Below are 922746 nucleotides of genomic sequence, written 5' to 3'. Positions count from 1 at the left end.
CTTCACTGTCGCCAAGCCATCGAAAAATAACCACCACTGCGACGGCCAGCCGCTGCCACACACCGCCCTACTCCAGGCATAGCCATGCTCATTCCACGCTCCTTGCGCAAACTATCATTGGGCCATTATCGAGAGGAATTCAGAGCGAATTGAAGACACAGTTCACGGTAAAAAAACCATTCAGCAAAAGTGCGACCCCACATTGCACCCCAGAGAAAAAGAGTTCAAGCCTGAATACTTGGCGCAATATTTCCAACACCCCGAAAGTCATCGACCAGAATGTAGTCCATGTCGTATTTAATCGTAGGAACGCTCCTACTTTTTAAGACTTAAATCATTTTACCCCACGCATAAAAAAACCCGGGACGCTGCCCGGGCTTTCCGATAACACAAAGAACCGTCAGTGTTGTGCCATGTCCAGCACCACACGTCCGCCACACGGGCATTGGTCCATATAGCGATGCGCGTCCACCACCTGCTCGAACGGGTACACCTTGATGATCTGCGGTGTCAGCAACTGGTCGGCAGTGAACTGGTTGATATCGCGCAAGGCACGCTGCAGTGCCACCTGATCCTGGCTGATACCAAGTTCTGGTTTGCCGGTGAAGTTGCCGATGCAGTGGACATAGAACTGAATGTTCTTCTGAAATGCCGCACAGGCCGGGAACGGCGTCTGGTTGCCGCCTTGCAGGCCATACAGCACCAGGCTGCCACGCGGTGCCAGCACATCACCCAGCAGCGACATCTGCGGCCCACCCATGCCATCGAGGACCATGTCCACGCCACGGCCATCGGTGTACTTGCCAATCTGCAGCAGCAGGTCCTGCTCTTCGGTAACGATCACTTTGTCGGCACCCAGGCCCAGCAGGTACTCACGCTGCTCCGCTTCCTTGGTGGCGGCGAACACTTTCAGCCCCAGTGCCTTGCCCAGTTGCACGAAAGCAGGGCCGGCGCAATGGCTGGCATCGGTGACCAACGCAGTCTGACCCGCCTTGGCCCGCGTCAGGTCGACGTAGGCGAAATAGGCGATCAGCAGCGGCGTATAGTGCACGCTGGCCTCAATGGGGGTGAGTACATCCGGGTAGCGGGTAATGGCAGTGCGCGGCAGCACGATGACATCACCATACACCGGGTGGTCGTTGGCACTGGTGGCCGGGAAGCTGGCAACCCGATCACCGACGGCAATGTCTTCGACCCCTTCACCGACCGCAGTCACCACCCCAGCCATTTCGTGGCCGATCCCCGCTGGCAGGCGTGCCTGGGATGGTGCCAGGTTCTGGCGCCAAAGCACGTCATACCAGCTGACGCCAATCGCCTCGACGCGGATCTGTACCTCGTCGACAGCGGGTGACGGTTCGGCCTGCTCCTCGCAACGGAGCACATCGGCAGCGCCGAACTTGTGGAAACGGATCATGCGGGACATCGCATACCTCGCCTTTGTGAACCTCTAATTACCACTGACTTTATCCGGGCTTTGCTCGTTAGACCATCAGTGGTCATTAATAGTCGACATGCTTGTCATCGATTGGGCACCTGACTTTCCCTGCGATTGGTCCCCCTAAACCCGTGCAGGGTAACAGCCTTTGGCCTTAAGATTCACCCCTGCCCCACTTTAGGCGAAGCACACCGATGAATCGAAACGACCTGCGTCGCGTAGACCTCAACCTGCTGATCGTGTTCGAAACGCTGATGCACGAGCGCAGCGTGACCCGTGCCGCGGAAAAACTGTTCCTCGGCCAACCGGCCATCAGCGCAGCCTTGTCGCGCTTGCGCAACCTGTTCGACGACCCGCTGTTCGTGCGCACCGGCCGCAGCATGGAGCCATCGGCACGGGCCCACGAGATCTTCGCCCTGCTGTCGCCGGCGCTGGATTCGATTTCCACGGCGGTCAGCCGCGCCGCCGAATTCGACCCAGCCACCAGCAACGCAGTGTTCCGCATCGGCCTCTCGGATGACGCCGAGTTCGCCTTGCTGCCGCAACTGCTCAAGCGTATTCGCGCCGAAGCCCCTGGTATCGTGCTGGTGGTGCGACGGGTCAACTACCTGCTGATGCCCACGCTGCTGGCCTCGGGCGAGATTTCGGTGGGTGTCAGCTACACCAGCGAACTGCCGGCCAATGCAAAGCGCAAGGTGCTGCGCCGCAGCATGCCTAAACTGCTGCGGGCCGACAGCGTACCCGGCAACATCACCCTGGACGACTTCTGCGCACGGCCGCATGCACTGGTGTCGTTTGCCGGGGACCTGTCTGGCTTCATCGATGAAGCCCTGGAAGAACTTGGCCGCAAGCGGCATGTCGTGCTGGCGGTGCCGCAGTTCAACGGGCTGGGGAGCTTGCTGGCGGGCACCGATATCGTCGCCACGGTGCCGGACTACACCGCAGAGGCGTTGACGGCGGCGGGCGGGTTGCGCGCCGAGGACTTGCCCATACCCGTGCGCAGTTTCGAACTGCACATGGCCTGGCGCGGGGCGCAGGACAACGACCCGGCGGAGCGGTGGCTGCGGTCGCGGATACAGATGTTCTTCGGGGATCCGGACAGCCTTTGATTCGCACCCCTAACGTGGGTCTTCACATCCAGCACGCTTGAAGCTCGCGTCGGGCTTGTTCACGCGAAGCACAAAGCCTGACCTACGCCGACGCATTCCCTGCGTGATCATGGCGTGCTTCACCGTCGTCACGCTGCCGGTGCCCTTGATGCGCAAGGCACAGCCATCCTCTGACGCCCATTGCCCCTGCTCAAGGCCTGTGCTGCTCAGGCTTGGCCTCGACACCGCGCACATCGGCGTATGTTGTCGCTTTCCATCAAGAGCAGCCCCTCACCCTCCCCTAGATTAACTCCCGAGCGAGCCCCTGATCGAACCCCAGGGGCAGTGTCTGGAGGAGACCAGCCATGCAATCCGTCGAGCAGTTCAAACACAGCACTTCCATTGCAGATTGGGCCGAGCAGCGCCCGGAACACGCCTTCACCTTGCCCTCGCGGTACTTTTTCGACGAGCAGATCTTCGCTGCCGAACGCGACCGTATCTTCATGAGTGCCTGGCACCTGGCCGGCCATCGCAACGAGTTCGCCGAGCCTGGTCAGTTCGTGGTGTGCGACATGTTCGACCAGAGCGTGGTGGTGGCCTGTGGCAACGATGGCAAGATCAATGCCTTCCACAATGTCTGCCAGCACCGTGGCAATCGCCTGCTGGATGTGCGTCGTGGTAACGACATCCGAGTGCTGCGCTGCGCCTACCACTCCTGGTGCTACGAAATGGACGGCAGCCTGCGCAGTGCGCCACGCAGCGAACGGCTGATAGCCTTCGACAAGCAGCAATTCAACATTCCCAAGGTCCGCGTCGAAGAACTCGGCGGTTTCGTCTACTTCAACTTCGACGCAGACGCGCCGTCGCTGGCGGAGCTGTTCCCAGGTGCCGACGAAGAAATGCGCGCGGTCTTTCCCGACCTTGGCAAGATGCGCCTGATCGAAGAGCAGGACGTGATCGTACCGGCCAACTGGAAGGTGATCATGGACAACTCCATCGAGGGGTACCATTTCAAGTTGTCCGGGCCCTGCCATATCGACCTGGCCAAGCTGATCGACTTCAAAGGCTACCGCCTGACCAAGCGCGACAACTGGTGGACGTACATCGCACCGGCCAACCAGCAGGCCGAGGAAGCCTACGGCGTCAAGCTGAGCGGGCCACGCAACCCCGACGAGCGCTTCTTCAACATCGGGCTGTGGCCGAACAACACCTTCTATACCTTCCCCTTCTCGGCGTTTCTCGGCACGTTCATCATGATCCCGCTGGACGCCGAGCGCTCACTGCTGCGTTTTGGCTACTACAGCCCCCACGAGCAGGTCCCGGAGGTTTCCCACGCCTGCATGAAGTGGATGAACGAGGACCTCGGCCCCGAGGACATCGAGCTCAACATCAGCGTGCAGAAAGGCCTGCGTTCGCTCGGCTACGACCAGGGCCGCTACATGATCGACGCCGAGCGCAGCAACGAAAGCGAGCATTTGGTGCATCACTTCCACAAGCTGGTGTTCGACGGCATCGGCGCAGGCCGCTGACCACTGTCATGGGGGAGCCTTTATGCTCGGGCATGAATACGACTATGTGATCATTGGTGCCGGCTCGGCCGGCTGCGTGCTGGCCAAGCGCTTGGGAGAGAACCCGGCCCTGCGCATCCTGGTGCTGGAGTCCGGCCCGCCGGACGCCAGCTGGACCATCGACATGCCCTCGGCAGTGGGCATCGTGGTAGGCGGCACCCGCTTCAACTGGAGCTACACCAGCGAACCGGAGCCGGGCCTGGACGGCCGACGCATCGGCACACCACGCGGGCGCACCCTGGGCGGCTCGTCGTCGATCAACGGCATGGTCTACATTCGTGGCCATGCCCGCGACTACGACGGCTGGGCTGCACAAGGCTGCGAAGGCTGGAGCTATCGGGAGGTGCTGCCCTACTTCATGCGGGCGCAAAACCATCGGGACGGCGCCAACACCTACCGCGGCGCAACCGGGCTGCTTCACGTCACACCAGGCGATACCTCGCCGCCACTGTGCCAGGCCTTCATCGAGGCCGGCCAGCAAGCCGGCTATGGCGTGAGCAGCGACCTCAATGGCCACCGCCAGGAAGGCTTTGGCCCGGTCGACCGCACCACCCGCGACGGCAAGCGCTGGAGCACCGCGCGCGGCTACCTGGCTGAAGCACTCAAAGGCGGCAACGTCACCATCGCCACCTCGGCGCTGAGCCGGCGGATTCTCTTCGACGGCGAACAAGCCTACGGGGTGGAGTTCGAAATGGACGGCGTGGTGCACCAGGTGCGTGTGCGCCAAGAGGTGCTACTGAGTGCTGGCGCCATCAACTCACCGCAACTGCTGATGCTTTCTGGCGTCGGCCCGGCCCAGCATCTGCGGCGCCTGGGCATCCCCCTGGTACGCGACCTGCCGGGAGTAGGCCAGCGCCTGAACGACCATCCCGATACCGTCGTGCAGTACCGCTGCAAGCAGCCGGTGTCGCTCTACCCCTGGACACGTGCACCGGGCAAATGGCTGATCGGCGCGCGCTGGTTCGCCAGCCACGATGGCCTGGCGGCTAGCAACCATTTCGAGGCGGGCGCGTTCATCCGCTCGCGGGCCGGGGTGGAGTTTCCCGACTTGCAACTGACGTTCATGCCGCTGGCGGTCCAGCCAGGCAGCGTCGACCTGGTGCCCGAGCACGCCTTCCAGGTGCACATCGACCTGATGCGCCCCACCAGCCTGGGCAGCGTCAGCCTGGTCAGCACCGATCCGCACCAGGCGCCGCGCATCCTCTTCAACTACCTGACCACCGAGCGCGACCGCGCCGACATGCGTGCAGGCGCCCGCCTGGTACGCGAGATCCTCGCCCAGCCGGCCATGCGCGCCTATGCCGGTGACGAGCTGGTACCCGGTGCCGACCAGGTGAGCGATGCGCAGCTCGACGCTTGGGCGCGACGCATCACCGAGACTGGCTACCACGCCAGCGGCACCTGCAAGATGGGCCCGCCCAGCGACCCCGAAGCAGTGGTCGACCCACAATTGCGCGTGCACGGTCTGCGCGGGCTGCGGGTGGTCGATGCCTCGATCATGCCGCAGATCGTCAGCGGCAACACCAACGCGCCCACGGTGATGATCGCCGAGAAGGCCAGCGACCTGATCCGTGGCCTCACCGCGCTTACCGCAAGCGATGCACCTGTGTGGGTTCACCCACGCTGGCGCGAATGCCAGCGTTGAGGGGTACTTGCCAAAGCCGGCCCACTGCGCTTGCATAGGCGCAGCGGGCCTTTCCTGTGAACGAGGTGCCGGCCAATGCAGCCGGCGCCCATTGCCGAGCCTGGTGCAACCATGAAACGATCCGAAACCCTTGACCTTCAGTGGCAGGGCCCTGCCAGCCCTCCGCTGCGCATCGGCATTCTGTTGCTGCCATCGTTTTCCAACTTCGGCCTGGCCTCGCTGATCGAACCGCTCTCGATCGCCAACTGGCTGGCCCAGTGCAACCTGTTCCAATGGACCCTGCTCTCGGTAGACGGCCAGCCGGTGCCCGCCAGCAACGGCCTGCTCGCCGGTGCCCAGGCGGGCATCGGCGAGCACAGCGAATTCGATGCCTGCGTGGTGATCGCCAGCTTCGATGTGCACCGCCACGCGCGCAACCCGGCCCTCAAGGCCTGGATCAAGCGCCAGGCGGCCTTCGGCGCAGTCATGGTAGGGATCGAAACCGGCACCGAGCTGCTGGCTGCGGCAGGTGTGCTCGACGGCCACCCGGCCGCCGTCCATTGGGACAACCTGCAAGGTTTCCAGGAAAGCTACCCTAGGGTGCAAGCCTGCGCGCAGCTCTACTCGTTGGGCCGCAAGCGCCTGACCTGCGCAGGCGCCACTGCCGTGCTGGACATGGTGCTCAGCTGGCTGGACCGGCTGGCCGGTGGCAACCTGGCACGCGAAGTGGCCATGCACATGCTCATCGAGCAGGTACGCGAGCCGCAGGTCCAGCAAGCCGAAGGCTATCGCCGCAACCTGCATGCCCAGGCCGGCAAGATGGGGCGGGCCATCGAGTTGATGGAACAGCACCTGGAAGAACCGCTGAGCTGCGAGGCCATCGCCGAGCGTGTGGCACTGTCGCGTCGCCAACTGGAGCGCCAGTTCATGCAGCACACCGGCCTTACGCCGCTGAAGTACTACCTCAGCCTGCGCCTGGCGCGCGCCCACAACCTGTTGCAGCAAACCCGCATGAGCGTTGCCCAGGTTGCAGCCAGTGCAGGTTTCGGCTCGCTGGAACACTTCTCCCGCGCCTACCGCGCCAAATTCGGCTGTGCACCGAGCAACGACCGTTCGCAGAGTTTGAGCGCCCCGGTCATGCGCCAGCCGTTGGGGCATGACCGGCAGCCGTTGGCGATCTGATCTCGGTGCAGTGCGCGGGCTTGCACAGATGCATCGCCGCCCTGGGGCGCAAAGCGCCCCAGGGCCATAGGTTAAAGCCCAAGGTAACTGCGCACCGCCGATGCCCCTGGCTGGCCATCGAACGTCGTCACCCCCGCCAGCCAGTTCTCCAGCACCTGTGGGTTGCGCTTGAGCCACTCCCGTGATGCCAGCGCAGGCTTTTGTTTGTCGTTGAGAATGGCCCCCATGATCTGGCTTTCCATCCCCAGCTCAAACGCCATCCGAGACAATAACGCACCTACGTTCGGGCATTCCTGGCCGAAGCCTTTGCGCGTATGGGTGTCGACCACTGCAGCCCCGTAGTTCGGGCCGAACTCAGCGTCGCCACCACTCAGATAACGCATCGACAGCTGGCTGTTCATCGGGTGCGGCTCCCACCCCAGGAACACGATCGGCTTTTTCGAGCGCACCGCCCGGCGTACTTCCACCAACATGCCGGCCTCGCTTGAGTCGACCAGGCGGAAACCCTTGAGGCCATAGCTGTCCTTGTCGATCAGGCCCTGGATGATCTGGTTGCCATCATTGCCGGCCTCGATGCCGTAGATGCGCCCTTGCAACTCGTCCTTGAACCGGGCGATGTCCTCGAAGCGCTTGAGCCCGGCCTCGTAGGCATAGTCCGGCACGGCCAGGGTGTATTTGGCACCGGTCAGGTTGGTGCGTACCCGCTCGACGCTGCCTTTTTCCAGAAAAGGCGTGGAAATTGCCGCCATCGACGGCATCCAGGCGCCAAGGTAGACGTCGATGCTCTTCATTTCCATGGCCTGGTACGCCATCGGGATCGACAGCATCTGGGTCTTGGTCTTGTAACCCAGGCCTTGCAAGACGGTAGTCGCGAGCCCAGTGGTGGCGGCGATGTCAGCCCAGCCGACCTCCGCGAAGTTGACTGTCTGGCAGGCAGCGGGGTCACTGGCCTGGGCGGTGGCGATGGACGCGACGAGCAGCGATGCGGCAAGCACGGGCACTGTTGTTTTCTTTGGCATGCGAGCGACTCCAGAACGGTTCAGGGTGGGCGTGACAATGCACGGGCGTATGCACTCAGCTGCGATAGTCCGGCTCCTGCTCATCGAGGATTTCCTGCAGCGCAGCGAAATGGCGGGCGGCGAAATCCGGATAATCAAGCCATTGCCGGGCTGTCTTGCGCGCCACGGCATCGCTGGCGATACGCAGAGGGCGGCCGCTGGCAAGCGCGGTGAGGTAAAGCTCGCAGGCCCGCTCGAAGTAGTAGAGGTCGTCGAAGGCCTGGGCCACGCTTGGGGCCGCCACCAGCACACCGTGGTTGCCCATCAGCAGAATCGGCTTGTCGCCCAACTGGCGGCTTACCCGCTCGGCTTCATCCCCCAGCCCCATGCCGTCGAACCCCTCGTCGATGGCCACGCGCTCGAAGAAGCGCATGGCGTTCTGCTCGATCGGTGGCAGGCGCGAGTCGGCCAAACAGGCCAAGGCGGTGGCGTACTTCGAATGCACATGCAGGATGCAGCGCGCATGCGGATGCCGCCGGTGCAAGGCGCCATGCAGGGCCCAGGCAGTGATGTCCGGCGCCCCGGGGCGCTGCAACGCCGAGGGGTCGTCGGCATCGAGCAGCAGCAAGTCGCTGGCGCGGATCCTGGAAAAATGCCGGCCATAGGGATTGATCAGAAAACGCCGGCCATCCTCGGAAACAGCCAGGCTGAAATGGTTGGCAATCGCCTCGTGCATCCCTAGGCGGGCGGTCCAGCGAAATGCGCAGGCGAGCTCGACGCGGGCCTGGGCATGGGAGTCTAGAACAGCGATGGATGAGTTGTGCATGGCAGCTCCTCGGGCGGCAGGCGCGCCCCTCGGGGGCGCGTTCATACCCTTCGAGTCTAGGGATGGCGACGCTTTTGACTTGATGCGATGCGACCTGCCTTGTCGCGAACGAGCGCAGCACTGGCCCTGTCGTATTTCGTCAAGTTCGCACCCTGCTGCCTGTCTATGGTGTGCCCATACATAGGCAAGCCAGGAGACTCAGTGTGTCCCATCAATCGCTATTCATCGCAGGGCAATGGCGTGAGCCACACAGCGGCCGCTATCGGGAAATCCTCAACCCCGCCAACGAGTCCTTGCTGGCCTTGGCGCCAGAAGCCGGCGCCCAGGATGTCGACGCCGCGATCGACGCCGCCCGTCACGCCTTCGACCACGGCCCTTGGCCGCAGTTGCCACCGAGTGAGCGCAGCGCCTGGCTGCTGCGCATCGCGGCAGCCATCGAAGCCGATGCCGCGCAACTGGCGCGCCTGGAAACCCTCAACACCGGCAAGACCCTGTGCGAGAGCGAGGCCGATATGGCCTGCGTGGTGGCCACCTTCCGCTACTACGCAGGGCTGCTTGAAGCGCGCACCGATCGCGCTCACCCGCATGCCCCCGACCACGTCATCAGCGTCACACGCCATGAGCCGGTAGGTGTCTGCGCGTTGATCGTGCCGTGGAACTACCCTCTGCTGCAAACCGCCTGGAAGCTCGCCCCCGCCTTGGCTGCGGGCAACACGGTGATTCTCAAGCCCAGCGAACTGACGCCGCTAAGTGCCTTGCACCTGACGGCTTTGCTGGCCGCCCTGGCGCTGCCAGCCGGGGTGTTCAACCTGGTCTGCGGCGATGGCACCGTAGGCCACCACATGGCGCTCAGCGACCGGGTGGACATGGTGTCGTTCACCGGTGGCGCCCAAGCCGGTGCCAAGGTGATGCAGGCCGCCAGTGGCAACTTCAAGCGCCTGGCGCTGGAGCTCGGTGGCAAAAACCCAAATATCGTGTTTGCTGATGCCGACCTCGACGTGGCCCTGGACCAGGCGCTCAACGCCGTGTTCTTCAACGCAGGGCAGGTGTGCTCGGCCGGCTCGCGCCTGCTGTTGCAAGCCTCCGTGCATGATCGCTTCGTCGCGCGCCTGGTCGAACGCATCGACGCTATTGTTCTCGGCGATGGCTTCGACAGCCGCACGCGCATGGGGCCTCTGATATCGGCGGCCCAGCGGAATCGCGTGCTGTCGCTGATCCAGGCGGCACAAGGCGAAGGCGCTCGCCTGCGCGCCGGCGGCCAGCGCCCCACGGATGCGCACCTGGAAAAGGGGTTCTGGTTACGCCCTACCCTGCTCAGTGACGTGCAGGCCGACATGCGCATTGCTCGCGAAGAAATTTTCGGCCCGGTAATCACCGTCGAACGCTTCACCGACGAGGCACATGCCGTGCGGTTGGCCAACGATACGCCCTATGGCCTGGCGGCCGGGGTCTGGACCGGCGACCTGGGCTGCGCCAATCGCATGGCCCGGCGGCTGCGGGTTGGGACACTGTGGGTGAACGATTACAACCTGGCATTTCCCCAGGCGCCCTGGGGTGGTTTCAAGGCCAGCGGCATCGGCCGCGAGCTATCGGCGACAGGCCTGGAGGAATTCAGTGAACTCAAACACGTGCTACTCAATTGCGAGCCTCGGGCGTTGAACTGGTTCACATGACGACTTCTGGCGAACAGTGGCTCCGTAAGCTCCAACGCTTGGACGTGGGATGGCTTAAGGTACTCGATGGCCTTGGTGGTACAGAAGAAACCGAGGATTGTCGGCAGCGTAGCCAGCGCCAGCAGCGGCGACAACTCGCCGATCACGAAACCTTCGGCGGCAGCCGGCATCAGCAGATACAGGCTGCCAAAGAGCAACAACAGTCGGGTGAAGTGCAGCCCTCCCGATACCTCCATACGTTTCATGGCAACCGAAAAGGCCCCATAGCCGGTGCCGGCAATGGAGGTGAGCGCAGCACCTTGCAGGCTAAAACCGGCTGCAGGTCGCCACCGAGATTACCGAAATCCCAGCGATAGCCAGTGCGGCTCCTAGACGCCCCCACTAGGAGGCAAACCCGCGCTGAATCCTGCCATCCCGCCATGGAAGTACACGTTGCCCTGCTTCTCGCCTCACCACCTCCGGCAACTGATCGATCGATTTCCCAGGCTTGAGCCATTAGACGGCCACGAGCCTTTGATCGTGGGATAGCGTCGCACACCATGCTGACGGTGTTCGCCCAGAGCATGATGGGAACCGTTAAACCCGCCTACCCTGCCACCCTGTCAAAGGCGTAATCCTTGAAAACGAACTACCCGATCCCATGGGAGCACCGTACATGTCTATCGAATTCAGACCCGCTCAAGCCGCGGACGCGCACGATATTGCGCGCTTCTTTCAACTGACATCGGAGGGCATGGCCGATTACATATGGAGCAAGCTTGCCGTGCCAGGAGAAGCATTGCTGAGTGTCGGTGCGTCTCGCTATGCCAGGGAACAGGGTGACTTTTCCTACAAGAACTGCTTGATGGCCACTTTCGAAGGGCGCGTCATCGGCATGATGCATAGCTATGCCTTGCGCGAGACCCCTGACAGGCCTGTCGAGACAGACCCGGTCCTCGCGCCTTATTCCGACATGGAAATACCCGCCACCTTATACATATCCAGCCTGGCGTTAGATGAGGCCTGGCGCAGCCAGGGGCTGGGCGTCCAGTTTCTTCGCCACGCCCAGCAGCGCGCCGACGACGCTGGCCTGGATGGGCTATGCCTGATCGATTATGCAGAAAACCACGGTGCACGCCGCTTCTATGAACGTCACGGTTTTCAAATTGTTAAAACCTGCCAGATCGTTCCGCACCCCATGCTGAGCGTAACCGGCGAAGCCTATTTGATGTATCGCCCTACCCACAACGTGCTCGAGAAAAAACCATGAACAAGAAACTGACCGTGTTCCGCGAACTGGATATCCAACCGGTGCGCGACCTGCCTTTTTTTGAAGAGGTCGTGGAAGGCACCCCTCATACGCTGACGTCCAAGTACTATCACGATGAACAGCAAGGTCGCATTTCTGGAGAATGGGAAGCCAGCACCGGAGCGTGGCGCATCGACTACAAAGTTTGGGAGTTCTGCCATGTCCTGAGTGGATGCTGCGTCATTGAACTTGAAGGTTGCGCCCCCCTCACACTGGCCGCTGGGGACACGTTCATTATCGAGCCGGGCGCCAAGGGGAAATGGACCGTGCTGGAAGACATGAAAAAGAACTTCGTGATCCTCTTGCCCACGAACTAGGCACGGGGTTGCGTTTCATCGAGCGCAGCGCAAGGACAGTTTGCATGCTTGCCTACTGGCGGCGCTCGAATGCTCTACACAGGAGGCTACAACAGCCCTCTACTGCATGGCGCCACTCGCGTCTGGCAGACCTGGTCTAGCCTGGTGAACGAAAGGTGACTTGGGCGGGATCCTGCATAAGTAGAACTAATCGATAATGAGTAGAATTGATTAAACTAATGACCCGCTGAAATGCACACTACTGCCTTTCAAGCGGGAGTACCCTATGTCAGGCGAAAAATCCATCTCAGCCCTGCTCCGCGGCATGAGCCCAGTCCTCAATGAAGGCGACTTTGTATTCTGCACAGTGGCGGACGCGTCCGCGCTTCTGGGTACCGATGTACTTGGTACATTCCGCGAAAAAGAAGGCTTCACTGTCATCATTGAGCGCGAACGCGCTGATGCACTGGGCCTTGAGTACAATTTTGTGGCGGCTTGGATCACGCTCACGATCCACTCAGCGCTTGATGCGGTGGGTTTGACGGCCGCATTCGCGACCGCACTCGGAAAGGCTGGCATCAGTTGCAACGTGATCGCCGCGTTCTACCATGATCACATTTTCGTGGCCAAGGATGATGCCGCTAAAGCCATCGATGTCCTCCAAGCTTTATCTCGCGCAGGTGAATCCAGATAGCCCCTAGCCAAGATGCTTCAAGTCTGCCTATTGGCGAAATGTGCCAATGGTGAGCGCCCGCCTTGGATCGAAAGCAGACGGTCGCGAGTGGCCGCAATCGACCCATAGCTGACATACGTGATGGCAGCTACCACCACGAAACAATGTTGGCGCGAAATGATTATGCCTACCAGCCGCCCCAGTCAGATCTCCGGCTAAACTTTGGATCGGTCTGGGAGCGAGACGCTGGGTGTGGGCGTGGCCCGCCGTTCACCGTAGTTTGCCGACGCGTCCCCTTTGCTTCGTACCTGCAAGGACGTTGACTATGCAAACTGCACAAACAGGCTTTTGCGCAGCTCTCCTGATCTTGTCGCTCAACGCACCACTGGCTCAAGCCGCCGAACAATCCCAGCCAAGCGCGTCTCAGCTCACTCAACCCAGCAACGACGTGCTTATGCATCCGGAATACGTGAAAACCATCGCACGCATGGCCTACCTTTGGGGCTGGCCGATGGTCAATATGATCAACCGCTACGAGCGCATCACAAAAGCACCTCACCCGGGGCTGCTGGGCGGCATCCTGCCGGCGGCGCCGCGCGGCCAGTTGGGCATGCTGCACGACTACATCACCCCTGCCGAAACCTTTGTCACCTGCCCCAACCAGGATGTGGTGTACGGCCTTGGCTTCTTCTCCCTGGACGACGAGCCCGTGATTGCCCAGGTGCCAGACTTCGGCGAGCGCTTCTGGGTGTACGCCATGTACGACCAACGTACCGATCAGTTCGGTGAACTGGGTAAGCCCTATGCCAGCAAGCCAGGTTTCTACCTGCTGGTGGGGCCAAACTGGCAAGGCGAAAAGCCCGACGGCGTGGAGGCGCTCATCCGCAGCCCCACGGCACTGGCCAACACCATACCGCGCGTGTTCATGGACGACACTGATGCCGACCGCGCAGCCGTCCAACAACAACTCAACCAGATCGTCTTCTACCCGCTCAAGGACTTTGACGGCAAGATGAAGACGATCGACTGGAAGCAAGCTCCCGACATCCCGGTACCCAATGCAGACACCGCCAGCCAGGGCGAAACCAAGTGGGTCATTCCGGAAAAATTCTTCGATCAACTCCCGCAGGTGCTCGACACCGTCGCGCCGATGCCAGGGGAAGAAACCCTGTATGCCCAGTTCCGCCAACTCATGGCCATTGCCGCAAAAGACCCGGCCATCAAGAAACTGCTGGTCGAGGAAGCCAAGCTGGCCGACAAGGAGCTGATCGCGCCCTTCTTCCAGTGGAAACATAATGGCCGCCCAGCGGGCAATGGCTGGAACCGCTCGACCAACAATGCCCAATGGGGCGTGGACTATTTCAACCGCGCCGGCACCGCCAAGTCGAACATGTTCGACAACCGCCCCAACGAAACCCAGTACTTCTACACCGACTTCGATGGCAACGGTGCTCAGCTCAATGGCGCTCACAGCTACGAGGTCACCTTCGCCAAAGGTGAAGAACCACCGGTACAAGGCTTCTGGTCGCTGACGCTGTACAACCAACATCACCTATTCAGCGCCAATGCGCACAATCGCTACTCTCTGGGTACCAAGAACAAAGACCTCAAGCGCAATGCTGATGGCTCACTGACGATCTACATCGGCCCGGCATCCCCGGGCAAAGACAAAGAAAACAACTGGCTGCCTTCACCCAAGGAGCCTATCTCGCTGTATATCCGCGCCTACTGGGGCAAGGCGCCGATCCTGGACGCCAGCTGGAAGCCGCCGGTGATCAAGAAGATCAAGTGAACGTCCCGTTGCAATTCCAACCATTGCTCAGGAGGCTGTTCGATGCGTTCCATGCAACGAGTCTTTACCCTGTCCACCCTGGCGGCTGCGCTGGCCATCCTGCCGATGGCACAGGCGCAGGACCAAGCGCCGGCCTCGCCGCTAATCCAGCAAATCAACAACGGCAACTGGCTTGAGCCCAAAGAAGCCGAAAGCCTGCGTGACGAGCTGTATTACCAGCGAGCAATCCATGCCTACATGACCATGCTGCCGGCGCTTAACACCATCGGCATGAAAGACGGTTCGGAAAAAGCCTTCGGCGCCGGGTACAACGTGTTGCCGATCTGGAAGCAACGCATGGACGCTCGGACCATGGTGCCCACGCCGAACGCCGACGTGATCTACTCCATGAGCTACCTGGACCTAAAGCAGACGGGGCCATTGGTGGTGAAGGCGCCCGCCAATGTCATTGGCATGTTCACCGACTTCTTCCAGCGCACGCTGACCGATGTAGGCGCCGTGGGCCCCGACCGCGCACGCGGCGGCCTCTATCTCCTGCTGCCTCCGGATTACAATGGGCCCGTGCCGGGCGGCTACTTCGCGGTCAAGTCGCGCACGTACAACGTGTTCCTGTTCTTCCGCACCGTCATGGCTAAAGGCGATGGCAAGCCTGACCCGGTACCGGCGGTGGCAAGCGCCGAAACCACGCGCGTCTACCCGCTGTTTACGGTCGAGAAGGACGTCAAGCCGATGCAGTTCCCCGACGCCAGTGGCAAGGCGCTGAACATGATGTACCCGGTCGATAACACTTACTGGACCAAGCTCAAGGCCTTCGTCGACTATGAGCCGGTCGAAGCTATCGACCCCGAACTGCGCGGAGTGCTGGCCTCGATCGGCATCATCAAGGGTGAGCCTTTCAAACCGACGGCCAGGCAGGACGAGCTGCTGAAGAAGGCTGTGGAAACCGCGCCGAAGATGATCCTTGCCAACCGCCAACTAGGCCGTGAGGACAAGCGCAACCTCTATTACGCTGACCGCCAGTACGAAAATACCTGGGCTGGCGGCACCAACGACTGGATGCAGGACAGTTACCTAGATGTCAGTCAGCGCGCAAACTTCTTCCAGTTCGCCTATTCGTCGGCGCCGGCCATGGTGATGCACACCACCGGGGCCGGTTCAAAGTACCCATTTACCGGGCGCGACAAGGACGGTAAGTTCCTGGACGGCGCTAGTACCTACAAACTCCGCCTGCCGCCGAACCCTCCCGCGGCGTTGTTCTGGGCAGTGACCGCGTACAACATCACCGACGGCACCATGCCCGAAACGAAGCAACTGTTGCCCTCCACCAACGGCTACTACGACATACCAAAACAGGCGGACGGTTCGCTGGAAATCTGGTTTGGCCCTGAGAAACCGACCGACGTAGCGGATGCAGCATTTATCCAGACCATACCGGGCCGCAACTTTCTCGTAGCACTGCGTTTGTACGGAAGCGAAGACGCCTTTTACGACCAGACTTGGAAACCAGATGACGTGGTGAAGGTCAAGTAATCCCTAAGCTAAGCTGGCGATCTGAGCTGTCCGCCAGCTAATCAATCCAACGGCAGCTATGGGTCGATAGCGGCCAGTCGCGAAAGGCTGCTTACGACCCAAAGCTGACACAGAGCTCATCCGCAATCTTCGTGGGAGCAGGTTTAGCCGCGAACACCGGCACTGCAAACCACCTGGCAGCGACCAACCATTGCCCTGTCACTCGACAGTAACTTGGCCGATAGCCAGCACCTGGAGGTTGGGTAGCCCGGAGGATGTCCACTTTCGGCCAGCAACGGCCAGCCTCCTGAGCCACTTCAAATAACTGATTGTTGAAGTTATCAGGGTCCGAAAAAACTCATTCGGTCGAAGGGGCAGATACTTTGCCGCCCAAGCGGATTAGTTCATTGGAGAAGCACAGTCCGATGATGATCAGTGCCGCTCCCACGTACAGGCTTTCGCGCGGTACCTCATTGAGCACCACAAATGCCAGCAGCGCGGCGAACAGGGGTTCGGTCAGCTCCAGCGCCTGCACTTGTGATGGTTTGAGATACTCGATGGCCTTGGTGGTGCAGAAGAAACCCAGGACTGTCGGCAGCGTGGCCAGCGCCAGCAGTACAGCGATCGCCAGCAGCGACAGCTCTCCTGTCACGAAACCATCGGCCGCAGCCGGCATCAGCAGGTACAGGCTGCCAAAGAACAACAATTGTCGGGTGAAATGCAGCCCTCCCGATACCCCCATCCTTTTCATGGCAACCGAAAAGGCCCCGTAGCCACATCCACCAATCGAAGCAAGCACTGCGCCTTGCAGCGTGAAGCCTTGTCCCAGGTCGGCGCCAAAAATCACCGTAATACCGGCGATGGCCAAGCCGGCGCCAACCATTGCGTTGGCGGTAATGGGGTCATGAAGGACCATGCGTCCAAAGAGAATCGACGATATGGAGGCGCTCGCCATCAGAATGACGACGACGCCCGCCGCCGCGTAATGGCTAAAGGCCGAGGTTTCAAAGTGGAACAACACGAAAATGCCGAGAAAGGCACAAATGGCTGCGTGAAACCACTTGGCAGTGGTCGCGGGTCGCTTGAGAAACAGGAGCAGGACTGACAGTAGCAGGCAGCCGAGAACTGTCTTAATTAAGGCGATGCTGCTGGAGTTGAACCCACTGTTCATCAACACCTTGCTAAGTACGCCGATTGTCGCATTCAGGGCCGCGGCGCAGAGTGCAAAGAGGACGCCTTTGCCAAAATAGGATTGCATTAGTACATTCCTTGTCACGGGTCTTTAGAGTACGGAGAGGTCTTGCTGACATAGGGCCACGCGCTTCGAACGCGAGCTCGCTGTTTTACGTATTTCTTGAGCCATTACGGCCGGCCTGCTTTAGTGGAGAAACTGATCCTTGACGTAGTGCACCGTCTTCTCCAACGTGCGCGCCATATCGGGATGAGTTAACTGATACTTGCGTTCCAATTGCTCGCTATCACTCATGTCGAAGCGCTGCGTCTGGATGAAGTCCAATGACTCGTCGCTGATCGCAAATCGTGCTGCCAGCCCGGGAATCGTCAAAAGCCACCTGAGCAACCTTATCGGTACATGCCGGCGGGGCGCCTTGACCTCCAGCGTTTTTGCGATCTGCTCAAGCATCCCCTGCAGGCTCAATGTGTATTCATAGAGCGCCAGCGCCTGCCGGTTGGCCATCGAGGGATCGAACGCCACATAGGTCATCATCGCCACCAGGTAGTCAACGCTGACTAATGGCAACCAGTGCCTGGGGGAACCGGGGACCGCTTTGAACCGACCTTGTGCCAGATTTCGAATGAGTGCGACCAGAGGTTGTCCCTCCAGTATGTGCCCACTCTCGCTGTGGCCACACACCGTAGCAGGATGAACGATCGTGTAGTCCGCGCCCGCATCCTGCATATAACGGATGACTGCAAAATGTGACTCGATCTTGCTTCCTTCGTAACCACCTACACGGCCGTAGACTTTGTGCCAACTTGTGTTTTCAGGGCACTCTATATCAACACCGATACTGGCAAGGTGGTTAAGGTTTTTCAGCATAAAGCCGCCCACCATCAGCAATCGGATGCTCTGGCTCGCCGCAAGCTTGGCGACCCTCAGCGCCCCAAGCACATTGACTGATTGGGCGCGCTCCATTGTCAGCCCCCAGGAAAACTCCGCTGCGAGGTGGAAGATCACAGAGGTCGATGACACGCACTGCTTGTCCGCTTCGCTGAGCCCAAGCCCCTCTATGCTGATATCGCCCTCAACGGCATGGATATAGGCGGGATTACCACCCAGTTGACCTACCTGTTTTCTAAGACGCTCAATGGTGCCAGGGGTGCGCATAAGCACCCAGGTCTTGTACCCTGCAGCAGTAAGACGGGCCAGTAAATGTTGCCCCACAAATCCACTGCCGCCTGTGACGAAGCATTCCACGCTCATGCCTGATCCCTTGTTTGGATAATGGGTGCAGGCTAAGGTGTAGAGCACGCTCTACAGTCAAGGAGTTTTTAGTGTGAACGTTGGAGAATTAGAGCGCCGCAGTGGCGTCGGTCGGCATACATTGCGCTATTACGAACAGCTCGGGCTTATCGTGGCACAACGACAAGCCAACAATTACCGCAGTTACAGCGATCAGACGGTTGTTGACCTGGCCTTTATTCAGAGCGCCCAGAGTGGCGGTTTTTCCCTCGCTGAGATTGGAGAAATTCTTGCAGCCAAGCGAGGCAATAAGATCGATTGCGCGCAAGGCGCAGCTTTAGTTGCCAGCAAGATGGTCGAAATTCAAGCGAAAATCGCCACCCTTCAAGCCGCTTATGTCTTTCTGAACGCAGAGCATGCGAAGCTTGAAGCCAGTGCCATTGCCAACGGTCTGATTACTCCCTTAGCTGCACATCTGCATGCCTCTACGCCATAACCTCCCGGCAAGGCCATTCGCAAGACCAGTTGCTTCCAGGCCTTCACAGGCCTGCCGGGAAACCTTGCGGCCAATCAGCCAATTACTGCCGGTGTCGAATGGTCGCTATGGGTCGGATAGCGACGGTCATACCTCGACCGCCGCTGTAAGTTGTCAGACCTCCGTCTGCTCCGCCATCTCCAATGCGTCATCGACCTCAATGCCCAGGTATCGCACCGTGCTCTCAAGCTTCGTATGGCCTAGCAGGAGCTGAACTGCTCTCAGATTCTTCGTCCTGCGATAGATCAGCGATGCCTTCGTACGTCTCATCGTGTGGGTGCCATACATGGCTGGATCAAGGCCAATAGCTTTTACCCAAGCTTTGACGATTCGGGCGTATTGCCGGGTAGAGAGGTGCAGTGAGGCGTGTAGCCGGCTTGGAAAAAGGCAATCCTCGCTATGGAGATGGGCTTGATGTATCCAGGCCTCCAGAGCCACCCGCGTTTGCTCAGTAATCTCAAACTGCACGGGGCGCTGGGTTTTCTGCTGCATCACTATTGCTCGCGATGACACGTGCTCCCCATGCGCAACGTCGCGTACACGAAGCTTGGTCAAATCGCAGGCTCGTAGCTTGCTGTCGATGGCCAGATCGAAGAGAGCTAAATCACGAGTTTCCTCCGCGATTTGGAGCCTTACCCGAATGGCCCAGATATCTTTGAGTCGGAGCGGGGCTTTCTGCCCGACCAATTTTCCTTTGTTCCAAGGTTGATGGCTGCCGGTCGTAATGGTGTTCATGGCTTGTCCTCCACGTGAGGGAGGACAAGGATGGTCATTCCGATCCAGGGGCGCTAACCGACCCAAAGCTACCCGAGGGACAGTCAGCAGTGCTGACCTAAGCAGACATTTCGTCTTATGTCTCAATCATTCATGATGCTGCTCTGGAAAGTGCGAAAGTTAATAAATTTATGTTTGATCAATACTTGAAACGATGGGAGCTGACCATCGACGGTGATGCTTTCGCCTCGCTGAATGGACATCTACTGCCCGTTCGCCACCACGGCCTGCCAGCCATGCTCAAAATCTCGCAAGCGCTAGAAGAGCAAGCAGGCAACCTGCTTATGGCTTGGTGGGACGGTGAAGGAGCAGCTCCCGTGCTGGCACATGACGGTGAGGCCTTACTCATGGAGCGGGCGAACGGCTCGGTCTCCCTTGGGCACATGGTGAGCTGCGGCCAGGACGACGAGGCTACTCGTATTATCTGTGCGGTGGTCCGCCGCCTCCACATCCCTCGTACAAAACCGCTACCTGCTTTGGTCCCCCTGGTTAAACGGTTCGAAGCCTTATGGAGCGCAGCGGCAACGCACAGAGGTGTATTTGAACAAAGCGCAGAAACCGCCCGCCAACTTTTTAGGTGCCCTCGCGAAGTCACGGTACTGCATGGCGATATCCATCACGGAAATGTCTTGGACTTTGGCCCCAAGGGATGGCTCGCTATCGATCCTAAGGGACTTTACGGTGAGCGCGGCTTCGATTACGCGAATATTTTCTGCAATCCGGATATCAAAAGCGCTTTGGCTCCAGGTTGTTTCGAGCGCCGTATAGGGGTCGTGGCACAAGCTTCCGAAATTGATCGCCGCAGGTTGTTGCAATGGGTGCTCGCCTGGACCGGGTTGTCAGCAGCCTGGAAGCTCGAGGACGACATTGATCCGAATGGACCCCTTGAGGTGGCGAAGCTTGCAGCGTTGGCGCTCGGTTTGTGAGTTTTACGGTAGGGCGAGGCCAGTGACGTTTCACAAATCAGAGAGCGGTCGACACAGGAAAGCCCTGTACTGATAATCAACGTCTCACAGGGATGCCCAGGAACGAATGTCATGGACTGTCTTCCGACGCTGATCACCGATCGGCTGGTTCTCACCCCTCTCCAATTGGAGGATTCACCCATCATTCAGGAGCTATTCCCCTGCTGGGAGGTGGTTCGCTACCTGGATCGTCGTGTCCCATGGCCGTATCCAGAAGACGGGGCGCTGGTTTATGTCCGAGATATCGCCCTGCCTGCTATGGCAGCAGGTCGTGAAAGGCACTGGATGATCCGCATGCGCAACGATGCTGGCTGCACCCTGGGTAGCATCAGTTTGTATGATCAGCCTGGAAACAACAGAGGCTTCTGGCTCGCACCACAGTGGTGGGGAAAGGGCTACATGCGTGAGGCATGCCGGATTATCAATGCCTATTGGTTCGAGACACTGTCGCGTCCGGTCATGCAGGTTCCCAAAGCTGTTGCCAACGACGCATCTCGCAGGGTCTCGAAACATGAGGGTATGCGCTTGGTAGACGTGCGGGCAGGAGAATTTGTATCTGGACTGATGGAGGTCGAAATATGGGAGATGACTCGTGCTGACTGGTTAGAAAGGTCAATTGCCGGCCGCTAGTTTTTATGCACTCAGTCGCCGCCAGCTGAGCAGTTGGGTGACGGTCTGATTGATGGGGATAGACCACTCGCGCGAATGCCAGTCATAGGTCGATTCCGTGATGCCATAAGTGGTGGTGCAGCCTTGGCGAGTGATGCAACCCGTGCCACCGCAGCGGCGTTAAAGAACGGGTGCAAAACGTAAGCATTTTCCCGATTGTCCAGAAAACCTCACCTACACTGCTTCAAGTTCGATGAAGGCGGCCATGCTGCAAAGCAGCGGCCTACCGGCAGTCTCTTGCCCACAGGAGATCCTCATGGATGCCATTGATGGATTGATGACTCGGATGGTCACCTGTCTGAAGCCATGCCTGCTAGCCACAACCATTGCCGCTTGTACTGTCTTAACCGCGCAGGCAGCTACCGAACCCTTAGGCGGGCAACCCCCAGCGGGGGCCACCCCTTCGGTGAAGGACTTCGATTACCAGGTCAAGTACCAGCGTGCGTTCGAAGCGATCCTCTGGAACATGCCGGCGATTGCCATCTACTCCTTCCGCCGTGCTGCCGAAAAGGATCTTGGCTACAAGGACAATGACATCATTGCCTATTCGGCAACGGCTACTCCACAACTTGAAGCCATTACTGCCAACAGCACCACGCCTTATATCGCGGCCTACACGGACCTGCGCAAAGGCCCAGTGGTTCTCGAAATCCCGGCAGCCTCTGCGGACGGTAGCCTTTATGGCCAGGTGGTGGACGCCTGGCAACTTACTATCGCCGATGTAGGCCCGGCAGGGCTCGACAGAGGCAAAGGCGGCAAGTACCTGTTCACTGCACCTGATTACAAAGGCGAAGTGCCCAAGGGCTATATTCACGTGGCCTCGCCCAACTACCGTATCGCCCTGGCGTTTCGCTCGGTGCCGCCCGCTGGCAAGACAGCCAAGGACGCTTACGAATATGCCAAGCGCCTGCGCATGTACTTCCTGGCTGAAGCCAAGTCGCCACCGCAGCAAAAGTTCATCGACCCTGCCCATGAGCGCTACCCGACGCTGCCGTTCTACGACGAACGTCACTTCGAAGACATGCACGCGATCATGAGCGTGGAGCCAGTGCGCGAACACGACAAGGTCATGATGGGCATGCTGTCGTCCCTGGGCATCGTCAAAGGCAAACCTTTCGCACCGGACGAAACCGCCAAGAAGGCCATGCACCAGGCCGCCATCGATGCCTGGTTCTTCCTCCAGCAATGGTTCGACACCGAGATGTCCAAGCGCGTGTACTGGCCGGATCGGCACTACGTCTCGCTGTTGCAGCCGGATGCCAACCACAAGTTCACGTTCATCTACGATGATCGCATCGACCTGCTCGAACGGGCAGCGGAGTACTTCTGGTGCACCTACATGCCTAAAGTCCTCAGCGCCTCGCCGGCGACGTCGTACCAGATGGCGATGGCCGACAAGGACGGCAAACCACTGGAAGCCGGCCAGCTCTACAAGCTCGATGTACCCAAGGACATGCCGGTCAAGCAGTTCTGGGCGCTGACCGTATATGACCGCGCCACGTTCTCGTTCATCTACAGCGACAGCAACCGCACCACGTTGTCGTCGTTCGACGTTGACAAGATGAAGAAGAATGCCGATGGCGGCGTGACGATCTATGTCGGGCCGACGGCCCCGCAAGGCGAGGAAGCCAACTGGATTCCCACCTCCGGCAAGCGCCCATTGCCGGCCATGCGCTTCTACGGTCCCACCGAAGCGTTCAACAACAAGACTTTCAAGTTGCCCGACTTCGAACGGGTAATCCCCTGAGCACTGCCTACAACCTTGGAAAACCAAACCACAGGGGCTGGCCCGCTGGCCCAAGGAGACTTGATGAAACCCATGGTGCTTGGAGCAGCCCTGCTTTCGCTTGCCGTGCCGGCCTTCGCACAGATCCCCGACAAGCTGGCGGAAGATGCCTACATCTATGGTTACTCCATGGACGAGGCCTACAAGTTCTTCTATGAGACGGCAGTCAAGACCAACACGCCGCTCAATCGCTTTCAGAACATCCGCCACCTGGCCGATGACACCTACGTCGATCACCCGACCATCAACAATGACACGCTGCACTTGATGGGCTGGCTGGATATCGCCGCAGAACCCGTGATCGTCAGCGTTCCGGACATGGAAAAAGGTCGTTACTGGATCCTGCACACCATGGACATGGGCCATTACACGACGTCCATGATCGGCTCCCGCACGCGGGACACCAAAGGCGGCCACTTCATGTTCGCCTCACCCCAGTGGAAGGGCACGGTGCCCGATAGTGTCACCGAAGTGATCCGTGTCGAGTCCAACCTGGTTAAATTGATGGGCAGGATCATGTCCACCGGGCCTGAGGACCAGAAAAAGGCGCTTGCCTACATGGATGACTGGAACGTCCGTACGCTTTCGGCCTACCTGGGCGAGCCCGGCCCAAAAGCCAAGCAGCGCACTTACCCCGACCCAGCCAAGACCAATTGGCTGCAACGGGTGAACTTCGTGCTGTGTGACGGCAACATGGGCCAGGCCGACAAGAAATGGCTCGACCAGTACAAGTCAGTCGGCGTCGAACCCTGCAAAGAAAACTTCACCAAGGAGCAGCTGGCAGCTGCGAAGAAGGGTGAGGAACTGGGCATGAAGCACATCAAGGACCTCGCTCCGAAGATGACCGACGCCGGCAAGCTGCTGGGCACCCGCGAGCAGTTGGTTGACGGCCCCCGTGACCTGTTCGCCGAGGGCACCTACATCGGCCAGTGGGGGCTGCCCCCAGATGAAAGTATCTACCTGCGCACCGAGACCGCTGCCGACGGTAAGCCGATCAATGGTGCCAATGGTAAGTCGTACGCCATGCACTTCAAGGCGCCCGAGGTCAGCCAGTTCTGGTCCTTTACCGTCTACGCCTCAGACAACCGCCTGATGGCCCACAACGCCATCAATCGCCATAGCCGCGGCGACCGCACACTCAAACCGGATGCCAATGGCGAATACACCATTGAGCTGAGCGCCAAGGGTGAAGAGAGCAACCCCAATTACCTGCCAATTCCGGAAAAGGATGCCTACATTGTCTTGAGGTTGTATGGCCCGAGCAAGGCAGTGCAAGGCGGCGGGTACAAGTTCCCGCCCGTCGAAGTGACCTCGCACTGATTCGTGCGGAGGGTATTGCATTCTCTGGTAAACGCTTCTGAGGGTGCGCTCAGGAGCCGTTGAGTTACGCAGACGTCTTCGGGCCTGGCCCTTTCACACCTTGATTGCTCCCTTGACGCAAAAGAAACTTTTTCTAAACACGCAAATTGACCCCCGCCCCAGCTGACTGCTGGAGGCGTCTTGTGTGATCAGGGTTAGCCGTTATCAACCCAGAGCTGCCGGTCAGCAAGGATAGCATCAGGCCAGAACGCTGGAAGACGCTGTGCGTACGCACCGTGAGGGCATGCACCACTGCAATCATCAGGTGCTGGTGCGAAGCCACCTAGCGCGTGCAAGATACTTTCAGCACAGGCAGGGGCCAACATTATCTTCCGGGCAGCTTTTACAACACAGGCGCTACGATGAAAGAACACGCATACGCTGTTACCGTAAACTGGACGGGAAACACGGGTGAAGGTACTTCCAGCTATACGTCCTACCAGAGGGACTTCACTGTAGAAGGCCTGGGCAAGCCACAAATCCTCGGCTGCGCCGACCCGGCCTTTCGCGGCAATTCCAATCGTTGGAACCCAGAAGACATGTTGCTGGCCTCGATCTCGGCCTGCCATAAACTGTGGTATCTCCATTTGTGTGCGGTCAACAATGTGAACGTGCTGGAGTACGTCGACTACCCAGTGGCCCGGATGGTTGAGGGCGATGCACAGCAAAAGGGGCATTTCAAGGACGCAGAGTTGCGGCCTCAGATCGTCATCAGCAGCCAATCGGATATCGACCTCGCGATGCGTCTGCATGACGATGCTCATCATGAGTGCTTCATTGCCAACTCGGTCAACTTCCCCATCAAATGCAGGGCTGTCATTCACCATCAGCGCTAGATTCCCAGTGGGTCAGCAAGCTGGCGCATGCCACCGTGCCCGGTATTGCGCCAAGCAACGTTAATGCAGCGCTAATCGACTTCGCTTACACTCGCCGCATGAACCGCTTCTTGCGACTGGTTACCCTCTTCTTGCTGGTTATCGCGCTTCCTTTCAACGGGATGGCGGGTATCGACTCACCTATAGAACCGTGCCCCATGCAGGCCATGGGTATGCAAATGATGGCCGGCATGGAGCACGACTGCTGCCAGGAGCAAGATCAGGGCAAGTCCTCCCATCACGACACCAAAACCTGCAAGGTCGGCCAGGAATGTCGAACGGCGACTGCGCTCCAGGTCAGCATGCTGGAGCCTGTGTTGACCTTCGCTACCTCGCACCCTGCCGATACCTATACCGAAAGCCTGGTAGCCAGCGCCCCGCCTGACCACTGGCGCCCTCCTCGGGCCTGATTCCTTCGTAAACCTCACACGATTGTTCTGCCTTGGCGGCCGAACGATGGCATGCGCGTGCGCGCTGGTTTTTTCGAGGAATCATGCTCATGACTCCCCTACGTTTGCATTCAGGACGGACGCTTGCGCTCGGCCTGGTAATCCTGCTGCCGACGCTATCGGCGCAGGCCGCTTCATTTTCATTGGACGATGCGCTGCAACTGGCAGAGCGCAATGCCCCTTCGCTTCAGGCACGCCAGGAGCAGGTGTCGGCGACACGCAGCGCGATCCTGCCTGCGGGTGAACTGCCCGACCCTCGGCTGAATCTCGGGCTGCAGAACCTGCCGGTGGACGGCAGTGATCGCTGGAGCACAAGCCGAGACTTCATGACCATGCAGGTGGTTGGCCTGTCCCAGGAAGTGCCCAACAGAGACAAACGCAAGGCACGGGTCGAAACCGCGCGGGCAGCGGTTGAACGCGCCGATGCCGAGGCGGTTCTGGAGCGTCAAAACGTACGCGCAGCGACGGCACAGGCGTGGCTGGCGGCCTACACGGTGCAGCGAAAGCTGCAGCAATTCGACGAATTCTACAAAGAGAATCACCTGCTGACTTCGGCCGTCCACGCCCGCCTGGCCGGCGGAGGCGGTGCAGCAACCGATGCACTTGCTCCAAACCAGGAAATGGCTCAGTTGGACGCGCAGAAAGACCTGCTGCTAAGCCAGGCGAGCCAGGCGCGAGCCGCCCTCAAACGCTGGACCGGCCAGGACGCAGATGTGCAAGCACGCGCATTTCCTCAGTGGGCGGTAAATGCAACTGACTACCTGCATGCGCTACACGCCCACCCTGCGCTGGCGGTTTATGGCGCCATGAGCCGAGAAGCCGAAGCCCAGGTGCATCAGGCGCAAGCCGAGAAGAAGTCTGACTGGGGTTGGCAACTGGACTACCAACGGCGCGGGCCGGCATTCAGCAACATGGTGAGTGTGCAGGTCAGTTTTCAATTGCCCTTGTTCACAGGCTCTCGGCAAGACCCGATGATCGCCGCCCGGCGTGCACAAGTGCGCCAGCTGGAGGACGAGCAAGACGCGGCCCTGCGGGAGCATACCGCGCAGCTGGAGGCAGACATGGCTGAATACCAGCGCCTGCAGCGTGCAGTGGCGCGAAGCCGAGACACCCTGCTACCGCTCGCCGAGGCACGCGTGCGTTTGGCATTGGCAGATTACCGAGCAGGCAAATCGGCCTTGAGTGAAGTGCTCGCGGCGCGGCGGCAACGGGTAGACGCGCGGTTACAGGACTTAGACCTGCAAGGCCAACTGGCAGCGACAGCGGCACGTTTGCATTTCGCGTACGGCGAGGTGCGGGCATGAAAAGTACGTCTATCGGTCTGATCGCAGCCGTTGCATTGGCTCTGGGTGGCGGTGCGGGCTATTGGTTGGCAGCACGCGGGCAAAGTGCCAAGGCGCCGAGTTCAGAGGAGCAAAAGGCACTTTACTGGTACGACCCGATGTACCCGCAGCAACACTTTTCCGCACCAGGCAAGTCGCCCTTCATGGATATGCAGCTGGTGCCGAAATACGCGGGAGGCACCCCGGATGACACACGGCCCGCTGTGCAGATTACACCGGGTATCCAGCAGAACCTTGGGGTCAGGCTGGCGACAGTTACCCAGGGTCGCCTTGAGCGCACACTGCAGGTCAGCGGTGTACTGGCCTTCGACGAGCGCGACTTCAGTGTGCTGCAAGCGCGAACCGCAGGGTACGTCGAACGCACTTACGGGCGCGCCACAGGTGATGCAGTGACCAAGGGGGCACCGCTGGCCGATGTACTTGCGCCAGAATGGGTAGGGTTGCAAGAAGAGTTTCTGGCGCTGCGTCGTTCGGGTGATGCCGGCCTGCAGGCAGCCGCCCGCCAGCGCCTGTTGCTGGCGGGAATGCCGGCGACGTTGATTGACCGGGTCGCACGCAGCGGCAAGGTGCAGGCCCTGGTGACATTGGTTGCCCCCACCGCCGGTGTCATCCAGGCGCTGGAGCTACGCCCAGGCATGACCGTACTACCTGGCGCTACCCTGGCGCGCATCAACGGTGTGACCAACGTCTGGCTTGAGGCAGCAGTACCTGAAGCTCAGGCTCAGGGCTTGCGTGAAGGCTTGGCAGTGCAAGCCGAACTGCCCGCCTATCCCGGCCATGCATTGACCGGCAAGCTGACAGCGCTGCTGGCTGATGCGGACCTGCAAAGCCGTACCTTGCGGCTGCGCATCGAGCTGCCCAACCTCGAGGGTCGATTGCGCCCTGGCATGACCGCCCAGGTCACCCTGCATCCGGTTGGGCAAGCCGATGACAGCTTGCTGATACCTGCCGAGGCCGTGATCCGTACCGGTAAACGCAATGTGGTGATGCTTGCCGAAGATCAAAGCCACTTCCGCCCGATCGAAGTGGTGCTGGGCCAGGAAAGCGGCGGCCAGGTCGCCGTGCTGCAAGGGCTGCAGGCAGGCCAGCGGGTAGTGGCGTCGGGGCAATTTCTAATTGACTCCGAGGCCAGCCTCAAGGGCATCGAGGCTGCAACTGCGCAAGAGACCCCACTGGTACCTGCACAACCGCCACTGCACGAGGCAGACGGGCAAATTGTGCAGATAGACGGCAAGCAGCTCACCATCGCCCATGGCCCTTTCATCACCTTGGGCATGCCTGGAATGACCATGACCTTCCCGGTGGCCGACTCCGTGATGCTCGCCGGGCTGAAAGTGGGTAGTCGCATTCACTTTGGTATCCGCGAACGTGACGAAGGCATGGTGATCGAGCAGATCGGTGCGCAGGAGAGTCAGCCATGATTGCGCAACTGATACGCTGGTCGGTGGGCAACCGGGTGCTGGTTCTGTTCGCCACGTTGTTTTTGGTGGCCTGGGGCGTGCTCTCGGTGCGTAGCCTGCCAATCGACGCGTTGCCGGACTTGTCGGACGTGCAAGTCATCATTCGCACCTCCTACCCTGGGCAAGCGCCACAGATTGTGGAAAACCAGGTGACCTACCCACTGACCACCACCATGCTCTCAGTGCCTGGCGCCAAGACAGTGCGCGGCTTCTCGGCCTTTGGCGACAGCTTCGTCTACGTGTTGTTCGAGGATGGCACCGACCTCTACTGGGCACGCTCGCGGGTCCTGGAGTATCTGAGCCAGGTGCAATCGCGCCTGCCTGCGTCGGCCAAACCCATACTCGGGCCAGATGCCACAGGTGTGGGCTGGATTTATCAATACGCGCTGGTCGACCGCCGTGGTGGTCATGACCTGGCGCAACTGCGCAGCCTGCAGGATTGGTTCTTGCGCTTCGAGCTCAAGACCCTGCCTGATGTCGCCGAAGTGGCGAGTATCGGCGGCATGGTCAAGCAGTACCAAGTGGTGCTCGACCCGTTGCGCCTGGCCACGCTTGGCATTACCCAAGCGCAGGTGACGGATGCCATCGCCAAGGCCAACCAGGAAACCGGCGGGGGTGTCCTTGAGCAAGGTGAGGCGCAATTCATGGTTCGTGCTTCGGGTTACCTGAAGACACTCGATGATTTGCGCGCCATCCCCCTGCGTCTGGCCACCAATGGCGCACCAGTAACGCTTGGCGATGTCGCCACCGTACAGCTTGGGCCAGAGGCGCGCAGAGGGATTGGTGAACTGGATGGCCAGGGCGAGGCCGTGGGTGGTGTGGTCATTTTGCGCAGTGGCAAAAACGCAAGGGAAGCCATTGCCCGCGTCAAGGAAAAACTCGAAGCGTTGAAGAAGGGCCTGCCCGCCGGGGTGGAGCTGGTCACCACCTATGATCGCAGCCAATTGATCGACCGCGCCGTGGACAACCTGAGCCAAAAACTGCTCGAAGAGTTCATCGTGGTCGCACTGGTGTGCGCGGCGTTTCTCTGGCACCTGCGTTCATCACTGGTGGCGATCGTCTCCCTGCCAGTGGGGGTGCTGATTGCACTGATCGTCATGCGCCATCAGGGGATGAACGCCAACATCATGTCACTTGGCGGCATCGCTATCGCTATCGGTGCAATGGTCGACGCGGCAGTGGTAATGATCGAAAACGCACACAAGCATGTCGAGGCCTGGCATGCCCGCAACCCGGGGGGCCAGCTGCAGGGCGAACAACACTGGAAGGTCATGACCGAGGCGGCAGTCGAGGTGGGGCCGGCCCTGTTCTTCAGCCTGATGATCATCACACTGTCGTTCGTTCCGGTCTTTACCTTGCAGGCCCAGGAAGGACGGTTGTTCGCACCGTTGGCGTTCACCAAGACCTACGCCATGGCTGCTGCCGCAGGGCTGGCGGTGACGCTGGTACCGGTGCTGATGGGCTACTGGATTCGCGGCCCGCTGCCAGCGGAGGCGCGCAACCCGCTTAACCGCGGGCTGATTCGGCTGTATCGCCCCGCGCTGGAGGTTGTGTTACGCCGACCACGCATGACGCTGATGGGCGCACTGCTGATCCTCCTCAGCAGCCTGTGGCCATTGAACCATTTAGGCGGGGAGTTTCTACCGCCGTTGGACGAGGGCGACCTGCTGTACATGCCCTCTGCGCTTCCTGGGTTATCCACCCAAAAAGCTTCACAGTTGCTGCACCGCACCGACCAGCTGATTCGGACCGTGCCCGAGGTGGCCAGCGTATTTGGCAAAGCCGGGCGCGCCGAATCGGCGACCGACCCCGCGCCGCTGGAGATGTTCGAAACCATCGTGCGCCTGAAGCCGAAAGACCAGTGGCGACCGGGTATGACCAGCGAGAAGCTGATTGAAGAGCTCGACCGGACAGTTCAGGTACCAGGGCTGACCAACATCTGGATTCCGCCCATTCGAAACCGGATCGACATGTTAGCTACCGGCATCAAGAGCCCCATTGGCGTGAAAGTGGCTGGCAGCGACCCCGGGCTGATCGATCGCGTGACACTGGCCGTCGAGCGGGCAGCGAAAACGGTGCCCGGCGTGACCTCGGCATTGGCTGAGCGCTTGACTGGCGGGCGCTACATCGACCTCGATATCGACCGTCAGGCGGCAGCGCGCCACGGCCTGAACATCGCAGACGTGCAAGCCATTGTTGCCGGAGCCATCGGTGGTGAAACCATTGGCGAAACGGTTGAAGGGTTGGCGCGCTATCCCATCAGCGTAAGGTACCCACGGGAATGGCGAGACTCCGCCGATGCACTGCGTCAGTTGCCGATCTACACAGCCCAGGGCGGGCAGATCACCCTTGGTACCGTCGCACAGGTGCGCATCACCGATGGTCCACCGATGCTCAAGAGCGAGAACGCCCGCCCTTCGGGCTGGGTTTACATCGACGTACGCGGTCGTGATCTGTCGTCCGTGGTGGCCGACCTGCGCCAAGTGGTAGAGCGCGAGGTGAAGCTTGAACCCGGCATGAGCCTCAGCTACTCCGGCCAGTTCGAATATCTGGAGCGTGCCAATGCTCGCCTGACGTGGGTGGTACCGGCAACGCTGGCGATCATTTTCGTTCTGCTTTACCTCACCTTCGGCCGTATGGAAGAAGCGCTGCTGATCATGGGTACCTTGCCCTTCGCCCTCACCGGTGGTGTGTGGTTGCTTTATCTGATGGGTTTCAACCTGTCGGTGGCCACGGGTGTCGGCTTCATCGCCTTGGCAGGGGTGGCCGCGGAGTTCGGCGTCATCATGCTGCTCTACCTGAACAACGCCTGGGCCGAGCGCCTAGCCAAAGGCGAGCACACGCAAGCAGCGCTGCTGGACGCGATTGGCGAGGGTGCCGTGCATCGTATTCGCCCCAAAGCCATGACCGTGGCGGTAATTGTCGCAGGGCTGCTGCCGATTCTCTGGAGCGACGGCACCGGCAGCGAAGTGATGGCGCGAATCGCTGTACCGATGGTGGGCGGCATGCTGACTGCACCCTTGCTCTCGCTGTTCGTCATCCCCGCAGCGTACTGGATGATCCGACGCCGACAGGTTGACGGCTTGAAGGTAGGGGCAAGGTGAGGTTCGATTTCCCTATGGGGGGGAGCGCTGCGACGATCGAAGACATCCGCAAGCACTAACCCTCCGGTTGCTCATCCTGTTTGCCAGAACCCAGCAAACAGGATGAGTTTCAAGTGACCTTTGGGTGCAGTCCACGCAGGTGTCGGTCATCGGTACGGCCTGGCAACCGGCTAGGAAAGCCCATTGAGCATGTCCTGAACCTGTTGCGTCGCCTGGCGGGTACTTTGCGCGAGTTTCTTCACTTCATCGGCAACCACCGAAAACCCTCGCCCCACCTCGCCCGCCCTGGCGGCCTCGATGGCCGCATTCAACGCCAGAAGGTTGGTCTGCTCGGCGATACTTCGAATGACGCTGATCATCTGTGCGATACGCTCGTAGCTGGCTTGATTCTGCTGGCGCATCTGCGCTTGGCTGGCCTGGACACTGCGCTCATCGCTGATATCCCGCACAGCCCCGATCACGCGCACCAGCCGCCCTTGCTCGTTTCGCACTGCGCGCCCTCGCTCGCGGCACCAGATATAACCCCGCTGCTTGTGGCGCATGCGGTATTCGAACACGTACTCCGCCGCCTCAACCGGCGCGATGATCGCGGCATCGAAGACGCTCATGATGCCCGGCAGGTCGTCTGGATGAGTGATGTCAACCTGAGATTGCCAGCCATCAGACAACTCTTCGGATGTATAGCCCATCAGGCAGCGGAACTGGTCGGAAAACCGCATGTGACTGGACGGGTGCCCGACATCGCCATGGGCTACCGAGATATCCCACACCCCTTCGGTAAGCGTGGTCTGCAACAACGCCCAAAGCTGCTGTTGATCCAGTAATACCTGCGCCTGCTGCGCAAGCTCGACACGTCGTGCGTCCAGTTCACGATTGCGCTCGACAAGGCCAGCTTCACGCAGCTCCGCTGCTCGCAAGCTAGCGCGAGCGGCCTCCAGTTCTACCTCTCGGGCTCCCAGCGACACTTCCAGCCGGCGCAACGCCAAAGCACTCTGCTGGCGCTGCGCAACCACCTCGCTCAAACCTTGCAGCACCTCGGGACAACGCGCGAGCAGCGGGTACTCAAAGCGCTGTGGCACCTGCCCCGCTTGGGCCTGGGCCAGTGCCTGGGAAAACGCCTGCATCCAGTGGACTTTCCTGAAAAACATGCACCCGCTCCTGCTGTGGTTTTCGACGTACAGGCGTACGCGCTCTGGACGTCATACAAAAAAACGCCGGCGGGAGGCCGGCGCTCAAATGCAGTACGTATGAAGTAAGAGATCGCCTGGTGAGGCAGCGCCACTATCCTCTACTGCCAGCCCCTATTGCTTGCTTGAACCTGCCAGCCAGCTTGTCCCTGCGTGACTTTCATGCGGTCCACCAGAGCATGCGCATTTGGCGACATGCACCGTGCATCAGCTAATTGCACGCATACTCATGAAGACATGTCCGCCATCGCCGCTTCAGGAGGTTGCCACCATGCTTGACCGGGTCATGGATGCACTGCGAGACAATCCCGAAATCGCTGTATTTCTCGCCATTGCCCTGGGCATCCTGCTCGGCCGTATCAAGCTGGGCAGTTTCCATCTGGGTTCTGTCGCTGGCGCACTGCTGATGGGGCTGCTGATTGGTCAGATCGGCCTGCAAGTGCCCCACGAACTGAAATCGGTATTCTTCGCCTTGTTCATCTATGCGGTCGGCTTCAAGAGTGGGCCGGAATTCTTCGGCAGCCTCAACCGCGGCACGTTCAAGCTGGTCATTCTCTCGCTGGTGCTGTGCGGCACTGCCCTGGCAGTGATTCTGGCGATGAACGCGCTGTACGGCTTCGATGCAGGCTTTACCGCAGGCCTGGGCGCCGGCGCCCTGACGGACACGGCGATCATGGGCACGGCCAGCAGCGCGATCGCCCAATTACCGCTGGACGCGGCAGCCAAGGCCGAGCTCAACAGCCACATGGCTGTAGCCTATGCGATCACCTATGTATTCGGCACCGTCGGGCTGATCGTCTTCGTCGGCAGCCTGGCGCCACGCCTGCTCGGGGTGGACTTGCGCAGCAGCGCCCAGGCGCTGGAGCGTGAACTGGGCATTGAACGCAATGAAGACGCCATCAGCATCCCTTATACCCGCATCGTCGTGCGCGCCCATCGGCTCACGGCCGCCCATGCAGCCGGCACAACCATCGCCGATGTGGAGGCGCTGCACCCGGCGCTGAGCATCGAACGCGTCACCCGCGCCGGGCAACACCTGGAGCGCGACCCGGCATTGCGCCTTGAACGTGACGACATCCTGGGCATATACGCCCTGCGCGATGCTGTGAGCGATCTGCACGGCTGGATAGGCCCGGAAGTGGATCACCCGCAAAGCCTGTCGTTCGCCACCCGCAGCGCCGACATCGTGCTGACCAGCCGCCACCTGGCCGGTCGCAGCCTGCATCAGGTGAAGGCCGCACTTACCGGTTCCGAGCGCATGGGTTGCTTTCTCACGGGCATCACCCGTCAAGGCCTGCCCCTGCCCCTTTTGCCGGAAACCATTCTGCGTCGGGGCGATGTCATCAGCCTTACTGGGCGAGCCAGCAGTGTTGACGCATTGGCCGCGCAACTGGGCCGGATCCGACACGCCAGCTACCGCAGCGATATCGCCATCCATGCGCTGGGCCTGGTTGCCGGTTCACTGGTGGGGCTGCTGTCTACTCACATCGGCATGATTCCAGTGGAACTCGGCATCGGCGGTGGCGTGTTGCTAGCCGGGCTGTTGATCGGTTGGTACAACTCGCGACATCCCGATCTCGGCGCCCTGCCACCTGCCGCACAGTGGGCGTTTTCCGAGTTTGGCCTGACCGCCTTCGGCGCGGTCGTGGGCTTGCTGGCCGGGCCGGCGGCGCTGACGGCGGTCAGGGAACAAGGCATGGCACTGTTGCTGGCAGGCGCACTGGTGACCCTCATTCCGCCGCTGGTCACACTCTACGTTGGCCGCTACGTGCTGCGCTTGCATCCGATGATCCTGTTGGGCGCGCTGGCCGGAGCACAGACCGAAGCGGCCTCGATGAACAAGATCATCGAGCAGTCGGGAAGCAATACCCCAGTCATCGGTTTCACCGTCTGCTATGCCGTCTCCAATGTGCTGCTCGCAGTATGTGGCCCGATCATCATCGCCTTTGCCTGACGCCTCGACTTGCCCGCCGGCAAGTGTCGTCTAATGTACTGACTCACAGTGCCAGCAGCTGCTACTCATTCAGAATGTGAAATTGTCGTGAAAAGAGTGTGCCCGGCGCCAGCTGCCTGATTTCAACATGGCTACCCTGCTTCTACTACGCCTCAACGTTCGCTGGTAGTTGCCATAAAACGGTACAGCGCTTCAGTCACAAGGAGCGTCTGATGGAATCGTTGTACTGCCTGCGCCGCTCAGCAGCCCTGTTGCTTTGCACGGCATCCTTGTTCGGCAATGCGGCCTGGGCTGGTGGCATCCTCATCTATGAAGCCGGCCAGGAGGGCAACGGCCTGGCCAATGCCGGGTCTGCCGCACTGGCCACCGACCCCAGCGTGCTGATGAGCAACCCGGCGGGCATCACCCGGCTCAAAGGCACTCAGATTAGCGCCAACGCCCAGGTCATTCTTGGCGACCTGCGTTTTTCCCGCGACGCCGGCAACCAGTTCGACGGCAACGAAGGCGGCAATGCGCTGCAATACCTGCCCGGTACCAGCCTGTTCATCAGCCACCAGCTCGACGAGCGCTCTGCCATCGGTTTCGGCATGTATGGCAACTTTGGCCTGGCGCTGGACTACGACGACGACTGGGCCGGCCGCTATTTCACCCAGGAGGCCGCAGTGATTGGCGTTTCGATGCAACCGACCTGGGCCTACAAGTTCACCGACGACCTGTCCATCGGGGTTGGCCCGCGCATCATGGTCGGCTACTACCGCACCGAGATGGCCATCAACAATAACCTGCTGGGCCTGGCCGACCGGCCCGATGGCCAGCTGGAGTACAAGGACACCGATGTCGGCGTAGGCGTCAACCTGGGCCTGTTGTACCAGCTTGATGCCCGCACCCGTGTGGGCCTGGCCTACACCAGCAAGGTCAAGCTGGAGTTCGAGGACAAACCGCACCTCAAGGACATCGACAACCCGCTGCTCAACGTCGCCCTGCGCCGCCTCGACGTAGATTCGCTGGAGCTCGACCTCAACGTGCCGCAAACCGTCACCTTCAGCATCGCCCACGAGCTGGACGACCAGTGGACCCTGCTCGGCAGCCTCAACTGGCAGGACTGGAGCGACTTTGGCGACGTCGGCGTGGAGGTGGACAGCGACGCTGGCGGCACCAGCCGCACCGTCGACCGCCAATACAAGGACACCTGGCATGCCTCCGTGGGCGCACAGTACCAGGCCACCCGACAATGGCGCTGGAGCGTCGGCCTGGGTTACGACAGCTCGGCCGTGGACGATAAGGACCGCACGGTCGACAACCCCATGGGCGAGGCCTGGCGGTTGGCTACCGGGGTCAACTACCAGGTCGATGAGGGCCTGGAGCTGCACCTGGCCTACACCTTGGTGTGGCTCGGCGACATGGACGTCGAGCAGACCAAGGCGCGCTCGGGCAACACGCTGTCAGGCAGCTATGACAACAGCGCTTTGCACATCATTGGCGGTGGCGCCACCTGGCGCTTCTGACGCCCCGGCAAAGCGGTGGGCATTGATCAACGCAACGAAGGAGAAGCTGCATGAACACCAAGACATTGGCTGCATCGCTGTGCCTTGCAACCCTCATGCTGCAGGGGTGCGCCAGCAAGTACGTGGAGTCCGACCAGTATTCAGGGTTCCTGAAGGACTACAGCATCCTCAAGGAAGACAAGTCGCCGTCCGGCGCGCCAGTCATGCGCTGGATCAAGCCCGGGGTCGATGCCAAGCGCTACACCAGCGTGTACATAGAGCCAAGCCAGCTCTACCCCAAACCGCAACCGACCGACAAAGTGCCGCAATCGACCTTGACGGGGATCACCCAGTACTACGACCAGACCCTGAAGAACCACTTCTCCCAGGTATTACCGCTGGCCACCAGCCCTGGTCCGCGCGTACTGGTGGTGCGCCCGGCGATAACGGCGGTGAGCGCCCAGACCAAAAGCCTGCGCCCTTATGAAGTCATTCCGATTGCGTTGATCGCCGCAGGCATCAGCACCGCCACCGGTATCCGTGACCAGGACACCAGCATCGCCACCGAAGCGGCGTTCCTTGATGGTGACAGCAACCAGGTGGTGGCCGAAGTGGTGCGCAAAGGTGCAGGTACCGAGCTGGATGACTCATCCCAGGTCATGCAGGCAAAAGACGCCAAAGCCGTACTCGATGGCTGGGCCAAGGACATGGTCGGCTCCTTCCAGGCATTGCGCAAATAGGCCGCTTCCCTCAAGCACGGCCCTGCCCAGGAGCGTGCAGGCCCGCCCCCGGTCACTGATGAGGCGCGATTCCATGGACAGCATTCGCGGCAGCGCATTGCTGCAATATGACCAGCTACTGGTCGAACACGGTGCTGCGCAGCGGGACTTTCTGGCCCCGCTGCACATTGCCCCGGATGTGGTCGGCAACTACGGCAAGCACCTACCCTACCTGAGCCTGGTGCAACTGTTCGAAGGCAGCGCGCACGCCCTGAGCCTGCCCCGCTTCGGCCTGGAGCTGGCGTTGCGCCAAGGCTCGACCCTGGTCGGCCCGCTGCGCCACCTGGCCAACTCCGCCCCCACCGTAGGCCACGCCCTGGTGGCGGTAATCCGTTACATGCGCCACTACAGCCCGGCTATCCACTTTCGCCTGGAACACCGCGCCGGGCAGGCCATGCTGTTTTTCGACAACGGCCTGCCGAGTTCCGAACAGACGCCGCAAATTGTCGAGAAATCAGTGATGGGGGCGCGGCTGCTGATTGGCGAGCTGCGCGGCGCGCCACTGCGGCCACGGGCGGTGACCTTGCGCCACGCCGCGCTGGGCGATGCCTCGGGCTACACACGTTACTTTGACTGCCCGGTGCTGTTCGGCCAGGCCCACAACAGCCTGGTGCTGGGGGCTGACGTACTGCAAGAAGCCTGCGTGCACCATGACGCCGACCTGCATGCCATCGTCCGCCACTTCCTGGAGAACCAGGCCGTCCCTTGCGACAGCCTGCTGGCCTCGGTAGAGCGCAAGATCCAGATGCTGCTGCCCGCCCAACGCTGCACCCTGGAACAGGTGGCGCTGGCCTTGAACATGAATTCACGCACCTTGCAACGGCACCTGGCCAGCGATGGTATCGAATTCGAAGGCTATCTGGACGGTATTCGCCGCTGCCAGGCACAACAGATGCTACGCAAGACCACCTTGTCTGTCGGGCAGATCGCCAACGAGCTGGGCTATCGCCGTACCACCTCGTTCTGCCGTGCGCATTTGCGCTGGTTCGATATCACGCCGCTTGAGCATCGACGGCAATACGGCGACCCGGTGATCGCCGCACTTTGAGTAGCGCTCAGGCATCCTTGCCATCGCCACCCGGTTCCCGCGCCGGCGCGGCAAACCACTTCTCACGCGGCACCCACTTCTCCTGAGCCGGGTCGCCCAGGTAATGCGGCGACATGATCTGCACGCCGTATTCATTGAATACATCCTGGATGTTGGCGTGCAACAGGCTCAACAGCTCGGCGCGCGGCCGTGGCTCGCTGGGCACCGCTTGGCCCACCAGGCGGTATTCGGGGTAAAAGTCCGAGAGCCCGGTCTGGAACACCTGCGGCCTGGGTTTGGCAAGAATGCCCTCGGTGCGCTGCGCGGCCTCCACCAGCATCGCCTCGACCTGGCGCCAGGGCGTGTCATAGCCGATGGTGACCACCGTATCGACGATGTACCCCTGGCCCTGCACCACCCGTGAATAGTTGCGCGTCACCGACCCGGTGATCATCGAGTTGGGCAGCGTCAACACCTCGCCCAAACCGGTGCGGATGGTGGTGTTGAACATGCCCACCTCGGTCACCGTGCCTTCGTTATCCCCTACCCGCACGTATTCACCGGCCTTCAGTGTGCGCGAATACGTCAGGATCAGCCCCGCCGCAGCCTGCCCGACCACGCTGGAGGCACCCAGCGAAATCATCAGGCCCAACAGCACCGAAAGCCCTTTGAAGGCATCGGTGCCAGAGCCCGGCAGGTACGGGTAAGCCATCACCAGGGCAAACAGCCAGATCGCCAGTGAAGTTAGCCGGGTGGTGGGCTGCAAGGTTTCTTCGGTCAACCACTTCAGCGTACCCGGGCGGGCCATGCGCTCCAGCACGCGGCGGCTGAAGCCGCTGATGCCGCGGGCGATGAAAAAGATCATGACGGCCACGGCAATACCGGGAATGGCATGCAGAATGCCGTCGAGCAGGTAGCGCAGCAGGTCGAGCAGATGCACGTTGAGGCTTTCGCCCCACGGCCGGGTATAGGGGAATTGCGACAGCACGAAGCTCAGCCACTGGTAGCCAAGCAGCAAGACGATCACCCAGTACATCAGGCGCAGCAGCCGGTCGATCACAAAGTACACATACTGCATGTCGAACAGCGGCAGTTGGCCTACCTTGATCTGCCGGGCTCGTTCTCGCATCAATTGCGGCAAACGGCCGCGCAGTCTGCGTCGGCCCAGGTTGGCAGCCTTGATCAGCAGCACGAACACCAGTGTCGCGACGGCGGAAAAGCCCAGCGCCTTGAGCAGAAAACGCAGGCTGCGCGCCTCGCCGGTTTCATCCACGACCTGACGCAACGTGGCCGCAGCCTGCTCGGCCGCCTCCCGGGTGTCGCCACCCTCCACGCCCAGGTCCTGCGGGGCGACGATGAAGGCCCGCCGCCCACCTAGCAGCACCAGGTGGCTGTTGACGATGGGGTCGACGCTGACTTTCAGCTCGTCGGTGCCGCGCAATGCCTCATCGATCACCGCCGTCGCCCGCTGCGCGCGCGCGGCCGGGGTCTCGCCGAGCAAGGTGGCGTGGAAGGTGAAGATGCTGCGGTTGGCGATGCGCAGTTCTGCCGGTTCACCCGGCACGCCATCGGTCGCGCTACCCACCGCATCCTTGCCATGCCCCGCCAGCGGCAGCAAGGCACACAGCATCAACAGCGCAGTCAACAGACGGTTCATTGCTCACTCCCTGGCCGATAGTCCTGTAGTGATAGCACAGGCTTCACTGGCCGGTACTGGGGCCAAGGAACCAGCGATAATACGGGTTGCCGCCGTCGCTGCGGGCCAGTTCGCGGGCTTCCCGCGCCCAGGCCTGGCGGTTGCCGTTGTAGGCATGCAAGCTGAGGCTGTAGAAAAGTGCCAGGCTGCGCCACTGGTCACTCACCGCGCTGGCGAAGCCTGGTTCCGCGCCCTGCAGCGGTGGCGTGCTGCGCAGGGCCAGCAAGGCTGGCAGCACACGGGTGATTTCCCGGGGGCGCACCCACGGCGCGTACTCGATGCGTGGCTGATCGTCGGTCACTGGCAATGCATCGCCGGCGTAACGTTCAAGCCCGGCACGGTCGGTAATCCAGGTGGCCAGCAAGGCCTCTGGCGAAGCGACACCCACCTCGGCCAGCGTCTGGGCCACGCTCGCTTGCGCCAGGCGCTGGCGGATACGCGGTACATCCAACTGCAATGGCTGCAATGAGCCGATCAGCAGCATTTCGTGGAACTCAGTGGTCCACAGCGTGGCATGGGGGAAGACATCGATGAAGCTGCGCACCAGCGATTGGCTGTCTTCGTCGTTCTGGGTCGGCAAGGGCAGCCACTGCGCGACCAGGCCAGCAGGTTGCAAGCGGGCGGCGGCCAGCTGATAGAAGTTGCGCGAGTACAGGTTGACCACGCCGGCCGCCGAGGGTGGCGGTGGTTCCAGGGTGATCAAATCGTAGCGCGCCTCACTGCGCAGCAACTCACGGCGACCATCGCGCAAGCGAATGTCCAGGCGTGGGTCCGCCACCGCGGCATAGTTGCCTTTGAAACGGGGCGCCGCCTGCAAGACTTCAGGCAGCAATTCGGCCACCACCGGGCGCTCCAGTCCAGGGTAACGTAGCATCGCCCCGGCGGTGATACCGGTGCCAAAGCCGATCACCAAGGCCGAGCGCGGCTCGCCATTGTGGATCAGCAACGGCAGCAAGGCTTGCAAGCGCATGTAGCGCAGCGATGGCATGGCGTCGCCGGTATTGGAAACACCCTGGATGTAAAGGCGGCTGAAGGTTTGCCCCTGGCGCCCTTGGGTGACCACTGCCACCGTGCCGCCCTTGCCCTCATGGTAGTAGGTGAGTTGCCCGTTGCGTGCGCCTGGCAGCAGCTCGGCCAGGCGCTGCGGCGGCATCAACAGCACCACCAGCACGGTTGCAGGGGCCACCAGGCACACGGCCAACGCAGCAGGGCGACGTACACCCTGGCCACGCCACACCGCCACCAACCCTACCAGCACGGCCATTGCGGCAAGCGCCCCCAAGGCACGTACCAGGCCCAATTGCGGCACCAGTACGAACCCCGTGAGCAGCACGCCGGCGATGCCACCCAGGGTGTTGAGCGCCACCACCGCGCCCACATCCCGCCCCACATGACCGCTGTCCACCACCAGGCGCAAGGCCAGTGGAAATGCGGCGCCCAGCAATGTGGTTGGAAGCAACACCATGCACGCGGCCGCCACCGCGAAACGCGCGCACATGCCGAGCAGTTCGTTGCCAGTCAGCTGCAGGGCGAACAGTTCGGCCTGCGTCTGGGCCTGCACCAGCCAGCGGCCCAGCCCGGCAAGCTGCAACAGGGCAAGCAGCCCGGCAATGGCAATCAACAGCCCGAACACACCCCAAGGATCACGAATTCGGTCGGCACGCCTGGCATACAGCGCACTACCGGCCAGCAGCCCGGCCAGGTAAGTGGCCAGCACCACGGCAAAGGCATAGGACCGGGTGCTCATGAAGGGCACGATCGACTGGCTCCACACCACCTCGTAGCCCAGCGCCACTCCCCCGGCGATGCAATACAGGGCGATGGCCAGGCGTGCCTGCGGCGAGCGTGATGTCGACGAGGCATTGGCAAGCGGCGGCAAGCTCACTTCTCGCCGGTAAGAAAGCCAGGCACCCAATGCTGCCAGCAGGTTCAGGCTGGCAGCTGCGCAGGCGCTGCCTGTAACGCCAAGGCGCGGCAGCAGTACGAAGGCCGCCGCTAGCGTGCCGGCAATCGCGCCAGCGGTGTTCGCCGCGTACAAGCGCCCACCCGCCTCTGCCAACTGCCCGGTGACAGGCGCCAGCGTGCGCACCAGTACGGGCAAGGTACCGCCCATGAGCAAGGCCGGTACGCCCACCAGCACGAAGGGCAGCGCCCAGGCCAGCAGGCCGGCACTGGCCTCGAGGCGGGCGAACGGTCCGGCGGCATGGGCCAGGCCAAGGGTGGCGCCGAGCCCCAGCAGCGCAACGGCGAGCTCAAGATAAACGTACAGGCGCACTGGGCGTTGCAGGCGGTCGGCCCAACGCCCGAACAGCAGGCCGCCAAAGGCAAGCCCGGCAAAAAAGGCACTGATACCGGTGGCGACGGCATGCACTTCCACGCCCACGACCAATGACAGTTGCTTGATCCACAGCACTTGGTAGACAAGACCGGCAGCACCAGAGAGGAACAGCAGCGTGGCAGGCAATGCGAGCAGTGGACGGGACTGGGTGCGAGGCTCACGGGAAACAGCGGAAGATGCTGCAGGTGATGCCATGAATGAGCGCCTTGTGCATGCGGGTAAAGATGCAGGAGCGAGCACGCCCGCCCCTGCGGTCATGGCACTACAGTGTAGACCTCACTGCTTGTTCATCTTTTCTTCAATTTTCTTGTCCACGTCAGCGCGGATCTGGTCGATGCTGAAGCTGGCCGGCCGCTGGCTAGGTGGGTACTCGACAAAGGTTTGCAGGAATTGCGCCGATTTCTTCACGCCGTTGAATATCAGATAGTCGTTTTTGGTCAGCCAGTCGTAGTACTGGTCAGACACTACGTCTGCCCGCTCGTATGGGTCCATCCGCAGATTGAACAGCTTCGGCACCCGCAGGCAGGTGAACGGTTCGCTCCATACCTTCAGACCACCTGGCGCACGCTGCTCGCAGAAAACGATCTTCCAGTTGTCGTAGCGCATCGCTACCAGGTCGCCGTCGTCACTGAAGTAGAAGAACTCGTTTCGTGCACTCTTGTCGCTCTTGCCTGTGAGGTAGTCGAGTTGGTTGTAGCCGTCCAGATGCACCTTGAAGTTCTTGCCACCGACATCGGCCCCTTTGAGCAAGCGGTCCTTGATATCAGTGTCACCAATGGCCGCAAGCAGCGTCGGGAACCAGTCCAGCCCCGACATCATCTGGGTGGAGACGGTGTCCGCCTTGACATGGTTTGGCCAGCGAATCATAGCCGGTACACGGAAGGCCCCTTCCCAGTTGGAGTTCTTCTCGTTGCGGAACGGTGTAGTCGCCGCATCCGGCCAGGACCACTGGTTCGGGCCGTTGTCAGTGGTGTAGACCACGATAGTGTTGTCAGCCACCTTGAGGTCGTCGAGGGTTTTCAAAAGCTTGCCCACGTCGCCATCATGCTCAAGCATGCCGTCGGCATACTCGTTACCCACCATGCCGCTCTGGCCCTGCATCGACTCGCGCACATGGGTAAAGGCATGCATGCGCGTGGTGTTCATCCACACGAAGAAAGGCTTGTCGGCCTTGACCTGTTTGTCGATGAAGTTGATCGCCGCCTGGGTGGTCTCGTCGTCGATGGTTTCCATGCGTTTCTTGTTCAACGCACCGGTGTCTTCGATCTTGCCGTCGGCGCTGGACTTGATCACACCGCGTGGTGAAGCGGCCTTGACGAATTCGGCATCATCCTTGGGCCAGTAAGGGCGCTCCGGTTCCTCCTCGGCGTTCAAGTGGTACAGGTTGCCAAAGAACTCGTCGAAGCCATGGTTGGTCGGCAAGTACTCGTCCTTGTCCCCCAGGTGGTTCTTGCCGAACTGGCCAGTGGCATAGCCATGTGCCTTGAGCGCTTGAGCGATGGTAACGTCGCGTGCTTGCAGGCCCACCGGTACGCCAGGCATACCGACCTTGGACAGGCCGGTGCGCAATGCCGACTGACCGGTGATGAACGTCGACCGGCCGGCGGTGCAGCTGTTTTCCGCGTAATAGTCGGTGAACATCATGCCTTCCTTGGCGATGCGGTCGATGTTCGGCGTCTGGTAACCGACCACGCCCTTGCCATAGGCACTGATATTGGTCTGGCCGATGTCGTCACCGAAGATGACCAGGATGTTCGGCTTGTCCGCCGCACTGGCCAGCCCCGCCCCGAACGTTGCCGTTGCCGCGAGGGCGGCCGCCGACAACCATGCTCTACTGGACTTCATAGCTACGCTCTCCGTTTCACGTCACTGCTGTCGTCCACGACTGCTGGCACGGCGATCGCCGTGCTGCTGCGGCTGGTTGATGAATCATTGCGGTGTTTCAAAGGGGTAGACACGGCGCCATTCACTGGCCATGTCGACCACGGTCCAGCCCTTGGCGGTGGCTTGGTCCAGGGCTTTGTCCAGGCGCCCGACCGAACTCTTGCGGTCATAGGCCCATTCGCGGTGGGCATCGGTGTGGTGGACCAGCCCGGCAAAGCGTCGGCCCTTGCCCGCTTTAGTCCACTGCAGCATCTGCAGGTCGCCGTCGGAATTACCGAACGCCAGCAGCGGTCGGCGGCCGATGATCGAATCGATGCTCACCGGCTTGCCCGGGCCGTCGTCGTTGTGCACTACCTTGGGCAAACGCTGGATGCTCAGCTTGCCCTGTTGGTCCTGAAACGAAGCCTCCAGGGTCGTGCCGATCACCTGCTCCGGCGGGATGCCATACACCTCGTCGGCAAACGCGCGCATGAAGGCGACCTCGCCACCTGACACGATGTAGGTCTTGAAGCCGTTGTCACGCAGGTAGCCCAGCAGCTCGAGCATTGGCTGGAACACCATCTCGGTGTACGGCTTGCCGGTGCGTGGGTGACGGGCGCTGGCCAGCCAGCTGCGGCTGCGGGCAATGAAGTCCTCACTGCTCATCCCCGAATGGGTGGCCGCGACGATCTTGAGCATGCCGTCCATGCCTTGCGCCGCCAGCGCCTGGTGATCGTTCTCCAGTACCGCCTTGAACGGCTGCTGATTACGCCACTGCGGGTGCTGCGGCGCCAGGCGCTTGACCTCATCCATGGCGAACAGCACTTCAAAATACAACGGTTGCTCGCTCCACAGCGTGCCATCGTTGTCGAACACCGCGATGCGCTCGGCCGGGGCGACATAGTCGGGGCCACCTTGCTGGGTGACCGCGCCAACAAAAGCCACGATGGCCTGGCGCGACGGCCCGTCACGCCAAGAGGCCAACGGCTCGGCGGCCAGCACCTGCAGGGCCGGCACCAGCAGCAAGACACATAACAGCGCACGAACGGAAGCGGTGCTCACCAGGACCTTGCGCATGGCCAATCATCCCTGCTTGAGTTGCCGACCTGACAGCTAGGCTGTCAGGGATTGAGTTGCTTGAGCGCGTGCTTGCCGACAGGCTTGGCTGGGTGCGCCTCAACCTGTTGCCGCAGGCTGTACAGCAGGCTCAGCCTGGCATCGGCGGGGGGTGGCCGAAGGCGCCCGGCAGCATAGAAATCCTGCAAAAAGGCTAGCAAAGCCCCTTCGCTTTGCCTGCCACGAGGATGTTCACTTGACGACAGCGTGCGCTGGCCTGTGGCCCGACGCAGCCACAGATACATGGCATCCAGCCGTGCCGGCTCGCTGGCGCACTGTCGACGAGCCTGACGCCAGGCGTAGTTCGGTGAATTCAGCCAGGCCTGCTGGCGGCCAGCCCGCCAGCGCTTGAAGTACAACCAGGCGCCCTGCCCCCAAGCGCGACCGGCCCAGCCTAGCCCGCCCACCAGCAACGCCAGCAGCGCCAGCACTACCCAATGGCTAGCGATGCTGATTTGCGCGCCTCGGCCAAGTGCGCGCAAATCTTCGCTCAAGGAGAACGGTGCCTGGTAACTGCCCTTGCCCACCTCCATGTTCAGCGCTGGCACCGAGGCCGTGCGCGGTTCACCACTCGCAGCGTCCACCCACGTCACTTCGATGGCAGGCAGCCGATAGTGCCCAGCGGCAGCGGCCACATAGGTCACGCTGTCCTCGCGCTGGCCGCCCAGGGTGCCACCGCGCCCGTCGCTGACCGGTGACACGATTGGGGTCTGCACGTAGCGCTTGAGGCCATCGACCTCGGCAAAGATCGGCGGCGGAATCAGCATTGCCTGGCCCCCGCGGGCCACGATGTGCAAACGGCGGGTGATGCTATCCCCAGCGCGCAGCGGCGTGTGCGAGCGCTCGATGGCCTGGCTGACGTCGAGCGCCTGTGCCACCAAGCGCTGTTCGCCATCGCCACCGGCCTGCCCTTTGGCGGCAAACGACAAGGGTTGGCTTTGCACTGTCTGCGCAGCGCTGGCCTGGCCAGGATGGACACGGATTGTCAGTGCCGGAACCGTGAACGACTGCGCCACGCTCGGTGTGATCTGATAGCGGTAGCGCAGGCCGAAGAAGGCTTTGCCATCGAGCCGCTGATTGAGGTGCTCAGCCTCGCCACCGGGCGGGCTGACCACGGCACCGGCCAACTGCAACACCGGCAGCTCCGGCGGCGCGGTGAACCAGGTGTCGACCAGCAAATCGACCTCGAGTGTCACACTGGCCCCGACCATGACCGTTGTATCCGGCACCAAGCGCGCCTGCACCCGTACCTCGGGCTCGGCGGCGATGGCAACGGTTGCCAGGCCAACCAGCACCAGCACCACCAGGCGGATCATGGCGCCTCCTTGGCCGCTTGCTGCGCGGCGGCATCCTGGATCGAGAACTTGCGCTTGAGAAACTGCGCAGGGGACGTGGTGAGGTTGTTCAGCCACAGCTGGTCGGAGGCCGCCTGCGGCGTTTTCTGCTGTTGTTGCTGGTCGCCGGCGGCGGGTGTCTGATCCTCCACCACCTTGTCGGCCTTTTCGTCAGGCGTGCCGGCTTGCTGCTGGCCCTCATAGTCCTTGAGCAACGCCTCGGCCAGCGCCAGGTTGGCCTTGGCCTCGGCAAAGTCAGGTTGCAGGCGCAGCGCCTGGCGATATGCCGCTATTGCCTGCGGGAACTTGAAAAGCCGTACATAGCTGTTGCCCTGATAGAACCAGGCCGGTGCCGTGTCCAGCTTGCCCAGGTTCGCCAGCGCGGCCGGGTAGTCGGCCGCTTCGTAGGCGGCAACGCCCTTCCAGTAAGGGTCGCGAAAGTGCGCGGCGGCCTGCGGGTAACGGCCATGCTCGAATGCCCAGCGCCCTTGCTGGTCAGCCGTGAAAAACGCATCGGCCAATCCCCCGGCCCTGACGGGCTCAGCGCCTGTCCCCAGCAGCACGGCTAACAAAAGCCCCGGCAGCCAGTTCACCCGCCAGCCACGTCGCACGCTGAACAGCACCACCAGCAACAACGGCCAGCACAGCCAGTAACCGGCATCTTTCCAGTGCACCTGGTCGGCTTCGGCACTGGCGGCCTTGAAGTGCCGCTGGGCATGCAACTCGACCCAATCCAGGTCGTCATCGTTCAGCGATAAACTGCCCAAGGGTGCATTGGCGGCCTTGGCCAGGCCCTTGAGGCCCTGAACGTCGAAGCCCCCTAGCACCGGCCGGCCCAGGGTATCCAGGCGCGGCATGCCCTGGGCGTTGCGCAGGGGGCCGGTGGACTGGCTGCCGACAGCCAGCACCAACACTTGCAACTGCGTGCCGGCCAGCCGCTTGGCGATGGCGTCGAACTGGCTGGCATCGGCGCCATCGGTCAACAGCAGCAAGGTTCCAGGGGACTTTTCCGCACCCAGCAGCTTCAAGGCCTCGTCGATCACGCCCAATACATTCTTGCCGGGCGCGCTCATCAAGTCGGTCGACAAGGCTTGGATAAAGGTATCCAGCAAGCCTGGGTCTTCAGTGCAAGGCAACACCAGATGCGCACTGCCGGCATAGGCGATCAGGCCGGTACGCGCGCCGCCACGGCGCATGACCAGGTCGTGCAAGGTATGTCGGGCTGCGGCCAACCGGCTGGGCGGTACATCGTCGGCATCCATCGAGGGCGACAGGTCCACGGCAACGATCAGCGGTGCGCGGTCGTCGAGAAAATCAGGTGTGTCCTGCTGCCAGGTCGGCCCGGCAGCGGCAATGGCACTCAACACCAGTGCCGCCCCCAGCAGGTGGACCGGGCGCAGCCGCCGCGCGTGGGCCGGGGTGATCATCAGGTGCTTGATCAGGTGTGGAGCGATGATGCCGCTCAACTGATGCCGCAGATCGTGTCGGCGCAACCACAGCAAGGGCAGCACGACACCCGGCACGATCAGCAGCAACCACCAGGGGCGAAGGAAGTGAAAGGCCGCAAGGTCGATGGTCATGCCTGCACCTGCGCAAGCCGTGCCCGGACCAGGGCCAGCAGTTGCCCCGCCAGTAGCAAACCGGCTGCCATACCCAATGGCCAGACGAACAAGTCACGCTTGGGCTGGTGGCTGAAGGTCTGCACCTTGTGCGGGGTCAGGCGGTCGAGGGTGGCATACACCTGTTGCAGCGCCTGGCGGTCGTCGGCGCGGAAGAATTGCCCGCCGGTGGTGCGGGCGATTGCCTGCAAGGTCGTCAGGTCGACCTTGGCGTCACCAGTCGCCTGCGGGTCGCCGATACCAATGGTATGTACCACGATACCGTTGGCCTGGGCCAGGTGGGCCGCATGGTCAGGGGTAATGGCACTGCTGGTGTCATTGCCATCGGTCAGCAGGATCAGCACTTTCTCCTGCTCTGGGGTCTTCTCCAAGGCTTTGATGGTCAAGCCGATGGCGTCGCCCAGCGCGGTGTTTGGCCCAGCCATGCCGATCCCCACCTCATCGAGCAACAGCAACAGGCTGGCATGGTCGAGGGTCAACGGCGCCTGCGGATAGGCACCGGTACCAAACACGATCAGGCCAATGCGGTCATCCTTGCGCCGGGCGATGAAGTCGCGCACCACGGACTTCACCGCGCTAAGGCGGTCGCTTTTAGCGCCATTGGCGTCGGTATAATCGGTCGCTTCCATCGACTGGGAAATGTCGATGGCCAGCATCAGGTCACGGATTGGCTGCTCGCGCTGGATCGGCTTTTCCACCAGCACAGGCCTTGCGCAAGCGGCCACCAACAGGCACCACACCAGCAGGTTCAGCAGTACATGCCCTTGCCCGCTGCTGGCCCTCCCGGGCTGCTTGCCGACAGCGCGGCTCATGGCTGCGAAGAAGGGTACCCGCAACGCGCTACGGCCTTCCTGGTACGGGCTGAGCGCACGATAGGCCAACCACGCCAGCGGCAACAGCAGGAACACCCACGGGTAGTCAAAGCGCCACATGGTGCCCCTCGATCCAGCCACGGCTGGCACCGAACAACGCGTTCGCCTGCTGCGTGTCCAGCCGGCGCAAGGTCGCGTCCGGCGCGTAGGCAAGCAACTGCAGGGTGTCGGCAAAGCCCGATGGCAGCGGCCGGCGGGCGCGCTGGTCGAGGAAGCACTGCCATTGCGCGCCGGCCAAGCTCGCCACGGGCGGCGCATCCGGCATCGACAGCGCCACACGCTTGAGCAATTCGGGCAGTTCACGCAACGCCACAAGCCGTTGTTCACCCTCACTCGCTGCCAGCTCATCAAGCCGGGCCAGCGCTTCACGGCGGTACCGGTCGCGCCGCCAACGGTGCCAGCGCAGCGCCACACAAAGGCAGGCCAGCAACAGCACCAGTACGCCAAGCACCCACCAGGCCCAGGTCTGCGGCAGGTAGCTGAACGGCGGCACACCCGGCGTCAGCTCGCGCAACTGGTCGATGGAGGGGGCGGCAGCGTTCATCGCGGCACCTGAGCCAGGCGGCCCAGCTCGCGGCGCAGTTGCTGCAGGCTGTCATCGGCGGTGCTGACCCGCATCAATGGCACCTGGCTACGGCGCAGCAGTTCGGCCACACCCTGCAGGCGCCCGGCAAGAAACTCGGCCAACGGCCGGTTGATACGCCGCTGGCCCACCGCCAGTTCGACCTGCTCGGCGCCTTGGGTGACATTCAACCGCCCCTTGTCCGGCACCTGCAGGGCAATCGGGTCATAGACCTGGATGGCGATCACATCATTGTGCAGGCTCAGCCGGCGCAACAACGGCAAGGTTTCGGCCGTAGTGCCGGCAAAATCGCTGATGATGCAGATCAGGTGGTCGTGACCGGCACTGGCGGCGCAGCTACGCAACACCTTGTCCAGCTGTGCATCGTTTTCCTGATCAGCGGCATAGGCTGACAGCCGATGATTGGCTTTGACCACTGCGCTGCACAACGCTTCAACCCGTGCTCGGCTGCGCAGGGGCCTTACATACTCTACCCGTTGGCCATCGAAGACCATGCCACCCACCCGGTCACCGGCGTGAAAGGCCACCCAGCCACAGATCGCCGCCAACTGCGCGGCGCTGACCGACTTGAAGTAACGCTGCGAGCCGAAGTACATGCTCATGCGCTGGTCGACCAGCACCAGGGTGGGCCTGTCACGTTCCTCGGTGAAGGTGCGCACGAAGGGCTTGCCATAGCGCAACGACGCGCGCCAGTCGAGGTGACGCAGGTCATCGCCGGGCAGGTAGCGGCGCAGCTCGTCGAAACTCAGGCCCCTGCCTCGCAGGCGTGAGGCATGGTTGCCGGAAAGGATGCTCGCAAGCGGCTGGCGCGCGACAAAGCTCAACCCCTGGGCACGGGCCTCCAGCGCCATCAACTCGGCAAGCGAGGCATACGCGAAACCATCCGGCACTACCATGTTCGCATCCATGGGCAAGTCCGTCAGGCGGGAATGGCCACCTTGTCCAACAACCGGTCGATGACTTGGTCGGCCGCCACGCCATCGGTGATCGCATCATAGGAAAGCTGCAGGCGATGGCGCAGTACCGGGTGCACCACGGCACGCACATTGTCGGGCGAAACGAAATCCTGGCCGTTGAGCCAGGCATGCGCGCGCGACACCCGGTCAAGGCTGATGCCGCCGCGCGGGCTGGCACCGATCCTGATCCAGCGCGCCAGGTCAGGGTCATGCGTGGCGGGATAGCGCGTGGCATTGATCAGGTCGACCAGGTATCGGTCGATGGCCTGCGATACGTGCACCCGCGCCACCTCGCGACGGGCATCGAAGATCACCTGCTGGGCCAGGCGCGCAGGTTGCGCCGCCGCCTCATGACCGGCCTGGTCCTCTTCCCGCACCAAGCGCAGTACCTGGGTTTCATCTTCAGGGCGTGGATAATCGAGTTGCAGCTTCATGAGAAAGCGGTCCATCTGCGCTTCGGGCAACGGGTAGGTGCCTTCCTGTTCGATCGGGTTCTGGGTCGCCAGCACCATGAATAGCCCAGACATCGGGTAACTCTGCCCGGCCACCGTGATCTGGCGCTCTTCCATGGCCTCGAGCAAGGCTGCCTGGACCTTGGCCGGAGCACGGTTGATTTCGTCGGCCAGGATCACATTGCCGAACAACGGGCCAGGCTGAAAGCTGATCGTGTTGCCCTCGGCCGTCTGCTGCAGCACCTCGCCACCGGTGATGTCCGAAGGCAACAGGTCGGGGGTGAACTGAATGCGCCGCATCTGCGCGTCCAGGTGCGTCGCCAGTGCCTTGACCGTGCGGGTCTTGGCCAGGCCTGGGAGGCTCTCGAGCAGGACATGACCGTTGGCCAGCAGGCCTAACAGGACATGGCGAATGGTATCAGCCTGGCCGAGGACCTTTTCCGCGACCGATGCTTCCAGTGCCTGGACGTGTTCGTGGGTATTCACGGCAACGGTCCTTCGGTGGGATGAGCGGTGTGGTAAATCTAGACGCGCACGGCAAGGCTGCAATGGGGTGTCGTGAAGAGAACATGGCAGCACTCACGGGTTGTTGCGCCAGTAAGGTTCGATCGCCTGCAACCGTGGATCGTCGGGCGCGGCCTCGCGCATTCGCCGCACATACGGGTAGGCCTGTTCACGCTCACCGGCCAAGGCATGCAGGTAGATCAGCGTATACAGCAAGTCGGCATCTTCAGGCGCTTGCTGCAGGCCGCTGCGCAAGGCCTGCAGCGCTTCGTCGCGGCGGTTCATGCGGGACAGCAACAGGCCCTGGTTGTAGCGAATACGCGAATTGCCCGGCAGCGCCACAGCTGCCTGCTCCATCCAGTCGACCGCTTCTTGCGGCTTGCTCCGCTCGACCAGTAACAGGGCCAGCATGTACGCCAGGTTGCCACGGTCCGTTGCCGGCATCTTGTCCAGCGCAACGCCTTCGCGCAGCAGTGTTTCGGCGTCATCCAGACGTTGGCTGCTGCTGGCCAGGGTCACCAGGTTGACCCTGGCCGGTGTGAAATACGGGTCCATGTGCAACGCCTGGCGGTACTGCTCCATGGCCTGCGCGTCATGGCCCTGGCGCTGCATCAGCACCGCCAGGTTGAGCCGCCCACCAGGCAGGTCGGCATTACCCCGCAAGCGCTGCTCGTAGTCGGCAAGCGAAGTGGTGAACGCTGCGCGGCTGGCTTCGGGAAGCTGTGCGGCGGGTACATCGGCCAAGGCCCGCACGGCTTCATCGCGTACCGCCAGGGCGGGGTCCTGCAACAGCGGCAGCAACGGCGCAATACGCTGTTCAGCCGGCAAACGGGTAAAGCTGCCCACGGCATAGGCCCGTACCAGCGCGTCACTGTCCTGCAACGCCCAGCGCAGATTGCTGGCGGCCGCAGGCCCAAGATCGGCCAGTTGCTGGGCAGCCGTTGCCCGCACGATCGCAGGGTTGTGCTTGTCCGCGAGGAGGTAGCCCAGCCGGCTGAGGCTGGTGCCTGGGTCTTGACGAACGCCATGGAACGCTTGCCCGTAATGGGCCGCGCGCTTGGGTGCGGTGAACCAGCTATCGATCGCACTGGCAGCCCACGCCGGCTCGCGGCCCTGATGGCAGGTGGTACAAGCATCCGGGCCAATGCCCTGGGCAGCCAGGTCAGGCCGAGGGATGCGCAAGCTGTGGTCACGCCGAGGGTCGATCACCATGTAATCCTTGCTTGGCATGTGACAGTTCACGCACTGCGCCCCAGGTGAGCCGGCGGCATGGTGATGGTGTGCGGGGCTGTCGTAGTCCTTGGCCTGCAGGCCGGCGAAGCGCGCGGTGTTGGGTTGAGCGTTGTGGCATTGCAGGCACAAGCCGTTGCCTTCGATACGCACCTGGGTGGTATGGGGATCATGGCAATCGGTGCAACCGACCCCGGCGGCAAACATCTTGCTCTGGGTGAAGGACCCGTACTCGTAGACCTCGCCGTCGATCTGCCCGTCGTCATGGTACAAGCCGGTGCGCAGTGTGGCCGGCAAACTCTGGTCCAAGTGCGGGTGGCCAGGCATCTGGCCAGTGCCCAGGCTCTGCCGACGGCTGTGGCAGTAGGCGCATTGTTCCACTTGGCCTCTGCTGCCCAACGCCTTGACGTCCACGCTCAGCCCCTGGGCTGGCGAAGCGCCGGGATGCTCGCGGGCCCAGTCGACATGGGCCTGGCTTGGGCCATGGCAAGCCTGGCAGCCAACGGTCTTCTCCTGCCAGGTACTGGCAAAACTGTCCTTGGCATCGTCGTAATGCTTGACCAGCCGCGTCGAATGGCAATCGGCGCACATGCCGTTCCAGTTCTGGTAGCGGCCGGTCCAGTGCAGCGGATCGCCCGGTGCAAAGCGCTGCCCGGGGTACAGCGAGAACCAGCGTTGCCCACCCTGCTCCGCTGGCCGGCTGTCCCAGGCAATGGTCAGCGCCTGCAGGCGGCCGCGCGACAAGGCAACGAGGTACTGTTGCAGCGGCGCGTAGCCAAAGGTATGCAGCACCTGAAAGTCCGCAGGCCTGCCATCCTCGCCCTCGATGTTGACGAAGTACCCGCCACCCTTGCGATAGAAGTGTGCCTTGACCCCGTCCTGGTCATAGTGCACATCGTTGAAGTCGCCCAGCACATTCGCCGCGCTGGCGTCGCGCAGCGCCCAGGCATGGTCGGAATGCTGCCACTGCCCGGCCTGCTGGGCATGGCAGCCCTGGCAACTGTCGGCATCGGCGTAGCCCTCGCGGTCCTTGGCCAAGGCAGGTAGTTGGCCTTCACCAACAGCTGCCGCGCCAAGGCTGACACCACTTGAAATGAGTAATAGGACCCCCAGGCAGAGCGCCACCCAACCGCCCTGCATCACCTGTGCACGCCATCCCATTCATCAGCTCCACGCTCCGCCCTGTCCCGGGCTGTTTTCAGTGCTGTCGCGTGTCGTGCCCCTTGTCTGACGTTCGCGACGGCGTCCGACTTCCAGGTCTGATCGTAGAAGGCATCTTCACTGCCGTACAGGCGCAGCGCCGCAAGAAAATTGCGCCCCGGTATCGTCTGGATGAAAACGGCGTCAGCCATTTACTGCGCGTATTTCTTGGCCCCGGCAACACAGATAACCGCACCCAGCGTCACCACAAGCATCAGCCAGCTGACGTGCTCGTGCAGAAGCAATGCGGCCAGCCCAAGCCCCATGAACGGCTGAAAGAGTTGCAGCTGACCCACTGCCGCGATGCCACCCTGGACCAGCCCTCGGTACCAGAACACAAAGCCAATCAGCATGCTGAACAGTGAAACGTAGCCGAAGCTGAACCACGCAGGGCCGCTTACCTTGGCAAAGGCATCAGGTGCTGGAAAATTGGCGATAGTCAGCAGCAACATGAACGGCAAGGCTACAAGCAGCGCCCAGCTAATCACCTGCCACCCGCCCAATGTTCGCGAAAGACGCGCCCCTTCGGCATACCCCAAGCCACAAACGACTACAGCAGCCATCATCAGCAAATCGCCCACCACCGACGCCTCTGCGCCATTCATCAACGCATAGCCAACGACCAGCCCAGCACCGGTCAACGAGAACAGCCAGAACAGTGGCCGAGGTCGTTCACCGCCCCGCAAAACGGCAAACGCTGCGGTACACAGTGGCAGCAGCCCGACAAAAACAATGGAATGTGCCGAGGTGATGTGCTGGAGGGCCAGCGCCGTCAGTAGCGGAAAACCGATAACAACACCCAGCGCGGTAACCACCAAGGAGGACACATCACCACGTTTAGGTCGCGGCTGCCGTAGCACGATCAAAAACAACGCAGCCACCGTGGCGGCAATCGTTGCCCTGGCACAGGTCAGAAACGTAGGTTCGAAGGCCGCCACTGCCACACGGGTGGCGGGCAACGAGCCCGCAAAGATCGCGACGCCAATGAAGCCGTTGATCCACCCGCTTGTTGTTCTTTCCATCGGTAAGCCCTCGATAAGTCAGGGCTCAGTACATCACTGACAGGCTCACCAAGGCCACGTACAATCCAATACAATTCAACAGAACTGTTATGCACATTAATCCAGCACAGTTGAGGATGCGATGAAGCGCAATGGCACGCGAATTCGAACGGTCATGGGTGAGATCCAGTCCAGGATAGCCTCTCGGGCCTACACACCGGGTGCGAGAGTTCCTTCGGTCCGCGCAATGGCTCAGACAATGCAGTTTTCGGTTTCTACCGTCCTTGAGGCCTACGAGCGGTTAATGGCAGAGGGTGTACTTAGCTCGCGCCCTGGTTCGGGCTTTTACGTAGCCGGGCCGGTGGCGCCATTGGCACTCACCGAACTTGGCCCAAAACTTGATCTTGAGGTCGACCCGTTGTGGATCTCGCGCCAGTCTCTGGAAACCTCCAGCGATGCGCTGAAACCGGGATGCGGCTGGCTACCGCCCTCCTGGATGTTCGAAGCGGGCATGCGTAAAGCGCTTCGGGTCGTTGCCCGTTCAGACACGGCCAAACTGACTGAATACGCTTCTCCGCTTGGGCATCCGCCGCTCAGGCAGTTTTTGTCACGGCGGCTGGCTGGCATCGGGATCGAAGCCCCTCTTGAACAGATCATGCTCACCGAATCGGGCACGCACGCCATCGACCTGATTTGCCGTTTTCTGCTGGAACCGGGCGACACGGTGCTGGTGGACGACCCCTGCTATTTCAATTTTCACGCACTACTGAAAGCGCACAGGGTAAACATCGTAGGCGTACCCTACACGGCAACGGGCCCAGACATCGAGGCGTTCGGCACTGCCCTGCTCGAGCACGCCCCCCGGTTGTACATCACCAATTCCGGCATCCACAACCCAACAGGGGCCACCCTCTCTCCGGTCACGGCGCACCGCCTGCTCAAGCTGGCCGACAACTCCAGCCTGGTGATCGTGGAGGACGATATCTTCGCCGACTTCGAACATACGCCCGCGCCACGCCTGTCTGCCTTCGATGGCCTCTCTCGCGTCATCCAGATCGGCAGCTTTTCCAAGACTATCTCCGCCTCTGTCCGCTGCGGCTATATCGCTGCGCGTGGTGAATGGATCGACAGCCTGGTCGACCTCAAGATTGCGACTACCTTCGGCGGTGGGCGCTTGGCCGCGGACATCATCCATCACGCTATTACCGATAGCGGGTACCGCAAACACATGGAAAGCGTTCGCCTCCGGTTGGCCGAGCAAATGGACGTAACAGTGGCCAGGCTTCAGGCCATTGGTATCAAGCCCTGGATAACGCCCCAGGCAGGTATGTACGTGTGGTGCCAGCTCCCACAGGGCAAGGACGCAGCAACGCTGGCGAGAACCTGTTTGAATGACGGTGTAGTGCTTGCGCCCGGAAATGCTTTTAGCCAGTCCATGACGGCAGGCGACTTCCTTCGTTTCAACGTTGCTCAATCAGGTGACGCCAGAGTTTTCGACGTGTTGAAACGGGCCCTGGGTGCTTAGCCGCAAGGCCACAAAGCTGCCTCGGTCACCAGCGCAGCAGGCGTGGCCCGAGCAAGGTGCCCGCCAAAGCCGGCACCAGCATGCCCAGCACATACCAGAGCCCCCAAAACGGCGCCTCCATTTCCGGGCAATGCAGGCAATAGGCAAGGGTAGCCGTGGCACCTGCCAGCAGACCGCCCGCCGCGCCCGCCTGACGCAGGTGAATGGGTGCCAGGCCACGCAGCGCCCAGCCAATGGCAATCAGGGTGGGTACCGACAGCAAGGCGATGTTCAAGGCGCAGGTGCGCCAGGTGCGCCCCAGGATCAACTCGGCACGGGCACCCTCTGGGGCACCGAGCAAGCTCGTCGCAGCCCCCAGCCAGACCAACAGCAGCGGTAAACCAAGCAGCCCCCATAGCGCGCCGCCTTTCATTCCAGGCCTGGCCAACCGCTGGGTCAGCCACAGCGCCAGCAGCGCCACGCTACCGGGCAAGGCAAGCTTGGCCCAGAACAGCGGGGTGTGCGCCACCAATGCCAGGTCGGCGCGCACACCGTACAAAGCCACAGTCATCAGTACCGCACCCAACGCACCGCCCAGCACCGCCAGTGCCAGGCGTCGGGCCAGCGCATGGCGTTGCACCGGCCCTTCGCCGGCGGCCAGCAGGGCTATCAGGTCATCGGTCTTCATCGTCGCCCTTGCCTCCCATCAGCTTGGCCAATGCCTTCAGGCCCCGGTGAATGCCCACTTTCACAGCCGAGCTGGACAGGCCGGTCATGCGCGCGGTTTCTTCCACCGAAAGCCCCTCCAGCTTGACATGGACGATGGGCAAGCGCTGGCGCTCTGGCAATTGCGCCAACAGCTTGGCCAGGTCCCGAGTGGCTTGAGCCGCCTCTTGCTCGCTGGCGGCAAACAGGTCGCTGTCATCCTCCAGCCCTTCGTGCAACGCATCGTGGCGGGCGTAACTGCGATAGTGGTCCGCCAGTTTATAGCGGGCAATGGCCTGCACCCAGGCGGTCAGCGGTTGCTGCGCCTGGTAGGTGTGGCGGGCGTTGTGCACGGCCAACAACACCTCTTGCAGCAGGTCTTCGACTTCGCAGGGGCGTTGAGCAAGGCGCCGTGACAAAAAACTGCGCACGTGCACGGCCAACGCCGCCAGGAACATCCGATAGGCCGCCGCATCGCCGGTCAGCCCTTGCAGCAGCAACGCCTGCAACTGGGCCTCGCGTGCGCCAAGTGCCTCCTGAGTAATAGTTCGTTGCATCGGCCACCCGGGTTACACCCACCGTGGAAGTTTTTGTCGCGAAAAACCTGCCGCCTTCATACGGTAGGCGACTGTCACGCGGCCGCATTTTTTTTTCAAGGTGCTGTAACCGGTTCGGCCCAGCGGGCGAACTACTCCATGAGCCGCCGGTACAACGCCGCGGCCCCATCTTCCGGAGACCGCATCATGAAAACCCTCGCCCTCGCCACCGCCGCCCTCGCCCTGGCTTCGCTGGCCGGTGCTGCGCTGGCCGCTGACCCGGCCAACACCACCAGCGCTGGCGCTGCCATGGAGAAATGCTACGGCGTCGCCATGGCCGGCAAGAACGACTGCAAGGCTGGTGCCGGCACCACCTGTGCCGGCAGTGCCAAGAAGGACTACGACGGCATGCACTGGAAAAACGTGCCCGCAGGCACCTGCACGTCCATCAAGACACCCAGCGGCATGGGCTCGCTGACCCCGATCAAGTCCTGAGCGCAGGCCGCCGACCATGAATAGCATCGCGCCTCTGGGCGCCGGGCTCGGGCTGAAGGCCGAGCACTACACCGACGCCCTGCCGTGCCAGGCCAGTGGGCTGTGGTTCGAAGTGCACCCGGAGAACTACATGGTCGGCGGCCCGCGCAGGGCTTGGCTGCAACGCTTCGCCGAGCGCCACCCGCTGTCGCTGCACGGTGTCGCGCTATCGCTGGCGGCGGACGCCGCACCGGATGCGGCACACCTGCAACGCCTGCGGGCGCTGGTCGATGAGGTGCAGCCGACGCTGGTGTCGGAGCACCTGGCCTGGTCGACCTGGCGCGGGCTGTACCACCCCGACTTGCTGCCCTTCCCCCGCAGCAACGAGGCCCTGGCCCGCATCAGCGACAACATCTCGCGCACCCAGGATGCCCTGGGGCGTTGCATCGCCCTGGAGAACCCCAGCCACTACCTGCGACTGGAGGGGCATGACTGGGATGAAATCGGCTTTCTCAACGAGCTGGTGCGTCGCACTGGCTGCAGCCTGTTGCTGGATGTCAACAATGTATACGTCAGTGCCCACAACCTCGGGTTCAGCGCGGCAGCGTACCTTGAACGTTTTCCGGCTGCGGCCATCAGCGAAATACACCTGGCCGGCCACAGCCACGACTCCGAGGGCAGCCTGCTGATCGACTCCCATGACGCCGCCATCACCGCGCCAGTCTGGGCCTTGTATCAGCAGTTGATCGCCCGTATCGGCCCCCGCCCGACGTTGGTCGAGCGCGACGGCAACCTGCCTGCGTTCGATGAATTGCTGGCAGAGCGTGACACCGCCCAGGCGCTGCTCGATCAGGCAGGTACACGACCATGACACTTTCCCTTGGCCAGTTTCAGGACGCTTTCATCGACGCGCTGTATCACCGCCCTGCCCCCCAACTGGCCGCACTGGCGGGCCAAGCTGCATTCGCGGTGTACCGCAACAGCGTGCTGGCAGGTGCTGTCGAAGCCCTGCGCGGCAACTTCCCCAGCGTCGAAGTGCTGGTCGGCCAGGCCTGGATGCAGGAGGTCGCCGCGGCCTACGCACAACGAATGCCGCCAGACGACCCACGGCTGATCCACTATGGCGCGGCCTTCGCCGACTTTCTCGAACCGCTGCAGCGCCACTACGACATGCCTTACCTGGCCGATGTCGCCCGCCTGGATTTTGCCTGGTGCGAAGCATTTGCAGCGCCCCTGGAGCCCTGCCTTGTATTGACCGACCTGGCTGGGATGACCGCCGCAGACCTGGCAAACAGCTGCCTGGCACCACGAACCAGCGTGCGTTGGCGCTGGTTCGCACAGCACCCGGTTTTCACCCTGTGGCACTACAGCCGCGAGGGCCTGGCCTGGCCGCCAGAGCAGCCCTGGATCGCAGAGGGCGCGCTGTTGAGCGGCACGGCAGAAGGTGTCGCCAAACAAACACTGGAAGTCGGCGGCTGCGCCTTCCTGGATGCCTGCGCCCAAGGCCTGCCCCTGGAACAAGCCTCACAGGCCGCACTGTCGGCCCAGCCCGACCTGGACTTCACACAGCTACTCAGCCGCTTGCTGGCGGCACAGGTCTTTCGTCCCCTGTCATTCGCCTGAAGGAGGCGTCATGGACACCACTCACCTCTCCCACCCCGGCAATGGCCTGCGCCAGCGCTGGAACCACCTTGCCGACCGGGTGCAGCCGCTGTTGAGCGACACCCTGCTGTGCCTGGTGGCGCGCGTTGCCATCGCCTCGATCTTCTTTCTCTCTGGCCGCACCAAAGTCGAGGGCTTGCTGACCATCACTCCCTCTACATACGACTTGTTCCAAGGCGAGTTCGCCCTGCCGCTGGTATCGCCCTGGCTGGCAGCCCACCTGGCCACCTACGCTGAACACCTGTTCCCGCTGCTGCTGGTGCTCGGCCTGTTCACACGGCTTTCGGCGTTCGCGCTGCTGGGTATGACCACAGTGATCGAGGTGTTCGTCTACCCCGATGCCTGGCCGACCCATTTGTCCTGGGCCGGCCTGTTGCTGCTGCTGATCGGGCGTGGAGCGGGTGCCCTGTCGCTCGATCGCCGACTGGGGCTGCGTTGAGGTGGCCTTCCCTGTCAGAGGGCCGGCACCTGCCGAGCATCTCTTCGCACGGCTTGAGGGGGTACACCAAACCCACGGATGAACACCTCGCGCATATGGCGACGGTCCCTGAAGCCAGCCTCCTTGGCCACCACATCCAGGCTGTGCCGACTCTGCTCGATCATCAGCCGGGCAGCCTCCAGGCGCAGGCTCTCGATGGCCTTGGCCGGTGACTGCCCGGTCTCGGCGGTGAACACACGGGTGAATTGGCGCGGGCTCAGGTGCACCACTTCGGCAAGCTCCTCCACGCTCAATGGGCGGCTTAGGTGTTTGCGTGCGTAGTCCAGCGCGCTCTGGATACGGTCCGACTTGGGCGCAAGCGACAACAGTTCGGAGTGCTGGGACTGCCCGCCGGAACGGCGTTGGTGCATGACCATCTTGTGCGCAACCGACCTGGCCATCTCGGCGCCCAGGTCCTTTTCCACCATGCCCAACGCCATGTCCAGGGCGGCGGTCATGCCGGCAGACGTCCATATGTTTCCATCGACGATGAAAATCCGGTCTTCCTCGACATCGATCTTGGGGTGCAATTCACGCAGCTTGGGCGCATAGGCCCAGTGGGTCGTTGCGCGCCGCCCATCCAGCACGCCTGCCTGCGCCAGCACGAAACAGCCGGTGCAAAGCCCAGCTGTGCGCCGCGCAGCATCGACGAAGCCCCGCACGCAGGCCAGTACCTCTGCACCGGGCGGCGTCCAGGGCGTCAACGTGCCAGTGACCATCCAGGTGTCCGCCAGGCCCGGGGCGGCCATGGGTAGCGTGTCGATATGCATCCCCAGCGAGGAGCGCACCATGCCGCCTTCGATGGAAAAATTCTCGATCCGGTAAACCGCGCTGCCCGCGACGATGTTGGCGAGCTCGAACACGGTTTGCGTGGCCAGTGACATGATCTGGAAGCCTTCGGTGATCAAATAGCCGACCCGGTGCATGGTGGAAGCCCTCTGCGCAATGTCCTGAAACACTACCATATACGTCGTTTAAGACAAGCAGCGCCTTCTGCATCATGGGCACACATACCCAAACAACGGAGTATCACCATGACACAGGTATTCAAAGGCACCGCGCTCATCACAGGCGCCTCCACCGGCATCGGTTCGATTTACGCAGAGCGGCTGGCACGCCGCGGCTATGACCTGGTGCTGGTGGCACGCAACCGGGAGCGCCTGAACGCATTGGCCGGCCGGCTCACCAGCGAAACCCGACAGAACGTGGAAGTGTTCCCGGCAGACCTGGCCAATGCCGATGACCTGGCCAAGGTCGAACGCAAGTTGCGCGAAGACGCCAGCATCAGCGTGCTGATAAACAATGCCGGCATCGGCACCCATACCAGCCTGCTGGACAGCGATGTCGAGCGCATGGCCGAAATGATCACCCTCAACGTTACCGCCCTCACCCGCCTGACCTATGCGGCTGTACCTGGTTTTGTCGCTCGCGGGCAAGGTGCGGTCATCAACATCTCGTCCGTCGTCAGCCTGGCGCCAGAGCTGCTCAACGGCGTCTACGGTGGCAGCAAGGCCTATGTCACCGCCTTTACCCAAGCGTTGAACAAGGAACTGGCGGGCAAGGGCGTGAAGGTACAGGCGGTACTGCCTGGGGCCACCGCCACTGATTTCTGGCAAATCGGCGGCTTGCCGGTCGAAAACCTCGACCCCGCCATCGTGATGTCGGCCCAGGACCTGGTGGACGGCGCGCTGCAGGACTTCGACAACGGCGTGCTGATCTCCCTTCCATCACTGCACGACCTGCAAGCCTTCGACCAGTACGAAGCTGGCCGACAGGCCCTGTTCGGCTTGCTGTCCAGCAACCAGTTGGCGCCGCGTTACAGCGTTGAGTAAGGGCTGGCGTGGAGCGCTGGGACCTTGCCGCCAGCGCTTCATGCAACTTTCATTTCAAGAGAGAAAGTCTTGCGCTATTCAAGCTGTTTATCGACTCAATCAAAACGCATAGCCTGAACCCACTTTCCAATCCCCAATGAGGTAGCGCCAATGAAGGCCGTCGTTTACACCCAGCCTGGGTTGCCGATCCAGGACCCACAGTCGCTGTACGACACACAACTGCCCACACCGAAACCTGGCGCCCGAGACCTTCTGGTTGAAGTCAGGGCCATCGCCGTCAACCCGGTCGATACCAAGATCCGTGCAAGCCGTGGTGGAGAGCAACCACAGGTCCTCGGCTGGGATGCGGTCGGCGTTGTCCGCGAAGTCGGCCCAGAAGTAACGTTGTTCCGGCCCGGCGACGAAGTTTTCTATGCCGGCGCCATCGACCGCCCTGGCAGCTACAGCGAATTCCATGTGGTGGACGAGCGTATCGTCGGGCACAAGCCCCGCAGCCTGGACAACGCCAGTGCCGCTGCCCTGCCCCTGACCTCCATTACCGCCTGGGAGCTGCTGTTCGACCGCCTGGGCGTTGAAGAAAACGGCGGCCAGGGCCAGAGCCTTTTGGTGATCGGTGCCGCTGGCGGGGTTGGCTCGATCCTGGTGCAGCTCGCCAGCAAGCTCACCCAGCTGACCGTCATCGGCACCGCTTCAAGGCCTGAAACCCAAGCGTGGGTCAAAGCACTGGGGGCTCATCATGTCATCGACCACACCGAATCGATCCCCCTGCAACTGGAAACGCTCAAGCTTGACCCGGTCGACCATGTGATCAGCCTGACGCACACCGACACCTACCTCACCCAGCTGATCGAAGTGCTTCGCCCACAAGGCAAGCTGGCACTGATCGACGACCCGGCGCAACTGGATGTGGTGCCGCTCAAGCGCAAGTCGCTGTCCCTGCACTGGGAGCTGATGTTCACGCGCTCGCTGTACAAGACCGAGGACATGATCAAGCAGCATCAACTGCTCGAGCGCGTTTCGCAGCTGGTCGATGAGGGCGTGCTGAAGACGACCCTCGGCGAGCACTACGGCACGATCAGCGCCGAGCACCTCAAACGTGCCCACGCCATGATCGAGAGTGGAAAAGCACGTGGCAAGATCGTTCTGGAAGGCTTCTGATCGTGTGTTGACTCACCTTGCTTGAACCTGCCAGCCGGTTTGCCGCTGCGTACCCTGTGCTGATCGGCTGCGCCCTGCAAAAACGTTGGAGGCAATTGGGCAAAAATCGGTTTCCTTTCTAGTATGAAGGCGTTGCAGCATTGTTGTTGCGTGTCCCGACGCCTCTCGACAAGGAACCGAGAATGCCCATACCCGTCGTTGCCCGTCATTGCCTGCCCATGCTGCTGGCCCTGACCAGCCTTTGTGCCTATGCCGAACAGGAGATACCGGCCGAGGGCACACAGCCGATCCGTGTACTGCTCGCCGCCGAGCTGGAAACCACCCTGTCCAGCCAGATGAACGGCACGCTGGGCGAATTGAAAACCAGCTTCGGTGAACGGGTGGCCAAGGGCGCGACCCTGGCCCGCTTCAACTGCAGCGAAGCCCAGGCACGGGGCAAGGTGGCGGTGGCCGAACTGGCCATGGCCCGGCAGAACCTGGAGGCCAAGAAGCAGCTGCGCAAGCTGGATGCCGTGGGCGATATCGAAGTGGCCGCCGCCAACACCGAAGTGCAGAAAGCCGACGGGGCGCGGGCCATGGGCGAGGCACAGATGAGTTACTGCCAGGTACAAGCGCCGTTCTCCGGCCATGTCGCCAAGGTCTACGTCAAGCCTTACCAGACGGTCAGCGCTGGCACGCCACTGTTCGACCTGGTCAGTGATGGCGCCTTGAAAGTGCGCTTGAATGTGCCCTCCAGCCAACTGAAGACACTCAGCCCCGGCCAAGCGCTGCAAGTGCAGGTGCATGAAACCGGCAAGACCTACCCGGCGAAAGTCAGTGTGATCAACGCCAGGGTCGACGCGGTGGCTCAGACCGTAGAACTGGAAGCACGCTTCGACCAGCCGTTCCCTGAGTTGATGGCGGGCATGAGCGGCACGGCGCGGTTCGCGCCATGACCATGAACCAGCCATTGCCCCACCCCCAGCTGTTGCTGCAACTGGACGCCTTGCGCGACAAGGCCATGACCGCCGAGTCGTTGAATGCCCTTGCCTTCAGTATGGCCAACGACCTTTACCCGCTACTGCCGTTTCACCAAGCGCTGGTATTCAGGCAGGCCAAGGGGGCGCTCGAGCTGCTGTGCGTATCGGGCCTGGCGCGCCCCAGCGAAGACTCGCCCTACCTGGTCTGGCTCAAGCGCTCCAGCCGCTGGCTGGCTGAGCAGTTGACCGATCGAACACCTGCGTGGCTGACCCAGACCACGGCCACGCCCCCGCCAGACATTGCCGAAGGCTGGTCGGAATGGTGGCCGTCTGGCCTGCTCTGCGTGCCGCTGCATACGCAAGAAGGTGAACGCCTGGGCGTGCTGGTGCTGTTGCTCGAAGAAGCCCCGCCCGCTGCGCTGTACCAGCACCTGGACGGTCTGACCCGTACCTGGGCTTACTGCTGGAGCGCCCTGACCCGCCGCCAGCGCCTCGGCCGCTGGCGCCCGAGCCGCCGCCAGGTGCTGCTGGTCGCGCTGCTGTTCGGCGCCCTGCTGCTGGTGCCCGTGCGCCAGACTGCACTGGCGCCGGCGCAAATCGTTTCGCGCCAGGCGCAGATCGTCACTTCACCGATCGATGGGGTGATCAACCAGGTACAGGTACGCCCCAACCAACCGGTCGAGGCCGGTACACCCTTGTTCGCCCTGGACGAAACCACCCTGCGAAGCCGCGCCGATGTGCTCGGCAAAGAAGTTGCAGTGGCCGATGCCGAGCTTGTGGCCGCCAGCCAGCGCGCCTTCGACAACCCGCAAAGCAAGGGCGAACTGACCTTGCTGCAAGGCCGGGCCCAGCAGCGGCGCGCGGAGCTTGCCGCCGTACAGGCGCAGCTCAAGCGTACCCAGGTGCTGGCACCACGGGCCGGCGTGGCGGTATTCAGTGACCCCAACGACTGGCTCGGTAAACCTGTCTCGACCGGCGAACGGATCATGCAAGTCGCCGACCCTGCGCAACCGGCGATGCAGATTCAACTCGCCGTGGCCGATGCCATCGCCCTGGAGCCGGGTGCAGAAGTCACCCTGTTCCTCACCGCCTACCCGCTCAGCCCGCTCAAGGGCAAAGTCCTTGAAACCAGCTACCAGGCCAGGCCTGCCGACGATGGCGTGGTGGCCTACCGCCTGCTGGCCAGCATCGACGAGCATGCCGCGCATGCCCGCCTTGGCCTGCATGGCACGGCCAAGCTCTACGGCGACCGGGTGATACTCGGCTATTACCTGCTGCGCCGACCGTTAGCCAGCCTGCGGGCTTGGAGCGGCTGGTGATGCTCGATCCCGCCGACCTGCCATTGCCGCCGCTGCGCGAAGACCTGCGCCTGTGCGAAGCGGCCGACAACCGCGACGGCGAGCCTGCCTGGATGATCCACGACACGGTCATCAACCGCTTCTACCGCATCGGTTGGCTGGAATTCGAATGCCTGCTGCGCTGGGGCCAGTCGCCCCGCCAGATCAGCGCCCAAGTGTCACGCGACAGCGCACTGAACCCGGATGTGGAACAGGTGCTGGAGCTGCGTGCGTTTCTCGAACAACACCACTTGCTGCGCCCCGGCAGCGAGCAACTGGGCCGGCTGCAGGCGCAGAGCGAAGCGCGCACCTGGTCAAGCTGGCGCTGGTGGCTGCACCACTACCTGTTCTTTCGCATCCCGCTGCTGCGCCCGCAAGTGGCGCTGCAGCATTTGGCCAAAGCCCTGGGCTGGCTGTTCCACCCACTGACCGGCCTGTCGGTGGTCGCGCTGAGCTTGCTGGGCATCATCCTGGTGATGCAACAGTGGGACAGCTTCACCCATGCGGTGGTGGAGTCGTTCTCCAGCGAAGGGCTGTTGAGCTTCGCCCTGGCGCTGATCGTCGCCAAGACCTTGCATGAGCTGGGCCATGCATTGGTGGCCACACGCCTGGGGTTGCGGGTCGGGCACATGGGCGTGGCCTTTCTCGTGCTGTGGCCCATGCTGTACACCGATACCGGCGAAAGCTGGAAGCTCAAACGTCCCCGCCAGCGACTGGCGATCGCCTCGGCAGGCATCGCCACCGAACTGTCCCTGGCGGGCCTTGCAACCTTGGGCTGGGCGCTATGTGACGACGGCCCGCTGCGCAATGCCCTGCTGTACCTGGCGACCACCAGCTGGGTGTTGTCACTGGCGCTCAACGCCAGCCCGTTCATGCGCTTCGACGGCTATTTCATCCTCAGCGACCTGCTCGACTTTCCCAACCTGCACGAACGCGCTTCCGCGTTGGCACGGGTTGCCCTGCGGCGCAACCTGTTGGGGCTGCAGGAAGCGTGGCCAGAGCCGTTCCCTGTCGGGCAACGTCGGTTGCTGGTGGCATTCGCCTTCGCCACCTGGTTGTACCGCCTGGTGCTGTTTCTGGGTATCGCCGTGGCGGTGTACCTGTTCTTCTTCAAACTGCTGGGGATCGTTCTGTTCATGGTTGAAATCGCCTGGTTCATTGCCTTGCCGGTGAAGCGCGAGCTGAACCATTGGTGGCAGCAACGTACACGCATCCCGGGGCGGCGCAAGCAACTGTTCTACCTGGGCCTGGGGTTGGCTGTTCTGGCGCTGGCGATCCCTTGGCACAGCCAGGTGGATGCCGTAGGGGTGGCCCGCGCCGAGCATCAACTGCGGGTCTACACGCCCTACCCAGCGCGCCTGCAAACCCTGCGTGAACAGGGCCCGGTCAAGGCCGGCGAAGTGCTGGCAGTGCTCGACGAACCCGACCTGGACTCACGCCTGCGCAGCAGCGAAGCCACCGCCCGCAGTTATCAGGCACGCCTGTCCGGCCTGCTGGCCGACCCGGCCGGGCTGAGCGTGGACGCGGCCACCCAGCAACGCCTGAGTGTGCAAAACGAAGAGGCGCGTGCCGCACGCAACGAAATCGCCCGGCTTAACCTGCAAGCGCCGTTCGCAGGCACCTGGTTGGACCACGACCAGGACTTGCGCCCCGGCCAGTGGGTCAGTCGCCAGGAGCCCCTGGGTATCCTGATCGACCCCAGCCGTTGGCAGATCGATGCCTATGTGGCGCAGGACCAGGTTCACCACCTGGCCGTCGGCAACCCCGTGCTGTTCTATCCCGAGGGGCAGGCCAGCGCCTTGCGCGGCAAGGTCCTGGCCATCGGCAGCACGCGCGCCAGCCAGCTGGCCCACCGCATGCTGTCTTCGCACTTCGGCGGGCCGGTACCAACCGGCTCGCAACCGCTGGTGCCCAACAACGCCATGTTCCAAGTACTGATCGCACTGGACGAGCCTCCTACAAGCCTGCACGAGATGCGTGGCAGGCTGAAGATCGAAGGGCAGCGGCGCAGCGTACTAGGGGAACTGGGCACCTGGCTGGCGTCGGTAGTGTTGCGCGAAAGCGGCTTCTGAACGACCGCACCGGCCATGCTTGCACCAGAATGGGAAGCGACTACGCTTGCTGAGATCCCGATTCTGGTGACGTTTCTGCGAGCAGGTATTCATCATGGACATGAAGAACAGAGCCGGTATCGGCGCTACCTTGCGCCCCCGGTCACAAACCCTGGCCCTCGAACAACGGATTCTGTTCGACGGTGCAGCCGCTGCCGCTGTCGACCAGCAGCACAGCGACCCCGGTCACGCCGAGGCCAAGGACACCAGCCACCCCGCCCCCACCGCCAGTGAAGCGCAAACCACCGCCGCACCCGCCGCCCAACCGCGCAACCTGGTGGTGATCGACGCCCGCGTGGAAAACCGCGACCAGCTCGTCGCCAACCTGCCGGCCGGCACCACCGCACTGGTCGTGGACGCAGGCCAGGACGCCATCGCGGCCATCAGCAATACCCTGGCGCAACTGGGCAAGGTCGATTCCATTCAGGTGTTCTCCCACGGCGCCGCTGGCCAGTTCACCCTGGGCAACCAGGTGTTCACCCAGCAATCCGTCGAGCAACTGGGCGAGCGCCTCAGCGCATGGCGCGGCGAACTCAATGCCGGGGCCGATATCCAGCTGTACGGCTGCGACGTCGGCGCCGGCAGCAGCGGCCAGGCGCTGGTTGACGAACTGGCGCGCTGGACCGGCGCCGATGTCGGCGCCTCGAACAATGCCACCGGCAGCCAATTGGCCGGTGGCGACTGGCGCCTGGAAGTGCGCAGCGGCGACGTGGACAAGACCATCGCCCTGGCCGCCTCCACGCTGACCAGCTTCCAGGGCCTGCTGGCCGATGCCAGCCCCACCGCAAGCCTTGGCAGCGGTGGCGCCGAAGTGCAGCTGGGCGAACAATTCACCTTTACCGTCAGCTTCACCAACCCCTCGACCCAGGAAGGCTACGCCCCTTATCTCGACCTGTTCATGCCCGCCACTGGCCGTGACGGCAACGATGGCGCCACATTCGTGTCCGCTACCTATCTGGGACAGGCGGTGAACAGCTTCGTGATCACCTTCGATGCCAACGGCAATGCCAGCCACCCGCTGGCCAAGGATGCCAGTGGCAATGCACTGGTAATCAATGCCGCCAGTGTCGGCATGAAGCCCGGTGACCAGATGGTGGTGCTGCAACTGCCTTACGCCAGCGTGACCAATGGCCAGCCCAGCATCGACATCCAGGTCACCGGGCTGTTGAGCAACCTGGCCGATACCAGTTACTCCGATGGCGCGCCCAACCTCACCATCAATGCCAGGGCCGGTTTCGAGTACGGCAACGACTCGCTGAACAACCCGGTTCAGGACCCAAGCCTGGTCGAAACCTCGCTGCACAGCTTCATCATCACCCCCACCCTGCTCAAGGTCACGCAAACGGTCAACATGCCCGAGGGCGAAACCGTCACCGGCCCCAACTACACCCGCACCCAGACGGTCACCGTGACCCCGGCCCCCGGCCAGACCCTGACCAACGTCACCGTGACCCAGACGGTGCCCGATCAGGTCCATGTCAGCGCCATCACCCCAGGCCCCGGCGGCACACTGACGTCGGTCACCCTGCACGACGGCACGGTGCTGACCGACCCCGCACTGATCGCAGCAGCGTTGGCCAACCCCAACGCTTTCGTGGCCAGCTATGCCATTCACTACGACAGCCTGAGCGCCGCCAGCGAAACCCAGGTCAGCTTCTATGTGCCGGAAATCGACGCCAATGGCCGCCCAGTGCTCGACCCGACTACCGGCAACCCGGTCACCATCAATTTCGGGACCGCCAGCGTCACAGGCGGCTGGAACCCGCTCGACCCGCGCGACCGCCCGCAGGACCCGGACGGCTACCCGTTCAGTGAAACCGGCAATGGCCAGGGCGTGACCTTCGTCGCCAAGTCGATCACCTTGCTCAAGCAAGTCGACCTGCAGAACGACGTCGGCAGCGTCGGCCTCACCCCCGGCGACACCCTGCGCTACACCATGGACGTGGCCATTTCCGACTTCTTCGCCTTCGGCGAAAACATCCTCGAGCAAGGCCAGTTCACCGTCACCGACCAGCTTGGCGACGGCTTGACGTTCAGCTCAGCCAACCCACCCACCCTGCTGCTGCAGGGCAACGGCACGTCGTTGAGCATCGCCCTGGTCTTTACCCAGACGGTGAACGCCGACGGCAGCACCACTTTGGTGTTCGACATTGCCGAATCCATTCGCCAGGCAATCGCCGGCCCCGGCGTGGCGGCCTTGTTCGGTGACCTCTACGACGATACCGAACAGAACGGCGCTACCGGCCTGCGCATCGTCTATGACGCTACTGTCGACACCACCTACACCACCGACCACCCGCCCCACGACCAACTCAACGAAGGCGACAGCGTGGGCAACAATGCCATCGTGGCCGCTACTGTGCTGCGCGATGCGTTGAACATCGGCGGCACCCAGACGGATGGTTCCAGCACCCTCAGCACCATCGAAACCTCCAACGTCGATATCGAGCTCACCCAGGTCAACGGCGGTAACCCGCCCGCCAACGGTGAGCTGCGCCCAGGCGATGTGGTGACCTTCACCATCAGCTACGACTTGCTGATAGCCGACTACGAGAATTTCAAGCTTACCGCCTACCTGCCGCTGCCATTGCTGGATGCCAGCGGCATCAGCTGGAGCTTCGGCACCGGTGTCGGGCAATGGAGCATCGGCAGCGGCAACACCATTCTGGACGTGCCGGACAGCGTCACCACCGGCCCCGGCAACTCCATCGTCTTCGACTTCGGCAACTACGCCTCCGGCGGCCTCAATGGCGGCACGGTGCAAGTGCGCTTCACCATGGTGGTCGGCGACCAGCCGTTCGCCGACCAGCGTGAACTCGACGTGCTGGCGCAATCGAGCCAGACCACCACGGTGGACAAGACCGTGCTCGTCTCCTCGGACGTGGCGGTGATCGAGTCGGTGGCCGAACCGGTGCTGGACATCAAGCACGGGGTTGTCTCCAGCAGCAACGGCACGGTCACCGGCACCACGGGCAGCTGGAACGCACCCGGCACCAGCGGCGTGCCGTTCGGCGGCAGCGTCACCAGCCTGGCGGCGGTGGACGGCAACGTCAGTGGCATCGACGGCGCCGACACCCTGCGCCTGGCCACCGCCCTCAAGAACACCGGTGGCGGCGGTGCCTACGATGTCAGCACCAGCATCACCCTGCCCACCGGGCTTGCCTTTGTCGGTGGCAGCCTGGCGGCGGCCAACCTGCAAATCTACCGTGGCGACGGCACCTTGCTGGTGGCCGGCACCGACTACAGCGTCAACGGCAGCACCATCACGTTCCTCGACGCCAATGGCCAGGCCACCCTCCTGGCTGGCCGTGCAGGCACCGCCAGCGACTTGTCCGGTGCCAACGTGGTGGTCATCACCTACGACGTCACTGTCAACGACGCGATCCTCGCCTCCAGCACCCTGCAAAGCAGCGCAGCGCTGACCAACTACGCCAGCGTCAATGGCGGCCAGGACTTCACCCCAACCGACCTGGTGGAAGTCGCCAACCAGCAGGTCGCCGCCCCTGGCATCAGCAAGACCTACCAGAACGGCAGCCTCAGCGACGATGATTCCAGTGCCGCGCACACCACCGGCAGCAACCTGGTGGTCGGCGAAAGCATGACCTACGACATCGTCATCACCTTGCCCGAAGGCGTGACCAGCAACCTGCGCCTCAACGACCTGATCCCGCCCGGCCTGCGCCTGGACCCACGCTTCAATGGCAACCTCGGCTACCAGCTGATTACCACGGTGGCCGGCAGCGCGGCGCTGACCGCAGACTTCAATGGCAGCGTCAGTATCAACCCGCTCACGCCGGACGGCAGTGACGGTGCCGACCTGCAACTGGTGTTCAGCAGTGCCGGTGCCAACGCCGACAACGTAACCGGCAACAACAGCTTCGTCATCCGCCTGGTACTGGTGGCCAGCAACGTGACTGGCAACCAGCAAGGCACCACGCTGAACAACGGGGCGCAACTGGTATACAGCGACCCCGACGGCGATACCCCCAATGGCGCCACGCCGGTAGAGCGCAACGTGGTCAGCGCACAGCAACCGAGCGTCACCATCGTCGAGCCGACGCTGACGGTGACGCAACAGATCACCTCTACGCCGGTGTTCGGAGGTTACGAAGACGGCGACGTGGTCACCTTCGAGATCGTCATCACCAACACTTCGGGTACCAACGCCTTCGATATCAGCCTGCTCGACGGCCTGCCCACCGAACTCTCTGGCGTCAGCATTACCGGCATTACCTACAGCGGTGGTGCGACCAACAATGGCGGCGCGGACTTCATCATCCAGGGTGGCCAACTGATCAGCGTCAGCGGGGCCAATATCGACATCGCCAACGGCGGTCGCATCGTGCTGCAACTGACCGGCACCGTGAACGCCACGGCAGCCGGTGAAGCGGCCTTTGCCAACGCCGTGGAGGTGCGCTGGACCAGCCTTGACGGCAGCAGCAATGCGATCGACACCGTCAATGGCGAACGCAGTGGCGAAGATGGCCTGCTCAATGGCGGCAGCCTGAACGATTACCGACTGGCATCGTTGCTCACCTTCCAGGTCAGCAACGGCGTGCGCATCTCTCGGGTAGGCGGCGTCACCGACACGCCCCCCGCCACCAACAGCAGCGGCGTGACCGACACCAGCGGTGTTTCCGAGACTGTGGTGGTCGGTGAAATCGTGCGCTATCGCGTGGCTGTGCTGGTGCCCACCGGCGACAACCCTGACTACCAGATCCGCATCGAACTCGCCGCAGGCCTGGAGTTCATTCCCGCCAGCCTCAACAACATCCTCATCGCCTTCCTGTCCAACACCCCTGCCGGGCTGACCACCGATGCCACCAACCTGATCAGCAGCGGCACCTTGAGCATGCCGGGCAACGAGCTCAGCGATGTGGCGCAAGGCATCAACCCAGATCTGTCCGGCGCCGTACCGACCGGGGTGTTCGACATCAACAATGGGCGGCTGGTCATTACCACCCATGCAGATGGCAGCCAGACCGTCACGTTCAGCCTGGGCAACCTGATCAACAACGAAATCAACGACCCCGATGTCGAAGGCGTGGTGCTGGAATTCAACGTGCGCGTCAGCAACGTGGCCAGCAACCAGGCCGGTGCCAACCTGGGCGTGTCGGCCCACGAACACGTCGGCCTCAACGGCGGCGTGGACAGGGGCAAGAGCGACACCCTGTTCGAGCGGGTGGTCGAGCCCAGCTTCGTCAACCTGGACAAATCGGTCATCGACGTCAGCCCAGGCAACGGCACCACCAACGCCACGGTTTCGGTAAGCTTCACCCAGAACGGTGACGTGCCCGCCTACAACACTCACCTGGCCGACCAGTTCCCCAACGGCAGCAACTACCAGGTACAAAGCATTCTGCTCAACGGCGCGGCGCTGGACCTGGCCAACCTGCCGGCAGGCGTCAGCTTCAGCGACGGTACGGGGATTTCACTGGGCTTCGATCGCCTGGCACCAGGCGACACCGTGCAGGTGATCTACACGGTCACCCTGCCCAACGTCACCATCGCCGACAATGCTGCCAGTTCTGCGGTACTGACCTGGACCAGCCTGCCCACCGACTTCGAGAACAACGGCTGGGGCGGCTCGCTGCCCGCCATCGCCGGTGGCGCCACCGGTGAGCGCAACGGCCAGGACGGCGCCAACGGCCTGAACAACTACGTGCTCAGCGAAGGGGCTGGCATGGGCGTGATCCAAGGCACGCTATGGGACGACACCCGCAGCGCCACCGACAGCGTCACCCCCGATGGCCCAGGCCTGGACGGCATCGACGTGACCCTGACCTGGGCCGGAGACGACGGCCAGTTCGGCACCGCTGACGATCGCACCTTCACCACCGTTACCGCCAATGGCGGTTTGTACCAGTTCGCCCTGTTGCCCTCGGGCAGCTACCTGGTGGCCGTGGCGCAAGACCATCAAGCAGCGGCGAACAACAACTTCCGGTTACGCATCGACAGCGATACCGGCACTGCGGCGAGCGGGCTTGGCGGCATCAACCTGGCCTTGGGCGAAGGCTCGACTGGCACCGCCGATGCCGGCTACGTGCACCTGAACGAAGCCCCGGTCAACACCGTGGCCGACCAACAGGGGCTGGAAGACACGGTGCTGCACCTCACGGGGCTGGCCATCAGCGACGTGGACGTGAATGCTGGCAATGCCGACGGGGTCATGACCATTACCCTGTCGGTACTCCACGGGGTGCTCTGGCAAAGCGCCACCCCACCGGCAGCCAATGCCACACCACCGGCCGGTGCCGGACGCAGCCTGGTACTGACTGGCACCCTGGCCGAGTTGAACGCACTGCTCGCGCAGCTTTATTACAAAGGCGACCAGGACTTCAACACCGCACGCACCGCCGAAACCCTGACCATGGTCACCAACGACCAGGGCAACTACGGCGACCACCCGCTCAACGGCGACGGTATCCCTGGGCAAAACCCGGTCGATGCCCTGACCGACACCGACGTAATGAACATCATCATCACCCCGGTCAACGACGCGCCCATCGCCAACGCCGACCTGGCGATCGCGGTGGAGGCCGGCGGTTTCAACAACGGCGACCCGGGCGTGAACCCGACCGGCAACGTGCTGCTCAACGACACCGACGTCGATATCCAGACCAACGGCGACGTGCTTACCGTCACCCGCATTGCCAACAACCTCACACCAGGGGGTGTGGCGGTGGGCGACAATCTCGTCACAGTCTTGCAGGGCCTCTACGGCACCCTGGTCATGCGGCCCAATGGGGGCTTCCAGTACATCGTCGACAACGACAACCCCGCTGTGCAGGCGCTGCGCACCGCTGGCCAGTTCATCAGCGAGTTCTTCAGCTACGACATCGTCGACACCGGCGGCCTGGGCAGCAGCGCGGTGCTGCAGATCAACATCCACGGTGCCAACGACACGCCGATCGCCCACGGCGACGTCGCCACTGCCATCGAAGCCGGGGGCACCAACAATAGCACACCGGGCCAGGACGCAGTCGGCAACGTGCTGGACAACGACACTGACGTGGACTCCCCAGCGCTGGGCGAAACCAAGCATGTCACCACTCTACGTTTCGACGGCCCGGGCGGCGGGCGCATCATCCCCCTGCCCAGCGGTGGGTCGACCACCATGGTGGCCAATTTTGGCACCCTGACCCTCAACACCGACGGCAGTTACCGCTACGTGGTCGACAACAACAACGCTGCCGTCCAGGCGCTGTCCCCCGGCCAGACCCTGGTCGAACAGTTCAGCTACCAGATGGCCGATACTGATGGCCTCAGTTCCATCAGCGTGCTGGTTATCACCCTCCAGGGTGCCAATGATGCGCCGGTGGCCGTGGACGACCATGGCACCGCCACTGCCGGTGCCAGCGATGGCAGCCCAGCACCGGTCAATGCCAGTGGCAACGTGATCACCGGCAACGGTGGCGTGGGCGCAGACACCGACGTCGACAACCTTGACCAGCCAACCGCCACCCAGCTCAAGGTCGACGGTGTGCGCAGTGGCCTGGAAAGCACCGGGGGTGCACTCACCCCGGTCGGCGCCGGCAGCCCCGCAGCCATCGACGGCAGCGTGGCCCGGCTGGCCGACAACAGCCTGATCAGCGGCAACTTCGGTCAGCTCATCCTCAACCAGGACGGCACCTACACCTTCGTCGTCAACAGTGCCGACCCTGCCATACGTGCCTTGGCGGCCGGGCAAAGCCTCGACGTGATCTTTACCTACCAGATCCACGACAGCGGCGGCCTGACTGACCAGGCGCAGCTGGTGATCACCGTCACCGGGGTCAACGACCCACCCGTGGTCAACGCCGTCAGCATCGACGCCATCGAAGCCGGCGGCCTGAACAACGCCATCGCCGGCGTCGATCCCAGCGGCAACATCAGTGCTGCCTACAGCGACCCCGACGGCGATACCCTGAGCATCAGCGGCGTGCTCAGCCCAACGGGGGTGACAGGCATTCTCGGGCAACCACTGGCGGGCAACTACGGCAGCCTGGTCCTGGATAGCCAGGGCAACTACCGCTACGTGGTAGACAACGCCAACAGCGCCGTGCAGGCCCTGCGTACCGATGCCGACCGGCTCACCGAGGTATACCAGTACAGCGTCAGCGATGGTAACGGCAAGACCGTCACCGCCACCTTTACCGTGGTCATTCACGGTCGCAATGACACGCCGATCGCCGCCAATGACAGCGCCATCGCCGTCGAAGCCGGTGGCGTGAACAACGGCACGCCAGGCCAGGCCGGCAGCGGCAATGCCCTGGGCAATGACCTTGATGTGGACGCCGGTGACAGCAAGACGCTGGATGGTGTTTACCTGGGCACCCTCGCCGCCGGCGGTACGTTCGTCCAGGTTGGCGCGGGCGCCACGCAGGTCGCCGGTAGCTACGGCACTTTGAGCATCGATGCCAACGGCAATTACGTCTACACCGTCAACGACAGCCTGGCGGCCGTACAGGCTCTCAAGGCCGGCGAAAGCCTGGTCGAAACCTTCAGCTACCGCATGCACGACACCGAAGGTGCCAGCTCCCAGGCACAAATCACCATCACCATCGAAGGGCGATACGACACCCCCGTGGCCCATGATGACCTGGCGTACGCGGTGGCCACCGATGACGATGGCAATGGCGGGCGCAACCCCACCGGCAATGTGCTGAACAACGACACTGACGTGGATGCCAATGACAGCAAGACCGTCACCGCCGTGGGTGTGGGCGAGGAAAGCAGCAACCCGACGCTCGACCCGCTGACCGGCAGCGCCACCGTCACCACCAACTACGGCACCCTGACCCTCAATGCCGACGGCAGTTACCGCTTCGTGGTCAACTCCAGCGACCCGGACATCATCGCACTCGGCCCGTTGGGCTTCGTCATCCAGCGCTACACCTACCAGGTCACCGACGGCGGCGGCCTGAGCGACACCGCGACCCTCTTCGTGCTCATCCGCGGTGAAAACCAGCCACCGGTGGCCAACCCTGACCAGGGCCTGGCCATCGAAGCCGGCGGCCTGGACAACGCCATCCCCGGCAGCAACCCGTCCGGCAACGTGATGGACAACGACAGCGACCCCGACACCATCAACATCATCGTGCCGGAAACCCTCGAAGTGCTGGCGTTCTGGAGCGGCGACGGGCCATTGCCAGGCAGCCCCACCGCAGTCGGGCAAACGTTGCGCGGCCAGTACGGCGACCTGACCCTGAACGCCGACGGCAGCTGGAGCTACGTGCTCGACAACAGCCTGGCGACGGTGCAGGCACTGCGTGTCAGCGGCCAAACCCTGGTGGACAACTTCACCTACCTGCTCACCGACCTCTGGGGCGGCACCGCCAACGGCCTGCTGAGCATTACCATCGACGGCCGCAACGACGTCCCGGTAGCCCACGATGACACCGCCATCGCCGTGGAAGCCGGCGGCGTGAACAATACCGGCGCGGGGGTAGACCCGCGCGGTAATGTGCTGGACAACGATACCGACGTGGACGGCGTGCAGTACGGTGAGAGCAAGACCGTGCTGCAGTACAGCGCCGAAAACGGCCAGACCGCCAGCGCCGGCCAACTGCTGCAAGGCCTGTATGGCACCCTGCTGATCAGTGCTGACGGCAGTTACCAATACCTGGTCGACAACACCAACCCCATCGTGCAGGCCATGCGCAGTGCGAACGAAACATTACGCGAAGTGTTCACCTACCGCATGCGCGATACTGCTGGCGCCACCTCCGAGGCACGTCTGAGCGTGACCGTCCAGGGGGCCAACGACAACCCGGTGGCCCGCGATGACAGCAACACTGCCAGTGACCAGGTACCAGCGCCGCACACCAGCGGTAACGTGCTGCCCAACGACAGCGACGTGGACGGCGGCGATAGCCTGACCGTCACGGGTATCCGCAGCGGCCAGGAAGGCGCCAGTGGCACTGCCGGTGTCATTGGCCAGCCCATCGCCGGCCGCTACGGCACCCTGGTGCTCAATGCCGACGGCAGCTACACCTACACCATCGACCTGAGCAACCGCGAGGTGCTGGCGGCGGCGGGCCTGGGGCAAGTGCTCCAGGACTATTTCACCTACACCGTCAGCGACCTGGCCGGTGCAACCGACCAGGCCCAGCTGACCATCACCCTGGATATTTCCACGCCTTACATTCCACCGGGGCCGTACCTGGACCGCGACAGCCAGGAAAGGTTGGGCGGCTTGCCGCTGCCGGAGGTTACGCCAGCGATCTACGTCACGCCGGTGGTGGAACAGATCAACCAGTCCCTGACCCTGTCGGCCTGGGGAGCCGATGGCAGCAACGTTCAATTGTTCGCCACACCCGAAATCGAAAGCCAGTCCCTCGGCGCCCAGCTTGGCCTGGTCAACGGCCAGTTCGTCGCCAAGGCAGTGGCCGCCAGCCGGTTGGCCAGCGAGGAGGACAAGGACTGGGTCGACGGCCGCCAGGGCGTCATCAGCCTGAGTGCCGATGGCCTGTTGCCAGACCCGTCACTGTGGGCACCTCTGCCTCGTGACATGGCGCCTGAACAACGCGCGCAGCCGGCGAACGGCTTCCGCGCACAATTGCGCGAAGCCGCGCAGCGTCGCGGTAGCAACGCACCATGACGCCGATGTCTCATCACGGATTGAACAAGGACAGCCTATGCCCGTATCGACATTGAAAAGCCTGAGCACCGTCACAGCCCTCGGCCTGCTGCTCGGCGCCTGCTCGGCCTTCGAGCCCAAGCCCTACAGTGAAGACGAAATGCGTCAGCGGGTCATCGAGGACCAGGCGCGCATGTACAAGGAACAGGAACCGGTCAACGGGCCGATTACCTTCTACGAAGCGTCGGCGCGGGCCCTGAAATACAACCTCGACTATCGCCTGAAACTGCTGGAGAGCGCCCTGGCCTCGGACCTGCGCGATGTTTCCAGCCACGAGATGCTGCCGCGCTTGGTCGCCTCCGCCGGCTACGCCGGGCGCAACAACGATTCCGGCGGCACCTCGATCGGCATCGAAGACCGCCAGGTCAGCTTGCGCCCGTCCACCTCCGAGGAGCGCTACCGCACGCTTTACAGCCTCGGCCTGTCATGGAGCCTGCTGGACTTCGGTGTTGCCTACTTCCGCACCCAGCAAAAGAACGACCAGATGCTGATGGCCGAGGAACGCCGGGAAAAGGTGGCGCAAAACGTCCTGCAGGACGTGCGCAACGCCTATTGGCGTGCCCTCGGTGCGCAACGCCTGCTGCCGGAAGTGGACGGCCTGCTGATGCGTACCCACCGTGCCCTGACCTCTGCCCGTGAAGCCGAGGGCCGTGGCCTGCTGCCGCGCCAGGACATCCTCGCCTACCAACGCGCCCTGCTCGACTCGGTGTACATGCTCACCGTGCGCCGCCAGGACCTGGAGTTCGCCCGCGCCGAACTGGCCGCGCTGATGTCGCTGCCGCCGAACACCCGCATGGTGCTGGCCGACACCAACGAGCAGCCGCTGCCACTGCTCAACGGCAACATGGAAAAACTCGAACGCCTGTCGTTGGAGCGCCGCCCGGAAATCATGGAAGAGTGGTACCGCAAGCGCGTGAGCATGAACGACCTGAAGATCGCCAAGGCCCAGTTGTGGCCCAACGTGAGCTTCAACTACGGCTACGAGTACGACTCCAACAAGTACCTGTACAACAGCGACTGGAACCAGACCGGCATCAATGTCTCGCTGAACCTGCTGCGCCTGCTGCAATACCCCGACATCACCGCTGCGGAAAAAAGCCAGGAAAAGACCGACGACATGCGCCGCACGGCGTTGTCCATGGCCATCCTCACCCAGGTCCGCGTGGGCCTGCTGCGCTACCAGCTGGCCCGCCAGGAAGTGGACTTCGCCGACGAAAGCCTGCGCGTCGATCAAAGCCTGCTGGACTACGCCCGTTCCTCGCGCAGCGCCGCATTGGGTAGCGAGCTGGAACTGATCCGCGCCGAAGGCCGCCTGCTGCTGTCACGCTACCAGCGCGAGGCGGCCTACTCCGATGCACAGGCCGCCTGGGGGCGGTTGTACAACTCGGTTGGCTTTGAAGTGATGCCCAAGGAAATCGAGCAGCATGATGTGAAGACCTTGGCGCGGGAGATCCAGCGAACGGTCGAGCAGCAGAGCCAGGAAAACCTGATATCCGCTGCAAAGTGACCGACCGGCGCAGGTTACCCTGCGCCAGTGGGTGACCCTCGCCTGAGCTTCAGCCAAGCTGCGCTTGCACCAAACATATGGAAAAACGTATATTCGCTTTTCCATATGTCTGGTGTTGCCATGATCACTCCACCTGAAGTTTTCAAAAGCCTGTCAGACGAGACTCGCGCTCGTGCCACCCTGCTGATCGCCAGTCTGGGGGAGTTGTGCGTCTGCGAACTGATGTGCGCGCTGGACGACAGCCAACCCAAGATCAGTCGGCACCTGGCGCAACTGCGCAGCAACGGCATGTTGCTGGATCGCCGCCAGGGCCAGTGGGTGTATTACCGCCTGAATCCACAGTTGCCCGCCTGGGTACTTGAAATGTTGCAGGTCACCCTGCAGGCCAATTCGCAGTGGCTGGCAGACAATTCCCTTCGCTTGAAGAACATGGACGGGCGCCCCGTTCGTGATTCCGCCTGCTGCTGATCCTCACCAAGCGAGATGTTCATGCTGGTCGCCATTGCTGTCTTCGTCCTCACCCTCACCCTCGTCATCTGGCAGCCAAAGGGGCTTGGCGTCGGCTGGAGTGCCGCGCTGGGTGCCGTCATTGCCTTGCTGGCTGGCGCGGTTTCCCTGCACGATATCCCCACCGTGTGGGCCATTGTCTGGAACGCTACCGCCACCTTCATCGCCGTCATCATCATCAGCCTGCTGCTCGATGAAGCCGGCTTCTTCGAATGGGCCGCGCTGCACGTTGCGCGCTGGGCAAACGGCAGCGGCTATCGCCTGTTCGCCTTCAGCGTGTTGCTCGGCGCCGCCGTGTCGGCGCTGTTTGCCAACGATGGCGCGGCGCTGATTCTTACGCCAATCGTCATGTCGATGCTGCTCGCATTGCGCTTCTCGCCTGCTGCGACACTGGCCTTTGTCATGGCTGCGGGCTTTATTGCCGACACGGCGAGCCTGCCGCTGGTGGTCTCCAACCTGGTCAACATCGTCTCGGCCGATTACTTCGGCCTGGGTTTCACCGAATATGCCTCGGTAATGGTGCCGGTGAATATCGCCAGCGTGGCAGCCACCCTGGTGGTGCTTTATCTGTTTTTCCGCCGTGACATCCCAAGGCGGTATGCACTCGATGCGCTGAAGAAACCGAGCGAGGCGATTGTCGACCGCGCCACCTTCAAAGTCGGAATGTGGGTACTGGTGGCACTGCTTACAGGCCTGTTTGCCTTGGAGCCGTTGGGTATCCCGATCAGTGCGGTGGCCGCAGCCTGTGCCGCCGCTCTGTTCGCCGTCGCTGCTTACGGTCACCGTATTTCAACGCGTCGCGTGCTGCGAGAGGCCCCGTGGCAGGTGGTGATCTTCTCGCTCGGGATGTATCTGGTGGTGTATGGCCTGAAAAACGCCGGCCTCACCGACATGCTCACTCACCTGCTCGACCGGCTTGCGCAACAAGGCCTATGGAGTGCTGCCATCGGCACCGGCCTTGTTTCGGCGCTGCTGTCCTCGGTGATGAACAACATGCCCAGCGTTCTGGTCGGCGCCTTGTCGATCCAGGCCAGCGGCGCAGAGGGCCTGATACGTGAGGCGATGATCTACGCCAACGTCATCGGCTGCAACCTCGGTCCGAAAATCACCCCGATAGGCAGCCTCGCCACGCTGCTTTGGCTGCATGTGCTGGAGCGCAAAGGCATGCGCATCACCTGGGGTTACTACTTTGGTGTCGGCCTCCTGCTGACCCTGCCGGTTTTGCTGATCACCCTCTCGGCCCTGGCACTGCGCCTGAGCCTCTGACGTCCGCCATCAAACCGAGGAACCCTCCATGCGAGTCCTGTTCATGTGCACGGCCAACAGCTGCCGCAGCATCCTTTGCGAAGCGCTGTTCAACCACCTGGCGCCGCCCGGTTTCGAGGCAGTCAGCTCCGGCAGCTTTCCCAAGGGGCAGGTTTTACCCCGCAGCCTGAGCACACTTCAGCACGCCAACATCTCGACCAAAGGCCTGACCAGCAAAGGCAACGATGCTTTCGAAGATAATCCGCCGGACATCGTCATCACCGTGTGCGACAAGGCTGCCGGCGAAGCCTGCCCGGTGTATTTCGGCCCTGCACTGAAGGCACACTGGGGGTTGGAAGACCCCTCCGATGTGAAGGGGGACGAGGCGTCGGTCGACGCGGCTTTCCACGCCACTCTGGCCCGCATCGAGTACCGTTGCCAGGCCTTCTTCGCTCTGCCTTTCGGCACCCTCGACCGCGAGCAGCTCAAGCATGAGCTGGACCGCATCGGCACGCTCTGAGCAGGAGGAATACATGTCCGAGCAACTGCCTAACCTCGACCTCACGCTGTTCGACCTGCCGCCAGCGGCAGCCGGAACCTGCAAACACAAACCACGCATCCTGCTGCTGTACGGCTCGACCCGCGAGCGCTCTTTCAGTCGCTTGCTGGTGGAAGAAGCCGCGCGCCTGCTGGAGCACTTCGGAGCCGAAACCCGCACGTTCGACCCATCAGGCCTGCCGTTGCCTGATGATGCGCCCGTGGAGCACCCCAAGGTGCAGGCACTGCGGGAACTGGTGCTGTGGTCGGAAGGCCAGGTGTGGTGCTCGCCGGAGCGTCATGGGGCGATGTCCGCCGTGTTCAAGGCGCAAATCGACTGGATCCCCCTGGCGCTGGGTGCAGTGCGCCCAACCCAAGGCAAGACCCTGGCCGTGATGCAGGTGTGTGGCGGTTCGCAGTCGTTCAACGTAGTCAATCAGCTACGCGTCCTGGGCCGTTGGATGCGCATGTTCGCCATCCCCAACCAGTCGTCGGTGCCCAAGGCCTATCTGGAATTCGATGACGCCGGGCGCATGAAACCTTCGCCGTATTACGATCGCGTGGTTGATGTGATGGAAGAACTGGTGAAGTTCACCCTACTGCTGCGCGACCGCCAGGCGTATCTGGTGGATCGTTATTCGGAGCGCAAGGAAAGCGCCGAGCAGCTATCTGCCCGCGTCAATCAGCGCTCAATCTGACGCGTTCCGTTCGCACCGGAGTGGTTATCCCACCCCGGTGCGCATGAGCACCGATTAGCGGTCTTTGTCCCACTGCGGTTTATCGGTTTGCGATTGCTGGCCGCCCATGCGGTCTTTATCCGTCACATTCTGCTTGTCGGTCCCGCGGTGTTCAGGGCTGCCTCCCTTGCTGCCAGTATCACTAGCGCGGTCCCCTTCCCTGTTCATCTTGTCGCCAGGTTTTTGTCCGGTTTGGCTACCGCCACCCGAGCCTTGACCAGCTTGTTGGCCAGCACCCGCGGTGTTGTTGCCCGCACCGGTGTTGGTATTGCCCTGATTGCCGCCCTTGTCTTGATTGTTAGCCATGATCGCTTACCTCAAGTCACACACAGAAAGGCCTGTGTGTTTGTACGACTGTGGGTTTGCTGGCGTGGGTGCATCTATTCCCGACGTTTCCGATGAGCGATACCAAATGCAGTGACTTGATACTGAGCCACGCTAAATACCGATGCGCCGCTGGATCGAATCCGGCGTCTACGGGTAGTGATGGGGATACCGTGCCATGTCGCTTTCCAGCTTGTCCGCGTCCGCTGCCCGCTTGCGCACCTCGGCGTAGAAAAGTTGGCATTGGTTCTGAAACCTTGTGAAATCTCGCTTGGCCGTGTCAACGGCTGCGCTCAGGTCACTCCCCTTCAGGCCTTCGACAAGTCGCTGTGACGAGGTATACGTTTGCCAGCAGGCTTCAACCTGCTGCAGGCCTTTTTCAAGGGCCTGAGTTTCGATGGTCGCCATTGGTGCACCCTCTTGGGACCGAATCTGGTCCGCCGGTGTGAATCGCCAGAGCGACGATAGCAGGATGAAAGCCCATTACGGCGGGCTTCGGCTGAAAGGGTAGTCTATTTCGACGTAGCCGCGTGGATGTCCTGGCTTGAACGAGCGCAAGCCAGACAAGCCATCGGGGCCGCTTTGCGGCCCCGGCAAAGGTGTCAGCGCAAATAGTCCTGGACCCACTTCACCCAACAATCGGCGCCCACCTTCACCAACGCATCGTTGAAATCATAATGAGGGTTGTGCACCGAGCAACCATGAAACTCGCCGGTGCCATTACCCAGCATGAAGTAGCAGCCAGGCCGTGCCTGCAGCATGTAGGCGAAGTCTTCGGTGCCCATGACCTTCTTCGGCATTTTGTCCAGCAACGCGCCTTCAACGAACAACGGCCGCAGGCTTTCACGCAACAACGCGCTTTCGTGATCGCTGTTGCACAATGCGGGCGCCAGTTGGGTGAATTGCACCTCGATCTCCACGCCAAAGCTTGCGGCGTGCCCCTTGGCCAGGGCGTCAATGCGGCTGTTGATCTTCTGCTGCGTCTCGGCCGTGTCGGTGCGCACACTCAGCAGCATGCAGGCCTCATCGGGGATGATGTTGTAAACGGTGCCAGCCTGGATCATGCCGATGCTGATGACCGCATACTCTTCCACGCTCAGGTTGCGCGACTTGATGGTCTGGATGCCACTGATCAGGCTGTTCAACGCCATCACCGGGTCTACCGACAGCTCCGGCATCGCACCATGCCCGCCTTTGCCGGTGATTCGAATGCTGACACGCTCGGACGACGCCATGGTTGGCCCCGCCTGCACCACGCAAGTACCCACCGGCATGCCGGGCATGTTGTGCAGCGCATATACCGAGTCACACGGGAAGCGCTCGAACAGGCCGTCGTCGATCATCGCCTTGGCGCCGGCCAGCCCTTCTTCATCCGGCTGGAAGATCACGTTAAGCGTGCCGTTGAAGTTGCGCGTTGCCGCCAGCTGGGCAGCGGCTGCCAGCAGGATCGCGGTATGCCCATCATGGCCGCAGGCATGCATACGCCCAGGGATTTTGCTGGCATGCGCAAAGGGATTCTTTTCGCTCATGGGCAATGCGTCCATGTCTGCCCGCAGGCCCACACTGCGCGGGCTGTCGCCAACCTTGAGCACCCCGACCACACCATGCCCGCCCACATTGCGATGCACTACATAGCCCAAGGCCTGCAGCTTGTCGGCCACCAGTGCCGCCGTATCGGGGGTGTCGCCACCAAGCTCCGGCGCGGCGTGGATCTGCCGGCGAAGCATGACGAACTCGTCCAGCGCTGCTGCCGAGTGCCGGGGTTGATTGCTGTGCAAAATACCCATATCACGCGCATCCTTTGTTTTCGGGGAAGTTTTTGAGGCAGGCCAGGCTGACGACACCGCCGGCCAGCAGGAAATAGGCAGGTGCCAACGGCGTGCCCAGCGCGGCAATCAGCCAGGTGGCCACCAACGGAGAAAAGCCGCCGAACAACGTCACCCCCAGGCTGTAGCTGACCGAAGTACCGAAGGAGCGACTGGCCTTCGGGAAGCCCTCCATGATCAGCGCAAAGAACGCACCGGCACCGATACAGGTCGGCAGGATCAGAATTGCCACACACATCATGGCCAGGCCCATGTGCTGCACATGCCCCAAGAGGTAGAACACCGGCAAGGTCAACACCACTGGCGCGGCAACCGTCCACACCAGCAGGCGCTTTCTGAGCTGGTACTTATCGGCGAATTTGCCCGCCAACGGGCAGATGACCGCCATGCAACCGCTACTGATACAGGCAATCGCCATCGCGCTGCCCGCCGGATAATGCAAGGCCGTGGTCAAGTAGGTGGGCATGTAGAACACGAACAGGTACATGCCAATGGTCGAACTGGCCATCAGGCCGATGCCCAGCGCGATGCGCTTGAGCAGGTCGCCGTCCAGCCTCTTCTCCCCTTCGCGCGCCGGCGCGGCCTCGTGGGTTTCCGGCAAACGCGTGCGAATGTACCAACCGACCGGCCCGATCAGCAGGCCGAAAATGAACGGTATCCGCCACCCCCAGCTTTCGAGCGCAGCGGGGTCGAGCAATTGGCTGAGGGCCAGGCCAAAGCCGGCCCCGACCAACGCGGCATAGCCTTGGCTGGCGGCCTGCCAGCTCACGCTCTGGCAGCGGTTGCCAACCGCACTGGACTCCATCAGGAACACCGACGCGGTACCGATCTCCCCACCCGCCGACATCCCCTGGATGAGCCGGCCGGTTACCAGCAGCAGCGTGGCGAAAATACCGATCTGCGAATACGTGGGGGCAAAGGCAATCAATGCGGTGCCCAGGGTCATCAGCCCGATGGTCAGGCTCAATGCCGCTTTGCGCCCATGCCGGTCGGCATAGCGACCGATGACCATCGCCCCGACCGGGCGCATCAGGAAACCGACGCCAAACGTGGCCAGCGACATCAACAACGAAGCCATCGCCGAGTCGGAGGGGAAGAAATGCTTGCCGATCAATACAGCAAAGAAGCTGTAGATCGTGAAGTCGTAAATTTCCAGCGCATTGCCCAACGAGCAGGCGATCAAGGTTTTGCGTGAAGACGATGCCTGCGCGGCAGAATGCGCGCCCTTGTGCAAGCTTGGCGATGCGGGTAGCGGTCTGGTCATTGTTATCTCCGTTGGCAAATCGCGGCGTGCAGCGAATATCAGCCAATCGGGCACTCAACACACTTGCAGTTTCGGCATGTGGCTAACCAATGGTTAATTGCCTGGCGCGGCCGTTGGCTAAATTGCCCTGAGCTGGCGCACAGTTCGCCCTCACTCCGCGCGCTGCCCCAACAAGGCTCACCGAGCAGCGACCTTGGGGCGGCCTTGCAGCCTGTTCCACGCCTGTCTAATGCGCGTGCTAGCGCCAATCCTCGCGCTGCGCCGGCCTTTGATTAACCAAACGGCATGACCTGGCTGAATAAGCAATCACGCTGCAACCTGTTGTTCACCGAGGCTACAGCCACCACATCACCGTGCTGGCCTGGAGTCGTGAATGAACACTCGCACTACGTCGTTGCTGTTGATGATCCAAGGGGCCTGCCTGGCCGCGCAGGCACAGGCAGAGGGCTTTCCGACGCTCGCTCGGATTGCGCCGGGTTTTGGGTATTACGGGGTGGATCAAGGTTTCGATGACAAACTCAAGGTCTACGGCACCGTGGATGCGTTCGCCAGCTATCACGATTCACAGCACCACTCGGGCTTCAAGCTGGCCGGTGGCGGTGCCTGGACCAACAAGCTCGGGCTGTATGCACGCAAGGGGCTGACCCCCGATACCGTCGTGGAACTTGACGTCGAGGAAGGCTTCAACGTCAATGGCAAGGCCCTGGAGGGCACCTGGGACACCCTCGGTACCCTGCGCCTGGCGACCGTTGCCCTGCGCTCGCGCACCTTGGGCAAACTCGAATTCGGCAAGACCTACAGCATGGGCACCCCCACCTACGCCGACCCGTTCCTGGCCACCTATGGCTCGCCCTACACCTATCTGGCGTTGCCCGCCGCCGGCAAGGGCGCCTTCTACCTGGACCTGCGCCCCAAGCACACCCTGGCCTACACGAGCCCTACCCTCAGCGGCTTCAGCCTCGGTACCGCACTGAGTTTCGGCTTCGACGATGCCGCCAGCCAAGGGCGCACCGTGCGCGGCGGCGGTGCCAGGTTGCAATACCGCAACAGCCGGGTGATGCTGCTGGCCTCGTACAACCTGTACTACAGCGACCCCTGGGATGACGGTGGCGTTTCTCGCCAGACCGCCAACTATTACAAAAGCCTGTCAGCGTTCTACGATTTCGGTCCGCTGGCCACCAGCTTGACCTGGCAGCGCCAGGACGTGGACCAGGCCGGCACGCCCAGCACCACGCTGTACACTTTCGGCGTGATGGCGCCAGTCGGCGAGCGGGATGTGCTGCGCCTGGCGGTGATGCAGCGCCAGGTCACCGCCCATGACAAGGACGCATGGGGGGCGATGGTCGGCTATGACCACTTCATCACCCCGCGCTGGGCCGTGTACGGGCGGCTCGGCATGATCGGCAACCAGCGCGCGTCATCGGTCACCTACGCAGGCACCCCGGTGGATCAGGTGGGTGACAACCCAAGCAACGTGTCGCTAGGCATGTACTACCACTTCTGACGCCACTGGACGGGTTTGCCTGAGCACCTGCCCGCGCAAGCTATGGAACAGCTCCTGGGCAGGCGCCGTGAGGCTGTGGCGGTCAATGCAGACCAGGTTGATGGGGTAATCGGGAATCAGCTCTTGCACCGGCATGGCCAGGTACTCGCAATCGACGCCGAAGGTGAACCCCTGGTCCACCGCCAGCTGGCTGATGGTCATCAACGATTCGGTGTTCTTCAGCAGCTTGAGCGCCATCATCACCGAGGTGCATTCGACGGTGTTCTGCGGTACCCGCAGGCCGTTGGCTTCGAACAGCTGATGGAACTGGGAAGCCTGGTCGGACAGCTCGTCCAGGCTGATCCAGTGGGCATACTGCAAGGTGCGCAGTGACTGGGTGAACTTTTGCTGGTTAGAGGCATGGCAGATCACCCTGCCCTTGATACTGCCCAGTGCCTCCCAATCCAGGCTAAGCCGGCTCAGGGGTTGCTGCGAGGTAATGGCAAAGTCCAGGCTACCGTCGCGCAAACGCTGCAGGATCTGGCTGGGGCGCAAGTCGGTGATGGTGATCTTTACCCGAGGGTACTTGCGCCTGAACGCCAGGATACTTTCGTCGACCCCATCCAGCATTGCCGTCAGCGATGTCACCCCGATCGACACCGCCCCCAGCGCCGCATCCTGAATGCTCGCCGCTTCGATCTGCAGGCGGCGGATGCTTTCCACCACGAGGTTGGCATGGCGGATGACACGCTTGCCTTCTTCGGTAAGCGCCATGCCTTTGTGAGAACGCTGCAACAGGATGAAGCCCACCTCCCGCTCCAGTTCCTTGATCGAACGGCTCAGCGCGGGCTGAGTAATGTGCATCAGCTTGGAAGCTTCAAGGATGCTGCCTGCGTTATGGATGGCGACCAGCGCCCTGAGTTGGTGAAGTTTCAACCGTCTTTACCTTGTTGTTAGCGGGCGGTTTGAAATGTTCCTTGGCGGCCCCGACAGCCTATGCCGGCAAGGCCTGAAGCGTGAAACTAGCGCAGCGCAGCCAGCATGCTGGCGGCATCACTGACTTCGAACTTGCCGGGGGCTTCCACCGCGATGTGCTTGACCACCAGGTCGTCGACCAACATGGCATAGCGCTGGGAGCGACGCCCCATACCGCGCGCCGAAAGGTCCTGGATCAGGCCCAGCGCCTCGCTGAATTCGCCATTGCCATCGCCGATCATCTTGACCGCGTCACCCACCTGCAGGCTATTGCCCCAGGCATTCATGACAAAGGCATCGTTCACCGAGACACAGAGAATTTCGTCGATGCCAGCCGCGAACAGCGCAGGTGCTTCAGCGACATAACCGGGAACATGACGTTCAGAACAGGTCGGTGTGAACGCGCCCGGCAATGCGAAGATCAGTACCTTTTTCTGCTTGCAACGCTCGCGAATGGAAAAGGCATTCGGGCCGATCGCGCAGGCGCCTGCGTCAGTGTTGTATTGGTAAAGGGTAACGTCGGGCAGTTGATCGCCAATTTTGATCATCGCTGTTTCCTGATTAGGGTGATGGCCGAGCGAGATATGATGCCGCAGTGCGCCACGCCAGGTACACAGTGCTCGCGCCAACGCCCGTCAGTTACCCGGCGGCTCAGGGGAACAGTATCGCCTGAGCATGATCGATGGCAGGAACCGACACCTGACCGCGCTGCGCGACCAGCCATTCGCGCATGCGCTCGGTATCGAAGATCTGCCCCTCTTCCATCATGACCAGAATGAGCGCCTGGGACATTCGGTAACATCCGCATCGGGAACAACACCGCTCTTCCCACCCGTGGGCACACTCGACGGATTCCGCCTGCCCTGCGCAGATCAGACAACTCATGTAAGCCCCCTTTTGTTCTTCATCCATGGAGGGTGGTTGATAAGCCTGGATAATCGTATGGCTTGCGATTGGCATGAGATATTCATGCCAACTGTAAATCCCTCCAATGTGTGTGACAACTTCTGTGGCCCTATCACGCACAGCCGCCTGGCCCAAAAACCGCCTCATCAACCCTGCAAGCAGTGCCCTTGCTGGACAATTCGGTCCTCAGCCCTGACACCCAACAGGCCGAATCGTAGAACGCATCATGAACAGCACTAAAAAATCTGTGAAATATCTTCAATACCCTTCATGCAAGGGGGCTGCCTAAAATACGTCTTAATCAAGGACAACATTAAGACGCCTGAGTGAAGGCCCCGGGAAATGACCGAGTCGATCGACCTCAGGCAACAGGACAGCGCCCAAGATGAATATTGAACCTGAATTTACCGTCAAACGCATCGCCTTCGACGAACATTATCACCCTGCCGAAAACACCCGCATCACGACCAACTTCGCCAATTTGGCGCGGGGTGCGAACCGCCAGGAAAACCTGCGCAACACGTTGGCCATGATTGACAACCGTTTCAATGCACTGGCGCATTGGGATAACCCTGAAAGTAATCGATATCACGTCGAACTGGAAATCATATCGGTCGAAATGAACATTGAAGCCGAGCGGCACGGCCATGCACTGCCGTTGATCGAAATATTGAAAACCCATATTGTCGACCGCAAAACCAACACCCGCCTGGCGGGCATGGTAGGTAACAACTTTTCCTCGTACGTGCGTGACTACGACTTCAGCGTGCTGCTGCTCGAACACAACAAGCATCGGCCAGCCTTCAGCACGCCTGACAACTTTGGCGAACTGCATGGCAACCTGTTCAAGTGCTTCGTCAACTCGCAAACCTACAAGGAGCACTTCAACAAACCACCGGTTATCTGCCTGAGCGTCTCGAGCAGCAAAACCTACCATCGGACCGAAAACCAGCACCCCGTGCTGGGTATCGAGTATCAGCAGGATGAATACTCCCTGACGGATGAGTACTTCAACAAGATGGGCTTGAAGGTGCGCTATTTCATGCCGCCGAACAGTGTCGCGCCGTTGGCGTTCTATTTTGCCGGTGACTTGCTGGCTGACTACACCAACCTTGAGTTGATCAGCACCATCAGCACCATGGACACCTTCCAGAAGATCTACCGACCCGAGATCTACAACGCCAACTCCGCTGCGGGCCATGCCTACCAGCCCAGCCTGAAGCACCAGGACTACTCGCTTACGCGCATTGTCTACGACCGGGAAGAGCGCGGTCGCCTGGCGATCGAGCAGGGCAAATTTGCCGAAGCGCAATTTGTCAAACCCTACCAGGCCACGCTGGAACAATGGTCCGCGCAATACGCCCGTTGATTAATTCAAAGTACAAGGTCACTGTTCATGAACACATTGCTCCCCACTTCCACTGCCGGCAGCCTGCCTAAACCCTCCTGGCTGGCCCAACCCGAAACCCTCTGGTCACCCTGGAAGTTGCAAGACGAACAACTGAGCGAAGGCAAGCAGGATGCCTTGCGCCTGGCGTTGCAAGAACAACAACACGCCGGTATCGACATCGTCAGTGATGGTGAGCAAACCCGTCAGCACTTTGTCACCACGTTTATCGAGCACCTCAGTGGTGTTGATTTCGAGCAACGTGAAACCGTTAGAATCCGTGACCGCTACGATGCGAGTGTTCCTACAGTGGTGGGTGCAGTGGCTCGGCAAAAACCGGTTTTTGTCGACGATGCCAAGTTCTTGCGCCAGCAAACCACACAGCCGATAAAGTGGGCGCTGCCCGGCCCCATGACCATGATCGATACGCTGTATGACAGCCATTATAAAAGCCGTGAGAAGCTGGCCTGGGAGTTCGCCAAGATTCTCAACCAGGAAGCCAGGGAACTGGAGGCCGCGGGCGTTGACATCATCCAGTTCGACGAACCCGCCTTCAATGTTTTCTTTGACGACGTGAATGAGTGGGGCGTGGCCGCATTGGAAAGGGCCATTGAAGGCCTGAAGTGCGAAACGGCCGTTCATATCTGCTATGGCTATGGCATCAAAGCCAATACCGACTGGAAAAAGACCTTGGGCGCCGAATGGCGGCAATATGAACAAGCCTTCCCCAAGCTGCAACAGTCCAGCATCGATATCATTTCGCTGGAGTGCCATAACTCGCATGTGCCGATGGACCTGATCGAGCTGATTCGCGGGAAGAAAGTCATGGTCGGTGCCATTGATGTGGCCACCCCTACCATTGAAACACCCGAGCAGGTCGCTGCCACCTTGCGCAAGGCACTGCAGTTCGTCGACGCCGACAAGCTCTACCCTTGCACCAACTGCGGCATGGCGCCGCTACCGCGCCAGGTTGCCAGCGGCAAGCTCAAAGCGTTGAGTGCAGGCGCGGCCATCGTCCGCCAGGAACTCGCTAACGCACGCTGAAGCAAACGCAGCCACAGGACCTACTATGTTGCTTACCGGTAAGGCTATCGAACCGTCGGCTTTTCGCCAGGCACTCGGGCACTACGCATCTGGCATCACGGTGATTTCATCGCACCATGACGGTGAGCCAATCGGCTTCACCTGCCAGTCGTTCTACAGCGTGTCGATGAGCCCGCCGCTGGTGTCATTCAGTGTGATGTCCAGTTCGGCCAGCTACCCAAGAATTCGCCAGGCTGGCCGCTTCATGGTCAATATCCTGTCGGGTGAACAGGCCAGCATTTCCAACCGGTTTGCACAGCGAGGCGCCGACAAGTGGCACGGCGTCCAATGGCAGGTGTCGCCGCTGGGTAACCCGATCATTGCCGGCTGCCTGCACTGGCTCGATTGCGAAATTCACGCCGAGCACACCGCCGGGGATCACCTGATCGTGATTGGCGAAGTAAAAGCGCTGAACCTGCAGGCAGGTGCTGCTGCGCAGCCGCTGCTGTATTTCAAGGGGCAATATTGCAACCTCGCCGCGCACCACGCGGCTTGAGCCTCAGCCCTACTCACGGAAACCCACTGAAAGGGATTGTCAGGACCACTCGATAATGAGGAAAACCCACCTCTAGCGAGTGGATCCGTAATTTACCCATGATCGATTTACGCCACCTGCGAACCCTCCACGCGCTGCGTGAAACCGACAGCCTGCACGAGGCCGCCGAGCGCCTGCACCTGACCCAATCAGCCCTGTCGCACCAGTTCCGCGATATGGAGGAGCGCATCGGCATGCCGTTGTTCGTGCGCAAATCCAGGCCGGTGCGCTTCACCAGTGCCGGGCTGAAGCTGCTGCAGTTGGCCGATCAGGTACTGCCGCAGATCCGCAGCACCGAACGGGACCTGGGCAAACTGGCCGGGGGCTCCGCCGGGCGCTTGCACATCGCCATCGAATGCCACAGCTGCTACCAGTGGCTGATGCCTTCGGTGGATGAGTTCCGTGGCGCCTGGCCAGAGGTAGAGCTGGACCTCGCCTCCGGTTTTTCCTTCGCGCCACTGCCGGCCCTGGAGCGCGGGGACCTGGACCTGGTGGTAACCTCCGACCCGGTGACCCTGCCGGGTATCAGCTACGTGCCGTTGTTCGGCTACGAGGCGCTGCTGGCCATCGACAACCATCACGTCATGCGCCACAAGCCTTACCTTGAGCCCGCCGATATCGCCAGCCAGACACTGATCACCTACCCGATCGAACGCAGCCGCCTGGACATCTTCACCCGTTTCCTCGACCCCGCCGACGTCGAACCCGCACAGGTGCGCACCTCTGAACTGACCGTGATGATGATGCAACTGGTGGCCTCCGGGCGCGGCGTTTGCTGCCTGCCCAACTGGGCAGTGCATGAGTACAGCTCACGCGGCTATGTCACCGCCAAGCGCCTCGGCGAACACGGCTTGCAGGCAAACCTCTACGCAGCGCTGCGCAGCGACATGCTGGAGGTACCCTACGTGAGTGACTTTCTGCTCACGGCCAAGGACATCTCCTTCACCACGCTGGCGGGTGTCAGCGTGGCTTCAGGCCCGGTCCTCTGAAAGAAAGTTGGGCAGCCGTTTCATCCCCCGCTGCCCAACCCACGCTTACACAGCCTGCGCCTGTCGGTCCGCATGGTAGGACGAGCGCACCAATGGCCCGGAAGCTACATTCCTGAAACCCATCGCCAACGCTTGCTCGGCAAACCAGGCGAACGTGTCCGGGTGGACGAAGCGCTGCACCGGCAAATGACTGCGCGAAGGTTGCAGGTACTGCCCCAAGGTCAACATGTCGACCTGATGCTCGCGCAGGCGCTGCATCACTTCGAGCACTTCGGCATCGGTTTCGCCCAGGCCAAGCATAAGCCCTGACTTGGTCGGCACCGTGGGTACACGTTGCTTGAAGCGCTCCAGCAGGTCCAGCGACCACTCGAAGTCCGAGCCCGGACGTGCCGCCTTGTACAAGCGTGGCACGGTCTCGAGGTTGTGGTTGAACACATCCGGTGGTTGCTGCTCGGTGATCGCCAGCGCCACGTCCATGCGCCCACGGTAATCCGGCACCAGGGTTTCCAGTTGGATGCCCGGCGACAATGCGCGGATCTCGCGCAGGCAATCGACAAAGTGCTGGGCACCACCGTCACGCAGGTCGTCGCGGTCTACCGAGGTGATGACCACGTATTTCAAGCGCAGGTCAGCAATGGCGATGGCCAGGTTCTTCGGCTCGTCGACGTCGAGCGGCTTGGGCCGACCGTGGCCGACATCGCAGAACGGACAACGCCGGGTGCAGATGTCGCCCATGATCATGAACGTCGCCGTACCGCCAGAAAAGCACTCGCCCAGGTTCGGGCAGGCGGCTTCCTCGCACACGCTGTGCAACTTGTGCTTGCGCAGCAGGGCCTTGACCCGCGCCACCTCCGGTGTAGTGGGAATCGCCACGCGGATCCAGTCGGGTTTGCGGGGTACATCTTCGGTGGGGAGGATTTTCACCGGGATACGCGCCACTTTCTCGGCACCGCGCAGTTTCACCCCGGCCTGCAGCGGCTGGGGACGCGGTGGGCTGTGTTGCAGTTGTTCGGTTGACATGGCTGGCTCCTGGCCTGCGATTCAGGTGTTGGGCTCAGGCCGGATAAACCGGGAACAACTTGCACAGTTCGCCCACCTGCCCCGCCACATGGGCCTCGACATCGGCATCACCAAGGTGGTCGAGGATGTCGCAGATCCAGGTCGCCAGGGCCCGGCATTCCGCTTCCTTGAAACCACGGGTCGTTACCGCCGGGGTGCCAATGCGCAGGCCCGACGTCACGAACGGCGACTGTGGGTCATTAGGCACGGCGTTCTTGTTCACCGTGATGTGCGCCCGGCCCAGCGCGGCGTCGGCGTCCTTGCCGGTGATGCCCTGGCGGATCAGGCTAAGCAGGAACAGGTGGTTGTCGGTGCCCCCGGAAACCACGTCGAAGCCCCGCTGCATGAAGACTTGCGCCATGGCCTGTGCGTTGTTGACGACCTGGCGCTGGTAGTCCTTGAAACCAGGTTCCAGGGCCTCCTTGAAGCACACCGCCTTGGCTGCGATCACATGCATCAGCGGCCCACCCTGCCCGCCTGGGAACACCGCCGAATTGAGCTTTTTCTCAAGCTCCGGGTCCGCCTTGGCCAGAATCAAACCACCCCGTGGCCCGCGCAGGGTCTTGTGGGTGGTGGTGGTGACCACATCGGCATAAGGCAGCGGATTGGGGTACAGGCCTGCCGCCACCAAGCCGGCGACGTGGGCCATGTCAACGAACAGGTAGGCCCCGACCTTGTCGGCGATCTGCCGGAAACGCGGGAAGTCGAGGGTTTTCGAATAGGCCGAGAAGCCTGCCACGATCATCTTCGGCTGGTGCTCGACGGCCAGGCGCTCAACCTCGTCGTAGTCGATCAAGCCGTTGGCATCGATGCCGTATTGCACAGCGTTGTACAGCTTGCCCGAAGCCGACACCTTGGCGCCGTGGGTCAAGTGGCCGCCGTGCGCCAGGCTCATGCCCAGCAGGGTATCCCCGGCCTGCAGCAAGGCCAGGTAGACCGCGGCGTTGGCCTGCGAGCCTGAGTGCGGCTGGACGTTGGCGTAACCCGCGCCGAACAGTTGCCTGGCACGCTCGATGGCCAGTTGCTCGACCACGTCGACATGCTCGCAGCCACCGTAATAGCGCTTGCCTGGGTAGCCTTCGGCGTACTTGTTGGTCAGTTCGGTACCTTGGGCCTGCATCACCTGCGGGCTGGTGTAGTTTTCCGAGGCGATCAGCTCGATGTGGTCTTCCTGGCGTTGCACTTCTCGGCGAATGGCCTCGGACAGCGCAGGGTCGAAGTCAGACAGGGTCAGGCTTTTATGGAACATGGGGGTGATTCCTTTTGGTTAGATCGGCAAGTTCAGGCGTCTTGATAACTCGACAGCGGCGGGCAGGCGCAGGCCAGGTTGCGGTCGCCGTAGACGTTGTCCACGCGCCCCACGGGCGGCCAGTATTTGCTTTCGCGCAGGTCGGCAAGCGGGTACACCGCCAGCTCCCGGCTATAGCGGTGCGGCCATTCGCCCGCCAGCTCGCTGGCGGTATGCGGGGCGTTCTTCAAGGGGTTGTCGAGTGCGTCCAGCGTGCCGTTTTCCACCGCACGGATTTCTTCGCGGATGCAGATCATCGCGGCGCAGAAGCGGTCCAGCTCCTCTTTCGACTCGCTCTCGGTCGGTTCGACCATCAGCGTGCCGGCTACCGGAAACGACATGGTCGGGGCATGGAAACCAAAATCGATCAGCCGTTTGGCTACGTCCTCGACGCCAATGCCGCTGCTGTCCTTGAGCGGGCGCAGGTCGAGGATGCATTCGTGGGCCACCAGGCCGTTGTCGCCGGTGTACAGCACCGGGTAATGCTCCTCCAGGCGCCGGGCAATGTAATTGGCACTCAGGATCGCCAGCTGCGAGGCACGCTTGAGCCCTGCCCCGCCCATCATGCGGATGTACATCCAGGTGATCGGCAGGATACTGGCGCTGCCATACGGCGCCGCACTTACCGCGCCCTGCTGCTTCTGCAAATGGCCATGCCCCGGCAGGAACGGTGCCAGATGCGCCTTGACCCCGATCGGACCAACCCCAGGGCCACCGCCCCCATGGGGAATACAAAAGGTCTTGTGCAGGTTCAGGTGCGACACGTCGCCACCGAATTTGCCCGGTGCACACAGGCCAACCATGGCATTCATGTTGGCGCCATCCAGGTAAACCTGGCCGCCGTGTGCATGAATGATGTCGCAGATGCGCGTGATGCCGTCTTCGAACACGCCGTGGGTCGAGGGATAGGTAATCATCAAGGCCGCCAGCGTGTCTGTGTGCTGCTCGGCCTTGCGCTGCAGGTCGTCGATATCGACGTTGCCACGCGCGTCGCAGTTGACCACCACCACCCGCATGCCGGCCATCTGCGCGGTGGCCGGGTTGGTGCCATGGGCTGACGATGGAATCAGGCACACATCGCGCCCCGCCTGGCCACGGCTGGCGTGGTAGGCGCGAATGGCCAGCAGGCCAGCGTACTCGCCCTGGGACCCTGCGTTGGGTTGCAGCGACATGGCGTCATAACCGGTGGCCGCACACAGCATGGCTTCGAGCTCATCGGTCAACTGGCGGTAGCCCAGCGCTTGCTCGGCCGGGGCGAACGGGTGCAGCGCAGCGAACTCGGGCCAGGTGATCGGGATCATCTCGCTGGCCGCATTGAGCTTCATGGTGCACGACCCCAAGGCAATCATGCTGCGGTCCAGAGCCAGGTCTTTGTCACCCAGGCGCCGCAGGTAGCGCATCAGCTCGGTTTCCGAGTGGTAACGGTTGAACACCGGGTGTTGCAGGAATGGCGTAGCGCGCAGCAGCGCCAGCGGCAGGCAGTCAGTGCCGTCGGCCGCCAGGGCGGCGTAATCCGGCAGCGTTTGCCCGGCCACCGCAAACACCTGCCACAGCGCCTCGACGCTGTCTTGCTCACAGGTTTCATCCAGTGAAAGGCCGACCCGCACCGAGTCGATCGGACGCAGGTTCAGTCTTGCGCTTTTAGCCGCGGCAAGCACATCGGCCACTGGCCCTGCAGTCACCACGGTAAAGGTGTCGAAGAAATGCGCCTGCTCCACACGATGCCCAAGCTGACGCAGCCCCTGCACCAGGATCGTGGTCAGGCGATGCACACGCCGGGCGATCTGGCTCAAGCCCTGAGGGCCGTGATACACCGCATACATGCTGGCGATGTTGGCCAGCAGTACCTGCGCGGTGCAGATGTTGCTGGTGGCCTTCTCGCGGCGGATGTGTTGCTCGCGGGTTTGCATGGCCAGGCGCAATGCCGGCTTGCCGAAGCGGTCGATGGATACCCCGACCAGCCGGCCAGGCATGTCGCGCTTGAACGCGTCACGGGTTGCAAAATAGGCCGCATGCGGGCCGCCGAAACCCAGCGGCACACCGAAGCGCTGGGCGCTGCCGATGACCACGTCGGCACCCAGCGCTCCCGGCGGGGTCAGCAACGTCAGTGCCAGCAGGTCTGCGCACACCGAAACCCGTGCGCCATCGGCATGGGCGCGCTGGATCAAGGCACGATGATCGACAATTTCGCCGGTACTGGCCGGGTACTGCAGCAGCAGGCCGAAATAGCCGTCGAGCGGCTGGCCATCCAGGGCCGCCTCGTCACCGATGACCACGTCGATCCCCAGTGGCTGGGCACGGGTACGCAACACATCGAGGGTTTGCGGGTGGCAATGACGGGAAGCAAAAAACGCCAGCGCCTTGTTTTTTGCCAGGCGCTTGCAGAAGGTCATGGCCTCGGCGGCAGCCGTGGCTTCATCGAGCAATGAGGCGTTGGCGATTTCCATCCCGCTCAGGTCGCTGACCAGGGTCTGAAAGTTCAGCAGCGCTTCCAGGCGCCCTTGGGAGATTTCTGGCTGATAGGGCGTATACGCGGTGTACCAGGCCGGGTTTTCCAGCAGGTTGCGCAAGATCGGTGTCGGGGTATGGCAGGGGTAATAACCCTGGCCGATATGGTTGCGGTACAGCTGGTTGTTGGCAGCAACGGCCTTGAGCGCGGCCAAGGCCTCTGCTTCGCCCAGCCCTGGGGTCAGCTCGAGCACATTGCTGCCCTTGATGCTGGCAGGGATGACGCTGTCGATCAGCGCGTCGAGCGATTCATGGCCGGTCAGCGCCAACATGGCCGCGATATCGTCTTCGCGCGGGCCAATGTGGCGGGCGACGAACTCATTATCGGTGCCCAGCGGGATGCGCGGTTTGTTCATGGCTGCCACCCCGGCTCAGGCGTTTTCGGCCAGGAAACGGTCATAGCCGTCCTGGTCCATCAGGCTATCGAGGTCGCCAGGGTTGCTGGCCTGGATGCGGAAGAACCAGCCGTCCTGCATTGGCGAGGCGTTGACCAGCTCTGGGTCGTCGGCCAGCGCCTGGTTGACGGCCACCACGGTGCCGGTCAAAGGCATGGTGATGTTGCTGGCGGCCTTCACCGACTCGAGCACCGCGACTTCATTGCCCTCGCCATACGCACCCGGCTCCGGCAGCTGTACGTACACCACGTCCCCCAATGCCGCCTGGGCATAGCTGGTAATACCGACGGTCAACTCGCCAGTCGCCTCCAGGCGCAGCCATTCGTGTTCGGGGGTAAAACGCAGAGTGCTCATGGATTGTCCTCTCTTGTTATTGGGTAGGCCCCTTCGCGGGGCTGCCGGATACCAGAGCAAGAGCAATGCCAATCAGTATTTATTTATATTTATCAGGTGCTTATAGACGTATCGTAGTGTTTTAGCCCCCCTGCAGCGGAGCGTATTCGCTCCACTGCCTGAGCCCTCTGCCTGCTTCTTTTGGGGCCGCCCATTGAATGCGCGCCTCACAGACAAACGGAGCGCTATCGCTCCAGCGGAGCGCATTCGCACCGAGCCGGTTACAAAGCCCGGCTGGCGATCCCGTACTTGCGCAGGCGCTGGCCGATGGCAGTGTGAGACGTCTGCAGACGCACGGCCAACTGCCGAGTCGAGGGGTAGCTCTCGTACAACTTTTCAAGCAAGGACTTTTCAAAGGCCTGAACGGCGGCTTCCAGGCTGATGATTTCGGCCCCGTCAGCCTGCTGACTGCTCAACGCGGTACCGGCCAGCTCCAGGTCATCGCAATCGATCACCTCGCCCTCGCTGATCGCCGCAGCGCGGAAAATCACGTTCTGCAACTGGCGCACGTTACCTGACCAGCGGTTGCCCAGCAGCAGCGGATGGGTCGCCAACGCCAGACGGCACGGCGCACGCTGTATCTGCGCGCAGGCCTGGCGCAGAAAATGTTCGGCCAGCAGCAGGATGTCCTTGCCCCGCTCACGCAGCGGCGGCACCTTCAAGTTGAGCACGTTCAGCCGGTAGTACAGGTCTTCGCGAAAACTGCCCTCCATCACCATGCTCTCCAGATTGCGGTGGGTGGCACAGACCACGCGCACATTCACCCGCACTTCGTTGCCGCCCCCTACCCGGCGAAAACTGCCGTCATTGAGAAAGCGCAACAGCTTGGCCTGCAAGTACGGCGACATCTCGCCCACTTCATCGAGAAACACCGTTCCGCCGTCGGCCAGTTCCAGCAGGCCTGGCTTGCCGCCACGTTGGGCGCCGGTGAAGGCACCAGCGGCATAGCCGAACAGTTCGCTTTCAGCCAGGCTTTCGGGCAGTGCCGCGCAGTTCAGCGCCAGGAAAGACGTGTCGCGCCGGGCGCTGAGCGCATGGCAAGCGCGGGCCACCAGCTCCTTGCCGGTGCCGGTCTCGCCCTGGATCAGCAAAGGTGCCTCCAGGCTCGCCACTTTGTGCAAACGTGCCTTGAGCGCCTGCAGCACCGCCGACTCCCCCAACAACGCGCCCAGCCCGTCTGCGTTGTCATGCAGCAACGAGGCCAGGCGCTCGCCGATGCGACTCGCCGGGTACAGGGTCAGCAGGCCACCGACCAGGCCATCGGCCCCGCCGCTGATGGGCGTAGCCTCCAACAGCAACGGTTGGTCCTGAAAGCTCACCTCGCACATCGGCAGGCGAAAGCCCTTGTCGATCAGGGTGCGGGCCAGGTTCGGCTCGGCAAACAATCTGTTCAACGGCTCCCCCGCCGGCTCGCGGCCCACCAGGCTGACCAGCGTCGGGTTGGCCAACAGCACATGGCCAGCGGGGTCCACAGCCAGCACCGGGTCACTCATGGCCGCCAGCAAGGCTTCCAGCTGCAGGCGCCGGCGGTGGCCAGGCAGGAAGTCGACCAGCGACACCTCCTGTACACCGTCCACACCCAACAGGGCTGCATACAGCTCATCCAGCACGGCCGGAGACAAAGTTGGGGCATCGATGTAGACGTTGGGCGGAATCATTTCCACCGCGTCCAGGTTGAGGTTGCGCGCCCCAAGCAGCGACAGGATTTCCTGAGTGATACCGACACGGTCGACGAAAGTGACGTGGATTCTCATCAAAGTTCCTTATCCAAAGCCCTGCCTGGCAGAAAGACAACAGGGGGACAGCGCAATGGCGCCGTCCCCCTTGGGCAAAACGTGAATGTGCCGATCAATCGGCGTCGAACGACAACTGCGCGGTCTCCTGTTTCTTCTGCCGAATGGAGCGGTACGCCAGCCCCAGCACGGCAAACCACACCGGTACCAGGTACAAGGCCATGCGGGTATCGGCTTCCAGGGCCAGCAATGCCAGGATGAAGGCGAAGAACGCCAGGCACACCCGGCACATGAAGGTGCCGCCCGGCATCTTGTACTTCGACGCTTGGTGCAACGGGTCACGCTGCTTGCGGTACGCCAAGTACGACAGCAGGATGATCGACCAGACGAACATGAACAGCAGGGCCGACACCGTGGTGATGAGCGTGAAGGCATCGAGCATGTTCGGCACCAAGTAGATGACCAATGCCCCACCGGTCAGGCACACGCAGGAGAAGATCAGGCCATTGGAAGGCACGGCACGGCTGGACAGTGCGCTGAACTTGCCGGGCGCATCACCATCCACCGCCAGGCCATAGAGCATGCGGCTGGTGGAGAACACCCCGCTGTTGGCCGAGGACATGGCCGAGGTCAGCACCACAAAGTTGATGATGCCAGCGGCGGCAGGCAGACCGGCCAGCACGAACAGCTCGACAAAGGGGCTCTTGTTGGCCACCACTTCACGCCAGGGGGTCACGGCCATGATGGCGATGAGCGCCAGCACGTAGAAAACGATGATACGCACCGGAATCGAATTGATCGCCCGCGGCAGGTTGCGCTCAGGGTTCTTGGTTTCGGCCGCTGTTGTGCCAACCAGCTCGATGCCGACGAAGGCAAACACGGCGATCTGGAAGCCAGCGAAGAAACCCATGGCACCATGGGGGAACATCCCCCCGTCGTTCCACAGGTTGGCCAGCGCGGCCGCATGCCCGGCCGGCGACTGGTACGCTGCCGCCACCATATAGAAGCCTGTGCAGACCAGGGCGCAAATAGCCACGATCTTGATCATGGCAAACCAAAACTCCATTTCCCCGAACATCTTCACCGTCATCAGGTTCAGCGTGAGCAACAGGCCAACGCACGCCAGCGCCGGTATCCACAACGGCATGTCCGGGAACCAGAATTGGGTATAGGCAGAGATCGCAATCACGTCGGCAATACCGGTGACGATCCAGCAGAACCAGTAAGTCCAGCCCGTAAAGAAGCCTGCCCACGGCCCTAACAGGTCGGCGGAAAAATCGATGAACGACTTGTAATTCAAGTTGGACAGCAACAGCTCGCCCATTGCCCGCATGACGAAGAACAGCATGAAGCCGATGATCATGTAGACAAAGATGATGGAAGGCCCAGCCAGGCTGATGGTCTTGCCAGAGCCCATGAACAGGCCGGTGCCAATGGCACCGCCGATGGCGATCAGCTGGATATGGCGGTTGAACAGGTTGCGCTTGAGTTCGTGAGTATCGCCCTCAGGCGGGCAGTGACCGTGCGGCAAGTTATTCATTGTCATGTACCTTGCTAGTTTAATTGTTTTTATAACGTCACAAGTTCAACGCTCGAGACCGGATGAACAACTTTCAACGCCGATCGAGTGCAAGGTCGGGAGCAAGGTCTGTGCCAAGTGCAAATAGCGCTAGTTAGAGGGGGTTTATTGAGAGCACGGGTACTTCCTGTAAAGAAGTCACTCCATATATTCGTATCAATCAGGCGGTTTAACTGCCGGAGGCATCGGCAGCACTGCACTTGCCCGCCACGTATCGAAATCATTCCAATGGAGCGTATTCACTCCACAATCATCGACTGGCCTCTGTGGAAGCGGCCTTGGCCGCTCCCACGTTGACCCCATCAAGCGGATATTTAACGGATAGGCATCTCCCGCACGGGCTTGCGGCTACGCTGCTCCTCCTCCCAGCCCCCCACCAGGCCCACCGGCACATCGACCGGCGCCAGCGGCTGACGCCCGCGCACCAGGTCGGCGGCACGCTCGGCCAGCATGATGGTCGGCGCGTTGAGGTTGCCGTTGGGCTCGCTCGGGAACACCGACGAGTCGATCACCCGCAGCCCCTGCAATCCACGCACGCGCAGCATTGAATCGACCACCGCCATCTCATCCTCACCCATACGACACGAGCCGCACGGGTGCATGGTGCTTTCCATGTTCGCGCGCACGAAGGCGTCGATTTCTTCGTCGGTCTGCACCTGCGGCCCGGGCGCCAGCTCCTCCCCACGGTAGCGGTCCATGGCCGGCTGGGCGATGATCTCGCGGGTCAGCCGTACGCACCGACGGAAACCTTCGCGGTCCTCTTCGCTCTCCAGGTAGTTGAAGCGGATTTGCGGATGCTGGTACGGGTCGGCCGACAACGCCCGCACATGGCCTCGGCTCTTGGGCTTGTTGGGCCCGGTCAGCACCATGAAACCATGGCCTTTGAACGGTTTGTCGCCGTCGTAGCGCATGGCCGCCGGCAGGAAGTGGAACTGGATGTCCGGCCAGCGCAAGCCCTTGGACGAGCGGATGAAACCGCCGGCTTCGAAGTGGTTGCTGGCCCCCAGCCCGTCCTTGAACAGCAGCCAGCGCAAGCCGATCATGGCCTTGCCCAGCAGGTTCATCTTGCCGTTGAGGGTCACCGGTTGCTTGCACGCATACTGGATGTAGATTTCCGAGTGGTCCTGCAGGTTCTCGCCCACCCCCGGCAGGTCGTGGCGCACCTCAATGCCGGCGCTTTTCAGCACCGCCGCTGGGCCGATGCCAGAGCGCTGCAGTAAATGCGGTGAGCCGATCGGGCCGGACGCCACCAGCACTTCCCGGTTGCACATGACCTTGTGCGTCTGCCCGCCATGGTCATATTCCACGCCCACCGCCCGCTTGCCATCGAGCAGGATGCGCCGGGTCATGGCATGGGTGATCACGGTCAGGTTCGGCCGGGTCATCGCCGGGCGCAGGTAGGCATTGGCGGTGGACCAGCGCACACCGTCCTTCACCGTCATGTGCATGGCACCAAAGCCTTCCTGCATGTAACCGTTGCAGTCATCGGTCTTGATGTAGCCGGCTTCGGCGCCCGCCTCGACCCAGGCACCATACAGCGGGTTCTGCATATTGTTGCCGTTGTTGGTCGACAGCGGCCCGGCGCCGCCCCGGTAGTCGTCGCCACCGAACTTGTACTGCTCGGCACGTTTGAAGTACGGCAGGCAATTGCGGTAGCTCCAGTTCTTCGCGCCGAGGCTTTCCCACTCATCGAAATCACAGGCATGGCCGCGGATGTAGACCAGGCCATTGATCGACGACGAGCCGCCCAGCACCTTGCCCCGAGGGCAATGCAGGCGCCGGTTGTCCAGATGCGGCTCGGCCACGGTCTCGTAGTGCCAGTTGTATTTCTTGGTGTTCATCGGCAAGGAGAACGCACTGGGCATCTGGATCAGCACGCTGCGGTCGCTGCCACCGAACTCCAGTACCAGCACCGAGGTACCGGCGTCTTCGCTGAGGCGGTTGGCCAACACGCAGCCGGCAGAGCCCGCACCGATGATGATGTAGTCGTATCGCTTGGTCATTGTTCTAGTCCTGTACGCGAAGGCCGACGGCCTCGATGTTGCGTTCGTTACGCTTTGGGTAGCCGCCCCAACCCAGGCGCGCGGCCAGCAGTCGGGTCAAGCCGTAATGCACCAGCCCGGCCAGCAGGCAGGACGGTAGCGAGGCCGTGGCGAAGGTGAAGAAGTCGGTATGGGCCAGGGTCTGCGGGTTGAACACCACCACATAGATCGCAAAGCCCGCCACCAGCGCCACCAGCGCAATGGGGTTGAAGCCTTTGCAGTAGCGCAGGGGTGACACGCTTGGTTCGGCGTAGAGCTGGCGCAGGTTCAAGCGCTGCTTGCGAAGGAAGAAGTAATCGGCGATGCCAATGCCGGCCAGGGCGCTGTTGAGTGCGGAGGTCCACACCAAAAAGATGAAGAAGCCATCGTAGATACCCGGCAGCAGCACCACGATCACCACCGGGATGATGCAGAACAGCGAGATCAATACCCCCCAGCCCATGCTGCGCAGCCGTTCCCCGGCCAGCTGACGCAGGCCGATCACCGCCGTGTAGAGGATGTTGACCATGCCGGTCAGGTTGGCCAGCGCCAGGAAACTCAGGGCGATGATGCCAAAGCCCATGCCACCGGCCAGGCGCATCCAGGCGGTAGGGTCGCTGCTGCCCAGGGTGGTGGCGGCGAACAGGCTGACCGACTCGCCCAGTGAAGCGGCACCGAAGATGCCCACCAGGTTGGGCCAGAAGGCGGTACGCTGGTTGCTGCACAGGCGCGACAGGTTGCCGATGTAGGGCCACCAGGAAAAGCCCGCGGCAATGTTGATTTCCACCGCGACCATGAAGTTGACGTGCGGGTTCTCGAACGGTGGCTGCAAGGGCGGCATGGCCAGCAGCTGGTCAAGGCTGTAGCGGCGCGAAATGAAGTACATCAGCGCCAGCATGATCAGGATCAGGCTGGGCGCGATCACCGCACTCAGGCGGCGGATCATGTCTGGCCCGCGCATGGCGACCAGCGCTGCCAGCACAATGGCCAGCAACGCCCCGGCGGTCACCAGCCAACCGTCGCCGCTGGGTTGGGCCTGGTGCACCAGGGTCTGCAGGTTGTCCAGCGCCCGCCCGCACATCAGCCCCAGCACCGCCAGCCAACCCATGGTCAGCACCACCACCGAGAGGAAGTAGACCAGGCGGCTGCCATTGAGGCCGAACATGCTGCGCAGGAAGGTGAACTGCTCGACACCGTACTTGCCGCAGGGCAGGCAGGTGGACGAGGCTGCCAGGACCACGCCGATGATGTTGCCGATGATGATCGCCGCAATCCCTTGCAAGGGGCCGACGAACAGCGCCGTGGCACCGCCGATCAGGAACACCCAGGTAGCCACCGCCAGCGCCGAGTTGGCGTAGGCAAAGCCCCAAAAACCCCACACCCGCTCACTGGGCAGCAAGGGGGTGTCACCACGTTCCGCACCCAGGCGAAACTCCTGCTCACGGGAAGCACTCATGGGTGGCCTCCCAGGTAGTACGCGCCAGCGATCATCACCAGCACCAGCAAAGCGAGTGCGACCACATCTGCCGCCGTCAGGGCGCCCGGCCAATGCGCCCTCCTCTCCAGTTCCTCATAGGCGCACAGGCGCCTTTCCAGGTCTTGCGCACGCTCTACATCCACTTGGCTGTTCATCGGCATCACCTCTACAGGTTCTTGTTCTTGAAATTCGATGCTTGATTTAACCCGCGTCGCTCGCCAAACCTCAGCGACGCAGGCCGGCCCTGAACCTCAGGGCAAGGTGATCCACACCGCCTTGGTCTCCAGCAGAAACTCCAGTTGTTCCGCGCCCAGGTCCTTGCCGTAGCCGGACTGTTTGTAGCCACCGAACGGCATGGCCGGGTCGAGGGTACTGTGGGCATTGACGTATACGGTGCCGGCGCGAAGCTGCGGGATCAGCCCATGCACCTTGCCCAGGTCGTTGGAGTAGATCGCCGCTGCCAGGCCAAACAGCGAGTCGTTGGCAAGCTGCAGTGCCTCCTCCTGGCTGTCGAACGGCTGAGTGACCAGCACAGGGCCGAAGATCTCCTCGCTGACGATGCGCATGTCATTGCGGCAATGGGCGAAGATCGTCGGCTGCACGTAGAAGCCGGGGCCGTCGAGCAGCTCGCCACCATAGTGCACCTGCGCGCCTTCGGCCTTACCCAGGGCGATATAGTCCAGCACGCGCCGCTGCTGTTGCTGCGACACCATCGGGCTGATGAAGCAATCGGGGTCAAGCCCTGGGGCAATCTTCAACGTCGCCGTGTAGCGTGCCAACGCGTCGAGAAATGCCGGATAGACACTGCGCTCTACATACGCACGGGTACCGGCATCACACACCTGCCCAGAGTTGAAGAACACCCCATTGGCCACGGCTTGCGCCGCCGCCTCGATGTCCGCGTCGGCAAACACGATCACCGGTGACTTGCCACCCAGTTCGAGGGTAAGGCGCTTCATCTGGTCCATCGCCGTCTTGCCCACCGCACACCCCACTGGGGTAGAGCCGGTAAAGCTCAGCTTGTCGATGCCTGGGTGGCTGGACATCGCCTGGCCGACCACGCTGCCGCGCCCGGTCACGATGTTCACCACACCATCGGGAATACCTGCCGCCTGTACCAGCTCGGCAAAGCGCAGTGCCGACAGCGAGGTCAGCTCCGCCGGTTTGACCACCACGGTGCAGCCGGTGGCCAGCGCCGCGCCCAGTTTCCAGGCCATGGTCTGCAGGGGGAAGTTCCACGGCACGATGGCGCCGACCACCCCCACCGCCTCCTTGCGGGTATACGCCAGGTAATTGCCAGGCAGCGAAGGCTCGACCGTGCGGCCGTGGATCTTGCTGGCCCAGCCGGCGAAATAGCGCAGGGTATCGACCGTGCCCTGGATGTCGACTGCGCGCGCCTGCACCACCGACTTGCCCATGTCGATGGCTTCGATCTGCGCCAATTCGTCGCCGTGGGTTTCTATCAAGTCGGCCAGGCGATGAATCAGGCGCTCGCGCTCCAGCGGCTTCAGCTGGCGCCAGGCACCACCGTCGAACTGCGCGCGCGCGGCGCACACGGCACGGTCGAGGTCATCTGCGGTGCCCATGGGGATGCGTGTCAGTACCCCTTCGGTGGAGGGCTCGATGACCTCGGCGGTACCTCCGTCGCTGGCCTCCAGCCAGGCACCGCCGATGAACATGCGCTGCGGCTTGCTGAGAAAACGCTGGGTCGCCTCGGAAACGCCAAAGGCCTGCAAGTAGGCTTTAACCTTGTTGTCCACAGTACAGTCTCCGGGTCAGCGGGCGTTGGCGCGCGCGTGGAAGATGAAGCCGATGCTGTTCATCAGCAATTGTGCGGCCAGGATCGAGGTCATGCCGGTGGGGTCGTAGGCCGGGGCCACTTCGACCAGGTCCATGCCGACGATGCGGCCATGGCTGCGCCGGGCCAGGGCCTGGATGATCTCCAGCACTTCGTAGTACAAGAATCCGCCATGGCTCGGCGTGCCAGTGCCCGGGGCGATGGACGGGTCGAAGCCGTCGATGTCGATGGTGATGTAGTAGTTGCGGCCTTCAGGAATTTTCGCCAGCACGCCCTCGCAGCCCAACCGACGTACGTCACGCACCGAAAGAATCTGCGAACCGGCGTCACGCGCGGCGTCGTAGTCGTCGCGGTTGGATGAGGACACGTTGCGGATGCCCATTTGGGTCATGCCAACGATGTGCTCCAGCTCCGATGCGCGGCGCAGCGGGCTGCCGTGGCCGTAGCGCACGCCGTGGCGCTCGTCGACGAAATCCAGGTGGGCGTCGAAATGCACGATGTGGATCGGCCCATGGCCTTCGAACGCCTTGATCACCGGGGCATGCACCGAATGGTCACCGCCCAGCACCACCGGCATCGCCCCCGCCGCAAGAATCTGCCGCACGGCCGACTCGATGTTGGCGTTACTGCTGGCCATGTCGGTGTGCACGATGTCGGCGTCGCCCACATCGACCATGCGCACCTGGTCTTCGGTCAGGTAGGTGGCGTCATCTTCGAAGTCATAGGCACCGGCATGGCCGAAGGAAAACAAGGTCGATGCCTCACGGATGCCGCGCGGCCCAAAGCGCGCACCCGAACGCCACTGGGTGCCCATGTCGTTGGGTGCACCCAAAATCGCCACATCGGCGTCGATTGCCGCCCAGTCGGTGCATACCGGCGCCTTGGCGAACGTGCAATGGCCCACAAAGGGCAGGTTCAGGCGGCCAGACTCGTAACCGTGCTTTGCCATGTTCTGCTTTCTCCACGTGTTGTTCTATGTCAGGAGACGGGGCGACTGCTCGACCACCGTTGCAGCCACTATGGCAACCAGGTTGGCGGGGAAAAATGCGCAAGTGCAGATACATACATCGCCATAGCCCGAAGTATTGGCAGGCAGCGAGTCCAGAAAATGCCAGGCATTGCAGTGGCGAGGCGCTCATGTTTAGCTTGCGCAACAAGAACAATACATGGGCGCTCATATCAGCACTGGCGATGTGAGGCTCTGCCGGGAGGCTACGGTGATCCAGCTCCACGATGTCGACCTGAAGCTGCTCAGGGTATTCACCACTATCGTCCGGTGCGGCGGCTTTTCCGCAGCGCAAGCGGCGCTCAATGCCGGGCAGTCGACCATCAGCGAACAGATGTCGCACCTGGAAACCCGCCTGGGGGTCAGGCTTTGCCAGCGCGGGCGCAGTGGCTTTCGCCTGACCGAGCAAGGGGTGGCAATCCATGAGGCAACCCTGCGCCTGCTCAGTGCCGTGGAGAGCTTTTGCCTGGACGCCGACGTGCTCAAGCAGCACATCAGCGGCAAGCTCAACCTGGGCATCATCGACTCCACCCTGACCGACCCCGTCTCGCCACTGCCGCGCACCACCCAACGCTTCGTTTCACGTGGGCATGATGCCCACCTGCACATCTACATCGGTGCCCCGGCAGAACTTGAAGAGCGCGTGCTGGACGGCAGGCTGCACCTGGCAATCGGCCATTTTCCCTTGCGCGTCGCCGGGCTGTCCTACCTGCCGCTTTATGACGAGGCGCTTGGCCTGTACTGCGGCAGGCGTCACCCGCTGTTTGCCAGCAATGCGGGCAACGGCCGACTGATGGAGGACGTGCGCCAAAGCCGTATCGTGGTGCGCGGCTACATGCAGCAGTACGACCTGGAGCAGTTGGGCATCACCAAGGCCGATGCGACGGTGGAGAACATCGAGGCAGCGGCGATCCTGATCATTTCCGGGGCCTATATCGGCTTTTTGCCCGTGCACTTTGCCGAGCAATGGGTCAAGACCGGCGAAATGCGCCGCCTGGGGGCCAACACGCTGGACCTCAGCTCGCCCTTCGATGTGGCTACCCGGCGCGGTGTGTCGCGCCCGCCTATCCTGCAGGCCTTTCTGGAGGATTTGGCTGCCTGTACCGTGAGGACGGCCTCTCATCTCGACGCCGTCTAGAAATGTCTTTGAGCAATGTCTTCAGCAAATACGTAGTCACTCTGAAATGCTCATCCTCCTGACGAACCGTGCAGCAGGTTTTGGACTGATCTTTTCGTTGTTGGAATTTACGCTGTCACCGGCGCGCAGCGCACCGAGATCATGCCGGAGGCAATATCGACTGCAATGTGGAAGGTGCCCGGTTCATGCTTGGCTGAATACCGTTCAGGCGTGGCATCTGAATTGAACATGAGCAGCTTGTAGCGTGCGGCAGCGCCGCCTTGACGTAACTTGCGCAGTGCGCTGGCCTTTTTGCCTTGGAAGAACGACGGCGCGACATTGAAGGCCTCGCCAATCAGCGTTTCGCTGGGGGAGGAGGCGCGAATGTCGAAGCCGTTCTTGTCTTCATTTCCAAACTCCACCGTGTATTCGGTGAACGGGAATGTTTTTTCTCTAAGCAGGCCAGCGATGCCATTGAGGATCACCAGGTCGGACATGATTCTGTTGGCAGCTTCAAAGAGGGTGACCTGCGGGTAGGGGCCGGCCCCCACCTTATCCCGCTTGATCGAAGTCAATAACTGAACACCGTGCTTGCCTTGAATTGACGCCCCCAGGCAATCAAGGCTCTGTTCAAACTCACTCTTGATGGCGTGTATGTTTTCGGCGTTCAGCGTTCTTATTGGTTGACGCATGGGTGTCCCTGGCAAACGAAAAATTGGAAATAGCGCCAGCCTTGCGCAAACGCTACAAAGGTGACCGCCATTATTGTGCCACCGCTGTATTCGTCAGTGCCATCCATCAGGTGTCAGGTCCATAAGCCATTACCTCCGAAGCTTGCTCCCGAGCGCTCTGGCAAGAATACCGCTCTCTTCGCAGGTGACACCGGACAGCCTGCTCGCTGCACGCCCCAACGCGGGTCAAAACCCATAAGCGGATTCAAAGTGCCCTTTTTTGATGCACGTCTTCTTCCAGCCAGGTGTTGCTTGTTTGGGGCCGAGGCGAACACCGCCGTGTACTGGCAACCTGAAGCAGCACCTATTTGCTGTTTTCGCGCCCGTTCCACTCTATTTCGGAACGCCACAGGCCTTTAGGCACCTTCATTGCAAAGGCAATTGTGCGCATGACGCATAGACGATCACTTGCAACCGAGGCTCACAGCACCCACCGACCCCAGCAAGGCAGCACCCTGTAGAACCCAGAAAAACAGCAATGAAGCTGCCGGCGACGGCGGCAAGGAGTGGGTATGTCCCGGGCTTTTTTCAATGAAATGTACGAAGCGAACGGCAGTTGCCGCCCGCATTACCAGGAGTTCGCCCGCTGGCTGGCCAACACCCCGCTGGAGCTGTTGGAGCAGCGCCGGCGCGAGGCCGATCTGCTGTTCCACCGCGCTGGCATCACCTTCACCTTGTACGGCGACAAACAGGACACCGAACGCCTGATCCCCTTCGATATCATCCCGCGCAGCATCCGCGCCAGCGAATGGCGCACGGTCGAGCGTGGCTGTATCCAGCGGGTGCAGGCGCTGAACCTGTTCCTGCAGGACATCTACCACGACCAGCGCATCCTCAAGGCCGGCATCATCCCGCCAGAGCAAGTACTGGCCAACGAGGGCTACCAGATCGCCATGCAGGGCCTGGACCTGCACCGTGGGCTGTATGCCCATATCGCCGGGGTCGACCTGGTGCGGGACGGCGATGGCAGCTACTTCGTGCTGGAAGACAACCTGCGCACCCCCAGCGGCGTCAGCTACATGCTCGAAGACCGCAAGATGATGATGCGCCTGTTCCCCGAACTGTTTGCCGCGCAGCGTATCGCGCCCATCGACCACTACCCCAACCTGCTGCTGGACACACTCAAGAGCGCCAGCCCACTGGACAACCCCACTGCCGTGCTGCTCACCCCTGGCCGGTTCAACAGCGCCTACTTCGAGCATGCCTTTCTGGCCCGGGAAATGGGTATCGAGCTGGTCGAAGGCGCTGACCTGTTCGTGCGTGACGAGCATGTCTACATGCGCACCACCGCCGGCCCACAACAAGTGGACGTGATCTACCGGCGCCTGGACGACGACTACCTCGACCCGCTGTCTTTCAACCCGGAATCGACACTGGGCGTACCGGGGCTGATCTCGGTGTACCGTGCCGGCAATGTGGTGCTGGCCAACGCAGTGGGCACGGGCGTGGCCGACGACAAGTCGATCTACCCGTATGTCGACGACATGATCCGCTTCTACCTGAGCGAAGAGCCGATCCTCAACAACGTGCCGACCTGGCAATGCCGCAAGCCGGCGGACCTGTCCCATGTGCTGGCCCACCTGCCCAAACTGGTGGTCAAGGAAACCCAAGGCTCCGGCGGCTATGGCATGTTGGTCGGGCCGGCGTCGACTGCAGCCCAGATCGAGGACTTTCGTGCGCGCATCAAAGCCCGCCCGCACGCCTATATCGCGCAACCCACCTTGTGCCTTTCAACCTGCCCGACCTTCGTCGACAGTGGCATCGCACCGCGCCACATCGACCTGCGCCCGTTCGTGCTATCGGGCAGTGAAACGCGCCTGGTGCCCGGCGGCCTGACCCGCGTGGCATTGCAGGAAGGCTCGCTGGTGGTCAACTCGTCGCAGGGCGGCGGTACCAAGGACACCTGGGTGGTGGAGGACTGAACCATGCTTTCGCGAACCGCTTCGGACCTGTACTGGATGTCCCGCTACCTGGAACGTGCAGAAAACCTCGCGCGCATGCTCGAGGTCAGCTATTCGCTGTCGCTGATGCCACAGGCTGGGCGCAGCGACGGCCATGCCGAGCTGGCGATGTCGCTGTTGGCCTCCGGCACACTGGACGACTACATCCGCCGGCACACCGAGCTCGACACCGAGCGCATGCTGCACTTCTTCGCCCTCGACGCGACCAACCCCAGCAGTATCTATTGCTGCCTGCAGGCCGCCAGGACCAATGCCCATGCGGTGCGCGGCCGGATCACCGCCGACATGTGGGAGAACATCAATGCCACCTGGATCGAAATGCGCAACATCGCCAGCAATGGCCTTGGCCGCTATGGCATCAGCCAGTTCTGCGACTGGGTCAAGGAGCGCTCGCACCTGTTCCGTGGCGCGACCTCCGGCACCATCATGCGCAACGACGCCTACAGTTTCATCCGCCTGGGGACCTTCCTGGAACGGGCGGACAACACCCTGCGCCTGCTCGATGCGCGCTACGAAATGTTCGGCGAGGCTTCCGAAGAGGTCAGCGACAGCTCCGCCCGCGGTTATTACCAATGGAGCGCCCTGCTGCGGGCGCTGACCTCGTATGAAGCCTTCAACGAGCTGTATCGCGCGGCGCCCAGTGCCCGGCCGGTGTCCGAGCTGCTGTTGTTGCGGGTGGACGTGCCGCGCTCGCTGCATGCCTGCATCGAGGAGCTGGACCTGATTCTGGCCGGCCTGCCCGGCAGCAGTGGGCGCGCCGCCCAGCGCATGGCCGCCGAACTCAATGCGCGCCTGCGCTACACCGCCATCGACGAAGTCCTCGACGCAGGCTTGCACGCCTGGTTGACCGACTTCATCGGCCGCGTCAACCAACTGGGCCAGGCGGTCCATCACTCCTACCTGGAGGTTGTATGAAACTGTGCATTCGCCACGACACTACCTACAGCTACGCCAGCGACGTCAGCAACAGCATTCAGTTCCTGCGCCTGACGCCACGCAGCAGCGAACGCCAACGCATCGATGATTGGCAACTGGTCCTTCCCAGCAAGGTCAAGAGCCAGATCGACCCGTACGGCAACATCCTGCATGTGCTGACCCTGGACAAACCCCACGGGCACCTTGCACTGACTGCCAGTGGCCAGGTAGAGATCGACCCGGATTGCGAGCAGGAGGGCGAAAGCCAGTCGCCTCTGCCCTTCCTGCGTGACAGCCGACTGACTCAAGCCGATGACACACTCAAGGCCTTCGCCAACCGGCAGTGCGGCAAGCATCGCGACCGGGGGGCACTGACGGGGCTGATGCAAGGCCTGGCCGAGCACATGCCCTACAGCCCTGGGGCCACCTCGGTGGGCACCACAGCCATCGAAGCGTTCAGGGGTGGCGCTGGCGTGTGCCAGGACCACACCCATGCCTTCCTGGCCTGCGCACGCAGCCTGGGGGTGCCGGCACGCTACGTTTCCGGTTACCTGTGCACCGAGGACGAGCAGCATCTGGCCAGCCACGCCTGGGCCGAAGCGTGGATCAACGACGCCTGGTTCAGCTTCGACGTCACCAACCGCCTGACGCGCCCAGAACGTCACCTGAAGCTGGCAGTTGGCCTGGACTACCTCGATGCCTGCCCAGTCAGGGGGGTGCGCCGTGGCGGCGGCGTCGAATCGATGCAGGCCAGCGTCCACGTTCATCGCCAGTGACAGGTTGGCTGCAGGCAGGTCTTGTCGCGCGAGCGCGGCAAGGCCACTCCATACGCAACACAAGGGAAACCGCATGACTTACTGCGTCGCCATGCACCTGGAGGACGGGCTCGTCTTCATCAGCGACTCACGCACCAATGCCGGCATCGACCAGATCTCCACCTTTGCCAAGTTGTTCGTCTTCAGCGTGCCAGGCGAGCGGCTGATCGTGCTGCAGACCGCCGGCAACCTGGCGACCTCGCAGTCCGTGGTCAACCTGCTGCGCCAGCGTACCCTGGGCAGCGGCCAGCACCTGCTGAACGTTGCCACGCTTTTCGATGCCACGGTGCTGGTTGCCGACACCCTGCGCGAAGTGGTCAGCCGTGACCGCAGCAAACTCACCGCGGGCATCGACCTGAGCAGTTCATTCATTGTCGGCGGCCAGATAGCCGCCGGGCCCATGGCCATTTTCAATGTCTACGCGCAGGGCAATTTCTTTCAGGCCACGCCGGATACTCCGTTCCTGCAACTGGGTGAAAGCAAGTACGGCCGGCCCATACTCGACCGCAACCTGGATTACCGCACGCCGCTCGATGAAGCGTTGCGCTGTGGCCTGATTTCGTTCGACTCCACCATCCGCAGCAACCTGTCGGTGGGCATGCCGCTGGACTTGCTGGTGTACCGCAAGAACAGCCTGGAGAGCATGACACGCAGGCGCATCAACAGCGACGATGCCTATTACCAGCAAATTCGCAAGCAATGGAGCGACGGGTTGAAGACACTCCTGGCTGAACTGCCGGCGCCGCCTTATGGCTGAATGAGGCGCCGTGGCCAGGTTTCATTGGGGAAGCGACGCAGGTTATCCTGCACCCTCCCCTTGTCACGAGATTGTCATGTCGTCCGTCGCCACTCCGGTGCAAACCCAACGCGCCGACCGAGACTCGCGCAACGCGGCCCAGGTGCTCAGCCTGTGCCTGCCCAGTGACGTACTGCTCTACCTGCTGCTGCCGATGTACGCAGCCGACTTCGGCGTGACCTTGGCCGAAGCTGGCGTGCTGCTGGCGGCCAACCGCCTGGTGCGCATCATCGGTTACGGCTGGGTCGTGCGCTTCTATGCCCGCCATGGTGACCGCGCGGCCTGCAGCCTTGCGGCCTTCGCCGCCGCCGTGTGCGCACTGGGCAATGCGATGCTGACCGGTTTCGCCGCGCTACTGTTGCTGCGCCTGGTCTGGGGCCTGTGCTTTGCCACGTTCAACCTGAGTACCCAAACCCTCGCTACCGCTGAGGTACAAGGGGCGGCACGCCGTGCGGGACGCTCGCGAGCGACCCTTTCCATCGGGCCAATGCTGGCCTTGCCGCTGGGTGCGCTGATGGCACAGGCCTACGGCCCGCGCAGTGTGTTCTTCGTGCTCTGCATCGGTGCTCTGTTCGGGCTGTGGCGTGCGCGCGCCCTGCCCGGCACCGGCCACGCGGTCGCCAGCCGCGGGGGCCGGCGCCTGCGCCTGCCCGACAGCATCGCTACCTGGTCCTTCATCGAAGGGGTGACCCTGGACGGCTTGTTCATCTTCGGCCTCTCGCTCTACGCACAAACCCACCTGGGGGAGTCCGGCGTGCTGGCAGCGGGCGTGCTGATGGCGGTGCGCTACCTGAGCGAAATGCTCTTCAGCCCCTTCGGCGGGCGCCTGGCCGACCGCTTCGGGCCGCTGCGCATGCTGGTAGCGCTGTCACTGGCCACGTCGCTGGCGCTGCTGCTGTTTGCCAGCCACTGGTTGTTCATCGGCGCCTTCTTCGTGCTGGTGCTACGCGCCCTGCAACTGCCGCTGGTGATGACGCTGGTGGCCCTGCGCAACCCGCAACAACGCATCCAGGCGCTGGCCGGCAACGCCGTGTGGCGTGACATTGGCGCGGGGCTCGGGCCAATGCTGGCGGGTGTGCTGCTGCCGCAGGTGCCAGCGATCTGGGCCTACGCCGGGGCGGCACTGGCGATCGCGATGGCAGCCTTGAATTGCGCCTGGTCGGCGCGACAATAAGTGCTGACGCCATGCATGACATGGGCTCACCTATGGTGTGAGGAGTGATCGTTTGAGTCGATCAAATCGCTGAAATCTAATGGTTGCAAACCAACAAGAAGCTCGCACGGAAGCGATCAGCGATAGAGATAACTACACGATGACTCCAACGTTCTCATTAATCGTTCTGGGCACTGCAATACTGCTGATCGTGGTCATGATCAGCAAGCTCAAGGTCCACCCCTTCCTGGCACTGCTGGCCGCAAGCCTGGTGGTGGGCATTGGTACCGGCATGCCGCCGACGGCCATGGTTGCCGCGTTCGAAAAAGGCATGGGCAGCACGCTGGGCTTTCTTGCCGGCATCATCGGCCTGGGCAGTATCCTCGGCAAACTGCTGGAAGAGTCGGGTGGGGCCAGGCGCATCGCCACCACGCTGCTGAACCTGTTGGGTGAACGCAATGCTTCATGGGCCATGATGCTGGTGGGCTTCATCGCTGGCATCCCGGTATTTTTCGAGGTCGGCTTCGTGCTGCTCATTCCGCTGATCTACGTGGTTGCCCGGCAAACCCGCATCAGCATGCTGTACCTCGGCGTCCCGCTGGCCACCTCGCTGATGGTGGTGCACTGCATTCTGCCGCCACACCCAGCTGCTACGGCGATTACCGGCATGCTCAATGCCGATATCGGCACGGTCATCCTCTATGGCCTGATCGTTGGCTTGCCCACTGCCATCATCGCCGGCCCGGTCTGGGTACGCTTCGCCTGCAAGCGCGGCGCAACACAAGCGCAAGATACCTTCCTTTCGGCACGTACCGAGGCCCAGGTCGATGACCAGCCGCTGCCTGCTTTCGGCATTACCCTCGCCACCGTACTGCTGCCGTTGCTGCTGATGGTCGGCAAAACCTTGGCCGTCATGGTGCTGGCAAAGGGCTCCACGCTGTACGAGTGGGTGGCCTTCGTTGGCAACCCACTGATCGCCCTGGCGCTGTCGGTTATGTTCGGCTACTGGGCACTGGGCCTGCGCCGCGGCCTGGACATGGCGCAGTTGCTCAACCTGACCCAGCGCTGCTTCCCGCCCCTGGCCGGTATTTTGCTGATTATCGGTGCCGGCGGCGCCTTCAACGACATGCTGGTCGGTAGCGGCATCGGCAAGGCGCTGGCTGACGTGCTCAACCAGACCCAGCTCAACCCGATCATCCTCGCCTGGCTGATCGCTGGGATCATGCACTTCGCGGTCGGTTCGGCCACGGTGGCAATGATCAGCGCAGCCGGCATGGTCATGCCGATCCTGGACCAACACCCCGAATACAACCGGGAAATCCTGGTGATCGCCATCGGTGCAGGCGCCATCGGCTGGACACACATTACCGATTCGGCGTTCTGGGTGGTGAAGGAGTATCTGGGGCTGTCACTCAGCGATGCGTTGAAAAAATTCACTGCGGCGACAGTGCTGGCCTCGGTGATCGCCTTGTGCCTGACCCTGCTCCTTTCAAAAATTGTCTGATCTACTCTGCAAAGACTGCACAACAGGTGAAATCATGATTCACGGAAAAACCCTGGAAGCCTGGCAACAAAGCCACCCGATCATCGCCGACCTGGTCGCCCTGAAAGAAACAAGCTGGTTCAACCCGGGTATCGCCCAGGCATCCGAAGCCCTACGCGACGTGGGCCTCACGGCTGCAGACGTGCAGGCGGCGAGCGCACGGCTGCAGCGGTTTGCGCCGTACCTGGCAACAGTCTTCCCCGAAACAGCGCCAGCCGGTGGCATCATCGAGTCGCACATCGCCCCATTGCCGCTGCTTCGCCAACGGCTGATCGAGGAAGGCGCATTGCGCAACGCCGGCAGCCTGTGGCTCAAGGCAGACAGCGACTTGCCTGTTTCCGGCTCGATCAAGGCCCGGGGTGGTATTCATGAAGTACTCAAGCATGCCGAAGACCTGGCCCTGGCGGCCGGCCTGATCACGCCAACGGATGACTACACCCGGCTGGCAAGCGAGCAGGCGCGCGCCTTCTTCGGCCAGTACAAGATCGCCGTGGGCTCGACCGGTAACCTGGGTTTGTCGATTGGCATCATGAGCGCGAAGCTGGGCTTCCAGGTGAGCGTGCACATGTCGTCCGACGCCAGGCAGTGGAAAAAGGACAAGCTGCGTGCCAACGGCGTGACCGTGGTCGAGCACGCCTCCGACTACAGCGTTGCGGTCGAGCAAGGGCGCCAACAGGCGGCAGCCGACCCCAGCTGCTACTTCGTTGACGACGAGAACTCGCCTCAGCTGTTTCTGGGCTATGCCGTCGCCGCTGAACGGCTGGCCCTCCAGTTCGACCAGGCTGGCATCCAGGTGGACGCAGATCACCCGCTGTTCGTCTACCTGCCTTGCGGCGTAGGGGGCGGCCCTGGCGGCGTAGCGTTCGGGTTGAAGCTGGTATTCGGCGATGCGGTGCACTGTATCTTTGCCGAACCCACCCACTCCCCTTGCATGTTGCTGGGCGTGTACACCGGCCTGCACGATGAAACCAGCGTGCAGGACTTCGGCATCGACAACATCACCGCCGCCGACGGTCTGGCGGTCGGGCGGCCATCCGGGTTCGTCGGCAAAGCCATGCAGCGGCTGATCGATGGTTACTACACCGTGACCGACGAAGCACTGTACCGCTTGATGGTCATCGCCCATGAGCAGGACAAGGTCAAACTGGAACCTTCTGCCTTGGCCGGCGTACCCGGTATGCTACGGGTATTGCAGGCAGACGAGTACCTGGCTCGTCAAGGCTTCACCCCAACCCAGCTGCAGCAGGCAACCCACCTCGTCTGGGGAACCGGTGGCAGCATGGTGCCGGAAGATGAGTTCAACGCCTACCTGGCGAAAGGGCGCAGCGTGTAACCGCAATCAGTGAACTGCACAGGAAGGATTGAACCATGAAAAAGCCCAGCGGCGGCGCCGTGAAACTCAGTGGCTCGCACCTGGGCAGCCTGCATGTCTTTCTGGTGGCCGCACGGCACTTGAGCTTCTCTCGCGCGGCGGATGAGCTGTGCCTGACGGCCAGTGCCGTGAGCCATCGCATCAATCGACTGGAAGATGAACTGGCGCTCAAGCTGTTCCACCGCATGCCGCGCAAAGTCAGCCTCAGCGAAGACGGCGAGCGCCTGTTCGCGGTCATGCAGCGCACCATGGATGAGCTCAGCGAGGCCGTGCAGGCACGCGCGCACGCCGAAATCGCCGGCCAGCTGACGCTGTATGTACGCCCGTCAGTCGCACAGTGCTGGCTGGTGCCACGGCTGGCGCAGTTCACCACCCGTTACCCCGACATCCAGCTCGATATCAGGGTGGGCAACGAGAGCATCGATTACCGCACCCGCAAGATCGACCTGGTCCTCTGTTATTCGGATGGTCACCATCCGGGTTTGCAGAGCATCCATTTGATGAACGAGCGAATCGCCCCGGTGTGCTCCCCTCATTACGCTCAGACCCATGCATTGGCCAATGACCTGAACCGGCTGGATCAATGCACCACATTGCATGATGTAGCGGCCTGGGACAACGCTGCATTCGATGCCGAATGGCAGCTCTGGGCCAGCACCACAGGTGCGCGTATCAGCCTCCCGCGCCGGTTCCTCACCTTCGATCGCTCCGACCTTTGCACGCTCGCGGCACTGAACCACACAGGCGTCGCGATCGGCCGGGAACAACTGGTCAGAACGCGCATTGCGCAAGGTGAACTGGTCCTGCCGTTCGGCGGTTTCGTCGACACCCCCAACTATGGCTATTACCTGGTCTACCCGCATCATGACCCGATGCCCAAACGCCTGCAGGTGTTGATCGACTGGCTCGTGGAATGCGCCCAGTCACCTGGCCCGAACCCATGACTTGCACGACGGCGCAAGCTTCAACCCTTTATCTTTATCGATGTATCCAAGCTTCGCGCCCGTGTTCGATTGCTTCTTTTCATTTGTTTGCGGTCGGCTGCGCTGGGGTGCGCAGCGCCGATGACGACACATTCTGACCATCGCCCCCCAGACCATGAGCACCCCACAGCATCAGGATGTTCATCATGGGTTCTCGACTGCACCCCTTCGCCTTCGACAGCCGTCGCACTGTCGATACCTGCACACTGTCCCTGAAGTGGAGTTTCCAGCTGCTCCTGGACCTTGGGGCGCATCGTACGTTCATCGGCCGCCACGGGCTGAATGACGATGACCTGGGTTATGAGCTGGGCATCGCAAAGTGGGTGGATGACGACCACTACAAACCTGCCCTTGCCTTGGCCGCGTTGCGCAAGAGCGCGCGCGCCTTCACCGCCGAGCATCCGCAAGTAGATTACCCGGATAACCTGGCGGCCAATCTCGAGGCTTTGGGGCAATTGCTGAGTTTTTCCGAAGCGGACCTGCAGGTACTCGGCTTCTGCGTGTTGTTGCACTGCGACCCAACGCTGAGCGATGCCACCGACCAGTTGGGCATGCTGGGGTTCAAACAAGCAGTGAAAGTGCTGTCTGTACTCCTCGGCTTGCCACTTGCGACCGTAGAAGCCTGCCTGGCACACAACAGCCCGTTGCTGCGCACCGGCCTGCTGGAAATCAGCACCAGCAACCGCGCCGCCATGGCGCTGAGCTCGATGTTGTCGGTGAGCAACCAGGAGCTGCCTGGCCGGTTGCGCTTCAACAAGGGTACCCCCCTGGAGCTGTTCGCCTACGCTTTTCGCTTGAGCCCTCCTGGCAGCTTGACGGCGGAACACTACAGCCATGTCAGCCAGCAGTTGCTGATCGCCGAGCGCTACCTGGGCAGCGTCCTGGCCAAACAGCGCCCAGGTGTGAACATCCTGCTGTACGGCCCTCCTGGCACTGGCAAAACCCAGCTGAGCAGGCTACTCGCCAATACCTTGGGCCGTGCGCTTTATGAAGTAGCCTGCACCGACAGCCACGGCGACCCGGTATCGGCAAAACAGCGCCTGTGTTCGCTGCGCGCGGCCAACAGTGTGTTGCAAACGCAATCCGCCCTGCTGGTACTGGACGAAATCGAAGACATCTTCCAGGCCGCCAGTGCAGACGCTGGCAAGCGCTCGCAAAAGGGTTGGATCAACCGCATGCTGGAAGAAAACACGCTGCCGTGCTTTTGGCTGAGCAACAGCATCGAAGACATCGACGCTGCGCATATTCGTCGCTTCGACCTGGTGATCGAGGTGCCGAACCCGCCCTTGGCGCAGCGCCAGCAGATGCTGCGCGAATGTGGCGCAGGCAAGCTGGGCAGTACCTTGGTAGAACACCTCAGCGCCCATGACCAGGTCACCCCTGCTGTGCTGGACCGGGCAGTGCGTGTGGGGCGAAGCGTGGCCCCGCGCGCCGGCAAGATGCTGGACAACACCATTCGTTGCGTCGTGAACGCGACCTTGAAGGCACAAGGTTTCGACAAGCTGCAAAGCAATGAGCATTCTCTGCCCGCTTTCTATTCCCCCGCCTGGATCAACACCGACCAGCCCCTCGACGGGCTGGTCGACGGGCTACGCGCTGACGCCGAGGCCCGGCTTTGTTTTTACGGCCCGCCAGGCACCGGCAAGACCGCGTTTGGCCACTGGTTGGCGCAACAGCTGGGCAAACCGCTGATGGTTAAGCGAGTCTCGGACCTGGTTTCGCCCTACGTGGGTACGACCGAGCAGAACCTGGCACAAGCGTTCGATCGTGCCCAGCAAGAACAGGCCGTTCTGCTGCTCGACGAAGTCGACAGCTTCCTGCAGGACCGCCGCAAGGCTCGCCAGAGCTGGGAGGTCACTGCGGTCAATGAAATGCTCACGCAAATGGAAAGCTACCGAGGGCTGTTCATCGCCTCGACCAACCTGATGAGCGATCTGGATGAAGCCTCTTTGCGCCGCTTCGACCTCAAAGTGCATTTCGGCTACCTGAAAACCGCCCAGGTTCAAGCGCTGTTCAGCGCACACCTCAAGGCGCTGGGGCTCAAAGACCCACAGCACGCTGCCGCCGCCCGTCTGCGCGGCGAAACCTGCCTGACCCCGGGTGACTTCGCCGCGGTTGCCCGACGCGGCCGATTCAAACCCTTTGCCAACGCCAATGAACTGGCCACGGCGTTGATTGCCGAATGCCGCCTGAAAACTACGGCGCAACAACGCCCCATCGGCTTCACCCAGTGGACGAATTAAAGGTTGCAGGTTTGGCGCCGATAGGCAGACTAGCCGCCATTGCTGGCCATAAGCCAGCCCTGCCACCACAAGGATGATTCTCTTGCCTTCAGCCAAGACCCATACCGCGCTGAGCCGCCAGTGGGAGCTGCTGCGCCAGCTGCCAAAACGCGCCCCCGGCAGCACGGTGACTGAACTGCTGGCCCGCCTGACGGATGCGGGCTACGTCATCAGCAGACGCAGCATCGAGCGCGATCTGCATGACCTTTCCCTGGTGTTTCCGTTGCAGCGCAACGAAGGGGGAACGCCATCGGGCTGGTACTGGAAGCCAGGTGTGAGTGTCGAGCTGCAAGGCATCACGTTGACCGAAGCCGTCAGCCTGGCGCTGGTCGAGGACGCCGTTCGCCCCTTGTTGCCAGGGAGCATGCTGAGTGTTCTGGAACCACGCTTCGAGCACGCACGGCAAAAGCTCAAGGGGTTAGGCGACGGCAACCCAGCCGCCCGCTGGCCAGACAAAGTGGCCAGCGTGCGGCCGGACTTCAACATGCAAGCGCCGCAGGTTCATGCAGAAACGCTTGAAGCCCTGCAGCACGCCTTGATCAGCGAACAGCAGATCCGCTGCCAGTACTATTCGGCGCACAATGACAAGCAAAGCGACTTGACACTCAACCCGCTGGCGATTGTGCAGCGCGGCTTGATCACTTACCTCATCGCCACGGCGGCGCCCTACACCGATGTCCGTCAATTCGCGGTGCACCGCTTCCGAGAGGTGACCGTACTCGACTCGCCGTGCCAGGGGCTGGAGTCGTTCGAATTGCACAGCTACCTCGCCACGGATGCCCTGCAATTTGGCAAACCCGAAAAGATCTGCCTGGAAGCTTGGGTGAGCGAACGCCAGGCACGCCTGATTCGCGAAACCCCACTGAGCACGGACATGACGCTCGAACCGTGGGAGCAAGGCTTCCGCCTTCAGGCAACGGTCAACAATACCTGGCAGCTGCACTGGTGGCTGTTGTCGCTCGGTGACGCGGTGGTGGTGCATGCGCCAGCACAATTGCGCCAACAGATCGGCGATACGCTGCGCCGCGCCGCCGCCGCGTACGCGCCTGAACAGTGCCTGGCCTGAGCACCTGGTGCCCGAAGCGGTACAGCCCGGTAACCGAGTAGAGTCATGACTGCAATGAGTGATAGCCTATAGCCATAACTTACCTGATGGGCCCTGCCCCGCGAATACGGCCTCCCAGCCAGCATTGCCCCAAGCCAAGGAAGCAAACGCAATGGACTACCAGTCGCTCAAGACTCGTCAGCGCATTGAACGCGACGCCCATCACCCCAACCTGGCGATTCGTATACACCGGGCCCTGAGCTGGCTACAGCGCGCCGAGCAGGCCGACGACGTCGATGGTCGTTTCGTTTTCCTGTGGATCGCCTTCAACGCCGCCTACGCCACGGATATCGACGAGCAGTATCGGTTGTCCGAACAAGAGGCATTCAAGGCCTTCCTGCACAAGCTCTGCGTGCTGGACAGTGAGCATGTCATCGAGAAACTGGTGTGGTCGGAGTTTTCTGGCAGCATCCGTGCATTGCTGGACAACCCCTATGTGTTCCAGAGCTTCTGGGAGTTCCAGAACGGCAAAATCAGCGAAGCCGAGTGGGAAGAACGCCTGCGCAACGGCAAACGCGCCGCCCACCACGCACTGGCGGAACGTGATACGGCCAAGGTTCTGGGGGTACTGTTCAACCGGATCTACACCTTGCGCAATCAACTGATGCACGGCGGTGCGACCTGGAACGGCAGCGTCAATCGCACACAGCTGCGCGACTGCACCAAACTGCTGGGCAAGCTGGTCCCTTTGATCATCCTGCTTATGCTCGACAACCCCGACACCCTCTGGGGCGACGCCTGCTACCCGGTGGTCAGCGACTGACCTCCTGACCCGGAGCCCTGACGTCCAGCCAACGCCACCATCGCGCCAATTGCCCGCCAGCCAGCGCACAAGCTGGCTGCGACACAAGCTGTCGCCCCCCGCTCACACAATGGAACAAACCTGCCCACAGGCCAACGTCACTGCTGCCCAAGTGGTGCGCTGGATACAAGGAGCGCCAAAGTGCCTGAAATGCTCATCACGTTCGGAATGCAACTCGACGGTCAGCGGGCTACACAGCCCGGCAATCGGCTAGGCGCCCTGACAGTCGGGCCACAAGGTTTGCTGGACATCCTCGAAGGCCAGCTGGGCCTGCTCGCCGTGCGGCCATGTGCAGCGCAGCGCGCAGCCGCGTACCGCGCCTGCCTGGCCCAGTGCGATAACGGGCAACGCTTCTATCACGCCAGCTTCAGCGCCGACGAACTGGGCGTGGCAGCCACGCTGCTGGCCTGGCGCGACGACTTGTACCTCCACGGCTGGGACGGACGCGCAAAAGCAGTTGCCAGCCAACGGATCAACGACCTTGCCGAAGTTGAAGCCGATGCTTGCGAGGTCGTGCCACCGTCCATCGGGCAACGACTGCAACAGGTTGCCGAAGCGTTGGCCGTTCGCCGCGCCTGCATTACCAACGTGTACCTCAGCGATGCATGGGAGGTGTACCCCCTGGCCTGGCAACGGGTGCTGCAACGGCTGCCTCACGCGCAGCTGCCTAACCCGTCGGGTGCTGCACCAGGTTTTCTCGGGCAGTTGCAGGCGGTGTTGCGCGACAGTGTTGCAGGCGCGCCCGTCTCCCCCGTGCCCTGGCAGGATGACGGAAGCGTCCGGGTGGTTCAGGCGCAGACCCGAACGCTGGCCGCTACCTGGCTCAGCCGCACATTGCCCCAAGGCCGGCAGACGCTGCTGGTGGCCACTGCCGACGGCGCCTGCCTGGACAGCCACCTGGCAGGTGCGAACCAGGCCCGGCATGGCCTTTCTGGCAGCAGCATTCTGCGGCCGGCCTTACAAGTCTTGCCGCTGACGATGGAATTGCTCTGGGCACCGCTGAATTACCCGGTGCTTCTGCAGTTCCTGACCCATCCGATCAACCCCGTTCGGCTGTTTGCCCGCCGCCAGCTGGCAGCCAAGATATCCAGCATGCCCGGCATTGTCGGGGCCGAATGGGACAGGCTGCTCGAACGCATCAGCGCGTACTACGGCCCTGACGCGCCAAGTGTTCGCACGTCTATCGAACATTGGCTCGAAGCACCCACGTTTTCCCCTGACACGGGTGCTCCGCTGAACGAAGTGCAGGTGCGCGTTCAGCGCTTGCAAGCGTTCTTTCAGCTGCGCCTGGGGCACCAGGACCCAGCACAGCGCCAGGCAGCGCAGGCCGGCCATGGCCAATGTCAGGCAGCGCTGCAGGCACTGGCCGCCCTCGAGCAGCAAGGTGTCGAGTTCCTGCGCCCACGGCAGTTGCAGCAGGTTATCGAGCAAGCGACTGCAAACGGCTCGGACAACCCGCTGCTGGCGGCACAGGCCGGCGCCTACCTGACCGTCACTCGCCCGGGTGCAGCCATCGAACCGGTCGACACCGTGACATGGTGGAACCTGGCCATGCCGGCGTTGCCGGCACGCTCCCCGTGGTCCAGAGCTGAAAGCCGCCAATGGGCAGACCTGGGTGTCGCCTTGCCCGACAGCACCGCGCAACTGGCTCAGGCAGCCCAGGACTGGCTGCGTCCCGTCCTGGCAGCACGGCAGCAGTTGACACTGGTGCTGGCGCCGCCCCAGGAAGAGCCCCACCCGCTCTGGCAGTTGATCGAAACGGTCGTCAGCCAGCCGCACGTGCACGCATTGGAGGACCTCATGCTCGCGCCAGGGCCGTTGTGCCAGGCACAAACCCTGCACGCGCTGCCGCTACGCAAACGCTGGTGGAAGCTGCCTGCCGGCACCCCACTGGCTGCGCCAGAGAAGGCTTCGTATACAAGCCTTAACCTGTTGCTGTTCAACCCTTACCACTGGCTGCTGCAGTACGGTGCCAGGATCCAGGCCAGCAACAGCCCCAGCTTGAGCGACAGCTATCGACTGAATGGCGCGCTCGCACACCGCCTGGCCGAGCGCTTTTTCAACGTGCCGGACGCGCTGACGATGTCCACTGACGCGTTCGATACCTGGTTCGCCACGCACTTCGAGCAGGTGGTGCTCGAGGAAGGGGCGGTCCTGCTGATGCGCGGCCGTGGCGCCGATCTGGCAACACTGCGCCACCGCGTACGTCGCGCAATGATCCAGCTGCGCAGCCACTTCGCACGGGCCAATGTCGTGGCTGTCACCACTGAGCAGCCACTGGCCGGCACCTTCGTGGGCGGTGCGCTGGCAGGCTCGGCAGACCTGGTAGTGACCACCGCAAACGAACTGCGTGCGGTCGTCGACATGAAGTGGGCCGGTGGCAAGAAGTACCCCGACCAACTTCAGGCCAACCGCCATCTGCAACTGGCGATCTATGCCGAACTGCTGCAGCAGCAGACCGGCTCGGTGCCATCCGTGGCGTATTTCATTCTGGAGCCTGCACGCTTGCTGACACCGGACGACCGCGTGTTCGCCGACGCGCAACAGGTGCCTGCCAACCCCCCAGGCAACACCCGCGAGCTGTGGCAGGCCTTCATCAAAGCCTGGAAATGGCGGCAAGGGCAGCTTGCAGATGGCCACTTCGAGCTGGCACTGGTAGGCATCGAGGAGGACGAGGCTTCCCAGCCACCGGCGCATGCACTGGCCATGGAATACCTCAAAGAAGCCTACAACGACTACCTGAGCTTGGCTGGATGGGAGCAATGAGCATGTCCGACAACCCGCGCATCACGTTCATCAGCGCTGGCGCTGGCAGCGGCAAGACCTATCGGCTCACGGAGCTTTTGTACCAGGAGCTGACCAGCCAACAGGTGCAGCCAGAGGGCATCATCGCCACCACGTTCACCCGCAAAGCCGCTGCCGAGCTGCGCGAGCGCGTGCGCAGCCACCTGCTCGACAAGGGGCAGGTCGGCCTGGCCAGCGCTATGGGCCAGGCACGCATCGGTACGGTAAACAGCCTGTGTGGCCAGTTGCTCGAGCACTTCGCCTTTGAAGCCGGCATGCCACCGCAACAGCGCGTGCTGGAAGAAGAGCAGGCGAAGGTGCTGCTCAACCAGGCCGTCGATAGCGTCCTTGACGGTACGCGCATGGAGGCGTTCCTTGCCATCAGTCGGCGCCTGGGGCTGGAGGTTACCCTGCAGCAGAGCGACCTTCCGAGTGATAGCTGGCAAGACGCACTACGCCGACTGCTGGATCAGCTGCGCAGCAATGACATTGACCTTGAGCGCGCGCGCGACTTCGCTGCGCGTAACGCCCAGGACCTGCTTGCGCACTTCCCCAGCATGACCAGCAGCGATCTGGACGCTGAGCTGCTGCGCACCCTTCCCGATGTGCTTGCACTGCTGCAGGACGCCAACAGCAAAGTCAAGCTGACAGCAACGTACATCACCTTGCTCAAGGACTTCCAGCGTGAGCTGCAGCAAGGCAATGCCCGCTGGAGCGACTGGGCAAAGCTGGCCAAAACGGCACCGGAAGCCAAGCTGACGCCGTTGGTGGCCGGCGTGACCGAAAGGGTACAGCGCTATGCCGAGCACCCGCGCCTGCACGCCGATCTGAGGGAATACCTGGACCAGATATTCAACCTCGCCATCGATGCCTTGCAACTGTACAGCCGTAACAAGATCGAGCTGGGCGTGCTGGACTTCGCCGACCAGGAACATGCGTTGCTCAGATTGCTGGACAACCCCGCGGTCATCGAGGTGCTGGAGCAAGAACTGGACCTGGTCATGGTTGACGAGTTCCAGGACACCAGCCCTATGCAGTTGGCGATTTTCCTGAAGCTTGCCCGCATCGCCAAGCGGGTTTACTGGGTAGGCGATATCAAACAGGCGATCTACGGTTTTCGTGGCAGCGACTGCGCCTTGATGCAAGCCATCCTTGGCGCTTTGCCTGGCATGGGCGGGGTCAAAGAGGTATTGCCCAAATCCTGGCGCTCGCGCCCTGAGCTTGTCGAGTTGACCAACGAAGTGTTCACCCAGGCGTTCAGCAACAGCCTGTCCGCCGACGAGGTCCGGCTCACGCCTACTCGACAGGACCCGCTTGGCGGGCCCGCCTTTGCCAACTGGATACTCGATGGCAGCAATGCCGAGCAGCAGACCTGTGCACTTGCCGAAGGGATAGGGCAACTGCTCGAAAGCCGCTACCAGGTGTTCGACAAGACCACCCAGCAGGCCCGTGACCTGCAGGCTGGCGATATCACCGTGCTTTGCTACTCCCACAGCAATGTGGCCAAGGTAGCGGCGGCCCTGGCCGCCGCAGGCCTGCCCTGCTCCACGGCCCAGCCCGGGCTGCTGGCAACGCCAGAAGCGACACTGGCGCTGGCGTGCTTGCGCCGGTTGAATGACCCGACGGATACCCTGGCCACCGCCCAGATCGTCTCCATGACCAGCGCCGAGGAACCAGAAAGCTGGGTTGCAGAGCGCTTGCACTATCTGCACGCCGGGCACCCGCAAGGCCAATGGCGAGAACAAACAGTCGATGCGCATGCAGCACATCCGCTGGTCGCCGAACTGGCACGGCTACGTGCCGACCTGCCATTGCTGACGCCGGTCGAGGCGCTGCAGCGCTTGATCGCCGAATGCGACTTGGCCCGTTGCGTAACGGGCTGGTCGACCACGCCGGCACAGGCGCAGAAGCGCCTGGCCAACCTGGACGCGTTGCTTGAACTGGCGCAACGCTACCAAGACCTCTGTCGCAATGGGCTGGGGGCGGCATCGATTTCCGGGCTGGTGCTCTGGTTGGGGCAAACCGCCGGCGCGGGCAATGATGCGCTGGCAACCCCGGCCCTGGATGCGGTCCGGGTGATGACTCACCACGCCAGTAAGGGCCTGGAGTGGCCCGTGGTCATCCTGATGGACCTGGCGCGGGACGTTGGCGAGCGGCTGTGGTCGGTTTCGGCGCAGTCCGACAGTGCCCTGGACCCGAATGATCCATTGCGCGACCGCTTTATCCGTTACTGGCCGTGGCCACTGGGCAAGCAGAAAAACGTGCCGCTGGCGGACACCATCGGCAAAACCCCCGCTGCCAAGGCGTGCCGCGATGAGGCTGTCGAGGAAGCCAAGCGCCTGCTGTACGTGAGCATGACCCGCGCCCGTGATTTTCTGGTGATTGCTCGTTCCAGCAGGCGGTTGACTGGGCCGTGGCTAGATTGCGTCCAGGCTCCATGGCTGACGACCGAAGCAGGCACACATGAATTGCAGCTGAAAAGTGGAACAACCGTGCGCGTCGAGCATCGCACGCTTGGCGCCGGCAGTGCGCCAGTCATTGCAACAGCCACCACCAACCAGCTGCACTGGTTTGCGTCCCCCGACAGCGTTACACCTCGATTGCCACTTGGGGTGCAGCCTTCGGCCACCCAGGCCAGCGCGCTTGCTGGTGCACAGGAAACCTGCCGTATCGGTAGCCGCATCACCTTGCAAGGCAACCCGGACATGAGCGCAGTAGGCACTGCGATTCATGCCAGCCTTGGCCTGTCGTTCAGCGACCCGGAGCGCCCGATAAGCCAGGACGAGGTCAACCGATTGCTGCAGGGCCTGGACGTACTCGAACACGTCGATGCCCGCCAGGTACTGGCCCAGGTGACGGCCTTGCATGCCTGGATTGCAAGTCGCTGGCCCCACGCCGACGCGGTGGCTGAATACCCGGTACAACAGCTGCTGGATGCCGGCCAGGTACTGGATGGCCGCATTGACCTGCTGTTGGCCACCCCAGAGGGTTGGGTGTTGATCGACCACAAGTCCAACCCGGCACCCGAGGCGCAATGGCAGCGGCTGGCGGCAACGCACGCGGGGCAGTTGCAGGCCTACGCCAAGGCCGTGGAGGCCGCATCAGGCAAGCCGGTGACAGAGGCCTGGCTGTTCTTGCCCGTAGCTGCCGGTGCCGTTCGCGTGTTCTGAAAACCAGCCACTTGCAAGGTTTGCAGATAGACTCAGGCGGCCTGACTGAGCAGGCCGCCCCATTTACCAAGGAAAGAACATGACGTTGTACGAATCCATTGTCCTGGAAACCCGTAATGGCGCTCTGGGAGATACTTTCGAGCTTCAAGAGCTCACGTCCGAGCACCGCCGTGTAATGTGCCCGGACGGGCCAGCGCTGGTCGAAAAGTATCGGATCGGTTTCGAGTTTTTCATGAAAACAGCAATCGGCACCACCATCGCCAACTATGCCCGTGACGCTCACAGCGGCGCAGGCGGCTACAACGTCAACAAGGGCGCCGCCGCCAAATTCCTGCGCGTGGCACACAGTACCTATAAGGTTCTCGCAGACGATCAATAGCCGTAACTGCAACCTCACACCGGGGCTTTAGCGAATTACCCCAGCAACTGGCTCAACACCGCGCGCAACTTCCCCGGTTTTACCGGTTTGTTCAGCAGTGGTGCGCCAAGCTTGTGCAAGGCCCGCCGGCATTGATCGCTGCGGTCGGCGGTGATGATCACCGCCGGTATCGGCGCGGCAAAGTGCTCACGCAAGTGCCTGACCACCTCGCAGCCCACCACACCATGGTCCAGGTGGAAATCCGCCAGGATCAGCTCTGGAGCGCGCTCTTGCAAGGCCTGCAAGGCGCCTTCCTGGTCGGTTGCGGTTACCACTTCACAGCCCCACTGCCCTAGCAGCGCGCCCATGCTTTCAAGGATGCTCACCTCATTGTCCAGCACCAACAGGCGGCGGCCCGGCAGCGGGTTGCCGACGCTTGGCAGCGGCACGGCCTGGTGAGCGGCCAGGGGCACCGCTTTACCAAGCGGCACTTCGATGCTGAACATCGAGCCACGCCCAGGCCACGAACGCACTTCGATCCGATAGCCGAGAATCTTGGCGATCCGTTCTACGATCGCCAACCCCAGGCCCACGCCCTTGCGATCCGCCGCGCGGCCAACGTCCAGCTGGTTGAATTCGAGAAAAATGGCCTGCAGCCGATCCTGCGCAATGCCCCGCCCGGAATCCCACACCTCCAGCCGCAAATGGCCGCCGCGGCGCCTCGCGCCGAGCAGGATCCGCCCCTGGTCGGTGTACCGGCACGCGTTGCTGAGGAAGTTGCGCAGGATACGTGTCAGCAACCGCAGGTCAGTGCAGATGGCATAGTCGGCTATGCGCGCATGCAGCTTCAGGCCTGCAGCATCGGCGACCGAGCTGAACTCCGAGACCAGCGGCGCGAACAGCTCATCCAAGCGGTACACGGCTACGTCCGGCTTGACCGCCGCCTGGTCGAGCCGAGAAATGTCCAGCAGGTCGGTCAGCAGGTCTTCGGCGCCTTCCAGGGCCTGGTGGGTGCGCTCCACCAACACATGCTCGGCCTCTGGCAACGGCCGCTCGCGCAAGGTGGAGATCAGCAGGCGCGCAGCGTTCAGCGGTTGCAGCAGGTCATGGCTGGCGGCGGCGAGGTATTTGTCCTTGCTGCGGTTGGCCGCCTCTGCGGCATCACGCGCCTCCAGTAATTCATCGGTACGCGCAGCAACCCGCTGCTCCAGTTCGTCATTGAGCTGTTGCAGGCGCTGCTGGGCCAGTTTGCGTTCGGTGATGTCGGCGACAAACCCCTCTACTATGCCCTCCTGGCCGGGTTTGAGCAGCAGGTTCATCAGCACATCGAGGTGGCTGCCGTCCTTGCGCCGCAAACGGGTTTCGTAGCCATGCAGGCTGTGCTCGCGGGCGAGGATAGCGGTAATGGCCTGCAACTCCTCGGTGCCGCCGTCAAACAGGTGTGCGGCCAAGTCAGTCAGGGAAAACAATACCGCTTGCGGGTCGTCGTAACCGAGCATGCGCGCCAGCGCCGGGTTGGCGGCACGCATGCCGTCCTGCAGGCTGGCCTGGAAAATCCCGTGCACGGCGTTTTCGAACAGCCACTTGTAGCGGTTGCGTTCAGCCTCCAGTTCGTCCAGACGGGCGGAAAGTTCCGGGTAGTGGCTTTTGCGCGCCGAGTGGTCGCCCAGCCCCAGCAGCCCGGCCAGCGCCCGTTGCTGCTCGTCAGAGGGCCTCGCCATAGACCACCTCAACATCACGCTGGCTCGACGCACGGGGGTTGGTGAGGATGCACGGGTCATCCATCGCATGTTGCGACAGGAACGGAATATCGGCAGTACGCACCCCATGCAGCCCCAGGGTTTCATGGAAGCCGATGGCGTGCTTCAGGGCAATCAGGTGCTCCACCAGGCGGCCGCAGATTTGCCGATGGTTGAGGCCACGGCAGTCGATGCCGAATACCTCGGCAATCACTTTGAAACGCTCGGGTGCCGAACTGTAGTTGAACGCCACCACGTGCTCCACCAGCACCGCGTTGCACAAGCCATGGGGCAAGTCGAGGAACCCGCCCAGGCTGTGCGACATGGCATGCACCGCGCCCAGAATCGCATTGGAGAACGCCAGCCCCGCCTGCATGCTGCCGAGCATGATCTTCTCGCGCAGGGCAATATCGGTGGGGTTTGCAATCATCTCCACCAGGTTGCCATTGATCAGGCGCATGGCTTCCAGCGCATGGGGATCGGTCAGCGGGCCATGGCCGGTGGAGACGAAGGCCTCGATGGCATGCACCAGCGCATCGATGCCGGTGCAGGCCGACAGGAACGGGTCCATGCTCAGGGTGGTTTGCGGGTCGATCAGCGACACGTCCGGCACCACCGCCTTGCTGACGATGGAGAACTTCATGCGCTCCTGCTGGTTGGAAATGATCACGAACTGCGACACGTCCGCCGAGGTGCCGGCGGTGGTCGGGATCAGGATCAGTGGCGGGCTGGGCACGCGGATCATGTCCACGCCTTCGAACTCGAGGATGCTGCGCCCGTGGGCGACCACGATGCCGATGGCTTTGCCGCAATCCATCGGGCTACCGCCGCCAACGGCGACGATAACGTCACAGTGGTTCTGCCGGTAGATCTCGGCGCCGAGCATTACCTCTTCGACTCGAGGGTTGGGAGACACGTCGGTGTACAGGCAGTAGTCGATGCCCTGGGCCTGCAGGCTGGCCTCCACATCCGCCACCCAGCCGGCGGCGATCACGCCGGGGTCGCTGACCACCAGGACCTTGCGTGCACCGAAGGTCTTGGCGTAATTGGCGACATTGTGCCGGCAGCCGGCACCAAAGATGATTTCAGGCGATACGAACTTGCGAAGCGGGCTGAAACTCTGGCTCATCGGAAAGCCTGTTCTTATTGTTCTGGAAGGTAACCGCCAGCGTAAAGCATCCGGCCGCGAAAGCAACCAGACCAAAGCGGGGCCACGGTTCATTCGACCCAGGCCTTGGCGCGGGCCACCTCCAGGAACGCCAGCACGTCCTCTTCGAGCCCTGCTGCGCTGGGGAAGCGCCTTGCCAGGCGATCTATGATGGCAGCCACGCTACGCTGGCCGTCCAGCAGCTCCAGTACCCAACCGGCACTGGCGTTGAGCTCGATGATGCCTCCGGGGTACAGCAGCACATGGCAAGCCTGCAGCGGCTCCCAGTGCAGGCGGAAACCTTTGCCCAAAGCCAGTGTGTGCTCGCGATCGATCAGCTTCACAGGGGCATCGGCACTGAAGGCCCGGCCACCGATGCGGTGGCCGGGCAGGCATCAGCGATTGGCGAAATACATCGTCACTTCGAAGCCAATGCGCAAGTCGGTATAGGCGGGTTTATTCCACATCGGGCAAGTCCTCTTCTTGTGCCGGAGAATTCCGGTAGAAGCATTAATGCACGGGGGCGGGCTGGGCCGAATGCTACTTTGGAACGAGCTTGCGGGGTGCGTTGGTAGGGGGCCTCTTCGCGGGCACGCCCGCTCCCACAGGCCTGCAGTTGTGCGGTCCCTGTGGGAGCGGGCGTGCCCGCCAAGCAAGCGGCGTGGTTTAGAAGAAGCCCAACGGGTTGATGTCGTAGCTCACCAGCAGGTTCTTGGTCTGCTGATAATGGTCGAGCATCATCTTGTGGGTCTCACGGCCAACACCCGACTTCTTGTAGCCACCAAACGCTGCATGCGCCGGATACAGGTGATAGCAGTTGGTCCATACCCGCCCGGCCTTGATCCCCCGGCCCATGCGGTAGGCGCGGTTGATGTCGCGGGTCCACAGGCCGGCGCCCAGGCCGAATTCGGTGTCGTTGGCGATCGCCAGCGCTTCAGCTTCGTCCTTGAAGGTGGTCACGCCCACCACCGGGCCGAAGATTTCTTCCTGGAACACGCGCATCGTGTTGTTGCCCTTCAACAGGGTCGGCTGGATGTAGTAACCGCTTGCCAGGTCGCCCTGCAGCCGCTCGGCACTGCCGCCAGTCAGCAGCTGCGCGCCCTCCTCCTTGGCAACCTGCAGGTACGAAAGGATCTTGTCGTACTGTTGCTCGGAAGCCTGGGCACCGACCATGGTCTCGGTATCCAGCGGGTTGCCACGTGTGATCTTGGCGATTTTCTTCATCACCTCGGCCATGAACGGCTCGTAGATCGATTCCTGGATCAGCGCCCGCGACGGGCAGGTGCATACCTCGCCCTGGTTGAAGAACGCCAGCACCAGGCCTTCGGCGGCCTTTTCGATGAACGCGGGCTCGGCCTGCATGATGTCTTCGAAGAAGATGTTCGGCGACTTGCCGCCCAGCTCGACGGTGGACGGGATGATGTTCTCGGCCGCGCACTTCATGATGTGCGAACCCACCGGGGTGGAGCCGGTGAAGGCGATCTTGGCAATGCGCTTGCTGGTAGCCAGGGCCTCGCCAGCCTCGCGGCCAAAGCCCTGGACGATGTTCAGCACACCGGCCGGTAACAAATCGGCGATCAGCTCGGCGAAAATGGTGATCGACAGGGGCGTTTGCTCAGCCGGCTTGAGCACCACGCAGTTGCCGGCGGCCAGCGCCGGGGCAAGCTTCCAGGCGGCCATCAGCAGCGGGAAGTTCCACGGGATGATCTGCCCGACCACGCCCAACGGCTCATGGATGTGATAGGCCACGGTGCCTTCGTTGATCTCGGCGGCACCACCTTCCTGGGCACGGATGCAACCGGCGAAGTAACGGAAGTGGTCCGCCGCCAGCGGCACGTCGGCATTCAAGGTTTCGCGCACGGCCTTGCCGTTGTCCCAGCTTTCGGTGACGGCCAGCACTTCCAGGTTCTGTTCGATGCGGTCGGCGATTTTCAGCAGCATCAGGGCGCGGTCTTGCACCGAGGTCTTGCCCCAGGCTTGAGCGGCGGCATGCGCGGCGTCCAGGGCGCGGTCGATGTCCTGGGCAGTGGAGCGCGGGAATTCGGCAATCGGCTGGCCATTGACCGGCGAACTGTTGGTGAAGTATTGGCCAGCCAGCGGCGGCACGAACTCGCCATTGATGAAGTTGCCGTAGCGTGGTTTGAAGGACACGACGGCACCTGGAGTTCCGGGTTGTGCGTAGATCATGCTGAGCCTCTGCGGGTCGATGCCTGTCCCACGACAGGCGATGGACCGATGGTAAAAAGCCCCGCGTGCCGGGCGAATGCATCGTTGGCAGCGGGGCTCTCGTCATTTGGTAGTAGGGTTACAGCGTTATGGCTGAGCGCTTGCCGTTTGCTGCAACTGTTTGGGCAGTTTGAAGGTCCAGAGCATGCCGCCCTGGTTGAAGTCCTTGACCCGCTTGGCCACTTCGCCGCCCCACAGCGGCACCGCACCACCCCAGCCGGAAACCACCGAAACGTATTGTTCGCCGTCCATTTCCCAGGTCACGGGCGAGCCGAGCACGCCGGAGCCGGTCTGGAACTCCCAGACCTTGTCGCCAGTCTTGGCATTGAAGGCCTGCAGGAAGCCTTCCGGCGTGCCGGTGAACACCAGGTTGCCCTTGGTGGTCAGCACCCCGCCCCACAGCGGCGCGTAGTTCTTGTGGCGCCACACTTCCTTGCCGCTGATGGGGTCGATGGCGCGCAGCACGCCGATGTAGTCTTCGTTGAGCGGCTTGATGGTGAAGCCGGCGCCGAGGAACGCCGCGCCCTTCTTGTAGGCGATGCCTTCGTTCCAGATGTCCATGCCCCACTCGTTGGACGGCACGTAGAACAGCCCGGTGTCCTTGTTGTAGGCCATCGGCATCCAGTTCTTGGCACCGAGGAAGGCCGGGGCGACGAACACCGAGCTGCCCTTGGCCTCGCTACCCGGCGCGCCTGGGCGGCTGGCGTCGTTGTAGATAGGCCGGCCATCCTTGTCCAAACCGGTGGCCCAGGTGATCTTGTCGACGAAGGGGAAGCCGCGGATGAACTTGCCGTTGGTGCGGTCCAGCACGTAGAAGAAGCCGTTGCGGTCGGCCGTGGCGGCAGCCTTGACCTCCTTGCCGCCGTCCTTGTAGTTGAACGAGATCAGCTCATTGACGCCGTCGAAGTCCCAGCCATCATGGGGCGTGCTCTGGAAGTGCCATTTGATGGTGCCGTCGTCCGGGTTCAGCGCCAGGCGCGACGAAGAGTACAGGTTGTCGCCGGGGCGCAGGTGCGAGTTCCACGGCGCAGGGTTGCCAGTGCCGAACAGGATCAGGTTGGTTTCCGGGTCGTAGTACCCGCCCAGCCATGGCGCCGCACCGCCGGTCTTCCACAGGTCGCCAGGCCAGGTCTTGCCCGCCTCACCGCCAGAAATACCGTTTTCGATCGCCTTGCCATCCTTGTACACATAACCCATGTGCCCTTCCACGGTGGGGCGCATCCACAGCAGCTCGCCGTTTTCCGGGTTGTACGCCTGGATCTTGCCCACCACGCCGAACTCACCACCGGCAACGCCGGTGATCAGCTTGCCGTTGACGATCATCGGCGCGGCGCTGATGGAGTAGCCTTCCTTGTGGTCGGCCACTTTCTTGCTCCAGACCACCTTGCCGGTGTCCTTGTTCAAGGCCACCAGCTTGGCGTCGAGGGTGCCGAAGAACACCAGGTCGCCGTACAGCGCCACGCCACGGTTGATCACATCGCAGCACGGGCGGATGTCATCCGGCAGGCGTGCATCGTATTGCCACAGCTTCTTGCCGGTGCGGGCGTCCACGGCGAACACCCGCGAGTAGGAGCCGGTCAGGTACATCACCCCGTCCTTGATCAGCGGCTGGGCCTGCTGGCCGCGCTGCTTCTCACCGCCGAAGGAGAACGCCCAGACCGGCCGCAGTTCCTTGACGTTGTTGGCATTGAGCAGGTCCAGCGGGCTGTAGCGCTGGCCCTGCACGCCCAGGCCGTTGGTCACGATCTGCTGCGGGTTCTTCGGGTCCTGGAGGATTTCTTCATTGCTGACAGCGGCGTGAGCCGCGCCGGCAAGCAGCATGGCGCTGAGCACCAGGCTCACGGCGAACAAGGGGCGACGTGGGGATCGGGTCATGACGGCTACCTTTGGCTTTATTGTTGTGTCCGGGAAAATTTCCCGGTGTGCCGAGAATTCTTGGTTGCCTACCCGGTTACCAACAATTGGCCGCAGTGCGGAGATTTCTAGTTCCTTGGTATCGGCTTGGGATTTGCGTGGGGGGCACAGATCGAGCGCCGCCCGCGCGGCGCATCGCGAGCTACGCTCGCTCCTACGTTTGTTTTTGCCCAGTAAAGCCTGTGCCAGGCGCGCGCGACCGCCTTGTTTGTATGACGCGATATCGAGCCATGCGCCAAGGGGATCGCGCGCAAACCCCACAGGCATAATTGGCCCGAAACAAACGTAGGAGCGAGCGTAGCTCGCGATGCGCCGCGCGGGCGGCGCTCGATCTCACAGGCGCAAAAAATGCCATGACGAACCCTAAAAAGCCTCACCGCCCCCATCCACCCGCCGCAGCTGCTGTCGCTCATAACGCGGATACAGATGGCTGACACTGCGAATCAGCTCATACCGCGTCAAGCTGATCCCGGCAAACCTCTCAGGGATGGGGCTGCGGATCATCTCGGCCATGTCATCGCCGCGCGCCGCGCCATCACGCATCAGGCCATCCAGCCAACCCAGGTAGCCACGCATCTGCGCGAACGGCTGCGCATCACTGGCCACCGGGCCGTGGCCGGGCACCAATTGCTTCCAGGGCAACGCCTGCAAGGTGTCCAGGTCCTTGAGCCACACCTCCAGCCCCGGGCTGTTGGGCGTGGTCAGGGCACGTTCGTAGAACACCAGGTCGCCGGCGAACAGCACGCCGGTGTTTTCATCGAGAATCGCCAGGTCGGCACCGGTATGCCCGCTCAGCGCCAGCAGCCGCAGGCGGTGCCCGCCCACTTCACGCCCCCCCGGCTGCAGCACCTGGGTCGGCAACACCACCTCGGTACCGCGCATCCAGTCGCCAACCAGGCGGTACATGTTTTCGGCCATGGCGTCGCCTTGCTGGCGCAGCAGGTCGCGGGTGCCGGCCAAGGCGCCAATCGGCACATCTGCAAAGGCCTGGTTGCCCAGTACGTGATCAGGGTGATGATGGGTCAACAGCACTTCCAGCACCGGCTTTTCGGTGACGGTGGCAATCGCCTGACGCATCGCTTCGCCATAGCGTTTCGATGGCCCGCTGTCGATGACCACCACACCACTGTCGGTGACGATGAATGCGGTGTTGACCACATTGCCGCCATTGGCCTTGGCAAAATTGTCGGTGCTGCCTTCCAGCAACCAGGTGCCCTCGGCGATCTGCCGGGGAGTGAGCCGGTATTCCAGGTCGGCCTGGGCCGGCAGCCCCAGGCACAGTAGCAATAGCAGGGTCCAACGCATGACGGCGCCTCTGGTCTGGGGTGAAGTCGGGCAACTGCTCAGGGCACCGCTGCCTCGAACTGGTTGCCGCTGTTGTCCTGCAACAACAGCCGGGTTGGCCCGGTGCCGCGGATGTCAAAGCCCAGGTTGGGGTTTTCGCTGACCGCCGGGTACAGCTCGAGGCTCGCCAGGCGCTGGCCGTCGTCGCCTTGCAACTCGGCATGGTTGAGGAAGAACTCGGGAATGCCGCTGACCAGGCCGTTATCCATCGGGTGGGCCACCTGCAGGCGCAGGCGGCTGCTGTCGCCACGCGGGTAGCGCCCGCCCAGCACTTCACCGAGGTGCTCCTCCCAGCCGGGTTGGGTACGGACTACGCTGGGCGCGGCACACCCGCCACCTGCGGCATCAATCAGGGTCGAGCCGACATGCCACAGGCCATCGCGCGTCAGCACGGCGGCACGCAGCGGCGTGGCCTGCTCGATACGAATACGGATCGACAACCAGGGCAGCACGCGCTCGCCAGGCTGGAAGTCGACGATGCGCGGCAACGGGTTGAGTTCGGCCCAGGCGATGATCCGTACCACCTCGCCCGTGAACGCCCGGGCGTCGATCTCCAGCGGCACCTGCCGCGCGTCCTCGGCAAAGGGCGGCGCCAGCAGTTTTACACGGTCATCGAACACGAACGCTGCCTGGCCCAGTATCTGCTTGTGGTAGAAGTCCCACATGACCGAGGGCACCGGGTCTATGTGGGTGCCCTGCGTCGCAGCCTGGGCCGCCAAGGGCATCCAGCAGGCCAGCAGGAACGTCGCTCGCCAGTTCATGGCCACTCCTATTGATACATCTCCGGGACCTCGTAACGCAGGCCGTAAGTGGCATACATCGCCTTGAGCCGGCCATCACGGATCATGCCCTCGAGGGCCTCCTCCACCGCATAGGCCAACTGCCGGTTGCTTTCGTGCACAGCCATGCCGATTTCCCAGGCTTGCTTGCCAAGGTTCGGGTAGGCGTTTTCCGCCAGGGCCAGTTGCGGGTCGGCGGCTTGGTGCAGTTGCCAGTCGACCTCGCCGCGCATCGCCATCACCGCGTCCACCTGGCCGGCCTGCATCGCGGCAAATGCCTGCTGCACGTTGGGGTAATGGTGGGTCTTGGCGCTGAGCATGCCGTTGAACACCGAGGTCAGGTAGAACGACGGCACGCTGTCGACCTCGACCCCGATCGGGTGCTGCTGGAACACCGCCACACTGGCCACCGAGGCCAGCCGGCGCTGGTCATAGGCCACCTGCCAGCGCTCTTGCTGATAGGGGCCGAACATCACCACCTGGGCGTTTTCCAGCTCGCCCAGTTCGTTGCGCTTCTGCGCGTAATCGTGATCGTATGGCACCCGCATCATCAGGTCGGCCAATTGCTGGTGGCGCAGCGGGCTGCCGCGCCAGATGTAGTCGCGCAGGTCATCGTCGAGCTTTTCTCCAGGCGGTGCCCAAATCAGTTGCAGGCGCACCCCCAAGGCCGTGGCGAGGGCCTGTGCCAGCTCCACATCGACGCCTCGCGGCTGGCCGTGGTCCTGGAAACTGTAGGGTGCGAAATCCTTGTACACCGCCACTTTCAACTCGCCGGCGGCGATGATCGCGTCGTAGTTGCGCACCTGCGCCTGGGCCACCGCGCAACACAGCAGCAGGCCACTCAACAGCACCGTCCACAGGCGCATGGCCGTCATTCCTCGACGTGCACGCTGTCCAGGTAGGTGCGCACCGCCCACAGCGCTTCCTGGCTCAGGTAATCGGCCATCTTAGGCATGTACACTCGGCCGTCGCGCACCGCACCGTGGCGCACCCGCTCAACGAACCACTCATCGCCGGCATCACCGGCATCGAGCATGCGCAGGTCCGGGGCGATACCGCCGGACTTGGCCTCCAGCCCATGGCAGGCCGCGCAGTTCTGGTTGTAGGCCGAGGCACCGATTTCCACGGCCTTGTCGTGCTCGGGTGAGCTGCGGTAAGGGTTCACTGCCGCCCAACCGTCGCCGTCCAGGCTAACGCCAGCGTCCTTGATCGGGGTCAAGCCCTTGGTCTCCACGGCCTGGGGCACCACGTTGCCATGGGCCCAGGCCGTGCCGGTCAGCACAGCCCCGGCCAGCAACCCTGCAGCAAGCAACACATCGCGTTTTTTTGTCATTGTTATGCCCTCACCATTGCACGCAAAGCCTCAACCACAGAGGCCGTGCCGCCATCTTAGAAACAGCCCGCAGGCGGCCGAATGCTGCTTTGGTGGCCGGGCCTTACTCCCTTGGTAGTAGGGCTTGTGGCGAAGGGCCAATTGAGGTGCCGTGCGGGAACTCTTCCCGGCAAGGGCGGGAATTTTTCCGTATCCCGCAACCACCGCCCCACCCCACCCTGTGCAGGCCAAAACCTCCACTGGGAACTGCAACCATGACAATAAGATCGCTACCCGCCCTTTCCCCTCTGGCCTTGAGCGTGCGCGTCCTGCTGATGGCCGGTAGCCTGGCCCTGGGCACTGTGGCAACAGCGGCCACCCCCTCTGCTGCACCTGCCGGCAAGCACGTCACCTGGGAAGACATCGCCAATGACCACCTGACCACCCAGGACGTGCTGCAGTACGGCATGGGCACCAACGCCCAGCGCTGGAGCCCGCTGGCCCAGGTCAACGACCAGAACGTGTTCAAGCTCACGCCGGCCTGGTCCTACTCCTTCGGCGACGAGAAGCAGCGCGGCCAGGAGTCCCAGGCCATCGTCAGCGACGGCGTGGTCTACGTCACAGGCTCCTACTCACGGGTATTCGCCCTCGATGCCAAGACCGGCAAACGCCTGTGGACCTACAACCATCGCCTGCCCGACAACATTCGCCCGTGCTGCGACGTGGTCAACCGCGGGGCAGCGATCTACGGCGACAAGATTTACTTCGGCACCCTGGACGCGCGGGTCATCGCCCTGGACAAAAACACCGGCAAAGTGGTGTGGAACAAGAAGTTCGGCGACCACAGCGCCGGCTACACCATGACCGGCGCACCGGTGCTGATCAAGGACAAGACCAGCGGCAAGGTTCTGCTGATCCACGGCAGCTCCGGCGATGAATTCGGCGTGGTCGGCCAGCTGTTCGCGCGCGACCCAGACACCGGCGAAGAGGTGTGGATGCGGCCTTTCGTCGAAGGCCACATGGGCCGCCTGAACGGCAAGGACAGCACCCCGACCGGCGATGTCAAGGCGCCGTCCTGGCCAGACGACCCCACCACCGAAACCGGCAAGGTCGAGGCCTGGAGCCACGGCGGCGGCGCCCCTTGGCAAAGCGCCAGCTTCGACCCCGAGACCAACACCATCATCGTTGGCGCGGGTAACCCCGGCCCGTGGAATACCTGGGCGCGCACGTCGAAGGACGGCAACCCGCATGACTTCGACAGCCTGTACACCTCCGGCCAGGTCGGCGTCGACCCGAGCACCGGCGAGGTCAAATGGTTCTACCAGCACACCCCCAACGATGCCTGGGACTTCTCCGGCAACAACGAGCTGGTGCTGTTCGACTACAAAGATAAGGACGGCAAAGTGGTCAAGGCCACCGCCCACGCCGACCGCAACGGCTTCTTCTACGTGGTAGACCGCAACAACGGCAAGCTGCAGAACGCCTTCCCCTTCGTCGACAACATCACCTGGGCCAGCCACATCGACCTGAAGACCGGGCGCCCGGTGGAAAACCCCGGCCAACGCCCGGCCAAGCCGTTGCCGGGTGAAACCAAGGGCAAGCCGGTGGAAGTCTCGCCACCGTTCCTTGGCGGCAAAAACTGGAACCCCATGGCCTACAGCCAAGACACTGGCCTGTTCTACATCCCCGGCAACCAGTGGAAAGAGGAATACTGGACCGAGGAAGTGAACTACAAGAAAGGCTCGGCCTACCTGGGCATGGGCTTCCGTATCAAGCGCATGTACGACGACCACGTCGGCACCTTGCGCGCCATGGACCCGACTACCGGCAAGCTGGTGTGGGAACACAAGGAGCACCTGCCGCTGTGGGCAGGCGTGCTGGCCACCAAGGGCAACCTGGTATTCACCGGCACGGGTGACGGTTTCTTCAAGGCGTTCGACGCCAAGACGGGCAAGGAGCTGTGGAAGTTCCAGACCGGCAGCGGCATCGTTTCGCCGCCCATCACCTGGGAGCAGGATGGCGAGCAGTACATCGGCGTGACCGTGGGCTATGGCGGCGCGGTGCCGCTGTGGGGCGGCGACATGGCCGAGCTGACCAAACCCGTGGCGCAGGGCGGCTCGTTCTGGGTGTTCAAGATCCCTAGCTGGGACACCAAGACTGCACAGCGTTGACCTGCAGCGGGGAGCGGGCCTGTGCCCCTCCCCGCATCAGCCCTTCTTCTGCATAGAGCCTTTCGCCATGAACTACTTACCCTTTGCCTTGCTGTTGGTGCTGTCCCCTGCCATGGCCGAGAATGCCGACGATGCTGGCAACGATGCCCCTTTGACCATCAACGGCTGCGTGATTGCCGAAGCCAGCCAGTGCCCGGGGGCCAACCTGCGCGGCGCCAACCTGGCCAACCAGGACCTGCGCAAGATGAACCTGGCCGGCGCCGACCTGCGCGATGCCGACCTGCGCCATGCCCAGTTGGACCTGGCCAACCTGGAAAGGGCCCGCCTTCAAGGCGCCAACCTGACCCGCGCCAGCCTGCAACAGAGCAACCTGCGCTTGGCCGACCTGAGCAATAGTAGGCTGGTGGCCATTCAGGGCTGGGGGCTGTTCGCCCAAGGGGCACAGTTTGCCAAGGCCGACCTCAGTGCGGCCTACCTGCAGTTCGCCAGGCTGTCCGGGGCGAAGCTGCAGCAGGCCAACTTGCAGGCGGCGGACCTGGAGATGGCCTGGTTGAGCAAGGCTGATCTACAAGGGGCCAACCTGGGCGATGCCAACCTGCAGGAAGCAAAATTTGGTCAGAGCAACCTGGCCCGCGCCGATTTGCGCGGGGCGCGGCAGCATTACGGAAATTTTCAGGAAGCCAACATGGAGGGGTGCAAAGGGTGCCCTGAGACCTGGGACAAGTGAGCGCAGGGTTCGACGTGGGATGTGTGGCGCCTGGGAGACCGAGCGCCACCCGCGCGGCGCATCGCGAGCTACGCTCGCTCCTACGTTTGTTTTTGGCCAGTAACGCCTGTGGCAGGCGCACGCGACCGCCTTTTTTGTACGACGCGATATCGAGCCATGCGCCAAGGCGTTCGCGCGCAAATCCCACAGGAATAATTGGCCCGAAACAAACGTAGGAGCGAGCGTAGCTCGCGATGCGCCGCGCGGGCGGCGCTCGATCTCCCAGGCGCCACATCTGTCATGTCGGCCATCACCCCGCCACCCGTACCACCCCAAGGTCGATCCCCAGGTGCACCAGCTCGGCATGCGAGCTGACCTGCAACTTGCTCTTGAGCAAGGTCAGGTGGTTGGACACGGTCTTGGCACTGATACACAACTGCTCGGCAATCACCCGCATCGGCGTCCCCTTGGCCAGCATCGTGAAAATCTCCAGCTCGCGCTGGGTCATGCGCTGCAACCGTGGATCACTGGCGCTCTGCTGTGACGTGCACGCCAACTGGGTGGCCAGAGGCTGCTCGATGTAGGCATGCCCGGCCATCACCCGCTGCACCGCCTCGATCAACACCTCGGGCGCCGAGTTCTTCGTCAGGTAGCCCGAGGCCCCCGCGTCCAGCGCCTGGCGCACCAGCGGCAGCTCGTCGTGCATGCTGAAAAACAGTACCCGCAGTTGCGGCAGGCGCTGGCGCAGGCGACGGGTGGTTTCCAGGCCACTGATACCGGGCAGGCCAAAGTCCATGATCACCAGGTTGGGGACTTGCTCCTGCACCCGGGCCAGCGCCTCTTCACCACTGGCAGCCTCACGCACCTGCATCAACGGCAGCACCGCCCGCAGCAGGCTGGCGTAGCCCTGGCGGACCACGGCATGGTCATCGACCAACACGATATTCATCACACCTCCTTGGGAATGTTCAGGGCCAGCGCCCAGCCGCCACCCGGGCGGCTGAAAATACGCAGCTCCCCGCCCAGGCTACGGGCGCGCTCGGCCATCGAGTGCAAACCTAGCCCTGGGCGCTGGGGCGGGCGTGCGCCGCAGCCATTGTCGCGAATGAACAGGCGCAAACCCTTGGCACTGCGCTGCAGACGTACCCGCACCTGGCTGGCGCCGGCATGCCGGGCGACGTTGGTCAGCGCCTCCTGCAGCAAGCGGTACAAGTGCGTTCTGCTCGGCCCAGGCAGCGCCGGCAAGTGCTCGCCAACCCGTAGCCGGCATTCGATGCCCTGGCTGGCCTGCCACTGGCTCACCAGCAGGCCGAAAGCCTCGGCCAGCGGCATGTAGTGCAGCGCCACGGGGTACAGGTTGTGCACCAGCGCGCGAAAACCCTGCTGCAAGCGCTCGCAATTGAATTCGAGGGCGTGCGCCGTCTGCGTCACCACCGCAGGCTGATCGGCCACCATGCGCAACAGGCAGAGCTGAGCACGCATGCCGGCCAGGTACTGCCCCAGGTCATCGTGCAGGGTCTGCGCCAGCTGGGTACGCTCTTGTTCCTGCACCGCCAACAGGGCTTGGGTCAGGTGGACATTGTCAGCCTGGGCCTGCTCCAGCGTGGCAGCCATGCGGTTGAAGTGTTCCGCCAACTGGCGCGCTTCCGGCAGGCCGGCTTCGCGCAGGCGTGCTGTCAATTGCCCGCCTGAAACCTGGCGCAAGGCACCCAGCAATTCCTCCAGCAGGCCCATGGCACGCCGCACCGCCCAGCGGATGGTCAACAGGCTCAACAACAGGGCCAAGCCGCACAGGCTCAGCAGTTGCTGCAGCGAATCCCAGACTTCGTCGATTTCATCCCGCGCATCCACGGCTATCAACACTCGGCGCCCGTCACTCAGCGCCAGCAGCCGACTGCTGTGATCGCGCTCGCCGAACAGCTGACGCCCCAGCCAGGCATCGACACCGCCTTGGTGTGGAAGCTGTGCAGCTTCACCCGGCGCCAGCCAGTGCACCCGCACATGGCGCAAGCGCTCGGTCAGGCCGGGTTGCAGGCTCGCCGGGTCACGCTCGGCAGTGTCGCCAAGGTACGCCACCACGGCTTCGGCAGACTGCAACTCACGCTCGACGTCCGCCACCGCCTGGTGCAACAGCACCCCGGCGCACGCCAGCGTCACCAGGGCAAAGCAGAAGGTGACCCAAAGGTTGATACGCCACAGGGCAGACAGGTTGATGAGGCGCATGGGCGGTTCTCCTCGGGGCGCTGCGGCCCATCGTAAAACCGTGGCCTGCGCGGTGAATTACTACCTTGGTACCGGCCGAGCGCTACTTTCTGCATATTTCCCCCTCCCGGCGGGGTTCCTATGCTGGCGCCATCTGCCGTGGAGTGTGTTATGCGCCAGCCTGCCCAACTTGCCTTGACCTGCCTGCTGGCCCTGGCCGCGACGTTGTCGGCGCCCTTGGTGTGCGCTGCAGAACCGTTGCAGGTGCGCATCGGCTACCTGGGCTATCGCCCCGACCCCGGCCCACTGCTGTCCAACATCATCCCCGAGCCTGCCGACGCCGGCCTGCAAGGGGCGGAACTGGCGATTGTCGACAGCAACAGCACCGGGCGCTTCCTGAAACAGCACTTCCAGCTGACCAGCGCCACGGTCGACAGCCCCGAGGCCCTGCTGCAGGCCGCCAACGCCCAACATGACCAAGGCCTGCGCCTGTTCGTGGTGAACGCCCCAGCAGCCAGCCTGCGCGCGCTGTCCGCCGCCCTGCCCGACAGCCTGCTGTTCAATGCCGGCAGCCCTGACGACAGCCTGCGCAGCAGCCAGTGCCTGGGCAATGTGCTGCACAGCCTGCCGGGCCGGGCCATGCTGGCCGATGCCCTGGTGCAGTTCCTGGTGCTGCGCAAGTGGCAGCGGGCGCTGCTGGTGGTCGGCCAGACCGAGGACGACAAAGCCTACGCCGACGCCCTGCGCCGCGCACTGAAGCGTTTTGGTGCGCAACTGGTCGCGGAAAAAACCTGGACCTTCGACAACGACCAGCGCCGCAGCGCCCAGGCCGACATGCCGTTGTTCACCCAAACCGCCGAATACGACGTGGTGCTGGTGGCTGACGAACGCGGCGACTTCGGCGAATACCTGCCCTACCAGACCTGGTACCCGCGCCCGGTGGCCGGCACCCAGGGCCTGACCCCCACGGGCTGGCACAAGAGCGTGGAAACCTTCGGTGCGGCCCAGCTGCAAAAGCGCTTCGAGGCCCAGGCCGGGCGCTGGATGAACGACCGCGACTTCGCCGCCTGGATGGCTGTGCGCAGCGTCGCCAGCGCGGCCAGCAAGCTGCGCCAGGCCGAACCACGCGCGCTGCAGCAACTGCTGCTCAGCGAGCAGTTGCCGTTGGACGGCTTCAAGGGCCGCAAGCTCAGTTACCGCCCATGGAACGGTGAACTGCGCCAGCCGATTGCGCTGGTGCAGCCGCGGGCCCTGGTCAGCACCTCGCCGCAGGAGGGCTTCCTGCATCCCTTCAATGAAATGGACAGCCTGGGCTACGACAAGCCCGAAGTGACGTGCAGCTACCCCTGACCCAACAACCACAACAATAAGGAATTCGCCATGCGCCGCCCCTTCTTCCACCGGGCCCTGCTCTACCCCAGCCTGCTGTCGGGCGCCCTGGCGCTGGCCTGCGGGCACGCCACGGCGGCCACCGCCTGGGTCTCCAACGAAAAGGACAACAGCCTCAGCCTGATCGACATGCAAACACTGCAAGTCACCGAAACCCTGCCGGTGGGCCAGCGCCCGCGCGGCCTGCTGCTGTCCCACGACAACAAGCTGCTGTACATCTGCGCCAGCGATTCGGACCGGGTGCAAGTGATGGACGTGGCCACCCGCAAGATCATCAAGGAGCTGCCCTCCGGCAAGGACCCCGAGCAGTTCGCCCTGCACCCCAATGACCGCTGGCTGTATGTGTCCAACGAAGACGATGCGCTGGTGACGGTGATCGACACCGTGACCGACAAGGTGCTCGGGCAGATCGACGTCGGCATCGAACCTGAAGGCATGGCGGTCAGCCCCGACGGCAAATGGGCGGTCAACACCAGCGAAACCACCAACATGCTGCACTGGATCGACACCAGCACCCAGACCCTGGCCGACAGCACCCTGGTCGATCAACGCCCGCGCTTCGTCGAGTTCGACAAGGACGGCTCGAAACTGTGGGCCTCGGCGGAAATCGGCGGCACGGTGACCATCCTCGACGTGGCCACGCGCCAGGTGCTGAAAACCCTGAACTTCCAGATCAAGGGCGTGCACCCAGACAAGGTCCAGCCGGTGGGCATCAAGCTCAGCGCCGATGGCAAGTACGCCTTCGTCGCCCTGGGCCCGGCCAATCATGTGGCGGTGATCGATGCCAAGACCTACGAGGTACTCGACTACCTGCTGGTCGGGCGGCGAGTCTGGCAGTTGGCCTTTACCCCGGACCAAAGCCAGTTGCTGGCCACCAACGGTGTCAGCGGCGACGTTTCGGTCATCGATGTGAAGAACCTCAAGGTGCTCAAGTCGGTGAAGGTCGGGCGCTACCCCTGGGGTGTGGTGGTGACACCATGAACGCCCTCGATGTAAGTGACGTGAGCTTTGCCTATGGCGCGCGCGAGGCACTCCGGCAGGTCGGTTTCAGCCTGGCGCCCGGGCGTTTTGCCGCGTTGCTGGGCCCCAATGGTGCCGGCAAATCGACCTTGATCGCCCTGCTTACCCGGCTGTACGACCTGCAGCACGGCGACATCCGCGTGTGCGGCTGCTCGCTGCGCAACGCTGCACGCCCGGCATTGCGCCAGTTGGGCGTGGTGTTTCAACAAAGCACCCTGGACCTGGACCTGAGCGTTGAACAAAACCTGCGCTACCACGCCGCGTTGCATGGCCTGTCGCGGCGCCAGAGCGACCAGCGCGTCGAAGCCGAACTGGCCCGCCAAGGCCTTGGCGAACGCCGGCGCGATCGAGTGCGCGAGCTGAACATCGGCCATCGCCGCCGGGTGGAAATTGCCCGCGCGCTGCTGCATGAACCACGCCTGCTACTGCTCGACGAGGCCAGTGTGGGCCTCGACCCGGCCAGCCGCCTGGCGCTCAACCAGCACCTGCGTCGGCTGTGCCGCGAGCAGCAACTGAGTGTGTTGTGGGCCACCCACCTGCTGGACGAAGTGCAGCCCAGCGATGACCTGTTGATACTGCATCAGGGGCGCCTGGTGGCCAGTGGCACGGCCGATGCGCTGAGCCTGGAGCACGGCGGCGACCTCGACAACGCCTTTGCCCGCCTGACCAGCACCCCTTCAGGAGCCGACGCCCAATGAACGCCTACTGGCAATGTTTCAACGGCATCATGCTGCGCGAATGGCTGCGCTTCGTGTTGCAGCGCACGCGCCTGCTCAGCGCCCTGGTGCGCCCACTGCTGTGGTTGCTGGTGTTCGCAGCCGGCTTTCGCGCGGCGCTGGGCATTGCCATCATCGAGCCTTACGACACCTACATCCCCTACGAGGTGTACATCATTCCGGGCCTGGCCGGCATGATTCTGTTGTTCAACGGCATGCAGGGCTCACTGTCGATGGTGTATGACCGCGAGATGGGCAGCATGCGCGTATTGCTGACCAGCCCGTTACCCCGGCCGTTTCTGCTGGCCAGCAAGCTGTTGGCGACCTCGTTGATTTCCCTGCTGCAAGTCTATGCCTTCCTCGCCATCGCCTGGCTGTACGGCGTGCAGCCACCGGCTGCGGGCTTGCTGCTGGCGTTGCCGGCCTTGTTGCTGGTGGCCTTCATGCTCAGCGCCCTGGGGCTGTTGCTGTCGAACGCGATTCGCCAACTGGAGAACTTTGCCGGGGTGATGAATTTCGTGATTTTCCCGCTGTTTTTCCTGTCTTCAGCGTTGTATCCGCTGTGGAAGATGCGCGAGGCCAGCCAGTGGCTGTATTGGCTGTGCGCTGTGAACCCGTTCAGCCATGCCGTGGAGCTGGTGCGGTATGCGCTCTATGAGCGCCTGAACCTGCTGGCACTGGTGGTGTGCCTTGGGTTGACCGCATTGTTCACGCTGCTGGCGATACTCACCTTCAACCCCCAGCATGCGGCGCTGCGCAAGCCCCGCTGATCAACCAGGCCTGTGAGTGCGCCTTTCTTGTGGCGGCGGCCGCCTACTACTTTAGTACTGCCTTTGCTGTCTGATCGTCGCATTCACAACGCACCACCACTGGCATGTAATGGGCCTATAACAAAAAGGATAAAACCATGCCACGTGCCCCGCGCCCCCTGCTGGCTGCCCTTACGCTGTGTCTGTCACTGGGTATCGCCCACGCCGACACCGCGCCGTTGTTTACCGCCGAGGGCTATCGCGCCACCCTTTACCGCAGCCCGACCCCGCAACAGGTCGAAGGCGGCCAGGTCATCGACACCGCCACGCTGCAGCACCTGCTGGGCCAAACCCCCAGGCCGGTGCTGATCGACGTCTATCGCCGCCAATGGCTGCAAGGGCGCTTCATCGAAGACGAGCCGCACGCCAACCTCCCCGGCAGCCTATGGCTGGCCAACACCGGCGACGGCGAACTGACCCAGGCCTGGCAGGACTACTTCGTGCGTAACCTGCACAAAGCCAGCGCCGGTCACCCGGAGCAACCACTGGTGTTTTACTGCCGCTCCGATTGCTGGTTAAGCTGGAACGCGGTAAAACGCGCGAAAGCCCTGGGCTATAACAACCTGTATTGGTACCGCGACGGCGTGGATGCCTGGCAGCAAGCCAACCTGCCATTGCAGCCGGCGCAACCAGTGCCCTTCCCCTGAATTGCCTGCCTGCGCATGCGTGCCCCGCTCCATCCAATAAAAACAAGGTGAAAAGGCCATGTACAAAATTTTGATTGCCGACGATCACCCCCTGTTTCGCGAAGCCATCCACAACGTCATCAGCGATGGTTTCCAGGGCAGTGAAGTCATGGAAACCGCCGACCTGGACAGCGCCTTGGCACTGACTCAGGCACACGACGACCTCGACCTGATCCTGCTCGACCTGAACATGCCCGGCATGCATGGCCTCAACGGCCTGATCACCCTGCGCAACGAGGCACCGACCACGCCGGTGGTGATCGTTTCGGCCGAGCAGGAAAAGCAAATCGTGCTGCAGGCCATTACCTACGGCGCCGTGGGTTTCATCACCAAGTCCTCGCCACGCTCACAGATGATCGAAGCGATCGAGCAAATCCTCAATGGCAATGTGTACCTGCCGCCCGACATCATCCGCGCCCAGAAAAGCAGCACCAGCCGGCGCCACAACGACGCCCCGAGCTTCCCGCCGGAAATGCTCCAGGCCCTGACCCGCAAGCAGCTGCTGGTGCTCGAGCGCATGACCAAAGGCGAATCGAACAAACAGATTGCCTACACCCTGGATATCGCCGAAACCACGGTCAAGGCCCACGTTTCGGCGATATTGCGCAAACTCAATGTGCACAACCGGGTGCAGGCGATCCTGAGTGCCGGCGATATCGATTTCGCCGATTACCTACGGCGTTGACCTGCACCGGCCAGCAAATGGCTCATCGCTGTCTTGAGCTTCATCGGCCGCACCGGCTTGTGCATCAGGGTGTGGCCTAGCTCACGGATCTGTTGCTTGAGGTCGTTGCTGTAGTTGGCGGTGATCATCAGTGCCGGTAGCGGCTGGGCGCGGCGGGCATTGATCCGCGCCACCGCATCGACACCATTGCAATCGTTGTCCAGGTGGTAGTCGGCAATCAACAGGTCGGCCTCGGCGTGGTAGTTGTCCACCTGGCGCGCCAGGTCTTCCTCCGACAACGCGGTGACCACCTGGCAACCCCAACCCTCCAGCAAGGTGCGCATGCCGGCGCAAATCGCCGCATCGTTATCCAGCACCCACACCCGTGCACCACGCAGGCGCTCGAGCATCGGCTCGCACATCGCCTGGCTCGGTTGGGCCTTGGGTGCCGTGGCGCTCAGCGGCACTTCGACCGCGAACACAGAACCTTTGCCAAGCCACGAACGCACGCGGATCCGGTGGCCGAGGATGCCGGCGATCTTCTCCACGATCGCCAGGCCCAGGCCCAGCCCGCGGTCCTGGTCCGGGCGTTGCACATCACCGCGCTTGAATTCCAGGAACATGTCTTCCAGGTGCTCCTCGGCAATGCCGATGCCACTGTCCCATACCTCGATCCGCAGGCCACCACGCAGGCGCCGACACCCCAGCACCACACGCCCGCTGCGGGTATAACGGATGGCATTGCTGAGCAGGTTGCGCAGAATGCGCGCCAGCAACTGGATGTCGCTGCGCACCACGGCAGAACAGCCCACGAAGTGCAGCGCCAGCCCTTCGCTGCGCGCCACCTGGGCGTATTCGGCGGCTAGGTTGTCCATCAACTCGCTGAGAGCGAACGGGGCGACATCGGCTTTGATCACGCCGGCATCGAGCTTGGATATATCCACCAGGGTGCCGAGCAGGTTCTCCACATCCTGCAGCGAGTTGCTGACATTGCGCACCAGGTGGCCAGCGTTCTGCGGCTCACGGCGTTCGAGCAGCGCGCTGGTGAACAACCGCGCCGCGTTCAGCGGTTGCAGCAGGTCATGGCTGACTGCGGCCAAAAACTTGGTTTTCGACAGGTTGGCCTGTTCAGCTTCGCGCTTGGCCTCGCGCAGGCGCGATTCCGCCTGGCTGCGCTCTTCGATTTCGCGCAGCAACTGGTCGTTGAGGCTGGTCAGCTCGGCGGTGCGTTCGCGCACCCGTTGCTCAAGGTGCTGATAGGCCTGGTGCAGCGCCTGGGCGGTGTTGCGGCGTTCGGTGATGTCGCGGATCAGCACGAAAATACCCACCACTTCGCCGCTGGCCAGGCGGTTAGGCACGTAGGAGCGCAGCATGTAGCGCTCCTGGCCGTTGATATTGGTTTCGGCAAACTCGAAGGTTACGCTCTCCCCCGCCAGCGCACGTGCCACATAGGCTTCCAGGCGCTGGTAATGCTGCTCGCTGTGGGCCTCACGCAGGCTCTGGCCAAGCATCACCCCGTGCGGCCAGCAATACCATTCTTCGTAAACCTTGTTGGTGAACTCATAGACCAGATCAGCGTTCAGGTAAGCGATCAGTGCCGGGACGTTGTCGGTGATCAGGCGAATCTGGTGCTGGTGGGCAGTCTCGGCACGCTGCCGGGCCTCGCTGAGCAAGCGGTTGACGGCCTTGAGTTCCGCCATGGCCTGGTTCAGCGCATCGGTGCGTTCACGCACCTGCTCGGCCAGCACCACCGAATGCTGGAAAGCGGCGTAAGGGTCGTTGCCACGGGTTACCCCGGACTCGATGCGTTCGATCAGCGCGCCGTTGATGCGCTGCAGCTTGTGGTTCTGATGCTGCAGCCGGGTAACCTCGGCCTGCAGTTCAGCGACCGACAGGCGGCCGGTTGCGGGCAATGGCGACCCCGGTAAAGGTCTGGTTGATGTGCATGCCATTGAACTGTTCTCCGTAGGTGTTGAAGCCAATCACCCGTTGCTCGCGCAGGAACGCACCGACTGGCTCCAGGCCGTGCCGGGCCTCCAGTTCCAGGCGCCGCAGGAAGCAATCACAACCGATGGTCAGCAGCAACGGGCCGAGCCGCTGGTGCAAACCGTCGAATAGCTGGTGCAGGTTCGGCAACAACGGGCCTGGGGTCATGGCCGTCAGCACGATGCCGTTCTCCACCGCGCAGTAGAAGCTCAGGCTCAGGTCCGGGTGCACCTGCTGAATCGCCCGCACGTAGTACTGATCGTGAATGCGTACCGCCAGCGGGTGGGCGGCGAACACCCGGTGATCAAGCGCGGCCACCGACACGCCGATATGGCGGGCGTACTCCTCGGCAGCGGGCTCGGCATTCAGTTCGAAAACCCGGCGCTGAGCACTGTCGGCTCCGGTGACCACCAGTTTTTCCTGGCGCGGCAGAATGTGGTGCGTGGTGAACACTTCAAAGTCCAGCCAGGTGTTGACCAGCACCACCACCGCTGCGCCGTTGTGGAATGCTCCGGCGTAGTACACATGGGTGCGGTTCAGGTAGTTGTCATCACCGGCCGATCCACCGAAGTGCGGGATTTCCCCCAGTGCTGCGCTAAGGGCCGCGAGCACCATCTCCTCGCGGCTGGACAATCCATCGAGCAGGGTCAGGGCAAAGCTGTGGCCCTTGATGGGCGACAGGGTATTGCTGCGGCAGGTGCCGACCAGGCGCTCGACCATCTGCTGCGCATCGATCAGGCTGAAGCGCTCCATTTCATCGATCAACTCGGTGGCGATGGAAAAGTGCCGGTGATCGAAGCCCACCGCCGTCACGCAATTACGGCCGTAGCCTTGCGGGGTGATTTCGCCAGCGCTGGTGCAACCGACCAGTCGAATACCGCCAAAATCCTGCTCCAACGCTTCGCCCAAGGCCTGCAAGTCGTATTCGGCGGAACAGAAGAACAACACGAAACCCAAGTGCGGGTGCAGCAACTGCCGCGCCAGGTCCTGAGCTGCCAGCCGTGCGTCGGTTGCCTGAGACATGGCGCTGACCACACCGTCGTTTTGGGCCTGCTGCATCGTGGTCTCCGGCGCGGGGTGGCTGAGGGATCAGTGTACGAAGGTGGGTACGGGGGACGAATGCTACTTGGGTAGCGGGTGGGCGGTTCCATGGGAGTACTGTTGTCTGCCTGTCATTGCAGGGGCCGCTTCGCGGCCCCCACCACTCACCAGGTCAGCACCGCGCCCACCGCAAAGGTATCGGTGTCTTCGTTCTGGGCACTGGTGTCATGCCCGTCAATGGAGAACTGGTTGTACTCGGCCACCAGTTTGAGGTTGTCGTTGATGTCGTGGAACAACGCCACGCCGCGGGTTTCGTAGTCTGCCCCGCTGCCCACCGCGCCATTGCCATCGTCCTTGGTCTTGCCATAGGACAGCGCCACGCGGTTCTTGCCGAACTTGTACGAGCCCTGCAGCAGGTAGCCGTCACTGTCGACATTGCGCAACACCGGTTCGCCAGCATTGTTGGTGAAGAATGGGTTGATGCCCTTGGCCTGGAACCCAGAACCGGTCAGCGACCAGCCGCCCATTTTCGCCTGCACCCCGTACCCCACCCCTTTGGAGGTGATCGTCTCTACTGTCGAGTCCGTGTTGTCAGAGGTCTGGTAACTGCCGTTGACCCAGCTGTAGATCTGCGCGCCACCCAGGTCGAACTGGTAGGTGATCTCGCTCTCGGTGCGGGGGTTTTCCTGGTAGGCCTTGCCGGTGGGGCTGCTGTCGTTGGTGTCCACCGGGTCCATGATGCCCACCGCCACCCGCAGGCCGTCCATCACCGGGGTGCGGTAGGTGATCTGCGAGGTGGGGAACGGGTACGGGTAGCCGCTGCCGATGTTGCCGAACGAAACCCCGCCGCCATCCACCAGCCCCAGCGTGTCGCTGACCTGGCCATAACCGGCCAGCAGTTCGTCGAGCAGGATGTTGGAACGAGCGAACAGCCCGAAGTCCTTGCCGATCAGCACCTCGCCCCATTCGGGGTTGGCCACCGTGCCGTAGAACTGACGCACGTCGATGGCGGTGTCGGTGCCGTTGGTTTCACTGTCGTTGATGGTTACCCAGAACGAGGCACGCGCACCGAGCTTGAGGTCATCCACCTGCTTGCCCATGTTGAAGCCCAGGTAGTTGGGCAAGAAACCCATTTTCACCCGCGATTGGCGGCGGTCGAACTGTTCGCCCTCACGGTCGACCTTGCTGTTGACGTAGAAGGCGTTGATATAGCCATCGGTGGAAAACGTCGTCTGGTCCTTGTCGTACAGCATGATCTCGGCCTCGGCGACACCGCTCAGGCCCAGGGCAGAAACACTGGCAATGGCGGCGGCGAGGAAACGAGGCGGCAGGTGCTTATTGTTGTTGTGCATGGCGCGCTCCAAACGGGGACTGGATGTCGGAGGCGATTATCAGAAGTGGGCAAATTGCCAGATACGCTGCTTTGGCGCGATTGGGTGGGTGCTTTGGAGCGGCGGGTATGGCGTGATGATTCGGACCCAGTACCTGCCTGGGCCGGGGTGCAAGACTTAGGGTGTACACATCAGTAGCAGGCGGGTATCAATACGCCTGAACGAACTGGGGGCCGCCTTGCGGCCCCCTTATCGCGTTACTTCAGGAAGCCAGCGCCTGCGAGCGTTGGCGCACGGGCATCTCATAACGGTGCGGTTGTTGCCAGGCCAGCCGCGCCTGCACATCGGCCGCCGCGTCCATCACCTTCTGCGCCCAGTTTTCATCCTTCGGGCACACCACCACCACGCGAAAACCGTGGTCGACGCCCTCCAGCCGCACACCTTCGGAATCATCGACATGCAGGTCGATGTCGAACGCCGATGGCAGCTTGGACGGCGAATTTTCCAGGCCTTTCTGCGCCAGGATGTGCTGGTGCCGGTCACTGTTGACCACGCCATCGACATGGATGCCGTACAGCATCAGCCAGCGGCGGATGTAAGCCGGAGTGCGCCCCGACGAGGTGTAGATCCAGATGCTGCAGCCTTGGCGGCGCAGGTCGCGAATCAGCGAACGGGTGCCGCTGCGCAGGGGCTCGCCGAGCCAGCGGTGGACGAAGGTTGGCAGCTTGCTGTCTTCGGCGGCGGCGTGCTCGGGCAGGCAGGCGAGCGTGTCGTCGATATCAAACGAAATGCGCACCTGGCCACGCTTGAGCTTGCGTTCGATGGCTTGGCGCCCGCGTGCGAACATGGATGACCGTTGCATCAGCGGCGCCCCTCACAGGCGGGCACGGGTGTGCCGCTCAGGAAGAACTTGCCGGGCTCAGGCGCCTTCGCTTCAAGGAAAGCGGCGTACTTTTTCTTGATCTTGGGGAGTTCGTACAAAGCCTTGACACCGTGTTTAGCGGAGTTGCGTATGACCGAGGACGGGTTGAAGTAACCCTCGGCGTTATCCAGCGACAGCACGAATGGCGGCAGCCCGGCACGCATCAGCAAGTAGCTGACGATGAGCGAACCGGTGCGGTTGTTGCCTTCGATGAACAGCTGCGGTTTGCTGAGGATACGTACATACACACCGGCTGCCCGCTTCCAGATCGAATCGCTGCGGTACGAGCAGTACCAGTTGTACAAATCCTTGATGCCACCTTCCACGTTGTTGAAAAAGTGCGCCTCGGTTGCGGCAAGGTGCGGGGCGAACTCCAAGCGGCGGGCCGGGTCGCTGCCGCACAGCACGGTGGCATTGATTTCCAGCATCAGGTTCAGCTGTTGCAGGTCGAAAAGGTCGATACCGCGAGCGACATAGTCGTCAATCAGGGCATAGCCTTCAAGCACATTCAGCAGCACCTCGTCGGTGAACGGGTCGCGCGGTTCGGTGAAATGCTGGCTGAGTTCTGCAAAGCGGCCCTGCACCTCGCGCAGTGCGCGCTCTACCGCTGACAGATCAAGACGACGCATCGCTCGCATTGGAAATCCTGGGTAACACTTTAACGGAAGGTAACGCGGCCAGGTGTTGCAACCTCCCTGGCTGCGACACCCGGCCACCTTGGGCATGCATGGCTCAGCTGAATTTGCCGCTGATGTAGTCGCTGGTCAGTTGTTCGCGCGGGTTCTGGAAAATCTGCGCGGTAGGGCCCATCTCGACCAGGTAGCCGGTGCGCGTGCCCTGGGAGATATCGACCGAGAAGAACGCCGTGGTGTCGGCCACACGAATCGCCTGCTGCATGTTGTGGGTCACCAGCGCGATGGTGTAGTCCTTCTTCAGCTCGACCATCAGCTCTTCCACCCGGCGGGTAGCGATCGGGTCGAGCGCCGAGCACGGCTCGTCCAGCAACAGCACTTCTGGCTCGGTGGCAATGGCACGGGCAATGCACAGGCGCTGCTGCTGGCCACCGGACAGCGACAGGCCGCTGACCTTGAGCTTGTCCTTCACTTCGTCCCACAGCGCGGCGCCTTGCAAGGCGTGCTTCACGCGGTCACCCAAGTCGCCTTTGTAGCGGTTCAGGCGCAGGCCGAAGGCGACGTTGTCGAAGATGCTCATCGAGAACGGGTTGGGCTGCTGGAACACCATGCCGATGTAGCGGCGTACCACCACCGGGTCAACGCCCTTGCCATAAACGTCCTGGCCCAGGAAGTGCACATGGCCTTCGAAGCGGAAGCCCTTCACCAGGTCGTTCATGCGGTTCAGGCTACGCAGCACGGTACTCTTGCCGCAGCCCGACGGCCCGATGAAGCCGGTGATCTCGTTCTTGCGGATCGGTACATGGCTGTCACGCACGGCCATGAAATTGCCGTAGAAAATCTTGTCCAGCTTGCAGTCCATGACGATCGGGGTAGCTTCACTGACCATGGGAGCGGCTCTTTGCGCAGTGGATACGTTCAAGTTGGATGCTCCCTTTCTCAATACTTGGGCTTGCCGAAGACTCGGCTCAGAATGTTGATGACCAGCACGATCATTACCAGCACCAGCGAGGCCGCCCAGGCGAGCTCGAGCTGGTTGTCGAACGGCATGCCGGAGAAGTTGTAAATCAGCACGGCGAGCGAGGCCGTAGGGTTCATGACCGCCAGGCTACCGTCGTGGTAGATCCAGTAGTTACTGAACAGTGCGGTGAACAGCAGTGGCGCGGTTTCACCAGCGGCGCGGGCCACGGCCAGCATCACGCCGGTGAGGATGGCCGGCAGGCCGGTGGGCAAAACAATCTTCCAGATCACCTGGGCGCGGGTGCAGCCCATGCCGTAGGCAGCGTCCTTCATGATCTTGGGCACCATCTTCATCGACTCTTCGGCGGTCAGCACCACGATCGGCAGCATCAGCACCGCCAGGGCCACACCGCCTGCCGGTGCCGAGTAGGTACCGGTGGTCATCACCACCAGGGCGTAGGCAAACACGCCGGCCAGGATCGACGGCAGGCCGGTGAGCATCTTGGCGGCAAAGCGCGCGGCGTTGGCCAGCTTGCTGTCCGGGCCTAGCTCGGCCAGGAACACCGCGGCCAGGATACCGACCGGTACCGCGATGGCGGCGGCAATACCGACCATGACGAACGTGCCGGCCATGGCGTTGCCAAAACCGCCACCCATCTCGAAGCCGGTGGGCGGCAACTCGGTGAACACTTCCAGGTTAAGGCGTGCACCACCACGAGTGATCAGCATGTACAGCACGGAAATCAGCGGCACGCTGGCCACCAGCGCCGCCAGCCAGGCCAGGGTGGTCAATACCAGGCTGCGCAGGGCACGGCCTTCCAGCTTGCGCTGCAGGCTGGGCAACGCGGCCACAGGGGTCGTCAAGTCAGTCATTGTTTGTTACCCCGCTGGGCGTAGAGCATGATCATCGAGCCGAGCACGTTCACCAGCAGCGTGATGAACATCAGCACCAGTGCCGCGTACATCAGCACTTCGACCTCGTTGGGGCCGGCCTCCGGGAAGTTCAGCGCCAACAGCGCCGCCAGGGTATTGGCCGGGGCGAACAAGGAAAGGGAAATGGTGTTGGCGTTGCCGACCAGCATGGCCAGCGCCATGGTTTCACCCAGCGCACGGCCCAGGCCCAGCACCAGCGATCCGAAGATGCCGGTAGCGGCCGATGGCACCATCACCTTGAGGATGGCTTCCCAATGGGTAGTCCCCATGCCATAGGCAGCCTGCTTGGTTTTCATCGGCACGCTGGTCAGCGCATCCTGGGAAACCGCAGCGATGGTCGGCAGGATCATGATCGCCAGTACCAGCGCCGCTGGCAGCAGGCCGGGGCCACTGAGGGAGGTACCGAAAAACGGGATCCAGCCCAGCTCGCTGTTCAACCAGGCGGTCAGCGGGCGAATTGCCGGGATGACCACATAGATGCCCCACAGGCCATAGACCACGCTGGGGATGGCGGCGAGCAGCTCGACGATGGTGCGAAACACCGCGGCGAGCTTGGCCGGAAGAAAATCCTGGGTAAGGAAAATGGCCATGCTGACGCCGAAGAAACCGGCGATCAACAGGGCGATCAAGGCGCTGTAAAGCGTACCCCAGATCGCTGGCAGAATACCGTACTTGCCTTGGTTGACGTCCCAGACGCTGCCAAACAGCACGTCAAAGCCGTGCTTTTCGATGCCAGGCAGTGCCTTGCGGCCCACTTCGTAGACCAGCGCGAAGACCAGCGCCAGCACCAGCACCACACCAATGCGCGCAAGCGCACGGAAGGTGCGATCGACCAGGAAGTCTTTCGCAGACGGTGGCTGGCACGCGGAGTCTGGGTTATCCGGTATGGCAAAGGGTGTGTTCATTGGCGAGTTCCGGGACAAGGGACAAACACCCCCGGCATGGCGTCATGCCAATACCGGGAGCGCCTGGGTATTACTGGATGTTGGCGGACGCTTTACGCACCTGGTCGACGACCGACGCAGGCAGCGGGATGTAACCCATCGAGTCGGCGATGGTCTGGCCTTTGGTCAGGCTGTACTCGACCATTTCACGCATGGCCTTGGCCTTTTCCGGGTTGCCGTTGTCCTTGCGGAAGATCATCCAGGTGTAGGAAGTGATCGGGTAGGACTTGGCACCGTCCGGGTCCGGCAGCCAAGCCACCAGGTTTTCCGGCATGTTCACCGCAGCCAGTGCTTCGGCACCGCTCTCGGCATTCGGCACGACGTATTGGCCAGCCTTGTTCTGCAGCACGGCGAAGTCGACCTTGGCCAGCTTGGCGAAGCCGTACTCGATGTAGCCGATGGCACCTGGGGTCTGGCGGACGGTGGCGGTTACGCCATCGTTTTTCGGCGACTTGATGAACTTGTCGGTGGCCGGCCAGTTGACGGTGTTGCCTTCACCCAACCCTTGCTTGAAGTCAGCGTTGATGGCCGACAGGTGCTTGGTGAAGACCGCAGTGGTACCGCTGGAGTCGGCACGCACGACCACGGTAATCGGGGTGGCAGGCAGTTTCAGCTCAGGGTTGGCCGCGGCGATTTGCGGGTCGTTCCACTGGGTGATCTTGCCGAGGAAAATGTTGGAGTACACATCGCGCGGCAGCTTCAGCCCTTTCGGGTTGCCCGGCAGGTTGTAAGCCAGGACGATTTCACCGGCGGTCATTGGCAGCAACTGCACGCCTTCGCCAACCTTGGCAATGTCTGCTTCGCTCATGGCCGAGTCGCTGGCGGCGAAGTCGACGGTTTTGTTCAGGAAGTCCTGAACACCCGCCCCGCTCCCTTTGGACTGGTAGTCAACGGTGACGCCAGCGGTGTTCTTGCTGAAGTCCTTGAACCAGGTCAGGTAGATCGGTGCAGGGAAGCTGGCGCCGGAACCAGTCAGGCGGACGTTTTCTGCAGCAAAGGCTGCCGAAGTGGCGCAAAGGGAAACCGCAACGGCGAGTGCAGCAGACTTCATCAGGCGTTTCATCAAAAAGTGCTCCGTGTGATGGCCGGCACACTTTGCATCAGCTGTGTTACAGCTTTGTGACTGTTGAATGGCATCCGCGTGTTAGAGCGCTTTACCTGTGCCATGACGGCAACTTGATGTCATGCCTTGGTAACCGAAGCGGACTATCACTTGGCCATTTCCGCTAACGAGAGCCTTTGCCATGACCGCCACAGAACACGCCTTGATGCGGCGCATCCACCGCGAACTGCTTGACCACAGCGATGAAGAACTGGAGCTGGAACTGGCCGAAGACGGCCATGACCTGAATGCGCTGTTTGATGAACATGTCGAGGATGGCAGCGAAAAAGCCGCACGCAGGACTTACTTTCGCGAGCTGTTCCGCCTGCAAGGGGAATTGGTAAAGCTGCAAAGCTGGGTGGTCAAGACCGGCCACAAGGTGGTGATCCTGTTCGAGGGCCGTGACGCGGCTGGCAAAGGTGGCGTGATCAAGCGCATCACCCAGCGCCTCAACCCCCGTGTCTGTCGGGTGGCCGCCCTGCCCGCCCCCAATGATCGGGAACGCACGCAATGGTACTTCCAGCGTTATGTTCCGCATTTGCCGGCGGCAGGCGAAATCGTGCTGTTCGACCGCAGCTGGTACAACCGTGCCGGCGTGGAAAAGGTCATGGGCTTTTGCAACGACGACCAGTACGAGGAGTTTTTCCGCACGGTACCGGAGTTCGAACGCATGCTCGCCCGCTCAGGCATCCAGCTGATCAAGTACTGGTTTTCCATTTCCGACCAGGAACAACACCTGCGCTTTCTCAGCCGCCTGCACGACCCGCTCAAGCAATGGAAGCTAAGCCCCATGGACCTGGAGTCACGCCGGCGCTGGGAGGCCTACACCAAGGCCAAGGAAATCATGCTCGAACGCACCCACATCGCCGAGGCACCCTGGTGGGTGGTACAGGCCGACGACAAGAAAAAAGCCCGGCTCAACTGCATCCACCACCTGCTGGGGCAAATGCCTTATGAAGAAGTGGAGGTGCCGATGATCGAGCTGCCGCAACGGGTCAGGAAGGAGGACTACATTCGCAACCCGACGCCGATGGATATCATCGTGCCGCAGATTTATTGACGCCTGTCAGCCCAACGCATTGGGGCCGCCTGGCGGCCCTTGGTTTTCTGCATGTATCAATGTTGCACTGGGCTCAACCAATTCCCGCGATATCCGCCTCGTCGGCATCCCGACAACGGTTGCGGCATGCACATTGAAACTCAGCTTCGGCGCGTGTCGGGTAGTGCAGGCTCAGACGCAGCTTTTCTTGCGTGTCATACAAGTCATAGCCCGCCGCCAATGTGGCGGGAAAGCCAAGGTTGCGTGGATAGATTTCTTTTTTGAGCGGCACCGCTGGAACCACCACAAAGCGCGTCTGCATGATCATCCCTCTCCCGGCAGTACCTAAGTATTAGTAGCAATGCGGGAAAGCATCAAGTTGACTCATGCAAACTTTGCTCTTTCGCCAGAATCAGTGAAGCAAACCCTTCAGTACCTTCAGCACGATGATTGCGCACAAGCCCAACAGGCAGACCACCCCGACGCCATAGAACAGCGTTCGCCAGGGCTGCACCCCCGCCAGATAGGCCCAAGTGTGCAGGGCCCTGGCGCAGGTGAACACGATGCTTAACCAGGCACCGAGCGCCGCCGGTGTGTCGAGGGCGATGGCCAAGCCACCAAGGGCGAAGAAGCACGGGATATTTTCCAGGTCATTGGCCCATGCCTTGGCTGCACGCAACACCTGCGGGCGTTCCGTGGCCTGTGCGGCGCGTTTGAATACAGCGGCGTCCTCCGGGTTGGTGAAGGCCACGAAACGCAAGCGGTGATAGCCCTGATAACAGGAAACCAACAACATCTTGAGAAACAGCACGACCACGCACAACGCGTACACCTGCAAGGCACCGCTCATGGCTGTCGCCCTCCGGCAACGCCTCGTATCACCAGGTACAACAACGGCCCCAGCGAAACGAAGACAACGGTCAGCAGCAGGTAAGGCAGCACCGCGACGCCGGCACTGCCCCGTAGTCGGTTGTCTTTGACCATCCACAGGCAAGCCAGCCCCGCCATGAGGTACAGGTCGATGACTACCTGGGCAGTGTCCGGCCGGGACAACAGCGCCAGCCCGAACGCCAGCAGTGATTGCTCGGCAATCAGCATCGTCCAGCCGGTATACAGCGAAAACGGCATCAGCACTGCCAGCGCGCAGATACGCAAGCCCATATCGTTCTCCTTGGTAGGGTTTGCGGGCACAGTAGTGGTAGGGTTGTTGGCGCTCAATGACCAGTGAGGTCATGTACATTGCACTCAAGGACGATCAGGCCACGCATGAATCAGCACCTGTTCCATCGCAATAGCCCTGCCCCACATACTTCGGCAGGCCAGCATCTACGCCACCTGCGTCGGCAGGCCAGCCTCAGCCAGCTGGACCTGGCGCTGCTGGCGGGGCTGTCGCAGCGCCATCTGAGCTGCGTGGAGACCGGCCGCGCCAGGGCCAGCCCGAGCACCTTGCATGCGCTGCTTTCGGCCCTTGGCGCGCCGTTGGAGCTGTGCAATGAAGTGTTCGTCGCTGCCGGCTACGCGCCCCGCTACGCGGCCTCGCCACTCGATGCGCCCGAGTTGGCGCTGGTGCATGCCGCCATTGAACACATCCTGCAGGTCAACAACCCCGCACCTGCGATCGTCATCGACAGCAACTGGGACGTCATCGCCGCCAATACCAGTACCGGGCTCTTGTTGGCGATGGCCGGCGTTACAGCACAGCCGGCCACAGGCCTCAACCTGCTGCAGACACTGCTCTGCCCCGGCGGCCTGGGCGATCATCTGGCCAATGCGCAAGAAATTCGCAGCGCTGCCTGGCAACGTGCGTCCAGGGAGGCGGCAGGCAACCCGGCGCTGGCAGAGCGCTTGGGCAAACTGCCGATTCCGGGCAGCCCGCTCGAAACGGCTGCCACACCAGTGCTGCTGACGCGTGTGCATAGCCCCTATGGCGAGCTGAGGTTCCTGTCCACGTTCACCACCTTCGGCATGCCGCTGGATATCACGGTGGAATCACTGCGCATCGAACACCTGATCCCCGCCGACCCACAGACCCGGCAGAGGATGCAGGCGGCGTTCGAGCAATGGTCGGCCGTTACAGCGTGAACGACAGCACCTGGCCAAGGAACCTGGCGCTTATCCGATACCCGGTTCCATCCAGGTCAAAGGGCTGGCACATGGCCCCCGTGGTCACCACATCACCTGCCTTCAAGGTCTCGCCGCGTTCGGCGGCATGTGCATAAAGGTGGGCCAGTGACACCAGCGGGTCGGTCGCCGCTTCGCCCGACAGGCCACGCGCCCGCAATTCACCGTCTACGTGCACCTCGGTGGTTTCGGCCAGGTCGGCCAACAGCGGTACAGCGATGCCTGCGCCCAGGCTGCTGCCGACCACCAGCGCCTCGAACCCTACGTTGTCTGCCACAAAGCTCGGCCAGCCGACCGCCTTGCGGTCGACAAAGCGCGAGCGCACCACTTCGAAGGTGACGCAGGTAGCGCGGATGTCCTCACTGACCGGGGCCCGCCCAGCTTGTGGCGGGATATCACGGTCAAGCACGAAGGCGATCTCGCACTCGATGGTCACCGGTGTAATGGCCGGCAGTTGGATGTGTGCGCCATCCGCATGACAACGCCCCGCCTCCAGCTGGCCAATCAGTGGCCGCGACAAGTTGGCTGCTCGCATGGCTGCGGGGCTGCCGACGCCCAGCTTCCAACCTGCGCGCTGGCCAGCGGCAGCGGCAAACAACTGGTCCTGGCTGTCATAACCTTGCTTCAACGTCTCAGGCTTGAGGCTGGCGGGCAGTTCCGTCAGCAGGTCACCACTGCGCCAGTGCTGCATTAACAGGGCTGCGGTGCGTTGGTGTACGAAGAGCGAACTGTTCATCAAAACCTCATGGAAATGGGCGATGCCGGGCAACAGATGCTAGGGCCTGAAATTGATGAGGGTAAATATATTGTCATGATGCCTGGCATAACAAGCCGTTATGAATCGGCATGACGATCACTGATCCGTTGAAACCGGCTGCTTCAGCAACAGTACATAAGCCATCGCCGCCACTGCCGCCACCGCTGCACTGATCAGGAATGCCGAAGCGAACGAACCGGTCTGCTGGATGCTGAACCCGGTCACGATCGGTGCCACCGAGCCCGCCAGGTAGCCGCCGAAGTTCTGGATCGAGCCAAACGAGGCCACACGCTGGCTGTCGACCACGGTGTTGGCAATCATCCAGGCGGTGGAGCTGGCCATGTTCACGCAGAACAGCGCGCAACACAGCAGCGCCACGCTGAGCATGAAACCGCTACCGAACGACAGCGGAACGGTGAACGCCGCTGCCGCGAACAACGCCGTCACCACGACCCGCTTGCGGCTACCCAGCACGCTGGCGCCGTTTTTCACCAGGCGGTCGCAGATGCGTCCCGCGACAATGGTGCCCAGCGCACCGAACACATAGGCCAGCGAAACCACCCAGGCCGTCTGGTACAGGCTCAAGCCATGCTCACGTTCGAAGTAGCCCGGCAACCAGGTCAGGTGCAGCCACAGCATGTAGATCACCCCCATGAAGCCCAACACAGCGCCCCAGGTGCTCTTGTGGCGGAACAACTCGGCCCACGCCGCCAGTTGTGCCCGCAGGCTCGGCCTGGCACTTGCCTCCGGCTGTTTACACGCCTGGGTCGCCAGCAGCCGCTCACGCTCTTCGGCGGGCAGTTCGGCCAGGTAACGCGCCTTGCTTTTGTAGAAGGCGAACCAGCAGGCGGCGACCAGAATGCCAAACACCCCGGTGACGATGAACATGCCGCGCCAGCCCCAGGTGACCATCAGCAACGTGAGCAACGGCGGCGCCAGGCACGGCCCAATGCAGGTCGATGACAGTACGATGCCGGTCGGCGTCCCCCGCTTTTCGGCCTCGAACCATTCTGCCAGCGCCTTGGCCGCCGACGGGAACATCGGCGCTTCGCCAATCCCCAGCACCACCCGCAGCCCGATAAACGCCGAGAAACTGTTGATCAGGCCGGAAGCCGTCTGCGCCACCGACCAGCCCAACAAGGCCGCCCCCAGCGAGATCTTGCTGCCCAGGCGATCGATGATCATGCCCAGGGGCAGTTGCGAAAAGGCATACGCCAGGGAAAACGCCGACAGCAGAATGCCCATCTGTGACGGCGTGATACCCATGTCGCGCTGGATCGACGTGTTGGCGATCGACAGCGCACTGCGGTCGACATAGTTGATGATGCCAATCACCAGCAACAGGCTGACGGTGATGACCTGGTACTTTCTGAAGGGGTTCGCGCTGGCGACCGCTTCCGGCGAACCTGCAAGCTCGGCTTGCGCATATTTGCTATTCATGGGCGTTCACTTTTGTTGTTATTGGAAGAACCGCGAGTAACGGCTTACATGGACGCTGCAAGCAACCCCTGGTAGTCCTCGGCAGACGCTTCGCGCGGGTTGGTGCGGTGGCTGTGGTCGGCCAGCGCGCCCTGGATGATGCGCGGGAACAGGTCCTCGCTGACGCCCAGCTCGCCCAGCCCGGTCGGTAGGCCCAGCGTGCGGGTCATGTTGCGGATGGCCTCTTCGATCTGGCTGTCGTCCGCCAACCCCATCGCCTGGGCGATGCGTTGCATCTTGTGCTCGTCAAGCACCGTTTCGGCCTGGCGGTTGAAGGTGATGACGGCAGGCAGGAAGATCGCATTGAGGGTACCGTGATGCAGGCGCGGGTTGATCCCGCCCAGCGCATGGCTAAGGCTGTGCACGCAGCCCAGGCCCTTCTGGAAAGCCAACGCACCTTGCAGCGAAGCACTCATCATGTTGATGCGCCCGTCCAGGTTGCCCGGTTCGCGGGTGGCGCTCTCGATGAAGCGCCAGGCGCGCCACAGGCCGTCAAGGGCAATACCGTCGGCAGGCGGGTTGAATACAGGGGCCATGAAGGTTTCCAGGCAGTGGGCAATCGCATCCATGCCAGTGGCAGCCGTGAGCTGTGCCGGCAGGCCAAGGGTCAACGCCGGGTCACAGATGGCAGCCTTGGGCACCACATGGGGCGAGATCACCCCCACCTTGCGCCCGTCATCGAGAATCAGGATGGCGCCCCGCCCTACCTCGCTGCCCGTGCCGGCGGTGGTCGGTACCGCAATCACCGGCGCGGTTGCCGGGGTGATGCGGGCCAGGCCGCCCTCGATCACCGCAAAGCTTTTCAAGGGGCCATCGTGTCGGGCACACACCGCCACCCCTTTGGCCAGGTCGATCGCCGAGCCGCCGCCAATGGCGATGATGCCGTCACAGCCGCACTCCTTGAACATGGCCACGGCTTCACGCACGGCATTCTCGTTGGGGTTGGGTGGCGTACCGTCATAGATCGGCAGTTGCGCGGTGCTGTCGCCGAAGGTGTTCAACGCCGTATCGACAATACCGGCAGCGCGCACGCCTCGGTCGGTCACGATCAAAGGCCTGGTTATACCAATGCGCTCGCACTCGGCAGGCAAGCGGGCGATGGCGCCGCTTTCGAATTGAATCTGGGTGACGTAGTTGATCAGGGACATAAGGCTTGGCAGGCTCCTGGCTTTATTGTTCTGGGTGTCTCAACCGCAAGGGAAGCGACGCTGTGCAGCGCCAGTATAGGAATGCACGGCTGGCCATGGTATTGAGAACAATCCATATCGGTATAACCAGGACGCATACCCGATGACCCCCTCGCTCAATTCGATCATGTCCCGCCTGCACGCCCGCCACCTGCGCTTGTTGATCGAGCTGGACGAGCACCGCTCGCTGCTCGGTGCAGCAGGCAGCGTCGGGCTTACCCAGCCTGGTGCCAGCAAGGCATTGCAGGAAATCGAAACCACCTTCGGCACCGTGCTGTTCAACCGCACCAACCGCGGGCTGGAGCCTACGGCCGCGGGGCACTGCGCCATCCGCTACGCCCGCGTGGTACAGACTGATATCGCCAACCTGCGGCATGACCTGGATGCCATCCTGCGTGGGGTTGGCGGCCGGCTGGCGGTGGGGGCGATCATGGGCGCCGTGCCGTTGCTGATGAAAGCCGTGTCTCAGCTGGCCGGCATCCAGCCGCAGATGTCGTTCGAAATCATCGAGGACACCAGCCAGTCATTGCTGGCGCAGATCGAGAGCGGCCGCCTGGACATCGCCCTGTGCCGCACCAGTGTCAGCAACACGCCACAGTTGTTCGCCAGCACCTTTGTCCAGGATGAGACGCTGGCGGTCATCGCCAACATCGACCACCCGTTAAAGCATGCGGCAAGCCTGAGCCTTGCCGAGCTGGCCGAGAGCCGCTGGATCGTGTACCGGGCCAACATGCCGATGCGCGTGCAACTGGAGCGCGAGTTCCACGATGCCGGGCTGCGCTTCCCGCTGCACCTGGTTGAAACCACCTCGATCCTGGCAACCTTGTCGTTGTTGCAAAACCGCCCTGACTTCGTCGCACTGGTGTCGATCGACGTGGCCCGGCAATGTGCGATGAATCAACAGGTCAGCATTCTGCCCCTGAGCATGGGCTCGGTCAGCGACCCCTACGAGCTGGTTACCCGTAAAGGCAGCCAGGCGACACCGGCCATGGACAAGCTCAGTGAACTGCTGCTGTTGCAGGGCCGACAGTGCAACAACAGTTAGTTGGGTTTTCAGGCAGATACCCCTCGAAACACTAAGCTAAAAGCCTGATTTCATTGGCTTTAAAGGTTGGCACAGCAGCTGCAACGTGAAGGTATCCGCCTACACGACGAGTTGCTCATGCCTGCCCCTACCGTATCCGCCAACTACGAAATCCGCACGCCAGCGGCGCACATCATTCGCGATGACGCCGAGGCGCTTGCCGTCGCCTATCAAGTCGCCGAACTGCTGCGCGAGGGCGCAGCCGAACGCGACCGCAACCGCGAAGTACCGGCCGACATCGTCGACGCCTTTTCCAACAGCGGGCTATGGGGCATCACCGTGCCGCGGGCCTACGGTGGCGCCGAAGTATCGTTCGCCACGCTTGCCCGTGTGATCGCCATCGTCTCCGCTGCCGACCCATCCCTTGGGCAAATTCCGCAAAACCACTATTGCCTGCTCGAAGACATACGCCTGCAAGGCACGCCAGAGCAGCAACGCTACTTCTACGACCTGGTATTGCAAGGGCACCGATTTGCCAACGCCCTGTCGGAAACCGGCGGCAAAACCGTCCAGGACATTCGCACACGCCTGGTCGCCGAGGGCGATGGCTACCGCATCGACGGGCGCAAAGGCTACTGCACCGGCTCGCTGTACGCCCATTGGCTCGGCGTGCTGGCCCTGGACGAGCAGGACCGTGCCCAACTGGCCTTCGTGCAACGAGGCAGCGCCGGCCTGGTGATCGTCGATGACTGGAGCAGCATGGGCCAGCGCACCACGTCCAGCGGCACGGTGCTGCTCGACGGCCTGCGGGTGCCGGCATTCAACCTGTTCCCCAGCTACCGCTCCTACGAAAGCCCGACCCTCGCCGGCCCCTTCGCTCAGTTGACCACAGCGGCCATCGACGCCGGCATCGGCCGCGCAGCGCTGGACGACGCCCTCGCGTTCGTGCGTGAGCATGCCCGGCCGTGGATCGATGCCCAGGTCGACAAGGCCAGCGAAGACCCATTGACCATCATCCAGGTCGGCTCGCTGGAGATTCGTCAGGAAGCCGCCGAAGCCCTGCTCGAACGTGCAGGCCAGGCCCTGGATGCGGCCAAACCCGCCCCTGATGAAAACAACGTGGCCCTGGCTTCGATTGCAGTGGCCAAGGCCAAGGTACTGACCACCGAGGCCGCCATCGAAGCCAGTAACCGCCTGTTCGAACTGGGCGGCACGCGCTCGTCGCTGACCCGGCACAATCTCGACCGCCACTGGCGCAACGCCCGCGTGCACACCCTGCACGACCCGGTGCGCTGGAAGTACCACCTGGTCGGTAACTGGGCACTGAACGGCGTCAAGCCGCCTCGCCATGACTGGAACTGAGGCCACGCCAATGAATGACCTGCTGACCAACGTCGACTGGGCGGAAATCGCCCAGGCCTGCCTGGAAACGCTCAGCATGCTGGGCGCCGCACTGGGCTTTACCGTGCTCTTCGGCCTGCCCCTTGGCGTACTGCTGTACCTGACCGGGCAGCGCCAGTTACTGGCGCACGACCCGCTGTACCGAACCTTGTCGGTGGTGGTCAACGTGCTGCGCTCGCTGCCGTTCATCATCCTGCTGATCGTGCTGATTCCGCTGACCACCCTGCTGACCGGCACGTCGCTGGGCGTGAAGGGCACCATCCCGCCGCTGGTGGTCGGCTGCACGCCATTCTTCGCCCGCCTGGTAGAAACCGCGCTGCGCGAAGTGGACCGTGGCCTGGTCGAAGCCAGCCAGGCCATGGGCGGCAGCATCGCGCAGATCATCCGCTACACCTTGCTGCCCGAAGCGCGCACCGGGCTGATCGCGGCGGTCACCGTCACCGCCATCGTGCTGGTCGACTACACCGCCATGGCCGGGGTGATCGGCGGCGGCGGCCTGGGCGACCTGGCGATCCGCTTCGGTTACCAACGCTTCCAGACCGATGTGATGGTGGTCACCGTGCTGCTGCTGATCCTGCTGGTGCAGCTGCTGCAGATGAGCGGTGACCGCCTGGTAAGACACTTCACCCGCCGCTGAACCCCGACTCTTCTCAGGTACTGACCATGAAAAAGACCCTCACCGCCCTCGCCGCTTTCCTCGCCTTCAGTGCCCAGGCCGCCGAACACCTGGTGGTTGGCGCCACGCCGGTACCGCATGCGGAAATCCTCGAGTTCGTCAAACCGGCCCTGGCCAAGCAAGGGGTCGACCTGGACATCAAAGTGTTCAACGACTTCATCCAGCCCAACCTGCAACTGGCGCAGAAGAACCTGGACGCCAACTACTACCAGTACCGGCCATTCCTCAACGACTTCAACAAGACCCGGCACACCGACCTGGTGCCGGTGGTAGGCGTGCACATCGAGCCATTCGGCGCCTATTCGGCCAAGTACAAAACCCTTGCCGAGCTGCCCGATGGCGCCAGCGTCGCCATTCCCAACGACCCGGTGAACACTGGCCGTGCCCTGGTACTGCTGGCCGAGGCCGGGCTGCTCACGCTGAAAGACCCGGCCAACCCGCAGTCCACTCAGCGCGACATTACCGACAACCCCCACCACCTGAAGATCCGCGAACTGGAAGGCGCCATGCTGGCCCGCTCGGTGAAACAGGTCGACCTGGCCTTCGTTTTCGCCAACTACGCACTGGAGGCCGGCATCGATACCAACAGCGCGCTGATCGTTGAAAAAGGCAAGGACCTGTACGTGGAATACCTGGTCGCCCGCCCCGACAACCTGCAGGACCCGGGTATCCAGAAGCTGGCCAAGGCACTCAATTCCCCTGAAGTGCGCAACTTCATCCTGACCCGCTACAAAGGCCAGATCGCCCCTGGTTTCTGACCCCTGACGCCCTCTGGTGACGGAGGGCATGGAACCCGAACATGAGCCGTTACCAGCAGCAAATCCAGCCAACCGACGCGCACCTGTGCCTGCGCGGCATCCACAAACGCTATGGCGCCGTCAGCGCGCTCGACGCCATCGACCTGCACGTGCGCCGGGGCGAGGTGTTCGGCATCATCGGCCGCAGCGGCGCGGGCAAGTCCTCGCTGCTTCGCCTGCTCAACCGCCTGGAAGCACCCAGCGCCGGCCAGGTACTGATCGACGGCCAGGACATCGCCGGGCTGCAAGGCAAGCCCTTGCACGCGCTGCGGCGCAAGGTGGCGATGATCTTCCAGCACTTCAACCTGCTGGCCAATAGCACGGTCGCCCAGAACATCGAGCTGCCAATGCGCATGGCCGGGGTGCCGCAAGCACAGCGCAGCGCCCGGGTGGCGGAGCTGTTGCGCCTGGTCGGCCTGGCCGGCCGTGGCGGCGCCTACCCCGCGCAACTGTCCGGCGGCCAGAAGCAGCGCGTCGGCATTGCTCGGGCGCTGGTGCTGGAGCCGCAGATTCTGCTGTGCGACGAAGCGACGTCGGCGCTGGACCCGGAAAGCACCCAGGCGATCCTCGACCTGCTGCGCAGCATCAACCAGCGGCTGGGCCTGACCATCGTCCTGATCACCCACGAAATGCAGGTAATCCGTGATCTGTGCGACCGTGTAGCCGTACTGGAACAAGGCCGCATCGTCGAAACGGGCGCGGTGTGGGAAGTGTTCGGCAACCCGCAGCACGCCGTCAGCCGCACGTTGCTCGGCGAGGCCGCGCCTGCAGCACAGGCCATTGCTGCCGACAAACGCTACCTCGACCTGCACTACACCGGCGGCAAAGGGCTGAAGCCCGATCTGGCGGCCATCGGTGCCGCGCTGGGCGATGGGGTGAGCCTGTTCTCGGGCACGATCGCCCCTATCCAGGGGCGGTTCCTTGGGCAACTGCGCCTGGCCATCGCCAGCGCGACGCCAGACGACGAGCTGTTGCGCCAGGCCAGGTTGCTGGCAGACCGCGCCGACTGGGCCTGATCAGCGCAGCGCCTGGTCGAGGTCGCGCTGTAGCGAGCCGACCTCTTCCAGGCCCACGTGCAGGCGCACCAAAGCACCACGCACCGGGGTTGCGAAGCTGCGCTCACCCAGCTCGGCCAGGGTCACCAGGCTCTCGTAGCCACCCCAGGAGGCACCGATGCCGAACAGGCGCAGGCGATCGATGAACGCTTCTGCCCGGCCCAGGCTGGCGTCGGCCAGTTCGAGGCTGAGCAGGCCATTGCTGCCCTTGAAGTCGCGGCGCCACAGGGCATGCCCCGGGTGCTCCGGCAACGCCGGGTGATACACCCGCGCCACATCCTCGCGAGCTTGGAGCCACTGGGCGATCTCCAGGCCCTGGCGCGCGTGCACGGCCATGCGGCTGGCCAGGCTGCGCGCCCCACGCAGCACCAACCAAGCATCGTCCGGGCTGACCGTGCAGCCGCAGGTATCGCTGCTGCGCGACAACGCGGCGAAGGCCTCTTGGGTGGTGCACACGCTGCCCATCATCACGTCGCTGTGCCCGCCCACGTACTTGGTCAGGGCCATCACCGAGATGTCTGCGCCCAATGCCAACGGCTGGTACAAGTAACCCGAACCCCAGGTGTTGTCGACCGCCAGCAGGATCCCGCGCGGCTTGCACAACGCAGCCATGGCCGGCAGGTCAATGAGCTCGTACAGCAACGAACTCGGGCTCTCGCTGTAGACCATGCGGGTGTTCGGGCGCAACGCGGCCTCCAGGCCGTGGCCATCGGCGGCGAAATAGCTGACTTGCACACCGAACGGCTGCAGCAGCTCGCGCGCCAGGCGCCGCACCGGGCCATACACCCCATCGCTGAGCAGCACATGGTCGCCGGGGCGCAAGTAGGCGAGAAAGGCCTGAGTGATGGCTTGCAGCCCGGTAACGAACAACTTGCAGCGGTAGCCGCCTTCCAGTTCGCTGACCAGGTCTTCGAGGGCAAAGGCCGTGGGGTTGCCACGGGCACCGTAGCTGAGCACCCGTTGCTGGTCCCGATGGCTGCGCGCTTCACGCTGTTCGGCGACGCTGTCGAACAGCACGGTGCTCAGGCGGCTGACCGGTGGGTTGACGCCGTGGGCCCCTTGGCCCGATTCGCCACGCCCGGCATGCACCAGCCGTGTAGCGACCGGGTCGCTGTGCGTCAGGGGGGTGAAGCTGGCAACCTCGGCGGCGCTCATCTGTGCGATCAGCCCGGTCTCCCAGGCCAGGTAGCGGCGTGCCGCCTCCTTGTTGCCGGCGTGTCGGTCATGGACGAAGAACAGGAAATCGATGCAGGCGGCGTCTGGCAACGAGGTGTCGTCCGCGACCTGCGGCCACTCGGCCAGCAACGCCTGGGGGAACAGGCGCGCAGCGCGACGTTGTGTATCTGGCAGTTCGCTGGCAGCCAACTCGGCGACGCGAGGGTCGTCGGCAATGAACACCAGGCGCCCAGACTGCTCACGCACCTGCTCGGCCAGCCCTGGGCGGATCGCCCACTGCGCGCCGCGCAGGTGGCGCTGGCGGTAGGCCGTGCTCGGGCGCAGGTCCAGCAGCAAGGCGCCCTCCAGTTCTGCAGCGCTGGCTTCGGCCAAGGTTACCGCCAGCGGCGGCTGTGCCGGCAATGCCAAGCCACTGCCCAGGCCGCCTTCGAGGACGTACGCATCATGCCCCATCTGCCGCAGCCAGCTGGCCACCACCGGGGCACGCACGCCGTCGCCATCGAACAGCACCACGCGCGCCTTGCGCACGCCAATGTACAAGTCGGTGCCCTGCACCAGTTGCCCGCCTGGGCAATGCTGCGCGCCGGGCAGGCTGCCAGCGGTGAACTCCTCCGGGGTGCGCACATCGCACAGGAACAGCGTGCGTTGTGCGTCCTGCTGCCAGGCCTGTACCTGCGCCGCTGCCACCCACTGCACCCCGGCCTTGTGCGCCAACCCCGTGGCGCGTGCCCGTTGCCGCCCCAGTGCCTGGCCGCTATGCGGCGGATACCCGCGTCGCCCGCCGTGCTCCAGTGGCAGGTCGACCAGGTACCAGCCCTGGGTGCCGTTCTCCAGGGCATAGACCGGGTTGTCGATGCCGAGGTTGATCAGGGTTTGCGCGCCGATGATGCTGCGGGTACGCCCTGCGCAGTTGATCACCACCGGTGTTTGGGGGTCATGCACCAGGTCCTCCAGGCGGTAGCCCAGTTCACCGTTGGGGCAGCAGGTGGCGCCGGGGATGTTCATCTTGGCGAACTCGTCCAGTGGCCGGCCATCGAGCAGTACCAGCGGCTTGCCCTGGCGTTGCCATTCGGCCAGCTCCTGGGCGCTGATGCGTGGGGTGTGGCAGGCATGTTCGACCAGTTCGCCAAAGGCCTTGGAGGGCAGGTGCACACCGGCGAACAATTCAAAGCCAGCGGCCTGCCAGCCCTGGCTACCGCCTTCGAGCCAATGCACGGCCTTGTAGCCCAGCGCCTGCAGGCGCTGCACGCCGCGCTGCGCCAGTTCGCCGCCGGTTGCGTCGTAGACCACCAGACGCACCAGCGGGTTGGGCGCCAGGCGCGGGGCCTCGATTTCCAGCCGGCTGTACGGCAGGTTCACGGCGTAGAACAGGTGAGCTTCGCCGTACTGGCCGTGCTCGCGCAGGTCGAACAGGGCGATTTCGTGGCCGTCGAACAGCCAGTCATGCAGTAGCGCGGGGGTGATGCTGGGAGTCATGGGACGCAGTCCGTGGTCGTTTGCAGGGTTGAGCTCAGGCAATACGGATCAAAGGCCGTATGCCGCGATCGAAGGCGCCATCTGTGATTTGTTGTAGTTCACCACGCTGCCGTCGTCCTTGACCCCGTAACGGTTCTCCAGCGACTCCAGCGGCCGACCATAAAGGTGGAAGTGCAAGGTCGGCTGATCTCCCTCCACACGAATGCCATGCAGGTCTTCACCCAGGAACGCCACGGAGGTCCCTGGCTGCACCACGATCTCCTGCTCCAGCGCCAGGCGTGCACGGGCCGGGTCGCTGCCGTCATCTTCGCGGCGATACACCCGGTTCAGCTCCTGCCCCTCGACGGCGACGATGACTGCCCATGTCTCATGGTTGTGTGGCAGGGTCGCCTTGCCCGGCAGCAGCGAGTTGACGTACAGGGTCGGCGACTCGCCATCATCGTTCAGGCGGTAGCGGAACTGGGTCTCGCCGGTGGTCGCGTCCGGTGCCGGGAAGCGCTCGAAATTGAACAGTTCGCGGCGCTCGGCAAGGCCTTCGAGCAAGCGGACGATCTGCTGCAGGGCGGCGCGGTCGACACCACGCTCATGGATAGCGCGCACTTGCGCCAGAAACGGCTGGATCACGGATTCACGGGACATTATCGGTTTCTCTTCTTGGCTAGCGGAGGTCACACGCTGAGGCTGTAGCGCCCCAGGTTGCTGAAAACATCGGGCGCCGGGCGGCTCGGGCGTTGGCCGCCCTCACCCAGCGCATGCTGCAGAAAGGCACGGGTACGCTCGTGTTGCGGGGCGCGGAACAGTTGTTCGGCGCTGCCATGCTCGACGATCCGGCCATGCTCGGTGAAATACACCTGGTCGCTGATCTCTTCGGCAAAGCGCATTTCATGGGTGACCAGCACGCAGGTCATGCCTTCCTCGGTCAGCTCACGGATCACCGCCAGCACTTCGCCAACCATCTCTGGGTCCAGCGCCGAGGTCACTTCATCGAACAGGATCAACCTGGGCCGCATCGCCAAGGCACGGGCAATGGCAACACGCTGCTGCTGGCCACCCGACAGCTCACCTGGGAAGGCTGCTGCCTTGTGGCCCAGGCGCACCTTGTCGAGCAGCGCCAGGGCCTGCTCGCGGGCCTCGGCGCGGTTGCGCCCAAGCACCTTGGTCGGGGCGATCAGCAAATTGTCCAGCACACTCAAATGGGGAAACAGGTTGTATTGCTGGAAGACGAAGCCCACCTGTTTGCGCAGGGCAATCAGCTCCGCCTCGCCGCGCAAACGCTCGACCTGGGTACCACCAATGCAGATGCTGCCACGCTGCGGCCGCAGCAGGCCGGTCATGCAGCGAAGGATGGTCGACTTGCCCGAGCCGGACGGGCCGATGATCGACACCGCCTGGCCCGCCTGCACATCAAGGTCGATGCCACGCAACACCGGGTTGTCGGCAAAAGCCAGGTGCACGTCGCGCAACTGGATCAAGGGTTCAGAAGGCATAGCGGCGCTCCAGGCGTTGGGTCAGGCGGGCAATGGGGTAGCAGTAGGCAAAGAACAACGCCAGCACGCTGAAGTACACCAGCACGGTGAAGCCGCTGCGGTTGACGGTGTTGGCGGCAATCTGCGCGCTGTCGATCAGGTCGTGCACCCCCACCAGCGAAGCCAGCGCGGTGCCCATGGTCACTACCGCGTACAGGTTCATCCAGGGCGGCAACATGCGCCGCAGGCACTGCGGCAGAATGATCGAACGGAAGATCTGCACGCGGCTGAAGGCCAGCGAACGCGCAGCCTCCCACTGGGTAGCCGGGATAGAAGCCACCGCACCACGGAAAATCTCGGCAACGTTGGCACTGGCAGGCAGGGCCAGGCCGATCGTGACCTTGAGCCAGTCGGGAAAGGCCAGCCAGGTGCCGGCCACCTGTATTTCGAACGGGAACACGTACGAGGTGAAGTAGATCAGCACCAGCCACGGCGCGTTACGGAACACCTGCACCCACAGCCGTGCGACACCGCGCAGTGGCGCCAAGGGCGAAAGCGACAGAACGCCTATCAGCAAGCCCAGCAACGTGCCCAGGCCAATGGCGCCAACGCTGATCTGGATGTTCTGCAACAGGCCCGCCCCCAGGGTCGGTGACCAATGCCACAGTGTGGCGAGGTTCTCAATGGCCATAACCCGGCATCCTCAGGCGCGCTTCCACGGCGCGACCGGCACAATTGACAGCGAAGCTGAGCAGGCCGTAGAACGCCAGGATCAGAATCATCAGTTCGATGACGTTGTCGCCCTGGGTCCAGATCATGATCGAGGCATAGGTAATATCGTTGACAGCGATCGCCGACGCCACGGCGGTCATCTTCACCAGGTCGATAAGGTTGTTGACCAGCGCCGGCAAGGCAAAGCGCACGGCCAGCGGCAGCTGTACCTGCAGCAGTTGCTGGCGGCGGCTGAAGGCCAGCGAGCTGGCCGCCTCCAGGGTCACTGCCGGCACCGCCTCGATGCCGGCGCGCAAGGCCTCGGCGTGAAACGCCCCTTTGTGCAGGGATATCACCAGCACCACCCAGGCAAAGGGCGTCATCGGGTTGGCGTTGCCCAGGCTCTGGTTGATCAGCATGTTCAGCACCAGGAACGCGCAGTACAACTGCACCAGCGTCGGCGTATTACGAGTGACCTCGATAAAGGCCCGCGCCGGCCAGGCCAACCAGCGACGTGCGGACGTAAGCGCCGCCGCCAGCAAGACGCCAACCACAAGGCTGCCGACCACGCTGAACAGGCACAGGTAGACCGTGGTCAACGCGCCCTCGAGCAGTTTGCCGCTGGCGTAGGTGTCGAACAGAAAGCCGTAATTCAGGCCAAGCCGGGCGAGCTGCCCGACCAGCCCGTGCAGAACCTCGCTCATCAGGCGCCTTCGCCCTGCAACTTGGCACGCAGTTCCACCAACGCCGGCGAGGCCGGGGTGATGTGGTTGGCCTGCTCACGCTCGATCAGCCAGCCGCTGCGGTGCCACTGCTTGACGAACGGGTCTAGGCGCTGCTGGGTGTCGGTCTCACCCAGGCGCGTCCAGATCACCGATGGCGCCGGGTTGAGTTCGGGGGCCAGGGCGCGGTAGCCGCTCCACTCGCCACCTTTGGCCAGCAGCGGGTTGATCAGCGTGGCATCGTGCACGGCAGCCACGCAGTTGTTGCCACGCAGGGCCAGCAGCGATTCGGCCGAGGTCTTGAAGGCTTTGATGTCGGCACCCAGCTCCACCAGCGCCTGGGTGTAGCTGCTGCCCTGCGAAGTGCACACCGGCTGGCCCTTGAGCCCTGCCCAGGTGTTGATCGGGCTGTCCTTGGCCAGCGCCGCGGTACCGCCCACGCGGTAGAACGGCGTGGGCACGTGGCCCAGCAACTTGTCGCGCTCGGGGGTCCATTCCATGTTGGCGATCAGCAGGTCGACCTTGCCCTGCTGCAGGAACTGCACACGGTTGGCCGGCTGCACCGCAACGAGGTCGACCGCCACGCCCAGCTGGCGCGCCAGGTCACGCGCAAGGTCGACGCTGAAACCGATCGGTTCGCGGGTGGCTGGGTCGATGGCCCCGAACGGGCCACCGGACAACACCACGCCCACGGCCAGCTTGTGGCGTTGCTGGACCTTGTCCAGGGTGGCATCGGCCTGGGCCAGGCCGCTGGCGGCCACCGTGGTGGTGGCCAGCAACGATGCGAGTAGCCCGCGACGGGCAATGGTGGACAACGACATGATGGGGGTTCCTCGTCCCGGCAGCCGGAACACCCGGCCAATGAGCGCGCATGCTAGAAAGTTGCAGGGATGAGGGGAAATTCAAATATCGCCTATCGTTATAACACTGAATGAACGGAAAATTTTCAAAATGGGTATAAGCCCCGAAAAATAGGGGTCACACAGATAGCCTCTTGATCAAGCACCCAACAATAGATAAATATTCATTATCTTTAGCCGTGCATCATTAATGTAAAAGCACTGTGCGCCCCTCTCCCCCAACGCTGCCTGGCCCACTCCATGAGCACCCTCGACCTCGACCTGCTTCGTACGTTCGTCGCCATCGCCGACCATTCAAGCTTCGCCGAAGCCGGCCGCAACCTGGGCCGCACCCAGGCCTCGGTCACCCAACACATGCAACGCCTGGAACAACAGGTAGGTGTACCGCTATTGCGCAAGCAAGGCCGCCACAAGTCGCTGACCGACGCTGGCCGTCAGTTGCTGCGCCACGCCCGGCAAATGCTCGCGCTCAATGACGAGGCGCTCGCGGGCCTGCGGCTGGATGGCCCCAGCGGCGTGCTGCGGATCGGCTCGCCCCACGACATCGCCGACACCATCCTGCCGCCACTGCTCAGCCACATCGCCCGCTCGGCGCCCAACCTGCGCCTGGAAATCGACGTTGGCCGCAGCCCGTTCCTGATGGAAGACTTGCAGCGCGGCAAGGTCGACATGGTCATTTCAACCCGCACCGCACCGGGCCTGGAAGGCTTTGCGCTGCGTACCTCGCCGGTGTGGTGGATATGCGCGGCGCAGTATCAGCACCTGCCCAGCGAGCCGTTGCCGCTGGTGCTGGTGGACGAGCCCAGCCTGTACCGCAAACTGGCCCTGGAGGCCCTGGAACGGGCCGGTATCGCCTGGCGCCAGGCGTACCTGGCGTCCAACTTGATCGGCGTCAAGGCAGCGGTGCGCGCCGGCCTGGGCATTACTGCGCGCAGCCAGGAGATGGTCGGCCCCGACATGCGTGTGCTCGGCCAAAGCGACGGCCTGCCGGCGCTACCCGATGTCACCTACCACTTGTGGGTGCGGGCCAACACCGTCAACCCGCTGGTGCGCCAGGCCTACGCGATGGTGCGCGCCAGCGCGGGGCTGTGATGGCTGGCACCCGCGCAGCTACACCGGTAGCTCGGTGGTCAGCTTGATTTTTTCCATCGGTACTTCGGTCTTCACGTTCTGCACCACGCTCAGGCTGGTCAGGTGCTTGATCTGAAAGCGCCGATAGGCTTCCAGGTCAGCCGCCACCACCCGCAACAACAAGTCGCAGTCGCCCGCCATCACATGGCACTCCACCACTTCGGGCAATTGGCGCACGGCCTCGACAAACTCATCGGTGGTGTCCTGGTCCTGACGCTTCAGCCATACGCGCACGAACAGGGTCAGGCCCAGCGCGACCTTGGCCGGGTCCAGCAATGCCACATAACGCTCGATCACCCCAGCCTCCTCCAGCAGCCGCACCCGTCGCAGGCACGGCGAAGCAGACAACCCCACCTGTTTGGCCAGTTCCTGATTCTGCAACCTGCCGTCGCGCTGCAGCGCGCGCAGGATGCGGCGGTCGATGGCATCGAGCTTGATTGGCATTGAACGTTCTCTTTTTTTAAGTATTCGGTAGCAGATGCCAAATGCTCTGCGCATCAGTGCAACTACGCAAGCCAATTTCAGCGATTCATTGGAATAATTTTCCTCCACTGGAGGTGACCATGAATACCCTTGAACCTGTACTGAACGATCCCCCTGCCACCACACCGCAAAGCGAATTGCGCCGGGGCGCCGTTGCCGCCCTGCCGGTGCTGCTGGGCTTCATCCCCTTCGCCCTGGTACTGGGCGCGCAAGCTTCCCAGCACCAGCTGGCAGCCGGCGAAGTGGCGTTGATGACCGGCCTCAACTTCGGTGGCGGCTCGGAGTTCGCCGCCATCGAGCTGTGGACCTCACCACCGGCAATCCTGGTGATTGTCGCCATGACCTTGCTGGTCAACAGCCGCCACCTGCTGATGGGCGCGACACTGGCGCCGTACCTGCGCCACCTGCCATTACCCAAGGCACTGGGGGCGCTGTTCTTCATGTGTGACGAGAGCTGGGCCATGGGCCTGGCCGATGCGCGCCAGCGCGGTGGCTTCAGCCTGCGCTATTTCATGGGCGTGTCGCTGAGCCTGTGGGCCACCTGGGTCACGTTCACCAGCCTGGGCGCGCAGGCCGGGCCGCTGCTCGGCGACCTTCGCAGCTATGGCTTCGACATGGCCTTCGCGGCAGTCTTCCTGGTACTTCTCAAAGGCATGTGGAAAGGCGTACATGCCGCCGTGCCATGGCTGTTCAGCCTGCTCACCGCAGCGCTGTTCTACCTGCTGATCCCCGGTGGTTGGTACGTGCTTGCGGGTACCGTGGCTGGCCTGGTGAGCGCTTACCTGTGGGCCAAGCCATGATGGACGTTTCGACGCTGGTCACCATCCTGGGCATGGCCGTGGCCACCTACCTGACCCGTGCGCTGGGCTTTTTGCTGCTGCGCAAGCGCACCCTGGGGCCACAGCTGACCCAGGTGCTGAACGCCGCGCCCGGCTGCGTGTTGATTGCCGTGATCGCTCCCAAGTTCGTTTCCGGGCAGCCGGCCGACCTGATTGCGCTGGGGCTCACGGTGTACGCAGCCACACGGTTTTCGCTCTTGCCGGTGGTGGTGTTCGCCATTGTCGTGACCGGGGTGCTGCGGATGCTGTTGCTGGCATGATCCGCCGCTGCACCTACACTCCATTGACCCAAATCAAGCCCTCGCGCCGGGTTCGCGCGACGATGGCTGCACGCAAGGAATGACTCAAGCACCGCCAGGCGCACATTGTTCAAGGTTTGCCTTCGACCACTGTGCGCGGCCTTGGAAAAGGAGCCCCACATGAGCCCGCTGAAACACATACTGGTCGCCACCGACCTGTCCCCCCATGCCCGCAACGCAGCAGAGCGCGCTGCCTACCTGAGCAACACGCAGCAGGCCGCACTGGACCTGCTGTACGTTGCCAACCCGGCCCCCTTCGAGCGCCTCAAGCAACTGGTGGCGCCTGATGACGACCTGTTGAAACGGGTACTGGACAGCGCCGGCGAAAAAACCCGCGCACTGGCCGCCATGTTGTTCCAGCGCTACGACATTTCTGCGGGTGTGCAGGTTGCCAGTGGTTCGGTGATCACGGAAATCACCCGGGTAGTGCAGGACAAACACAGCAACCTGCTGGTGTGCGGAGCCAAGGGCCAGAGCGTGGCGCGGCGCCTGCTGCTGGGCTCGACCGTGCAAAAAATGCTCAACCACATGCCCTGCCCGTTGTTGGTCGTCAAGCCGGCACCTCGTGACGCCTACCGCACCGTGCTGGTTCCCGTCGATTTTTCACCTGTTTCGCTGCGCGCGATCCAACTGGCCAAGGCCATTGCCCCGCAAGCCGAGATCATCCTGCTGCATGCGTACGAAGCCCCGTTCGAAGGCAGCGTGCGCTTCGCCCATATCGACCAGGACACCCTCACCCGCTACCGCAATGTCATCCGCCAGGATGCAGTGGCACAGTTGGCCGCATTGAGCGAAGCTGCCGGCGTAGCCGATGCCCGGCAGATCGTGGTGCACGGTGACCCTGGCTGGCGCATTGCCGAGCAGGAACAAGAGCTGGAATGCGACCTGATCGTGGTCGGCAAGCAGGGTACGAGCGCGCTGGAGGAGCTGTTGGTGGGTAGCGTCACCAAGCATGTACTGGACGAATCGCAGTGTGATGTGCTGGTAACGCCTTAGCTCGCCGTATTTGCGCTGACGGAGTAGTGCGCAACGATCTTGCCAGCACAGGCTTGAACACGCTGTGCTGGCCTGATCTGTTGCGTCAGCCTTCACCTTCGAATGATTGAAATTGCAACTTCCAACTGTCGTTGATTTTGATCCAGCTCTCGACGAAATTTATCTGCTTGCTCCCTTGCGGCGTGACAATGAATGCCACACCACTGACAGCTGCAAGGTTACCCAGCTCTCGCACTTCGACATTCGACTCCGTTCGTTTGTGCTGAGAAAAAGCTGACGCGTCCTGGCCACGGAGCACAGAAAGTTTATGTAACTGGTTTTTCTTGTACATGAACTTTATACCGTTCGTCGAGAAGAACCAGTCCGCCTCCAAGTAATCCAACTGCTCGATATTCAGTGTATAAAAAGCGTTGCACCACTCTTTGCGCATCAACGACAAATTTGATGAGATCTTCACAGTATCCTCTTCAGGTCCATTTCTTCCTGAACCCGCTCGCTCCATGCCGCATAGGTTTTTATCGCTTGCTCAACGCCACTGTTGTAAAACGCCGGGCCGCAGACCTCTTCAATGAAATCGAGGAAAAACTCAACCTCAAACTGCCCCAACTGCAACTCAAAGGTATCGGCACAATACGCCTTCAACTTGCCAATCATGAGCGCTCGCGCTTCCGGTGAAAGTGAAATTTCAGGCATCTCGGGTCCTTATATCAGGCAGGTTGAACTTTATATCTCTTCCCTGCATACAGTCTTCGACAACCGCCGCCTCCCACTCATCAATGTCAATATTCGCAAGGCAGGCGTAAAGCACCCCACTCAACCTGGCATTGCCAATAGCATCACTGCCGTGGGCAATGGGTTCGCGCAGTTCCGCCGACGCCTCCAGGCGCTCCAGGACCATCCTGATCAGGTCAATCTTACGGGGCCGTACAACAGGGAAGGAAATGTGCATCGAACGCTCAGTTTCAGTGAACACATTATGCCAATAACCGGCAGGTACATAGATGGCCTGGCCTGGCGTCAAGGTATGGCACAGCATGGGCTCGCCGGCGGGAGGCGTTTGGTCGAAACTCTTGTCATTCAACAGTGGATAGGGACGTGTGGGCGCATAGACTTCCCACCGTTTCACACCTTCGATCTGCACTGCAATTACATCGTGGTTGTCGAAGTGCGCACCAAAACTTGGCGTTGAACTCCAGGCACAATAAAGATTTGCCCCGGACCGGCAACGCAGGTGTGTAGACAAGTAGCTTGCCGCTTGTTGAGCGCGCTCAAAAAATGCCTGGCAGCGATCAATGATCAATGTGCTACCGGTTTGCAAACGCTTCAGAAGGTTGTAACGGTTGATATGCGGCGAGGTCTCACCTGTCACCGTCAGGGTATAGGTTACAAACCCCTTGAAGCCACGCTCGGAGGGGATGCCATCGTTCGCCAGGCGTATTCTGGGGTAATCGAGAATATCCTTCTCAAGCAGGTTGTTGATTTCACCCCAGCCCACCAGCTGGTGGCCCGTGACCGACTCGAATACGAAGGGTTTCTTCTGAAAGGCCGAGCGAATGAAGAAGTCCATTTCAGGTAACGCAAAATCCATGCGGTCCATTAATATTCCCTATATCAGTTTTTCAGCATCTGTGGTGCGGGTGCCTTGCGTCAAGCCGAATCTCGGCGCGCAGTCAAAATGCCTCATGAAATGGCTGTCATGGGTCACAATCAGTACGCGGGAGATCAAGGCCTTTTGTTCAACCAGGCGTTGCAAGCCTGTGACCGACGCCGGGTCAAGGTGGGTGGTGGGCTCGTCCATGACGAGCAACGCGGGCTTCTTCAACAAAGCCAGGATAATGCCGAGCTTCTGTCGCTCGCCCGCTGACAAGTTCTGCCCTTGCTCACCCACCTCATACGCCAGCGGCTTGTCGAATGACAGGGTACTTGCCAGTACGGCGTATGCGTCCAGGTCTACGGGGCCCAGAAAGGTCTCAAGGTTCTCGGCAACCGTACCACCGATAAAGACCATGGTTTGGCTGGTCATGGCGATCCAGTCGGGTGTCAAACCATAACGCTCAGGCTGCCGGGTGACGCCATTGAAACGAATGCACCCGCTGTCAGGGCGGTCAACCCCGGCGATAAGGCGCGCAAGCGTCGTTTTCCCCGTGCCGTTGGTACCCGTCACGAAAGTGGGCAGGCCTGCTTTGCAAGGCACGTTCGCGGTGACGCCTTGCAGGATGGGCCTGCCGCCTTTGCTCTTGCAAAGTTGGTGCAGGGAAATGTCGATACTTGCAGGGTCGGCGGGCTGATCGTGATGCACCGCGGCGGCGTGCATTGCCATACGGCCAAGCGATTCCTCAAGTACGACGAAATCGATGCGCGCCTTGTTAAGTGTGCGCCACAGCACACCGATACGGTTCAAGGGCAGAAATACTTGAAAAAGAAACGTGGCCAGCATGATCAGGCTGCCCATCGTGGCGTAGCCCTGGTTGAATCTGAATGCGGCCCCCGCCAATACCATTGCACTCCCGGTAAATGATACGAGGGTGGTGACAATGCCGAACCTGAAGAATACCTGGCGAACACGCTGCTGCGCTGAGAGGTAGCGGTCTACGGCCACCCCATGCCTATGCTTCAACCTGCCACCTGCATTGAACAGTTTTTCGCAGAGCCCTGCCGCGATCACACTGTGGAGCACGGCATTCAAATACTTTTGCGTGATTGCAACTCGCTTGATCAACGGAAAGCGTGCACTGGTCATCTTGATGACCACCGCCATATAGGTGGCAACCACTAGAGTGAAACTGCCTGCAATCACGCCATCAAAATAGAAGCTGACACAGCCAATGACGAACACGATTTGAAATAAGATGGGCAACGCCTCACCCCAGATAACCCTGATATAAGCACTGACCGATGACATGGCGGCTTCATAGGTAGCTACCATCTCGCTCCTGTTGAGCTGTTCCAGTTGTTCAAGGTAGATGCGGCCAAGCTTGTCGAGGTACGCCGCCCTGAGCAGCGACTCAACCCTGATGCAGTAGCCGTGTGACAACCACTCCACGAGGGCAAAGCTGCAGGGCATCGCCAGGCGAATGGCCAGGAAGCCCGCGCAGAATGCAACCAGGCCGGCAAGGCTCGCGACTGATTCAGGATGATCGATTGCAAAGCGCATCATCAAACCGAATGACACGAACAGCAGCGAGGCGAGCAATGTCAGGCCAGCGATCCCCACCTGCCTGGCAATACCGGTTTTAAGTGTACGTTTTTCGATTTCGGTCACGGTAGCACTCGTTGTCGTCGATCGCCCACCCAAGGGTGGGCGACCCGTCAATCAATGGTTACGATTGGAATTGCACATGCAACCGGCGCCACAGCCCTTGCCGGAGCAACCGCACACATTGTTGAGCACGACATTGCGATCCAGTATGTACTTGAGAATTTGCTCCTTCGGAAGTTTCAGCATCTCTGCGTTCACCCGCCCTTGCTCGTCGGTTTGCAGGTCGTCCAGCATCAGCGGCTTACGTCGAGCATTGAGGCTTTCGATGCTAAACTTCTGCGCGTACTCGCCGTACCACTTGATGACCGTATCGTCGCCCAGCACTTGCTGGGTTTTGCGCAACTGGAAAGCAAAATCCTGTTGTTTCTGCGTTGCAAAGGTCATGTTGTGCTTGGCCAGGTGCTTTATTTCCTCTTTCAGCATGTTCCGCGAGAACGGAAAATGATGAAGAAACCCACCCATGTATTCATTGCAAAACGCATAATAGTGGTCGGTGAACTGAAGAAAGGTATGCCACATTTCATCAATCACTTGAAACTGATAGTAAATGGACACACTGAAACACTCTCGCTGGCACTGCGCAGCCAGCAACAGGAATTTCTTGGTTTCCTCGAAGAGCTCTTCTGCCTCCTCGCGCGTGACATCCCACTCCTTGCAAAACTTCAGTACAACGTCTTCATTTTTATACTGCGATACCGCCTGCGCGTCTGCAACGCGCAGGGGTGTGACGATGGCATCGCTGGTAATTCGTTGCTGTAGCATAAAATATCCTTTTCATGCATTGATATCGCCCTTGCAGTTACCGGGCTTGGTCGTGGGGCGTGCCTGTATTGAAACTTTTCAGCCACCCGCTTCACGCCAGATTTGAACTTAACACTTGCCACTTGCACCCCCGAACTGCGACAGGCTGTCGCACCCTGAAAGCCAAGCCCAGGGCTGCCGTCCGCCATGCCAGGCGCCACTGCCATGCTGCGGTAGATTGTCGCAGCCGCATCACCCCCTTGACCCCGCTAGTGCGCCCGGGACGGGCAACCACCGGCGAAAACTGTCCGGGCCTTTACCACTGAGTGGGCTCCAGGAAAACTCCCAGGGCGGAGGGGGCAAGCAGTTCGTCTGCTCCACTGTGAAGGGGGTTGGCCGCATGCCCGGCTTCCATTCCACCACCACATCCGCCATTGGCTGCCACGCCAGGACCAGGCCACGCGCCTCAGACATGTCGGCAGCTATCCATAAGGCAGCCGCCGCGACCATGAATGCCTCGATGTGCGTCTCGGTTACCTGTGCCTTGTAGGGTGAGCCCAGCAGCCAACGGCAGACGCTGATGTAATAGCTCCAATCCAAGGCCGGGTGATGTCGATAAGCCCAGGTCATGAAGCAGCGGAACAGTTCCAGACCTTCCGGCGGGTCTAGCTTGAGCAAGCCTGGGCACACGTCGAACAACGTGTGCCAGTACGGCAGTAGTCGCGCGTCCAGCTTGACGAACGTACGGGCGTTGCAGGGGTAATCGGGAAACGGCAAGCGAGACTCACTCAAGCGTGCAGCGCGAGCCGGGGGGCAAAAGCGTGAAGTGGCCAAAGGGCGAGACATCATGTGCTCCATGCATCAGATAGCCTTGAACAGGCCCCGCCTTGATTCCTGGCGGGTAGTGTGCGTTTCGGGACCGTTCTGACAGGTAGATAGGGGGGAGCACGCGGATAAAGCGAAAGCCAGCGATGCCGAGGCGCATGGCTGGCGCAGGTCAGTACCATCATGAGTGGGCTGATCCTTGACCGACGTTGCAGATAGCAGCGCCTGCTGCGGGCATGCGCAGCCAGGCATCGTGCTCGATACGCAGGCGCGAGCCCGCATCAGCGCCTAGGCGCCGGCAACGTCAAAAAGGAGAAGCTCGGGGGTTGGCCGTGGGCCAGCAATAGCGTGGAGGCGCCTGGCTGCGCACCTCGCTGCAAAACCGCCTTGGGTTCACACAGCTGAGCAACCAGGCGACCCCCAGGAGGAACACCAAGGTAAGGAAGTTCGCCGTACACGTTGGACAGGCGAACAGGTTGCTCCAGTCCGCCGTGGACGATGTGCCGTGTTGCTGGGCCTGTGAGGTGGAGATGTCATTGGCCAGGCTGCAGAAGCCGCCGCCCAAGCCATTGAGCGCCAAGCCCAATGCCTGCCCGTGACCCAGGCCACAGCAAAGCACGTTGAACAGGACACTGAAATACAATGCCCAGGCAATGAGGGGCCGATTACCGGTGCAGCGATCCATGGCCGGCAACTCTAGCATCCAGGCTCGCGAGTGAGAAAGACAGCATCGCACCACTTCAATGGCTACGTGCGTAAAGGACCGGGAAAAAGCACGTCAATCGCTATATACTTTTATATACACCGATACCCGTAAAGCCAGATGAAGCCGTGATGTGCCTGCAAATCGAAATGCTGAACGAGTCCGACAACGGCGCTGACGCTCTGCTCGGCGCAACCAATCACACCGTGGGAAATGCCGGCATTCGGCGCAGGAATCAGAAGCTGATTCTGCAGGCTGCCAGCGAAGCGTTTGCCACGACCGGCTTCACCGCCACTCATTCGCATGATATTGCCGAACGTGCCGGGGTACCTAAAGCCAACCTCTACTACTACTTTCAATCCAAAGAGAACCTGTACGTGCAGGTGCTGATGAGCTTCGTTGAACCGCTGGTGAGGGCCTCGGCAGCGCTGCGCAAAAGCGACGACCCGATAGTAGGCCTGCGGGCCTATATCAAAGCCCGCATCCGCATCATTCGCGAGCACCCGTTCAGCGCCGCCGTGTTCAGCCAGGAGTTGCTCTCAGGGGGCAAGCATCTGCCAGAGGCATGCAAGAACCTGCTGCACGAGGAAGCCCAGCGCAACGTCGCCTGCCTGCGCAACTGGATCGACCATGGCCGGCTGGCGCCCTGTGATCCTGAGCACCTGATGATCTTCATCTGGTCGTCGACACGCACCTACACCAATCTGGCCTGGCAAATGTCGCAGCTCAGAGGCGTAGCCGAACCTGACAAGGCTGACTTTGACCGCGCCACCCGAACGGTCACCCAAATGGTGTTGGGCGGTATCGTCCCGGCATGACCGGCAACCTGGCAGCAAGCAGGTGCTGCCGTGATGCCAGGTAGAGGCCTGGTCTTGCGCCGACGATGCCGCATCCATAGCAAGGAGAACTGACGTGTCCACGACCGCGATTGCCTGCCAGGATGCTGCCGCTGGGCACCATCGGCCTTTAACTGCGTCATGCGTTGGAAGAGCCCCAAAGCACCTGCAAATCGTGCCCCACGCGATTTCCTCTGGACCAGAAGTGGCTGCGCAGCCTGGTACTGGACGCCGCCCGGAACATTGGTTTGCCGCGCTGAGTGATTTCAGTCGCGCGAAACATTCAAAGCGGCACAGACAGCCCGACCTTGACCTTGTCCAGAACGATCAACGTGCGGTAAGTCAGGATGTCTTCGTTATCGGCAAAATGCAGCCTCACCAGCTTTTCGAAATGCGCCACGTCACGGGCAAGCATGACGATGATGAACGACACCCCGCCGTTGACGAAGTAACACTGCTGTATCTCTGCCACATTGGCGAAATAACGCTTGGCGCGGTCCATCACCTGCGAGCGATCGTCCCGCAAGCGTGATTCGACGATGGCCGTGATCATCTGCCCAACACACTCCGGGGCAATGACTGCGGTGTTGGCAGTGACCACCCCGCTCGCCTCCATCTGTGCAATACGCCGCTGTACAGCCGGTGTGGACAGGCCGATTTCCTCGGCAATGGCGCGCTGCGAGGTTTTGTTGTCTTGCTGCAGCAGCCGCAGAATCGCGTGATCGAAGCCGTCCAGCGGACGGTTGGCGCAGTCACTCATTTTCGGGTTCCAAAGAAAGCAGTTCACTCGTCAGAGGCCCATTTTCACAGTAATTGCTTCGCAGGCCGAGCACTAAAATGTCGCCTCGACCGATGCTGGAGCCACGCGTGGACGCAAAAACTGCTGGAACCTTCGCCCCTGTCGGGGCAGCCATCGCCGCGCTGGTCTCGGTGCAAACCGGTGCTGCCTTGGCCAAAACCTTGTTTCCATTGATCGGCCCCGAAGGCGTTGTCGCCCTGCGGCTGGGCTTGTCCGCCGTCATCTTGCTGGCGGTGCTGCGCCCTTGGCGCATCTGGGGCCAGGCCAACATGCTTCATTTGTTGGGTTATGGCGTAATGATGGGGCTGATGAATATTCTGATTTACCGGGCATTCCTCTATATCCCGGTGGGCATCGCGGTGTCCATCGAGGTCATCGGCCCACTGGGCGCGGCCTTGCTGTCTTCCCGGCGGCGGATCGACCTGCTGTGGATTGCCCTGTCGGTCGCCGGGCTTACCTTGCTGCCATGGGGCACGGGCAGTCAGGGCCTCGACCCGCGCGGGGTGATGTACGCGCTCGCGGCTGCATTGGCCTGGGGGCTGTATGTGATGCTTGGCAGCAAAGTGGCGGTTCACGGCAAACAGGCAGTCGGCACCGGGATGTTGTTTGCCGCGCTGCTGGGCGTACCACTTGGTGTCAACCACGCCGGTGCCGAGTTGCTGGCGCCATGGGTGCTTATGGTCGGGTTGGGCGTAGCGCTGCTTTCCAGCACGGTGCCTTTCCTGCTCGACATGTATGCCATGCGGCACTTGCCGCCCAGTATTTTTGGCGTGCTGCTCAGCGCTTCGCCCGCTGCGGGGGCGATAGCAGGCTGGTTGATCCTCGGTGAAGTGCTGGCACTGACCCAGTGGCTGGGCATAACAGCCATTGCCTTGGCCTGCGCAGGGGCGGCACTGGTAGGGCGTGGTCGCTGAGCGCGGGCGCTCTACGCAAGGCCTTTCATCGATGGCGCTGATGATTACTATCGAGCGGCCTGCCTGTCGGCCTGACCAGGCCGTCTCTATAATCGCCTGCAAATCCCCCCGCTCCTGCGCCTGCTACAGGCGACATCCCTCATGGAACCGAACCCCATGCCAAGCAACCGCCAGGCCTCTCGTGGCCTTCCCGAACATAATCAACAGAGTGTCACGCAGCAGTGGCTGGCCATCCTCTCGGTCGCCGTGGGCGCCTTCGCCCTGGTCACCAGTGAGTTCCTCCCGGTGGGGGTACTCAACGATGTCGCCAGCGACCTTGGCATCAGTGCCGGCCTTGCCGGCCTGATGGTGACCCTGCCCGGTATCATGGCCGCGCTGGCCGCGCCTTTGATCTCGGTGGGTGTGGGGGCGCTGGACCGGCGCTACCTGCTGATCGGCCTGACACTGATCATGATCATCGCCAACGCCATCGTGGCCTACGCCGGTGACTTCAACCTGCTGTTGGTCGGCCGCGTGCTGCTGGGTGTCAGTATTGGCGGCTTCTGGGCGACCGCCATCGCCCTCAGCGGGCGGCTGGCACCTGACGGCATGGGCGTAGCCAAGGCCAACTCCATCATCATGGCGGGGGTAACCCTGGCGACGGTAGTGGGCGTACCCGTGGGCACCTGGCTGAGTGGCCTGATGGGCTGGCGCATGACCTTCCTGGTCACCGCCCTGGTCGGCGTACCCGTGCTGCTGGCGCAGGTATTGCTGTTGCCACGGCTGATGCCGGAAAAGGCCATTCGCATCAGCGACCTGCCAGCGCTGTTCGTCAACCCGCAAGCACGGGTCGGCTTGATCGCTGTTTTGCTGATCGGCCTGGCGCACTTTGCGGCGTACACCTATGTTGCACCGTTCTTCAAACAGAATGCCGGCTTCGACGGGCCGACCATCGGCTCGTTGCTATTGCTGTACGGCGTGGCCGGTTTCATGGGCAACATCTTCGCCGGCTTTGCCGCCAACCGCAGCGTGCGACATACCCTGATGCTGGTCGCGCTCATGATCGCAGTCAGTACCGCCCTGTTCCCGCACTTCGCCACCAGCATGACGGGCGCCGCGATGCTGATCGCACTGTGGGGCTTTGCTTTCGGTGCGTTCCCGGCCTGCGCCAATATCTGGATGTTCGTGGTGGCGCCCAAGGATGTCGAACGCGGCATGCCGCTGTTCGTGGCCATGTTCCAGGTGATCATTGCCGTGGGCTCGTTCTTCGGCGGGCAAGTGGTCGACCATATGGGCACCGCAGTGCTGTTGAGCCTGGCCACGGCGCTGGTGGGCTGTGGCTTCGTCACCGTGCTGGTGCTGGGACGCAACGTCAGCAATAGCCTGGCGACGCAGCCAGGCTGAGCTGCTGCACAGGGTTCAGAACCACTGCCCGAAGCGGCGGATATAGAGGGCCTTCATGGCCTGGGCGACCACGCAATAGCCCAGCAGGATGGCAACCAGCCAAGGGAAGTACGCCCACGGCAGTGGCACCAGGCCAACCATCGCCCCCACCGGCGAGAACGGGATATAGACACCCAACGCCATCACCAGCCCCGTTGCCAGCACCACTGGCAGCGCGGCGGTGCTCTGGAAGAACGGCACCTTGCGCGTGCGCAGCATATGCACCACCAAGGTCTGTGATAGCAACCCCTCGATGAACCAGCCGGACTGGAACAGTGCCTGCATCTCGACGCTGTTGGCCGCGAACACGTACCACATCAGGGCAAAGGTGGTGATGTCGAAGATCGACGACGTAGGGCCGATCCACAGCATGAAGCGGCCAATGTTGCGCGCATCCCATTTGCGTGGCTTGCTGAGAAATTCCTTGTCCATGCGGTCCCAAGGCAGCGACAGCTGGGAGAAGTCGTACATCAGGTTCTGCAGCAGCAGGTGAATCGCCAGCATCGGCAGGAATGGGATGAACGCGCTGGCCACCAGCACCGAGAATACGTTGCCGAAGTTGGAGCTGGCAGTCATGCACAGGTACTTCATGATGTTGCCGAAGGTCTCGCGGCCTTTGAGCACACCCTCTTCAAGCACCATCAGGCTCTTTTCCAGCAGAATGATATCGGCCGATTCCTTGGCGATGTCGGTGCCGCTGTCTACCGAGATACCGACGTCGGCATCGCGCAGGGCCGCAGCATCGTTGATGCCGTCGCCAAGAAAACCCACCGTGTGACCATTGGCCTGCAGGGCCTTGAGCACGCGTGATTTCTGCAGCGGGGTGAGCTTGGCGAAGACCGTGCGTTCTTCGACCTGCAGCGTGAGGGTGGTGTCGTCCATGCGCTCGATGTCCTGGCCGAGCAATGGCAGGCCTGGCTCCAGGCCAACTTCACGGCAGACTTTGCACGTCACCACCGGGTTGTCGCCGGTCAGCACTTTGACCCGCACGCCCATGTCCCGCAGAGCGGCAATGGCCGGGCCGGCAGTTTCCTTGGGCGGGTCGAGGAAGGTCAGGAAGCCCTGGATCACCAGATCGCGCTCATCGTCGGCGTGATACTGCGCCTTGCCTTCGGCCGCCGGGATCTGGCGGGTGGCGACCACCAGTACGCGAAAGCCGTCCTGGTTGAAGGCGTCGGCACTGGCCAGCAGTTGTTGGCGGCGGCGCGGATCGAGGCTAACGACACGGTCGCCTTCCTGCACATGGGTGGCGATGGCGAGCATTTCCTCGACCGCCCCTTTGCTTACCAGCAGGTGGTCGCCCAGGGCATCCTTCACCACCACGGACAGGCGACGGCGGATGAAGTCGAACGGCAGCTCGTCGACCTTTGCATAGGCGTAGGGGGCCTGGAACTGGCGGTCCTGCCCTGCGAAATGCAGCACAGCTTGGTCCATCAGGTTGCGAATGCCGCTTTGGTGATGGCTGTTGAGCCAGGCCAGCTCGAGGATGTGCCTGTCGCGCTGGCCGTCAAAGCGCACGTGGTGTTCGAGGATGATACGGTCCTGGGTAAGCGTGCCGGTCTTGTCGGTGCACAGCACGTCCATGGAGCCCAGGTTCTGGATGGCGTTCAGGCGCTTGACCACCACTTTGCGCCGGGCCATGGCCACGGCGCCCTTGGCCAGGTTGGCGCTGACGATCATCGGCAGCATTTCCGGGGTCAGGCCCACGGCCACGGCAAGTGCGAAGAGGAAAGCATCGCCCCAGTCGCCCTTGACCACACCGTTGAGCATGAACACCACCGGGACCATCACCAGCATGAAACGGATCAGCAGGCTGCTGACGCTGTTCACCCCACGGTCGAAAGCGGTCTGGCTGCGCGAGCCGGCAATGGCCTTGGCCAGCGAGCCGAAATAGGTGCGTCGGCCAGTGGCGACCACCACTGCGCGGGCGCGGCCACTGACCACGTTGGTGCCCATGAAGCAGATGTTCGCCAGCTCGAGCAGGTTGTCCTGGCTACCGCTGCCCCCGGTAGCGGACTTCTGCGCGACATGGCCAAGGGTGTCGTACTTCTCGACCGGCAGCGCTTCACCAGTGAGCACCGCCTGGCTGATGAACAGGTCACGTGATTCGAGCAGGCGAATGTCAGCGGGAATCATGTCGCCTGCGCAAAGCTGCACGATATCGCCGGCCACCAGTTCGTCCATGGGCACTTCGCGCAGACGCGGGGCCTGCCCGACCTGCTCGCGGCGCAGCACGGTGGCAGTGGTGCGCACCATGGCCTTGAGCGCATCGGCGGCCTTGGTCGAGCGGTACTCCTGCCAGAAGCGCAGCACGCTACTGAGGCTGACCATGGTCATGATGATGATGACCTTGGTCAGGTCGGCGTCATCCGTTTGGCCTGCGCGAAGCGGCAGCCAGTAGTCGGTGACGAAGCTGATCCCGGCCAGGGTCAGCAGTACATAGATGAACGGGTTGTGCAGGGCCTTGAGCAATTGCACCAGGGCATGCGGTTGCGGGTCGTGGGCGACCTGGTTGGCCCCGTCGCGCTCCAGGCGCTTGGCGGCTTCGTGCTCGGTCAGGCCCTGCTCGCAGGCATCGAGGTTGGCGAGGGTGACAGCCAGGCCATTGCGCGCTTCACGGGCGGCACGCGTGGACAAGCGGGTTTCGCGTTCGGCCTTGGCCGATGAGGTGTCGCGGTGTTTGACAGTCATGTTGCTGTGCTCCTGCCGCTGCGGCGGCACGACACACAGACGTTTCACTCAGGCGGTGAACGAAGGCATGTCGGGTCGCAGATGAATACGGGTTCTTTCCGACAGAAATCTGTCCGCTGCCGAGGGTCGGAAGTTGTTTCGGCAGCGAACTTTCTACTCGCGCAATCCATGGTTTTATTCCTTTGTCATAAACAACAGGCCATACGCCCCCGCAAACTTTTCATTTAAAAAGTTCGAGCACAACGATACCGTTTGATATCTTTTATTCAGTGAGAAGTTTTGGGGGTTCCGGCGTGCTAAGGATGGTCTGAAGTAGCCCCTGTTTTCCGGCTACTTCGCCATCGACACTTTCAAAAAACGGTAGCCGCTCAAATCCCGGTCAAACCTGCCGTCTATTTCAGCCTTTTTTGCCGCTGCAAGCACCTCGCAGCAGTCACTTCACTCTTCACGGACGCACCTCTCCTGCATTGGAGAGCAAATGTCGACGCGCCATCCAAATGTTCGACAGGGCGAACAGCGTCACCATCTGAGCAGTGTTTTTCACCAAGCCTCGGAAGCGCACTTTCGTATAACCAAACTGGCGCTTGATCACCCGAAATGGATGCTCAACCTTGGAGCGAACCTGGGCCTTGGCTCTTTCGATCTTACGTATCGCTTTGTATAACGCGCTGCGGTTACCGTGCTTTTTGTAAGTGCTGCGCCGGGCTGCAATCTGCCAGATGACTTGGCGCCCCTCATGCTCTTCACGCTTCTCTACACCGGTATAGCCCGCATCAGCGCAGACCACGTTCTCACCACCGTGCAGCAGTTTGTCGACTTGGGTTACGTCCGCGACGTTGGCCGCAGTGACCACCACGCTGTGCACAAGCCCGGACTCATCGTCGACACCAATGTGAGCTTTGGCACCGAAGTAATACTGGTTGCCCTTCTTGGTCTGATGCATTTCCGGGTCGCGTTTGCCGTCCTTGTTCTTGGTCGAACTGGGCGCATGAATCAGAGTGGCATCGACGATGGTGCCTTGTCGCAGTGACAAGCCACGGTCGCCCAAATAGCCATTGATCACGCCGAGAATACCGGTGGCCAACTCATGCTTTTCCAGCAGGCGACGGAAGTTGAGGATGGTGGTTTCATCCGGGATTCGCTCCAGGCTCAGACCGGAAAACTGGCGCAGGATCGTCGTCTCGTACAGCGCCTCTTCCATCGCCGGATCGCTGTAACCGAACCAGTTCTGCATTAGATGAATCCGCAGCATCGCCATCAGCGGATAGGCTGGACGGCCCCCTTCGCCCTTTGGGTAATGAGGTTTGATCAGAGCAATCAAACCCTCCCAGGGTACGACCCGATCCATCTCTATCAGGAACAGCTCCTTGCGGGTCTGCTTGCGCTTACCGGCGTACTCGGCATCGGCGAAGGTCATTTGTTTCATCATCGAAAAGCTCGGCGATTGGTGTCCGGGGATTTTGCCAAATCAGGAAGTCTTTTTCAGGATTTCCCTAACGCGCCAGCGCCCCGCATCTACTTGGGGGGTTCTGGCTGTCATCAGGGTACCCGTGCAGGCGGCGCGGCCAGGCACAGGCCTGCTGCGCCGCAAAGCAGGCGAGCAGGTGATATGAAACGAATGAAGTGAGGTTCATGAGCTTGCCTCCAACCGGCGGACACCGGCGGCGGCAAGCTACGGCGGAGCATCAGGCTCTGGCGCGGCTTGCCCGACCGAGGCGTCGGGACCGGTGTTCCGGTTCAAGTGCCTGACCTGGCCGTACGGCGGTGGTCAGGCAGCGACTAGATACTGTGTCCATTGAATTCTTCAGTGATTGAAAGTAAGGCCCTTGTCCAGGGCCGGTCGAACTTTATTCAAGCGTAGTATCGAAGTCAACCAGCAAGCAGAACTTTAAATAAGTTTCACCTTGTTTTAATGTTACTTGCTGGCGTGGCCGCCATCACTCAAACCTTGAACCGCCCCACCAACGCCGTCATCTCCCCCACCAGGCCCGCTAGCGCCTTGCTCGCTTCGCTGGTCTGCTGCGCGCCCGCCGCTGAATGGTGAGACAGCTCGCGAATATTGAGCAGGTTGCGGTCTACCTCCCGCGCCACTTGGGCCTGCTCTTCGGCCGCACTGGCAATGACCAGGTTGCGCTCGTTGATTTCGCCGATCGCACTGTAAATGCCCTCCAGCACCTGCCCCGAGGCCAGGGTCACCTCCAGTGTCGATTGCGCCCGGTTGGTGCTGGCCTGCATCGAAGCCACCGCCGCCTCGGTGCCGGCTTGCACGCGGGCGATCATCTGCTCGATTTCCTGGGTCGATTGTTGCGTGCGGTAGGCCAGCGTGCGCACCTCGTCTGCCACCACCGCAAAGCCGCGCCCGGCCTCACCGGCGCGGGCGGCTTCGATGGCAGCATTGAGCGCCAGCAGGTTGGTTTGCTCGGACACCGAGCGAATCACTTCCAGTACCTTGCCGATATCCCGCACCTGCCCGACCAACTGTTCCAGATGCGCACTGCTGGTCTGGATCTCGCGGGTCATGGCTTCGGTGCCGTCGATGTTGTCACCGACTTGCCGGCGACTTTGCGCAGCCAGCTGGTTGGACTCGCTGGTGGTTTGCGAGGTGGTGATGGCGTTGCGCGCAACCTCCTCCACGGCCGTGGTCATTTCGGTCACGGCGGTAGCGGCCTGCTCCAGCTCCTGCCCCTGCTGGCGCAGGTTGTTGGCGCTTTGCTCGGTGACCGCATTCAACGCCGTGGCGGCGGCATCCAACTGCTGGGCACAGTGATTGATCTGCCCAAGGGTGTCGCGTTGGCTCTGCTGCATGCGCTGCAGCTCATGGAACAGCTGGCCGATCTCGTTGTTGCCCTGCCCTTGCACCGGTACGCTCAGGTCGCCACCGGCAATGCGCTGGAAATGCCGACCGGCTTCACGCAGCGGGAGCAGCACACGCTGGGCAATGAAAGCCCAGCACAGTGCCGCCAGCAGCAAAGTCACACCCAGCAGGCACAGGCTCAGAAACTGCGCACGGGCCAGACGCCGGTCGGACTCCTGCATGATCTGCTGACCACGTTCGCTCAGTGCGCCCACCAACTGTTGGCGTAGCGCTTGCAGCCGGCCCATGGCATTGCCGGCATCGCTGTTGACCTTGAAGTACTGCTCCAGCGAACGCTGACGGGTCGCCTCTCGCTGCCCGGCAACCGCCTTGGCGTATTCGGCAAAGGTAGCCTGCAGCTCGAGTGCCAACGTGCGAAGGGCTGGCTCACGGGCGTTTTCGACAAACGCGTCGACCAGCGCCTGGCTCTTGTCGTTCAGCTCCACCGACAACACCATGCGCTTGCCAGCACTCTCGTCATGGCCACCCAACTGCTCGATGAAGCCCGAGGACACATTGGCGCTGGAACGAATCGCCATCAACAACGCATTGTTCAACCGGTCCGACTGGTGCGCCGTCTGGTCCAGCTCGGTGATCTGCTGGTCGCTGCCCACTGCTGCCCACCAGGCACTGACGGTGGAAAACAGCAGGGTCAGGCTGAACAGCGACAACACCCAGAACATTCCGGTGCGGATCTTCAGGTTGGCAAGCATGCGGGCAGTACTCCTTGTTGGCACCACTTCTGGTCGATGATTCGACGGTGGGTGTGCTGCTATCGGAGTAGCTGGCGCAGGCTTGAGGCACCGGGATGCGGTTATGGGCGGTAACCGAACAGATTGCGCCGAGGCCAGCCTCAGCGACCGAGAAAGTCGACCACCGCCTCAGTGAAGGCCTGGGGTTGATCCAGCATGACGAAGTGGAAGCTGCCATCGATTCGCTTGAAGCTGATGCCCTGCGTGCCGGCATAGGCATTGGTGAAGGTTGCATCGACGCTGGAGGCAGGTACGCCATACATAGGGTCATAGGCGTATACGACCTCTATCGGCGCCTGGATAGCGCCAAGCTCCGGGCGCAGGTCGGTGGTCATCAGTTCATGGGTGGCATCGGCTACGGCCTTGCGGTCCGAGTGCAGCGCCGCCGCAATGAGTGCAGGCCGTGCCGCTGCGGTCTTGACCAACCGGTCGATGGCCGTGCGCTGCATCGCTTCGGCCTGCGCTGCAGGGGCCGCCAACATCGCATCGCGGAATGCGGCAGCCTGCGGTGCGGCCGTTTCGGCGGTTGCCCTGGGGTCGATCAGCAACGTGTAGAACGGCAGCGCATCGACGACCATCAGCCGGCCTACCTGCTCAGGATGGCGTGCACCCAGCATCAGCGCGACCTCACCGCCCAGTGAATGGCCAATGATGGCCGGCGTCTCAAGGTGCTGGCGGCGGATGTAGTCGGCTACCGCCTCGGCCACCGGAGCGGCCACGCGCCCGTCCACAGCGGGCACGGTTGGCGAGCCGGCAAAACCTGCGACCTGCACCAGGTGCAAGCGGTGCTGCTGGCGCAGCGTGCTGGCGAGCCCCGCCCATACCTTACGCGATGAGGCCAGCCCCGGGATCAGGATAACGTCCGGCCCAGCGCCTTCGACCTGCACTGAAATACGTTCGCTTAGCGCGGTCTCTGGCTGGCCGGGCGCGGCCAATGCCGAAGACAGCGACAGGCTGGCCCCGATTGCCGCCAGCAGGGTACGTACACGCATGTCAGCCACTCCTTTGACTTCGACTGAGAAAAGCCCACCACTATAAGACGCGCGGCAAGCCATGGGAAAACTATCGTTTGCAACCCGGTGTGCTGCACCGTTAAAGTCGGGGGCCTGGGCGCTGGCTGCGCCTGCGGTCCGCGCGAAGGGGTTGCCCGAGCCATGCGTCAACACATTCCCATACCAGCTCCCGGCTTGTCGGCGGACCGAGCCCCAAAGGAGTTGGCATGCCCGCCATCAATGCATCCCGTCAGCACGGTCTGCTCGACCTGCCCGCCTTGCGCAAACGCGCCAAGCGCTTGCTGAACGCCCTGAACAATCACCAGGCCGAAGACGCCCGCGAGCAATTGCGTACGCTCGGCCTGCCCGGCCCCGACTACCGGCTTGCCGATACCCAATGGCTGGTGGCCCGCGAGGCCGGCTTTGCCAGCTGGCCAAAGCTCAAGGCACATGCCGACGCCGTGGCCTTTGCCGCACGCCACCCCGGTTTTGCCGCCGATGACGAAGCCACCGTGCAGCACTGGCGCTGCGGCAACGACATCGCCCACAGCCTGCGCACCGCCGGGTTTGCCGGTGCATTCCAGATGTTCGACGACCCCATGGTCATGGGCCCGGTACCGGCGTTGCCCGAGGAACGGTACTGGCGGGTGCGTGGAGACTACGTGCAGCAGGCGTTCAACCTGCGGGCGGAGGACGTTGAACAGCGCCAGGCCGCACAGCGAGCGGCGCTGGCCGGCCTGAGCACAGACAGCAAGCTGGTACTGTGGTGCGAGGCCGACGCTTACGACCAGCTGTTCCTGATTCGCGTGCTCGCCAGCCTCCCCGGCCTGCCACGCCGGCTGGAACTGATCGAAGCTGACCAAGTGCCCGGTGTCGAACGTTTCATCGGCATCGGGCAATTGGCGCCTGACCTGCTGGCGTGGCTGTGGCCACAACGTCGTGCACTGGGTGAAGATGCACTGGTCCTGGCACGCCAGGCATGGGCGGCCTATACCGCGCCAGCGCCACATGCCTGGGCGGAGCTCGCCGGCCGCCCGCACAAGGCTTTGCCTTTACTGGGCCGGGCACTGGCGCGCCAGCTACAGGAACTACCGGGGGCGAATGATGGTTTGAGCCTTACCGAACGCCTGTTGTTAGGCGTGCTGGCCTCTCGTGGCGAGCTACCGGCTGGCCGCGTGTTTGGCCAGTTGATGATGCAGGACGACCCGCTGCCTTACCTGGGTGACCTGATGTTCCATGTGCTGCTGCAACCGTTGATCCATGCGCCGCAGCCGCTGCTGCTGGAGGGCCCCGGAGAAGCCTGGGCACAACGCCTATTGCGGCTGACCCCGCTTGCCGAGCAAGTGCTTGCAGGAAAAGCGCACTGGCTGGATCACAACCCCGCGCAGCGCTGGGTTGGCGGGGTGCTGGTCGATGCGGCTGACAGGCCTTGGGTGGTCAGCGAGCAGGGCGACGTGTGGCGGCGCATTTAGACGCCGCACGGTCACCGGTGGGCGCCGCCTTGCCAATCGCTTTGGCGGCGTCCGCCAGGCGTTGGGTAGCCAACCGGATCTCACCCACATCCAGCGAAGCGAACCCCAGGCGCAACGCATTTTCGGCATGGCCAAACGGCGAAAACTGCCGCCCACTGCGCACCACCAGGTCCAGCTCCAGCGCGTTGTCGACCAGCTGATCCACGTTGATCGCATCGGCGAACTTCACCCACAGCGCCAACCCACCTTCGGGTTCCTGTACGGTGATCTGTTCGCCGAACGCGCCATGCAAACACGCCAGCAAGGTTTCGCGGCGCCGACGGTACTCGCGGTTGACCCGGCGCAAGTGTTTCTTCAGTTCGCCATCATTGATCAAGTCCGCCAGCATCCGCTGCATCACCGCATCGCCCTGCCCCAGGGTAAGCGTGGCCCTGCGCTCCAGCACGGCTGTTACCTCCACCGGTGCGACGATGTAGCTGCAACGGAACGTGCTGCCCAGGGGTTTGGACAGTGTGCCGATGTAAATCACATGGCGCTGCTGGCGGTCGCTGGCCAAAGGCAGGTAAGGCCGCCCAGAAAAGTGGTATTCGTAGTCGTAGTCTTCCTCGACCACGCAGAAGTCATGCTGTCGCGCCAGCTCCAGCAACTGCTGCCGGCGCCCGGCGGGCAGGCTGACCGTGGTCGGGAACTGGTGATGGGGCGTTATGTACATCATTCGCACCTTGTGCTGCCGGCACAGGGCATCGATCTGATCGACACGGCAACCCTCATGGTCCAGGTCCACGGTTACCAGCCGGGCACCCAGCTGACGGAAAATCTCCCACGCCGGGGGATAGCTCAGGCGCTCGACCAGCACAACGTCACCTGGCTTGAGCAACACGCTGGTTACTAGCGACAGCGACATCTGCACCCCCTGGGTCAGGCAGATATGCTCGGCGCCAACGTTCAGGCTGCGATTGTGCCGCAGCATGTCGGCCAGGGCGGCGCGCAGGTAAAGGCTGCTGCAATCGCTGCCGTGGCGCACGCTGTTGCTGGTGAAGCTGCTGCGCAAGGCATTGCGGTAATAGCGGTGCAAAACAGCCTGCGGCAGCAGCCGGTGATCACAGGCGCCGTTGTCGAAAAACAAGGCCCCTGGCCGCCCCTGCTGCGCCGCAGCCTGCTCGTTCGCCTTGAAGTAGGCAACGGCGGGCTCCACGGGCAGCGCCAGGGCAAACGGCCTGGCGGCACTCGGCGCGACCAGTGTGCCAGGCGCCAACTGCTGGCTGACGAAGGTGCCCCGACGCTGCACGCTTTGCAGCCAGCCTTTGGTTTCGGCCTCCTCGTAGGCCAGGATCACTGTCTTGCGGTTGACGTTCAGCAACTGCGCCATCTCCCGCGTGCCCGGCAACGGCGTGCCAGGGCGCAGGCGGCCCTCGCTGATCGCGGCCACCAGCCCCTCGACGATCTGCCGGTACGAAGCCTGCGCCCCATCGAGCTTGAGCAGTGGCTGCCATTTACGAAGCTGGACCATATGAATTATCCAAAACTGGAGGTTCTGCTGGTCCTGGACTATAGCAACAATCGAACCTCCAATTGCCCCGAGGTGTTCATGCAAAGCCGTCACGTCATCGAATTGTCGCCCTCGGGCAAAACCTTCGACGCCAGCCACGAACTGCTGCTCGATGCCATGCTCGCCAGCGGGCTGCCGGTACCGTTCTCGTGCCGCCGCGGCGCCTGCGGCTCGTGCAAGGTCAAGGTAGTGTCGGGGCAGTATCAGGATAAACAGCGGGATGCGGATACACCGGCCCCCTCCTATCCCTTGGCTGCAGACGAAATGCTGTTGTGCCAGAGCCATGCCTGCAGCGACATGCGCCTGGAAATTCCGGGCTGGTCGCTGGACACCCCAACCCTGGAAACCCACGCTCAGGTTGTTGGCCAGCGCGCGCTAAGCAACGATATCGTCGAACTGGTGCTGCAGCCTGCTCAGCCGCTGGACGTCCGGGCCGGCCAGTACGTGCGGTTCCGGCTGGACAACGGCGACAGCCGCTGTTTCTCCATTGCCAACCTGCCTGCCCAGCAGCAAGGGCAGTTGGTGTTTCACATCCGCAAGGTCAGCGGTGGCCTGTTCACCGAAGGTCTGCTGCCCACCCTGCAAGCAGGTGCTTCGGTAAAGCTCGAAGGCCCGCTGGGCGCCTGTACTTGGCAGCACGATGAGCAACGCCCGCTGGTGCTGTTGGCCACCGGCACAGGCTACGCCGGCATCAAGCCCTTGTTGCTGACTGCCCTGGCTCGCGACGCCGAGGTGGCCCTGTACTGGGGTGGCTCATCGACGGCCGATTTCTACGACCACGCGTTTCTCGACCAGGCCAGTGGGGCGCACCCACACTTTCGCTGGTACCCGGTACTCGCGGGCCAGGCACGCATCCAGCAGGTCGCGCTCGGCCAGCCCCACCACTGGGAAGAAACCCAGGTCTATGCCTGCGGCAATCCCGCGATGATCAGCCAGGCGCGCGAACAATGCGTTGCGGCGGGCGTGCTACCCCATCGCTTTGTCGCCGAGGCCTTTGTCGCCAGCGGCGCGGCGGCCACCCAGGCCTCAGCAGCCAGCACGCTGCACCCTGAACTGGAAAAGGTCGGCCCACGCTACTCGCTGGACGGCATGCTCGCGGCCCGCGAGCAGTCGGTACGGTCCGTGGCCGCTATTGCCAGCCAACTGCAAGTCGGCATGACCACCGCCCAGGCGCTGGAGATGGCCGCGCAAACCCTGCAGGCAATGGGCGCGTCGCACACCTGGCACCCCACCTACATCCGTTTTGGCGACGATACCGTACGCACACCCCGGCAAGGCATTGATCTGCAGCGCGTATTACGTAGCACAGACATTGTCGTGGTCGACGTGGGCCCGGTGTGGGATGGCTATGAGGGCGACTATGGCGACACCTTCGTGTTTGGCCAGCACCCACTGCACCACGCCTGCGTGAAGGCACTGCATGAAGTGTTCGACGAAACCCGCCAGGCCTGGGGGCGTGGGCTGACCGGTCGCGAGCTTTATGACTTCGCAGAGCGCAGTGCCCAGGCCAAAGGCTGGCAGCTGGAGCGCAACCTGGCCGGGCACCGCATCGCAGACTTCCCGCATGTGTTGTATGGCCAGGACAAGCTGGCCGAGGTGGGAATCGTGCCCAGCGAAGTGGTGTGGGTATTGGAGATTCAGTTGTGCCACCCTACCGAGCCGGTCGGGGCATTCTTTGAAGATATCCTGATTGGCGACGCCAGGTCGGCCGTGGCTACGGCTGCTTGATACCACCGTCAGCAAGCAAGGTGCGCGTCAATCAGGCGCGCGACCACTTCGGCAGGCTATGAGCGGCATCGCCGAACACCTCAAGGCAGGCGTACGAGGTGCTGCCTGAGACGCGCGAAATGTAGTGCCCAGGCATGCAAAAAAACTTGATTCAAGCGATGATGAGGCAAAACGCCACCACCCATAAGGACATACCCCGTGGACGCCTCGTCAACCATTCGCAGCATGCTGGCCAACAACCGCATCGTGGTGCCTGCCTATCAACGCGCCTATGCCTGGGATACGCCAGTTGAAGGTTCGACCCGCGCCAGCCAGACACAGGTGTTTCTTTCCGACCTGGAAGCCTACCGCAACAGCCACTCCCGCAGCCCTTATTACTTCGGCCATTTCCTGTTCGAACAGACGCAGGGAGAGTATCGGGTCATCGACGGCCAGCAGCGCCTGACCACGATCACGCTGTTTTTGGCGGCACTGTTCGCGTGCTTGCAAGCCAAACGCGCCCTGACCGAAGATGAGCAGGACTGCTACAAGGACATGATCAGACGGGACAGTCAGATCCGCTTGAAGACGGTCGAATACGACAACCAGATCTTTGTCGATTATGTAATCAACCAATCCAGAACTGTCGCTCCTGCTTCGCTCACCACATCTGCCCAGCGACTCATCAATGGGTTCGACTTCTTCAAAAAGAAGCTGGGGGCTCAGCCTGAAGCGTACCTGACGGACATGCTGCGGATAGTGTCCCAGGCTTCGTGCAGTACGCACCCGGTGCGGGACGAGGCAGAAGCCATTCAGATGTTCATCTTCCAGAACAACCGCGGCAAGCGCCCGTCCAACCTTGAGGTGGTGAAGGCGCAGTTCATGTATGCCATCCACCTTCATGGCGAAGATCAGCAAGCGAAAGACAGCCTGATCGAAGAGGTCCAGCAGCGCTTCGAGACCATCTACAAGTCGATCTCAGCCATTGAATACCGCATCAACGAAGACGACGTGCTGCAGTACACCTTGCGCGTCCATTTCAATACCCTGTGGGAGAGTGGCGCGCTGGAGCGGATTGAGAAAATGCTCGCAGCTGAGGCGCCTCTTGAGTTTGTGCGAGACTTCACCTGCTCGCTGGCCATCAGTTTCGAGCATTTGTCAGAGTTCTTCGGCGATGACGAGCGAAGCAGTTTTGCAATCCACTCACTGGTGAGCTTGGGCGGGATCGCGGTTGTATTGCCATTTATTCTCAAGGCCTATCGCTTTGGTCTCCCCCTGCCAGACAAGAACGAGCTTTGCGTTGCCTTTGAAAGCCTGATCATCCGCCATCGCCTGATTGGTACCCGCGCGGATATCACCTCCCGCATCAATGATGTTTACGAGGCGTTTACCAGCGACGCGCCGACGATAGCCCCTATCCTCGCGCGCATCGAGTACCTCAAGACCGTAACCAGCGGCTGGTGGGCTTTTTGGAACAATGAAAGGCTGGCAGAGGCTTTAGAATGGAATATCCGGCATTCCATCGCCAGGCATTTGCTCTGGAAGTATGAAGTCCACCTGGAAGGACAAGGCCAGCGCGGTTACGCGCCACGGCGCAGCAACGACACCGAGCGTCCAGAGCTGGAGCATATCGCGCCCAGCACCGAGCCCGCCGCTCGCCCACATGGTTACGGTACCTACGACGAAACGTTCAAGGGCGAATATCTGAACTGCCTCGGCAATTACTTGCTGCTGTCCAAACCCCACAACTGTGCAGTGGGGAACATCCCATTCAGCGAAAAGCTGGCGACCTATAAGCACACCTTCCAGCAGCGGGAAATCGCTACGTTCGTCAGCGCCGGCGGCCTGTGGGACCGAGATGCAATCCAGGTTCGGCACGATAAAATCGTCGCCGCACTGATGGCTGAGCTTTAAGTAACCGATAGACACCACATGGAATTGAAAAATGCTTCAATGGCCCGCCCACTCAAAGATCACTTGCTTTAATGCAAAAAATGAAGTCATCGCCGACTCTGCTCGCAGCAGGCTGGATTTGGCAGACTCGCTGATGTTGCACCACGACCACAAGAAGCCATTAACTTGTCACATTGAGGTTCTCACCAGGTCGGCCGACTGGACCACCTGGAACTCAGTCAATGTGAAAAGGATTGAAGACCATATCGTCTACGACCTTGAATTTGACGGTTACCAGGTAAAAATCGAACGCGTCAGCAAGCCCAGCAGAACGTTGTGCAGCAAACCCTTCCGGTGGCAGCTCGAAATAAGCGTTGAAGAAGACAACGCGCTTGCGCTGGATAAAAAGCCTATCGGCACGCGTTTCAAGGTGGCTCGAAGCGATGCCTCGGTCAAAACCATTCAAACCACTATCGAGAAGGTGTTCGGTTTACCCCATGGCTCCGTTTGTTTACTGACGCCCGATGGCCAAAACGCCAATTTGCGCACCTCCATAAAAAACCTGAGGAGCAAATGGAAACAGAGCTAACGCTTACCCCCTGTCGGCGCCCTTGCCGCGGGCTAGCGTAAGCAAGGGCGCAGGTAGAGACTCCGCGGTTGCCGATTCAGGCGCCGAGTGAACCCAGCACGCGTTGCAGCGTGTCCCGAGTGGCTTGCGTACACGCCTGCATCGGCTGGCGCAACTCGTCTGCAATCAGGTTTTGCAACCGCAGCGCCGCCTTCACCACGGCCGGGTTTGGCTCGGCAAAGGCCACCTTGATCCACGGCAGCAACTGGTAGAACGTGCCACGCGCAGCCGCCCAATCGCCGCGGTCGACCTGCTGCAACATGCGCACATACAGGTCGGCGCGCACATGCGCGGAGGCTGAAATGGCCCCGGCACCGCCCAGGCACAGGTTGTTGAAGATCTGCAGGTCTTCACCGGCCAGCACCTGGGCGTGGCCGTCCTCGATCAGGGCCATGGTGGTCTCGCTGTCACCACTGCAGTCCTTCACGGCCGCAATACGCGGGTGGCGCACGATGAGTGAGGTGCACGCACAGTTGTAACCAATAACTGGAGGCTGAAGGATGGTGCAGGGTGCCGCGAAACGAGGGGCAAAGCCCTTGCCAGATCGCAAAGCTCTGGCACCCTGCAAAACAGTGCAGGCATCGCAAACCCCCGCCATGCTCACCATTCCTCAGCAACCTCACATAACCTGCTGGGCTGAGTGATTCCCTCCTTGGGTATTACCTAAATAATAACTTTTACATTTCTCGCGGTTAGCTTCGCAAGAATGTAAGGCTCACTTCCCGCACAGCCCTTAGCTTTATCTAAAAGTTTTGGATTCGGGTCCCCGGCCCACAACCCAATCACATCATAAAGCAACCAGCTGGCCAGGCTTTTACCAATATTAGACGCGAAATCAGGGCTGATACCTGTAGGGGATGCCCCTCGGGCAATGAGATCCAGATACAATCGCACCGGAATCACGGGCATGGGTGCCACTGCACACGGACCCAAAAGCAGTAAATAGCTTGATGGCGTTTGTAAAATAAGATTCTGGAGCTGTGAAAAGTCAATGGGATAAGAACCAGACTTGCCAACCACATGCCCGCCATGGAGGCGCTTTGCTTGAATGAGCGAAGCGCGGCTCGTGAATGGCTGATTCCCCACGTCATGCGCCTCAAAAACAAGGCATATATCTGTTGAAAATTTCTTCGCAGCTAAATGAGGATTACCCTCTTCGAATTTCCCGACGATCCGATAGCTCAGCTCAAACTCGAGGTGTTCATTCTGTTTGCGTTGACTGGCAAGCAATGAGACTTGATCGTTTATGTTTTTGAATATTGCTGCGAGCTTTTCGAAAAGCATCGCCACATGGGTTTCTTCTCCACTGCCCCCAGTCTTTGGAACCCAGTGACTGTAGTTGGCCGCACCTGCTTCGAACTCAGCCTCGATCAGACGCTCGATCGTTGCGTCCGCCAACCAAGTCCTCGGGGGAGCGCCACAGTTGGAAGATGTCGACAGGTTCAGTCGAATAGATTGGGCCTGCTGCAGAAGCTGAGCGGCGTCGGGGGCTTGTTCGATCAAGCCGCGCACGGCTTCGGCGCGTAGCCTTACCAGTGAGTCAGGGTGGCTCGCCATCTCAGACAAGGCCTCACCCACTTGATTGCCCCAAACCTCAAGTACTGCAAAAATAATAGCGCGATCATGGTCAACATGACCGAACCATAAAAGCAGTTCGGTCACCGCCATTCTTAACGAGCGATTGTTTCCAACAGCGTCTCTGAGCTGACGACGCCAAGCGGCCTCTGATTCTGCGCATAGGCTATTCAGCCTGAGCTTCGGCCTCGGGCCGTGTGGATCGAACCGGACAAATGAGAGTTTCTCCCAGGCCAAGGTCACGTCCGCCGGCAATGCCACGCTGACATGTTCTCTGTCACCCCACAGAAGAAGCAGAAGTTGAACCCACGGACATTTCGGAGTCCACTTATACGCAAGATTCGAAAACGCTTGAACATTGTCAGCGGATGACGGGTTGCGATCAGTGAGCGTCAATGCCCTGATCAAAAGTGGGCGGAGGTAAACCGGGTTGCCGCAGAGCATGGCTAAACCCTTCAGCTGCCACACTCCACTGGAATAATCATCGACATAGCAGGCGACCGCTTGATCGAGGAGCGCTGGGCTGCTCACAAGTAATGGCCATTCGTCGAGTAGCGATGCAAACCCAAAGAATTCACTATTAGTTTTACGAAAACAAGATAACGCTTTATCTGCTAGCGCCTTTTCAAAATCCGACCAATTATCGTTTACAAACCACTCGACTTTTTCACGAAAAAATTCAAGCGCCTCTAAATCACCCTCGCTTTTTTTCAGCTTCGCCAACAAATACTGCCTTATTGAAAGCGCATGGGTCGCGTCAAAGCCCAGGCTGAGAACACCTCGCTCAACGGATTCCCTAAGCGATACCCAGTCCAGCTCCGGGGGTGCCAATTGATTACTGAAGTACGCGATGGTTTCGGCTTCGTACTGCGCTAGACATAGACGGGAGAAGTGTTTTTCACTTATTTCCTCGCCATCTGTACCCACTGGATTCATAAGATCGTCAGTCATTACACTTCCTTGATTTCCATCATGCATGGCGCTTGACATCCCATCCTTCAAGTAAAATCTCGGTGACTACCAACACGATTGCAAGCTCGACATACAAGCTCTCAACTATCGAGGGCGGTCGAACAGCCTCATTAGCAGCGAAAAAACCAGGTTGATACCTGGCTTTTCCGTGGGCTGCGTGGGCCTCTTCGCAGCACAAGGCTGCTCCTACAAGGCAGCGGACAGGCCCAGGACACCTGCGAGCTTGTCGCGTATGGCTTGGCTGCATGATTGCATTGGCTCACGCAGTTCGTCGGTCGTCAGCCCCTGCATCTGCAGCGCCGCCTTCACCACGGCCGGGTTCGGCTCGGCAAAGGCCACCTTGATCCACGGCAGCAACTGGTAGAACGTGCCACGCGCAGCCGCCCAATTGCCGCGGTCGACCTGCTGCAACATGCGCACATACAGGTCGGCGCGCACATGCGCGGAGGCTGAAATGGCCCCGGCACCGCCCAGGCACAGGTTGTTGAAAATCTGCAGGTCTTCACCGGCCAGCACCTGGGCGTGGCCGTCCTCGATCAGGGCCATGGTGGTCTCGCTGTCACCACTGCAGTCCTTCACGGCCGCAATACGCGGGTGGCGCACGATGCGGCGCAGGGTTTCACGCTCGATGCGCACGCCGGTGCGATAAGGAATGTCGTACACGATCACTGGCACGCGGGCGGCATCGGCCACGGTGGCGAAGAAGGCTTCGATGCCGGCCTGCGATGGGCGAATGTAGCAAGGTGCGGGGACCAGCAGCCCGCCAATGTCGCGCTGTTGGATTTCAGCCTGCAAGCCCAGCAACTCGCGCAGGTTGTAACCCGACAGGCCCATCACCACCCTACCCGGCTCAACCCAGGCCAACACGGCATCCAGCACGGCCAGTTGCTCGGCCTTGGACAACGCCGCCGCCTCCCCCGTGGTACCGCACACCACAAAACCGGCCACGCCGTCTTCGAGCAGCTTCTTCACCAACCGCTCCAGGCCAGGGAAATCGATTTCGTTGTCGCGCATTGGCGTGACGAGGGCGATCCAGATACCACGGAAATTCGACATGCAAAAACTCCTGATGTTGACCGAAAGTCAGCGTCAGAGGATGAAGAGTCGAAGTGGTCTGGCAGGGATACCTGGCGCCTTCTGTCTCGTCAGCCCACCTGACGAGACAGCGCGCCTCGGTCAGATGAGCGGCTGTTTCTTGGATTTCTTGGCAACGGCAACGGCAACGCACGCGACTGCCTGGGCGATGAAGCCCGAAGCGGAAATGGCGTGGTTGGATATGGACATGCTGGCAAGCCCGTTGCGTAGATATGGCTGGATAATGGTGGTGCGTCGGGGCTGCTGTCAACCCTGGCCATGTCGATGCAGTCAACGCCACTCGCTGTAGGGTTCCAGCGGCGTTACCGGCAATGCCAGGTTGCCGCGCCATGGCTCGAACAGGTAGCGCAGGTAGAGCATGCCATGGCTAGGCGCGTAGTCATCGCTGTGCTGCCAGTCGAAGCCGCCGCCCAGCACCCACTGATCACTTAGGCGCCGTTCGAACAGGCCACGCACGCGGTAGCCCAAGCCGCTGCTGTCGCTGGCTTCAGTCATGGCATCGATGTTGGAGTCAACGCCATGCTGCGCCAGCACCTTGCGATTGACGTGCGCGTGCGGATACAAGCGACTGCTGTCACTGTGGGCCTGGGACCAGCTGACGGAACCTTCCAGCAGCACCGACCAATCGTAGTTGCGCCAGGCATAACTGACCGGCACGCCCACCGAGCTGTAGCGCTGCGGGCTGTAGTAACCACCCTGCCCCAGGCTGTAGCCGCTCAGGTCCTTGTCGTGGCGCCAGTGCATCAGCGTCAGGCCAACACGCACACGCTCGTCGGCCTTTTCCACTACGCGGTGGTAATAGCCCGCCATGGCCCGAGTACGCTGGTTGTCAGCCACGTTCTCGCCGTACAGCCAATGGTGCCCCAGGCTGGCCCACACCCCGTTGTCGCCGCCTTGGTCCCAGCTCAGGCCCAGCGTGGCACCGTTGGCGGTGACCCCGCCCCAGCTCAGGCCCAGCGTGGCACCGTTGGCGGTGACCCCGCCCCAGCGCACGCCCGTCGGGCGGTCGCGTGCCCCGGCGAACGACAGCAGGGAATTGCTCATCGGCCGGCGCGAGGCGGTCAGCGACCAGCCAACCTGGCCCAGGTCACCGTTGACCGTTGCGCCGCCCAGCCAATTGTTGATGGCATAGCCTTGGGTGGTGCCCAGGTCGAACGCCCAGCGGCTGCCCTGCCAACCCAACGCCAGCACGCTGCCGTTCGCTGTCTGCGAACCGCCCGTACACGCCGGCAGCGTTTTGCCGTCGGCGGTCTGGCCAACGAACTGGCAGCTGCCGAAGTCGGGGGTGTAGCGCCCCTCATCGTTCTGCTCGAACGCGCCTGCATCCATGCCGATGCGCTCTATCCGCGCAAAGGCAGTGCCGTCCTGCCAAGGGGTATCGACATGCAACAAGGTCGAATGCTTACTCAGTTCGGAAGTGCCAGGCGTACCGTCGTCCTCGCGCCAGCCGTAATCGTGCATCAGCGTCACGTGGGTATTGCGCTGGCGATACAGGGCATCCACGTCACTGCGCAGGCTGCGCGCCAGCCAGTCGTCACCCTCCTGCTCGCGGCTGGCTAGCGTCAATGCACGGTCATCCCGTGGTGCTAGCGCAGCGCGGTCCAACATCTGTGCATCAGCCATGGCTGCCGCATAGAGGTCCAGCGCCCGTTGCGGGTCCTCCTGCGCTACCAGGCGGGCGGCGTCGCGCCGTAACAACGGATCGGGGCGCGTCTGCTGCGCTGCGACCCGGTCGAGCTGCCTGGCCGCCTGCTGGTGTTCGCCCAAGGCAACCCAGACCGCCGCCAGGCGTCGCTGGGCATTACTGTCATCGGCAGCCAATTGTGGCACCTGCACGCCCAGCATGTGCCGAGCCTGCGCCAGATTACCCTCGGCCACTGCGCTTTCCATCACCCCAAGGCGCGCATCGGCTCGGCCAGGTTGCACGGCAAGTACACGCTGGTAATAGCCCCGCGCTTTACCAGGCTCACCAAGCGCGGCGGCCCAGTCGGCCAACAGCATCAGGTCATCCGGGCTGGCTTCGCCACGCGCCAGGCTGGCTTCAAGCAAGGCTGTCGCATCGGCGTTGCGGCCTTGCGCCTGCAACTGCTGCGCCGAGGCCAGGGTCATGCGCCGCTGGATACGCTGCTCAAGCGCGTGCATGTCCGGGGTCCAGGCCGGCTGCGGTATCGCTCCCAGGCTGTCCAGGGCCAAGGCATCACGGTCGCTGGACTCCAGGAACAGACCGTGGGCATAGCGGGTTGCCGGGTCATGTGGCTGGTGCTGCACCACCCTGGCGAAGGCTGCGTCGGCCTCGGCGGTGCGCCCCTGATGACGCAGGCTATTGGCCAACTGGTAGACCAGCCAAGGCTCATCAGGGGCCAAAGACGCGGCCTGGTTCAGCACCTGGCTGGCCGTCGACCAGTCTTCGCGCTGCAAGGCTTCATCCCCTTGCTGGCGTAAGCGCGCCAGCGCCAGGCTGCGGCGCAGGCTGGCGAACTGCGTTTGCTGACGTGCTGGCAGGCTGTCCAGGAAGGCCTGCGCCTTGTCTGGCGATTGCGCCTGGTAAACGCGCATCAAGCCACGCACGGCAATGCCGTTATCCGGCGCCATACGCCGGACCTGCAGAAACTGCCGTTCGGCAGCAACTGTATTGCCCTCGGCCATTAACACATCGGCCAGGCCCAACAAGGCGAACTCATCGTTTGGACGCTGCTGGCGTGCCTGCTGATAGCGTGAGCGCGCTGTTGGCAGGTCGTTTGCAGCAAGCGCACGGTCCCCGCTGTGGATTACCGCCCAGTATCGGCTTGCCGACACCATATCGCTCCATTTGCTGATCTTGTAGCTGTCCTGTTCCTTGTCAGTCGCAGCCCGAAAAGATGCATTGGCTTGGTCGTATCGCTTTTGCGACATCAGCGCATAACCCAACGCCCCATGTAGGCTGGCATCGTCTGGGTACTGGCGCAGCGCCCGGCGCAGCTGTGCTTCGGCTTCGGCATGACGTCCCTTGTCGAGCAGCGCCTTGCCCCGTTGACCAGCCTGCCAGGCCGGGTCGGCCAACAGTTTGCGCTGCTGTTGCAGATTCTCGCTGGCCTGCGCCAACAGTGGCGAAGCGGGGTAGCGCTGGACAAAGGCTTGCCAGGCCACCGCGCTGCTGGCACTCACCGCTTGCCCCGCCAAGTAATCGAACTCGCGCTGGGCCGCAGCATCCCGTGCACCAGGGTCGCGTGACAGCTGATCGAGCAAGGCCAAAGCCTCGCGATCGCGCTTTTCGGCGAACAGCCAACCGGCCAGGGTCTGGCGCAGCCCGGCACTGCCTGGGTACTGCTGATCCAACCGCTGCAACTGGCGAATCGCCCCAGGGCGCTGGCCCGGCAGATTGCCGCGCACGCGCCAGTAGTCCAGGGCCAACTCCAGGCTGGGTGGCTCGCCAGCAAACAGCTGCTCGTACACCGCCAGTGCCTCTTCATAGCGGCCGGTCACCGCCAACAGGCGCGCCTGCTGCAAGCGCCGCGCAGACTCAGGGTGTTGCAGCTCAAGCAGACGACTGGCTTGGCGTGCTTGCAGGCTACCAGGTGCCACGGCACTGATCCGGGCGCCCAATTGCTCGGCAGCGCTGCTGTTCTTTTCGCGCAGTGCCAGGCTCAAGGCTGCCAGCAATACATCCGGATTGCGCGGTTCCAGCAACTGCAGCCGGCCCAGTGCATCACGGACCAGGTCGTCACGGTGCAGCGCTTCGCCGCGACGTACCTGGTCCAGCAGCCATTGGCGCTGCTCATCGGCATCCTTGGGTTGCGCCGCTGCCTGGCAGGTGACTGTCGCCAGCATCAGCACGCCGATCATTCGTTGCATGGCGCGCTCCAGGCCGGCAACAAGCGGCCGTGCGGGTCAAAACGATAACGGGCCTCATCCCAGCCTTGGCCGAACAGCACCAGCACCTGGCTGTAATACGCCTTGGCCTCGACCGGCTGATCGCGCAAACGCTGACGCTGGGCCGCCAAGCCGGCCACGTGCGCCGGCGAGGCTGCCAGCAATGGCAGCAATGCCGCAGAAAAGCCGGCCGGCCCCTGGCCGCTGGCTTCGCCGCTGCGTGCGTCCGCGCGCTCGGGGGGGAGCCCCTGGCGCTGGGTCAATGCCGCCATCGGCGCGTAATGGGCGACCAATTCGTTGCGTTGCACCGCATCCTTGGCCAACATGCCGACCCACAGGTACACACGAATGGCGTCGTAATCACCGGCACTGCCATGCTGCGGGTCTGCCGCTGGCTTGCCGGCCGGTGTCCACAGCAACCAGTCCGGGGCGAAGCCCTTTGGCGACGAAGCCAACCACAAACGCCGCGTATTGGCCGCCAGCTCTCCCCACAAGGGGTCCACCTCGCTGAAGCGGTCGAACAGCTGCAGCGGCAGGTAGCTGGGGTTCAGGCGGGTACCCTGGGCGTCCTCGAAGCCGTAGTCACCTGGCAGCAGCATCACCCCAAGGCCTGGGAGCTTGCGCACGGTCTGCGCCGCGATACGCCACAGCAGGCGCTGGCCCAGTTGCGTGTATGCGGGCTGCTGCCACAAGCGCCCTGCTTCCAGCAGGCTGTAGGCGATCCACAGGTCGGCATCGCTGGCGTTGTTGGCGTCCAGCACCTGCCATTGCTGCTGCTCGTTACGCCCCCACAGCCAGGCCGGCAGGTGCCTGGCCAGGTCACCTTCGGCGAGGTTGTTGCCGGTCCAGCGCAGCAACTGGGCGAAGGCGTCGCGGTCATTGCCCACCAAGGCGAAGAACAACCCATAACTCTGCCCTTCCGACGTGGTGATCAAGCGCGCGTCACTCGGGTCGATCACCCGGCCGTCCGCACTCACCAGCTCGGCCTTGAAACGTTCCCAGGCAGGCCATGAGCACGCCGCCTCGGCATTGGCGAAAACGGGCAGGCCCAGGGCGACCAACCCTACCAGCATCTGGCGCATCATCACCCCGCCTCACCCAAGCGGCGCTTGCCGGCCCAGCGCAATGCTCGCCACAGCAAGAAAGCGAACAGCACCACGCACACCGCCGCGATCGCCGCCAACAACACCGGGTGCTCGGACAAGTGGAACCACAGCAGCAGCCACCACGGCAGCGCACCGACAAAATAGTGCTCGCCCACAAACTGGCTGCTCAGGCCACTGCTGCGCACCAGCGTTACCGAGCCTGCCACCGCATCGAGCTTGCCCACATCGCCAAGCACATCGCGCAGCAACGCGTAATCGCCGTCGCTGTTGGCCAACAAGGCGACCACGCTGCGCTGCTGGTGAAATGGCGATTTCAGGCCGGTGATGGCGGCAATCGGCGCCTGCGCACTGACTGCCACGCGGCTGCTCGCAGCCACCGGCTCGGTATCGAAGCGCTGGCCGCCAGGTAACCTTGCGCTGCGCCCCTGCAGTAGCCAGTCACGCTGAGCGCTGAGCAGCAGGCCAAGGTTGGGCGCATCGCTCAAAGCCTCGGGCAGGTTGCCGATCAGCAACAAGTCGGCGTCTGCCGTTGCGGCGTGTTTCCAGTCATCGATCAGTTGCAGGCCAAGCGCCGGATAACCGATCTGCCCGGCTAGCCCGCCAACCGTGTCGAGCAACGTACCAACCTGCATCGCCGTGGGTTTGGCCGGCATGATGACCAGGGTCTCGGAAAGGTCGGCCATGCGGCTGAACGGGAAGCCGCTGCGGGCGAAGGCACGCAGGTCGGGCATGGCGATGTAATGGTGATAACCGGACAGGTCGATGGTCGAGTTGTCGTCGATCGCTGCGCGCACGTCTACCGGCAGCGAGGTCTGGCAGCGGTCACGCTGAGCACTGCCCAGGGTACTGGCAAAGCTGAAATCGAAGCGGATGCGGTTGCGGTCGCCAATCTTCAGCGCCGGTACCAGCGACTTCTCGGTCACTGCCGTGTTGTCAGCGGACAGCACGGCCAGGCGCATTTGCTCGAGCGTACCGCCGCGCCGGTCATTGCCCACCAGCGGCATGCTGGTGATGTACTGGTCGTTGACGCTGATGCTCAGGCGCGATTCATCGGTCACCGCCGGCGCCGTGTAGCGGTACAGGGTGCGTAGCGCAATGCCCTGGTTACGCCACACGAACAAGTCGGGTGGCAGGTTGAGCTCCAGTGTCACCGGTCGCGGTTGCAGGCCGCTGACTTGCAGTTGCTCAGGGTAATCCAGCAGCTCGGCAAAACGTACCGGCCGATCGGTGCGCGTCCAGTTCGGCGCATCGTAGGGCTGGCGCGGTTGCAAGGCAGTCATCTGCTCCACCTTCACCCGCGCGCCACGGAACAGGTTGTTGCCAACCGCCAGCGCCGAGGCCGCCTTGACCAGGTCGTCGTCGTTACGGCCCAGCACCAATAGCACTTTGCTGAAGCGGTCGTCGGGGTGGTCGATCATCTGCAGCACCGGGCCGTCGACCAGCGGGAACTGCTGCAGGTCGGCGAGCAGCGCCGGGCGGCGGTCGTTGCTGGCAAACACGATGCTCGGTGCAGGCTTGTCGCCACGGGCAGGCAATTGGTTGTACAGCACCGGAAAGCTGGCCTTGCGCCAACCGGCCTGGCTGCCGAAATAGGACGCCAGGATGGCCGCCGCACGCTGCTCGCCCAGGCTCGGCACGCCGCTGAACACCACCGGCAACTCCACCTTGCCGGTATCGCGCGCGTCGAAAAATGGCAACGGGAAATACGCCAGGTCGTTTTCCAGCACCAGGGCTTGCTCGTGCAACTGCACCTGGCTCTTGCGGTTCAGGTTCAGCCACAGGCCGCTGTGCGCTGGGTCTTCGCAAATATCGGTGTAGTGCCCGACGAACTCCAGGCGTACTCGGTTGAAGTCGCTGAGCAGCTTCGGGTCCAGCGGCAGCTGGCGGCGCACGCGTTGCCCCAGCTGGTCCTTCTCCACCAGCACCACGCCCATCAATTCGTCATTGAGGTAAACACGCAGGTGCGACAGGTTCGGCAGCAGCGCCGGCGAAGGCGTGTAGTCCAGTTGCAAGCTGGCCTCGGTGGCCAGGCGGTCGCGACGCAAGCCGAACTCGATATGCTCGCTGTTGCGTACACCCAGCAGCAGGCTGTCGGATGCATGCCCAAGCTGCTCGAAGGTTTTCGCAACCGGCCAGTTCGGTACCGTGGGTGTAGGTATTGCGGGCTCGGCAAGCGGGGCTTGGGAGGTAGCAGCGGCGCTCTGCGACAAGGCGGCGAGCAGCGCCATCGCCAGGCCCCAGGCACGCGCGGGATAACCAGTCATCATGCGTCTCGATCAACAGGGTTCATGGAAGGGATTGCCCGCGGTGTGCGGGGCCCATAGCTGGCCAACCACAGCGCCAGCGTACGCAGTGGGCGCAAGCGCGCCCTCAGCCAGGGTGGCATGTGCTCGAACAGGCGCAGGTAACCGACACCGCCCAGCTTCAGTACATCGATCAGGCTGCGCAGCGGGCGCTCCACCTCATGCTGCTCGCTCCAGCCAAGCCAGGCATCGGCACGGGCAAAGGTGCAGTGGACCAGATCGATGCGCTGTTGCTGGTCAAGTGCATGGAACACCAGGCCCACGTGTTGCCCGACGGTACGGGTGACACACGCCTGGAAGGCGAACTCACGCTGGCCGCGATTGAGCAGCAGACGTACCTGTTCCCCCGGTTTCAGCTCTAGGTCTTGCTGCACCTGCAGGCCGACACCGCCATCGGAGTAATCGACCAGGGTGCAGGGGTAGGCATGACCGCTGGCCAGTACCAGCCCCGCCGGCAAGCGCATCTGCACGCGGTGGGCACGGCGCACCTGGCGCACTTCGGCGGCCACGGCAACGGCGGCGCCAATGATCAGCAGGTTGTAGATCACCCACAGCGAGCTGACGATCACCGTGCCGATTTCTGCCGTGGGGCCGGTGAACAGGCGCCACACGGCAAAGCCCAGGCCAACCACGTTGAGCGCCGCCAACCACAGGTAAGGCTGGGCGATACGCCAGTCGAACTGCGCCTGCTCCATCAGGCCGCCTTTGGCGGTGACGTTGAACTTGCCCTTTTTCGGCGCGAACAGCGCCACCGTGGTCGGGCGGGCGATGTACCAGGCCAGCACGGTCTCGTACACCTCGCCCCAGAAGGTTTGCCGGTACTTGCCCTGCATGCGCGAGTTGGTCAGGCTGGCGTGGATCATGTGCGGCAGCACGTACAGCAGAATCATCAACGCCGGTGCGTAGATGATGTAGGCATGCAGCAACAGGAACGCCAGCGGCGCGGTCAGGAATATCAGCCGTGGCAAGCCGGCCAGGAAGTGCAGCATGGCGTTGGCATAGCACACCCGCTGGAACAGGCTGAGCCCACGCCCGAACAACGGGTTGTCGGTGCGGAAGATCTGCACCATGCCACGGGCCCAGCGAATGCGTTGGCCAATGTGCGCCGACAGGCTTTCGGTGGCCAGGCCCGCGGCCTGCGGAATGCTCAGGTAAGCCGACGACCACCCCTGGCGGTGCATGCGCAGGGCGGTGTGGGCGTCTTCGGTCACGGTCTCGACGGCAAAACCGCCGATGCTTTCCAATGCGGTGCGGCGCAGCACGGCACACGAGCCGCAGAAAAACGCCGCGTTCCACATGTCGTTGCCATCCTGAATCAAGCCGTAGAACAGTTCGCCTTCATTGGGGCGACGGCGGAACGAGCCGAGGTTGCGCTCGAACGGGTCGGGCGAGAAGAAATGGTGCGGTGTCTGCACCAGCGCCAACTTCGGGTCTTTGAGGAACCAGCCCACGGTCATTTGCAGGAAGGAGCGCACCGGCACGTGGTCGCAGTCGAAGATGGCGATCAGCTCGCTGTCGGTCACACCCAGCGCATGGTTGAGGTTGCCGGCCTTGGCGTGCTTGCTGTCGGGCCGCACGATGTAGCCCACCCCGGCTTCGTCGGCAAAAGCACGAAACGCATCACGGCGGCCGTCATCGAGGATGTAGATGCGCAGGCACTCGCGCGGCCAGTCCAGGCCCAGCGCGGCCAGTACCGTGGTGCGCACCACCGACAGGTCTTCGTTGTAGGTAGGAATCAACAAATCGACAGTCGGCCAGTGCTGCGGGTTGGCCGGCAGGTTGGCCGGTTTGCGCTGCAACGGCCAGCTGGTCTGGATGTAACCCAGGATCAATACGAACCACGAATAGGTTTCGGCCGCCAACAGAATCACCCCGAACACCAGGTCGGTGGTGTCGTTCCAGTTCAGGGTCGAGGTGTAGCGCCACCACAGGTAGCGGCACGAGATAATGGTCGACAGCACGATCAGCATCAGGGTCGGGAAGCGCCCCGGCATGTGTCGCACCAGCATGGCAATGCCCAGCAACAGGCAGATGAACATCAGTTGCGCCAGGTAGCCGAACGGTTCAGTCACGCACAGCAGGGCCAGGCTTGCGGCGCACACCGTCAACACGCTGTAGAACACCCGCCTGGCGAGCACGCTAAGGCCGCGCAGGCGTGCCGAGGCTTCGTGCCTGAAAGCACTGGCGCGGTAGCGCGCGGGCACCCGATGCAGTGCATCGATCAGCAGCCCTCGGTAATGGCGCCCAACCTGGCCAACACCCCGCAGTCGCAAGCGCGCTGCGCCCCATGCTCGGCGGCCAGGCCCTGTTGTGCGTGCCACCGGTTGACGGCGCACCAGCAACCACAGGCTCTGGATCAGCAGCCGTAGCGGGTCACCCAGGCTCGGGCGCTTGCCTGAAAGCTGCGGGTACAGGCGTTGGCGTTCGGCCAGCAATGCCTGCCAGGCGGGTGACTCCAGGCGCAGGAACAGAAAGGCCAGCCACACGCCCAAGGTAAACAGCCAGGCAACCGGTAGCCGCGCACCACGGGCGGTGAACCACGTATAGGCCGACAGAGGAGTCAAGGTCACGGCCCGCGCCTCGTCAGGCAGCGTACCGCCAGGCTTTGTACGTCCCGGCAGGCCAGGCTCTGCGGGGCGTAATGGCCAAGCGGCGCCTTGCACGCCAGGGCTTCGAGGAAGGCTTCGTCGCGGTGGACCACCTGGATCGGCAAGCGCTCACCGAACAGGTCGCGCCACACCATCAACAGGTCGCTCTGCAAACGGCTGGCCGGGTCGTAGCGATTGACCAGCAGCATGTCGTAGTGCTCAACCGGTCGGCGCCCGAGCAGCAGGTGGCTGGCCATTTCGGCCTCAGCCACCAGTACCCGCACATCGGTCTCGATGCCGTTGCCAGCGCTGTCGGCCAACGGTTGCGGCAGGTCGAACAACACCCAGTCGAACTGCTCAGTCAGCTCGGCCTGGCGAGCACGCCATGCCAGCGCGTCAGGCACAAGGTACCGCGAACTGCCAGGCAGGTTGCCGAACGGCAGCAGGCACAGGCCATCGAGCACCTCATACACAGCATCGCTGGCCGGCCGCCCTTCCCGCTCGGCCAGCGCCCAGCCCTCGGACGTATCCAGCGGCAGGTTGAAGTGCAGGCCGAGCAAATTGCTTGGGCACAGGTCAATCAGCAGCACCCGCTCGCCCATACCCTGCAGCGCATAGCCCAGCGCAGCCAACAAGGCGCTGCGCCCCAGGCCTCCGCGCACCCCGTGCAGGGCCAGGCTGGTCATGACGAAACGCCCTCGCGCTGCCTGACAGCCGCGTACAACCCGTCCTGGCTGCTGGCCCGACAGCTTTCACCCAGCAACGGCCAGCGCTGCAGGGCTTGCTGAACGCCCACCAGCATCGAGATGTCCTGGTAGTTCAGCTCGGGCATGTCCAGGTGCTGGCGCAGTTGGGCGATGTCGTCGCTGCGGTCGGACGGGTCTGCCTTGCCAGTGATCATGGGCGCTCCTTGGGGATGGGCTGCCAGTCAGGCTGGCCTTGCAGGCGCATGTAGGCGCGCCCCTGGTAATTCAGCACCTGCGCGCCGGCGGTTTCGGCAACCTGTTCGGTGGTTGGCAGGTCGGTCAGCAGGCTGGGCACATCCAGCACGTGCTGCTGGCCCAGGCCCGCGTACACACGGGAGATCAGCTCGGACAACGCCAGGTAACTGGTGGCTGCCGTGACCCGCAGCGGCTCGCTGCGGGCAGGTTGGCCCATGCCGATGAACTTCAGCCCGACTGGCACATGGGTAATCGACGGCGTGGGGATTTCGCGCATGCCCGACAGCTGCATGCGGTCGCCATGCAACGCAGCGCCATGCTCTGGAACAATGGCCACCACTACCCGGCGGCCACTGCGCTCCAATTCGTCGAGGAAGGTGCCAAGCTCGCCGAACAGGCGATTGGCGCGGGTGGCGTAGTCGGCCACGCGGGTACCGCCGTCGGCGGTGACGATACGGTTGCCGTCATGCAGGCTGATGCTGTTGTAAAACAGCGACACATGCTCATTCGCAGTGCTTTTGCGTTGCCCCCACCAACGGCGCAATACCTCCAGGTCGCTGGCGATCGGCGAGCCGTCGAAGCCCACCAGTGCCCTTGGGAAGTCGGTATTGCGCATGCCCGGTTGTGGCATGCGCTGCTGGGTAATGTCACCGATGAAGTTGTCGAACCGGCCACTGTGGTTGAGCAAAGTGTTGCTCTGGAAACCCAGCCGGGCCAGGTTCTGGAACAACAGGCACTGCTCCGGGGCAGGCTGGTACAGGCCAGCATGCGACGACTGCCCACAGCTGGCACGCAGCACGCGAATGGCGGCTGGGCCGCTGTAGGAAGTCGCCGAGTTGAACTGGTCGAAGACCACGTCCATGCGCGACAGCAACGGGTTGTCGCGCAGCCCCACGGCGGACAGGTCATCCCAGGCCAGCGAACAGATGTTGATCACCAGCAGGTCGAACGGCTGTTCATCGGCATTCACGGCAGGAAACGCCGTTACCCGCTCGCGCTCGCTGGCGAAGAAGCGCTCAAGCCAGCTGTCGAGCGTGGCATTGTCAGCGGCTGCGGTGGTGGGCAGCGGTTCGGCCGGGGTGCTCGTCACCACGCCGGGCGCCTGGCCCGCCCCCAGCGATGGCAAGCCGCCAGCTGCCAACCAGGCCAGCCCCAGCAGGCTCAAGGTGCTCAGGCGCAGCCAATGGCGCAGGTACAGGTAACCCACCAGCAACAGCGTCAGCGCGCCCAACAGGTTCCAGTTGACGAAGCGGCCCAGCAGTTCAAGCAGGTAGTCCCACGAAAAATCCAGCACCCCCGGCTGCGCCAACAGGCGGCTGAAGGGTGGTAGCCAAGTGTCCTGGTAGAACAGCGCGATTGCGATGGGTACCGCCAGCAGTTGCCGGGCAATACGCAGCCACTTGCCCGGCAACGGGATCAGCAGAAACGCAGCGAACAGCAGGTTTGGCAATGCCTGGAAGTCGAGCATGCCAAGGGCGACCAACAAAAATTTGGCAAAAAAATAGAGGTTCCACCCTCCCAGTCCAGGCCAGCGGGCCAGTACCGGGAGGGTGACGGTGGTATTAGTCATTCTGGGGGTCCTGGCGTACAGCGCGGTGGCGTACGCCCAGCGGTTTCAGGTAACGGGGGGAAAGGCGACGGCGCAACCAAGTGCGCAGGGCCGCGCACAGGCGCACCATCAACAAGGCCAGGCCCAATGTGACCAGGGCTGTAATGCCGACCACCTGCAGCAGTTGCACGAAGTTCATGCGCGCCCCCGCTTGGCCAGAGCGACCTTGCGCGGCGCCAGTGCCGGCCACGCCTGTGCCGGCCGCTGCGCCACCGGATCGGCCTGGGGTGGCTGCGGCAAGCTGCTGTCGAGAAACGCCGGGGCGGCCAGGCTGTCGAGGTCGGCAAGCACCTCCTGGCTAATGAACAGCTCTTTCCACGACAGTTGGAAGATGTGATCCAGCGCTTGTTCGACACCTTCGCAGCGGCAGGCGAACAGGAACAGGAACAACACCTCGCCAACCACGCACGCAATGTCGCCATCACGGCGGAACACCGTGCGCGAGCAAGCCTGCAGTGGGGTCAGCCCAGGCGCCGGGCGCAGCACCAGTAACTGGTGGACGATTTCACCGTGACGCACACCCTGCCACATGGTTTGCACGGCTTCGGCGAATGCCCGGGGTGCCACCAGCCCGCAGATGGCCTGCGGCCGCAGGCGGGCCAGCAAGGCATCGAAGTCACTTGGCAGGTGCCGGCGCCAGACATAGCCCTGAATGCTTTCGACCATGGTCAAAAAGCGCGACAAGCTGGCGCCGAACGGCACGATCTGGGTGGCGCCGCAGGCCAGCAGCAGTTGTTCGTCCTGGTAACGCAGGGTGGGTGCCATTTCGCGCACCACCAACTTCAAGGCATTGCCACGCCGCTGGCGCAGGCGGTGCAGCTGGCGCGCCAGGTGGTCCAGGCGCTGCCCACCATCGATGGCGAAGATTACCGTGGCAGAGACCGCACGGCTGGCCTTGGCGCTCAGTTCATCAAGGCTTTCGCAGACCTGCCAGTGCTCGGAGAACGCGGGTGCGCCTTCCAGTACTGGGCGCTGGGCCAGGCACAGCAGCTCATCGCCACCGGTGTCGGCTGGCACCTGCGGCGCTCCGGTAACGGCAAAACCCGCATTACGGCGCTCCAGTTGCAGTTCACACGCACCAGCCTTGCCGAGCGGGTTGCTCCAGAAATGCTGCAGGTAGCGCACCCCACCTTTGCCACGGTACACCTGGGCCAACCCGTCCACGCTTTGATTGACTGCACGCAGGCGCTCGACCAGGGCGGTACCCTGCCCGCCACTGATGACCAGCAGCAGCGCTGCCTCGGCCACCAAAGCGGGGCGCAGGGCATTGCACCAGTGCTCGACTTCGGTGCCCGCCCAGGCATCGGCCGGTGCCAGCAGCACCAGCACACGCCCAGGGGCATCGAGACGGGGAAGATCATGCAACAGGTAGCGGGTGGCACGCGGGTTGGCTTCATACAGCGCCAGCTCGGCCGGGCCGCATGCGGCGTCGAGCGCACCCAGCACGTCATCCATGGCTTGCGTTTCGGCAATCAGGGCTGCCCTGGTATGAGCGGGCATGCCTTCGACCACCTGGCGGCATAGCAAAGTGGCGTCTTCGGTGGCGTCACAGGCTAACCAATACAATCCTTGCTGATGAAGCTGGCTACTCTCGGCGCTCAGGCCGGAAATCGCCAACAACGGCATTGCATACGCCAAAACACTGGCTCTGCTAAGTAAATCGAAAGGGCTTGAAAGGAGAATGTGACATGCCCGCTGATGAAGCCTCATGAGCTACGTCAATAAAACGACAAAAACATCACGAAAGATAAAAGCGCGTCAATCCTACAGCACCAAGGCAATTTGCAATCAGACGAAAATGTAATCAATTGCAAAGTTTTGTTAACAGACGCCCCGCAGGCGGCCCTGCACAGCGCTTGATGTGATGCACTTTGCCTGCATCGGTGCTGGCTGCTGAAGGCGAATCCCGCGCTGTGCTGTATGGTTACCGGTTAAGTAAAAATCGATATTCCGGAGACAAGCATGCTTGGTATCTTTGAGCGCAGGCTCGACCCCTTCCCGCCCGACGAGGTGCCACCGCCGCCAATGGGGCTGGTGCGCTTCATGTGGGCCTGCACCCGCGGCGCCCGAGGCTACATCCTGGCGCTGGCACTGCTCAGTGCCGGGGTATCGATCTATGAAGCCTGGCTGTTCGCCTTCCTCGGCCAGGTGGTCGACCTGCTTTCGGCGTGGCAGGCCGGCGGCACCGTCGGCCCCGACGAAAGCCGCGTACTCTGGGGCATCGGCATCGTCCTGCTGGTTAGCGTCGGGCTGGTGGCGCTGCGCACCATGGTTCAACACCAGGTGCTGGCAATCAACTTGCCGCTGCGGCTGCGTTGGGACTTCCACCGCTTGATGCTGCGCCAGAGCTTGTCGTTCTTCTCTGACGAGTTTTCCGGCCGGGTCACCACCAAGGTGATGCAGACAGCACTGGCAGTGCGCGATGTGCTGTTCACACTCATCGAAATCCTCCCTGGGATTGGCGTGTACTTCATCGCGATCATTGCCCTGGCCGGCGGTTTCGCCCTGAAACTCATGTTGCCATTCATCGCCTGGGTCGTGCTGTTCGGTTTGGCGATGCTGTATTTCGTACCGCGCCTGGGCAAAGTCGGGCAGGAGCAGGCCAACGCCAGGTCGTCGATGACCGGGCGGGTGTCCGACGCCTATACCAACATCACCACGGTGAAGCTGTTCTCCCACTCCAACCGCGAAGCGCACTTTGCCCGTGCGGCCATGGAAGACTTCAAACAGACCGGCTTTCGTCAGATGCGCCTGGTCAGCCAGTTCGAAATCGTCAACCAGGCGCTGGTGGTGGGTTTGATCATGGGCGCCGGGGGCTATGCACTGTGGCTGTGGCACCAGGGCCAGGTCGGCACCGGGGCGGTGGCGGCAATTACCGCCATGGCCTTGCGTATCAACGGCATGTCGCACTGGATCATGTGGGAGATCACCTCGCTGTTCGAAAACATCGGCACCGTGCAGGACGGAATGGCCACCCTCACCCGCGGCCCCAAGGTGCAGGATGCGCCAGATGCTACCGAGCTGGTCACCACCGGTGGCGCGGTGAGTTTCGACAAGGTCAGCTTCAACTACAACGGCGAGCGCCAGGTGCTCAACGACCTCAGCCTTAACATTCGCCCAGGCGAAAAAGTCGGGCTGGTGGGTCGCTCCGGTGCGGGCAAGTCCACCTTGATCAACCTGTTGCTGCGCTTCTACGACGTGGACAAGGGGGAAATCCGCATCGACGGGCAGAACGTGGCCAAGGTCACGCAAGACAGCCTGCGCAATGCTATCGGCATGGTGACCCAGGACACCTCGCTGTTGCACCGAACGATTCGCGACAACATCGCCTATGGCCGCCCCGATGCAACCGAGGCGCAGATCCGCGCCGCTGCAGCCAACGCCCAAGCCGATGGATTCATCGGCCAGCTCAGCGACCGCCAGGGCAACAGCGGTTACGACACACTGGTGGGGGAGCGCGGCATCAAACTGTCAGGTGGCCAGCGCCAGCGCATCGCCATTGCCCGGGTCATGCTGAAGAACGCACCGATCCTGCTGCTGGACGAAGCCACCAGCGCGCTGGACTCCGAAGTGGAAGTGGCCATTCAGGAGAGCCTGGATGAAATGATGCAAGGCAAGACCGTGATCGCCATTGCCCACCGTTTATCGACGATCGCCGCCATGGACCGGCTGATCGTGATGGATGAAGGGCACATCATCGAGCAAGGCACCCACACCGAACTGCTGGCGAAGAATGGCACCTATGCGCGGTTGTGGCAGCACCAGAGCGGTGGCTTCCTGGGGGAAGACCAGGGTGTTGCAGAGGCTGTGGAGTAGGCCTGCTATTGGTTGGGGCCGCAGGGCGGCCCCAACTGGTGTTCTGGCGATGCGGCAATGCCTTGGCACTAACCAAACACATGAGAAGGCCGGCGCAACACCGGATCAAACGGGTTGATACGCTCGCCAATCGCCGCTGCCTCGCGCTTGAGCAATGCCACCACGGTCGGCATGCGGTTGGGCCCCAGGCGGTCGCTGATGGTCGCCACGCTCAGGGCCGCGACCGCATGGCCATTACGGTCAAGGATCGGCACCGCCAAACCGGCCATGCCGTCGAGCACGCCGGTATTGCGCCCGGCATAGCCCAGGCTGCGCACGTTGTCGATCTCGGCACGCAGCAGCACTTCGTCGTAATGATGAAAGTCCTTCAAGCGCGGCAAGTTGTAGCGGATCACCTCGTCACGCTCCTCCTCGGGCAGGAAGGCCAGGATCGCCAGGCTGCCCTGCCCCACGCCCAAGGCCACACGGCCACCGATATCACCGGTGAAGGTACGGATCGGGTACGGCCCTTCGCTGCGGTCCAGGCACACCGCGTCGAACCCTGAACGTGCCAGCAAAAACAGCGAATCACCCAATGAAGCCGAAAGCCTCAGCAGGCTCGGGCGTACCACATCGCGTAGGTTGCCAGCCTGCCCGGCCTTGGCCGCGAGGGCGAAGAAATCCAGGCTCAGGCGGTAGCGCTTGCTGGTCGCACACTGGTCCACCATGCCCTCTTCGATCAGGCTGCGCAGCAAACGGTGGGTGGTGGGCTGCGCCAGGCCAACCCGCTGTGCTAGCTGGCTAACCTTCTCACCCTCGCCAGCGCAATCACCCAGCGCACGCAACACGGCGAACAAACGGGACACCGCAGTGACGCCGACTTCCTTGCCTTGTTCATTTCGTTTATCGGAATCCATTTTTCACTTAACCCTAAGAAATTCCAATGAGTGGAATAATTTCAAAATAGCTGTCACTCAGTGAAATTACCCTTTGTCGCCATCCTAATCATTGCCCTACTCTCCGGTCCATAGGGCGATATCACAACATCGGCCGCCGCCACAGAAGCGAGCGCCAACGTCCGTAAAAGCTTTGCTTTTCGCCGCTGGCGCTCTGCCCACCCTGAAACTGCCGGTTGACCCCGGTTCCGTTTGCGATGGAGCACAGCCATGACCTTTCTGTTGATCGACAAACTCTGCAAGCGCTATGGCGCCACGGAGGCAGTGGCCAGCTCGTCACTGTCCATCGAAAAAGGCGAGTTCGTCTCCCTGCTCGGCCCTTCCGGCTGTGGCAAGACCACCACCCTGCAGATGATCGCCGGCTTCGTCGAAGTCACCAGCGGGCGCATCGTGCTCGATGGCCGTGACATCACCCATGCCAAACCGGCCAGCCGCGGCCTGGGGGTGGTGTTTCAGAGCTACGCGCTGTTCCCGCACATGACCGTGCGCGACAACGTCGCCTTTGGCCTGCGCATGCGCAAGGTGGCCAATGCCGACATCGCCCGCCGCGTCGACCAGGCCCTGGCGCTGGTACGCCTGGACAAACATGCCGAACGCTACCCACGGGAACTGTCCGGCGGCCAGCGTCAGCGTGTAGCCCTGGCCCGCGCGCTGGTGATCGAACCGCCGGTGCTGCTGCTGGACGAGCCGCTGTCCAACCTGGACGCGCACCTGCGTGAAGAAATGCAGTTCGAGATTTGTCGCATTCAGCACGAGGTGGGCATCACCACCTTGATGGTCACCCACGACCAGGCCGAAGCCTTGTCGATCAGTGATCGGGTGGTGGTGATGGAAGCCGGGCGTATCACCCAGGTCGATGACCCTTACCGGCTTTACGAACACCCAGGCACGCCGTTCATTTCCGACTTCGTCGGCAAGGCCAACCGCCTGCGAGGCGTAACCGGCCCCGGCGGGCAACCGCAGGCTGCGGCCCAAGGCCCGCTGACCCTCAGCCTGCGCCCGGAAAAGATCAACCTTGGCGCCGCCGGCAGCGGCAAGCTGGCGGGCCGCATCAACTGCCGCTACTTCCTCGGCAGCCAGTGGCTGTACCGCGTCGACACGGCCTTGGGCAACCTGGCCGTGGTTCGTGCCAACGATGGCAACGCACCGCTGGAGGAAGGCACGCACGTTGGCCTGGACTGGAACGATGCCCTGCTGCGGGTACTGAACGCGGCTGAGGTGGCGGCATGAGTACCGCAAAACTGCGCAGCAACGCCTGGGGCTACGGCATGAGCAGCCCCGCCCTGCTGTTGTTTCTGGCGCTGCTGGTGATGCCGCTGGGGCTGACCGTGCTGCTGTCGTTCAACGCGTTCGACTACACCACGGGTATCCAGGCCGGCCAGTACACGCTCAGCCATTACTTGAGCCTGGTGACCGACACCTATTACTACGAGATCTTCTTCCGCACCTTCTGGATCAGTGCCCTGGTCACCTTGCTGTGTGTGCTGATCGGTATCCCCGAGGCCATGGTACTCAGCCGCATGGGTGCGCCGTGGCGCTCGATCTTCCTGATCCTGGTGCTGACTCCGCTGCTGATTTCGGTGGTGGTGCGGGCATTCGGCTGGAGCCTGCTGCTGGGTGCCGATGGCCTGGTCAACCAAGGCATCACGGCCCTCGGCGGGCAGCCGGTGAAGCTGCTGTACACACCGTTTGCGGTGATCATCGGCCTGGTCCACGTGATGCTGCCATTCATGATCATCCCGGTGTGGACCTCGCTGCAAAAGCTCGACCCGGCCGCCGAGCAGGCCGCGCTGTCGCTGGGCGCCAGCCAGTGGACGGTGTTCCGCCGCATCGTGCTGCCACAGATCATGCCCGGTGTGCTGTCGGGCACGCTGATCGTGTTCGGCCTGGCTGCCAGTTCGTTCGCCATCCCCGGCCTGCTGGGCGGGCGCCGACTGAAGATGGTCGCCACCATGATCTACGACCAGTACCTGGCCGAACTGAACTGGCCGATGGGGGCCACCATCGCGGTCGCCCTGTTGCTGATCAACCTGCTGGTGATGCTCAGCTGGAACCGGCTGGTCGAACGCCGCTACAAACGCGCACTTGGAGTTTGAACCGATGACCCGTAACGGCCCGTTGGCCCTGTCTTTTCACGCCCTGGTGATGGTGTTCATGCTCGCCCCGCTGGTGGTGGTGTGCCTGGTGGCATTTACCCCGGAAAACACCCTGAGCCTGCCCACCGCTGGCTTCTCGCTGCGCTGGTTCAGCGCCGTGTTCGAGCGCGCCGACTTCCTTGACGCGTTCTACAACAGCCTGAAACTCGCCGCCCTGGCGGCCTCGTTGGCCACCCTGATCGCCGTGCCGGCGGGCCTGGCGCTGACCCGCTACAGCTTCCCTGGCCAAGGTTTTGTCAACGGCCTGCTGCTGTCGCCGATCATCATCCCGCACCTGGTGCTGGGCGTAGCGCTGCTGCGGCTGTTCGCCCTGCTGGGGGTCAATGGCAGCTTTGCCTGGCTGGTGTTCGCCCACGTGGTGGTGATCACGCCCTACGTGCTGCGCCTGGTACTGGCTGCGGCCATCGGCATCGACCGCAGCGCCGAGCAGGCCGCACAAAGCCTGGGCGCCGGCCGCATCACGCTGTTCTGCAAAGTGACCCTGCCGATGATCCTGCCGGGCGTGGCCGGTGGCTGGCTGCTGGCGTTCATCAACAGTTTCGACGAAGTGACCCTGTCGATCTTCGTCACCTCGCCCGCCACCCAAACGCTGCCTGTACGCATGTACGTATACGCCACCGAGTCGATCGACCCGATGATGGCCGCCGTTTCGGCCCTGGTGATCGCCGTCACCGCCCTGACCATGATCGCCCTGGACCGGGTATACGGCCTGGACCGCGTGCTGGTGGGCAAGCAATGACAAGGAATGCCCTTATGCCCCTGTTCAAGCGCGTGGCCGAACACGACCGCGAGCCTGTGCCCTTCCTGCTCGACGGCCAGCCGGCCCAGGGCATGCACGGCGACACCCTGCTGACGGCCATCCTGACCCATTCGGAGCACCTGCGCGGTAGTGACTTCAGCGCCGAGCCACGCGCCGGGTTCTGCCTGATGGGCGCCTGCCAGGACTGCTGGGTACGCCTGCAGGACGGCCGCCGGGTGCGCGCCTGCTCGACGTTCCTTGAGCCAGGCCACTGCGTGAGCCGTGATCCGGGGCGCCGACCATGAGTGCAATCGTCATCATCGGTGCCGGCCCTGCCGGTATCCGCGCCGCGCAAACCTTGGTGTCCCACGGCGTACACCCAGTGCTGCTGGACGAAGCCAGCCGTGGCGGTGGGCAGATCTATCGCCAGCAGCCGGCCAACTTTCGCCGCCCGGCCAAAGCCTTGTATGGCTTCGAGGCCGGTAAGGCGCAGGCCCTGCACAACACACTTGAGCAGTTGCACGGGCAGATCGACTACCGTCCGGAAACCCTGGTGTGGAACGCCGAGCAGCAGGTGCTGGACACCTTGCAGCAGGGCCAGTTGGCCGACCGGCTGGCCTTCGACCGAGTGATCGTCGCCACTGGCGCCACCGACCGCGTGTTGCCGATCCCCGGCTGGACCTTGCCCGGGGTGTACACCCTGGGCGCCGCACAGATTGCCCTGAAGTTCCAGGGCTGCGCCATCGGTGAGCGGGTGGTGCTGGCGGGCAGCGGGCCGCTGCTGTACCTGGTGGCCTACCAGTACGCCAAGGCCGGCGCCACGGTCAGTGCCGTGCTCGATACATCGCCGTTCAGTGCCCAGGTACGCGCCCTGCCACGCCTGCTGCTGCAGCCAGGCACCTTCGCCAAGGGCCTGTACTACCGCGCCTGGCTGGCCGCCAAGGGCGTGCCGGTGCATCAGGGTGTGACGCTGCTGGGTATCGACGGCGAGCACCGTGCCAGCGGTGTGCGCTGGGCACGAAATGGCCAGCAGCACAGCCTGCCCTGCGACGCCGTGGCGTTCGCCCACGCCCTGCGCAGTGAAACCCAGTTGGCCGACCTGCTCGGCTGCCAGTTTGCCTGGAATACCCTCAACCGCGCCTGGCTACCGGTACGTGATGCCCAAGGCCGCGCCAGCAGCCCAGGCGTGTACCTGGCCGGCGACGGCGCCGGCATCCTCGGTGCCGACGGCGCGGAAATGACCGGGGAACTGGCCGCCCTGACGCTGCTGGCCGACCTGGGCAAGCCTGGCAACCCGCAACGCCAGCAGCAGCTGGAAAAGCGCCTGGCCACCCTGCAACGCTTTCGCCAAGGCCTGGAACAAGCCTTCCCATTCCCGCAGCAGTGGGCCCGGCAAGCGCCGGACCAGCTCACGGTTTGCCGCTGCGAGCAGATCAGCGCTGGCGAAATCCGCACCGCCGTGCGCGCCGGGCACTGGGAAATAAACCGGGTGAAGGCCATGTGCCGGGTCGGCATGGGCCGTTGCCAGGGCCGCGTGTGCGGCGCAGCCGCCGCCGAACTGATCGCCTGCGAAAGCGGTCGCCCCATTGACCAGGTCGGCCGCCTGCGCGGCCAGGCCCCGATCAAGCCCCTGCCCTTCGGCCTGGAGATCAAGCCATGACGCTGATCGAAGTGGATGCCATCATCGTCGGCGGCGGCATCGTCGGCAGCAGCGCCGCCTTGACCCTGGCCCGCAGTGGCCAGCAGGTGGCGCTGCTGGAGCGCGACTTCTGTGGCTCGCATTCCAGCGGCGTGAACTACGGCGGTGTACGCCGCCAGGGCCGTTCTTTGGCGCAACTGCCGTTGTCGATGCGTGCCCACGCCATTTGGGGGCAACTGCGCGAGTGGATCGGCATCGATGGCGAATACGCCCGCAGCGGCCACCTGAAGCTGGCACGCAGCGAAACCGACTTCGACGCCTTGAAAGCCTATGCCCGGCGGACCCAGGCCTTTGACCTACGCCTGCAACTGCTGGAGCGCCGCGAACTGCGCCAGCGCTTCCCCTGGGTGGGCGATATCGCCGTCGGCGCCTCGTACTGCCCCGAGGATGGCCACGCCAACCCTCGCCTGGTGTCACCCGCGTTCGCCCAGGCCGCCCGGCACAGCGGCGCCCAGGTGCATGAGCAGTGCAAGGTGCTGGAAGTGGACCACGACGGCCAGCGCTTCACTGTGCGCACCAGCTCAGGCCAGTGCTTCAAGGCGCCCTGGCTGCTGAACTGCGCTGGCGCCTGGTCGGCGCAGTTGGCCGAGCAATACGGCGAGCCGGTGCCGCTGAGCGCAGCCCACCCGGCCATGCTGGTCACCGAGCCGCTCCCCCTGTTCATGACCGCCAGCACCGGGGTCGAAGGCGGTGGCATCTACGCCCGTCAGGTGGCACGCGGCAACTGCGTGCTGGGCGGTGGCCGTGGCTTCGCCCTGACCGCGACCACCGCGCGCCCTGGGCAAGCCGCCGTACTCGATATCCTGCGCAACGCCACCGAGCTGTACCCGGCATTGGCCGGCGCCCAGGCCATTCGCACCTGGAGCGGCACCGAGGGCTACCTGCCCGATGACGAACCGGTGCTCGGCCCGAGCCTGCTGCAACCTGGCCTGCTGCATGGCTTCGGCTTTGCCGGCGCCGGCTTCCAGATTGGCCCGGCAGCTGGCGAGGCCCTGGCGCAATGCGTACTCCATGGCGCGCCGGCAATCAGCCTGGCAGCCTTTTCCATCGACCGTTTTCAGCCCAACCACCACTACAAGGAAAACCTGTCATGACGCACAAGCAACGTTTGCTCGCCCTGTTCTGCACCGTGCCCGGCCTGTTCGCCTGCCTGCCCGCCATGGCTCAACCCACGCTGTACCTGGGCATGAACGGCGGCACCATGGAGCGGCTGTTCAGCGACAATATCCTGCCCCAGTTCGAGAAGGCCAACGGGGTGAAAGTGGTGATCGTCCCCGGTACTTCGGCCGACATCCTGGCCAAGGTCCAGGCCACCCCGAACAAGCCGTCGATCCATGTGATGGTGCTGGATGACGGCATCATGTACCGCGCCATCGGCATGGGCCTGTGCAGCACGCTCAAGCCCAACCCGACGCTGGCCCAACTGCCGGAAAAGGCCCTGATCAAGGACAAGGCCGCCGCCGTCAGCCTGGGCGTGACCGGGCTTGCCTACAACAGCCGCCTGTTCAAGGCCAAGGGCTGGGCAGCGCCCACTTCGTGGAACGACCTGGCCGACCCGCGCTTCAAGGACAAGGTGGTGTTCCAGTCGATGGCCTCGTCCACCTTTGGCCTGCACGGTTTCCTGATGTACAACCGCTTGCACGGCGGCAGCGATACCGACGTCAACCCAGGCTTCACTGCGTGGAAGAAAAACGTTGGCCCGAACGTGCTGGAGTACATCCCCAACTCGGCCAAGCTGTCGGAAATGGTGCAAACCGACGAAGCCGCGTTGTTCCCGCTCACCCCTACCCAGGTGACCGCGCTGAAGCTCAAGGGCATCCCGGTGGAGTATGCCGCACCGAAAGAAGGCGCCGTGGTGCTCAACCAGGCCGAGTGCGTCACCGCCAACAACGACCAGCCCGAGCTTGCACAAAAGCTTGCCGAGTTCCTGCTCAGCCCCGAGGCGCAAGCACCGGCGCTGGAGCTGGGTGACCAGATCCCGTCCAACCCCAACACCCCGACCAGCGACAAGACCCGTGGCCAGGTCGAAGCCATGCAAACCTACCTGCAAACGGCGGTGACCATCGACTGGGACCAGGTCAACACCCAACGCCCGGAATGGAACGCCCGCTGGAATCGCCAGATCGAGCGATAGGCCGAGGCCCCCTGACCCGCTGCCGGCCCCCCAGGTGCCGGCCAGCGGGCGCACCACCCGCTTGAGCCACCAATAACCGCAAAGTCGCTCTGCCCTGCAAAGGCGCGGATAGGGCTTCTGCACGCCCGAAAAACGGCTCAGGCACCCCTTGCATCACGCTGCCACTTAACTAGAACAAGCAATCGGAGCATGAAATGAGCATCAACCCACTCGGTGTCACCGCCCTTTTGCTGGCATCCGCCAGCCCCTTGTTGCAGGCCAGCGAGCAATCCGAATCGGCAGGCTTCATCGAAGGCAGCAAGCTGTCGATCAAGGCACGCAACATGTACATGCAGCGTGATAACCGCGCCAGCGGCGCCCGGCAGAACTACGGCGAGGAATGGGCCCAGGGTTTCATCGGCACCTTTCAGTCCGGCTTCACTCAAGGCACGCTGGGTTTCGGTATCGACCTGATCGGCCAGTACGCCTTCAAGCTCGACACCGGCGATGGCCGCACCGGTGGCGGCACTGGTCTGCTAGAGCAAGACAGCCACGGCGCCAAGCAGGACATCGGCAAGGCCGGTGCGGCGCTGAAAGTGCGTGCGTCCAACACCGTACTCAAATACGGCACACAAGTGATGGCGGTGCCGGTGCTGGCCACCTCCGACAGCCGCCTGCTGCCAGAGACCGTCGACGGTTTCTCGCTCACCAGCAAGGAAATCCGCAACCTGCAGTTGGATGCGGGCCACTTCACCGGCCTGACCAACCGCAACCAGTCGTCCCGCGACAGCGGGCGCATGACCGCAGTCGACTACATTGGTGGGGTCTACAGCTTCAATGAGCGGCTTTCCAGCAGCCTGTACTACGCCAAGACTGCCGAGCACTTTCGTAAGTACTACGTGAACACCCGCTACCTGTTGCCGCTGGGCGCCAGCCAGTCACTGAAGCTGGATTTCAACGCCTACGACACGCAAAGCATCGGTCAGGCCCGCAGTGGCGACCTGGACAACCGCATCTGGAGCCTGGGCGGCACCTGGACGCTGGGCGCGCATGCCTTCACCCTCGCCTACCAGAAGGTGTCCGGCACCGGCGACTACGTGTACGGGCCGGATGGCAACGCGGTGTACAACTTCGCCAACTCGGTGCAGTACTCGGACTTCGACTACGAGAACGAGAAATCCTGGCAGGCCCGCTATGACCTTAACCTGGCCGCTTACGGGGCACCGGGGCTGAGCTTCATGACCCGCTACGTGAAAGGCACCGACTTCAAGAACGGCAGTGGCGGCGACCTGGATGGCAAGGCCTGGGAACGCGATGTCGAGTTGCGTTACGTGGTACAGGCTGGCGTGGCCAAGGATCTGTCGTTTCGCGTGCGCCAGGCCAGCTACCGCAGCTCGGACCGCGGCGGGCAGATCGATGAAGTACGGGTAATCACCGAGTATCCGCTCAACCTGTTCTGACCACCTGCCAGGGCCCTGTAGGCGCAGGTTCACCCGCACCTACAGGGGCACCGGGGTTACTTGAGCTTGCGCCCCAGCGCCAGGAAGAACAGCTCGGACTGCAAGCGCTCGCCTTCGACCTGCTCCGCCACCTTCCGCGCCATGCCCGGGTCGGCCGGTTTCAGCTTCAGGCCGGTCGAGCGCGCCAGCACTTCCGCCTCACACGCCCGCTCCAGGTAATACAGGTCGTCATAGGCATGATCGATGCGCTCGGCACATACCACCACTCCGTGGTTGCCAAGGAACACGATGTCTGCCCCATTCATGGCCTGGGCAATACGCTCCCCCTCGCGATGGTCCAGGGCAAAGCCGTTGTATTGGTCGTCGATTACCAGGCGGTCGTGAAAACGCATGGCATTCTGCGACAGCGTGGTGTCCAGGGCCCGCGCCTCGGTCAGGCTTAGCGCAGTGGCGTGCGGCATGTGCGTGTGCAGTACGCAGGTTTTGCGCGCCACACGGTGGATCGCGGCATGGATGAACATCGCCGTCGGTTCGATTTCATGACGCCCCGCAAGGCGCTTGCCGAAGTCATCGACCATGACGATGTCGTCAGCCTGCACTTCTTCCCACATCAGGCCGCGCGGGTTGAGCAGAAACAGGTCGGGCCGGCCCGGCAAAGTCACGCTGAAGTGGTTGCACACGCCTTCTGCAAGGCCATGGTGGGCGGCGGCGCGCAGGGCCAGCGCCAGTTGCTCGCGCAACCGCACGACTTCAGGCTGGTTGTACAGGTCTTGCTCCAGGCTTTGAACGGCTTGCATAGGTCGTTTCTCCTTATTGGCTGCTGCCGAAACGGTTAGGCACGAGCACGAACAGCACCGCGCCGAGGAACGCACAACCCGCCACCACGTACAGCGAAAGGTCGGTGCTATGGGTCAAGTCCACGGTCCAGCCCACCAGGAACGGGCTGAAAAAGCCGGCCAGGTTGCCGATCGAGTTGATCAGCGCCACACCGGCGGCGGCATTGGCCCCCAACAGCGCAGTGGGTACGGTCCAGAAGATCGGGAAGGAGGCCATCACCCCGCAGGTGGCCAAGGTCAGCCCGAGCATGGCCAGCACGCCACTGTGGGCGAAGTGCGCAGCGATGATCAGGCCAACCATGCCAATGAACAGTGGAATCGCCAGGTGCCATTTGCGCTCGTTGCGCAGGTCGGCCGAACGCCCGATGTAGATCATCACGCCGCTGGCCACCAGGTAAGGAATGGCCGTCAGCAGGCCGACCGACTGCAAGTCGTCGAAGCCGGCGTTGCGGATGATGGTCGGCATCCAGAAACCCAGGGCGTACTCGCCCATTTCGATCAGGAAGTACACCAGGCTGAAATACCAGATCACCGGTGAGAACAGAAAGCTGCTCAGCGACCTGCGCTGCGCGCTCGACGGCCGACGCATGGCATCCCTGGTCAGTTCGTCCCCCACCAGGCGCTTTTCTGCCGCGCTAAGGAAGTTCGCGTCCTGGTAACTGTCTGGCAGGCAGCGTTTGACCAACAGACCGACCACGACAGTGGGCAGGCCATACAACAGAAACAGCCATTGCCAGCTCGCCACGCCCATGGGTGCATGCCGCATGGCTGACATGATCCAGCCCGACAGCGGCCCTCCAATGATCCCCGATAGCGGAATAGCAGCCATGAACAAGGCAATGACCCGCCCGCGCCGCTCGCTGGGGAACCAGCGCGTGAAGTAGAAGATGATGCCCGGAAAGAACCCGGCTTCAGCCACACCAATCAGAAAACGCAGGGCATAGAAGGTGCTGGCCTGCTCGATGAACATCATCAGTGAAGTCAGACACCCCCACGCCACCATGATGAATCCGATCCAGCGCCGCGCACCGACACGCTCCAGCATCATGTTGCTGGGCACGGCGAACACCAGGTAGCCCAGGAAGAAAATACCCGCGCCCAGACCGTAGGCGGTTTCGGAGATATGCAGGTCAGCCAGCATGTCCAGCTTGGCGAAGCTGACGTTGATCCTGGCGAAGTAGGCCAGCACATAGCAAACGAACAGAAACGGAATCAGCCGCAGTGACATCTTGCGGTAAATCGCATCGAGTTGATGGGCCGGCGCACGCTCTGCCCCATCAAGGATCGCCTCTTTCATGTTTTCACCTTGTATGCACGTTTGTTCTAGTTGTAGGCATTGATGAATAGGTACTGCTGTCGTTGTTGTTATGTCTCGCTGGCCAGGCCTGGCTTGGTGAAACGCTAGGCCGAACATTGCTGATTGTCAACAATCAACAATTAACGGTAGTAATTTCAGCAGGTTGGCTGCTGCGTGCCAAAGGTTTCTGCTCAACCCGTGCGCGCGTGCGAGCGGCCGGGTGTACAGCCAACGGCGGCGAATGCTATATGTGGGCGTATCGCCACCAGGACCTGTGTCTATGAAATCCATCCAGCTTCGGCCGGTTTCGAAGCTTTCTGCAGAACAACAAGCCACCGAAAGCCTTCGTGAATCGATCTTGTCGGGGCATCTGAAGCCCGGTGAGCGCATTACCGAAACGGCACTTGCCGATCAGTTGGGCATCGCCCGCGGCACCTTGCGCACCGGCCTGAACCGGTTGGCGACAGAGGGGATCGTGGTGCAGACGCCGTATGTGGGCTGGCAAGTGGCTGAGCTGACAGCCGACGACATCTGGGAAATCTGGACGCTGCGTGGCAGCCTGGAACGGCTGGCCGCCACACTGGTGGCCAAGCAAGGCGATGCGCAGGTGCTGCAGGCGATCGAAGCGGCGTTTCTGGCGCTGCAGAAGGCCTGTGCCAAAGGGACACGCAAGGCCATCAACCAATGCGACTTCACCCTGCACCAGGCCATTATCGAAGGTACCGGCCACCAGCGTCTGATCCGCCAGTACGCACTGGTACAGCAGCAAGTGCGCTGGGTCATCAACACCACCAACCTGCTGATGCATACCAGCCCCGAGACCATCCTGGAGCAGCATCAGGCCTTTGTACAGGCGATCCTCAAGGGCGAGAGCGAGACTGCCGGCGAACTGGCCTGGCAGCACAATGCCTACGATGGCGAACGGCTGGTGCAGTGGGTGCAGGGGAACGCCTGATGGGTGGGTTAGCCCTGTAAAAAGCCGATGAAACGCCCCCGCCGGGCCATTTCAATCCAGCACGGGTCGAAGCAGCGCCTGCGCCTCGTACAGTGCCGGTAAGTAGCGCAGCCGTACCTCATCCACGCTAAGCCGTGATGCATGGGTCGTGATGGTCAGCGTTGCTTTCAACTGACCGGCCCGGTCCAGCAACGGCACACCCAGTACCCGCATGCCGATTTCATATTCCTGATCAACGATGCAGAAACCCTGCGCCTTCACCCGCTGCAACGCAGCCTCCAGCTGTGCCCGGTCAGTCTGCGTGTAAGGCGTCAACGCACGCAGCGGGTTACGCACGAAGTACTCATCCCGGTCCGCCTCATCCAGCCAGGCCAGCCAAACCCGCCCACCGGCCGTGCAATGCATCGGCACCCGAGAGCCCGGCCTGATCGACAACGACGCCACATGGCTGTAGCGGCTGCGCACCAGGTGGATGATCTCGTCACCATCGCGGGTACCCACCGATACATGCTCCTGCGTCTGCCGCGCTACCTGCTCCACAATCGGCCGCAGCATGCGCGGCAGTTGCGCCGAGTCGACATACGCCTGGCCAAGGCGCAAGGCCTTGGGCGTCAACCAGTACTCACGGCTGTCCGTTTCGGCAAAGCCTTCATGTACCAAGGTCAGCAGAAAGCGCCGTGCAGCGCTGGGCGTAAGGCCGGACAGCCTGGCTGCCTGGGGCACGCTCAGGCGTGGCTGCTCGGCACTGAACAGTTGCATCAGCGCCAGGCCTTTCTGCAAGCCCGCGATCAGGTCACGGGGGTGAATAGCGGGTGTGCTCATGCATTCGGCTCGCAAGCAGGGGACAAAAACAGCCGATTACTGCGATAACCGGCTCATGGTTGCGATTATCGCACTAAATACCCGATGAGCGCATTGTTACCCACGCCCCTCTGGCCCACCCTTGCCGCCATAACAACGCCAATAAGGAGGTCAGCATGATTCGTGGTTCCACTGAACTGGTCGCCATCGTCGGTTCGCCCATCGCCCAGGTGAAGTCCCCGGAAAACTTCAACACTTGGTTCACCCACAACAATTGCAACCTCGCCATGCTGCCCATCGACCTGCATGAGGCAGCGTTGGACAGCTTTGCCGGCACCCTGCGCGGCTGGCAGAACCTGCGCGGCTGTGTGGTCACCGTGCCGTACAAGCAGGCCCTGGCCAACCGCCTGGACGGCCTGAGCGAACGCGCAGCGGCCCTGGGCTCGGTCAATGTGATACGTCGCGAGCGCGACGGGCGCCTGCTGGGCGACAACGTGGACGGCGCAGGCTTCCTGGGCGCTGCGCGCAAGCATGGTTTCGAGCCAGCGGGCAAGCGGGCCTTGGTGATCGGTTGCGGCGGTGTTGGCAGTGCCATCGCCTATGCACTGGGCGAGGCAGGTATTGCCAGCATCACCCTCAGCGACCCCAGCACAGCGCGCATGGGTGCGGTGTGCGAATTGCTCGGCAGCGCCTTCCCCGGGCTTACGATCAGCACGCAGTTCAGTGGGCTGGAAGATTTCGACCTGGTGGCCAACGCCTCGCCTGTCGGCATGGGCAACAGTGCGGAACTGCCACTGTCCGCCGCCCTAGTGGCCACTCTACAGCCCGACACCCTGGTCGCCGACGTGGTCACTTCGCCCGAGATCACCCCGTTGCTGAACCGCGCACGCCAAGTAGGCTGCGCGATCCAGACCGGCCCGGAAATGGCCTTCGCCCAACTCGGCCACCTTGGCGCCTTCATGGGCGTAACGCCGCTGGAGATCTGAAACCATGGCGACCACTGACGAGACGCAACACCGCTTCGACCTGGTGGTACTGGGCAGCGGCGCCGGTGGCTTTGCCGCTGCCGCCACGGCGGCCCGCCGTGGGCTGAAGGTACTGGTGGTGGAAAAGGCCGAGCACTTTGGCGGTACCTCGGCGATATCTGGCGGTGCGGTGTGGCTATACGGCACCGATCAAGCCCGCGCCGCCGGAGCCAAGGACTCCCCCGAGGCCATGCGCACCTACCTCAAGCAGGTGATCGGCGACGGCTACGACCCTCTTCTGGGTAACGCCTTCATCGAACAAGGCCACCAGGCGCTGCGCTGGCTGGAGCAGAACACCGAGTTGCGCTATGCCCTGCGCCCACACTCGCCCGACTACTACCCCGATGCCCCCGGTGCCACTCAGTTCGGTCGCGCGCTGGAAATGGTCGAGTACGATGGCAAGCACCTCGGCGCACGCTTCAAGGACCTGCAGATGCCCCCGCCCGGCATGCTGCTGTTCGGCGGCATGATGGTCAACCGCGTGGATATCCAGCATTTCCTGAGCATTCGCCGCTCGCCCAGGTCGCTGTGGCACTGCCTGAAACTGATGGCGCGTTACGCGCGGGACCGCCTGCAGCACCCGCGTGGCACGCGGCTTACCACCGGCAATGCATTGATCGCCCGCCTCGCCACCAGCGCTTTTGCCAACGGCACGCAGCTTTGGTTGCGCAGCGAAGCCGTGGAGTTGATCGTCGAGCGCGGCGTAGTCACTGGCGTAGTTGTACAGCGCGAGGGCCGTCGTGTGCGGGTATCTGCTCGTGGGGGCGTGGTGAGCGCAATGGGCGGGTTCGCTGCTGGCGCACTGGCCGCCAACTACAGACCGCCCCAAGAGGCGCCGCACCTGACCATGTCACCGCCGGCCAACGACGGTGCCGCCCTGCGCCTTTGCCAGGCCGTGGCAGCAGCCGAGGGCGAGGGCCTGGCGGCCAACTTCTTCTGGGCGCCGGTTTCCGAACTGCGCCACGCCGGGGGTGAGCGTGAACGCTTCCCGCACCTGGTCACCGACCGCGCCAAACCTGGCGTGATTGCGGTCGACCCGGCCGGGCGGCGCTTCGTCAACGAATCCGACTCCTACCACCATTTTGTGCAGACCATGTTCGCCAACGGCATTGCCAGTTGCTGGCTGGTCTGCGATGCCGAAGCGATGAATCGCTACGGGCTGGGTCTGGCGCGGCCAAAGCCGGTGAACAACCAGGCGTTGATCGACGCCGGCTACTTGTACCGGGCCGCAACACCACAAGCCCTGGCCCAGGCCATTGGCGTCGACCCACAGGTGTTTGCGCAAACCCTCGAGCAGTTCAATGCCGATGCCCGCAATGGCATCGACCGCGAGTTCGGCAAAGGCAGCAACCGCTACAACCGCTACATGGGCGACCCGCAACACACGCCCAACCCCTGCCTGGCGCCATTGAGCAGTGGGCCGTTCTACGCCATCCGCATCCACACCGGCGACCTCGGCTCTGCCCGCGGCCTGGTGACCAACGCCGATGCCAACGTGTTGAACCGTAGCGGCCAGCCCATCACCGGGCTGTATGCGGTCGGCAACGACATGAACTCATTGATGAAGGGGACCTACCCCGGCCCCGGCATCACCTTGGGCCCTGCCCTCACCTTCGGCTGGCTCGCTGCCAACCACATCACCGCGCGCCTGCAGGCGCCGACTGCCCACACGGAGACCCCAGCATGTACTACGAACTGAGAACCTACACCCTCGACCCACTGAAAATGGCCGACTGGCTGGCCCTGTACCAAAGCCATGCGCTGGAAGTGCAAAGCGAACACCTGGGCAACCTGGTCGGTTTTTTCACCAGTGAGTTCGGCGACGTCAACCAGGTGGTGCACATCTGGGGCTACGCCAGCCTCGACGAGCGCATGGCTCGCCGCGCAGCCATGGCGGCAGACCCGCGCTGGGCGGAGTTCTCGCGGCGCAACCGCGAGCTGGGTGCGGTACAGCGCCTGCAATCGCGGCTGCTGCGGCCGACCGGCTTCTCACCGCTGCAATAAACCGCACGCCACCTCTTCCCATGCCTGAGTGGACCCCTTCCATGCAACCCCTCGACTGTGACGTACTCGTCATCGGCGCCGGCGCCTCTGGCCTGGCTGCCGCCGTAACCGCCGCACATCACGGCCTGCAAGTGATCGTGGCGGAAAAAGCCAGCCAGCTGGGCGGCACCAGCGCCTGGTCGGGGGGCTGGTTGTGGATACCACGCAACCCGCTGGCCATCGCCGAGGGCATCCTTGAAAACGACGATGCCCCGGAGCGTTACTTACGAGCGCAAACCCACACCCGCGCGCTGGACCCACGCCAACGCGCGTTCCTGCGCCATGGCCCGGAGATGGTGGCGTTCTTCCAGCAACACACTGCCGTGCAGTTCCAGTGCGGTAGCCGTATGCCCGACATGCGTGAAGGCGATGGCAGTGCACGCGGCGGGCGCTCGCTGTGTGCGCTGCCCTATGACGGTCGCCTGCTCGGGCCTTGGCTGCACAAGCTGCGCCCGCCGCTGGATATCGTCAGCCTGGCCGGCATGGGCGTTGCCGGGGGCGCCGACATGGCCGCCTTCTTCAACGCCACCCGCTCGCCCAAGGCGGCGCTGCATGTGGGCAAACGCCTGTTGCGTCATGGGCGCGACCTGCTGCTGCACCGTCGCGGGCTGCAATTGGTCAACGGCAACGCGCTGGTGGCGCGCCTGCTGCGCAGCGCCCTCGACCTCGGCGTGACCTTGCTGACCGACAAACCCGCCAGCCGCTTGCTGGGCGAAGGGCGGGTCAGCGGCGCACTGTTCGCCGATGGCCAGGTCATCCATGCCCGCCGTGGTGTGGTGTTGGCCTGCGGCGGCTTCCCGCATGACCGCCAGCGCATCGCGCAGCTGATGCCGCACGCGCCTGGCGGTGACCAGCATTACTCTGCAGCGCCCAGGGAAAACAGCGGAGACGGTTTGCGCCTGGGCGAACAGGCCGGTGGCCTGGTACCCACCACTGCGGTCCATAGTGGCGCGTGGGCACCTGTGTCGCGGGTGCCGCGACGCGATGGCGGTTTCGGTCATTTCCCGCACTTGATCGACCGCGCCAAGCCCGGGTTCATTGCCGTGCGCCGCGATGGCCGGCGCTTCGTCAACGAAGCCGATTGCTACCACGATTTCATGAACGCGCTGTTCGCCGCCACGCCGCAAGGCGAGCGGCCAGAGGCCTGGCTGATCTGTGACCACACTGCGCAACGGCGCTATGGCATTGGGTGGGCCAAACCGTTTCCCTTCCCTACCCGCTTCTATCAGCGCAGTGGCTATTTGCACAACGGCGCTACCCTGGCGCAATTGGCGCAGCGCTGTGGGATCGACGCTGCGCAGTTGCAGCGCACGGTAGAAGGCTTCAACCAATATGCAGCCCAAGGTAGAGACCCTGCTTTCCAGCGAGGAGTATCGGCATACAACCAGGCCCAGGGCGAACCGCAGCAAGTGCCCAACCCATCGTTGCGCCCGCTGCTGAAGGGGCCGTTTTACGCGGTAAAACTGCTGCCAGGCAGCCTTGGCACCTTCGCCGGCCTGGGCACAGACGCCTCGGCCCGCGTGCTGGGCCACGCGGGGCAGCCGATACCCGGGCTGTTTGCAGTGGGTAACGACATGCACAGCGTGATGGGTGGGCACTACCCGAGCGGCGGTATTACCCTTGGGCCGGGGATGACCTTTGGGTATCTGGCCGGGAGAGCATTGAGTGGCTTGAGCTCAATATGACCACAGCGAGGCCTGATTTTCGAAACGGCTACTCATAGGGTTACTCCATCTGAGCAACCTTGAGTGGCTGTTGCAACAACCCTCGCGGTAAACGGAAGCCCTTGAACGGCTGCTGGGTAATGGGATTGAAGGCCTTTTCAGCATTCAACCGATAGCGCATCACACCGTCACCCGTCCTGAAGCTCAGGTCCACGCTGGTTGCCGTGCGCCCATTCAGCGAACCGCGGCTGAGCAAACGGAACATCGACCATGGGCCACGGTACTCAAGGCTGCTGCTATTGCCGCTCTGCCTGAGCAGGGTCAGGTTGCTGCGCACCTGCTGCCCCAAGGTATTTGGCCAGACGATACCGGTGATCTGGCGTGGCCCATGGGTATAGGAGATCAACTGGCCATCCAGGTCCAGCAGGCTGGTACGTTGGTTCGCGCTGAGACCCAACGGCTCGATGCTGAATTGCACACTCAGCTTTCCACGCTGATCGAAGAACGTTTCACGAATGCGATCCGCCAACTCGAGCTGCTCGATCACATCCTCACGGATCAAGGATTGCCCGTACTGGCTAGAATACAAGGCCTCGAGGTTTTCCTTCAGGAAGACCTTGAGATAGCGTTCATTAAACTGCTGCAGGCGCCCCTTCGGCCCGAAGAACGCCTCGAAGTCATCCAGCGCAGCATCGGGCGCCCTCACCACAAAGGGGTAGCGGTTTGCCAGGCGTTGCTGGAAGAAACTGTACACTTCAGCATCCCAGCGTCGCTCCAGTTCGCGCAATGCTTCAACATTCAGCACTTGGGCAGTCTGATCGGCAAGCTTTCTAACCTGGTGGTTGATTGGCTCCGGCAAGCCTGTGGCAATACGTTGCAGGGTGCCGATCGGGTCCTGCCCTGTCATCGAAAAGCGTTGATGCACGGCTTGCAGTGCGGCCTTGCCACGATCCGGGCTGTCCTGAACGGCCTTGGCGTAGTTCAGCACGGCCGCTATCGCACCAAGGGTTTCATCGTAGTAGGTCGGTTTTTCTCCTGTTGCCTGCAACATGGCGCCCAACCCTGCAAACGCCCGCGGAATGGCCAAGGTTTGCTGTTGATCAGGCTTGGCTGTTGGTGGTCGCAGCTTGGTCACTTCGCTCGGTGTTTCAACCACCGCAGGTGAAGCAAGCGAAGTGTTATCTCTGACTGTTTCCAGCAGCCGCTGCAAAGGGGCTGCGGGGCCGGTCAATTGCTCCAGAATCGTGACACCATGATCCAGATCACGGAAGTCAGCCACGGTGAATGCATTCAAGGCGCGACGCCAACTGTCGATGTAATCGGCGCTGTAGAGGTTGTGCAACCTTTCGGTAAGCGCATGCCTGTCAATGTCCGAATAGTCGAGTTGGCTGCGCTCCCCCAATGCCCACTGATCGACCATCGCCATCTCAGCGAATCGCTCGCTGCGCGGCGCAAAGTACTCTCTGAAACCTTTGGCAGTCAGCATAGGGGCCAGCGTTACATCCTCCCCCTGGGCACCGGAAGATGTCTGGTAAACAACGTCGAATGCGGGGCCCACCTGGTGACGCAGGTCCAGGCTGGTGTGCAGTTGCTCGTGCGCCTGTTGCTTCAGTCCCGTGTAAACCCGCAGTGGCAGAGGTAGCTCACGCAACGCCTGCTGTACTTCGTTGACGCGCTGCCGGTATTGCGGCAAATCGGCATCGGCATAAGCCAAGGCGTACTTCAGATGCTGCATGAGGTCACGCTGCAACTGCCCTTGGCCAGGGAAAGCCTGTTGCCACTGACGTGCCATCCAGTCTTCGACCCATTCAGGCCTGCGGCTATGGCGCTCTTCGATCATACGGTAAACCCTAAGCGCAGCCATTTGTCGTTCGCTACCCGGTGTTGCTGCGTTCATGACGTCAATCACGCCGCCGGCCAATGCAGGCAAAAAGCGCTTGGACAGCAAGCTCAGGTACGCCTCGTCAACCAGAGGACCGATGTTGCGCCCCTCATACAGGCCAAAGTCGGCAACACCCGGCCACGCCGTGCGATAGTCACCGAATACCGCCACCGCATCGCGGATCCGATCCAGAGGCTCCAACAAGTTGCGCCCGGTCGGATCAAGACGCTGATCCACTTCGCGCTGGCTGTATTCCTGGCTCTTGGCAAGCACGCTGGTAGCCTTGGAACTATTGATATCGAAGTAGCGTTGCCAGCTGCCGATGGCGACACTGAACGCCAGGATGCCTACACCCGAGCCAACCCACAGCAACTGCCGCTTGCTGCGCGTCACCCGGATGTTGTCGCCTGCCAGACCGGCCTCTTGATAGATAACTCGCCTGAAGGCTTGCTGGATGAAATAAGCCAACGCCTTGCCCTGAGCCTTGCCTTCAAGCAGCGGAAGTTTAGTCTTGTACGGCTGTGCTGCTTCGCGAACGAACACATTGCGGATGTCGCCTTGCTGCACCACTGACGACCAGTACACACCTCGTACCAGCGCAGGCGTGGTGAAACGGTCACTCGCCAACGTTTCACGCAGAAAGGTCAGCAGTATCGGACGCAAACCGATCAGCTGTGCATGCAGTGAGAACAGCTGCCCGCGCGGTGCTGTCTTGCCCAGCACATCCAGCCGATCAAAGACCTGTTCATTCAACTTGGCGAGCAGCCGACCGTATTGCTGGTCGTACTCTTCCAGCCAGGCGTCGAACGTATCGACCGCATCCAACTTGAAAGTGAACCCCAACAGGCTTTCACGCTTGGCGGCCGAAAGTTTGCTGTATAACTGATCGAAGCCATCCAGCAGATCGAATTTGGTCAGCACCACGTATAGTGGCAAGCGCGATCCCAGCTGACTGCTCACTTCGTAAAGGCGTGTGCGTAAGCCATGGGCCAGGGCGGCGCGTTGCTCTGGCTTGCCATGCAGCAGTGCCGGTAGATCGACAACCAGCAGCAAACCATTGAGCGCCCGCCGGCTTCTGTTGCGCAGCAGCCAACCCAATAGATGCTCCCACAACCTGGCCTGGGTGCCAGGCGGCGCGGAGGGATCGGTGGCCGCCGAGCCCGCTGGTGGATTCTGGCTGATAAAAATACCGGGCGGGTCAATGATTACAGCATCGTCGCTGACCCACCAGCCCACCGGATAGGCCAATGCTTCAGCCTGTCGGCCTCGTGCCTGAGCCTGGTCGATGCGCGTCAAGGTAAAGCGTTGATCGCTGCGGTCGACAAAGCTGGTTTTACCGGACTGTTCGTCACCCAACACCAGGTACCAGGGCAGCCGGTACAACGCACGTCGCCCACCCGCATTGTCAAGGTACCGGTCAAGCCCTTGGCTCAGCGCCATCTCTTGCGCCTGCACAAAATGTAGCGCCCGGTCTTGTTCGGCGGCCACTACCTCCCGACGTTCCGCTTGCAGGCGACGATAGCGTATGCGCAGTACTACAAGACAGCCTAGAAGTAGCATCAGCAGGAAAACAAGGCTTGCCAAGCTGCGATGCAGCACACTCGCCAGTGGCTTTTGTTCATACCACGACCATTGCGGTCCGAGCCACCAGATGGCGACCAGCATCAGTGCGGTGCCCAACCCGAGCAACAGCGGCAGCGCCAAGCCCGCGCGCGTTACCCACTGCAGCCCCCAGCGTTTGAATGGGTTCCATATTTGATTCATCGAGGCTCCTGTTCCTTGTTTTGATCAGCCAGCGCAGGGGATCCCGCGTACTGCTGAAGGCGCTGGAAAACCGCCGGTTCCCACGCACTGGCAGTGGTTTTCTGCATCGTTCTGGCAACGCTGGCGCACAAGTCCTGGGCCAGCCAGGACACGCCCCGCGCGGCCAGTAAATCGGCAGCGATCACTGTGGTGTGGCAGCGCTCACGGGGAGCTCGGAAGTCCGCTTGCAGCGCTTGTAGCCTTAGCAGCACCGCTTCTACGCCAGCGGTTTCCAGCTGACTGATCAGTTCCTCGCGCAGGCCGCCAAACTCTTGTGGGGTTGATCCTTGGGCAGAAGGCCCTTGCGTGCCCTTGAGCCAGGCCAGGCTTTGGTCGTCGACAAACACCATGCCGTCGCTGAAGCACAGTTGCTGCAGCGCGGGCATGCGCTGCACAAAACGAGCAGTGGCGCTACGGATGGCTTCGGCCACTTCACCCATCGCCAGCCGCAAGGCGACCGTCGCAGCTAGAAAGCTGCCACGAACCCAGAACGGGCACGCCGTCACGCTCTTTTCAATGCGCTGAAGTAATGCGGGGTCGATCGCTGTGCTGGCAATCGCTTCTTCATAGACCCGCGTGATATCCAGCGGAACCGACATCAATTCCGTGCGGTTGCCCTGAGTGGCTTGAGGGGCCGCCTGAATGTGCCCCCACAATCCGAAACGCCGTAGCTGGTACCCGGTAGGGTCGTAAGGGTCCTGCTGGTTGATGAGCTCGGCCATAGCCAGCACTGCCCGTCGTGTCTCACGCTCATTACCCATCGTCACGCGCGGCATTGGCGCTGCGATGACATCGGTCAGTGGCGCCGGCTTTACGCTTGCAGCCGGCGCCTCGGGCGCGGCAGCCTCGCCGACGCCATTGGCAAGTTCCGTGTGCTTGCGTAGCAGGCGCTCAAGTTCGCCCAGAGCGGCTCCCTCCAGCTGAACCGCATCCTGTTGTTGCAGGCGTTTCAACGCAGCCTGCGCTGCCGCCGCATGAGTCGGTGTGTAGGTAAAGCGATCAAGACGCGGTAGCGCCTCGGCCAAGCGATTGATCATCAGACCAACCAGCTTGCGCTTGACCAGAAAACCCTTTGGCCCTGGCTTGGGGTGAGCGTGCTCCCAGTAACACTCGATCATGCCGGCCAGCAACGCCAAGGTGAAACCCCAGCGCTCCCAACATCCGCCACGCAGCCATGCAGCACTCAGGTGTGCGACGATTCGCAAGTGCTTGCATTGCTGGCTCAGGTACTGACGCGACGCCTCTTCGATGTAAGCCCAGTCGATGGAGGCGTCCTGTAGCCCACCCAGCTTGACCATCTCCTGGTCGATAGCCTGGTAGGTTTCGTCCTCGACATCGAACAAACCAGCCGGGACGGCCGGATCAATCGGCGCTAGCAAGCGAGTGATCTCGCGCTCCGATACTTGCGCTACCACCGGCATAAGCTTCGCGCCTGGCTGATCAATGGGTCGAGGCCTTGTGCATCGAAGGTCAGCCCGTCGACCTCGTCGTGATCACTGACAACCTCGATGCGCTGGGCTCCAATGAGCCTTCTGATCTGCTCGATCGCAGGCAGGCCGCGCCCCGCATCGAGCACTTGACCATTCTCCATCACCTGCCACTGCGTTTCTGTGGTGGACCACCCCTCCCCCACCAGCCGCACCTTGACCCAACTCGGCTCGATGGGGCGTCTGGCAATCAGTTGCAACCTGGAGATGGCCTGAATGCAACTGATCGCCAGGTAGGCAGGTTCGTTACCCGAGGCTATGGCGGGTGCTGAGATCACAAGTTCTGGTGCGCCTGTAACGTCCTGGACTCGCCTTTCGATGCGAAACGTCAGGTCATCCCGTGGCCGTGCGGCTTCATTTGCCATCACGCGCAGCACTGTAGGGGCCTGCTGCTCTGGTGCAGACCACTGCCGATGTGTCTTGTACGCCGGGGTGCCGGCAGCCTGATCGAAACAGGCCAGTCGCTCGACATTGGACACAATCCGAGAACAGTCCCGTGTGGGGCCTGCCAGTACCGGCTGCAGAAAAAACAACAACGAGAGACCGGCGCCATATGCACAAGGGTTAATCATCCTGAGTTCATTCTCCAAAAGTATAAACGCCCTACATGACCGCACGAACTTTCCTACAAACTCATTTAAATGCGCATATACACACATCCAGCTCCAGCAAAACCCGCAGAAGCCTAATACATCGCGAAGAATGCATACAAACAAATATTTACTTACACATTTGCACTCGACCAAACAACAACTTCCCATGCATGGTTTTTATACGCAACGAGAAACTAAACCACCCCAAATAACAGACGCAAGAAACTTCCTACAGAACTCAAACCAAATTAAACACACCTTTGTTTAAACATCCTACAAACCAAAAAGGAGTTAGGTATTGATGTCTAGAAGCACGGGATCTGTCGCACCAAAAGAGCGCGTCAATATCAAGTATGTCCCCGCCACGAGCGATATGCAGGCTGAGGTGGAGTTACCTCACAAAATGCTGGTTCTGGGAGACTTCGGCCTGAATGACAACCGTGCGCTTGAGGACCGTCAGGCCATGCGCATCGATAAACACACATTCAACAGCGTGTTGAGCGACGCCAACGTGAGCCTGGACGTGTCTGTGCCGTCCATGCTCGGCACAACCCCGGACGCCGACCTGGGGGTTCACCTGCAATTCAAGTCCATCAACGATTTCGGGCCGGACCAAATCGCACGCCAGGTACCCGAGCTGAACAAGCTGCTGGAACTGCGTGAAGCGCTGGTCGCCCTGAAGGGCCCATTGGGCAACGTCCCCGTTTTTCGCAAGCAATTGCAGCACCTGCTGAACAACGAGCAGGCACGTAAACAGCTTGCCCAAGAACTGAACCTGGTACTTGAAGCACCAGAAAATGACTGAGACAACGGAGCGTCCTCATGCCTAAGCCTAGCAATACCAACATCAGCGAAGACACAACGACCGGCACGATAAGCAATGCCACCTTGCTCGACCAGATCATGGCAGAAACCAAACTAATACCCACGCATGAGGGCTATCAGGTTGCCCGGCATGGCGTATCTGCCTTCATCGCCGAAATCCTCAAAAGCAATGACCCGGATCAGTTGATCAACAAGCACCGGGTCGACCAGATGATTGCAGAGGTTGACCGGGTACTCGGCAAACAGATGGATGCCATTCTGCATCATCCAGAGTTCCAGCAGCTTGAATCTTCATGGCGCGGCCTGAAAATCCTGGTAGACCGCACCGACTTCAGGGAGAACATCAAGCTCGAAGTGCTGCATGCGAACAAAGAAGACCTGCTCGATGACTTCGAAAATGCTGCAGACATTACCTGCAGCGGCATTTACAAACATGTTTATACCGCAGGTTACGGTCAATTCGGGGGCGAGCCGATTGCGGCCATGGTTGGTAACTACAGCTTCGGCCCCTCTTCGCCGGATATCAAACTGCTGAGTTACATGGCCTCCGTAGGCGCCATGTCTCACGCACCTTTCCTGGCCGCGCCTTCTCCTGAGTTCTTCAACTTGAGCAGCTTCGAAGAACTGCCCAATCTCAAGGAAATAAAAGACCTCTTCGCCGGCCCTCGGCACGCCAAATGGCGCGCATTCCGTGAAAGCGAAGACGCCCGTCATGTCGCTTTGACCGGGCCGCGTTTCATGCTCCGCTCCGCCTACCACCCGCAGGAAAAACCGATCGAGAGCTTCAATTATCACGAAAACATCGCCGGGCAGCATGACAACTACCTGTGGGGCAACTCCACCTTCCTGCTGGCCAGTTGCATCAATGACAGCTTCGCCCGCTACCGCTGGTGTCCGAACATCATCGGTCCGCAATCGGGCGGCGCCGTCGAAGACCTGCCAGTCCATCTGTACGAGTCCTTGGGCCAGTTGCAGGCCAAGATTCCTACCGAGGTTCTGATCTCCGACCGCAAAGAATTCGAACTGGCGGAAGAGGGTTTCATCGCCCTGACCATGCGCAAAGACAGCGACAACGCCGCGTTCTTTTCGGCCAACTCGGTGCAGAAACCCAAGAACTTCCCGAAAACCCCCGAGGGGCTACAGGCACAGACCAATTACAAACTGGGTACCCAGTTGCCCTACCTGTTCATCGTCAACCGGCTGGCTCACTACATCAAGGTGCTACAGCGCGAACAGATTGGCAGTTGGAAAGAGCGCCGCGACCTTGAGTCCGAGCTTAACAAGTGGATCAAGCAGTACGTCGCGGACCAGGAGAACCCGTCTGCCGATGTTCGCAGTCGCCGGCCGCTTCGTGCCGCCAAGGTCGAGGTATCGGATGTTGCCGGTGACCCAGGCTGGTACCAGGTTTCGCTCGCTGTTCGCCCACACTTCAAGTACATGGGCGCGAATTTCGAAATTTCCCTGGTCGGACGGCTCGATACGCAATGAGTGGGCTTTTTGATCGCTTGAAGCTGGATCAGTGCATCAGCCGGAAGGCCTCCCGGCGGGAGAGCGCTTCCCACAAATTCGCCGCCATCAAGCGCCACCTCGAAACGCTGCTCAATGCCCGCCAGGGGTGCTCACAGAGCAGCCCTGAGCTAGGCCTGCGCGACTTCAACGGGCATGACGCAAACAACGGCGACTTGCTCGTACAGGTGAGCGCGGATATCCGCCGCACGCTCCAGCGATTCGAGCCACGCATACGAGTGCGCACGCTAAAAGCAGTGCCTGATGCCCATACCCCGCTAGAGCTGCATTTCAAGCTGGACTGTCTGGTACGGGTCAACAACCACACTGAGCAGCTGCAACTTGAGCTGCTGGTCAACGGGCACAACCGCTACACCCGAGTGAGGTGACCGATGTCACTGAAAGACAGTTTCAGCGAAGAACTGCGTTACCTGCACGAACTCGGGAACGACTTCGCCAAAGACAACCCACAACTCGCCCGGTTGCTTGGCAACGGTGCCAGCGACCCCGATGTCGAACGCCTGATGGAAGCCTTCGCATTCCTGACCGCCAAGCTTCGGCTCAAGCTGGAAGACGACCTGCCAGAGCTGACCCATCCCATGCTGCAGTTGCTGTGGCCGAATTATCTGCGCCCCCTCCCCAGCGCAACGATCATCCAGTTCAGCCCGATCAAGCAATCCCTCAGCCAGTCACAACGCATCCCAAAGGGGTCGAGGCTGTTCTCGAAACCGGTAGACGGCGTGGCCTGTGAGTTTCGCACCTGCACAGCGGTCAACGTTCATCCATTCGAGATCGACACGGTGGCCGCAACCCAGACACTTGACAGTTCTGTGGTCAGTATCGGCCTTCAAATACTGGTCGAGCGGCCGTTGAACAGTTTGGGCTGTACCAGCATCGACTTTTACCTCTCCGGCGATACCCGCACGGCACGCACGCTTTACCTGTGGATTTCTCAATACCTCAAGCATGTCAGCGTGGCCATCGATGGCGAGGCACGTCGTCTGCCGGCAAACAGCATTACGTTCCCAGGGTTCAGCCCCGATGACGCCATGCTGCCTTACCCACAAAACGTCTTTGATGGTTACCGGATCCTGCAGGAGTACTTCGCTTTCCCCCAGCGCTTCCACTTCTTCAGTGTGACTGGGCTGGAGAAAATCTGGCCAGCTCATGACAGCGCGCGCATATGCCTAGAGTTTCACTTCACGCGCCAGCTACCCGACTCGTTGCGTGTCGGCAGAGCAGATTTCAACCTGTTCTGCGCACCTGCGGTGAACCTGTTCCAGCACAGCGCCGAACCTATCGATCTGTCCGGCGAGGACGCCTTGGTTCCACTGAAGCCCAAGGGCACAGAGCCGCACGGATACGAAATCTTCAGTGTCGACCAGGTCATTAGCACCCGAACGACAACAGACGGAAAAATCGGTGAACACCTACGTACCTTCCGTCCCTTCGAGTCGTTTGCCCATGAAATCGAGCATATTCAGGGGCGCACGGCGCTGTACTACCGCTACCAGCTGGAAGAGTGCCTGCACGGCGATGGCGTCATGCATCGAATCGCCTTCGTCCGTGCCGACGCCAATAGCTACATAGGCGAGCTGGAAACCGCGTCCATCGACCTGACCTGCACTAATCGGGACCTACCGCTGGCGCTGGGCATCGATGACATCAACGTCCTGACCGAACTCACGCCCCCGCTGGCCACCTACACCAACCTCTGTAAACCCACCCGTCCCTGCCGCCCGGTGCTGGACGGCCAGTTGCAATGGGCATTGATTTCAAACATGTCGCTCAACTACCTCTCCCTGCTCTCGGTAGAGCCGCTTAAAGCAGTGATACGAGCCTATGACTTCATGGCCCTACACGACATCCAGCAGGCCCGCACCACCCGTAAACGCCTGGAAGGTATGCGCGATATTCATACACAACCCATGGATTGGCTAATAAAGGGACAACCTATTCGTGGTCTGCACACCCGGCTGAAACTGGACCAGACCGCCTTCCTTTGCGAAGGCGACTTGTACTTGTTCAGTTGTGTGCTCGCCCACTTCTTCGCCCTGTACGCCAGCATCAACTCCTTCCACCAGTTGGAAGTGATCAACACCACCAATAATGAGCACTACACATGGCCAATACAGACCGGCAAGCAACCGCTGATCTAGCCGACAAGCTGCTCTCGGAAGCGCACCAGTACAACTTCTTTCAGTTGCTGGAACGGCTGCATGGCTTGCATGGCGATGATCTGGAACCCCGTTGGCCGGATGAAGCAACCCGGCTGCGTGTGCGCCTGGCCTGCGACCCCCGGCTGACCTTCCCCGTTTCGGACGTGTACAACGCCCAGCGGATGCACACTGAGGAGGAGCGCTACCGAGTCGTTGCCACGTTCATGGGTTTGCACGGTACTGATTCACCGCTGCCCACCTATTACCTGGAACAAGTGGCCTATGAACATGCACAGGGCATTGGTGTGCGACCGGCCTTCTTCGACTTTTTCAACCACTACCTGCTCAGCCTGTTACACCGGATCTGGCGCAAGTACCGCTACTACATCCGTTTCCAGCCAGGTGCCAGTGACGGGTTTTCGCAATACGTGTTTGCCCTGCTGGGGCTTAATGACAAACAGCTGCGAGGGGACACGGCACTCCCGTGGAGCCGGCTGCTCAGCTTTGCTGGCGTTATCGCCAGCCGCAGCCGTGCGCCGGGCACCGTGGCCGGCATCATAGGACACTGCTTCGACCTCAAACACGTACAGATTCGCGAGTTCGAAACGCGTTCGGTACCCACAGCGGCCAGACAGCTTGTAAGCCTGGGCCGCTCTAACGGCCAGCTGGGCAGCACGTTCATGGTCGGCAGCCGCACCCGCACCCGCAGCAGCAAGTTCACCATCGTGATCAGCGAACTCGACCAAGCGCAGATGCGGGACTTGCTGCCCAGCGGCATCAACTTCGGCCGTTTGCGTGCACTGATCGGCTTTCTGCTGCGTGACGGGCTGGCCTACGACCTGGAACTGCGCCTGAAGCAGAACGCATTGTCGCCTTTCTGCCTGCACCGCAGCCAGGGCGCCTACCTGGGCTGGACCAGCTTCTTCGATGACCAGCATGGCCAGCTCAGCCCTGTCGTGCAGTTCAGGGGGCGTTCTTGAGCACTTTGACCTTGAGCATCATCAACCTCGGCCAACTGCGGCATGACATGACAGCGCGGCATCGGTTCGATTGCAAAGGCGGGACCATCGGAAGCAGGCGGGCTAACTGGCGGCTCAATGACCGTGATCAGGCCGTGGCGCCTATCCACTGCGAAATCCGCTGGATTGAAGGCAGCTTCTGCGTGATCGATCACTGCCACCGCACCTATATGAATGACAGCTCCGTCTGCCTGGGATCACTCCCTCCCAGGCGCCTGATGGAAGGGGACCAACTTCGCATTGGTGCTTATCGACTACAGGTGCAGTACGCCCAGGATCCAGCATGCACGCATGCCCTGGAGGACCTGTTCAACCCAGATCGCAGGGTACTCGACCGCTTGGTAGCCGAAGCCCCTATCAGCCCATGGCAGGCCAAACCTACTCCCAGCCAACCTGTCGCCGAGATCTGCTCGGTCTTTGGGACTGACATGGGAAATGATCCCCTGGCGGCGCTGGAGGCAGTGGCCTGCGTAGCAACATCGCCAGAAAACCCACTGCAACGCCTGATTGCAGGAGAACGTCCATGACGAGTCATCCATTGCTGTTCGCGCCTCTGCTGATTGCGCTGGTGGGGTTGGCCGGCTGCACGTCTCTAAGCAGAGTGAGTCAAGTGGTCATGGACCCTTCTCTACCCATCGGGCCGCCCAAGGACCACCCAACCCAGCTCGCGTTCAGCATCAATGCCAGCCCTACCCTCAACGGTAACCCGAACAGCCTTGACGTAGCGGTCGAACAGGATACCGCCTTGGAGCCCAGCCCTTACGCAGTGACCCTGAGTGCTGATGACCCCTACGCGTTGACCGAAAAAATCGGGACTTTGTTCGAGTACCTGCAAGCACAATTCCCGGCCATATCGCCCGTCGAGATGGATGAGGAAAACGACAGTCCCCAGGCTCGCTCCCCTCTGGAAGAAAGCGCCCCCGGCAGCTATGACGACCCAACGGTGGTGCTGACCTTACCGCGCAGCGCAGCCGCGGCCTCGGAGCAGGTCGCCACGCCCATGGCCATCAAGATCCTGCAACTGCGCGACGATTCGTTGCTGCGCAACACCGTCTACCAATTGCTGGACCAGGACCCGGCCGCAGCCCTGCGCAGTACCTACATCCGTGCTGATGACTATTTGCTGAGCCCTGGCCAGTTCAAATACATCCCGTTCGAAGCTATCCACGCCGAAACCCGTTTCGTGGCGGTGATTGGCGACTACCGAGGCCACGAGAACGCCAGCTGGCGGCAAGTGCTGCGTATTCCGCCGCGTGGCCACCAGATCGTGCTGTCGGTATTGGTCAACGACACGCACATCGTACTCAAGGAAGAAGACTGATGGCGCCTCCACTCCCATTGCCCTTCCCGCCTACTCTCGCTGACAAGGAGCGCCCATGAGTTCACGCAACCCCGTCCTTTGGCCCGAAGGCCTGTTCGTAAAACCACAGCATTTCCAACAGGCGGCCAGGGCCAGTGAAGCAGCCCTGCACCAGCGCCTCGCCAGCCTCAATGCAGCGTTCTATGGCTTCAGCGAAATACAGTTGAACGACGAGTACCTGAGCCTTGGCAAGATAGCCATCACTCGGGCGCGAGGCGTCATGCCGGACGGCACGGTATTCGACATTCCCGCCGACCTGCCACCACCACCGCCACTGGAAATCGGCGACGACGCTTGCAAGGACAGCGAGGTGTATCTGTGCCTGCCGCTGCGAACCGATGGGGGGCGCGAAGTGAGCTGGCCCGACAATGCTGCTAACTTCCGCTATACCGCCCAGGCACAGGAAATCAAGGATACCCACACCGCCGATGGCGACCTGGTAAACGTAGACCTTGCCGTGCCCAACCTGCAGCTCAAGCGCAAGGCCCAGGACAGTAGCGCCTACACTCGCCTGGCACTGGCACGCATCCTGGAACGGCGCCCCGATGGCAGCCTGCAGCTGGACGAAGCGTTCTACCCTACCAGCGTGTCAGTGCGGGCGATACCAGCACTGCAGCGGTTCCTGGACGAAATCACCAACACACTGCGCGAGCGCGCGCGGGGACTTGCCACACGCATTGGCGCATCGGGCCAATCCGGTATCGCCGATATCCGCGACTTCAACCTGCTGCAGGCCATGAACCGTTGGTGGCCATGCTTTCAGCACCTGGCCAGGCAAGCGCAAACGCACCCCGAGCAGCTGTACCTGAGCATGAGCCAGGCCTGCGGCGAATTCGTCACTTTCACCGACGAAAACAGACTGCCGCAGGAGTACCCGGCGTATCACCACACTGCACTGCACACCTCTTTCAAACCGCTGGAAAACACCTTGCGCCGATCCCTGAGCACGGTCCTGCGGCCACGCGCCGTGTCGCTACCGTTGGAGGGCGAAGCATTCGGCGTGATGACAACCACGCTAGAGGACCGTCGCCTAATCGACGAAGCCGACTTCATCCTCGCCGTGCGCGCCGACCTGCCGCCACAGGCTTTGCGCCAGATGTTCATCCAGAAAGCCAAGATTACTTCACTTGAGTCATTGATCGACCTGGTGCCGCTACAACTGCCGGGCATCCCTTTGCGACCACTGCCGGTGGCCCCGCGTGACCTGCCCTTCCATGCAGGTTTCAGCTACTTCGAGTTGGACCGGCGTGACCCGACCTGGGCATGCATGGCCAAGGCAAATGGCTTCGGTATCCACATCGCGGGCGAGTTCCCAGGACTTGAGCTGCAGTTCTGGGCGATCAGGAGTGAGTGAAATGGGAGGACAGAACAACACGCCAACCGGTGAAAAAAGCACTGAAGGCAGCCAGCTCACGTCAGCACTCAAACAGCCAATGGCAGACGCCCAGGTCAAACCACCCCATGCGCAAGCGCCCATGGAGAAACCTGAGCCTGAACCGATCACTGAAGGCTACCCCGCCGATCCGGAGTTTCAACTGCGAGGTGGTTTTGCCAACCTGATGCTGGATGCCGCATCGCCGTTGTTCGGCCTGGTTATCCGCCTGCGTACGCTTGATGAATTGCCAAACATCAAAGAAGTGCATCAACAAGTTCGCAACCAGATCGACAACATTCAGGAAGAAATACGCCAGCACGGTTACGAGCCTGCTCAGTTATTGGCGTATTCCTATGGACTGTGCCTGTTCATAGACGAGGCCGTCATGGAACGGCCCTGGGGTAAGAGCAGCTGCTGGAGCCAGGAGCCGCTGCTGAGCATCTTCCACGACGAAACCTGGGGTGGGGAAAAAATCTTCACCGTGATTTCCCGTCTGATGCAGGAGCCCAAGCGTTATCAGGACGTACTGGAGTTCATGTACTACGCCCTGTGCCTTGGGCTCAGGGGCAAGTACGCCCTCGCGCCCAAGGGCGAAGAAACACTCAACGCACTGATTCACCAACTGCACGGGATCATTCGCGAACTACGCGGCCCCACGCCAGAAGAAGTCTGCGACCCCTACACCAACGTGGCCCCACGAAATTTCCGCATGGACCGGCAGTGGCCCTGGTGGAGCCCCCTGGTGATTTCGGCCATCGCAATGGCTGTGGCCTACGGCATCTACAGCTATCGCCTGCACCTGATTACCACCGAGGTAGTGGAGTCGCTCAACGGCATCTTGCAGCAGTAGGTCGCACGCGTAATTAACGATTTAGCGAGGCTTCTGCCTTGTTGACAAGCCCATCGCTTCTGATGGCCACGCCACCTGTGGTGCGCGTGTCAATTCACATGGACGCAGGAGAAACTGCCATGCCAACCCCCGCTTACATCAAGATCGAAGGCAAGACCCAAGGCAACATCACCGCAGGCGCATTCACCTCCGACTCAGTCGGCAATGTATTCGTCGAAGGCCACGAAGACGAGATTCTGGTGCAGGAGATCAAGCACCAGGTGACCGTTCCCACCGATCCGCAAAGTGGCCAGCCTGCTGGCCAAAGGGTGCACAAGCCCTTCATTTTCACCAGCTCACTAAACAAAGCCACACCATTGATGTACCAGGCGCTGGCCAGCGGCGAAATGCTGCCAGTCGTTGAAGTGAACTGGTACCGCACCTCGGTGGAGGGGAAGCAAGAGCATTTCTTCACCACCAAGCTGGAGGACGCCACCATCGTGGACATCAATACCACCTTGCCGCATGCCCAAGACCAGACAAACGCTAACTATACGCAGTTGATCGAAGTGGCAATGTCATACCGCAAGATTTCCTGGGCCCACGTGACGGCGGGTACGGAAGGCTCCGACGACTGGCGCAAACCGATCGCCTGATCTAACGAAAAGCCTGGGCAGCCATGATCTGCCTGGGCACTTCGAAGTCTTAAACGGCGAACAAGGACTGCATATGCCCAGCCGATCTAGTTTGCGATACAGCTTCCAGCCCCAGGTGGGAAACGCTGAATTCGAAGTGGTGTCGTTCAAGCTCAAGGAGGAGCTCAGCCAACCGTTCACATTAACCCTGGAGCTGATCAGCTTTGAGCACGATGTCGACTTTGGCCACTTGCTCGACAAACCAGCGCTGTTCACCATCTGGGACGGTGCCCACCCCGTACGTTACGTACACGGCCTAATCAGCAGCTTCAGCCAGGGCGAGAGTGGTTTCTCCCGCACTTACTACCATGCCTTGGTCGAACCCCAATTGGCCCGTGCCAGGCTTCGCTCGAACTGGCGCATCTTCCAGCACAAGACCGTTCCGCAAATTCTCGAGCTCATGCTCAAGCGCCAAGGCATCGTCCAGTTCGACATGCGCACTAGCATGGACCATCAGGTACGCGAGTTCTGCGTACAGGCCGGCGAGACCGACCTCGACTTCATCGCCCGCCTGGCAGCAGAGGAAGGCATCGTCTACCGCTTCGAGCACAACGATGAACGCCATGGATTGATCATCACCGACAGGCTGCAATCACTTGGCCTGATCAGTCATGGTGCCATCAAGCGCGAGGACAACGACGAAGGCTTCGACGAAGACGACGCGCCCTTGGCCCCCGACACCGTGCTGTACCTTTCCAGCAGCGGCGGTGACCAGCCTAAATCCTGCCTGCGGCGCCTGCGCTACAGCGAACAGGTACGTACCGCACGACAAGTCCAGCGCGACTACACCTTCACCCACCCGGCCTATCGCCAGGAGCACAGGGCGTCCGGCCGTTACCTGGAGCATCAGTCCAAGGATTACGAGTGCTTCGACTACCCGGGCCGTTACAAACGCGACGCCGTTGGTAAACCGTTCACCGAAAATCGCATCACTGCCTTACGACACGATGCGCGCGTTGCCGAGGTCGAGGGTGACGATGTACGCCTGCAACCGGGTCTGAGCTTCAACCTGACCGGTCACCCACGGGAAAACCTGAATGTGCATTGGCGGGTAAGCGCGGTCAGCCACGAAGGCAGCCAGTTCACCAGCCTGCAGGAAGAGGCGTTCGGCGCTGAGCAAAGCACACGTTACGAACAAAAAGCTGTGCTGGTTCCGGGCCGAATCGAGTGGCGCCCTGCGCCCTTGTCCAAGCCACGGGTTGACGGCCCGCACATGGCAACCGTGGTTGGACCACAGGGCGAGGAGATCTACTGCGACCAATGGGGCCGAGTCAAAGTCAGCTTCCCCTGGGACCGTGAAAGTGAAAACAATGAATTCAGCTCCTGTTGGGTGCGCGTGTCGCAGGGCTGGGCCGGTGGGAGTTGGGGCGCCATGGCCATCCCGCGCATAGGCCAGGACGTGATCATCCACTACGTCAACGGTGACCCCGATCAGCCGATGATCACCGGCCGCACCTACTGCGGTAACCAACTGCCTCCGTATGATCTGCCTCAGCACAAGACCCGTATGACCATCAAGAGCCAGACCCACAAGGGCGATGGCTTCAATGAGCTGCGCTTCGAGGATGAACTGGGCCAGGAGGAAGTGTTCATCCATGCCCAGAAAGACCACAACATCGTGGTCAAGCATGACGAAAGTACCCAGGTCGGCAATGACCGCACGGAACAGGTCAATAACGACGAGTCGATTTTGATTGGCCATGACCGTACTGAAACGGTTGGCAATGACGAACACGTCACCATTGGCCAAGACGCCGCGCTCGATATAGGGCGCAACCAAACCATCAAGATAGCCAAGGACCGTGTTGAAACCATCGGCAATCACCGCCACGACCACATCGCCGCCAATCACCACATCACTATTGGAGGCAACCTCAAGCAGCAGATCGAAGGGCTCGCCGAGCTGGAAGCCCGAGGAGCAATCCACAGGCGTACCCGCCGCTATGAGCTTCGTACGGCAGAAGCAGTGATCATCCAGGGCCCCGGGGGCTCTATCCAGATCGATGAGACCGGCATCACCCTGAACAGCCCGACAATACGCATCAACGGCCAAATCCTCAAATCGCCCGATGGGGCAACCAACCCCTTTTCAATCAGCAGCGCGCCAGTCACTGGCAAACCTCTGGAACGTCAGTGTGGGCGTCGCCCCGATGGCGTCTGTCCCTTGCCCGACTGCCGTTGCATCGGGGGGGCAGGTCGATGAACACCGCACCCTCGGACACGCTTCCAAGCACGTACTTCGGCAACAACGCACGTTTCCTACTGCTAATGACTAACGTGCTCGAGTACTGGGCCTACCGGCCAATATCCCAAATACTCCCGAATGGTGAGCTGATCCCGGCCTATGCCCCTTGGGTAATTGATCTTGTCCATGCAGTCAGCCCAAACACCCAGTATGCGTGGCTGTGGAGGCGCAGTGCCCTGGACGAGCGCTATGACTTTGGGCCATTGCTGGTAGACGTGTCAGACGCGCCAGAACTGCTTACCCATGCAATCTCGACCTGGATGCCCATTGGTGGTGCCATCGCGCTGGATGCCGATGTTGGCCTTGCCGAGCTGGCGGACCACTTCACCAGCCTCGTACAGATCTCGCTACCGGATCAGGGGCTGGCCACTTTCCAGTTCAAACCGGACCACCTCGCGGCGTGGCTGGATGCATTGGATGACGACCATCGAGCTACGTGGCTCGGGCCTGTCACTTCGCTGGCCTGGCGAGTCAACTGGGGGCCAGCTCACGAGTGGAAAACGCTACAGCGCAGCCCGACGCTTGCGCGCCCCTTCAGCCAAGCCCCACTTCCCCTTCGCAAACTTGAACTTGAGCGGTTTCAAGCAGGCATGCACGAACACTTCGTGCTCACGCTGGCACACGAAGTGTTGGCGCTGCCACAGCATGTCACCCACACGCTGGCCGACATCAGGCAATGGATCGAACGCCTGCTGCCGCAACTGAAAGCCCTCAATTTTCGCGATGAGGAAGTCGCTGGGCAATTCATCAGGCTGATTGCCAGGCACATGTGGCTCATGACAGATGACCAGGCCGGGAGGATCTACACCAACCTTGAGGAGTCACCCCAGGGCCGCCTCCGCGAACTGCGCGCACTGATCGAAAGCAAGGATCCCACTTATGAATGACGCCAGTGTCAGCAGCGCCACCTCCGGCCCTGCCTGTAGCGCACGCATCCCCGTCCTGCCAGTGCGCTATGCCATCGTGCCGCGCACCGGCGACTCCCCCGCCTACCGCTATGCCGACGCAGGCTTCAACCTCGAACAAGGCTTTGCCCCGCTGCAGCACTCCGCCTATACCCTCCGCGCCCTGCGTCAGGGCTATGTCTACGTGTTCATGAAAGGCCCGCTGGGCGAAAAGCTGGTCATTCATGAGTACGTCGGCGCAGGCCTTTACAAGGAACTGCGCTACCAAGGGCTGGAGAACTACCATCTGCGTGAACGCTACCTCTCCAGCCGCACCCTGGGCTGGGTGTGGGCCGATACCTGCCCCGATACCGCCAAGGAAGTCTGGATCGGCTACAGCCCACACCTGTGGACCAACGCCATGACCGCCCGCATCACCGGCTCGCCTGCCCTGCGCAAACGGCACATGCGCCAGTTGGACATGGCCGAACTGGTGAGCGGCAACCAAGCGCCGTCCACCCAGCCCCATGTGCTGCCGGTCAGCGCCCTGCAAACCTGGGTCGAAGACTTCAAACCGCCCCACCGGCGCATGCCGCTGACCTGGAGCAGCGACCCGATCAGCGAAATCCTGCCCATCGGCAACCTCGTCGCCATGGCGCGGCACTACCCCTACACCCAGCCGAAAGTGCCGGTGGTAGTCGCGCTTGCCGACGCCGAAGGCATGGCCCTGGACCTGAGCCTGTCGGTCTCGGCCTACCAGCATCAACTGCGCGACCTGATGCCCGCCGAGCAACTGGAGCACACCAAACCCGCACAACCGCCCGAGCAGGAGCGCGTGCCGGCGTGCTACCGGTTGGATGCCGAACAACTGAGCGTGCAAAGCCGCGATTTCCACCATCGCAACCTGGTGGCCATGCTGCTGAACAAGACGCTGGAGAGCATGTACCCGGCAGACGCCCCCTCGCCGGAGCTGGCCGCGTTCCGGCTTGGCCTGGAGCGCCGGGGCCCCGCCTTGTCGCCAGCCGAGTCGCATTTTCAGGCGCTCACCCACAAGAACTACTCCCCCCACGGCGCACGCCTGGCACAGCGCCTCAATGTCGGCAAATACCAGCGCTTTCTCGCCGAGCGCGATGAGCTGGAACGGCGTATTGCCGCCCTGCGCAACCAGGCCTTGCAAGCCAGCCACGATCATGACGCCTGGCTGGCGACGGCCGAACCCCAACACATCGATAACCCCGACAGCCTGGCCGCCGCCTTGGCCTGTTACGACCGTGACGAAATCACTTCCGCCCGCGGTCTGGAAATTTCCTTGGCGTTGCTGATTCAGCCGATGGGCCAGCCGGCCCCTGGCACCGAGGAACAGGATCGGCGCTTCAAACGGCTCGAACAGTGGCTCGATCAACACGACAGCCCGCTGTACACCGCCCTGGCACCGTTCAACCCGTTCAAGGACAAGGCCGACTCGATCGGCAGTTTGCTCGGTGCCAGCGACAACGTGATCGAAGACTTGGCCGGCCGCTTCCCGGCCATGGCCGGCATCACCGACCTCACCGCCCAGACGGTCAATACCGTGGTGCTCAAGCGCCTGCGCGGGCAGACCCGCTGGGATGCCAGCCATGGTCTGCGTCAGCAGGTGTTGATGGCGGCGCGTGAAGGCAATGCCGAGAAAGCGCTGGGGCTATTGGCAGCGCGCTATCGGATCACCAGCCAGGCCATCACGGAAAATCCGTTCAGCCAGGAGGTACAGAAGTACTTGAAGAGCGGCATGGCGCAGGTCGAAGAACTGAAAGAGCTGCGCATCTCGGGTAGCCGGAACGTGTTGATCGAACTGACGACCACAGCGCGAGTGAAACCCAATTTTCTCGGCCTGCTCACCTCGGGCGTTGGCGGTGGTTTGAACGCGGGCATGCTGTGGTTCAACGTGCTGTCGCTCAAGACGGCCTACAACAGCCTGCAGAAGAGCAATGCCCCGGAATACACCTTGGGATTTGCTTCATCGATTTTCGGGGTGATCGGTGCAGCGGCAGCCACAGGGGTCAGCGTGCGAGCAACGCAGAAGGCGGTGATGCTGCGGTTAAGCTCAACAGCACCGGGTATGGCGTTTGGCAACGGAATTGTCAAGTTCCTGAGCAGTAACTTGTTCGCACGTTTAGCAGGATATCCAGCAATAGCATTTGGGCTGTTCTCAGACTGGTCAAAGGGATTGCGCCAGTTCGACAACGGTGACTCCACTGCAGGCAGATACACTATAGCTGGTGGAGTAATCATGGCTATTGGCTCTGCTGTCACCCTTGAGGCAGGACTTGCCGTTGCAGGCGCCACATCGTTTGTCCCCTTCGCCGGTTGGGCCGCAGCGGCCCTTGTCCTCGTAGGCGTCGCCATCATGGGAGGGGGCCTCTACCTCCATGCCAAAGCACATGAACACCTTCACAGCCCAATTGAGTTATGGGCAGCACGTAGTATCTTCGGCAATCGCAATAATGATGGAGAGATACGTACAGGTATTATCTTGGATTATCAGAAGAAACTGCCTGTGTTCGCCTCGCTGCAAACGGAAGTCAAAGCTTGGCACAATGAGCATTACGGGCCAAAACTACTATCCGCCGAGCAAGCCCTATCACTCGGCGTAACTCATGTCGACACTAGGTGGCATCAGAACAATCATTGGTCTCCGCCAAACTGGACAGCGATCACACATAACGAAGTAGTCGCACCTCAGCCAACCGTTGAGTTCACAGTGCTGCTGCCAGGCTTTGTGCTTGGGGTAAGCGAATGGTCAGGAAGCTTAAACGCCCTCCGTGATGGCCAAGAAAGGGACGTGCTTCCAATTGCCCCGACCGGCCACATCGTAGGTGCGGGTTTAGTCCTGCACTTCGAGAACACGCTAGCCAACCAAAGTCATGTCTCACTGCATCTAGCCTACAGTGCCAACCAAGGCTTGGACGAAGACAATGAGACTCTTTCAATTTTTCGTCTGGAGCGCTGATCATGGCGACCATCTGGCTATTCAATTCAACCACAGACTCAGGGCACAAACCTGCAATTGGGGGGCAATTGGCAAACGTATCCGAAAATACATTATGCCTGCGAAACCCATGGGTAACAGATTCCGTTTTTATGGGAAAGCTATACTGCGCAATGACGATCACACTATTGATTGGCATGTACCCCTACCTCTCCCCACACATCGCGGACCTATACAATGAGGATATGATATTAATGCTCTTGTTTTTAATAACGCCCTTCGTGTTCACTCCTTTCCTAGCTTATCGAATTTTCTTTATAAAGGGCTTATCTACCATTTGCCTCAACCGATCAACCCAAAAAATCTACTACCAACGCTTGAGCAAGGTATTGGTCTTTGAATGGAGCAATACCGGAGGCGGCCTTTTCAAACGCACCGAATTCGGCGGCTCCTCGTTCAGCACCAGCTATGCCCTCGCCTTCGCCCCTCGCCGGGAAGACGGAACCCTCCACCAAAAAGACTGCCTGTGGGTCGACAGCAACGAACCCACCGAACCCGGTGTAAAGCACGTCGCCGAAGTCTGGGAATACCTCCGCCACTTCATGGCCCACGGCCCAGACAAGCTCCCTCCGCCCGGCGAACCCAACTGGTGGCACAAGCCACTGCACGCCATCTGCCTAACCCCAGCGCAAGCCTGGCAACACTATGCGCCTTGGCGAACCGGCGAGCCCGGTGAAATGCAGGGCAAAAAGAACTGGCAATTACCGTTCTGGGCCGTGCTGTTCCCCTACAACCTCACGGTTGCCATCTGTTGGTACTTCATCTGCAAGCTCTTCAACGTCCGCGCAGCCCCACCGCCCCCAGCAGCCTTCGAAGAAACTCCAGCTCAACCCAAAAAAAGGAAGCGCAAATGAAGCCCATCGTACTCGTAGGCCATCGACACAACTGCCCGATTCATGGCGAAGGCACTGTGGAAACCGGCGCAAGCGCAACATTCGTGGATGGCAGGGCCGTCGCGCGCGTGGGTGACCGCATCAGTTGCGGCGCCCTTATCGAAACCGGTGCTGCCTGCACGATCATCGAGGGCCAACCGGCAGCAAGGGAGGGAGACACCACCAGCCACGGCGGGACGCTGATCGAGGGTGACCAAGGTTGGCTCATTGATTGAAATCCAACGCCGGCCCGATGGGTGATTCGGGCCGTTTTTCGGCCCAAATCGCGATTGAACGCATAAGGCATCAACCTGCACCATCCAGCAACCAGGTCAAAAGCCTTCTACCCTTTTACAACGTGAACCCCTGCCGCGCCCGCAGGCCAACGCAACCGTTCGGTAACCGAACAGTAGCCCGTCTCTTGAATTGACGCTGCCGCCTTCACTGCTCACCATGCACCGGCCTTGCGTGCCCCCCTGCCTGGGAACCGGTCACGTACCCGTAGCACCGCAGCTGAATACAATTTCAAGAAACGAGCAGTTTATGAACCACTCCAAGATCACCCCCGCCGCACCCCGGATGTCCCAGGGTTCGATCGGCGACAAGCTTCGCGGCGCCTTCGGCGTCGGCAAAACCCGTTGGGGCATGCTTGCCCTGGTGTTCTTCGCCACCACCCTGAACTACATCGACCGCGCCGCCCTTGGCATCATGCAGCCCGTGCTGGCCAAGGAAATGAGCTGGACGGCGATGGACTACGCCAACATCAATTTCTGGTTCCAGGTCGGTTACGCCATCGGCTTTCTGCTGCAGGGCCGGCTGATCGACAAAGTCGGGGTCAAACGCGCCTTCTTCTTCGCCGTGCTGCTGTGGAGCCTGGCCACCGGTGCCCATGGCCTGGCTACCTCGGCGGCAGGTTTCATGGTGTGCCGCTTCATCCTCGGTCTGACCGAGGCCGCCAACTACCCGGCTTGCGTCAAGACCGTGCGCCTGTGGTTCCCAGCGGGTGAGCGAGCGATTGCCACCGGGTTGTTCAACGCCGGCACCAACGTCGGTGCCATGGTCACCCCGGCCCTGCTGCCGTTGATCCTCGCCGTGTGGGGCTGGCAGGCCGCGTTCATCGCCATGGGCAGCCTGGGCCTGGTATGGGTGGTGCTGTGGGTGCTGAAGTACTACAACCCCGAAGACCACCCCAGCGTGCGCCAGAGCGAGGTGCAGTACATCCAGCAGGACGACGAGCCCGAGCCGACCCGCGTGCCGTTCAGCCGTATCCTGCGCCTGCGTGGCACCTGGGCGTTTGCAGTGGCCTATGCGATTACCGCACCGGTGTTCTGGTTCTACCTGTACTGGCTGCCGCCATTCCTCAACCAGCAGTACAGCCTGGGCATCAACGTGACCCAGATGGGCATCCCGCTGATCATCATCTGGCTGACGGCGGACTTTGGCAGCATCGGTGGTGGCATCTTGTCGTCGTGGCTGATTGGCCGTGGCGTGCGTGCCACGACTGCGCGGCTGGTGTCGATGCTGATCTTCGCCTGCACCATGCTCAGCGTCATCTTTGCCGCCAACGCCAGTGGCCTTTGGGTTGCAGTGGCCGCCATCTCGCTGGCCGTGGGCGCGCACCAGGCGTGGACGGCGAACATCTGGAGCCTGGTGATGGACTACACACCCAAGCACCTGGTGAGCACGGTGTTCGGGTTTGGCAGCATGTGCGCGGCGATTGGCGGGATGTTCATGACGCAAATCGTCGGCAGCGTGTTGACCGCTACCCACAACAACTATGCCGTGCTGTTCACCATGATCCCGGCCATGTACTTCCTGGCGCTGGTGTGGATGTACTTCATGGCACCGCGCAAGGTCGAGAGCGCCTGAGGGCGCTAGCCACTTTTCTCTACGGGGCCCTTGCGGGCCCTTTTTTTGGGCTGGTGATAATGGCCATGACAGTGGGAGCGGCCTTGCGTCGCGAAAGGGCTGCAAAGCAGCCCCAGCGATTTCTGCAACACGCCTGAGAATCTGGGGCCGCTTTGCGGCCCTTTCGCGACACAAGGCCGCTCCTACAAAAGGGGGCGCTGCCGGTCGAAATCAGACCTTGGCCAACACCGCCAGGGCTTTCTCCAGCGCCATGCGCGCGCGCTGTTCGCCGCTGATGCCCTGCTCCTGCAACTGCCGTGTGGGTATTTCCAGGCTCAGCGGCACGGTTGGCGGCAAGCCGCGCAGCAGGCTGACCAGGTCGGCATCGCCATCACCGGGGAAGCGTCGCTCGTTACGCGCCTGGCGCAGAATCTCGTCCATGTCGGCCGGTACTGGGCCGGCCACGTCACACAGCTGGGCATAGCGCATGCGCTGCGGAGCCAACTGCGCCAGGTGGTCCAACGATGAGTGGGATCGGTTGAAGTGGAAGGCATCCACCAGCACGCAGCCATTGGCGTGGTCGGCGTTGGCCACCACTCGCATGGCCTGGCGCAGGTCGCGCACGTCGGTCCAGGGCATGAACTCCAGGTGCGGGTAGATGCCGTAGCGCGCCGCCAGCTCGCACAAAGCGGCAAAGCGTTCGGTCAGCCGCGCTTCGTCCGGGTCGTTGCCAGCCACCAGCAGTTCGGTGCCCCCCAACTCGGCGCCCACCGCCAGGATCGGTTCGAAATCGGCGACGCAGGTTTCCGGCTTGAGGCGCAGAATCTCCAGGTCGAGCACCTTGATGCCGGTGTCGCGCAGGCGCGCCTGGGTCTGCCGACGCAGGTCGGCATCGGCCACCAACGGGAAGTGCTGCTCGTGTTCGGTAGCGGGCACCAGGCGTAGGCCAACGTGGCTGTAACCCGCGCGGGCGGCAGCCTCGACCATGTCCGGTGGGGACAGCTCGAGTACCGTCAGGGCCGCGAGGGAGAAAATCCGATCAGTCATTTATCGTCACCAGTAAAGAGTAAGGTTGCTTCAGCCAATGTGCTCGGGCGCGCAGGCCCGGCCGCTTTCGGCTGCCTGGCGGATCGCTTCGATCAGCGCGAGGGTGCGGCCACCGTCGGCGGCATCGATCAGCGGCGCCTGTTCACCACGGGCAACCCGCACGAAGTGCTGCAACTGCAGGGTCAACGCCTCGCCAGCGGGGATGCTCTCCTCGCACTGCAGCAGCGGCGTGTGCCAGCCCGAACCGGCCTCGGCGTAATGCCAGCGCTTGAGCTGGGGAATGCTCAACGCCCCTTGAGTACCAGCCAGCATGTAACACGGCTGACCGTCCTGGCGCGGGTAGATCGGGCTTTCGCCAGAGTCCAGCTCCCAGCTCCAGGGCGCGGCCACCGCGTCCGAGCCCGTCAGGCTGCCCAACGCGCCATTGGCGAATTGCAGCAGCACTGCTGCGCTGTCTTCGTTGGCAAAACCACGTACATCGTTGCGGGTGAACGCCTGCACCTGCACCACCTCACCACACAGGTGACGCAGCAGATCCAGGTCGTGGATCAGGTTGGTCAGCAAAAAGCCCGCCCCTGGCTCGCGACGCCAGGGGGTTTCGAAATAGCTGTCGGGCTTTTGCAACTGCCACAGCGCGGTAACGTTGATCAGCCGGCCCAGCTTGCCTTCACTGATCACCTGGTGCGCCTTGGCGATCAGCGGGTTGTGCCGGCGATGGTGGCCGACCAGCACCGGCACATTGCGCCGATGCGAAGCCTCTACCAGTGCCCGAGCTTCATCCAGATGTACGCCTACCGGTTTTTCTACAAGCACCGGCACGCCGGCCTCGACGCAATCCAACGCGGTGGCCACATGCTGATTGTTGGGGTTGGCGATGATCACCGCCTCCGGGCGCACACGCTCCAGCATCTGGCGATGGTCGGCAAAACAAGGCACACCGCACTCGGCGGCGAAGGCTTCGGCCTGTGGGCCGGGGTCGGCCACGGCACACAGTTGGGCTTGCGGCACATTGCGCAAGTGCTGGTAGTGCTGGCGGCCCATGATGCCAGCGCCGATCAAGGCAATACGAAGGGGTGCGTTCAACAGCCTGTCCTCTTGTCATTGTTGTTTTGTGAATTCTGAAACTCAGTTCCAGAATCAACGATCAACAATTTAGAACCTGGTTCAGCTTTTCAGAAGAACCGGCGCAACAGACTGTGCGGTAATCGACCGCTTTATGCCTTCAAGCGAACAACTCGCTGGCGCGGCTGGCAGCCGACAGTTCGTCCGCCGCCGCCAGCAGCAGCGGTGCCAGCTCGGGCAGGCGGCTTTGTGCCAGGCGCGCGCTGGGCCCGGCGATGCTCAGCACGCCGATGACCTCGTCACTTTGCGGGCGGCGCACCACTGCGGCGAGGGCCGACGTGCCAATGGCGGAGGTTTCCTCGACCCAGGCGTAGCCACGCTCGCGGGCGCGGTGCAGGTAGGCGAGCAGCTCATCGGTGGAGCGCGGTGCATTCGGGCCGAACTGAGCGGGGTCGGCAATGCCTTGGCGCAACACCATCTGCAGCGCCTGCTCATCGTTCAGGCTGGCCAGCCAGGCATGCCCGGAGGCGGTATAGAACAGCGGCGCATCGCGGCCCATGTCCGGGTCGTAGCGCAGCCCGGAGCGGGCGCCCTGGGACTTGGCGATCCAGGTTTGCCGGACGCCCTCGATCACACCCAGGCGTACCAGTTCACCGCTGTCCTGGGCCAGGCGGTCGAGAATCGGCTGGATGATGTCGGCACCGCTGCTGGCCAGGTAACGAAAGCCCTGCGCGACCAGCTTGGCCGATAGCTGATAACGGCTGCTTTCCCGGTTTTGTCGCACATAGCCCAGCCGCACCAGCTCGGTGAGCATGCGGTGGGCAGCGCTTTTGGGAATGTCCAGGCGCTCGGCCAGGGTTTGCAGCGGTAGCCCCTGGGGCTCACCGGCAAGGCTTTCTACAAGACTGAAGGCGCGTTCGATCTGACTACCAGCCATGACACAGGTCCCTGATTTTTTTGCGAATTCTAGAAGATGATTCCACATCGTCGCTAGCCAGCGCAGCGCCAGCGACTGTGAATGTCCGATGATCGCCCAGTACTTGCCTGGCACAACCCGCCTGCCCTTGCAGGCCGAGACGCTGCCGACAAGAATATGGAACCTTGTTCCAATAACAATACAGGAATCCCGTGATGCCTTCCGCTCCCTTCGAAACCGAATGCGATGTACTGGTCATAGGCTCTGGCGCCGCCGGGCTGGCTGCGGCCGTAACGGCTGCCTGGCATGGGCAGAAGGTGATCGTGGTGGAGAAGGAACCGGTGTTTGGCGGTGCCACCGCCTGGTCCGGTGGCTGGGCCTGGGCGCCGCGCAATCCACTGGCGCGCAGGGCCGGCATCGTAGAAGACATCGAACAGCCACGCACTTATCTGCGCCATGAACTGGGGGCTAACTACAACGCCGAGCGCGTCGATGCCTTCCTTGAAGCGTGCCCGCACATGGTGGCGTTTTTCGAGAAGCACACGGCGTTGCAGTTTGCCGACGGCAACGGTATACCCGACATGCATGGCGACACACCGGGGGCAGCCCAGGGCGGGCACCAGGTGATCGCCGCGCCCTATGACGCCCGCGAGGTTGGCGCCCTGCTGCCGCGCTTGCGCAAGACCCTGCGCGAAACCTCATTCATGGGCATGCCGATCATGGCCGGCGCCGACCTTGCTGCTTTTCTCAACATGACCCGCTCGCCCAAAGCCCTGCTGCATGTGTGCAAACGCTTTGGCCGCCACCTGTACCACCTGGCCCGCTACGGCCGGGCGATGCACCTGGTCAACGGCGTGGCGCTGGTGGCGCGCCTGGCCAAATCGGCGCAGGACCTGGGCGTGCACCTGCAAGAGTCGGCGCCGGCCAAGCACCTGCTGGTCGAGGATGGCCAGGTGCGCGGGGCACGGGTGGCCACACCGCAGGGCGAGCAGCTGATTCGCGCCAAGGCCGTAGTGCTGGCGGCAGGCGGCTTCCCCAACGACAACGCCCGCCGCCGGCAATTGTTTCCCCGCGATGCCAGCGGCCACGACAACCTGGCGCTGCCGCCCAAGGGCTGCTCGGGCGATGGCCTGCGCCTGGGGGAATCTGCCGGTGGCGTGGTTGCCACCGACTTGAAATCGCCGGTGGCCTGGGCACCGGTTTCGCAGGTGCCGCACCGCGACGGCAGCGTCGGCCATTTTCCGCACATTATCGAGCGCGGCAAGCCGGGCATTATCGGCGTGCTGGCCAACGGCAAGCGCTTCGTCAATGAAGCGCATGGCTACTACGACTATGTATCGGCGATGGTCGCGGCGGTGCCGCAGGATGAAGCGGTGTGTTCGTGGCTGGTCTGCGACCATCGGTTCCTGCGCCGCTACGGGCTGGGCCACGCCCGCCCCGCGCCGTTGCCGGTGGGGCCCCATGTGCGCAGCGGCTACCTCAAGCAAGGCGCCACGCTGGAAGCGTTGGCGGATGCCTGCGGCATTGACCCGGCCGGGTTAAGGGCCACGGTCAGCGACTTCAACAAGCACGCACGCAATGGCCAGGACCCCGCCTTTGGCCGGGGCTCCACGCCGTTCAACCGCAAGCAAGGCGACCCTGGGCACAAAGGCCCCAACCCTTGCGTGGCGCCCATCGAGCACGGGCCGTTCTATGCGGTGAAAGTACAGCCCGGCTGCTTCGGCACCTTTGCCGGGCTGCGCACCGACGGCAATGCCCGGGTGCTGGATGAGGCCGGGCAGCCGATTGCAGGTTTGTATGCGGCGGGTACCGACATGGCCAGCGTGTTTGGTGGCTGGTACCCATCGGGCGGCATCAACCTGGGGCCGGCGTTGACCTTCGGCTATGTGGCCGGGCGGCATATTGCCGGGGCGCAAGGATACGAGTGAGGCAAGCCGAAAGGCTTGCAGCGCCCTGTTCAGAAAATGAACACTCGCAAAACCGTCGATTGTTCAGGTTGTGAACACCGCCAGGCCCGCAGCTCCTGAATTCTATGGCCGCTGCACCTTGGCACACCCCCTGCAACAAGCATCCGTGAACACAACAACACAGGATGCTTTGCGTGGATACCTTACTGCCCAACGAACTCTGGAACGAGCGGCTGTTCACCGGTACCTGGGTACCCGGTGAGCTGCCCGCCACCGCCGTTACCTCCCCTGGCAATGGCGTGGCACTGGGTGCCCTGGCCAACGCCGGTGCCAAACAGGTCGAGCAAAGCGCGCGCGAGGCCGCCACGGCCCAGCGCAGTTGGTATGCCCTGCCCTACGACGAACGCGCCAAAGTCCTGCGCAAGGCCGCCGCTATCGCCGAGCAATACCAGGCCGAGATCGCCAACTGGATCGTTCGCGAAAGTGGCTCGACCCAGGCCAAGGCCGGCTTCGAGGCCTCCATCAGCATCAAAGCGCTGCACGAAGCCTGTGCCCTTCCCTCGCGCAGCCAAGGCGAAGTACTGCCTTCCACAGCCGGCCGCCTGAGCATCGCACGGCGCCGCCCGCTGGGCGTGATCGGAGTCATTTCACCGTTCAACTTCCCGCTGTACCTGGCCATGCGTGCGGTTGCCCCGGCACTGGCCACGGGCAATGCGGTCGTGCTCAAGCCCGACCCGCGCACCGCAGTGTGCGGCGGCCATGTCATCGCCCGCATCTTCGAGCTGGCAGGTTTGCCGGCAGGCGTACTGCATGTGCTGCCGGGCGGCGCAGAGGCCGGTGCAGCGCTGACTGCGTCACCCAGCGTGGCGATGATCCAGTTCACCGGTTCCACCGCCGCTGGCCGCAAAGTGGGCGAAGCTGCCGGTCGCCACCTGAAGAAAGTCTCGCTCGAACTGGGAGGCAAGAACTCGTTGATCATCCTCGACGACGCCGACCTGGACCTGGCCATCGCCAACGCTACCTGGGGGGTGTACCTGCACCAGGGGCAAATCTGCATGTCGACCGGCCGGGTGCTGGTGCAACGGGGCATCTATGACGCGTTCGTCGCGCGCCTGGTGGCCAAGGCACGCAGCCTGACGGTGGGCGACCCGGCCAGCGGCCAGGTACACCTAGGCCCGCTGATCAACGCGGCCCAGCGTGACAACGCCTTGCGCATCGTCGACGCCGCACGCGCTGCCGGGGCAACGCTGGCAACCGGCGGTGCGGCTGACGGGCTGTTCTTCCAGCCGACCGTGCTCAGCGACGTGCAGCGTGACAACCCGGCATTTCACGAGGAAATCTTTGGCCCCGTGGCCGTGGTGGTGCCGTTCGATAGCGATGAGCAGGCCGTGGAACTGGCCAACGACACGGACTACGGCTTGAGCGCTGCCATCCTGTCGCGCGATACCGGCCGCGCCTTGCGCCTGGGCGAACAATTGCGCACCGGGCTTCTGCATATCAACGACCAGACCGTCAACGACGAGGTCATCAACCCTTTCGGCGGCGTGGGTGCATCCGGCAACGGCAGCAGCATCGGTGGCGCCGCCAACTGGGAAGAGTTCACCCAATGGCAATGGCTGACCCTCAAGGGCCAAGCGCCTGCCTACCCCCTGTAACCCCGGAGAACAATAACAATGACAACACCTCTGTTTCGCCCCATTCAAGCTGCCGTCACCCGTGGCAAAGGCGCCCCCTTCGTGCTGGAACAGGCGCGTATTCGTGCGCCGCAAGGTGATGAAGTGCTGGTGCGCATCGTCGCCACCGGCATGTGCCACACCGACATGATCGTGCGCGACCAGTACTACCCCGTGCCGCTGCCAGCGGTGCTGGGGCACGAAGGCTCTGGCATCGTCGAGGCCGTTGGCCCTTTGGTACAGAACCTGGCCGTGGGCGACCACGTGGTGATGACCTACGGCTACTGCGGCCGCTGCCTGGCCTGCGACGCAGGCCAGGCCGCCTACTGCCAGGACTTTTTCGGGCGCAATTTCAGTGGTGCTGGCCCCGAAGGCGAACATGCGCTGCAGGATGAACAAGGCCACGCCCTGAATGACCACTTCTTCGCCCAGTCGTCGTTCGCCACCTACGCACTGGGGCGCGAGAACAACACCGTGCGGGTGCCCAAGGAAGCGCCAATCGAGCTGCTTGGCCCGCTGGGTTGCGGTATCCAGACAGGCGCCGGCGCGGTGATCAACTCGCTCAGGGTCACCCCGGGCAGCGCCTTTGCCGCCTTTGGCGGCGGTGCGGTGGGCCTGTCCGCCGTGCTGGCCGCGCAAGTGGCAGGCGCCGCCACCATCATCGCGGTCGACGTGGTGCCTTCGCGTCTGGCGCTGGCCCTGGAGCTGGGCGCCACCCACGTGGTCAACAGCCGTGAAACCGACCCGGTGGCAGCCATCCGCGAAATCACCGGCGGCGGCGTGCAGTTCGCCCTGGAGTCCACGGGGCGCCCGGAAGTGCTGCGCCAGGCCGTGGATGCCCTTGGCAGCCGTGGCGCACTGGGGGTGGTCGGTGCGCCGCCGCTGGGCACCACTGCACAGTTCGACGTCAACGACCTGCTGCTGGGCGGCAAGGTCATTCGCGGCATCGTCGAGGGTGACAGCGTGCCGAAGAAGTTCATCCCCGAGCTGGTCAACCTGTACCTGCAGGGCCGCTTCGCCTTCGACAAGCTGGTGCGTTTCTATGACTTCGAACAGATCAACCAGGCCGCCGAGGACAGCGAAAAAGGCCTGACGCTGAAACCGATCATCCGTATCCAGAAGTAACGCCCCCAGGGGCAGCCATGGGCTGCCCCACGCCATAACAAGAACAAGGGAACCCCTGACATGATAAAGAACTCCAGCCTTGCCTGGGGCATGCTGGCCTGCGTGCTGGTTTCAGCCAAGGCCCTGGCTGTCGATGTGAATGCCGGCGACTACACGGCGCTGCCCCCAGGCACCAACGTCGCCGCCTGGTACCAGCAATTCAGCCGCGCCGACCGCTTCAACGGCGACGGTGCGCCCGACGCCACGCACGGCACCAGCCTGCGTTCCAACATCAGCATCCTGCGCCTGATCCACTTCACCGAAATCGGCGGTATCACGGTGGACCCGCAATTGCTGCTGCCCTTTGGCCATGTCTACGACGTGAAGGTTGGCGGGCAGTCGCTGGGCAGCAACAGCGGCATGGCCGACCCGATCATCGGTGCCACCTTCTGGCTGGTAAACCAGCCTGGGCTGGGCGCCAGCGGCCGCTACTTCGGCATTACCCCACTGCTGTACCTGCCGTGGGGCCAATACGACCGCGGCGCCGGTGTGAACCTGGGCGAAAACCGCTGGAAAGGCGACCTGCAACTGGGCTGGGTAGAACCGCTGTGGGGCCGCTGGTCCATGGAGTGGTATGCCGATGCCGTGTTCTATGGCAGCAACGACAAGGCCGGCAGCGGCAGCCAGACATTGCGCCAGGACACGACCTACCAGTTGCAGACCAACCTGCGCTACGACTTCAACCCGGCCCAGCGCCTGGCCCTGGGCTTCTCCGCCAGCGAAGGCGGCAAGCAGCACCTGTCGGGCGACTACACGGGGCAGAAGACCGAGGTGCAGCAAGTGCGTCTGGAGTTTCAGCAGATGGTCGGCAGCACCGTGCAGTTGAGCGGCCAGCTGACCCACGACACCCGCGTGGTCGGTGGTTTCCAGGAGGACACCGGGGTCAACCTGCGGGCGCTGCTGCTGTTCTGATGCTCGGCAGCCTTGACGCGCTGCTGGCAGCGGCGCAACGTGCGCAGTCAGCAGCGTGCCGTAAACCCTCACAAGGTGTACCCATGGATCGCCTACAACTCCAGTTGCACAGCGCCCGCCAGCAGTTCGCCGAAGGCCTGCCGTTGCCCGCCGGGCTGCTGCCGGAACCTATCGAGCGCTCGTGGGAGCGTTCCAGGGCCGCCGGGCTCAGCCCGTGGCAACCGCGCCTGGCACACGGGCAGCTGGATGTGCTGCCACTGACCGAGGCCGACAGCCAACTGGCTGCCTGCGTGCAACCAGAGCTGGAACGGTTATGGGAGCTGATTGGCGATTCGCACTGGATGCTGTTTTGCGTCAACCCGGATAACCGCATTGTCCAGACCCGCAAGCCATCAGGCATCGACGGCCCGTTGTCGGCCCTGCACACCGGGCGCCGGGTCAGCGAGGTCGACGTCGGCACCACTGCCCCGGCCTGCACGCTGATGGACGGCCTGCCGGCGATCGTTGCCGGCAACCAGCATTACCTGCAGGAGTTTGCCCAGTTTTTCTGCGTCAGCGTGCCATTGCGCGGGGTCAATGGCGAGCTGCTCGGGGCGCTGGACCTGACCGGTATCGGCACACGCAATGCCGGGACCATGCTCGAACGCCTCAAACATGCGGCGCTGGCGACTGAAAACAATTTCTTCCACGGCCTGCCGGGCTGCCGCATCCTGGAGCTGCAACACGACCCAAGGCTGCTCGGCTCGCCACTGCAGGCGCTGCTGGCCGTGCACGACGATGGCACGGTGTACGCAGCCAACCGCGCCGCACAGCAGTTGCTGGGCGTGCCCAGCTACCGCCCTGAAGGGCTGACGCTGGAGCAACTGTTCGACCGCCCTGGCCACAACGGCCTGGATGGCTCGCCGCAGCTGCTGGCCTTGGCCGACGGCTCACGCCTGTATGGCCGGCTATTGGCGCAGCCTGCCGCCAAGCCACGGCCACTGCGGGCCAGCCACACGGCGCTGGGCAGCGACCGGCGGGTCAACGCCCGCTTCGCAGATGCCTGCAAGGCCGTGGCTGGAAACCTGCCGGTGCTGATCACCGGGCCGACCGGTTCTGGTAAAGAAGTGTTCGCCAAGGCGCTGCACGAACACTGCTGCCCACAGGCCCCGTTCATTGCAATCAACTGCGCAGCCCTGCCCGAGAGCCTCATCGAAGCTGAACTGTTCGGCTACACCGAAGGCAGCTTCACTGGCGCTCGCAAAGGCGGCGCCGTGGGCCTGCTGGAGTCCGCCGGCGACGGCATCTTGCTGCTGGACGAAATCGGTGACATGCCGTTGGCCCTGCAAAGCCGGCTGCTGCGTGCCTTGCAGGAGCGGCAGATCACCCGTGTTGGCAGCACCAGCAGCGTGGCGCTGAAGGCCCACGTTGTCGCCGCCACCCACAAGGACCTCGCCAGCCTGGTGAGCAGCGGCGGCTTTCGCGAGGACCTGTTCTACCGCCTGGACGGCCTGCGCGTGGCCCTGCCTGCCCTGGAACAGCGCCTGGACAAGGCGCAACTGATCGACAATTTTTTCCAGCGCCCAGGCTTCCCGCCGTTGGCGGCAGAGGCCAGGCGCCAATTGCAGGCCTACCACTGGCCGGGCAACCTGCGGCAACTGGACAACGTGGCGCGCCTGGTCGGGGTGCTGGCCGCTGGCGAACCGTGCATCGACCTGCAGCACCTTCCCGACGACCTGCAAGGCCAGGCGCACGTGACGTCGTGCAACCTTGCCGACGCTACCCAGGAAGTGATCGAACGCGTCCTGCTGGCCCATGCCGGTAACGTCAGCGCCGCCGCCAAGGAACTCGGTATCTCGCGCACTACCTTGTACAAGCGCCTGGGCAAGCAGTAGCGCTCAGGCCGGGCAGCGTATCTGCTCCAGCCAGTAGGCCACATCCACCTCGTCGATCTGTTCGGCGCGCAGGAAGCGCTCGGCGTATTGGCGGTACACCCCGCTGCTGAGGAACAGCTGCAGCAGTTGCCCGTCGAGGTGCCCGTCGCGGACCATGAACACCATGATCTTCACCGATTCGGACAAGGTCTTCGGCGGTTTGTAAGGCCTGTCGGCCGCTGTCAGCGCCTCGAAGATATCGGCAATCGCCATCACCCGTTCTGCAATGCCCAGGTCCTGCTCGCCCAGCCGGCGCGGGTAACCGCTGCCGTTCATCTTCTCGTGGTGGTTGCCTGCGATGTCGGGTACCCGCTTGAGGTGGCGCGGGAACGGCAATGAACTGAGCATGATGATGGTCTGCACGATGTGCTCGTTGATCTTGAACCGCTCTTCGTCATTCAGCGTGCCACGGCGGATCGCCAGGTTGTACAGCTCGCCGTGGTTGCTGGCGTGGGCTGGCAAGCGCATGTCGAACCCCCAGGTATTGCGCGGGTCGTCCTTGCCCACCGGCGGCGTGCGAGCGCCCCAGGGCACACAGTGCTCGGGGCGGTCGGCCAGCAATGGTTCCGCTACCGGTAGCGCAGGTTGCGCCACGCCGGCAAGGTGCTCCGCTTCATCACGGGAGATACCCAGGCGGTTATCGAAATGGCGCAGCCAGCGGCGCTGGCCGATCTGTTGCAAGCGCTGGATATCGGCGTCCTGCATGAACTCGCCGCCGATGTTGGCCTGGGCGACGAAGGCAAAGTCGCCCTGCAGCTCGGCCTGGGCAACGCTCAAGGCACGTCGTAAGGCCTGCGGCTCGGCACCGCTGGCCAGGCCCTGCCAGTAGGTAAGTTCGGCATCGCGCCAGAGCACTTCAAAACGCATGCGCACTTCATGAATGCGGTTGTACAGGGTCTCAAGCTTGGTCGCCTTGTCCACCACGTACTCGGGGCTGGTGATCTTGCCACAATCGTGCAACCAGGCTGCCACACGGAATTCGTAACGTTCGGCCTCGGTCATGCTGAAGCTGGCGTAGGGGCCACTGTCAGCTGCCACGGCCTGGTCCAGCAGCATCTGCGCCAGCTGGGGCACCCGTTCGCAGTGGCCGCCGGTGTAGGGGCTCTTGGCATCGATGGCGTCGGCCAGCAGCTTGATCATGGCATCCATCAGACGCCGCTGGGCTTCGGCCAGCTGGCGCGTCTCGATGGCCACTGCCGCCACCCCGGACAGCTCCTCGACAAAGCGCCGGAACGGCTGACCTGCCTGCGCACGCCCAGGCGCTTCGTCCAGTTGCAACAGCAGAATGCCCAGCAGCGCTTGGCTACGGTCATTGAGCACCACGGCCAGGCTATGCTCGTGCAAGCCCAGGGCTTGGGTCACTGCAACGGCCAGGCGCTGCTGGTCGCCTTTGTCCACGACCAGTTCAACCGGGTACTGCTCGCCACGGCAAGAGGCGGCCAGGCGCAGCAGTGCACGCTCGTCGTCGTACAGGTACACCACGCCGGCGTTGACCCCTGCGGCCTTCACCAGGTGGCTCAAAACACCATCAAGCATGTGCTCCAGGTCGCGTTCGCGGCTGAGCGTGAGGGTAATCGCCTGGAAGTTGCCGATGGTGCCAGACATGCGGCTCAGCACCTGGCTCAACTCACGCACCTCGGTCACCCGCGAATGCACCCCCACTTCACGGCCGAAATCGAAACCGGCCAGGCCCTGCACCTGTTCGGCCAAACGCCGCAACGGCCGAGCGATGCGCCGGCCAATCACACCGCCGAGCACCAGCAGGACGACCATCAGTGCCGCTGTCCAGAGCAACTGCTCGAACAACACCTTGCGTGCGCCGGCCAGCAACTCATCAGCCGGCACGGCAATCAGCACTTGCAGGTTCTGCCCGGCCAAGGTGGTCAGTTGCACGCGCATGCCGTACCAGGTCAGGCCATCCACCAGGTAAGGCTGCGGCTGGGTGCCTGCCGGCAGGTCGGCAAACAGGTGCTGCAAGCTAGCAATACCCAGTTCGCCAACGCTCGACAGGCGCACCCCCTGCCCCTCGTGCACGATCACCCGTTGCAGGTCTGGGTAGGCCACCACGCGGCCCTGGTCATCGACCACGACAATCTCGGTGCCGGGCGTCATGCGCAAGTCCTGGGTTTCGCTGGCCAGGTCATTGACCGACACGTCCATGCCGATCACGGTCCCCCCGTCGACGCTGCGCTGGGCCATGGTCAGGCCGACTTCCCGGGTGGTGAAAAACACGTAGGGGCGGGTCAGCACGGTGGTGGCTTGTGCTGCGGCTTCGACGAACCACGGACGCAGGCGCGGATCGTAGCGGTACTCGGGTTTGGCCTGGGTCTGCAACAAGTTCAATGCCCGGTCGTAGAAGCGCCATTCGCCTTGTACCGCCCCACCCTCACGGTTGACGCTTTGCACCAGAAACACCGTGCCTGGTGGCGCGCTGAAAAGTTGCAGCAATTGCGGGTCACGCAAGCGCCGTACCAGCAAGAAATCACCATTGGGGTAGCCCAGGTAGGCGGCGCTGAGCATGCGGTTGGCGTCGAGCGTTTCCACCAGCTGCGGCAACCGCTCCAGGCGCTGCGCCAGGGTGTGCGCGGCCGGGTTGTAGGCAAGCAGGCGGATACTGCTTTGCGCCGGGTCGATCAGGCGCCGGGCACGCTCGTCGATGGTCTTACCCATTTGCAAGGCGGAATCGCCTGCGGCGGCTACCAGGGTCTGGCGAATGCCGCGATAGCCTTGCCAGGCCAGGGCGGCGCCCAGCAGCAGCATACCCAGCACAATGGCCAGCGCCACCAGCCACTGCAGTGAAATACCCCATCCGGCGTTTCCAGAGGCACGACCATTCGACACGTAGCCCATCCCAGGTACTCCATGTATGGCGCATTGCCTTGGCTGATATCCGGAGCAGTGTAGAGTGCGCGTGAGCTTTTTGCTGGGGTTACGGAAATTAGTATGGGGTTAGGCCGTTCAGGTGCCTGCCGGTGGATTTGCAGCGCCTGTGAGATCGAGCGCCGCGCGGGGGCGCTCGATCTCACAGGCACGGCAAATAGTGCGCCAGGCGCTTAGGCGCGCAACTGGTACCAGGTGGTCTTGAGTTGTGAATACTTGTCGAACGAATGCAGCGACAGGTCGCGGCCAAAGCCCGACTGCTTGCCCCCGCCGAACGGCACCGTCACATCCAGTGCATCAACCGTGTTCACCGACACGGTGCCGGCCTTCAACGCCCGCGCGACCCGGTGTACCTGGTTGAAGTCATCGCTCCACACCGAGGCCGCCAGGCCATAGATGCTGTCGTTGGCCAGGTGCACCGCTTCTTCTTCCGTGTCGAAGGCGCTGACGGCCAGCACGGGCCCGAACACCTCTTCGCGCGCCAGCTTCATGCGGCCCTCGACACCGGCAAAGATAGTCGGCTCGATGTAGTTGTCCGAACCGTCGAGGGTCAGGCGCCGGCCACCACACACCAACCGCGCGCCCTCTTGCCCGGCACGCGCAATGGCGGCCTCGATGCGCCCAGTCTGCTCGGCATCGACAATGGCCCCGGCGCGGCTCGCCGGGTTCAGCGGGTTACCCGGCAACCACTGGCGGGCCTTGGCCTGCAGACGCTCGACAAATTCATCATGGATGGCGCGCTGCACGTACAGCCGCGAGTTGGCCGAGCACACCTCACCCTGGTTGAAGAAAATGCCGAAGGCGGCCTTTTCCGCAGCCAGGTCCAGGTCCTGACAGTTTTCGAACACCAGGTTGGGGCTCTTGCCGCCGCACTCCAGCCACACCTGCTTGAGGTTGGACTGCGCCGAATACTGCATGAAGTACTTGCCCACCTGGGTAGAGCCGGTGAACACCAGGCAGTCCACATCCGGGTGCAGGCCCAGCGCCTGCCCGGCCTGCTCGCCCAGCCCCGGCACCACGTTCAGCACGCCTTCCGGCAAGCCCGCTTCCAGCGCCAGTTGGGCCAGGCGCAAGGCCGAGAACGGTGACTGTTCGGCGGGTTTGAGCACCACGCTGTTGCCGGCGGCCAACGCCGGGGCAAGTTTCCAGGCGGCCATGTCGAGGGGGAAGTTCCACGGCACCACGGCCGCGACCACACCCAGTGCTTCGCGGGTGATGGTGGCCAGCGCATTCGGCGCCGTGGGCGCCACCTGGTCGTAAAGCTTGTCCAGCGCCTCACCGTACCAGGCGAACACATGTGCCGAGCCCGGCACGTCGATGTTGTAGGCATCCATCACCGGCTTGCCCATGTTCAGCGAGTCCAGCAAGGCCAGTTCTTCGCGATGGGCCATGATCAGCTCGGCCAAGCGCAGCAGCACCTTCTTGCGCTCCCCAGGGGCCATGCGTGGCCACGGGCCTTGCTCGAAAGCTCGGCGGGCACTGGCGACAGCCAGGTCGACCTCGGTTTGGCCGCAGGCAGCCACCTGTGCCAATACCTTGTTGGTGGCGGGGTTGATGGCGGCGAAGGTGGCGCCGTCCTGTGCGTTGACGGGTTTGCCGTTGATCAACGCCTGGGACGGCAGGTACAGGTCCGAGGCGCGTTGTTGCCAGAATTCGAGGGTGTACATTTGTACTCCTGATCGCTTTGGAGCAGTCTTTTCGTAAAGGCAACGCGCTCCCTGCTGGGGCGGGTTTATCCGCTCCAACAGGAAGTGTGCCGGGCTTGCGAGCGGGTTAGAGCTTGCCGACCAACCGCGCCGTGCGGTCAACGGCAATCCGGGTTTTCTCCACCAGCTCATCCAGCTCGCTGTGGTTGGCGATCAAGGCCGGCGCCATGATCATCCGGCCCAGGGTCGAACGAATGATCACCCCTTCCTCGAAACCAAAGGTGCGGCACTGCCAGGCCAGGTCGTTCTCGTTGACGAAGCGCTTGCGCGTCGGCTTGTGCTCGGCGAACTGCAGCGCCGCCACCAACCCTGCCCCCTGCACCTGGCCGATCAACGGGTGATCGGCGAACACCTCACGCAAGATGCGTTGCAGGTACGGCCCGGTGTCGTCCTTTACCTGGCGCACGATGCCTTCGTCGCGCAACGCTTTGAGGTTGGCAATGGCCACCGCCGCCGCCACCGGGTGGCCGGAATAGGTCAGGCCGTGGGCGAACACCCCGCCACGCTCCACCAACGCCTCGGCAATGCGCTTGCTCAGTACCAGGCCGCCCATTGGCACATAGCCGCTGGTCAGGCCTTTGGCAATCGACAGGGTGTCGGGCTCGAAGCCGAAGTATTCATGGGCGAACCATTCGCCGGTGCGGCCAAAGCCACCGATCACTTCATCGGCGCACAGCAGCACGTCGTACTGGCGGCAGATGCGCTGGATTTCCGGCCAGTAGCTTTCTGGCGGGAAGATCATGCCGCCCGCGCCCTGGAACGGTTCGGCAATGAAGCCGGCAACGTTTTCGGCACCCAGCTCGAGAATTTTTTCCTCCAGTTGCAGGGCGCAGCGGCGGCCGAACTCGGCCGGGGTCAGCTCGCCACCCTCGGCGTACCAGTACGGCTCGTCGATGTGCGCCACGTCCGGAATCAGCCCACCCATTTCGTGCATGAACTTCATGCCGCCCAGCGCCGTAGCCGCCAGGGTCGAGCCGTGGTAGCCGTTCCAGCGGCCGATCATGACCTTCTTGCTGGGCTGGCCGACCACCTGCCAGTAGCGGCGCACGGTACGGATCAGCACCTCATTGGCCTCGGAGCCGGAGTTGGTGTAGATCGCGTGGCTGTAGTGCCCTGGCAGCAGGCTGAACAGCAGCTCGGACAGTTCGATCACTGCCGGGTGGGTGGTGTGGAAGAACATGTTGTAGTAGGCCAGCTGGTCCATCTGCGTGGCGGCGGCGGCAGTCAGGTCACGGCGGCCATAGCCAAGCTGGGTGCACCACAGGCCGGACATGCCATCCAGGTAGCGCTTGCCCTCGCTGTCCCACAGGTGCAGGCGCTCGCCACCGACGATCACCCGTGGCCCTTCGGCGTTCAGCGCCTTCTGGTCGAGGAAGGCATGGATGTGGTGGGCGGCATCGGCTGCCTGGTAGTCGCGGGTCTGGCGTTGCGGGGCGAAAGGCGCGTTCATTGTTGGTTTTCCTTTGCGGTGGGGTTGCAGGGTGGCTGGCACTCAGCGCAGCTTGCCCATGTAGCTTTCAAGCGGGTCCTTGCCCAGCACGCCCTGGGCATTGGCCAGCGCGTCGATGAACAGGGAGAACAGCTCGGACTGGGTACCGATGTCGAGCTTGGCGTAGACGTTCTTGCGGTGCGACTTGATGGTGTCTTCCGACACCCCCAGACGCTCGGCCAGCGACTTGGTCGAGTGACCGCGCAGAATCAGTTGGGCGATGCGGCATTCACGCTCGGTCAGCAACGAGCTGCCGAAGTTGTTCAGCGCGGCGTGGATGCGTTGCTCGAGGATGTTCTCGAAGCGCCCGGCGCGGCTGTCCAGCCCGGCAAAATGCTTGCTGAGTACCGCCAGCACCCAAGGCGTTACAAGCCCGAACAGCGTGCGGCTTTGCCCATCGAGCTTGTCGGTGAAGGCCAGCGAAACCGCCAGGCTTTGCCCGTTCGCCACCTGCAGGATGTAGTTGAGCTCATCCTCAAGGTGCGAGTGGCGGTAGAACGACTGGTAGTACTCGCTGACCTCGAAATGGTCGGGCGCCACCTCGAACAGGCCGTAACAGCCGGATTCGACCTGTTCCACGCAAGCACCGTAAAACGGGTCGAGCAGGTAGAAGCCAGACAGGTAGCGGCTGACATTGCCCTCGGGCTGCCAAGGCGCCTTGTCGTCCTGCTCGAACAGCGCGCAGGGCATGCCATCGTGCGGGTACAGGTACACCGTGGTGGCCTGGATGGGCCGGATCACACCCAGTGCGGCAAACAGGTTGGCGGCAAAGCCCGGCCGGCCGATTGCCTCGGTGACCTTGGCCTGGTGCTCGAACCAGTGTTCTGAAAGCAATTGAGTCGTCACTGTGGGCCTGCCGTTTCTTTTCAGTGGCACCGCCGCCTGTGCGGTGCGTTGTTGACCAGATACTCCCACGGCCCTGCGGACACCGAAATCACCCTTTGGGGTGAGCCGGACAAGGTCCGCCCCTGCTCACCCCAAAGGGTGATTCCGGGTGCCTGCAGGGTGTGGGAGCATCAACCCGCCCAGCGCTGCGAGCCTTTCGCTCGACCTCCTTGCACAACGCCTACCGGTAGCGAGCCTGCTCGCGTACTGCGGTGTCCTGCATCCCTTTCCAGGAGTTAGCAATGCATACAACAACAAGTACAGCCCATAGCCCCGCACATAGCCCCACCCCGCATGCACCCACACAACCCGACGCCAGCACCGGCCGCTTGCGCAAGTCCATGGGGATGACCGCCCTGGTGCTGTTCGGCCTGGCCTACATGGTGCCCCTGGCCGTATTCACCACCTACGGGCTGGTCACTCAGATGACCAAAGGGCACCTGCCCACCGCCTACCTGCTGACCCTCGCCGCCATGCTGCTGACCGCCTACAGCTATGGCCGCATGGTCCAGGCCCACCCCTACTCCGGGTCGGTCTACACCTACACGCGCAAAGCCTTCGGTAGCCACATCGGCTTCATCACCGGCTGGACATTGCTGCTTGACTACATCTTTCTACCGCTGCTCAGCTACCTGCTGATCGGCATCTATATGTCGGAATACTTCCCGGCCATCCACGCCTGGGTGTGGGTGGCCGGCTCCATAGCCCTGGTCACCTTCCTCAACCTGATCGGTATCGAGTCGATCACCCGGGTCAACTGGATCCTGGTGGTGGTGCAGCTGGTGTTCATCATCGTCTTCGTCGCCCTGTCCGTGCTCAAGCTCAGTGGGCAGGCAGAGCCGGTGTCGCTGCTGGCGCCCTTTCACCACGAAGGCTTCAGTGTGCCGCTGATCATGACCGGCGCCGCCGTGCTGTGCCTGTCGTTCCTCGGCTTCGACGCGGTGTCGACCATGGCTGAGGAAACCAGCAACCCGACCTACCGCATTCCCGTGGCGATTCTGGCCGTGTCGCTGATCGGTGGCCTGCTGTTCCTGGTAGTGTCGTACTGCGCACAGATGGTGTTCCCCGACTGGGGCAGCTTCGCCGACCCCGATTCGGCCTCGGTGGACGTGATGCGCCGGGTCGGCGGCGAGCTGCTGGTAACCGCGTTCACCGCCACCTACGTGGCCGGCTGCTTCGCCTCGGCCATGGTGTCCCAGGCCAGCGTATCGCGCGTGCTGTTCGCCATGGGCCGCGACGGCGCATTGCCGCGGGCGTTCGGCCAGCTGGCGACGAAAAAGCGCGTGCCGGCCACGGCCATCCTGGTGGTCAGCCTGGTGTCGATGATCGCCCTGGTGATTACCCTCGATACCGTCGCCAACATGATCAGCTTTGGCGCGCTGTTCGCCTTCTCGGCGGTGAACTTGGCGGTGGTCAAGCACTACCTGGTCGACCAGAAACTGCGCGGCGGCCGCAACTACTTGCTGTACGGTGCCATTCCTGGGCTGGGTTTTCTCAGCACGCTGTGGCTGTGGAGCAGCCTGACCAGCCTGTCGTTCACCATTGGCCTGTGCTGGCTGGGCATGGGCCTGGTAGTGCTGATGGGCCTGACGCGCGCATTCCGGGTGAAATTGCCGGAGTTGCAGATGGCCGAATGAGGCCGAACGTCGGGTGATAACTGGCCGTTATCACCCGATCCGTATTAATCATTATTCAGCCCCCCGTTCGCCCCCTACAGTCCAACCCCAACGACTGTCATTGCCAACGGGAGACGAAATGTCCATCGAACACCGCCTGAACCACATCGCCGGCCAACTCAGCGGCAACGGTGACGTGCTGCTGAACAGCGTCGACGCCCATACCGGTGAGCCGCTGCCCTACGCCTTCCATCAGGCGACCGGCGATGAGGTCGAGGCCGCCGTGCAGGCCGCCGAGGCCGCCTACCCGGCCTACCGCAGCACCCGCCCGGCCCAGCGCGCCGCCTTCCTCGACGCCATCGCCGACGAGCTGGACGCATTGGGTGATGACTTCATCCAGCATGTGATGCGCGAAACCGCGCTGCCCGAAGCGCGCATCCGTGGTGAACGCAGCCGCACCAGCAACCAGCTGCGCCTGTTTGCCGAAGTGGTACGCCGTGGCGACTTCTACGCCGCTCGTATCGACCGCGCCCTGCCCCAGCGCACCCCGCTGCCGCGCCCGGACCTGCGCCAGTACCGCATCGGCGTGGGCCCGGTGGCCGTGTTCGGCGCCAGCAACTTCCCCCTGGCCTTCTCCACCGCTGGCGGGGACACGGCCTCGGCGCTGGCTGCCGGCTGCCCGGTGGTGTTCAAGGCGCACAGCGGGCACATGCTCACTGCCGCCCATGTGGCCGCAGCCATCGACCGCGCGGTGGCCAGCAGCGGCATGCCGGCAGGCGTCTTCAACCTGATCTACGGTGCCGGCGTGGGCGAAGCGCTGGTCAAGCACCCGGCCATCCAGGCGGTCGGTTTTACCGGTTCGCTGCGCGGTGGCCGCGCCCTGTGCGACATGGCGGCGGCACGCCCGCAACCGATTCCGGTGTTTGCCGAAATGAGCAGCATCAACCCGGTTATCGTCCTGCCCCAGGCGCTGCAAGCCCGTGGCGAGCAAGTCGCCGGCGAACTGGCCGCCTCGGTGGTGGTGGGTTGCGGGCAGTTCTGCACCAACCCAGGCCTGGTAGTGGGTATCCGGTCCGCGCAGTTCGAGCGTTTCGTGCAAACACTGCTTGCACGCATGGCAGACCAAGGCCCGCAGACCATGCTCAACGCTGGCACCCTGCGCAGCTACCAGAACGGTGTCCAGCACCTGCTGGCGCACCCAGGTATTCAGCACCTGGCCGGGCAACCACAAACCGGCAACCAGGCCCAACCACAGCTGTTCAAGGCGGACGTAAGCCTGCTGCTGAACGGCGACCCGCTGCTGCAGGAAGAAGTGTTCGGCCCGACCACCGTGGTGGTTGAAGTGGCCGATGCGCAGCAACTGACCGAAGCACTGCGCCATCTGCAGGGCCAGCTGACGGCCACCCTGATTGCCGAACCTGACGACCTGGTCGCCTTTGCCTCGCTGGTGCCTTTGCTGGAGCGCAAGGCCGGGCGTCTGCTGCTCAACGGCTACCCGACCGGTGTGGAAGTTTCGGATGCCATGGTGCATGGCGGGCCTTACCCGGCCACCTCCGACGCACGCGGTACGTCGGTGGGCACCTTGGCGATCGACCGTTTCCTGCGGCCGGTGTGTTTCCAGAACTACCCGGATGCGCTGCTGCCGGATGCGTTGAAAAACGCTAACCCGTTGGGGATTGCGCGTTTGCTCGATGGGGTGAGCAGCCGCGACGGGGTGTGATACCTGCCGTATTGAACTGGCACGGCACCTTTCAGCCGTGCCAGCCTTGAAGCGTGCGCTGAAACGACGCAATGACCTGGCTGCCCTGTCGCTCGGCCAGGTAGTACAGGTAGGTTTCGGTATACACCGAGTCCTGTGCGATGCGGATCACTTTCAAGCGGGGGTCGGCGATGTATTCTGCCTCGGACACCGCACCAATACCCATGCCACGAATCACCGCCTCGCGCAGCGCCTCGCGGCTGCCGATCTCCATGACGATACGCGGTGTTACCTGGGCAGCATCCAGTGCATTGTCCAACGCCAGCCGCGTAGTTGAACCTTGCTCACGGCGCAGCAACGGCTGCCCCTGCAACGCCTGCAGCAGGACCTGGTCATGACGGGCGAACGGGTGATCGGCGCGGACAAACAGGATCACCGCGTGCCTGGCATAGCGTTGTGCGACAAACGCCGGGTCATCATGCAGCCCTGCCAACACGCCGATATCGGTCACGTAGCCCTGAAGATCGGCCAGCACCGACGCCGAGTTGCCCACGCGAATCGACACGTCGATCTGTGGATACGCCTGCCGGTAGCGGTCGACCATCTCGATCACATGGAACGGCCCCACCGCACCGATCTTCAGCTCCCCCCGGTTAAGCTGGCCACTGTCGCGCAGCAGGCTGGTGGCCTCGGCTTCGAGCATCCACATCCGCTGTGCAATCGGCAACAAGGCGCGGCCAACGGCGGTCAACTCGATGCGCCGGCCACGGCGGTGGAACAGTTCGACGTTGAATTCGCGCTCCAGCCCCTGGACCTGGTTGGTGGCGGTCGGCTGGCTGAGGCCAATGGCCCTGGCCCCGGCACTGAAGCTGGCATGCCGGGCCACGGCAAGGAACGTACGCAAGCGGGCGGTGGACATCCATAGATCCTTTGAATGGTTGGCTGGCGAAACCCATATTGAATTGATGGCGTGACTGTCACATGACAGCCCTAGTTTTGGCACTACCGACAACAACCACTCCGGTATTGCCATGACACCCCTCCCGAAACTGTTGCGCTGTGCCCGCCTTGCCCTGCTGCCACTGCTGCTCGCCCCCACCGTGCAAGCCCAGCAGGCGCTGACCGTCGGCCTGATCCCGTCGGAAGACTCCCAGGCCATGATCAAGAGCAGCCAGCAAGTGCTCGACCAGTTGCAGGCGCGCCTGGGCATGCCGGTCAAGCCGTACGTTGCCACCGACTACAACGGGGTGATCGAAGCCCTGCGCGCCGGCAAGCTGGACGTCGCCTACCTCGGCCCGTTCTCCTATGTCCTTGCCAACCAGGTAGCAGGCGCCGAAGCCTTTGCCGTGGCAGTGACCAGGAAGACCGCCAGCAGTGCCTACCACAGCCTGATCATTGCCCGCCAAGACAGCGGCATCCGCACGCTCGACGACCTCAAGGGGCATACCTTTGCCTTCGTCGACCCCAGCTCTGCCTCCGGCCACCTGTTCCCCAAGGCCGGCCTGGAGCACGCCGGGCACGACCCGAAAACCCTGTTCTCGCGGGTGATCTTCTCGGGGTCGCACGACGCCAGCATCCTCGCCGTGGAAAACCGCAAGGTCGATGCCGCCGCCGTGGCCGACCGCATCCTGGCCGGCGCCGTGAACAGTGGCCAGGTCAAGCAGCAGGACTTCCAGGTGGTGTGGACCTCGCCAGACATTCCCGAATCTCCGATGGTCTGGCGCAAGAACCTCGACCCCGAACTGCAGGCCAAACTGCGCGGTGCGTTTGCCGAGATCAAGGATGTACCGTGGGGTGACCAGGGCATGCTCAATGGCTTCCAGCCAACCACCGATGCTGCCTACAACGTGGTTCGCGACACGGCCAAGGTGCTCGACCTCGACCTGCGGAGCCTGAAATGATCCGCATCCGCCGACTGGCCAAGGGCTACGCCGACAACCCGGTGCTGCGCGGCATCGACCTGGACGTTCAAGCCGGTGAATTCGTGGTGATCCTTGGCCAGTCTGGTGCCGGCAAGTCCACCCTGCTGCGCTGCATGAACCGCCTGGCCAAGGCTGACAGCGGCGAGCTGCAGGTAGCCGGGGTAAACGCCATGCGCGCAGCCGATCAACGCGCCCTGCGCCGGCAAGTGGCAATGATCTTCCAGCATCACAACGTGGTGCCGCGCCTGTCGGTGCTTAAAAACGTACTGACCGGTCGCCTGGGCCACTGCAGTACCCTCACCTCGCTGCTGCAGCTGTTCCGCCGCGACGACGTGGCATTGGCCCGTGACTGCCTGCGCCGGGTGGAGCTGGAGCACAAGGCCGGCTCACGCACCGATGCGCTGTCTGGCGGGCAGATGCAGCGGGTGGGCATCGCCCGTGCGCTGGCCCAGCGGCCCCAGGTCATCCTGGCCGACGAGCCGGTGGCCAGCCTCGACCCGAATACTGCGCAGGTGGTAATGCAGTACCTGCGCGAAGCCAGCCGCACCCTCGGCATTACCGTTGTGTGCAACCTGCACCAGGTAGACCTGGCCCGGGCCTTCGCCGACCGCATCGTTGGCCTGGCCAGCGGGCGCCTGGTGTTCGATGGCCCGCCTGGACACTTGGACGAAGCAGCCCTGCAGCGTATCTATCACACACCCTCATCCGATGAGCCCGCAGTATCACTGGCCGTGGCCCGGCCGATGCTGACCACCGACACAGGAGCCTCGGCATGAACCCACAAAGCCACCAATGGCTGGTCAATACACCCACCCGCGCCCGTGGCTGGCTGGGCACTGCCGCACTGCTGCTGGCAGTGGTCCTGGTGTTGCAGTGGAGCGCCGAAGGCGCACAACTGAGCTGGGCCGAGTTGGCCAACGGGCTACCACAGATCGGCGATTTCCTTGGCCGCTCGCTGCCGCCCGACCTGAGCATCCTGCCAAGCCTTTGGCAGCCGGCCCTGGAAACCCTGCAAATTGCCCTGTGGGGTACCTTGCTGGGGATCATCCTCGCCGTGCCACTGGGCTTTTTCGCGGCGCGCAACCTGCACGGCAACCGCTGGCTGTACCAGGCCACCCGGCAGGTGCTGAACGTGATTCGTAGCATCAACGAACTGATCCTGGCCCTGGTGTTCGTCTCGGCGGTGGGGCTGGGGCCCTTCCCAGGCGTGCTGGCCCTGGCGCTGCATGGCGTGGGCATGCTCGGCAAGTTCTTTGCCGAAAGCATCGAGGAGATCGACCAAGGGCCTATTGAAGCGCTGCAGGCGACCGGTGCACGGCCACTGCAGGTGATCGCTTTCGGCGTACTACCACAGGTGATCACCGCCTGGATCGCCGTGGTGCTGTACCGCTTCGAGGTGAACCTGCGTTCGGCCACGGTACTGGGTATGGTCGGTGCCGGTGGCCTAGGCTTCGAGCTGGTCAGCAGCCTGAAACTGTTCAAGTACCAGGAAACCGCCACCTGCATCCTGGTCATCACCGTGATGGTGGTATTGGCCGACCTGGCCTCCAACCGCCTGCGCCATGCGATTCAGGGCAACGCCCGCCACTGATCCACAGCCCTACCCTCGACACAAGCAACCTGCCACGTGCGCCCGCTGGGCGCGCGACGGGCAAACCATGCCTGGAGTTCCCGCAATGCCCGCACGTCCCGTTATCGGCCTGGCCGATAGCACCCTGCAATCAATCGATTGGAACGAAAACCGCCAGCCGTCGAGCATGGCCGCACCTTCCAACAACAATAAGGAACTGCCCATGCCTGCCTGCTTCCACAACCCGGTCACCACCGTTTTCGGCGGTGGCAGCCTGGACCAGATCGCCGAACACTGCCCTGGCAAGGTCGCCTTGGTTACCTTTCCCGAAGCTGCGCAGCTCGGCCTGCTGGCCAGGGTGCGCAGCCTGTTGGGCGAGCGCCTGGTGTGCGTGATCGACAACGTCCAACCCAACCCCGATGTCGCCTGGCTGCGTGGCGTGCACGAAGCCTTCTGGGCCCAGCACGGCGATTGCGATACGGTGCTGGCATTGGGGGGTGGCAGCGCCATCGATACCGCCAAGGCACTGATCGTCGGTACCGCTTCAGGCCGATTCGACGAACTGCTTGACCTGCTGGCCAGTGGCAAACCGTTTGTTCCGCCCCGGCACAAGACCCTGGTAGCCGCGCCAACCACGGCCGGCACCGGCAGCGAGGTGACGCCTTGGGCCACCCTGTGGGACGCCGGCCAGCAGAAGAAGTATTCGCTGCACCTGCCCTGCACCTGGCCCAGCGTTGCATTGATCGACCCGCAGCTGATGCTCAGTGTGCCGGCTGCCGTAACCGTGTCCACCGGGCTGGATGCCTTGTCCCACGCGCTGGAGTCGATCTGGAACCACAACGCCAACCCACTCTCCGACACCTTCGCGCTGTCGGCCATCGAGGACATCCTCGACTGCCTGCCACGCCTGCAACAAGACCTTGGCAACCCCGAACTGCGCGCACGCATGGCCTTGGCCGCACTGAAGGCTGGGTTGGCCTTTTCCAACACCAAGACCGCGCTGGCCCATTCCATTTCCTACGAAATGACCTTGCGCCACGGCCTGCCCCACGGCATTGCCTGCTCGTTCACCCTGCCGCTGGTGCTGGGCCTGGCCTGGGGCCGTGATGCCGGGCGCGACCAGACCCTGCAAAAGGCGTTCGGCCACGACCTCGCGGCAGCGCAACAGCGCTTGCGGGCGTTTCTTCACCGCCTGGGCGTGCGCACCGAGTTCGAAGATTACGGCGTGACAGCCGCCGAGGCCGAGGCGATGATCGACGCCGCCCTGCAGGGCGCCCGCGGGCGCAATTTCATCGGCGCGCAAGCCGCCTGATCTTCTGCGTTTTTCCTGTAGCACCTTTCAAGAGTGCCGACTCGCCGAGCCCCATGGGCCGGCGCCAGAGAACAAAAAGGAAACCGTCATGAACCGCGCACAAACCCTGACTGGCGCAATGCCCAGCACCCTGCCGTTTCGCCTTGCGCAATGGCGCATGCTGCTGGCCGCGATGTTCTGCTACTTGTTCTTCTACACCGGGCGGCAAACCTTCGGCTTCGCCATCCCCGGGATCCAGGCCGAGTTCGGCCTGAGCAAGGAAACCCTCGGCTGGGCCTCCACCGCCATGCTGTGGATGTATGCCGTTGGCCAAGCCATCAATGGCAACCTCGCCGACAAGTTCGGCGGCCGACGCATCATGAGCATCGGCGCCGTGTTGTCGTGCGGCGCCAACTGGGTCACCAGCTTTGCTGGCGGTTTTCTCAGCCTGATCCTGCCGTGGGGCGTCAACGGTTATTTCCAGGCCCTGGGCTGGGCGCCCGGCAGCCGCCTGCTTTCAAACTGGTGGGGCGCTGCCGAGCGCGGCAAGGTGTATGGCTTCTATGTGTTCGCCGCTGGCTGCGCATCGGTGCTGTCGTATGTGACCTCGGTGGTGGTGATCGATGTGCTGCACCTGGAGTGGCGCTGGATTTTCCGCTTGCCTGTGCTGCTGATGCTGGCCGGTGGCATCGTCTTCTACCTGGTGGCGCGGGAGCGCCCGCAAGACATGGGTTACCCGGCGCTGGACGACACTGGCGTGGCCAACGCCGAAGACCGTGCCAACGAGGCCAGTCTGGGCGGTGAAGAAACCTCGCGCCAACGTTACCTGGCCGTGCTGAAAAACCCGCGCCTGCTGGTGGCAGCGGTGTCATTGGGCTTCCAGAACGCCGCGCGGTACGGCTTGATCGTCTGGGTGCCCGTGCATTTCCTGGGTGCCAACTGGCAGAAAGGCGACAGTTTCATCGACCCGAAATGGATCACCATCGCCTTGCCGGTAGGCATGGCCGTTGGCGCGCTGAGCAATGGCTGGGTGTCGGACAAACTGTTCGGCAGCAAACGTTACCTGGCGATCATGCTGTACATGGTGCTGGGCGCGCTCACCAGCCTGTGGATGTGGAGCCTGCCAGCGCACAGCGCGGTTGGCCTGCTGGCGCTGTTCCTCTGCGGTTTCTTCATCTACGGCCCGGCATCGAGCTTCTGGGCGCTGTGCCCGGACCTGGTCGGCGCGCGTCGCGCCGGCACCGCCACCGGCATCATGAATTTCGCCTCGTACCTGTTCGCCGGGCTGGCAGAGCCGCTGATCGGACGTATGCTCGACACCACCGGCAACACCTCGCTGATTTTCATCGTGGTCACCAGCGCCTGCGCCTGCAGTGCCCTGGTCGCCCTGTTCGTACGCCGCTGAGGGTGCCTGCCATGTCGTCCATGCCATTGCCAAAGAGGTGTCATGTACCAGTACCACAAGTGGTTGCGCTCATTTCATGCGGTGGCGCGCACCGGCAGTTTCACCCAGGCCGCCGAGTTGCTGAGCATCGGCCAGCCAACCATCAGCGAGCAGGTCAGTGGCCTGGAAAAGCGCTTTTGCGTGGAACTGTTCCACCGTCGAGGGCGCTTTATCGAGCTCAGCCCGGCAGGCCGCCAGCTGTACGAAATTACCCAGGGCCTGTTCGGCCAGGAGGACGAAGCGCTGCAACTGTTGCAGAGCTTCCAGCAGCGCAAGCAAGGCATGTTGCGCATCGGGGCGGTGTCGCCGCCGATTGCCATGAGCCTGACCTACGAGCTGATGCAGCGCTACCCGCAGATCGAGCTGGAAACCTCGTTCAGCAGCGAAGCCGGCACGCTGGAGCGGCTGTACAACTTCGACATAGACCTGGCCATCCTCGCCCTGTCGGAGTTCGACCAGCGCCTGAGCACGCGGCTTTACCGCACTTGCCCGATTCTGGCGGTGGTGCGCGACGACCACCCGTGGGCGCGACAGGCGAGTGTCAGCGTCAAGGACATTGCCGGCCAGCGGGTGGTATTGCGCGAAGCGGCATCGCGCACCCGGCAACTGGTCGAAGAAGGCTGCCGCCAGCATGGCGTGACACTGGATTGCGCGATGCAGTTGAACAGCCGCGAGGCCATCGTGCATGCGGTGGTGCATGGTATTGGCGTGGGCTTTGTCTCGGCAGTGGAGTACGCCGACCGCCCCGGCACGCGCTCCATCGCCTTTGCCGAAGACCCGTTCCACATCCATTACTACCTGTGCTGCCTGGGCATCCGCCGTAACCGGGCGATCATCGCCGAGCTGTTCGACGCGCTCAACGCGCACTGATGCCCCCATGACCACCGCGAGCCTGCCAGTGTGCCGGGCGGGCCGCGCGCACCCTGAGTTCTTACCCACTGGAGTTTTGCCATGCACTATCAGCAACCCAAGCAACTGCAAGCCGCCATTCTCGACTGGGCCGGCACCGTGGTGGATTTCGGCTCGTTCGCCCCCACCCAGATCTTTGTCGAGGCCTTTGCCGAGTTCGGCGTGCAGGTCAGCCTGGAAGAAGCCCGCGGGCCCATGGGGATGGGCAAGTGGGACCACATTCGCACCCTGTGCAATGTGCCGGCCATCGCTGCACGTTACCAGGCCGCCTTCGGCCACACGCCAAGCGACGACGATGTAACAGCCATCTACGAGCGCTTCATGCCCTTGCAGATCGAGAAGATCGCCGACCATTCGGCGCTGATCCCCGGAGCGCTGGAGGCCATCGCCCAGATGCGCCAACAAGGGCTGAAAATTGGCTCGTGCTCGGGTTACCCGGCGGTGGTGATGGAAAAGGTAGTGGCCCTGGCCTTGCGCAACGGCTACAGCGCCGACCACGTGGTGGCAACCGACGAGGTACCCAATGGCCGCCCCTACCCCGCGCAGGCACTGGCCAACGTGGTCGCCCTGGGGGTGAGCGACGTGGCAGCTTGCGTCAAGGTCGACGACACCTGGCCGGGCATTCTCGAAGGGCGCAGCGCCGGGATGTGGACCGTGGCCCTGACCTGCTCAGGCAACGCGCTTGGGCTCACCCATGAGCAGTACAAGGCCCTGCCCGAAGCGGAACTGGAACAGCAACGCCAGCGCATCGGCAGCCTGTTCGAAGGGTCGCGACCGCATTACCTGATCGACACCATCGCCGAGCTACCCGGGGTAATCGCCGATATCAACGCCCGCCTGGCGCGCGGGGAAATGCCCCAGAGCCGTTGAGACCTAAGCTGCGCGGTCAACCCCGCACCCACAAGGATTGCGCCGGCCTTCAGGGTTGTGCAACGCCCTTGTGGGCGCGGGCTTGCCCGCGAAGAGGCCAGCACAGGCCCAGCAAAGCTGTATACAATCAGCAAAAAGCTTGATTACAATGCCCTGCGCCTATGACATCGGTAATCGCCGATGCGTATTGCGGCAGGCTTACGCCATGTCACCTACAACCCCTGCAAAAACGCTACTCGTCAAAAACGCCGCTCTGTTGGTCACCATGGACGGCCAACGCCGCGAGATCAAGAACGGCGGCCTGTTCATCGAAGACAACCTGATCAAACAGGTCGGCACCAGCGATACCCTGCCACAACAAGCCGACGTCGTCCTCGACATGGCCGGCAAAGTGGTCATCCCTGGCCTGGTCAACACCCACCACCACATGTACCAGAGCCTCACCCGCGTGGTACCGGCGGCCCAGGACGGCGAACTGTTCAACTGGCTGACCAACCTGTACCCGATCTGGGCACGCCTGACCCCCGAAATGATCGCGGTGTCGACCCAGACCGCCATGGCCGAACTGATCCTCTCCGGCTGCACCACCTCCAGCGACCACCTGTACATCTACCCCAACGGTTGCAAGCTCGATGACAGCATCCACGCTGCCGCCGAGATCGGCATGCGCTTCCACGCCGCACGCGGCAGCATGAGCGTGGGCCAGAGCCAGGGCGGCTTGCCACCCGACTCGGTGGTGGAAAAGGAAGCCGACATCCTCAAGGAGTCGCAACGCCTGATCGAGGACTACCACGACGCCAGCCACGGCTCGATGCGCCGCATCGTGGTCGCGCCGTGCTCGCCGTTCTCGGTCAGCCGTGACTTGATGCGTGAAGCTGCCGTGCTGGCGCGCCAGTACGGGGTGTCGCTGCACACCCACCTGGCCGAAAACGTCAACGACATCGCCTACAGCCGCGAAAAGTTCGGCATGACCCCTGCCGAATACGCCGAAGACCTCGGCTGGGTCGGCCACGATGTCTGGCATGCCCACTGTGTACAGCTCGACCAGCATGGCATCGAGCTGTTCGCCCGCACCGGCACCGGCGTTGCCCACTGCCCATGCTCGAACATGCGCCTGGCCTCGGGTATCGCCCCGGTGCGCAAGATGCGCGACCACGGCGTACCGGTGGGCCTGGGGGTCGATGGCTCGGCGTCCAACGACGGCGCCAGCATGATCGGTGAAGTGCGCCAGGCTTTGCTGCTCCAGCGGGTGGGCTTCGGCCCCGACGCCATGACCGCACGCGAAGCCCTGGAAATCGCCACCCTCGGCGGCGCCAAGGTGCTCAACCGCAATGACATCGGCGCCCTGGCCCCCGGCATGGTCGCCGACTTCGTCGCGTTCGACCTGGGCCACGTGGCCTATGCCGGCGGCCACCACGACCCGCTGGCAGCGCTGGTGTTCTGCACGCCAACCCAAGTGCACACCAGCGTGATCAACGGCCGTGTGGTGGTGAAGGATGGCCAGCTGGCCACCGTCGACCTGCCACGCGTGCTGGAGCGCCACAACCAGCTGGCACACCAGTTGGTCAGCGGCGCGTGATGCACCCGGGCTGCTGCGCCCCAAGCCGGGCGCAGCAGCCCATTCCTGCCTGTTCTTTTCTCAACGAATGCGACTGAGACCGTGCTGTTAGACGCATAAAATAACAAAGCGAGCTACTCACCATGACTTCTCCCGCTTCACCTCGTCCAGAAGACGAGAACCTCGGCGTGGGCGCCAACCTGGCTTACGGCCTGCAGCATGTACTGACCATGTATGGCGGCATGATCGCCGTGCCGCTGATCATCGGCCAAGCCGCCGGCCTCAGCGCTGGCGACGTTGGCCTGCTGATCGCCGCGTCGCTGTTCGCCGGCGGCCTGGCAACGCTGCTGCAGACCTTGGGCATTCCCTTCTTCGGCTGCCGCCTGCCACTGGTCCAAGGGGTGTCCTTCGCCAGCGTCGCCACGATGGTCGCGATCATCGGCAATGACGGTATCGGGGGCATGCAGGTGGTGTTCGGCGCAGTGATCGTGTCATCGCTGATCGGCCTGCTGATCACCCCGCTGTTCTCACGCATCATCAAGTACTTTCCGCCATTGGTGACCGGCATCGTCATCACCACCATCGGCCTGACCTTGATGCCGGTGACCGCGCGCTGGGCCATGGGCGGCAACAGCCAGGCCGCCGACTTCGGCAGCCCGGCTAACATTGGCCTGGCCGCGTTCACCCTGGCCTCGGTACTGCTGCTGAGCAAGCTGGGCAGTGCCAGCCTGTCGCGCCTGTCGATCCTGCTGGCGATCGTGATCGGCACGCTGGCGGCGATGGCCACCGGCATGGCTGATTTTTCCCAGGCACTGCAAGGGCCGTGGATGGCCATGCCCGAGGTGCTGCACTTCGGTGCGCCGCAGTTCCAGGTGGCGGCGATTCTGTCCATGCTTATCGTCATCGTGGTGACCATGGTCGAGACCTCGGCCGACATCCTGGCGGTGGGTGAAATCATCGGCACCCCGGTCGACTCCAAGCGACTGGGCAATGGCCTGCGCGCCGACATGATTTCCAGCGCCCTGGCGCCGCTGTTCGGCTCGTTCACGCAAAGTGCCTTCGCGCAGAACGTCGGCCTGGTGGCCGTGACCGGGGTGAAGAGCCGCTACGTGGTGGCCAGCGCCGGGCTGATCCTGGTGACCCTGGGGCTGCTGCCGGTGATGGGCCGGCTGGTCGCCGCGGTGCCTACAGCGGTGCTCGGTGGCGCCGGGCTGGTGCTGTTCGGCACGGTCGCGGCCAGCGGCATCCGCACCTTGGCCCAGGTGGACTACCGCAACAACATGAACCTGATCATTGTCGCCACCTCGATCGGCTTTGGCATGATCCCGATCGCAGCGCCAGGCTTCTATCACCACTTCCCGGCCTGGTTCGAGACCATCTTCCACTCGGGCATCAGCTCGGCGGCGATCATGGCGATTCTGCTCAACCTGCTGTTCAACCACCTGCGCGCTGGCAACTCCGATCAACAGTCGGTGTTCGTCGCGGCCAGCGAGCGCACCCTGCGCTACCGGGACATCGCCGGGTTGAATGAAGGCGATGTGTTCCGTGATGGCAAGCTGTATGACCGGGACGGCAACGAAGTGCCGATCATGGAGGCTGATGAGGGGCACTTCAAAACGGGTAAGACGTCAGTGGCGCACATGCACTGACACTGCTCCTCTATAGGCTGGCGCGGTCTCCTGGAGGAAACCGCGCCAGTCGATCGGGTCGGTTATTGCTGCTGACGGGTAGCGCACACCACAATTTCGCGAATGCACACCGATTGCGGTTGGCCATAGGCAAAGCCGATGGTCTCGGCAATGGTCTGCGCCGTCAGCACCCCGCCCATTTCCTGCTTCCAGTCGTTGTAGCCCGCCTTGATGGCGTCATCGGTCGTGTGGCTGAGCAGTTCGGTGTCGACAGCGCCCGGCTCGATGGTGATCACCCGCACGTTACTCGGTGCCAGTTCTTCGCGCAGGTTTTCCGACAGGCCTGTAACGGCGAACTTGGTACCGACATAGGCGACATGGTTGGGGAAGGCCTTGCGCCCGGCCACGGAGCTGACGTTGATGATGGTGCCGTGCTTGCGCTCGACCATGCCGCCGGCCACGGCATGGATGCCGTTGAGCAGCCCACGCACGTTCACGTCGAGCATGCGGTCCCACTGCTCTGGGTCCTGCGTGGCGATTGCGCCCAGCAGCATTACACCGGCATTGTTGATGATCGCGTCGACCGGGCCAAAGCGTGCCTCGGCCTCGGCAACGGCAGCCAGCACAGCCGCGCGGTCAGTCACATCGACCGGCAGCGCCAGCGTGTTGGGCAACTGCAGTTGTTGCATCGGCGCCAGGCGGCGAGACAGCAGCAACAGTGCATGGCCGCGGCTGGACAGCAGCTTGGCGGTGGCCAGGCCAATGCCGGAGCTGGCACCGGTAATTACCACCAGCGGTTTATGGGTGTTGGTCATGGTCGCCATCCTGTTATCCAATTTGCCTATGGGTAAGAAGTAGAGCGAGTATAGAAGCCAGTTTTTCTGCCGAAAAATGGGAAATTCCTTTCGCAACCATCGGCATCACTTATGGGTAACCCATGGATTATCGCCAGCTCCGTGCTTTCATCGCCGTGTTCGAAGAGCGCAACATCACCGCCGCCGCACGTTCGATACACCTTAGCCAACCGGCGCTGTCTGGCAGTATCAAGGCACTGGAAGAAGCCTTGGGCACCACGCTGTTCGTGCGCCAGGCCCGTGGCGTGGACGTGACCGAAGATGCCCGCGCGCTGTACCCCGAGGCGCAACGGATGGTCGCCGATGCCAACCGCCTGCTGGGGCGTTTCAAGGGTGATCGTGAACGTTCACCGTTGCAGGTTGGCGTCGAGCAGGATGTATGCAAAGCGGTGCTGGCCAAGCTTGTGCTGGCGGCGGCGGCCATCCAGCCCCCAGTGCGCCTGCAATTGGTAACCGGCTGCATGGGCGAGGTGCGGCTGGCCAGCGAAGAGCAGCGCTGTGAAGATGAGTTGTTCTTGCCGCTGCACAGCGACCCGTTCGTGCTGGCCCTTGCAACCCAGGCAAGCGCTGCCGAGCACTGGATTACCTGCCCTGCGCAGCCGAGCCATCAGCGCCTGCTGCCGTTCTACAGCGTGAACCCGGTAGCAGAAGCCGATAGCTTTGTGTTGGCCCTGGAATTGGTCGCCGCCGGGCTGGGCGCTGCAATCGTGCCGCAGTCACTGGCCGCCGAGCATCCTGGCGTGCGCTGGCAACCCATGCCCCAACTGGACCTGCGTCGACGCATCGGCCTGTGCTACTCAGCCCAGGCGCTGGCGCTCGATGGCGTCATGCAACTGCGCGATGCCTTGCAGTGTTGAGTTGCCTTGAGTGGCACTCACAGGGACATGATCATCTCATGCCACGCCATACCGCCGTGGTCCGATGGCGACGGCTTCACGTACTGGTAGCCCAGCTTCTGGTACAAGGGCACATGCTGCTCCTTGCACATCAGGTGAATGGTCTGCTTGCCCGCCGCCTGCATGCGTGCGATGAACGCGTCCATCAATAGCTTGGCGTAGCCTTTGCCCTGCTGCGCCGGGTCTACCACCACCGACATGATCACCACGTTCGGCGCTGCCGGGTCATGGCCGACCAGTTCCTTGAACGCTTCGTCGGACATCACCACGTCGTGGGCGCAGCCGCTGTTGATGAAACCGACGATCTCGCCGTCACGTTCCAGCAACAGGAAGCCTTGCGGGTACTGCGCGATACGCGTGCGGATTTTTTCCAGCGTGGCCGCCTCATCCCCCTCATAGGCGCCAATTTCGATGGCGTAGCAGCGCTCGGCATCTGCGGGAATGGGGGTGCGAAACTGGGGGGCGCTCATGGCAGGTTTCCTAGGGCAAGGTGAAGGCAGCCAGCATGATAAATGAGCATCGACCTTGCGCTCCATCGTCGCGAACCGAGCAGGTCGCGACAGCCCAGCGCAATAAATGCATTTTTTGCATATTAAGTTATATCTAAATTGAATTTTATTATTAGGCAGAAAGCCTTTACTGTCTAAGCCACTCAGCCGGCCTTGAGCTGCCGGTTTCTCGCACGCTACCCGACCACGTGGTGCCTGCCCCCTGATCGCACATGGAGGCGCCATGCCCATTGCTTCATTCAACCGCCGTCAACTGCTGGCGTTGGCCGGCACCGCCACGGCGGCAACCTTGTTCGGCCGCTTGGCCTTCGCCGACAGCAGCCACGCCGGCCACAGCGAGCACGCCGTACAACCCGTCGGCAGTGGCCTGGACCTGGAGAGCAACCGCTGGGTGCTGCCCGAACCGCGCAAGGTCAGGCTGGCGACCAACCTCAATGCCGTGTGCCTGGCACCGGTGGCCGTAGCCGACAGCCAAGGCATTTTCAAACGCCACAACCTGGATGTGGAATTCGTCAACTTCGGTAACTCCACCGAGGTGCTGCTGGAGTCGATGGCCACCGGCAAGGCCGATGCCGCCACCGGCATGGCACTGCGCTGGCTGAAAGCGCTGGAACAGGGCTTCGATGTCAAACTGACCGCCGGCACCCATGGCGGCTGCCTGCGTCTGTTGACCCTGGACGGCGGCCCGCAGGACTTCGCGGCCTTGAAAGGCACCACCATCGGCGTCACCGACATGGCGGCAGCGGACAAGAACTTCTTCTCGCTGATGCTCAAGCGCCATGGCGTCGACCCGGTGCGCGACGTGACCTGGCGGGTCTACCCCATCGATCTGCTCAGCGTTGCCCTGCAAAAGGGCGAGATCCAGGCTGCCAGCGGTTCGGACCCACTCATGTACCGGGTCAAGCAGCAGCCAGGGTTCCGCGAGCTGGCGACCAATATGGTCGAGGAATACGCCAACATGAGCTGCTGCGTGGTCGGCGTCAGCGGCCAGCTGGCGCGCAATGACACCCCGGTCGCTGCCGCCATCACTCACTCGATTCTGCAGGCCCATGCGTGGGCATCGCGTAACCCCGACGCGGTGGCCGAAGAATTCCTCAAGTTCGCCATCAACACCTCCAAGGAAGAAGTACGCGCCATCCTCACCGAACACACCCACGGTTATTACTCGGTGGGTAACACCTTCGTGAAGGAAATTGCCGTGTACGCCCGTGACCTGAAGAACATCGAGGTACTGCGCCCACGCACCGACCCGCTGGAATTCGCGGAGAGCATCCATGCCAACGTATTCGCTTGAGCAAAGCCGAACCGCCAAAGCACCCGCCATCGCCGTATGGCGTGGCGGCCTGCTGGCGGCACTGGCTTGGGTCGCCTTCGCGCTGTTCACCCAGTTCTACCCGGACGGTGGCAAACCTTGGCCATTCACCCGCGAACTGGCATTGGCGGGCGCAGTGGCCGGCGGGCTGCTGGCGCTGCTCGCACTGTTGCCGGGGGTGTTTACCCGCAGCGTCGCTCGGTTGCGGCCGGCCGCTGCGTGGCTGGTCGCCTTGCCCTTGTTGCTTGGCCTGTGGCTGCTGGTCACAGCCAAGGTGGTATTGCTGCCGGTACCGTTTTTCGCGCCGCCCCAGGCGCTGATCGAAGTGTTCGTCGATGACTGGTCGCGGCTTGGCGAAAGCCTGCTGCATTCGCTGTGGCTGCTGCTCAACGGTGTAGTCATCGGCGGTGCGGCCGGTTTCATCGCCGGCGTGGCGATTGGCTGGTCGCACCGGATCGGCTACTGGGTACACCCGGTGCTGCGCATCCTCGGGCCGGTGCCGTCCACGGCGCTGCTGCCAATCTGCTTTTTCTTCTTCCCTTCCAGCTGGAGCGCCAGCGTGTTCCTGATAGCCCTGGCCACCTGGTTCCCGGTCACGGTGCTGACCTGGTCCGGGGTGGCCAGCGTTGACAAGGCCTATTACGAAGTGGCGCGCACCCTGGGTGCCAGCGGGCGCTTCCTGGTCTGGCGGGTAGCGATCCCCGCTGCCCTGCCCCATGTGTTCGTCGGCCTGTTCATGGGCCTGGGGGCTTCGTTCTCGGTGCTGGTGGTGGCCGAAATGATGGGGGTCAAGGCCGGCCTTGGCTGGTACCTGCAATGGGCGCAGGGCTGGGCCGCCTACGCCAACATGTATGCGGCGCTGCTGGTGATGGCATTGCTGTGCTCGGGGCTGATCACGCTGTTATTCCTGGTGCGTGACCGGGTGCTGGCCTGGCAGAAGGGAGCAGTGAAATGGTGAATGGCGTACAAGCGGTGCTGGCCCAGGACACCGGCATGGCGCTGGATATCCGTGGGCTGAGCCATGCCTTTGATTTGGGCAGTGAGCGCCTGCCCGTACTGGACAAGGTCGACCTGCAGTTGGCGCCTGGTGAGAGCGTGGCGCTGCTTGGCCCGTCCGGTTGCGGCAAGTCCACCCTGCTGCGCCTGGTTGCCGGGCTGGAAACAACGCAAAGTGGTAGCTTGCTGGCGGACGGCCAGGCCATTGTTGCCCCACACCACTCGCGCGTGCTGGTGTTCCAGGACCCGACGCTGTACCCATGGCGCAGCGTGTGGGACAACGTCGCCCTCGGCCTGCAAGCCCGTGGCCAGCTGAAGGCCCAGCGCCATCGGGTGGACGAGACCTTGCACAAGGTCGGCCTGCTGCAGTTTCGTGATGCCTACCCGCGCCAGTTGTCGGGCGGTATGGCCCAGCGTGTGGCATTGGCCCGAGCGCTGATCAACGAACCTCGGCTGCTGCTGCTCGATGAGCCATTGGGCAAGCTCGACTCGCTGACCCGCATTGCCATGCAGGGCGAGCTGATCCGCCTGTGGCAGCAGCAAGGCTACAGTTCGTTACTGGTAACCCATGATGTCGAAGAGGCCTTGTTGTTGTGCGACCGGGTGCTGGTGTTCTCGCCGCGGCCGGCGCGGGTGCTGGCCGAGCTGAAGGTCGAGCGGGGTTACCCTCGGCATCGAGATGACCCACGGTTGCTGGAGTTGCGCCAGCATGCGCTGGAATTATTGGGCCAAGGGCGGGATTGGTGAACGAGGTGATACTTGCTGCGTACCTGGGAAGGCAAGCATGATGGAGGCACTGCCCTGTTGCCACGGATACGCCAATGACCGCTGCCCTCTCCCCCCTTACGGAGCCAAGCCGCTGCAAACGCCTCAAGGCCGCCAGCAGCCGGGACCATGACAGTGTCGATCAAATGGTGATGGCGGCGCGGCCTTTTGAAAACCGCGAGCGGTATGGCCGCTTTCTGCAGGTGCAGCACCGCTTTCATGGCAGCCTGCTGGCGCTGTATCAGGATGAACAGCTCAACCAGCGCCTGCCCGGGTTAGTTGAGCTGTCGCGTTTTGCGGCGGTCGAGGACGACCTGCTCGATTTGGGCCTGCCGCTGCCAACGCCCCCTCGACAAATACGTGCCAGCCCGGCCCAGGCCCTGGGTTGGCTGTATTGCAGTGAAGGGTCGAACCTGGGGGCAGCGTTCCTGTTCAAGCACACCCAGCGCCTGGGGCTGGACGGTGACCAGGGCGCCCGCCACCTGGCAGCGCACCCGGATGGCCGGGCGCTGCATTGGCGCGCATTTGTTGCCAGGCTGGATGCCCTGGTGCTGGGTGAGCAGGAAGAAGCAGAGGTAGTGACAGGGGTGATTGCTGCGTTCGACAGTTATCGGGCACACCTGCGCGAGGTGTTCGCGCAGGATCGCTAGCCGTGTGGGAGGTGGGTTTACCCGCAACGGCTCAATGATAGGCCTCGCCGTCCTTCACCTTGCCGCGGAACACATAATACGACCAGGCCGAATACCCCAGGATGAACGGGATGATCAGCAACGCCCCGACCAGGGCGAAGCCCAGGCTCTGCGGTGGCGCCGCTGCCTCCCAGATGGTCAGGCTGGGCGGGAGTACGTAAGGCCAGATGCTGATCACCAACCCGGTGAAACCGAGGAACACCAGCAGCAGCGACCAGACGAAAGGCCCGGCATGGGGTGCGCCACGCAGCGATTTGAGAATCGCCCAGGTGGCCACCAGCACCAGCACCGGTACCGGCAGGAAGAACCAGAAGTTGGGCAGGCTGAACCAACGTTCGAAGATCGCCGGATGCGTCAGCGGGGTCCAGATGCTGACAATCAGCATGGCCGCCACCGTCGCCAGGGTGATCGGTGTGCAGGCTCGAATGATGCTTGCCTGTAGCCGGCCTTCGGTCTTCAGTACCAGCCAGGTGGCGCCCAGCAGCGCATAGGCCACCACCACCCCAACCCCGCAGAACACGTTGAACGGCGTAAGCCAGCTCATCAGGCCATTGGTGGCCACCCCGTCGACGATCGAGTGCCCCTCGATGAACGCCCCCAGCATCACCCCCTGGAAGAACGCCGCAGCGTACGACCCGGCCATGAAGGCCCGGTCCCAGAACGGTTTGTGCGCCTCATCGGCCTTGAAGCGAAACTCGAACGACACCCCACGCCAGATCAACCCGGCCAGCAGGCCCAGCGCCGGAATGTACAGCGCACTGAGCAGGATGGCATACACCTTGGGGAAGGCGGCCATCAACCCAGCCCCACCCAGCACCAGCCAGGTTTCGTTGCCGTCCCACACCGGCGCCACGGTGTTGACCATGGTGTCGCGCTGCTCGCGGTCGGTGATGAACGGGAACAGGATGCCGATACCCAGGTCGAAACCGTCCATGATGACGTACATCATCACGCCAAAGCCGATGATCAGGAACCAGATCAGCGGAAGATCAATACCCATGACAGCGTCTCCGGTCAGTCAATGTGGTTGGGTGAATGCGGATACAGCGGCTCGTCCACCGCCGACAACGGGCGGGCCGGCCGCTGGTTGGCGGTCACCGGCTGTTGGTGGTCGTCGTGTACCTCCGGCCCCTTGCGCACCAGGCGCAGCATGTAGACGACACCTGTGCCGAATACCCCGATGTACATCACCACCAGCACCACCAGGCCTACCGACAAGGTCAGCGCCGAATGGTCGGAGACCGCATCCTTGGTGCGCATCAGGCCGTACACCACCCACGGCTGGCGGCCAATTTCGGTGACATACCAGCCGGCCAGCAGGGCCACCAGGCCCGAAGGCCCCATCCACAAGGCAAACCGCGCCAGCCCCCGTGAGGTGTATAGCCGCCCGCGCCAGCGCAGCCAGGCGCCATACAGGCCCAGCACAACCATCAGCATGCCCAGGCCGACCATGACCCGGAAGCACCAGAACACAATGGTCGAATTGGGCCGGTCTTCTTTGGCGAAGTCTTTCAAGCCTGGGATCTGCCCGTGCAGGCTGTGGGTCAGGATCAGGCTGGCCAGGTTGGGGATTTCAACCTTGTAGCGGGTGGTTTCAGCCTCCATGTCCGGGATGCCGAACAGGATCAGCGGCACGCCCTGGCCCGGTGTATTGCTCCAGTGCCCCTCCATCGCAGCGACCTTCGCCGGCTGGTACTTGAGCGTGTTCAAGCCGTGCATGTCACCGATCAGCACCTGCAGCGGCGCAGTGAACAGCAGCATCCACAATGCCATCGAGAACATCCGCCGCACCGCCGGGGTACGGTTGCCACGCAACAGGTGCCAGGCCGCCGAGGCGCCGACAAACAGCGCGGTCGACAGCATTGCCGCCGTCACCATGTGCGCCAGGCGGTACGGGAACGATGGGTTGAAGATGATGGCAAACCAGTCCACCGGCACCACCACGCCATTGATCACTTCGTGCCCCTGGGGCGTTTGCATCCAGCTGTTGGACGCCAGGATCCAGGTGGCAGAAATCATCGTGCCCACGGCCACCATGACAGTGGCGAAAAAGTGCAGGCCACGGCCGACCTTGTGCCAGCCGAACAGCATCACCCCCAGGAAACCCGCTTCAAGGAAGAAGGCCGTCAGCACCTCGTAGGTCAGCAAGGGGCCGGTGATGCTGCCGGCGAACTGCGAGTAGAAGCTCCAGTTGGTGCCGAACTGGTAGGCCATGACCAGCCCGGAGACCACGCCCATGGCGAAGTTGACGGCGAAGATCTTCGACCAGAAGTGGTACAGGTCGAGGTAGGCGTTGTCTTTTTTCCACAACCACAGGCCTTCCAGTACCGCCAGGAATGCCGCCAGGCCAATGGTGATGGCCGGGAAAATGATGTGGAAGGTAATGGTGAAACCAAACTGTATACGGGCCAGCTCCAAGGCTGTAAGGCTGAACATGGCTATGCCTCGCTCCGTTGTGAAAGACGTTGCAGCAAAGTACGTGGGCGGGCCTGCCGATGGCTGGCTGCGGCAGCGTGCCAGCGCTGCGCCGGCACGCTGGGCGAAACCAGTGCGCTGGTGAAACCGCACTGCAGCAGCATGGCGAACTGGTCCGGCAGCAATGGCCCGGCGGCGCGCAGGTCACCGGTAAAACCGTGCCGCTCGCGCAGTAGCCTGGCCAGGGTGAAACCACGGCCATCGCGTGACTTGGCGAACTCGATCACGATCAATGTCAGCTGGCCGAGCAGTGCCCGCACCTGCGCCGGGTCCTGGTCGGCGGCCAGCCACAGGCCCTCGGCTGGCTGGCCAAAACGCATGTGGTAGTCGTCCCACTGCTGCGGCTGCAGCACCGTACGCGCAGCAAAGGTCGGCAGCGCGTCGCTGCTCGGATAACGCCAGTTATCGGTCTGAACCTGGCCCTCATGGTCAACGAGCATCACGCAGCACCTCCTTGAACGGCTCGATACCGACACGGCGGTAGGTGTCGAGGAAGCGCTCGTCGTCTTCACGCAATTGCAGGTAGATGGCAACGATCGCCTCGACGATGTCGGGCACCTCCTCGAAGGGCACCGAGCGGCCCAGGATGGTCCCGACCGCCGCGTCCTCTTCGGCGCTGCCGCCCAGGGTGATCTGGTAGTTTTCATGGCCGGCCTTGTCCAGGCCGAGGATGCCGATGTGCGCCACGTGGTGGTGGGCACAGGCATTGATGCAGCCGGAGACGTTGAGCTTGAGTTCGCCGATGTCCTGTTGCCGGGCCGCGTCGAAACGCTGCGCGATGCGCTGGGCAACCGGCACCGAGCGGGCGGTGGCGAGGCTGCAGTAGTCCATGCCTGGGCAGGCGATGGTGTCGGACAACAAGCCAATGTTGCTGGTTGCCAGCCCAGCCTGGCGCAAGGCCTGCCACACGCTGTACAGATCCACCAGGCGAATGTGCGGCAGCACCACGTTCTGCTCGTGGGAGACGCGAATCTCGTTCAGCGAGTAGGCCTCGGCCAGGTCGGCCAGGGCGAGCATTTCCTCGGCGCTGATGTCGCCGGGGATACCGCCGGGTGGTTTCAGCGAAATGACCGCGCAGATGTAGCCACGTTTCTTGTGCGGGTGAGTGTTGGTCCGTACCCAGCTGGCGAACGCGTTGTCGTCCGCCCGTGCGCGCAGAAAGCTGTCACACAGGCCGGGCAACGCCTCGAAGGCGGGCTGCACGAAGCGGGCATGAATGCCCTGAACGATGGCCGGCTCCAAGTACTGGTGGTCGGCCGGCAGGCTGGCGAACTCCTCCTCGATCATTTCGATGAAACGCCCAGGCTTGAGCTCACGCACCAGAATCTTGATACGTGCCTTGTACAGGTTGTCGCGCCGTCCCAGGGCGTTGTACACCCGCAAGATGGCCTCGACGTAACGCAGCAGTTCGCGCTCCGGCAACCATTCGCGCACGCGGGTGCCAACTATCGGGGTACGCCCAAGGCCACCGCCGGCATACACCTGGAAGCCGACTTCACCCTGCGCGTTGCGTTGCGCCAGGATGCCAATGTCATGGAAGCGCACGGCCGCGCGGTCCTTGGGGCTGCCGGTGATGGCGATCTTGAACTTGCGTGGCAGGTAGGTAAATTCCGGATGCTCGGTGGACCACTGCCGGAGGATCTCGGCATGTACCCGAGGGTCGAGCACTTCATCCTCGGCGGCGCCGGCAAAATGGTCGGTGGTGACGTTGCGGATGCAGTTGCCGCTGGTCTGGATGCAATGCAGGTCGGCATCGGCCAGCACCGACAGTATCTCCGGCGTATCGGCCAGGCGCGGCCAGTTGAACTGGATGTTCTGCCGGGTGGTGAGGTGGCCGTAGCCCTTGTCGTAGGTGTGCGCCACATAGGCCAGCTGGCGCAGTTGCAGCGCGCTCAAGGTGCCGTAGGGGATCGCCACACGCAGCATGTAGCCGTGCAGTTGCAGGTACAGGCCGTTCATCAGCCGGTAGACCTTGAACGCCTCTTCATCCAGCTCGCCACTCAGGCGACGGGCAACCTGCTGCTCGAACTGGCGGGCGCGGTCCTTGAGGAACTCACGCTCGAAGCGGTCGTAGCGATACACCCCTGCCTGCCCCGCCTCGACCGGCAACACCGGGCGCATGCGCGCAATGCTGCTTGGCGGTGTGCCCGCAGCCTGCTTGCCAAGGTCGCTGCGTACCGAAGGGCCACGGGCGCGCAACCGTTCACGCAGGCTTTTCGGCTCTGGCCGGCCATCGACCAGCCAGGCCTCACAAGGCGTCGGTGCCACGACCTGGTTGGCCAGCACGGCAGCCTCGGCAGCGAGGGTTGCCGATACCAGCGCCTGCGCATCGAAGGTGCCGGCTTGTTGCAGTGTCTCTACCCACTCATGCCCGGCATCAAGCCAGACCACAGCCCCATCGTCGAGGCGGTTGGCGCAGATCAGATGACAGTCATTCATCGAACATCTCCATGACTGGCAGCCCGGAAGCGCTTATCGTTGCAACCCTGCCGCGCCGTTCCGGTGCACATCAAATAAACCATACGCTTTCCATATTGTATGGATTTGTTAACAACTGTATGCCATGATATGCCTATGCGTATGGACTTACAACCGAGAGGAAGATCTATGCCTGTTGCCGGAGCGCCAGAAGAAGCGGCGCAAATGCGCTGGACAAAGCCTTTCAAGCCGAAGTCAGGCCCAAGATACATACAGATTGCAGATATGCTTGCAGAATCCATACAATCTGGAGTCTTGCAGGATGGCGAGCAAATTCCGCCGCAACGTGCACTGGCTGCGCACCTGGGCGTCGACCTGACCACGGTGACCCGCGCCTACGCCGAAGCGCGCGACCGTGGCCTGATTGCTTCCTACAGTGGCCGCGGGTCGTTCATCCTGGGTGCCCGACAAACAACCACCCTGGCAGGCATCGACCTGACCATGAACATCCCGCCGCAGCCGGCCAACGGCTCGATGGCTCAGTTGGTGAGCGCCGGGCTGGAACAGGCGCTGCAGCGCAACCGCATCGAAGCACTGTCGCTTTACCAGGACGAACCGGCCACCCGCTCGCTGCTGCAGGCCGCACAGGGCTGGCTGGAACCGGCACTGGGTGATCTGGACATGCGCGGCCTGGCGCTGTGCTCGGGGTCGCAGGCGGCCATCTTCGCCATCCTCAGCGCCCATGCCCGCGCGGGTGACGCCATTCTTTGCGACCCACTGACTTACCCCGGCCTGCTGTTGGCCGCCCGGCAACTGGGGCTGCGCATTGTCGAGGTAGCCAGTGACGCCGACGGCATGCGCCCCGACCACCTGGAACAGGCTTTTCAGCAAAGCGGTGCGCGCCTGCTGTACCTCAACCCCACCTTCCACAACCCTACCGCGCACACCATGCCCGTAGCCCGGCGCCAGGCGATTGCCGAGGTGCTGCTCAAGCGCGGCATCACGCTGATCGAGGACGACCCGTACCGCTATCTGCTCGACGACGCGCCGGCACCCATCGCGTGCCTGACCGGAGGGGCCAACACGTACTACCTGGCGTCGCTGTCCAAGTGCCTGTGGCCAAGCTTGCGCACCGCCTTCGTGCTGCCACCGCGTGGCGATGACGGGCAAGGGCTGCTCAACGGCCTGCGTGCATCGAGCATGGGCTGTTCCGCCCTGCTGCTGGCGCTGGTCGAGCAATGGATTCGCGATGGCACCGCCAAGGGGTTGGTACAGGAAATCCAGCGCGAAGCCCGCGCCCGCCAGCACCTGGCGCGCACGCTGCTGAGCCATGAGTTCCAGGCGCACCCCACCGGGCTGCACGTATGGCTGCCACTACCCGCGCACTGGCAACAGGAGCGGTTCACCCATGCGTTGGATGATGTGGGGGTGAGCGTGGCAGGGGCGGATTCGTTCAGCGTGGCACCGCAAGGACCGGAAGCTGTGCGCCTCTCGCTGGGTGGAGCGCCAGACCAAGCAGTGCTGGGACAGGCCTTGCGCAAGGTGGAGGGGTTGTTGAAGGAAGATCGCCGACGTGGCGGGCGGGCGTTTGTGTAAGTACCCGCTGCAGGAAAAGTCCTACAAGTTGTTGCTGCAGCGAACTTTTTCTCCATTGCCTGTCTATGTGGGAGGCACAGAAAGGTAGCGGGACGCGAAAAAGGTTCGCCGACCACCTGCTGGCCAGATGGCTCAATTGTTATCAGAGGTTGGCTTCGCTCATGAAAATGCATGTCGCAAGGTTGATGCTGCTCGGCCTGTTCTCGTTCGCGGCGGTGGGCACGGCATCGGCAACACAAATGAAAGCAGCCGAGGCCGTGGCCCCTGCTGTTCAATCACCCCTGCAGCCAGCCGGCAACCCCTGGTCGAGGGTGGCCAATGCGGCCGTTCTACAGCCGGCCACGCTGCTGGCGCATGATGACGACCGCTGGCACGACCACCGAAGCGACTGGCGCCGCGAACAGTGGCGGCGTGAACAAGCCCGGCGGGATTGGGAGCGTCGGCGCGACTGGGAACGGCGCCGTGACTGGGAGCGCCGCCATGAGCGGGCCATGCACCAGCGTCATTACGACGAACACCGTTATTACCGCCGCTGAAACTGACGCCCCCCTGTAGGAGCGGCCCAATCGCGACACAAGGCCGCTCCTGCACCGTCTGCGTCAGTCAGCCGGTTTGGCGGCGTCCCCGGCCGCCTCGGCCTCCATTTTCAAACGGTCAGCCTTGCAAATGTACTTGGGCTTGCGCGGCGCCAGTTTGGCATTGGCCTTTTTGGCATGCGCCTCCAATAGCTGCTTGATCTTCTTACGACGGTTCATAGTCCACGGGGCCTGTCAGTGCGGTTTTGCTGGCAACATAATACCCGTGCAGCCTGCGCATTGCGCAGCACTTGCGCCAAACGCCTGAGCCCTTCGTCCAACTGGTCCGGGGCAACGTGGCTGAAATTCAGGCGCAGATGGCCGTGATGCCGGTCCGGTTCAGGGAAAAATGGCTCACCCGGCATAAATGCCACGTCCACCGCCAATGCGTCTGCCAATAGGGTGCGGGTATCCAGTGGCTGTTTCAGGGTCAGCCAGAAGAACAGCCCGCCATCCGGCTTGTGCCAGTCGGCCAGGTCGGCAAAATGCGCTTCCAGCGCCAACTGGAACGCATCCCTGCGCGTGCGGTAGTAGTCGCGCAAGGTCTTCAGGTGCAGCTGCAGCTTGTCGCTGCCCAGCCACTGCAGCACCTGCCACTGCCCCACCCGGTTGGTGTGCAGGTCGGCAGCCTGCTTGAGCCGCAACAAATGCGGGAACAGATCGGGGCTGGCGATCAGGTAGCCCACCCGCAGGCCGGGGAGCAAGGTCTTGGACACCGTACCGGTGTAAATCCAGCTGGCGTTACGCAAGCGGCTGACGATCGGCTGGGCGCTGCCACCATCGAAGCTCAGCTCGCGATAGGGTTCGTCCTCGATCAACGTCACCCCGAACTCATCCAGCAAGGCCGCCACCGCGTCGCGCTTGGCTTCGCTGTAGCGCAGGCCCGAGGGGTTCTGGAATGTCGGGATCAAGTAAATGAAGGCCGGGCGATGGCGCTGCAGGCACCCACGCAGTTGCGCCAGGTCCGGGCCATCGGCCTGCATCGGCAAGGCCAGGCAATCGGCGCCAAACAGCTGGAAGATCTGCAGCGCCGCCAGGTAGGTCGGCGCTTCGAGCATGATCTGCGTGCCTTGGTCGATGTACAGCTTGGCCGCAAGGTCCAGGGCCTGTTGCGAACCACTCACCACCAACACCTGGCTGGCCTGACAGTCAATCCCCAGTGCCCGTGCTTCGGCCGCCAGTGCTTCGCGCAGGGCCGGCTCGCCCTCGCTCATGCCGTACTGGCCCATGTTGACCGGCATGTCGGCCCAGTCGACCTTGGGCAACATCGCTTCGGCCGGCAAACCGCCAGCGAACGACATCACCCCAGGGCGCTGGGCAGCGGCAAGGATTTCACGGATCAGGGAACTCTTGAGGCGCGTGACACGTTCAGAGAAAGCCATGGGGATCACCGGTAGCAAGGCAGAAGGAAAATACGTCAAACTATTTGACTGAAATTACGCTGCTACCCGTGGATTAGTCAATATGATTGACCTTAAAAACCCTGCCTCCCAGCAACAGGCGATGGAGGCCTTTTTCTTCGGCTACCAGGCGTTCACCGCCAAGGCCGACGAAATGCTCGAACGCCGTGGCCTGGGCCGGGTGCATCAACGCATCGTGTTCTTCATCGCGCGCTATCCGAACCTGAGCGTGAAGGACTTGCTGGCCTTGCTTGGGGTCAGCAAGCAAGCGCTGAACATGCCAATGCGCCAGTTGACGGAAATGCGCCTGGTGGAGAGTGCGGCCTGCGAGGCCGACAAACGCAAGCGCTTGCTGGCCCTGACCGAGGAAGGCGCGCGCCTGGAGCAGATGCTGCGGCGCGAGCAGGTGAAGTTGCTGGAGCGGGTGTTCGCAGAAGCCGGGGAAGACGCTGTGAATGGCTGGCTGGCAGTGAACACGGCGCTGGGCAAAAGCCAGATGGCTACTGCCTGAACACGCCTGGCGGCACTTGCGCCGGCCAGGCGCTCAGCCCTGCCAGGCGCAGGCTCAGAAACTGTACTTGGTACTGAGCATCACATTGCGCGGCTCGCCATAGAACCCGGTGTAAAAGGTCGGGTCCAGCGCGCTGAGGTATTTCTTGTCGAACAGGTTGTTCACGTTAACGGTCGCCGTCAGGTGCTGGGTGACGTCATAACGCGCCATCAGGTTGAACACCGCGTATTGGCCCTGGGTCGCCTTGACCGTATGGCCAATCTGCCACGGCGCATCAGTCAGGCTCAGGCCGCTTTGCCAGTTCATGCCGCCACCCACGGTCAGGCGATTAAGTTCGCCCGGCAGGCGGTAGGTGGTCCACAGTTTGACCATGTTCGCCGGGGCGATGGTGTTGATACGCTCATGGTCCGCATCCTTGGTCAGGCTGTGGCTGTAACTTGCAGTGACGTTCCAGCCGGGCGTGATCTCGCCGAAGACTTCCAGGTCGATACCCCGCGTGGTGGCACCGGACACCGCCTTGTAAGCGCGCTCGCGATCGGTCCCTTCGACGAAGCCGCCACTGAGCACACCCAGGTTGTCCTGCTTGATCTGGTAAAGGGCAATGGCTGTATTGACACGCCCGTCCAGCAGCTCGCTTTTCAGGCCGATTTCATAGTTGTCGCCTTCGCGCGGCTCAAGCGTGGCGCCACTGCTGTCGCGTAGCGACTGTGGCTTGTAGATCTTGGTGTAGCTGGCATACACCGAATGCTGTGCATTCAGGTCGTAGACCACGCCCGCGTAGGGCGTGACAAAACCGGATTCGCGGGTGGCCTGATGGTTGGTCGAACGGGTGTAGGGCGCGTTGTAGATGGCCTTTTTCTTGTAGCTGTAATCGCCGACACGGGCGCCCAAGATCAGTGACAGGTCGTCGGTCGGCTTGAAACGCGCCACCATGTACGCAGCATCCTGGCGGATGGTGGTGTCATCGTTCATCAGCTTGCCCACCGAGACCGGGCGGTCGGTGTTGTTGTCCCAGTCGTAGATATTGACCGGCTTCATTTCCAGGTCATCGTCGTCCGGGTTGCTGTAGTCGTGAAACGCCGAGCCGCTCACACCGGCCAACAGCTCGTGCTGGCGCCCCAGCAACTGGAACGGCCCCTGAACGATGGCATCGATACCCAACTGACGTTGCGAGCCATAGCCGTCGCCGCCATACAGGTAAGCACCCTCCCCGGTTTGCTTGTTGGGGAAACCGCCACTGGCGGACGCCAGCGAGTAGTCACGGGTGCTGTACATGTTGTTTACCGACACCTTCAGCTTCCAGTCGTTGACCAGGTCTTGTTCCAGGGTGGCGAAGGTATTGAGGGTGTTCTGCTGGCGATAGCTCCAGCGCGAGGCCGCATTGGTCGAGCGCGAGAAATCGGTCTGCTCGCCGTCATCGTAGAACAGCGGGAAGCTGGCGAACGAAACCCCACGCGGGTCGTTTTTCTGGTAGTCGAAGCCTACCGTCAGCAGGGTGCTGTCGCTGAGGTCCGCTTCGAGGATGCCGTAATAGGTCTGTTTTTCCTGCTGGTAATGGTCGATGTAACTGTTGCCCTGCTGGTAAGCCACCACGGCACGGCCACGCAGGCGGGCGTCGGCGGTCAGTGGGCCGGATAGATCGACTTCGCTTCGATAGGTGTCCCAAGACCCCGCTCCGGCGCTGACAGCACCTTGGAAGTTTGCCGTCGGACGCTTGCGGATCAGGTTAACGCTGCCCGACGGGTCGCCGGCCCCGGTCATCAGCCCGGTGGCACCGCGAACGATTTCGACTCGGTCATAGATGGACGTGTCGATCATGCTCTGCGGGCTGGCACTGGTCTGCACGATCAGGGTGGTGGGGATACCGTCAAACTGGTAGTTGTCGATCGAATAGCCACGCGAGTAGATGTTCACCCGCTCGCTGTCGATGTTCTGCACGTTCAGGCCAGGGGTTTGCTTGAGCACGTCACTGAGGGTGTTCAGTTGCTGGTCTTCGATGCGCTGGCGCGTCATCACGCTGACGGTCTGCGGGGTTTCGCGCAGCGACAACGCCAGTTTGGTCGAACTGTTGCTGGAACCGGTGGTGTAGGAGCCGGTTCCTTCCGTGACAGCCCCCAGGCCCGCCGCGTCGATGTTGGTTGCACCAAGCTCCATGGCCCCACTGCTGTCGGCCCTGGCCAATACGTAGCGCTTCTCCCCGGCCTGCACGACGCGCAGGCCGCTACCTTGGAGCAGGCGGGCAAAGCCCTGCTCCAGCTCATAGTCACCTTGCAGGCCTGGCGAGCGCAGGCCGGCAGTGTCTTGCGAACTGAAGGTGATCATGACCCCGCTCGCGGCGGCGAACTGACTGAGCGATGCCGCCAGGCTGCCAGCCGGAATGTCGTAGGCGATGGCCCAGGCGGGCGTGACCACCAACAACGAGCCGGTCAGGCTCAGGGCAAGAAGTGAGGGACGTACGAGCATGAAGGGGATCCTGAAAAGGTTGGCAATAACTGCGACTGATGCGCATGTGCAGGTAGAGCCGAAACAGGAAAGAAAAACTGTTACCCCTCCACGCGAAATATTTTCAGGCCGCCCTGCCCTCTACCCGCACCCAATAGCGCGTCAGGCGCCGCAGCCTTACCGGCAGGGAGTCCTCCAGGTTGGCCAGTACACCCTCGCTGTCATCCAGCAGGAATGTGCCCGACAGTCGCAACCCAGCGACCTCCGGTGCACAGCCCAGATAGCCGTGTCGATAACGGGAAAGCTCCGCCACGACGTCTTCCAGCCGCCAATCGACCACCACCAGCATGCCTTGCGTCCACGCCGAACCCTGCGCCACGGCCGGCAGCAACGGCCCCGCAGTGTCAGCGGTAAAACTCACTGCCTGGCCTGCCTCGGCGCGCAAGGTTTGACCAATGGCCAGCCGTGGCTGAACCTCGACAGCATGGGCCTCCACCGTGACCCGGGAAATGCCCGCCCCCTGGCGTACCGTAAAGCGCGTGCCCAAGGCCAGCACACGGCCTTCGGCTGTTTGTACGCTGAGCGGGCGCGTATCCTTGGCCGTCTCGACCAGGATTTCGCCTTGGTGCAACACGATCAGCCGCTGCGTGCCATCGAACTGCACATCGGCCCGCGAGTCGGTGTCCAGCACCAGCCGGCTGCCGTCGGCCAAGGTGAAGTGGCGGCGCTGCCCTACCCGCGTGCTGTAGTCCGCGCCCCAGGGCGAGACCTGATAGCCCCGCCAGCCGACGACCCCCACACCCAGCAGCATGGCCAGCATCTTAACGGCGGCGCGGCGCTGTTGCCGTGCCTGTTCGAGCGTTGTCCCCGCCAGGCCTGCCGGGGCCTGGCCCAAGCGTTGCTGCAGTTGCTCGATGCGCTGCCAGGCCTGGGCATGCTGCGGGTCCGCCGCCAGCCATGCCTGCCACTCGCGGCGTGTAGTGTCGCTGACCGCACTGTCATGCAACCGCACATACCAGTCCACTGCCTGGGCCAGGGTGCGCTTCATGCTTCTTCCAGCAGCAGGCAGTGCATCAGGCCTCTGGCCAGATGCTTGCGCACCGTGCTGACCGAAACCCCACAGCGATCGGCGGCTTTTTCGTAGCTGAGCCCATCGAGTTGCACGGCAAGGAAAATCTGCCGGGTACGCGCACCCAGGCCATCGAGCATGCGGTCGATGGCCAGCAGGCTGTCGAGGATCAGCGCGCGGGTCTCGGCCGAAGGCGCGTGCAGTTCCGGGCGCGCCATCAGTGCATCGAGGTAGGCCTGCTCCAGGCTGCGGCGCCGATACAGGTCGATGACCAGGCCACGGGCGATGGTCGCCAGGTACCTGCGGGGTTCCTGCAGGGTGCCGGATGAGCGTGCCAGAAGCACACGGACGAACGTGTCCTGGGCAAGGTCCGCTGCATCGGCGGAGTTGCTCAGCCGATGGCGCAACCAACCGCGCAGCCAGCTGTTGTGGTCACGGTAAAGGGCGTGAAGATGCGCGTGGGGTGCTGCGTCAGAGGCCGTTATGGACATGCCTTCTCCCTGCCGGCAGTGATGCAAATAAGAATTTGTCTCGATTGTATTGATAAGCCTTCGCCTTGGGAAGCCAGCGCCCAAGCCATGTTCATCACCGTGTTGACGCTATTTTCACAGTCAACCGATTAGCGTCACGCCTTTTCCGGCCACAGGCACATCTGCTGGCCGCCAAGGTACGACGAGGCATACGTGTCACACACTACATCCCCCGCCGCGCACAAGCGCGTGGACTGGGCCGGCCTGGGCTGGCTTCTGCTGTTCTTCTGGTACTTCTCCGGCGTCACCCAGGCGTTGTTGCTGTTCAGTGGCACCACCGGCTTTGCCGGTTTTCGCGATGCGTTCTTCCTCAGCAGCCTGTGGCTGGCCCCGGTGCTGCTGCTGCCCCGCTTCACCCGCGCCACGGCGGCTGTCATCGGCCTGGTATTGTGGGCCGCATCGCTGGTGGGCCTGAGTTACTTCGGCATCTATCGTCAGGAGTTCTCGCAAAGCGTCATCTTCGTGATGTTCGAGTCCAACACCGCCGAGGCCGGCGAATACTTCAGCCAGTACTTCAGCGTGTGGCTGGGCCTGGCGCTGCTGCTGTACACGCTGGTTGCAGTACTGCTGTGGAAACGTGTACGCCCCGTCAGCTTGCCCCTACGCAGCCGCCTGCCGGTGGTGGCCCTGTTGCTGGTGGCCAACCTGGTGTACCCGTTCTACAAGCAGATGGTCACCCAGGAACGCAACTTCGCCGATGCCGCTGAAAAAGTGCAGCAACGCATGGAGCCCGCAGTGCCTTGGCAACTGTTGGTCGGCTACCGTCAGTATCGCCAGCAACTGGACAACATGCAGGACTTGCTGGCCCAGAACGCCGCATTGCCCCCACTGCAAAACCTGCGTGACAGCAGCGGCACCGCGCCGCGCACCCTGGTGCTGGTACTGGGCGAGTCCACCACCCGCGAGCACATGCACCTGTACGGCTACAACCGCGACACCACGCCCAACCTCGACGCGCTGGCCGCCAGCGACAAGGGCCTGACGGTGTTCCGCGACGTGGTATCGCCACGCCCGTACACCATCGAAGTGATGCAGCAGATCCTCACCTTCGGCGACGAGCAGAACCCGGACCGCTTCCTCACCGACCCGTCGCTGATCAACCTGATGAAACAGGCAGGCTACAAGACCTTCTGGATCACCAACCAGCAGACCATGACCAAGCGCAACACCATGCTCACCACCTTCTCGCAGCAGACCGATGCGCCGGTATACCTGAACAACCAGCGCAACCAGAATGCCAGCCAGTACGATGATGTGGTGCTGGCGCCGTTCGAGAAGGCCTTGCAAGACCCTGCGCCGAACAAGTTCATCATCGTGCACCTGCTGGGCACGCACATGGACTATCGCTTCCGCTATCCCGACGACTATGCCCACTTTACCGACAACACAGGTGTACCCGGCCAGCTGACGGCGGACCAGGTAAAAACCTACAACTTCTACGACAACGCGGTGCGCTACAACGACTATGTGGTGTCGAGCCTGATTAAACGCTACTCGGCCGGCAACCCCAATGGCTTCCTGGTGTACCTGTCCGACCACGGTGAAGATGTGTACAGCTCCGGTGACCACGACCGCCTGGGGCGCAACGAAGGCGCGCCGACCCGGCCGATGTACACCATCCCGTTCCTGCTATGGACCTCGCCCAGCTGGCAGGCCGAGCACCCACGCGACTTGCAGGCGATGGCCAGCCGCCCTTACAGCAGCTCGCACCTGATCCATACCCTGTCCGACCTGGCCGGGCTGAGCTATGACCGCTATGAGCCGGCCAAGAGCCTGGTGAGCCCGCAGTTCGTGGCAGCACCGCGCTGGATCGGTGACCCGTACCGCAAGGATGGCTTGCGCGAATTCGACCACCTGCCGATGGACAAGGCTGCAGGCTTGCAGCAGGCGGCCAGTAATGGCGAAGAGCAGAACGGCAAGCGCTTGAACTGATGTTTTTTGGTTGAGATCGTTGGGGGCGCTTTGCGCCCCTTGCGTCACAATGGGCCGCAAAGCAACCCCAGGGCCTTAAGCCTTACATCACATAAATTAAATTTAAATTGATTTTAAATTACGTGTGCGCGACGCTCTGCTCATTCCCTTGGCCCGCAGAGCAGCCCCATGTCCACAGCTCCCCGCGAAACCCGCAAGGACGGCGCCGTCACCCGCACCCGCATCCTTGAAGCCGCTGGCGAACTGTTCGCCGCGCTTGGCTATGCCGAAACCAGCAACAAGGCCGTTGCCGCCAAGGCCGAGGTCGACTTGGCCTCGATCAACTACCACTTTGGCAGCCGCAACGGCTTGTACCTGGCCGTGCTCGACGAAGCACGCCAGCGTTTCCTCGACCTCAGCGACCTGCAACGCATCACCCAAGGCAACCAACCACCCGCGGACAAGCTGCGCGTGCTGGTAGAGCTGGTGGTGCACAAAGCCACATCAGCCCAGGACAACTGGCACCTGCGGGTACTGGCCGCGGAAATCCTCGCCCCCAGCCCCCATGGCCAGGCGCACCTGCAGGCGGCAGCGCCGTTGCGGCTGTCGCTGCTCAAGGCTCTGTTCAGCGAAATCAGCGGTATCCCTGCAAGCGACCCCGCCCTGACCCGCTGCATCCTCTGCGTCACGGCGCCCTGGGCAATGTTGTTGATCGGCCCGCGCGGTGGCTCTGGCGCGCTGCACGAGATTCTGCAAATGCCGGCCGACGCCGTTGCAGCGCAGTTGTACCGCTTTGCCCTGGCAGGCCTGCTGGATGCCGGCCAACAGCATGCCCAGGCCCACGCCACACACCGTTGAGGTCAGCCCCGTGCAACCGATATCCACCGATACCTCCCCCGCCGCAACGGACGCGCAAACCTCCATCCCACTGCTGCTGGCAGCCCTGATGCTGGTGATGTTCCTGGCCGCACTCGACCAGACCATCGTATCGACCGCGCTGCCCACCATCGTCAGCGACCTGGGTGGGTTGCGCTGGCTGTCCTGGGTGGTCACCGCTTACCTGCTGGCCTCCACGGTGGTGGTGCCACTGTATGGCAAGTTCGGCGACCAGTTCGGCCGCAAGCGTGTGCTTCAGGTCGCCATCGTGGTGTTCCTGCTGGGTTCGGCGTTGTGTGGCGCAGCGCAGACCATGGCCCAGCTGATTGCCTTTCGTACCCTGCAGGGATTGGGCGGTGGTGGCCTGATGGTGGTGGCGATGGCCGCGATCGGCGATGTCATCCCGCCCGCCGAACGTGGCCGCTACCAAGGCCTGTTCGGTGGCGTGTTCGGCCTCGCCACAGTGGTCGGGCCACTGATCGGCGGTTTCCTGGTCGAGCACCTGTCCTGGCATTGGATTTTCTACATCAACCTGCCGCTGGGCCTGTTGGCGCTGTTGGTGATCGGCAGCGTGTTTCGCCCGCATGTGGCCCTGGTGCGGCATGAGGTGGACTACATCGGTGCATTCTTCCTCACCGTGGCACTGGGTGCCCTGGTGCTCATCACCAGCCTGGGCGGCAGCCTGCTGGCGTGGCAGTCACTGGACATGCTGTGCCTGTCGCTGTTCGCCCTGATCGGCCTGGTCGGTTTCGTCCTCGAGCAACGCCGCGCCGCAGAGCCGATCATGCCGCTGCACCTGTTCCGCCACCGCACCTTCGTGCTTGCCGGGCTGATCGGTTTTATCGTCGGGGTATCGCTGTTCGGCGCGGTTACCTTCCTGCCGTTGTACATGCAGGTGGTGAAAGACGCCACGCCGACCAGTGCCGGGCTGCAGATGCTGCCGTTGATGGGTGGCCTGCTGGTGGTGTCGGCGATTACCGGGCGACTGATCAGCCGCTGGGGCCGCTACCGGGTTTTCCCGATCCTTGGCACCCTGCTGCAAGTGGTTGCCCTGGGCCTGCTGAGCCGGCTTGAGCTGGACACGCCCATGGCGCTGATGAACCTGTACATGGGCCTTTTGGGCGCCGGCCTGGGCATGGTCATGCAGGTGTTGATCCTGGCGGTGCAGAACAGCGTCGAGCCGCGCCATATGGGCGTGGCCACCTCCGGGGCGACCTTGTTCCGCTCGATTGGCGGCGCCATCGGCGTTTCGCTGTTCGGCGCGTTGTTCTCGCATGCCCTGCTAGGCGGCCTGGCCAGCGATTTCGCCGCCAGCGCCGGTGGCCCGGCGAGCCTTTCACCAGCCGCCGTGCACGCCCTGCCCGCCGCCCTGCAACACAGTTACCTGCTGGCGTTTTCCGGGGCGATGCATGGCGTGTTCATGCTGGCTGGGGGGATCACCAGCGTGGCCTTCGCACTGTCCTGGTTGCTGCGCGAGGTGCCGCTGCGGCGAGCCTGAGCAAAGCGCCGATAGCCCCACAGGGCAACCAGCAACACCAACGCCCCGGCCGCCAACGCCACCTGGAAACCGGCGCTGGCGCCCAACCCGTCGACCACCTGCCCTGACGCCACAGCGCCCAATGCCACGCCAACATTCAAGCCGGCCAGCAGCCAGGTCATGCCTTCGGTCAGTTGGCTGGCGGGCACCAGACGCTCCACCAGGGCCATGGCCACGATCAGGGTTGGTGCGAAAAACAGCCCGGCCAGCAACACGGCAGCAGCCAACCCGAACAGGTTGCCTGCCAACAGTAGCGGCACGGTACTGGCCGCCGTCGCCAGGCCGCCGAGCAACAACAGCCTGTGCAAAGGCGCCGCCAGATTCACGGCACCGAACAGCAGGCCCGCCGCGCACGAGCCAATGGCATAGCACGACAGCACGACACTGGCTGCCGCCGGCATGCCGGCCTGTTCAGCGAATGCCACGCTGACGATATCGACGCTGCCCACGATCACGCCCATGGCCACCATCAACAGGACCAGCAGGCGCACGTCCGCCTGAGCGATCACCGCAACCCGCTGGTGGCCGGTCGAGTCATCAGCCTGCAGCGGGGGTTCGCTGCCCGTTTGCACGACCAAGGCGAATACCCCGATGGCCAGCAACAGCGCGGCGGCCAATGGCCCGGCCTGGGGCAGCAAGGCCACGCTGAGCCCGACCGACAGGGGCGGGCCGGCGATGAACGTGACCTCATCGAACACCGTTTCCAGCGAAAAGGCACTCTGCAGCTGTGGCGTATCGCGGTACAGCGCCGTCCAGCGCGCCCGTACCATTGCCGACAGGCTGGGCATGCAGCCGGCCAGCGCTGCAGCGGGGAACAGGCACCAGGCCGGCGCCTGCCAGGTGACGCACGCCAGCAGCAACAACAAACCGGCCACGCTCAGCGCGGTGGCGGCCGGCAACACGCGGCGCTGGCCATGGCGATCGACCAGACGGGAAACCTGTGGCGACAGCAGTGCGTAGGTCAGCACGAACGTGGCCGCCACCGCTCCGGCCAGGGCGTAGCTGCCGTGCAGTTGCGCGAGCATGGTGATGATACCGATGCCGGTCATGGGCAACGGCAGGCGGGCCAACAGACCAGCCAGGGTAAAGCCAAGGGTGCCGCGTGACTGGAACAGCGCGCGGTAGGTCGTGAACATGGGTCGACTCTCCTTATCGAACGAAAGCACACTTACATTCATTGCGTATGATTAAAACCCTATTATCATACGCACTGAATGTAAAGCACTGGGTTCGCAGGAGACGCTCCCACAACGGCTCTATGTAGGGTCAGGCCACAGGCGAACAACTACCCCGCCCGGCACTCCCCCGCACCGCCTCGGCCAGTTTGCGAAGGTTGGCCTGATGCGCATTCACCAGGCTGGTGATGCTGTTGTCAGCCGCAGTCTGCACCGAGGTGCGGCAGGTCAGCTCAGCCTGCCCCGCCACCTTCAGGCGCCAAACGGCCTCCAGCGAGGCGTAACGCCCCGGCACGGTGTCGAAGCGCTGCACATCCACCCGCAAAGCCGCCTTGCCGCCGCCCGCCGGGCCACCCAACTGGTCTTGCAGGGCGCTGCGGAACTCATCCACCAGGTTGGCCCCCCACCATTCCGTCTCAAGGATGGCCAGGCCGCTCTGCCCTTCGCGTACCACCAACTGTGGGCGGTCGACCTGGGGCGGGACGACCACCCTGACCACCTGGATGCGCTGGCCACTGTCACGCGCCGGCTCACTCGGTACCAAGGTGTGGTAGTTGTTCGGCGTACTGCTGCAGCCCCCGAGCCATACCAGCAGGCTAGCCACACAAACATTGCGTAGTCGTTGCATCGGCTGTCTCCTCAGGGCTCAAGGTCTGCGGGCCCGGCCGCTTTCGGCCGGCCACGAATCAGTGACTCGGGGTGGCGGCCCAGGTAATCGGCAAGGTCACGCAGCGAACGTGACATGCGTTCCAGCTCATCCAGTGTTTCGCCCATTCGCTCGCGCTGCGGCGAGTCCTCGGAAATGGCCGAGTTGGCGGTGCGCAGGGTCTTGTGCACTTCGTCCAGCGCCACTTTTACATCCGGCAGTGTCTGGCCATTGAATTGCTTGAGGCTGGCGCGCAGCTCACGCAGGCTGCCGTCGAGGTTGCCGGCGATGCTTTCCAGCGGCAGCTTGGCAATGCGTTCCACGACCCGCTGCAGCTGCTCCTGCAACTGCTCCAGGCTACCCGGCAACGTGGGGATGATGATGGGGTTGGCGGCCATGTCGAAGGCGACTTTGGGGGCATCGGGGTAGAAATCCAGGGAAATGAACATCTGCCCGGTGATCAGGTTGCCGCTGCGCGCCTGGGCCCGCAGGCCATGCTCGACAAACGTGCCGATCAGCTCCCGCGCACCATCCATGTCGCCTTCGGTGTGCTTGAACACCGCCAGCATCTTGCGGTGCACCGGCCCCAGGCGCTGCGGGTAGATTACTGCATCCACCACTACCGGGAAGGTCTGCCTGGCGGCGTCGTAATCGAGCTGAATAGAGGTAACACGCCCAAACTCCACACCCTTGAACTCCACCGGCGCACCCACCGACAAGCCGCGCATGGCCTGGTCGAAGCGCAGTTGCAGGTACTGCGCCTGGCCGTGGGGAGGGGCCAGCGCCAAGTCGCGGTCGGCAAATAGCTGGAAGCGGGCCTGGTCGGCAGCTGGCTCGGCTTGCGGGGCGAAATCGGGCGAACCAAAGGCCAGCCCCCCCACCAGGATCGATGATAACGACTCGGTATCGACCTTCAGCCCGTTGGCGCCAATCTGCATATCGACACCACTGGCATTCCAGAAGCGCGTGTCGGCGGTGACGAAGCTGTCGTAGGGGGCTTGCACGAACACGCCAATCTCCACGCCCTTGCCATCGTCCTGCAGCGCAAAAGAGACCACTTCACCGACCGGGATCTTGCGGTAGTAGATCGATGAGCCGACATCCAGCGAGCCCAGATCGCTGGCGGTAAGGACAAAACGCTTGCCCTTTTCGTCATAGGTGATCGGCGGCGGCAGCTCCAGCCCGACGAAGGACTTTTCCGGCACTTTCGACTCACCGGAATCAGCCCCGATGAAACTGCCCGAAAGCAGCGTGTCCACCCCGGAAACCCCGCCTACGCCGATGCGCGGTCGCACCACCCAGAAGCGCGCGCCCTGGGTGGCAAAAGAGCGGGCATCGTTGGACAGCTGCACGTTGGCCACCACGCTCTTCTTGTCCTCGGCCAGGTCCACCGTGGTCACTTCGCCAATCACCACGCTGCGGTATTTCACCTGGGTCTTGTGCGCCACCAACCCCTCCCCGCTGTGGAAGGAAATGGTGATCACCGGCCCTTGCTGCATCCAGTTGCGTACCACTAGCGATGCGCCGATCAGGATAGCCAGAATCGGCACGATCCAGACCAGCGACACCCCCCAGCGCCGTGTGCGCACGTCAACCTGACCTGTACCGTCGCGCTTGTCAGTCTGTTGCCCCATCAATGCGGCCTCCCTCGTTGGCATGGCTATCCCAGATCAGGCGTGGATCGAAGCTCATTGCAGAGAACATGGTCAGCACCACCACCATGCCAAAAAACAGGATACCCACCCGTGGCTCGATGGTGCCCAGCCCGCGCAGTTGCACCAGCGCCGCCACCAGCGCCACCACCATCACGTCGAGCATGGACCAGTAGCCGATCAGCTCGACGAAGCGGTACAACTGCGAACGCTGTCGGCAAGCCCAGGTGGAACCACGCTGGGCGGTGTACAGCAGCAGGCCGAGGGAGAAAAACTTGATCGCGGGCACACCCACGCTGGCAATGAAGATGATCAGCGCAATGTCCCAGGCCCCAGCTTCCCAGAATTCCAGCACACCACCGCCAATGGTGCTGTCGCTGCCACTGCCGAGCATTTCGGTGTGCATCACCGGCAGCAGGTTGGCGGGGATATAGAACACCAGCGCCGCCAGCAGAAACGCCCAGCCACGGCTGATGGCATTGCTCTTGCGTCGGTGAATGGCCGCGCCGCAACGGTTGCAGGTGTGCGCACCGCCACTCATGTCGCAGGCCTGGCCGCAGCCATGACACAGGCACAAGCCAAGGTCGTCTGCGTTGGCCGGGGTTGTCATACCTGCTCCCACAAGTCGCGGATGTCCTTGCCGGCAATATGGATGATCAGCATGCTCAGCGCGGCCAGGGCCAGCAGGCCGATACCGGGGATTACATCGAGCAACCCCGCCAGTTTGATCACCGCCACCATCGCCCCCAGCAGGCACACCTCCAGCATGCTCCACGGTCGCAGGCTTTCCAGGCCACGCATGCACAGGGCAAAACCGGGGGCACGCTGGCCGGCCAAGGCAAAACTCAACACCCAGCACAACAAGGCAATCTGCAACAGCGGTGCGAAGATGATCGACAACGCCATGACCAAGGCGATGAAGGTGATACTGCCGTGGCTGAGGATCTGCACCGCGTCCCACAACGTCGCCGAATGGGTTAGCCCCTGCATCCCGATGGTCATGACCGGGTAAGCATTGGCAAATACCAGCAGGACGCCACCGGTCACACTCAACGCCAGCCGCTGCTCGATGGTGAGCGACGTATGCCGGTACAGCACGCCGCCACAGCACGGGCACAGGGCACGCTGGTGCTTGAGCAATGGCACACGCTGGTACACCGTGTCGCAGTATTCGCAAATGATCAGATCTTGGGGCTGGGTCATGTTGGTTCCCACGGATAGACCTGCAGGCAGCACCTACGTCAGCAAGCCTAGACGGGAAAAGCGCAATGCGTCAGCGGGTGTGCCCATCGTCGCTAACCTCCGGGCAACGGCTGCCCGGAGGTTAGCCCAGCGCTACTCGAGCAACTGCTCCAGGCTTGGATCACGCATTACACGCTGCACGGGCTGCTGTGCGGCTTTGCCCGGCACCGACATCTTCAACTTCATGCTGGCCACTTTGGCGCAGGCATTGCTGCCGTCCGCATAGATACCGCTCATGTCGCACTTCCACTGGTAGAAGTTCACCAGGCCACCCGACATCTGCAAGCTGTAGTCGGTACTTTGCGTACCTGGGGTGAAGGCGTGCCCCGCCGGGATGTTCTGGAACCATTTCATCCACTCGGCGGAGCCCGGTTTCGGTGGGTTTTTCTGGAACAATGGGTTCATGATCGCCACCTGCGGCGCCTCGGCGGTGGCGTGGCAGCTCAGGCAGGAGCTGTTGGGGTTGTCCACCGGCCCATTGAGTCGACCGTTCCAACCCAGGTGGGTAGGCGGCAGTTCACGGGTATCGGCGTTGATGGCGGTCTGTTGCAGTGCCTTGTTGATACGGGTCTGGGTGGGCTGTGGGTTGGTGTACTCATTGCTGGTCACCTGAGGGTCGTTGCCCCACATGACGCCCACCGGCACAAGGTTGTCCCAGCTGGCCTTGCCGCTCATGGCCCCGTTGTACTGGAAGGTACCGAAGATCCACCCGGTTTCGGCAATACGCGTGTCGCGCACGGCTACGTCCATCTGGATCAACGCCACGTCCTTGAGCTTGCGGTTGGCCGAGGTGAACGTGTCTGTGATATAGCCCTGCCACAGCACCGGGTTGGCCAGAAACGGCACCGTGCTGCGGTCGATGTCGGCGAACAGCGCCTTGCACACCACCGTGCCGTTGGCAAAGCTGTTGGGTTGGGCGGTATGGCTCGGGTCTGGGTTGTTCGGGTCCTTCCAGACTTGCCCAATGGTGTAGGCGCCAATGTCGTTATAAATCCCCACGGCATAGGTTTGACCGGTGGCCGTCTGCGTGCTGGCCAGTTGCTTGACCTGAATCTGCGCCTCCTTGGTCAGCCCGTGTATGCCCTCACGCCCCAGCGGGCCGTAATGCTGCCACGGCATGTGGTACCACTGCCGAACCTTGTTGTGCTGCACATACCAGTCAGCCTCGACGTTGCCCTCCAGGCAATAGCGCTTCGCAGCCTCCATGTACGGGCGCCATGTCTCGAAGTTGTTGTCGCGCTTGGCAGGCAACTTGCCGAAGAACGCCGGCACGCCATTGGGCGGTGACGTCGGATAGTTTTGGCTGAGGGTAAATTTGGTCCCTTCGTAACTGTCGGGTGGCGCGTAGCCATAGTCCGGGTAGGTACCGGCCTGTGCGGCGAGGCTGTACAGGGTGGCCGTCATGGCCAGTGTGGCAAGTGTTCCTTGGGGCTGGTTCATCGATGATCTCCTTGATCGGCTGCACTCCTGGCATCGACAGGGCGCGTGCCCATGGCGGATGCAGGGACTCCTTTATTGTTTTTGGGCCGAGTTCGCCCGAACGCGGCCGGCTGTCACGGGTGAGTGAATGGCGTGTGGCGCACCTCCCTGCCGGCTTTTTGCCGAGCGAACGCGTACATCTCAGGCCGTTTGGCCAGGGTTGATCGAAAGCGTGTGTAAACGGAGTGTGCGCAGGGGGGTATGCGGGCTGTGCCGCGTGTCGACTCCTGTCGAGCGCTTGCCGTTCTTCCTTGCTATCAGGTGTAGGCGAAACGGCAAAAACTGCCAGCCGTTTGGCATGCCGAGCCGATTTCCGGTCGTTTTGCCTATCACCGTCTTACCGCCGAACTATTCTGTGAAGCGGGCTTTCCGCCCAGTGGAGGTGTGCCATGCGTACGTTCACGTGGAGTTACCTGCTGCTACTGCTGTGCGCGGCATCGGCGGCCCAGGCGCAGTCGGTGGTGCCGCTCAAGGGCCAGAGCAGCCAGCAGATGCAACTGGATATCAACGATTGCAATACCGTCGCCAGCAATGCCGCGAACAGCACGGCGACGTCCAGCGACCCGCATGTCGGTGGACGGGTACGCGGTGCGGCCGCGGGTGCCGCCGCCGGCGCGGTAGGCGCGCAGGTACGCGGTAACCAGCACGACGAGCTGTATGACCGGGTAGGTGACGACGCCAAGCAGCAGTACCGGCAGAACCGTGCCGGCGAAGTGGCCGCCGCCGGTGCCGCGGTCGGAGGCATGCGCCAGCGTCAGGACCGGCGTCAGGACAGGCGCAGCCAGGACCAGGCAAAAACCCAGGCCCATGCCAGCGCCTACAGCGGCTGCCTGCAGGGGCGCGGCTATCAGGTCAACCCCTGAGCAACCGGCACGCCATGCCCCTGCCGGTGAGGCATGGCGTGCTCAGCTTCAGAACTTCGCCAGTTCTTCCCGACAAAACTCCACGAACAACTGCGCAGGCTTGGTCAGCTGCACGCGCTTCAACCACGCCGCAGCCAGCCCAGAAAGCGCCACTGGCTCGGTAATGTCCAGCATTGCCAAGCGCTGCCCGTCGTAGGTGTACTCCGTGTGCGGCCGTGTGACCAGCAACGAAAAACCAAAGCCCTGCCCGACCATGCCGCGCACCATCTCGATCGACGGCGAGCTGAAGACGATGTTTGGCGTCAGCCCCATTTCGTTGAACAGGCTGACGAAATAGGTGCGGCTGGGGGCCACGTCCAGCAAGATCATCGGCTCCGGGCACAGGTCGCGCAGCGACACCTGGGCCTGGCCGGCAAAGCGGTGGTTTTCCGGCAGCAGCACATAAGGCTTTTGCGGTGGCATCAACGGCTCGGCCTCGATGGTGCCATCCAGGTCGTGGTCATAGAGAAACGCCAGGTCGAAGGTACCGGCGGTCAGGCCCTGGATCAGGTCCTGCTGCTCGCCGTCGCGCAGGCGGATATCCACGCCAGGGTAACGTTGACGAAAGCCGGCGATCAAACGAGGCAGGTACAACGGTGCCACGGTTTCGAAACAGCCGATATCGATCTGCCCAGCCACGGTGTCGTTGTCGGCCAGGGCGTTCTGCTCGAACTCGTGGGCCATCTGCAGCAGCGCTCGGGTCTTGGCGTAGAAGCGCTTGCCGCTGGGCGTCAGCGACACGCCTTGGGCGTGGTGGCGGATGAACAGTTGCACGCCGAAGCTTTCTTCCAGGCTCTTGATGGCGGTGGAAATGGACGGCTGGGCGATGTACAGCTGGCGCGAGGCCTCGGCAACGCTGCCAGCCTCCACGGTGGTAACGAAGTACTTGAGTTGTCGCAGGGTATAAGCAGCCACGGGCACCTCTTTGACGCCTGTCGGCGCTGGGATCATGCCTGACACTTTACCTCCCGCGAACGCAAAGTGGGGGCTGGGTGATGAAGGATTTACCTATGGCTTGAGCAGGTTTTTGTGGGGGGGGGTGCCCTGCACCCCTCAACGTCGGTTCACTCGAACGACGCTATCATCACGCAGTCGTCACCTACCATCTTGTAGCCTGCCTCGCATTGCAATCCCACGGAAGTGGTGACACTCCGCTTGCGCCTGGAAAGGCTTTCCGGTTGTTGAGCATTGTCCTCTAGCGACGCTTCAGAGGTATCGGGCAGTTGATCCATGGGTTCTTCTTGCATGGTGTTCACTCCTGGTTTGAATTGTGTTGCCCGAACAACTTAAATGCTGGCGTCTGCACCAACCCATTTGGAAACACCCTCACGGCAGGCCCACAGCGAACTGGTTAAATACCCCCAAACGTCTTTACTGATACCCAACGGCATCAGGAACACGGTGTACGCCTATGAAGATCGTGGTCACCAGCATTCTCGTCGACGACCAGGCCAAGGCTCTGGCCTTCTACCACTACGTACTCGGTTTCGAGCCCAGGCACGACATCCCCATGGGCCGGCACCGCTGGTTGACCCTGACTTCGCCCAATGACCCCAACGGCGTCGAGCTGCTGCTGGAACCCGACGCGCACCCGGCCGCCAAAACCTACAAGGCCGCGCTCAAGCAGGACGGTATTCCCGCCACCTCGTTCGGCGTACGTGACATCCAGGCCGAATACACCCGGCTGTGCGCGGCGGGCGTGCAGTTTACCCAACCACCCACCAACATGGGCCCCGTCACGGTGGCCGTGTTCGATGACACCTGTGGCAACTTGATCCAGATCGCCCAGAAACACTGAAAGCCCCCAACCTAAGCGCACCAATAAGGAAAACAGATGCGCCACGAATTCCGCGAAGTCCTCAACGACCTGGTCGATTACTTCCTGCTTGGCGATATCCAGTTGCTAGAGCGCTTCAAGCAGGAGCACGAGCTACCGGACGACCTGGCCTACGCCTTCACTCACGACGACAGCGGCGACAAAGCGGTGCGCGAAGGCATCGTGCTGCCGCTGGCCGGGGTCGACAATCTGCCCTATCGCATCCTGTTCACCCTTGATGGCTACACACCGGCCCTGCGCGAAGCCGGCAGCCGCCTGAAACATCGGCGCAATGGCTATGTGCTGCGCGTCGAGCACGGTGCTGTGATGCTCTATACCTGGCGCATCCTGCAGCACTTCACACCCAAGACCCTGGGTGACCTGATGGCCCGCTACCAGGTGCCGGGGCGGCCGATCATCGAGCTGGACAATGGCTGGTACGACGTGGAGGTGCTGGCCGGGGCGCTGGTGCGCGAAGGCTTGTACGAGCCGGCGTTCGAGTTCGTGTTGAAGAAGCGCTGGAGCCGGGGTGAGGCGACGGAGGTGGATACAGGATATGCCTTTGGCCTGCGTGGCTATTTCGATTGATAGCCTCTGCGGGTCTCTTCGCGGGTTAACCCACGAAGAGACACTTACAGGCAACTTCATTAATCAGGTGTGGTTGATATCACGGTCCTTGGTTTCCGGCAGGAAGAAGATCCCCAGCACCGCTGTCATCACCGCAATCACGATCGGGTACCACAAGCCGTAATAGATATCCCCGGTCGCCGCCACCATGGCAAACGCGACCGTCGGCAGAAAACCGCCGAACCAGCCATTACCGATGTGGTAAGGCAGCGACATCGAGGTGTAGCGGATACGCGCCGGGAACAGCTCCACCAGCCAGGCGGCGATCGGGCCGTAGACCATGGTCACGTAGATCACCAGGAGGGTCAGCAGCAACAGCACCATCGGGTAGTGGATCTTCGCCGGGTCGGCCTTTTCCGGGTAGCCGGCCTCTTTCAACGCACCACTCAAGGTGGCGGTAAAGGCCTCGCTCTGCACTTTGAAGTCCGCGGCGGCCATGCTGCTGCCTTCAAAGCTGGGCAGTACCCGCTCACCAATGCGGATCTGCGCCACACTGCCAGGCTCGGCCGCCTGGTTGGTATAGGGAATGGCGCGCTTGGCCAGCAGGCTCTTGGCAATGTCGCAGGAGCTGGTGAATTTGGCCTTGCCCACCGGGTCGAACTGGAATGCGCACTGGCCAGGGTCGGCCACCACCACGACCGGGTTCTGCTCCTGGGCAACGAACACATCCGGGTTGCCGTACTCGGTCAACGCCTTGAAGATCGGGAAATAGGTCAGCGCGGCGATGATGCAGCCGGCCATGATGATCTTCTTGCGGCCAATGCGGTCAGACAAGCTACCGAAAAAGATGAAGAACGGCGTGCCGATCAGCAGCGAGCCGGCAATCAGCAGGTTGGCGGTCTGCGGCTCGATCTTGAGCATCTGCAACAGGAAGAACAGCGCATAGAACTGCCCGGTGTACCACACCACCGCCTGCCCTGCGGTACCGCCCAGCAGCGACATGATCACCACCTTGAGGTTGTCCCAGCGGGCGAACGACTCGGTCAGCGGTGCCTTGGACGCCTTGCCTTCGGCCTTCATCTTCATGAACACCGGCGACTCGTTGAGCTGCATGCGGATGTACACCGAAATCGCCAGCAGCAAGATCGACAACAGGAACGGCACCCGCCAACCCCAAGCTTCGAACACCTCGGTGCCCATGACGGTGCGGCACGCCATGATCACCAGCAACGACAGGAACAGCCCCAACGTGGCCGTGGTCTGGATCCAGGCGGTGAAGAAGCCCCGTCGGCCCTTGGGTGCATGTTCGGCCACATAAGTGGCCGCGCCGCCGTATTCACCACCCAGGGCCAGGCCTTGCAGCAGGCGCAGGGTAATCAGGATGACCGGCGCAGCCACGCCAATCGCGCTGTAGCTGGGTAGCAAGCCCACCAGTGCGGTCGACAGGCCCATGATGACAATGGTGATCAGGAAGGTATGCTTGCGCCCGATCATGTCGCCCAGCCGGCCGAACACGATGGCGCCGAACGGCCTTACCGCAAACCCGGCGGCGAAAGCCAGCAGCGCGAAGATGAACGAGGTGGTTTCATTGACCCCGGCAAAGAAGTGCTTGGCGATGATCGCGGCGAGAGAACCGTACAGGTAGAAGTCGTACCATTCGAACACCGTGCCCAGGGACGAGGCGAAGATGACCTTGCGCTCCTCCTTGGTGATACCGCGTTGGGGCGCGCTACTGCCCGTGGATGCGCTGTCGAGAACCGCCATGGGTTGCCTCCGTCATGTCGTCATGCAGGCCGGAGCACCTCACAACCACTTCACCGTCGCACCCAGGCGCTGGGGCTTGCTTTGGGTTGCGCGAAGCACGACGAGGCGGGCCGCCTCGGATCGCAGCAAGGTAAATGAAGCATAATCGGGATTGCCGGGATATCCACCCGCCTGGCCATACACCAGAGGGCAGCATGGACGACACGGCAACACCCGGCTGGCAGGGCGATATCTGGTTGGCGGACGATCACTGCCTGCTGCGGTCTACGCTGGGCAGGACCGACAGCCATGTGCATTACGCGCATCAGGTGCTTGTGGGCCTTGGTGCGGATGTCGAGGTGCGCCTGGGCGAGCGGATTTGCAGCGGCCCACAGGTGTTCATCGCGTCGCGGCAACCCCATGCCATCCTCAGCCATGGCGTACCGTGCCTAACCGTGTTTGCCGAACCGCTGGCCTTCGACCTGGCAGACCTTGCCCTGGCCTGCAAGCAAGCCGGCAACAGCACAGAGCAACTGGCAGAGTGCCTCATGCACTGGCCGCGCCGGCCGCTCGACCCGCGCCTGAGAAAAGCCCTCGAGCGCATCCGCGCACTCGACGAACAGGCCTTGCCGGCCCAGGAACTGGCCAGCACTGCTGCGCTGTCGCTCAGCCAACTGGAACGCCTGTTCAGCGGCGCACTGAAATTGTCCGTGCGCCGGCTGGTGCTGTGGCAGCGCTTGCGCATGGCCCTGCAACAGGCGCTGGGCGGCGCCAGCCTGACCGAAGCGGCATTGGCGGCGGGGTTTGCCGATTCGGCGCATTTCACCCGCAGCGTTCGCCAGCAATTCGGCCTCAGCCCAGGTGCCGCTTTGCGCCGCTTGCGCCTACGTACGTTCGGCTAACGCCTGACGCAGGCCTGCCGGCAATACCGCCGGTGGCTGAACATCTGCGCTTGCCCACGGCTCACGCAGTTGCGCCAGGTACGCCTGCGGATAGTCCGGCCGATCACCGATGCCCATGTCGTCGTCCGCCAGCGTATAGCCTGGCAGGTACAGCCGCGTGCCAAGCAGGCGGTCCCACAGGGGGAAGAACAGCGCAAAGTTGACGTCGCCGGTAGTGCCGTACTTCAGGTGGTGCAAGCGATGCACCGGTGCCCAGGCGAACACATGGCGCCAGCCGCCAATATGCATGTCCACGTTACTGTGCTGCAGCAACAGCTGGATAGACACACTGAACGCCAGCAGCGATGCCACCTCGACGGGCAAGCCAAGCAGCAGCAACGGCAAGGTGCCCCCCAGGGTTTCGAGCAACTGGTGTATAGGGTGTTTCATCAAACCGTTGAAGCCGTACAGGCGGGTGACACTGTGGTGCACCGCATGCAGCCGCCACAGCAGCGGGCTGCGATGGCTGGCGTAGTGCACCAGCGTGATGCCCAGGTCGGCCAAGGCAATGGCCAGCAGCAACTGCAAGGCCAACGGCCAGTGGCCCGGCCACAGGCCCGTTTCCGGGAGCCAGTGGGCAAGCAGCGGGATGGCTGCCACGCTGGCGAGGGTCAGGCACTCGTTGAACAGCGCATGGCACAGGTCGCGACGGCCATCGCCTTGTGCCCGGTTCCAGGCAGCCTTGTAAGGCATGAGCCGCTCACAGGCGAATGACAGCAGCACTGCGCTGGCCAGCAGTGGCACCAGCCACAACGGGTGGGCTGCCAATGACAAGGCGGCGGCAATGAAACCGAAGAAGAACAGTGGGGCGTATAGGGTGCGCATGGGCGACTCCAGGTAGTCAGGAGCCGCCAGTGTTGAGCCTCAGCCCAGGTGAGCGCTTGAAAGAACGGCGCATGCATGGCCGCGCCTGCAAATCGCCCGCGTTGGCTTGAAAAAACCGTTACCGCAAGAACTGCACGACCTCCGCCAGCACCACCTCTGCCTGCTCCCGGTGTGGCACATGCCCACAGCCTTGCAGCAGTCGCGCCACCCCAGGCCCACCCGCCAGCGCCACCAGTCGTTCGGGGTGCGCCGACGAGCCAAACTCGTCGTTATCGCCATGCAGGCTCAACAAGGGGCAGCGAACCTGCGCCAAAACGGTATCCAGGTTCCAGTCGGCAAAATCCTCGGCCAGCCAGTTGTCCACCCAGGCGCGCAGTACCCATTGGGCCTTGCTGCCGTGGTAGCGCTCCAGCCGCTGCAGTTGCCCAGGCTCGGCAAACTGCTGGTCCGCTGACCGAATGCCTTCAAGTGTGCGGGCTTCGACAAAGGCCTGCGCCGACTCGGTGATCAACCCCATGCACTGGCTGGCGAATGCCGCAGCGCAGGCCACGGCCATTCCGCCGCCAACGCTGTGACCGAAGACAATGAAATCAGCTATGTCAAAGTACTCGCGCAGGGCCGTGAAGCCCTGCTGCGCCTCGTTCTCGACAAAGCCCAGGCGTAACCTGCCGGGGTGTGCGTCGGAACGACCGAAGCCCAAGCGGTCGTAAGCGATCACCCGGTGCCCGGTAGCCTGCGCCAGCTGCGCCGGGAAGTCGCGCCACAAGGCCACGCAACCCAGCGAATCGTGCAACAGGACGATAGGCGCCCCCTGTGCCTGCAGCGGCACCCACTGCTGGGCGAACAGCTTGCCTGACGAGGTGTCGATCCAGTGCTCGCGAATGTGCAGGCCGCTCATACCGCCTCCGCCACCGGCCCCTTCAACTCGACCTGGTTGCCATCCGGGTCGTAGCAGTACAGCGAGAGCCCTTCGCCTTCGGCGCCATAACGCTTTTCCGCAGGCTCTACCGTTACCCCGGCGGCCTCCAGGTAGGCCGTCAGTGCGGCCTCGTCGAACGGCTCGATCCGCAGGCAGAAGTGATGCAGGTTGCGCCCTTCCAGCCCCGGTGCCGCCCCGCCTGGCTGGCCCAGCGGGCCGTCCAGGGTCACCAGGTCGATCATCGCTGTGCCCGTGGCCAGGTGCACCATGCCCAGGTCTTCGCGCACCCGGCTGACATTGCAGCCCAGCAGCTCGGTGTAGAAGGCAACACTGCGCGGCAGGTCACGGACCCGCAGAACAAGATGGTCTATGTGCTTGATAGCGAACGGTCGCATGCCGGGCTCCTTATGCCGTGTGTGCGAGTACCGTCGCCACCATAGCCCAGCTTCGCCCGGCGTGGCCAGAATCAGCTACTCGTTAACCAACCGTTGCAGCACGCCCCCTTCATGGCGCGTCAAGATACGCAGCAGTTGGTCGACCAGCGCGCGGTCCGGGGCGTCCAGGTGGAAGTGGTGCCCGCCCGGGTGCCAGGAAACCTTCGCCTGGCTGGGCAAGGCGGCCTGACGCCGGACAAAGGCCTCACCAGTGAATGCGCCCTGGCGGCCAAACAGCAGGTACAACGGGCAGCGGATCTGGCTGAGCAGGTCGCAGGCTTCGCGCTCGGTCAGCGGCATGGGTTCGGGCAGCACCAGCCGTGGATCGTGGCGCCAGCAATAGCCATCGCCCAGTTGCAGCAGGTCGCGCAACGCCAACAGCCGTGCGGCACCCTCCGACAGCTCGGTGTCCAGGCGTTCGCGGCGTTGCGCCAGGGCGGTGTCCAGGTCGTCGAAGCGGCCCGCGTCCGGCTCGGCAATACCCGGCAACTGGCTGCGCTGTACCATGCGCTTGAGCCGGTAGGCCCGTGCCAGGTGCTGCACGCGGTCATCCTCGGCCACCGTGAACGGTGCACCCATGCCGTCGAGGAAGGTCATGCTGGCAACGCCACTGGTCATGGCCGCCAGCAGCGACGCTACGCCAGTGCCCATGCCATGGGCCAGCACATGAAACTGCGCCAGGCCCAGGCTGTCGACCACAGCCAGCATGTCCTGGGCGTGTTCCCACAGGTAATAGCCACTGTCATGACGACGATGGTCGGAACGGCCATGGCCGACCAGGTCGGGCGCCACCACGAAGCAACCATCGAGCATCGGTGCCAGGCGCTCGAACGAGGCGGCGTTGTCCAGCCAGCCATGCAGGGCCAGTACCGGTATCCCCTCTTCCGGGCCCCAACAGCGCACAGCAATCTCGATACCGTCGAGGTCCAGTAAATGGTCCTTGGGACTGAACGGCGAACGCATGCTCTCTCTCCCTGACTGGTGCCTGGCGCGTACTCGTCAGGCCGGCACACCACCTTGGCCCAGCCACGGCTCACCTGCTGGCCCCTCGCCGACAACCGCATGTGCATCACCGACTCGGGCAGGCAATTATCTACCGCACCTCGCGCCTGCGCCTGCGGCTCCATAGCGGCGACCGACCACGGAGCTACGACATGAGCCACACCCCTTACCACCACGCGCAAATGACACAGTCCCTGCCCGGCTGGAGCAAGGCGCTGCACAGCGAACACGCCAGTCGCATCCTGGCGCGCTTGCGCAAGGACTATCAGGATGCCGAAGGCAATGCTTACCCTTGGTACAGCCAGGCAGACCCACTCACCCGTCAGGCCGTGCAGCGCGCCATCGCCACTCGCGACGCCAGCAGCAGGGCCCTGCAGGCTGCGCTGAGCGACTTGCAGGGCGTCACTGCGTTCTGCGCCCCACTGCTGCAAAAGCAACTGGGCATCGACACCCCGGTCACTCAGGCGCAATACGTTTATCAAGCCACCGCCGTCAGGCAACCGGACGGGATACCGAGTGGCCCTGTAGTACCAGGTGAGCTGGGCGAGATCGTACCCAAAGGTGACCCGCAGTATCGCAGCCTGCTCGAAGCGGCCCTGCACAATTTCGAAGGAACTGCCGATACCACCCGTTTCAGCCGCCTGCAGCACGGCCGCCAGGACATCAGGCCAATCGCAGGGATGTCAGTGGCGGGGTTCATCGACCAGTGCCGTGCGCTTGACCTGGGCCAGCGCTACCAGCAGCACCTTGACCAGGTCTACGGCGGTGCAAACAAAGCCGAGCTGCAGTCACTGGCCATCACCGCACGGCGTGGCGAGTTCCGCGTGCAAACCCGTATTGCGGCCTGCAAAGGCCACCTCAGCCACGCCAGCGCTTTCGCGCTGCATGGCCTCGGTGCCGAAAACGCCGACCCCACCTATCAGGGCCGCCCCCTGCGTTGCTGGCAGCTGCAATTGTTTGGCATCCCGATCCACGAACTGCTGTTCATCGCGCCCACGCAAAACCGCACCCATGACCCGGTATTTCTCTACAACCCGGCAGATGGCGATGCGCTCAGGGAATTTGCCTCGCTGGGCGATGCACGCAAGTACCTGCGCCAGCAACTGCTGCAGGACGACTACCGCAAGCGCTTCGTCGCCCTGGCGCTGCAATCGCAACAGGCAGCGTTGAACCAGCAGCTTGAGCGCGCCCTTTACAGCAACGCCGACCAGGGAGCGCAGCGGCAACCTCGCAAGTCGATACATCTGGAGTCCATCGACAGCACCTTGCCAGATGTCCCTTGGGCACAGCTGGAATCCCGCCATCTTGTACGTCTGCGGGCCGATGCTCGCCAGGTGGCGGTTCCCACAGAAGATGTTGACGCCAGGGTACGCTTGCAGAACATCGAATACTGGCTGGACCTGGGCATGACCGTGCTGAATGTCGCCGCCATGGTCGTACCCTGCCTGAACCCGATCATGCTGACCATCGGCGCCGCGCAGATCATGGGCAGCGTGTTCGAGGGCATTTCAGCGTGGGAGGAAGGTGACAATGAAGCGGCTGTGGCCCAGCTTGAGTCGGTGTTGCTGAACATTGTCACAGTGGCTGCCATGGGCGGCGCCACCATAGCGCTGAAGGCCTCAGGATTCGTCGATGCCATGCAGAGCATCGTCAAGGATGGCAACGACTACCTGTGGAACCCCACGTTGAAGGACCGTGCAAGCCCGGTATCGATTGCCGAACACCTTGAGCCCGACGCACAAGGCCGTTACACGGTAGACGGGCGCCACTACATTCGCATCGATGGTGTTGTCTACGAACAGGTGCATGAGCGGGGCCAGTGGCGCATCCCCCACCCACTGGCCCCACAGGCTTATCGGCCGGTAGTGCGCGAATACGGTGCAGGCGCATGGCGCGCAGAACATGAAACGCCGCTGGAATGGGATGACGTGTATTTGTTGCGCCGCTTAGGGCCAATCAGTGACGGCCTGACTGACGAAGCGCTGAAGGCAGCGCTAGCGTGCTCCGGTGTGCAAGGCGACGAACTTCGCCAAACCCAGGTTGCCGCACAGCAACCGCCTGCCTTGCTGGCCGATGCACTCGACCGCCTTAGCGCACGGGATCAGCTCAGCCCTGCCGATCGAGCCCACCCCCTGGCCAGGCAGTTTCCGGGGCTGCCGGGGCGCGCCATCCGGCAGCTCATGGCCAGGACCTGCGCCAGTGAGCGCCTACGCCTGGCCCAAGGCAGGGTGCCTTTGCGCGTCGCCGAAGAGGCCCGGCGGCTTCAGGCACATGCCCGCTTGAGCAGGGCCTTGCTGGGGCTGTATCGCCCTGACCTGGCCACTGCCGACAGTGAAGTGCTGGATGCCGCACTCAAGGCCGAACACCCTGAGCTTGATCCTCACCAACGGTATGAGGTGGCGATTGCCAACCGGGCGCATGCGGCACGGCTGATCGGGCAGCAACCCATCAGGCCGGGCTACCGTTCGCCGATGCGCCTGGCCGATGGCCGCCTTGGCTACCCACTCAGTGGAAGGCTGCCTTGGACCAATACGGCAAATAGACGATTGCGGGCACTGTACCCCAGCCTGAGCTCAAGCGAGCGCAATACTTTGCTCGGCCAACTGCGCCAGCGCGGTGACGTAGCGGCGCAGATCAGGGCGCTGGAAACCGAGCGCAACAGCCTCGACAACACACTGCGTGACTGGACGAGCCAGGGTAACGAGAACCAGCGCAACGCACGCAACGTGGTGCGAGACCTGTTCAATGCCGCCTGGCGCCGTGACGACCCCGACAGCCTGACACTGCAAGGCCTGGAAGTCGACGCCCTGCCATCACTGCCGGCGCGCTTCGATCACATCACCACCCTGAACATTCGCGCTATCGGCATCCGTCAGATACCTGCAGACTTCTTCCAGAGTTTCCCCTCGTTGCGCGCCCTGCGCCTGGCGCAAAGCCCAGAGCTCGATTTCGACGGCCTGTTCCGTGCACTGGCGTCCACCCCGCAACTGGAAGAGCTGGACCTGGGCAACAACCAGTTGGGCAGCCTGACCGACGGGATGCGCCAACACCTGACCGGCCTGACCCGCCTGCGCCGGCTGAGCCTGCGTCTGAACAGGCTGCAGCTAAGCGAAGCCGACCTGCAGACCCTTGCACAGCTTCCCCTCGAATACATTGATCTGGAGTACAACCACATTACGCTGAGTGATGCCTTGGCAGCACGATTCACCGGCCTGCACCAATTGCGCGGCCTACGCTTGACCAACAACCCGCTGGGTCAGGCCCCCGACCTGACCGGTCTGACCCGCCTGACCAACCTGCAACTGCGCAACTGCAGCCTGCATGAGTGGCCGCGCGGCCTCACATCACTGATGGCGCAGGCCGACCTGCAATTGCGCCACCTCAGCCTGAGCTACAACCCGATCGCCGAGGTGCCGGACCTTAACCAGTTGCTGACCAGCCCCTTTGCCGATGCCCTGCGTGCAAACCGCGATGCCTTGTGGGACTTCAACGAAAACGACCTGGATGCCAACAGCAACCGCCGGCTACGCGCGGCCGGCGTCGAAGTGCACAGCGACGATCAACTGTCGGATATCAGCGAGGAGTTCTGGCTCGTGGATGCCAGCCCAGAACAGACACAGCTCTGGAACGAATTGTTCGAGGGCGATGCAAACCGACATTTACGCGATGTCATCGAACGCGTGACTCGCTCGCAGCAAGCCGAGCAGGATTTGCGCGGGCTGAGTAACCAGGTCTGGCGGTTGCTCGAACAGGCCGGGCAGGATGAGGCGCTGCGCACCCATCTGGACAATGTCGCACAAGACTACCCGCCTACCTGTGGCGACGCCGGTACCGATGCGTTCAGCGCCCTCGAAATTGAAGCACAGGTGTTCAGCCAACTGGCCCAGGAAGCAGAGCGCCCCGCCTACCTGTTCAACTTTTTCAGAACCCTCTATCGCCGGGAAATGGTCAACGCGCTGGGCGAACGGATCCAGCTCGCTCGACTGGCGCGCCAGGCACGCTTGCTGGAGCTGGAGCGGCTACCTGCCCAGGCACAGCCCGCAAGGCTTGATGTGCCTGCGCTGGACAGCCTCGACGAGCTGAGTGACAACGCCCTGCTCACTGGCGGGACGGACCTGATCGAAATACGCCTGGCCTTGCGCCAGTCACTGGCAGTGCCACTCGACTTTCCAGAAACCAGCCAAGGCATGCTGTATCGCCGCGAAGCGATGATTTCGACACGGGTGGAAAGCAATGTCGAACACGCCGTCCGGCAATTCGACCAAACCGCCACAGAGCGCAGGGCATGGGTTGCGCGGCAGCCCAGCTGGCAACGTTACCTTGCCCAGCACTTCGCCAGCCAGTTCGCCACGCTCGATGAGCGGTGGTACCAAGGCATGCAGTACCTGGACTATTGCCTGGACGCTGAAAACGAAGCCGTCACTTCGCTGGATGGTACGGTATTGCAAGCCATCGGCGAGGCGCTGCCCGCGCCAGCGTTGGACGGCAGTGGTCAATTGCAAAGAATGGACCTTGGCAGCCAGGCTTACGACCTGGCCAGCCGGCGCCTGAACGCCGGGCGTGAGCAGCAGCGCGAAGCGTTGTTCGAAACGCTTACCCGCCTGCAAGACCCGAACAGATAGCGCCCTACTGCCCGCGCAGGTCTTCGAAAAAGGCCTGTCTGCCATCCACTTGGCTCGACGCCCGTGGGGCCACCGCGGCATCGCCGTTGGCGGCCTCCACATGCCAGTAGCAGTGCTGCACCGCGCGGGTCACCGCCACATAGGCCAGGCGCTGCACCTCTTCCTTCTGCGCCGTATCGAACGCCTGCGCATCACCAGCCTTGCCCAAGCCGGCTTGGCGATACACCTGATTCTTGTACGGCGAGCTGGTCAGGTACTGGCAGTCGCCCAGCATGAACACCGCATCGGCCTGCAGGCCCTTGGCACTGTGGTAAGTCAGTTGGCGCAGCCGACGCTGTTCGGCCGGCAGCGCCGCGTCGGCGTGCAATACGCCTTGCAGGTGCTCGGCCATCAAGGCCCTGTCGCTGCCTTTGCGGTACAGCATCATGACCGTCTCACCGCGCTGGTAATGCTCGATCAGCGTTTCGCCCAGGGCGGCCTCGTCACGGTCGAACACCTTGACCGGCGAGCCGGGCAGCTCGGCCGCCGGGCCACTGGCACGGGCTTTCTTGCCGGCAATCGCTGGGGTGCCCTTGACCAGGTGCTCCGCTGCGTCGATCACCTGCTGCTGGCAGCGATAGTTGTCGACCAGCATTACCCGCGTATTGGCCGGTGACGGGAAGGCCTTGGTGAACTCCATGAAGTACTTGGGCGAACTGCCACGCCAGCCGTAGATCGACTGCCAGTCGTCACCCACGCACAGCAGCGACGAATGCTGGGCGTGGCGCCCAGTATGCATGGCCGGGCCGCGTCGGCGGATTTCGGCGAGGCTGGCACGCAGCCAACTGACGATCTGCGGCGACACATCCTGGAACTCGTCGATCATCAGGTGCGCCAATGGCCGCAGCAACGGGTCGGGCAGCAGTTGCAGGTTTTCCGGGTTGTTTTCGCCGAACAGCGCGAACATGCGGTTGTAGCTCATCACCGGCGGCGACTGGTCCAGCAGGTGCATTTCCAGCGCTTTCCAATACAGCGCCAGGGCTTCGAAGAACCGTGCATCACTGTCGCCGGACGGGAAGCTCATGGCCGCCACCGCGTTGTTAACGTCCAGGCCAAGGTTCTCGATGAAGTTGGCCGCGCTGACGAATGCATCCAGCAGTGGCGCCGGGGCCAATTCACCCTTGACCTTGTACTCGAAGCCGGGGCCAGCCACCGCATCGCCTGCCAACGATGCGGCCAGGCGCCGGGCCATGGCGTAGTTGTCCAGCCAGATCAGTGGCCTGTCGCAGAAAGCCTGCAACAGCGTGCGCTTGACCGCCCACTCCGCACGCACTGCCAGCTTGGCGCCAGGGCGCTGGTACTGCGCGCTTTCCGCCGGGTCGAAGCCCAGCACCACCAACGGCCCCTGGCTTTGCAGACGGCCATGCACATGAAAGCGGCTGCCACGGATGTCGACGGTTTCGCGGCAGGGTTCGATGCCCTTGATCGGCCAGGCACCGGCAGCGAACCACAGGTCCTCGATCACGTCGCACAGTTCATCGTCGCGCTGGGCCGCCAATTGGGTTACCTGGGCGCGCTTCTGCACGTCGGGGTTGTTCGGGTCCAGCGGTTTGAGCTGCAACGCTTCGCTGCGCAACAGGCCTACCAGCTCGGCAAAACGCGGGCTCTCGCCCAGCAAGCTGCTGTAGCACTGGTTGAGCTGCTGGCGCTGGGCGTCGTTCAGGCGCAGATCGAACGGGTTGCTGTCAGCCTCGGCTTCACGCCCTGCAGGCATCTCGTTGCCCAGTGTTTCGAATGCTCGCACCTGGCCGAAGCCCGGCAGGCTGCGCACCAGCGGCAGGATGCGCGAATGGAAGGTGCGCACCAGCTCGCGGGCCTGCACCGGTTGCAGGTTGATCTGCCACAGGGCGAAGACCTGCAACAGGCGCTTGATGAAGTCCTTACGCGACTCGCGGGTGAAGGTCACCACGGTCATTGCATCCAGCTCATAGCCCAGGTAATGGCGTAACAGCAGGATGCGCAGCACCAACGATGTGGACTTGCCTGCCCCGGCGCCTGCCACCACGCAGGTGGAAGGGGTGTCACTGAAGATCAGCTTCCATTGCGCGGCGCTGGGCTGCGCCTCGGTAGGCAGGCGCTGGGCGACATCCGCCTTGAAGCGCTTCTTCAGCTCGGCTGTCAACGGCAGGCGCCAGTCGTCGAACAGGTTGTCGTCCTGGCCAGGCACAGCGGTTGTGTCGGGGCGCGAATCGCGAATCACCAACACCTGGCGACCAGCCTCATAGCCAGTGGCGTGGCCGAGGGACCAGGAGTCACGGTGCTGGGCCTGCAAGCGGGTCAGGCCACGCCCCAGCAGGCGGGCGACCAGGCGGCGAAACCAGGGCAACTGGGCAGGAGGGGTAAGGTCGGCGAGGGCCTGGGGTTGCTCGTGGGCCACGGTCACTCCGTTGAAAATCAAAACAACGGGCATGTTCGCCGCATCGACGAAAAATCGCCAGCGAATGCTTGCAGATCAGTGGATTAGGCGATGAAGCGCATAACGCTTGGCAGCATATTCAATCCAATAAATAGATTGTTTTAAGCCGATATTTACGCTTATTTTCGATGTTTCTTTAGCGCATCATGGCGTCATTCCACTGTTTCAAGGAGCACGATCATGCTGCAACTGCGACCCTTCGAAAGCCTCGGCCACGCCAACCATGGCTGGCTTGACGCCCACCACCACTTCTCCTTCGCCGAGTACTACGACCCGGCACGCATGCACTGGGGCAACCTGCGGGTATGGAACGACGACCTGATTGCAGCCGGCAGTGGCTTCCCGCCGCATCCGCACCGCGACATGGAAATCATCACCTATGTACGTGAAGGCGCGATCAGCCACCAGGACAGCCTGGGCAACAAGGGCCGTACCGAAGCCGGTGATGTGCAGGTGATGAGTGCCGGCACCGGTATCGTGCACAGCGAGTACAACCTGGAAGACGTCGATACGCGCATTTTCCAGATCTGGATCGTGCCGGAGCGCACCGGTGAAGCACCGCAGTGGGGTAGCCGGCCGTTCCCCAAAGGCGAACGTGGCGAAGGCTTCGTGACCTTGGCCAGCGGCCGTGCCGGTGATGAAGACAGCCTGCAGATTCGCACCGATGCACGGTTGGTGGCGGCCACCTTGCGTGCGGGTGAAACCGCCGAATACCGCTTCGATGCCGCACGCCGGGGTTACCTGGTGCCGGCCAAAGGCCTGGTCGAGGTCAACGGGTTGCGGGCCAAGGCGCGCGACGGCGTGGCGATCGAGCAGGAAGCAGTACTGCGGGTGACCGCCATCGAAGACAGCGAGATTGTGCTGGTGGATGTGGCCTGACGCCCAGCGACCTGCGTTGTTTGTAGGAGCGGCCTTGTGTCGCGATCGGGCTGCGCAGCAGCCCCAGCACGCTCTGCAGCGCGGCAGAAACCGAGGGGCTGCTGCGCAGCCCGATCGCGACACAAGGCCGCTCCTACAGGGACCACGCAGGCTTAGAAGGGCAAGGTCAACTTCAACCAGTAGGCATCGCCTTGGGCGCGGTTGCGCACTTCGGTTTCCTTCGACCACTTGGCCGTCACGAACCAGCCATCCTTGCCGCTGTACTTGATCGACGGCCCGATGGCAAAGCTGCGGCCTTTGTTGTCTTCGATGCGCTCGCCATCCAGGTTGTCGTCAGTCGTCTGCCGGTAGTAGTACCCCCCTACCCCCAGCACCCAACCATTCCCAAGCCCCCACCCCACGGCATAATCCACATGAAATTCCTGCCCCGAGCGGTAATCGGTGGCTGGGTTGCGCCGGTTGAAGTCGTACATCACCTTGGCATCCAGGTTGAGCCCCGCCGGGTCGACATAGCTCATCGCATACACCGGCTCGAACACCCAGTAGTTGCGCCCTGGGTTGGCCAGGTCGTTTTTGTCGTAGCGGCCGGTGGGGGCAATCATGTCGAAGGCCAGGATGCTGTGGAACTTGTCGCTGTGGTGAAAGCCCAGTGCCGGGCCGAAGATCACGTCACCCAGGCCACTGTTGTGCTGTGACTGGCCATTGAGCGAGACCTTGACGTCCACCAGCGGCACGATGGCATGCAGCGCCAGGCTACCGCCCAGCAGGGTGTAGTCACTCACCCAGATCAGCCGGGGGACGATGGCGTTGGCCCGCACGCGAAAGTCCACCGGCAGTTTGCGCCCGTCGTTGCCACGCAGGTTGTCTGCTTCATAGTGGTTGACGAACAGCTGGCCATAGAAGCCCGGTGGCGGCATGGCGCCGGACATGTAGTTCTCGGCCCCCAGTGGATACGAGGTGCCACCCCCTTCGGTGGCATGGGTCAAGTTGGCGGCGCCGAACAACGAGGCACACACGGCAAGGCGAAGCAGGTTCGCTAGGGTCGGGTTCATCGGGTCAACCTTTGTTGTTGTTATCGGTCGGGTGCACGCCGCCCCCCCGCGTTCGGGGCGCCGGGCTTGAAGGTGTTCAGATGCGTTTGAACAGGGCCGAACGCTGGCCTTCGGCAGTACCATCGGCAGCGCTGTAGAAGCGCTCCATGAAGATGTCGCGTTCGAACAGGCGGCCTTGCATCAGGCAGGTGATGGCCGCATCGATCATGGGTGGCGGGCCGCACAGGTAGGCCTTGTGACCGTTGAAGCGGCCATCGAAATGCTGCCTGGCCGCGTCGTGCACATAGCCGCGCACACCTTGCCACTGCTCGTCCTCAGCAGCCTGGCTAAGAGCAGGCACGTAGCTGAAGTTGGCATGGCGCTCGGCCAGCGCCTCGAACAGCTCGCGGTTGTACAGTTCAGCTCGAGTACGGGCGCCCTGGAACAGTGTGATGCGCCGGGTATCGCCACGCGCCAGCAAGTCAAGAATCATCGACTGCGGGCTGGAAAGCCCCGAGCCGCCAGCGATGAAAATCAGGTCACCCGGCTGTGAGCCGCGCACGAAGAACTGCCCGTAAGGGCCCGACAGCGCCAGCGCATCGCCCACCTTGAGCTGCTGGTGGATGTACCCGGTGGCCACGCCGCCTTCTACCAGACGCACGTGCAGTTCCACCTCGTCGGCCTGCTGGGGCGGGTTGGCCAGGGAAAACGCACGGGAGCCTTCGATACCTGGCAGCTGCAAGTTCACGTACTGCCCGGCCTGGAAGGCCATCGGCCGGTCGAGCTTGAGGTGCACGCCGCGAATGGTCGGCGACAGTTCCACCAGCTGGGTGACCACCGCACGGTAGTCCTGCACCGGCAGGCCGGCGAAGTCCGGGTCGACATCGATGTCGGCCTCGATCACCAGGTCACTCTGCGGGATGGCGCAGCAGGCCAGCACCTTGCCCTCGTCGCGTTCCATGTCCATCAGGGCGAAGGACGATGCAGCGCCGAGGTCGACTTCGCCTTCCAGCACCTGGCATTTGCAGGTGGCACAAGTGCCGTGGCCACAGGCAAACGGCAGCCAGACACCCTGGCGCAGGGCGGCTTCCAGGATGGTCTGGCCCTCCTCCACTTCGATCTGCTCACCGGTAGGTTCGATGGTGACTTGATAGCTCATGGCGGCATTCCTCAGTTGTGGCTGCCGCCCAGGCCTTCGAGGCCGGGGGTGTGCAGGTGCAGCAGGCTTTTGTGGGCAACACCGTTGGCGGCCAGGCCACGGGCCAGGTCAGGCGTGAACGGCTGCTCGTCAAGGCGCCAACAGGCGGCGGCGAAGTCGACCTGTGCAGCGTCCGGGTGCAGGGCAATGGCCGGCTTCACCACCTGCTCGATGAAAGCGGCAAAGGGCAGCGCCGGGTCTACCGGCAAGGTGAACGGTGCGCAGAACAGCAGGTGGTTTTCCCAGCACAGGTACACCAGCTGGGCGCCGTGGAAATTGGCCTGGCAGTCCAGGGGTTGGGCGGTGTAGCGGCCGATGGCGGTCACGGGCATGGCGTTGGTCCTCTTGTTCTTGTGAAAACCAGGGCGCAACAAGCGCGCCCTGGCAGATCGGCACTTCAGACAACCTTGCGTTCGGCACCCTGCAGCGCCTGCCAGCGCTGCTGTTCGGGCGAGCCCTGGTACTCGAAGTTGTCCTGGCCGGGGGTGATGTTGTAGTAGTCGCGCACCACCGACTCGACATCGCCGCCCCCGCAGTTGCCCTGCAGGATCTGGTGCACCGGCAACCAGGCCTGCACGTACTTGTCCGGCTCGAAGGCGAAGATGTCGCAGCAGCCATCGGAGCAGAAGTGGTAGCGCTCGCCCTCGTGCACCAGGCTACGGTGGCTCAATTGCGTCGGCGCATCCGGCTCGGTGAAGGCCAGCGGGATCTGGCAGATCTGGCACAGCATCGGCAGCGTCGGGTTGTAGAAGCGCTCACCGCGCGCCTGCAATTCGCGCCAATGCTCGTAGCGCGGGCGGTAGTAGCGGTCGAAGGTGTCCGGGTACTTGGCCGACAGCCAGTCCAGTTCTTCGTCGGTAGGGATCCAGGTGTGGAAGTTGGTGGCCTGGCTGTACTGGTAGAAGATCGACCAGGCCTGGTGGCTGATGTGCTCTTTGCCGATGGTGGTCTGCTCGACGTATTTCGGCGGGCGAATGCCATAGCGTTCCAGGTCCTTGAACAGCGCGCCGCCGGCCTCCTCGAAATACACCTCCCAGGCTTCGGCCCAGGACATCACTTTGTTTGGCAGCATGTAGTCCATCATCATGCCGACCAAGGTCAGCAGCCGGTAGCCGCGCCAGAACCACTTGTCGATCCAGCGTTGCACGATAGGCACGTTGTCCTCGTGCTGCTCCAGCAGGAACTTGATCACCTCCAGGCCCAGGGTCATGTGCCGGGCTTCATCGGACTGCGCCGAGAAACCGAAGGTGACCGTGGCCATGTCGCCGTTGAATGCCGCACCCGACATGAATGGCACGAACAGCAGGTTGGTCAGCACGTACTCGAACGAGAACGAAATGGCGGTAAGGAACTCGAACGGGCCCGCCGTGCGGGCATCCTCGAAGAACGACTTGGGCACCGACAGGAACCACACCCGGTCGTGCATGTGGGCAAAGTCATGCAGGCCGTTGAAGTGCTTGTTGTAGTGGCTCATGGCGTGCACCTGGGTCTGCACGTGGCGCAGCTCGTCGATGGCCTGCATCTGGCAGGCCACCCGTGCGCCGGCACCGCCAAAGTGCCGGCCAACCCGGGCAAAGCCCTGATAGGCCTGGTACTCCAGGGGTGTGACGCCACTCAGGAACAACTTCAGGGCGTTGACATAACGGGCGTCGGAAATGTTCTGGTGGCCGTTGTTCTGGGCAAAGGCATCGAAGATGGCGTACAGCTTCTTTTCTTTTTCGGCCTGGTACTTCCAGTAGGCGTCCATGGTCAGGCGGAACGGGTCTTCCCACTTGTCCCAGTCGGTGATCTTGATGCCTTCGAACCGCTCGTAGGGGTAGATGTCTTCCTTGCTCTGGTAGCTCGGCTCCCAGCCCAGGTCACGGGTCAGGCAGCGGTACTTGTCTTTCTGGTTGAGGCGCTTGGCGGCCATGGTGGTCTCCCTCGTTCTTGTCGTTGTGCGGATCAATTCCAGTGCAGGGCGAAGCAGTCTTCGTCTTCCTCGACGTTGCCGCCGAGGGTGATCACGTCGATCAGCATTTCCTGCACGTCCCATTCACGGCCAAGCTTGTCTTCCACCGTGGCGCGGTGAATTTCCAGGCGCCCTTCGGCCTGCACGCGGATCATCGCCGGCTGGTGCTGCACCTGGGCATGGGGGTTGTCCTGGGTGATGGCCTCGACGATGTAGCGGGCGCTGTCGTTGTCCTGGAAGGCGATATAAACGAGGGAAGTCATGCGGCATCTCCACTGAGGCCGAGTTTTTTCAGGCGTGCGCCGAAGGCACTGTCACAGGCATCCAGCGCGTCGCGGCCGGGGCCGGCCTCGGCCAGTGGCAGCAGCGCTTGCACGGCGCGGCCGCGCCATTGGCTGACCCAGCCCTCGATCAACTGACGGTTGTGCGGGCTTTCGGCAACCACGGTCTTGACCAGGGCATCGACCCAGCGCTGGCTCTCGGCGAACCACAGGCGCATGAACTCGGTGAGCATGCCCAGCTGCCCTGCCTCGGCGGCCACCAATTGCGCGTCGAAGTGCTCGAACAACAGCGGGTACAGCAGGCCATCGCTGACCAGGTTCTGCGCCAGGCTCAGCTCGAACCAATCGCGCAGCACCAGGCTGTCCTCCACGTAACGGCGTAGCCCTTGCCAGGCTGGCTCGTCCAGCCAGCGCTGCTTGGCTTCGGCCAGCAGTGCCAGGCCGTCGTCCTCCAGCAACAGCCCCATGCGCGACAGATATTGGGCAATGGCCAAGCGGTCCATGGCGTGGAACATGTGCATCTGGGTGACGCTGGTGCCGAACGCGTCGGCGGCGATGCCACTGTTGTTCATGTTGGCGCCCAGTTCGGCATGGCGCAGCGGTAGCAACAGGCGCGCGATCAGGGCGCGGGTTTCGGCAGGCAGGCTGGCCAGCAGTTCGCGTTTTTCGCAGAAGGCAAAACTGTGCTCGGCGTTTTCCTGCATGCGGGCCCGGGCCTGCACGTAGGTGCCGTAGTAATACTGGCGCGGGTCGCTGACGGCGTACCAGTCGGCCATTTGCACGGCAGTGCGGCTGGGGTCGTTGAGCAGCTTGTCGGGCTGCCACAGCGGGCGGTAGTGGAAGTTGCTGGCGGCTTCGATGTCGAAGCTGGCTTCCTGATAACGGCTGGCCGGCTTGTCACCGAAACGGCGGCGGGTGTGGCTGAAGGTCTGGCGGATCGGCTCGACCGTGGCCGTCTTGATCTCGATACTCATGCAAGGCGTCCTGTACTTGTTGTTGTGGGGATGCAATGCGCCGGCAAGCGGCGCTTCACTCGTCCGCGTCGCGGCTTTCGCCATAGCGCCACTTCTGCATGTCGGCATCGACGGCAGCGGCCATCGCGGCATCCATGTGGCGCACTCGGTTGCTGGCGCAGAAGCTGGCGAAGGCAGTGCGCGGCAGGACCAGTTCGACGAACAGGTCCGGGTAACCGATGGCGAAGTCGAACTCGACAAAGGCCGCATCCGGTTCGCTGCGTACGCGGACGTAGCGCGGCATCTGTTCGAAAGAAGGGGTGGCTGAGGTCATGCGCTGGTGCTCCGGCTGGACGTGCCAAGGGCTAGAGCAACGGCTGTGCCAGGCACTTTCAAATCAAATAAAAATTCATTCAACTCATTGTTTTTTATGAATTTTAATTTCTACTGACGCTAACCGGACGTGGCCCTGCCCGCACACAGAAGCCTGCTCGTTTGATCATTTGCTCAATCGGGCCAAGGCGGATGGAGCAAATGGCCAATGCGGCCAGCGATTGACTTTTGCGCGGCTTTCAGGCGGTTTAGAAAAGAGAGCGACCCGGGCCTTGCCTGCAACACCGAGGTCGTTTCGGCGTGACCGATAAACCCGCCCAGCCTGAGCGGGTGCACGCCAAATCCCCATACAACTACAAGCAAGGGGCGCAAGCGAATGATTACCCAGTACAGGGCGCCTGAACCTGCACCGGCGCTGAAAGACCTGACCGAGCGGGTACGGTTCGAAGGCACCGAAGGCAAGATCTGGCTGGACGAACAACGCATGCTGCTGGTGCAAGCTGCGACCATGGCCAGCATGCGTCGCGAGCTGATCGAAATGCTCGGCGAAGAACGGGCCAAAGGCTTCTTCCTACGCCTGGGCTACCAGTCAGGCCTGAAGGACGCCGAGCTTGCCCGCAAGCTGCGGCCCAACGGCAACCCGGTGGAAATGTTCTTCATCGGCCCGCAGTTGCACTCGCTCAAAGGCATGGTCAAGGTGCGCCCGCAGCAACTGGAAATCGACCTGGACAACGGCCACTTCTACGCCGACATCGAGTGGCAGGATTCCTTCGAGGTGGAAAACTGCCAGTCAGAAGGCCTGCATTCCGAGCAGCCGGTGTGCTGGATGCTGCTCGGCTACGCCATCAGCTACAGCTCGTTCTTCCTTGGCCGTCAGGTGCTGTACAAGGAAGTCAGCTGCCGTGGCTGCGGTGGTAGCGAGTGCCGCATCATCGGCAAGCCGGTGGAGCAATGGGACGATGCCGAGACCTTCCTGCGCTACTTCCAGAGCGACCCGGTAATCGACGAGCTGCAATCGCTGCAGGTGCAGGTAGCCAACCTGCGCCAGCGCCTGCAATACGAGTCAGGGCAGTTCTACGGCATTGGCCAGTCGGCGGTTTACCGGCGCTGCTGCGCGCTCACCGACAAGGTCGCCCCAGGCAAGGCCTCGGTATTGCTGCTGGGTGAAACCGGGGTGGGCAAGGAAGTGATCGCCCGCAGCCTGCACCTGCGCAGTGAGCGTGCCGGCGCGGCATTCGTCGCACTGAACTGCGCGACCATCCCGCCAGACCTGATCGAAGCCGAGCTGTTCGGCGTCGAAAAAGGCGCCTACACCGGCGCCCAGCAGGCTCGCATGGGGCGCTTCGAGCGGGCCAACGGCGGCACGCTGTTCCTGGACGAGATCGTCGAGTTAACCCCGCGAGCCCAGGCCAGCCTGCTGCGCGTGCTGCAGGAGGGCGAACTGGAGCGGGTGGGCGACAGCCGTACGCGGCCGGTGGACGTGCGGGTGATCGCTGCCACCCACGAGAACCTCGAACAAGCGGTCAAGGACGGGCGTTTCCGTGCCGACCTGTTCTACCGGCTGAACGTGTTCCCGGTGCACATCCCGGCGCTGCGTGAGCGCCGCGAAGACATCCCGCTGCTGATCGAGCACTTTCTCGGCCGCCTGCACCAAAGCTACGGCAAGAAAACCCGTGGCCTGAGCGACCGAGCGCTGCAGGTGTGCTTGCAATACGACTGGCCAGGCAACATCCGCGAGCTGGAAAACCTGATGGAGCGCGGCGTGATCATCACCGACGAGAACCAGAGCATCGGCCTGGACGCGCTGTTCCCGCATGAGCCGCCGGCTATCGACAGCATCGGCCTGGGTAGCGATGGCCGGCTGGTCGCGGCCAGTGACCAGGCTGCGCCTGGCTGGGTGGCGCAGATTCTCGACAGCGGTACTGGCCTGGATGCCGTCGAAGACGCGCTGATGCAGGAAGCCATGCAGCGCTGCGGGCAGAATGTTTCTGAAGCCGCGCGCCTGTTCGGCGTAACCCGCCCTGCCCTTGCCTATCGGCTGAAGAAAGCCCCCGACAAGCCTTGAGCATTTGCGCAATGACACTGGCGCAGGTTGATCAAATGATCGAGCCTGCGCCCGCTTTCACCCCCGCCAGAACAACAAAACTGCCTGATTTCAGCGTGTTACCAACCTGGCATTGCATTTGCTCAAGCCTTTGCACCGCAATAACAACAACGACCGGTGAGGCAACCATGACTGTAGCGATATCCCATTCCCCCGACGTGCAGGCCTTTTTCGCCAAGGCCGCAGGCATTGGCAACGACCAGGGCAACCCACGCCTGAAGCAGGTCGTGCTGCGCATCCTGCAGGACAGCGCCAGGCTGATCGAAGACCTGGCGATCAGCGACGACGAATTCTGGCTAGCGGTGGACTACCTCAATCGCCTGGGCGGGCGCAACGAAGCGGGCCTGCTGATGGCGGGGCTTGGCCTGGAGCACTTCCTCGACCTGCTCAGCGATGCCCGCGATCGCCAGGCCGGCTATGCCGGCGGTACACCGCGCACCATCGAAGGCCCGTTGTACGTGGCTGGCGCGCCGCTGTGCGAAGGCGAAGCTCGGCTGGACGATGGCCACGACCTGGGCCAGCCAATGCTGCTCGAAGGCCAGGTGCTGGACGTGCACGGCAAACCGCTGGCCGGGGCCATCGTCGATGTGTGGCACGCCAATACCCAGGGGCTGTACTCCTACTTCGACACCAGCCAGGCCGAGTACAACCTGCGCCGGCGTATCCGCACGGATGCCCAGGGCCGCTATCGCGCCCGCAGCATCGTACCCAGCGGCTATGGCTGCCCGGCCGACGGGCCGACCCAAGCCTGCCTGGACCAGTTGGGCCGCCATGGCCAGCGGCCCGCGCATATCCACTTTTTCATCAGCGCACCGGGGTATCGGCACCTGACCACGCAGATCAACCTGGCGGGGGACGAATATTTGTGGGATGACTTTGCCCATGCCACCCGTGACGGGCTGGTGGGTGAGGTTGAACAGCTTGCGGACGGAGTGGCGCGGGTGGTGTTCGATTTTTGCCTGCAGGCGGCGGCCAGCGCCGATGATGAACAGCGCAGCCAGCGGCCTCGGGCTTTGCAAACAAGTACCGATTGATTTAGCAGGGGCAGTCCACTCTGTGGGAGCGGGTTTACCCGCGAACACCGGCACAGCCGGTGCCAGGCACCGCGTTGGATTCTTCGCGGGTAATCCCGCTCCCACAGGGCACTCGGACTGGCTGCGAAATCAGTGTCGTGCCAACCCGGCTATCGCAAGGCAGCCTCCAATCATTGGCGCCATCGGCCACCCTGCACTAGCGTTGTGCTACCAGCCAGCCCCAACGTTCATGCGGAGCCTTCACCCATCATGCCGGACCTGCGCCCGAACCCGACGCTGCGCCTGGAGTACCGTGCCGAGCAGCCGATTCATCAGGCTTTTCTCAAGCAAGCCAGCCGCTGCCCGGATGCCACTGCCATCATTGCCCAGCACACCACCTGCAGCTACACCCAACTGGAGCAGATCAGTCAGGGCATTGCCGCATTTTTGGTAGAAAACGCTGCCAGCGGCGCCGATCGTGTGGTCATCGTCGCCAGCCGAAGCGCTGCGCTGGTGTACGCCATGCTCGGCTGCCTGCGCGCCGGCCTGGCCTTCACCGTGGCCGACGCCGCCTACCCCGCCGTGCGCATCAAGCAAATCGTCAGCACCCTGAAGCCTGCCGTGGTCCTGCGCTGCGGCGAGGCAACCGTGGACGCCGGCCAGTTCATTGTCGCTGCGGTGCCAGAAGCCCCCACTGCAGCACAGCAAGCCTTCCCTCGCCAACCTGTCGCGCTGCCCGCTGTCAGCCCCGAGCAACCGGCCTACATCACCTTCACCTCGGGCAGCACCGGCGAGCCCAAGGGCATCGTCACCCACCACGCGCCGTTGGTGCACTTCATCGACTGGCATGTGCAACAGCATGGCTTCACCCAAGCTGACACCTTCTCGCTGCTTTCCGGCCTGGGTCATGATCCGGTGTACCGCGACGTGTTCACGCCACTGTCGATCGGCGCGACCCTCGCCTGCCCGGCCCAGTCGACCTTGACCGACCCCTCACGGCTGGCCAGCTGGATTCACCAGCACGGCGTGAGCGTGATCCACCTCACCCCACCACTGGGCAAGCTGATCGAAACCGGCGCACACATGAATAGCCAGGTGCTCGGCCAACTGCGCTACCTGTTCTGGGGCGGTGATGCGCTCAGCCCGGCGCAGTACCAGCAGGTGCGCGCCATCGCACCGAATGCCGTCAATGTGAACTTCTACGGCACCACCGAAACCCCGCAAGCCATGGCTTTCCATACCCTCGAACCGGAGGCGGTCGATGCCCGCGTACCCTTGGGCAAAGGCATTGCCGATGCGCAGTTGCTGGTGGTCAACCCGGCCAACCAGTTGGTCAGCGAAGGTGAAACCGGCGAAATCCTGATCCGCAGCCCGTACCTGTCGCTGGGCTACTGGAACGACCCGGCACTGACCGAGGCCAAGTTCATCGCCAACCCGTTCACCGGCAGTGCAAGCGACCGCTGTTATCGCACCGGTGACCTGGGCACCTACCTGGCCGATGGCAGCGCCAGTTTTCTGGGGCGCGGTGACAGCCAGGTGAAAATCCGCGGCCATCGCATCGAGCTGGCGGAAATCGAGAACGCCATCACCCGTCAACCGCACATCGGGCAATGCGTGCTGGTGGCCAACCAGGATGGCGGGGCGACCCGCCTGGTTGCCTATTGCGTCGCACAGCAGGCTACCCGGGCTGACGAGCTGCGCCAGGCGCTCGCCGGCCAGTTGCCGGACTATATGGTGCCGGCGCTGTTCGTGTTCCTGGATGCCCTGCCGCTCACGCCCAACGGCAAGGTCGACAAACGCGCCCTGCCCGCCCCCTTCGACGACGGTGCCAACCAAGCGCTGTCCCCGCTGGCCGAAAAGCTCAGCACGGCCTGGGCACACATTCTCCAGGTGCCGCGCCTGGACGCCAGGTTGAGCTTTGTCGAACTGGGCGGCGACTCGATATCTTTCGTGCAGGCCTCGCGGGTGTTGGAAGCGCTGATCGGCCACCTGCCAGAGCGCTGGGAAACCCTGCCAGTGTGCCAACTGGCCGAGCTGAGTGCGCCGCCCAAGGGCGCGTGGCGGGTGATGGAAATGCCGGTGTTCGTGCGCATGCTCGCCATCATCCTGATTGTGGTTGGCCACCTGAGCGAATTCGACCACTGGCTGATCGTCGGTGAAACCTCGGTATTGTTCCTGGTTTCCGGCATCAGCCTGGCACGCTTTCAGCTCAAGGCCATCGAAGCACGTGGTGATGCACGCACGCTGCTCAGGTCGTTGGCAGCCATCGTGGTGCCGACGCTGTTGTACACAGCACTGATCCAGCTGGTGTTCGACCGGTTGCACTGGCAATCGCTGCTGCTGGTGTCCAACTGGTTCCCGGCCAGCGAGGTCAGCCTGTTCAACTACTGGTACATCGAAGTGCTGGTGCAGATGATCGTGATCATTGGCCTGCTGCTGTCGATCAGGCGCGTGCGCCGGGTCGTCGTGGCCGACCCGTTCCGCTGCCTGATCATCTCGGCCTGTGCGCTGGTGGCGCTGGATGTGCTCATCAACCAGTTCGTATTCGACGCCAGTGCCCTGCTCCACCGGGTACCGCAGCACTTTCTGGCGGTGATGGTGCTGGGCATGGCCGTGCACCACGCCGACACCACCGCGCGTAAATGGGTGGCCAGCGCAGTAGCCGTGCTGGTGGTCGGCGAGCTGGACCTGATGGCGGTGGCCGGTGTTGGCTGGGAAGCGTTCACGCGCTATGTCGACATCGCCCTGCCGGCGATGCTGGCGCTGATCTGGTTTCGCTCGGTGCCGGTCCCGGCCCTGGTTGCCCGGGCAGGCGCCGTGATCGCCTCTTCAACCTTGTTTATCTACCTGACGCATTTCCAGTTCCAGTCCGTGGCGGACCATGTGTCCAGGCACCCGCTGTTCGAGGTGGCCCTGGCACTCGCTGGTGGGGTGCTGGTGGCCTATTGCTGGAATACCCTGATACGTCTGCTGTTTACCCGCAGAAACAAGCACAACCCGGCGCGCGGAGCAGACCCTGCCGAGCGCGCCACCTCAGCCTGAGCTGACTTGCCGGCACAGGAGCAGTGATTGCAAAGCCTGAAACACTCTGCCTAAAATGCGAACCATTAACATTTGCAAGCATTTTCAGGCGGCATGGATGAGCACCCCGGACGTAGCGTTCACTTCTCAAGTCAGCCAGCTATACCGGGCCCAGAGCAAATGGCTGCATAACTGGCTTAAACCGCGAGTCAACTGCAGCCACCTGGCCGCAGACCTCGTTCAGGATGTGTTCGTGCGCGTCATGTCTGCCGCCGACGCTGCGGTAAAACTCGAAGCCGTGCGCGAACCCAAAGGTTACCTGGCAACCATCGCACGCCGTCTGATGATCGACCACCTGCGCCGCGTGCACCTGGAACGGGCCTGGCTGCAGGTGCTCGCCGAGCAACCCGAAGCACTGGACATCTCCCCCGAGCAACGCCTGGCCCTGCTGCAAACCCTGTTCGAACTCGACGCCATGCTGGCCTCGCTCGGGCCCAAGGTGCGCGAGGCATTTCTACTTTCGCAGATCGATGGCATGCCCTACAAGCAAATCGCCGCGCAGCTGGGCATTTCCGAAGTCAGTGTGCGCCGTTACGTTGCCAAAGCGGCCGAGCACTGCATGATCTACAGCCTTGGCCTAGGCCTGTGAGCGTGCACCTGGATGCCGAGCAGCGGGCTTCGTTGCGCCAGGCTGCGCACTGGTTCAGCCAGCTCAACAGCGGTGACGTGCAGGCCAGTGACTATTCAGCCTGGCAGCTGTGGCTGAATGCGACACCCGTCAATAGCTGGGCCTGGCAGCAGGCCGAGCGGCTGCAAACGCGCATGGCAGCAAGCGAAAACCCCGCTTCGGCACGCGTGCTGGCGCTGGCGGCACACGGCCGGCACGCCAGCCGGCGGCGGGTGGTCAAGGCCGGCTTGGTGCTTCTGGGCGGCGGTGCTCTGAGCCTGGGTGGCTACCGGGAGGTGAAGCAGTCTGCGTGGCTGGCAGACGTGCGTACCGGCGTAGGCGAACAGCGTTCGCTACTGCTGAACAATGGCACTGCGGTGGTCCTCAACACTGCCTCGGCAGCGGATGTAGGTGACCTGCGCGAAGCGCCGTGGCTGCGCCTGCGCCAAGGTGAGTTGATGGTAACGGTGCCGGCACGCCAGACCTGCAAAGTCGTTACCCGTAACGGCACCATCGAGGCCGGCGAAAGCCGCTTTGCCGTGCGGCTGTTCGAAGACAGCAGCAGCCTTGAGGTGTTCGCCCAGCAGGCACAGGTGAAGCTGGCTTCGGGCCAAACCCTTCAGCTAGCGAGCGGCCAGCGTTGCCAGTTCAACGAACAGGGCTTCTCCTCGGTGGAAGCTGTCGCGCTGGCAGCTGATGCCTGGGGCCAGGGTTTGCTGATTGCCAACGATCAGCGCCTGGACACGTTCATCGCCAACCTTTCACGCTACCGCCCGGGCTGGCTGCGCTGCGCGCAGTCGGTGGCAGGCCTACGCATCAGCGGCACCTACAAGCTGAGTGATACCGACCAGATTCTGCGGGCACTGGCCACGTCCCTGCCGGTGCAGGTGCAAGCGCGCACACGCTACTGGGTAACGGTCACGGCGGTGTAAATAAACTCGCCCTACCTGATCACTTTGCTGCGGCTTATCCGACTCATAGGTAACCCGACACTTACCTACATGAGAAACGCAAACATGACCCGCCGCTTCAACCCCAGGCCTTTCACTGCGCCAGGCCTGCGCACCTGCCTGATGCTGGCTGCCCTGCTCGGTGGGCCCGGCGCCGCCTGTGCCAGCCAAGCCCATGATTACCACCTGCCGCAGGGTGACTTAGGCGAAACACTGACTCAGTTCGCTGCGCAGTCCGGCATCGTGCTGTCGTTCGACACGCACTTGACGCGCGGTAAACGTTCGCCGGCACTCGACGGGCGCTATGGCGTAGAGCAGGCCTTGCGAATGCTGCTGGGCGGTACCGGGTTGCAAGCCATACAGGAAAGTGACGGGCGCTATTCGCTGCTGTTGAACACCGGCGAGGGCGATGTGGTGGAGTTGGCACCCAGCCGCGTCGATGCCCTGGGGCTGGGTAACGTCACCGAGGGTACCGGTGCGTACACCACCGGTGGTTCTACCACTGCAACCAAGCTGCCACTGACCCTGCGTGAGACACCGCAGTCGGTCAGCGTGATCACTCGCCAGGTCATGGACGACCACGGCTCGCAAGACATCGGCGACGTGCTGCGCAACACGCCTGGGGTGTCAGTCCAGGCTTATGACAGCGAACGCATGGAGTACTCCGCACGCGGCTTTGCCATCACCAATTACCAGTACGATGGCATCAACACCATCTATGACGGGGTCTACGACGAGGGCGTAACCCATGTCGACATGGCCGCCTATGACCGTATCGAAGTCATCAAGGGCGCGACCGGCCTGATGACCGGCTCTGGCGACCCATCTGCCACGGTCAACCTGGTGCGCAAGAAGCCCACTCACCACTTCAAGGCGTCGATCACCGCCAGCGCCGGCTCCTGGGACAACTACCGTACCGAAGGTGACATTTCCGGTTCGCTCAACGACAGCGGTAGCGTGCGCGGCCGCCTGGTGGGTGCCTACCAGGACCGCAAGTCGTACCTGGACCACTACAAGCAGAAAAAGGACGTCTACTACGGCATTGTCGAAGCCGACCTGACACCCGACACGCTGCTGACATTCGGCATCGACAACCAGGCCACTACCCCGCGCGGGTCGTCCTGGACCGGCAACCCGACGTACTTCTCCGACGGCAGCCGCACCGACTTTTCGCGCGCACACAACCCGGCAGCCGACTGGAGCCGTCGCGACTTCCAGTCCACCACCTACTTCAGCTCGCTGGAGCAGGCCCTGGTCAATGACTGGAAGGTCAAATTCAGCCTCAACCACATGATCAGCGATCACGACACACGCCTGGCTTCTGCCAGCGGCGGCAACCCGGACCCGGTCACCGGCGAAGGGATGTTCCTGTATTGGGGGCGCTGGGAAGGCCACCGCGTGCAAAACACCGCAGACTTGAATGTATCCGGGCCGTTCACCCTGTTCGGCCGCGAGCATGACCTGGTGGCAGGCTTCATGACCTCGCATTCGCGGCAGACCGGTGATACCTACGACGGCAGCGCATTCGAGAAGGTGCCCGGTTCCATCTTCGACTGGAACGGCAAACTGCCCGAGCAGCACTTCCCGAAAAACGGCGACTACACCACCACGCAAAGCCAGAACGGCGCCTATGTGGCCACCCGCCTGCGGCCGACCGACAAGCTTTCGGTCATCCTCGGCACCCGCGTCAGCACCTTCAAGTACAACGATGATGAAGACTATTACCCAACGTCTTCGCTGAGCGACACCCACGCGAGCTACAAGGAACACGGTGTGGTCACCCCCTACGCGGGCGTGGTCTATGACCTGGACGACACCTACTCGGCCTATGCCAGCTACACCTCCATTTACCAGCCACAAGTGTACAAGGACATCAACGGCGCGACCTTGGCACCGGTGGAAGGCGATGGTTATGAAGCAGGTTTCAAGGCCGCCTGGTTCGATGGCCGGCTGAACGGCACCCTGGCGTTCTTCCGCATCGAGCAAGACAACGTCGCCTCCAACGTCGGCACCAACCCGGTAACCAACGAAGGCATCTACAAAGCTATCGACGGTGCAACCACCAAAGGTGTCGAACTGGAACTGGCCGGCGAACTGGCGCCCGGCTGGAACATCACCGCCGGCTATACCTATGCCCGTACCCGCGATGCCGACGACCAGCGGATATTCGGTTTCCCGTTGGCAACCACCAAGCCTGAACACGTAGTGCGGCTATTCAATACCTACCGCCTGCCTGGTGTACTCGATCCGGTGACCGTAGGCGGCGGGCTGAGGTGGCAAAGCGGCTTCTATGGCAACATCTACAGCCCGGTCGCCAATGACTACACCCGCATCAAGCAAGGCGGCTACACCCTGGTCGACTTGATGGCCCGCTACCAGTACAACGAGCACCTGAGTTTTACGGTCAACGCCAACAACGTGTTCGACAAGGTCTACCTGACCGGGCTGGGCAACTTCGATACGACCTACTATGGCGAACCACGCAACCTGATGGTCACCACCCGCTGGGATTTCTAACCGGTCTGCGACTCAGCGCCCAGCCCGCCGGGCATCTACCAGTCCTGACACATTGGCTGCGGCCCCGGCAGGCTGGGGAATAGCGGTAGCACCTCTTGCGCCAGCTCCTGGAGGATGTCTGCCACAGGCCGTTGCGCCTTGTGAATGCCCAGCGCGGCATGGTTGACCCCTGCCGCCTGCCACTCGCCTAGCAAGTCGATCAGCCCCTGACGCCCGGTTTTCAACACGTAGCCGCCCTGCACGGGTGTGCGTGGAAAATGCGGGTCATCGACCAGGTCAATCCACTCGTTGGTCATGTGCGGGCGGAAGCCGCCGCCAGGGATTGCGGCACGCCAGGCGCGGACCTTCTCGGCCAGGCGCGTGCGCCCCATGGCATCGTGGGTGGCGTCCGGGTAGCTCAGCCAGCCGTCGGCATACTCGCCCAGCCACTCCAGGCTTTGTTGCGAACAGCCGGTAACCACCAACGGAATACGCCCACTCAGCGGCCTGGGCAACAGCTGGGCATCGCGCACCAACCCCAGAGGCGAGTCGATCGACGTGTGCCCCGCCAGCAATCGGCGCACATAGTCCACCGCCAGGGCAAAACGCTCGCCGCGCGCTTCATGGGCCAGGCCATAAGCGGGGAACTCAACGGCGCGGTCACCCGAGGCAATACCCAGCACCAGCCGCCCGCCCGACAGGCAGTCCAGTGTCGCCGCTGCTTTTGCCAGGTCGATGGGGTGACGCAAGGTGAAAATGGCACTACCGGTGGCCAGTGCTACGCGTTGGGTCTGAGCGGCCAGGAAGGCCAGGTAGGCGAATGGGTCGAACACCTGCCCAGCATCACCGAACGATGGGTCGAACAATGGCACGTCGCGCACCCACACGGCAGCGAAGCCCAGCCGGTCAATGGCCCGCACCTGTTCAGCCTGGCCCAGCAATACACGCATGTCGCCCTGGTAGGCGCGCAATGGCAGGAACACGCCCAGCGTCAGCCGCTGGGGGGCGAACATACGGCAGTAACCGGGGTGGCTGGCAAACGCGCTGGCATCGGCGCCGCGAGTAACAGCCGACAACGTCGGATCGTAAACGGACATTCTATCAATCCCTCAGAAAAACTAATGTTTGGCAGTTGATCCGAGCGTTATCCTATTCACCACTGGTTGGAATAAGAAACGATATGTTCTGCCATATAACTTTAGATTTTCTAAACACAGGAGCAGCCCATGGGCGCCGTCTTGCCCTTGCTTGCCTTGCGCGCGTTCACCGAAACAGCACGTCTTGGCACCTTGAAAGCCGCCGCCGAGCATATGGGGGTGACGCCGGGCGCGATTAGCCAGCAGATACGCCTGCTCGAGGAGCGCCTGGGCGTCACGCTGCTGGTACGCACCCGACAGGGCGTGCAACTGACCGACGCCGGCACCACGCTGTATCCGGGCTTGTCACGCGGCTTCGGGCAGATCGAAAGCGCCTTGGCCGAACTGCAAACCGTGGCCCGCACGCCCACCCTGACCGTCAGCACCGTGCCTGCCTTCGCCGCGACCTGGCTGGTACCGCGCCTGGGCGATTTCAATGCCCGCCACCCGGACATCGAGGTGCGGGTAGAGGCGTCAGCGAAGCTGGTGGACTTGCAACGCGACCGCGTCGATGTGGCGCTGCGTCATGGCCTGGGGCATTACCCTGGGCTGCAGAGCATCGCCCTGATGGCACCTGTGCTGTTGCCGGTGGCAAGCCCTGCGCTGCTGGCCAGCGGGCCAGCGATCGAAGCCCCCGCGGACTGCCTGTATTATCCGTTGCTGCAAGATGGCGAACGTGCCGACTGGCCCTTGTGGCTGCAGGCGCATGGTTGCACCGTGGATGGCCGCTGCAGCCGCGGCCCGAGCTTCGATGAAGACCTGCTGCTGTTGCGTGCCGCGCTGGCTGGGCAAGGTATTGCGCTGGTGCAGGACCACCACGCGCAAGAAGACCTGCGCAGCGGCAGGCTGGTGGTAGCGGTGGACAGGCCATGGCCGGCGCGGTTCGCCTACTATGCCGTGGCCCACCAGCAAGCACTGAAACGCCCGCAGGTGCGGGCGTTCATAGACTGGGTCACAGACCAGGCACTGGGCAAATGGTGAGGGCGAATTGCACCTCTTCCATTTACCCCGCCTGCACGATGATCTGGCTCTGCAGGTCGCGGATCATCGCCTCCAGGGCCGGTTTCATGGCCGTGAAGTCTTCTGGCGTGCAAACCACATCCGGTCGGCTGAACTTGAAATGCCGCTCCACCACCACCGCATTGCCATCCTGGGTGTAACGCGCGCTGTAGTCGACATTGCCATCGTGCACCTTCACAGGCTTGGGGATCGCCAGCACGTTGACCTGGGCCGGGAACTCGAAGCGCGACGTTTCCACCGTGTCGTTGGAAATGCACACAAAGCTCTGGCTGCGGTCCTTTTCCAGGGTGAAGCTGTACACATTCTGCGAGATACCGCCCGCCAGGCTGGTCAGGGTCGCCACGCCCACCGGCCCTGGCAGGTTGACCAGGTTTTCCGTGCGCCCGTCGACGGTGCTGACAAAATCGCCATTGCCCACGGGCGGCGCGACCTTGAACGAACCACTGCCGCGCTGGCCGTAGGCGGCCAGCACTTTTTCCACCAGCATGTCGCGGTCTGCCGGTTTCATCAGTTGCAAGCCAAAGCGGCTCATCTCGCTGGCCCAGCCCTTCACCGTGGAAACGTTGGTGAAGTCGGCGGCACCATCGGCCTTGACCTTGAACAGCAAATCACTGGAAACCTGGTTCAGCTGCATGGCCGGGGTTTTGCCGAACTCGCCGGTGGCCGTCAGCAGCACGCGCTTGTTCAGCACGGTCAACGGCAGGTAACCCGCCGCGATCGACGGGTCGGTCGAGTCCAGGTACAAGTCCAGGCTCGGCACATAGGTGATCACATGGTTCAGTACACCCAAGGTCGGCACTTTGGGGAACACATAGGCGTTGCCCTGGTTCACCAGCGCCGGTGTGCTCCTGATACCTGCCGCGCTCAGCAGCGCCTCCAGCAGCGTAACATGGTCCTTGCAGTCGCCGTAGCGGTTGTCCAGCACGGTTTGCGCGGCATGCGGCACCACCCCGCCAGCACCGACATACACCGCCACATAGCGGATATTCTGGCGCACCCAATCACTGAGGGTCAGGGCCTTTTCCCGGGCTGTGGGCACACCGGCGGTCAGGCGCTTCGCCAGCTCGCTGATCTGAGGGGTGACCTCGACCGTGGCCCTGGTCTGATAGGCCTGGGCGAAGTCCTTGAACCCTAAGAACGTCGACACTGCCAGGTAGTGGCCGTAATCCAGGTACGACACCGCCCCCGTCTCGATCCGCGCCCGCGCGCCCGGTACATAGTCCCAGCGATACACTGTACGGCCATCATTCGTGGCAGGCGGCGACGCCTTGAAACCACGGGCATCGGCCTGCAGCGGCATGCCCTGGGGCATCTCGTAGGTCAGCGAAAACTGCCCGACCGGGTAGAACTGCGGCACGGTGATGTCTTCGAACTGCCCAGGGAACAATGGCGTAGAGCGGTTACGTTGATAACGCAGCACCAGCCGGTCACCCACCGCAACCTCGGGGAAGATGACCACCTTGTTGACCGAGTCCTGGAACATCGGTGCCTGGGCAGACGCCTGCTCTTGCTGCTCCTTGATGTGCGCGGCATCCACCTGCACTTTGCGCCCGTCGGGCTTTTGCGTATAAGCCTCGACCACTTCCAGCGTTTCCAGTGACCGGTTGTAGCTCAACGGGTGCTGGGCATTGGTCTTGATGGCGCGGTCTTCGTTGATCAGCATGACGCTGTCGACATCCAGACGGAAGCTGCCGTCTTTCTGTACCACGAACGTCTGCGCGATCTTCTCCAGGGTGACGGAACGGTCGGTGCCGTCGGTGAAGGCGTGGGCATGGCTACACCAGGCCAGGGTTACAGGCAGCAGAACAGCTGCCAGACGGAGCATTTTCAGCATGGAGATCCTTCTCGATCAGCGGTTTACAATCGACAATGATACGCATTGTCACCGCATGATGGCAAAGTGACTACATGCACTACCCTTGCATGGCCAGTTCGGCCAGTACTTCGGATGAGGTGGTGACCTGCCGAAAATGGTGCTTCCACAGGTCGATACCGAGCTTGCCCGAGCGGTCCAGCGAAGACCCTACCGTCATGTCTGTCACCAGCGTTGGCATCAACCCTGCGTCGAACAGGGCGAAGCCTGCGGCCAGCACACAGGTTTCGGTCTGCAACCCACACACCAGCACCCGTTCCACACCCAATTGCCGAATGTACTCAATCGCCTCGGCACGTTGCCCGTAGCCATGTTTGACGAATACCTGGTCGGCCTCGACCAGGCTTTCGTCCTCGGCGGCCGGGTGCCAGCCGAGCTGGCGCTCGAACGGCGTGACCTGTTCATCATGCAACTCGACCGAGGCAATGGTGGGGATGTTGGCCGACAAACGCCGCAGGCCATCGACCAGCCACTCGGGTGGGCTGAAGGTGGATTGGACATCGACGATGAGCAAAACCTGGCGCATAGCGTACTCCGGCCATAGGCAAATGGCGCGGAGTATAACGCGTGGCGCCGGGGCTTGATCACCAGTCGTAGGTCATCTCTACCGAAGCTACCCGCTCCTGCCCGTAGTAGCAGCCAAATGCGTAGTTGCAGTCCGATACGTACTCGCGGTCGAAGATGTTCTGCACATTCACGCTGGCCTGCAGGCCACGCAGGCTTGGGTCGAGTTTGCCCAGGTCGTAGCTGACGGTAGCGTCATACACGGCATAAGCCGGCACATCGAAGGTATTGGCCGAGTTGCCCGGCTTGCGGCCGGTGTAACGGGCACCGGCGCCAAAGGTCAGGCCATTGAGCATGGCCTGGGTGAAGTGATAGTCCACCCACAGCGAGGCAGACACCGGGGCCTGCGACTCGTTGCGGTTGCCCTGGTCGCCATAGGTACTCTTGGTATAGAACGAGTCGATGTAGGTGGCAGCGGCCAGGACATCAACGTTCTCGATGCTGGATTTGAGCTCCAGCTCCACCCCACGCGAACGCACCTCGCCATTTTGCGACTCGTACTGCGGGTACTCGGTATCGCCGGTCAGCACGTTTTTCTGCTTCACCTGAAACACCGAGGCCGTGAACAAGGTGCCCTCGAACGGCTGATACTTCAGCCCCACTTCGTATTGCTCGCCCTCAGTGGGCTCGAACGCCTTGCCGCCACGCTCTGGGGCCGCCGTGCCCAAGGTTGGCAAGAACGACTGGGAATAGCTGACATAGGGTGCCAGGCCAAACTCGGTGACATAGGTGAGGCCGATGCGCCCGGTGAACTTGCTGTCACGCTGGGAAGCAATGCTGTGCGCCAACAAGTCTTTGTTGTCGATTTCGGCCCAGTCCTGGCGCCCGCCTACGGTCAGGATCCAGTTGTCCAGCTTGATCTGGTCCTGCAGGTAAACCCCGGTCTGGCGCACGGTATTGTCCCAACGGGTATCCAGTACCGGGGTGATGCTGCTGGTGTCGAAGTTGTTCTTGCCATAGAGATCGACGGGCAGCACGTTGTAGGCGTTATAGCCATCGTACTTGCGCGTGAAGTGACGGTAGTCCACGCCTGCCAGCGCGGTGTGCTGCAAGGCCCCTGTATTGAACTTGTATTCCAGGTTGTTATCGACGGTGTACGAAATATTGTGCTGGCGCCAGTCGAGCTTCACCCGGTTGGCGCGGGTGTAGTCCACCCCATCGCCCTCTGTCACGAAACTGCGCAGGTAAAAGCCTTTGTAGCGGTCACGGACATCGGTGTAGCGCGCGGTAGAGCGAAATGCCAGCTCGTCACTGAAACGGTGGTTGAAGTCGTAGCCGAAAATGTACTGGTTGCGTTTGTAATCGTTGTAATGCGAGTCGCCCGAGAAGAAGTCCCGGTCGATATGCTGGCCTGTCGGGCCACGCTTGAGCGAACCGATCATCGGCAGCGTCTGGTAGTCGGGCAGGCCATCGTCACGCTGAACCTGAGCGAGCAACGTCAGCGAGGTGTCTTCATTCGGCGCCCAGGTCAAGCTGGGTGCCAGCAGCAAGCGCTCGCTGTGGGCATGGGCGACCATTTCGTTGCCTTTGTCGGCAACGCCGACCAGGCGATAGGTGAAGACCTTCTGCTCGTCCAGCGGGCCGCTGGTATCGAAGGCACCGTTGACCCGGTTGTAGCTACCGGCGCCCAGCTTTACCTGGCTACGTTGCTCGCGGGTCGGGCGCTTGGAGACCATGTTGATCAGCCCGCCCGGCTGGTTTTGCCCGTACAGCACCGACGATGGGCCTTTGAGCACCTCGATACGCTCCAGCGTGTAGGGGTCGATCTGGGGGGCGCCGCCCAGGCTGCCGGCGTACGGCAAGTAGGCGCCGTCCAGATACAACGGGGTCGGGGCAAAGCCACGGCTGGTGATTTCGTCGGCAATGCTGTTGCGGTCGGTGAAGCCGCCGGTGGCCAGGCCCGGGGTATAGCGCAGCGCCTGGGTCAGGTTGCGCGCCCCTTGCGCCTGCACCTGGTCGGCGGTGATCACGTTGATGGCCTGGGGGATTTCCAGAATCGGCGTGTCGGTCTTGGTGCCGGTCGCGCTGCGGCTGGCGACGTAGCCGCTTACCGGCCCATAGGCGGACTCAACGGCCGTGCCGGTAACGCTGGTGGTATCGAGCTGCAAGGTGGAATCATCACCCACCATGGGCAGCAGCGAGTAGCTGCCACTGCCCTGCTTCAGCACCTGCAATCGGCTGCCGGCCAGCAACTGGCGCAGGCCCGCATCGGCGCTGTAACGGCCGTGCAGCCCAGGCGAATGCAGCGCCTGCACCGATGACGGCTCGAACGACAGCGTCACAGCGGCGGCCGAGGCAAATTGCGTGAGTGCCGTGCCAAGCGCGCCAGCGGGTATGTCGAAGCGCATTTCAGCCTGGGTCTGGGCAACGGCAGGTTGAGCGATCATCGCCGTTGCCAGCGGGGTCGCCAACGCCACGCTGAACAGCGCGCGATGCACGGCCCGCGCCAGGCTGGCTTTGGTCGGGTTGATCGGGAGAGTACGGTTGCATTCGTTGACAGCGAGCATGCGGTTTCCTTTCGCCCTGCGGCAGTTTTTTCAGTGCGCTTGGTGCGCGTCTACCTACAAGTCGAACGAGAACGAAAATCGATAACCCCTCTGACAAAAAAACAAGGACAGGCTTCAGGCCGCCTCGACACGCGTCCAGTAGCGGCTGAAGCGACGAATACGCACAGGTAACGTGGTGGTGAGGTTTTCCAGGACACTGTCGATATCGCTCAAATGAAACGCCCCGGACAACCGCAAATCACTGACGGCCTCATCACAGCCCAGGTACCCGGGGCGATACCGCTGCAGCTCGCTGACAACATCGGCAAGGCGCCAGTCATCCACGACCAACATTTCACGGGCCCAGGCGTCTGCCATGGCCGCAGCCGGTGTCAGGGCACCGATCTCTTCCAGGCGAAATGCCAATTGCTGGCCTGCGCCTACCCGCACCACCGCCGCGCCACGTGCGCTGCGAACTTCCACGGCATGTTCCAGCACGCAAACCCGGCTGGTCTCGCTGTCGCAGCGCACCGTAAAGCGTGTTCCTAGCGCGCGGACACTGCCCTGCCTGGTGTGCACGATGAACGGGCGAGACAATGCATCCGGCACGGTTTGCACCAGGATTTCACCCTTGAGCAATTCAAGTGCGCGAATGTCGGCGGTATAGCGAACGTTGACAGCCGTGTCGGTGTTCAACTGCAGTTGGCTGCCGTCGTCCAGTTGCAATGAACGGCGCTTGCCAACGCCAGTGCTCAAGTCAGCCATCAAGCTGGCAACGCCACCTTCGCGCAATGCCAGCCCACCTGCTGCGCCCGCCATCAGCAGCACCGACAGTACTTTGAGCACCTCACGCCGTTTGGCCCTGGCACTGTTCAACATGGGCCGCGCGATACCCGGCGCAACCTGCTGCAGCGTGCCCTGCAAACGCCCCAGCCGCTCCCAGGCCTGCTGGTGCCGCGGGTCACTCAGCAGCCAGCGCCGATGTGCCGCTCGCGTGGCCTCGTCAGCCTCGCAGCGCAGCTCGACGTACCAGCGTGCGGCAGCCTCCAGCGTGTTGCGATCCAAGGGGTCTGCACCTGTCACCGGTCACGCCTCAGCCAGCAGCAGGCAATGGGTCAGCGCCCGCACTGCATGCTTTTTGACGGTGGTAAGCGACACATTCAGGCGCCTTGCGATTTCCACATAGCTCAAGCCATCGAGCTGGGCCATCAGGAAGATTTCGCGGGTGCGTGTGCCCAGGCCGTCGAGCAGGCGATCGATCTCCATCAAGGTCTCGATGATCAGCAGGCGCGCCTCGGGCGAAACCTCTACCAGCTCGGGCCGTGTCGCCAGGGTTTCCAGGTAAGCCTGCTCCAGTGCCCGTCGCCGGAACATGTCGATCATCAGGCTGCGGGCCACGCTGCTCAAATAGGCCCGTGGCTGTCGCAGCTCAGCGGCCTTGCGCAGGGTCAGCACCCGGATGAAAGTGTCCTGGGCCAGGTCGGCGGCATGCTCCACACAACCGAGCTTGCCGCGCAGCCACCCGCACAGCCAGGAATGATGGTCCTCGTAAAGTGTGTGCACGGCTTTTTGCAGGGAAGGGTCAGCGCAGGGCATGGGTTGAACCGATCAGAACGTCTTTAATAATGACTCTCATTTAACCCGAGTCTTGCAGGGCTTAGCAATCGTATCTCGCCATCAGATAGTGTTGCCGTGTTCATCAGCCCTGGCCTACCATTGCGAAAAATTCTCATATGAGACCTTGTCGCATAGCGTAAGGATGCCCCGATGTCGCGTCTCGACTCCGCTTACAGCCAGCAGATTCACACCTATTACACCAACCACCACGGCTGGATTCGCGGTTGGCTGCACAAGCCCCTGGGCAATGCCAGTGATGCCGCCGACCTGGCCCATGACGTGTTCGTGCGCCTGCTGAGCAAGCCGCAGCAATTCCAGACCGAGCAGCACGCGCGCGCCTACCTGAGCACCGTCACCCGCCATCTGTGCATCGATTTCTGGCGCCGTCAGCACCTGCAGCAGGCTTGGCTGGAGGCCTTGGCCGCCCTGCCCGAACCCTTGGCACCCAGCGAGGAAGAGCGTGCACTGGTGTTCGAGGCACTCGAGCAGGTGCAGCGAATGCTCGCGCGATTGCCGGACAAGGTCTGCCAGGCCTTTCTGCTGGCCCACGTACAGGGCCTGGGCTACCGGGAAATCGCCAGGCAGCTGCAGGTTTCCGAACGCAGCGTGACCAAGTACATGGCCCAGGCGATGTACCAGTGCCTGCTGCTGGAACTGGACCTGCCATGAACGCCAGCGAGCGCCCGGACCACGCCACCTTGCAGGCAGCCGCCAACTGGTATGCGCAGTTGCTTGCCGCCCCGCAAGACCTGCAATTGCAGTTGCGCTGGCAGAAATGGCTCGGGACTGCACACGCCAACCAGGTGGCATGGGACCATGTGCAACGCATCAGTCAGCGTTTCTCACCGCTGAAACTACAGGCCGACGCCTCACTGCAGGCACTGGGCAGCGTGCGCCGCACCGACCTCGACCGCCGTCGCGCGGTTGGACTGCTCGGTTTGCTGTGCGGCGGCAGCCTGCTGGCCTTGGCCGGCTGGCGCCTACCTGCCGCCAGGCGACAGCTGCAGGCACTCAGCGCCGACCAGCGCACCGGCACCGGCGAAGTGCGCAGCCTGCGCCTGCCGGACGGCGGCCAACTGTGGCTGAACAGTGCCACCGCATTGAACATCGACTACCGCGCCAACCTGCGCCGCCTGGAGCTGCTGGCCGGTGAAGTACTGGTAGAAACCGCCCATGACAGCCGGCCATTCGTGATCGACACCCGTCACGGCCGCCTGCAAGCGTTGGGCACCCGCTTCAGCGTCTGGCAACGCGACCAGGCCGCACGCCTGAGCGTGTTCGACGGTGCCGTGCGCCTTCACCCCGCAGATGGCGCAGGCAGCCTGGTGGTTGCGGCAGGATGGCAAGCGGATTTCGACCGCCATGGCGCACAACCGCCCCGTGCGGTGGACGAGTCGCGCCAGGCCTGGCGCGATGGCCGTCTGTTGGCCAACGACATCAGCCTTAGCGAGTTCAGCGAACAACTGCGTGCCTACCTGCCCGGTCATCTCGGTGTTGCTCCACAAGTGCAGGCGCTGCGGGTGATGGGCAACTTCCCAGCCAATGACCCGGAACGCACCCTGGCCATGCTCGAAAGCGCCCTGCCGATCAAGGTGCGCAAGACCTTGCCTTGGTGGTACAGCATCGAGCCACGCTGAACCCACCGTTTTTTTGCGCAGGGGTGTTCCGGTTTTACCCGGCTCGTTCGGATTAGCAGATGAACACCCAGCTTCATCTGCCCCCACAAGGAACACCCATGCCCCTGCTCCCGTTTACCTTGCGCCCTCTGCTGCTGGCTCTGCCGTTGCTGATCGCCACCCCGGTGATGGCCGACGACAGCCCGCGCCGCTACGACCTGCCATCCGGCCCGCTGGCCCAGCAGCTCAACCGCCTGGCCAGTGCGGCCGGTATCTACATTGTCGGCGATGGCGTGCTCAGCCAAGGCAAGGCCAGCGCACCGCTGCAAGGCGAATTCACCCCCGAACAGGCCCTGGAACGCATGTTGCTGGGCAGTGGCCTGATCGCCGTGCCCAGCGGCGAACGCCAGTATCGGCTGCAACCTGCGGCACAAGGTGCGGGCCTGCAACTGGCGCCCACCAGCGTCGATGCCTATCGCGACAGCGCCTACGGTGCCGTGAACGGCTACCTGGCCACCCGCGCCAGCAGCGCCAGCAGCGCCAGCAAGACCGACAGCGCGCTGCTGGAAACCCCCGCCTCGGTGTCGGTGGTGACCCGTGACCGGATCAAGGCCCAAGGTGCACAGACCGTTACCGAAGCCTTGAGCTACACCGCTGGCGTGCACGCCAACGTCGCTGGCAACAACCCCACCGACAACACCTTGATGGTGCGTGGTTTCCAGCAGATCAACAGCGATGCCTACACCGACGGCCTGCGCAACAACAACATTGGCTATTACGCGCCGGAGCCGTTTGGCCTGGAGCGCATCGAGGTACTCAAAGGGCCGGCGTCGGTTATCTACGGCCAGGGCGAGCCTGGCGGCATGATCAACCTGGTCTCGAAAAAACCATTGTTTGCAGCCCACCGTGAAGTCGGTCTGTCGCTCGGCAATCACGACCGCCAGCAACTGAGCCTGGATGTCGGCGACCTGCTCGACAGCCAGGGCACCCTGGCCTACCGCCTGGTGATGCTCGGCCGTGATGCCGACAACGAGATCGAAGGTATCAAGGACGACCGCCAGTACGTCGCGCCCAGCCTGACCTGGGCACCGAATGAAGACACCAGCCTGACCCTGCTGGCGTCGTACCAGAAAAACACCAACCTGTTCACCTCGAACATGGCCTACTCCCTGTTCGACGGCTCCAACCCCAACGGCCGCGTACCCCGCCACCGCTCGCTGAACGAGCCGGGCTTCGACCGCGAGCAGTCAGAGATGAACAACCTGGGCTATGAGCTGAGCCATCGCATCAACGACACCTTCAGCTTCCGCCAGAACTTACGCTACAGCCACATGCACGGCTATCAGGATCAACTGTTTCGCAACAGCGGTGTGATCAATGGCAACACCCTGGCCCGCTATTACGAGCTGCGCGATTACAACAGCGACAACTACACCCTGGACAACCAACTGCTGGCCAATTTCAACACCGGCCCATTGCGCCATGACCTGTTGCTGGGTGCCGACTACCTGCGCGGCCACCGCAGCCAGGACGTGCAGCACGGCGACGCGCCATCGATCAACATCTACAACCCGGTGCGCGGTGTAACGATCGACACTTCCCGCTACACCTCACTGCTGTCCACCGCCCGCGACGACCGTCAGGTCGGGCTGTACCTGCAGGACCAATTGCACCTCGACAACTGGGTCGCCACCCTTGGCGTGCGTCACGACTGGGCGCGCCAGGACAGCACCAATCGCATCAATGGCAGCCACCAGGTGATCACCGACGAGGCCACCACTGCCCGCGCGTCGTTCGGCTACAGCTTCGACATGGGCCTGTTCCCCTACGTGAGCTACAGCGAGTCGTTCAAACTGGCCAGTGGCAACAGTTTCGACGGTTCCCCGTTCGAACCGGAAACAGCCAAGCAATACGAAGTGGGCATCAAGTACCAACCGCCAGGCAGCGAAAACTACATCACCGTGGCAGCCTTCGACCTGCGCCGGCAGAACGTGGCCACGACCGATGTCGAGCACCTGGGCTTCAGCGTGCAGCAGGGTGAAGTGACCTCGCGCGGGGTGGAGCTGGAAGGCGTAGCCAAACCGCTGCCGGGGCTGAACCTGATCACCGCGTATACCTACAACGATGTCGAGGTAACCAAGGACAACCCGAACGCGCTGGGCGTCAGCAACAAGGGAAATGCACCGGTGCGGGTCCCACGTCATCTGGCCTCGCTGTGGGTCGACTACACCCTGCAGGGCGGGCCATTGGCCGGGCTTGGCGGCGGCCTTGGCGTGCGCTACACCGGCGCCACCTCTGGCGATGCGCAGAACACTTTCGAAGTGCCTGGCTACACCTTGGTCGATGCCATGCTGTCTTACGACTTCGGCAAGGCCAACAACGGCCTGCAGGGCTTGTCGGCGCAGCTCAATGTGAAAAACCTGACCGACAAGTACTACGTGGCCGGCTGCTTCGCCACCGTAGCCTGCCTGTTGGGAACGGGGCGCACCGTAACCGCCGACCTGACCTATCGCTGGTAGCTGGGTACGCCGCCGAAATTGCGGGAGCGGGCTTGCCCGCGATAAGTGCGCGGCAGCCCCAACACAGGCACCTCATGCCTTCGACAGTTCGCCAATCTTTTCCAGCCGCGCCCGCACAATGTTACGGCTGATGTTCAGCAAGCGCCCCGTCTGCAACTGGTTGCCGTGGCAGTATCGATACGCCGCTCTGAACACTGTCTCCTCGATATGCTCATACAGGTTCGGCACATTCTGCTCGAACAACGCCAGCAACGCACTTTCCAGGTCAGGTGGTGCCGCGCTGGCTGTCGGCAAGTAGGCATGTGCAACCGGCGCCGCTACCTGTGGCCGCATATCGACCAGGTGCAGGTCCGCCGGTGCCACCACCTGATACCGGCACACCAGCAACGCATGGTGAATGGCGTTTTCCAGCTCGCGGATGTTGCCCGGCCAGCTATGCGCCAGCAATTTGCGTTCGGCATCCGGGCTCAACGAGGCACGCTCATAACCCAGGCGTCGGCAATGCTCCTCGATGAAGAATTCCGCGAGCGGCAGGATGTCCCCCGGTCGCTCTCGCAGCGGCGGCAAGCGAATCGTGGCGACATGCAGGCGGTAGAACAGGTCTTCACGAAAATGCCCCGCCACCACTGCATCAGCCAGGTTCACGTTGGTCGCTGCCACCAGCCGCACGTTGATCGGGATCGGCGTGCGTGAGCCCAGGCGCACCACTTCACGCTCCTGCAGCACCCGCAACAACTTCACCTGCATGTTCAGCGGCAAGTCGCCAATTTCATCGAGGAACAGCGTGCCGCCGTTGGCTGCTTCGAACCAGCCGGCCTTGTTGCTGGTGGCGCCGGTGAACGCGCCTTTTTCGTGGCCGAACAGCTCGCTTTCCACCAGGGTTTCGGCAAAGGCACCGCAGTTAACCGCCACGAATGGCTCACGCCCGCGGCGGCTTAGGTGGTGGATGTGACGGGCGACCAGCTCTTTGCCGGTGCCGGTTTCGCCGATGATCAGGGTGTTGGCCTCGCTGGGCGCCAGGCGCTCGATGCGGCTGAGCAGCTCCTGGGAGCGCGGGTCCTTGAACACGAGCACGGTGGCACGTACCGACTTGGTCAGCTCGCGGGCATTGGGGTGGGTGATCAGCGACATAGGGGCATTCCTGGCAGTTGACGCGCAGGCCAATAGTGCATGAAACAAATTAGATCAAAAAATTATTAATTAATATTTATATATTCGAATTAGAAATATTCGATTTTTCAGCAGCCCATTGCTGCCACAGCAGCAACCCGCCAGCACTCGCCTGCCCGCCGGCCAGCAGGCCCGGCCCGCCGCACGCAGCCTAACCCTGGCTGAAAGCCCCACCACGCATGGTCTGCAGCCAATTTTCGAAGGGCTGGCATGCATTTCGCTCCTGGCCTGTAGAACCTTTGCCTGGAGCTGCACATGAACAATCCCTGGCGTCATGCCCTTGCTCTGTTGGGCGGCCTGTTCCTCAGCCTGGCTGCGCTGGCAGCCGAGCCACCGGCGGCGGTGCGCATTGCCATCGTCGCCTTCACCCAGGGCGGGGCGCCGGTGTTCGGCGGCATCCCCGGCCGGGTGATCGAGGAAGGCTGGCTGGAACAGCAACTGGCCGCCCGCGGCGTGAAACTGCAATGGACCGCCCTGCCCCATGCCGGCGCCGGGCCACAGATCAACGAAGGCTTCAGCAACGACAGCCTGGACTTTGCCGTGCGTGGCGACCTGCCTTCGGTCATCGCCGGGTCTGGCCAGGTGCCGGGCAAGCTGGTGGTGCCGGGCGGTAGCGGCAACAACATCTACCTGGTGGTGCCGAGCAATTCCACTGTGCGCAGCATCCAGGACCTCAAGGGCAAACGCCTGGCCCTGCACCGTGGTCGCCCGTGGGAGTTCGCCTTCAGCAACTTCCTCGAAAGCCAAGGCCTGAAACTGAGTGATTTCAAGATCGCCAACCTCAACCCGCAAGTGGGCGCCGCTGCGGTTTCCGCCGGCAAGGTCGATGCCGCCGTGTTGCTCAACGAAGCCTATGCCCTGGAAGACAAAGGCGTGGCGCGCATTCTCTGGTCGACCAAGCAAGGCGCCAATGATTGGCGGCTGGTCTCGGACCTGTGGGGCACCGACCGCTTCGTGCAGCAGCACGCCGACCTGACGCAACTGGTGGCCACCGCCTGGGTGCGCGCGGCCTGGTGGATTTCCCAGGAACAGAACCGCGACGCCTACTACGCGCTGTCATCGCGCGCAGGGGTCAGTGAAAGCGTGCTACGCCGTGACGACCAGGACGACCCCGTGGCCTGGCAAGCGCGCTGGGCGCCAAAAAGCGATGCGCAGCTTAAAACCCATTACGACGCCCTGGGCCAGTACGCACTGGCCAACCGGCTGATTCGCACGCCCTACGACATTACCAGCGACCTGGCCACGGGCTTTACCCGCCAGGCCTTGATCGACTTGCAACTGACCCATTACTGGCCGTCCCTCGACGCCCAGATCAGCCAACAACCTTGAGAGCCTTTCCCATGAAACTGCCTGCTTCGCTCGTCTTCGGCCTCAGCGCCCTGGCCCTGTCCATCGGCGCCATGGCCGCCGAAACCTACGCGCCAAAACCTGACCCGCAACAAGGCGATGGCCGCGTGTCGGCCTTCTACACCTGGACCAAGGCCATCCCCGCCACGCCCGGCAAACTGCTGCGCAGCGAACCGCTCGAGCAGGCGCTGAGCCTGCCCAATGCGGCCAGCGCACAACGCATCCTGTACACCTCGCTGGACGGTATCGACGGCAAGACGCCAATCGTGGTTTCTGGTGCGCTGTTCATCCCCAAAGGCAAGGCACCCGCGGGCGGTTGGCCGGTCGCCAGCTGGGGCCATGGCACCGTCGGCGTGGCGGATATCTGCGCGCCGTCCTGGGCCGGGCGCAGCTACCGCGACGTGCAATACCTCAACCGCTGGCTGGATGAAGGCTATGCCATCGTCGCCACCGACTACCAGGGCCTGGGTGTACCGGGCGGCCACCCACTGCTGAACAACCGCATGGCCGCTTACGGCATTCTCGATGCGGCCAAGGCCGTGGTCGCCGGCGTACCGGGGCTGGCCGACAAGGTGTTGATCATTGGCCAGTCGCAAGGGGGGGCCGGGGCCTTTGCCGCCGGGGCCTATGCGGCAACCTATGCGCCCAAGCTGGGCGTCAAGGGCAGTATCGGCACAGGGGTGATCTACACCGTGGGTTCGAAAAATGTCGGCGAACAGGACCAGAACAAGGTCGACCCGGCCCTGGCCTACGGCTTCTACACGCTGCTTGCCGCGCAGCAGTATGACCCGAGCATCGACCCGCGCGACTTCTACACCGACAAGGCCCTGCCACTGTTCGAGCAGGCGCGCACCAGTTGCCTGTCAGCACTGGTCAGCGACGTGGTCGGCACCGGCCTGACCCCGGCCAATGCCAAGAAGGACTACCAGGGCGACAAGCTCAAGCCCTGGCTGGCGCAGGTGTCGTACCCGACCTTGAAGCTGGCCCAGCCGATCTTCATCGGCACCGGCGCCGAGGACAAGACCCCCGCCGCCGCCACCCAGGTAGCGCTGATGCAGGACGCCTGCAAGGCAGGCTCGGTGGTGCAGGGCCACCTGTACAAAGGCCTGGGCCACAGTGAAACGGTGAATGCCTCGTTGAAGGACTCCATCCCCTTCGCCCGCCAGGTCATCAGCGGCCAACCGGTCACCCCTAATTGCAGCCCAAGCGTCCAGTAAGGAGGCCAGCCCATGAGCATCGAATTCTTCACCCGCCTGCCCCTGCATGGCGAAACCCAGTTCCTTCCCGGCGACCCGCGCAACCGCGGCGACTGGCATGCGGGCGGGCCCAGCACCGGTGCGGTGTCGGGGTTTGCCGTGGGTGATCACTTCACCTACATCGACTACCTCGGCCAAATCGCCCGCGCCGCTGAAATAAACGGTTTTGGCGGCGCGCTGATGGTCAATGCCCCCACCGGCGAAGAGCCGTGGACGGTGTGCTCGCTGCTGGCCCGTGAAACCCGCACGCTGAAATTCGTCACCGCCTTCCAGCCCTATCACTACACCCCATGGGTGGCCGTGCAGCAGGCCGCGACCTACCAACGCGCCACTGGCAATCGCCTGGTTTGGAACATCATCAATGGCGGTTCGGATGCCATCCAGCGCCAGGTCGGTGACTTCGAAGACCATGACCAGCGCTACGCCCGCGCCACCGAGTTCATGGACATGGTGCGCGGCTATTGGCACAACGAGCAGTTCCACTACCAAGGCACCTACTACCGCGCCGAGGGCGGTGGCCTGCGCGGCCCGCTGAAAAAAGCCGAGCTGCCGCTGATCTGCACGGCAGGTTCGTCGGTGGCAGCGCGCGAATTCGCGGCCAAGCACGCCGACTTCTACCTGATGCGCGCCGAGCACCCGGACGAGATTGCCGCGCTGATCGCCGATATCCGCGCCCGCGCGCTGAAGTGGGGCCGCACCGATATTCGCTTTGGCCTGTCCATCGACGTGATCGCTCGCGATACCGAAGAGGCGGCACTGGCCGAGGCCAAGCGCTTCTTCGACGAAGGCGTGGCCAAGGGCACGGTCAAGGCTCGCGCTGCCCATGCGGGCCTGCGCACGGCACGCAAACTGAGCTATGAGCACGACTACAACGACAAGGACGAGCAACAGGCCTTCGACGACTTCTTCATCCACCCCAATGTGTGGACCGGCTTCGGCTACATCGGCATCCCGCCCGGCTGCGCGCTGGTAGGCAGCTACGCCAACGTAGTGGCGCGCATCCGCGAGTACCACGGCATAGGCATCGATCTGTTCTTCCTGGCCGGCTACCCGCACCTGGAAGAAGCCTACCGCATCGGCGAGCACATCCTGCCGCACTTTCGTGACCAGCGCGCAGCCCTTGCCCGCCCTGTAGCCGAACCCGTGCAACTGCACGCCAGCAACGGAGCCTGACGCCATGGCCAGGGACGGTTACCCACTGAGCCGGCGCAGTTTCCTTGGCCACGCCGGCGTGCTGGCCGGCGGGTTGCTGGCCGGCTGCGGCCCCGCCGACGGCCCAATCCATGGCGTGGCCGACCAGCCACGCCATGGCGGGCGCCTGCGCCTGGGCATCATCGACGGCAACCAGAGCGGCAACCTCGACGCCCACAAGCCCATCGGCAGCGGCATCGTGCGTGGCTTTGCCCTGTACAGCAAGCTGTGGGAATGGGACGAGCAGATGCAGCCGCGCCTGGCCCTGGCCGAGTTCGCCGAGCCCAATGCCGATGCCAGCAGCTGGACCTTGCGCCTGAAGCCGGGGCTGGAGTTCCACCACGGCAAGACCATCGACGCCGACGACCTGATCTTCTCCATCCGCCGCCTCACCGACCCGCAGCTGGCCTCGCCCTACGCGGCGCTGCTGCACTGGGTGGACCGCGACAACCTGGTCAAGCTGGACGACCGTACCGTGCGCCTGGGCTTTCGCGAAGGGCGCAGCTACCTGCCGCTGCCGGAGACCTGGGTCAACTTCGGCGGCATCGTGCCGGTGGACTACCACCCAGTCACCAACCCGGTCGGCGCCGGGCCTTACAAACTGAAAAGCTTCACCCCAGGTCAGCGCTCACTGTTCACCCGCTTCGACAACTACTACAAACCCGGCAAGCCTTATGCCGATGAACTGGAGATCATCGACTTCAAGGACCAGACCGGCCGCCTGGCGGCATTGCGGGCCGGGCAGATCGACATGGCCAACGTCATGTCCACCGAACACCTGCAGGTGCTGCAAGCCGACCCACGGCTGCGCCTGCTGAAGTCGGTGAGCGGCAACTGGCTGTCGTTCGACATGAACACCGCCAAGGCGCCGTTCGACGACCCGCGCGTGCGCGAGGCATTCCGCCTGCTGGCCGACCGTGACGAGCTGGTGCGCCGTGCGCTCAATGGCCAAGGCCGGGTGGCCAACGACCTGTATGCACCGTTCGACCCCACCTTCGACCACAGCATCGGCCCACGCCCTCATGACCCGCAGCGCGCAGCCCAGTTGCTGCGCGAAGCCGGCCATGAACAGTTGCAGGTGGAGTTGGTGACCACGCCAGGGCCGGGGCTGGCTTCGGCCCTGGTGCTGGCCGAGCAGGCCCGGCGTATCGGTGTGACCCTCAATGTGCGCCAGGTCGACCTGGCCACCTTCCAAGGGCCGCAGCGCGATGACTGGACCTTGAGTACCGGTGGCAGCATCGGTGCGCCGTTCCTGGCCAGCGCGATTCACACCGATGCGCCATTCGCCGTGGCCAACAAGACCCACTTCAACGACCCCGAATTCAGTCAGGCCTTTCTCGCCGCCATGGCCCAGCCAGACCTGGAGAAGCGCAAGAACCTGGTGCACCAGGCGCAACGCATTCAATACGAACGCGGCGGCATGTTGATCTGGGGCTTTGCCGACCTGCTCGACAGTGTCAGCACCCGCGTGGGTGGCGCGCAGGCAGAGCAGTCGCTGTTCAGTACCTGGCGGTTCGAGAGCCTGTGGCTGAAAACCTGACCCTGTTACTACGCGGTCTGCCTTTTGTAGGAGCGGCCTTGTGTCGCGATAGGGCCGCAAGGCGGCCCCAGGATTTCAGCGTCGATACATAGATTGCCGGGGCCGCTTTGCGGCCCTATCGCGACACAAGGCCGCTCCTACAGGGACCGCGTGTACCCAATACCAACCGCAGGCGCGGCTGCGCCCTCGTTTCTCCCACATTCCTACTCTTGAACGAGGCCCAGCCAATGCCCCGCGTTACCTTGCTGCACCCAAAATTCCAGCCTAGCGCCCTGGCGCTGGCCATCCTGGCCACCAGCACACCCATGGCCTTCGCCGAAGACACCCAACTGCAAACCGTCACCGTGCAGGCCGAACAAACCGACGACGACGCCCTGCCCACCCGTCCGCCCGCTTCGATCTATGGCGGCCTGGAAGCCAAGGTGCTGGACACCCCGCGCTCAGTCACCCAGATCAACGCCGAACAACTGGCCAACGACCCGATCCGCAGCTCCGACGACCTGGTCAAATACGCCCCCGGCATCACCCGCGGCGGTGGCCAGAACGCCGGTATCGCCCCGCAGATGCGCGGGCAGAACACCGAGGTGTTCCAGGACGGCCAGCGCGCCTACGGTGTACGTCACCCGGCCAATTTCAACGCCTACGAAGGCGCCGACATCGTCGCCGGCCCATCGTCGGTCACCTACGGCTCGGTCAGCGGCAGTGGCGGCTACGTCAATTACCTGAGCAAGAAGCCCGATTTCAACCGCTTTCGTACCAAGCTCAGCGGTGAGATCGGCAGCTGGATCCCCGATGGCGAGTCCCGCGATGCCACCAAGTTCAGCATCGACAACACCGGCCCGCTGAGCGACAACCTGGCCTACCGGGTAAGCATTACCCGCCAGCGTCAGGAAGACTTCTACGACAACGTCGAGAACAACTTCGACGCTTTCTACGGCGCCCTCGCCTGGCGCAATGACAACCTGCGGGTGGACTGGAACGCCGCCTACGACGACTACTACGACTACAACATCACCCACGGCTGGAACCGCGCCAGCCAGGGCCTGGTCGACCACGGCAAGTACTACGCCGGCCGCGCCACGCCGATCATTCAGAATGGCAATACCTTGTGGTCGCCGGTGCTGTCCTCTGGCGCCGCCGATGCCCAAGTCCTCGGTTGGGTACAACGCCAGCGCAATGCCCAGGGCCAGTACGCGGTGGTCAACGGCAGTTTCCAGGGCGCCTCGCCCAACACCCAGGCCAACCCCGGCAGCCTGCGTGGTTGGGTCTACGACCCCTCGCTTGCAGGTAACGGCCTGACTTCGCTGTCATCGCAGACCGGCCAGCGCGCGCAAGACGAAAACCGCTCGCGGCGCTTCACCACGCAACTGCGCGTCGAAGGCGACCTGACCTCGTCGATCACCCTGGCCAACAGCACCTTCTACCAACACTCCACCGACACCACCGACGCCGTGGGCGCGTTCCAGGTGCAGGGCAAGGACGACATCTTCGACAACCGCTTCGAGTTCCGCGCGCGCGGCCAGTGGCAGTTGGGCGACCTGACCCTGATCGACGACAGCAACACCGGGCTTATCTACCGCCGCGAGCGCAACGAGTCAATCGCCGCCAACAACAGCTTCGGCAGTACCATCAACGCCTATGACCTGACCCTCGACCCGACCTTGAAGAACCCCGGCGACCTGCTCGGCCTGAGCGGCCGCAACCCAGCTGGCGGCAACGCTGCCTGGATCGGCCAACCCGGTGTGCCGCAATTCTCCAGCTATTACGGCTGGCTCAACCTGCCCGCCATGTACCCGGCAGGGCACGGCCTGTATGCCGAATCGGTAGCGCCGTACACCGCAGACAGCACCTGGACCACCAAGACCCTGTTCAGCCAGCACAACCTGCGCCTGGGCGAGCGTGTAGGCCTGAACGTCGGCGCCAGCCGCAGCTGGATAGACGCACGCATCGAAAACCCATTCGTGCTGCCCGGCGGCAACCCGCGCAAGGACGCGAACAACTACCGGTTGTTTTCGGTGCAGGTCAGCCCCTATTTCAAACCCACGGACAACAGCACACTGTATTACACCTTCGATCGCTCGCTGGCGGTGAACACCGGCTTCTTCACCAACGGCCTGGGCTGGGGCAGTGGCAGCGGGGCCAACCAGCTCAACCCGCTGGCCTTCGAGAGCCTGAGCGTGTTGCATGAGGTGGGCTTGAAGGTGGAGGCAGTGCCCGACCAGCTGTTTCTGACCCTGGCGGCCTACCGGCAAGCCCGCGACCAGTCGCCGGACAGCAACAACAATATTGCCCGGCTGATCGTCAAAGGCTGGGAAGCAACCCTGCGCTACCAGGACCAGCACCTGCGCGGCGGCCTCAACCTCAGCCGCATCAGTGCCTACAACGAGTTCACCAGCCAAGCGGGGTTTGCCTCGGCGGGGTTCATCCCCGACAACGGCACCGTATTCGGCGACAACAACAGCCTCAACCAGCGCCCGTCCGGCAAGTTCGATGCCGTGCAGATCCCCGAATACAACGCCGGCGGCTATGTCGACTACCGCTTCGATTCGGGGTTTGGCGTCGAGCTTTCCGGCTGGTGGACCAGCAGTTGGTACCTGAACCTGAGCAAGACGGTGAAAGTGCCGGACGAATACAACCTCGACCTTGCCGTGTACTACCGCCAGCCCCAGTGGGGCGTAACGGTGCGCATGCTCAACGTCACCGACGAGCTGAATTTCGTCAGTGGCCTGGCAGGTTCCACCAACACTTTCCTGCAACCGATGCCGGGCCGCACGCTGCTGGCCCAGGTCGATTACCAGTTCTGATCACCCTCAACCTGAAAGGCCTCAGCCATGTCCATTGAATTCGTCGGCATGATCTTCCCCCGCCAGTGGTCCGAGACCCGTGGCGTGCGCACAGCGGACTTCGACCTGCCGTTCATTCGTCACCACGCCCGCGCCCATGAGCATGCCGGGTTCGACCGGGTGCTGATCGCCAGCGGCCCAGGCAGCGCCGACAGCCTGCAGATTGCCGCCTATGCGGCCGCGCACACCGAACGCCTGGGTTTCATGATCGCCCACCGCCCGGCCCTGACAGCGCCAACGGTGGCCGCACGGGCATTCGCCACCCTCGACCATACCACCGGCGGCGGGCGCATCCGCCTGCACGCAATTACCGGTATTACCGCCGAGCCGCAAGAAGGTGACACCCTGCTGGACAAGACCGAGCGCTACCGGCGTGCCGACGAGTACCTCGAGATTGTCCGCCGCACCTGGACCGCCGAGGAACCGTTCGACTTCGAGGGCCGCTACTTCAACATCAAAGGTGCTTTTTCACCGGTCAAACCGTTGCAGCAGCCGCATATCCCGATTTCCTTCGGTGGCTCGTCCGATATCGCCTACCAGATCGCCGTCAAGCATGCGGATTTGTATGCCCTGTGGGGTGAGCCGCTGAGCGGTGTTGCCGAGCAGATCGGCAAACTCAAGGCGGCCGCGGCCGCCGCAGGCGTAGCCGCACCCAGGGTTAGTCTGTCGGTGCGGCTGATTTTGGCTGCCACCGAAGAACAGGCCTGGCAGCGCGCCGAACAGATCCTCGCGCAGATCAAAGCCAACCCGCAGTTTGCGGCAGACAGCCCGTGGCAGAAGCGCATCAAAGGCACCGGTTCCGAGCGCCTGCTCGCTGCCGCCGCCCGCGCCGACCGGCATGATCGGGCGTTGTGGATGCCGACGGCGACCGCAGTGGGTGCCTATGGCGATACCACTGCGCTGGTGGGCACGCCGGAAACGGTGGCCCAGGCGTTGCTCGATTATGTCGACCTAGGGGTGACCACTTTTCTCAACCGCGGTTATGACCCGCTGTATGACACGGTGGATTACGGGCGCTGGGTGATTCCGGCGGTGCGCGAGGAAGTGCGGCGGCGGCAGGCGCGGTTTGTGGGGTGAGGATGGGGTGTATGGGTTGGGGTTGCGTGTTGGTTTCTGGGTTCATGGCTTGGGGTATGCAGCACCTGTGAGATCGAGCGCCGCCCGCGCGGCGCTCGATCTCACAGGCACCAAACACCCCAAGCCATGAACCTAGAAGCCAACACGCAACCGAGGCGAATGCTCCACCAGCGTCCGGGTATACGCATCAACCGGCCTCCCAAGCACCTGCTCGGCACTCCCCTGCTCCACCACCCGCCCCTGTCGCAACACCAGCACCCGGTCGGCAATCGCCCGCACCACCCCAAGGTCATGGGTGACGAACAACAAGGTCAGCCCCTCCCCCTGCAAACGCTGTAGCAAGGCCAGAATCGACGCCTGCACCGACACATCCAGCGCCGAGGTAATCTCGTCACAAACCAGCAGCCTTGGCTCGCAGATCAACGCTCGGGCAATCGCCACACGTTGCCGTTCACCACCAGACAAGCTATGCGGGTACAAATCCGCCACCCGAGCCGGCAACGACACCCGTTCCAGCACCGCCTCGACCCGACGCCGCGCCTCACCACCACGCACACCGAAAAAGTGCGCCAACGGCGCGCTGAGCGTTTGCCCGACCGTCTGCCTTGGGTTCAAGGCCCGATAAGGGTTCTGGAACACATACTGAATCTGGTGACGCAAACGGGCATCACGCTCGCGTGCGGCAAACGCCAAAGGCTCGCCGGCGTAACGCATTTGCCCCTGAACGTTCTCGCCCAGCCCGGCAATGGCCCTGGCCAGGCTGGTCTTGCCCGAACCCGATTCGCCCACCAGCGCCAGGCACTCCCCTTGCCCCACACGCAATGAAACATCGAACAGCACCTGGCGATCGTAAGCGACATCCAGCTCCCGAACCTCTAGCAACACGGCTTCGTTCGGCACCGATTCAACCTCGACAGCCGCCCCCGCAAGGGGCAGCGGTTCTTGGTGCGGCACCAGGCAGGCGACCTGATGCTTGCCCTCGAGCGTCAGCAACGACGGTTCGATCACCGAACACTCGGCCCGATGCCGGTCGCAGCGCGGCGCAAACGCACAGCCATGCGGGCGCTGCCCGGGTGCCGGCGCATGCCCGGCAATCGCCTGCAGCGGCTGACGCCGGGCAACGTCGGGGATAGCCGCGAGCAAGGCACGGGTGTAAGGGTGCGCAGGGTTGCAGAACAGCGCCTCGCGCCCGGCCACCTCCACCAGCCGCCCGGCGTACATCACCATGACCCGGTCCACCAGCTCACGCACCACGGCCAGGTCGTGGGTGACGTAAAGCGCCGCCACACCGTGTTCACGGCACAGGCGCTTGAGGGTCTGCAACACATGGGCCTGGGTGGTGACGTCCAGTGCGGTAGTAGGCTCGTCGAGCACGATCAACCGGGGCCGCAGGACGAACGCCAGCGCCAGCATCACCCGCTGTTGCTGCCCGCCAGACAGTTGGTGCGGGAAGCGCCGCAGGAAGGCGTCGTCATCGGGCAGGCCCACCTCCACCAGGGTTTCGCCGATGCGCTGACGCACAGCGTCGCGCGACAGCTTGGGCTGGTGCGCCAGCAGCGTTTCACGCAGCAAGGCCCCCAGGCGCAACGCCGGGTTCAGCGCCGTGGCTGGGTCCTGGGCCACGTAGCCGACCAGCCCGCCACGGGCCAGGCGCAAGGCTTCGCCTTCGAGTGCCAGCACCGACTGCCCTGCCACCACCACCTGCCCGCCAACAATGCGCGCGCCCTGCCGGGCGTGCTGCAACAATGCCGTGGCCAAGGTGGTCTTGCCTGAGCCGGACTCGCCGACCAGGCCGACAATCTCCCCTGCCGCCAGGCTGAAGGAAACCTCGGCCAACACCTCGACCTGCCCAGCCAGTTCCACCCGCAGCTCGCTGACTTGCAACACGTCGCTGTCGACCTTCAAAGGCGCATTCATGACTGTTTCTCCCCGACCCGTGCGCTGACCCGGCCAATGCCCTCGGCGAGGATATTGGTGCCATAGGCAAACACGCCGATCAGTAACGCCGGAGCCAGCACGGCCCACGGCTGCACCAGCAAGCCGGCCTGGTTTTCATTGATCATCAGCCCCCAGTCGGCAGCAGGCGGTGCCACCCCGTAGCCCAGAAAACTCAAGCCCGACAGCATGCCCACCGCCCAGGTCAGCATGTTGCCGAAGTGCACCAGCAGGGGCGTAAGAATATTCGGCAGGATTTCCTGAAAGAGGATGCGCCAACGCGGGTAACCCATCATCTGCGCAGCCTCGACAAACTCCTGCCCGGCTACCGCCACCGCGCTGCCGCGCGCCAGGCGGATGACGCCTGGGGTGAAGGCAATGGCTACGGTCAACACGATCAGCCACGGCGCCCTGCCGAGCATGGACACGATCAGCAGCACCAGGATCAGGTCGGGAAACGCCAGCGACACATCCGCCGCCCAACTGATCGCCTGGTCCAGGCGCCGGCGCGAGAACCCGGCCAGCAAGCCCAGGCTGCCACCGACCAGCAATGCCAAGGTGGCTGCGGCAACCGACATCCACAGTACCGATAACCCGCCACTGAGCAGCCTCGATAACAGGTCATGGCCAAGAAAATCATGCCCCAGCGGCGCTCCGGCGGCCGGCGGGCCGTACACCGGCCCCACCATCGCCGTGGGAGCATGCGGCGCCAGCCAGGGGCCGAACGCGGCCAACAGCGCCACCAACAAGGTGATCACGGCGCCACGCCGTACCTGCGGGTCGGCCAGCCAACGGGATTCAGTCATGGGTCGCCTCCTGGGCAGGGGTGCTGCGCGCGCGTCGCCACCACGGGCGGATACCGCGGCGGATACGGCGGATCATCCGCACCCGGCGCGCGGTACGCAGCTTGGGGGTAAGCAATACGGTCAACAGATCAGCCAGCAGGTTGATCAGCACCACCGCCAGGGTGATGACCAGCACCACGCCCTGGATCATCGGCAGGTCGCGCATCTGGATCGCTGCGTTCAACGCCGTACCTATACCTGGGTAACTGAAGATCACCTCTGCCAGCAGGGCGCCGCCGACCAGCGTGCGCAGGGTCAGCGCCACGCCCTGGATCGCCGGGGTCAGGGCATTGGGCAACGTGTGCCGCCAGACGATGCGCCGCTCGGGGATGCCGCGCAGACGGGCGGCGATCACGTACTCGGACTCCAGCGCCTCGATCATCGAGGCACGCACCATGCGCGTCAGGTACGGCAGTGCCGACAAGCTCAGGGCCACTACCGGCAGCACCAACGATTGCCATTGCCGCCACAACGGCAACTGCGGGTCAAGGATCGACACCGCCGGCAGCCAGCCCATGCCCGGCATGGAAAACACCAGCACCAGGCCGATGGCCAGCAAAAAGCCCGGCGTGGCCTTGAGCAGAATCAACGCCGACAACCCCCAGCGGTCCAGCCGGCTATCGCGGCGCAGGGCCAGGCTCACGCCCAGCAGCAGCGCCATCGGCACCACCAGCGCCAGCACCCCGGCCAACAAGGCCAGGGTATGGCCCAACCGGCCAAACAGCAGCTGCGCCACGGGTACCTGGGAGTCCAGCGAAATGCCCAGATCGCCGCCCAATGCGGCGCCCAGCCAGCGCAGGTATTGCACCAGGATCGGCTGGTCGAGGCCCAGTTGGCGTTGCAGGGTGAGGATACTGTCCAGCGGCGCATCCGGGCCAAGAATCACCCGCGCCGGGTCCGAGGGCAGCGCCTGGGTGGCGACGAACACCACCAGGGTGATCACCCACGCGGTGAGCAGGCCATAGCCCAGTCGGCCGATGAACCAGGCCAGCCATGCCGGTGTGCGGGGCGTGTGTCGTGTATCAGGCATTGGGGTTCAACCAGAGTTCGTCAAAACGCCAGGAGGCGAAGGTGGTCTGTTCCGGGGTGAGCCCGCCCACCTTGGCCGACGCGGCATCGAGCACGTCGGAAAAGCCCCAGACCAGCAACCCACCACGTTCGTGCTGGATGGTTTGGGCTTCATGCACCAAGGCCTTGCGCAATGCCAAGTCAGGCTGGGCCAGGGCTTGCTGGAACAGGTCGGTAAAGCGCGGGTCGTGGAAATTGCTGCGGTTGTAGATGGCCTGCGGTGCATCGTTGTGCAACGCCGAGGCGAGAAAGCCGCGCGCCGGAGTCGAGCCCGGCGACAGCTGCCATTGCTCACGCTGCGGGCCATTGAAGACGGACCCATCCACCTGATTGACCTTCACCTGCACCCCGGCTTTCAAAGCCTGCTGAGCGAACACCAGCGCGGCGTTGACACCGGCCCCCGGCGTGGTTGTCAGTTCGACACGCAAATCGCTCTGCCCGGCCTGACGCAGCAGCGAACGGGCCTGGTCCAGGTCGTAGGGGCGCTGGGCGATGGCATGGTTGAAGGTGGGGTCATGGGGCGAATACAGGTCATTGGCCACCCGCCCAAAACCATTCAGGCCACGCGCCACCAGCTCCTGGCGGTCGGCCAGCAGGCGGAACGCCTGGCGCACCCGCACATCCTGAAACGGCGCCTTGGCCATGTTCAGGTTGAAGCCGGTGAACGAGGTGGTCGGCGAGGCATACAGCCGCAGCCGTGGGTCGGCCTTGAGCAACGCACTGTGCTCGGCCTGCACACCACTGGCCACGTCGATCTGCCCGGCACGCAGCGCTGCGGCCCGCGAGACCTGGTCCTTGAATTCGATGATTTCCAGCTCATCCGCATAGGGACGGTTGGGCTTGTAGTAGTTTTCGAAGCGGGTGTAGAGCGAGCGCTGGCCGGGGATGAAGCTTTTCAGCCGGTACGGGCCGGCACCGACCGGGTTGGTCACCGGGTGGTAGTCAGTGGGCACGATGCCGCCGAAGCTGATCAAGGTTTCGTCCAGGGGGTAGAAGCTTTGCCCCTGCTTGAAGCGAATTTCGAGGGTGCGCGCGTCCAGCTTGCGCAAGGCCTGCCGATCGATGGCGCCGACCAGCCCGGCAAATGGCGAGGCCAGTTGCGGGTCGGTCAGGCGCAGGATCGAGAACAGCATGTCATCGGCGGTGATACTTTTGCCGTGGTGAAATTCCAGCCCAGGCTTCAGCCGGATGGTCCAGGCACTGGCATCGGCGTTCGGCTCGGCGAACTCGGCCAGTGCCAGGCGCGTGCTGACATCGGCATTCCATTCCCAGCACTTGGCGTACAACGCCCAGCCACGGATGATGCCGCCACCCACCGGTTTGTGCGCATCGAGGTTACCGGCCTGGTCACCGTCGATAATGCCCACCCGCAGTCGCCCGCCACGCACCGGCGTGCCCGTCGGCACCGCGCTGGCGGTTGCTGGCGCGCCGCTGTCGCAGCCGCTGAGCAACCCGCCGCCAAGCAGCAGGCTGCCACCAACAGCCAGGCTGTTGCCGAGAAACACCCGGCGCGAAAACAGCTCGCTCATCACCCTCTCCTTACGCCGTTTGTGCCACGGGCGGCTTGCCGGCCGCAGCCAGGCGCGGCACCTCGAAGCCATGGTCCAGGTCCAGCAGCGGGAACAGCAGGTCAGCCACCCGGTGCGCTTCATCGATCAGCGGGAAACCCGAGAGGATGAATGCCGACGTGCCCTGGGCCTCGTACTCACGAATGCGCTCGGCGACCTGCTCGGCGCTGCCAACCAGGTAGGTGCCGGCGGCCGGGCCGAGGATGTTGAAGCCAAACAGGCTGGGGCCTAGCCAGACATTGGGGTAGATCTCCAGTTCGCGGGCCGTGGGCAGGCGCCCGGCGCGGATGCTGTCGAGGTTGCGCTGAATGCGCGGGTCGTCGCTGACGTAGCTGTCGAAGGTTTGCCCCGGCGGCAGCTGGCGCTCGATGGCAGCACGCGCGGTGGCCAGCGAGGTGCGCTGCAACAGGCGCTCGGCGTGGGCCCAGGCTTCTTCTTCGGTCTCGCGCACGATCACCTGCAGGCGGGTGCCGTAGGTCAGCTCACGGCCGATCTTCGCCGCCTCGGCCGCCACCCGGCGAAACTTGTCGCCGAGCTTTTGCGGGGTGTCGGCGAAGCTCAGGTAGACATCGAGCAGTTGCACCGAATGGGCCACGCCCGGCGCCGACGTACCAGCGCCCCACAGCGGGATGCCAGGCGTTTGCTTCGGTGGGTGCCAGCCGCCCAGCGGGTGATCGGCGGCGGCTGGCGAACGGGGTGAAAGCTTGACGTAACGGCCGTCGTAACCCGCGGTGTCTCCGGCGTAGAAACGTTGGAAGGCGCGCCAATACTCCAGACTGAAGTCGTAGCGCTCATCGTGCGGATAATGCACGCCCAAGGTGGCCAGGCCAGCGTCGTTGCCGTTGACCACGTTGAACAGCAGACGGCCGTTGGAAAACTGGTCGAAGGTGAGTGCCCATTTGGCCAACACTGCTGGCGACAGCTCGCCGGGGTGCTGGGCGACCAGGAAGCGCAGGCGATGGGTGGCGTCGATCAGCGCTGCCGACACAGCCAGGCTTTCGTTGGGGCTGGAGCCGAGCAGCGAGCCATAGTAGCCCAGGCGGTCAGCGGCGATGGCCAACTGCTTGAGGTGCTCGAAATCGGTGTGCCAGCGGCCTTCGGGCTCCCAGGGATAGGGGCCGTCGGGGGTGGTGAGGTACCAGAGGATCTTTACTGCCATGGGGTGAGTCCTTGTTTCAGGTAAGAGCGGCCTTGTGTCGCGACAGGGGCGCGCAGCGCCCCCAGCGATCTGCTCAGCTACGTCGATCGATGCCAGGCACCAAGCCCAGCTCGGTAGCGCGCTCATACAACCCGCTCATCTTCCACTGCTGGGTCAGCACCCCCGGCCCATAAGGCCGCGACCCACCCAAGGCGTCCGCCAACAGCTGAATCTGCGCGCCCTCCTCCAGCAACAGGATGAACTCCGCCGTGGCCCGCAACCCCTGCTTGCCCCACACCGTGGCGCCGCCGTTGGCTTCCAGGATCGCCAGGTTGAACGGGTTCTCGGCGATCTTGTCGAGAATGAAGTCCACCTCGGCCTGGCGCCGGTCGATGTACACCGGCAGCTCGCGGGCCAGTTGGTAGCGCTGCACCGGCACATAGTGGAACGGCAAGGTACGGTGGGTCTGGGCCCAGGCGCCGAGGTACGGGCTGTGCACGTGTGACACGGTGGTGATGTCGGCGTGGGTCTGGAACAGCTTGGTGTAACGGCCCAGGCCACCTTTGCCCTTGCCGACGATGACGTTGCCGGAAAAGTCGGTCACCGTGGCCTGCAGTGGCTTGTGGTGGTTCCACGGGCCGCCGTAGTTGACCGCTACCAGCAGTTCTTCACCGGGCACCCGCTCGATAAAGCCGACCGTGCCATTGGCTGTGATGGTGTTGGTTTCGCGAAAGACGCTGAAGGCCGCTTGCGCTTCGGCCACCACCTGGTCGATGAAGGTTTGCAGTTCGGCAGTGATGGGGCGTTCGTTGATCAGTACGGTCATGTTCAATCTCCGGTCAGGTCAGGCGCGGCGCTGGGCCAGCAGTTCATGGGCAGCTTGCAGGGGCCGCGGGTCGACCCAGTCGGCGATGGCGAAGTCGGCTTCGAGGAAGCCGTGCAGGTAGAGGAAATCTTTTTGTGTGCCAAGGAAGGCCAGGCGCTGCTCGGACAGGTCTGGCGCCAGGGTGGTGTGGAAATCGCCACGGTAGGCGTCAGCCACGCCTTGGCTGCCAGCGCGGGTTTCTTCTTCGAGGATGCGATTGAGCGCGGCACGGTTGCCGGCTGCCCATTCGGCAGCACGCAAGGTCTGAGCAAGGAAGCGCACCACCAGGTCAAAATGGTTGTCGAGCAGGCGCTGGTGCACGGTGATCGGGCGCGGTGTACCGTTGTTGATGCGGTGGCGTGGGTCGGGCAGCAGGTCGAGGTCGACGCCGACCACCAGGCCCAACCGGCGTGCCGCATCAGCCGCTGCCGCGCCCTTCACGTACACCGCATCGACGTCACCGCGCGCCAGGTACTCCAGCCCCGACCACAGCCGTTGCAGGCCCAACTGCGGGGTGGCGGCGTCGGCCTGGTCAAGCAGAGCCACTTCCACCAACTGCACGTCATCCAGGTGCAGGCCAGCCGAAGCCAGGGCGCCTTTGTAGCCGTGCAGGCTCATGGCCCGAGCGATGCTGCCGGGGCGGCTGTCGCCCCAGGCCGGCAGGGCCAGGCGTTTGCCGCGCAGGTCGGCGGCGCTGCGAATACCGGAGTCTGGGCGGACCAGAATGGTTTGCCATTCCTCGATCCAGGTCAGGCCGATCAGCCGGCTGGGCGAGCCTGCAGCGCGCGCCGCCAACGCCGGTACGTTGCCGCCTTCGCGCAGCAGCCCAGGCAGCTGGTGATCGTAATGGTGATGGCCCAGCTGGCGGGCCTCCTGCAAGGTCGAGACCGGCAGGCCGTCGGGGGCGAACTCTTGTTCCAGCCAGCCGAGCTTGTAGGCGATGCCAGAGGCGGTAGGCACGGGGCAGCGGGTGAACCAGATGCGCTCCAGGGCGGACGGGTCGTCCGCCAGGCGTTTTGCGGTGGGGGTTGCGAGGGTCATGGGGAGGCTCCTTGGGCGTCGTGCAAGCACCATTGCAGTGTGCGTGCCAACCGCTAGAAGCCTTGATTTACGTGGGGTTGGCTGTTGTGACAGGGCGCATGGTGCTGGATTGGGAGCAAGATTGCGGGTGGGGTGCTGCCAGATCAGCAAGGCGGCTGCTGCTGGGGCAGCAAAAAGTTGTAGAGACCGCGCAGGATGGGGCTTGAAGAGGGGGTGGCAAAGATATTGCTCAAGGGCTTGGGACCGCGCCAAGGCGCACTGGCCCCTTCAGACCTACCCGAGACCTCTTCATGAGCGCCATAGAACCCTCCCCCGCCCGCCGCCTCACCAGCGAAGCTCAAGCCATCGAAGCCGCCCGCCAGGTTGCTGCACAAATCGCCGAGCTGGCCGCCGACCCGCGCAACAACGGCCAGCTCCCCCACCGCCAAGCCGAGCTGTTATCCAGCAGCGGCCTGACCGCCATCGCCGTGCCGGCCGAATTCGGCGGCCTGGGTGCCTCGGTGCAGACCGTGGTCGAAACCGTGCGCCTGGTTTCCACCGCCGACGGCGGCGTCGGCCAACTGCTGCAGATTCACAACGTGATGCTGCGCGGCATCTTCACCGGCTACCCGGATGAAGTACGCGACCGGCTGATTGCCGACGTGCTGGCTGGCAAGCGCTTCGGCAATGCCCTGGCCGAAATCGGCGGCAAGAACAAGTTCGCCCTCAAGACCCGCGTCGAGCGCCGCGCCGACGGCCAGTGGGTACTCAACGGCAGCAAGTTCTACTCCACCGGCTCCTACCTGGCCGAGTGGATCTCGCTGACTGCCGCCAGCGAAGACGGCGGCGTCGGTGTGCTGCTGCACCGCGACACCCCCGGCTTGACCCTGGTCGATGACTGGCAGGCCTTCGGGCAGCAAAACTCGGTGAGCGGCACGGTGAAGTTCGACGATATCGTGCTCGACGAACGCTACCTGACCCGCCGCAGCGGGCCGATGAAACGCACCGGTCTGACCTTCCCGCAGATCCTCCACGCGGCCATCGACACCGGCATCGCCGCAGGCGCATTGCAGGCGGCGGTCGAGTACCTGCGCGAACATGCCCGCGCCTGGGTGGAAAGCGGCGTCGAGCGCGCCAGTGACGAGCCGCATGTGATTCGCCAGGTCGGCGAGTATGCCGTGGCGCTACGCGGCGCCGAGTCGGTGCTGCGCGAAGCGGCGCGGGTGTTCGACGAACACGAGCGCGATCCGCAGAACAAGGCGTTGCAGGATGAGCTGATCTTGTCGGTGGCTACCGCCCGTGCGCATTCCGATGCGGCGTCGCTGAAAATTTCCAGCGACCTGTTCTCGCTGCTGGGGGCCAGCGCTTCGCTCAGCAAGTGGAACCTCGACCGCTTCTGGCGCAATGCCCGGGTGCACACCACCCACGACCCGATCCGCTGGCGCCTGCACAACGTCGGCAACTACTACCTGAACGGGGCGGATCCCGGGGAGTACACGGCTGTGCTCAATGCCAAGGAGAACCAGGGCGCTACACGCCGCTGAAATGGGGTTTGGGCGGGGGGCGCTTTGCGCCCCTATCGCGACACAAGGCCGCTCCTACAAGGGGCGGCGTCGCATTCTGATCGAGCATTTACATGAACCACCCTCTTCTTCGGGCCTTGGCCATCTATCGCGAAATGCCTTGGCGCTTCGCCTTGGTCACAGCCTTGTACATTGCCGGCAACCTCGGCTTGGCCTGGCAACAGTGGCTGATCGGCCACGCGGTCGACGATGTCAGCAGCGGCCGCGCCGTACAGCGCCTGGCCGATGGCAGCCTGGACGCCAGCATAGCCTGGCACTGGCTGTGGCTGCTGCTGGCCATTGCCCTGGGGCGCGGCCTGTTGCAATACGCCGCCGCCGTGTTGTCACTGGTACTCAGCCAAGCCCTGCTCACGCGCCTGCGTGAGCGCATCCTCAGCCAGGTGCAGTACCTGCACCTGGGCTACCACTGGCGCCACGGCATGGGTGAACTGGTTACCCGCACCACCCGCGATGCCGACAAGGTGCGCGACGCGCTGATCACCTTCTGGCGGCAGATCATCGAAACGCCGCTGGTGGTGATCGCCGCCGTTGGCCTGTTGAGCTGGTACGACCCGCTGTTGGGCCTGGTGCCCTTGTTGCTGACCGGTGCCGGGCTGTGGCTGTTCGTGGTACAGACCGACCGCCTGGTCACCCTCGACCGTGCCGTGGGCGCCGCCTACGACCAAGTCAGCCAGGACCTGGCCGAAGGCATTGGTGGGGTGCGGGTAATCAAGGCCTTCGGCCTGGAAAAGCAGCGCATCGCCCGTTTTGCCAGCCAGGTCGAGGTGTTCACCGGCCATGCTCGCACCGCCCTCGCCTACGCCAGCTCGCGCATTCCGCTGCCGCAGGCGGTGGTGGCGCTGGGGCATGTGTGGATCCTGGTCTATGGTGCCCAGCGCGTGGCAGCCGGCGCGCTGGGCATCGGCGAGCTGGTCACCTCGCTGCTGGTGGCGACCACGCTGGTGTTCCGTATCGAAGGCATTGGCCGGGTGATGCAGACGTTTGCCGATGCCCGCGCCAGCGCCGAACGCATCTGGCAGTTGCTGGACGAGCGCCCGGCCATCATTGGCGGCCATGCCGCCCTGCCCGCCGGGCCGTTGGGGCTGAAGCTCAACCAGGTACACGTCAGTGCTGCAGAAGCGGGCCGGCACATCCTGCACGACTGCTCGCTGACCCTGCGACCCGGCGAAGTGGTGGCGCTGGTCGGCGCCACCGGCACCGGCAAAAGCCTGCTGGCCAGCCTGCTGCCACGCCTGGCCGATGTGCAAAGCGGTAGCGTGCAGGTCGGTAGTGACAGTACCGGTTGGCATGACCTGCGCGACCTCGACCTGGCCGACCTGCGCCGCCGCGTGCAGGTACTGCCGCAGGAGAGCTTTCTGTTCTCTGACAGCCTGGCCGCCAACTTGCGCATGGCCGCACCGCAGGCCAGCGACGCGCAGTTGCGTGAAGCCTTGCGCCTGGCCGCCGCCGAGGATGTGCTGGAGCGCCTGCCACACGGCCTGGACACCCCGCTGGGCGACCGTGGCGTGACCCTGTCCGGCGGCCAGCGCCAACGCCTGTGCCTGGCCCGCGCGCTGCTTGGGGCACCCGATATCCTCTGCCTGGACGACGCCACCAGCGCCTTGGATGCACTGGGCGAACGCCAGGTACTGCACAACATCCGCCGCCTGCACAGCACAAGTGGCCAAGGCCCGACCTTGCTGCTGATCACCAGCCGCCTGTCCACCCTGCTGCTGGCCGACCGCGTGCTGATGCTGGAAAACGGCCGCATCGGTGCCTCCGGTAGCCATGCCGAACTGAGCACGCACAACGCCCATTACCGCGAACTGCTGGGGATCGACCATGACTGATGTGCAGCACACCCCTGCCAGCGATATCGACACCGAGCAACGCCTGGCCCGGCAGGCGCTGGACCGTGGCATGTTCCACCGCCTGCTGCCGCTGCTACGGCCTGTTCGCGGGCAGATCCTGGCAGTGATCGGCATCGAACTGCTGCTGGTGTTCACCGTGTTCCTGCGCCCGTGGTTCGTGCGCGAACTGCTGGACAATGGCCTGGTGCCCAGCGCCGACCACTGGCTGCTGGATGAGCGCCTGGTGCTGTGGCTGGGCCTGGGGCTGGCGGCGAGCTGGCTGGGGCGTTTTCTGCTGGCCGGGGTGTCGCAGTTCGTTGCCGGACGCGCTGCCATCGGCGTGCTGAACGCGCTGCGGGTGAAGGTGTTTGCCCATGTGCAGGCGCTGTCGGTGAGCTATTTCGACCAGACCCGCGCCGGGCGCATCATTTCCCGCGCCGACCGTGACGTGGATGCGCTGGAGCCGCTGCTGGTGCAAGGCCCACCGGAGCTGCTGGGTGCCTTGCTGCGCTGCGGCCTGGCGGCGGTGATGCTGTGGCGCATCGAGCCCAGTTTCTTCTACAGCCTGGCCGCCACAGTGCCGCTGCTGGCCGTGGCCACCTGGCGTTTCAAGCGCGTGTCGCAACGCAACTGGGCCAAGGTGGCCGAACAACGCAGCCGCTTCACCGCGCACCTGGTAGAAAGCGTCAGCGGGGTGCGGCTGATCCAGCAGTGCGGGCAAGAGCAGCGCAACCAGGCGCGTTACCGGCGCCTGCTGGAGGACTTCAACCAAGCGCTGATTCGCGGCAGCCTGCGCGCCGGCTGGTTCGCCCCGTTCACCGCATTGCTGAGCACCACCGGCATGGCGGTACTGCTGCTGGTCGGCGCCCATGGCCTGGCCGAGGGCAAGGTGAGTGTGGGCCAGGTGGCCGAAAGCCTGTTCTACGTGTTCCTGTTCCTTGGGCCATTGCAGGAGCTGTCGGACCTGTTCGAGCGCTATGCCACCGGCAGTGCCTCGGCCCAGCGCATCTTCCTGCTGCTCGACACCCGCCCGCAGGTGCTCGACCCACCGGTACCGCAGGCGCTGGCCCGTGCGCGCGGCCAGGTGGACTTCGACAGCGTCGGTTTTGCTTACGCACCCAACAGCCCCCGGCCTGTGATCGATGGGCTCGACCTGCATATCCGCGCCGGCGAGGTGCTGGCCATCGTCGGCCCCTCCGGGCATGGCAAGAGCACGCTGGTGCAGCTGCTGACGCGCTTCTACGAAGTGCAGCAAGGCGCCATCAGGCTCGATGGCATCGACCTGCGCGCACTGGCCCAGCACGATCTGCGGCGCAACGTGGGCGTGGTGTTGCAGGACAACGTGCTGTTCAGTGGCAGCATCCTCGACAACCTGCGCCTGGCCGCGCCCGACGCCGACGACGCGCAGTTGGTGGCCGCCGCCCGCGAGCTGGGTGCCGACGAAGTGCTGGAACGCCTGCCGCAGCGCTACCACACCGAAGTCGGCCCACTGGGCGCGCACCTGAGCCATGGCCAGCGGCAGTTGGTGTGCCTGGTGCGGGCGTACTTGGCCGACCCGGCGGTGCTGGTGCTCGACGAAGCCACCTCGGCGGTGGACGTGCACACCGAGCGGCGTATCCAGCGCGCCCTGCGCCGACTGTGCCAAGGGCGTACCGCAATCATCATCGCCCATCGCCTGGCGACCATCCGCGATGCCGACCGGATTGCCGTGGTGAAGCATGGGCGGGTGGTGGAGCAAGGGGCGCATGCCGATCTGATCGGGCGTAGCGGTGCTTATGCAGCGCTGTACGAAGCCTATCTGCGCAGCGCCGGGGAGGTTGCAACCGAAGCTGCGCATTAACGCTATCCCTGTAGGAGCGGCCTTGTGTCGCGATGGGCCGCAAAGCGGCCCCGGCAATCTTCGCGGCAAAGCTGGAGATCTGGGGCCGCTGCGCGCCCCATCGCGACACAAGGCCGCTCCTACAGGTTGATTTGCACTCGTGCTGCTACCCCAGCATCCATTGCTGGCGCACTGCTGCCACAGCAGCACCCCTCTCCCCGCTAGCGCCTCAATCCCCCGCCCCACAGGCCATGCGCCACGCATGGCACAGCCGTTGCACCACCCTCTCCATCCGCACACTCTCCCCCTTCAGGAGCCCCCATGACCACCGAATTCTTCTGGCGCCTGCCCTTGGGCACCGACGGCCCGCAGCTGTCCACCGACCGCCACAACCGTGGCAACCCTGTACACCGCCCCGGCAACATCGCCCCCGGTCGCCTGCCCGATGGCCAGGCCGACGGCTTTACCTACATCGACTACATCGCCCAGGTGGCCAAGGCCGCCGAGCTGGCCGGCTTCGAGGGGGCGCTGCTGCCCACCGGCCCGGAGCCGTGGATTGCCGCCGCCGCGCTGGCCCGCGAAACCCGCCGTATCCGCTTTTTGATCGCCTTTCAGGCCACCTGGACCCTGCCCGCCTATGCCGCCCAGCAGGCGGCCATTCTGCAAAACCTCAGCGGAGGGCGGCTGGACTGGAACATCATCACCGGCGGCAACCCGGCCAGCCAACGCGCCAATGGCGACTTCCTCGAACACGACCTGCGCTACAAGCGCACGGGCGAATTTCTCGACGTGATCCAAGGCCTGTGGACGCAAGACTCGTTCTCCTACGATGGCGACATCTACCGCCTGGAAAACGGCAGCCTGCCGCCAGGCCTGCAACACGAACGCAAACCAGGCGTGTACTTCTCCGGCTTTTCCGATGCCGCGTTGAACGTGGCCGCGCGCCATGCCGACGTGTACCTGAACTGGGCTGAACCGATCGACAAGCTCAAGCCGCATATCGAACGGGTACGCGAGCTGGCCGACAAACAGGGTCGCACGGTGCGCTTCGGCCTGCGCGTCGACCTGTTCGCCCGCGAAACCGAAGAGCAGGCCTGGCGCGAGCTGCGCCAGCAGTTCGAGCGCCTGGAAGGCAAGGCCAGCAGCACGGCGAAAAACTTCATCACCGGCTCCGACTCGGTCGGCGGCGCGCGCCAGGCCGCGTATCACCAGGGCTTGCAGGGTTTCGACGAACTAATCCTGGCACGCAACCTGTGGGCCGGCTTCGCCAAGGCCAAGCCTGGCCCAACCGTGGGCCTGGTGGGCAGCCACCAGAACATCGCCGAGCGCCTGGCCGAATACCGCGATGCCGGTTTCAGCACCTTCATCCTCGCCGCCAACCCGCACCTGGAAGAAGCCCTGCGCATCGGCCAGGAAGTGCTGCCGCTGGTGCAACAGGCCACCCCTACCCTTTTGCAGGCCAGCGCCTGACCCCGACCGGAGCCCGAACATGAGCCAACCCCTCGATACCTTGTGGTACACCCGTTGTCCGGTGCCCACGGGCCTTGGCATTGCCGTGCAGCAAGGCTGGCTGCAGGAGGACCTGGCCAGCCTTGGCACCCAGGTGCAGTCGCTGCGCGAAGCCGAGCAGCAGGCCGTGCGTGAATCGCACTTTGACCACAGCCTGCTGAACTCGGTACGTCATGGCGGCAGCATCCCGGCCATCTGGGCCCGCGCCCAGGGCCGCGATACCCGCGTGATCGGCCTGTCGTGGGCCGATGAGGCGCAGTTGATCCTGACCCGACCAGACAGCGGCATCCACACCGTCAAAGACCTCAAGGGCAGGCGCTTCGGCCTGCCCGACTGGGCTGCGGCGCAAATCGACTTCACCCGTGCCCAGGCCCTGCGCGGCCTGGAAAACGCCTTGAAACTCGAAGGGCTGCAAGTGGGCGACGTAGCGTTGGTCAACTACCGCTACGACGGCACCTTCAGCGACCGCCCAGTGCGCAACGTGGCCGGCACTCCGGTATCCAGCACCCAGAGCGAAGGCCGTAACCTGGAGCTGGCCGGCCTGCTGCGCGGCGAGGTGGACGCGATCTTCCTCAAAGGTGCCAGCGCCGTGCAACTGGCCCACGCCTTTGCCCTGCGCACGGTGATCGACACCGGCAGCCACCCCGACCCGCTGATCCGCAGCAACAATGGCACACCGCGCACCCTGGCGGTGGACAGCCACCTGCTGGCGCAGCACCCGCAGGTGGTGCACACGCTTCTTGGCTCGGTGCTGCGCGCCGAGCGCTGGGCCCATCAGCACCCGGATGAAACCCGCCGCTACCTGGCGCGGGAAACCAACAGCAGCGAGTACTGGGTGCAAGTGGCCTACGGCACTGACGCCCACCTGCGCCTGAGCACCCGCCTGGACGATCAGGCCATTACCGCCTTGCAGGACTTTGTCGAGTTCCTCGAACGCTGGCGCTTCATCCCGGCGCGCTTCGAGGTGCGCGACTGGATCGCCCAGCAACCACTGGACCAGCTGCTGGCCCCCACCTCCATGGAAAGGAAACCCGTTACCCCATGACCAAGCCCCTGGAAACCCTCTGGTACACCCACAGCCCGGTGCCCACCGGCCTCGGCATTGCCGTGCAGTCGGGGCGCCTGGCTGAGGCCTTTGCGCCGTTCGGCACCAACATCCAGTCGCTGCGCGAATCCAGCGAACGCGAGGTACGCGAGGCCCATTACGACCACCACCTGCAGAACTCGGTGCGCCACGGCGGCAACATCCCGGCGATCTGGGCCTACGCCAGCGGCGTCGATACCCGCGTGCTGGGGCTGTCGTGGAGTGATGAGGTGCAGCTGATCCTCACCACCGAAGAAAGCGGCGTACGCAGCATCCGCGACCTGAAAAACCGTCGCTTCGGCATACCCAAGTGGGCCAACGTGCAGATCGATTTCACCCGTGCCCAGGCCCTGCGCGGGCTGGAAAACGCCCTGAAGCTCGAAGGCCTGGCCGTGACCGATGTCGAATTGGTCGACTACCCCTACGGTGGCACCTACAGCGACGACGCCAAGCAGCACCTGTATGGCGCCGAAGTGAGCCTTGACACCAGCCGCTTCAGCCGCCGCAACAACGAGCTGATCGGCCTGCTACGGGGCGATATCGACGCCATCTTCCTCAAGGGCGCGCATGCCGTGCACCTGGCCCATGAGTTTGGGCTGCGCGTGGTGGTGGATACCGGCAGCCACCCCGACCCGCTGATCCGCAGCAACAACGGCACCCCGCGTACACTGACCGTGGACCGGCACTTGCTGGAGAACCATTTCGATGCCAGCCGCACGCTGGTCGACACGGTGCTGCGCACCGAGCAATGGGCCTGGGCCAACCCGGAGGAGACCCGGCGCTTTCTGGCGCGTGAGCTGAACACCAGCGAGTACTGGGTGGCGGCGGCCTATGGCGACGATGCGCATCGGCGCTTGCGCACAACGCTGGACAGCCGCTCGATCGGGGCGTTGCAGGACTTTACCGAGTTTCTGTTCAGGTGGGGGTTCATACCCCGGCGCTTCGATGTGCGGGAGTGGATTGATTTTCGCGTGCTGGAGAGTGTGATCGGTTCGACGTCGCGGTTGGCAGTTTGAGATTTTGGGGCCGCTAAGCGGCCCCGACAATCTGAGCCCCACCACTGCTGCCCCAGCAGCACTCGCCCAGCACCCCACTGCTGCCCAATCTGCAACACAGCCCAATAATTCAAATAAAATCTTTATACATCAATAACTTAACAACATGGCACAGTCCCTGCTCTAGCTCTCCCCAACAACGCTTTACATACGGGGAGATTCACCATGCACCAACGTCATCCACTGGCCCGCCAGATCAGCCTCGCGCTGCTGTTGGCCGGCACCGGCAGCCAAGCTATCGCCGCCGACGAAAACAATAAAAACGAACCAGCCCTGGAAACTGTCACCGTCACCGCCCAGCATCGCGAACAGACCTTGCAGGAAGTCCCGGTCGCCGTATCGGCCATCAAAGGCACCAGCATCACTGCCGACGGTGTGCGCTCGATGGGCGACATCACCACCTTCGTGCCCAACGCCTCGGCCAAGAACCCCGACGGCGACGGCCGCCCGCGCTGGTACATCCGTGGCCTGGGCACCGGCGACACCGGTGCGGCAACGGTCTACCCAGTGGGCATCTACGCCGATGACGTGTACCTCAACGCCCCCATCGCCGGTGGCGGGCCGTTGTTCGACCTGGAACGCATCGAGATCCTGCGTGGGCCGCAAGGCACCCTGTATGGCAAGAACACCACTGCCGGTGCAGTGAACGTGATCTCGAAAAAGCCGACGTTCGACACCGATGGCTATGGCACGGTCGGCTTTGGCAGCAAGAACGAGCGCATCGTCACCGGTGCCATTGGTGGTGCGCTGGTGGATGAAAAACTGGCCGGGCGAGTAGCGCTGTATTCCGAAGAACGCGACGGTTTCCAGAACAACGACTTCGACGGCAACACTTATGGCGACGTGAACAAAAAGGCCATCCGCCTGCAGTTCCTGGCCCAGCTCAACCCCGACCTGGACGCCCTGCTCAAGCTGCACAGCCGCCAGTTCAAAGGCGACGGCAGCAATGGTTCGCTGCCGGTGGGCCGCTACTACAACGTCGGTTACGAACGCCCGCAGGGTCGCGACATTTCGCTGAACGTCAACGAAGACTACCGCCTGGACCACGACGGCGCCTCGCTGACCTTCAACTGGTACCTGGGCGACTACACGCTGACCTCGATCAGCGCCTACGACTACATCCGCAACCGCTCCACCAGCGATGCCGACTACACCCCCTACGAGGTCAACGGCGCGGCCATCACCGACAACAGCTACCGCCAGTGGTCGCAGGAGCTGCGCCTGGCCTCGCCGGAAGACCGCCCACTGCACTGGTTGGTGGGCGCCCACTACTTCCATGAAGACCTGGACAGTTCTGCCCAGCGCATCGTCACCCCCGGCCCCACGCCCAACGGTACCGGCTCGAACCAGGTGGGCACTACCGCGTTCCGCGACCTGGGCTACGATCACCGCACCGACAGCTACGCGCTGTTCGGCAACTTGACCTATGACTTCACCGATGACTTCAGCGTGACCGGCGGCCTGCGCTGGACCCAGGAGAAAAAGGACATCGACCTGGACCTGGTGCAGTTGACCCGCGCCACGGCCAACGGCCCGCTGATTCCACTGGGCGGCGTAGGCACCAACGGCAACCGTCAGGAAGACAAGACCTGGGAAGCCTGGACCTACGACCTGACCCCCGAGTACCGCATCAACGACAACCTGCGGGTGTTCTTCCGCTACGCCCACGGCTTCCGTTCGGGTGGCTTCAACACCGGGCTGTCGACCAGCCTGGCGCAATTGACCACGGTCGACCCGGAAGAACTGGATGCCTACGAACTGGGGCTGAAGTCGGAGTGGTTCGACCGTCGCCTGACCGTCAACGCCAACCTCTTCTACTACGACTACTCCGACATCCAGGTGAACCTGCTGACAGTGAACAGCGGCGTACTCACCACCGCATTGACCAACGGCGCCAAAGGCAAGGTCAAGGGCGCGGAGCTGGAGGTCGAGGGCCAGCCGACCGAGCGCCTGCACCTGCGCGCGGCGGTGTCGTTCCTGGACACCGAGTACACCGATTTCAAGAACACCAACCCCACCACCGGCGCGGTAACCGGCGACTACAGCGGCAACAGCTTCGTGCGCTCGCCACGCAACGTGGTGTCGCTGGGTGCCGACTACACCATCCCGCTGGAGGTCGGCGGCAAGCTGGTGGCCGGTGGCGACGTGAGTTTCCGCGACAAAGAGTATTTCCTGGCCGACCGCCAGAGCAGCGCCGACGAAACCCTCAGCCAGCCCCACTACACCCTGGCCAACGCGCGGCTGAGCTGGTTCAGCCATGACGACAAGCTGAGCGTGACGGGCTTCGTCAACAACCTCACCGACCGCCGCTACCAGGTGCATGGCCGGCCCAACGGCACTGCCGGGCAGTACGTGATCACCTACGGCGACCCACGCACCGTCGGGCTCAGCGTTACCAGCCGCTTCTGATTGAAAACCATTGGGCTGCTGCCACAAGGAGCCCGCGCTCCCTCTGTAGGAGCGGCCTCGCGTCGCGATGGGCTGCGCAGCAGCCCCAAGGCATCACGCCGTATAGAAGGATTACCCATGCCCCACCACACCCCCCTGGCCAGCGCCATCGCCCTGGCCATCGCCGGCCTCGCCATGCCCGCATTCGCCGCCGAACCCAACGACCGCCTCGACACCGTGGTCGTGGTCGGCACCCATCGCAGCGACGTCACCGCCCTGCAAAGCGCCGCGCCAGTCGATGTGCTGAGCGGTGAAAAACTTCAGGAAACCGGCGCCAGCGACCTGTCCGCAGCGCTTACCGCGCTGTCACCCTCGTTCAGTTTCCCGCAGTCGCCCCAAGGCGCCTTTGCTGGTTCCATTGCCCAAGGCGCCTCGCTGCGCGGCCTGGCCTCGGACCAGGTACTGGTACTGGTCAACGGCAAGCGCCGCCATACCAGCGCCAACGTCACCCGCCAGGGCCTGGTCAACGCCCGTGGTGCGGCAGCAGTGGACCTCAGCCTGATCCCGCTGTCGGCCATCGAACGGGTGGAAATCCTGCGCGACGGCGCCGCTGCGCAATACGGTTCGGACGCCATCGCCGGGGTGATCAACATCGTGCTCAAGGAGCGCGACGAAGGCGGCAACGCCGGCTACCGCTTCGGTGGCTACAAGAAAGGCGACGGTCTGCAGCGCAAACTCAGCGGTTGGAAGGGCTTTGCCCTGCCCAACGACGGTTTCCTGACCCTGGCATTCGACGCGGGCAGCCAGGACCCGGCCAGCGACACCCGCGACGACAACCGCCTGTTCTACCCAGGCTCCACCAGCATCGACACCCCGCGCGAGCAGAACAACCGCTACCGCAACTGGCGCTGGGGCTCGGGCAATGTCTCGGACCAGTACAACTTTACCGCCAACGCTGAAATGGGTTTGAGCGAAGGCTTGAGTGCCTATGGCTTCGCCACCTATGCGCACAAGAACACCGACGCCGAGAACTTCTTCGACCCGCCGACCACGTTGCGCAACAACTACGGCAGCGTAGCCCTGGCGCGCTACCCGGACGGCCGCCTGCCAGTCACCCGCTACGGCCTGGAAGACTTTGCCGTCACCGGCGGCCTGCGTTTTGAAAACGAAACCCTGGGCAACTTCGACCTGGCGCTGAACTACGGCGACAACCGCGTCGACTCCACCGACCACGACGCCATCAACCCCAGCTGGGGCACCGCCAGCCCGTCGACCATCTACACCGGCCGCCGCGAAGCCGACCAGACCAACCTGACCCTGGACTGGACCCGCGACTTCGCCAACGCCTGGCTGTTCAAGCCGCTGACCGTGTCCGCCGGGCTGGCCTGGCGTCAGGAAAACTACGACCTCAGCGAGGGCGACGCCGCCGGCTGGTCCAATGGGCCATTGTTCAACACGATCGACCCTGTCACCGGCCGGCGTATCCCCGGCTACTACTCGGGCATCACCCAGGTCGATGCGGTGTCGCTGGACCGCCGGGTGATCGGCGCCTACTTCGATGTCGAAGCCCAGGTCACCGAGAAATTCCAGGCCGGTGTGGCGGTGCGCAGCGAGCACTATTCGGACTTTGGCGACACCACCAACGGCAAGTTGTCGCTGCGTTACGACTTCACCCCGCAGATTGCCGCGCGGGCCAGCGCCAGCACCGGCTACCGCGCGCCTTCACTGGTGCAAAGCGGGCTGTCGTCGTTCAGCGTGCAGGTGGTGGAACAACCGCCGGGCAGCGGCAACTGGGTCGAGGTGCAGCAACGCACCCTGCGCGCCGACAGCCCCGAGGCCGCCTTGCTTGGCGGCAAGGCGCTGAAGCCGGAAGAGTCGACCAACTTCTCCGTGGGCCTGGTCTGGCGGCCACTGCCAAACGCGTCGGTCACACTCGATGCCTACCGCATCGACATCGACAACCGCATTACCTTGTCCGACCAGTTGCCGGCTTCGGTGGTCGGCCCGATCTTCGCCGGTACGCCCTACGCAAACATCCAGAGCGCGGCGTTCTACAGCAACATCGCCGACACCCGCACCGATGGCTTCGAGCTGGCCGGCCACTACCAACTGGACCTGACCGGCTGGGGCCGGTTGGACTTAAACGGCGGCTACGCGCGCAACAATACCCGCATCACCGGCCTGGACGACGTGGGCGGTATCCCCGGCAACCAGATCATCGGCCGCAACACCCAGGGCCTGATCGAGGACGGTACGCCCAAGGACAAGCTGACCCTCAGCGCCAACTGGCTGTATGACGGCTGGAGCGTCACCGTGGCCCAGCGCCGCTATGGCGAGTGGAAGAACCGCAACGCTGCCAACCCGACGCTGGACCAGACCTTCAGCCCGCAGTGGGTGACCGACCTTGACGTGTCATACCGTTTCGACCTGGGCCTGACCTTGTCGGCGGGTGCGATCAACCTGTTCGACAGCCACCCGGACAAGCTCAAGGGCGCACAGCTGTATGGCGTACCGAAATACTCCATCACCAGCCCGGAGGGGGCGCAGGGGGCGTTCTACTACACCAGTGTGAGTTACGATTTCTGATCTGATACCGCGCTGGCTTCTTCGCCGGCAAGCCCGCGAAGAAGCCAGCACCGATACTGCTGAATGACTGCTGCTCAAGCAGCATATCGCTGCTGCTCAAGCACCACACTCGACCTTCAGCCTCGCAATCCGGGGCTTTCTCCGCCTGGCACAGCTCTTGCGATACCCCGGTATCCTCTGTTTATCCAAGGCCAGCCATGCGCGTGCTCTCGTCCCTTTCCTGGTTCATCTCACCCCTGGCCCTGCTCACCCTCTGGGCGGCGGTGGCCAACGCTGGGCTGTTTCCGGCCAACCTGCTGATCCCGCCACTGGAGGTATGGCACAGCCTCACCGACCTGCTGGCCACCGGCGAGCTTCAGGAACACCTGGCCGGCAGCCTGTCGCGGCTGGCCCTGGGCTTTACCGGTGGTGCCCTGGCAGGCCTTGCCTTTGGCGCGGCGCTGGCCCTGTCGAAAACCGTGGAGGCCTACTGCGCCCCACTGTTCCATACCTTGCGCCAGGTGCCCAGCATCGCGCTGATCCCGATGTTCGTGCTGCTGTTCGGCGTCGACGAAACCTTCAAGGTGGTCATCGTCGCCAAGACTGCGTTCGTCCCTGTGGCACTGGCCACCTGCGAAGGCATCCGCGCGATCCCGCGCAGTCATTTCGAAGTGGCAGCGGTGTACCGCTTGCGCTGGCCCACGCTGGTAGGTCGGATTGCCCTGCCCGCTGCCGTGCCGGCCATCGTCACCGGTATTCGCGTGGCCCTGACCCGCGCCTGGGTGGTGCTGGTGGCCTGCGAACTGCTGGCGGCCGACAGCGGCCTGGGGCAGATGATCGAGATGGGCCGGCAGATGCTACGCATCGATGTGGTGATGGTCGGCGTGGTACTGACCGGGCTGATCGGCTTTGCCCTGGATTTCACCTTGCGCCGTGTGGAACGGCGCCTTTCTGCCTGGCAAAACCGCTGAGGAGGATGAGATGAAACTGCAGAACATACGTGGCCTGGTGTTACCGCTGTTGCTGCTCGGTGCATGGGAATATGCCTCGCGCCAGGGGGCGGCCGGTGCCTATGCCTTCGTGCCACTGGCCCAAGTGGGCACGGCACTGACCGAGCTGCTGGGCAGCGGTGAATTGCTGGTCAACCTGTGGGCGAGCCTGCTGCGCACCTGCAGCGGCCTGGCCATCGGCATTGTCGGCGGTGTCGGCCTGGGGGCACTGATGGCCCTGTCCGCACCGGCCAACCGCCTGATCGCGCCGCTGTTCCATGCCCTGCGCCAGGTACCGATGCTGGGCTGGATCCCGCTGATTGCCTTGTGGCTCGGTAATGGAGAAGGCGCCAAGCTGTTGATCGTCAGTCTGGCGGCGTTGTACCCCATGGTGCTGAACACCTTCGAAAGCCTGCGCCAGGTCACTGCCCAGCACCGAGAAGCCGCGCAGGTACTGATGCTCAGCCGCTGGCAGCAACTGTGGTTGATCCTGCTGCCGGCGGCTCTGCCTGGCATTGCCGCCGGGGTGCTGCAGGCCTTGGCCTTCGCCTGGGTAACTTCGGTGGGCAGCGAACTGTTCCTGTCCGCTGGTGCCGGCCTTGGCAGCCTGATGATGAATGCCGAAGCCACCGCACGCATGGAGATCATCGTGGTCTGCGTGCTGTGCATCGGCCTGAGTGGCTACCTGATGTCCTGGCTGTGCACCCTGCTCACCCGCCGCCTGCTGCGCTGGCGCACCAACCATTGAAAGGCCCAACCATGAACGCCATCGCCCACGCTTTACCCACCACCGCCAGCACTGGCGCGCTGACCATTCGCGGCCTGAACAAGGCGTACCCGCTCAAAGGCAAGCCGGTACCGGTGCTCGAAGGCATCGACCTGGCCATTCGCCCTGGCGAATTCGTCAGCATCCTCGGCGCCAGTGGCTGTGGCAAATCCACCCTGCTGCGGCTGATTGTCGGGCTCGATCAGGACTACCAGGGGCAGATCCTGCTGGACCAGCAACCCGTGCGCGGGCCAGGCCTGGAGCGCGGCATCGTGTTCCAGGACCACCGCCTGTTCCCTTGGATGACCCTGCAGCAAAACATTGCCCTGGCCTTGAAAAACCATGCGCTACCGGCGCTGGAGAAGAACCGCCTGGTGGCCGAGCACATCGACCTGGTGGGCCTGAGTGGTTACGAGCAGGCCTACCCGCACCAGTTGTCCGGCGGCATGGCCCAACGCGCGGCGATTGCCCGTGCCCTGGTGAACAAGCCCAAGGTGCTGTTGCTGGACGAACCGCTTGGCGCCCTGGATGCACTGACCCGAGTGCGCTTGCAACAGGAGTTGCAGCGCATTTGGGTACAGGAGCGCTGCACGGTGATCATGGTGACCCACGACATCGAAGAAGCGTTGTACCTGGGCGACCGGGTGATCGTCATGGATGCACACCCAGGGCGCATTCGCGAGGACCTGCGTATCGACCTGCCGCACCCGCGCCAGCGCGATAGCCAGGTGTTGCAGGGGTACAAGCAACGGTTGCTGGGAGAACTGGTGGGGCAATGAGCCGGGGGCCGCTGTGCGGCCCCCGGCCTTTGACACCAACAGCTTTGCCTTCAGGCCCTCAACCCGCCAGGATGAAGTCCGCTGCAGTCACCGTGGTTGCATCCGCCACCCCCACCAGGCGGATGGAGTCGGCAGCGCCGATGCTGACCAGCGTATCGGCACCCACATCGGCGATGGTAACGCTGGCGGCAAAGGTAGCCGCGGTGATGTTGAGGGCGGTGATGTCCAGCCGATCCTGGCCACCCGCCGCAATGGCATCGAAGTTGATGATCAGGTCGTTGCCGAAGCCGGCCGCGAACTGGAACACGTCGTTGCCGTCGGTTGCCATCATGGTGTCGTTGCCGGCACCACCCACCACCGTATCGTTACCGCCCGCACCGTTGAGGAAGTCGTTACCGGCCCCCCCGATCAAGGTGTCGGTGCCGACATCACCGAACAGCGTGTCGTTGCCATCGCCGCCCTGCAACGAGTCGTTGCCATTGCCACCGTCCAGGCTGTCATCGCCAGCACCACCCAGCAACGTGTCGTTACCGGCGTCCCCCAGCAGCGTGTCGTTGCCATCGCCACCATCGAGGCTGTCATCGCCACCACCACCGTTCAGGCGGTCGGCACCCAGGCCGCCGAACAGCTGATCGTTGCCGGCGTCGCCGTTGAGGGTGTCGTTGCCAGCGTTGCCGTTGAGGATGTCGTTGCCACCGTCGCCGGCGAGCGTGTCATTGCCCGCCGCGCCGTTGATGATGTTGGCCAGGCCGTTACCAGTGCCGCTGAAGTTACCCACCCCGGTGTAGGTGAGGTTCTCGACGTTGGCGGCCATGGTGTAGCTGGCCAACGTGGTACGCACCAGGTCAGTCCCTGCCCCAGTGGCTTCGACCACGACGTCGCCGGCATTATCCACCACATAGGTGTCGTTGCCCACGCCACCCACCAGGCGGTCGGCACCCGCACCGCCGTTGAGCAGGTCGTTGCCGGCGCCACCGGTGATGGTGTTTGCCAGCGCGTTCCCGGTACCGGTGAAGGCACTGCTGCCGGTGTAGGTCAGGTTTTCGACGTTGGCGCCCAAGGTGTAGCTGGCCAGGCTGGTCTGAACCAGGTCGGTACCACCGTTCAGTGCTTCGGTTACCGTGTCACCGACGTTATCGACCACGAAGGTATCGTTACCGGCACCGCCGTTCATCACATCCGCACCCAGCCCGCCGTTGAGGATGTCGTTGCCATCTTCACCGTTGAGCAGGTCTGCGTCGTCCCCCCCGTTGAGGGTGTCATTGCCGACACCCCCGAACAGCTGGTCGGCACCGGCCAGGCCATTGAGGATGTCATTGCCGCCCAGGCCCGAAATCACGTCGTTGCCCGCACCACCGGTCAGGGTGTTGGCAGCGTTGGTACCCGTCAGCACCACGCCTGGCGGCACGGTCACTGCTGCGGTGGCCGCCGAGGTCAGCGACTCCAGGGTGCCAAAGCCATCGGTGTAACGCACGATCACCCGCAACTGCTGGTTTCCCTGGGCGAAGCCCGGCGTAAAGGTGGCCGCAGTGGCGCCGGCAATGTTGGCGAAGGTGCCGCCCGTGCCTTGCTGCCACTGGAAGCTGAAGGCACCTAAACCATCGAGGTCGGCGATACCGCCCGTGAGCGCGGTAAGTGTCTGGCCCTGGTCTGGCGTGGTGTCGCTGATCAGCACGGCACCGGTCGGTGCATCGTTGACGTTGGCCACCGGGTCGAGGATGTCGGAGGCGACACTTTCGTGCACGCCGAAGTCATCCACGTAGCTGACCACCACCCGCATGTTCTGCCCCACTTGCGCCTGGGTCAGGACAAAGGTGCTGCTGATGGCACCGGCAATGTTGACCCAGCCCACACCCCGGTTGGACTGCCACTGGAAGGTGAACTGTGGGTTGCTCAGGCCATCGGCATCGACGATGGTCGCCGGGTTGGCGGTGAGCGTCTGGTTCTGCACCAGCAGCCCGGTCACGGCTGGCCCGGCGCTTGGCGCGCTGTTGGGCGACGAATCGACGATTTCCAGTGTGCCCTTGGCGTCCTGGTACACCGCACGTACACGGATGCTCAGGCCCGCCACATCGTCCGTGACCCGGTAGGTCGTGCCAATGGCCCGCGAAACTTCGCCAGCGGCAACAAAGGTGATGTCTTCATACACCCCCGAGCCTGGCAGGTTCTCGACTTGCCAGTAATACGCCACAGGGCCGTTGACTGCGCCGGTCAGGTTAGCCGCGCTCACGTTGTCGGCATCATGCACCGCCAACGGTGTTACCCGCAGCAGTTGGCCAGTGACCGGTGTGTCGTCACGCACCCCGGTAGCATCGTCAAGAATCACCAGGTGCCCCGTCGGGCCGGCGTTCACGGCGGTACCCACGCCGGAGGCCTGCGAGCGGTCAGAGAACTGCAGCCGCTCGATACCGGTCAGGTGGTCGACACCATCGCGCCCGGCCACCAGGTCGGTGACGATCACCGCGTTGCCATCGACCACCACGCTGTAATCGGTGGCAACCCCCGAAAACACCGCCGTGTCATAGTTGTCGGTGCCGTTGAGGATCTCCCGTACGATCACTAGCTGGCCGGGATTGTAGGTGCCATTGAGCATGAACGGCACCATCGGTTCCATGCTGTCGAAGCTGGCGATTTCAGGGCCCGTGCCATCGTGATTGGCGCGTACGCTGATGCGTACGTTCAGCCATTTGTCGCCGTCGAGGATGTCATCGCCGCCACGGCCTTCGATCAGGTCGCTGCCGCTGCCACCGAGGATGATGTTGCCGCCATCGTAGAATGTCGCACCCGCCGCCAGCAGGCTGGACAGGCCGTTGATCAGGCTGATGTTGGTCAGCACGCTGCCCGTGGCGCCATTGGTCGGCAAGCTGGCGGCATCTTCGTTGTCACCGCGCAGGAAGTCGCCATGGGCCGAACCCGACAGGCCTTCCATGATGTCGAAGCGCACCAGTGCCGAAGCGCCCGAACCCGGTACTGGCGGCACATCGAAGAAGCGGTCGCTGTAGTCGATGGTCACGCCTTGGGCCAGGCCCTTGAAGGTGGCCCAGTCGTAGCCCGAGCCGCCGATATAGCGGTCGCCGAAGCCCAAACTGCCGACCATGATGTCATCGCCGCCTTCACCGTTGAACTTGTCGTTCTCGTTACCGCCGATGAACACGTCGTTGCCGATGATCGGGTCGTTGCCCAACGGGTCGAAGTTATCGCCAGGCGCACCGTCCGAGGTGCCCTTCTCGATCCAGTCGTCGCCTTCGTTACCCATGTCCTGCTCGTTGGCCTTGCTGCCCAGGATAAAGTCGTTGCCCTGGCCGCCGATGGCTTCGGAGGCGTCTTCACCGGTGACGATGAAGTCGTTGCCGAAACCGCCGATGATCAGGTTGACGCCATTGCCGCCGTGCAGCACATCGTTGCCGTCGCCGCCCTGGATGTTGTCGTCACCGCCCATGTCGCTGATGATGTCGTCGCCGGCACCACCGCGCAGCTGGTCGTTGCCGTCACCGCCCTCGATGCGGTCGTTGCCGGCATCGCCCCAGACCGTGTCGTCACCCTCGCTGGACACCAGGATGTCGTCACCGTTGGTGCCGCCCAGCACGATGTGCTCGGCACCGGCATAGCGGATGTAGTTGCTGTCCGGGCCAGCCGTCAGCGGGCTGTCGCGGAACACCACCTGTTCGCCGTTTTCGCCCAGTGGGTCGGCATGACCAAGGCCGTCGTTGTATTGCTTGCTCTGGTCCAGCTCCAGGTACAAGCCTGGGTCGGAGAACACCAGGCCCGGCAGGTGGGCGGCCGAGGTGTTGGCCATGATCAGCTTGGCGAACGAGTTGCTTTCCAGCTCGGCGTTCATCGACAGGCCAGAGGTGCGCTCCAGGTAGTAGAAGCGGTCACCGTCCTGCAGTTTCTCCATCTGGTTTTCGAACACGAAGTTGAAGGTGCTGCCGAGCATGCCACCGAACGGGGTCTTCTCTTCGGCCAGGCCGCCGATCCACAGGTCGATGGCATCGACACCGGTGATGGTGACGGCCTTCAGGTCGTCGGCAGTACCCAGCACACCGTCCTTGCCGGGCAGCGTCACGTTGGCCCAGGCGCCACTGCTGTTGAGGAAGTCCAGGCGGTCGGCCGGCGCACCCTCGCCGCCGAACACCAGGGCCATGGCCGCAGCGCGTTTTTCCAGCAATGTGGTGGCCCCGGTGATGCTGCTGTGGGTGCCATAGGCCGCGATGAAGTTGATCAGCGACTCAGGGTGCTTCAGGTGCTGCACCAGGTCGACCCAGCTGGTGTACGGCTTGAGCTGGGTATCACCGGTTTGCCCGTAGACATCACGGCGCACGGCGTTCAGCGAAGGGATGCCAACGTCGCGACCACGGGCGATGTTGATCGCTGGCAGGTCCAACGGCAGGCCGAGCAGGTTGTTGCGCAGCGCTTCGGTGACGAACTCGTCGATCTCGTTACCGCCCTGGCGGGTGACGCCACGCACGATGGCGCTGGTGGCGTCCTCGGGGGTAACGCCACTGGCGGCATACGCCAGCGGGTTGAGGAACGCGGCGATCAGGCCCAGTTGCTGGTCGGGGTTGGCGCTGGCCGGGTCCTTGATGACGTTGAAGTCGATGTCGAAGCGGTCGACAGTCTCGGTCAGCATGGAGTGGCCGAAACGGTACACGGTGTGGGCGAACTCGGCCACGATCGACGCGTCGAGGTCGACGTCGTACACCTGGGTCGGGGCAAAGAACAGGTCGACCCGTGGCTGCACGGTACGGGCGAACTCCTCGAACACCAGATGCTGGTATTGCATCTCGGTACCGAACTTGGCCGCCTGGAACAACCGCTCGCCGTTCCATACCAGTGCGTCGATCTCGGCCGGGGTGACCGGCAATGCGGTGACCGGGTTGAGCAGCCATTCGTTGAGGAACGCCAGATCGTGCGAGTCGAGCACGGTGTCCATGGTCTGCGCCACCAGCCGGTTGTGCTCGGCGTGGAAGATCGCATGCACGGCAGTCAGGCCGATGTTCTCGTTGACCCGACCGTCGCCGGCGATGTAGTGCGCATCCAGCAGTTCGTTGTCGTAGGCCAGGTTGGCACCGGTCTGCGGGTTGACCGGCACGGCGTTGCCAACGGCGTTGTCGGCGTCCGGCGCCAATACCCCACCACTGAACACCGGCACAGCATTGTGGGCAATGTCGGCGAGGAACTGGTGCCCGGTACGCACGGCGTTGGTGAGGCTGATCGGCGCCAACGGGTTGCCTTCGACCTGCTGGTCATCGGCCGTGCCGGCAATGCCGTCGACGCCCTTCATCACCACCATCGGGTAGCCGTTCGGCCCCTTGATGAAGTTGCCGTAGGCGTCGGTGGCCAGCAGCGGCACGTTGTCGACGTCGGCATCGGTCAGGTTGATGCCGAGCAGGTCACGGGCCTGGGCCTTGACCACCTTCCAGGTCGCCATGCCGCCGATTTCGGTATCGTCGGCGGTGCCGAACTTGCCATCGGCGCCCAGGTCGCGGTTGGTGATCAGCCGGCCAGTGGCAACGGGGCCGTCGTCGGTCATCACATAGGCACGCAGGAACACCTGGTGCGAAGGGTGCGAGCTGTAGGTCTGGTTCTGGTCAACGAACGGCGTAGTGGTGTTGGTGTGCTCGTGGATATCGTCGGCGTTGCCGAGGATGCCATCCGGCCCTGGCAGGTTGGTGGCACGGGTCACCACCATGAAGTTGGTGAAACCACCCTCCACGTACAGCGGGTCATCCGGTTGCAGCGGGATGTAGATGGTACCCGAGCCGCCCTTGGTGACCAGGTCCAGGCCATGGTCGAAGAACTGCCCGAAGAACGTCATCCAGGCGTTGAACGGCGCGGACAGGCCGGCATCGGCAGCGGTGTTCTCGAACAGGTACACATCGTGGTCGTCCGTGGTGCCGAACTGGCCATCCATACCTGGGCTGGCGACGATGCGTACGCCATCCTTGAGCACGTCGTCGTTGCCAGGCGCGCCGAAGTTGAGCACGCCATCGGCACCTGGGTCATAGGCGGTGGCATAAGCTGCCGGGTTATTGGAGGTCTGGTCGACGATCAGGTTGCTGATGGTGCGCGGCTGCGAGTCGAACACCGGGCCGCTGGTCTGCTGGTACGACGAGCCGGGAATGGCCGGCGAGCCAGGGCCGAAGAAGCCGGCCGGGGCGCCTTCCGCGGGGTTGAACACCGGGTCGGTCAAGCGCGGGAAGACATTGTCGGCGGCACCGAACTGGGTGTTGTTGTGGCCATTGAGGTTCATCAGGTTGTTGTTCGAGCCATCGACCGCCCGCAGGCCCAGGGGCGCGCGGATGTTGGGGATCAACGAGAGGATGTCCTGCCCGGCGGCATCGGCCTCGGCGATCTTGATCTGGGCCAGGATGAAGTTGAGGTCGGAGCGCACCATGTGCAACCCCTCCCCCCCTGCCGTGGCGTCCACCACCGGGGTGGCCGGCGTCGGCACCACGGGCGCACCGGGCTGCACAACGGCCGTTGGCGCAGAGAACAGCACTTCGGTGGTGCCATGGGCGTCTTGGTAGATCGCCTTGACCCGCAGGCTCAGCCCGGCCAGGTCTGGCGATACCTTGAACGAGGTGCCATCGGCGCTCTGGAATGCCAAGTCGCCGGCCGGCAGCAGGATGATGTCCTGGAACACACCGCTACTGGGATCCGCCTCGAACTGCCAGTAGTACGACACCGAGCGGTCGGCCAGCGTACCCAGCGGGTTGCCTGCGCTGATGTTGTCGGCGTCACGCACACCGGCCACGCTCACCGTAAGCAGATCACCTACCGTAATGGCAGCACCGTTGCCATCGGTGATGGTCGGGCTGCCCGTGGGTTGTGCGTTCACGCCTGTCACCAGCACGCGCTGGCTGTCGGCGAACTGCAGGCGTTCGATATGCAGCAGTGTATCGACGCCATCGCGGCCCGCCACGGTGTCGGTCACCGTCCACACATCATCGGCAACATCGGCCGTGCCTTTGGTGTTCTGGCTCACTACATATTCGCTTTGCACCCCCGAGAAAATGGCAGTGTCAAAGGCCGCGCCGCCCGTCGAGGTGCCAGGCAAAATTTCACGCACAGCCTTCAGCTGGCCTGGGTTGTAGGTGCGATCGAGCATGAACGGGATCATGTCGACCATGCTGTCGAAGCTGGCGATTTCGGGGCCGGTGTGGTTGACGTCACCCGGCGCGTACACGGCAATGCGCACGTTCAGCCATTTGTCACCGTCGATCAGGTCATCGCCGCCTCGGCCTTCGATCAGGTCGCTGCCATTGCCACCGAGCATGATGTTACCGGTGGCAAAGCCCGTGGTAGGCAAGCCCGCATCGGCCAGGAACTGCTGCAGGCCACGAATCAGCGCCACGTTGGTCAGGGCGCTACCGGTGGCGCCACCATGGTTGAGGATGGTCACGGCATCGACATCATCGCCCTTGAGCACGTCGGCGTAGTTGGAACCGGACACCCCTTCGACCTCGGCAAAGCGGTCGAGGATACTGGCCGGCGAAGCACCGACCGGGTTGAACACGCCGGCGTTCTGGTTCGGTGCATTGCCATGGGGCTGGGCCAATGCGGCCAGGCTCAGGTCCACGGTGACACCGACCTTGTCGTTCTTGTTGGTAATCCAGTCGAAGCCGGACATGCCGTCCATCTTGTCCTGGGCATCGCTGCCGACGAAGATATCGTCGCCGCCCTCACCGATCATTTCGTCGAAGCCACCGCCACCGACGAAAATGTCGTTGCCGACCACTTCGTCACCCAGCAGCGGTGCAAAGTTGTCGCCGGGCGCACCGTCCTGGGTGCCCTTCTCGATCCAGTCGTCACCCTCGTTGCCGGTCGGTGGCAGGTTGGTCTTGGCGCCGAGGATGAAGTCGTCGCCCTGGCCGCCGAAGGTGGTGGAAATGTCTTCGGTGGTGATGATGAAATCCTGGCCGTCACCGCCCAGGATCAGGTTGCCGGCTGCCAGCATGCTGCCGGCGACGATCACGTCGTTACCGGCGTTGCCCTCAAGACGGTTGTCGCCGAACGAGTCGGTGATGATGTCGTCGCCGGCACCGCCCAACACCGCATCGTTGCCCGCACCGCCTTCAAGCACGTCGTCACCGGCATCGCCATAGACGGTATCGTCGCCGTCGCCAGAGATGATGATGTCGTTGCCGGAGGTGCCACCCAGCACCACGTGATCTTCGCCGGTGTAATGCAGATAGTTGCTGTCTGGCCCGACGGTGTCGGGGTTGTCGCGAATCACCAGCGGTACGATTTCCACGCCGTTGATCTCGATGCCGCCAGTCGGGTCGGCCTTGCCGTCGGCGCCCAGCCCGGTGAACTGGTTGGCCTGGTTGACTTCGAGGGTGAAGGTCGGCGTGAGGAACACGGTATTGGACAGGTGGGTCACGTCGGAGTTGAGCATGATCAGCTTGGCAAAGGAGTTGTTTTCCAGTTCCGTCCCGAAGTTCATGCCCGCCGTGCGCGACAGGTAGTAGAAGCGGTCGCCGTTCTGCAGCGCTTCCAGCTGGGTCTCGAAGACGAAGTTGAAGCTGGAACCCAGCATGCCGCCAAAGGGCATTTTTTTCTCGGCCAGGCCGCCGACCCAGAAGTCGATGGCATCGACCCCGCTGACCGTCACCCCGGCAATATCGTCAGCCGTGCCGGCGATGCCGTCTTTGCCGGCCAGCGTCACGTTGGCCCAGGCACCGGTGCTGTTGAGGAAGTCCAGGCGGTCGGCCGGCGCACCCGCGCCGCCAAGCACCAGCGCCACCGCGGCAGCCCGCTTGGCCGCTTCGGTGGTGGCCCCGGTGATGCTGCTGTGGGTACCGTAGGCGGCGATGAAGTTGATCAGCGAGGCCGGGTGCTTGAGGTGGTCGGCAAAGTCGGCCCAACTGATGTAGGCCTTGAGCTGGCTGTCACCGGTAGCGCCATAGAACTCGCGGCGCGCCTCGTTCAGGCTGGGGATGCCGGTGTCGCGGCCACGGGCGATGTTCAGCGCCGGCAGGTCGAGCGGCAAGCCGAGCAGGTTGTTGCGCAGGGCTTCGGTGACGAACTCGTCGATTTCATTGCCCAGCTGGCGGGTAACGCCGCGAATGATCGCGCCTGCCGCTTCGTCGGCGGTGGCACCGCTGCCGGCGAATGCCAATGGGTTGAGGAACGCGGCGATCAGGCCCAGTTGCTGGTCAGGGTTGGCTGGGTCGCCGGAGACTGGGTTGAACGATGGGTCGAAGCGGTCGACAGTTTCGGTGAGCATCGAGTGGCCGAAGCGGTACACCACATGCGCGAATTCGGCGAGGATGGCCGGGTTGATCGAGGTGTCGTAGCCATTGGGGGCGAGGAACTCGTCGATCTGCGGCTGGATGGTGCGAGCGAACTCTTCGAACACCAGGTGCTGATACTGCATTTCGGTGCCGAACTTGGCGGCCTGGAACAGCCGCTCGCCGTCCCACACTAGGGCGGCGATGCCGGCGGGCGTGGTGGGGATGGCGATGACGTCATCGATCAGCCATTCGTTGAGGAACGCCAGGTCGCCTGCGGCCAACAGGGTGTCCTTGGTCTGCTGCACCAGGCGGTTGTGCTCGGAGTGGAACACGTGGTGCACGGCGGTCAGGCCGATGTTTTCGTTGACCCGGCCGTCGCCTGCGATGTAGTGGGCGTCGAGCAGTTCGTTGTCGTAGGTCAGGTTGTTGCCGCCTGGGCCCACTGGCTGCACGTTGCCGACGGCGCTGTCGGCGTCGGCTTGCAGTACCCCGCCAACCTTCACCGGCTCGGCATTGTGGGCGATATCGTCGAGGAAGCCATGCCCGGTACTCACGGCATTGGCCAAGCTGATGGGCGCGGCGCGGTTGCCTTCGACCAGCGTCGTGACGTCGTCGGCGGTACCGGCGATGCCATCGGCGCCGTTGTTCACGCGCATGACCACCTGCGGCATGCCGTTGGGCCCACGCAGGAAGTTGCCGTAGGCATCGGTGGCCAGCAGCGGCACGCTATGCACATCGGCGTCGGTGAGGTTGATGCCCAGCAGGTCGCGCGCCTGGGCCTTGACCACCGCCCAGGTGGCCATGCCGCCATTTTCGCTGTTGCCGTCGTCGGCAGTGCCGAATTTGCCGTCCGCGCCAAGGTCGCGGTTGGTGATCAGCCGGCCGGTTGCCACCGGGTCACCTGCGGCGTCGAGCATGTACTCACGCAGGAACACCTGGTGCGAGGGGTGCGAGCTGTAGGTCTGGCTTTGGTCGACGAAAGGCGAGGTGGTGTTGGGCTGGCCATCATCGGCGGTGCCCACCACGCCATCGGCGCCGGCGGTGCGTACGGCGCGTGACAACACCATGAAGTTGGTCGGGCTGCTGGCGTTGTACAGCGGGTCGTCCGGGCGCAGCGGGATGAACACGATGTCGGTACTGCTCTTGGTGACCAGGTCCAGGCCATGGTCGAAAAACTGGCCGAAGAAGGTCATCCAGGCATTGAAACCGGCAGTCAGGCCCACGTCCGGCGACACGTTGGGGATGAAGAACACCGGTTTGTCGTCGGCGGTGCCGAACACCCCGTCGATGCCGGGGCTCATTACCGGGGCGGCGCCCCCGTTGGCCTCGACTGCAGCCGGGTTGTTCGCCGTCTGGTCGACGATCAGGTTGCTGATGGTACGGGGCTGTGAATCGACGACATTGCCGGTGCCTACATAGTTGGCACGGTAGGAGGCATCGAGCAGACGCAGGAATGAGTTGTCGGCGGCACCGAACTCGCTTTGTCCGGCCACCAGGTTGTTGTAGCTGCCGTCGACGGTGCGCAGGCCAAATGGCACCTGGCTGTTGGGCAGCAGGTCGATCAGGCTGGCGCCATCTGCGTGGGCTTCGGCGATGAAGATTTGTTTGAGAATGAATTCCAGGTCCGACTTGCTGAAATTGGCCATTGCAATTGCCCTCGATCTTTCGGGAGAAATCACAGGGCAACAGGGTCCATCCCGCGCCCAGTCAGTGTTGACGTGCGCAGTATCTGGTCATGGGTTCTGGGGACAGGTGGGCGGTGCAGTACGGGCGCCACTGGCCTCATCGCCGGCAAGCCGGCCCCCGCTGACACAGCGGAGGCCTTGTTAATTGTGCGAAACAGCGGTGTAACGCACATGTATCGGCCCCAGCTCGCACAGGGCCCGAATACATCAGACTAAAGTCGTAGGCGAAAAGCTTGTCAATATCCCGTCAAAAATATCGCCCACCGATGATAATGCGATGCAACTAACTGTTTTCACGGCACTTATGAAAAGTTCAAAGTATTTATAGAGCAAAAAGATATTACCGAATGTTTCGTTGCAACCTACGCTCCAGCATGTGGGAGCAACGCAGCGATTTGGACTATTCGCCCTGAGAGCGACCCGTCTGCGCGCCGACCAAGAAGCCACAACTACCGTTGTACGGGGGCCGCAAGGGCTTCCCGCTTAGCGATAAAGGGAGGCCCCCGATGCCTAAGCCACCGCGCACCCGCTCCGAGCTGGCCGACGTGTTGTTTCGCTTGCGTCGCAGCTTTTACGCCCTGGCCGCCTTCAGCGGCGTGATCAACGTCATGATGTTGACGCCAGCCATTTACATGCTGCAGGTGTACGACCGCGCCCTGGTGAGCCGCAATGTCACGACCTTGGCCATGCTTACCCTGCTGGTGGTAGGGCTGTTCCTGCTGATGTCGGCGCTGGAGATGGTCCGCACCCGGGTGCTGATCCGGGTCGGTAACTGCCTGGACATGAACCTCAACCGGCGCCTTTTCAGCGCCGCCTTCGAGCGCAACCTGAACCGCGCCGGCGGGAACCCGGCCCAGGCACTGCAGGACTTGGCGCAGGTGCGCCAATTTCTTACTGGCAACGGCCTGTTCGCCTTCTTCGACGCGCCCTGGACGCCGATCTACCTGCTGGTCTGTTACCTGATCCACCCGTGGCTTGGGCTGGTGACGACAATCGGCTCGCTGATTCTGGTCGGCCTGGCCTACCTCACGGAAAAAGCCACGCAAAAGCCCTTGGCCGAAGCCAACCAGGCGGCCATGTCGTCGGCCAGCTACGCCAACAACAACTTGCGCAACGCTGAAGTGATCGAGGCCATGGGCATGCTGCCGGCAATCGGCAAGCGCTGGTACCAGGGCCACTTGCGCATCCTGCAGATGCAGACCCTGGCCTCCGACCGCGCGGCACTGATCAGCAGCACCGGGCGCTTCGTGCGTATCACCTTGCAGTCACTGATTCTTGGCACCGGCGCACTGCTGGCGATCGAGGGCAAGATCACCCCCGGCATGATGATCGCCTGCTCGATCCTGACCGGCCGCGCATTGGGCCCGGTGGAGCAGGTGATCGCGTCCTGGAAGCAACTGCTGGGCTGCCGCCTGGCCTGGGGCCGGCTCAACGACCTGCTGCAGGACTACCCGCAACGGCCACCGAGCATGTCCCTGCAGCGCCCGATGGGCATGCTGGCCGTGGAAAATGTGATCGCTGGCGCCCCCGGCAGCAGCACCAGCATCGTGCGCGGGGTGAGCTTCAGCCTGGCCCAGGGCGACAGCCTGGGCATCATTGGCCCCTCGGCCTCGGGCAAATCCACCCTTGCCCGCCTGCTGGTGGGGGTGTGGCCGACCCAGGCCGGCAAGGTGCGCCTGGACGGTGCCGACATCTTCAACTGGAACAAGGCCGAACTGGGCCCGTGGCTGGGCTACCTGCCACAGGACGTGGAGCTGTTCGAAGGCACCATCGCCGAAAACATCGCACGCTTTGCCGAGGTGGACAGCGACGCGGTGATCCGTGCTGCCCGCAGCAGTGGCGTGCATGACATGATCCTGCGTTTCCCGCAGGGCTACGACACCCGCCTGGCCGCCGACGGCAGCCCGCTGTCCGGAGGCCAGAAGCAACGCATCGCCCTGGCCCGCGCATTGTACGGCGAGCCTAACCTGGTAGTGCTGGACGAGCCAAACGCCAACCTTGATGACGTCGGCGAAAAGGCCCTGGTCGATGCCCTGGCCGAACTCAAGACGCGCGGGGCCACGGTGGTCCTCATCTCCCACCGGCCTAACGTGCTGTGCGCGGTGGACCAGATACTGATGCTGCGCGACGGTGGAGTGCACATGCTCGGCAGCCGCGACGAAGTATTCGCAGCCTTGCGCAAGGCTGCGGTGATTCCGGCGACCGCGGCCGCCCCGCTGGCTTCGGTAAAAGTACGGGAGTAACCGACCATGCAGATCATTCAGCACGCCGAATTGATCCCCGCCGAAGCCAACAACCTGATCGACCTGGATGCAGGCCGCCCAGCACGCTGGGGGGTATGGATGGTCATTGCCGGCTTTGGCGGCTTTCTGCTGTGGTCTTGCCTGGCGCCACTGGATGCCGGGGTGGTCGCCACCGGCACGGTCAAGGTCACCAGCAACCGCAAGGCGGTACAACACCTGAGCGGTGGCACGGTCGAGGCCATCCTGGTGCGCGAAGGCGATGTGGTGAAAAAAGGCCAGGAAGTGGTGCGCCTCGATGCCCTGCGCGCGGTGGCCGAACAAGGCGCGCTCAGCGCCCAGTACATCGTCAGCAAAACCGTGGAAAACCGCCTGGAAGCCGAACGCGACGGCCGCGACAACGTCACGTTCGACCCCGCCCTGCTCGAACACTATGGCAGTGACCCACGCTTGCTGGCAGCCATGGACCTGCAGCAGCGGCTGCTCGACACCCGCCGCGCCGGGCTCGCCGGTGAACTGAACATCCTCGAAGAAAACCTCACGGCCTCGGCGGTGCAACTCAAGGGCCTGCAGCAGGTATACGGCGCCCGCGCCTCGCAGATCGGCTTCCTCAACCAGGAACTGCAAGGCACCCGCGTACTCGCCGCCGAAGGCTATGTGCCGCGCAACCGCCTGCTGGAGCTGGAGCGCAGCAATGCCGACCTGGCCGCAGGCCAGGCCGAAAACCTCAACAACATTGCCCGGGCGCGTAGCCAGGCCACCGAAATCAAGCTGCGCATGCTGCAACGCCAGCACGACTACCTGAAGGAAGTGGAATCGCAACTGACCGACACCGCCAAGGAAAACACCACCCTGGCCGACCGGTTGCGCGCGCTGGACTATGAAGTGACCCACACGGTGATCCGCTCGCCCATCGACGGCATGGTCCAGGGCCTGAGCATCGCCACGGTCGGCGGCATTATCCAGCCAGGTGCCAAGATCATGGAAGTGGTGCCGCTCGACCAGCCGCTGCAGGTCGATGCGATGATCCCGGTACAGGCCATCGACAAGATGGTGCCAGGCCTGGCCGTAGACATCGCCTTCCCGGCTTTCAACCATGCTCAGACGCCGAACATTCCAGGGCGGGTGAAGACCATTTCCGCCGACCGCCTGCTCGACGAAGAAAGCAAGCAGCCGTTCTACCTGGCCCAGGTGGAAGTGACGCCAACCGGCATGGGGCTGCTGGGCAGCAACCATATTCGCCCCGGCATGCCCGCCACCGTCACCATCAAGACCGGCGAACGCAACCTGCTCAGTTACCTGCTCAAACCCATGCTCGAACGCGTAGACGCCGCGTTCAAGGAGCAATGACATGAAACGCCCATGCCTGCTGTTGTGCCTGTTGGGGGTGGCCGTTCAGGCCAGTGCCATGGACCTGAAGGAAGCCTGGGACCTGTTGCAATACCAGGGCCCGATCTACCGCGCCGCGGTGCATGAGAAACAAGCCGGCGGCGAGAACCGCGCCATCGGTGAGGCGGGCCTGCTGCCGCAGATCAACGCAGCGGCCTACTTCAACAGGGTCAATGGCAGCCAGCGCCAGAATGGCCAGGACAACGACCTGGACTACGACTCCAAAGGCGCCAACGTGCGCCTGCGCCAGCCGCTGTTCAACAAGCAGAAGATGGCCGAGTACCGCCAGGGTCAGCAACGGGCCGACTATAGCGTGGCGGTGTTCGATGCCAAGAGCCAGGACGCCGCCGTGCGCCTGGCCGACGCCTACTTCGATGTGCTGCTGGCCAGCGAAACCATCACCCTGGCCAAGGCCAAGTTGAACGCCTTCGAAGAGCAACTGGCCTCGGCAAAGCGGCGCAAGGAGCTGGGGGCCGGCACCATCACCGATGTCGACGAATCGGTGGCCCGCCGTGACCTCGCCGAAGCCGACCTGATCGAGGCCCAGGACAACCTGATCAACGCCCGGCGCAAGCTGGAGGAATACATTGGCGAAACCCCGCAGTCGCTGACCACTTTGCAGCCAGGCTTCGCCACCCCGCCGCTGATGCCGGGCAACCTGCAGGACTGGCTGGTGAAAGCCCAGGCCGACAGCCCGCTGATTCATGCGCGCCGGCACAACTACGAGCTGGCCGAAGAAGAAGTCAACCGCGCCCGCGCCGGGCACTACCCTACCCTGGATTTCGTGGCAGGCTATACCGCTGGCAGCAGCCAGTCGATATCCGAGTTGAACCAGCGCAACCACTACAGCTCGATCGGGCTGGAGCTGAACATTCCGCTGTACAGCGGCGGCAGTACGAGCGCCCTGACCCGTCAGGCCAGCGCCAACAGTTCCAAAGCCCTGGACGAACTCGACGCAACGCGCCAGGAGGTGATTTCCGACACCACCCGCGAGTACCGTGGCGTGCAGAGTGGCGCCTTGCGCGTTCATGCGCTGGAAAAGGCCGTGGCCTCCAACGAACGCTCGCTGACTTCGACCCGCAAGGGCTTCAAGGAAGGCGGCACCAGCACCAATTCGGACGTGCTCAACGCCGAGGAACTGCTGTATGACGCCCGCCATGATCTGTTCGAGGCCAAGTTGAACTACCTGATGTCACGGTTGCGCCTGGCCTCCTCGGTGGGCAGCCTCGGGGATGACGATATCGAACAGGTCAACAGCTACCTGGGGCCGGAACTCATGGTGAGCAACTGACGCTGACTTCCCATAGCTGCGACGCATTTCTTCGCGCTATGATCGGTCACCCTTGCCGCGGACGTCCTGAACCATGCCCGTAGACCTGCAAGCCTTGTACCCCAGGCTGATCCACCTGATGCTGGATACGGTGTTCGTGGTCGACAGGGACAACCAGATCGTCTTCGTCAGCGATGCCTGCGAAGTGTTGCTGGGCTACAAAGCCTGCGAACTGGTTGGCACACCGATCACCGACTACATGCACCCTGACGACCTTGCAGCCACGCGCGCCTCTATTGTGCGGGTGATGAACGGCCAGGCGCACTACGACTTCCGCAACCGCTATGTACGCAAGGACGGCGGCGTCGTGCACATCCTGTGGGCAGCCAGCTGGTCCGAAGAGGCTCAAGCGCGTATCGGTGTGGCGCGGGATGTGACCGCCTTGCGCCAGGCCGAAGATGAACTGCGCTTCCTCGCCCATCACGACCCGCTGACCCGGCTGGCCAACCGGGCCATGTTCAATGAACGCCTGGACACCGCCCTTGCCACGGCACGGCGACACGATCACACGCTGGCGTTGCTGTTTCTGGACATCAACGACTTCAAGGAAATCAACGATGTGCACGGGCATGCTGTGGGTGACCGGGTGCTGTGCACGCTTGCACGGCGGCTGGAAGGTTGCGTAAGTGAAACCGATACGGTGGCGCGCATGGGCGGTGACGAGTTCACCGTGCTGTTGACCGACTGCCCATCGCCAGAGGCCATCGCCGAGCAGGTAGCCCGTATTCTCGCAGCCATGGCCGAGCCACTCGGCATGGAGTTGTCCGGCATCGACGCGCCCTCCTGCAGCATCGGCGTGGCGTGCTTCCCTGAAGATGGCCACGATGCCGACATGCTGCTGCGCCATGCCGACGGGGATATGTACCGGGTCAAGCGAAAACACACAGCGACCGGGTAACGATACCCCCTGCGCTTTGGCACCGGGCCTGCATCAGAAGTCTACCGTGGCCGACAACTGCAACGCCCTCGGGTAACCCGGCGATATCGCGCCGTACGAAGCTACGCCCGACCAATACTCGCGGTCGAACACGTTCTGCACCGTTGCCCGGAATGTTGTAGGGCGGCCATCGATCCGGGTGGCATAGCGCGCCCCAACGTCGAACCGTGTCCAGGCATCGAGTGCCTGGGTATTGGCCTGGTCGATGTACTGGCTGTCGGTATAGATAGCACCACCGGTCAGCGTCACGCCCTCAGCCCAAGGTGTATCCCACTCCGCCCACAGGTTGGCCTGCACGTCCGGCACGCCGACCGCTTCGTTACCCTTGTTGGCGGGGGTTGCCGAATCCGTCAGCTTGCCGTCCAGCACCGTCACGCCGCCCAGCAACCGGGTGCCCGGTGCAACCTCACCGAACATGCTCAGCTCGATACCGCGGTTACGTTGCTGGGCCTCGACCGAGAAGCGGCGGTCGGCGCCAAGCTCACCGCTAGGTTTTTCTATCTGGAACACCGAAACTGTGGTCATGAACGTGTTGTGTTCGTACTTCACACCCAGCTCGTGCTGTTTGGTCTTGTAGGGTGCAAAGGCATCACCGCCATTGGTTGCCGTGTCCGGTGCGATATCGCCTTTGCTCAAGCCTTCGACATAGTTGTAGTACAGCGCGACGTTTTCCCACGGCTTGACCACCACGCCTACGACGGGGGTAATTGCACTGTCGTTGTAGCGCGTGGTGAACACCCCCGCTGTGTAGTTGCGCGACTCGATTTCCTGCCGGCGCACCCCCAGCGTCAATTGCACGCGGTCGTCGAGTACCGACAAGGTGTCTGTCAGGGCAACGCCGGTCAGCTCGGACTCAGACACCCGGCTCACCTTCGGCGCAGCGATGTATTGCTTGGGCACATCCACCGGGTGATAGATGTTCGAAACGATCTCCTTGCCGAAGTTGATGCCGCGTGACAGCTCATCCTGGTAGCGGGTAGCCATGGCCGTTACCGTATGATTGACCGCTCCGGTTTCAAACAGCGCACGCAGCCCCACATCGGCGGTGGAACGATCGACGTTGAACTTGTAGTAACCGGGGGTGTTGCTGGTGTCGCCCGCCGCATTGAGAATTTTCGGTACTTGGTCGGACATCCGCGCCACATCTGCCCTGCCGCCACCGGCATGTGCAAACACCGTCAGTGAGTCACTGATGTCATATTCTCCACCCAGCAACGCTGATTGTTCGCGGGTATTCGACCAGCCCCAGTCCTGCGGCAGGTTGGTTCGACCACTGGCGGCAGAGGGCACACCGAAGCCAGGCGCTACGGTGAAGGGCCGCGAGGCGGCATCCCAACGCTCTTTCTGGCTGATGAAGTCCAGGTTCAGGCGCAAGCGCTCACCTTGATAGTCCAGGGCGATGGCGCCAATGTCCAAGGCACGCTGCTGGTCATCGATAGCCGTGTCGCCCTGGGCGAGGCTGCCGTTGAAACGCACGCCCCATTGCCGCTGGTCCCCGAAACGGCGGCTGATGTCGAGGTGGCCACCCACCTGGGTGTCAGAGCTGTAGCTGGCGGTGACACGCGTCAAATCCTCGGCGAGCGCGCGTTTGGGCACGATGTTGATCACGCCGCCAACGCCGCTGTTCGGGGAAATACCGTACATCAAAGCCCCCGGCCCCTTGAGCACTTCTACCCGCTCGGCATATTCGGTGAACACGCGGTAATTGGGGGCAACCCCGTACACACCATCGAACGCCAGTTCGCCCAGGTTGCCTTCACCCACCGGGAACCCGCGAATGAAGAACGAATCGACGATGCCACCCGTTTGCCCGGTAGAACGCACAGAAGGGTCACGCTCCAGGGCATCGGCCACGGTAACCGTCTGCAGGTCGGCGAGGGTTTTTGCGGTGTAGCTGGTAACGCTGAAAGGCGTATCCATCACGTCCTTGTTGCCAAGCATGCCTAGCCGCCCACCCCGCGCAACCTGCCCCCCGGCGTAGGCTTCAGGCAAGGTTTCGTGGCGTATGCCATTGGCTTCGATGGTGGTAGCGGCCAGCGTGAGGCTATCACCACTGCTTGGCTGGCGGATCAATTGATAGCTGCCGTTACTCAGCTCCACCAGCTCAAGGCCGCTGCCGGCAAGCAACTGGGCGATACCATCCCGCGCCGAATAGGCGCCGCTAAGCCCGGGGCTGTGCAGGCCATCGGTCAATGCCGGTTCAAACGAAAGCGCAACGCCGCAAGCCAGCGCGAAACTGGACAAGACCCGCCCTAGCGGGCCCGGGGCAATCTGGTAAGTGCGGATGGCCACCGCGTCCAAGGGCTGCGCGACGGCTGGCAGCAACTGGCCAACCCCTGCCACCAGAACTGCGCCAAAAAGGGAGCCGCGCACAGCAACAGCTAAAGCACGCTTACGGAATGGACGACTTGCAACAGGCATGAAAGGCGGGTCCTTCTGGCTGGGAATGGAAGTGTTCATTCCTGTTGCCAGCCGAGATTGAAAAAAGTATCACCCAGGTAGCCGTTTTTTTTTGCTGTACCTTGCATTTCAGGGCTGCGCGGGAGAAAGCAGGGTCCAGTAGCCATTCATGTGCGCGGAGACCTGCAAGGCATAGGTCGACTCCAGCATGCTCAGGCTGCGCCTGGTATCGCTGACCGGAAAGGCCCCCGAAATGCGCAGGCCGGCAATGCGGGGGTCGCAGCGAATGAAGCCCCGTTGGTAGCGCGCCAGCTCGGCCACAAATTCGTCCAGCCGCATGCTGTCTGCCAGCAGCATGCCTTGGGTCCAGGCCGTTGCAGTGAGGTCGACCGGCATGGGCCGGCCGACCCTGTGCGCATTGAAATCGACCCGCTCGCCGGCCTGGACAACGGCGCCTGCATTGGCGCCTCCACCGGCGGGTTCGATGCGAACGGCCCCTTCGACAACGGCCAGCCAGGTGCGCCCATCCCGCTCTCGCACACTGAAGCGAGTACCCAAGGCTTGCATGCGCCCTTCCCGTGTTCCCACCCGTAGGGGCCGCGCCGGGACCACGATGTCGGGCGCAGTCTGCACCAGGATTTCACCGCGGCGCAGTTGAATGAAACGCTCGTTGCCATCGAAGCGGATGTCGATTGCAGAGTCGGTATTGAGGTAGACCTGCGTACCATCGGCCAGGGTGAGCTGGCGGCATTCGCCTACGCTCGAGCGATAGTCGGCGGCCCAACCATGTTGGTCGGTCAGCCTCCAGCTGGCCCAACCTGCCGGAAGCACGGCCAGCAGCAACGCCACCCGGCTGATCATCGCCCGACGGCCGGGGTCGGCCGGGCGGTCGAGTGCCGACATCGACAGCGCCGGCGGTAGACCTTCCAGCTTGCCCATCAGCCGTTCGGCACGCTGCCAGGCCTGCGCACGCGCCGGGCTGCCGCTGCGCCAGGCCAACCAGTCGGCCCGTTGCGCCTCGGTGACATCACCGGCACTCAGGGTCATCAACCACTCGGCCGCTTCTTCAAGCACTTCGGTATCCGCCGGGCCGGCACGCTGGACATCGACCATCTAGTCGACCAGCCTCAAGCACTGGAGAAACGCCTGTTTCATGTAACGCTTGATGGTGATGAGCGATACCCCCAGCTGCTCGGCAATGGCTGCGTACTTCATGCCGCCCAGCTGGGATAGCAGAAACGCGCGCCTGACCAACGGCGGCAAGGTGTCGAGCATGGCATCTATCTCGTGCAGGGTTTCCAGAATCAGCAAGCGGGCCTCGGGCGAAGGCACCTCGGGTTCCGGCAAGTGTTCAAGGGCCTTGAGGTAGGCACGCTCCAGCGATTTGCGCTGGCACCAGTTGGCTAGGATGCCGCCTGCGACACAGCTCAAGTAGGCGCGTGGCTCGTCAAACACCACGGTCTTCGAGGCCAGAATGCGCGCGAAGGTATCCTGCACCAGGTCGGCTGCATCCACCGCGTTGCCCAGGCGCCTGCGCAATCTGGCATGCAGCCAGCCTTGGTGGCCGTTGTAGAGTGCTTCTACATTGCGCAGGTGATTGTCGGAGCCAGGTAGCACGTCGCTCATGGGGGCGATTCTGTTTGCGCAAGTGAGAATTGTTTTCAATATTAAGGTAGCGTTTCAACACAACGCAAGTTCAACTACCGGGACACCACCATGTCTGACCCTGAAAGCACCCTGCTCGACAGTTGGCAGCACAACGCCCAGGCCTGGATCGATGCCGTGCGCAGCGGCGCCATCGAGAGCCGCCGGCAAGTCACTGACCAGGCCATTCTGCTGGCCATCCTCGGCCGTCAGCCCGAACGGGTACTTGACCTGGGCTGTGGCGAGGGCTGGCTGCTGCGCGCGCTGGACGACCGTGGAATCGAGGCTGTGGGCGTCGATGGTGACAGGGCTCTGGTGGATGCCGCACGTGCTGTGGGCGCCGCCGAGGTGCACCTGGCCAGCTACGCACAATTGGCCGAGGGCGAGGTTTACGTGGGCAAAGGCTATGACCTCGTTTGTGCCAACTTTGCGCTGCTGCACCAGGACATCATCCCGCTGCTGGCGGCAATGAATGACCTGCTTGTGCCGGGCGGCGCACTGGTGATCCAGACGTTGCACCCATGGAGCGTGGCCGGTGGGGATTATCAGGATGGCTGGCGGGAAGAATCATTTGCCGGTTTTGCGGGGGATTGGCAACCGATGCCGTGGTACTTCCGTACCCTGGCCAGCTGGCTGAATGCGCTGGACATGGCAGGGTTGAGGCTAGTCAGCCTGCAGGAGCCACAGCACCCGCAGAGTGCGGTTCCGCAGTCGTTGTTGCTGGTGGCTGAGCGCCGCTGATGCATACACGGTCGGTGTAGGAGCGGCCTTGTGTCGCGATGGGCCGCTAAGCGGCCCCAGGTTCTGTGTCGCGGCATCAATTTTTGGGGCCGCTTTGCGGCCCATCGCGACACAAGGCCGCTCCTACACGTTGGGGTCAGAGGACCGGCTTGCGCGCCGCGCCGCTACGGGCCTTGGCCATGGCCGCCAGGCGCACCGCGACGTTGGCCGCGCCGTAACCGGCATAGCCCCCCTTGCGCTGGATGATTTCGAAGAAGAAGCGCTCTTCGAACGGTTCGGTGTACACGTGGAACAGCTCGCCGCCCTGGGCGTCGCGGTCATACAGCACGTTGTAGTACGCCAGCTCGCTGAGGAACTCGTCGTCGAAATCGAAGCGCGCCGCGAGGTCGTCGTAGTAGTTGAGCGGGATTTCCAGCAGCGGAACCCCGGCCAGCTTGGCCCGTGCCACCTCACGGAAGATGTCATCACAATCGAAGGCGATGTGGTGTACACCCGACCCCCGGTAGCTGGACAGCGCATGGGCAATAGCCGTGTTGCGGTTTTCCGAGATGTTCAGCGGCAGGCGCAGGGTGCCGCACTGGCTGCGCAGGGCGCGGCTCTTGACCAGGCCATACGGGTCGGGCAGCACCACTTCATCGTCGGCGGCAAAGTCGAACAGGCTCTTGTAGAACAGCACCCAGCTGTCCAGCGACTCGGCCGGCAGGGCCAGCGCCATATGGTCGATGCGGCGCAGGCCGCCAGTGGCAGTGGCGCTCTTGTCCAGGCTGAAATCGGTGTCGTACAAGGTGTGGCCAGCAGTGCCCTGCTCCACCAGGTACAGCAGGCTGCCGTCCGGTGCACGTACCGCGGGTACTTCGCACTCGTTGGGGCCGACCAGGCCACGGAACGGCTGGCCACGGAAGGCGGTGGCGCGTTTCAAGGCGGCTTGCGGATCCTTGACCCGCAACGCGGTGGCGCACAGCGACGGGCCGTGGGCCTCGAAGAAGTTGTGGCCGAAGGAATACGGTTCGGCGTTCAGGACAATGTTGATATCGCCCTGGCGCAACAGTTGAACGTCCTTGCTGCGGTGCTTGCCGGCTTCGGCAAAGCCCAGGCGCTTTAGCCAGTTGCTCAGGCGCGCGCCGACGGCTTCGTCGACCGCGAACTCGAGGAACTCCACCCCATCATAGGCGCTGGCCGCCGGCGGGGTGAACAGCACGCCAGGTTCGATCGGCGTGTGTTCCTGCTCCAAGCGCAAGCGGGTCTGTTCTTCGAGGTACAGCAGCGAACGCAAACCGTCGGCGGCATTCTGCCGGGTCGGCGCGGCGCGGAAGCCGTCGTTGAAAATTTCCAGCGACAGCGGCCCACGGTACCCCGTGGCAAGGATCGGCGCGAGGAAGCCGGCCATATCCATTTCGCCCTGCCCTGGGAAGCAGCGGAAATGGCGGCTCCACTCCAGCACATCCATGGCCAGGATCGGCGCGTCGGCCATTTGCACGAAGAAGATCTTGTCGCCTGGGATGTCGCGGATCGCGCTTGGGTCGCCCTTCAGCGACAAGGTGTGGAAGCTGTCAAGGATCACCCCGAGGGCCGGGTGGTCAGCCTGGCGCACTAGGTTCCAGACTTGCTGATAGGTGTTGACGTGGCGGCCCCACGCCAGGGCTTCGTAACCAATGCGCAGGCCGCGCTTGCCGGCATGCTCGGCCAACAGACGCAAGTCGTCGACCAGCAGTTGCTCATCACCCAGGGCATCGGCCTGGACGTTGCTGCACACCAGCACCAAGTCGGTACCCAGCTCCTGCATCAGGTCGAACTTGCGCTCGGCGCGGTCGAGGTTTTTCTGCAGGCGGTCGCGGCGGCAACCTTCAAAATCACGAAACGGCTGGAACAAGGTGATGGCAATGCCCAGGTCGGCACACATCTGACGCACCTGGCGCGGGCTGCCAGCGTAATAGAGCAAGTCGTTTTCGAAGATCTCGACGCCGTCAAAACCGGCGGCGGCGATGGCTTCGAGCTTTTCCGGCAGGGTGCCGCTCAAGGACACGGTAGCGATCGAACGCTGCATGGCGGGAGTTCCTTGTTGTTAGAAAATTACGGTGCCGGTCAGGTAGAAACCACGGGCACAGTTTATGGCACGATCGATTATTCGCAGGTAAAGTCCTCGCTTCAATTCATTTGTACGGAATGGTTAGTTTTGCGTTCGATTATCGCACAAAACCCGTTTTGGCGAATTGCTAGACCGCTGGCCCGTGGTCAACATGAACCACAGACGCAGGCACACCGACCGTTGCCTCCTGCCTTGGCATAACCTCTGGCGGAACCTGCGCAAACAACAATAACAACGGAGACAACGATGGCTCACTCCAGCTCGCAAGCAAAGAAAGCGACCGCCAGTGGATGGATAGGCTCGGCACTCGAGTACTACGACTTCTTCATCTATGCCCAGGCCGCTGCGCTGATTTTCCCGCAGATCTTCTTCCCCAATACCGACCCGAAAATGGCCATCATCGCCTCGTTGGCCACGTACGGCGTGGGCTACCTGGCGCGCCCGGTCGGCGCCTTCGTGTTGGGCCACTGGGGTGATACCCGCGGCCGCAAGAACGTCCTGCTGCTGTGCATGTTCCTGATGGGCCTGTCGACCATGGCCGTAGGCCTGCTGCCCACCTACCACGACATCGGTTATCTCGCACCGGCCTTGCTGGTGGTACTGCGCCTGATCCAGGGCTTTGCCGTGGCCGGGGAAATCTCCGGGGCCAGTTCCATGATCATGGAGCACGCGCCATTCGGCCGAAGAGGTTATTACGCCAGCTTCACCCTGCAGGGCGTGCAAGCGGGCCAAGTACTGGCGGCGGCGGTGTTCCTGCCACTGGCTTACTTCATGCCTAGCGAAGCCTTCACCGAATGGGGCTGGCGCATTCCGTTCCTGATGAGCGCCATCGTGCTGATTGCCGGCTTCATCATCCGTAAGGAAGTGCACGAAACCCCGGCGTTCGTGAAAGAAGAGAAACAGGACAAGGTTGCCAAGTCGCCAATCAGCGAAGCTTTCCGCCACAGCTGGAAGCACATGGTGCTGGTGATGTTCATGGCGCTGATGAACGTGATCCCGGTCGTGGCCACCATCTTCGGTGCCGCCTACGCGGTGCAGCCGGCGTATGGCATCGGTTTCGACAAGAGCGTGTACCTGTGGATACCGGTAGTGGGCAACATCGTCGCGGTGCTGGTGATCCCGTTCGTGGGTAACCTGTCGGACAAGATCGGCCGTCGCCCGACCATGATCGCCGGCTGCCTGGGCTCTGGTCTGCTGGCCTTCGTCTACCTGTATGCAATCAGCATCCAGAACGTGCCAATGGCGTTCGCCGCCTCGATCGTGATGTGGGGCATGGTGTATCAGGGTTACAACGCGGTGTTCCCAAGCTTCTACCCAGAACTGTTCCACACCCGCTACCGCGTTTCGGCCATGGCCATCGCGCAGAACATCGGCACCATGCTGACTGCCATGCTGCCGGCGCTGTTCGCACTGGTTGCCCCGCCTGGCTCGGACAATATCCCGCTGGTAGTCGGTAGCCTGGCGTTCTTCATCACCTGCGTGTGCGCCTTGGCGGCCTACATTGCCCCGGAAACCCACCGCCTGGCGATGGAAGACCTGGGTAACCCAGCGGCCAAGCCGATGGAGAAGGAAGCGTATGAAGCTAGCCGTAAAGGCAGCTTTCAGGCAGTGAGCCACTGATAGACCGCCGGGGCCGCATTGCGGCCCCGGCATTGTCAGCCTTCAACCACTTCCTGCAAGCGCGTCCAGAGCCGCTCGACATCCCCCCGCTCAGTCGGCAACGCACCAACCGACACCCGCACCATCCACCGCCCATCCAGCGTCGCCGGCGTCACATACGCATCCCCAGACGCATTCAACCGCTCGGCCCAACCCTTGGTATGCGCATCCAGCGCTTCCCCTTCCAGCCCCGCCGGCCGATGGCGAATGCACAAGGTCTGCAATTGCACCGGCGCCAGCACTTCCCACTCTGCTTTAGCCCCCACCTGCCCTGCCAACCACTGGGCATTGTCCAGGTCACGCCGCAGCCGCGCCTGCAACGCGTCAACGCCCTCGCTGCGCAGCATGAACCACAGCTTCAGGGCGCGGAACCGACGGCCCAACGGGATCCCCCAGTCACGCAGGTTCTTCACCTCGCCGTCCACCGCCGACTGCAGGTAGCTGGGGTTGGTGCTCATGACCCGGATCAGGTGCTGCGGGTCACGGACGTAATAGATCGAGCAATCGAAGGCCACACCCAGCCACTTGTGGGCATTGACCACCACCGAGTCGGCCAACTCGATGCCGTCCCACATCCAGCGGCACTCGGGCAGAATCATCGCCGAACCTGCCATGGCCGAGTCAACATGCAGCCACAGGCCATGGGCCTGGGCAATTTCGCCGATCGGGCGCAACGGGTCGAGGGCAGTGGTCGTCGTGGTGCCGGTGGTGGCAACTACGGCGCATGGCTGGTTACCGGCGGCCAGGTCTTGCTCGATCGCCGCCTGCAACGCCTCGGAGCGCAGCGCGTAACGCTCGTCAGTGGGGATAAGCCGGATGTTGTCGCGGCCAAAACCGGCTAGCAGCGCGGCCTTGTCCACCGAGCTGTGGGCATGGGCGCTGACATACACGATCAAAGGCTTGGCTTCAGCCTGCAGGCCACCGCGTACCAAGGCGTAATCGGTGGCGCGTTCACGGGCGCTGATAAGCGCTACCAGCGTGCTGGTCGAAGCGGTGTCCTGGATGACCCCGCTCCATTGTCCAGACAAGCCAAGCAGTTGGCGCAGCCAGTCGAGGGTGGTTTCTTCCAGTTCGCTCAGGGCCGGGCTGGATTGCCATGACAGGCCCAGCACACCCAGGCCGGTGCTGAGGAAGTCCCCCAGTACCGAGGACAGGGTGCCGTTGGAGGGAAAGTAACCGTAGAAATCCGGGTGCTGCCAATGAGACAGGCCAGGCATCACCAGCTGGTTGACGTCGTCGAGGATGGCCTCGAAGGGTTCGCCTTGCTGGGGCGCGGCTGCGGGCAAAGCGGCCTTGAGGTAGCCAGGTTCGACCTGGGCCATGACCGGGCGTTCGCCGACGGTTTGGCGATAGTCGGCGATCAGGTCGATCAGTTGGTGGCCGTATTGGCGGAATTGTTCGGGGGTCACGTGGGGGCTCCTTTGGGTGATCCACTGCCACCCAGTCTAGGCACCCGTGCCCAACCGAATAACCCCACGTTGTGCATACCTGCTATGGCGAACCCGCATGCCCGCCTTGCACGCCGAACTGCGACTGGCGCCACAGCTCGAACACGCGGTTGCGGAACCAGCGGTGCTCGGCCGAAGCCTGCAGCCTTTGGTGCCACACCACCCAGTAGCGCTGGCTGTGGTCGATGAAGCCAAGCGGCCGCCAGGCCAGGTCATGCAAACGGCATAACTGCCGGGCGATGTGCTCGGGAACCGTGGCCACGGCCTGGCTGTTGGCAATGACTTTCACGGTGGCGGAAAAGAACGGCACTTCCAGGCTGACCCGCCGCTGCACCCCCTGTGCACGCAGGTGGCGGTCGATGAAGCTGTCCTTGTCGCCACCGCCGGAAATGCGCACATGCTTGTGCGCCAGGTAGTCGGCCTGGCTGAGTGCAGCATGCGCTGCCAGCGGGTGGTCGTGGTGCATCAGGCACACGGCGCGGTCTTCACCCAGCAAGCGCCCATGCAGGTTGGGTGGCGACTCGTCGAACAAGGTGGTAGCCAGGTCGATTTCGCCACTGGCCAGCAAGGCATACTGGCCAGCCTGCCAAGTGCGGTACTCCAGCGATACGCCTGGTGCTTCACGCTCCAGCGCCGCCACCAGCAACGGCAGCATGTGTTCGGCTACATAGTCAGAGGCCGCCAGGCAGAAGCGCCGCTCGCAGCGTGCCGGGTCGAACACTGCGGGCTGGCGCAGAGCGTGAAGTTCTTCGAGGACCTGGCGCAGCGGTTCAACCAGCGCTTCGGCGTGTTCGCTGAGTACGTAGCCGCGGCCTTGGCGCACCAGTAACGGGTCGTCGAAGGCTTCGCGCAGGTGGGCTAGCTGCCGGCTCAGGGCCGACTGGCTGACACCCAGGCGGTCGGCAGCGTGGCTGAGGTTTTTCAGCTGCAGCAGGTGGTCGAGGGTACGCAGGTGGGCGAGGCTTAGGGAGGCGAAGGTGGGGTTCATCGAGGGTTCGGCTCCAGACCGCAGGCGAGGGCTTTGCCCTCGTTTCGCGACACAAGGCCGCCCCCACAGGGGAATGCATAACCTGTGTGGGAGCGGCCTTGTGTCGCGATGGGCCGTAAAGCGGCCCGTTACGCAGATCAGTCAGTCAGACCAACGTACACGTTCTGCACGTCATCGTTCTCGTCGATCGCCTCGAGGAACGCTTCAACCTCAGCCAGCGCTTCAGCACTCAGGCTGGCTGCGCTTACCGGGTTTTTCGGGGTGTAGCCGATTTTTGCCGAGGTGACGGTGAAGCCCTGTTCCGGCAGCGCCTTCTGCACTGCGTCCAGGTCGGTGGTGTCGGTGATGAACAGGGTCGAGCCCTCTTCTTCACCTTCCTCGAAGTCCTGGGCACCGGCTTCGATGGCGGCCATTTCCGGATCAGCGTCAGCGCTTGCAGGGGTGGCTTCGATCAGGCCTACATGGTTGAAGTCCCACGCTACCGAACCGCTGGCGCCCAGTTGGCCCTTGCGGAACAGCACACGGATTTGCGCGACGGTACGGTTGATGTTGTCGGTCAGGCACTCGACGATCAGCGGTACCTGATGCGGTGCGAAGCCTTCATAGCTCACCGCATGGTACTGCACGGCATCGCCGTCCAGGCCAGCACCCTTGCGAATTGCCCGGTCCAGGGTCTCGCGGGTCATCGAAGCCTTCTTGGCTTGCACGATGGCCAGGCGCAGGCGCGGGTTCATGTCGGGATCGGCACCCGACTTGGCAGCGATCTGGATTTCCTTGGACAGCTTGCCCATGATCTTGCCTTTGGCATTGGCTGCTGTTTCTCTATGTTTGGCTTTCCACTGTGCGCCCATGTCGACTCTCTTGTTTCAGCGACCGGTTCAGGAAGCGACCGGCCAAAAGTGGGTGCATTTTATACGCCCTCAGGCATGGGATCGACAAGAAATCTCATCAGCCTTTATCGGCCTTGCCCGCCGCCGCCGCAAACCGCGCCAACCGCACATCCAACCGGCGCGGGCGCAAACCGCGATCTTCGGCGTGCTCCTTGCGGCGAATGGCATTGCGCACCAGCAGTGAGCCCAGGTAGCGGATCGGCTCGGGCGGGAACAGGCCCAGCGGCCCTTTGACCAGTGGCGAGCGGGTCCACGGGTTGTCCAGCCCCAGCGCCAGCGACGAAAGAATCTGCCCGCCCATATGGCACGGGCCAACGCCGCTGCCGGAGTAACCAAAGCCGTAGAACACGTTGCCCTGCCCGTCCAAGCGACCAAAGAACGGCAAACCGGTCACCGAGCGGTCCGACGGCCCGTTCCAGCTGGCCGCCAGTGGCACCTCGGCCAAGGCCGGGAAAAACCCGCCAAGGCTTTCGCGCAGCAAGGGGCGGTACGGCGACGGCTGGTCGAACACCGGCAACATGCGCCCGCCGTAGGCGAACGTGTTGCCGCCCTTGCCGAGCATCAGCCGGCCATCGGCGGTGTTGTGGTAGTAGTGCACGAAAATACGCGAGTCGAGCACGCTGATACCGCTGTCCAGGCCGATCTGGCTCAACAGCTCGGGGCACGGTTCGGTAATCACCATGTCGCTGGAGACAATCGCCACGCTGCGCTCGAACTGCGGGAAGGCCCGCGCCATCCAGGCATTGAGGCCCAACACCACGCGGTCGGCGCGCAGCGTGCCATGGGCCGTGCGCACCTGCACCGGGGCGCCATGCTCCAGGCCAGTCATGGCGGTACCCTCAAAGATACGCACGCCACGCTGCAAGGCCACCCGGCGCAAGCCACGCACCAGCTTGCCCGGCTGCACGGTGGCGGCGGCCGGCGAGAACCAGCCTTCCAGATGCCGCGCAGAACCTGCCAGGCGCTGCACCTGCTCCAGCGGCAGGCGGCGGAACGAGTTGATACCCTTTTGTTCCAGCGCGGCGATGACGGCATCGGTGGCACCCACCTGGGCTGCATTGGTGGCCGTGTACAGCGTGCCGTCCAGGCGGTAGTCGCAGTCGATGCCATTGGCTGCGCAGAACGCGCCAATGTCGCCGATGCTGCGCTCCGACTCACGCACCAGGCGTACCGCCTCGGCCACCCCGAACAAGCGTTCGAGGGTGAAGTACTTGGCCGACCAGGACAAGGCGCAACCACCATTGCGGCCACTGGCACCGGCGCCGCAGATGTCGGCCTCGATCAACACGATATCCAGGGCCGGCACCGCTTCCTTGAGCATCAGTGCCGTCCATAGGCCGGTGTAGCCGCCGCCCACGATGCACACATCGCAACGGGCATCGCCTTGCAGTGGCGGGCACACCGCCTCCTGCGTCGATTCCAGGGCCTGTTGCAGCCAGAAGGGTCTCATTCGCTCGCTTTCCTTTAGGTACGCAGTGGCTTGATTGCCATGCTGGTGTTCGGTGCCACGTCATTGCTTTGCGCGCTGGAGGCTGGGCGGCTGTTCCAATGCGGCAGCAACACCAGCGCGGAGAACAGTGCACAGCCGGCGAACACGATGAACACCGTGACGCCGTCGAAGTAACCCGGCAGCAGCCCGCCCAACACCGCCCCCACCGAACCGCAGCCATTGACGAAGCCGGCCGCGGTGGCGCCGGCCTTGGCGGTGCCGAAGTCGATGGCCGCCGCGCCGCTGATCATCGAGTCCGGCCCGTACAGGGTCAGGCCCATGACAAACAGCAAAGCCACCACCAGGATCACACTGCCGGTGTGCATGGCCGCCATGAACGCCGCCAGGGTCACGGTCAGCAGCACCAGGCTGATCACGCAGGCCGGCATGCGCCGGGCGCCGAACAGTTTGTCGGAGGCCAGGCCGATCATGATCGGGCCAAGCAGCCCGGCCAGCTCGAAGGCGGTCGGGATGATTGCCGCGCCCACCTTGCCCACCGAGGGCATCTGCTCGAAGACGATCACCGGGCCCCACAGCAGGATGGCGTAGCGCGCAGGCTTGAGCAGGAAGTACGCCAGGCCCAGGGTCAACACCGTGCGGTTGCGCATGATCTCCCTCAGTGGCGCCCACACACTGCACAGGTTGTCAGCGGGGGCCATGCTCTGCGGCTCGGGCTCCACCGCCGGCAGGCCGACGTCTTCAGGTTTGTTGCGCTGCAAGAAGAAGAACAGCACCGCCACCAGCGCCACCACGGCTGCGCTGGAGAAGAACGCCGCATGCCAGGTGCCGACCAGGGTATAGGCCCACCAGCCGGCGAATGGCGAGGCCACCAGGCCGCCGAAGGCATAGCAGGAACTCCACAGCCCCAGCACCCGCCCGCGCTGCGAGGCCGGGAAGAAGCTGCCGATGTTCTTGCATAACCCTGCCCAACCGGTGGACTGCGCCAGGCCCTGCACCAGCATGCAGGTGGCGAAGATCGGGAAGGTGGCGTAACTGCCCATCACCACCGCCGCCGCCGCAGAAATCAGCAACCCACCGAGTACCACCACGCGTGGGCCGAAGCGGTCGGCAAGCATGCCCCAGGTGAACTGGCCTACGGCATAGGCGGCCAGGTAGATGGCGTCGAGGTTGGCCATGGCGGCCTTGTCGAGCATGAAGCTTGGGTCTTCGGCGATGCCCAGCTTGGCCACCGAGAAGGCTTTGCGGGTGAAGTAGAAGGCGGCGTAGGCCAGCCAGGTGATAGCGAAAATCTGGATGCGCCAGCGTTTGAACGCGGCTAGGGATTGATTCATGTGAGTCTGACCTCTTGCTCAAGTGTGCCGGCAGAATGTGAAGAAACGCCTGTCTTGTTCTTGTGTTACGCACAGCGATGACAAAGCTGTCATCGGGTCAGATGGCACCGTGTGGGCACCATGGCCCTGGCGGCATTCGTGGTGCCAGCGTCGGGCTGACATGCATGGAAACAGTTGCGCTAAGATAAATAAAATCGATTTATCGTATTACACACATAAGCCCAGCTTGTTACTGAGGTCGTCATGTCGGTTTCCCACGCACAACTCAAGGCTTTCCACGCGGTGGCCGTACACGGCAGCTTTACCCGTGCAGCGGAAAAGCTGTTTCTTACCCAGCCTGCGGTGTCGGACCAGGTGCGCAAACTGGAGGAGCGCTTCGGCGTTTTGCTGTTCCACCGCAACAAGCGCTCGGTACAGCTCACCGACCTGGGCGAGCGCCTGCTGGGCATCAGCCAGCGCCTGTTCGCCTGCGAGGCCGAAGCCCATGACCTGCTGCAGGACTCGCGCGCGCTGCACACCGGCAGCCTGGTGCTGGCGGTGGATGCGCCGGTGCACGTGCTGCCGCAGATCGCCCGGTTCTGCCAGCGTTACCCAGGTATTCAGGTGAAAATCGAGACCGGCAATACTGACGAATCGCTGGCCCGGTTGTTCAGCTACCAGGCAGACCTGGCCTTGCTGGGCCGGGATGTCGACGATGAGCGCCTGCATTGCCTACCGCTGCGCCGCGACCCGATGGTGGCGTTTGTTTCGCACAACCACCCATGGGCCAGCCGTGGGTCGATCAGCCTGGCTGACCTCGATGACATGCCACTTGTGCTGCGTGAGCCTGGTTCAGTGACGCGCCAGACACTGGAGGAAGAGATGCAACGGGCGGGGCTGCGGATTCGTCCGGCGATCCAGGTGGAGGGCCGGGAAGCGGCGCGTGAGGCGGTGGTGGTGGGGATTGGCGTGGGGGTGGTGTCGGCGGCGGAATTTGGCGCTGATGCGCGAGTGTGTGCGTTGCCAATTGTGGATTGTCAGCGGCATTTGACCGAGACGTTGGTGTGCTTGAGCGAGCAGCGCACACGACGCGTGGTGGCGACCTTCTTGCAGATGGTTGAAGAAGAGGCCAGTGCAGGCAACCCGACTATGCTGGGATAACCTCAGCCCACAAACCCACGCCCATGCTCTACCGCCTGGCCGCCGACACCCTGGTGCTGCTACACCTGGCCTTCATCCTGCTGGTGCTGTTCGGCGGTTTGCTGGTGCTCAGGTGGCGCCCTGCCCTGCTCATCCACCTGCCGGCCCTGGCCTGGGGCCTGGCGGTGGAATGCCTGCACCTGGGCTGCCCGCTCACCAGCTGGGAAAACCGCATGCGCAGTGCCGCCGGTGACGCAGGCTACCAAGGCGGTTTCGTCGAGCACTACATCTGGCCGCTGATCTACCCCACCGGGCTGACCCCGCACGTGCAGCTGCTGTTGGGCAGCATCGTGCTGCTGCTCAACCTGTGCATCTACAGCTACGTGGCCTGGCGCTGGCGCCACCCTAGCGGGTAGCGATCACGAACAACCGCGGGAACGGCAACAGCACCTTGCCATCGGTGGCCGGCGGGTAGTCGCGCTGCAGGGCTTGCAGGTACATCTGCAGGAAGTCGACCTGCTCCTGCTCATCAAGCCTGGCCAGGTAAGGCCGCAATGCCGATCCCTTGAACCATTCCACCACCGCCTCGGCGCCGCCGGCCAACGGATGGTGATAGGTGGTACGCCACACGTCCACCCGCGCGCACAGCGGGCTCAGCAGGTCGTAGTAGAACGCCGCGCTGTGCCGTGGCGGCAGTTGGAAGTCAGCGAACTTGGCCGCCCAGGGGCCTTGGCTGGCGATTTCGCGCAACTGCCGGTGGGCCGGTTCGTCGAGATTATCTGGCGTCTGCACGGCCAGGCTGGCGCCTTCGCTCAACTGGCGCACCAGGTGCGGATACAGCGAGGCGTGGTCGGGCAGCCATTGCAGTGAGGCATTGGCCAGGATCAGGTCCTGCGGCTCGGGGGCCGTCCAGCCGGCAATGTCGGCGATGACCGTGCGTACCCGCGGGATGCACAGCCGCTTGCGCTCGCGAGCCTTGTCGATCATGTCTGGGTCGCTGTCCAGCGCTGTCACCTGAGCGTCGGGGTAACGCTGCAGCAGCACTTCGGTGGAGTTGCCAGGGCCGCAGCCCAAGTCGGTGGCGTGGCGCACCGGGCGTGACGGGATGGCGGCAAGCAGGTCGCGTACGGCGCGGGTGCGTTCGTCTTCGAACAGGGAATACTGGGTGGCGGACCAGGCCATGTGAAGCTCCTTGGGGCGGACAATGTGTTCAGCATATGCCATCTGTCGCCTGTGGCCACCCTCTAACGGTCCACACACTGCACCATCGCTCGCGGCATCTCGGCATTCCATTGCCGGGACGCAAGCGGTTCAACACCTAAGCGCTGGCAGACACCGGGCGTGGTGTACGCACGCCCCAAAGCCAATAGCCCAGGGATAGCAGGATCAACCAGCCTACCCCGACGTACATGGCCGTGCGGCTGGCTGGGAACCAACCAAGAACGCCAAAAATGAAGACCATGAAAGCAATCGCGCAAGCGGGCCCTACTGGCCACAGTGGCACTCGATAATCCAGTGCAGCAACCTCCTCCTTGCTCATGCCACGCCGCATGGCCACTTGCGACAGCAGAATCATCAACCAGACCCAGACAATGGAGAAGGTGACGACTGCGGCAAGCACCAGAAACAAGCCTTCTGGCACCAAGTAGTTCAATACCACGCCCAGTAGCAGTGCGACACCCATGACAGCAACCGTCATCCACGGCACGCCGAAACGCGACAGTGAGGCGAAGCCGGCAGGCGCCTGGCCGTTTTGCGCCATGCCGTACATCATGCGCCCGGCACTGAAAATGTCGCTATTGATCGCTGAAACAGCAGCGGAAATGACCACGATGTTCAACACGGTGGCCGCGGAACTGATGCCCAGGCCACTGAAGATCTGTACGAACGGGCTGCCGTGGCTGCCAATACCGGTCCAAGGGTAAATGGACATAAGTACCAACAGGGTGAGGATATAGAACAAGAGGATGCGCAACGGCACTGAATTGATCGCCTTTGGCAGCACGCGCTTTGGGTCCCTTGCTTCGCCTGCCGTGATGCCGATCATTTCGACCCCGCCAAAGGCGAACATGACGACAGTGAAGGAAGCAATCATCCCACCGATGCCATTGGGGAAGAACCCGCCGTGGCTCCACAGGTTCGAGATACCGGCAACCGTGCCCGCATCGTCATTCAACTGGATGCCCAGCAGCAGTACAGCCCCGCCTGCCACAATCATGGCAACGATAGCGGTCACCTTCAGCAACGACAGCCAAAACTCCATTTCGCCGAACACTTTCACGCTACACAGGTTCAGCGCCCCGATAAAGAAGACGATCCCGAGCACCCAGATCCAGGCGGGTGTTTCAGGGAACCACAGCCCCATGTAGACACCAAACGCGGTCACATCCGCCAGGCACACCACCAACATCGAGAACGCGTAGCTCCAACCCGTCAGAAAACCAAAGTAACGACCTAGATACTGGCTGGCATAGTGTCCGAACGAGCCAGATACCGGGTTATGAACCGCCATTTCGCCGAGGGCGCGCATCATCATGTAAATGGCTGCACCACCTATGAGGTAGGCAAGTAAAACAGAAGGGCCTGCCAGTTTTATTGCCGATGCCGAACCGTAGAACAGCCCGGTGCCAATAGCGGAGCCTAACGCCATGAAACGAATATGTCGGGTAGACAGACCCCGCTTCAGCTGGTGTGAAGATTGAGCGTTCATAGATACCTTCTTGATTTTATTATCAGGTCCGCACAACGCACAGGTTGCGCGGTTTTATCAGGCACGCAGTATTTCAATCATCAAGCCCGTGGCCACAGCACCGGGAACAGTTCATGGTTCATCTTGGCGCCGCTGGCCAGTTGCGTTTCCAGCCCGGGAAACTGTGGCGACGTTTTCCACTGGCGCGGTGCATGAGTAATGTCGTCACCCAGGAAACGCACCGAGAAGGCACGACGCCGACGATTGCCCCCGACACCTCCAGAGGCATGCAAGGTCAGCATGTGGAAGAACACGGCATCGCCTGGGGAGAGTTCCCAGCCGAGAATGTTCCAGGCGCTGCGATCGGCCTCGATGTCCGGCAAGTCAGCCAGGCTGCCTTCCGGGAACCATTGCGCCTGGCTGTCGAGAAAGCTGCGCGGCATCAGCCACGGCCCCAGGTGCGAGCCCCCCACGAATTCGAGGGTGGACTCCCTCGCAACAGGGTCGATTGGCATCCACATGCTGCAGTTCTGGCGCCCATCGATGTTGTAATAGGGCTGGTCCTGATGCCAGGGCGTCCGCTGGCGCGTATTAGGCTCCTTGACCAGCAGGTGATCGTGATAAAGCCGGGCTGTCTCGCTGTTCATGAGTTGGGCTGCAACACCCCCTACCCGGCTCTCGAAGATGAACTGACGATAGGCGGTGATATCGCCCCAATTACAGAAGTCTTCAAAGAACCAACCGGGGTCATCAGGACGACTCGCCACCTTGGCGCGCTCGCTTGGGGTTTTCAAGTTCTGTTCAATGCCGGATTCGAGCAGTGCAACTTCTTCCGGCGTAAACAAGTTACGCACGCAAACAGCACCGTCACGCTGAAAAGCCTCGATGGTTTCATCGCTCAGTTGGAATTCTGCGTATTGATTCATAAAGCACCCTTTAGTCTTTTTATTGGGGCAGGCGCACGCAAGTTTTCAAGAGAAATAAGCAAGGTGCACAGCGAGTATTGCTTTTTGGCACCAATAGGAAAAGAATATATTTCCTAATTTTGAGTATAGGAAAAAATGATAGGGTTCTCTTTCAGGCAGCTCGAGTACTTCGTGGCCGTGGCCGAACATGGCAGCATCAGCGCTGCAGCGAGAGCCCGGCACGTTTCACAGCCCTCGGTGTCGGTTGCCATTGCTCAGCTTGAAGAGGCGCTGAATGAGCGGCTGTTCCGGCGCCAGGTCAGCCGTGGGCTGGAGCTGACCTCAGCGGGCACGCGCTTGCTCGCCCAGGCACGCGATATCATTGGCATGGCCATCGCCATGAATCAAAAAGCGGATACGGTGCAAGGCTCACTTCGCGGCAACTTGTCGCTTATCTGCTTTCAAGACTTGGGCCCTTATTACGCGCCCAGGCTGCTGTCGAGCTTTCGCAAGCAGTATCCCGAAGTCGAGGTAACACTGTTCGAGACCGACCTGGCAGGCGTGCACCGCCATCTGAGCGCCGGTAAAGCCGAGCTTGCGCTTACCTATGACATAGGCCTCGATCCCTCGCTGCCGCGTCAGGTGTTGGCCGAATTGAAACCCTACGCGCTCATCGCCACTGACCATCGGCTCGCCCACCTGGCCGCGATACCGCTGCATGAACTGGCGCAAGAGTGTTTGATTCTTGAGGATATCGCGCAAACCCGCGAGTATTTCCTTTCACTGTTTTGGGCGCATAACCTGCAACCGCGTACACAGCAATATACCCAGACCTTCGAGATGCAACGTGGCCTGGTCGCCCATGGCTATGGGGTTGCGCTTTCATGCACCCGGCCTGCTGGGGATCACTGTTATGACGGCACACCGCTGTTGTGCCGGCCATTGCTGGAAGCCGTATCACCGCAAAAAGTGGTGCTGGCTCAATCAGGCATGATGCACCCCTCGCCGGTAGCGGAGGCGTTCAAAAGTTGGGTCGCTCGGGAAATAGCAGTCGGGGCCCCTGCGGGACCGAGCTCACCCTAAAGTTAGTTAAGCTATTGGGGCCGACTTAAACGCGTGATCCTAGATTCAGGTCCATCGCCTGGGACATCAACATAGAACCTTCTCGCAAAGGCTCTGGTAAGCCGCTGTCACAAAATCCGCTTTTTCTGTACAAGCTCATCGCCGGGGAGTCTGCAATCGTCACACCTAACCTGACAGTTTGCGCCCCGCGACTTTCAGCCCAAGCAATAGCTTCTGCTAGCAGAGACCGGCCGACTCCGACCCCTCGCACGGCAGGTTCCACCCACATCTGAAAAATCTCGACGACTCCTGACGCCGCTTCTGAAGCTTTACACCACACCAAACCACAAGGCTCTGCGTGCTGAAAAGCCAAAAACGCCTGTGCGTATTTCGAAGCTGCGACAGCCGAGATACGGGCCGCCCAATCGTCATCACTTCTGGTCACTTCAGAAGCGTAGGTACTTGCGAAGGCAGCGGGTGAGTCTTGCAGAGCCCTCAAGCGCATATCCCGATATAACGGCCAATCACGTGCAGCTATAGGGCGAACGAACACATTGCTAATTCCCACGTCTCTGCTCCTTTACCGGTCACGGCAAGCCGTGAAGCCAAAACTGCTTCATCGCAGAACGACTGCAAATGCAAATCAGCTTTGATCGGGTAGCATGTACTCAAACTTGTATGAGTGATGCCCGTCGGTGATCGTGATCACCATGCTACCTGTTAGCCCAGAAAGCGCGTCAGTGCCTGAGTCAGGTACGACGGTGATGGACTGAACGGGCGCCCCACGGCTCATGGTCGAACTGTGTTGAAGTACGAAACTACCGCTGCGACCGTGCAAGGTTCCCTGCACAGTTTCCATGGCAACGTAACCTGCAGAACCTGGAACGCTGCTGCGAAAGGACAACATCTCACCTTGACTGGTGGCGTCCAGGTCACCCTTGAACTGCTTGTCCAAAGACAATCGACCGAGGCCAGATTTCTCAGTAGCACGGCTCAAGGGTTGCGGATTCAGCGTGATGTCGAATGGCCCTACGGCGGTCTGTTGCATTGCAAATTCCTTTTTGACCCGGCTCCGTGCCGGTGCCTTGTAATACTCCATCCAAGCTCCAATTGCCATCATTCAGCCCTGTGTACGGCTGGATCTCATTATCCAAGCAACCATCAATTACCGTGGACAGGTCCAACGATGCGTGGCCGAAACGACACTCGCCCAGCTGGGCGAGCGGGATGCGCTGCTCGGTGAAGTTCTCGAGGCATTCCAAATTGGGGTATTCGGATTTCTGTGTGTAATCGGAGCCTATCCCTAAAGTAGTATTTCGAGTGGGAAGGCGCAGCAAGGCAAATCCACCCTATTGCGCAGGTGCTACGGAAACATTTGATTGGCATTTCGGGGTGGCGGCGGGGTTAGATGAATTCTCCCCTGAACAAAACGCTGAAGCCCAAAGCTGAAACGGCAAAAGTGTTATAAACCAATTTGCGGCGCTGCATCAGGCTCTTGTCAACCTGAGCTCACTCTCAAGGATGTGCTATGAACTACAACGAATTCACCAGTTACCTCGCAGACCGAATTGTGGCGATTCGCACCCGCGAGCTCGTACCTGGTACTCAAAGGCGGCGCGGGCGGTACTACGATGCAGCCTATGCCTCGGTGTTGGAGTGCCGGGCATTTTTCGACCGACTTTCTCTTGATGAAGGCCCTCATAACGACTACAACCCCACAAGCAAGGCCTCGGTCGAGGCCTATCGTGTGGCGTTGTACGCAGAATTGGCCGAAGAACTGGGTAATCGGGTGGCGGATGCTTGCGTGCAGGGCGACGTATCTTTCCTGGATTCTGTGCTCAGGTACCCGGTGCCTTACGGGGAGGGGGTGTCAGACCAGAGGTTTGCCCGAGTGGCTGCGGAGTATTTTTCCAATATTGTTTTTGAGCGCACCTGTGTCGGGTGTCGTGCAAAGTACAAGGTAGCGCTGAAGGCCCAGACCTACCGGATGGTTTCAAATCATCACCCGGAAACCTGCGCTGCCGTGCGAGTAGCTCCCGTACAAGCAGCTAAGCCAGAGGTCAAGGTGGCGAAAAAGGAGGGAACAGACCCTATTAAACGCTTGTTCGTCGATCTGAATCGACCTGTGATACCCGAAGAGATGCTCAAGCCAACACAAAAGCCCGCTTATAATTCCCCTGCGTATCGGGCCAATGCCAAAGCTGCCTTGCGGTTGTACGCAGAGTTTCTCAAGTTCTATGAGAACAACCCGTTCACGGAGAGTGATCCAGAGGAAAACCAGCGCCAAATGGAGCGCATGTATAACGTCGCTGTGCGCACGATATTCAACTTCGATCCAAACGCAAACAAGCAACAATGATCACGACATGAAAATAGTCACCGCGTCGGTGCGCAGTAATCGCGAGTTCGGCCAACCAGGCCGGTGGCAGTTCTTTTTGCCTGGGCATCTGATGGGCAGGCGTGGCAGAAACTACTGAACAGCAGGTGCCTGCCGCTTCCAATCCTTGGCCGCAGCGGCTACGTAACCCATCATCGATAGGGGCACTTTGAATACCGGATAGGCAAGCGTCTGCATCCTGATCATAGTGTCCAGCATCAGCGTGCCGCTGCCCTGCTCGCCAGCAGTGCCAGTCCAGGCCTGGTAAGTGGGGTGAGACGTCAGGCTGGTACTGATGAAAGTCCTGCCCAACGCCAGTACCAACAGCACCACGGCTACAATGGCACATGCCTTGAACAAAGGGCTCCTGAAGCGCCAACCACTCTTCAACTGCACACCCAGCAACGCGCTCTTGGCGATATGCACCAGCGCCCCTAGCAACGACAAGGTCAGGGCGAACACCGGGGCAATCATGGCCTCGTAAGCCTCTTTTCCTTCGTCTGCCTGCGAACCTCCATCACGGTAGTCGTCGAGTTGATGGGTGTAATTGCGCAGGCCATCGTGTGTACGCCCGGCAAGCGCTCGATGGTAGAAACGCTGCTCGAACGTAAGCGATCCATGAACCCCACCTACCGCAAGGTGAGGCCATCGTTTACCGTGGCATTTCCGGTGAACAGTTCCACGGCAACAGCGCTTCATAATCTGCCACCGACTGCGCATGGGGCAGCCGCTCCAGTACGTGGCGCAGCCACGTATAGGGCTCTTGGCCGTTGATCTTGGCGGTCTCGACTAAACTGTAGAGCTGAGCACTGGCGGCGGCACCCTTGGGCGTGTCGCTGAACAGCCAGGCTTTGCGGCCAATCACAAATGGCTTTATTGCGCGCTCTGCCGGGTTATTGTCGATCGGCAAATACCCAGCCTCCACATAACGCTCCAGCCGACTCCAATTGCTCGCTAGGTAATTCACCGCCTTGCCGAGCACACTTTGCGACGTCACATGTGGCTGCGTTTTGTCCAGCCAACTTTTCAACTGCCCCATGATCGGCAGGCTCTTCTCCTGCCGGCCAGTCAATCGCTGCTCATCACTGGCGTCCTTCAGTTCACGCTCGATGCCATATAGCTTATTGATCAATGACAGCGCCATATCCGCGCGTCCGGCTTTGCCCTTGGGCTGCACTTTCTGAGCTTCAACAAACTTGCGACGCGCATGCGCCATGCACGCCAATCGTTCGACACCCGGCTGCAACGCCAGGGCGTTGTAGCCGGCGTAATCGTCCGTCATCACATAGCCGCGATAACTTTCCAGCAAGCGCAACGGCACCTCCTGCGCACGGCTGGAGGTGTAGTCGAACAGCACGACTTTCCGATCCGGTGGCCCACTGGCTTGCACCCACATCCAGGATTGGCTGGTCGGGTCTCGATCCGGTTCTTTAAGAACTTGGACGCGGGTTTCATCGCAATGGATGACCGGGCTTTCCAGCAACCGGTCGCGCATCAGATTCAGCAGTGGTTGCAGGTGCTCACCGCACTGAATCACCCAGCGTGCCAAAGTCTGACGCGGAATCTCGATACCGTGTCGGCTCAGCACCGTTTCAAAACGGTGCAGCGGCAAACCATCGACATACTTGGTGGCCAACAGCATGGCCAGCACGCTCGGGCTGGCCATGCTCTTCTCGATCAACTGTGCGGGTTTGTCAGCGGTGACCGGAGCGGCTTCACAACCACGGCAGCCGTAAATTTTACGGATGTGTTTGAGCACCCGGATCTGCATCGGCACGATATCCAGCTGCTCGCTGGTTTCCTCACCGATCACGTGTTTGCGGCAACCACAGGCACAGGCCTGCTCGTGTTCGGGCAGTTCGTGGATGACTTCAATGCGCGGCAGGTCAGCGGACAGCGGTTTGCGCTTGCCACGACGCAGTGTTGGCGCGATCACTTCTTCGTCGTCATCGACCGGAGGTATCGACAGGCTTTCCGGCTCGTTGAACAACGCGAGTTGCGGCGTGTTGGTTTCAACGGTCTGCTCGGACTTGCGACTGAACAGACGGTCGCGCAGTAGCTTGACCTGCTCTTTGAGATCGACGATCTGGCCCTTATCGACCGTGCGCTCCATCAATAACTGCGCAAGCATCTGCTTGAGCAGTACGGGGTCATCGGGAAGGTCTTCGGGCATGGAAATCATGCCCCGGATTATACCGAATCAGGCGACGAATCGCGGCGTCAAAACCTGATGCGGGCGATTGCGCCAGAGGTCAAAACCGTCGAGTAACCAGTTCAGTTCCTGAACGGTGAGGACAATCGCTTCGTCGGTGGCGTCAGGTGATGTTTTGAATCGCTCGGATTCCAGGCGCTTGAGCCAAAGACAGAAGCCGTTGCGCTCCCAGTACAAGATCTTCACACGGTTGCGGGATTTGTTGAGAAATACGAAGAGCACGGGGTCGAACACCGCCACCTTGATGTCCAACTCGACCAGCGCCGCCAAGCCATCAATGGATTTTCGGAAGTCGACGGGCTTGGGGTAGAGATAGACTTTTTCGACTTTGGCGTCGGGACGCATCATGGCGTGCGGGCTCCAGAATGAAATCGGGAGCACAGCATCGGCAATCAGCTGAGCGCTTTGAATGTGGGGTTCATGGAGCGCTTACGCTCGAACTGTTCGCGGGTAATTTCCGCCATCGGCAAATTGCCAATGTTGTCAGGGAACTCAAGCCCCTCGCGCCACAGCGCAAACCCCAGAAAGGAGCACATCCGTACTCCTACGCTGTAACCCCTCTCCCCTCTATCCACTGCCACGATATGGCGACCAAGTATGCTAAGCCCTGCCTACATGGGCGGGGTGGTCAAGCATTGAAAAAGGCCCCTCAGCAAGCAAAAATGGTAATAAGCCATCGCATTGATGCAGCCGCAAATAACAGGGGAAAATGGAATGACGTTGAAAGTTGCCATCGCGCTCAGCTGCCTCCTTGGCGTCTCGAGCACTGCTTTCGCCCGGCTGGATTTTCAGTATCAGGAGCTACCGCAGGATAGATCTAGGGAATCTCCGAACAAGCCTTCAGTTATGCGAGAATCCCCGCAACACCTGATCCGAGCCGCCCATGAGCCAGATGAGCTTTTCCGACTTTGAGTACGCCGGCAAGCGCAAGCAAACCCGCCGAGAGCGCTTCCTCGCCGAAATGGATCAGGTGGTGCCCTGGGCAGGCCTGCTGGAGCTGATCGAACCGTTCTACCCCAAGGCCGGCGGCGGTAGAAAACCCTATCCTCTGGAAACCATGCTGCGCATCCATCTGTTGCAGAACTGGTTCTCCCTGAGCGACCCGGCCATGGAAGAAGCGCTCTACGAAATCACGCCCATGCGCCAGTTCGCACGCCTGACGCTGAGCGCGCCAATCCCCGAAGACACCACGATCATGAACTTCCGGCACTTGCTGGAGAAGCATCAGCTCGCACCGGCAATCCTTGCGGTCATCAATGGTTATCTGCAGGAAAAAGGCCTGTCGCTGCGCCAAGGCACCATCGTCGATGCCACCATTATTCATGCCCCCAGCTCGACCAAGAATAAAGAAGGCAAGCGTGATCCCGAGATGCACCAGACCAAGAAAGGCGGTCAGTATTTCTTCGGGATGAAGGCGCACATCGGTGCCGATGTCGAGTCCGGCCTGGTGCATCACGTCCATGGCACCGCTGCCAATGTGGCCGATGTCACGCAGGTGGCTGAACTGCTGCATGGCGAAGAAAACGCCGTGTATGCAGATGCCGGTTACACCGGTGTCGAAAGGCGCGAAGAGCATGAAAATCGGGGGGTGATCTGGCAGATTGCAGCGCGTCGCAGCACCTATTCCAAGCTGAACCAGCGCAGCGTACTGTACAAAGCCAAGCGCAAGATCGAGTTCTGCAAGGCTCAGACACGGGCCAAGGTCGAGCATCCGTTTCGCGTGATCAAGCGGCAGTTTGGTTACGTGAAAGTACGTTTTCGTGGGCTGATGAAAAACACGGCTCAGTTGACCACGCTGTTCGCCCTGGCAAACCTGTGGAGGGTTCGAAAACAGCTCATGGGTATGGGTGAGGTTCGCGTTTAACACGGAGAACCGGTCGAAAAAGCTCTCCGTACATGATTTTTCGGTCACTTTTCGTCCAATGACGCTGTAGGTGCCTGGAAAATTGCAACTTGCCGCGGCTGCACGACAAGTTGATCGGAGCATCCCTAGCAGGGAATATGGCGCTCAAATTAAAGCCCTTGAGAAAGTGATGGAGGGTTACAAGTGGGCCGCTGACAATGGGGCTGGCTTCATTATTACTTCAATCCCGAACCCCATACCGAATGTCACCAGTGATCGAGCCGTCAACGGCTTGTACTTCGGAATGCAGCGATTTATTTATGACAAAGAGCAAGTTCGAGCTGTTCCATATGAGCTTTACGCGCGACAAAGCGGGCGCGTCGGGTACGTGGAGCTCTGGGACGATGAAAGCGCCGGGTCAATGCACGTGAAAATCATTGACGACAATACTCTTGAAGTTTTCAACGACGCAAAGGAGAGCGACGAAAAGGATCGCCTTATATACAAAAAAGTAGCGCGCTTTGAAAAGAACCCTCGAGAAAACAGGCTCGAAAGCGCAGAAGAGTCCGGCGTATTCCGCTAACGTCCCACTTTATTCGAGGCTACGCCTGTAGCCTCATCATTTCGAGCTCGGCGCAAACTATGTGCTGGCAGAACCTTCCTTTCATTTAAACATCTCCTCCTCCTTCAAAGTCAGCCGCTTCAGCGGCAAGGACGAAGTCATACTGAAGAAAAGTATCCGCTAGAGGTTCAGAGCGCTACCAGCGACACCTTCATCGCTATGAGCAAAGGCATCACGACCTTGCGGCGTTCATGGTCGAAGCCGGAAAGAAATACCCGGTTCGCTTCCATCAAGGTTCACGACCTGAAGCATACATTCGGACGTAGACTGAAAGCAGCAGCTGTGAGTTTGGAAGATCGGAAGTCGCTACTTGGCCACAAGAGCGGAAGCGTGACCCGTCATTACTCCGGAGCGGAGATTGGTCAGAAGATTGATGCAGCAAACAAGGTATTGGCCACCGACTCGCGCGGGCCGGCGCTGACAATTCTGAAGAGCAGAATCGGATGAGGAAAAAGGCGAAGTCACTTGAAAAGTTACTATGCCCAAAAATGAAAAAGCCACCCGTGGGTGGCTAAGTCATTGGGATTATTTGGTCGGGACGGAGTGATTCGAACACTCGACCCCTTGCACCCCATGCAAGTGCGCTACCGGGCTGCGCTACGCCCCGACTCTATTCTCGATACTGCTGAGAACGATGAAGAATCTACCCTAACCTCCTGATAAATGAAAGCTTTTTCTCAAAGAATTTTCACTTACCAGCAAACAAGCTCATTTCTTCAACACTACCAACACATCCTCCAACTCAACAATCATCTGCCGAATCAGTTGCTTGTATTGGCTGGATTCATCCTTAGCCTCATCACTGGAGAGCCTCAACCGGGCCCCGCCAATGGTGAACCCCTGGTCATAAAGCAGCGCACGAATCTGGCGGATCATCAGCACATCCTGGCGCTGGTAATACCGCCGGTTGCCCCGCCGCTTCACAGGGTTAAGCTGGTCGAACTCCTGCTCCCAATACCGCAGCACGTGCGGCTTAACCGCACAAAGCTCACTCACTTCACCAATGGTGAAGTAGCGTTTGCCCGGTATGGGGGGCAGTTCGTCGTTATGGCTTGGTTCCAGCATAGGCCTCAACCCGGGCCTTCAACTTCTGCCCTGGACGAAAGGTGACGACGCGCCGTGCAGTGATCGGGATCTCTTCCCCTGTCTTGGGGTTGCGGCCCGGCCGCTGGCGTTTGTCGCGAAGGTCGAAGTTGCCGAAACCGGACAGCTTCACCTGCTCGTTCTCTTCAAGTGCGTGCCGAATTTCTTCGAAAAACAGCTCGACCAATTCCTTGGCCTCACGCTTGTTAAGCCCCAGCTCCTCGTACAGCCTTTCGGCCATCTCAGCTTTCGTCAGAGCACCCATGCCGTTATTTCCTTAACGTGGTGTTCAACCTTTGTTCGAGCGAGGTGAGGATGTTTTGCAGGGTAGTGTTCACCTCATCGTCGTTAAGAGTGCGCGATGGATGCTGCCAGGTCAAGCCGACGGCAAGGCTTTTTCTATCAGGATCAATGCCTTTACCTTGGTAGACATCAAACAGCCTGAGGTCTGTGAGCCATTCGCCTGCATTGTCACGAATTAATTCAAGCACCGCGCTAGAAGCTACATCACGCCCTGCGATCAAGGCCAGGTCGCGACGGGTTTCCGGGAACTTGGACAGCTCGCTGAACTTCGGCAGGCGGCCTTCGACCACGTCGCCCAGCACCAGCTCGAACAGGAATACCGGGCGGTCCAGGTCCAGGGCCTTGGCCAGCTCTGGGTGGATGGCGCCGAGGTAGCCGACCAGTTTGCCGTCACGCTCGATGGCGGCGGTCTGGCCTGGGTGCAGGGCTGGGTGCTTGCCGGCGCTGAAGGTGAAGTCGCTCAGGGCACCGGAGTAGCCCAGCAGGGCTTCCACGTCGGCTTTGACGTCGAAGAAGTCGACGCCGTCCCGGCCGTTGGCCCAGCCTTCTGGCAGGCGGCTGCCAGTGATTACGCCGGCAATCATCGGCTGCTGCTGCAGGTCACCGAGCTGGCCGACAAAGCGCAGGCCGCTTTCGAACAGGCGCACGCGGTCTTGCTGGCGGTTCAGGTTGTGCTGCAGCGCCTTGACCAGGCCCGGCCACAGGGACGCGCGCATGGCGGCCATGTCGCTGGAGATGGGGTTGGCCAACAGCAGCGGCTCTACGCCCGGGCTGAACAGTTCGAACAGTTTCGGGTCGATGAAGCTGTAGGTGATGGCTTCCTGGTAGCCGCGGGCAACCAGCAGACGACGCAGGGTCGGCAGGTCACCGCGAGTCTCTGGCTTGCCCTGGGGGGCCAGGCGGGCTTGCGGGTAGCGAACCGGCAGGTTGTTGTAGCCGTACAGGCGGGCCAGTTCTTCGATCAGGTCGACTTCCAGGCTGATGTCGAAGCGATGGCTCGGGACGTTGACGGTCCACTGCCCTTCCCCGTTGCGAGTGGTGGTCAGTTCCAGGGCGTTGAGCAGTTGCTCGACCTGGGCTGGGTCCATTTCCATGCCGAGCATCTGGGTGATGCGTTCGGCGCGCAGGGTGACAGGGGCCACTTGCGGCAGGTGCTGTTCGCTGACGGCTTCGACGATCGGGCCGGCTTCGCCACCAACGATGTCCAGCAGCAGCTGAGTGGCGCGCTCCATGGCTTCGCGGGCCAGCTGCGAGTCGACGCCGCGTTCATAGCGGTGCGAGGCATCGGTGTGCAGGCCGTAGGAGCGGGCTTTACCGGCGACGGAAATCGGCTCGAAGAACGCGCTTTCCAGGAACAGGTCGCGGGTTTTTTCGGTATTCACACCGCTGTGCTCGCCACCCATGACGCCGGCGATGGCCAGGGCGCGGGTGTGGTCGGCGATCACCAGGGTATCGGCACGCAGGGCCACTTCCTGGCCGTCGAGCAGGACGAGCTTTTCGCCCTCTTCAGCCATGCGCACGCGGATGCCGCCGTTGATTTCCGCCAGGTCGAAGGCGTGCATCGGCTGGCCAAGTTCAAGCATCACGTAGTTGGTGATGTCGACGGCGGCGTCGATGCTGCGCACGTCGCTGCGGCGCAGGCGCTCGACCATCCACAGTGGGGTTGGCTTGCTGAGGTCGACGTTACGGATAACGCGGCCCAGGTAGCGTGGGCAGGCAGCCGGGGCACTGACTTCGACCGGGCGCACTTCGTCGTGGGCCGCCGCTACGGCTGGCACGACCGGACGAGTGACCGGGGTGTCGTACAGGGCGCTGACGTCGCGGGCCAAGCCCGCGATGGACAGGCAGTCGCCACGGTTGGGGGTCAGGCCGATTTCGATGCTGGCATCGTCCAGGCTCAGGTACTTGCGAATGTCTTCGCCAACCGGGGCGTCAGCCGCCAATTCCAGCAGGCCATCGTTCTCTTCGCTGATTTCCAACTCGGCAGCCGAGCACAGCATGCCGAAGGACTCGACGCCGCGCAGCTTGGCCTTTTTGATCTTGAAGTCGCCAGACAGCTCGGCGCCGATCATGGCGAACGGGATTTTGATGCCTGGGCGGGCGTTAGGCGCGCCGCACACGACCTGGAAAGTTTCCTGGCCGTTGGTCACCTGACACACGCGCAGCTTGTCGGCGTCCGGGTGTTGTTCGGTGGCGAGGATTTCGCCCACGACGATGCCGCTGAACTGGCCGGCAGCGGGGGTAACGCTGTCGACTTCGAGGCCGGCCATGGACAGGCGGGCGACCAGTTCGTCACGGGAGACTTGCGGGTTTACCCAACCGCGCAGCCACTGTTCACTGAATTTCATGCTGTTCTCCTGAAAGTTGCGTCGGGCATTGACCTAGCGGAATTGCGCGAGGAAGCGCAGGTCGTTGTCGAAGAACAGACGCAAATCGTTGACGCCATAGCGCAGCATGGCCAGGCGCTCGGCGCCCATGCCGAAGGCGAAGCCCTGGAACTCTTCAGGGTCGATGCCGGACATGCGCAGCACGTTCGGGTGCACCATGCCGCAGCCCATCACTTCGAGCCAGCCGGTTTGCTTGCACACGCGGCAACCATTGCCGGAACACATCACGCACTGGATGTCGACTTCAGCGGAAGGCTCGGTGAAGGGGAAGAACGATGGGCGGAAACGTACCGCCAGTTCTTTTTCGAAGAACACGCGCAGGAATTCTTCGATGGTGCCCTTGAGGTCGGCGAAGTTGATGTCGCGATCGATCAGCAGGCCTTCGACCTGGTGGAACATCGGCGAGTGGGTGATATCCGAGTCGCAGCGGTATACGCGGCCAGGGCAAACAATGCGGATTGGCGGCTGAGTGGACTCCATGGTCCGCACCTGCACCGGCGAGGTGTGGGTACGCAGCAGCATGTTGGCATTGAAGTAGAAGGTGTCGTGCATCGCCCGGGCCGGGTGGTGGCCAGGGATGTTGAGCGCTTCGAAGTTATGGTAGTCGTCTTCGACCTCTGGGCCTTCAGCGATGCCGTAGCCGATGTGGGTGAAGAACTGCTCGATGCGCTCGAGTGTACGGGTGATCGGGTGCAGGCCACCGGTGGCCTGGCCGCGGCCTGGCAGGGTAACGTCAATGCACTCGGCAGCCAGGCGAGCGCTGAGCTCGGCTTCTTCAAAGGCGGCCTTGCGGGCATTGAGCACAACGGTAACGCGCTCTTTGGCGTCGTTGATCAGCGCGCCAACTTTCGGCCGCTCTTCGGCTGGCAGGTTGCCCAGGGTCTTCATCACCTGGGTCAGCTCGCCCTTCTTGCCGAGATAATTAACCCGGATCTGTTCCAGGGCGTTGATGTCTTCAGCGCGTTCCACGGCCTCTAGGGCTTGGGAGACCAGCGCATCCAGGTTTTCCATGTACAGACTCCAGATACGAAAATAGGGGAAGAGCTTTGAAGGCTCTTCCCCTATCGATGACGTTCAATGCCCGACAGCGCTAGCGCCGCCGGGTGATTGTCGCGGGTACTTAAGCCAGAACGGCTTTAGCTTTCTCGACAATCGCAGCAAACGCCGCTTTTTCGTTCACTGCCAGATCAGCCAGAACCTTACGGTCGATTTCGATCGAAGCCTTTTTCAGGCCAGCAATCAGACGGCTGTAGGACAGACCGTTGGTGCGGGCACCGGCGTTGATACGAGCGATCCACAGTGCGCGGAACTGACGCTTCTTCTGGCGACGGTCGCGGTAGGCGTATTGGCCTGCCTTGATGACCGCTTGCTTGGCTACACGGAATACGCGCGAACGTGCACCGTAGTAACCTTTAGCCAGTTTCAGAATTTTTTTGTGACGCTTACGAGCGATAACGCCGCGCTTAACACGAGCCATGAGTAACTTCCTCTATCTTAACCAGAATTAACGAACGCGCAGCATGCGCTCGACTTTTGCTACGTCGGACGGGTGCAGCAAGCTGGCACCGCGCAGTTGACGCTTACGCTTGGTCGACATTTTGGTCAGGATGTGGCTCTTGAAAGCGTGCTTGTGCTTGAAGCCCGAAGCTGTCTTCAGGAAGCGCTTCGCAGCACCGCTTTTGGTTTTCATTTTTGGCATGTTGGAACTCCGCATTCGATAAAATTACACATAATCATCAGGCCTGCCGTGCCCGGGAGATTACTTCTTTTTCTTGGGGGCGATGACCATCATAAGCTGGCGTCCTTCCATCTTAGGATGCTGCTCAACGGTGCCGTATTCGGCGAGGTCGGCTTCGACCCGCTTCAACAGCTCCATGCCCAGCTCCTGGTGGGCCATCTCACGACCACGGAATCTCAGAGAGATCTTGGCCTTGTCCCCATCGGTAAGGAAACGTACCAGGTTGCGTAGTTTTACCTGGTAATCCCCATCCTCCGTCCCTGGACGAAACTTGATTTCTTTGATCTGGATCTGCTTCTGGTTTTTCTTGGCTTCGTTAGCCTGCTTCTTCTTCTCGAAGAGGTGCTTGCCGTAGTCCATGACCTTGCAGACCGGTGGTACCGCGTCTGCAGAAATTTCTACCAGATCCAGCTTCGCTTCATCAGCGATACGCAGCGCTTCATCAATCGAGACGATGCCAACCTGCTCGCCGTCTGCGCCAATTAACCGAACCTCGCGGGCCGAGATATTCTCGTTGATCGGGGCCTTCGGTACAGCACGCTTATCGTTTCTCATTTCACGCTTAATAGTCATTACTCCGATTCTTGGCGACCACGCCGGGAAACCGCTTGTGTCAGCAACTCAGCGAATTGGGCGACGGGCATGGAGCCCAGGTCTGCGCCTTCGCGAGTACGCACAGCGACGGTTTGCGTTTCGACTTCGCGGTCCCCTATAACCAAAAGGTACGGGACCTTGAGCAAAGTATGCTCGCGGATTTTAAAGCCGATCTTCTCATTTCTCAAGTCCGACTTGGCACGGAAACCGCTACCGTTCAGAGATTTCTCTACCTCGAGGGCGAAATCGGCCTGCTTGTCGGTGATATTCATGATCACCGCCTGGGTCGGGGCCAGCCACGCCGGGAATACGCCAGCGTAGTGTTCGATCAGCATGCCGATGAAGCGTTCGAACGAACCGAGAATGGCGCGGTGCAGCATGACCGGGCGAACACGGCTGTTATCTTCGGCGATATAGCTAGCATCCAGGCGTTCTGGCAGGTTCGGGTCGTACTGCAGGGTACCGCACTGCCAGTTACGGCCGAGGCAGTCGCGCAGGGTGAACTCGATTTTCGGGCCGTAGAAGGCGCCCTCGCCTGGCTGGTATTCCCACTCAAGGCCCGATTCGTTCAGGGCGTCGGCCAGCGCCGTTTCGGCACGGTCCCACAACTCTTCAGAACCTACACGCTTGGCCGGACGGGTGGACAGCTTCATGGCGATGTCGCTGAAGCCGAAGTCCTTGTACACGTCCAGGGTCAGCTTGATGAAGTCGGCAGCTTCTTTCTTCACCTGCTCTTCGGTGCAGAAGATGTGCGCGTCGTCCTGTACGAAGCCACGCACGCGCATGATGCCGTGCAGGGCGCCAGACGGCTCGTTACGGTGGCAGGCACCGAACTCGGCCAGGCGCAGCGGCAGGTCACGGTAGCTTTTCAGGCCCTGGTTGAACACCTGCACGTGGCACGGGCAGTTCATCGGTTTTACCGCGTAGTCACGGCTTTCCGACGACGTGGTGAACATGTTCTCGGCGTAGTTGGACCAGTGGCCGGAGCGCTCCCAGAGGATACGGTCGACAACTTGCGGGGTCTTGATTTCCTGGTAGCCGTTTTCACGCTGCACGCCACGCATGTACTGCTCGAGTACCTGGTAGACGGTCCAGCCGTTGGCGTGCCAGAACACCATGCCTGGGGCCTCTTCCTGCAGGTGGAACAGGTCGAGCTGCTTGCCGATCTTGCGGTGGTCGCGCTTTTCGGCTTCTTCGATGCGCTGGATGTAAGCGGCCAACTGCTTCTTGTCAGCCCAGGCGGTGCCATACACGCGCTGCAGCTGCTCGTTCTTGGCATCGCCGCGCCAGTACGCGCCGGACAGCTTGGTCAGCTTGAATGCCTTGAGGAAGCGAGTGTTCGGCACGTGCGGGCCACGGCACATGTCGACGTATTCTTCGTGGTAGTACAGGCCCATGGCCTGCTCATCCGGCATGTCTTCGACCAGGCGCAGCTTGTAGTCTTCGCCACGGGCCTTGAACACATCGATCACTTCGGCACGCGGGGTCATCTTCTTGACCACGTCGTAGTCTTTCTCGATCAGCTCCATCATGCGCTTTTCGATAGCGGCCATGTCTTCAGGGGTGAAGGGGCGCTCGTAGGCGATGTCGTAATAGAAGCCTTCGTCGATCACCGGGCCGATCACCATCTTGGCGGTCGGGTACAGCTGCTTCACGGCGTGGCCAACCAAGTGGGCGCACGAGTGACGGATGATCTCCAGTCCCTCTTCATCTTTAGGGGTAATGATCTGCAGGGTGGCGTCGTTGCTGATCAGGTCGCAAGCATCGACCAGTTTGCCGTCGACCTTGCCGGCCACGGTGGCCTTGGCAAGGCCCGCGCCGATGGAAGCGGCTACGTCGGCTACGGATACGGCGTGATCAAACGAACGTTGACTGCCATCGGGAAGAGTAATAACGGGCATGGCGCCTCCTCTCCTAGTGGTGACCCCTACCAAAGGTCACGTGGGTTGGGATGAGCCAGTACAAGATCCGACCTGCCTTTCTTTAAGGAAAGCCTGCCTCACAGTGGCAGAAGCCTTTCGGCTTGTCAGGGACGAACCAGAGTGACTGGAAAGAAAAAAGATAGCTGTAGCCGGCAACAACGCGACCACAAGCCGAGCATGCTAGCACGCGGGTTGCACCCCAGGCAGAAATATTTGGAAATTGCACCGCAGCGGTGAACTATCAGGAAAAAATGCCTATCAGACCTTGGGAAGCAACCTACTCTTGATGAGACCTTAACCCAAGGAGTAACTGGTTATGCGAGTTCCGTCTCTTCTGGCCCTGGCGGCCGCTGGCGCCCTGCTGCTGCCCGTGGCTGCGAACGCCGGCAACTTCCCACCTGGGAAGGAGGCCGGCTACATGACCCAGTGCACGCAGGTGGCCAGCGGTCAGGGTGTTGACGCTGCCACTGCGAAAAAGCACTGCGACTGTGGCGCGCAAGCCATCAAAAAGAATTTTACCGATGCCGAGATTGCCGACCTGGACAGCCAGGATGGCGTGGACGCCAAGCTGATGCAGAAGGCCCAGACGGTCGTTCAGCAGGCTTGTAAACCGAAAAGCTGAAACCTTAAAGCCAAGGTTGGCGAGCGATTCTTTGCCTTGAATCAACATCCGATGAAGGTAAAAGGCGCTACATCCGCAGAATTAGACTATGATGTCATCTGTGCCAGACAGCTCAGGCGTCTATGGCACTTCGAAAAATTTCAAGTTTCTGGAGATTCATCCCATGTCCAATCGCCAAACCGGCACCGTCAAATGGTTCAATGATGAGAAAGGCTTCGGCTTCATCACCCCACAAGGCGGCGGCGACGACCTGTTCGTTCACTTCAAGGCCATCGAATCCGACGGCTTCAAGAGCCTGAAAGAAGGCCAAACTGTTTCCTTCGTCGCCGAGCGCGGTCAGAAGGGCATGCAGGCTGCACAGGTTCGTCCGGAGTAATTCGGAAGCTGTAAAAAAACCCGCCCTTATGGCGGGTTTTTTTATGGGCGTTTGCATGGGCTGAGTGAAATGGCCTATGCGGGCACGCCATGTTTCGGGGGCCTGATGGCCCCTCAGCCTTGCATCAACCGCAGTTGACGCGGGTCACGTTGCCCTGCTCGTCCACATTCAGGTTCAAGCGCTCGGAGCGGTACTCCAGGGTAACCACGTCGTGCGGTTTGAGAATACGCGCCATTTGCGAGCCGCTGGCCTTGCGCGCCTGCTCCAACAATTCGGCGCTGGCTGGCTTGCCAATGGCAAAGTCAGCGCCGCTGGCTTCGCAACGGCCGTCGTTGCCTGCTGGCGTGGCCGGCACAGCACCACCACCAGCGTTGTCACCAGTGCTGCAACCAGCCAGGACAGCAGCCACCGCCAGGGTTGCCAGGTAAGCACGGGTACGGAACATGAAGCCTCCTAAATCGGTCTGGGAACTGCCTGATCCGACAGCTCCACTCATCATTTGTTGCAAAACCGGCCAAGTCTGCCTGAACTGCAGCAGCGAGGCGAAAAGCAATCGTGACCGGATTTTGCACAACCCACTGCGTTTGCCATATGCTTAGCTCGCACGATCACTGGCGCAAAGCCATGATTTGCTGCAAGAAGTGGAGCGCATCCCGCCTCCATCGAACACCAGGGTCAGGTGTTCCCCTTCGTTCCGGGCCCCAAGCGAGAGCTTTTCATGAGCACCCACAACATCGATGCCGATATCAAGGTCAAATGGGCCGAGGGCCAGAGCGCGTACAGCCCCGGCACACCGGAGGAGCTGCTGTTGATTGGCATCGACCTGCTGGTGCGCGATCGCGGCGCTGAAGCCGCGCGCGGCTTCATCGAGCAAGTGCTTGAGCGTTACGCGCCGCACCCGGTTATTCCAATCGTGCCAACCGGGCGCTGAGCAGATCGAACAGCCCCTGGGCATCGCCCTGCTCCACCCACAGCACATTCGCCGGCTGCTTGAGCACGCCGTACCAGTCGGCAATCGTCTGGCCAAACGTTGGGCCTTCGCGGCTGTCGACGCTCATGTGAATGCGCCGGCCACTGAAAAGCTCGGGCTTTAACAGGTAGGCGATGACGCTGGCGTCGTGCACCGGGCCGCCGGGCATGCCGTACAGGTCCATGTCGTGGGTGATGTAGGCATTGAGGATATCTACCACGCGTTTGCTGGCCTGGTTATTCACGGCGGCCAGTTGCTTCAGGCGGGCGTCGCTGGTCAGCAGCTTGTGGGTGACATCCAGCGGCAAGTAGGTCAGTTGCACGCCGCTGGCCAACACCACTTCGGCGGCGTGTGGGTCGGCGTAAAGGTTGAACTCCGCCGCCGGGGTGATGTTGCCGCCGTTGAAATGGGCACCGCCCATGACGACCACCTCTTTGATGCCCTTGACGATGTCTGGGCGCTGAATCAACGCCAGGGCCAGGTTGGTCTGCGGGCCGAGCATGGCCACGGTGATGCTGTGGGGTGTGGCCGCGCCGAGGGTGTCGATCAGGTACTGCACGGCATTGCCCTGGGCCTGGGCCTTTTTCGGCTCGTGCACCGGTACGCCAGTGAGGCCTTCTTCGCCGTGTACGTCGGCAGCATAGATAGGTGTGCGCACCAACGGGCGACCGGCACCGGCGTAGACGGGGATATCTTCGCGCCCCGCCCATTCGCGAGCCAGGCGCGCGTTGCGCGAGGTTTTTTCCAGACGCACGTTGCCAGCCACTGTAGTGATGGCGCGGATGTTGAGTTCGTCGGGTGAGGCCATGGCCAGAAACAGCGCGACCACATCATCGGCGCCAGGGTCAGTGTCGATGATCAGGTCGATAGGGGCGGCCTGAAGGGTGGAAGCAGTGGCCATGAAGGCGATTCCTTGTAGCAGGGGTTTGAGCATGGGTGGCACTCCTGTTGCCTGGGTGGCGGTTTCCGGGGCCGCTTTGCCCCCCGCCCTTAGAAGGTGACGCCGGATATGAGGGCGATGTTGCTGTAGGGCTGGCATTCACCTGTGCGCACCACTGCACGGGCACTGCGCGAAAGCACTTTGAAATTCTCATGGCTCAGCCATTCGCGCTTGCCCAGCTTGCCCTTCAGTCGCTCGATTTCGACCAGCGCTGGTGGCACGACTTTCTGCATTTCTTCAGCCAGCACGTGCCGCTCTACCTGCAATTCGCTCAGCACTGCCCGCAACACGCTGGCGAAATCCGGCAACCCTGGGGTAACGGCCAGGTCGATCATCTCCACGCCCGGCGGCACCGGCAGCCCGGCATCACCGATCACTAGAATGTCACCATGCCCCATGCCGGCAATAACCCGCGACAGGGCAACGTTCAGCAATGGGGTTTTCTTCATGGTGTCAGCTCCGCCAGGTAAGGAATCGACGGCTGGGCACCGGCACGGGTGACCGACAATGCGGCGGCACGCTGGCCAAACACAATAGCCTCGCCCTCCTCCAACCCCCGCACCAGCCCGGCCGCAAAGCCACCGACAAAGGTATCGCCGGCAGCGGTGGTATCCAACGGTTGCACCACCGACGCCGGATAGTGCTGGTGGCCTTGAGCAGTAATCCGCAAGGCCCCTTGCGCACCCAGGGTGATGATCACTTTCCCCGCCCCCAGTTGCAGCAGCCGCTCGCCAGCGCGCCGGGCGCTTTCCTGGTCGGTCACCGCCATGCCGGTCAACGCTTCGGCCTCGCTTTCGTTAGGGGTGAGGTAATCGATATGCGCAAACCAGTCCGCCGGCAAGGGACCGGTAGCAGGTGCTGGGTTCAGGATTACCTGCTTACCCAGCTCATGCCCTCTGGCCAGGGTCCAGGCCACGGTTTCGGCCGGCACTTCCAGTTGGCAAATGATCACTTCAGCCGCCTGCAACAGCGCATCGAAACGCTGCACCGACCGTGGCGTAAGCAGGCCGTTGGCGCCGGGAATGATAACGATACAGTTCTGGCTGGCGGCATCCACGGTGATCAGTGCGACACCACTGGAAACCCCTGGGCACGTGCTTACGCCCTGGCAGTCGATACCCTCGACGTACAATGCCCGGTGCAGTTGCCGACCATAATCGTCGTCCCCCACATTGCCGATCATCGCCACGCTACCGCCCAACCGTGCCACTGCCACGGCCTGATTAGCGCCCTTGCCGCCCGGCACGGTGAAAAAGCTTTCGCCGGGGAGTGTTTCGCCGGCCCTGGGCAGGCGCTGCGCGCGGGCCACCAGGTCCATATTGAGGCTGCCGACCACCACAACCTTGGCATTCATGACATTTCCTTAGCGTTAGCGGTAATCATTGAACAGGTCCGGGCGTGGCCCGGTGGACTCACGCAAGACGATGCGCGGGGCAATGATGCGTTGCTCTGCCGCGCCTTGCCGGGGTGTACCGATACGCGTCAGCAACAGTGAAGCGGCACTTTCGCCCAGCTCGCGAATCGACTGGCCCACCGTGGTCAACGGCGGGTAGACGTAGCGGCTGAGCTCGATGTCGTCGAAGCCGATCACCGACAGTTCGCCGGGTACGCTGATATTGCGTTCGGCTGCAGCGCGCAGCACGCCGAAACCAATCATGTCATTGCCGGCAAAAATTGCCGTGGGCCGCTTGCCCTCCAGCACCTGCGTTGCCGCCGCATGGCCACCTGGGCTGGTGAAGTCGCAGTGCAGCACACGGTTGCCCAGCAGGGGCGCACCGGCTTCGATCATGGCGCGGCGAAAGCCGCACAGGCGCAGCTGAGTAACCCCGGTTTCGGCAGGGCCGCCGATGTAGGCGATGTCGCGATGGCCAAGCTCCAGCAGGTGCTGGGTGGCCAGGTACGCGCCATGCTCGTGGTCGATACGCACCAGGTCGGCATCGACGCCCTCCAGCTCACGGTCGACGATGACCATGGGCGTGCGTACACAGGCCAGGCTTTGCAGCAGGTCGCTGTCCTGGCCCACCGAGGCTACCACCAGGCCGTCGATGCGTTTTTCCAGCAGCACGCGCAGGTAACTGCGCTGCTTCTGCGGGTTGTCGTCGGAGTTGCACAGGATCACACAATAGCCGTTGCGTTCGCAGGCGTCTTCGATACCCCGCGCCAGCTCGGCGAAGTACGGGTTGACGCTGTTGGGCACCAGCAGGCCGATGGTGGCCGTGCTACGCGCCTTGAGTGAGCGGGCCACCGCACTGGGCACATAATCCAGTTCGATAATGGCGGCTTCCACTTTCAACCGCACCTGTTCGCTGACGGGTCGGGTCTTGTTCAGTACATGGGACACGGTGGTGTAAGAAATACCCGCCAGCGCCGCGACATCTTTGATGGTTGCCATGTTGTCAGTTCCGCCGGGCTGCACGCCGGCTACGGTAAGTGTCGAGCACCACGGCGATGACGATCACCGCCCCGGTGATGATGCGTTTGGTTGGTTCGCTGGCGCCGATCTGCGCCAGCCCGGCGGCCAGTACGGAAATGATCAGTACGCCAAAGAAGGTGCTGATAACCGAGCCACGCCCGCCCATCAGGCTGGTGCCGCCGATCACTACAGCGGCAATCACCTGCAGTTCCAGGCCGGAGCCAGCATTGGGGTCGGCGGCTTCCAGCCGCGAGATCTGGAACAGCGCGGCCAGGCCGGCGAGCAGGCCCATCAAGGCGAACACCAACACTTTGTAGGGGCGCGGGTCGATACCGGCGAGGCGTACGGCTTCTTCGTTGGTGCCAATGCCAATCAGGTAGCGGCCGAATACCGTACGGGTCAGCACCAGCTGGGCCAACACGATTACCAGCAAGGCAATGATGAAGGCTGGCGAAATACCAAAGGCGACCGGGTTGGAGAACCAGGCATAGGCATCGCCAATATAGGCGGTGCGCGAGTCGGTGAACTGGTAGGCCAGACCACGGGCCATTTCCAGCACGCCGAGCGAAACAATGAATGACGGGATGCGCCAGGCCACGGTTACGCACCCGGTAATGCTGCCGGCCAGCGCGGCCACGGCCATGCCCAGCATCGCCGAGGGCAGCACGCCCCAGCCCCAGCCGAGAATCGCCACGCTCACCGCGGAGGCAGCCAGCGCCAGCACCGAGCCCACCGACAGGTCGATACCGCCGATAATCAGCACGAAGGTCATGCCCACCGCCAGTACCATCAGGTCCGGGATCTGGTTGGCCAAGGTGCTGAAGGTGCTGTAAGACCAAAAGTGGCTGCTGAGGAATGAGAACAACACGATCATCGCCAGCAAAGCGCCAGCCAAGCCCAAGTAAGTGGCCAAGCCAAAGTACGTGCCACTGCGGCGCACGGGAGCGGCGCCTTGGCTGTCTAGCGGGGTGGTTTTCATGCATTCTTCCTGGGTGCTGCATCGTGCAGCAGTGCGTCACGTTTCTGATATCCGGCAAAGGCGGCGGCCAACAGCTGATCCTGAGTCCAATGCTCACGCTCGAAGGTGTCGATCAGGCGGCCGGCGGACAGCACAGCGATGCGGTCGCAAATCAGCATCAGCTCGCGCAGGTCGCTGGACACCACCACCAGGGCCTTGCCCTGGCGCGCCAGTTCGGCCAGCAGGCCATAGATGTCGAACTTGGCGCCCACATCGATGCCACGGGTAGGTTCGTCGAACAGCAGCACCTGGCAATCGCGCTCCAGCCAGCGGCCGATCACCACCTTCTGCTGGTTGCCGCCAGACAGCTCGCCCACTACCTGCTGCGCGCCGGCACTGCGAATGCGCATGGCCTGGATCTGGCGTTCGGCCAGGGCTTGCTCTGCCTGGCCATCGAGCACGCCGGCCCGCGATACCGCGCCCAGGTTACCCAGGGCGATGTTGGCGCTGATCGACTGCGTCAGCAGCAGGCCCTCGCCTTTGCGGTCTTCGGTAATCAGCGCGATACCCGCCCGCACGGCGGCCTTGGGCGAGTCGATGGTTACCGCTTGAAGTGGCTGGCCGAGCGCGATGCTGCCACTGTCGGCACGGTCGGCACCGTAGATCAGCCTCAGCAGCTCGGTGCGGCCGGCGCCGATCAGGCCGGATATGCCAAAGATTTCCCCTGCCCTGACCTCGAACGACACCTCGCGCACCTTGTCAGCACGGCTTAGCTTGTCGACCTTGAGCAAGGGGGCACCGATCTGCCGGCGGCCCAGGTCGATATGCTCGCCCAGTTCGCGGCCGACCATCAGGTTGACCAGTTCGGCACTGGTGTAGCGCTGTATCGGCTCATCGCACACCAGTTTGCCATCGCGCAGCACAACGATGCGCTGAGCCACGCGCTGCAACTCTTCCAGGCGGTGCGAGATATAGACGATGGCCACGCCACGCTGGCGCAAGCGCTCGATCTGGGTGAACAGCAACTCCACCTCGCGCGCAGTGAGCATGGCAGTGGGCTCGTCGAAGATCAGCACATGGCAGTCACCGATCAGGTTGCGGGCGATTTCGACCATCTGCTGATGCCCGATACCCAACTCGCCCACCGGGGTATCCGGGTCGATGGCATCGAGCCCGACCTGGGCCATGGCGGCCGTGGCCAATTGGCGCAGGCGCTTGTGGCTGATCCAGCCAAAGCGGCTGGGCAGGTTGTCGAGGAACAGGTTTTCCGCCACGGTCAGTGTCGGCAGCAGGTTCAACTCCTGCATGACCATGCGTACACCGAGGCGCTCGGCCTCGCTGCGGCTGGCGGGCGCGTAGGCCTGGCCGCGATAGGTCATGAGCCCGGTGGTGGGCACCTCCAGGCCACTGATGAGCTTGGACAGGGTACTTTTGCCCGCACCGTTTTCGCCGGTCAGGGCCAGCACTTCGCCGGCGCGCAGGCTCAGGCTGACGTCGCCTAGCACGGGCTGGGCGTAAGTCTTGCCCAACCCACGGGCGGCGAGTACCACTTCGTTGGCCAATGCAGGCATGGCCGTTCTCCTGGCAGCGTCAGGGCTTCTTGGTGATGAGTTTGACCGGGGTCTGGATGACGTTGTCGTCATCCACATCAGGCTTCTCGCCCTTGACCATTTTCAGCGCCGCCTGGATGCCGTACACCGCCTGCTGGCTGGCGGCCTGGTCGAGGGTGGCGAGTACGCGACCATCACCAAGCATCGGTTTGATGGCGTTGATGTTGTCGTAGCCCACCACTTGCACCTGGCCGGTCTTACCGGCAGCACGCACGGCCGATACCGCACCCAGGGCCATGCTGTCGTTGCCAGCCAGCAGGGCTTTCAGTTCGGGGTATTCGTTGAGCATGGACGCCGCGACAGCGTTGCCTTTGTCGATTTCCCAGTTGCCACTTTGCACCGAGACGATCTTCATCTGTGCGGCCTCCATGGCGTCCTTGAAGCCGGCGGTGCGTTGCTGGGCGTTGGTGGTGGTCGGCACGCCTTCGATGATGCCCACCTGGTCGCCGGCCTTGAGCTTCTGGCTGGCCAGGTAGTCGCCGACCAGGCGCGCGCCCTTGCGGTTGTCGGGGCCAACGAAGGGTACGCTGATGCCTTTGCTCTTGAGCAGATCAGGGTCCAGACGGTTGTCGATGTTGATCACTACAACGCCCTGGTCCATGGCCTTCTTCACCGCTGACACCAGTGCCTTGGAATCGGCCGGGGCAATCACCAGCGCCTTGGCGCCGGAATTGACCATTTGCTCGACGATGCGGATCTGCTCGCCGGTGTCGGTTTCGTTCTTGATGCCATTGGCGACCAGGTCGAATTCACTGGCGTGGGCTTTCTGGTAGTCCTTGGCGCCATCTTCCATGGTGCGGAAGAATTCATTGGCCAGCGACTTCATGACCAGGGCGACCTTGGGTTTGTCTTCGGCGTGGGCGGCCGACAATGGCAGGGCGAGAGAAAGCGAGGAAACGACAGCGAGGGCCAGCAGACGACCGGGGAACGGCAGTTTCATGGACGATGACTCCGAATCTTGTGTTTTTTATCGGATAGCAAACGTTTGCGGTACCTAACTATGGAAACAGGACCGGGGTTTGTCAAATCCGTTTGGCTGTCGGAGGCCAGAGCACTGCTTCGGCTGATTATCCAGATTTCTCCGAAAAACCGAACACCTTTTCCTATGTTTTTCGGGATTCCGAATGCAATACGCCCCCTGGCAACGCGCAAGGCCGCACCTGCGCTCATTTACACAAGCTGGTATGAAACATGCCTTGTTCAGGTGCGACAAAAAAATCATCTCACTAGGAAGAGAGAACAATAACGATGAATGCCGCACTCAAAACCTTCGCCCCCAGCGCACTCGCGCTGCTGCTGATCCTGCCAGCCACCGCCTCGGCCAAAGAAGCCGAAACCCAGCAGAAGCTGGCCAACGTGGTCATCCTCGCCACCGGCGGCACCATTGCCGGCGCCGGTGCCAGCGCCGCCAACAGCGCGACCTACCAGGCTGCCAAGCTGGGCGTCGACAAACTCATCGCCGGCGTGCCGGAGCTTGCAGACATCGCCAACGTGCGCGGTGAGCAAGTGATGCAGATCGCGTCTGAAAGCATCAGCAACGACGACCTGCTAAAGCTGGGCAAACGCGTCGCCGAGCTGGCCGAAAGCAAGGACGTCGACGGAATCGTCATCACCCACGGCACCGACACCCTGGAAGAAACCGCCTACTTCCTCACTCTGGTGGAAAAGACCGACAAGCCAATCGTGGTGGTCGGCTCGATGCGCCCAGGTACCGCCATGTCCGCTGACGGCATGCTCAACCTGTATAACGCCGTGGCCGTGGCCAGCGACAAGCAGTCGCGTGGCAAGGGCGTGCTGGTGACCATGAACGACGAGATCCAGTCCGGGCGTGACGTGAGCAAGTCGGTCAACATCAAAACCGAAGCGTTCAAGAGCGCCTGGGGCCCCATGGGCATGGTAGTGGAAGGCAAGTCCTACTGGTTCCGCCTGCCGGCCAAGCGCCATACGGTCAATTCCGAGTTCGATATCAAGCAGATCAGCAGCCTGCCCCAGGTGGACATTGCCTATGGCTATGGCAACGTCACCGACACTGCCTACAAGGCACTGGCGCAAAACGGTGCCAAGGCGCTGATTCATGCCGGCACCGGCAACGGTTCGGTATCGTCGCGGGTGGTGCCGGCGCTGCAAGAGCTGCGCAAGAACGGCGTGCAGATCATCCGTTCGTCTCACGTCAACCAGGGTGGCTTCGTGCTGCGCAACGCCGAACAGCCGGACGACAAGAACGACTGGGTGGTGGCCCACGACCTGAACCCGCAAAAGGCGCGAATTCTGGCGATGGTAGCGATGACCAAGACCCAGGACAGCAAGGAACTGCAGCGAATCTTCTGGGAGTATTGAGTGCTCCTCTCAGGGCCGGTGCGCCGGCTCTGAGGCTCTTGCCGCCCTTCCCTTCGCGGTGCCTGGCACCGCCTCTGAGCCACGCATAACCAGCCCCCGGCGGCGGCGCTCTTCGCGGGCATGCCCGCTCCCACAGCGACGACTGTCATCCTGTACAACCGGTGCCATCCACTACAGGAACTCAGGGCGAAATGCGCTTCAGGTCATTCAACAAGCCCATCAGTTGCTGCAGCTTCTCTTCACCAAACTGCGCCTGAATCTTCTGGTAGTTGGCCTCCATCCCTTCCTTCATCGAGGCAAAGCACGCCTCCCCGTCTTCGGTCAGGCTGACGAACACCCGCCGCTGGTCCTGCGCTGCCTTCTGCCGCCGCACCAGCCCATCGCGCTCCAGCCGCCCCAGCACCCCGGTCATGCTCGGCTTGAGGATGCAGGCCAGTTCTGCCAGCTGGTAATTCTCCAGCTCGCCATGCTGCTTGAGGATGCGGATGACCCGCCATTGCTGCTCGGTCAGGTCATGCGCGTTCAACAGCGGCCTGAAAAATGCCATCGCGGCTTCTCGGGCCTGCAAAAGGCTTAGGGTGAGCGAAGGTTGGGTCTTGGTCATGGTCGAGCCTGTGGTTTTTCTCAGTTCACAAATTTAAGGGCATGCACGATGGAAAGTGCAATCTGTTCCACGGAAAACCCATTCAAGCCCAGCGCGCGGGCTGCGACTATCCGGTACAAACAACAACACATACCGGGTGCGCCGCCATGGCCCTGTCACTGCAAGTGTGCCTGCCGCTGGCGATACTCCCCAGGCGTGAGTTTGGCGTAGCGGTTGAAGAAGCGGCTGAAATAGGCCGGGTCCTTGAAGCCGAGCTGGTAACAGATTTCGTTGGCCGTGCTACCGGAAAACAACAGCAAGCGCTTGGCCTCCTGCATCAGCCGCTCCAGTACCAGGCGCTTGGATGGCAAGTCGGCGATACGCCGGCACACATCGTTCAGCCGCGCCTCGGTCACGCCAACCTGCTGCGCGTAGCGGGCCAGCGGCCAGTGCTCGAGGTAATGCGCTTCGATCAGTGCATTGAAACGGTGGAAGATCTTCAAGTCCTCATGCCGCGCCGGGGTCGATTCCAGCGAGTTGGGGCACAGCCGCAGCAGGCTGACCATGATCAAGCGGGTCAGCGACTGCAGCGCCGCCTCGCGCCCCGGTTGCTGTGTGGCGAACTCGTCGCTCAGCGCTTCCAGCCAGCCTTGCAGGCGGTGGGCCTCGGCCTTGTATTCGGCCGGCAGGTTGCCCAGCGCCACGCAGGCCGGCTGCACCTGCATGCCCGCCGGCAGCAGGCTGGCATCGGCTTCGATCAATTGCCAGACCAGTTGCTGGCGCACAGTCAGCACATGCCCGTCGCTGTCGGCTTCGGTAACGAACGCGTGTGCCACCGTGGGCGGCGTGAGGAAGAACATCGGCCCGGCCTCGATGTACTGCTGGTCGTCCAGATACACCCGCACCGTGCCCGATTTCACGTAATGCACCTGGAAGAACCGGTCATGTCGGTGCACTGGCATGTTGCGCCCGAAAAAGCCCGCCAGGTTGCCCAGCCGGTCGTAATGCACCTCGCTGTCGCTGTAGCGCTGGTCATAGACCTGGCCGATGTTGATGTTCGGTATCGGATGCCGGTCGCTCATGGCTGCTTGCTCGCAAATCGCTTGACCCTGTTGACGATGGCCCATGGTGCACCGCCTTGTCGGCACGCGCCACTGGCCACCTCTTGACCATCGTTAACATATTAACTATAACATTAACACATTAACAAAATCCGCAGGACGGCCATCGCCCTGCACTGCCAGGAGAAGAGCATGAGCCATGCCCTGCATGACGTTGCCAACGGCACCCTGTTCGGCGTCGCGCTGAACTACCGGGGTTTGCTGCAGCAGCACCAAGCGGCGTTCGTCGAAGCACCGTACAAGCAACTGCCAGTCAAGCCAGTGCTGTTCGTCAAAACCCCGAACACGCGCAACCAGCATGAAGGCCAAGTGCTGTTCCCGGCCAACGTACAGCGCCTGCAACCTGGCCCGGCGCTGGGTGTGGTGATTGGCAAGGACGCCAGCCGCGTCAGTGTGGAGGACGCCCTGGAGCATGTGGCGGGCTACACCATCGTCAACGAAACCAGCCTGCCCGAAGACAGCTACTACCGCCCGGCCGTCAAGGCCAAGTGCCGTGATGGCTTCTGCCCGATCGGCCCAGCGTTGGTGCCGGCCAGCCAGGTAGCCAACCCCGATGCCCTAGGCCTGCGCCTGTATGTGAATGGCGAACTGCGCCAGCACAACAACACCGCCAACTGCGTGCGCACGGTGGCCCAGCTGATTGCCGAAATCAGCGAGTTCATGACCCTGCACGCTGGCGACATCCTGATCACCGGCACCCCCGAGGGCCGCGTCGATGTACAGCCAGGCGACCGCGTCGATATCGAGATCGACGGCCTGGGCAAGCTGACCAACCACATCGTCGCCGAGTGAGGAATTACCTGTGAAACACGCCCGTATCCAGTTCGACGGCCAGGCCCATGATGTCACGGTCGAAGGCGACCACCTGCGCCTTGCCGATGGCCGCCTGGTCCATCAAGACCAGGTCACCTGGCTGCCGCCCGCCACCGGCAGCATGTTCGCCCTGGGCCTGAACTACGCCGATCACGCCAAGGAACTGGCCTTCGCGCCGCCCACCGAACCTCTGGCCTTCATCAAGTCGCCCGGCACCTACACCGGCCACGGCCAGGTCACCTGGCGCCCGGACAACGTCGAGTACATGCACTACGAGTGCGAGTTGGTCGCGGTCATTGGCAAAGCAGCGAAAAACGTCAAGCGTGAGGACGCCCTGGCCTACGTTGCCGGCTACACCGTGTGCAACGACTACGCCATCCGCGACTACCTGGAAAACTACTACCGCCCCAACCTGCGGGTGAAAAACCGCGACGCCACCACCCCGGTCGGCCCGTGGATCGTCGATGCGGCCGATGTGCCAGACGTCAGCAACCTGAAGCTGCGCACCTGGATCAACGGTGAGCTGAAGCAGGAAGGCACCACGGCGGACATGATCTTCGACATCCCGCACCTTATCGAATACTTCTCCAGCTTCATGACCCTGCAGCCAGGCGACATGATCGCCACCGGCACGCCAGAAGGCCTGGCCGACGTGGTGCCGGGCGATGAAGTGGTAGTGGAAGTGGAAGGCGTCGGCCGCCTGGTCAACCGCATCGTCAGCGAAGCTGATTTCTTCAAGAACAACAAGGCATGAGCAGCATGATCAAGCACTGGATCAACGGCCGTGAGGTCGAGAGCAAAGACACCTTCGTCAACTACAACCCGGCCACCGGCGATGCCATTTGTGAAGTCGCCAGCGGTGGCGCCGAAGAAGTGGCGCAAGCCGTGGCCGCGGCCAAGGAAGCCTTCCCCAAGTGGGCCAACACCCCGGCCAAGGAACGTGCCCGGCTGATGCGCAAGCTCGGTGAGCTGATCGACCAGAACGTGCCGAAACTGGCCGAGCTGGAAACCCTCGACACCGGCCTGCCGATCCACCAGACCAAGAACGTGCTGATCCCGCGTGCCTCGCACAACTTCGATTTTTTCGCCGAAGTGTGCACACGCATGGATGGCCACACCTACCCGGTCGACGACCAGATGCTCAACTACACCCTGTACCAGCCGGTGGGTGTGTGCGGCCTGGTCAGCCCGTGGAACGTGCCGTTCATGACCGCCACCTGGAAGACCGCGCCGTGCCTGGCGCTGGGCAACACCGCCGTGCTGAAGATGAGCGAACTGTCGCCACTGACCGCCAACGAACTGGGCCGCCTGGCTGTCGAAGCCGGCATCCCCAACGGCGTGCTCAACGTGATCCAGGGCTATGGCGCCACCGCTGGCGACGCCCTGGTACGTCACCCGGATGTACGCGCTATTTCCTTCACCGGCGGCACCGCCACCGGCAAGAAGATCATGCAGACCGCTGGCCTGAAAAAGTACTCGATGGAACTGGGCGGAAAATCGCCGGTGCTGATCTTCGAAGATGCCGACCTTGAGCGTGCGCTGGACGCCGCGCTGTTCACCATCTTCTCGCTGAACGGCGAACGCTGCACCGCCGGCAGCCGCATTTTCATCCAGGAAAGCGTGTACCCGCAGTTCGTCGCCGAGTTCGCGGCGCGCGCCAAGCGCCTGATCGTCGGTGACCCGACCGACCCGAAAACCCAGGTCGGTTCGATGATCACCCAGCAGCACTACGACAAGGTCACCGGCTACATCCGCATCGGCATGGAAGAAGGCGCACGCCTGGTCGCCGGTGGCCTGGAACGCCCGGCCAACCTGCCGGCGCATTTGGCCAAAGGGCAGTTCATCCAGCCCACCGTGTTCGCCGATGTGAACAACAAGATGCGCATTGCCCAGGAAGAAATCTTCGGCCCGGTGGTGTGCCTGATCCCGTTCAAGGACGAAGCAGAAGCGCTGCAGCTGGCCAACGACACCGAGTACGGCCTGGCGTCGTACATCTGGACCCAGGACATCGGCAAGGCCCACCGCCTGGCCCGTGGCATCGAGGCCGGCATGGTGTTCATCAACAGCCAGAACGTACGCGACCTGCGCCAGCCATTCGGTGGCGTGAAAGGTTCCGGTACCGGGCGTGAAGGCGGGCAGTACAGCTTCGAGGTCTTTGCAGAGATCAAGAACGTGTGTATTTCCATGGGTAGCCACCACATTCCGCGCTGGGGCGTGTGAGCAAACCGTAGATGGCCGCTCCCACAAGTACCGCGTCAGCCGCCGAAAACAACAACATTCTGTAACCGGAGCTTTCCATGGGCAAACTCGCTCTCACTGCCAAGATTACCCATGTACCGTCCATGTACATGTCCGAACTGCCAGGCCCGCGCCAGGGCTTTCGCCAGGCAGCCATCGACGGGCATCACGAAATCAGCCGCCGCTGCCGCGAGCTGGGCGTGGACACCATCGTCGTGTTCGATACCCACTGGCTGGTCAACGCCAACTACCACGTGTTGTGCGGGCCGCATTTCGAGGGTGTGTACACCAGCAACGAACTGCCGCACTTCATCAGCAACATGCCTTACGCCTTCCCCGGTAACCCCGAGCTGGGCAAGCTGCTGGCAGAGGAATGCAACCGTTTCAATGTCGAGACCATGGCCCACCACGCCACCACCCTCGCCCCGGAGTACGGCACCCTGGTGCCGATGCGCTACATGAACCAGGACCAGCACTTCAAGGTGGTTTCGGTCTCGGCACTGTGCACCTCGCACTACCTGGCCGACAGCGCCCGCCTGGGCTGGGCCATGCGCAAGGCAGTAGAAGACCACTACGACGGCACCGTGGCATTCCTGGCCAGCGGTTCGCTGTCGCACCGCTTCGCGCAGAACGGCCAGGCGCCGGACTTCGCCACCAAGGTGTGGAGCCCGTTCCTGGAAACCCTTGATCATCGCGTGGTGCAAATGTGGCAAGACGGCGAGTGGGAAGCCTTCTGCGGCATGCTCCCTGAATACGCCGCCAAAGGCCACGGTGAAGGGTTCATGCACGACACGGCGATGCTGCTCGGTGCGCTGGGCTGGTCCGACTACGACGGCAAGGCCGAGGTGGTCACGCCCTACTTCGGCTCTTCCGGCACCGGCCAGATCAACGCGATCTTCCCGGTTACCCCACAGGATGGCAGCGCCATCCCTGTAGCCCAGGCCGCCAACCCGGCAGCCGTGGTGTCCACCAGCCGCCTGTAATTCACCTGCTTGCGCCTGGCCGTCCCGGCGGATGGCGGGCGCGGCTCGCCGAGGATACCCTTCATGCCACACCTGGTTCTGCTCTACACCCCCGACCTGGAAACCGATGCCGACATCCCCGGCCTATGCCGCGCCTTGGCCGACACCATGCTCGAACAGCGCGATGGTGAAGGCAAAGCTGTGTTCCCCACCGGCGGCACCCGCGTGCTGGCCTACCCCGCCGCCCATAGTGCAGTGGCAGATGGCAAGGGCGAATACGGTTTCCTGTACGCCAACCTGCGCATGGCCACCGGCCGCAGCACCGAGGTGCACAAGGCGGTGGGCGACAGCCTGCTGGCGGTGTTGAAAGCCCGCCTGGACCCACTGCTGCAACAGCGCCCAATCGGCATCACCGTACAGATCGACCACAGCACCGCCCAAGTCTACGACGCCAAGCACAGCACCTTGCACCCATTGTTCAACCGCTAGCGCGCCGGCTCGAAAGCCCCTTCCCCGCCTCATTGAAGAACAAGTACAAAAACATGAGCACACTCGAACACGCCTCGCCACGCGAGGCACACACTGAAAGGGTCGACAGTACCCACCGGGCAGTCACCTGGCGGCTGATGCCGCTGCTGCTGGTGTGCTACCTGTTCGCCCACCTGGACCGCATCAACATCGGCTTCGCCAAGATGCAGATGAGCCAGGACCTGCATTTGTCCGACACCGTCTACGGCCTGGGTGCCGGGCTGTTCTTCATCGCCTATGCGCTGTTTGGCGTACCCAGCAACCTCATGCTCGACCGGGTCGGCCCACGCCGCTGGATCGCCTGCCTGATGGTGGTGTGGGGGTTGTTGTCGACCAGCATGCTGCTGATCGAAAGCAGCAGCGCGTTCTACCTGCTGCGCTTCGCCCTGGGCGCGGCGGAGGCCGGGTTCTTCCCAGGTATCCTGGTCTACCTCAACCGCTGGTACCCGGCCGGGCGGCGCGCCCAGGTGACGGCGCTGTTCGCCATTGCCGTGCCATTGGCCGGAGTCGTCGGCGGGCCGGTGTCCGGGGCCATCCTGGCCTTCATGCACGACACCGCAGGGCTGCGTGGCTGGCAGTGGATGTTCCTGCTCGAAGGCGCACCTGTGGTGCTGCTGGGCCTGGTGGTGCTGGCCGTGCTGCCGGAGCATTTCGAAAAGGTGAGCTGGCTGGACGATCAGCAGAAAGCCACGCTGCGCGCGCAATTCGGTGAGGAAGAACAGCGCAAGCCGGTGACCTCGTTCAGCGCCATTTTCGCCAGCCGTGCACTGTGGCTGCTGGTGGCGGTGTATTGCGCGGTGATGCTGGCGGTCAACACCCTGGCGTTCTGGATGCCCAGCCTGATCCACAGTGCCGGGGTGGCCAGCGACGCCAGTGTCGGCCTGCTCAGCGCTGTGCCGTACGTGGCCGGCTGCGTGTTCATGCTGGCCTGCGGCCGCTCCAGCGACCGCCTGCGCGAACGCCGCTGGCACCTGTGCGTCCCCCTGCTGATGGCCGCCACCGGCATCGCCATCGCAGCCCTTGCCCCCGAGCAGGCGTGGCCGGTAATGGCCGGCCTGGTGCTGGCCGGCATGGGCGCCAGCGCTGCGCTGCCGATGTTCTGGCAACTGCCGCCGGCCTTCCTCAACGCCCGCACCCAGGCCGCCGGCATTGCTCTGATCAGCTCGCTGGGCAGCATCGCCTCGTTCTTCACGCCCTACTTCATCGGCTGGGTGCGCGACACCACCCACAGCGCCAGCCTGGCCCTGTATGTGCTCGCCATCTTCATCGCCCTGGGTGGCCTGCTGGTGCTGCGCACCCGAGCTGCCATCGTCAACCCTTGAATCAAGAGACTGTCCCCATGCTAGACAACGCTTTCATCCAGCAAGCCGCCGAACGCCTCGACCAGGCCGAACGCTCCCGCGAGCAAGTGCGCCAGTTCTCGCTGGAGCAGCCCGCAATCAGCGTCGAAGACGCCTATGCCATCCAGCGCGCCTGGGTGGCGAAAAAGATCGCCGCCGGGCGCAAGCTGGTGGGCCACAAGATCGGCCTGACCTCGCGTGCCATGCAGGTGTCGTCGAACATCACCGAGCCCGACTATGGCGCATTGCTCGACGACATGCTGTTCGATGAAGGCAGCGACATCCCCTTCGAACGCTTCATCGTGCCGCGCGTTGAAGTGGAGTTGGCGTTCATCCTCGGCAAGCCGCTGAAAGGCCCCAACGTCACTGTTTTCGATGTGCTGGAAGCCACCGAATGGGTGATCCCGGCGCTGGAAATCATCGATGCGCGCATCCAGCAGGTGGACCCGCAAACCCAGGCCACCCGCAAGGTGTTCGACACCATTTCCGACAACGCCGCCAATGCCGGCGTGGTGATGGGCGGACGGGCCGTGCGCCCCACCGAGATCGACCTGCGCAAAGTGCCGGCAGTGCTCTACCGCAACGGCGTGATCGAGGAGTCCGGTGTCAGCGCCGCGGTGCTCAATCACCCGGCCAAAGGCGTTGCCTGGCTGGCCAACAAGCTGGCCCCGTACGACGTCACCTTGCAGCCCGGCCAGATCATCCTCGGTGGTTCGTTCACCCGCCCGGTGGCCGCACGCCCAGGCGATACCTTCCACGTCGACTACGACATGCTCGGCGCCATCGCCTGCCGCTTCGTTTGAGGACCAGCCCATGGACATGCCCATCAACCACTTCAAGCAACGCCTGTGCAGCGGCGAGCCGCAGGTCGGCCTGTGGCTCGGCCTGGCCGATGCCTACTGCGCAGAGCTGGCCGCCAATGCCGGTTTCGACTGGCTGCTGATCGACGGCGAACACGCCCCCAACGACCTGCGCGGCATGCTCGCGCAGTTGCAGGCGGTGGCCCCCTACCCCAGCCAGGCGGTAATCCGCCCGGTAATCGGTGATACCGCGCTGATCAAGCAGGTGCTGGACATCGGCGCTCAGACCTTGCTGGTGCCGATGGTGGAAAGCGCTGAACAGGCGCAGCAACTGGTCAAGGCCATGCATTACCCGCCCAACGGCATTCGTGGCGTGGGCAGCGCACTGGCACGGGCATCGCGCTGGAACACCATCCCCGGCTACCTGGACCACGCCGATGAACAGATGTGCCTGCTGGTGCAGATCGAAAACAAGGAAGGCCTGGCCAACCTGGACGAGATCGTTGCGGTGGAAGGTGTGGATGGCGTGTTCATCGGGCCTGCGGACTTGAGCGCAGCCATGGGCCATCGGGGCAACCCTGGGCATCCAGAGGTGCAGGCAGCGATCGAGGATGCCATCGTACGCATCGGCAAGGCGGGCAAGGCTGCAGGTATTCTCAGCGCGGATGAGAAACTGGCGCGACGTTATATCGAGCTGGGTGCGGCATTTGTGGCCGTCGGTGTGGATACCACGGTGCTGATGCGCGGGCTGCGCGAGCTGGCAGGGAAGTTCAAAGATACGCCGATGGTTGGCAGTGCCGGGGGGAGTGTCTACTGAGGTATCTGTGTGGATGGCACCGGCCTCTCCGGTGCCATCCACAGCGAGATCAGATGTTGATAAGTGCCTTGAGCACTGTCTTGAAAGTCTCCAGCTGCTCTTCACTGAACTGCCCGAACACCTTGTCCTGCTGTTCCCGGGCAATGGTCCACAATGCCTCGGTCTCGTCCACGCCCTTCACCGACAACCGCACACGTCCGTCATCATCGGCAATCAACCCTTTGCGCTTGAGGTTGGCCACCGCTTCCTCGATCTCCCGCGCCGGCATCGCCACTTCCCGTTGCAGGTCGTTCAGGCTCAGCCCCGCATCGTTCTCCAGCACCATCAGCATGCGCGCCTCGCTGGTACGCAGGCCGGTGCACAACTGGCGTGGCTGGTAGTCGGCCTGGTAGGCGCGCAATGCCTGGGTCATCAGGTAATACAGGTTGTGTTGCAGGCGGCCCTGGAAGTGGCTGCTGGGTGCCTGCCCTTCTGCACGCTGGGTCATGCGGGTATGTGGCAGCACCATGGAATAGGCGCCCTGGTGGTACAGCAGCGGCGAGCGGCCGAAATCATCGAACGCCACCACCCTGCCTATCAGGATCCAGTGATCGCCACCGTCCAGTTGCTGGTACTTTTCACACTCGAAGCGTGCCGCGCAATCGACGAACAATGGCACGCCGCCAACGCCCGTCTCGTAGTCGATACCGGCAAAGCGGTCCTCTTTGGGCCGGGCGAAGTTGTTGGACAGGTCGATCTGGTCCGCAGCCAGAACGTTCACGGCAAAATGCGAGGCCTCTTCGAACACTTCATGGCTGGTCGAACGTTTGTCGATGCTCCACAGGATCAGCGCCGGGTCCAGCGACACCGAGTTGAAACTATTGGCGGTGACGCCCACCTTGCGGCCACTGGGGCCGGCTGCGGTCACCACGGTAACGCCGGTGGCGAAGTTGCCCAGTGCGCGGCGGAAGGCACGCGCGTCGAAGGTTTCATTGGACATGCAAGACTCCCGGGCAGGCCTGGCAGCCCGCCCTGATTGTTGTTGTGCTTGTGAGGGATGGTTGAAACGGAAAGCGACTCAGACCATGGTCGGGTCGGGCTCCAGGCCCATCAACTCGCGGCCGAGGATCTGCGCGCAAACGTCGTAGTCGGTGTAGGCATGGGCGCCGGTCATGTGCGAATCGCGGAACAGGCGTTGCAGTTCGTTGCTCTCGAACCAGGCGCCACCACCGGCCGCTTCCATCAGGCGGTCCACGGCCTGGATGCACAGTTTCACTGCATAGCCCTGGTTGGTGCGCCAGAATGCCAGCGTGCCACGCGAGGGGTATTCATGGCGGGCGCTGTGCTCGGCAATTTCGTCCCAGCTTTTTTCCAGCAGTGCCCGGGCGGCGGCCACCTGATGGGTCGATTCGGCCAGGCGCATCAGCGCCGGGGTAGCAGCGCCCACGGCAGCACCGGTGTAGGCACGCACGCGGTTGCGGGTTTTCTCGCGGAACACCTCCAGCATGCGCTCGGCAACGCCGAGGCTCACGGTGGAAAAACCGCTGGCGAAGTACGGGCGGTATGGGGCGAAGAAGATCTTGCTGTCCGGGTACAGGCCAAAGCCCGCCGACTTGCCCTCCATCATGTCCTTGGCTTTCTGGATACGGTGCTCAGGCACGAAGGCGTCACGCACGATCAAGGTCTTGCTGCCACTGCCGCGCATGCCCACGGCATACCAGTCATCACGGATTTCATAATCGCTGCGCGGTAGGATGGCGAAGCAGTAATCCTGAGTGCCTTCGGCATTGTTGCGGCGAAAACCTACGATCGCCCACTCGGCGTGGTCGCAACCAGAACTCCAGCCCATCTCGCCGCTGAACGACACGCCACCCTCGACCTCTTCGGTACGGCCAAATGGCGCGATACTGCTGCTGGCAGTGGCATCCGGGTCGCTGCCCCACACCTCCTGCTGCAGCTTGGGCGAGAACATTGCCATCTGATGGCTGTGGGTGCACAGCAAGCTCATGGCCCAGGCGGTGCTGGCGCAGGCGCCCGCCAGCTGGGCGATGCACTCGGCGAATTGCGGCAGGGTGATTTCCATGCCGCCGTAGTGTTTGGGCAAGAAAGCGCGGTGCATGCCGATGCTTTTCAGCAGGGTGATGTTCTCTGCCGGCACGCTGCGGTCCTGTTCTGCACGCATGGCATTGGCGGCGATGGTCGGCAGGATGGATCTCAGGTCTTCCAGCAGGGGGTTTGGCTTTTTCATGAACGGTCTCTTTCTTATTGGATTCGAAGACGCGTTCAGTATGTGAGCCGCGATTGGGCGGCGGAATGCACGTTACGAGGGGAACATTGCACTTTTCATGGTGTGCAGAAATTGCCCAGCCACAAGCATTGACCCGTGCATTTGCGATCACCACAATCCCACCCATATGACGCGCGCGGCCTGCCGCGCCCCTGACGGAGCGATGCTGTTGAAAGACCTTTCCCCTTCTGCGGTGCGTGTGTGCGATGCCGCCGTCGGCCACTTCGCCGAGTATGGCTACGATGCCTCTTCGCTGAACGAAATCGCCCAGCTGGCCGGCATGCGCAAAGCTTCACTGTATGCACACTTCGCCAACAAGGATGCTTTGTTCGTGGAGGTGTTCCAGCGTGCGCTGGTGCAGGAAACGACGTTTGTCGAACAGGGTTTTGCGCAGGAAGATCGCGACGGCCTGGCGCCCGGGCACTGGCTGGCCTTGCACCTGGCCGAGCGTTATCGCGGCTCCGCTGCGCTGCGCTTCGTGTTGCGCACGGCCTTCCTGCCCCCGTCGGGCATCAAGCCGGTTGTCACTTGCGGCTTCGAAAAGTACCTGGACGGCATACGCGAAGGGTTCTGCAAGGCCCTGCAAGCTCGGAACAACTGGGCTGATGAGCAGCAAAGCCGCCTGGCGCTGTACGCCGATGCCTACCTGGGCATCATCGACAGCCTGTATGTAGAGCTGATGTACGCAGGCCCCGCCGCCTATGAGCGGCGCGCGACAGCCTTGCTGAAAGTGCTCGAAGACTCGCTGTCACTCAACCGCTGACGGCTGGCGCGTCAGGGTTTGATCCGCTTCATTTCATCCAGCAACTGCATCAGTTGCTGCAGCTTGTCCTCGCCAAACTGGGCGAGGATCTTGTCGTAGTTGCGCGCCATTTCCTCACTCATCGCCACAAATGCCTGCTGCCCCGCGTCGGTCAGGTTGATGAACACCCGGCGCTGGTCTTCTGCCGACTTGCGCCGCGCCACGATCCCATCGCGTTCCAGGCGCTTGAGCACACCACTCATGCTGGGTTTGAGAATGCACGCCAGTTCAGCCAACTGATGGCTTTCCAGCTCGCCTTGCTGGCGCAAGATACGGATTACCCGCCATTGCTGCTCGGTCAGGTCATGGGCATTCAACGCTGGGCGGAAAAACGCCATGGTGGCTTCGCGCGCCTGCAACAGGGTCAGGGTCAGGGAGGGTCTTGGTGTGGTCATGCGGGCTCGTGGGGCTGGGAATAGCAAACCGGCGAGTATGCCAGTGCACAATCATTAATACATTAATAGAATGTTTTCTACCCATTGCCAAGAAGCAGCGCCAGCCGCCGATTGCGTGTGGCAGGCTGGTTACACTTGCTGGCAGGCAAGCGCAAGACAGCTGATGATCGGCAGGCGCTCAATGGCCTCATGTGCCAGCGCCCGGCAAACGGCCCTATCACAATTCCAATTCAGCAGGCTGCGTCATGATCACCCTCGAGAGCCCCACGTATTACTCGGCGACCAAGAAGTACAACCTGAATTTCCCCACCCTGGAAAATGACATCGAAGCCGATGTCGTGGTGATCGGCGGTGGCTTCTCCGGTATCAACACCGCGCTGGAGCTGGCAGAACAGGGTGTGGCCAATGTGGTCGTGCTCGAAGCCCGCTACCTGGGCTACGGCGGTACCGGGCGCAACGGTGGGCAGATCATGGCAGGTATCGGCCACGACCTGGAAAACATCCGCAGCAGCGTGGGTGACCAAGGCGTGAAGGAAATGTTCGAGATCAGCGAGCTGGGCGCAGGCATCATCAAGGAACGCATCGCCCGCTACGCCATCGACGCCGACTTTTGCCACGGCTATGGCTACATGGGCTTCAACCACCGCCAGGAACAAACCCTGCGCAAGTGGGAAAAGGCATTCAAGGCAATCAACACCCGCGACGAAATCCGCTTTCTCGGCGGCAGTGAGGTGCACCAGATCATCGGCAGCACCGCCTACAGCAGCGCCCTGCTGCATATGGGCGGTGGCCATGTGCATTCACTGAACCTGCTGCTGGGCGAAGCACAGGCGCTGGTCAGCCATGGCGCGCGCATCTTCGAACACAGCCCGGCCCTGGAAGTGACCTACGGCGAACGCATCAAGGTACGCACCGGCCGCGGTTCGGTACGCGCCAGCAAGCTGCTGTGGGCGTGCGACAGCTTCCTCAACAAGCTGGAGCCGGAGCTGCACGCACGCACCATCAACACCTATGCCTTCCAGATGATGACCGAGCCGTTGCCGGATGAACTGATCGAGCGCATCAGCCCGATACGCGGTGCCTACAGCGATATCCGCCCGGTGATCGACTACTACCGGGTCACGCGTGAGAACCGCCTGCTGTTCGGGGCCGCCACCCCCTTCGTCGAGCACGTTCCGCTGGACCTGAAGGCCTGGAACCGCGCGCTGATGCTGAAGATTTTTCCCTACCTGAAAAACGTGCGCATCGACCTGGCCTGGGGCGGACCAATGGCCACCAGTGCCAACCTGTTTCCGCAAATCGGCACCCTCGGCAACCGGCCCAATGCCTTCTACGTGCAGGGTTACTCCGGCTTTGGCGTCACCCCCAGCCACATCATCTGCAAGATCCTCGCCGAGGGCATGCTCGAAGGCTCCAGGCGCTATGACCTGGTCAGTTCGGTCAAGCATGCGCGCATCCTCGGCAAGGACTACCTGCGCCCGCTGCTGCTCACCGCCGGCAAGACCGTGCACCAGCTGTCTGGCTACTTCAACGGCCGCCGCTGAACCTGTTCGACTCAACCCTGGAGAACTGCCATGACCCTTACCGCCGCCAAGCAAGGCGTACAATTATCCGAACTCGATGCCTGGGGCAGCGTTGCCGATTTGGGCTCGGAAATACTCGAAGGCGACGTGAAAGCCTTTGGCAAGATGACCTACGGCGCGCCTGACGACGCGGTCAGCAGTGCTTATTTCGGCACTACGCGCGGCAAGTTCCGCATGGTCTACCCGTTCGACGAACAGGCCGTAATCGTGACCGGCGAAATCCAGCTGACCGATGAATCCACCGGCCAGGTCACCCGCTACAAGCCCGGTGATGCCTGGTTCGTGACCAAGGGCACCCCGGTGCTTTGGGAAGTGTTGAGCGATTCATTCGTCAAGCATTACCTGGCGGTGGCCTGAGCCCGGTAGTCCTTGGGCGAGCGTTCGAACTGCTTCTTGAACGAACGGCTGAAATGCGCCGAGTCGGTAAACCCCCACTTGTAGGCGATCGAGGTGATCGACTCGCCCTTGAAAAACGGGTTGGCCAGATCATCGGCGCTGCGCATCAGGCGCGCCCGCTGAATGTAGCGGCACACGCTGTCCCCCTCCTCCTCGAACAGCCGATACAGGTGGCGCACCGAGATGTTAAGGCGCCCGGCAAGGTTGGCTGGGGTCAGCCCAGGCTGTGACAGCGACTCGTCGATCACCTGTTGCACATAGCCACGCAGGTTGGCACCGCTCAATGCCCCAAGGTTGCCCGGCGCCTCGCCATTACGCTCGAAGCCCGGCTCCAGCAAGGCGATGAAGGCGGTCTGCAGCGCATCACCCTGGGCACCATCACCGCTGACGTTGCCGTCCTTGCACAGCTGGTCCATCAACACATGCAGCATGCGCCCGCAGGCGTTGCTCGACGATATCTTGCCGAACATCGGGCCGCTGCCCTGCACGTACTTGCGCACCTGCTCGCGCGACAGCGCCAGCGAGACATGCTCGATCAGGCCGCTAGGGGTGATTTCACAACGCCCGACCGAATCCATCAGCAGCAGCTCACCCGGCGCCAGGCTAACCTGCAGGCCACCCTGAGATACAGTGGAGTGACCCGCACGCTGGCTGACCAGAAAGCAATGCTGGTCATCGTCGAGCGTGGGGTTTTCGCCCAGCCGACGGATGTTGCCGGCATTGGTGCGCAGGTTGGCCAGCGGCAAGCCAGCGCGGGAAAAGGTGGAGACCTCGCCGATGAACAGCGAGTGATTGGACGCAAGCTCCGTCTCGAAACGGCCACAGATCTGTTGCATGGCCGTGGTCCAGCGTTCCAGCCCCTGACGGTTGGATTGTTGAGTATGCATGGCTGCCCTCGACGCAGGATTTGTTGTTATGCGCACATTGTTAACATGTTATCAATGCACGCACAACTGTCATCATTTGTCGTTAGACACAGCAAGGCATGTGCCAAGCTGCGTCAGAGGCTGGGGAGCAAACGGCTGAACTGAGCCAGGCTGGCCATCAGGTGCGCCCGCTGTTGCGGGCTGATAGGGATGTAGCGACGAAACGCCGGCATACGGTTGACCACTTCGCTGCCGCCCATGTGCTCCAGCGTCAGCAGCCATTGACCGTCGCGACAGGCCAGGCTCAGGCGCTTGAAATCCAGCGGCATCAGCGCCGCCACCAGCGCGGTCTGCTGCAGCAAGCGGTCGCGCAACTGAGCGAAGCGCGCCCGATCACCCTTGCGGTACACGCAGGCAAGGCCGGTACGGCGCAGCGCACCGGTATGGCGCAGCTCCAGGCTGACCTCGCCTTGTTGCGGGGCAGGCAACTGCAGCTGGAACTCACAGGTGACGATGTGCATCAGCAGGTGGGCCTCGACGCGTTCGTGCACCTTGGCCTGCCAGCCCTGAGCCGGGTCGTGGAGCACCCCCGCAACTGCAAGGTCCTGCTGCCCCAGGTTGCGCGCCAGGCACATCAGCGTCGCCCCTGGGCGGTAACCTGAAGGCGCCCGAGGCGCCAGCAGGTGCTCACGCAAACTTCTGATCATGCTGCAGGTGCTCCACGGCGTGGCCAGGTTCGGCGGCGAATTCTTTCTCAAGCACATCCTCGACCCGCGCCGGCTTGAACGGGTTGACCTTCTGCACGCACAGCGTCCAGAACAACGCGTAGGCCGCCGTAGCACCGAGCATGATGGCGAACGGCACGTAGACATCGGCGGGGTTCATGCCTGGCGGCGTGATGAACGCCATGCCGATCAGGATGCCGCTGCTCGAGAGGATCTGCGGCAGCGGGAACAGCGGCGAGCGGTAGGCACGCGGCAGGTCCGGGCGACGGATGCGCAAAATCACCACCGACAGCGTCACCAGCAGGTAGGCGGTGCTCCAGGCGCACACGGCGGCCAGCACCAGGTGCAGGATGTTGTCCGGGTTGCCACCCAGGTACCAGGCATGCAGGCAAGGGATCAACGCCACCACCAGAATGCACAGCAGCGGCGTCTTGAAGCGCGGGTGCAGGTAGGTGAACACCTTGGGCAACGCGCCGTCGACCGCCATGCCATAGAGAATGCGCGGTACGCCGGCCATCAGTGTGTTGATGGTCGCCGCACCGGCGAACAGGAATCCGATACCAAGCCACACCGGGCCGATGTCGCCCATCACCTGCTCGGCGAAGCGCGGGATGGCCATGGGCGTGTCCAGCAGGTGCACGCCACTGGCGGCATCCAGTACCACGTTTTCCACCTGGCGCTTCATCGCCGCACCGTAGATGAACATGCAACTGGCAACGCCGAACAGGCCCAGCGCCATGGCCCGTGGCAGCACCCAGGCCGAGCGTCGCAGCTCGGGCGCCAGCGGCGTGACGAACTCGCAGCCGACGAACATGAACATGGCCATGCCGACCAACGACAGGATGGTCATCAGGTCGGTGCCCACCAGCGACACGCCGAACGGGCCGTCCAGCTCCACCGCAGGTGCTGCGATCAGGCCCAGCACGCCGAACACCATCAAGGTGGTCCACATGCCGAAGGTCAGCACCACTTCGGCGCGGCTGAACGCGCTGACGCCAAAGGCATTGAGCACCGCGAACGCCACCACGAAACACACCCCCAGCAACCACGAACCACCGGCTGACTCTGCCAGGGTGTTGAGGTGCTCGAAGTTCACCAGCGCCATCACCCCCGACAGGATGGTTTCGGCGATACCGGCGAACACATGCACGATCAGGTAGGCCGACAGTGTGCCGGTGATGGCGAAGAAGCGGCCCATGCCGCAGTTGATGTAGTCGTACACCGAGCCCGTGGTCGGCAGGATCGACGCGGCCTCGGCAAAGGTGGTGGATTGCGCCAGCATCATCAGTGCGGCAATGACCATGGCCACAGCGAAGGCGCTGCCGCCGATGCCAAAGCCCATGGTTGCGGTGAGGATCACCGGGCTGGCCATGATCAGCCCGACGGTGCTGGCCAGTGCGGTGGGGAAACCGACCGTGCCGCGGTTGAGGTGCTCGGTGAGCTTGTTATTGAGTGACATCGTTATGCCCCGGCTTGTTTTTGTGGCGTTGAACGAGTGATTACTGTGCGCTGCAGGTGGCATGCCGTCTTGCCGATGGCTGCCGCCGGGCTTGTTGCTGCCTGCCAGCAATCAGCTCCAGAGCCTGGCGATGCCCCTGTAGGAGCGGCCTTGTGTCGCGATCGGGCCGCAAAGCGGCCCCGGCGATATTGGCTGTGATGCAAAAAACGGGGGCTGCTGCGCAGCCCGATCGCGACACAAGGCCGCTCCTACAAGGGATCGCGCAAGGCTGACTCATCGCTTGGCAGCCACAGTCATGCCCCTGTCACGCAGGCACAAGAACCGCTCTGCCCCGCTCACTAAGCTGCAAGCTTTGGCCACCTGCCCCGGAGTTTGCATGAGCGACATCACCCTCCTACCTGCCGTCACGGCCTTCCTGGCCCGCGAGCATGGCGTGTTCATCCACGGCCAGCACCTCGCCAGCCAGTCGTCGTCGACAATCGCCGTGGTCAACCCAGCCAACGGCCAGACCATCGCCCACATCGCCGACGCCAACCAGGCCGATGTCGACCATGCCGTCAGCTCCTCGCGCCAAGGCTTTGCCACCTGGTCGCACACCAGCCCCGCCGCCCGCGCGGCGGTGCTGTTCAAGCTGGCCGACCTGCTGGAAGCCCACCGCGAAGAGCTGGCGCAGCTGGAAACTGTGCAGTCCGGCAAACTGATTGGTATCTCCCGCGCCTTCGAAGTAGAGCAGGCCGCGCACTTCCTGCGCTACTACGCCGGCTGGGCCACCAAGATCACCGGCCAGACCATCACCCCGTCGCTGCCCTCGTTCGCCGGTGAGCGCTACAGTGCCTTCACCCTGCGCGAGCCGATCGGCGTGGTGGTGGGCATCGTGCCGTGGAACTTCGCCACCATGATCGCCATCTGGAAGCTGGCCTCGGCCCTGACCACCGGCTGCAGCATCATCCTCAAGCCGAGTGAATTTACCCCACTGACGCTGCTGCGCATCGCCGAACTGGCCACACAAGCCGGCCTGCCGGCCGGGGCGCTGAACGTGCTGACCGGTGGCGGCCTGGTGGGCAAGGCACTGATCGAGCACGCCGGTACCGACAAAGTTTCATTCACCGGCTCGGTCCCAACCGGCATCGCCGTCGGCCAGGCTGCCATGGGTGCCAAGCTGACCCGGGCGACACTGGAACTGGGTGGCAAGAATGCGGTGGCCTTCCTGCCCGACGTGGCAACCGACAAGGCCGTGGACGGCATCATCGAAGCCGGCTTCCTGCACTCGGGGCAAATCTGCGCGGCTGGCGAACGCTTCTACGTGCACCGTTCGCGCATCGACCCGTTGCTGGACGCGCTGTCCCAGCGCCTGGGCCAACTGAAGATCGGCTCGCCGCTGGACGAATCCACTCAGTTCGGCCCGGTGGCCAACAAGCCACACCAGCAGAAGCTGGCGGAACTGTTCGCCACTGCGCGCGCCGAAGGTAGCCAAATCATCCATGGCGGCAAGCTGGGCGACGGCCCCGGTTGCTTTGTCGAACCTACGGTAATCCTCGCCAGGTCGGCCAACGACACCCTGCTCAACCAGGAAACCTTTGGCCCGGTGGCGACCTTCCTGCCGTATGACGACGAAGACGAGCTGCTGCAGTTGATGAACGCCTCGCCCTACGGCCTCAGTGCCAGCCTGTGGACCAACGACCTGGGCAAGGCCATGCGCATGATCCCGCAAATCCAGGCCGGCACCCTGTGGGTGAACATGCACACACTACTCGACCCGGCTGTGCCGTTTGGTGGCATCAAGGCATCCGGCGTTGGCCGCGAGTTCGGCTCGGCGTTCATCGATGACTTCACCGAACTCAAGTCGGTGATGATTCGCTACTGACCACACCCCTTGGCCAAGGCGTGCAAACGCCTTGGCAGCCACGAACAAGACCCCGCCCTACCGCACACGCCCTAATAGGCCATCGCCGCCAACCGCGATGGCCCCTCGCCAGACCGAGGGTGCCCCCGAACAACAAGGGCCGCCTTGCAGGCGGCCGAGAAAAACGAGGGATGTGCAAATGGTCAAACCACAGACGCTGTCCAGCCTGGCACTGGCAACCTTGCTGGCCAGCCAGGCCGCGCCGGCCGTTGAGCTGTACGCCGACGAGGACAGCCACCTGAACGCCGACATGCTGGCGGTATGGGGCATGTTCAATAGCCGCAAGAACTACGACGGCACCACGGGCGGCTCGACCTGGCGCGAAGGCTTCATCAAGTATGGCCTCAGCGGTGACCAGGGCCTGGCCGGCAACGGCACGCTGTATGGCAGCCTGAACTGGGTAAGCTCGGCCACCTGGGGCGACGGCGATGCGGCCGGCAATACCGATGGTTCGGAACGCACCACCAAGATCGAGGACGCCTTCCTGGGTTGGCGCTCAGGCGATCTGTTCCCGGTATTGGGCAAGGATGGCGTGGACCTTTCCGCAGGCCGCCAGACCATTCGCCTGGGCAGTGGTTTCCTGATCAACGACGACGGCCCGAACCTCGGTAATGGCGTGGCCGACGGCGCCCTCGATCGGGGTGGTGCCTACTATCTGGCCGCCCGCCATGCCTTCGACCGCACCGCCATGCTGCGCCTGGGTGGCAGCGATGGCCTGCATGGCAGCCTGCTGTGGCTGAAATCCGACAACCGCGCCCAGGCCGAAACCGAACTGGCCGCTGGCACGCTGGACTACACCCACGCCCTGGGCACTTTGGGGCTGACCTGGATTCACGGCATCGACGTTGCCGACCAGTGGGCCAGCGAGTTCCAGAAAGCCCGCGAAGGCATGGACGTGTACAGCGTGCGCGGCGAAGGCAGCGCCGGCATCGACAATGCCAGCTTTGCCTTTGAATACGCTTGGCAGGACAAGACCGACGGCCCCGAGCAAGCCTGGTACCTGCAGGCCGGCTACACCTTCGCCGACCTGCCCTGGGCACCGTCGATCACCTACCGCTACACCCGCTACTCAGCCGGCTGGGACTCGCTGTTCAGCGGTTTGTCCTCCGGTTATGGCACCTGGTTCCAGGGCGAAGTCGCCGCCAACTACGCCGGCCCGTTCAACAGCAATACCGGCATCCACCATGTGGGCGTGAAGGCGACGCCGTTGGAAAACCTCACGGTTGGCGCGCTGTACTTCGATTTCGACACCGTACGCACCCGCGATAGCCTCAACCTCGATGCCAGGGAGCTGGACCTGTATGTGGAATGGGCAGTCAACGACCACCTGATCATCAGCCCGCTGGTGGGCCTGTACCAGCCACGCAAGGATGAAAGCAACGGTGGCAATCAGGTCGGCGGCAACGGCACCAACGTGTACAGCCAGCTGACCGTGGCCGTGCCGTTCTAAAGCAACCACTAAAGGCTTTCGGAATACCCGTGGGAGCGGGCATGCCCGCGAAGAAGGCGACTCGGTGTATGGCACCGGCTTTGCCGGTGTTCGCGGGCATGCCCGCTCCCACAGGGATGGGTGACTGACCTCCAGAAGCGTTTGACCTTCTCTGATTGGGCAAATAAGATTCGCCAACCTACCGATCGGTAGGCGAAAAAACAGACAGAGAAGACCATGCACGCAGATCCCTCTCCCCCAATACGTTTCAGCTTCGCCCTGGGCCTCGGCCTGATTGGCGCACTCGGCCCTTCCGCCGTCGACATGTACCTGTCGAGCCTGCCGGAAATCGCCAGCCACTATCAGGCCAGTTTCACGCGTGTGCAGCTGACGCTGACCTTCTTCCTGCTGGCCATGGGCGCCGGCCAGCTGATCTTCGGCCCCATCGTCGACGCCTATGGCCGGCGCAAACCGCTGCTGGCCGGCCTGCTGCTGTTCATCCTCTGCTCACTCGGCGCAGCCGCGGCCCCCAGCCTCGACACCCTGATCATGCTGCGCTTCTTCCAGGGGCTGGGCAGCGCGCTGACCCTGGTCGTGATCATGAGCATGGTGCGTGATGTGAGCCAGGGCGTTGCCGCGACCAAACTGTTCGCCCTGCTGATGACCATCGAAGGTGTGGCACCGATCCTGGCACCGGCTCTGGGCGGCGTGATCGACGCGCATTTCGGCTGGCGCGCGGTGATGTTGGTACTCGCCGGCATGGGGCTGGCGGTGCTGCTCAACAGCCTGCTGAACCTGCCGGAAACCCTGCCCCCGGGCAAACGCGAACCGCTGCGCCTGGGCCACGCCTGCCGTACCTACCTGGCCATTCTGGCCGACCGCCGCTTCCTGCGCCCGACCCTGGCAGTGGCCGCGGTGTTCTTCTTCCTGTTCGCCTACATCGGCGGTGCCACCCTGGTGTACCAGGCCCACTACGACCTGAGCGCCCAGGCCTTCGGCCTGCTGTTCGGCGCTACCGGGGTATCGATCCTGTTTGGCGCCATGGCCGCCAGCCGCCTGATCAGCCACCTGGGCTTGAATACCCTGACCCGCCTGGGCGTGCTATGCATGGCTGGCGGCGCCTGCATCAGCCTGCTCGGTGCGCTGACCGGCCTGGGGCTGCCGGGTGTGGCTGGCGGCATGGTGGTGGCGCTGTTCGGCCTGGGCATAGCCGAATCGACGCTGATGTCGCTGGTCATGGCCTCGCAAGACAAGGCGTTGGGCTCCACCGCAGCGCTGCTGGGCGCTATCCAGCTGTCTGCATCTGCCGGCGCAGCCCCGTTGGCCGCCGTGGTGCTCGACCACGGCCCGACCGCCTGGGCCGCGCTGCTGGCCCTGTGCACCTTGGTGGTGTGCCTGCTGACCGCTCTCAGCCTGCGCGATACCCCCGCCAGCTTCTCGCTCGCTGGCCATTGAAGCCCTGGCACTGACGGTCAACTCGGCTGGCAGGCAGGCACAAGACGACCTACCAGTCGTTAGCGAAACTGGCTGCCTCGATACCAACAATAAATCCGATGGCAGCCAGCCCTGCGAGACCCGCTATGACCCTCGATACCAGAATTGACTTCATCTACCTGTCCGAGCAGGACATGATCCGCGCCGGCGTCACCGACATGCCCGCCTGTGTCGACACCATGGAAGAAATGTTCGGCTTGCTGTACCAGGGCGACTACCGCATGGCCGGCCCGAACAGCGACTCGCACGGTGCGATGATCACCTTCCCCGAGCACTCGCCCTTCCCCAATATGCCCAAGCCCACCGCCGACCGGCGCATGATGGCGATGCCAGCCTACCTCGGCGGCAACTTCCAGACCGCCGGCGCCAAGTGGTACGGCTCGAACATCGCCAACCGCGAGAAAGGCCTGCCCCGCTCGATCCTGATGTTCACCCTCAACGATGCCGACACTGGCGCGCCACTGGCGCACATGTCGGCCAACCTGCTGTCGGCCTACCGTACCGGCGCCATCCCAGGCGTAGGTGCCCGCCACCTGGCGCGCAAGGACGCCAAGGTCATCGGCCTGGCCGGCCCGGGGGTGATGGGCAAAACCACGGTCGCCGCGTTCATGGCTGTCTGCCCACTGATCGACACCATCAAGATCAAGGGCCGCGGCCAGAAAAACCTGGATGCCTTCGTCGCCTGGGTCAAAGCCAGCTTCCCGCAAATCGTCAACGTGCAGGTGGTTGAAACCCTGGAAGAGGTGGTACGCGGCTCCGACCTGGTCACCTACTGCAGCTCGGGCGAAGTGGGCGACCCCAGCCAGTATCCCCTGGTGCGTCGCGAATGGGTCAAGCCTGGCGCATTCCTGGCGATGCCAGCCCCGTGCAGCATCGATGCCGGCATGGAGCAGGACGACGTGCGCAAGGTGGTCGACAACACCGGCCTTTACGAGGCCTGGTTCGAAGAACTGCCCAAGCCTGCGCATAACCACGTGCCGCTGGTGGGCGTGCGTTTCATGGACATGATTCACGAAGGCAAGCTGGCCGCCGAGCAGGTGGAAGACATCGGCAAGATCATCAGCGGCGACGCACCAGGGCGTCTGCATGACGACGAAATCATCCTGATGTCGGTGGGCGGCATGCCTGTCGAGGATGTGGCCTGGGGCACCGTGGTGTACCGCAAGGCGCTGGAGCAAGGCATCGGCGTGAAGCTCAACCTTTGGGAAACCCCCGTTCTCAGCTGATTCACCCATTACCGGACAACGAGGCAAAACCCATGACACAGATCACCAAACTGAAAACCGGCTCCAAATTCGAAGACATGGCCAGCTACTCCCGCCTGGTGGCGGTGGACAACTGGATTCACGTTTCCAACACCGCCGGGCGCAACCCGCAGACCCAGCTGATCCCGGAGGACGTGATCGAACAGACCCACCAGGTGTTCGCCAATATCGAAACCGCCTTGGCCGCGGTCGATGCCAGCCTGGCCGACGTCATCAATTCGCGGGTATTCATTCAGGACCCGGCCGATGTGCCGCAGGTCATGGACGTGATCGGCCAGAAGTTCCGCGGCATCGACCCGGCCACCACGGTCACCTGCCCGCCGTTGGGCTCCACCGTGTACAAGGTCGAGCTGGAAGTCACTGCCTACCGCGGTGCGGGGCAAGCGCAAGTGACCCTGATCCGCCTTGGCCAGTAAAACCGCTGGCTGCCGCTGAGCACTCCTCTGCCCGAACCACAATGAGTAAAGCCATGTCTCCCACGATCGCCCCCGTGCAAACCAGCACCCGCCACCCCGCCGCCACGACTGTGGTAATCATCGGTGGCGGCATCATCGGCCTGACTGCCGCACTGACGCTCGCCGAGCGCAACATACCGGTGGTGGTGCTGGAAAAGGGGCGCATCGCTGGCGAGCAGTCGTCGCGCAACCTGGGCTGGGTGCGCAAGACCAACCGTCACGCCCACGACATCCCCCTGGCACTGGCGGCCGACCGGCTGTGGGCCGAGATGCCAGCGCGCGTAGGCAGCGACGTTGGCTATCGCCAGGCGGGCATCATGTTCATCGGCCGCAACGACACGCAGATGGGCATGCATGAAGGCTGGCTTAAAAGTGTCGAGGCGCTGGGCCTTGATTCGCGCCTGCTGAGCGCGCGTGAAATCGCCCAGAAAGTGCCGGGTGGTCGGGCGGATTGGGCAGGCGGCATCTTCACACCCTCCGATGCCCGCGCAGAACCGACGCTGGCCGCCAGCGCCATCGCCGGTGCGGCCATTGCCAAAGGCGCGGTGGTGGTGGAGAACTGCGCGGTGCGTACGCTGGTCACCGCAACCGGCCGTATCAGCGGGGTGGTCACCGAGCAAGGCGAAATCCGCTGCGACCAGGTATTGCTGGCCGGTGGCCTATGGTCGCGCAAGTTCCTCGGCAACCTGGGCATCAACCTGCCGACCTTGCCGCTGACCTGTTCCGTGCTGCGCACCGAGCCAATGGACGGGCCTACCGATATCGCCGTCGGCGCACCGGACTTTTCGTTTCGCAAGCACAAGGACGGCGGTTACATCATCACCCAGCGCGGCGCACTGGATGCTTTCCTCACCCTCGACCACCTGCTGCTGGGCAAGCGTTACCTGCCCCAGCTGCGTGCGCAGCGGGACTTTTTGCGCATCAGCTTTGGCAAATACTTCTTCAAGGACCTGGCCCTGGCCCGGCGTTGGAAAGCCACGGATGTGACCCCTTTCGAGCGCGTAAGGGTACAAGACCCACACGCCAACCCAGCACTCAACGACGAGGCCATGCGCAACCTCAAAGCGGCCTGGCCGGTATTCGAACAGGCACGCATCGCCAGCGCCTGGGCTGGCACGATTGACGTCACCCCCGACTCCAACCCGGTAATCGGCCCGGTGGCCAGCATCCCAGGCCTGACCCTGGCCACCGGTTTTTCCGGGCATGGCTTCGGCACCTCGCCCGCTGCCGGCCAGTTGGCGGCGGACCTGGTATCCCAGGCTGCACCCCTGATTGACCCAAGCCCTTACCGCTTCGAGCGCTTCGCCTGAACTAACACGCCAGGGTGGATGAACGTGCTGTACTCGGTGTACAGCCTACCCAATGGTGCCCTGGGCGCCAGTCCCGAAGGGAGATAGAGGGGGCGCTTCGCGCCCCCAGCATCATCGCCGCGTGGAGCGACACCCAAGATGGCCACAAAGCTATCTGAACTGGTACTCCAACCCCGCCCCCGCATACCACGATCGCCCAGGCGCTGCCTCGTAATAACGCCCGTTGCTGTCGCCAACGATCACCGACCCCACATACTGCCGGTCGAACAGGTTGTCCAAACGCACCAGTTGATGGAACGTCCAGGGCCCGACGTGCTGTTCGAAACGCGTCCGCCAGTTGAATACGGCATACGCAGGTGCCGGTTTGGCGTTGTTGCTGTCGTCCACATACACCTTGCTGCGGTATTGCCCTTCTACCCCCATGCTGACCGACGGAACGGGTTTCCACACCAGCTCGCCATACAGGTTGTCGAGCGGCACACCCGGCAGCCGGTTGCCACGTTCGATGGCCGAACTGACATCTTCGGCATAGCGCGCATCGGTGCGGGTGTACACCACCGTGGTCTGCCATTGCTCGCCCAGGTCACTCTGCAGGCTCGCCTCGAAACCGCGTCTTGTCGTGCGCCCTGCATTGCGATAACTGGTGCGGCCAGCCGTAGCGTTGGCAACGACGATTTCGTCATCGGTTTGAATTTCATACACCGCCGCATTCAAGCGCGTGCGTTCGCCCAGGCGATACTTCACACCCACTTCATACTGCATGCTGGTGGCAGGTTTGAGCCCGAAGTTGAAACGTTCGACCTCACCCGGCGCATAGGCCATTTCGGCCTGCGTGGGGGTTTCGAAACCTTTACCAACGCTTGCGTAGCCGCGCAGGTCGGGGGTGAACGCATACATCACCGACAGCGACGGGGTGGCCTGCTGGTACGTCTTCGAACCACTCGAATCACCGTTGGCCAGGTAATGGTCATCGACGCGCATTTTCATGGTGCTGTAGCGCAGCCCCAGTTCGCTGGTCCAGTTGCCGATTTCCCAGTGCGCCTGCAGGTAGGGGTCCAGGCTGGTGGCCGTGTCCTGCTCGTCGCGGCGCAGTTCGCCCTTGACGCCCAACTGGTCGCCGCTGAAGTTCTGGTAGCCGCGGCGGTCATCCGTGCTCTGGTCGTAATCGGCGCCGACGGTGAACGTGAGGTTACCGGGCACCTCGACAACCGGCTGGATCCAGCGCAGGGTGCCGCCGTGGAATTCGCGGTCGAAGTCAACGACTCCGCCACCACGCTGCACGTTTGAAGGTGCTTTTTCTGATATGGACAGGTACTGCACAACACTGCGTCGCCCCGCGTACAGGTTGAACTGCAATGTGGCATCACCGAAATAGCGCTCGTAGTTCATGCCCAGCTGTTGATGATCGATGCTTTTACGCGTGTTGTATTTCTCTGCCTCGACCGCGGTAGAACGAGGGTCGTGCTTGTAGGCATCCCACTTCTGCCCCAGCGGGTCCTGCGTGTCGTTCTGCTCCAGGCTGCTGTAGATCAGCGCCATGCGCGAGTCGTCGTCGGGCTTGAAATTGACCTTGGCGAACGTCTGGTCGCGGCGTGCTGCACTGTGGTCGCGGTAACCATCGGTGTCCATGCGCGAGGCATCCAGCACGAAACCGGCGGTGTCGTTACCGCCCTCGGCGGACAGGTGATTCTTGTTGAAGCCGTCACTGCCGAACGTGGTTTCAGCGCCAACGCGGGCCGGGCCCTGCCCGTCGCGGGTGAACATCTGGATCACGCCACCGGCGTTGCTGCCATACAACGTCGCAGCCGGGCCACGCAGCACCTCGATGCGCTCGGCCACGTCCAGGTTCAGCGTGGCTGCCTGCCCTTGCCCGTCGGGGGTACTGGCAGGAATACCATCGCTCAGCAACTTGATACCGCGCACACCGAACGCTGAACGGGCACCGTAGCCCCGTGAGGAAATCTGCAGGTCCTGGGCATAGTTCTGCCGGTTCTGCACCACCAGGCCGGGCACCTTGCTCAGCACTTCCGACAGGTTGACGCCAAGCTGGCCATCAGTGCCGTGGGACAGGTCAACGGTATCGACCGAAAACGGCAGGTCAAAGCTGCTGGTGGGCGTGTAGGCGCCGGTAACCACCAGCGGATCCATGACGACGACATCGGGCGAATGGGCCCTGGCAACGCTATTGGCGCTCATGCCGCCTGCAAACAGCAGGGCCAGGCTTGTAGATGAGGGAACACGAAAAAGAAATCGATACATGCGCAGCTTCCGGAAATTGCCGGTATTACACCAGACCAGCAGCGCCAGCGCGAACGCCAAGACGGGTTAACGCTGGATTTCCTCTGGCAAGCTGTTGCGATTTTACTTACAGTGAAATACTGTATGCACATACAGCAAAATAAGGAATTCCCTGTGTCCAGCACCGCCTCTGCCACCCCGAGCAGCTATGAACAGCTGGGTGTACGCATCCAGAAGATCATCAACAGCCCCACCGCCCAGCGCAGCCGTGCGGCGCTGATCTTCCGCCTGGAACAGGAAAGCCCGGATGACTGGGAGACGCTGCTCGAGGAAATCGCCGAGAACGACAACGTCACCCTCGCCCACCGGGACGATGGCGGCGTGCAGATTTTCTGGACCGTGCCGAAGGAAGACTGACCACGCATGAGAGTTTCGCTTTTCGCTGCAACCTGCCTGCTGCTGACCGCCCCCTTTGTTCAAGCCGACGCCCCGCGTACCTTCCAGGAGGCCAAGAAGGTCGCCTGGAAGCTGTATGCGCCGCAATCGACCGAGTTTTATTGCGGCTGCAAATACAAGGGCAACAAGGTCGACCTGGCGTCCTGTGGCTATGCCCCGCGCAAGAATGCCCAGCGCGCCTCGCGCATCGAATGGGAGCACATCGTACCGGCATGGCAGATCGGCCATCAGCGCCAGTGCTGGCAGGCCGGCGGGCGCAAGCAGTGCGCGCAGCATGACGACGTGTACAAGCGCGCCGAAGCTGACCTGCACAACCTGGTGCCCAGCATCGGCGAGGTCAACGGCGACCGCAGCAATTTCAGTTTCGGCTGGCTGCCCGAACAACGCGGCCAGTACGGCCGTTGCCTGACCCAGGTCGACTTCAAGGCCAAGAAGGTGATGCCGCGCCCTTCGATCCGCGGCATGATCGCGCGCACCTACTTCTACATGAGCCAGCAGTACAACCTGCGGTTGTCCAGCCAGGACCGCCAGCTGTTCGAGGCCTGGAACAAGACCTACCCGCCGCAAGCCTGGGAGCAGCAACGCAACCAGCGAGTGGCCTGCGTGATGGGGCGGGGCAACGCGTTTGTCGGGCCGGTCAACCTCAAGGCCTGTGGCTGAGCCTCACACCAGCGCCTGCAAGTAGGCGCTGGCTTCCCGATAGCGGGCCAGCCGCGCCAGGTCAGCGGGGCTTGGGCAGGGAATGCGTGAGAGGTCACTGTTGTCGGCCAGGTCGGCCAGCTTGACGGTGCGCGCCAGCGGGTCATCGCCCAGGCGCACCACGAAGTCCTGGTAGGCCTCGCCCTCGCGGCGGCTTAGCGCCAGCAACGCGGCAAGGATTTTCAGCGCGAAGCCCTCGCGCGCCAGGTCGGACAGGGTCAGCGGGGTATCTTCGATCACATCGTGAAGCACCGCGACAATCCGTTGCTCGGGCGTGGCAACCCGCATCATCACGCGTAACGGGTGGAGGATATAAGCCGCCCCACCCTTGTCGTATTGCCCTTCATGCGCCCTGGCGGCCACGGCAATGGCCCGCTCCAGTGTAGACATGAGGCCCTCCCCGTCTGGCATCTCCCAACCCAAGCATAGCCAAACTTGTGTGAACAATGTCTAGTACAGGCCAGGCCGCCAACACTTCGGCATAGGCTTAGCGTGCTGCGCCGTGCTGAATGACCACCGAATCGGTACCCAGCTTGGCCATCACCTCGTCCCGGCGCGCCTGGGCCTCTTCGCGGGTCGGGAACGGCCCCATCAGCACCACCGGCTTGCCGTCGCGGTACTCCACCGAAGATGGGATGCCCTTCTCGATCAGCCGTGCGGTCATGTCGCTCAGCGCGCCCATGTTGGCGCCCTGCACCACTTCCACATCCCAACCCTGGGGCGCCGGCTGGTCGGCGAGCGCTTCGGCACGTCGCTGCAGGTCGGCACCGCCGCAAAGCTCGCGGATACGCAGGTTGTTGCCGGTGTCGTCGACGATGATGTCGTACTGGCCATCGCGCTTGATCGCCACATAGCTGCGATAGGCTTCGTATTGCCCGGCATCGTCCTTGCCGCGGACCTGGCCGCAAATGGTGCCCTGGGTGTCGATCCGTACGTTGCCGAACTTGGCAGTCTTGGGGTTGTGCAAGTGTTCGGCCACCTGCTTGTGCACGCCTTCGACCTCGTTCTCACAGCCCGCCAGGGCGAGCACTGCCATTACCACAGCCAGTTTGCGCACGCGTGTACCTCCAGATTCGAAGGGGCGGATTCTAGCATGGCGGGCCATACCCGAACCGCGACCAAACGTTACACGCTGCTTCGTGCGCAAATGAAAAAAGGGCGATCATTGCTGATCGCCCTTTTTCGATTTGGTAGGCACAATTGGACTCGAACCAACGACCCCCACCATGTCAAGGTGGTGCTCTAACCAACTGAGCTATGTGCCTGTCGTGTGGTGCGCATATTAGTGATCGAATGCGTACCTGTAAAGCTTTTTTTGATAAAAATCAAAAACTTTCGGGGTTCGTGCACGAGGAGTCTATATGCGACTCGGGCCGGTCGCGAGCCCAATGAAAAAAGGGGTGACCCTTGCGGATCACCCCTTCTTCGATTTGGTAGGCACAATTGGACTCGAACCAACGACCCCCACCATGTCAAGGTGGTGCTCTAACCAACTGAGCTATGTGCCTGTCGTGTGGTGCGCATTCTACGCATTCCAAAAACCCTGTCAACACTTTTTTTCGCGCTAAGCTACTGAATCTTAAACTCTTTATATAAGGACGGCCGACAAGCGCCCCGTAAAGGATTTTCACCAGACGACTAGCGGGTGTTTATTATTATTGATAGCATCGGTACATTCGTTAAAAATATAAAACACGAGGTTCCTGCAGCATGGCTAACACCCCCTACCCCCAGTCCTACTACGCCGCCTCGGCCAACCCGGTGCCGCCACGTCCGGCGCTGCAGGGTGAGGTGGAAACCGATGTATGCATCATCGGCGCCGGCTACACCGGCCTGTCCAGCGCCCTGTTCCTGCTCGAGAACGGCTTCAAGGTGAGCATCGTCGAAGCGGCCAAGGTCGGCTTCGGCGCGTCGGGCCGCAACGGCGGCCAGATCGTCAACAGCTATAGCCGCGACATCGACGTCATCGAACGCACCGTTGGCCCCAAGCAGGCGCAACTGCTGGGCCATATGGCCTTCGAAGGCGGCCGCATCATTCGTGAGCGCGTGGCCAAATACAACATCCAGTGCGACCTGAAAGACGGTGGCGTGTTCGCCGCCATCACCAGCAAGCAGATGGGCCACCTGGAGTCGCAAAAGCGCCTGTGGGAACGTTTTGGCCACAATCAGCTGGAGCTGATGGACCAGAAGCGCATCCGCGAAGTGGTTGCCTGTGACAGTTACGTCGGCGGCATGCTCGACATGAGCGGCGGCCACATCCACCCATTGAACCTGGCCTTGGGCGAAGCGGCTGCAGTCGAGTCGCTGGGTGGCATCATCTATGAACAAACCCCGGCGGTACGCATCGAACGTGGTGCCAACCCGGTCGTTCACACCCCGCAGGGCAAAGTCCGCGCCAAGTTCATCATCGTTGCCGGCAACGCCTACCTGGGCAACCTGGTGCCAGAGCTGGCCGCCAAGTCCATGCCATGCGGCACCCAGGTGATCACCACCGAGCCGCTGGGCGAAGAACTGGCACGCACCCTGCTGCCGCAGGACTACTGCGTCGAGGACTGCAACTACCTGCTCGACTACTACCGCCTGACCAGCGACAAGCGCCTGATCTTCGGCGGTGGCGTGGTGTACGGCGCGCGTGACCCGGCGAACATCGAGGCGATCATCCGTCCGAAGATGCTCAAGGCCTTCCCGCAGCTGAAGAACGTGAAGATCGATTACGCCTGGACCGGCAACTTCCTGCTGACCCTGTCGCGCCTGCCACAGGTTGGCCGTATCGGCGACAACATCTATTACTCGCAGGGTTGCTCGGGCCACGGCGTGACCTACACCCACCTGGCGGGCAAGGTACTGGCCGAAGCCCTGCGCGGCCAGGCGGAGCGTTTCGACGCCTTCGCCGGCCTGCCGCACTACCCATTCCCGGGTGGCCAGATGCTGCGCGTGCCGTTCAGCGCCATCGGTGCCTGGTACTACAGCCTGCGCGATCGTCTGGGCTTCTGATGTAAACAGGCCTGACCCTATCGCCGGCAAGCCTGCCCCCACAGGAACCGCACCATTTTCGAATGTGCAATTTCTGTGGGGGCAGGCTTGTCGGCGATAGGGCCGGTTCAGGCCATATCATTTGTTCAGGCTATTCACCGCCTGTTTCGCTGCAACTTCCTGCCCCGCCTTGACCAGCTCATCGGCAGCCATCAACCAGCGCTGGCGATCCACCTGGGCCGGCAATTGTCGCGGTGGCTGCACCAGCACCGCCCAGCTCCCCTGCTTCGCCCACGCCGAGGCAAACTCATCGAATGCCATCACCTGCCGCCGGTGCATGCCCGAGCGCAACAACACCCGTTGCTTGTAACGGTCATAACCGATCAGCACCGCATAACGCGGCTCACCCCACCAGGCCGAACCTTCCTCGTAACGCAGCAGCACTGGGTTGCCCGCCGCCACTTGGGTCAACAGCGCGTCCAGTTGTTTGTCCAGCGGGTACACCACCATGCCGTAGTCCCGCGCCACGCGGGGGATACCGGTATCCAGCGCTTCGGCGCCCTGGGGCAGGTTCAACGGTTTGTCCAGAAGCCCCGGTGTGATCGGAGCCCCCTGTTGCGACAGCACGGCCGCCAGTGCCATAGCCCCGCTGTGGTTGGCGTTGCCACGGTAGAACGGCACGCTGCTGATCTCCACTCGCTGAGGCAAGCCCTTGAGGTTGGCAGGCGGTGCGCTGGCACAACCGGCCAGGGTGGCAGCCATCAGACAGGCGGCCAGCAGCCGTCGGTAGGCGGTTTTGACGGAATGTTGCTCCATGGACACTCGCTTTTTCCAACGCCAGGCAGGCAGCGCCCGGCTCTGGCCACCGATCATAGGTCCGACAGCGGCGCGGGTATAGTCCGACAACGGCTTAGAGCGAATCGGCCCCAGAGATAGACCTTTGTTCGATGGAACGTCACAGGCGAAGGGCTAGACTAAAGCAGTGTCTGGAAGGCAAGCGCTGGCCAATCGAAGGCTTGCCGTAGAGATGGAGGCACAGATGAGCCTGACCATGGCAATTCTCATGCTGGTAGGCATGTGGCTAAGCGTTGCAGCCGCCATGCTGTGGGGTGTACTGCGCATTGTGCGGCGTCATGCACAACATCACCACCTGCCACCGCAGCCCCTGGCCAAGCCACAGCCAATAAGGCGGGCGCGGCGGCATGCCGGGGTGCACTGACCTCAAAATTTACTAAAGCCCATTCGCGGGCTTGCCGGCGAATGGGGCGCAATGCGCCCCGCTTTTATATCAACCTTCAGCTGCCTCACGCTTCAAACGCGCCCGACGCGCCAGGATGTTGAGGATCTCGATAGCCGTCGAGAACGCCATGGCGGCATACACATAACCCTTCGGTACATGAGCGCCAAACCCTCCGGCGATCAGCGTCATACCGATCATGATCAGGAAGCCCAGGGCCAGCATCACGACGGTCGGGTTGTCGTTGATGAAGTTGGCCAGCGGGTCGGCGGCCACCATCATTACGATCACCGCAGTGATCACGGCAATGATCATGATCGGCAGGTGCTCGGTCATACCCACGGCGGTGATGATGCTGTCGACCGAGAAGACGATGTCCAGCAGCAGGATCTGGAAGATTGCCGCAGCAAAGCCCAGGGTAACGGTCGAGCCAACCTTGGCTTCTTCCTTGGCACCGTGCGGGTCGACGCTTTCGTGAATCTCCTTGGTCGCCTTCCACAGCAGGAACAGGCCACCGGCAATCAGGATCACATCCTTCCACGAGAAGGCGTTGCCGAACACTTCGAACACCGGGTCGGTCAACTGGACGATCCAGGCCACCGTGCTGAGCAAGGCCAGGCGCATGACCAAGGCCATGCTGATGCCGATACGCCGTGCCTTGGAGCGGTACTCCACCGGCAGCTTGTTGGTCAGGATCGAGATGAAGATCAGGTTGTCGATACCCAGTACAACTTCCATGGCCACCAGCGTAGCCAGGGCAACCCAGGCGGTAGGGCTAGCGGCGAGTTCCAGCAAATATTCCATCGTTCAGATCCTGCAGCGGCGGTTGGGGTCAAATGTCCTGGGTTTGTTCTTTTTTCTCGGCATCCTTGGGCTTCTGCCCTTCGCTGCCGATGGCATCGCTCAACGCCTGCTGGGCAGCCTTGTTGGTATCGTCGATGGCCTGCTTGGCCGACTGCGCGGCCTGGTCGAGCATCTGCTGGGCAGATTTCTCGGCCTGGTCGCAACCTGCCAGGGTGAACAGGGCCAAGGCCAGCACCAACGGGGTGCCGATGGATTTGAGTTGCAGCATGGTGTCCTCGCTTGAAAATTCCGGCGGCGCATGGCGCCTGATGCCGTGCATTCTAGAGACGCCGATAGTTCAGTAAAATTCGTATTTTCATTACGTATACTTCGGTTTTTACGAATCGGGACGACCAACGGTGCTCAACTATCGCCAGCTGCATTACTTCTGGGCCGTGGCCAAGACTGGCAGCATCACCCGTGCCAGCCAACAGCTGAACCTCACACCGCAAACCATCAGCGGGCAGATCACCCTGTTCGAGCAAACCTACGGCCTGGAACTGTTCCAGCGCGCCGGACGCCAGCTTGAGCTGACCGAAACCGGCCGCCAGGCGCTGGTGTACGCCGAGCAGATGTTCCAGATCGGCGGCGAGCTGGAAGCCCTGCTGCGGGCCGGCCCCCAAGAGCAGATCCTGTTCCGCGTTGGGGTAGCCGACGTGGTCCCCAAATCCATCGTCTACCGCTTGCTGGCACCTACCATGGAACTGGACGAGGTGCTGCGCATCAACTGCCGCGAAGACAAACTTGAACGGCTGCTGGCAGACCTGGCCATCCAGCGCCTGGACCTTGTGATTTCCGACAGCCCCATGCCCAGCCACCTGGACATCAAAGGTTACAGCCAGAAGCTCGGCGAATGCGGGCTGAGCTTTTTCGCCACCCCTGCACTGGCGCAACGGCTGGACGGCCCTTTTCCGGCCTGCTTGCAGGATGCGCCGCTGCTTGTTCCAGGCCAGGAAACCGTGGTGCGCAGCCGCCTGCTGCGGTGGCTGGGCGAACAGCAGGTGCAGCCTCGGATCGTGGGGGAGTTCGATGACAGTGCCTTGATGCAGGCGTTCGGGCAGTCGGGTAGCGGCATTTTCGTTGCCCCCAGCGTTATCGCCGAGGAGGTGTGCCGCCAGTATGGCGTGCAGTTGATCGGCCAGACCGAAGCCGTACACGAGTCGTTCTATGCCATTTCGGTGGAGCGCAAGGTCAAGCACCCAGGGATCGTGGCGATTACCGAGGGGGCGCGGCGGGAGTTGTTTCATTGGTGAGGCGCTCGGAGCAGCCCTACAAGCCGCTATGGTAAAGTCCGCCCTTTCCAGATTCCGAGATACCGCTGCACATGACCCCCCTCCTCCGTTTCCTCAACCGCACCAGCCTGGTCACGCAGATCGTCATCGGTTTGCTCGCCGGCATCGCCCTTGCGCTGCTGGCACCTGCCATCGCCTGCGACCTGGCTTTCCTCGGCAAGGTATTCGTCAGCGCCCTGAAAGCGGTTGCGCCCGTGCTGGTGTTCATCCTGGTCATGGCTTCGATCGCCAACCATCGTCACGGCCAGGAAACCCACATTCGCCCGATCCTCTGGTTGTACCTGCTGGGCACCTTTGCCGCAGCGGTGGTGGCCGTGGTCGCCAGCATGCTGTTCCCGTCGCACCTGGTGCTGAGCACGGGCGAGGCCACGCTGAGCGCACCAGGCGGCATTACCGAGGTGATGCAGAACCTGGTGCTGAGCGCGGTCGACAACCCGGTCAATGCCCTGCTCAACGCCAACTTCATCGGCATACTCACCTGGGCCATCGGCTTGGGCGTGGCCCTGCGTCATGCCGGCGAAACCACCCGTACCGTAGTAGACGACCTGTCCAATGGCGTGACCTTGATCGTGCGCATGGTCATCCGTTTCGCCCCGCTGGGCATCTTTGGGCTGGTCAGCTCCACCCTGGCCCAGTCAGGCCTGAACGCGCTGCTCGGCTACCTGCACCTGCTGGCGGTACTGATCGGCTGCATGCTGTTCGTGGCGCTGGTGATGAACCCACTCATCGTGTTCTGGAAGATCCGCCGCAACCCTTACCCACTGACGCTGCTGTGCCTGCGCGAAAGCGGCATTACCGCATTCTTCACCCGCAGCTCGGCCGCCAACATTCCGGTCAACCTGGCATTGTCGGAACGCCTTGGCCTGCATGAAGACACCTATTCGGTGTCGATCCCGCTGGGCGCGACCATCAACATGGCCGGTGCGGCGATCACCATTACCGTACTGACCCTGGCCGCCGTGCATACCTTGGGCATCCCGGTGGACCTGCCAACTGCCGTGCTGCTCAGCGTGGTGGCGGCGGTGTGCGCCTGCGGTGCCTCGGGCGTGGCTGGGGGCTCGCTGCTACTGATTCCACTGGCATGCAGCCTGTTTGGCATCCCCAGCGAAATTGCCATGCAGGTGGTGGCGGTAGGCTTCATTATCGGCGTGCTGCAGGATTCGGCCGAAACGGCGCTGAATTCTTCGACCGATGTGCTGTTCACTGCGGCGGCGTGCCTGGCCGAAGAGCGGCGCAACCCTTGAGATTGCCGGGGCCGCTGTGCGGCCCCAATTGCCTTACACGTTGGCATTACCTACCCTAGTGGCCTTTCCTCAGCAACGAGACAGGGCCATGTCAGAACACGAAACCGCAGGTGAAGGCCGCTTCAACAGCATCGAGATCCGCGTTCTCGGCTCGCTGATCGAAAAGCAGGCCACCAGCCCGGAAAGCTACCCGCTGACCCTCAATGCCCTGGTCCTGGCCTGCAACCAGAAGACCAGCCGCGAACCTGTGATGAACCTCACCCAAGGCCAGGTTGGCCAAGCCCTGCGTGCGCTTGAAGGGCAGGACCTGACCCGCTTGCAGATGGGCAGCCGTGCCGACCGCTGGGAACAGCGGGTAGACAAGGCACTGGAGCTGGTGCCCGCACAGCTGGTACTGATGGGCCTGATGTTCCTGCGCGGCCCGCAAACGCTCAACGAACTGCTGACCCGCAGCAACCGCCTGCACGACTTCGACGACACCGAGCAGATTCAGCATCAGCTGGAGCGCCTGATCTCGCGGGACCTGGCCTTGCACCTACCGCGTCAGGCCGGCCAGCGTGAGGACCGCTACACCCACGCCTTGGGCGACCCGGCGGAAATCGAGGCGATCCTCGCTGCACGCCAGCAGGAAGGTGGCGCACGCAGCAGTGGCGCCAGTGTGTCGGAAGAACGCATCGAAGCCCTCGAAGCACGCATTGCAGCGCTGGAAGCACGGCTGGCCGAGCTGGAAGGCTGAGCCTTCACGGCTCGGGGTCGGGGAAGTTGCGGCAGCTCTTGCGCTCGGCCAGCTCCCGGTCACTGGGGCGCTGGTCGACGAACACGGTGCGCCCGTCGGCGTAGATTTCCAGGTAGCCCCAGTGCAGGTCCTGCTCTTTCTGCCCGGGCTTGGGGGGGACTAGCCACCAGGGTTCGCGGCTGATCAGGGTCATGTTCAAGCTCCTGAGGGTGTCTGCACTAATCATAGACACCCTCAGTTTCTGCTTTGCTTGTGCCGGCCCTTTCGCGGCTAAAGCCGCTCCCACAGGGACCGCACAGCATTCAAAATCTGTGCAGTACCTGTGGGAGCGGCTTTAGCCGCGAATGGGCCGGTACAGGCTTACGCCGGCGCCGAAGTGCGAATCAGGTGGTCGAAGGCCGCCAGCGAAGCCTTGGCCCCCTCACCCACCGCAATCACGATCTGCTTGTACGGCACGGTCGTCACGTCACCCGCTGCAAACACACCCGGGATACTGGTCTGGCCCTTGGCGTCGACGATGATCTCGCCACGCGGCGACAGCTCGACGGTGCCTTTGAGCCAGTCGGTGTTGGGCAACAGTCCGATCTGCACGAAGATACCTTCCAGCGCCACGTCATGCTGTTCATCGGTGGTGCGGTCCTTGTAGCGCAAGCCAGTCACTTTCTCGCCATTGCCCAGCACCTCGGTGGTGAGCGCGCTGGTAATGACTTTCACGTTCGGCAAACTGTGCAACTTGCGCTGCAAAACCGCGTCGGCACGCAGTTGGCTGTCGAACTCGATCAGCGTCACCTGGGCGACGATACCGGCCAGGTCGATGGCCGCCTCCACGCCCGAGTTGCCGCCGCCGATCACCGCTACGCGCTTGCCCTTGAACAGGGGGCCATCACAGTGCGGGCAGTAGGCCACGCCACGGCCACGGTATTCCTGCTCACCTGGCACGTTCATTTCACGCCAGCGGGCGCCGGTGGCCAGGATCACGGTCTTGGCTTTCAGCGAGGCACCGCCTGCCAGGCGTACTTCGTGCAAGCCACCCTCGCTGGCCGGAATCAACGCTTCGCCGCGCTGCAGGTTCATGATGTCGACGTCGTACTGCTTGACGTGCTCTTCCAGCGCCGTGGCCAGCTTAGGCCCTTCGGTTTCCTGCACCGAGATGAAGTTCTCGATGGCCAGGGTGTCGAGCACCTGGCCGCCGAAGCGCTCGGCTGCAACGCCAGTGCGGATGCCTTTACGCGCAGCATAGATGGCAGCAGCGGCGCCAGCGGGGCCACCGCCGACCACCAGCACGTCGAAGGCGTCCTTAGCGTTGATCTTCTCGGCCTGGCGGGCGCCGGCGCTGGTGTCGATCTTGCCAAGGATTTCTTCCAGGCCCATGCGGCCCTGGCCAAACACTTCACCGTTCAGGTAGATGCTCGGCACCGCCATGATCTTGCGCGCTTCCACTTCTTCCTGGAACAGCGCACCGTCGATGGCCACATGGCGCACGTTGGGGTTGAGCACCGCCATCAGGTTCAACGCCTGGACCACGTCCGGGCAGTTCTGGCACGACAGCGAGAAGTAGGTTTCGAAGGTGAATTCGCCTTCCAGGGCCTGGATCTGCTCGATCACTTCAGCACTGGCCTTGGATGGGTGGCCGCCGACTTGCAGCAGCGCCAGCACCAGCGAGGTGAACTCGTGGCCCATGGGGATGCCGGCGAAGCGCAGGCTGATGCTGTCACCCGGGCGGTTCAGCGAGAACGACGGGCGACGGGCATCGGTACCGTCCGCGCTGAATGTAATGAGGTTCGACAGGCCGGCAATTTCCACCAGCAAGTCATGCAATTCGCGGGACTTCGCGCCGTCGTCGAGGGAGGCAACGATCTCGATCGGCTGGGTGACCCGCTCCAGGTAGGTTTTCAGTTGCGATTTAAGCGTGGCGTCCAACATACGGGCGATTCCTTTTTCAAAACTCGGATACAAAAACGCCCAGGCGAGGTCGCCCGGGCGTTTGACGGGGCGGTAACAACTTCAGCTTTGGCGGCTGACTACCGCCCGCGACTGGCTCACAGTCTTAGATCTTGCCGACCAGGTCCAGAGACGGCGCCAGGGTGGCTTCGCCTTCTTTCCACTTGGCCGGGCACACTTCGCCTGGGTGAGCGGCAACGTACTGGGCAGCCTTCACTTTACGCAGCAGTTCGGCAGCATCGCGGCCTACACCACCGTCGTTCAGTTCGACGATTTTGATCTGGCCTTCCGGGTTGATCACGAAGGTACCGCGATCGGCCAGACCGGCTTCTTCGATCAGCACGTCGAAGTTGCGCGAGATGACGTGAGTCGGGTCACCGATCAGCGGGTATTCGATCTTGCCGATGGTGTCCGAAGTGTCGTGCCAGGCTTTGTGGGTGAAGTGGGTGTCGGTGGACACGCCGTAGATTTCCACGCCCAGCTTCTGGAACTCTGCGTAGTTGTCGGCAAGGTCACCCAGCTCGGTCGGGCAAACGAAGGTGAAGTCGGCCGGGTAGAAGAACACGACAGACCACTTGCCTTTCAGGTCGGCTTCGCTGACCTGAACGAACTCGCCTTTGTGGTAGGCGGTGGCGTTGAACGGTTTGACCTGGCTGTTGATGATTGGCATGAGAGACGCTCCTTCATGGGGTTGGAATCAGTTGATGGATAGAATCCTAACTAATCATCCCGCTGAAGGCTCATTGGCAAAGCTCATGCTTGCGATTGGTTTTGGCTATAACCGGGGTTAATTAATAGAAGGGAATGGGCTGAGCAAAGGATTGCGGACCGGCGCGCCGTGACACGGATCGGCACACCCCTGCAGGAGCAGCCTTGTGCTGCTCCTGCAGGCTACGCGTTATCAGCGGGTGACCGTACGCATGGTCACGAACTCTTCGGCCGCCGTCGGGTGCACGCCGATGGTTTCGTCGAACTGCTGCTTGGTCGCACCGGCTTTCAGCGCAATACCCAGGCCCTGGATGATTTCACCGGCATCAGGGCCAACCATGTGACACCCCAGCACCTTGTCGGTCTCGGCATCGACCACCAGCTTCATCAGGGTCTCTTCCTGAATGTCGGTCAGGGTCAGCTTCATGGCGCGGAAGCGGCTTTCGAACACCTGCACCTTGTGCCCGGCCGCCAGCGCCTGCTCCTCGGTCAAGCCTACGGTGCCGATCGGCGGCTGGCTGAACACCGCAGTAGGGATGTTCTGGTAGTCCACCGGGCGGTATTGCTCTGGTTTGAACAGGCGCCGCGCCACGGCCATGCCTTCGGCCAGGGCCACTGGCGTCAACTGCACACGCCCGATGACGTCGCCAATGGCAAGGATTGACGGCGCGGTGGTCTGGAACTGCTCATCAACCCGAATGTAGCCGCGCGCATCCAGTTCGACGCCGGTGTTTTCCAGGCCCAGGTTGTCCAGCATCGGGCGCCGGCCAGTGGCATAGAATACGCAATCGGCAACCAGCTCTCGGCCATCCTTGAGGGTGGCCTTGAGGCTGCCATCTTCAAGTTTGTCGATACGCTGAATGTCGGCATTGAACTGCAGGTCGAGGCCGCGCTTTTCCAACTCTTCCTTCAAGTGGGTGCGCACCGAGCCATCGAAGCCGCGCAGGAACAAGTCACCACGGTACAGCAGCGTGGTGTTAGCCCCCAGGCCCTGGAAGATGCCAGCGAACTCGACGGCGATGTAGCCACCGCCCACCACCAGCACCCGGCGAGGCAGGTCTTTGAGGTAGAAGGCTTCATTGGAGGTGATGGCCAGTTCCTTGCCGGGGATATCCGGCACCTGTGGCCAGCCACCGGTAGCGATGAGGATGTGTTCGGCGCTGTAGCGCTGACCGTCCACTTCCACTTCATTGGCACCGGTCAGGCGTGCGTGGCCCTGCAGCAGGGTCACCCCGCTGTTGACCAGCAGGTTGCGGTAGATGCCATTGAGGCGTTCGATTTCCCGGTTCTTGTTGGCAATCAGGGTGCCCCAGTCGAAATGCCCTTCTTCCAAGGTCCAGCCGAAACCTGCGGCCTGCTCCAGTTCGTCGGCAACGTGCGCGCCATACACCAGCAGCTTTTTCGGAACACAGCCGACATTGACACAGGTACCGCCCAGGTAGCGGCTTTCAGCCACTGCCACTTTTGCGCCGAAGCCCGCGGCAAAGCGCGCCGCGCGCACGCCGCCGGACCCGGCGCCAATCACGAACAGATCAAAATCGTAGGCCATGTATTCAGTCTCCTAGGCAGGCGCCCAGCATAACGCCGTTGGCCGCCACAAACAAAAAAGCCACCCCGAAGGGTGGCTTTCCAATACCAACAGGGCTTATCAGTAAGCCTTGCCAGCCTTGTAGAAGTTCTCGAAGCAGAAGTTGGTCGCCTCGATGTAGCCTTCGGCACCACCGCAGTCGAAACGCTTGCCCTTGAACTTGTAGGCGATCACGTTACCTTCGGCCGCTTGCTTCATCAGCGCGTCGGTGATCTGGATCTCGCCACCCTTGCCCGGTTCGGTCTGCTCAATCTTCTCGAAAATGTCCGGGGTCAGGATGTAACGGCCGATGATGGCCAGGTTCGAAGGGGCATCTTCAGGCTTCGGTTTCTCGACCATGGAGTCGACACGGAAGATGCCGTCCTTGATCTCTTCACCGGCGATGACGCCGTACTTGTTGGTTTCCTGCGGATCGACTTCCTGAATGGCAACGATCGAGCAACGGTACTTCTTGTAAAGCGCAACCATCTGCGCCAGCACGCCGTCACCTTCAAGGTTGACGCACAGGTCATCCGCCAGCACCACGGCGAACGGCTCGTCACCGATCAACGGGCGGCCGGTGAGGATAGCGTGGCCCAGGCCTTTCATTTCGGTCTGGCGGGTGTAGGAGAACGAGCACTCATCGAGCAGACGACGGATGCCAACCAGGTATTTTTCCTTGTCGGTGCCCTTGATCTGGTTTTCCAGCTCGTAGCTGATGTCGAAGTGGTCTTCCAGGGCGCGCTTGCCGCGACCGGTCACGATGGAGATCTCGTTCAGACCAGCATCCAATGCTTCTTCAACGCCATACTGGATCAGTGGCTTGTTGACCACCGGCAGCATTTCCTTGGGCATGGCTTTGGTAGCAGGCAGGAAGCGAGTGCCGTAGCCGGCTGCCGGGAACAAGCATTTCTTGATCATAAACGTCCTTACAAAAGGCTAGGCCTGTGGAATTCGGCGCAGTCTAATCAGGCGGCAGTCACCTTACAATGCCCCCGATAGCGACCGATGCCATCATAGAGATATCCCAGTGTAGATAGTTCCGGGGGATCGTGAATATTACGGTCATTCATGACAGGCGGATGACAGCAAAATAATGGTGCCTATACCGCCTCTTCACGGGTTCACCCGCGAAGAGGCGGTGCCCCATCAACTTCCAGTGCCCTGCCCCACCAGCACCCCATCAACCTTCTGCCCATACAGGTTCACGCCATCATTGGCATGAAACTTCACCCGCGTTTTCTCGATGGAACCCTCTACCAGGCGAGGGTCCTGTGGCCGTTCATGGCGGTTGATCCACGCCGCCACGTCCCAGGCTTGCTGGTCGCTGAGGCTGCCGGGCTTGCCCAGCGGCATGTTGTACTTGATGAACGACGCCGCCGTGTTGATGCGGTGCATGCCGGCGCCCCAGTTGTAGGAGTCCTTGCCCCACAGCGGCGGCATCACATACTCGCCCGCAACCTGCTGCCCTTCACCGTTGTCACCATGGCAAATGGCGCACTGCTCACGGTAAACCTGCTGGCCACGCTTGAAGTCATAACCACCCTGTGGCTGCGCCACCTCGGGGTATCCGCGCCCGGCGAGTTCCACGCCGGTCGGCGCCTTGGTCGACAGCCAGTAGGCGTACACCGCCAGCGCCGTCATTTGCGGGCTGTCGGCGGCCGGCGGCTTGCCGTTCATGCTGAACTGGAAGCAGCCCTGGATACGCTCGGCGTAGGTATTCACCTTGTCGTTCTTCTTGCGGTAAGCCGGGTACATCGGGTACGCGCCCCACATCGGTGCTGAATGCGCCAGCCGCCCTTGGTCGAGGTGGCAGTTGCTGCAGTTCATGCCATTGCCCACGGCCTCGGGCATCAGCCGGCGGGTGTCGACGAACAAGGCATGGCCTTCGCGCACCATCTTGCCAAAGGCATTGTCGGGCAAATCGCTTTCATCGGGGGGTACGAACTGCGGCGCAGCCTGCACGCCGGGCACTTTCAACTGCGACTGGTCTTCCATGGCAATCGGCGCGGCCTGGGCACTGCCCACGGCCAGCAGCAACATGGCTGGAATCAACGGCTTCATGGCGTGACCTCCTGGCTGGCGGGGCGGGCGAAGAACTCGGCAACTGCCTTGATCTCGTCATCGGTCATGGCCTTGGCCACACCGACCATCAGTTGGTTGGGGTCATTGCTGCGGCTGCCGTCACGCCAGGCATTGAGCTGCGCTATCAGGTAACTGGCGGGCTGGCCGGCCAAGGGCGGGAAGTGTTCACCGACCCCGCCGCCACCCGGCCCATGGCATTGCACGCAGCCGGGAATCTGCCGGCTCCAGTCGCCGTACAGGGCCATGCGGGGAGTAGGGTCATCGGCAATTTGCTGGCGGCGCAGGTCGCCAGTGGGGGCTGCCGGCAGGCCGGCCAGGTAGCTGCTGACTGCCTCGATTTCATCTTCGCTCAGGGCTTTGGCCAGCGGCTCCATCACCGGCTGCTTGCGGCGGCCGTTGCGCCAGTCATGCAACTGTTTGCTGAGGTAACCGGCTGGAAGCCCAGCCAAGCGTGGGAAGCCGGCAGCGGCAATGCCCTTGCCGTCCGGGCCATGGCAACCGAGGCAGGCCATGGCGGCGGGGTTGGCCCCGCCCTGGGAGAAGACCTTCTGGCCATCGACGGCATGCGCCGTGGGCAAGGCCAGGATCAGCAGGCTGCCGATCACGACGCGTCTCAACGGTGTCATCACGAAGCTCCTTTTCTTTTGTTATATGTTTAGGCTCAAAACATATAAGTAAAGCAAGGAACAGCCGTTGCCTCAGATCAACTTCCGGAGATGCATTGGGTTGCAGCAGTGCGCACATCACCCAGGCGCAGCGGGAAATTGTTCAGCCGCTCATGCAGTTTGATGCTGCTACCGCTGCCGCGCTTGTCGATATCCACCAGCGCCGCCGGGCCTGCCCCCGAGGTGAGCTTCTGCGGCACGATCAGCCGCAGGCCGTCACCACGCTGCTCTTCAGTCAGCGGGTCACGCGTATCGGCCAGCTTCTGCTTGACGCAATCGGCATAGGCGCGCGGGCTCTTGCCAGAGATCACATCCAGCGTTTCACGCGATTGCTCCAGCTCGGTAACGCTCACGCAGCCACCGAGCGTCACCGTCAACGCCGCCACCATCCACTTCATTTGCAGCACCTCTGCCATCAAGAATTCGCTTCGACCACTGCCAGGCGGTTTTGCTCCCTGCTTTGGCAGAATTATCTGCGCCTGGCGAACAGCGCGGCAGTGTAACGGTACATCGTGGTATCTTTTGCCTTTGCAGATCCAAACCTTGCGGAGCATCACATGAAATTCGTACACCAGCGCGAGCACCTCAACGAGGACGACATCGTCGTCATCGAGTGCTCTCAGCGCTGCAATATCCGCCTGATGAACGACGCCAACTTCCGCAGCTTCAAGAACGGCGGCCGTCATACTTACCACGGCGGCCATTTCGAGAAGTTTCCGGCGAAGATCACCGTGCCCAGCACCGGCTTCTGGAACATCACCATCGATACCGTGACCACACGCCCGATCTCGGTCACTCGCAAGCCAACCCTGACCCACAAGATCAAGATCATCCGTCGTTCGTCGTCGAAACTCAGATAAGGCCACCATGACCCAGACCATCAAGTACGTCATCAAATACAAGCTCGACGGCCAGCGTCGTTGGGACTTCGCGCTGATGCCCGATGCCTCGCAGGAACAAGCCCTTGAGGCCCTGCGCAAGATCCACGGTGAAGACGCCGAGAAAATCAGCGACATCCAGGTCAGCAAAGCCCTGTAAAAACCGCCACAAGCCCCCGCCGCGCCGCTCGCCCCACGCAAGGAGAATCGCATGAGCCACTGGCCCGACCGCCGTATCCTCGACCTGCTGGGCGTCGAGTTGCCCATTCTGCAGGCGCCCATGGCGGGGGCGACCGGCTCACCCATGGCCATTGCCGTGGGCCTGGCAGGTGGGCTGGGCGCCCTGCCCTGCGCCATGCTCAGCGGCGAGCAAGTGCGCGCCGAAATCGCCGCGTTCCGCGCTGGCTGCCCGGGGCGCCCACTTAACCTGAACTTCTTTTGCCACCAGCCGCCAGCGCCCGATGCCGAGCACGATGCGCGTTGGAAGCAGGCCCTTGAACCTTATTACAACGAAGTGGGTGCCGATTTCGCGGCGCCCACGCCGGTGTCCAACCGTGCGCCTTTCGACGAGCAAAGCTGCCAGCTGGTCGAAGCCTTGCGCCCGGAGGTGGTGAGCTTCCACTTCGGCCTACCCCAGGCCGAACTGCTGCAGCGGGTAAAAGCCAGCGGTGCCAAGGTGCTCTCCAGTGCCACTACGGTGGAGGAGGCCATCTGGCTGGAACACAACGGTTGCGACGCGATCATTGCCATGGGGTATGAAGCCGGTGGCCATCGCGGCATGTTCCTGAGTGACGACATCACCAGCCAGATCGGTACGTTCGCCCTGGTACCCCAGATTGCCGATGCGGTCGGCGTCCCGGTGATTGCCGCGGGTGGCATCGGCGACCACCGTGGGCTGGTGGCGGCGCTGGCCCTGGGTGCCTCGGCAGTGCAGATCGGCACGGCTTACCTGTTTTGCCCCGAGGCCAAGGTTTCGCCAGCGCATCGCCGGGCGCTGGACAGCGCGTCTGCCAGCGACACGGCGCTGACCAACCTGTTCACCGGCCGCCCCGCGCGGGGTATCAACAACCGCATCATGCGCGAGCTGGGGCCGATGAGCGCGCTGGCGCCACGCTTCCCGCTGGCGGGTGGGGCATTGATGCCTTTGCGGGCGATCACCGATCCGCTGGGCAATAGTGACTTCAGCAATCTGTGGTCGGGGCAGGCGTTGCGGCTGGGACGGCACATGCCGGCAGGTGAGCTGACCCAGGAAATTGCCGAAAAGGCACTGGCCGTGGTTGGGCACCAGGCTTTTTGAAAGGCAGGTCTGGCCTCTTCCCGGCAAATGGCTTATCGCTATATAGTTCAGCACATAACGATAACCCCAAGGAGCTGTCTTCATGCGTATCCGCCCGTCCCACCTGGCCTTCACTGCCCTGGCCAGCCTGTTCGCCTTCAACACTGCCTGGGCCGACGAAGTCCAGGTCGCGGTCGCAGCCAACTTCACAGCCCCCATCCAGGCCATCGCCAAAGACTTCGAGAAAGACACCGGACACAAACTGGTCGCTGCCTACGGTGCCACCGGGCAGTTCTACGCCCAGATCAAGAACGGCGCACCCTTCGAAGTGTTCCTCGCCGCCGACGACAGCACCCCGAAGAAGCTTGAAGAAGAGAAGGAAATCGTCCCCGGCTCGCGCTTTACCTACGCCATCGGCACCTTGGCCCTGTGGTCTGCGAAGGAAGGCTACGTGGATGCCAAGGGTGAAGTGTTGAAAAAGAACGCATACAAACACCTGTCCATCGCCAACCCGAAAGCGGCACCTTACGGCCTGGCCGCCACTCAGGTACTGGACAAGCTGAAGCTCACCGAAGCCACCAAAGGCAAGATTGTCGAAGGCCAGAACATCACCCAGGCCTTCCAGTTTGTTTCCACCGGCAACGCCGAGCTGGGCTTCGTCGCCCTGTCGCAGATCTACAAGGACGGCAAGGTGACCAATGGCTCGGCCTGGATCGTGCCGTCCAACCTGCACGACCCGATCCGCCAGGACGCCGTCATCCTCAACAAAGGCAAGGACAATGCGGCCGCCAAAGCACTGGTCGAATATCTCAAAGGCCCGAAAGCCGCAGCGGTGATCAAGTCCTACGGTTATGAACTCTGATGCCACTGGATGCCAGTGACCTAGGTGCCATCTGGCTGACCGTGAAACTGGCCAGCCTGACCACCCTGATCCTGCTGGTTATCGGCACACCCATCGCCTGGTGGCTGGCGCGCACGCGCTCATGGCTGCGCGGGCCGGTGGGGGCGGTGGTGGCATTGCCCCTGGTGCTGCCACCAACGGTGATCGGTTTCTACCTGCTGATCGCCCTCGGCCCACACGGCTGGCTCGGCCAGGCTACCCAGGCGCTGGGCCTGGGTACTGTGGTGTTCAGCTTCACGGGCCTGGTGATCGGCTCGACGGTGTATTCCATGCCGTTCGTGGTGCAGCCGCTGCAAAATGCCTTTGGCGCGATCGGCCAGCGGCCGCTGGAAGTCGCCGCCACACTGCGCGCCAGCCCATGGGACACCTTCGTTCATGTGGTACTGCCGCTGGCCCGCCCCGGCTTCGTCACTGCCAGCATCCTCGGCTTCGCCCATACCGTGGGCGAGTTTGGCGTGGTGCTGATGATCGGTGGCAACATCCCCGACAAGACCCGCGTGGTCTCGGTGCAAATCTTCGATCACGTCGAAGCCATGGAGTATTCGCAAGCCCACTGGCTGGCCGGTGCCATGCTGGTGTTCTCTTTCCTGGTGCTGCTCCTGCTGTACGCCGGACGCCGCGGCAAAGCTGGCTGGAGCTGAAATGACCGCATCGATTGTGGCGCGCCTGAAACTGGCGCGCGACGACTTTACCCTGGACGTCGACCTGCACCTGCCTGGGCGCGGTATCAGCGCGCTGTTTGGCCACTCCGGCTCTGGCAAGACCAGCTGCCTGCGCTGTCTGGCGGGGTTGGAACGCGCTGCTAGCGCGTACATCGAAGTCAACGGCGAGGTCTGGGAAGACAGCACCCGTGGCTACTTCCAGCCCCCCCACTTGCGCCCGGTGGGCTATGTGTTCCAGGAGGCCAGCCTGTTTGCGCACCTGTCGGTGCGCGGCAACCTGGAGTTCGGCTGGCGCCGGGTAGCCGCCGCTGAGCGCAAGGTCAGCCTCGACCAGGCGTGCCAGCTGCTAGGTATCGGGCACTTGTTGGAACGCCGCCCGGCAACCCTGTCGGGCGGCGAGGCGCAGCGCGTGGGTATTGCTCGCGCCCTGCTCAGCAGCCCAAGGCTGCTGTTGATGGACGAGCCGCTGGCGGCCCTCGACGGGCCGCGCAAGCGCGAGATCCTGCCGTACCTGGAGCGCCTGCACGACGAACTGGACATCCCCCTGGTGTATGTCAGCCATGCCCAGGATGAAGTAGCGCGACTGGCCGACCACCTGGTGTTGCTGGAGCAAGGCCAGGCAGTCGCCAGCGGCCCGATTGGCCAAACCCTGGCGCGCCTCGACCTGTCGCTGGCCCAGGGCGAGGATGCCGGCGTGGTGTTCGAAGGCATGGTTGTGGGGCATGACCCGCACTACGACCTGCTCGACTTGCGCCTGCCCGGCAGCAGCGGGCCGCTGCTGCGCATTGCTCACCCGGCGCATGTGATGGGTAGCACGCTGCGGGTCAAGGTACAGGCCCGGGACGTCAGCCTGGCGCTGGCGGCCGACAGCACATCGAGCATCCTCAACCGCCTGCCAGTATGTGTGCGCGAGAGCCGCCCGGCGGCCAACCCGGCGCATGTACTGGTCAGCCTGGATGCCGGTGGCAATGCCTTGCTTGCACGTATCACCCGCTTCTCGGCAGACCAGCTCGGCTTGCACACGGGCCAGGTACTGTTCGCCCAGATCAAGTCGGTGGCCCTTTTGGGCTGAGCATCCTTCGCACGGCTGTTGTCCACTGATCAGTGACTTGATCGAGGCCAGCCCCTGATGCTCGACTGCCCCCTGCCACGCACCCTGCACTACGTTGACGACAGCCAGCCAGGCATGACCCGGCGACGCTGGCGCGACCGTTTCATCTACCTGGATGCCGACGGCCAGCGGGTGCGCGACAGCGACACCTTGGCGCGCATCGCCGCGCTGGTGATTCCCCCGGCCTACACCGATGTATGGATCTGCGCCGACCCGCAGGGCCACCTGCAGGCCACCGGTCGCGATGCCCGTGGCCGCAAGCAGTACCGCTATCACGCGCAGTGGCGCGAACTGCGTGACCAACACAAGTATGGGCGCATGCTGGCCTTTGCCCAGGCACTACCAAAGCTGCGCGCGCAACTGGAAGCCCACCTGGCGCGGCCAGGGCTGGACCGGGAAAAGGTCATGGCATTGGTGGTGAGCCTGCTGGACCACACCCTGATCCGCATTGGTAACCAGCGTTACCTGCGCGACAACCAGTCTTATGGCCTGACGACCCTGCGTAACCGCCATGTGCAGGTCAAAGGCAGCACCATTCGCTTTCAATTTCGCGGCAAGCGTGGCGTCGAACACAACGTCACCCTCAACGACCGACGCCTGGCCAGCCTGCTCAAACGCTGCATGGAGCTGCCTGGCCAGACACTGTTTCAATACCTGGACGAAGACGGCCAGCGCCACAGCGTAGGCTCCAGCGAGGTCAACCAGTTCCTGCAGCAGTTGACCGGCGCAGACTTCACCGCCAAGGACTACCGCACCTGGGCCGGCAGCAGCCTGGCGTTGGACCTGCTCAAACCCCTGGCCTGGGAACCGGAGAGTGAAGCCAAACGCCAGGTCGCCGCGATAGTCCGCCAGGTCGCCACGCGCCTGGGCAATACGCCGGCAGTGTGCAGACGCTGCTACATCCATCCGGCAGTGCTGGAGCACTATGCCCAGGGACGTCTGGCCCAATTGCCCAAGAGCCGCGTGCGCAAAGGCCTGGACCCCGAGGAAGTGGCCTTGCTGCTGTTTCTTCAGGTACTCGAGGAACAGGACGGCGATTAAGAGTGTCTATTCAGCCCATGATGCGAAGAAATTTCCCATTAGCCGCCAAGCCCCCTATTCTTGCCATCGAGCACCTTGGCCGACAAACCGTTGACGGTTTGCATCGGCACCTGCAACTGAAGACACGCAACAGAATTTGTCTGTCGGGGAATTACTATCCGCCGAAAGCGTCTTTAATGAGAAGGAAGAGGGACAAGCTCCCGCCGTTGCGGCAACTAGCCCTGCGGACTTTTACATCACCAAGGAGAACTACATGCTGATACTCACCCGTAAGGTTGGCGAAAGCATCGTCATCAACGATGACATCAAAGTCACCATTCTGGGCGTCAAAGGGATGCAGGTGAGGATCGGTATCGATGCACCTAAAGATGTCCAGGTCCATCGCGAAGAAATCTTCAAGCGCATCCAGGCCGGCAGCCCAGCCCCGGAGAAGCACGACGACTCGCACTGAGCCCAAACTCCTCGAGGGGTGCATGGAAGCGCTCGACCGCCAGCCTCAGGTGCCCAGCAACTGACGCACTTTGGCGATCATCTCATCCATGTCGAATGGTTTGTCGAATATGGCGGCGAACAGGGCCGGGCATCCTTGGCTGGCCTGCGCGCCGCTCATGAGAATGACCGGCAACTCGCTTAACGCCGGGTCCTCGCGCATCGCACGCACCAGCTCCTCACCATTGAGCAGCGGCATCATGTAATCGGTGATGACCAGTTGCACGCGCTTTTCCTTCAGCGCCTCCAGCGCCTTGCAGCCATTACTGGCCTTTTCCACCAGGTAACCTTCGTCCTCCAGGGCAAAGCCGAGGATATCGGCGATCAGGTACTCGTCATCGACGATCAGGATGGTGTTCATCGGCCCGTCCGTCACCCACTCCCCTGCGGCGTCGGCGTTCCCGAGAGCACACCACAGGCGCCTTCGAACGCCTTGCGCAAGGTAATGCCCTGCGGCCCGATCAGCAGTTCGTGCAAGGCAGGGTCATGGTGGCTGTCACGCACCTTGAGGATCGACAGCATGCGCCGCAGTTGCGAGTCCAGCTCGACAAAGCGCAACAGCATCAGGTTGTCGACGATGCTCGACAGATCCGGCGCGGGGGCGCTGATTTCCGAGCCGAAGATGTCGCGCATTTCCCAGGTGAGCATCACGCTGACATCGCGCGCGCGCAGCTCACCGGCCAGCGCGCGGAAAAACGCATTGAGCCGCGTCGGGTCGATGGCCAGGCGGCTGAATGCGCCAAGGCTGTCGATCAGCACCCTCTTGCTGCCCTGCGCTGCAACACGCTCGAGCAGCCGCGCGCCGACCTGGTCCAGCAAGCCCTCGGTGGTTGGCTGCCAGCACAGCTGCAAGCTACCGCCCTGCTCCATCGCGGCAAAATCGTAACCCAGCGACGCTGCCTTGCTACGCAGGCGTTCAGGCGTTTCGTAGAAACCAAAATGCAACCCTGGCGCCTGCGGGGTGCTGGCCCCTAGAAAGGCCAGGCCCAATGACGTCTTGCCAATACCCGAAGGCCCGATCAACAGGCTAACCGAGCCCGTGGCCAGGCCGCCGCCGAGCATTTCATCGAAGGTTGGCACACCGCTGCTGATGCGCGCCAATGTGCCGCTGCCCAGATGGCTGGGGTGGCTGAACAACGCTTCCAGGCGTGGGTAGACGTGCATGCCTGCTTCATCGATAAGGCATTCGTGACGCCCCGAAAGTGCCGCACTGCCGCGCGTCTTGCGCAGCTGCACATGGCGCACGGCGCGGCTACCCACCAGCTGCTCACCCAGCTCGATCACGCCATCGACCATGGTGTGCTCCGGGCTGCCCTCGTCCAGCCGGGCACTGGTCAGCAGCAGTACCGTGCAGCCGGCGAAGGCCGCATGGCCCTGCAATTCAGAGACGAACTTTTTGGTGTCCAGCGCCGTTTCCGCACGCACCCGGGCATTGAGCACGCCGTCGACGATCAGCAGGCTGGCCTGTTGCCGAGCGATTTCCTGGCGCAGCAGCCGCACCACGGCGTCCAGCCCATCCTGCTCAAGGGTGTCGAAAGCGCTGACGAACTGGATCTGGTCGCCGACCAACGCCGGGTCGAAGAAGTCCAGGGTGGACAGGTACTGAAACAAGCGCTCATGCGACTCACTCAACAAGGTGGCCACCAGCACCCGACCACCGCCCCGCACATGGCCGCAGGCCAGCTGGTTGGCGAGGATGGTCTTGCCCGCTCCCGGCGGCCCCTGGATGATGTAGGAAGCACCGGCCACCAGGCCGCCCTTGAGCAACGCGTCGAGCCCATCGATCCCCGTTACCAGCCGCCTAAGTGCCTGTGCCATGTTGTCTACCTGTCGAGTGGGCTATCCGTCTGCTCCTGATACATTGGCAAGTACAGTTGCATGCAAGTTCCCCGGCCAGGCTCGCTGTCGACACAAATGGCGCCGCCACTCTGCCGGGCGAAGCCATACACCTGGCTAAGCCCCAGGCCCGTGCCCTTGCCAAACGGCTTGGTGGTGAAAAATGGCTCGAAGATACGTGGCAATACCTCGGCGGGTATGCCTTCACCGCTGTCTTCCACCTTGAAACGCACAAAGTTGCCATGCAACGCTTCAACCTCGCCGGCCAGCTCAACCACATCGACCGTCAGGCCGATCCGGCCCTGACCGGCGATGGCATCACGGGCATTGAACAACAAGTTGAGCAAGACCATTTGCAGTTGCCCGGCATCCACCTCGATCAACGGCAGGTCCGGTTGCAGCAGCACGTTCAGCTCGATCGAGCTGGGTAGTGCATGCTCAAGCAAACCACGGGTAGCGGTCACCAGGTCTGCCGGGGCAACACTGGCCACATCAAGCTTGCGGTGGCGGGCAAAGCTGAGCAGTTGCTGGGTCAGCTCAGTGCCGCGTTGACCGGCATCGAGGATGTGCTGCAGCATGCGCTGGGCGCGTAGCGGGTCCTGGGTGGCCAGCGCCAGACGGGCCGAGCTGATGATGATGGTGAGCATGTTGTTGAAGTCGTGCGCCAGGCCACCGGTCAACTGGCCGAGGGCTTCAAGCTTCTGCGCCTGGAACAGCTGGGCGCGCACCGCGTCCAGCTGCAACGCCGACTCTCGGCGATCGGTTATGTCGCGGGTCACCTTGGCCAGGCCGACGATCTGGCCATTGTCATCGCGGATCACATCCAGCGCAGCCAACGCCCAGAACTGCGTACCGTCCTTGCGCACCCGCCAGCCTTCGTCCTGCGCCACGCCCTGCTCCAGCGCCTGGCGCAGCAGGCGCTCGGGGCGGCCATCAGCACAATCCTGCGGGGTGAAAAACAACGAGAAATGCTTGCCGATCACTTCATCGGCACGGTAGCCCTTGATTCGTTGCGCGCCGGCATTCCACGACACCACATGGCCGGAGGGGTCGAGCATGTAGATGGCGTAGTCCACCACCGACTGAACCAACTGTTCATAGCGGTGGGCAGGCATGACGGGGTGGTCGAGGCAATCAGCTGAAACCATGCAAACTCCACTGGCACAGCAGGGGGACAGAATGAGCGTAGCCCAGCGCACCCATCAACGAGCAGCCGTGCGACGACAGGCGGTCAGCGTTCCGTTTCGACCAGCACCGGGCTGATGCGCCGCGGCATGGCCACTCTCAACAGCCACAGGCCGACCAGCATGATCAAGCCACCGCAGGCCAGGGCCAGAAGACGCTGCTGCTGAGTATGTTCCGCATCGAAGCCCAGCATTAACAAATAACCGCCCAGGCTGAGCAGGCTGATGTAAAGAAACGCACCCAGCACGACCACCAGGGCGAACAACAGTCGCCAGAATAACCGTGGACGCACGATACGCTCGCCAGCTTGGCGCTGAGTCATCGCTGAACACTCTTGGATCCAATAAAGAGGCAACAGTGGCGTAATGACAGCAAGGTGTCAATTGCCCATTCGATCGCCCCTCCTTTCTGTTGATCTTAGGTGCTGCAGTTGACTCAACTATAACGATGGGTTATAAAGCGCGCTTGATTGCGAAGCCCTTCTGCCTGGAAGCGAGCTGGTCGTTGCGACCCCTTCAAGCGTGCGAGTGTGGTGGAATTGGTATACACAGCAGACTTAAAATCTGTCGGCGTGAGCCTTGCGGGTTCGAGTCCCGCCACTCGCACCAAATTTCGTTGAAAAGGCGCCCTTGCGGCGCCTTTTTGCTGCCTGCCAGCAATGTGTTACGCAGCTGCTAGAGTGGAGCTAGTACCCTCTACTGGAACGCCGCCATGCGCTACTCCCTGTTCGATGGTCAACGTGACATCATCATCCTCATCGCCCGCATACTGCTGATGATCCTGTTCGTCTTGTCAGGCTGGGCCAAGCTGACCGGCTTCGATGGCACGGTCGGCTACATGACCTCGCTGGGCGCCCCTGCCCCGATGCTGGCGGCAGCGATTGCCGTCATCATGGAGTTCGTCGTCGCCATCCTGCTGATCCTCGGCTTCTACACGCGGCCGCTGGCGTTTCTGTTCGCGCTGTTCGTGCTGGGCACGGCGCTGCTCGGCCACCCGTTCTGGAACATGGTCGACCCCGAACGCAGCGCCAACATGACCCAGTTTCTGAAAAACATGGCCATCATGGGCGGCTTGCTGCTGCTGGCGGTCAGCGGCCCAGGGCGCTTCTCGGTGGACGGTCGCTGAATCAGTCGTCGTCGCAATCGTCGAACCAAGCTGGGTGATCGCGCTCTTCGTCATCGAGGTCATCCAGCGTTTCCTCGTCTTCTTCCACCTCATCCTCGGCGCCCTGGGCATCTGCCTCGTGCTCCACATCGTCGTAGAGAAATTCGTGGTCGAGCAGGTGATCGTGCTCGGGTTCGTGCAGGTCGTCTTCGTCGTGCATGCTGGCTCCAAGGGTTATGGCACGCCTATATAGGCTGATCAGGATGTCGGGTCAATGCGTTGTCGCTTAATCCTGGGTTAACCGGCCAGGCGCAGCCTGCAGGCTCTCCCTTCAAACGTCTTTGCCCGCCTGTCATGGCGGGCTTTTTTATGGCGAAGCAAACTTCGGCCCAGAGGATGACAGCCTCATGACCTGACCTTCACGAAATGTCGACATCCGCATGGGCACACTGATCCTGCTCCGTACGTTCTTGCAGCCCGCCGCATCATTGCCGCGGGCTTTTCTTTTTTTTGACGAAGGGCTTGCGCCCCCTCCCCGCTACTGCAGTTTGCTCAAGGCAACTGCCCATCCCATGACCTGAAGCAGTTTTGCCCGGCCAGGCAAGGTCTATGCTGTTCCAGCGATAACCCAAGCTCACATCGGATAGACACGGAGGCTCTTATGAAAGCTGCTGTTGTTGCACCAGGCCGGCGCGTGGACGTGGTAGAGAAAACCCTGCGCCCCCTCCAGCACGGCGAAGCGCTGCTGAAGATGCAATGCTGCGGTGTGTGCCACACCGACCTGCACGTGAAAAATGGCGACTTCGGTGACAAGACCGGTGTAGTACTGGGCCACGAAGGCATTGGCGTAGTCCAGGAAGTTGGCCCCGGCGTCACCTCGCTCAAGCCAGGCGACCGCGCCAGCGTTGCCTGGTTCTATCAAGGTTGCGGGCATTGCGAGTACTGCAATAGCGGCAACGAAACCCTGTGCCGCGAAGTGAAGAACTCCGGCTATACCGTGGACGGCGGCATGGCCGAGGCTTGCATCGTCCAAGCCGACTATTCGGTCAAAGTACCCGACGGCCTCGACTCCGCTGCCGCCAGCAGCATTACCTGCGCCGGCGTCACAACCTACAAGGCGGTGAAAATCTCCAACATCCGCCCCGGGCAATGGATCGCCATCTACGGCCTCGGCGGCCTGGGCAACCTGGCCCTGCAATATGCCAAGAACGTATTCAACGCCAAAGTGATCGCCATCGACGTCAACGAAGAGCAACTGCGCTTCGCCAGCGAGATGGGCGCGGACCTGGTCGTCAACCCACTCAACGAAGACGCCGCGAAGGTTATCCAGGCCAAGACCGGTGGCGCCCACGCTGCCGTGGTTACCGCCGTGGCCAAAGGCGCCTTCAACTCGGCCGTCGATGCCTTGCGCGCTGGCGGGCGACTGGTTGCCGTCGGGCTGCCGTCGGAATCCATGGACCTGAACATTCCCCGCCTGGTGCTGGATGGGATCGAAGTGGTGGGCTCGCTGGTAGGTACACGCCAGGACCTGCAGGAGGCGTTCCAGTTTGCCGCTGAAGGCAAAGTGGTACCCAAGGTGACCCTGCGGCCGATCGAAGATATCAACCAGATCTTTGACGAGATGCTGGAGGGCAAGATCAAAGGCCGCATGGTGATCCAGTTCGAAGGCTGATAGCCTGAAGGCAGATCATTTCGAACAGACACAAGGCCCGTAGGTGATCATCTACGGGCTTTTTGCCTTCTCAGTAGTCAAGGAACAGACCATGAGTTTCGATTGGCATGCCGGGCCGATTACTCGCGCCACGCCGCTGGACAAGCATTACCGAAATACGCAGAAGGTACGTCAGTTTCTGCTCACCGAGTGCGGGGCGGCATTCAAGTTCGACCGTGCCTTCATGGCCTGGATAAAGAGTGGCACGCCGTTAACCATGGGTGACGTGGCGGACGAATGGCTGCGAATGCATCGGTGAGCGCCAGCTTCGGGCTTCAGCAGGCAGCGGTGCGCTGCCCCACTATCGGAATCGGCAGCCGCTTCTTTCAGTATCTTGTCCAACGATTCAACCATGCTGGAATAATCCATTCCCTGACTCCGTCGTTGGTGAGTTACGATCAACGATAGCTTGCAAACGTTTCAGAAATGCTGGCGGAAATGCCTCGGTACAAAAGCAAGCTCATCTCTGGTGCTGACCAATAATCGTGGCACGAGGTTCAAAGAAAACCGCTTAGCTTTTCAAGGGATGCACATGACGATTCGCAGCCTCGCCAAAAATCTCCCACCTGACCCAGGCAATCCAGGCTGGGTGCTTGGATGGGGCGTGCTACGCGACCGGCATCCATGGCATTTTGTCGACGTGTTTGCCGATCAGCACACTGCCGAGGTTGAAGCAGAGCGACACGGTGCTGGCTACGTGGTCGAGTATGGGTCACACCGGCTTGGGTCGAATGAATTCATCTGCGGGGCAAGCCTACCTGAGGGCTAGCCGGTCAACCTGTTACAGGTCAGGGCCAAACTCCATCTAAAGAAAAACCTGCCGAAGCAGGCTTATCGAAGATTCATCGCTTGCTCAACTGCCGGGCCTGGCCCAAGCCTCTTTGAACCCACTCAAAGAAACCTCTCCATCGGTTTGACCTATGCGCATTCGCGCTTTGCCGCCCGACAACAGCGCTTTTTCGAAGCACAAAGAAAAACCCCGCAGACGTTAATCTGCGGGGCTTTCGAATGGTGGAGGCCGAGGTCGGAATCGAACCGGCGTAGACGGATTTGCAATCCGGAGCATAACCACTTTGCTACTCGGCCTCAAAGGTCGGATCTAGCTGCTTGCGCTTCGCTATCTCCTTGAAACGCTGAACCTTTTTCAAAGTTTGCTGCGTTCCGATGGGCGCCATTATGTCTTCATTCCTTTAACCTTGCAACCCCCTGAACGAAAAAAAATTTCAACGGGTTCAAGGTGTTAGCGCAGGCGGCCGAGTTTACTCCACAAGCCCACCAGCGTGTTCTCCACGGTGCCGCTGGCGGCCATGCCAATTCGCTCCTGCAAGCTCTTGCGCTCGGCATAATGCAGGTGGAACAGGTTGGCGTTGCGCGCACGCTCGCTCAGGTACTCGTCGCTGGTCTGCAATTCGTCTACCAGCTTGCGGTTGAGTGCCGCCACGCCCAGCCAGACTTCTCCGGTGGCCACTTCGTCGATGTGCAACTGCGGTCGATAGCGGGCGACGAAGTCCTTGAACAGCTGGTGAGTGATATCCAGGTCTTCCTGGAACTTCTCCCGGCCCTTCTCGGTGTTTTCACCAAACACGGTCAAGGTGCGCTTGTACTCGCCAGCGGTCAGCACTTCAAAGTCGATGTCGTGCTTCTTCAGCAGGCGGTTGACGTTGGGCAGTTGCGCCACCACGCCGATCGAACCGAGCACGGCGAATGGCGCGCTGACGATCTTCTCGCCGATGCAGGCCATCATGTAACCGCCGCTGGCGGCCACCTTGTCGATGCACACGGTCAGCGGTATGCCCGCCTGACGAATACGCGCCAGCTGCGATGCAGCCAGGCCGTAGCTATGCACCAGGCCGCCGCCGCTTTCCAGGCGTAGCACCACTTCGTCCCGCGGGGTGGCGAGGGTCAACAGCGCGGTGATTTCGTTGCGCAGGCTTTCAGTGGCCGAGGCCTTGATGTCGCCATCGAAGTCCAACACGAAAACCCGGCCCTTGTCCTCGGCCTTGCCCTTCTTCTGCTGTTTTTCCGCCTTGGCCTGTTGCTTGCGCAGGGCCTTGAGCTGGGCCTTGTCGAGCAGCCCGGACTCCAGCCGCTCGCGCAAATCCTTGTAGAACTCGTTCAGGCGGGTGACCTGCAATTGCCCACCTGGTTTGCGCCGCCCTTTGCCACGCAGCCCGGCGATGGCCGACAGCACCACGAGGATGGCGATGACCAGGGTGGCGGTTTTAGCGAGAAAGCTTGCGTATTCGGCAAGAAACTCCACAGTAGTCCTCAATGCCCGGAATTAAAGGGCTACGCTACCATGGCTTGTGACACTTTGGTACGGTCTTGTGACATTCCGAAGCACTTGAGGCAGGCTCAGCGGCGCACCTTTCGGGCTTTCTTCTGGGTCCTTATCACCTGCCCGTGAGGGGTCCCTATCGCGCCTACGGGCACCCATGCGAGGGCCTACGGGGGAACCTGCGCGGGAATGATTGAATAGGTGACCTTTCAGATTTTTCTGTCGGATTCTCAAGGGGGCCTATGCGACCACAACCAGAACCCCAGTTGAACGGCCAGACAGACCCAGTAGAGGGCCTGTAGGTGGTCCATGGGGTTCTCCTTGAAGGGTTAGAGTGACTTGTGAAAGCGAACGTCTGTGAGTTCGTGTTGCAGGGCTACCTCAAGGAGGCGCTCATAGGTATGCGGCCACCTCCCTTGAGATTGGTCATTAGAAGCGCCTGATTGAAGCAAGGCATAGCATAGCGCCGCATGTGGTGTCAGAGACTCGACAGGCACCTTAGTGACTACCCGTTTGCCCTTGTAGGTGTAGCACAGTGTGACACTCATCGCGGGACCTTTTTGTGGGCAACTTAGCTATTGAGCATAGCCCGTCACGCTTCGTTTGAGGAAGTATCAATCAACGACCTCAGCGGGCCTTGAGACGCCTTGCAGCGGCCTTGATGTCCCTCATTGCGATTCGATAGTTGTCCTTCTCTCGTTCGAGCAGGTGAACCACAGCAGCCTGTATCGACACACGTTCAAACCCTGAGCCTTCCAGTTCAAGCCAGCGCTTGACGATCATGTTGGACAGCTTGAAGGAATACCGGGAGAGCAGCGTAAAGGTCAGCTCTTTGTCGAGAATGGTCAGCGGTAATAACTTGCTTTGACTGGACTGGTAGCTGGCCTCGACCCATTGAGGTGCCCCCAGATTTGGGGTCTCCCTTTCCAGCTCGTTGAGCATCTTTCGGATGTCTCTGAGTACATGGTCATGGCGCTTACCGGTGATCTCAGCGATCTCCAAGGACGACATACCGGGTAAGCCGTTGAGAGTCGTTGAGGATACCGCTCCGGCCTTGGAGATGTTCTCGAAGATGGTCGCTGTATTGGTGGTCATGGTCATAGTCTGTTTTCCTCTTGTTTGCTCCCTCAAGTTCGCTCCCACCGGCAGCCGAAAGACCCGACCAAGGTTTCTGCCGGTGGCATGAAGGAACAAACAGAAAGACTTTCGGTTAGATAGATGCCCAGCGACGGGCGATGATGCGGATAGGTGAAGCTGTGCCCCTGCCGGTCCCTCTTTAGGTCCGGCCTTACGGGGCTATCAGGGTTTCCCTTAGATCAGCTCAGGGTTTCCCTTAGATCAGCTCAGGGCAATGCGAGTGACCAGCGGGAACGGCACTTGAACGGTCTGAAGACGATCCTCGGTCAGAGCTACCTTGACCATGCCATTGGCGATGATGTCCACCACAGCCACGATCTCAAGGTCCCAGCCTTGGGCGTTTGGGTTGCGAGTCGCTTCAATCTTCCAGATGCTACCGTCTTGGCGCTCACGGTAGCTCAGCGAGGTGAAAAGCTTGGGCAACATGAAGACGCCGTGGTCAGTGCCTGTATACGGCTGTACGCCTGCGCCAATGAGGTCCTCGATAGAGTCCTGACCAGCACGTTGAGCAGCACGCTCAAGAACAGCCACCAGTGACACGGGCAGCAGGATCACGAAGTCGCTCAGCGAGGTCCCTACAGTCTGGTTAACGTGGGTCGTGAGGATGTCGATGAGGTCCTCAGCGATCTCAGCAGGCTTACCCGTTGGTTTGGCCTCAGAGACGCTCTCAGTGCTTGGGGCAGTCGCCAAGATGGCAGCGACCTTACCGGCTGCGCTGTGCTCAATGTCACGAAGCATCTTGTCAGCGGTTTGCTCCATAGACTGGACGGTGAAGCCTGCCATCAGGTTGTGGTCAAAGATCGTAGCTCGGTGGCTGATGACCAATGCCTTGTCGGTCGCCTCGGTGAAGATCACAGAACCGGCCAGGACCTCGCCCTTCTCGACGGTCTGGTTATCCCAGTTCTTACGAGGGTCGAAGGTGACAGAGCGGTCGGCCATGGTGATGATTTGTTGCCCAGTGGCCTCAGAGCCAGCCGGACGGAACTCGCAAGGGGTTGCCTCCATGGCAGCCTCTCGCCACTCATCGCCGTTCAAATAGTCCTCAGCGGCTTCCACAAGGGCTTCCACATAGACGGACACATCGGTGGCCGCTTGGGTCTCTGGACGGACATCGGCAGTGTTGAATCGAATCGACCCTGTGTGCTCATCGACAATGGCAGTGGAGTAGGTCGAGGGTTTGGTGTACTGGAATGGCTTAGTCATGGTTGTTGTCTCCTGAATAGATGAATGAAGTGGTTGTGTGTCGAGGGAAGTGCTGTTACCAGCCACCGCTATTGCTACGACGAGCAGCCAGAATTTTCTGACCATGCTCACGAATGGCAGCGTTTCGGGCTTCCCGATCAGCCTTCGCTTGGGCGATCTCTCGGGGCGTATGCTCACGGCACCGCTCAGCATGGGCATTGGCCTCAGCCTGTTTACGGGCCTTCTCTTGGGCGTCCTCGTACTGATGCTGGCGGTACTCTCGGGCAACTACAGGAATCGCTTGGAGCGACAGACCGGCCTCATCGAACGCCTTAACGATCTCGAATTGCTGGCCCTTAACGGTCCCGCATTGGGCGACCAGCATGGGCAGCATGATGTTCTCGACGTACTCACGGTTCAGGGTCTGGCCCGACACGGTGACTTCGTTCTTCAGGACTTTCGTGATAGTGATTTTCATGGTTTGGGTTCTCCTGTGAGGTGACCCATTCGCTCAGCCTTGGTGCCATAGACGCGCACGACAAGACGGCAAGGAGTGAGCCGCGTGGGCACCTTCCAAGGCTGACGAATGAGTTCTTGATTTGAGTGGTGTTGATGACGGATCAGGACATGGCGGGCCTGAAGGGCATCGGTATTGCGAAGGGTTCAACCGTGGCAACGGCTGTGCAGCAATGGCAGAGAGAAATTATTTTGTTGTTGGTCTTCCTGTCTTACCCATAGTGAGGGTTTTTAACGACAGTCTTGACGGACATCTTTAAGTTGTGAGTGAGATTCCCTCAGAGCCACTCAATGGAATCCTCAAGTGAGTCGAGGCGATGGCTTGAAGACACAACCCTTGTTCAAGTAGTTGATTCAAACGGTCGAGAGTCTTTTGGGGGCACTTAGCGAGGACCCGTTGGGCCACACCGTCCATATCGAAGGTGACCTGTCCAGCCTTGTAGGTCCTGAAGTTGGAGCGATGGTCACTAAGGGCACGACGCAACTCGATGAGCTGGGTTCGAGCTGGTCGAGGGAATACAGTAGACAAGACTGACATATCTTGTTCGGTGAGGCGTGAGTTAGCTGGGCAGACAATGCTGGTCATGTTGGAAGGTCTCCTTTGAGGTGTTCTTAAAGATGCCCTTTGAGATGAGGGGAGTTGTAATTAACAACCCCTCTCCCTCTGGGTCTGGTCGATGCTTTGACCTGAAGATGGTCGTTGAGATTTTCTTTATATTATCCGGCGTTAAGTCGCTAAGCCCCGGAATAGAGCCTCTGCGCCTACCTCAGCCACAATCTCAGCCTTGATGTCTGGGTGTCTCTCGACATACGAAGCGATCCCATGGGCAGCGTGTCGAGCAGCCTTGGCGATTCGCTGGGCGGTCCTCAAGGAATACTCATTGGTCTTACAGGCGTCCGCTGTGATCTCCGAAAGGAACAACGCACCGATGACCGCTCGTGCCTTGACGTTGATCTTTCCGTTGGTGACTCCGGCACTGGTGATGATTGACCCGGTAATGATGTCGTCTACCCATGGCAGCGGATCGGGAATCGCAAGGAGGTGCATGTAGGCTGCGACAGGGTTAGCGAAGGTGGCCTTTGGGCGTCCACGGCCTCGCTTGGGTTCATCGCTTGGGGTCTCTTGGGGTTGCCCTTGGGTGCCGTTGGTCAGGCCCTTGGCGGCTTTCTGTTGGTCCTCAGAGAGGGACTCATCGGCACGACGCTCAGCGGCCCATGCCTGATACTGGGCTTCGAGGTTTGCGGGTCGTACCATGTCCTTGCGGCGGATGACCTCGCCAGTGATTGGGTCAATGTGAAGGATGGTGCCGGTTTCGTGATCGACGTGGCGGTGTAATGGTCCGGGTTGGGTGAGCAGGGTCATGATAGTGGTCCTCATATGGCCGCTGCGAACGTGCAGCCATAGTGAGGGTTTTTACGACACCTACTTACGAAACAGCTTTAAGCTCAAGCCTTGCGCTTCAGCTCTTTTTTAAGCGAGTCACACAATTAACCCAAGAATTATTAAACACCTTGGTATACTCCGCCACTGCAACATCTTGATCTGGACTGTACTCAAACGATGGTGGCTGACCTTGCTGAATGTTGGCGTTTCTAATTAGATTCCTGAGGTAGGCATGATAATGCGGATTAGCTTGCATCGCGTTAGCTGTTTCAATTGACGTGCACTCACATACTGAAGACGGGCTAATCCTCAAATGATTTAATGCATCACTTTTCGCAGAGTCGTTCTGTATAGTGATAAAGCAGAAGTTAGAGCTTGTCTTTTTAGTTAGCCCATACAACTCATCTTCAACCTGCCCCCCCAACGCCACCACAGGGAGCACCAGGATTGCCGCACAAACTATTTCCCTTGCATTCATTGATCGACCTACAATTCTTAAGTTTTCTTTCAACATGGGCGCGAAGCATCTTAAGAAAAACCTTTTGAGGCGCTTTCACTTCCCTGTACAAGCAGCTTACCTATTAGTCTGGCTTGATGGCAATTTGATTTTAACGGATATCTAAACGGAACGCCTCCACAAGCACTTCAAGGAGAGCCGCTTAGGAGCCCTCTGTAATCCGGCATTTAGGTCTTTGTGGTGCTCCCTGAGACGCGCCCCGTTATCGAATCATCCCCAGCGCCTCGACCATAAGGCCCCTCGAAGCAGCCGCATTGCCCCCGTAGACATCGAATGCAAGTGACCCAGAGCTGTGCCCCAAGATGGCCTGGACGATCCCCACAGACACGCCAGCGGCCTTCAGATCGGACGCCATAGAGTGCCTCAACGAGTGGAACGACAGCCCTCCCCCGGTCTTAGTGCCCAGCAGGTCTCGGATCATCTGATTGGTGAGTTGATCGAAGCCACTCTTGGACTGAGTGAACAACCGCCCTTGGGTCTGCGAGAGTTTCTCAAGGTGGTCCTCTGGGATTCCCAGCAGTGGCACTGTGCGACGACTGAATGAGTTCTTGAGGGTCTTCCCGTCCTTGTCGTTGATGTCCATGACCCAGTGACCGCCATCCTCATAGATGTCACTGCCGGTGAGCTGGTGAATCTCTCCAATGCGTGCCCCGGTGGCAACCCCAAGGGCAATGACAGATGCTTTCCAGTCGTTCCCAAGGTTGCCCATTGCCCAGTCATGGAGAGCCTTTAGGTGGTCCCCAGTGAAGGCTGTGCGGTCGCTATCCGCCCCTTTGGTGATAGTCAGCTTCTTGGAGTAGTCACGCTCAATGAGACCCGTAGCCACAGCCCAGCCAATGACAGTGGAGGCATGGGTCATGACCTTGTTAACAGAGGATGGCTTACGACCATCAGCCAAGAGAGCATCACGAAGGCCCACAAAGGTTGCCCTTGTGTGCTTGGACATATCGGTGTCCCTGAGGTGCGCAACGATGGTGCTGGTGCTGCTCTTCCAGTTCTTCAAGGTATTGGCCGACTTGTCCCCGCCACGCTCAGCCTTGAAGGCTTCGTAGAGGGACTGGAATGTGGTCGTAGAGCTGTCCGTGGAGAGCGACTTACAGATAGGGACAGGGACAGGCACAGGCTCACGACTATCGACATCTCCTACTTGATTAACACTGCCTATAGGTCCCTTCAGGTCCCCATTGAGCAGCTCGACCAGCTCTCTCAGGTCTCCGCTGTGCCGCCCTTGAGCAGCCTCCAGAACCCTCTGAGCCATCAGAACGGCCTGCGCTTGGGCTAACCTCATGGGCATCGTCTCGGCTATCTGAGCGAGGTTCTCGGAGACCTCAGACAGGACCAGCCCATAGGCTTCGCCTTGTGGGTTGCCCAAGGCTTCCTCAGCGATGTCCCGAAGGTTATCCCGTAGTTCCCCCCAAGATGCCTCTGGGTTGTCGAGGTGGAACGCTTTGAGGGTCTGAAGCAGGTGCTTGGCAGTTGTCATGGCAGCAGGTCGATTGGTGGTCTTGAGCGAGATCGTGCAGGAGGTGTGGCAGCCCTTGAGGCGAACTCGAAGGTGATAGCGCCCAGAGGCTCTACGGTAGACGTAGGGCACTGCGATTTGTGACACGTTGGGACGATTTGTGACACTGGATTCAGCGGTAAGGATGGACATTTTGGGTGGAAGCCCCGTGCTGCTTGGCTTTACCCGAGATCAAGGACAGTTGGCAAGAAACTCCACGTTGACTCCTTGAATGCCTGCGCCAATGCGGCGCGTAACTGTTGCAAGCATACCGTTGCGTCTGTAGTGCTGCCAGCCGGTGTAAACGCTGGCAACATCTTTCAAACAACCTTTTCAAACGCTTGTATGTTTTTTCGTTGACAGCCTGAGTGCCGCATCCTAACCTCGCAGCAACCTCCAACAGGCCGGAACCTTTCGTGGGCAACCTCTACCTGATCCGACATGGCCAAGCCTCCTTCGGTGCCGATGACTACGACGTCCTCTCGCCCGTGGGCGTGCGCCAAAGCCAGGCCCTGGGTGAACACCTGGCCCAGTTGGGTATACGGCTGGATCGCTGCGTAGCAGGCGACCTGCGCCGCCAACAGGATACCGCCCGCCTGGCGCTGCAGGCACTGCACGCCAATGGTTGCCCAGTGCCGGCTGTTGAGACCGACGCCGCATTCAATGAGTTCGATGCCGACGGCGTGATCCGTGCCCTATTGCCCGCACTGTTGCCGGACGAGCCTAATGCCTTGCAGGTACTGCGCAATGCCGCGCAGCACCGCAGCGAGTTCCAGCGCCTGTTCGCGCTGATGGTCCAGCGCTGGCACGATGGCGAACATGTCGACGATGGCCTGGAAACCTGGCAGGCGTTCACCGCCCGCGTTCAAGGTGGCCTGCAACGCGTACTGGATGCCGCCGGCAGCGGCGACAATATCGCCATCTTCACCTCGGGCGGTACCATTGCCGCCCTGCTCCACCTGGTTACCCGTATCACCCCCAGTCAGGCGTTCACGCTGAACTGGCAGATCATCAACACGTCGCTCAGCCAGTTGAAGTTTCGCGGCCGCGACGTGGCACTGGCTTCCTTCAACAGCCAGGCCCATGTGCAGCTGTTGAAGGCGCCGGAGCTTGTCACTTACCGATAAGCCCGGCTTGTTGTGTCCCTGCGGGGACGTGTAAATCACTCTATAAGGAATGCGCCATGACCTCCGTAGCTGATGCCGTTAAGAAGATGCAAGAGAAGTTCAACCCAGCCGCTGCCGCCGGCCTGGACCTGGTGTTCGGCTTCGACATCACCGACGAAGGCAAGAAATACGCGCTGATCGTCAAAGACGGCACCTGCGACCTGCAGGAAGGCGAAAACCCGGATGCCAACTGCACCCTGGTGATGGACAGCGAAACCCTGAAAGGTATCGTCAGCGGCGAAACCGACGGCATGCAGGCCTTCATGGGCGGCAAGCTGCGCGTTGAAGGCGACATGATGCTGTCGATGAAGCTCAGCGAGCTGTTCCCGTCCTGAAGGCTGGGCAAACCGGATGATCGAAAAACCGAAGCCTGACCGGCTTCGGTTTTTTTTTGCCCTGCATTCGATGCAGTGATCCACCAGCAACACCCTCATCTATATGGCAACTGGCATGCTTGTTCCAGCCTCGGCAGGCCATTAGATTAGCCAATAGTCCTTGCGATCGAAAATAAGGAAAACGCATGACGCTCACCGACCAGTCCACCCAGGTACGCCCCGGCGAAGAACTCGACGCGGCCGTCATCGCCCCTTATCTGAAGGCCAACATCCCTGGCCTGGACGGCTTGCCGAGCATCAGCCAGTTCCCTGGCGGCGCCTCCAACCTTACCTACCTTGTCAGCTACCCAGGCCGCGACTTCGTGCTGCGACGACCACCGTTCGGCCAGAAAGCCAAGTCGGCGCACGACATGGGGCGCGAGTTCCGTATCCTCAACCAACTGAACAGCGGCTTCCCCTACTGCCCCAAGGCCTATGTGCACTGCACCGACAGCAGCCTGATCGGCGGCGAGTTCTATGTGATGGAGCGGGTCAAGGGCATCATCCTGCGCTCGGACATCCCGGCCGAACTGAACCTCGACCCCAGCCGTACCGAAGCCCTGTGCAAAAGCTTCATCGACCGCCTGGTCGAGCTGCACCAGGTGGACTACAACGCCTGCGGCCTGGCAGACCTCGGTAAACCGGAAGGCTATGTGCAGCGTCAGATCGAGGGCTGGACCAGCCGCTATGAAAAGGCCCTGACCCCGGATGCGCCGCGCTGGGAAAAGGTCACCGCCTGGCTACAGGAAAAAATGCCCGCCGATCACCCGCGCCCCGGCATCGTGCACAACGACTACCGTTTCGACAACGTGATCCTCGACGCCGACAACCCCATGCGCATCATCGGCGTGCTGGACTGGGAAATGGCCACCCTGGGCGACCCGCTGATGGACCTGGGCAACAGCCTGGCCTATTGGATCGAAGCCGACGACCCAGCGCCGGTGCAACTGATGCGCCGCCAGCCAAGCAACGCGCCGGGCATGCTCAGCCGCCGCCAGTTCGTCGACTACTACGCCGAGCGCGCCGGTATCCGCCTGGACAACTTCGATTACTACTATTGCTATGGCCTGTTCCGCCTGGCGGGCATCGTCCAGCAAATCTACTACCGCTTTTACCACGGCCAGACCCAGGACAAACGTTTCGCCCAGTTCATCCACATGAACCGCTTGCTGGAGCAAATGTCCCTGCAGGTCATCGCCAAGTCCAGCCTCTGAGCACCGCCACGACGACGGATAACAAGGAAAACAGCATGTCCAAAACCCACCTGTTCGACCTCGACGGCAAGATTGCTTTTGTTTCCGGCGCCAGCCGAGGCATCGGCGAGGCCATCGCCCACTTGCTGGCGCAGCAAGGGGCCCACGTGATCGTTTCCAGTCGCAAGCTCGACGGTTGCCAACAGGTGGCCGACGCCATCATCGCCGCCGGCGGCAAGGCCACGGCAGTGGCCTGCCACATTGGTGAACTGGAGCAGATCCAGCAGGTGTTCGCCGGCATTCGCGAACAGTTCGGGCGCCTGGACGTGCTGGTCAACAACGCCGCCACCAACCCGCAGTTCTGTAACGTGCTGGACACCGACCCAGGAGCGTTCCAGAAGACCGTGGACGTGAACATCCGTGGTTACTTCTTCATGTCGGTGGAGGCCGGCAAGCTGATGCGCGAGAACGGCGGCGGCAGCATCATCAACGTGGCGTCGATCAACGGGGTTTCGCCTGGGCTTTTCCAGGGTATCTATTCGGTGACCAAGGCGGCAGTCATCAACATGACCAAGGTGTTCGCCAAAGAATGCGCGCCGTTCGGCATTCGCTGCAACGCCCTGCTGCCTGGCCTGACCGATACCAAGTTCGCTTCGGCACTGGTGAAGAACGACGCCATCCTCAATGCCGCCTTGCAGCAGATCCCGCTCAAGCGCGTGGCCGACCCCAAGGAAATGGCCGGCGCAGTGCTGTACTTGGCCAGCGATGCCTCCAGCTACACCACCGGTACCGCGCTCAATGTCGACGGTGGCTTCCTGTCCTGATCAAGCCTTTACCGCCACCAGGGTGTAGCTCAGGGGCAGGCGTGCGGGCTGCTCGCGCAGGCGATACTCACCGTCGTCGCCCTTGACCATCTGCCCTGGCAGCGCCTCCCAGGGGATGCTCTGGTGCTCGACCAACGCAGTCAGCTGCAGGCCGTGGGCCAGCAAGGCAGTGATCACCTCACCCAAGCCGTGGTTCCATTCGTGGGTTTCGGTGTGGGCCAGGCGTTGCTCGGTTTCGACGTAGGTCTGGTCGTTGTGCCACACCGTCGGCGCTTCGTGCTCGAAGTACGGGTATTCCAGCTGCAGTCGGTCCTGGTGGTCTTCGTTGACAGCCATCAACATTGGGTGCCCATCGCGCAAGAACAGCCGCCCGCCCGGTTTGAGCAGGGCTGCGACGGTGCGTGCCCATGGCTCGATGCGGGGCAGCCAGCAGAGCGCGCCAATGCCGGTATAGACCAGGTCGAAAGTACCTGCCGGCAGTACCTGGTCGGCGGCATAGACGTCGGATTCGACATAGTCGATGGGCACCGCGCAACGCCCGGCCAATGCCCGCGCCTCGGCCAGCGAAGCCGCGGAGTAATCCAGGCCGCAAACCTTGGCACCAAGGCGCGCCAGCGAGAGCGTGTCGGTGCCGATGTGGCACTGCAAGTGGACAGCGTCGAGCCCCTCGATATCGCCGAGCAATGGCAGGTCGAAGCGCACGGTTTCAGACAGGTGCCCAGGTTGCTGGACCAGGCGTTCGACTTCGTAGTCCTTCGACGCGGCGTGCAGCGGGGCACGTTCGTCCCAGCTGACGCGGTTGAGTTGCAGTGAACGGTCCATGGTGTCTTCCTTGAGTGGTAGCGGCTCATGCTAGCCGTCACCTGCACCTCCAGGACACCACTGCCTTGCTAAAAATTGTAAAAGTCGTTCTCGCAGAATCGGTTCAAGCCGTTACAAACAGGTCGCCGCAGCCGCCCGCCGCTGCAATGCCACCCCGTCGTTCTTCTGCGCGTAGTAATCCACCGTCGCCCCACCCGCCTGCGGGTAAACGTCCACGAACGCCTCGGCCTCACGGGTATACACAGTGAACCCACCCTGCTTGCGCGGCTCCAGGTAGCCACTGGCGTCGTCACCGAACACCTTCTCTTCCTGCCAGCTGAACTGGATGCACTGGGCAACCAACTCTGGCGCCTTGTGCGAGTCGAGCTGCGCCATCGGCTTGCCGCCGCGTGCCGTCTCCATGGTCGCAGAAGCACAACCGACCAGCATCAGCGCCGCGGCCATCGGCAGAATCGCACGCATGTTCCATCCTCAAGGTAAAAAAGAAGGCGACTCTAGCATTGCCGGGTAGCGCGCGTGAACGGTTGCGTACAGTCAACTCGCCTCGACCAATGCCGCCATGTGCACCGTGTTGCGCCCAGCGGCCTTGGCCTGGTACAGCGCCGCATCGGCCTGGGCCAGCAAGCTGGCAGTACTGTCCCCTGGGCACGGCACGCCGCACCACAGGCCTACGCTGAAACGCAGTTCGATCTGGTCACCGGCAAAACGCGCCGGGCTGCGCGCAATGGCCTCGCGCAGCCCTTGCAGGGCGGCCATTGCACCGGTGCGGTCGGTGCCGGGCAACAGCAACAGAAACTCTTCGCCGCCGTAACGACCAAGGCTGTCACCCTGGCGCAGGCGCTGCTGCAACTGGCGCACGCAGTGGCATAACACCTCATCGCCAGCCAGATGCCCATACAGGTCATTGATGCGTTTGAAATGGTCAATGTCGATCATCGCCACCGCCAGACTGCCCTGCTGATCGCGTGCACGGTCCAGTTCGACGCCGAAGCGTTCGAGGATCGCCCGGCGATTGTAGGTACCGGTCAGCACATCACGCAGAGCGAGGTGCTGCAGGCGCGATTCGCTACGCTCCTTGGCCAGGAGCACCAAGCCGATCGAGTACATCATCACCGTGGCGGTGCCGATGGCCACAGAAATGCTCTGTTTGAGGTTGCTGGTGTCATAGCGCATTTCCACCGCCGTGCCATTGGCCACCGCCACCACACGCATACCCAGGCCCACCAGGCTGATCAACGCGCCAATCTCCAGCAACAGATGGGCCCTGCCCGGCCGCTCGGCATAACGCCACGCCCAATACAAGATCATCGCGCACTGCAGCATCAGCACCAGGGTCGCCAGCAGCATGCGCGGTTCCAGCGTATCGAGCAGCAGCATCAGCCCCACCAGCATGCAGGCCGGTATGACGAAGATGACACGCCAGGGCACTACCTGCTCACGCACCCGGAACAAGCTGGCCGTGTAGAACGCCAGGGCCAGCGACAGCAGGCTGTTGCCCACGCCATAGCTGAGCCACAAAGGGGCTTGGGCATAGACGGTGTAGCAGACATAAGCCAAGGCATGCACCAGCAGCCCGCAGCCAGTCAGCATCAGGTTGTCGCGGCGGTTGCTGCGCCCGACCAGCAGCAAGCAGAAGGCCAGGATGGTTGCCACCAGGGCAACGGCGGCGAACAACGTGGGGGTGTGGGCGATCATCGTGATTCACCGTGTGGCAGGTTGCCGTCTTGACTGCGGCTTACCCCACAGTTTAGAAGGGCATTGGCCGCTCGGCCATGACCGAACGGGACAGAACAGCAACCCGCAAGCACGCCGCTCATCGCTGTCAGCACAATTTTTTAACCGCCCGGGAAACCAAATGGAGCGATCCCAGTCTCAGGAGGTGTCCCATAAACCTATGCGGATCAAGGACCTATATCGTGAGCACCCGTCTTGCAAGCCTTTCGCTGGTTGCCGTTGTCCTGCTGACCGCAGGTTGCCACAGCCATCGCTACCACGACGATGACGATGGCTGGCGTGACCGCGACCGTGACCATCGCCACCACCATCGGCATGACCGCGACGATGACGATGATGACAATCGGCAATACCGCGGTGACCGCTACTACCGCTGAAGCGTCTTTTCAGCCCTGACCCGCCGCCCGTTGCGCGGCAACTTATCCTGATGATTCCTTTGAGGTTCGTATCATGCGTCTGACTCTGCCTTCCCTTGCCCTCGGCCTGCTGCTGTGCCAGGGCGCTTTCGCCGGTGACGGTACTGCCGCCATTGGCGGCGGCCTGGGTGGTGTCCTGGGCAACGTTGTTGGTCAACAGCTTGGCGGCAAGACTGGCGCGGCCATTGGCGCCGGCGTTGGCGGCGCGGCCGGCAGTGCTGTCGGTGCACGCAAGGGCAACCGCACCGAAGCTGCCATCGGCGGTGGCCTGGGTTCGGCTGGCGGCTCGCTGCTGGGCGGTGCAGTAGGCGGCAAGACCGGTTCGACCGTAGGTGCCGGCCTGGGCGGCGCCGCCGGTGGTGCCCTTGGCAACCATCTGGGCGACGAAAACCGCGGCAGCAAGAAGCACCACCGCCACCGTCACTGATTACGTGAATGAAGGGCCGCATAGCGGCCCTTTTGGTTGCAGCACATCAACACCTCCTTCACGACACGCTGGCACACTGGCTGCTACTGTCTATCGTGCCTCCGTGTGAAGGAACACCCCCTCCCCATGAACCAAGAGCTACTCTGGGTCCTCGGCCTGCTGGCCATCGTCATTTTCCTCTTCGTCATCAACCGCCCACGCATGGACGTGGTCGCGCTGCTGGTGATTCTTGCCCTGCCGCTGCTTGGCATCCTCACCGTGGAACAGGCCTTGGCCGGTTTCAGCGACCCCAACGTGGTGCTGATCGCGGCCCTGTTCGTGATCGGTGAAGGCCTGGTGCGCACCGGCATTGCCTACCGCATCGGCGAATGGATGAGCGAGCGGGCCGGCAACAGCGAAGCGCGCCTGTTGGTGCTGCTGATGGTGGCCGTGGCCGGGCTCGGGTCGATGATGAGTTCTACCGGTGTGGTAGCCATTTTCATCCCGGTGGTGCTGAGCATCGCCGCGCGCCTGCAGATTTCGCCCAGCCGCCTGATGATGCCACTGGCCTTTGCCGGCCTCATAAGCGGCATGCTCAGCCTGGTCGCCACACCGCCTAACGTGGTGGTACACAGCGAGCTGGTACGCAATGGCCAAGCAGGCTTCAGCTTCTTCAGCTTTACCCCGTTCGGCCTGGTGGTACTGGTGCTGGGCATTGGCTACATGCTGCTGACCCGGCACTGGCTCAACGGCGAGGTACGCAAGGACGGCCGGGTGGAAAGCCGCCGCACCCTGCTGGACCTGGTGCTGGACTACAAGCTCAACGGCCGTGAACGGCGCCTGCGCATCCGCCCCCATTCCCCCCTGATAGGGCACACCCTTGGCGAACTGGAGCTGCGCACCCGGCACGGCGCCAACGTGATTGGTATCGAACGCCAGCACAAGTTCACCACGCGGGTGATCGCTGCCGACTCCAGTACCGTGCTGCATCAGGGCGACGTGCTGCTGCTCGACCTGTTCGCCAACCGCGACGACCTGCGCAGCCTATGCCAGGCCATGCAACTGGAGCCGCTGCACTTCAAAGCTGCCTACTTCATCGACCAGTCCCAAGAGCTTGGCATGGCCGAGGTCTCGCTACCGCCGGGCTCGCAGCTGATCGGCAAGAGCATCCTCGAACTGGCGTTTCGCACCCGCTATGACCTCAACGTGGTCGGCCTGCGCCGTGAGCAGGCGGCCATCGAAGAGCAACTGGTGGAGGAAAAGCTGCGCCTGGGCGACACCTTGCTGGTGGTCGGCCCGTGGAAGGCTGTACGCCAGTTGCAAAGCAAGCCCAAAGACTTCCTGGTACTGAGCCTGCCCGCCGAAATCGACCTGGTCGCCCCCGCCCGCACCCGTGCGCCGCAGGCGTTGCTGAGCCTGGCGGTGATGGTCGGGCTGATGGTCAGCGGCGCGGTGCCCAATGTCATCGCCGCGCTGATCGGCTGCCTGTTGATGGGCGCGGGCCGTTGCATCGACATGAACAGCGCCTACCGGGCTATCCACTGGCAAAGCCTGGTGCTGATCGTCGGCATGCTGCCCTTTGCCCAGGCGCTACAGAAAACCGGCGGTATCGACCTGGCAGTGGGCGGGCTTGTCAGCGTACTGGGCGGTGCCGGCCCCAGCGCCATTCTTGCCTGCCTGTTCGCCGTCACGGCGGTGATCGGGTTGTTTATTTCCAACACCGCCACCGCAGTGCTGATGGCACCGGTGGCCGTCAGCACTGCAGCGCAGCTGGGCATGTCGCCCTACCCATTCGCGATGACCGTGGCATTGGCCGCGTCGGCGGCATTCATGACGCCTATTTCATCGCCGGTCAACACGCTGGTGCTGGGTCCGGGGCAATACCGCTTCGCCGACTTCGTCAAAATCGGCGTGCCGTTCACCATACTGGTAATGCTGGTAACCATCGTGATGGTGCCGTGGTTCTTCGGGCTTTGAGGATAGCGGCAGGGAGTGGCGGCAATTTGCCATTATCCCGACCGATCGCGGCAGATTGACATCAACTACCCTGACGAAACACACTGCGGGTTATTGCCCCAGGTGCTTCAAGGCGTTGTCCTGGATTTCGTTTCCGCTTGCCGGTCGAGTTCATGGTTTTTCCAGCCCAATCGCGCTTGATGCCTTATGTCTTTCTGCTTTGCCTGACCTTTGCCCTTACCCTGGGCGGCATCCTGGCACGCCCGATCGAATCGCTGTCGCTGTTCTGGCCGGTGAATGCGGTACTGGCCGGCGTACTGCTGCGCTACCCCCGCCAAGCCACGTTTACCGGCTTCAGCCTGGTGTGGCTGGCCATGGTCGGCGCCGACTTGCTGTGCGGCAGTGCCTGGGTGCCGGCCCTGTGGTTCAACTTGTGCAATCTTGGCGTGGTGGTCACCCTCTGGCAGTTGCTTTCTCGCTTGCCACGGCTGCATCGGCGCATGCGCACCCCACACGGCGTGCTCAGCGTGTTCGCCGCCTGCGCCGCCGCCGCCATGGTGGCAGCCAGCATGGCAGCGGTAATGGCTGCCCCCTGGTTCGAACAGTCGTTGCGTGCCACCTGGCTCGCCTGGTTCAGCGAACAATTCTCGACCAGCGTGCTGGTGCTGCCGGTAATGCTTACAGCGCCCTCGCTGCGTGCCCTGGTGCGTGGCGGTGCACAGCCCATCCGTCTGGCACCGTTGCTGGTGCTGTTGGCCTCGCTGGCGTTCAGCATCGCGTTTGGCGGGCCTGGGGCCATTGCCTTCCCGATTGCCGCGTTGCTGTGGTGTGCCTGGACCTATTCACCGTTCCTGGTTTCACTACTGACGCTCACGGCCGGGAGCACACTGATCGTAGCGGTGGCACAAAACCTCATGCACTTCAGCGTGCCGCAGAGCGAACCGGGGGTCACCACGCTGATGTCGGCTCGCCTTGGCATCGCCATGCTGGTGCTAGGGCCGCTGGTGGTGGCCTGCGTCAGCCAGGCCAACCGCAGCCTCATGGCCCGCCTGGCGCGCCAGGCCACCATCGATCACCTCACCGGCGTGCTCACCCGCAGCGCTTTCACCCGTCGTGCCAACGCGCTGCTCGACAGCCGCCAGCAGCACGCCCAGGCGCTCCCGCTGACCCTGATGATGCTGGACATCGACCATTTCAAGTCGGTCAACGATGCTCATGGCCATGCGGTCGGTGACCAGGTGCTGCGCCAGTTCGCCGGCACCCTGCAGGATCAGTTGCACAACGACGAACTGTTCGCGCGCCTGGGCGGTGAGGAATTCGCGGTCATCATCCCCGGCCTTGCGCCAGAGCGGGCCAAGTTCACCGCCGAACGCCTGCGCCGCGCCGTGCAGGACCTGCATGTAATGCAGGCCGACCAACGCTTGCAGATTACCGTGAGTATCGGCCTGGCTGGCTGCGATGCCGACATGCCAGCCCCTAGCCTGGACGAACTGCTGGCGAGTGCCGATCAGGCGCTGTACCGGGCCAAGGCCCACGGCCGCAACCGCGTCGAACAGGCCGAAGCACAGCGCCAGGTGGTCTGAACTAGCCGGCCAGCAAGTCCCACGACAGCTTGGCGATCAGCACACACAACAGCAGCAGGAACAGCCCGCGGACAAAGCCGGCACCCTTGCGTACGGCCAGCCAGGTACCGGTCAGCGCACCAAGGATGTTGCACACCGCCATCGGCAAGGCGATGGCATACAGCACGTTGCCCGTCGGTACGAAGAACACCAGCGCCGCCAGGTTGGTGGCAATGTTCACCACCTTGGCCGACGCCGAAGCGTGCAGGAAGTCCAGGGCAAAGAAGCGGATGAACAGGAAGATCAGGAAGCTACCGGTACCCGGGCCGAACAGGCCATCGTAAAAGCCGATCGCACCGCCGATCAGCACCGCCAGGCACTGCTCCTTGCGGCCGATCCGCGCAGGCTTGTGCAGGGTGCCGAAGTCCTTCTTGCAGAAGGTGTAGATGGCCATCAGCACGATCAGCACCAGCACAGCCGGGCGCATCACGCTGGAGGGCACCAGCGACACTGTGGCAGCTCCGGCGAACGACATGACAAAGGCGCTGAGTGCCGCCGGCACGATCAACCCCCAGTCCAGCGTCACCTTGCGGATGAACGAACGCGCCGCGAAGGCCGTGCCACATACCGACGCCAGCTTGTTGCTGCCGAGCAATGCCGCCGGTTGCGCGGTGGGCAGCACGTTGAACAACGCAGGGATCTGGATCAGCCCGCCGCCACCCACGGCGGCATCGATCAGCCCAGCGGCGAAGGCGAACACGCAAAGCACAGCAATATCCATCATGACGCGGTTCCAGGCAGTGAAGACGCCCGCAAGGCTAATCAAAGTGGTGCCGTTGTGTTGAAATGCCATATTGCAATAACTGCAACAAGGAGCAGGCAATGGCATTGGACATGTTGCGAGAAATCCAAGCGTTCGTCAGCGTGGCGCACAAACGCAGCTTCGTAGCCGCCGCCCGTGCACTGGGGCGCTCACCCAGTGCAGTTACGCGCGCGGTGCAAACCCTGGAAGACAATGCCGGCAGCAAGCTGCTCAACCGCAACGCCAACGCCGTGACCCTGACCGAAGCCGGCGAGCGCCTGTTGCCACACGCCGAACGCTTGCTGGATGTGCAACGCGATGCTGCCGATGAACTGGCCGCGCTAAGCGGCAGCGCCCAGGGCTGGATCCGCTTTGCCGTGCCACAACTGCTGGGGGAACATGTGCTGCCGCAGGTGCTTGCCGAGTTTTCCCGCTGTCACCCTCAAGTGACCCTGGACGTACAGTGCAGCGACGAAGCCCTCGACCCGCTGCAGGGCAAATTCGATTTCGTGGTGCGCGGTGCCTTCCCGCAATCGAGCGAACTGATCGGTTATCCGCTGTGGCCCTACCAGCGCCATTTGTATGCCAGCCCGGCGTACCTGGCCCTGGCCGGCACACCGCAGCATCCAGAGGACCTGGAGGGGCATACGCTGATCCTGCATACCGCGCCACGTATCCTCAAGGCCTGGCACTTCTGTCGCGACGGCCAGATCACCAGCCTGCGCCCCAGGCCCAGGCTGCGCCTGGGCTCGGGTCATGCGGTGTACCACAGCACCCTGGCCGGCGCCGGTATCGCTCGCCTGGCCGCCTGGGTCGGTGAGGCGCAGGTCAACGTCGGGCGCCTGGTGCGGGTGTGCCCGCATTACCGCCTGACGTCGAGCAGCGGCCAGGACCCACAGATGCATGCCGTGTACCCTGCTGGCGAGCTGCCGGCGCGGGTGCGTGACTTGCTGGCAGCCCTGCGCCGTGCAGGCATGGGCTGTTGAAACAGAGCCAAAAACGGCTGTTCAATTTCTGCTCAATTTAACAGAGCCCGCCGTGGGCCTGGCCTGCAGCACTTTATCCACAGACCTACCCACGTTTTTTGTGGACAGATTTCCCCGCACAAAGAAAGACTTATCGCTCAAGCAGCAATGCCGAATTGGCCAGCTTGACCAGCTCGATCCATTCCTGCGTGCTAACTACTCCGGCCTGCTCCAACGCCTCGGCATAGCGCAGAGCCTGGTCATAGCCCTGCTCATCAAGCGCGCCCTCGGCGAGAAAACGGCTACGCCACTCCAGCATGGCTGAAGTGCCTTTCTTGCATTCCATTAATGTATCGACTCCAAGGCAAAAAGACCGCCGAATGAGCGGCGGCGGGAGACTACACGAGCCTTTTGCACTTGAGAATGACTTGCACCTACCGCTGGTCCAGCCGTGCAACAAGAGGGGGAGTGGCCATTTGCCTAAAGATTGGGCCCGCCGTAAGAAGTAGACGGGCCGCGCAGGAGGAAAGCAGTTGAACTCAGCTTGGCGGAATGGTGCCAAGAATACCAATCAGAATGGTCAGTAGCAGAAAACCACCCAGGAACAGCGCCAGCTTGCCCATTGGAACCTCTACAGTTGTGATGCGGGGATGGGCATATTGTCGGGCCTGGGCTGATACGGTTACAGATTCAGGTTTGTGGAAAAAAAGCAGATCAGATGGAAACCCTCTGAAGCTTTTCTGCAGGCAGCCAGCCCAACTCGCCATTACCCTGGCGTCGGCACCAGACCCAGCCATTGAGCGGACGCACCATCTGCACCCGTTGCCCTGGGTCGACATCCAGCTCGTGCGCTGAATAATGGTCCAGCGCCCTACCCTGGCACACGCTGAGCCGCTCGATCAGCTGCGCCGGCACCCAGCCTGGCGCTTGGCCTGCGCAGGTGCACAGGTACCAGTCCTGCCAGCCTGGCTCGCCTTCGTAGCGCGGGCCGATGTCCAGCAAGGTGCCCTTGGCAAAGCGAATAGGCTGGGGGTACTCGCTGCGGTGGGGTTCGATGACTACGTAATGCATGGGCCTCTCCTTGGCCGGAAAACCATCGATCGTAGCAGAGGCGGAACATCCCGCCGCTGCACGGTACTTGTATCGTTATGTGTACAAATTGAGACCTGATACACAAGAACGTTTCCTGCAGGCTACTCGGACATATCGGCGATACAGGCGTCATCTTTACTGGCCCCATCACCTCGCACCGCTGGCTTTGCCAAGGAGACGCCCGATGCCCGCCCATCACTCGACCACCACCCCGCCACGCCGTTCCCGCCATACCCTGCTTGCCTGCGCCCTGTTGCCGCTTGGGCTGATGGCCGTGAACCTCGCCACCGCTGCACCCGCGCAGCCCGAGGCAGCAGTGGTGGCAGACAACTTCGGCCCGCTGAAACACATAAACGCTGGCGTGCTCGACGTGTCCTACGTGGAGCAAGGTCCAGCCGATGGCCCGGTAGTGATCCTGCTGCATGGCTGGCCCTATGACATTCACAGCTTTGAGCAAGTTGCACCTGACCTGGCGGCAAAAGGGTACCGAGTGTTGGTGCCCTACGTGCGCGGCTACGGCCAGACCCGCTTCCTGTCCGCGCAAACGCCACGCAATGCCCAGCCCACGGCGCTGGCCAGCGATGTCATTGCGTTCATGGATGCGCTGCATGTCCGGCGCGCTGTACTCGCCGGCTTCGACTGGGGTGCACGCACCGCCGATATCGTCGCGGCGCTGTGGCCCGAGCGGGTCAAAGCCCTGGTGTCAGTCAGTGGCTACCTGATCAGCAGCCAGGAGGCCGCCAAAGCCCCGCTGCCACCCAGCGCCGAGCTGCAGTGGTGGTACCAGTACTACTTCGCGACCCCACGCGGCCAGGCTGGCTATGAACAGAATCGGCATGCGTTCGCCAAACTGATCTGGCAAACCGCCTCGCCCAGCTGGGCCTTCGACGATGCCACCTTCGAGCGCAGCGCCAAGGCCCTGGACAACCCCGACCACGTGGCGATTACCGTGCACAACTATCGTTGGCGGCTGGGGCTGGCCCTGGGCGAAACACGCTATGACCCGCTGGAAGCCAAGCTGGCCACCTTCCCCAGCATCACGGTACCGACCATTACCTTGGAAGGCGACGCCAACGGCGCCCCGCACCCACCGGCCGAAGCGTATGCGCAGCGCTTTACCGGCAAGTACGAATATCGGCTGATAAGCGGTGGCATCGGCCACAACCTGCCGCAGGAAGCACCACAGGCGTTTGCCAAGGCGGTGGTCGATGCGGACCACATGTAGCCTGCGGACGGCAATTGCTACGTAAGGTTTCAAAGGCACGACAGACTCTGGGCTTGGCCAGGTTGAACGATCTATCCGTCGAAAGGCGATTGAGCCCAGCAAACACTGGACGTTGAGCCTGATTATGAAGACATGAGTTGAAACGCAGGCTGTAGGATCTTTTACCTGGCAGTGTAGGAAGTAATGTAGCAGCGGAATTTGCCTGTATGAAACATCAGTTTCTTCAGCAAATTCGAGCTGCTACGGTCCATTTTTCCTACAACGGCACGGACGCCTACAGCATGAGAAAAGCATGGACCCGTTCAACGCCTCGGCCCTGAAGCTACAGAAAAACTTGCTTAACCTGCGTGGTGAGCGCGATCGCCTGAGAAGTGAGGGCAAGGACAAGGAAGCAGACCTGCTCGCTGGGCCGATCGAGCGGCTGGAGGCTGCGGTTTCACAGTTACCGGCTTCATTGAAGCCCGTAACCTTGCAGTGATCGTCACCGCTCCTGCAAAGCATGCCGCAGACGCGCAGCGCGGCCTTGTGTCGCGAAAGGCCGCGCTGCACTGGCAATCGACTTCAGAACAGCTTGACCGTGTAACTGAGGATCAAGCGGTTCTCATCGATATCGGTGCGGTAATTGGAGCGCGCCATCACATTGCGCACGCGTATCCCCAGCCCAGCCAGCGGCCCGCTTTGCACCACATAGGCCAGGTCCAGATCGCGCTCGCGGTCACGCCCCTCGAAGCCCAGCCCGGTGTCCACGTCCCGCCCCTTCACATAGCGCAGGGTCGACGTCAGGCCCGGAACGCCTAAAGCGACAAAATTGTAGTCATGCCTCACCTGCCACGAGCGTTCACCCGGCGCCGAGAACTCATAGGTCGGCAGCGTATTGCCCATCGGGTTGGTGTTGGCACCCACCTGGATGAAACCATCATCGCCGCCGATCTGCTGGTAACCCAGGTAAAAGGTATGCCCACCGGTCTTGGCCGAGAACAGGCTGAACAACGCATGGTTGTCGTAATCGCCGGCAATCTTGCGCCCGTCCTCGCGGGCATCGAAATAGCCGGCATTGACCCCAAGCGTCCAGTCCCCCAGCGGCTCGGCGTGCTTGAAGCTGTAGAAGCGCTGCTGGTAGATATCCTCCAACTGCGCCTGCCACACCCCCACGCTGGTGCGGTTGTCGTTGAAGGCATAGTCGGCGCCCACGTAGTTGAAGCGGTCGCTGGTAAAACGCGCCAACCGCGCCGGGTTGATCGGGTCGTTGACCAGTGCGTACATCTTCTGGCTGTTGGACGAGTCGCGCAGGCTGGTGGAGCGGAACTGGCCAGCATTCAGGGTCAACCCCGCTATCTCGCGCGATTCCAGCATCGCGCCCTGATAGGTCGGCGGCAGCAGGCGCAAGTCGCTGAACAACAGCACAGGCAGGTTGGGCATCAACTCGCCCACCTTCAGCTCGGTCTGCGACACCTTGAACTTGATCGCCGCCCCCAAACGGCTGTATTCGTCCGCCGACTTGCCGCTGTCCAGGCTGGGCAGCAAACCGGACTTGGCATGCGCCGGGCTGCTGTCGAGCTTGAAGCCAAGCAGGCCAGTAACATCCACACCGACGCCAACGGTGCCCTGGGTGTAACCGGAGCTGGCATTGAGGATAAAGCCCTGTGCCCATTCCTGAGTACGCGACTGGGTGCTCGCGCCCTTGATATCGGCATAATCGCGGCTGAAAAAGTAATTGCGCGCTTGCAGTGTGGCGCGGGCACCTTCGATGAAACCGGCCTCTTCTGCCGAAGCCTCGGCACACAACGCTGCGGCAATACAACCGCCGGCAAGACGCGCAGACGAAGAAAAACGCGGTGCAGTGAAACCTTGCATGGGGCTACTCCTGGATTCGGGCAACAGCAACCCGGCGCGGTGGCCTGATAAGGCCACCGACGTGCGGGTTGCATCGAGAGAGGGCGGGCAGGCGGGCACCCGGCCCGCCTGCCCTGCCGTTGCGTGAAGCGCTGGGCCGCTAGCGGTTGACCAGCTTCGCCGGCAAGGCGATGACCAGGAAGCAGCTGAGGATCAGGCAGCCGGCAAACACCCACAGGGCAGCGTGCGAGGTACCGGTGAGGTCGGTGACCACGCCCATCAGTGAGTTGCTCACCAGGCCGGCGATGTTGGCCACCGAGCAGGCCAGGGCAAAGCCAGTGGCGGCAGCAGTGCCTTTGAGGAAGGTCGCCGGCAGGCTGAAGAACACCGGCACCGCGCCAATGATCGCTGCCGAGGCAATGGCGAACAACACCACGGTCATCACCAGGTTGTGGCTGAACATGGTGCTGCTGGCCATGGCGATTGCACCGATGATGAACGGCACGATGATGTGCCAGCGGCGTTCGCGATGGCGGTCGGAGCTGGCCCCGATCATCAGCATGCCGGCCAGTGCAGCCAGGCTCGGAATGGCTGTGAGCAGGCCGATATGGAAAGTGTCGCTGACGCCCGCATCACGGATGAAGGTCGGCATCCAGAAGCCCATGGCATAGGCACTGAGCAGGATCGAAAAGTCGATACCCCCGAGCATCCACACCTTCAGGTTGAAGAAGCCATCGCGGAAGCTGTGCTTGCTGTCCTTGCCCTCAGCATCATCAGCCGCCAGGTCCGCCGCCAATTGTGCCTTGTCGTCAACCGACAGCCACTTGGCCTGCTGGAAATGGTTAGGCAATGCCCAGAACGTGAGGATGCCAAGCAAAACGCTGGGGATCGCCTCCAGCAGGAACAGCCACTGCCAGCCGTGCAAACCGTGAACCTGGTCGAAATGCCCCATGATCCAGCCAGAAATCGGCCCGCCGATCACGCTCGACAAGGGCAGCCCGATCATGAACAAGGCAATGATGCGCCCGCGCCGGTAGGTGGGGTACCACATGGTCAGGTAGAACAGCACGCCGGGCAGGAAGCCGGCCTCGGCCGCACCCAGCAGGAAACGCAGGATATAGAACTGGGTGGTGCTGGTGACGAACATGGTGCACGCCGACAGCAGGCCCCAGGTGATCATGATGCGGGCGATCCACAGCTTGGCGCCAACGCGCTGCAGGATCAGGTTGCTCGGCACCTCGAAGATGATGTAGCCGACGAAGAACAGCCCGGCACCCAGGCCATAGGCCGCTGTGCTGAACTGCAAGTCTTCGAGCATCTGCAGCTTGGCGAAGCCGACGTTGATGCGGTCCAGATAAGCTGCGAGGTAGCAGAAGCACAGGAAGGGGATGAGCCTCCAGGTGATCTTGCTGTACAGCGCTTTCGTGCCATGGTCGATGTCACTGTGGACCGTGGTTGCATTCGCAATTGGCATTTCCTGTCTCCTGGCGGGCGACTTTGTGGTTGTTTTAAGGCCAGCAGTTTTCGACGCGCCGGGCACCCCGCGCACTATACGCGGCGTGCCTGGGCAACGCCTGAATACCCCGAGTGCTCCTGCGGGGCGACCGCCCGGACAGCAGGCGGTCATGGACGGGCTTCCCGCACCGTTCCTTGATTGTTATTGGCTCAGGGCTGCCCGGCGTTCAGCCGGCCAGTTGCCTGAGTTGCTGCATGGCATCCTGCCGGGTGACGACATCGCCGTACTTGCTGTCGATGTCGAACAGGTTGGCTTCGTGCGGGTCGTTGTGGCGGTCGCCGACACACTCGCGCACCACGATGGTTCGAAACCCGTGCTGCATGGCATCCACCGCACTGGCGCGGATACAGCCACTGGTCGAGCAGCCCGCCAGCACCACGGTATCCACCCCTTGCGCATGCAGCAGCGGGGCCAGGCTGGTGGCAAAGAAGGCACTGGCGTACTGCTTGCTCAGCACCACCTCCCCTGCCTGTGGCGCGACGGCCTGGCAGAAGGCGGCCAACGGGTTGCCTTCGACCATGTCCTTCATCACCGGTGCCTTGCGCACCCACACGCCGCCGTCAGCGAAATGCGGCGGCTGGTAGCGAATGTTGGTGTGCACCACCAAAGTGCCGCAGTCGCGGGCCAGCGCCAGCAGGCCGGCGGCCTGCTCGACCGCCGCAACCACGCCCGGCGCGTACAGCGGTGCGCCAGGGGTGGTATAGCCCTGCATGAAGTCGATCATCAACAGGGCCGGCTTGCGGCCAAAACCAATGCGTTGGCCCCACACCCCTTGGTAGTTGTCACGGGCGCTTTGTGCGTCGCTCATGTCCGTCTCCGATTTCAGTAGGCACCCGACAGCAGGGCACCGGCACCCGGCACGACCGGTTCCAGGTCGAGCGCCTTGAGCATGGCGTAAGTGGTGGCGATGGCGGCAGTGACCACCGGCTTGCCGGTTTGCGCCTCGACCTTGGCCACCGCCGGCAGCGATTGCATCTGCACGCAGGCCGACAACACCACCACATCGACGCCCTCAAGGTCCATGCCGGCGACGATGCCCGGCAGGTTGGCCGGGTCGTGGCGGGCCACGGCGAGGTTGTCGGGGATTTCCAGCGCGCGCCAGTCCTGCACCTCGAAGCCTTCCTCGCGGATGTAGTTCACCACCAGCTCGGTCAGCGGCTTCATGTACGGTGCGACGATGGCGATGCGCTTGGCCTTCATGACATGCAAGGCTTCGACCAACGCCCCGGCACTGGTGATGACCGGTGCCAGTGCGTCGTTATCGGCAGTGGCCTGCTGCAGGCGCTTTTCCGATTGGCGGTGATAGCCCAGGCCCATGGCCATGATCGCCACCAGGCAGGCGTAGCCCAGCACATCGACCTTGGCGTCGGACAGCTCGACGGCGCAGCGGTCGGACTCGGCGTCCATGGCGGCCAGCTCCTCCTTCTTCACCTGCTTCATGCGCATGCGGCTGGAATGGAAGGTGAAGCGTTCGGGGCGGATCGCCTGGCGCGCGTGGAGCATCGCCGGGATTTCGGTTTCCATGGTGGTGTTGGAGCTCGGCACGATCTGGCCGATGCGGTATAGCTTGGTCATGTCTCGTGCTCCGTCAGACAAGGGGTTGGTCGAGGAAATCGCCAAAGGCGGCAAAAAAACCTTCAAGGTCATCCCAAGGGATCATGTGGCCAGCGTTGTCTACCGTTACAACCTGGGTATCCGGCTTGAGCTCGCGGATTTCGGCAATGTCGCGTGGCTCGATCACCCCGCCGCGCCCGGCCACCATCAGCAGCGCCGGCTGGCGCACGGTGGGCAGGTCCTGGTGGATGTCCACCTCATGGAAATCGTCGAAGGCGCGCACGATCGCCGGCTCGTAGCAGGTGTGCAGCCATTCGGCACGCAGCGCCAGTTGCTCGTCGCTCCAGGTAGCGCAGAAGGCACGCATGTCATCGCCGCTCATGCCAACCGTGGCCTGGCGGATCGAATCGACATACCACGGCAGCTTGCTCGGGTAGGCGCGGCGGCCCGGCCCGGACACCGGTGGGTCGACCAGTACCAGCCGCTGCAGCCCCGGTGCGCCTCGGGCTGCCGCGCGAATGGCGAAGCGCGCGCCCATCGAGTGCCCGACCAGGTGGTAGCTGTCCAGGCCCAGCGCTGCGGCAAAGGCCGGGATGTCGGCGGCACAAGCGTCGGTGCCGTAATCCAGTTCCGGGCCGCTTGAAGACAAGCCGCGCCCACGCACATCCAGCACATAGGTGTCGAAGTGCTGCCCAAGGCGCTCGGCGACGAAGCCCCAGGTGATCGCCGGGCTGGTAATGCCCGGCACCAGGATCAGCGCATGGCCCTTGCCGCCATAGCGCAGGTAATGCTGGCGGATGCCATTGGCGCTGACGTTGCCGCCGGCGACGAAGGTGCTCATGCCGCCTCCCCGCTTTTCAGCTGCTGCCCGTACAGGTCGTAGCCATAGACCCAAGCCGGGTCTTCCTGGGTGTAGAGCCAGGTGTTGGCGTTCGAAACCGACTGCACCTGCGATGCCCGTTCCTTGCGGTTGGCCTCGTACAACGCGAACGCGGTGCGGTGGTCGGACAGCCCCGTCTCCTGCAGGCAGCGGGTCAACATGGCCGCGTCCTCGATGGCCATGCACGCGCCCTGGGCCATGTGCGGCTTCATCGGGTGGCAGGCGTCGCCCAGCAGCACCAGGCGCCCACGGCTCCATAAAGGCAACGGGTTGCGGTTGCGCAGCGGCCACTTGGTGATCGATTCGGTGGCGTCGATCAGTTTCTGTACGGTGGGGTGGTAGCCTTCGAAGGCGGCGCGCATTTCTTCCTGGCTGCTGTCGACGAACGCGCCCTGGAAGTCCCAGGCTTCGTGCGGCACACCAGTGACGAAGTAGTACTCGTCGCGCTTGCCGGTGGTGTAGTAGACCATCATGTGGCGGTCCTCGGACCACCATTTGACGCAAGGCTCGAACACATCGGCATGCTGCGCCAGGTTCACCCCGCGGATCAGCGCGCGGTGCGCCACCCAGCCGCTGTAGTTCGGCGCTTCGGCACCCAGCAGCTCTTCACGGATCTTCGAGTGGATGCCGTCGGCACCGATGACGATGTCGGCCACGGTGTGGGTGCCGTCGGCGAAGTCCAGGCGGACCAGGTCGCCTTCGTCGACGATCTTTTCCAGGCGCTTGCCAAAGTGCACGGTGCCCGGCTTGATCGCCTCGATCTGCAACGCGTGCAAGTCGCCACGGTGGATGGTGATGTAGGCGGCGCCGTACTCGCGGCGAGCAAACTCGCCCAACGGGATGCGCGACAGATAATCGCCGCTGTGGCCATCGCGGCTGAACCAGAAGTCCGGGTGCGAGCCCATCAGTTCCAGTTTCTGCTCCAGCCCCATGCGGCGGAAGATCTTCATCACGTTAGGGCCGATATGAATGCCCGCCCCCAGGCGGGTGAACTCTGGCGCCTGCTCGAACACCTCGACATCGAACCCGGCCTGCTGCAGCAACGTGGCGGCGGCTGCCCCACCCAGACCTGCACCGACGATTGCGATTTTCTGCCTACCCCGCATGGGTATCTCTCCTCTTGTTCTGATGTGTGGCCAGCGGTTCGACCGCCTGACGATTTAGAGCGTATACGCTGTAAATGATTTTTGGAAAGAGGTTCTTGAAAATATTTTTCAAACACCTGACCGAAACGATAAATGGCAGATTGTTACCGCAAACGTTGAGCCAATGTGTGGATAGGTAACGTTTTAGAGAGCACTTACGCTTGCCGGCGGGATGCGCTTTCATCTGCAAAAGTAGGGTGTACACACTATTACTTTGCACCGAGATGAAGCGCCAGGCACCGCCCCGGTGCATCCCCGTCAACGCCACCAGGAGAACCCCGATGCCGGTGAGCAATGCACAACTGACCCAGATGTTCGAGCACGTACTGAAGCTGTCCCGCGTGGACGAGACGCAAAGCGTGGCCGTGCTCAAGAGCCACTACTCCGACCCACGCACGGTCAACGCCGCAATGGAGGCCGCGCAGCGCCTGAAGGCCAAGGTGTATGCGGTAGAGCTGCCGGCGTTCAACCACCCGACCGCCATGGGCAACGACATGACCGCCTACTGCGGCGACACCGCGCTCACCGGCAACCTGGCGGCGCAGCGGGCGCTGGAGGCAGCTGACCTGGTGGTCGACACCATGATGCTGCTGCACTCGCCTGAGCAGGAGCAGATCCTCAAGACCGGCACGCGCATCCTGCTGGCCGTGGAGCCGCCAGAAGTGCTGGCGCGCATGCTGCCGAGCGAAGACGACAAACGTCGGGTACTGGCCGCCGAAACCCTGCTGAAACAGGCGCGCAGCCTGCATGTACGGTCCAAGGCCGGCAGCGATTTCCACGCCCCGCTTGGCCAGTACCCGGCCGTGACCGAGTACGGTTATGCCGACGAGCCGGGGCGCTGGGACCACTGGCCCAGCGGCTTTTTGTTCACCTGGCCGAACGAGGACAGCGCCGAGGGCACGCTGGTGCTGGACGTGGGCGACATCATCCTGCCGTTCAAGAACTACTGCCGCGAGCGCATTACCCTGGAGATCGAAAAAGGCTTCATCACCGGCATCCATGGCGGTTTCGAGGCCGAGTACCTGCGCGACTACATGAAGTACTTCAATGACCCCGAGGTGTACGGCATCTCGCACATCGGCTGGGGCCTGCAGCCGCGCGCGCAGTGGACAGCCATGGGCCTGCACGACCGCAACGACGGCATGTGCATGGATGCCCGTGCGTTCTACGGCAACTTCCTGTTCTCCACCGGCCCCAACACCGAGGTCGGCGGCAAACGCAAGACCCCGTGCCACCTGGACATCCCACTGCGCAACTGCGACATCTACCTGGATGACAAGGCCGTGGTGTTGGCGGGCGATGTAGTCGCACCAGAGGAGTCGCGCGCGCGATAGGGGTTATACTGGCCGGGCGCTCCGCCATTGGCGGCCGGCCAGCACCTTTCCACCAGCCCAAGCCATCCTATGCCGAACAAAACCACACCCAGCAGCGCCCCGCTCGACACCACCCCCTACGACGTCACTGAACAGGTCGGCCACCTGCTGCGCAAGGCCTATCAGCGGCACACGGCGATTTTCCAGCAGCAGGCCTGCGACCCGCAGCTTACCTCGATTCAGTTCGTCACCCTGTGCGCCCTGCGCGACCACGGCCCCAGCTCCCAGGCCGAGTTGATCAAAGCCACCGCTGTGGACCAGGCCACCATCCGCGGCATCGTCGAGCGCCTCAAGGCACGCGAACTGGTGCAGCTTTCGCCCGACCCGGGCGACCGGCGCAAGGTCATCGTCGAACTCACCGCCAGCGGTGCGGCATTGCTCGATGCAATGATCCCCTGCGCCCGGCAGATCAGCGAACTGAGCATGGGCAGCCTCAATGCCGGTGAGCGCGTGGCCATTTTGTACCTGCTGCGCAAGATGATCGACAGCGACGACAGCGCGGGCTGACCGATTGTGCAAGCGGCCTTTCGCGACACAAGGCCGCTTGCACAGGCCTCCCTGCACCCCGAAACAAGGCTGCACCCTCCCTCTGAATTCATCCCTGGCCTGCTTCTTGCTCACTCATTTCATGTAGTGAGTACTTACCGAAACTCACGCACCATTTGAGTCCTTTGGTAGCGCAAGCAACCTCCAGAGATGAGCCAACAATGCAAACAACCATCTCCCTGCGGATCAACGGCCAGCCGGTCGACGTCAGCGCCATGCCCGACACCCCGCTGCTGCTGATCCTGCGCAACGACCTGTGCCTGAATGGCCCCAAGTACGGCTGCGGCCTGGGCGAATGCGGGGCGTGCACGGTGATCATCGACGGCGTGGCCGCACGCTCGTGCGTCATCCCCCTGGCCGGCGCTGCAGGCCGCGACATCACCACCCTCGAAGGGCTGGGCAACAAGGCTGCGCCACACCCCGTGCAACAGGCGTTCATCGACGAACAGGCGGCCCAGTGCGGCTACTGCATGAACGGCATGATCATGACCGCCAAGGCCCTGCTCGACCGCATTCCCGACCCCACCGACGAACAGATTCGCAACGAGCTGTCCGGCAACCTGTGCCGCTGCGGTACCCACGTCGAAATCCTGCGCGCCGTGCGCCGCGCCGCCGAGACCCGGAGAAAAGCATGAACCACTCTCAACAGGTGCCCAGCCGCGACCAGTTGCTGGCCAAGACCGGCGTACTGCTGATCGTCGACCACATCACCCCGCCCTCGGGCCCCGTGGCCAAGGGCGTGACACCTGTGGTCAAGGAGCGCGAGCTGGCGTTGTTCATCGCCGTCAGCGACGACGGCATGGTCTACGCCTTCAACGGCCACGTCGACCTGGGCACCGGCATCCGCACCTCGCTGGCGCAGATCGTCGCCGAAGAGCTTGACCTGCGTATGGACCAGGTGCACATGGTGCTGGGCGACACCGAGCGGGCACCGAACCAGGGCGCGACCATCGCCAGCGCCACCCTGCAGATTTCCGCCGTGCCCCTGCGCAAGGCCGCCGCGACGGCGCGGCGCCATCTGCTGCAACAGGCCGCGCAACGGTTTGGCTGCACGCCCGAAGCGCTGCGCATTGAAGACGGCGTAGTTATCGGCAGCAACGGCGGCACGCTGAGCTTTGCCGAACTGGTGCAGGGTGAAAATCATCAATTGTTTATTGCCGACGATGCCCCGCTCAAAGCCATCGAGGACTACCGCCTGGTCGGGCGCAGCGCGGCACGGGTAGATATCCCCGGCAAGGCCACCGGCGAGCTGACCTATGTGCACGACATGCGGCTGCCCGGCATGCTTCACGGCCGGGTGATCCGCCCGCCCTACGCCGGCCACGACAGCGGCGACTTCGTCGGCAACAGCCTGCTGGCGGTGGATGAGTCCTCCATCGCCCACATACCTGGCGTGGTGGCCGTGGTGGTCATCCGCGATTTCGTCGGCGTGGTGGCCGAGCGCGAAGAGCAAGCGATCCGTGCAGCCCATGAGCTGAAAATCAGCTGGAAGCCATTCACAGGCAAGCTGCCTGACCTAAGCGATATCGCCCAGGCCATCCGCGATAACCCACGCGTGCAGCGCACGGTGCTGGACCAGGGCGATGTGGACGGTGGCCTCGCCAACGCCAGCCAGCGCCTGAGCCGCAGCTACCTGTGGCCCTACCAGTTGCATGCCTCGATCGGCCCGTCGTGCGCGCTGGCCGACTTCACCGAGGGGCCGATCCGCGTGTGGTCCGGCACGCAAAACCCGCACCTGCTGCGCGCCGACCTGGCCTGGTTGCTGGCGTGCGACGAAGCGCGCATTGAGATCATCCGCATGGAGGCCGCCGGCTGCTATGGCCGCAATTGCGCAGATGACGTGTGTGCCGATGCGGTGCTGCTGTCGCGTGCGGTGCAGCGCCCAGTGCGAGTGCAGCTGACCCGTGAACAGGAACACGTTTGGGAGCCCAAGGGCACCGCGCAACTGATGGAGATCGACGGCGGCCTTAACGCCGACGGCAGCGTGGCCGCCTACGACTTCCAGACCAGCTACCCGTCCAATGGCGCACCTACCCTGGCCCTGTTGCTGACCGGCGCCGTGGAGCCGGTGCCGGCACTGTTCGAAATGGGCGACCGCACCTCGATCCCGCCTTATGACTACGAACACATGCGCGTCACCATCAACGACATGACGCCACTGGTGCGCGCTTCGTGGATGCGCGGCGTGTCGGCCATGCCCAACAGCTTCGCCCACGAATCGTACATCGACGAGTTGGCCTTCGCCGCAGCCGTCGACCCGGTCGAATACCGCCTCAAGCACTTGTCCGATCCGCGCGCCATCGACCTGGTCAAGGCCACCGCCGAACGTGCTCAATGGCAGCCGCATACCCAGCCCAGGCAGGCGCAGGCCGACGGTGACGTACTGCGCGGCAGAGGTTTTGCCTATGCCCGCTACATCCACAGCAAGTTCCCCGGCTTCGGCGCAGCCTGGGCGGCATGGGTGGCGGATGTCGCGGTAGACCGGCGCACCGGTGAAGTCGCCGTCACCCGTGTAGTGATCGGTCACGATGCCGGGATGATGGTCAACCCCGAGGGCGTGCGTCACCAGATCCACGGCAACGTCATCCAGTCCACCAGCCGGGTGCTCAAGGAGCAGGTCAGCTTCGAGGAGTCGACGGTGGCAAGCAAGGAATGGGGTGGCTACCCGATCCTGACCTTCCCCGAGTTGCCAGCTATCGACGTGATGATGCTACCCCGCCAGCACGAGCCGCCAATGGGCAGTGGCGAGTCGGCCTCGGTACCCAGCGCGGCGGCCATCGCCAATGCCATTTTCGACGCCACCGGCATTCGTTTTCGCGAACTGCCGATCACGGCCGAACGGGTGCGTGCCGCCCTCGGCGGTGAAGGCCAGGGGCCTGATGTGCCCGCGCCAGCGCAGCCGACGACCAAACGCTCCAAATGGTGGTTCGGCTCGCTCGCCGGGGTGTTCGGTGCCGCCTTGGGCATGCTTGCCACCGCCCTGCCCTGGCGTGCCGAAATCGCCCCGGTAACCCCGCCTGGCGCCGGCAGCTGGAGCGCCGCGATGCTCGAACGCGGGCGCCAGGTGGCAGCGGCCGGCGACTGCGCCGTGTGCCATACGGTCAGCGGCGGCAAGGTGAATACCGGTGGGCTGGCAATGGACACGCCCTTCGGTACGCTGTACAGCACCAACATCACCCCCGACCCGGAAACCGGCATCGGCCGCTGGTCATTCGCCGCCTTCGAGCGGGCCATGCGCGAGGGTATCAGCCGCGATGGCCGGCACCTGTACCCGGCCTTTCCCTACACCTCGTTTCGCAACATCAACGACGCCGACATGCAAGCGCTGTACGCCTACCTGATGTCGCAAACGCCGGTACGCCAGGCAGCGCCGGCCAACCAGATGCGCTTCCCGTTCAACCAGAGGCCACTGATGGCCGGCTGGAACGCGCTGTTTCTGCAACGCGGTGAATACCAGCCCGACCCGCAACGCAGCGAACAGTGGAACCGTGGTGCCTACCTGGTCGACGGCTTGGGGCACTGCACGGCCTGCCACTCGCCGCGCAACCTGATGGGTGCCGAAAAAGCCGGCAGCAGCTACCTCTCCGGCGGCATGGTCGATGGCTGGGAAGCCCCGGCCCTGAACGCCCTGGGCAAGTCAGCGACGCCGTGGAGCGAAGATGAACTGTTCAGCTACCTGAGCACCGGCTTTTCGGAAAAGCACGGCGTGGCGGCCGGCCCCATGGGGCCGGTGGTCAGCGAACTGGCCACCCTGCCCAAAAGCGATGTGCGGGCCATTGCCCATTACCTCAGCTCACTCGATGGCGAGCCACAGGCACAGGTGGCCAAGGCCGCGCCTCAGGCGGACACGCAAGTGTCGTTGAGCAACGGCGAGCGGGTTTTCAAAGGCGCATGCATGGCCTGCCACAGCGATGGGTTGGGGCCAAAACTGTTTGGTGTCAGCCCGTCGATGGCGGTCAACAGCAACGTCCACAGCGACCTGCCGGACAACCTGCTGCGCGTGGTGCTGCACGGCATTGCGACCCCGGCAACCCGCGACCTGGGCTACATGCCCGGCTTCAAGGACAGCCTGTCGGACCGTCAGGTAGCCGACCTGGCGGCCTACCTGCGCCAGCGTTTTGCCGCCGACAAGCCCGCCTGGCAAGGGCTGGCGGCCAAGGCCGCGCAAATACGCGCCAACCCCGGCAGCCACTGAGGTTCAGCGGCGCAGGCCACGCAAGGCAAGGTCGCTGATAAAGGCAAGCCAGTCGGCCTTGGCCTGCTTGTCGGCCAGGTCCACGGCCAGGAACGAGCTGAGAGTATGGCGGTTGGAGTTATAGAAGTAGCACAGCGAGGCAATCATCAGGTAGGCGTGGGTGATGTCGATGTCGTCCCGGAACAGGCCCTTGGCCTGGCCGGCCTCGATGATCGGCCGCAGCACGCCGACCGCCTCGCCGGACAGCGCCCTGAGGTTTTGCGACTTGCGCGCGTGCTGGCCCTGGTGAAGGTTTTCGGTGGCAAGGATGGTGACGAACTCGGGGTGGCGCACGTAGTAGTCCCAAATGAACGCCACCAGCTCGCGCAGGGCTTGTTCCGGGTCGGCGAGGTCCAGGCGCAGCTTGGCTTCGGCCTGGTTGAAGCTGGCGTAGATGTGCTCCAGCACGCTGATGAACAGCTTTTCCTTGCTGCCGAAGTAGTAATAGATCATCCGGTCGTTGGACTTGGCCAGCGTGGAGATCTGCTCGATGCGCCCACCGGTGAAGCCTTCCTTGCTGAAGACCTTCACGGCAGCCTTGAGAATGTTGTCCCGGGTGCGGTCGGCCTGCTGGGCGCGAACACCGGTTTTGCGAGTTTGCATGTCGGTCCCTGTGGGGCTGGCCAGATACCCAACACTGCCACAGACGTTGGGCCATTGCGCGGCTTTTTCGGCTGGGCTGACACGATACGAGCGAGGTAGCGGAACATGCAGCATCTCGACCTGCAGGTGATCGACAAAGCCCTGCAATGGGCCCGTGCCGGCGATACGGTGTGGCTGTGCACGGTGCTGTCCACCTATGGCTCGGCCCCCCGCTCGCCCGGCGCGATGCTGGCCTGCCGCAGCGCGCATGAGTGGGTCGGTTCTTTGTCCGGCGGCTGCGTGGAAGAGGAGTTCCTCGCCAGCCTGGCGCACGGTGCATTCACCCAGCCGGCACAGGTAATGCGCTATGGCGACGGGCACGAGCAGAGCCGGCGCTTGCGCCTGCCCTGCGGCGGCGTGCTGGTGGTGCTGGTAGAGCGGCGGCAGGCGGATGGCGCGTGGCTGGAGCATCTGCAGGCCCTTCGCGGGGCGCTGCTGGGCCAGCAACGGGTGACGCGCAAGGTCTGTCTGCCGGCGGGTAGTGTCAGCCTGCATGGTGACAATAGCGTTGCCGTGCGCATGGACGACGGCGCCGTGCACATCGGTATCGGCCCCGCTTTGCGGCTGGTGCTGGCCGGGCTGTCGCCGGTCGCCGAGGCCTGTGCCGATATCGCTCGCACGCTGGGCTGCGAGGTCATTGCCTGCGACCCGCGCGAGGAGATGGCGAGTGTCGAGATAGAAGGCGTACAGATGCACCGGGTACTGCCTTCGCTGTTCATCGCGGCGGGTGGTTGCCATGCCGCTACGGCCGTGGTGGCGTTGACTCACGATCCGAAAATCGATGACCTGGCCTTGATGGAGGCGGTGCATACGCCGGCGTTCTACATCGGCGCCATGGGCTCGGCAGCCACATCAGCCCGCCGCGCCGAGCGGTTGCAGCGGATTGGCGGCTTGACGAACGAACAGATCGAACGGCTGCACATGCCTATCGGGCTGGACCTGGGCAGCAAGTCGCCAGCGGAGATTGCGCTGGCGGTGATGGCGGATGTGCTGCGGGTATACCGGGGCAAGGCGCGAAATGCGTTGTAACGCCTGGCACCACGGCCCCCTGCCATTCAGGCAGCCTGCACCTGCAACCCCAACAATTGACGGGCGCGTTTCAGGTCATCCTGCAGATCATGGTTCCACAACCAATCGAACCGCTCGCCCAGCACCTTGCCGAGCAACTGCGGATCGTCCAGCACGGCGGGGTCACGGAACTCATACAGCTCACCCGCTTCCCATGAGGTGCGCTGCACCCGGCAAGCACGCGGTCGCCGTACCGCGTCATACGCCTCGAGCACTGCCTGCACAGGGCTACCGAGCACATTCGGGTCGGCCAGCAACCCTGCCAGCAACCAGGCATCCTCCAACCCCTGGCCGGCCCCCGCGCCTTGATGCGGCAGCATGGCGTGAGCAGCATCACCAATCAGCCCCACTCGACCGTGGGTATACCCCGGCAGTTCAGCAAGATCATGCAGTGCCCACAGGGAAGGTGTGGCGATGCACTCCAGCAGTACCTGCACCGCATCACCCCAGCCCTCGAACGCTTTGAGCATTTCGGCCTGGCTTGCCTGACGCACCCAAGGCGCATCGCTTGGCCAGGCTGGATTCGGCTGGCTGCGGTCCGACACGAACGCCACCACATTGATCAACCGCCCCTGTTTGACCGGGAAGGTCAGGATATGGCCGTCGAGCCCCAGGTACATCTGCGGCACATCGACCAAGTGCTCACCCACGCCGCGCGCCCAACAGGCTTCACGTAACTGCGCGCTGTCGATCAGCCCACGGTAGGCGCATGTGCCACTGAAACGCGGCGCCACCCGCGCAACACCCAGGCCGTCGAGCACGTGGTCACGGATGGATGACTTGATGCCGTCGGCACCAATCAACACGTCGCAGTGATGCTCCGTGCCATCGGTAAAGCACACCCGCACACGCTCCCCTACCTGCTCGACCTGCTGCGCACGCTTGCCGAACTGGGCGATGCCCGGCGGCAACTGGCTGGCCAGCGCATCGAGAAAATCAGCCCGGTGTACCGACGACTGCCCAACCCCTTCTGCCACACTGCTGCCCAGGTATTGCGCGTCACGCCCATCACGCCATTCGAACCACACATCTTGCCAAGGTGCCGGCGTGCTGTCGGCGATCCTGGCATAGGGGTCGGCAATGCCCAATCCGGCAATGGCACGCACCGCATTGGCACCAAAAGAGACGCCTGCGCCTACTTCACCGAAGGCCGCAGCCGATTCGAACAGTTGGACGTTCAAGTGCGCATGGCGGCAAAGATCGAGCGCAAGTGCGACACCTGCGATACCACCGCCAACAATGGAAACTTCAAGTGCAGTAGCCTGTTGCATTGCAAGGTACCTCGGGGCTGATTGTTATTGGAGTGAGCCGATCATTACTGCTGGCAGACCATTGATAAATATCGCCAAACCCATAAACGCCATCACCTACCTGAATATTCCTCAGCCGATAACTCGCTGAACGCCCCGGCTTCGCGTTGCCACAACCTGACGCCGGATAAACAGCAGAATGGCGACGGCGCCAATGGCGCCCGGTATGGCAAACGCCAGGAAACTGCTTTGATAAGGCAGGTTCGCGCTGTGCAGCACCCCGCCCAGTACCGGCCCGACGATTGCCCCCAGCCGCCCTATACCCATTGCCCACCCAAGTCCGGTGGAACGGATGTGTGGCGGGTAGTACTGCACCGCGCAGGCATTGGCCAAAATCTGCGTGCCAATGGTAGAAGCGCCAGCCACGGCGATGAGCAGGTACAGCACCGCCACGGGCGCCTTTAGCGCAAGCAGGCTGAGCGACAGCGCACCGCAGGCGAAGAAGCACAGCAACACGTTGGCGATACCCACACGGTCACCCAGCCAGCCACCCGCAATCGCCCCAACGATCGCACCCGAGTTGAGCACCAGTAAAAATGCCAGGCTTGAGTTCAGCCCATAGCCCGCACTGCTCATCAACTTTGGCAGCCACGAACTCAATGCATAAACCATCAACAGGCAACAGAAGAATGCCGCCCACAACGTCAGCGTGTTTACCACCCGCCCTTCACTGAAAATCTCCCGAATCGACACTTTCCCAGCCCGCGTAGCGACCAAGCTGAGTTGGTCATCGTGCTCCGGCAAATAGTCTGATGTGGCCTGGGCCAGCAAAACCTTGGCGCGTTCGGCCTGACCGCTGCGCAACAGAAAGTCCATGGACTCGGGCAATTGATGGATCAGCAACGGCAGCAGCAACAGCGGTATCACAGCCACATAGAACACCGCCTGCCAGCCCCACTGGGGAATGAACAGCATGCCCAGCCCAGCCGACAGCATGCCGCCCAGCGAATAGCCACTGAACATGATCGCCACCAAGGTGCTGCGCATCTTGCCGGGTGCGTACTCGTTCATCAGCGCAACCACATTGGGCATGACACCGCCGATCCCCAGCCCGGCAACAAAGCGGCACAGCGCGAAGGTTTCGGGTGAAGTGGCCAGCCCATTCAAGGCCGTGACGCCACTGAACAGCAAGACACAGGTCATGATGGTTTTGCGCCGCCCGATCCGGTCCGACAGCGAACCGAAGAACAGCGCCCCCGCCATCATCCCGACCAGCGCGCAACTGCCCAGTACCCCCGCCTGTACCGCGCTCAGGCCCCATTCGGCCATCAGCGATGGCAGTACCACGCCATAGATGACCAAGTCATAGCCGTCGAAGATGATGATCAGCGCGCACCAGAACAGTAAACGCGCGTGAAAGGCATTGAACCGGGCCCGTTCCAGCAGGGCCGCTGCATTGATATTTCGCATGGCATCGCTCTTGTAGTTGTTATGGATGGGGCATGCCCCCAAATTGGCTAGCGCGATCCATCATGACCAAGGCGCGACACGGCTGATATGCAGCCACTCGAATAGTGGCTATTTCGGGTATGAATACTGTTTATGCATACCCAGTGAGTCTCGTTTCCGGTAGCGTTGCATTCGGACGCAGATAAACCCTGAAAACAATACCCATCGCGTCTCGACCAATACCTGAGAGGTATCATGGATTTACGCGATCTAGACCTGAACCTGCTTCTGGTTTTCAACCAGCTACTGATCGACCGCAAAGTTTCGACCGCCGCCGAAAACCTGAGCCTGACCCAACCGGCGATGAGCAATGCCCTGAAGCGCCTGCGCACTGTGCTGCAGGACGAGTTGTTCGTGCGCACCTACCAGGGCATGGAGCCCACTCCTTACGCCCTGCAGTTGGCGGAGCCGATTACCACAGCCATCCAAACGCTACGCGACGCATTCAGCCGGCAGGACACTTTCGACCCGGCCACCAGCAATCGCCGCTTCACCATGGCTATGACCGACATTGGCGAGATCTACTTCATGCCCAAGCTGATGGACGCGTTTGCCGCACTGGCGCCCGGCTGCACCATCAGCACATTGCGCAACTCGGCTGACACCCTGGCCGAAGGGCTGCAGAACGGCACTATTGAGCTGGCGGTTGGCCTGTTACCGCATCTGCAGGCGGGGTTCTTTCAACGGCGGCTGTTTCACCATCGCTATGTGTGCCTGTGCCGTAAAGGGCACCCCGCTACGCAGCAGCCCCTGACCGTGGAGAGCTTCATGAGCTTCGAGCATGTGAATGTAGTGGCGGCCAATACCGGGCATGGCGAGGTCGACACGTATTACGCGCGGGCTGGGGTGGTGCGCAACATTCGCCTGGAAGTGCCGCACTTCGTGGCGGTGGGGCACATCCTGCAGCACAGTGATTTGTTGGCAACGGTGCCAGAGCGGTTTGCCGCCAGTTGCGAGGCACCGTTCGGGTTGAGCGTTATGCCACCCCCGGTGGCATTGCCGAACATCGAAATCAACCTGTTCTGGCATGGGCGGTACAACAAGGACCCGGCCAACCGCTGGCTTCGACAATTGATGTTCGACTTGTTCTCGGATGCATGATCTTGCGCCAATCGTCATGCACCTTGGGGCTGCGGCGCAGCCTCAACCGCGAACGCTCAGTAAACAGCCTTTCTACGCACACCTCTAACCCCGGCCCCCAGGCAGGTAACCGCAAAAGCAATCACCAACGCCCCCGTCCCCAGCAAGAAGATCAGTTGTTGATTGGACCCTTCCACCAACAAGGCAATCAGCGCAGGCGTCACGGCCGCCGCGCCCATCAAGGTAATGCTGACCAGCGGCGTAAGCTTGCCGGTCGGGTCGTTGGTGGTAATCAGCGCCATGTAGTACGACAACGACAGCACCCAGCCAAAGTTGATCAGCAACAGCGCCACGAACAACTGCATCGGCGTGCGGGTATGGCCGGTGAGCATGGCAATGGAAATGAACACTGCCACCAAGCCTACGGCAATCATCAACTGCCGGTTTACCCGCGCGCCCAGCAAACTCGGCAGCCCTGCCCCAGGCAGGCCGCCAATGGCAGACAGGCCGAATGCCCAGCCAATGTCGACACCTTCGATACCCTGGTCTCGCGCCAGCTGGTCGATGAAGCCCCACACGCAATAGATGGCGATCTGCATGAACAGCATGCCCACCAGTGCAGTGCGTCCCGTACGCGCCGAACCACCCTGGGCGGGCGAACCTTCGTCATTGGCCAACGAAACTGCCGGGCGACGCGGCAGCACCAGGCTGGCGCCGCAGATCAACAGGTACCACAGGCCAAACGCGCACAAGGCGGTTACCGTTCCACTCTGCGCGGCAAGCAATGGCAGCGCTGCGGAAAACAGCGAGTACTCCGGCGTTTGCAGTAACAGCATCAGGCCGAACGAACGGTCCTGATTGGGCAGGCGGCCCAACGTGGACACCGCATAGGCATACACCAGCCCCGCGCAGGTGCCGGCCGCCAGGCGCACGCCCAGCAACATCGCGTTGCTGCTGGTAAAAGCCGTGGCGATGCTAAGCGCCACGCACAGCCCACCTACGAACAGACACAAGCCGCGCCCGCCGTGGCGCTTCATCAACAGTGGGCACAGCAAGGTGCCCAGGGTCATGCCAATCATCTCGACCGACACCACCCAACCTTGCTGGTCGAGTGACAGGCTGAGCTGTTCGGTGACCAACCCCATGAAGATGGGTTGCACACCACAAACAATGAAGGAGGTACAGGCAATGAAAATCAGCGCGGCACGCAGCAGCTTGGAATCATGGGTCATGGGGACTCCGACACGGCATTTGTTTTTATTGTGTGTGGCGACCGGCCCTGAAAGGCGCCGTAGCTGGCGGCGGGCGGGTCCCGTGGGCAATCCTGGGCCGAGAGCGAAGGCTTGGAAAGTTAATTATCGAAATCGACTTCAGTGGGCTTTTTAATGCAGGCTGACGCGCCCTGCCTGCATCCAGAAATGCACTGCATAGGATCCTGATAATTAATTGGAGACATACCCGCATCCGCCCTACCGTGGTACGTCACCCAAGCCTCAGTAAAAAAGGCCCGTTCATGAACGACCGTGAGTTCATCAATGCCATCGACGCCGATGGCCTGCCCCTGCACATCGCCGTAAGCAACGGCCGCATCAGCCACATCGGCCCGCAACGCGCCAGCACACCCGCCCGCGAGACCATCGACCTTGAAGGCCTGCTGGCGCTCCCCGGCTTCGTCGACGGCCACATCCACTTGGACAAAAGCTTCGTCGGCGACCGCTGGCGCCCACACCAACCCGTCGCCAGCCTGCGTGAGCGCCTGGCCGTTGAAAAACGCGAACTTGCCAGCGCCCCACCGATCCTCGAGCGCGCCGACGCGCTGATGCGCCAGGCCGCCTCTTACGGCACCGTGGCCATGCGCTGCCATGTGGACGTGGACGCCACCACCGGCCTGACCAACTTGCGCGCCATGCTCGAAGCCCGGGACACCTGGAAAGACCTGATAGACATCGAACTTGTGGCCTTCCCCCAGGCCGGTGTGGTGACCTGCCCCGGCACTGCCGACGTGATGGAAGCGGCTATACGCGAAGGTGTGCAGGTCGTCGGCGGTATCGACCCAACCACCCTGGATGGCGACGCCGAAGCGCAGCTGGACATCGTGTTCGGCATTGCCGACCGGCACGGCGTGAAGGTCGATATCCACCTGCATGAACCCGGCGACATCTGCATCGCCCAGCTTGAACGCATCGCCGCGCGCACCACCGCCTTGGGCATGCAAGGCTTGGTGGCAGTCAGCCACGCCTATGGCCTGGGCGATGTATCCGACGCGGTGGTCGACCGCACGGCCGAGCTGCTGGCCGGCGCCGGCGTATCGATCATGACCAACGCACCCGGCGAACACGCCTTCCCGCCTGTGCTACGCCTGCGTGCAGGCGGTGTGCGGGTGTTCACCGGTAACGACAATATCCAGGATGCCTGGTGGCCGTATGGCAATGGCGACATGCTGCAACGGGCGATGCTGATCAGCTATCGCTCGGGCTTCAACACCGACGAAGAATTGCGGGTTGCGTTGGAAATGGCCACCGAGGCCAGCGCCGGAGTGATGGGCAAACAAGACTACGGTTTGAAGGTCGGCAACGAGGCCAGTTTCGTGCTGTTAAAGGCGCCGAATGCGGCGGCGGCGGTGGCGGCAGCCCTCCATGAACGCGTGATCGTGCGCCACGGCGCATTCTGGGGCGGGCCTGCGCAATTGCGGTTGAAGGCTACGCAGTTTGCCAACGAGCTGCGCCGTTGAGGTCAGCGCTGGCTTGCCGGTGATGGGCTGCCTGGCAGCCCTCATCGCCCCAGCTGGTTTCCAGCCCCGTGCTTACTCTGCCTCAGCCCGCAAAATCCCAATCAGAATCTCAGCCAGCTCCATCACCATCGGGTCCGCCGTAGGCCGATGGAAAATTGCCGCCTCAAACACTTTGATCGGCTTGAACCCCTCTTGCGCCCCCAAAACTCGATGCCTGGCCGTCACCACGCGCGAAGGCAACAGACTCACCCCCAGGCCATTGGCCACCGCCTCCTGAATCCCTGCCAGGCTCGAACTGGTAAAGGCGATCCGCCAACTGCGCCCCATCGCCTCGACCGCACCGATCATGTCATCCCGGTACAGCCCCCGCGGCGGAAAGGTCACCAGCGGAATCGGATCCTGGGCAAAACACGGGTACTGCGCACTGTCGATCCACTCGATGCACTCCGGCTGGCAGGCATTGGCCTCCCGGCTATGCCGCCGCTGCTTGATCAGCACCAGGTCCAGTTCGCCACGGTCGTAGGTGCTCATCAAATCCCGGCTCAGGCCACCGGTGATCTCCAGCTTCACTGTCGGGTTACGCCGATTGAACGCTGCCAACGCCTGCATCGTCTTGCCCGCGACAAAATCGTCCGGCAGGCCGATACGCACGGTAACCGTCACCCCGCCTGACATGGCTTCGGTCAACTGGCTGCTCACTGCCAGCAGGTGCCGTGCGAAACCCAGCAATGTTTCCCCGGCATCGGTCGGGTGCACCTCGCGGTTGCTGCGGTCGAGCAACTGGTGGCCGACCATTTCCTCCAACCGGCGCACCTTCTGGCTGACCGTCGATTGGGTGGAGTGCAGGCGTGCAGCGGCGGCGGTGAAACTGCCGCAGTCGGCCACCATGACCACGGTGCGGAGCATGTCCAGGTCGTAGATGGCTCGGTTGGGGTTGGTGGATTCTGGCATTGGGCGGGTTCAGCTTTCTGAATGGGGCTGGGTACATGATGCCTGAACCTGGGGTGCATGACGCATTGCCTGCGTGCGGGGCATGCTTTGTGCGCGCGCATGAACGGGGTATCAGGGAGCGAGGGTTTTCTCGAAGTAAACCCGATTGAAACCGTCCTCTGTACGTTTCCCCACCTCTACGTAGCCGAGCTTGGGGTAAATCGACAGGTTCTCGGTCATCATCTCGTTGGTGTAGAGATGGACGGTGCTTATCCCCAATCGCCGGGCGGCATTTTCGCAGAAGCCGATCAGCGCCTTTCCTACACCACGCCCGGCTGCCCGGGGCAGGACCGCCACGTTTTCCAGCAGCAAATGCCCTTCTTCGGCATAGAAGACAATGAAGCCTTGAAAGGTCGCCTGGTCATCCGTCGCTACGTAGACCACCCCTTGCGCGATCTGCCTGGCGAAATGTGCGGTCATCGGGGCTGGCTTGCGTCCGATGAGTGGCACATAGCGAGCATAGGCCTGCTCGGCGCACTTTCTGATCTCGGGCTCATCGGTTGCTACGGCCAGCCGGATCATGGGCTCTCCTTTGGTTGATGGGGTTCTGATGCCCACTGCAGCTGCTCGCACATCGCACAATAGTTCGATAATCGCACAAATTCAGCCAAACCCCCTCTACTGTTGCCCTATCTTGCGGCACGCTATACCGAAAGTCAGCAAACACTTTCAAGCGCTGACAGGCCCCATCGCTTCACGCGCTCCGGCCAGCCCGACAACCACAACTCCAGGAACAACCAGGAGCTCGCCTTGATCAATAAAACGTACGAGTCCATCGCCAGCGCGGTGGAAGGAATCACCGACGGTTCGACCATCATGGTCGGTGGCTTCGGCACTGCCGGCATGCCGTCCGAGCTGATCGATGGCCTGATCGCAACCGGTGCCCGCGACCTGACCATCATCAGCAACAACGCCGGCAACGGCGAGATCGGCCTGGCCGCCTTGCTCATGGCAGGCAGCGTGCGCAAGGTGGTCTGCTCGTTCCCGCGCCAATCCGACTCCTACGTGTTCGACGAACTGTACCGGGCCGGCAAGATCGAATTGGAAGTGGTGCCGCAAGGCAACCTGGCCGAGCGTATCCGCGCAGCCGGTTCGGGCATCGGTGCGTTCTTCTCGCCGACCGGCTACGGCACCCTGCTGGCCGAAGGCAAGGAAACCCGTGAAATCGATGGCCGCATGTACGTGCTGGAAATGCCATTGCACGCCGACTTCGCACTGATCAAGGCGCACAAGGGTGACCGTTGGGGCAACCTGACCTACCGCAAAGCCGCGCGCAACTTCGGGCCGATCATGGCCATGGCCGCCAAGACTGCCATCGCCCAGGTCGACCAGGTTGTCGAACTCGGTGAACTGGACCCGGAACACATCATCACTCCGGGTATCTTCGTCCAGCGCGTGGTCGCCGTCACCGGCGCTGCCGCTTCTTCGATTGCCAAAGCTGTCTGAGGCCTGCCATGACCATCACCAAAAAGCTCTCCCGCACCGAGATGGCCCAACGCGTGGCCGCAGACATTCAAGAAGGCGCGTACGTAAACCTGGGCATTGGCGCACCGACCCTGGTGGCCAACTACCTGGGCGACAAGGAAGTCTTCCTGCACAGCGAGAACGGCCTGCTGGGCATGGGCCCAAGCCCAGCGCCGGGCGAGGAAGACGATGACCTGATCAACGCCGGCAAGCAGCACGTCACCCTGCTGACCGGCGGTGCATTCTTCCACCATGCCGACTCGTTCTCGATGATGCGTGGCGGCCACCTGGACATCGCCGTACTGGGCGCCTTCCAGGTGTCGGTCAAGGGCGACCTGGCCAACTGGCACACCGGTGCCGAAGGTTCGATCCCCGCCGTAGGCGGTGCGATGGACCTGGCCACCGGCGCCCGCCAGGTGTTCGTGATGATGGACCACCTGACCAAGACCGGCGAAAGCAAGCTGGTGCCCGCGTGCACCTACCCGCTGACCGGTATTGGTTGCGTCAGCCGCATTTACACCGACCTGGCCGTGCTGGAAGTAACGCCTGAAGGCCTGAAAGTGGTCGAGATTTGCGCGGACATCGACTTTGACGAGCTGCAGAAGCTGAGTGGTGTGCCGCTGATCAAGTGATGTTTTGATCGACGCAGACCTGTGTAGGAGCGGCCTTGTGTCGCGAAAGGGCTGCGAAGCAGCCCCGGCAATTGTTGATGTAACGCTGAAATCCGGGGGGCTGCCTTGCAGCCCCCAAGACACCAGCAACACCCACTATCCCACCACCCCAGCCCGCAATCGCAGCAGGCTAGGCCTTGGGCTGCGCATTGGCCAAGGCGGTGATGGATGATGCCGAGCTGCGCATGTGCGCTGCGCTCAAAATTAGGCGTTGTTGCGCGGGGCACGTTGAAAACGGGTAACTGCGATTTGAACAACACCGGCCACTAGGCAAAGCACACCTATTTTCCAACCCCCTTCCAGGCCGAAGTGCTCCGCTATCTTCCCGGCGATGATCACGCTTACGAAAATGGCGGCGGGCAGGATCAGCTTGTTCATTTCGGCCTCCAGGTGCGAACGGCATAGATCGTGAGGGGGCACAGCCTACGCAGCGCCGGCGTGCGAGAGATCTCTGGGCGCAAAGTCGAACCGCCCCACTCCACAGGCCCGTTCTTACAGGCCCCAAAAACGCAAAAAGCCCTGAATAATCAGGGCTTTGAATATGGCGGAAGCGTAGTCATTCGAAGTGTGTTTCCACTCCCGACCACCGGCATCCAAAACCCGACGCCCGGCCGCTCTAGAACGGTATATTGCGGGTAACCTAAATGTTGCCACAGTCTTCTAGCTTCCGCCCAGTTCCGTCTGTTTCCAGGCTGTGAGTGGGGGACCAACTGGGGGACCAGATTCAGAGATCGGAGGTCACCACCATGCCCAAGCTCACCGCGAAATTGATAGAAAACCTCAAGGACTATGGCAAGTACGATGATGGCGATGGCCTGCGCCTTGTCATTCGAAAGTCTGGAAAAGCGTGGGTGCTGCGCTACCAGCTTGCAGGCAAGCGCAAGGAAATCGGCTTGGGCCCCTACCCTCACTATGGGTTGAAGGAGGCGCGCTCCCGCGCCGACACTCACAGAGCATTGATTCGGGAGGGTATCGACCCTTTGACACATAAGGCTGATGCACTCCAGCAAGCTGAAGCTGCTCGGATTGCTCGGGATCTGAACCTTGAAAACACCTTCCGCGCTTGTGCCGTGGACTACATCGAAGCCCATAGAGCTGGCTGGAAAAACGCAAAACACGCGCAACAATGGGTCAACACTCTTACCACGTATGCATTTCCCTTTATCGGAGAAAAGCCAGTCGACGAAGTTGAAACAGACGATATCCTGAAGATTCTGAATCCGATATGGACCGCTAAGCCTGAGACAGCGGCCAGGGTCAGAAACCGGCTAGAACTTGTTCTCGATGCTGCCAAAGCACGCCGGCTGCGCACGGGTGAAAACTCCGCTCGCTGGCGAGGTCACTTGGACAAGCTTCTGCCTAGAAGAAGGCTGGCAGACCGTGGTAATCATCCCGCTCTACCTTGGGAGCAATTACCAGCCTTCATGGCAGAACTAGAGCAATCCTGGGACCTTAGTTCAACTGCGGTGAAGTTAACCGTGCTGTGCGCTTTGCGCACAAGCGAAGTGATAGGTGGGTATTGGGAAGAGGTTGATCTGGACGAAGAAATTTGGACTATTCCGGCTTCCCGGATGAAAGCCGGGCGCCAGCATCGAGTACCGTTATCTAAAGCCGCCCTGCATACGCTCAGGTGCCTGAAGGCGGAAAGCAAAAGTGGGTTGCTTTTCCCGGGGCGGAGCATTGGTCGACCGCTCTCGAACATGGCAATGCTACAAAAAATACGCGGTATGGATGAGAAGTCCTTAGCCAACGACGGACCAGGCTGGCGCAACGAAGCGGGTGAAGTCATCACCATGCATGGTTTCCGATCAAGCTTCAGAGACTGGGCTGCCGAGACAACTAACTTCGCCAATATCGTCCCTGAAATGGCCTTGGCGCATAAAATCAGTAATGCGACTGAAGCAGCGTATCGACGAGGCGATCTGCTCGAAAAACGAAAACAGCTTATGGAGGAATGGGCTCGCTATGCACTGTCAGGTTGCAAAGCAACCTAACCAAGGCAAGGTGCTGGCTGAACTGAATTAAAGGATGAAAGACAGTCTCGAACTCAGGCAGACATCATTGGCATCTTTGTGCGCCACCAAGCTTCCCTACGCAACTGCCCCACCCCCAACGCAATCTGGAGTACCTTTCGGCGCTCCCGCGCTAGAATCTGGAGATTGCAGGTAACTCATGAACGTCCGCTATCGACCCAGGCTGTGTGAAAACGCAGTAAACACGTCGAAAACTGAGAGTCGCGCGGATTGCCTGTGGAATTAGCAGGCGAGAGCGTGAATAGCCCTACCCAGCGAAGTAGACATTTGTAGTGCTATATGGGCCGCGTCAGCGGCCCATATAGCTGTTTGCGGGCCAGCAAGCGGCGGGGTTTACGCCCTGATTGCCTCAAGTAGCCCTGCGATGCCGAAGATGCTCATCATCCGTTTGAGGTTGTAGGCGAGCACGTGAAGGCTCATCTCAGTGCTTACCCTCGGCAGGGTTCTGGTCAGGAAGTGGGTACTTCCCATCCAGAATTTGAGCGTGCCAAAGGGATGCTCCACCGTCTGCCGGCGAACCTTCATCTTCCCTGGATCTTGCTCCAATCGGATTTGCACTCTCTCGACTACTTCTTCATGCTCCCAGCGCTTGAGTCGCCGCTCTTTACCGGTCGTACACTGCTTCTGCATGGAGCAGCTCTGGCATCCTGAAAACCAATAGCAGTGCAGTAACATGCCGTCCTCCATCGAGGAATGCCGGCGCGTCAGCAACTGGCCCGCAGGGCATCGATATTCGTCCGATGCAGCCATGTAGGTGAAGTCCTGCTTGCCGAATCGGCCTTCCGCTTTGCTGCTCGATGTCAGGGGTTTCGGTACAAAGGTGGTGATACCCGCCTGCTCGCAAGCAAGGACTTCCGGGCCTTTGTAATAGCTTCGATCAGCGACCACTGTCAGCGCCTCAGCACCGATTTCTTCACGTGCCTGGTTAGCCATATTGCTCAGTTGCCCGCGATCATTACCAACGTTGGTCACCTCATGGGCAATGATCAGATGGTGCTTGTCGTCGACTGCTGTTTGTACGTTGTACCCAACTGTGCCGGAGCCTCGGCCGCTTGTGGCCATTGAGCGGGCATCTGGATCGGTAAGAGAGATTTGCTGATCGGGACTGGCGTGAAGCTGCGCCTCAATGTCCTTCAGTTTTTGCATCTGCTGTTTCAGCTTTTCGACTTTGTCTTTCAATCGCTCAGTCTTGGCCTCGGCCACTTCCGGCGCTGCCCGATCGGCTGAATCCATTGCCGCTAGATAGCGGTCGATGCTCTGCTCGATCTGCTGCATGCGCGCCTTCACCTTGCCTTGAGTGAAATTGCGGTCGCGGTTATTCACGGCTTTGAATTTGCTGCCGTCGATGGCGATGAACGATTGGGAGAAGAGATTGAGGTTGCGGCAAAGCACGACGAACTGTCGGCCGACGCTGCGAATGGCTTTACCGTTATCTCTGCGAAAGTCGGCAGGCTTCGCAGCCAGAAGCCCTCGCCTCGCGCCATAATGCGTGGTGGCACCATGGCCGGCAGGAACGGCCGCGAGTAGGCATCGGCAAGGGCGGCGATGACCTTCGGCCAGGTGGCCAGACGGGAGACATCGGCGTCGGTCAGGAATACGGTGGACACGTTTGCCACCAGGTTGTCGAGATTTTGTACTGCGTCCATAGGGTCCTCCAGAACCGTTGTGCCAAGTCTATGAAGGGCGGCACTGACGAGCTATGCGAGAGGACCCAATACAGTTATCTATAAATTGCTGATCGCTTGAGTATTGAAAAATAGATAACTGCTTTGTAATTGCTCCGGACGCAGGTGGGCATGGGCTCAGTTATCCTCCGCGTGTACGCAAACAACACGTGGACTATCATGTTCGAAATTGATGAATTGGCCGCCTTCGAATATCGACTGGTGATCGAGATGGCTGCGGCTGCACTCGCCGCACAACGCCGCAGCGTACGGGACTTAGAACGTATGGCGCGCAAGCTCGACGACCTCTTGGGGGCGCAGATTTCAACTGAGTTCGAACGTTCCGACCTGAATTTTCGTGAAGCAATGGGAGTAGCGAGTGGCAACAGGTACTTGCTCGATGCTATATCCAGCTTCAACACTCAACATGCTTCGACGACGATCGAGACGCAACAGCATATTATCGAATATCAAGCAATTTATCAGGCCATTAGCAGTAGTGACATTGAGTTCGCCAGAGCTGCAGTACATCAGCAGCTAATAAAATGGCATAACCGCTCAAAAGACCTTTCTCAGTAGGAGAGCACTGCCCTTCCAGATCTTCGGGATGACGGGATACTAAACGCAGGGTATCTTTTGTCACTGCAAAAACACTGCATATCAGTTGATATCGCACTGCTTTGCATATTGGCAAGCGCCGCATGACCGGCGCTACATCCTGAATTACTGCTGAGTTGCATGCTCAGACAAAAAATCAACGGCGGCCGCCGACATCGCCCGCGCGCCAACGATCAGCGCTTTTTCATCGACGAAGAATTTCGGGTTGTGATTCGGTGCTGCCTTGGCCGGGTCCTGCCCGTCGGGTGTCACGCCCAGGTAGAAGTAGAGGCCGGGTACCTTGCCTGCGAAGAAGGAGAAATCTTCCGAAGCACCGACCAGAGGGGTGGTGGCGACCTTGCCATAGGCCGCACGCTTGAGCACTGGCGCCATCTGCTCGGTCAATTGCTCATTGTTCATCGTCATGTCATAGGCCGGCACGATTGATACCTTGGCCGTAGCACCGGCGCTTTCGGCTATCTTCTCGGACGTGAGCTTCACATCGTGTGCCACTTGCGCACGTACCGCCGGATCGTAGGTACGAATGGTGCCTGCCATGTCGACGCTTTCCGGCACGATGTTCGGTGCACTACCACCTTTGATCATGCCCACAGTGACCACCGCTGGCGACTGGGTGAGCTTGGTGCGGCGGCTTACCACCGTCTGCAGGCCGTTGATGACCTGTGCAGAGGCCACTACCTGGTCGACAGTGTTCCAAGGCATGCCGCCATGGCCCTGCTGGCCTATAACCTTGATGTTCAAGTCGTCACTGCTGGCGGTCGTGGCACCCGAACGCCAACTCAATTGCCCTGAAGGCCCAGGCATGACATGCACAGCGAACACCGCATCAGGCTTGAGCTTGTCGAACAGCCCTTCCTGCAGCATCAACTGCGCCCCCCAACGCCGCCCCTCTCCGCCTTTGACCAGGCTCGAGCCCTCTTCAGCCGGCTGGAAAATGAACATGACCTTGCCCGGCAGGTTGTCACGCATGCCTGCAAGGATTTGCGCAGTTGCCATCAGCATGGCGGTATGGGTGTCGTGGCCGCAGGCGTGCATCACATCCACCTGCTGGCCATGATAGGTACCCCGCGCGGTCGAGGCGAATGGCAGGCCCGCAGGCTCCTTGACCGGCAAGGCATCCATATCCGCGCGCAGGGCGACGGTAGGGCCCGATTTGCCACCTTCGAGAATTCCGACCACTCCCGTGCGCCCGATACCCGTATGGACTTCGAGGCCAAGCTTTTCAAGGTGCTCGGCGACCAGCTTGGCAGTGCGTGTTTCCTGCTCGCCGAGCTCTGGGTGCTGGTGGATGTCCCGTCGCCACTCGATCATCTGCTGCTCGACCTGGGCAGCGCCGATAAAGGCCTGCTCCTCGAGAGGGTTCGCTTGGGGGGATGCGTGGCAGGCAAACGACATCATTGCCAGGCACAATGCACTGATCGAGGTAGAGGGTCGGAACAATTTGCTAGCTGATATAGTGGAAGCCTTGATGGTTTTTCGCGTAGATAGATCAATAGGCTGAACAGAAAAAGGACGACCTCACCCTAACAATTACCTAGCTAACTATCAATATGAACGTATTCCTGAATGCTTGGTTGGATCTCGATGGCCTGTAGACACAAAGCCGTGCATGCTGGCGCAGTCCTTTGCAGAGTTCCTCGAAGGACTCGCACAGCAAGGCCTCCTTGCTTTCTATTTGATTGTAGATAGAACTGCATTTCATACCTAAAGACTGGCGGTACAAGAAACAGATGGATTCTGGAAAGCAGAAATGAAATCCACAACAGCTATTGCGACCTCAACGACTACCAATCAGCCAAGTGCAAGGTTAACTTCGCGCCACAGCACCACAAGCGCAGGGTAGTCTTTTCTTCATGTTCCTAGCGCTCCGGTGACTAGGTGTCAGCTGAAGGATAGCGCTAATAGCGGGCTGCCACGAGTCGGCGTCGGCCTGAGGTATATCCGAAATACAGCATCGCTACGCCTACCCCGCTAAGAAATATCTCAACGTGCGCATAGCCAATGACCGGCGTATAAAGCACCCCGACCAGCAACGGCCCGAGTGCGCCCAGGCCGTAGCCGACGCCTTGCACCATACTCGAAAGTTCTGCCGCAACCTGTGCGTTTGCCGAGCGCAGCACAATCATGGTGATGGCAATGGAAGTCAAGGCACCTTGCCCGATGCCTTGTACCCCGCCCCACAGCCATACCGTGTCGAGCGGCGCGGACAGGCAGCCGAGAAAACCGACCGTGGTGAGCACCACAACAACCACATTGAACCAGGATTGACTCGGCAAGCGTGTGGCTATCAGCGGCCCGAGCAGACAAGCGACCATTTGTAGCAGGATTGAACTGGAGACGATGACGCTGGACTCCAGCGGCGTCATCCCCCGTCCATTCAGAAACGGGGCGAGCCAGCCGAACACGGTAAACGAATACATCGATTGCAGCACCATGAACAGCGTGAGTTGCCAGGCTAGCGCGCAGCGCCACACCCCTCGTACGCGCGGCGCAGCCTTGGGTGCCAGCGCACTGCCCTTGGGCAGTTGGAAAAGCCAGCAGGCACAGGCTGCCGCTGCCGGCACTGACCACAGCGCCAACGCCGTCGTCCAGCCACCGCCCAAGGTGCTTTGCAGCGCCAGGGTGAACCCTGCGGCAGTCGCCGCACCGCTCAACAGCGCCATGGAGTAGAGGCCGGCCATCAGCCCGGTGATCTTGGCGAAGTCGCGTTTGATAAGCCCAGGGAGCAATACGTTGATGATGGCGATGGCGCTGCCAATGACGATCGAACCGACCACCAGGCCGCTGACGTTCCCGGCGCCACGTATCAATAGCCCTGTGGACAACGCCGCCATCAATACCAAGATCGTGCGCTCTGTGCCTATTTTGCGGGCAAGCCAGGGCGCCACGGGCGCGAACAACCCCAGGCAAAATACAGGCAGGGTGGAAATTGCACTGGTGGCGGCAGGCGTCAGGCCTAGGTCGCTGGATATATCGGCAAGCACAGCGCCGAGGCTTGGGTACGCAGTGTAGTGGTCTAATGAAACCGGACACCCATTTAGGCGAGAATGCTCGCCACAGAGAGGTGTCTGATGACCAAGCAACGTCGTACCTTTACCCCTGAGTTCAAGCGCGAAGCTGCCTGCCTGGTGCTCGACCAAGGCTACAGCCATGCTGAAGCAGCCCGCTCGCTCGGTTTGGTCGAGTCGGCCCTGCGCCGTTGGGTCAACCAGCTTCAGCAGGAGCGTGGCGGCATCACGCCGACCAGCCAAGCGTTGACGCCAGAGCAGCAAAAAATCCAAGAGTTGGAAGCTCGGATCACGCGCCTGGAGCGCGAGAAATCGATACTAAAAAAGGCTACCGCGCTCTTGATGTCGGAAGATCTCGAGCGCATACGCTGATCCGTCAGCTTAGCGCCCATGAACCCGTTGATTTCCTGTGCGAAGTGTTTGAAATCACTCGCTCAACTTATTACGCGCATCGCCACAAAAGGCGGACGCCTGACGTTGAGCGCCTGAAGTTGCGCAGTCGAGTGAATGAGCTATTCACACAAGGTCGAGGTGCACCCGGCAGCCGCAGCATCAAGTTAATGCTGCAAGATGAAGGCGAGAAAATCGGACGATTCAAGGTGCGCAGCCTGATGCGTGAGCTGTCGCTGGTCAGCAAGCAGCCAGGGTCACACGCTTACAAGAAAGCAACGGTGGAGCGGCCGGACATTCCGAATGTGTTGAACCGAGCGTTTGATGTCGACGCGCCAAATCAGGTCTGGTGTGGCGACATCACTTACATTTGGGCGCAGGGTAAATGGCACTATCTGGCGGTTGTCCTCGATCTCTATGCGCGGCGCGTGGTGGGCTGGGCTTTGTCAGAAAGACCGGATGCAGAGTTGGTCATCAGGGCGCTGGACGTGGCGTACGAACAACGTGGAAAGCCCCAAGGGCTGCTGTTTCACTCCGATCAGGGATCGCAATATGGTAGCCGTCAGTTCCGCCAGCGATTGTGGCGCTACCGCATGCGCCAGAGCATGAGCCGCCGAGGCAACTGCTGGGATAATGCGCCGATGGAGCGGGTGTTTCGCAGCTTGAAAACAGAGTGGATACCGGTCACGGGCTACCTGACCGGACAGCAAGCTCAGCGAGACATTAGCCAGTACCTGATGGATCATTACAACTGGATAAGACCCCATCAGTTCAACGATGGGCTGGCTCCGGCCAAAGCTGAGGAAAAACTCAAAACTGTGTCCGGGATTAGTTGACCACTACACAGTGCGGAGGTTGAAGGCTACGAAAATGATGCTGCAGGCGAAATAAAAAAGCCGCGAACCCTTGGCAATTGTGCCAGGTTGCGGCAGCCCCCGTTCATTGCGAGCGTGCGCTGTCGCGTACTCCACACATGTCCTCCTTGAACCTTGGCATGGAAAAAGTCATACGGATAAAAAAAGCCGCACAGTTTCCTGTGCGGCTTGCTCGGTTACTTCTTGATGATGTTGTGTTCTGGGCCGTATGGGAACTTGGTGATGTTTTCAGCGCCGTTTTCGTTGACGATCAGAATGTCATGCTCGCGGTAACCACCCGCACCCGGCAGCCCTTCGGGCAGCATGATCATCGGCTCGATGGACACGACCATGCCAGGTTCCAGCACGGTGTCGATGTCTTCGCGCAGCTCAAGGCCAGCTTCACGGCCGTAGTAATGGCTCAGGGTGCCGAACGAATGGCCATAACCGAAGGTGCGGTATTGCAGCAGGTCGTGCTCGAGGAAAATCTCGTTCAACTGGTGGGCAATATCGCTGCAACGCATGCCTGGCTTGATCAGCTTCAGGCCGGCCTCGTGGACCTTGACGTTGACCTCCCACAGGCGCAGGTGCTCATCGGAGCAATGGTCGAGGAACAACGTGCGCTCCAGCGCGGTGTAGTAACCGGCGATCATCGGGAAGCAGTTGAGGCTCAGAATGTCGCCCTTGTTGACCTTGCGAGAGGTTACCGGGTTATGCGCGCCATCGGTGTTGATACCAGACTGGAACCAGGTCCAGGTGTCCATCAGTTCGGAATCGGGGAAAGTGCGGGCAATTTCACGGACCATGGCCTGGGTGGCATGCAGCGCCACTTCGTACTCAGGCACCTGGTCACGCAGGGCCTCAACCACCGCAGCACCACCGATATCGGCAACGCGGGCACCGTGACGAATGATGGCGTGCTCTTCAGCCGACTTGATCATGCGCATGCGCATGCATGGCGCGGCGACGTCCACCAGCTCGGCCTGGGGATAACGGCTGGCCAATTTGTCGCGGTTGACCAGGTTCAAGTGGTCGAACTCGATCCCGATACGTCCGGCCTTGGGCAAGGCTTGTTGAATCGCGACAAAGTAGTTATCGCGCTGCCAGTCGGTGTAGATGATGTTTTCGGTGCCCACGGTACGCCGCCATGGCTGGCCACCGTCGATGTTGGCGCTGATCGACACCACGGCATCCTGAGTCACCACCAGGGCATAAGGACGGCCGAACGAGCAATACAGGAAATCGCTGTAGTAGTTGATGTTGTGATAAGACGTGAAGACAGCGGCGTCGATATTGTTCTGGGCCAGGTAGCTGCGCAACTTGGATTGACGGTTGGCGTATTCCTGGTGCGAGAACGTCGGCTTAACTTTTTCGCCGTTTTGAATCTGTATTGTTTTCGGCATTTGCATGTCTTCACTCCTTGGTAGGTGATCAGTAGAGAGGCCCTGTTTTGGGTGCCACTGGAGATCATTCGAACAGATAAAAGGCGGCCTTTTTTGCGCGAATCCGACCCCTAGATGATCAGATCCGCCTTGCTGTAAACGCCGCTATGGAAAGGACAATATTGCCCGCCACTGCCGTACAGGCCTCGCTGCGGCAAGAACAGGCAGAGGTATAGATGAGGGGGAATGAAGGAGAGGAAACGCGCGATGTCGCGCCCATTGCAGGCGCGGATCAAGATAATTATCGAGGCAGGTTCAGCTCTGGTAGCGGGTGAACACGCGCTACGGGGACAACCGGGCAACGCCGATGAATTCGGCCAATTCGCCGACATCGAGCGTGCGGCAGGTCGGTTTGGTCAGCAGCGCCAGCGATTCGCGGACACTGTCGTCGGTACACAACTGCAATTCACTGCCAAGGCACAGAATCAGCACATCGAGGGGCTTGGCCTGGCTCAGTTGCACGGTGGCCGCCACGATGCCATTGTTGGCCTTCAGCGGCTGGCCCTCAAGGCTCAGTATCTGCCATTCGCAGACCACGCAGCGGGCCACGTCGTTGGCTTGGCGCAAGGGTTCCAGCGCAGCGGCCAAGGCATAGAAATCGAACCCTTCGGCCAGCAGGAAGCCAATACGCACGGCGCTGGCCAGGTTTTCGCTGGTTTCAGTCAATTGCTGCATGTACTGCCTCCTTCGGGTCAACTGGGCGTGGGTACGTCTACAATTGTCCACGCTGCCGCCCCTGCGCAGATGTCAGATATCGACCTCTAATTGCCACGTAAAATCAGCGCCCGCGCATCGTCCCACCCGACATGCACCCTCTGCCCGCTCTTGAGCCCAAGTAGGTCGTAATCCGCGTACGGCTTCTGCACTTGCAGTTCCAGCCCGTTGGCGGCTTCCAGGTATATGTTGACCATTGACCCAATGAATTCCTCCCCCATCACGGTACACGCCAGGCGGCTGGCTGTGGTCGGTTGCGCGGCGAGGTTGATATGTTCGGCACTGATGCACAGGGTGACCTCTTCCCCTACCGCAACAGATCGGTCTTCGGGCAAGCGTGCCAGAAAGCGACCATACGCCGAGTCCAGTTGCACCAGCCCGGTGTCGTCGAAGCCAAGCACAACGCCGCCAAGCATGTTCTTGCCGCCGACGAATTCAGCGACAAAACGGTTGTGCGGTTCGAAGAAAATATCCTTGGGCGTGCCAATCTGCTCAACCCGGCCACGGCTCATGATCACCACGCGGTCAGCCATGGCGAAGGCTTCGGATTGGCTGTGGGTGACATAGACGAAGGTGATGCCAAGGTCCTTCTGCAACCCAGTCAACACCGCCTGCATGCGCACGCTCAAGTGCGCATCGAGGGCACTGAGCGGTTCGTCCAGTAGCAGTATCGGGGGCTCGGTGACCAGTGAACGCGCCAGCGCCACCCGCTGCCGTTGCCCGCCAGAAAGCATGCTTATATCACGGTTGGCAAACTCGCCCAGGTCCAGGCGCTCTAGCCAGTGCAGGGCTTTTTTGCGCCGTTCAGCTTTGCCCATGCCGCGCATGCGCAAACCGAACTCAACGTTTTCAAGCACGCTCAGAAAGGGGAACAGCGCCAGGTTCTGCCACACCAGCGGGGTGTCCCTTTGCCAGGAATACAGGTCGTTGATGCGCTCGCCGTTCAAGCGAATTTCACCGCTGCTGGGCTTGTCGAGCCCGGCAAGCATGCGCAGCGTGGTGGTTTTACCACAGCCACTGGAGCCCATGATCGCGACGAACTCGCCCTTGTAGATTTCCAGGTTCATCGGTTCGACAGCGACGTAACTGCCGAATTGTTTGGTCACGTTATCGAATACCACTAACGGTTGAGTCATGGGGAGCTCCTGCGTCGGCATGGGATGTTCAGCTTTTTTTGCCGTCAGCCGGTTTCTTCTGCCGGCGCATGAGCAAAACCTGGGCAACGATCGTCAGCGTGATCGTGGTGATGAAAACGATCGTGCCTATCGCATTGATGGTCGGGCTGACCTGCCCTTGCAAAGTATTGAGGATGCGTACCGGGACTGTCTCGTTAAGGCCCGAAACGAACCAGGCCACCGCGAACTCGTCGAACGACACGGCCATGGTCACGAACAGTGCGGCGAAAATGCTCGGGGCGGTGAACGGCAGGATCACGTAGCGCATGGCCTGCCATTGGCTGGCGCTCAGGTTCCAGGCGGCGGCCTCCAGTTGCGGGGCCATCTGCGCCAGGCGCATGCGAATCACCGCCATGGCGAATGGTGAGCACATGACGATGTGGCAGATCATGACGGCATACAGCTCGCCGGACAGGCCGATTCGCGACAAGAACGCGAGCATCGCCAGGCCCAGAATCACCACCGGAATGGTAGGAGGCAGCAGTGCCAATGCCATGTACACCGACTTGCCAAAAAAGTGATAACGAAAGTCGGTATAGGCGGCAGTGAAGCCCAGCAGCGTGGAAACCAGCGATACCACCACACCGACGACCAGGCTGTTGTTGAAGGCTTGCCAGACTTGCGGGTCGGCGGCAATCGCTTCGTACCAGCGCAAACTGAAGCCACCCAGGGGCAAGGATGGGAAGCGGTCGACGTTGAAGGAAAACACGAAGCTGCCAATGATAGGCGTGAGGATGAACAAGAACACCAGGACGACGAAGCTGCGCAGCATGAAGTTGATGACACGATGTTCGTTCATGCGCGCCTCCTGTAGGCGTGGCGAACCATCAGGAACGCCGTGGCCAGCAAGGTCACGATCATCGTCGTGGCAATAACCGCCGCGCGTGGCCATTGCTGCCCCGATTTGGTCGTGTCGGTAATCAGGGTGCTCAAGGTTGGTGGTTGGCCGCCCCCTAGATAGAGCGGGCTGACAAAGTCACCGAAGGTCATGATGAAACAGAACAGTGCGGCGATGACGATGCCGACCCGCGCCGATGGAATCACTACCCCAAATACCGTGCGCAGACGGCCCGCGCGCAAGTTGTGGGCAGCTTCGATCAGCGTGCGGTCGATGTACATGAGGCTGAACAACTGCAGCAACACTACCAGCGGCAGGCACAGGGTGAAGTAACCCACATAGCTACCAAAACTGGTATTGAGCAAGGGCAACGGCCCAATCCCCAGCAACGCCAGGGCGCTATTGAGCAGCCCCTGGTCACTGAGAAAGACTTGCCAGGAATAGGTGCGCACCAGGTAACTGGTAAAAAATGGCGTGATCAACAACAGCACCAACCATTGCCGGGTCGATTCGCGGAACTTGAAGGCAATTGTATAGGCGCACGGAAAGGCTACGGCACTGATCAGCACACTGGCCCCCGCCGCCATCGCCCAGGTGTGCAAGTAGGCATCCCAGAAGTACTCGCGGCTGAACAGGTACTTCCAGTTCAGCCACTCGAACGCAGGGACCATGCGAAAGTTGCGCACCAGCCAAAAACTGATGGTCAGCAGAAACAGCAAGGGCGCTACAAAAAACAGTAGCTGCCAGACCAGTATCGGCAGCGACAGGATCAGCCCATACCCCGGTAAGCGCCAGGTGCGCTTGCCGAACTGCCCACGCGTGCGTGCAGGCTCCTCACTGGCGGGCAGTGGGGGCGATAGCTTGTTCGAAATCATTACGCCGCTCCTGTGTAGGCGCCATCAAGCGCCCTTGTACTGCGACCAGAAGTCGTTCCAGTCCTCCAGGCTCTGCTGCACGGGGAGCGCGCGATACTGAATACGCCCCTCGCGGATGTCGTCCATGACATTGCGCTGGCCCAGTACCATGCCTTGGCGTCTGGCTTCGGCAAGGTCGGTCTTGTTCAGCAACTCCCAGCCGCGCTTATTGGGAATCAGCGCCGGGTAAGCCTCCATCTTCGCCGACTTCACCTGGCCTTCAGGGGAGGTGATGTATTGAATGAACTTCTTCGCAAGTTCCGGGCTGTGGGCTTTCTTGGCGATGCAATAAGACTCGGTCCATTGCAGGCCGCCCTCCTCGGGTATCACTGTTTTTACCGGTGCCCCGGCACGCTGCAAGACCCCGGTAATCCAGTCGCCAATGCCACACATCGCGTGGATCTGGCCGTTTTTCAGGGAGGAGAAGGTACCGCCATAATCGAAGAACCCGGCCACTTGTCCGCGTAGGCTCATGGTTTTGTCCTGGAGCCTCTTCCAGTGCGCCGCGTCGATGTCGTAGGGCAGCCTGTTGCCATTGAGCAAACTGATCTGGCCCAGGTTTGGCAGGTGCCAGTCGAAGTGGCCGACCTTGCCCTTGAGGCTATCGTCCCAGAACACCTGGTAGCTTTTCGCCTTGGACTCCGGCAGCAACTGGGTATTGAAGGCGATACCGAGAAAGCCGAAGCGGACCATGACCGAATACAGTTCATCGCCCTGCCAGTGCCCTGGAAAGTGCTGAAACTCTGGGTAGAAGTCATCGAAGGGATAATCGGCAAGGTCCAGTCGCTCGATATAGTCGGCGGCGTTGAGTTGTTGCACATACTCGGCATCCGACAGGATCAGGTCGAAGGTGCCCGGTGGTGACTGCGAAATGAGCCCCAGCATGTTATCGCCGCCGGTGTAGTACTTGGCCCGCACCTTGACCCCATGCTCGCGCTCGAAATCCGCGACGATGTCGGGCGCGGCGTGGCCTGCCCACGCCAGTATCACCAGTTCTTTTTCGGCTGCGCCAAAGGTTCTGTTCGGAAGTACCCCGGAGAGCGCCGCCACACCGGCCAAAATGCTGCTGTTCTTGATGAATGTACGGCGTGAAAAATCGGCGCGACGCGTCATGGAGATACCCTCGGTAATCAAAAGTGCCTTGGCCCAGCCGCGCTTTCGCCCCGCTTCCCCAAGGTTTTCACCGCCTGTGTGATTACCGATTGCAGCAGATTGCCATCAGGGCAAGTTGTGTTTTTCCGACCTGTAATTTGTCAAATTCGCCCCCTGCCCCACCCGACCCACCTGGATCGCAGGTCCGTCAGCATTTGTCAAATTCAGGTCGGGAACTGACAAGTGAATGTCGTTGTGATCTGATCAAATCGTTGCATGTACTGGCTCGCTGCAAACGGACTACTTCAACGAATACAAGAATAAAGAGAGATAACCGATGAACGAAAGCGTAGTGGTTGGCGAACTCACCTGGCCTGAGTACGCACAGAAGGTAGCTTCCGGCAGCACGATTTTCTTGCCGGTGGGCGCCTTGGAGCAGCACGGTCATCACATGTGCATGGAGGTGGATGTGCTATTGCCTACCGCCCTGTGCAAGGCAGTAGCGCGAGAAGTCGACGGCTTGGTGTTACCCGCCTTGGCCTATGGCTACAAGTCACAGCAGAAGTCGGGAGGTGGCAACCACTTTCCCGGCACCACCAGCCTGGATGGCGCAACACTGACCCATACCATCCAGGACATCATCCGCGAACTCGCCCGGCATGGGGCGCGCAAGCTGGTCTTGATGAATGGCCATTATGAAAACTCGATGTTCATCGTCGAAGGCATCGACCTGGCGCTGCGCGAACTGCGTTATGGCGGTATCACCGATTTCAAGGTGGTCGTTCTGTCCTACTGGGATTTCGTCAACGCGCCGGCGGTCATCGAAGAGCTCTACCCCGAAGGTTTCCTCGGCTGGGACATCGAACACGGTGGCGTTTTCGAAACGTCACTGATGCTGGCCCTGCACCCTGAAAAGGTCGACCTGAGCCGCGCCGTCGACCACCCTCCGGCAAAATTCCCACCTTACGATGTCTTCCCCATCATCCCTGAACGCACCCCCGCCTGCGGAACGCTTTCCTCGCCTAAGGGCGCCAACCGAGAAAAAGGCGAGTTGATTCTGCGAGTTTGCGTAGAGGGCATTAGCAGCGCTGTGCGGGAGGCCTTCGACCTGCAGAAATAACACCGATCTCCAGCCCAGAGCAGCACCGCCGTTCGCAGTTCACCCTCCTTCAAGAATAAAAAGGGTAATTAGCATGTCCAGCAACTCAACTCTGGCCCCCGGCCTCAAGCAGCGCCACGTCACCATGTTGTCAATCGCCGGCGCTATTGGCGCCGGCCTCTTCATCGGCTCGGGGCATGCCATTGCTGCAGCCGGTCCTGCGGCAATTCTCGCGTACATCATGTCTGGCACACTGGTCGTTCTGGTCATGCGCATGCTCGGAGAAATGGCGGTGGCCTCGCCAGATACCGGGTCATTCTCCACCTACGCCGAGCGCGCAATGGGACGTACAGCAGGCTTTACCATTGGCTGGCTGTACTGGTGGTTCTGGGTGCTGGTCATTCCAATCGAAGCCATTGCAGCAGCGGCCATTCTGCATGCCTGGTTCCCTGCGATAGAAACCTGGGAATTCGCACTGGTGGTTACCGGTTTGCTGACCGTAACTAACCTGTTCAGTGTGGCGCGCTACGGTGAATTCGAGTTTTGGTTTGCGATGCTCAAGGTTATCGCGGTGCTAGGGTTCATTGCTCTGGGTGCATTGGCACTGACAGGCGCGCTGCCCGATATTTCAGTTAGCGGCGTGGTCAACCTGAGTCATGAGTTTGGTGGTTTCATGCCCAACGGCATGACCGCTGTCATCGGTGCCATGCTCACCACCGTGTTCAGTTTCATGGGTACTGAAATTGTCACCATTGCCGCCGCCGAGTCGAAAAACCCCTCCAAGCAAATCACCCGTGCCACCAATTCCGTGGTGTGGCGAATGGGGATCTTCTACATCGTCTCGGTGTTCCTGATCATCTCCATCGTGCCCTGGAACGACCCCATGCTAGTACAGGTCGGCTCCTATCAACGGGCCCTTGAGCTGATGAACATCCCGCACGCCAAGATGATCGTCGATATCGTCGTGCTGATTGCCGTTGCCAGTTGCCTCAATTCGGCCATCTACACCGCATCGCGCATGGTCTATTCGCTGAGCAAGCGCGGCGACGGTCCTCGCGTTCTGCAGCGCACCTCAGCGACGGGCGTGCCAGTGATTGCAGTGCTAGCCAGCACCGCAGTGGGCTTCTTGACCACAGCACTCAATTACTTCGCTCCCGACGAGGTGTTTTCCTTCCTGCTGGCAAGTTCGGGGGCGGTAGCGCTTCTAGTCTATCTGGCAATCGCTGTTTCGCAATTGGTTCTGCGTAATCGGATGGATAGCCAAGGTACTGCGCTGGACTTCAAGATGTGGCTGTTCCCCTGGCTCAGCTACCTGGTCATCTTCTCCATCATCAGTATCTTGACGATGATGCTGGTGATGCCAGGGCATCGCATGGAAGTGGTGGCAACTGGTGCGCTGGCGCTGTCCATCGTCTGCGTGAGCGCCATTTTCTCGTCTAAAAAGAGCACTTCGGCCACCGTGGCGAGCAAGCCTGCCTGACCAGGCCGAGTCGTTACCCACCCTGTGAAGGTGTTGCTTTCGCAGGGTTTTTGCTTTTCACCGGGGCGCCTCCCAATGCTTAGGCACTGCGTGTACTATCACTCTGACAAATGCATCAACCTAAACACAATGAATTGCCGATTTACGGCAACCAGACGCAGAGCACGTCATTTTTTTGCATTCAAGGAGTCGTATTGATGGGTACGTTAAAATCCTCGCCGTTGGCACCGGCATACCCTGTCAATGATGCCCCGCCGCTGAAAGTCGTCGGTTTCCTGATCATTCCCAATTTCACCACCATTGGCTTCGCCTCGGCGGTGGAAACCTTGCGCATGGCCAACCTGGCAGCACGCAAAACCATGTTCCAGACCCTGATCATTGCAGCCGACATGGAGCCAGTGAGTGCCAGTAACGGCATGCGCATCCTGCCCGATTTCAGTATCAAGGATGCCCCAAAGCTGGACATGCTGTTCGTGGTGGGGCCAAACCCGATAGTCTCCGACCACAATACCCGCCCCATCCTCAACTGGCTTCGCAAGTTGGCACATGACCAGGTGCCATTGGGCGGTATTTGCACAGGCAGCCATTTGCTAGCACGCGCCAATCTGCTCACTGGTTATCGGTGTACCATCCACTGGGAAGATATCGAGGCGCTAAAAGAGCGATTTCCCGGCATTATCATTTCCAACCAACTGTTTGAGCTTGACCGTGACCGTTTCACGAGCTCCGGCGGCGTGGCGTCCATGGACATGATCCTACAACTGATTGCCCGAGAACCTGGCGGGCGGGACATTGCCAGTCATGCGGCTGAACTGCTGTTATGTGATCGAGTACGTGGATCGCAAGAGCGCCAGCGCGTGCCTTTGCGGCAAAAGCTCGGCACCTCTCAGCCCAAACTCAGTCAGATTGTTACAATCATGGAAGCCAACCTTGAAGACCCGATGACCTTGGAAGAGCTTGCAGAACTGAATGAGATCTCGGTTCGGCAAATGGAGCGTTTGTTCCACAAGCATCTTCAAAACACACCGAGTCAGTATTACTTGGAACTACGCCTGACACGGGCTAGGCAACTATTGCTACACAGTGAATCCCAAGTGCGTGATATCGCCCTCGCCTGTGGTTTCATTTCGCCAGCACACTTCTCAAAGTGCTACAGTCGTTTCTTTGGTGTCTCACCAATCGGCGAGCGGAAAAAGGTAGTCTCTTCACTTCACTGAACAACCCTGTCGTTAGTTTTCGTGGCGCGGTCCAGGATTTCCTCGCCATGCTCCCCTCAGCTGGCCCGCAATGTGAGGGCATCCAAGTGAATGTGCGCTCCACGAGGGCGCCACCACAATTCTGCAGGGGAATCTCGGTCATTCCGCACAGTTTTGGACCATCACTTGGATCTGGCTAGATGTCATGCCATTCAGGACGAAGCGGACTACGCTTGCTACGCAGGCGCGCATTGATGATGTTCATGTCATTATTCCTTACCTCGGGCGATAGACATGTGCCATACCATAATAGCGATCGAAGCATTCATACGAAAAAGTGGATCGTCCAAGGATTTTCCACTCAGTTGTTCGATGCGCTGGATACGTTGATTGATGGTGTTACGGTGAAGTCCCAGGCGCTGGGCAGCCTTGAGCCCGTTGCCATTTTCCTTGAGCAAAGCGTCGAGGGTATGCACGAGTACTTTAGGGTGTTTACGGCCGGGCACGAACAACGGGCCGAGTGTCTTTTCGACGAAGTCGTCGATGAGCGTGCGGTCGACTACCCCCTGCAGCAAACCCAACACGCCCAACTCGTTGAAATCGCAGTATCCGCTCTCCGGGCGCAGTTTCTGCGCCACATTCAGCGCCTGGCGCGCTTCGTTGAGCAGTCGGCGGTAATGACCACAATCTTCAGCAACGCTCGACAGGCCCATGTACATATCCAACTCCCCTGCCACTCCGATCAGTTGCCGACGCAACGTGGTCAAGGCTGCCGGCAGGTCATCGGCATCCGCCAGCAGTAGCACGAAGAGGTCGCCCGGCATCTCTACCATCACCGTTCCCGGGCGGCTGCGACCCCAGGCTTCAAGTTGGTCTTCCATGGACTGGCGAGTGGCTTGCCACAGCTGCTCGCCTTGGGCCAAGCCTTGGCGCTCAAACAGCGTCTCGATACCTGACAAGCGCAGCACGACCAGTCGCCGTGGAATATCAAGCATCAGTTGCAGATGCGCAGCCCGCTGTCGGGCAATGGCCAGACTCGGGTAATCTCCGGTCAGCAACTGGCCGAGAATGTGGTTACGTGAGCGCCGCACTTGAGTCATATGCATCAGGGCCGTATCGATCAGGTGGGTCACAAACACCAACTTCAGCGGAGAGGGCTGCTCGATCAGCGACAATCCCAACTGTTCAGCACGAGCGATCACTGCAGACGGGATGCACTGGGGAAACGGGCCTCCAGTAAGAACCACCATCCCGGCAATACCCAACACAGCACCAGTCTCGACCAAAGTGAGTAACTTGCGTTCGTCACATAGGTAATTGATTTCCGAAATAAATACTAGTTCGCCGCCCATTTTACACGCGGTGATACCCTCATTTCCCGCCACGTAGGACCAGCATACTCGCCGTTGCAAGTAAAGCTCGCCTGCGCGGACCCTCATGTCTTCCAAGCCGGGCAGGTTCAGGACCTCACTCAGAGTCAAGCTCATGGCTCGACACCCGCCAGGCTCTGCATCTGACGCCCTCTAACTGGCTCGCACATGAGAATGTCGGGCTGTACCATGGCGTCACTGCTCGCCGAAGATATCAACTTTAGAAATTGAAGGAACATGCCAGTACTGCTCCTACGCCATGACCGAAAAGCGCATGCGGTTAAGTCTCAGCAAGCTCATCGACGACCATGCCGGGGACTTGTAATAGAGATGCTACCTGAAATCGTTCATGATCACTCCCTCGAACGGCGAGATGACTGCGATCAACAGCCCCAAGTATCGAGATGCCCTCCCGTACATTCCATCTACTCTCACGACTTTGGAGATAATCCCATCAAGCTTCATGCACTCGACGACCACGCGGACGTATGACCAAATTTCCGGTGGAGTGATGCTCACCCCCTATCCAAACGTTGCAGCTTAGTGCTCGCTTTCTCTACAATCTTTTAGCAACATTTACGTGACCAACCGAGCGGCCTCGCCCTGCTGGTGCTCAACACTGCCCGGTATCAAACGGCATCACTGACCGTGCCCGTCGCCGCACGCCGCTACACCTTGCAAGCGACCAACGCTGACCGACAAAACGGTGACGTTCAATGGCAGACTCCTCAAGCTCGGCACCAACGATGAAATGCCGACAATGGACTTTGTGCCGACCAAAACCGGCAAACTGGCCATTGAGCCGGCAAACGATAATTTCCTGAGCCTGCCATCTGCTGGAAATGAGACCTGCAATGGGCCTGCCCCGTGACAACGGACGCATTAGCATGTATTCGAGCATTGAATAGTTGGTGATTAGCAGTTCGGGGCAGCGCACCTGCATTTCTTCCCGCGTCTACGGAGCCGACGAGGACTTTCGTGAACAGCGCGAATGTGAGCGCCCGCTGAACGTCTATGGCTATTCGAAGTTCCTGTTCGATGCAACAGGTGCGCCGGCAGTTCTGTTGGCAGTAGCCGCGCCCAACCATTCAATGATGTGGCCCTGGCTGTGATCAATCGGTTGCGCGGGCAGCAAGGCCAACCCTCGTTGTCACTTGATATGGCCTTGCTGGAAGGCATTCTGGAGTACAGCGAATTTCCTGAACATTTGCGTGGCAAGTACCAGTGTTACACCTGCGCCGACCTGGAGCGCTTGCGCGCTGCCGGTTACACGGCACCTACAATGGTAGTCGAGCAAGGCGTGGCCCGCTACTGCGACTGGTTGCAAGGTCTTCAAAGACCGCCGCCTGCTCCAGTCAAGCAGGCAGCGTGATCGTGCTCAACGGCTACTTGAAACAGTATTCGTAGAGGCAAGTCTGGAACCCGTACTTGAGGTCGAACTTGCCATCGAGCACGTTGTTTTCCTTCGCGTACTGGTCCCACGCCACGAGCATTTCCTTCAGCTTGCCCGGCTCGGCCTGGGCCAGGTCGCGGCTTTCGGTCGGGTCGCTCTTGAGGTCGTACAGCTGCCACTGGGCGGTGCCGTAAGGTGGATTGACCAAGGTGATTTTCCAATGGCCCTTGCGCAGCGCCTTGCGGCCGAACAGTTCCCAGCCGATCTGACGCTGGGCCATGGCCCGACCTTCAAGCAATGGGCGCATGCTCTTGCCGCTGATGGCTTGCACCGGGCGACCTTGGAATGTCTTGCCCAGCGCCGGCACCCCCGCCAGGTCCAGCAAGGTTGGCATCAGGTCCATCACATGGACCATGTCGTTGTTGAGCGTGCCTTGCAGGTGGGCCTTCTTCAGCATTTTCGCGCTGATGATGGCTGGCGCGCGAATGCCGCCCTCGTTGGTGAACCCCTTGAACAGCGGATACGGCGTGGAGCTGACCTGGGCCCATTGTGCGCCATAGTCGGCATACGAGCCTTTGTGCCCGATGTTTTTCAGGCTGTTGTCGAAGTCCTTGGCCAGCCACTCCTTGTTGCCAGGCAGGTCGATCGGGCTATTGCCATCGGCACCGTTGTCAGAGATGAACACGATGAAGGTGTTGTCCAGCTTGCCGTTTTTCTCCAGGTACGTGAGCAGTCGGCCAATGTGGTAGTCCATGTTGGACACCATCGCCGCATAGATCTCCATGTTGCGCGCCTCACGCTGGCGCTGTTCATCGCTCAACTGGCCCCAGCTCGGCAGGCCCTTGGCCATGGGTGTGTTGGGCGTTGTGTTGGCCGCGACAATACCCAGCTGCTTCTGGCGCTCCAGGCGGGCCTGGCGGATCGAGTCGTAGCCGGCGTCATAACGGTGCTTGTACTTGTCCAGCCAAGCGTCTGGCGCATGCAGCGGCCAATGTGGCGCGGTGTAGGACAGTACGGCCATGAACGGCTTGTTGCTAGCTTTGTCGGCTTCGATGTAGTCGATTAGCCGATCGGTGTAGAACTCGCTGGAATAGAAGCCCTTGGGCACTTCCACCTGCTTGCCGTCTTCGCGGTAGATCGCCTTGGGGTCTTGGGCAATGATGGCGTGCTGGTCGTCGAAGTGGCTGGCACCGCCTTGCACCAGAATGAACGAGCGGTCGAAGCCGCGCGCCTTGGGGCTGGTCTCTTCGGTGCGACCCAGGTGCCATTTGCCGGTGGTGTAGGTGTTGTAACCTGCATCCTGAAGCACCTGGCCTACCGTAACCATGCGCTCGTTCAAATACCCTTCGTAGCCAGGCTGGCCTTTCTGGAACGGTTGCAGCAGCTCGCCCATGTTGCCCAGGCCCGCCACATGGCTGTCGGCGCCAGAGAACATCATTGCGCGGGTCGGCGAGCACGTGGGCGCCGTGTGGAAGTTGCTCAGGCGCACACCATCGCGCGCAAGTGAGTCAATGTTCGGGGTGCTGATTTCGCCACCAAAACTGCCCAGGTCGCTGTAGCCCAGGTCATCGGCGACGATGATCAGAAAGTTCGGGCGTTCATCTGCGGCCATGGCCGTGTGGCTGCATATGGCAACCATCAGAGCAAGCAGGCGTGTCTTAAACGAGCTCATGAAGCGTGTCCTCGGTTGTTATTATTGGTGTGCTTGCAAGTATGCGGATGGCCCGCCGCTCGCCGATAACGCTTCAGCGCAAGCGCTTATGCATCCGCGTGATTATTTGCCCCGAGGGCTAGGGCAGTGCCCGCTCGACGTTCATCATCCCCTTTATTTTCCGGGGGCGCGCACCCACTGGCAGGCAAGAGGTGGGGCACATGAAGCAAGCTCGTTGGCACGCAGCGAATGTCACCCGGGGGATGGCCCTGCTATGGCTGTGCGCATGGGCCGGCGGGCTGCTTGCCGCCCCGTCTCAACCGCCACAGCGCAAGCTGGACGACGGCTACGTCGACCCAGGCCAATGCCAGGCCTGCCATGCTTCACAGGCGCAACAGTGGTCCCAGTCACATCACAGCTGGTCGATGCGCAAGCCGACCGCGGACAATGTGCGGGGCGACTTCGCCGATCAGGCCTTTACGGACGCCGCCGGCGTAGAGGTGAGTTTCAGCACGCGCAATGGCACGTTTTACGTCAATGCCGAAAACGAACAGGGCCGACGCCAGGACTTCGCCGTGGCCTACACCTTCGGCGTTTATCCCCTGCAGCAATACCTGATCGAACGCCCTGGTGGTCGCTTGCAATCGTTGACCGTTGCCTGGGACAACCGCGCCAAGGCCGACGGTGGGCAGCGCTGGTTTTCGCTCTACCCCGGCCAGCGCTTCACCCCGGACGACGCCCTGCACTGGACCGGCCGCTCGCAGAATTGGAACGGCATGTGTGCCCAGTGCCACTCGGGCAACCTGAAAAAAGGCTACGACGCCAGCCAGGACAGCTTCGCCAGTACCTGGAGCGAGCTGTCGGTGGGTTGTCAGAGTTGCCATGGGCCGGGCGCTCAGCATCTGGCATGGGCCAAGTTGCCGACGGCGCAGCGCCAGCTCGCCAACAATGCCGGCGCACGCGGTTTGCAGGTGGACTTCGGGGCGCGAGCCAAGGGTTACGAAGTCGACCAGTGCGCCCGCTGTCACGCACAACAGGAAACCCTTGGTGTTGGCAGCCAGCCGGGTAAATCTCTGGTGGATAGTGCCTACCCTACCTTGTTGACCCCTGGCGCCTATCATGCCGATGGCCAGCAACAGGCTGAGGTGTTCGAGTATGGCTCCTTCGTGCAGAGCAAGATGTACGCCGCCGGCGTGACCTGCAGCGACTGCCACAACCCGCACACCGGCGAGTTGCCCGCCCAGGGCAATCAGTTGTGCGCCAGCTGCCACAACCCGCAGGGCAACCCGCGGTTCCCCACGCTGAAGAAGAAGGACTACGACAGCCACAGCCATCACTTTCATGAGCCTGGTAGCCCCGGCGCGCAATGCACCAACTGCCATGCGCCCGAACAGAACTACATGGTGATCGACGCACGCCGCGACCATAGCTTCCGCCTGCCAAGGCCCGACCTGACGCCGATCACCGGCGCGCCCAACGCCTGCACGCAATGCCACAAAGAGCGCTCGGCACAATGGGCCGCAAACGAGATCAGCCAGCGCTTCGGCCCGCTGCGTAGCGAGCATTATGGCCCGGTGATGCAAGGCGCCCGAGCGCACGATCCGCAAGCAATTGCCCTGGCCGCAAAGTTGGTCACCGACGCGACACGCCCGGCGATCGTCCGGGCTTCTGCCGCCGACGTCCTGAGCGGCGTCGAGGGGCCTGCGCTGGATTCGCTTGCCCTCGGGCTTGCCGATCAAGATCCACTGGTGCGCAGCAGCGTGGTGCGCGCCATGGCCAATGCCGACGATGCGCAACGCCTGCAACACTTGCCTGCCCTGCTTGATGACCCGGCACTGGCGGTACGCGATCAGGCGGCTCGCGCCTTGGCCGACCTGCAGGCGCAACTGCCGACCGCCCAACGTGACCGGCTCGGTCACCTGCTCCAGGACCACTTTGCGCGGCTCAGCGCCAACGCCGACTTGCCGGGCACGCGATTCAACCTGGCCAGCCTGCTGGCACGTCAAGGCAATGAGGCACAGGCACTGGATCAATATCACCAAGTCCTGCGCCAAGATCCGGACTTCACGCCCGCGCGCGCGGCACTTGCCAGGTTGCTGCTGACTCGCGGGCAATCCGACCAGGCCCTTGAAACACTACAGGCCGGCTTGCAACGCGGCGAGCAGCGCGCCGGCTTCAGCGAGCTGGCCTATGCCATGGGGCTGCTCCAGGCCGAGCGCCAGCAGCCCGAGCAGGCCATCGAGTGGCTGGAGAAAGCCCTGCCCGGCCAGCCGCTGAACCTGCGCCTGTATTACAACCTCGGCTTGCTGCGCAGCCAGCTCGGCCAACCTGAACAGGCGCGACGCGTGGTAGTGGCCGGGCTTGCTCACGCAGCGCAAGATAGGGATCTTTTGTATGCAGGCGCCTATCTGGATGCGCGGGCAGGCAACTGGGCCTCTGCATTCGCGTTCTTGCAGCGACTGTTGATGCTACAACCGCAGCACCCCGAGGCGCGTCGCCTGCTGGCTTATGTACAGCAGCAACAGCAGCGTACGCGCACCATGGGCGCGAATCGATGACCAGCGAAGCCGCGGCCAAGACTGAATACCACTGGATCAAACCAGACAGACAACAAATAAAGGTTACGGTGATGAATACGCCCCTTTACAGCGGCCTGCCCACTGCTGGCGACGCCCGCTCGGCCATTCCCTTTGCAGCCGAGCCCTTGCTGCGCTCGCGCAATGTCGAAGACGCCGAAGCCCTGCTCAACAACCACCTGGAGGAACGGCGGATTCGCCTCGGCGGGCGAGGCACGCTGGATATCGACTTCACCTTGCAGACCTTGCCGCAAATGAAGCTGTTCGGCGCGTGGTGGGGGCGCGAGGTTCGCGTGAGCTCAAGCCCGTTGAGCTGTTGGCATGGCATCCTGCCTTTGCACGGCGCGATCAGCAACCACCTCCAGGGCTTGCAGGCGAACGCGGGTGAGCTATTGGTGTTCAGCCCCGGGCAGGAAGTGGACGTCACCTGGCACGAAGGGACCAAGGCCATCGTCATTGCCTTGGATGCGGCCTTGCTGCTCAACCACCTGGAACGTCACCATCAGGTTCACCATGCCCAGAGCCCGACGCAGGCGTTGTTGTTCCAGGGTAATAACCCGGCCATGCGCAGCCTGGGCAACCTGCTGCGCATGGTCGACAGCGAAAGCGGCAACACCGCTGGCTTGCTAGCAACGCCCTTTGGCCAGTCCCACGTGCAGCACCTGTTTTGCGAAAACCTGCTGCACCTGCTGCCCAGCCTGTACAGCGAACCACCACGGCGCCTGTTGCCGGGCACCGTGAAACGGGTGGTCGATTTCATCCACGCCAATCTCGAACAGCCGCTTTGCATCACCCAACTGGTGACTGTCAGCGGCACCAGCCGACGCAGCCTGGAACAGGCGTTTCGCAACGGTTTGGGGACCAGCCCGCAACGCTACATCCAGCATTGCCGGCTACTGGCGATGCGCAAAGTGTTACTGGAGCACCAACCGGGTGAAGTACAGTTGTCGGCGCTGGCCTTCAAGTGGGGGTTTGCGCAACCCAGCCACTTTACCGCCGCCTACAAGCAAGCGTTTGGCGAGCTGCCCTCGCAAACGCTGGCCAGGTCAGATTGATGGGAAGGCCGCTGCAGGCGCAGCGGCCAGCTCGGCCAAGGCCTACCAGAATTTCCAGGTGTAGGTCGTGATCAAACGGTTCTCATCGTAGTCATTGCCATGCTTGAACTGCGCGTGGATGTTGCGCCACTCCACGGCCACGCCCTTGAGCGGGCCGCTCTGCACCACATAACTCAGAAACAGATCGCGCTCGTTTTCGGCGGTTTGGCTCAGGTCCCCACCGCGATCGATGCCCGTGCCGCGCAGGTAACGGGTGGTCAGGTTGAGGCCGGGTATGCCCATGGCCACGAAGTCATAGTCGTAACGCGCCTGCCATGAGCTTTCGTTGGGCCTGATGAAGGCCACGGCCGACCAATTGACCAGATACGGTTGCGGCACGAAGCCGTTCAACGTCGGGAACGCACTCTCGCCGAGCATGCGTTGATAGCCCACACCAAAGGCGTGGCCGGCTTTTCTCAAGGTGGTCATGGCGCCATAGGAGCGGTTATCGATCTTGCCGTACAGCGCGTCACCGTCTTCGTTGTGGTTGAAGTAACGCAGGTCGGTCTTCAGGCCGTAGCCTGCGCCCAGCTCGGTGTTCAGCGTCAGGCCCAGATAATGCTGCTGGTAGATACCCTCCAGCTGTCCATAAAAGTAGCTGGCAGCAAGGTTGGGGCTGAAGGCGTAGGTGGCGCCGGCGAAGTTCAGGCCATCGCTGGTATGACGGGGGCCGTTGGGGCGGGTGAACAGGTACAGCTTTTCACGGTTGGAGGATTCACGGGTGCTGATCCCGGTGAATCGCCCACCGGTCAGGGTGAGGTTGTCGATCTCGTTGGACTTGACCGTGAAACCATTGAAGGTCGTCACCAGTTGCCGGGAATCGTCCTGGAAGGCCACCGGCAAGGTCGGCCGATGCTCGCCGACCCTCAGCTCGGTCTTGGAATAGCGCACCTTGCCGGTCAGTGCCGCCCGGCCATATTCCCGGGCTTGCTCCCGTGAGCTCTGGCTGTAGGGCAAGACACTGTCAGGGCCACGACCTGAGCCGCCGTCCAGGCGATAGGCGTATTGCGCGGCGGCATCGACACCGAACGAGAGCGGGCCCTGGGTATAACCGGATGTGAAACGCAGATCCAGGCCCTGGCTCCAGCTGCCATCGCGAGAGGTTCTCGGGTTTTCGCCCTTGAAATCACGGTCTACGTAGAAGTTGCGCAGACCCAGGTTCAACTGGCTGTCTTCGACAAAGTCGGCTTGCGCGGCCAGGGGCATCATCACCCCGATCAGACCCACCGCCCTTAGATGTTTTCCAGCAGCGTACGCTGCGCGCGGCACAGTTGCGTGTTGACCGTTCATGGATGCCTCTAAACATTTTTATTGTTGTAGAGGTCCAGTATCCGCAGTCCGCTTACAAGCCGTTATCGCCTGCGCGTAACGACTAACTGCGCAGCGCAGAAAATCCGCCTTAATCCGCCGCTAGCTGCCCTTGAGCCGATAACTGACTTGCGCGCGGCTCATGCCCAGCATCTGTGCCGCCAGGGTGATGTTGCCGCCCGAGCGCTCCATGGCCAGATGCACCAGTTGCAGCTCGATATCTGCCAACGGTGTACTGAGCACCTTCTGGCTCCCGGCGACGAACGCCAGCAGCCCCTCCAATACCGGCTCTCGAATGTGCGCTGTGGGCTCGATTACCTGCCTGGCCGGCTCGTCACGGCGCTGCCCCCCGGACAAGCGCCCCTCAGGTGTCAGGCCAATCGCCGTGGCCATCAAGGGCGCGCCGATCTCGGCCAAGTGCACCAGGTCGATGACTTCGCCCTCACCGGCACTGATCACGCCCCGCTCGATCAGGTTCTGAAGTTCACGGATGTTCCCTGGGAACCGATACGTGAGCAGCGCGTTGACCAGCCGGGTGCTAAAGCCCGCAAGCCGACGCCCATGGCGCTGGCTGAAATGACGCAGGAAATAGCTCATCAGCAGCGGGATATCTTCACGGCGCTCCCGTAACGGTGGCAGGTGGATGGGAAACACGTTCAAGCGATAGAACAAATCCTCACGAAAACGCCCGGCCTCGACTTCGCGGCGCAGGTCCAGGTTGGTGGCGGCAATGACCCGCACATCGACCCGGATCGGCGCCGTGCCGCCTACCCGCTCGATTTCACCTTCCTGCAGGGCGCGCAGAATCTTGCTCTGGGCACTCAGGCTCAAGGTCGCGATTTCATCGAGAAACAACGTGCCACCATTGGCCCGCTCGAAACGCCCGGCACGCGAGCGGTCGGCACCAGTGTAGGCACCCCGTTCGACACCGAACAGCTCTGCTTCCACCAGGTTCTCCGGCAAGGTCGCGCAGTTGAGCGCCACCAACGGCCGCTGCTGGCGTGTGCTGGCTTGGTACAACGAGCGGGCGAACAGCTCCTTGCCAACGCCCGATTCCCCGGTCAGCAGCACGGTTGCCTGGGTCGAGGCCACGCGCTGCAGCATCTGCGTGGCGAGCACGAAAGCCGCCGAGATGCCCACCATTGGCTTGCCGTCGATAGGCGCCTCCAGCTCGGCTACCTCCGTGGCGCTACCTGAAGCATAAGTACTGCGGCTAAGGAAGTCGTCCGGCATCAGGTAGGCCAGATCGACGTCGATGTCGTCCCACTGATCGGCCGGCTTGCCTACAATCCGGCACGCCGGGTGCCCCATCGAGCGGCACTCCTGCTCACGGAACACGACCAGGCGACCGAGCAGTGACGAGGCATAGCCACTGGCATAGCCGATCTCCATCCAGCAGGCCGGTTCACCACCCAAGCCATAGGCCGCAATGTGCTCATCGTCTTCGAGCGAGTTGTGCCAAAGGAACTCGGAGTAGAAGTGGCCGACACCTGAATCGATTTCAAAGCGCACCACTTCGACATTGACCATCCCTTCAAGCATGTGCAGGCGCGGCCCTGCACTGTAGAGGCTGGCGTCATCACCCTCTGGCCATTGCGCGCTGACCTGGGCCGCGTCCCGCGCACCGGCCTGCCAGCCGATGCGCGTCAACAGGCCTCGCGCCTTATCGAACCCGAGCGCCTCGATCAGTTCGCGGCGCATGGCGCCGAACGCGGCGCCTTGCAGCAGCATCATGCGCTGGCCGCACATCCAGACGCTGCCTTCCTGCGGGGAAAATGCCACCGTCTCCGCCAACTGTTCTGCCGATGGCAGGCCACTGGCGCCAAACTGGCTGGCGCGGTCGACGATCAGGCGCTTCTGCTTGCCAAGCATCTGCTTGAAGAATTCTTCGTCGGCAGGACGACCGGGCTGGGTGGGTTTGGTAGGCGTCATGAGCAATCAGCAACGAACAAGTGAGTAGCTTGTGAGTATGCCGAGCCCTCGCGCCGGGTCAATGCGCGAGCGGTCGGCGTAAGCGCGTAGGCACTCGATCTGTCCGATAGCCGCACACCTTCTGTCTTTCTACAGGCTGACTTCGTCGATTTTTCTGCATGAATTTATGCAGGCTTCGTCGAAAATCATACAGTAACGACCGCTTGTCAGCGCCAGCTTTATCCCTCATCCCATTGAATTCATTGATGAATATATCTTTTCGAAGCATTGGCACGGTTGTTGTTATGCAGCGCAGGTGCACTTGATAAAAAAAATAGAGGTGACCTCCCTATGACGCTTTCCCACTCCCCTGCCTATCAAAACCTGCACTTGCAGCCCCTTGCCGGTGAATGGCGAGCCGGCAGCGCCGATCAATCGCTGGAGGTGTTCGACCCCTTCACGCAGAAGCGATTGCTGCAAATCACCCTGGCCAACCGCGAAGACCTCGATGCCGCCTACCGCAGGGCCCGCGAATGCCAGCTCGAGTGGGCGGCCAAAGGCCCCGCCGAGCGCAGCCAGGTCTTGCTCAATGCCGTGAAGATCTTTGACGACCGCCGTGAAGAAATTATCGACTGGATCATCAGCGAGTCAGGCAGCACGCGGATCAAGGCGCAAATCGAATGGGGCGCCGCACGCGCCATCACCCTCGAGTCGGCCAGCCTGCCAAGCCGCGTGCACGGGCGCATCATGGCGTCCAATGTGCCCGGCAAGGAAAGCCGCGTCTACCGGGTTCCCCTGGGCGTGATTGGCGTGATCAGCCCCTGGAACTTCCCCCTGCACCTGACCGCACGCTCCCTGGCACCTGCCCTGGCGTTAGGCAACGCCGTGGTGGTCAAGCCGGCCAGCGATACCCCGGTCACCGGCGGCCTGCTGCTTGCGCGAATCTTCGAGGAAGCCGGATTGCCGCCGGGTGTGCTCAGCGTGGTGGTGGGGGCCGGCGCGCAGATCGGAGACGCTTTCGTCGAGCATCCGGTGCCCGCGTTCATTTCCTTCACCGGCTCGACCCAAGTCGGGCGCAACATCGGCCGCATCGCCAGCGGCGGCGAGCACCTCAAGCACGTGGCGCTGGAGCTGGGCGGCAACAGCCCGTTCGTGGTCCTGGCTGATGCCGACGTCGAGCAGGCCGTCAATGCTGCCGTGGTGGGCAAGTTCCTGCACCAGGGGCAAATCTGCATGGCGATCAACCGCATCATCGTCGAGCAACCGTTGCTGGAGGCCTTCACCCAGCGCTTTGTCGAGCGGGTCAAGGCCCTGCCTTACGGCGACCCGAGCAACGCCAGCACGGTCATCGGGCCGGTGATCAACAGCAAGCAACTGGCGGGCCTGCAACAGAAGATCGTCACTGCCCACGCCGAAGGCGCCACCTTGCTGGTGGGTGGCGAGGCTCAAGGCAATGTGCTGCCGCCTCACGTCTTCGGCAACGTTACCGCCGACATGGACATCGCCCGTGAAGAAATCTTTGGCCCCCTGGTCGGCATTCAGGCTGCACGTGATGCCGAGCATGCCCTAACGCTTGCGAACAACAGCGAATACGGGCTCTCCAGCGCCGTCTTCACCTCCAGCCTGGAGCGCGGTGTGCAGTTCGCCCAACGCATCCACGCCGGCATGACCCACGTCAACGACATCCCGGTCAATGACGAACCCAACGCGCCATTCGGCGGCGAGAAGAACTCAGGTTTGGGGCGTTTCAATGGCGACTGGGCCATCGACGAATTCACCACCGACCACTGGATCACCCTGCAACACGTGCCCAGAGCGTACCCGTTCTGACCCGGCCCTTTGCCCATCCCACCTACAACAAGAATGGAGTACGAAATGTCTTCACTTCGCGACGGCTCCGTGATGAAACGGACATTGGCCGCCTGCTTCGCCCTGCCCTTGCTCGTGCTTGCCAATAACGCCGCTGCCGATGGCGATGGTGTTTGGAAAGGCGGCGAAAATGTCTACGCCAAGGTGTGTGGCCACTGCCACGAACACCAGGTCGGGCCGCAAATCACCGGCCGCCAGCTGCCGCCGGGGTACATCACTGCGATCGTGCGCAATGGTTTTCGCGCCATGCCCGCCTTCCCTGCCTCGTTCATCGACGACAACGCGCTGCAACAGGTTGCCGAGTACATCTCCACAGCATCCGCGCCTGCGCCCAACCCAGCCGGAGGCAAGCCATGAACGTCGAACGCCGATTCGTGCTCAAAGGCATGGCATTGTCCAGCCTTGCCGGTATTGCCATGAGCAGCGCAGGCATCAGCGCGGCCAACAATGCCCTGGGCACACAACCACAACCGGCGCGTCCAACCCTGGTACTGGTCAGCAGCGCCGCCGCGCAGGCGGCTTTCCTCCAGGGCGTCAACGCAAGCCCCGCCGGCGAGCAGGTCAAGGTCCGGCGTACCGACCTCAGCCTGGACTTCATCCTTGGCTTTGAAAAACGCCTGCGTATCGCCACACCGCAACGCATCATCGGCCTGGTCGACGATGCCAGTGCCGCACTGATCGTCGACCTCGCGCGCAGCGCCGGTGCGCACGTGCAGTGGCTTGGCCAGCACCACGCCGCAGCCCACGCTTCACACCACCGCCTGCTCAGCGGCGAAACGGCCAGTGGCTGCGCCCCGCAACTCGGCCTGAGCCTGAACGCCTGCGGCGCAGGTTTCAGCCTTACCGAGCATCGCCTGCGCGGCCAGCAGCCCCCCCTGCGCGCGTCGGCTGCCGGCCGTGACAAAGGCGCCTCGGACCAATGGGCGGCCACACTCGGCTACGCCCTCGCCACCCTGGGCACCACGCACATCGGGCAAGCGCCTGTGGTCGACAACCGGTCGGCGGCGCTGACCGGTCATTTCGTTTCGTTTTCGATCGAGGCTTGAAGGAGCTGTAAGACATGACTGAGCAAAACACAACCACCCTGCTCCCGCGCGGCGTCGACCTCGCCAACTTCGATCAGGCCATTGCCAAGTTCCGGGCCCTGCTGGGCGATGAAAACGTCCTGATCAAGGACGATCAGCTGATCCCTTACACCAAGATCATGATGGCCGTGGACACCGCTGAGCACACCCCGTCCGCCGCCGTCACCGCCACCACCGTCGAGCAGGTGCAAGGCGTGGTAAAGATCTGCAACGAACACAAGATCCCGGTGTGGACCATCTCCACCGGGCGCAACTTCGGTTATGGCTCGGCGGCCCCAAGCCAGCGCGGCCAGGTCATTCTCGACCTGAAGAAGATGAACAAGATCCTCCATGTTGACCCGGAACTGTGCACGGCCCTGGTCGAGCCGGGCGTGACCTACCAGCAGTTGTACGACTATCTGCAGGAACACAAACTGCCGCTGATGCTGTCGTTCTCCGCACCGTCGGCCATCGCCGGGCCGCTGGGCAACACCATGGATCGCGGCGTGGGCTACACGCCCTACGGCGAGCACTTCCTGATGCAGTGCGGCATGGAAGTCGTGCTGGCCAATGGCGACGTGTACCGCACCGGCATGGGCGGAGTGAAAGGCGACAATGCCTGGCAGGTGTTCAAGTGGGGTTACGGCCCGACCCTAGACGGCATGTTCACCCAGGCCAACTATGGCATCTGTACCAAGATGGGCTTTTGGCTGATGCCCAAGCCTCCCGTGTTCCAGCCGTTCGAGATCAAGTTCGACAACGCCTCGGATATCGCCGAGATCGTCGAATTCATCCGCCCGCTGCGGATCGCCCAGGTCATTCCCAACTCGGTTGTCATCGCCGGTGTGCTTTGGGAGGCCGCCACCTGCAATACCCGGCGCGCCGACTACACCAACGAGCCGGGGGCGACGTCCGACGCTATCCTCAAACAGATCCAGAAAGACAAGAACCTCGGCGCCTGGAACGTCTATGCCGCGCTGTACGGTACCCAGGAACAGGTCGACGTCAACTGGAAGATCGTTACCGACGCCCTGAAGAAACTGGGCAAAGGCCGCATCTTCACCCAGCAGGAGGCCGGTGACACCCAGCCGTTCAAGTACCGTGCGCAGTTGATGTCCGGGGTGCCCAACCTGCAGGAATTCGGCCTGTACAACTGGCGTGGCGGCGGTGGCTCGATGTGGTTCGCGCCGGTGAGCCAGGCCCGAGGCAGCGAGTGCGACAAGCAGCAGGCACTGGCCAAGAAAACCCTCAACAAGCATGGGCTGGACTATGTCGGCGAGTTCATCGTCGGCTGGCGCGACATGCACCACGTCATCGATGTGCTGTACGACCGCAGCAACCCGGAAGAAACCCAGCGCGCCAATGCCTGCTTCGCCGAACTGCTAAATGTGTTCGAGCAGGAAGGCTACGCCGTCTACCGCGTCAACACGGCCTTCCAGGATCGCGTCGCGAACAGCTACGGCCCGGTCAAGCGCAAGCTCGAGCACACCCTCAAGCGTGCGTTGGACCCCAACAACATCCTCTCGCCAGGCAAGTCGGGCATCGACCTCGCCAACCCATTCTGAATGTTCTTGAAGCCCCGCCATACCTGACGTGGCGGTTAAATCCGAAGGAAATGAAATGAACCCTGCACAACTGCTGGTTGCCAGCGCCCTGCTCCTGGTCGCCCCCTTGACGCTGGCCGAGGGCGATGCCGCTCAAGGCAAGGCCCTTTTCGCCACGCAATGCGGTTTCTGCCACAGCACTGAACAGGGCAAGAACCTGATGGGCCCCAGCCTGCTAGGCGTGTTCGATCGCAGTAGCGGCCAGGCGCCCGCCTTCAACTACTCTGCCGCACTGCAAGCGGCCAAGCTGAAGTGGGATGACGCCAACCTGGATAAATGGCTGACCAAACCAGCGGAGCTGGTACCGGGCAACATGATGATGTACCCCGGGCAAGCTGACGCTCAGAGCCGTCAAAACCTCGTTGCCTACCTCAAGACACTGAAGTAAAACCAACCGCCAGCAGGGGCCTGGGCACCTGCTGGCGAACCGCATCGACGTATCAGCGCGGGCCCTGCCCGGATTCATCGGGCGCCTCAGGGGGCTGGTACTGCCTGGGTGTCAGAACAGAGGCAGTAGCGTTTTCACTTGAAAAGACCAGGAACGCCAGGTGGGTCTCATATCGATCGAGTACATCGTCGATGACCTGCTGTTTGGTCAGCCCCATCAGGTCATAGCCACCAGACCCGGTCTGTGTATACACCTCCAACCGATAATAGACATCGATCTCTCGCGTCATGCGGCCGCTGAACATGGGCACCGGCGCCTCGACGATGGCCACGTGGTAATGGAAATCGCGGAACGTATCCATCGAGACCCGCAGCAACGGCTCCTCGAAACCATGGCTGTTGACCACATTTTCCCGCATGACGTCATAGCCCTGATTGCGAAACTCAGCCGCGACCTCATCCAGTGCTGGCGCAACCATACGGTTGAGGAACTGAGTGGCCTGGCGCAGCGATGGGAATGCCCGCAAGTGCTCGAGCCGCTGCTTCCAGGAGCGCTCCGGGACATGCCCCCCGATAGCCGCCATGGAGGGGCGACGCAGCACTCTCCCCTCGCGCTCAGCGCGTTCCATGCGCAACACCTTGTAGAACGATGCCATCACCAGGTAAGCAATGATCGTCACCGGTAGCGCAAAGATCAGCGTGGCGTACTCCATCGTCTTGACCCCGCCCGCAACCAGCATCGCCACGGTGAGCATGGCCGTGAGCAATGCCCAGAAGATGCGCAGCCAGCTTGGCCCGTCGTGGGATGGGTCGGGAATCGAGGCAGAAAAATTCGACATCACCATTGCCCCGGAATTGGCGCTGGTGAGGTAGAACAAAAGACCTGATAGCGTCGCCAGGCCAATCAGGAACATTGGGGCCGGGAACATCTCCAGCAGTGCATACCAACCCCGTTCAGGGCTGTCCATCGCCAGTTGGGCAAACGCAGTGTTGCCCTGAAGTACCTGAAACAGTGCTGAATTGCCAAACAGCGAAACAATGATGAAATCGCACAGCACCGGCGCGGTCACTGCCGCCAGGACGAATTCGCGCAACGTGCGCCCCCGCGAAATCCGCGCCAGGAACACACCAACGAATGGCCCCCAGGCCAGCCAGAAGGCCCAGAAGAACAACGTCCAGCCCGCCATCCACCCGGCCCCATCGGGCGAGTAGCCGAAGGTTTGAAAGGTACGCGCGGGGAACGTGACGAGAAATTGCCCGATGTTCGACACCAGTGCGTTCAGCAGGAAGGCCGTCTGCCCGGTCAGCAGAATGTAGAGCATCATGGCCACGGCGCTCCACAGGTTCAGCTCGGCGATCCAGCGGATGCCACGGTCGACCCCGGAGGTGGTAGCCGCGATCGTCAGTGCCACCGCCCCCACTACTAGCAGGATCTGCAAGGTAAGGCCCTGCTCCAGACCAAAAATCAGCGCGAAACCCACGCTCAGCAGTACCACGCCGATGCCCATCGATGTGGCGACGCCAAACACGGTACCGACTAACGCGATGATGCTGATACCATCGCCCAACGGGCCGCGCACGCGTTTGCCAAACAGCGGATAGAGCGCGGCACGAATCGACAGCGGCATGTCCCATCGATAGGCAAAGTAACCCATGGCCATGCCCAGCAAGGCATACATCGCCCAACCCGCGATGCCGTAGTGAAACATGGTCCAGATCACTGCGTCCTGCATGGCCTCGGCAGTCCCGCCGGTGCCGCTGGGCGGGTGCAGATACTGCACGACCGGGCCGGTGACCGAATAGAACAGCATGTCTATCCCGACCCCTGCGGCAAACAGCATGGCGACCCACGTTACCAGCTTGTACTGCGGCCGCGAGTGGTCGGGGCCGATGCGCACGTCCCCCTCCTTGGAAAAGGCGACCCACAGCACGAACCCGATCACCAGGGTCATCGTCAGTACGTAGTACCAGCCGAGGTTCGTCGCGATCCAGTCGGTAGTCTGCTTCATTGCCACACGTGCAGCATCGGGCATGAGGATCGTGGTGATGGAAAACGCCAGTATCACTGCTGACGAAATCAACAGGACGCTCCAGTTGATATGCGCCTCACGATGCTCGATGAGTTCGTCATGGCCTTTGCTCAGGTCGCTGCGCGATACGGGGGTATCGTCATCGTCGCTCGGGCGCCTGGACAGGCGATCGGTACCGCCAAATTTGCTGCGCTCAAGCGCAGGGATCGATTTTACGCCTCCTGACGTGACCGGATCGACACCGTCGCGGTGCTGGTCTGAAGGGGGTTCGAAGGGCATGAGCTTTCTCCTGTTGCGTACTTCACTTCAACGCCTCCTGAGAGGGATAGGATGATCGGAGGCGCGGATTCTCTCTATTCTGATGGCACATGTGACTTCACTCAGGGTAGTCGCCCTGAAGGTAGATTCGGCAGGACTCATCGCGAAAAAGACTGCCGCGATGGCAGAGCGTCCTGCAGCAGCGAGTGCCAATTGAAAGCACTCCTCAAGATTTGGCCTGAGCCACCTTGCGTGGCTTAGGCGGGAATCGAACAGCCCCGCAGTTACAATTGCAACGCTTCAACCCACATCAGCGACCTGCCAGGTTCGGGCATGTCGTACTTACGGTGAAACGCCAAGGTACCATCGGGCTTGATGCGGAATACGGCGATATTGGCTTTCTCCGCTTCGGTTGCCGTACCGCGCTGGACTTGCCCGCCTTTCTGGTTGCCCACGATGAACCATTGATTACCGGGCGCCACACTGATCGTGCGGGCCTCTACCCCTTGCGTGGGGATATGTTGCAAGAGCTTCGGCTCGCCCGTTTTTGCATCCAGTACATACACCGCTATATCGTTTTCACCATGCTTGAACATCGCGGGTTTTTCCGTCGTTTGAAGCTCATCGGAGCGGTTGGTGACGTAGAGATACTTACCGTCTGGCCGCACCAGAATCACCCCGCCTTTCTTGATGCCCTCATCGGCCTCGGCATGCCAGTGTGGGTCGAGGGTACTGGTTTTAAATACGGGCCTGTTGGCCAGTCGTCCTTCCTTGGTCAACGGGTAGGTGTAGAGACTGCTGCCCCGCTCCATTGCCAGGTATGCCAAGGGTGCCCGAGGGTGGTAGGCGATATGGCGTGGGCCAACGGAGGGAGCAAAGGTTTCGACCCCGGCTGGGGTCAGCTTGCCGCCCGAGTAGGCAAACGCTGAAAGGGTGCCCAAATCTTCGGGCCGGCTTGCACTCGGATCATTGCCACGACCAGGCGCAATCACGAATTTATCGTTGGGTACTACCGTGACCTGGTGGGTGAATACGCCCGACTTGATTGGTTGCGCCTGTTTGACCTGGGCACCGAGACTGCCATCTGGCTGCAGTACATGAACCGTCACGGTTGGCGCCAGGTTGTAGGCCAGCAATGCATGTGTGCCATCGCGATCGAGGGTCAGGTAGATCGGCCGTTGCTCCAGCTTCACAGGTTCGCCCAACGGCATGAGTTGCCCCGTAGCATGGTCGATAGTAAAAGCACTGAGCATGTGAACATCGCCAGGGTTAGCTCCATTGATGTTGCTGGACGCCACATACAGGTGCCGATTGCCCTTGTCGGCAACGGCGAACTGCAACGGAGCTGGCAACTGAACCACCCCATTTTGCGTGAGCGAGCCATCGGGCGCGAGGGCATAACCCAGCAGTTTGTCTCCGAACCCTGCATAGATTTCGGTCATTGCCTGGGTATTTGCCGCCAGTGCCGCATGGGAGGAAGAGGCCAGAACCCCTGCCAGCAGAAAACTACAGGGCTGTAATTTGAATCTCATTACCTGCTCCCCTTCCTTAAAGTAACGTCAGTGGGTAAACCACGATCAGCCGATGCTCGTCGAAATCCTGCCCACCCTGATAATCACGCCTCACCGTGGCGCTGCGCCACTTGAGCACCAGGTTTTTGAACGTACTGGTCCGTACTGAATAGGCCACTTCCGATTCGCGTATCCACTCATTGCCATTGCGGTCGGCTGGCGAGACATCGATGTCGCGCCCCTGGATAGTGCGCTGACCCCAAGCACCTGATCATCCCACTGTTCGTTTCGCTGCTGGCGAAGGCCGCCGGGGCGTTCATGGACAGCAGTTCGAGCAACCTCACGCGCCCGGCGCAGATGTACTTCCGCCAGTTCCTGCTGGCCTTTGGCAGCACGTTCTTCCTCGGCCCGTCGATGGCCCTGGGCATCAGCCATGTGCGCACCAACCCGCGCAACCTGGTGAGCTTTTCGGTGCTGTTCGGCATCTGCAACAACCTCGGTGGCCTGATCGGCGCGGCGCTGCTGGGTACCTTCCAGACCTGGCGCGAGAAATTCCATTCCAGCCACCTGATAGACCGCCTCAGCTACCTCGAACCACTGGTCAACGCCCGTGTGCAAAGCGGCGGCGCCGGTTATGCCGGGATCCTCGCCGAACCGGCACTGCGCAGCGAGGCCGGCATGCGCGTGCTGGCCAGCGCCGCCACCCGCGAGGCCAACATAATGGCCTACAACGACGTGTTCGTGCTGATCGGCAGCATCGCCGTGCTGACCATGATCTGGATTACCATTCGCGGTTCTTGGCTGCGGTATGTCGCCCGCCAGGCCGCTTCATCCGACTCCACCAGCGGTACTGCCAGCCGATGACCGAAGAAACCCGCACCACGACCACCGCCGCCCTCGCCGAAACCCCGGAAGGCAGCACGCCGCCCAGCGAACCGACCAGCCCGGTGCGCACGCGGCGGGTGCGCATCCTGTCTACGATCAGCTTCGCCAGCGTGGCCCTGGTCGGCATCCTGGTAGTGCTCTACGCCTGGAACCTGCCGCCGTTCAGCAGCACCATCGAAAGCACCGAAAACGCCCTGGTGCGCGGCCAGGTGACAATCATCGGCCCGCAGCTGAGCGGCTATATCGTCGACGTGCCGGTGCATGACTTCCAGTTCGTCAAGGCTGGCGATCTGCTGGTGCAGCTCGACGACCGTATCTACAGGCAGCGCCTGGCCCTGGCCATCGCCCAGCTACAGCAGCAAGCCGCGCTGGCCAACAACCTGCAGCAGCGCAACAGCGCCGAAGCCACCATCGCCCAACGCCAGGCCGCCATCGGCGACGCTTCGGCCCAGGCGACTAAGGCCAAGGCCGACCTCAGTCGCAACCAGGCGCTGGTCAGCGATGGCTCGGTGTCGCGCCGCGACCTGGACCTGGCCCGCGCCAGTGAGGCCGCCGCCGTCGCCAGCCTGGCCCATGCCAAGGCCGCGCTGGAGATCGCCCGCCAGGACCGCGAGACCGTGATCGTCAACCGCGCCTCGCTGGAGGCTTCGGTGGAGAACGCCAAGGCGGCCGTCGAACTGGCCCGTATCGATCTCGACAACACCCGCGTCACCGCCCCGCGCGACGGCCAGCTGGGGCAGATCGGCACGCGCCTGGGCGCCTACGTCAACTCTGGCGCACAACTGATGGCACTGGTGCCCGACACCCTGTGGGTGATCGCCAACATGAAGAAAACCCAGATGGCCGACGTGCGCATCGGCCAGCCGGTGACCTTCACCGTGGACGCCCTGAACCACCTCAAGCTCTACGGGCATGTGCAGCAGATCTCGCCGGCCACCGGCTCGGAGTTCGCCTTGCTGCAGGCCGACAATGCCACCGGCAACTTCGTCAAGATCGCCCAGCGCATCCCGGTGCGCATTACCGTCGACCCCGAGCAGCCTGACGTCGCACGTCTGCGTCCCGGCATGTCGGTGGTGGTCAGCATTGATACACGAGCAGAATAATGACGCGGCCTGCCTCGGTCCTTTGCAGGCCCCCGAGCGGCGTCAAAACTTGACGCGTTCGCATAATGCGTGAAGAACCAACCTATCGCTTCGATGTCACCATCAATGGATCCCAAAAGTGATCCTTTGAAATCAGGCTCGCTAGACAGAGGCACAGATCACGCTGCCCCCGCCAGCGATTCCAGGACGAACGCAGCTGGAGGCTGTGTGCCATGATCTCGATCAGAAGCTCTTACCATCTCATCGATGCCGCCATTCTCTGGTGTGACCTTGCCGACCACGAAGACGAGATTTTACGGGTCGACCTCTCCTACCCCGGCAGTCTGCTCAAGCATTTTCCACAATGGCCGATCCTGCACCTTTATGCGGAGTGCATCTACGACGCCATTGTCAGCGGTGAGCTACCCGCGACCTGCCTGGGCCGACCGATCACTGCTGACAACCAGGTAAGCCGAGAGTACTGGTCCATTCAGCGTGCTGATCTGCTGGTCTGGTTCGCACGTAATTACCCCAACGAGAAGCCCGCCTTCTTGTTCTCGCAGAGCCTCGACCATTTGAACTGCGTCAGTCTCAATGCTCATTTGGTACAGGAAGCAGAGCTCGCTGCTGCTCAGCGCACGATCGACAAGCTGCGCGACGAGCTTACAGCAAGAGTTGACGAGGTGACAACGCTCACCGCGTGTAACCACGAACTGACAGCGCGACTTGAGGCCCAAGGCATTCCTTCCGAGGCCTCCGAAGGCACGAACAACATGCTCGTGGGCACCATGCTGGAAGTGACATTGGGTAAATCCAAAGACGGCCGTGTGCAATCGGCCTACAAGTCCCAGAGCGCTCTGGTCGACGAGATTCTACGCCGTTTTCCTGGTCTGCCTGGCCTGAGCAAAAGTACCCTTGATCGGCGATTTGCCGACGCTCGCCGTCATCTAGCCCAGGTAAAACGGGGCTGACACCGCATTGTCAGGCGATGCTCGGCATCGCCTGACAATGTTTTTCCTCCAGCATCGACCTTCACTGACTGTCACATCCCACTGCGCACCACATGGTGCTACGGAGTGACATCATGCAACAGATCAGCCCTGCCCCGCTGCCTGCCGACCGCCACATCATGCGCCGCGATGAGGTGGAACTGAAAACCGGCTTCAAACGTTCGCACATCTACAACCTGATGAAAGCCGGTCTATTCCCCCAATGCCGGCGCATTGGTACCCGCGCCGTCGGCTGGGACTCGCTGGAGATCGAGCAGTGGGTCCATGATCGACTGTCGGTCAGGGAGTAGCGTCATGGACGTCCTCTCGCTGATCTCGACCAAGGGCGGCGCGGGTAAAACCACCGTCGCCGCCAACCTGGGTGGTGTGCTCGCCGATGCGGGCCTTCGCGTCCTGCTGCTGGATCTGGACAGCCAACCGACGCTGTCCAGCTACTACGCCTTGCGCGAATCCCGTGAGGCTGGCAGCTACGAACTCATCGCGCAACGGCTCACGGCCCCCGAACAGGTGATTTCCGCCACCGTCATCCCGCACCTGGACCTGATAGTGTCCAACGATCGCGCCGGGCACATCAGCACTCTGCTGTTGCACGCGGCCGATGGTCGTCTGCGCCTTCATAATCTTCTGCCAGCGTTCGAGGAGCTCTACGATGTGCTGATCATCGATACCCAAGGCGCGCGCAGTGTAGTCGTGGAGATGGTGATCCTCGCGTCCGACTATGCCCTGTGCCCGGTCCCCCCAGAAATGCTCGCCGCACGTGAGCTGCGACGCGGCACGCTGGCGCTGTTTGAAGAGTTGGAGCCCTACCGCTACCTGGGCGTTGCCTTGCCGTCGGTGAAGCTGTTGCTCAACCAGGTCAAAGCCAATCGCCGTGACACCCGCTTGATCATGCACAGCCTGCAGGCGTCCTTCCAAGGCGACCCGCATGTCAGCGTCTGCACAACGGTGATTCCTGACCGTGTGGCCTACCCCAATGCCGCCTCGCTCGGCCTGCCGGTGCACCGCGTCGAGCCTACTCCACCCTCTGGCAGCCGAGGCCCTTGCGGCGCGGCGGTCATGCTTGAGCTGGCCATCGAGCTGTTCCCGCAGTGGGCTGAGCGACTTGTCGGCTCGGACGCGCCTCTGCCCGGCCAAGCGTCAGTGATCGACCGCCGACTCAACCGTCGCGGCTGATGGGAGGTTTTGCGATGAAGCCGCCCTCTTCCGAAGACATCACGCGACAGTTGCAGCAGGCGCATTTTCCACAGAAACATGGCCTCGACAGCTCGCCCGTGCCGGTCGGGGATACACCGTTGGTGGTCAGCCTGGAGCAATTGCGCCCCTACGAGCTCAACCCGCGGGTGGTTCGCAACCCGCTGTATGACGAGATCAAAGCCTCGATCCGCGAACGCGGCCTGGATCAGCCCCCTGCGATCACCCGCCGTCCGGATGAGCCGCATTTCATAATCCGCAATGGCGGCAACACCCGTTTGAGCATCCTCGGCGAACTCTGGCAGGAAACCCGCGAGGAGCGATTCTTTCAGATCCACTGCCTGTTCCGCCCTTGGCAGTCCGAGTCGCATGCCTTGATCGGGCACCTGGCCGAAAGTGACCTGCATGGCCAGCTCACGTTCATTGAGCGATCGCTCGCGGTGGCAAAACTCAGGGACATGTTACAAGAGCCCGATGCCCCTCTCAGTCAGCGTGAACTGTCCACACGCTTGAGCAAGGGCGGCTACCCGATTTCACAATCGCATATCAGCCGCATGTTCGACACGCTCGAACACCTGCTACCGGTCATCCCGCAGGTGTTGTATGCCGGGCTTGGCAAACCCACCATCGCCCGGATCATTAACCTGCGGCGCCGGGCGGAGTCGATCTGGAATCAGTATTTGGGGGACGTTCAACACTTCGCACTGCTCTGGTTCGAAGTGCTGTCGGCATTCGACAGTGATAAGCCCGATCTGAACTGGGGTGAGCTGCAGGATGAGCTGATTGCCAGGATGGCGGTGCAGTTGAAGCAGACGCCCCGCCTGCTCGCCTTGGAAATGCATCAGGAACCGCTTCGCTCAACGCCGCCTGCGGAAACGCCTCAGCCGCTGCCGCAAGCCCCACAAGGTGAGTGCTCCCCCCAGCTGCCTGTCGAAGATGAAGCACAATCGGCGCCTCAATCGCCCGCACCGGAGCCGATGAGCAGTGCGGACAACACTGCGGCAGCCGAGACTCCACGCCTCCCAAACATCCGCGAGGCGCTGAGTGATGACGATCCGCTTGCTGCGAGGGTGCCAAACGCCCTTGATGCCGGTGAGCCCTCCCTGGGTTCCGCCTCACCTCTCGCACCGCTACAGGGTGACATCACTGCATTGCGTGAGCGTTGTGCCGCCCTGGCGACAGACCTGGCGGCATATGCCGATGCCAGTGCCATGGTCACGCCGCACGCAGAGGGCTTGGGTTTTACCCTTACGCTGGAGCATGGCGAGCAACTGAGCCCTAGACATACCGGCATTCAGCTACTGCTCTCAGCCCTGCTGCGCTTGCAGGACGACGTGACTTCGCAACAACGTCAGCAGCTGCCGGCTGCGCTATTTGGCCAATTGCTGATTGGCACCTACGACCTGCCCTTCCCCGAGCGCCCTGCCCTAACCGTGGGCCTCGAACGACTACCCGATACCCAGCTGGAGCAGCTGTTCAGCCTGATCCGCCACGCCCGGCAGTTGATCGACCTGACGCTGTCGTCCACGCGTTAAGTGAGGAGCCGCCTCATGAGCACGACCTTCAATCTGTTGAACCATGCGATGTTGAACCAGGTGCTGCATGAGCTGCGCCATGGCCGTCTGCAGCGCTGCAAAGCGCTGGGCCTGGCCGACGAAGACATCGAGGTCCTGCAATCGCTGCCTCCGACCACCCTGTCCCACTTGGCGCATTCATCAATCGCCTGGGTTGAGGTCAAGGTTGATATCACCGTCCTGCGCCGCCTGATCGTCCAGGCCGAGCGCGACGAGCAGAACGAACGCCTGATCAACCGGGCACTGAAGCTCGGCGCGAGCTCGACTATCATGTACCGCTGTTTCGGCCTGGACCATTCGGAAACGGCGTTGCGCCGCCGAATACTGAAAATCGAAACCCACCGCGGCCGGCCGGTCCAGCTCAGTGAAGCCCAGGAGCATGCGGTGTGGAACCGCTGGAGCCAGTTACGGGCGGAGGAGCCAGACAACGATCCACTGGACACGATGATGATGCTGGCCGAGGAACAGCACATCAGCCTGACCCAGGTCTGGCAACAGGTCGAACTGTACGGAGGTACGCCATGCTGAGCTTCTACGAAGTGGACTGGCAGGACGTGGTGCGCCAGTGCTACGACGCCCTTCGACGCCGCAATGAGTTTCAGGCCGCCCAGGCCCAACAAGCGGCTGCTGCGGAGCCCGCGCTGCGCACGATCTACTACGGCGACAACAATCCCTTGCCGCAGGCCTTGCTACTCGATCGTCGACTGACCCCGCTGGAGCGCAACACCTGGCAGGTGCTGCGCTGGCTGATCACCGAACGCCAGGTTAAAATGCCCCGCTACCAGGACCTGCAACCCTACCTGGCAGCCAGCCCCTGTGGCACCCAGGCGTCGCGCGAGACCATCGCCCGCGCACTGAACGTCCTGCGTACCACCCGCTGGCTCAGCCTGGTCGACCGCTCGCGCGATGCCCAAGGCTGCCTGCGCGGTTGCATCTACGTGCTGCACGGCGATCCGTTGACGGCGGCCGAGCAGCTTGAGCTGGACAGCGGCTACGCGGATCTCCTGCAACAGAACCTCAGCCACGCCACCAAGGGGGTGCGTGATGTGACGCAGCATGTGCTGGCCGAAATTCAAGCCGACCCGCAAGTCGTCCAAGGCGACAAGGACAGGCTGGGCGCACTGCCGCCGACACAGCAACACTCGCTGCTGCTGATCAACGAAGCCGCGCAGGCGCAACATTCCGAACCTGGCCTGCTCCACCCCGTTCGGAATCCTCACGCCTCGGCCACCGATTCCGAACTGTGCGGCAATGCACCGGATTCGGCTGTGGTTCGGAATGCCGACGCCGGCCGTACAGTACAGAAAGACCAAAGCAAAAAAAGTACAGTACTGGCACAGGTCGAGTTTGGTCGTGCACGCTGGCCTGAAGATTTACCGCTGAATTCGACCGAGCGGCGCATGGCCTCCCAGGCGATGCGCCAGCTCGAACCGGAACAGCAACAAGCGGTGATCAATGAAGCGGCGGTGCGCTGCGCCCGCGGCGAGATCCGAAAACCGGTCGCCTACCTGATGGGCTTGATCAAACGCGCCTGCCAAGGCGAGTTCACCCTGTGGGCCGCGCGTACCGAGGAGGTCAAGACCTCAAGACCGACTTCAAATCCAGCGAGGCCTGTGCCAGCAGAGCCTCCCAGCGAACGACCGAAGCGCGGTGGTCAGCGCACCGCCTCGCCCCTCGCCCTCTCCTGCCTGGAGGAACTGAAACAACGCTGTCGTGGTTCGCTTGCGCCGACCTAGGGGTGGATCTCGGTGGACTTGATGCCCATGCCATTGAATCCACCGAGATCCACCGCCTGAAATTACGAGCGGACCACCTTCATGTTGATTCGCGTCGAACCGCACTAATCGGCCCATCGTCGGCGTCATTCCGACGGCGAGGTACTGGCGATGACCGATCACTACCAGCTCAACCTGGGCTCCCTGCGCAGCAGCATCACCCTCACCTTGCATACCCATCATGCGGCGCGGCTGTGGCAAGGCCGCATGGGCCGCGAAGGGGTACACGCGATCATGGGCATGCCCGGTTACATCGGCGTCACCAACCTGCTCAAGCACGCCAGCAGCCAGGATGACCCCTTCGCCGACTGGTTCATGCTGCAACTGGAGGACAAGCTGCTGCAGGCCAAGGCCGAACTGCGTGCGCTGACCAAGCAGGTCAGTCGGGTGGAGCGCGCCCTGCCCACCCAAGTCGACATCGGCGACAACCTCAATATCCATCCCGTCACCCTCCCCCTGTTCATCGGCAGCCAGCTTGGCTTTCTCGCGGTCTACCTGCTGACCGACTACGACGCCCTGGTGCGCCGCGTTCTGCTCGCCCACCACACCGCCTTAATCGGCCGCCCCGACATGGAAACCTGGATCGATCGCGGCGCCCACGAGCTGCGCAGCCTGTTCGGTCTGGCCCAGCGCTACCGGCTGGCAGGGGTCAGTCGGGATGACATGGCCGCCAACAACGCCCGCGCCCGTGAAGCGATCGACAAGTTCGGCACGCCACCAAGCAAGATCCTCGAGGGCAGCCACCGCTCCCAATTCGCCCCGCCCATCACGCGGGGTACCTCAGAACCGCTACCCGCTGGGTCGGATCAACACGACCAACCTGAGGTCGAAGCTCTCCCTGAGCCAGAAGAACCGGCCGAAGGAGGTGAGGCATGACCTTGGCCGACGCGATTGCCCGGCGTTTGTCAGCAGATGTCTATCGTGAGTTCGCACAAGGTGCCTCCCTAAAAGGCCTTTTAAAGCCTTTTAAGGGTAAGGGGGAGCTGCAGCAGTTCGCCGAGACGATCCTGCGCCTGCGCACCCAGGTCGCCGAGTTGATGGCAGTGATGCTGGCGATCATGGCGCAGCCCCCGTTCTCGTTGCTGGAACTGCGACTGGTCGTGCAGCACAGCGCGACCGGCACCGACTTCCTGCGCTGGCGCAGCCCGGACTTTCAGCGCATGGGCGTGCAGGTGTGGCAGGAGGCGGTGGTTCATCCGCATCTGCACCCTGAACTGCGGCAGGCGTTGTATCAGCTGGAGACCAACCGGGTGGTGCTGAACCTGCAGATGAGCAGCCTGCAGTCACTGTATCGCCAGGCTGTCGCCGGTGCCGGCAAGCTCGAGGCCGCCGAACTCGCCCTGACCCGTTCCCCCACCGAGGAGTGACCCGCATGAGTACGTTGTTTGTAGGTGAAGGCAACATCGGCAGTGTGCCGGAGTTTCAGGAGTTCAACTCCAACCCGGATGAACCACGACGCCTGCTGCGGCTGAACGTCTATTTCGACAACCCGGTACCGCGCGAGGGTGGCTACGAGGATCGCGGCGGCTACTGGGCGCCCGTCGAGCTTTGGCACCGCGATGCCGAGCATTGGAGCACGCTGTACCAGAAAGGCATGCGCGTCCTGGTCGAAGGCCGCACGGTCAAGGAGGAGTGGGAAGACAGCGAGGACAACGCGCGGGTGACCTTCAAGGTCGAGGCCCGGCGCATTGGTATCCTGCCGCATCGCCTGGCCTCGGTCTCGATGCGTGAGAAAGCTCAAGACACTCCCAGCGCCACGCGTAAAGGCGGTGGCAAGAAAGCCCCGCGCAAGGCCGGGTGATCCGTGGAACTCAGTGGAATCACTGCGCCCTGCGCGATACCGCAGGGGCTGCGCCGCCCAACCGGCGAGCAGTACTGGCCCCTCTAGCGCGTTCTATTGGGTCGGGGTTTACCCCGCCGTTCACTCTCCAGCAACTGCTTCACCTCCGTCAGGCACTGATCCAGGGCAAGGAATGCCCGCCAGTGCGCCGGACTCTCCTGAACCCAGGCAATCAAGTGCGCGCGCGCCTCCCCATTCTCCGGTTCCAGTTGCGTGGCCATGAACAGCTCGTAGGCCTTGATCGCTAACTTGTCTGCCTCACTCTGGTGGGATCCGTGCAAGTTGAAGCCTCCGTGTGGACGGGCGGGTCCTGCAGTTATTTTTCGTGATACGCCTCATAGGGTTGCCAGTCAACTCTCTGAGCCGCTCATATCCTTGGGTGGGTAGTCAACCATATGGATCGAATTGGAGAGCGCCCCGTTGCCCGTCAAAGAGCCTAGCCCACATCACATTGGCCGCCAGTTGGCGAAGTACCGTCGCGACCGTGGTTTGACCCAGGAGCAGGTCGGCGAACACCTGCGCATTACCGGCGAGGCCGTCTCGCGTCTGGAGCGTGGCCTGGTGGAGCTGTCCGTGACGAAGTTGCTGCAGTTGGCTGACCTGTATGGCTGCCCCGTCGATGAGCTGCTGCTGGCCATCAGTCCTCGCCCCCAGGACCAGGGCCAGCAGATCACCGCGATCATCAAGGAGCTGGGCGATGCCGATAAACAGTTCGCCCTGGAGTTTCTGCAAACGCTGGCCACTCATCTTGCGCAACGCAAGTAAGGTTTTAGCCCTGCGCTGAAACGTCGAACCGATCCCTCCGTTTTCGGCTTTACCCTGGCGCTTCACGGCCACACCCCCACCCTGTCGGAAACCACCGAGAGGGCCCGCATATGCGCCTGTTCATCTGCGAGAAACCGTCCCAAGCCCGTGACATCGCCCGAGTACTGCAGGCCAGCTGGCGCGGCGATGGCTACCTGCAGGGCCAGAACGTCACCGTCACCTGGTGCATCGGCCATCTGCTAGAAACCGCGCCCCCTGAGTCCTATGGTGATTACAAACGCTGGTCGTTGGACGACCTGCCGATCATCCCCGATCACTGGCAGTTGGTGGTCAAGCCCAAGGTCGCCAGCCAACTGAAGGTGATCGACCAACTGCTGCAAAGGTGCGCTGAGGTGGTCATCGCCACCGATGCTGACCGCGAGGGCGAGATGATCGCCCGGGAGATCCTCGAGCGCTGTCAGTATCAGGGGCCGGTCCTGCGTCTGTGGCTGTCCGCCCTGGATGAAGCCTCGATCCGCCGGGCCTTGGCCGCCTTGCGTCCGGGCGAACAGACCCTGCCGCTGTACCACTGTGCACTGGCCCGCTCCCGTGCCGACTGGCTGGTGGGCATCAACCTAAGCCGGCTGTTCACCCTGCTCGGCCGCCGCGCCGGCTTTGATGGTGTGCTGCCGGTTGGCCGCGTCCAGACCCCGACGTTGCGCCTGGTAGTCGAACGCGACCGGGCCATCGCGAGCTTTGTGCCGCACCCCTTCTGGAACGTCGACGCCCAGTTGGTGGCAGACGGTGTTAGTTTCAAAGCCAGCTGGCAACCTCCGGCTTCGGTCTGCGACGATGAGGGCCGCTGCCTTGATGAAGCGGCCGCCAGGCAAGCTGCACTGCGCCTGAGCCAACACGGAACGGCCCGTATTGGCACCATCGAGGTGGAACACGTCCGCGAAGGGCCGCCACTGCCGTTTGATCTCGGCACCCTGCAAGAAGTCTGCTCGGCCAAGCTCGGGCTCGGCGCCCAGGAAACGCTGGGGATCGCCCAAGCCCTCTACGAAACCCACAAGGCCACGACCTACCCGCGCACCGATTGCGGCTACCTGCCCGAGAGCATGCTGGATGAGGTGCCCCGCATACTGCATGCCCTGGTGGCTCCCAGCCCTGCGCTCGGTCAGGTCATCAAAGCGCTGGATCCGTGTCGCCGCTCGCGCGCCTGGAACAGCAGCAAGATCACCGCGCACCACGGGATCATTCCGACCGCCATCAAGCTCGACCTCACTCAGCTGTCTGAGCGCGAGCAGGCAGTTTACGCGCTGATCCGCGCCCGCTACCTCGCTCAGTTCCTTCCTGAGCATGAGTACCTGAAAACCCAGGTGTTGCTGCACAGCCAGGCCGACCAGCTACTGGCCCGGGGCAAGCAGATCCTGGTGCGCGGTTGGAAAGCGGTGATCAACGAAACCCACGGCAATGAGCCCGGCGAGCAGACTCAACGGCTACCCACACTTCGAGAATCCGTTTCGGTGGCGCTGACTGACGCCGCCGCCATTATCCAACGCACACACCCCCCCAAGGCCTACACCGAGGGCACGCTGGTCAAGGCGATGAAAACCATCGCCAACCAGGTGGCCGATCTGCGGCTCAAGCAGACGCTCAGGGAGAGCTGCGGCCTCGGCACCGAAGCCACCCGCGCGGCCATCATTCAGGGGCTGATCGACCACGGTTATCTGACCAAGAAGAAACGCAGCCTGGCCGCCTCAGCCGCGGCGCACACCCTGATCGAAGCAGTGCCAGCGGAAGTGGCCGATCCGGTGCTGACGGCGCTATGGGAGCAGGCTTTGGGCCGAATTGAGTCGGGCCAGTTGAGCGTCGAGACCTTTCTAGCCAAGCAGTCGCAGTGGCTGACCCGCTTGGTGCGCAGCAACGCCTCGCTCACCCTGCAGCCGCCCCCATCGAAGGGACCGCTCTGCCCGGTGTGTTGCAGCGGCATGCGCCAGCGCAAAGGCCGTACTGGCAGCTTCTGGTCCTGCATCCGCTACCCGGACTGCAAGGGCACCAAGCCGGTAACTAAAGCCAAGCGCCCGAAGAAGACATGACTTGACGCCGCACCGCCGCGCTGGTGTAGTGAAGTTGCCCCACGCCACTTGGCGACCCCAGACCGATTCGCTCCGGGCAGCTCGGTCAGACTCGTAGAGTTCGGAGCCATCCTTCACCGCCTTTGCGGATAACTTCTCAGCGTTCCAAGTCTCCTAGGTGGATGACCCATGCGGCTTGTGCCAGGCCTCAAGGGTCATCCGCTTCGGCGGCGATGCTCAGCTCCGGTGCCCGCCGGCGAAACACTGGGCACCTTTTGTGCGCGGATGCGTGCCAGTTGATTCCGACCTAGGCCACGACAAGGGTCGGTTGATCCCGGTGGATCGACAGCGGAGAGTTTGCGACGAACTCCGGTGTCACATCGCCGGATCAAAGGTGGTCCACTTCTTCCTAGCCTGATGACCGTCGGGCTATTTTTTCGCCGCCGAGAATCCACCGGAAGCCACTGATTGCCACCCGCCCAAACCGCCGCAAATCCCCGGTTGACGGGGGTTCTGCGGCGTTTTATAGATGAGCTGCACACCGCTGTCGTTGACAGCTCCCAGGCCGCCAGAACCTTGAAGGCTGCGCCCGCTTCGGGTGGTTCTCCCCAAGTGCGACTCGCGCTCGGCAGCTCGCACGGTCACCGACCTGTCGGTGATGAGCGCCCTCTCTACCGATCATGTGTTTGCACCCTCACCCTTGCGGAACTCACCAGCCGCCAGGGCCGGTGGTTGTCCGCGTTTCTGCTGAACAGGAGATCCACCATGGCCACCGCAAGCAATAACGCCCCCACCACCTACTTCAACCTGCACACCCAAGGCATCGGTTACCTGAACCGTGTCCGCGAAGTCCCGGTTCGCCGCGGCCAAGCGTTCATGGCCTGTGACATCGCTGCCTTGCACGGTGCCTCGGACGACGTCGAGTACACCCGCTTCGACTGCAAAGTCGCTGGCGGCGAAGCCGAACGGCTGATCCGTGAGCACCTCGAAGACGTCCGCGCTGAACGCAAGGTCCTCATCGCGTTTCGCATCGGCGACCTCTGGGTGGATCCCTTCCTGTACGAGAAAGGCGAACGCAAGGGTCAACCCGGCGCCAGCCTCAAGGGCCGCCTGATCTTCATCGAGTGGATCAAGGTCGATGGCCAGTTCAGCTACCGTGCGCCCGCCCGCACCGACGCTGCCTCTGACGCGATGGAACCTGCTGAGGCGGATGGGGACAAGGCAAACACTGACGGTGACTCCGATCAGCGCCAGCCAACTCCAACCGCCCCCCGTAACTCCACCGCAGCAGCTCAATCTGCCTGAGGCAGTTTGACCGCCAACAACAGGCGCTCTTGGGAGCGCCTGTTGTTCATTCACGTCGGAGGTTGTCATGGAAAGCTTCTGGCTCTGCGAAGACTGCCTGCAGGCGGTGGCTTACGACGACTTCAGCACCTTGTCGCTGTACTACAGCGAGGCCGAAGTTGACGAGCGAATCGCGCAGATACGTGAGGCAGTGCAAGCGTTGCTGCCGTTCAGCGCCGATTTCGATCCGGACACCGGCATCGGCATCGACTCGTTCTCCACCCGCCCCTGCGAAAGCTGCCACTCACCGTTGCACGGCACTCGCCATCGGTTCACCCGCCTGTGACCGCCTGATCTCACCCACTTGGGGCCTCCTCCCGGAGCGCTCCTGCATATGAGGCTTTGCTCATGAACACGCCATTGACCCTGGTCGAGCCCCTCGACCCCGTCCTGACCCAGCGCGCCCACGAAGATGCACTGATCAACGAAGCCCTGCAGCTGTTGGACCAACGCTACTTCCAACGCGGCGAAGTCCTCATCACGCCGGCCGACGCCGCCTCTTACCTGAAGCTGCGCTTGGCGCCTTATCACCACGAGGTGTTTGCCCTGCTGTACCTCGATTCCCAGCACCGCGTGCTGGACTTCGAGGTGTTGTTTTTCGGCAGCATCGATGGGGCTTCGGTGTATCCCGTGAAGTGGTGGTCAAGGCACTGGCACACAACGCCGCCGCAGTTATCCTCAGCCACAACCACCCTTCCGGCTCCCCCGAGCCCAGCGGCGCCGACCGCGTGCTGACGGCGCGCCTGATCGAAATCCTGGCGCTGGTCGAGGTCCGCGTTCTGGACCACATCATCGTCGGAGAAGGTCAGCCCCTCTCCCTGGCCGAATACGGCTGGATTTAACCCTCCCCCACCCGCCACCGCCTGCATGGGGTGGCGTTCTCTTTTAATTGGAGCGCCATCATGCTCACCTCAACCCCCAACCCGTTTGCCCGCGGTTTTCATGCATTTGCCTGCAAGCGCGTGGTTCAGATCCACTACGACGACCAGTGCCCGCCCTGCTATCGCCCCTTGCACACCGCCCAGCTGGAGTTGAACGACGATCACATCAACTCTCAGGCCTGCGTGTTCGATGACGATTGCGCCGTCATCACGGAAGGCCAGGATGTCTCGGGTTTCCTTCGCATGCAGTTGCCCGCGGACAGCGTGGTCAGCACCGTGCTGTACCAGGTCACCGCCAAGCAGTTGAGTGGCTCGGTGCACCTCTGCGACCTTCCCACCCGGAAAGCTGCCGAACACCTGATGCAGCAGCTGTCCTTTGCCACCGGCCAGTACAGCCGCAGCTGGGAGATCAGCACATCTCACCTACCGGCCGACGAGTACGCCTACCTTCAGCAGCTTGCCCGCTCCGAACGACCGGCGGGCTTCTTTGAATGTTTCTCATTGGTCAGCAACCGCTCCGTCGGCTGCAAGCTGTACTCCACACCCTGGCACCGCAGCGCCCACGTGGAAGGTCCCGGTTGCTCAGCGGCGGACGTCTGCATCCGCCTGTTGGATGAACAGGTACCGCCGGTGTTGATGACCCTGTTGTTGCTGGCCGGCCAGGCCGACACGCGCTTCCTGGTGTTTGACCCTGATGCAGCCCCGCTGGCAGGACTGCCAGTGTTTGCTGACGATTGACCTAAGGCGCCCTGCTGGGCGCCTTTTTATGGACTAAGCCTGATAACCCGGACGGGGAACTTCGGTTTTTCAGTGGGTGCACCTCGCGCGTGTTGCCAAGGTGTCGGCAACATCTGTCGAGACCTGCTCATGCACACGCCCGCACTTCCTTACCTTGTCCTGATGCTCGCGCTGGCGGGTTGCAACACGTCGCCTGCCATCACCCCATCGAAAGCGCCAGCCAAAGCCGTACCAGCTCCGGCCACCCCGTCCAAGCCGTTGTCAGAATCACCGGCGTGGGTCCGCCAGGACCGCTACACCCTGGTCAGCACGCGACCGACGCTGGAACAACGCCAGCCCTTATTCCAGCTCATCACCGTGCAGATTTCACCGGCGCTGCATGCGACGGTCGGTGATGCGTTGCGCCACGTGTTGCAGCGCTCGGGCTACTCGCTCTGCACCAACCGCGCCGAGGTCACGACCTTGTTCAGCCGCCCCCTGCCGGCCGTGCAGCACCAACTCGGGCCGATGGCGCTGCTGGACGCCTTGACCATCCTCGGCGGCCCGGCCTGGCGACTCATGATCGACCCGGTCGAACGCAGCGTGTGTTACGCCCTTCGCGCACCGGTGCCCGCCCCACCTCGCCCGCCCCTGGAGATCGCGCCATGAAGGTCCATCACTTTCAGGCCCTGGTGCTCGGGGCCCTGTGCCTCGGCGCCGCAGTACTCGCCGCCACGACCTACAACCACCAGCAGCAACTGGCCAGGCTCCTAGTCGCTGCGGAAAATGCGCCAGCCGATCCAGTACCGGCGCTGTGGCGGGACCTCGATGCACTCAGCGCCGACCTTGCGGCACTCCCAGCGCAAGTGAACGCGCTGGGCGAGCACCAGCGCCAGCAGGACGCGACCTTCGCGGCGTTGAGCAAACAGCTGGATGAGGTGAACGCTTCGCTCAAGTCCATTGAAGCGGTGCCGCTGGGTCCGACCAAGGCCGACCTGGCCGCGCTGGAACAGCGCATGGGCAACGCCGAAACCGCCGTCCACGCCCTCGAGGCTCGCCCGGTTGCGCCATCCACACAACCCCAGCCTGCAGCCCCCGCCAAACCGGCCGCCAAAACCCAAACCCCGACGCCGCCATTCACCTTGCTGGGTGTCGAGACCCGAGGCGACCTTCGGTTTGTCTCGGCTCAACCGGCCGGCGCGCATGCCCTGTCGACCGTCCACCTGCTGCAGCCCGGTGACAGCTTGAACGACTGGCAGCTTAAGGCCATTCGCCGGAACCAGGCCGTGTTCCAGGTGCCTGGCCTCGGCGAACGTTCGCTGCCCCTGCCATGACGAGGTGCATATGGTCCGTTTCATCAGTCTCTCGTTGCTCCTATTCCCCATCTGCCTGGTGTCGGGATCGGGATGGAGTGCCCCAGCCACGGTCGAAACGCAGCAGCAGTCCAGCGAGCAGGCCGCGCTGCAGCAAGCGCGATCTGCAGCACAGGCCAAGGCCTGGGGCCTGACCGACGACGAATGGTCCAAGTTCGAGCGCCTGCAGAGCGGTCCCCGTCAGTACTGGTCACCGCACCTCGATCCGCTGACCACCCTGGGCGTGGAAGCCGACTCGGACCAGGAGCGCCAGCGTTACGCCGAGCTGCAGGTGCGACTCGAAGCCAAACGTGCCGAGCGCGAACTGGCCTATCAAAAAGCCTACTCTGCTGCCTGGGGGCGGTTGTTCCCAGGGCTGCGGCCGGTACAGGGATTGAGCGATGCAATCCCTCCGTCGAGCAACCCGCGCTATGCGGTGTTTGTGGAAGATCCGTGTTCGACCTGTGAGGCCAGCCTCCGCCAATGGCTGAGCACGGGCGCCCACTTGGACATCTATCTGGTGGGCAGCCAGGGCGATGATGCGCGCATTCGCCAATGGGCGCGCAAGGTGGGCATTACCCCTGCCCAGGTTGGCAGCGGCCAGGTCACCCTCAATCATGACCGTGGCCGCTGGTTCGCCCTCGGCGCCAGCCGCACCTTGCCCGCGCGCTTTCAACAGGTGGAAGGGAAATGGCAGCGCGTCGATTGACCCTCGCCCTGACCCTGATGGGAGTGACGGCGGCCCAAGCAGGCGGCCTGCCTCCGCCGGCCTACCAGTTGGCCGCAGCCCAGGCCGGCATCCCGGCCTCGGTGTTGTTCGCCATTGCCCAGCAAGAGAGCGGCACACCGTTGCGTGGGCGGCTTCTGCCCTGGCCGTGGACCTTGAATGTGGCCGGTACGCCACAGCGCTTCGCCACCCGTGACCAGGCTTGCAGCGCACTCAAAGCGGCGCTCACCCGCCATGATCCCAAGCGCATCGATGTCGGCCTGGGCCAGATCAACCTGGGTTATCACCCGGAGCGCTATCCCACCGCCTGCGATGCCCTCGATCCGCGCGCCAACCTCGCCGTCACCGCCGATCTGTTGCGCGCGCACTACGCCGACGTCGGTGACTGGGTCATTGCCGCAGGCCACTATCACCGGCCTGCGGGAGGGCCCCCGGCGGCGCGCTACCGCACGCAGTTCAGCCTGCACTGGCAGCGCCTTGAAGCCGCCACGTCCAGCCGTGGAGGACCACGCTCATGATTGTCGTTCGCCGGGGCGCACTGATTTGCGGGTTGATGGGGTCGTTGGCTGCCGGGGCATGGCTTGGGCCAACGCCCCCTGTCATTGCCGCTGAGTCGGCTACGGCGGTCGAACGGCCCGATCCACGAACCCTGAACTGGGTCTTGCCGGTGCACAGCGCGCGCCTCACGCCGGGTGAGGTGCCCCGCAGAGTGCTGGATCTGCCCGGCATGGTCCCGCTGTTCCTGGTTGGGGCGGACGCCGCCTCGTTGGCGTGGCTGACGCAGCACGCGCCAGCGCTGAAGCGACTGGGCGCCAACGGCCTGGCTGTTGAAGTCGTTGATGCCGCAGCGCTGCAGCGTATCCAGGCGGTAGCGCCTGGTTTGGCCATCTGGCCGGTGAGTGGCGACGACATCGCCGAGCGGCTGGAACTGGAGCACTACCCGGTACTGATCACTCCGACCGGCATGGTACAGTGAGGTAGTGCCATGGGCGATCATGCGATGGAATCCCTGCTGCGCCCGGCAGTGGAGCTGTACACCGTAGGCATCTGTGCCGGTGCCGGCGCGCTGTGCCTGCATTCACCCTGGGCGGTGGCGCTGTCGCCGGAAGTTGGCGCCGGCATGGCCCTGGCCTATACCGCCTTCGGCCTCAAGCGCCTCAATGAGGCCCGCATTGTTTTGCGTTATCGACGCAACATCCGCCGCCTACCCCGCTACTCGCTGACCAGCCGACAGATCCCTATCAGCAGCAAGCGCCTGTTCATGGGCCGTGGTTTTCGCTGGAGCCGCCTGCACACCCAGCGTTTGCTCGAAGCGCAGGATCCCGCGCTGGCCCGCTACGTCAACCAGTCGGCCGCCTACCAGTGGGCCCGCCGCCTGGAGCATCTCCTGGAAAAAGCACCGCCAGGGCTCTCCATCTTGCCTTGGATAACCGCCTGGGACAGCCCACTCAACCCGGTACGACCACTGCCGCCCGTGGGTGGCTCCCCGCTGCTGCACGGCGTCGAGCCCAACGAACAGGAAGCCTCCTTGCCTTTGGGCGAGCGCGTGGGCCATACCCTGGTCCTGGGCACTACCCGGGTCGGCAAGACGCGCCTGGCCGAGGTCTACATCACCCAGGACATCCACCGGCCGAGCCAGGAAGTGGTGATCGTCTTCGACCCCAAAGGCGATGCCGACCTGCTCAAGCGCATGTACGTGGAAGCGCGACGCGCCGGCCGTGAGCACGAGTTCTACGTCTTCCATTTGGGCTGGCCGGAGATTTCCGCACGCTACAACGCCATCGGCCGTTTCGGTCGCATCTCGGAAGTCGCCACTCGGATTGCCGGCCAACTCAGCGGCGAAGGCAACTCGGCGGCGTTTCGCGAGTTCGCCTGGCGCTTCGTGAATATCATCGCCCGGGCGCTGATCGAGCTCGGCCGGCGCCCCGACTACCTGCAGATCCAGCGCCATGTGGTGAACATCGACGCGCTGTTCATTGAATATGCCCAGCACTTCTTCGCCCGCCATGACCCGCAGGCGTGGGAGACCATTGTGGATCTCGAAGCTCGGCTCAACGAGAAGAACGTGCCGCGGCACATGATTGGCCGCGAGAAACGCGTGGTCGCCATCGAGCAGTACCTGACTGCCAAGCGCCTTTTCGATCCAGTGATGGATGGCCTGCGCTCGGCGGTGCGCTACGACCGCACCTACTTCGACAAGATCGTCGCTTCGCTGCTGCCGCTGCTGGAAAAGCTCACCAGCGGCAAGACGGCGCAGTTGCTGGCCCCCAACTATGCCGACCTCGACGATCCACGGCCAATCTTCGACTGGCTGCAGGTCATCCGTAAACGCGGCATCGTCTACGTCGGCCTGGATGCACTGTCCGATGCCGAGGTCGCTGCCGCGGTCGGCAACTCGATGTTTGCCGACCTGGTCTCCGTGGCCGGGCATATCTACAAACACGGCATCGACCATGGCCTGCCGAGCTCCTCCAGAGCGGCCGAAAAGGTGCCCATCAACCTGCACGCCGACGAGTTCAACGAGCTGATGGGCGACGAGTTCATTCCGCTGATCAACAAGGGCGGTGGTGCCGGTATCCAGGTTACCGCGTACACCCAGACCTTGAGCGACATCGAGGCACGCATCGGCAGCCGGGCCAAAGCTGGCCAGGTGATCGGTAACTTCAACACCCTGCAGATACTCCGCGTGCGGGAAACCGCGACTGCCGAACTCCTGACCAATCAACTGCCCAGGGTCAATGTGCAGACGCGTACGCTGGTCTCCGGCGCTACCGACACGGCCGATCCCGATGCCCGTACCGACTTCACGTCGTCCTCGCAGGACCGGGTCACCACCACGGCCGTGCCGCTGATCGAACCCGCGCACATCATCGCCCTACCCAAGGGCCAGATGTTCTCGTTCCAAGAAGGCGGGCAGCTGTGGAAGGTTCGGATACCGCTGCCCAAACCCGCCAGCGACGACGCGATGCCAGCAGATCTGCAAGCGCTGGCTGCGCGCATGCGCGAGTCCTACAACGCCAATGCAGGGAGTTGGTGGAGCAGTGCCGGTGGCGCACCGACGGTCGATTTTGATCCAGAGATGCCACCACCCGGGCGTAAATACTCCTCGTGATCACCTGGCAGCCCACGACCACCTGGGAGCCTTCCATGCCTACTGCCCCAACCAACCCGACTCAAACACAACGACGACCGAGTCTGATCCTCGGCACGCTTGAGCTGTGCCTGCGATTGCTCGGCCTGCTGCTTGCTTCCCTGCTGTTCTCCATCCTGCTGGAGTTCGTAGGCATGCTATGGTTTTGGCCCGACCAAGGCTGGCATCACAGCCATGCCATGTGGCTCAGTGAACTTGGCTGGCTCAGCAGCCACTTTAGGAGCTCGCTCCTGGTGCAAGAGCCAGCACAAGCGGCCACGAAAATCCTCGAACGCCTAAACGATTGGGTTGTAGTCCGCTCAGGCTGGGCACAATCCGACATCCAGCTGAAATTGCTCAGTCGCGAGTCGTCGCTGCAAGGACAACTTGCTCAGGCGTATGTCGCTGGCCAGGATTACCTGCTGGCGGCTCTATTCACAGTTTTCACGTTCGTGGTGCGCTTGACTGTGCTCACTCTCGCAACGCCCCTTTTCTTACTCGCGGTAGTCACCGGACTGGTTGACGGGTTGATGCGTCGCGACCTCCGCAAGTTCGGGGCGGACAGGGAAAGCAGCTTCGTCTATCACCGAGCCAAGCGAACATTGCTGCCGTTGATGGTCAGCCCTTGGGTAATCTATCTATCGCTCCCTTGGTCGCTGAGCCCCAATTGGGTATTACTTCCATGTTCTGCGTTGCTGGGTTTTATGGTGGCCCTCACCGTTAGCACGTTCAAAAAATATCTTTGAATGCGAGCAATCGAAATCGCGCAGACACCCATACCACCGTTCTTATCATAACCCCTACGGCCAAAGAGCTCGCGGTACCATTGATAGCCGGGACTGGATATTAAACGACCTCACTACAACATCGAAGATCCTGTACGCAAAGTGGGGATCGTTCTTCAGGACTAAAGCTCTCTCTGCTCAGCTTTGCGCGTGCAGCCTCTGCAAGAGCTTTGGTCGGATAGGTTGGAACCAGTCTTATTTTTCTTAATTGTCATAAATATCGAAGCCGACCGAAATAGTTGCAGTATAACGCCAAACTGCTGAAAGAGCTTGCCCACTCTTTATTGGCATTGCGACAAACAATAACAAATTTGTTTGCATGCTCTGCACCTCTTCAGGCAGATAACTAAGTATTAGCCTGAGGATGGACAAGCGTCCATTCCTCGACTCAAGTCACTGACACGAAGACTCTCTACTGCAGATTATCTTCCTACTGAAATATCACTGCCGTTACAGGGTGGTTAATTATCCACACAATCTATTTAGAAATAGTTCTCACATCTCAGCTCTCATTAATTTGATCTGTAAGCCGACATCCCTCTACAAATTAAAGACTTACCCCCAAGCCTATGAGCTTGACTTTACATGTCATAACTGATGCTGCCATCAGGCTTCTGGCATCGCCGCCGTGGAAGGGAGAAGCCAGCCAATCGGTAGAAATTATCAGTTGCCTATGATAATAATTATATTTTCAAGCTAGTGCTCATTCATCATGTCAACGACTGACGGTGCTACCTCAACGGAATTTCACACCCTATATGTCAATCACCATGGTTGGTTGCAAGGGTGGCTGAGACGCAAGCTGGGCTGCTGCGCCAGCGCCGCAGACCTTACGCAGGACACGTTCGTACGCCTGCTGGCCAAGCATGAACCGATACAGATTCGCGATTCGCGCGCCGTTTTGGTGACCGTTGCGCGCAGCGTCTTAAGCAACCACTTCCGCCGGCAGAAGCTGGAGCGCGCCTACCTTGAAGTGCTTGCCAGCGTCCCTGAGCAATTGATGCCTTCGCTGGAAGAGCAGGCGATCCTGTTGCAGACCTTGCAGGAACTCGACCGTCTGATGGACGGGCTGGAAGTCCCGGTGCGTCAGGCCTTCCTCTGGTCCCAGCTTGACGGCATGGCGCATGCCGAGATTGCCGAGCGGCTCGGCGTATCGGTAACCACCGTCAAGCGCTACATCATCAAGGCCGGTGTGCAATGTTGCTTCGCCGAATGAGCAGGTGCCAGCCATGACCGCCAGAATCGCCCCGGCCATCGCTGAGCAGGCCGTGGAGTGGATGATCGAACTGCAGGCACCGTCGGTCTCGGCCGGTACGGTCGAGCAGTGGCAGCGTTGGTTGCATCAGCACCCTGAACACGCCCGTGCCTGGCAGCGCGTCGAGTCGTTTGCCGAGCGGCTGTCGGGTCTGGCCAATCATGCCCCCATCGCGCATGCCGCGCTGACCGCCACGCCCACGAGCAACCTGGACCGGCGCAGCGCACTCAAGGTACTGGTGCTCGCGGTGGCCAGCGGAACGCTGGCGTGGAATGGTCGTAATACTGCGCTGTGGCAGAACCTGAACGCTGACTATCACAGCGGTGTAGGCGAGCAGCGCAATGTCGTGTTGGCCGATGGCAGCCAGTTGCTGCTCAACACCGATAGCGCGGTCGACGTCAGATTTGACCAGGCCGGGCGCGATTTGCGGCTGCTGCGTGGTGAAATTCAAGTGAACGTGGTCGCGGCTCCTGCGCTGCGACCGTTCCGGGCGCAGACCGGGCAGGGCTGGGTTGAAGCTGCACAGGGGCGTTTTCTGCTGCGTCAGGAGTCGGGCTACAGCCGACTCGCGGTACGCGATGGCGTCGTCAGGTTGTACCCCGAACGCCTGGCCGGCATCAGCGTGCAGGCCGGGCAACAGCTAATGTTCACGCGCGACCAGGTCGGTCCGTTGCGCACGCTGAGCGAGGCTGACAGGGCCTGGACCGACGGCATGCTGATGGCCAGTGACATGCCGTTGGAGCAGTTCCTCCAGGAGCTTGGGCGTTATCGTCGTGGCCATCTGGGCTGCGCCCGCAGTCTTGCCGGCGTGCGCGTCGCGGGCACTTACCCGCTGGCCGACACGGACCGGATTCTGCAGACACTTGGGGTTTCGCTGGGTGCCGAGGTTCGCCGTTTCACCCCTTACTGGGTGACGCTGGAGCCGAAAAACATCCAGGTTTGAAAATAAATCGCGAAAAGGGTGGTCTGTTTGCCGCACTCGCGAGACTCCACCAGAAAGACCTCGATCATTCTTGTGGAGCACGGCATGAATCACCCCCTTCGCCTTCGGGCGCTGACCTTCGCCATGGCCAGCAGCCTGGTCCCCTCGCTTGCTGGTGTCGGCTTGCTGTCGGGTGCCGGTATCGTCAGTGCGGCGTCTACCAACCGCAGCTACGACATACCCGCTGGCACCTTGCGCGATGTGCTCAATCGCTTTGGTCACGAAAGCAAACTGCTGCTGTCGTACCCTGCCGATCAGGTGGCGGGCCTGCACAGCCAAGGCCTTCGCGGTGACTACAGTGTCGAGGCCGGTCTGGCCGTGCTGCTTTCGGGTACTGGCTTGACGGCGATAGCGCTGCCCAATGGCAGCTACACCCTGCAGCACCAAGCAGGCGTGGAGGGCGGTATGACGCTTCCGGTCTCGACCATCAGCGGCCGCGCCGAGCAGAGTATTACCGGCCCCATCGACGGTATCGTCGCCAACCGCTCCTCGGTCGGCACCAAGACCAATGCCGCCATCAGTGAAGTGCCGCAGTCGATCTCGGTGATCACCCGCGACGAGATGAACAAGCGCGGCGTGCAGGACTTCAACAGCGCCGTCGCCTACACCCCGGGCATTCGCGCGATCGATTACGTGGGCGGACAGGGCGCGCCGGATATCTACATGCGCGGTTTCCGTTCGTTCAACCTGTTCGGGGTGTACAGGGACGGCCTGCGCAGCGGCTTCAACCAGTACGACACCGACTTCGAAACCTACGGCCTGGAACGCATCGATGTGATCAAGGGCCCGGCGTCGGTGCTGTACGGCCAAATGGCGCCTGGCGGCATGGTCAACCTGACCAGCAAGCGGCCCACCGACGAAGCCATTCACGAAATCCAGGTTCAGGGCGGCAGCTTCGATCGCCAGCAGACGGCGCTGGATCTCGGTGGTCGACTGGATGACGAGGGCAAATTCAGCTATCGCCTGGTGGCGCTCAAGCGTGACAGCGGTACCCAGGTCGATCATTCGCCGGACGACCGTACCTATATCGCTCCGTCGCTGACCTGGAAGCCTGACGAGGACACCAGCGTCACGCTCCTGGCCAGCTACCTGAAGACCCGCAAGGGTGGCGCCGAACAGAGCTTCCCGGTGAACGGTACGCTGACCAACACGCCCTTCGGCCACATCCCGTCGAGTACTTACCTGGGCGATCCGCACGTGAGCAAGAACGAGGTGGGGAACACCTCGCTCGGCTACCTCTTCGAGCGCCAGCTGAACGACGACTGGAAATTCACCCAGAACGCCCGCTACATGAAGGTCGACGTCGACTACATCAGCAACGGTGCTCGCAACAGCGGCCAACTGGGTGCCGACGGCCGGACTTACACCTTCGGCTACCAGAAACGCCCGAAGAAAACCGATACGTTCCTGCTCGACAATAACCTGGGCGGCCACTTCGACACCGGCGCCATTGGCCACGATGTGCTGGTGGGCTTCGACTACGGCCATTATTCGGGCCGTGAATCGCGCCGGGGCGTTGCCGCCAACCAGACCGTCGATATCTTCGACCCGGTCTACAATGCCAGCCCGACCTGGAACAGCACGTTGCAGACTGACGGCAAGAGCGTCGTGTCGCAAAAAGGCCTGTACGCCCAGGACATGCTCAGCCTGAACCAGTGGCGCCTGACCTTGGGCGGGCGCAAGGACTGGGTCGAGGGGCGCGAGTACAGCTACCTGAACGACACCCGCAGCGTACAGAAGGACCACAAGTTCACCGGTCGCGTGGGCCTGGCCTATCTGTTCGACAACGGCATCACCCCCTACGCCAGCTACAGCACCTCCTTCCAGCCGACCTCGGGTACGGCTCAGGATGGCAGCTACTTCAAGCCCACCGAGGGGGAGCAGTACGAAGTCGGTATCAAGTACGAGCCGCCTGGCTACAACAGCTTCATCACCCTCTCGGCTTATGACTTGACCCAGAAGAATGTCACCACCACCGACCCGACCAACCCCAGCTTTCAGGTGCAGACCGGCGAGCAGCGCTCGCGTGGCATCGAACTCGAAGGCAAGGCCGAGCTGAGCCGCGGCCTGGACCTGATCGCTTCGTACGCCTACGTCGACGCCGAGGTGACCAAGGCCAATCCCGTGGGCACTGGCGCCGCCGCCTACAGCCTTGAGGGCAACGTGCCGATCTCGGTGCCCCGCAACACCGCCTCGCTGTGGCTTGACTACACCGTGCAGGCCGGCCCGCTGGAGGGGCTGGGCATGGGTGTCGGGCAGCGTTATGTCGGGTCCTCGTACAACGCCAAGAACACTGTCAAAGTCCCTCATTACACCCTCACCGACGCCAGCGTGCGCTATGACCTGGCGCACCTGAGAGAGGACCTTCAAGGGGTTTCGGTGGACCTGAGCGCAAGCAACCTGTTCGACAAGCGCTATTTCACCCCGGGGTTCTATGAGCAAACCGTATTCTACGGGAACCGCCGTACAGTGATTGGCAGCCTGACTTTCCGGTGGTGACCTGAAATGCAACAGGGTTAAAAGTTGCCCCGAGATGGAAACGGATATGGAGAGCTAGCTTGCCAGTACCGGGCGCAGCCAACGTTGACTGCGCCATGTAAGATACACCGTGCGTTAAACACCAATATGGATGCACGGGAAGGCCGCCGAGGCTAATACTCGACACAAGCCGTGTTGCAGATGCGGGACGAGCTTCTCATCAGGAAGAAAGCTGTAACCCGTCCAGTCGAGCCTACACATTTCAAGGCTAACACTTGGCATGAAACGGCTCAGCCAGTTTGACCAACTGCGCATTTTCCGCCTCAAGCACGAGCGCGGCATGGGCAAGAAAGAGCAGCCGCTCTGCATGCCTGCTCGCACTGCCTTCAAACAGCCGTGGATTGATTTGAGCCAGGCTCAACAACGCCTTGAGCAGTCGTATATTCACCTCCTGCAGCGCCGCCCCGTCTCGAGCGATCGGCCCGAAGAAATCATCGAACAAATCCTCGACCACAATACCGTGCAGATAAACTTGGGCACAGTCTCCATGAGACGGAGCCAGCGCCTGAGGCCGCCCCCAGTGCGACAAGCACCTGACACCTCGACCGATGACATCGATCGCAGTGCCGGGGTCATTGACTGCAGGCGACAACGCTCTGGAAGCGATCTCGGACAGCACTGACAGGCCGAAGCGCGGGTCATGCTCGAACGTCCGACGGGTGCCCACCGTAATGGCTGCATGTACGTCAAGCTCGAAGGCCGCCACCCCTCGTACGTCCTGGCCGGGTTGCGCCACGACGGTCGCAAGCGGTGCTCCTGGGTAGACGAATGTGCCAGGCAACACATCCATATAGATCATAACGTTGTGCCGCTGGGTGATGGCTGCCAAAGCCTCCACATCAATGTGCTGAACGTAACCGGTTCGATGACTGACCAAACGCTGGGCAGCAGGAGGGAAAACCATGCCTGGCGGGTATGCAGAGCCCCCCAGGTAAGGCCATTTGGCCCGATGCTAGATAGCCTCTATCGCAGCCCTCTCGACGCGGTCGATAGTCTCACCTACACGCCCGAGCCTGGAGAGGTGATCGATCCAGCGCAGCAAGGTATAAACGATCAGGATGACAACTGCGATGGTTACCGCGAACAGCAAGACACGCCCTTGATCACCATAGACGCCCGTACTTAAAGCAATCAGCCCGACCAGGCTGAACAGGAACGAGCCGATAAACGTGGCAAGCGCATTGTGCGTGGTCGTATCCTCCATCACCAGCGTCGTGGCACGAGGCGTTACCCCCGTGCTGGCCGCACCATATGCCGCCACCATGGTACTCAAGGAAAAGATGGTGACCGCCAACATGCTGGAGGCAATGATGCCGAGGATCTTGTCAACAGCGTCCGCGCCTATCCGAGCGGGCAAGGACGCAGGAATGAAGTCTTTTAACACCACCGCAATCAAGGCTGTCGCCACGCCGAGCAGCGAAAACAAAGTCGCCCGGAACCATAGTCGCTTAGTGACTCGAACAGCGATCCAACGCCAGCGCGCCATCATCCGTAGGCCCGCCTGGCAGCCCACGCCGTCAGCGCGCTCAGTTTCCCGCCCCCACCGTCATTGAATCTGCCCATCAACCTCGCCCATAACCGTGGCTACCACGCTGCTGCACCGGCGTATCGGCCTGCTCTGGTAAAGCCGTGACCTTGATGGAGCGCACCGGCAACGCGAACCTGGCGCCAATTCGGGAAAAACACTCAAGCAGCCGGAAATTGATAGCCTGCTGAATATCCATATACAGGTTGTAGCCAGGATCCTGAACGATGTAAACGCATTCGAACTCCAACGCCTCCTTTCCAAAGCCACGCAGGTGGGCACGATCGAAGCGTACCTGGTCCTGAGACTTGATGATCTCTTCCACGATGACGGGCGCTTTTTTCACAGCCTCAGTGGGGGTGTCGTAGGACAGGCCGAATTCGAAGACGATGCGCCGCTCCTGAAGACGCTTGTAGTTCTGTATGGTGCTGCTGATCATGCTCGCATTGGCCATGACGATCTGCTCACCCCCCAGGCTGCGAATACGGGTCGTTTTCAGCCCCACGTGCTCAACTGTCCCCGCCAATGGCCCAATCACGATGAAGTCTCCCACCTCGAACGGCTTATCGACGGCGATTGACAGCGAAGCGAAAAGATCGCCGAGAATATTCTGTACTGCCAGTGCTACAGCGATGCCGCCCACCCCCAAGCTGGCAACGAAGGCGGTAATGTTCACGCCCAGGTTGGACAACATCGCCAGCACGACTACCGACCACAACAGTACGCGTGCCCCCCAAGCCGACAAGGTCGCTAGTGCACTGCCTTGATAGAGCCCCTGCCCGCCATGGCGCGAGAAATAATGGACCAGCCCCAGGGCAATGGCGCGATTGAGCCACAAGCCAATCTGCAGTGCGGCGACCACAAACCACAAACTGCTGACCCTGGTCAGCCATCGTTCTGGCAAATCGAGCATCCCCAGCCCCACCAGCAACGAAGCCAGCAGCAACAGGAGGTTGCTGGTACCTGCCAGAACCTTTACCAATACCTGACCGACGCTCCCAACAGCGCTGACCCGGCGTTGCATGAAGCCGATTGCAGCCCGTGACACCGTGAATGTGATTGCAGCAACACCTAGCGCCAGCAACAGGTTGAGCACCGATATGCCGAAAACCGTATTGCCTGTGATCAAATCAATGATGCGCTCGTACATGAGTGAAAGCCTCCTGATTTCGTCGAATGAGCGGGATCTGTTCTGTCTCTGACGGCAAGCTGGCCTCAGAGGTCGATCGGATCTTCCCGCTAGCGCGCTGGCCTGTCTCTTTCTCCCGCGCCGCGCTAGCCAAGGGATTACCATTGAGCTCTGGGCCTTTACGGTTTTTTTACTCGACATCGCCGTTACGCCGTCGATACTGCCCGGCATCACACCTATGAGTTTTTTTCGATGCCACTCCCTGCACTGCGTTTCATCGGCTTCATCATCGGCGTGTTCCTGATCACCTTGTCCATCAGCATGGTCATACCTATGACGACTTTGCTGGTGTATGGGCGCAACGACGATCTTGGAGCGTTCGCCTGGTCGAGCCTGATTGCCCTGTGCGCGGGGCTCTCGTTGATCGCCAGGGGGCTTCCTGATGCGCCGCAGATACGGTCCAGGGACATGTATCTGCTCACAACCGCGAGCTGGGTCGTGGTATGTGCCTTCGCAGCCTTGCCCATGGTGTTCATTCGGCACATCAGCTATACGGATGCGTTCTTCGAGACCATGTCGGGCATCACGACAACCGGCTCCACGGTATTGACCGGCCTTGACAGTGCGTCACCCGGGTTGCTGATCTGGCGCTCTCTGCTCCATTGGCTTGGGGAATCGGCTTCATCGGTATGGCTGTGGCTGTGCTGCCACTGTTGCGTGTAGGTGGCATGCGTCTTTTCCAGACCGAGTCCTCTGACTGGTCGGACAAGGTCACGCCACGCTCGCATGTTGCGGCGAAGATGATCCTTGTGATTTACCTGGGACTTACCGCCTTCGCCACCCTGGCCCTATGGCTCGCCGGTATGACCCCATTCGAAGCCATCAATCATTCGATGTCATTGATTTCGACGGGCGGCTTCTCGACCTCGGATGCGTCACTCGGGCATTGGACGCAGCCTGCGGTGCATTGGGTAGCCGTCGTGATCATGATTCTCGGCAGTCTGCCCTTCACACTGTATGTGGCGACATTGCGGGGCCATCGTCGCGCCCTGATCAAGGACCATCAGGTACAGGGATTTCTGGGTTTTCTCGTGGTTGCGTGGATCTTGGTGGGTAGTTGGTTGTGTTGGCACAGCGGTCTGTCATGGTGGGATGCCTTACGAATCGTTGCGGTCAATGTCACGTCAGTGGTTACCACAACGGGTATCGCGGTTGGTGACTACACGCTGTGGGGCAGCTTTTCCGTACTGTTGTTTTTCTACCTGACGTTCATCGGAGGGTGCTCAGGATCTACGGCCGGCGGCTTGAAAATTTTCCGTTTCCAAGTGGCTGCATCGTTGCTGATCAGCAGCCTGAAGCAGTTGATTCACCCTCGGGCGACAATCTCGAAGAAATACAATGGCCACCCCATTGACGAGGAGATCGTGCGTTCGCTACTGACCTTTTCGTTCTTCTTCTCCATCACGATTGCAGTAATTGCCCTGCTACTGTCCCTGATCGGGCTCGACTGGACCACTGCCTTGAGTGCTGCGGCCACGGCCGTGTGCAACGTCGGTCCAGGCCTGGGCACGGTGATTGGACCAGCCGGCAACTTTGCCTCGCTGCCCGACTCGGCGAAATGGTTGTTGACCCTCGGCATGCTCCTGGGTCGCCTTGAAATCCTCACCGTATTGGTGCTCGTGGCACCTGCATTTTGGCGGTTCTAGGCATTTACAGCGACCGGTTCAGGGCCAAAAGATGGGCAAGCACGGCAGATTCGATCTAGGTTTATGCGCAGGATAAAAACAACAACTGGAGAACGACACCATGAACCGAGCCCTTCGCCTGGCATTGGCCGGCACTGTTTTAGCCGCTTGCGCCACAGCCCAGGCTGCACCCACCTTCATCAATATCCTTACAGGGGGAACCAGCGGCGTCTACTATCCCGTCGGCGTCGGTATCTCGCAGATCTACAGCCATGAGATCGAAGGCAGCAAGACTACAGTTCAGGCCACCAAGGCATCGGTAGAAAATCTCAACTTGCTGCAAGCTGGCCGCGGTGAACTGGCATTCGCCTTGGGCGACTCGGTGGCAGATGCCTGGAAAGGTGACGCCGAGGCCGGTTTCAAGGCCCCGCTGAAGAAACTCCGGGCCATTGCCGGAACGTACCCCAATTACATCCAGATCGTCGCCAGCCAGGAATCGGGGATCAAATCGCTTGAGGACCTCAAGGGTAAGCGCATTTCGGTCGGAGCACCTAAATCAGGCACGGAGCTCAACGCACGGGCCATCTTCAGGGCAGCGGGGCTCACTTACCAGGATATGGGCAAGGTCGAATACCTGCCTTACGCAGAGTCCGTCGAACTGATCAAGAATCGTCAGTTGGATGCCACTCTGCAGTCTTCGGGCCTCGGCCAGGCAGCTATCCGTGACCTGGCGGCGACACTGCCGGTGGTGTTCGTGCCCATCCCGGCCGACGTCGTGAAGAAAATCGGCAATTCCGCTTACCAAGCGGCCACCATTCCGGCCAATTCCTATGACGGCCAAGGGATGGAAGTGCCAACGGTAGCCATCACCAACATTCTGGTCACCCGGGCGGACCTGAGCGACGACCTGGCCTACCAGATGACCAAATCGATCTTCGAGAATCTGCCACGCTTGGTCACATCTCATGCGGCAGCGAAAGATATCCAAGCTGAGAATGCAGCCAAGAATTTGCCGATCCCGCTCCACCCTGGCGCTGAACGCTATTTCAAAGAGAAAAACCTGCTCCCCTGATCCTTTGTCGCGCAAAGTGGGAGCACTCCATGAGCGAATCGTCGCACGGCCTTCACGCCAGTACCGACCGCTGGCCCGCAACTCTATTCGCGGTGGCGTTGGCGTTTTCAATCTTTCAGGTCGCCACCGCGGCCTACCCACTCATCTCCACCCAGGTATTGCGATCGGTGCACGTGGGCTTCCTGCTGTTGGTCGTATTCCTAAGCTACCCGGTAGTCGGTCACCACCGGCCTTGGCAACCGCTTGCCTGGCTATTGGGGATTGCAGGAATGACGACGGCCGCCTATCAGTGGTACTTCGAAGGCGACCTTATTCAACGCTCAGGCGAGTTGATCAGCAGCGATCTGATCGTCGGCCTATTACTGATCGGCCTGGTTTTCGAAGCCGCACGAAGAGTCATGGGCGTTGCGCTTCCGTTTATCTGCGCCCTGTTTCTGGCCTACGGGCTCCTAGGCCAGTACCTGCCCGGTGACCTTGCGCACCGAGGCTACGGCGTTGACCAGATTGTCAACCAACTGTCCTTCGGTACCGAGGGGCTGTATGGCACCCCTACCTATGTTTCAGCCACGTACATCTACCTGTTCATCCTCTTTGGGGCGTTTCTGGAGCAGGCGGGCATGATCCGCCTGTTCACCGACTTTGCCATGGGCCTGTTTGGTCACCGTAGCGGTGGCCCGGCGAAAGTCGCGGTATTTTCCTCGGCGCTGATGGGAACTATCACCGGCTCCGGAGTGGCCAACGTGGTGACTACCGGGCAGTTCACCATTCCGCTGATGAAGCGTTTTGGCTACAAGCCGGCGTTTGCCGGGGGCGTCGAAGCGACCTCCAGCATGGGCAGCCAACTGATGCCACCGGTCATGGGTGCGGTCGCTTTCATCATGGCGGAAACCATCAACGTGCCCTACGCCGAAGTGGCCAAAGCTGCGCTCATCCCTGCCTTGCTGTATTTCGGCTCGATTTACTGGATGGTTCACCTGGAGGCTAAACGCAGCCACCTGCATGGCCTGCCCCGCGAAGAATGCCCCAGTGCCTGGGACGCGTTGCGCCAACGCTGGTTCTTGCTCGTGCCACTGGTGATATTGGTCGCGCTGCTGTTCTCGGGGCGTACGCCCCTTTATTCAGGCATGGTTGGCCTGGCCCTGACAGCTATCGTCATCCTGGGCTCGGCCATCATCCTGCGCGCTCAGGGCACCTGGCTACGCGCGGCCTTTTGGGTCGCATTGGGACTACTGTGCTCGGGCTTCTTCCGCATGGGCATCGGCGTCATCCTGCTGGTGATCGCGGCGCTTGCCCTCGCCTGCGTCTTCGTGCAAGGCGCAAGGGCCACCCTTAGCGGCTTTGTAATGGCGCTGGCGGAGGGGGCGCGGCATGCCGTACCGGTGGGCATTGCCTGCGCGCTGGTGGGGGTCATTATCGGCGTCATTTCCCTGACCGGACTTGCCACGACCTTTGCGGGGTACATCCTTGATCTCGGCCGCGACAACCTGTTCCTGTCACTGCTCTTGACCATGCTGACGTGCCTGGTGCTAGGCATGGGCATTCCCACCATCCCCAACTACATCATTACCAGTTCCATCGCCGCCCCCGCCCTGCTGGAGCTCGGTGTGCCACTGATCGTTTCGCACATGTTCGTGTTCTATTTCGGCATTCTGGCTGACCTCACCCCGCCGGTCGCGCTGGCGTGCTTCGCGGCCGCCCCCATTGCCAAGGAAAAAGGGTTACTGATCAGCTTCTGGGCGGTCCGCATTGCCCTGGCTGGTTTCGTCGTGCCATTCATGGCGGTCTACGACCCTGCGTTGATGCTGCAGGGCGACAGTCTCAGCGCCACCTCGTACATGGTGATCAAGGCCGTGTTTGCTGTTGCGCTATGGGGCTGCGCATCGATTGGCCACTTCCGTATGTCCATGACCTGGTGGGAGCGTCTACTGGCCTTCGTCGCAGGTGTATGCCTGATCCTGGCCTTGCCCGTCAGTGATGAAGTCGGGTTCGCCCTGGGTATTGCGGTATTGGGCTGGCACGTTTGGCGGAGTCGCACGACAGCCGAGCAAAGGGTATGAATGGTCTCTGCCTTGGGCTCGCCGGCGTGGTTTGGGCCAGCCTGCCCATTGAGCACTTCACCCTGGCTTGGCAGCACAGCATCGAGAAAATCCGCTGGGAAGAGGATTACCAGGTCGGCGCCAGCGGGCTGGTACTCATGGAGGCCCGCGTACGCGGCAGCGGCGCTGGCATGGAAATACCCGATGACGCCACGTTGCGAGATGGCACATGGCACTACCACCGCCAACTGCCGCCTCTGAACCCCTTGCATGCCGGGCGCACACCCGAAGCCGGAGACTATGAGCTGTGCTTTCAGGGCCATTGCCAGCCACTTGCAAACTGGCTAGGTCCACCTTCCAGGGACGTTGCCGCCGTTGACTTCTGGCCCTGCCGGCTTTCAATGCCCGCTAACGAGCGCTCTGCACTGCCCTGACGCCTTGTGCAGCGCAATACACCCCCAGTCTCAACTCACCACATGAAGGTAATGCAGGTGACGCTCGTATTGATCGAGGATATCGCCGATCACATCGTCACGACTCCAACCCATGATGTCATAGTCCTGGCCTCCTTCACGCAAATGCACCTCAGCCCGGAAATACTTGCGACCATCGGTTCCGTCTTCCGTATCACGCATGACGAAGCTAGGTGTGTTGAAAGCACGCGGACGGACTTCGTAGAGAAAGCGCCCTTCCCCAGCGTGTGAAAGCTCGAGGGTGACGCGGCCATCATCCCGCTCATTCACCGCGACGTCGTAGCCTTGCTTGCGCAACTCAAGTGCAACCTCTTCACAGGCCGGCTTGACCACCTCGGCAATAAAGCGCGTGACATGGGCGCGGCGCGGCATCATGGCAATATTGCGCAGCCGGCGCTGCCAGCCGCCTTGGTGCTGCCGGGTATGCCGAGTACCTGGAAGGGCCTGATTACGCAAGCCGCGACGGGTAGCATCCAGGCTCAAGGCCTTGAACAATCCCCAGATGGCAATCAACAGAATGGCGGCGAACGGCAACGCGCTGGCGATGGTGGCGGTCTGCAAGGCTTTGAGGCCGTTAGCCAAGAGCAACGCAATGGCAACAGCACCGATGCTGAGCGACCAGAAAATCCGTTGCCACAATGGGGAATGGCCTTGGCCGGAGGACGCGAGCATATCGACTACCAAGGCCCCCGAGTCTGCCGAGGTTACGAAGAACACCACCACCATCAGTACCGCGATCAGCGAGATCACCGTGGAAAACGGGAAGTGTTCAAGGAACGCGAATAACGCCAATGAGCTGTCTTGGCCAACGACAGTGGCCAAGTCCTTCACCCCATCGTTGAGGATCATGTGGATAGCCGAATCACCAAATACCGTCATCCACAGCAACGTAAAACCGGCCGGAACGAACAACACGCCACACACGAACTCACGGATGGTACGTCCACGCGAAATGCGAGCGATGAACAGCCCTACAAAAGGCGACCAAGACAACCACCAGCCCCAATACAGCAACGTCCACCCACCAATCCAGTCAGTCGGTTCATAGGCGTAGAGGTTGAAGGTCTTGTTGACGATGTCCGAAAGGTAAGCGCCGGTATTCTGTACATAAGCCTGCAGCAGGAACACGGTAGGCCCCAAGATCAGGACGAACAACATCAATATCACTGCCAGACTCAAATTGAGCTCGGACAGGATGCGAATGCCTTTATCCAGCCCACTGGCCACCGAAAGCGTTGCCAACCCACACGTGGCTGCAATGAGAATGACCTGAACCGTCGGGCTGACCGGCAGACCGAACACATGGTGAAAGCCGCTGTTGATCTGCAGTACCCCATACCCCAGCGAGGTCGCGACGCCGAACACCGTGCCGAGGATGGCGAAGATATCGACCGCATGACCAATCGGGCCGTAGATGCGTTCACCGATCAATGGGTAAAGTGCCGAGCGCAGGGTCAGCGGCAGCCCATTGCGGAAGCTGAAGTAAGCCAGAATCAATGCAACAATGGCGTAGATCGCCCAAGCATGCAGCCCCCAGTGGAAAAACGTGATCTTCATGGCTTCGCGTGCCGCCGCGACCGTGCCAGGGTCACCCACTGGAGGGGTGGTGAAATGCATCACCGGCTCCGCCACACCGAAGAACATCAAGCCGATGCCCATGCCGGCGGAAAACAACATGGCGAACCAGCTGCTCTTCCGGTAATCCGGCTCACTGTGATCGGGCCCTAACTTAATATCACCGTAACGACTGACGGCCAGGAACACCACACTGATCAAGACCAGCGCCACGGTAAGGATGTAAAACCAACTGGCATTGGTAATGATCCAGGTCTGGACGTGTTCGAACAGCGCCTGCGCATGCGCTTGGAATGCTGTGGCGTACAGCACGAGAAGAAAGATCAAAACCGCGCTGGTATAGAAAACGGGGGGATTGAGGGTGCTCCTGGGTTTCGGGGCTGCAGTCATTGCGGCAGTTCTCCTTGTAAGGCGATGAGCACAGGGGGCGAGCACGGCGACTTGGTCCAAGACTAGCAGCCCATGCAGTGCCTGATGGCGGCCCCTCCCCGCTCGAAGTTGACTTTAGACCCTACCCCCGCCGCAAAAAAATCTCAAATACCCACCATTTGAACCACTGACCGCTAATTGAGCATTCATCTGACCGCGATGATTGGGTAGACTGCCATCGGGTGCTAGCTGCACGGCGCAGTGAGGCAGGTTAAACAACAACGCTGGTCGGGCCGCCATGCGGGAGCCATTGCGCCTATGCCCCAGAAAGAATTACCTCGAGCCCAGGAATTGGCCGAACGGGCCTTTGCCAACTTTGAACGCTTTCTTCATATCGAAGCCGTCAGCGGCATTGTCCTTCTCGTGGCCGCACTCGCCGCGCTGGTCTGGGCGAATTCCCCGGCGGCGGAAAGTTATGAGCATCTTTGGCACACCCCGCTGACACTCGGCATCGGTTCGGTGATCTACGCCAAATCCCTGCATTTCTGGATCAACGATGGCTTGATGACCATCTTCTTCCTGGTCGTAGGCATGGAGATCCGTCGTGAGATTCATGAAGGCGCACTCGCCAGCCTGCGCCAAGCTGCTTTACCGATGGCGGCGGCAATCGGCGGTGTGGCCGTCCCTGCGCTCATTTACCTTGGTTTTGGCCATGCCCCCCAGGAACAACAAGGCTGGGCCGTGCCAACAGCCACCGACATCGCTTTTGCCGTGGGTGTACTGGCACTGCTGGGCAAATCGATTCCTTCCAATGTCCGCGTCTTCTTGCTCGCCCTGGCGATAATCGATGACATTATCGCAGTGCTGATCATCGCCCTATTCTACTCTGGCGGCCTCGATTACAGCGGCTTCGCGGTGGCTGCGGTTGGGCTGCTGCTGGTCATGGGATTGCAGAAAATCGGCGTGGGTAGTGCATGGGCCTACATCCTCCCGGGCGCCATTACCTGGCTGGGTATGCTGATGACCGGTGCTCACCCGACGCTTGCCGGTGTTGTGCTAGGTCTGATGACTCCAGTAACGGCGATGCCCATGCGCGAGCGTCCGCTGGATGCTGTCAGCCGTTTTACCAGCGAGCTGCTGGGCAATGCCAAGGCACCCGAGAAGGATGCCAGCGATCTGATGGACCCGTTGAAACGTCTGCGCTCAGCGCAACGCGAACTGGTACCTCCGGTAGTACGCATACAAGGCCTGCTGCACCCTTGGGTGGCATTTGGCATCATGCCGTTGTTCGCCTTGGCCAACGCTGGGGTGAGCCTGTCGGGCGCTGACCTTTCCGCCGAAACATCACGCTGGGTAATGATGGCAGTGGCCGCCGCCCTGATCGCAGGCAAACCGTTGGGAATCGTCAGCGTCAGCTGGTTGATGGTCCGATTGGGCTGGTGTGCACTCCCGGCCGAAGTCAACTGGCGGGGCATCATGTTGATCGGTCTTTTGGCAGGCATAGGCTTTACCATGTCGATCTTCATTGCCAACCTTGCATTCGTCGATCCTGCAGCGCTCGGCGCCGCCAAATTGGGGGTGCTGTCCGCTTCTGTCATCGCCGCAGCGCTGGGTTTGACGTGGGGTGTAATCGCCATGCGCAACCGTTCTTCAACTGGCGAGGTCCGGTCGACGTCATAACAAAACGGCGGATGTCTGGCAGATGCGAGATGACTCGCCTGCCAGACTGTGCGTGAGTACCACCTCGGTCGGGTATGCCCGCTCGACAAATCACGCCATACTCTCTGTCTGTTCCCATCACATGACAAACAATGGCCGATTTGAAAACCGCCACCCCTTCTTCCAGCACTTCATACTGGCGAGAATGGCGACAACGCCTGGCATTCTGGATCGGCGCACTTCTGGTCGGGCTGACGGCGTTGGCATTCGCGTGGCTGGCCGACGCCGCGTTCGCGTCGTTCAGGTGCTTGCTTGAATGGGCGCCTTGGTCCCCGTTGCTGATCACGCCCTTCGGTTTCGCGCTGCTGGCGTGGCTGACACAGCGCTGGTTTGAAAATGCCAAAGGCAGCGGCATTCCCCAAGTCATCGCCGCCCTTGAAATGCCCTCCCGCCGTTTACGAGCCAGATTGCTTTCACTGCCAGTCGCCGCTGCACGCATGAGCCTGACCCTCGGTGCACTCCTAGTTGGGGGCTCGGTAGGACGGGAAGGCCCAACCGTTCATATCGGGGCCGCCGTTTTGTATGCCTTCGGCCGCCGGCTGGGCCTACATGGGCGACGCACGATCGCTGGACTGATCCTCGCCGGCGGCGCCGCAGGCATTGCCGCAGCCTTCAACACGCCATTGGCCGGGGTGGTCTTTGCCATTGAGGAATTGAGCCGCACGTTTGAGCAACGTTTCAGCGGACTGGTGCTAACGGCAGTGCTGATTGGCGGCGTCGTGACACTGGGCCTGATGGGACACTACGCCTACTTTGGCGAAATCGGTGGACGGATGCCAACTGGATGGGGTTGGAGCGTGGTCCCTGCATGCGCAGCACTGGGCGGGTTGCTGGGAGGTTTTTACGCGAAGCTGGTGCTGCCCACCGATCACGGCATCCTCGGCCGTGTCTGCGGGCTGCGCAGTCGATATCCAGTCCGTTTCGCGGCCCTCTGCGGCTTTACTCTAGCAATACTGGGGTTGGTTTCCGGCAATCACGTGTTCGGTACCGGATATGAAGAAACGCGCGCCCTGCTTGGGGCACAACCCGTCACCGATCCAAGTTTTTTGCTGTGGAAATTTCTGGCCAACGTCGTGTCCTACCTCTCCGGTATTCCTGGCGGGCTGTTTTCACCTTCGCTGAGCATAGGCGCGGCGTTCGCGCCACTGCTGTCGTTGATACCCGATGTTGACCCGCAAGCATGTGCATTGCTGGGTATGGGGGCCTATCTGGCCGGCGTGACACGCTCACCGCTCACTGCCTCCGTCATAGTCCTCGAACTGACCCACAGCCCCGACCTTGCCATACCCATGCTCGCGACCACACTGATGGCTACCGCCATCTCGGGCTGGATTTCACCTGTCTCGCTCTACCATGCACTCGCGCGACAAATTATCGACAAACTGCACGCGTCCGGACGAGAATCGAACGACGGCACCGTTACGCAAATTCAGCTTAACGAAAAACCGTGAATCGCGTAGACATGACGCTGTAACCGGGGGGCGACTTCAATTGCTCACCCAAGTAGTTCAATGACGCAGGTTGTTGAGGGCCGATCTGCCACAAGCCAAGAATGCTCGTTGCAACGGTCGCGTCCAGTCATTTGCGCCAATCAACGTCGATGAGACGACAAGGTCGCTATACCTGCCTTATGTCTTAGGTAACTCAATGACACTAAAGTCATCGTTCGCTAACGTGCTTCGAGTACTACGCAGTCACCGCAACATCACCCAACGCGGATTTGCCGACACGACCAGCCGCACCTACTTGTCCAAGCTCGAATCCGGTAGATCGAGCCTCACGCTGGACAAACTTGAGAAGCTTAGCGAGCGATTGGAAGTGAGTCCCTTGACGCTGGTGGCTTTGACGCTGAGCGAGGATACAGGGCAGACGGCAAATGAGCTGATCGTCAGGACTAGGAGCGAGATTCGAGCACTTGAGTCAGAGGGTCGAATTCCTGGACTACAGGCCACACTGGGGGATGATCTAGCTGAGACTGCTTTGCCGGCCAACTCACGCAATCCCCGAACGAAAATGCCTTCGCGCGCACCGTGCGCACTTCAGGCGGAGCTGTCATTCTCCGAGTAATGCCTGGCTAGCCGTTCAGGTGCTCGCTGCAGCACTCGTAAGACCTCAGCACCAGCAGGTTCTCATCCTCCCTCAATGCCTTAACTTCAGGCTCACCCCGCTCCCTGCCCAACCTCGCCAGAAAACGAAACGCCGAGAATCCTTTTAACTCGTGCGTCAACTCCCCCGCGCAGTAATGGTGACGACCAGAGACCGCTCTGGAGCCCGCCATGAGGACATATGCCTTCCCGTCGCTTTTGATTTGTCTGGCAGCACTTCCGGCTGTCGCACAGGAAAGTCGCGAGCGCTCAGATCTGGGACTCGTGCAACGACAGTTCACTGCCATCGAACAGTTGGCCGATCGTGCCGAAAGCGGCTCAGACGACGCCGCAGGAACGCGCTATCGCTTCGACTATCCGAGGTTTACGGCGGACCTCGAACGAATACGTGAAGGCATCCATAAATACTTGTCGCCCTCCCGCGCTCAGCCAGCTGACCAGGTCGAAATGACCGGTCAGTATCGAGTTGATGCGCCTCACTCGAGCCCCTCCGATGAGCATGACTGACGCTCAACTCAGCGCGTTCTCGGCCGTGGCCGGCTTTGCCCCGCAACTCAGTTCGGTGCTGTGGCGCTCCTCGGTGCTGGTGTTGGCGTTGCTCTGGTGCACCTGGGCACTGTGGACCGGCTACCGCGGTTGGGCGGCCGGCAATCTCAATTTCGGTGCGCTCGGCGGCAGCACGCTGCGTCTGGCCCTAGCCCTGATCGTGCTGATGTTTTTCATGCTGTCGTAGTCTGGAGACCCTGCCATGAAACTCTCCCGTCACTGCCTCCTTCCGCTGCTCCGGCTGCGAGCTATCTATACAAAAGCCCTGTTCGGCGGCTCGGTGTTGCTGAGCTCGACGCTGGCCAGGGCTGATCTGCCGACCATGGAAGCCCCCTCCCGCGGCGAGGGCTCAGGCCTGATCGACACCATCAAGAACTACGCCTATGACGGCGGCATCCTGCTCGGTCTGTTGATCGCCACCCTCGCCTTCCTGGGCGTGGCTTGGCATTCGCTCACCGTCTACGCCGACGTGCAAAACCAGCGCAAGACCTGGAAGGACCTCGGCGCCGTGGTCGGCGTCGGCGCGCTGCTGGTGGTGGTGATCCTGTGGTTCCTCACCAAAGCTGCGACGATCCTGTGAGGTTGCCATGTCCGACGTCCCTGCCACTCTCCCAGACGGCACGCTGACCTTCCTGCCGGAACGCCTCAACCGCGACCCAGCCGTCCTGCGCGGCCTCACCAACGACGAGATGTGGGTCGCGCTGATCGTCGGTGCCGTACTAGGCCTGATTCTCGGCGCACCGCTGGCGGTGGCCACCGCCTCCATCGCCACCCTCCCCACCTGCATGTTCCTGTGCATGGCGCTGGTGCTGCTCGGTGGCGGCAAGTTGCTGCGCCGGGCCAAGCGTGCTCGTCCAGAAACTTGGCTGTACCGACGCCTGCAGTGGCAGCTGGCTGTGCACTGGGGCATCAGCAGTCACTACCTGATCCTACACTCCGGCCCGTGGACGGTCCGCCGTACGCGCCGACCTGCGAGGCCCACCCCATGAGCCGCTTCCGCAACAAGGTGGATGCGCAGCAGGCGCACATTCTCAGCCTGCGCCTGGCCGTGGCCGTGCTGGCGCTGCTGTGCACCGGACTCTGGTATGGCTGGCAGTCCGCACCATCCGAACTGACCATTCACGTACCACCGGACTTGCGCTCCGGCAGCACGCGCAAATGGTGGGATGTGCCGCCGGAAAACATCTACGCCTTTGCCCTGTACATCTTCGGCCAGCTTAACCGTTGGCCCACCGACGGCGAGGTCGACTACCACCGCGCGATCTTCGCCCTGCAGCCCTACCTGACACCCGCTTGCAAGACGTTTTTCGATGGCGACTTCGAGTACCGCAAGGCAGCCGGCGAACTACGTGGCCGCGTGCGCGGCGTGTACGAGGTGCTGGGTCGTGGCTACAGCGATGACCCCGACCTGCGGGTAAAGCAGCTGGATAAGCACAGCTGGCTGGTCAAGCTCGACCTCAATGCCGACGAGTACTACGCCGCCGAACCGGTGAAGCGCGTCGTCGTGCGCTATCCGCTACGCGTAGTGCGCTTCGACGTCGACCCCGAGCACAACAAATGGGGCCTGGCCCTGGACTGCTACGAAGGCACACCGCAGAAGCTGACGCTGCCTGGAGGTGCATGATGATGCGTTTCTTGATCTTGATGCTGGTGTCGGTGGCCGGGTGGTGTTCAGCCGCAGCCGCCGTCGAGGTCAAATACTGGGACCGCCTGCCGCTGGCCGTGCCGCTGACGGTGGGTCAGGAACGTATCCTGATGCTGGATGAGGATGTTCGCGTCGGGCTACCCAGCGCGATCACCAGCAAGCTGCGTGTGCAGTCAGTCGGCGGCACGGTGTACCTGCGTGCGTCGGAAGCCCTCCCTCCTACCCGCCTCCAATTGCAGTCGGTGAAGTCGGGGGACATCATCCTGATCGACATCGAAGCGCTCGAAGGTAATGAGTCGCTGGAGGCGGTCAAGATCGTTGCCCAGACTCAGGCCCCGGACGAGGAAACCGCGAAGGATGCAGCCCCCGCAGCGACGCCGGTACCGGTGGTGCTGACTCGCTACGCGGCGCAGAACCTCTATGCGCCGCTGCGCACCGTGGCGCCCTTGCCCGGTGTGCGTCGAGTCCCGCTGGACGAGTCCTCAGGGTTCAGCACACTGCTGCCGACCGAGCACGTATCCATAAAGGGGCTCGCCGCCTGGCGGCTGGGCGACTATTGGGTGACGGCGGTGAAGATCGTCAACCGTGGGTCGGCCAAGGTCAAGCTGGACCCGCGGCACCTGCAGGCCACGCTGTATGCCGCCACCTTCCAGCACGAATACCTGGGGCACGCTGGCACACCTGAAGACACCACCGTGGCGTACCTCGTCACCCGCGGCGGCGACCTGAGGCACGCGCTGTTGTTGCCACCGCCAGCGCCGGAGGCTGCCGATCATGAAAGCTAACGGTTTGCTGAAATGGCTGGTACCGGCGGTCCTGCTGGGAATTGTGCTGATCATCGGCAAATCCTGGGTGGCGGCGCCGGATGGTCAACCTGCCCATGATCCCGAAAACACCGCACTCAGCCCGGACCAGGCCAAGGCCCTCGGCATTGCTGGCGACACGCCGCGCGACACCGTGGCCACGCTGATTGGCCAGGTCAAGGCGATGCGCAGCGAGATGCTGTCACTGAAGAAAGGTAACGAGACGCTGCAGACCGAGAACAACCGCCTGCGCACGCGCGAAGGCAACATCGACAGCCGCATTCAGAGCACGCTGAGCAGTGTCACCCAGCAGGTCACCGAGCAGCGCCAACAGGCCAACGATGCCCGGCAGAAGGCCGAGCAACAGCACCGCGAGACCCAGGGTTTGCTGTCCCGGCTCAAGGACCAACTCACCAACAAGCCGCCCGCGAAGTCCGAAATACCTGTGGGCTTCGGTCTCGAGCCGGGTGACGAGCAACAATTCTCCGGGGCACAACTGCCGGCGGATGCGGTGCAGTGGATCGAGCCATCGAATGCCCGTGCCGGCCAGGAGGGCACCAGCAAAGCTGAGGGACCGTTGTCGTCGCTGACGTCGAAATTCAAAGACCTGCATGGCCTAGACAACAACGCGATTGACCGCGGCCAAGACCATCTCCGTGCCGTGGCCAAAGGCGAGCACGACCTGGAAGGCACTCAGGACCGGGCCGAGGGTGCCAAGCCCCTCTACACCATCCCGGAGAACTCGACCCTGATGGGCTCGATCGCTATGACCGCGCTGATTGGCCGCGTGCCGGTGGACGGCACGGTGAATGATCCCTACCCGTTCAAGGTACTGGTGGGACCGGACAACCTCACCGCCAACGGCATCGATCTACCGGACGTGGTCGGCGCGGTCATGAGCGGTACCGCGGCCGGCGACTGGACCTTGTCCTGCGTGCGCGGCCAGGTCGAGTCGCTCACCTTTGTCTTCAGCGACGGCACCGTCCGCACGGTGCCGCAGCCGCAGAAGGTGATCAGCCGCAACCGCGCCAGCACCCAGACCTCGGACACCGAAAAGATCCGCGGCGGCCTCGGCTACATCTCCGACCCTTACGGCATTCCCTGCATCGCCGGCGAGCGTCGCTCCAACGCCCAGCAGTACCTCGGCAGCCAGAGCCTGATCACCGCTGCCGGCGCTGGATTTGCAGCAGCGCTGGGCAGCGAACAGACCAACACCTCCTTCATCAACTCGGCCAGCGGCAGCTTGGGGCTGAGTCAGAACAGTGGCAACAGCGCACTGAACTCGGTCATCAGCGGTGGCATCGGCGACATTCGTGACTGGGTCAACAAGCTCTACGGCGAAGCGTTTGCCGCCATCTACGTCCCGCCGGGTGCCAAGGTGGCCTTGCACCTGGATCACGAAATCAGCATCGATTACGAACCCAAAGGCCGGAGAGTGAATCATGAAAGCCCACCCGTTTCGGTACTGGACCTGGATTAGCCTGCTGCTTTGCCTGCACCTGGCGGGCTGCACCACCAGCAAGGACGAAATGCTGCCCCACGGCGACCACACCATGCTGGATATTTGGAACAGCGGCGGCGCCGTCGGTACGCAGCAGCAGTTGCAGGAGGCCCGCGATGAGCTGCGCCGGCCAGTGCTTGATCCCGAGCGCCTGATCAAGGACCAGAGCGCCTACACCCGCACAGCCGCCAACGAGATCCGCGCCCAGTTCCCACGCCTGCCCAACCCTGATCTGGTGATGTACATCTACCCGCACCTGGCCGGTACCCAACAGACGCCCGTGCCCGGCTATTCGACCGTCTTCCCGTTGTACGAGAAGGTCCAGTATGCGCTGCCCGGCGAACGCTTGGACGATCTGTGATGGATGATGATGTAGATCGCACCCCGCCGCGCTGGAAGCCCTGGCGCGCGGCGCAGCGTCGGCGCGCAACACGTGCGGATGAGGCTGCACAGTATGCGCACAACCCCAGTTTCACCGACCACTTGCCCTGGGTCGAATACCTTGAGGAGGAGCAGTGCTTTCTGCTCGACGACAACCGCTCGGTCGGCGCCGTGTTCGAGTTGCAGCCGATCGGCACCGAGGGCCGTGAGCCGGAATGGCTGACGGCAGCGCGCGATGCGTTGGAAGATGCGCTGCAGGACAGCTTCGACGAGTTCGACCAGGCGCCATGGGTGGTGCAGTTCTTCTGCCAGGACGACAGTGACTTTTCCCCGTACCTGGAACGCTTGGAGCAATACGTTGCACCCCGAGCGACAGGCACACCCTTCACCGCTGCCTTCCTTGCTTTGATGCAGCACCACCTCGAAACCATTGCCAAACCGGTTGGGCTGTTTGACGACCCTGTCGTGTCGCACCTGCCCTGGCGCGGCAGCAATCGGCGGATTCGACTGGTGGTCTATCGCTGGCTCGGTGACCAGGCCGACGACGACGGGCAAAAACCCACTCAGCTGTTGGAAAGAACCTGTGACCGCCTGGTAGCGTCGTTGCAGGCCTGCGGCGTCAATCCTCGCCGGCTGACGGGGCGGGATTTCTATGCGTGGTTGCTGCCCTGGTTTAACCCGGCACCGACCCTCACCGGTGAAGCACCAGCAGCGTTCTATCGACGGGTGCCCTACCCGGAGACCGATGACGGCGAGGGCCTATCGCTGCCGTTCGACCATGCCTTTGCCGAGCGGCTGTTCTTCCAGGAGCCACACTCGGACAGCGAGCAGGGGCTGTGGTATTTCGATCAGCAGCCGCACGCGGTGATGGTAGTCGACAAGCTGCGCAGGCCGCCCCTTATCGGCCAGCTGACCGGCGAGACCCGCAAGGGTGAGGCGCTCAACGCCTTGTTCGACCAGTTGCCGGAGCAGGCCATCCTGAGCCTGACCTTGGTGATCACGCCTCAGGATGTGCTCGAGGAGCAGCTCAACCGCCTGGCGCGCAAAGCAATCGGCGAAAACCTGGCCTCGACCCAGACTCGCCAGGATGTGGAAGAGGCCCGCGCGCTGATCGGTCGCCAGCACAAGCTGTACCGCGGTACTTTGGCCTTGTACCTGCGCGGCGCCGATGAACAGCAATTGCGCCAGCGCTCGATCCAGGCAGCCAATGTACTGCTCGGCGCCGGCCTGCAACCGGTGCGCGAGGGCGATGAGGTGGCCGCGTGCAACAGCTACCTGCGCTGGCTGCCGATGGTCTACAACCCCGCACGGGATAAACGCAATTGGTACACCCGGCTCTTGTTTGCCCAGCATGTGGCCAACCTGCTGCCGCTGTGGGGACGCAGCATCGGTACCGGCAACCCGGGCATCACCTTTTTCAATCGGGGTGGCGCGCCACTATCGTTCGACCCGCTGTCACGCTTCGACCGTTCCATGAATGGTCACCTGCTGTTGTTCGGCCCGACTGGCGCCGGCAAGTCGGCCACCCTGGTCTCGATTCTGATGCAGATCATGGCGGTGTACCGGCCGCGGCTGTTCATCGTCGAAGCCGGCAACTCCTTTGGCCTGCAGGGCGACTACTTCGCCACCCTAGGTTTGACCGTCAATAAGGTCCAACTCAAACCGGGCAGCGGCTTGAGCCTGGCCCCTTTCGCCGATGCCCGCCGACTGATCGAACGCCCCGACCAGGTCGCCAGCCTGTCGACCGAGGTCCTGGATGAAGACGCTTCGGGCAGCGACGAGCAACGCGATGTGCTGGGCGAGCTGGAGATCACCGCCCGCCTGATGATCACCGGCGGCGAAGCCAAGGAAGAGGCGCGCCTCACCCGGGCAGACCGCAGCCTGATTCGCGAGTGCATTCTCGACGCCGCCAGGCACTGTGCGGCCAGCGATCAGCAGGTCATGACGCGCCATGTCCGTGATGCCCTTCGCACGGTAGCCAGCGACGCCCACCTGCCCGACAAACGTCGCGAGCGGGCCCAGGAAATGGCCGAGTCCATCGACCTGTTCTGCCAAGGTTTCGAGGGTGCGCTGTTTGACCGACCAGGCACCCCTTGGCCGGAAAGCGATGTCACCATCGTCGACCTCGCCACCTATGCCCGCGAGGGCTATGAAGCGCAGATGTCGATCAGCTACATCAGCTTGATGAACACCGTGAACAACCTTGCCGAACGCGACCAGTACCTCGGTCGTCCGATCATCATGGTCACGGACGAAGGCCACATCATCACCAAAAACCCGCTGCTGGCGCCCTTCGTGGTCAAGGGCACCAAGATGTGGCGCAAGCTGGGTGCCTGGTTCTGGCTGGCGACGCAGAACCTGGCCGACTTCCCCGATGCGGCGCAGACCATGCTCAACATGATCGAGTGGTGGATCTGCCTGAACATGCCGCCGGCAGAGATCGAAGAGATCGCGCGGTTCAAGAAGCTCACGCCGGCACAGAAGACTCTGCTGCTGTCGGCGAGCAAGGCCTCGGGCAAGTACACCGAGGGCGTGGTCTTGTCCAAGCAGCTGGAGACGCTGTTTCGCGCGGTACCACCAAGCCTGTACCTCGCCCTGGCCATGACCGAGCCCGAAGAAAAGGCTCAACGCTGGCGACTGATGGAAGAACAGCGCATCACTGAATTGGAAGCCGCCCTGAGCATCGCGGCGGAAATTGATCGGCGACGGGGTATAAAGCCGTAATCCAACAGCACGTGTCCTCAGCGGGGCGAACAAAGGCATTCAGCCTTGTTTTGATAGAGGGCTGTCTCCGGTGGAAGCATGTTCGAGGGATATCCGTCTGGCACGCCCAACGCCCCATGCCAACGCCCGCGTCATCGATTCGCCGGGTCGCGAGTCAAAAGCCTCCTCATGTACCGCCATGCCCTGTGGCGCGTATACGCCAATGAACATTTGCGTACTGCCGGTACGCGACAATCGCACCTGGACGTCGATAAAGGTTCCGTCGTCAAGGGTCTCGTCATGAGTGCGATGATGGAGCGTTTGATCCGCCCAATCCCAAAACACATCACCGCGAATTCTCATGTCGCCTCCTATAACTTTAGTTTTATACGGAGCGTGTAATGCCACGATAGCGAACGCCCCCCATTTCGCAACCGCCTATACCGGCCCTGAAAGGTACCGTCTGACAAGAGGTCAACGCCAGCTGCCATTTTCGAAATAAATCGCTAATCAACTGGTCATAATGCAACCCTTTGATTGTCCCCCATCGCGCCTTCGCATGTTCGGATTCGTTAATCGCCCAGCAACGCGCGCCGCAACTTTGGAAAGCGTGTTCTGCCATCTAGCCAGATGGAGAAGAACGCTCGGGCGAAGTCAGGGTCAAGCACCTCTCGGCTCAGTTGATCATTCACATAGAAACGACAACCGCGCCCAGGCAGGTACACCCCTATCAGCCGCTGTCCCGCCCGAACATCGCCAAACGCCCTGCGCATCTCAAAGCTCCATTTCGCCAATTGCTCTTCCTCAAGCTTGTCGCCGCCCAATCGGCGGAATTCGTCCTGAAGCATCTCGACAAGCGTGGCTCTGCTGACATCACGCAGGAACGTGACCTCCAGGGCCAAAGCGGTGTCTAGCGTCGGCTTAGGATGGCGGCTCCACAGACGAGCCTCATAGATAGTAAGGCCAAACCAGCGAAACTCGCCTGCCCCAATGGAGCGTGCTCCTGGGATATCATCAAATAGATCGGCGTCAGCCCCTGGCGCAGCAAGCAACAGCACGAGTGTCACCACCCGCAGGTTTCTAGACCAGTGTTCCAGGTGCGTGCCCATAGCAACCACGTCTTCTCCCCTTTCAGTAGTAAAGCTTATCCCTAAAACAGCTTGCCTTCGTTGCCCATGCCCCGAGGTTCGGACGTTACGCTGGCTTGAGAACCTGCAAAAACGATGCTTCGGCTCTCATTTAGTTGGTCCACCGCGTGAGTCAGACCTCAGACACTCAACCACGCCGTCGTCGTTACATCGATTAGGTGCTGGGTATAGCTATGAAAGACTCATTAGACAGATCGGTCTCTCTAGGTCGGCACTCCGGAGCACATCGCAGCAGCAGGCGCGGAAATGCCAAGCGGATATTTGCCGCATCTCTCACGATGTTCCTCACCGAACAATGCTTGGCACTGACCACCCCCGCCATCATTGCCTCGGTCGCGTCGCTGCAGTGTCTGGAGTACAGAATCGTCGGGATCTGCTATTGGCTACTGTGTACGCCGTTCGGCTGCACAGTGCGAACCTCACCCAAGGTCCGGCACTTCATTCCCGAGTTGGTGGTGTCGAGCTATTCCAACACCGGCAGTAACCCCTGGGGCGAGATGTCTGCCCTTTCGGTACCGACGCCCCTGTCGCAAGGCGGGGGCAACCTGATCACGCCCTCGTCGCAACGCGACAACCTGCCCCGTTTCAAGAATGTCGACGGCATCGGGCATCCCGGCGGCGCTGCCCTGACGGCCCTGGCCCAGAGTTTCGGCTTCGGCTATGCGTGTCCGAGCGGGGCGGTGCCGCTTGCGCCCTACTACCTGAGCACGCTCGATCCGCTGGCCTGGCGCCACGCCATCCCCGAGTCCGTTTACCCGCAGGCGCTGACTCCGGGCATGCGCGAGATCGGTAGCCAGGCCTTCGGCAACATGTGGGGTAGCGTCTACCCGCGGCAGGGATTCCTGGTACAACCCGATGACTTCAAGGCCGCCGCGGTGATGGCGCAGCGCGCCAGCGACTTCATCACCCGCGTTGGCCAGCCGCACGTCTACCTACCGTTGCAGCCGATGCCAGCGCCCGGATATTGGCCGCCGCAGCCGGTGATGGAGAACAACATCAACAACCACCGCTGGCAGTTGCTCACTCCGATGGTGCAGAGCACCTGCGCCATCTTCCCGAGCGCCACCCTCCAGAGTGCCGAGGGCGCCTACGCCTGGTCGCTGTGGCGCCCGTACAGGTGCTGCCAACGCATGGGACAGACCTTTCTGTTCAGCATCGACTTTGATGGAGGGCAGTGATGAACACCCTCTCGTTCGGGTTGGTATGTCTTTTCGTGTGCGCCGCTGGCCACGCCGCCGAGAGTGGCTACCACCTGGGCGACCAGGCACAGGTATTGGACGATCGGGTGATGTACACCATCGGTGGCGGATCGGCGGTGGGCGCGCCCTCCTCGCTCTACCGCCCCAGCGGACTCGGCGTAGGCCTGTCCTGGCGCGCGAACATGATGTGCGGAAACATGAACCTCTCCAACACCCTGCAGAACCAGCTCAATGGTGCCACGCAGGGTTTCCAACAAATCATGGGCAACGTCATCCAGAACGCCACCCAGGCGGTGATGTCGCTGCCGGCAATGATCATCCAGCGCGCCAATCCCGGGCTGTATGAGCTGCTGAGCAACGGCGTGCTCCAGGGGCGCATCGACTTCGACCGCTCCAAGCTCACCTGCCAGGCGATGGCGGCGAAGATGGCTGACAAGGTGGATCAGGCCGGTTGGGGAGCACTGGCACAGAACCAGGAAATGCAGCACAACCTGGAGCAGTCCGACGGTGATGCCGTGACCGCGGTGAAGGACACCGAATCCAACAACGGCAACAACGGTGTCAGCTGGGTCGGCGGGCAAAAGGCCGGCGGCTATGGCCAGGCGCCGATCCGAGTGACCTCGGACGTGGTCAAGGCGGGTTACAACCTACTGCACAACCGTTCGGTCGAGGACACCTCGGCCGTCGGCTCAAATTGTCAGAACGGCGCAATCTGCCAGGCCTGGGGGAGCCCCGACGAGGCCGCTGAGTGGGCCACACGTGTGCTCGGTGAGACCGAAGTGGAGACCTGTGATGACTGCGAGACGCTGCGCGTCAGCGCGGGTGCAGGTCTCACGCCATTGATCCAGGAAACCTACACCCAGCACCTTGAAGGCTTGCAGCGCATGTTGTCGGGCGCAGAGGAGCCCACGCCGGAGAACCTGGGCAAAGTCTCCAGCCCGTTGCTGCAGGTCTCCCGTGGGGTCATCGAGGGCCTGCGCGATGATCCCGACCAGAACCTGTTGGCCCGACGCCTGGCCAGCGAGACCGCGCTGTCGAGCGTGATCTACAAGGCGATGCTGCTGCAACGCACGCTGCTCGCCGGCAGCCACGAACCCAATGTGGCGTCGGCACAACCCGCTACCACTGCCCTCAACAGCAATGTCGAAACACTGGAGCGCGAGATCCGCTTGCTGCAAACCGAGTTGCAGGTGCGCCAAGCCCTGGCCACCAACACCGCCAGCCTGGTCCTTGATCGCCACGCCGGCGGCGCCGATGCCTCGCGCAGCATCGACCAGCGCGATCCGCAGCCAGACCGCCTACATCATGCGGAGCAAGGAAGGAGCACGCCATGATGCCGCGTTCTGTGAGGAGCACGGTTGCCCGAGTGCTGCTGATCTTCGGCTCAATGATCGTTACGTTGCTGGTTGCCTGGATGGCGCTGCAACTGAACGGCCCCCAAGTCGATTGGTTCGAGGATGCGCGGGGGAATACGCCCTACTTCGCCTACTGGCGAGCTCTGCTATACAGCCTGATCTTCGCCGGCTGGACCACAGCATTGCGCTCGCGGCCGTTACCTAAAGACCAGCAACGGCTCATGCGCTTGGGGCTGGTCGGCTTTGGCTCGATCGTCCTGGTCGAACTGTCACGAGTGTGAGGTGCAGTCATGAACATGAGCACCAACAGCTACCTCGAGTACTACCTGTCGCTGCTGGCGTGGATCATCAACAACGGGATCTGGAACACGCTGGCGGACACCGGACTCTTTGCCGCGCCGTTTGGCGCGATCATCTTGCAGGAATGGTTGTCGGCCCGCCAACAGGGCGCCGACGAGGGCAACAAGGGCTTGCTGTCGATCCCCCGCGTCGAGAACCGCCTGTGGATGAGCTACGTCGTCATCCTGTTTGGCTGCATGCCGTTTTTCCCGTTGAACCTCTCCTCCGTGACCTTCGACGATGCGGCGAGCCAGCGCTGTGGGGTGTCGATGGCCAAGCCCACAGACACGGCCTGGGGCATGACCTTCAACACCATTGGCGAAAAATCCGCCAACGTGCCGGTGTGGTGGTACCTGGTGCATGCCATGAGCAAAGGCATCACCGCTGCAGCGACTGCGTCCATCCCCTGCGCACCCGACATCCGCGCGATGCGCATGGAGATCGACAGCTCACGGATCAACGATCAAGTGCTGCTACAGGAAGTCGCCGATTTCACCCGCGACTGCTATGGCTATTCGCGCTCGCGGCTGTTTACTAACCGCCCCGAGCTGGACGAATCGCAGAGCTACGATGCGTCCTGGATTGGCTCGACTTACCTACTCGACACGCCGGGCTATTACGACACGGATCGCTCGCGCACGCCCCGGGTTGATTGGCCATATGACGAGACGCGAGACACCTCCCTGCCCCGGTTGGACAACGGTGCGGGCTACCCAACCTGCAAGCAGTGGTGGAGCGATGCCACGGTCGGCTTGCGCGACCGCCTGGTCGCCGAGGTCGATCCAAACCTGCTCACGCAATTGCGCGGTTGGCTGACCGGACACAGCTCCACCGAAATCGAAAACGCTACCCTGCGTGAACTGGTGAGCCCGCGCCAGCAGTCATTGAGCATGGCGCCTGGCCAGGTGTTCCAGGACTATGGCAGCAGTGCCCGAGGTGGATCGTTGACACAGGGGCTCAACAACCTGGCCACCAACACCGGCCTGGCCTTGGGCTCGTTCAGCAATTTCCCGGCGATGAATGCGCTGCGTGCGGCACTGCCAATGGTGCAGGCCTTCCTGATCATGGGCACGATCATCAGCCTGCCGCTGGTGCTGCTGATCAGCACCTATCAGCTCAAAGCGCTGATGACGATTACCTTCGCGCTGTTCACCCTACACATGCTGACGTTTTGGTGGGAGCTGGCCCGCTGGATCGACTCGAGCATGCTCGACACGCTGTATCACCAGGTCTCTGTCACGGACCAGGCGCTTTTAACATTACCAACGGCAGGGTTCATGGATGGGACGGTCACCGCACAGGTGATCGAGTACGTGATGGGGGCGATGTTTTTGGTGCTCCCGATGTTCTTTCTGGGAACCATGAGTTGGGCGGGGTACAACGTTGGCAGCAACGTCCAGAGCCTTCTTACTCAAGGTGCAGAGAGTGCCAAACTCCAAGCTGGGAAGGGAACATCACAAGTTGTTGGAAGCGTACAAAAGCTCAAGTAATCAGTTAACGAAGTGATCCGTGTTCGTCGTACATTTCTGGATACTTGAAACGATGCTGAGGATGGCTAACCTCGAATACATCGGGCTCATCATCACTCGCTTCAATAGGCTGCGCGGCAAACGCCCATAGGGCTACCATTCCGACCGCCAGGAAGAATGCAACTGATGCAACAGCAAGCAAAAGAATCACCTTAACAATCTGCATACCGAGCCGGCGATACCCAAACGGCACGCTCGCCAACATCGGTGAATGCAGCACGCTGGCTTCTAGCTGATTCACCAATCGACCCGCGCGAGTTGCGGCACGAATCAAATACTTGCCGAAAGAAGTCCGGTTGGAGTTTGAAGACGCTGGAGTCGCCATTTTCCTATCTCCATTTACTTCACCGCACGTGCGGTCAAACCGCTTTAAACAATTTGGATCCAAGCCTTAGCTTACTCCTCTCACGCAGTTTTCCATGACCGTTGATCACTTGGTTTACGCTGCTGATCACCAGTGGCACCGCATGGATTGACGCAGTACGCCCCCCTGAAAATCTTCATTGACGCAATGCCGGCCCGCTTGATACACCGGACATGCAAGCGCTGGAATTCCAGCACCCCAGGTGGCCTCAACCTTCAAGGCCACGTCACTCCCGTGACGGTTGTCCCAAGGGCGATTAGCGTTCGGTGGCTCGCCCGGTTACCGCTCCCGCGGTGATGAGCGCTCTTTTACATCGGCCTCACTGAGCCCTGCTCCGTTGAAGCTCCTTTTCCATTTCCGTGCTGGGAATTCTTCCCGCATGGGTGGCATTCCTCCGCACTGCCTGGAGGGGTCAAAGACCACGGTGTCTACCTCATGTCCGAGTTCGGCGAAAGCAAATCCGACGGAAGTAGCCGCAAACACATTGCCTACGCCATGGGTTGCAACCCTGACGTCGACGACTTTGACGCCTGGTGGAATCGCGCTCGCAGTGAATTCGGTGGCGACGATTTTGCCGAGTACTTCGACCTTGATGATCCCGTTCTGGAAAGCCTACGCGGCACCGACGGGGCATTGGTGATTGAGGCCACATCCACGCACCTGTACATCGCTGCTGAGATTGCCCTGCCCGGGAAATCCTGACTGCTCTGGAGACACATGCGATGTTCCAGGGAAGCACGAATTTGTGCCTCTCTGGGACATCGCTCCTTTCAATCTCCACGCCAACAACAGCGAGCGATTCATCTGAAGTTTTGGGATGGAAAAACTTCGCTGGAAGCGGCTGGAAACTCGACCTGCAAGGCAGGCTGGATTAGGCGTTGACCCCACGAGCAAGCGCGTTTTAATGCCTGGACACGCCAAGTTTTCAGTGAGCGCGGTGGCGATGGAACTTACCCGGGATGCTCCTGGAGGCCATCGCTGGATCAGCTCCCGGGAGGCACCAGTGTCCAGGAATAACCGCTCCTTACCTGCCATTGTCCTGAGCCCAGGGGTATGGCAATTCATCGCCGAGGTTGGTACGGCTACTGACACAGTTGAGCAATCAGGACAGCGCTTGCAGACCGTATTGGGCATCGCTCTGGCTTCGGTAGATCACCACTTGCGCCAATCGCTCGACTTGCTACTCGATCAAGCTTCCCAGAGTGAATCACGCTCCTCGGCGTCAGTCACTCAGTTTCAGGTAACTCACATCACGCCAGAAACCGGCCCTGTTTTTCTTCATATCAGGTTGCCACATGAGATCGGTGTGGACATCTCATCGGCCTGAACGCCCACCCTACCACTGTCCACTTACCCCACCGGGAACCCTTCCCGGCCGGGCAGCGTTCCCCTTCCTTGACTGGAGAACGCCATGTCCGATATCTACCTGGACGTCACCAACAAGATCGTCAACGCTCTGAATCAGGGGGTGATCCCGTGGATCAAACCCTGGACCACTTCAGGCTCAAGTGTTGACGCACCTTTCCCCATTAACGCGATTACCCGGCGCCCCTATGCCGGTATCAACATTCCACTGCTATGGGCCGAAGCGCGTCTGCGCGGGTACCGCCAGGATCGCTGGCTCACCTACAACCAGGCACGGAAAGCCGGTGGGCATGTGCGCAAGGGCGAACAATCGACCCTCGCAGTGCTGTACAAACCCATGAGCAAGGAAGCACACGACGAAGACGGCCAGGTCGTCCGTGATGAGCAAGGTAACGTCAAGATGGTGCAGTTCGCACTGCTACGAACGCATTGCCTGTTCAACATCGAGCAGACCGAGGGACTACCCAACGACGAGCAGTACCACGACGAGGGTAAAGATCCGATGGCATTCATCGATCATGCACCTGCCGAGCGTCTGTTGGCCGCCAGCGGCGCACGCATCGAACACCGCTACGGGGATGACGCGTTTTATCTACCGATCCGGGATCTCATTCAATTGCCCACCAAGGCCCAGTTCGTGGACGTCGGCAGCTACTACGCGACCGCGCTGCATGAGCTGACGCACTGGTCGGGTCACCACGCCCGCCTCAACCGGGAAGGCATCACAGGCGGACACGCATTCGGCTCTGCGGCGTACGCCTTCGAGGAGTTGGTCGCGGAGATGGGCGCAGCGTTTCTCTGCGCCCTCACCGGCACCCAGGGCGAGTTACGCCATGAGGAGTACCTGGCGTCCTGGTTGAAGATCCTCAAGGAGGATAAGCGAGCCATCTTCCGCGCCAGTGGGCTGGCCCGTGAGGCTTCCGAGTACCTGTTGGCGCTGCAGTTGGATCAGGCCAGCGAGACGACCGAACGGCTCACGGCGTGACTTTTCACTTCAAATAGAAAGGCCCCAACCGGGGCCTTTGTTTTGCCTGCAACGCCGACCATCGGCCGCTGCAATTGAGCAAGCGATTACTGCAGCCAGCTCTCGACGACATCCGAGCCGTGCTCCTGCTTCCACTGCTTGAGGATCTTGTGATTGCCGCCCTTGGTTTCGACGATCTCGCCGCTGTGCGGGTGCTTGTAGCGTTTGACCTCACGCGGCTTGCGCTGAGCGGCGGTGGAGCTGGAAGTACTCACGCTTGCGCCCTTGGACGGGTCGAGAATGGTGATGACCTGGCGCAGGTTCATGCCGTACTCGATTTCCTGCTTCAGGCCGGAATCGTTTTTCATCGCGTCCAGCTGTTGAAGTTGAGCAGCCAGTTGAGCTTCCAGTGCTTTGAATTCGGCAAGTTTGGACATGTGAAATCTTTCCTAGGGTTGGGGCATGTGCGGCGATATTACCTGAGGCACAACTACTAGCCGAGCGTTAACTGACTCTCCAGCTAACTTTTCATCCCTCAAAATGTGCACATATCCATGTGACTAATCAGTCCGGCAAGAACTGGCAAAGGTGCCCCACTAGTTCACGAGGTGCGGCACTGTTGCCGATCTTGAACAACATATCGCGCTGACTGCGTGGCAGCTGTTTCGCACAGCGCGTGGCGGCCGATCGAATGGCAGCATCGGTACCATGAATCCGGTCAGCCAGTAGCACGATCAAAATGGCATCGCTCAACGTCATCAGGCCACCTTCCTCGAAATAATGCCGGACAGTCTACCTCACAGGAAAAGGACAGGTCATTCCGGTACCACAGGTAACCCGATGCGCCAGGCTTCGAATTTTCGCGTTCGCGAAAAGGCTCAAGGCGTTAAAGGGTAACGGCGGCAATGGTAAGGGGGCACAAGGGTAAGAGGCCTATCCGAAAAGGCAAAAGGACCTTCTGAATACAAAGCAGGTAACCCGATGAAGCGCTGGTGGTTCAAGCATGAAAAAGGCAATGCTGCGGAGCCCATACTCGCTCCAGCGCCCGAGGGATTTCTCCTCCCACTACTCGCCGAATCCCTGCTCTGTGCCGACCACCGGAAAAAGTTGCTGCAGCGCATCTGGCAATACACGGCGCTCTCCGAGCCGCAGTTCAATCAGCTCTACCTTGACCCGATCCACCGCTACGCCAGCTATGTACAGCAACTCCCCGCCAGCGAAAGCCACCACCATGCCTATCCGGGCGGCATGCTGGACCATGGGCTGGAACTGGTGGCCTGCAGTTTGAAGGTAAGGGATCCATCATCCCCACATTCCAACCGTCCACCTGATTCCCGATGCTGTGCTCCCGATTTCTTTCTGGAGCCAGCCCGCCATGATGCGCCCCGACAGCAAAGTCGAAAAAGTCTACCTCTACCCCAAGCCCGTGGACTTTCGAAAGTCCATCGACGGCCTCACTGCCCTGGTCGAACTGGACATCAAGGTCGCCGTGTTCGACCCGGTACTTTTCGTCTTCCTCAATAAAGCCCGTAACCGCATCAAGGTGTTGTATTGGGAGCGCAACGGCTTCTGCCTTTGGCTCAAGCGCCTCGAAGCCGAGCGTTTCAAAACTTCACCCGACGCGACCGACGAAGCTATCGTACTGACCGTCCAGGAACTGAATTGGCTACTCGACGGTTTCGATCTCTGGCGCAACCGTCCGCATCAGGTTTTGACTCCTCGTTTCGTCGCCTGACCGGGTATAATCCGGGCCATGATTTCAGTGCCCGATAACCTTCCTGACGACCCTGCCGCGCTCAAACTACTGCTTGCGCAGTTGTTGGCCGAGCGCACGGTCGACAAAGGTCAGATCGTCGACCTTAAAGAACAGGTCAAGCTGCTGCGTGACCGATTATTCAATCGCAAGTCCGAGCAAACCGTCGAGTCCAACACGCCCCAACTGGCGTTGTTCAATGAACCCGAAAGTCAGTGGGTACCTACCGCTGATGATGCCGACGAAGAAGTTGTTGCGCCAAGCAAGCAGCGCGGCAAACGCAAGCCACTGTCGGCTGACCTGCCACGCATTGAAGTCATTCATGACTTGCCCGAGCACGAACTGACTTGCGCCTGTGGTTGCCGCAAACACGTGGTTGGCGAGCAAACCAGCGAACAACTCGACATCGTGCCGATGCAGATCCGTGTGCTTAAACACGTACGCAAAATCTATGGCTGCCGTGGCTGCGAAACCGCGCCGGTCACCGCTGACAAGCCGGCCCAATTGATTGAAAAGAGCATGGCCAGTCCCAGCGTGCTGGCGATGTTGCTAACCACCAAGTACGTCGATGGCCTGCCGCTGCACCGCTTCGAAACGGTGCTGAACCGACATGGTATCGAGATCCCCCGGCAAACCCTGGCCCGCTGGGTCATCCAGTGCAGCGAACACTTTCAGCCACTGCTGAACCTGATGCGTGACCGCCTGCTGGAAAGCCCGGTGATCCATTGCGATGAAACTCGCGTGCAGGTGCTCAAAGAGCCGGATCGTGATCCGACCAGTCAATCCTGGATGTGGGTGCAGGCCAGTGGCCCGCCTGATCGACAAGTCGTGCTGTTCGATTACACCACCAGCCGCGCGCAGGAGGTGCCGCTGCGCCTGCTGGAGGGCTATCGCGGTTACGTGATGACCGATGATTACGCCGGTTACAACGCGTTGGCGCTACAGCCGGGCGTTGAACGACTGGCGTGCATGGCGCATGTCCGGCGTAAATTCGTCGAAGCGCAGAAGGTGCAGCCTAAGGGCAAGACCGGTCGCGCCGATGTTGCGCTGACGATGATCAACAAACTGTATGGCATCGAACGCGACCTCAAGGATGCCAGCGATGAACAGCGATTCATCGGTCGTCAGGAACGAAGCCTGCCGATCCTTGAGCAGTTGAAAAGTTGGCTCGACAAGACGCACTCACAGGTGACACCGCAAAGCGTACTGGGCAAGGCGGTGCTTTACCTGGCAAACAACTGGAACCGCTTGGAGCGGTATGTCGAGGCGGGCCACCTGCCGATCGACAACAACCTGGCAGAGCGGGCCATAAAGCCGTTTGTGATCGGGCGCAAAGCTTGGCTGTTCAGTGACACGCCCAAGGGAGCCACGGCTAGCGCGCAGATCTACAGCTTGGTCGAAACCGCCAAGGTCAACGGCCAAGAGCCCTATACGTGGCTGCGCCACGTCCTGGAGCGACTGCCGCACGCCTCATCGGTAGCAGCCTACGAAGCGCTGCTGCCATGGAACTGTTCGCCAGAGATGCCACGGTAACCTTGGCTTCCACCTTGTGGTAGGTGGGGTTTATGGATCGGTTACGTTTGAAGCTGCGCCAGTCGTACCTGCTACCCAGCGGCGCCGCACCGGAAGACCAGGCCGCCCAGGCCGACGCCTGGAGCGCGGCGATTGCCTACGGCGCCCTGCTTCACGACATTGGTAAGATTGCCGTCGACCTGCAGGTCGAGTATGAAAATGGTGAGGTGTGGCACCCCTGGCACGGTCCTCTGACCCTGCCCTACCGCTTTCGCTACGTAGCCGGCCGCGATTACAAGCTTCACGGCGCCGCCACCGGGCTGCTGTACACACAAGTTTTGACATCCCGTCAGCTTGACTGGCTCAGCAACTATCCAATCCTGTGGGGACACCTACTGTTCCTGCTGGCCAATCACTACGAGCACGCCGGCACCCTCGGGGAACTGGTGCTACAAGCTGACCGGGTCTCCACCGCGCAGAACATCGGCGCCAATCCCACCAAAGCCCTGCAGGCACCCAAACATTCGTTGCAGCATCACCTACTCACAGGCCTGCGTCACCTGGCCAAAAAAGAGTTCAAATTCAACCAGCCCGGCGCGGCTGGCTGGCTTACCCAAGACCATCTGTGGCTGGTCAGCAAGACCGCCACCGACAAACTGCGCGCTTACCTGCTCGCCCAGGCAGTGGATGGCATCCCCTCCTCCAACATTGCCTTGTTCGATGAGCTGCAGTCGCATGGACTGGTGGATGTGACACCAGAGGGCAAAGCGGTGTGGAGCGCCACCGTTTCAGAGGATGACTGGCAACATCGCTTTACCTTTCTTCGCCTGCAGCCGAGCCTGATCTGGGCCAATGAGCCGAGGCCAGATTACTTTAGCGGCACGGTAGAGCCGATGATGGATGGCCCACTACCGACCAGCGAAACCAACGAGTCGGCCCCGGATCAGCCGCCTGCAACACCAGAAGCAAAACAAGCCGGCGCCGTGCTGCAGAATCAGGAATTCGACTACCTCGACGACCTTATGGACATGTTGCAAGTGCAGGGCGAACGCGAGAGTGGATCAGCTGTTGAGATGGCTCAATCTGCCACTCCTCCACCACAGTATTCCGTGGGGCAGGCCTTTATCGAGTGGCTGCGCGAGGGAGTTAACAGTCATCGCTTAGTGATCAACGACAGTAAGGCCAAGGTCCATACGGTGGACGGTACTTTCTTCCTGGTCACACCGGGCATTTTCCAGCGCTATGCTGCCGAGCAACCGGAGCAGTCTGATGGAAGCAACCAGATCGAGCATTGGCGGCGCGTTCAGCGTCAATTTGAGAAACTGGGCATTCATCGGAAAAGGTCTAATGGGCAAAACATTTGGGCTTGCACTGTGAGAGGTCCTCGCAAAACGAACATTCTGAATGGATACTTACTGAACAGCTCAACAGATATTTTCGCTGCCCTGCCTGCGGATAATTCACATCTCGTACTGGTCAAGTAACTCCAACCTGCATCTAGCCACTTAAACAGATCCAAAATTATGGATTCTCGATGGAATCGTCATTGCAACTAATGACTCCCGCAAAACTATCGAGATCCAACAAGGGGACTTTAGCATTGCCTTATCTCCAGGCCATGAGAATGACAAAAACGCATTCAAAATTATCAAAAAATAAAGACATCACCACAGACAACCCCACAGATCAACCTCTATATTCGAGTAGCATCAGCGACTCGTGCACGCAAAGCCGAGGCCATACCCTGATAATAATTTTTCAAATCCGGATCCTTGTCTAGATCCGTATACTGAAAATGCTCAGCGACCAATACATCCGCCATTTCTCTATTCAGATTTTTTTGACCTGTAACATCACGAAAACACTCACAAAAAATCCCATACAAAAATTTTGCCCACAACTTACCGTAACAGTCGCGGGCTGCCACAACCCTATCGCAACCACTAAACTGAAATTTTTCCACTCTACCCGACTTAATGGTGCCAATTAACTTCCTAAAAGATTCTTTCTTGACTCTATATCTATTAGAATCACGAACATCAACATACGCCCAGAATTTTTCACGATGAATTCCCTGCACCCTTTTTAGCGAGCAGAGCACATCTACAAAAATCAACCTATTGAAATCCACCAAAAAATTACGACACTTAACTCTAATCACTTCTGCAGCTTCAGCACTAACGCCTTTCACAGAAATTCTCTCAAGCTTAGAGATAATAGCTTCAGCTTGCCAAGCATCGTTCTCCCAGCTGTAACCATATGTATAGAGAACAAACGGATGATCAATCAAACAATGGCGATGATGATCATGATCTCTATCCATAGCCACTATGGTATTGGATATTTTTGATGCGGCAACATCTTGAGCATAAGGCAATAAATTATCCTTTGAGCCAAGAGGTCTAATTTCATAACTCAGACCTGGTAAAAATCGTGAAAAAAATCCTTTCCAAAAAACCGCATCAATTGAACAGTCGCTTTGTTTTTTCTCTTTATTGAACTCGCCACCCTCTGTATAGACCACCATACTGACGCCCAAAAACGCAGGCAAATTCGATCGACCTGACACAGTTCTTGTAAATGTCATTTCACGCAGCGATCCATGTGAATCAAACGATCTTGGTTGGCCCCGACCACATCAGGGGAATGGGTAGCGAAGACAATCTGAGCGGCAGGATTAAGGCTTTTTATATTTTTTGCCAAACTTTCTTGCCAAGCTACGTGAAGCGAAATCTCAGGCTCATCTGCCATATATATAAAGCTTTGACCTTCCTGCAGCAAAGCCTCACCAAGAATAACGATGATCTGCTTTTCCCCAGAAGAAAGCTGGGAGGGCTTCAAAATTTTTCCAGATTCAGTCTTAATCACTAACTCATTACGCTCATTGAGCGAAATGGTTTTCTTCAAAAGCAATTTATTCAGTATAGCTAAGAAAAGATCCCGAGAAGAAACAATCCGATTTTTCTCTTTGGTGATACCCTCCCAGACATCCACGGTACTTTCGATTCTGTGCAGGGAGAAAATCGCCATAAAGTCGGCCGGTTTGAGATCTGTACTTTTACCCCATCGCCCTCGGAGATCCTCCAGCATACCAAAATGTCCATCTAGCTTCTTTTGGTAACTTCTTTTGTCCAACTTAAATTCAGAAAATATTTGTAGGAGTGCCTGCTTTTCACTGTCGACCTTCTCACGCCCAGGAAGGGCTGCCACCTTGTCATTCTCCTTGACCAGCAAAGATAAGAATACATGTTCTTGAAAACGCTCATGCAGAGCATTCACCTGCTTACTCAAAGAGGAAAGGTATCTAACCAATCGATTCGAGAAATCATCCAACCTCAAATCAACCGGATCATTTCCACCTGGCCCCTTCAGCGAAGCGGCTCGCTGAACAGATAGCCAAGTCAAAGACACCATTTCAGAGAGATGCTTTGCTAGAGTACGGCTCGCGGCAGTACTCCCAGCTAAGGAAGGTCTGAAGTAACCCTGTATTTCCGGTCGACTTCAGCCCTTGCTGCTTTTGAAAGCGGGCCGTCGATCAAAATCGACCAGGTAACCCGCTCAGTTCTCCGTTTTTGGCCGCCGCGAGCACCTCGCAGCAGCCATTTTCCGCATTACAGGTGCACCTGTCCTGCGGTAGTCAGCAAATGTCGGCGCGCCATCCATAGGTTCGACAGCGCGAACAGCGTCACCAGCTGAGCGGTGTTCTTGGCCAGGCCACGGAAGCGCACCTTCACGTAACCGAACTGGCGCTTGATCACTCGAAACGGGTGCTCGACCTTCGCTCGCACTTGTGCCTTGGCCTTCTCGATCTTGCGCTTGGCTTTGTACAGGGCGCTGCGTTTATCGAGCTTCTTGTAGGTGCTGCGGCGTGCTGCGACCTGCCAGATCACTTCGCGGCCCGCATGTTCGGGGCGCTTTTCGACGCCGGTGTAGCCGGCATCGGCGCAGACGACGTTCTCGTTACCGTGCAGCAGTTTGTCGACCTGGGTGATATCCGCCACGTTGGCTGCCGTGCCTACCACGCTGTGTACCAGCCCCGACTCATCATCCACGCCGATGTGCGCCTTCATGCCAAAGTAATACTGGTTCCCTTTCTTGCTCTGGTGCATTTCCGGGTCGCGCTTGCCGTCCTGGTTCTTGGTCGAGCTGGGTGCGTGGATCAGTGTGGCATCGACGATAGTGCCCTGGCGCAGCGACAGGCCGCGATCCCCCAGGTAGCCATTGATTACGCCGAGGATGCCGGCTGCCAGCTCATGTTTCTCCAGCAAACGACGGAAGTTGAGGATGGTGGTTTCGTCGGGAATGCGCTCCAGGCTCAGCCCGGCGAACTGACGCAGGATGGTCGTCTCGTAGAGCGCTTCTTCCATGGCCGGGTCGCTGTAGCCGAACCAGTTCTGCATCAGATGGATACGTAACATGGCCATCAGCGGATAGGCTGGACGACCACCTTCACCCTTTGGGTAGTGTGGCTCGATCAGGGCAATCAATCCCTTCCACGGCACCACCTGATCCATCTCGATCAGGAACAATTCCTTACGGGTCTGCTTGCGCTTGCCGGCGTACTCGGCGTCGGCGAAGGTCATCTGCTTCATGGAAAAACTCGGCTGGCGGGATCGGCGTATTTCACCAGATTCGGGAAGTCTTTTTCAGACCTTCCCTAACTGAGCTCTTATAAAAAACGAGCCCTTGCTAACCGTATCATAACCATCCACATCACTCAAAACATACGCATAGGGTTTTTCAGTAGAAGACTCTACAATCTTATAATCACAATGAAAGAATGGCACCCCAAGATTTTTAACTACTTCAATATATGGTTTTCGCTTGGAGCGTGGATCCTTCAAATTTATACGAACCGACTCAAAGTCAAGCTCAGAGAGGTAATCTTTGTCAGCGCGAAGAACGCCAGAGATTATTTTGAGCGTAGTGGATTTACCTGAACCATTTGGACCGATGAGGAAATTCAAATCCTCGCTTGCTTTGAAGGATACTTCGTGATTCCCCCAAAAACCTTTAATCATCACACTATCAATGAGATTCATAGCTTCCTACTATTTACAGGTCCGGTGGGCACAATGATGGCACAGCTTAGGCTTTGATGCATTACCTCCAAGACTGCTTAGGCCCCTATAGAGGCGTCTCGACCGGGTACCTAGATCCCCATACCTCTACCTCGCCGACGCGTTGATCGGTTGTGACGGACGGACCTTAGCCAAAAGCGAGGTAAATCGGCGCAGTTCGCCGAAGCTTAACGAAAGCCTAAAGCAACAGCGAGGAGTTCGCCCGCGACCATTTCCAGGCTTACGTTTCAAATACTGATGCTGAAGCCCTGAGGCTGGACTGAAAGCTAAAGCTGAAACCCACGAAAAGTGAGACCGAGTCAGGACTTCGGATGTGGATAGCCCGGGTGCTCGTTAAGGCAACGATGGTCAGCCCGGTCCAGAGGCGTTAACCGACCCAAAGCAGATGTTGATCAGAGACTTCATGTTGTCAGCGTAGGCGCCATAACCGATTTTAGCCGCCCAGCTTCCAGATCCGCGAAACACCTGTGGGAGTCGCGCTTGCAGGCGATGGGCCGAGCAGCGGCGCTAACATCCGGAAGTCCGCAATGGGGTCAAAAACAGACACTCAGCAGGACGCTTCATCTTCCGCGCAACTGCCAATCAGTGAACAGTTCCGCCGCCGTGGCCAAAGGCTTTCATTTGATAGTCGGTTACAGCTTGGAACAGAGACTCAGCTATCAGGCGTAATCTTTCCACCTCTATCGCAGGCGCGCCGGTATCCTGAGCTTCGTGGTAACGGCGCATTGCCTCAATTGCCTCGGTGTAGGCTGGGTGGTCGGGCGGCAAAATCTTCGACTGTTTGGGCATCAGTGCCTCGATATCAGTGAATTGATTCAGACAGACTGCCGGCTTCAAGCACCTGGAAATCCACTACCGCGTGATAAACGGAGTCAGCCAACACTCTAAGCCGCTCGATTGTCTCTGGAGATGCCCCGTTATCTTGCGCGGCCTGATGCGCCCTTATCGCATCAAGGGCTTCGCGCAGTAGCGGCTCGCCGGCTTTGGCCATGCCTTCCAAGGTTCGCTTCATGCTCTGCCCATTCTGCTACGTTGATCCATCATAGGACGATAGCGACGGTCTGATGGCCGGCATCGATCCAAGGCCTTGTGTTTAGCAGTTCAGGCCTCATCGCGGCAAACCGGTTCCCATAGGAATATCACCAGCTTCCAGACCTGCGCCAGCCTCTGTGAGAGCCGCGCGTATCGGCGATGTGTCGCGAAGCGACCCCAATATTCAGGCGCCGGGTCGATAGCTGCCGGCAAGAGCCAAGCATACCTAGGCTGCCTTGGAAAAATCGCTCCCTTCCAAACGTGAGTTGCTAGGCCATATGTCCATCACAATCCGCAGCAAACCAGCATAAGCCACACTAAAAATGGGGGACCAGATGGGGGACCAAAAACACACAGGCACAAAAAAGCCCCGAAAAATCAGGGCTTTAATGAGAATTAGTGGCGGAAGCGTAGAGATTCGAACTCTAGGATAGTTGCCCATCGACGGTTTTCAAGACCGTTGCCTTAAACCACTCGGCCACGCTTCCAGCTCGTTTTGCGGCCGCCATCATACCGTAATGAAACACGCTGTCAAACTCTCTGTGTCGCGGGTTGCAGGAGCTCTGATAGACTCCTAGCATCTGAACGTTCGAAACCACAGGTTTACCAAGGAGTGTCGCCATGCGCGAACAGGATTACGCCGTACACCACGGCCAGCAGGTCGAGCAGCAGGAGATCAGCAAGGTCCTGCGCAACACGTACAGCCTGCTGGCGCTTACCCTCGCCTTCAGCGGTGTCATGGCTTTCGTTGCCCAGCAGATGCGTGTCGGCTACCCGAACGTGTTCGTGGTGCTGATCGGCTTCTACGGGCTGTTCTTCCTTACCAATAAACTGCGTGATTCCGCCTGGGGCCTGGTGTCCACCTTCGCCCTCACCGGCTTCATGGGCTTCATTCTCGGCCCAATCCTCAACCGTTACCTGGGCATGGCCGGTGGCGCTGAAGTGGTCAGCTCGGCATTCGCCATGACTGCGCTGGTATTTGGTGGTCTGTCGGCCTATGTGCTGATTACCCGCAAGGACATGAGCTTCCTCAGCGGCTTCATCACTGCTGGCTTCTTTGTTCTGCTGGGCGCTGTCGTGGCCAGCTTCTTCTTCCAGATCAGCGGCCTGCAGCTGGCGATCAGCGCTGGTTTCGTGCTGTTCTCGTCGGTGTGCATCCTGTTCCAGACCAGCGCGATCATTCATGGTGGCGAGCGCAACTACATCATGGCGACCATCAGCTTGTATGTTTCGATCTACAACCTGTTCGTCAGCCTGCTGCAGCTGTTTGGCATCATGGGTCGTGATGACTGATTGACTGGTGTAAGAGAAAGCCCGCCTCGGCGGGCTTTTTTGCACCCAGTGAATTGACTTAAAAGTCAGCTTATTGGATGCATACCCGCCGATCATGCCGCTATCGTGCTTTTCTCTACCGTAATCTTCCGTCACCCCGTAGAATGCGCTCCTTTTTTCTTCCGGGGCAGCTTTCAGCAATGAGCTCACACGAACACAGCCCAGGCGCAGCGGCGCCTGCCAATGAACTGGTGCTTGGCCTTGAGGACAAGCCACGGCTGTTGATCGGCCTGCTGGCAGCCCTGCAGCACCTGCTGGCGATCATTGTGCCGATCGTTACCCCTGGCCTGCTGATCTGCCAGGCGCTGGGCGTTTCGGCGCGTGATACCAACCTGATCGTTTCCATGTCGCTGGTGATCTCCGGTATTGCCACCTTCGTCCAGTGCAAACGCTTCGGCCCATTTGGCGCCGGGCTGCTGATCGTTCAGGGCACCAGCTTCAATTTCGTAGGCCCGCTGATTGCCGGCGGCGCGCTGATGGTCAAGCAAGGCACGCCCGTTGAAGGGGTGATGGCGGCCATTTTTGGTGTGGTGATTGCGGGCTCGTTCGTCGAGATGGGGGTGTCGCGCATTCTGCCCTTCGTCAAACGCCTGATCACCCCGCTGGTGACGGGCATCGTCGTGCTGATGATCGGCCTGACCTTGATCAAGGTAGGCCTGATAAGCATGGGTGGCGGCTTTGGTGCCATGGCCAACGGTACCTTCGCCAATGGCGAAAACCTGCTGCTGTCGGGCGTGGTGCTGGCGATTATCGTGATCCTTAACCGCATTCCCGTGGTGTGGATGCGCAGTTGTGCCATCGTCATCGCCCTGGCGGTCGGCTACGCGCTGGCCGGCTATATGGGCCGCCTGGACTTCACTGGCATGCACGAGGCCGCGCTGTTCCAGGTGCCGACGCCGCTGCACTTCGGCCTGAGCTTTTCCTGGGCGCTGTTCATTCCGATGCTGGTGATTTACCTGGTCACTTCGCTGGAAGCCATTGGTGACGTGACCGCCACCAGCAAGGTGTCGCGCCAGCCGGTCGAAGGGCCGGTATGGATGCAGCGGATCAAGGGCGGTGTACTGGTCAACGGCGCCAACTCGCTGCTGGCCGGCTTGTTCAACACCTTCCCTAGTTCGATCTTTGCCCAGAACAACGGGGTAATTCAGCTGACCGGGATTGCCAGCCGCCATATCGGTATGTGGATTGCCGTGATGCTGGTGCTGCTGGGGCTGTTCCCCAGCGTTGCCGGGGTGATCCAGGCGGTGCCAGAGCCGGTGCTGGGTGGCGCGGCCATGGTGATGTTCGGGGCGGTTGCGGCTTCGGGCATCAACATTCTGGCCAGCACCCGGCTGGATCGTCGCGCGCTGCTGATCATTGCCGTGTCGTTGGCACTGGGCCTGGGTGTGGCGCAGGTGCCGGAGTTCCTGGCGCACATGCCGGCGGCGATTCGCAATGTGCTGGAGTCGGGTGTGGCCACCGGGGGGATCTGTGCCCTGGTGCTGAACTGGTTCTTGCCGGAAAGCAAGGAACAGGCGTAAGTCTGGTGTCTACCTGTTAGGGCCATGGGGGCTGCCATGCAGCCCATCGCGACACAAGGCCGCTCCTGCAAGGGATCGCACAGGCCTGGGGAACCAATAGAAGCCCGCGCCGCTTGCACAAGCGGGCGCGGGCTTTTTTGCTTTATCATGGCAGCATTCCTTTGCATGAGTTATCCATGAAATTCGCTATCGCGGTGTTCTCCCCGGCCCATGCGCCCTCCTCGCGGCGTGCCTTGCGCTATGCCGAGGCAGTGCTGGCCGGCGGGCATGAGATTGCCCGGCTGTTCTTCTATCAGGACGGGGTGCACAGTGCCTCGGCCAACGTGGTCGCCCCCCAGGACGAACTGGACGTGGCTGGCCAGTGGCGTACCTTTATCGAGACCCACCAGTTGGACGCCGTGGTGTGCATCGCCGCTGCCCTGCGCCGTGGCGTGCTCGATGAAGCCGAAGCCAACCGTTACCAGCGCCCGGCCGTGAACCTGCCCAAACCTTGGGAACTGTCGGGGCTTGGCCAACTGCATGAAGCGGCGCAGGTTGCTGACCGCCTTGTCTGCTTCGGAGGCGATTGAAATGGCTAAATCCATGTTGATCATCAGCCGCCAGGCCCCGTGGAACGGCCCATCGGCCCGTGAGGCACTGGACATCGCCCTGGCCGGCGGGGCATTCGACCTGCCGCTGGGCATGCTGTTTCTGGACGACGGCGTGTTCCAGCTCGCTCCCGGCCAGCAACCCACCGAGGTGCAACAGAAGAACCTGGCCGCTAACCTGCAAGCGCTGCCGATGTTCGGTGTAGAGGAACTGTTCGCTTGCAGCCACAGCCTCACCCGCCGCGGCCTGGCAGCCGATACCCTGGCACTGCCGGTGCAAGTGCTCGATGACGCGGCCTTGTCCGCGCTGATCGCCCGTTTTGACCAGGTGATAACACTTTGATGACGACCCTGCATGTAATTGCCCACTCCCCGTTTGGCGACGAGCGCCTGGCCAGCTGCCTGCGCCTGCTCGGAGCCGACGACGCGCTGCTACTGTGCGGCGATGCGGTGTATGCCCTGCGCTGCGGCAGCGAGCCGCACCGCCAGCTGCAAGGTGCCGGCCTAGCCACACGCCTGTTCGCCCTGAACGAAGACCTGCAAGCCCGCGCCATCGACAACGAACTGGCCAAAGCCGTGGACTACGCCGGGTTCGTCGAACTGTCGCTTCACTACGACAAGGTCAATAGCTGGCTATGAGTACGCTCACCGTTGGCGATCAAGCGATCGCCCTGGACAAGGACGGCTTCCTGGTCGACCTGCAAGACTGGTCCCACGCTGCTGCCGAGGCCTTGGCCGAACGCGAAGGCATCCTGCTGACGGCGGACCACTGGGAGATCCTCGAACTGTTGCGCCAGTTCTACCAGGAATTCCAGCTGTCCCCGGCCACGCGCCCGCTGATCAAGTACACGGCGCTGAAACTGGGCCCGGACAAGGGCAACAGCCCGCACCTGAACCGCCTGTTCAACGGCACCCCCGCCAAACTCGCCGCCAAGCTGGCGGGCCTGCCCAAGCCGACCAACTGCATATGACCGACCCTCGTCCGCTCACCCTGGAAACTCCCGCCGAACACCCGTTCGCCGAATTCGTGCGCATTCTCGGCAAAGGCAAGCGCGGTGCGCGCGGCCTGACCCGCGAAGAAGCCCGTGCTGCCATGACCCTGCTGCTGGAAGGCAAGGTCGAAGACACTCAGCTGGGCGCCTTCCTCATGCTGCTGCGCCACAAGGAAGAAAGCGCCGAAGAACTGGCCGGCTTCACCGAGGCCCTGCGCTCCCACCTGCAGGCACCGCGCATCGCCGTGGACCTGGACTGGCCCACTTACGCCGGCAAGAAGCGCCACCTGCCCTGGTACCTGTTGGCTGCCAAGTGCCTGGCCAACAATGGCGTGCGCATCCTGATGCACGGCGGTGGCGCGCACACCGCCGGGCGCATGTACAGCGAACAGTTGCTCGAACGGTTGCAGATCCCGCTGTGCCGCGATTGGGATGCAGTCGGCAACGCACTGGACCAGCATCAGTTGGCGTTCTTCCCGCTGCACGATTGGGCGCCGCAATTGCAGCGCATGATCGACCTGCGCAACACCTTGGGCCTGCGCTCACCGATCCACTCGCTGGCCCGGGTGCTCAACCCGCTGGGTGCGCGCTGTGGCCTGCAAAGCATCTTCCATCCCGGCTATCAGGCCGTGCACCGCGAGGCTAGCCGGCTGCTGGGCGATCATGCCGTGGTGATCAAGGGCGACGGTGGCGAGATCGAGGTCAACCCTGATGTCATCAGCCACCTCTACGGCACCACGGCGGGCGAAGCGTGGGACGAAGAGTGGCCAGCGCTGAGCGAGCGCCGACATGTCAAACCGCCCAGCCTGCAGGCCGAACAGTTGCTGGCGTTCTGGCGTGGCGAGGTTGAAGACAGCTATGGCGAGAAGGCCGTCATCGCCACCATGGCCCTGGCATTGCGGGGCTTAGGGCGGGACCGCGAACAAGCGTTTGCGACAGCTCAAGGCTATTGGAACACGCGAAACCGATCGATTTAACCGATCGTATCACCCCGATCTTTGCGCTATTTGTTCGAACGATTTGGCCTAGACTGGGCTCCAACGACAAATCACTTTGTACCGAGGAGCTCACTCATGGGCCTTTTGATCGACGGCCGCTGGCATGACCAGTGGTATGAAAACGGCAAGGACGGTACGTTCAAACGCGAAAACGCCCAACGCCGCAATCAACTCCCCGCCCCCGAAGCCGGCCGTTACCACCTGTACGTCTCGCTGGCCTGCCCATGGGCTCATCGCACCCTGATCTTGCGCGCCCTCAAAGGCCTTGAGCCATTGATCGATGTGTCGGTGGTCAGTTGGCTGATGCAAGACCATGGCTGGACCTTCGACCAGCAGCAAGGCTCCAGCGGCGACCACCTTGGCGCCCTGCAGTATCTGCACCAGCGCTATACCCAGGATGACCCGCATTACACCGGCCGGGTGACCGTGCCTGTCCTGTGGGACAAGAAAGAGCAGCGCATCGTCAACAACGAATCGTCGGAGATCATCCGTATCTTCAACAGCGCGTTCAACGAGCTGACTGGCAACACCCTGGATTTGTACCCCGAACCACTGCGACCGGTCATCGAGGCGCTGAACGAGCGCATTTATCCGGCGGTGAACAACGGCGTTTACCGGGCAGGCTTTGCCACCACGCAAGACGCCTACGAAGCGGCGTTTGATGATGTGTTCAACGAACTGGATTACCTGGAAGACTTGCTAAGCCGCAATCGCTACCTGGCGGGTGAGTACCTGACTGAGGCCGATGTACGCCTGTTCACCACGCTTGTGCGCTTCGACGCTGTGTACCACGGGCACTTCAAGTGCAACCTGCGGCGCCTGAGCGACTACCACAACCTGTCGAACTGGCTGCGCGAGCTGTACCAGTGGCCAGGGGTAGCGGCCACTGTGGATATGGAGCATATACAGAAGCACTACTACATGAGCCACAAGACCATCAACCCGAACGGGATAGTGCCTAAAGGGCCTTTGCAGGACTTTGGCGCGCCGCATGATCGGGAGCGGTTGGCGGGCAAGGGGATTTGGCAGGCTTGAGAAAGCCGGGGCTGCTTTGCAGCCCCACCATTGTCAGCTGTTCTGCGAACCTTCGAACCAGGCCAGCTTTTCACGCAACTGCACCACTTCCCCGACAATCACCAGGGTTGGCGCATGCACTTCATGCTGGGCCACCAGGCCCGGCAGGTCTGCCAGGGTACCGGTGAACACCCGCTGGTTTCGCGTCGTCCCCTGCTGAACCAAAGCAGCCGGTGTGCTGGCCGCTCGCCCATGGCGAATCAACTCGGCGCAAATGGTCGGCAAACCCACCAACCCCATGTAGAACACCAAGGTCTGCGCTGGCGCCACCAGATCATTCCATGGCAAGTTGCTGGTGCCATCCTTCAGGTGCCCGGTGACGAAACGCACCGACTGGGCATAGTCGCGGTGAGTCAGCGGAATGCCGCCATAAGCGGAACAGCCACTGGCCGCCGTGATACCCGGCACCACCTGGAACGGGATGCCATGCTCGGCCAGCTCCTCGATCTCTTCGCCTCCCCGGCCGAAGATGAACGGGTCGCCACCCTTCAGGCGCAGCACCCGCTTGCCCTGCTGGGCCAGATCGACCAGCAGGCGGTTGATCTGATCCTGCGGCACGGCATGCTCAGCGCGGCGCTTGCCCACGTAGATGCGCTCGGCATCCCGCCGGCACATCTCGATAATAGCTGGCGCCACCAGGCGGTCGTACAGCACCACATCGGCCTGCTGCATCAGGCGCAAGGCTCGGAAAGTCAGCAAGTCCGGATCGCCCGGGCCAGCACCTACCAAGTACACCTCACCGCCCTGCTGCACCGGCGCGCCTTCTACCATCGCCTGCAACAGGCGCTCGGCTTCAGCGCCCTGCCCGGCCAGCTGGCGCTCGGCGATCGGCCCCTGGAACACGGTTTCCCAGAAGCCGCGGCGCTGGTTGACGTCTGGGTACAAGGATTTGACCTTGTGCCGGAAACGCGCCGCCAGCCCGGCCAGCTCGCCGTAGGCCGAAGGGATCCACGCCTCCAGCTTGGCGCGAATCAAGCGCGCCAGCACTGGGGCATCACCACCGCTGGAAACCGCAATCACCAGCGGCGAGCGGTCGACGATCGCCGGGAAGATCACCGTGCACAGGGCCGGCGCATCCACCACGTTGACCGGCAGGCTGAGGGCCTGCGCATCGGCCGACACCTGGGCATTGAGCCCAGGGTCGTCGGTAGCCGCGATCACCAGCCGGCAACCGACAAGGTCGGCTGCCTGATAGCCACGCACCAGCACCTCACCGCCACCTTCCCGGGCCAACGCGGCCAACTGGCCGTCGACGTCCGGCGCCACCACGCGCAGCACACCGCCGGCATCGGCCAGCAGGCGCGCCTTGCGCAAGGCGATCTCACCGCCGCCGACGACCAGCACGCGGCCGCCCTGCAGCTTGTGGAACAGCGGCAGGTAATTCATTTAGCGGATGACCTCGACGCCGCCCATGTACGGCTTCAGCACTTCCGGCACCAGGATCGAGCCGTCGGCCTGCTGGTAGTTTTCCAGTACGGCAACCAAAGTACGGCCTACGGCCAGGCCAGAGCCGTTGAGGGTGTGCACCAGTTCTGGCTTGCCGGTTTCCGGGTTACGCCAGCGGGCCTGCATGCGGCGTGCCTGGAAGTCGCCGCAGTTGGAGCACGAGCTGATTTCGCGGTACTTGTCCTGGCTCGGCACCCACACTTCCAGGTCGTAGGTTTTCACTGCACCAAAGCCCATGTCGCCGGTGCACAGGGCCAGCACGCGGTACGGCAGCTCCAGCAACTGCAGCACGCGCTCAGCGTTGGCAGTCAGGCCTTCCAAGGCTTCCATCGATTTGGCCGGCTCTACCACCTGGACCATCTCGACCTTGTCGAACTGGTGCTGGCGGATCATGCCGCGGGTGTCGCGGCCGGAAGCACCGGCTTCGCTGCGGAAGCATGGGGTGTGGGCAACCAGTTTCAGCGGCAGTTGCTTGGCGTCGAGGATTTCACCCGCTACCAGGTTGGTCAGCGACACTTCGGCGGTCGGGATCAGGTAGAAGTCAGCCTCGCCTTCGCGGGTGATCTTGAACAGGTCTTCCTCGAACTTGGGCAACTGGCCGGTGCCCTGTAGGGCCGGAGCCTGCACCAGGTAAGGGGTGTAGTGTTCCTCGTAGCCGTGCTCGCCGGTGTGCAGGTTGATCATGAACTGCGCCAGGGCGCGGTGCAGGCGGGCGATCGGGCCACGCAGCACAGCGAAACGGGCGCCGGACAGCTTGGCAGCCGCTTCGAAGTCCAGGCCACCGCTGACTTCACCAAGGGCGACGTGGTCCTTGATTTCGAAGTCGAACGCCTTCGGCGTGCCCCAACGGCGTACTTCGACGTTGTCGTCTTCGCTGGCACCGACCGGTACGCTGGCGTCCGGCAGGTTGGGGATGGTCAGCAGAATGCCGTCCAGCTCGGCCTGGATACCGTCCAGCTCAAGCTTGCCGGCGGCCAGTTCATTGGCCATGCGCTCGACGTCGGCCATCAGCGGCGCGATGTCTTCGCCCTTGGCCTTGGCCTGACCGATGGACTTGGAGCGGGCGTTACGCTCGGCCTGCAGCTGCTCGGTGCGGGTCTGCACCGCCTTGCGGCGTTCTTCCAGTGATTCGATGCGCGCGACATCCAGGCTGAAGCCACGGGAGGCCAGGCGATCCGCCACTTCCTGAAGTTGGCCGCGTAACAGTTTGGAATCGAGCATATCGTTCTCTCGTTATATGTAAGTGTTGGTTCAGAATCGGGTCAGGGACAGGCCAGCCCAGGTTGCAAGCAGCCCACCCACCACGCTGATACTGGTATAGCCCAAGGCAAGGGGCACTTGCCCGCTTTCCATCAGGCGCACGGTATCGAGCGAGAAAGAGGAAAAGGTTGTCAGGCCACCGAGGAAGCCGACAATCAAGCCCGCGCGCAATTCGATCGGCGCCAGTGGCTTGTGCAAGAACAAGCCATAGAGCAGGCCGATCAGCAGGCAGCCAACCAGGTTGACCGCCAGCGTACCGGCATAGAAGTGCCGTGGCCAGTGGGCCGCGACCCAATTGGCGGTAGCGAAGCGCAACAAAGTGCCAGCAACACCGCCCGCGCTGACCGCGGCAATGAGTGCGATCATGGTTTTCTCCGCTGACGGGGGCTGTTTCGGTCCAGGTCGGCCAAGTGGCGCAGTTTCTCGCCAATTTTCAGTTCCAGGCCACGGGGCACTGGCTGGTAGTACTGGCGTGGCTCCAGCTCATCGGGGAAGTAATCCTCACCGGCGGCGTAGGCGTCGGGTTCATCGTGGGCGTAGCGGTACTCGTCACCATAGCCCAGTTGCTTCATCAGCTTGGTCGGGGCATTGCGCAGGTGCAGCGGCACTTCCAGCGACCCATGTTCGGCGGCTTCTCGCAGCGCCGTCTTGAAGCCCATGTACACCGCGTTGCTCTTGGGCGCACAGGCCAGGTAGGTGATGGCCTGGGCCACCGCCAGCTCACCCTCGGGGCTGCCAAGGCGCTCCTGCACGTCCCAGGCTGCCAGGCACAGGCTGAGCGCGCGCGGGTCGGCATTACCGATGTCCTCGCTGGCCATACGCACCACGCGGCGGGCGATGTACAGCGGGTCGCAGCCGCCGTCGAGCATGCGGGCGAACCAATACAAAGCACCATCGGGGTTGGAGCCGCGCACCGACTTGTGCAACGCGGAAATCTGGTCGTAGAACGCCTCGCCGCCCTTGTCGAAACGGCGACGGCTGTCACCCAGCAGGCTCTGCAGCATCTCGACGTCGATCTCGCTGCCATCTTCGGCCAGGTCCGAAGCGTTCTCGAGGAAATTGAGCATGCGCCGGCCATCACCGTCGGCGGCGGCCATCAGCATCTTGAAAGCTTCGTCACCCACCCGCAGGTTGCGCTTGCCCAGGCCACGCTCTTCGGTCAGCGCACGGTTGACCAACTTGCGCAGGGCCGCCTCGTCCAGGCTCTTGAGCACGTAGACCCGCGCCCGCGACAACAACGCGTTGTTCAGCTCGAACGACGGGTTTTCGGTGGTGGCGCCGATGAACAGCAGTGTGCCGTCTTCCACATAGGGTAGAAAGGCGTCCTGCTGCGACTTGTTGAAACGGTGCACTTCGTCAACGAACAAGATGGTGCGGCGGCCATATTGACCAGCCTGCTGCTTGGCCACCTCCACCGCCTGGCGAATCTCTTTCACCCCAGCCAGCACCGCCGACACCGTTTCGAAGTGCGCATCGCAGAACTGCGCGAGCAGCCGCGCCAGGGTGGTTTTGCCCACCCCAGGCGGCCCCCAGAAAATCATCGAGTGCAGCGCACCCTGCTCCAGCGCCTCGCGCAGCGGTTTACCGCGCGCCAGCAGGTGCTCCTGGCCAACGTATTCATCCAGGTTGGACGGGCGCAGGCGGGCGGCCAGGGGCTGGGCGACGGGTTCGCTTCGAAACAGGTCCATGACGGGCTCTGGTTACTCCTTGATCACGTCGGCGCCTTTGGGGATGTCGAACGTGAACTTGCTGTCCGGCACCGCCTGGTTGGCCTTGACGCCATTGAACAGGATGTTGGTGCGCTGACCAACACTGTCGATCAATTGCATGTCATTGATCAGGCCCTTGCGGAACGAGACGCGCAGCGAATCGAACAGCGTGTCCTTGGTCTTGGGCTTGAGGGTGAAGTCCATCACTTCGCCCTGCTCCTTCGAGGCGATATCGAAGCTCTGGCTGATCTTCGACACGTCACCGGACAGCAGCAGAGCCGGGGTCTGGTTCAGACGCACGTCGAGCTTCTTGATGGTGGCCTGCTCCAGGTCCGGGTCCCACAGGGTGACGTTCTTGCCATCCGACACCACCACCTGCTCCTGCGGCGCATCGGTGTGCCAGTAGAACAGGCCTGGGCGCTTGACCGTCATCTTGCCCGAGGTTTCCTGCAGGCTGGTGCCATCGGCGCCCAGGGTCAGCTGGGAAAAGTTGGCCTCGATGGTCTGCGACTTCTCCAGCAGCTGGGTCAAGCGTTGTACATCTTGCTCACCGGCATAAGCCGTAACAGTGCCCAGAGCCAGGGCAGAAACCAACAGCATGCGAATCGCGCGCATGGGAATCCTCATTGAGCGTTGAAAAGGCCGGGCACCACCGTTGGCGCCCGACAGGGTGTTCATCAGTCGCGCGGGCCACCTGGGGCAATCACTTCCCGCGAGCCGTTACTGTTCATCGGGGTGACGACGCCAGCCATCTCCATCGACTCGATCATGCGCGCAGCACGGTTGTAGCCGATCTTCAACTTGCGTTGCACTGCAGAAATGGAAGCACGACGGCTCTCAAGCACGAATTGCACCGCTTCATCATACAGTGCATCGGTTTCGGCATCGTCACCATCGCCACCACCGCCGCCGCCATCGAAGCCGCTGCCGGCCTCTTCGACGCCGTTGAGGATGTCGTCGTTGTAGTCCGGGGCGCCGCGCAGCTTCCACGCTTCGACCGTGCGGTGCACTTCGTCGTCGGAAACGAACGCACCGTGCACGCGGATTGGCAGGCTGGTGCCCGGCGGCATGTACAGCATGTCGCCGTGGCCCAGCAACTGCTCGGCGCCGCCTTGGTCGATGATGGTGCGCGAGTCGATCTTGCTCGACACCTGGAACGCCATACGGGTCGGGATGTTGGCCTTGATCAGGCCGGTGATCACGTCCACCGACGGGCGCTGCGTGGCGAGGATCAGGTGGATACCGGCTGCCCGCGCCTTCTGCGCGATACGGGCAATCAGCTCTTCGACCTTCTTGCCGACGATCATCATCATGTCGGCGAACTCGTCCACCACCACCACGATGGTCGGCAGGGTTTTCAGTGTAGGCGGCTCGTCGTCCATGCTCTCGCGGCGATACAGCGGATCATGGATGACTTCACCGGCTTCCTGGGCGTCCTTGATCTTGCGGTTGAATCCAGCCAGGTTACGCACGCCCATGGCCGCCATCAGCTTGTAGCGCCGTTCCATCTCGGCCACGCTCCAGCGCAAGGCGTTGGCGGCGTCCTTCATATCGGTGACCACCGGGCACAGAAGGTGCGGGATGCCTTCGTAGATGGACAGTTCGAGCATTTTCGGGTCGATCATGATCAGCCGCGCGTCTTCCGGGCTGGATTTGAACAGGATCGACAGAATCATCGCGTTGACACCCACCGACTTACCAGAACCCGTAGTACCGGCCACCAGCAGGTGCGGCATCTTCGCCAGGTCGGTGATCACCGGCTTGCCGCCGATGTCGTGGCCCAAGGCCAGGGTGACCGGCGATTTCTGCTCGTCGAACTGCGGCGTGGCCAGCACTTCGGAGAAGCGCACCATCTGGCGGTTTTCGTTGGGGATCTCGATACCGACGGTGGTCTTGCCAGGGATGACCTCGACCACCCGCACGCTGGTCACGGCCAGCGAACGCGCCAGGTCCTTGGCCAGGTTGGCGATGCGGCTGACCTTCACACCGGCGGCCGGTTGGATTTCGTAGCGGGTAATCACCGGGCCCGGGTGGATCGAGTCCACCGCCACTTCCACACCGAATTCCTTGAGCTTGATTTCCAGCAGTTGACCGACACCGGCCAGAGACTCCGGCGAGTACTCGATCTTCTTCTGCTCCGCCGGGTCGAGAATGGAAATCGACGGCAAGGTGCCTTCCACGGCGCTGTCGACGAACAGCGGCGCCTGCTTCTCCTTCATCACCCGCTTGCTCGGCTCCGGCGCCTTGTCGGCTGCCGGTGGCACGATCATCGGGGTTGCAGGCTGCGCACGTGGCACCACCGCGTCACGCGGCACGACCGGCTCACGGGCGAGGGTTGGCTCGCGCGGCGGGGCGGCAGGCTCGCGGCCGAGGGTTGGCTCACGGGGTTCAACCACCGGGGCGGGCGACGCTTCACGCTTGAAGATACGTTCACGCAGCGCCGGTTTGGCCGGTTCCCGCTTCTCGGTGGCCATGGGTGCAGCCCTGACCACTGGCTCATCCTCGCGCAGCTGTGCCTCGAGGCGCTTGCGCTCGTTGCGCGCTTCCCACCAGCGATTGGCCGCCCCTTGCACCAGTTCGAACAGGTCGAGGGTGATCTTGCCGGTCAGGTCCATCACCTTGAACCACGACAGATCGGTGAACACGGTCAGGCCGAACAGGAACAGCGCAATGAACATCAGCGTGCTGCCCTGCACGTTCAGCAGGTTGCGCGCCAGGTCGCCGAGGCTTTCGCCCAGTGCACCACCGGCGGAGAACGGCAGGCTCGCCGGCGGGTGGAAGTGGATATGCGCCAGCGCCGCCCCCGACAGCACCAGGAACACCAGGCCGATCAGCCGCCAGGAGAACAACCAGCCGCTCCAATCCCACGGCTGGTGGCGCTCACGGAATATCTGCCAGGTCTTGACCGCCAGCAGCAGCGGGAAGATATAGGCGAAGTAGCCCAGCACCATGAACAGGATGTCGGCGAAGTAGGCACCGGCACGCCCGGCAGCATTCTGCACCTGGTCGACGTTGCTGGTGTGGCTGAAGCCTGGGTCCGAGGTGTCGTAGGTCAGCAGCGCCATCCACAGGTACAGGCACAGGGCGCCGACAGCGATCAACGCACCTTCCTTGAGGCGATAATGCAGCTGCTGCCGCCACAGAGGCACAGGCAAGGGAGCTGGGGTTGCGGTGGATTTCTTCAAAACGCGTCTATTCCTGCGCGTGGTGCGCGTCCAATAGTGATCGGCCGCTGCGCGACCAATGAACCACTACTTTTAACATTACTGCCCGCCAGCCGCCATGACGGCACGCCGTATGGGTGTTTGAGCGGGGGCGAATCATATAGCTGCAATTTGAGCACGCATTTTCTTTTGTGACAAAGGCTTATGCTGTGTTTTTGCACAGGTGTGACAGCAAATGTAGCGGATGGTGCCTGCGGCTTGATGAATGTGTCTTAAATTGCCTGTTTTCATCGCCCGCGAAGAAGCCAAAGAGATTGACCCTGCATTTCACCCGCGCCATGCTGCCCTCTCCCCTCCCCCACCGCACGATAGACCATGCTTACCTGGCTGACTCGCGACTCGCTGACCTTCCCACCCCTGGAAAAGGCCCTGCATGACCCCAACGGCCTGCTGGCCGCTGGCGGTGACCTGAGCCCCGAGCGCCTGGTACAAGCGTATCGCCATGGCTGCTTCCCGTGGTACCAGGACGGCCAGCCGATCCTGTGGTGGTCACCCGACCCACGTACAGTGCTGCTCCCCGACCAGTTGCACGTGTCGCGCTCGCTGGCCAAGCTGATGCGCCAAGGCCGCTACCAGGTCAGCTTCGACACCGACTTTCCGGCCGTGATCGCCGCCTGCGCTGCGCCACGCGACTACGCCGACGGCACCTGGATTACCGACACCATGCGCAACGCCTATTGCGAGCTGCACCGCCGCGGCATCGCCCATTCGGTGGAGGTACGCCAGGACGGTAAGCTGGTCGGCGGCCTGTACGGCCTGGCCATGGGCCAGCTGTTCTTTGGCGAATCGATGTTCAGCCGCGCCGACAACGCCTCCAAGGTCGGCTTCGTCACCCTGGTCAACCACCTGCGCGATGCGGGCTTTGCGCTTATCGACTGCCAGATGCCCACCAACCACCTGCACAGCCTGGGTGCCCATGCCATCAGCCGCGCCGAGTTCGCCGATTACCTGGCACACCACCTCGACCAGCCCAACAGCGCTACATGGGTTGCCTAGGCGAGTTGCCGTAGCTGGCTTACACTTAAATCAAAGTCTCACCGAGGGGGTTGATCATGACAGAGCTGGCGCGGTTGAAGTTCTATGCCACTCAACCCCACTCCTGCAGCTACCTGCCAGACGAGCAGGCGACCACGCTGTTCCTCGACCCCAGCCAGCCGATGGACGTGAATGTGTACGCCGACTTGTCGGAAATGGGCTTTCGACGCAGCGGCGACCACCTGTACCGCCCACATTGCCAGAACTGCAACGCCTGCGTGCCGGCGCGCATCCCGGCGGCGCGCTTCATCCCCAACCGCCAGCAGCGGCGCATCCTCAAACGCAACGCCGACCTGACCGTGACGGCAGCTCGCCCGGCGTTCAAGGAAGAGTACTTCGAGCTCTACCGGCGCTACATCGAAACGCGCCACGCCGACGGTGACATGTACCCACCCAGCCGCGACCAGTTCTCCACTTTTCTGGTACGTGACCTGCCGTTCTGCTGGTTCTACGAGTTCCGCCTCGAAGGCCACCTGATGGCGGTGGCCGTGTGCGACCTGCTGCCCAATGGCCTGTCAGCGGTGTACACCTTCTACGAGCCGGACGAGGAACGCCGCAGCCTTGGCCGCTTCGCCATCCTCTGGCAGATCACCGAAGCCCTTCGCCAGGACCTGGAAGCGGTGTACCTGGGTTACTGGATCAAGAACTGCAAGAAAATGAACTACAAGACGCAGTATCGGCCTATCGAGCTGCTGATAAACCAGCGTTGGGTCACCCTCAACTGAAAGACATTGGCTTGACACGCAGTTTTCCGGCATAATCCACGCCACTTTTTTGCCCGGTGCGGTTATGCGTCGGGCCAACACTGGATCCGAGGGCTCTACTGCATGTCGAAAGAAGACAGCTTCGAAATGGAAGGTACTGTCGTCGACACCCTGCCCAACACCATGTTCCGCGTGGAGTTGGAAAACGGGCACGTCGTAACCGCGCACATCTCCGGAAAGATGCGCAAGAACTACATCCGTATTCTCACTGGCGACAAGGTCCGCGTCGAGCTGACGCCTTATGACCTGAGCAAAGGCCGCATCACCTACCGTGCGCGCTAAGCTCCAGCCATGAAAAAGCCCGGCCATGTGCCGGGCTTTTTTGTGCCTGCCAGATTACAAGGGGGCTGCTTTGCAGCCCCCTGCATCACGCGACCTCAGCCGTGGTCTCGAAGTCGAACACCAGTTCGCCATCGCGCAGGTCGACGTGCACCACGCCGCCATGCTCGGCCAGCTCGCCAAACAAGATCTCCTCGGCCAGCGGCCGCTTGATCTTGTCCTGGATCAGCCGCGCCATCGGCCGCGCACCCATCTGCGCGTCGTACCCCGAAACCGCCAGCCAGCCGCGCGCATCATCGCTGACTTCCAGCAGCACACGCTTGTCTTCCAGCTGCGCCTGCAGTTCGATAAGGAACTTGTCGACGATGCTTTTGATCGTCTCTGTGCTCAGGCGGCCAAACTGGATGATGGTATCCAGGCGGTTGCGGAACTCTGGCGTGAAGCTCTTGCGGATCACTTCCATGGCATCGGACGCGTGGTCCTGATGAGTGAAGCCGATCGACGCCCGCGCCGCGGTTTCGGCACCGGCGTTGGTGGTCATGATCAGGATCACGTTACGGAAGTCGGCTTTGCGCCCGTTGTTGTCGGTCAGGGTACCGTGGTCCATCACCTGCAACAGCAGGTTGAAGACTTCCGGGTGAGCCTTCTCGATTTCGTCGAGCAGCAACACGCAGTGCGGTTGTTTGGTAATCGCCTCGGTCAGCAAACCACCCTGGTCGAAACCAACATAACCAGGCGGCGCACCGATGAGGCGCGACACGGTGTGGCGCTCCATGTACTCGGACATGTCGAAGCGCACCAGTTCCACGCCCAGCGCCTTGGCCAGCTGCCGCGCCGCTTCGGTCTTGCCGACACCAGTGGGGCCAGCGAACAGGAACGAACCAACCGGTTTGTCTGGCGACTTGAGGCCGGCACGAGACAGCTTGATCGCGGTAGACAGCGAGTCGATTGCCTGGTCCTGGCCGAACACGGTCAGTTTCAGGTCGCGCTCAAGGTTACGCAGCAGCTCCTTGTCGGAACTGCTGACATGCTTCGGCGGAATCCGCGCGATCTTGGCGACGATATCCTCGACTTGCGGCACATCGATGCGCTTGACGCGGTTGGCCTCCGGTTGCAGACGCTGGTAGGCGCCGGCTTCGTCGATTACGTCGATGGCCTTGTCCGGCATGTGCCGGTCATTGATGTAGCGCGAGGCCAGTTCAGCGGCGGCGCGCAGGGCTTCGTCACTGTACTCGATGTTGTGGTGGCTTTCGAAACGCCCCTTCAGGCCGCGCAGAATGCCCACGGTGTCTTCGACCGATGGCTCGCTGACGTCCACCTTCTGGAAGCGCCGTGCCAGCGCACGGTCCTTCTCGAAGATGCCGCGAAACTCCTGGAAGGTGGTCGAGCCGATACAACGGATTTCACCCGACGACAGCAGCGGCTTGAGCAGGTTGGAGGCATCCATCACCCCACCCGACGCTGCACCGGCACCGATGATGGTGTGGATTTCGTCGATGAACAGGATGGCCTGCGGGCGCTTGCGCAGCTCACCGAGCAGCGCCTTGAAACGCTTCTCGAAGTCGCCACGGTATTTGGTACCGGCCAGCAGCGCGCCCAGGTCGAGGGAATACACCACGCTCTGCGCCAGCAGATCGGGCACCTGGCCGTCGACGATGCGCTTGGCCAGGCCTTCGGCGATGGCCGTCTTGCCCACGCCTGCCTCACCCACCAGCAGCGGGTTGTTCTTGCGCCGACGGGCAAGGATTTGCGCCACCCGCTCCACTTCCTGCTCGCGGCCGACCAGTGGGTCGATGCGGCCGGCACGCGCCAGCTCGTTCAGGTTGCTGGCATAGGCGTCCAGTGGGTTGCTCGAAGAGGAGGTTTCACCGCCCTCTTCGTCCTGCATTTCCTGGTCGCTTTCAGACTGCGAACCATGCCCTGGCACCTTGGAGATACCATGGGCGATGTAGTTGACCACGTCGATACGGGCCACGCTCTGCTGCTTGAGCAGAAACACGGCCTGGCTTTCCTGTTCGCTGAAGATCGCCACCAGCACATTGGCGCCAGTCACTTCGCGCTTGCCGGAGCTTTGCACGTGGAACACGGCACGCTGCAGCACACGCTGGAAGCCCAGGGTCGGCTGGGTTTCCCGGTCTTCGTCGTTGACAGGAATCAGCGGCGTTGTGGAGTCGATGAACTCTTGCAGGTCATGCTTGAGTTTGTCGAGATTGGCGCCACAGGCGCGCAGAACGGTCGCAGCAGCCTCATTGTCAAGGAGTGCCAGCAGCAGATGTTCGACAGTCATGAACTCATGACGCTTCGAACGGGCCTCCTTGAAGGCCAGATTGAGGGTGACTTCGAGCTCGCGGTTTAACATAGCTTCACCTCATACCCAAGTGGTCGGCGATTAACCGTCCTTCTCGATTTCACAGAGTAGCGGATGCTGGCTTTCCCTGGCGTATTGGTTGACCTGCATAGCCTTTGTTTCGGCGATGTCACGGGTAAACAATCCGCACACTGCCCGCCCTTCTGTATGGACGGTCAGCATGATCTTGGTCGCCAGCTCGCGGTTCAGACTGAAGAACGTCTCGAGCACTTCGACGACGAAATCCATTGGCGTGTAGTCATCGTTGAACAAAACCACCTTGTACATCGGTGGCGCCTGCAGGATCGGCTTGGCTTCCTGAACTGCAAGACCCGAGCCGTCGTCCTCATTCGATTGCGGGCGATCCTGATTGAATGTTAGTCGAATCTCACTAGGTGCATGCATGGAAAGAATTTCATCATGAGCGTCAGGTTAAGGTTGTGGGTTGACCGCACAGGCCACCGCCAGCGCAGGCGCCGCGTGACCTTGACTATCGGCAAAACGGTGTTACAACCAATAAGAACCCACCGTGGTCGATAAAGATCCGCGCAGTCAACCAGATTTTTCGCAAGGTTCGTATGCGGATGACGTGGATGATACTCCAGTGATGGAGTCCTTTGCAGAGGGACATAGGGATGGCAAGCGGTAAAGTCAAGTGGTTCAACAATGCCAAGGGCTATGGATTCATCAATGAGGACGGCGGAACCGAAGATCTGTTCGCACACTATTCGGCGATCCAGATGGACGGTTACAAGACGCTGAAAGCCGGACAAGCTGTGACGTTCAACATCATCCAGGGCCCGAAAGGCCTGCATGCGGTTGAAATCAAGGGCATCAACGTCAGCGCTTCAACGGGAGTACCGAACTCGCCCACGACCGCTAATGCGTGAACCCTGCTTTACTGCCGGTATACGAAAAAACCGGCCGCTTCTTTACAGGAAGCGGCCGGTTTTGTATTGCCTTACATGTGCTTGATCATTTCATCGCCAAAACCTGAGCTGCTCACCAGCCGGGCCCCCTCCATCAGCCGCTCGAAATCGTAGGTCACGGTCTTGGCCGCAATCGCGCCGTTGGTGCCCTTGATGATCAGGTCGGCGGCCTCGGTCCAGCCCATGTGGCGCAGCATCATTTCTGCCGAGAGTATCACCGAGCCCGGGTTGACCTTGTCCTGCCCGGCATACTTGGGCGCGGTGCCGTGGGTGGCCTCGAACATGGCCACGGTGTCGGACAGGTTGGCGCCCGGCGCAATGCCGATACCGCCCACCTCCGCCGCCAGGGCGTCGGACAGGTAGTCACCGTTGAGGTTGAGCGTGGCAATCACGTCGTACTCGGCCGGACGCAGCAAAATCTGCTGCAGCATGGCGTCGGCAATGGCGTCCTTGACGATGACCTCGCGGCCACTCTTGGGGCTCTTGAACTTCATCCACGGGCCGCCATCGAGCAGTTCGGCGCCGAACTCCTCCCGCGCCACCTCGTAGCCCCAGTCCTTGAAGGCCCCTTCGGTGAACTTCATGATGTTGCCCTTGTGCACCAGGGTCAGCGACTCGCGGTCATTGTCCACCACGTATTGCAGGGCCTTGCGCACCAGGCGCTTGGTGCCCTCGCGGGATACCGGCTTGACGCCGATGCCGCAGTCCTGGTCGAAACGGATCTTGGTGACGCCCATTTCCTCTTTAAGGAACTTGATCACCTTGTTCGCCTCGGGCGAGCCGGCCTTCCACTCGATGCCCGCGTAAATGTCCTCGGAGTTCTCGCGGAAGATCACCATGTCGACGTCGCCCGGCTTTTTCACCGGGCTCGGCACACCCTGGAACCACAGCACCGGGCGCAGGCACACGTACAGGTCGAGCTGCTGGCGCAGCGCCACGTTGAGCGAGCGGATGCCGCCACCGACCGGGGTGGTAAGCGGGCCCTTGATCGACACCACGTAATCTCGCACGGCATCGAGGGTTTCCTGCGGCAGCCAGGTGTCCTGGTCGTATACCTGGGTGGCTTTTTCGCCGGCGTACACCTCCATCCAGGCAATCTTGCGCTTGCCGCCATAGGCCTTCTGCACGGCGGCGTCGACCACCTTGATCATCACGGGCGAGACATCGATGCCGATCCCGTCGCCCTCGATGTACGGAATGATCGGATTGTCAGGCACGTTGAGCGAATGGTCTGCATTGACGGTGATCTTGGCGCCGTCGGTCGGAACCTTGATTTTCTGGTATCCCATGCTTGCACTACTCCGCTGTCGGGTGTGGTTTGGACATCATGCGATGCAATGAGCCTAAACCACATCTGCCGACCTGCAAGGCATGCGACAACCCGCCACATTGCCGCTTAGTCTTTGGTCTTATAAATGGGCCGATATCACTTGGCCTTGCTGATTAGCCCGAATGGTTTGGTATACTCCGCCGCGACCGAAGGGTCATCGGGGCGAATCCCAGGAAAATGCGGACCGCCCTAGGCCATGAATGGCCACTAAGCCTGGGTTGTTACCGCAGCCCAGCACTTGACGCTCGACTGATGCATCCACCATCACCGCTCGCAGCCTCTCGACTTTCCGCTCATGGCGCTGCCAGGGCGATGCGCCTACCCTGCGCACCACGAGACTCGAGCACGCTCAGCACACAGAGAGTTAACCCGCATGCCCACCCGTTCCAAGATCATCTATACCTTCACCGACGAAGCCCCCGCCCTCGCCACCTACTCGCTGCTGCCGATCGTCGAAGCTTTCACAGCTTGCGCTGACATCGCCGTCGAAACTCGCGACATCTCCCTGGCTGGCCGTATCCTTGCCGCCTTCCCGGAGCAACTGGGCGCAGAGAAGCGAGTAGGCGATCACCTGGCGGAACTGGGCCAGCTGGCTACCACCCCTGAAGCCAACATCATCAAGCTGCCGAACATCAGCGCCTCGGTACCGCAGCTCAAAGCCGCGATCAAGGAACTGCAAGGCAAGGGCTTCAACATCCCTGACTACGCCGACGAGCCGGCCACCGCGGACGAGAAAGAGTCCCGCGCCCGCTACGACCGCATCAAGGGTTCCGCCGTGAACCCGGTGCTGCGCGAAGGCAACTCCGACCGCCGCGCGCCGCTGTCGGTCAAGAACTACGCCCGCAAGCACCCGCACAAGATGGGCGCTTGGGCCGCCGACTCCAAGTCGCACGTTGCCCACATGACCCAAGGCGATTTCTACGGCAGCGAGAAGGCCGCACTGATCGAAGGTGACGACAGCCTGCGCATCGAGCTGGTCGGCAACGATGGCAGCACCACCGTGCTGAAAGAAAAGACCGCCGTCAAAGCCGCCGAAATCATCGACTGCGCCACCATGAGCCGCAAGGCCCTGAAAGCCTTCATCGCCGAGCAGATCGCCGATGCCAAGGCTTCTGGCGTGCTGCTGTCGGTTCACCTGAAAGCCACCATGATGAAGGTCTCCGACCCAATCATGTTCGGCGTCATCGTCGAAGAGTTCTACAACGACGTGCTGGCCAAGCACGCCGCAGCACTGGCCGAAGTGGGCTTCAACGCCAACAACGGTATCGGTGACCTGTACGCCCGCATCAAGGACCTGCCAGCTGACAAGCAGGCCGAGATCGAAGCCGACATCCAGGCCCTGTACGCCGACCGCCCAGCCCTGGCCATGGTCAACTCCGACAAAGGCATCACCAACCTGCACGTGCCGAGCGACGTTATCGTCGACGCCTCGATGCCAGCCATGATCCGTGACTCGGGCAAGATGTGGAACACCGCTGGCGAACTGCAAGACGCCAAGGCCGTGATCCCGGACCGCTGCTACGCCGGCATCTACCAGGCCACCATCGAAGACTGCAAGAAACACGGCGCCTTCGACCCGACCACCATGGGCAGCGTGCCGAACGTTGGCCTGATGGCGCAAAAGGCCGAAGAGTACGGCTCCCACGACAAGACCTTCCAGATCAAGGCCGACGGCGTCGTGCGCGTGGTCGATGGCAAGGGCAACGTCGTGCTGGAACAGAACGTCGAAGCCGGTGACATCTTCCGCATGTGCCAGACCAAAGACGCTCCGATCCAGGATTGGGTCAAGCTGGCCGTCAACCGCGCCCGCCTGAGCGACACCCCGGCGGTGTTCTGGCTGGACCCGGCTCGCGCCCACGACGGTGTGATGATCGAGAAGGTACAGAAGTACCTGAAAGATCACGACACCACTGGCCTGGACATCCGCGTACTGGCTCCGGTCGACGCCATCAAGTTCTCCCTGGCCCGCATCCGCGAAGGCAAGGACACCATCTCGGTGACCGGCAACGTGCTGCGCGACTACCTGACCGACCTGTTCCCGATCATGGAACTGGGCACCAGCGCCAAGATGCTGTCGATCGTGCCGCTGATGAACGGCGGTGGCCTGTTCGAAACCGGCGCCGGCGGTTCGGCGCCCAAGCACGTACAGCAGCTGGTTGAAGAGAACTTCCTGCGTTGGGACTCGCTGGGTGAATTCCTGGCCCTGGCCGCTTCCCTGGAGCACCTGGGCAACACCTACGACAACCCGCGCGCCAAGGTTCTGGCCAACACCCTGGACCAGGCTACCGGCAAGTTCCTCGACACCAACAAGTCGCCGTCGCGCAAGGTCGGTGGTATCGACAACCGCGGCAGCCACTTCTACCTGACTCTGTACTGGGCTGAAGCCCTGGCCGCTCAGGCTGACGACGCTGCCCTGCAGGCACGCTTCGCACCGCTGGCAAAAACCCTGGCCGAGAACGAAGCGACCATCGTCGCCGAGCTCAATGCCGTTCAGGGCAAGCCAGCCGACATCGGTGGTTACTACGCCCCGGATGCCGAGCTGACCGCCAAGGTGATGCGCCCAAGCCAGACCCTGAACAGCGCCATTGCCGCCCTGTAAGGTTCGCTTGAAGTAACAGCAAAAACCCCGGCCACGCACCGGGGTTTTTGCTTTCTTAAAGTGCGTACATGGCTCCCTGTAGGAGCGGCCTTGTGTCGCGAAAGGGCTGCGAAGCGGCCCCAGGTTTTCGGCTTCGCAGCGGATATCGTCGGGGCCGCTTTGCGGCCCATCGCGACACAAGGCCGCTCCTACAGGACCCGCGCCAACCCTAGGAAATACTCATGTCCTGGCAACCCCACATCACCGTCGCTACCATCGTCGAACACGAAGGCAAGTTCCTTTTCGTCGAGGAGTTCAAAGCCAACCAGCACGTCTTCAACCAACCCGCCGGCCACCTCGAACCCTTTGAGACCCTGCCCCAGGCCGCCCTGCGCGAAACCCTGGAAGAAACTGCCTGGGAAGTCGAGCTCACCGGCGTTGTCGGCATCTACCTGTACACCGCCCCCAGCAACGGCGTGACCTACCAGCGCATCTGCTTCGCCGCCCGCCCTGTGCGCCACCACGAAGACCTCGCCCTGGACAGTGACATCGTCCGCGCCGTATGGCTGACCCGCGACGAGCTGCTGGCCGACCCCGCCCGCTGGCGCAGCGAGCTGGTGCCGCGCTGCCTCGACGACTATTTGAACGGCCCGCTGCATAGCCTTGAGCTGCTGCGCGACTGACGCGGCGCCACGGGTTTGATAGAATCGGCGTTTTTCCCCCTTGATCTACACCGGTACCCATGACCAGCCCAGCACTCAAAGACCCCGCCAAGACCCGCGTCATCGTCGGCATGTCCGGCGGCGTGGACTCTTCCGTCTCCGCCCTTCTGCTCATCGAGCAGGGCTACCAGGTGGAAGGGCTGTTCATGAAGAACTGGGAAGAAGACGACGGCACCGAATACTGCACCGCCCGTGAAGACCTGGCCGACGCCCAGGCCGTGTGCGACCGCATCGGTATCAAGCTGCACACCGCCAACTTCGCCGCCGAATACTGGGACAACGTGTTCGAGCACTTCCTTGAAGAATACAAGGCCGGCCGCACGCCCAATCCGGACATCCTCTGCAACCGCGAAATCAAGTTCAAGGCGTTTCTCGACTACGCCCTGTCGCTGGGTGCCGACCTGATCGCCACCGGCCACTACGTGCGCCGCCGCGACACTGGCGACCTCACCGAACTGCTCAAGGGCCTGGACCCGAACAAGGACCAGAGCTACTTCCTGCACGCCGTTGGCGGCAAGGAAATTGCCCGCACCCTATTCCCGGTCGGCGAGCTGGAAAAACCCGAAGTGCGCGCCATCGCCGAAAAACACGGCCTGGCCACCGCCAAGAAAAAGGACTCCACCGGCATCTGCTTCATTGGCGAGCGTCGTTTCAGCGATTTCCTCAAGCAGTACCTGCCAGCTCAGCCGGGTGACATCGAAACCACCGAAGGTGAAGTGATCGGCCGCCACCACGGCCTGATGTACCACACCATCGGCCAGCGGCAGGGCCTGGGCATTGGCGGCCTGAAGGATGCCGGTGACGAGCCGTGGTACGTGTTGCACAAGGACCTGACCCGCAATGTGCTGGTGGTTGGCCAAGGCAACGAACACCCATGGCTGTTCTCCCGCGCCCTGCTGGCTTCGGAAATTTTCTGGGTGAACCCGATCGACCTCAGCAGCCCGCGCCAGCTCACCGCCAAGGTGCGTTACCGCCAAAGCGACCAGCAGTGCACCCTCGAACTGACCGAAACCGGCTACCGCGCCGTGTTCGACGAGCCACAGCGCGCCGTCACCCCAGGCCAGTCGGTGGTGTTCTACGACGGTGAAGTGTGCCTGGGCGGTGGTGTAATCGAAGCCGCCGAGCCGTGGAGCCCGCGCGCATGAGCAACCTGCAGGAGCAATTGATTGCCCTGGGCGGCGTATTTCAGGCCGCTGTGCTGGTCGACCGCATTGCCCGCACCGGCCAGGCCAGCGAGGCCAATATCGGCTGCATGCTGGGCAGCCTGCTGGTACGTGACCCCAAGGACACCCTGGAGGTGTTCGGCGGCGACGACCTGAACCTGCGCGACGGCTACCGCGCGCTGGTCGGCGCCCTGGAGCGTGACCCCAGCAGCCTGCAGCGCGAGCCACTGCGCTACGCCCTGTCGATGCTGGGCCTGGAGCGCCAACTGAACAAACGTGGCGACCTGCTTGACACCATCGGCAATCGCCTGCCGCAAATCCAGTCGCAGGCCGAGCATTTCGGCCTGGTTCACGAAAACGTCATCGCTTCCAGCGGAGCCTTGTACCAGGACACGCTTAGCACCTTGCGCCAGCGCATCCAGGTGCACGGCGACATGCGTTTCCTGCAGCAGGCCAGCAACGCGTCGAAGATTCGCGCCCTGCTGCTGGCCGGCATCCGTGCCGCGCGCCTGTGGCGCCAGCTGGGTGGACACCGCTGGCAGTTGGTGTTCAGCCGTCGCAAGTTGCTGAACGAACTGTACGATATGATGCGCACACCGTCCTGAAGAAAAACGCCGGGCTTGTAGGAGCGGCCTTGCGTCGCGAAAGGGCTGCGCAGCAGCCCCAGAATCGCCGCCCCAGCATAGGTTGCCGGGGCCGCTGCGCGACCCTTTCGCGACGCAAGGCCGCTCCTACAGGCATTTTTCATGTATGATATGCGCCCTTCCAAAAGCCTGACTGTCCGAGAACACCCCATGCAGCTTTCTTCGCTCACTGCGGTTTCCCCTGTAGACGGCCGTTATGCCGGCAAAACCCAGGCCTTGCGCCCCATCTTCAGCGAATTCGGCCTGATCCGTTTCCGCGCCCTGGTCGAAGTGCGCTGGCTGCAGCGCCTGGCCGCCCACCCGCAGATCGGCGAAGTGCCGGCGTTCTCCGCCGAAGCCACCGCCCTGCTGGACAACCTGGCCAGCGATTTCAAGCTGGAACACGCCGAGCGCGTGAAGGAAATCGAGCGCACCACCAACCACGACGTCAAGGCGATCGAATACCTCCTCAAGGAGCAGGCCGCCAAGCTGCCTGAGCTGGCCAAAGTCAGCGAATTCATCCACTTCGCCTGCACCAGCGAGGACATCAACAACCTGTCCCACGCCCTGATGCTGCGCGCCGGCCGTGACGACGTGCTGCTGCCGCTGATGCGCCAGATCGCCGACGCCATCCGCGCCCTGGCCCACGCCCACGCCGATGTGCCGATGCTGTCGCGCACCCACGGCCAGCCGGCTTCGCCGACCACCCTGGGCAAAGAGCTGGCCAACGTCGTGTACCGCCTGGAGCGCCAGATCGCCCAGGTTGCCGCCGTGCCGCTGCTGGGCAAGATCAACGGCGCCGTGGGCAACTACAACGCCCACCTGTCCGCCTACTCGCAAATCGACTGGGAAGAAAACGCCCGCGCCTTCATCGAAGACGAGCTGGGCCTGCAGTTCAACCCGTACACCACCCAGATCGAGCCGCACGACTACATCGCCGAGTTGTTCGACGCCATTGCCCGCTTCAACACCATCCTGATCGACTTCGACCGTGACGTGTGGGGCTACATCTCGCTGGGCTACTTCAAGCAGAAGACCGTTGCCGGCGAAATCGGCTCGTCGACCATGCCGCACAAGGTCAACCCGATCGACTTCGAAAACTCCGAAGGCAACCTGGGTATCGCCAACGCGCTGTTCCAGCACCTGGCCAGCAAGCTGCCGATCTCGCGCTGGCAGCGTGACCTGACCGACTCCACCGTGCTGCGCAACCTGGGCGTGGGCTTTGCCCACAGCGTCATCGCCTATGAAGCCAGCCTGAAGGGCATCGGCAAGCTGGAAGTCAACGAAGCCCGCATCGCCGCCGACCTGGACGCCTGCTGGGAAGTGTTGGCCGAGCCGATCCAGACCGTGATGCGCCGCTTCAACATCGAAAACCCCTACGAGAAGCTCAAAGAGCTGACCCGTGGCAAGGGCATCACCCCTGAAGCGCTGCTGACCTTCATCGACGGCCTGGACATGCCAGCCGACGCCAAGGCCGAGCTCAAGCTGCTGACCCCCGCTACCTACATCGGTAATGCGGCAGCCCAGGCCAAACGCATCTAAGCTGACCGTCGCGTACAACGCCCGGCCTGGCCGGGCGTTTTTATTCCCGGACGAAAATTACGTTTTTTCAATAGGTTGAACATGAATCCTGATACTCCACTGCAGCTGCTCGGCGGCATCTCGGCCCGCGAATTCATGCGCGACTACTGGCAGAAGAAGCCGCTGCTGGTGCGCCAGGCCTTCCCGGACTTCATCAGCCCCATCGACCCCGACGAACTGGCCGGCCTGGCCCTTGAAGACGAAGTCGAGTCGCGCATCGTGCTGGAGCACGGCGCCCACCCATGGGAACTGCGTCGCGGCCCGTTCAACGAAGACACCTTCGCCGAGCTGCCGGAAAAGGACTGGACCCTGCTGGTACAGGCCGTGGACCAGTTCGTCCCGGAAGTGGCCGAGCTACTGGAAAACTTCCGCTTCCTGCCCAGCTGGCGCATTGATGACGTGATGATCAGCTTCGCCGCCCCCGGTGGCAGCGTCGGCCCGCACTTCGACAACTACGACGTGTTCCTGCTGCAGGGCCACGGCCAGCGCAACTGGAAGATCGGCCAGATGTGCAGCAGCGACAGCCCGCTGCTGGAGCACGCCGACCTGCGTATCCTGGCCGAGTTCGAGCAGAGCGAAGAGTGGACCCTGGAACCCGGCGACATGCTCTACCTGCCACCGCGCCTGGCCCACTACGGCGTGGCCGTGGACGACTGCCTGACCTACTCGGTAGGCTTCCGCGCACCTAGCGCCGCCGAAGTGCTGACCCACTTCACCGACTTCCTGGGCCAGTTCCTGCCCGACGAAGAGCGCTACAGCGACGCTGACGCCCAGCCAGCCAGCGACCCGCACCAGATCCAGCACGACGCGCTCGACCGCCTCAAGGCGCTGCTCGACAAGCACATGGGCGACAAGGACCTGTTGCTGACCTGGTTCGGCCAATTCATGACCGAGCCGCGCTACCCGGAGCAGATCGTCGGCGAAGAGCTGAGCGAGGAAGAGCTGATCGACGCCCTTGAACAAGGCGCCATCCTGATCCGCAACCCGAGCGCACGCCTGGCCTGGTCGGAATTCGAAGACGACCTGTTGCTGTTCGCCAGCGGCCGCAGCTGCCCACTGCCGGGCAAATTGCGCGAGCTGCTGAAGCTGGTATGCGCGGCCGACGCCCTGCACATCGACAACCTGGCAGACTGGCTGCAAGACGAAGATGGCCTTATGCTGGTACAGCAGTTGGTCAAACAGGGAAGTCTGGGATTCGCCAATGAATAAGATCAGCGTTCGCCTCGCCGACTGGCAGAAAGACAACGCCGACATTCGCCGTATCCGGGAAGCGGTGTTCATTGCCGAGCAGCACGTGCCACCAGAGCTGGAGTGGGACTCGGATGACCCGACCGCAGCGCACTTCCTGGCCCAGGAAGGCGACTACCCGATCGGTACTGCCCGCCTGCTGCCTGACGGCACCATTGGCCGGGTATCGGTGCTGAAGGACTGGCGCGGGCTGAAGGTGGGTGACGCGCTGATGAATGCGGTTATCGACGAAGCGCAGAACCGCGACCTGAAGCAGCAGATGCTCAGCGCCCAGGTACACGCCACACCGTTCTACGAGCGGTTGGGCTTTCGCGTAGTCAGCGAAGAGTTTCTCGAAGCCGGCATTCCGCATGTGGACATGGTGCGCGACTCGCGCGTCTGATTCATGACGTGTACCGGCCTCTTCGCGGGCAAGCCTGCGAAGAGGCCGGTACACGTCATGTATATCCTTGCTGACAAAAAACCTGTACATCCATCCAGATAAAACTTGCCTCCGCGCCCCTGCTTGCGCATCCTAGGGCCTATCAGCCCCGATAAAGCGTCCCCGGCCATGCGCCTGTTCCTCTGCGAAAAACCCTCCCAGGCAAAAGACATCGCCAAAGTGCTCGGCGCCAACCGCAAAGGCGACGGCTGCTGGCAAGGCACCGACGTCTGCGTCACCTGGTGCATCGGCCACCTGCTGGAAACCGCCCCGCCCGACAGCTATGACGAACGCTACAAGCGCTGGAACCTGGCCGACCTGCCGATCATTCCCGACAAGTGGAAGATGCTGGTCAAGCCCAAGACTGCCAGCCAGTTCAAGGCGGTCAAGCGCCTGCTCGGCGAAGCACGGGAGCTGGTGATCGCCACCGACGCCGACCGCGAAGGCGAAATGATCGCCCGCGAGCTGGTCGAGCATTGCCGCTACCGTGGCCCGGTGCAGCGCCTGTGGCTGTCGGCGCTGGATGACGCCTCCATCCGCAAGGCCTTGGCGCGCCTGCTGCCGGGCCATGAAACGTTCAACCTGTACCATTCGGCGCTAGGTCGCTCGCGCGCCGACTGGCTGATCGGCATGAACATGAGCCGGCTGTTCACCCTGCTGGGCCGCCAATCCGGCTACCAGGGCGTGCTGCCGGTGGGCCGGGTACAAACACCTACCTTGCGCCTGGTGGTCGACCGCGACCGCAGCATCGCCGATTTCGTGCCGGTGCCGTTCTGGGCCATCGAGGTGCAACTGGAACACGCCGCTCAGCGCTTCAATGCCCAATGGCGCGCCCCCGAAGACGCCTGCGACGACCAGGGTCGCTGCCTGAAGCAGGACCTGGCACAACAGGCCGCCACCGACATCGGCAATGCCGCCACTGCCCGGGCCGTCAAGGTAGCCACCGAGCGCGTGCGCGAAGCCGCGCCGCTGCCCTTCGACCTCGGCACCCTGCAGGAGCTGTGCTCGAAAAAATTCGGCCTGGGCGCCCAGGAAACCCTCGACATTGCCCAGGCCCTGTACGAAACCCACAAACTGATCACCTACCCGCGCAGCGATTGCGGCTACTTGCCGCAAAGCCAGCATGCCGAGGCACCCGCGATCCTCGCTGCACTGCAGCGAGCCGATGCCAGCCTCACGCCGCTGCAACCCTACCTCGAACCGCAACGCCGCTCACGGGCCTGGAACGACGCCAAGGTCAGCGCCCACCACGGCATAATCCCCACTGCCGCCGCCAGTGACCCGTCGCGCCTGCCGGCCAAGCACAAGGCGGTGTATACCCTGATCCGCGCCCGTTACCTGGCGCAGTTCCTGCCCAACCATGAGTACGATCGTACCCAGGCCGACTTCGACTGCGCTGGCCATGCCCTGCGCGCGGTGGGCAAGCAAATTGTCGAACCGGGTTGGCGCCGTGCCCTGCCCGAAGCGCTGACGCCAGCCAAGGGTCGCGAAGCCCCACCGGCCCAGGTGCTGCCAGCGCTGTGCGAAGGCCAGGACTGCACAGTGCATGGCCTGCAGCTGAAAGACCTGTGGACCCAGCCGCCCAAGCCGTTCACCGAAGGCGACCTGATCAAGGCGATGAAGAACGTGGCCAAGCTGGTGGACGATCCACGACTGAAACAGAAGCTCAAGGAAACCACCGGCATCGGCACCGAGGCCACCCGCGCCAGTATTATCCAGGGCCTGCTCGACCGTGGTTACCTGGTGAAGAACGGCAAGGCATTGGCGGCCACGCCAGCAGCCTTCAGCCTGATCGACGCCGTGCCGCGCGCCATTGCCGACCCAGGCACCACGGCAATCTGGGAGCAGGCGCTGGACATGGTGCAAAGCGGCGAGATGACCCTGGAAGAGTTCGTCGCCAGGCAATCAACGTGGATGGGCAAGCTGGTCGAGCGGTGCAGTGGCATGCGCATGACAATCAGCGGGCCGGCGGCCGGGGCGGCGCCTCCCTGGAAAAAGAAGCGTCGCGGTGGCGGAAAAAGCAAAGCGGCTGGAAGCAAGGCTACCGCCAGCAAGCCGCGGCAGCCTCGGAAAAAGGCTTCAACCTGACCGTCACATTGGCACCATGAAATTTACATGCTAAGTTTTCATGAAAATAACCACAATAAATTTCATGGAAGCCCGACATGTTCAAACAGTCCGCTCAGCACGTCGCCAGCTACTACGCCCAGACCTACCCCGCCAACATCCCATTACGCCCTACCCTGCAAGGCACCCACGACACCGACGTACTCATCATCGGCGCCGGCTTCAGCGGCCTGCACACTGCCCTGCGCCTGACTCAGGCCGGCAAGCGCGTCACATTGCTGGAAGCCAGCCGGGTTGCCTGGGCTGCCTCCGGGCGCAACGGGGGCCAGGCGCTGTTGGGTTGGTCGTGCGACATGCCGCCGCTGGAAAAAGCCCTGGGCATCGAACGTACCCAACGGTTGTGGGCCAGCATGTGCTGGGCCGCCGACGAAATGCGCGAACTGCCCCAGCGCCACGGCTTCGATATCGACTACCGGCTGGGCAGCCTGTGGACTGCTGTCATGCCGCGCCGAGTGAAAATACTTGAAGAAGCCCTGCACGAGGCCGAACACAAGTGGGGCTACGACGCCCTGCGCCTGATCGGCCGTGACGAGCTGCCGCAATGGGTCGACAGCCCGCGCTACCAGGCCGCGCTGTACGACGCCAAAGGTGCACACCTCAACCCGCTGAAACTGGCGCAAGGCCTGGCCAGCACCCTCGAGGCTGCTGGCGGGCGCATCTACGAGCAAAGCCAGGTGCTCAGTTACCAGCAGGCTGGCGACGGCTTTGTCGCCCGTACCGACCACGGCGAAGTACGCGCCCAGGTGTTGGTGCTGGCCTGCAACGCCTACATCGACCGCCTCGATCGTGGTCTGTCGAGGCGCCTGTTGCCCGTTGGCTCCTACCAGGTAGCTACCGCGCCGCTGGACGCCGACTTGGCCCGTTCGCTGCTGCCGCGCAACAGCTGCGTGATCGACAACCAGTTCGTGCCCGACTACTTCCGCCTCACCCCAGACCACCGGCTGCTGTTCGGCGGTGGCTGCACTTATCTGGGGGGCATTCCCAAGGACGTCGCCAGCGCCACCCGCCCCTACCTGGAGCGGGTGTTCCCGCAACTGGCCGGGGTAGCCATCGACTATGCCTGGGGCGGCCATATCGACTGCAGCATCCAGCGCACCCCGGACGTCGGCCGCGAAGGCCAGCGCTACTGGCTGCAGGGCTTCTCCGGCCACGGCGTGCTGCCGACCCTGGCTGCAGCACGGGCCGTGAGCGACGCCATCCTCGGTGACGACGACCTGCTGACGCTGTACCAAGGCATCGACAACGGCCGGTTCCCCGGCGGCGATCTGCTGGCAGCACCACTGGAAGCTGCCGCCAAGGCGTGGTACAGAATGCGCGATCGCGTCTGAAGACGGCCGGGCGCTTGCTACGCTGAAATCTCTCCTATTCTCAATAGCTCCCTTAGGTGCCTGCACACAGGAGACCCGACCGTGAGCTATGTGACCACGAAGGATGGCGTACAGATTTTCTACAAGGACTGGGGCCCGCGCGATGCCCCGGTCATCCACTTCCACCATGGCTGGCCGCTCAGTGCCGATGACTGGGACGCGCAAATGCTGTTCTTCCTCGCCCAAGGTTACCGCGTGGTCGCCCACGACCGGCGTGGCCATGGCCGCTCCAGCCAGGTATGGGACGGGCACGACATGGACCACTACGCCGACGATGTGGCCGCCGTGGTCGCCCACCTGGGCACTCAGGGCGCTGTGCATGTCGGCCACTCGACCGGGGGTGGCGAGGTGGTGCGTTACATAGCCCGACACCCGGAAGACAAGGTGGCCAAAGCCGTGCTGATCGCTGCCGTACCGCCACTGATGGTGCAAACGCCCGGCAACCCAGGCGGCCTGCCCAAGGCGGTGTTCGACGGTTTCCAGGCCCAGGTGGCCAGCAACCGGGCGCAATTCTACCGGGATGTTCCAGCCGGGCCGTTCTACGGCTACAACCGCCCCGGTGTCGAAGCCAGCGAAGGTATCATCGGCAACTGGTGGCGCCAGGGCATGATCGGTAGCGCCAAGGCCCATTACGACGGCATCGTGGCATTTTCCCAGACCGACTTCACGGAGGACCTGAAGGGTATCGAGCAGCCTGTGCTGGTGATGCATGGCGACGATGACCAGATCGTGCCGTATGAAAACGCCGGGGTGCTGTCGGCCAAGTTACTGCCCAATGGCACGCTGAAAATCTACAAGGGCTACCCGCATGGCATGCCGACTACCCATGCCGATGTGATCAACGCGGATTTACTGGCATATATCCGTAGTTGATGTAGTTGCGTCTACACCGGCCTCTTCGCGGGCTTACCCGCGAAGAGGCCGGCACTGGCAACACATTCACCCGAGGATTACCATGTCCCCCTTCTAGTGCGGCTCATTGCCGCCCCTTGCCTCTCTGCCTGTCAAAACCCATGCCCTTCGAACTCACCGTAGAACCCCTAACTCTGCTGATACTGGCTCTGGTCGCCTTCGTCGCTGGTTTCATCGATGCTATCGCCGGTGGCGGCGGCCTGCTCACCACCCCGGCCCTGCTCACCGCCGGCATGCCGCCGCACCTGGTACTGGGCACCAACAAGCTCAGCTCCACCTTCGGCTCGGCTACCGCCGGTTTCACCTACTACAAGCGCAAACTCTTCCACCCGGCGCAGTGGCGCCCTGCCTTGTTCGCCACCTTGATCGGGGCACTGCTCGGCGCGGTCATCGCCCACTACATGCCCGCCGAATGGCTGAACAAGATGCTGCCGGTCATCGTCTTCGCCTGTGGCATCTACCTGCTGTTCGGTGGCACGCCCAAGGCGCCGCTGGATGCCGATGCCCCCATCAAGAAGAAGTGGCAAGTGCCGCAAGGCTTCACCCTGGGCTTCTACGACGGCGTGGCCGGCCCGGGTACCGGGGCGTTCTGGACGGTCAGCACCCTGCTGCTGTACCCCATCGACCTGGTCCGCGCCAGCGGCGTGGCGCGCAGCATGAACTTCGTCAGCAACATCGCGGCGCTGACGGTGTTCATCATTTCCGGGCAGGTGGACTATATCGTCGGCCTGTGCATGGGCCTGTCGGTGATGGTCGGCGCCTTCTTCGGCGCACGCACGGCGATCAGTGGCGGCAGCAAATTCATCCGCCCTGTGTTCATCACCGTGGTATTGGCGTTGACCGTTCGCCTAGCGTGGCAGCACTGGTTCGGGCAGGCCTAAGCGGCGCGCCACGTAGAGGTCGATCAGATACCGGGCAATGGAGCGCCCGGCCGGCAGCGGCGGCAAGTCGTGGACGCTGAACCACTGGGCGTCCTCGATCTCGTCCGGTTGCATGACGATATCGCCACCAGCGTACTCAGCATGGAAGCCGAGCATCATCGAATGCGGGAACGGCCAGCATTGGCTGCCGACGTACTGAATATTCTGCACCTCAACCGCCACTTCTTCTCGCACTTCACGCACCAGGCAGTCCTCGGCCGATTCACCCGGCTCTGCAAAACCTGCCAAGGTGCTGTACACCCCGGTGACGAAGCGTGGCGAACGCGCCAGCAGGATTTCATCGCCACGGGTCACCAACACGATCATGCTCGGCGAGATGCGCGGGTAGCTGCGCAGGTCGCAGGGCTGGCAATACATTGCCCGCTCCCAGCGAATTTGCGTCATGGCCTGGCCGCAGCTGCCGCAGAAGCGGTGCTCGCGGGCCCAGGTGCCGATTTGCGCGGCGTAGCCCAGCACCTTGTAGGTGTCGAAGTCGCCTTCGAGCATGAAGGCGCGAAGGCCGCGCCAGCTGCAGCCGGGTACATCGGTGGCGCTGCGCAGTTCCAGCAGGAACACCGGCTGGCCGTCAAAATGGCCGATGCCGTGCTCGCACAGCACATCGAGGTCCTGGCGCTTGAGCCAGTCGCGGGGGAACAGCGCGCCGTTGGCGTCCACCAGAAACCCGTCCGGGCTGCGGGCCACGGCCAGCCCACCGGTGATTTGCGGGTCGAGTACTGCGGTAGTCCAGCGTGCTGACATGTCGGGGGGTTCCTTTACTGCGCGTCCCCCGGCCCGATCAGTCGGCGAACGTCGGTTTTTGTTTGCTCATGTGCGCCGCCACGGCCACGCGCAAGTCTTCGGATTGCAGCATCGCGGCGTTCCAGGTGGCGATGTAGTCCAGGCCATCGTCGATGCGATGGTCACGCATGTAGCTGAGCATTTCCTTGGTGCCGGCCACGGCGATTGGCGATTTTGCGGCAATTTCGCGGGCGATGGCAAAGACACCGTCCATCAGTGCGGCCTGATCATCATAAACCCGGTTGACCAGGCCTATGCGCAGCGCCTCGTCGGCCGCCACATTGCGCCCGGTGAAGGCCAGCTCACGCATCATGCCGTCGCCGATGATACGTGGCAAACGTTGCAGTGTACCGACATCGGCCGCCATGCCCATGTCGATTTCCTTGATCGAAAACTGCGCATCAACGCTGCAGTAACGCATGTCGCAGGCCGAGACAAGGTCGATAGCGCCGCCGATGCAATAGCCCTGCACGGCGGCCAGTACTGGCTTGCGGCACTTGTCCACGGCAGTGAACGAGGCCTGCAGGCGCTGGATGGTCTTGCGCAGGAAACGCGCATTGCGGCCCACGTCCTTGCCCATCTGCCCGGCCAGGGACGCCAGCATCATCAGGTCGATACCGGCAGAGAAGTGCTTGCCGGCACCGCTGACTACCACGGCGCGCACGGCATCGGTGTCGTCGATCCACTGGAAGATTTCGACGATCTCATCCCAGAAGGCCGCGTTCATCGCGTTGACCTTTTCCGGGCGGTTGATCTGAACGTGGGCGATGTTGTCGGTCAGTTCGACCTTGAATGCACTGTACTCGGTCACGGGCGGCACTCCTGCGGGTGAAAGGTTCATGGCCCGGATGTTAACCCAGCCCGATGACCGCACTTGTGCCAAAAGCGGGACTGCACGACTTGCCTAAGTCGTGCTGATACGGCACCGTGCGCCATCGCCGAATTATAAGGATACATATTCATGTCACGCTCCCTGACCGGCGCCCTCGCCCATGGCTTTCTGGGCCAGTCGCCGCTTTGGTACAAGGCGATTATCTGCCTGTTCCTGGTGCTCAACCCGCTGCTGCTGGTAACCGTAGGCCCGGTTGCGGCCGGCTGGGCACTGGTGCTCGAGTTCATCTTCACCTTGGGCATGGCGCTGAAGTGCTACCCGTTGATGCCCGGCGGCCTGTTGCTGGTCGAAGCCCTGCTGCTGCAAATGACCACACCACAGGCGTTGTACGAGGAACTGCAACACAACTTCCCGGTGATTCTGCTGCTCATGTTCATGGTGGCCGGCATTCACTTCATGAAGGAGCTGCTGCTGTTCCTGTTCTCGCGCATCCTGCTTGGGGTGCGCTCGAAGGCAATCCTGTCGCTGCTATTCTGCGTGCTGTCGGCGTTTCTTTCGGCGTTTCTCGATGCGCTGACCGTGACGGCGGTAATCATCAGCGCCGCCGTCGGCTTCTATGCGGTGTACCACCGCGTCGCGTCCGGGGCCAATCCGCGTGAAGACAGTGCACTGGACAGCGACCAGCAGGTCGCCCAGCTGCACCGCGAAGACCTCGACCAGTTCCGCGCCTTCCTGCGCAGCCTGCTGATGCATGGCGCGGTGGGCACCGCCCTGGGCGGGGTTTGCACGTTGGTGGGCGAGCCGCAGAACCTGCTGATCGGCCACGAAATGGGTTGGCACTTCGCCGATTTCTTCTTCAAGGTGGCCCCCGTGTCGCTGCCGGTGCTGGGTGCCGGCCTGCTGACCTGCGTGCTGCTGGAAAAGCTGCGCCTGTTCGGCTATGGCACGTTGATGCCCGAGCCGGTACGCCAGGTGCTGGCCGCCTATGCGGCCGAAGACGACGCCGCGCGCACTCAGGCGCAACGCATCGCACTGTGGGTGCAAGGGCTCGCTGCGCTGATCCTGATCATCTGCCTGGGGCTGCATGTGGCCGAGGTCGGCCTGATTGGCCTGATGGTGATCGTGCTGATCACGGCCTTTACCGGTATCACCGACGAACACCGCCTGGGCCGTGCCTTCCAGGACGCCATGCCGTTCACTTCGCTGCTGGTGGTGTTTTTCGCCGTGGTCGCAGTAATTCACCAGCAGCAACTGTTCAGCCCCTTGATCAGCTGGGTGCTGACTCTGCCGACCGAGCAGCAACCGGGCATGCTGTACCTGGCCAACGGTTTGCTGTCGGCGATAAGCGACAACGTGTTCGTCGCCACTATCTATATCACCGAAGTGAAACAGGCATTTCTCAATGGCGGCATGAGCCGCGAGCATTTCGAAACGCTGGCGGTGGCGATCAACACCGGCACCAACCTGCCCAGCGTGGCGACGCCTAACGGGCAGGCGGCGTTTCTGTTTCTGCTGACCTCGGCGATTGCGCCGTTGATCCGACTGTCGTATGGCCGGATGGTGTGGATGGCGTTGCCCTATACCGTAGTGATGGGTGGGCTGGGATGGTGGGCAGTGACCTACTGGCTGTGAGTTTGTAACGGCCCTTTCGCGGGTGAGCCCGTGAAAGGGGCCGGCACAGGTCAACCCTGTCGATTTTGCCTTTTGCCATTCGACTACCCATGAAGGCCGCCACCCCCAGGCTGCCAACCGGAGAGTCCCCATGCGCAAACTCATCGTAGCCGCCTTCATCAGCCTCGACGGCGTCATGCAAGCCCCCGGTGGCCCGCAAGAGGACACCAGCGGCGGTTTCAGTTACGGTGGCTGGATCGTGCCCTACGCCGAAGAAGTCTTCGGCCAGGCCATGCAGGCATTGTTCAGCCAGCCCTTCGAGTTGCTGCTCGGCCGGCGCACGTATGACATCTTTGCTGGCTACTGGCCAAAAATAAAAGACGACTCGCAAGACTTCTCCATCGCCAACCTGTTCAACAGCGTACCCAAGCACGTAGCCACCCACACCCCTGCTACCCTCGAGTGGCACAACAGCCACCCGCTTGGCGGGGACGTAGCCACAGCGGTAAGCGCACTTAAACAGCAAGACGGCGCCAACCTGCTGACCCAGGGCAGCGCCGACCTTGTGCAGCAACTGCTGGCGGCCGACCTGGTCGATGAACTGCAATTGTTGATCCACCCCTTGCTGCTAGGCCACGGTAAACGCCTGTTCGGCAATGATGCGGCAGCGGCGGCTTTCACCCTGCAGCACTGGGTGGTCTCACCCAAGGGCGTGGTCATCGCCCGCTACGTGCGCGCAGGTCAAGTGCAGACCGGCTCATTCGAATAAAGGTAAACGCGTACAACTTTTGCCCCGCGCCCGCATCGAAACACAGGTAAGCCCCCATCCGCCTCAAGGAGGTTCACCATGGCGCTACGTACCACGCTGCTGCTTTCCTGCATGACCCTGGCCCTGCTCGGCTGCGCTGGCAACGATCACCCGGCACCGCCGCGCACCCAGCAGGTGGACCTGCAACGCTATCAGGGCACCTGGTACGAACTGGCACGGCTGCCCATGTTTTTCCAGCGCAACTGCGTGCAGTCCGAGGCGCACTATGGCCTGCGTACCGATGGCCGCATCGACGTGACCAACCGCTGCAAGGAAAAGGACGGCCAATGGAATGAAGCCAAGGGCATCGCCGAGGCCCAGCAACCGGGCAGCACCGACAAGCTGTGGGTACGCTTCGACAACTGGTTCAGCCGCCTGGCACCGGGCCTGACCAAGGGCGAGTACTGGGTGCTGTACCACGACAAGGACTACCGCGTGGCGCTGGTCGGCCACCCCAACCGTGAGTACCTGTGGCTGCTTTCGCGCACGCCGGCGGTCACCGACCAACAGCGCGAGCAACTGTTGACGATCGCTCGCGAGCAAGGCTATGACACCAGCAAGCTCATCTGGCGCCAGGGCGACTAGCAGGCCGTCGACGGCAGGCGGCAATCGGGCTATGGTGTGCGCCATTTATCGCCTCGAAGGAACGAGCCCGTGACGCCCCAACCGCTGCCAACACCGCGCATCCGCTTTCTTGCCCTGTGTGTGTTCCACCATCAGGGCAAGATCCTCGTCAACGTGTTCGACGACCCGTCCAGTGGGCAGACCCTGTGCCGCCCGCTGGGTGGCGGTATCGAGTTCGGTGAGCTGGGCCGCGACGCCATCGCCCGGGAAATCACCGAGGAACTGGGCCAGCCGATCAGCGCGGTAAAACTGCTCGGCACCCTGGAAAGCCTGTTCACCTATGCCGACAAGCCAGGGCATGAGATCGTGCAGGTGTATGACGCGCGCTTCGATGATGCCAGCCTGTACCAGCAAGACTGGCTTGACGGCCAGGAGTCCGACAGCAGCCCGTTCCGTGCGCGCTGGTGCGACAGCGCCGACTTCGCACGCATTGGCCCGCTGGTGCCACAAGGGCTGCAGGCCCTGCTGCGCGACCTGTCGCTGTTGAGCTGAAAAAGGGAACCTGAACCATGGACCTGCTGTTCCTCGGCACCTCCGCCGGGGTGCCGACCAAGGCACGCAATGTCAGCGCCACGGCCGTGATCGAAACCAACGGCAGCCACTGGTACCTGGTCGATTGCGGCGAAGGCACCCAGCACCGGCTGTTGCATACGCCACTGTCGATCCGCGACCTGCGTGCAATCTTCATCACCCACGTGCATGGCGACCATTGCTTCGGCCTGCCCGGCCTGCTGGCCAGCGCTGGCATGAGCGGGCGCACCCAGCCGCTGGAGCTGATTTTGCCCGTCGCGCTGCACGACTGGGTACGCCAGGGCCTGGTGGCCAGCGACACGTTCCTGCCATTCGAACTGCGCTTGTTGGCCGTGGAGGAACTGGCCGAATGGCGCAACGAGGCCCTGCAGGTGACCACCGTGCAACTGTCGCACCGGGTGCCCAGCGTGGGCTTCGTGTTCACTGAACTCAACCCCGAACCCCGCCTGGACACCCAGCGGCTGCAAGCCGAAGGTATCCCCCGTGGCCCGCTGTGGGGCGAACTGGCCAAAGGCCTGACGGTGCAGCACGACGGGCAGTTGCTGGACGGTCACGACTACCTGCGCCCGTCACGCCCGCCACGGCGGGTGATCGTGTGCGGGGACAACGACAACCCCGAGCTGCTGGCCGACGTCGCCAAGGGTGCGGACGTACTGGTGCATGAGGCCACGTTCACCCAGGCGGTGGTCGAACGCACCGGGGTCACGTTCGGCCACAGCACCGCCGCTGCAGTGGCGCGCTTTGCCGAGGGCGCTGGTGTGCGCAACCTGGTACTGACGCATTTCAGCGCCCGTTACCAAAGCGACCCAAGGCGTAGCCCCAACATCGACAACGTGCGCGACGAGGCCCTCGCCCATTACAGCGGGCAGCTGACCCTGGCGCAGGACCTGCAGCGCTATCACCTTGGCCGTGATGGCTGTCTTGAGCCGGTCGGATGATTTAGCATGGCCGGTTTTTTCCAAAAGGACTTGGCCATGCAACGCATCGTGATACTGGGCAACGCCGGCAGTGGTAAATCCACCCTGGCCCGGCAGATTGGCGCACGGTTGGGGGCGCCCGTGGTGCACCTCGACACGCTGTTCTGGGAGGCCGGTTGGGTGGAGGCAGATGCCAAGACGTTCCGCGCCCGCGTGCGCGAAGCGGTTGCCGGGGAAGCCTGGGTATGTGAGGGCAACTATGCTCGCCGCACATTCGACCTGCGCTTGCCCCGGGCCGACCTGGTCATCTGGCTGGATACGCCACAGCTGACGTGCCTGAAAAGGGTGATCCTGCGCAGTGTGCTGAACAAGCCACGCCCGGACCTGCCTGCTGGTTGCAGCGAGCGGCTGGACCGGGCGTTTCTGGAGTTTCTCAAGTTTGTGTGGACATTCGATCGGGGCTATCGGCCTGGGATCGAGGCGATGCGCCAGGCTGTCGGGCCGCAGGTGCCGGTGGTGCATGTGCAAGGTAGGCGACAGATTGAGGCGCTGCTGGCAGACCTCAGACAGCCTGTATCAACAGCGCGCGCCCAGTAGAGACGTTCGCCCGAGGTGCTATGCCGCCAACCGCCCGCTGGCAATCGCCTCCGACGCCGCCAGCATCGCCCGCAGCAACACCGCACATCCCGCTGCCAGGTCACCAGGCGTGGCGTTCTCGATCTCGTTATGGCTGATGCCGTTTTCGCACGGCACGAAGATCATCCCCGCCGGCCCCAGCTCGGCCAGGAAGATCGCGTCATGCCCCGCACCGCTGACGATGTCCATGAGCGGCAGGCCCAAGGCCTTGGCCGATTCGCGCACGGCATCGACGCAGCCTTTGTCAAAGTACAGCGCCGGGAAGTCGGCCGTGGGCACCAGCTCATGGCTCAGGCCATGCTTGGCGCAGGTCGCTTCGATTACCGCGCGTACCTCGGCAATCATCGCATTCAGCTGCTCGCCTTCGAGGTGACGAAAGTCCAGCGTCATGCGCACTTCGCCCGGGATCACGTTACGCGACCCTGGGTACGCCTGCAGACAACCTACCGTGCCACAGGCATGCGGTTGGTGGCCAAGGGCGGTGCGGTTGACCGCCTCCACCACGGCGGCAGCGCCTACCAGGGCGTCCTTGCGCAGGTGCATGGGCGTTGGGCCGGCGTGGGCTTCGACGCCGCGCAGGGTCAGGTCGAACCACTTCTGGCCCAGGGCGCCAAGGACCACGCCGATGGTCTTGGCCTGGTCCTCCAGAATCGGCCCCTGCTCGATATGCGCTTCGAAATAGGCCCCCACCGGATGGCCCAGTACCGCACGCGGGCCAGCGTAGCCGATGGCGTTCAACGCTTCGCCAACGCTGACACCCTGGGCATCGCGCTTGGCCAGGGTGTCCGCAAGGGTGAACTTGCCGGCGAACACGCCTGAACCCATCATGCAGGGAGCAAAACGTGAACCCTCCTCGTTGGTCCACACCACCACTTCCAGCGGTGCTTCGGTTTCCACGCCCAGGTCGTTGAGGGTGCGGATCACCTCCAGCCCGGCCATCACCCCGAAGCAGCCATCGAACTTGCCGCCGGTGGGTTGGGTGTCGATATGGCTGCCGGTCATCACCGGTGGCAGCTTGGGGTTACGCCCAGGGCGGCGGGCGAAGATGTTGCCGACCGCGTCGATACTGACCGTGCAACCAGCGGCCTCGCTCCACTGCACGAACAGGTCTCGAGCCTGGCGGTCGAGGTCGGTCAAGGCCAGGCGGCAGACGCCGCCCTTGGCGGTGGCACCGAGGCGCGCCAGGTCCATCAGCGATTGCCACAGCCGGTTGCTGTCGACGTGCTGGGCGGTGGTCTTCAGGATCTCTTTGACGGGGGTCACGGGTATCTCCTTCAGGCTTTTTTTGTTGTTGGTGCGGGCCTCTTCGCGGGCAAGCCCGCTCCCACTGGGTTGCGTGCCGCCAGGCCGGCGAAGACGTAGTACAGCGCCCCACCCAGCAGCGAGCCGGCAAGGCGAAGGCGGCAAACCCGGCCCAGTTCCACGCCGGGTACACGTCGTCGCGGTACAGCCCAGCCAGGTCCAGCTGCTGCCGGCGGATCAGGAAGTAGTCCACCACCATGATCCCGGCAATCGGCCCCAGCAGGCTGGAATAGCCCAGCAGCCAGTTGGAATAAACGCTCTCAAGGCTCAGGTCGGAGACGATCAACCCCAGCTTCTTCAGCAGCTCATGGCCCATCAAGGCCAGGCCGATGAAGCCAGTCAGCCATACCGCGCGGCTGCGCCCGATCAGCCGAGGGGCGATGTTCTGGAAGTCGTTGGTCGGCGACACGATGTTCGCCGCCGTGTTCGTCGACAGCGTGGCGATCACGATCAGCGCCATGGCCAGGGCCACCCAGAACGGGCTGTGGATCTTGCCGATCAGGCTGACCGGGTCGGACACCGTTTCGCCCACCAGCGACGCCGAGGCGGCGGTCAGCACCACACCTAGCGAAGCGAACAGGAACATGGTCAGCGGCAAGCCGAAGATCTGCCCAAGAATCTGGTCCTTCTGGCTGCGGGCGTAGCGGCTGAAATCGGGAATGTTCAGCGACAACGTGGCCCAGAAGCCGACCATGGCGGTAAGCCCGGCGCAGAAGTAGCTGACCACGCTCGCCCCTTCGGGGCGCTTGGGCGGCTGCGCCAGCAGTTCGGTCATCGACATGTGCGGCAAGGCCCAGAACAGCAGGCCGACGCCCACCGCCACCAGCAGCGGTGCCGAGAGGGTTTCCAGCCACTTGATCGACTCGGCGCCGCGCAGTACCACCCACAGGTTCAGGCACCAGAAAATCATGAAGCCAATCACCTCACCGGTGCCCTCCAGGGCCTTCCAGCCGTCGAACACCGAGCCGAGGAACAGGTGAATGGCCAGCCCGCCGAACAGGGTCTGGATACCGAACCAACCACAGGCGACTACCGCGCGAATCAGGCACGGTACGTTGGAGCCCAGGATGCCGAACGACGAGCGCAGCAACACCGGGAACGGTATGCCGTACTTGGTACCGGGGAAGGCGTTGAGGGTAAGCGGTATCAGCACGATCACGTTGGCCAGCAGGATTGCCAGCAACGCTTCGCCGACACTGAGGCCAAAGTAGGCGGTGAGCACGCCACCCAAGGTGTAGGTGGGTACGCAGATGGACATGCCTACCCACAGGGCGGTGATGTGCCATTTGTTCCAGGTGCGCTGATGCACCTTGGTCGGTGCGATGTCGTGGTTGTAGCGCGGGCTGTCGAGGACATCGCTACCCTCGGACAGCTCGAACAGGCCATTTTGCTCGACCACTTCCGATCTGCTCTGTTGCATGGGGCCTTCTCCAGATTTTCTTGTAGTTGTTTGCTCATCGGGCTAATTCGATGGCCGGAGTACACACGCGCATTGGTGCTTAGAAATCTTGACCAGAATTCCATCTTGTCAAGTAAGTCAAAAACCTCTGAAAGCCCCGCAGTCAGCAGGTCATTAAAAAATAAATGTTAAATATCAAACAGTTAAAGACCACAAATTTAATGGGAAAATTTTCTTGCTGATTTCCAGATCAGCATCTAGCCTCGAATCTTGTCAGGACTGACAGGATTAACCGCCCTGCCTGCCTGCACCCAAGACAATTCCAAGAACCGGCCAAGACCGGTCAGCCTGCGAGGAAAACGGCATGTCCCTGTTGATCCGTGGCGCCACCGTGGTTACCCACGAAGAGAGTTACCCCGCCGATGTCCTGTGTGCCGATGGCCTGATTCGCGCCATCGGGCAAAACCTCGAACCGCCCACCGACTGCGAGATTCTCGATGGCAGCGGCCAGTACCTGATGCCCGGCGGCATCGACCCGCACACCCATATGCAGTTGCCGTTCATGGGCACCGTGGCCAGCGAGGACTTCTTCAGCGGCACCGCTGCGGGCCTGGCCGGCGGCACCACATCGATCATCGACTTCGTCATCCCCAACCCGCAGCAATCCTTGCTTGAGGCCTTCCACACCTGGCGCGGCTGGGCGCAGAAAAGCGCCAGCGACTACGGCTTCCACGTCGCCATCACCTGGTGGAGCGAGCAGGTGGCCGAAGAGATGGGCGAGCTGGTGACCCAGCATGGGGTGAACAGCTTCAAGCATTTCATGGCCTACAAGAATGCGATCATGGCCGCCGACGACACCCTGGTGGCCAGCTTCGAGCGCTGCCTGCAACTGGGCGCGGTGCCCACCGTGCATGCCGAGAACGGCGAGCTGGTGTACCACCTGCAGAAAAAGCTGCTGGCCCAGGGCCTGACCGGGCCAGAGGCACATCCCCTTTCGCGCCCTTCGCAAGTGGAAGGTGAAGCGGCCAGCCGCGCCATCCGCATTGCCGAAACGATTGGTACACCGCTGTATGTGGTGCATATTTCCAGCCGTGAAGCGCTGGATGAAATCACCTATGCGCGCGCCAAGGGCCAGCCGGTTTACGGCGAAGTCTTGCCTGGCCACCTGCTACTGGACGACAGCGTTTACCGTGACCCGGACTGGGCCACCGCCGCCGGTTATGTGATGAGCCCGCCGTTCCGCCCACGCGAACATCAGGAGGCGCTGTGGCGCGGCCTGCAATCGGGCAACCTGCACACCACCGCCACCGACCACTGCTGTTTCTGCGCCGAGCAGAAAGCCATGGGGCGCGACGACTTCAGCCGCATCCCCAACGGCACCGCCGGTATCGAAGACCGCATGGCGGTGCTGTGGGATGCAGGGGTCAACAGCGGGCGCCTGTCGATGCACGAGTTCGTCGCACTCACCTCCACCAACACGGCGAAAATCTTCAACCTGTTCCCGCGCAAGGGCGCCATCCGCGTGGGTGCCGATGCCGACCTGGTGCTGTGGGACCCAGAGGGCACCCGCACCATCTCCGCCCAAACCCACCACCAGCGGGTGGACTTCAACATCTTCGAAGGCCGCACCGTGCGCGGCATCCCCAGCCACACCATCAGCCAGGGCAAGGTGCTCTGGGCCGACGGTGACCTGCGCGCCGAAGCCGGCGCAGGGCGGTATGTGGAACGGCCGGCGTATCCGTCGGTGTATGAGGTGCTGGGGCGCAGGGCCGAACAGCAGCGGCCGACGCCCGTTCAGCGCTAAGCCATTGGGGCTGCTGCGCAGCGGCCCCAAAACCCATCGCATTACCTGTCGCCTGCCCCATAAAAAATAGAGAGGCTACACCCGTGATCGACGCCCTGAACCATTTGCCGCGCCCCCGGGCCGGCGCCGACCAGTTGGCCGAGCGCTTCAGCGACCTGGCCCCACCCCTCACCGCCCGCCAGGCCGCCGTCGAAAGTGCACGCTGCCTGTACTGCTACGACGCCCCCTGCGTCAACGCGTGCCCCAGCGACATCGACATCCCCTCGTTCATCCACCGCATCAGCGACGAAAACCTGCAAGGCGCCGCCGAGCGCATTCTTTCGGCCAACATCCTCGGCGGCAGCTGCGCCCGCGTGTGCCCCACCGAAATCCTTTGCCAGCAAGCCTGCGTGCGCAACAACGCCCAGGAATGCGCACCGGTGCTGATCGGCCAGTTGCAGCGCTACGCGCTGGACAACGCCCAATTCAGCGAACACCCGTTCAAGCGCTCGCCCGCCACTGGCAAGCGCATTGCCGTGGTCGGCGCCGGCCCTGCCGGGCTGTCCTGCGCCCACCGGCTGGCGATGCACGGGCATGACGTGGTGGTGTTCGAGGCCAGCGACAAGGCCGGCGGCCTCAACGAGTACGGCATCGCCCGCTACAAGCTGGTGGATGACTACGCCCAGCGCGAAGTGGAGTTCCTGCTGGGCATTGGCGGTATCGAAGTTCGCCATGGCCAGCGCCTGGGCGGCAACCTCAGCCTGGGCGAACTGCGCGACCAGTACGACGCAGTGTTCCTGGGCCTTGGCCTGAATGCCGTGCGCCAGCTGGGGCTGCCCGATGAAGAAGCCCCCGGCGTGCTCGCCGCCACCGAATACATCCGCGAGTTGCGCCAGGCCGATGACCTGAGCCAGCTGCCATTGGCCGACCGCTGCCTGGTGATCGGTGCCGGCAACACCGCCATCGACATGGCCGTGCAAATGAGCCGCCTGGGTGCCCGCGACGTCAACCTGGTGTACCGCCGTGGCCACGCCGACATGGGTGCCACCGGCCACGAGCAGGACATCGCCAAGGCCAACCAGGTGCGCCTGCACACCTGGGCCCGCCCTGATGCTGTGCTGCTGGATGACGCCGGCAAGGTGCGCGGCATGCGCTTTGCCCGCACCGAACTGGCAGACGGCCGCCTGCGCGACACCGGCGAAACCTTCGAGTTGGCCGCCGACGCCATCTTCAAAGCTATCGGCCAGCGCTTCGACGAGGCCAGCCTTGGCGACCCGGTGGCCGCACAACTGGCCCGCGACGGCGAACGTATCCGCGTTGATGAAACGATGCAAACCAGCCTGCCGGGCGTGTACGCAGGCGGCGACTGCACCGCGCTGGGCCAGGACCTCACCGTCCAGGCGGTGCAACACGGCAAGCTGGCCGCCGAAGCCATCCATGCCCAACTCATGCTCAACGTGGAGGCAGCGTAAATGGCCGACTTGTCTATCGTATTCGCCGGCATCAAGGCACCCAACCCGTTCTGGCTGGCCTCCGCACCGCCAACCGACAAGGCCTACAACGTGGTCCGCGCCTTCGAGGCCGGCTGGGGCGGCGTGGTCTGGAAAACACTGGGGGAAGACCCGGCGGCGGTCAACGTGTCGTCGCGCTATTCGGCGCACTACGGCGCCAACCGCATGGTGCAAGGCATCAACAACATCGAGCTGATCACCGACCGCTCGCTGGACATCAACCTGCGCGAAATCACCCAGGTGAAGAAGGACTGGCCCGACCGGGCGTTGATCGTCTCGCTGATGGTGCCCTGCGTGGAGGAGTCGTGGAAATTCATCCTGCCGCTGGTGGAAGCCACCGGGGCTGATGGCATCGAGCTGAACTTCGGCTGCCCGCACGGCATGCCGGAGCGCGGCATGGGCGCGGCGGTAGGCCAAGTGCCGGAATACGTGGAAATGGTCACCCGCTGGTGCAAAACCTACTGCGCGTTGCCCGTGATCGTGAAGCTCACGCCGAACATCACCGACATCCGCCAGTCGGCGCGCGCCGCCCACCGTGGTGGGGCCGATGCGGTGTCGTTGATCAACACCATCAACTCCATTACCAGCGTCGACCTGGACCGCATGGTGGCCCACCCCATCGTCGGTGACCAGAGCACCCATGGCGGTTACTGCGGCTCGGCCGTGAAGCCGATTGCCCTGAACATGGTGGCAGAAATCGCCCGCGACCCAGACACCCGTGGCTTGCCGATTTGTGGCATCGGCGGTATCGGCAACTGGCGTGATGCAGCGGAATTCATGGCCTTGGGCAGTGGCGCCGTGCAGGTCTGCACGGCGGCGATGCTGCATGGTTTCCGTATTGTCGAGGACATGAAGGACGGCCTGGCACGCTGGATGGACCAGCATGGGCACGCCAATATCGAGGCGTTCCGTGGCCAGGCGGTAGGGCACACCACCGACTGGAAGTACCTGGACATCAACTACAAGTCGGTGGCGCATATCGACCAGGAGGCCTGTATCGGCTGTGGGCGCTGCCACATTGCGTGTGAGGATACCTCGCACCAGGCGATTGCCAGCACGCTCAAGGCTGACGGTACCCATGCGTACAACGTGATCGAAGAGGAATGCGTGGGCTGCAACTTGTGCCAAATCACCTGCCCGGTTGAAAACTGCATCGAGATGGAGGCGCAGGATACCGGCAAGCCATACCTGAACTGGACGCAGGACCCACGCAACCCCTACCGCGAGGCCAGTTGAAGCAAGCTGCTACCGCACCGACTACCCCCGTGTAGGAGCGGCCTTGTGTCGCGAAAGGGCCGCAGAGCGGCCCCAGCAATCTTCGCAACGATGCAGAAATCCGGGGGCCGCTTAGCGGCCCTTTCGCGACACAAGGCCGCCCCCACAAAGGACCGAGCCAGCCCGCAACAGCGGTTCACGGCTGTAGCCCAATCCCCCGCAAGATCACGCTGGTCACCGTCTGCACCGCACTCTCGAACGCCATGTCCGACAGCACCTCGCCGCCGTTGAGCAACTGCACCTGGTAGCCAAAGTCGGCATAGTGCTGGGTAGAGGCCCAGATCATGTACAACAGCGCCGACGGCTCCACCGGCAGGATGCGCCCCTCCTCCACCCAGCGGCGGATCTTGGCTTCTTTCAACTTGGCCCAAGGCACAAGGCTGTCATCCAGGTTCACCCCCAGCACCGGCGCCCCGTGCAGCATCTCTTCGGCCCAGATCTTCGAGCCCAGCGGCCGCGAACGCGAATGGCCCATCTTCGCCCGGATGTAGCTGGTCAGCACCACGCGTGGGTCGTCGAAGTTCTCGAAGCACAGTGCATCCTGCTTCCACACATCCAGCAGGTCCTGCAAAACCGCGCGGAAAAGCTCGTCCTTGGTGCTGAAGTAATAATGCAGGTTGGAGCGCGGCAGCTCCGCCTGCTCGGCGATATCGCCCATGGAGGTGGCGCCGTAGCCCTTCTCAGCGAACACCTTCTCCGCCGCCTGCAGGATTTTCTCGATGTTGCGTCGGCGAATTTCGATCTTGTGGTTGGCCATCAGGCTTGGGCCGTCCACACGGCCAGTTCGTAACCGTCCGGGTCGATGAAATGAAAACGCCGCCCGCCAGGGAAGGCAAAGGTCGCCCGGCTGATTTTCGCCCCGGCCGCTTCGACCCGTTGCTGCGTGGTGTCAAGGTCATCGGCGTACAAAATCACCAACGGCCCGCCCGGGCGCACCGGCTCACCCGTGGTGAAACCACCCGTAAGGCGGCCGTCGCTGAACTCGGTGTATGTTGGCCCGTAGTCGGCGAAGACCCAGCCGAACACGCTGCCATAAAAGGCCTTGCTACGTGCGATGTCGCTGACATTGAACTCGATGTTGTCGATCTGCCGATCCGTACCGCGAATGCCCATGTGTGCTCCGTGCCGAAGGGGTTTGGCCTAGTCTACTCCGGTCGTTTCACACTTTTACATCAGGCGGCCTGAAACAACCGGGTAATCACAGGTTGCTGTCGGTGACGCGCCTGCCAGATATCGTAATCAGCCTGAATGGCCAACCACAGGCGGGCGGTGCTGATACCCGCCATCTCCAGGCGTATCGCCAGGTCCGGAGAAATCGCCGCGCGGCCGTGCAATACCCGCGACAGTGCTTCGCGAGAGAACCCAAGATGCGACGCGAACGCCTTCACCGTCAGACCTAACGCGGGCAGAACATCTTCACGCAGGGTTTCACCGGGATGTGGCGGATTATGCAAAGGCATGATCAGTTTTCCTTTTCAGTGGTAATCAACGTAATCGACCAGTTCGACATCCGAACCCACGAAGCGAAAAGTCAGCCTCCAGTTACCGGAAACACTGACTGACCAGAAATCCGATAACGCTCCTTTGAGCGGATGCAACTGCCAGCCTGGTACGTTCAAATCCTGCGCAGCCATGGCGCGGTCAAGGAACTGGAGTTGCCGTTTTAAACGCCTTGCGTGAGGGGCCTGAATCCCTCGGGTGTTACCCATTTCATGAAAAACTCGCAGTCCTTTGCGCCGAAAACTGATGTTCATGGGTAGCTCGCCGCATCCATTTGGGAGACGAACCAAGTGTGACCCCATGCATCACACGAAGCAAAGCATCATATGTGACGCAATGCGTCACACACTGGTTGCCAATGGTAACGACGCTATCCACAACGTGCCCTGTCTCGCACCGGACACTGTGCGCGGTGCAGGTTCAGGGCGGTGTTGATGATGCCAATATGGCTAAACGCCTGGGGGAAGTTGCCGAGCATGCGCTGGCCCGCCGGGTCGTACTGTTCGGCCAGTAGGCCGAGGTCGTTGCACAGGCCGGTCAGGCGTTCGTACAAGGCCTGCGCTTCTTGCTGGCGCCCCAGCAACACGTAAACATCGGCCAGCCAGAACGAACACACCAGGAAGGTGCCCTCACCCGGGGTCAAGCCGTCGCTGCAGCTGTCGCTGTCGTAGCGCAGCAGCAGGCCGTTTTTCAATAGCCGCTGTTCTATCTGTGCCAGCGTGCGCAGAAAGCGTGGGTCATCTGCTGGCAGGAAGCCGGTCAGGGCAATCTGCAACAGGCTGGCGTCCATTTCGCTTGAACCATAAGCCTGGACAAAGTATTTGCCGCTGGCGTCCAGGCCGTTCTCGCACACTTCGCGGTGAATCTCGTCAGCCACCTGGCGGTAATGCTGCCCGCGCTCGCGGCCCTCTTCAGTGGTGTCGGCCAGCCCCGCAGCACGGTCGAAGGCGACCCAGGCCATCACCTTGGAATGCACAAACTGCTGCCGGCCGCCACGCACCTCCCAGATGCCTTCGTCCGGCTCACGCCAGATGCGCTCGACGTAGGGCAGAATCAATCGGGAGATGGCGGCGCTGCGTGGGTGACGCGGCAAGCCGCCTTTGATCGCCTGGCTCATGGCATCGGCCAGTTCGCCATAGATGTCCAATTGCATCTGCTGCGAGGCAGCATTGCCGACTCGCACGGGTTGCGAATGTTCGTAACCGGCCAGCCACGGCAAGGTGTACTCCTGCAGGTCGCGCTCACCGGCCAGGCCGTACATGATCTGCATCTGCTCGGGGTTGCCGGCTACCGAGCGCAGCAGCCACTCACGCCAGGCCTGGGCCTCGTCGAAGTAGCCGAGGTTCATGAAGGCCAGCAGGGTCATGGTGGCGTCGCGCAGCCAGCAGAAACGGTAGTCCCAGTTGCGCTCCCCGCCCACACGCTCGGGCAACGAAGTGGTGACGGCGGCGACGATGCCGCCGGTGGGGGCGTAGGTCATGGCCTTGAGGGTGAGCAGCGAGCGGCGCACCAGCGCAGTGTATGGGCCTACCTCTGGGCAACGGGCGGCGAAAGCCTGCCATTGGTCGACAGTTTGGGCCAAGGCCTGTTCGACATCGCAGTTGGGCTGTACCGACAAGTGCGAGGGTTGGTGGCGCAGACTGAAGACGTGGCGCTGGCCCGGGCCGACGCGAAAGCGGGCAACCGTATGGTGGTCGCGGGCATGCGGGGGCACGGTGCTGCACAGGATCAGCCGGTCCGGGCCTGCCACGGCGCTGAGGGTCAGTGGGTCGAGCCGCTCGACCCAAGGCACGCTGCGACCGTAGTCGAAGCGCATGACCAGGTCCATTTCGAAGTTGGTTTCGCCAGACAGGCCTTCGACGATGCGCACCACCGAATTGACCTCACCCAGGGGCATGAAATCGAGCACGCGGGCCCGGCCAGTGGCCGTCACCCAGGTGGTTTCCAGTACCAAGGTATCGTCCAGGTATTGGCGGCTGCTGTGTTCGATCGGGTCGCAAGGAGATAGGCGCCAGCGGCCATTTTCTTCGTTGCCCAACAGGGCAGCGAATACCGCTGGAGCGTCGAAGCGCGGCAGGCACAGCCAGTCGAGCGAGCCATCGCGGCTGACCAGGGCGGCGCTGCGGCAGTTGCCCAGCAGGGCGTAGTCTTCGATGTGGGCGGGCATTAAGTCTCCTTGGTGTGATCGCCTGTGCCGGCCCTTTCGCGGCTAAAGCCGCTCCCACAGGTATCGCATCGGCCCTAAAGGAAGTGGTATCCCTGTGGGAGCGGCTTTAGCCGCGAAAGGGCCGGCACAGAATTTACAAAAGTCTTACCCCAACCGGTGCCACTCGCGCTTGTCCCGCGCCAGCAATTCATTGCCCGCTTCGGGCCCATCTTCGCCGGCCGGGTAGCCATGCACATCGCCGCCCTGGGCCCAGGCATCGAGAAACGGCTGCACCGCTCGCCAGCCGTTTTCGATGTTGTCGGCCCGCTGGAACAGGGTCTGGTCACCGGTCAGGCAGTCGTAGATCAGCGTCTCGTAGCCGGTCGCCGGGGTCATCTTGAAGAAGTCCTTGTAGGCAAAGCCCAGCTCGACATTCTCCATCACCAGCTCCGGCCCGGGCCGCTTTGCCTGCAGGTCGAACCACATGCCTTCGTTGGGCTGGATCTGGATTTTCAGGTAGTTGGGCTTGGGCCGCTCCAGCTCCGACTCGCGAAACTGCGCATACGGCGCGGGCTTGAAGCAAATGGCGATCTCGGTGTCGCGCACGCTCATGCGCTTGCCGGTGCGCAGGTAGAACGGCACGCCGGCCCAGCGCCAATTGTCGATCATCACCTTCAGCGCCACGTAGGTTTCGGTCTGGCTCTCAGGCGCGACGTTGGCCTCCTGGCGGTAACCGGGCAGTTGCTTGCGCCCCTGCTTGCCGGCACTGTACTGGCCACGCACGGAGTTCTTCAGGGCCATTTTTGCCGACCATGGGCGGATGGCACCGACCACTTTGGCCTTTTCACCGCGTACCGCATCGGCGCCGAACGCGGCCGGCGGCTCCATGGCCACCATCGCCAGCAACTGGAACAGGTGATTGGGTACCATGTCACGCAAGGCGCCGGTGCTGTCATAGAACGCACCACGGGTCTCGACGCCGACGGTTTCTGCTGCGGTGATCTGCACATGGTCGATGTAGTGGTTGTTCCAGAACGATTCGAACAGGCCGTTGGAGAAGCGGCTGACCAGAATGTTCTGCACCGTTTCTTTGCCCAGATAATGGTCGATGCGGTAGATCTGCCGCTCGCCCATCACCTTCAGCAGGCAAGCGTTGAGCGCCTCGGCGCTGGCCAGGTCGGTGCCGAAGGGCTTTTCCACCACCACTCGGCGAAAGCCGCCGGCAGACTCGTCAAGCAAACCGGCCTGCCCGAGGCGCTGCGCCACTTCGGGGAAGAAGCGCGGCGACGTGGCCAGGTAGAAGATGGCGTTGCCGTGGCTGGTCTTTTCGATGCGCTTGGCAATGGCTTGGTAAGTCGCCGGGTCGAGGAAGTCGCCTGTCTGGTAATCCAGGCGCTTGGCCAAGCGGGCCCAGAGCTTATCGTCGAGGCACTGGTCGCCGCCCTCGCGGCCTTTGTCACGCTCGCGCATGAACGCCTGCAGCCGCTCAGCGAAATCCGCGGCGCTGGCCGCGTTGTGGTCGACGCCGACGATGCGCAGGTTACGGTCCAGCAGGCCGTCGCGGCTGAGGTTATACAGCGCCGGCATCAGCAGGCGCTTGACCAGGTCGCCATTGGCGCCGAACAGGAACAGGGTACAAGGGGGTGCAGCGGGAATGGTCTGTTTGGTCATTCGGCTTTCTTCTCGACGTGGCCACCGAAGCCCAGGCGCATGGCCGAGAGAATCTTGTCACCATAAGTACCCTGCTGCTGGCGCGAGCGGAAGCGCGCGAACAATGCGCTGGACAACACCGGCACCGGCACCGCCTGCTCGACCGCAGCGTCGATGGTCCAGCGGCCTTCGCCACTGTCGGACACCGAGCCACTGAACTGCGACAGCTGCGGGTCGGCCACCAGCGCATCGGCGGTAAGGTCGAGCAGCCACGAGGTCACCACGCTGCCGCGCCGCCACACTTCGGCGATTTCGGCCACGTTCAGGTCAAAGCGCTGGTCTTCCGGCAGCTCGTCGCCGCCTTTGCTGCGCAGCAGGTCGAAGCCTTCGGCATAAGCCTGCATCAAGCCGTACTCGATACCGTTGTGCACCATTTTCACGTAGTGCCCGGCGCCAGGTGGGCCGGCGTGGATATAGCCGTGTTCGGCCCGCTGGTGCTCGCCGCTGCGGCCATGGGTACGCGGGATGTCACCCACGCCTGGCGCCAGCGCCTTGAACAGGGGCTCCAGGCGCTCGAACACGTCCTTTTCGCCACCGATCATCATGCAGTAGCCACGGTCCAGGCCCCATACGCCGCCGGAGGTACCGACGTCCAGGTAATGCAGGCCGCGCTTGGCCAGTTCTGCGGCGCGGCGCATGTCGTCCTTGTAGAAGGTGTTGCCGCCGTCGATGATCGCATCGCCCGGCTCCAGCAGCTCGGCCAATTGGGCGATGGTTTGCTCGGTGGGCTCGCCGGCCGGCAGCATCACCCATACGGCACGCGGCGCTTTCAGCTTTTGTACCAGTGCACCGAGGTCGTGCGCGCCCTGGGCGCCCTCGCCCTCCAGCCCAGTGATGGCTTCACGGTTGCGGTCGTGTACCACGGTGCGATGGCCGGCGCGCATCAGGCGCCTTGCGATGTTGCCGCCCATGCGGCCCAGCCCGACGATTCCCAGTTGCATGAGCCGATGCTCCCCTTTCGAAATGGATGACAATACAGTCCAGCTGTTCAGATTAGTCCAGCATGCCGCCCGAGGGTTCAGCGACGAACGGCAAGACCACGATAAACAAAAAAGTTCCCAAGGCCTGCGAAAGAATTCAAAATGCGCCCCGCGTGAAGCGTCTACGCTTTGACTTGTCACCAGCCAAAACCGCGAGGTGTGCTCATGGGTACCTTGATGCCTGCAACCCCACCCCAGACACTCTATGTCTCCGTGCGCCGTGATGAGCTGCGTAAACTGAAGGACGAACGTGACCAACTGCGCCAACAGGTCGCCCAGCTGAACCTGCTGCTGGCGCAACAACGTGATGGCGATAAAGCTGTCAGCCTCTGATCTTCCCTTCCTCCAGTGGGGGCTGTAAGGCTCCCACCTGCTGATCTCCCCGACGTAGCTTTTTAATCCTCCACCAAGCACCAACTTGGTGCACGGCCCCCTGCTGGCCACAAATTGGCGCACCCGCCAAACACCCCCGACAAACCTTTTCACATCCAGTCACATACGCCAACGTTTGCGTCTATTCCGCACATAACAATAGTGACCAGCGGGTCACCTTTTTAGCACTTTCTCTCCTACACTCGGTTTTCGGCCCGCCATTTGCTCATCAGGACGAGTGACCAAAATAAGTCGAACTTTCAGGAAAGCCGGCGGGTCATGAACAAAGAAGGCCAGACGCATTGGGCTACTCCCAATCCTCAGCCTACAACCCCAACCAGTCCAATCGCCTTCGGCCGGAGCGCCGATCGCGCTGTGCCTGCGCGCACGACCCTGGGGCAAGGAACGCACTACGCAGATTCAAAATTAGAGAGAACCAACACGAAACATCGCCACGGGTGCCAGCACCCGGCCAAGCATAGGGACGGAGAGAAGTATGATCAGTGCCGCTGTCGAGCCTCACGTAGATTCATTCAACCCGGACAACCGCGAGCCGCTCACCCCGGATTTCGCCACGACAGGCAAGGCACCCGGCGCCCAGCGCCAACACAACCCGAACATGCGCAAGATTCTGTTCGTGACCTCGGAAATCGCCGACCTGGTGAAAACCGGCGGCCTGGGCGACGTGTCCGCCGCGCTGCCCCGTGCCCTGGCGCACCTGCACGATGTACGGGTGCTCATCCCCGGCTACCGCCAGGTCATGGAAAGCGACAACCCGATCCATATCGTGGGTGAACTGGGCGGCCACGCGGCCCTGCCGCCGTGCAAGATCGGGCGCATGGACATGGCCGACGGCCTGGTCATCTACGTGCTGATCTGCCCCGAACTGTATCAACGCGACGGCACACCCTATGGTGCCAACAACGGCCGCGACTGGCCTGACAACCACATTCGCTTCGCTCGCCTGGGCCTGGCTGCCGCCGAAATCGCCGCTGGCGAAGGCAAGATCCACTGGACGCCGGAAGTGGTGCACGCGCATGACTGGCCCGCCGGCCTGGCCCCGGCCTACATGCACTGGCGCGGGCTGAGCACGCCCACCCTGTTCACCATCCATAACCTGGCCTACCAGGGGGTATATAGCCGCGGCTGCAGCCCGGAGCTGGCGATCCCCGACCACGCCATGCAGCAAGAAGGCATGGAGTTCTACGGCAAGTTGTCGTTCCTCAAGGCTGGGCTGGCCTACTCCAGCCACATCACCACGGTCAGCGCCACCTATGCGCGGGAAATCACCACCCCGGAATTCGGCTGCGGCCTGGACGGCTTCCTCGCCAGCAAGGCCCAGCAAGGCCTGCTTGGTGGTATCCCCAACGGTATCGACGAAAGCTGGGACTCGGCCACCGACAAGCACCTGCAGCACAACTTCAGCATCAACGACTGGGAAGGCAAGGCGCGCAACACCCATGAAGTGCGCGAGCTGTTCGGCCTGGAAGACTCCGAAGGCCCGCTGTTCGCCGTGGTCTCGCGGCTGGTCTATCAGAAGGGCCTGGACCTGACCCTGGGCGTGGCCGACTACATCGTCGAACAAGGTGGGCAGATCGCGATCATCGGCCGTGGCGAGCCGGAAGAAGAACAAGCCATGCGCGAACTGGCGCTGCGCCACCCAGGGCGTATCGGTGTGCGCATCGGTTTCAATGAAACCGATGCTCGACGGATGTTCGCGGGCAGCGACTTCCTGCTTATGCCGTCGCGCTACGAGCCTTGCGGCCTCAGCCAGATGTACGCGCAACGCTTCGGCTCACTGCCGGTGGCGCGCAATACAGGCGGCCTGGCCGACACCATCGAGTGCGGCGTCACGGGCTTCTTGTTCAACGAATCGACCGTCGAGAGCTACCGCCAGGCACTGAGCCGAGCCTTCTATGTATACGGCAAGAAGGACCTGCTCAACGCCATGCGCTGCCTTTCGATGACCCAGCCATTCAACTGGTGCCAGGCGGTGGAGCCCTACGCCCGCCTGTACGAGGACCTGGTCAAGCAGGCACAACTGAGCCACTACTGAGCGGGGGCTGGAAGATGCACAGGCATGGCGCACACTTGTTGGACGCCACGTCGGCGCGCTTCGCCCTCTGGGCACCCGATGCGCGCAGCGTGAGCGTTGAACTGGAACAGCAACCGACCATCGAGCTGCTGCCCGGCGACGATGGCTGGTACACCGGCGTGGCCCCATGCCAGGCCGGTGACCGTTACCACTACCGAATCGACGGTGAATTGCTGGTGGCCGACCCGGCCTCACGCTACCAGCCCGACGGCGTACAAGGGCCGAGCCAGGTGGTGAATGTGGCCGGTTACGCCTGGCAACACCCGTGGCAAGGCCGGCCTTGGCATGAAGCGGTGATCCAGGAGGTGCATGTTGGCCTGCTCGATGGCTACGCCGGGGTAGCTCGGCAACTGCCGCGCCTGGCCGAACTCGGCATCAGCGCGATCGAACTGATGCCGCTGGGGCAGTTCCCCGGCGAACGCAACTGGGGCTACGACGGGGTGCTGCCCTACGCGCCGCAGAACACCTACGGCAGCCCCGAACAGCTGTGCGCACTGGTCGACCAGGCCCACGGCGAAGGGCTGATGGTATTGGTGGACGTGGTGTACAACCACTTCGGCCCCGACGGCAATTACCTGCACCAGTACGCCAGCCCGTTCTTCCGCGAAGACCGGCAGACGCCATGGGGCGCGGCCATCGACTTCCGCCGCCCGCAGGTGCGCGAGTACTTCATCCAGAATGCCCTGATGTGGCTGTGCGACTACCGCTGCGACGGCCTGCGCCTGGACGCCGTGCACGCCATCGACCAGCCGGACTTCCTCGTCGAACTGGCGCAGCGCGTACGCGCTGCAGTGGAACCTGGCCGCCAGGTGTGGCTGGTGCTGGAAAACGAGCACAACCAAGCCGGCCTGCTGGAACAAGGCTTCGACGCCCAATGGAACGACGACGGCCACAATGCCCTGCACGTGCTGCTGACCGGCGAAACCGAGGGTTACTACGCCGACTACCAGCAACGCCCCATCGACCAGTTGGCGCGCTGCCTTGGCGAAGGGTTCGTGTTCCAGGGCGAACCCAACCGGCATGGCACGCCACGCGGCGAACCCAGCGCGCATCTGCCGCCCAGTGCCTTTGTGTTGTTCCTGCAAAACCACGACCAGATCGGCAACCGCGCGCTCGGTGAACGCCTGACCCGCCTGTGCTCGCCACCGGCCCTGCGGGCGGCCACCGGCCTGCTGTTGCTGGCACCGATGATTCCGCTGCTGTTCATGGGCGATGACGACGGCAGCTGCCGGCCATTTCTGTTTTTCACCGATTTCCATGATGCGCTGGCCGATGCCGTGCGCGAAGGCCGCCGAGGTGAATTCGCCCACTTCACCGCGTTTGCCGACCCCGATCAGCGTGAGCATATTCCCGACCCCAACGCCGAGCAGACTTTCGAGTCTTCGCGCCCGCAAAACAAGGAGGTGATCGCCGGCTGGCACGGCCTGTACCAGCAGCTACTCGACCTGCGCCGCCGCCACGTCATCCCGCACTTGCCCGGCAGCCGTGCGCTGGGCGCCGAGGTGCACGGCGACAAGGCGCTGACCGCACGCTGGCGGCTAGGCAATGGCAACACATTGCGCATCGACCTGAACCTGGCCGACACCGCGCAAGCCGTCGAGCTGCCCGCGCCACCCGCTCGGCTGTTCGACAGCAGCGACACCCGGCACCCGGATACCCACCTGGCTGCGTACAGCTGTGTGGTCAGCCTGCTTCCCCCTGCCCAGGAGCGCCTATGAGCGAAACCGCCCTGCACCGTCTGGCGACCCTCGTCGGGCTCAGCCGCGACTGGATCGACGCCAATGCCCGGCCTCAGCGTGTCAGCGACGAAGTGCTGCGCAATATCCTCGCAGGCCTTGGCCACCCAGCCAGCGATGACACGGCCATTGCCGCCAGCCTGCGTGCGGTGGAAGCCGCCGAGGACAGTGAGCACCTGCCGCCCTTGCTGACCGCCGAGCAGGGCCAACCGCTGGCGCTGGCGCGCTACTTCAGCGCCGCCAGCGTCGCCCACTGCACCCTGGAAGACCAGGCCTCGCTTACCCTGAGCCTTGACCAGCAGGCGCGTCTGCCCGGTGATCTGCCGATTGGCTACCATCAGGTAGAAATCGACAGCCGCCGCTTCACTGTGGCCATTGCCCCGCCACGCTGCCACAGCCTGGAAGACGATGTGCAACAACCACCACCACGCTGCTGGGGCCTGGCGGTGCAGCTGTACAGCCTGCGTCGCCCCGGCGATGGTGGCTACGGCGACTGCCTGGCACTGGAGCAGTTGGCACGCTCGGCAGCCGAGCGCGGCGCCGATGCCTTGGCCATCAGCCCGATCCACGCCTTGTCGGCCATCGACCAGGAACACTACAGCCCCTACTCGCCGTCCAGTCGCCTGCTGCTCAACACCCTGTACGCCAGCCCCGCGTCCTTGCTGGGTGAACGGGAGGTGCGCATGGCCATCGAAGCCTGCGGCCTGGAACAGCAACTGGAGGAGCTGGAGCAACGCCCATTGGTCGACTGGCCACGCGCCGCCAGCGCCCGCCTGCGCCTGCTAGAAGCGCTGTACCAGGGCTTCAGCCAAGGCAACCACCCGCTACGCAGCGATTTCGACAGCTTCCGCGCAGCCGGTGGCCAGGCGCTGGAACACCACTGTCGCTTCGAGGTGCTCCAGGCCCAGGCAGTCGAGCATGGCCTGGGCGCCGACTGGCGCAACTGGCCCAAGGCCTGGCACGACCCGTACCACCCGGAAGTGGAAGCCTTTGCCAGCGCCTACCCGGCCAAGGTCGAGTTCCATGCCTTTTGCCAGTGGCTGACCGAACGCGGCCTGCAGCGTGCCCACGAGGCAGCCCGTGGCAACGGCATGGCCGTGGGCCTGATCGCCGACCTGGCGGTGGGCGCCGACGGCGCCGGCAGCCAGGCTTGGAGCCGCCAGGATGAACTGCTGGCCGGCCTGAAAGTGGGGGCGCCGCCCGACATCCTCAACCGCGCCGGGCAGGACTGGGGTATCTGCGCCTTCTCGCCCGAGGGCCTCAAGCGCAACGGCTACCGCGCCTTCATCGAGATGCTGCGGGCCAACCTCGCCCACGCTGGCGGCCTGCGCATCGACCATGTGATGGGCCTGCGCCGGCTGTGGCTGATCCCGCAGGGGGCAAAGCCCAGCGAAGGCGCCTACCTCAATTACCCGCTGGACGACCTGTTGCGCCTGTTGGCGCTGGAATCGGTGCGCCACCAGGCGATCATTCTTGGCGAAGACCTGGGCACCGTACCCGATGGCCTGCGCGAGACACTGGCCGAAAAAGCCGTGCTGGGCATGCGCGTGCTGCCCTTCGAGCAGACCCAGCCCGGCCAGTTCAAGCCGATTCTCGACTGGCCGGACAACGCCCTGGCCACCACGGGCACCCATGACCTCGCGCCATTGGCCGGCTGGCTGGAAAACCGCGACATCGACTGGAGCCAGCGCTTGCAACTGATCGACGCCGCTACCGAGCTGCACTGGCGCCACGACCGCCAGAAAGAACACGACGGCCTGCGCCGCACCCTGGAGGCCAACTATGGCGAGCTGAAGGACAATGACGCGGTAATCGACGCCGCCATCCGCTACGTTGGCCATACCCGCGCACCGCTGGTGCTGGTGCCGCTGGAAGACTTGCTGGGTTGCGACGAGCAGCCCAACCTGCCGGGGACCACCAGCGGCCACCCCAATTGGAGGCGGCGCTTCGCCCAGCCAGTGCGCGAACTGCTCGACGACGAGCATGCCGCTCGCCGCCTGGAGCTGCTGGCCCAGGCCCGCGAACAAGCCTGGGAGCGTGACCGATGAAGCCACTGACCGCGACCCTGCGCCTGCAATTTCACAGTGACTTCACCCTTGATCACGCCGTGCCGCTGGTACCGTACTTCGCTCAATTGGGCATAAGCCACCTGTATGCCTCGCCTATCCTCAAGGCCCGCGCGGGCTCGCGCCATGGCTACGACGTGGTCGACCCTACCTGCGTGAACCCGGAGCTTGGCGGCGAGGCGGCACTGCAGCGACTGGTCGCCGCCCTGCGCCAGCATGGCATGGGGCTGATCCTTGACACTGTGTCCAACCATATGGCCGTGGGCGGTGCCGACAACCCTTGGTGGCAAAGCCTGTTGGCCTGGGGCCGGCGCAGCCCGTATGCGGAGTTCTTCGACATCCAGTGGCACTCCAGCGACCCGCTGCTGGCCGGGCAACTGCTGTTGCCGTTTCTCGGCAGCGACTATGGCGTGGCGCTGAAGAACGGCGACATACCGCTTGAATTCGACAAGCAGCAAGGCACGCTGCAAATCGCCCATTACGATCACCGCTTCCCAATCTGCCCGGTCGACTATGGCTGGATTCTCGCCCTCAGCCCAGAGCCGGCACTCAAGGCCCTGGCCGAGCACTTCACGGCATTGGCCGAATCGACCACCCCACTGGCCGATGCCCTTGCGCTGCACACCGAACTGGCACGCTTGGTGCGCGAAGGTGCCGACTTGGAATCAGCGCTAGTGGCATTCGACAGCCGCGCCGAAAATGGTTTCAAGCGCCTGCACCTGCTGCTGGAGCGCCAGACCTACCGCCTGGCCAGCTGGCGCACCGCCGCCGACGACATCAACTGGCGGCGCTTCTTCGACATCAACGAGCTCGGAGGTCTGAGGGTGGAGCGCGCAGTGGTGTTCGAGGCCACCCACGCCAAGCTGTTCGAACTGATCGAACGCGGCCTGGTGGACGGCCTGCGCATCGACCATATCGACGGCCTTGCCGACCCGCGCGGCTATTGCCGCAAACTACGCCGACGGGTCGATGGCCTGCTGGCACAGCGGCCGCTGAGTGCAGCACTGGAGCACTTCCCGATCTACGTGGAGAAGATTCTTGGCGCTGACGAGCACCTGCACCGCGACTGGCTCACCGACGGCACCACCGGCTACGAGTTCATGAACCAGGTGTCGCTGCTGCAACACGACCCGGCCGGCGAAGCGCCGCTGAGCGAGCTGTGGGCCAACCTCAGCGAGCGCCCGGACTTCCCCGAAGAAGTGCGCCAGGCCCGTCACCTGGTACTCAACGCCAGCCTGGCCGGTGACTGCGAATCGGTGGCCCTGGCCCTGCTGCAAGTGGCACGCAACGACCTGATGACCCGCGACCTGACCCTGGGCGCGATTCGCCGGGCCTTGCAGGCGCTGGTGGCGCATTACCCTGTCTACCGTACCTACTTCAACGCCTGCGGGCGCCCGGCTGAAGACGAAAGGTTTTTCCAGCAGGCGCTGGTCAACGCCCGGCAAGACCTTGGCGAAGCCGACTGGCCACTGCTGGAACAACTTGAACGATGGCTGGGCGGGCAAGCCTGGCGTCACCTGCCACCGGGCCGCGCCCGCAAGCAGCTGCGCCATGCCTGCGTGCGTTTCCAGCAACTGACCGCGCCCAGCGCCGCCAAAGCCGTGGAAGACACCGCCTTCTACCGCAACGCGCGGCTGCTGTCGCGCAATGACGTGGGCTTCGAGGCCGAGCATTTCAGCGCAGCACCTGCGCACTTCCACAACGAAGCCCAGCGGCGCCTGCGCGACTTCCCCGACAACCTGCTGGCCACCGCCACCCACGACCACAAGCGCGGTGAAGACACCCGAGCGCGCTTGGCCGTACTCAGCGAGCGCGGGCCGTGGCTGGCCAGTCGGGTGGAGCATTGGCGTGAATTGGCTGCCCCCTTGCGCACACTGCTGGACGACGGCCCAGCACCCAGCCCTGGCGACGAGCTGATGCTCTTGCAGACCTTGCTCGGCAGCTGGCCGCTAACGCTCGACCTGCAGGACACGGGCGGCCTGCGCACATACGCCGAGCGCATTCGCCAATGGCAGCAGAAGGCCCTGCGCGAAGCCAAGTTGCGCAGCAGCTGGAATGCACCGAACGAAGCCTATGAAAGCGCCTGCACCCGCTATGTCGATGGCCTGCTGCTGGACAGCGAGAACCAGCAACTGCGCAAGTCCGTGGCCGATGCCGCACAACTGCTGGCCTGCCCAGGCGCCCTCAACGGCCTGGTCCAAACCCTGCTGCGCATGACAACCCCAGGCGTGCCCGACCTGTACCAGGGCAATGAATACTGGGACTTCAGCCTGGTCGACCCGGATAACCGCCGCGCCGTGGACTACGCTTGCAGGCGTCGTACCCTCGACGACGCCACAGCGCCCGCCGAGTTGCTGACGCACTGGCGCGATGGCCGCATCAAGCAGGCCTTGATCGCCAAAGTGCTGGACTGCCGCCAGGCACACGCCGACTTGTTCCGCCGTGGTGCCTACCTGCCACTGAGCGTGCAGGGCCGGCACGCAGACAACGTGATTGCGTTTGCCCGCCTGGGAGAGGGCGAGCGGGCCGTCATCGTCGCGCCACGCCTGGCCAGTAGCCTGCTCGGTGGCGCCACAACCCCGTTGATCCCGGCACAGAACTGGGACGACACCCGGCTGGTATTGCCGTTTGCCTTGTCAACTGCCAACTCGACGGGACTTTTCCCCTGTGCGGCGGTCAGCTCTTCCAAGGAGCTGATGTTGAGCGCCGTGCTGGCGGAGTTTCCGGTCAACCTGTTGATACAACAATCTTGAGCATCAGGAGCGTCATGATGAGTGTCGATGAAAAGCGTATTCGCGAATTTGCCTACCAGATATGGGAGTCCGAAGGTAAACCCGCCGGCCAGGAAGACCGCCACTGGGATATGGCGCGCAAGTTGGCCGAGGCTGAAGCCTTGGCACCCAAGGCGGCGCCACGCAAACGGGCACCGGCCAAGCCCAAGCCACCTGCCGAACCCAAGGTGGCCGCGCTGCCAGGGGTTAAACCGGCTGCGGCGAAAAAGCCCAGGGCGGTGAAAAAGCCTTCTGCTGGTTAAGCCTGTACTGGCCTCTTCGCGGGTAAACCCGCTCCCACAGGTACTGCACGGCTTTCAGCACCGGTGATGAACCTGTGGGAGCGGGTTTACCCGCGAAGAGGCCGGGGCAGGACTGCACAATCCCCTCCACCACGGCCATACGAGGACCGCCATGAGCCCCCGCACCCCAAAGAAAACCCGCTCGGTCGCACCGTCGCGCATCCGCGAAGGCATGCCCTTTCCCCTCGGTGCCACCTGGGATGGCCTTGGGGTTAACTTCGCCCTGTTCTCGGCCAACGCCACCAAGGTCGAACTGTGCCTGTTCGATTCCACCGGCGAACAGGAAATCGAGCGCATCGAGCTGCCCGAATACACCGACGAGATCTACCACGGCTACCTGCCCGACGCTCACCCTGGCCTGGTCTATGGCTACCGGGTATACGGCCCGTACGAGCCGGAAAACGGCCACCGCTTCAACCCCAACAAACTGCTGATCGACCCCTATGCCAAGCAACTGGTCGGCAGCCTGAAATGGTCCGAAGCGCTGTTTGGCTACACCATCGGCCACCCCGATGGCGACCTGTCGTTCGACGAGCGCGACAGTGCGCCCTTCGTCCCCAAGTGCAAGGTGATCGACCCGGCCTTCACCTGGGGCCGCGACCAACGCGTGCTGATCCCCTGGGAACGCACGATCATCTACGAGGCGCACACCCGTGGCATCAGCATGCGCCACCCGGCGGTACCGGAAGCGCTGCGCGGCACTTTTGCCGGCCTGGCCAATGACGAACTGCTCAAGCACATCAAGGACCTGGGCGTCTCCAGCATCGAGCTGCTGCCGATTCACGCCTTCGTCAACGACCAACACCTGCTGGACAAAGGCCTGAACAACTACTGGGGCTACAACAGCATCGCCTTTTTCGCCCCGCACCCGCGCTACCTGGCCAGCGGCAAGATTGCCGAGTTCAAGGAAATGGTCGCCCACCTGCACGACGCCGGGCTCGAGGTGATCCTGGACGTGGTCTACAACCACACCGCCGAAGGCAACGAGCGCGGCCCGACCCTGTCGATGCGCGGTATCGACAACGCCTCGTACTACCGCCTGATGCCGGACGACAAGCGCTACTACATCAACGATTCCGGCACCGGCAACACCCTGGACCTGAGCCACCCCTGCGTGCTGCAGCTGGTCACCGATTCGCTGCGTTACTGGGCGGGTGAAATGCACGTTGACGGCTTCCGCTTCGACCTGGCGACCATCCTTGGCCGCTACCACGACGGCTACAGCGAGCGTCATGGCTTCCTCGTCGCCTGCCGCCAGGACCCGATGCTGAGCCAGGTCAAGCTGATTGCCGAGCCCTGGGACTGCGGCCCCGGCGGCTATCAGGTGGGTAACTTTGCCCCTGGCTGGGCGGAATGGAACGACCGCTTCCGCGACACCGCACGCGCCTTCTGGAAAGGCGATGAAGGCCAACTCGCCGATTTTGCCGCACGCTTGACCGCCTCGGGCGACATGTTCAACAACCGTGGGCGGCGGCCGTATTCCTCGGTCAACTTCATCACCGCCCACGATGGTTTCACCCTGCGCGACCTGGTGTCGTACAACCACAAGCACAACGAAGACAACGACGAGAACAACCAGGACGGCACCGACAACAACCTGTCGTGGAACTGCGGCGTCGAAGGGCCGACCGACGACCCGGGGATCAATGCCCTGCGCATGCGCCAAATGCGCAACTATTTCGCTACCCTGCTGCTGGCCCAGGGCACGCCGATGATCGTCGCCGGTGACGAATTCAGCCGCACCCAGCACGGCAACAACAACGCCTACTGCCAGGACAGCGAGATCGGTTGGGTGAACTGGGACCTGGATCAGCAAGGCGAAGAGCTGCTGGCCTTCGTCAAGCGCCTGACCCGTCTGCGCCTGGCCTACCCGGTGCTGCGCCGCTCACGTTTCCTGGTGGGCGATTACAATGAGGCGATCGGGGTCAAGGATGTGACTTGGCTGGCGCCGGATGGTAGCGAGATGACTGTGGAGCAGTGGGAAGACCCGCACGGGCGCTGCCTGGGCATGCTGATCGATGGCCGCGCACAGGTCAGCGGCATCGCCCGGCCGGGCGCCGAGGCCACGGTGCTGCTGATCGTCAATGCCCACCATGACATCGTGCCTTTCAAGTTGCCGTCCGTGCCTGAAGGCGAGTACTGGAGCTGCCTGGTGGATACCGACCGGCCAGAGTTACGCAAAGGGCAGCATTTGCAGTTCGACAGCACGTTCGAGGTCAAGGGGCGGTCGATGCTGCTGATGGTGCTGCAGCGCGACGAGGAGTGAACCTGAGTAACTGGCGCATGTCCGTTATCTGTAGAAGCGGCCTTGTGTAAACCCATTGTTCGAGGAGTTACCGTGGACCCCGAAGCCGGCAGTGAAGGTTTCGCCAGCATCAACCAGGCCCCGGCCGTAAAACGCCTGCGGGTGCTGACGGTGAATACCCACAAGGGCTTCACCGCCTTCAACCGGCGCTTCATCCTGCCGGAACTGCGCGAGGCGGTGCGCAGCACCCAGGCCGATATCGTCTTCCTCCAGGAAGTGCTCGGTAGCCACGACCGCCACGCCGCCCGTTACCCCGGCTGGCCACAGACTTCGCAGTACGAATTCCTGGCGGACAGCATGTGGAGCGACTTCGCCTATGGCCGCAACGCGGTTTACCCCGACGGCCATCACGGCAATGCACTGCTGTCCAAATACCCGATCATCGAGCACCGCAACCTTGATGTGTCGATCACCGGGCCAGAGCGCCGTGGCCTGTTGCACTGCGTGCTGGATGTACCGGGGCAAGGCCAGGTACACGCGATCTGCGTGCACCTGTCGTTGCTGGAAAGCCACCGGCAAAAACAGCTGCAACTGCTGCGCAAATTGCTGGACGCCTTACCCGCCGATGCCCCGGTGATCATCGCCGGCGACTTCAACGACTGGAAAACCCACGGCAACCGCACGCTCGGCCTGCAACGCGACTTGCACGAGGCATTCGAGCGCCACCATGGGCACCTCGCCCGCACCTACCCTGCCCGCCTGCCGCTGCTGCGCCTGGACCGCATCTACCTGCGTAACGCCGAAAGCCATGGGCCGCGGATTTTGGGGCACAAACCTTGGTCGCACCTGTCAGATCACCTGCCGTTGGCGGTTGAAGTGCGCCTCTAGCAATCATTCTTCATAGCCAGGGCACGGCAAATAGCGAACCCCGCTATACCCTACTGTTTTGCTCAACAAAACAAGGGGTTGAGCATTACCACACATCATCAACACTTCCTTCACGCTTTCTTGACGCAAGCGGCCACCTCTCCTTAGCTGAACATTACCAAGTAGTAAAGATCTCGCGCCGGGCCTCTAGCTCGCGCCTTCGTGCGCGTTTGCGAAAGCCGGCGTGCTGGTTTGGGTCGCCCACTGTTTTTGCCGTACAGCTCGTGACAACAGGCCAGGTCCTCGGGCTGTACCCCACAAAAACAAAGGAGATCCGCCATGAAAAGCACCTCGAACCCCTTGCGCTTCGACAGCATTTTCTACGCGGTTTCCACGTCGCTGCTTCTGGCAACCCCGGTGGAAACTTTCGCGTACGAACTGCAGGATGACCCTATTTCGCCCGGCTTTCTGCAGCAGACAGCAGTGCCTCAGCTGTCGCTCGACCCGATCAGCGCCAGTGGCTTGAGCATCGGCACCCTGAACGCGTTCTCCCAAGCCATGACTGCACGTCACGGGCAGGCGGCACCGGACCTGGTCGCCAGCCAGTGGGCGCAGTTCTTCCCAACCACCTCGCGCAGTGTTTCACAGCCCCCAGACCAACTGGAGACACCCAGCCAGCAACTGACAATCGGCCCGGACCTGTTCGTGCGTGAAACTGCAGCGGGCAATGTGCACCGCGCAGGGATTTTCGTGGGGCACAACAACCTGCAAAGCAGCTTCAACGGCATGCGCCCGCTGTTGGGCGACAAGCAGCGCAATGCCGTGAACCTGAGTGGGGAAAGCCTGGGCGTTTACTGGAGCATGACCCATGAACAGGGTTGGCACCTGGACGCCGTGGCCATGGGCTCGCGCATCGATGTGCTGGGCCGTGGCGAAAGCGGCCAACGACTGGACGACAGCGGCCACGCGATGACCTTCTCGGTGGAGGGCGGTTACCCGATCCGCCTGGGCGGCAACTGGGTGATCGAACCTCAGGCACAGTTGATAAATCAACAGTTCTTCCCTGGCAACCAGGTGCAGGAAGAGACCTTGCAGGCATTTGACAGCCAGCCAACCTGGAGCGGCCGTGTGGGTGCCAAATTGTCCGGTCGCTACGAAGTGCGTGGCATGCCCATCGAGCCCTATGTACGGACCAACGTGTGGTATGACTTCAGCAATGCCGATGAAGTGAAGCTGGACCAGGTCGACAAAATCTCCAGCTCGCGCTATTCGACCACGGTGGAACTGGGCTTGGGGCTGGTGGCACGGGTAACACCTTCAGTGGCCTTGTTCGTGAGTGCCGACTACAGCAGCGATGTGGATGACAATGACCTGAACGGGTTGATTGGCAGCCTTGGGGTGCGGATGCGGTGGTAGGCCTGTGCCATTGCTGGGGCCGCTGCGCGGCCCATCGCGACACAAGGCCGCTCCTACAGGGATCGCGTCAGCCTGTAGGAGCGGCCTTGTGTCGCGATGGGCTGCGCAGCAGCCCCAACAATCTCAGGCCGGTTTCAGTATCAGAACCCCAAGCGGCGGCAGGTTCAGCGCCAGCGACAATGGCTGCCCATGGCTGGGCAATGCCTCACTGGCCACTGCCCCCAGGTTGCCCACGTTGGACCCGGCATACAGCCCGGCATCGCTGTTCAGCAGCTCTTGCCAACGCTCGCCAAACGGCACGCCAATACGGTAGCCCTCGCGCGGCACCGGGGTGAAGTTGGCCACCACCAGCACCGGCTCACCGCTGCTGCTCCAGCGCAGCCAGGCGTAGACGCTGTTTTGCGCGTCGTCACCGATCAGCCACTGGAAGCCCTGCGGCTGGCAGTCCTGCTCGTGCAGCGCCGGCACGTCGCGGTACAGGCGGTTGAGGTCGCCCACCAGGCGCTGCACGCCCTGGTGCTCGGGGTACTGCAGCAGGTACCAGTCCAGTTCGCTGTCGTGGTTCCACTCACGCCACTGGCCGAACTCGCACCCCATGAACAGCAGCTTCTTGCCCGGGTGCGCCCACATGAAGGTGAGGTAGGCGCGCAAGTTGGCGAACTTCTGCCAGCGGTCGCCGGGCATCTTGTCGATCAGCGAGTGCTTGCCGTGCACCACTTCGTCATGGGAGATGGGCAGGATGAAATGCTCGGAATAGGCATAGATCAGCCCGAAGCTCATCTCGTTGTGGTGGAAAGTGCGGTGCACCGGGTCGTTCTGGATGTAATGCAGGGTGTCGTGCATCCAACCCATGTTCCACTTGTAGGCAAAGCCCAGGCCGCCCTGCTGGGTCGGCTGGCTGACGCCGGGCCAGGCGGTGGACTCCTCGGCGATGATCAGTGCCCCAGGGGCCTCGTGGGCAGCCACGCCGTTGAGGTGGCGGATGAAGTCGATGGCTTCCAGGTTCTCGCGCCCGCCATGGCGGTTGGGCACCCATTCACCGGCCTTGCGCGAATAGTCGCGGTACAACATCGAAGCCACTGCATCGACGCGCAGGCCGTCGATGTGAAAGTGCTTCAGCCAGTGCAACGCAGAAGCCATCATGAAACCACGCACCTCGTTACGGCCGAGGTTGTAGATGAGCGTGTTCCAGTCCTGGTGGTAGCCCTCCAGGGGGTTATCGTATTCGTACAGCGCAGTGCCATCGAACCGCGCCAGGCCGTGTTCGTCGGTGGGAAAATGCGCCGGCACCCAGTCCAGCAGCACACCAATGCCACCCTGGTGGCAGGCATCGATGAAGGCTGCGAAGTCCTCCGGGCTGCCGTAGCGCGAGGTGGGCGCGAACATCGACAGTGGCTGATAACCCCAGGAACCGCCGAAGGGGTGCTCCATGATCGGCAACAGCTCGATGTGGGTAAAGCCCAGTTCCTGCACATAGGGCACCAGCCGCTCGGCCAGTTCGCGCCAGTTGTAATAGCGCCCGACTTCACCCGCCTCGTCCAGCTCGCAGCGCCATGACCCTGGGTGCAGTTCGTAGATCGACAGTGGCGCGTTGTAGGCATGGCGCTGCGCGCGTTGCGCCATCCAGTCGTGGTCTTGCCAAGCGTGGCCAAGCTCACCGGCCACCTTGGACGCAGTGCTCGGCGGCAGTTCCGTGGCACGGGCCAGCGGGTCGGCTTTCAGCGGCAGTATGCCGTCCTTGCCGAGCACTTCGAACTTGTAGGTTTCACCCACACCCAAGCGCGGAATGAACAGCTCCCACACCCCGGCGCTGTGGCGCAGGCGCATGGGGTGGCGACGCCCATCCCAGTTGTTGAAGTCACCCACCACCGACACCCGCCGAGCGTTCGGCGCCCACACCGAGAAGCACACGCCGTCGATACCATCGACCTGGGTAGGCTGGGCGCCAAAGCGCCCGGACAAGTCTCGATGATTGCCTTCGGCGAACAGGTGAAGGTCCATGTCACCCAATTGTGGGCCAAAGCTGTAGGGGTCTTCGGTAATCTGATCGCCACCGGCCCAACCGATCTGCAACTGGTAGGGTTGTGCCTCATCAAGGTGCGCGCTGAACAACCCGGGCAAGCTGCCCTGCACCATTTCGGCAAGCACGCGCCCATCGTGGCGAGCCAGGATGCGCACATTCAGGGCACTGGGCAGGAAGGCGCGGACCACCTGGCCGCCTGCGCCGTCGCCATGGGGGCCGAGTACCGCAAATGGATCGGCGTGTTCGGCGCGGGCCAGGGCATCGAGGTCCCGTTGCCGAAGGCCACCGTTTTCACGCAATGTAACGTTCATTCTGACTCTCCCCAGGTACTGATCAATCCATGCAGGCCATGCAAAGGCACGGCCAGCCAACTCGGACGGTTCTCGGCTTCGTAGGTAATCTCGTAGGCGGCTTTTTCCAGGCAGAACAGCTCCAGAGCCGCGCGCTCGCCCTCGGCCCGCTGCCAGGCGTGGGGCATGGCGGCGGTGGCCAGGCCATAGGCTTCGACAAAGGCATGCCGCGACTGGTGCAGGTACTGCCGGGCAACCCGTTGCCGGGCCTGCCGCGCCGGGTCTGAAAGGTCCACCGCAGACGCGCTGCGCAAGATCATCGCAGCAGCATAGTCGAAGGATCGCAGCACGCCGCTGACATCCTTGTACGGGCTGTGTTTTGCCCGACGCTCTTCCAGCGACCGGGCCGGCTCGCCTTCGAAATCGATCAGGTAGGCATCACCTTGCACCACCAGCACCTGGCCCAGGTGCAGGTCGCCATGCACCCGCATCAACAGGCCGCCCTGGGCCTGGTCGGTCAGATTGTCGATGTGCTGGGCCAGGCCGTCGCGCTGCTGCTGCAGGTCATCGACCAGGGCCTGGCTATCGCGGTCGAGCGTGTCGCGGTGTTGGGCCAGCAGGTCGAGAGCGTGGGTCAGCTCGGCGCTGATCTGCGTACTCCAACGCTGGCTGTCCTGCGCATTGCTGGGACGTGGCTGGAAGGCCGGGTCTTCGGTTGGCGCGGCCAGCAACAGGTGCATCTCGCCCAGGCGCTGGCCAAGCAAGGCAGCGAAGCCACTGAGCTCGGCCAGTGCGTCGGTGTGCGCCTCGGGGTCGCTGGTGGTGGGCTCCATCTGGTCGCGAATGGCCCGTTCAAGGGTGTTCTGGGTCCAGCCCCAGGCATCGCCCTGGTTGTTCAGGTAACCCTGGGCAATCATCAGCAGGTGCGGTGCCTGCTGCTCATCCACTCGGCTGACCCAGGCCAGCAGCGGCGAGATGTTGGCAAAGCCGGCGGCGGTCAGGTAGGCACTCATTTCCAGCTCTGGATGAACACCTGGGTTGACCCGGCGGATCAGCTTGAGCACCACCCGGTCGCCGATCACTACCGAACTGTTGGACTGTTCGGCGCTGAGGTAGCGCACTTCACTTTCCTCGTCGAGAGCCAGGCCGGCCAATTGCGCCGTGCATTCGAAGCGCAATTCACCCTCATCGTTGCCGCATGGCAGGCGCAGGCCATCTTGGCAGGCAAGCATCACGGCGCGGATGAACGGCTCCAGCACGAAGGCATCTGTGATCAAGCCAACCTGGTGGGCGCGGCGCACCCGCGACAAGGCCAACTGCTGCGGCAGCGCGGTAGTGATCTGCTCCTCGCGCAGCAGGCCGAACGGCAGTTGGTAGCGGGTGGCCGTGCCGTCGCTGCGCACTTCGATTTCACTGAGCAGCACCGGTGTGGTGGCAGTGCCAAAACGCACGCCGTAACACAGGCGCACGGCGTCGATCGGCCCTTCCTTGCCGGCGAACCAACGCCGCTTGGGCAGGTATTGCGGCAGGATGGTGGCTTGCAGGGTATCGCTTGAAGGTGCTTCCAGTAGTTCTTCCATGCGCTTGCGCAGTACCAGCGTGGTCAATTCAGGTAACCCCTCGGTGGGCTGGATATGCCAGCTGGGCATGCGGTCACGGCTGGCCAGCAGGAACCAGTAGAAGGCATAGGGTGGCAAGGTCAGCAGGAACGGCAACTGGCCAATGGGCGGGAAGGCGCTGCCGCCGAGCATCTCCACCGGTACTTTGTCGGCGAAGTGTGACAATTCCAGTTCTGCGGCCTGGGCAGCGCGCGACACGTTGGCCACGCACAGAATGACCTCGGTGTTGCCGTCGACATCGGTGTACTCGCGGACGTAGGCGAGAATGCGCCGGTTGCTGGGCGTGAGCGTGCGCAGGCTGCCGCGGCCAAAGGCCTTCTGCTGCTTGCGCACCGCCAGCATGCGCCGGGTCCAGTTCAGCAGTGAATGCGGGTCGTGGCTTTGCGCTTCGACATTGACGGTCTGGTAGCCGTACAGCGGGTCCATGATCGGCGGCAGCACCAGGCGCTGCGGGTCGGCGCGGGAGAACCCGCCGTTGCGGTCCGGCGACCACTGCATGGGCGTACGCACGCCATCGCGATCACCCAGGTAGATGTTGTCGCCCATGCCCAGTTCGTCGCCGTAATACAGGGTTGGTGTGCCGGGCATCGACAGCAGCAGGCTGGTGAGCAGCTCGATGCGCCGACGGTCACGCTGCAGCAGCGGCGCCAGGCGCCGGCGGATACCCAGGTTGATGCGCGCGCGGCGGTCTTCGGCGTAGTAGTTCCACAGGTAGTCGCGCTCGCGGTCGGTGACCATTTCCAGGGTCAGCTCATCGTGGTTGCGCAGGAAAATCGCCCATTGGCAGTTGGCGGGAATTTCCGGGGTCTGGCGCAGGATGTCGGTGATCGGGAAGCGGTCTTCCATGGCCAGGGCCATGTACATGCGTGGCATCAACGGAAAGTGGAAGGCCATGTGACATTCGTCGCCCTCGCCTTCGCCGAAGTATGGACGCGTGTCTTCCGGCCACTGGTTGGCTTCGGCCAGCAGCATGCGGTCGGGGTAGTTGGCGTCGATTTCTGCGCGGATCGCCTTGAGCACGTCGTGGGTTTCGGCGAGGTTCTCGTTGTTGGTGCCGTCGCGTTCGATCAGGTACGGGATGGCGTCCAGGCGCAGGCCGTCGACACCCAGGTCGAGCCAGAAGCGCATCACGCCGATCACCGCCTTGAGTACTTGCGGGTTGTCGAAGTTGAGGTCTGGCTGGTGCGCGTAGAAGCGGTGCCAGAAGTACTGGCCAGCGACCGGGTCCCATGTCCAGTTGGACTTTTCGGTGTCGAGGAAGATGATGCGCGTGCCGTCGTATTTCTGGTCGTCGTCCGACCACACGTAGAAATCGCGCGCCTTGCTGCCGCGTTTGGCATGGCGGGCACGCTGAAACCACGGGTGCTGGTCGCTGGTGTGGTTGATGACCAGCTCGGTGATCACCCGCAAGCCGCGCTTATGTGCCTCGGCGATGAAACGCCGGGCATCGCCCAGGCTGCCGTAGTCGGGGTGCACGGCTTTGTAATCGGCAATGTCGTAGCCGTCATCGCGCCGAGGCGAGGGGTAGAACGGCAGCAGCCACAGGGTGTTGACGCCCAGCTCGGCGATGTAGTCGAGTTTGCTGATCAGGCCGGCGAAGTCGCCGATACCATCATTGTTCGAATCGAAGAACGACTTGATATGCAACTGGTAGATGACGGCGTCCTTGTACCACAGCGGGTCGTCGATGAAGGCTGCCGTGCGGGCACGCTTGGCCATGTGCGACTCCTTGCATTTTCCAGGTTGAGCGGGCACGCCCGCTCCCACTTTCACCTAGCCTTTTCGATACGCCAGATTCCGAATGGCTGGTGCCAAGGCTCGATGCGCATGAACTGGGTCTTGCCGTACCACGACCACCGATGGCCGTTCATCAGGTCTTCGCCATGGGTTTCGGCGTTGTCATCCAAACCAAGCTCCCACAGCGGCAGCTCGAAGTGCGCTTCCTGGGCGTTGTGCGGGTCGAGGCTGATCGCCACCAGGATGTAGTTGTCGCGCTCGGCCGTGCGCTTGGCGAAGTACAGGATGTTGTCGTTCCAGCAGTTGAAAAACGCCACGCCCAGATGCGTTTGCAAAGCACGGTTCTGCCGGCGGATGCGGTTGAGCTGGGCGATCTCGGCAATGATGTTGCCGGGCTGGGTGAAATCACGCGGGCGAATTTCGTACTTCTCCGAATCCAGGTACTCCTCCTTGCCAGGCAGCGGCGTGCCTTCGCACAGCTCGAAACCCGAGTACATACCCCATAGGCCCGAGCCCATGGTCGCCAGCGCCGCGCGAATGAGGAAGCCGGCGCGTCCAGAGGTGTGCAGGAAGTACGGGTTGATGTCCGGTGTGTTGACGAAGAAGTTGGGGCGATAGCACTGGCTCCACGGCGGCTGGTTGAGCTGCTCGTAGAATTCACGCAGCTCCTGCTTGGTGTTGCGCCAGGTGAAGTAGGTATAGCTTTGCGCGTAGCCGACCTTGCCCAGGCGCGCCATCATCGCCGGCCGGGTAAACGCTTCGGCGAGGAAGATGACGTCGGGGTGCTGGCTACGCACATCGGCGATCAGCCATTGCCAGAACGGCAGTGGCTTGGTGTGCGGGTTGTCGACGCGAAAGGTTTTGACCCCCTCCTCGACCCAGCCGATGATCACATCGCGCAGGGCCAGCCACAAACTCGGCACCGCGTCGGGGGCATAGAAGTCGACGTTGACGATGTCCTGGTACTTCTTCGGCGGGTTTTCGGCATAGCGGATGGTGCCGTCGGGGCGCCAGCTGAACCAGCCCGGATGCTCCTTGAGCCAGGGGTGGTCCTGCGAACACTGGATGGCGAAGTCGAGGGCGATTTCCAGGCCGTGCTCCGCCGCAGCGGCGACCAACCGGCGAAAATCTTCGCGACTGCCCAGTTGCGGGTGGATCGCATCGTGGCCGCCTTCGGCGCTGCCGATCGCGTAAGGGCTGCCGGGGTCGCCAGGTTCGGCATGCAGGGCATTGTTGCGGCCCTTGCGGTGCTGCATGCCGATGGGGTGGATGGGCGGGAAGTACAACACGTCGAAGCCCATGTCGCGAATCATCGGCAGGCGTTCGTGCACGTCGTTGAAGGTGCCGTGGCGCTGCGGGTCGTCGGTGATCGAACGCGGGAACAGTTCGTACCAGCTGGCAAATTGCGCCGCCGGGCGGTCGACATCGACCGGAAATTCACGGCTGCGGGCCAGGTAACTGCGGTGTTCGGCTTCGCTCATCAGGCGGGCGGTGGTTGGGTCGAGAAACAACGCCACCTGGTCGTCGGGACCGAGTGTAGCCAGGCGCTGCTGCACGGCCTCAAGTTCCTCGTGCAGGGCGCCGCTGCACAGTTCGAGGCCTTTGCTCAGCAGCAAACGGCCCTCTTCCAGCTCCAGTTTCACCTCGACGCCGGCGTGGTATTTTTTCTCCAGGTCGTGGCAATAAGTGGCAAACGGGTCGATCCAGGCCTCGATACTGAACAGGTGCGGGCCAAGTTCGGTGGGGGTGAACTCGGCCAACCACAGGTCGTTGCCCGGCGAGTGCATGGGCACGCAATGCCAGCGGCGGCTGTTGGCCTGGCGCCAGTTGAGCATCACCGCCAGGCGGTCGTGGCCATCGCAATAGACCTTGCTGCCGACGACCACCGGCTGGCCACTGATGGCCTTGGCGGCGAAGGTGCCGGCTTCGAGCACCGGTTGGGTGTCTTCGATCACGATGCGTGGCGCCAGCAACGCCTGGGATAGGCTGATGGCCTGGTCCGGGTGATCGTTCGCCGTGGGCACGTTTTCAAAGGGCTCGTTACGTGACATCGACCTTGCTCCCTCAGGCTGGTGGCGGTAAGGGTTCAGAGCCAGGCACAAGCGCGGGGTTCAAAAAAATTGAGCGAACGGCAGCTGCCAGCGGTCAGAGCCTGCAGCACCTCTTCATTCACCCACGCGAGGTCAGGCCATGAACATTCCCATTCCACCGGAAACCCCCGATCCCAACATCGACGACCCGAGCTTGCCGCCGCCCGTGCCAGAAGAAGAACCGGACGAGCTGCCGATCAAGCCGACCATGCCACCGACGGTGGGCGACCCGCCGAGCCAAGAGCCACCGGTGAAGGCTTAAGGGTAGACCAGGATTGTGTACTGGCAGGACCGGCCTCTTCGCGGGTAAACCCGCTTCCACAGGGATTGCGCCAACCTTGCAAGTGGCGCCGTACTGTGGGAGCGGGTTTACCCGCGAAAGGGCCGGTTGACCCAACCCATCAACCCGCAGATACCGCCGAGATTTCCGCCACACTAATCTCCCGCATGCGGAACTTCTGCACCTTGCCGGTCACCGTCATCGGGTATTCCTCAACAAAACGAATATGCCGAGGCACCTTGAAGTGGGCGATGCGTGCCTTGCACCAACCCTGCAGTTCCTCAACCGTGGCGCTATGCCCTGGGTGCAGCTTGATCCAGGCCACGATTTCTTCACCATAGCGGCTGCACGGAATGCCGATCACCTGCGCATCGGCCACCGCCGGGTGGGTATAGAAGAACTCTTCCAGCTCACGCGGGTAAATGTTCTCACCGCCACGAATGATCATGTCCTTGTTGCGCCCGACGATGCGCACGTGCCCATGTTCATCCATCACCGCCAGGTCGCCCGAATGCATCCAGCCCGCCGGGTCGATGGCGTCCGCCGTGGCCTGGGGGTTGTCCCAGTAGCCGAGCATCACGCTGTAGCCACGGGTGCACAGTTCACCGATCTCACCGCGCGGGACGATGCAGCCGTCGGCGTCCACCAGCTTGTTTTCCAGCTGCGGCTGGGTGCGGCCGACGGTGGTCACGCGCAGTTCCAGGTCGTCGTCCGGGCCGGTCTGCAGCGACACCGGGCTGGTTTCGGTCATGCCGTAGGCAATCTGCACTTCGGCCATGTGCATCTGGTCGATGACCCGGCGCATCACCTCGATCGGGCAGGTGGCACCGGCCATGATGCCACTGCGCAGGGTCGACAGGTCCATCTGCGCACGCGACGGGTGGTCGAGCATGGCGATGAACATGGTCGGCACGCCATAGAGGATGCTGGCGCGCTCCTCGGCCACGGCGCGCAGGGTAAGCTCGGCGTCGAAGGCGTCGTTGGGGTAGATCATGGTGCTGCCGTGTGTGATGCAACCGAGGTTGGCCATGACCATGCCGAAGCAGTGGTACAGCGGCACCGGGATCACCATACGGTCGCGCTCGGTCAGCCCCAGGCTTTCGCCGACCATGAAACCGTTGTTGAGGATGTTGTAGTGACTGAGGGTGGCACCCTTGGGCGCGCCGGTGGTGCCGGAGGTGTACTGGATGTTCACCGGCTGGTCGAACTGCAGGCTTTGCTGGCGAGCGCTGCAGGCCTCTGGCGAGGTCTGCCCTGCCCACTCGGGCAATGCGTGCCAGGGCAGGAAGCCGGCAGGCGGGTTGGCGGCCAGGCTGATCACACCGCGCAACGCTGGCAGGCGCTCACTGGCCAGTTCACCTGGCTTGGCGCTGGCCAATTCAGGCACCAGTTCCTGAACCATGGCATGGTAATCAGACGTCTTGAAGGCATCGGCACACACCAGCCAGCGACAGCTGGACTGGCGCAACACGTATTCCAACTCGCCCACGCGATAGGCAGGGTTGATGTTGACCAGGATGGCCCCAACCTTGGCGCTGGCCAGTTGCAAAATGCACCATTGCGCGCAGTTGGGCGACCAGATACCGACACGCTCGCCGGTGTTCACGCCCAGGGCCATGAGCGCGCGTGCATGGTTTTCGACCTGTGCGGCCAACTGCCGCCAGCTGTAGCGCAGGCCTTGATGGCGCGACACCAGCGCCTCGCTGTCGGCACAGCGGGCCACGGTGGCATCGAAGGCCTGGCCGATGGTCTGGGTCAGCAAGGCTTGGTCCTGGCGACCGCGGGTATAACTCGGTTGACTCATGGGTGTCCCTTCTTGTGGTTGTTCTGGGCACGGCTGAAGCAAGCGGGAATACTCTGGCGCAGATTTACGTTTACGTAAAGGTGACGAGTGGATTGACAGTGATCGCACGCAGGTTTACGTTAACGTAAAGGTGATGAACGACACCGGGTCTCGCAGGGCCGGCGGATTGCCCTGACGCTACGGTGTAACCCCATTTCAAGAACAAGAAGGTGCCCCAGCATGCATTACCCCTCCCTGAACTTCGCCCTGGGCGAGACCATCGACATGCTCCGCGACCAGGTGCGTACCTTCGTCGCCGCCGAACTGGCCCCGCGCGCCGCTCAAATCGACCACGACAACCTGTTCCCCGCCGACATGTGGCGCAAGTTCGGTGACATGGGCCTGCTGGGGATCACCGTCCCGGAAGAATACGGTGGCGCTGGCCTGGGCTACCTGGCCCATGTGGTCTCGATGGAAGAAATCAGCCGTGGCTCGGCCTCGGTGGCACTGTCCTATGGCGCCCACTCCAACCTGTGCGTCAACCAGATCAACCGCAACGGTACCCACGAGCAGAAGCTCAAGTACTTGCCCAAGCTGATCAGCGGCGAGCACATCGGCGCCTTGGCCATGAGCGAGCCCAATGCCGGCTCCGATGTGGTGTCGATGAAACTGCGTGCGGAAAAGCGCGGCGACCACTACGTGCTCAACGGCAGCAAGACCTGGATCACCAACGGCCCCGACGCCAACACCTACGTGATCTACGCCAAGACCGACCTGGACAAGGGCGCGCACGGCATCACCGCCTTCATCGTCGAGCGTGACTGGAAAGGCTTCAGCCGCAGCAACAAGTTCGACAAGCTTGGCATGCGTGGCTCCAACACCTGCGAGCTGTTCTTCGACGACGTGCAAGTGCCGGCAGAAAACATCCTGGGCCAACTCAATGGCGGCGTGCGCGTGCTGATGAGTGGCCTGGACTACGAGCGTGTGGTGCTGTCCGGCGGCCCGACCGGCATCATGCAAAGCTGCATGGACCTGGTGGTGCCCTACATTCATGACCGCAAGCAGTTCGGCCAGAGCATCGGCGAGTTCCAGCTGATCCAGGGCAAGATCGCCGACATGTACACCCAGCTCAATGCCAGCCGCGCCTACCTGTATGCCGTGGCCCAGGCTTGCGACCGTGGCGAGACCACCCGCAAGGACGCTGCCGGCGTCATCCTGTACACCGCCGAACGCGCCACGCAAATGGCCCTGGAGGCGATCCAGATTCTCGGTGGCAACGGCTATATCAACGAATTCCCGGCTGGCCGCCTGCTGCGCGACGCCAAGCTGTACGAAATCGGCGCTGGCACCAGCGAAATTCGCCGGATGCTGATCGGCCGCGAACTGTTCAACGAAACCCGCTGAGCATAAAGGGACGGGCGCACATGGCTACCTTGCACACCCAGATCAACCCACGTTCGGCGGAATTCGCCGGCAACAGTGCGGCGATGCTCGAACAGGTCCAGGCCCTGCGCGGCCTGCTCGCCCAGGTCGCCCAGGGCGGCGGCCCCAAGGCCCAGGAACGGCATACCTCGCGCGGTAAACTGCTGCCGCGCGAGCGTATCGACCGCCTGCTGGACCCTGGCTCGCCATTCCTCGAGATCGGCCAGCTGGCCGCCCATGAGGTGTACGGCGAAGACGTGCCGGCTGCGGGCGTGATTGCCGGCATCGGCCGCGTCGAAGGCGTGGAATGCATGATCGTGGCCAATGACGCCACGGTAAAGGGCGGTTCCTACTACCCACTGACGGTGAAGAAGCACCTGCGCGCGCAAACCATCGCGCTGCAAAACCGCCTGCCGTGCATCTACCTGGTGGACTCGGGCGGCGCCAACCTGCCACGCCAGGACGAAGTGTTCCCCGACCGCGAGCATTTCGGGCGGATTTTCTTCAACCAGGCCAACATGAGCGCGCAAGGTATTCCACAGATTGCCGTGGTGATGGGGTCGTGCACCGCTGGCGGCGCCTACGTACCGGCCATGGCCGACGAAGCGATCATGGTGCGCCAGCAGGCGACCATCTTCCTGGCTGGCCCGCCCTTGGTGAAAGCCGCAACCGGTGAAGTGGTCAGCGCCGAAGACCTGGGTGGCGCCGATGTGCATTGCCGTACCAGCGGCGTGGCCGACCATTATGCCGACAATGACGAGCACGCCCTGGCCATTGCCCGGCGCAGCGTGGCCAACCTTAACTGGCACAAGCTAGGCAAGCTGCAACGCCTGGCACCGGTGGCGCCGCTGTACGCCGCCGATGAACTGTATGGCGTGGTGCCAGCGGATGCCAAGCAACCGTTCGACGTGCGCGAAGTGATTGCGCGGCTGGTCGATGGCTCGGTTTTCGATGAGTTCAAGGCCCTGTTCGGCACTACGCTGGTGTGCGGCTTCGCCCACCTGCACGGTTACCCGGTAGCGATCCTGGCCAACAACGGCATTCTGTTCGCCGAAGCGGCGCAAAAGGGTGCGCACTTCATCGAGCTGGCCTGCCAGCGCGGCATCCCACTGCTGTTCCTGCAGAACATCACCGGCTTCATGGTCGGCAAAAAGTACGAAGAAGGCGGCATCGCCAAGCACGGCGCCAAGCTGGTTACCGCCGTGGCGTGTGCCCAGGTGCCGAAATTCACGGTAATCATCGGTGGCAGCTTCGGCGCCGGCAACTACGGCATGTGCGGCCGCGCCTACGACCCGCGCTTCCTGTGGATGTGGCCCAACGCACGGATCGGCGTGATGGGCGCCGAACAAGCCGCCGGGGTTCTGGCCCAGGTCAAGCGCGAGCAAAGCGAACGCAGCGGCCAGCCGTTCAGCGCCGAGGATGAAGCCAGGCTCAAGCAGCCGATCCTCGACCAGTACGAGCATCAAGGCCACCCCTACTACTCCAGCGCCCGCCTGTGGGACGACGGTGTCATCGACCCGGCACAGACCCGCGACGTGCTCGGCCTGGCGTTGTCTGCCGCGCTGAACGCGCCGATCGAACAGAGCCGCTTCGGCATTTTCCGGATGTGACCCATGAGCGACTTCAGCACCCTCGAAGTGACCCGCGACCCGCGCGGTTTCGCCACCCTGTGGCTGAGCCGCGAGGACAAGAACAACGCCTTCAACGCGCAGATGATCCGCGAGCTGATCGTGGCCATCGACCAGTTGGCCGAAGACGCCAGCCTGCGCTTCGTGCTGCTGCGCGGCCGCGGCCGGCACTTCAGCGCCGGCGCCGACCTGGCCTGGATGCAGCAATCGGCGCAGCTGGACTTCAATACCAACCTGGATGATGCCCACGAACTGGGCGAGCTGATGTACGCCCTGCACCGCCTCAAGGCCCCTACCCTGGCGGTGGTGCAAGGTGCAGCCTTTGGCGGCGCGCTGGGTTTGATCAGTTGCTGTGACATGGCCATCGGCGCCGAAGACGCCCAGCTGTGCCTGTCGGAAGTACGCATCGGCCTGGCCCCGGCAGTGATCAGCCCGTTCGTGGTCAAGGCCATTGGCGAGCGTGCCGCGCGCCGCTATGCGCTCACCGCAGAGCGCTTCAGCGGCGTGCGCGCCCGCGAGCTGGGCCTGCTGGCCGAGGTGTATCCAGCCAGCGAGCTGGACGCCCACGTCGAAGCCTGGGTGAACAACCTGCTGCAGAACAGCCCACAAGCGTTGCGCGCCACCAAGGACCTGCTGCGCGAAGTGGACGATGGCGAACTCAGCCCGGCCCTGCGCCGTTACTGCGAAAACACCATCGCCCGTATCCGCGTCAGCGCCGAAGGCCAGGAGGGCCTGCGCGCCTTCCTGGAAAAACGCCGCCCCGCCTGGCAAACCGATGACAAGAAGGAGCCGCGCCCATGAGCCGCCCCGTTTTGACCACCCTGCTGGTCGCCAACCGCGGCGAAATCGCCTGCCGGGTGATGCGCACCGCCAAGGCCATGGGCCTGACCACCGTGGCCGTGCACAGCGCCACCGACCGTGACGCCCGGCACAGCCGCGAAGCCGACATCCGCGTCGACCTCGGCGGCACCAAGGCTGCCGAAAGCTACCTGCAGGTCGACAAACTGCTGGCCGCGGCCAAGGCCAGCGGCGCCCAGGCCATCCACCCAGGTTATGGCTTCCTGTCCGAGAACGCAGGTTTTGCCCGGGCCATCGAACAAGCCGGGCTGATTTTCCTCGGCCCACCGGCCAGCGCCATCGACGCCATGGGCAGCAAATCGGCGGCCAAGGCGTTGATGGAGGCTGCCGGCGTACCGCTGGTGCCGGGCTACCACGGTGAAGCCCAGGACCTGGACACCTTCCGCGCCGCCGCCGAACGCATCGGCTACCCAGTGCTGCTCAAGGCCAGCGCCGGTGGCGGTGGCAAGGGCATGAAGGTGGTCGAGGAAGAAAGCCAGCTGGCCGACGCCCTGGCCTCGGCCCAGCGTGAGGCGCAATCGTCGTTCGGCGACTCGCGCATGCTGGTGGAAAAATACGTGCTCAAACCGCGCCACGTAGAGATCCAGGTGTTCGCCGACCAACACGGCAACTGCCTGTACCTCAACGAGCGTGACTGCTCGATCCAGCGCCGCCACCAGAAAGTGGTCGAAGAAGCTCCCGCCCCCGGCCTCTCGCCAGAACTGCGCCGTGCCATGGGCGAAGCCGCAGTGCGCGCGGCACAAGCCATCGGCTATGTGGGCGCCGGCACCGTGGAGTTTCTGCTCGACGCCCGTGGCGAGTTCTTCTTCATGGAGATGAACACGCGCCTGCAGGTGGAGCACCCGGTCACCGAAGCCATTACCGGCCTGGACCTGGTGGCCTGGCAAATTCGCGTGGCCTGCGGCGAAGCCCTGCCGATCACCCAGGAGCAGGTGCCGCTGATCGGCCATGCCATCGAGGTGCGCCTGTATGCCGAGGACCCGGCCAGCGAATTCTTGCCCGCAACCGGCAAGCTGATGTTGTATCGGGAGTCGGCGCCAGGCGAGGGCCGGCGGGTGGACAGCGGGGTCAGCGAAGGCGATGTGGTGTCGCCGTTCTACGACCCGATGCTGGGCAAGCTGATCGCCTGGGGCGAAGACCGCGAGCAGGCGCGCCTGCGCTTGCTGGCCATGCTCGACGAGTTCGCCATTGGCGGGCTGAAGACCAACATCGCCTTCCTGCGCCGCATCCTGGCCCACCCGGCGTTTGCGGCGGCGGAGCTGGATACCGGCTTCATTCCGCGCCACCAGGCGGTTTTGCTGCCGGCACCACAGGCAATGCCAGCAGGTTTCTGGGAGGCGGCGGCCGAGGCATGGCTGCAAGGCCAGGCCGGCCATCACCGCGATGACGACTGCCATTCGCCGTGGGGTGAGTGCAACGGCCTGCGCTTGGGCCTGCCAGCGCGTAGCAGCCTGCATCTGGTGAGCGGCGGGCAGGATCAGGCGGTTGCCTTGGAACGCAGTGCTGCGTCTACCTGGCAGCTAACGGGCGAACAACTGCTGCATGACCAGGACGGCGTACGTCGTCAGCACCTGGCCATCCGCCGGGGTGGCACGCTGTATCTGCAGTGGGATGGCGAGATGCATGCCATCGAAGCCTTCGACCCGATCGCGCAGGCGGAAGCCAGCCACAGTCATCAGGGCGGGCTGGGTGCGCCCATGAACGGCAGCATCGTGCGGGTGCTGGTGGAACCGGGACAGGTGGTGGAAGCAGGCACCGCGCTGGTGGTGCTGGAGGCCATGAAAATGGAGCACAGCATTCGTGCGCCGCATTCAGGCACAGTGAAGGCATTGTTCTGCCAAGAAGGCGATATGGTCAGCGAAGGGACGGTGCTGGTCGAACTGGTGGAGTAAGGGTACGGGGGCCGCTTTGCGGCCCCGGCATTCTAGAAGGCGCCATGCACCCGCACGACCACACCGATAAACTCGCATCCCTCTTCACACAGGATTGTCGGATAGCGCGTATTCAGCGGCTTGAGCATCTTGTCGCCACCCTCTTCGACCAACTGCCGCAACACAGCAGGCCGCCCCGGCTGGCGCGCAATCACCAGCCTGCCGGGCTCTACCGGCAGGCCAGTATCCACCAATACGCGCATGCCCTCAGGAACACTCTTGCCGCTGGCTGCATTCATCGAGTCGTTTTCAACCAACAGCCAGAACGCATTACCTGCTGGCATGTAATCGGTCTGCTCGTTGGACTTGGCTGTTTCAGGCAAAGGCCCCTGCAAGTCGGACCAAGCCAACACCGGGAAGCGAAAGCTTGCATAAAGCAGCGCTTCGCCCGACACCGGCTGCTCGACTGCATAACGCCCAGGGGCTTCGCGCACGATGTTGCGCTCTACCACCATGACTTGTGCTTCCAAAAACACCAGGCCGAGTTTCTCGAGCTTTTCGTTGATGGTTTCCACCGTCGGCCGCCGCGTGCCGCGCAGCCAATGCCCCACGCCGCCCTGAGTCATGCCCAGGCGTTCAGCCAGCTTGAGCTGGCTGAGGTTATGTTCGCGCTTGTAGCGCTTGAGAAATGCGTTCCAGTTTTCCATGAGCGGCAACAATACGGACTGTATTACCCACAGCAATACACAATCTGAATTATTTATCTGATATCTAACAGTACAGATTGACCTATCCTGTATTTCCAGTGTGTTTGAAGGGAAATCAGAAGGTATCGCAATGAAACCACCGAAAAACGACGAAACAGATCTCGACAGCGAAGCGGCCCGCCGCGCTCTCGATTACTACCTCAACCCGAACCCGCCACGGCCCAGCCTGGACAACAAGATCTGGACGCTGCACGAAGGCGTAACCAACGACCAGGCCCAGCAGCATGCCATCGCCCTGCTGCGTTGCGCCGCTGCAACCGCCCAGGAAACCGCAAGCCACCAGCACGGTAGCCAGCGCGAGCTGACCTTCGCCCTGATGCACATGATGGACATGGCGCGGGCACTGCTGGAGCACAAAGGCGCCGGAGAACCGGTTTTCAAGTAATGAAGAAGGGAGAAAACGTGATGGCCTGGAACGGCAAATGCCCCGATTGCCGGGACAAGGAAGCGCATCGGTAAAACTTTTTTACCGAATTAGCGAAAATTCATTTGACTGGCAAATGATAACGATTATTATTGCACTCAGCTGATCGCGAGATCTGCTGGATAACCTGGAGCTTAGGTCGCTCTCAGATTATCTCCTCATCAGGCTAATCACGGTTTTTGACCCGGCTTTTTGCCGGGTCTTTTTTTTGGCTCTTCAGGCTAATGAAGATCGTGATGGCGCGCATGATAGCAAAGGTGTTTCAGGGCGTGAACGCTCATTACAAAACTTTGCGGAATCAGCACTTGAGAATCAATCTCGTTTCGCCTACGCTGATCACGCATCAGGGAAGATGCCCCCACCCCTCCCCCTTTATAGAGCAAGGAGCTGTCCATGACCCGTCTGCTGCTGCCCCTTGAACACCCTACCACTGCCGCCGAACACAATGCCGACGATGCCCTTCTACATGCCCTGAAACGGCTGCCACGGCGCGTGCAGCAGGTGTTTCTGCTCAACCGCCTGGACCAGCTGGACTTTGCCACGATCGCTAGCCGCCTTGATCTGCCACTGGCAAGCATTGAACGGAACATGGACCAAGCGCTGCAGGTGGGCCGCTCGCGCCGGGATGTACTGGCGAGTGTTGCCGGGCAATGGTATGTGCGCTTGCAGAGCCCACAGGTGACAGCGTGCGAGCGGATCGACTTCCGCCGCTGGCTGGATGCGGACCCGGCTAACTTGCAAGCGTTTCATGACACAGAGCTACGCTGGCGCAGCCTGCTGGCACCAGCACGACAACTGGGCCACGACGGCTGGTATCGGCAAGGCCGGGCTGCACTGTCGCTGGGTGGTTGCTCGATTGCGGTGGGGCTTGGCGTTACAGCCCTGGTACTGTTCGGCTTCTGGGCCTGATCCTCGCTTCAGCCGCCCAAACACTGCTCGCATACGCCCAGCAGGCTACTGTACATTGTCAAGGAGCGGCCGCAACCGCTTGCAATTGGGTTGAAACCGGCGCGTAAGACAGCTGCCGATCACGCCCCTGTTTCGCGCCCCCTCCCGGAAACCGCCCTTCCATGCCTGTCAGCGAAAACGCATCGATCATCTGGGTCGTAGCCGCCCTCGCCACTTGCGGCGTCATCCTGCGCCCCTGGCGTATTCCGGAGTACGCCTGGGCCATGGGCGGCGCACTGCTGCTGACCGCTCTTGGCCTGATCACGCCGCACAGCGCGCTGGCTGCGGTGGCCGAAGGCAGCGACGTCTACCTGTTCCTGATCGGCATGATGGTGCTGGCCGAGCTTGCTCGCCAAGAAGGCCTGTTCGACTGGCTGGCCCACTATGCCGTCCAACACGCGCGAGGATCGGGGCAACGGCTGTTCGACCTGGTGTTCCTGGTGGGCACGCTGGTCACTGTTTTTTTGTCCAACGATGCCACGGCCGTGGTGCTGACCCCGGCAGTCTACGCTGCGTGCAAGGCCGCCAAGGCCGAGCCTTTGCCGTACCTGTTCATCTGCGCCTTCATCGCCAACGCCGCCAGCTTCGTGCTGCCCATCTCGAACCCGGCCAACCTCGTGGTATTTGGCAGCCAGATGCCGCCGCTACTGGACTGGTTAAGACAGTTCAGCCTGCCATCACTGGCGGCAATTGCCCTGACCTACGTGGCCCTGCGCCTGTCTCAGCGCCGACAGATCCGCCAGCCGCTGGCCTTGAACGTTCAAACCCTGCCACTGAGCGCGGGCGCACGGTTGTGCGCAGTGGGTATCGCCTTCACCGCGGTCTTGCTGCTGGGCGCCTCGGCGCTGGACCAGGCGCTGGGGCTGCCGACATTCTGCGCGGGGGTAGCGACCACCGCCCTGATCCACCTGCGCCAGCGGCGCAGCCCGACGCCAGTGTTGCGCCATGTCGCGTGGGGCGTGCTGCCACTTGTAGCAGGCTTGTTCGTGCTGGTCGAAGCGGTCGCCCAAACCGGCCTGGTGGTGCGTCTTGCCCATGCGCTGGCGGCGCTCGCCGAGGGCTCGCCGAACACAGCCAGTTGGGTAGCGGGCACAGGGGTTGCTATTGCCAGCAACCTGATGAACAACCTGCCGACCGGGCTGATTGCCGGGGCCATGGGGTCGGTCGTCGAGTTGCCGCAGCAAACTACCGCGGCTTTGCTGATCGGCGTGGACCTGGGCCCGAATCTGTCGATTACCGGATCGCTGGCCACGCTGCTATGGTTGGTCGCGATCCGCCGTGAAGGAGAGCACGTGGGGGCCTGGCACTTTTTACGCCTGGGGCTATTGGTGATGCCCCCTGCCCTGGCTGCCGCGCTGCTGGCGTTGTGGGTGTAACCCAGCGCACGCCTGGGGCTCTGAAGCGGCGCTTGATCTAACCAGTGCTGAAATTGCCGGGTAAGCAGCCGCCAACCCAGCCATAGGTAAAAAACCCATCGAGTAGGAGGCGGCTTCACAGCCGCCGTCCTCTCACACCACCGTGCGTACGGTTCCGTACACGGCGGTTCAGGTTATACGGCTAAGCCGGTTTATCGTATCCAGTATCGAGACCAGTCCGAACCTATCCCATAGCCTCTTCGGTAGCGCCTGATTCACATGAGATGCTCCCGAGTTCCACCACGGGCCTCGGCCATTAAAGGCCGATTTACAGGCACGTTCTTCGCTCAGGCCCAGGCGCATCAGGTTGCGCGCCCTCGTTGAGGGCCGTTTCCATTGACGCCAGATGACGCAGCGAAGTTTATGCCTGACCCAACCATCCAATTTCTCAAGTGGGCGTTTGCTCTGGCTGAGCTTGAAGTAGCCAGCCCAGCCTCGCAGGACAGGGTTGATTCGCTCAATGACAGTCGCCACTTTGCGGGCCCTTACACTGCGTAGCAATATTCTGAGTCGGTCGCGTAAGCGCCCCAGGCTCATCGTTGCCACACGCAGCCTTGGTTGCTGGTGCCTGCTCATCCCGTAACCCAAGTAGTCACACTTCCAAGCCCCTGCTACTTGGCTCTTCTTCCGGTTCACCGTCAGTTTCAAACGATGGCACAGGAAGCGCTCGATACTGGCCAACACCCGCTCGCCCGCCCGAGGACTGCGCACATAAATGTTCGCATCATCGGCGTAGCGCACGAAGCGATGACCCCGCCGTTCCAATTCGCGGTCGAGCTCATCCAGAAGGATATTCGACAGCAACGGCGAGAGTGGGCCGCCTTGCGGTGTCCCCTCTTGCCGTTGGCTGACGATACCGCCCGACATGGCCCCAGCTTCAAGGTAGCGGCGGATGAGCCTAAGCACTCGCTTGTCTTCGACGCGACGCTGCAAGCAGGCCATCAGGATGTCGTGGTTGACCCGATCAAAGAACTTTTCCAGATCAAGCTCCACGCACCAGCGATGCCCCGCCGCCACATGGGAGCGGGCCAGTTCAACGGCTTGGTGAGCGCTTTTGCCCGGACGAAAACCGTAGCTGTAGTCCGAAAACAGCGGATCGAAGAGTAGCGTGAGTTGTTGCTGTAATGCTTGCTGGATCAGGCGATCCACGACGGTGGGGATTCCCAGTTGCCGTGTGCCGCCCTGCGGCTTGGGAATTTCAACCGCTCGCACTGCTTGGGGATGGTATTCACCGGCCAGCAACCTGGCCTTGAGGGTTGGCCAATACTGTTTCACGTAGCCCGCCAAGTCAGCGACCGTCATGCCATCGGCACCCGGAGCCCCCTTGTTGCTAACCACGCGTTGATACGCACGCCTGAGGTTGGCCGGTGCAAGCACCCGCTCCATCAGCGTGTCCGGCTCCGCGTTCGTCCACGTCGCTGACGCCGCCGGCACCTTTGCACTGTCAGGCATCACCCTCGGCTTCTGGCCGGGATTCGGAGTGACAGATTCCGTTGTAGGAAATTTCTGCATTACGGCTACCAACGAGACAGTGACGCCTACTGGCGGCATAACCTGTTCGGCCCTTGGTGGCGCGGTTAACCGCCACTTACTACGGCCTCGGCTGACTTCTGCACGCTCGTCCCGTCGCCTCTCGACGCTCGGTAGCACAGTGGCAAACGTGCAGATCTCCCAGGGTAATTCGCGTGACCTTCCTGCTTATGCCTGTCGGATTTACGTCACAGCGTCCCGTGCAAGTACTGGGCTTTGACGATTTGGGCCGCCTCACCCCGCTGTGCCGCCTCTATCCGCTTCCTGTTCGTCAGGCCAGCAGTTTGCCTCGGGCTTCCTTCAGATTCGCGGTCGCCCACGACACCCTTGCCTCTGGCTAACACTTCCCCTTGCCGGGTGTGTAGAGGACTTTCACCTCCAAGTCACCCGCTTTGGCCACCACAACCAAGCGGGTTGCGCTACGCGCAACGCGCCATGCCTGGCGCACATCGAGTAGGAGGCGGCTTCACAGCCGCCGTCCTCTCACACCACCGTGCGTACGGTTCCGTACACGGCGGTTCAGGTTATACGGCTAAGCCGGTTTATCGTATCCAGTATCGAGACCAGTCCGAACCTATCCCATAGCCTCTTCGGTAGCGCCTGATTCACATGAGATGCTCCCGAGTTCCACCACGGGCCTCGGCCATTAAAGGCCGATTTACAGGCACGTTCTTCGCTCAGGCCCAGGCGCATCAGGTTGCGCGCCCTCGTTGAGGGCCGTTTCCATTGACGCCAGATGACGCAGCGAAGTTTATGCCTGACCCAACCATCCAATTTCTCAAGTGGGCGTTTGCTCTGGCTGAGCTTGAAGTAGCCAGCCCAGCCTCGCAGGACAGGGTTGATTCGCTCAATGACAGTCGCCACTTTGCGGGCCCTTACACTGCGTAGCAATATTCTGAGTCGGTCGCGTAAGCGCCCCAGGCTCATCGTTGCCACACGCAGCCTTGGTTGCTGGTGCCTGCTCATCCCGTAACCCAAGTAGTCACACTTCCAAGCCCCTGCTACTTGGCTCTTCTTCCGGTTCACCGTCAGTTTCAAACGATGGCACAGGAAGCGCTCGATACTGGCCAACACCCGCTCGCCCGCCCGAGGACTGCGCACATAAATGTTCGCATCATCGGCGTAGCGCACGAAGCGATGACCCCGCCGTTCCAATTCGCGGTCGAGCTCATCCAGAAGGATATTCGACAGCAACGGCGAGAGTGGGCCGCCTTGCGGTGTCCCCTCTTGCCGTTGGCTGACGATACCGCCCGACATGGCCCCAGCTTCAAGGTAGCGGCGGATGAGCCTAAGCACTCGCTTGTCTTCGACGCGACGCTGCAAGCAGGCCATCAGGATGTCGTGGTTGACCCGATCAAAGAACTTTTCCAGATCAAGCTCCACGCACCAGCGATGCCCCGCCGCCACATGGGAGCGGGCCAGTTCAACGGCTTGGTGAGCGCTTTTGCCCGGACGAAAACCGTAGCTGTAGTCCGAAAACAGCGGATCGAAGAGTAGCGTGAGTTGTTGCTGTAATGCTTGCTGGATCAGGCGATCCACGACGGTGGGGATTCCCAGTTGCCGTGTGCCGCCCTGCGGCTTGGGAATTTCAACCGCTCGCACTGCTTGGGGATGGTATTCACCGGCCAGCAACCTGGCCTTGAGGGTTGGCCAATACTGTTTCACGTAGCCCGCCAAGTCAGCGACCGTCATGCCATCGGCACCCGGAGCCCCCTTGTTGCTAACCACGCGTTGATACGCACGCCTGAGGTTGGCCGGTGCAAGCACCCGCTCCATCAGCGTGTCCGGCTCCGCGTTCGTCCACGTCGCTGACGCCGCCGGCACCTTTGCACTGTCAGGCATCACCCTCGGCTTCTGGCCGGGATTCGGAGTGACAGATTCCGTTGTAGGAAATTTCTGCATTACGGCTACCAACGAGACAGTGACGCCTACTGGCGGCATAACCTGTTCGGCCCTTGGTGGCGCGGTTAACCGCCACTTACTACGGCCTCGGCTGACTTCTGCACGCTCGTCCCGTCGCCTCTCGACGCTCGGTAGCACAGTGGCAAACGTGCAGATCTCCCAGGGTAATTCGCGTGACCTTCCTGCTTATGCCTGTCGGATTTACGTCACAGCGTCCCGTGCAAGTACTGGGCTTTGACGATTTGGGCCGCCTCACCCCGCTGTGCCGCCTCTATCCGCTTCCTGTTCGTCAGGCCAGCAGTTTGCCTCGGGCTTCCTTCAGATTCGCGGTCGCCCACGACACCCTTGCCTCTGGCTAACACTTCCCCTTGCCGGGTGTGTAGAGGACTTTCACCTCCAAGTCACCCGCTTTGGCCACCACAACCAAGCGGGTTGCGCTACGCGCAACGCGCCATGCCTGGCGCACATCGAGTAGGAGGCGGCTTCACAGCCGCCGTCCTCTCACACCACCGTGCGTACGGTTCCGTACACGGCGGTTCAGGTTATACGGCTAAGCCGGTTTATCGTATCCAGTATCGAGACCAGTCCGAACCTATCCCATAGCCTCTTCGGTAGCGCCTGATTCACATGAGATGCTCCCGAGTTCCACCACGGGCCTCGGCCATTAAAGGCCGATTTACAGGCACGTTCTTCGCTCAGGCCCAGGCGCATCAGGTTGCGCGCCCTCGTTGAGGGCCGTTTCCATTGACGCCAGATGACGCAGCGAAGTTTATGCCTGACCCAACCATCCAATTTCTCAAGTGGGCGTTTGCTCTGGCTGAGCTTGAAGTAGCCAGCCCAGCCTCGCAGGACAGGGTTGATTCGCTCAATGACAGTCGCCACTTTGCGGGCCCTTACACTGCGTAGCAATATTCTGAGTCGGTCGCGTAAGCGCCCCAGGCTCATCGTTGCCACACGCAGCCTTGGTTGCTGGTGCCTGCTCATCCCGTAACCCAAGTAGTCACACTTCCAAGCCCCTGCTACTTGGCTCTTCTTCCGGTTCACCGTCAGTTTCAAACGATGGCACAGGAAGCGCTCGATACTGGCCAACACCCGCTCGCCCGCCCGAGGACTGCGCACATAAATGTTCGCATCATCGGCGTAGCGCACGAAGCGATGACCCCGCCGTTCCAATTCGCGGTCGAGCTCATCCAGAAGGATATTCGACAGCAACGGCGAGAGTGGGCCGCCTTGCGGTGTCCCCTCTTGCCGTTGGCTGACGATACCGCCCGACATGGCCCCAGCTTCAAGGTAGCGGCGGATGAGCCTAAGCACTCGCTTGTCTTCGACGCGACGCTGCAAGCAGGCCATCAGGATGTCGTGGTTGACCCGATCAAAGAACTTTTCCAGATCAAGCTCCACGCACCAGCGATGCCCCGCCGCCACATGGGAGCGGGCCAGTTCAACGGCTTGGTGAGCGCTTTTGCCCGGACGAAAACCGTAGCTGTAGTCCGAAAACAGCGGATCGAAGAGTAGCGTGAGTTGTTGCTGTAATGCTTGCTGGATCAGGCGATCCACGACGGTGGGGATTCCCAGTTGCCGTGTGCCGCCCTGCGGCTTGGGAATTTCAACCGCTCGCACTGCTTGGGGATGGTATTCACCGGCCAGCAACCTGGCCTTGAGGGTTGGCCAATACTGTTTCACGTAGCCCGCCAAGTCAGCGACCGTCATGCCATCGGCACCCGGAGCCCCCTTGTTGCTAACCACGCGTTGATACGCACGCCTGAGGTTGGCCGGTGCAAGCACCCGCTCCATCAGCGTGTCCGGCTCCGCGTTCGTCCACGTCGCTGACGCCGCCGGCACCTTTGCACTGTCAGGCATCACCCTCGGCTTCTGGCCGGGATTCGGAGTGACAGATTCCGTTGTAGGAAATTTCTGCATTACGGCTACCAACGAGACAGTGACGCCTACTGGCGGCATAACCTGTTCGGCCCTTGGTGGCGCGGTTAACCGCCACTTACTACGGCCTCGGCTGACTTCTGCACGCTCGTCCCGTCGCCTCTCGACGCTCGGTAGCACAGTGGCAAACGTGCAGATCTCCCAGGGTAATTCGCGTGACCTTCCTGCTTATGCCTGTCGGATTTACGTCACAGCGTCCCGTGCAAGTACTGGGCTTTGACGATTTGGGCCGCCTCACCCCGCTGTGCCGCCTCTATCCGCTTCCTGTTCGTCAGGCCAGCAGTTTGCCTCGGGCTTCCTTCAGATTCGCGGTCGCCCACGACACCCTTGCCTCTGGCTAACACTTCCCCTTGCCGGGTGTGTAGAGGACTTTCACCTCCAAGTCACCCGCTTTGGCCACCACAACCAAGCGGGTTGCGCTACGCGCAACGCGCCATGCCTGGCGCACCCAAAAAAAAAGAGGCCATTAAGGCCTCTTCTTTTTGATCCCAGCGACGCACTGAGGATCGAATTTGGAGCGGGAAACGAGACTCGAACTCGCGACCCCGACCTTGGCAAGGTCGTGCTCTACCAACTGAGCTATTCCCGCGTCGTGATGGGTGCCATTGTAGCGATTTCTAAAACAGCGTCAACCCCTTGATTCAAAAAAGTTTTATTTTTGTTCCGAGCCTTCGCGCAGGTGCGGCCAGGCAGCCAGCAGGTAATGCACCATAGACCACAGCGTCAGCCCCGCCGCCACCAGCAGCAGGCCGTAGCCCAGGATCACCCAGAAGGTCACTGCCGGCGGGTTGGCCAACAGAATCACCAGGGCGAGCATCTGCGCCGCCGTCTTCCACTTGCCAAGGTTGGACACCGCCACATGTGCCCGTGCGCCCAGCTCGGCCATCCACTCGCGCAGTGCCGACACCACGATTTCGCGACCGATGATCACTGCCGCAGGCAGGGTCAGCCAGAAGTTGGCGTGGGTTTGCACCAGCAGCACCAAGGCCACCGCCACCATCAGCTTGTCGGCCACAGGGTCCAGGAAGGCACCGAACGGCGTGCTCTGCTGCAGGCGACGCGCCAGGTAGCCGTCCAGCCAGTCGGTGGCGGCGGCGACGGCGAACACACTGCTGGCGGCCATGTAGCTCCACTGATAGGGCACATAGAACAGCAGGATGAAGATCGGGATGAGCAGGACGCGTAGAACGGTGAGCAGGTTTGGAATATTCATCGGTACGACTGGCTGCAAGTTGAGCCCGGCATTCTACTCGCTATGCAGGCTGGCATAAATTGATTCGGCAAGCTTTTTACTGATGCCGGGGGCTTTGGCTATTTCATCGATACTGGCGCGGTTGAGCTCTTGCAGGCCGCCGAAATGTTTCAGCAGGTCGCGGCGGCGCTTCGGCCCCACCCCGGCTACATCTTCAAGGCTGGAGACGCGACGGGCCTTGCCACGGCGGGCGCGGTGCCCGGTGATAGCAAAACGGTGGGCTTCGTCGCGGATCTGCTGGATCAGGTGCAACGCCGAGGAATCGCCTTTGAGGGTGAATTCGTGGTGCACGTCGTTCAGGTACAGGGTTTCGAAACCCGCCTTGCGCGTTACGCCCTTGGCCACACCGAGCAGGGTCAGGTCGGTAAAGCCCAGCTCCTGCATCACGTCGCGGGCCATGTTCAGCTGGCCTTTGCCGCCGTCCACCAGCAGCACGTCAGGCAGTTTGCCCTCGCCATCCTTGATACGCCCGTAGCGACGGGTCAGGGCCTGGTGCATGGCGGCGTAGTCGTCACCCGCCGTGACGCCTTCGATATTGAAGCGCCGGTAATCGGATTTCAGCGGGCCTTCGGGGCCGAACACCACGCAACTGGCCACAGTGGCTTCGCCACTGGAGTGGCTGATGTCGTAGCATTCCAGGCGTTGTGGCACTTCGTCCAGGCCCAGCACTTCAGCCAGGGCTTCGAAACGTGCCGCCATGTGCTGACGGTTGGCCAGGCGGGCATTCAGCGCCTGCTCGGCATTGGTCACCGCCAGCTGCTGCCAGCGGGCGCGGGTGCCACGCACCCGGTGGCTGATGGTCAGCTCGCGGCCACGCAGTGTGTGCAGTGCCTCGGTAATGGCGTCGAAGTCTTCGTGAACAACGTTGACGATCAACTCGCCTGGCAATTCGCGCTCTGCGTTGCCCAGGTAGTACTGGGAAAGGAAGGCGGCCATGACCTCGGCCACTTCCTCTTCGATGCCCACCTGCGGGAAGAAGTTCTTGCTACCCAGCACTCGTCCGCCACGCACGCTGATCAAGTGCACACAGGCACCACCTGGGTTGACGAAGGCCGCGATCACGTCGACATCGCCGTTGCCGCCTTCGATGTACTGCTGGTCCTGCACGCGGCGCAGCAGCGCGATCTGGTCACGAAGTTCGGCGGCTTTTTCGAAATTGAGGGCCATGGCGGCCTTTTCCATTTCGGCATTCAATTCGTTGCCCAGTTGCTGGCTACGGCCCTCCAGGAACATCACCGAATGGCGCACGTCCTCGGCGTATTCCTCAGCGCTCACCAGGTCGGTACAAGGCCCTTTGCAGCGCTTTATCTGGTACTGCAGGCATGGCCGGGTGCGGTTGGCGTAGTAGCTGTCTTCGCACTGGCGCACGGAAAAGGCCTTTTGCAGCAGGCTGAGGCTTTCGCGGATCGCCCCGGCGCTGGGGTAAGGGCCGAAGTAGCGGCCCTTGGCTTTTTTCGCCCCACGGTGAATGCCCAATCGTGGGAACTCACCGTCGGACAGGAACACGTAGGGGTAGGATTTATCGTCGCGCAGCAGAATGTTGTAGGGCGGCCGCCATTCCTTGATCAGGTTCTGCTCCAGCAGCAACGCCTCGGTTTCGTTGGCGGTGATGGTGGTTTCGACCTGGGCGATACGCGCGACCAAGGCGGCAGTCTTGGGCGCCAGGCCGGTCTTGCGAAAATAGCTGGCCAGACGCTTTTTCAGGTTCTTGGCCTTGCCCACGTAAAGCAGCCGGGCCTCGCCGTCGAACATCCGGTAAACGCCTGGGCGACCACTGCAGGTCGCCAGGAATGCGCTGGCATCAAAATCTTGGGACATGGGGGGTTACAGGCTTGCGTCAACCATACCGTGGCGAACGGCCAGCAAGGTCAGTTCGACGTCGCTGGTGACCGAGAGTTTTTCAAAGATCCGATAACGGTAAGTATTGACGGTCTTGGGCGAGAGGCACAACTTGTCAGAGATGATCTGCACCTTTTGGCAGCCGACGATCATCAGGGCAATCTGGATTTCCCGTTCGGACAATGTGTCGAACGGCGAGCCCTGTGGCTGGAACGGTTTCAGCGCCAGCTGCTGGGCAATCTGCGGGCTGATGTAACGCTGGCCGGCAAAAGCCAGGCGAATGGCCTGAACCATTTCATCGAGGCCTGCGCCCTTGGTCAGGTAGCCAGCAGCGCCGGCCTGCAGCAAACGTGTGGGGAACGGGTCTTCCTCGCACACCGTCACCGCCACCACCTTGATGTCCGGGTGGCTGCGCAGCAGCTTGCGGGTGGCTTCCAGCCCGCCGATGCCTGGCATTTTCACGTCCATCAGCACCACGTCCGGCTTCAGCTCTCTGGCCAGCTTGAGTGCCGACTCGCCTGAATCCCCCTCACCCACCACCTGCAAGCCATCGATGTCGGCCAGCATGCGGGTAATACCGGTTCGTACCAGATCGTGATCATCGACCACTAAGACCCTAATCAAGCACACACCTCGTAAACAGGGCGATTGGATCCCGCCACCTTAACAAAATTTTTCCCGGTGGGCCTAGCGCATTACTTCCTTCAGAAAAGCCTGACGTTCAACGGTAAGCGGCCTCACTGTTTGCCTAGGCTTGGCGTTGTCGGCCAACCGCCCCAACAGATGCCAGAGCGCCGCCTGATCGTCCAGCGATAATTGTCGAAAAGCCCCCAGCAAACCCGACTCGTCGGTGCTCAAGCCTTGCAGCGGTGCAGGGGTACGCAGGCCGCTGAGCACGTACAGCGCGTCCACACCCCTGGCCGCCAGTGCCGCCAGGTAGTCGACCCGCGGCGTGCGCTCACCGCTTTCGTACTTACCCTGGGCATTGGGCTCGACCCCGCCGATATCGCCAAATACGCGCTGGGTCATGCCCAGCCGTTCACGCTCTTCCCGCAGCCGTGGACCGATTCCATTCATAGGGCTTCTCCTCTTCCCTGATCGCCGTCATGCACGGCCTACCCACCTGCAGGCAGCCGTAAACGTGTGGATCCACTATGCCCCTGCTCTGCAGTCGCGACAAGCCATCATTTAGCTATTAGCCGATTACCCGCTGCATACGTACGAAGCAATCGTCCGCCCCCATTTCGACGAAGCCGTGGCGCTGGTACAGCAAGCGGGCCGGGTTGCTGCGAAACACCATCAGCCGCAGTAGCGCAAGGCGCCGTTGCCTGGCCCACAGCGCCAGCTGTTCCAACACCCAGCCACCGACCCCACGCCCACGGTGCTCGGGCAACAAGTGCAACTCGCGGATGAACAGCGCCTGTCGGTCCTGGCTGAGGCTGCAAAAACCCAGCAGGGTGCTACCTTCGGTCACCAGCCACTGTTCACGCCAGCCCCAGGCTTCGTCGAAGGCCTCTTCGATCCACAGCAGGTCGTATTCGCGGTAATACGGCAACATGGCCCGGCGAGTGAGGTCACGGGCGAAGGTGCAGTGGGTGTCGTCGGCGGGGGTTAACTGTAAGGGCATCGCTTATCGCTCATCGGGCATAACAGACTGGCGAACTACCAGGCCCACGCCGGTCCAGTTCGTCTTCCAGCCACTCGGCCAGCACTCGGGCATTGTTGTGCTCGGTGTCCTTGCCGGCAAAAAGCAATGTCAGCGTACCCTTGCCAGCCATGTCCAGTAGCGGATACCAGTGCTCGGGGTGGGCCGCCAGCTGTTGCTGGTAGCGCTGGGTAAAACCGGCAAAATCGATCTCACCCTGATGAAATGCCTTGCGCAACTCTGCCGAGGGTGCCACCTCGCGCAACCACTCCCCGTGCAGGTCTTCCTTGCGTTTGTTGCGCGGCCACAGGCGGTCGACCAGCACGCGCTGGCCATCTTCATCCGCGACCGCATCGTAGACACGCTTGCAGCGAATCATGGGTTGCTCCTGCCATTACCGTCCGTCTTGAGCCTAGATAATTCATTGATCGAGGTCACGGCCGACTCGCCAATTGTTTCTATGCTCAAGGCCTTTGGCAACTTCGCCCACGCCAACCGGAGCCCTCATGGCAACCCCGTCAGTGGCCAGCCAGCCGCAACTGGCCCAACGCGATTCCCGCCCGCAGCTCGCCCACAAGCCCGGGCGTGCCACCTTGGTGCTGTTCTTCGGCCTGTTGCTGGCAGGCATCGCCTACACCGCTTGGAGCCTCAAGCAGGATGTAACCGCCAGCGGCACGGTTATCACCACGGTCACACCCTTCCTGCTCCTGGGCCTGGCGCTGGTGATTGCCTTGGGCTTCGAGTTCGTCAACGGCTTCCACGACACCGCCAACGCGGTAGCCACGGTGATATACACCCATTCGTTGCCGGCACCGATAGCGGTGGTATGGTCCGGGCTGTGCAACTTCCTGGGGGTGCTGCTTTCCAGCGGCGCGGTGGCGTTCGGCATCATCGCCCTGCTGCCGGTAGAACTGATTTTGCAGGTTGGCTCGTCAGCCGGCTTCGCCATGGTCTTCGCCCTGCTACTGGCGGCGATCATCTGGAACCTTGGCACCTGGTGGTTGGGCCTGCCGGCGTCGTCCTCGCACACCCTGATCGGCTCGATCATCGGCGTGGGCGTGGCCAATGCACTGATGCATGGGCGCGACGGCACCAGCGGGGTGGACTGGGCCCAGGCCAGCAAGGTGGGGTATGCCTTGCTGTTTTCGCCGCTGATCGGTTTTGCCTGCGCTGCCCTCCTGCTGTTGGCCCTGCGCGCGCTGGTCAAACGCAAAGAGCTGTACCAGGCGCCAGAAGGCCGCACCCCTCCGCCTTGGTGGATCCGCGGGGTGCTGATCCTGACCTGCACCGGGGTATCGTTCGCCCACGGCTCCAACGACGGCCAGAAAGGCATGGGCCTGATCATGCTGATTCTGGTGGGCACCCTGCCGATGGCTTACGCGCTGAACAAGACCATGCCCAATGAGCAGGCCCTGCAGTTTTCTGCCGTCGCCGAAGTAACCCGCCAGGCCTTGCTGCGCAGCGACCCGCATGCGGCCCCGGCCGACCCACGCCAGGTACTCACCCTGTTCATTGCCGAACCCAAGGCCAGCCCGCAACTGGTCCCGGCATTGGCCGCACTCACCGGGATGATCGGCGAACAGGTCAAAGGCTACGGTTCGCTCAAGCGCGTCCCCGCCGAAGCCATGGCCAACGTGCGCAACGACATGTACCTGACCAGTGAAGCCATCCGCCTCATGGAGAAAAACCGGCTGGTGGCATTCGATGCCGACACCCGCAACCATGTGCAGCTGTTCAAGACCCAGTTGGACGACGCCACTCGCTATATCCCGCTGTGGGTGAAGGTGGCCGTGGCCATCGCGCTGGGGCTGGGGACCATGGTGGGCTGGCGGCGCATTGTGGTCACAGTTGGCGAGAAGATCGGCAAGACCCACCTCAGCTATGCCCAAGGGGCTTCGGCCGAAGTGGTGGCGATGTGCACCATTGGCGCAGCGGACATGTTCGGGCTGCCGGTTTCGACCACCCATGTGCTGAGTTCGGGGGTAGCCGGGACCATGGTTGCCAATGGCTCGGGGCTTCAGAAGCGCACGCTGATCAATCTACTGATGGCCTGGGTGCTGACCCTGCCAGCGGCAATGCTGTTGGCAGGGAGCCTGTACTGGCTGCTGAACCAGATCTTCTAGTCAGCGGGGTGATCAGGCGGGGATTTTCAGGCCGCGCTGCACCGCCGGCCGCTCGAGGAACGCGGCCAGCACCCGCTGCACGTCCTTGAACTGATCAAAACCGACCAACTCCCGGGCGTTGTAACGTTCCACCAGGTTACGCACCCACGGGAAAATGGCGATGTCGGCGATGCTGTATTCGTCAACCATCCACTCCCGCCCTTTCAAGCGCCGATCCAGCACACCCAGCAGGCGCTTGGACTCGTTGACATAGCGGTCACGCGGGCGCTTGTCTTCATATTCCTTGCCAGCAAAGAAGTGAAAGAAACCGACCTGGCCAAACATCGGCCCGATGCCGCCCATCTGGAACATCAGCCACTGCAGGGTCTGGTAACGCTGGGCCGGGTCCTGGCTGAGCAACTGGCCGCTCTTCTCTGCCAGGTACTGCAGAATCGCCCCCGACTCGAACAGCGGCAGCGGCTGGCCGCCCGGCCCGTTGGGGTCGAGGATGGCGGGGATCTTGTTGTTGGCACTGAGTGAGATGAACTCGGCACTCAACTGGTCATCGTTATCGAAGCTGACCTTGTGCGGCTCATAGGCCAGGCCGATTTCCTCGAGCATGATCGACACCTTGACGCCATTGGGCGTCGGCAGCGAGTACAGCTGCAGGCGTTCAGGGTGTTTGGCGGGCCACTTGCGGGTAATGGGGAAAGCACTGAGATCGGTCATGATCAACCTTGCCTGGGGGATGAACCTGTCACTCTAGAGACATCCCCGGCCGCTGACCATCACCGACCACTCATCAGCGCGGGCAACTCAGGCCTGGCCATGGGCCTTGAGTTTGAGTTTTTCGGTATCCACACGCACGAACACCGAGTCGGCGCTCACGGTCAGCACGTCGCCAGCCCAAACTTCGCAGATAACCCGGCTCTTGCGACCCACTTCGCCCTCCACACGCGCCTTGAGCAGCAACTCGACACCCATCGGCGTAGGTTTCAGGTAGGTCAGGTTAAGTGTGCCGGTAACGCAGTCTATACGTGGCAGGCTGCCGGGCTCGCGGCCTTCGTTGCGGTAGTGGTAGGCCATGGCTGTCCAGTTGGAGTGGCAGTCGACCAGCATCGCCAGCAGGCCACCGTAAACCAGGCCGGGCCAGCCAATGAAGGTGCTGTCGGGCGAGTGCCGGCACAACAGGTGAACGCCGTCGGCGTCCCAGTGACTTTGCAGGTGCAGGCCGCTTGGGTGGGAACAGCCGCAGCCGTAGCAGGTACCCTCCGGCGCCGCGAGGGCCTGAAGGGAAAGGGGTTGGTCGTTCATACGCTTCCTGTGCTTATTGATATGGGGGCGCGCAACGCCCCCATTAAAACAGAAACATCAGGCCGTCTGGGCAACCACATTGGCACGCCGCTGGGTCAGCGAAACCAGCAGGATGAACGCGGTCACCCCCGCAGTCATCAGCGTTTCATAGCGGTAGGCATCGCTGAACAGCATGTAGCCCAGCACCATGACGATGGTGCCGATCACCAGCCAGGTCAGCCACGGGAACAGCCACATCTTCAGCTCGAGCGGGCGCCCTTCACGTTCGGCACGGGCACGCATACGCAGCTGCGATACGGCAATCACCAGGTACACCAGCAGGGCGATGGCCCCCGTGGTGGACAACAGGAAGCCGAACACCTTGCCAGGGAACACATAGTTGACCAGGCAGCCGGCAAAGCCTGCCAGGGTAGAGAAGATCACCGCCACTGTCGGCACGCCGGAACCGGAAATGCGCTTGGTCACGCTCAGCGCCTGACCACGAGCACCCAGCGAGTAGAGCATGCGCGACGCGGTGTACAGCCCCGAGTTCATGCAACTGGTCACCGCCACCAGTACCACCAGATCGACCAGCAGCTTGGCGCCCGGCACGTTCAGCACTTCCAGCACGCGCTGGAACGAGCCGACTGCTTTGAGCGCTGGGTCGTTCCAGGCCACCAGGGACACCACCAGGAAGATCGACGCCAGGTAGAAGATGGCGATGCGATACACCACCAGGTTGGTGGCGCGGCGGATCTTGTCTTTCGGGTTGGCGGTTTCGTCAGCCGCGATGGTGACAATTTCGGCACCGAAGAACGAGAAGATGGTGATCAGTACGCCCCCCAACACCGTCCCGAAGCCATTGGGCATGAAACCACCGTTGTCCCACAGCCGGCTGACTCCAGAGACTTCAGCCAGCGGCCAGAAGCCGAACACCGCCAAGGTGCACACCCCGATGAAGCCGATGATCGCTACCACCTTGACCAGCGCGAACCAGTACTCGAAGGCACCGAAGTTCTTCACGCTGACCAGGTTGGTACCCGACAGCACCAGCATGATCAGGAAGGCGAACAGCCAGGACGGCACGCCAGGGAAGTAGGCGTGCAGGATGTCAGCGCCGGCAATGGCTTCCACCGGAATGATCAGTACCCAGAACCACCAGTACAACCAGCCGATGGTAAAGCCCGCCCAAGGGCCGATGGCCTCCGAGGCATAGGTGGAGAACGAGCCGCTGTTGGGGTTGGCGATGGCCATTTCGCCGAGCATGCGCATCACCAGCAGGACCAGCAAGCCGGTCATGGCGTAGGAAATGAGGATGGCCGGGCCGGCGGTGGCGATGGCGTTGGAAGAACCGATGAACAGGCCGGCGCCGATGATGCCGGCGATGGAGATCATGGACACCTGACGGGAGGTCAGGCCGTGTTGCAGGGAACGCTGTTTCTTGTTGTCTTGCGAAGCCATGAAGAACCCTCGAATGGGTCGGCCGCAGCAAAGCGGCTGAAGGTCGGAGCAGAATTCTTATAAATTTCTGATTGTCGTTGTTGTTGTTTTGCAGATGCCGGAAGCGGGTACTGACCTCCTCTTCGCATGACCGGTTGTAATCGTTGATCCAGGTCAGTATTAATCTATAGGCCGGGGTCAACAAACGACCTTTTCGAACCACATGATTCCGTTTTGGAATGAACTTCATCCTTTTTTGCTCGGTATTTGCCCGTCATGTCCAAACGCCTGATGCCTTCGACCACCGCCCTTCAGTGCTTCGAAGCGGCCGCCCGCCACCTCAGTTTCACCCGTGCGGCCCAGGAACTGCACCTGACCCAGAGCGCTGTCAGCAAGCAGGTGGCGCAGCTTGAGGACATGCTTTCGCACTCGCTGTTTCAGCGCATTCGACGGCGCCTGCACCTGACCCCGGCCGGCGCGCTGTACCTCACCGAAGTGAACAAGATCCTCACCCAGATCGACATCTCCAGCCGCTACATCCTCAGCTACGGCGACGAAACCGAAGTGCTGCGCATCGCCACCCAACCCACCTTCGGCGCGCGCTGGCTGGTGCCCAAGCTCAAGGGTTTTGGCGACCGCTACCCACGCATTCACCTGGATGTACGCAATGAGTTGGAACCGTTCGACCTGGTACAGGCCAAGGCCGACATCGCCTTTTTCTTCGGTCAGGGCACCTGGCCTGGTGCAACCTGCATCGAGCTGTTCAGCGAAGAAGTGGTGCCCGTCTGCAGCCCGCAACTGCTGGCCAATCACCGATTCGACAGCGCCCAGGCGCTGACCGAGCACCGCCTGCTGCAGTGCGTGTCGCGGCCGGAAGCCTGGCATGAGTGGTTTCTGGGGCTGGGGCTGCACAGCCAGAACAGCTACCACGGGCCGCGCTTCGACACGTTCTACCTGTGCATCCGGGCGGCCATTGCCGGCTGCGGCATTGCCCTGATACCACGCTACCTGGTGGCCGAAGAACTGAGCGAGGGCAAGCTGGTGGTGGCTTGGGACCACCCGGTGGCGAGCAATGGCCGGCACTTCATTGCCCATGCCGAGCATGCGGCCGAAGTGCCGAAGATCAGGGCTTTTGTGCAGTGGATTCGCGAACGGGTGGCTGAGGGGGACTGATTCAACCGATCCCGGCCAGATCACGAATCCAGGGAATGACCGCAATCGAATAATTCGTTTGCGAAATACCCCCCCGACACGCTTGGATAATAAGAAACTCGAACAAAGGTCCCGCGTGCCCATGAACCAGGAAAGTATCAGCCAATCCATCGCCATCGTTCACCCGATCACACTTTCCCATGGCCGCAATGCCGAAGTCTGGGACACCGACGGCAAACGCTATATCGACTTTGTCGGCGGTATCGGTGTACTCAACCTGGGCCACTGCAACCCGGCCGTGGTCGAGGCCATCCAGGCCCAGGCCACCCGCCTGACCCACTACGCCTTCAACGCGGCACCTCACGGCCCGTACCTGGCGTTGATGGAGCAGCTGAGCCAGTTCGTGCCCGTCAGCTACCCACTGGCCGGCATGCTCACCAACAGCGGCGCGGAAGCAGCGGAAAACGCCCTGAAAGTGGCCCGCGGCGCTACCGGCAAGCGCGCCATCATCGCCTTCGACGGTGGCTTCCATGGGCGCACCCTGGCCACCTTGAACCTCAACGGCAAAGTCGCCCCTTACAAGCAACGGGTCGGAGAACTGCCCGGGCCGGTGTACCACCTGCCCTACCCCAGCGCCGACACCGGGGTGACCTGCGAACAGGCACTCAAGGCCATGGACCGCCTGTTCAGCGTCGAGCTGGCCGTGGAAGACGTGGCAGCGTTCATCTTCGAACCGGTACAAGGCGAAGGCGGCTTCCTCGCCCTGGACCCGCCCTTCGCCCAGGCCCTGCGCCGCTTCTGCGACGAGCGCGGCATCCTGATCATCATCGACGAGATCCAGTCGGGCTTTGGCCGCACCGGCCAGCGCTTCGCCTTCCCGCGCCTGGGCATCGAGCCCGACCTGCTGCTGCTGGCCAAGAGCATTGCCGGTGGCATGCCACTGGGTGCGGTGGTCGGGCGCAAGGAATTGATGGCATCGCTGCCCAAGGGCGGCCTGGGTGGCACCTATTCAGGCAACCCGATTGCCTGTGCGGCAGCCCTGGCCAGCCTGGCGCAGATGACCGACGAAAACGTCGCCACCTGGGGTGAGCGCCAGGAGCAGGCGATCGTCAGCCGTGTCGAGCGCTGGAAGTCCTCGGGCCTGAGCCCGTACATCGGCCGCCTGACCGGCGTGGGCGCCATGCGCGGTATCGAGTTCGTCAATGCCGACGGCAGCCCGGCACCGGCGCCACTGGCCAAGGTGATGGAGGCGGCGCGGGCCAAGGGCCTGCTGCTGATGCCCAGCGGCAAAGCGCGGCACATCATCCGCCTGCTGGCCCCCCTGACCATCGAGGCCGAGGTGCTCGAAGAAGGCCTGGATATCCTCGAGCAGTGCCTGACGGAGCTGAACTGAGGTTTACAGACCCAGTTCTTGCGGGGTGAGCATGTCGGACTCGAAGGCAATCCAGCCGCCTTCGAGCTCAGCGTGGCCATTGACGATCGGGCCGTAGTAGGTCAGGCCGTTTTCCAAGGTCACGCAGATATGCGTGGCGCTTTTTTCTGGGGCCGCGAGCGTACCGACGAAATGCACCTTTTTCAGGGTTTCGGTCACCGCCTCCAGGCCAACGCGCATGTTGGGGTTTTCCGAGGCCTCGGTATCTCCGCCACGGTCTTCGGCGCTGATGGTCACGGTGGCGGTGTACGGGTACTGGGTGCTCAAGCGGGGTTACCTCATTGGGTGTGTAGGCGTATGGGCGCGTAGAGTACGGCAGGCGGCCCCTGTTGTCTCTACTGGCCTCATCGCCAGCAAAAGGTGATCTGCCTGCCCCGATCTGTTAGGGTGCCCGCCGATGCACGCCACACCACACGAGGATCCCGAGTGAGCGCCGAAGAACCCCTGATCGCCGACCTGTTCGACGTCGACAAACGCCTGTCCCTCAAGCCTGTCGTGGACTTCAACAGTTACCTGCGCAACGCCTTCGGCGAAGGCCCGTGCCGCTGCCACCGCTGCCTTGAAGGTGCCGACCCAAGCACCTACAGCCACGCGCACGACTTCACCTTCGAGGGCCGCCAGTGGCACCGCCGCTTCGCCAGCACCGCCGGCAGCGACGTCGGCCAGGTGTTGAAAAAGGCCTGGCTGTCCTACACCAAAGCCGACCTCAACCTGATCGGCGTGCTGGACCTGACCACCCTCAAGACCTTTACCGAAGACGCCCTGCACGCGCGCCTGCTGGCCTTGCTGCCGGCCAGCGGCCTGGCCCGTGAAGTGGATGGCCAATGGATGCTGCAAGCCCAGGCCGACTGACGGCCCGGCGGCACGGCAGGATTCCACCGGTCTGCTAACGTGGTGGAATCCGCCCATTCGCAGGTAGTCCGCCATGGCCCGCACAACGCCCATCGAGCTGTACCGCAATATCGGCATCGTCGCCCACGTGGACGCCGGCAAGACCACGACCACCGAGCGGATCCTGTTCTACACCGGGGTCAACCACAAGATGGGCGAGGTGCACGATGGCGCCGCGACCATGGACTGGATGGCCCAGGAGCAGGAGCGCGGCATTACCATCACCTCGGCGGCGACCACGGCCTTCTGGCAAGGCTCGACCAAGCAATTCCCCGACAAGTACCGCTTCAACATCATCGATACCCCCGGCCACGTCGACTTCACCATCGAGGTGGAACGCTCGTTGCGCGTGCTCGATGGTGCGGTGGTGGTCTTCAGCGGTGCTGACGGGGTAGAGCCGCAGTCCGAGACAGTCTGGCGCCAGGCCAACAAATACCATGTGCCACGCCTGGCCTACATCAACAAGATGGACCGCCAGGGCGCCGACTTCCTGCGCGTGGTCAAACAGATCGACAAGCGCCTGGGGCACCACCCGGTGCCGATACAGCTCGCCATCGGCAGTGAAGAGAACTTCATTGGCCAGATCGACCTGGTGAAGATGAAGGCCATTTACTGGAACGATGACGACCATGGCACGAGTTATCGCGAAGAAGAGATCCCCGAGGAGCTCAAGGCGCTGGCCGACGAATGGCGCGCGCACATGCTCGAAGCGGCGGCCGAGGCCAATGACGAGCTGACCATGAAGTTTCTCGACGGCGAGGAACTTAGCATCGACGAGGTCAAGGCTGCCCTGCGCCAGCGTACTATCGCCAACGAAATCGTGCCGACCATCCTTGGTTCATCGTTCAAGAACAAGGGTGTGCCGCTGATGCTCGATGCCGTCATCGACTACCTGCCCGCCCCGTCCGAAATCCCGGCGATCAAAGGCACCGACCCGGATGACGAAGCAAAACACCTGGAGCGCCACGCCGACGACAAGGAACCATTTTCGGCATTGGCCTTCAAGATTGCCACCGACCCCTTTGTTGGCACCCTCACCTTCGCCCGCGTGTACTCCGGTGTGCTCAGTTCAGGCAACGCGGTACTCAACTCGGTCAAAGGCAAGAAGGAACGCATCGGCCGCATGGTACAGATGCACGCCAACCAGCGCGCCGAAATCAAGGACGTGTGCGCCGGCGACATCGCCGCACTGATCGGCATGAAGGATGTGACCACTGGCGACACCCTGTGCGACATCGACAAACCGATCATTCTGGAACGCATGGATTTCCCCGACCCCGTGATTTCCGTGGCCGTGGAACCGAAGACCAAGGCCGATCAGGAAAAAATGGGTATCGCCCTGGGCAAGCTGGCCCAGGAGGACCCATCGTTTCGCGTACGTACGGATGAAGAAACCGGTCAGACCATCATCTCCGGCATGGGCGAATTGCACCTGGACATCATCGTCGACCGCATGCGCCGCGAGTTCAATGTCGAAGCCAATATCGGCAAGCCGCAGGTGGCCTACCGCGAAAAAATCCGCAACACCTGCGAGATCGAGGGGCGCTTCGTCCGCCAGTCCGGCGGGCGCGGCCAATATGGCCACTGCTGGATCCGCTTTGCGCCTGGCGATGAGGGCAAGGAGGGCCTGGAATTCGTCAACGAGATTGTCGGCGGCGTAGTGCCGCGCGAGTACATCCCGGCAATCCAGAAAGGCATCGAAGAACAAATGAAAAACGGCGTACTTGCCGGTTACCCGCTGATCAACCTCAAGGCCGCGGTGTTCGACGGTTCCTATCACGACGTCGACTCCAACGAAATGGCCTACAAGATCGCCGCGTCGATGGCCACCAAGCAGCTGTCGCAGAAAGGCGGCGCGGTGCTGCTGGAGCCGGTGATGAAGGTCGAGGTGGTTACGCCCGAAGAGTATCAGGGGGACATCATGGGCGACCTGAGCCGCCGCCGAGGCATGATCCAGGACGGCGACGAGACGCCTGCAGGTAAGGTGATTCGCGCCGAAGTACCACTGGGGGAGATGTTCGGCTATGCCACCTCAATGCGCTCGATGACCCAAGGGCGCGCAAGCTACACGATGGAGTTCACCAAATACGCCGAGGCACCGGCAAACATTGTCGAGACGATCATCAGCAAGAGCCAGGGCAAAACCAAAACCTAACCCTCCGATGGCGCTCCAGTCCTCCAGTTTTCGCGAAACCCCTGGAGGGCTGGCCACCCAACCCTGCAAGCCTCAGTGCTGCTCGCCTGCCCGCTTCAACAGCGTCTTGCACCGCTCCGACAAATGCACCACCCGCAGTTGCTTGCCCGCTTTGGCATAGCGCTCACGCAGTGTTTTCAACGCCGCGATTGCCGAGTAGTCGACAAAGCTCAAATGCTGGCAGTCAAGCGTGACCTTGCCTGGGTCGTTGGCCGGGTCGAACTGGTTGAGGAACGGTGTGGTCGAGGCAAAGAACAGCGTGCCATGCACCTGGTAATGCTTGCCCCCTTCGCCATCCTCATGGCTGTCGGCATACAGCTCTCGCGCATGCTGCCAGGCAAAGTTCACCGCCGCGATGATGATACCGAACAGCACTGCCGTGGCCAGGTCGGTGAATACCGTGACCACGGTCACCGCAATGATCGCCAGCACATCGTTCACCGGCACCTTGTGGAGCACCCGCAGCGACGCCCAGGCGAAGGTCTGCTGAGCCACCACGAACATCACCCCCACCAGCGCCGCCAGCGGAATACGCTCGATCAGCGGCGACAGGAACAACACGAACAGCAAGATCATCACCCCGGCCACTACGCCCGACAACCGGCCACGGCCATTGGAGCTGAGGTTGATCACCGTCTGCCCGATCATCGCGCAGCCACCCATGCCACCGCACAGGCCCGAGACCATGTTGGCGGCACCCAATGCCACACACTCGCGGTCCGGAAAGCCACGGCTCTCGGTGATTTCATCGGTCAGGTTGAGGGTGAGCAGGGTTTCCAGCAGGCCGACCATGGCCATCAACACCGCGTAGGGGGCAATGACCTTCAGGGTGTGCAGATTCCAGGGCACATCCGGCAGCGCCAACCCTGGCAGGCCGCCGGCGATATGCGCCATGTCGCCCAGGGTACGGGTGGGCAGGCCCAACAGGTACACCAGCAGGCCGACACCGAGAATCGCCACCAGCGCCGGCGGCACCGCACGCGTCAGCCTGGGTAGCAGGTAGACCACCACCATGGTCAGTGCCACCAAACCGATCATCAAGTACAGCGGCGCGCCACTGAGCCAGTGATCGCCGTCCTTGAAATGCTCGAGCTGGGCCATGGCAATGACGATTGCCAGGCCGTTGACGAAGCCCAGCATGACCGGGTAAGGCACCAGGCGCACCAGCTTGCCCAGCCTCAACAGGCCGAACAGGATCATCACCACGCCACCCAGCAGCACCGTGGCCAACAGGTATTGCACACCGTGCTGCACCACCAGCGCGACGATCACCACCGCCATCGAGCCAGCGGCGCCGGAGATCATTCCGGGTCGACCGCCGAACAGCGCAGTCAGGGTACAGATGATGAACGCGCCATACAGGCCCATCAGCGGGTTGAGGTGGGCCACCAGGGCAAAAGCGATGCATTCGGGCACAAGGGCGAACGCGGTGGTCAGGCCGGCGAGCAGGTCGGCGCGTAGTCGGGCGGGCTTCATGGACATCCTGTGGTGCGGTCCGGGCGGACGTTACAAAAACGAGGGGCGCGATGTTACGGAATTTGTCTGACAGCGGCCACCGCTCTCGGCTTTGCAGCGTCAGGCACCCATGCTCGCCTGGCGCGCTGGGCAAACGTAGACAAAAGACAACTTGTGATCTGGAACCGGCACAACCCAGGCAAATTTGCCATCATGATCATTCCACCTGCGGAGATCATGGACATGCCGCTACGCCCCCTTTTCGCTTCCCTGCTGCTCGTTGCCAGCTACGCCGCCCAGGCCGCCACCGAGGTGGTGCCGCTGCAGCACCGCGCCAGCGCCGAACTGCTACCTGCCGCACAGGCATTCATCGGCAAGGACGGTACGGTCAGCGCCTTCGAGAACAAACTGATCGTCAACGCCAGCCCCGAGCGCATCGACGACCTGCGCGCCCTGCTGCAACAGCTGGACACCGCCCCCAAGCGCCTGCTGATCAGCGTCGACAACAACGACAGCAACTTCCAGGATAACCGTGGCAATGCACGCGTCATCCACTACGGCACCAGCAACCGCGACGGCGGCATGCAGCAAGTGCAAGCCAGCGAAGGCCAGCCAGCGCTGATCCAGGTTGGCCAGAGCATCCCGATCACCAGCACCAGCACCGACGGCTACGGGCGCATCCAGAGCAACACCGAATACCGCAACGTGACCCAAGGTTTCTACGTCACACCAAGCCTGAGCGGCGATACGGTTCGTCTGCAAATAAGCACCAATAACGACCGCATCAGCCAGGAACGTGCAGATGTAGTGAAAGTTCAAAGCACCGACACGACAGTCACCGGCAGGCTGGGTGAATGGATCACCCTGGCAGGCTACAACCAGCAGAGCCAAGCCGACCGGAGTACGTCAAGCCGTAGTTACAGCACCCAGCGCGGGGAAAACATGACATTACGTGTCAAAGTCGACCTTCTCGACGGATCCCAGGCAATTCAAGGCCTCGACCAAAGGCCTTGAAACTGACTGCCAAGTCGCATTAGACCAAAGATGTAGTAAGTAGAAAAAACCACTACAAAACATTTGACAGGGTCTTTTTCCCAAGGGCATGATGGCCTCGCTCCCGCTAATCAGGGGCCCTGGCTAGGGCCTTCGAGGCGTGCTCCTCCCCACCCCTGGAGGCGTCTCGTGTCTATACGGCCCACAAGGCGGTTCGACGGGATTGCGACTGCAACGAAGAAGTTGTCCCGAGGGACGGAAGCGCATCACCGCAGTACTGGCAATCGCGTAGCACCGCAGCAAGGCAACCACGAGCCGACCTGCCGGAGCACACCTTCGCCTGGCCTGCCCACCCTTCCCCTTCGAGCCTTCGCGTTCGCCGCCGCACTCCTGCGAACAGGACAGCCGCCAAGCGCCCTGATCTGCACCCGAGCATCAGCACAATTAACCCAAGATCGATGCGACGAGGTTTATTTCCATGGCACTGACACGCGAACAGCAAATTGCAGCCCTCGAGAAAGACTGGGCCGAGAACCCGCGCTGGAAAGGCGTGACCCGTACCTACACCGCCGCTGATGTCGTTCGCCTGCGTGGCTCCCTGCAGCCAGAGCACACCCTGGCCCGTCAGGGTGCAGAAAAACTGTGGAAGCTGGTCACCCAAGGTGCCCACCCATCCTTCCGCCCAGAAAAAGATTTCGTCAACTGCATGGGCGCCCTGACCGGTGGCCAGGCAGTGCAGCAGGTCAAGGCCGGCATCCAGGCCATCTACCTGTCCGGCTGGCAGGTTGCCGCCGACAACAACTCGGCCGAGTCGATGTACCCTGACCAGTCGTTGTACCCGGTCGACTCGGTACCGACCGTGGTCAAGCGCATCAACAACTCGTTCCGCCGCGCCGACCAGATCCAGTGGAAAGCCGGCAAGAACCCAGGCGACGAAGGCTACATCGACTACTTCGCACCAATCGTGGCCGACGCTGAAGCCGGTTTCGGCGGCGTACTGAACGCCTACGAGCTGATGAAGAACATGATCGAAGCAGGCGCCGCCGGCGTGCACTTCGAAGACCAGCTGGCCTCGGTGAAAAAATGCGGCCACATGGGCGGCAAGGTACTGGTACCCACCCAGGAAGCCGTACAGAAGCTGGTGGCCGCGCGCCTGGCAGCTGACGTGTCGGGCGTACCGACCATCATCCTGGCCCGCACCGACGCCAACGCCGCCGACCTGCTGACCAGCGACTGCGACCCCTACGACCAGCCGTTCGTGATTGGCGAGCGTACCCGTGAAGGCTTCTACAAGGTACGTGCCGGCCTCGACCAGGCAATTTCCCGCGGCCTGGCCTACGCGCCGTACGCCGACCTGATCTGGTGTGAAACCGCCAAGCCGGACCTGGACGAAGCCCGCCGCTTCGCCGAAGCGATCAAGAAGGAATACCCGGACCAGATCCTGTCGTACAACTGCTCGCCGTCCTTCAACTGGAAGAAGAACCTGGACGATGCCACCATCGCCAAATTCCAGCGCGAGCTGTCGGCCATGGGCTACAAACACCAGTTCATCACCCTGGCTGGCATCCACAACATGTGGCACGGCATGTTCAACCTGGCGCACGACTACGCCCGCAACGACATGACCGCCTACGTGAAACTGCAAGAGCAGGAGTTCGCTGACGCCAGCAAAGGCTACACCTTCGTGGCGCACCAGCAGGAAGTGGGCACCGGCTACTTCGACGACATGACCACCGTGATCCAGGGTGGCGCATCGTCGGTGACTGCACTGACCGGCTCCACCGAGGAAGAGCAGTTCCACTGATAGTGGCTTGCTGCTGAACAAAGGCCCAGGGCTCTCGCGAGCCTTGGGCCTTTCTTTTTCCCGATACCAGTCCGACCAGAAATACACGGAACCTGTAGGAGCGGCCTTGTGTCGCGAAAGGGCTGCGCAGCAGCCCCAGGGTTTCGGCGCAGATGCACAAATTGCTGGGGCTGCTACGCAGCCCTTTCGCGACACAAGGCCGCTCCTACAGGGGTGATCGTGCAGGCCTGCGGTATGTCAGTGCTTCATGCCCAGCTCTGCGTCATCCATCAGCGCCTTGGCCATTGCACTCAGGTAGTGAGCAGCCCAGATCATCATGGGCTTTTCCTCCATCAGGCCAGTGATGATCAGCTCACGGACATAGCCCATCAACTCCGACGACTGCTCACGGGCATCGCGGCAGGGAATGCCGGGTTCGATTCGGAACAGTGGGTGGGTGCCATTTTCGCCTTGATAGAAAGTGGTCTTGCCGACGGTGAGCTGGGTGTCTTCTGTTGTCATTGTTCAAACCCCTGAAAATTCTCTAATGCCTGGGCCGGCCCTTTCGCGGGCACGCCCGCTCCCACAGGTACTGTGCAAGTCTTGAAGCCTGTGGTGATCCTGTGGGAGCGGGCGTGCCCGCGAAGGGGCCGGCCCTCACAACACATTAAGCAGCCTTAGTGCGAAGTCCTGGGCTCTACGGGCATTTGCACCTGAACCAAGGCCGACTCCAGCAAAGCCCGCAGCGCCTCCAGTTCATGCATGGAGGTCATCATCAGGATCGAAGCCGGTGATCTGGGCTGAAGCAGCAACGCCTGATGCACCACGGTGGCCGCGCATAGTGCGTAGTCGGTAGCCTGGATCAGGGTGTCTTCGAGGGAATGGGGGTTGTGGGGTGGGTCGGGGACAATTTTCAGCATGACTCGCTCCTTTCTTTCCTGTTTGGCTGCCATCCGCCCGCTGTCAAACGGTTGGGTGGCAGCTATGCGCGGGTTGACAGACCGGTGGAAAGAAAGAAAGACCGGCGCACGCGAACGTGCCCACACGCACAGCCGCCATTGAGGCAAAGCGAGTGCACCTTCTTTCAATTCCAGCCTGTCAAAGCCGTGTCGTTGATGTGCAACGACAGGCCGAGACTAGAGCGCTGCCAGAGAGGCCGCAATGGAAAAAAGGCGGCAAGAGTATGTTTGGGAAATGACCTACAGGGAAGGGGTTAAATCCGACATTTCAGGTGTTCTGCGCCCGATAGCATCAGGGCGGCGAGGCGCCCGCCTTGATTGTTGCGGCGCTGCTCAAATCGAGCGCCGCCCGCGCGGCGCTCGTTCTCACAGGCGCTGCATTCCTTTCGCCAAGCCCATGGCAGCGCTAACACAATCCAAGGCATCTCCAGCAAATCCCAGGATCAGGTCTATGCTTGAGGCAGCACAGTAGCAAGGACCGCCCATGCCTCGTCCAAGCCACCTGATGATTCTCGCCCTGGCCGCCACTGCCCTCTATCTATATGCACTGGCCAGTAACAATACCCTGCTCGCCCTGCTGGCCAAGCCCGTTCCCGCCCTGGCGCTTATCGCCTGGCTGCGCGGCGCCCCCGCCACACCGTATGGCAAGTGGATATCGATAGGCCTGGGTTTCTCGGTCATCGGCGACATACTGCTGGCTGTCCCCGCTGACCTGTTCGTGTTCGGCCTGGCCGCCTTCCTCTGTGCCCACCTGGCCTACCTGCGCGCCTATTGCGGCGTTACCCTGCGCCCTGCCCTGCCCGCACTGATAGCCAGCGCCATCACCGGCATCGTGCTGCTCGGCGTACTTGCCAGCCACGGCCTCGGCCCACTGCTGATCCCGGTCGCACTGTATGCCCTGGCCATCAGCGCCATGCTCTGGCGCGCCTTGGCATGTGGTGGAATGGCCGCGCTGGGGGCCTGCCTGTTCGTGCTCTCCGACAGCCTGATCGGCATCGACCGCTTCGTCAGCCCGTTCGCCGCCACGCCCTACCTGATCATCCTCACCTACTGGCTCGGTCAGTGGGCGATTGCTTCATCAGCCAGTCATCGCTCAAACGATAAAGTATTGACCCAGAGCGGTGCGCACGACGCCAGCAGCTGCTAGAACAGGAGGCTTTCGCATTTGCAAGTAGAGGGAACTGCCAGATGAACTTTACAAGGCACAGTACAGCCAAATTAAAAGGCATCAGGACAAATGATATTAATTATCATTCCGAAACTTGTAATTCGTTACCAGTCGCAAGAAACATAATTAACAAAAGCGCACGCAATGCCCGAATATCAAGGCTTTCAGCCAGTTACACGCGTGTTTTGTTCTTAATCCTACGAATAAATTTGCGACAGAAATTTTACTTGCACCGGGTTTACCCATAAAATCAGCGCGATTGATTCAGCTGCGACATTTGGTCACTGCACCTGCGACACCACGTCGCCGCTTTACTTATTTCAGACTGCAGAGCTGGGTCTCTGTATAAGGATCTCTAGCATGTCCGATTCGGCAGGACTCATCGCCCACAACTGGGGCTTTGCCATCTTCCTCCTGGGTGTCGTCGGCCTGTGTGCCTTCATGCTCGGCCTGTCCAGCCTGCTCGGTAGCAAGGCCTGGGGCCGCGCCAAGAACGAACCCTTCGAATCCGGCATGCTGCCCGTCGGCAGCGCCCGCCTGCGCCTGTCCGCCAAATTCTATCTGGTCGCGATGCTGTTCGTGATCTTCGATATCGAAGCCCTCTTTCTCTTTGCATGGTCTGTGTCCGTCCGCGAAAGCGGCTGGACCGGGTTCGTCGAAGCTCTCGTTTTCATAGCAATTCTGTTGGCAGGTCTTGTCTACCTATGGCGCGTCGGTGCTCTTGATTGGGCTCCCGAAGGTCGCCGCAAGCGGCAAGCGAAGCTGAAACAATGAGGCTTTGGCAATGCAATACAATCTCACCAGAATCGATCCGGATGCGCCTAACGAGCAGTACCCGGTAGGTGAACGGGAAACCGTCACCGACCAACTGCTGGAGGACCAGGTCCACAAGAACATCTACATGGGGAAACTCGAAGATGTGCTGCGTGGCGCGGTCAACTGGGGTCGCAAGAACTCCCTCTGGCCGTACAACTTCGGCCTGTCCTGCTGCTACGTGGAAATGACCACGGCCTTCACGGCACCCCACGACATCGCCCGCTTCGGCGCCGAAGTCATCCGGGCCTCGCCGCGTCAGGCCGACTTCATGGTCATCGCCGGTACCTGCTTCGTCAAAATGGCGCCGATCATTCAGCGCCTGTATGAGCAGATGCTCGAGCCGAAGTGGGTCATCTCCATGGGTTCGTGCGCCAACTCCGGCGGCATGTACGACATCTACTCGGTCGTTCAGGGGGTCGACAAGTTCCTCCCCGTGGACGTCTATGTGCCTGGCTGCCCGCCACGCCCTGAGGCTTTCCTGCAAGGCTTGATGCTGTTGCAGGAGTCGATCGGCCAAGAACGACGCCCGCTTTCCTGGGTTGTTGGTGATCAAGGTATTTACCGTGCCGAGATGCCAGCCCAGAAAGACCTGCGTCGTGAGCAGCGCATTGCAGTAACCAACCTGCGCAGCCCCGACGAAGTCTGATCCAGCGACCTGCCGCCCGCTCCCGAGGGAGCCGGCGGCCTGGCTTCATTCTTAACGTTGACCCAAAGCGACCGAGACCATGACAGCGGACAACGCTATTTTCATTCCGCCCTACAAGGCTGACGACCAAGATGTGGTCGTCGAACTGAACAACCGTTTTGGCGCCGAAGCATTCGTCGCCCAGGAAACCCGCACCGGCATGCCCGTGCTGTGGGTCAAACGCGCCCAGCTCAAAGAGGTGCTCAGCTTCCTGCGCGGTGTCGCCAAGCCTTACAGCATGCTGTACGACCTGCACGGCGTGGACGAACGCCTGCGCACCCAGCGCCGTGGCCTGCCGGCCGCCGACTTCAGCGTGTTCTACCACCTGTTGTCGGTCGAGCGTAACAGCGACGTGATGATCAAGGTGTCGCTCAGCGAAGGCGACCTGAACCTGCCGACCGTGACCGGTATCTGGCCAAACGCCAACTGGTACGAGCGCGAAGTGTGGGACATGTTCGGCATCGACTTTGCCGGCCACCCGCACCTCAGTCGCATCATGATGCCGCCGACCTGGGAAGGTCACCCGCTGCGCAAGGACTACCCAGCCCGCGCCACCGAGTTCGACCCCTACAGCCTGACCCTGGCCAAGCAGCAGCTTGAAGAGGAATCGGCGCGTTTCAACCCGGAAGCCTGGGGCATGAAGCGTCAGGGCGCCAACGAGGACTACATGTTCCTCAACCTCGGCCCCAACCACCCCTCGGCGCACGGTGCGTTCCGTATCGTCCTGCAGCTGGACGGTGAAGAGATCGTCGACTGCGTACCGGACATCGGCTACCACCACCGTGGCGCCGAGAAAATGGCCGAGCGCCAGTCCTGGCACAGTTTCATCCCCTACACCGACCGCATCGACTACCTCGGCGGGGTGATGAACAACCTGCCGTACGTACTGGCAGTGGAAAAACTCGCCGGCATCAAAGTGCCGCAAAAAGTCGACGTGATTCGCATCATGCTCGCCGAGTTCTTCCGCATCACCAGCCACCTGCTGTTCCTGGGTACCTATATCCAGGACGTGGGCGCCATGACCCCGGTGTTCTTCACCTTCACCGACCGCCAGCGCGCCTACACCGTGATCGAAGCGATCACCGGTTTCCGCCTGCACCCGGCCTGGTACCGCATCGGTGGCGTCGCCCACGACCTGCCACGCGGCTGGGACAAGCTGGTCAAGGACTTCGTCGAATGGCTGCCCAAGCGCCTCGACGAATACACCAAGGCTGCCCTGCAGAACAGCATCCTCAAGGGCCGTACCATTGGCGTTGCCGCGTACAACACCAAAGAAGCGCTGGAATGGGGCACCACCGGTGCCGGCCTGCGCTCCACCGGTTGCGACTTCGACCTGCGTAAAGCCCGCCCGTACTCCGGCTACGAGAACTTCGAGTTCGAAGTACCGCTGGCCCACAACGGCGATGCCTACGATCGCTGCATGGTCCGTGTCGAGGAGATGCGCCAGAGTATCCGCATCATCGACCAGTGCCTGCGCAACATGCCGGAAGGCCCGTACAAGGCGGATCACCCGCTGACCACGCCGCCGCCGAAAGAGCGCACCCTGCAGCACATCGAAACCTTGATCACGCACTTCCTGCAAGTCTCGTGGGGCCCGGTCATGCCGGCCAACGAGTCGTTCCAGATGATCGAGGCGACCAAGGGCATCAACAGTTACTACCTGACGAGCGATGGCGGCACCATGAGCTACCGCACCCGGATCCGTACCCCGAGCTACCCGCACCTGCAGCAGATCCCTTCGGTGATCAAAGGCAGCATGGTCGCCGACCTCATTGCGTACCTGGGCAGTATCGACTTCGTTATGGCTGACGTGGACCGCTAAGCATGAACAGCACGCTTATCCAGACAGACCGTTTCGCCCTGAGCGAAACAGAGCGCTCGGCCATCGAGCACGAGATGCATCACTACGAGGACCCGCGCGCGGCGTCCATCGAAGCCCTGAAGATCGTCCAGAAAGAACGTGGCTGGGTGCCGGACGGCGCCATCCACGCCATCGGCGAAGTGCTGGGCATCCCGGCCAGCGACGTCGAGGGCGTGGCCACCTTCTACAGCCAGATCTTCCGCCAGCCGGTCGGCCGCCACATCATCCGTGTGTGCGACAGCATGGTCTGCTACATCGGCGGCCACGAGTCGGTCGTCAGCCAGATCCAGAGCGAGCTGGGCATCGGCCTCGGCCAGACTACCGCCGACGGCCGTTTCACCCTGCTGCCAGTGTGCTGCCTGGGCAACTGCGACAAGGCCCCGGCGCTGATGATCGACGATGACACCTTTGGCGACGTGCAGCCCGCTGGCGTCACCAAACTGCTGGAGGGTTACGTATGACCATCACTTCCTTCGGCCCGGCCAACCGCATCGCGCGTTCGGCCGAAACTCATCCGCTGACCTGGCGCCTGCGTGACGATGGCGAGCCAGTATGGCTGGCCGAGTACGAATCGAAAAACGGCTACGCCGCAGCCCGCAAGGCGCTGGCGCAGATGTCGCAAGACGATATCGTGCAAGCGGTCAAGGACTCCGGCCTCAAGGGCCGTGGTGGCGCAGGCTTCCCCACGGGTGTGAAGTGGGGCCTGATGCCCAAAGACGAATCCATGAACATCCGCTACCTGCTGTGCAACGCGGACGAAATGGAGCCCAACACCTGGAAGGACCGCATGCTGATGGAGCAACAGCCCCATCTGCTGGTCGAGGGCATGCTGATCAGCGCCCGCGCCCTGAAGGCCTACCGTGGCTACATCTTCCTGCGTGGCGAATACACCACCGCAGCGAAAAACCTCAACCGTGCCATCGATGAAGCCAAGGCCGCAGGCCTCTTGGGCAAGAACATCCTGGGCTCTGGTTTCGATTTCGAGCTGTTCGTGCACACCGGTGCCGGCCGCTACATCTGCGGTGAAGAAACCGCGCTGATCAACTCGCTGGAAGGCCGCCGCGCCAACCCGCGTTCCAAGCCGCCCTTCCCTGCCGCCGTGGGCGTATGGGGCAAGCCGACGTGCGTGAACAACGTCGAAACCCTGTGCAACGTGCCGGCCATCGTCGCCAATGGCAACGACTGGTACAAGTCGCTGGCCCGTGAAGGCAGCGAAGACCACGGTACCAAGCTGATGGGCTTCTCCGGCAAGGTGAAGAACCCAGGCCTGTGGGAATTGCCATTCGGCGTCACCGCTCGCGAGTTGTTCGAAGACTACGCCGGCGGCATGCGCGACGGCTTCAAGCTCAAGTGCTGGCAGCCAGGCGGCGCCGGTACTGGTTTCCTGCTGCCCGAGCACCTCGACGCACAAATGTACGCCGGCGGCATCGCCAAGGTCGGCACCCGTATGGGTACTGGCTTGGCCATGGCGGTGGACGACAGCATCAACATGGTTTCGCTGCTGCGCAACATGGAAGAGTTCTTCGCCCGTGAGTCGTGCGGCTGGTGCACACCCTGCCGTGACGGCCTGCCGTGGAGCGTGAAGATGCTGCGTGCGCTGGAGAAAGGTCAGGGCCGCGCCGAAGACATCGAGACACTGCTGGGGCTGGTCAACTTCCTCGGCCCTGGCCGTACCTTCTGTGCTCACGCACCAGGTGCCGTCGAGCCGCTGGGCAGTGCCATCAAATACTTCCGGTCCGAGTTCGAAGCCGGTGTCGCGCCAGCCTCCGCTGGTGACACCCTGCGCCCTAACCTGGCCAAGCCGATCGTGGTCGGCGCATAACAAGATGATTAGGCGGGTGGTCCGTGCCACTCGCCAGCTTGCCGGCAGGCCCGATTCATTCGCGGCGTGTCGCAAGCTCACCGATTTCCATTAGCCACGCCCGCTCACGCGGGCCAACGAAGAACTTTGAACAATGGCCACTATCCACGTAGACGGCAAAGCGCTCGAAGTCAACGGTGCAGACAACCTGTTACAGGCATGTCTGTCGCTAGGCCTCGACATCCCTTATTTCTGCTGGCACCCGGCGCTCGGTAGCGTTGGCGCCTGCCGGCAGTGCGCGGTCAAGCAGTACACCGACGAGAACGACACCCGTGGTCGTATCGTCATGTCCTGCATGACCCCTGCTTCCGACGGCACCTGGATCTCCATCGAAGACGAAGAATCCAAGGCGTTTCGCGCCAGCGTCGTCGAATGGCTGATGACCAACCACCCGCACGACTGCCCAGTGTGCGAGGAAGGCGGTCACTGCCACCTGCAGGACATGACGGTAATGACCGGCCACAACGAGCGCCGCTACCGTTTCACCAAGCGTACCCACCAGAACCAGGACCTCGGCCCGTTCATCGCCCATGAGATGAACCGCTGCATCGCCTGCTACCGCTGCGTGCGCTACTACAAGGACTACGCCGGTGGCACCGACCTGGGCGTATACGGCGCCCACGACAACGTGTACTTCGGCCGCGTCGAAGACGGCGTGCTGGAAAGCGAATTCTCCGGCAACCTGACCGAGGTCTGCCCAACCGGCGTGTTCACCGACAAGACCCACTCCGAGCGCTACAACCGCAAGTGGGACATGCAGTTCGCCCCAAGCATCTGCCATGGCTGCTCCAGCGGCTGCAACATCAGCCCGGGTGAACGCTACGGCGAGCTGCGCCGTATCGAAAACCGCTTCAACGGCTCGGTCAACCAATACTTCCTGTGCGACCGTGGCCGCTTCGGCTACGGCTATGTCAACCGCAAGGACCGCCCACGCCAGCCACACCTGGCCGATGGCACCAAGCTGGGCCTGGACGCCGCCCTGGACAAAGCCGCCGACCTGCTGCGCGGCCGCACCATCGTTGGTATCGGCTCGCCACGCGCCAGCCTCGAAAGCAACTACGGCCTGCGTGAGCTGGTCGGCGCCGAGTACTTCTACTCCGGCATGGAAGCTGGCGAACTGGCACGCGTACGCCTGGCCCTGAACGTGCTGAACAACAGCCCGCTGCCAGTACCGACCCTGCGCGACATCGAAGATCACGACGCGGTGTTCGTGCTCGGTGAAGACCTGACCCAGACCGCTGCCCGCGTTGCCCTGGCCGTGCGCCAGGCCACCAAAGGCAAGGCCGAGGCCATGGCCGAAGCCATGAAGGTCCAGCCTTGGCTCGACGCTGCGGTCAAGAACATCGGCCAGCACGCACTGTACCCGCAGTTCATCGCCTCCCTGGCTGAAACCAAGCTCGACGACGTCGCCGAAGAGTGCGTACACGCAGCCCCGGCCGACCTCGCCCGCATCGGTTTCGCCGTGGCCCACGCCATCGACCCGAGCGCACCGGCAGTCGCCGGCCTGGACGACGAAGCCAAGGCCCTGGCCCAGCGCATCGCCGACGCCCTGGTGGCCGCCAAGCGCCCACTGGTGGTTGCCGGTACTTCCCTGGCCGACCCGGCGCTGATCGAAGCCGCCGCCAACATCGCCAAGGCCCTGAAGCTGCGCGAGAAAAACGGCTCGCTGAGCCTGGTGGTGCCTGAGGCCAACAGCATCGGCCTGGCCATGCTTGGTGGCGAGTCCGTCGATGCTGCCCTGGATGCGGTCATCAGCGGCAAGGCCGACGCCATCGTCGTGCTGGAAAACGACCTGTACGCCCGCGTACCGGCCGCCAAGGTTGACGCAGCCCTGGCTGCGGCCAAGGTGGTGATCGTTGCCGACCACTCGAAAACCCCGACTGTCGACCGCGCCCACCTGGTGCTGCCGGCCGCCTCGTTCGCCGAAGGCGACGGCACCCTGGTCAGCCAGGAAGGCCGTGCCCAGCGCTTCTTCCAGGTGTTCGACCCGCAGTACCTGGACAGCAGCATCCAGATCCACGAAGGCTGGCGCTGGATGCACGCCCTGCGTGCCACCCTGCTGAACAAGCCGGTCGACTGGACCCAGCTGGACCACGTTACCAGCGCCTGCGCCGAAGCCGCCCCGCAACTGGCCGGCATCGTCAACGCCGCACCAAGCGCCGCATTCCGCATCAAGGGCATGAAACTGGCCCGTGAGCCGCTGCGCTACTCCGGTCGTACCGCCATGCGCGCCAACATCAGCGTGCACGAGCCACGTACCCCGCAAGACAAGGACACCGCGTTCGCCTTCTCCATGGAAGGCTACTCGGGCTCGGCCGAACCGCGCCAGCAGGTGCCGTTCGCCTGGTCGCCGGGCTGGAACTCGCCGCAAGCCTGGAACAAGTTCCAGGACGAAGTCGGTGGCCACCTGCGCGCCGGTGACCCAGGTGTGCGCCTGATCGAATCGCAAGGCGACCGTCTGAACTGGTTCAACGCCATTCCGGGTGCTTTCAACCCGGCCCGTGGCACCTGGACTGCCGTGCCGTTCTTCCACCTGTTCGGCAGCGAAGAAAGCTCGTCGCGCGCCGCCCCGGTGCAACAGCGCATCCCGGCTGCCTACGTGGCCCTGGCCAAGTCCGAAGCCGACCGCCTGGGTGTCAACGACGGCGCGATGCTGAGCCTGAACGTGGCCGGTGTGGCCCTGCGCCTGCCGCTGCGTATCAATGAAGAGCTGGGCGCTGGCCTGGTCGCGTTGCCGAAAGGCCTGGCCGGCATCCCGCCTGCCATCTTCGGTGCATCCGTCGAAGGCCTGCAGGAGGCAGCACAATGAGCTGGTTCACCCCCGAAGTGATCGATGTGATCATCCAGGTCGTCAAGGCTATCGTGGTGCTGCTGGCCGTGGTGGTCTGCGGCGCCCTGCTCAGCTTCGTCGAGCGCCGTCTGCTGGGCTGGTGGCAGGACCGTTACGGTCCGAACCGTGTCGGCCCGTTCGGCATGTTCCAGATCGCCGCCGACATGCTGAAGATGTTCTTCAAGGAAGACTGGAACCCGCCCTTCGTCGACAAGATGATCTTCACCCTGGCGCCGGTCGTGGCCATGAGCGCCCTGCTGATCGGCTTCTCGATCATCCCGATCACACCGGGCTGGGGCGTTGCCGACCTGAACATCGGCCTGCTGTTCTTCTTCGCCATGGCCGGCCTGTCGGTCTACGCGGTGCTGTTCGCTGGCTGGTCGTCGAACAACAAGTACGCCCTGCTGGGCAGCTTGCGTGCTTCGGCACAGACCGTGTCGTACGAAGTGTTCCTGGGCCTGGCGCTGATGGGCGTGGTGGTACAGGTAGGCTCCTTCAACATGCGCGACATCGTCGAGTACCAGGCGCAGAACCTGTGGTTCATCATTCCGCAGTTCTTCGGCTTCTGCACCTTCTTCATCGCTGGCGTCGCCGTGACTCACCGTCACCCGTTCGACCAGCCAGAAGCAGAACAGGAACTGGCCGACGGCTACCACATCGAGTATGCCGGCATGAAATGGGGCATGTTCTTCGTCGGTGAGTACATCGGCATCATCCTCATCTCGGCGCTGCTGGTAACCCTGTTCTTCGGCGGCTGGCACGGCCCGTTCGGCATTCTGCCGCAAGTGCCGTTCCTGTGGTTCGCCTTGAAGACCGCGTTCTTCATCATGCTGTTCATCCTGCTGCGCGCCTCGATCCCGCGCCCGCGCTATGACCAGGTGATGGACTTCAGCTGGAAGTTCTGCCTGCCGCTGACCCTGATCAATTTGCTGGTGACCGCTGCGATCGTGCTCTACAACACGCCAGCCGTCGCGGCCCAGTGAGGATTTGACCCATGTTCAAGTATATCGGCGACATCGTTAAGGGCACCGGCACACAGCTGCGCAGCCTGGCCATGGTGTTCTCCCACGGGTTTCGCAAGCGCGACACCCTGCAGTACCCCGAAGAGCCCGTGTACCTGCCGCCGCGCTACCGCGGCCGCATCGTCCTTACCCGCGACCCCGATGGCGAGGAGCGCTGCGTAGCGTGCAACCTCTGCGCGGTGGCCTGCCCGGTTGGCTGCATTTCGCTGCAGAAGGCCGAGACCGAGGACGGCCGCTGGTACCCGGAGTTCTTCCGCATCAACTTCTCGCGTTGCATTTTCTGCGGCCTGTGTGAAGAAGCGTGCCCGACCACCGCGATCCAGCTGACCCCGGATTTCGAAATGGCCGAGTTCAAGCGTCAGGACCTGGTGTACGAGAAAGAAGATCTGCTGATCTCCGGCCCCGGCAAGAACCCTGACTACAACTTCTACCGTGTTGCGGGTATGGCGATCGCTGGCAAGCCGAAGGGCTCTGCACAGAACGAAGCCGAGCCGATCAACGTGAAGAGCTTGCTCCCATAAGGACAGAAAGATGGAATTCGCTTTCTACTTCGCATCCGGGATCGCCGTGGTCTCCACCCTTCGGGTGGTTACCGGCACCAACCCCGTGCACGCCTTGCTTTACCTGATCATTTCGCTGATTTCCGTGGCCATGATCTTCTTCTCCCTGGGTGCGCCGTTCGCCGGCGCCCTGGAAGTGATCGCCTACGCCGGCGCCATCATGGTGCTGTTCGTGTTCGTCGTGATGATGCTCAACCTCGGGCCGGCTTCGGTCGCCCAGGAACGCGGCTGGCTCAAGCCCGGTATCTGGGCAGGGCCGGTAATCCTGGGCACCCTGCTGCTGGCAGAGCTGCTGTACGTGCTGTTCGTCACCCCGAGCGGCGCTGGCATCAGTGGCACCACCGTGGGCCCGAAAGAAGTGGGCATCAGCCTGTTCGGCCCGTACCTGCTGGTGGTCGAACTGGCTTCGATGCTGCTGCTGGCTGCAGCCGTCACCGCCTTCCACCTGGGCCGCAACGAGGCGAAGGAGTAAATCATGGGTGCTATCCCTCTCGAGCATGGTCTGGCGGTCGCCGGTATCCTGTTCTGCTTAGGTCTGGTTGGCCTGATGGTCCGCCGCAACATCCTCTTCGTGCTCATGAGCCTGGAAGTCATGATGAACGCCTCTGCCCTGGCGTTCGTCGTCGCCGGTGCCCGTTGGGTCCAGCCCGACGGCCAGGTGATGTTCATTCTGGTGATCAGCCTGGCAGCCGCCGAGGCCAGTATTGGCCTGGCCATCCTGCTGCAGCTGTATCGCCGCTTCCACACTCTCGACATCGATGCTGCCAGTGAGATGCGCGGATGAACCTTCTCTTCCTGACTTTCGTCTTCCCCCTCGTCGGCTTCCTGCTGCTGTCGTTCTCGCGCGGGCGGTTCTCGGAGAACCTGTCCGCCCTGATCGGCGTCGGCTCGGTAGGCCTGTCGGCCGCGACCGCCGCCTACGTCATCTGGCAATTCAACGTTGCCCCGCCTGAAGGCGGCGCCTACAGCCAGTTGCTGTGGCAATGGATGTCGGTGGACGGCTTCGCGCCGAACTTCACCCTGTACCTGGACGGCCTGTCGGTCACCATGCTCGGCGTGGTGACCGGTGTCGGCTTCCTGATCCACCTGTTCGCGTCCTGGTACATGCGCGGCGAAGCGGGCTACTCGCGCTTCTTCTCGTACACCAACCTGTTTATCGCCAGCATGCTGTTCCTGATCCTTGGCGACAACCTGCTGTTCATCTACTTCGGCTGGGAAGGCGTGGGCCTGTGCTCGTACCTGTTGATCGGTTTCTACTACAGCAACCGCAACAACGGTAACGCGGCACTCAAGGCATTCATCGTCACCCGCATCGGCGACGTGTTCATGGCCATCGGCCTGTTCATCCTGTTCGCCCAGCTGGGTACCCTGAACGTGCAGGAACTGCTGGTGCTGGCACCACAGAAGTTCCAGGCTGGCGACACCTGGATGGTGCTGGCAACGCTGATGCTGCTGGGTGGTGCGGTGGGTAAATCGGCCCAGCTGCCACTGCAGACCTGGCTGGCCGACGCGATGGCGGGCCCGACCCCGGTTTCGGCACTGATCCACGCCGCTACCATGGTGACCGCGGGCGTGTACCTGATCGCCCGTACCAACGGCCTGTTCCTGCTGGCACCGGACATCCTGCACCTGGTAGGTGTGGTCGGTGGTGTGACCCTGGTGCTGGCCGGCTTCGCCGCGTTGGTGCAAACCGACATCAAGCGTATCCTCGCCTACTCGACCATGAGCCAGATCGGCTACATGTTCCTGGCCCTGGGCGTAGGTGCCTGGGACGCGGCGATCTTCCACCTGATGACCCACGCCTTCTTCAAGGCCCTGCTGTTCCTTGCCTCCGGTGCGGTGATCGTTGCCTGCCACCACGAGCAGAACATCTTCAAGATGGGTGGCCTGTGGAAGAAACTGCCACTGGCCTACGCCAGCTTCGTGGTCGGTGGCGCAGCCCTGGCTGCCCTGCCGATCGTGACCGTGGGCTTCTACTCCAAGGACGAGATCCTCTGGGAAGCCTTCGCCAGCGGCAACACCGGCTTGCTGTACGCTGGCCTGGTGGGCGCGTTCATGACCTCGCTGTACACCTTCCGCCTGATCTTCATCGCCTTCCACGGCGAAGCCAAGACCGAAGCCCATGCTGGCCACGGCATCAGCCACTGGCTGCCACTGGGCGTGCTGATCGTGCTGTCGACCGCCGTTGGCGCCTGGATTCACCCGCCGCTGGCAGGCGTGCTGCCTGAAAGCGCCGGCCACGCCGGTGGCGAAGCCAAGCACGCGCTGGAGATCACCTCGGGTGCCATCGCCATTGCCGGTATCCTGTTGTCGGCCCTGCTGTTCCTGGGCAAGCGCCGCTTCGTCAGCGCAGTGGCCAACAGTGGCATCGGCCGCGTCCTGTCGGCCTGGTGGTTCGCCGCCTGGGGCTTCGACTGGATCTACGACAAGCTTTTCGTCAAACCGTACCTGCTGATCAGCCACATCCTGCGCAAGGACCCGGTTGACCGCACCATCGGCCTGATTCCTCGGATGGCGCGTGGCGGCCACGTCGCCATGAGCAAGACCGAGACTGGCCAACTGCGCTGGTACACCGCCTCTATCGCCGTGGGTGCCGTGCTGGTGCTCGGTGCTGTGGTAGTGGCTGCGGTATGACTCTGAATCTTGCGACTTTGCCAAAGGAAACCAACCCGTCATGATTTTGCCTTGGCTGATCCTGATCCCCTTCATCGGCGGCTTCCTGTGCTGGCTGGGTGAGCGCTTCGGCGCCACCCTGCCGCGCTGGATCGCGCTGCTGACCATGTCCCTGCTGCTTGGCATCGGCCTGTGGCTGTGGGGCACCGGCGACTACACCCTGGCCCCTGCTCCGGGCGCCGAACCTGCCTGGGCACTCGAATACAAAGTCGAGTGGATCAAGCGCTTCGGTATCAGCATCCACTTGGCCCTCGACGGCCTGTCGCTGCTGATGATCCTGCTCACCGGCCTGCTCGGTGTGCTGTCGGTACTGTGTTCCTGGAAAGAGATCCAGCGCCACGTCGGCTTCTTCCACCTCAACCTGATGTGGATCCTCGGCGGCGTGGTCGGTGTGTTCCTGGCCCTGGACCTGTTCCTGTTCTTCTTCTTCTGGGAAATGATGCTGGTGCCGATGTACTTCCTCATCGCGCTCTGGGGTCACAGCTCGGCAGACGGCAAGAAAACCCGGATCTACGCGGCGACCAAGTTCTTCATCTTCACCCAGGCCAGCGGCCTGATCATGCTGGTGGCGATCCTGGGCCTGGTGCTGGTCAACTACAACACCACCGGCGTGCTCACGTTCAACTACAGCGACCTGCTGAAGGCCGAGCTGCCAGCCGGCGTCGAGTACGTGCTGATGCTGGGCTTCTTCATTGCCTTCGCGGTGAAGCTGCCGGTCGTGCCGTTCCACTCCTGGCTGCCTGATGCTCACGCCCAGGCACCGACCGCAGGTTCCGTGGACCTGGCGGGTATCTTGCTGAAGACAGCGGCCTACGGCCTGCTGCGCTTCGCCCTGCCGCTGTTCCCGAATGCCTCGGCCGAGTTTGCGCCCATCGCCATGACCCTGGGCCTGATCGGTATCTTCTACGGTGCTTTCCTGGCCTTCGCACAAACCGACATCAAGCGCCTGATCGCGTTCTCCAGTGTCTCGCACATGGGCTTCGTGCTGATCGGCATCTACTCCGGCAGCCAGCAGGCCCTGCAAGGCGCGGTGATCCAGATGCTGGCCCACGGCCTGTCGGCTGCCGCGCTGTTCATCCTGTCCGGCCAGCTGTACGAGCGCCTGCACACCCGTGACATGCGTCAAATGGGCGGCCTGTGGCACCGCATCGCTTACCTGCCGGCCATCAGCCTGTTCTTCGCCGCCGCATCGCTGGGCCTGCCTGGCACCGGTAACTTCGTCGGCGAGTTCCTGATCCTGATCGGCAGCTTCGTGCATGTACCGTGGATCACCGTGATTGCCACCACAGGTTTGGTGTTCGGTTCGGTGTACTCGCTGATCATGATCCACCGCGCCTACTTCGGCCCGGCCAAGAGCGATACCGTGCTGGCCGGCATGGACGGTCGCGAACTGATCATGGTCCTGGGTCTGGCGGTATTGCTGATCCTGCTGGGCGTGTATCCGCAGCCGTTCCTCGACACCTCTGCCGCCACCATGAGTGGTGTGCAGCAGTGGCTCGGTTCCGCTTTCACTCAACTCGCTTCGGCCCGGTAAGAGCGCTATGGAATTCACCACTCAACACTTCATCGCATTGGCGCCGATGCTGATCACCACCATCACCACGGTGGTGGTGATGCTGGCGATCGCCTGGAAGCGCAACCACTCGCAGACCTTCCTGCTGTCCACCGTGGGCCTGAACCTGGCCCTGCTGTCGATCCTGCCGGCGCTGAAGGTTGCGCCGCTGGCGGTCACCCCGCTGATCACCATCGACAAGTTCGCCTGCTTGTACATGGCGATCATCCTGGTCGCCACGCTGGCCTGCGTCACCCTCGCTCACGCCTACCTCGGCGAAGGCTCCAAAGGTTTCCCGGGCAACCGTGAAGAACTGTACCTGCTGCTGCTGATGTCGGCCCTCGGTGGCCTGGTGCTGGTCAGCGCCAACCACCTGGCCGGCCTGTTCATTGGCCTGGAGCTGCTGTCGGTACCGGTCTATGGCCTGGTGGCCTATGCGTTCTTCAACAAACGCTCGCTGGAAGCCGGCATCAAGTACATGGTGCTGTCGGCCGCAGGCTCGGCGTTCCTGCTGTTCGGCATGGCCCTGCTGTACGCCGACGCCGGCAGCCTCAGCTTCGACCAGATCGGCAAGGCCCTGGCTACCACCAGCATGCCAAGCCTGGTGGCCCAACTGGGCCTGGGCATGATGCTGGTCGGCCTGGCCTTCAAGCTGTCGCTGGTACCGTTCCACCTGTGGACCCCGGACGTATACGAAGGCGCCCCGGCACCTGTCGCCGCGTTCCTGGCAACCGCCAGCAAGGTGGCAGTATTCGCCGTGGTCGTGCGCCTGTTCATGCTCTCCCCTGCTGCCAGCAGCGGCGTGTTGAGCACCGTGCTGGCGGTGATCGCCGTGGCCTCGATCCTGATTGGTAACCTGCTGGCGCTGACCCAGAGCAACCTCAAGCGTCTGCTGGGTTACTCGTCCATCGCCCACTTCGGTTACCTGGTCATCGCGCTGGTCGCCAGCAAGGGCCTGGCCCTGGAAGCCATGGGCGTGTACCTGGTCACCTACGTGATCACCAGCCTGGGCGCCTTCGGTGTCATCACCCTGATGTCCTCGCCCTACGGCGGCCGTGACGCCGACGCACTGTACGAGTACCGCGGCCTGTTCTGGCGCCGTCCGTACCTGACCGCGGTACTGACCGTGATGATGCTGTCGCTGGCGGGCATCCCGCTGACCGCTGGTTTCATCGGCAAGTTCTACATCATCGCCACCGGCGTCGAGTCGCACCTGTGGTGGCTGGTCGGTGCGCTGGTGATCGGTAGCGCCATCGGCGTTTACTACTACCTGCGTGTCATGGTGACCCTGTACCTGGTCGAGCCGAACCTGCGTCGCCACGACGCCCCGCTGAAGTGGGAACAGCGCACCGGCGGCGTCATGCTGCTGGCCATCGCCATTCTTGCTTTCGTGCTGGGCGTATACCCGCAGCCACTGCTGGAACTGGTTCAGCAAGCGGGCCTGCAACTGATCGGCTGATCGCCCCGGCAGCCTCGGTAAAACAAAACACCCCGCCTAGGCGGGGTGTTTTTTTATCTGCACGTTCTACTGCCTGCACCCAAGAGTGCCTAATCAATCGGGCTGCCCTGGCCCGCGCCCGGCAGGGCGGCTTTGCGCAAATCACCATTGGCCGAAGGCAGGTACACTTCCGGGTTGGGCATACCGCTAGGGGAGAGTTCATGGGTCATTTCGAATTCGGCGCGCACTGACCAGCCACACGCTTCGGTGGTGCATTGCAAATAAGCAATTCGCAGGAAAATATGGCGCCCTTCACTTGTACGTATGCGCATCCGGCTGTGGCAGTGCGGGCAAACCAATTTGTAAGTACTCACGGCAAGTACCTACTAGCATTGCTCAGGCCAACCTTTCTGTCAGAATTGACTGCAACTGCTAGTGTATTCTTTAACTCGATGTGTCTCATTTCAGGAATGCTCCTTAAAACGCAGGGCTGTATTCATAACGAGTAGTTTAAGCCCATGGAATATTAATAAACCAGTCATGGATATTTGTTATGAGTACTCACGTACTTGCTGCGGTGCTCACGCGCCTTAAGCTTCTCACTGGCGCCCAGACAGATGCCGAGCTGTCACGCGCGCTGTCCATCAGCCCACAGACACTGAGCAGTTGGAAGGTTCGCGACAGCGTCCCATACTCACTTTGCATAGAAATTGCCCGGCAGCATGCGTGTTCACTGGACTGGCTATTGCTAGGCCAGGCCGAGCACAACACCGCCGGCCCGGATGACGCAGGCTGGGAGTGCGACATGCTTGAACGGCTGCGCACGTTATCGCCCTGCGATCGTCAAGCCATCTTGTTGTTCGTCAAGGACAAGCAGCGTATCCAGCAACTGGAACAGCAACTGAATGCGCTTGGTGCAGTGGCCAATGGTTAACTCCGACGACGCCAACGCTGCAGCAGTTCTCGCGGGTCCAGCGTATCCACCAGGACCATGACTTTGAGGCTGATGGGAATCACCACCACTGCCGCGACGAATCCAGCCATCCCCCGGGTCAGCAAAGGCACCAATGACGAAACCAGCGGTTCGAACAAGTGGCCCACACCCACGGTCACGAAGACCAGCAACAGTTTCTTGCCCAGTTTCAGGCGCTTGGTCATGTTGGTGATCAAGCGGTCGCGCGCGGCACTCACCAGCAAAGCCCCCAGTAGCGCGGCGAACAGTACATAGCCATCCACACCCAGCAACGCCACCATTGCCGCGGGCAATTGGTCGAAAACAGATTGCTCAGGCATGGGCAAGCCCTCGGCGCGACACTGGCAGGTAGGCTGTAGAACCTAGGCTATGCATGACAGCAGCCTCGACAAAACGGATGTAGCACACCCGTAACGCGCGCCCATGCTCGTGCCCGGCCACATCCTCGAGGCGCTTGTAACCCCGGTCTCGTAATACTGCCCGCCAACGGGCGAATTCACGTGCTGCGTCGATGGCGGCGCAGCGCGCGGCAAGTTCCAGCACAGCTTCACTGACAGGCCGCTGCAATTGCAGGCGCTCACGCAACCTGTCCAGGTCTACCCGTGGCCAGAAAGGGTCATGGCAATCGGCAAAGCGCGGTAACCGCAGATCGTTGGTCATGCGTCCCCCTCATTGCTCGGCCAGCAAGCCGTAGCGAATGGCTTTGATCACCGCTACCACGCGGGTAGGCACATCGAATTTGCGCAGGATGTTGGACACGTGGAAGTTCACCGTCGACTCCTTGCAGTCAAGAATCCGGCCGATCTCCCACGAACTCTTGCCGTAGGCACACCACAACAGGACCTGCCGTTCACGAGGCGTCAGACGCACCGGGGCGTCCGCCGGGGGTTGCTGCGAGTATCGAGCGTTGTCAGTCATGTATGAACTCCACAGGTGATTGAACAAGGCATCGCTGCCGATCTGCAGTCACCTTACGAAGCGCAGGCCATCCGCTTCCACTTGCGTGGCTTGTAAAGAACTTTCGTACAAAACCGTCTGACGATGGTTACAAAAGATTTGCTTACTTCCTCGTGCTCCAAGCCGCATTTCGCTCGTCTCAACGCCGTTGTCCATTCGCCTTTCGCCTGGAGTCGTACAATGCGTGCCGATTTACCCCTCTCGCCCTGCCTCGGTCTGCTGGCTGCCTTGGCCGCCAGCCAGCCCGCCCTGGGGGCGTCTTCGGTCGAATTGGGCCAGGTCCTGATCACCGACGAGGAGCAGAACGAGCTGACGGCAGCCAGCGAGCGCCTGCGTGAAATACCGGGGGCCAGCAACCTGGTGGACATGCAGCGCGTGGGGCAAGGCCGAGTGGCCAGCAACCAGGACGTGCTGGCCTACCAGCCTGGCGTGTTCGCCCAATCGGCAGGCAACGACGGCATCAAGCTGTCGATCCGCGGCTCGGGCATCAACCGTGCGCCGGGTGCGCACGGCTCTGGGGTGTACACAATGTTCGACGGCCTGCCGCTGACCGGCCCGGGCGGCACCCCTTACGAGCTGTTCGAGCCGCTATGGCTCAGCCGAGCCGAGGTGTTGCGCGGCGCCAATGGCTTCGACCAAGGCTCCCTGGCCTTGGGTGGCGCGATCAACTATGTCACGCACACTGGCTACGACGCCGCACCGCTGCAAGTACGCTATGAGGTTGGCAGCCGTGGTTACCAGCACCGGCACATCAGCTCGGGCCAAGTGCTGGGCAACCTCGACTACTACGTGGCCCTCACCGATTCGGAATACGACGGCTACCAGACGCACAGCAGCGGCAGCGCCAAGGGTGTTGCCGCCAATGTCGGTTACCGCTTCAACCCGAACCTGGAAACCCGCTTCTACCTGCGTTACCGGGAAACCGAAAACGAACTGGCCGGGCGCCTGACCAAAGACCAGATCAAGCACCACCCGCGCGCGGCCAACCCGGCCTATCTGGCCCGCGACGACAGCCGCCCGCAGCCAGGCAGCACCTGGGTGGGCAACAAGACCACCTTCTACCTCGACGACGATGCGCGCCTGGAAGCCGGCCTGGTTTATCACGATTACCCGATGGACCTGCGTGAAGGCCCGATGCGCCTGAAGGTCGCCTACACCGATGTCAGCGGCACGCTGAACTATTCCCGTCGCGACACGCTGCTTGGCCACGAAAGCAAGACCACCATTGGCTGGCGCACCACCAAGCACCTGCCCAACAGCGGCGCCTCACAATTTACCCGCATTGGCGATGTGTTCGGCGAGCGCACCCGCGACTTCACCTACCAGGGCTCGGACACCGTACTGCATCTCGGCAACGACCTGGAGCTGGCCCCTAACCTGTGGCTTACCACCGGCCTGGCAATGATTTACACCCGCCGGGAAAGTGACGTGACCTACCCCGCCGAAGGCGGCAAGGTGAGCATGCATGACTGGGACTATGCACCACGCCTGGGGCTGCGCTACGACATTCGCCCGGACCTGCAGGTGTACGGTAACCTGAGCCGCTCGGTAGAACCGCCGCACCCGTGGTCACTGATCTGGAGCGCCCCCAGCACAGGCGGCAAGCAGATCCAGCCGATCGAAATGCAGAACCAGACCGCCACCACCCTGGAGCTGGGTGCCCGTGGCGATTCGAAGGTTGGCCGCTGGGACCTGGCCTGGTACTACTCGCAGGTGCGCCACGAATTGCTGGCCGTTGAGGTAGTGCCGAACTTCACCTCGGAATTCAACGCCAGTGCCACCGTGCACCAGGGCGTCGAAGCCGGCCTTGACAGCACCCTGTGGGAACGCGCCGGTACCGGCAAACTGAGCCTGCGCCAGGCCTACACGTTCAGCGATTTCCACTACCGTGATGACGACACGTTCGGTGATAACCGCCTGCCTGGCATCCCTATGCACTACTACCAGGCCGAGCTGCGCTATGACTGGCCGAGCGGCTTCTACGCCGGGCTCAACACGCAGATGGCGTCGAAGGTGCAAGTGGACTATGCCAATAGCTACCACGCCGACGAATATGCCTTGCTCGGCGCGCGGCTGGGCTGGGACTCACCTAAGCAGGACTGGCAGACCTGGCTGGATTTGCGCAACCTGACCAACAAGCGCTATGCGGCCACGGTGACGCCGGCCTACAACGACGCCGGCAAGGACAACGCCCGCTCGACGCCGGGCGAAGGGTTTGGCGTATACGCCGGGGTTTCCTATAGCTTCCGCTAGAACTCACCGCGCACGCTTTATGTAGGAGCAGCCTCTTCGCAGCACAAGGCTGCTCCTGCAAAGCACCTACCTAACGACTGCGGATCAGACCGCCCTGTTCAACTTCACCCACGAAGCGAACTTGTCGACAAACGCCTGCAAGAATGGCCGGGTCTTGTCGTTGAGCTTGCCCGAATCCTCGAACAGGCTCGCCGCACCGCCGATATAAGCCTCTGGCATCTGCATACAAGGCATATCGAGAAACACCAGCGACTGACGCACGGCATGGTTGGCGCCAAAGCCACCAATAGCCCCCGGCGACACACTCACCACCGCTGTCGGCTTGCCACTCCAGGCGCTTTGCCCATAGGGGCGCGAGCCCACATCGATGGCGTTTTTCAGGCAGCCCGGCACCGAGCGGTTGTATTCCGGCGTGACGAACAGCACCGCATCGCTGCGGCGGATCTCCTCGCGAAAACGCTTCCAGGCCTCTGGCGGCGCATCGGCCTCGACATCTTCGTTGTACAACGGCAAATCACCAATCTCGACGATTTTCAGGGCAAGGCTGGACGGCGCCAGCTCTGAAAGTGCGCGGGCGACCTTGCGGTTGTAGGACTCCTTGCGCAAGCTACCAACGACGACTGCTACCGAATACACCTGGCTCATGGCAATTCCAACCTTTGCGGGGTAAAGAGACGTTGTAGTTATAGATGACCGTTCCTCGGCACTTTGGTTTTTTTTCCGCAGGGCGAAAACTTCCGAGGCTGTTTCACGGTCTATGCCTTTAGACATTTCCTACGTAATTCAGAGGTTTCCACCCAAATGGCAGCAGTAATGGTCGGCCAATTCCACGCCCGTGACGCCGAAGGCCGCATCTACCCCGTGCACGAGTTCCAGGAGTCCACCCTGCAACTCGACGGCAGCACGCTGGGCGCCCCCATCACCACCTACCGCCTTGCCATCGGCGACAAGGTCAACCACTTGGGCGAAAACCGTTTCGAACTGGCGCGCTCCGGCGTCGAGATCACTCGCATTCCATGATGCAATCCACGGTGTAGCGGCCATTTTCGTTCTGCAGGCCGTGAACATCCGCGACAAACCCCGGAAAGCCTTGGTTGAAGGCTCGGGCGAAGGCCAAGTAGTCAAGTATCGAGCGGGTCGCCTCGGTGAACCGCTCTCCCGGCATGATCAACGGAATACCGGGCGGGTACGGCACCAGCATCACCGCGGCCACACGGCCCAGCAAAGCTTCGATCGGCACCGCTTCCACCTCGCCACGTACCATCTGGTCATAAGCCCGAGCGGGGCTCACGGCCACCTCCGGCAAACGCGTGAACACCCGCTTCAGCTGCTTGGCCGTGGCATTGGCACGGTAGCAGTCATGCAACTGTTCACACAGGTCGCGCAGGCCCATGCCCCGGTAGCGTGAGGCATCGGCAACCCCCACACTCGGCAGGCAACTGCTCAGCGGTGTATTGCCGTCATAGTGGCGCTTGAACTCCAGCAGTTCGGTGAGCAAGGTGCTCCACTTGCCCTTGGTGATGCCCATGGAAAACAGCACCAGGAAGCTGTACAAGCCGGTTTTTTCCACCACCAGCCCGCGCTCCCAGAGAAACTTGCTGACCACCGCCGCCGGGATGCCACGCTCACCCAGCACACCGCCCGCACTCAGCCCCGGCATTACCAGGGTCACCTTCAGAGGGTCGAGCAACACGTAGCCGTCCGCCACCTCACCAAAGCCATGCCACTGCGCCCCCGGCTGCAGCAGCCAGTCCTGCGCGGCCAAGGGCTGGATGCCTTCAGTGCTGGGCGGCTGCCAAATACTGAACCACCAGTCATCCGCAGCAATGTGCTCGCGCAGGTTGGCCAGGGCACGACGAAAACTCAGCGCCTCATCGAACATTTCTTGCAACAGCGAATGCCCGGCCTGCCCTTCCATCATGGTCGAGGCCACGTCCAGCGAGGCAAGGATGCTGTACTGCGGCGAAGTCGAGATATGCATCATGAACGCTTCGTTGAAGCGGTCCCGGTCCAGCTGCCGCCTGGCCCCGTCCTGCACATGGATCATCGAGGCCTGGCTGAACGCCGCCAGCAGCTTGTGGGTGGAATGGGTGCTGAACACCAACGGGCTGTCGGCTGCGCAGGCAGTGCCCATGGCATAGCGCCCGGTGAAGAAGCCGTGAAACGCCGCATAAGCGAACCAGGCCTCGTCGAAGTGCAGTACTTCCACGCTGGCACCCAGGGCCTGCTTGATCATCCCGGCGTGGTAGCACAGCCCGTCATAGGTGGAGTTGGTCACTACCGCCAGCTTGATACGTTGCCCACGGCCATGGGCAAGGGGGTTGGCCTGGATCTTCGCCTCGATTGCCTCGGGGCTGAACTCGCTGAGCGGGATCGGGCCGATGATGCCCAGCTCGTTGCGCTCTGGGCACAGGTACAGCGGAATGGCGCCGGTCATGATGATCGCGTGCACCACTGACTTATGGCAGTTGCGGTCCACCAACACCAGGTCGTCGCGACCGACCATGGCGTGCCAGACAATCTTGTTGGCTGTGGAGGTGCCATTGATGACGAAGAAGGTGTGGTCGGCACCGAAGTTGCGCGCCGCCCTGGCCTCGGCTTCGGCCAAGGGGCCTGTGTGGTCGAGCAGCGAGCCCAGCTCCGGCACTGAAACAGACAGGTCCGAGCGCAGGGTGTTTTCCCCGAAGAACTGGTGGAAGGCCTGGCCTACCGGGCTTTTATGATAGGCCACGCCACCGCCATGGCCCGGGGTATGCCAGGAATAGTTGGACTGCGCGGTATGCTGCACCAGGGCCTTGAAGAACGGTGGCAGCAGACCGTCAAGGTAGGTGTGTGCGGCACGCGCCACCTGGCGGGCGAGAAACGGCACGGTGTCTTCGAACAGGTAAAGGATGCCACGCAGTTGGTTGAGCTCGCTCATGGCTTCGGCAGGGGCGTTTTCCAGGGTCACCTGCTCGCCCAAGGCGAAGATCGGCAAGTCGGGCGCGCGCATGCGCGCCAGGCGGATCAGCTCGGCCATGTTCTGCAGCAGGTGGGTGTTTTCGCCAACTCCTTCGGCGGCAATCAGCATGCAGGCCAGGCCGTGGTGAGTGGCGGCAACCAGGCGCGCTTCGGCGTGGTCGGCGGCGGCCAGAATGGCGAAACCGTCCTGGCGCAGTTCCTCGGCGATGCCCCGCACGCGCTCCCCGGCGACACTGTCAGCCTTGATAGCCCGGTGGACGATGAGGATCGGGAACTTGAGGTCCTTGTACATCAGGTGGCTACCTCCGAAGGACATGGCGTCCTTCTCAGGGTAGTAGAACCTGTGTTGTCAGTGCCCGCGAACAGACCGGGGCAGCCGAACGATCAGCCCGCTGGCGTCTCGGTCAAGGCCTGCCACATCGAAGGCCCACCCGCCGACTTGGCGATGGCCGCCAGGCGCTCGGCATGTGCCTCCAGTTCCTCGGCACTGGCCATGATCACCCGCCCCGGCGTACGCCCGGTAATACGGCGGATCTCGCTGCCGCCAGCCTCACTCCCTTCACCCTCGGCGTCTGCGCCATGCCCAGCCAACGACAGGCTGGTCTGGCCACCGGTCATGGCCAGGTAAACGTCTGCCAGCAGTTCCGAGTCGAGCAGCGCACCGTGCAGTTCACGGCCGGAGTTGTCGATGTCGTAGCGTTTGCACAGCGCATCCAGGCTGTTGCGCTGCCCCGGATGGCGCGAACGTGCCAGCAGCAGGGTATCGAGGATGGTGCAGTGCTGCGAAACGTCGGCGCGGTCCTGCTGGCCAATCAAGGCAAATTCGTTGTTGATGAAGCCAACGTCGAACGCCGCGTTGTGGATGACCAGCGTGGCGCCCTGGATGAATTCGAAGAACTCCTCGGCGACATCGCCAAAGCGTGGCTTGCCGACCAGGAAGGCATCGGTGATACCGTGGACGTTGATCGCGCCCTCGTCACTCTCGCGGTCTGGCTGCAGGTAGACGTGGAAGTGCCGCCCGGTCAGACGCCGGCCGATGACCTCGACACAGCCGATCTCGATGATCCGGTGGCCTTCGCCAACTGGCATACCCGTGGTTTCGGTATCGAGAATGACGAACCGTTTATCTTGCTGCTGCTCCACGCGGGGCGCTCCAACTTGCATCAGTTACAAAGGCCGCGATTGTACCCCAGCTCAACGCTGGGCGCGTACCTCATCGACCCCACGGTTGGCCAGCTGGTCGGCGCGCTCGTTGCCGGGGTGGCCGATGTGGCCGCGCACCCACTTCCAGGTCACCTTGTGGCGGTTGACCTGCTCATCAAGCTGCTGCCACAGGTCGGCGTTCTTCACCGGTTCCTTGGCCGCCGTCTTCCAGCCGCGCTTCTTCCAGTTCACCATCCACTCGTTGATGCCTTTCATCACGTACTGCGAGTCGGTGGTCAGCACCACCTCGCATTCGCGCTTCAGCGACATCAGGCCCTGAATCGCGGCCATCAGCTCCATGCGGTTGTTGGTGGTCTCACGTTCGCCGCCCCACAGTTCCTTCTCGACGCCCTTGTAGATCATCAGGACGCCCCAGCCACCAGGGCCTGGGTTGCCCTTGCAGGCACCATCAGTAAACATCTCGACGCTATCGCTCATGTACCACTCTTGAATTCAGTGCTTGTCAGTTTCGGGGTTGGCCGCCGTGCGGTTGACCTTGGCCAGTGGCAGCGGCAGCAATTTGCCCATCGGCTCGCGGCGCTCTGGGCGCAGTGGCCGCAACCCTACCACCATCTTGCGCGCCACCAGCAGGTACACCCCGCCACCGGAGCCCTGCCAACCGCCGGCCAGCCGTTCCCAGCCCTCCAGGCGTTGCTGCCAGGCCGGTGAAGCAAGCGGCGGACGATAGCACCCGAAGCGGCGTTTCTCCAGCGCGAAGCCCAGCAGGTTGAGCCAGTCGCCCACCCGCGACGGCGAGATGCAGCGCGCCTTGCGCAGCGCGCCATGGCTGAAGAAATGGCGCATGCCCCAGCTGCTCCACGGGTTGATGCCGACAATCAGCAGGTGCCCGCCCGGGCGCACGGCACTGGCGGCCTCGCGCAGCAGGCCATGGGGTGACAGGCAGAAATCCAGGCCATGCTGCAGCACGACCACGTCGGCAGCATGCTCGCTCAGCGGCCAGGCCTGCTCCTCGCAGACGATCTCCACCCCAGGCAGCGGCGCGCCGAGGCGCACATTGCGCTGCACCTGGGGCGCGCTCGGTGGCGGCTCGGCGCAAGGCCCGTAGTGCACCAGGTAACCGCCGAAGAAGCGCCCAAGCTCTTCTTTCAGCAGTTTTTCTTCCTCCTTGAGCATCAGCTGGCCGAGTGGCCCATTGAACCACTCACGGGCCAGGCTGATCAGCTCGACCCAGTCCGGGTCGGCCTGGGCAAAGGCTTGGTCGGTCATTGCGCTCTCCCTCGAAGGTTCTCCCACCGCGCCATCGCGGCTAAGATGCCCTCATGTGCCACGCTAGGCGAATCGGATCCGCACCATGATACAGATCGATGCTCTCCCCGCTTTCTCCGACAACTACATCTGGTTGTTACAGGATACTGCCAAACGCCGTTGTGCGGTGGTCGATCCGGGTGATGCCGCCCCGGTGGAACGCTGGCTGGCCGCCAACCCGGAGTGGGTGCTGAGCGACATCCTCGTCACCCACCACCACAACGACCACGTCGGCGGTGTGGAACGGCTGAAGCAACTGAGCGGCGCGCGAGTCTGCGGCCCCGCCAACGAGCGTATTCCCGGCCGCGACCTGGCCCTGGACGAAGGCGACAAGGTCGACGTGCTGGGCGTGACCTTCCAGGTTCTGGCGGTGCCCGGCCACACCCTGGGGCACATTGCCTTCTTCAGCGACGGGCCGCCAACCCCCGTTCTGTTCAGTGGCGACACACTGTTCGCCGCCGGTTGCGGGCGCATGTTCGAGGGTACACCCGAACAGATGCAGCCCGCCCTCGCCCGCCTGGCGGCACTGCCAGAGCAGACCGAAGTGTATTGCGCCCACGAATATACCCTCAGCAACCTGCGCTTCGCCAAGGCGGTAGAGCCGACCAATACGCACGTTCAGCAACGCTTCGAGGACGTTACCCGTTTACGCGCCGAAAATCGCATCAGCTTGCCATCAACGATTGGCCTGGAGCGTCTGACCAACCCCTTCTTACGTACCTCTGAAACATTAGTTAAACAAAAAGCAGACGAATGGAAGGGACATTCAAACACCTCGCATGTCGCTGTTTTTGCTGCCTTGAGGTCTTGGAAGGACACCTTCTGATAACCGCAAGATATATCGCAAGTGATGGTCAAAGGTTGACCAGGCCCGGAGCGGTTTCTAGAATCGCCGAAATTTTTCGCCCGGATACCTGTGTCAGCCGATGTCTTCCCGTAGCCGCAGAACCTCTCATTCCGTCGCCCTGACGCGCCTGGCCCAAATCAGTGCGCTGGCCCTGGCCGCCACCTTGGTGGGCTGCCAGAGCACCCGTCAGCTCGACGAATCCGAAAGCGTTCGCGCGCACAACTACCAGGCGCGGATCAAGCACAAACCTTCACCGCTGCTGGCCAAGCCGGCCGAGCAGGCACCACAGGATGTCTGGGAGCGCATGCGCCAGGGCTTTGCCCTGCAGGACAGCATCGACGTCAACCCGCGCATCGAACAACAGCGCCTGTGGTTCGCCAGCAACCCGACCTTCATCGAAAGCGCTGGCGAGCGTGGCAGCCTCTACCTGCATTACATCGTCGAGCGTCTTGAAGAACGCGACATGCCGCTGGAGCTGGCCCTGCTCCCCGCCATTGAAAGCGCCTACAACCCGATGGCCTACTCACGCGCCAGTGCTGCCGGCATGTGGCAGTTCATGCCAGCCACAGGCCGTCACTTCAACCTGCGCCAGACCAACTTCTACGATGGCCGCCGCGACATCACCGCGTCGACCAACGCTGCGCTGGATTACCTGACCCGCCTGCACGATATGTTCAACGGTGACTGGCTGCTGGCCCTGGCCGCCTACAACGCCGGAGAAGGCACGGTCAGCCGCGCCATGGAACGCAACGAACGGCTCGGGCTGCCAACCGACTACTGGAACCTGCCGCTGCCACAGGAAACCCGCGACTACGTACCCAAGTTGCTGGCCCTGTCGCAGGTGGTGCTCACGCCTGAAGCCTACGGCGTGAACCTGAACCCGATCGCCAACGAGCCCTATTTCGAAGCGGTGGCCATCAACGACCGCCTCGACCTGTCGCGGGTGGCGGCATTTGCCAACATCGACGAAGACGAGTTGATCCAACTCAACCCAGCCTTCAAGAAACGCATGACCGTGGACGGCCCGCAGCAGTTGCTGGTACCGACCGCCAAGGCGCAATTGCTGAGCGACAGCCTGTCCAACCTCAAGCCAGAACAGCTGGTCAGCCTGCAACCGAACAAGGCCGTGTTCGCCCGCGCCGTGGCCGAAGCCAAGGCACCGGTGGCCGCGCGCAGCTACCGGGTCAAACGCGGCGACAACCTGGGCGCCATCGCCAAGGCCAACCGTGTTTCGGTCAATGACATCAAACGCTGGAACCGTCTGTCCGGCAACAACCTGCGTGCCGGCCAGGTGCTGGCACTTCGCGGTGGCAGCGGACCGAGCGCCGCCGGCAACCGGGTAGCGGCGTCCGGCAAGCGCTCCACCCAGTACAAGGTACGCAAGGGCGACTCGCTGTACCTGGTGGCCAAGCGCTTCAACGTGGAAATGCAGCACCTCAAACGCTGGAACCCACGCAGCGGCCACGCCCTCAAGCCGGGCCAAACCCTGACCGTCTACCTCTCGCATTGATATAACGCTCAGGGCCATTGCGCGGCCCTGTGGGGCGGCCTTGTGTCGCGACAGGGCTGCGAAGCAGCCCCGGCAATGCAAGCTGCGAAGCTGAGACCCTGGGGCCGCTAAGCGCCCCTTTCGCGACAAAAGGCCGCTCCCACAGGTACCACGCCGCTCACGCCGACCTGTACCACCAACCCCTCCCTCAAAACCTCTCTTTTTCCAACCCCACCAAGCTGTTACTGTACCCGATCAAAGCCCAACGCCTCTGGATCGGATGCCGACTTGATACGTCCCCTCCTGCTATCACTCAGCCTGGCCTTGAGCTTTCCCGCAGCCGCGATGGTGAGCGAAAGCCACGGATACGCGCAGTTCGGCACGCTCAAGTACCCAGCCACCTTCACCCACTTCGACTGGGTCAACCCGCAAGCGCCCAAGGGCGGCACCTTGCGGGCCATGGCTTTTGGCACCTTCGATACCCTCAACCCCTACACCTTCAAGGGGTCGAGCCCTATAACCACGCCCAATTTCCAGCAGTACGGCATCAGCGAGCTAAACGAGCCGCTAATGGTCGGCACCGGCCTGTACGACCCGTCCGGTGACGAGCCCACCTCCAGTTATGGCCTGATCGCCCGCTCGGTGGAGTACAGCGAGGACCGCAGCTGGGTGGTGTTCAACCTGCGCCCGGAAGCCCGCTGGCATGACGGCCAGCCGATAACCTCGGCCGACGTGGCCTTCTCCTACCGCACGCTGCTCAAGGACGGCCACCCGATCTACCGCACCAACCTGCAGGAAGTACAACGGGTGGACATCCTGGGCCCGCTGCGCATCCGCTTCGTGTTCAAACGCGCCGGCAACCCGCTGCTGATCCTGCGCCTGGGCGAAATGCCGGTGCTGCCCAAGCACTATTGGCAAAAGCGCGACTTCAAGGCCACCACCTTCGAGCCCCCCCTGGGCAGCGGCCCCTACCGCATCACCCAGGTACAACCCGGGCGCCGGCTGGTGTTCGAACGGGTGAAGAACTACTGGGGCAAGGACCTGGCGGTCAACCGTGGCAAGTACAATTTCAAGCGGGTGGAATACGAGTTCTACCGCGACGCCACCGTGGCCTTCGAAGCGTTCAAGGCTGGTGAATTCGACATCTACATCGAGCACCAGGCAAAAAACTGGGCCAACGGTTACAACTTCCCTGCCGTGCGCCGTGGCGAGGTGATCAAGGCACAAATCCCGCACAGCATCCCCACGCAAACCCAGGGCCTGTTCATGAACAGCCGCCGGGCCACATTCAGCGACCCGCGGGTACGCCAGGCGTTGGGGCTGATGCTCGACTTCGAATGGACCAACCGCGCACTGTTCAGCAGCGCCTACCGCCGCTCAACCAGCTACTACCCCAACAGCGAATTCGCCGCCAGCGGCCTGCCCACCGGCAAAGAGTGGCTGCTGCTGGCGCCATTCCGGGACCAGTTGCCCGCCAAACTGTTCAGCGAACCCTACAAGGTCAGCCACACCGATGGCCGTGGCATCAGCCGCCAGACCCTACGCCAGGCCCTGGGCCTGCTCGCCGAGGCCGGCTGGAAGCTGAACGGCCAGCGCCTGGTCGACAGCAAAGGCCAGCAACTGCGCATGGAGCTGCTGCTGGTAAACCCCAACCTTGAACGCATCCTGCAACCTTATGTCGAAAATCTGTCCAGCATCGGCATCGATGCGCGCTTGCGCACCGTGGACCGTGCCCAGTACAAACAACGCCTGGACCAGTTCGATTTCGACATGATTCTGATGACCCTGAACCAAACCCTGAGCCCCGGCCTCGAACAATGGCTGTACTTCCATTCCAGCCAGGCCGCGACCAAGGGCAGCAAGAACTATGCTGGGGTCAAGGACCCGGTGGTCGACCACCTGCTCGACACCTTGCTCGCCGCCCGCACCCGCGATGACCAGGTCGCCGCCGCCCGTGCCCTGGACCGCGTGCTCTCATGGCAGTACTACATGATCCCCAACTGGTACCTCGACAATCACCGCCTGGCCTACCGCAACCGGTTCGCCTTCGTCACCACGCCGCCCTACACCCTTGGGCTGAACAGCTGGTGGATCAAGACTTCGGAGAAAGCCCAATGACGCCAACGCACCGTCTGCGCCGGCTGGCAGGCAGCCTGTTGCTCGCCTGCCTGAGCCTTCCCGCCCTGGCCGCACCGCAACACGCGCTTACCTTGTACGATGAGCCACCCAAGTACCCCGCCAACTTCAAGCACTTCGACTACGTCAACCCGGACGCGCCCAAGGGCGGCACCTTCCGCCAGTCCAGCTTTGGCGGCTTCGACAGCCTCAACCCGTTCATCAACAAAGGCGTGGCAGCCGAGAACATCGGTAGCATCTACGACACCCTGATGCGCCAGAGCCAGGATGAGCCGTTCACCGAGTACGGCCTGGTCGCCGGCAAGATCGAAAAGGCCCCGGACAACAGCTGGGTGCGCTTCTACCTGCGCCCCGAAGCACGCTTCCATGACGGCCACCCGATGCGCGCCGACGACGTGGTGTTCACCTTCAACGCCCTGATCAAGGACGGCGCACCACTGTACCGGCAGTACTACGCCGACGTTGCCGAAGTGGTCGCCGAGGACCCGCTGAAGGTGCTGTTCAAGTTCAAGCACACCAACAACCGCGAGCTGCCGTTGATTCTCGGCCAGTTGCCAGTACTGCCCAAACACTGGTACGAAAACCGCGAGTTCAACCGCGGCAACCTGGAGATCCCGCTGGGTAGCGGCCCGTACAAGGTCGCCGAGGTCAAAGCCGGGCGCTCGGTGCGCTACGAGCGGGTCAAGGACTACTGGGCCAAAGACCTGCCGATCAACCGTGGCTTCTATAATTTCGATGTCATGACCTTCGACTCTTACCGGGACACCACTGTCGCCCTGGAAGCACTCAAGGCCGGCGCGTTCGACTATGCCCTGGAAGTCAGCGCCAAGAACTGGGCCACCGCCTACAACGTGCCCGCCGTGCGCGACGGCCGTCTGATCAAGGAAGAACTGCCCAACGGCAACCCCACCGGCATGCAGGGTTTCATCTTCAATATCCGCCGCCCGGTGTTCCAGGATGTGCGTGTGCGCCAGGCACTGAGCCTGCTGCTGGACTACGAATGGACCAACAAGCAGCTGTTCAACGGCGCCTACACCCGCACCGGCAGCTACTTCGACAATTCGGAAATGGCCGCCCACGGCCTACCCAGCCCCAGCGAATTGAAAATCCTCGAACCATTGCGCGGCAAAGTACCCGAACAGGTATTTACCGAGGCCTTCCACAACCCGGTCAGCGACGGCAGCGGCATGATCCGCGAGCAGCAGCGCCAGGCCTACAAGCTGCTACAGGAAGCCGGCTGGAAAATCGTCGACGACAAGATGGTCGACGCCCAAGGCAAGCCGGTAAGCATCGAGTTTCTATTGGCGCAGACCGAGTTCGAGCGCATCCTGCTGCCGTTCAAGCGCAACCTCGCCGACCTCGGTATCGAGCTGAACATCCGCCGGGTCGATGTTTCGCAATACATTACCCGCCTGCGATCTCGGGACTACGACATGATCGTCGGCGGCTACCCGCAATCCAACTCGCCGGGCAATGAACAACGCGAGTTCTGGTCAAGTGCCGCCGCCGACAACCCCGGCAGCCGCAACTTCATCGGCCTGCGCGACCCGGCCATCGACCAGTTGGTGGAACAGCTGATCAACGCCGACTCGCGCCAGAGCCTGGTCGACCACTGCCGCGCCCTCGACCGTGTGTTGCTGTGGGGCTACTACGTGATACCCAACTGGCATATCAAAACCTGGCGCGTGGCCTACTGGAACCACATCGGCCATCCGAAAGTGTCGCCCAAGTACGACATCGGCATCGATACCTGGTGGATCAAGCCCGGGGTAACCCCGGCGGTCAGCGAAGCCCCTGCGGACGAGGCCAACTAAGATGCTGGCCTACATCCTGCGCCGCCTGCTGCTGATCATCCCGACCCTATTCGGCATCCTCATCATCAACTTCATCATCGTTCAGGCCGCCCCCGGCGGCCCGGTCGAGCAGATGATCGCCAAGCTCGAAGGCTTCGAAGGCGCGACCAGCCGCATCGCCGGTGGCGGCGCCGAGGTTTCCGTGGCCGGTTCCAACTACCGCGGTGCACAGGGCCTGGACCCGGCGCTGATCGCTGAAATCGAGCGCATGTACGGCTTCGACAAGTCGCCGCCCGAGCGCCTGTGGATCATGATCAAGAACTACGCCCAGCTCGACTTTGGCGACAGCTTCTTCCGCGATGCCAAGGTCATCGACCTGATCATCGAGAAGATGCCAGTGTCGATCTCGCTAGGGCTGTGGAGCACGCTGATCATGTACCTGGTGTCGATCCCGCTGGGCATCGCCAAGGCGGTGCGCCATGGCAGCCACTTCGACGTGTGGACCAGTTCGGCGATTATCGTCGGCTACGCCATCCCGGCGTTCCTGTTCGCTATCCTGCTGATCGTGCTGTTTGCCGGCGGCAGCTACTTCGACTGGTTCCCGCTGCGTGGCCTCACCTCCAACAACTTCGATGAGCTGAGTACCACCGGTAAAGTACTGGATTACTTCTGGCACCTGGTGTTGCCGATCACCGCGCTGGTCATTGGCAACTTCGCCACCATGACCCTGCTGACCAAGAACAGCTTCCTCGACGAAATCAACAAACAATACGTGGTCACCGCCAAGGCCAAAGGCTTGAACCGGTCACGGGTGCTGTACGGCCACGTGTTCCGCAACGCCATGCTGTTGGTGATCGCCGGTTTCCCCTCGGCGTTCATCGGCATCTTCTTCACCGGCTCCTTGCTGATCGAGGTGATCTTCAGCCTTGACGGCCTGGGCCTGATGAGTTTCGAGGCGGCCATCAACCGCGACTACCCGGTGGTCTTCGGCACCCTGTTCATCTTCACCCTGCTGGGGCTGGTGGTGAAACTGATCGGCGACCTGACCTACACCCTGGTCGACCCACGCATCGACTTCGCCAGCCGGGAGCACTGACATGGCCTTGTCCCCCCTCAACCGCCGGCGCTTCGAGCGCTTCAAGGCCAACCGCCGTGGCTGGTGGTCGCTGTGGCTGTTCCTGGTCCTGTTCGGCCTGAGCCTGGGCGCCGAGCTGATCGCCAACGACAAACCAGTTGCCGTGCGCTACGACGGCGAATGGTATTTCCCGGCATTCAAGCGCTACCCGGAAACCACCTTCGGCGGCGAATTCCCGCTGGAAGCCAACTACAAGAGCCCCTACATCCGCGAACTGTTGGCCAAGAAAGACAGCTTCGTGCTGTGGGCACCCATCCCGTTCAGCTACCAAAGCATCAACTACGACCTGCGCGTACCTGCCCCGGCGCCGCCCTCGGCGGACAACTGGCTGGGCACCGACGACCAGGGCCGCGACGTGCTGGCACGGGTGATCTACGGCTTCCGCATTTCGGTACTGTTCGCCCTCACCCTGACCGTGGCCAGCTCCATCGTCGGCGTCATCGCCGGCGCCTTGCAAGGCTTCTATGGCGGCTGGGTCGACCTGGCCGGGCAGCGCTTCCTGGAAGTCTGGTCGGGCCTGCCGGTGCTGTACCTGCTGATCATCCTGGCCAGCTTCGTGCAACCAAACTTCTGGTGGCTGCTGGGCATCATGCTGCTGTTTTCGTGGATGAGCCTGGTGGACGTGGTACGCGCCGAGTTCCTGCGCGGGCGCAACCTGGAATACGTACGCGCCGCCCGCGCGCTAGGCATGCGCAACGGCGCGATCATGTACCGGCACATCCTGCCCAATGCCATGATCTCGACCATGACCTTCATGCCGTTCATTCTCACCGGCGCCATCGGCACCCTCACCGCCCTGGATTTCCTCGGCTTCGGCCTGCCCGCGGGCTCGCCCTCGCTGGGCGAGCTGGTGGCCCAGGGCAAATCCAACCTGCAGGCCCCATGGTTGGGCATCAGCGCCTTTGCCGTGCTGGCGTTGATGCTGAGCCTACTGGTGTTCATTGGTGAATCCGCCCGCGATGCCTTCGACCCGAGGAAGTGACATGAGTGAACAGAACCTGATCGAAGTGCGCGATCTGGCGGTGGAGTTTGTCACCGGCGACCAGGTCAACCGGGTGGTGGACGGCATCAGCTTCGACATCCGCAAGGGCGAGACACTGGCCCTGGTGGGCGAGAGTGGCTCGGGCAAATCGGTCACCGCGCACTCGATCCTGCGCCTGCTGCCCTACCCGCTGGCCCGTCACCCCAGCGGCAGCATCCGCTACGAGGGCAAGGACCTGCTGCAGCAAAACGAGAAGACCCTGCAGCGCATTCGCGGCAACCGCATTGCGATGATCTTCCAAGAGCCGATGACCTCGCTGAACCCGCTGCATTGCATCGAGAAGCAGATCAACGAAATCCTCCTGCTGCACAAGGGCCTGACCGGCAAGGAAGCGACTGCCCGCACCCTGGAGCTGCTGGAGCTGGTCGGCATCCCCGAGCCGCGCAAGCGCCTCAAGGCCCTGCCCCACGAACTGTCTGGCGGGCAGCGCCAGCGAGTGATGATTGCCATGGCGTTGGCCAACGAGCCAGAGCTGCTGATTGCCGACGAACCGACCACGGCGCTGGATGTGACCGTGCAGTTGAAGATTCTCGACCTGCTCAAGGAACTGCAGGCACGCCTGGGCATGGCGCTGCTACTGATCAGCCATGACCTGAACCTGGTACGCCGCATCGCCCACCGCGTGTGCGTGATGCAGCGCGGGCAGATCGTGGAACAGGCTGAATGCGCCACACTGTTCAGCGCCCCGCAGCACCACTACACGCAGATGCTGATCAATGCCGAGCCCAGCGGGCTGCCAGCGCACAACCCGGTCGGGGCGCCGCTGCTGGAGGTGGATGACCTCAAGGTATGGTTCCCGATCAAAAAGGGCTTTTTGCGGCGTACGGTCGACCATGTGAAGGCGGTGGACGGGGTCAACTTCAGCTTGCCGCAGGGGCAGACACTGGGCATTGTCGGCGAGTCCGGGTCGGGCAAGTCCACGTTGGGCCTGGCGATCTTGCGGCTGATTTCCAGCCAGGGCGGCATTCGCTTCCATGGGCAGAACCTCGAAGGGCTGAACCAGAAAGCCGTGCGCCCGCTGCGGCGTGAGATGCAGGTGGTGTTCCAGGACCCATTCGGCAGCCTTAGCCCGCGCATGTGCGTGGCGGACATTGTCGGTGAAGGGCTGCGCATTCACGGTATTGGCAACGCGCAGGAACAGGAAACGGCGATTATTGCGGCGCTGGAGGAAGTGGGGCTAGACCCAAGGACTCGGCATCGCTACCCGCATGAGTTTTCCGGTGGGCAGCGCCAGCGTATTGCCATTGCCCGGGCGCTGGTGTTGAAGCCGGCGCTGATTCTGCTGGATGAGCCTACCTCCGCGCTGGACCGCACGGTGCAGCGGCAGGTGGTGGAGCTACTACGCAATCTGCAGCAGAAGTACAACCTGACGTACCTGTTCATCAGCCATGACCTGGCGGTGGTGAAGGCGCTGAGCCACCAGTTGATGGTGATCAAACATGGGCATGTTGTTGAACAAGGTGATGCGCAGGCGATATTCCATGCGCCGCAACATCCGTATACGCGGCAGCTGCTGGAAGCGGCGTTCCTGGAGGTTGAGGCTTCGTAGCAATGAATACCTCACCTTCACTTCGCAGCCCCCCCATCGGCCCCCTGCTAAAGCACTGGCGCCTGTTGAACCGGGTCAAACAGCTGCACGCCGCGCAGATGTTCGGGGTGTGCCAGTCGACCGTTTCTCGCTGGGAGTCAGGTGCGCAAGACGCCGAGCCCGAGCAGCGGGCGCGTATCGAAGCCTTGCTCAAAGCCAAGCTCAGCAGCGCCGCGGATCACGCGTTGGCGCGCCTTGTGTCGGGCAGCTCGCAACCGGTGCACTTGGTGTGCGACCTTACCCACCGCCTGCTGGCCTGCTCGCCTTCCCGCGAAGCTGAGTTCAGTGTGCCCATCAGTGATTTGCTGGGTGTCTCGCTGTGGCCATTCGCGACAGAGGAAATCGCCAGCCAGGAACAGCGCTTGGCAGGCATCGGCTGGCACGACAACCAGGCCTCGCCGGCGCTGGAGTTCACCACCGGCACGAACGGTTCTTCGCTGGTGCCCATCCAGCACAGCCTGTGCCGTTGGACCCGGTTCACCCTGTCGGATGGCTCAACTGCCAGGCTGGTCGAAACCCTCGCGCATATTTAATGCGTGGACGCAGGCCTGCGGTGAGCCGAAGATTCACCTCTGTATCAGCAAGAGGTCACCCGCCGTGCCAAACCACAATCTTGATGGAAAACTCGACTTCCTGCGCCAAGCCGAAAAGCTCAAGAGCGTGACACGCAGCGCCCACACCTCGACAGGCCGGCGTGAAAGCACCGCCGAGCACAGTTGGCGGCTGGCGTTGCTGGCGCTGGTGTTCGAACAAGAACTGGGTGATGTCGATATCTGCAAGGTGCTCAAGCTATGCCTGGTCCATGACCTTGGGGAAGCGCTGAGTGGTGATGTACCTGCGCCGCAAGCGCATGCGGTTCCAGACAAAGGGACGAATGAGCGGCAGGACCTGGTTGCCATGACCTCAATGCTGGAACCCTCGATGCAGGACAGCATCGTTGGCTTGTTCGATGAGTACGAAGCGGCCAGTACGCCAGAGGCCAAAGTGGTCAAGGCCTTGGACAAAATCGAGACCCTGCTGCAACACACCCAAGGCGATAACCCGCCCGGTTTCGACTATGCGTTCAATCTTGAGTATGGCCGACGCTATACCGATGCCATACCGTTCCTGGCCTCGCTGAGGCGAGTAATCGATGAGGAAACACGCAAACGCCTGAATAGCTGACGTGTTGGCGGGGCCGGACTTAAGGCGCGTCACTGGCTGAGCCCCAATTGTCAGAAATTCTGAAAACAATCGTCTTCCATCGTCAGCCGAATCGGGCATAAATTCTCCACCGTCAACCCCCAGCAGCAACGGTAGAGCCTAATGTCCAGCCCACAGCACCCGCCCGCCTCCCCTGCCCTGGCCACGCTGATCCAGCGTTCTGGCCTGCCCAGCCCTTCGCTCAGCGAAACCCAGGCACACGCCGTGCTACAGAAGCACTATGGCATTGCCGGCAACCTGACCGCGCTAGGCAGCCAGCAAGACCTGAATTTCCGCGTGACCACGCCACAAGGCGGCTTTGTACTCAAGGCTTGCCATGGCAGCTACGCGCAACTGGAGCTGGAGGCGCAGCACGCCGCCCTGGCCTTCCTGCGCAATCAGGGCTTGCCGGTGCCGGCCGTACGCCCAGCCCTCGATGACCAGGGGTTGCTGACACTGGACTTGGACGGGCAACCACTGCGCATACGCCTGCTCGAGTACATCGAAGGTCAGCCGCTGACCCGCCTCAAGCACATGGCGCCACGTCTGATGGCTGAACTGGGCGGGCTTTGCGCGAAGCTGGACAAGGCCTTGGTCGACTTCGACCACCCCGGCCTTGCACGCACACTGCAATGGGACCCGCAACATGCCCAGGCGCTGATCCAGCACCTGTTGCCCGTGCTGCAGAATACCGAGCAACGCGCCCGCATCGAACAGGCTACCCAGCTGGCAGCCGAGCATCTGGCGCCCCTGGTCAATCAACTGCCAAGCCAGGCCGTGCACCTGGACATCACCGACGACAACACCGTGTGGGCCCGCGATGGCGAACGCCAGTGGCAGTTGCAAGGGGTGATCGACTTCGGCGACCTGCTGCACACCTGGCGCATCGCCGACCTGTCGGTGACTTGCGCGGCGCTGCTGCACCACGCCGGAGGCGACCCGCTGCGGATCCTGCCGGCAATCAGTGCCTACCAGGCGCTCAACCCACTGACCGAAGCCGAAGTACGTGCCCTCTGGCCACTGGTGCTCAATCGCGCCGCAGTGCTGGTGCTGAGCAGCGCGCAACAACTTGCCGTGGACCCGGGCAACCAATACACCCGCGACAACGTCGCCCATGAATGGGAAATCTTCGACACCGCCACCGCTGTGCCTTTCGCGCTGATGGAAGCCGCTATCCTGCAGGCTGCGGGCCTGCAACCCAAGGCGCCGGACTTGAGCGGTTGCGCCCCCTTGCTCCCCGAACTGGCCGGGCAGGCTGTAACACGGGTAGACCTGGGGGTGCTCAGCACATATTGCGAGGCCGGAAACTGGGAGCAACCCGGTTTCGACCAGCACCTGCTGACGTTGCAGGCCGCTCCGGCCTGCAGCCTGCACGGGCAATATCGCCTTTCGCAAACCCATATTGATCGCCCTGAAGAGCCCGCCACCTGCGCCCTCGGCGTTGAGCTGCACGTGGCCAACGGCTCCCAGGTGCAGGCGCCGGAAACCGGCATCTGGCAGCGCCATGGCGACGGCCGTGGCTGCCTGCGCACCACGCACTGGGCTTTGTGGCTGCAGGGCCTGGAGGACGCTCCGGCAGACGGCCAGGCCGTAGAAAAAGGCCAGTCCCTGGGCCGCAGTTGTGGCTTCCTCAGCGTGCAGTTGTGCCTGGACAACGGCGTCCAGCCGTCGTTCTTCGCCACGCCGTCCCAAGCTGCTGCCTGGCTGGCCCTGTGCCCCTCGCCAGCCGCGCTGCTAGGCTTCGATTGCGATGCCGATCCGCTGCCCGACCCACAAGCACTATTGGCCCGCCGCGATGCCAGCTTCGCCCGCTCGCAGAAGCACTACTACGCGCAACCTCCACACATCGAGCGCGGCTGGCGCAACTACTTGATCGACATGCAGGGCCGCTCGTACCTGGACATGCTCAACAATGTCGCGGTACTGGGCCACGGCCACCCGCGCATGGCCGCCGAGTCGGCGCGGCAGTGGTCGCTGCTGAACACCAACTCACGCTTCCACTACGCGGCGATCACCGAATTCTCCGAACGCCTGCTGGACCTGGCCCCCGACGGTTTCGACAGGGTCTTCATGGTCAACAGCGGCACCGAAGCCAACGACCTGGCGATTCGCCTGGCCTGGGCCTACAGCGGCGGGCGTGACCTGCTCAGCGTACTGGAGGCCTACCACGGCTGGTCGGTGGCCACCGATGCCATTTCCACCTCCATCGCCGACAACCCGCAAGCCCTGGAAACCCGCCCGGACTGGGTACACCCGGTCGAGGCGCCGAACACGTTCCGGGGGCGTTTCCGCGGTGCCGACAGCGCCGCCGACTACCTGCAGGACGTCGACGCCAAGCTGGCTGCCCTGGACGCCCGAGGCCGCCAGTTGGCGGGTATCATCTGCGAACCGGTGTACGGCAATGCCGGCGGCATCTCGTTGCCCGCAGGCTACCTGCGCGACGCCTATGCCAAGGTCCGCGCCCGAGGTGGCGTGTGCATCGCCGACGAAGTGCAGGTGGGCTATGGCCGCCTGGGCGAGTACTTCTGGGGGTTCGAAGAACAAGGCGTGGTGCCCGACATCATTACCATGGCCAAGGGCATGGGCAACGGCCAGCCGCTGGGCGTGGTCATCACCCGCCGTGAAATCGCCGAGGCGCTGGAGGCCGAGGGTTACTTCTTCTCCTCGGCCGGTGGCAGCCCGGTCAGCTGCCGCATCGGCATGGCGGTACTGGACGTGATGCAGGAGGAAGGCCTGTGGGACAACGCCCGCGACACCGGGCGCTACTTCAAGGCCCGTCTGCAGGCCCTGGTCGACAAGTACCCGCTGGCCGGCGCGGCACATGGCTCGGGTTTTTACCTGGGACTGGAGCTGGTGCGCGACCGCGCAACCCTGGAACCGGCCACCGAAGAAACCATGACGCTGTGCAATCGGCTGCGTGACCTTGGCATCTTCATGCAACCGACCGGCGACTACCTGAACATTCTCAAGATCAAGCCACCGATGTGCACCAGCCGAGCGAGTGTGGACTACTTTGTCGACTGCATCGACAGGGTGCTGGGCGAAGGGCTGTAAGTATCAAGGCGTGGACCGAATCGCCGCGGCCCACGCCTGCAACGCCTCAGTTGCTGCAATGGCAATCTGCTCATCAGTACGCCCACTGAACTGCCGCTCGATCGCATCGGCGGCAATCAGCCCGGCAATGGCAGGCTTGCCCACGGCATCGGTCAGGTCAAGCCATTCGCCCCAGCTGGCAGGTACGTCGTACCAGCGCAGGTAGCCGGAGGGTGAGCATGGCCACCAGCGCTCTTCGAACTGCAAAATCACCTTTTCCAGCATGCCCATCCCCAGATGAGCCAGCGCTTGTCGCTGAGTTACAGGTAGCGCGGGAATGAAATGCAACGCTTTCAATACCCCTACAGGGACTGTGCAAATGCAGAAATCGCATACCTCATCGTTCACCTTGACGCGCGCGCTCGACCAGTCTATCTGCGTGACCGGCGTGTTCAGACGGATATCCAGATCCTTCGCCAGCAAGTCGACAAGCTCGCTGTAACCACCTGGCAGCATCCAATCGCCATGCCCGACACCCTCCTCGTCCAGGGCACTGACCGACAGTTGCTCCACGGGCAAACATGCTTCCAGTACAAGGTTGGCGTCGATGGCGAACTGAGCGGCGCGCGCGTGCACAGGGTCGAGTGTGGCCATGTAGCGGTTGATCGCCTCAGACAAAGGCAGTCGCCGGTCAAGCTGCTGAGTCAAGGCGTCCCAGGCCGCGTCGACATCCGGCAACTCTCCACCGCTTGCTGCTGCAAGCGGGAAACTGAAGTCGGTCTCGACACAAGCCAACCCATGTTGCTGCGCAACGGCGGCCAATGGATTCTCGGCGAAATGCTGAAGCCATGCCGCACCTTCATCCGCTTTCACGCCGCCCAACTCGACCGTGTGCGTGCGCCCACCTGTTCGCCCACGTGCCTCCAGCACCGTGCAATCGATACTCCACGCCCGCAAGCGTTGCGCGGCGGCCAGGCCTGCACAGCCCGCACCAATCACGATCACCTTGCGCGCGCCGGCCCTCAAGGCTGCCTCGGCGGCACGCAGCCCATCATCCCAAGCGCCATGTGTCATCGCCGGCGCAGTGGCGTTACAGGCTTCTCCGGCAATGACCAAGCGCTCGTTCAGCACTTGGCCCAAGGCACTCCGATGCTGCGGCGTCCCCCCAGGCAACAGCGCACTGTAGGCACCGAGGCTGAACGGGTCTGTACTCCAGTGAGTGACATGCCAAGCGGTTGGTCTGTGCACGCGCTTCTCCATGAGGGGACTGTCCTGAATGTGCATTAATGTTCATAATTTCTAGCAATAAAAGATGATCATCATCAGGTTTACTGACAATGGCCTTTAGCAGCGACTCCCTGGCAATATTCCTCGCGGTGCTGGATGCCGGCTCGTTCTCCGCCGCCACCCGCAAATTGGGCCGTGTACCTTCGGCCGTGAGCATGGCGATCGCCCAGCTGGAAGCGGAGCTGGACCTGCCATTGTTCGACCGCGCCACACGCAAAGCCTTACCCACCAGTGCCGCCCTGGCACTGGAACCCCAAGCCAGGCAGGTGATCTGCCAACTCAACCTGCTCGACGCCCAAGCCCTGCAATTGCACAAGGGCCTGGAAAAACGCCTGACCATCGCCATGGCGCCCGAGTTGCAGACCGGCCGCTGGAGCCAGCCGCTGGAAGTCCTCGCCCAGGAATTCCCCAGCCTGGAAATCGAAGTGCGCTCCGCCACCCAGACCGAAGCCATTCGCCTGCTGCATGACGGCAGTGTGCAGTTGGCGCTGGTGTTCGAACGGCCCGGCATCGACGAGCGCGAGTCATTCCTCGAAGCCGGCAGCCAATTGCTGGTGGCCGTCGCCTCACCGCGCCATCCTGCCGGGCAAAACAGCGGTACGCCTCTGCCTGAAGAGGCCTTCGCCGAACAACGGCAGATCATCGTGGCCTCGGGCAAGGCCACCGGGTCAGACCCGCGCATGGTGCTGTCGCGGCGCATCTGGCTGACCGACAGCTACCTGGCCACGCTGGACCTGGTGCAGTCAGGGCTGGGCTGGGCCTACCTGCCGCAGCCACTGGTTGAACCGCTGATCGCTTCGGGCGCACTGGCCGAGGTACGCTTTGACAACATGGCCAGCCGCCTGCGCTTGTGGGTGGACATCATCTGGATAAAGTCGCGGCCGTTGGGCCTGGGCGCCAGGCGTTACCTGGACGTCATGCGCCAATGCTTTGAAACAGAATCCCCAAGGTCCTGAGCCATACCCGACTACGCTTCGAGCAAACCAAAGGTTACCCAGTAAGGACACTGACATGACCATCACTCGACGCGACTTCCTCAATGGCGTAGCCCTCACCATCGGTGCCGGGCTCACCCCATTGCAAATACTCCAGGCCGCGCCTTCCGGCCGCTACTACCCGCCCGCCCTCACCGGGCTGCGCGGCAGCCACCCCGGTGCATTCGAAGTTGCGCACCAGATGGGCTGGGAAAAGAAAGTATTCGACACCAGCAGCCTGAAGATTGAGGAGCAGTACGATCTGGTGGTGGTCGGCGCGGGCATCAGCGGCTTGTCCGCAGCCTGGTTCTATCGGCAGCAGCACCCAACCGCGCGCGTGCTGATCATCGAGAACCACGACGACTTCGGCGGCCATGCCAAGCGCAACGAATTCCAGGCGGGAAGCCAGATGATCCTTGGCTACGGCGGCAGCGAAGCCTTCCAGTCGCCCAAGCACCTTTACAGCGCTACGGTGAACGCCCTGCTCAAACGACTGAACGTGGACGTGGACCGCTTCCAGACCGCCTTCGACCGCAACTTTTACCCCAACCTCGGCTTGTCTCGTGGCGTATTCTTCGACAAGGCCGGCTTCGGCGAAGCGAAGCTGGTCAGTGGCGATCCGACGCCCATGGTCGCCGACGACATTGCCCCGGACAAACTCAACGCGCGCAGCTGGCGTGCGTTCATTGGCGACTTCCCACTGCCCGAGGCCGACCGCCAGGCATTGATTGATCTGCACGAAGCACCCAGAGACTACCTGGCGGGCAAAACCCTGGAACAGAAAGAGGCCTATCTGGCCAAGACCAGCTATCAGGACTTCCTGCGCAAAGACGTCGGCCTGAGCGAAGCGGCAGCGCGCTACTTCCTCAGCCGCACCAACGACTTTTCAGCGCTGAGCATCGATGCCGTGGCCGCCGCCGACGCCTATGGCGTGGGCTTCCCCGGCTTTGCCGCCATGGGGCTTGCGCCGGTCAGCGAAGCGCTGAAAGCAGAAATGGAAGAGCCCTACATCTATCACTTCCCCGACGGCAACGCCTCGCTAGCACGGCTACTGGTGCGTAGCCTGATCCCCGCTGTAGCACCCGGCAACGACATGAACGACATTGTCCTGGCGCCCTTCGATTACGCCAGGCTGGACGTGGCACAAAGCCCGGTACGCCTGCGCCTGAACAGCACCGCAGTCAGCGTCGGCAACCGCAACGGTGGCGTCGACATCGGCTACAGCCGGGCCGGCCAGCTGCACCGGGTACACGGCAAGCACTGCATACTGGCCTGCTACAACATGATGATCCCCTACCTGCTGCGCGACCTCACCGCCGAGCAGGCCCACGCCTTGGCGCAGAACGTGAAGTTCCCGCTGGTGTACACCAAAGTGGTGATTCGCAATTGGCACAGCTTTATGAAATTGGGTGTGCACGAAATCTACGCACCGAACCAGCCCTACAGCCGCGTCAAGCTGGATTATCCGGTGGACATCGGCGGCTACAGCCATCCACGCGACCCCGACCAGCCCATAGGCCTGCACATGGTCTACGTACCGACCACGCCCAACGCAAGCATGGATGCTCGTAGCCAGGCCCGCGTCGGCCGCAGCAAGCTGTACGCCATGAACTTCGAGCAGATGGAGGCCATGGTGCGTGACCAGCTACAGGCCATGCTGGGGCCGGTTGGCTTTGACTATCACAAGGATGTTCAGGCCATTACCATCAACCGTTGGCCACACGGTTACTCGTACTTCGCCAACAGCCTGTTCGATGACGAAGAAGAGAGTGAAAAGCTGATGAACCTCGCCCGCCAGAAGGTCGGCAATGTGGCCATAGCCAACTCTGATGCGGCCTGGGAGGCCTATGCGCATGCGGCTATTGATGAAGCGTCACGTGCGGTGAACGAGTTGTTCGCGTAGCGCCTGCCAGGGGTTGCCTCGTGCTAAAGCGAAATATCCTACAACTCGTTAGGAAGCCGACGCTCCTTGGCCCTGGAGTCGAGAACAGCGCCCTGAATTGGCACTGTCCGCATAATTTCGGTTTATGCGGTCGGCGCCACCAACCTGTACCCCACTCCCGCTTCGGTGATGATAAACCTTGGCGCCGTGGGGTCATCCCCCAGCTTCTGCCGTAAATGCCCTACGACGATCCGCAAGTAATGAGTGTCCTCCACATGCGTCGGCCCCCAGATATCCTTGAGCAGTTGCTGCTGGGTGATCACCCGCCCAGGGTGCCCGGCCAACAGCGCCAGCAAGGCATACTCCTTGCGCGTCAACGCCACTTCCACACCGTCAATAGTCACCCGGCGAAAGGCGAAGTCCACGGTCAGCGGCCCAAAGCTCGCCGCCACCTCCGAGCCGCCGGCCTGTGGCACCTGGCGCAGCAAGGCCCGTACCCGCGCGAGAAACTCCTGGATGCCGAACGGCTTGGTCACATAGTCATTGGCGCCGCCGTCCAGCGCATCCACCTTTTGCACTTCACTGGCACGCACCGACAACACCATCACCGGCACCGCGCTCCACTCGCGCAGCTCACGCAGCACCTGCTGGCCGTCCATGTCCGGCAGCCCAAGGTCGAGCACCACCAGGTCCGGCTTGCCCAAAGCTGCCTGGGCCAGCCCTTCCTCGCCGGTAGCAGCTTCGAGCACTTTGTAGCCTTGCGAAGCCAGGCTGATGCGCAGGAACTTGCGGATCTGCGGTTCATCGTCGATGACCAACAGCGTGGCGGACTGGCTCATGGGGTTTCGCTTTCGGCTTCAGGTTGAGGAGGTAGCGGCAAGCATAGAGTGATGCCGGTGCCCTGGCCATCGATGCCTTCGCCCACCAGAATCTGCCCGCCATGTGCACCGATCATGCCCTGACAGATCGCCAGGCCCAGCCCGGTGCCCTGCCCGCCCCGGTCGCCCCGAGCAGCGGTGTAGAACATGTCGAAGATCTTCTCGCGGTCGGCGACGGGAATGCCGGGGCCCTGATCGCGGACGATAAAGCGCAACTGGTCATCCTGCACGGCCACCTGCAGCTCTAGGCGACCCTGGGTCGGGGAGAAGCGTGCGGCGTTTTCCAGCACGTTGACCAGCGCCTGTTCGATCAGCGCCGCATGTACGAACAGCAACGGCAGCTCGGCCGGTACGTCGGTGTGCACCCGCAGCGGTGCCAGCACCACGCGCAGGCGGTTAAGCGCGCTACCGACGATGTCCGCCGGGGCTACCCAGTCGCGGGCCAGCTTGAGGCCACCGTGGCCCAGGCGGGTCATGTCCAGTAGGTTCTGGATGTAGCGGTCAAGGCGTTCGGCCTCGTTACGGGTGCCTTCCAACAGCTCGCGGCGGTCTTCAGCCGGGATTGCCTCGCCCAACGCCAGCAGGCTGTCGATGCTGCCACGCATGGCGGTCAACGGTGTACGCAAGTCATGGGATACCGAGGCCAGCAAGGCGCTGCGCAGTTGCTCGGTTTCGCCGTGCAGACGCGCGGCTTCCAGTTGTTCGGCCAGGCGAGCGCGGGCCAGGGCCTGGGCCAGTGGCTGGCCAAGGGCGGTGAGCAGGCGCCGGCGTGGGTCGCTGAGCGGCTGCCCGTTGCGCGGGCGCACGCCCAGCAGCGCCAGAGGTTGTTCGTCCACCGCCAGCGGCCACCACCACCAGCGGCCATTGGGCAAGGTGTCGCTGCCATGGCCAGCGGCCTGGCCGTGCTGCCAGGCCCAATCGGCGGCAGCCCGTTCGGTGTCACTGAAGGCGTGGGCTTCGCCACTGGCCACTTCCAGCTGGCCTTCGGCATTGCGCTCAAGTAGGCACACCTGCATGTCCTGCCAGCCGTCCAGATGTTGGCCGGCGGCATTGAACACGGCTTGGCGATCGGTGGCCACCGTCAGCCGACGCGACAGGTCGAGCAACTGGCTGGTCTGCGCCTGGGTCTCGCGCAGTGCCTGCAACTGGCGGCGCTGGCGCGCGGCCAGGTTGCCGGTGAGTGCGGCCATCAGCAGGAAGAACACCAGGGTCAGCACATCTTCTTCGCGCTGGATGCTGAACGAGAAGTTGGGCGGGATGAACAGAAAATCGTAAGTCAGGAACGACAGCGCGGCGCAGGCCAACGCAGGCCCCAGGCTGCTGCGCACCGCCACCAGCAACACTGCCGCCAGGAACACCAGTGAAATGTTGGGCAGCGCCAGTACGCTCGACACTGCCCAGGCCAGGCCCGCCGCCATCACGGTGGCCAGCAGCGCCAGCAGGTAATGGCGCCACACCCATACCCGCCGCACCGCCGAACGCGGCGCTGGCGGCTGCACGTCGCGGTCCAGCACGTTGACTTCCAGGCCATGGCTTTCGCGCAGCAGCCGCGCCGCCACACCGGCCCCGAACAGCCGCCGACGCAGGCGGTCGCGGGACTGCCCGACCAGCACCAGACTGGCCCGCCGCTCGGCAGCATGCTGGATCAACGTGCGCGCCACTTCGCCAGCACGCAGCAGTACCACCTCCCCACCCAGACGTTCGGCCAGTTGCTGCGCGGCCTGCAAACGATGCCGCGCGGTTTCGTCACGCAGGCGGCCGTTGTCCACATGCACCAGGCTCCAGGGCAGGTGGCGGCGCTGAGCCACACGGCTGGCATGACGCACCAGGCGTTCGGCCTGGTCATCGCCGTCCACGCCTACCAGCAACCGCCCGCGCAAGGCCGGGGCTTCCTGGCCGCGCTGGCGATAGCCGTGGGCCAGGTCAGCGTCGACCTGAGCAGCGGCGGTCTGCATGGCCAGTTCGCGCAGGGCGGTGAGGTTGGTTTGCGAGAAGTACGCGTCGATGGCCGCACGCGCTTGCTCGGGCACATACACCTTGCCTTCGCGCAGGCGTTCGAGCAGCTCGCGCGGGGGCAGGTCGATCAGCACCAACTCGAAGGCTTCCTGCAGCACCCAGTCCGGCAGCGTTTCGCGCACTTGCACGCCCGTAATGTCGCGCACCTTGTCGTTGAGGCTTTCCAGGTGCTGGACGTTGACCGTGGTGTACACGTCGATACCGGCGGCCAGCAACTCCTGCACGTCCTGCCAGCGCTTGGCGTGGCGGCTGCCGGGGGCGTTGGTGTGGGCCAGTTCGTCGACCAGGGCCAAGGCCGGTGAGGCTTGGAGCAGGCCGTCGAGGTCCATTTCCTCAAGGGTGACGCCACGGTACTGGCTGCGCAGCAAGGGCTGTTGCTGAAGGCCGGCAAGCAGCGCTTCGGTTTCGGCGCGGCCGTGGGTTTCGACAACGCCAGCCAGCACTTGCACGCCCTGACGCTGCTGGGCGTGTGCGGCCTGGAGCATGGCGAACGTCTTGCCGACACCGGGGGCGGCGCCAAGGAACACCTTCAGCCGGCCCCGGCCGGTTCGCGCAAGGTTAGCCAACAGCGCGTCTGCGCGGGCGGAATCACTCATGTTTCATCCTTCAGGATTTGCCACAGTCGACCAAAACCTGGCCGCAAAGCGGCCCAATTATCAGTGGCTCAGTTGCTCGATCTTCTGGTTCAACGCCAGCACATTCACCACCGGCGGGCCGATCAATGGGTGGAGGGTGGCCTCTTCCTGCAAGGCTTGCAAGCGCTCCACCGGCAGCTGCCGTGCCGCCGCCACACGCGGGATCTGGTAGGCCACAGCCTCCGGCGGCAGGTGCGGATCAAGGCCGCTGCCCGAGGTGGTGAGCAGCGCCTGCGGCACGGGCCCCTGCTGTGCCTGGAACAACGTAGCCGCATCGCCCTTCACCCGCTCAGCCAGCGCCGGGTTGCTTGGCGACAAGTTGCTGGCGCTGCTGGCGACGGTAGCGTAAGCACCTGCCGAAGGCCGCGAATGGAACCAGCCATCGCCCTGGAAATCCTGGGCGATCAGTGCCGACCCCCGCACCTGGCCATGCTCATCGCGCACCAGGCTACCGTTGGCCTGGTTCGGGAAGGCGACTTGGGCAACACCCGTCACCGCCAGCGGATACAGCACGCCAGTCAGCAACGTCATCAACAAAGCCAAGCTCAACGCCGGGCGAACATAAGCATTCATGGCGGCCTCCTCAGACCAGGTTCAGTGCATTGAGCAGCAGGTCGATCAGCTTGATGCCGGCAAACGGCACCACGATGCCGCCCAGCCCGTAGACCAGCAGGTTGCGCCGCAGCAGGTGCGCCGCACTGGCGGCCTGCACCCGCACACCTCGCAGCGCCAGTGGAATCAGCACGATGATGATCAGCGCGTTGAACACGATGGCCGACAGGATCGCGCTCTGCGGGCTGGCCAGGTGCATCAGGTTGAGCACGCCCAGCTGTGGGTAAATGGCAGCGAACAGCGCCGGTAGGATGGCGAAGTACTTGGCCACGTCGTTGGCAATGGAGAACGTGGTCAACGCACCACGGGTGACCAGCAACTCCTTGCCAACCTGCACCACGTCCAGCAGCTTGGTCGGGTCGCTGTCCAGGTCGACCATGTTCGCCGCCTCACGCGCGGCCTGGGTGCCATCGTTCATGGCCATGCCGACATCAGCCTGGGCCAGTGCCGGGGCGTCGTTGGCGCCGTCACCGCACATGGCCACCAGGCGGCCGTCATTCTGCTCCTGGCGAATGCGCGCCAGCTTCTTCTCGGGCGTGGCCTCGGCCAACACATCATCCACCCCCGCTTCGGCGGCGATGGCTGCGGCGGTCAGCGGGTTGTCGCCGGTCACCATCACCGTGCGAATGCCCAGCTTGCGCAGCTCGGCGAAGCGCTCGCGGATACCAGGCTTGACCACGTCCTTGAGGTGAATGACACCCAGCAGGCGTTTATCGATGCACACCAGCAATGGCGTACCGCCGCTTTGGGCGATGCGCTCCACTTCGCGGGCCAACGCCGGGGGCATTTCCAGGCGTTGCATGCCAACGAATGCCAGCACCGCATCGACGGCGCCCTTGCGGTAGCGATGCTGCTGGAAGTCGATGCCCGACAGGCGGGTCTCGGCACTGAAGGCCACGGCTTCGAACTGCCCGGCAGGCGGTTCGACAAAGTCATGCAACTGGCGCAGGTATTCGACAATCGACTTGCCTTCGGCAGTGTCGTCGGCCAGCGAGGCCAGCAAAGCGCCCTCCCCCAGCTCGCGGGCGGTAATGCCCGGTGCAGCATGCAACGCGCTGCAGCGGCGGTTGCCGAAGGTGATGGTGCCGGTCTTGTCGAGCATCAGCGTGTGCACGTCACCGGCCGCCTCGACCGCGCGGCCCGAGCGGGCGATGACGTTCAGCCGCACCAGCCGGTCCATGCCGGCGATGCCGATGGCCGATAGCAGGCCGCCGATGGTGGTGGGGATCAGCGTCACCAGCAGCGCGGCCAGGAAGATCAGCGGCAGGCTGCCACCCACGAAGTGAGCGAACGGCTGCAAGGTCACCACTACGATCAGGAAGATCAGGGTCAGGCCGATCAGCAGGATGTCGAGGGCGATTTCGTTCGGGGTCTTCTGCCGCTTGGCGCCTTCGACCAGGGCGATCATGCGGTCCAGGGTCGACTCGCCCGGGTTGCTGGTGATGCGAATCAGCAGCCAGTCGGAGACCAGCCGCGTATTGCCGGTCACCGCCGAGCGGTCGCCGCCGGATTCGCGGATCACGGGCGCGGACTCGCCGGTAATGGCGGCCTCGTTGACGGCCGCGATGCCTTCAAGCACTTCGCCGTCACCGGGGATCATCTCGCCGGCTACCACACGTACCACGTCGTCCTTGCGCAGCGCGCTGGCAGCGACCGTCTCAAAGCTGCCAGCACGCTGGCGTCGCTGAGCGGTCAGGCCTTGGCTGCCAGCCTTGAGGCTGTCAGCGCGGGCCTTGCCCCGGCCTTCGGCGAGGGCTTCGGCGAAGTTGGCGAACAGCACGGTAAACCACAACCACAGGGCGATCTGCACGGCAACGCCAGTACTCACGCCACCACCGGGGGCGAAGCACAGCACGGTGGTCAGCACCGCAGTCAGGGCCACCACCAGCATCACCGGCGAACGTTTTAGCTGGCGCGGGTCGAGCTTGACGAATGCCTGCACCAGCGCCGGGCGCCATAGCGCGGCGAAGCGGGTCTGGTCCTTGGCACTGTGCCGGGTGTTCACTTCAGGAATGGGCATGTTCATGATCGGTCCTCAAAAACCCAGGCTCAGGTGTTCGGCGATTGGCCCAAGGGCCAGGGTCGGCAGGAAGGTCAGGCCACCGACCAGCAGGATGGTCACCAGCAGCAGGCCGGTGAACAGCGGGCCGTGGGTGGGGAAGCTGTTCTGCCCCTGCGGCGCGCTTTTTTTCGCCGCCAGGCTGCCGGCCAAAGCCAGGATTGGCAGGATGTAGCCAAAGCGGCCGATGAGCATGGCCAGGCCGATCATCAGGTTGTGGTACACCGTGTTGGCAGCAAAGCCGGCGAAGGCCGAGCCGTTGTTGGCGGTGCCCGAGGTGTAGGCATACAGCAGCTGGCTGAAGCCATGCGCGCCTGGGTTGCTGACCGCCCCCGCAGGGCCAGGCAGGCTGGCGGCGATGGCGCCGAGCACCAGCACGCCGACCGGCATCACCAGCAGGGTTGCCACCAGCAACTGCACCTCACGGGCCTGCAGCTTCTTGCCCAGGTACTCCGGGGTACGGCCAATCATCAGCCCGGCCAGAAACACTGCAATCAGCACAAACAGCAGCATGCCGTACAACCCGGCGCCAACACCGCCGAAAATCACCTCGCCAACCATCATGTTGACCATGGCCACCATGCCGGTCAGCGGGTTGAGGCTGTCATGCATGGCGTTGACCGAGCCGTTGGAGGCAGCGGTGGTGGTTACCGTCCACAACACCGAACCGGTGGTGCCGAAGCGGCTTTCCTTACCCTCCATGGGTGCTGCCTGCTGCACCTGGGCGCTTTCCAGCGCCGGGTTGGGTTGGTGCTCGGACCACAGCGCCGTGCCGCCGCCGATCAGAAACAGCGCCAGCATGCAGGCGAGGATGGCACGGCTTTGGCGCAGGTCCTTCACGTAATGGCCGAAGGTGAACACCAAGGCCACCGGAATGAGGATGATCGACGCCACTTCGAACAGGTTGCTCCAGGCCGTGGGGTTCTCGAAGGGGTGCGCCGAGTTGACACCGAAGAAGCCGCCACCATTGGTGCCCAGTTGCTTGATGGCGATCTGGCTGGCGGCAGGGCCCAACGGAATGGTCTGGTCAGCACCTTGCAAGGTCAGCGCGTGGGCGTAATCGGCAAAGGTCTGTGGCACGCCCTGCCATACCAGCAACAGCGCCAACAGCAGGCACAGCGGCAGCAAGCCGTACAGGGTAGCGCGGGTCATGTCGACCCAGAAATTGCCCAGCGTCGTTGCGCTGCGCCGGGCAATACCACGGCACAAGGCAACCAGCACGGCCAGGCCGGTGGCAGCACTGACGAAGTTCTGCACGGTCAGGCCAAGCATCTGGCTCAAGTAGCTGACCGACGCCTCACCGCTGTAGGCTTGCCAGTTGGTGTTGGTGACGAAGCTGACTGCGGTGTTGAACGCCAACGACCATTCCTGGCCAGGCAGGTGCTGCGGGTTTAATGGCAGGTAGCCCTGCAACAGCAGCACGGCGAACAACAGCAGGAAGCCGGCCAGGTTGAACACCAGCAGGGCCAGGGTGTACTGCCGCCAGTTCTGCTCCTGGCTGGCGTTCACACCCGCCAGCCGATAACAGACCTGTTCGACCGGGCCCAGCAGCGGCGAAAGCCAGGTACGCTGGCCTTCCATGACCTTGAAGTAGAACCGCCCGAGCCAAGGTGCCGGTAGCAGCACGATGGCGAAGAATGCCAGGAGCAAGGCGAAATCGTAACTGTGCATGGTTGCTCCCTAGCTGCGATCGGCGCGCAGCAGCGCCACCAGCAGGTAAAACGCCAATGCCACCGCCAGCAGCAGTGACAGCCCGTCGAGCATGTTCATGTGTCGTTCTCCCCGTATGCGGCTTGGGCCGCTTTGGGGAAATTGTCCGTGGGAGGGGTGTAAAGGGGCGAGATCGAGGGGTAAGGGTGGGTATAAAGAATGCGTAAAGATCAGCTTCTTTGGGCTACCTGTACCGGCCTCTTCGCGGGGTTATCCACGAAGAGGCCGGTACAAGCTTACTGCTGGGGTGGCTGCTGTGCGGCGTTACGGCTCCAGTCCAGCAGCAGGCTGTAACCGACCGCCAGCAAGGTCGGCCCGATGAACAAGCCAATGAAGCCAAAGGCAAGCAAGCCACCGAACACGCCCAGCAACACGATCACCAGCGGCAGGTTGCCGCCACGGCTGATCAGGTAGGGCTTGAGCACGTTGTCCACGCCGCTGATGACGAAGGTACCCCAGATACCCAGGAACACCGCCATGCCGTACTCGCCCTTCCACACCAGCCAACCGGTGGCCGGGATCCAGGCCAGTGGCGGGCCCATGGGGATCAGGCTGAGCATGAAGGTCACCAGGCCCAGCACGATCGCCCCGGGCACCCCGGCGATCAGGAAGCCGATGAGCGCCAGCAGGCCCTGTGCGGCCGCCGTGCCGATCACCCCGTTGACCACCCGCTGCACGGTGCCGGCAACCAGTTGCAGGTAATACTCGGCACGCTCGCCCATCAGCCGGTGCAACAAGCGCAATACGAAGGCCGCCAGGCGTGGCCCGTCGCGGTAGAAGAAGAACACGAACACCAGGCTCAGGGTCAGTTCCAGCACACCGCTGCCGATCTGTGCGCTGCGCGCCAGCAACCAGTTGCCCACCTGCCCGAAGTATGGCTTGGCCGAAGCGAGCAAGGCCGCGCCCTGTTGGTCGAGCGATTGCCACCAGTTGACCAGGCGCTCACCGACGAACGGAATGCCTCCCAGCCAGGCCGGCGCTTCGGGCAAGCCGTCGACCTGCACGTCACGTACAAACGCCGTGGCATCGCGAATATGATCGGCCAGGTTGAACCCTAGCCACACCAACGGGAGTGCCACGATCAGGATCCAGGCCGTGGTCAGCAGGCTGGCCGCCAGCGTCTCACGTCCGCCCAGCAAGCGCGTCAGCAGGCGCATCAACGGCCAACTGGCAAAGGCCAGGATGGCCCCCCACAGCAACGCCGAAATGAAGGGCGCCATCACCCAAAGGCCGGCACCCAGCAACGCCAGCAGCAGAATCTGGACCAGCAGGCGATCATTGTTAACCATGGTGGCGCTCGTTCAACGGATCAGTTCAAGGTGCAGGCCGTCTGTAGGCGCACTGCCGACTTCAAGACGGCCATTGCGCACCCCGGCCTTGATCAGCGCCTCGCGCCAGGCTTCGGCCTGGGCGCCGCTGAGGCTGGCGCGCAAGGTGCTGTCGAGGTTCAGGCTGCGGGCCAGCAGGTTCACCCAGGTGTCTTGCGGCGCAGCAAGGTCAGGGTAGTCGAGCTTGCCGGTGTCGCGCATTTCGCGCAGCACCGTGGCGGCGGTGGGCAGCAGCTCGCCCAGCGGGCTGCCGGCGACGAACTCTTCCACATGCAGGTAGGCACGGCGGTTGCCACGGGTAACGCTGTACAGCGCAACCAGGGTGTCGGCCTCGTCCGCGGAGCGGCGTAGCAGGATGAACGCCTGCTGCTCGTCGCCACCGTTGAGGCGGGCATTGGCGAACACGTCGTTGGCCCACAGGCTAGCCTCACCGCAATCGCGCCCCTGGCACCAGAACAATGGGTAGCCACCGTCGCGCTGCAGTTCTTCGCGGGCACTGGTGAAGGCTTCGCGGGCAGTACGCTCGACGGGCAACTCGTAGGTCACCGAGCTGACTTGGCCACGGCTCTCGACCTTGTCGTCGACCCGCAGGCGACCACTGATCTTGCGTAGCGGGCCCATCGGGTAGACGCGCTCCTGCTCCACGGCCGGACGCTGGTCGACAACCTTGGCGTCCTGCGGTACCGGCAAGCCGCCGGCCCACAATAGGGGGCTGGCGAACGCCAGGCAGGCGGTGATGGCGTTACGGATGGCAACAGGCGCGCTCATTGGCGAACCAGGCGGCGCTTAGCGCCGGAAAGAAGCTCCAGGATGTCTGGCAGTTGCATGGTTGTCTCCCTGTTCAACCCGCCAAGCCTCGACACTTGTCCGGTGCAAGTCAAGCAAAGCCAAAGAAGCGATTGATACAGTCTGCGACAAGGGCCGCGCCCTGCTCATCGTTCAGGTGCAGGTGATGGCCGCCGGGCAGCGTCACCTGCTCAAAGGGTAGCTGCTCCAGTAGCGCCGTGTGGCGCGCCAGCATGCCGTCGGCAGCCACCAGCAACTGCGCCGGGCAGCTCACCCGACGCACATGGGCCATGGCCTGTGCTTCACTCAGGCGCACCGGTGATGGCAGTGTCAGGCGGCTGTCGCTACGCCAGCTGTAGCCACCGGGCACCGGCATAAGGCCACGCTGGGCCAGCAGCTCGGCCGCCTCACGGCTGACCGCGACCATGCCTTTCATCCGGGCATGCACACCATCCTCCAGTGTCGCGTACACCGACTTGCGCTTGCCATCCAGCCGCAACTGGGCCTGCAGTGCCATCCCCAAGCGCTCGCCTGCATCCTGCTCGGCGCCGGTCGGGGGGATGACACCGTCGATCAACGCCAGGTGGCTGACCCGGTCGGGCAAGGCACCGGCCAGTTGTACCGAAATGATTGCGCCAAGCGAATGGCCCAGCAGGGCGAAACGCTGCCAACCCAACTGCTCGGCAACGCGCAGCACATCATGGGCATAGTCGGCCAGGGCGTAACCGGCGCCAAGCGGGCGGTGCTCCGAGTAACCGTGCCCGGCCAGGTCCAGGGCGACGATGCGCAGCCCTTTCAGTCGCGGCGCCAGGCGGGCGAAGCTATTGGCGTTGTCCAACCAGCCATGCAAGGCAATCACTGGCAGCCCGTCTTCAGGGCCGAACAAGTGCGCAGCCAGTTCGATATGGCCCAGGCTCAGGCGGATTTCCTCGACCTGTGCGCTCATGCCTGGCTCCAGCGGTCAAACAGCCCCTTGATCAGGCTGGCGGTGTCGGCCGGGCGCTCCAGCGGGAACATGTGCCCACCCGGTACGCTGTGGTATTCACCTTTGAGCATGCCGCGCACTGCCAGGGTATGGTGGCGGCGAATGACATTGCTACGGTCGCCACGCACCATGGCCAGCGGCACCTGCAACTGCCGTGCGGGGGCCGGGCTGGTATGAGGGATGCTGCGGTAGATGCTGATTTCCGTAGCCGGGTCGAAGCGCAACTGCAGGCCCTGCTCCACGGCCTGCAGGCCGTGCTCTACATAAGCGTCGAGGCAGTCGGGATCGAAATGGCGGAACAGTGACTTGCGGGCGAAATAGTCCCGGGCGCTGTCACGGTCCTTGAAGGTTTCGCGGCGCCCCAAGGTGCGCCCGGCGGGGGTGATTCGGTCGATGAAGCCCAAGCGCTTGGCCGTGCGCAGCAGCCACTGGTCGGCACGAGTGAGCACGGGGGAATCGAGCATCACCACCCCACGGTAGTACTCGGGGCAGCGCAAGGCGGCGTGCAGGTGCAGCACCCCACCCAGCGAATGGCCGACGCCCCAGATGGGCTGATCCTGTTGCGCCAGGTGATGCAACAGCTCATCGACCAGGCTTTGCCAGTTTTCGTCCACCGGAAAACGCGGATCATGCGCGTGCTGGGCCAGGTGCTGCACCTGATAGTCCGGCGCCAGCGCTGCGAACAGCTTGCCGTAGGTGGCCGAGGGGAAACCATTGGCATGGGCGAAGAAGATCTGCTGCGACATGGCGCCAGGTCCGCACGGGAGTGATGGCCTATTGTCGGCATCCCGGTGCGGTTCGGCAATGTCCGTAAAGGTCATCGGCGAGGGCTATCAGGTCATGCCGAGCGGTCGAAGCTGCTCAGCGAACGGCGCAGGCAGGCTTGCATGTAGGCCAGTTGGCTCTCCAGCGCTTCGCGGGCCAGGCGCTGGTCGTGATAGTCCAGTTGCAGCCGGCGCAAGGCCAGGCAACTGGTTTGCAACAGGTGGGAGACACGTATACAGGCGTCCTGCAGGGCGCGCAGGTCCAGCTCGCTTTGCTGCCTGACAGCAGGTTCCAGTTCGAGGTTGCCGTTTACCGTGTGCATCAGGTGGTAAAGCTTGGCGTCGGCCGATTCGCGCAGCAGGCTGTATTGCGCGAAATCCAGCGAAGTACCCTGATCAACCTGGTCTATGGTGGGTTGCAGGTCCAGGGAGCTCAATAGCTCCCGCATCACACCGCTCATTCGCTGCTCCCTGCCTGATTGACTTTGAGCAACGCTAGCAAGAGGCCATAAAGCGCGGCAACTGGCAAAAATACCAGTTGCCTTCTTGATGGCCAGGGCCACCGTGCAACACCAAGCTCAACCCGGTGAGTTGATCGCCCGAAGCGTCATGAGCCCAGCCAGTGGCCAATCCCCTTCCAGCTCCGCCAGGCTGGCAGTGCTCATGGCTGCCGGCTGCTGCTTGTGACCATGCTCCAGCACTCCGACCAAGGTGCCCACCAACGGCTGGTGGCTGACCAGCAGTACATGCTCAAGCCCCAGGCGTTCGAGCTCGCCGATGACCTGCTGCACATCACTCTCGGGCGTCAGCCAAGGCACGGTGCGCACCGGCTCGGCGAAGCCCAGGGTGTCATGCACCAGCACCGCCGTCTGCTGTGCGCGCACGTAAGGGCTGGCGATGATGGCCTGCAACGGTTGCCCCAGCAGGCGAGCGGCGCTGTGCAGCACCTGCTCGCGGCCATGGGCGGTCAGCCGACGCTCGGCATCGGTATTGGCCCGTGGCTCCGCTTCCCCGTGGCGCAGCACCCACAGTTTCACAGCTTGGGTTCCTCGTCACGCACCGGGTGTGGGGCCGGGGCCACGGCATGGGCGGCTTCACCTTCGGGCGAACGCGGGGCCGGCCAGTCCGCGAACGGCCAGGGCTTCTGGTCGCTGTGGAAGCTGCCAAAACGGCCGATTTGCGCCAGGTACTGGCTCAAGCTATCGCCGAAGTTCATCAGGCTGGCACTGGGCGCGCCGTACACCAGACGGTAGATCAGCTGGACCAGCACCAGGCCACCCAGCAGCAGTTCGGCCAGTTGCCAGACCACCAGGAACACCAGCATCCACAGGACCCGCAGGATGATCGACTCGCGCTGGGCGCGTTCGGGCGTATCGTTCATGTGTTGCTCCTTGCTTGTGTCAGAGCCACCAAGGGCTCAGTTGAAACCGCTGATGGAAATGAAGTCGACATCGGTTTTGGGCTCGGCACGCATCAGGTGCTCGATCACTTGGTTCAAGGTGCGCCCTTCGAACAGAATGGCATGCAGGCCAGCCACCAGCGGCATGTACACCTGCACTTCCTGAGCCTTGGCCTTGAGCACCTTTAGCGTGTTGACCCCTTCGGCCACTTCGCCCAGGCGGTTGACCGCCTCTTCCAGGCTGTGCCCCTCGCCCAGCGCGTAGCCAACCTGATAGTTGCGGCTCTTGGGCGAGGAGCAGGTGACGATCAGGTCACCGACACCGGCCAGGCCGAGGAAGGTCATGGGGTTGGCACCTTGGCTGACAGCAAAGCGCGTCATTTCAGCCAAGGCCCGAGTAATCAGCATGCTCTTGGTGTTCTCGCCCATCCCCAAGGCCACGGCCATGCCGGCAATGATCGCGTAGACGTTCTTCAGCGCCCCGCCCAGTTCGACGCCAAAACGGTCGGCACTGGCGTAGACGCGGAAGGTACGCCCGTGCAGCACGGCCTGCACCTGCTGGCACAGCTTTTCGTCTTCACTGGCCACCACTGTGGCAGTCAGTGCGTGTTCGGCGATCTCGCGCGACAGGTTGGGCCCCGACAACACGCCAATACGCGCCTGGGGGGCGATTTCTTCAAGTATCTGGCTCATCAGTTTGAAGCTTTGCGCTTCGATGCCTTTGGTCAGGCTGACCAGGCCCTTGCCGCGCAGCAACTCGGCATGCGGTGCCAGCACGCTGCGCAACGCGCTCGATGGCAGGGCCACGAAGACCAACTCGCTGGCCTGCAGGGTAGCGAGCAGGTCGTTGACCGGTTCGACGCCATCGTGCAGGCGGATGCCCTTGAGGTAGCGCGGATTCTCGCGATTGACGCGCATGGCCTCGGCCTGCGCCGGGTCGCGCATCCATTGGCGCACTGGCACACCGTTTTCCGCCAGCAGGTTCGCCACGGCGGTGCCGAAGCTGCCGCCTCCCAGAACTGCAACAGGTTGCTGTTCAGTCATATCCAATCCGTTAAAGCCAAAAGTTAAGTGGCGACCCCGCCATTATACGGCTCGCCTGCTACAGAACCAGTACAGGTAACCCAGATCACTGGCAAATACGCCAAGGTCAGTTACCATGCCTGTTTCAACTCTGATACAAGGCTGCTCCGTGTTCCCTGGCACGCCCCCGTACCCGCGCCTGCTCATACTGACTGCCCTGCTCGGTGGCCCAGCCGTGGCCGACGACCTGTTCATCGACACGTCCGACCTGCCACAGGTTCTGACCGCCACACGCCTGAAACAATCCCCGGCGGCGGTCCCGGGCAGCATGACGGTCCTCGACAGCGAGCTGATCCGCGCCAGCGGTGCCCGTGACATCCCTGAGCTGCTGCGCCTGGTACCCGGCATGATGATCGGCTACGGTGCCGGCAACCAGCCCACGGTCAACTACCACGGCAGCAACGTCAACGACGCACGCCGCATGCAGGTTTTGATCGATGGCCGCTCGGTGTACCGCGCAGGCCTGGCCACGGTGGACTGGAGCGACATTCCCCTGGCCATGGAGGATATCGAGCGCATCGAGGTGTTCCGCGGCCCAAACACCGTCAGCTACGGCGCCAACGCCCTGATGGCGGTGGTGAACATCCTCACCCGCAACCCCGCCGACAGCCATGGCACGCGGCTGAAGGTGACCCGCGGCCAGGATGGCATCAACGATTTCTACGCCAGCCACGGCTTTGGCTGGGACGGCGGTGACATGCGCCTGTCGGTGTCGGGCCAGCAAGACGACGGCTTCGATGAAAACCAGTTCGGCCAGGACTACCGCGACAGCCGCCGCCTGACCCGCTTCAACCTCAGTGCCAGCCACAACCTGGCGGTTGACCAGACCCTGGAATGGCAACTGGCGGCAAAGGAAGGTAGCAACCAGCGGCCTTATACCTATCAGCCGGTGTTCGCCAAGTACGAGGCAGGCAACAACGCAGACGTCAATGCCAAGGACTATGCCGGCTCGTTGCGCTGGACCAAGGATTTCAGCTCCGAGCACAGCCTCTATATTCAGGGTTCGGCGCAGCATTTCGATCGCCAGCAGGTATGGCGCGCCTGTGATGCCTTGGAATCGTTCAGCGCCGAACTGACCCAGCTCTGGCAAATGAACCCCGACTTTGCCGAAAAAGTAGCGCGCGGTGTCGCCCTGGGCGACCTGCCAACGACCAGCGACCCGGTGTTGAGTGCCCTCTCGAACAAAGTGCAGGAGCAATGGAAGGCCGGCGGCAACCAGCCGGTCTGCGGCGATGTCGACCAGAGCACCCGCGAAACCCGCTACGACCTGGAGATCCAGGATACCCTGAGCCTGACCGACAGCCTTCGCCTGCTCAGTGGCATGAACTACCGCTATGACCGTGCCGACTCGCAGACCTACTTCAACGGCAGCCTCGACGACCAGACCTGGCGCCTGTTTGGCCAGCTGGAGTGGCGCGCCGACGAGCACTGGATCCTTCAGGGCGGGGCCATGTTCGAAGACTCGCGCCTGTCTGGCAGCTCGCTGACGCCACGCGTCGCGGTCAACTACCTGATCACCCCACGCCATGGCCTGCGTGCGGTGTATTCTGAGGCAGTGCGCTCGCCCGACATGTTCGAGAACAACGTCAACTGGAGCTACACGGTCAAGAACCTCAGCACCAACGCGTTCGGCCAGCAGCACGGTGAATACTTCGTCAAGACCCGTGGCCCCGGCGACCTCGACCAGGAACGCATGCGCTCGCGCGAGCTGGGCTACAACGGCTTTTTCAGCGACATTGGCTTGAACATGGATGTGAAGCTGTTCTACGACGAGATCACCGGCATGATCAGTGAACCGCTGAAGAACAACCAGTACATCGCCAGCAACGCCAACAAGGCCCGGTTCAGCGGCAGCGAGGCACAATTGGATTGGCGCCCGACCCTGCGCGACCGCCTGCGCCTGACCTACGCCTACGTCGATGCCTGGGCCAGCAACCCCGACGACCGCCGCCTCAGCGCCCACAACAGCGGCTCGGCCGGGTGGATGCGCGAATGGGGTGCCGGCTGGTCGAGTGCACTGTTCTACTACGGCGACGATGCTCTCAACCAGTACCGCTATGAACGCCTGGACCTACGCCTGGCCAAGCGCTTTCGAGTGGATGGCAGCAACCTGGAGCTGGCAGCGCTGTGGCAGCAGCGCCTGGACGACGAGCCAACCACGGCAGTCCAGAACCGCTTCGACAGCCGCCACCGCCTGAGCGTCAGCGCGGAGCTGGAGTTCTGATGGCCCTGTTGCTGCGCCTGTTGCTGCTGTGCCTGTGGCCGCTGGGGCCACTGTCGGCCAGTGAAATCCTGCTGGTGGGGGCTGAGGACCAGCCCGGTATCCGCAGTTTCGTCGCCGCGCTGGAAAGCCGTCGGCCCCACGATCATGTGCATTTCCAGACCACAGCCGACCTGCCGCGCCCGAGCAAGCTCAAAGCCGACCAGCGTTTGATCCTGCTCGACAGCTCCGCACTGGAGTGGCGGCTGGGCGAAACCGCCGGCCCACCGGCCCTGGCCATGCGGGTCAGCCGGGTACAGGCTGAACAGCGCCTGGGAAAGTCGCGCCCCGCGTTTCTCACCTTGCTGTGGAGTGACGCGCCGTTGGGCCGGCAATTGCGCCTGACGCGCTACCTGCTGCCGCAGGCCCAGCGCATTGGGGTGTTGTACGGTGAGCACAGCAGTTTTCTGCTCGACGAGTTGCGCCATGCCGCACGCCCCCTGGGCCTGGAGATCATCGCCCAGGACTGGTCCGACCCGCGTGACAGCCGGCCGCTGCAGCATCTGCTGGGTAGCAGCGATGTGCTGCTGGGCCTGGACGACCCCAACCTGTACAACTCCAAGACCGCGAAGAACCTGCTGCTGAGCAGCTACGGTCGACAGATGGCCCTGATCGGGCCGAACGCCGGTTTTGTTCGCGCCGGCGCCCTGGCCAGCACCTACAGCGATCAGGACGACTGGCTGGCGGAGCTCGACCAGTTGCTCGATCAGCCGCCTGCGCGCTGGCCGCGCAGCCTGTACCCGACACGCTATGGCGTCAGTGGCAACCAGCAGGTGGCCCGCGCCCTGGGCCTTGAACCGATCGATCCGAACGCCGCCGCCAAGGCCCTGGCCGCAGGAGACCCCACCCCATGACCAAGCGCTTGAGCTGGGACATTCATACCCGCACCCAGATCATCAGCCTCGGCCCTGCCCTGCTGCTGACCTTGCTGTTGATCAGCTTCTTTACCTTCGTGCGTATCCAGGACCTGCGCCAGGAACTCAACCACACCGGGCAACTGATCGCCAACCAGTTGGCACCGGCGTCGGAGTACGGGGTGATTTCGGGCAACAACGAAGTACTTGAAGGGCTGATGCGCGCCACCCTCAGCATCCCGCATGTGCGTTTTCTGGAAGTGCAGGACAGCCGCAACCACATCCTCGTGTACGTGGAGCAGTCCGACGAAAGCGCCAACCGCGCACAACAGGTAGAAGTGTTCCAGGCGCCCATCCGCCTGCAACAGATCCGCCTGGACAACGATTTCCTGCAACAGGGCAAGGCCACCACCCCGGCCATTGGTGACGACTACCTGGGCCGGGTGATAGTCGGCATGTCCGATGATGCCTTCAGCCAGCGGCAACAGGAAATCGTGATCAAGGCCGGTATCCTTGCACTGTTCGCCCTGCTGTTCACCTTTTTGCTGGCTCGCCGCCTGGCCCTGAGCCTGGCCAAGCCGATCAGCGACATGGGGCATGCGGTCAAGGCCATTCAGCAGGGCGAGTACAACACCCCCTTGCCGGTGGTGGACGACAGCGAACTGGGCCACCTGGCGCGTCACATCAACAACCTGGCCAGCGCCCTGGAACAGGCCAGCGATGAACAGAAGCAGGCCATTGCCGAATTGATCCAGGCTCGCGAGGAGGCTGAACAGGCCAACCGCGCGAAATCGGACTTCCTGGCCATGATGAGCCATGAACTGCGCACACCGATGAATGGCGTGCTAGGCATGCTGCAGTTGCTGGAAACCACACCGCTGAGCAGCGAGCAGGCCGATTACACGGCAGTGGCCAGCGAGTCCACCGGGCATTTGCTGAAGGTCATCAACGACATCCTCGACTTTTCGCGTATCGAGCGCGCCGCGCTGCAACTGGAGCACATCGACTTCAATCTCGGCGAGTTGATCACCAGCAGTGTCCAGTCGTTCCAGCACAGCGCCCAGCAGCGCGGCCTGGGCCTGCACCTGGAACTGCCGGCCGGCTTCGAGCAACTGCAGGTGAACGGCGACCCCACGCGCATCCGCCAGATCCTGCTGAACCTGATAGGCAACGCCCTGAAATTCACAGAACGCGGGCAGGTACAGGTCGAAGCACGTTGGCAGGTACTCGATCGGCAACTGATCTGGCTGACCTGCAGCGTGCGCGACACCGGCATCGGCATCGACAGCGACCGCCTGGAAATGATGTTCATCGCTTTCCAGCAGGCCGACAGCTCGATTTCCCGCCGTTATGGCGGCACCGGGCTGGGGCTTTCGATCGCCCGCACCTTGGCCGAGCGCATGGGCGGCAAGCTGCGCGGTGAAAGCCGTGAGGGCCTGGGGTCGACTTTCACCCTGGAAATGCCACTGGCCCTCGCCACCCCTGCCCCCGTCCCACTGAAGCCGCCCACCACTGCGCCAACGATAGTGCCCGACAATGATCAGGTACTGCTGGTAGAGGACAACCCGGTCAACCAAAGCGTCATCGAGGCCATGCTGCGCAGCCTGGGGCTTGCGGTATGCACGGCCGAGGATGGCCTTGAGGCGGTCGACCTGGTTGGCCAGCAGCGCTTCGCCGCCGTGCTGATGGATTGCCGCCTGCCACACCTGGACGGCTATGAAGCCACCCGGCGCATCCGCCAGTTGCCCAACGGCGCCGGGCTACCGATCATCGCCCTGACCGCCAACGCCTTGCAGGGCGACCGCGAGCGTTGCATGGCCGCTGGCATGGACGACTACCTGAGCAAACCCTTGCGCCGCACCGAACTGCAGCGGGTGCTGCAGCGCTGGTTACCCGGTCGGACAACCGCGACTGGCGATAAATGCTAAAGTGCGGCAGTCTTAAACACTGGACAGGACCTTCATCGGACCTGAAAATAGACGTTTCAGTGCACACCTGTACTTCTTTCGGCAGGTGCGCTGTGACTTTCACCACAACGCAATAGTCTACCTGTAGGCTGCCGTCTCGAAGCCATTGGTTTTCGGGCCGGCCGGGAAGATTCATCCCCTGCCACAGGGGGTTATTGAGGAGCTCGCATGACCAAACAACACGCCTTTACTCGGGAAGACCTGCTGCGCTGCAGTCGCGGTGAGCTGTTCGGCCCAGGTAATGCGCAACTGCCCGCGCCGAACATGCTGATGGTCGATCGCATCACCCATATCAGCGAAGAAGGCGGCAAGTACGGCAAAGGTGAATTGGTCGCCGAGCTGGATATCACCCCGGACCTGTGGTTCTTCGCCTGCCATTTCGAAGGCGATCCGGTCATGCCGGGCTGCCTGGGCCTTGACGCCATGTGGCAACTGGTCGGCTTCTTCCTGGGCTGGCAGGGTCTGCCAGGCCGTGGCCGCGCGCTGGGTTCGGGCGAAGTGAAGTTCTTTGGCCAGGTATTGCCTAGCGCCAAGAAAGTCACCTACAACATTCACATCAAGCGCGTCCTGAAGGGCAAGCTGAACATGGCCATCGCCGATGGCTCGGTCAGCGTCGACGGCCGCGAGATCTACACTGCCGAAGGCCTGCGGGTCGGCGTGTTCACCTCCACTGACAATTTCTAAGGGTTATTCGCATGCGCCGCGTCGTTATCACTGGTCTGGGCATCGTATCGTGCCTGGGCAATGACAAAGAGACCGTCACCGAAAACCTGCGTAACAGCCGTCCGGGTATCCGTTTCAACCCGGAATACAAGGAAATGGGGCTGCGCAGCCAGGTTTCCGGGTCCATCGACCTCAACCTCGAAGAACTGATCGACCGCAAGGTCTACCGCTTCGTCGGCCACGCCGCGGCCTACGCCTATCTGGCGATGCAGGACGCGATCAAGGACGCTGGCCTGACCGAAGAGCAGGTTTCCAACCCGCGTACTGGCCTGGTGGCTGGCTCCGGCGGCGCCTCGACCCTGAACCAGATGGAAGCGCTGGACACCCTGCGCGAGAAAGGCGTCAAGCGCGTCGGCCCGTACCGCGTTACCCGCACCATGGGCAGCACCGTTTCGGCGTGCCTGGCCACTCCGTTCAAGATCAAGGGCCTGAACTACTCGATCTCGTCGGCCTGCGCCACTTCGGCACACTGCATCGGCACCGCCCTGGAGCAGATCCAGTGGGGCAAGCAAGACATCGTCTTCGCCGGTGGTGGTGAAGAAGAGCACTGGAGCCAGTCGTTCCTGTTCGATGCCATGGGCGCCCTGTCGACCAAACGCAACGAAACCCCGGAACTGGCTTCGCGCGCCTATGACGCCGACCGTGATGGCTTCGTCATCGCAGGTGGCGGCGGCATGGTGGTGGTCGAGGAGCTGGAACACGCCCTGGCCCGTGGCGCCAAGATCTACGCCGAAATCGTTGGCTACGGTGCAACTTCCGACGGCTATGACATGGTTGCCCCGAGCGGCGAAGGTGCCATCCGCTGCATGCAGCAGGCGCTGGCTACCGTCGACACCCCGATCGACTACCTGAACACCCACGGTACTTCGACTCCGGTCGGTGACGTGGCCGAGATCAAAGGTGTTCGCGCCGTGTTCGGCGACAAGGCACCGAAGATCAGCTCGACCAAGAGCCTGTCGGGCCACTCGCTGGGCGCCGCCGGCGTGCACGAGGCGATCTACTGCCTGCTGATGATGGAAAACAACTTCATCGCCGGCTCCGCCAACATCGATGAGCTGGACCCAGAGGTCGCCGACCTGCCAATCCTGCGTAACACCGAAGAAAACGCCAAGATCGACACGGTCATGAGCAACAGCTTCGGCTTCGGTGGCACAAACGCCACCCTGGTGCTCAAGCGCTGGGAAGGCAAGTAAGACGCTAATGCGGTAAATGAAAACGCCCCGACTGGTTCGGGGCGTTTTTATTTTTAACCTGTCGCACTTATTTCTGCCTGGGCAGTACAGCCAGAAAGTTATCGCGGGCCACTTTGTTGGCCACCTCTATCGGCAAGGCATCCAGAAACGGCTTGAACCCGTGCATCTGCTCACCCAGGCTGCCAAACCGCCCCACCACATCCGACCCCAGCATGAACCGCTCTGGATAGCGCTCGACCAGCGCCAGCCATTCCTTGCGCGGCACGCCTTTGTCATCCAGCAGATAAGGCTGCAGCACACTCCACGACAGGTCGACATACAAGTTCGGGTAGTCCTCCAGCAATCGCGTGAGCACCGGCAACAGAAAACCCATCTGCGTCTGGTGCCGGTGTATCTCCATGCTGCTGCCCGCATGCGCCCAGATGAACCGTGTATGCGGGTGATTGCGCAGTGGCTCTTCAATCTCCGCCAGGTACAGCGGGTTGCGCTCGCGCTTGGAGGTGATGTTGGAATGCAGGAGCACCGGCAGGTCACGCTCGGCCGCCAGATGGTAGATACGCGTCATGGCCTCGTTGTTGGCACGCGGTGTGTCGCCACTGGTCAGCGCGGTCAGGTCATCGTGGCGGGTGAACACCTCGCCAATGCCCTGCCATAACCCCGGGTTCATTTCGAGCATACGCTCGATGTGGCTGACAGCGTTCTTGTCCACCGGGTTGAAGCCGGTCAAAAACGGATGAAAGCGTTTTCGTTGCTCAATCGGCAACTGCTCCAGCGCCGCTGCCACATAGGTGTCGGTGGCGCTGTACCAATAGGCATCGGCGTCGTCACCGGCGTAATAGCGTGGGCGCTTGGGTTCGTCTTCGTGCCATTTCTTGGCCACTGGAATGCCGGCAATCATCGACTGCTCGATGCCTGCGGCGTCCATGGCCTTGAGCAACGCCGGCATGCCTTCGCTTTCCTGAAAGAAGTCGACGTAGTGCAGGTGGGCGTCGCTGTAGCGGTAGTCGCGCGCGTGTGCCGCCTGGCAAAGCGAGGCAGACAACATTACGCAGGCCAGCGCTCTGGCAATCATGGGCTGCTTCCTTCTACAAATACGAAAACAGTAGACCGGCCGGCAAACGAGACGGTTCAGCCGAAGCGGGCAAACCGCTATGCTGGGTGCACACCCACCTCGCCTGGAACACACCCCATGAGCAGCCCCCTGATCATCCGCCCGCGCGCCGAATCGGTCGAGGGCCAGCCGATCCTGCGCCCGCTGCCTTCGGCCCAGTGCCGCAGCGTCGGCCCGTTCGTGTTCTTCGACCATATGCTCGAAACCGACTATGCCCCCGGGCATGGCATGGACATCCGCCAACACCCGCATATCGGCTTGTCGACCCTGACCTACCTGTTTGAAGGGGCGATCCTGCACAAGGACAGCCTCGGCTCGGCACAGCGTGTGCTGCCGGGTGATGTCAGCTGGATGACCGCAGGCAGCGGCGTGGCCCACGTCGAGCGCACCCCAGAAGATGCCCTGGCCCATGGCTCGCGCCTGCATGGGCTGCAGGTATGGCTGGCATCGCCGCGCGAGCATGAGCAAGGCCCGGCAAGCTACAGCCATCACCCGGCCGCGAGCCTGCCCGTCAGTGACAGCCTGGGGGTGCGCATCTGCATGATTGCAGGCAGCGGGTTCTGCCTGGAGTCACCGGTACCGGTGCTCTCCCCTACCCTTTATGCCCATGTACGGATGCAGCCGGCAACCACCTTGCCGATACCCACCGAGCATGCGCAGCGAGCACTGTACCTGCTGGATGGCGAGTTGCAGATGAACGACGCGGACGTGGAGCCGTGCAGCCTGGTGGTACTGCCAGAGGGCGAAGACGTGACACTGTACGCGGAGGGTGAGTGCCAGCTGGTGCTGATTGGCGGGGAGCCGCTGGATGGTCCACGGCGGATGAACTGGAACTTCGTGGCCAGTGACCCGGAGCTGATCGAGCAGGCCAGGGCACGCTGGGCGGCGAGGGATTGGCCAGTGGTGCCCGGGGAAACCTCCAGGATCGAGCTGCCACGGTAATGTTGGGGGCCGCGTTACGGCCCCCTGCGATCTCAACGCTGGAACACTTCCGTCAGCAGGTTATGCATCGACCGGAACGCCCGCTCCGAGGTACGGCGGTCGTACTGCATCTTACCCGGCACATTGGCATTCGGGTCGGTGAACGAGTGCACTGCCCCGCCATAGCTCAGCAACTGCCAGTCCACCTTGGCGGCGTTCATCTCGTCCTCGAACGCCGGCAGCTGCTCTTTCGGCACCAATGGGTCGGCAGCGCCATGCAGCACCAGCACCGAGCCCTTGATGCGCTTGGCATCCTCCGGGTTCGGCGTGTCCAGGGTGCCGTGGAACGACACCGCCGCACGCAGGTCGGCGCCGGTACGCGCCAGCTCCAGCGCACAGCAGCCACCGAAGCAAAAGCCGAAGGTTGCGACCTTGCCCGGCTCCAGTAGCGCCTTCGACTGCCCCAGCAACTGCGCCAGGGCTTCCTGCATGCGCTTGCGCAGCTCGCTGCGATCATTCTTCAACGGCATCATCGCCGCACCCGCCTCGTCGGCGTTGGACGGGCGCACCGATTGACCGTACAGGTCGGCAATCAACACCACGTAGCCCTTCTCGGCCACTTCCTTGGCGATACGCTCGGCGCCTTCACCAATGCCCATCCAGTTCGGCGCCATCACCAGGCCGGGCTTCGGCAGCGCACCTGGCTCATAGACCAGGCGGCTTTCATAGGTTTTGCCGGACAGGTGATAAACCAACGATTCGACGATTACCTTGCTCATCAAGCACTCCTTAGCTCAATCGAGTAGGAGGCGGCTTCACAGCCGCCGTCCTCTCACACCACCGTGCGTACGGTTCCGTACACGGCGGTTCAGGTTATACGGCTAAGCCGGTTTATCGTATCCAGTATCGAGACCAGTCCGAACCTATCCCATAGCCTCTTCGGTAGCGCCTGATTCACATGAGATGCTCCCGAGTTCCACCACGGGCCTCGGCCATTAAAGGCCGATTTACAGGCACGTTCTTCGCTCAGGCCCAGGCGCATCAGGTTGCGCGCCCTCGTTGAGGGCCGTTTCCATTGACGCCAGATGACGCAGCGAAGTTTATGCCTGACCCAACCATCCAATTTCTCAAGTGGGCGTTTGCTCTGGCTGAGCTTGAAGTAGCCAGCCCAGCCTCGCAGGACAGGGTTGATTCGCTCAATGACAGTCGCCACTTTGCGGGCCCTTACACTGCGTAGCAATATTCTGAGTCGGTCGCGTAAGCGCCCCAGGCTCATCGTTGCCACACGCAGCCTTGGTTGCTGGTGCCTGCTCATCCCGTAACCCAAGTAGTCACACTTCCAAGCCCCTGCTACTTGGCTCTTCTTCCGGTTCACCGTCAGTTTCAAACGATGGCACAGGAAGCGCTCGATACTGGCCAACACCCGCTCGCCCGCCCGAGGACTGCGCACATAAATGTTCGCATCATCGGCGTAGCGCACGAAGCGATGACCCCGCCGTTCCAATTCGCGGTCGAGCTCATCCAGAAGGATATTCGACAGCAACGGCGAGAGTGGGCCGCCTTGCGGTGTCCCCTCTTGCCGTTGGCTGACGATACCGCCCGACATGGCCCCAGCTTCAAGGTAGCGGCGGATGAGCCTAAGCACTCGCTTGTCTTCGACGCGACGCTGCAAGCAGGCCATCAGGATGTCGTGGTTGACCCGATCAAAGAACTTTTCCAGATCAAGCTCCACGCACCAGCGATGCCCCGCCGCCACATGGGAGCGGGCCAGTTCAACGGCTTGGTGAGCGCTTTTGCCCGGACGAAAACCGTAGCTGTAGTCCGAAAACAGCGGATCGAAGAGTAGCGTGAGTTGTTGCTGTAATGCTTGCTGGATCAGGCGATCCACGACGGTGGGGATTCCCAGTTGCCGTGTGCCGCCCTGCGGCTTGGGAATTTCAACCGCTCGCACTGCTTGGGGATGGTATTCACCGGCCAGCAACCTGGCCTTGAGGGTTGGCCAATACTGTTTCACGTAGCCCGCCAAGTCAGCGACCGTCATGCCATCGGCACCCGGAGCCCCCTTGTTGCTAACCACGCGTTGATACGCACGCCTGAGGTTGGCCGGTGCAAGCACCCGCTCCATCAGCGTGTCCGGCTCCGCGTTCGTCCACGTCGCTGACGCCGCCGGCACCTTTGCACTGTCAGGCATCACCCTCGGCTTCTGGCCGGGATTCGGAGTGACAGATTCCGTTGTAGGAAATTTCTGCATTACGGCTACCAACGAGACAGTGACGCCTACTGGCGGCATAACCTGTTCGGCCCTTGGTGGCGCGGTTAACCGCCACTTACTACGGCCTCGGCTGACTTCTGCACGCTCGTCCCGTCGCCTCTCGACGCTCGGTAGCACAGTGGCAAACGTGCAGATCTCCCAGGGTAATTCGCGTGACCTTCCTGCTTATGCCTGTCGGATTTACGTCACAGCGTCCCGTGCAAGTACTGGGCTTTGACGATTTGGGCCGCCTCACCCCGCTGTGCCGCCTCTATCCGCTTCCTGTTCGTCAGGCCAGCAGTTTGCCTCGGGCTTCCTTCAGATTCGCGGTCGCCCACGACACCCTTGCCTCTGGCTAACACTTCCCCTTGCCGGGTGTGTAGAGGACTTTCACCTCCAAGTCACCCGCTTTGGCCACCACAACCAAGCGGGTTGCGCTACGCGCAACGCGCCATGCCTGGCGCACCCATGAAAAAAGCCCGCCGAAGCGGGCTTTCCTGTGCATCAACTCAAGCAGACAGCTCGACCAGCAGCTTGTTCAGGCGACGAACGTACGCCGCCGGGTCCTTCAGGCTGTCACCGGCCGCCAGGGCCGCCTGATCGAACAGGATGTGCGACAGCTCGGCGAAGCGGTCTTCGCTCTGCTCGTTGTCCAACTTCTCGATCAGCGGGTGGCTCGGGTTGAACTCGAAGATCGGCTTGGACTCCGGCACCTTCTGCCCGCTGGCTTCCAGAATTTGACGCATCTGCAGGCCCAGGTCCTGCTCGCCAATGGCCAGGATTGCCGGCGAGTCGGTCAGGCGGTGCGACACGCGCACTTCGGCCACGCTGTCACCCAGCGCGCCTTTTAGGCGCTCGACCAGGCCTTCCTTGTCCTTGGCGACTTCTTCCTGGGCTTTCTTGTCTTCTTCCGAATCCAGCTTGCCCAGGTCCAGATCGCCACGGGCGATGTCAACGAAGGCCTTGCCGTCGAATTCGTTGAGGTAGCTCATCAGCCACTCGTCGATACGGTCGGTCAGCAGCAGCACTTCGATGCCTTTCTTGCGGAAGACTTCCAGGTGCGGGCTGTTCTTGACCTGCGCGTACGACTCGCCGGTGAGGTAGTAGATCTTGTCCTGGCCTTCCTTCGCACGGGCCAGGTAGTCGGCCAGGGCGACGCTCTGCTCGCCGCTGTCGTCCTGGGTGGAAGCGAAGCGCAGCAGGCCGGCGATTTTCTCCTTGTTGGCGAAGTCTTCGGCCGGGCCTTCTTTCAACACTTGGCCGAAGTTCTTCCAGAAGCCCTTGTACTGCTCGGGTTCGTTCTTCGCCAGTTTCTCCAGCATGTCCAGCACGCGCTTGGTCAGCGCGGTCTTCATCGAATCGATGATCGGGTCTTTCTGCAGGATTTCACGCGACACGTTCAGCGACAGGTCGTTGGAATCGACCACACCCTTGATGAAACGCAGGTACAGCGGCAGGAACGACTCGGCCTGGTCCATGATGAACACACGCTGCACGTACAGCTTCAGGCCGCGCGGTGCTTCGCGCTGGTACAGGTCGAACGGCGCACGGGCCGGCACGTACAGCAGCGAGTTGTATTCGAGCTTGCCTTCGACCTTGTTGTGGCTCCAGGCCAGCGGGTTTTCGAAGTCATGGCCGATGTGCTTGTAGAACTCCTGGTACTCCTCGTCCTTCACCTCGGTGCGCGAACGGGTCCACAGGGCGCTGGCGCGGTTGACGGTTTCCCACTCTTCGGCCGGCTGTTCTTCACCTTCAGCGCCAGCCTGCTCTTTGGGCAACTGGATCGGCAGAGCGATGTGGTCGGAGTATTTCTTGACCACGTTGCGCAGGCGCCAGCCATCAGCGAATTCCAGTTCGTCCTTCTTCAGGTGCAGGACGATGCGGGTGCCGCGCTGTGGCTTGTCGATGGTGGCGACTTCGAACTCGCCCTCGCCTTTCGACGACCAGTGCACACCCTCGGCCGCTGGCTGGCCAGCACGGCGGCTGTACACGTCAACCTTGTCGGCAACGATGAACGCGGAGTAGAAGCCCACGCCGAACTGACCGATCAGGTGCGAGTCCTTCTTCTGGTCACCGGTGAGGTTCTTCATGAAGTCGGCGGTGCCGGACTTGGCGATGGTACCCAGGTGGGCGATGACGTCTTCGCGGCTCATGCCGATGCCGTTGTCCTCGAGGGTCACGGTACCGGCGTCCTTGTCGAAGCTCAGGCGAATTTTCAGGTCGGCGTCGCCTTCGAGCAGCTCTGGCTTGGCCAGGGCTTCGAACCGCAGCTTGTCAGCGGCGTCGGAGGCGTTGGAAATCAGCTCCCGCAGGAAGATTTCCTTGTTGGAGTACAACGAGTGAATCATGAGGTGCAGCAGCTGCTTCACCTCAGTCTGGAAGCCCAACGTTTCCTTTTGTGTTTCCACAGTCATGGTCTTCGAAACTCCGATCTGATGACAGTTGGCGCCTGGCGGCCAGTTCGGCCAGCGTTAACGGCGGATGTCATTCAGATGGGGGCTGCCCAGATGATTTCAAGGGCTTTTCCGGTTCGATCTTGAAATGCGCACGGGCTGTGGCAATCGGCGTCTGCTTGTCGCCTTGCCAGGCGGTAATGGCCACGTTGGTCACTCGGCGGCCCTGGCGCCACAGTTGGCACTGGGCGTAAGTGTCACGAAAATGCCCGGCGCGCAGGTAGTCGATGGAAAAGTCGATGATCTTTGGAATGCTGGCGCTCTCGCTGTAGATCAGCAGGTACAGCGCTGCCGACAACTCCATGAAGCCGGCGATCACGCCGCCATGGATGGCCGGCAATAACGGGTTGCCGATGTTGTCCGCACTGGCGGGCAGGCGGAACAACAAGTCATCGCCCTGGCGTTCACATTCGATGCCGATCAGCCCGGCATAGGGAATCAGCGCCAGCAATGGCCTGTAGTCGCCCACCGCATGGGCAGCGTTCAGTTGCTGACGAACCGCATGCGGAATCATGCCTCGCCCTCCTTCAGGCTGTTGCCGAAACGGATGCCACCCTTGATCTCCTGGCCCAGGCGCATGAACGTACCCACCACCTGGCAGATTGGCTGTGCGGGGTCATCCTGATAGGCGGTGCCACGGGTGAAGATCACGTCTCGGGTAACCCGATAGCATTGTGCGTGGCCGTAGATGTCCTTGCCGGCCTCGGCCGGGTGCATGTAGTCGATGCGCAGGTCCAGCGTCGGGCACACTTCGAAGCGCGGCAGCACGCACAGCGTGGCCATACCGCAGGTGGTGTCCATCAGTGTGGTCAGCGCACCGCCATGCACGGCGCCGGTTTGCGGGTTGCCGACAATGGCCGGTGACCAGGGCAGGATCAGGGTCATGCCATCGCCATCGGCTTGCGCCACGCGCATCTGCAACAGCTGACAATGTTTCAATGCCGAAAGAAAACGCTCGGCCATGGCCATCAAGGTTGAATCACTCATTGGCGCTTCCCACTGGCTGCGCTGCAGCGGCATAAATTCGTTAAAAAGTCTATATAGAACACGGCGTTATATATCTGTAACCTTCGCGGAACTTATTCCGCGTAGTTGCACTCGAAGGAACAAGTCACTTATTCCACCAAGGAGAAACACCCCCATGCGTAAACCTTTTGCTTTTGCTCTGATGCTGGCTGCTGCCATGGGCCTGGCCGCTTGCGATAAAGCGAGCGAAGACAAAGCCCAGGACGCACAGCAACACGCCGAGCAAGCCCAGGAAAAAGCGGGCGAAGCTCAGGATAAAATGAACGAAGCCGCTAAGGAAAACGCCGAAGCCGCCAAAGATCAGGCCGAAGCCGAGCAGAAGGCTGCCGAAGAAGCCGCTCCGGCTACTCCGGCTCCAGAAGCCGCGCCAGCCACCCCGGCACCAGAAGCTACTCCAGCCGAACCTGCCAAGCAGTAATTGGCTAAAACAAAAAAACCCGACTTTGTCGGGTTTTTTTGTATCTACAACATTTGGATTAATCGTTTCAGTTGCTGGCAGCAGTACTTTCTTTGACCGGCTCGTTGGTGACACTTTCGGTAGGTGTGAACACCATCACATCCAGCACATCCGAATGGAACTCTCGCCGGTACAGAATAAGCACTACCCCGACACTCATGGCCATGAACAGCCATGGGCTGATGAACCAGCTCAACATCGCCATGCCGAAGTAATACGAACGCAAACCCAGGTTGAATTGGTTAGCTGCCAACGACAATACCCGAGCCGCCCGTGAAGCGAATGCCTTGCGCTCCAGCTCATTGACCAGCCGCTCGCCGATCATCGGTGCCGAACCCACCAGTACGGCGGCGAAGTTGTATTGGCGCATACACCAGCTGAAGGTGAAGAAGGCGTAGACAAACACCGTGGCCAGGCACAGCAACTTGATCTCCGACATGCCTTGAGAGGTCTGCTGCACCAGCGGCAAGTCGGCCAGCAACGACAGCGCCCGGTCGGACGCTCCAAGCACGGTAAGGATACCGGCGAGAATGATCAGGGTACTGGACGCAAAGAACGACGCGTTGCGCTCGAGGTTACCGATTACGCTGGCATCGGCGATGCGATTGTCGCGCAGCAGCATGCGGCGCATCCAGTCTTCGCGGTACAGGTGCAGCACGCTGGCCAGGCATGCGGTGTCACGGCCCTTCCAGATGGCATAGCGGGTATAACCTCCCCAGCATAGGGCGAACCAAGCCACGGCCAGCAGGTTGTTGAGGTTGCTTTGGATGAAGTTCATGCAGGGTTCCCGAGAGGGCCAGGTGCCTAGAGAATAGGGACCGGGTTTCGACGCTGGCAAGCGGCAAAAGGCACACACCGTCCTGAATTTTCCTCTGATCATGCCGGCAAACAAAAAGCCCCGCATCCTTGCGGATACGGGGCTTTTCTGCCTAGGCCCTTGGCGAGCACCTTTCGGCTTGTGGCCGGTGCCGCCCTCAGGCTTCGACTTAACAGGTCAGGCCAGCGCCTCGCGCGGCTTGCCGAGCATGCGGTCGCAAGCCACGGCGCCAACCAGGGTCACCACGGAAGGCACAAGCCAGGCCAGGCCCTGGTCGCTCAACGGCAGATGCGCCATGAAGTCCGGCAGCACATGGGCAATGCTGCTGCCCTTGATTGCGTCAACCATGCCGAACACCAGCGACACCAGCATCACCGGCGCCAGGATGCGGGTCGGCGAGTTCCACAGGTCCTTCACGAAGCTCAGGCCAACCACCACGATGCAAGGCGGGTAAATGGCGGTAAGCACCGGGATCGAGAACATGATCAGCTTGGTCAGGCCAAGGTTGGAGATCAGCAACGAGAAGCCGGCCAGGATCACCACCAATGCACGGTACGACAGCGGCAGGATCTGGCTGAAATACTCGGCGCAGGCACAGGTCAGGCCAACCGCGGTCACCAGACAGGCCAGTGCGATCAACACGGCCAGGAAGCCGCTGCCCAGCGAGCCGAAGGTGTGCTGCACGTAGGCATGCAGAACCGCAGCACCGTTGGTGGCATCAGCCGCGATGTCATGGCTGCCGGCACCCAGACGGAACAAGCTGACATACACCAGCGCCAGGCCAACACCTGCGATCAGGCCGGCGATGATGGCGTAGCGAGTGATCAACTTCGGCGACTCGACACCGCGCGAGCGGATGGCGTTGACGATGACGATACCGAACACCAAGGCACCCAGGGTGTCCATGGTCAGGTAGCCATCGGAGAAGCCCTTGGAGAACGCAGCCGCAGCATAGGCAGGCTGTGCCTCACCAATGGTCCCGGCCGGCAGCGCGAAAGCAGCGATGCCCAGCACGGCCAGAGCGATGATCTTCAACGGCGCCAGGAAGCGGCCCACGGTGTCGAGCAACTTGCCAGGGTACATGGACACGGCCAGTACCACGGCGAAGTACACCAGGCTGTAGATGAACAGCGCCAGCGGGCTTTCACCGGTCAGCGGTGCAACACCCACTTCGAACGACACGGTCGCGGTGCGCGGGGTGGCGAACAGCGGACCGACCGACAGGTAGCACACGGCTGCCAGCAGGCCGCCGAAGAACTTGCCGATCGGGCTGCTCAGGGCATCCATGCCGCCACCGACCTTGGCCAGCGCGACCACGGTGATGACTGGCAGGCCCACGGCAGTGACCAGGAAGCCCAGGGCTGCCATCCACACGTGCGGACCAGACTGCAGACCGACGATAGGCGGGAAGATGATATTGCCTGCGCCAACGAAAAGCGCAAACGTCATAAAGCCAAGCGCCAGGATATCCTGGCCTTTGAGAACTTTCATTTAAGGTAGTACCACACTGCTGAAATCGGGATTCGAGAGGGGATTTCCCTTTGGATGAGGGGAAATGCTGCCCGGCTTGATAGGCCAGACCCGTTTAGCGTGTCGTTCCCTTTTGGGGTACGGGCACAGAGTGAACGCGTAATGTAACTGTTTTGTCAGTTAAACGCACTGGCACAGTGCTGCTTGTCCGATGTGCGTACATGTTTGTCGTCTGTGCGACCGAAGACAGTAAGAATTATCCTCCACTTGAAAACTTCGTCTGTACGAAAATTCCTATCAAACTCATCAAGTTTCCTCGCCGCCTGTGATGCCCCCAGAAACGACAAAGGCCACCCGAAGGTGGCCTCTGTGCGCGTGGGGGGTGTAGCAGTATTACTTCTTGGCTTCCCAGCCAGTCAGCTCGGCCAGGGCCTTGCCGATGTCAGCCAGGGAACGCACGGTCTTCACACCAGCGTCCTGCAGGGCGGCGAACTTCTCGTCCGCAGTGCCCTTGCCGCCGGAGATGATGGCGCCAGCGTGGCCCATGCGCTTGCCCGCAGGTGCGGTAACACCAGCGATGTAGGAAACGACTGGCTTGGTCACGTGGGCCTTGATGTAGGCCGCAGCTTCTTCTTCAGCCGAACCGCCGATCTCACCGATCATGACGATCGCTTCGGTCTTCGGGTCTTCCTGGAACAGCTTCAGGATGTCGATGAAGTTGGAGCCCGGGATCGGGTCACCGCCGATGCCGACGCAGGTCGACTGGCCGAAGCCGGCGTCGGTGGTCTGCTTCACAGCTTCGTAGGTCAGGGTGCCGGAACGCGAAACGATACCGACCTTGCCTGGCAGGTGGATGTGGCCTGGCATGATGCCGATCTTGCACTCGCCCGGGGTGATGACACCTGGGCAGTTAGGGCCGATCAGGGTCACGCCCAGCTCGTCGCACTTGACCTTGGCATCCAGCATGTCCAGGGTAGGAATGCCTTCGGTGATGCAGACGATCAGCTTGATGCCGCCGAAGGCAGCTTCCAGGATCGAGTCTTTGCAGAACGGAGCCGGTACGTAGATGACCGAAGCGTCAGCGCCGGTAGCTTCCACGGCTTCCTTGACGGTGTTGAACACCGGCAGGCCCAGGTGGGTGGTGCCACCCTTGCCTGGGGTTACGCCGCCGACCATCTTGGTGCCGTAGGCGATGGCCTGTTCGGAGTGGAAAGTACCTTGCGAGCCGGTGAAGCCCTGGCAGATGACTTTGGTGTCTTTATTGATCAGGACGCTCATTACTTGCCCTCCGCAGCTTTGACAACTTGTTGAGCAGCGTCGGTCAGGCTGGTTGCCGCAATGATGTTCAAACCGCTTTCTGCCAGTACTTTAGCGCCCAGTTCGGCGTTGTTGCCTTCGAGGCGAACCACAACCGGAACTTTAACGCCGACTTCTTTCACTGCACCGATGATGCCTTCGGCAATCATGTCGCAGCGAACGATGCCGCCGAAGATGTTGACCAGAACGGCCGCGACATTGCTGTCGGACAGAATGATCTTGAACGCTTCGGTAACGCGCTCTTTGGTAGCACCACCGCCAACGTCGAGGAAGTTGGCCGGCTTGCCGCCGTGCAGGTTGACGATGTCCATGGTACCCATGGCCAGGCCAGCACCGTTGACCATGCAGCCGATGTTGCCTTCCAGGGCCACGTAGTTCAGCTCGAAGCTGGCAGCGTGGGCTTCACGAGGGTCGTCCTGAGACGGGTCGTGGAAGGTTTTCAGCTTAGGCTGACGGTACATGGCGTTTGCGTCGATGTTGATCTTCGCATCCAGGCAGTGCAGGTCGCCGTCGGCCTTGATGACCAGCGGGTTGACTTCCAGCAGGGCCAGGTCATGTTCTTTGAACAGCTTGGCCAGGCCTACGAAAATCTTGGCGAACTGTGCAACTTGCTTGCCTTCCAGACCCAGCTGGAATGCCAGTTCACGACCCTGGAACGGCTGAGCGCCGACCAGCGGATCGATAGTAGCCTTGATGATCTTCTCAGGAGTTTCGTGAGCGACTTTCTCGATGTCCACGCCACCTTCGGTGGAGGCCATGAACACGATACGGCGGCTCGAGCGATCGACTACAGCGCCCAGGTACAGCTCTTTGGCGATGTCAGTGCAGGATTCGACCAGGATCTTGGTCACTGGCTGACCGTTGGCATCGGTCTGGTAGGTTACCAGGCGCTTGCCCAACCATTGCGCAGCGAACGCCTTGGCGTCTTCCTTGCTGCGAACCAGCTTGACGCCGCCCGCTTTGCCGCGACCACCCGCGTGAACCTGAGCTTTTACAACCCACTCGGAACCGCCGATCTTGTCGCAAGCTTCTGCTGCAGCTTCAGGGGTATCGACTGCGAAACCCTTGGAAACTGGCAGGCCGTATTCAGCGAACAGCTGCTTACCCTGATACTCGTGAAGATTCATGCTTTTTACCGTCTTCGTTAGGTACTGCGCTTCGGCGCTGCGCCATTACTGGCGCCGCACCACCTGTGACCGTTGACCCCGGGTTTTCCCATGTGATCCGGTCCGGCGGACGTTCCGCGGTGAGTCATGCACGCAAGACTCACGACGGGCTGCCCGCCGTGGTTTCTTATAATTAACGCTTCTTACGGTTGGCCACGTGAATGGCGCCGCCATTCACTGCCAGCGCTGCTTCATGCAACGCTTCGGACAGGGTCGGATGGCTGAAGACCATCATGCCCAGATCCTCGGCACTGGTGCCGAATTCCATTGCGATTGCGCCCTGCTGCACCAGTTCGGCAGCCGATGGGCCAATCACGTGTACACCCAGGACGCGGTCGGTCTTGGCATCGGCGATGACCTTGACGAAACCACCGGTGTCGTTGGCAGCCATCGCACGGCCGCTGGCCGCGAACGGGAAGGTGCCCACGTTAACCTCAACGCCCTCGGCCTTCAAGGCCTGTTCGGTCTTGCCGACCCATGCGATTTCCGGGTGGGTGTAGATAACCGACGGGATCAGGTCGTAGTTCATCTGGGCCTTGTGGCCTTTGATGCGCTCGACCACCATGATGCCCTCTTCCGACGCCTTGTGGGCCAGCATCATGCCGCGTACCACGTCACCGATGGCGAACACGCCCGGAACGCTGGTGGCACAGTGATCGTCGACGAAGATGTAGCCACGCTCGTCGATGGTCACGCCGCTGTCGGCAGCCAGCAGATCGGTGGTCACCGGGCGACGGCCGACCGCGACGATCAGCTTGTCGAAGGTGATCTTCTGCTCGCCTTCGGCGTTGGTGTAGGTGACTTCGACTTCGTTGCCGTTGACTTTCGAGCCGGTGACGCGAGCGCCCAGCTTGATGTCCAGGCCTTGCTTGGTCAGGGTCTTCTGGGCTTCTTTCGACACAGCGGTGTCGGCAGCCATCAGGAAGGTGTCCAGGGCTTCCAGGACAGTGACTTCAGCACCCAGACGAGCCCATACCGAACCCAGCTCCAGGCCGATCACGCCAGCACCGATAACGCCCAGGCGCTTCGGTACGGTCTGGAATTCCAGGGCGCCGGTGGAGTCGACGATGACGTTCTGGTCGACCGGGGCCGGTGGAATGTCGATCGGGCGCGAGCCGGAAGCCAGGATCACGTTCTCGGCTTCGATGACTTCGGTGGTGCCGTCAGCCTTGGTGACTTCGACTTTTTTGCCAGCCAGCAGCTTGCCGTGGCCCTGGATCGAAGTAACGCCGTTGGCCTTGAACAGGGTGGCAACGCCACCGGTCAGGTTCTTGACGATGCCAGCCTTGCGGCCAACCATCGCGGCGACGTCCATCTTCACTTCGCCAGTGGAGATACCGTGGACGTTGAAGCTCTCTTTGGCTTCCTTGTATTTCCAGGAGCTGTCCAGCAGCGCCTTGGAAGGAATGCAACCTACGTTCAGGCAGGTGCCGCCCAGGGCCAGCTTGCCCTCGGCGTCGGTGTACTTCTCGATACAGGCAGTCTTCAGACCAAGTTGGGCAGCCTTGATGGCAGCCACATAGCCGCCAGGACCTGCACCAATCACCACTACGTCGAATTTCTGGGTCATAAAAGATTCCTTATCAGCTACAAGCTACAAGCCGCGAACCGCGCGGCATGGCTTCTTGCGAAGCCAAGGCCGGCACGGTACGCAGCCAGAGGGTTAGATGTCCAGCAGCAGGCGAGACGGATCTTCCAGCAGGTTCTTGATGGTGACCAGGAAGGTTACCGCTTCCTTACCATCGATCAGGCGGTGATCGTAGGACAGTGCCAGGTACATCATCGGGCGAATCACGACCTGACCATTGACGGCCATCGGGCGCTGGATGATGTTGTGCATGCCGAGGATCGCGGCCTGCGGCGGGTTGACGATCGGGGTCGACATCATCGAACCGAAGGTGCCGCCGTTGGTGATGGTGAAGGTACCGCCGGTCATTTCTTCGATCGACAGTTTGCCGTCACGGGCTTTCTTGCCGAAGGTGGCAATGCCGTTTTCGATTTCAGCCAGGCTCATCGACTCGGCGTTGCGCAGTACCGGGACCACCAGGCCACGGTCGCTGGAAACCGCAACACCCACGTCAGCGAAGCCGTGGTAGACAATGTCGTTACCGTCGATCGAGGCGTTGACAGCCGGGAAGCGCTTCAGGGCTTCGGTGGCGGCCTTGACGAAGAACGACATGAAGCCCAGGCGTACGCCGTTATGGGTCTTCTCGAACAGGTCCTTGTACTTCGAACGCAGGGCCATGACTTCGGTCATGTCGACTTCGTTGAAGGTGGTCAGCATGGCCATGTTCGACTGGGCTTCGACCAGACGCTCGGCGATCTTGGCACGCAGGCGAGTCATCGGCACGCGCTTCTCGGTGCGGTCGCCAGCGGCGACGACAACCGGTGCAGCAGCGGCAGCAGGCTTGGCAGCCGGTGCAGCGGCAGGGGCCGACTTCTTGTTGGCAACAGCAGCCACCACGTCTTCCTTGGTGACGCGACCGCCTTTGCCAGTACCGGCAACGGTAGCCAGGTCGATGCCGTTTTCTTCAGCCAGCTTGCGCGCGGCCGGGGCAGCAACCGGGTCATCTTCGCCAGCATCAGCGGCAGCAGCGGCCGGAGCAGCAGCAGGCGCGGCAGCTGCGGCTGGAGCGGCGGCAGCACCGCCTTCAACGATCGAACCCAGCACTTCGTCGGACAGGACGGTGTCGCCCTCGCCCTTGACGATGTCGCCCAGCACGCCATCGGCGGTAGCCAGAACTTCCAGGACAACCTTGTCGGTCTCGATGTCGACGATCAGCTCGTCACGCTTGACGGCTTCGCCCGGCTTCTTGTGCCAGGTGGCAACGGTGCCATCGGCAACCGATTCCGGGAAGGTTGGGGCTTTGATCTCGATAGCCATTATCAGTGTTTCCTTAAATTCGGTTTCAGGTGCGCGAAGGCGTTAGACAGTGAAGGCGTCTTGCAGCAGTTTTTCCTGCTGTTCGGCGTGCTTCGAAGCGTAACCACAGGCTGGCGCGGCAGAAGCGTCGCGACCGGCGTACTCCAGGACCAATGCCTTGTTGTGGCGGCCCAGGATACGGCGCATGTGATGCTGACTGCTGTACCAGGCGCCCTGGTTCATCGGCTCTTCCTGGCACCATACGGCGTGCTTGAGGTTGCTGTATTGCGCCAGGATTTCGACCAGGTCGTCCTCCGGGAACGGGTACAGCTGCTCGAGACGCAGGATGGCGATGTCTTCACGGCCTTCGGCACGGCGTTTTTCCAGCAGGTCGTAGTAGACCTTGCCGCTGCACAGCACCAGGCGCTCGACCTTGGCCGGATCGATTGCGTCGATTTCCGGGATCACGGTCTGGAACGAGCCTTCTGCCAGGTCTTCCAGCGTCGAGATGGCCAGTTTGTGGCGCAGCAGCGACTTCGGCGTCAGGACCACCAGCGGCTTGCGCAGCGGACGGATGACCTGGCGACGCAGCAGGTGGTAGATCTGTGCTGGGGTGGTCGGTACGCAGACCTGGATGTTGTGCTCGGCGCACAGCTGCAGGTAACGCTCCAGACGCGCGGAGGAGTGCTCCGGGCCCTGCCCTTCATAACCGTGTGGCAGCAGCATGGTCAGACCGCACAGGCGGCCCCACTTGTGCTCACCGCTGGTGATGAACTGGTCGATCACCACTTGTGCACCGTTGGCGAAGTCGCCGAACTGGGCTTCCCAGATCACCAACGCGTTCGGCGTGGTGGTGGAATAGCCGTATTCGAACGCCAGTACCGCTTCCTCGGACAGGAACGAATCGTACAGGTCGAAACGTGGCTGGCCTGGGAACAGGTTCTGCAGCGGAATGTAGGTGCTGGCGTCCTTCTGGTTGTGCAGCACCGCGTGACGGTGCGAGAAGGTGCCACGGCCGATGTCCTGGCCGGTCATGCGGATCGGGTGACCTTCGAACTGCAGGGTGGCGTAGGCCATGGTCTCTGCATAACCCCAGTTGATCGGCAAGCCACCGGCCTGCATCTTCTGACGGTCTTCGTAGATCTTCGATACCTGACGCTGGACCACGAAACCTTCTGGCAGCTCGAGCAGCTTGGCCGACAGGTCCTGGAGGGTCTTGAGGTCGAAGCGGGTGTCGTGACGCGCGGTCCAGGCATGGCCCAGGTAAGGACGCCAGTCGACGAACAGCTCGCGGTTCGGTTCCTTGACCAGGCTCTTCACTACATGCAGGCCATTGTCCAGGGCGTTGCGGTACTCGTCGATCTTGGCCTGAGCACGCTCGGCATCGATGCGACCGGCCTGGATCAGCGCTTCTGCATACAGCTCGCGAGTGGTGCGCTGCTTGCTGATCTGCTGGTACATCAGCGGCTGGGTGCCGTTCGGCTCGTCAGCCTCGTTGTGGCCGCGACGACGGTAGCAGACCAGGTCGATGACCACGTCACGCTTGAACTGCATGCGGTAGTCGATGGCCAGCTGGGTGACGAACAGCACCGCTTCCGGGTCATCGCCGTTCACGTGCAGGATCGGCGCCTGGATCATCTTGGCAACGTCGGTGGCGTACTCGGTGGAGCGCGCGTCCAGCGGGTTGCTGATGGTGAAGCCAACCTGGTTGTTGATCACGATGTGCACGGTGCCGCCGGTCTTGAAACCGCGGGTCTGCGACATCTGGAAGGTTTCCATGACCACGCCCTGGCCGGCGAATGCTGCGTCGCCGTGGATCGAGATCGGCAGCACCTTGTCGCCAACGGTGTCGTTGCGGCGATCCTGACGGGCGCGCACCGAACCTTCGACCACAGGCGAAACGATTTCCAGGTGGGACGGGTTGAACGCCATGGCCAGGTGAACTTCGCCACCGGTGGTCATCACGTTCGAGGAGAAGCCCTGGTGATACTTCACGTCACCGGAGCCCAGCTCGTTCATCTTCTTGCCTTCGAACTCGTCGAACAGCTCGCGCGGGTTCTTGCCGAAGGTGTTCACCAGGACGTTCAGGCGGCCACGGTGAGCCATGCCGATCACGACTTCCTTGGTCCCGTAGGAGCCGGAACGCTGGATCATTTCATCCAGCATCGGGATCAGGCTCTCGCCACCTTCAAGGCCGAAGCGCTTGGTGCCCGGGTACTTGGTGCCCAGGTATTTTTCCAGGCCCTCACCGGCGGTCACGCGCTCGAGCAGGTGGGCCTGCACGTCAGCGGAAAACTCCGGACGGCCGCGCACGCTTTCCAGGCGCTGCTGGAACCAGCTGCGCTGCTCGGAATCGACGATGTGGGTGAATTCGGCGCCAATGGTGCGACAATATGTCTTCTGGAGTGCATCGAAGATGTCGCGTAGGCTCGCCTCCTCTTTGCCGATGAACAGGTCGCCGGCACGGAAGGTCGTATCAAGATCGGCATTGGTCAAGCCGTAGTGATTGATCGACAGGTCTACGGGCGCAGGGCGCTGCCACAACCCCAACGGGTCGAGCTTGGCAGCCTGATGGCCGCGCATACGATAGGCCTGGATCAGTCGCAGAACTTCAACCTGCTTCTTCTCGTGTTCACTGCTCACGCTCCCGGCGGAAACCGGTTGGGCGCGGCGCTGGTTCTTTGCCAGCAGTACGAAATGGTCGCGGATTGTCGAGTGCGATACATCGGTAGCGGTGCTGCCGTCGGCTGGCAACTTCTGGAAGTAAGTGCGCCACTCTTCTGGCACAGCGTTAGGGTCGTGCAGGTAGAGTTCGTAGAGCTCTTCCACATATGCAGCGTTACCACCTGAAAGGTGGGCGCTATCCCACATGCGCTGCATCACGCTTTCTTGCATGCTTGGTCACCCTCGATTAGGGGACTGATCGGCGAGAGCCACAGCAAACCTGGAAAAGTCCGAAAACAGCGACTGAACCACGCCACTTGGATCCTGCTGATTTTCCGGGTACCAGCCCGGAAAGCCCCTGCTGGTCTCATATCTTCATAGGTAATGAACGCGGGCTTTGTGGGCCCTTGTTCGGGTTTTACCTCAGTGCGGGCTCACCACCCGCACCTCGGCTTACTGCAGGTACAACACTTTGTATCAGGTGCCGCTTTGCAGCAGCATGTTACGTACGTGACCGATTGCCTTGGTCGGGTTCAGACCTTTCGGGCAAACGTTTACGCAGTTCATGATCCCGCGGCAGCGGAATACGCTGAACGGGTCATCCAGGGACGCCAGGCGCTCCTGAGTCTTGGTATCGCGGCTGTCGGCCAGGAAACGGTAGGCCTGCAGCAGTGCAGCCGGGCCCAGGAACTTGTCCGGGTTCCACCAGAACGACGGGCAGGAAGTCGAGCAGCACGCGCACAGGATGCACTCGTACAGGCCGTCCAGCTTGTCACGATCTTCCGGCGACTGCAGGCGCTCGATGGCCGGTGCCGGGGTATCGTTCTGCAGGAATGGCTTCACCTTCTCGTACTGCTTGTAGAAGATGCTCATATCGACCACCAGGTCACGAATGACCGGCAGGCCTGGCAGCGGGCGCAGAACCAGCTTGCCGCCCTTCACCACCGCCGACAGCGGGGTGATGCAGGCCAGGCCGTTCTTGCCGTTCATGTTCATGCCATCGGAACCGCAAACGCCTTCACGGCAGGAGCGACGGTACGAGAAACCTTCGTCCTTTTCCTTGATCAGTGCCAATACGTCCAGCACCATCAGGTCCTTGCCGCCGGTATCGACGTCGAACGACTCCATTTTTGGTGCCGAGTCGGTGTCCGGGTTGTAACGATAAACTTCGACTTTCAACATAGCAGCCACCCTTAGTAAGTCCGGACTTTTGGTTCGAAGGCTGGAACAGTCTTCGGCGCAAAGTTGACGCCGCGCTTGGCAACGCGCTTCTCACCCGGGTAGTACAGGGTGTGGCACAGCCAGTTTTCGTCGTCACGGTCTTCGAAGTCTTCACGGGCGTGAGCGCCGCGGGACTCTTTACGGGCTTCGGCCGCGATGGCGGTAGCTTCGGCAACTTCCAGCAGGTTCTGCAGCTCCAGCGCTTCGATACGCGCGGTGTTGAAGGCCTGGGACTTGTCATTGATCTTGACGTTGGCGATACGGTCACGCAGACCCGCCAGCTGCTCGATACCCTTCTGCATGTATTCGCCAGTACGGAATACACCGAAGTAGTTCTGCATGCAGCTTTGCAGCTCGCGCTTCAGGCTGGCAACGTCTTCGCCAGTGGTGCGCTCGTTGAGCTTGTTCAGGCGGTTGAGGGCAACATCGATGTCGGTGTCGCTGGCGTCCAGATGCTCGATGCCGTCGCTCAGCGCCTTCTCCAGGTGCAGGCCGGCAGCACGGCCGAACACCACCAGGTCGAGCAGCGAGTTGCCGCCCAGACGGTTGGCACCGTGAACCGATACGCACGCCACTTCACCAACAGCGAACAGGCCAGGGATGATGTGATCCTTGCCTTCTTCGTCCATGGTGATGGCCTGGCCATGAATGTTGGTGGCAACGCCGCCCATCATGTAGTGGCAGGTTGGAACGACCGGAACCGGCGCGACGACAGGGTCGACGTGAGCGAAGGTTTTGGACAGTTCGCAGATACCTGGCAGGCGGCTGTGCAGCACTTCCTCGCCCAGGTGGTCCAGCTTCAGCAGTACGTGGTCCTTGTTCGGGCCCACGCCGTTGCCGGCGATGATTTCCTTGACCATGGAACGGGCAACCACGTCGCGGCCGGCCAGGTCTTTCGCGTTCGGCGCGTAACGCTCCATGAAGCGCTCGCCGTGGGCGTTGATCAGGTAGCCACCTTCACCGCGGCAACCCTCGGTGACCAGAACACCGGCGCCGGCGATGCCGGTTGGGTGGAACTGCCACATTTCGATGTCCTGCACCGGTACGCCTGCACGCAGGGCCATGCCGATACCGTCACCGGTGTTGATCAGGGCGTTGGTGGTGGAGGCGTAGATACGGCCCGCACCGCCAGTGGCCAGAACGGTGGCCTTGGACTTGATGTACATGGTTTCGCCGGTTTCGATGCAGATCGCGATCACACCGACGAAGGCGCCTTCCTGGTTTTTCACCAGGTCAACGGCATAGTACTCATTGAGGAACGTGGTACCGGCTTTCAGGTTGCCCTGGTACAGGGTGTGCAGCAGCGCGTGACCGGTACGGTCGGAAGCGGCACAGGTACGAGCAGCCTGGCCACCCTTACCGTAATCCTTGGACTGGCCACCGAACGGACGCTGGTAGATACGGCCGGTTTCGGTACGCGAGAACGGCAAGCCCATGTGGTCCAGCTCGAAGACCGCGGCCGGGCCTTCTTGACACATGTATTCGATAGCGTCCTGGTCACCGATGTAGTCGGAACCCTTGACGGTATCGTACATGTGCCAGCGCCAGTCGTCGTTCGGGTCGGCCGAAGCGATGGCGCAGGTGATGCCGCCCTGGGCGGATACAGTGTGCGAACGGGTCGGGAAGACCTTGGTGACTACGGCAGTCTTGTGGCCGCCTTGAGCCAGTTGCAGCGCTGCGCGCATGCCGGCGCCGCCGCCACCGATGATGATGGCGTCGAAGGAAATGGTTGGAATGCTAGCCATGGATCAGATACCCCAGAGAATCTGCACACCCCAGACGAAGTAAGCGAACATCGCAACGCCGCATACCGCCTGGAACAGGAAACGAATCGCAGTTGCCGACTTGCCGAACGACATAGGCGTCAGGTAGTCGGTTGCAATGGTCCACATGCCGACCCAGGCGTGAGCGCCCAGGGCAACGAGGGCCAGCAGACTGAAGATCCGCATCGCGTTGTTGGAGAACAGACCATGCCACTGGGTGTAGTCGATGCCTGGGTGGGCGACCACGTAGCCGATCAGGAAGAGGAAGTAAGCCGCGAGAACGACCGCAGAAACGCGCTGCGCCATCCAGTCATAGAGGCCCGAACGCGACAGGTTCGTGACATTGGTTACCATACCCAAACTCCCACCAGAACGATCAGCACCACGGAGATGACGATCACGATTTTCGAGCCCAGCTTGCCGCCTTCCAGCGTCTCACCGATGCCCATGTCCATGATCAGGTGACGAACACCTGCCACGAGGTGATAAAGCAGGGCGGACAGCAGGCCCCAGGTCACGAACTTGGCCAGCGGGCTGGTCAGACACGCCTTCACCTCGCCGAAGCCTTCCTCGGAACCCAGCGACTTGCCCAGTGCATAAAGCATGATGGCAAGGCCGATGAACAGGATGACGCCGGAGATACGGTGCAGGATGGACGTGTACGCAGTGACGGGGAGCTTGATGGTCCTTAGGTCTAGGTTTACAGGTCGTTGGCTTTTCACGGCTTTTTTCACACTGAAGAGCCCCTAGCGAATCAGGGCAAAGTTGTTGGTAAGTGTACTGGTCAGGTACCCACCACCCAGGGAACGGCGACCCCCAGCAGTTCGGGCTTGCAAGCCCCTGGCGGTCGGGTGCCGAGTATAGACAGTTAGGCTGCTTATGACAACGTGACGGGGTAGCCCAAATAGCGCATTGCCTTTAGCCAACAAAAGGCGTAAATGGGCGAGAATTTCGGGAAAAATCAGGCTTGAATGCCTGATTCAACAAGCCTTTAGGCAAATTGACATCTGAATTTATCCCTCTATAGTGGTGCGGGCCCTGCGTGGGGGGTCTGTCTGATGATTTCAAGCATTAATAGGAGGCCACATGGCTGACAAAAAAGCGCAGTTGGTCATCGAGGGCGCTGCCCCCGTCGAGCTGCCCATTTTAACCGGCACCGTTGGTCCTGATGTAATCGACGTCCGCGGGTTAGGGGCCACTGGTCACTTCACCTTCGACCCTGGTTTCATGGCGACCGCCTCGTGCGAGTCGAAGATCACCTACATTGACGGCGACAAAGGGATCCTGCTGCACCGCGGCTACCCGATCGAGCAACTCGCCGAACAGTCCGACTACCTCGAAACCTGCTACCTGCTGCTCAACGGCGAACTGCCGAATGCCGAGCAGAAGGCCCAGTTCGTCAGCACCGTCAAGAACCACACCATGGTTCACGAGCAGCTGAAGTCCTTCTTCAACGGCTTCCGCCGCGACGCTCACCCGATGGCGGTGATGTGCGGCGTGGTCGGCGCCCTGTCGGCGTTCTATCACGACTCCCTGGACATCAATAACCCGCAGCACCGCGAAATCTCCGCAGTGCGCCTGGTCGCCAAGATGCCGACCCTGGCCGCGATGGTTTACAAGTACTCCATGGGCCAGCCGATGATGTACCCGCGCAACGACCTGTCGTACGCGGAAAACTTCCTGCACATGATGTTCAACACCCCGTGCGAGATCAAACCGATCAGCCCGGTGCTGGCCAAGGCAATGGACCGGATCTTCATCCTCCACGCCGACCACGAGCAGAACGCCTCTACCTCCACCGTCCGCCTGGCCGGCTCGTCGGGCGCCAACCCGTTCGCCTGTATCGCCGCCGGCATTGCCGCACTGTGGGGCCCGGCCCACGGCGGTGCGAACGAAGCCGTACTGACCATGCTCGATGAAATCGGCGATGTCTCGAACATCGACAAGTTCATCGCCAAGGCCAAGGACAAGAACGACCCATTCAAGCTGATGGGCTTCGGTCACCGCGTGTACAAAAACCGCGACCCGCGCGCCACCGTGATGAAGCAGACCTGCGACGAAGTCCTGCGCGAGCTGGGCATCAAGAACGACCCGCAGCTGGAACTGGCCATGCGCCTGGAAGAGATCGCCCTGACCGATCCTTACTTCATCGAGCGCTCGCTGTACCCGAACGTCGACTTCTACTCGGGGATCATCCTCAAGGCAATCGGCATTCCGACCAGCATGTTCACCGTGATCTTCGCCCTGGCACGTACCGTGGGCTGGATCTCGCACTGGAAAGAAATGCTCTCCAGCCCGTACAAGATCGGCCGCCCGCGCCAGCTGTACACCGGCGAGCAGAAACGCGACATCGTTGCACTGAAGGACCGCAAGTAAGCTTAATGGCTGAACGCAAAAAGGCTGCCCTCGGGCAGCCTTTTTTGTTGCATTGTGGGAGCGCCGCGTTAGGCCTCAGTTCTTCTCAGCCCGCTCACGCAACCCTTTCAGGGTATTGAATGGCGCGTCGACCACGAACTTATTGGCCACCATCGCCGGCACACTACCACCGGGCTCGGTGTGCACCTGGTAGGTCACTTCCGTACTGTCACCCTTGGGCACCAGCTTCCAGAAGCCCTCGACCTTCGCCACCCGCACGAAGCCCTTCTCTTCCGGGACATAGGTCGGCTCTTCGACCAGGTTACGGGTCAGGCTGCCATCAGCGCCCTTGACCGTGGTGACATGCAGCACGGAATCGCGCGGCGTCACTGGCCACGGCGTATTGAACTGGGTGTAGGTCCAGCTTTGATCGCCTTCATGCTTGAGCAGTTTCTGCGACTTGCACTCATGAATCCACGCGCAGGCACCGACCACGTCTTCCTGCAACGCCTGCACCTTGGCCAAAGGCGCCTTGATCAGGGTAACCCCCTGATAAGCCTTGTACTTGGAGCCGGCCACTTCACTGAGGGAAACCTTGATCCCCTCCTCGTCCTTGGCCACTTGCCAATTCTCGGCCCAGGCCGCAGGTGACAGCAGAACACCCACACCACACAGCAGTGCAATACGCTTGAACGATCTCATCATGTTTATCCTTGTTGTCGAAGATCCAGCCTGTCACGCCGCCGTCATCTGCTCCCACCAACCAAGAATCCTGATTGCCTCGTCGCGATCGCTACCACACACCTCGACATCCGCCTTGAAACCACCACACACCGCCGGCCGCTCAGGCATGCCAAACAGGTCGCAGAGGTTAGCCTCAGTCAGGTGCAGGCAGCGCTCACCGGCCGGCTTGCCATTGGGCATGCGCGGCATCGCAGAAGTGATGGACGGGGCGATACAGCAGGCACCACAGCCCTCACGGCAATTCATGGCTATTCACCAAAATCAGGACTCCCTGGGACAAAACGGGACGAACGTCCCTGGATAGTAACCGCTCAAACAGGCGTTTGAAATTGCTGGCACGATGAAATCTGCCGTGACCCAGCAGTCAGTTCCACCTATTGGCGATACTCGAAATCGATGGCCGCACCTTCTACATCATGGCGGCTGTCATTGCGCAGTTGCAGTTGCATTTCGTTGTTGATCAGCCGGCCATTAAGCTGGAACGGGCTGTCGCTGGTCTCGGGCTTTTCAGTGAACATGGGCGGCAGCAAAGGTTTGCGTCGCTGGATGGGCGAAGGTGTACCCACATTCGGCTCAAGGCTGTTGACCATATCGACCGGCAGGCTGAGGTCTAGCTTTGCCTTGGGCAGTGGCTTGCCAACCGCTTTGCTGACCGGCTTGTGTGCAGGCTTGGCCTTTTTGGTATCGGCGCGTTTTGCCGCCTGCTTCTGCGCAGGCTTGGCTGCCGCTTTTTTTGGCACCTGCTTGCCTTGGGCCGCCTGCGCCTGACTTGCCGGCTGCGCAGCCAAGGCTGGGCTGCCCAGGTAGCAGAGCGGTGCAAGGCACAAGATCAGAGCAAAATGGCGTAAAGCATTCATGGCAAATGGACAGGCTGGCAGGAAAGGTGCGTATGCTCCCTGTTCCAAAGACGACTGGCAAGCCTTACAAAAGTGTGAGCGCAGGCTCCCTGCACAACTGCTGTGCCAGCAAACCAAGCGTAATCACAGCGCGCTCGGCCTCTTTGTTCCACGGAATGCCGCAATTGAGGCGGATACAGTGGTTGAACTGCTCTGTGTTACTGAATATTAACCCCGGCGCAATGCTGATACCTTGCTCCAGCGCGCGCACATGCAGCTCCTGGGTATTGACCCGCCCCGGCAGGCTCACCCAGAGAATGAAGCCACCCGTCGGCCGGGTCATCTGGGTGCCCTCAGGGAAGTGCTGTTGCACCGCCAACTGATAGGCACTGAGGTTCTTGCGATACTCCTGGCGTATGTAGCGCAGGTGCCGGTCGTAGCCGCCATTTTCCAGGTAGGCTGCCACCCCCATCTGCGTCACGCTGCACGCCGAGTGCGTGGTGAAGGTCTGCAGGCGCTGAATCTCGTCCTGATAACGCCCAGCGATCATCCAGCCCACGCGCACACCGGGGGACAAGGTTTTGGAGAAGCTCGAACAGTAGATCACGCGGTCCAGTCGGTCGAACGCCTTCAGCGCCTTGGTCTTGCCCTGCTCGAACATCAGCTCGCCATAGATATCGTCTTCGATGATCTGGATATCGAAGTCCGAGGCCAGGCGCAGCAATTGCTTTTGCCGTTCTTCCGGGACCGTGCCGCCCAGCGGATTACTCAGGCGCGCCGTCAGTACCAGGGCCTTGATCGACCACTGATTGGCCGCCAGTTGCAAGGCCTCGAGGCTGATGCCAGTGGACGGATCGCTGGGGATTTCGATCACTTTCAGGCCCAGCAGGTCAGCCAACTGCAGCAAGCCGTAATAGGTAGGCGATTCGGCGGCGATCAGGTCTCCCGGGCGGGTCAGCACCCGCAGCGACATCTGCAGGGCATCGACACACCCATGGGTCACGATCACTTCACGCGGGTCGACCAGCACGCCGGCATCGCGCATGCGAATGGCGATCTGCCGGCGCAGCGGCTCGAAACCAGGGCTGAACATGTAGCTGAAGGCGCGAGGGCTATGGAAGCGCGTCACCTTGGCAATTTGCTGATGCAGGGCGCGCACGGGCAAGTAGTCGACATGCGGTACGGCGGCGCCGAACGGGAACACACCATCGCGGCGCGCCTCGGTCAGCACCTGCTGAATGATGCTGGCGCGCGTGACCAGGCCGGGGCGCTCCACCCGGGCAATGTCCGGGGTTTGCGCGGTCAAGGCCGGGGTCTGATGCACATAGTAGCCAGACTGCGGTCGCGCGCGGATAAGCCCCTGATCCTCGAGGTTGGCATAGGCCTGCAGCACCGTGGCATGGCTGACATTGAGCTGGGCGCTCATCTTGCGCACGGAGGGCACCCGCTCGCCTGGCTGGTAGACACCGCGACGGATGTCATCGGCCAGTTGCTGGGCGATACGCTGGTACAGCAGCAGGTTGGTCATGGCGACAGGCTCGTTGTTCTTGTACGGGGCACTGACGGTAGAGGATACCGTAACAGTTGCAAAGTGTACTGGGACAGATTGCAACATAGTCGACAATACAACAGCGTGATAGCTAGCGAAACGATCAGGCCGACAAAAAGCGGGGCCGCAATGCGACCCCTTTTTGGCAAGACTCAGCGCGCTGGCGCGAGCTTGCCCTTGTCGTCAGAAAACACGATCTCGACTCGGCGGTTCTGCGCCCTGCCCCGCTCCGAAGCATTGGCCTCGATCGGGTACTGGTCGCCATAGCCCTCCACCTGCAGGCGCTTCTCGTCGATGCCCAGGTCCACCAGCATGTCGGCCACCGATTGCGCCCGGTCGCGCGACAGCTTCAGGTTGTCCTCGGCAAGGCCAGTGCTGTCGGTATAGCCCTCGATACGCACCACGCGGCGCGGGTTGAGTTGCAGGAACTGCACCAGCTTGAGCACAGTTCGGCTGGCTGAGTTCTTCAGGTCGGCACTGCCGGTATCGAACAGCACGTCACCCAGGGTCATCACCAAGCCACGGTCGGTCTGCTCCGACGCCAACGCGGCAATCTGCGACTCGACCCACTTGCCCTGCTGCTGCACGCTGGCCAGCTTGGCCTCGCGCAAAGCCAGCTGCAGGCGCTGGCGCTCCAGGTCGAGCTTGGCCTGGCGCTCCTGGTTCAACGCCAGCTTGGCGTGCTCGCTGGCAATTTCGCTGTAGCGCTGGCTGAGATAAGCGTAATGGCGCACATCGGAACCGGTGCCGATGTAGCTGGACAAGCGCTCGGCGCGCGCCAGCGACTCGCCGGCACGGATCACGTCGCGCGGCGCACTGCGCAGCACATCGGAATCATCCTTGACCTTCTGGAAGGCAGCGCCGGCCTCATCCAGCGCGGCACTACTGCGCTGACTGGCGCAACCCTGCAAACCTGCCGCCAGCACCAGCATCGCCAGCGCAGCCAAAGGCGTACGACGCATCATGGCTGCACCTCCAGTTGCTTGCGCAGGCGCTTGACCCGCGACTGCAGCAGTTGCAGTTGCTCTTCGCTCTTCTGGTTCAGCACCTGGGCTTCGGCCAGGCGCGCATCCAGCTCGGCCTGCTCGGCGCGCATGCGCGCATCGCGGTAGTCTTCTGTAAGCATGTTGGCCTTGGCACGGGCCAGCTTGTCTTCAGCCAGTTTCAGCGTTTCGACCTGCTCGGTGGCGCCAACGGCTTTGGCCTGTTCCAGTGCCTGTTCGGAAATGCGCATCTGCTCGTCAGGGGCCGGATCATTGGCGCAGCCAGCCAGGCCGAGCACGGCCAGGGCAAGGATTAGTGGTTGGGTTCTCACGCAATCTTCCTAGTGTTTGGGGGCGTCCGCCGGCACCTGCAACTGCGCTTTCCAGCGCTCGACATTACGTTGCAGCACAGCCTCGGACGCACCGGAGATCGGCAATTCTGTCAGTTTTTTTGCCAATTGCCCACGCAACCAGCTGTCATTGCACGCCGAGTTGTGCGAGATCGCCAGGTAAAGCCCGGGCCGATCCACCGGCAGGCCGCGGGCGATCAGGTCATTGTTCATACCCAGGCTCTGGACCATGGCCATGCCCGAATAACGGCCAGCCAGCACATAATCCACCTGGCCGAGTACCAGTTTCTGGAACGCCTGGGTCAGGTTCTGTGCCGGCACCAGCTTGAGTTGGGCCTTGGCGAATACCGTGAAGGCGGGGGTCAAGCGCGCACGCTCGGACAAACTGCCCTGATACCTGGCCAGGTCGGCAGGGCCATCGAAGGTCAGCTGCGCGTCATGACGGGTCCACACCAGGTACTCATTGAGCTGCAATGGTGGATGGATGTAGTCCAGCGCAGTCAGTTGCTCCACCTGCATGGGGGTGTCGAGCAGCAGGTCCATGCGCCCGCTGCGCACCTCTTCCAGCGCCTGCTCACGGCGACCGGCATTCAACACCTCGACCTTCACGCCGAGTTCGCCAGCCACCTGGCGTAGCAGGTCGACGTTGGCACCTATCAAGTGTTTCGGGTCTTTCGGGTCTTGCCACGAATAGGGTGGCGCATCGGGGCTGCCGGTTGCCACCAGGCGCTCGCACTTGCCTGCAGCCATGGCCAGTGGCGACACCAACACCGCCAAGCATGCCAGCACCCTGCCCGTTCCGCGCAACGTCATCCCTCACTCCTTCAACCCATAAAAAAACCCGACCCTCAAAGCGAGGGCCGGGTTCTTTATAAGTGAAGCAGGCGGATCAGACCAGCTTTTCCAGCTCTGGAACCGCTTCGAACAGGTCGGCAACCAGGCCGTAGTCAGCCACCTGGAAGATCGGCGCTTCTTCGTCCTTGTTGATCGCAACGATCACTTTGGAGTCCTTCATGCCGGCCAGGTGCTGGATCGCACCCGAGATACCGACAGCGATGTACAACTGAGGCGCAACGATCTTGCCGGTCTGGCCGACCTGCATGTCGTTCGGTACGAAGCCTGCGTCGACCGCGGCGCGCGAGGCACCGACAGCAGCGCCGAGCTTGTCGGCCAGGCTGTACAGGTGCTTGAAGTTGTCACCGTTGCCCATGCCACGGCCGCCGGAAACGACGATTTTGGCAGCGGTCAGCTCTGGGCGGTCGGACTTGGCCAGCTCTTCACCCACGAAGGCCGAAATGCCAGCGTTGTGCGCAGCGCCAACAGCCTCGACGGCAGCCGAACCACCTTCGGCGGCCACGGGGTCGAAGCCGGTGGTACGTACGGTGATGACCTTGATGGCCGCGCTCGACTGCACGATGGCAATGGCGTTACCGGCATAGATCGGGCGCTTGAAGGTGTCGGCGGACTCGACCGAGATGATCTCGGAGATCTGGTCCACGTCCAGCAGCGCGGCAACGCGTGGCAGGATGTTCTTGCCATTGGTGGTGGCCGGAGCCAGCACGTGGCTGTAACCCTTGGCCAGCTCGACGATCAGCGGCGCGACGTTTTCCGGCAGCACGTGGGCGTAGGCGGCATTGTCTGCAACCAGCACCTTGGCCACACCCGCGATCTTGGCAGCGGATTCGGCAACACCACCGACGTTTGTGCCAGCGACCAGCACGTGCACATCACCACCGATCTTGGCGGCTGCGGCAACAGTGTTCAGGGTGGACGGGGCTACGGCACCGTTCTCGTATTCAGCGACAACCAGGATAGTCATTTAGATTACCTTCGCTTCGTTCTTCAGCTTCTCGACCAGTTCGGCCACCGATTTAACCTTGATGCCAGCGCTGCGAGCAGCCGGGGCTTCAACCTTCACGGTCTTGTTGGTGGAGGCGAGGGATACGCCCAGCGCGTCTGGAGTAACGGTTTCCAGCGGCTTTTTCTTGGCCTTCATGATGTTCGGCAGCGACGCGTAGCGTGGCTCGTTCAGGCGCAGGTCGGTGGTGACGATCGCTGGCAGGTTCAGCGCAACGGTCTGCAGGCCGCCATCGATTTCACGGGTGACGTTCAGTTTGTCGCCAGCCAGTTCGACCTTGGAGGCGAAGGTACCCTGAGCGTAGCCGGTCAGCGCGGCCAGCATCTGGCCGGTCTGGTTGTTGTCGCTGTCGATGGCCTGTTTGCCAAGGATCACCAGCTGCGGCTGCTCTTTGTCGACAACGGCTTTCAGGGCCTTGGCCACGGCCAGGGAGTTCAGCTCATCAGCGGCCTCGACCAGGATGGCACGGTCGGCACCCAGGGCCAGGGCGGTACGCAGTTGCTCCTGGGCAGTGGTCGGGCCGACGGAAACGACGACGATCTCGGTCGCAACGCCTTTTTCCTTCAGGCGCACGGCTTCTTCCACGGCGATTTCGCAGAAGGGGTTCATGGACATCTTGACGTTAGCAAGGTCGACGCCGGAGTTGTCCGCTTTGACGCGAACCTTGACGTTGTAGTCGACCACTCGTTTGACAGCTACAAGAACCTTCATGGATTCCTCGTTACTCTCCGGTGAATAGATAGTCGCCTGGGGCTGAGCCCGGCGATGCGCGTGGGTACAAGGGCACCTCTAAAGACGTGTCGGGAGGCAGTAACTTCACCGTGACCGAACAGTCTTGTTCGGACCATTGCGACAAATACTCACGGGTCATTTTCTGTCGTGGCGTGTAAACTCCACTACAAACCGGCCTAAGCCCGCAAAACCCTGCTCCACACCTGGTCTTTAGAGGTGTACCTGCGCCCGGCTGCAAGCCTACGGCGAACGTAAAACCGCTCGTATCTTGACCGCAACACCCAATCCGGTCAATACGGCAAATCGGTCACCCTCCAGCCGCGTACCTGTGATTTTACTGGCCTGCGGCAAATTCAAACAAACGTTTGTATTGGACCCGCCAAGTGGTGTAGATATAATGCGCGGCCAAGACAAAACGGTGTAGTCCGTCATTTGCGCAGCTACAGTTTCGCTCCCGTGATGAGCCACTGCGCGCAAGCACCCATAAGACCAAGCAACAGCACGAGCCTTGATGAGTAGGAGAGAACCAGTGGAACGCGAATACATGGAATTCGACGTGGTCATCGTCGGCGCCGGCCCGGCAGGCCTGTCCGCCGCCTGCCGCCTGAAGCAGAAGGCCGCCGAAGCCGGTAGCGAGATCAGCGTCTGCGTGGTGGAAAAAGGCTCTGAAGTCGGCGCCCACATCCTCTCCGGCGCGGTGTTCGAACCGCGCGCCCTGAACGAACTGTTCCCCGACTGGAAGGAACTCGGCGCGCCACTGAACACCGAGGTCAAGCGCGACGACATCTATGTGCTCAAGGATGCCGGCAGCGCGACCAAAGTGCCCGACCTGTTCGTGCCCAAGACCATGCACAACCATGGCAACTACATCATATCGCTGGGTAACCTGTGCCGCTGGCTGGCCCAGCAGGCCGAGAACCTGGGCGTTGAAGTCTACCCAGGCTTCGCCGCCCAGGAAGCACTGTTCGATGAAAACGGCGTGGTGCGCGGTATCGTCACCGGTGACATGGGTGTGGACCGTGAAGGCCACCCGAAAGACGGTATGTATACCCCGGGAATGGAGCTGCGTGGCAAATACACCCTGTTTGCCGAAGGTTGCCGTGGCCATATCGGCAAGCAACTGATCAAGCGCTTCAACCTGGACAACGAGTCCGATGTGCAGCACTACGGCATCGGCCTGAAGGAAATCTGGGAAATCGACCCGGCCAAGCACGAACAGGGCCTGGTTGTGCACACCGCCGGCTGGCCGCTGGATGTGGTGGCCAAGGACAACACCGGTGGCTCGTTCCTCTATCACCTGGAGAACAACCAGGTGGTAGTCGGTTTGATCGTCGACCTGTCCTACGCCAACCCGTACCTGTCGCCATTCGACGAATTCCAGCGCCTGAAGCACCACCCGGTGATCAGCCAGTACCTCGAAGGTGGCAAGCGCATCAGCTACGGTGCTCGCGCCCTGGCCAAGGGCGGCATCAACTCGCTGCCGAAAATGGTCTTCAACGGTGGCGCACTTATCGGTTGCGACCTAGGCACCATGAACGTGGCCAAGATCAAAGGCAGCCACACCGCGATGAAGTCCGGCATGCTTGCCGCCGAAGCGGTAGCAGACGCCCTGATTGCCGGCAGCGAAGGCGGTGACCAGTTGAACAGCTACGTCAGTGCCTTCAAGGCCAGCTGGCTGTACGAAGAACTGTTCGCCAGTCGCAACTTCGGCCCGGCTATGCACAAGTTCGGCCCGCTTCTGGGGGCCGCGTTCAACTATGTCGACCAGAACTGGTTCGGCGGCAAGCTGCCGTTCACCCTGCACGACACCAAGCCGGACTACGCCTGCCTCAAGCTGGCCGCCGACTCGAAAAAAATCGACTACCCGAAACCGGACGGCAAGCTCAGCTTCGACAAACTCAGCTCGGTATTCCTTTCCAGCACCAACCACGAAGAGGAACAACCCTGCCACCTGAAGCTGACCGACCCAAGCATTCCGATCGCCAGCAACCTGCCGCTGTACGACGAGCCGGCCCAACGCTACTGCCCGGCTGGCGTGTACGAAGTGGTCACCCAGGAAGACGGCAACAAGCGCTTCCAGATCAACGCGCAGAACTGCGTGCACTGCAAGACCTGCGACATCAAGGACCCGGCCCAGAACATCACCTGGGTCACCCCTGAAGGCGCCGGCGGGCCGAACTACCCGAATATGTAAGGGCCCTGCCCTTGCGCTGACAAAAAGCCCCGCTCTCTCGAACCGGGGGCTTTTTGTTGCCCGCCAACATCAGGCTGTACGTACTTCCTCGAAAAGCTCTGGGTGGCGATCCAGCAGTTTCAGCAGTTTCACCAGCGCCACGGGTGGCGTGGTCTTGCCGTTTTCATATCGAGAGAACGCATTGACCCCTCCACCGAAGATTTCCCCCGCTTCACGCTGGTCCAGATCAAACTTCTTGCGCACGGAAACAATAAAATCAGGGTCGACATCCTTAGCATTGACTTGGCGGCTGAAAGCAGACATCAGATCGCTGACGCGCATAGCCTCATCGTAGCCAAGTACTGCCTCACCACAGGCAGAGCAGTAATCGCCCGCGACACCAGGGATCACTGTCGATACCCCCTTGTAGCGGTAGGGCATGTCCTGAGTGTCTGGCGCGAGCTCCGCACCGCCGCAAATTGGGCATCTCATGTTTACAACTCCTTGAAAGACACGATGAGAACGTCATCAACCACAGACAGCTTCAGGTACACGTAGCCTTTCGCCGTAAACGGCCTGTAGACATCTTGCCAAACGCGATGATTGACATAACAAGACATGCTTTTGTAGAAGTCCCTGCGCTCCAGGCCCGCGATAACCTGAAGCATGTCCGCAAACTCCATCCCTAACGCCTGAGCGCCTCGTAATGAGGCCGTTGTAGGGTTGACGCGGCCAGCGCTCAGCAATGCCCTGATCCGCTCCAGCGGACAATGAGGCGTTCTCTTTTCCATGAGAAATTAACCTTCCAGGTTAAATTTGGCTAATAGGTTATTCCAATAACCCCCGCCCAGAAGGATGCCTCAATGCCCCATGGCCGCTATCGGCTCATTTGTCACCACACATGATTGGCATCGGCTCCGCCGCAAACGCCAAGGGCTCACGGCGCCCGAAATACAAGGCCGTCAGCAGCCCCACCGCGCCCATGACCAGACAAAACCCGACACACACCCACGGGCTCCACGGCATCAGCGCAATCAGTGCCAGCGGCGTGGTGCTGGCCCAAAGCGCATAGGCCACGTTGTAGGTGAAGGAAATGCCCGACACACGGATCTCGGCCGGGAACAGTCCGACCATCACCGACGGCACCACCCCGACTACACCACAGCTCAACCCCGCCAGCGCATAGGCCAGCCAGGTCATGCCCCACTGCCCCACCAGGCTGGCGTACAGCGCGCCGATACCCAGCGGCAACAGCAGGCTGTAGAGCATCAGCGCACGCCAGGCGCCCACACGGTCGACCAGCAGCCCAGCCAGCACGCAGCCGATGTTGAGGAAGACGATGCCCACACTGCTCAAGGCAAAGGTGTGCCCGGCACTCATGCCGAAACGCTGCTGCATCACCGTCGGCGTGATCACTACCAGCACCACAACCGCCGAGGTCAGCACACAGGTCAGCAGCGCGGCCGGGATCAACGCCTGGCGGTGCTCGCTCAGCACCCGCCGCAGCGGGAACTTCACCGGCTGCTCCTGACGCGCGCGCAGGGCAAGGAACACCGGCGTTTCGCTGAGCCAGCGGCGCAGCCATACGCCGATCACGCCAAATACCCCACCCAGCAGGAACGGGTAACGCCAGGCGTAATCGAGGATTTCCTGCGGGGTGAACAGCTGCGCCAGCAGGGTCGCGGTCAGCGCCCCCAACAGGTAGCCGAAGGTCAGCCCGGCCTGCAGGAAGCCAAGGGCATAGCCGCGCCGCCCGGCGGGTGCATGCTCGGCGACGAAGGTCCAGGCACTCGGCACCTCGCCCCCCACCGCCGCGCCCTGCAGAATACGCAGGGCCAGCAGGATCAGCGGCGCGGCATAACCGATGTCGGCGTAGGTGGGCATCACCCCGATCAGCAGGCACGGCAGGGCCATCATCAGGATACTCAGGCTGAAGACCCGCTTGCGCCCCAGATGATCGGCAAAGTGTGCCATCAGGATGCCGCCCAGCGGCCGCGCCAGGTAGCCGGTGACGAAGATGCCAAAGCTTTGCAACAGCCGCAGCCATTCGGGCATCTCGGGCGGGAAAAACAGCTGGCTGAGGGTCAGCGCGAAGAACACGAAAATGATGAAGTCGTAGATTTCCAGCGCGCCGCCCAGCGCCGCCAGGCCCAGGGTCCGATGGTCGCCGCGGCTGAACCGGGGCGGGCGAGCGGTATCGATGGCAGTCATGGCAGGTTCCGCAAATCGGCAAAGGGCAAGAGCATAACAAATAGCCGCCCTGTTGCCCCGACCGCGATGCCGCTAGCGGTTGAACACCGTCTGCGCGAAGTTGGCCCTCGGCCGTGGCCGCAGGGTGTTTGCCTGCAGGGTGCCCGGTAGCGGCAACTTGCCGACCAGCAGCGGTGCGTCGATGATCGCCATGAACGACTCCAGCGCCTCGTTATCGGGCACCTGTGGCAGGCTCAGGCTCACAGCCTGGCGCTCGGTCTGCGGCACCGCAGGCACTTTCAACTGGCTGGAGTGGTAAAGCAGGGCGTGCTGGATCTGAGTACTGACGCGGCAGAAACGTGCCAGGTCAACCCCGGCATGGCTGGCCAACTCGATGTTGCCCAGCAGCAGGTGAAAGGGCTGCAAGGCGCACTGCACCAGCCGCTGCAGCTCCTCGAAGCTGTCCACGGGGGCGATTCGGTAGTAGCCCAGGCCATTGAGCAGCCGCTCCAGCTGCAAGCGCTGACAGGGGTGCGCGTCGGCGATGAGAATGCGCAGGGTCTTGTTTGCCATGATCGGACCTGGGCAGTGGGGTAATGGGTGCATTCCATGACCAAACTGCGCCAATTACGGCTACTGACAGGGCCACGCCCGGCAGCGGTCTTAACTGAATAGAAGTCGGGAAAGCCGCATAAATCAAGTGATTGACTGACGGAATTTTCATTTTCCTTTAACCCGGCAATCACGATTCCCACTCTCGCATGCGCAGCCGGCAGTGCTTCATGGCATTGACGATGTGCTTTTCCACCAGGCTACGGGATATGCCCAGGTGCTCGGCAATCTGCTGGTGCGACAGGCCTTCGAGCTTGCGCAGCAGAAAGCAGTCGCGGCAGATCTTGCTCAGTTCATCCAGCGCGCGCTGCATCAGCGCCAGGCGCTGGTCCAGCTGCATGTCGTGGGCCGGCGCCGGGCTGTGCCAACGTTCGTCGCTGTCCAGCACCTCCAGCGGCTCGGCCTGGCGCACCAGGTGGCGCCGGTGGCGGTCGACCACCAGGTTGAGCGCGGTGCGGTAGAGAAAGGCGCGTGGGTGCTCGATGCGCTCGGCGTCAGTGCGCTCCAGCACCCGCAGGTAAGCATCGTGTGCCACGTCCTCGGCGGCCTGGCGACTGCCCAGGCGCGCGGAGAGGAAACCCACCAGTTCGCGATAGTAATGTTCCACGACGTTACCTGAGAGGTCCTGCCAGCTTTTGCCAGAAAGCCCTTTCAGGCAGCAACGCGGGACCGAGTGATGTCAACGTGCGATCTTACAAATTATAATTATTCTCAGCAACAAGGGCTGCAAGACGCACGTTCACTCACCCTCGCTAAATCCCCCTCTAGCGCTTTCGTCTATCTGGCACCCGGTATGCGCCTGACCCTGGCTACGCATACCCACACCCCTTGGCTGGATGTCTGCATGAGACCTTTAACCAACACCCGTCGCCGTGTGCTGCTCACTGGCCTGGGCCTGCTCGGCCTCGGCAGCCTGCTGGCCTGGAAGGCGCTGCCCTATGGCGCGCAGCCGCTGAGCACCGTCGCCGTAACCCGCGCCGACATCGAAAGCAGCGTGACCGCGCTGGGCACCTTGCAACCGCGACGTTACGTGGACGTTGGCGCCCAGGCCTCCGGGCAGATCCACAAGCTGCACGTTGAAGTCGGCGACAGTGTGCGCAAAGGCCAGTTGCTGGTCGAGATCGACCCTTCCACCCAGCAGGCGCGGCTGGATGCCGGGCGCTTCTCGATCGACAACCTCAAGGCCCAGCTGGCCGAACAACGCGCGCAGTACCTGTTGGCCCAGCAGCAGCTCAAGCGCCAGCGCGACCTGGCCGCCGCCGGCGCCACCCGAGACGAAGACGTGCAAACCGCCGCCGCGCAGTTGAAAGTCACCCAGGCGCGCATCGACATGTTCCTGGCGCAGATCCGCCAGGCCCAGGCCAGCCTGCGCAGCGACGAAGCCGAGTTAGGCTACACGCGCATCTACGCGCCCATGGACGGCACGGTGGTGGCAGTGGATGCCCGCGAGGGGCAAACCCTCAACGCCCAGCAGCAAACCCCATTGATCCTGCGCATCGCCAAGCTTTCGCCAATGACCGTGTGGGCCCAGGTGTCAGAGGCCGACATCGGCAAGGTCAAACCGGGCATGACCGCCTATTTCACCACCCTGGCCGGCGGCAAACGCCGCTGGACCAGCACCGTGCGGCAAGTGCTGCCAATCCCGCCCAAGCCCCTGGAGCAGGCCAGCCAGGGCGGCGGCAGCCCGGCCAGCGTCAGCAATGGCAGCGCCGGCAGCCAGGTGGTGCAGTACAGCGTGCTGCTGGATGTCGACAACCCGGACGGCGCGCTGATGGCCGAGATGACCACGCAAGTGTTCTTCGTTGCAGGCACCGCCAGCCAGGTGCTGACCGTGCCGCTGGCCGCGCTGGATGACGGCGACGGCCTGCGCCTGGCGCGTGTGCTGACCGGCGACGGCAAGGTGGAACAGCGCCAGGTGCGCACCGGGCTCAGCGACCGTTTGCGGGTACAGGTGCTGGACGGCCTGAGCGAAGGCGAGCGCCTGGTCATCGGCGCCCCCGCCGTGAGTGGAGGCTGAATGAGCACGCCTCTGATCGAGCTGATCGACATCCGCAAGTCCTACGGCGGTGTCGATACCCCCAAGGTCGACATCCTGCATGGCATCAGCCTCAGCATCCACCCCGGCGAGTTCGTCGCCATCGTCGGCGCCTCCGGCTCGGGCAAGTCGACCTTGATGAACATTCTCGGCTGCCTCGACCGTCCCAGCGCCGGCAGCTACCGTTTCGCCGGCAAGGACGTGGCCGACCTGGACAGCGACGAACTGGCCTGGTTACGCCGCGAAGCGTTTGGCTTCGTGTTCCAGGGTTATCACTTGATCCCGTCGGGCTCGGCCCAGGAAAACGTCGAAATGCCTGCCATCTATGCCGGCATCGACGCCCGCGAGCGCCACGCCCGCGCCAGCGCCCTGCTCGGCCGCCTGGGCCTGGCCAGCCGCACCGGCAACCGCCCGCACCAATTGTCCGGCGGCCAGCAGCAACGGGTGTCGATTGCCCGTGCGCTAATGAACGGCGGCCATATCATCCTCGCCGACGAACCCACCGGCGCACTGGACAGCCACAGCGGCACCGAGGTGATGGCCTTGCTCGACGAGCTGGCCAGCCAGGGCCACGTGATCATCCTGATTACCCATGACCGCGAAGTGGCGGCGCGGGCGCAGCGGGTGATCGAAATTCGCGACGGTTTGATCATCAGTGACTCGGCCAGCGAACAGCCTGCGATCGACAGCGGCCAAGGCCTGCAAGCCGAGCAGTTGCGCCAGCGCCTGGACCGCGGCGCCACCTTGCGCGGGGCGTGGAAAGGCGAATTGCTCGAAGCCCTGCAGGCCGCCTGGCGGGTGATGTGGGTCAACCGCTTCCGCACTGCCCTGACCCTGCTGGGTATCGTCATCGGCGTGGCCTCGGTGGTGGTGATGCTGGCCGTGGGCGAAGGCAGCAAGCGCCAGGTCATGGCGCAGATGGCCGCCTTCGGCTCGAACATCCTCTACCTCAATGGCAAGCCGGCAACGCTGGGTGAGCCCGCCGGCACCATCACGCTCGACGATGTAGCGGCCATCGGCCAACTGCCGCAGGTCAAGCATGTAATGCCAGTGATCGGCGACAAACTGATGGTGCGCCATGGCAACAACAGCCAGAAGTTCTATGTGGGCGGCAACAACACCTTTTTCCCGGAAATCTTCAACTGGCCGGCGGTGCAAGGCAGCTTCTACAGCGAAGCCGACGAGGCCAATGCGGCTGCCGTGGCGGTGATCGGCCAAAAAGTCCGAGAAAAAATGCTCGACCCTGGCCGCGATCCGCTGGGGCAGTACATTCTGATCGGCAATGTGCCGTTCCAGGTGATCGGTATCCTCGCAGGCAAAGGCGCAAGCTCCGGCGACCAGGACAGCGACGGGCGCATCGCCGTGCCCTACTCGGCGGCCGCGATCCGCCTGTTCGGCCAGCGCGACCCGGACTACATCGCCGTCGCCGCCCTCGACTCCACCCGGGTCAACCAGGCCGAAGCCGCCATCGACCAACTGCTGCGCCAACGCCACAACGGCCGCCAGGACTTCGAGCTGACCAACGACGCCGCATTGATCCAGGCCGAAGCGCGCACGCAGAACAGCCTGTCGCTGATGCTGGGCGCGATCGCCGCCATCTCGCTGCTGGTAGGCGGCATCGGTGTGATGAACATCATGCTGATGACCGTACGCGAGCGTACACGCGAAATCGGCATCCGCATGGCCACCGGCGCGCGCCAGCGCGACATCCTGCGCCAGTTCCTCAGCGAGGCGGTGATGCTGTCGATGGTCGGCGGCCTGGCCGGCATCGTTCTGGCCCTGGCCATCGGCGGAGGCCTGATGCTGGCCGACGTAGCAATCGCCTTTGCCCTGCCCGCCATGCTTGGCGCGTTCGCCTGCGCCGTTGTCACCGGCATCGTGTTCGGCTTCATGCCAGCACGCAAGGCCGCCCGCCTCGACCCGGTCAAAGCCCTTACCAGCGAATAACCCATGACATTGCCTAGCCGCATCAGCCTGTTGACGTTGTGCCTGCCCTTGTGTGCAACCCTCGCCGCCTGCAGCACGCCACCCACCCCCTCCAGCGGCATCGTCGCACCACTCGCCTGGCAAGGTGACGCCCCAGCGCCGTCGGCACATCTACCGACGGTACAGTGGTGGCACGCCTTTGCCAGCCGTGAACTGGACCGCCTGGTACAGCATGCCCTGGACAACGCCCACGACCTGGCCGGCGCCACCGCACGGGTGCGCCAGGCCCAGGCCCGCGCGGTCATGGCCGGCGCCCCCTTGCTGCCAGAAGTGCAGTTGGGCCTGAACGGCAGCCGCCAGCGCCTGTTGCATGGCGACGGCAATGACCAGCTTGATGTCAGCCGCAGCGAGCGCACCAGCACTTCGTTCGACGCCCAGCTCAGCGCCAGCTACGAAATCGACTTCTGGGGCGGCCTACGCGCAACCCGCGACAATGCCCTGCGTAGCCTCGACGCCAGCCGCTTCGACCGCCAGACCGTGGAGCTGACGCTGGTCAGCGCGGTCGCCGACAGCTACCTGCAGGGCCTGGCCCTGCAGGAGCAGTTGCGTATCGCCCGCCTCAACCTGCGCAACGCCCAGGACGTGCTGGGCCTGGTCGAGGCACGCCAGCGCAGCGGCTCCGCCACGCGCCTGGAACTGGCCCAGCAGCGCAGCCTGGTGGCCACCCAGCAACGCCAGCTGCCGTTGCTGGAACAGCAGTGGCAAGACAGCCGCGTCACCCTGGCAACCCTGCTTGGCGACCCGGTGCAGTCACTGCCCAACAGCCAGGAAGCGATCGATGCCCTGCAATGGCCAGCCATTGGTAGTGGTGTACCCAGCGAACTGCTCACCCGACGCCCAGACATTGCCGCCGCAGAAGCGCGGTTGGCGGCCGCCAGTGCCAATGTGCAGGTCGCCCGCGCCGCCATGCTGCCCAAGCTGACCTTGGGGGCCAACCTGGGTGCTGGCTCCAATACCTTTGCCCACTTGTTGGACAGCTCCTACTACACCCTCACCAGTGGCCTGGTCGCGCCAATCTTCAACAACGGCCGGCTACGCGCAGCGCGTGAACTGGCCGAGGCTGAACAGGCTGAGTTGCTGGAGACCTATCGCAGCAGCATCCTGGCGGGTTTTGCCGATGTCGAAAAAGCGCTCAATGCAATCCAGGGCGTGGACCGTCAGCGGCAATGGCAGGACGAGGAAGTGCAGCAGGCGCGGTTGGCGTTCGACCTGGCACAGCAGCGCTATGGCGCGGGTGCCGAAACCTTGTTGAGCGTACTGGAGACCCAACGCACGTTGTATGTGGCCCAGGACCAGCAGGCGCGACTGCGTTTGGCCCGGCTGCTGGGCAGTGTGGCGTTGTACAAAGCGTTAGGGGGAGGCTGGCAACTCGAACGTTAGGCCGGGTCGCCTTCTGGGGCTGCTGCGCAGTCCAATCTGTGGGAGCGGCCTTGCGTCGCGATTGGGGCGCAACGCGCCCCCAGTCAGCCCGAACGCTTTGCCACCTTGAGATTACGCGCATACCACGGCCGCTGCGGCACCTTGGGCCGCAGCTTGTCGAACAGGTCTTCATCGCTGTAGATGATGCGCAGCGCCAGCTTCATGGTCTCCGGGTCCATCTCCACGCTACGCCCAGGCCGCAGCCCCGGCACCGTCGAGCAGCCATGGGTGTCCGGCCCCAGCCAAGGGTCCGCCACCTCGACCCAGCGCCCCGGCGCAAACCACGGCACGCCGTTGACTTCAAGGCGCCGCACCTCACCCGGGTGCAACCGCTCATGGGCACGGAACCAGTCCTCGATGCGGTCATCGATCCAGCCGTGAAAATGCCAGAACACCGGGTTCACATGGGAAGAAAACGGGTCCCCGAGGAAGTCGTTGTCCGCCGTGAACCAGCGTTCGGCAAAATCGTCCGGCGTGCGCGCCGTCGGCACCGGCATGCCGTTGGAAGGGTCGCGCGGCACCGATGCCCAGCGCATGTGCAACCAGTCGTGCAGGCCCAGCTCAACCTCCGAGCCGAACTGGCCCAAGGTCAGGGTGCTCAGGTACTGGGGGTCGGTGTAGCGCGATTCCCAGACCTGGAAGTTACCGTGAAAGGTGTCCGGGGTCTTGATATCGCGCACCCACTGGGTGTACTCCTCGTCGCCACTGGCCAGCCAGGTGGGTGGCAGGGCGTTGCCGTCGTGGTTGTCGAAGTACCGGGCAAACCCTGCGCGGTCACGCTCCAGCTCCGGTTGCGGCAATGGGAAGCGCGACCAGGAAGGCAGGTCTTGCAGGGCACGGGCGCTGCCAAGCATGTGCCGGTGCATGAAGAAGAAGTCCTCGCCCGAGCCGTTGCGGTCCTTGTGCCGGCCGCGTGCATCACGCTCGCGGTCACGCGGCCCCGGCTGCCAGCCCAGGCCACGCAAGGCACCTTGCTTGCTCTTGTCCAGCTTGTGCCATTTGTCCCGCGAGGAGTGCCACAACTGATGAAACAGGCGATGCTCCGGGGCGATCAGCCAAGCCAGCAGTTGCGGGTTCAACGGGGTACGTTCGCGCGCTTCGGGGAAAGTGCGCTTAAGGGCCAGGAAGTGGTTGTCCTCAACCGGCAAGGTCAGCGCACGGTCCATGCGCGCGATGCGCCCGTGGAGGGTGGCCGGCCCGGCATTGCCGAAGCGGCCCCAGACTTCATCAAGCACGATATCGCACTCATAGTGCGCCTGGGTTGAAAACAGCCGCCAGCGCAAGGTGCCCGGTTTGTCCGCCAGCAGGTCGCCGACCACCCGGTAGCGCGGCTCCTCGGCCCCGCGCAGGCGTTCGGGGGTGTCCAGGTAACCGCGCAGCGCACGACCACTAGCGGCTACATCCAGAAACAACTCCAGTTCGCCTGCCGGCAGGCCATCCAGCCCCGCATCCTTGCCCTGCAGGGTCCAGCGCCAGATACCGCGCAAGCTGTCGCCCAACTGCTGCAAAGGGGTATCGGCCAGCTCGACCACGGCCTCGCCAGGGGTTTCCGGGAACGCCTCGGCTTCCTCTCGCTGGCGCTGCACATACAGTGCCCCCAGCGCACCCGGCACCACCACACCCGTCAATGCCACGCCGGCGATGAAACCGCGTCGGGAAATCGTCATTGCATACCTGTGCATTCATTGCGGCCATGGAGCACGGCCCGTCCAAGGCTAGAACGTTGCACGGTCGGCGAAATTTAGCGGCGCGCGGCTGCTGGCACTGGCTAAATTTTTGCCTGGCGAGCTCGTTCACTGCAGGTAGCGGCGGCCTCTGTGCCCATCCCTCGACGGTGAACCAACTGAGACCAAGATGACGACTCCACGCTGGAAGAAAGCCCTGTTTATCAGCCTGGCCGCGGCGGTTGCCGCCGGCGCCGGGCTTGCCGCCTGGCAGTATTTCGCCACCCCAGCCGGCTATTCTCGCGAGGTGACCCGCCAGGCCAACGACCTGCAGGAACGCATCCTCTCGTTCGACAGCCATATCACCCTGCCGCTGACCTTCGGCACCGAAGGCAGCGAGGCCGACCAGGATGGCGATGGCCGCTTCGACCTGACCAAGGCCGCACGCGGGCGCTTGTCTGGCGCTGCCCTGACCATCTTTGCCTGGCCTGAATCCTGGACCGGCAATGATGGCCCGCACCGCCCTACTCCAGGCTTCGTCGAGGCCGCCCGGCACACCCAGGAAGTGCGCTACAACGCCATTGCCGCGATGGTCCGCGATTTCCCGCAGCAGGTTGGCATTGCCTATACCCCGCAAGACATGCGGCGCCTGCACGGCGAAGGCAAGTTTGCGGTGTTTCTCAGCATGCTCAACGCCTATGCACTGGGTGACGACATCGACCAGCTCGACCGCTGGGCCGCGCGCGGGGTGCGCATGTTCGGCTTCAGCTACGTGGGCAACAACAGCTGGGCCGACTCTTCGCGCCCGCTGCCGTTCTTCAATGACACCGTCGATGCGCTGGAAGGCTTGTCACAGACCGGCAAGCGCGCCGTGCAACGGCTGAATGACCTGGGCGTGATCATCGACGTGTCACAGATGTCGAGCAAGGCGCTGGCCCAGGTGGCCGCCCTCAGCCGCGCGCCGCTGGTAGCCTCGCACTCGGCGCCACGGGCCATGGTCGACATTAACCGCAACCTCTCCGACAAAGAGCTGCAGTTGATCAAGGACAGCGGCGGGGTGATCCAGTTGGTGGCCTTCTCCACCTACCTCAAGCCGCTGAGCAGCAAGACCCAGGACAAACTCAACGCCCTGCGCGCCCGCTACGACCTTCCGCCGCTGGCCAACCTCAACTACGCGTTGATGCCCGGTGACCCGGTGATCGCCGGTTGGCCCGAGCAGAAAGTCGGGCAGTACGCCAACGAACTGTACGGCATTCTCGACGAAGAACCACCCGCCACGCTCAAGGACTATGGCGATGCCATCGACTACACCGTGCGCAAGGTTGGCATCGACCATGTCGGCCTCAGTTCGGACTTCAACGAAGGTGGCGGCATCGATGGCTGGCAGAACGCGAGTGAAGCACGCAACGTCACCGCCGAGCTGATCAGCCGCGGCTACTCCGAAGCCGATATTGCCAAGCTCTGGGGCGGCAACTTCCTGCGCGTGTGGGAGCAGGTACAGCGCGCCGCGCAGCCTGTTGCCACTTCGTCTCCCTGACATTTTCGAGCACCGTGATGAACGACCGTCGAACCTTCCTCAAGCAGGCTGGCCTGCTGGCAGCCGCACTGCCACTGACCGGCCCCGGCCCGTTGCTGCCCGCCGCCCACGCGACACCTGCCAAACCCGTTTCGACCGATGACTGGTCCGCGTTTCGCGGGCTTTTCGAGCTGGACCCGGCCTACGCCCACTTCGCCAACTTCCTGATCACCTCGCACCCAAGGCCCGTGCGCGAAGCGATCGAGGCCCTGCGCGCCCAGTTCGACCGCCAGCCGGCACGCATGGTGGACTGGGACAGTCAGTCGGAATGGAAGCACGAAGCCGCCGTGCGTGAATGGGCAGCGCGCTATCTTGAAGTCACCCCAAGGCAAATCGCCCTGACCGGCAGCACCACCGAGGGCCTGGGGCTGATCTATGGCGGGCTGAAGATTGCGCCAGGGCAGGAAATTCTCACCACCGTGCACGAGCATTCGGCGGCGCGCCATACCATGGGTTTTCGCACCACGCGCGACGGCACCCCAGTGCGACGCCTGCGCCTGTTCGAAGACCCCGCCAAGGTCAGTACCGACCAGGTACTGACCACGATCTCAGCCGCGATCGGGCCGAAAACCCGGGTATTGGGCATGACCTGGGTGCATTCGGGCAGCGGCGTGAAGCTGCCTGTGGGCGAGATCGGCAAGCTGGTGCGCGAGGTCAATCGCCAGCGCGACGAGAACGACCAGATTATTTATGTGATCGATGGCGTGCACGGTTTTGGTGTCGAAGACGTGCGCTTTGCCGACTTCAACTGCGACTACTTCATTGCCGGCACTCACAAATGGATGTTCGGGCCGCGAGGGACCGGGATTATCTGCGCGGCATCCACCGAACTGAAACAGCTGACGCCGACCATCGCCAGTTTCTCGGAAAATGAAGATTTCGCCACGATAATGACTCCAGGCGGCTACCACGCGTTCGAGCACCGCTGGGCACTGGGCAAGGCGTTCGAGCTGCACCTGCAGCTGGGCAAGGCGGCTGTGCAGGCGCGTATCCATGGGCTCAATGATTTCCTCAAGCAGCGCCTGGAGGCACTGCCGGGGATCGAGCTGGTGACACCGCGCAGCGCCCTCTACTCGGCGGGGTTCAGCTTTTTCCGGGTCAAGGGGCAGGATGCCGACGAGGTGGCCAAGCACCTTAACAGCCAGCGCATTGTGGTGGATGCGGTATCGCGGGATGCGGGACCAGTGGTGCGCACGGCGCCTGGGTTGCTGAACACCGAGGGCGAGATCGAACGGTTGGTGGAGGCATTGAAGAAGCGCGTTCGCGGGTGAGGCCCTGGGGGCCGCTTTGCGGCCCCCGGTAATCTCAAGTCAGAACTGGCCGCCAACCTGCTGCAACCACTCGCCGACATCCCGGTAAATCCCATCCACCTGCCCCACAATCCCCGACATGCGCAAAAAGTCATGGGTCAACCCCTCAACCCGCGCAAAGGTCACCGCCGTGCCCCCTGCCAGCAACCAGTCACGATACGCGATGCCTTCATCATGCAACGGGTCGTACTCGGCCACGAACAGGTAAGCCGGTGCCAGCGGTGTACGCAGCGTCGACAGCAACGGCGATACCCGCCAGTCCAGCCGCTGCTCAGGCTGCGGCGCATAGTGCTGGTAGAACCACTCCAGCGTGGGCGTCTCCAGCAGATAGCCCTCGGCATGCTCGCGGTGCGAAGCCCGTTGGCAGGAAATATCGGTCACCGGGTAGAACAGCAGCTGCCCTAGCGGCTTGAACGCCAGTGCTTCGGGTTGCTCGACCGCCGTGATGGCCAGCACTGCCGCCAGGCTGGCGCCCACGCTGTCCCCCGCCAACACCACCCGGCGGTTATCCAGGCCCAGCGTCGCTGCCTGTTCGGCCAGCCAGTTGGCGACATCTAGCACGTCGTGCAAGGCCACCGGAAACTGCTGTTCCGGTGCCAGCCGGTAATCCGCCGCCAGCACCGCAAATTCGCCCAAGGCCGCCAGGCGGCGGCAAACCGAATCGTGCGAGTCGAGGCTGCCAACCACATAGCCGCCCCCGTGCAGGTAGAAAATCACCGGCTGCAAGGCAGCGCTGGCCTCGCCTTGGCGATACAAGCGCGCACCCAGGCGGGTGCCATCGCGCGCGGTAACCTGCAGTTCGCTGACCGTGACATTGCCCGGCGGGCTCGGGTCGAGCACCTGCGAGCTGCCGGCGAACTCGGCGCGGGCCTGGGCCACGTCCATCGCGTGCATGGGCAGGCTCCTGCCCGTCAGCCGGCCAAACTCGACCAATTCCAGAAATGCCGCCAGATCAGGGTGCAGTGCCATGAGGGTTCCTTGGGTGAACAATGTGACTCGAACATCCCTACGGGACGTAGCAGCGCACCGAAAAATTACCCGCAACACGGCTAAATCGTTGGTGCAGGCGCTCGTTACTCCTGCACAACGAAAGACCGCCAGAGGCACACCGTGGACCTTCAGAGCATCCTCAGCAAACTGTTCGCCAACGCCCATGCCGTCGGCATAGAAGGCGTATTCCAGTTCGTTTTTGGCCAGGACCAGGCCTTCTGGTCGGAGGTGCGCGACAGCAGCCGCACAGGCGCCGGCCGGCACAACGCCCCGGATGTCACCATCGAGGTGGCCGAGCGCGACTTCCTGGGCATCATGGGCGGCACCGCCAACGTCGAGGAACTGTTCGCCAGCGCACGCCTGAAGATCACCGGCAACATGGGCCTGGCCACCCTGCTGCCGCAGATCATCAGTAACGCCCGCCGTGGCGCCACAGCGGCCAAAGTGTCGATGAACCAGCGTTACCCGACCCCGGCCCGCCTCAGCGAGCGGGTGTCGGCCGCGCAGCCAGTACAGCGCGAGGTGGCACGCATTGCCCGCAACGACATGCCACTGTCACGTTTCCAGAGCGAGTACCTGGTGCATGGCACACCGGTGGTCATCAGCGATGCCCTGCAGGACTGGCCACTGTTCACCATGGGCCGCCAGGCATCGCTGGAGCATTTCGCCGAACTGCAGGGCATCACCCGGCACGGTGACTACGTGAAGAAAACCTTCTCCACCGACCGTGACTTCCGCTCTACGTCCATGGCCGAATTCATCGCCTCGCTGGACACCCCGGCCAAACCCGGTGAAACCCCAGCCTACATGGGCAACAACATCGTGCCGGAGAAGCTGCTGACGCTGATCCGCCACCCGCAGTACTTCAGCCGCGACAAATTCATCGCACCGCGCATCTGGATCGGCCCCAAGGGCACCCTGACGCCCCTGCACCGTGACGATGCCGACAACCTGTTCGCCCAGGTCTGGGGGCAGAAGTCGTTCATCCTTGCCGCGCCGCATCACCGCCCTGCCTTGGGCACCTGGTCGACCAGCCCCAAGGGCGGTCTCGATGGCTGTGATTTCAACCCCGATGCACCGGATTACCAGCGCTTCCCGGCGGCGCGCGACGTGCCGTTCCTACGCGTGGTGCTGCAGGCTGGCGACCTGCTGTTCCTGCCCGAGGGCTGGTTCCACCAAGTGGAGTCGGTTTCTACCTCGCTGTCGGTGAACTTCTGGGTGAACTCCGGGCGCGGCTGGTAACTGCAGCGTCGGGGTTAATTTGCGGCGCCAGCGGCTCGTCCCTAGAGGAAACCGCTTGCAAAAGGACCCCCGCATGTCCAGTTCCGCCAGCATCACCCAAGCGCTGCAACAAGGCCTGCGCCGCCTGATCAAAGGCCGCGCACCGGCCACCGGCGCCTACCGTATCTTCGACCTGGTGCTTGCCCGGCGCATCCACCTCAGCCCGTCGCTGACCCGCCTGGTGTTCACCGGCCCGGATGTCGCCCAGATGCACACCCTGGCGCCGGACCAGCGCGTAAAGCTGCTGTTTCCCGCCCCCGACGGCTCATTGCCCAACCTGAGCAACGAGCTGCACTGGAAGGCCGCGCACAGCGCCTTGCCACCCGCCCAACGTCCACCGATGCGCACCTATACCATCCGCGCCCTGCGTTGCGAGGCACTGGAGGTGGATGTCGACTTCGTTCTGCATGGCGTCAACGGCCCCGCCTCGGCCTGGGCCACCCACGCGCAAGTGGGTGACGGCTTGCAGATGGTGGCGCCCAACCTGGCCTACGCAGGCGACCCCGGTGGCTACGAATGGAAACCACCGCAAGGTGTACGCAATGTGCTGCTAGTCGGTGATGAAACGGCGTTGCCAGCGATTGCCGGCATTCTTGAGCAGTTGGCCGACAACCAGCCCGACCTGGCGGTGCAGGCGTTCATCGAGGTACCACTGGAGGCGGATTGCCTGGACCTGCGCCATGGCAACGCCACCGAGCTGCACTGGCTGCCGCGAGAGGTGTTGCAGTGCGAACACGGCCAGGCCATGCAGCATGCCGTGCGTGAACTGGCCAGCCTGCCGCAGGGGCATGCTGCACCGCGAGCGAAGCTGGAAGAAGTGGATATCGATACGCGCATTCTGTGGGAACAGGCAAGCAGCACCCGCAGTGTGTTCCATGCCTGGGTAGCGGGTGAATCGGCGACGGTGATGGATATTCGCCGGTACCTGATCAAAACGCGCGGGCTGCAGCGGGAGTGCCTGACCTTGATGGGGTATTGGCGGGCCGGGCGGACCTTCGATTGACGTGAAAGTGCCGGGGCTGCCGCGCAGCCCCGGCGACTGGTCACACCGATGCGATCAGCGCCTGGGCAAAGCGCTGCGCAACGTCGTCGACCTGCTCGTCGCTGATGATCAACGGCGGCAGGAAGCGCACCACCGCGCCATGGCGCCCACCCAGCTCCAGGATCAACCCTCGCTTCAGGCATTCACGCTGTACCTTCGCCGCCAGCTCGCGGTTGGCCACTGGGTAACCCAAGGCATCCAGCTTGCCCTGCGGGTCCACCAGCTCTACCCCGAGCATCAACCCGCGCCCGCGCACATCACCCAACTGCGGATACTCCCGCTGCAGCTGCAACAGGTGCTGACGCAAGCGCAGCCCCATGGCCTCGGCATGCTCGGCCAAGCGGTGCTCGACCAGGTAGTTGATCACCGCAGAACCCGCTGCCATGGCCATCTGGTTGCCACGGAAGGTGCCGGCATGCGCACCTGGCTTCCAGGTGTCCAGCCAGTCGCGGTACACCACCACCGCCAGCGGCAGGCTGCCGCCAATGGCCTTGGACAAGGTGACCACGTCCGGCACGATGCCGGCATGCTCGAAGGCGAACATACGCCCGGTACGGGCGAAGCCGCTCTGGATTTCATCAATGATCAGCGCTACGCCGGCCTGCTCGGTAATCCGGCGCACCCCCTTTAGCCACTCGATATCCGCTGGAATAACCCCGCCCTCGCCCTGTACCACCTCAAGGATCACCGCCGCCGGCAGAGGCACGCCGCTTTCCGGGTCGAGCAGCAGGTTTTCCAGGTAATGCAGGTTGGCCTTGACCCCGGCTTCGCCTCCCAGGCCGAACGGGCAGCGGTAGTCGTAGGGGTAAGGCATGAACTGCACGCCGTTACCGAGCAAGGCGCCCAGCGGCTGTTTCGGCCCGTGGCTGCCCATCAGCGCCAGCGCCCCTTGGCTCATGCCATGGTAGGCGCCATGGAACGCCAGCACCGTGCTGCGGCCAGTGGCCGTGCGCACCAGCTTGAGCGCCGCCTCCACCGCATCGGTGCCGGTCGGGCCGCAGAATTGCACCTTGGCCTCTCGGCGCAGCGCCTCGGGCAGGATGGCGAACAGGTCCTGGACAAAACGGTCCTTGACCGGCGTGGTCAGGTCCAGGGTGTGCAGGGGTAGCTCATCGGCCAGTACCCGCTGGATCGCCTCGACCACCACCGGGTGGTTATGGCCCAGCGCCAGCGTGCCGGCGCCGGCCAGGCAGTCGATGAACTGGCGGCCTTCGACATCTTCCACATAAATACCGCGGGCACGCTTGAGCGCCAGCGGAATGCGCCGCGGATAGCTGCGGGCATTGGATTCCTGTTGCTGCTGGCGTTGCAGCAAGGGCGAATCGGTGAATTCGTACAAGGACTGCGGCACGCTGGCCGGCGGAACCTGGGCAAGGCTGGAAGCGGTGGACATAGGTGAATCCTCGCAAGCAAGCGAATGAGCGGTTATCGCTTGGGAAACGCTTGAGTGCTGGGAGGATTTAGCGGTTGTTACTGAATTTTACTCTGCCTGTGCCGGCCCTTTCGCGGGTAAACCCGCTCCCACAGGGATCCCACTCCCCTTGAACCTGTGCAACACCTGTGGGAGCGGGTTTACCCCGCGAAAGGGCCGGTACAGGCACTGGAGATCAATGCACCGAACGCGCCGGTACTTGCAACAGTACCCGCAACCCATCGCTACGGCTGTCGAACCGCAGGCTACCGGCACAACGCTGCACGATCGCCTGCACGATCGCCAGCCCCAACCCACAGCCACCACTCTGCCCATTGCGCCAGAAGCGCTCGGTCAGATGCTCCAGATCCGCCTCGGCAATCCCCGGCCCATGGTCGCGTACCATGAAGCCCACCTGGCCGTCAGCCATCTGAACGTCCAGCTCCACCGCCGCTTCGCCGCCATGGCGCAGGGCGTTGTCCAGCAGGTTGCGCAGCGCTGCTACGGCCAAGGGTGCCGGCATGCCCAGGTAGATTTGCGTCGCCTCTTCCGGCAGGCGCAACACGATGCGTCGGTTGTCGCCGCCACCGGCATCCTGCACCGCCTGCCGCGCCACCTGTTCGGCGCTGCACTGCACGCCATCCTCGAACGACAGGCTGCCTTCCACGCGCGCCAGCATCAGCAACTGCTCCAGCGTGCGATGCATGCGGTCGGTGCCCTGCTCGGCATGCTCCAGCGCCTGTTCGCGTACGGCACCGTCGGTCATGCGGGCCACCTGCAGATGGGTCTTGATCGCGGTCAGCGGGCTGCGCAGCTCATGCGCGGCATCGTCGGTCAGGCGCCGCTCGCGCTCGATGGTCTGGGCAATACGCAGGAACAACTGGTTCTGGGTTTCCAACAATGGCTGCAACTCGCTGGGCATGCCCGCCACCTGCAGCGGCTCGACACTGTCCGCGCGCCTTCGGCGCAACGCATCACGCATGCGGTTGAGCGGCTCCAGGCCCTTGCCCAGGCCAATCCACAGCAGCCCCAGGCTGCCGAGCAGGGCCATCAGCACCGGCGCCGAAGCGGCCAGCAGAATCGACTGGTTCAGCGCTTCGCGTTCCATGTGCCGGTCGGCGGTAGTGATGCGCACATCGCCATGGTTGTAGGTGAAGGTGCGCCACAGCGCATCGTCGATGGTCTGGTCACGGAAACCACTGCGCTCGTCGTCCATGGCGCCATCGTGCTTGTGGTTGCTGGCGAGGATCTCGCCGCGCAGCGAGCTGACCTGGCAAGCCATGCCGTCCGGTACGCTGAACTGGTCGGCGGAAAAGTGCGCCTCCCCGCCCTTGGCGGTCAGCGGCTGCGGCAGCTGGTCGATCAGCCCGGCGACCATGCGCGCCGAGGCCACCAGGCGCTGGTCGAGGGAAAACATCATTTGCTGGCGCAAGTCCCGCAGCATCCACGCGGCGGCCAGCACCCAGATGATCACGAAGGCACTGCCGAGGATCAGGCTCAGGCGTACCCGCAGGCTCATGATGCAGCCTCGTGCGGTGCCTGCGCCGGGCCCAGGCGGTAGCCCAGGCCGCGCACGGTCTCGACGATGCCGTTACCCAGCTTGCGTCGCAGGTGGTGGATATGCACGTTCAGGGCATTGCTTTCGACTTCGTCGCTGAACCCGTACACGCAGTCTTTGAGCTGCTCGCTGGACAGCACCCGCCCGGGGTTCTGCAGCAGTGCCTGGAGCAACGCCTGCTCGCGGCGGGACAGGTCGACCGGCTGCCCGGCCAGGGTCGCCTCGCAGCTGCTGGGGTCGTAACGCAACGGGCCGTGTTCGATCACGTTCACCGCCCGCCCGGCCACCCGCCGCAGCAGGGTGTGCAGGCGAGCAGCCAGCTCGCGCAGGTCGAACGGCTTGAGCAGGTAGTCGTCGGCGCCGGCCTGCAGGCCGTCCACCCGGTCGGTGACGGCATCGCGGGCGGTGAGCACCAGCACTGGCAGCGTTTCGCCCTTCTCGCGTAGGCGGCGCAGCAGCTTCAGGCCGTCTTCATCGGGCAGGCCAAGGTCGAGGATCATCACGTCGAACTGCGCGGCCTGCAGCATCGCGCGCGCATCGGCGGCATTGCCCACCCGGTCCACGGTCAGCCCCTGGGCGGTAAGGCCGGCGCAGATACCGGCGGCGATCAGGTCGTCGTCCTCGCAGAGCAGAACGTGCATGGTGGGGCTCCCGCAGTGGTGTGGCTGGCATTGCACTATAGGGCGATTAAGGGGGGATTATGGACTGATGCGGAGTGCATGGGGATGGGCACCCGATTCGCGAATAATCACTGAACGCTGAACTTCGCCTAACACGCAGGCATATGCGTCGAATTTTCCTACAGCCAACACAGAAACCTCCGATGCGAATCCATGATGGTATTTCCCCCTGCACACGCTGTCAGGGAGACACCGCATGTATCTGGATTACCTCGTGCCTTCCTGGCATGAGATCGAGTCACGCATCACCCATCAAATGGGCTATCAGGGAGGCGCCCATTTTCGTACTTACCTCAATCAGGAAGTGCCCTCGCTAGCACTCAACCTGCGCCGTGTGGACAGCGTCCGGCGGGCCTTTTACCAGGCCGAAACGATGGCAGGTAATTTGCTGTACCAGCGCTTCGCCGACCTTGATGTAAAAAACATCCTCGCCGACCTGCTCGGCATCGCCACGCAAATGGCGATGATCGTCGCCGGCAGCGCCGTCACCGGGGGCATGCTCGGTGCCGGTATCGGCGCCTTTGCCGGAGGAGCCGGAGCCATTCCCGGAGGTGTGGCCGGCACTGCCATTGGCTTCAAGGTAAGCGGTTGGATCCTCGGCGCGCTGGGCATCGCCTCACTCGCCGAGTTCTTCGTCGAAGGCCTGCCACGCATCGGCGATTACTACCTGCGCGGTATCGGCATCGCCTGGGATGGCACGCGCGGCGAAGAAGGCTTGAATGCTTTCAGTCAAGACAGCCCATTTGCCATCAGCCAGGCGGCGCATTACATAGCCATCGGCCATGTGGAAATCGTGATGCTGCTGTTGGGGGCAATGGTTTCCTATCTAACCCGCGGACGCGGTGACGCAGGTACGCTTGCCCAGCAAATGGCCGCCAGCCCGAAAGGCGCGCGGATCGGGCAATGGATGCTCAAGCATGAAGAGGCATTGAAGCAACGGCTGGACCTGCAAGTGCCGGAGCGGCGCAAAGGAGCAGCGAAAGAGCCGCAACCCATGCAGCCGAATCGGCCGGAGGGAAAAGACAAAGAGCCCCCGACGGGGAAGCCCGGTAGCATGCCGCTGCATACGGTGGCATGTTTCAAGGCAGACAAATTGCCGGCCTCCAAGCATGCCGAGTTTGAACGGCAGTTGAAGGGACAGCAGGATGGGTTGAATCGGCTGACGGTCGAGGAGTTTTTGGAGAACGTTGCCAATCCGGTAAAACGAGACCCACGTGTCGCTAAAGTCGCTAGGCTCAAGCTTCAACGTGAGCTACAAGAACGATTACAGCGAGAGCTATCTCAACATATGTCTCCACTGGAAGCAGAAAAACTTGCCTTCAACCAAGCAAAAGAAACGATGGCATCTATAGCTGCACTACATAATCCAGACCTCGTTGCCGGAGGAAAAGACATCATTTCAGGCTTCGGAGACAAGCAAGTAAACTCAACCATTGGCCCTCAATGGAAAGGCAAGGTTACCGCACTGACATCCGCAGCAAAGCAAGTTCCACTCACAGAAATAAATTCAACCAAAATGAATGTAAAGCTTCATAAATGCTAATTAAACGAGATGAACATGGACGAAATATTTTCCAGATTCCTTGAGAAAAATGGCCCCATCACCAAACGCCAGGAGCCCCCCCCATCAAGCATTCAACGCTTTACAGGAAAACTACCAGAGCGTTTACTTGATTACTGGATAGAACACGGCTGGTGCGCGTGCGGTAACGGTCTATTCTGGCTTGTGAATCCTCAAGAGTACGAAGGGGTAGTTGCCTCATGGATAGAAGGCACAGACCTAGAAAAACAGGATACCTATCACTTGATAGGTCGTAGCGCTTTCGGTGACCTTTACTTATTCGGTGAAAAGACCGGATTCTCGCTAACCATCGATGCCGCAGTATCCAAATACTCTTTCGCAAGCCATGCATCCGCCCTCAACGACATGGACAAAGAGGTCCAAAACTTCTTCCTTTCAATTGAAAAAACCTACAACGATTTTGATGGCTTATTTACAGCAGCAAAGAAAAAACTAGGCATCCTCGACTGCGATGAAATGTATGGTTTCGTCCCCGCTTTAGCATTCGGCGGCCCCTGCGACCTTGATCACCTTGAGAAAGTCAAAGCTGTCGAGCACTTGCTATTGCTCTCTCAGATTTGCCCACTCGAACCCTACAGCTTCTCCGACTTCTAACCCCACCTAAAAGGACTTAAACAATGGACGCCATTTACAGCCTCTTCCTCGAAACCTTCGGCGAAACCATCGGCCACCAACCCGTACCGTCCTCGGTCTTCGACCATTACCAGGACAAACTCCCAGGCCAACTCCTCGACTATTGGAAGGCGCATGGCTGGTGCGGCTACGGGGGTGGTCTTTTCTGGCTGGTCGACCCGCGCAAGTACGAAGCGGTGATGGATGCCTGGCTGGCCGGCACCCCTTTCGAAGCCCACGACACCTACCACCTCATCGCCCGCAGCGCCTTTGGGGAGTTGTACCTGTGGGGTGAGAAAACCGGCGCCATCCTGACCCTTGCGGCCTATCATTCTCGCTTTTTCCTGAGCGCACCCAGTTCAAGCAGCGAAGAACGCGACAGTAAGATCCAAAGCCTCCTGGTGTGGGCCATGACTGAAAACATCGACCTGGGCCTGTTCGACGAAGCCCGGGAAACACTCGGCGAACTGACGGTTGACGAGATGTACGCCTTTGTCCCCGCCCTTGTATTGGGGGGGCCTGCCAAATTGAGCCGCCTGCAGCGGCTTGACAGCGAAGTGCATTTGATCCTGCTCTCGCAAATGGCCGACCTCGAACCCTATGAACGCGACGAAGAGGAAGATGAATAGACACAACCCACGCGCTCAGCGATGAAGCGCTTCAGGCTGATCCACATCCTGCAAGATCCCGGCGTCCTGCACTTCAACCCTAATGCAACTCGCCAGGTGCGCCTTCACCACCGAACGCGCGCCCTCATCCCCCATCAGGCCTGAAAGCGCCGGCCAGAAATCGCGGCCAAACAGTACCGGGTGCCCCGGTTGCCCACCATGAAGTGGCAGTACAATGTTCGAGGCTTCGGCCGCAGCAGCGAGCCGGGCAAGGGTCTGCGGGGCTAGCCAAGGCATGTCCCCCAATAGTATCGCCACCGCCTGCGCCTGGCTGTCGACCAGCGAAGCGGCGCCGGCCGCCAGGCTATGGCCCATACCCAGCGTGTAGTCCGAGCTAGCAATGACCCGACAGTTCGCCGGCAGGCCCAGATCCTCACCCCGCTCACCCTCCCGCAACACCACCCGCACATCATCGAACACCGCGCAGGCCCGCTCGACGCTGTGCACCAGCAAACTGCGACCATCGGCCATCAGCGTACGGCGCTTGTCAGCACCGAAGCGCACACTGCGCCCTGCCGCCAGCACCAACGCCACCACGCTCACAGCGCAGCCCGCCCGATGCCGTTGCGCAGGCGCAGGATATCGGCCAGTACCGCCAGGGCGATTTCAGCCGGGGTCTTGCTGCCCAGGTTCAGGCCAATCGGCGCATGAATGCGCGCCAGCTCGTCGGAGCACAGGCCACCAATGCGCTGCAAGCGTTCACGACGCTTGTCGGAGGTGGCCTTGGAGCCCATCACGCCGATGTAGAACGCTTCGGTACGCACCGCTTCAAGCATGGCCAGGTCATCGATTTTCGGATCATGGGTCAATGCAACCACCGCCGTGTCGGCATGGCAACCGCCGTTGGCGATAAATTCCGACGGCAGTTCACGGCGCACCTCGATGCCGTCCAGCACCACGCCGTCGAGCACTTCGTCGCGTGGGTCGCACAGGATGACCTCAAACCCCATCCCTTTACCGAATTCGGCGCAAAAATGCGCGACGCTGGAGTAGCCGGCCAGCAGCAGGCGCTGGGCGGCCCCCACGCGCAGGCGCACGCGGTCGCGTTCACGCTCGACACGCGGGCCCTGGCTGTGGTCGTCGGCCAACTGACGCAAGCCCTCGGGCAGGCGTACTTCGCGCAGCACCCGGCGCTGGCCCTGCAGTGCGCTTTCCAGCTCACGCAGGTGCGCCTGCACCTCGCACTCGGCCGGCAGGTTCTCCACCAAAACCTCAAGCACGCCACCACACGGCAAGCGAATGCTCGAACGCGAGTCGCTGCCGTCGCCGTAACGCACGATGGCCACCGGCTCCGGGAATTCACCCAGGGCTACACGTTCCAGGAAGTCGTCTTCGACGCAGCCACCGGACAACGACCCCAGCCACTGGCCGCTGGCATTCACCGCCAGCAGCGAGCCCGGCGCGCGGGGCGCCGAACCATAGGTGGCGAGCACCGTGCATAACCACACCCGCTGGCCGTTGCACGACCACTGCAAGGCCTGCCGGATCACCTGAAGATCGAGATGCTGCACGCGTTACTCCGCCTTCAGCTCGGCGAGCTGCTGTACGTTCAGGTCACCGGGCAATCCACCCCAGGCCTGGCGCAGGTAGTTGACCATGTCCGTCACCTGTTGGTCATCGAGCTTGCCGGCAAAGCCCGGCATCGGCTGCATGCGCTCGAAGCCGGTGAACTGCTGTTCACGAATACCTTCGAGAATGACTTTGACCAGATTGCGCGAATCGCCCTGGCGCAGCACGGTATTGCCACGCATGGCCACGGCGATATGCGGTTTGCCCTCACCATCGACCCCATGGCAGCCGGCGCAGACGTTGAGGTACTGCTGGTGGCCGCGCTTGGCGCTGTCGCTCATCTGCTCCAGGGCAACGGCCTGGATGGCCTTGGCCGGCGGTGGCTGGTCGCCCAGCAGGTAGGTGGCCATGGCCGCCAGGTCGGCGTCTTCCAGGTGCTGGGTGCTGTGGTGCACCACCGGGAACATTTCGTTGAACATGCTGCCTTGAGCACTGATACCGTGCTTGAGGAAGGTAGTCAGGTCCGGCTGGGTCCAGCCGCGCTCGGCCAGGTCCTGGGCCAGCAGGCTCGGCGCCAGGTAGCCACCCAGCAGGCCGCCGGTCAGGCGCTGGTCCTGCTGCAGCGCGCCGATGGGGTTGCGCGGGGTATGGCATTCGCCGCAATGGCCCATGACCTCGACCATGTACTGGCCACGCTGCCAGGCCGGGCTTTTGCCCTCGGTTGGCTGCAACTGCACACTCTTGCCATACAACATGTTCCAGCCGCTCAGCCCCATCCGCACATTGAACGGGAAGCGCAGCGCGGTCTGCGGGGCCGGGCGGTTGATCGGCGGGATGGTCATCAGGTAGGCGAGGATGGCGTCCGAATCTTCACGCTTGATCAGGTGATACGAGGTGTACGGCATTGCCGGGTACAGGTTGGCGCCGTCCTTGCGCTTGCCCTCGGTGACTGCGGCGAAGAACTCGTCGGCGCTGTAGCTGCCAATGCCGTACTGTTTGTCCGGGGTGATGTTGCTCCCATAAATGGTGCCGAACGGCGAATGAATCGGCAGGCCGCCGGCAAACGGTGCGCCGCCTTCGGCAGTGTGGCAAGCCATGCAGTCGGCCGCGCGGGCCAGGTATTCACCGCGTTTGACCTGCGCCTCGTCGGCGGCCAGGGCAAACGAGCTGACGGCCAGAGCCAAGCCCAGCGCCAATGCGCTACGTACGAAGCCCATGCTCATCCCTCCTTGACCAGGCCGAGGTCATTGAGCACCTTGCGGGTGGCGTCGTAATAACGCACATAGCCGGTGCAGCGGCAAATGTGGTGACCGAGGCTGGCCTCGATGCGGTCTTCCACCTCGCTCTTCTTCAGTGGCTGACGCTGGGCGGTTTCCACCAGCACAGTGGCAGCATTGACGAAGCCCGGTGCGCAGTAGCTGCACTGGAAGGCGAACAGGTCGACGAACTTCTGCTGGATCGGGTTCAGCGTGAGGTTGCCATTCTGGTCCGGCTTGGCGTGGCCTTCGATGGTGCGCACTTTCTTGCCCTCGAAATAATGGGCACCGGTGATGCAAGTGCGTACTTCCTCGCTGGTGCCGTCGGGGTTGTCGACGATCACCACGCAGGCGTGGCAGATGCCCTGGCCACAGCCCAGGCGCGAACCGGTGAGGTTCTGGTGTTCGTGCAGGTAGTCGATCATCGCCAGGTCAGCGGGGACCTCGACCGGGCCGACCGGTTGACCGTTGAGGGTCAGTTGCAGTGGACGGTTAGCCATTGAGGGCCTCCTTGATACGGGCTGGGGTAATGGGGAGATCGCGCACGCGCTTGCCGATGGCATGCGCGACGGCATTGCCGATGGCACCGACCACCGGGATCATCACCACCTCGGCGATGCCCTTGGACGGGTCGGTCGGTGACAGCGGCGGGAGGATTTCGCTGGTCTGCTTCCACACCGCCACGTCGCGCGCATGCGGCAGGCGGTAGCGGTTGAAGTTCCAGTCGCCCTCCCCGGGCCCGCCTTCGTACATTGGCATTTCTTCAGTCAGCGCGTGGCCGATGCCCATGGCAATACCGCCTTCGAGCTGGCCCTTGACCAGCTCCGGCACCAGCACCCGGCCGCACTCGATCCAGCTGTGGTGGTTGAGCACCTGTACTTCATGGGTGCCCTTGTTGACCTTGACCTCGACGATGGTCGCCACCGGGCTGTAGTAGGTGACCATGGCGTTGTTCAGCTGGGTGTCGGGATAGGCGGCGTTCTGCCGATCGAGCAGGTGGTAGCCGTGGCTGCTCATCTGCGCCTTCTTGGCATTCACCGCGCCGTCACCGTATTTCACCGCCACCGCGTCGAGCGGGAAGCGCTCGCGCACGCCGTCGATGACGAAGTCGGCCTCGGCCCAGCTCCAGCGGTTGAAGCCGTGCACGCTCACGCCTGTGACCAGGCCCATGTCATGGGCCTTCTGCGCCAGCTGGGCGAACGGGATCGGCGCCAGGCCGTTGCCGGTCAGCTCACCGTTGACCCACACCGCGTTCTCGCGGCGCACCACCAGCGGGTTGGCCTGGCCGCCATGTGGGCCCTGGCTCCAGATGGCCATGGCCGCCGGCCACAGGCCATGGTTGAACAGCACGCGCGCCGCTTCGCGGGTGGCATGGCTGAAGTAGAAGGCCGAGTTGGTCGCCGACGAGGGCGACGCCAGCTTGCCGACCCAGCGCGGGTTGCGCAGCGCAGCATCCTGCTCGGCCTGGCTGATCAGGTACGGGTTGCCGCTGGTGCTCAGTTGCAGCTCTGGCCATTCGGTGACTGCCGTCCTGACCTCGTCCGCCGAGCGGCCCATGAAGTCGCTGACCACCAGGGCCTGGGAGGTGGACATGCCGGTGCCCAGTTCGGTGCCGATGTGGCGCAGGCTGATGCGCCCGTCGCGGCTGAATTCGATGCTGGCCATCGGTGCTTCGGAGCCGGTGCCGAAGTCTTTCTGGCAGATCGCAAAGCCTACGCCGTACCAGTGGTCCTGGTCCTGCGCGTCCATCTGCTGCTTGCGCGTGTCGCGATTGCGCCACCATTCATGCACAGCGGCTTTGTCGAGAATCTCGTACAGGCGCAATGCACCCGCCGGGACCGCGCCCTGGGTGTTCTTCATACCCGACTTCAGCGCGTTGGCGCGGCGCAGGTCAATGGCATCGACGCCCAGGCGGCCGGCAATTTCGTCGACCATCATCTCAGTCGCCGCCATGCTCTGCAGGGTGCCGTAGCCGCGCATGGAGCCAGCTTCGACACCACGGGAATGGTAGGCGGTAACCGACAGATCGTTCTGCGGCATGTAATAGATCGACTGCGCTGCAGTGGCACCCACCGCCGCCACCGACGGGCTGTAGTTGATGCGCCCGCCGCCATCGCAGCTCATGTCGGCGCGGAAGATCTTGAAGCTGTTGTCCTTCTTGTCCACGGCCAGCTGGTAGCGGATATCGAAGGCATGGCGCTTGATGCCGCTCTGGAACTGCTCATAACGGTCGTTGGCCAGGCGGATCGGCACGCCGGCGCCGTACAACGCGGCCACAGCGGCGTAGAAGACGAAGATGTTGTTGTCTTTCGAGCCGTAACCCACGGTGTAGCCAGGGTGCATATTCAGCGTGTTGAGGGCGAAGCGCGACGGTTTGATCATGTGCACGCATTCCTGCGCTACTTCGAACGGGCACTGGGTGGCAACCACGAAATGCAGCGTGCCTGTGGCCGGGTCGTACCAGCCATTGCCGTTGTCCGGTTCCAGTGCGGCAGGTTCGATGGACGGCGTCTTGTAGCGCTCGTCGAACACCAGCCAGTCCTCGGGCGGGTTGTCCAGTTGCTCGGCCATGCGCTTGGCGTAGAACAGCCCCTGCTCGGTCAGGTCGCCGTGCTGGTTGGGCTCTTTGGACCACACCGGTTTGCGGTTGAGGATGGTGGGGAACAACATCGAATTCTTCAGGCTGGAGAATTCATCGTCGTCGAACGGCGTGGCGCCACCCACCCGCACGAAGCGGAAGCTGCCGTAAGGGTCACGCTGATACAGCGGTGCCTGGGCACCGTAACGTATCGCCTGCTCATTGAACTGCAGCTTGCGCTTGGCCTGGCGGAAGCGCTCGAAGTCGTGCCAGATCAGGATCGCCACCGGGTGACCGATGAACATCGGCACCTTGCCGGGCGGCAGCAACGGGTCGGGCGAATGGGCTTCAGGCCAGGCGATGCCATCCTTTTCCAGGTCGGCGGCAGTGACAACCCGGTCCGGCTGCAACTCGGCACCGAGCAGGCTCAGATCATGGCCGGCATAGATACGGTCGGCCTTGGTTGCCTTGAGCAACAGCGCATGCCCCTGCTGGGCGGGCCAGCCGGGCATGTCCTTGGCACGGATGTCACGGGCGAACACTTTGTCGCCACAGACCTTGGACAAGGCATCGTTGCGGAAA

General features: G+C 62.3%; 797 protein-coding genes, 7 tRNA genes and 13 pseudogenes (1 of these 817 only partly in view). 423 read left to right on the top strand and 394 right to left on the bottom strand.

Annotation, left to right across the window (positions count from 1 at the left end):
* Positions 1–400 precede the first annotated feature (400 nt).
* Positions 401–1423 carry a zinc-dependent alcohol dehydrogenase family protein gene (locus Q9451_RS15385; RefSeq protein WP_345960962.1) on the bottom strand — a complete coding sequence of 341 codons (1023 nt, stop codon included), beginning with the start codon at positions 1421–1423 and terminating at the stop codon, positions 401–403.
* Positions 1424–1629: 206 nt separating this feature from the next.
* Here Q9451_RS15385 and Q9451_RS15380 point away from each other — a divergent pair, with 206 nt between their 5' ends.
* The 4 genes from Q9451_RS15380 (at position 1630) to Q9451_RS15365 (ending at position 6897) form a co-directional block, all read left to right on the top strand.
* Positions 1630–2544 (top strand): LysR family transcriptional regulator, encoded by a 915-nt coding sequence (locus tag Q9451_RS15380; protein WP_012272580.1) that lies wholly within the window; start codon positions 1630–1632, stop codon positions 2542–2544.
* Positions 2545–2888: 344 nt separating this feature from the next.
* The gene (locus Q9451_RS15375; protein WP_012272641.1) at positions 2889–4052 is read left to right on the top strand and encodes an aromatic ring-hydroxylating dioxygenase subunit alpha; all 1164 of its coding nucleotides are present in this window, start codon (positions 2889–2891) and stop codon (positions 4050–4052) included.
* A gap of 22 nt (positions 4053–4074) precedes the next feature.
* Positions 4075–5736, top strand: a complete 1662-nt coding sequence (locus Q9451_RS15370) for a choline dehydrogenase (RefSeq protein WP_012272642.1) — start codon at positions 4075–4077, stop codon at positions 5734–5736.
* Positions 5737–5847: 111 nt separating this feature from the next.
* The gene (locus Q9451_RS15365) at positions 5848–6897 is read left to right on the top strand and encodes a GlxA family transcriptional regulator (protein WP_049773300.1); all 1050 of its coding nucleotides are present in this window, start codon (positions 5848–5850) and stop codon (positions 6895–6897) included.
* A 71-nt stretch (positions 6898–6968) separates the two neighbouring features.
* Here Q9451_RS15365 and Q9451_RS15360 read toward each other — a convergent pair whose 3' ends face one another.
* Together Q9451_RS15360 and Q9451_RS15355 are read right to left on the bottom strand one after the other, a co-directional pair.
* A complete protein-coding gene (locus Q9451_RS15360; RefSeq protein WP_012272644.1) occupies positions 6969–7916 on the bottom strand; it encodes a choline ABC transporter substrate-binding protein in 948 nt (315 codons plus the stop codon).
* 55 nt (positions 7917–7971) lie between these two features.
* Positions 7972–8721 (bottom strand): class II aldolase and adducin N-terminal domain-containing protein, encoded by a 750-nt coding sequence (locus Q9451_RS15355; protein ID WP_012272645.1) that lies wholly within the window; start codon positions 8719–8721, stop codon positions 7972–7974.
* Between the two features lie 203 nt (positions 8722–8924).
* On the opposite strand from Q9451_RS15355, the gene Q9451_RS15350 reads away from it, so the two are divergent.
* Positions 8925–10394, top strand: coding sequence for an aldehyde dehydrogenase family protein (locus Q9451_RS15350; protein ID WP_012272646.1), 1470 nt, complete (start codon positions 8925–8927; stop codon positions 10392–10394).
* An 8-nt stretch (positions 10395–10402) separates the two neighbouring features.
* Here Q9451_RS15350 and Q9451_RS15345 read toward each other — a convergent pair.
* Positions 10403–10766: pseudogene (locus Q9451_RS15345) on the bottom strand (EamA family transporter); the annotation flags it as partial.
* A 268-nt stretch (positions 10767–11034) separates the two neighbouring features.
* Between Q9451_RS15345 and Q9451_RS15340 the strand changes: the two are divergent.
* From Q9451_RS15340 to Q9451_RS15320, 5 genes are all read left to right on the top strand, one after another.
* Complete coding sequence (locus Q9451_RS15340; protein WP_041166516.1) at positions 11035–11643, top strand: GNAT family N-acetyltransferase; 609 nt, start codon at positions 11035–11037, stop codon at positions 11641–11643.
* Positions 11640–11999, top strand: a complete 360-nt coding sequence (locus Q9451_RS15335; RefSeq protein WP_012272649.1) for a cupin domain-containing protein — start codon at positions 11640–11642, stop codon at positions 11997–11999. The genes Q9451_RS15340 and Q9451_RS15335 overlap by 4 nt, the downstream gene beginning before the upstream one ends.
* A gap of 265 nt (positions 12000–12264) precedes the next feature.
* Positions 12265–12672, top strand: coding sequence for an ACT domain-containing protein (locus Q9451_RS15330; RefSeq protein WP_012272650.1), 408 nt, complete (start codon positions 12265–12267; stop codon positions 12670–12672).
* 304 nt (positions 12673–12976) lie between these two features.
* Positions 12977–14443, top strand: coding sequence for a DUF1254 domain-containing protein (locus Q9451_RS15325; RefSeq protein WP_012272651.1), 1467 nt, complete (start codon positions 12977–12979; stop codon positions 14441–14443).
* Positions 14444–14485: 42 nt separating this feature from the next.
* Complete coding sequence (locus tag Q9451_RS15320) at positions 14486–15973, top strand: DUF1254 domain-containing protein (protein WP_012272652.1); 1488 nt, start codon at positions 14486–14488, stop codon at positions 15971–15973.
* Positions 15974–16310: 337 nt separating this feature from the next.
* Here Q9451_RS15320 and Q9451_RS15315 read toward each other — a convergent pair whose 3' ends face one another.
* Entirely contained in the window at positions 16311–17210 is a 900-nt protein-coding gene (locus Q9451_RS15315) for an EamA family transporter (protein WP_012272653.1), read from the bottom strand.
* Positions 17211–17330: 120 nt separating this feature from the next.
* The gene (locus tag Q9451_RS15310) at positions 17331–18395 is read right to left on the bottom strand and encodes an SDR family oxidoreductase (RefSeq protein WP_012272654.1); all 1065 of its coding nucleotides are present in this window, start codon (positions 18393–18395) and stop codon (positions 17331–17333) included.
* Positions 18396–18468: 73 nt separating this feature from the next.
* Between Q9451_RS15310 and Q9451_RS15305 the strand changes: the two genes are divergently transcribed.
* Positions 18469–18870, top strand: a complete 402-nt coding sequence (locus Q9451_RS15305) for a MerR family transcriptional regulator (protein ID WP_012272655.1) — start codon at positions 18469–18471, stop codon at positions 18868–18870.
* 153 nt (positions 18871–19023) lie between these two features.
* On the opposite strand, the gene Q9451_RS15300 is transcribed toward Q9451_RS15305, so the two are convergent.
* A complete protein-coding gene (locus tag Q9451_RS15300; protein WP_012272656.1) occupies positions 19024–19644 on the bottom strand; it encodes a tyrosine-type recombinase/integrase in 621 nt (206 codons plus the stop codon).
* A gap of 170 nt (positions 19645–19814) precedes the next feature.
* On the opposite strand from Q9451_RS15300, the gene Q9451_RS15295 reads away from it, so the two are divergent.
* From Q9451_RS15295 to Q9451_RS15255, 9 genes are all read left to right on the top strand, one after another.
* Positions 19815–20609, top strand: coding sequence for an aminoglycoside phosphotransferase family protein (locus tag Q9451_RS15295; protein ID WP_012272657.1), 795 nt, complete (start codon positions 19815–19817; stop codon positions 20607–20609).
* 111 nt (positions 20610–20720) lie between these two features.
* On the top strand, positions 20721–21278 hold the full coding sequence (locus Q9451_RS15290) for a GNAT family N-acetyltransferase (protein ID WP_012272658.1): 558 nt from the start codon (positions 20721–20723) through the stop codon (positions 21276–21278).
* Between the two features lie 445 nt (positions 21279–21723).
* On the top strand, positions 21724–23064 hold the full coding sequence (locus Q9451_RS15285; protein ID WP_223296383.1) for a DUF1214 domain-containing protein: 1341 nt from the start codon (positions 21724–21726) through the stop codon (positions 23062–23064).
* Between the two features lie 63 nt (positions 23065–23127).
* Positions 23128–24423: a DUF1254 domain-containing protein gene (locus Q9451_RS15280; protein WP_012272660.1), complete on the top strand. Its 1296-nt coding sequence runs from the start codon at positions 23128–23130 to the stop codon at positions 24421–24423.
* 401 nt (positions 24424–24824) lie between these two features.
* A complete protein-coding gene (locus tag Q9451_RS15275) occupies positions 24825–25298 on the top strand; it encodes an OsmC family protein (protein WP_012272661.1) in 474 nt (157 codons plus the stop codon).
* Between the two features lie 212 nt (positions 25299–25510).
* Positions 25511–25747, top strand: coding sequence for a hypothetical protein (locus Q9451_RS15270; protein ID WP_306106069.1), 237 nt, complete (start codon positions 25511–25513; stop codon positions 25745–25747).
* Positions 25748–25836: 89 nt separating this feature from the next.
* Positions 25837–27090, top strand: a complete 1254-nt coding sequence (locus tag Q9451_RS15265; RefSeq protein WP_012272663.1) for a TolC family protein — start codon at positions 25837–25839, stop codon at positions 27088–27090.
* On the top strand, positions 27087–28550 hold the full coding sequence (locus Q9451_RS15260) for an efflux RND transporter periplasmic adaptor subunit (protein ID WP_012272664.1): 1464 nt from the start codon (positions 27087–27089) through the stop codon (positions 28548–28550). The genes Q9451_RS15265 and Q9451_RS15260 overlap by 4 nt, the downstream gene beginning before the upstream one ends.
* A complete protein-coding gene (locus Q9451_RS15255; RefSeq protein ID WP_012272665.1) occupies positions 28547–31693 on the top strand; it encodes an efflux RND transporter permease subunit in 3147 nt (1048 codons plus the stop codon). The genes Q9451_RS15260 and Q9451_RS15255 overlap by 4 nt, the downstream gene beginning before the upstream one ends.
* 170 nt (positions 31694–31863) lie before the next feature.
* On the opposite strand, the gene Q9451_RS15250 is transcribed toward Q9451_RS15255, so the two are convergent.
* On the bottom strand, positions 31864–32841 hold the full coding sequence (locus Q9451_RS15250; RefSeq protein WP_012272666.1) for a methyl-accepting chemotaxis protein: 978 nt from the start codon (positions 32839–32841) through the stop codon (positions 31864–31866).
* A 310-nt stretch (positions 32842–33151) separates the two neighbouring features.
* Between Q9451_RS15250 and aspT the strand changes: the two genes are divergently transcribed.
* The 4 genes from aspT (at position 33152) to Q9451_RS15230 (ending at position 38145) form a co-directional block, all read left to right on the top strand.
* Positions 33152–34834, top strand: coding sequence for an aspartate-alanine antiporter (gene aspT / locus Q9451_RS15245; protein WP_012272667.1), 1683 nt, complete (start codon positions 33152–33154; stop codon positions 34832–34834).
* 212 nt (positions 34835–35046) lie between these two features.
* A complete protein-coding gene (locus Q9451_RS15240) occupies positions 35047–36339 on the top strand; it encodes an OmpP1/FadL family transporter (protein ID WP_012272668.1) in 1293 nt (430 codons plus the stop codon).
* Positions 36340–36389: 50 nt separating this feature from the next.
* A complete protein-coding gene (locus tag Q9451_RS15235; protein ID WP_012272669.1) occupies positions 36390–37058 on the top strand; it encodes a DUF3313 domain-containing protein in 669 nt (222 codons plus the stop codon).
* Positions 37059–37131: 73 nt separating this feature from the next.
* On the top strand, positions 37132–38145 hold the full coding sequence (locus tag Q9451_RS15230; protein WP_041166721.1) for an AraC family transcriptional regulator: 1014 nt from the start codon (positions 37132–37134) through the stop codon (positions 38143–38145).
* A 7-nt stretch (positions 38146–38152) separates the two neighbouring features.
* On the opposite strand, the gene Q9451_RS15225 is transcribed toward Q9451_RS15230, so the two are convergent.
* The 13 genes from Q9451_RS15225 to Q9451_RS15165 form a co-directional block, all read right to left on the bottom strand.
* A complete protein-coding gene (locus tag Q9451_RS15225) occupies positions 38153–39754 on the bottom strand; it encodes a mechanosensitive ion channel domain-containing protein (RefSeq protein WP_049773302.1) in 1602 nt (533 codons plus the stop codon).
* 70 nt (positions 39755–39824) lie between these two features.
* Positions 39825–42353, bottom strand: a complete 2529-nt coding sequence (locus Q9451_RS15220) for a fused MFS/spermidine synthase (protein WP_012272672.1) — start codon at positions 42351–42353, stop codon at positions 39825–39827.
* 81 nt (positions 42354–42434) lie between these two features.
* Positions 42435–44003 carry an arylsulfatase gene (locus Q9451_RS15215; protein ID WP_012272673.1) on the bottom strand — a complete coding sequence of 523 codons (1569 nt, stop codon included), beginning with the start codon at positions 44001–44003 and terminating at the stop codon, positions 42435–42437.
* Positions 44004–44087: 84 nt separating this feature from the next.
* Positions 44088–45098: an HAD family hydrolase gene (locus Q9451_RS15210; protein ID WP_012272674.1), complete on the bottom strand. Its 1011-nt coding sequence runs from the start codon at positions 45096–45098 to the stop codon at positions 44088–44090.
* Between the two features lie 44 nt (positions 45099–45142).
* A complete protein-coding gene (locus Q9451_RS15205) occupies positions 45143–46453 on the bottom strand; it encodes a BatD family protein (RefSeq protein ID WP_012272675.1) in 1311 nt (436 codons plus the stop codon).
* Positions 46450–48051 carry a VWA domain-containing protein gene (locus tag Q9451_RS15200; protein ID WP_012272676.1) on the bottom strand — a complete coding sequence of 534 codons (1602 nt, stop codon included), beginning with the start codon at positions 48049–48051 and terminating at the stop codon, positions 46450–46452. Before Q9451_RS15200 ends, Q9451_RS15205 begins: the two co-directional genes overlap by 4 nt.
* Positions 48048–49022: a VWA domain-containing protein gene (locus Q9451_RS15195; RefSeq protein ID WP_012272677.1), complete on the bottom strand. Its 975-nt coding sequence runs from the start codon at positions 49020–49022 to the stop codon at positions 48048–48050. The genes Q9451_RS15200 and Q9451_RS15195 overlap by 4 nt, the downstream gene beginning before the upstream one ends.
* Positions 49009–49506 carry a DUF4381 domain-containing protein gene (locus tag Q9451_RS15190; RefSeq protein ID WP_012272678.1) on the bottom strand — a complete coding sequence of 166 codons (498 nt, stop codon included), beginning with the start codon at positions 49504–49506 and terminating at the stop codon, positions 49009–49011. Before Q9451_RS15190 ends, Q9451_RS15195 begins: the two co-directional genes overlap by 14 nt.
* On the bottom strand, positions 49503–50453 hold the full coding sequence (locus Q9451_RS15185; protein ID WP_012272679.1) for a DUF58 domain-containing protein: 951 nt from the start codon (positions 50451–50453) through the stop codon (positions 49503–49505). Before Q9451_RS15185 ends, Q9451_RS15190 begins: the two co-directional genes overlap by 4 nt.
* An 11-nt stretch (positions 50454–50464) precedes the next feature.
* The gene (locus Q9451_RS15180) at positions 50465–51439 is read right to left on the bottom strand and encodes a MoxR family ATPase (protein ID WP_012272680.1); all 975 of its coding nucleotides are present in this window, start codon (positions 51437–51439) and stop codon (positions 50465–50467) included.
* Positions 51440–51532: 93 nt separating this feature from the next.
* Positions 51533–53848: a tetratricopeptide repeat protein gene (locus tag Q9451_RS15175; protein WP_012272681.1), complete on the bottom strand. Its 2316-nt coding sequence runs from the start codon at positions 53846–53848 to the stop codon at positions 51533–51535.
* Positions 53827–54039, bottom strand: coding sequence for a hypothetical protein (locus tag Q9451_RS15170; RefSeq protein WP_012272682.1), 213 nt, complete (start codon positions 54037–54039; stop codon positions 53827–53829). Before Q9451_RS15170 ends, Q9451_RS15175 begins: the two co-directional genes overlap by 22 nt.
* Positions 54040–54909 (bottom strand): DMT family transporter, encoded by an 870-nt coding sequence (locus tag Q9451_RS15165; protein WP_012272683.1) that lies wholly within the window; start codon positions 54907–54909, stop codon positions 54040–54042.
* A 121-nt stretch (positions 54910–55030) separates the two neighbouring features.
* On the opposite strand from Q9451_RS15165, the gene Q9451_RS15160 reads away from it, so the two are divergent.
* Positions 55031–56413 carry a PLP-dependent aminotransferase family protein gene (locus Q9451_RS15160; RefSeq protein ID WP_012272684.1) on the top strand — a complete coding sequence of 461 codons (1383 nt, stop codon included), beginning with the start codon at positions 55031–55033 and terminating at the stop codon, positions 56411–56413.
* A 25-nt stretch (positions 56414–56438) separates the two neighbouring features.
* Here the strand turns inward: Q9451_RS15160 and Q9451_RS15155 are convergent, their stop codons facing one another.
* A complete protein-coding gene (locus tag Q9451_RS15155) occupies positions 56439–57080 on the bottom strand; it encodes a DUF1109 domain-containing protein (protein ID WP_012272685.1) in 642 nt (213 codons plus the stop codon).
* A complete protein-coding gene (locus Q9451_RS15150; protein ID WP_041166520.1) occupies positions 57067–57654 on the bottom strand; it encodes a sigma-70 family RNA polymerase sigma factor in 588 nt (195 codons plus the stop codon). Before Q9451_RS15150 ends, Q9451_RS15155 begins: the two co-directional genes overlap by 14 nt.
* A gap of 186 nt (positions 57655–57840) precedes the next feature.
* Here Q9451_RS15150 and Q9451_RS15145 point away from each other — a divergent pair, with 186 nt between their 5' ends.
* From Q9451_RS15145 to Q9451_RS15130, 4 genes are read left to right on the top strand one after another with little or no spacing between them, the layout of a single operon-like run.
* Positions 57841–58128: a DUF2282 domain-containing protein gene (locus Q9451_RS15145; protein WP_012272687.1), complete on the top strand. Its 288-nt coding sequence runs from the start codon at positions 57841–57843 to the stop codon at positions 58126–58128.
* 16 nt (positions 58129–58144) lie between these two features.
* Positions 58145–58978, top strand: a complete 834-nt coding sequence (locus tag Q9451_RS15140; RefSeq protein ID WP_012272688.1) for a DUF692 domain-containing protein — start codon at positions 58145–58147, stop codon at positions 58976–58978.
* A complete protein-coding gene (locus tag Q9451_RS15135; RefSeq protein ID WP_012272689.1) occupies positions 58975–59730 on the top strand; it encodes a DNA-binding domain-containing protein in 756 nt (251 codons plus the stop codon). The genes Q9451_RS15140 and Q9451_RS15135 overlap by 4 nt, the downstream gene beginning before the upstream one ends.
* Positions 59731–59740: 10 nt before the next feature.
* Positions 59741–60208 carry a DoxX family protein gene (locus tag Q9451_RS15130; protein WP_012272690.1) on the top strand — a complete coding sequence of 156 codons (468 nt, stop codon included), beginning with the start codon at positions 59741–59743 and terminating at the stop codon, positions 60206–60208.
* Between the two features lie 14 nt (positions 60209–60222).
* On the opposite strand, the gene Q9451_RS15125 is transcribed toward Q9451_RS15130, so the two are convergent.
* Positions 60223–61173 carry a GlxA family transcriptional regulator gene (locus Q9451_RS15125; protein WP_012272691.1) on the bottom strand — a complete coding sequence of 317 codons (951 nt, stop codon included), beginning with the start codon at positions 61171–61173 and terminating at the stop codon, positions 60223–60225.
* A 108-nt stretch (positions 61174–61281) separates the two neighbouring features.
* Here Q9451_RS15125 and Q9451_RS15120 point away from each other — a divergent pair, with 108 nt between their 5' ends.
* From Q9451_RS15120 to arsH, 11 genes are all read left to right on the top strand, one after another.
* Entirely contained in the window at positions 61282–62079 is a 798-nt protein-coding gene (locus tag Q9451_RS15120; RefSeq protein WP_012272692.1) for an SDR family oxidoreductase, read from the top strand.
* Between the two features lie 150 nt (positions 62080–62229).
* Positions 62230–63237 carry a zinc-binding alcohol dehydrogenase family protein gene (locus tag Q9451_RS15115; RefSeq protein ID WP_012272693.1) on the top strand — a complete coding sequence of 336 codons (1008 nt, stop codon included), beginning with the start codon at positions 62230–62232 and terminating at the stop codon, positions 63235–63237.
* Positions 63238–63419: 182 nt separating this feature from the next.
* Positions 63420–64172, top strand: coding sequence for an efflux RND transporter periplasmic adaptor subunit (locus Q9451_RS15110; RefSeq protein WP_012272694.1), 753 nt, complete (start codon positions 63420–63422; stop codon positions 64170–64172).
* The gene (locus Q9451_RS15105) at positions 64169–65515 is read left to right on the top strand and encodes an HlyD family efflux transporter periplasmic adaptor subunit (RefSeq protein ID WP_012272695.1); all 1347 of its coding nucleotides are present in this window, start codon (positions 64169–64171) and stop codon (positions 65513–65515) included. Before Q9451_RS15110 ends, Q9451_RS15105 begins: the two co-directional genes overlap by 4 nt.
* On the top strand, positions 65515–67605 hold the full coding sequence (locus tag Q9451_RS15100) for an HlyD family efflux transporter periplasmic adaptor subunit (RefSeq protein WP_012272696.1): 2091 nt from the start codon (positions 65515–65517) through the stop codon (positions 67603–67605). Before Q9451_RS15105 ends, Q9451_RS15100 begins: the two co-directional genes overlap by 1 nt.
* 94 nt (positions 67606–67699) lie before the next feature.
* Entirely contained in the window at positions 67700–78226 is a 10527-nt protein-coding gene (locus Q9451_RS15095) for a VCBS domain-containing protein (protein ID WP_012272697.1), read from the top strand.
* 37 nt (positions 78227–78263) lie between these two features.
* Positions 78264–79772 carry a TolC family protein gene (locus Q9451_RS15090; protein ID WP_012272698.1) on the top strand — a complete coding sequence of 503 codons (1509 nt, stop codon included), beginning with the start codon at positions 78264–78266 and terminating at the stop codon, positions 79770–79772.
* 120 nt (positions 79773–79892) lie between these two features.
* A complete protein-coding gene (locus tag Q9451_RS15085) occupies positions 79893–80240 on the top strand; it encodes a metalloregulator ArsR/SmtB family transcription factor (protein ID WP_012272699.1) in 348 nt (115 codons plus the stop codon).
* A 21-nt stretch (positions 80241–80261) separates the two neighbouring features.
* Entirely contained in the window at positions 80262–81545 is a 1284-nt protein-coding gene (locus Q9451_RS15080; RefSeq protein WP_012272700.1) for an arsenic transporter, read from the top strand.
* A gap of 28 nt (positions 81546–81573) precedes the next feature.
* Complete coding sequence (locus Q9451_RS15075) at positions 81574–82044, top strand: arsenate reductase ArsC (RefSeq protein WP_012272701.1); 471 nt, start codon at positions 81574–81576, stop codon at positions 82042–82044.
* 13 nt (positions 82045–82057) lie between these two features.
* Positions 82058–82759, top strand: coding sequence for an arsenical resistance protein ArsH (gene arsH, locus Q9451_RS15070; protein ID WP_012272702.1), 702 nt, complete (start codon positions 82058–82060; stop codon positions 82757–82759).
* A 54-nt stretch (positions 82760–82813) separates the two neighbouring features.
* On the opposite strand, the gene Q9451_RS15065 is transcribed toward arsH, so the two are convergent.
* The 4 genes from Q9451_RS15065 to Q9451_RS15050 all read right to left on the bottom strand — a co-directional run bounded on the left by Q9451_RS15065 (position 82814) and on the right by Q9451_RS15050 (position 86212).
* Complete coding sequence (locus tag Q9451_RS15065) at positions 82814–83104, bottom strand: hypothetical protein (RefSeq protein ID WP_012272703.1); 291 nt, start codon at positions 83102–83104, stop codon at positions 82814–82816.
* A 168-nt stretch (positions 83105–83272) separates the two neighbouring features.
* Complete coding sequence (locus Q9451_RS15060) at positions 83273–83530, bottom strand: hypothetical protein (protein WP_012272704.1); 258 nt, start codon at positions 83528–83530, stop codon at positions 83273–83275.
* A 194-nt stretch (positions 83531–83724) separates the two neighbouring features.
* A complete protein-coding gene (locus tag Q9451_RS15055) occupies positions 83725–84909 on the bottom strand; it encodes a M20 aminoacylase family protein (RefSeq protein ID WP_012272705.1) in 1185 nt (394 codons plus the stop codon).
* Between the two features lies 1 nt (position 84910).
* On the bottom strand, positions 84911–86212 hold the full coding sequence (locus tag Q9451_RS15050; RefSeq protein WP_012272706.1) for an MFS transporter: 1302 nt from the start codon (positions 86210–86212) through the stop codon (positions 84911–84913).
* A gap of 373 nt (positions 86213–86585) precedes the next feature.
* Between Q9451_RS15050 and Q9451_RS15045 the strand changes: the two genes are divergently transcribed.
* On the top strand, positions 86586–87716 hold the full coding sequence (locus Q9451_RS15045) for a porin (protein ID WP_012272707.1): 1131 nt from the start codon (positions 86586–86588) through the stop codon (positions 87714–87716).
* On the opposite strand, the gene Q9451_RS15040 is transcribed toward Q9451_RS15045, so the two are convergent.
* The 3 genes from Q9451_RS15040 to Q9451_RS15030 form a co-directional block, all read right to left on the bottom strand.
* Positions 87693–88631: a LysR family transcriptional regulator gene (locus Q9451_RS15040; protein WP_012272708.1), complete on the bottom strand. Its 939-nt coding sequence runs from the start codon at positions 88629–88631 to the stop codon at positions 87693–87695. The two genes, Q9451_RS15045 and Q9451_RS15040, sit on opposite strands and share 24 nt — an antisense overlap.
* Before the next feature lie 86 nt (positions 88632–88717).
* Positions 88718–89218, bottom strand: coding sequence for a peroxiredoxin (locus tag Q9451_RS15035; protein ID WP_012272709.1), 501 nt, complete (start codon positions 89216–89218; stop codon positions 88718–88720).
* A 103-nt stretch (positions 89219–89321) separates the two neighbouring features.
* The gene (locus tag Q9451_RS15030; protein WP_012272710.1) at positions 89322–89462 is read right to left on the bottom strand and encodes a hypothetical protein; all 141 of its coding nucleotides are present in this window, start codon (positions 89460–89462) and stop codon (positions 89322–89324) included.
* 499 nt (positions 89463–89961) lie between these two features.
* Between Q9451_RS15030 and Q9451_RS15025 the strand changes: the two genes are divergently transcribed.
* From Q9451_RS15025 to Q9451_RS15010, 4 genes are all read left to right on the top strand, one after another.
* Positions 89962–90945, top strand: coding sequence for a DUF1852 domain-containing protein (locus tag Q9451_RS15025; protein ID WP_012272711.1), 984 nt, complete (start codon positions 89962–89964; stop codon positions 90943–90945).
* Positions 90946–90972: 27 nt separating this feature from the next.
* A complete protein-coding gene (locus Q9451_RS15020) occupies positions 90973–92007 on the top strand; it encodes a methionine synthase (RefSeq protein ID WP_012272712.1) in 1035 nt (344 codons plus the stop codon).
* A gap of 25 nt (positions 92008–92032) precedes the next feature.
* Positions 92033–92542, top strand: coding sequence for a flavin reductase family protein (locus Q9451_RS15015; RefSeq protein ID WP_012272713.1), 510 nt, complete (start codon positions 92033–92035; stop codon positions 92540–92542).
* A gap of 98 nt (positions 92543–92640) precedes the next feature.
* Complete coding sequence (locus tag Q9451_RS15010) at positions 92641–93570, top strand: LysR family transcriptional regulator (protein WP_012272714.1); 930 nt, start codon at positions 92641–92643, stop codon at positions 93568–93570.
* A 45-nt stretch (positions 93571–93615) separates the two neighbouring features.
* On the opposite strand, the gene lipA is transcribed toward Q9451_RS15010, so the two are convergent.
* From lipA to speB, 11 genes are all read right to left on the bottom strand, one after another.
* Entirely contained in the window at positions 93616–94590 is a 975-nt protein-coding gene (gene lipA / locus Q9451_RS15005; protein ID WP_012272715.1) for a lipoyl synthase, read from the bottom strand.
* A gap of 34 nt (positions 94591–94624) precedes the next feature.
* Positions 94625–95878 (bottom strand): serine hydroxymethyltransferase, encoded by a 1254-nt coding sequence (gene glyA, locus Q9451_RS15000; protein WP_012272716.1) that lies wholly within the window; start codon positions 95876–95878, stop codon positions 94625–94627.
* A gap of 32 nt (positions 95879–95910) precedes the next feature.
* Positions 95911–98781, bottom strand: coding sequence for an aminomethyl-transferring glycine dehydrogenase (gene gcvP, locus Q9451_RS14995; RefSeq protein ID WP_012272717.1), 2871 nt, complete (start codon positions 98779–98781; stop codon positions 95911–95913).
* A gap of 15 nt (positions 98782–98796) precedes the next feature.
* Entirely contained in the window at positions 98797–99174 is a 378-nt protein-coding gene (gcvH, locus tag Q9451_RS14990; protein ID WP_012272718.1) for a glycine cleavage system protein GcvH, read from the bottom strand.
* A 260-nt stretch (positions 99175–99434) separates the two neighbouring features.
* The gene (locus Q9451_RS14985; RefSeq protein WP_012272719.1) at positions 99435–100967 is read right to left on the bottom strand and encodes a sigma-54-dependent transcriptional regulator; all 1533 of its coding nucleotides are present in this window, start codon (positions 100965–100967) and stop codon (positions 99435–99437) included.
* 94 nt (positions 100968–101061) lie between these two features.
* Positions 101062–102486 carry a D-serine/D-alanine/glycine transporter gene (cycA, locus tag Q9451_RS14980; RefSeq protein ID WP_012272720.1) on the bottom strand — a complete coding sequence of 475 codons (1425 nt, stop codon included), beginning with the start codon at positions 102484–102486 and terminating at the stop codon, positions 101062–101064.
* Between the two features lie 353 nt (positions 102487–102839).
* Positions 102840–104528 (bottom strand): choline dehydrogenase, encoded by a 1689-nt coding sequence (betA, locus tag Q9451_RS14975; RefSeq protein ID WP_012272721.1) that lies wholly within the window; start codon positions 104526–104528, stop codon positions 102840–102842.
* A gap of 4 nt (positions 104529–104532) precedes the next feature.
* Entirely contained in the window at positions 104533–106002 is a 1470-nt protein-coding gene (locus tag Q9451_RS14970; protein ID WP_012272722.1) for a cytosine permease, read from the bottom strand.
* The gene (locus Q9451_RS14965) at positions 105999–106178 is read right to left on the bottom strand and encodes a hypothetical protein (RefSeq protein ID WP_012272723.1); all 180 of its coding nucleotides are present in this window, start codon (positions 106176–106178) and stop codon (positions 105999–106001) included. Before Q9451_RS14965 ends, Q9451_RS14970 begins: the two co-directional genes overlap by 4 nt.
* Positions 106179–106274: 96 nt before the next feature.
* Complete coding sequence (locus tag Q9451_RS14960) at positions 106275–107783, bottom strand: aldehyde dehydrogenase family protein (protein ID WP_012272724.1); 1509 nt, start codon at positions 107781–107783, stop codon at positions 106275–106277.
* A 15-nt stretch (positions 107784–107798) separates the two neighbouring features.
* Positions 107799–108770, bottom strand: coding sequence for an agmatinase (speB, locus tag Q9451_RS14955; protein ID WP_012272725.1), 972 nt, complete (start codon positions 108768–108770; stop codon positions 107799–107801).
* Positions 108771–109038: 268 nt separating this feature from the next.
* On the opposite strand from speB, the gene Q9451_RS14950 reads away from it, so the two are divergent.
* Complete coding sequence (locus Q9451_RS14950; RefSeq protein ID WP_012272726.1) at positions 109039–109965, top strand: LysR family transcriptional regulator; 927 nt, start codon at positions 109039–109041, stop codon at positions 109963–109965.
* Between the two features lie 107 nt (positions 109966–110072).
* Here Q9451_RS14950 and Q9451_RS14945 read toward each other — a convergent pair whose 3' ends face one another.
* Positions 110073–110636 carry a hypothetical protein gene (locus Q9451_RS14945; RefSeq protein WP_012272727.1) on the bottom strand — a complete coding sequence of 188 codons (564 nt, stop codon included), beginning with the start codon at positions 110634–110636 and terminating at the stop codon, positions 110073–110075.
* 551 nt (positions 110637–111187) lie between these two features.
* Between Q9451_RS14945 and Q9451_RS14940 the strand changes: the two genes are divergently transcribed.
* The 14 genes from Q9451_RS14940 to Q9451_RS14875 all read left to right on the top strand — a co-directional run bounded on the left by Q9451_RS14940 (position 111188) and on the right by Q9451_RS14875 (position 130735).
* Positions 111188–112597, top strand: a complete 1410-nt coding sequence (locus Q9451_RS14940; protein ID WP_012272728.1) for a circularly permuted type 2 ATP-grasp protein — start codon at positions 111188–111190, stop codon at positions 112595–112597.
* Between the two features lie 3 nt (positions 112598–112600).
* Positions 112601–113551 carry an alpha-E domain-containing protein gene (locus Q9451_RS14935; protein ID WP_012272729.1) on the top strand — a complete coding sequence of 317 codons (951 nt, stop codon included), beginning with the start codon at positions 112601–112603 and terminating at the stop codon, positions 113549–113551.
* Positions 113548–114327, top strand: a complete 780-nt coding sequence (locus Q9451_RS14930; RefSeq protein ID WP_012272730.1) for a transglutaminase family protein — start codon at positions 113548–113550, stop codon at positions 114325–114327. The genes Q9451_RS14935 and Q9451_RS14930 overlap by 4 nt, the downstream gene beginning before the upstream one ends.
* Positions 114328–114400: 73 nt before the next feature.
* On the top strand, positions 114401–115123 hold the full coding sequence (locus tag Q9451_RS14925; RefSeq protein WP_012272731.1) for a proteasome-type protease: 723 nt from the start codon (positions 114401–114403) through the stop codon (positions 115121–115123).
* Positions 115124–115199: 76 nt separating this feature from the next.
* On the top strand, positions 115200–116336 hold the full coding sequence (locus Q9451_RS14920; protein ID WP_012272732.1) for an MFS transporter: 1137 nt from the start codon (positions 115200–115202) through the stop codon (positions 116334–116336).
* A gap of 139 nt (positions 116337–116475) precedes the next feature.
* The gene (locus Q9451_RS14915) at positions 116476–117819 is read left to right on the top strand and encodes a gluconate:H+ symporter (RefSeq protein ID WP_012272733.1); all 1344 of its coding nucleotides are present in this window, start codon (positions 116476–116478) and stop codon (positions 117817–117819) included.
* A 34-nt stretch (positions 117820–117853) separates the two neighbouring features.
* Positions 117854–119191 (top strand): D-serine ammonia-lyase, encoded by a 1338-nt coding sequence (locus Q9451_RS14910; protein ID WP_012272734.1) that lies wholly within the window; start codon positions 117854–117856, stop codon positions 119189–119191.
* 35 nt (positions 119192–119226) lie between these two features.
* Entirely contained in the window at positions 119227–120174 is a 948-nt protein-coding gene (dsdC, locus tag Q9451_RS14905) for a DNA-binding transcriptional regulator DsdC (protein ID WP_060492470.1), read from the top strand.
* A gap of 185 nt (positions 120175–120359) precedes the next feature.
* Positions 120360–122456 carry an ATP-binding protein gene (locus Q9451_RS14900; protein ID WP_012272736.1) on the top strand — a complete coding sequence of 699 codons (2097 nt, stop codon included), beginning with the start codon at positions 120360–120362 and terminating at the stop codon, positions 122454–122456.
* 82 nt (positions 122457–122538) lie between these two features.
* The gene (locus tag Q9451_RS14895) at positions 122539–123561 is read left to right on the top strand and encodes a WYL domain-containing protein (protein WP_041166523.1); all 1023 of its coding nucleotides are present in this window, start codon (positions 122539–122541) and stop codon (positions 123559–123561) included.
* A 151-nt stretch (positions 123562–123712) separates the two neighbouring features.
* Positions 123713–124363: a HEPN domain-containing protein gene (locus tag Q9451_RS14890; RefSeq protein ID WP_012272738.1), complete on the top strand. Its 651-nt coding sequence runs from the start codon at positions 123713–123715 to the stop codon at positions 124361–124363.
* A 189-nt stretch (positions 124364–124552) separates the two neighbouring features.
* A complete protein-coding gene (locus tag Q9451_RS14885) occupies positions 124553–127168 on the top strand; it encodes a PD-(D/E)XK nuclease family protein (protein ID WP_171577250.1) in 2616 nt (871 codons plus the stop codon).
* Entirely contained in the window at positions 127165–130356 is a 3192-nt protein-coding gene (locus Q9451_RS14880) for a UvrD-helicase domain-containing protein (RefSeq protein WP_223296384.1), read from the top strand. The genes Q9451_RS14885 and Q9451_RS14880 overlap by 4 nt, the downstream gene beginning before the upstream one ends.
* 79 nt (positions 130357–130435) lie before the next feature.
* Positions 130436–130735 (top strand): hypothetical protein, encoded by a 300-nt coding sequence (locus Q9451_RS14875; protein ID WP_012272741.1) that lies wholly within the window; start codon positions 130436–130438, stop codon positions 130733–130735.
* Between the two features lie 35 nt (positions 130736–130770).
* Here Q9451_RS14875 and Q9451_RS14870 read toward each other — a convergent pair whose 3' ends face one another.
* The 10 genes from Q9451_RS14870 to pedF form a co-directional block, all read right to left on the bottom strand.
* Positions 130771–132435: a NahK/ErcS family hybrid sensor histidine kinase/response regulator gene (locus tag Q9451_RS14870; RefSeq protein ID WP_012272742.1), complete on the bottom strand. Its 1665-nt coding sequence runs from the start codon at positions 132433–132435 to the stop codon at positions 130771–130773.
* Positions 132419–133582, bottom strand: a complete 1164-nt coding sequence (gene ercA / locus Q9451_RS14865) for an alcohol dehydrogenase-like regulatory protein ErcA (protein WP_012272743.1) — start codon at positions 133580–133582, stop codon at positions 132419–132421. The genes Q9451_RS14870 and ercA overlap by 17 nt, the downstream gene beginning before the upstream one ends.
* A gap of 89 nt (positions 133583–133671) precedes the next feature.
* On the bottom strand, positions 133672–133944 hold the full coding sequence (gene pqqD, locus Q9451_RS14860; protein ID WP_012272744.1) for a pyrroloquinoline quinone biosynthesis peptide chaperone PqqD: 273 nt from the start codon (positions 133942–133944) through the stop codon (positions 133672–133674).
* A 51-nt stretch (positions 133945–133995) separates the two neighbouring features.
* Positions 133996–134067: a pyrroloquinoline quinone precursor peptide PqqA gene (gene pqqA / locus Q9451_RS14855; protein WP_071984777.1), complete on the bottom strand. Its 72-nt coding sequence runs from the start codon at positions 134065–134067 to the stop codon at positions 133996–133998.
* A gap of 199 nt (positions 134068–134266) precedes the next feature.
* The gene (locus Q9451_RS14850) at positions 134267–135787 is read right to left on the bottom strand and encodes an aldehyde dehydrogenase family protein (RefSeq protein ID WP_012272745.1); all 1521 of its coding nucleotides are present in this window, start codon (positions 135785–135787) and stop codon (positions 134267–134269) included.
* 126 nt (positions 135788–135913) lie between these two features.
* On the bottom strand, positions 135914–137701 hold the full coding sequence (pedH, locus tag Q9451_RS14845; protein WP_012272746.1) for a PQQ-dependent alcohol dehydrogenase PedH: 1788 nt from the start codon (positions 137699–137701) through the stop codon (positions 135914–135916).
* A gap of 402 nt (positions 137702–138103) precedes the next feature.
* Positions 138104–139045, bottom strand: a complete 942-nt coding sequence (locus Q9451_RS14840) for a quinoprotein relay system zinc metallohydrolase 1 (protein WP_012272747.1) — start codon at positions 139043–139045, stop codon at positions 138104–138106.
* Positions 139046–139083: 38 nt separating this feature from the next.
* Positions 139084–139845, bottom strand: a complete 762-nt coding sequence (locus Q9451_RS14835; protein WP_345960961.1) for a quinoprotein dehydrogenase-associated SoxYZ-like carrier — start codon at positions 139843–139845, stop codon at positions 139084–139086.
* An 8-nt stretch (positions 139846–139853) separates the two neighbouring features.
* On the bottom strand, positions 139854–140729 hold the full coding sequence (locus Q9451_RS14830) for a transporter substrate-binding domain-containing protein (RefSeq protein ID WP_012272749.1): 876 nt from the start codon (positions 140727–140729) through the stop codon (positions 139854–139856).
* 5 nt (positions 140730–140734) lie between these two features.
* Entirely contained in the window at positions 140735–141196 is a 462-nt protein-coding gene (pedF, locus tag Q9451_RS14825) for a cytochrome c-550 PedF (RefSeq protein ID WP_012272750.1), read from the bottom strand.
* A 254-nt stretch (positions 141197–141450) separates the two neighbouring features.
* Between pedF and exaA the strand changes: the two genes are divergently transcribed.
* Entirely contained in the window at positions 141451–143346 is a 1896-nt protein-coding gene (gene exaA / locus Q9451_RS14820) for a quinoprotein ethanol dehydrogenase (RefSeq protein WP_012272751.1), read from the top strand.
* A 67-nt stretch (positions 143347–143413) separates the two neighbouring features.
* The gene (locus Q9451_RS14815) at positions 143414–144073 is read left to right on the top strand and encodes a pentapeptide repeat-containing protein (protein ID WP_012272752.1); all 660 of its coding nucleotides are present in this window, start codon (positions 143414–143416) and stop codon (positions 144071–144073) included.
* Between the two features lie 289 nt (positions 144074–144362).
* Here Q9451_RS14815 and Q9451_RS14810 read toward each other — a convergent pair whose 3' ends face one another.
* Positions 144363–145001, bottom strand: a complete 639-nt coding sequence (locus tag Q9451_RS14810) for a response regulator transcription factor (RefSeq protein WP_012272753.1) — start codon at positions 144999–145001, stop codon at positions 144363–144365.
* Positions 145001–146275: a histidine kinase gene (locus Q9451_RS14805; protein WP_345960960.1), complete on the bottom strand. Its 1275-nt coding sequence runs from the start codon at positions 146273–146275 to the stop codon at positions 145001–145003. Before Q9451_RS14805 ends, Q9451_RS14810 begins: the two co-directional genes overlap by 1 nt.
* Before the next feature lie 150 nt (positions 146276–146425).
* On the opposite strand from Q9451_RS14805, the gene Q9451_RS14800 reads away from it, so the two are divergent.
* The 6 genes from Q9451_RS14800 (at position 146426) to Q9451_RS14775 (ending at position 151559) form a co-directional block, all read left to right on the top strand.
* Positions 146426–147604, top strand: a complete 1179-nt coding sequence (locus Q9451_RS14800) for an ABC transporter substrate-binding protein (RefSeq protein ID WP_012272755.1) — start codon at positions 146426–146428, stop codon at positions 147602–147604.
* A 30-nt stretch (positions 147605–147634) separates the two neighbouring features.
* A complete protein-coding gene (locus tag Q9451_RS14795) occupies positions 147635–148624 on the top strand; it encodes a YVTN family beta-propeller repeat protein (protein ID WP_012272756.1) in 990 nt (329 codons plus the stop codon).
* Positions 148621–149361: an ABC transporter ATP-binding protein gene (locus tag Q9451_RS14790; RefSeq protein WP_012272757.1), complete on the top strand. Its 741-nt coding sequence runs from the start codon at positions 148621–148623 to the stop codon at positions 149359–149361. Before Q9451_RS14795 ends, Q9451_RS14790 begins: the two co-directional genes overlap by 4 nt.
* Entirely contained in the window at positions 149358–150149 is a 792-nt protein-coding gene (locus Q9451_RS14785; RefSeq protein ID WP_012272758.1) for an ABC transporter permease, read from the top strand. The genes Q9451_RS14790 and Q9451_RS14785 overlap by 4 nt, the downstream gene beginning before the upstream one ends.
* A 137-nt stretch (positions 150150–150286) precedes the next feature.
* Positions 150287–150835 carry a PQQ-dependent catabolism-associated CXXCW motif protein gene (locus tag Q9451_RS14780; RefSeq protein WP_012272759.1) on the top strand — a complete coding sequence of 183 codons (549 nt, stop codon included), beginning with the start codon at positions 150287–150289 and terminating at the stop codon, positions 150833–150835.
* A gap of 58 nt (positions 150836–150893) precedes the next feature.
* On the top strand, positions 150894–151559 hold the full coding sequence (locus Q9451_RS14775; RefSeq protein WP_012272760.1) for a response regulator transcription factor: 666 nt from the start codon (positions 150894–150896) through the stop codon (positions 151557–151559).
* On the opposite strand, the gene Q9451_RS14770 is transcribed toward Q9451_RS14775, so the two are convergent.
* The 9 genes from Q9451_RS14770 to pstS all read right to left on the bottom strand — a co-directional run bounded on the left by Q9451_RS14770 (position 151544) and on the right by pstS (position 161350).
* On the bottom strand, positions 151544–153451 hold the full coding sequence (locus Q9451_RS14770) for a NahK/ErcS family hybrid sensor histidine kinase/response regulator (protein ID WP_012272761.1): 1908 nt from the start codon (positions 153449–153451) through the stop codon (positions 151544–151546). The genes Q9451_RS14775 and Q9451_RS14770 overlap by 16 nt on opposite strands.
* On the bottom strand, positions 153420–154583 hold the full coding sequence (gene nosP / locus Q9451_RS14765) for a nitric oxide-sensing protein NosP (protein WP_012272762.1): 1164 nt from the start codon (positions 154581–154583) through the stop codon (positions 153420–153422). Before nosP ends, Q9451_RS14770 begins: the two co-directional genes overlap by 32 nt.
* A gap of 146 nt (positions 154584–154729) precedes the next feature.
* A complete protein-coding gene (locus Q9451_RS14760; RefSeq protein ID WP_012272763.1) occupies positions 154730–155917 on the bottom strand; it encodes a porin in 1188 nt (395 codons plus the stop codon).
* Between the two features lie 241 nt (positions 155918–156158).
* Positions 156159–156758 carry a hypothetical protein gene (locus Q9451_RS14755; RefSeq protein WP_012272764.1) on the bottom strand — a complete coding sequence of 200 codons (600 nt, stop codon included), beginning with the start codon at positions 156756–156758 and terminating at the stop codon, positions 156159–156161.
* The gene (locus Q9451_RS14750; protein ID WP_012272765.1) at positions 156758–157456 is read right to left on the bottom strand and encodes a hypothetical protein; all 699 of its coding nucleotides are present in this window, start codon (positions 157454–157456) and stop codon (positions 156758–156760) included. The genes Q9451_RS14755 and Q9451_RS14750 overlap by 1 nt, the downstream gene beginning before the upstream one ends.
* Positions 157457–157550: 94 nt before the next feature.
* Positions 157551–158339, bottom strand: coding sequence for a phosphate ABC transporter ATP-binding protein PstB (gene pstB / locus Q9451_RS14745; protein WP_012272766.1), 789 nt, complete (start codon positions 158337–158339; stop codon positions 157551–157553).
* A 50-nt stretch (positions 158340–158389) separates the two neighbouring features.
* Entirely contained in the window at positions 158390–159283 is an 894-nt protein-coding gene (gene pstA / locus Q9451_RS14740; protein ID WP_012272767.1) for a phosphate ABC transporter permease PstA, read from the bottom strand.
* The gene (gene pstC, locus Q9451_RS14735) at positions 159280–160248 is read right to left on the bottom strand and encodes a phosphate ABC transporter permease subunit PstC (protein ID WP_004574212.1); all 969 of its coding nucleotides are present in this window, start codon (positions 160246–160248) and stop codon (positions 159280–159282) included. The genes pstA and pstC overlap by 4 nt, the downstream gene beginning before the upstream one ends.
* Before the next feature lie 70 nt (positions 160249–160318).
* The gene (gene pstS / locus Q9451_RS14730; RefSeq protein WP_012272768.1) at positions 160319–161350 is read right to left on the bottom strand and encodes a phosphate ABC transporter substrate-binding protein PstS; all 1032 of its coding nucleotides are present in this window, start codon (positions 161348–161350) and stop codon (positions 160319–160321) included.
* A 181-nt stretch (positions 161351–161531) separates the two neighbouring features.
* Here pstS and ppk2 point away from each other — a divergent pair, with 181 nt between their 5' ends.
* Positions 161532–162449 carry a polyphosphate kinase 2 gene (ppk2, locus tag Q9451_RS14725; RefSeq protein ID WP_012272769.1) on the top strand — a complete coding sequence of 306 codons (918 nt, stop codon included), beginning with the start codon at positions 161532–161534 and terminating at the stop codon, positions 162447–162449.
* Between the two features lie 73 nt (positions 162450–162522).
* On the opposite strand, the gene Q9451_RS14720 is transcribed toward ppk2, so the two are convergent.
* The 3 genes from Q9451_RS14720 to Q9451_RS14710 form a co-directional block, all read right to left on the bottom strand.
* Positions 162523–162756, bottom strand: a complete 234-nt coding sequence (locus tag Q9451_RS14720; protein WP_012272770.1) for a hypothetical protein — start codon at positions 162754–162756, stop codon at positions 162523–162525.
* A gap of 84 nt (positions 162757–162840) precedes the next feature.
* Positions 162841–163278, bottom strand: a complete 438-nt coding sequence (locus tag Q9451_RS14715; protein WP_012272771.1) for an MAPEG family protein — start codon at positions 163276–163278, stop codon at positions 162841–162843.
* Complete coding sequence (locus tag Q9451_RS14710) at positions 163275–163589, bottom strand: hypothetical protein (protein WP_012272772.1); 315 nt, start codon at positions 163587–163589, stop codon at positions 163275–163277. Before Q9451_RS14710 ends, Q9451_RS14715 begins: the two co-directional genes overlap by 4 nt.
* Positions 163590–163694: 105 nt before the next feature.
* Here Q9451_RS14710 and Q9451_RS14705 point away from each other — a divergent pair, with 105 nt between their 5' ends.
* Positions 163695–164510, top strand: a complete 816-nt coding sequence (locus tag Q9451_RS14705) for a helix-turn-helix domain-containing protein (protein ID WP_012272773.1) — start codon at positions 163695–163697, stop codon at positions 164508–164510.
* Here Q9451_RS14705 and Q9451_RS14700 read toward each other — a convergent pair.
* The 3 genes from Q9451_RS14700 to Q9451_RS14690 all read right to left on the bottom strand — a co-directional run bounded on the left by Q9451_RS14700 (position 164500) and on the right by Q9451_RS14690 (position 167933).
* Positions 164500–165285, bottom strand: a complete 786-nt coding sequence (locus Q9451_RS14700; RefSeq protein ID WP_012272774.1) for a fumarylacetoacetate hydrolase family protein — start codon at positions 165283–165285, stop codon at positions 164500–164502. The two genes, Q9451_RS14705 and Q9451_RS14700, sit on opposite strands and share 11 nt — an antisense overlap.
* 117 nt (positions 165286–165402) lie before the next feature.
* Positions 165403–166746, bottom strand: coding sequence for an MFS transporter (locus Q9451_RS14695; RefSeq protein ID WP_012272775.1), 1344 nt, complete (start codon positions 166744–166746; stop codon positions 165403–165405).
* A gap of 44 nt (positions 166747–166790) precedes the next feature.
* A complete protein-coding gene (locus tag Q9451_RS14690) occupies positions 166791–167933 on the bottom strand; it encodes an iron-containing alcohol dehydrogenase (RefSeq protein WP_012272776.1) in 1143 nt (380 codons plus the stop codon).
* Positions 167934–168075: 142 nt separating this feature from the next.
* Between Q9451_RS14690 and Q9451_RS14685 the strand changes: the two genes are divergently transcribed.
* The 5 genes from Q9451_RS14685 to Q9451_RS14665 all read left to right on the top strand — a co-directional run bounded on the left by Q9451_RS14685 (position 168076) and on the right by Q9451_RS14665 (position 172886).
* The gene (locus Q9451_RS14685; RefSeq protein ID WP_012272777.1) at positions 168076–169017 is read left to right on the top strand and encodes a LysR family transcriptional regulator; all 942 of its coding nucleotides are present in this window, start codon (positions 168076–168078) and stop codon (positions 169015–169017) included.
* Positions 169018–169134: 117 nt separating this feature from the next.
* Positions 169135–170358: an SfnB family sulfur acquisition oxidoreductase gene (locus tag Q9451_RS14680; protein WP_012272778.1), complete on the top strand. Its 1224-nt coding sequence runs from the start codon at positions 169135–169137 to the stop codon at positions 170356–170358.
* A 10-nt stretch (positions 170359–170368) separates the two neighbouring features.
* The gene (locus Q9451_RS14675; RefSeq protein ID WP_012272779.1) at positions 170369–171034 is read left to right on the top strand and encodes a methionine ABC transporter permease; all 666 of its coding nucleotides are present in this window, start codon (positions 170369–170371) and stop codon (positions 171032–171034) included.
* A 26-nt stretch (positions 171035–171060) separates the two neighbouring features.
* Positions 171061–171831, top strand: coding sequence for a MetQ/NlpA family ABC transporter substrate-binding protein (locus Q9451_RS14670; protein ID WP_012272780.1), 771 nt, complete (start codon positions 171061–171063; stop codon positions 171829–171831).
* A 41-nt stretch (positions 171832–171872) separates the two neighbouring features.
* Positions 171873–172886, top strand: a complete 1014-nt coding sequence (locus Q9451_RS14665; protein WP_012272781.1) for a methionine ABC transporter ATP-binding protein — start codon at positions 171873–171875, stop codon at positions 172884–172886.
* Here Q9451_RS14665 and metC read toward each other — a convergent pair whose 3' ends face one another.
* The 6 genes from metC to Q9451_RS14635 are packed head-to-tail and all read right to left on the bottom strand — an operon-like array spanning position 172887 to position 179297.
* Positions 172887–175577: a cystathionine beta-lyase gene (metC, locus tag Q9451_RS14660; RefSeq protein WP_012272782.1), complete on the bottom strand. Its 2691-nt coding sequence runs from the start codon at positions 175575–175577 to the stop codon at positions 172887–172889.
* Positions 175578–175625: 48 nt separating this feature from the next.
* Positions 175626–176216, bottom strand: coding sequence for a cysteine dioxygenase family protein (locus Q9451_RS14655; protein WP_012272783.1), 591 nt, complete (start codon positions 176214–176216; stop codon positions 175626–175628).
* 29 nt (positions 176217–176245) lie between these two features.
* Entirely contained in the window at positions 176246–177064 is an 819-nt protein-coding gene (locus Q9451_RS14650; RefSeq protein WP_012272784.1) for an amino acid ABC transporter ATP-binding protein, read from the bottom strand.
* Positions 177054–177734 (bottom strand): amino acid ABC transporter permease, encoded by a 681-nt coding sequence (locus tag Q9451_RS14645; RefSeq protein WP_012272785.1) that lies wholly within the window; start codon positions 177732–177734, stop codon positions 177054–177056. The genes Q9451_RS14650 and Q9451_RS14645 overlap by 11 nt, the downstream gene beginning before the upstream one ends.
* Complete coding sequence (locus tag Q9451_RS14640; protein ID WP_012272786.1) at positions 177724–178458, bottom strand: ABC transporter permease subunit; 735 nt, start codon at positions 178456–178458, stop codon at positions 177724–177726. The genes Q9451_RS14645 and Q9451_RS14640 overlap by 11 nt, the downstream gene beginning before the upstream one ends.
* Positions 178458–179297, bottom strand: a complete 840-nt coding sequence (locus Q9451_RS14635) for a transporter substrate-binding domain-containing protein (protein ID WP_012272787.1) — start codon at positions 179295–179297, stop codon at positions 178458–178460. The genes Q9451_RS14640 and Q9451_RS14635 overlap by 1 nt, the downstream gene beginning before the upstream one ends.
* A gap of 279 nt (positions 179298–179576) precedes the next feature.
* Here Q9451_RS14635 and Q9451_RS14630 point away from each other — a divergent pair, with 279 nt between their 5' ends.
* Positions 179577–180428: a LysR substrate-binding domain-containing protein gene (locus tag Q9451_RS14630; RefSeq protein WP_012272788.1), complete on the top strand. Its 852-nt coding sequence runs from the start codon at positions 179577–179579 to the stop codon at positions 180426–180428.
* Between the two features lie 18 nt (positions 180429–180446).
* Here the strand turns inward: Q9451_RS14630 and Q9451_RS14625 are convergent, their stop codons facing one another.
* On the bottom strand, positions 180447–180911 hold the full coding sequence (locus tag Q9451_RS14625) for an Lrp/AsnC family transcriptional regulator (protein WP_012272789.1): 465 nt from the start codon (positions 180909–180911) through the stop codon (positions 180447–180449).
* Between the two features lie 119 nt (positions 180912–181030).
* Here Q9451_RS14625 and Q9451_RS14620 point away from each other — a divergent pair, with 119 nt between their 5' ends.
* From Q9451_RS14620 to Q9451_RS14610, 3 genes are all read left to right on the top strand, one after another.
* Positions 181031–181750 carry an AzlC family ABC transporter permease gene (locus Q9451_RS14620; RefSeq protein WP_012272790.1) on the top strand — a complete coding sequence of 240 codons (720 nt, stop codon included), beginning with the start codon at positions 181031–181033 and terminating at the stop codon, positions 181748–181750.
* Positions 181747–182049 carry an AzlD family protein gene (locus Q9451_RS14615; protein ID WP_012272791.1) on the top strand — a complete coding sequence of 101 codons (303 nt, stop codon included), beginning with the start codon at positions 181747–181749 and terminating at the stop codon, positions 182047–182049. Before Q9451_RS14620 ends, Q9451_RS14615 begins: the two co-directional genes overlap by 4 nt.
* Positions 182050–182208: 159 nt before the next feature.
* Positions 182209–183084 carry a universal stress protein gene (locus Q9451_RS14610; RefSeq protein ID WP_060493501.1) on the top strand — a complete coding sequence of 292 codons (876 nt, stop codon included), beginning with the start codon at positions 182209–182211 and terminating at the stop codon, positions 183082–183084.
* Between the two features lie 85 nt (positions 183085–183169).
* Here Q9451_RS14610 and Q9451_RS14605 read toward each other — a convergent pair whose 3' ends face one another.
* The 7 genes from Q9451_RS14605 to Q9451_RS14575 form a co-directional block, all read right to left on the bottom strand.
* Positions 183170–183541 (bottom strand): hypothetical protein, encoded by a 372-nt coding sequence (locus tag Q9451_RS14605; protein ID WP_012272793.1) that lies wholly within the window; start codon positions 183539–183541, stop codon positions 183170–183172.
* Complete coding sequence (locus Q9451_RS14600; RefSeq protein WP_012272794.1) at positions 183538–183777, bottom strand: DUF2164 domain-containing protein; 240 nt, start codon at positions 183775–183777, stop codon at positions 183538–183540. Before Q9451_RS14600 ends, Q9451_RS14605 begins: the two co-directional genes overlap by 4 nt.
* A complete protein-coding gene (locus Q9451_RS14595) occupies positions 183770–184681 on the bottom strand; it encodes a cupin domain-containing protein (protein ID WP_012272795.1) in 912 nt (303 codons plus the stop codon). Before Q9451_RS14595 ends, Q9451_RS14600 begins: the two co-directional genes overlap by 8 nt.
* 9 nt (positions 184682–184690) lie before the next feature.
* Complete coding sequence (locus Q9451_RS14590) at positions 184691–186346, bottom strand: ABC transporter ATP-binding protein (RefSeq protein WP_345960959.1); 1656 nt, start codon at positions 186344–186346, stop codon at positions 184691–184693.
* Positions 186347–186397: 51 nt separating this feature from the next.
* On the bottom strand, positions 186398–187105 hold the full coding sequence (locus Q9451_RS14585; RefSeq protein WP_012272797.1) for a hypothetical protein: 708 nt from the start codon (positions 187103–187105) through the stop codon (positions 186398–186400).
* A gap of 231 nt (positions 187106–187336) precedes the next feature.
* A complete protein-coding gene (locus Q9451_RS14580; RefSeq protein WP_308936482.1) occupies positions 187337–187861 on the bottom strand; it encodes a putative natural product biosynthesis protein in 525 nt (174 codons plus the stop codon).
* Between the two features lie 352 nt (positions 187862–188213).
* On the bottom strand, positions 188214–188594 hold the full coding sequence (locus Q9451_RS14575) for a DUF2946 family protein (RefSeq protein WP_071984455.1): 381 nt from the start codon (positions 188592–188594) through the stop codon (positions 188214–188216).
* A gap of 149 nt (positions 188595–188743) precedes the next feature.
* Here Q9451_RS14575 and Q9451_RS14570 point away from each other — a divergent pair, with 149 nt between their 5' ends.
* Entirely contained in the window at positions 188744–189430 is a 687-nt protein-coding gene (locus Q9451_RS14570; protein ID WP_012272800.1) for a TetR/AcrR family transcriptional regulator, read from the top strand.
* Between the two features lie 301 nt (positions 189431–189731).
* Here Q9451_RS14570 and Q9451_RS14565 read toward each other — a convergent pair whose 3' ends face one another.
* On the bottom strand, positions 189732–190208 hold the full coding sequence (locus Q9451_RS14565) for an Lrp/AsnC family transcriptional regulator (protein WP_012272801.1): 477 nt from the start codon (positions 190206–190208) through the stop codon (positions 189732–189734).
* A 107-nt stretch (positions 190209–190315) separates the two neighbouring features.
* Between Q9451_RS14565 and Q9451_RS14560 the strand changes: the two genes are divergently transcribed.
* Positions 190316–191161 (top strand): EamA family transporter, encoded by an 846-nt coding sequence (locus Q9451_RS14560; protein ID WP_012272802.1) that lies wholly within the window; start codon positions 190316–190318, stop codon positions 191159–191161.
* A gap of 156 nt (positions 191162–191317) precedes the next feature.
* On the top strand, positions 191318–192544 hold the full coding sequence (locus Q9451_RS14555; protein ID WP_041166730.1) for an MFS transporter: 1227 nt from the start codon (positions 191318–191320) through the stop codon (positions 192542–192544).
* 15 nt (positions 192545–192559) lie between these two features.
* Here Q9451_RS14555 and mgtA read toward each other — a convergent pair whose 3' ends face one another.
* The 4 genes from mgtA to Q9451_RS14535 all read right to left on the bottom strand — a co-directional run bounded on the left by mgtA (position 192560) and on the right by Q9451_RS14535 (position 199872).
* The gene (gene mgtA, locus Q9451_RS14550) at positions 192560–195274 is read right to left on the bottom strand and encodes a magnesium-translocating P-type ATPase (RefSeq protein ID WP_012272804.1); all 2715 of its coding nucleotides are present in this window, start codon (positions 195272–195274) and stop codon (positions 192560–192562) included.
* A 445-nt stretch (positions 195275–195719) separates the two neighbouring features.
* On the bottom strand, positions 195720–196700 hold the full coding sequence (locus tag Q9451_RS14545; RefSeq protein ID WP_024086516.1) for an IS5-like element ISPa26 family transposase: 981 nt from the start codon (positions 196698–196700) through the stop codon (positions 195720–195722).
* A 515-nt stretch (positions 196701–197215) separates the two neighbouring features.
* A complete protein-coding gene (locus Q9451_RS14540; protein ID WP_012272805.1) occupies positions 197216–198841 on the bottom strand; it encodes a methyl-accepting chemotaxis protein in 1626 nt (541 codons plus the stop codon).
* A gap of 140 nt (positions 198842–198981) precedes the next feature.
* Entirely contained in the window at positions 198982–199872 is an 891-nt protein-coding gene (locus Q9451_RS14535) for an alpha/beta hydrolase (protein WP_012272806.1), read from the bottom strand.
* A gap of 227 nt (positions 199873–200099) precedes the next feature.
* Between Q9451_RS14535 and Q9451_RS14530 the strand changes: the two genes are divergently transcribed.
* Positions 200100–201344, top strand: coding sequence for a DUF1835 domain-containing protein (locus Q9451_RS14530; protein ID WP_012272807.1), 1245 nt, complete (start codon positions 200100–200102; stop codon positions 201342–201344).
* Here Q9451_RS14530 and Q9451_RS14525 read toward each other — a convergent pair.
* A complete protein-coding gene (locus Q9451_RS14525; RefSeq protein ID WP_041166524.1) occupies positions 201310–202854 on the bottom strand; it encodes a PLP-dependent aminotransferase family protein in 1545 nt (514 codons plus the stop codon). The two genes, Q9451_RS14530 and Q9451_RS14525, sit on opposite strands and share 35 nt — an antisense overlap.
* Between Q9451_RS14525 and Q9451_RS14520 the strand changes: the two genes are divergently transcribed.
* The 3 genes from Q9451_RS14520 (at position 202855) to Q9451_RS14510 (ending at position 207082) form a co-directional block, all read left to right on the top strand.
* Positions 202855–204621 (top strand): M24 family metallopeptidase, encoded by a 1767-nt coding sequence (locus Q9451_RS14520; protein WP_012272809.1) that lies wholly within the window; start codon positions 202855–202857, stop codon positions 204619–204621.
* 198 nt (positions 204622–204819) lie between these two features.
* The gene (locus Q9451_RS14515; RefSeq protein WP_012272810.1) at positions 204820–206514 is read left to right on the top strand and encodes a DUF262 domain-containing protein; all 1695 of its coding nucleotides are present in this window, start codon (positions 204820–204822) and stop codon (positions 206512–206514) included.
* A gap of 31 nt (positions 206515–206545) precedes the next feature.
* Positions 206546–207082 (top strand): hypothetical protein, encoded by a 537-nt coding sequence (locus Q9451_RS14510; RefSeq protein ID WP_012272811.1) that lies wholly within the window; start codon positions 206546–206548, stop codon positions 207080–207082.
* 76 nt (positions 207083–207158) lie between these two features.
* Here Q9451_RS14510 and Q9451_RS14505 read toward each other — a convergent pair.
* The 12 genes and pseudogenes from Q9451_RS14505 to bcsE all read right to left on the bottom strand — a co-directional run.
* Positions 207159–207575 (bottom strand): annotated as a pseudogene (locus Q9451_RS14505) (dihydrodipicolinate synthase family protein); the annotation flags it as partial.
* A gap of 209 nt (positions 207576–207784) precedes the next feature.
* On the bottom strand, positions 207785–209647 hold the full coding sequence (locus Q9451_RS14500; RefSeq protein ID WP_041166525.1) for a hypothetical protein: 1863 nt from the start codon (positions 209645–209647) through the stop codon (positions 207785–207787).
* Between the two features lie 207 nt (positions 209648–209854).
* Positions 209855–210724, bottom strand: coding sequence for a 4-hydroxy-tetrahydrodipicolinate synthase (gene dapA / locus Q9451_RS14495; RefSeq protein ID WP_012272814.1), 870 nt, complete (start codon positions 210722–210724; stop codon positions 209855–209857).
* Positions 210725–211033: 309 nt separating this feature from the next.
* Positions 211034–214594: a cellulose synthase complex outer membrane protein BcsC gene (gene bcsC, locus Q9451_RS14490; RefSeq protein WP_012272815.1), complete on the bottom strand. Its 3561-nt coding sequence runs from the start codon at positions 214592–214594 to the stop codon at positions 211034–211036.
* Positions 214582–215697, bottom strand: a complete 1116-nt coding sequence (bcsZ, locus tag Q9451_RS14485; protein WP_012272816.1) for a cellulose synthase complex periplasmic endoglucanase BcsZ — start codon at positions 215695–215697, stop codon at positions 214582–214584. The genes bcsC and bcsZ overlap by 13 nt, the downstream gene beginning before the upstream one ends.
* A complete protein-coding gene (gene bcsB, locus Q9451_RS14480) occupies positions 215697–217985 on the bottom strand; it encodes a cellulose biosynthesis cyclic di-GMP-binding regulatory protein BcsB (protein ID WP_080516256.1) in 2289 nt (762 codons plus the stop codon). The genes bcsZ and bcsB overlap by 1 nt, the downstream gene beginning before the upstream one ends.
* Positions 217982–220591, bottom strand: a complete 2610-nt coding sequence (bcsA, locus tag Q9451_RS14475; protein WP_012272818.1) for a UDP-forming cellulose synthase catalytic subunit — start codon at positions 220589–220591, stop codon at positions 217982–217984. The genes bcsB and bcsA overlap by 4 nt, the downstream gene beginning before the upstream one ends.
* Complete coding sequence (gene bcsQ / locus Q9451_RS14470; RefSeq protein WP_012272819.1) at positions 220588–221295, bottom strand: cellulose biosynthesis protein BcsQ; 708 nt, start codon at positions 221293–221295, stop codon at positions 220588–220590. The genes bcsA and bcsQ overlap by 4 nt, the downstream gene beginning before the upstream one ends.
* Positions 221292–221510, bottom strand: a complete 219-nt coding sequence (gene bcsR / locus Q9451_RS14465) for a cellulose biosynthesis protein BcsR (RefSeq protein WP_012272820.1) — start codon at positions 221508–221510, stop codon at positions 221292–221294. Before bcsR ends, bcsQ begins: the two co-directional genes overlap by 4 nt.
* Positions 221507–223120, bottom strand: a complete 1614-nt coding sequence (bcsG, locus tag Q9451_RS14460) for a cellulose biosynthesis protein BcsG (protein ID WP_012272821.1) — start codon at positions 223118–223120, stop codon at positions 221507–221509. Before bcsG ends, bcsR begins: the two co-directional genes overlap by 4 nt.
* A complete protein-coding gene (bcsF, locus tag Q9451_RS14455; RefSeq protein WP_012272822.1) occupies positions 223113–223298 on the bottom strand; it encodes a cellulose biosynthesis protein BcsF in 186 nt (61 codons plus the stop codon). Before bcsF ends, bcsG begins: the two co-directional genes overlap by 8 nt.
* On the bottom strand, positions 223295–224785 hold the full coding sequence (gene bcsE / locus Q9451_RS14450; RefSeq protein WP_012272823.1) for a cellulose biosynthesis protein BcsE: 1491 nt from the start codon (positions 224783–224785) through the stop codon (positions 223295–223297). Before bcsE ends, bcsF begins: the two co-directional genes overlap by 4 nt.
* A 336-nt stretch (positions 224786–225121) precedes the next feature.
* Here bcsE and Q9451_RS14445 point away from each other — a divergent pair, with 336 nt between their 5' ends.
* Positions 225122–226975 carry an ABC transporter ATP-binding protein gene (locus tag Q9451_RS14445; RefSeq protein ID WP_012272824.1) on the top strand — a complete coding sequence of 618 codons (1854 nt, stop codon included), beginning with the start codon at positions 225122–225124 and terminating at the stop codon, positions 226973–226975.
* Between the two features lie 68 nt (positions 226976–227043).
* Here the strand turns inward: Q9451_RS14445 and Q9451_RS14440 are convergent, their stop codons facing one another.
* Positions 227044–227871, bottom strand: coding sequence for an IclR family transcriptional regulator (locus tag Q9451_RS14440; RefSeq protein ID WP_012272825.1), 828 nt, complete (start codon positions 227869–227871; stop codon positions 227044–227046).
* A 249-nt stretch (positions 227872–228120) separates the two neighbouring features.
* Between Q9451_RS14440 and Q9451_RS14435 the strand changes: the two genes are divergently transcribed.
* The 8 genes from Q9451_RS14435 (at position 228121) to Q9451_RS14400 (ending at position 236077) form a co-directional block, all read left to right on the top strand.
* A complete protein-coding gene (locus tag Q9451_RS14435) occupies positions 228121–229140 on the top strand; it encodes an ABC transporter ATP-binding protein (protein WP_012272826.1) in 1020 nt (339 codons plus the stop codon).
* Entirely contained in the window at positions 229137–230006 is an 870-nt protein-coding gene (locus tag Q9451_RS14430) for an ABC transporter permease (RefSeq protein ID WP_012272827.1), read from the top strand. The genes Q9451_RS14435 and Q9451_RS14430 overlap by 4 nt, the downstream gene beginning before the upstream one ends.
* Positions 230007–230010: 4 nt before the next feature.
* Positions 230011–230805 carry an ABC transporter permease gene (locus tag Q9451_RS14425; protein ID WP_012272828.1) on the top strand — a complete coding sequence of 265 codons (795 nt, stop codon included), beginning with the start codon at positions 230011–230013 and terminating at the stop codon, positions 230803–230805.
* 14 nt (positions 230806–230819) lie between these two features.
* Positions 230820–231110, top strand: coding sequence for a (2Fe-2S)-binding protein (locus Q9451_RS14420; RefSeq protein ID WP_012272829.1), 291 nt, complete (start codon positions 230820–230822; stop codon positions 231108–231110).
* Positions 231107–232465: an FAD/NAD(P)-binding oxidoreductase gene (locus tag Q9451_RS14415; RefSeq protein ID WP_345960958.1), complete on the top strand. Its 1359-nt coding sequence runs from the start codon at positions 231107–231109 to the stop codon at positions 232463–232465. Before Q9451_RS14420 ends, Q9451_RS14415 begins: the two co-directional genes overlap by 4 nt.
* Positions 232462–233598, top strand: a complete 1137-nt coding sequence (locus Q9451_RS14410) for an FAD-dependent oxidoreductase (RefSeq protein WP_012272831.1) — start codon at positions 232462–232464, stop codon at positions 233596–233598. The genes Q9451_RS14415 and Q9451_RS14410 overlap by 4 nt, the downstream gene beginning before the upstream one ends.
* Positions 233595–234638, top strand: coding sequence for an ABC transporter substrate-binding protein (locus Q9451_RS14405; protein WP_012272832.1), 1044 nt, complete (start codon positions 233595–233597; stop codon positions 234636–234638). The genes Q9451_RS14410 and Q9451_RS14405 overlap by 4 nt, the downstream gene beginning before the upstream one ends.
* A gap of 194 nt (positions 234639–234832) precedes the next feature.
* Positions 234833–236077, top strand: coding sequence for an OprD family porin (locus tag Q9451_RS14400; RefSeq protein ID WP_012272833.1), 1245 nt, complete (start codon positions 234833–234835; stop codon positions 236075–236077).
* 56 nt (positions 236078–236133) lie between these two features.
* Here the strand turns inward: Q9451_RS14400 and Q9451_RS14395 are convergent, their stop codons facing one another.
* Together Q9451_RS14395 and Q9451_RS14390 are read right to left on the bottom strand one after the other, a co-directional pair.
* A complete protein-coding gene (locus tag Q9451_RS14395) occupies positions 236134–236874 on the bottom strand; it encodes an aldolase (protein ID WP_012272834.1) in 741 nt (246 codons plus the stop codon).
* A 13-nt stretch (positions 236875–236887) separates the two neighbouring features.
* On the bottom strand, positions 236888–238210 hold the full coding sequence (locus Q9451_RS14390) for an MFS transporter (protein ID WP_012272835.1): 1323 nt from the start codon (positions 238208–238210) through the stop codon (positions 236888–236890).
* A gap of 280 nt (positions 238211–238490) precedes the next feature.
* Between Q9451_RS14390 and Q9451_RS14385 the strand changes: the two genes are divergently transcribed.
* Positions 238491–239165, top strand: coding sequence for a GntR family transcriptional regulator (locus tag Q9451_RS14385; protein WP_012272836.1), 675 nt, complete (start codon positions 238491–238493; stop codon positions 239163–239165).
* A gap of 51 nt (positions 239166–239216) precedes the next feature.
* Here the strand turns inward: Q9451_RS14385 and Q9451_RS14380 are convergent, their stop codons facing one another.
* Positions 239217–239987 carry an IclR family transcriptional regulator gene (locus Q9451_RS14380; RefSeq protein ID WP_012272837.1) on the bottom strand — a complete coding sequence of 257 codons (771 nt, stop codon included), beginning with the start codon at positions 239985–239987 and terminating at the stop codon, positions 239217–239219.
* Between the two features lie 155 nt (positions 239988–240142).
* Between Q9451_RS14380 and Q9451_RS14375 the strand changes: the two genes are divergently transcribed.
* Genes Q9451_RS14375 through Q9451_RS14360 form a run of 4 tightly spaced genes read left to right on the top strand, consistent with a single transcriptional unit; the run spans position 240143 to position 244719 of the window.
* On the top strand, positions 240143–240952 hold the full coding sequence (locus Q9451_RS14375) for a shikimate dehydrogenase (RefSeq protein ID WP_012272838.1): 810 nt from the start codon (positions 240143–240145) through the stop codon (positions 240950–240952).
* A 4-nt stretch (positions 240953–240956) separates the two neighbouring features.
* Positions 240957–242690, top strand: a complete 1734-nt coding sequence (locus tag Q9451_RS14370) for an FAD-dependent oxidoreductase (protein ID WP_012272839.1) — start codon at positions 240957–240959, stop codon at positions 242688–242690.
* Positions 242675–242995 carry an NIPSNAP family protein gene (locus tag Q9451_RS14365; RefSeq protein ID WP_012272840.1) on the top strand — a complete coding sequence of 107 codons (321 nt, stop codon included), beginning with the start codon at positions 242675–242677 and terminating at the stop codon, positions 242993–242995. The genes Q9451_RS14370 and Q9451_RS14365 overlap by 16 nt, the downstream gene beginning before the upstream one ends.
* A gap of 41 nt (positions 242996–243036) precedes the next feature.
* Positions 243037–244719 (top strand): FAD-dependent oxidoreductase, encoded by a 1683-nt coding sequence (locus tag Q9451_RS14360; RefSeq protein ID WP_012272841.1) that lies wholly within the window; start codon positions 243037–243039, stop codon positions 244717–244719.
* 40 nt (positions 244720–244759) lie between these two features.
* Here Q9451_RS14360 and tssM read toward each other — a convergent pair whose 3' ends face one another.
* From tssM to vasI, 3 genes are read right to left on the bottom strand one after another with little or no spacing between them, the layout of a single operon-like run.
* Positions 244760–248344, bottom strand: a complete 3585-nt coding sequence (gene tssM / locus Q9451_RS14355; RefSeq protein WP_012272842.1) for a type VI secretion system membrane subunit TssM — start codon at positions 248342–248344, stop codon at positions 244760–244762.
* A complete protein-coding gene (gene tssA, locus Q9451_RS14350; protein WP_012272843.1) occupies positions 248341–249804 on the bottom strand; it encodes a type VI secretion system protein TssA in 1464 nt (487 codons plus the stop codon). The genes tssM and tssA overlap by 4 nt, the downstream gene beginning before the upstream one ends.
* The gene (gene vasI / locus Q9451_RS14345; RefSeq protein ID WP_231118558.1) at positions 249792–250349 is read right to left on the bottom strand and encodes a type VI secretion system-associated protein VasI; all 558 of its coding nucleotides are present in this window, start codon (positions 250347–250349) and stop codon (positions 249792–249794) included. The genes tssA and vasI overlap by 13 nt, the downstream gene beginning before the upstream one ends.
* A 415-nt stretch (positions 250350–250764) precedes the next feature.
* Between vasI and tssB the strand changes: the two genes are divergently transcribed.
* The 16 genes from tssB to Q9451_RS14265 all read left to right on the top strand — a co-directional run bounded on the left by tssB (position 250765) and on the right by Q9451_RS14265 (position 269126).
* Positions 250765–251268, top strand: coding sequence for a type VI secretion system contractile sheath small subunit (gene tssB, locus Q9451_RS14340; RefSeq protein WP_012272845.1), 504 nt, complete (start codon positions 250765–250767; stop codon positions 251266–251268).
* 17 nt (positions 251269–251285) lie between these two features.
* On the top strand, positions 251286–252776 hold the full coding sequence (tssC, locus tag Q9451_RS14335; RefSeq protein WP_012272846.1) for a type VI secretion system contractile sheath large subunit: 1491 nt from the start codon (positions 251286–251288) through the stop codon (positions 252774–252776).
* Positions 252773–253183, top strand: coding sequence for a type VI secretion system baseplate subunit TssE (gene tssE, locus Q9451_RS14330; RefSeq protein ID WP_012272847.1), 411 nt, complete (start codon positions 252773–252775; stop codon positions 253181–253183). Before tssC ends, tssE begins: the two co-directional genes overlap by 4 nt.
* A gap of 3 nt (positions 253184–253186) precedes the next feature.
* Positions 253187–254953 carry a type VI secretion system baseplate subunit TssF gene (gene tssF, locus Q9451_RS14325; RefSeq protein WP_012272848.1) on the top strand — a complete coding sequence of 589 codons (1767 nt, stop codon included), beginning with the start codon at positions 253187–253189 and terminating at the stop codon, positions 254951–254953.
* Positions 254917–255933, top strand: coding sequence for a type VI secretion system baseplate subunit TssG (gene tssG, locus Q9451_RS14320; RefSeq protein WP_012272849.1), 1017 nt, complete (start codon positions 254917–254919; stop codon positions 255931–255933). Before tssF ends, tssG begins: the two co-directional genes overlap by 37 nt.
* Positions 255930–256499: an FHA domain-containing protein gene (locus Q9451_RS14315; protein ID WP_012272850.1), complete on the top strand. Its 570-nt coding sequence runs from the start codon at positions 255930–255932 to the stop codon at positions 256497–256499. Before tssG ends, Q9451_RS14315 begins: the two co-directional genes overlap by 4 nt.
* Positions 256496–257293, top strand: coding sequence for a type VI secretion system lipoprotein TssJ (tssJ, locus tag Q9451_RS14310; protein ID WP_012272851.1), 798 nt, complete (start codon positions 256496–256498; stop codon positions 257291–257293). The genes Q9451_RS14315 and tssJ overlap by 4 nt, the downstream gene beginning before the upstream one ends.
* A 55-nt stretch (positions 257294–257348) precedes the next feature.
* Positions 257349–258686 carry a type VI secretion system baseplate subunit TssK gene (gene tssK, locus Q9451_RS14305; protein ID WP_012272852.1) on the top strand — a complete coding sequence of 446 codons (1338 nt, stop codon included), beginning with the start codon at positions 257349–257351 and terminating at the stop codon, positions 258684–258686.
* Between the two features lies 1 nt (position 258687).
* The gene (icmH, locus tag Q9451_RS14300; RefSeq protein WP_012272853.1) at positions 258688–259557 is read left to right on the top strand and encodes a type IVB secretion system protein IcmH/DotU; all 870 of its coding nucleotides are present in this window, start codon (positions 258688–258690) and stop codon (positions 259555–259557) included.
* Between the two features lie 119 nt (positions 259558–259676).
* Positions 259677–260192, top strand: coding sequence for an Hcp family type VI secretion system effector (locus Q9451_RS14295; protein WP_012272854.1), 516 nt, complete (start codon positions 259677–259679; stop codon positions 260190–260192).
* Positions 260193–260265: 73 nt separating this feature from the next.
* Positions 260266–262434, top strand: coding sequence for a type VI secretion system tip protein TssI/VgrG (gene tssI, locus Q9451_RS14290; RefSeq protein WP_012272855.1), 2169 nt, complete (start codon positions 260266–260268; stop codon positions 262432–262434).
* Entirely contained in the window at positions 262431–263363 is a 933-nt protein-coding gene (locus Q9451_RS14285) for a DUF4123 domain-containing protein (protein ID WP_012272856.1), read from the top strand. Before tssI ends, Q9451_RS14285 begins: the two co-directional genes overlap by 4 nt.
* On the top strand, positions 263356–266346 hold the full coding sequence (locus Q9451_RS14280; RefSeq protein ID WP_012272857.1) for a T6SS effector BTH_I2691 family protein: 2991 nt from the start codon (positions 263356–263358) through the stop codon (positions 266344–266346). Before Q9451_RS14285 ends, Q9451_RS14280 begins: the two co-directional genes overlap by 8 nt.
* 2 nt (positions 266347–266348) lie before the next feature.
* Positions 266349–267239: a DUF6708 domain-containing protein gene (locus tag Q9451_RS14275; protein ID WP_012272858.1), complete on the top strand. Its 891-nt coding sequence runs from the start codon at positions 266349–266351 to the stop codon at positions 267237–267239.
* Entirely contained in the window at positions 267236–267493 is a 258-nt protein-coding gene (locus Q9451_RS14270) for a PAAR domain-containing protein (RefSeq protein WP_012272859.1), read from the top strand. Before Q9451_RS14275 ends, Q9451_RS14270 begins: the two co-directional genes overlap by 4 nt.
* Positions 267494–267800: 307 nt before the next feature.
* A complete protein-coding gene (locus Q9451_RS14265) occupies positions 267801–269126 on the top strand; it encodes an MFS transporter (RefSeq protein ID WP_012272860.1) in 1326 nt (441 codons plus the stop codon).
* 210 nt (positions 269127–269336) lie between these two features.
* Here the strand turns inward: Q9451_RS14265 and Q9451_RS14260 are convergent, their stop codons facing one another.
* From Q9451_RS14260 to Q9451_RS14250, 3 genes are all read right to left on the bottom strand, one after another.
* Complete coding sequence (locus Q9451_RS14260) at positions 269337–270152, bottom strand: sugar phosphate isomerase/epimerase (RefSeq protein WP_012272861.1); 816 nt, start codon at positions 270150–270152, stop codon at positions 269337–269339.
* A gap of 30 nt (positions 270153–270182) precedes the next feature.
* Positions 270183–271235 (bottom strand): Gfo/Idh/MocA family oxidoreductase, encoded by a 1053-nt coding sequence (locus tag Q9451_RS14255; protein ID WP_012272862.1) that lies wholly within the window; start codon positions 271233–271235, stop codon positions 270183–270185.
* A 139-nt stretch (positions 271236–271374) separates the two neighbouring features.
* Positions 271375–272151, bottom strand: a complete 777-nt coding sequence (locus Q9451_RS14250) for an IclR family transcriptional regulator (RefSeq protein ID WP_012272863.1) — start codon at positions 272149–272151, stop codon at positions 271375–271377.
* 194 nt (positions 272152–272345) lie between these two features.
* Here Q9451_RS14250 and Q9451_RS14245 point away from each other — a divergent pair, with 194 nt between their 5' ends.
* From Q9451_RS14245 to Q9451_RS14225, 5 genes are all read left to right on the top strand, one after another.
* Positions 272346–274058: an FAD-dependent oxidoreductase gene (locus tag Q9451_RS14245; protein ID WP_012272864.1), complete on the top strand. Its 1713-nt coding sequence runs from the start codon at positions 272346–272348 to the stop codon at positions 274056–274058.
* Between the two features lie 173 nt (positions 274059–274231).
* Positions 274232–275692 carry a benzaldehyde dehydrogenase gene (locus tag Q9451_RS14240; protein WP_041166527.1) on the top strand — a complete coding sequence of 487 codons (1461 nt, stop codon included), beginning with the start codon at positions 274232–274234 and terminating at the stop codon, positions 275690–275692.
* A gap of 18 nt (positions 275693–275710) precedes the next feature.
* On the top strand, positions 275711–276835 hold the full coding sequence (locus tag Q9451_RS14235; protein ID WP_012272866.1) for an NAD(P)-dependent alcohol dehydrogenase: 1125 nt from the start codon (positions 275711–275713) through the stop codon (positions 276833–276835).
* A gap of 60 nt (positions 276836–276895) precedes the next feature.
* A complete protein-coding gene (locus tag Q9451_RS14230; protein WP_012272867.1) occupies positions 276896–277786 on the top strand; it encodes a transporter in 891 nt (296 codons plus the stop codon).
* An 83-nt stretch (positions 277787–277869) separates the two neighbouring features.
* Entirely contained in the window at positions 277870–279660 is a 1791-nt protein-coding gene (locus Q9451_RS14225) for a sigma-54-dependent Fis family transcriptional regulator (RefSeq protein ID WP_012272868.1), read from the top strand.
* Positions 279661–279663: 3 nt separating this feature from the next.
* On the opposite strand, the gene Q9451_RS14220 is transcribed toward Q9451_RS14225, so the two are convergent.
* From Q9451_RS14220 to Q9451_RS14205, 4 genes are all read right to left on the bottom strand, one after another.
* Entirely contained in the window at positions 279664–282549 is a 2886-nt protein-coding gene (locus Q9451_RS14220) for an HD domain-containing phosphohydrolase (protein ID WP_012272869.1), read from the bottom strand.
* A gap of 203 nt (positions 282550–282752) precedes the next feature.
* Positions 282753–284246 carry an aldehyde dehydrogenase gene (locus Q9451_RS14215; protein ID WP_012272870.1) on the bottom strand — a complete coding sequence of 498 codons (1494 nt, stop codon included), beginning with the start codon at positions 284244–284246 and terminating at the stop codon, positions 282753–282755.
* A gap of 106 nt (positions 284247–284352) precedes the next feature.
* Positions 284353–285735, bottom strand: coding sequence for an aspartate aminotransferase family protein (locus Q9451_RS14210; RefSeq protein WP_012272871.1), 1383 nt, complete (start codon positions 285733–285735; stop codon positions 284353–284355).
* 42 nt (positions 285736–285777) lie between these two features.
* A complete protein-coding gene (locus tag Q9451_RS14205; protein WP_012272872.1) occupies positions 285778–286620 on the bottom strand; it encodes a helix-turn-helix transcriptional regulator in 843 nt (280 codons plus the stop codon).
* A gap of 281 nt (positions 286621–286901) precedes the next feature.
* Here Q9451_RS14205 and Q9451_RS14200 point away from each other — a divergent pair, with 281 nt between their 5' ends.
* Entirely contained in the window at positions 286902–288296 is a 1395-nt protein-coding gene (locus tag Q9451_RS14200; protein ID WP_012272873.1) for an APC family permease, read from the top strand.
* A 118-nt stretch (positions 288297–288414) separates the two neighbouring features.
* Entirely contained in the window at positions 288415–289995 is a 1581-nt protein-coding gene (locus Q9451_RS14195; protein ID WP_012272874.1) for an aldehyde dehydrogenase (NADP(+)), read from the top strand.
* A gap of 31 nt (positions 289996–290026) precedes the next feature.
* Here Q9451_RS14195 and Q9451_RS14190 read toward each other — a convergent pair whose 3' ends face one another.
* On the bottom strand, positions 290027–290893 hold the full coding sequence (locus Q9451_RS14190) for a LysR substrate-binding domain-containing protein (RefSeq protein WP_012272875.1): 867 nt from the start codon (positions 290891–290893) through the stop codon (positions 290027–290029).
* Between the two features lie 112 nt (positions 290894–291005).
* Here Q9451_RS14190 and phnD point away from each other — a divergent pair, with 112 nt between their 5' ends.
* The 9 genes from phnD to Q9451_RS14145 all read left to right on the top strand — a co-directional run bounded on the left by phnD (position 291006) and on the right by Q9451_RS14145 (position 301187).
* The gene (gene phnD / locus Q9451_RS14185; RefSeq protein WP_012272876.1) at positions 291006–291875 is read left to right on the top strand and encodes a phosphonate ABC transporter substrate-binding protein; all 870 of its coding nucleotides are present in this window, start codon (positions 291006–291008) and stop codon (positions 291873–291875) included.
* Positions 291872–292672: a phosphonate ABC transporter ATP-binding protein gene (gene phnC, locus Q9451_RS14180; protein WP_012272877.1), complete on the top strand. Its 801-nt coding sequence runs from the start codon at positions 291872–291874 to the stop codon at positions 292670–292672. Before phnD ends, phnC begins: the two co-directional genes overlap by 4 nt.
* Positions 292669–293487 (top strand): phosphonate ABC transporter, permease protein PhnE, encoded by an 819-nt coding sequence (phnE, locus tag Q9451_RS14175; RefSeq protein WP_012272878.1) that lies wholly within the window; start codon positions 292669–292671, stop codon positions 293485–293487. Before phnC ends, phnE begins: the two co-directional genes overlap by 4 nt.
* 202 nt (positions 293488–293689) lie before the next feature.
* Positions 293690–294778 (top strand): iron-containing alcohol dehydrogenase PsrA, encoded by a 1089-nt coding sequence (gene psrA / locus Q9451_RS14170; RefSeq protein WP_041166735.1) that lies wholly within the window; start codon positions 293690–293692, stop codon positions 294776–294778.
* An 88-nt stretch (positions 294779–294866) separates the two neighbouring features.
* Positions 294867–296162: an MFS transporter gene (locus Q9451_RS14165; protein WP_012272880.1), complete on the top strand. Its 1296-nt coding sequence runs from the start codon at positions 294867–294869 to the stop codon at positions 296160–296162.
* Positions 296163–296204: 42 nt separating this feature from the next.
* Positions 296205–297071, top strand: coding sequence for a LysR substrate-binding domain-containing protein (locus tag Q9451_RS14160; protein ID WP_012272881.1), 867 nt, complete (start codon positions 296205–296207; stop codon positions 297069–297071).
* 81 nt (positions 297072–297152) lie between these two features.
* Complete coding sequence (gene phnX, locus Q9451_RS14155) at positions 297153–297980, top strand: phosphonoacetaldehyde hydrolase (RefSeq protein WP_012272882.1); 828 nt, start codon at positions 297153–297155, stop codon at positions 297978–297980.
* Between the two features lie 205 nt (positions 297981–298185).
* A complete protein-coding gene (locus Q9451_RS14150; protein ID WP_012272883.1) occupies positions 298186–299559 on the top strand; it encodes an 8-oxoguanine deaminase in 1374 nt (457 codons plus the stop codon).
* A gap of 122 nt (positions 299560–299681) precedes the next feature.
* Positions 299682–301187 carry a nucleobase:cation symporter-2 family protein gene (locus tag Q9451_RS14145; RefSeq protein WP_012272884.1) on the top strand — a complete coding sequence of 502 codons (1506 nt, stop codon included), beginning with the start codon at positions 299682–299684 and terminating at the stop codon, positions 301185–301187.
* Between the two features lie 62 nt (positions 301188–301249).
* Here the strand turns inward: Q9451_RS14145 and Q9451_RS14140 are convergent, their stop codons facing one another.
* A complete protein-coding gene (locus tag Q9451_RS14140) occupies positions 301250–301981 on the bottom strand; it encodes an SDR family oxidoreductase (protein WP_012272885.1) in 732 nt (243 codons plus the stop codon).
* Between the two features lie 122 nt (positions 301982–302103).
* On the opposite strand from Q9451_RS14140, the gene Q9451_RS14135 reads away from it, so the two are divergent.
* Positions 302104–302877 (top strand): LysR family transcriptional regulator, encoded by a 774-nt coding sequence (locus tag Q9451_RS14135; RefSeq protein ID WP_012272886.1) that lies wholly within the window; start codon positions 302104–302106, stop codon positions 302875–302877.
* 17 nt (positions 302878–302894) lie between these two features.
* Here the strand turns inward: Q9451_RS14135 and Q9451_RS14130 are convergent, their stop codons facing one another.
* Entirely contained in the window at positions 302895–303386 is a 492-nt protein-coding gene (locus tag Q9451_RS14130) for a GNAT family N-acetyltransferase (protein WP_012272887.1), read from the bottom strand.
* 262 nt (positions 303387–303648) lie between these two features.
* Between Q9451_RS14130 and Q9451_RS14125 the strand changes: the two genes are divergently transcribed.
* The 4 genes from Q9451_RS14125 (at position 303649) to Q9451_RS14110 (ending at position 307148) form a co-directional block, all read left to right on the top strand.
* Positions 303649–304719, top strand: coding sequence for an ABC transporter substrate-binding protein (locus tag Q9451_RS14125; RefSeq protein WP_012272888.1), 1071 nt, complete (start codon positions 303649–303651; stop codon positions 304717–304719).
* Positions 304700–305695, top strand: coding sequence for an ABC transporter permease subunit (locus tag Q9451_RS14120; RefSeq protein ID WP_012272889.1), 996 nt, complete (start codon positions 304700–304702; stop codon positions 305693–305695). Before Q9451_RS14125 ends, Q9451_RS14120 begins: the two co-directional genes overlap by 20 nt.
* Entirely contained in the window at positions 305689–306480 is a 792-nt protein-coding gene (locus Q9451_RS14115; RefSeq protein WP_012272890.1) for an ABC transporter ATP-binding protein, read from the top strand. Before Q9451_RS14120 ends, Q9451_RS14115 begins: the two co-directional genes overlap by 7 nt.
* 74 nt (positions 306481–306554) lie before the next feature.
* Positions 306555–307148 (top strand): biliverdin-producing heme oxygenase, encoded by a 594-nt coding sequence (locus tag Q9451_RS14110; RefSeq protein WP_012272891.1) that lies wholly within the window; start codon positions 306555–306557, stop codon positions 307146–307148.
* Positions 307149–307179: 31 nt separating this feature from the next.
* On the opposite strand, the gene cydB is transcribed toward Q9451_RS14110, so the two are convergent.
* From cydB to Q9451_RS14090, 4 genes are read right to left on the bottom strand one after another with little or no spacing between them, the layout of a single operon-like run.
* The gene (cydB, locus tag Q9451_RS14105; protein ID WP_012272892.1) at positions 307180–308187 is read right to left on the bottom strand and encodes a cytochrome d ubiquinol oxidase subunit II; all 1008 of its coding nucleotides are present in this window, start codon (positions 308185–308187) and stop codon (positions 307180–307182) included.
* 14 nt (positions 308188–308201) lie between these two features.
* Complete coding sequence (locus Q9451_RS14100) at positions 308202–309623, bottom strand: cytochrome ubiquinol oxidase subunit I (protein ID WP_012272893.1); 1422 nt, start codon at positions 309621–309623, stop codon at positions 308202–308204.
* Between the two features lie 2 nt (positions 309624–309625).
* Positions 309626–310102, bottom strand: a complete 477-nt coding sequence (locus Q9451_RS14095; protein WP_012272894.1) for a DUF934 domain-containing protein — start codon at positions 310100–310102, stop codon at positions 309626–309628.
* On the bottom strand, positions 310092–312101 hold the full coding sequence (locus Q9451_RS14090; protein ID WP_012272895.1) for a DUF2849 domain-containing protein: 2010 nt from the start codon (positions 312099–312101) through the stop codon (positions 310092–310094). The genes Q9451_RS14095 and Q9451_RS14090 overlap by 11 nt, the downstream gene beginning before the upstream one ends.
* A gap of 264 nt (positions 312102–312365) precedes the next feature.
* Between Q9451_RS14090 and Q9451_RS14085 the strand changes: the two genes are divergently transcribed.
* A complete protein-coding gene (locus Q9451_RS14085; protein ID WP_231118559.1) occupies positions 312366–313676 on the top strand; it encodes a PLP-dependent aminotransferase family protein in 1311 nt (436 codons plus the stop codon).
* Positions 313677–313861: 185 nt separating this feature from the next.
* Complete coding sequence (locus tag Q9451_RS14080) at positions 313862–314212, top strand: hypothetical protein (protein WP_041166529.1); 351 nt, start codon at positions 313862–313864, stop codon at positions 314210–314212.
* Positions 314213–314275: 63 nt separating this feature from the next.
* Here Q9451_RS14080 and Q9451_RS14075 read toward each other — a convergent pair whose 3' ends face one another.
* A complete protein-coding gene (locus tag Q9451_RS14075; RefSeq protein ID WP_012272898.1) occupies positions 314276–314431 on the bottom strand; it encodes a DUF2986 domain-containing protein in 156 nt (51 codons plus the stop codon).
* Positions 314428–315633, bottom strand: coding sequence for a PLP-dependent aminotransferase family protein (locus Q9451_RS14070; RefSeq protein WP_012272899.1), 1206 nt, complete (start codon positions 315631–315633; stop codon positions 314428–314430). Before Q9451_RS14070 ends, Q9451_RS14075 begins: the two co-directional genes overlap by 4 nt.
* Positions 315634–315715: 82 nt before the next feature.
* On the opposite strand from Q9451_RS14070, the gene Q9451_RS14065 reads away from it, so the two are divergent.
* Positions 315716–316162 carry a MarR family transcriptional regulator gene (locus Q9451_RS14065; RefSeq protein WP_012272900.1) on the top strand — a complete coding sequence of 149 codons (447 nt, stop codon included), beginning with the start codon at positions 315716–315718 and terminating at the stop codon, positions 316160–316162.
* A gap of 54 nt (positions 316163–316216) precedes the next feature.
* Here the strand turns inward: Q9451_RS14065 and Q9451_RS14060 are convergent, their stop codons facing one another.
* The 3 genes from Q9451_RS14060 to Q9451_RS14050 all read right to left on the bottom strand — a co-directional run bounded on the left by Q9451_RS14060 (position 316217) and on the right by Q9451_RS14050 (position 320164).
* Positions 316217–318625, bottom strand: a complete 2409-nt coding sequence (locus tag Q9451_RS14060; RefSeq protein ID WP_012272901.1) for a TonB-dependent receptor — start codon at positions 318623–318625, stop codon at positions 316217–316219.
* A 103-nt stretch (positions 318626–318728) separates the two neighbouring features.
* The gene (locus Q9451_RS14055) at positions 318729–319652 is read right to left on the bottom strand and encodes a FecR domain-containing protein (protein ID WP_012272902.1); all 924 of its coding nucleotides are present in this window, start codon (positions 319650–319652) and stop codon (positions 318729–318731) included.
* Positions 319649–320164, bottom strand: coding sequence for a sigma-70 family RNA polymerase sigma factor (locus Q9451_RS14050; RefSeq protein ID WP_012272903.1), 516 nt, complete (start codon positions 320162–320164; stop codon positions 319649–319651). The genes Q9451_RS14055 and Q9451_RS14050 overlap by 4 nt, the downstream gene beginning before the upstream one ends.
* Before the next feature lie 192 nt (positions 320165–320356).
* Here Q9451_RS14050 and Q9451_RS14045 point away from each other — a divergent pair, with 192 nt between their 5' ends.
* The 3 genes from Q9451_RS14045 (at position 320357) to Q9451_RS14035 (ending at position 324488) form a co-directional block, all read left to right on the top strand.
* Positions 320357–322135, top strand: a complete 1779-nt coding sequence (locus Q9451_RS14045) for a phosphoethanolamine transferase CptA (RefSeq protein WP_012272904.1) — start codon at positions 320357–320359, stop codon at positions 322133–322135.
* Positions 322136–322303: 168 nt separating this feature from the next.
* Positions 322304–322972, top strand: a complete 669-nt coding sequence (locus Q9451_RS14040) for a TetR/AcrR family transcriptional regulator (protein ID WP_012272905.1) — start codon at positions 322304–322306, stop codon at positions 322970–322972.
* 10 nt (positions 322973–322982) lie between these two features.
* Positions 322983–324488 carry an MDR family MFS transporter gene (locus Q9451_RS14035; RefSeq protein WP_012272906.1) on the top strand — a complete coding sequence of 502 codons (1506 nt, stop codon included), beginning with the start codon at positions 322983–322985 and terminating at the stop codon, positions 324486–324488.
* A gap of 5 nt (positions 324489–324493) precedes the next feature.
* Here Q9451_RS14035 and Q9451_RS14030 read toward each other — a convergent pair.
* The 6 genes and pseudogenes from Q9451_RS14030 to Q9451_RS14005 all read right to left on the bottom strand — a co-directional run.
* Positions 324494–325663: pseudogene (locus tag Q9451_RS14030) on the bottom strand (MFS transporter); the annotation flags it as partial.
* Between the two features lie 130 nt (positions 325664–325793).
* Positions 325794–326330, bottom strand: a complete 537-nt coding sequence (locus Q9451_RS14025) for an ABC-type transport auxiliary lipoprotein family protein (RefSeq protein ID WP_012272908.1) — start codon at positions 326328–326330, stop codon at positions 325794–325796.
* Positions 326331–326341: 11 nt separating this feature from the next.
* Positions 326342–327982 (bottom strand): MlaD family protein, encoded by a 1641-nt coding sequence (locus tag Q9451_RS14020; RefSeq protein WP_012272909.1) that lies wholly within the window; start codon positions 327980–327982, stop codon positions 326342–326344.
* The gene (locus Q9451_RS14015; RefSeq protein ID WP_012272910.1) at positions 327966–328610 is read right to left on the bottom strand and encodes a paraquat-inducible protein A; all 645 of its coding nucleotides are present in this window, start codon (positions 328608–328610) and stop codon (positions 327966–327968) included. Before Q9451_RS14015 ends, Q9451_RS14020 begins: the two co-directional genes overlap by 17 nt.
* On the bottom strand, positions 328607–329203 hold the full coding sequence (locus Q9451_RS14010) for a paraquat-inducible protein A (protein ID WP_012272911.1): 597 nt from the start codon (positions 329201–329203) through the stop codon (positions 328607–328609). The genes Q9451_RS14015 and Q9451_RS14010 overlap by 4 nt, the downstream gene beginning before the upstream one ends.
* 132 nt (positions 329204–329335) lie before the next feature.
* Positions 329336–330682: a hypothetical protein gene (locus tag Q9451_RS14005; protein ID WP_012272912.1), complete on the bottom strand. Its 1347-nt coding sequence runs from the start codon at positions 330680–330682 to the stop codon at positions 329336–329338.
* A gap of 428 nt (positions 330683–331110) precedes the next feature.
* Here Q9451_RS14005 and Q9451_RS14000 point away from each other — a divergent pair, with 428 nt between their 5' ends.
* The gene (locus Q9451_RS14000) at positions 331111–331584 is read left to right on the top strand and encodes a YMGG-like glycine zipper-containing protein (RefSeq protein ID WP_012272913.1); all 474 of its coding nucleotides are present in this window, start codon (positions 331111–331113) and stop codon (positions 331582–331584) included.
* A gap of 48 nt (positions 331585–331632) precedes the next feature.
* Here the strand turns inward: Q9451_RS14000 and Q9451_RS13995 are convergent, their stop codons facing one another.
* Both Q9451_RS13995 and Q9451_RS13990 read right to left on the bottom strand, forming a co-directional pair.
* Positions 331633–332538, bottom strand: coding sequence for a LysR family transcriptional regulator (locus Q9451_RS13995; protein ID WP_041166739.1), 906 nt, complete (start codon positions 332536–332538; stop codon positions 331633–331635).
* Positions 332539–332687: 149 nt separating this feature from the next.
* Positions 332688–332870, bottom strand: coding sequence for a hypothetical protein (locus tag Q9451_RS13990; protein ID WP_041166532.1), 183 nt, complete (start codon positions 332868–332870; stop codon positions 332688–332690).
* A 164-nt stretch (positions 332871–333034) separates the two neighbouring features.
* Here Q9451_RS13990 and Q9451_RS13985 point away from each other — a divergent pair, with 164 nt between their 5' ends.
* Both Q9451_RS13985 and Q9451_RS13980 read left to right on the top strand, forming a co-directional pair.
* On the top strand, positions 333035–333421 hold the full coding sequence (locus tag Q9451_RS13985; protein WP_012272915.1) for a VOC family protein: 387 nt from the start codon (positions 333035–333037) through the stop codon (positions 333419–333421).
* A gap of 36 nt (positions 333422–333457) precedes the next feature.
* The gene (locus tag Q9451_RS13980; protein ID WP_012272916.1) at positions 333458–334027 is read left to right on the top strand and encodes a hypothetical protein; all 570 of its coding nucleotides are present in this window, start codon (positions 333458–333460) and stop codon (positions 334025–334027) included.
* A 63-nt stretch (positions 334028–334090) separates the two neighbouring features.
* Here Q9451_RS13980 and Q9451_RS13975 read toward each other — a convergent pair whose 3' ends face one another.
* The gene (locus Q9451_RS13975) at positions 334091–335770 is read right to left on the bottom strand and encodes an MFS transporter (protein WP_012272917.1); all 1680 of its coding nucleotides are present in this window, start codon (positions 335768–335770) and stop codon (positions 334091–334093) included.
* 194 nt (positions 335771–335964) lie between these two features.
* Between Q9451_RS13975 and Q9451_RS13970 the strand changes: the two genes are divergently transcribed.
* Positions 335965–336651 carry an AraC family transcriptional regulator gene (locus tag Q9451_RS13970; protein ID WP_012272918.1) on the top strand — a complete coding sequence of 229 codons (687 nt, stop codon included), beginning with the start codon at positions 335965–335967 and terminating at the stop codon, positions 336649–336651.
* Here Q9451_RS13970 and Q9451_RS13965 read toward each other — a convergent pair.
* The 4 genes from Q9451_RS13965 to Q9451_RS13950 form a co-directional block, all read right to left on the bottom strand.
* Entirely contained in the window at positions 336634–337515 is an 882-nt protein-coding gene (locus Q9451_RS13965; protein WP_012272919.1) for a sterol desaturase family protein, read from the bottom strand. The genes Q9451_RS13970 and Q9451_RS13965 overlap by 18 nt on opposite strands.
* Positions 337516–337633: 118 nt before the next feature.
* Positions 337634–338413, bottom strand: a complete 780-nt coding sequence (locus tag Q9451_RS13960; RefSeq protein WP_012272920.1) for an alpha/beta hydrolase — start codon at positions 338411–338413, stop codon at positions 337634–337636.
* On the bottom strand, positions 338410–338829 hold the full coding sequence (locus Q9451_RS13955) for a VOC family protein (RefSeq protein WP_012272921.1): 420 nt from the start codon (positions 338827–338829) through the stop codon (positions 338410–338412). Before Q9451_RS13955 ends, Q9451_RS13960 begins: the two co-directional genes overlap by 4 nt.
* 75 nt (positions 338830–338904) lie before the next feature.
* Positions 338905–339831: an alpha/beta fold hydrolase gene (locus Q9451_RS13950; RefSeq protein ID WP_345960957.1), complete on the bottom strand. Its 927-nt coding sequence runs from the start codon at positions 339829–339831 to the stop codon at positions 338905–338907.
* Between the two features lie 191 nt (positions 339832–340022).
* Between Q9451_RS13950 and Q9451_RS13945 the strand changes: the two genes are divergently transcribed.
* On the top strand, positions 340023–344492 hold the full coding sequence (locus Q9451_RS13945) for a DUF6543 domain-containing protein (protein WP_071984465.1): 4470 nt from the start codon (positions 340023–340025) through the stop codon (positions 344490–344492).
* Between the two features lie 4 nt (positions 344493–344496).
* Here the strand turns inward: Q9451_RS13945 and Q9451_RS13940 are convergent, their stop codons facing one another.
* Positions 344497–346941 (bottom strand): UvrD-helicase domain-containing protein, encoded by a 2445-nt coding sequence (locus tag Q9451_RS13940; protein WP_012272924.1) that lies wholly within the window; start codon positions 346939–346941, stop codon positions 344497–344499.
* Between the two features lie 186 nt (positions 346942–347127).
* Between Q9451_RS13940 and Q9451_RS13935 the strand changes: the two genes are divergently transcribed.
* Positions 347128–347826 carry a pirin family protein gene (locus tag Q9451_RS13935; RefSeq protein ID WP_012272925.1) on the top strand — a complete coding sequence of 233 codons (699 nt, stop codon included), beginning with the start codon at positions 347128–347130 and terminating at the stop codon, positions 347824–347826.
* A gap of 152 nt (positions 347827–347978) precedes the next feature.
* Here the strand turns inward: Q9451_RS13935 and Q9451_RS13930 are convergent, their stop codons facing one another.
* The 7 genes from Q9451_RS13930 to Q9451_RS13900 form a co-directional block, all read right to left on the bottom strand.
* Entirely contained in the window at positions 347979–348878 is a 900-nt protein-coding gene (locus Q9451_RS13930; protein WP_012272926.1) for a transporter, read from the bottom strand.
* Positions 348879–348954: 76 nt separating this feature from the next.
* Positions 348955–350016: a phenol 2-monooxygenase domain-containing protein gene (locus Q9451_RS13925; protein ID WP_012272927.1), complete on the bottom strand. Its 1062-nt coding sequence runs from the start codon at positions 350014–350016 to the stop codon at positions 348955–348957.
* A gap of 11 nt (positions 350017–350027) precedes the next feature.
* The gene (locus Q9451_RS13920; RefSeq protein ID WP_012272928.1) at positions 350028–350387 is read right to left on the bottom strand and encodes a phenol hydroxylase subunit P4; all 360 of its coding nucleotides are present in this window, start codon (positions 350385–350387) and stop codon (positions 350028–350030) included.
* Positions 350388–350452: 65 nt separating this feature from the next.
* Complete coding sequence (locus Q9451_RS13915) at positions 350453–351967, bottom strand: aromatic/alkene/methane monooxygenase hydroxylase/oxygenase subunit alpha (RefSeq protein WP_012272929.1); 1515 nt, start codon at positions 351965–351967, stop codon at positions 350453–350455.
* Positions 351968–351999: 32 nt separating this feature from the next.
* On the bottom strand, positions 352000–352269 hold the full coding sequence (locus Q9451_RS13910) for an MmoB/DmpM family protein (protein ID WP_012272930.1): 270 nt from the start codon (positions 352267–352269) through the stop codon (positions 352000–352002).
* Entirely contained in the window at positions 352266–353261 is a 996-nt protein-coding gene (locus Q9451_RS13905; RefSeq protein WP_012272931.1) for an aromatic/alkene monooxygenase hydroxylase subunit beta, read from the bottom strand. The genes Q9451_RS13910 and Q9451_RS13905 overlap by 4 nt, the downstream gene beginning before the upstream one ends.
* Before the next feature lie 55 nt (positions 353262–353316).
* On the bottom strand, positions 353317–353574 hold the full coding sequence (locus Q9451_RS13900) for a phenol hydroxylase subunit (RefSeq protein WP_012272932.1): 258 nt from the start codon (positions 353572–353574) through the stop codon (positions 353317–353319).
* 375 nt (positions 353575–353949) lie between these two features.
* Here Q9451_RS13900 and Q9451_RS13895 point away from each other — a divergent pair, with 375 nt between their 5' ends.
* A complete protein-coding gene (locus tag Q9451_RS13895; protein ID WP_345960956.1) occupies positions 353950–355638 on the top strand; it encodes a sigma-54-dependent Fis family transcriptional regulator in 1689 nt (562 codons plus the stop codon).
* A gap of 31 nt (positions 355639–355669) precedes the next feature.
* Here Q9451_RS13895 and Q9451_RS13890 read toward each other — a convergent pair whose 3' ends face one another.
* Entirely contained in the window at positions 355670–355807 is a 138-nt protein-coding gene (locus tag Q9451_RS13890; RefSeq protein ID WP_155769223.1) for a hypothetical protein, read from the bottom strand.
* Here Q9451_RS13890 and catA point away from each other — a divergent pair.
* From catA to Q9451_RS13865, 5 genes are all read left to right on the top strand, one after another.
* Complete coding sequence (gene catA / locus Q9451_RS13885; RefSeq protein ID WP_012272934.1) at positions 355806–356711, top strand: catechol 1,2-dioxygenase; 906 nt, start codon at positions 355806–355808, stop codon at positions 356709–356711. The genes Q9451_RS13890 and catA overlap by 2 nt on opposite strands.
* 249 nt (positions 356712–356960) lie before the next feature.
* A complete protein-coding gene (locus Q9451_RS13880; protein WP_345960955.1) occupies positions 356961–359732 on the top strand; it encodes an amino acid adenylation domain-containing protein in 2772 nt (923 codons plus the stop codon).
* A 97-nt stretch (positions 359733–359829) separates the two neighbouring features.
* Complete coding sequence (locus Q9451_RS13875; protein ID WP_012272936.1) at positions 359830–360360, top strand: sigma-70 family RNA polymerase sigma factor; 531 nt, start codon at positions 359830–359832, stop codon at positions 360358–360360.
* Positions 360357–361310 (top strand): FecR domain-containing protein, encoded by a 954-nt coding sequence (locus Q9451_RS13870; protein ID WP_012272937.1) that lies wholly within the window; start codon positions 360357–360359, stop codon positions 361308–361310. Before Q9451_RS13875 ends, Q9451_RS13870 begins: the two co-directional genes overlap by 4 nt.
* An 84-nt stretch (positions 361311–361394) precedes the next feature.
* Positions 361395–363845: a TonB-dependent receptor gene (locus tag Q9451_RS13865; protein WP_012272938.1), complete on the top strand. Its 2451-nt coding sequence runs from the start codon at positions 361395–361397 to the stop codon at positions 363843–363845.
* 35 nt (positions 363846–363880) lie between these two features.
* Here the strand turns inward: Q9451_RS13865 and Q9451_RS13860 are convergent, their stop codons facing one another.
* Positions 363881–364900, bottom strand: coding sequence for an LLM class oxidoreductase (locus Q9451_RS13860; RefSeq protein WP_041166741.1), 1020 nt, complete (start codon positions 364898–364900; stop codon positions 363881–363883).
* Between the two features lie 150 nt (positions 364901–365050).
* On the opposite strand from Q9451_RS13860, the gene Q9451_RS13855 reads away from it, so the two are divergent.
* Positions 365051–365941: a LysR substrate-binding domain-containing protein gene (locus tag Q9451_RS13855; protein WP_012272940.1), complete on the top strand. Its 891-nt coding sequence runs from the start codon at positions 365051–365053 to the stop codon at positions 365939–365941.
* A gap of 22 nt (positions 365942–365963) precedes the next feature.
* Here Q9451_RS13855 and Q9451_RS13850 read toward each other — a convergent pair whose 3' ends face one another.
* The 5 genes from Q9451_RS13850 to Q9451_RS13830 all read right to left on the bottom strand — a co-directional run bounded on the left by Q9451_RS13850 (position 365964) and on the right by Q9451_RS13830 (position 372499).
* The gene (locus Q9451_RS13850) at positions 365964–367814 is read right to left on the bottom strand and encodes a DUF3857 and transglutaminase domain-containing protein (protein WP_012272941.1); all 1851 of its coding nucleotides are present in this window, start codon (positions 367812–367814) and stop codon (positions 365964–365966) included.
* Positions 367815–367893: 79 nt separating this feature from the next.
* A complete protein-coding gene (locus tag Q9451_RS13845; protein ID WP_012272942.1) occupies positions 367894–368379 on the bottom strand; it encodes an isochorismatase family cysteine hydrolase in 486 nt (161 codons plus the stop codon).
* 58 nt (positions 368380–368437) lie between these two features.
* A complete protein-coding gene (locus Q9451_RS13840) occupies positions 368438–370924 on the bottom strand; it encodes a TonB-dependent siderophore receptor (protein WP_012272943.1) in 2487 nt (828 codons plus the stop codon).
* 114 nt (positions 370925–371038) lie between these two features.
* The gene (locus Q9451_RS13835) at positions 371039–371986 is read right to left on the bottom strand and encodes a FecR domain-containing protein (RefSeq protein WP_012272944.1); all 948 of its coding nucleotides are present in this window, start codon (positions 371984–371986) and stop codon (positions 371039–371041) included.
* Positions 371987–371989: 3 nt separating this feature from the next.
* Positions 371990–372499, bottom strand: a complete 510-nt coding sequence (locus Q9451_RS13830) for a sigma-70 family RNA polymerase sigma factor (protein ID WP_012272945.1) — start codon at positions 372497–372499, stop codon at positions 371990–371992.
* Between the two features lie 171 nt (positions 372500–372670).
* Here Q9451_RS13830 and Q9451_RS13825 point away from each other — a divergent pair, with 171 nt between their 5' ends.
* The 3 genes from Q9451_RS13825 to Q9451_RS13815 all read left to right on the top strand — a co-directional run bounded on the left by Q9451_RS13825 (position 372671) and on the right by Q9451_RS13815 (position 376655).
* Positions 372671–373189: a sigma-70 family RNA polymerase sigma factor gene (locus tag Q9451_RS13825; protein WP_345960954.1), complete on the top strand. Its 519-nt coding sequence runs from the start codon at positions 372671–372673 to the stop codon at positions 373187–373189.
* The gene (locus Q9451_RS13820; protein ID WP_012272947.1) at positions 373186–374157 is read left to right on the top strand and encodes a FecR domain-containing protein; all 972 of its coding nucleotides are present in this window, start codon (positions 373186–373188) and stop codon (positions 374155–374157) included. Before Q9451_RS13825 ends, Q9451_RS13820 begins: the two co-directional genes overlap by 4 nt.
* A gap of 98 nt (positions 374158–374255) precedes the next feature.
* Positions 374256–376655 (top strand): TonB-dependent siderophore receptor, encoded by a 2400-nt coding sequence (locus Q9451_RS13815; RefSeq protein ID WP_012272948.1) that lies wholly within the window; start codon positions 374256–374258, stop codon positions 376653–376655.
* Between the two features lie 72 nt (positions 376656–376727).
* Here Q9451_RS13815 and Q9451_RS13810 read toward each other — a convergent pair whose 3' ends face one another.
* The gene (locus Q9451_RS13810) at positions 376728–377786 is read right to left on the bottom strand and encodes a sigma-54 dependent transcriptional regulator (RefSeq protein ID WP_012272949.1); all 1059 of its coding nucleotides are present in this window, start codon (positions 377784–377786) and stop codon (positions 376728–376730) included.
* 294 nt (positions 377787–378080) lie between these two features.
* On the opposite strand from Q9451_RS13810, the gene Q9451_RS13805 reads away from it, so the two are divergent.
* From Q9451_RS13805 to Q9451_RS13780, 6 genes are all read left to right on the top strand, one after another.
* Entirely contained in the window at positions 378081–379154 is a 1074-nt protein-coding gene (locus Q9451_RS13805) for an ABC transporter substrate-binding protein (protein ID WP_012272950.1), read from the top strand.
* 11 nt (positions 379155–379165) lie between these two features.
* Positions 379166–380389, top strand: coding sequence for a lipase family protein (locus Q9451_RS13800; protein ID WP_012272951.1), 1224 nt, complete (start codon positions 379166–379168; stop codon positions 380387–380389).
* Positions 380390–380401: 12 nt separating this feature from the next.
* On the top strand, positions 380402–381601 hold the full coding sequence (locus tag Q9451_RS13795; RefSeq protein WP_012272952.1) for an LLM class flavin-dependent oxidoreductase: 1200 nt from the start codon (positions 380402–380404) through the stop codon (positions 381599–381601).
* A gap of 4 nt (positions 381602–381605) precedes the next feature.
* Entirely contained in the window at positions 381606–383159 is a 1554-nt protein-coding gene (locus Q9451_RS13790) for an ABC transporter substrate-binding protein (protein WP_012272953.1), read from the top strand.
* A gap of 227 nt (positions 383160–383386) precedes the next feature.
* Entirely contained in the window at positions 383387–385963 is a 2577-nt protein-coding gene (locus tag Q9451_RS13785) for a TonB-dependent receptor plug domain-containing protein (RefSeq protein WP_012272954.1), read from the top strand.
* 27 nt (positions 385964–385990) lie between these two features.
* Positions 385991–387079, top strand: a complete 1089-nt coding sequence (locus tag Q9451_RS13780; RefSeq protein WP_012272955.1) for an LLM class flavin-dependent oxidoreductase — start codon at positions 385991–385993, stop codon at positions 387077–387079.
* Positions 387080–387211: 132 nt separating this feature from the next.
* Here the strand turns inward: Q9451_RS13780 and Q9451_RS13775 are convergent, their stop codons facing one another.
* From Q9451_RS13775 to Q9451_RS13745, 7 genes are all read right to left on the bottom strand, one after another.
* The gene (locus tag Q9451_RS13775; RefSeq protein WP_012272956.1) at positions 387212–388996 is read right to left on the bottom strand and encodes an ABC transporter ATP-binding protein; all 1785 of its coding nucleotides are present in this window, start codon (positions 388994–388996) and stop codon (positions 387212–387214) included.
* Positions 388993–389820, bottom strand: a complete 828-nt coding sequence (locus Q9451_RS13770) for an ABC transporter permease (RefSeq protein WP_012272957.1) — start codon at positions 389818–389820, stop codon at positions 388993–388995. Before Q9451_RS13770 ends, Q9451_RS13775 begins: the two co-directional genes overlap by 4 nt.
* Complete coding sequence (locus tag Q9451_RS13765) at positions 389813–390889, bottom strand: ABC transporter permease (RefSeq protein WP_012272958.1); 1077 nt, start codon at positions 390887–390889, stop codon at positions 389813–389815. The genes Q9451_RS13770 and Q9451_RS13765 overlap by 8 nt, the downstream gene beginning before the upstream one ends.
* On the bottom strand, positions 390882–392456 hold the full coding sequence (locus Q9451_RS13760) for an ABC transporter substrate-binding protein (protein WP_012272959.1): 1575 nt from the start codon (positions 392454–392456) through the stop codon (positions 390882–390884). The genes Q9451_RS13765 and Q9451_RS13760 overlap by 8 nt, the downstream gene beginning before the upstream one ends.
* A gap of 10 nt (positions 392457–392466) precedes the next feature.
* A complete protein-coding gene (locus Q9451_RS13755; RefSeq protein WP_012272960.1) occupies positions 392467–393654 on the bottom strand; it encodes an LLM class flavin-dependent oxidoreductase in 1188 nt (395 codons plus the stop codon).
* A gap of 73 nt (positions 393655–393727) precedes the next feature.
* Positions 393728–394459, bottom strand: a complete 732-nt coding sequence (locus Q9451_RS13750) for a class II aldolase/adducin family protein (protein WP_012272961.1) — start codon at positions 394457–394459, stop codon at positions 393728–393730.
* Positions 394460–394477: 18 nt separating this feature from the next.
* Entirely contained in the window at positions 394478–395539 is a 1062-nt protein-coding gene (locus Q9451_RS13745) for an ABC transporter substrate-binding protein (RefSeq protein ID WP_012272962.1), read from the bottom strand.
* A 290-nt stretch (positions 395540–395829) separates the two neighbouring features.
* Between Q9451_RS13745 and Q9451_RS13740 the strand changes: the two genes are divergently transcribed.
* The 11 genes from Q9451_RS13740 (at position 395830) to Q9451_RS13690 (ending at position 411884) form a co-directional block, all read left to right on the top strand.
* Entirely contained in the window at positions 395830–397062 is a 1233-nt protein-coding gene (locus Q9451_RS13740; protein ID WP_012272963.1) for an acyl-CoA dehydrogenase family protein, read from the top strand.
* A gap of 92 nt (positions 397063–397154) precedes the next feature.
* The gene (locus Q9451_RS13735) at positions 397155–398930 is read left to right on the top strand and encodes an ABC transporter ATP-binding protein (protein ID WP_012272964.1); all 1776 of its coding nucleotides are present in this window, start codon (positions 397155–397157) and stop codon (positions 398928–398930) included.
* Complete coding sequence (locus tag Q9451_RS13730) at positions 398923–400770, top strand: ABC transporter ATP-binding protein (RefSeq protein ID WP_012272965.1); 1848 nt, start codon at positions 398923–398925, stop codon at positions 400768–400770. Before Q9451_RS13735 ends, Q9451_RS13730 begins: the two co-directional genes overlap by 8 nt.
* A 300-nt stretch (positions 400771–401070) precedes the next feature.
* A complete protein-coding gene (locus Q9451_RS13725; RefSeq protein WP_012272966.1) occupies positions 401071–402219 on the top strand; it encodes an LLM class flavin-dependent oxidoreductase in 1149 nt (382 codons plus the stop codon).
* A gap of 19 nt (positions 402220–402238) precedes the next feature.
* Positions 402239–403303, top strand: a complete 1065-nt coding sequence (locus tag Q9451_RS13720) for an ABC transporter substrate-binding protein (RefSeq protein WP_012272967.1) — start codon at positions 402239–402241, stop codon at positions 403301–403303.
* Positions 403300–404358 (top strand): ABC transporter substrate-binding protein, encoded by a 1059-nt coding sequence (locus tag Q9451_RS13715; RefSeq protein ID WP_012272968.1) that lies wholly within the window; start codon positions 403300–403302, stop codon positions 404356–404358. The genes Q9451_RS13720 and Q9451_RS13715 overlap by 4 nt, the downstream gene beginning before the upstream one ends.
* A gap of 204 nt (positions 404359–404562) precedes the next feature.
* Positions 404563–406806, top strand: a complete 2244-nt coding sequence (locus Q9451_RS13710; RefSeq protein ID WP_012272969.1) for a TonB-dependent receptor — start codon at positions 404563–404565, stop codon at positions 406804–406806.
* A 117-nt stretch (positions 406807–406923) separates the two neighbouring features.
* The gene (locus Q9451_RS13705) at positions 406924–409371 is read left to right on the top strand and encodes a TonB-dependent receptor (protein WP_012272970.1); all 2448 of its coding nucleotides are present in this window, start codon (positions 406924–406926) and stop codon (positions 409369–409371) included.
* 197 nt (positions 409372–409568) lie between these two features.
* Positions 409569–410321 (top strand): ABC transporter permease, encoded by a 753-nt coding sequence (locus tag Q9451_RS13700; RefSeq protein ID WP_012272971.1) that lies wholly within the window; start codon positions 409569–409571, stop codon positions 410319–410321.
* 10 nt (positions 410322–410331) lie between these two features.
* Positions 410332–411087 (top strand): ABC transporter permease, encoded by a 756-nt coding sequence (locus tag Q9451_RS13695; RefSeq protein WP_012272972.1) that lies wholly within the window; start codon positions 410332–410334, stop codon positions 411085–411087.
* A gap of 11 nt (positions 411088–411098) precedes the next feature.
* Positions 411099–411884, top strand: coding sequence for an ABC transporter ATP-binding protein (locus tag Q9451_RS13690; protein ID WP_012272973.1), 786 nt, complete (start codon positions 411099–411101; stop codon positions 411882–411884).
* 58 nt (positions 411885–411942) lie between these two features.
* Here the strand turns inward: Q9451_RS13690 and Q9451_RS13685 are convergent, their stop codons facing one another.
* Positions 411943–422769, bottom strand: coding sequence for a peroxidase family protein (locus Q9451_RS13685; RefSeq protein ID WP_345960953.1), 10827 nt, complete (start codon positions 422767–422769; stop codon positions 411943–411945).
* A gap of 545 nt (positions 422770–423314) precedes the next feature.
* Here Q9451_RS13685 and Q9451_RS13680 point away from each other — a divergent pair.
* The 4 genes from Q9451_RS13680 to Q9451_RS13665 all read left to right on the top strand — a co-directional run bounded on the left by Q9451_RS13680 (position 423315) and on the right by Q9451_RS13665 (position 428665).
* On the top strand, positions 423315–425051 hold the full coding sequence (locus Q9451_RS13680) for a type I secretion system permease/ATPase (protein ID WP_012272975.1): 1737 nt from the start codon (positions 423315–423317) through the stop codon (positions 425049–425051).
* Positions 425052–425057: 6 nt separating this feature from the next.
* A complete protein-coding gene (locus tag Q9451_RS13675) occupies positions 425058–426398 on the top strand; it encodes an HlyD family type I secretion periplasmic adaptor subunit (RefSeq protein ID WP_012272976.1) in 1341 nt (446 codons plus the stop codon).
* 1 nt (position 426399) lies between these two features.
* Positions 426400–427728, top strand: coding sequence for a TolC family outer membrane protein (locus tag Q9451_RS13670; RefSeq protein WP_012272977.1), 1329 nt, complete (start codon positions 426400–426402; stop codon positions 427726–427728).
* Between the two features lie 73 nt (positions 427729–427801).
* Positions 427802–428665 carry a sensor domain-containing diguanylate cyclase gene (locus Q9451_RS13665; RefSeq protein ID WP_012272978.1) on the top strand — a complete coding sequence of 288 codons (864 nt, stop codon included), beginning with the start codon at positions 427802–427804 and terminating at the stop codon, positions 428663–428665.
* 33 nt (positions 428666–428698) lie between these two features.
* On the opposite strand, the gene Q9451_RS13660 is transcribed toward Q9451_RS13665, so the two are convergent.
* From Q9451_RS13660 to Q9451_RS13650, 3 genes are all read right to left on the bottom strand, one after another.
* A complete protein-coding gene (locus Q9451_RS13660; RefSeq protein ID WP_012272979.1) occupies positions 428699–431125 on the bottom strand; it encodes a TonB-dependent receptor in 2427 nt (808 codons plus the stop codon).
* 108 nt (positions 431126–431233) lie between these two features.
* A complete protein-coding gene (locus tag Q9451_RS13655; RefSeq protein ID WP_345960952.1) occupies positions 431234–432217 on the bottom strand; it encodes a FecR domain-containing protein in 984 nt (327 codons plus the stop codon).
* Positions 432218–432730 carry a sigma-70 family RNA polymerase sigma factor gene (locus Q9451_RS13650; protein ID WP_012272981.1) on the bottom strand — a complete coding sequence of 171 codons (513 nt, stop codon included), beginning with the start codon at positions 432728–432730 and terminating at the stop codon, positions 432218–432220. It abuts the gene before it with no gap.
* Between the two features lie 90 nt (positions 432731–432820).
* On the opposite strand from Q9451_RS13650, the gene Q9451_RS13645 reads away from it, so the two are divergent.
* A complete protein-coding gene (locus tag Q9451_RS13645; protein ID WP_012272982.1) occupies positions 432821–433489 on the top strand; it encodes a class I SAM-dependent methyltransferase in 669 nt (222 codons plus the stop codon).
* 136 nt (positions 433490–433625) lie between these two features.
* On the opposite strand, the gene quiC is transcribed toward Q9451_RS13645, so the two are convergent.
* Positions 433626–435533: a 3-dehydroshikimate dehydratase QuiC gene (quiC, locus tag Q9451_RS13640; protein ID WP_012272983.1), complete on the bottom strand. Its 1908-nt coding sequence runs from the start codon at positions 435531–435533 to the stop codon at positions 433626–433628.
* Between the two features lie 288 nt (positions 435534–435821).
* On the opposite strand from quiC, the gene Q9451_RS13635 reads away from it, so the two are divergent.
* Positions 435822–437195, top strand: coding sequence for an MFS transporter (locus tag Q9451_RS13635; RefSeq protein ID WP_012272984.1), 1374 nt, complete (start codon positions 435822–435824; stop codon positions 437193–437195).
* A 35-nt stretch (positions 437196–437230) separates the two neighbouring features.
* Here Q9451_RS13635 and Q9451_RS13630 read toward each other — a convergent pair whose 3' ends face one another.
* From Q9451_RS13630 to Q9451_RS13610, 5 genes and pseudogenes are all read right to left on the bottom strand, one after another.
* Complete coding sequence (locus tag Q9451_RS13630; RefSeq protein WP_012272985.1) at positions 437231–438643, bottom strand: DOPA decarboxylase; 1413 nt, start codon at positions 438641–438643, stop codon at positions 437231–437233.
* An 82-nt stretch (positions 438644–438725) separates the two neighbouring features.
* On the bottom strand, positions 438726–439670 hold the full coding sequence (locus Q9451_RS13625; RefSeq protein WP_012272986.1) for a LysR family transcriptional regulator: 945 nt from the start codon (positions 439668–439670) through the stop codon (positions 438726–438728).
* Between the two features lie 137 nt (positions 439671–439807).
* Positions 439808–440521: a YebC/PmpR family DNA-binding transcriptional regulator gene (locus tag Q9451_RS13620; RefSeq protein WP_012272987.1), complete on the bottom strand. Its 714-nt coding sequence runs from the start codon at positions 440519–440521 to the stop codon at positions 439808–439810.
* Positions 440522–440618: 97 nt separating this feature from the next.
* Entirely contained in the window at positions 440619–442010 is a 1392-nt protein-coding gene (locus tag Q9451_RS13615; RefSeq protein WP_012272988.1) for an FAD-dependent oxidoreductase, read from the bottom strand.
* Between the two features lie 83 nt (positions 442011–442093).
* A pseudogene (locus Q9451_RS13610) lies at positions 442094–443341 on the bottom strand (MFS transporter); the annotation flags it as partial.
* Between the two features lie 243 nt (positions 443342–443584).
* Between Q9451_RS13610 and Q9451_RS13605 the strand changes: the two are divergent.
* On the top strand, positions 443585–444481 hold the full coding sequence (locus Q9451_RS13605; protein ID WP_012272990.1) for a LysR substrate-binding domain-containing protein: 897 nt from the start codon (positions 443585–443587) through the stop codon (positions 444479–444481).
* Between the two features lie 23 nt (positions 444482–444504).
* The gene (locus Q9451_RS13600) at positions 444505–444876 is read left to right on the top strand and encodes a DUF2784 domain-containing protein (protein ID WP_012272991.1); all 372 of its coding nucleotides are present in this window, start codon (positions 444505–444507) and stop codon (positions 444874–444876) included.
* Here Q9451_RS13600 and tam read toward each other — a convergent pair.
* The 3 genes from tam to Q9451_RS13585 all read right to left on the bottom strand — a co-directional run bounded on the left by tam (position 444866) and on the right by Q9451_RS13585 (position 448075).
* Positions 444866–445642 (bottom strand): trans-aconitate 2-methyltransferase, encoded by a 777-nt coding sequence (tam, locus tag Q9451_RS13595; RefSeq protein ID WP_012272992.1) that lies wholly within the window; start codon positions 445640–445642, stop codon positions 444866–444868. The two genes, Q9451_RS13600 and tam, sit on opposite strands and share 11 nt — an antisense overlap.
* A 136-nt stretch (positions 445643–445778) precedes the next feature.
* Entirely contained in the window at positions 445779–447170 is a 1392-nt protein-coding gene (locus Q9451_RS13590; protein WP_012272993.1) for an amino acid permease, read from the bottom strand.
* A gap of 80 nt (positions 447171–447250) precedes the next feature.
* On the bottom strand, positions 447251–448075 hold the full coding sequence (locus Q9451_RS13585) for a phytanoyl-CoA dioxygenase family protein (protein ID WP_012272994.1): 825 nt from the start codon (positions 448073–448075) through the stop codon (positions 447251–447253).
* Between the two features lie 171 nt (positions 448076–448246).
* On the opposite strand from Q9451_RS13585, the gene Q9451_RS13580 reads away from it, so the two are divergent.
* The gene (locus Q9451_RS13580) at positions 448247–449137 is read left to right on the top strand and encodes a LysR family transcriptional regulator (RefSeq protein ID WP_231118560.1); all 891 of its coding nucleotides are present in this window, start codon (positions 448247–448249) and stop codon (positions 449135–449137) included.
* Positions 449138–449162: 25 nt separating this feature from the next.
* On the opposite strand, the gene Q9451_RS13575 is transcribed toward Q9451_RS13580, so the two are convergent.
* Both Q9451_RS13575 and Q9451_RS13570 read right to left on the bottom strand, forming a co-directional pair.
* Entirely contained in the window at positions 449163–449621 is a 459-nt protein-coding gene (locus Q9451_RS13575) for a GNAT family N-acetyltransferase (RefSeq protein ID WP_071984781.1), read from the bottom strand.
* Between the two features lie 138 nt (positions 449622–449759).
* Entirely contained in the window at positions 449760–450164 is a 405-nt protein-coding gene (locus tag Q9451_RS13570; RefSeq protein ID WP_041166743.1) for a DUF3224 domain-containing protein, read from the bottom strand.
* 480 nt (positions 450165–450644) lie between these two features.
* Between Q9451_RS13570 and Q9451_RS13565 the strand changes: the two genes are divergently transcribed.
* The gene (locus tag Q9451_RS13565) at positions 450645–451475 is read left to right on the top strand and encodes a hypothetical protein (protein WP_012272997.1); all 831 of its coding nucleotides are present in this window, start codon (positions 450645–450647) and stop codon (positions 451473–451475) included.
* A gap of 111 nt (positions 451476–451586) precedes the next feature.
* Here the strand turns inward: Q9451_RS13565 and Q9451_RS13560 are convergent, their stop codons facing one another.
* From Q9451_RS13560 to Q9451_RS13545, 4 genes are all read right to left on the bottom strand, one after another.
* Entirely contained in the window at positions 451587–451967 is a 381-nt protein-coding gene (locus Q9451_RS13560; RefSeq protein WP_345960950.1) for a hypothetical protein, read from the bottom strand.
* Between the two features lie 178 nt (positions 451968–452145).
* Positions 452146–453675, bottom strand: a complete 1530-nt coding sequence (locus Q9451_RS13555; protein ID WP_041166353.1) for an IS66 family transposase — start codon at positions 453673–453675, stop codon at positions 452146–452148.
* Positions 453676–453693: 18 nt separating this feature from the next.
* Positions 453694–454053: an IS66 family insertion sequence element accessory protein TnpB gene (gene tnpB, locus Q9451_RS13550; RefSeq protein WP_012270248.1), complete on the bottom strand. Its 360-nt coding sequence runs from the start codon at positions 454051–454053 to the stop codon at positions 453694–453696.
* A gap of 44 nt (positions 454054–454097) precedes the next feature.
* The gene (locus tag Q9451_RS13545; protein WP_345960949.1) at positions 454098–454241 is read right to left on the bottom strand and encodes a hypothetical protein; all 144 of its coding nucleotides are present in this window, start codon (positions 454239–454241) and stop codon (positions 454098–454100) included.
* A 347-nt stretch (positions 454242–454588) separates the two neighbouring features.
* Here Q9451_RS13545 and Q9451_RS13540 point away from each other — a divergent pair, with 347 nt between their 5' ends.
* The 3 genes and pseudogenes from Q9451_RS13540 to Q9451_RS13530 form a co-directional block, all read left to right on the top strand.
* Positions 454589–455569 (top strand): IS5-like element ISPa41 family transposase, encoded by a 981-nt coding sequence (locus Q9451_RS13540; protein WP_014003920.1) that lies wholly within the window; start codon positions 454589–454591, stop codon positions 455567–455569.
* Positions 455570–455639: 70 nt separating this feature from the next.
* On the top strand, positions 455640–456131 hold the full coding sequence (locus Q9451_RS13535; RefSeq protein ID WP_345960948.1) for a hypothetical protein: 492 nt from the start codon (positions 455640–455642) through the stop codon (positions 456129–456131).
* Between the two features lie 258 nt (positions 456132–456389).
* A pseudogene (locus Q9451_RS13530) lies at positions 456390–456617 on the top strand (integrase); the annotation flags it as partial.
* An 83-nt stretch (positions 456618–456700) separates the two neighbouring features.
* On the opposite strand, the gene Q9451_RS13525 reads toward Q9451_RS13530, so the two are convergent.
* From Q9451_RS13525 to thrS, 9 genes are all read right to left on the bottom strand, one after another.
* Positions 456701–456777, bottom strand: a tRNA-Pro gene (locus Q9451_RS13525).
* Between the two features lie 101 nt (positions 456778–456878).
* A complete protein-coding gene (locus Q9451_RS13520; RefSeq protein ID WP_003250681.1) occupies positions 456879–457235 on the bottom strand; it encodes a MerR family transcriptional regulator in 357 nt (118 codons plus the stop codon).
* Positions 457216–457518, bottom strand: coding sequence for an integration host factor subunit alpha (ihfA, locus tag Q9451_RS13515; RefSeq protein ID WP_003250679.1), 303 nt, complete (start codon positions 457516–457518; stop codon positions 457216–457218). The genes Q9451_RS13520 and ihfA overlap by 20 nt, the downstream gene beginning before the upstream one ends.
* Positions 457519–457522: 4 nt before the next feature.
* Entirely contained in the window at positions 457523–459904 is a 2382-nt protein-coding gene (gene pheT, locus Q9451_RS13510) for a phenylalanine--tRNA ligase subunit beta (protein ID WP_012273092.1), read from the bottom strand.
* Positions 459905–459937: 33 nt separating this feature from the next.
* On the bottom strand, positions 459938–460954 hold the full coding sequence (gene pheS, locus Q9451_RS13505; RefSeq protein ID WP_003250674.1) for a phenylalanine--tRNA ligase subunit alpha: 1017 nt from the start codon (positions 460952–460954) through the stop codon (positions 459938–459940).
* Positions 460955–461063: 109 nt separating this feature from the next.
* The gene (gene rplT / locus Q9451_RS13500) at positions 461064–461420 is read right to left on the bottom strand and encodes a 50S ribosomal protein L20 (RefSeq protein WP_003250671.1); all 357 of its coding nucleotides are present in this window, start codon (positions 461418–461420) and stop codon (positions 461064–461066) included.
* Between the two features lie 27 nt (positions 461421–461447).
* Positions 461448–461642: a 50S ribosomal protein L35 gene (gene rpmI, locus Q9451_RS13495; protein WP_003250667.1), complete on the bottom strand. Its 195-nt coding sequence runs from the start codon at positions 461640–461642 to the stop codon at positions 461448–461450.
* 60 nt (positions 461643–461702) lie between these two features.
* Positions 461703–462254, bottom strand: coding sequence for a translation initiation factor IF-3 (gene infC / locus Q9451_RS13490; protein WP_012052879.1), 552 nt, complete (start codon positions 462252–462254; stop codon positions 461703–461705).
* Positions 462254–464176: a threonine--tRNA ligase gene (thrS, locus tag Q9451_RS13485; RefSeq protein ID WP_012273093.1), complete on the bottom strand. Its 1923-nt coding sequence runs from the start codon at positions 464174–464176 to the stop codon at positions 462254–462256. The genes infC and thrS overlap by 1 nt, the downstream gene beginning before the upstream one ends.
* Before the next feature lie 337 nt (positions 464177–464513).
* Here thrS and Q9451_RS13480 point away from each other — a divergent pair, with 337 nt between their 5' ends.
* Positions 464514–464819, top strand: coding sequence for a hypothetical protein (locus Q9451_RS13480; protein ID WP_012273094.1), 306 nt, complete (start codon positions 464514–464516; stop codon positions 464817–464819).
* 163 nt (positions 464820–464982) lie between these two features.
* Entirely contained in the window at positions 464983–465195 is a 213-nt protein-coding gene (locus tag Q9451_RS13475; protein WP_012273095.1) for a cold-shock protein, read from the top strand.
* Positions 465196–465319: 124 nt separating this feature from the next.
* Here the strand turns inward: Q9451_RS13475 and Q9451_RS13470 are convergent, their stop codons facing one another.
* Positions 465320–465640 carry an I78 family peptidase inhibitor gene (locus tag Q9451_RS13470; protein ID WP_012273096.1) on the bottom strand — a complete coding sequence of 107 codons (321 nt, stop codon included), beginning with the start codon at positions 465638–465640 and terminating at the stop codon, positions 465320–465322.
* A gap of 273 nt (positions 465641–465913) precedes the next feature.
* Here Q9451_RS13470 and Q9451_RS13465 point away from each other — a divergent pair, with 273 nt between their 5' ends.
* A complete protein-coding gene (locus Q9451_RS13465; RefSeq protein WP_041166542.1) occupies positions 465914–466126 on the top strand; it encodes a hypothetical protein in 213 nt (70 codons plus the stop codon).
* Here Q9451_RS13465 and Q9451_RS13460 read toward each other — a convergent pair.
* From Q9451_RS13460 to Q9451_RS13430, 7 genes are read right to left on the bottom strand one after another with little or no spacing between them, the layout of a single operon-like run.
* Positions 466098–467099, bottom strand: coding sequence for a nucleoside hydrolase (locus tag Q9451_RS13460; RefSeq protein ID WP_012273098.1), 1002 nt, complete (start codon positions 467097–467099; stop codon positions 466098–466100). The genes Q9451_RS13465 and Q9451_RS13460 overlap by 29 nt on opposite strands.
* Positions 467100–467155: 56 nt before the next feature.
* Positions 467156–467554, bottom strand: a complete 399-nt coding sequence (gene rbsD, locus Q9451_RS13455; protein WP_012273099.1) for a D-ribose pyranase — start codon at positions 467552–467554, stop codon at positions 467156–467158.
* Positions 467551–468459 (bottom strand): ribokinase, encoded by a 909-nt coding sequence (gene rbsK, locus Q9451_RS13450; protein ID WP_012273100.1) that lies wholly within the window; start codon positions 468457–468459, stop codon positions 467551–467553. The genes rbsD and rbsK overlap by 4 nt, the downstream gene beginning before the upstream one ends.
* 15 nt (positions 468460–468474) lie before the next feature.
* A complete protein-coding gene (locus Q9451_RS13445) occupies positions 468475–469497 on the bottom strand; it encodes a LacI family DNA-binding transcriptional regulator (protein WP_012273101.1) in 1023 nt (340 codons plus the stop codon).
* 4 nt (positions 469498–469501) lie between these two features.
* Entirely contained in the window at positions 469502–470497 is a 996-nt protein-coding gene (locus Q9451_RS13440; protein ID WP_012273102.1) for an ABC transporter permease, read from the bottom strand.
* Positions 470494–472047 (bottom strand): sugar ABC transporter ATP-binding protein, encoded by a 1554-nt coding sequence (locus Q9451_RS13435; RefSeq protein ID WP_012273103.1) that lies wholly within the window; start codon positions 472045–472047, stop codon positions 470494–470496. Before Q9451_RS13435 ends, Q9451_RS13440 begins: the two co-directional genes overlap by 4 nt.
* Before the next feature lie 19 nt (positions 472048–472066).
* Positions 472067–473026 carry a sugar ABC transporter substrate-binding protein gene (locus Q9451_RS13430; protein WP_012273104.1) on the bottom strand — a complete coding sequence of 320 codons (960 nt, stop codon included), beginning with the start codon at positions 473024–473026 and terminating at the stop codon, positions 472067–472069.
* Between the two features lie 308 nt (positions 473027–473334).
* Here Q9451_RS13430 and Q9451_RS13425 point away from each other — a divergent pair, with 308 nt between their 5' ends.
* Positions 473335–474423, top strand: a complete 1089-nt coding sequence (locus Q9451_RS13425) for an asparaginase (protein ID WP_012273105.1) — start codon at positions 473335–473337, stop codon at positions 474421–474423.
* Between the two features lie 181 nt (positions 474424–474604).
* On the opposite strand, the gene hpaR (Q9451_RS13420) is transcribed toward Q9451_RS13425, so the two are convergent.
* Together hpaR (Q9451_RS13420) and hpaA are read right to left on the bottom strand one after the other, a co-directional pair.
* Complete coding sequence (gene hpaR / locus Q9451_RS13420; RefSeq protein ID WP_012273106.1) at positions 474605–475027, bottom strand: homoprotocatechuate degradation operon regulator HpaR; 423 nt, start codon at positions 475025–475027, stop codon at positions 474605–474607.
* A gap of 155 nt (positions 475028–475182) precedes the next feature.
* Positions 475183–476088, bottom strand: coding sequence for a 4-hydroxyphenylacetate catabolism regulatory protein HpaA (gene hpaA / locus Q9451_RS13415; protein WP_041166751.1), 906 nt, complete (start codon positions 476086–476088; stop codon positions 475183–475185).
* Between the two features lie 171 nt (positions 476089–476259).
* Here hpaA and Q9451_RS13410 point away from each other — a divergent pair, with 171 nt between their 5' ends.
* The 8 genes from Q9451_RS13410 (at position 476260) to hpaI (ending at position 483625) form a co-directional block, all read left to right on the top strand.
* A complete protein-coding gene (locus Q9451_RS13410) occupies positions 476260–476919 on the top strand; it encodes a fumarylacetoacetate hydrolase family protein (RefSeq protein ID WP_012273108.1) in 660 nt (219 codons plus the stop codon).
* Positions 476920–476929: 10 nt separating this feature from the next.
* Positions 476930–477694, top strand: a complete 765-nt coding sequence (locus tag Q9451_RS13405) for a fumarylacetoacetate hydrolase family protein (protein WP_012273109.1) — start codon at positions 476930–476932, stop codon at positions 477692–477694.
* Between the two features lie 5 nt (positions 477695–477699).
* Complete coding sequence (gene hpaE / locus Q9451_RS13400) at positions 477700–479160, top strand: 5-carboxymethyl-2-hydroxymuconate semialdehyde dehydrogenase (RefSeq protein ID WP_041166752.1); 1461 nt, start codon at positions 477700–477702, stop codon at positions 479158–479160.
* 77 nt (positions 479161–479237) lie between these two features.
* A complete protein-coding gene (gene hpaD / locus Q9451_RS13395) occupies positions 479238–480161 on the top strand; it encodes a 3,4-dihydroxyphenylacetate 2,3-dioxygenase (RefSeq protein WP_012273111.1) in 924 nt (307 codons plus the stop codon).
* A 63-nt stretch (positions 480162–480224) separates the two neighbouring features.
* On the top strand, positions 480225–480629 hold the full coding sequence (locus Q9451_RS13390) for a 5-carboxymethyl-2-hydroxymuconate Delta-isomerase (RefSeq protein WP_012273112.1): 405 nt from the start codon (positions 480225–480227) through the stop codon (positions 480627–480629).
* Between the two features lie 53 nt (positions 480630–480682).
* Entirely contained in the window at positions 480683–481990 is a 1308-nt protein-coding gene (locus Q9451_RS13385; protein WP_012273113.1) for an MFS transporter, read from the top strand.
* Positions 481991–482007: 17 nt separating this feature from the next.
* Positions 482008–482811, top strand: a complete 804-nt coding sequence (gene hpaH / locus Q9451_RS13380; RefSeq protein ID WP_012273114.1) for a 2-oxo-hept-4-ene-1,7-dioate hydratase — start codon at positions 482008–482010, stop codon at positions 482809–482811.
* 10 nt (positions 482812–482821) lie between these two features.
* Entirely contained in the window at positions 482822–483625 is an 804-nt protein-coding gene (gene hpaI / locus Q9451_RS13375) for a 4-hydroxy-2-oxoheptanedioate aldolase (protein WP_012273115.1), read from the top strand.
* 49 nt (positions 483626–483674) lie between these two features.
* On the opposite strand, the gene Q9451_RS13370 is transcribed toward hpaI, so the two are convergent.
* Both Q9451_RS13370 and Q9451_RS13365 read right to left on the bottom strand, forming a co-directional pair.
* Positions 483675–484604, bottom strand: coding sequence for a p-hydroxyphenylacetate 3-hydroxylase reductase component (locus tag Q9451_RS13370; RefSeq protein WP_012273116.1), 930 nt, complete (start codon positions 484602–484604; stop codon positions 483675–483677).
* A gap of 78 nt (positions 484605–484682) precedes the next feature.
* Positions 484683–485852, bottom strand: a complete 1170-nt coding sequence (locus Q9451_RS13365) for a p-hydroxyphenylacetate 3-hydroxylase oxygenase component (protein WP_012273117.1) — start codon at positions 485850–485852, stop codon at positions 484683–484685.
* A 202-nt stretch (positions 485853–486054) separates the two neighbouring features.
* Between Q9451_RS13365 and Q9451_RS13360 the strand changes: the two genes are divergently transcribed.
* Positions 486055–486654, top strand: coding sequence for a TetR/AcrR family transcriptional regulator (locus tag Q9451_RS13360; RefSeq protein WP_012273118.1), 600 nt, complete (start codon positions 486055–486057; stop codon positions 486652–486654).
* An 11-nt stretch (positions 486655–486665) separates the two neighbouring features.
* Here the strand turns inward: Q9451_RS13360 and hpaR (Q9451_RS13355) are convergent, their stop codons facing one another.
* Positions 486666–487088 carry a homoprotocatechuate degradation operon regulator HpaR gene (gene hpaR, locus Q9451_RS13355; protein ID WP_012273119.1) on the bottom strand — a complete coding sequence of 141 codons (423 nt, stop codon included), beginning with the start codon at positions 487086–487088 and terminating at the stop codon, positions 486666–486668.
* Between the two features lie 245 nt (positions 487089–487333).
* Between hpaR (Q9451_RS13355) and Q9451_RS13350 the strand changes: the two genes are divergently transcribed.
* Together Q9451_RS13350 and Q9451_RS13345 are read left to right on the top strand one after the other, a co-directional pair.
* On the top strand, positions 487334–488632 hold the full coding sequence (locus Q9451_RS13350) for an FAD-binding oxidoreductase (protein WP_012273120.1): 1299 nt from the start codon (positions 487334–487336) through the stop codon (positions 488630–488632).
* Positions 488633–488662: 30 nt separating this feature from the next.
* A complete protein-coding gene (locus Q9451_RS13345) occupies positions 488663–489028 on the top strand; it encodes a cupin domain-containing protein (protein WP_012273121.1) in 366 nt (121 codons plus the stop codon).
* On the opposite strand, the gene feaR is transcribed toward Q9451_RS13345, so the two are convergent.
* From feaR to Q9451_RS13330, 3 genes are all read right to left on the bottom strand, one after another.
* Entirely contained in the window at positions 489010–489954 is a 945-nt protein-coding gene (feaR, locus tag Q9451_RS13340) for a transcriptional regulator FeaR (protein WP_012273122.1), read from the bottom strand. The two genes, Q9451_RS13345 and feaR, sit on opposite strands and share 19 nt — an antisense overlap.
* 113 nt (positions 489955–490067) lie before the next feature.
* Entirely contained in the window at positions 490068–490640 is a 573-nt protein-coding gene (locus tag Q9451_RS13335; RefSeq protein ID WP_012273123.1) for a DUF3156 family protein, read from the bottom strand.
* Entirely contained in the window at positions 490621–492117 is a 1497-nt protein-coding gene (locus Q9451_RS13330) for an APC family permease (protein ID WP_345960944.1), read from the bottom strand. The genes Q9451_RS13335 and Q9451_RS13330 overlap by 20 nt, the downstream gene beginning before the upstream one ends.
* A gap of 376 nt (positions 492118–492493) precedes the next feature.
* Between Q9451_RS13330 and Q9451_RS13325 the strand changes: the two genes are divergently transcribed.
* The 6 genes from Q9451_RS13325 (at position 492494) to Q9451_RS13300 (ending at position 499973) form a co-directional block, all read left to right on the top strand.
* A complete protein-coding gene (locus tag Q9451_RS13325; RefSeq protein WP_012273125.1) occupies positions 492494–493981 on the top strand; it encodes an aldehyde dehydrogenase family protein in 1488 nt (495 codons plus the stop codon).
* A 178-nt stretch (positions 493982–494159) separates the two neighbouring features.
* Positions 494160–495470, top strand: a complete 1311-nt coding sequence (locus Q9451_RS13320) for a hypothetical protein (RefSeq protein ID WP_012273126.1) — start codon at positions 494160–494162, stop codon at positions 495468–495470.
* 216 nt (positions 495471–495686) lie between these two features.
* Entirely contained in the window at positions 495687–496904 is a 1218-nt protein-coding gene (locus tag Q9451_RS13315; RefSeq protein WP_012273127.1) for a multidrug effflux MFS transporter, read from the top strand.
* A gap of 125 nt (positions 496905–497029) precedes the next feature.
* The gene (locus tag Q9451_RS13310) at positions 497030–498169 is read left to right on the top strand and encodes a tyramine oxidase subunit B (RefSeq protein ID WP_012273128.1); all 1140 of its coding nucleotides are present in this window, start codon (positions 497030–497032) and stop codon (positions 498167–498169) included.
* Between the two features lie 32 nt (positions 498170–498201).
* Positions 498202–498624, top strand: a complete 423-nt coding sequence (locus tag Q9451_RS13305; RefSeq protein ID WP_012273129.1) for a RidA family protein — start codon at positions 498202–498204, stop codon at positions 498622–498624.
* Positions 498625–498677: 53 nt separating this feature from the next.
* A complete protein-coding gene (locus tag Q9451_RS13300; protein ID WP_012273130.1) occupies positions 498678–499973 on the top strand; it encodes an FAD-binding oxidoreductase in 1296 nt (431 codons plus the stop codon).
* 150 nt (positions 499974–500123) lie between these two features.
* Here the strand turns inward: Q9451_RS13300 and Q9451_RS13295 are convergent, their stop codons facing one another.
* Entirely contained in the window at positions 500124–502169 is a 2046-nt protein-coding gene (locus tag Q9451_RS13295; protein WP_012273131.1) for a TonB-dependent receptor, read from the bottom strand.
* A 216-nt stretch (positions 502170–502385) separates the two neighbouring features.
* Here Q9451_RS13295 and Q9451_RS13290 point away from each other — a divergent pair, with 216 nt between their 5' ends.
* Positions 502386–502628 carry a DUF1654 domain-containing protein gene (locus Q9451_RS13290; protein WP_012273132.1) on the top strand — a complete coding sequence of 81 codons (243 nt, stop codon included), beginning with the start codon at positions 502386–502388 and terminating at the stop codon, positions 502626–502628.
* A 6-nt stretch (positions 502629–502634) separates the two neighbouring features.
* Entirely contained in the window at positions 502635–503327 is a 693-nt protein-coding gene (locus Q9451_RS13285; RefSeq protein ID WP_012273133.1) for an endonuclease I family protein, read from the top strand.
* Positions 503328–503330: 3 nt separating this feature from the next.
* Here Q9451_RS13285 and Q9451_RS13280 read toward each other — a convergent pair whose 3' ends face one another.
* The 4 genes from Q9451_RS13280 to Q9451_RS13265 form a co-directional block, all read right to left on the bottom strand.
* Complete coding sequence (locus tag Q9451_RS13280; RefSeq protein ID WP_012273134.1) at positions 503331–503756, bottom strand: hypothetical protein; 426 nt, start codon at positions 503754–503756, stop codon at positions 503331–503333.
* Between the two features lie 97 nt (positions 503757–503853).
* Positions 503854–504423 (bottom strand): SPOR domain-containing protein, encoded by a 570-nt coding sequence (locus Q9451_RS13275; RefSeq protein ID WP_003250559.1) that lies wholly within the window; start codon positions 504421–504423, stop codon positions 503854–503856.
* Between the two features lie 131 nt (positions 504424–504554).
* A tRNA-Val gene (locus Q9451_RS13270) sits at positions 504555–504631 on the bottom strand.
* 166 nt (positions 504632–504797) lie between these two features.
* Positions 504798–504874 (bottom strand) — tRNA-Val (locus Q9451_RS13265).
* 202 nt (positions 504875–505076) lie between these two features.
* Here Q9451_RS13265 and Q9451_RS13260 point away from each other — a divergent pair.
* Entirely contained in the window at positions 505077–506360 is a 1284-nt protein-coding gene (locus Q9451_RS13260; RefSeq protein ID WP_012273135.1) for an FAD-binding oxidoreductase, read from the top strand.
* Positions 506361–506477: 117 nt separating this feature from the next.
* Here the strand turns inward: Q9451_RS13260 and Q9451_RS13255 are convergent, their stop codons facing one another.
* Positions 506478–507212, bottom strand: coding sequence for a peptidase C39 family protein (locus Q9451_RS13255; protein WP_012273136.1), 735 nt, complete (start codon positions 507210–507212; stop codon positions 506478–506480).
* 166 nt (positions 507213–507378) lie between these two features.
* Here Q9451_RS13255 and Q9451_RS13250 point away from each other — a divergent pair, with 166 nt between their 5' ends.
* Positions 507379–507558 (top strand): hypothetical protein, encoded by a 180-nt coding sequence (locus tag Q9451_RS13250; protein ID WP_012273137.1) that lies wholly within the window; start codon positions 507379–507381, stop codon positions 507556–507558.
* A 69-nt stretch (positions 507559–507627) separates the two neighbouring features.
* Here the strand turns inward: Q9451_RS13250 and Q9451_RS13245 are convergent, their stop codons facing one another.
* Both Q9451_RS13245 and Q9451_RS13240 read right to left on the bottom strand, forming a co-directional pair.
* The gene (locus Q9451_RS13245) at positions 507628–508380 is read right to left on the bottom strand and encodes a TerC family protein (protein ID WP_012273138.1); all 753 of its coding nucleotides are present in this window, start codon (positions 508378–508380) and stop codon (positions 507628–507630) included.
* A 28-nt stretch (positions 508381–508408) separates the two neighbouring features.
* Positions 508409–508648 carry a hypothetical protein gene (locus tag Q9451_RS13240; RefSeq protein ID WP_012273139.1) on the bottom strand — a complete coding sequence of 80 codons (240 nt, stop codon included), beginning with the start codon at positions 508646–508648 and terminating at the stop codon, positions 508409–508411.
* Between the two features lie 130 nt (positions 508649–508778).
* Here Q9451_RS13240 and nhaR point away from each other — a divergent pair, with 130 nt between their 5' ends.
* From nhaR to Q9451_RS13225, 3 genes are all read left to right on the top strand, one after another.
* Entirely contained in the window at positions 508779–509672 is an 894-nt protein-coding gene (gene nhaR / locus Q9451_RS13235; protein WP_012273140.1) for a transcriptional activator NhaR, read from the top strand.
* A 71-nt stretch (positions 509673–509743) separates the two neighbouring features.
* Positions 509744–510955, top strand: a complete 1212-nt coding sequence (sstT, locus tag Q9451_RS13230) for a serine/threonine transporter SstT (protein ID WP_012273141.1) — start codon at positions 509744–509746, stop codon at positions 510953–510955.
* Between the two features lie 88 nt (positions 510956–511043).
* Positions 511044–511691 carry a DUF480 domain-containing protein gene (locus Q9451_RS13225; RefSeq protein WP_012273142.1) on the top strand — a complete coding sequence of 216 codons (648 nt, stop codon included), beginning with the start codon at positions 511044–511046 and terminating at the stop codon, positions 511689–511691.
* 4 nt (positions 511692–511695) lie between these two features.
* Here Q9451_RS13225 and Q9451_RS13220 read toward each other — a convergent pair whose 3' ends face one another.
* From Q9451_RS13220 to Q9451_RS13185, 8 genes are all read right to left on the bottom strand, one after another.
* Positions 511696–511884 carry a hypothetical protein gene (locus tag Q9451_RS13220; protein WP_041166543.1) on the bottom strand — a complete coding sequence of 63 codons (189 nt, stop codon included), beginning with the start codon at positions 511882–511884 and terminating at the stop codon, positions 511696–511698.
* Between the two features lie 167 nt (positions 511885–512051).
* Positions 512052–513614: an alkyl hydroperoxide reductase subunit F gene (ahpF, locus tag Q9451_RS13215; RefSeq protein ID WP_012273144.1), complete on the bottom strand. Its 1563-nt coding sequence runs from the start codon at positions 513612–513614 to the stop codon at positions 512052–512054.
* Positions 513615–513738: 124 nt separating this feature from the next.
* Entirely contained in the window at positions 513739–514302 is a 564-nt protein-coding gene (gene ahpC, locus Q9451_RS13210; RefSeq protein WP_003250537.1) for an alkyl hydroperoxide reductase subunit C, read from the bottom strand.
* 231 nt (positions 514303–514533) lie between these two features.
* Positions 514534–515889, bottom strand: a complete 1356-nt coding sequence (gene gorA, locus Q9451_RS13205; protein ID WP_012273145.1) for a glutathione-disulfide reductase — start codon at positions 515887–515889, stop codon at positions 514534–514536.
* 99 nt (positions 515890–515988) lie between these two features.
* Entirely contained in the window at positions 515989–516828 is an 840-nt protein-coding gene (galU, locus tag Q9451_RS13200) for a UTP--glucose-1-phosphate uridylyltransferase GalU (protein WP_012273146.1), read from the bottom strand.
* 228 nt (positions 516829–517056) lie between these two features.
* A complete protein-coding gene (locus Q9451_RS13195; protein ID WP_012273147.1) occupies positions 517057–517971 on the bottom strand; it encodes a c-type cytochrome in 915 nt (304 codons plus the stop codon).
* Positions 517968–518618: a c-type cytochrome gene (locus Q9451_RS13190; RefSeq protein ID WP_012273148.1), complete on the bottom strand. Its 651-nt coding sequence runs from the start codon at positions 518616–518618 to the stop codon at positions 517968–517970. Before Q9451_RS13190 ends, Q9451_RS13195 begins: the two co-directional genes overlap by 4 nt.
* A gap of 77 nt (positions 518619–518695) precedes the next feature.
* The gene (locus Q9451_RS13185; protein ID WP_012273149.1) at positions 518696–519055 is read right to left on the bottom strand and encodes a hypothetical protein; all 360 of its coding nucleotides are present in this window, start codon (positions 519053–519055) and stop codon (positions 518696–518698) included.
* 159 nt (positions 519056–519214) lie between these two features.
* On the opposite strand from Q9451_RS13185, the gene Q9451_RS13180 reads away from it, so the two are divergent.
* The 8 genes from Q9451_RS13180 to csrA all read left to right on the top strand — a co-directional run bounded on the left by Q9451_RS13180 (position 519215) and on the right by csrA (position 524977).
* Positions 519215–519517, top strand: a complete 303-nt coding sequence (locus tag Q9451_RS13180) for a DUF1883 domain-containing protein (protein WP_003250918.1) — start codon at positions 519215–519217, stop codon at positions 519515–519517.
* Between the two features lie 7 nt (positions 519518–519524).
* Positions 519525–519695 (top strand): hypothetical protein, encoded by a 171-nt coding sequence (locus Q9451_RS13175; protein WP_012051910.1) that lies wholly within the window; start codon positions 519525–519527, stop codon positions 519693–519695.
* Between the two features lie 51 nt (positions 519696–519746).
* Positions 519747–520832 (top strand): nitronate monooxygenase family protein, encoded by a 1086-nt coding sequence (locus Q9451_RS13170; RefSeq protein WP_012273150.1) that lies wholly within the window; start codon positions 519747–519749, stop codon positions 520830–520832.
* Positions 520833–520914: 82 nt separating this feature from the next.
* A complete protein-coding gene (gene modA / locus Q9451_RS13165) occupies positions 520915–521673 on the top strand; it encodes a molybdate ABC transporter substrate-binding protein (RefSeq protein WP_012273151.1) in 759 nt (252 codons plus the stop codon).
* Positions 521673–522353 carry a molybdate ABC transporter permease subunit gene (gene modB / locus Q9451_RS13160; protein ID WP_012273152.1) on the top strand — a complete coding sequence of 227 codons (681 nt, stop codon included), beginning with the start codon at positions 521673–521675 and terminating at the stop codon, positions 522351–522353. The genes modA and modB overlap by 1 nt, the downstream gene beginning before the upstream one ends.
* 1 nt (position 522354) lies before the next feature.
* Entirely contained in the window at positions 522355–523446 is a 1092-nt protein-coding gene (gene modC / locus Q9451_RS13155; protein WP_012273153.1) for a molybdenum ABC transporter ATP-binding protein, read from the top strand.
* A gap of 57 nt (positions 523447–523503) precedes the next feature.
* Positions 523504–524526 (top strand): DNA topoisomerase IB, encoded by a 1023-nt coding sequence (locus tag Q9451_RS13150; RefSeq protein WP_012273154.1) that lies wholly within the window; start codon positions 523504–523506, stop codon positions 524524–524526.
* Positions 524527–524779: 253 nt separating this feature from the next.
* The gene (gene csrA / locus Q9451_RS13145; protein ID WP_004375914.1) at positions 524780–524977 is read left to right on the top strand and encodes a carbon storage regulator CsrA; all 198 of its coding nucleotides are present in this window, start codon (positions 524780–524782) and stop codon (positions 524975–524977) included.
* Positions 524978–525022: 45 nt separating this feature from the next.
* Here csrA and Q9451_RS13140 read toward each other — a convergent pair whose 3' ends face one another.
* The 4 genes from Q9451_RS13140 to Q9451_RS13125 all read right to left on the bottom strand — a co-directional run bounded on the left by Q9451_RS13140 (position 525023) and on the right by Q9451_RS13125 (position 528358).
* The gene (locus Q9451_RS13140; protein WP_012273155.1) at positions 525023–525376 is read right to left on the bottom strand and encodes a response regulator; all 354 of its coding nucleotides are present in this window, start codon (positions 525374–525376) and stop codon (positions 525023–525025) included.
* An 11-nt stretch (positions 525377–525387) separates the two neighbouring features.
* A complete protein-coding gene (locus Q9451_RS13135) occupies positions 525388–526833 on the bottom strand; it encodes an ATPase domain-containing protein (protein ID WP_012273156.1) in 1446 nt (481 codons plus the stop codon).
* Positions 526834–526838: 5 nt separating this feature from the next.
* Complete coding sequence (locus Q9451_RS13130) at positions 526839–527999, bottom strand: PAS domain-containing sensor histidine kinase (RefSeq protein ID WP_012273157.1); 1161 nt, start codon at positions 527997–527999, stop codon at positions 526839–526841.
* Between the two features lie 83 nt (positions 528000–528082).
* Positions 528083–528358 (bottom strand): hypothetical protein, encoded by a 276-nt coding sequence (locus Q9451_RS13125; protein WP_012273158.1) that lies wholly within the window; start codon positions 528356–528358, stop codon positions 528083–528085.
* A 201-nt stretch (positions 528359–528559) separates the two neighbouring features.
* Between Q9451_RS13125 and Q9451_RS13120 the strand changes: the two genes are divergently transcribed.
* Together Q9451_RS13120 and Q9451_RS13115 are read left to right on the top strand one after the other, a co-directional pair.
* Positions 528560–528644: transfer RNA gene (locus Q9451_RS13120), tRNA-Leu, on the top strand.
* A 103-nt stretch (positions 528645–528747) separates the two neighbouring features.
* On the top strand, positions 528748–529161 hold the full coding sequence (locus tag Q9451_RS13115) for a DoxX family protein (RefSeq protein ID WP_012273159.1): 414 nt from the start codon (positions 528748–528750) through the stop codon (positions 529159–529161).
* Between the two features lies 1 nt (position 529162).
* Here Q9451_RS13115 and Q9451_RS13110 read toward each other — a convergent pair whose 3' ends face one another.
* Complete coding sequence (locus Q9451_RS13110; RefSeq protein ID WP_012273160.1) at positions 529163–529360, bottom strand: hypothetical protein; 198 nt, start codon at positions 529358–529360, stop codon at positions 529163–529165.
* A gap of 441 nt (positions 529361–529801) precedes the next feature.
* On the opposite strand from Q9451_RS13110, the gene adhP reads away from it, so the two are divergent.
* The 3 genes from adhP (at position 529802) to Q9451_RS13095 (ending at position 531620) form a co-directional block, all read left to right on the top strand.
* Positions 529802–530812 carry an alcohol dehydrogenase AdhP gene (gene adhP, locus Q9451_RS13105; protein ID WP_012273161.1) on the top strand — a complete coding sequence of 337 codons (1011 nt, stop codon included), beginning with the start codon at positions 529802–529804 and terminating at the stop codon, positions 530810–530812.
* A gap of 91 nt (positions 530813–530903) precedes the next feature.
* Entirely contained in the window at positions 530904–531110 is a 207-nt protein-coding gene (locus Q9451_RS13100) for a DUF6434 domain-containing protein (RefSeq protein ID WP_012273162.1), read from the top strand.
* Between the two features lie 273 nt (positions 531111–531383).
* On the top strand, positions 531384–531620 hold the full coding sequence (locus Q9451_RS13095) for a hypothetical protein (RefSeq protein WP_071984784.1): 237 nt from the start codon (positions 531384–531386) through the stop codon (positions 531618–531620).
* A gap of 243 nt (positions 531621–531863) precedes the next feature.
* On the opposite strand, the gene Q9451_RS13090 is transcribed toward Q9451_RS13095, so the two are convergent.
* The 8 genes from Q9451_RS13090 to Q9451_RS13055 form a co-directional block, all read right to left on the bottom strand.
* A tRNA-Cys gene (locus tag Q9451_RS13090) sits at positions 531864–531937 on the bottom strand.
* Positions 531938–532091: 154 nt separating this feature from the next.
* Complete coding sequence (gene sohB, locus Q9451_RS13085; RefSeq protein WP_012273163.1) at positions 532092–533111, bottom strand: protease SohB; 1020 nt, start codon at positions 533109–533111, stop codon at positions 532092–532094.
* 645 nt (positions 533112–533756) lie between these two features.
* Positions 533757–534230, bottom strand: coding sequence for a Rha family transcriptional regulator (locus tag Q9451_RS13080; RefSeq protein ID WP_054903677.1), 474 nt, complete (start codon positions 534228–534230; stop codon positions 533757–533759).
* 237 nt (positions 534231–534467) lie between these two features.
* A complete protein-coding gene (locus tag Q9451_RS13075) occupies positions 534468–535469 on the bottom strand; it encodes a hypothetical protein (protein ID WP_060482673.1) in 1002 nt (333 codons plus the stop codon).
* 55 nt (positions 535470–535524) lie between these two features.
* Positions 535525–535926 carry a hypothetical protein gene (locus Q9451_RS13070; RefSeq protein WP_054903696.1) on the bottom strand — a complete coding sequence of 134 codons (402 nt, stop codon included), beginning with the start codon at positions 535924–535926 and terminating at the stop codon, positions 535525–535527.
* Positions 535927–536691: 765 nt separating this feature from the next.
* Entirely contained in the window at positions 536692–537327 is a 636-nt protein-coding gene (locus Q9451_RS13065) for a hypothetical protein (RefSeq protein WP_054903457.1), read from the bottom strand.
* Positions 537328–537424: 97 nt separating this feature from the next.
* A complete protein-coding gene (locus Q9451_RS13060; RefSeq protein WP_135192339.1) occupies positions 537425–537862 on the bottom strand; it encodes a hypothetical protein in 438 nt (145 codons plus the stop codon).
* A gap of 205 nt (positions 537863–538067) precedes the next feature.
* Positions 538068–539348, bottom strand: coding sequence for a tyrosine-type recombinase/integrase (locus Q9451_RS13055; protein ID WP_054903458.1), 1281 nt, complete (start codon positions 539346–539348; stop codon positions 538068–538070).
* A gap of 434 nt (positions 539349–539782) precedes the next feature.
* Here Q9451_RS13055 and Q9451_RS13050 point away from each other — a divergent pair, with 434 nt between their 5' ends.
* From Q9451_RS13050 to Q9451_RS13035, 4 genes are all read left to right on the top strand, one after another.
* The gene (locus tag Q9451_RS13050) at positions 539783–540493 is read left to right on the top strand and encodes a histidine phosphatase family protein (protein WP_012273164.1); all 711 of its coding nucleotides are present in this window, start codon (positions 539783–539785) and stop codon (positions 540491–540493) included.
* A 56-nt stretch (positions 540494–540549) separates the two neighbouring features.
* Complete coding sequence (locus Q9451_RS13045) at positions 540550–540867, top strand: SCP2 sterol-binding domain-containing protein (RefSeq protein ID WP_012273165.1); 318 nt, start codon at positions 540550–540552, stop codon at positions 540865–540867.
* Between the two features lie 185 nt (positions 540868–541052).
* Positions 541053–542120, top strand: coding sequence for a phosphotransferase family protein (locus Q9451_RS13040; RefSeq protein ID WP_012273166.1), 1068 nt, complete (start codon positions 541053–541055; stop codon positions 542118–542120).
* Positions 542121–542155: 35 nt separating this feature from the next.
* Positions 542156–542923, top strand: a complete 768-nt coding sequence (locus Q9451_RS13035) for an SDR family oxidoreductase (RefSeq protein WP_012273167.1) — start codon at positions 542156–542158, stop codon at positions 542921–542923.
* On the opposite strand, the gene Q9451_RS13030 is transcribed toward Q9451_RS13035, so the two are convergent.
* From Q9451_RS13030 to Q9451_RS13020, 3 genes are all read right to left on the bottom strand, one after another.
* Positions 542924–543745 carry a class I SAM-dependent methyltransferase gene (locus tag Q9451_RS13030; protein ID WP_012273168.1) on the bottom strand — a complete coding sequence of 274 codons (822 nt, stop codon included), beginning with the start codon at positions 543743–543745 and terminating at the stop codon, positions 542924–542926.
* 111 nt (positions 543746–543856) lie between these two features.
* Positions 543857–544207 carry a hypothetical protein gene (locus Q9451_RS13025; RefSeq protein WP_012273169.1) on the bottom strand — a complete coding sequence of 117 codons (351 nt, stop codon included), beginning with the start codon at positions 544205–544207 and terminating at the stop codon, positions 543857–543859.
* A 72-nt stretch (positions 544208–544279) separates the two neighbouring features.
* Complete coding sequence (locus tag Q9451_RS13020; protein ID WP_012273170.1) at positions 544280–545440, bottom strand: diguanylate cyclase; 1161 nt, start codon at positions 545438–545440, stop codon at positions 544280–544282.
* A gap of 221 nt (positions 545441–545661) precedes the next feature.
* Here Q9451_RS13020 and Q9451_RS13015 point away from each other — a divergent pair, with 221 nt between their 5' ends.
* From Q9451_RS13015 to Q9451_RS13000, 4 genes are all read left to right on the top strand, one after another.
* Positions 545662–545856: a hypothetical protein gene (locus tag Q9451_RS13015; protein WP_041166544.1), complete on the top strand. Its 195-nt coding sequence runs from the start codon at positions 545662–545664 to the stop codon at positions 545854–545856.
* Positions 545857–545929: 73 nt separating this feature from the next.
* Positions 545930–546322 (top strand): glycine zipper domain-containing protein, encoded by a 393-nt coding sequence (locus Q9451_RS13010; protein ID WP_012273171.1) that lies wholly within the window; start codon positions 545930–545932, stop codon positions 546320–546322.
* 126 nt (positions 546323–546448) lie between these two features.
* Positions 546449–548278, top strand: a complete 1830-nt coding sequence (locus Q9451_RS13005) for an SLC13 family permease (protein WP_012273172.1) — start codon at positions 546449–546451, stop codon at positions 548276–548278.
* A gap of 137 nt (positions 548279–548415) precedes the next feature.
* On the top strand, positions 548416–549840 hold the full coding sequence (locus tag Q9451_RS13000; RefSeq protein ID WP_041166545.1) for a GGDEF domain-containing protein: 1425 nt from the start codon (positions 548416–548418) through the stop codon (positions 549838–549840).
* 1 nt (position 549841) lies between these two features.
* On the opposite strand, the gene Q9451_RS12995 is transcribed toward Q9451_RS13000, so the two are convergent.
* Entirely contained in the window at positions 549842–550603 is a 762-nt protein-coding gene (locus Q9451_RS12995; protein ID WP_012273174.1) for a TSUP family transporter, read from the bottom strand.
* A gap of 98 nt (positions 550604–550701) precedes the next feature.
* Between Q9451_RS12995 and Q9451_RS12990 the strand changes: the two genes are divergently transcribed.
* Positions 550702–551607: a LysR family transcriptional regulator gene (locus Q9451_RS12990; protein WP_012273175.1), complete on the top strand. Its 906-nt coding sequence runs from the start codon at positions 550702–550704 to the stop codon at positions 551605–551607.
* A 130-nt stretch (positions 551608–551737) separates the two neighbouring features.
* Here Q9451_RS12990 and Q9451_RS12985 read toward each other — a convergent pair whose 3' ends face one another.
* Both Q9451_RS12985 and Q9451_RS12980 read right to left on the bottom strand, forming a co-directional pair.
* Complete coding sequence (locus Q9451_RS12985) at positions 551738–551932, bottom strand: hypothetical protein (RefSeq protein WP_012273176.1); 195 nt, start codon at positions 551930–551932, stop codon at positions 551738–551740.
* A 368-nt stretch (positions 551933–552300) separates the two neighbouring features.
* On the bottom strand, positions 552301–552657 hold the full coding sequence (locus Q9451_RS12980; RefSeq protein ID WP_012273177.1) for an SH3 domain-containing protein: 357 nt from the start codon (positions 552655–552657) through the stop codon (positions 552301–552303).
* A gap of 205 nt (positions 552658–552862) precedes the next feature.
* Here Q9451_RS12980 and Q9451_RS12975 point away from each other — a divergent pair, with 205 nt between their 5' ends.
* Together Q9451_RS12975 and Q9451_RS12970 are read left to right on the top strand one after the other, a co-directional pair.
* A complete protein-coding gene (locus Q9451_RS12975) occupies positions 552863–553903 on the top strand; it encodes an alpha/beta hydrolase (RefSeq protein ID WP_012273178.1) in 1041 nt (346 codons plus the stop codon).
* Between the two features lie 292 nt (positions 553904–554195).
* Positions 554196–554381, top strand: coding sequence for a hypothetical protein (locus tag Q9451_RS12970; RefSeq protein WP_012273179.1), 186 nt, complete (start codon positions 554196–554198; stop codon positions 554379–554381).
* A gap of 83 nt (positions 554382–554464) precedes the next feature.
* Here the strand turns inward: Q9451_RS12970 and Q9451_RS12965 are convergent, their stop codons facing one another.
* The 6 genes from Q9451_RS12965 to nicC all read right to left on the bottom strand — a co-directional run bounded on the left by Q9451_RS12965 (position 554465) and on the right by nicC (position 560792).
* Positions 554465–555757: an OprD family porin gene (locus Q9451_RS12965; RefSeq protein ID WP_012273180.1), complete on the bottom strand. Its 1293-nt coding sequence runs from the start codon at positions 555755–555757 to the stop codon at positions 554465–554467.
* A 139-nt stretch (positions 555758–555896) separates the two neighbouring features.
* Positions 555897–557210 (bottom strand): MFS transporter, encoded by a 1314-nt coding sequence (locus Q9451_RS12960; protein ID WP_012273181.1) that lies wholly within the window; start codon positions 557208–557210, stop codon positions 555897–555899.
* Between the two features lie 208 nt (positions 557211–557418).
* Entirely contained in the window at positions 557419–558060 is a 642-nt protein-coding gene (locus Q9451_RS12955; RefSeq protein WP_012273182.1) for an N-carbamoylsarcosine amidohydrolase, read from the bottom strand.
* Between the two features lie 14 nt (positions 558061–558074).
* Positions 558075–558827, bottom strand: coding sequence for an Asp/Glu racemase (locus Q9451_RS12950; RefSeq protein ID WP_012273183.1), 753 nt, complete (start codon positions 558825–558827; stop codon positions 558075–558077).
* 13 nt (positions 558828–558840) lie between these two features.
* Positions 558841–559647: an N-formylmaleamate deformylase gene (nicD, locus tag Q9451_RS12945; RefSeq protein ID WP_012273184.1), complete on the bottom strand. Its 807-nt coding sequence runs from the start codon at positions 559645–559647 to the stop codon at positions 558841–558843.
* Positions 559644–560792, bottom strand: coding sequence for a 6-hydroxynicotinate 3-monooxygenase (gene nicC / locus Q9451_RS12940; RefSeq protein WP_012273185.1), 1149 nt, complete (start codon positions 560790–560792; stop codon positions 559644–559646). The genes nicD and nicC overlap by 4 nt, the downstream gene beginning before the upstream one ends.
* Before the next feature lie 320 nt (positions 560793–561112).
* Here nicC and Q9451_RS12935 point away from each other — a divergent pair, with 320 nt between their 5' ends.
* The 4 genes from Q9451_RS12935 to Q9451_RS12920 all read left to right on the top strand — a co-directional run bounded on the left by Q9451_RS12935 (position 561113) and on the right by Q9451_RS12920 (position 566945).
* Positions 561113–562165: a 2,5-dihydroxypyridine 5,6-dioxygenase gene (locus Q9451_RS12935; RefSeq protein WP_012273186.1), complete on the top strand. Its 1053-nt coding sequence runs from the start codon at positions 561113–561115 to the stop codon at positions 562163–562165.
* A gap of 69 nt (positions 562166–562234) precedes the next feature.
* Positions 562235–562711, top strand: a complete 477-nt coding sequence (locus tag Q9451_RS12930; protein WP_012273187.1) for a MarR family winged helix-turn-helix transcriptional regulator — start codon at positions 562235–562237, stop codon at positions 562709–562711.
* A gap of 200 nt (positions 562712–562911) precedes the next feature.
* The gene (locus Q9451_RS12925) at positions 562912–563385 is read left to right on the top strand and encodes a (2Fe-2S)-binding protein (RefSeq protein WP_012273188.1); all 474 of its coding nucleotides are present in this window, start codon (positions 562912–562914) and stop codon (positions 563383–563385) included.
* Complete coding sequence (locus tag Q9451_RS12920; RefSeq protein ID WP_345960940.1) at positions 563382–566945, top strand: molybdopterin cofactor-binding domain-containing protein; 3564 nt, start codon at positions 563382–563384, stop codon at positions 566943–566945. The genes Q9451_RS12925 and Q9451_RS12920 overlap by 4 nt, the downstream gene beginning before the upstream one ends.
* Positions 566946–566948: 3 nt before the next feature.
* On the opposite strand, the gene Q9451_RS12915 is transcribed toward Q9451_RS12920, so the two are convergent.
* Complete coding sequence (locus Q9451_RS12915; protein ID WP_012273190.1) at positions 566949–567587, bottom strand: TetR family transcriptional regulator; 639 nt, start codon at positions 567585–567587, stop codon at positions 566949–566951.
* Between the two features lie 105 nt (positions 567588–567692).
* On the opposite strand from Q9451_RS12915, the gene Q9451_RS12910 reads away from it, so the two are divergent.
* Complete coding sequence (locus tag Q9451_RS12910) at positions 567693–568655, top strand: XdhC family protein (RefSeq protein WP_012273191.1); 963 nt, start codon at positions 567693–567695, stop codon at positions 568653–568655.
* 26 nt (positions 568656–568681) lie between these two features.
* On the opposite strand, the gene salA is transcribed toward Q9451_RS12910, so the two are convergent.
* Positions 568682–569965, bottom strand: a complete 1284-nt coding sequence (gene salA, locus Q9451_RS12905) for a salicylate 1-monooxygenase (RefSeq protein ID WP_012273192.1) — start codon at positions 569963–569965, stop codon at positions 568682–568684.
* 111 nt (positions 569966–570076) lie between these two features.
* Positions 570077–571414: an aromatic acid/H+ symport family MFS transporter gene (locus tag Q9451_RS12900; RefSeq protein ID WP_012273193.1), complete on the bottom strand. Its 1338-nt coding sequence runs from the start codon at positions 571412–571414 to the stop codon at positions 570077–570079.
* 234 nt (positions 571415–571648) lie between these two features.
* Between Q9451_RS12900 and Q9451_RS12895 the strand changes: the two genes are divergently transcribed.
* The gene (locus tag Q9451_RS12895; protein WP_012273194.1) at positions 571649–572554 is read left to right on the top strand and encodes a LysR family transcriptional regulator; all 906 of its coding nucleotides are present in this window, start codon (positions 571649–571651) and stop codon (positions 572552–572554) included.
* A gap of 56 nt (positions 572555–572610) precedes the next feature.
* Here the strand turns inward: Q9451_RS12895 and Q9451_RS12890 are convergent, their stop codons facing one another.
* Positions 572611–573765, bottom strand: coding sequence for an MFS transporter (locus tag Q9451_RS12890; RefSeq protein WP_060492756.1), 1155 nt, complete (start codon positions 573763–573765; stop codon positions 572611–572613).
* A 281-nt stretch (positions 573766–574046) separates the two neighbouring features.
* On the opposite strand from Q9451_RS12890, the gene Q9451_RS12885 reads away from it, so the two are divergent.
* Positions 574047–575264, top strand: a complete 1218-nt coding sequence (locus Q9451_RS12885) for an amidohydrolase family protein (protein WP_012273196.1) — start codon at positions 574047–574049, stop codon at positions 575262–575264.
* Positions 575265–575336: 72 nt separating this feature from the next.
* On the opposite strand, the gene Q9451_RS12880 is transcribed toward Q9451_RS12885, so the two are convergent.
* Both Q9451_RS12880 and Q9451_RS12875 read right to left on the bottom strand, forming a co-directional pair.
* On the bottom strand, positions 575337–576215 hold the full coding sequence (locus Q9451_RS12880; protein WP_012273197.1) for a LysR substrate-binding domain-containing protein: 879 nt from the start codon (positions 576213–576215) through the stop codon (positions 575337–575339).
* Between the two features lie 111 nt (positions 576216–576326).
* On the bottom strand, positions 576327–576776 hold the full coding sequence (locus Q9451_RS12875; RefSeq protein WP_012273198.1) for a GNAT family N-acetyltransferase: 450 nt from the start codon (positions 576774–576776) through the stop codon (positions 576327–576329).
* Between the two features lie 228 nt (positions 576777–577004).
* On the opposite strand from Q9451_RS12875, the gene Q9451_RS12870 reads away from it, so the two are divergent.
* Together Q9451_RS12870 and Q9451_RS12865 are read left to right on the top strand one after the other, a co-directional pair.
* Positions 577005–577700 carry a 3-oxoacid CoA-transferase subunit A gene (locus Q9451_RS12870; protein ID WP_010954768.1) on the top strand — a complete coding sequence of 232 codons (696 nt, stop codon included), beginning with the start codon at positions 577005–577007 and terminating at the stop codon, positions 577698–577700.
* A gap of 8 nt (positions 577701–577708) precedes the next feature.
* The gene (locus tag Q9451_RS12865) at positions 577709–578350 is read left to right on the top strand and encodes a 3-oxoacid CoA-transferase subunit B (RefSeq protein WP_012273199.1); all 642 of its coding nucleotides are present in this window, start codon (positions 577709–577711) and stop codon (positions 578348–578350) included.
* A gap of 243 nt (positions 578351–578593) precedes the next feature.
* On the opposite strand, the gene Q9451_RS12860 is transcribed toward Q9451_RS12865, so the two are convergent.
* Positions 578594–578767, bottom strand: coding sequence for a hypothetical protein (locus Q9451_RS12860; protein WP_012273200.1), 174 nt, complete (start codon positions 578765–578767; stop codon positions 578594–578596).
* Positions 578768–579135: 368 nt separating this feature from the next.
* Here Q9451_RS12860 and Q9451_RS12855 point away from each other — a divergent pair, with 368 nt between their 5' ends.
* A complete protein-coding gene (locus tag Q9451_RS12855) occupies positions 579136–580383 on the top strand; it encodes an integrase arm-type DNA-binding domain-containing protein (protein ID WP_024717430.1) in 1248 nt (415 codons plus the stop codon).
* Between the two features lie 372 nt (positions 580384–580755).
* Here the strand turns inward: Q9451_RS12855 and Q9451_RS12850 are convergent.
* Positions 580756–581871, bottom strand: a pseudogene (locus Q9451_RS12850) (IS1182 family transposase); the annotation flags it as partial.
* Between the two features lie 395 nt (positions 581872–582266).
* Between Q9451_RS12850 and Q9451_RS12845 the strand changes: the two are divergent.
* Positions 582267–582665: an FCD domain-containing protein gene (locus Q9451_RS12845; RefSeq protein WP_161775543.1), complete on the top strand. Its 399-nt coding sequence runs from the start codon at positions 582267–582269 to the stop codon at positions 582663–582665.
* Positions 582666–582809: 144 nt separating this feature from the next.
* On the opposite strand, the gene Q9451_RS12840 is transcribed toward Q9451_RS12845, so the two are convergent.
* The gene (locus Q9451_RS12840; protein ID WP_016488017.1) at positions 582810–584102 is read right to left on the bottom strand and encodes an amidohydrolase; all 1293 of its coding nucleotides are present in this window, start codon (positions 584100–584102) and stop codon (positions 582810–582812) included.
* 500 nt (positions 584103–584602) lie between these two features.
* Entirely contained in the window at positions 584603–585856 is a 1254-nt protein-coding gene (locus Q9451_RS12835; RefSeq protein WP_345960939.1) for an MFS transporter, read from the bottom strand.
* Between Q9451_RS12835 and Q9451_RS12830 the strand changes: the two genes are divergently transcribed.
* A protein-coding gene (locus Q9451_RS12830; protein WP_176704564.1) for an IS3 family transposase occupies positions 585776–586938 on the top strand; the annotation gives its coding sequence in 2 pieces (ribosomal slippage) (positions 585776–586031 and positions 586031–586938; 1164 coding nt in all). The genes Q9451_RS12835 and Q9451_RS12830 overlap by 81 nt on opposite strands.
* Before the next feature lie 215 nt (positions 586939–587153).
* Here Q9451_RS12830 and Q9451_RS12825 read toward each other — a convergent pair.
* The 6 genes from Q9451_RS12825 to Q9451_RS12800 form a co-directional block, all read right to left on the bottom strand.
* The gene (locus Q9451_RS12825) at positions 587154–588365 is read right to left on the bottom strand and encodes a M24 family metallopeptidase (RefSeq protein WP_016488019.1); all 1212 of its coding nucleotides are present in this window, start codon (positions 588363–588365) and stop codon (positions 587154–587156) included.
* A 315-nt stretch (positions 588366–588680) separates the two neighbouring features.
* The gene (locus Q9451_RS12820) at positions 588681–589073 is read right to left on the bottom strand and encodes a hypothetical protein (RefSeq protein WP_016488020.1); all 393 of its coding nucleotides are present in this window, start codon (positions 589071–589073) and stop codon (positions 588681–588683) included.
* A gap of 86 nt (positions 589074–589159) precedes the next feature.
* On the bottom strand, positions 589160–590248 hold the full coding sequence (locus tag Q9451_RS12815; protein WP_016488021.1) for an ABC transporter ATP-binding protein: 1089 nt from the start codon (positions 590246–590248) through the stop codon (positions 589160–589162).
* Between the two features lie 28 nt (positions 590249–590276).
* Positions 590277–591086 carry an ABC transporter permease gene (locus tag Q9451_RS12810; protein ID WP_016488022.1) on the bottom strand — a complete coding sequence of 270 codons (810 nt, stop codon included), beginning with the start codon at positions 591084–591086 and terminating at the stop codon, positions 590277–590279.
* Positions 591083–592000: an ABC transporter permease gene (locus tag Q9451_RS12805; protein WP_024717429.1), complete on the bottom strand. Its 918-nt coding sequence runs from the start codon at positions 591998–592000 to the stop codon at positions 591083–591085. The genes Q9451_RS12810 and Q9451_RS12805 overlap by 4 nt, the downstream gene beginning before the upstream one ends.
* Positions 592001–592024: 24 nt before the next feature.
* Entirely contained in the window at positions 592025–593152 is a 1128-nt protein-coding gene (locus Q9451_RS12800; RefSeq protein ID WP_016488024.1) for a spermidine/putrescine ABC transporter substrate-binding protein, read from the bottom strand.
* A 316-nt stretch (positions 593153–593468) separates the two neighbouring features.
* On the opposite strand from Q9451_RS12800, the gene Q9451_RS12795 reads away from it, so the two are divergent.
* The 3 genes from Q9451_RS12795 (at position 593469) to Q9451_RS12785 (ending at position 596927) form a co-directional block, all read left to right on the top strand.
* Positions 593469–594251 (top strand): creatininase, encoded by a 783-nt coding sequence (locus tag Q9451_RS12795; protein WP_016488025.1) that lies wholly within the window; start codon positions 593469–593471, stop codon positions 594249–594251.
* Positions 594252–594324: 73 nt separating this feature from the next.
* Entirely contained in the window at positions 594325–595710 is a 1386-nt protein-coding gene (gene gabP / locus Q9451_RS12790) for a GABA permease (protein ID WP_016488026.1), read from the top strand.
* A 197-nt stretch (positions 595711–595907) separates the two neighbouring features.
* Complete coding sequence (locus tag Q9451_RS12785) at positions 595908–596927, top strand: GlxA family transcriptional regulator (protein WP_016488027.1); 1020 nt, start codon at positions 595908–595910, stop codon at positions 596925–596927.
* Positions 596928–597175: 248 nt separating this feature from the next.
* Here Q9451_RS12785 and Q9451_RS12780 read toward each other — a convergent pair whose 3' ends face one another.
* Positions 597176–598393 (bottom strand): PucR family transcriptional regulator, encoded by a 1218-nt coding sequence (locus tag Q9451_RS12780; protein WP_016488028.1) that lies wholly within the window; start codon positions 598391–598393, stop codon positions 597176–597178.
* 589 nt (positions 598394–598982) lie between these two features.
* Between Q9451_RS12780 and Q9451_RS12775 the strand changes: the two genes are divergently transcribed.
* Together Q9451_RS12775 and Q9451_RS12770 are read left to right on the top strand one after the other, a co-directional pair.
* On the top strand, positions 598983–599147 hold the full coding sequence (locus Q9451_RS12775) for a hypothetical protein (RefSeq protein ID WP_155500257.1): 165 nt from the start codon (positions 598983–598985) through the stop codon (positions 599145–599147).
* A gap of 73 nt (positions 599148–599220) precedes the next feature.
* Positions 599221–599648: pseudogene (locus Q9451_RS12770) on the top strand (hypothetical protein); the annotation flags it as partial.
* A gap of 13 nt (positions 599649–599661) precedes the next feature.
* Here Q9451_RS12770 and Q9451_RS12765 read toward each other — a convergent pair.
* Positions 599662–601341 carry an arylsulfatase gene (locus tag Q9451_RS12765; protein ID WP_016488032.1) on the bottom strand — a complete coding sequence of 560 codons (1680 nt, stop codon included), beginning with the start codon at positions 601339–601341 and terminating at the stop codon, positions 599662–599664.
* A 200-nt stretch (positions 601342–601541) separates the two neighbouring features.
* On the opposite strand from Q9451_RS12765, the gene Q9451_RS12760 reads away from it, so the two are divergent.
* Both Q9451_RS12760 and Q9451_RS12755 read left to right on the top strand, forming a co-directional pair.
* Entirely contained in the window at positions 601542–603878 is a 2337-nt protein-coding gene (locus Q9451_RS12760; protein ID WP_024717426.1) for a tetratricopeptide repeat protein, read from the top strand.
* Positions 603879–603949: 71 nt separating this feature from the next.
* A complete protein-coding gene (locus Q9451_RS12755) occupies positions 603950–604951 on the top strand; it encodes an AraC family transcriptional regulator (RefSeq protein WP_016488034.1) in 1002 nt (333 codons plus the stop codon).
* 42 nt (positions 604952–604993) lie between these two features.
* Here the strand turns inward: Q9451_RS12755 and Q9451_RS12750 are convergent, their stop codons facing one another.
* Together Q9451_RS12750 and Q9451_RS12745 are read right to left on the bottom strand one after the other, a co-directional pair.
* Positions 604994–606199, bottom strand: coding sequence for an OprD family porin (locus Q9451_RS12750; protein ID WP_016488035.1), 1206 nt, complete (start codon positions 606197–606199; stop codon positions 604994–604996).
* Positions 606200–606400: 201 nt separating this feature from the next.
* Entirely contained in the window at positions 606401–608230 is a 1830-nt protein-coding gene (locus Q9451_RS12745; protein ID WP_054888283.1) for a sigma-54-dependent Fis family transcriptional regulator, read from the bottom strand.
* A 330-nt stretch (positions 608231–608560) separates the two neighbouring features.
* On the opposite strand from Q9451_RS12745, the gene pchA reads away from it, so the two are divergent.
* The 5 genes from pchA to Q9451_RS12720 are packed head-to-tail and all read left to right on the top strand — an operon-like array spanning position 608561 to position 613134.
* The gene (pchA, locus tag Q9451_RS12740) at positions 608561–610039 is read left to right on the top strand and encodes a 4-hydroxybenzaldehyde dehydrogenase (RefSeq protein WP_016488037.1); all 1479 of its coding nucleotides are present in this window, start codon (positions 608561–608563) and stop codon (positions 610037–610039) included.
* A gap of 45 nt (positions 610040–610084) precedes the next feature.
* Positions 610085–610435, top strand: a complete 351-nt coding sequence (locus tag Q9451_RS12735; protein WP_016488038.1) for a cytochrome c — start codon at positions 610085–610087, stop codon at positions 610433–610435.
* Positions 610432–611124, top strand: a complete 693-nt coding sequence (locus Q9451_RS12730; protein ID WP_345960938.1) for a hypothetical protein — start codon at positions 610432–610434, stop codon at positions 611122–611124. Before Q9451_RS12735 ends, Q9451_RS12730 begins: the two co-directional genes overlap by 4 nt.
* Positions 611125–611138: 14 nt before the next feature.
* Complete coding sequence (locus Q9451_RS12725) at positions 611139–612707, top strand: FAD-binding oxidoreductase (RefSeq protein ID WP_054888282.1); 1569 nt, start codon at positions 611139–611141, stop codon at positions 612705–612707.
* Between the two features lie 55 nt (positions 612708–612762).
* Entirely contained in the window at positions 612763–613134 is a 372-nt protein-coding gene (locus Q9451_RS12720; RefSeq protein WP_016488041.1) for a c-type cytochrome, read from the top strand.
* Between the two features lie 52 nt (positions 613135–613186).
* Here the strand turns inward: Q9451_RS12720 and betT (Q9451_RS12715) are convergent, their stop codons facing one another.
* The 3 genes from betT (Q9451_RS12715) to Q9451_RS12705 all read right to left on the bottom strand — a co-directional run bounded on the left by betT (Q9451_RS12715) (position 613187) and on the right by Q9451_RS12705 (position 617164).
* Positions 613187–615442, bottom strand: a complete 2256-nt coding sequence (gene betT / locus Q9451_RS12715) for a choline BCCT transporter BetT (protein WP_016488042.1) — start codon at positions 615440–615442, stop codon at positions 613187–613189.
* Positions 615443–615705: 263 nt separating this feature from the next.
* On the bottom strand, positions 615706–616953 hold the full coding sequence (locus Q9451_RS12710) for a beta-propeller fold lactonase family protein (RefSeq protein WP_102082247.1): 1248 nt from the start codon (positions 616951–616953) through the stop codon (positions 615706–615708).
* A gap of 16 nt (positions 616954–616969) precedes the next feature.
* Positions 616970–617164 (bottom strand): OprD family outer membrane porin, encoded by a 195-nt coding sequence (locus Q9451_RS12705; RefSeq protein WP_230849747.1) that lies wholly within the window; start codon positions 617162–617164, stop codon positions 616970–616972.
* Between the two features lie 23 nt (positions 617165–617187).
* Here Q9451_RS12705 and Q9451_RS12700 point away from each other — a divergent pair.
* The 27 genes and pseudogenes from Q9451_RS12700 to Q9451_RS12570 form a co-directional block, all read left to right on the top strand.
* A pseudogene (locus Q9451_RS12700) lies at positions 617188–617796 on the top strand (MFS transporter); the annotation flags it as partial.
* A complete protein-coding gene (locus Q9451_RS12695) occupies positions 617793–618920 on the top strand; it encodes an HlyD family secretion protein (RefSeq protein WP_016488046.1) in 1128 nt (375 codons plus the stop codon). The pseudogene Q9451_RS12700 and the gene Q9451_RS12695, both read left to right, overlap by 4 nt.
* Before the next feature lie 212 nt (positions 618921–619132).
* On the top strand, positions 619133–619870 hold the full coding sequence (locus Q9451_RS12690) for a hypothetical protein (protein WP_016488047.1): 738 nt from the start codon (positions 619133–619135) through the stop codon (positions 619868–619870).
* A gap of 113 nt (positions 619871–619983) precedes the next feature.
* Entirely contained in the window at positions 619984–620199 is a 216-nt protein-coding gene (locus Q9451_RS12685) for an AlpA family transcriptional regulator (protein WP_016488048.1), read from the top strand.
* 4 nt (positions 620200–620203) lie between these two features.
* Positions 620204–621082, top strand: a complete 879-nt coding sequence (locus Q9451_RS12680; RefSeq protein ID WP_016488049.1) for a ParA family protein — start codon at positions 620204–620206, stop codon at positions 621080–621082.
* Positions 621083–621096: 14 nt separating this feature from the next.
* On the top strand, positions 621097–622635 hold the full coding sequence (locus tag Q9451_RS12675; protein WP_016488050.1) for a ParB family protein: 1539 nt from the start codon (positions 621097–621099) through the stop codon (positions 622633–622635).
* Positions 622636–622650: 15 nt separating this feature from the next.
* Positions 622651–623202 carry a DUF2857 domain-containing protein gene (locus tag Q9451_RS12670; RefSeq protein WP_016488051.1) on the top strand — a complete coding sequence of 184 codons (552 nt, stop codon included), beginning with the start codon at positions 622651–622653 and terminating at the stop codon, positions 623200–623202.
* A complete protein-coding gene (locus Q9451_RS12665; protein ID WP_016488052.1) occupies positions 623196–624410 on the top strand; it encodes an STY4528 family pathogenicity island replication protein in 1215 nt (404 codons plus the stop codon). The genes Q9451_RS12670 and Q9451_RS12665 overlap by 7 nt, the downstream gene beginning before the upstream one ends.
* 150 nt (positions 624411–624560) lie before the next feature.
* Positions 624561–625325, top strand: a complete 765-nt coding sequence (locus tag Q9451_RS12660; protein ID WP_016488053.1) for a PFL_4669 family integrating conjugative element protein — start codon at positions 624561–624563, stop codon at positions 625323–625325.
* Positions 625322–625816, top strand: coding sequence for a DUF3158 family protein (locus tag Q9451_RS12655; protein ID WP_016488054.1), 495 nt, complete (start codon positions 625322–625324; stop codon positions 625814–625816). Before Q9451_RS12660 ends, Q9451_RS12655 begins: the two co-directional genes overlap by 4 nt.
* 5 nt (positions 625817–625821) lie before the next feature.
* Positions 625822–626250 carry a single-stranded DNA-binding protein gene (locus Q9451_RS12650; RefSeq protein ID WP_016488055.1) on the top strand — a complete coding sequence of 143 codons (429 nt, stop codon included), beginning with the start codon at positions 625822–625824 and terminating at the stop codon, positions 626248–626250.
* Positions 626251–626709: 459 nt separating this feature from the next.
* Positions 626710–627054: a helix-turn-helix transcriptional regulator gene (locus Q9451_RS12645; protein WP_024717424.1), complete on the top strand. Its 345-nt coding sequence runs from the start codon at positions 626710–626712 to the stop codon at positions 627052–627054.
* Between the two features lie 110 nt (positions 627055–627164).
* Positions 627165–629132 (top strand): DNA topoisomerase III, encoded by a 1968-nt coding sequence (locus Q9451_RS12640; RefSeq protein WP_016488058.1) that lies wholly within the window; start codon positions 627165–627167, stop codon positions 629130–629132.
* 744 nt (positions 629133–629876) lie between these two features.
* Positions 629877–630416: an STY4534 family ICE replication protein gene (locus Q9451_RS12635; protein WP_016488059.1), complete on the top strand. Its 540-nt coding sequence runs from the start codon at positions 629877–629879 to the stop codon at positions 630414–630416.
* Positions 630417–630483: 67 nt separating this feature from the next.
* Positions 630484–630741, top strand: a complete 258-nt coding sequence (locus Q9451_RS12630; protein WP_016488060.1) for a hypothetical protein — start codon at positions 630484–630486, stop codon at positions 630739–630741.
* Between the two features lie 62 nt (positions 630742–630803).
* Positions 630804–631297 (top strand): annotated as a pseudogene (locus Q9451_RS12625) (JAB domain-containing protein).
* 60 nt (positions 631298–631357) lie between these two features.
* Positions 631358–632074, top strand: a complete 717-nt coding sequence (locus Q9451_RS12620) for a hypothetical protein (RefSeq protein ID WP_016488061.1) — start codon at positions 631358–631360, stop codon at positions 632072–632074.
* 258 nt (positions 632075–632332) lie between these two features.
* Positions 632333–632722: a PilL N-terminal domain-containing protein gene (locus Q9451_RS12615; protein WP_102082271.1), complete on the top strand. Its 390-nt coding sequence runs from the start codon at positions 632333–632335 to the stop codon at positions 632720–632722.
* Positions 632719–633387, top strand: a complete 669-nt coding sequence (locus tag Q9451_RS12610; RefSeq protein WP_016488063.1) for a hypothetical protein — start codon at positions 632719–632721, stop codon at positions 633385–633387. Before Q9451_RS12615 ends, Q9451_RS12610 begins: the two co-directional genes overlap by 4 nt.
* Positions 633388–633397: 10 nt before the next feature.
* Positions 633398–634114, top strand: a complete 717-nt coding sequence (locus Q9451_RS12605; protein WP_016488064.1) for a TIGR03759 family integrating conjugative element protein — start codon at positions 633398–633400, stop codon at positions 634112–634114.
* Positions 634096–634650 (top strand): lytic transglycosylase, encoded by a 555-nt coding sequence (locus Q9451_RS12600; RefSeq protein ID WP_016488065.1) that lies wholly within the window; start codon positions 634096–634098, stop codon positions 634648–634650. Before Q9451_RS12605 ends, Q9451_RS12600 begins: the two co-directional genes overlap by 19 nt.
* On the top strand, positions 634647–635108 hold the full coding sequence (locus Q9451_RS12595) for an integrating conjugative element protein (protein ID WP_345960937.1): 462 nt from the start codon (positions 634647–634649) through the stop codon (positions 635106–635108). Before Q9451_RS12600 ends, Q9451_RS12595 begins: the two co-directional genes overlap by 4 nt.
* 9 nt (positions 635109–635117) lie before the next feature.
* Complete coding sequence (gene traD / locus Q9451_RS12590) at positions 635118–637244, top strand: type IV conjugative transfer system coupling protein TraD (protein ID WP_016488067.1); 2127 nt, start codon at positions 635118–635120, stop codon at positions 637242–637244.
* Positions 637245–637279: 35 nt separating this feature from the next.
* Entirely contained in the window at positions 637280–638008 is a 729-nt protein-coding gene (locus Q9451_RS12585) for a TIGR03747 family integrating conjugative element membrane protein (protein ID WP_024717422.1), read from the top strand.
* A 751-nt stretch (positions 638009–638759) separates the two neighbouring features.
* Positions 638760–639263 (top strand): sigma-70 family RNA polymerase sigma factor, encoded by a 504-nt coding sequence (locus tag Q9451_RS12580; RefSeq protein ID WP_016488069.1) that lies wholly within the window; start codon positions 638760–638762, stop codon positions 639261–639263.
* 13 nt (positions 639264–639276) lie between these two features.
* Positions 639277–640245 (top strand): FecR domain-containing protein, encoded by a 969-nt coding sequence (locus tag Q9451_RS12575; protein WP_016488070.1) that lies wholly within the window; start codon positions 639277–639279, stop codon positions 640243–640245.
* An 84-nt stretch (positions 640246–640329) separates the two neighbouring features.
* Positions 640330–642783, top strand: coding sequence for a TonB-dependent siderophore receptor (locus tag Q9451_RS12570; RefSeq protein WP_016488071.1), 2454 nt, complete (start codon positions 640330–640332; stop codon positions 642781–642783).
* A 247-nt stretch (positions 642784–643030) separates the two neighbouring features.
* Here Q9451_RS12570 and Q9451_RS12565 read toward each other — a convergent pair.
* Both Q9451_RS12565 and Q9451_RS12560 read right to left on the bottom strand, forming a co-directional pair.
* Positions 643031–644308 (bottom strand): annotated as a pseudogene (locus Q9451_RS12565) (DUF2254 domain-containing protein).
* A gap of 76 nt (positions 644309–644384) precedes the next feature.
* Positions 644385–645497 carry a mechanosensitive ion channel family protein gene (locus Q9451_RS12560; protein WP_016488074.1) on the bottom strand — a complete coding sequence of 371 codons (1113 nt, stop codon included), beginning with the start codon at positions 645495–645497 and terminating at the stop codon, positions 644385–644387.
* Between the two features lie 231 nt (positions 645498–645728).
* Here Q9451_RS12560 and Q9451_RS12555 point away from each other — a divergent pair.
* From Q9451_RS12555 to Q9451_RS12540, 4 genes and pseudogenes are all read left to right on the top strand, one after another.
* Positions 645729–647182, top strand: a pseudogene (locus Q9451_RS12555) (TrkH family potassium uptake protein).
* 100 nt (positions 647183–647282) lie between these two features.
* Positions 647283–648233, top strand: a complete 951-nt coding sequence (locus tag Q9451_RS12550; RefSeq protein ID WP_016488076.1) for a TAXI family TRAP transporter solute-binding subunit — start codon at positions 647283–647285, stop codon at positions 648231–648233.
* A gap of 29 nt (positions 648234–648262) precedes the next feature.
* A complete protein-coding gene (locus tag Q9451_RS12545; RefSeq protein ID WP_016488077.1) occupies positions 648263–650290 on the top strand; it encodes a TRAP transporter permease in 2028 nt (675 codons plus the stop codon).
* Positions 650287–650703 (top strand): DUF1850 domain-containing protein, encoded by a 417-nt coding sequence (locus Q9451_RS12540; RefSeq protein WP_016488078.1) that lies wholly within the window; start codon positions 650287–650289, stop codon positions 650701–650703. The genes Q9451_RS12545 and Q9451_RS12540 overlap by 4 nt, the downstream gene beginning before the upstream one ends.
* Before the next feature lie 30 nt (positions 650704–650733).
* Here the strand turns inward: Q9451_RS12540 and betT (Q9451_RS12535) are convergent, their stop codons facing one another.
* Positions 650734–652707 carry a choline BCCT transporter BetT gene (gene betT / locus Q9451_RS12535; protein ID WP_016488079.1) on the bottom strand — a complete coding sequence of 658 codons (1974 nt, stop codon included), beginning with the start codon at positions 652705–652707 and terminating at the stop codon, positions 650734–650736.
* A gap of 297 nt (positions 652708–653004) precedes the next feature.
* On the opposite strand from betT (Q9451_RS12535), the gene nhaA reads away from it, so the two are divergent.
* The 12 genes from nhaA to Q9451_RS12475 all read left to right on the top strand — a co-directional run bounded on the left by nhaA (position 653005) and on the right by Q9451_RS12475 (position 664110).
* Positions 653005–654366 carry a Na+/H+ antiporter NhaA gene (nhaA, locus tag Q9451_RS12530; protein ID WP_024717420.1) on the top strand — a complete coding sequence of 454 codons (1362 nt, stop codon included), beginning with the start codon at positions 653005–653007 and terminating at the stop codon, positions 654364–654366.
* 131 nt (positions 654367–654497) lie between these two features.
* Positions 654498–655856 (top strand): chloride channel protein, encoded by a 1359-nt coding sequence (locus tag Q9451_RS12525; RefSeq protein ID WP_016488081.1) that lies wholly within the window; start codon positions 654498–654500, stop codon positions 655854–655856.
* Between the two features lie 196 nt (positions 655857–656052).
* The gene (locus Q9451_RS12520; RefSeq protein ID WP_016488082.1) at positions 656053–656472 is read left to right on the top strand and encodes a helix-turn-helix transcriptional regulator; all 420 of its coding nucleotides are present in this window, start codon (positions 656053–656055) and stop codon (positions 656470–656472) included.
* Positions 656473–656681: 209 nt separating this feature from the next.
* Positions 656682–657017 (top strand): RAQPRD family integrative conjugative element protein, encoded by a 336-nt coding sequence (locus Q9451_RS12515; RefSeq protein ID WP_016488084.1) that lies wholly within the window; start codon positions 656682–656684, stop codon positions 657015–657017.
* On the top strand, positions 657004–657243 hold the full coding sequence (locus Q9451_RS12510) for a TIGR03758 family integrating conjugative element protein (protein WP_016488085.1): 240 nt from the start codon (positions 657004–657006) through the stop codon (positions 657241–657243). The genes Q9451_RS12515 and Q9451_RS12510 overlap by 14 nt, the downstream gene beginning before the upstream one ends.
* Before the next feature lie 15 nt (positions 657244–657258).
* Positions 657259–657636 carry a TIGR03745 family integrating conjugative element membrane protein gene (locus Q9451_RS12505; RefSeq protein ID WP_016488086.1) on the top strand — a complete coding sequence of 126 codons (378 nt, stop codon included), beginning with the start codon at positions 657259–657261 and terminating at the stop codon, positions 657634–657636.
* Between the two features lie 7 nt (positions 657637–657643).
* On the top strand, positions 657644–658045 hold the full coding sequence (locus tag Q9451_RS12500; protein WP_016488087.1) for a TIGR03750 family conjugal transfer protein: 402 nt from the start codon (positions 657644–657646) through the stop codon (positions 658043–658045).
* Entirely contained in the window at positions 658042–658680 is a 639-nt protein-coding gene (locus Q9451_RS12495) for a PFL_4703 family integrating conjugative element protein (RefSeq protein WP_016488088.1), read from the top strand. Before Q9451_RS12500 ends, Q9451_RS12495 begins: the two co-directional genes overlap by 4 nt.
* A complete protein-coding gene (locus Q9451_RS12490) occupies positions 658680–659486 on the top strand; it encodes a TIGR03749 family integrating conjugative element protein (protein WP_016488089.1) in 807 nt (268 codons plus the stop codon). The genes Q9451_RS12495 and Q9451_RS12490 overlap by 1 nt, the downstream gene beginning before the upstream one ends.
* A complete protein-coding gene (locus tag Q9451_RS12485; protein ID WP_016488090.1) occupies positions 659476–660984 on the top strand; it encodes a TIGR03752 family integrating conjugative element protein in 1509 nt (502 codons plus the stop codon). The genes Q9451_RS12490 and Q9451_RS12485 overlap by 11 nt, the downstream gene beginning before the upstream one ends.
* Positions 660947–661366 (top strand): TIGR03751 family conjugal transfer lipoprotein, encoded by a 420-nt coding sequence (locus Q9451_RS12480; protein ID WP_016488091.1) that lies wholly within the window; start codon positions 660947–660949, stop codon positions 661364–661366. The genes Q9451_RS12485 and Q9451_RS12480 overlap by 38 nt, the downstream gene beginning before the upstream one ends.
* Positions 661366–664110 (top strand): conjugative transfer ATPase, encoded by a 2745-nt coding sequence (locus Q9451_RS12475; RefSeq protein WP_016488092.1) that lies wholly within the window; start codon positions 661366–661368, stop codon positions 664108–664110. Before Q9451_RS12480 ends, Q9451_RS12475 begins: the two co-directional genes overlap by 1 nt.
* 39 nt (positions 664111–664149) lie before the next feature.
* Here Q9451_RS12475 and Q9451_RS12470 read toward each other — a convergent pair whose 3' ends face one another.
* Together Q9451_RS12470 and Q9451_RS12465 are read right to left on the bottom strand one after the other, a co-directional pair.
* Positions 664150–664452: a hypothetical protein gene (locus Q9451_RS12470; protein WP_016488093.1), complete on the bottom strand. Its 303-nt coding sequence runs from the start codon at positions 664450–664452 to the stop codon at positions 664150–664152.
* 209 nt (positions 664453–664661) lie between these two features.
* Entirely contained in the window at positions 664662–665198 is a 537-nt protein-coding gene (locus Q9451_RS12465) for a chalcone isomerase family protein (RefSeq protein ID WP_016488094.1), read from the bottom strand.
* A gap of 317 nt (positions 665199–665515) precedes the next feature.
* Here Q9451_RS12465 and Q9451_RS12460 point away from each other — a divergent pair, with 317 nt between their 5' ends.
* Genes Q9451_RS12460 through Q9451_RS12445 form a run of 4 tightly spaced genes read left to right on the top strand, consistent with a single transcriptional unit; the run spans position 665516 to position 669620 of the window.
* Complete coding sequence (locus Q9451_RS12460; protein WP_016488095.1) at positions 665516–666415, top strand: TIGR03756 family integrating conjugative element protein; 900 nt, start codon at positions 665516–665518, stop codon at positions 666413–666415.
* Positions 666415–667770, top strand: a complete 1356-nt coding sequence (locus tag Q9451_RS12455; RefSeq protein WP_016488096.1) for an integrating conjugative element protein — start codon at positions 666415–666417, stop codon at positions 667768–667770. The genes Q9451_RS12460 and Q9451_RS12455 overlap by 1 nt, the downstream gene beginning before the upstream one ends.
* Positions 667767–668072, top strand: a complete 306-nt coding sequence (locus tag Q9451_RS12450; RefSeq protein WP_016488097.1) for a hypothetical protein — start codon at positions 667767–667769, stop codon at positions 668070–668072. Before Q9451_RS12455 ends, Q9451_RS12450 begins: the two co-directional genes overlap by 4 nt.
* Positions 668073–668081: 9 nt before the next feature.
* Entirely contained in the window at positions 668082–669620 is a 1539-nt protein-coding gene (locus Q9451_RS12445; protein ID WP_016488098.1) for a conjugal transfer protein TraG N-terminal domain-containing protein, read from the top strand.
* Between the two features lie 4 nt (positions 669621–669624).
* Here the strand turns inward: Q9451_RS12445 and Q9451_RS12440 are convergent, their stop codons facing one another.
* On the bottom strand, positions 669625–669984 hold the full coding sequence (locus Q9451_RS12440; protein ID WP_016488099.1) for a hypothetical protein: 360 nt from the start codon (positions 669982–669984) through the stop codon (positions 669625–669627).
* 438 nt (positions 669985–670422) lie between these two features.
* Between Q9451_RS12440 and Q9451_RS12435 the strand changes: the two genes are divergently transcribed.
* The 3 genes from Q9451_RS12435 to Q9451_RS12425 all read left to right on the top strand — a co-directional run bounded on the left by Q9451_RS12435 (position 670423) and on the right by Q9451_RS12425 (position 672373).
* Entirely contained in the window at positions 670423–670725 is a 303-nt protein-coding gene (locus Q9451_RS12435; protein WP_200867647.1) for a DUF3085 domain-containing protein, read from the top strand.
* 115 nt (positions 670726–670840) lie between these two features.
* A complete protein-coding gene (locus tag Q9451_RS12430; RefSeq protein ID WP_139139547.1) occupies positions 670841–671350 on the top strand; it encodes a hypothetical protein in 510 nt (169 codons plus the stop codon).
* Between the two features lie 84 nt (positions 671351–671434).
* Complete coding sequence (locus tag Q9451_RS12425; protein ID WP_016488101.1) at positions 671435–672373, top strand: zincin-like metallopeptidase domain-containing protein; 939 nt, start codon at positions 671435–671437, stop codon at positions 672371–672373.
* A gap of 86 nt (positions 672374–672459) precedes the next feature.
* Here Q9451_RS12425 and Q9451_RS12420 read toward each other — a convergent pair whose 3' ends face one another.
* Both Q9451_RS12420 and Q9451_RS12415 read right to left on the bottom strand, forming a co-directional pair.
* Positions 672460–672789, bottom strand: coding sequence for a histone-like nucleoid-structuring protein, MvaT/MvaU family (locus tag Q9451_RS12420; RefSeq protein WP_016488102.1), 330 nt, complete (start codon positions 672787–672789; stop codon positions 672460–672462).
* A 127-nt stretch (positions 672790–672916) separates the two neighbouring features.
* Entirely contained in the window at positions 672917–673111 is a 195-nt protein-coding gene (locus Q9451_RS12415) for a hypothetical protein (RefSeq protein ID WP_016488103.1), read from the bottom strand.
* Between the two features lie 222 nt (positions 673112–673333).
* On the opposite strand from Q9451_RS12415, the pseudogene Q9451_RS12410 reads away from it, so the two are divergent.
* The 4 genes and pseudogenes from Q9451_RS12410 to mobH form a co-directional block, all read left to right on the top strand.
* A pseudogene (locus Q9451_RS12410) lies at positions 673334–673648 on the top strand (TraI domain-containing protein); the annotation flags it as partial.
* A 79-nt stretch (positions 673649–673727) separates the two neighbouring features.
* The gene (gene tnpB / locus Q9451_RS12405) at positions 673728–674087 is read left to right on the top strand and encodes an IS66 family insertion sequence element accessory protein TnpB (protein WP_009687920.1); all 360 of its coding nucleotides are present in this window, start codon (positions 673728–673730) and stop codon (positions 674085–674087) included.
* An 18-nt stretch (positions 674088–674105) separates the two neighbouring features.
* The gene (locus tag Q9451_RS12400; RefSeq protein WP_013971142.1) at positions 674106–675638 is read left to right on the top strand and encodes an IS66-like element ISPpu15 family transposase; all 1533 of its coding nucleotides are present in this window, start codon (positions 674106–674108) and stop codon (positions 675636–675638) included.
* Between the two features lie 32 nt (positions 675639–675670).
* The gene (gene mobH, locus Q9451_RS12395; protein ID WP_345960935.1) at positions 675671–677101 is read left to right on the top strand and encodes a MobH family relaxase; all 1431 of its coding nucleotides are present in this window, start codon (positions 675671–675673) and stop codon (positions 677099–677101) included.
* 209 nt (positions 677102–677310) lie between these two features.
* Here mobH and Q9451_RS12390 read toward each other — a convergent pair whose 3' ends face one another.
* The 7 genes from Q9451_RS12390 to Q9451_RS12360 form a co-directional block, all read right to left on the bottom strand.
* A complete protein-coding gene (locus Q9451_RS12390) occupies positions 677311–678204 on the bottom strand; it encodes a DUF4435 domain-containing protein (protein WP_139139546.1) in 894 nt (297 codons plus the stop codon).
* Positions 678201–678896: an AAA family ATPase gene (locus Q9451_RS12385; RefSeq protein WP_175442689.1), complete on the bottom strand. Its 696-nt coding sequence runs from the start codon at positions 678894–678896 to the stop codon at positions 678201–678203. The genes Q9451_RS12390 and Q9451_RS12385 overlap by 4 nt, the downstream gene beginning before the upstream one ends.
* A gap of 332 nt (positions 678897–679228) precedes the next feature.
* A complete protein-coding gene (locus tag Q9451_RS12380; RefSeq protein ID WP_038410028.1) occupies positions 679229–680209 on the bottom strand; it encodes an IS5-like element ISPa16 family transposase in 981 nt (326 codons plus the stop codon).
* A 54-nt stretch (positions 680210–680263) separates the two neighbouring features.
* Entirely contained in the window at positions 680264–680659 is a 396-nt protein-coding gene (locus Q9451_RS12375) for an AAA family ATPase (RefSeq protein WP_345960934.1), read from the bottom strand.
* A gap of 621 nt (positions 680660–681280) precedes the next feature.
* Positions 681281–681487 carry a hypothetical protein gene (locus tag Q9451_RS12370; protein WP_016488106.1) on the bottom strand — a complete coding sequence of 69 codons (207 nt, stop codon included), beginning with the start codon at positions 681485–681487 and terminating at the stop codon, positions 681281–681283.
* 13 nt (positions 681488–681500) lie between these two features.
* Positions 681501–681710 (bottom strand): hypothetical protein, encoded by a 210-nt coding sequence (locus Q9451_RS12365; protein ID WP_016488107.1) that lies wholly within the window; start codon positions 681708–681710, stop codon positions 681501–681503.
* Positions 681711–682130: 420 nt separating this feature from the next.
* Positions 682131–682218: transfer RNA gene (locus tag Q9451_RS12360), tRNA-Ser, on the bottom strand.
* Positions 682219–682351: 133 nt separating this feature from the next.
* Between Q9451_RS12360 and Q9451_RS12355 the strand changes: the two genes are divergently transcribed.
* From Q9451_RS12355 to Q9451_RS12320, 8 genes are all read left to right on the top strand, one after another.
* The gene (locus Q9451_RS12355) at positions 682352–683023 is read left to right on the top strand and encodes a Bax inhibitor-1/YccA family protein (protein ID WP_003251184.1); all 672 of its coding nucleotides are present in this window, start codon (positions 682352–682354) and stop codon (positions 683021–683023) included.
* 179 nt (positions 683024–683202) lie between these two features.
* Positions 683203–684582 (top strand): uracil-xanthine permease family protein, encoded by a 1380-nt coding sequence (locus tag Q9451_RS12350; RefSeq protein WP_012273201.1) that lies wholly within the window; start codon positions 683203–683205, stop codon positions 684580–684582.
* Between the two features lie 176 nt (positions 684583–684758).
* A complete protein-coding gene (gene tusD, locus Q9451_RS12345) occupies positions 684759–685151 on the top strand; it encodes a sulfurtransferase complex subunit TusD (protein WP_012273202.1) in 393 nt (130 codons plus the stop codon).
* 1 nt (position 685152) lies between these two features.
* Positions 685153–685512: a sulfurtransferase complex subunit TusC gene (gene tusC / locus Q9451_RS12340; protein ID WP_012273203.1), complete on the top strand. Its 360-nt coding sequence runs from the start codon at positions 685153–685155 to the stop codon at positions 685510–685512.
* Positions 685512–685808: a sulfurtransferase complex subunit TusB gene (gene tusB, locus Q9451_RS12335; protein ID WP_012273204.1), complete on the top strand. Its 297-nt coding sequence runs from the start codon at positions 685512–685514 to the stop codon at positions 685806–685808. The genes tusC and tusB overlap by 1 nt, the downstream gene beginning before the upstream one ends.
* Positions 685805–686140: a TusE/DsrC/DsvC family sulfur relay protein gene (locus Q9451_RS12330; RefSeq protein ID WP_012273205.1), complete on the top strand. Its 336-nt coding sequence runs from the start codon at positions 685805–685807 to the stop codon at positions 686138–686140. Before tusB ends, Q9451_RS12330 begins: the two co-directional genes overlap by 4 nt.
* Positions 686137–687138 (top strand): glycosyl transferase family protein, encoded by a 1002-nt coding sequence (locus Q9451_RS12325; protein WP_012273206.1) that lies wholly within the window; start codon positions 686137–686139, stop codon positions 687136–687138. The genes Q9451_RS12330 and Q9451_RS12325 overlap by 4 nt, the downstream gene beginning before the upstream one ends.
* A gap of 96 nt (positions 687139–687234) precedes the next feature.
* Complete coding sequence (locus tag Q9451_RS12320; RefSeq protein WP_012273207.1) at positions 687235–688194, top strand: glutathione S-transferase family protein; 960 nt, start codon at positions 687235–687237, stop codon at positions 688192–688194.
* Positions 688195–688227: 33 nt separating this feature from the next.
* On the opposite strand, the gene cysG is transcribed toward Q9451_RS12320, so the two are convergent.
* The 6 genes from cysG to Q9451_RS12290 form a co-directional block, all read right to left on the bottom strand.
* Positions 688228–689619 (bottom strand): siroheme synthase CysG, encoded by a 1392-nt coding sequence (gene cysG, locus Q9451_RS12315; protein ID WP_012273208.1) that lies wholly within the window; start codon positions 689617–689619, stop codon positions 688228–688230.
* Positions 689620–690900, bottom strand: coding sequence for a serine--tRNA ligase (gene serS, locus Q9451_RS12310; protein WP_012273209.1), 1281 nt, complete (start codon positions 690898–690900; stop codon positions 689620–689622). It lies immediately after the preceding gene.
* A gap of 30 nt (positions 690901–690930) precedes the next feature.
* On the bottom strand, positions 690931–691305 hold the full coding sequence (crcB, locus tag Q9451_RS12305; protein ID WP_012273210.1) for a fluoride efflux transporter CrcB: 375 nt from the start codon (positions 691303–691305) through the stop codon (positions 690931–690933).
* Complete coding sequence (locus tag Q9451_RS12300; protein WP_012273211.1) at positions 691302–692627, bottom strand: replication-associated recombination protein A; 1326 nt, start codon at positions 692625–692627, stop codon at positions 691302–691304. The genes crcB and Q9451_RS12300 overlap by 4 nt, the downstream gene beginning before the upstream one ends.
* A gap of 12 nt (positions 692628–692639) precedes the next feature.
* Entirely contained in the window at positions 692640–693263 is a 624-nt protein-coding gene (gene lolA / locus Q9451_RS12295) for an outer membrane lipoprotein chaperone LolA (RefSeq protein WP_012273212.1), read from the bottom strand.
* Between the two features lie 62 nt (positions 693264–693325).
* Complete coding sequence (locus Q9451_RS12290) at positions 693326–695833, bottom strand: DNA translocase FtsK (protein ID WP_171577228.1); 2508 nt, start codon at positions 695831–695833, stop codon at positions 693326–693328.
* Positions 695834–696187: 354 nt separating this feature from the next.
* Between Q9451_RS12290 and aat the strand changes: the two genes are divergently transcribed.
* The 3 genes from aat (at position 696188) to infA (ending at position 697953) form a co-directional block, all read left to right on the top strand.
* Positions 696188–696868: a leucyl/phenylalanyl-tRNA--protein transferase gene (aat, locus tag Q9451_RS12285; protein WP_012273214.1), complete on the top strand. Its 681-nt coding sequence runs from the start codon at positions 696188–696190 to the stop codon at positions 696866–696868.
* A gap of 56 nt (positions 696869–696924) precedes the next feature.
* Positions 696925–697632, top strand: coding sequence for an arginyltransferase (locus Q9451_RS12280; protein ID WP_012273215.1), 708 nt, complete (start codon positions 696925–696927; stop codon positions 697630–697632).
* 102 nt (positions 697633–697734) lie between these two features.
* Positions 697735–697953 carry a translation initiation factor IF-1 gene (gene infA, locus Q9451_RS12275; protein ID WP_002553999.1) on the top strand — a complete coding sequence of 73 codons (219 nt, stop codon included), beginning with the start codon at positions 697735–697737 and terminating at the stop codon, positions 697951–697953.
* 85 nt (positions 697954–698038) lie between these two features.
* Here the strand turns inward: infA and clpA are convergent, their stop codons facing one another.
* Positions 698039–700309: an ATP-dependent Clp protease ATP-binding subunit ClpA gene (clpA, locus tag Q9451_RS12270; protein ID WP_012273216.1), complete on the bottom strand. Its 2271-nt coding sequence runs from the start codon at positions 700307–700309 to the stop codon at positions 698039–698041.
* A 30-nt stretch (positions 700310–700339) separates the two neighbouring features.
* Positions 700340–700702 carry an ATP-dependent Clp protease adapter ClpS gene (clpS, locus tag Q9451_RS12265; protein ID WP_003251220.1) on the bottom strand — a complete coding sequence of 121 codons (363 nt, stop codon included), beginning with the start codon at positions 700700–700702 and terminating at the stop codon, positions 700340–700342.
* 230 nt (positions 700703–700932) lie between these two features.
* Here clpS and cspD point away from each other — a divergent pair, with 230 nt between their 5' ends.
* The gene (cspD, locus tag Q9451_RS12260; RefSeq protein ID WP_012273217.1) at positions 700933–701187 is read left to right on the top strand and encodes a cold shock domain-containing protein CspD; all 255 of its coding nucleotides are present in this window, start codon (positions 700933–700935) and stop codon (positions 701185–701187) included.
* 71 nt (positions 701188–701258) lie between these two features.
* On the opposite strand, the gene icd is transcribed toward cspD, so the two are convergent.
* Positions 701259–702515 carry an NADP-dependent isocitrate dehydrogenase gene (icd, locus tag Q9451_RS12255; protein WP_012273218.1) on the bottom strand — a complete coding sequence of 419 codons (1257 nt, stop codon included), beginning with the start codon at positions 702513–702515 and terminating at the stop codon, positions 701259–701261.
* A 414-nt stretch (positions 702516–702929) separates the two neighbouring features.
* On the opposite strand from icd, the gene Q9451_RS12250 reads away from it, so the two are divergent.
* The 11 genes from Q9451_RS12250 to Q9451_RS12200 all read left to right on the top strand — a co-directional run bounded on the left by Q9451_RS12250 (position 702930) and on the right by Q9451_RS12200 (position 716179).
* Entirely contained in the window at positions 702930–705155 is a 2226-nt protein-coding gene (locus Q9451_RS12250; protein WP_012273219.1) for an NADP-dependent isocitrate dehydrogenase, read from the top strand.
* Between the two features lie 221 nt (positions 705156–705376).
* Positions 705377–705817 carry an NUDIX hydrolase gene (locus Q9451_RS12245; RefSeq protein WP_012273220.1) on the top strand — a complete coding sequence of 147 codons (441 nt, stop codon included), beginning with the start codon at positions 705377–705379 and terminating at the stop codon, positions 705815–705817.
* 59 nt (positions 705818–705876) lie between these two features.
* Positions 705877–707001, top strand: a complete 1125-nt coding sequence (mnmA, locus tag Q9451_RS12240; RefSeq protein WP_012273221.1) for a tRNA 2-thiouridine(34) synthase MnmA — start codon at positions 705877–705879, stop codon at positions 706999–707001.
* Positions 706998–707624 (top strand): high frequency lysogenization protein HflD, encoded by a 627-nt coding sequence (gene hflD / locus Q9451_RS12235; protein ID WP_012273222.1) that lies wholly within the window; start codon positions 706998–707000, stop codon positions 707622–707624. The genes mnmA and hflD overlap by 4 nt, the downstream gene beginning before the upstream one ends.
* A gap of 189 nt (positions 707625–707813) precedes the next feature.
* Positions 707814–709184 (top strand): adenylosuccinate lyase, encoded by a 1371-nt coding sequence (gene purB / locus Q9451_RS12230; RefSeq protein ID WP_041166755.1) that lies wholly within the window; start codon positions 707814–707816, stop codon positions 709182–709184.
* A gap of 81 nt (positions 709185–709265) precedes the next feature.
* Positions 709266–710432, top strand: coding sequence for a cupin domain-containing protein (locus Q9451_RS12225; protein WP_012273224.1), 1167 nt, complete (start codon positions 709266–709268; stop codon positions 710430–710432).
* Complete coding sequence (locus tag Q9451_RS12220) at positions 710425–710853, top strand: GNAT family N-acetyltransferase (RefSeq protein ID WP_012273225.1); 429 nt, start codon at positions 710425–710427, stop codon at positions 710851–710853. Before Q9451_RS12225 ends, Q9451_RS12220 begins: the two co-directional genes overlap by 8 nt.
* Positions 710854–711021: 168 nt before the next feature.
* Positions 711022–712980 carry a DNA topoisomerase III gene (locus tag Q9451_RS12215; RefSeq protein ID WP_012273226.1) on the top strand — a complete coding sequence of 653 codons (1959 nt, stop codon included), beginning with the start codon at positions 711022–711024 and terminating at the stop codon, positions 712978–712980.
* Positions 712981–713057: 77 nt separating this feature from the next.
* Complete coding sequence (locus Q9451_RS12210) at positions 713058–714347, top strand: FAD-binding oxidoreductase (RefSeq protein WP_071984557.1); 1290 nt, start codon at positions 713058–713060, stop codon at positions 714345–714347.
* An 81-nt stretch (positions 714348–714428) separates the two neighbouring features.
* The gene (locus Q9451_RS12205; protein ID WP_012273228.1) at positions 714429–715259 is read left to right on the top strand and encodes an alpha/beta hydrolase; all 831 of its coding nucleotides are present in this window, start codon (positions 714429–714431) and stop codon (positions 715257–715259) included.
* A gap of 140 nt (positions 715260–715399) precedes the next feature.
* The gene (locus Q9451_RS12200) at positions 715400–716179 is read left to right on the top strand and encodes a TSUP family transporter (RefSeq protein WP_012273229.1); all 780 of its coding nucleotides are present in this window, start codon (positions 715400–715402) and stop codon (positions 716177–716179) included.
* Here Q9451_RS12200 and nudC read toward each other — a convergent pair.
* Both nudC and Q9451_RS12190 read right to left on the bottom strand, forming a co-directional pair.
* Entirely contained in the window at positions 716147–716977 is an 831-nt protein-coding gene (nudC, locus tag Q9451_RS12195; RefSeq protein WP_012273230.1) for an NAD(+) diphosphatase, read from the bottom strand. The two genes, Q9451_RS12200 and nudC, sit on opposite strands and share 33 nt — an antisense overlap.
* 37 nt (positions 716978–717014) lie before the next feature.
* Complete coding sequence (locus Q9451_RS12190) at positions 717015–717827, bottom strand: crotonase/enoyl-CoA hydratase family protein (RefSeq protein WP_012273231.1); 813 nt, start codon at positions 717825–717827, stop codon at positions 717015–717017.
* A gap of 150 nt (positions 717828–717977) precedes the next feature.
* On the opposite strand from Q9451_RS12190, the gene nhaB reads away from it, so the two are divergent.
* The 6 genes from nhaB to Q9451_RS12160 all read left to right on the top strand — a co-directional run bounded on the left by nhaB (position 717978) and on the right by Q9451_RS12160 (position 722936).
* Positions 717978–719480 (top strand): sodium/proton antiporter NhaB, encoded by a 1503-nt coding sequence (gene nhaB, locus Q9451_RS12185; RefSeq protein WP_012273232.1) that lies wholly within the window; start codon positions 717978–717980, stop codon positions 719478–719480.
* Positions 719481–719610: 130 nt separating this feature from the next.
* On the top strand, positions 719611–720228 hold the full coding sequence (locus Q9451_RS12180) for a dihydrofolate reductase family protein (RefSeq protein WP_012273233.1): 618 nt from the start codon (positions 719611–719613) through the stop codon (positions 720226–720228).
* Positions 720229–720306: 78 nt separating this feature from the next.
* Entirely contained in the window at positions 720307–720852 is a 546-nt protein-coding gene (locus Q9451_RS12175) for a lipocalin family protein (protein ID WP_012273234.1), read from the top strand.
* 84 nt (positions 720853–720936) lie between these two features.
* Positions 720937–721383, top strand: a complete 447-nt coding sequence (locus tag Q9451_RS12170) for an NUDIX hydrolase (RefSeq protein WP_171577258.1) — start codon at positions 720937–720939, stop codon at positions 721381–721383.
* 17 nt (positions 721384–721400) lie between these two features.
* Positions 721401–722360, top strand: a complete 960-nt coding sequence (locus Q9451_RS12165; RefSeq protein ID WP_012273236.1) for a ribonuclease Z — start codon at positions 721401–721403, stop codon at positions 722358–722360.
* Positions 722361–722396: 36 nt separating this feature from the next.
* Positions 722397–722936, top strand: a complete 540-nt coding sequence (locus Q9451_RS12160; RefSeq protein WP_041166756.1) for an ATPase AAA — start codon at positions 722397–722399, stop codon at positions 722934–722936.
* An 18-nt stretch (positions 722937–722954) separates the two neighbouring features.
* Here the strand turns inward: Q9451_RS12160 and Q9451_RS12155 are convergent, their stop codons facing one another.
* Complete coding sequence (locus tag Q9451_RS12155; RefSeq protein ID WP_012273238.1) at positions 722955–724238, bottom strand: Zn-dependent hydrolase; 1284 nt, start codon at positions 724236–724238, stop codon at positions 722955–722957.
* Between the two features lie 11 nt (positions 724239–724249).
* A pseudogene (locus Q9451_RS12150) lies at positions 724250–725697 on the bottom strand (NCS1 family nucleobase:cation symporter-1).
* A gap of 343 nt (positions 725698–726040) precedes the next feature.
* Between Q9451_RS12150 and hydA the strand changes: the two are divergent.
* The 3 genes from hydA to preA all read left to right on the top strand — a co-directional run bounded on the left by hydA (position 726041) and on the right by preA (position 730206).
* Entirely contained in the window at positions 726041–727480 is a 1440-nt protein-coding gene (gene hydA / locus Q9451_RS12145) for a dihydropyrimidinase (RefSeq protein WP_012273240.1), read from the top strand.
* A gap of 83 nt (positions 727481–727563) precedes the next feature.
* Positions 727564–728931, top strand: a complete 1368-nt coding sequence (locus tag Q9451_RS12140) for an NAD(P)-dependent oxidoreductase (RefSeq protein WP_012273241.1) — start codon at positions 727564–727566, stop codon at positions 728929–728931.
* Entirely contained in the window at positions 728932–730206 is a 1275-nt protein-coding gene (gene preA, locus Q9451_RS12135) for an NAD-dependent dihydropyrimidine dehydrogenase subunit PreA (protein ID WP_012273242.1), read from the top strand.
* A gap of 175 nt (positions 730207–730381) precedes the next feature.
* Here preA and Q9451_RS12130 read toward each other — a convergent pair whose 3' ends face one another.
* The 7 genes from Q9451_RS12130 to gnd all read right to left on the bottom strand — a co-directional run bounded on the left by Q9451_RS12130 (position 730382) and on the right by gnd (position 736542).
* The gene (locus Q9451_RS12130; RefSeq protein WP_012273243.1) at positions 730382–731002 is read right to left on the bottom strand and encodes a TetR/AcrR family transcriptional regulator; all 621 of its coding nucleotides are present in this window, start codon (positions 731000–731002) and stop codon (positions 730382–730384) included.
* Positions 731002–731358: a VOC family protein gene (locus tag Q9451_RS12125; protein WP_012273244.1), complete on the bottom strand. Its 357-nt coding sequence runs from the start codon at positions 731356–731358 to the stop codon at positions 731002–731004. Before Q9451_RS12125 ends, Q9451_RS12130 begins: the two co-directional genes overlap by 1 nt.
* A gap of 59 nt (positions 731359–731417) precedes the next feature.
* Positions 731418–731705, bottom strand: coding sequence for a HigA family addiction module antitoxin (locus Q9451_RS12120; protein ID WP_012273245.1), 288 nt, complete (start codon positions 731703–731705; stop codon positions 731418–731420).
* Between the two features lie 15 nt (positions 731706–731720).
* A complete protein-coding gene (locus Q9451_RS12115) occupies positions 731721–731999 on the bottom strand; it encodes a type II toxin-antitoxin system RelE/ParE family toxin (RefSeq protein ID WP_071984558.1) in 279 nt (92 codons plus the stop codon).
* Between the two features lie 116 nt (positions 732000–732115).
* A complete protein-coding gene (locus Q9451_RS12110) occupies positions 732116–733912 on the bottom strand; it encodes a glycoside hydrolase family 15 protein (RefSeq protein ID WP_012273247.1) in 1797 nt (598 codons plus the stop codon).
* A 144-nt stretch (positions 733913–734056) separates the two neighbouring features.
* Complete coding sequence (gene zwf / locus Q9451_RS12105) at positions 734057–735562, bottom strand: glucose-6-phosphate dehydrogenase (RefSeq protein ID WP_060494001.1); 1506 nt, start codon at positions 735560–735562, stop codon at positions 734057–734059.
* Complete coding sequence (gene gnd, locus Q9451_RS12100; RefSeq protein ID WP_012273249.1) at positions 735559–736542, bottom strand: phosphogluconate dehydrogenase (NAD(+)-dependent, decarboxylating); 984 nt, start codon at positions 736540–736542, stop codon at positions 735559–735561. The genes zwf and gnd overlap by 4 nt, the downstream gene beginning before the upstream one ends.
* Before the next feature lie 204 nt (positions 736543–736746).
* Between gnd and Q9451_RS12095 the strand changes: the two genes are divergently transcribed.
* From Q9451_RS12095 to Q9451_RS12055, 9 genes are all read left to right on the top strand, one after another.
* On the top strand, positions 736747–736914 hold the full coding sequence (locus Q9451_RS12095; protein WP_012273250.1) for a DUF6026 family protein: 168 nt from the start codon (positions 736747–736749) through the stop codon (positions 736912–736914).
* Between the two features lie 535 nt (positions 736915–737449).
* Positions 737450–739009 carry a glycogen synthase GlgA gene (gene glgA / locus Q9451_RS12090; RefSeq protein WP_012273251.1) on the top strand — a complete coding sequence of 520 codons (1560 nt, stop codon included), beginning with the start codon at positions 737450–737452 and terminating at the stop codon, positions 739007–739009.
* 14 nt (positions 739010–739023) lie between these two features.
* Positions 739024–740766: a malto-oligosyltrehalose trehalohydrolase gene (treZ, locus tag Q9451_RS12085; RefSeq protein ID WP_012273252.1), complete on the top strand. Its 1743-nt coding sequence runs from the start codon at positions 739024–739026 to the stop codon at positions 740764–740766.
* The gene (malQ, locus tag Q9451_RS12080) at positions 740763–742832 is read left to right on the top strand and encodes a 4-alpha-glucanotransferase (RefSeq protein WP_012273253.1); all 2070 of its coding nucleotides are present in this window, start codon (positions 740763–740765) and stop codon (positions 742830–742832) included. The genes treZ and malQ overlap by 4 nt, the downstream gene beginning before the upstream one ends.
* Positions 742829–745603 (top strand): malto-oligosyltrehalose synthase, encoded by a 2775-nt coding sequence (locus Q9451_RS12075; protein WP_012273254.1) that lies wholly within the window; start codon positions 742829–742831, stop codon positions 745601–745603. The genes malQ and Q9451_RS12075 overlap by 4 nt, the downstream gene beginning before the upstream one ends.
* A gap of 14 nt (positions 745604–745617) precedes the next feature.
* Positions 745618–745884, top strand: a complete 267-nt coding sequence (locus tag Q9451_RS12070; protein ID WP_012273255.1) for a DUF2934 domain-containing protein — start codon at positions 745618–745620, stop codon at positions 745882–745884.
* 151 nt (positions 745885–746035) lie between these two features.
* Positions 746036–748189: a glycogen debranching protein GlgX gene (glgX, locus tag Q9451_RS12065; protein ID WP_012273256.1), complete on the top strand. Its 2154-nt coding sequence runs from the start codon at positions 746036–746038 to the stop codon at positions 748187–748189.
* A gap of 72 nt (positions 748190–748261) precedes the next feature.
* The gene (locus Q9451_RS12060; RefSeq protein WP_012273257.1) at positions 748262–749056 is read left to right on the top strand and encodes an endonuclease/exonuclease/phosphatase family protein; all 795 of its coding nucleotides are present in this window, start codon (positions 748262–748264) and stop codon (positions 749054–749056) included.
* A 318-nt stretch (positions 749057–749374) separates the two neighbouring features.
* On the top strand, positions 749375–750451 hold the full coding sequence (locus Q9451_RS12055; RefSeq protein WP_345960933.1) for an autotransporter outer membrane beta-barrel domain-containing protein: 1077 nt from the start codon (positions 749375–749377) through the stop codon (positions 750449–750451).
* A 123-nt stretch (positions 750452–750574) separates the two neighbouring features.
* On the opposite strand, the gene glgB is transcribed toward Q9451_RS12055, so the two are convergent.
* From glgB to Q9451_RS12040, 3 genes are read right to left on the bottom strand one after another with little or no spacing between them, the layout of a single operon-like run.
* Positions 750575–752785, bottom strand: a complete 2211-nt coding sequence (gene glgB / locus Q9451_RS12050) for a 1,4-alpha-glucan branching protein GlgB (RefSeq protein ID WP_012273259.1) — start codon at positions 752783–752785, stop codon at positions 750575–750577.
* A complete protein-coding gene (gene treS, locus Q9451_RS12045) occupies positions 752782–756102 on the bottom strand; it encodes a maltose alpha-D-glucosyltransferase (protein ID WP_012273260.1) in 3321 nt (1106 codons plus the stop codon). The genes glgB and treS overlap by 4 nt, the downstream gene beginning before the upstream one ends.
* 50 nt (positions 756103–756152) lie before the next feature.
* Positions 756153–758171 (bottom strand): alpha-1,4-glucan--maltose-1-phosphate maltosyltransferase, encoded by a 2019-nt coding sequence (locus Q9451_RS12040; protein WP_012273261.1) that lies wholly within the window; start codon positions 758169–758171, stop codon positions 756153–756155.
* A 139-nt stretch (positions 758172–758310) separates the two neighbouring features.
* Here Q9451_RS12040 and Q9451_RS12035 point away from each other — a divergent pair, with 139 nt between their 5' ends.
* Positions 758311–758472 (top strand): hypothetical protein, encoded by a 162-nt coding sequence (locus tag Q9451_RS12035; protein WP_012273262.1) that lies wholly within the window; start codon positions 758311–758313, stop codon positions 758470–758472.
* Positions 758473–758611: 139 nt separating this feature from the next.
* On the opposite strand, the gene Q9451_RS12030 is transcribed toward Q9451_RS12035, so the two are convergent.
* Entirely contained in the window at positions 758612–760294 is a 1683-nt protein-coding gene (locus tag Q9451_RS12030) for an AMP-binding protein (protein ID WP_012273263.1), read from the bottom strand.
* A gap of 219 nt (positions 760295–760513) precedes the next feature.
* Between Q9451_RS12030 and Q9451_RS12025 the strand changes: the two genes are divergently transcribed.
* The 4 genes from Q9451_RS12025 to Q9451_RS12010 are packed head-to-tail and all read left to right on the top strand — an operon-like array spanning position 760514 to position 766073.
* Complete coding sequence (locus tag Q9451_RS12025; RefSeq protein ID WP_012273264.1) at positions 760514–761677, top strand: isovaleryl-CoA dehydrogenase; 1164 nt, start codon at positions 760514–760516, stop codon at positions 761675–761677.
* A gap of 20 nt (positions 761678–761697) precedes the next feature.
* A complete protein-coding gene (locus Q9451_RS12020) occupies positions 761698–763305 on the top strand; it encodes a carboxyl transferase domain-containing protein (RefSeq protein WP_012273265.1) in 1608 nt (535 codons plus the stop codon).
* Between the two features lie 3 nt (positions 763306–763308).
* Entirely contained in the window at positions 763309–764124 is an 816-nt protein-coding gene (locus tag Q9451_RS12015) for a gamma-carboxygeranoyl-CoA hydratase (RefSeq protein WP_012273266.1), read from the top strand.
* Positions 764121–766073, top strand: a complete 1953-nt coding sequence (locus tag Q9451_RS12010; protein ID WP_345960932.1) for an acetyl/propionyl/methylcrotonyl-CoA carboxylase subunit alpha — start codon at positions 764121–764123, stop codon at positions 766071–766073. The genes Q9451_RS12015 and Q9451_RS12010 overlap by 4 nt, the downstream gene beginning before the upstream one ends.
* A gap of 32 nt (positions 766074–766105) precedes the next feature.
* On the opposite strand, the gene Q9451_RS12005 is transcribed toward Q9451_RS12010, so the two are convergent.
* The gene (locus Q9451_RS12005; RefSeq protein ID WP_012273268.1) at positions 766106–766759 is read right to left on the bottom strand and encodes a S24 family peptidase; all 654 of its coding nucleotides are present in this window, start codon (positions 766757–766759) and stop codon (positions 766106–766108) included.
* 130 nt (positions 766760–766889) lie between these two features.
* On the opposite strand from Q9451_RS12005, the gene Q9451_RS12000 reads away from it, so the two are divergent.
* From Q9451_RS12000 to Q9451_RS11990, 3 genes are all read left to right on the top strand, one after another.
* On the top strand, positions 766890–767204 hold the full coding sequence (locus tag Q9451_RS12000) for a hypothetical protein (protein WP_012273269.1): 315 nt from the start codon (positions 766890–766892) through the stop codon (positions 767202–767204).
* Between the two features lie 432 nt (positions 767205–767636).
* Complete coding sequence (locus Q9451_RS11995; protein WP_012273270.1) at positions 767637–768152, top strand: DUF4880 domain-containing protein; 516 nt, start codon at positions 767637–767639, stop codon at positions 768150–768152.
* A 161-nt stretch (positions 768153–768313) separates the two neighbouring features.
* Positions 768314–769567 (top strand): arsenic transporter, encoded by a 1254-nt coding sequence (locus Q9451_RS11990; protein WP_012273271.1) that lies wholly within the window; start codon positions 768314–768316, stop codon positions 769565–769567.
* 168 nt (positions 769568–769735) lie between these two features.
* On the opposite strand, the gene ltrA (Q9451_RS11985) is transcribed toward Q9451_RS11990, so the two are convergent.
* The 10 genes from ltrA (Q9451_RS11985) to Q9451_RS11940 form a co-directional block, all read right to left on the bottom strand.
* On the bottom strand, positions 769736–771157 hold the full coding sequence (gene ltrA / locus Q9451_RS11985; RefSeq protein WP_024718247.1) for a group II intron reverse transcriptase/maturase: 1422 nt from the start codon (positions 771155–771157) through the stop codon (positions 769736–769738).
* Positions 771158–771655: 498 nt separating this feature from the next.
* Positions 771656–773077, bottom strand: coding sequence for a group II intron reverse transcriptase/maturase (ltrA, locus tag Q9451_RS11980; protein ID WP_024718247.1), 1422 nt, complete (start codon positions 773075–773077; stop codon positions 771656–771658).
* 498 nt (positions 773078–773575) lie between these two features.
* Positions 773576–774997, bottom strand: a complete 1422-nt coding sequence (ltrA, locus tag Q9451_RS11975) for a group II intron reverse transcriptase/maturase (protein ID WP_024718247.1) — start codon at positions 774995–774997, stop codon at positions 773576–773578.
* 492 nt (positions 774998–775489) lie between these two features.
* Positions 775490–775565, bottom strand: a tRNA-Gly gene (locus tag Q9451_RS11970).
* Positions 775566–775628: 63 nt separating this feature from the next.
* Positions 775629–776189: a CDP-diacylglycerol--glycerol-3-phosphate 3-phosphatidyltransferase gene (gene pgsA, locus Q9451_RS11965; protein WP_012273272.1), complete on the bottom strand. Its 561-nt coding sequence runs from the start codon at positions 776187–776189 to the stop codon at positions 775629–775631.
* Positions 776190–776222: 33 nt separating this feature from the next.
* Complete coding sequence (uvrC, locus tag Q9451_RS11960; RefSeq protein WP_041166546.1) at positions 776223–778046, bottom strand: excinuclease ABC subunit UvrC; 1824 nt, start codon at positions 778044–778046, stop codon at positions 776223–776225.
* A 6-nt stretch (positions 778047–778052) separates the two neighbouring features.
* Positions 778053–778691 (bottom strand): UvrY/SirA/GacA family response regulator transcription factor, encoded by a 639-nt coding sequence (gene uvrY, locus Q9451_RS11955; protein WP_023047491.1) that lies wholly within the window; start codon positions 778689–778691, stop codon positions 778053–778055.
* 63 nt (positions 778692–778754) lie between these two features.
* Entirely contained in the window at positions 778755–779144 is a 390-nt protein-coding gene (locus tag Q9451_RS11950; protein WP_012273275.1) for a helix-turn-helix domain-containing protein, read from the bottom strand.
* Positions 779145–779262: 118 nt separating this feature from the next.
* The gene (locus Q9451_RS11945) at positions 779263–779694 is read right to left on the bottom strand and encodes a GNAT family N-acetyltransferase (RefSeq protein ID WP_012273276.1); all 432 of its coding nucleotides are present in this window, start codon (positions 779692–779694) and stop codon (positions 779263–779265) included.
* 10 nt (positions 779695–779704) lie between these two features.
* On the bottom strand, positions 779705–780091 hold the full coding sequence (locus Q9451_RS11940; RefSeq protein WP_012273277.1) for a DUF488 family protein: 387 nt from the start codon (positions 780089–780091) through the stop codon (positions 779705–779707).
* Between the two features lie 127 nt (positions 780092–780218).
* On the opposite strand from Q9451_RS11940, the gene Q9451_RS11935 reads away from it, so the two are divergent.
* Positions 780219–781835, top strand: coding sequence for an inorganic phosphate transporter (locus tag Q9451_RS11935; protein WP_012273278.1), 1617 nt, complete (start codon positions 780219–780221; stop codon positions 781833–781835).
* Positions 781836–781847: 12 nt separating this feature from the next.
* Here the strand turns inward: Q9451_RS11935 and Q9451_RS11930 are convergent, their stop codons facing one another.
* From Q9451_RS11930 to Q9451_RS11920, 3 genes are all read right to left on the bottom strand, one after another.
* Positions 781848–782543, bottom strand: a complete 696-nt coding sequence (locus Q9451_RS11930; RefSeq protein ID WP_012273279.1) for a glutathione S-transferase N-terminal domain-containing protein — start codon at positions 782541–782543, stop codon at positions 781848–781850.
* 87 nt (positions 782544–782630) lie between these two features.
* A complete protein-coding gene (locus Q9451_RS11925) occupies positions 782631–783128 on the bottom strand; it encodes a hotdog domain-containing protein (RefSeq protein WP_012273280.1) in 498 nt (165 codons plus the stop codon).
* A 57-nt stretch (positions 783129–783185) separates the two neighbouring features.
* Positions 783186–784568, bottom strand: a complete 1383-nt coding sequence (locus tag Q9451_RS11920) for an amino acid permease (protein WP_012273281.1) — start codon at positions 784566–784568, stop codon at positions 783186–783188.
* A gap of 255 nt (positions 784569–784823) precedes the next feature.
* Between Q9451_RS11920 and Q9451_RS11915 the strand changes: the two genes are divergently transcribed.
* The gene (locus tag Q9451_RS11915) at positions 784824–785720 is read left to right on the top strand and encodes a LysR substrate-binding domain-containing protein (RefSeq protein WP_012273282.1); all 897 of its coding nucleotides are present in this window, start codon (positions 784824–784826) and stop codon (positions 785718–785720) included.
* Between the two features lie 121 nt (positions 785721–785841).
* On the top strand, positions 785842–787092 hold the full coding sequence (locus tag Q9451_RS11910; RefSeq protein WP_012273283.1) for an aspartate aminotransferase family protein: 1251 nt from the start codon (positions 785842–785844) through the stop codon (positions 787090–787092).
* A 3-nt stretch (positions 787093–787095) separates the two neighbouring features.
* Here the strand turns inward: Q9451_RS11910 and Q9451_RS11905 are convergent, their stop codons facing one another.
* On the bottom strand, positions 787096–787398 hold the full coding sequence (locus Q9451_RS11905; RefSeq protein WP_012273284.1) for a hypothetical protein: 303 nt from the start codon (positions 787396–787398) through the stop codon (positions 787096–787098).
* Positions 787399–787557: 159 nt separating this feature from the next.
* Here Q9451_RS11905 and Q9451_RS11900 point away from each other — a divergent pair, with 159 nt between their 5' ends.
* Together Q9451_RS11900 and fusA are read left to right on the top strand one after the other, a co-directional pair.
* Positions 787558–787983: a hypothetical protein gene (locus Q9451_RS11900; RefSeq protein WP_012273285.1), complete on the top strand. Its 426-nt coding sequence runs from the start codon at positions 787558–787560 to the stop codon at positions 787981–787983.
* 73 nt (positions 787984–788056) lie between these two features.
* A complete protein-coding gene (gene fusA, locus Q9451_RS11895) occupies positions 788057–790177 on the top strand; it encodes an elongation factor G (protein WP_012273286.1) in 2121 nt (706 codons plus the stop codon).
* 72 nt (positions 790178–790249) lie between these two features.
* On the opposite strand, the gene Q9451_RS11890 is transcribed toward fusA, so the two are convergent.
* Positions 790250–791692 (bottom strand): SulP family inorganic anion transporter, encoded by a 1443-nt coding sequence (locus Q9451_RS11890; protein ID WP_012273287.1) that lies wholly within the window; start codon positions 791690–791692, stop codon positions 790250–790252.
* Positions 791693–791914: 222 nt separating this feature from the next.
* Here Q9451_RS11890 and Q9451_RS11885 point away from each other — a divergent pair, with 222 nt between their 5' ends.
* Positions 791915–792685 carry a secretin N-terminal domain-containing protein gene (locus Q9451_RS11885; RefSeq protein WP_012273288.1) on the top strand — a complete coding sequence of 257 codons (771 nt, stop codon included), beginning with the start codon at positions 791915–791917 and terminating at the stop codon, positions 792683–792685.
* Between the two features lie 457 nt (positions 792686–793142).
* A complete protein-coding gene (gene aceA, locus Q9451_RS11880) occupies positions 793143–794468 on the top strand; it encodes an isocitrate lyase (RefSeq protein ID WP_012273289.1) in 1326 nt (441 codons plus the stop codon).
* Positions 794469–794705: 237 nt separating this feature from the next.
* Here the strand turns inward: aceA and Q9451_RS11875 are convergent, their stop codons facing one another.
* Together Q9451_RS11875 and Q9451_RS11870 are read right to left on the bottom strand one after the other, a co-directional pair.
* A complete protein-coding gene (locus Q9451_RS11875) occupies positions 794706–794969 on the bottom strand; it encodes a DUF3077 domain-containing protein (RefSeq protein WP_012273290.1) in 264 nt (87 codons plus the stop codon).
* 155 nt (positions 794970–795124) lie between these two features.
* Complete coding sequence (locus Q9451_RS11870) at positions 795125–795367, bottom strand: hypothetical protein (protein WP_012273291.1); 243 nt, start codon at positions 795365–795367, stop codon at positions 795125–795127.
* Between the two features lie 523 nt (positions 795368–795890).
* Between Q9451_RS11870 and Q9451_RS11865 the strand changes: the two genes are divergently transcribed.
* The 14 genes from Q9451_RS11865 (at position 795891) to nuoN (ending at position 811893) form a co-directional block, all read left to right on the top strand.
* On the top strand, positions 795891–796553 hold the full coding sequence (locus Q9451_RS11865) for a lysoplasmalogenase (RefSeq protein WP_012273292.1): 663 nt from the start codon (positions 795891–795893) through the stop codon (positions 796551–796553).
* 381 nt (positions 796554–796934) lie between these two features.
* Complete coding sequence (locus tag Q9451_RS11860) at positions 796935–797348, top strand: NADH-quinone oxidoreductase subunit A (protein ID WP_003251427.1); 414 nt, start codon at positions 796935–796937, stop codon at positions 797346–797348.
* A gap of 10 nt (positions 797349–797358) precedes the next feature.
* On the top strand, positions 797359–798036 hold the full coding sequence (locus Q9451_RS11855) for an NADH-quinone oxidoreductase subunit B (protein WP_008096180.1): 678 nt from the start codon (positions 797359–797361) through the stop codon (positions 798034–798036).
* A gap of 79 nt (positions 798037–798115) precedes the next feature.
* Positions 798116–799897 (top strand): NADH-quinone oxidoreductase subunit C/D, encoded by a 1782-nt coding sequence (gene nuoC / locus Q9451_RS11850; protein ID WP_012273293.1) that lies wholly within the window; start codon positions 798116–798118, stop codon positions 799895–799897.
* A gap of 2 nt (positions 799898–799899) precedes the next feature.
* Complete coding sequence (gene nuoE / locus Q9451_RS11845) at positions 799900–800397, top strand: NADH-quinone oxidoreductase subunit NuoE (protein ID WP_012273294.1); 498 nt, start codon at positions 799900–799902, stop codon at positions 800395–800397.
* Positions 800394–801758 (top strand): NADH-quinone oxidoreductase subunit NuoF, encoded by a 1365-nt coding sequence (nuoF, locus tag Q9451_RS11840; RefSeq protein ID WP_012273295.1) that lies wholly within the window; start codon positions 800394–800396, stop codon positions 801756–801758. The genes nuoE and nuoF overlap by 4 nt, the downstream gene beginning before the upstream one ends.
* 133 nt (positions 801759–801891) lie before the next feature.
* On the top strand, positions 801892–804606 hold the full coding sequence (gene nuoG / locus Q9451_RS11835; protein WP_345960931.1) for an NADH-quinone oxidoreductase subunit NuoG: 2715 nt from the start codon (positions 801892–801894) through the stop codon (positions 804604–804606).
* On the top strand, positions 804603–805610 hold the full coding sequence (gene nuoH / locus Q9451_RS11830; RefSeq protein ID WP_012273297.1) for an NADH-quinone oxidoreductase subunit NuoH: 1008 nt from the start codon (positions 804603–804605) through the stop codon (positions 805608–805610). The genes nuoG and nuoH overlap by 4 nt, the downstream gene beginning before the upstream one ends.
* An 11-nt stretch (positions 805611–805621) precedes the next feature.
* Positions 805622–806170, top strand: a complete 549-nt coding sequence (gene nuoI, locus Q9451_RS11825) for an NADH-quinone oxidoreductase subunit NuoI (protein WP_003251442.1) — start codon at positions 805622–805624, stop codon at positions 806168–806170.
* Positions 806171–806180: 10 nt separating this feature from the next.
* Positions 806181–806681 carry an NADH-quinone oxidoreductase subunit J gene (gene nuoJ / locus Q9451_RS11820; protein WP_012273298.1) on the top strand — a complete coding sequence of 167 codons (501 nt, stop codon included), beginning with the start codon at positions 806181–806183 and terminating at the stop codon, positions 806679–806681.
* A 3-nt stretch (positions 806682–806684) separates the two neighbouring features.
* Positions 806685–806993 (top strand): NADH-quinone oxidoreductase subunit NuoK, encoded by a 309-nt coding sequence (nuoK, locus tag Q9451_RS11815; RefSeq protein WP_003251446.1) that lies wholly within the window; start codon positions 806685–806687, stop codon positions 806991–806993.
* Complete coding sequence (gene nuoL / locus Q9451_RS11810; protein WP_012273299.1) at positions 806990–808843, top strand: NADH-quinone oxidoreductase subunit L; 1854 nt, start codon at positions 806990–806992, stop codon at positions 808841–808843. The genes nuoK and nuoL overlap by 4 nt, the downstream gene beginning before the upstream one ends.
* A 40-nt stretch (positions 808844–808883) precedes the next feature.
* Positions 808884–810416, top strand: coding sequence for an NADH-quinone oxidoreductase subunit M (gene nuoM / locus Q9451_RS11805; RefSeq protein WP_012273300.1), 1533 nt, complete (start codon positions 808884–808886; stop codon positions 810414–810416).
* Between the two features lie 7 nt (positions 810417–810423).
* Positions 810424–811893 (top strand): NADH-quinone oxidoreductase subunit NuoN, encoded by a 1470-nt coding sequence (gene nuoN / locus Q9451_RS11800; RefSeq protein ID WP_012273301.1) that lies wholly within the window; start codon positions 810424–810426, stop codon positions 811891–811893.
* A gap of 89 nt (positions 811894–811982) precedes the next feature.
* Here nuoN and Q9451_RS11795 read toward each other — a convergent pair whose 3' ends face one another.
* Positions 811983–812246, bottom strand: a complete 264-nt coding sequence (locus Q9451_RS11795; RefSeq protein WP_012273302.1) for an ogr/Delta-like zinc finger family protein — start codon at positions 812244–812246, stop codon at positions 811983–811985.
* 179 nt (positions 812247–812425) lie between these two features.
* Between Q9451_RS11795 and Q9451_RS11790 the strand changes: the two genes are divergently transcribed.
* The gene (locus tag Q9451_RS11790) at positions 812426–812806 is read left to right on the top strand and encodes a helix-turn-helix domain-containing protein (RefSeq protein WP_012273303.1); all 381 of its coding nucleotides are present in this window, start codon (positions 812426–812428) and stop codon (positions 812804–812806) included.
* Here Q9451_RS11790 and Q9451_RS11785 read toward each other — a convergent pair.
* The 3 genes from Q9451_RS11785 to Q9451_RS11775 are packed head-to-tail and all read right to left on the bottom strand — an operon-like array spanning position 812803 to position 813763.
* A complete protein-coding gene (locus Q9451_RS11785) occupies positions 812803–813165 on the bottom strand; it encodes a hypothetical protein (RefSeq protein ID WP_012273304.1) in 363 nt (120 codons plus the stop codon). The genes Q9451_RS11790 and Q9451_RS11785 overlap by 4 nt on opposite strands.
* Positions 813158–813505: a head completion/stabilization protein gene (locus Q9451_RS11780; protein ID WP_012273305.1), complete on the bottom strand. Its 348-nt coding sequence runs from the start codon at positions 813503–813505 to the stop codon at positions 813158–813160. The genes Q9451_RS11785 and Q9451_RS11780 overlap by 8 nt, the downstream gene beginning before the upstream one ends.
* Before the next feature lie 9 nt (positions 813506–813514).
* Entirely contained in the window at positions 813515–813763 is a 249-nt protein-coding gene (locus tag Q9451_RS11775; RefSeq protein WP_012273306.1) for a LuxR family transcriptional regulator, read from the bottom strand.
* 219 nt (positions 813764–813982) lie between these two features.
* Between Q9451_RS11775 and Q9451_RS11770 the strand changes: the two genes are divergently transcribed.
* Positions 813983–816055: a TonB-dependent receptor gene (locus tag Q9451_RS11770; protein WP_345960929.1), complete on the top strand. Its 2073-nt coding sequence runs from the start codon at positions 813983–813985 to the stop codon at positions 816053–816055.
* An 84-nt stretch (positions 816056–816139) separates the two neighbouring features.
* On the opposite strand, the gene chrR is transcribed toward Q9451_RS11770, so the two are convergent.
* Positions 816140–816700, bottom strand: coding sequence for a class I chromate reductase ChrR (chrR, locus tag Q9451_RS11765; RefSeq protein WP_012273307.1), 561 nt, complete (start codon positions 816698–816700; stop codon positions 816140–816142).
* Positions 816701–816856: 156 nt separating this feature from the next.
* Here chrR and Q9451_RS11760 point away from each other — a divergent pair, with 156 nt between their 5' ends.
* Positions 816857–817075, top strand: coding sequence for a hypothetical protein (locus tag Q9451_RS11760; protein WP_010954911.1), 219 nt, complete (start codon positions 816857–816859; stop codon positions 817073–817075).
* Here Q9451_RS11760 and Q9451_RS11755 read toward each other — a convergent pair.
* The 4 genes from Q9451_RS11755 to Q9451_RS11740 form a co-directional block, all read right to left on the bottom strand.
* Entirely contained in the window at positions 817059–819308 is a 2250-nt protein-coding gene (locus tag Q9451_RS11755; protein WP_041166547.1) for an Orn/Lys/Arg decarboxylase N-terminal domain-containing protein, read from the bottom strand. The genes Q9451_RS11760 and Q9451_RS11755 overlap by 17 nt on opposite strands.
* Positions 819309–819400: 92 nt before the next feature.
* Positions 819401–820159, bottom strand: a complete 759-nt coding sequence (dnaQ, locus tag Q9451_RS11750; protein ID WP_012273309.1) for a DNA polymerase III subunit epsilon — start codon at positions 820157–820159, stop codon at positions 819401–819403.
* A 51-nt stretch (positions 820160–820210) separates the two neighbouring features.
* On the bottom strand, positions 820211–820657 hold the full coding sequence (gene rnhA, locus Q9451_RS11745) for a ribonuclease HI (RefSeq protein ID WP_003251460.1): 447 nt from the start codon (positions 820655–820657) through the stop codon (positions 820211–820213).
* 15 nt (positions 820658–820672) lie between these two features.
* On the bottom strand, positions 820673–821446 hold the full coding sequence (locus tag Q9451_RS11740) for a methyltransferase domain-containing protein (RefSeq protein ID WP_012273310.1): 774 nt from the start codon (positions 821444–821446) through the stop codon (positions 820673–820675).
* Positions 821447–821531: 85 nt separating this feature from the next.
* Here Q9451_RS11740 and gloB point away from each other — a divergent pair, with 85 nt between their 5' ends.
* The 10 genes from gloB to Q9451_RS11690 all read left to right on the top strand — a co-directional run bounded on the left by gloB (position 821532) and on the right by Q9451_RS11690 (position 835751).
* Positions 821532–822311 carry a hydroxyacylglutathione hydrolase gene (gene gloB / locus Q9451_RS11735; protein WP_012273311.1) on the top strand — a complete coding sequence of 260 codons (780 nt, stop codon included), beginning with the start codon at positions 821532–821534 and terminating at the stop codon, positions 822309–822311.
* Positions 822312–822411: 100 nt separating this feature from the next.
* Positions 822412–823842, top strand: coding sequence for a lytic transglycosylase domain-containing protein (locus Q9451_RS11730; protein ID WP_012273312.1), 1431 nt, complete (start codon positions 822412–822414; stop codon positions 823840–823842).
* Between the two features lie 267 nt (positions 823843–824109).
* The gene (locus tag Q9451_RS11725) at positions 824110–825939 is read left to right on the top strand and encodes an extracellular solute-binding protein (protein ID WP_209976227.1); all 1830 of its coding nucleotides are present in this window, start codon (positions 824110–824112) and stop codon (positions 825937–825939) included.
* Positions 825936–827771, top strand: a complete 1836-nt coding sequence (locus tag Q9451_RS11720) for an extracellular solute-binding protein (RefSeq protein ID WP_012273314.1) — start codon at positions 825936–825938, stop codon at positions 827769–827771. The genes Q9451_RS11725 and Q9451_RS11720 overlap by 4 nt, the downstream gene beginning before the upstream one ends.
* Position 827772: 1 nt before the next feature.
* The gene (locus Q9451_RS11715; RefSeq protein ID WP_012273315.1) at positions 827773–828846 is read left to right on the top strand and encodes a microcin C ABC transporter permease YejB; all 1074 of its coding nucleotides are present in this window, start codon (positions 827773–827775) and stop codon (positions 828844–828846) included.
* 1 nt (position 828847) lies between these two features.
* The gene (locus Q9451_RS11710; protein ID WP_012273316.1) at positions 828848–829867 is read left to right on the top strand and encodes an ABC transporter permease; all 1020 of its coding nucleotides are present in this window, start codon (positions 828848–828850) and stop codon (positions 829865–829867) included.
* Between the two features lies 1 nt (position 829868).
* Positions 829869–831476, top strand: a complete 1608-nt coding sequence (locus Q9451_RS11705) for an ABC transporter ATP-binding protein (RefSeq protein WP_012273317.1) — start codon at positions 829869–829871, stop codon at positions 831474–831476.
* A 2-nt stretch (positions 831477–831478) separates the two neighbouring features.
* A complete protein-coding gene (locus tag Q9451_RS11700; RefSeq protein WP_345960927.1) occupies positions 831479–832048 on the top strand; it encodes a helix-turn-helix transcriptional regulator in 570 nt (189 codons plus the stop codon).
* Between the two features lie 64 nt (positions 832049–832112).
* Positions 832113–832679 carry an HD domain-containing protein gene (locus Q9451_RS11695; RefSeq protein ID WP_012273319.1) on the top strand — a complete coding sequence of 189 codons (567 nt, stop codon included), beginning with the start codon at positions 832113–832115 and terminating at the stop codon, positions 832677–832679.
* A 141-nt stretch (positions 832680–832820) separates the two neighbouring features.
* Entirely contained in the window at positions 832821–835751 is a 2931-nt protein-coding gene (locus Q9451_RS11690) for an aminotransferase (RefSeq protein ID WP_012273320.1), read from the top strand.
* Between the two features lie 3 nt (positions 835752–835754).
* On the opposite strand, the gene Q9451_RS11685 is transcribed toward Q9451_RS11690, so the two are convergent.
* A complete protein-coding gene (locus tag Q9451_RS11685; protein ID WP_012273321.1) occupies positions 835755–836990 on the bottom strand; it encodes an NAD(P)/FAD-dependent oxidoreductase in 1236 nt (411 codons plus the stop codon).
* A gap of 77 nt (positions 836991–837067) precedes the next feature.
* Here Q9451_RS11685 and Q9451_RS11680 point away from each other — a divergent pair, with 77 nt between their 5' ends.
* Both Q9451_RS11680 and Q9451_RS11675 read left to right on the top strand, forming a co-directional pair.
* Positions 837068–837973 (top strand): LysR family transcriptional regulator, encoded by a 906-nt coding sequence (locus Q9451_RS11680; protein ID WP_345960926.1) that lies wholly within the window; start codon positions 837068–837070, stop codon positions 837971–837973.
* A gap of 55 nt (positions 837974–838028) precedes the next feature.
* Positions 838029–839894, top strand: a complete 1866-nt coding sequence (locus Q9451_RS11675) for an FAD-dependent oxidoreductase (RefSeq protein ID WP_345960925.1) — start codon at positions 838029–838031, stop codon at positions 839892–839894.
* 122 nt (positions 839895–840016) lie between these two features.
* Here Q9451_RS11675 and Q9451_RS11670 read toward each other — a convergent pair whose 3' ends face one another.
* The 14 genes from Q9451_RS11670 to Q9451_RS11605 form a co-directional block, all read right to left on the bottom strand.
* Positions 840017–840712, bottom strand: coding sequence for a response regulator (locus Q9451_RS11670; RefSeq protein WP_012273324.1), 696 nt, complete (start codon positions 840710–840712; stop codon positions 840017–840019).
* The gene (locus tag Q9451_RS11665) at positions 840709–843363 is read right to left on the bottom strand and encodes a sensor histidine kinase KdpD (protein WP_012273325.1); all 2655 of its coding nucleotides are present in this window, start codon (positions 843361–843363) and stop codon (positions 840709–840711) included. Before Q9451_RS11665 ends, Q9451_RS11670 begins: the two co-directional genes overlap by 4 nt.
* 60 nt (positions 843364–843423) lie before the next feature.
* On the bottom strand, positions 843424–843975 hold the full coding sequence (gene kdpC / locus Q9451_RS11660; protein WP_012273326.1) for a potassium-transporting ATPase subunit KdpC: 552 nt from the start codon (positions 843973–843975) through the stop codon (positions 843424–843426).
* 10 nt (positions 843976–843985) lie between these two features.
* The gene (gene kdpB / locus Q9451_RS11655; RefSeq protein WP_012273327.1) at positions 843986–846040 is read right to left on the bottom strand and encodes a potassium-transporting ATPase subunit KdpB; all 2055 of its coding nucleotides are present in this window, start codon (positions 846038–846040) and stop codon (positions 843986–843988) included.
* A 9-nt stretch (positions 846041–846049) separates the two neighbouring features.
* Positions 846050–847744, bottom strand: coding sequence for a potassium-transporting ATPase subunit KdpA (kdpA, locus tag Q9451_RS11650; RefSeq protein WP_012273328.1), 1695 nt, complete (start codon positions 847742–847744; stop codon positions 846050–846052).
* A gap of 9 nt (positions 847745–847753) precedes the next feature.
* Positions 847754–847843: a K(+)-transporting ATPase subunit F gene (kdpF, locus tag Q9451_RS11645; RefSeq protein ID WP_003251485.1), complete on the bottom strand. Its 90-nt coding sequence runs from the start codon at positions 847841–847843 to the stop codon at positions 847754–847756.
* 176 nt (positions 847844–848019) lie between these two features.
* Entirely contained in the window at positions 848020–849072 is a 1053-nt protein-coding gene (locus Q9451_RS11640) for an AI-2E family transporter (RefSeq protein ID WP_012273329.1), read from the bottom strand.
* Between the two features lie 12 nt (positions 849073–849084).
* Positions 849085–849879, bottom strand: a complete 795-nt coding sequence (locus Q9451_RS11635; RefSeq protein WP_012273330.1) for a DUF4892 domain-containing protein — start codon at positions 849877–849879, stop codon at positions 849085–849087.
* 109 nt (positions 849880–849988) lie between these two features.
* Positions 849989–850843, bottom strand: a complete 855-nt coding sequence (locus tag Q9451_RS11630; RefSeq protein WP_012273331.1) for an alpha/beta hydrolase — start codon at positions 850841–850843, stop codon at positions 849989–849991.
* On the bottom strand, positions 850840–851628 hold the full coding sequence (locus tag Q9451_RS11625) for an alpha/beta hydrolase (protein WP_012273332.1): 789 nt from the start codon (positions 851626–851628) through the stop codon (positions 850840–850842). The genes Q9451_RS11630 and Q9451_RS11625 overlap by 4 nt, the downstream gene beginning before the upstream one ends.
* Before the next feature lie 92 nt (positions 851629–851720).
* Positions 851721–852095: a hypothetical protein gene (locus Q9451_RS11620; protein ID WP_041166758.1), complete on the bottom strand. Its 375-nt coding sequence runs from the start codon at positions 852093–852095 to the stop codon at positions 851721–851723.
* Positions 852096–852224: 129 nt separating this feature from the next.
* Positions 852225–852683: a phosphohistidine phosphatase SixA gene (gene sixA, locus Q9451_RS11615; RefSeq protein WP_012273334.1), complete on the bottom strand. Its 459-nt coding sequence runs from the start codon at positions 852681–852683 to the stop codon at positions 852225–852227.
* Positions 852680–853027, bottom strand: a complete 348-nt coding sequence (locus tag Q9451_RS11610) for a DUF4389 domain-containing protein (protein WP_012273335.1) — start codon at positions 853025–853027, stop codon at positions 852680–852682. Before Q9451_RS11610 ends, sixA begins: the two co-directional genes overlap by 4 nt.
* A gap of 36 nt (positions 853028–853063) precedes the next feature.
* A complete protein-coding gene (locus tag Q9451_RS11605) occupies positions 853064–854089 on the bottom strand; it encodes an NAD(P)H-dependent glycerol-3-phosphate dehydrogenase (protein WP_012273336.1) in 1026 nt (341 codons plus the stop codon).
* Positions 854090–854204: 115 nt separating this feature from the next.
* Between Q9451_RS11605 and Q9451_RS11600 the strand changes: the two genes are divergently transcribed.
* The 5 genes from Q9451_RS11600 to fabB all read left to right on the top strand — a co-directional run bounded on the left by Q9451_RS11600 (position 854205) and on the right by fabB (position 861125).
* The gene (locus Q9451_RS11600; protein WP_012273337.1) at positions 854205–856352 is read left to right on the top strand and encodes a TonB-dependent receptor; all 2148 of its coding nucleotides are present in this window, start codon (positions 854205–854207) and stop codon (positions 856350–856352) included.
* Positions 856352–857242: an ABC transporter substrate-binding protein gene (locus tag Q9451_RS11595; protein ID WP_012273338.1), complete on the top strand. Its 891-nt coding sequence runs from the start codon at positions 856352–856354 to the stop codon at positions 857240–857242. The genes Q9451_RS11600 and Q9451_RS11595 overlap by 1 nt, the downstream gene beginning before the upstream one ends.
* Entirely contained in the window at positions 857239–859170 is a 1932-nt protein-coding gene (locus Q9451_RS11590) for an ATP-binding protein (protein WP_012273339.1), read from the top strand. The genes Q9451_RS11595 and Q9451_RS11590 overlap by 4 nt, the downstream gene beginning before the upstream one ends.
* Before the next feature lie 207 nt (positions 859171–859377).
* A complete protein-coding gene (gene fabA, locus Q9451_RS11585) occupies positions 859378–859893 on the top strand; it encodes a 3-hydroxyacyl-[acyl-carrier-protein] dehydratase FabA (RefSeq protein ID WP_012273340.1) in 516 nt (171 codons plus the stop codon).
* Positions 859894–859904: 11 nt separating this feature from the next.
* Positions 859905–861125, top strand: coding sequence for a beta-ketoacyl-ACP synthase I (gene fabB, locus Q9451_RS11580; protein ID WP_012273341.1), 1221 nt, complete (start codon positions 859905–859907; stop codon positions 861123–861125).
* Positions 861126–861192: 67 nt separating this feature from the next.
* On the opposite strand, the gene Q9451_RS11575 is transcribed toward fabB, so the two are convergent.
* Positions 861193–862197 (bottom strand): amidohydrolase family protein, encoded by a 1005-nt coding sequence (locus tag Q9451_RS11575; protein WP_012273342.1) that lies wholly within the window; start codon positions 862195–862197, stop codon positions 861193–861195.
* Between the two features lie 117 nt (positions 862198–862314).
* Here Q9451_RS11575 and Q9451_RS11570 point away from each other — a divergent pair, with 117 nt between their 5' ends.
* Complete coding sequence (locus Q9451_RS11570) at positions 862315–863178, top strand: pirin family protein (RefSeq protein WP_012273343.1); 864 nt, start codon at positions 862315–862317, stop codon at positions 863176–863178.
* Between the two features lie 32 nt (positions 863179–863210).
* Here Q9451_RS11570 and Q9451_RS11565 read toward each other — a convergent pair whose 3' ends face one another.
* From Q9451_RS11565 to Q9451_RS11545, 5 genes are all read right to left on the bottom strand, one after another.
* On the bottom strand, positions 863211–863936 hold the full coding sequence (locus Q9451_RS11565) for a dienelactone hydrolase family protein (protein WP_012273344.1): 726 nt from the start codon (positions 863934–863936) through the stop codon (positions 863211–863213).
* An 89-nt stretch (positions 863937–864025) separates the two neighbouring features.
* The gene (gene ltrA, locus Q9451_RS11560; RefSeq protein WP_024718247.1) at positions 864026–865447 is read right to left on the bottom strand and encodes a group II intron reverse transcriptase/maturase; all 1422 of its coding nucleotides are present in this window, start codon (positions 865445–865447) and stop codon (positions 864026–864028) included.
* Positions 865448–865917: 470 nt separating this feature from the next.
* Positions 865918–867822, bottom strand: a complete 1905-nt coding sequence (gene htpG, locus Q9451_RS11555; protein WP_012273345.1) for a molecular chaperone HtpG — start codon at positions 867820–867822, stop codon at positions 865918–865920.
* 70 nt (positions 867823–867892) lie between these two features.
* Positions 867893–868375 (bottom strand): PaaI family thioesterase, encoded by a 483-nt coding sequence (locus Q9451_RS11550; protein ID WP_012273346.1) that lies wholly within the window; start codon positions 868373–868375, stop codon positions 867893–867895.
* Positions 868372–868848: a PaaI family thioesterase gene (locus Q9451_RS11545; protein ID WP_012273347.1), complete on the bottom strand. Its 477-nt coding sequence runs from the start codon at positions 868846–868848 to the stop codon at positions 868372–868374. Before Q9451_RS11545 ends, Q9451_RS11550 begins: the two co-directional genes overlap by 4 nt.
* A 154-nt stretch (positions 868849–869002) precedes the next feature.
* Between Q9451_RS11545 and Q9451_RS11540 the strand changes: the two genes are divergently transcribed.
* Entirely contained in the window at positions 869003–869305 is a 303-nt protein-coding gene (locus Q9451_RS11540; protein ID WP_012273348.1) for a hypothetical protein, read from the top strand.
* 67 nt (positions 869306–869372) lie between these two features.
* Here Q9451_RS11540 and Q9451_RS11535 read toward each other — a convergent pair whose 3' ends face one another.
* From Q9451_RS11535 to sdhC, 11 genes are all read right to left on the bottom strand, one after another.
* Positions 869373–870122 (bottom strand): DUF599 family protein, encoded by a 750-nt coding sequence (locus tag Q9451_RS11535; protein WP_012273349.1) that lies wholly within the window; start codon positions 870120–870122, stop codon positions 869373–869375.
* 216 nt (positions 870123–870338) lie between these two features.
* Positions 870339–871652, bottom strand: coding sequence for a branched-chain amino acid transport system II carrier protein (brnQ, locus tag Q9451_RS11530; RefSeq protein WP_012273350.1), 1314 nt, complete (start codon positions 871650–871652; stop codon positions 870339–870341).
* A 372-nt stretch (positions 871653–872024) separates the two neighbouring features.
* Positions 872025–872909, bottom strand: a complete 885-nt coding sequence (gene sucD / locus Q9451_RS11525) for a succinate--CoA ligase subunit alpha (RefSeq protein WP_003254203.1) — start codon at positions 872907–872909, stop codon at positions 872025–872027.
* Positions 872909–874075: an ADP-forming succinate--CoA ligase subunit beta gene (gene sucC, locus Q9451_RS11520; RefSeq protein WP_008091914.1), complete on the bottom strand. Its 1167-nt coding sequence runs from the start codon at positions 874073–874075 to the stop codon at positions 872909–872911. The genes sucD and sucC overlap by 1 nt, the downstream gene beginning before the upstream one ends.
* A gap of 172 nt (positions 874076–874247) precedes the next feature.
* A complete protein-coding gene (lpdA, locus tag Q9451_RS11515; protein ID WP_012273351.1) occupies positions 874248–875684 on the bottom strand; it encodes a dihydrolipoyl dehydrogenase in 1437 nt (478 codons plus the stop codon).
* A 93-nt stretch (positions 875685–875777) separates the two neighbouring features.
* Complete coding sequence (gene odhB, locus Q9451_RS11510) at positions 875778–876998, bottom strand: 2-oxoglutarate dehydrogenase complex dihydrolipoyllysine-residue succinyltransferase (RefSeq protein WP_012273352.1); 1221 nt, start codon at positions 876996–876998, stop codon at positions 875778–875780.
* 42 nt (positions 876999–877040) lie between these two features.
* Positions 877041–879872 (bottom strand): 2-oxoglutarate dehydrogenase E1 component, encoded by a 2832-nt coding sequence (locus Q9451_RS11505; RefSeq protein ID WP_012273353.1) that lies wholly within the window; start codon positions 879870–879872, stop codon positions 877041–877043.
* Positions 879873–880118: 246 nt separating this feature from the next.
* Entirely contained in the window at positions 880119–880823 is a 705-nt protein-coding gene (locus Q9451_RS11500; RefSeq protein ID WP_003254212.1) for a succinate dehydrogenase iron-sulfur subunit, read from the bottom strand.
* 11 nt (positions 880824–880834) lie between these two features.
* The gene (sdhA, locus tag Q9451_RS11495; RefSeq protein ID WP_012273354.1) at positions 880835–882607 is read right to left on the bottom strand and encodes a succinate dehydrogenase flavoprotein subunit; all 1773 of its coding nucleotides are present in this window, start codon (positions 882605–882607) and stop codon (positions 880835–880837) included.
* Between the two features lie 3 nt (positions 882608–882610).
* Positions 882611–882979 carry a succinate dehydrogenase, hydrophobic membrane anchor protein gene (gene sdhD, locus Q9451_RS11490; protein WP_003254214.1) on the bottom strand — a complete coding sequence of 123 codons (369 nt, stop codon included), beginning with the start codon at positions 882977–882979 and terminating at the stop codon, positions 882611–882613.
* The gene (gene sdhC / locus Q9451_RS11485) at positions 882973–883359 is read right to left on the bottom strand and encodes a succinate dehydrogenase, cytochrome b556 subunit (protein WP_008091902.1); all 387 of its coding nucleotides are present in this window, start codon (positions 883357–883359) and stop codon (positions 882973–882975) included. The genes sdhD and sdhC overlap by 7 nt, the downstream gene beginning before the upstream one ends.
* 352 nt (positions 883360–883711) lie before the next feature.
* On the opposite strand from sdhC, the gene gltA reads away from it, so the two are divergent.
* The gene (gene gltA / locus Q9451_RS11480; RefSeq protein ID WP_003254218.1) at positions 883712–885001 is read left to right on the top strand and encodes a citrate synthase; all 1290 of its coding nucleotides are present in this window, start codon (positions 883712–883714) and stop codon (positions 884999–885001) included.
* 75 nt (positions 885002–885076) lie between these two features.
* On the opposite strand, the gene Q9451_RS11475 is transcribed toward gltA, so the two are convergent.
* The 9 genes from Q9451_RS11475 to Q9451_RS11435 form a co-directional block, all read right to left on the bottom strand.
* On the bottom strand, positions 885077–885682 hold the full coding sequence (locus Q9451_RS11475; protein ID WP_041166550.1) for an START domain-containing protein: 606 nt from the start codon (positions 885680–885682) through the stop codon (positions 885077–885079).
* 33 nt (positions 885683–885715) lie between these two features.
* Positions 885716–885970, bottom strand: coding sequence for a YkgJ family cysteine cluster protein (locus Q9451_RS11470; protein WP_012273356.1), 255 nt, complete (start codon positions 885968–885970; stop codon positions 885716–885718).
* 128 nt (positions 885971–886098) lie between these two features.
* Complete coding sequence (locus Q9451_RS11465; RefSeq protein WP_012273357.1) at positions 886099–886581, bottom strand: hypothetical protein; 483 nt, start codon at positions 886579–886581, stop codon at positions 886099–886101.
* A 64-nt stretch (positions 886582–886645) separates the two neighbouring features.
* On the bottom strand, positions 886646–888088 hold the full coding sequence (locus tag Q9451_RS11460) for a PLP-dependent aminotransferase family protein (RefSeq protein ID WP_012273358.1): 1443 nt from the start codon (positions 888086–888088) through the stop codon (positions 886646–886648).
* 173 nt (positions 888089–888261) lie between these two features.
* Positions 888262–889074: an OmpA family protein gene (locus Q9451_RS11455; RefSeq protein WP_012273359.1), complete on the bottom strand. Its 813-nt coding sequence runs from the start codon at positions 889072–889074 to the stop codon at positions 888262–888264.
* Positions 889071–889424 carry a DUF4398 domain-containing protein gene (locus tag Q9451_RS11450; RefSeq protein ID WP_012273360.1) on the bottom strand — a complete coding sequence of 118 codons (354 nt, stop codon included), beginning with the start codon at positions 889422–889424 and terminating at the stop codon, positions 889071–889073. The genes Q9451_RS11455 and Q9451_RS11450 overlap by 4 nt, the downstream gene beginning before the upstream one ends.
* Before the next feature lie 9 nt (positions 889425–889433).
* Positions 889434–890255, bottom strand: coding sequence for a transporter substrate-binding domain-containing protein (locus Q9451_RS11445; RefSeq protein ID WP_012273361.1), 822 nt, complete (start codon positions 890253–890255; stop codon positions 889434–889436).
* Between the two features lie 76 nt (positions 890256–890331).
* A complete protein-coding gene (locus Q9451_RS11440) occupies positions 890332–891261 on the bottom strand; it encodes an FAD-binding protein (RefSeq protein ID WP_012273362.1) in 930 nt (309 codons plus the stop codon).
* A complete protein-coding gene (locus Q9451_RS11435) occupies positions 891262–892011 on the bottom strand; it encodes an electron transfer flavoprotein subunit beta/FixA family protein (RefSeq protein ID WP_012273363.1) in 750 nt (249 codons plus the stop codon).
* 550 nt (positions 892012–892561) lie between these two features.
* On the opposite strand from Q9451_RS11435, the gene Q9451_RS11430 reads away from it, so the two are divergent.
* Positions 892562–894226: an electron transfer flavoprotein-ubiquinone oxidoreductase gene (locus Q9451_RS11430; RefSeq protein ID WP_012273364.1), complete on the top strand. Its 1665-nt coding sequence runs from the start codon at positions 892562–892564 to the stop codon at positions 894224–894226.
* Between the two features lie 69 nt (positions 894227–894295).
* On the opposite strand, the gene Q9451_RS11425 is transcribed toward Q9451_RS11430, so the two are convergent.
* The 5 genes from Q9451_RS11425 to Q9451_RS11405 form a co-directional block, all read right to left on the bottom strand.
* Positions 894296–894697 (bottom strand): type II TA system antitoxin MqsA family protein, encoded by a 402-nt coding sequence (locus Q9451_RS11425; RefSeq protein WP_012273365.1) that lies wholly within the window; start codon positions 894695–894697, stop codon positions 894296–894298.
* A 2-nt stretch (positions 894698–894699) separates the two neighbouring features.
* Positions 894700–894996: a type II toxin-antitoxin system MqsR family toxin gene (locus Q9451_RS11420; protein ID WP_012273366.1), complete on the bottom strand. Its 297-nt coding sequence runs from the start codon at positions 894994–894996 to the stop codon at positions 894700–894702.
* A 94-nt stretch (positions 894997–895090) separates the two neighbouring features.
* Positions 895091–896416, bottom strand: coding sequence for an MFS transporter (locus Q9451_RS11415; protein ID WP_012273367.1), 1326 nt, complete (start codon positions 896414–896416; stop codon positions 895091–895093).
* Between the two features lie 72 nt (positions 896417–896488).
* On the bottom strand, positions 896489–896968 hold the full coding sequence (locus Q9451_RS11410; RefSeq protein WP_012273368.1) for a response regulator: 480 nt from the start codon (positions 896966–896968) through the stop codon (positions 896489–896491).
* A gap of 169 nt (positions 896969–897137) precedes the next feature.
* Positions 897138–897614: a sigma-70 family RNA polymerase sigma factor gene (locus tag Q9451_RS11405; protein WP_012273369.1), complete on the bottom strand. Its 477-nt coding sequence runs from the start codon at positions 897612–897614 to the stop codon at positions 897138–897140.
* Between the two features lie 237 nt (positions 897615–897851).
* Between Q9451_RS11405 and Q9451_RS11400 the strand changes: the two genes are divergently transcribed.
* The 3 genes from Q9451_RS11400 to Q9451_RS11390 are packed head-to-tail and all read left to right on the top strand — an operon-like array spanning position 897852 to position 902408.
* Entirely contained in the window at positions 897852–899024 is a 1173-nt protein-coding gene (locus tag Q9451_RS11400; protein WP_041166759.1) for an efflux RND transporter periplasmic adaptor subunit, read from the top strand.
* A complete protein-coding gene (locus Q9451_RS11395) occupies positions 899025–900989 on the top strand; it encodes a MacB family efflux pump subunit (RefSeq protein WP_012273371.1) in 1965 nt (654 codons plus the stop codon).
* Positions 900990–900992: 3 nt separating this feature from the next.
* Entirely contained in the window at positions 900993–902408 is a 1416-nt protein-coding gene (locus Q9451_RS11390) for an efflux transporter outer membrane subunit (RefSeq protein WP_012273372.1), read from the top strand.
* A gap of 83 nt (positions 902409–902491) precedes the next feature.
* Here Q9451_RS11390 and Q9451_RS11385 read toward each other — a convergent pair whose 3' ends face one another.
* Complete coding sequence (locus Q9451_RS11385) at positions 902492–904114, bottom strand: hypothetical protein (protein ID WP_012273373.1); 1623 nt, start codon at positions 904112–904114, stop codon at positions 902492–902494.
* A gap of 187 nt (positions 904115–904301) precedes the next feature.
* On the opposite strand from Q9451_RS11385, the gene pvdM reads away from it, so the two are divergent.
* Together pvdM and Q9451_RS11375 are read left to right on the top strand one after the other, a co-directional pair.
* Entirely contained in the window at positions 904302–905648 is a 1347-nt protein-coding gene (gene pvdM, locus Q9451_RS11380) for a pyoverdine-tailoring dipeptidase-like protein PvdM (protein WP_012273374.1), read from the top strand.
* A 17-nt stretch (positions 905649–905665) separates the two neighbouring features.
* Positions 905666–906958: an aminotransferase class V-fold PLP-dependent enzyme gene (locus tag Q9451_RS11375; RefSeq protein ID WP_012273375.1), complete on the top strand. Its 1293-nt coding sequence runs from the start codon at positions 905666–905668 to the stop codon at positions 906956–906958.
* Between the two features lie 39 nt (positions 906959–906997).
* Here the strand turns inward: Q9451_RS11375 and Q9451_RS11370 are convergent, their stop codons facing one another.
* Positions 906998–907966: an alpha/beta hydrolase gene (locus Q9451_RS11370; protein ID WP_012273376.1), complete on the bottom strand. Its 969-nt coding sequence runs from the start codon at positions 907964–907966 to the stop codon at positions 906998–907000.
* 141 nt (positions 907967–908107) lie between these two features.
* Between Q9451_RS11370 and Q9451_RS11365 the strand changes: the two genes are divergently transcribed.
* Both Q9451_RS11365 and Q9451_RS11360 read left to right on the top strand, forming a co-directional pair.
* Positions 908108–909229, top strand: a complete 1122-nt coding sequence (locus Q9451_RS11365) for a cupin-like domain-containing protein (RefSeq protein WP_012273377.1) — start codon at positions 908108–908110, stop codon at positions 909227–909229.
* A gap of 73 nt (positions 909230–909302) precedes the next feature.
* A complete protein-coding gene (locus Q9451_RS11360) occupies positions 909303–910271 on the top strand; it encodes a siderophore-interacting protein (RefSeq protein WP_012273378.1) in 969 nt (322 codons plus the stop codon).
* A gap of 40 nt (positions 910272–910311) precedes the next feature.
* Here Q9451_RS11360 and Q9451_RS11355 read toward each other — a convergent pair whose 3' ends face one another.
* From Q9451_RS11355 to Q9451_RS11345, 3 genes are all read right to left on the bottom strand, one after another.
* Positions 910312–911703: an aspartate aminotransferase family protein gene (locus tag Q9451_RS11355; RefSeq protein ID WP_012273379.1), complete on the bottom strand. Its 1392-nt coding sequence runs from the start codon at positions 911701–911703 to the stop codon at positions 910312–910314.
* Between the two features lie 214 nt (positions 911704–911917).
* Positions 911918–913240, bottom strand: coding sequence for an ATP-binding protein (locus Q9451_RS11350; RefSeq protein ID WP_012273380.1), 1323 nt, complete (start codon positions 913238–913240; stop codon positions 911918–911920).
* Complete coding sequence (locus Q9451_RS11345; RefSeq protein ID WP_012273381.1) at positions 913237–913920, bottom strand: response regulator transcription factor; 684 nt, start codon at positions 913918–913920, stop codon at positions 913237–913239. The genes Q9451_RS11350 and Q9451_RS11345 overlap by 4 nt, the downstream gene beginning before the upstream one ends.
* A gap of 235 nt (positions 913921–914155) precedes the next feature.
* Between Q9451_RS11345 and Q9451_RS11340 the strand changes: the two genes are divergently transcribed.
* The 3 genes from Q9451_RS11340 to Q9451_RS11330 are packed head-to-tail and all read left to right on the top strand — an operon-like array spanning position 914156 to position 916782.
* Entirely contained in the window at positions 914156–915502 is a 1347-nt protein-coding gene (locus Q9451_RS11340; protein WP_012273382.1) for a DUF6861 domain-containing protein, read from the top strand.
* 15 nt (positions 915503–915517) lie between these two features.
* Positions 915518–916135, top strand: coding sequence for a GAD-like domain-containing protein (locus tag Q9451_RS11335; RefSeq protein WP_041166760.1), 618 nt, complete (start codon positions 915518–915520; stop codon positions 916133–916135).
* Between the two features lie 23 nt (positions 916136–916158).
* Complete coding sequence (locus Q9451_RS11330; protein WP_012273384.1) at positions 916159–916782, top strand: GAD-like domain-containing protein; 624 nt, start codon at positions 916159–916161, stop codon at positions 916780–916782.
* 15 nt (positions 916783–916797) lie between these two features.
* Here Q9451_RS11330 and Q9451_RS11325 read toward each other — a convergent pair whose 3' ends face one another.
* The 5 genes in view from Q9451_RS11325 to Q9451_RS11305 are tightly spaced (at most 3 nt apart) and all read right to left on the bottom strand, a layout consistent with a single transcriptional unit that may run on beyond the window.
* On the bottom strand, positions 916798–917364 hold the full coding sequence (locus Q9451_RS11325; protein WP_041166551.1) for a nucleotidyltransferase family protein: 567 nt from the start codon (positions 917362–917364) through the stop codon (positions 916798–916800).
* Complete coding sequence (locus Q9451_RS11320) at positions 917361–918332, bottom strand: XdhC family protein (RefSeq protein WP_012273386.1); 972 nt, start codon at positions 918330–918332, stop codon at positions 917361–917363. Before Q9451_RS11320 ends, Q9451_RS11325 begins: the two co-directional genes overlap by 4 nt.
* Positions 918333–918335: 3 nt before the next feature.
* Positions 918336–919547, bottom strand: coding sequence for a cytochrome c (locus Q9451_RS11315; RefSeq protein WP_012273387.1), 1212 nt, complete (start codon positions 919545–919547; stop codon positions 918336–918338).
* A gap of 2 nt (positions 919548–919549) precedes the next feature.
* Entirely contained in the window at positions 919550–920086 is a 537-nt protein-coding gene (locus tag Q9451_RS11310; RefSeq protein WP_012273388.1) for a (2Fe-2S)-binding protein, read from the bottom strand.
* Positions 920079–922746 carry the 3' portion of a xanthine dehydrogenase family protein molybdopterin-binding subunit gene (locus Q9451_RS11305; protein WP_012273389.1) on the bottom strand. Its footprint extends 164 nt past the window's final position, so only the last 2668 of its 2832 coding nucleotides appear in the window; its start codon lies off the right edge, out of view; it ends in the stop codon at positions 920079–920081. Before Q9451_RS11305 ends, Q9451_RS11310 begins: the two co-directional genes overlap by 8 nt.

The organism is Pseudomonas sp. NY8896 (assembly GCF_039634505.1).
Note: the sequence above shows the minus strand (reverse complement) of the source record. Positions and strands in the feature narration are given on the sequence as shown.

Coding starts and splice junctions, on each gene's coding strand:
- Q9451_RS14650 (WP_012272784.1), bottom strand. CDS start 177,064: ATGCCTTCTGAACCCTTGATCCAGTTGCGCGACGTGCACCTGGCTTTT.
- Q9451_RS13900 (WP_012272932.1), bottom strand. CDS start 353,574: ATGACCTCAGCCACCCCTTCTTTCGAACAGATGCCGCGCTACGTCCGC.
- Q9451_RS12325 (WP_012273206.1), top strand. CDS start 686,137: ATGACCGACCCTCGTCCGCTCACCCTGGAAACTCCCGCCGAACACCCG.
- Q9451_RS15090 (WP_012272698.1), top strand. CDS start 78,264: ATGCCCGTATCGACATTGAAAAGCCTGAGCACCGTCACAGCCCTCGGC.
- Q9451_RS14370 (WP_012272839.1), top strand. CDS start 240,957: ATGGCGACCACTGACGAGACGCAACACCGCTTCGACCTGGTGGTACTG.
- Q9451_RS14380 (WP_012272837.1), bottom strand. CDS start 239,987: ATGAGCACACCCGCTATTCACCCCCGTGACCTGATCGCGGGCTTGCAG.
- Q9451_RS13970 (WP_012272918.1), top strand. CDS start 335,965: ATGGACGACACGGCAACACCCGGCTGGCAGGGCGATATCTGGTTGGCG.
- Q9451_RS13255 (WP_012273136.1), bottom strand. CDS start 507,212: ATGATCGGTGGCCAGAGCCGGGCGCTGCCTGCCTGGCGTTGGAAAAAG.
- Q9451_RS15125 (WP_012272691.1), bottom strand. CDS start 61,173: ATGCACCGGGTCGGCTATTTGATCACCGAAGGCTTCCAGATCATGTCA.
- Q9451_RS11780 (WP_012273305.1), bottom strand. CDS start 813,505: ATGACCAACGATCTGCGGTTACCGCGCTTTGCCGATTGCCATGACCCT.
- purB (WP_041166755.1), top strand. CDS start 707,814: ATGCAGCTTTCTTCGCTCACTGCGGTTTCCCCTGTAGACGGCCGTTAT.
- Q9451_RS11395 (WP_012273371.1), top strand. CDS start 899,025: ATGAGCACGCCTCTGATCGAGCTGATCGACATCCGCAAGTCCTACGGC.
- Q9451_RS14245 (WP_012272864.1), top strand. CDS start 272,346: ATGCCTTCCGCTCCCTTCGAAACCGAATGCGATGTACTGGTCATAGGC.
- Q9451_RS12010 (WP_345960932.1), top strand. CDS start 764,121: ATGAGCCGCCCCGTTTTGACCACCCTGCTGGTCGCCAACCGCGGCGAA.
- Q9451_RS14700 (WP_012272774.1), bottom strand. CDS start 165,285: ATGAACAGTTCGCTCTTCGTACACCAACGCACCGCAGCCCTGTTAATG.
- Q9451_RS13110 (WP_012273160.1), bottom strand. CDS start 529,360: ATGCACGACGAAGACGACCTGCACGAACCCGAGCACGATCACCTGCTC.
- brnQ (WP_012273350.1), bottom strand. CDS start 871,652: ATGAAAGTTCTCAAAGGCCAGGATATCCTGGCGCTTGGCTTTATGACG.
- Q9451_RS12505 (WP_016488086.1), top strand. CDS start 657,259: ATGAAACTCTCCCGTCACTGCCTCCTTCCGCTGCTCCGGCTGCGAGCT.
- Q9451_RS15120 (WP_012272692.1), top strand. CDS start 61,282: ATGACACAGGTATTCAAAGGCACCGCGCTCATCACAGGCGCCTCCACC.
- Q9451_RS12785 (WP_016488027.1), top strand. CDS start 595,908: ATGGGTACGTTAAAATCCTCGCCGTTGGCACCGGCATACCCTGTCAAT.
- Q9451_RS12580 (WP_016488069.1), top strand. CDS start 638,760: ATGTCAACGACTGACGGTGCTACCTCAACGGAATTTCACACCCTATAT.
- Q9451_RS13755 (WP_012272960.1), bottom strand. CDS start 393,654: ATGGCAGTAAAGATCCTCTGGTACCTCACCACCCCCGACGGCCCCTAT.
- Q9451_RS12730 (WP_345960938.1), top strand. CDS start 610,432: ATGAACGTCGAACGCCGATTCGTGCTCAAAGGCATGGCATTGTCCAGC.
- Q9451_RS14625 (WP_012272789.1), bottom strand. CDS start 180,911: ATGCCAATCAAGCTCGATGCCATCGACCGCCGCATCCTGCGCGCGCTG.
- Q9451_RS13225 (WP_012273142.1), top strand. CDS start 511,044: ATGTCAGAACACGAAACCGCAGGTGAAGGCCGCTTCAACAGCATCGAG.
- Q9451_RS12510 (WP_016488085.1), top strand. CDS start 657,004: ATGAGCATGACTGACGCTCAACTCAGCGCGTTCTCGGCCGTGGCCGGC.
- nuoL (WP_012273299.1), top strand. CDS start 806,990: ATGAACCTTCTCTTCCTGACTTTCGTCTTCCCCCTCGTCGGCTTCCTG.
- Q9451_RS11630 (WP_012273331.1), bottom strand. CDS start 850,843: ATGAGCGCACAGGTCGAGGAAATCCGCCTGAGCCTGGGCCATATCGAA.
- treS (WP_012273260.1), bottom strand. CDS start 756,102: ATGGCCAAGCGTGCCCGCACGGCAGCCTTCATCGACGACCCGCTGTGG.
- Q9451_RS15255 (WP_012272665.1), top strand. CDS start 28,547: ATGATTGCGCAACTGATACGCTGGTCGGTGGGCAACCGGGTGCTGGTT.
- tssA (WP_012272843.1), bottom strand. CDS start 249,804: ATGCCGGTGGTAGCGCAAGTATCGGAGCGCGAGATCACTCGCTTGCTA.
- Q9451_RS11730 (WP_012273312.1), top strand. CDS start 822,412: ATGTCTTCCCGTAGCCGCAGAACCTCTCATTCCGTCGCCCTGACGCGC.
- Q9451_RS12390 (WP_139139546.1), bottom strand. CDS start 678,204: ATGACATTTACAAGAACTGTGTCAGGTCGATCGAATTTGCCTGCGTTT.
- Q9451_RS13840 (WP_012272943.1), bottom strand. CDS start 370,924: ATGCTCGCTGTCAACGAATGCAACCGTACTCTCCCGATCAACCCGACC.
- Q9451_RS14920 (WP_012272732.1), top strand. CDS start 115,200: ATGTCGTCCGTCGCCACTCCGGTGCAAACCCAACGCGCCGACCGAGAC.
- Q9451_RS11475 (WP_041166550.1), bottom strand. CDS start 885,682: ATGAGATCGTTCAAGCGTATTGCACTGCTGTGTGGTGTGGGTGTTCTG.
- Q9451_RS11760 (WP_010954911.1), top strand. CDS start 816,857: ATGGCAGCAGTAATGGTCGGCCAATTCCACGCCCGTGACGCCGAAGGC.
- Q9451_RS14585 (WP_012272797.1), bottom strand. CDS start 187,105: ATGCTACAGCAACGAATTACCAGCGATGCCATCGTCACACCCCTGCGC.
- Q9451_RS12220 (WP_012273225.1), top strand. CDS start 710,425: ATGAATAAGATCAGCGTTCGCCTCGCCGACTGGCAGAAAGACAACGCC.
- tssJ (WP_012272851.1), top strand. CDS start 256,496: ATGACGAGTCATCCATTGCTGTTCGCGCCTCTGCTGATTGCGCTGGTG.
- ltrA (WP_024718247.1), bottom strand. CDS start 771,157: ATGCCGCCAGTAGGCGTCACTGTCTCGTTGGTAGCCGTAATGCAGAAA.
- clpA (WP_012273216.1), bottom strand. CDS start 700,309: ATGTTAAACCGCGAGCTCGAAGTCACCCTCAATCTGGCCTTCAAGGAG.
- Q9451_RS15365 (WP_049773300.1), top strand. CDS start 5,848: ATGAAACGATCCGAAACCCTTGACCTTCAGTGGCAGGGCCCTGCCAGC.
- Q9451_RS15080 (WP_012272700.1), top strand. CDS start 80,262: ATGCTGGTCGCCATTGCTGTCTTCGTCCTCACCCTCACCCTCGTCATC.
- Q9451_RS13925 (WP_012272927.1), bottom strand. CDS start 350,016: ATGAGCTATCAAGTCACCATCGAACCTACCGGTGAGCAGATCGAAGTG.
- Q9451_RS13855 (WP_012272940.1), top strand. CDS start 365,051: ATGGGCGCCGTCTTGCCCTTGCTTGCCTTGCGCGCGTTCACCGAAACA.
- Q9451_RS15240 (WP_012272668.1), top strand. CDS start 35,047: ATGGAATCGTTGTACTGCCTGCGCCGCTCAGCAGCCCTGTTGCTTTGC.
- Q9451_RS12995 (WP_012273174.1), bottom strand. CDS start 550,603: ATGATGGATATTGCTGTGCTTTGCGTGTTCGCCTTCGCCGCTGGGCTG.
- nuoE (WP_012273294.1), top strand. CDS start 799,900: ATGAACAGCACGCTTATCCAGACAGACCGTTTCGCCCTGAGCGAAACA.
- ppk2 (WP_012272769.1), top strand. CDS start 161,532: ATGACCGCCACAGAACACGCCTTGATGCGGCGCATCCACCGCGAACTG.
- Q9451_RS12965 (WP_012273180.1), bottom strand. CDS start 555,757: ATGCAAGGTTTCACTGCACCGCGTTTTTCTTCGTCTGCGCGTCTTGCC.
- Q9451_RS11570 (WP_012273343.1), top strand. CDS start 862,315: ATGAGCAGCCCCCTGATCATCCGCCCGCGCGCCGAATCGGTCGAGGGC.
- Q9451_RS13100 (WP_012273162.1), top strand. CDS start 530,904: ATGAGTTTCGATTGGCATGCCGGGCCGATTACTCGCGCCACGCCGCTG.
- speB (WP_012272725.1), bottom strand. CDS start 108,770: ATGGCAAAGCACGGTTACGAGTCTGGCCGCCTGAACCTGCCCTTTGTG.
- Q9451_RS12215 (WP_012273226.1), top strand. CDS start 711,022: ATGCGCCTGTTCCTCTGCGAAAAACCCTCCCAGGCAAAAGACATCGCC.
- Q9451_RS13335 (WP_012273123.1), bottom strand. CDS start 490,640: ATGATCAGAAGTTTGCGTGAGCACCTGCTGGCGCCTCGGGCGCCTTCA.
- Q9451_RS13945 (WP_071984465.1), top strand. CDS start 340,023: ATGAGCCACACCCCTTACCACCACGCGCAAATGACACAGTCCCTGCCC.
- Q9451_RS13725 (WP_012272966.1), top strand. CDS start 401,071: ATGACCACCGAATTCTTCTGGCGCCTGCCCTTGGGCACCGACGGCCCG.
- Q9451_RS14965 (WP_012272723.1), bottom strand. CDS start 106,178: ATGAACAGCCAAGTGGATGTAGAGCGTGCGCAAGACCTGGAAAGGCGC.
- Q9451_RS13985 (WP_012272915.1), top strand. CDS start 333,035: ATGAAGATCGTGGTCACCAGCATTCTCGTCGACGACCAGGCCAAGGCT.
- Q9451_RS15160 (WP_012272684.1), top strand. CDS start 55,031: ATGAAGCGCAATGGCACGCGAATTCGAACGGTCATGGGTGAGATCCAG.
- Q9451_RS13135 (WP_012273156.1), bottom strand. CDS start 526,833: ATGGCACAGGCACTTAGGCGGCTGGTAACGGGGATCGATGGGCTCGAC.
- cysG (WP_012273208.1), bottom strand. CDS start 689,619: ATGAATTACCTGCCGCTGTTCCACAAGCTGCAGGGCGGCCGCGTGCTG.
- Q9451_RS14805 (WP_345960960.1), bottom strand. CDS start 146,275: ATGCGCCTCATCAACCTGTCTGCCCTGTGGCGTATCAACCTTTGGGTC.
- Q9451_RS12665 (WP_016488052.1), top strand. CDS start 623,196: ATGCTGAGCTTCTACGAAGTGGACTGGCAGGACGTGGTGCGCCAGTGC.
- tssB (WP_012272845.1), top strand. CDS start 250,765: ATGTCTAGAAGCACGGGATCTGTCGCACCAAAAGAGCGCGTCAATATC.
- Q9451_RS14620 (WP_012272790.1), top strand. CDS start 181,031: ATGAATACCCTTGAACCTGTACTGAACGATCCCCCTGCCACCACACCG.
- Q9451_RS14675 (WP_012272779.1), top strand. CDS start 170,369: ATGAATGACCTGCTGACCAACGTCGACTGGGCGGAAATCGCCCAGGCC.
- Q9451_RS12880 (WP_012273197.1), bottom strand. CDS start 576,215: ATGCCAGAATCCACCAACCCCAACCGAGCCATCTACGACCTGGACATG.
- Q9451_RS14220 (WP_012272869.1), bottom strand. CDS start 282,549: ATGGGCTACGTGTCGAATGGTCGTGCCTCTGGAAACGCCGGATGGGGT.
- ercA (WP_012272743.1), bottom strand. CDS start 133,582: ATGAGCCAGAGTTTCAGCCCGCTTCGCAAGTTCGTATCGCCTGAAATC.
- Q9451_RS14695 (WP_012272775.1), bottom strand. CDS start 166,746: ATGAATAGCAAATATGCGCAAGCCGAGCTTGCAGGTTCGCCGGAAGCG.
- ahpC (WP_003250537.1), bottom strand. CDS start 514,302: ATGCCAATCATCAACAGCCAGGTCAAACCGTTCAACGCCACCGCCTAC.
- Q9451_RS13305 (WP_012273129.1), top strand. CDS start 498,202: ATGACACAGATCACCAAACTGAAAACCGGCTCCAAATTCGAAGACATG.
- malQ (WP_012273253.1), top strand. CDS start 740,763: ATGAGCGAAACCGCCCTGCACCGTCTGGCGACCCTCGTCGGGCTCAGC.
- Q9451_RS15370 (WP_012272642.1), top strand. CDS start 4,075: ATGCTCGGGCATGAATACGACTATGTGATCATTGGTGCCGGCTCGGCC.
- Q9451_RS13805 (WP_012272950.1), top strand. CDS start 378,081: ATGAACAATCCCTGGCGTCATGCCCTTGCTCTGTTGGGCGGCCTGTTC.
- Q9451_RS13005 (WP_012273172.1), top strand. CDS start 546,449: ATGAACCAAGAGCTACTCTGGGTCCTCGGCCTGCTGGCCATCGTCATT.
- Q9451_RS14060 (WP_012272901.1), bottom strand. CDS start 318,625: ATGCTCGTACGTCCCTCACTTCTTGCCCTGAGCCTGACCGGCTCGTTG.
- Q9451_RS15075 (WP_012272701.1), top strand. CDS start 81,574: ATGCGAGTCCTGTTCATGTGCACGGCCAACAGCTGCCGCAGCATCCTT.
- infA (WP_002553999.1), top strand. CDS start 697,735: ATGTCGAAAGAAGACAGCTTCGAAATGGAAGGTACTGTCGTCGACACC.
- Q9451_RS12125 (WP_012273244.1), bottom strand. CDS start 731,358: ATGGGCATTCGCGGTACGGATCGGCAGATCGACAACATCGAGTTCAAT.
- Q9451_RS13465 (WP_041166542.1), top strand. CDS start 465,914: ATGAGCACCCACAACATCGATGCCGATATCAAGGTCAAATGGGCCGAG.
- rpmI (WP_003250667.1), bottom strand. CDS start 461,642: ATGCCAAAAATGAAAACCAAAAGCGGTGCTGCGAAGCGCTTCCTGAAG.
- Q9451_RS13590 (WP_012272993.1), bottom strand. CDS start 447,170: ATGAACGCTCAATCTTCACACCAGCTGAAGCGGGGTCTGTCTACCCGA.
- Q9451_RS13585 (WP_012272994.1), bottom strand. CDS start 448,075: ATGAATCAATACGCAGAATTCCAACTGAGCGATGAAACCATCGAGGCT.
- Q9451_RS11335 (WP_041166760.1), top strand. CDS start 915,518: ATGGACGAAATATTTTCCAGATTCCTTGAGAAAAATGGCCCCATCACC.
- hpaR (WP_012273106.1), bottom strand. CDS start 475,027: ATGACCAAGACCCAACCTTCGCTCACCCTAAGCCTTTTGCAGGCCCGA.
- Q9451_RS11460 (WP_012273358.1), bottom strand. CDS start 888,088: ATGACCAACCTGCTGCTGTACCAGCGTATCGCCCAGCAACTGGCCGAT.
- Q9451_RS12160 (WP_041166756.1), top strand. CDS start 722,397: ATGCAACGCATCGTGATACTGGGCAACGCCGGCAGTGGTAAATCCACC.
- Q9451_RS12620 (WP_016488061.1), top strand. CDS start 631,358: ATGCTCACCTCAACCCCCAACCCGTTTGCCCGCGGTTTTCATGCATTT.
- phnX (WP_012272882.1), top strand. CDS start 297,153: ATGCACTATCAGCAACCCAAGCAACTGCAAGCCGCCATTCTCGACTGG.
- Q9451_RS14145 (WP_012272884.1), top strand. CDS start 299,682: ATGACTTCTCCCGCTTCACCTCGTCCAGAAGACGAGAACCTCGGCGTG.
- Q9451_RS13760 (WP_012272959.1), bottom strand. CDS start 392,456: ATGAGCGAGCTGTTTTCGCGCCGGGTGTTTCTCGGCAACAGCCTGGCT.
- Q9451_RS13620 (WP_012272987.1), bottom strand. CDS start 440,521: ATGGGCGCACAGTGGAAAGCCAAACATAGAGAAACAGCAGCCAATGCC.
- rbsK (WP_012273100.1), bottom strand. CDS start 468,459: ATGAATGCCAAGGTTGTGGTGGTCGGCAGCCTCAATATGGACCTGGTG.
- Q9451_RS12935 (WP_012273186.1), top strand. CDS start 561,113: ATGCCGGTGAGCAATGCACAACTGACCCAGATGTTCGAGCACGTACTG.
- Q9451_RS13425 (WP_012273105.1), top strand. CDS start 473,335: ATGAATGCCGCACTCAAAACCTTCGCCCCCAGCGCACTCGCGCTGCTG.
- dapA (WP_012272814.1), bottom strand. CDS start 210,724: ATGTCGAATTTCCGTGGTATCTGGATCGCCCTCGTCACGCCAATGCGC.
- gnd (WP_012273249.1), bottom strand. CDS start 736,542: ATGCAACTGGGAATCGTCGGGCTGGGCCGCATGGGCGGCAACATCGCA.
- Q9451_RS15200 (WP_012272676.1), bottom strand. CDS start 48,051: ATGACCATCGACCTTGCGGCCTTTCACTTCCTTCGCCCCTGGTGGTTG.
- nicC (WP_012273185.1), bottom strand. CDS start 560,792: ATGCGGGGTAGGCAGAAAATCGCAATCGTCGGTGCAGGTCTGGGTGGG.
- exaA (WP_012272751.1), top strand. CDS start 141,451: ATGACAATAAGATCGCTACCCGCCCTTTCCCCTCTGGCCTTGAGCGTG.
- Q9451_RS12955 (WP_012273182.1), bottom strand. CDS start 558,060: ATGAGCGACGCACAAAGCGCCCGTGACAACTACCAAGGGGTGTGGGGC.
- Q9451_RS14810 (WP_012272753.1), bottom strand. CDS start 145,001: ATGAATATCGTGTTGGTCGATGACCATGCCGTGGTCCGCCAGGGCTAC.
- Q9451_RS15175 (WP_012272681.1), bottom strand. CDS start 53,848: ATGGGATGGCGTGCACAGGTGATGCAGGGCGGTTGGGTGGCGCTCTGC.
- catA (WP_012272934.1), top strand. CDS start 355,806: ATGACTGTAGCGATATCCCATTCCCCCGACGTGCAGGCCTTTTTCGCC.
- Q9451_RS14140 (WP_012272885.1), bottom strand. CDS start 301,981: ATGACCAACACCCATAAACCGCTGGTGGTAATTACCGGTGCCAGCTCC.
- feaR (WP_012273122.1), bottom strand. CDS start 489,954: ATGCATACTCAACAATCCAACCGTCAGGGGCTGGAACGCTGGACCACG.
- Q9451_RS13475 (WP_012273095.1), top strand. CDS start 464,983: ATGTCCAATCGCCAAACCGGCACCGTCAAATGGTTCAATGATGAGAAA.
- Q9451_RS13575 (WP_071984781.1), bottom strand. CDS start 449,621: ATGCGCTTGAGGGCTCTGCAAGACTCACCCGCTGCCTTCGCAAGTACC.
- hpaI (WP_012273115.1), top strand. CDS start 482,822: ATGGACATGCCCATCAACCACTTCAAGCAACGCCTGTGCAGCGGCGAG.
- Q9451_RS12685 (WP_016488048.1), top strand. CDS start 619,984: ATGCAACAGATCAGCCCTGCCCCGCTGCCTGCCGACCGCCACATCATG.
- Q9451_RS13350 (WP_012273120.1), top strand. CDS start 487,334: ATGATCACCCTCGAGAGCCCCACGTATTACTCGGCGACCAAGAAGTAC.
- psrA (WP_041166735.1), top strand. CDS start 293,690: ATGCCTGCCTGCTTCCACAACCCGGTCACCACCGTTTTCGGCGGTGGC.
- Q9451_RS13310 (WP_012273128.1), top strand. CDS start 497,030: ATGACCCTCGATACCAGAATTGACTTCATCTACCTGTCCGAGCAGGAC.
- Q9451_RS12485 (WP_016488090.1), top strand. CDS start 659,476: ATGAAAGCTAACGGTTTGCTGAAATGGCTGGTACCGGCGGTCCTGCTG.
- pgsA (WP_012273272.1), bottom strand. CDS start 776,189: ATGAATATTCCAAACCTGCTCACCGTTCTACGCGTCCTGCTCATCCCG.
- nuoJ (WP_012273298.1), top strand. CDS start 806,181: ATGGAATTCGCTTTCTACTTCGCATCCGGGATCGCCGTGGTCTCCACC.
- Q9451_RS15250 (WP_012272666.1), bottom strand. CDS start 32,841: ATGTTTTTCAGGAAAGTCCACTGGATGCAGGCGTTTTCCCAGGCACTG.
- bcsB (WP_080516256.1), bottom strand. CDS start 217,985: ATGATGACTGGTTATCCCGCGCGTGCCTGGGGCCTGGCGATGGCGCTG.
- Q9451_RS14640 (WP_012272786.1), bottom strand. CDS start 178,458: ATGAGCGAGGTTCTGCACGGGCTGGTCGGGCAGCTCGCCCGGCTTGGC.
- Q9451_RS11870 (WP_012273291.1), bottom strand. CDS start 795,367: ATGCTGAAAATTGTCCCCGACCCACCCCACAACCCCCATTCCCTCGAA.
- Q9451_RS12630 (WP_016488060.1), top strand. CDS start 630,484: ATGGAAAGCTTCTGGCTCTGCGAAGACTGCCTGCAGGCGGTGGCTTAC.
- ltrA (WP_024718247.1), bottom strand. CDS start 865,447: ATGCCGCCAGTAGGCGTCACTGTCTCGTTGGTAGCCGTAATGCAGAAA.
- Q9451_RS12055 (WP_345960933.1), top strand. CDS start 749,375: ATGAAAAGCACCTCGAACCCCTTGCGCTTCGACAGCATTTTCTACGCG.
- rbsD (WP_012273099.1), bottom strand. CDS start 467,554: ATGAAGAAAACCCCATTGCTGAACGTTGCCCTGTCGCGGGTTATTGCC.
- Q9451_RS13025 (WP_012273169.1), bottom strand. CDS start 544,207: ATGCGTGCGATTCTGCCGATGGCCGCGGCGCTGATGCTGGTCGGTTGT.
- Q9451_RS14945 (WP_012272727.1), bottom strand. CDS start 110,636: ATGCGTCAACCAATAAGAACGCTGAACGCCGAAAACATACACGCCATC.
- Q9451_RS11685 (WP_012273321.1), bottom strand. CDS start 836,990: ATGGAGAAGCGCGTGCACAGACCAACCGCTTGGCATGTCACTCACTGG.
- Q9451_RS11350 (WP_012273380.1), bottom strand. CDS start 913,240: ATGAGCCTGCGGGTACGCCTGAGCCTGATCCTCGGCAGTGCCTTCGTG.
- quiC (WP_012272983.1), bottom strand. CDS start 435,533: ATGCAGCGTTCGATCGCTACCGTGTCCTTGAGCGGCACCCTGCCGGAA.
- nicD (WP_012273184.1), bottom strand. CDS start 559,647: ATGAGCACCTTCGTCGCCGGCGGCAACGTCAGCGCCAATGGCATCCGC.
- treZ (WP_012273252.1), top strand. CDS start 739,024: ATGCACAGGCATGGCGCACACTTGTTGGACGCCACGTCGGCGCGCTTC.
- nuoK (WP_003251446.1), top strand. CDS start 806,685: ATGGGTGCTATCCCTCTCGAGCATGGTCTGGCGGTCGCCGGTATCCTG.
- Q9451_RS12210 (WP_071984557.1), top strand. CDS start 713,058: ATGTTCAAACAGTCCGCTCAGCACGTCGCCAGCTACTACGCCCAGACC.
- hpaH (WP_012273114.1), top strand. CDS start 482,008: ATGCTAGACAACGCTTTCATCCAGCAAGCCGCCGAACGCCTCGACCAG.
- Q9451_RS13910 (WP_012272930.1), bottom strand. CDS start 352,269: ATGACTTCCCTCGTTTATATCGCCTTCCAGGACAACGACAGCGCCCGC.
- Q9451_RS14165 (WP_012272880.1), top strand. CDS start 294,867: ATGAACCGCGCACAAACCCTGACTGGCGCAATGCCCAGCACCCTGCCG.
- pstS (WP_012272768.1), bottom strand. CDS start 161,350: ATGAAACGCCTGATGAAGTCTGCTGCACTCGCCGTTGCGGTTTCCCTT.
- Q9451_RS12680 (WP_016488049.1), top strand. CDS start 620,204: ATGGACGTCCTCTCGCTGATCTCGACCAAGGGCGGCGCGGGTAAAACC.
- Q9451_RS14250 (WP_012272863.1), bottom strand. CDS start 272,151: ATGGCTGGTAGTCAGATCGAACGCGCCTTCAGTCTTGTAGAAAGCCTT.
- Q9451_RS15085 (WP_012272699.1), top strand. CDS start 79,893: ATGATCACTCCACCTGAAGTTTTCAAAAGCCTGTCAGACGAGACTCGC.
- Q9451_RS13460 (WP_012273098.1), bottom strand. CDS start 467,099: ATGCTCAAACCCCTGCTACAAGGAATCGCCTTCATGGCCACTGCTTCC.
- Q9451_RS12720 (WP_016488041.1), top strand. CDS start 612,763: ATGAACCCTGCACAACTGCTGGTTGCCAGCGCCCTGCTCCTGGTCGCC.
- nuoC (WP_012273293.1), top strand. CDS start 798,116: ATGACAGCGGACAACGCTATTTTCATTCCGCCCTACAAGGCTGACGAC.
- fusA (WP_012273286.1), top strand. CDS start 788,057: ATGGCCCGCACAACGCCCATCGAGCTGTACCGCAATATCGGCATCGTC.
- serS (WP_012273209.1), bottom strand. CDS start 690,900: ATGCTCGATTCCAAACTGTTACGCGGCCAACTTCAGGAAGTGGCGGAT.
- Q9451_RS14885 (WP_171577250.1), top strand. CDS start 124,553: ATGCTCATCACGTTCGGAATGCAACTCGACGGTCAGCGGGCTACACAG.
- Q9451_RS14425 (WP_012272828.1), top strand. CDS start 230,011: ATGACCCGTAACGGCCCGTTGGCCCTGTCTTTTCACGCCCTGGTGATG.
- Q9451_RS14080 (WP_041166529.1), top strand. CDS start 313,862: ATGCTGCTCGGCCTGTTCTCGTTCGCGGCGGTGGGCACGGCATCGGCA.
- uvrC (WP_041166546.1), bottom strand. CDS start 778,046: ATGTCCCAAGATTTTGATGCCAGCGCATTCCTGGCGACCTGCAGTGGT.
- Q9451_RS13915 (WP_012272929.1), bottom strand. CDS start 351,967: ATGGCCGCCAAGCGCCTCAACCAGAAAGACAAGTACCGCTGCCTGACC.
- Q9451_RS12525 (WP_016488081.1), top strand. CDS start 654,498: ATGGCCGATTTGAAAACCGCCACCCCTTCTTCCAGCACTTCATACTGG.
- Q9451_RS12610 (WP_016488063.1), top strand. CDS start 632,719: ATGAAGGTCCATCACTTTCAGGCCCTGGTGCTCGGGGCCCTGTGCCTC.
- Q9451_RS12745 (WP_054888283.1), bottom strand. CDS start 608,230: ATGACGCCTACCAAACCCACCCAGCCCGGTCGTCCTGCCGACGAAGAA.
- Q9451_RS15335 (WP_012272649.1), top strand. CDS start 11,640: ATGAACAAGAAACTGACCGTGTTCCGCGAACTGGATATCCAACCGGTG.
- Q9451_RS14530 (WP_012272807.1), top strand. CDS start 200,100: ATGCCCGCCATCAATGCATCCCGTCAGCACGGTCTGCTCGACCTGCCC.
- Q9451_RS11315 (WP_012273387.1), bottom strand. CDS start 919,547: ATGGGCTTCGTACGTAGCGCATTGGCGCTGGGCTTGGCTCTGGCCGTC.
- Q9451_RS14665 (WP_012272781.1), top strand. CDS start 171,873: ATGAGCCGTTACCAGCAGCAAATCCAGCCAACCGACGCGCACCTGTGC.
- lolA (WP_012273212.1), bottom strand. CDS start 693,263: ATGCGCGCGATTCGCATGCTGTTGGTTTCTGCCCTGGCTCTGGGCACT.
- Q9451_RS14510 (WP_012272811.1), top strand. CDS start 206,546: ATGCTTCAATGGCCCGCCCACTCAAAGATCACTTGCTTTAATGCAAAA.
- Q9451_RS13385 (WP_012273113.1), top strand. CDS start 480,683: ATGAGCACACTCGAACACGCCTCGCCACGCGAGGCACACACTGAAAGG.
- modC (WP_012273153.1), top strand. CDS start 522,355: ATGACCGCATCGATTGTGGCGCGCCTGAAACTGGCGCGCGACGACTTT.
- Q9451_RS14710 (WP_012272772.1), bottom strand. CDS start 163,589: ATGGGCTTGCGTATCTGCGCGCTGGCAGTGCTGATGCCGTTTTCGCTG.
- Q9451_RS13115 (WP_012273159.1), top strand. CDS start 528,748: ATGCGCTACTCCCTGTTCGATGGTCAACGTGACATCATCATCCTCATC.
- Q9451_RS11595 (WP_012273338.1), top strand. CDS start 856,352: ATGGCCCTGTTGCTGCGCCTGTTGCTGCTGTGCCTGTGGCCGCTGGGG.
- hflD (WP_012273222.1), top strand. CDS start 706,998: ATGAGCAACCTGCAGGAGCAATTGATTGCCCTGGGCGGCGTATTTCAG.
- bcsG (WP_012272821.1), bottom strand. CDS start 223,120: ATGACTAATACCACCGTCACCCTCCCGGTACTGGCCCGCTGGCCTGGA.
- Q9451_RS11775 (WP_012273306.1), bottom strand. CDS start 813,763: ATGACTGACAACGCTCGATACTCGCAGCAACCCCCGGCGGACGCCCCG.
- Q9451_RS12040 (WP_012273261.1), bottom strand. CDS start 758,171: ATGTCACGTAACGAGCCCTTTGAAAACGTGCCCACGGCGAACGATCAC.
- Q9451_RS13705 (WP_012272970.1), top strand. CDS start 406,924: ATGCCCCACCACACCCCCCTGGCCAGCGCCATCGCCCTGGCCATCGCC.
- Q9451_RS12095 (WP_012273250.1), top strand. CDS start 736,747: ATGGGTACCTTGATGCCTGCAACCCCACCCCAGACACTCTATGTCTCC.
- tssF (WP_012272848.1), top strand. CDS start 253,187: ATGTCACTGAAAGACAGTTTCAGCGAAGAACTGCGTTACCTGCACGAA.
- Q9451_RS11940 (WP_012273277.1), bottom strand. CDS start 780,091: ATGATTCGCTGCAAGCGTGTCTACGATGCGGTCGCGGATGAAGATGGC.
- Q9451_RS11885 (WP_012273288.1), top strand. CDS start 791,915: ATGCCGCTACGCCCCCTTTTCGCTTCCCTGCTGCTCGTTGCCAGCTAC.
- Q9451_RS13665 (WP_012272978.1), top strand. CDS start 427,802: ATGCCCGTAGACCTGCAAGCCTTGTACCCCAGGCTGATCCACCTGATG.
- Q9451_RS11930 (WP_012273279.1), bottom strand. CDS start 782,543: ATGACCGATCTCAGTGCTTTCCCCATTACCCGCAAGTGGCCCGCCAAA.
- Q9451_RS14195 (WP_012272874.1), top strand. CDS start 288,415: ATGTCCATCGAACACCGCCTGAACCACATCGCCGGCCAACTCAGCGGC.
- Q9451_RS13540 (WP_014003920.1), top strand. CDS start 454,589: ATGAGCCAGATGAGCTTTTCCGACTTTGAGTACGCCGGCAAGCGCAAG.
- Q9451_RS13220 (WP_041166543.1), bottom strand. CDS start 511,884: ATGACCCTGATCAGCCGCGAACCCTGGTGGCTAGTCCCCCCCAAGCCC.
- Q9451_RS13140 (WP_012273155.1), bottom strand. CDS start 525,376: ATGAACACCATCCTGATCGTCGATGACGAGTACCTGATCGCCGATATC.
- Q9451_RS13895 (WP_345960956.1), top strand. CDS start 353,950: ATGATTACCCAGTACAGGGCGCCTGAACCTGCACCGGCGCTGAAAGAC.
- gltA (WP_003254218.1), top strand. CDS start 883,712: ATGGCTGACAAAAAAGCGCAGTTGGTCATCGAGGGCGCTGCCCCCGTC.
- Q9451_RS13980 (WP_012272916.1), top strand. CDS start 333,458: ATGCGCCACGAATTCCGCGAAGTCCTCAACGACCTGGTCGATTACTTC.
- modA (WP_012273151.1), top strand. CDS start 520,915: ATGCGTATCCGCCCGTCCCACCTGGCCTTCACTGCCCTGGCCAGCCTG.
- tssC (WP_012272846.1), top strand. CDS start 251,286: ATGCCTAAGCCTAGCAATACCAACATCAGCGAAGACACAACGACCGGC.
- Q9451_RS11865 (WP_012273292.1), top strand. CDS start 795,891: ATGCCTCGTCCAAGCCACCTGATGATTCTCGCCCTGGCCGCCACTGCC.
- Q9451_RS15315 (WP_012272653.1), bottom strand. CDS start 17,210: ATGCAATCCTATTTTGGCAAAGGCGTCCTCTTTGCACTCTGCGCCGCG.
- tssI (WP_012272855.1), top strand. CDS start 260,266: ATGCCCAGCCGATCTAGTTTGCGATACAGCTTCCAGCCCCAGGTGGGA.
- csrA (WP_004375914.1), top strand. CDS start 524,780: ATGCTGATACTCACCCGTAAGGTTGGCGAAAGCATCGTCATCAACGAT.
- Q9451_RS12860 (WP_012273200.1), bottom strand. CDS start 578,767: ATGAACAAGCTGATCCTGCCCGCCGCCATTTTCGTAAGCGTGATCATC.
- bcsF (WP_012272822.1), bottom strand. CDS start 223,298: ATGAACTTCGTGCAACTGCTGCAGGTGGTCGGCATTACAGCCCTGGTC.
- Q9451_RS14390 (WP_012272835.1), bottom strand. CDS start 238,210: ATGAAAGAGGCGATCCTTGATGGGGCAGAGCGTGCGCCGGCCCATCAA.
- Q9451_RS12470 (WP_016488093.1), bottom strand. CDS start 664,452: ATGAGAATTCGCGGTGATGTGTTTTGGGATTGGGCGGATCAAACGCTC.
- Q9451_RS12815 (WP_016488021.1), bottom strand. CDS start 590,248: ATGACTCAACCGTTAGTGGTATTCGATAACGTGACCAAACAATTCGGC.
- Q9451_RS13605 (WP_012272990.1), top strand. CDS start 443,585: ATGTCGGTTTCCCACGCACAACTCAAGGCTTTCCACGCGGTGGCCGTA.
- Q9451_RS15135 (WP_012272689.1), top strand. CDS start 58,975: ATGACACTTTCCCTTGGCCAGTTTCAGGACGCTTTCATCGACGCGCTG.
- Q9451_RS12475 (WP_016488092.1), top strand. CDS start 661,366: ATGGATGATGATGTAGATCGCACCCCGCCGCGCTGGAAGCCCTGGCGC.
- Q9451_RS14540 (WP_012272805.1), bottom strand. CDS start 198,841: ATGCTTGCCAACCTGAAGATCCGCACCGGAATGTTCTGGGTGTTGTCG.
- Q9451_RS15195 (WP_012272677.1), bottom strand. CDS start 49,022: ATGTGGCGCTTTGACTACCCGTGGGTGTTCCTGCTGTTGCCGCTGGCG.
- betA (WP_012272721.1), bottom strand. CDS start 104,528: ATGACCAAGCGATACGACTACATCATCATCGGTGCGGGCTCTGCCGGC.
- Q9451_RS12925 (WP_012273188.1), top strand. CDS start 562,912: ATGCAAACAACCATCTCCCTGCGGATCAACGGCCAGCCGGTCGACGTC.
- Q9451_RS13600 (WP_012272991.1), top strand. CDS start 444,505: ATGCTCTACCGCCTGGCCGCCGACACCCTGGTGCTGCTACACCTGGCC.
- tnpB (WP_012270248.1), bottom strand. CDS start 454,053: ATGATGCGTCCCGACGCCAAAGTCGAAAAAGTCTATCTCTACCCCAAG.
- Q9451_RS11935 (WP_012273278.1), top strand. CDS start 780,219: ATGGCAACCCCGTCAGTGGCCAGCCAGCCGCAACTGGCCCAACGCGAT.
- tusD (WP_012273202.1), top strand. CDS start 684,759: ATGAAATTCGCTATCGCGGTGTTCTCCCCGGCCCATGCGCCCTCCTCG.
- Q9451_RS11945 (WP_012273276.1), bottom strand. CDS start 779,694: ATGCCCTTACAGTTAACCCCCGCCGACGACACCCACTGCACCTTCGCC.
- Q9451_RS15300 (WP_012272656.1), bottom strand. CDS start 19,644: ATGAACACCATTACGACCGGCAGCCATCAACCTTGGAACAAAGGAAAA.
- Q9451_RS15385 (WP_345960962.1), bottom strand. CDS start 1,423: ATGTCCCGCATGATCCGTTTCCACAAGTTCGGCGCTGCCGATGTGCTC.
- Q9451_RS12225 (WP_012273224.1), top strand. CDS start 709,266: ATGAATCCTGATACTCCACTGCAGCTGCTCGGCGGCATCTCGGCCCGC.
- pstC (WP_004574212.1), bottom strand. CDS start 160,248: ATGAACACACCCTTTGCCATACCGGATAACCCAGACTCCGCGTGCCAG.
- Q9451_RS13080 (WP_054903677.1), bottom strand. CDS start 534,230: ATGACCATGACCACCAATACAGCGACCATCTTCGAGAACATCTCCAAG.
- Q9451_RS12540 (WP_016488078.1), top strand. CDS start 650,287: ATGAATGGTCTCTGCCTTGGGCTCGCCGGCGTGGTTTGGGCCAGCCTG.
- Q9451_RS15170 (WP_012272682.1), bottom strand. CDS start 54,039: ATGGCTGACGCCGTTTTCATCCAGACGATACCGGGGCGCAATTTTCTT.
- Q9451_RS11610 (WP_012273335.1), bottom strand. CDS start 853,027: ATGAACGATACGCCCGAACGCGCCCAGCGCGAGTCGATCATCCTGCGG.
- Q9451_RS12550 (WP_016488076.1), top strand. CDS start 647,283: ATGAACCGAGCCCTTCGCCTGGCATTGGCCGGCACTGTTTTAGCCGCT.
- Q9451_RS13940 (WP_012272924.1), bottom strand. CDS start 346,941: ATGCCCGTTGTTTTGATTTTCAACGGAGTGACCGTGGCCCACGAGCAA.
- Q9451_RS14555 (WP_041166730.1), top strand. CDS start 191,318: ATGCCAAGCAACCGCCAGGCCTCTCGTGGCCTTCCCGAACATAATCAA.
- kdpF (WP_003251485.1), bottom strand. CDS start 847,843: ATGAACATGCTCGACGGGCTGTCACTGCTGCTGGCGGTGGCATTGGCG.
- pstA (WP_012272767.1), bottom strand. CDS start 159,283: ATGACTGACTTGACGACCCCTGTGGCCGCGTTGCCCAGCCTGCAGCGC.
- glgB (WP_012273259.1), bottom strand. CDS start 752,785: ATGAACGTTACATTGCGTGAAAACGGTGGCCTTCGGCAACGGGACCTC.
- Q9451_RS11875 (WP_012273290.1), bottom strand. CDS start 794,969: ATGACAACAGAAGACACCCAGCTCACCGTCGGCAAGACCACTTTCTAT.
- pvdM (WP_012273374.1), top strand. CDS start 904,302: ATGACGACTCCACGCTGGAAGAAAGCCCTGTTTATCAGCCTGGCCGCG.
- Q9451_RS11355 (WP_012273379.1), bottom strand. CDS start 911,703: ATGTCCACCGCTTCCAGCCTTGCCCAGGTTCCGCCGGCCAGCGTGCCG.
- Q9451_RS14910 (WP_012272734.1), top strand. CDS start 117,854: ATGATTCACGGAAAAACCCTGGAAGCCTGGCAACAAAGCCACCCGATC.
- Q9451_RS14785 (WP_012272758.1), top strand. CDS start 149,358: ATGAACGCCTACTGGCAATGTTTCAACGGCATCATGCTGCGCGAATGG.
- cspD (WP_012273217.1), top strand. CDS start 700,933: ATGGCAAGCGGTAAAGTCAAGTGGTTCAACAATGCCAAGGGCTATGGA.
- Q9451_RS12000 (WP_012273269.1), top strand. CDS start 766,890: ATGAAACCACCGAAAAACGACGAAACAGATCTCGACAGCGAAGCGGCC.
- Q9451_RS14750 (WP_012272765.1), bottom strand. CDS start 157,456: ATGCGAGCGATGCGTCGTCTTGATCTGTCAGCGGTAGAGCGCGCACTG.
- Q9451_RS15320 (WP_012272652.1), top strand. CDS start 14,486: ATGCGTTCCATGCAACGAGTCTTTACCCTGTCCACCCTGGCGGCTGCG.
- Q9451_RS15055 (WP_012272705.1), bottom strand. CDS start 84,909: ATGGGTATTTTGCACAGCAATCAACCCCGGCACTCGGCAGCAGCGCTG.
- Q9451_RS12915 (WP_012273190.1), bottom strand. CDS start 567,587: ATGCAAACTCGCAAAACCGGTGTTCGCGCCCAGCAGGCCGACCGCACC.
- Q9451_RS13285 (WP_012273133.1), top strand. CDS start 502,635: ATGAGAGTTTCGCTTTTCGCTGCAACCTGCCTGCTGCTGACCGCCCCC.
- Q9451_RS13650 (WP_012272981.1), bottom strand. CDS start 432,730: ATGAGCGACGTGCTACCTGGCTCCGACAATCACCTGCGCAATGTAGAA.
- Q9451_RS14125 (WP_012272888.1), top strand. CDS start 303,649: ATGCCCATTGCTTCATTCAACCGCCGTCAACTGCTGGCGTTGGCCGGC.
- Q9451_RS15190 (WP_012272678.1), bottom strand. CDS start 49,506: ATGAACGCTGCCGCCCCCTCCATCGACCAGTTGCGCGAGCTGACGCCG.
- Q9451_RS14775 (WP_012272760.1), top strand. CDS start 150,894: ATGTACAAAATTTTGATTGCCGACGATCACCCCCTGTTTCGCGAAGCC.
- betT (WP_016488042.1), bottom strand. CDS start 615,442: ATGCCCTTCGAACCCCCTTCAGACCAGCACCGCGACGGTGTCGATCCG.
- Q9451_RS13655 (WP_345960952.1), bottom strand. CDS start 432,217: ATGGTCGATGTCCAGCGTGCCGGCCCGGCGGATACCGAAGTGCTTGAA.
- pheT (WP_012273092.1), bottom strand. CDS start 459,904: ATGAAATTCAGTGAACAGTGGCTGCGCGGTTGGGTAAACCCGCAAGTC.
- sdhD (WP_003254214.1), bottom strand. CDS start 882,979: ATGGTAACCAATGTCACGAACCTGTCGCGTTCGGGCCTCTATGACTGG.
- Q9451_RS15220 (WP_012272672.1), bottom strand. CDS start 42,353: ATGGCATCACCTGCAGCATCTTCCGCTGTTTCCCGTGAGCCTCGCACC.
- chrR (WP_012273307.1), bottom strand. CDS start 816,700: ATGAGCCAGGTGTATTCGGTAGCAGTCGTCGTTGGTAGCTTGCGCAAG.
- Q9451_RS11950 (WP_012273275.1), bottom strand. CDS start 779,144: ATGAATGGAATCGGTCCACGGCTGCGGGAAGAGCGTGAACGGCTGGGC.
- Q9451_RS14565 (WP_012272801.1), bottom strand. CDS start 190,208: ATGAGTGACTGCGCCAACCGTCCGCTGGACGGCTTCGATCACGCGATT.
- pedF (WP_012272750.1), bottom strand. CDS start 141,196: ATGACAAAAAAACGCGATGTGTTGCTTGCTGCAGGGTTGCTGGCCGGG.
- Q9451_RS11390 (WP_012273372.1), top strand. CDS start 900,993: ATGACATTGCCTAGCCGCATCAGCCTGTTGACGTTGTGCCTGCCCTTG.
- Q9451_RS12110 (WP_012273247.1), bottom strand. CDS start 733,912: ATGCCCGCCCACATCGAAGACTACGCCCTGCTGGGCAACTGCCGCAGC.
- Q9451_RS14670 (WP_012272780.1), top strand. CDS start 171,061: ATGAAAAAGACCCTCACCGCCCTCGCCGCTTTCCTCGCCTTCAGTGCC.
- Q9451_RS12200 (WP_012273229.1), top strand. CDS start 715,400: ATGCCCTTCGAACTCACCGTAGAACCCCTAACTCTGCTGATACTGGCT.
- Q9451_RS15165 (WP_012272683.1), bottom strand. CDS start 54,909: ATGGAAAGAACAACAAGCGGGTGGATCAACGGCTTCATTGGCGTCGCG.
- hpaE (WP_041166752.1), top strand. CDS start 477,700: ATGATCAAGCACTGGATCAACGGCCGTGAGGTCGAGAGCAAAGACACC.
- Q9451_RS12250 (WP_012273219.1), top strand. CDS start 702,930: ATGCCCACCCGTTCCAAGATCATCTATACCTTCACCGACGAAGCCCCC.
- hpaD (WP_012273111.1), top strand. CDS start 479,238: ATGGGCAAACTCGCTCTCACTGCCAAGATTACCCATGTACCGTCCATG.
- Q9451_RS12660 (WP_016488053.1), top strand. CDS start 624,561: ATGACCGATCACTACCAGCTCAACCTGGGCTCCCTGCGCAGCAGCATC.
- Q9451_RS11755 (WP_041166547.1), bottom strand. CDS start 819,308: ATGTACAAGGACCTCAAGTTCCCGATCCTCATCGTCCACCGGGCTATC.
- Q9451_RS14415 (WP_345960958.1), top strand. CDS start 231,107: ATGAGTGCAATCGTCATCATCGGTGCCGGCCCTGCCGGTATCCGCGCC.
- Q9451_RS12585 (WP_024717422.1), top strand. CDS start 637,280: ATGCCTACTGCCCCAACCAACCCGACTCAAACACAACGACGACCGAGT.
- Q9451_RS14610 (WP_060493501.1), top strand. CDS start 182,209: ATGAGCCCGCTGAAACACATACTGGTCGCCACCGACCTGTCCCCCCAT.
- nhaA (WP_024717420.1), top strand. CDS start 653,005: ATGCCCCAGAAAGAATTACCTCGAGCCCAGGAATTGGCCGAACGGGCC.
- Q9451_RS13715 (WP_012272968.1), top strand. CDS start 403,300: ATGACCAAGCCCCTGGAAACCCTCTGGTACACCCACAGCCCGGTGCCC.
- thrS (WP_012273093.1), bottom strand. CDS start 464,176: ATGCCCGTTATTACTCTTCCCGATGGCAGTCAACGTTCGTTTGATCAC.
- Q9451_RS15030 (WP_012272710.1), bottom strand. CDS start 89,462: ATGTCCCAGGCGCTCATTCTGGTCATGATGGAAGAGGGGCAGATCTTC.
- Q9451_RS13065 (WP_054903457.1), bottom strand. CDS start 537,327: ATGACCCTGCTCACCCAACCCGGACCATTACACCGCCACGTCGATCAC.
- Q9451_RS13150 (WP_012273154.1), top strand. CDS start 523,504: ATGCTCGACTGCCCCCTGCCACGCACCCTGCACTACGTTGACGACAGC.
- Q9451_RS12445 (WP_016488098.1), top strand. CDS start 668,082: ATGAACATGAGCACCAACAGCTACCTCGAGTACTACCTGTCGCTGCTG.
- Q9451_RS15295 (WP_012272657.1), top strand. CDS start 19,815: ATGTTTGATCAATACTTGAAACGATGGGAGCTGACCATCGACGGTGAT.
- Q9451_RS15095 (WP_012272697.1), top strand. CDS start 67,700: ATGGACATGAAGAACAGAGCCGGTATCGGCGCTACCTTGCGCCCCCGG.
- Q9451_RS13820 (WP_012272947.1), top strand. CDS start 373,186: ATGAACGCCAGCGAGCGCCCGGACCACGCCACCTTGCAGGCAGCCGCC.
- Q9451_RS13390 (WP_012273112.1), top strand. CDS start 480,225: ATGCCACACCTGGTTCTGCTCTACACCCCCGACCTGGAAACCGATGCC.
- Q9451_RS14525 (WP_041166524.1), bottom strand. CDS start 202,854: ATGGTCCAGCTTCGTAAATGGCAGCCACTGCTCAAGCTCGATGGGGCG.
- Q9451_RS13770 (WP_012272957.1), bottom strand. CDS start 389,820: ATGACTGAATCCCGTTGGCTGGCCGACCCGCAGGTACGGCGTGGCGCC.
- Q9451_RS12120 (WP_012273245.1), bottom strand. CDS start 731,705: ATGCCTTTGCATAATCCGCCACATCCCGGTGAAACCCTGCGTGAAGAT.
- Q9451_RS14850 (WP_012272745.1), bottom strand. CDS start 135,787: ATGATCTACGCACAACCCGGAACTCCAGGTGCCGTCGTGTCCTTCAAA.
- Q9451_RS12765 (WP_016488032.1), bottom strand. CDS start 601,341: ATGAGCTCGTTTAAGACACGCCTGCTTGCTCTGATGGTTGCCATATGC.
- Q9451_RS12670 (WP_016488051.1), top strand. CDS start 622,651: ATGAGCACGACCTTCAATCTGTTGAACCATGCGATGTTGAACCAGGTG.
- Q9451_RS14075 (WP_012272898.1), bottom strand. CDS start 314,431: ATGAACCGTCGTAAGAAGATCAAGCAGCTATTGGAGGCGCATGCCAAA.
- Q9451_RS13890 (WP_155769223.1), bottom strand. CDS start 355,807: ATGGTTGCCTCACCGGTCGTTGTTGTTATTGCGGTGCAAAGGCTTGAG.
- Q9451_RS13365 (WP_012273117.1), bottom strand. CDS start 485,852: ATGAAAAAGCCAAACCCCCTGCTGGAAGACCTGAGATCCATCCTGCCG.
- Q9451_RS12675 (WP_016488050.1), top strand. CDS start 621,097: ATGAAGCCGCCCTCTTCCGAAGACATCACGCGACAGTTGCAGCAGGCG.
- Q9451_RS14440 (WP_012272825.1), bottom strand. CDS start 227,871: ATGGATTCCGATAAACGAAATGAACAAGGCAAGGAAGTCGGCGTCACT.
- Q9451_RS13170 (WP_012273150.1), top strand. CDS start 519,747: ATGAGCCACTGGCCCGACCGCCGTATCCTCGACCTGCTGGGCGTCGAG.
- Q9451_RS13955 (WP_012272921.1), bottom strand. CDS start 338,829: ATGCGACCGTTCGCTATCAAGCACATAGACCATCTTGTTCTGCGGGTC.
- Q9451_RS12930 (WP_012273187.1), top strand. CDS start 562,235: ATGCCGAACAAAACCACACCCAGCAGCGCCCCGCTCGACACCACCCCC.
- nudC (WP_012273230.1), bottom strand. CDS start 716,977: ATGTCAGCACGCTGGACTACCGCAGTACTCGACCCGCAAATCACCGGT.
- Q9451_RS14095 (WP_012272894.1), bottom strand. CDS start 310,102: ATGCTCGTTGACCATGAGGGCCAGGTTCAGACCGATAACTGGCGTTAT.
- Q9451_RS11545 (WP_012273347.1), bottom strand. CDS start 868,848: ATGAGTGATTCAACCTTGATGGCCATGGCCGAGCGTTTTCTTTCGGCA.
- Q9451_RS11540 (WP_012273348.1), top strand. CDS start 869,003: ATGCGTAAACCTTTTGCTTTTGCTCTGATGCTGGCTGCTGCCATGGGC.
- Q9451_RS11640 (WP_012273329.1), bottom strand. CDS start 849,072: ATGGTTAACAATGATCGCCTGCTGGTCCAGATTCTGCTGCTGGCGTTG.
- Q9451_RS11440 (WP_012273362.1), bottom strand. CDS start 891,261: ATGACTATCCTGGTTGTCGCTGAATACGAGAACGGTGCCGTAGCCCCG.
- Q9451_RS12990 (WP_012273175.1), top strand. CDS start 550,702: ATGGCATTGGACATGTTGCGAGAAATCCAAGCGTTCGTCAGCGTGGCG.
- Q9451_RS12975 (WP_012273178.1), top strand. CDS start 552,863: ATGCCCGCCCATCACTCGACCACCACCCCGCCACGCCGTTCCCGCCAT.
- Q9451_RS11600 (WP_012273337.1), top strand. CDS start 854,205: ATGCCTGTTTCAACTCTGATACAAGGCTGCTCCGTGTTCCCTGGCACG.
- Q9451_RS12180 (WP_012273233.1), top strand. CDS start 719,611: ATGCGCAAACTCATCGTAGCCGCCTTCATCAGCCTCGACGGCGTCATG.
- Q9451_RS12690 (WP_016488047.1), top strand. CDS start 619,133: ATGATCTCGATCAGAAGCTCTTACCATCTCATCGATGCCGCCATTCTC.
- Q9451_RS13445 (WP_012273101.1), bottom strand. CDS start 469,497: ATGGCAACCATCAAAGATGTCGCGGCGCTGGCGGGTATTTCTTACACC.
- Q9451_RS12300 (WP_012273211.1), bottom strand. CDS start 692,627: ATGGACCTGTTTCGAAGCGAACCCGTCGCCCAGCCCCTGGCCGCCCGC.
- Q9451_RS12560 (WP_016488074.1), bottom strand. CDS start 645,497: ATGTACGAGCGCATCATTGATTTGATCACAGGCAATACGGTTTTCGGC.
- Q9451_RS13180 (WP_003250918.1), top strand. CDS start 519,215: ATGAAATTCGTACACCAGCGCGAGCACCTCAACGAGGACGACATCGTC.
- Q9451_RS13780 (WP_012272955.1), top strand. CDS start 385,991: ATGTCCATTGAATTCGTCGGCATGATCTTCCCCCGCCAGTGGTCCGAG.
- Q9451_RS14235 (WP_012272866.1), top strand. CDS start 275,711: ATGACAACACCTCTGTTTCGCCCCATTCAAGCTGCCGTCACCCGTGGC.
- Q9451_RS13675 (WP_012272976.1), top strand. CDS start 425,058: ATGCAGATCATTCAGCACGCCGAATTGATCCCCGCCGAAGCCAACAAC.
- Q9451_RS14150 (WP_012272883.1), top strand. CDS start 298,186: ATGTCACCTACAACCCCTGCAAAAACGCTACTCGTCAAAAACGCCGCT.
- Q9451_RS14780 (WP_012272759.1), top strand. CDS start 150,287: ATGCCACGTGCCCCGCGCCCCCTGCTGGCTGCCCTTACGCTGTGTCTG.
- kdpC (WP_012273326.1), bottom strand. CDS start 843,975: ATGAATGCTTATGTTCGCCCGGCGTTGAGCTTGGCTTTGTTGATGACG.
- Q9451_RS13845 (WP_012272942.1), bottom strand. CDS start 368,379: ATGCGCCAGGTTTTGCTCATCGTCGATGTCCAATCCACCTTCAGCCCA.
- aspT (WP_012272667.1), top strand. CDS start 33,152: ATGCTTGACCGGGTCATGGATGCACTGCGAGACAATCCCGAAATCGCT.
- htpG (WP_012273345.1), bottom strand. CDS start 867,822: ATGACTGTGGAAACACAAAAGGAAACGTTGGGCTTCCAGACTGAGGTG.
- Q9451_RS12600 (WP_016488065.1), top strand. CDS start 634,096: ATGGCAGCGCGTCGATTGACCCTCGCCCTGACCCTGATGGGAGTGACG.
- Q9451_RS12820 (WP_016488020.1), bottom strand. CDS start 589,073: ATGCAGCAATTGACTGAAACCAGCGAAAACCTGGCCAGCGCCGTGCGT.
- Q9451_RS12710 (WP_102082247.1), bottom strand. CDS start 616,953: ATGAGATTCAAATTACAGCCCTGTAGTTTTCTGCTGGCAGGGGTTCTG.
- Q9451_RS11445 (WP_012273361.1), bottom strand. CDS start 890,255: ATGACGTTGCGCGGAACGGGCAGGGTGCTGGCATGCTTGGCGGTGTTG.
- Q9451_RS15205 (WP_012272675.1), bottom strand. CDS start 46,453: ATGATCCGCCTGGTGGTGCTGGTGCTGGTTGGCCTGGCAACCGTTGCC.
- Q9451_RS13790 (WP_012272953.1), top strand. CDS start 381,606: ATGGCCAGGGACGGTTACCCACTGAGCCGGCGCAGTTTCCTTGGCCAC.
- gcvP (WP_012272717.1), bottom strand. CDS start 98,781: ATGAACAAACCGCGCATCCCGCTGGGCACCGATAATGAGTTCGTCGCC.
- Q9451_RS12920 (WP_345960940.1), top strand. CDS start 563,382: ATGAACCACTCTCAACAGGTGCCCAGCCGCGACCAGTTGCTGGCCAAG.
- Q9451_RS14015 (WP_012272910.1), bottom strand. CDS start 328,610: ATGACAACCCCGGCCAACGCAGACGACCTTGGCTTGTGCCTGTGTCAT.
- Q9451_RS11420 (WP_012273366.1), bottom strand. CDS start 894,996: ATGGAAAAGAGAACGCCTCATTGTCCGCTGGAGCGGATCAGGGCATTG.
- odhB (WP_012273352.1), bottom strand. CDS start 876,998: ATGGCTATCGAGATCAAAGCCCCAACCTTCCCGGAATCGGTTGCCGAT.
- Q9451_RS12465 (WP_016488094.1), bottom strand. CDS start 665,198: ATGGGCACGCACCTGGAACACTGGTCTAGAAACCTGCGGGTGGTGACA.
- Q9451_RS12420 (WP_016488102.1), bottom strand. CDS start 672,789: ATGTCCAAACTTGCCGAATTCAAAGCACTGGAAGCTCAACTGGCTGCT.
- Q9451_RS12810 (WP_016488022.1), bottom strand. CDS start 591,086: ATGAACGAACATCGTGTCATCAACTTCATGCTGCGCAGCTTCGTCGTC.
- icd (WP_012273218.1), bottom strand. CDS start 702,515: ATGGGATACCAGAAAATCAAGGTTCCGACCGACGGCGCCAAGATCACC.
- Q9451_RS11360 (WP_012273378.1), top strand. CDS start 909,303: ATGTCCAGTTCCGCCAGCATCACCCAAGCGCTGCAACAAGGCCTGCGC.
- Q9451_RS13075 (WP_060482673.1), bottom strand. CDS start 535,469: ATGACTAAGCCATTCCAGTACACCAAACCCTCGACCTACTCCACTGCC.
- icmH (WP_012272853.1), top strand. CDS start 258,688: ATGGGAGGACAGAACAACACGCCAACCGGTGAAAAAAGCACTGAAGGC.
- Q9451_RS13555 (WP_041166353.1), bottom strand. CDS start 453,675: ATGATTTCCATGCCCGAAGACCTTCCCGATGACCCCGTACTGCTCAAG.
- Q9451_RS12545 (WP_016488077.1), top strand. CDS start 648,263: ATGAGCGAATCGTCGCACGGCCTTCACGCCAGTACCGACCGCTGGCCC.
- Q9451_RS13560 (WP_345960950.1), bottom strand. CDS start 451,967: ATGATTGCCCCGGTGTTCGCCCTGACCTTGTCGTTGCTAGGGGCGCTG.
- infC (WP_012052879.1), bottom strand. CDS start 462,254: ATGACTATTAAGCGTGAAATGAGAAACGATAAGCGTGCTGTACCGAAG.
- pheS (WP_003250674.1), bottom strand. CDS start 460,954: ATGGAAAACCTGGATGCGCTGGTCTCCCAAGCCCTAGAGGCCGTGGAA.
- Q9451_RS12375 (WP_345960934.1), bottom strand. CDS start 680,659: ATGAATCTCATTGATAGTGTGATGATTAAAGGTTTTTGGGGGAATCAC.
- fabA (WP_012273340.1), top strand. CDS start 859,378: ATGACCAAACAACACGCCTTTACTCGGGAAGACCTGCTGCGCTGCAGT.
- Q9451_RS12520 (WP_016488082.1), top strand. CDS start 656,053: ATGACACTAAAGTCATCGTTCGCTAACGTGCTTCGAGTACTACGCAGT.
- Q9451_RS14755 (WP_012272764.1), bottom strand. CDS start 156,758: ATGCAACGGTCATCCATGTTCGCACGCGGGCGCCAAGCCATCGAACGC.
- Q9451_RS11915 (WP_012273282.1), top strand. CDS start 784,824: ATGTCCAAACGCCTGATGCCTTCGACCACCGCCCTTCAGTGCTTCGAA.
- Q9451_RS14270 (WP_012272859.1), top strand. CDS start 267,236: ATGAAGCCCATCGTACTCGTAGGCCATCGACACAACTGCCCGATTCAT.
- galU (WP_012273146.1), bottom strand. CDS start 516,828: ATGATCAAGAAATGCTTGTTCCCGGCAGCCGGCTACGGCACTCGCTTC.
- Q9451_RS11710 (WP_012273316.1), top strand. CDS start 828,848: ATGGCCTTGTCCCCCCTCAACCGCCGGCGCTTCGAGCGCTTCAAGGCC.
- Q9451_RS12460 (WP_016488095.1), top strand. CDS start 665,516: ATGTTCCTCACCGAACAATGCTTGGCACTGACCACCCCCGCCATCATT.
- Q9451_RS11620 (WP_041166758.1), bottom strand. CDS start 852,095: ATGCGGGAGCTATTGAGCTCCCTGGACCTGCAACCCACCATAGACCAG.
- Q9451_RS14520 (WP_012272809.1), top strand. CDS start 202,855: ATGAATTATCCAAAACTGGAGGTTCTGCTGGTCCTGGACTATAGCAAC.
- Q9451_RS12330 (WP_012273205.1), top strand. CDS start 685,805: ATGAGTACGCTCACCGTTGGCGATCAAGCGATCGCCCTGGACAAGGAC.
- Q9451_RS13875 (WP_012272936.1), top strand. CDS start 359,830: ATGAGCACCCCGGACGTAGCGTTCACTTCTCAAGTCAGCCAGCTATAC.
- Q9451_RS15100 (WP_012272696.1), top strand. CDS start 65,515: ATGCTCGATCCCGCCGACCTGCCATTGCCGCCGCTGCGCGAAGACCTG.
- hydA (WP_012273240.1), top strand. CDS start 726,041: ATGTCCCTGTTGATCCGTGGCGCCACCGTGGTTACCCACGAAGAGAGT.
- nosP (WP_012272762.1), bottom strand. CDS start 154,583: ATGCAGCAGGCCCAAAACGACGGTGTGGTCAGCGCCATGTCTCAGGCA.
- Q9451_RS13325 (WP_012273125.1), top strand. CDS start 492,494: ATGAGCGACATCACCCTCCTACCTGCCGTCACGGCCTTCCTGGCCCGC.
- Q9451_RS14260 (WP_012272861.1), bottom strand. CDS start 270,152: ATGACTGATCGGATTTTCTCCCTCGCGGCCCTGACGGTACTCGAGCTG.
- Q9451_RS11535 (WP_012273349.1), bottom strand. CDS start 870,122: ATGAACTTCATCCAAAGCAACCTCAACAACCTGCTGGCCGTGGCTTGG.
- glgX (WP_012273256.1), top strand. CDS start 746,036: ATGAGCCCCCGCACCCCAAAGAAAACCCGCTCGGTCGCACCGTCGCGC.
- nuoM (WP_012273300.1), top strand. CDS start 808,884: ATGATTTTGCCTTGGCTGATCCTGATCCCCTTCATCGGCGGCTTCCTG.
- Q9451_RS14400 (WP_012272833.1), top strand. CDS start 234,833: ATGAGCATCAACCCACTCGGTGTCACCGCCCTTTTGCTGGCATCCGCC.
- Q9451_RS12165 (WP_012273236.1), top strand. CDS start 721,401: ATGGACCTGCTGTTCCTCGGCACCTCCGCCGGGGTGCCGACCAAGGCA.
- Q9451_RS15355 (WP_012272645.1), bottom strand. CDS start 8,721: ATGCACAACTCATCCATCGCTGTTCTAGACTCCCATGCCCAGGCCCGC.
- Q9451_RS12950 (WP_012273183.1), bottom strand. CDS start 558,827: ATGACCAAGCTATACCGCATCGGCCAGATCGTGCCGAGCTCCAACACC.
- Q9451_RS11415 (WP_012273367.1), bottom strand. CDS start 896,416: ATGACTGCCATCGATACCGCTCGCCCGCCCCGGTTCAGCCGCGGCGAC.
- Q9451_RS14200 (WP_012272873.1), top strand. CDS start 286,902: ATGCATACAACAACAAGTACAGCCCATAGCCCCGCACATAGCCCCACC.
- sdhA (WP_012273354.1), bottom strand. CDS start 882,607: ATGGCTAGCATTCCAACCATTTCCTTCGACGCCATCATCATCGGTGGC.
- rplT (WP_003250671.1), bottom strand. CDS start 461,420: ATGGCTCGTGTTAAGCGCGGCGTTATCGCTCGTAAGCGTCACAAAAAA.
- Q9451_RS15130 (WP_012272690.1), top strand. CDS start 59,741: ATGGACACCACTCACCTCTCCCACCCCGGCAATGGCCTGCGCCAGCGC.
- Q9451_RS12755 (WP_016488034.1), top strand. CDS start 603,950: ATGAATACGCCCCTTTACAGCGGCCTGCCCACTGCTGGCGACGCCCGC.
- rnhA (WP_003251460.1), bottom strand. CDS start 820,657: ATGAGCGATAGCGTCGAGATGTTTACTGATGGTGCCTGCAAGGGCAAC.
- tssK (WP_012272852.1), top strand. CDS start 257,349: ATGAGTTCACGCAACCCCGTCCTTTGGCCCGAAGGCCTGTTCGTAAAA.
- Q9451_RS14405 (WP_012272832.1), top strand. CDS start 233,595: ATGACGCACAAGCAACGTTTGCTCGCCCTGTTCTGCACCGTGCCCGGC.
- Q9451_RS14985 (WP_012272719.1), bottom strand. CDS start 100,967: ATGAGAATCCACGTCACTTTCGTCGACCGTGTCGGTATCACTCAGGAA.
- hpaA (WP_041166751.1), bottom strand. CDS start 476,088: ATGAGCGACCGGCATCCGATACCGAACATCAACATCGGCCAGGTCTAT.
- Q9451_RS13030 (WP_012273168.1), bottom strand. CDS start 543,745: ATGGACCGTTCACTGCAACTCAACCGCGTCAGCTGGGACGAACGTGCC.
- Q9451_RS13965 (WP_012272919.1), bottom strand. CDS start 337,515: ATGCGCACCCTATACGCCCCACTGTTCTTCTTCGGTTTCATTGCCGCC.
- kdpB (WP_012273327.1), bottom strand. CDS start 846,040: ATGAACATGCCCATTCCTGAAGTGAACACCCGGCACAGTGCCAAGGAC.
- Q9451_RS11625 (WP_012273332.1), bottom strand. CDS start 851,628: ATGTCGCAGCAGATCTTCTTCGCCCATGCCAATGGTTTCCCCTCGGCC.
- Q9451_RS14595 (WP_012272795.1), bottom strand. CDS start 184,681: ATGGACCGCATGGATTTTGCGTTACCTGAAATGGACTTCTTCATTCGC.
- Q9451_RS14535 (WP_012272806.1), bottom strand. CDS start 199,872: ATGCGTGTACGTACCCTGCTGGCGGCAATCGGGGCCAGCCTGTCGCTG.
- Q9451_RS13190 (WP_012273148.1), bottom strand. CDS start 518,618: ATGACACCGTTGAGACGCGTCGTGATCGGCAGCCTGCTGATCCTGGCC.
- Q9451_RS13730 (WP_012272965.1), top strand. CDS start 398,923: ATGACTGATGTGCAGCACACCCCTGCCAGCGATATCGACACCGAGCAA.
- Q9451_RS14090 (WP_012272895.1), bottom strand. CDS start 312,101: ATGAATGACTGTCATCTGATCTGCGCCAACCGCCTCGACGATGGGGCT.
- Q9451_RS14070 (WP_012272899.1), bottom strand. CDS start 315,633: ATGGCTTTCTCTGAACGTGTCACGCGCCTCAAGAGTTCCCTGATCCGT.
- Q9451_RS15145 (WP_012272687.1), top strand. CDS start 57,841: ATGAAAACCCTCGCCCTCGCCACCGCCGCCCTCGCCCTGGCTTCGCTG.
- Q9451_RS13430 (WP_012273104.1), bottom strand. CDS start 473,026: ATGAAACTGCCGTTCCCCGGTCGTCTGCTGGCCCTCGCTGTCGTTTCC.
- Q9451_RS11665 (WP_012273325.1), bottom strand. CDS start 843,363: ATGAGTGATTCCGCCCGCGCAGACGCGCTGTTGGCTAACCTTGCGCGA.
- Q9451_RS13280 (WP_012273134.1), bottom strand. CDS start 503,756: ATGTCTACACTGGAGCGGGCCATTGCCGTGGCCGCCAGGGCGCATGAA.
- Q9451_RS12500 (WP_016488087.1), top strand. CDS start 657,644: ATGTCCGACGTCCCTGCCACTCTCCCAGACGGCACGCTGACCTTCCTG.
- Q9451_RS11455 (WP_012273359.1), bottom strand. CDS start 889,074: ATGATGCGTCGTACGCCTTTGGCTGCGCTGGCGATGCTGGTGCTGGCG.
- Q9451_RS11470 (WP_012273356.1), bottom strand. CDS start 885,970: ATGAATTGCCGTGAGGGCTGTGGTGCCTGCTGTATCGCCCCGTCCATC.
- Q9451_RS11990 (WP_012273271.1), top strand. CDS start 768,314: ATGCCTGTCAGCGAAAACGCATCGATCATCTGGGTCGTAGCCGCCCTC.
- Q9451_RS14930 (WP_012272730.1), top strand. CDS start 113,548: ATGAAACTGTGCATTCGCCACGACACTACCTACAGCTACGCCAGCGAC.
- Q9451_RS14690 (WP_012272776.1), bottom strand. CDS start 167,933: ATGTCCCTGATCAACTACGTCACCCAGATTCAATTCGAAAGCGGCGCC.
- Q9451_RS12635 (WP_016488059.1), top strand. CDS start 629,877: ATGGCCACCGCAAGCAATAACGCCCCCACCACCTACTTCAACCTGCAC.
- Q9451_RS12900 (WP_012273193.1), bottom strand. CDS start 571,414: ATGCGAAATATCAATGCAGCGGCCCTGCTGGAACGGGCCCGGTTCAAT.
- Q9451_RS12800 (WP_016488024.1), bottom strand. CDS start 593,152: ATGACGCGTCGCGCCGATTTTTCACGCCGTACATTCATCAAGAACAGC.
- sucC (WP_008091914.1), bottom strand. CDS start 874,075: ATGAATCTTCACGAGTATCAGGGTAAGCAGCTGTTCGCTGAATACGGC.
- Q9451_RS13125 (WP_012273158.1), bottom strand. CDS start 528,358: ATGACTCAGCGCCAAGCTGGCGAGCGTATCGTGCGTCCACGGTTATTC.
- Q9451_RS15280 (WP_012272660.1), top strand. CDS start 23,128: ATGAAACCCATGGTGCTTGGAGCAGCCCTGCTTTCGCTTGCCGTGCCG.
- Q9451_RS14635 (WP_012272787.1), bottom strand. CDS start 179,297: ATGTCGTTGTCCACCATTGCCCGTCGCGGGCTACTCGCATCGTTGCTG.
- Q9451_RS12795 (WP_016488025.1), top strand. CDS start 593,469: ATGAACGAAAGCGTAGTGGTTGGCGAACTCACCTGGCCTGAGTACGCA.
- Q9451_RS11310 (WP_012273388.1), bottom strand. CDS start 920,086: ATGGCTAACCGTCCACTGCAACTGACCCTCAACGGTCAACCGGTCGGC.
- Q9451_RS12030 (WP_012273263.1), bottom strand. CDS start 760,294: ATGAGTCAACCGAGTTATACCCGCGGTCGCCAGGACCAAGCCTTGCTG.
- Q9451_RS15270 (WP_306106069.1), top strand. CDS start 25,511: ATGCAAATGATGGCCGGCATGGAGCACGACTGCTGCCAGGAGCAAGAT.
- Q9451_RS13710 (WP_012272969.1), top strand. CDS start 404,563: ATGCACCAACGTCATCCACTGGCCCGCCAGATCAGCCTCGCGCTGCTG.
- dsdC (WP_060492470.1), top strand. CDS start 119,227: ATGAAAAAGCCCAGCGGCGGCGCCGTGAAACTCAGTGGCTCGCACCTG.
- zwf (WP_060494001.1), bottom strand. CDS start 735,562: ATGACCAAACAGACCATTCCCGCTGCACCCCCTTGTACCCTGTTCCTG.
- Q9451_RS15110 (WP_012272694.1), top strand. CDS start 63,420: ATGCCCATACCCGTCGTTGCCCGTCATTGCCTGCCCATGCTGCTGGCC.
- Q9451_RS13865 (WP_012272938.1), top strand. CDS start 361,395: ATGACCCGCCGCTTCAACCCCAGGCCTTTCACTGCGCCAGGCCTGCGC.
- Q9451_RS15185 (WP_012272679.1), bottom strand. CDS start 50,453: ATGGATGCGAACATGGTAGTGCCGGATGGTTTCGCGTATGCCTCGCTT.
- Q9451_RS14210 (WP_012272871.1), bottom strand. CDS start 285,735: ATGAACGCGCCTTTCGCCCCGCAACGCCAGACCCGCGACTACCAGGCA.
- Q9451_RS13680 (WP_012272975.1), top strand. CDS start 423,315: ATGCCTAAGCCACCGCGCACCCGCTCCGAGCTGGCCGACGTGTTGTTT.
- gcvH (WP_012272718.1), bottom strand. CDS start 99,174: ATGAGCACTCTGCGTTTTACCCCCGAACACGAATGGCTGCGCCTGGAG.
- Q9451_RS13480 (WP_012273094.1), top strand. CDS start 464,514: ATGCGAGTTCCGTCTCTTCTGGCCCTGGCGGCCGCTGGCGCCCTGCTG.
- Q9451_RS14870 (WP_012272742.1), bottom strand. CDS start 132,435: ATGGCGAGGCCCTCTGACGAGCAGCAACGGGCGCTGGCCGGGCTGCTG.
- Q9451_RS15025 (WP_012272711.1), top strand. CDS start 89,962: ATGAATATTGAACCTGAATTTACCGTCAAACGCATCGCCTTCGACGAA.
- Q9451_RS12370 (WP_016488106.1), bottom strand. CDS start 681,487: ATGCCCAAACAGTCGAAGATTTTGCCGCCCGACCACCCAGCCTACACC.
- Q9451_RS14715 (WP_012272771.1), bottom strand. CDS start 163,278: ATGAGCGGTGCCTTGCAGGTGTACGCGTTGTGCGTGGTCGTGCTGTTT.
- Q9451_RS11385 (WP_012273373.1), bottom strand. CDS start 904,114: ATGACGATTTCCCGACGCGGTTTCATCGCCGGCGTGGCATTGACGGGT.
- Q9451_RS12415 (WP_016488103.1), bottom strand. CDS start 673,111: ATGACGTTGAGCGATGCCATTTTGATCGTGCTACTGGCTGACCGGATT.
- Q9451_RS13990 (WP_041166532.1), bottom strand. CDS start 332,870: ATGCAAGAAGAACCCATGGATCAACTGCCCGATACCTCTGAAGCGTCG.
- Q9451_RS12695 (WP_016488046.1), top strand. CDS start 617,793: ATGACCGAAGAAACCCGCACCACGACCACCGCCGCCCTCGCCGAAACC.
- Q9451_RS11790 (WP_012273303.1), top strand. CDS start 812,426: ATGAGTACTCACGTACTTGCTGCGGTGCTCACGCGCCTTAAGCTTCTC.
- Q9451_RS11680 (WP_345960926.1), top strand. CDS start 837,068: ATGGCCTTTAGCAGCGACTCCCTGGCAATATTCCTCGCGGTGCTGGAT.
- tam (WP_012272992.1), bottom strand. CDS start 445,642: ATGGCCTGGTCCGCCACCCAGTATTCCCTGTTCGAAGACGAACGCACC.
- Q9451_RS11370 (WP_012273376.1), bottom strand. CDS start 907,966: ATGGCACTGCACCCTGATCTGGCGGCATTTCTGGAATTGGTCGAGTTT.
- Q9451_RS13300 (WP_012273130.1), top strand. CDS start 498,678: ATGTCTCCCACGATCGCCCCCGTGCAAACCAGCACCCGCCACCCCGCC.
- Q9451_RS14275 (WP_012272858.1), top strand. CDS start 266,349: ATGGCGACCATCTGGCTATTCAATTCAACCACAGACTCAGGGCACAAA.
- ltrA (WP_024718247.1), bottom strand. CDS start 774,997: ATGCCGCCAGTAGGCGTCACTGTCTCGTTGGTAGCCGTAATGCAGAAA.
- Q9451_RS13850 (WP_012272941.1), bottom strand. CDS start 367,814: ATGCTGAAAATGCTCCGTCTGGCAGCTGTTCTGCTGCCTGTAACCCTG.
- Q9451_RS12760 (WP_024717426.1), top strand. CDS start 601,542: ATGAAGCAAGCTCGTTGGCACGCAGCGAATGTCACCCGGGGGATGGCC.
- Q9451_RS13625 (WP_012272986.1), bottom strand. CDS start 439,670: ATGAACCCCACCTTCGCCTCCCTAAGCCTCGCCCACCTGCGTACCCTC.
- Q9451_RS12455 (WP_016488096.1), top strand. CDS start 666,415: ATGAACACCCTCTCGTTCGGGTTGGTATGTCTTTTCGTGTGCGCCGCT.
- Q9451_RS12845 (WP_161775543.1), top strand. CDS start 582,267: ATGTTCGAAATTGATGAATTGGCCGCCTTCGAATATCGACTGGTGATC.
- nhaB (WP_012273232.1), top strand. CDS start 717,978: ATGTCACGCTCCCTGACCGGCGCCCTCGCCCATGGCTTTCTGGGCCAG.
- Q9451_RS15155 (WP_012272685.1), bottom strand. CDS start 57,080: ATGAAGACCGATGACCTGATAGCCCTGCTGGCCGCCGGCGAAGGGCCG.
- Q9451_RS13670 (WP_012272977.1), top strand. CDS start 426,400: ATGAAACGCCCATGCCTGCTGTTGTGCCTGTTGGGGGTGGCCGTTCAG.
- Q9451_RS13440 (WP_012273102.1), bottom strand. CDS start 470,497: ATGAAAACCACCCCGCTAGACAGCCAAGGCGCCGCTCCCGTGCGCCGC.
- Q9451_RS13570 (WP_041166743.1), bottom strand. CDS start 450,164: ATGCAACAGACCGCCGTAGGGCCATTCGACATCACGCTGAATCCGCAA.
- Q9451_RS14830 (WP_012272749.1), bottom strand. CDS start 140,729: ATGCGCCTGTGGACGGTGCTGTTGAGTGGCCTGCTGCTGTGTTGCGCG.
- Q9451_RS12015 (WP_012273266.1), top strand. CDS start 763,309: ATGAGCGACTTCAGCACCCTCGAAGTGACCCGCGACCCGCGCGGTTTC.
- Q9451_RS15225 (WP_049773302.1), bottom strand. CDS start 39,754: ATGCTGTGTGCCTTGCTGCCGCTGGCGGGGCATGGCAAGGATGCGGTG.
- Q9451_RS11575 (WP_012273342.1), bottom strand. CDS start 862,197: ATGATTGCCAGAGCGCTGGCCTGCGTAATGTTGTCTGCCTCGCTTTGC.
- Q9451_RS11590 (WP_012273339.1), top strand. CDS start 857,239: ATGACCAAGCGCTTGAGCTGGGACATTCATACCCGCACCCAGATCATC.
- Q9451_RS14835 (WP_345960961.1), bottom strand. CDS start 139,845: ATGAACTGGCGAGCGACGTTCCTGCTGGCCTGCTGGATGCCCTTGGCG.
- Q9451_RS13195 (WP_012273147.1), bottom strand. CDS start 517,971: ATGAAGCCGTTGATTCCAGCCATGTTGCTGCTGGCCGTGGGCAGTGCC.
- Q9451_RS15140 (WP_012272688.1), top strand. CDS start 58,145: ATGAATAGCATCGCGCCTCTGGGCGCCGGGCTCGGGCTGAAGGCCGAG.
- Q9451_RS11890 (WP_012273287.1), bottom strand. CDS start 791,692: ATGAAGCCCGCCCGACTACGCGCCGACCTGCTCGCCGGCCTGACCACC.
- Q9451_RS14225 (WP_012272868.1), top strand. CDS start 277,870: ATGGATCGCCTACAACTCCAGTTGCACAGCGCCCGCCAGCAGTTCGCC.
- Q9451_RS15290 (WP_012272658.1), top strand. CDS start 20,721: ATGGACTGTCTTCCGACGCTGATCACCGATCGGCTGGTTCTCACCCCT.
- betT (WP_016488079.1), bottom strand. CDS start 652,707: ATGACTGCAGCCCCGAAACCCAGGAGCACCCTCAATCCCCCCGTTTTC.
- modB (WP_012273152.1), top strand. CDS start 521,673: ATGCCACTGGATGCCAGTGACCTAGGTGCCATCTGGCTGACCGTGAAA.
- Q9451_RS11425 (WP_012273365.1), bottom strand. CDS start 894,697: ATGAGATGCCCAATTTGCGGCGGTGCGGAGCTCGCGCCAGACACTCAG.
- Q9451_RS13810 (WP_012272949.1), bottom strand. CDS start 377,786: ATGTCGCTGATCACCCACCCCAATGCCCGCGAGCTGACCAAGTCGGTA.
- Q9451_RS12365 (WP_016488107.1), bottom strand. CDS start 681,710: ATGAAGCGAACCTTGGAAGGCATGGCCAAAGCCGGCGAGCCGCTACTG.
- Q9451_RS13785 (WP_012272954.1), top strand. CDS start 383,387: ATGCCCCGCGTTACCTTGCTGCACCCAAAATTCCAGCCTAGCGCCCTG.
- Q9451_RS11340 (WP_012273382.1), top strand. CDS start 914,156: ATGTATCTGGATTACCTCGTGCCTTCCTGGCATGAGATCGAGTCACGC.
- gabP (WP_016488026.1), top strand. CDS start 594,325: ATGTCCAGCAACTCAACTCTGGCCCCCGGCCTCAAGCAGCGCCACGTC.
- traD (WP_016488067.1), top strand. CDS start 635,118: ATGGGCGATCATGCGATGGAATCCCTGCTGCGCCCGGCAGTGGAGCTG.
- pedH (WP_012272746.1), bottom strand. CDS start 137,701: ATGACCCGATCCCCACGTCGCCCCTTGTTCGCCGTGAGCCTGGTGCTC.
- Q9451_RS11860 (WP_003251427.1), top strand. CDS start 796,935: ATGTCCGATTCGGCAGGACTCATCGCCCACAACTGGGGCTTTGCCATC.
- Q9451_RS13260 (WP_012273135.1), top strand. CDS start 505,077: ATGGCTAACACCCCCTACCCCCAGTCCTACTACGCCGCCTCGGCCAAC.
- pstB (WP_012272766.1), bottom strand. CDS start 158,339: ATGGTCAGTGAAGCTACCCCGATCGTCATGGACTGCAAGCTGGACAAG.
- Q9451_RS14215 (WP_012272870.1), bottom strand. CDS start 284,246: ATGTACACCCTCGAATTCTGGCAACAACGCGCCTCGGACCTGTACCTG.
- Q9451_RS13740 (WP_012272963.1), top strand. CDS start 395,830: ATGAGCGCCATAGAACCCTCCCCCGCCCGCCGCCTCACCAGCGAAGCT.
- Q9451_RS12515 (WP_016488084.1), top strand. CDS start 656,682: ATGAGGACATATGCCTTCCCGTCGCTTTTGATTTGTCTGGCAGCACTT.
- phnD (WP_012272876.1), top strand. CDS start 291,006: ATGACACCCCTCCCGAAACTGTTGCGCTGTGCCCGCCTTGCCCTGCTG.
- Q9451_RS13565 (WP_012272997.1), top strand. CDS start 450,645: ATGAACTACAACGAATTCACCAGTTACCTCGCAGACCGAATTGTGGCG.
- Q9451_RS13880 (WP_345960955.1), top strand. CDS start 356,961: ATGCCGGACCTGCGCCCGAACCCGACGCTGCGCCTGGAGTACCGTGCC.
- Q9451_RS14935 (WP_012272729.1), top strand. CDS start 112,601: ATGCTTTCGCGAACCGCTTCGGACCTGTACTGGATGTCCCGCTACCTG.
- Q9451_RS13950 (WP_345960957.1), bottom strand. CDS start 339,831: ATGCGTTCGCCGTTCAGTCCCAAGGACCATTTACTGGACCTCGACGGT.
- Q9451_RS14385 (WP_012272836.1), top strand. CDS start 238,491: ATGAAATCCATCCAGCTTCGGCCGGTTTCGAAGCTTTCTGCAGAACAA.
- Q9451_RS14120 (WP_012272889.1), top strand. CDS start 304,700: ATGCCAACGTATTCGCTTGAGCAAAGCCGAACCGCCAAAGCACCCGCC.
- Q9451_RS12440 (WP_016488099.1), bottom strand. CDS start 669,984: ATGGCGACTCCAGCGTCTTCAAACTCCAACCGGACTTCTTTCGGCAAG.
- Q9451_RS12980 (WP_012273177.1), bottom strand. CDS start 552,657: ATGCATTACGTAGTCATCGAACCCCACCGCAGCGAGTACCCCCAGCCT.
- Q9451_RS13745 (WP_012272962.1), bottom strand. CDS start 395,539: ATGACCCTCGCAACCCCCACCGCAAAACGCCTGGCGGACGACCCGTCC.
- Q9451_RS12075 (WP_012273254.1), top strand. CDS start 742,829: ATGAAGCCACTGACCGCGACCCTGCGCCTGCAATTTCACAGTGACTTC.
- Q9451_RS12245 (WP_012273220.1), top strand. CDS start 705,377: ATGTCCTGGCAACCCCACATCACCGTCGCTACCATCGTCGAACACGAA.
- Q9451_RS13615 (WP_012272988.1), bottom strand. CDS start 442,010: ATGAGACCCTTCTGGCTGCAACAGGCCCTGGAATCGACGCAGGAGGCG.
- Q9451_RS11435 (WP_012273363.1), bottom strand. CDS start 892,011: ATGAAGGTTCTTGTAGCTGTCAAACGAGTGGTCGACTACAACGTCAAG.
- bcsQ (WP_012272819.1), bottom strand. CDS start 221,295: ATGACCAGCCTGGCCCTGCACGGGGTGCGCGGAGGCCTGGGGCGCAGC.
- Q9451_RS14925 (WP_012272731.1), top strand. CDS start 114,401: ATGACTTACTGCGTCGCCATGCACCTGGAGGACGGGCTCGTCTTCATC.
- Q9451_RS14280 (WP_012272857.1), top strand. CDS start 263,356: ATGAATGACGCCAGTGTCAGCAGCGCCACCTCCGGCCCTGCCTGTAGC.
- Q9451_RS14915 (WP_012272733.1), top strand. CDS start 116,476: ATGACTCCAACGTTCTCATTAATCGTTCTGGGCACTGCAATACTGCTG.
- phnE (WP_012272878.1), top strand. CDS start 292,669: ATGAACCCACAAAGCCACCAATGGCTGGTCAATACACCCACCCGCGCC.
- Q9451_RS12780 (WP_016488028.1), bottom strand. CDS start 598,393: ATGAGCTTGACTCTGAGTGAGGTCCTGAACCTGCCCGGCTTGGAAGAC.
- Q9451_RS11330 (WP_012273384.1), top strand. CDS start 916,159: ATGGACGCCATTTACAGCCTCTTCCTCGAAACCTTCGGCGAAACCATC.
- Q9451_RS13470 (WP_012273096.1), bottom strand. CDS start 465,640: ATGTTCCGTACCCGTGCTTACCTGGCAACCCTGGCGGTGGCTGCTGTC.
- sstT (WP_012273141.1), top strand. CDS start 509,744: ATGACCCCCCTCCTCCGTTTCCTCAACCGCACCAGCCTGGTCACGCAG.
- Q9451_RS12480 (WP_016488091.1), top strand. CDS start 660,947: ATGAAAGCCCACCCGTTTCGGTACTGGACCTGGATTAGCCTGCTGCTT.
- Q9451_RS13830 (WP_012272945.1), bottom strand. CDS start 372,499: ATGCCCTGCGCTGACCCTTCCCTGCAAAAAGCCGTGCACACACTTTAC.
- Q9451_RS13175 (WP_012051910.1), top strand. CDS start 519,525: ATGACCCAGACCATCAAGTACGTCATCAAATACAAGCTCGACGGCCAG.
- phnC (WP_012272877.1), top strand. CDS start 291,872: ATGATCCGCATCCGCCGACTGGCCAAGGGCTACGCCGACAACCCGGTG.
- bcsC (WP_012272815.1), bottom strand. CDS start 214,594: ATGCAACGAATGATCGGCGTGCTGATGCTGGCGACAGTCACCTGCCAG.
- Q9451_RS12070 (WP_012273255.1), top strand. CDS start 745,618: ATGATGAGTGTCGATGAAAAGCGTATTCGCGAATTTGCCTACCAGATA.
- Q9451_RS15065 (WP_012272703.1), bottom strand. CDS start 83,104: ATGGCTAACAATCAAGACAAGGGCGGCAATCAGGGCAATACCAACACC.
- Q9451_RS15360 (WP_012272644.1), bottom strand. CDS start 7,916: ATGCCAAAGAAAACAACAGTGCCCGTGCTTGCCGCATCGCTGCTCGTC.
- Q9451_RS13360 (WP_012273118.1), top strand. CDS start 486,055: ATGCTGTTGAAAGACCTTTCCCCTTCTGCGGTGCGTGTGTGCGATGCC.
- Q9451_RS12835 (WP_345960939.1), bottom strand. CDS start 585,856: ATGGCTGTAGCCTTGGTCGAGCACCAGGCAGGCAGCTTCGCGCTTGAA.
- Q9451_RS13545 (WP_345960949.1), bottom strand. CDS start 454,241: ATGTGCTCCTTTCTGGGGTTTGCGCTGTGGCGCGAGGGGCTTGAGTTC.
- Q9451_RS14085 (WP_231118559.1), top strand. CDS start 312,366: ATGCTTGCAGAATCCATACAATCTGGAGTCTTGCAGGATGGCGAGCAA.
- Q9451_RS12960 (WP_012273181.1), bottom strand. CDS start 557,210: ATGCCAATTGCGAATGCAACCACGGTCCACAGTGACATCGACCATGGC.
- Q9451_RS14790 (WP_012272757.1), top strand. CDS start 148,621: ATGAACGCCCTCGATGTAAGTGACGTGAGCTTTGCCTATGGCGCGCGC.
- ahpF (WP_012273144.1), bottom strand. CDS start 513,614: ATGTTGGACGCCACGCTTAAATCGCAACTGAAAACCTACCTGGAGCGG.
- Q9451_RS14410 (WP_012272831.1), top strand. CDS start 232,462: ATGACGCTGATCGAAGTGGATGCCATCATCGTCGGCGGCGGCATCGTC.
- Q9451_RS11920 (WP_012273281.1), bottom strand. CDS start 784,568: ATGGCTTCGCAAGACAACAAGAAACAGCGTTCCCTGCAACACGGCCTG.
- Q9451_RS13010 (WP_012273171.1), top strand. CDS start 545,930: ATGCGTCTGACTCTGCCTTCCCTTGCCCTCGGCCTGCTGCTGTGCCAG.
- sucD (WP_003254203.1), bottom strand. CDS start 872,909: ATGAGCGTCCTGATCAATAAAGACACCAAAGTCATCTGCCAGGGCTTC.
- Q9451_RS12575 (WP_016488070.1), top strand. CDS start 639,277: ATGACCGCCAGAATCGCCCCGGCCATCGCTGAGCAGGCCGTGGAGTGG.
- Q9451_RS12725 (WP_054888282.1), top strand. CDS start 611,139: ATGACTGAGCAAAACACAACCACCCTGCTCCCGCGCGGCGTCGACCTC.
- Q9451_RS15265 (WP_012272663.1), top strand. CDS start 25,837: ATGACTCCCCTACGTTTGCATTCAGGACGGACGCTTGCGCTCGGCCTG.
- Q9451_RS14115 (WP_012272890.1), top strand. CDS start 305,689: ATGGTGAATGGCGTACAAGCGGTGCTGGCCCAGGACACCGGCATGGCG.
- metC (WP_012272782.1), bottom strand. CDS start 175,577: ATGACTCCCAGCATCACCCCCGCGCTACTGCATGACTGGCTGTTCGAC.
- Q9451_RS13930 (WP_012272926.1), bottom strand. CDS start 348,878: ATGAACCCGACCCTAGCGAACCTGCTTCGCCTTGCCGTGTGTGCCTCG.
- Q9451_RS13695 (WP_012272972.1), top strand. CDS start 410,332: ATGAAACTGCAGAACATACGTGGCCTGGTGTTACCGCTGTTGCTGCTC.
- Q9451_RS14130 (WP_012272887.1), bottom strand. CDS start 303,386: ATGAGCGCCCCCCAGTTTCGCACCCCCATTCCCGCAGATGCCGAGCGC.
- lipA (WP_012272715.1), bottom strand. CDS start 94,590: ATGTCAACCGAACAACTGCAACACAGCCCACCGCGTCCCCAGCCGCTG.
- Q9451_RS13765 (WP_012272958.1), bottom strand. CDS start 390,889: ATGCCTGATACACGACACACGCCCCGCACACCGGCATGGCTGGCCTGG.
- Q9451_RS12885 (WP_012273196.1), top strand. CDS start 574,047: ATGAACGACCGTGAGTTCATCAATGCCATCGACGCCGATGGCCTGCCC.
- arsH (WP_012272702.1), top strand. CDS start 82,058: ATGTCCGAGCAACTGCCTAACCTCGACCTCACGCTGTTCGACCTGCCG.
- Q9451_RS13130 (WP_012273157.1), bottom strand. CDS start 527,999: ATGGTTTCAGCTGATTGCCTCGACCACCCCGTCATGCCTGCCCACCGC.
- Q9451_RS15050 (WP_012272706.1), bottom strand. CDS start 86,212: ATGACCAGACCGCTACCCGCATCGCCAAGCTTGCACAAGGGCGCGCAT.
- Q9451_RS12400 (WP_013971142.1), top strand. CDS start 674,106: ATGATTTCAGTGCCCGATAACCTTCCTGACGACCCTGCCGCGCTCAAA.
- Q9451_RS11855 (WP_008096180.1), top strand. CDS start 797,359: ATGCAATACAATCTCACCAGAATCGATCCGGATGCGCCTAACGAGCAG.
- Q9451_RS14375 (WP_012272838.1), top strand. CDS start 240,143: ATGATTCGTGGTTCCACTGAACTGGTCGCCATCGTCGGTTCGCCCATC.
- Q9451_RS13435 (WP_012273103.1), bottom strand. CDS start 472,047: ATGCCTGCATTGGCCAACGAAGTGGTACTCGCCGCCCGTGGGTTGGGC.
- Q9451_RS14265 (WP_012272860.1), top strand. CDS start 267,801: ATGAACCACTCCAAGATCACCCCCGCCGCACCCCGGATGTCCCAGGGT.
- Q9451_RS11675 (WP_345960925.1), top strand. CDS start 838,029: ATGACCATCACTCGACGCGACTTCCTCAATGGCGTAGCCCTCACCATC.
- Q9451_RS11500 (WP_003254212.1), bottom strand. CDS start 880,823: ATGTTGAAAGTCGAAGTTTATCGTTACAACCCGGACACCGACTCGGCA.
- Q9451_RS13330 (WP_345960944.1), bottom strand. CDS start 492,117: ATGTCACTCAATAACAAGCTCACCGAGCACCTCAACCGCGGCACGGTC.
- Q9451_RS11410 (WP_012273368.1), bottom strand. CDS start 896,968: ATGGCAAACAAGACCCTGCGCATTCTCATCGCCGACGCGCACCCCTGT.
- tusB (WP_012273204.1), top strand. CDS start 685,512: ATGACGACCCTGCATGTAATTGCCCACTCCCCGTTTGGCGACGAGCGC.
- Q9451_RS11910 (WP_012273283.1), top strand. CDS start 785,842: ATGAACCAGGAAAGTATCAGCCAATCCATCGCCATCGTTCACCCGATC.
- glgA (WP_012273251.1), top strand. CDS start 737,450: ATGATCAGTGCCGCTGTCGAGCCTCACGTAGATTCATTCAACCCGGAC.
- Q9451_RS14795 (WP_012272756.1), top strand. CDS start 147,635: ATGCGCCGCCCCTTCTTCCACCGGGCCCTGCTCTACCCCAGCCTGCTG.
- mgtA (WP_012272804.1), bottom strand. CDS start 195,274: ATGACTGTCAAACACCGCGACACCTCATCGGCCAAGGCCGAACGCGAA.
- tssM (WP_012272842.1), bottom strand. CDS start 248,344: ATGAATCAAATATGGAACCCATTCAAACGCTGGGGGCTGCAGTGGGTA.
- Q9451_RS14815 (WP_012272752.1), top strand. CDS start 143,414: ATGAACTACTTACCCTTTGCCTTGCTGTTGGTGCTGTCCCCTGCCATG.
- bcsE (WP_012272823.1), bottom strand. CDS start 224,785: ATGCCGTTGTTGGCGATTTCCGGCCTGAGCGCCGAGAGTAGCCAGCTT.
- Q9451_RS15230 (WP_041166721.1), top strand. CDS start 37,132: ATGGACAGCATTCGCGGCAGCGCATTGCTGCAATATGACCAGCTACTG.
- Q9451_RS13975 (WP_012272917.1), bottom strand. CDS start 335,770: ATGGCGGTTCTCGACAGCGCATCCACGGGCAGTAGCGCGCCCCAACGC.
- hpaR (WP_012273119.1), bottom strand. CDS start 487,088: ATGACCACACCAAGACCCTCCCTGACCCTGACCCTGTTGCAGGCGCGC.
- mnmA (WP_012273221.1), top strand. CDS start 705,877: ATGACCAGCCCAGCACTCAAAGACCCCGCCAAGACCCGCGTCATCGTC.
- Q9451_RS13520 (WP_003250681.1), bottom strand. CDS start 457,235: ATGCTGGAACCAAGCCATAACGACGAACTGCCCCCCATACCGGGCAAA.
- glyA (WP_012272716.1), bottom strand. CDS start 95,878: ATGTTCCATAAAAGCCTGACCCTGTCTGACTTCGACCCTGCGCTGTCC.
- Q9451_RS12640 (WP_016488058.1), top strand. CDS start 627,165: ATGCGCCTGTTCATCTGCGAGAAACCGTCCCAAGCCCGTGACATCGCC.
- Q9451_RS13045 (WP_012273165.1), top strand. CDS start 540,550: ATGACCTCCGTAGCTGATGCCGTTAAGAAGATGCAAGAGAAGTTCAAC.
- Q9451_RS12650 (WP_016488055.1), top strand. CDS start 625,822: ATGAGTACGTTGTTTGTAGGTGAAGGCAACATCGGCAGTGTGCCGGAG.
- Q9451_RS14360 (WP_012272841.1), top strand. CDS start 243,037: ATGCAACCCCTCGACTGTGACGTACTCGTCATCGGCGCCGGCGCCTCT.
- Q9451_RS11550 (WP_012273346.1), bottom strand. CDS start 868,375: ATGATTCCGCATGCGGTTCGTCAGCAACTGAACGCTGCCCATGCGGTG.
- Q9451_RS15105 (WP_012272695.1), top strand. CDS start 64,169: ATGACCATGAACCAGCCATTGCCCCACCCCCAGCTGTTGCTGCAACTG.
- Q9451_RS14900 (WP_012272736.1), top strand. CDS start 120,360: ATGGGTTCTCGACTGCACCCCTTCGCCTTCGACAGCCGTCGCACTGTC.
- crcB (WP_012273210.1), bottom strand. CDS start 691,305: ATGATCGCACTCATTGCCGCGGTCAGCGCGGGCGGTGTTGCTGGCACT.
- Q9451_RS12855 (WP_024717430.1), top strand. CDS start 579,136: ATGCCCAAGCTCACCGCGAAATTGATAGAAAACCTCAAGGACTATGGC.
- Q9451_RS13800 (WP_012272951.1), top strand. CDS start 379,166: ATGAAACTGCCTGCTTCGCTCGTCTTCGGCCTCAGCGCCCTGGCCCTG.
- salA (WP_012273192.1), bottom strand. CDS start 569,965: ATGCAACAGGCTACTGCACTTGAAGTTTCCATTGTTGGCGGTGGTATC.
- ltrA (WP_024718247.1), bottom strand. CDS start 773,077: ATGCCGCCAGTAGGCGTCACTGTCTCGTTGGTAGCCGTAATGCAGAAA.
- Q9451_RS13645 (WP_012272982.1), top strand. CDS start 432,821: ATGTCTGACCCTGAAAGCACCCTGCTCGACAGTTGGCAGCACAACGCC.
- Q9451_RS14760 (WP_012272763.1), bottom strand. CDS start 155,917: ATGCACAACAACAATAAGCACCTGCCGCCTCGTTTCCTCGCCGCCGCC.
- Q9451_RS14445 (WP_012272824.1), top strand. CDS start 225,122: ATGCTTGGTATCTTTGAGCGCAGGCTCGACCCCTTCCCGCCCGACGAG.
- Q9451_RS15235 (WP_012272669.1), top strand. CDS start 36,390: ATGAACACCAAGACATTGGCTGCATCGCTGTGCCTTGCAACCCTCATG.
- Q9451_RS13320 (WP_012273126.1), top strand. CDS start 494,160: ATGGTCAAACCACAGACGCTGTCCAGCCTGGCACTGGCAACCTTGCTG.
- Q9451_RS12025 (WP_012273264.1), top strand. CDS start 760,514: ATGCATTACCCCTCCCTGAACTTCGCCCTGGGCGAGACCATCGACATG.
- Q9451_RS14800 (WP_012272755.1), top strand. CDS start 146,426: ATGCGCCAGCCTGCCCAACTTGCCTTGACCTGCCTGCTGGCCCTGGCC.
- Q9451_RS13315 (WP_012273127.1), top strand. CDS start 495,687: ATGCACGCAGATCCCTCTCCCCCAATACGTTTCAGCTTCGCCCTGGGC.
- Q9451_RS13700 (WP_012272971.1), top strand. CDS start 409,569: ATGCGCGTGCTCTCGTCCCTTTCCTGGTTCATCTCACCCCTGGCCCTG.
- Q9451_RS12595 (WP_345960937.1), top strand. CDS start 634,647: ATGATTGTCGTTCGCCGGGGCGCACTGATTTGCGGGTTGATGGGGTCG.
- Q9451_RS15210 (WP_012272674.1), bottom strand. CDS start 45,098: ATGCGCAAGGTCCTGGTGAGCACCGCTTCCGTTCGTGCGCTGTTATGT.
- Q9451_RS14940 (WP_012272728.1), top strand. CDS start 111,188: ATGTCCCGGGCTTTTTTCAATGAAATGTACGAAGCGAACGGCAGTTGC.
- Q9451_RS13185 (WP_012273149.1), bottom strand. CDS start 519,055: ATGAAGTGGATGGTGGCGGCGTTGACGGTGACGCTCGGTGGCTGCGTG.
- Q9451_RS15275 (WP_012272661.1), top strand. CDS start 24,825: ATGAAAGAACACGCATACGCTGTTACCGTAAACTGGACGGGAAACACG.
- Q9451_RS13660 (WP_012272979.1), bottom strand. CDS start 431,125: ATGCCTGTTGCAAGTCGTCCATTCCGTAAGCGTGCTTTAGCTGTTGCT.
- Q9451_RS12430 (WP_139139547.1), top strand. CDS start 670,841: ATGGAAAAACTTCGCTGGAAGCGGCTGGAAACTCGACCTGCAAGGCAG.
- Q9451_RS11565 (WP_012273344.1), bottom strand. CDS start 863,936: ATGAGCAAGGTAATCGTCGAATCGTTGGTTTATCACCTGTCCGGCAAA.
- Q9451_RS15020 (WP_012272712.1), top strand. CDS start 90,973: ATGAACACATTGCTCCCCACTTCCACTGCCGGCAGCCTGCCTAAACCC.
- Q9451_RS13720 (WP_012272967.1), top strand. CDS start 402,239: ATGAGCCAACCCCTCGATACCTTGTGGTACACCCGTTGTCCGGTGCCC.
- Q9451_RS13040 (WP_012273166.1), top strand. CDS start 541,053: ATGACGCTCACCGACCAGTCCACCCAGGTACGCCCCGGCGAAGAACTC.
- Q9451_RS12130 (WP_012273243.1), bottom strand. CDS start 731,002: ATGGCCAACCACAAGATCGAAATTCGCCGACGCAACATCGAGAAAATC.
- Q9451_RS13370 (WP_012273116.1), bottom strand. CDS start 484,604: ATGTCCAATGAAACCTTCGACGCGCGTGCCTTCCGCCGCGCACTGGGC.
- ihfA (WP_003250679.1), bottom strand. CDS start 457,518: ATGGGTGCTCTGACGAAAGCTGAGATGGCCGAAAGGCTGTACGAGGAG.
- Q9451_RS12005 (WP_012273268.1), bottom strand. CDS start 766,759: ATGGAAAACTGGAACGCATTTCTCAAGCGCTACAAGCGCGAACATAAC.
- Q9451_RS14295 (WP_012272854.1), top strand. CDS start 259,677: ATGCCAACCCCCGCTTACATCAAGATCGAAGGCAAGACCCAAGGCAAC.
- Q9451_RS12865 (WP_012273199.1), top strand. CDS start 577,709: ATGACCATCACCAAAAAGCTCTCCCGCACCGAGATGGCCCAACGCGTG.
- bcsZ (WP_012272816.1), bottom strand. CDS start 215,697: ATGATGCGCCAGATGCTGGTAGGGTTGGTCGCCCTGGGCCTGCCCGTT.
- adhP (WP_012273161.1), top strand. CDS start 529,802: ATGAAAGCTGCTGTTGTTGCACCAGGCCGGCGCGTGGACGTGGTAGAG.
- Q9451_RS14705 (WP_012272773.1), top strand. CDS start 163,695: ATGAATCAGCACCTGTTCCATCGCAATAGCCCTGCCCCACATACTTCG.
- bcsR (WP_012272820.1), bottom strand. CDS start 221,510: ATGATCACTGGCAAGGCAGACCCGTCCGACCGCAGCGACGACATCGCC.
- Q9451_RS14880 (WP_223296384.1), top strand. CDS start 127,165: ATGAGCATGTCCGACAACCCGCGCATCACGTTCATCAGCGCTGGCGCT.
- Q9451_RS12655 (WP_016488054.1), top strand. CDS start 625,322: ATGACCTTGGCCGACGCGATTGCCCGGCGTTTGTCAGCAGATGTCTAT.
- Q9451_RS13095 (WP_071984784.1), top strand. CDS start 531,384: ATGACGATTCGCAGCCTCGCCAAAAATCTCCCACCTGACCCAGGCAAT.
- Q9451_RS13775 (WP_012272956.1), bottom strand. CDS start 388,996: ATGAATGCGCCTTTGAAGGTCGACAGCGACGTGTTGCAAGTCAGCGAG.
- Q9451_RS12020 (WP_012273265.1), top strand. CDS start 761,698: ATGGCTACCTTGCACACCCAGATCAACCCACGTTCGGCGGAATTCGCC.
- Q9451_RS14680 (WP_012272778.1), top strand. CDS start 169,135: ATGCCTGCCCCTACCGTATCCGCCAACTACGAAATCCGCACGCCAGCG.
- Q9451_RS14600 (WP_012272794.1), bottom strand. CDS start 183,777: ATGCCTGAAATTTCACTTTCACCGGAAGCGCGAGCGCTCATGATTGGC.
- Q9451_RS14655 (WP_012272783.1), bottom strand. CDS start 176,216: ATGTCCCGTGAATCCGTGATCCAGCCGTTTCTGGCGCAAGTGCGCGCT.
- Q9451_RS11700 (WP_345960927.1), top strand. CDS start 831,479: ATGAATACCTCACCTTCACTTCGCAGCCCCCCCATCGGCCCCCTGCTA.
- Q9451_RS12735 (WP_016488038.1), top strand. CDS start 610,085: ATGTCTTCACTTCGCGACGGCTCCGTGATGAAACGGACATTGGCCGCC.
- Q9451_RS15115 (WP_012272693.1), top strand. CDS start 62,230: ATGAAGGCCGTCGTTTACACCCAGCCTGGGTTGCCGATCCAGGACCCA.
- preA (WP_012273242.1), top strand. CDS start 728,932: ATGGCCGACTTGTCTATCGTATTCGCCGGCATCAAGGCACCCAACCCG.
- Q9451_RS11715 (WP_012273315.1), top strand. CDS start 827,773: ATGCTGGCCTACATCCTGCGCCGCCTGCTGCTGATCATCCCGACCCTA.
- Q9451_RS11375 (WP_012273375.1), top strand. CDS start 905,666: ATGAACGACCGTCGAACCTTCCTCAAGCAGGCTGGCCTGCTGGCAGCC.
- Q9451_RS13055 (WP_054903458.1), bottom strand. CDS start 539,348: ATGACAACTGCCAAGCACCTGCTTCAGACCCTCAAAGCGTTCCACCTC.
- Q9451_RS14840 (WP_012272747.1), bottom strand. CDS start 139,045: ATGCGTTGGACCCTGCTATTGCTACTGTGCCTGGGGCTGCCGGCCCAG.
- Q9451_RS13685 (WP_345960953.1), bottom strand. CDS start 422,769: ATGGCCAATTTCAGCAAGTCGGACCTGGAATTCATTCTCAAACAAATC.
- Q9451_RS12380 (WP_038410028.1), bottom strand. CDS start 680,209: ATGAAGCAGATGACCTTCGCCGACGCCGAGTACGCCGGCAAGCGCAAG.
- Q9451_RS13795 (WP_012272952.1), top strand. CDS start 380,402: ATGAGCATCGAATTCTTCACCCGCCTGCCCCTGCATGGCGAAACCCAG.
- tssG (WP_012272849.1), top strand. CDS start 254,917: ATGGCCAATACAGACCGGCAAGCAACCGCTGATCTAGCCGACAAGCTG.
- Q9451_RS15150 (WP_041166520.1), bottom strand. CDS start 57,654: ATGCAACGAACTATTACTCAGGAGGCACTTGGCGCACGCGAGGCCCAG.
- Q9451_RS12350 (WP_012273201.1), top strand. CDS start 683,203: ATGAGCTCACACGAACACAGCCCAGGCGCAGCGGCGCCTGCCAATGAA.
- nuoH (WP_012273297.1), top strand. CDS start 804,603: ATGAGCTGGTTCACCCCCGAAGTGATCGATGTGATCATCCAGGTCGTC.
- Q9451_RS13815 (WP_012272948.1), top strand. CDS start 374,256: ATGCCCCTGCTCCCGTTTACCTTGCGCCCTCTGCTGCTGGCTCTGCCG.
- Q9451_RS12035 (WP_012273262.1), top strand. CDS start 758,311: ATGAACATTCCCATTCCACCGGAAACCCCCGATCCCAACATCGACGAC.
- Q9451_RS12355 (WP_003251184.1), top strand. CDS start 682,352: ATGCGCGAACAGGATTACGCCGTACACCACGGCCAGCAGGTCGAGCAG.
- gloB (WP_012273311.1), top strand. CDS start 821,532: ATGATACAGATCGATGCTCTCCCCGCTTTCTCCGACAACTACATCTGG.
- Q9451_RS14545 (WP_024086516.1), bottom strand. CDS start 196,700: ATGAAACAAATGACCTTCGCCGATGCCGAGTACGCCGGTAAGCGCAAG.
- Q9451_RS14500 (WP_041166525.1), bottom strand. CDS start 209,647: ATGACTGACGATCTTATGAATCCAGTGGGTACAGATGGCGAGGAAATA.
- Q9451_RS13035 (WP_012273167.1), top strand. CDS start 542,156: ATGTCCAAAACCCACCTGTTCGACCTCGACGGCAAGATTGCTTTTGTT.
- Q9451_RS14720 (WP_012272770.1), bottom strand. CDS start 162,756: ATGATCATGCAGACGCGCTTTGTGGTGGTTCCAGCGGTGCCGCTCAAA.
- Q9451_RS11690 (WP_012273320.1), top strand. CDS start 832,821: ATGTCCAGCCCACAGCACCCGCCCGCCTCCCCTGCCCTGGCCACGCTG.
- Q9451_RS11925 (WP_012273280.1), bottom strand. CDS start 783,128: ATGAACGACCAACCCCTTTCCCTTCAGGCCCTCGCGGCGCCGGAGGGT.
- Q9451_RS12825 (WP_016488019.1), bottom strand. CDS start 588,365: ATGCAAATGCCGAAAACAATACAGATTCAAAACGGCGAAAAAGTTAAG.
- cycA (WP_012272720.1), bottom strand. CDS start 102,486: ATGAATAACTTGCCGCACGGTCACTGCCCGCCTGAGGGCGATACTCAC.
- Q9451_RS13295 (WP_012273131.1), bottom strand. CDS start 502,169: ATGAGCGCCAATAGCGTTGCCAGGGCCCATTCGCCCGATGTCGTCGTC.
- Q9451_RS11605 (WP_012273336.1), bottom strand. CDS start 854,089: ATGACTGAACAGCAACCTGTTGCAGTTCTGGGAGGCGGCAGCTTCGGC.
- Q9451_RS12890 (WP_060492756.1), bottom strand. CDS start 573,765: ATGACCCATGATTCCAAGCTGCTGCGTGCCGCGCTGATTTTCATTGCC.
- Q9451_RS13905 (WP_012272931.1), bottom strand. CDS start 353,261: ATGAGTATCGAGATCAAGACGGCCACGGTCGAGCCGATCCGCCAGACC.
- Q9451_RS12605 (WP_016488064.1), top strand. CDS start 633,398: ATGGTCCGTTTCATCAGTCTCTCGTTGCTCCTATTCCCCATCTGCCTG.
- Q9451_RS11635 (WP_012273330.1), bottom strand. CDS start 849,879: ATGAGCGCGCCTGTTGCCATCCGTAACGCCATCACCGCCTGCCTGGCG.
- Q9451_RS14230 (WP_012272867.1), top strand. CDS start 276,896: ATGATAAAGAACTCCAGCCTTGCCTGGGGCATGCTGGCCTGCGTGCTG.
- nuoG (WP_345960931.1), top strand. CDS start 801,892: ATGGCCACTATCCACGTAGACGGCAAAGCGCTCGAAGTCAACGGTGCA.
- Q9451_RS14065 (WP_012272900.1), top strand. CDS start 315,716: ATGATTGACCTTAAAAACCCTGCCTCCCAGCAACAGGCGATGGAGGCC.
- Q9451_RS13060 (WP_135192339.1), bottom strand. CDS start 537,862: ATGTTGAAAGAAAACTTAAGAATTGTAGGTCGATCAATGAATGCAAGG.
- Q9451_RS14615 (WP_012272791.1), top strand. CDS start 181,747: ATGATGGACGTTTCGACGCTGGTCACCATCCTGGGCATGGCCGTGGCC.
- tnpB (WP_009687920.1), top strand. CDS start 673,728: ATGATGCGCCCCGACAGCAAAGTCGAAAAAGTCTACCTCTACCCCAAG.
- Q9451_RS14420 (WP_012272829.1), top strand. CDS start 230,820: ATGCCCCTGTTCAAGCGCGTGGCCGAACACGACCGCGAGCCTGTGCCC.
- Q9451_RS13635 (WP_012272984.1), top strand. CDS start 435,822: ATGGCTCACTCCAGCTCGCAAGCAAAGAAAGCGACCGCCAGTGGATGG.
- Q9451_RS15330 (WP_012272650.1), top strand. CDS start 12,265: ATGTCAGGCGAAAAATCCATCTCAGCCCTGCTCCGCGGCATGAGCCCA.
- Q9451_RS13240 (WP_012273139.1), bottom strand. CDS start 508,648: ATGCTGCAACTCAAATCCATCGGCACCCCGTTGGTGCTGGCCTTGGCC.
- Q9451_RS15015 (WP_012272713.1), top strand. CDS start 92,033: ATGTTGCTTACCGGTAAGGCTATCGAACCGTCGGCTTTTCGCCAGGCA.
- Q9451_RS14160 (WP_012272881.1), top strand. CDS start 296,205: ATGTACCAGTACCACAAGTGGTTGCGCTCATTTCATGCGGTGGCGCGC.
- aat (WP_012273214.1), top strand. CDS start 696,188: ATGCTTACCTGGCTGACTCGCGACTCGCTGACCTTCCCACCCCTGGAA.
- Q9451_RS11705 (WP_012273317.1), top strand. CDS start 829,869: ATGAGTGAACAGAACCTGATCGAAGTGCGCGATCTGGCGGTGGAGTTT.
- Q9451_RS14040 (WP_012272905.1), top strand. CDS start 322,304: ATGTCCACAGCTCCCCGCGAAACCCGCAAGGACGGCGCCGTCACCCGC.
- Q9451_RS14575 (WP_071984455.1), bottom strand. CDS start 188,594: ATGGATCGCTGCACCGGTAATCGGCCCCTCATTGCCTGGGCATTGTAT.
- nuoF (WP_012273295.1), top strand. CDS start 800,394: ATGACCATCACTTCCTTCGGCCCGGCCAACCGCATCGCGCGTTCGGCC.
- Q9451_RS13960 (WP_012272920.1), bottom strand. CDS start 338,413: ATGAGCGGCCTGCACATTCGCGAGCACTGGATCGACACCTCGTCAGGC.
- Q9451_RS13250 (WP_012273137.1), top strand. CDS start 507,379: ATGAGCCTGACCATGGCAATTCTCATGCTGGTAGGCATGTGGCTAAGC.
- Q9451_RS12490 (WP_016488089.1), top strand. CDS start 658,680: ATGATGCGTTTCTTGATCTTGATGCTGGTGTCGGTGGCCGGGTGGTGT.
- Q9451_RS13245 (WP_012273138.1), bottom strand. CDS start 508,380: ATGGAATATTTGCTGGAACTCGCCGCTAGCCCTACCGCCTGGGTTGCC.
- Q9451_RS12175 (WP_012273234.1), top strand. CDS start 720,307: ATGGCGCTACGTACCACGCTGCTGCTTTCCTGCATGACCCTGGCCCTG.
- Q9451_RS15010 (WP_012272714.1), top strand. CDS start 92,641: ATGATCGATTTACGCCACCTGCGAACCCTCCACGCGCTGCGTGAAACC.
- Q9451_RS13920 (WP_012272928.1), bottom strand. CDS start 350,387: ATGCCCGTGACCGCCATCGGCCGCTACACCGCCCAACCCCTGGACTGC.
- Q9451_RS15260 (WP_012272664.1), top strand. CDS start 27,087: ATGAAAAGTACGTCTATCGGTCTGATCGCAGCCGTTGCATTGGCTCTG.
- Q9451_RS13935 (WP_012272925.1), top strand. CDS start 347,128: ATGCTGCAACTGCGACCCTTCGAAAGCCTCGGCCACGCCAACCATGGC.
- Q9451_RS13410 (WP_012273108.1), top strand. CDS start 476,260: ATGAGCCATGCCCTGCATGACGTTGCCAACGGCACCCTGTTCGGCGTC.
- gorA (WP_012273145.1), bottom strand. CDS start 515,889: ATGGCCTACGATTTTGATCTGTTCGTGATTGGCGCCGGGTCCGGCGGC.
- Q9451_RS11400 (WP_041166759.1), top strand. CDS start 897,852: ATGAGACCTTTAACCAACACCCGTCGCCGTGTGCTGCTCACTGGCCTG.
- tusC (WP_012273203.1), top strand. CDS start 685,153: ATGGCTAAATCCATGTTGATCATCAGCCGCCAGGCCCCGTGGAACGGC.
- Q9451_RS15325 (WP_012272651.1), top strand. CDS start 12,977: ATGCAAACTGCACAAACAGGCTTTTGCGCAGCTCTCCTGATCTTGTCG.
- Q9451_RS13345 (WP_012273121.1), top strand. CDS start 488,663: ATGACCCTTACCGCCGCCAAGCAAGGCGTACAATTATCCGAACTCGAT.
- Q9451_RS15060 (WP_012272704.1), bottom strand. CDS start 83,530: ATGGCGACCATCGAAACTCAGGCCCTTGAAAAAGGCCTGCAGCAGGTT.
- Q9451_RS11505 (WP_012273353.1), bottom strand. CDS start 879,872: ATGCAAGAAAGCGTGATGCAGCGCATGTGGGATAGCGCCCACCTTTCA.
- nuoI (WP_003251442.1), top strand. CDS start 805,622: ATGTTCAAGTATATCGGCGACATCGTTAAGGGCACCGGCACACAGCTG.
- Q9451_RS12750 (WP_016488035.1), bottom strand. CDS start 606,199: ATGATGCCCCTGGCCGCGCAAGCCGACTTTGTCGAAGACAGCCAGTTG.
- Q9451_RS14395 (WP_012272834.1), bottom strand. CDS start 236,874: ATGCAAGCCGTTCAAAGCCTGGAGCAAGACCTGTACAACCAGCCTGAA.
- Q9451_RS13070 (WP_054903696.1), bottom strand. CDS start 535,926: ATGAAAATCACTATCACGAAAGTCCTGAAGAACGAAGTCACCGTGTCG.
- cydB (WP_012272892.1), bottom strand. CDS start 308,187: ATGGGTATTGATCTTCCGCTGATCTGGTTCCTGATCATCGGCTTTGGC.
- Q9451_RS14435 (WP_012272826.1), top strand. CDS start 228,121: ATGACCTTTCTGTTGATCGACAAACTCTGCAAGCGCTATGGCGCCACG.
- Q9451_RS14630 (WP_012272788.1), top strand. CDS start 179,577: ATGAGCACCCTCGACCTCGACCTGCTTCGTACGTTCGTCGCCATCGCC.
- Q9451_RS14285 (WP_012272856.1), top strand. CDS start 262,431: ATGAACACCGCACCCTCGGACACGCTTCCAAGCACGTACTTCGGCAAC.
- Q9451_RS12495 (WP_016488088.1), top strand. CDS start 658,042: ATGAGCCGCTTCCGCAACAAGGTGGATGCGCAGCAGGCGCACATTCTC.
- Q9451_RS14365 (WP_012272840.1), top strand. CDS start 242,675: ATGTACTACGAACTGAGAACCTACACCCTCGACCCACTGAAAATGGCC.
- Q9451_RS14010 (WP_012272911.1), bottom strand. CDS start 329,203: ATGACCCAGCCCCAAGATCTGATCATTTGCGAATACTGCGACACGGTG.
- Q9451_RS14000 (WP_012272913.1), top strand. CDS start 331,111: ATGCGTACGTTCACGTGGAGTTACCTGCTGCTACTGCTGTGCGCGGCA.
- kdpA (WP_012273328.1), bottom strand. CDS start 847,744: ATGCACAGTTACGATTTCGCCTTGCTCCTGGCATTCTTCGCCATCGTG.
- Q9451_RS11740 (WP_012273310.1), bottom strand. CDS start 821,446: ATGACCGACCAAGCCTTTGCCCAGGCCGACCCGGACTGGGTCGAGCTG.
- Q9451_RS13690 (WP_012272973.1), top strand. CDS start 411,099: ATGAACGCCATCGCCCACGCTTTACCCACCACCGCCAGCACTGGCGCG.
- mobH (WP_345960935.1), top strand. CDS start 675,671: ATGGATCGGTTACGTTTGAAGCTGCGCCAGTCGTACCTGCTACCCAGC.
- Q9451_RS14135 (WP_012272886.1), top strand. CDS start 302,104: ATGGATTATCGCCAGCTCCGTGCTTTCATCGCCGTGTTCGAAGAGCGC.
- Q9451_RS12115 (WP_071984558.1), bottom strand. CDS start 731,999: ATGAACATCAGTTTTCGGCGCAAAGGACTGCGAGTTTTTCATGAAATG.
- Q9451_RS13825 (WP_345960954.1), top strand. CDS start 372,671: ATGTCGCGTCTCGACTCCGCTTACAGCCAGCAGATTCACACCTATTAC.
- clpS (WP_003251220.1), bottom strand. CDS start 700,702: ATGCATGCACCTAGTGAGATTCGACTAACATTCAATCAGGATCGCCCG.
- Q9451_RS12985 (WP_012273176.1), bottom strand. CDS start 551,932: ATGGAATGCAAGAAAGGCACTTCAGCCATGCTGGAGTGGCGTAGCCGT.
- nuoN (WP_012273301.1), top strand. CDS start 810,424: ATGGAATTCACCACTCAACACTTCATCGCATTGGCGCCGATGCTGATC.
- Q9451_RS12320 (WP_012273207.1), top strand. CDS start 687,235: ATGGGCCTTTTGATCGACGGCCGCTGGCATGACCAGTGGTATGAAAAC.
- Q9451_RS14570 (WP_012272800.1), top strand. CDS start 188,744: ATGTGCCTGCAAATCGAAATGCTGAACGAGTCCGACAACGGCGCTGAC.
- Q9451_RS14100 (WP_012272893.1), bottom strand. CDS start 309,623: ATGTTCAGCCTTACAGCCTTGGAGCTGGCCCGTATACAGTTTGGTTTC.
- Q9451_RS11995 (WP_012273270.1), top strand. CDS start 767,637: ATGACCCGTCTGCTGCTGCCCCTTGAACACCCTACCACTGCCGCCGAA.
- Q9451_RS13735 (WP_012272964.1), top strand. CDS start 397,155: ATGAACCACCCTCTTCTTCGGGCCTTGGCCATCTATCGCGAAATGCCT.
- fabB (WP_012273341.1), top strand. CDS start 859,905: ATGCGCCGCGTCGTTATCACTGGTCTGGGCATCGTATCGTGCCTGGGC.
- Q9451_RS11465 (WP_012273357.1), bottom strand. CDS start 886,581: ATGAATGCTTTACGCCATTTTGCTCTGATCTTGTGCCTTGCACCGCTC.
- Q9451_RS14970 (WP_012272722.1), bottom strand. CDS start 106,002: ATGAGTGCTTCCCGTGAGCAGGAGTTTCGCCTGGGTGCGGAACGTGGT.
- Q9451_RS12425 (WP_016488101.1), top strand. CDS start 671,435: ATGTCCGATATCTACCTGGACGTCACCAACAAGATCGTCAACGCTCTG.
- Q9451_RS11720 (WP_012273314.1), top strand. CDS start 825,936: ATGACGCCAACGCACCGTCTGCGCCGGCTGGCAGGCAGCCTGTTGCTC.
- Q9451_RS15375 (WP_012272641.1), top strand. CDS start 2,889: ATGCAATCCGTCGAGCAGTTCAAACACAGCACTTCCATTGCAGATTGG.
- Q9451_RS13750 (WP_012272961.1), bottom strand. CDS start 394,459: ATGACCGTACTGATCAACGAACGCCCCATCACTGCCGAACTGCAAACC.
- Q9451_RS13020 (WP_012273170.1), bottom strand. CDS start 545,440: ATGATCGCCCACACCCCCACGTTGTTCGCCGCCGTTGCCCTGGTGGCA.
- Q9451_RS14055 (WP_012272902.1), bottom strand. CDS start 319,652: ATGAAGCGCACCCTGGCCCAGGCAGTGGACTGGTATGTGCGGTTGCAT.
- Q9451_RS14875 (WP_012272741.1), top strand. CDS start 130,436: ATGACGTTGTACGAATCCATTGTCCTGGAAACCCGTAATGGCGCTCTG.
- Q9451_RS12805 (WP_024717429.1), bottom strand. CDS start 592,000: ATGATTTCGAACAAGCTATCGCCCCCACTGCCCGCCAGTGAGGAGCCT.
- Q9451_RS15340 (WP_041166516.1), top strand. CDS start 11,035: ATGGGAGCACCGTACATGTCTATCGAATTCAGACCCGCTCAAGCCGCG.
- Q9451_RS15380 (WP_012272580.1), top strand. CDS start 1,630: ATGAATCGAAACGACCTGCGTCGCGTAGACCTCAACCTGCTGATCGTG.
- Q9451_RS11670 (WP_012273324.1), bottom strand. CDS start 840,712: ATGAGCCAGTCCGCCACGCTGTTGGTCATCGACGATGAACCGCAGATC.
- Q9451_RS14005 (WP_012272912.1), bottom strand. CDS start 330,682: ATGAACCAGCCCCAAGGAACACTTGCCACACTGGCCATGACGGCCACC.
- aceA (WP_012273289.1), top strand. CDS start 793,143: ATGGCACTGACACGCGAACAGCAAATTGCAGCCCTCGAGAAAGACTGG.
- Q9451_RS12570 (WP_016488071.1), top strand. CDS start 640,330: ATGAATCACCCCCTTCGCCTTCGGGCGCTGACCTTCGCCATGGCCAGC.
- lpdA (WP_012273351.1), bottom strand. CDS start 875,684: ATGACCCAGAAATTCGACGTAGTGGTGATTGGTGCAGGTCCTGGCGGC.
- Q9451_RS14685 (WP_012272777.1), top strand. CDS start 168,076: ATGACCCCCTCGCTCAATTCGATCATGTCCCGCCTGCACGCCCGCCAC.
- Q9451_RS14050 (WP_012272903.1), bottom strand. CDS start 320,164: ATGTCCATAACGGCCTCTGACGCAGCACCCCACGCGCATCTTCACGCC.
- Q9451_RS14890 (WP_012272738.1), top strand. CDS start 123,713: ATGGACTACCAGTCGCTCAAGACTCGTCAGCGCATTGAACGCGACGCC.
- Q9451_RS14430 (WP_012272827.1), top strand. CDS start 229,137: ATGAGTACCGCAAAACTGCGCAGCAACGCCTGGGGCTACGGCATGAGC.
- Q9451_RS14190 (WP_012272875.1), bottom strand. CDS start 290,893: ATGTCCACCGCCCGCTTGCGTACGTTCCTTGCCGTGGCCCGGCATGCC.
- Q9451_RS12895 (WP_012273194.1), top strand. CDS start 571,649: ATGGATTTACGCGATCTAGACCTGAACCTGCTTCTGGTTTTCAACCAG.
- Q9451_RS11770 (WP_345960929.1), top strand. CDS start 813,983: ATGCGTGCCGATTTACCCCTCTCGCCCTGCCTCGGTCTGCTGGCTGCC.
- Q9451_RS15045 (WP_012272707.1), top strand. CDS start 86,586: ATGAACACTCGCACTACGTCGTTGCTGTTGATGATCCAAGGGGCCTGC.
- tssE (WP_012272847.1), top strand. CDS start 252,773: ATGAGTGGGCTTTTTGATCGCTTGAAGCTGGATCAGTGCATCAGCCGG.
- Q9451_RS12280 (WP_012273215.1), top strand. CDS start 696,925: ATGACAGAGCTGGCGCGGTTGAAGTTCTATGCCACTCAACCCCACTCC.
- Q9451_RS15310 (WP_012272654.1), bottom strand. CDS start 18,395: ATGAGCGTGGAATGCTTCGTCACAGGCGGCAGTGGATTTGTGGGGCAA.
- Q9451_RS15215 (WP_012272673.1), bottom strand. CDS start 44,003: ATGAAGTCCAGTAGAGCATGGTTGTCGGCGGCCGCCCTCGCGGCAACG.
- Q9451_RS14110 (WP_012272891.1), top strand. CDS start 306,555: ATGACCGCTGCCCTCTCCCCCCTTACGGAGCCAAGCCGCTGCAAACGC.
- Q9451_RS12970 (WP_012273179.1), top strand. CDS start 554,196: ATGGACCCGTTCAACGCCTCGGCCCTGAAGCTACAGAAAAACTTGCTT.
- Q9451_RS15035 (WP_012272709.1), bottom strand. CDS start 89,218: ATGATCAAAATTGGCGATCAACTGCCCGACGTTACCCTTTACCAATAC.
- Q9451_RS11785 (WP_012273304.1), bottom strand. CDS start 813,165: ATGCCTGAGCAATCTGTTTTCGACCAATTGCCCGCGGCAATGGTGGCG.
- Q9451_RS14645 (WP_012272785.1), bottom strand. CDS start 177,734: ATGGCCATTGAGAACCTCGCCACACTGTGGCATTGGTCACCGACCCTG.
- Q9451_RS12875 (WP_012273198.1), bottom strand. CDS start 576,776: ATGATCCGGCTGGCCGTAGCAACCGATGAGCCCGAGATCAGAAAGTGC.
- Q9451_RS11345 (WP_012273381.1), bottom strand. CDS start 913,920: ATGCACGTTCTGCTCTGCGAGGACGACGACCTGATCGCCGCCGGTATC.
- Q9451_RS12910 (WP_012273191.1), top strand. CDS start 567,693: ATGCAGCATCTCGACCTGCAGGTGATCGACAAAGCCCTGCAATGGGCC.
- pchA (WP_016488037.1), top strand. CDS start 608,561: ATGACGCTTTCCCACTCCCCTGCCTATCAAAACCTGCACTTGCAGCCC.
- Q9451_RS12840 (WP_016488017.1), bottom strand. CDS start 584,102: ATGATGTCGTTTGCCTGCCACGCATCCCCCCAAGCGAACCCTCTCGAG.
- Q9451_RS14025 (WP_012272908.1), bottom strand. CDS start 326,330: ATGCAACGACTACGCAATGTTTGTGTGGCTAGCCTGCTGGTATGGCTC.
- Q9451_RS14020 (WP_012272909.1), bottom strand. CDS start 327,982: ATGGGGCAACAGACTGACAAGCGCGACGGTACAGGTCAGGTTGACGTG.
- Q9451_RS12450 (WP_016488097.1), top strand. CDS start 667,767: ATGATGCCGCGTTCTGTGAGGAGCACGGTTGCCCGAGTGCTGCTGATC.